Genomic DNA, 898,628 nt, shown 5'->3' on the forward strand with positions numbered 1-898,628 from the left:
TCACCGTGAGGTTGATCGGCGCCGAGGTCTCCAGGCTGGTGTGCGCGAGCAGCTGCGTGATGAGCTCCTGCTGCTCGATGCGGCTGCTCTTGGGCTCGAACACCAGGCGCACCGGCGCGTCCTTGCTCGACTCGTCGCGCACGCCGTCGAGCACCGCGAGCACGCTGGCCTTGAGCTGGTTCTGCTCCTGCGTGAGCGCCTTCTTGCCGGCCTTGACCTTGGGGTTGGTGAGCTCCTCGATCTCTTCGAGCACCTTCTGCGAACTCGTGCCCGGCGGCAGTTCGGTGACCACGAGCTGCCACTGGCCGCGCGCGAGGTCTTCGATCTTCCAGCGCGCGCGCACCTTGAGGCTGCCGCGGCCCGTGCGGTAGGCGTCGGCGATGTCGCCCGCGGGGCTGATGATCTGGCCGCCGCCCGGGTAGTCGGGGCCGGGGATCAGGGCGAACAGCTCGTCGTCGCCCAGCTTGGGGTTCTTCACCAGCGCCACGCAGGCATCGGCCACCTCGCGCAGGTTGTGGCTGGGCACCTCGGTGGCCAGGCCCACGGCGATGCCGCTCGCGCCGTTGAGCAGGTTGAAGGGCAGGCGCGCGGGCAACTGCCGGGGCTCGGTGGTGGAGCCGTCGTAGTTGGGCACGAAGTCGACCGTGCCCATGTCGATCTCGTCGAGCAGCAGCGTGCTGATCTTGGCCAGCCGCGCCTCGGTGTAGCGCATGGCCGCGGCGCCGTCGCCGTCGCGCGAGCCGAAGTTGCCCTGGCCGTCGATCAGCGGGTAGCGCTGTGCAAAGTCCTGCGCCATGCGCACCAGCGCGTCGTAGGCGGCCTGGTCGCCGTGCGGGTGGAAGCGGCCGAGCACGTCGCCCACCACGCGCGCGCTCTTCACGGGGCGCGCGGGCGTGTTGTTGTTGGGCCCGCCGTAGCTCAGGCCCATGCGGTCCATGCTGTAGAGGATGCGGCGCTGCACCGGCTTCTGGCCGTCGCACACGTCGGGCAGGGCGCGGCCCTTCACCACGGAGAGCGCGTACTCGAGGTAGGCGCGCTGCGCGTAGGCGGCCAGGCTGTCGTCGGGCTCGGCCGTCGCCAGGGGCAGTTCGGGGGTGGTCTCGTCGGTCATCAGATGTCCACCTCCACGGCGTCACCGTGGAGTTCCATGAGTTCGCGGCGGGCGGCGGCTTCGCCTTTGCCCATGAGCTGGGTGATGCGCGCTTCGGTGGTCGCGAAGTCGTGCGCGCCCAGGGTGACGGGCAGCAGGCGGCGCGTGTCGGGGTTGAGCGTGGTGTCCCAGAGCTGCTCGGCGCTCATCTCGCCCAGGCCCTTGAAGCGGCTCACCTGGCATTTGTCGGCGGGCACGCCTTCCTTGGCGGCTTTGTCCAGGATGGCCTGCAGCTCGCCGTCGTCGAGCGCGTACACCTTGGCCGCGGGCTTCTTGCCGCGCGCGGGAATGTCCACGCGAAACAGCGGCGGGCGCGCCACGTACACGTGGCCGGCCTCGATCAGCTTGGGGAAGTGGCGGAAGAACAGCGTGAGCAGCAGCACCTGGATGTGCGACCCGTCCACGTCGGCGTCCGACAGGATGCAGACCTTGCCGTAGCGCAGGCCGCTCAGGTCGGGCGTGTCGTTGGGGCCGTGCGGGTCGACGCCGATAGCCACCGCGATGTCGTGGATCTCGTTGTTGGCGAACAGGCGGTCGCGCTCGACCTCCCAGGTGTTGAGCACCTTGCCGCGCAGCGGCAGGATGGCCTGGCATTCCTTGTCGCGGCCCATCTTGGCGCTGCCGCCGGCCGAATCGCCCTCGACCAGAAAGATCTCGTTGTGGCCGAGGTCGCGGCTCTCGCAGTCGGTGAGCTTGCCGGGCAGCACGGCCACGCCGCTGCCCTTGCGCTTCTCCACCTTCTGGCCCGCGCGCTGGCGCGTCTGCGCGGCCTTGATGGCGAGCTCGGCGAGCTTCTTGCCGTGCTCCACGTGCTGGTTGAGCCAGAGCTCGAGCGCGGGGCGCACGTAGCTCGACACCAGGCGCACCGCGTCGCGCGAGTTCAGGCGCTCCTTGATCTGGCCCTGGAACTGCGGGTCGAGCACCTTGGCGCTCAGCACGTAGCTGGCGCGCGCGAACACGTCTTCGGGCAGCAGCTTCACGCCCTTGGGCAGCAGCGCGTGCAGCTCGATGAAGCCCTTGACGGCCTGGAACAGGCCGTCGCGCAGGCCGCTGTCGTGCGTGCCGCCGGCGCTGGTGGGGATCAGGTTGACGTAGCTCTCGCGCACCGGAGCGCCGTCTTCGGTGAAGGCCACGCACCAGGCCGCGCCCTCGCCCTCGGCGAAGCTGTCGTGCCCGCTTTCGGCGTAGCCCTCGCCCTCGAACATGGGAATCACCGGATCGGCGGTGAGCGTTTGCTGCAGGTAGTCGCGCAGGCCGCCCTTGTACTGCCAGGTCTGCACGTCCCGGGTCTTCTCGACCACGAGCTGCATGGTCACGCCGGGCATGAGCACGGCCTTGCTGCGCAGCAGGTGCACCAGCTCGTTCATGGGCAGCGCGGCCGACTCGAAGTACTTCGCGTCGGGCCAGGCGCGCACCGTGGTGCCCTGCTTGCGGTCGCCCTCGCCGCGCGCGGCCACGGCCAGCGGCTCGATCACGTCGCCGCCCGAAAAGGCCAGACGCGCCACCTGGCCATCGCGGAAGCTGATCACCTCCAGGCGCTGCGACAGTGCGTTGGTCACGCTCACGCCCACGCCGTGCAGGCCGCCCGAGAAGCTGTACGCGCCGCCCTTGCCCTTGTCGAACTTGCCGCCCGCGTGCAGCCGGGTGAACACCAGCTCGACCACGGGGGCCTTTTCTTCGGGGTGCAGGCCGAAGGGAATGCCGCGGCCTTCGTCTTCCACGCTCACCGAACCGTCGGTGTGCAGCGTGACCTTGATCTTCTTGCCGAACCCCGCCAGGGCCTCGTCGGCCGCGTTGTCCAGCACCTCCTGGATGATGTGCAGCGGGTTGTCGGTGCGGGTGTACATGCCCGGCCGCTGCTTGACCGGCTCCAGCCCCTTGAGGACGCGGATGGAGCCTTCGGAATAGGTGGATGGGGTGCTTGCCATGGGCGCGGATTGTAGGGGTGGATGGCGCAAACCACTGGATGCCCATACAGACCATCGCGCAGCGGGCTTGCGGCGCAACAATCGGACCGCTGCCTCCACCGCTCCGCGCCTTCGCCATGCCCCTGACCCCGCACGCCACCGCCTGCCCCGGCGCCCGCCGCCGCCGGCTCCGGGCCGCCGCCCCCGCCCTCCTTCTGGCGCTGCTGGCGGCGCTGCCCACCGGGGCGTTGTGGGCGCAGACCGCCGCGCCCCCGGCCGCGGCGGGCCAGCCGGCCCCGGCCCGGTCGCCGGCGCAGTGGCAGGCCTTGCTGGTGGCCGCCCGGCACAGCGCGGGGAGCCAGGCCTTCGAGTACCGGGCCGCCATCTACCCCAGCCTGGGCCAGGCACGGCTGGCCAGCTTCAGCGGCCTGGCGCGCAGCGTCACCACCCGGCAGGCGGCCAACCTGGTCGAGCCGGTGCCGCCGGTGCGCCGTGCCCTGCGCGATCTGCTGGTGCCGGGCACACGCTCGGCCCCCATCGAGGCGCCGCTGCCCAACAACGCCGGCCCGGGTTGGGTGGTGGTGGAGCTCGTGGCCCGAACGCCCGCCACGCTGGCGCTCGACCCCGGGCCGGCCTTCGAGGCCTGGGCCGCGCGCATGGTGCAACAGGGCCGGCTGCCACACCCCGACCAGCTGCTGGCAGACGCCCAGGCGCGCACCCAGGCCGCGTTCTGGGACACACGCCAGGCCGCGCAAATCGCCGCGCTGCCCGCGGGGCTCGATGCCAACACCCGCTTCGGCGACGACACCACGCCCCTGGTGCGCGCCGTGCAGCGGCGCGACCTGGCCGCCGTGCGCGCCCTGCTCGACCGCGGCGCCGACCCCAACCGCTGCACACCCCTGGGCTGCCCGCTCGACGTGGCCAGCGCCGTGCTCGACGGCCCCACCTTTGCCGCCTGGCTCGACGAGCTGAGCGGGCGCGGTGCGCGCATCGACGCGCTCGACAGCACCTGGCGCGGCAGCGCCAATACCCTGCTGACCAGCGCCATCCTGCGTGAGAACGACGCGCTCACCGATCTGCTGATCGCGCGCGGCGCCTCGCCCGACGGCGCGCCCGGCGCGCTCATGACCCCGCTGCAGGCCGCCGCGCTGATGGGCAAGCGGCCGCTCGCCCAGGCCCTGCTCGAGCGCGGCGCCGACCCGCTGCCGTTCAACGACCGCGCCCCCGCGCCGCCGCCCGTGATGCGCTACAGCCTGTACCAGGGCGCGCTCGAAAGCGGCGACACCGCCCTGGCCACCTGGGCCGAGGGCGTGATGCTCGACGCTGCGAAACGCCGTCCGGGCCTGGGCTACCAGGTCTTCATCGAGCAGGGAGGCCAGCGCAGCGCATTGCCGCGCGACGGCGTGCTGCGCCTGAAAGCCGCGCCGTTCCGGCTCGTGGTGCGCTTCAACGATCCAACCCAGGGCAGCCTGCAGATCGGCGCCTCGCTGGCGCACGAATGGCTGCAGGAGGTGCGCAGCGGTGACCGCCGCAACGCCATGTTCCATCCCTACTCGTCGGGTGCCACGGCCGAACCGCCTTCGCCCGCGTCGTACGAACTGTTCGCCTCACGCGCTTGCACCGCGACCGTGCCCGCCGACGGCCTGTGCGACGGCGCTTTCATGGCGCTGCAGACCGACCCCGGCCTGCGCAAGGATTTCCACGAGCAGCGGCCCGCCGCGTCCGGCGCCGCCAGCGAATACGTTCGCGAATTCCGCGCGCTGGCCGACGTCTCCAGCGCGCAGCCGGCCGATGCACAGCCACTCGAATCGCTCAAAGGCCGCACGCTGCACCTCGTGGCCACCAGCGTGGTGAACCTGGGCACGCTCGACGGCCTGCGGCTGGTGGCGCCGCATTTCGTGCGGCTCGAGCTGCGCTGAGCCGCTCGATCCTGTCGCCCACGCGTCACCGATGCGCGCCGCGACACAATCCCGTGCGGAACTTTCAAGACCGCGGTGCAGCCCCGGGCCCGACAGGGGCAGCCATTCCGGCTAGAGTGCCGGGATGTCCACGCACCGCCCCCTTTCCGCCGCCCAGGTGCTCGCCTGCGGTGCCCTCATCGTCACCCTCTCCATGGGCATCCGCCACGGCTTCGGCCTGTGGCTGCAGCCCATCACCCAGGCCCAGGGCTGGACGCGCGAAACCTTCGCCTTCGCGCTGGCCGTGCAGAACATCGCCTGGGGCCTGTTCGGCATCTTCGCGGGCATGGCGGCCGACCGCTTCGGCGCCTTCCGCGTGCTCATCGTCTGCGCGGGGCTCTACGGCCTGGGGCTGGCGGGCATGGCGCTGTCCACCTCCACCCTCGGCTTCGCGCTCACCACCGGCGTGCTGATCGGCGCCGCGCAGGCCGGCACCACCTACGCCGTGATCTACGGCGTCATCGGCCGCCAGCTGCCGGCCGAGAAGCGCTCGTGGGCCATGGGCGTGGCCGCGGCCGCGGGCTCGTTCGGCCAGTTCCTCATGGTGCCGGTCGAAGGCCAGCTGATCGAGAGCCTGGGCTGGCAGAACGCGCTGCTGGTGCTGGCCGTGGCGGTGCTGCTGATCGTGCCGCTGGCCGTGGGCCTGCGCGAGCCCGGCTTCGGCGGCGCCACCGCCGTCAAGCGCGAGCAGACCATCGCCCAGGCGCTGCGCGAGGCCTTCCGGTACCGCAGCTTCCAGCTGCTCATGGCGGGCTACTTCGTGTGCGGCTTCCAGGTGGTGTTCATCGGCGTGCACATGCCCAGCTACCTCAAGGACAACGGCCTGTCGCCCCAGGTGGCGAGCTACGCGCTGGCGCTGATCGGACTGTTCAACGTGTTCGGCACCTACGCCGCGGGCGCGCTCGGCCAGCGCATGGCCAAGCGCCACATCCTGGCCTTCATCTACCTCGCGCGCGCCGTGGCCATTGCGCTGTTCCTGTGGGCGCCGCTCACACCCATGAGCGTGTACATCTTCGCCGGCGTCATGGGCCTGCTGTGGCTGTCCACCATCCCGCCCACCAACGCCACGGTGGCGCAGATCTTCGGCGTGGCCCACCTGTCCATGCTCGGCGGCTTCGTGTTCTTCAGCCACCAGATCGGCAGCTTCCTGGGCGTGTGGCTGGGCGGCTACCTCTACGACCGCACCGGCAGCTACGACATCGTCTGGTACATCGCGATCGCGCTCGGCGTGTTCGCGGCGATCGTGAACCTGCCGGTGCGCGAAGCGCCGATTGCGCGCGCACCGCGCGCCGCCGGGGCCGCGGCATGACCAGGGTCCAGCGCGCCCTGGCCTGGGCCGCGGCGATAGGCCTGCTGCTGGCCACCTTCACGCTGTACCAGCGCCCGGGCTTCCTGGTCGACATGGCCGACCGCCTCTGGAGCTGCTTCTGATGCACGGCAACGAAGCGGCTTCGGCCTGGGTGCGGCGCTGGTCGCACCTGGTGCCCGCGGGCGGCGAGGTGCTCGACCTGGCCTGCGGGCGCGGGCGCCACCTGCGCTGGTTCGCCGAGCGCGGCCACCCGGTCACGGGTGTGGACCGCGATCCCGAAGCCATTGCGGCCATCGCCCCGGTCGCGGGCCCCGGGCGCGCGCTGCTGGCCGACATCGAGAACGGCCCCTGGCCGCTGCCGGGCCAGACCTTCGCGGGCGTGGTCGTCACGAACTACCTCTGGCGCGCCCTGCTGCCGCAGATCGTGGCCAGCGTCGCCGAGGGCGGCGTGCTCATCTACGAAACCTTCGGCAGCGACCACGCCACGGTGGGCAAGCCCTCGCGGCCCGATTTCCTGCTGCGGCCCGGGGAACTGCTGGCCGCTGCCGGCGGTCTTCGCACGGTGGCGTACGAAGACGGCTTCTGTGAATCCCCCGACCGCTTCGTGCAACGCCTGGTGGCGGTGCGCGAGCGCCGCCCCGACGGTGCACCACCGCCCCGCTACCGGCTCGAAAGCGCGGGGTAGACGCTGGGTAGAATGCACCGCTCACCCGCCCTCCGAGGGCGCCCGGCGTGCCCGTTTGCAACACGCCGACACAACGATCCGCCATGCACATGATCACCGGCAGCATCGTGGCCCTGGCCACCCCGTTCAACCCCGACGGCAGCGTCGATTACGCCGGCCTTCGCAAGCTGGTCGACTGGCACATCGCCGAAGGCACCGACTGCATCGGCGTCGTCGGCACCACGGGCGAATCGCCCACGGTTTCGGTCGAGGAACACTGCGAGATCATCCGCGTCGCGGTGGAACAGGCCAACAAGCGCGTGCCCATCATGGCCGGCTGCGGCGCCAACTCCACTGCCGAGGCCATCAACCTCGCCAAGTTCGCGCGCGGCGTGGGTGCCGACTGCCAGCTGCAGGTCGTGCCCTACTACAACAAGCCCACGCAAGAGGGCCAGTACCAGCACTTCAAGGCCATCGCCGAGGCCACGGGCGACCTGCCCATCGTGCTCTACAACGTGCCCGGCCGCAGCGTGGCCGACATGCAGCACGACACCGTGCTGCGCCTGACCCAGGTCAAGGGCATCGTGGGCATCAAGGAGGCCACCGGCAACATCGAGCGCGCGCAATGGCTGATCCGCGACGTGCCCGCGGGCTTCGCCGTGTATTCGGGCGACGACCCCACCGCCGTGGCGCTCATGCTCTGCGGCGGCCATGGCAACGTGAGCGTCACCGCCAACGTGGCCCCGCGCGACATGCACGAGCTCTGCGTGGCCGCCATCGCGGGCGACTCGAAGAAGGCCATGGCGATCCAGAAGCGCCTCATGCCCGTGCACAAGCAGCTGTTCTGCGAAGCCAACCCCATCCCGCTCAAATGGGCCATGTCGCGCATGGGCCTGTGCGGCGAAACCATGCGCCTGCCGCTCACCCCCATGTCGCGCCACCTGGTGCCGCAGGTCGAAGCCGCGCTGCGCGACGCCGGCCTGTTGAAATAACCCACCCGTCTAGCCGATGCGCCAACTTGCCCGCTCCACCCGCCCGCTCCACCGGCTGGGCCTCATTGCCTGCGCCGCCCTGCTGGTGTCGGGTTGCTCGATCCTCAAAGAGGACAAGATCGACTACAAGAGCGCGCAGCGCGGCAGCTCGCTCGACGTGCCGCCCGACCTGACCCAGCTCAGCCGCGACACGCGCTACGTGGTGCCCGGAGCGGCCGTCACGGCCAGCGGCTACCAGACCAGCCAGACCAGCGGCGCGAGCGCCCCGGGCGCCGGCACGGCGCCGCTGCAGGTGGGCGACGTGCGCATCGAGCGCTCGGGCAGCCAGCGCTGGCTCGTCGTCAACCGCGCGCCCGCGCAGCTCTGGGGCCCCATCCGCGACTTCTGGCAGGAAAACGGCTTCCTGCTCGATGTCGACCAGGAAACCCTGGGCATCATGGAAACCGACTGGGCCGAGAACCGCGCCAAGATCCCGCAGGACATCATCCGCAACACCATCGGCCGCCTGTTCGACAGCCTCTACTCCACCGGCGAGCGCGACAAGTTCCGCACCCGCCTGGAGCGCAACGCCAGCGGCGGCACCGAAATCTACGTGTCGCACCGCGGCATGGCCGAGGTGTATTCCACGCGCGAGAAAGACCAGACCGTGTGGCAGCCGCGCCCGGCCGATCCCGAGCTCGAGGCCGAATTCCTGCGCCGTCTGATGGTCAAGCTCGGCGTGGCCGAAGCCCAGGCGCAATCGGTGGTCGCCACCGCGCCCGCGGCCCGCCAGACCGCTCGCGTGACCACGGTGGGCAACCAGCCGGTGCTGCAGTTCAACGACAACTTCGACCGCGCCTGGCGGCGTGTGGGCCTGTCGCTCGACCGCAGTGGCTTCACCGTGGAAGACCGCAACCGCAGCGAAGGCACCTACTTCGTGCGTTATGTCGAACCCGTGCAGCCCACGAGCAAACCCGGCTTCTTCAGCCGCCTGTTCGGGTCGGACGACAAGCAGCCCACGCCGCAGCGCTACCGCATCCTCGTCAAGAGCGTGGACGACACCACCACGGTGTCGGTGCTCGACGCCCAGGGCAAGCCCGACGCCTCGCAGAACGCGCAGCGCATCGTGCAGTTGCTCGCCGGGGACCTCAACTGACACCCCCGCCGCGCTGCGCGCGGCGTATCACAGGCCCAGGGTCGTGGCCGCGAAGGCCGGGCGCCCTTTGGCCCACCAGTCGTCCAGGCGCTCAGCGAGCGCCACGCGGCGTTCGGCGCTGCGCTCGGCCACGAGCGTGCAGCGCACCGGGTCGAGCCGTTCCAGGGTCCATGTCGGGGTCCAGATGACCCCGGGTATTTCGTGCGGCGAGGCCTGCGGCACGCCGTGCGCCTCCACCAGGTGCGACCAGGTGGTGCGCCACTGCACGAAGCGCGGGTGCTGCTGGCGCAACAGCGCGAAGTCGCGCGCCAGCAGGCGCAGCCGGCGGCCCTGACGGGCCCAGGCGTTCAGGCCCTCCACCACCGCGCGCTCACCGAGCGGCCAGCCGTCGAAGTTGTCGTCGGCCAGCACGATGCCCGACCAGCCTTCGGCCGCCGCCGCGGCCATGGCCGCGCGCACCGCATCGCCGAAGGCCACGCGGCCGACGAGGCGGCCTTCGGGCAGCGCGGCCGGGACGTGTGGACCGGGCGGGTTCGCGGGGCTGGGGGCGTCGGGGTTCATCGGGTCTCCGGGCTCAGGGGGTGTCGGTGTCGCGGTGCAGCCAGCCCGCGTCGTGCCAGTCACCCAGCAGCGCCTGCGCCTCGGGGCTCGCGCGCTGCACCTCGCGCGCGCTCAGGGCGCGGCGGTCGGCCAGGCGGCGCATCAGGCGCGCATCGGCGCCCGCGGCGCGCAGGCCTTCGCCGTTGATGAAGACGAAGCGGTCGTCGTACATCATGCGCGTGCGCCGGTCGAGCGACAAGGCGCCGGGCGTCCAGGGCTGGGCGGGCTCGTCGAACCAGGTGTGGGGCTTGGGCTCGGTCATGACTTCGCCCAGCGAGAGCGCGAGCGCCTCGGGCCGCGCGAGCGCGCGCTGCACCGCGTCGTGCGCGAAGGCCAGCAGGTCGGCGGGCAGGCGGGCCGGCGTGTCGGTGGCGGCCTGCTGCGGGTCGCGGTAGAGCACCGGGTCTTCGATCTCGTCGGCCAGGCGCTGCAACAGTTCTTCGGCCAGGCCGCCGCGCTGCGGGGCGCGGAAGCCGATCGAGCAGGTCATGCAGTCACCGCCCACGGCATCGCCGTCGTGGGCCCAGCGCGGCGGCAGGTAGAGCATGTCGCCGGCCTCGAGCACGAACTCTTCCTCGGGCTCGAAATTCGCGAGGATCTTGAGCGGCACGTCGCCGCGCAGGCTCAGGTCGCGCTGGCGGCCGACGCGCCAGCGGCGCCGGCCCGAGGCCTGCAGCAGGAACACGTCGTAGCTGTCGAAGTGCGGGCCCACGCCGCCGCCGTCGCTGGCCCAGGAGATCATGAGGTCGTCGAGCCGCGCGTCGGGCACGAAGCGAAAGCGCTGCAGCAGTTCATGCGCCGCCGGCACGTGCAGGTCCACGCCCTGCACCAGCAGCGTCCAGCCAGCGCGCCCCACGGGCGGCAGCGCGCGGCGCGCGAAGGGGCCGTGGCGCAGGGTCCAGGTGTCGTCGCGGCGCGCGATCAGGCGCGATTCCACGCCCTCGCGGCCCGCGAGATCGAACAGCGCGCTGCGCTCGATCGGCGGCCGCATGCCGGGCACGGCCTGGCGGATCAACAAGGGCTTTTTCTGCCAGTGGCGGCGCATGAAGCGCGCGGGCGTGAGGCCGCCCAGCAGCGGCAAGGCGGTGTCGGGGGAAAGGCTCATGGGAGAATTGTCGGATGAAATCCAAGGACCAAGACCCGATGACCGTCACGCCGCAGTGCGTGGTGGCGCTCACCTGGACGCTCAAGGACACGCTGGGCGAAGAACTCGACACGCTCGACGACCCGGTGGAGTTCCTGGTGGGGGGCAACGACCTGCTGGGCAAGATCGAAGAAGCGCTGCAGGGCCACCAGGCCGGCGATGCGCTGCAACTGCACCTGGAGCCCGTGGACGCCTTCGGCGACTACGACGACCGGCTGCTGTTCCTCGAACCGCGCGAGCGCTTTCCCGCCGAACTCGAGGTGGGCATGGGCTTCGAGGGCCTGCCCCCGGGCTGCAACCCCACCGCGCCGCGCGACCGCCTGTTCTTCGTGAGCGACATCTACCCCGACCACGTGGTGCTCGACGGCAACCACCCGCTCGCGGGCATCGCGCTGCGCATCCACCTCAAGCTGCACGCGGTGCGCGAGGCCACCGAGGAAGAGATCGGCGCGGGCACGCTGGGCACGGGCTTCTTCCGCACGCAGATCGATGCGCCGGACAGCGACGGCGACGACGACAGCGCGCCGCACACCCTGCACTGAGGGCCGCGGGGCCCTGCCCCCGGCGCGGCTCAGCCGCGCCCGGTCGAGCCGTAGCCGCCCGCGCCGCGCGCGCTTTCGGCGCTGAAGTCGTTCACGACGTTGAAGCGCGCCTGCACCACGGGCACGATCACCATCTGCGCCAGGCGCTCCATGGGCTGGAGCGTGAAGGCCACGTCGCTGCGGTTCCAGGCGCTCACCATGAGCTGGCCCTGGTAATCGCTGTCGATCAGGCCCACGAGGTTGCCGAGCACGATGCCGTGCTTGTGGCCCAGCCCCGAGCGCGGCAGGATCAGCGCCGCATAGCCCGGGTCGGCCAGGTGCACCGCCAGCCCCGTGGGCACGAGCTGCCAGGCATTGGGTTCGAGCGTGAGCGGCGCGTCCAGGCAGGCGCGCAGGTCGAGGCCGGCGCTGCCGGGCGTGGCGTAGGCGGGAAGCTGGTCCGCCATGCGCGGGTCCAGCACCTTCACATCGATCAGCACGGCCGGCCCCTCACTTCTTCTCGTTCTTGAGGCTTTCCTGCAAAGCCTTCATCGGGTCTTCCTCGGTCGACGCCGCCGGCTCCTCTGCGGGCTTGAGCGGGTCGGCCTCGCCCTCGGCGGCCGGTTCTTCGTCTTCCGCCGGCGGCGCCATGTCCTGCAGCATTTCCTGCACGGTCTCGTTGTCGACCTTCACGGCCTGGCCGATGTGGCCCGTGACGAGGTTCGGGTAGGCGATGACCACCACCACCATGATGATCTGCAGGATGATGAAGGCGATCGAACCCTTGTAGATCTGCGCCGTGGTCACCGCCGGGATCAGCTTGCCCGTGACCTTGTCGGTGTAGTCCTGCCGCGCGGCCACGCTGCGCAGGTAGAACAGCGCGAAGCCGAAGGGCGGCGTGAGGAACGAGGTCTGCAGGTTCATCGCGAGGATCACGCCGAACCAGATCAGGTCGATGTCCAGGCTCTGCGCCACCGGCGCCAGCAGCGGCACCACGATGAAGGCGATCTCGAAGAAGTCGATGAACATGCCCAGCACGAAGACCAGGAAGTTCACGAAGATCAGGAAGCCGAGCTGGCCGCCGGGCAGTTTGTCGAACAGGTGCTCGACCCAGATGTGGCCGTCGGCGGCGTTGAAGGTGAAGCTGAAGACGGTGGAGCCGATCAGGATGAACAGCACGAAGATCGACAGCTTGGTGGTGTTCTCCATGGCTTCGCGCAGCAGCTTCATGCTGAGCGTGCGGCGGCCGGCCGCCATGATGAGCGCGCCCAGCGCGCCCATGGCGCCGCCTTCGGTGGGCGTGGCCACACCCAGGAAGATGGTGCCCAGCACCAGGAAGATCAGCACCAGCGGCGGGATGAGCACGAAGGTGACCTGCTCGGCCAGGCGCGAGAGCAGGCCCAGGCGCAACAGGCGGTTGAGCAGCGCAATCGCCAGCGCGAGCACCGAGCCCACGGTGATGGACATGATCACCACCTCGTCGCCGCCGGCCGCTATTTCGCGCCCGATCATGGGATTGATGATGGCCTCGTGCTGCGTGGACCAGTACCAGCTCGCGGCCGCGCACACGGCCAGCAGCACCAGCAGCGAGCGGTGGCCCGAGGCGCCGTTGGGCTCGGTGTAGATGCGCGCCTCGGGCGGCAGGGCGGGCACCCACTTGGGCAGCACGATGGCCACGCCTGCGATGAAGAGCAGGTAGAGGCCCACGAGCATCAGGCCCGGGACCAGCGCGCCCGCGTACATGTCGCCCACCGAGCGGCCGAGCTGGTCGGCCAGCACGATCAGCACCAGCGAGGGCGGGATGGCCTGCGCCAGCGTGCCCGACGCGGTGATGGTGCCCATGGCGATGGTGCGGTTGTAGCCGTAGCGCAGCATGATGGGCAGCGAGATCAGGCCCATGGAGATCACCGCGGCCGCGACCACACCGGTGGTGGCCGCGAGCAGCGCGCCCACCAGCACCACGGCCACGGCCAGGCCGCCACGCACCGGCCCGAACACCTGGGCGATGGTGGAGAGCAGGTCCTCGGCCATGCGGCTGCGCTCGAGGATGATGCCCATCAGCGTGAAAAAGGGAATGGCGAGCAGCGTGTCGTTCTGCATGATGCCGAACACGCGCAGCGGCAGGGCCTGGAACAGGTTGGACGGGAACAGCCCGACCTCCATGCCGATGTAGCCGAAGAACAGGCCGGTGGCGGCCAGCGAGAAGGCCACCGGAAAACCCGACAGCAGGAAGATCAGCAGGCCGCAGAACAGCAGCGGCACGAAGTTGGCGGTGATGAAGGCGGTCATGGCGGGCTCGCTCAGGCTTTGTTCTGGGCCGCGGCGTCGGCGGCGGAGAGTTCCTTGAGCAGGACCTCGGTTTCGTCGGGCTCCTTGTGGGCCAGCACGTCAGGGCCGGCGCCGCTCAGGAAGGCCGCGCGCTTGATGATCTCGGACACGCCCTGCGCGAGCAGCACCGCGAAGCCCACGGGAATGAGCAGGTACACCGGCCAGCGGATCAGGCCGCCCGCGTTGGACGACATCTCGCCCGACACCCAGGCGCGCGCGAACACGGGCCAGCCTTCGACGATGAGCATGAGGCACAGCGGCACCAGGCACACCACGATGCCGACGATGTCGACCCAGTTGCGGGTGCGTGCGCTGAATTTGGACGACAGGAAGTCGATGCGCACATGGGCGTTGCGCAGGAAGGCGTAGCCGCCGCCGAGCATGAACACGGCCGCGAACAGGTACCACTGCACCTCGAGCCAGGCGTTGGAGCTGGTGCCGGCGACCTTGCGGACGATGGCGTTGCCGGCGCTGATGAGCGTGGCGGCGAGGACGAACCACATCATCGCGCGGCCGATCAGGTCGTTGATCCGGTCGATGAAGGCGGAGAGCTTGAGCAAGGCTTGCATGGGAAACCCCGGGGAAAGGGAGCGCCGACGGGAAAACCCGACAGTCTAGCAAGCCGAACCTGAGCATCAGCCAAAGCCCGACCGGCCGCCGCCGTGCGGCGCCACCGAACGAAAAAGGGCCCCGCTGCTGCGGGGCCCGCGACCGACCGGCCAGGGCTCAGAGCTTGGCCGACTGCATGTAGCGGTCGAACTGCGCCTCGGCGAAGCGGAACCAGAGGTTCTGGTCGCGCCGGAAGTTCGCGTAGTCGGTGTAGATCTTCTTCCAGTTGGGGTTCGAGGCGCTGAGCTCGCTGTACAGCGCCATCGATTCCTTGAAGGCCAGGTCCATCACCGGCTTGGGGAAGGCCAGCACCTTGGCGCCGGCCGCCACCAGCCGCTTGAGCGCCGCGGGGTTGCGCGCGTCGTAGCGGGCCTGCATGACCGTGTGGGCGTGCGCCGTGGCGTTCTCGACGATGGCCTTGTTCTCGGGCGACAGCGCGTTGTACGCGGCCTTGTTGATGTAGAACTCGAGCTGCGCGCCGCCTTCCCACCAGCCGGGGTAGTAGTAGTTCTTGGCGACCTTCTGGAAGCCCAGCTTCTCGTCGTCGTAGGGGCCGATCCATTCGGTGGCGTCGATGGTGCCCTTCTCGAGCGCCTGATAGATCTCGCCGCCAGGGATGTTCTGCGGCACGCCGCCCATGCGCGTGAGCACCTTGCCGGCGAAGCCGCCGATGCGCATCTTCAGGCCCTTGAGGTCGGCCGCCGTCTTGATTTCCTTGCGGTACCAGCCGCCCATCTGCGAGCCGGTGTTGCCGCCCGGGAAGTTCACGATGTTGTACTGGTCGTAGAACTCGCGGAACAGCTTCAGGCCGTTGCCGTCGTACATCCAGGCCGTGAGCTGGCGGCTGTTGAGGCCGAAGGGGATCGCCGTGGCGAGCGCGAAGGTGTCGTCCTTGCCGAAGAAGTAGTACGGCGCCGTGTGGCCCGCCTCCACCGTCCCGGCCTGCACCGCGTCCACCACACCGAAGGCCGGCACCAGTTCGCCGGGCGCGTGCACCGTGACCTCGAACTTGCCGCCCGACATGGCCTTGACCGACTGCGCGAACACGTCGGCCGCGCCGTGGATGGTGTCCAGGGCCTTGGGGAAGCTGGAGGTCAGGCGCCAGCGGATGGCGGCCTGGGCGTGAACGGCGGGTGCCGCGCCGGCCGCGAGCACGCTGGCGATTCCGGCATGCCGGATGAGAGAACGACGATCCATTGTTTCAACTCCGTGGTTTGTATGGCTGGGCCCGCCGTCGTGCAGCGGGTGCCCCCTGTGGGCCGCGCCATTCTAGGAAGCGCCCGCAGGCGTTCCGCACGGGTTTTCCCTCGCCGGACAGCGAGGACTTACCCCAATGGGGCAGGCCTCAGGCCACGACCTTCAGGCCCGATGCACCATCGAGGAGCGCACCGAAGCGCGCGCGCACCGAGGCCTCGATGCCTGCCGCGTCCAGGCCCTGCTGCGCCAGCAGCTTGCCCGGGTCGCCGTGCTCGGTGAACACGTCGGCCAGGCCCAGCGTCAGCACCGGCAGCGTGAAGCCTTCGGCCTGCAGCGCCTCCATCACGGCGCTGCCCGCGCCGCCCATGACGCAGCCCTCTTCCACCGTGACGATGGCCTCGTGCGTGCGCGCGAGATCGCGCAGCAGATCGAGGTCGAGCGGCTTGGCCCAGCGCATGTTGGCCACGCTCGCGTGCAGCTTCTCGCCCGCGGCGAGCGCGGGGTAGAGCAAGGTGCCGAAGGCCAGGATGGCGATGCCGCGGCCCTGGCGGCGCAGCTCGCCCTTGCCGAAGGGCAGCGGCTCCAGGCCCGCGGGCTGGGCCGCGCCCACGCCGGCGCCGCGCGGGTAGCGCACGGCCACCGGGTGGTCCTGTGCAAAGGCGCTGGACAAGAGCTGGCGGCACTCGGCCTCGTCGGCCGGGCAGGCCACCGAGACGTTGGGGATGCAGCGCAGGTAGGCGATGTCGTAGGCGCCCGCGTGGGTCGCGCCATCGGCGCCCACCAGGCCCGCGCGGTCGAGCGCGAACACCACCGGCAGGTTCTGCAGCGCCACGTCGTGGATCAGCTGGTCGTAGGCGCGTTGCAGGAAGGTGGAGTAGATCGCCACCACCGGCTTCAGGCCCTCGCAGGCCAGGCCCGCGGCGAAGGTCACGGCGTGCTGCTCGGCGATGCCGACGTCGAAGTAGCGGCCGGGGAAGCGGCGCTCGAACTCCACCATGCCCGAGCCTTCGCGCATCGCAGGCGTGATGCCCACCAGGCGCTGGTCGGCCGCGGCCATGTCGCACAGCCATTGGCCGAACACCTGGGTGAAGGTGGGCTTGGGCGGCGTGGCGGGTTTGGTCAGGCCCACGGCCGGGTCGAACTTGCCCGGGCCGTGGTAGGCCACGGGATCGGCCTCGGCGAGCTTGTAGCCCTGGCCCTTCTTCGTGACCACGTGCAGGAACTGGGGGCCCTCGTCGTTGTCGAGCAGCTGGCGGATGTTCTCCAGCGTGGGCACCAGCGAATCGAGGTCGTGGCCGTCGATGGGGCCGATGTAGTTGAAGCCGAACTTCTCGAACAGCGTGGCCGGCACCACCATGCCCTTGGCCTGCTCCTCGAGCCGCTTGGCGAGCTCGAACAGCGGCGGTGCGCCCTTGAGCACCTGCTTGCCCACGTGCTTGGCCGCGGCATAGAAGCGCCCGCTCATGAGCTGCGCGAGGTAGCGGTTGAGCGCGCCCACGGGCGGCGAGATCGACATGTCGTTGTCGTTGAGCACCACCAGCAGGCGGCCGTCGGCCACGCCCGCGTTGTTGAGCGCCTCGAAGGCCATGCCCGCGGTCATGGCACCGTCGCCGATGATGGCCACGGCGCGGCGGCTCTCGCCCTTGGCCTTGGCCGCCATGGCCATGCCCAGCGCGGCCGAGATGCTGGTGGACGAGTGCGCGGTGCCGAAGGTGTCGTAGGGGCTTTCGTCGCGCCGCGGGAAACCGCTGATGCCGCCGAGCTGGCGCAGCGTGTGCATGCGATCGCGCCGGCCCGTGAGGATCTTGTGCGGGTAGGTCTGGTGGCCCACGTCCCACACCAGCCGGTCTTCGGGCGTGTTGAACACGTAGTGCAGCGCGATCGTGAGCTCCACCGTGCCGAGGTTGGAGCTGAGGTGGCCACCGGTGCGCGCCACGCTGTGCAGCAGGTACTGGCGCAGCTCGCGCGCCAGCGGCGCGAGCTGGGCGCGCGGCAGGCGGCGCAGATCGGCCGGCGAATCGACGCGGTCGAGCAGTTCGGTGGCGGGGGCCTGGGTCGACGGATCGTGGTTCGCGTTCATGTGGCGTTGCCCCGGTTCAGGAGTTGCGTTGGCCCACCCAGTCGGCCAGGGCGTGCAGCGTGCCGGTCTCGGCCAGGCCGCTGCGGCGCAAGGCCTCGTGGGCCTGGGCGAGCGCGGCGTCGGCATAGGCCTGGGCGCCCGCGAGCCCCAGCAGGGAGACGAAGGTGGGCTTGTCGGCCGCCGCGTCCTTGCCCGCGGTCTTGCCGAGCGTGGCGGAATCGGCGGTCACGTCGAGGATGTCGTCGACCACCTGGAAGGCCAGGCCCAGGCGGGCACCGTAATCGGTGAGCGCGGCCAGGGCGGGGGCACCCACCGTGCCCGTGGCGGCGCCCATGGTGACGCTGGCCTGCAGCAGCGCGCCGGTCTTTCGGCGGTGCATGGCCTCGAGCGAGGGCTGGTCGAGCGCAATGCCCACGCTCGCGAGGTCCACGGCCTGGCCGCCGGCCATGCCGTCGGCGCCGGCCGCGAGCGCGAGCAGCCGGCACAGCCGCGCGCTCATGGCGTCGGGCAGACTGCCCTCGCCGGGCACCAGCAGCTCGAAGGCCAGGGCCTGCAGCGCGTCGCCCGCGAGCAGCGCCTGGGCTTCGCCGAACTTCACGTGCACCGTGGGTTTGCCCCGGCGCAGCACGTCGTTGTCCATGCAGGGCATGTCGTCGTGCACCAGCGAGTAGGCGTGGATCAGCTCGACCGCGCAGGCCGCGCGCATCGCGGCCTCGGCGTGGCCCTGCACCGCGGCGCTGGTGGCCAGCACCAGCAGCGGGCGCAGCCGCTTGCCGCCGTCGAGCACGGCGTAGCGCATGGCCTCGCCCAGGCCGGCGGGGGCGTCGGCGGGCACGAAGCGCGAGAGCGCCTGCTCGACCGCGGCCTGCTGCGCGGCGCGCCAGTCGGCGAAGGAGGCCAGCACTGCGGCCGTCATGCGGCGTCCCAGGGTTGCGTGCGTCCGGCCTCGAAGACCTGGATCTGCTGCTCCACCGCCTGCAGGCGGTCGCGGCAGAAGGCCAGCAGTTCGGCGCCGCGCTGGTAGCGCGCGAGCAACTGCTCCAGCGGCAGCTGGCCGGCGTCGAGCTGGGCCACGAGCTGCTCGAGCTCCTGCAGAGCGGCCTCGTAGCTCTCGGCCACGGGGGCATTCGATGGGGCGGCGGCGCGGGTTGTCGAAGGGGGCATGAGCGGATCGAGCGACACCCCCGGGGGTGGGGGCGGCAAAGCGGCGATTCTAACGAGCCACCCACGATGGACGGCCCGGATCTCCTCTGCATGGGGGGTACAATCCGGCCTCTTTTTTTTCCGAAACGACGGGTCCTTTGGACCCGGAGGGACGCACCACTTCACCCTTCCCGCGCGAATTCGTCTGACGAGCACAGCGCTTACCCTGCCCCTTCATAGGGGGAGTCTTCAGGTCCAGGACGCCATGTCTGATTTGAGTCTTCAACTGCAGCAGGCCAAAAGCCAACTTTCCGTATCGAGCTATTTCGACCAGGCGCTGTTCCAGCGCGAACTGGAGACGATCTTTCAGCGGGGGCCCCGGTATGTGGGGCACGCTCTCTCGGTGCCCGACACGGGCGACTACTTCACCCTGCCGCAAGAGGCCGACGGCCGCGCGCTGCTGCGCACGCCGTCAGGCATCGAGCTGGTGTCCAACGTGTGCCGGCACCGCCAGGCCGTGATGCTCAAGGGCCGTGGCAACCTCGGTGAAACGCGCGCCGGCCATGCGGGCGGCAACATCGTGTGCCCGCTGCACCGCTGGACCTACAGCGGCACGAACACACCCCGCGGCGGCGGCCCGGCCGGCCAGCTGCTGGGCGCGCCGCACTTCCAGCACGACCCCTGCCTGAACCTCAACAACTACAAGCTGCGCGAGTGGAACGGCCTGCTGTTCGAGGACAACGGCGTCGACATCGCGGCCGACCTCGCGAACATGGGCCCGCTCCAGCAACTGAGCTTCGAGGGCATGGTGCTCGACCACGTCGAGCTGCACGAGTGCAACTACAACTGGAAGACCTTCATCGAGGTCTACCTCGAGGACTACCACGTGGGCCCGTTCCACCCGGGGCTGGGCAACTTCGTCACCTGCGAAGACCTGCGCTGGGAATTCAAGCCCGAGTACTCGGTGCAGACCGTGGGCGCGCAGAACCTGCTGGGCAAGGCCGGCAGCCCGACCTACCAGCGCTGGCACGACGTGCTCATGCGCTACCGCGAGGGCGTGCTGCCCGAGCACGGCGCCATCTGGCTCACGTACTACCCGCACATCATGGTCGAGTGGTACCCGCACGTGCTGACCGTCTCCACGCTGCACCCGATCAGCGTGGACAAGACGCTCAACATGGTGGCCTTCTTCTACCCCGAGGAAATCGCCGCCTTCGAGCGCGAGTTCGTCGAGGCGCAGCGTGCCGCCTACATGGAAACCTGCATCGAGGACGACGAGATCGCCGAGCGCATGGACGCGGGCCGCAAGGCCCTGCTCGCGCGCGGCGACAACGAGGTCGGCCCCTACCAGAGCCCCATGGAAGACGGCATGCAGCACTTCCACGAGTGGTACCGCGGCAAGATGGGCACGGGGTATCCGGGTTGAGCTGGTTTCGCCGCCGGGCCGCCCCAAGGCGAAACGCGCCCCCTCGGGGGGCAGCGACCCGCGCAGCGGCGGAGCGTGGGGGCTAACGGATGCAAGCACTCTGGATGCTGCTGGCATCCTTCTTCTTCGCGAGCATGGGGGTGTGCATCAAGCTCGCGTCCGCGCACTTCAACCCCTTCGAGATCGTGGCCTACCGCGGTCTCGTGGGCATGTTGTTTCTCTGGGGCTTCACGCGCTGGAAGGGCATTTCGCTGGCCACGCAGGTGCCGCTGATGCACCTGTGGCGCAGCGTGGTGGGCACCATTTCGCTGACCGCGTGGTTCTACGCCATCGCCGTGCTGCCGCTGGCCACGGCCATGACGCTCAACTACATGAGCAGCGTGTGGATCGCCACTTTCCTGCTCGGCGGCGCGGTGCTGGTGCAGGGGCGCGACGCGCCGATCCGCGAGCAGGCCCCGGTCTTCCTCACCGTCATCGCCGGCTTCGCGGGCGTGGCCATGCTGCTGCGCCCGAGCTTCAACGAATCCCAGGCGCTGGGCGGCCTGGTGGGCCTGCTCTCGGGCCTGTTCGCGGCGCTGGCCTACCTGCAGGTGGCGGCGCTGTCCAAGGTGGGCGAGCCCGAGTCGCGCACGGTGTTCTATTTCTCGCTCGGCGCCGTGGTGGCCGGCCTGCTCGGCATGCTGTTCTCGGGCGTGTCGCCGCTGCGCTGGCCGAGCGCGCTGTGGCTGCTGCCGATCGGCCTGCTCGCGGTGTTCGGCCAGCTCTGCATGACGCGTGCGTACTCGCGCGGCGCGACGATGGTGGTGGCCAACCTGCAGTACTCGGGCATCGTGTTCGCGGCCCTGTTCAGCGTCACGCTGTTCGGCGACCGGCTGCCCCTGATCGGCTGGCTGGGCATGGGCCTGATCGTGCTCAGCGGCATTGCGGCCACCGCGCTGCGGGCGCGCACCGTGCCGCGCAGCCCGGCCGAAGAGCCCTGACGCGCACCCCTGCGGCCCCGCAGGAAAGCCCGGGCGGGCGGGTCCGCCGATGTGCTCCACAATCGGCCCATGTTCGCCACCCTGATCCAGCCCCTTGAACTGCAGGCGCTGCGCGACGCCGGAACCCCGGTGCTCGTGCTGGACTGCAGCTTCGACCTCATGAACCCGGCCGCCGGCCGCGCGATGTTCGAGGCCGAGCACCTGCCCGGCTCGCTGCACGTGGACCTGGACCTCGACCTGAGCGAGAAGGGCCGCCCGGCCAGCGAGGGCCGCCATCCCCTGCCCTCGCGCGAGGCCTTCGCGCGCCGCATGGCCGCACTGGGCCTGTCGCGCGGCCAGCAGGTGGTGGTGCTCGACCGCCAGGGCATCGCCACCAGCGGGCGCCTGTGGTGGATGCTGCGCTGGTGCGGCCACGCGGCCGTGGCGGTGCTCGACGGCGGCCTCGCGGCCTGGAAGGCCGCGGGCGGTGCGGTGGCCAGCGGCCCCGCGCAGCCCGGCCCCGCGGGCGACTTCGCCGTGGGCGAGAGCCTGAGCCCGGCGCTCGACACCGCGGGCCTGCTGGCCCGCCTGGGCCGCGCCGACACCACGGTGATCGACGCCCGCGCCGCCGCGCGCTTTCGCGGCGAGGTCGAGCCGCTCGATCCGGTGGCCGGCCACGTGCCCGGCGCGCTCAACCGCCCCTTCGGCGACAACCTGCTGCCCGACGGCCGCTTCAAGCCCGCCGCGCAACTGCGCGCCGAGTTCGCGGCCCTGCTCGGCCAGCGCGACCCGGCGGGCGTGGTGCACCAGTGCGGCAGCGGCGTGAGCGCCGTGCCCAATCTGCTCGCCATGCACATCGCCGGCCTGGGCAACACCGCGCTCTACCCCGGCAGCTGGAGCGCCTGGTGCAACACCGAGGGCACACCGCGTGCACGAGGCTGAGCCGTCGTTGCCGCCCGAGCCGCCGCCGGCAGGCACACCGGTCCGGGTGGACCTGCCCGATTCGGCCGACCTGAGACAGGCGCTGCTCTGGATGTGCCAGGGCCTGGGCGTGGCGGCCCTGCTGGTGGCCTTGCTCGACATCGCGCTGGCGCCCCCGGGCCGCAGCGAAGCCCCGATCGCGCTGTTCATGGCCCTGGTGGCGTGGGTCTGCTGGTACGGCCTGCGCCAGCGCCGGCTTTCACCGGTGGCGGTGGCGGGCGCGGTGATCCTTGGCGTGCTGGCCACGGCCACCGCCTCGGTGGTGGTCTACGGCTCGGTGCGCACCTCGGTCAATTTCCTGTTCGTGGGCGCGGTGGTGGGCGCGGGCATCTTTCTCGGGCGCCGCACGCTGGTGGCGGTGCTGCTGGGCACGCTGGCGCTGCTCGCGGTGCTGATCGCCATCGAGAGCGGACCCGGCTTCGGCGGGCCGCCGCCCGATTTCCGCGTCGGCCTGCGCGTGTGGTTCACGCAGGCGGTGTCGCTCACCGCGGCGGGCCTCATGGTCATGCACATCCAGGCCGTGAACCAGCGCGCGCTGCGGCGCCTGCGCGAAGAACTCGAGCGGCGCCAGCAGACCGAGCTCGAACGCGACCGCAGCCTCGCGCGCTTCACGCGCATCTTCCGCTCGAGCCCCAGCCCCATGATCGCGCAGTCGGCGCGCAATGGCGCCATCCTCGACGTCAACCCCGCCTTCGAGCGCTGCTTCGGCTACCGCCGCAACCAGGTGCTGGGCCGCGAGGACACCTTCCTCTGGGCCGACCCGATGGAGCGCGAGCGCTACGTCGAGCGGCTCGCCAAGGAACGCACCATCGACAACCACCGCTGCCGCAGCCGGCGCGCCGACGGCAGCACCTTCGAGGCCATGATCTCGAGCGAGACCGGCAGCGAAGAAGAAGACCGGCTGATCATCTCCACCGTCACCGACGTGACCAGCCGCGAGCAGCTGCTCGAACGCCTGCGCCGCTCCGAGGCGCTGTTCGCCACCGCCTTCAATTTCGCGCCGCTCAACCTCACGCTCTCGCGCCTGTCCGACGGCACCATCCTCGAGGTGAACCGGGCCGAAGACCGCGTGCAGGGCCTGACGGCCGATGAGCTCAAGGGCCGCACCTCGCTCGAGCTGGGCGTGTGGCTCAGCCCCGAAGAACGCCAGCGCTTCGTCGACCTGCTCGTGCGCGACGGCCACGTCGATGCCTACGAGACACGCATGCGCCACAAGGACGGCACGCTGGTCGACAGCCGCATCTGGGCCGAGGTGATCCAGATCGACGGCGAGCCCTGCATCCTCGCCAGCAGCATCAACATCAGCGACGAGAAGCGCCGCGAGGCGCTGCTGCTCGAGGTGGCCAAGGGCGTGGCCGCCGAGACTGGCGAAGCCTTTTTCAGCGCACTGGCGCAGCACCTGAGCGGCGCCATCGACGCCGGCATGGTGATGGTGGCCGAGGTGCGCGACGACACCGTGCTCGACACCCTGGCCGTGTGGCGCGACGGGCGCCTGAGCCGCAACTTCGCCTTCAACGTGGCGGGCACGCCCTGCGCCGACACGCTGCGGCGCGACGGTCTCATGAGCTGCACGGTGAACCTGGCCGACCACTACCCCGCCGCGCCCCAGCTGCGCGCCCAGGGCTACCAGGCCTACATCGGCCTGGCGCTGCGCGACGCCGAGGGCCGGGCCATCGGTCTGCTGGGCGCGATGTGGCGCGAGCCGCTCACGATCAAGCCCGACACCCAGGCCCTGCTCTCGATCTTCGCGGCGCGCGCCAAGGCCGAGCTGGTGCGCCTGCGCAGCGAGCGCGAGATCGTGCGGCTCAACGAAACCCTGGAGCAGCGCGTGCGCGAACGCACGGCCGAGCTGCAAAAGCTCAACGCCGAGCTCGACGCCTTCGCCTACTCGGTCTCGCACGACCTCAAGTCGCCGCTGCGCGCCATCGATGGCTTCACCCAGCTGCTCAAGGAGCAGATCGAGCCGATCGCCGACGAGGACACCCGCCAGCTGCTCGACCGCGTGCTCGGCTCCTCGGCGCGCATGGGCGCGATCATCAACGACCTGCTGGGCCTGGCGCGCGTGAGCCAGGGCGTGCTCCACCGCATGGAGATCGATCTCAGCGAGCTCGCACGCGCCGTGCTCGACCAGGAGCTCGCGCGCGAGCCGCAGCGCCAGGTGCGCGTGAGCCTGCAGCCGGGCCTGCTGGCCAATGTCGACCCCGACCTCGCGCGCATCGTGCTCGAAAACCTGTTCGGCAACGCGCTCAAGTACACACGCCAGCGCGAGATCGCCGAGATCGCCTGGGGCCAGGACGGGGTGGACGAGAACGGCGTGCCGCGCTTCTTCCTGAGCGACAACGGCACGGGCTTCGACATGGCCTACGTCGACCAGCTCTTCAAGCCCTTCAAGCGGCTGCACCGCGCGCACGAGTTCGAGGGCACGGGCATCGGCCTGGCCACGGTGCGCCGCATCATCGACCGCCACGGCGGCACCGTGACCGCGCACGGTGAACCCGGCGTGGGCGCGACCTTCCGCTTCAGCTTCGGCGAGGGCCCGACCGCGTAGGCCCGTTCAATGGCCGGCGTGGGCGAGGCCGCTCACCACGGTGACCAGGGCGATGCCCGCCACCAGCCAGACCACCTGGGCCACGGTCTCGCGCAGGCCCAGGCGCTTCTGCAGTTGCGGGATCAGGTCGGCCAGCGCCACGTAGACGAAGCTGCTCGACGCCGCCACCAGGAAATACGGCAGCCATTCTTCGAGCCGCACCAGCAGGAAGTAACCCACCAGGCCGCCCAGCGCCGTGACCGTGCCCGCGAGCGAGACCTTCACCAGCGCCGCGCGCTGCGTGCCCGAGGTCTGGCGCAGCACCACCAGGTCGCCCATGTGGTGCGGCACCTCGTGGGCCATCACCGCGAGCGCGGCCACCACGCCCAGGCGCAGGTCGGCCATGAAGGCCGAGGCGATCAGGATGCCGTCGCCGAAGGCGTGCACGCTGTCGCCGAGCAGCACGGCCCAGCCGCCCGCGCGGCGCTCGCCGGCGTGGGCGTGGCCGTGGTGGTGGTGCGCATGAGCATGGGCATGCGCGTGGCTGTGGCCCTCATGGCCCCGGGCGTGTTCGTGCGCGTGGTCCGGCCCCTGCCCGTGCTCGTGGCCGTGGTGCCAGAGCTCGGCCTTGTCGAGCAGGAAGAAGAACACCAGGCCGCCCAGCAGCAGCGCGAACAACTCGTGCGCGCCGGCCGCGCTCTCGAAGGCCTCGGGCAGCAGGTGCATGAAGGCCGTGGCCATGAGCGCGCCGGCCGCCAGGCTCAGCATGTGCTGCGTGAAACGGGCCAGCATCGCAAAGCCCAGCAGGGCCGCGATCCACACGCTGCCGACACCGGCCGCGACGGTGCCCACGAGGATGGCCAACAAGGTCATGTGCATTCACCACGAAAAAAAGGCCGCCCGGGGGCGGCCTTCGTTGAGGAGCGGGCCTGGCGTCAGGCCACACCGTGCTGTTTGAACCAGGCCAGCGCGCGCTTCCAGCCATCTTCGGCGGGCTCCTTGCGGAAGCTCGGCCGGTAATCGGCGTGGAAGGCGTGCGGGGCGTCCGGGTACACCACGAAGGTCGAGGATCTGGCCGCCGCACTGCCGGCGGCCAAAGCGGTTTTCATCTTATCAACCGTGTCAAGCGGGATGCCGGTGTCGGCGCCGCCGTACAGGCCCAGCACCGGGCCGTGCAGCTGGCCGGCCACGTCCACCGGGTTCTTCGGCGTGAGCGCGTTCTGCTGGCCCACGAGCCGGCCGTACCAGGCGACGCCGGCCTTCACCGCGGGGTTGTGCGCGCTGTAGAGCCACACCTGGCGGCCACCCCAGCAAAAACCGGTCACGCCGAGCTTGCTCACATCGCCGCCGTTCGCGCCGGCCCATTTCACGGTGGCGTCGAGGTCGGCCAGCACCTGCGGGTCGGGCACCTTGCTGATCACCTCGGCGATCAGCTTGGCCATTTCGCCGTAGCTCTGGGGGTCGCCCTGGCGCACGAACAGCTCGGGCGCGATCGCCAGGTAGCCGGCGCGCGCGAAGCGGCGCGCGGTGTCGGCGATGTACTCGTGCACGCCGAAGATCTCGGACAGCACCAGCACCACGGGCAGGCCGGTCTTGCCCGCGGGCGCGGCGCGGTAGGCGGGCATCTGGAAGCCGTTGACGTCGATCATCACCTCGCCCACGGTGAGCCCGTCGCTGGGCGTTTTGATCGCGGTCTGCGCCATCAACGGCGTGGCCGCGGCGGCGTAGCCCACACCCAGCGCGGCCTTGAGCGCGGTACGGCGCGTGGCACCGCGCTCGGTGCTCTCACCGGGCAGCAGGGCCTCGGCGTCGCGGGTCAGGTTCTGGTCCAGCATGCGTGTCTCCTCTGTGGGGGTTGAAAGCGGGGCAGATTCTGACCGCGGCCGAAGGTTCACGCGCTCAATGGGCCTTTTCCCAGTTCGGGCCCACGCCCACCTCGGCCAGCAAGGGCACCTTGAGCGCGGCCACGTCCGCCATCAGGCGCGGCACCTCGGTGCGCACCCAGTCGACCTCGGCCTCGGGCACCTCGAACACCAGTTCGTCGTGCACCTGCATGATCATCTTCGTGCCACGCTGCTGCGCATCGATCGCGGCCTGCACCGCGACCATGCTGAGCTTGATCAGGTCGGCCGCCGTGCCCTGCATGGGGGCGTTGATGGCGGCGCGCTCGGCCGCGCCACGGCGGGGGCCGTTGGGGCTGTTGATCTCGGGCAGGTAGAGGCGGCGACCGAACACGGTCTCCACGTAGCCCTTGCTCTTGGCGCTCTGGCGCGTCTCGTCCATGTAGCGCTTGACGCCCTCGAAGCGCTCGAAATAGCGCTGGATGTAGTTCTTGGCCGCGGTGTTGTCGATGCCCAGGGCCTTGGCCAGGCCGAAGGCGCTCATGCCGTAGATGAGGCCGAAGTTGATCACCTTGGCATAGCGGCGCTGTTCGCTGCTGACCTGGGCCAGCTCCACGCCGAACACCTCGGCCGCGGTCGCGCGGTGCACGTCCTGGCCTTCGTGGAAGGCGCGCAGCAGGGCCGCGTCTTCGCTGATGTGGGCCATGATGCGCAGCTCGATCTGCGAGTAGTCGGCGCTGGCGATCACGCGGCCCGCGGGCGCCACGAAGGCCTCGCGCACGCGCCGGCCTTCGGCGGTGCGAATGGGGATGTTCTGCAGGTTGGGGTCGTTGCTCGAAAGCCGGCCCGTGACCGCCACGGCCTGCGCGTAGTGCGTGTGCACGCGGCCGGTGCGCGGGTTGGCCATCTGCGCGAGCTTGTCGGTGTAGGTGCCCTTGAGCTTGGACAGGCTGCGGTGCTCGAGGATCTTGGCCGGCAGCGGATAGTCCTCGGCGAGCTTCTCGAGCACCTCTTCGTCGGTGCTGCGCGCGCCGGTGGCGGTCTTCTTGATCACGGGCAGGCCGAGCTTGTCGAAGAAGATCTCGCCCAACTGCTTGGGGCTGCCCAGGTTGAAGGGCTGGCCCGCGATGGCATAGGCCTCCTGCTCCAGCGCCACGATGCGCTGGCCCAGTTCGTGGCTTTGCGCGGCCAGCGTGGGCGCGTCGATCAGCACGCCGTTGCGCTCGATGCGGAACAGCGCCTCGCTGCTCTGCATCTCGAGTTCGTAGATGAAGCGCAGCTTGTCGTCGGCCTGCAGCCGCGGCCAGAGCACGCGGTGCACGTCCAGCGTCTGGTCGCTGTCTTCGCACGAGTACTCGGCGGCCTTGGCCACGTCGACCTGCGCGAACGGGATCTGGTGCGCGCCCTTGCCGCACAGGTCTTCGTAGCCGATGCCCTTGCGGCCGGTGTGGCGCTCGGCCAGGCTTTCCAGGCTGTGCGGCTTGTGCACCTCGAGCACATAGCTTTGCAGCATGGTGTCGTGCGCATAACCGCGCACCTGAATGCCGTGGTTGGCGAACACGTGGCGGTCGTACTTGACGTGCTGGCCGAGCTTGGGCTTGGCGGGGTTCTCGAGCCAGGGCTTGAGGCGCGCCAGCACCTCGTCGAAGGGCAGCTGCTCGGGCGCGTCGGGCCCCGCATGGCGCAGCGGGATGTAGGCCGCCTCGCCGGGCGTGACGCTGAACGAGATGCCCACGATCTCGGCCACCATCTCGTCGAGCGAGGTGGTCTCGGTGTCCAGCGCCACGAGCTCGGCGGCCTCGATCTTCTCGAGCCAGGCGTCGAGCTGCGCCCAGCTCAGGAGCGTCTCGTAGCGCAGTGCGGGGCGATCGGCCGCGACCACGGGCGGCTCGTCGAACAGGCCCTGGGTCATGCCCGGGTCCACCGCGGTGGACCCGCCGGCCACGGGCGCGTCCTGGCCGGCCGCGGCCTTGGCCGCGAGCGACTTGAAGCCGTACTTCTCGTAGAAGTCCTTGAGCGCGGCGTTGTCGGGCTCGCCCATCTTCACCGCGTCGAGCGCGGGCAGGCCGGGCACATGGCCATTGAGGTCGCAATCGGTCTTGATGGTCACGAGCTGGCGGCCCGTGGGCAGCCAGTCGAGCGCCTTGCGCAGGTTCTCGCCCGCCACGCCCTTGATCTCGCCGGCGCGCGCCACCAGCGCGTCGAGCGAGCCGTATTCGTTGAGCCACTTGGCGGCCGTCTTGGGGCCCACCTTTTCCACCCCGGGCACGTTGTCCACCGGGTCGCCGACCAGGGTCTGGTAATCGACCATCAGGTGCGCGGGCACACCGAACTCGGCCTGCACGCCCGCGAGGTCGCGGCGCTTGCCGCTCATGGTGTCGATGATGGCGATCTGCTCGTTCACGAGCTGCGCCAGGTCCTTGTCGCCGCTGCTGATCACCACCTGCAAGCCCTGTTCGGCGGCGGCGCGCGCGAGCGTGCCGATCACGTCGTCGGCCTCCACGCCGGGCACGTCGAGCACCGGAAAGCCCAGCAGGCGCACCACCTCGTGGATCGGGGGGATCTGCGCGCGCAGGTCGTCGGGCATGGGGCTGCGGTGGCCCTTGTACTCGGGGTAGAGCGCGTCGCGGAAGGTCGGGCCCGAGGCGTCGAAGACGCAGGCCGCGAAGGCGGCCGGCACCTCTTTGCGCAGGCTCTGCATCATGTTGATCATGCCGCGGATGGCGCCGGTGGCCGGGCTGGCCGGGTCGCCGGGCACGGCCCGCAGATCGGGCATGGCGTGGTAGGCGCGGTAGAGGTAGCTCGATCCGTCGATGAGCAGCAGCGTGCGGGCGGGGTCTTGCGTCATGGCGCCCATTGTCGGGGATGGCCGCGCCCAAGCCCTCGGCGGCAGCGCGGCCACGGTCGCGCTGCCTACAATGCCGGGATGGTCCGAACCGCCCCGCCCGCCCTTGCCCTGGCCGCCCTGCTGACGGCCGCCAGCGCCGCCGCCCAGACGCCGCCCGCCGAGTCGCCGCCGCCCCAGCGCGCCGCGGGCGACCGCATCGAGCGCATCACCAACGAAGACGCGCTCACCCGCATCGACGAGCTGCGTGTGGACGGCCAGACGCAGTCGATCCAGGTCACGCCCAAGAACGGCGCGCCGGCCTACCAGATCAAGCCGCTGGCCCCGGGCCAGACGCCGGGCGAGAACGGCCGCCCCTCGGGCAATGCGGGGCGCAGCAGCTGGCGCGTGCTCGATTTCTGACCGCGCCATGGCTGTCTACACCGAAGTCCCGTTCGCGGAAGCCGCCGCCCTGCTCGAGCGCCTGAACCTGGGCACGCTCACCGAGCTGCGCGGCATCCAGGGCGGCATCGAGAACACCAACTACTTCGTCACCAGCGAGCGCGAGGGCCAGACCGTGGAGCACGTGCTCACGGTGTTCGAGCGCCTGGGGTTCGAGCACTTGCCGTTCTACCTGCACCTCATGAAGCACCTGGCCACGCACGGCGTGCCGGTGCCCGAGCCCGCGGCCGACGCACGCGGCGAGATCCTGCACACGGTGCAGGGCAAGCCCGCGGCGGTGGTCGACAAACTGCGCGGCGCGAGCGAGCTCGCCCCCGGCGCGGCGCACTGCGCGGCCGTGGGCGCGCTGCTTGCGCGCATGCACCTGGTGGGCCGCGACTTCGACCGCCAGCAGCCCAACCTGCGCGGTCTGCCCTGGTGGAACGAGACCGTGCCCGTGGTGCTGCCCTTTCTCGCGCCCGAACAGGCCGCGCTGCTGCGCGCCGAGCTGGCCTACCAGAACCACATCGCCGAGGGCAGCGCCTACAAGGCCCTGCCGCGCGGCCCGATCCACGCCGACCTGTTCCGCGACAACGTGATGTTCGACGGCGAGGCCGTGAGCGGCTTCTTCGACTTCTACTTCGCGGGCGTGGACACTTGGCTGTTCGACCTCGCGGTGTGCCTCAACGACTGGTGCGTGCGCCACGGTGGCGAGCGCGACGGCGAGCCCGTGCCCGAACTGCAGCAGGCCTTCCTGAACGCCTACGAGGGCGTGCGCCCGCTCACCGCCGCCGAGCGCACGCTGCTGCCGGCCCTGCTGCGCGCGGGCGCGCTGCGCTTCTGGCTCTCGCGCCTGTGGGACCTGCACCTGCCGCGCGAGGCCGCGCTGCTCAAGCCGCACGATCCGGGCCACTTCGAGCGCGTGCTGCGCGCGCGCCTGCCGCTGGCGGCGCCCACGCGCCCCGCAGAAACGGCCGCCGCATGAGACTGCACGTCAACACCGCCGGCACCGGCTGGCAGTGGGTCAAGCGCGGCATGCGCACCTTCTTTCGCCAGCCGCTGGCGCTGACCGGCCTGTTCTTCATGTTCATGGTCGTGGCCTCGCTGCTGTCGCTGGTGCCCGTGGTGGGCACGGCGCTGTCGCTGGTGCTGGTGCCGGCCGCCACCCTGGGCCTCATGGCCGCCACGCGCGAGGCCGAACAGAAGCGCTTCCCCATGCCCACGGTGCTGGCGCTGGCCTTTCGCGGCGGCCCCGAGCGCACGCGGGCCATGCTGGTGCTCGGCGGCCTGTACGCGATCGCGGTGCTGGCCGTGATCACCGTGGCCAACCTGTTCAGCGGCCCCGCGCCCCTGCCCGCGCCCGAGACCGGCGACATGGGCGCCGAGGCCATGGGCCTGGTGGTGCGCCCGGGCATGCTCGCGGCCATGCTGCTGTACCTGCCGGTCTCGCTGGCCTTTTGGCACGCGCCGCCGCTGGTGTACTGGCACGGCGTGAAGCCGGCCAAGAGCCTGTTCTTCAGCCTCGTGGCCTGCTGGGGCAACAAGGGCGCGCTCACGGTGTTCACCCTGGGCTGGATGGGCGTGTTCATGGCCTTCGGCCTCGCGCTGGGCCTGATCAGCTCGCTGCTCGGCGGCGCGGCGGCCTTCCAGGTGGTGCTCTACCCGCTCGTGCTGCTGATGGCGGCGATGTTCCACACCTCCCTGTGGTTCAGCTTCCGCGACAGCTTCCGTTTCGACGACGAGGCCACCGACGCCGCGGACTCCACCGCGGCCTGAAGCGCCTCCCACGCAAAAGCCCGCACGGGTTTCCCCGTGCGGGCTTTTTTCATGGCCTGGCCGCGATCAGGTGCCGATCACGCCGCCGTCGTTCTTGGTGATCACCAGCGTGGCCGAGCGCGGGCGCGCCGTGCCGCCCGCGGGCCAGTGGCTGTTGCCGCCTTCGCCCGGGTGCTGGATGTTGATGAACAGGGTCTTGCTGTCGGGCGTGAAGGTCAGGCCGGTCACCTCGCACTCCACCGGGCCCACGAGGAAGCGGCGGATCTCCTTGGTGACGGGATCGGCGCAGAGCATCTGGTTGTTGCCCTGGTTGGCGTAGTTGCCGGTGTTGCTGTAGTTGCCGTCGGTCTGGATCCACAGGCGGCCCGCGTTGTCGAAGCCCAGGCCGTCGGGGCTGTTGAAGGTGTTGTCGACAGTGACGTTGGACGAGCCGTTGTTGAGCGGGTTGGCCTGCGCGATCGTGGGGTTGCCCGCGAGCACGAAGATGTCCCATTCGAAGGTCAGCGCGGTCGGGTCGTTGCCCGCCTCGCGCCAGCGCACGATCTGGCCGTACACGTTGCCGGTGCGCGGGTTGGCGTCGTTGGTGGTGGCGCGGCCCGAGTTGTTCGTGAGCGTCACGTACACCTCGCGGGTCTGCGGATGCACCGTGACCCACTCGGGGCGGTCCATGGGCGTGGCGCCCAGCGCGTCGGCGGCCTGGCGCGTGCGCACCAGGATGTCGGCCTGCGAGCTGAAGGCGGACAGCGCGGGGTTGGCAGCGGTCAGGGGCAGCCATTCGCCCGTGCCCATCATGTCGCCGGTGGTCGCGCCGTCGTTGAACTTCGCCACGTACAGCGTGCCGCTGTCGAGCAGGTTGCGGTTGTTCACGATGTCGCCCGCGATGTAGCGGCCGGTGGACACGAACTTGTAGACGTAGTCGTTGGCCTGGTCGTCGCCCATGTAGACCACCACGCGGCCGTCGGCGGCGATGGCGTAGGCAGCGTTCTCGTGCTTGATGCGGCCCAGCGCGGTGCGCTTCTTGGGCGTGGCGTTCACGTCGAAGGGATCGATCTCGACGATCCAGCCGAAGCGGTTGGCTTCGTTGGGCTCCTTCTGCCAGTCGAAGCGGTCGAAGTACTGCTCGTACTTGCGCGAGGTGGTGCCGCTGCTAAGGCCGTAGCGCACCATGTTGGCGTCGCGCGTCTGGCCTGGGTTGGCGGTGTTGGTGGTGCCGAAGTACTGGTTGAAGTTCTCTTCGCAGGTCAGGTACGTGCCCCAGGGCGTCCAGCCGTTGCCGCAGTTGTTGAGCGTGCCGAACACGGCCGTGCCCGTGGGGTCGGCGCTGGTCTGCAGCAGCGCGTCGCCGGCCGCGGGGCCGGTGAGCTGCATGAGCGTGTTGCCGGTGATGCGGCGGTTGTAGGCCGAGTCGACCACGACGGCCCAGGTGCCGGCGGTGCGCTTGACGTGCACCACGGCCACGCCGTGCGCGTTCAGGTCCTTGTTGGCGTCGTCGAGGCTGTCGACCACGCCGTTGGTGAACAGGTACTGCAGGTTGGTGTACTCGTGGTTCATCACGAGCAGGCCTTCGTCGCTCTTGCCGTTGATGGCGAAGTAGTGGATGCCGTCGTGGTTGTCGCCCATCTGGCGCGCCTGCGCGGCGGCGTCTTCGCTGCCGTCGCCGACCCAGGTGGCGCCGGGGCCGGTGGAGAACAGCGGCGTGCCCCAGGGCGCGAGCACGGTGGCGGTGTAGCCCGGGGCCACGGTCACGCGGTCGCCGGTGTCGGTGGGGATGGCGGTGAAGCCCAGCAGCGGGCCAGCGGCCGGCGGCGTGCTGCCGCCCGCAACCGGTGCGTCGCTGCCGCCACCGCCGCAGCCCGTGAGGCCGGCCGAGAGGAAGCCCACGGCAGCGGCGCCCACGCCGGTCTTGAGCAGGAAGCCGCGGCGGTTCACGGCGCGTTCCACCACGCGCTGGAAGTGTTCGTTGTGGCTGGGATTGGTGGGCAGGTCTTCGCTGTCGATCGGATGCGTCATGGTGTGTCCTGTGGGGTTGCGAGCGAGAGAAAAACGAAAGGCTAGAGAGCGCGCGTGAAAGGGTCGTGAAAGCCCGATGACGCTTGCGCGTCGCGCGCGCCCGGCAGCACCGGCCAGCCCGTGGTGCGCAGGAAGATGTCTTCGACCTGGCGCGCGATCTGCGCCCAGTCCAGCGGCGCCACCTGCGCGCGCGCCTGCGAGGCCGCGTGGCGCACGCGCGCGGGCTCGTGCGCCAGCGCCGCGGCCTGCCGCACGAAACCCTCGGGGTCGTGCGGCGCAGCGAGCCAGCCGTTGTGGCCGTGGCGCACCCAGTCGCCCGCGGCCGCGGTGTCGAAGGCGAGCACCGGCAGGCCGCTGGCCAGCGCTTCGAGCGTCACGTTGCCGAAGGTTTCGGTGAGGCTGGCGAAGCCGAACAGGTCGGCGCTCGCGTAGTGGGCCGACAGGTCGGTGTCGCGGCGCATGCCCGCGAACACGGCCTGCGGGCAGCGCTGCTGCAGCGCGGCGCGCTGCGGCCCGTCGCCCACGAAGACCAGCTTCACATCGCTGCGCACCGCGCGCATGGCCTCGTGGGCGCGCACCACGACCTCGAGGTTCTTCTCGGGCGCGAGCCGGCCCACGGCGATCATCACCAGCGTGTCGGGCCCGGCGCCCCATTGCGCACGCAGCGCCTCGCTGCGGCGTTCGGGGGTGAAGCGCTGCGTGTCCACGCCGCGCGCCACCACCTGCACGTTGTGAAAGCCGATGGCCTGCAGCTCGGCGCGCAGCGCCTGCGTGGGCACCATGGTGCAGCGCGTGAGGTTGTGGAACTTGCGCAGGTAGGCCGCGATGGGCGTCTTGAGCCAGCCCACGCCGTAGTGCCGGCTGTAGGCGTGGAAGTTGGTGCGGAAGTCGGACGTGACGGGCAGTCGCAGGCGGCGCGCCGCCTGCAGCGCCGACCAGCCCAGCGGCCCTTCGGTGGCGATGTGCACCAGGTCGGGCCGCTGCAGCGTCCAGGCGCGCACCAGCGCACCCTTGCTCGGCAGGCCGAGCTTGAGTTCGGGGTAGCGCGGGATCGGCATGCCGCGCATCAGCAGTTCTTCGAAGCCCTCGTCGCTGCGCGCGGCATCGGCGCGTGTCTGCCGCGGGCGGATCAGCTGCACCTGGTGGTTGCGCGCGCACAGCCCCTGCACGAGCCGCGACAGCGTGAGCGCCACGCCGTTGATTTCGGGCGGCCAGGTCTCGGTCACGACCGACAGGCGCAGCGAGGGCCGCGCGGCGGGAAATTCCTCGACCAGGAAGGCATCGGTGTCGGCGGTGATCATGGCGCGCATGCTCCGGCCGCTTCGCAACAGCCGTGTGACAGCGCGACACCGCGATGACGACCGCGTGCCAGCGCGGTGACGCGGCGCCACTGTCACCGCGCTTTCACAGGCGCGGCCGACCATGCCGCGGACCTTTGCGTCACCCTCCCCTGACTTCGACCACGGAGCGCCCGCCTTGAAAGATTTCTTCGATGCCTTGCAGACCCAGCGCTGGGACGACCACCGCTACTACCACCACAGCCGCATCAACCAGACGCTGCACCTGGTGAGCGCGATCAGCTTCGTGATCGCCTACGTGATGCTGTGGTTCGACCCCGTGATCTCGGCGCTGATCGCCTGGCTGGTCTCGATGACCTCGCGCCAGGCCGGCCACTTCTTCTTCGAGCCCAAGGGCTACGACCACGTGAACCAGGCCACGCACGAGTACAAGGAAGACATCAAGGTGGGCTACAACCTGCGCCGCAAGGTGGTGCTGATGGCGCTGTGGGCGCTGGTGCCGGTGCTGGTGTGGATCGATCCCTCGGTGCTGGGCCTGTTCGAGCCGCACCACGACAACGTGGGCTACATCCGCCACGTGGGCACGCTGTGGCTGGGCCTGGGCATCGGCGGCCTGTTGTTCCGCACGGTGCACCTGTTTTTCCTGCAGGACATCCAGACCGGTCTGGTGTGGGCGACCAAGATCCTCACCGACCCGTTCCACGACATCAAGCTGTACCACAAGGCGCCGTTCTATCTGCTCAAGGGGCAGTTGATCGATCCGGGGGTGGGGCAGCACCGCTGATGGATGGGTGTCGCGAGCGTTTCGGGCATGCACCTCGCGGGCACACGATCGCGGGGTGCGCCACTCCGCGACTGTCCCCCGGCCCTGCTGCGCAGGGCCTCCTCCTTTATGTCGCTGCGTGGCGCTCCCCACACTCGTGTGCTGAAGTGATCTATAGGCATGCCACTGACCCGGGCGCCGCCACCCGGAGCCGCCGGAGGAGGCCTCAACGTGCGAACAGTGCCCGCAGAGTCTCCGACCGCAGTTGCCTCGAGATCCCCTTGGCATCCAGGCCGGAAGGCAAGGTCCACCACCCATCCGCCTGCATCTCGCGCCCCGCCGCCACACACCGCTGCACCACCTCGCCGAACGCCGCGTCATCGAAGTTGAGCGAGAAGATGAACCGCCCCGTGCCCACCCAGCTCAAGGCCAGCCCGTGCCAGCGCAGGTAGAACTGGAACATCCAGTGGTAGCGGCCCGGCTGCGTGTAGTCGAGCGTCCACACGCTGTGCAGGTTGCGCGCACGCACCGGCAGGCCGGCTTCTGCCATCGCGGCATTGAACTGCGCGCAGCGCGCGTTCCAGCGTTCGTCACTGCCTGCGTACATCGCCTGCACCTCGGGCGTGTCCAGGCGCTCGAAGAAGGCGTGCATACCGCCCATCACGTGCGGGTGGGCGTTGAAGGTGCCGCGCGCAAAACACAGGTCGGCCGGGCGCTCGGGGCGAAAGCGCTGCATCAGCGCGGCACGGCCGCACACCACGCCCACCGGGTAACCGCCCGCCACGGTCTTGCCGTAGGTGACGAGATCGGCCTTCACGCCGAAGTACTCCTGCGCGCCACCCGGTGCCAGGCGGAACCCGAGGAAGACCTCGTCGAAGATCAGCACGATGCCGCGCTCGGTGCAGACCTCGCGCAGCCGCTGCAGCCAGCGCGTGTAGGCCGCGCGGTCGAAGCCGGCGCTGCGCAGGCCGTTCATGAGCGTGCCGTCGCCGGGCGCGTTGCGGTTGGGGTGCAGGGCCTGCAGCGGGTTCACGAGCACGCAGGCGATGTCGCGGCGCGTGCGCAGCACCGCCAGGCTGCGCTCGTCCATGTCCTTGAGCGTGTAGGTCTCGCGCGGGGGCAAGGGGTTGCCGGGGCCGGGTTGCACGTCTTCCCACCAGCCGTGGTACGCGCCGCAGAAGCGCACCAGGTGCTTCTTGCGCGTGTGGTAACGCGCCAGGCGCACGGCCTGCATCACGGCCTCGGTGCCGCTCATGTGGAACGACACCTGCTCGTGGCCCGAGACAGCCTGCAGGCGCTGCACGTTGCTGGCCACCACCGGGTGCAGCGCGCCCAGCACCGGGCCCAGTTCGAGGCCGATGCGCGCGCCCTCTTCCATGCAGGCCTTGTAGACGTCCACGCCGAGCACGTTGACGCCGTACGAGCCCGTGAGGTCGAGGAAGCGGTTGCCGTCGAGATCTTGCACATGCACGCCGCTGGCGGCCTGCACGAAGGCGCCCACCTTGAGGCGCTCGCGCAGGTAGGGGCTGAAGGGAAACGGCACGCGGTAGGCGCTGGTGAGCTGCAGATCGGCCAGGCCTTCGCGCGCCTGCGCGGTGAGCGCCAGGCTCTTCGCGTAGCGCCCGGCGTAGGCCGCGCACAGGCGCTCGAAAGCAGCCCGGCGCTGCGCGGCCAGCGCGCTGTCGGCGCCGTCGGCGCTGAACCAGCGCGCCTCGTCGAAGGCGTAGCCGGGCAGCAGCCGCGCGAGCCGCTTGGCCATGCGCGAGTGGCCCGCGAGCGATCGGTGCTTGGCGCGCGAGAGCGCCAGGCGTTGTTGCAGGTAAGGCAGGACCAGCAGCGCGGAGCCCGCGGGCACGGCATAGGACAGCAGGGACATGGCGTTCGGGGCGTCGTGGAAATCCCGCACTTGTATGGCCCCCGGATGACCCAACGATGAAAAGCATGCGACAGAACGGTACGGGCTTCGTGCAGCGCCAGGTGCGCCGCTTCGCGCTCAACGAAGACCTGAACTTCCTGCTCACCAACCGCGTGCCGCGCCTGGCGCTCACGCGCTTCATGGGCTGGTTCAGCGGCATCCGCCAGCCGCTGGTGCGCGACGCTTCGATGGCGGTGTGGAAGGCCTTCACCGACCTCGACCTGAGCGATGCGAAGAAGCAGCGCTTCGACAGCCTGCACGACTGCTTCACGCGCGAGCTGCGCGAGGGCGCACGCCCGGTGAACCCCGACCCGCAGTGGCTCACCAGCCCCTGCGACGCGATCGTGGGCGCGTGCGGCCGCATCGGTGCGCCGGGCGACGACCCCGAGGACCAGGTGTTCCAGGCCAAGGGGTTTCCGTACACGCTGCGCGAGCTCATCGGCGACTCGCCGCGCGCGCGCGAGGCCATCGCGGCCCTGCGCGGCGGCAGCTTCGTCACGTTGCGCCTGACCTCGGCCATGTACCACCGCTTCCACGCGCCCGACGCGCTGCGGCTCGAGCACGTGACGCACTTCAGCGGCGACACCTGGAACGTGAACCCGATCGCGCTCGCGCGCGTGCAAAAGCTGTTCTGCCGCAACGAACGCGCCGCGCTCTACACGCGCCTGGCCGACGGCACGCCGCTGCTGCTGGTGCCGGTGGCGGCCATCCTCGTCGCCAGCCTGCGCCTGCGCGCGCTGCCGCTGCCGCTGAACACGCGCTACCGCGGGCCCGACGAACTGCTCTGCGACGCGGCGTACGCGCGCGGTGAGGAAATGGGCCACTTCGAGCACGGCTCGACCATCCTGCTGTTCGCGCCGCCGGGCTTCGCGCTCGCGCCCGGCGTGGCCAGCGGCCAGGGCATTCGCATGGGACAGCCGCTGCTGCGTCGCGAAGCGCCCACACAAGCCCCGGCATGACACCGCGCTGTCATGTGACTTTCACGAAACACCCCAAGCATTCGGTCACGGCAGCACCGCCCCACGAGGACCCCGACCATGATCGACTTCAACGACGAAGACTCCAACCGCAGCCCCAATCCCACGTTCGACAGCGTGCTGAACGCGCGCCTGAGCCGGCGCCACCTGCTGCGCGGCGGCGCGGGCGCGGCCGTGGTGGGTGGCGCCGCGCTGAGCGGCTGCGCGAGCACGGGCCAAGCCACCGCCCCCGCGGGCCCGGTGTCGCAGCTGGGCTTCAAGCCCGTGGCCCACAGCCTGGCCGACACCGTGGTGGTGCCGCCCGGCTACACCGCGCAGGTGCTCTACGCGGGCGGCGACCCGCTGGCCGCGGGCGTGCCCGCCTTCAAGAACGACGGCACCGACAACGAATGGGGCCGCCGCGCGGGCGATCACCACGACGGCATCGAGTGGTTCGGCCTCGACGCCGAGGGCAAGCCCTCGGCCACGTTCTCGTCGCGCGGCGTGCTCGCGATGAACCACGAGGCCACGACGGACGAGAAGCTCTCGTCGTTCTTCATCCACGCCAACGGCGGCACGTCCACGCTGCCGCGGCCCGCGGCCGAGATCGACAAGGAGCTGATGATCCACGGCATCTCGGTGGTCGAGGTGCGCCGCGACGGCCGCCGCTGGGTCACGCGCCAGGACTCGCCGCTGAACCGGCGCATCACCACGCTCAGCGAGGCCGTGTTCACCGGCCCCGCCGCGGGCAGCGCGCACCTGGTCACGCGCTTCAGCCCCGGCGGCACCAAGGCCCGCGGCACGGTGAACAACTGCGGCACCGGCCGCACGCCCTGGGGCACGCTGGTGTCGGGCGAAGAAAACTGGTTCGGCTACTTCTTCCGCGACGCGCAGGACGACGCACGCCGCAACGACCCGAAGATGGTCAACGCCTTCAACCGCTACGGCCGTCGCGCGGGCGCGCCGAGCCGCCACGGCTGGGAATCGGGCGGCAGCGAAGACCGCTTCCAGCGCTGGAACACCGGCGTCACCGGCGCGAGCGCGCGCGAGGACTACCGCAATGAATTCCACACCTTTGGCTACGTGGTCGAACTCGACCCGTACAACCCGAACACCCTGCTCACCAAGCGCACCGCGCTGGGCCGCTTCGCGCACGAAAACGTGAGCTTCGCCGTGCCGGTGGCGGGCCAGCCGGTGGTGGCCTACATGGGCTGCGACGCGCGCGGCGAGTACATCTACAAGTTCGTGTCGAGCGAGAAGTGGGACCCGGCCGATGCCCAGCCGCGCAACCGCCTCGCCGCGGGCGACAAGTACCTGGACAGCGGCACGCTGTACGTGGCGCGCTTCAACCCCGACGGCACGGGCGAGTGGCTCGAGCTGTCGCCGAAGAACCCGGCCATCGCCGCCTACAGGGGCTTCGACTTCAAGACCCAGGCCGACGTCTGCGTGTTCACGCGCCTGGCCGCCGACGCCGCGGGCGCGACCAAGATGGACCGCCCCGAGTGGACCGGCGTGAACCCCAGGAACGGCGAGGTCTACATCACCCTCACCAACAACAGCCAGCGCACGCCCGCCACGGTGGACGCGGCCAACCCGCGCGCCTACACCGACCTCAAGGCCGGCAAGGAGCAAAAAGGCAACGTGCACGGCCACATCGTGCGCCTGGCCGAGGCCACGCCCGCCGAGGCGACGTTCCGCTGGGACATCTACCTGTTCGGTTCGGAGGCCGACGCCGACCAGGCCACGGTGAACCTCTCCAGCCTCACCGCCGACAACGACTTGTCCTCGCCTGACGGCCTGGTGTTCAGCAAGGCCACGGGCATCTGCTGGATCGAGACCGACGACGGCGCCTACACCGACAAGACCAACTGCATGCTGCTGGCCGCGCTGCCGGGCCAGGTGGGCGACGGCCGCCGCGTGACGCTCAAGGCCGGCGAGCGCGAAGTGAGCACGCCCGCGGGCAAGGCGCAGACGCCGGCCACGCTGCGCCGCTTCCTCGTCGGCCCCAGGGGTGCCGAGATCACCGGCATCACCGAAACGCCCGATGGCCGCGCGCTGTTCGTGAACATCCAGCATGCGGGCGAGAACACCAAGATGGCCGACATCGGCGACCCGGCCAAGTACGAAAGCCAGTGGCCGTCCAACGCCGGCTACGGCGCGGGCCAACGCCCGCGCTCGGCCACGATCGTGATCACCAAGAACGATGGCGGGGTGATCGGGTCCTGAGCCCGCTCGCCATCGCACCCTGCGAGCCCCCCGGCGATGGCCGGGGGGCTTTTTTCATTCGATGGGGGTGAGCTTGGCCACGCTGAGGGCCAGCCACTTGGTGCCGTGGCGGTTGAAGCTCACCTGCGCGCGCGCGTCGTCGCCCGCGCCCTCCACCGCAAGCACCTTGCCCTCGCCGAACTTGTTGTGGAACACCGCCATGCCGGCCTTGATCGCGGTGCCGCGGTCGGGCTCGGGCGCGGGGGCGCTCGCGGCCTTCCAGCCGGGCGACCAGGCGGGCTGCGGCTCGCTGCGTGCGCCCATGGCGCGGTGCCCGCCCCAGCCCGCGCTGCCCATGCCGCCCCAGCCCTGGGCCTGCGGCGGCGTGAGCCACTTCAGGCAGTGCTCGGGCAGCTCGTCGAAAAAGCGGCTCTTGAGGTTGTAGCGCGTCTGCCCGTGCAGCAGCCGCGTCTGCGAATGGCTCAGGTACAGGCGCTTGCGCGCGCGCGTGATCGCCACGTACATCAGGCGGCGCTCTTCCTCGAGGCCGTCGCGGTCGCTCATGGCGTTCTCGTGCGGGAACAGGCCCTCTTCGAGGCCGGTGATGAACACGCAGTCGAACTCCAGGCCCTTGGCCGCGTGCACCGTCATGAGCTGCACCGCGTCCTGGCCGGCATGGGCCTGGTTGTCGCCCGACTCGAGCGCCGCGTGCGAGAGGAAGGCCGCGAGCGGGCTCAGGGTCTCGCCGGTGTCGGCGTCGGGCGCGGGGTCGGCGATCGGCACGGCCAGCGGCGGCGCGTTCGGGTCGAGCCCCTGGCTCGCGGGGCTTTGCGTGAGCGCAGCGGCGTCGCGGCCGAAGCCCTCCTGCATCACGAAGCTCTCGGCCGCGTTCACGAGTTCTTCCAGGTTCTCCACCCGCTCCTGGCCCTCGCGCTCCTGCCGGTAGTGTTCGATCAGGCCGCTGTGTTCGAGCACCAGCTCGATGATGTCCTTGAGGCTCGCGCCCTCGCTGCGCTCGCGCATCACGTCCATCTTCGCGACGAAGCCGCCGATGGCCACGCCCGCGCGGCCGGTCACGGCGCTCACCGCGTCGTGCAGCGAGCAGCCCGCGGCGCGCGCCACGTCCTGCAGTTGCTCGATGCTGCGCGCGCCGATGCCGCGCGGCGGGAAGTTCACCACGCGCAGGAAGCTGGTGTCGTCGCGCGGGTTCTCGATCAGCCGCAGGTAGGCCAGCGCGTGCTTGATCTCGGCGCGCTCGAAGAAGCGCAGGCCGCCGTACACGCGGTACGGCAGGCCGGCGTTGAACAGCGCGGTTTCCACCACGCGGCTTTGCGCGTTGCTGCGGTAAAGCACCGCGATCTCGCTGCGCGGCACCTCTTCGCGCACCAGGGCCTTGATCTCCTCGACCAGCCACTGCGCCTCGGCGAAATCGCTCACGGCCTCGTTCACGCGCACCGGCTCGCCGGCGCCCGCGTCGGTGCGCAGGTTCTTGCCCAGGCGGCGCTGGTTGTGGCCGATCAGGTGGTTCGCGGCGTCGAGGATGTTGCTCACGCTGCGGTAGTTCTGCTCGAGCTTGATCTGGTGCCGCACGCGGTACTCGCGCACGAAGTCGGCCATGTTGCCCACGCGCGCGCCGCGGAAGGCGTAGATGCTCTGGTCGTCGTCGCCCACGGCGAACACCGCGCCGGTGCCGGTGCCCAGGCCTTCGAGCGGCGGCGGCGCGAACAGCTTGAGCCAGGCGTACTGCAGCTTGTTGGTGTCCTGGAACTCGTCGATCAGCACATGGCGGAAACGCCGCTGGTAGTGCTCGCGCAGCGCGTCGTTGTCGCGCAGCAGTTCGTAGCTGCGCAGCATGAGCTCGCCGAAATCGACCACGCCCTCGCGCTGGCACTGCTCGTCGTAGAGCGCGTACAGCTCCACCTTGCGGCGGGTTTCTTCGTCGCGCGCGGGCACGTCGCGCGCGCGCAGGCCCTCTTCCTTGGCGCCCGCGATGAACCACTGCAGTTCCTTGGGCGGAAAGCGCTCGTCGTCCACGTTGTGCTGCTTGCACAGGCGCTTGATGGCCGAGAGCTGGTCCTGCGTGTCCAGGATCTGGAAGGTGGCGGGCAAGGCCGCGGCCTGGTGGTGCGCGCGCAGCAGGCGGTTGCACAGGCCGTGGAACGTGCCGATCCACATGCCGCGCACGTTCACCGGCAGCATGGCCGACAGGCGCGTGGTCATTTCGCGCGCGGCCTTGTTGGTGAAGGTGACGGCCATCACGCCGCCGGGACCGACCTGGCCGGTCTGCAGCAGCCAGGCGATGCGCGTGGTGAGCACGCGCGTCTTGCCCGAGCCCGCGCCCGCGAGGATGAGCGCGTGTTCGGCCGGCAGCGTGACGGCCGCGGCCTGCTCGGGGTTGAGGCCGCTCACGAGCGGGGACACAGGGGGCGAGAACAGATCCGGCGACATCGGGCGATTGTAGAAAGGGCCCACGGCCCGACCACGCCATACGCGCGGGCATATGCACACCATAAGCGGCGCGCCGGTGCACATCGGCCTAGAATCGCGCACCGGGCCCAGGTTTTCTGTGCCCGGTATTTTTTTGCCTGGACCACCATGGAAATCTTCGACTACGACAACATCCTGCTGCTGCCGCGCAAGTGCCGCGTGGAAAGCCGCTCGGAGTGCGACGCCGGCGTGGAGCTCGGCGGGCGGCGCTTTCGCCTGCCCGTGGTGCCCGCCAACATGAAGACGGTGGTCGACGAGTCCATCTGCACCTGGCTGGCGCAGCACGGCTACTTCTACGTGATGCACCGCTTCGATCTGGACAACGTGAAGTTCGTGCGCGACATGCAGGCCAAGGGCTGTTATGCATCGATCTCGCTCGGCGTGAAGGCGCCCGACTACGCCACGGTGGACGCGCTGGTGGCCGAGGGCCTGCGCCCCGAGTACGTCACCATCGACATCGCGCACGGCCACGCCGACAGCGTCAAGGAAATGATCGCCCACCTCAAGGCCCGCCTGCCCGACACCTTCGTGATCGCCGGCAACGTGGCCACGCCCGAGGCGGTGATCGACCTGGAGAACTGGGGCGCCGACGCGACCAAGGTGGGCGTGGGGCCGGGCAAGGTCTGCATCACCAAGCTCAAGACCGGCTTCGGCACCGGCGGCTGGCAACTGAGCGCGCTCAAGTGGTGCGCGCGCGTGGCCACCAAGCCCATCATTGCCGACGGCGGCATCCGCTGCCATGGCGACATCGCCAAGAGCGTGCGCTTCGGCGCGAGCATGGTGATGATCGGCTCGCTGTTCGCGGGCCACGAGGAATCACCGGGCCAGACCGTGGAAGTCGACGGCGTGCTCTACAAGGAGTACTACGGCTCGGCCAGCGACTTCAACAAGGGCGAGTACAAGCACGTCGAGGGCAAGCGCATCCTCGAACCCATCAAGGGCCCGCTCGCGCACACGCTGACCGAGATGGAGCAGGACGTGCAGAGCTCGATCAGCTATGCCGGCGGCACGAAGCTGCTCGACATCCGCAAGGTGAACTACGTGATCCTCGGCGGCGACAACGCCGGCGAGCACCTGCTGATGTGATTCACACGCCGAGCAGCTCGCGCGCGAGCGCGTGCAGCCGGTGTTTGGGCTCGATCAGCGCGTCGAGCACCGTGAAGTGGTTCAGGCCCGGCAGGTCTTCGCAGACCGGCACGGTGTCGCGACCCCAGGCGGGCCGGATCAAGGCGTTCTGGCGCCGGAACTCGCTGCTCTCGTCGCCCCCGGCCACGGCGTAGAGCCGGCCACGGCCCTCGCGCAGGCCCGGTGAAGGCAGGCGCGCGGGGCTGGCCTTGCGCACCTGCGCGGGCGTGAGCCGCAGCGAGGGCGCCACGAAGGGCGCCAGCCGCACGGGCTCCAGATCGAACACGCCCGAGACCGACAGCGCATTGCGCACCAGCGCGGGCGGCAGGTCGGCGCCCACCTCGGCCCAGCGGCAGGCGAGCATCATGGCCGCGAGGTGGCCGCCCGCCGAATGACCCGCCACCGTGATGCGCGTGGCGTCGCCGCCGTGCACGCCGATGTGGCGGTGCGTCCAGGCCAGGGCCTGCACCATCTGCAGCGTGATGTCGGGAATGGTCACCGCCGGGCACAGCGCGTAATTGACCACCACCACGCACACGCCCAGGCGCTGGAACGCGGGCGCGAGGAACGAGTGGTCGGCCTTGTCGAGGCTGCGCCAGTAGCCGCCGTGGATGAAGAACAGCACCGGGGCCGCCGCGCCGCCGCGGCCCTGCGCGGGAAAGATGTCCAGCGATTCGCCGGGGCCGTGGCCGTAGCGCAGGTCGATCAGCGCCGGGCCTTGCTGGCGTGCGGCCTGCGAGTCGCGGGCCCAGCGCTCGAAGATGGCCGGGTGCTCGGGCACCAGGGCGCGGTTGTTGTATTCGCTGTCGAGCCAGGCGGGGTCGCGGTTGAAACTCAGGTCCATGGCGGGGCATTGTGTCATGGGGGTTCCCCGTATTTCGACCAGAGGCGACACCCCGGCATACCCCCATCGGGTATGCTTTGCGAATTCTGTATACGGAATTCAGAAACCCGCCATGACGGCCCAGCTGCACCGCATCGAAACCTCGCCCGACCTGGTCGAGCAGGTGTACGTCGCGCTGCTCGATTCGATCAGCACCGGCGCGCTGCCACCGGGCCGGCGCATCACGCAGGACGAACTGGCCGAGCGGCTCGCGGTGTCGCGCCAGCCCGTGATGCAGGCGCTGCGCCTGCTCAAGAAAGACGGCTTCGTGCTCGATGCCCCGCTGCTCGCGCAGGGCGCGGGCCAGCGCACGCGCGGCCTGCAGGTGGCCCCGCTCGATCCGGCCCAGATCGGCCAGGTCTACCAGGTGCGCGCGGCACTCGATGCGCTCGCCGTGCGCCTGGCGGCCGAGCGCCGCGCGCGCATCGACCGCGCGCTGATCGATCAGGGCCACGCGGCCGACCGGCGCGGCGACCTCAAGGCCCTGATCGAGGCCGACATCGCCTTCCACGCCGCGGTCTACCGCGCTGCGGGCAACCCATTCATCGAGCGCAGCGCGCAGCTGCACCTGCACCACATCCGCCGCGCCATGGGCCTGGCCCTGCAGTCCGACGACCTGCGCCGCCCGGTCTGGGACGAGCACGAAGCGATCGTGGACGCGATCGCGCAAGGCGACGCCGACACCGCCGTGCGGCTCATGGGCGATCACACCGGCAAGGCGGCGCAGGCGCTGCAAGACCAGCTCGGGGGCGGCGACAGCGGTGGCGCCCCCGGTACCGATCAACTCCGTGGTCGTCGCAGGTCCTGAAAAGGCCCGGGCGATCCACTTGCGCGCGGTCCCGGCCCTGGTCGGTGACCGCGTTTTTTTTGAGCACTTCCCTAGAATCCGGCGCCACCCGCCAGCGAGACACCCGTGAGCGACAACACCCCCGCCCCCTCTCCCCAGACCGAACTGCGCGTGGCCGTGCTCGGCATCGGCCTCATGGGCTTCCCCATGGCGCGCCGCCTGTGCGAAGCCGGTTGCCGCGTGAGCGTGTGGAACCGCTCGCGCAGCAAGGCCGAGCGGCTGCTGCCCTTCGGGGCACACGTGGCCGACACGCCCGGTGAGGCGGCCGGCCGGGCCGACATCGTGATCACCCTGCTGGAAAACGGCGACGTGGTGGACGACGTGCTGTTCCGCCAGGGCGCGGCCGCCGGCCTGGCGCGCGGCGGCCTGGTGGTGGACATGTCGTCCATCCTGCCGCGTCAGGCGCGCGACCACGCGCAGCGCCTGGCCGCGCTGGGCCTGGGCCACGTGGACGCGCCCGTGTCGGGTGGCACCGTGGGCGCCGAGGCGGGCACGCTGGCCATCATGGCCGGCGGCAAGGCGGGCGATTTCGAGCGCGCGCGCCCGGTGTTCGAGATCCTGGGCCGGCCCACGCACGTGGGCCCGCACGGCGCGGGCCAGCTCGCCAAGCTCGCGAACCAGATGATCGTGGGCATCACCATCGGCGCCGTGGCCGAGGCGCTGCTGATGTGCGAGAAGGGCGGCGCCGACATGGGCAAGGTGCGCCAGGCCATCGGCGGCGGTTTCGCCGAGAGCCGCGTGCTGCAGGTGCACGGCCAGCGCATGGTCGAGCGCGACTTCACCAAGCGCGCCGCCATGACCGTGCAGCTCAAGGACATGCGCAACGCCATGACCACCGCGGGCGAGCTCGGCTTCGAGGCGCCCATCACCGGCCTGTTCGAGCGGCTCTTCGCCGAGGCCGTCCAACAGGGCGTGGGCGACCTCGACCACTCCGCCCTGTTCGTCGAACTCGCCCGACGCAACGGCATGGTCTGAGCTTGTGGCTAAAATGCGGTTTTTCGTGGGGACGTAGCTCAGCTGGGAGAGCGTCGCGTTCGCAATGCGAAGGTCGGGAGTTCGATCCTCCTCGTCTCCACCACCCATTGCCAAAGGGCCTTGTTCACCAAGGCCCTTTGTTCTTTCTGGCCAGCGCCGCCGGATCCGCCCCGTGGCCGCGCCGAGGACCGTTTCTTGCGCCCCCTAGCCCACCGAACCGCTCTGGTGCGACAGCTCGCCGCCTGGCTGCCCGCGCCCGCCGACGCCCCGCGGCAGGACCTGGCCGAGCGCCTGGGCGGCTGGCTCAACGTGCGCGATGCGATCGCCCTGCACGCGGCGCACCAGGCCATCCAGGCCGCCCCGGCGCAGCGGCGCGCCACCCGCCCCGGCGCGGCCGGGCCCGGCCTGCGCCCGGCCCTGCAGGCCCTGCGCGACACGCTCGAACACGGCATCGCGGCCCCGCCCGCGCTGCCGCTGATGCCCGACGACACCAGCTTCGCGCCCACGCACCAGCGCTGCCTCGCGCTGCAGCGGCGCATGGAAACCGCCATCGACGCCTTCCGCCAGCACGCACGCCAGACGCTCGCGGCCGCCTCGCCGCAACTGGCCCGGCTGGCCCAGCTCGACGCCACGCTCGACCAGTTGCTCGGCGGGCGCGAGCAGCGTCTGCTGGCCGACGTGCCCCAGTTCCTCAAGGCGCGTTTCGAACAGCTGCGCCAGAGCGAGCCCGAGACCTGGCCCGCCACCTTCGAAGCCGAGCTGCAACAGGCGCTGCGCGCCGAGCTCGACCTGCGCCTGCAACCGGTGACCGGCCTGGTCGAAGCCTTCGAGCAGGCCGGCCCCACCCCCTGACGCCCCGCCCATGAACCGTGCTTCCCTGAACCGCTTTTTCTTCGCCGCCGCCTTCGCGCTCGGGCTCGCGTCCCTCGCCTGGGTGGGCCTGGGCTTCATCGGCACCAGCGCCCTGGCCCTGGCCATGACCGCGCTCATCGGCGCGGCCTACCTCGTGGGCGCGCACGAGTTGCAGCGCCACCGCCAGGCCAGCGCCGGCCTGGCGCGCGCACTGGCCGAGGTGCCGCAACCCCTGGCCGCGCTCGACGACTGGCTGCCGCGCGTGCCCGCCGCGCTGCAGGCCGCCGTGCGCCAGCGCATCGAGACCGAGCGCGGCGCCCTGCCCGGCCTGGCGCTCACGCCCTACCTCATCGGCCTGCTTGTGATGCTGGGCATGCTGGGCACTTTCCTGGGCATGGTCATCACCTTCAAGGGTGTGGTGTTCACGCTCGAAGGCTCGGCCGATCTGCAGGCCATCCGCACCGCGCTGGCCGCGCCCATCAAGGGCCTGGGCCTGGCCTTCGGCACCTCGGTGGTGGGCGTGGCCACCTCGGCCATGCTGGGCCTGATGTCGGCCATCGCGCGCCGCGAGCGCGCCGAGGCGCTGCGCCTGCTCGACGCGCGCGTGGCCACGCACTTTCGCGCGTTCTCGCTCGCACACCAGCGCCAGGCCACGGTTGACGCGCTGCAGCAGCAGGCCCAGTTGCTGCCCGCGGTGGTGGCGCAGTTGCAGGCCCTCGTCGCCCAGGTGGAGCAGCGCGGCCAGCGGCTCGATGAAGACCTGCTCGCGCGCCAGGGCGCTTTCCTCGACCGCGCCGACGCGGCTTACCGAGAGCTCGCGCGCTCGGTCGAACAATCGCTGCGCCAGGGCCTGGAAGCCGGGGCACGCGCGGCCGGCGAGAACCTCACCCCCGTGGTGAGCGCGGCCATGGCGGGCATGGCGCAAGACACCACGCGACTGCACGAACGCCTGGCGCACGAGGCCGCGCAACTGCAGGCGCGCGTGAGCGCGACGGTGGCCGAGCAGGTGCAGGCCCTGGCCGATCGATTCGACGCGCGCGGCGAGGCCGCGCTGCAGCGCCTGGGCGAACAGCAGGCGGCGTTCAACGCACAGGCCGGCGCCCAGCTCGAGCAACTCGGCCAGGCGCTCGAAGCGCCGATGGCCCGCCTGATCGACAGCGCCACCGAAGCCCCGCGCGCCGCGGCCGAGGTGATGGCGCAATTGCGCCGCGAGCTCGGCCAGCTCGACGAGCGCGACCAGGCCGCGCTGCAGGAACGCGCCACGCTCATGCAGCAGATCGACGCCCTGCTGCAACGCGTGCAGCAGACCACCGACGGGCAGCGCGCCGCCATCGAAACCCTGGTCGGCTCTGCGGGTGCGGTGCTCGACCAGATGGGCCGCCAGTTCGCCGACACCGTGGGTGCGCAGGCCGTGCACGCCGAAGACGTGGCCGCGCGCATCCAGACCAGCGCCACGGGCCTTGCACAGCTCGGCGAACACTTCGGTCAGGGCGTGCAGCGCTTCAGCGACAGCAACCAGGCGCTGATGCACAGCCTGCAGGCCATTCAGAACGCGCTCGCGCAATCGATGGCGCGCAGTGACGAACAGCTCGCCTACTACGTGGCGCAGGCGCGCGAGGTGGTCGACCTCAGCATCAGCGCACAGCAAGGCATCGTCGAAGACCTGCGCCGCCTGCGCAGCCAGCCCGACACGCGCAAGGCCGCCTGATGCTGGGGCTGGACGACCGCCACGGCGACGACGCCGAACACGCCGAGCACCAGGCCCCCGTGTGGGCCGCCTTCGGCGACCTCATGGCCGGGCTGGTGGGCGCCTTCGTGCTCATCCTGGTCGGCGTGCTCGTGGTGCAGATGGACCTGGTGAACAGCCTGCAGGCCGAGGTGCGCAAGCGCGAGCAGGAGGAGCAGCGCCGCATGGCGCTCGAGAAGGCGCTCGCGATCCCGCTGCAGAGCGGGCGCGTCACGCTCAACAACGGCCGCATCGGCATCAGCGGCAGCGTGCTGTTCGCGCTCAACTCCGACGAGCTGCGCCCCGAGGGCCGGCAGATCCTCAAGAGCCTGGTGCCGCCGCTGCTGGTGTACCTGGGCGAGCGCGACGAGATGCTGATGGTGAGCGGCTTCACCGACGACCGCCCGGTGCACGCGAGCAACCAGCGCTTCGCCGACAACCTCGAACTCTCGGCGCAGCGCGCGCTCACGGTCACGCGCGCGCTGATCCAGGAAGGCATGCCGCCGCAGCGCGTGTTCAGCGCCGCCTTCGGCGCCGAGCAGCCCGTGGCCTCGAACGCCGACGAAAGCGGCCGCGCGCTCAACCGCCGCGTGGAAATGGCGCCCGTGCCGCGCACGCCCGCATCCTCGGCCGCGACCAAGCCCGCGAGCGGAGCCCCGCGTGAATAAGCCGCACGCCGCGCCGCTGGCCGAGCTCAACCGCCACATCGAGCGGGTCACGGGCCGCTCGGCCACCGCGCGCGGCGAACTGCGCAGCGCCGCGGCCTTTCACGAGGGCTGGGCCCGCCTGAGCGCGGTCGAGGCCGTGCACCAGGCGGTGCGGCGCGGCGCCGAGAACGCGGGCCCGCTCAATTCGCACATGCTGGTGCTGCGCACCCTGGGCCTGCTCACCGAGCTCTCGCCCGACTACCTGCGCCGCTTCATGGCGCACACCGAAGCCCTGCTGTGGCTCGATGACGCCAGCGCGCGGCTCAAGCCCGCGGCCAAGGCGAAGAAGGCGGCGCGCCCGTAGGGCGCCGCGTTCAGCGCGCCACGCCCGCGGCCGGCGCGTTGTTGCCGCCGCTGGGGCGCGGTGCGCGCGAGACTACGCGGTACTCGGTGTCGGCCCAGCACCACCAGAGGGTTTTGCCACCGCTGGTGTTCGGCCGGCACTGGGTCGGGCCGGTCTTGACCCACTCGTAGGACACCGCGTCGGGAATGAGGCCGCGCTGGATCTTCGTCGGCTCGGTTTCGCCGCGGCGCGCGCGCTCGGCCAGGCGCGCGACCTCGGCGCGCGCCTCGGCCTCGGACGCGTGCATGCTGTCCGAGCTCAGGCTGCCCGGCCAGTTGAAGGTGTAGAGCGGCGCTTCGGCCCGGGCGGGCGCGGCGGCCTGCGACGGTGCGGGTGCCTGGGCCTGCGACTGGCGTTCGCGCGCCAGCGCCGCCTGCTGCGCGCGGCGGGTCTGCTGCGCCTCTTCTTCGCGGGCCGTGGCGCGCCGCTGCTCGGCCTGGGTGTCCTGCAGGCGGTTCATGGCCTGGTTGTGGATGTTGTTCAGCCGCTGCGCCCCGTTCATGGCCGACGCGAAGCCTTCGCGCATGCCGTCGGCCAGGCTGGGCGTGGGGCTGCCGTCGGTGCAGTTGCCCACGTAGCGCTGGCCCGCCACGCACTGGCGGTACTGCGCGGGCACGGGGCAAAAGCGCGCGCATTCGTCTTCCAGCGCCAGGCGTTGCGCCTCGCGCTCGCGCCGCTTCTCTTCGCGCGCCTGCAGCTCGCGCTCTTCCTCGAGGAAGGCCTTCGATTTGGCCAGCCAGGCGCGGTCGCGCTGCTGGTGCGCGTACAGGCGCGCGCGGCGGTGGCGCGCCTCGGCGCAGGGGAAGTCGCGCGCCAGCGTGCAGCGATCGGCCTGGTCGAGCAGATCCAGCAGCTCGGCGCGGTCCATCGCGTCGAGCTGAGAGACCAGACCTTGCAGGTGGGCGGCGTCGGTCGCGGGCGGGGCGTTGGAGACCGCCCGTGCGGGCACGGCCAGGGCCGACAGCAGGGCGCTCAGCAGCGCGGCCAGCAACAGGGCCAGCGGGCGGCGCGCAAGGAATGGGGACGCGCGGGTCATGGTCAGGGTCTTTCGATAAGGGTGGCGCCCGCGGGCGCCCACTCGAAGTCGTCGCTCACAATCTGGTCGCGCAGCGCCGCGGCCTTGTAGGCCTGGCGCTGCTGAAAGGCCGACATCGCGTCGGGCAGGCAGACGATGTCGCCCTGCATGTCCTTGCGGCCGTGGCTCTCGAAGCGGGCCACGCATTTGCTCGACAGCCCGGATTTGCCTTGGCAGCTTCCATTGAGGGGGCCGCGCATCAGGGCAGGCCATCGCTCAGGGTCGCTGGTCTGAACCGCGCTGCTGAAGGTCACGAACGCGTTGAACAGCTGCCGTTCGGACAGCGTGGCCCCACCGGGCGCCCACACCCCGCTGCGCACCTGGTGCGCGCTGTCGCCCACACGCACGGCGGCGGTGCAGAACTGGCGGCCGGGCGCCAACGCCTGTGGGGGCGGCGCCGGCCGGCTGCCGGGGGGCACCACCGCCAGCGACGCCATGCCCCCGGCGTACCACTGGCGCGCCAGATGCGCCTGATCGGCCGTGCTGTAGCAATGCTGCGTCACGTCCTGCTCCTCGAGGCCGCGCCCGAACGAGAGCTGGCGTCCGTTCACGAGCACCACGGTCCGCGCGCCTTCGATGGCTGCGGTGTCTGTCGGGCGGTCCCAGCGCGGCACGGGCTCGGCGCCGCCCTGGCCGTAGGCGGGCCAGGCGAACCAGTCGTCGTCCGCGGCGTGCAGGGCTTCGACGAAGCCGCGCAGCGAGGCGAGTTGCGCCGTTCGGCTCTTGTCGCCCGCGGTGGGGGTTTCCCACACCGGCGACACCGCGCGCTTGTGGCGCCAGCTGGTTCGCTGCACCGCGAAGCAGAACAGGCCGTGCTGCGCGTCGTGGGCGGCCAGGGCCTCGTCGATGGGGCGTTCGATGGCCGCTCTTTCGCGCAGCGCTTTCTCGCGCGCCTGCTCCGCCAGGGCCTGCTGCTCGGCCTGGCGGCGCTGGGCGTCGGCGGTGGGCCGCGCGTTGCCGAGCAGCACCTCCTGGCGCGGCAAGGTGCCCGGCAGGATGCGCAGCTCTTTCTCGAACACGCGTTCCTGGTCCAGGCCGGCCGGCTTGGCCGCGCGCAAGCGGTAGGTGCCGGGCACCACGATCAGGTCGAGCGGGCCGTCGGCCGGGCATTCGCCGCGCGCTTCGCCATTGAGGGTCACCGCCGCGCCGGCGGCCGCTTCTTCGCACAACAGGCGCAATACCGTGGGGAGGGCCGCGGCCGTCTGCGGCGGGGTCTGCGCCGGTGCGGGCGTAGCCGCCGCAATGCCCAGCGCGACCGCCGCCAAGCCCGACCGCCCCCAGGCCCGCCCGGGCCGTGCCGTTTCGAACATGCCGAACATGCGTGGTTTCCTCCCTTGTTCAGGTGCGTCGACTCTAGCGCTCAACGCCCGCGAGCAATCGCTCGAAATACGGCACTTCGGCCTCGATCCACTGCCGCTCCCAGGGGCCGATGCCGCCTTCGCGCGCACGCAGGCGCTGTTCGCGCAGCGCGTCGTCCACCCCGAGCACGGCGCGAAGGTCGAGCAGGTCGGCCAGTTCGGCGCGCGCGCTGTACACGCCTTCGAGCACCACGAGCGGTGCCGGGGCCACGCGCGTTTCGGTGGCGCACAGCGAGCCGTCGAAGGCGTCCCAGTCGAAGCCGCGGTAGGTGGCGGGCCGGCCGGCGCGCAGGGCCGTGAGCACCTCGCGCTGTCGCCGCCAGTCGATGCACGCCGCTGCGCGTTCGGCGGGCGTGTCGTGGCGCAGATCGACACCGCCGCCGTAGAAGTCGTCGCCGTCGATCACGCGCGCGGGCGGCAGTGCATCGGCCAGTGCCTGTGCGAGCGTGGACTTGCCGCTGCCGCTGCGGCCGTCGATGGCCACCAGGCACACCGCGCGGCCCGTGCGTGGCAGCGCGCGGATGTGCGCAACGAGTTCGTCCAGCGGATGCGCGCCGAGCAGCCGCACGGGCACGGGGCGGCCTGTCACACCCTCACCTTTTTCCAGCCGCCGCGCGAGAACAGCCACAGCGTGAACAGCCCCACCGCGGTTTCCGACACGAACACGCCCCAGAACACGCCCGAGTGCGCCCAGCCCAGCGGCAGCGCGAGCGCCCAGGCCAGCGGCAGCTGGATCAGCCAGAAGAACACGAAGTTGATCCAGGTGGGCGTGAGCGTGTCGCCCGCGCCGTTGAAGGCCTGCACGGCCACCATCCACCAGCCGTACACGAAGTACGAGTACGCGAGGATGGACAGCCATTCGCCACCCACCGCGATCACCGCAGGATCGTCGGTGAACAGGCCGATGATGGCGTCGTGCGCGAAGAAGAAGGCCACCGACACCGCGAGCGTGAAGACCATGTTCATCCAGCCGATGCGCCACACCGCGGCCTCCGCGCGCACGGCGTCGCCCGCGCCCAGGTTCTGCCCCACCAGCGTGGCCGCGGCGTTCGACATGCCCCACGCGGGCATGAGGGTGAACATCATCACGCGCATGGCGATGGTGGCGCCCGCCACCGCCTCGGTCGACAGGCTGGCCAGGATGCGCATGAGGAACACCCAGGCCGTCATGGCGATGATCATCTGGCCGATGCCGCCGAGCGAGGTGCGCGCGATCTGCAGCAGCGTGGCGCCGTCCCAGCGCAGGCTCGCGGCCGTCAGGCGCAGGTGCTCGCTGCCGCGCGCGAGGATCCACAGCTGCATGAGCACGCCCACGCCGCGGCCGATGTTGGTGGCGATGGCCGCGCCCTCCACGCCCATGGCCGGTATGGGGCCGAGGCCGAAGATGAGCAGCGGGTCGAGCGCGATGTTGACCGCGTTGGCCACCCACAGCACGCGCATGGCGGCGGCCGCGTCGCCCGCGCCGCGAAACACCGCGTTGATCACGAACAGCAGCAGGATCACGAGGTTGCCGCCCAGCATCCACTGCGTGTAGCGGTAGCCGTGCTCGATGGCCCAGGCGTCGGCCCCCATGAGGCGCAGCAGGTCTTGCGCCCAGAAGATGCCCGCGAACGTGACCGGCAGCGAGACCAGCACCGCCAGCACGATGGCCTGCACCGCCGACAGCGCGGCCGCCTCGCCGCGCTGCTCGCCCACGCGCCGCGCCACGATGGCCGTGACCGCCGTGGCCAGGCCCATGGCCACCGAGTACAGCAGGAACAGGTAGGTCTCGGTGAGGCCCACCGTGGCCACGGCGGATGCGCCGAGCTGGGCGACGAAGAAGATGTCGACCACCGCGAAGGTGGACTCGAGCACGAGCTCGAGCATCATGGGAATGGCCAGCAGCAGCACCGCGCGCTTGAGCGGGATGCGCGTGTAGTCGGCCTGCGTGCCGCGCAGCGCGGCGCGCAGATCGGCCCAGAGCGAGGGCGGTGGGGCGGTGGTGTCGGTGCGTGTCATGAAGAAAACGGGTTCAGGCGGCGAGCCGCTGCACGATGTCGACACCGATGCCGTTCGGGTCGCGCAGCACGAAGTGGCGGTCGCCCCAGGGCTCGTCGCGCAGCGGCAGCACCACGGGCGCGCCCAGGGCCACGAGGCGGCGGTGCTCGGCCTCGGCGTCGTCCACGTCGAGGGCAAGCCACATGCCCTGGCCGCCGTACGCGCCCTGGAAGATCGGGGCCTGCGTGTCCAGGCCCGGCCGCATGAAGGCCAGCTCGCGCTCGCCCAGGCGCAGCAGCACGAACCACGCGCCTTCGCCTTCGTAGACCACGTCGGCGCCGAAGAGGCGGGTGTAGAAATCGCGCGAGGCGTTCACGTGTTCGGTAACGATGCCGGTCCACAGCGTCATGGTTTCACTCCTTCAGATCGGGCAGGGGTTGCGATGCCCGGCATGGTCGTGGGGCACGCGCTTGCCGTCTTGAAGAAATGCGACCTCGCCGCGCGCGTAGCGCGCGGGCGTGGTGGCCGCGTAGCGGCGGAAGGCCTGGTGCAGGTGGCTCTGGTCGGCGTAGCCGGCATCGAACGCGGCATGGGCCGGCGGCAGGCCCGCGCGCAGGCAGGCCGCCGCGTGGGTGAAGCGCTCGATGGACGCAAAGGCCTTGGGCGTGAGGCCCACGGCCTCCAGCACACAGCGCTCGACCTGGCGGCGACCGATGCCGAAGCGATCGGCCAACGACTCGATGCGCTCGGCGCCGCGCGTGGCCTCGATGCGCGCGACCAGCGCGTCGGCGCGCGAGGCCCGGGGCGGTGTGCGCCCCAGGTGCTGCAGCAGCGCGGCCTCGACCGCGCGCACGGCCGCCAGCGGGTCGCTGAGATCGAGCAGGCGTGGCAGCGCGGGCGCAAAGGCGTCCTCGCCCGGCAGCGCGCCGTCGGTGAGCAGCGGCGTGGGCACATGCAGAAAGTGCCGCGCCTGCCCGGCGCGGAACTGGATGCCGAGGTACAGCGCGTCGGCCTGCAAGGCCAGTTCGGTGCGCACCGTGACCGAGCCATGCACCGACAGCGCCGCGCCGCGCGCGCTGTGCGCGAGCACCGCGTCCACCCGGCCATCGGGCCGCAGCGTGGCCACGGCCGCGTCGCGGCCGCTGCCGAACCAGTAGTGGTCCACGAAGGGCGCGAGCGCGCGCGACGGGCGCAGGGCTTGCGCGCCGGGGCGGGCGTGGGCGTGCGGCGGGGTGGGCATGCGCGTGACAGCGAAGGGGCAACACCTTACACGGTCACGGCCCGGTTCAGTACGCCGTTTCGCGGGCCTCCAACACCAGCGACAACACCCGCACGCCCTGGCCGTTGGCCTTGGCGCGCACGCGGCAATCGGCATCGGCCTCGACGGTGAGGCGGCAGTGGTAGTCCAGGCCGTCGGTGTCGCCCGGGTTTTGCGCCGGCACGCGGCGCGCCCACCAGCGCTGCCCATCGACCTCCACGCTCAGCTCGAACCAGGGCTCGCCGGCCTGCGCCAGTACGCGCACCTGCAGCGTGGCGTCGAGGTCGAAGGTGCGGGCGCGACCCAGGGCCGCGGGGATCACCAGCGGGGCAACGGCGTCGGTGCCCGCGTCATACTTCCAGTACTCCAGCGTCATGCGAAAAGTCTAAGCGCATGCCCTTCCCCTTTGCCCGCGCATGAATACCTTCCGCATCCGCATCGATGGCCAGGCACTGGAAGCACAGACCGACAGCGAGACCAGCCTGTTCACCGCGCTTGCGCGCGCGGGCATCGCCTGGCCGGTGTCGTGCCGCAACGGCACCTGCCGCACGTGCATGGCGCGCTTGCTGCAGGGCCAGGTGCGCTACGACATTCCGTGGCCCGGCCTGAGCGCGGAAGAAAAGGCAGAGGGCTATTGCCTGCCGTGCGTGGCGCGGGCGGTGGGGGATGTGGTGATGGCGAAGGTTTGAGGGGCGATGTCGATTTCTCGCCCGGTCGACCGTCGTGGGGACGGGGGTGCTCTCTGGCGAGGGCGCGGACCCCGCAACCCAACCGGAGCGAAGAAATGTCCTACATCGATGGTTTCGTCATTGCCGTTCCCACGGCCAACAAGCAGAAGTTCATCGAGCACGCTCGCCAGCTCGACCCGATCTTCATCGAGCTGGGCGCCCTGCGCGTGATCGAAGGCTGGGGCGACGACGTGCCCGACGGCAAGCTCACCGATTTCCGCCGTGCCGTGCAGGCCACGGCCGACGAGACGGTGGCGTTCTCATGGGTGGAGTGGCCGGACAAGGCCACGCGCGACGCGGGCATGAAAAAGATGATGGAAGACCCGCGCATGGACCCGTCGGCACCGGGCAACCCGCCCATGCCCTTCGACGGCAAGCGCATGATCTTCGGCGGCTTCGAGCAGGTGGTGGAAGTGAAGGCTTGAACGCCGCAGCGGCACGCGAGCCGCGCGTGCCGCTCGGCGCGAGGTCAGACCGCTGGCGGAGCAACGGCTCGCGAGCTTCTACTTCGACGTGAAGGGGGTGGACGGGACCATTGCCAAGGGGGAGAAGAGGCGGTGGGTCGTTCGCGCTGGTGGGTCGCTGGAAATGCCTTGAGCTCGGGGGCGGCGAGATGGAGTGGCGTTTGTCCGCTTGAGACTGGGTGCGGTCGTCCGATACTGACGGGTCTATAGCCGCAATCACCGCCTACGGACATTCGACCGACTTATTTGGGCTCTCCAACTTGGAGGCCGATGGTCGCATCAACCTCGCCGTACCGGCTTGCGCATTTTGGCTCGCGACCTACGCCGCACTGGCGCACGAGGGCTACTGCCGACCGGTGTGCGCTTGTCCAAATCCAGCGTCATTTCCTTGGCTTGCGGCATGTTGAACTCCAACATGCGCTCGAAGAGTACCAATCCGGCTGCGCGCTCAGAGGCACCCATGTCTTGTAGCTGCAGCGCTATGTCCAGCAACCATTCGGTGCTCAGGTACCAGGATGTCGCGATGTTACCCATCTGGTCGCCAGCCGTGTCGAGTAGTGCATGGACTACTTGGCAGACTCGCGTCGGTTCGGACACTACCAGCTTGACCAGCATTTCAGGCAGGCGCTCTGCTCGTCCGTTCTTCAACACGCTTGGGTAGACCACTAAGGCATCCAACAACTCTCTGGTCTCGGCATCCGCAGCGAACCCATCATTCATAAATATCGCCGACAACGCGGTCAGCACTCGCTCGTCGTTGCTACGCAGGAGGAGAAGCAAAATCGGATGAACCACTGGCCTAGTCATCGGCTCATGCCATAAGTTGGCAACGGTGTGCGCTACGCCTAGCGCTGCGTCTGAAGCAGCATCACCACTCAGCGTTTCAACCAGTTCACGGGACCAGTCTTCCGCGGGGAATAGGGCATGTCGTAAACAAGCCAATTCCCCCGCCCCTTGCTGCCCCACACTTGCCTTCTCAACAATACCCATTACCCATCGCCGTACCGCTGCAACCGAAGCCCAGCGAAACGCATGCGCGACGAATTGAGCCCAACCCTGCCCCACAAGGGTAGATGGCGCAGCCGCAATCACTTGATCTACAAGTGCCTCCACCCTAGAACGATCTGCCATCCTCAGATACGTAAGCTCGCGCTGCATCAATGCCTCCCAAACTCGAGATGACTCTGCGCGCGCGGCATGTCGCTCGAGAATGGAGAGCCAGCGATCAAGTCGCGGAGGTTCCACAGACAGACAGGCAGACGTTAGCGCCCTCAGCGTCGGGTAGTTCCCGTTCGGAAGCGTGGCAAGCGACCCATGTCCCCAAAGAACCGGTGAAGTGGAAGTCGTGTCCTTTGTATCCGCCTCGATCTCCGCAGCGTCCTCAGTCGCGCAGGGAATCAGCCAGCGCTCCATCCGATCGATGAGTTCGTTCGGGACAGGCGTCTCCTTGCTGGCCGCATTCGCGATTGCGTATGCGGCATCACACCGAAAGCCAGCGCCGACAAAACCCTTATCTTCCAGTTCGGCAATCAAGGAGTAGAACTCAGGTGCGGTAAGACCAGCCGGAATGAGTTCGCGAAGGGTACAAGAGACTGGAATCTCGTTGCGGCCGGGATCAAGCGAACGAAGGATGCGGAGGACTTTGGTTAGGTCGCGCTTGGCCAACTCGGCCAACTCACGACCTGCCTGTATGGCCCCGCCTTTCATTCGGTGCCGCGGATGATCCCAAGCTGCGTCATCGGTAAGCTCGCTGAAGACATTTAGGATGTCCGCGTCGGTGGCTCGATTCATCTGCTGAGCACTCACCGGACTCCCGATCCACTGGAAACCACCGAAATGCACATCCTTGTCGGTCAGACCGGGAAAGGCGCGCTCCTCTTCATCTACAAGCCGTTGAAGCGCAGCGCTTCTCCGCTCCTCGGGCAATGCCCTGAGCAATCGGAGTCGGTGCTGGCGCGCCCATTGCTGTCGTTGCTGCCTAGTGCCTGCATCATCTTGCTGCGCTACCTCGTTGTAGTAGCGCCAATCACGAAGGATGGTTTCTAGCTCCGCGTAGCTGGGGTCATCGAGCAGCGAACCGACCCCAGCAATCATTGCAATGCTCTCCTTGTGTACATCGGCGTACGACCCGAGAACAAGGCGCCGAGAATCTCCGCGCAAGTAGTCGAACACGCGCTGCGGTGCGTGAGCGGCGGCTCGTACAAGGCCTAGCGCCAAGAATCGGTGCACGAGAAGCAGCTCGGATTGGGCATTTGCAGTGACGAACTCCAGAAAACCATCTGGGTCAGAATCTGCCCAGCCTTGAATTCCGAGCTGAAATGAGCGAAGTAGGGGGCGCTCGTATCGAGCGTCTTCATCATCCAACTCTTGAAACATCAGCCCACTGTTTCTCCGATAGCCGATCACGACGCTCGGGGACTCAGAGGCAAAGTGCTGCAGCCCCTCAAGAAGCAGTGGCCACATGGCCATAACAAAGGCTCTAGGAGCAGCTTCGGCAATTACCTCCATCTCATGAAACTGGCGCTCCTCGAACGCGGCCTGAACGTTCTTGGTCATGACGACATAAGCCGTTTCATCGTCCTCAGGTGCGTTGGCTAGAGGCGCAGTAGCGGCGTCAATTCGGCGCCTGAGCCAAGCCGCAATTAACCTTGGCGCCTCCTCTGGCTGAGCTGCACTCACCACACCAGCTACATGCCCGATTGCCCACTCAGCAATCGGACTGCGACCGGCAATCAGGACAAAGCTGTCCAACCAAAGGCCGGCCTGCGGCGCGACGTCTCCGCCCCCCAGGGCCTGCCAGCTTAGGACGTCTCTATCTGCGTCGTCCAACCAATGCCGCCGAACAAGATCGACAACAGCCTCTGGGCTAAAGTGCAAAGCCTGTCGGAACATTGGCAACAGCGCCTGAGCTTGGTCCACCGGCAATGCCATCAATCTAGGAAGATGCGCTGGCAACAATGCGGCAAACCATCCGGGGCTTCCAACCGCGGCCCCGATGAAGCGGGGTAAGAACCACTGATCACTCATGGCCCGTTCTACGAGCTGACGTTCGGCAGACGTCGGCGTAGTCTGCAAGCCCAAGAACTCGATCAACAACATCTTCAGATGTGGGCGCAGGTCCGCCGCCCACAGCCGCCCGATTTCGACGCCGTACTCCTCCGGACTCGCCCCGCGAAAGTACCCCAGCGCATGCCACATCTGAGGACGAATGCGTAGACTCCCTTGCTGTGCTCGCACCGTTTCCGTGAGACTTCCGCTTTCCTCCAAGAAGCTGCGCGCACGCACAAATTCATACAGCGTTTGGTGTCGAAACTCCACTCGACCTGGCCCCTGGTCCAATCGGAGCAGCCCCGCAGCCGCTAGAGCCTGAATGTCCGTGTAGTGATCTTCCACTTGAACAAGAGGCAGCCCCAACACCTCACGGTCGGCCATCAACTTCGCCAAATGGCGCAGAGTTGCGCGGCGCCGGCCGGTTGCGTCACTTAGTACTTGAGTTTCCCATTGCTTTTCCAGCAACCCCTGAAAGCTTCTCAAGACTTCTGGCTCAGTAGCCCCACCGAGAAGAGATAGGAAGATTTCCAGGGCATGTGGCGACCGCAAAACTTGCTGAATATCCTGATTCCACACGTCGACCTGAAGGCCCCGTGCCGCTAGGACTGGCTGGACTGTCGACCACTCTGGTAGCTCCAACCGGATGACGGTCGCGTCAAGATTGCGAAGTGCGGGATCATGCTTTTGCTCAAAGGTGCGGCACGAGATGACGGTGTGCACCCCTTCTGCTTCGGATAGGTCTTGAACTAAGTCCAGCAGTACACGCAAGCGCGCTGAGTGCTGGACAACCAGGTCAGCCAATGCATCCACCTGATCAATGAGCACCAGCACAGGCACAGTTCTAGCGAGGCCGCGCAGAATGGTGGCAGTGTCGGCCTCCAGATTCAGATGCTTTGAGAGTGCCTGCCGATCTAACACGTCCGACGGGAGTCGGTCAGCCTTGATGGCAAGCACGCACCAGTCTGCCGCCTGCCTCTCCTGAGCCAGTCGTACCAGTAAAGAGGACTTCCCGCATCCTGGATCTCCTAGCAAAAAATGCGTGCTCGACGACTCGGCAGCAAGACTCTCAATCAATGAGCTCAGCTCTGGGCGATGAAGCCACGTCCCATCCGACAACGTGCTAGGCCAGCTCAGCAATGGAGCCGACGCACTTCGCAACGTCGTCGGAACGTCAGATGAACTCGCCCAGGGCGTCGAGCGTCGCCTATCAGCCGCCGGAGGGGGCCCCTCCGGGCCCCTAGCCATACCCTTCAGAAACTCGACCAATGCCTTGTGGATGAGAGCTTGGCGCGACTTCGGCTTAGCTATCTCGATGTGGTCCCCGTCGATGGCAGTAGGGTTGACTCCTGCAATTCCCGGGTCGCTGCTATTCCTATCAACGATCAGCTGCCGCCCGCCAAGCGCAAGGCCAAATACTCGGCGTCCAATGAAAACGCCCTTGGATTCAAAGAAGACTCGCACTCTGAAGCTGCGTTGCACTTGCAGGTATCGAAACTGCCCATTCAACAACTTCAGCCAGGCGTCATCGCTGACCATGTTGGTAACCTGAGCGTTCGTCCTCAGCAGGAGGCGCAACTTGTCCGCGACGGTAGCAAGACTTGACCCCTGGTGCGGAGTGCCCACGAATACAACGCCAGCAATTCGCTCCAGTAACGTTACCCGAAGTGGATCCCCGAGAGCCTGTGCTTGCGTCATGCCAGACTTGATAACCAGGCCACCTAGGCTATGGCCCACCAAGACGATCCTGTGGTCTTGCAAGTCTCGCTCGACCTGCAAGGCAGCAAACAGCGCTTCGCCTAGATCGGAAAGATGCATGGCGGCATCTGTCCAGCCGGACAGTGCAGCACCGTATCCTGCGACCCAGACATTGCATCCGACTTCTTCGCCGATCCAACCTGGCCAGAGAGTCGCGCGGTCCTTCGGGTTGTGCATCCACGTAGACCATGCATCTCCACCGAGACCGTGTACGAAGACAACGTGCAGTGCATCCGGCACCGAAGCCATATGTACACGTGTCAAGGTTGTCATTCGCAGCCTCCCAGTTTCAACTTAGGCACCATTGTGTCTGACCAAATAGTGCGATCAGGACGGCTAGAAGCGGGTTTCTCGATACGTGTCGCGTGTACCAGTTTGAGACGGAAACTGCAGGCGCCCCCTTCACCTGCAGGGATAGTGTGAACGGCAGCACTCAACCGAAACCGCCAGTTCACCTGAAATGTGCGACCGACCGCAGCTGCTGCAAAGCAGCCCCCTCCCCCTCACGGCAACCCCGCAATCCACCCCTTCACCTGCTCCACCGCCACATCCGGCGTATTCACATGCCCAGCCTCCACCACCAGGTAGCGGCTCGCGGGGTGCGGTGGGGCCTTGGCGTAGGCGAAGGCTTCGCCCGCGGGATACAGCGGGTCTTGCGTGCCGATCACCCACAGAAACGGCACAGCCTTCTTGAAGCGCTCGGCCGTGCCGGGCATGTGGCCCAGGCCCTCGGGGTCGAAATAGCTCAGCAGCACGTCGGCGCGCATGCGCACGTTGCGGGTCTGGCCCTGGTTGAGGTCGGCCATGGTGAGCATGGCCGCGCCCTCGCCCGCGGCCACCTTGGCGCGCGCTTCGTCCACCGCCTCGCGGCCAATGCCGCGGCGGTAGGTGAACGCGGGTGAATGCCCGGGCGCCAGCGCGATCACGCCATCGGCATCGCCGTGTTGCGCCATGTAGGCCAGGGCCGCGTTGGCGCCAAAGCTGTGGCCGGCCAGCAGCACGCGCTGGAAGCCCTGGGCGCGAAACTGGCGCACCTCGTCGGCGATCTGTTCGAGCGCCTGCGGGTAGGGCACGTCGTAGCCGCGCCGCGCCGACCACGGCATGTCGATGGACTTCACCGTGCATGCCGGCTCGAGCCGGCGGCCGAAGAAGCCGATGGCCTGCGGGTTGCCCCACTTGCCGTGCATGAGCACCACGGCACAGGCCTTGTCGGCGGTCTGGGCGCGCGCCGGTGAAGCCGCGCAGAGCCACAACAGCGCGGCGGCCACCAGCGCTGTCGCCTGCCACAGAAAACGGCGGTTGATGCGGTCAAAGATCATGTTCAGCTCCCCCTGTGAAACGAGGGGCCACGATACACCGCGCCTTCACCGCGCGGGGCGCGCAGCGGCGATGGCATGCGTGAAGGCATGTGCAGCGCAGCGGGCTTGATCTGCAGGCGCGCCGCGGACCATACTGGTCAGAACCCCAAAGGAGGCCTCGCCTTGAAGATCCTCGTCGCCGTGGACGGCAGTCCCTACACCCAGCGCGTGCTGGCCTTCATCGCCAGCCAGCCCCAATGGCTGGGGCCGCAACACCGCTACACGGTGCTGCATTGCGTGCTGCCCCTGCCCCACCGCGCCGCCGCCTTCGTCGACCGGCCGCAGGTGCAGGCCTTGTACCGCGACGACGCCGAGACGGTGTTGCGCCCGGTGCGCGCGTTCTTCGCCGAACACCAGCTGAAAGCGCGCTTCGTCCACCGCATGGGCAGCGCCGCATCGGCCATCGCCCGCATGGCCGATCGCGAGGGCTTCGACATGGTCATCCTGGGCTCGCACGGGCACGGCGCGCTGGCCGGCCTGGTCATGGGCTCGGTGGCCACCAAGGTGCTGGCCTCATGCCGCACACCGGTGTTGCTGGTGCGCTGAGCGCCGCCGGCGCAGATCGCGCGGATGGCGCTGACATCGCACAGGGCCTCACCACGGCGCAGGCCCAGGAGGCCCTGCGCAGCCACGGCTTCAACGACATCGTGGCGCCCACCGCGAGCGGCTGGAAGGTGGTGGCGCGCGACACCGCGCGCGACCCCATGCTGTGGTTTCTGGCGTTCTCCTCGGGCCTGTTCGCTCTGCTGGGCCAGCACACCGAATCGCTGACGCTGCTGCTGGCCCTGGCGCCCCTGCTCGGCATGGACGCGTGGCTGCACCGGCGCACGTCCGCGTCGTCGGCGGCCCTGGCGGGCCGGCTGGCCAGTTCGGCGCGCGTGCTGCGCGATGGGCAGTGGCAAGACATCGCGGCCCGCGAGCTCGTGCCCGGCGACCTGGTTGAGGTGGCGCCGGGCGGCTACTTTCCCGCCGATGGCCTGCTGGTCGGCGGGCACGGGCTGCAGGTGGACGAGTCGACGCTGACCGGCGAATCGCTGCCGGTGCCCAAACGCGCCTTGGACGCCGAAGCACCGGCCACGGAGCACCAGGTGCCCGAGTTGCAGCGCGGCCGCGCGGGCACGCGGCTGCTGACCGGCCAGGCGCGGCTGCGCATCGTGGACACCGGGGGCGACACGCGTTACGGCGCGATCGCGCGCTCGGCCACCGAGGGCAGCCACGCCGCCACCCCGCTGCAGCGCGCGATCGGCCAGCTGGTGCTGGTGCTGCTCGGCGTGGCCCTGCTCATGTGCGCCGCCCTCGCCGCCATACGGCTGTGGCACGGGCACGGCTGGATCGATGCGCTGCTGAGCGCGGTGACCCTGGCCGTGGCGGCGATCCCCGAGGAGTTTCCCGTGGTGTACACCGGCTTCCTCGGCGTGGGGGTGTTCCGGCTCGCGCGCAAGAAGGCGCTGGTGCGGCGCGCGGTCGCGGTGGAGAACATCGGCCGCGTGAGCTGCATCGTGTCCGACAAGACCGGCACCATCACCGCCGGCACGCTGGTGCTGGCCCACCGCGCGCCGGCCGAGGGCCTTGACGAAGACACCGTGCTGCAGAGCGCCACCTTCGCTGCCCGCCCCGACAGCGGTGACCCGCTCGATCAGGCCCTGCACGCGGCCGCCGGTCCCCTGCCGCCCGCCACGCGGCTGGCCGAATTCCCGTTCACCGAAGCGCGGCGCCGCGAGACCGCCGTGCTGCGGCTGGCCGACGGCACCACCACGGCCTTCACCAAGGGCGCGCCCGAAACCGTGATGGCCTTGTGCGCGCTGACCGAAGCCGAACACGCTGCATGGACCGAGCGCATCGAGGCCTACGCCCGCTCGGGGCACAAGGTGATCGCCTGCGCGCGGCGCGCGCTGCCCGCGGGCGCGGCGCCCGACACCGAAGCCGCCGAGGGCTTCAGCCTCGTCGGCCTGCTGGCTTTTGAAGACCCGGTGCGCGACGGCGTGCGCGAGGCCATTGCCGACTGCGTGGCCGCGGGCATGCGCGTGATCATGGTCACCGGCGACCACCCGAGCACCGCCGAGGCCATTGCGCGCGAGATCGGGCTCGGGGGCGGCCAGCCCCGGGTGATCGTGCTGGCCCCGGGCGACGACGCCGCGGCCGCGCTGCGCGCGCACGGCGGCGTTCACGTGGTGGCCCGCGCCACGCCCGCGCAGAAGCTTGCGCTGGTGCAGGCGCTGCAGGCCGACGGCGAGCTGGTGGCCGTCACCGGCGACGGCGTGAACGACGTGCCCGCGCTGCGCCTGGCCGACATCGGCGTGGCCATGGGCGAACGCGGCACGCGCAGCGCGCGCGAGGTGGCGCCGGTGGTGCTGCTCGACGACAACTTCCGCACCATCGTGCACGCGGTGGGCGAAGGCCGCCAGCTGTTCCAGAACCTGCGGCTGGCGTTCGCCTACCTGCTGCTCGTGCACCTGCCGCTCGTGGCCGCCGCCGCCGCGGTGCCGCTCATGGGCCTGCCGCTGCTGCTGCTGCCGATCCACATCGTGTGGCTGGAGTTGGTGATCCACCCCACCGCCCTGCTGGCCTTCCAGGGCCTGCCGGCGGCGGGCCCACTCGCCCCGGTGCAGCACCACCACCGGCGCGCGCGTTTCTTCTCGGCCGGCGCCTGGGGCGCGATCGTGCTGATCGGCGGGCTGGTGAGCGTGGCCGTGGTGGGGAGCTACCTGCACGCGCTGGGCGCCGACCGCCAGGTGGAGCACGCGCGCGCGATGGCGCTGGGCGTGCTGCTGGCAGCCAGCGCCGGCTTCACCGCCGGCCTCGCGGGCCTGCGCCGGGCGAGCCCGCGCTGGCTGGTGGCGGGCACGCTGCTGTCGCTGGGCCTGCTGGTGCAGGTGCCGGCGGCCAGCGCGTGGCTGGGGCTGCGGCCGCTGCACCCGGCCGATTGGGGCCTGGTGGGGCTGGCGTTCGTGCTCACGGCGGTGGCGGGCCGGGCGCAGGCCGCGAGCATGCGCGGGCCATGATCGCCGCCTTGCCCGCGCCCGCGCGCCTCAAAGCCCGCCGCTGGCCATGAGCACGTGGCCCGACACGTAGTCGCTCTCGGGGTAGCAGAGCAGCGCGATCGCGCCCGCGGCCTCTTCGGTGCTCGCGCCGCGGCCCAGCGGAATCTGCGCTTCGAGCGCGCGCACCTGCTCGGCCGGGATGCCGGCGGGAATGGCGCGGCCTTCGATGTCGACCTGCGTGGCGCTGCCCTTGTCCACCGCCTGCGTCATGCGCGTGACCACGTAGCCGAAGGCCACCGCGTTCACGTTCACGTGGTAGCGGCCCCACTCGCGCGCGAGCGTGCGCGTGATGCCCACGATGCCGGCCTTGCCCGCGGCGTAGTTGGTCTGGCCCGCGCTGCCCAGGATGCCCGCGATGGACGACACGTTGACCACCTTGCGCTGCACGCGCCGGCCTTCGGCGTTCTCGCGCTTGGCGGCCTCGCGCAGGTGGCCGGCCGCGGCGCGCAGGATGCGGAACGGCGCCTTGAGGTGGATGTCCAGCATGGCGTCGAACTGCTCGTCGCTCATCTTCTGGATCACGCCGTCCCAGGCGTAGCCCGCGTTGTTGACGATGATGTCGAGCCCGCCGTGGTTGTCGAGCGCGGCCTGCACGAAGCGCTCGCCGAAGCCGGGGTCGGTGACGCTGCCGGGGCAGGCCGAGGCCTGGCCACCGGCGGCGCGGATCTCGGCCACCACCTGCTCGCACAGCGCGGCGTCGAGGTCGTTCACAACCACGGTGGCGCCTTCGGCGGCGAGCTTGAGCGCGGTGGCGCGGCCGATGCCGCGGCCCGAGCCGCTGACGATGGCGATCTTGTTCTGGAGCTTCATGGGGTTCTCGCCCGGTAGGTGGAGGTTCATTGCCCGCGGTAGACGGGTTCGCGCTTTTCCATGAAGGCGCGCGGGCCTTCGCGGGCGTCGGCGCTGGCCATCACCCGCGCCTTGGCCTCGTCTTCGAGGCGGTAGGCCTGATCGAGCGGCAGGCCGCTGGCGGCCACCACGGTGCGCTTGACGGCCTGCACGGCCACGGGGCCGTTGCGCGCGATCTTCTCGGCCAGGGCCAGGGCCTGCGGCATCAGCTCGGTCGCGGGCAGCACGCGGTTCACCAGGCCCAGGCGCTGCGCCTCGGCGGCGCTGATGGCATCGCCCGTGAGCATGAGCTCCATGGCCACGGCCTGCGGGATCTGGCGCGGCAGCCGCGCGAGCGAGCCCGCGAAGGGGATCAGCGCGCGCTTGACCTCGGGCAGCGCAAAGGTGGCGTGCTCGGCGCACAGGCGGATGTCGGTGCCGAGCAGGATCTCGAAGCCCGCGGCCATGCAGGCACCGTTCACCGCGGCGATCACCGGCTTGTCAAGCGGGTAGTCGCGCAGGCCCGAGGCGGCCATGACCAGCGGCTCGTTGAGCACGCGGTGGTCCCAGGCGTCCTGCGGCTGGCGGTCGCCGCTCATGAGCGGCAGCGTGCGCGCAAGGTCACCGCCCGCGCAGAAGGCCTTGTCGCCACTGCCGGTGAGGATGGCCACGCGCAGCGACGGGCTCTGCGCGAAGGCCACCACGTGGTCGGCAAGCTGGCACAGCATGCGCGGCGTGAGCGCGTTGCGCGACGCGGGCGCGTCGAGCGTGAACACGGCGATGTCGCCCTGCGTCTCGAAACGGACCTGGCCTTCGCTCATGACTCTTCTCCTTGCACCGCCACGCGGTAGGCCAGCGGGAACGGCGCCATGATGGCCCGAACCGCTTCGGCGTGCTGCGCGGCCGCCTCGGCGTTGCGCGCGGCGAACAGCACCTGCAGGCCGCTGCTGGCATCGGCCACGCGGATCTCGAACGCGTCGGCCAGCCCGGCCCTGGCCAGGCGCTCGCCGAGCGCGGTTTCGCAGGCCATGGCGCGCAGGCGCGGCTTGAACACCTTGCCCACCGCGGTGAGCGGCACGCTGGGCACGATCTGCACGCGCTTGGGGTAGGCCGGCCGCTCGGGGATGCGGGCGTTCGCGAAGGCCGAGAGTTCTTCGGGCGTGACCGATGCGCCCGGGCGCACCGACACGTAGACCACCGCGACCTCGCCCGCGTACTCGTCGGGCTCGCCCACGGCCGCGGCCACCATCACATCGGGGTGCTGCAGCAGCGCTTCTTCGATCTGCTGCGGATCGATGTTGTGGCCGCTGCGGATGATCACGTCCTTGGCGCGGCCGGTGATGAACACGCGGCCTTCGGCGTCGATGTGGCCGATGTCGCCGGTGATGAGCCAGCCCTGGTCGTCGAAGGTGCCGGTGTTGCGGCGCGCGTCGGTGTAGCCCGGGCCCACGTTGGGGCCGCGCAGGCGCACGATGCCGCTCTCGCCGGGCGCGCAGCGCTGGCCCTCGGCGTTCACCGCCACCACCTCGGTGTAGGGCAGCGGCAGGCCGCACGAGCCCGGCGTGCGCGGGCCCAGGAAGGGCTCGATGCTCACCACGCCCGCGCACTCGGTCATGCCCAGGATGTTGCGCACCGCGATGCCGTAGCGGCGCTCGAAGGCCTGCGCGAGTTCGTTGGGCAGCGGCGAGCCGCCCGTGAGCAGCGCGCGCACCGAGCCGCGCGAGGCCTGGCCCGGTTCGAGCTTGAGCAGCGTGCCCATCACCGTGGGCACGGCCGCGAGCAGGCTCACGCGGTGCTGTTCGACGAAGTCCCAGTAGCGCTGCATGAAGGTGGTGTTGCGCAGGCCGAGCAGCGTGGGCAGCACGATCTGCGCGCCACTGAGCAGCACCGACAGGCCGTACACGAAGGCCCCGGCCACATGGAACAGCGGAAAGCCGTTGAGCAGCGTGTCGCGCTCGTCCATGGCGTAGAACTGGGCCGCGCACCACGAGGAATGCAGCTGGTTGCTGTGGCGGTGCTGCGCGAGCTTGGGCGCGCCCGTGGTGCCGCCGGTGTGGAACAGCGCGGCCACGCGGTCCGCGCCGGTGGTGATGGCGGGCGCGAGCGCGTCGCCGGGCATGGCGTCCACTGCGGTCATGAAGTCGCGCGCGCCGGGCGCGCCGCCCACGGCGAACACGTGCTGCAGGCCCGGGCATTCGCGCGCCACGGCGCTGGCCTTGCTCCAGATGTCGAGCTCGGGGTGCGGGCCCAGCGCCACCAGGATCTGGCAGCCCGACGTCTGCACGAGCTCGGCGATGTGCGCGGGCTCGAGCAGGTAGTTGATGGGACACACCACGCCCGCGGTCTCGCCACCCCAGAGCGTGAGGTGCGCCTCGGGGATGTTGGGCAGCAGCATGGCCACGCGCGGGCCCCGGCCCTCGGCATCGGGCGGCACCAGCGCGGCGAACAGGTTGGCGGTGCGGTGGATGCGCGCCAGCAGTTCGGCGTAGGTCCAGGTCTGCACCGGCTGCGCCGGGTCGGGCTCGCGCACGTAGGTGATGGCCGGGCGATCGGCGTGCCGAAGCGCCGCGGCGCGCAGCGCGTCGTACACGTGCGTGTGCGGCATGAACTGCGCGTACGGCAGTTCGCCGAGGGCCGCCACGTCGGCCTGGGTCTGGATGCGATGTGGCGCCATCTCAGTCGCCGCGGAAGCCCGATGCCTTCACGATCCCTGCCCAGCGCGGGTACTCGGCACGCAGCATGCGGTCGGTATCGGCGCGCGAGAGCCCGGTGACGCTGAAGCCCGCCTCGACGATCTTGGCCTTGGTGTCGGGCGACTGCACCGCCGCGGCCGCTTCGCGCGCCAGCAGGTCGAGCACGGCGGGCGGCGTGGCCGCGGGCGCCATCAGCGCGAACCAGGCCGACACGTCCATCTTGGGGTAGCCCGCCTCGATCATGGTCGGCACCTGCGGCAGCAGCGGCGAGCGCACGGGCGCGCTGGTGGCCAGCGCGCGCATCTTGCCGCCCTTGATCTGTGCCGCGCCCAGCGCGGTCGACACGAAGGCGCCGGCCACGTCGCCATTGATGATGCCGGTCACGGCATCGCCGGTGTTGCGGTAGTGCACCGGCTCGATCTTGAAGCCCGCGGCCTCGGCGAAGACCTCGGCGCCGAAGTGGCCCGGGCTGCCCGCGCCGAAGGTGCCGAAGTTGATCTTGTCGCCGCGCGCCTTGGCGGCCTTCACGAAGTCGGCCACGGTCTGGTGCGGCGAGTTCGCGGGCACGGCCAGCAGCAGGTCGACCTTGCCCACCTCGCTCACGCCGGTGAGTTCGCGGGCCGGGTCGTATTGCAGCTTGCTGAACGCGGGCGGTGCGATGGCGATCGAGCCGACCTCGCCGAGCAGCAGGGTGTAGCCGTCGGGCTGGGCCTTGGCCACGGTCTGCGCCGCGATCTGGCCGCCCGCGCCGGGCTTGTTGTCCACCACCACCTGCTGCTTGAGCAGCTCGGCCATGCGCTGCGCGAGGAAACGCGCGAGCACGTCGGGCGCGGTGGCCGGCGGGTAGCCCACCACGATGCGGATCGGGTACGCGGGGTAGGTCTGGGCCAGGGCGGTGACGGGCAGTTGGGCGGCGGCCAGCAGGGCCGTGCCGGCCACGAAGTGGCGGCGCGAAAGGGTCATGGTCTTGTCTCCGGAGAATGGTTCGGGAGCCCCAGTGTGGCCACGGCCGCGGCCGCAGGCTGTCTACCGAGAGGGAGACAAAACGCGCGCTGCGCCCCGCCGCGTTTCAGGGAAAACCCGGGGAAACCCCGGGGCCGCGCTGCGCGCGAGCGCGCGTAGAGTTCCATACAGTACTGTCTGGAAGCGCATGCAGCTCATTCCCCTGCCCCTTGCCCCGTCGCGGCCCGCCCCGCGCGCGGCGCTGGACACGCTCACCGGCTTCATCGGCACCGTGGGCGCCGACGACTTCGGCCAGCGCGCGCTCGCGCAACTCAACCAGTTGCTGCTGGTGTCCTCGTGGTCGGTGTTCCGGCTGCACGACGACCGGCCGCCGTCCATGCCCGCCTCGGGCACCTACGGCCTGCCCGACCACACGGGCGACTCGTGGAAGACCTACCGCGAATCGCTGTACCAGCGCGACCAGACCTTCGTGGCCGCGCGCGACCAGGCGCGCCACACGCCCGAGATGCTGGTGCACTGGAACGCGCGCGAGATCCCGCGGCCGCACCGCGAGCGCATCTACACCCGCGCGGGCCTGCGCGAGCGCCTGTCGCTGATCGGGCGCGACAGCGAGCCCGGCCTGCTCTCGGTGAACCTCTACCGCCACGAAGGCCAGCGGCCCTTCAGCGACGACGAGATCGATGCCGTGGGCAGCGCGACCTCGCTGCTGCTCGCCTGCGTGAAGCGCCACATCGCGCTGTCGTCGGTGGCCACGCAGACGCGCAGCGCGCTCGATGCGCTCACGCGGCGCGAGCGCGAGGTCTGCGAGCGGCTGCTCAAGGGCCTCACCTACGACGGCATCGCGGCCGACATGGGTGTGTCGGCCGGCACCGTGAAGACCTACCGCAACCGCGCCTTCGAGCGGCTGGGCATCCACCACCGCAACCAGTTGTTCGCGCTGGTGAGCCGGCCGGGGGCGGTTTAGGCGGCCGTGGGAGCATCAGGCCGCCGCGTCCGCGGCGGCCCCTGACTCAGTTCGCCTTGCGGCTCTCCAGCTCGCGCTTGAGCTCGCCCAGGATCTGATCCGCGTTGCCGCCGGCGCGTTGCACGTCTTGCGCCCAGCGCTGGTACAGCGGCTCGGCCGCCTTGTGCCAGGCTTCCTGCTGTGCGGGCGTGAGCTTCACGATGGTGTGGCCCGCGGCTTTTTCGAGCTTGGCCTGGCCCGAGTCCTCGAAGTCGCCCCAGGCCGCGCCGACCTTGGCGGCCCACTCGTTGCTGCAGTGGTCGTCGATGACCTTCTTCTGCGCCGCGCTGAGCTTGCCGTACCACGCCGGGTTCATCACCCAGACGAAGTTGGCGCTGTACAGGCGCATGTCGTTGTGGAACTTCACCGCCTTGTCCACGCCGAAGCTCAGCGTGGAATCCCAGGGGAAGGTGATGGCGTCGGCAATGCCTTTTTCGAGCGCGTCGCGCGACTCGGGCGCCGACACGCTCACGTTGGTGCCGCCCAGCAGCGTCACGAACGAGGCCACGGTGCCGTTGGCGGGGCGGATCTTCATGCCGCGGATCTGCGCCGGGTCGGTAATGGGCTTCTTGGAGTGCAGCGTGCCGATGTGCTGGTGCGCGAAGCAGTACTTCACGTCCTTCATTTCCTTCTCGGCGTACTTGCGGTACCAGGCGTCGAGCGCGGCCGAGCCCGGGCCGGGGCGCGCGCTCATGAAGGGCAGCTCGGAGGCCGCGAAGATGGGGAAGCGGTTGGCCTGGTAGCCCGGGCTCACCCAGGTCATGGCGGCAATGCCGTCGCGCGCCATGTCGTAGTGGTCGGGCGCCTTGCCGAGCTGCTGCGCAGGGAACAGCATGACCTTGATGCTGCCTTTGGACGCGGCCTCGACCGACTTGGCCCAGGGCTCGAAGCCGGTCTTGGACAGCGAATGCGTGCCCGGCAGCCAATGGCCGAAGTTGAGTTCGACGGCCTTGTCCTGGGCCTGTGCGGCACCGGCAGCGAGGCCGAGCGCGAGCGCGGCGGCCGTGAAGAGGGTGGTCTTGAACACGTTGTCTCCTGTTGTGGTGGGGTGAAAAAACTCAGGGGCGCACCGGGCGGCGCACGATGCGGATGGGTTGCACGAGCGGGCGGCCGAGCACGCCCGAGAGCTGCCGGCCTTCCGGGTCGGCGAGCGCGGCCTGGCGCAACGCCTTCAGGCGTTCGGCCGGCGCGCCCTGCGCGGCTTCGTCCAGCAGCGCGCCGAGGTTGCGGTGGCCGCGCTTGTGCGTGTCGCCGTAGCCCTTGACGAGGTTGCCCGCGAGCGCGATCTCCAGCGCCGCGGCCTCGTGCATGCGGGCCTCGATGGCCGCGAGCCAGCGCGCGATGGCCGCGTGTTCCTCGGCAAAGCGCGCGGTGCGACGGCGCAGGCCTTTGAGCGAACGCAGCGCGCACAGCATGAGAAAGCCGCGCAGCGTGTCTGTACGCACGTGCAGGCCCCGGTTCCAGGTCCGGCCCTCGGTGGCGCGACGGAACCAGCGCGACAGCGCGGGCGGCAGCAGGGAGGCGATCTCGTCGAGGCCGGGCTTGAGGTATTCGGTGGTGAGCAAGGGTTCGCCGGGCTTGGCGCCCACCTCGCGGCGCACGCGGTCGAGGCGCTCCTTGCGCGTCTTGAGCTGGGCCACGCGGATCACGTCTTCGTAGGCCATCCACAGCGCCAGGTGGCGCGCGGTCTCGCGCGTCACGTCCAGGCGCTCATGCCCGTCGCGGCCCGAGGCCTGCTCGGCCGCGAGCACGCGCTGCACGGTGTCGAGGTATTGCCCGGCGTAGCGCGCGTCCTGGTACTCGGTGGTGAGGGCCACGCCCGCGGCCACCACCGCGTGCAGCGGCTCGGGCAGCGCGCGCACGCGCGCAGGCAGTTCGTGCAGGCCCTTCACGCCCTCGGCCAGTTGCTGCGTGGCCTGCACGCGGCCCTGGGCCGCGTCGAAGCCGGCGGCAAAACCGCGCAGGCTGGCCTTCACCGCCTTGCCCGAACGCTCGATGGCGCGTTCGCAGGCCTCGCGCGCAAACGGCAGCACGCCCGAGCCGGCCATGGCGCCGAACAGCACGGTGTTGATCACGGTGCCGTGCTGCTGCGCGAGCGCGCGCATGTCGAGCAGCACGCTCGCGCGCGCCTGGCGCTGCGCGGCGTCGAGCACGCGGCCGCTGTCGAAGCGGCCGTCGCCCATGGCCGCCTTCTCCGACACCGCGTACTCGCGGTGGGTCGAGGCCACGAGCAGCGTGCGCTCGGGGTGCACGTAGCCGTTCTGGATCGCGCGGCCGGCCTCCATGAGCTCGGACGCGGCCACCAGGTCGACCTGGCCCACGGTGGGCGTGAGCGAAAGCACCGGCTCACGCCCGCCCAGCGCGGCGCGGCTCTCGGGGTAGATCTCGACGTAGTAGGTGGTGGCACCGGTGCGCTGGGCCACGCCGGGCACCGAGGTGCTCTGTACCGGGAAGCCCGCTTCCATGGCGGCGTCGATGAGCCAGTCGGCCAGCACGCCGCCGCCCTCGCCGCCCATGGCGCCGATGAGGATGCACAGGGGTTGCGTCATGCCGCGAGCCTTTCGATGAGGGCGCCGCGCACGCGCGCCATGAAACGTTCGAAGGCGCCGGGGTTCTGCACCACCTCGGCCTTGTAGAAGGAGGGGCAGAGCACGGCCGCGTGCGCGTTCTCGCCGCACAGGCCGCAGCCCACGCAGCCGGTGTTCACCGCGGCCACGGGGTCGGTGCGCAGCGGGCTGGGGTTGGGCTTGATGGTGAGCGAGGGACAGCCCGAGAGGCGGATGCACGAGTGGTCGCCGGTGCACACGTCGTCGTCGATGCCGAATCGCGTGCGCACCACGCGCTCGCCGCGCTGCAGCTGCTCGGCCAGCTTCGGCTTGATGCGGCGCTGGCGTTCGAGCTGGCATTCGCCGTCGGCGATGATGACCTTGAGCCCGCCTTCTTCGGTGGACATGGCCTCTTCGAGCACCTTCACCATGTCTTCCACCTGGTAGCTGCCCACCTTGCGGATCCATTGCACGCCCACGCCGCGCAGCGCCTTCTCGATGTCCAGCGTGAGCGGCTTGGCCGCGGGCTGCGACGGCGAGGACGGAATGGCCTGCGTGCCGGTGGCCGAGGTGTAGCCGTTCTGCAGGATCACGAGCACCGAGTCCTGGCCGTTGTAGACCGCATTGACCACGCCGCTGGTGAAGCCGTTGTGCCAGAAGCCGCCGTCGCCCATGATGCTCACGGTGCGGTTGGCCATGAGCGGACCCACGCCCGACGAGCTCGCCAGACCCAGGCCGTAGCCCAGCACCGTGCTGCCCACGTTGAAGGGCGGCAGCGAGCCGAAGGTGTGGCAGCCGATGTCGGCGTTCACGTGCACCTGGCCGAGCTTTTGCTGCATCTGCTTGATGGCCGAGAACACCGGCCGCTCGGGGCAGCCGATGCAAAAGCCCGGCGGCCGGGTGGGCACGGGCGCGCCGATGGCGCTGCCCGCCTGCGCCTTGTGTTCGCGCAGCGCGCGCGCCCGCGCCGTGACCGGCGTGAGCGCCAGACCGGCGGGCGTTTCGAGTTCCAGGAAACGCGCCAGGCCTTCGAGCACCACGTCGCCGGTGTATTCGCCCGCCATGGGGAACACGTTCTTGCCGTGCACGCGCGTGGCCACGCCGGCCTTGCGCAGCACCGCGTGGATCGCGTCTTCGATGTAGTTGGGCTGGCCCTCTTCCACCAGCAGCACGGCCTGCTTGTCGCGGCAGAAATCGAGCAGCTCGTCGGGCACCAGCGGGTACACCACGTTGAGCACGTAGATCGGCAGCCTGGACTGGCCGAAGGCATCGGCCAGGCCGAGCTGCTGCAGGCCGCGGATCAGGCCGTTGTAGAGGCCGCCGGGCACGATCAGGCCCACGTCGCCGAGCTCACCCTCGAAGCGCTCGTTGAGGCCCGCTTCGCGGATGAAGCGCAGCGCGGCCGGCCAGCGCTGTTCGACCTTCTGGCGTTCGTGCTGGTAGATGGAGGGCGGCAGGTTGATGCGGCCGTAGTCGAAGGCGGCCTGCTCGATGGGCTGGCGCAGCGAGACCGCGGGCGCGCGGTTGTCCTTGCATTCGAAGTGGCCGTGCACGTGGCAGGCGCGGATGCGCAGCTGCAGCATCACCGGCGTGCTGCTCGCTTCCGAGAGTTCGAAGCTGCGCTCCACCGCGTCCACGATGGAGCCGAGGTTGGGCCGCGGGTCCATGAGCCAGATCTGCGACTTCATGGCGAAGGCGTGGGTGCGCTCCTGGATGATGGACGAGCCCTCGCCGTAGTCCTCGCCGAGGATGATCAGCGCGCCGCCCGTGACGCCGGCCGACGCGAGGTTGGACAGCGCGTCGGACGCGACGTTGGTGCCCACCGTGCTTTTCCAGGTGACCGCGCCGCGCACCGGGTAGTGGATGGACGCGGCCAGCATGGCGGCGGCGCCGGCCTCGGAGGCATTGGCCTCGAAGTACACGCCCAGCTCCTGCAGCAGCTCGCGCGCGTCGCCGAGCACGTCGATGAGGTGCGAGACCGGCGCGCCCTGGTAGCCGCCGATGTAGCTCACGCCCGACTGCAGCAGGGCTTTGGTGACGGCGAGGATGCCCTCGCCGTGAAAGGTCTGGCCGCCGGCCAGCCGCAGCGACCGGACCTCGGCAGCGAACGATCGCTCCATGCGTGAATGTCTCCGTGGAATGCGCCGGGGGCGCTGGTGTTGTCCGCGGATGCTAGGGAGCGAGCCGCATAAATCCTATCGATAGAATCCTTGTTACACATCGAACAACAAGATGGCGAAGACCCCGGCAGACGACATCCCCACCCGCTTCGACCTGAACCTCGTGCGCGCCTTCGTCTCGATTTACGAGACCCGCAGCGTCACCCAGGCCGCGGAGCGGCTCAACCTCACGCAGCCCACCATCAGCCACGCGCTGGCGCGGCTGCGCGTGCTCTACAACGACCGCCTGTTTTCACGCGGCAGCGCGGGCCTGGTGCCCACCGCGGTGGCCGAACGGCTGCACGAGCAACTGAGCGTGGCGCTCATGGCCATCGAGGGCACGCTCGACTCGCGCGCGAGCTTCCAGCCGCTGCACTCCACGCGGCGCTTTCGCATCGCGCTGTCCGACATCGGATCGCTGTTCTTCACGCCGCCGCTGCTCAAGCGCTTCCAGGTGGAGGCGCCCAGCATCCAGGCCGAATTCGTGCAGCTCAACGACACGCTGCTCGACGAGCTCGCGCGCGGCACGCTCGACCTCGCGATCGGCAACCTGCCCAGCCTGCACACGCACACGCGCAACGAGCTGCTGTTTCGCGAGCGCTACGTGTGCCTGCTCGCGCACGACCACTCCTGCACCGACGCGGTGATCGACCTCGACACCTTCAGCCGCGCGCGGCATGTGATGGTCACCTCGCCCTCGTCGGGCCATGCGCTGATCGACGGCGCGCTGGCCGAGCGCGGCGTGCAGCGCCGCGTGGTGGCGCTGGTGCCGCAGTTCTCGGTGCTGCCCAGCCTGGTGGAAGACAGCGACCTGGTGGTGGTGCTGCCCAGCCGCGTGGCCGAGCTGTTCGTGAGCCAGCGCCGCCTGCGCATGGCCGAACTGCCGGTGCCCATCCCCGATTTCGAGGTGCGCATGCACTGGCACGCGCGGCAGGAAAACGCCTCGGCGCACAAGTGGCTGCGCGACGAGGTGCGCCGCTCGCTCAGCGGGCTGTGAGCCGGGCCGTGAACGCCTCGGCGAAGGCCGGCGCGAGCTGACCGCGCCCGAGTTCGCGCAGCGAGGCCGCGCCCATCAGCGTCATCGTGCGTTCGATCTCGCTGCCGATCAGCGCAAGCGCCTCGCGCGCGCCGGCCTCGCCGCCCGCGGCCAGGCCCCACACCGCGTGGCGGCCCAGGAACACGCCACGGGCGCCCAGGGCCACCGCCTTGAGCACGTCGCTGCCGCGGCGAAAGCCGCTGTCGGCGAACACCGGCACGCGGCCCTCGACCGCGTCCAGGATGCCGCCGAGCACCGAGATGCTCGAGGGCGCGGCGTCGAGCTGGCGGCCGCCGTGGTTGGACACGATCAGCCCGTCCACGCCGGCCTGCAGCGCGCGCCGCGCGTCGCCGTGGTGCAGCACGCCCTTGAGCAGCAGCGGCCCGCTCCAGAGGCCGCGCAGCCAGGCCAGGCTGTCCCACACCAGGCTGCGGTCCATGGCGCGCGCGAGCAGCGCAGCCTGCACCTGGGCCGAGGCCGCGCCATCGGCGTGTTCCGAGAGGTTCACGAAAACGGGCGCGCCCTGGCGCGCCATGCCCAGCGACCACGCCGGGTGGCTGGCCAGGTCCCAGAGCATGCGCGGGCCGGGGCGGAACGGCAGCCGGAAGCCGTTGCGCACGTCGCGCTCGCGCAAGCCGCTCACGGGCACGTCCACCGTGAGCACCAGGGCCTCGAAGCGCGCGGCCTTGGCGCGGCGCACGATCTGCTCGGCGATGGCGCGTTCCCCCATCACGTAGAGCTGCATCCACAGCACGGCCTCGGGCGCGGCCGCGCGCACCGCCTCCAGGCGCGCGTTCGATGCCGTGGACAGCACGAAGGGCAGGCCCTGCGCGGCCGCCGCGCGCGCGAGCAGCACGTCGCCCTGCGGGCGCACCAGGCCGTTGAAGCCCACGGGCGCCACGCCCACCGGATGCGCCCAGCGCCGGCCGAACACCTCGACCGCGGTGTCGATGGTGCTGGTGTCGCGCAGGCAGTTCGGCACCAGGCGCAGCGCGTCGAGGTCGTCGCGGTTGCGGCGCAGGCAGCGCTCGTCCTCGGCGCCGCCGTCCACGTAGTCGAACACAAAGCGCGGCAGGTAGCGCCGCGCGCGGGCGCGGAAATCGTCGGTGCGCAGCGTCATGCAATGAGGCCGGGCAGCCAGAGCGAGAGCGAGGGGAAGGCGCAGAGCACCAGCAGGCGCAGCACGTCGGCCGCGATGAAGGGCATGGTGCCGCGGTAGATGCGGCCCAGCGACAGGTCGCGCGCGATCGAATTGATCACGAACACGTTCATGCCCACGGGCGGGCAGATCATGCCGAAGGTCACGGCCATGACCACGATCACGCCGAACCACACCGGGTCGAAGCCCAGCTGCACCATGGCCGGGAACACGATGGGCACGGTGAGCAGGATCATCGCCAGCTCGTCCATCACCGCGCCCAGGATCAGGTAGCCCACCATGATGAGCGCGAGCACGCCGTAGGGGCCGATGGGCAGGTGCACGAGAAAGGCCACCGCGTTCTGCGTGAACTGCGTGATGGTGAGGAAGTAGCCGAACAGGTAGGCGCCGACCACGATGGTCATGATGGCCGAGGACACGCGCAGCGCGCCGATCAGCGCGCCCTTGATCTGCGGCCAGCGCAGCCGGCCGCGCGCGATGCCGATCAGCAGCGTGCCCGCCGCGCCCACGCCCGCGGCTTCCTGCACGGTGAACAGGCCGCCGTAGATGCCGCCGAGCACGAACACGAACAGCAGCACCACGGCCCACAGCGGCTTGAGCGAGGCCAGGCGCTCGCCCCAGCCGTGGCGCTCGCCGCGCGGCATCCACTCGGGGCGCACGCGCGCGATGATGGCCACGGTGATGGCGTAGAACGCGATCGCCATGAGGCCCGGCACCACGCCGGCCGCAAACAGCTGGGTGATGTCGACCTCGGTCATGAGGCCGTAGAGCACCAGGATCACCGAGGGCGGGATCATGATGCCCAGCGTGCCGCCCGCGGCGATCAGGCCCGCGGACACGCCGGGCTCGTAGCCCGCGCGGCGCATCTCGGGCAGGGCCACCTGGGTCATGGTGGCGGCCGTGGCCACCGACGAGCCGTTGATGGCCGAGAAGCCGCCGCAGGCCGCGATGGACGCGAGCGCGAGACCGCCGCGCCGGTGGTGCAGCCAGGCCCTGCCGGCCGCGAACAGCTCGGCGCTCATGCCCGAGTGCGAGGCGAAGGCCCCCATGAGGATGAACATGGGAATGACGATGAGGTTGTAGTCGGTGAGCACCGACAGCGGCACGTTGGCCAGCAGGTTCAGGCCGGGCGTGAAGCCCGCGAGCGCGCCGAAGCCCGCCACGCCCGCGATGCCCATGGCCACGCCGATGGGCACGCGCAGCGCCATGAGCGCGAACATGCCGACGAAGCCCAGCAGGGCGACGAGATCACGATCCATGGACGGCCTCCGCGTTCGCGCCCTCGGCGTCGTCCAGGCGGGCCTCGCGGCCCAGCGGCAGCTGCAGCAGGCGCACCAGCGCCAGCCCCGCGGCCACCGTGGCGCCGACCGCACCGGCGCTGTAGAACCACACCAGCGGCAGGCGCAGGTCCATGGTGCTCTGGCTGCCGGTGCCGCCCACCTTCACCCACACCATCCAGGCCAGCGGCACGAGGAAGGCCAGCGTGATCGCGGTGGCGAGCAGGTCGATCCACAGGCGGCCGCGGCGGCCCAGCGCTTCCCACAGCAGGTCGACCGCGATGTGGTTGCCGTAGTAGGTGGCGATGGCGATGCCCCAGAACATGGCCACACCGAGCAGCATCTGCGTGCCGTCGAACCAGTCGGGGATCTGCCAGTCGAAGCAGTAGCGCACGAACACGTTGGCCGCGGTGAGCAGCGCGATCAGCAGCAGCGCGAGCGCGGCCAGGGTTTCGACGAGGGAGAGCAAACGCTTCACGGCGCCCCCTTCGTCGTGTCGTTGTTGGAAGGGTTCAGGCCCATCGTCGTGTCTCCGTTGTTGTGTGACCGGCCTGCGCTGGCCGGCCTTCTTGGCGGGACCGGACTGTATGGGCGAGGCTGCGCGCTGTCGAATAGACCGCAACGATGCGGCGCATGGATGGCGTCGATGTGCGCGGCGGCGCAAGGCGGTACAAGGCGATGGCGATCGCCGTGCGATCGCGGTCCGATCGCCGTCTATGTGCAACAGCGACCGGATCGATGGGCGAAGGCGCTCAGCCCAGGTGCAGCTTGGCCGAGCTCTTCACCTCTTCCATCACCGCGTAGGTGCGCGTCTCGCGCACGCCGGGCAGCTGCCACAGCACCGTGCCGGCGAAGCGGCGGTAGGCCTCCATGTCGGCCACGCGCGTCTTCACGAGGTAGTCGAAGCCGCCCGCGACCATGTGGCATTCGAGGATCTCGGGGCGCACCTGCACCGCGGCGCGGAACTGTTCGAACACGTTGGTGGTGGTGCGGTCGAGCAGCACCTCGACGAACACCAGCAGGCCCGCGCCCAGCAGGGCCGGGTTCAGCCGCGCCTCGTAGCCCAGGATGTAGCCCTCACGCGTGAGCCGCTGCACGCGCGCCAGCACCGCCGTGGGCGACAAGGCCACCGCTTCGGCGAGCTTGAGGTTGGAGATGCGGCCATCGTCCTGCAGGGTCTGCAGGATGCGGCGGTCGATACGGTCGAGTTCGCTCGCCTCGCTCATGGTAGTGAATCCTTCGGTGAAATCGACAAACTTTCGAACAATATGCCATGAAATATGCACGAGACTGCGTTCATCGCACATCCTCTCGCACCCTCATGGACACCCTGCTCACCCCGCCCTCCCCCCTGGCCGACACCCCGCTGCGCCGCGCGATCACCGCGGCCTGGCGCACGCCCGAACCCGAGTTGTTGCCGGCCCTGGTGGCCGCTGCGCGCTTGCCCGCCACGGCGGCGCAGGCCACGCAGGCGCTGGCGCGCCGGCTCGCGCAAGGCCTGCGCGAACGCAAGGCCTCGGCGGGCCGCGCGGGCCTGGTGCAGAACCTGCTGCAGGAATACGCGCTGTCGTCGCAGGAGGGCGTGGCGCTCATGTGCCTGGCCGAGGCGCTGCTGCGCATTCCCGACACCGCCACGCGCGACGCGCTGATCCGCGACAAGATCGCGCAGGGCCGCTGGCACGCACACCTGGGCCAGAGCCCATCGCTGTTCGTGAACGCGGCCACCTGGGGCCTGCTCATCACCGGCAAGCTGGTGGCCACGCACAGCGAGTCCGGCCTGTCGAGTGCGCTCGCACGCCTTGTGGGCCTCGGGGGCGAGCCGCTGATCCGCCGCGGCGTGGACATGGCGCTGCGCCTGATGGGCGAGCAGTTCGTCACCGGCGAGACCATCGCCGAGGCCCTGCGCAAGGCCCGTGTGCGCGAGGCCGAGGGCTTCCGCTACTCGTTCGACATGCTCGGCGAGGCCGCGCTGACCGCGCACGACGCGGCGCGCTACCGCCTCGCCTACGAAGACGCGATCGACGCGATCGGCCGCGCCTCGGCGGGCCGCGGCGTGTACCAGGGCCCGGGCATCTCGATCAAGCTCTCGGCACTGCACCCGCGCTACAGCCGCGCGCAGCAAGACCGCGTGATGGACGAGCTCTACCCGGTGCTGCTGCGGCTGTGCACGCTCGCGCGGCAGCACGGCATCGGGCTCAACATCGACGCCGAAGAGGCCGACCGGCTCGAGCTCTCGCTCGACCTGCTCGAGCGGCTCTGCTTCGAGCCGACGCTGCGCGGCTGGAACGGCCTGGGCTTCGTGGTGCAGGCCTACCAGAAGCGCTGCCCCGCGGTGATCGAACACCTCATCGACCTCGGCACGCGCAGCCAGCGCCGGCTCATGGTGCGGCTGGTCAAGGGCGCGTACTGGGACAGCGAGATCAAGCGCGCGCAACTCGACGGCCTGCCCGGCTACCCGGTGTACACGCGCAAGCCCTACACCGACGCGGCCTACATCGCCTGCGCGCGCCGCCTGCTCGCGGCGCCGCAAGCCGTCTACCCGCAGTTCGCCACGCACAACGCGCACACGCTCGCGGCCATCCACGAACTCGCCGAACCGGGCGCGTGGCACCCGGAGCAGTACGAATTCCAGTGCCTGCACGGCATGGGCGAGCCGCTGTACGAGCAGGTGGTGCGCAGCCCCGAACAGGGCGGCCTGGGCCGGCCCTGCCGCATCTACGCGCCCGTGGGCACGCACGAAACGCTGCTGGCCTACCTGGTGCGCCGGCTGCTCGAGAACGGGGCCAACACCTCGTTCGTGCACCGCATCGCCGACCCGGGCGTGCCGCTCGACGAACTCGTGCGCGACCCGGTGGAAGCCATCGAGGCCATGGCGCGCGACGAGGGCGCGCTGGGGCTGCCGCACCCGGCCATCCCGCTGCCGGTCGACCTGTATGGTGCGGCGCGGCGCAATTCGACGGGCCTGGACCTGGCCAACGAAGCGCAGCTGCGCGAGCTGGCCCACGAACTGGCCGAGGCCGCGCAGCGGCCGCCGCTGCAGCCACGACAGCGTGTGCCCGATGCCAGCGCCACCGAGATCGCCGCCGCGCTGCAGCGCGCCGCCGACCACGCGAGCGCCTGGGCCGCCGTGCCCGCGTCCGAGCGCGCGCAGCGGCTCGAGGCCACGGCCGACCGGCTGCAGCGCGACATGCCCGCGCTCATGGCGCTGCTGATCCACGAAGCGGGCAAGACCGCGGCCAACGCCGTGGGCGAGGTGCGCGAGGCGGTGGACTTCCTGCGCTACTACGCGGCCCAGGTGCGCGAGCAGTTTCACAACGCCACGCACCGCCCGCTCGGGCCCGTGGTCTGCATCAGCCCCTGGAACTTCCCGCTCGCGATCTTCATGGGCCAGGTGGCGGCCGCGCTCGCGGCGGGCAACGTGGTGCTGGCCAAGCCCGCCGAGCAGACGCCGCTGGTTGCGCAGGCCGCGGTGCAGGCACTGTGGGACGCGGGCGTGCCGCGCGAAGCGATGCAGCTGCTGCCCGGCGACGGCGCCACCGTCGGCGCCCCGCTGGTGGCCGACCCGCGCGTGATGGGCGTGCTCTTCACCGGCTCCACCGAGGTCGCGCGGCTGCTGCAGCGCGCGCTCGTGGGCCGCGTCGACGCGCTGGGCCGGCCGGTGCCGCTGATCGCCGAGACCGGCGGCCAGAACGCGATGATCGTGGACGCCTCGGCCCTGGCCGAGCAGGTGGTGGCCGACGCCATCGCCTCGGCCTTCGACAGCGCGGGCCAGCGCTGCTCGGCGCTGCGCGTGCTGTGCGTGCAGGACGACGTGGCCGATCGCGTGACCGGGATGCTGCTGGGCGCGATGGCCGAGCTGCGCGTGGGCGACCCGGCGCGGCTGGCCACCGACCTGGGCCCGGTGATCGACGCCGAAGCGCACGCGGGCATCCAGCGCCACATCGACGCCATGCGCGCGCGCGGCCACCGCGTGCACCAGGCGTGGCACGGCGCGGGCGAAGCGCTGCCGCCGGGCCACTTCGTGCCGCCCACGCTGATCGAGATCGCTCACCTCGGCGAGCTCGGGCGCGAGGTGTTCGGCCCGGTGCTGCACCTGCTGCGCTACCGCCGCGACGAGCTCGACGCCCTGCTCGCGCAGATCAACGCCACCGGCTACGGCCTCACGCTGGGCCTGCACACGCGCATCGACGAAACCGTGGCGCGCGTGCTGGCTGCGGCGCGCGTGGGCAACGTCTACGTGAACCGCAACATGGTGGGCGCGGTGGTGGGCGTGCAGCCCTTCGGTGGCGAAGGCCTGTCGGGCACGGGGCCCAAGGCCGGCGGCCCGCTCTACCTGTACCGCCTGCTGTCGCAGCGGCCCGCCGATGGCGCGCAACGCGCCATCGCGCCGGCCACCAGCGGCGAAGGCCAGTGCCTCGCGGGCCCCACGGGCGAGCGCAACCTGTACCGGCTGGTGCCGCGCGAGCGCGTGCTGTGCCTGGCCGGCAGCGAGGCCGACCGCCTCACGCAAACGCGCGCCGTGCTCGCGGCGGGCGGCCATGCGCTGTGGCCGGCCGAGGCCGAGGCGACGTGGCGCGCACTGCCGGCCGACACGCGCGCCCGCGTCACGCTCGCGCGCGACTGGACCGCGCCCGGTGTGGCCTTCGACCTCGTGCTGCTGCACGGCGATCTCGACGCGCTGCGCCGCGTGCAACAGGCCCTGGCCGCGCGCGAAGGCCCGGTGGTGCCGGTGGAGCGCTTCGCGCCCGGCGACACGCAGGTGCCTGCGGAGCGCCTGGTGGTGGAGCGCGCGCTGAGCGTGAACACGGCGGCGGCCGGGGGCAACGCCACGCTCATGAGCATCGGCTGAAAGCGCGGCCGGTCAGCGTGGCGCGGCGCCCCAGTTGCTGCGCCACGTGGCCCAGGCCAGCGTCAGGCCCATGAGCGCCAGGCTCGCGGCCACCACGCCGTACAGCGCCTGCGGCCCCGCGCCCAGCGCGTGCAGCGCGAGCCAGCCGCCCAGGCCCACCACCAGCAGCCGCAGCGCGCTCGCCACCAGCGGCCACAGCAGCCGGCCCGCGCCCTGCGAGGCGAAGAACAGCGCCAGGCCGAGGCCGAAGAAGCCATACGCGCCGCCCACCACGCGCAGGTAGCCCGCGCCCGCGGCCTGCACTGCGGGGTCGGCGCTGAACGCGGCCATCCACAGCTGCGGCCACAGCGCGGCCACGAGGCCGATCGTGCCGGTGAGGGCCCACACCAGGGCCGCGCCGGTCCAGGCCACGCGCTTGGCCCGCGGCGCCTGGCCCGCGCCCAGGTTGGTCGCGACCATGGCGGTGAGCGCGCTGCCCACGCCGAAGGCCACGGGCACCAGGATGTATTCGAGCCGCGCCGCGATGCCGTAGCCCGCGATCGCCAGGCTGCCGAAGCCGGCCACGTAGGCGGTGGCGAAAGCGATCGAGCCGTTGCTGAGCAAGGGGTTGAGCGCCGACGGCAAGGCGATGCGCAGGATCGGCCGGAAACCCTCGCGGCCCAGCGACCACGGCACGCCGAGCAGGCGCACGCGCCGCCCCGGCCGCGAGAGCCAGGCGAGCAGCGCGAGCGCGGCCACGGCGTTGGTCGTGACAGTGCTGGCCGCCGCGCCCGCCACGCCCAGCGCCGGCACCGGCCCGGCGCCGAACACCAGCAGCGGGCACAGCAGCAGGTGCAGCGCCGTGGTGCCCAACAGCGCGAGCGCGGCCGCGCCCATGTGGCCAGCGCCACGCGCCACGCCCGCGAGCACGTTCACGCCCCAGATCGCCGCGGCCCCCGCGAACAGCACGCCGGCGTAGCGGCCCGCCTCGTGCAGCACCGCCCCCTGCGCGCCCATGGCGCGGTAGACCAGGGGCGTGGCGAACAGCGCCGTGAACAGCAGCGAGGCGATCAGCCCGAGCACCAGCGCGTGCTGCGCCAGGCGCGTGGCCAGCGCGGTGTCGCCTGCGCCGAGCGCGCGCGCCACCACCGCGGTGGTGCTGCCGCCCAGACCGCCGGCCGACATGTGCAGCATGAGCATGGCCAACGGCAGCACCACCGCCACGCCGGCCAGCGCGTCGGCGCCGAGCCGGCCCACGATGAAGCCGTCGAAGCCGATCACCACGGTGGCGGCGAACAGACCGAGCACGTTGGGTGCGGCCAGCCGCAGCAGCGTGGGCAGCACCGGGCCGCCGAGCATGAGGCGTGTGGCGTCCATGCTCAGGCTGCGGCGAGGTAGGCCGGCGTGGCGCTCGAGAGCGAGGCCTTGACCTGCTGCGTGAGCGCGTCGGCCAGCACCTCGTCGGCGCCGGCTTCGAGGCCGTCGAAGGCCCGGGCCACGATGGCCTCGGGCGTGGACTTGGGTGCGTCTATGCCGTGCGTGAGCGCCGTGTCCACAAAGCCCATGTGCAGCGCGGTGACCTGCGTGCCCTGCGCGCGCAGCTCGTGCCGCAGGCCGTTGGTGAGCGCCCAGGCGGCGGACTTGGTGGCGCCGTAAGTGCCGAGCAGCGGGCGGTTGATCCAGCTCGCGATGGACAGCACATTGAGCAGCGCCCCGCCGCCGTGGGCCGCGAGCACGGGCGCGAAGGCCTGGCTCATGCGCAGCATGCCGAAGAAATTGACCTCGAGCTGGCGCCGCGTGGCGTCGAGCGTCGTGTCCGCCAGGAAACCGCCGGTCTCGGCCACGCCCGCGTTGTTGATCAGCAGCGTCACGTCGCCGGCCTCGCGCACGGCGCGCGCCACCTGCTCGGGGTCGGTCACGTCGAGTGGCAGCGGCGTGACGCCGGGCAGCGTGACCGCGCCGGGCTGGCGGCTCGCGGCGTACACGCGGCGCGCGCCGCGCGCGAGTGCTTCGCGCGCAAAAGCCAGGCCGATGCCGCGGTTGGCGCCGGTGATGAGGACGGTGGCGTTCTGGATCTGCATGAGGGACTCCTGGGTGGATTCAATATGACGATCGTCATATTGAAGGTTTGAAAAAAAGCGCTGGGGGCGCGTGCGGGGATGGACGGGTCAGTGGGCGCCGAAGCGCTCGAGCAGGAAGGCGCGGCTGGCGGCCAGGTGGCGGCGCCCTTTGGCGTTGTCGCCGAGCAGCCGCGCGGTCTGCAGCGCGCCGACGAGTTGCGAGGTGACGATGGCCGCGTCGTCGCGGCCACGCGAGGGGCCGAGCGTGGCCGCGACCGCGTCGGTCAGGCCCGCGATGCGGCGCGCGGCCACGGCGCGCACGGCCTCGGACTGGCGCGGCATCTCGGAGGCCAGCGCGGCCACCGGGCAGCCGCTGTCGGGCGACTTGAGGTGGCGCTCGGACAGGTAGGCCTCGACCAGCGCACGGAAGCGCTCGCCCGGCGCGTCGCCGGCCTTGTCGATCGCGCGCTGCAGTCGGCTGCGGCTGTCGTGGCCGGCGCGCTCCAGCGCCTCGGCGAGCAGCGCGTCGCGCGAGGCGAAGTGCGCATAGAAGCCGCCGTGCGTGAGGCCCGCGCGCTTCATGATGTCGGCCACGCCCACGCCGTCGAAGCCGTGCGCGCGCATCACGCCCGCGGCCACATCGAGGATGCGGTCGTGGGTCTGTTCCTTGCGGCTGAGGGGCGTGTCCATGGCGGGGTGGGCTTGGGCAGACCGCGATTCTGCGCCTTTATGATGACCATCATATTCCGAGGGCCATTCGGCCTAGGCGGGCGCGAGGCCCGATCAGGCGGCTTCGGCGAGGCGGCGGCGCGCCTCGCGCACGCCCATTTTCTTGAGGCCGGCGATCTTCGCGAGCTGTGCGGCGCGCGGCATCACCTGGCCCGATTCCCACTTGTAGATCGACAGCGGCGAGACCCCGAGCAGCTGCGCCATCTGGGCCTGCGTGAGGCCCAGGCGCCGGCGCGTGGCGGCGAAGGCCTCGGCGCTGTAGGGCGCGGGCTGGCGGCCCCGCCGGCGCGGCGCCGCGTCGGCCGGGGCCGGCTGAGGGGCCGCGGCGGGCGCCTGCTGCAGGCGCCGACCCAATTGCCGGCCGTTGGACTGCAGCGCCTTGATCTCGCGCTTGAGGGCCGCGATCTCGCTGCGGTGGTGGGCCACGGCCTTGCGCAGGAACTGGACCTCGCCCTTGAGTTCTTTGCGCGCCACGCGGGCGATTTCGGCTTTGAGGGTGTCGGCGAGGTTGGGCATGGCGCGCATCCTACTCTTGCGTCCTGCGCGCCACACTCAAGTTGTCGCCCGCGCTGCCGAAACCCCTTGGGTCCCCCTCAATGCGCGCTCGTGTGCGACCATGCGGCCTTTGCCGTCACTACCAGGAGTTTGCCGATGACCACCCCCGCGGCGCCCCAACGCCACAAGGTGCTGATCGTCGATGACGATCCCGGCATGGTGCACCTGCTGGCCCGCACCCTGCTCGACTTCGCCCAGCTGCATTTCGCCGTGCGCGGCGACGACGCCCTGGCCAAGCTGGCCCAGCACAAGCCCGACCTGCTGGTGGTCGACGCCGAACTGCCCGACCTCGACGGCTACGCCGTGATCGAGCGCATGCGCGAAAACCGCGATCTCGACCACACCTCGGTGGTCATGGTGACCTCGCACAACGACGCCAGCCACCGCCAACGCGCCTTCGCCGCCGGTGTGCTCGACTTCTTCACCAAGCCCATCGACCGCGACCTGATCCGCATGCGCGTGCAGCAGATCCTCAGCGGCGAGGGCATGGAGCTGATCGAACTCGACGAGCGCCCGCTGCCCGAACGCCGGGCCGCGGCACCGGCGGTGGCACCGCGGACGGCCCCGCCCGCGGCCGCCCGCGGCGAGCAGCCCGATTTCGAACCCACCATGATCAACTGGCCGACCGAGTCGCCCACGGCGCGCGCGCAGGCGGCGGCCGAAGCGGCCCAGGCCGAGCCTGCCGCGCTGGCCGCAGCCGCGCCCGCTGCGGCCGCCGACGCGGCCCCGCCGATCGACGTGCACGCCGTGACCTCCGAGCTGTTCGAGCGCATGTCGGCCATCCTGTCGCAGGCCGAGGTGCTGCGCGAGCGCCTGCCCGCCGACGCGGGCGCGGACGAGGTCTACCCGATCCAGCGCATCCAGGAAGAGTGCGCCGAGGTGATCCAGTTGCTGGTCACCATCAGCGGCGAGGGCTGAGCGCTCAGGCCTCGGCCGGCGCGGAGGTCTGCGGCGGCCGCGCCGCCGGGGGTTCCGGGTCGAGCGTGAACTCGGCCACCGTGCCCACCCCCACCTGGCTGCGCAGGTGCACCTGACCGCCGTGGTGGCGCACGATGCGCTGCACCATGCTCAGGCCCACGCCGCTGCCCTCGAACTGCGACGAGGGGTGCATGCGCCGGAACGGCTGGAACAGGTGCTGGGCGCGCGCCATGTCGAAGCCCACGCCGTTGTCGGTCACGCGGTACCAGGTGCGCAGGCCTTCGCTGTGGCTGTCGATGCGCACGCGCGCCTCGGGGTTGCGGCGGCTGTACTTCCAGGCGTTGTGCAAGAGGTTCTGCCACACCTGCGCCACCAGGTCGGGGTCGCCCTGCGCCGGCGGCAGTGCGTCGATGCGCACATCGACCGCCCGCTGCGGATCGGCCGCCTGCACCAGCCGCCAGGTGTCTTCGCACAAGGCGCGCATGTCGATGGTCTGCCGCACCTGCTCGCGCTGCTCCACCTGGGCCAGGTGGCTCAGGGCCTCGATCATGGCGTTCATGCGGCGCGTGGCCTTCTCGACCTGCTCGCTGTACTCCAGCGCCTCGTCGGTGTAGCCGAGCGCCAGGCGCTCGCGCAGCAGGCTCACGAAGCCCTGGATGGCCAGCAGCGGCGCGCGCAGGTCGTGGGCGACAGCGCGCGTGAACTCGCGCGCGCGTTCCTCGCCGGGCAGGGGCTCGGGCGTCTCCGGGGCCTGGGGCGCCTCGCGCGCGGCCTCGTCGCGCAATTGCTCGTAGGCGAGGCGAAAGCCCGCGTCGCTCGCGAGGCGGCCGCTCACGTCGCGCACGATGCACAGCACCGCGCTCGCCTCGCCCACGTGCAGCCGTTCGGCGTGCACCAGGCAGGCGCGGCGCGTGCCGTCGCGGTGGGTCACGGTGAGCGGCAGGCCGTCGAACAGGCCGTCGGTGTTGATGGCGTTCACCATGCCCTGCAGCGCGAGGCGGTCGGCGTGGTGGGCGAGCCCGCGCAGGGTCTGGCCCACGAGGTCTTCGACGGGAACGCCGAGCAGCGCGGCCAGGGCGGCGTTGGCGTCGCGCACCACGCCGCTGCGGTGGTCGATCAGCAGCATGGGCTCGGGGTTGCGCTGGAAGGTGCGGTCGAGCAGTTCCTGCGCGTGGCGCAGGGCCTGCTCGGCGGCCTGGCGCTGCCGGCGCTCGCGCGCCACCGCGCGGCCGCGGCGCGCGAGCGCCCAGGCCGATCCGAGCAGCAGCACCGAAGCGCCCGCGGCCAGGCCCCAGGTCCAGCGCTGCTGCACGCGCAGGTCGCGCGCCATGGCCGCCCGCTCGGCGTGCGCAAAGGCCGACTCGCCCGGCAGCCAGCGTTCGCGCAGCGCCGGCAGCGTGCCGTTGGCTTCGAGACGGTCGATCGCGGCCTGCAGTTCGGTGCGCAGCGCCTCGCGGCCCGGCGGCACGGCGAAGGCATAGGTCTGCAGACTGAAGCTGCGCTCACCGGCAACCAGACCGGGCATGGCGGCCAGCAGGGGATCGCCGTACGAGCGCGGCAGCAGGGCCATGTCGGCGTCGCCGCGCTGCACGGCGTCGAGCGCGGCCTGCGGAGAGGCCACACGCAGCGGGTCGCGCACGCCCGAGAGCCAACGCGCCAGGCTCTCGCGCATGGGCTCGGTGTCGAGCACGGCCAGGCGCACGCCCTGCAGGTCCTGCAGCGCGCGCGGCGCCGTGGCGCCGGCGGGCAGGTACACCGCGTGCAGCGGCGCGGCGTGGCTGCGCAGGAAGCGCGCGAAGGCGCGGCGGTTGGTGGTTTCGACCATGGCCACCAGGTCGACCCGGCCGGCCCGGAAGGCCTCGATGGTGGCCGGCCAGGGCTGCAGCGACACCTCGATGGTGGCGTTCAGCTCGCGCCCGAGGGCCGCCAGCAGGTCGACGTGGAACCCCACGGGGCGGCCCTGGGCGTCGAGCGATTCGAAAGGGGGAAAGGCCTCATCGCCACCGTAGCGCAGGACGCGCACGGCAGGTGCGGGCGACGAAGTTGGCGTGGGTTGGGGCACAGGGGCTCCGACACCCATGGGGGTGTCTCGACCGCGGACATTGCCACATTACCGGCCCGGTACGCCACCGCTGAAGCGCATGCACCGGCGCATCCGTCGGAAATGCGCCACGGCGCCTCACCGGGCCTTGAGCGAGAACCCGGCCACCTGCTTGTAATGCTCCGAAATGGCGCGCAGTTCGTCCTGGCTGATGAGGTCGTCGATGCGGCCAAAGGGCTGGCCGCCACTGAGTTCGTCGGCCTTCATGATGATGAAGTCGGGCGGCAGGGTGCGGTTGGTCTGCACCACGCGCGCCGTGGCCTCCAGGCGCGCCGCCTCGTAGCGCTCCAGCGCGGCCTCGGGGTCGGCGGGGGTGTCGGCGAGCGCGTCGGCCAGGGTTCGGGCGTCGATCAGCGCCTGGGCCGAGCCGTTGGAGCCGCGCGGGTACATCGGGTGGGCGGCGTCGCCCATGAGGGTCACGCGGCCGTGGCGCCAGCGCGGCAGCGGGTCTTTGTCGACCATGGGGTACTCGAAGATCTGCTGCGCGCCGGTGATGAGCGCGGGCACGTCGAGCCAGTCGTAGCGCCAGGCGGCGAAGGTGGGCAGGAAGTCGTCGAGCCGGCCGGGCTGGTTCCAGTCGTTCATGCGCGCGGCGGGGTCGCGGATCTCGGCCACCCAGTTGATGAGCTGGTTGCCCTGGCCGTCGACGTTGTCCACGATGGGGTAGATCACCATCTTGCCGGTGTCGATGCTGCCGATGCGCAGGTAGCTCTGGCCCGTGAGGATGGGCTTGTGCACCGTGACGCCGCGCCAGGTGTTGATGCCCGCGTAGCGCACGCGGTCCTCGGGAAAGAAGTGCCGGCGCACGGCCGAGTTCACGCCGTCGCAGGCCACCACCAGATCGGCCTGCACCTGGCTGCCGTCGTGAAAGCGCAGCGTGGCGTCGCGCCCGCCCAGCGACAGACCCTGCAGCCGCCGGCCGGTGTGCAGCCGCCCGGCGCCCAGGCGCTGCAGCGCCGCGCGCCAGAGCACGCCGTGCAGGCGGCCGCGATGGATGCCCAGCTCGGGCAACGCATAACCCGCGTGCCGCCCGCGCGGCTCGCTGTAGACGAACTGGCCCCAGCGGTTGAAGAACACGCTTTCGCGGTTGGCGATGGCGATGGCCTCGAGCTCGCCGAGCAGGCCCAGGGCGTCGAGCTCCTGCACGGCATGCGGCAGCAGCGTGATGCCCACGCCCAGCTCCTTCATCTCGGGCGCTGCCTCGTACACCTCGCAGGCCAGGCCGCGCCGGTGCAGCGCGAGCGCGAACGCCAGGCCCGCAATGCCGCCCCCGACGACGGCGATCTTCAGCGCGCTCATTCGGCTTTGATGCTCTGGGCCTTGATCAGCGCGGCCCAGCGGTCCGCGTCCTGCGCCACCAGGCGGCCGAAGGCCTCGGGCGTATCGGTGGCCGGGTCCATGCCCTGCCCTTCGAAGGCCTTCTTCACCTCGTCACTGCGCAGGATGTCGTTGATCTCGCGGTTAAGCATGGCGACCTGGGACGCGGGCATGCCCTTGGGCGCGAACACGCCGTACCACATGTCCACGTTCACGTTGCCCGCGCGCGCTTCGGCCAGCGTGGGCAGATCGGGCAGCAGCGGGTGGCGCTTGTCGCTGCCGATGCCCAGCGCCACCAGGCGGCCGCTGCGCACCTGCGGCAGCGCCACGTGGATCGGCAGGAACATGGCGTCGACCTGGCCGCCGATGAGGTCGCTCACCGCGGGGCCGGTGCCGCGGTAGGGAATGTGCGTGAGGAAGACCCGGGCCGTGTTCTTGAACAGCTCCATGGACAGGTGGTGCGGCGTGCCCACGCCCGGCGAGGCGTAGTTGAGCCTGCCCGGTGCCTGGCGGGCGGCGGCGACGAGGTCGGCCGCGCTCTTGTAGCCGGTGCGCGGGTGCGTGACCAGGATCAGCTGGCCCCAGCTCGTGAGGCCGATGGGCTGCAGGTCGCGCACCGGGTCGAAGCCCAGTTGCGGGTAGAGGCTGCGGTTCATCACCAGTGTGTTCACGCTCACCAGCAGCGTGCTGCCGTCGGGCGCGGCGCGCACCACCGCCTCGGTGCCGATGTTGCCCGACGCGCCCGCGCGGTTTTCCACCACCACCGGCCGCTTGAGCCGCTCGGACAGGCGCGGCCCCAGCGTGCGCGCGATCAGGTCGATGCCCGTGCCCGGGGTGAAGGGCACGATCAGCCGCAGCGGTGCGTCGGCACTTTGGGCGGCCGCCACGCCGGCCGAAGCCAACAATGCCGCACCCAGGAGGCGGCGGCGAGCAGGGGAGTTCAGCAAGGCCATGGACACACTCCAAACGTAAGCATGCTTCCTACTATCCGCCGAATCACGAGCCGCATCATCCGTAGAATCCCGCGTCCCTCCACACCACCACCATGACGCTGAGCGACCTTTACCAACGGCCGGGCTTCCTGTTGCGCCGCACGCACCAGATCTCGGCCGCCGTGTTCGAAAGCGCGTGCGCCGAGGTCGGCCTCACGCCGGCCCAGTACGGCGTGCTCACGGTGCTGGCGGCCGAGCCTGGGCTGGACCAGACGCGCCTGGCGCGCGCCCTGGCCTTCGACAAGGTCACGGTGATGCGGGTGCTCAAGGGCCTGGAAGAACGCGGCCTGGTGCAGCGCGAGCGCTCGCGCGTGAGCCGGCGTCAGATGACGGTGAGCCTGACACCGCAGGGGCGCGATCTGCACGCGGCCGCGCGCGAACCCGCGGAGCGCGCCTACCAGCGGCTGTTGTCGCCGCTGTCGCCCCAGCAGCGCCGCCAGCTGATCGAGCTGCTGCAGACCCTCACCGACGGACTGGCCGACGAGGCGCGCGCTCCCTTCGTGCCGCTGCAAGCTCCCAAGGCCTGAGAGCGGGGTTGGCCCGCTGATTGCTAAGCCTGCGTGGGGGCGAAGCCGGTGCGGCCAAGCCCGCACCGATTCGGACAACCGACACCCGCAGGAGGCAGCACCGTGCACATCAGGGAGAACCGCGAGACCGCCATGGCGGGCATGGGCGCGCCGCCGCTGGCCCCGTCGCGCGTGCCGCCTGCCTACCAGGGCGTGTGGGCGCGCACCCTGCTGGAGACACCGGCCGGCCGCGACACCGGCACCTGGGTGCGCTGGGTGCAGACCGCGGGCCACCACGGTTCGCTGGGCCGCAGCGCCGAAGCCGCCTCGGTGTGCGACGAAGGGCCGGGCGCGCCGCACAACGTGTTCCAGACGCCCGACCGCATCGTGCAGACGGGTCTGCACGACCGCCACCTCGCGGTCTGGGAGCGTCTGCCGGCATCGCAGGGGCCGCGCATCGCGCTCGCGCGGCGCGACGACGCGGGCCAGCCCACCGATGAACGCCTGCTGCTGTGCGGCCAGTACCTGCTGCACGTGGCGCCGCGCGCGGGCGCGGCACCGGCGCTGAGCTTCGGCCGCGTCGACAGCGCGCGCGCCACCTGGACGGTGGAGCGCGCCAGCGACACGGCGCTGGACGGCTGCGAGCACCCCTGGCAGTTGCAGCGCCTGGGGCTGGACCTGGCACGCGTGCTCGGCGCGCCGCTGCTCGAGGGCGCCTGGGAGGTGCTCGAGTGGAGCGACGCCTGAGCCGCAAACGGCAACGGGCCCGAAGGCCCGTTGCAGCAGGAAGGCGCCGGATCAGCGGCCGCGGCGCGGGCGGTCGTTGAACGCCGGGCGGTCACCGAAGCCGCTCGGACGTGCACCGGGGCGCGCCGGGGCGCGGTTGTCGAAGCGCGGATCGAAGCGCTTGTCCTGGCGCGGCGCGGCGCGCTCGCCACGGGCGTCGACGCGCTCGCCGCCACGGGGCTCGAAACGCGGCGCGGCGTCGCGCTGCTCGAAGCGCGGCGCGCGGTCGCGCGGGTCGAAGCGCTGTTCGAAACGCGGCGCGGCATCGCGGTCGAAACGCGGGGCGCTGTCACGGTCGAAGCGGGGAGCGCTGTCGCGGCCTTCAAAACGCGGCGCGCTGTCGCGGCCTTCGAAGCGCGGGCCGCGCGCGGGCGCACCGCGGCGGTCGCCGCCGAAGCGGTCATTGCCGCCACGGGCGTTGAAGCGGCCGGCGCCGCCACCGCCGTTGGGGCGGCCGCGGCCACCGGCGCGCTCGGGCTGGGGTGCGCGCTCGCGCGGCTCCAGGCCGGGCACGACCTCGGGCTTGAAGCGCTGCTGGGTGTAGGCCTCGATGTCGAACACGCGGCGGCGGTCGCGGAATTCCGCGAAGGTCACGGCGATGCCGTCGCGGCCCGCGCGGCCCGTGCGGCCGATGCGGTGCGTGTAGTCCTCGGCTTTCATGGGCAGGCCGAAGTTGAAGACGTGGGTGATGGTGGGCACGTCGATGCCGCGCGCGGCGACGTCGGTGGCCACGAGGATCTGCACCTGGCCATTGCGCAGCGCCATCAGGCGGCGGTTGCGCAAACCCTGGCTCAGCGCGCCGTGCAGCGCCACGGCCGCGAAGCCGGCCTGCTGCAGTTCACCGGCGAGGCCGTCGCACTCGATCTGCGTGCTCGCGAACACGATGGCCTGGTCGATCGAGGCATCGCGCAGCCAGTGGTCGAGCAGCTTGCGCTTGTGTTCGGCGTTGTCGGCCCAGAACAGCACCTGCTTGATGTTGGCGTGCTTTTCCTGCGGCGAGTCGATCTGCACCTTTTGCACGTGGGCGCCGTCGTCGTGCATCACGCGCATGGCGAGCTGCTGGATGCGCGGCGCGAAGGTGGCGCTGAACATCATGGTCTGGCGGCGCTGCGCGGTGAGCGCGTTGATCTCGGCGAGGTCGTCGGAGAAGCCGAGGTCGAGCATGCGGTCGGCTTCGTCGACCACCAGGAACTGCACCTGGTCGAGCTTGAGCTGCATGGAGCGCTGCAGGTCGAGCAGGCGGCCCGGCGTGGCGACCACCAGATCGGCGTTCTGCAGGCGCTGGATCTGCAGCTGGTAGGGCATGCCGCCCACCACGCTCGCGATGCGCAGGCCGCGGCAGTGGCGCACCAGGTCGATGGCGTCGTGCGCCACCTGCTGCGCGAGTTCGCGCGTGGGGCACAACACCAGCGCGCCGGGCGTGGCGGCCTTGAAGTTGCGCGCCAGCAGCGGGTTCTGGCGCTTGGGCGCCTTGGGCGGCGCTTCGCCGCGGGCCAGGGCCTCGGCCACCAGGCGTTCGCGCTCGGCGCGCTCGGCTTCGGCGCGCGCGGCCTGTTGCTGGATCAGGGTGTGCAGCACGGGCAGCAGGAAGGCCGCGGTCTTGCCGCTGCCGGTCTGGCTCGACACCATCAGGTCGGCGTAGCGCTCGGCGCCTTCGGCCTTGATGGCCAGGGGCATCACGCGGGCCTGCACGGCCGTGGGCTGCGAGTAGCCGAGGTCGGCCACCGCGGCGACCAGTTCGGGCGCCAGGCCCAGCTCGGCGAACGCGCTCGCGTCCACCGGCGTCGCGGCCATCTCGGGCGCTTCGGGGGCTTGTTGTTCAGGGGAGGTCGCGGGCGATGCGTCGCCGCGCGCTTCGAAAGCGTCGCTCATGTTCGTTCCTGCGCCCGGAAAAAATGGGCGCCAATGACCGAATGCCGCGCGAAGGGGAGATTCAAGCCCCGGGGCGTCGGATCCGTTCGTGGTTACAAAACATCAACCACAAACGGTCCGCCCGGAAGCGGTGGCCCCTGCTCGCGCACGCGGAATCGGTGGCGGTGTTCAGGGGCCGGGTGTGTGAGGCCAATGCACAAGTTTCTTCGCCGTTGCCAGCGAAGCCCGCGATTGTCGCACAGATCGCGGGAAAACCCTAGCCTTCGGTCAGCCGAGCACCGCGGCCACCAGGTGGAACAGCAGGGCCGCGAGCACCGCGGTGGCCGGCACGGTGACGATCCAGGCCGCCACGATGCGCATCACCACCGAGCGCTTGACGATCTCTTTCTTGTAGGCCTTCTTGAAGGCCTTGCGCTCGTCTTTCGCGAACACCGCGCCATCGAGGCCGCGCACCTTGGCGCGCTGCTTCATCTCGGCCAGCATGCGCTTTTTCTCCTGCACCTCGGCGGCCTCGAAGCGCTGCATGTAGGCCTCGACCTCCTCACGGTCGGCGCCCTGGTGGCCGGCGCGCACCGTGGCCTCCATCTTGGCGTAGTTGACCTTGAGCAGCTCGCGCAGAAAGCCCACGCCGAACACCGCGCCGATCGAGATGTGGGTGGTGGACACCGGCATGCCGAGCTGCGAGGCGACGATGACCGTGACGGTGGCGGCCATGGCGATGGAGTAGGCGCGCATCTGGTCGAGCTCGGTGATCTCCTTGCCCACGGTGCGGATCAGCTTGGCACCGTACAGCGCCAGACCGACCGACAGGCCCAGCGCGCCCAGCACCATGATCCACATCGGCGTGCCGGCCTTGGTGGCGATGGCGCCGGCTTTCACGGCCTCGTAGATGGCGGCCAGCGGGCCGACGGCGTTGGCCACGTCGTTGGCGCCGTGCGCGAAGCTCAGCAAGGCGGCCGAGCAGACCAGCGGCCACATGAACAGCTGGTTCACGCCGTCCTTGCTGTTGTCCTGGCGCAGGGCCGCGCGCGCAATGGGCCCGCGCACCAGGGCCCAGACCAGCACCGAGAACAGCAGGCCGGCGATTACCGCCACCACGAAGTCGATCTTCACCACCTGGTTGACGCCCTTGAGCAGCATGTACGTGGTGTACGACCAGACCATGAGCGCGATCAGGATGGGCACCACGCGCGCGGCGGCCTCGGTCTTCTCGGTGCGGTAGGTCACGCTGCGTTTGATCACGTAGAGGAAGGCCGCAGCCATCAGCGCACCCGCCAGCGGCGAGATCACCCAGCTCGCCACGATGGCGCCGATGGTGGACCAGTTCACCAGCCCCCAGCCGCCCGCGGCAATGCCTGCGCCCATTACCGCACCGATGATGGAGTGCGTGGTCGACACCGGCGCGCCCAGCGCGGTGGCCAGGTTCAGCCACAGGGCGCCCGCGAGCAGGGCCGCGAACATCACCCAGGCGAACAAGGTCGGGTCGGCGATGTCGGCCGGATCGATGATGCCGCCCTTGATGGTGCCCACCACGTCACCGCCGGCCACGATGGCGCCCAGGGCCTCGAAGACCGCGGCCACCACGATGGCCCAGCCCATGGTCATGGCGCCCGAGCCCACGGCCGGGCCCATGTTGTTGGCCACGTCGTTGGCGCCGATGTTCATGGCCATGTAGGCCCCCACGGCGGCCGCGACGATCAGCAGCCAGACGGCGCCCTGGCCGAGCCCGGTGCCCGACGCACCGGTGAGCGAGGCGTAGAGCCCCACGAGCAGAAGAAAGGCCACCGCGGTGGCCAGTTGCAGCGCCTCGAAGTGGCGATCCAGGAAGGTACGGGACTTCTTCTTCATGTGAACACGGTATGAATGTCACCGTATTGTCATGTATTCGCCGGGGGCACCCCGGCGCCGGGTCAGCGCAGGAAGTGCGCGCGGTAGTGCTCGAGCTCGTCGATGGACTCGTGCACGTCGGCCAGTGCGGTGTGCAGCTGGCGCTTCTTGAACGCATCGACCACGGCCGGATTCCAGCGTTTGGCCAGCTCCTTGAGCGTGCTCACGTCCACGTTGCGGTAGTGCAGGTAGCCCTCGAGCCGGGGCATGTACTTCACGAGGAAGCGGCGGTCCTGGCCGATGGTGTTGCCGCACAGCGGCGAGGCCTGCTTGGGCACGTAGCGCGCAATGAAGTCGATCAGCTGCTGCTCGGCCTCGGCCTCGCTCACGGTGCTCGCGCGCACCTTGTCGATCAGGCCGCTGCGGCCATGGGTGCCCTTGTTCCAGGCGTCCATGGCGTCGAGCACGGCCTCGCTCTGGTGGATCACGATCACCGGGCCTTCGATGCGCGGCGTGAGCTGCGGGCCGGTGATGACCACCGCGATCTCGAGCAGGCGCTCTTTTTCGGGGTCGAGGCCGCTCATCTCGCAGTCGATCCAGACCAGGTTCTGGTCGCTCTTGGCCAGGGTGGCGGGCGGGGGGATGTCCGTGGCGGGATTCGAAGTCATCGGGCGATTGTCTCTGATCGTCCCCGCTAGACTTGGCACCCTCATGGACACCGCCGCCCTCGCCTTCACCGCCGTCTTCTGCGCCCTGCTCGCCCTGGGGCTGCTCACGCGCACCGTGCTGGCCAGCCGCCAGATTCGCCACGTGGCGCGCCACCGGCACAGCGTGCCCGCCCCCTTCGACGCCACCATCCCGCTCGAAGCGCACCGCAAGGCGGCCGACTACACCATCGCCAAGACCCGATTCGGCCTGCTCACCACGGCCTTCGAGGCCGCGGTGCTCGTGGGCTGGACCCTGCTTGGCGGCCTCGACCTGCTCAACCAGGCGCTGCTCGCGCTGCTGGGTCCGGGCCTGTGGCAGCAGCTCGCCCTGATCGGCGCCTTCGCACTCATCGGCGGGCTGATCGGCCTGCCGCTGTCGTGGTACGCCACCTTCCGGCTCGAAGCGCGCTTCGGCTTCAACAAGATGGGCCTGGGCCTGTGGATCGCCGACGGCCTCAAAGGCCTGCTGGTGGGCGTGCTCGTGGGCGGCCCGGTGGTGGCGCTGGTGCTCTGGCTCATGGGCGCGGCCGGCCCCACCTGGTGGCTCTGGGCCTGGGGCGTGTGGATGGCCTTCAACCTGCTGGCCCTGGTGCTCTACCCCACGCTGATCGCCCCGCTCTTCAACAAGTTCGAGCCGCTCACCGACGCCGCGGTGAAGGACCGTGTGAACGCCCTGATGGCGCGCTGCGGCTTCTCGGCGCAAGGCCTGTACGTGATGGACGGCAGCAAGCGCAGCGCCCACGCGAACGCCTACTTCACCGGCTTCGGTGCGGCCAAGCGCGTGGTGTTCTTCGACACGCTGCTGCAGCAGCTCAATGCCGACGAGATCGACGCCGTGCTCGCGCACGAGCTGGGCCACTACCAGCGCCGCCACATCCACAAGCGCATCGCGCTGCTGTTCGCGCTCAGCCTGCTGGGCTTCGCGGCACTGGGCTGGGCCGCGTCGCAGGCCTGGTTCTACAACGGCCTGGGCGTCGAGCCCTCGATGCAGGCGCCCAACGATGCGCTCGCGCTGATCCTGTTCCTGCTCGTGGTGCCGCTGTTCAGCTACTTCCTGTCGCCGCTGATGGCGCAGCTCTCGCGCCGCCACGAGTTCGAGGCCGATGCCTTCGCGATGGAAAAGACCCGCGGCAGCGACCTCGCGAGCGCGCTGCTCAAGCTCTACAAGGACAACGCCAGCACGCTCACGCCCGACCCGGTGTACGCGCGCTTCTATTACTCCCACCCGCCCGCCAGCGAACGCCTGGCGCGCCTGTCGGCCGCCTGAGCGGCCCGTTTCCCGCACCGCCATGAATCCGATCCACCAGAACCGCCGCGCGCTCAATGCCACCGAGATCGTCACGCAGCTGAGCCAGCTCAACGGCGACACCGCCGACGGCTGGAAACTCATCGACGGCGCGATCGAGCGCCAATTCGGCTTCGCCAATTTCCACGAGACCATGGCCTTCGTGAACGCCGTGGCCTGGATCGCGCACCGCGAGGACCACCACCCCGACGTGGCCTTCGGCTACAGCCGAGTCACGGTGCGCTTCAACACCCACGACGTCAACGGCATCTCGGTCAGCGACATGTTCTGCGCCGCGGCCGTCAACGCGCTGCTCAAGGGCTGATGGGCAGCACGTTCGCCGGGCGGGTGGTGGCGGCGCACGGCCGCCATTGCCTCGTCGAAGGCGACGATGGCCAGCGCATCCTCTGCCACCCGCGGGGCAAGAAAAACAGCGTGGTGGTGGGTGACCGCGTGCGCTGGTCGCACAGCGGCGACGAGGGCCTGATCGAGCAGGTGCTCGAGCGCGACAACCTGCTCTACCGGCAGGACGAGATGCGCACCAAGTCGTTTGCGGCCAACCTCGACCAGGTGCTGGTGCTGCTCGCGGCCGATCCGGTGTTCTCCGACATGCAGCTCGCGCGCGCGCTGATCGCGGCCGAGGCCGCGGGCATCGAAGCGCTGATCGTGCTCAACAAGCACGACCTCGGGGCGCCCTTCGAACAGGCCTGGGCCCGGCTCGAACCGCACCGGCGCATGGGCACGCCGGTGCTGCCGCTGGGCCTCAAGACCGACCACGGCCTGGACGCGCTGCATGCGCGGCTGCGCGGCCGCAGCACGCTGGTGCTCGGGCCCTCGGGTGTGGGCAAGAGCACGCTGGTGAACCGGCTGGTGCCCGAGGCGGGCGCGCAGACCGGCGAGATCTCGCGCGCGCTCAATTCGGGCCGCCACACCACCACCACCACCACCTGGTACTGGATGGACGCCGAGCGCCAGAGCGCGCTCATCGACTCGCCGGGCTTCCAGGCCTTCGGCCTGTACCACCTGGAAGCGCCCGAACTCGCGCGCCTCATGCCCGACCTGCGCGCCACGCTGGGCGATTGCCGCTTCCACAACTGCACCCACCGGCACGAGCCGGGCTGCGGCCTGCGGCCGCACGTGGGCACCGACCCGGCGAGCGATCCGCTCGCGATCGACGAAACCCGCTACCGCCTGTACGGCGAGTTGTTCGACGAGCTCGCGGCCAAACCCACCTACTGAGGCCGCGGGCTCAGACGCGCGCGAGCGTGAGCAGCGCGAGCAGCAGCATCCACAGCACCACCGCGCGCCACACCAGGCCCACCACGCTGCCCAGGTGGGCCAGTTGCGGCTCGGGCCGCGCGCCGGGGTCGGTCTCGTCGGGCTCGACCACCGTGGGGTCTTGCGGCGTGAGGCGCACGTTCATCGCGCCCGAGGTGGCGGCCAGCACCACGCCGTCGCTGCCCGGGGCGAAGCGCTCGGCATCGGCGCGCCAGCTGCCCACCGCTTCCTCGAAGTTGCCCACCACCGCAAACCCCAGCGCCGTGATGCGCGCGGGGATGTGGTCGAGCCAGCGCCACGCGGTGGTGGCGGCCTCGCGCAGCGGCAGGCTGGGCGTGCCGTCGGGGCGCGCGCGCCAGTTGCGCGAGAGGTATTCGGCGAGCCGGTAGACCACCGCGCCCGCGGGGCCCAGGCCCGCGATCCAGAAGACGATGAAGCACACGAAAACGCCGAACACGTGGCGGTGCGCGGCCAGCACCGAATGCTCGATCACCTGGCGCAGCAACTCGGCGCGCGGCAGGCTGCTCGCGTCCACGCGCAACCAGGACGCGAGCTGTTCGCGTGCGGTGCGCTCGTCGCCCTCCTCCAGGCTGCGCCGGATCTCGCTGAAGTGGTGGCTGAACTGGCGGAAACCCAGGGTCACGTAGAGCACGGCCACGGTCCAGGCGAACGCAAGGAAGCCGCTGATCTGCCACAGGCCGTGGTACACGAGCGCCGCGACCAGACCCGGGACGCCCACCGCGAGCAGCCAGGCGATCCAGCCGTGCGAGCGCTCGCCCGCGTCAAGGTTGCGGCGCACGCTGCGGCTCCAGCCGCGCAGGCCCGCATGAACGGGGTTGTCGAAAGACAAGGGGCGCGCTTGTTCGATCAGCAGCGCCAACAGAATGGCCAGGAATCCCATGCCCTGCATGATAGTGGGGCACCGTATCGGTGCGCCGCACGGGCCACGAACTAGGCCGACAGGAACCGGTAGAGGTTGCGCAGCATGCCCGCGGTCGCGCCCCAGATGAAGCGCTCCTGGCGGCCGTCGTGCCAGGGCATGGAGTACCACTCGCGCACCGCCCCCTCGAAAGCGAAGGCGTGCCGGCGGTGGTGGCGCGGGTCCATCAGAAAGGGCAGCGGCACCTCGAAGACGTCGTCGACCTCGTGCGGATTGGGCCGCAGATCGAAGCCGGGCCGCACCAGTGCCACCACGGGCGTGATGTGAAAGGCCGTGCCGGTGATGTACTCGGGCAGCGTGCCCACGACCTCGATGTGGTCGGCGCTCAGGCCGATCTCTTCATGGGCCTCGCGCAGCGCAGCGGCCACGGCATCGGCGTCCTCGGGGTCGACTTTGCCGCCCGGGAACGCGATCTGACCCGAGTGCGTGGACAGGTGGGCCGTGCGCTGCGTGAGCAGCAGGCTCAGGTGCTCGCGCTGCACCAGGGGCAGCAGCACCGCGGCGTCGGCCGGTTCGCGGTCGGCAAAGCGGCGCTCGCGCACGAGTTCGGGCGTCCACGCAGGCGGCACCTGGAACTGGCTGCGCAACCCATCGGGCGTAAGCCGGTGCGCGGGGGCGGGCAGCAGGCCCTCGCTCGCGCCGGTGGCGACCACGGGCACGGTGCGGGGATCAAAAGGCGGCAGGCGCGTGCTGGACATGGTGGAACAGAGTGTGGCGCGCACAAAAAAGCCGCTCCGGAGAGCGGCTTTCGGGGACATGCGGCGATCAGGCGCCCAGCTTTTCCTTGATGCGGGCCGACTTGCCGCTGCGGTCGCGCAGGTAGTACAGCTTGGCGCGGCGCACGGCACCGCGGCGCTTGACTTCGATCTTGGCGATCAGCGGGCTGTACAGCGGGAAGGTGCGCTCCACGCCTTCGCCGCTGGAGATCTTGCGCACGATGAAGCTGGAGTTGAGGCCGCGGTTGCGCTTGGCGATCACCACGCCTTCATAGGCTTGCAGGCGCTTGCGGGTGCCTTCGATCACGTTCACGCTGACGATCACGGTGTCGCCAGGGGCGAAGGCCGGGATGGTCTTGCCCAGACGGGCGATTTCTTCCTGCTCGAGGGTCTGGATGAGGTTCATGGTTCCTGTTCCACGATCGTGGCCGCGCTGCACTAAAGGCCGCGAATCCGGTGCGCCAGCGCCTGAACGGCGGGCGCGATCCCGGTCGCGGCGGCCGGCCAGAGGATCGAAAAGCCGATCATTATAGCCAGACTGGCCAACCCCGGGAAAGCCCGGCGCCCGGCTCAGCCCAGGCCGCGCAGGAAACGCTCGTCGTCGGGCCCCAGGCGCCCCTCGGCGCGGGCCTGGGCGATGAGCTCGGGGCGCAGGCGCGCGGTGAGCGCCAGGCTTTGCTCGCGCCGGTGGCGCTGGATGCGCTCGTGGTGGCCGCCCAGCAGTACCTCGGGCACGGCCATGGGGCCGGCCGGGCCCTGCCAGACCTCGGGCCGCGTGTGGTGCGGGCTGTCGAGCAGGCCGTCGAGCGCGGGGTTGAAGCTGTCCTGCTGGTGGCTGCCCTGGTCACCCAGCACGCCGGGCTGCAACCGGGCCACGGCGTCGAGCAGCGCCATGGCCGGGATCTCGCCGCCCGAGAGCACGAAGTCGCCCAGGCTGATCTGGCGGTCGACGCAGGCGTCGATGAAGCGCTGGTCGATGCCTTCGTAGCGGCCGCAGACCAGCACCGCGCCGGCGCTGGCGGACCAGGCCTCCACGCCCGCGTGGGCCAGGCGCTCGCCGATGGGCGAGAACAGCACCACGGGCGCGCGCGCCGCCTCGGGCTCGGCGCGCTCGGCGCGGATCGCCTGCAGGCAGCGCCACAGCGGCTCGGCCATCATGACCATGCCCGGACCGCCACCGAAGGGGCGGTCGTCCACGCGGCGGTAATTGCCATCGGCGAAATCGCGCGGGTTCCAAAGACGCACATCGACCTGCTTCGATTCGAACGCACGGCGGTTGATGCCGTGCGCGAGGAAGGGCTCGAAGAGCTCGGGGAACAGGGTGATGACGTCGAAGCGCATGGACGGTGATTGTGCGGTTCGCGAGAGACGATCCGCCGCCGGGCCGCCCCAAGGCGGATCAGCCCCCTCGGGGGGCAGCGACCCGCGCAGCGGCGGAGCGTGGGGGTCAGTAGTCAGTTTGCCAGTCGGCGGTGATGCGGCGCTGCGCTTTGTCGACCGCGTCGATGTACGCATCGACGAAGGGGATCATGCGCTCGGCGGAGCGCTCGGCGCCGTCCACGGTCTCGGTGTATTCGAGCACCAGCACCGAGGTGGGCCCGGTGTTCATGAGGTCGCGCACCACGCCCAGGTGCACGCCCTCGCGGTTGACCACCTCGAGGCCGATCAGGTCGACCCAGTAGTACTCGCCCTCGGTGGGCTCGGGGAAGGCGCTGCGCGGCAGGCTGATGCGGCAGCCCTTGAGCGCCTCGGCCGTGTTGCGGTCGGCCACGCCGTCGAAGCGCGCCACCAGACCATCGGCGTGCGCCTTGAGTTCGGCCACGCGCACGGCCACGCAGCCCGTGAAAGCAGAAAAGCCGCGCGCGAAGCGGGCTTCGGGCGGCTGCAGGAACCAGTCGGTGCTGGCGAACAGCGCCTCGGTGTCGGCGCTGTGGGGCTGGATGCGGACCCAGCCCTTGATGCCCCAGGCATCGAGAATCCGCCCCAGTTCGACGGCGTCGGCCGGCAGGGCCGACGCGACCAGGGCGTCGCTCATGGCCGCGATCAGGCCGCGGCTTTGGCGGCGGCCTGCTTGACCAGGCGGGCCACGGTGTCGGACGGGGTGGCGCCGACGCCGATCCAGTGGGTCAGGCGGTCCTGGGCGATGCGCAGGGTTTCTTCGCCGCCCTTGGCCAGGGGGTTGTAGAAGCCGATGCGTTCGATGAACTTGCCATCGCGGCGGGCGCGCTTGTCGGCCACGACGATGTTGTAGAACGGACGGGCCTTGGCGCCGCCGCGGGAGAGTCGAATGACGACCATGATTTATCCTTCGGGTGGTTGCTCACCGGGGGTTTGGCTTGTGCACACACCCCGGTTGATTCCTGCAGCGCTTGAGACACACGACTGACCACCCGGCCAGCGAAACGCTGCAAAGCCCGCGATTATAGCCCGGTGCCCGCGCGCACCCCAGATTCCCACGCCGCATGCCGCTCATCCGACCCAGCCGCGACGAAGACCTCGCCGCCATCACCCGCATCTACGCCCACCACGTGCTGCACGGCACCGGCACCTTCGAAACCACCCCGCCCACCGAGGCCGAAATGTCGCAGCGCCGCGCCGACGTGCTCGGCAAGCAGCTGCCCTGGCTGGTGCTCGAAGACGACAACGGCACGGTGATCGGCTACGCCTATGGCAACTGGTTCAAGCCGCGCCCGGCCTACCGTTTCTCGGTCGAAGACTCGATCTACCTCGCGCCCGAAGCCGCGGGCCGCGGCCTGGGCCGGCTGCTGCTGGCCGAACTCATCGCGGTGCTCGAACGCTCGGGCATCCGCAAGGTGATGGCCGTGATCGGCGATTCCGCGAACGCGGGCTCGGTGGGCGTGCACCGCGCGCTGGGCTTCAGCGAGATCGGCGTGGTCAGGGCCTGCGGCTGGAAGTTCGGCCGCTGGCTGGACATCGTGCTGATGGAAAAGGCCATCGGCGCGGCCGACACCACGCCGCCGCAGGAGGGCTGATGGCGCGCGCGAAGAACAAGACCGTGGCGGTCTGGCTGGCCCTGGTCGGCGGCTCGCTGGGTCTGCACCGCTTCTACCTGCGCGGCCTGGGCGACTGGATCGGCTGGCTGCACCCGCTGCCCACGGCGCTGGGCTGGTACGGCGTGGAGCGCGTGCTGGCCTACGGCCAGGACGACAAGCTCTCGTGGGTGCTGATCCCCTTCCTGGGCCTGAGCATCGCGGCCGCCTGCCTCACGGGCATCGTCTACGCGCTCAGCGACGCCGAAAAATGGGACCGCTGGTTCAACCCCGAGGCGCCCGGTCAGGCCGCGGCGCGCACCAACTGGCTCACCATCGGCGCGCTCGTGATGGCGCTGCTCGTGGGCACCATTGCCTTCATGGGCAGCCTGGCCTTCGGCATCCAGCGCTACTTCGAGTACCAGGTCGAAGAGGCGCGCAAGATCAGCCAGTGACGCACCCCGGTCTCAGTTGAGCCAGGCCATGAGCCCCATGACCAGGCTCAGCGTGAGCGGCGCCGCGAGCGTCGACAGGCCCATGGTCGCGGTGGTGAGTTCCTGCGCAGTCTGGTAGCGCTGCGCGAACAGGAACACGTTGGCGCCCACGGGCAGCGCCGCGGTGACCACCACCACCGTGAGCGGCAGGCCCGTAACCCCCACCGACCACGCGCCCACCGCCACCATCAGCGGCAGCAGAAGGTTCTTGGCCGCCACCACCTCGAGCGCGGCGCGCCAGTGGCCCTTGAGCGGCGTGGCCGCCAGGCTCACGCCCACGAGCACCAGCGCGATCGGGCCGAAGGCGCTGCCCAACAGCTGCAGCGGCTTGTCCACCACCCCGGGCAGTGACCAGCCCGTCTGCGCGAACAGCAGGCCGCTGATGATGGGCAGCGGGATCGGGTGGATCAGCGTGCCCCGCGCCACCGAGCCCACCGTGGCCCAGAGGCGGCGCGCCTCCCCGCCCTGGGCGCGCGCTTCGCGCGCGACGATGAGCTCGAGCACGATGGAGCCCACGCTCAACTGGATCAGCGCGTGCACCGACACCAGCGTGAGCAGCGTGACCAGGCCCTGCTTGCCGTAGGCCAGTTCGATCAGCGTGATGCCGATCATGACCATGTTCGAGAAGGTGGCGGCCAGGCCCAGCACCACGCTGCGCGTGGTGGCGCCGTGGCGCCACACGCACAGGCCCAGCAGCAGCAGCGTCGACGGGAAGTACGCCAGCATGGGCCGCAGATCGAGCTGCTCGAAGCGCACCGCGCTCATGGTGCGAAACAGCAGCGCCGGGATCAGCACCATGAAGACCAGGTTGGACAGGTCCTTCAGCGCGGCCTCGCGGATCCATTGCAGGCGACCGGCCATGAAGCCCAGGCCGACCAGCAGGAACACGGGGGTGAGAGAAACGAAGACGGGGTGCGAGGCGAGGTTCACCCGGCGATGGTATCGCCGCGGTGCCCACCGGCCGCTGGCTCAGTGCATCGGCTCAGTGCGCATGGCGCATGCCGCAGGTCTTGCCGATGGCCAGGCCTTTGCAGGCGATCGCGAGCTCGGCGTGGCAGACCTTCTCGCCCTTGCCCGCTTCGAGGCACTTGGCCGCAGCTTCGTGCGCCCGGGCCATCGCGCGGTGGCGCTGCACGTCTTCCTGCGTTTCCTGCTGCGAATGCTGGGCGTGGGCGCTGCCCAGGGTCAGCAGCGGGATCAGGGCACAGAGAACAAGGGTCTTGGTCATGGTCATGGGTTCCGGAAAAAAAGGGATCAGGCGCCGCCGCCGGCGCTGCACGGCGCGCACACGCCACGCAGTGCAAGCTCCACGCGCTCCACGCTGTCGCCCTGCTGGGCGAGGCCGCGCTGCAACTCGCGCAGCCAGCCGCGGCCCGCGGCCGGCAGTGCACCGAGCGCGCGGTCCTGGCCGCAGCGGCGGCACTCGAAGCGCGGCAACAGCGGCGCCGCGCGCGCACCGGCCTCGGCGCCCTGCAGCGTGAAGCGCCAGGTGCGGCGGTCGTCGCTGTGGCGCGCGAGCACCTGGCAGGCGGCCAGGCGGTCGAGCAGGCGGTAGAGCGTGACGCGGTTGGGCTCGTGCCCGCGCTGGTGCAGCGCCTGCAGCACCTGGGCGTGGGTGAGCCCCTGGCCCGGCCGCGCAAGGAACACGCCCAGCACAGCGCGCGTGGCCAGCGTGCGGCGCAGGCCGGCGGCTTCGAGCCGGGCCTGCACGTGCTCGGGAACGGCGTCGGTTTCGGCGGACGGGCGGGGCATGGGCAGCTCTCTTAATGCAATCGAGTTGCGAATAATAACCGCATGTCCCGGGCCGGACCGCGGACCCTCGGGCCACTGACTACACTGCCCGCTCACCCACCGCCGGTCCCGCCCTTGCCCACCTCGCACCTGCTGCTCGCCCTCGCCGTCGTCGCGGTCTGGGGCACCAACTTCGTCGTCATCCGCTGGGGCCTGGACGGTCTGCCGCCTTTCCTGTTCGCGACCCTGCGCTTCGCTTTCTCGGCCCTGCCCTGGCTGCTGTTCGTGCCGCGGCCCGCAGCGCCCTGGCGCTCGGTGGCGGCCTTCGGCGTGCTGCTGGGCGCGGGCCAGTTCGGCCTGCTGTTCCTGGGCATCAACGGGCACATTGCACCCGGGCTCGCGTCGCTGGTGGTGCAGATGCAGGTGTTCTTCACCATCGGCCTGTCGCTGTGGCTCATGCGCGAGCGCGTGCGCGGCTTCCAGCTGGCCGGGCTGGCGCTCGCGCTGCTGGGGCTGGGCGTGATCGTCGCCAACCTCGACGCCACCGTGACCCTGCTCGGCCTGGGGCTGATCCTGGGTGCGGCCTTCTTCTGGGCCTGCGCCAACCTGGTCATCAAGTCGCTCGGGCCGGTGAACATGCTGCACTTCATGGTCTGGAGCAGCGTGTTCGCGGTGCCGCCCCTGCTGCTGCTGTCGCTGCTCACCGAAGGCCCCGCGACCATCGCGCAGTCGCTGCGCGCGGCCGATGGCGTGGTGTGGGCCAGCGTGGCCTGGCAGGCCGTGGGCAACACGCTGTTCGGCTACGGCGCGTGGAACTGGCTGCTCGCACGCCACCCCGCGGCCACGGTCACCCCCATGGCGCTGCTGGTGCCGGTGTTCGGCATGAGCGCCTCGGCCCTGAGCCTGGGCGAGGCCATGCCGGCCTGGAAACTGGGCGCCTGCGCGCTGGTGCTGGGCGGCCTGGCGGTGATCGTGTTCTGGCCGCGGTGGCGGAAGGGACACTGAGCGAGCAGGCCCACGCGGCGGGCCGGGGGCCATTCGCGCAGGGCGAACCCGGCGATCGCGGGGGTGCGCGAGGTGCCACGCGCGAAACGCCACGAGCACCGACACCTCAGCGATGCACCTCCCCCTCGCCCGCAGCCGCCAGCATCGCCATCAGCTGCCGCCGGATCAGGATGCCCGGCCGGTCGGAGTCCATCGAAAACTCCACCCCGCGCCGCCGCAGGTCCACCACCGCGTCCGGGTCGGTCGACTCCAGGATCTCCTTGTCCTCGCGCGTGATCTCGGCGTCGAAGTCGATCAGCATCTGCGCCGGGCAATCGGCCTCGGTGTCGTTGCGGAACAGCCATTGGCACAGCTGGATGCGGCCATCGTCGATCGGCGTGAAGCAATTGATGATCACGTGCCGCACCCCGCTCGGGTACTCGATGTCGAGCCGGCGCGAGAACGGCTGCATGTAGGCGTTGCGCATGTGGCGCTGCGTGATCGGGTCCTTCACGCCGCTGATGCGCTGGAAGCGCGCCGGATTGGCCGCGTCGATCACGGTCTCGGCGTGAAAGCCCTGCCCGTTCTCGACGATGTCGTACTTGCTCGGCTTGGGCTGCGCCGCCACGCCGAAGGTGGCGCGGTGCACAAAGCTGAAGTGCGAGTTGTCGAACGAATTTTCCAGCGCGCGCACCGGGCTGGTGTTCCAGGTTTCGTAGAACTGGAAGATGGTGCGCCAGCCCGGTGCACCGAACTCGGGCATCTCGGGAATGTCGGCCTCGGGCGTCTCCAGCGCCACCCAGGCATAGCCATAGCGGGCGGTGCAGGCATAGGCGGGCGTGCCGTAGTCCTTGGGAATTTCACGGTCCGCGCCGTACTGCGGAATCTCGATCACGCGCCCGCTGCGGTTGTAGACCCAGCCGTGGTATCCGCACTGCAGCTTGCCGTTCTTGCACCAGCCCTTGCTGAGCTTGGCGGTGCGGTGGCAGCAGCGGTCCTTGAGGGCGGCGGGCTCACCGTGCTCGTCGAGAAAGAGCACGATGTTCTCGCCCAGCAGCGTGAAGGGTTTGGGGCCGTCCTGCAGGTCCGCGAGCGGCATCACGGCGTGCCAGTGGCGGCGGAAGACGGGTTGTTGGGTGACGAGCATGGAAGCACTCCTGCGGAAATGGCTTGAACGGGGGGCTCAAGAGCAATTTCCTGCTCGCGCGGGCCGTGGGCACGGGGCGGGCTGAACGCTTCTACTCTCAGCCCGCACTGTAGCAAGACGCAGACCACCGCGGCCCCACACGGCTGTGCACCGCGCGCACCGGTGCGGTGCAATGCGGGCTGGCACGGCTCGTGCAAACACCAGCCTCAAGAGTAGAAGCGTTCAGCGGACCGCCCCATCAGGCACCGCCCGGAAATTGCTCTGTTGCCCCGGCGCCTGCGCGCGCCGGATCGCTCACAGCCCGCCGGAGAACCGCATGCAGCGCCGCCGCTTTCTCGCCCAGTCCCTCGCCTCCTCTGCCGCCCTGGCCCTGCCCAGCGTGTGGGCCCAGGGAGCGCCCAAGCCCACCCCGATCAAGTTCACGCTCGACTTCCGCGTCACGGGCCAGACCGCGCCCTTCTTTCTTGCGCAGCAGCGCGGCCACTACGCGGCCGAGGGCCTGGACGTGAGCATCGACGTGGGCTCGGGCTCGGTCGCGTCCATCACACGCATCGTGAGTGGCGCCTACCAGATGGGCCTGGGCGACATCAGCTCGCTGATCGAATTCCAGGCCGCCAACGGCGGCACGCCCGCGGTGCAGGCGGTGTACCAGTACTACAACCGCGCGCCCTTCGCCATCATCGGCCGCAAGGACCGCGGCATCACCGGCGACTTCAAGAGCCTGCAGGGCAAGAAGGTCGCGGCCGCGGCGGTCGAGTCCACCCGCCGCGCCTGGCCCATGGTGGCGCGCCGGCTGCGCGTGAACGAAGACTTCTTCACCTGGACCACCACCGACTTCTCGCAGCGCGACAACGTGATGGTGCGCGGCGACGTGGACGCTGCCACCTATTTCCACGACTCGGCCGTCTCGCTCTTCTCGCGCATGAAGCTCGACGAGCTCTCGGTGCTCAAGTACACCGACGCCGGCGTGAACCTCTACGGCAACGCCATCCTCGCGGGCAACGCGCTGATCACGCAGAACCCGGGCGCGGTCGCGGCTTTCCTGCGGGCCACCAACCGCGGCATCCAGGAAGCCTTCAACGACCCGGCCGCGGCCATCGCCGCCACCAAGGCGCGCGAGCCCATCCTCGTGGAAGCCGTGGAGCTCGAACGCTGGCGCATCACACGCGAGTACATCGCCGCGCCCGACACGCGCAGCCACGGCCTGGGCGACGTGCTCAAGCGCACGCTGGAGCAGCAGGTGGACGAGGTGAGCGAGGTCTACAAGCTCAAGACCCGCCCCGGCGCGGAGGGCATCTTCCACCGCGGCTTCCTGCCCTCGCTCAACGAGCGGACGCTGAAAGCATGAGCGCTGATCTGCCCGACGAAGTCGCGGTCGACGAGCGCGACGGCCGCTATCTGCGCCAGGCCATCGCCTGGTCGCTGACCGCGCGCGAGCGCGGCAACCGCCCCTTCGGCGCGGTGGTGATCGGCGAAGACGGCACGGTGCTCACCGAGGCCTATTGCAACACCGGCGAAACCGGCGACTGCACCGGCCACGCCGAAACCAACGCGGTGCGCCAGCTCGGCAACCGCTACCCGCGCGAGGTGCTCGCGCGCGCCACGCTGTACTCGTCGGCCGAGCCCTGCGTGATGTGCGCGGGCGCGATCTTCTGGAGCGCGATCGGCCGCGTGGTGTACGGCATCGACGCGGTGCGCCTGCGCGTGTTCCGCGGCGAACGCGCCGAACAGCGCGACGCCGAGCTCTCGTGCCGCGACGTGTTCGCGGCCTCGCCCCACCCCATCGCCTGCATCGGTCCCGCGCTGATCGGCGAGGCCAGCGAAGCGCACCGCGGCTTCTGGAAGACCTGAGCCACCCACCCCGGGGCGGTGCGCCGCCTACACTCCCTGCATGCCCTGGCACGCCTCCCTCGACCTGCACTACCAGAGCGCCAGCGGGCGCACCACGCTGCAGCACCGCCACAGCGGCCCGCTGCGCATCCTCAAGAGCCTCTACCCCGAAGGCCAGGGCATCTGCCACAACGTGGTGGTGCACCCGCCGGGCGGGCTCGTGGGCGGCGACACGCTGGACATCGGCGTGCGCGTGGACAGCGGCGCGCACGGCCTCATCGCCACCCCGGGCGCGACGCGCTTCTACCGCAGCAACGGCCCCGAAGCCGCGCAGCGCGTGCGGCTGCAGCTGGCCGCGGGCGCGCGGCTCGAATGGCTGCCGCTCGAAACCATCGCCTACCCCGACTGCATGGCGCGCAACACGCTGAGCCTGCAGCTCGAGGCCGGCGCCGAATGCCTGGGCTGGGACGTGTGCGCGCTCGGCCTGCCGGCCGCGGGCGAGCCCTTCGTGCGCGGTGTGCTGCACCAGCAGATCGAGTGGCCCGGCGTGTGGCTGGAACGCGCGCGCATCGCCGCCGACGACACGCGATTGCTCGACGGCCCCGTGGGCCTGGCGGGCCAGCGCGCGCTCGGCACGCTGTGGCTGGCCAGCGGCACGCCGCGCGAGAGCGAGGCGCGCGAGGCCCTGCTCGAGGCCGCGCGCGAGGCCCTGGGCAGCGCCGACGCCAGCGTGTTCGCGGGCGCCACCAGCCCCGATGCGCGCCTGATCGTGGTGCGCGCGCTGGCGCCGCAGGTCGAACCGCTGATGGCGGCCTTTCAAGCCGCCTGGGCGCGGCTGCGCCGCCTCGCCTGGAACACGGGCGCCGAGCCGCCGCGCATCTGGCGCGTGTGAAGCGCCGAACTGGCCGGCCCTTGCCCGCCAGTTCCCGCGATCAACCGCCGGTCGCCGCCGGAGAATCCGAGCACGGCCCGGTGGGCCGAGGTATCCGCATGCGCTTTCTCGACAATCCCCTGCACGAATCGCAGGCCCTCGTGATCGAGGGCAACGCGCAATCGCGATCCATCATCGTGGCGCAACTGCGCGAGCTCGGCGTGGGCCACGTGTCGCAATGCGCGCGCGTCAACGACGCCCGCCGCAAGCTCGAGGCCCAGCGCTTCGACGTGGTCGTGTGCGAACAGCGCTTCGACAAGGAAAGCGGCTCGGGCCAGGAACTGCTCGACGACCTGCGCCGCCAGCAGATCCTGCCCTTCTACACGGTGTTCATCATGCTCACCGCCGAGGCCAGCTACAGCAAGGTGGCCGAAGCCGCCGAGTCGGCGCTCGACGCCTACCTGCTCAAGCCGCACACCGGCGCGCGCCTGGGCGAGAGCATCCTGAGCGCACGCGCCCGCAAGCGCGCGCTGCAGGCGATCTTCAGCGCCATCGACGAACAGGACTTCGAGCGCGCCGCCACGCTGTGCCTCGAACGCTTCCACGCGCGCCAGGACTACTGGCTCTATGCCGCGCGCATCGGCGCCGAGCTGCTGCTGCGCGGCGCCCGACTGGACGAAGCGCGCCAGCTCTACGAAGCCGTGATCGCGGCCAAGACACTGCCCTGGGCGCGCCTGGGCGTGGCCCGGGCCCAGCTCGAGGCGGGTCAGCCCGCCAAGGCCGTGACCACGCTCGAAGCCCTGCTCGCCGACGACGACGGCTACGCCGACGCCTACGACGTGATGGGCCGCGCGCACTTCGAACTCGGCAACTTCGAGCAGGCCCTGTCCACCTACGCCATGGCCACGCGGCTCACGCCCTCGGCCGTGAGCCGGCTGCTCAAGCACGGCATGCTGGCCTTCTACGGCGGCGACCGCGCCGAGGGCGTGGAACTGCTCGACCGCGCCGCGCGGCTGGGCGTCGATTCCAAGCTGTTCGACCCGCAGGCCCTGGTGCTGCTCGCGCTCGCGCGGCTCGACAACAACGACACGCGCGGCCTGCAGCGCTGCGTGGAACAGCTCGCGCGCAATGCCGACCGCAGTTTCGAACCCGAGCGCCCGCGCCGGCTGCACCGCTTCGCCACCGCCATCAACGCGCTGCACCACAAGAACAACGCCGAGGTGCAGGCCATCGCCACCGAGTTCATGAAGCAGGTGCGCGATCCGGCCTTCGACGTCGAGACCGCGTGCAACCTGCTCACGCTCATGACGCGCATGGTCGATCGCGGCGCCGCGCCGCCCGATGCCGAGGGCGTGGTCAACGCGATCGCCCTGCGCTTTGGCACCAGCCGCGCCATGAGCGAGCTGCTGGGCTGCGCCGCCAAGGGCCAGGCCGCCTGGACCAAGGCCCTGGCCAGCGGCCACGCGCAGGTGCTCAAGATCTCCGAAGAAGCCATGCGCCTGAGCCTCAAGGGCGACCCGGGCGGCACCGTGGAGCAGTTGCTGAGCGAGGCCGAGCGCCTGTGCAACGCCAAGCTCATCGAATCGGCGCACCAGGTGCTGCAGCGTTATGGCGAACGCATCGTCGCGCGCGGGCCGCTGCAGCAGCGCGTGGACACGCTGCGCGGCCTCTACCGCATGGCCTCGCTGCGCCTGGGCGAACAGACCGGCCACAGCACCGGCGCGGTGCCGCTGTCCAGCGGCTTCAAAAAGCCCGAGCGCGCCGGCCTGCTCGACGCGGCCCCCGCGGCCTGAGACCGCGCGCGGCGCTCAAGCCTGGGCGAACAGCCCGACCACGCCTTCGCGGAACCAGCGGTGCGCGGGGTTGGCCTCGAAGCGGTGGCTCCAGTGCAGCGACACGGTGAAGGCCGCACCCTCGAAGGCCGGCTCCACCACCGCACAGCCGCCGGCCTGCACGAAGCCGCGCGCGATGTTGCGCGGCATCACGCCGCACAGGTCGGTGGCCTGCACGATGCTGGGCAGCACCATGAAGTGTTCGGTGGTCAGGCGCAGGCGCTCCTGCAGGCCGGTGCGCTGCAGGATGCGCAGCGTGTCGGCGTGCGCGCGCACGGCCACGAAATCGAGCTGTTGCAGCGCCCGCAGCTGCGCCGCCCCGCGCAGGCCCTGCAGCCGCGCGCGCTGCGGGTGGCCGCTGCGCAGCAGCACCACGTAGCGGTCGCGCAGCAGCTCGGCGCGCCGCGTCTCGCGCACCTGCGGCAGGAAGCCGAAGGCGAAGTCGATCGCGCCCGCGTCGAGCGACTCGGCCAGCGCCGCGTGCGGCACCGGCAGCGTGGCCACACGCACGCCCGGCGCCTGCACGTGCAGCCAGGCCATGAGCTCGGGCAGGAAGCGGCCTTCGCCGATGTCGCTCATGTGGATGCGGAACAGGTGGCGCGAGGTGGCGGGGTCGAACACGCTGGTGCGGCCCAGCGCGCCTTCGAGCGCGTCGAGCGCGTCCTGCACCGCGTCGGCCAGCGCCACCGCGCGCGGCGTGGGGCGCACCCCGCCGGGCGCGCGCATGAACAGCGGGTCCTTCACGAGCAGGCGCAGCCGCGTGAGGCCGTGGCTCACGGCCGGCTGCGTCAGGCCCAGGCGCTCGGCCGCGCGGCTCACGCTGCCGGCGCGGTAGACCTCGGCGAACAACCGCAGCAGGTTCAGGTCGAGGTCTTTGACATGCATGGCGCTCATATCCGATAGTCGCCTCATTGTATGGATGGATGGCGCGTCAGCGCCCATACTCGTCCGGCTCAACACCCCACGGAGACAGGCGCTTGGAAGTTTCATTCGGCGAGGAGATCCAGTCCCTCCAGCTCGGCGCGGGCCATACCTTCCACGGCGAAGGCATCCTCGCGATCACCAAAGGCCTGCTGCAGTCGGGCGTGTCCTACGTGGGCGGCTACCAGGGCGCACCGGTCTCGCACCTGCTCGACGTGATGGTGCAGGCCAAGCCCTACCTCGACCGGCTCGGGGTGCACGTGGAGGCCTGCTCCAACGAGGCCTCGGCCGCGGCCATGCTGGGCGCGTCCATCCACTACCCGATCCGCGGCGCGGTCACCTGGAAGTCCATCGTGGGCACCAACGTGGCGGCCGACGCGCTGTCCAACCTGGCCTCGCCGGGCGTCACGGGCGGCGTGCTGATCGTGGTGGGCGAAGACTACGGCGAGGGCGCGAGCGTGATCCAGGAACGCACGCACGCCTACGCGCTCAAGAGCGGCATGCTGCTGCTCGACCCGCGGCCCGACCTCGCGCAGATGGTGCACATGGTCGAGCACGGCTTCCGGCTCTCCGAAGCGAGCAACATGCCGGCCATCATGGAGCTGCGCATCCGCGCCTGCCACGTGCGCGGCAGCTTCGAGGCCAAGGACAACGTCGCGCCCGCGATCTCCACCCAGCGCCTGATGCAGGAGCCTGCGGGCTTCGACTACATGCGCCTGGCCCACCCGCCCGTGACCTTCCGCCACGAGAAGCTCAAGGGCGAGCAGCGCATCCCCGCGGCGCGCCGCTACATCGCCGAGCACGGCCTCAACGAGCTGTTCGACGGCGAGCACAAGGACCTGGGTCTGATCGTGCAGGGCGGCCTCTACAACACGCTGATCCGCGCGCTGCAGCAGTTCGGCCTGGCCGACGCCTTCGGCCAGAGCCGCATCCCGCTGCTGGTCCTCAACGTGACCAGCCCGCTGGTGCCCGAGCAGCTCGAACGCTTCTGCGACGACAAGCGCGCCGTGCTGCTGCTCGAAGAAGGCCAGCCCGAGTACATCGAGCAGGAGCTCGCCACGCTGCTGCGCCGCGCCGGCATCGCGACCCCGCTGCACGGCAAAGACCTTCTGCCCAGCGCGGGCGAATACACGGCCGAGGTCATGGCCCAGGGCCTGGCCGGCTTCGTCGAGCGCTACCTGGCCGACGACACGAACGCGCTGGCCTCGGCGCGCGCCTGGCTGCAGGGCAATGCGCAGCGCCGCGCCGATGTGGCCAAGGCCCTGGGCACGCCGCTGCCCGCGCGGCCGCCGGGCATGTGCATCGGCTGCCCCGAGCGCCCGGTGTTCTCGGCGCTCAAGCTCGCGCAGCAGGACGTGGGCCCGGTGCACGTGGCCGGCGACATCGGCTGCCACGCGCTCGCCACCTTCGAGCCCTTCTCGTTCGGCCACTCCATCCTCGGCTACGGCATGAGCCTGGCCAGCCGCGCGGGCGTGTCGCCGCTGATGCGCCGGCGCGTGCTCTCGGTGATGGGCGACGGCGGCTTCTGGCACAACGGCCTGCTCACCGGCGTGCAGAGCGCGCTCTTCAACGGCGACGACGCGGTGCTGCTGATCTTCAAGAACGGCTACACCTCGGCCACCGGCACGCAGGACATCATCTCCACGCCGGCCGACGAGGCCAAGGAGCAGGCCGAGAACAAGGCGCAGAGCCTGGCGCACGTCAACCAGACCATCGAGACCACCCTGAAGGGCCTGGGCGTGAAGTGGCTGCGCACGGTGCACACCTACGAGGTCGACACGGTGCGCGCCACGCTCACCGAGGCCTTCACCACCGACTTCCAGGGCCTCAAGGTCATCGTCGCCGAAGGCGAATGCCAGCTCGAACGCCAGCGCCGCATCAAGCCCTGGATCGCGGGCCTGCTCAAGCGCGGCGAGCGCGTGGTGCGCGTGAAGTACGGCGTGGACGAAGACGTCTGCAACGGCGACCACGCCTGCATCCGCCTATCGGGCTGCCCCACGCTCACGCTCAAGGACAACCCCGACCCGCTCAAGGTCGACCCCGTGGCCACGGTGATCGACGGCTGCGTGGGCTGCGGCCTGTGCGGCGCCAACGCGCACGCCGCCACGCTGTGCCCCTCGTTCTACCGCGCCGAGGTGGTGCAGAACCCGCGCTGGCACGAGCGCCTGCTCGACGCCCTGCGCGCCCCCTTCGTCCGCATGCTCCAGGCCTGACGCCATGACCCACCCCATCTCCCTCCTGCTCTGCGCCCTCGGCGGTGAAGGCGGCGGCACGCTGACCGACTGGCTCGTGGACACCGCGCGCCACGCGGGCTACGCGGCCCAGGCCACCAGCATCCCCGGCGTGGCCCAGCGCACCGGCGCCACCACCTACTACCTCGAGGTCTTTCCGGTGCCGCTCGCGCAGCTCGGCGGCCGCCGCCCGGTGTTCGGCCTGAACCCCTTGCCGGGCCGCCTCGACGCGCTGGTGTCGTCCGAACTGCTCGAAACCGGCCGCCAGATCGCCAACGGCCTGGCCTCGGCCGGGCACACGCTGGTGATCAGCTCGTCCTCGCGCGCGCTCACCACCGCCGAGAAGATGGTGATGGGCGACGGCCGGCGCGACGAAGCCCCGCTGTTGGCCCTCATCCGCGACCACAGCCGCGCCCAGCACGTGCTCGACATGGCCGCGCTCACGCGCGAGGCCGGCACCGTGGTGAGCGCCGTGATGCTCGGCGCCATCGCGGCCAGCGGCCTGCTGCCCTTCGCGCGCACCGACTACGAGGCCGTGGTGGGCCAGGGCGGCCACGCCAAGGCCAGCCTGCGCGGCTTCGCGCTCGCCTTCGATGCCGTGACGCGGCAACGCGAACAGGCGCGCTGGGTCGAGCAGGTCATGGCCGAGAGCGACGACGACGCGCCGCTGGCGGCACCCGCCACGCCAGCGGCCCTGCTCGCGCCCTTTCCCACCGCGCTGCACGACATCGTGGCCCTGGGCCACGCGCGCGCCGTGGAGTACCAGAACGCGGCCTACGGCCAGCGCTACCTCGATCGGCTGCAGCGCGTGCTCGAGGCCGAGCGCGCGGGCGACCCCGCTGCGGCCCAGGGCTTCGCCACCACGCGCGAGACCGCGCGCTGGCTCGCGCTGTGGATGGCCTTCGACGACATCGTGCGCGTGGCCGAACTCAAGGCGCGCGCCAGCCGCGCCGCGCGCGTGCGCCGCGAGGTCAAGGCCGGCGAGGCCGAGCTGCTGCGCGTGTACGACCACTTCAAGCCCGGCGCGCCCGAGTTCGCCGCGCTGCTGCCCGAGCCGCTGGCGCGCCGCGTGCTCGCCTGGGACCAGCGCCGCGTGCAGGCCGGCCAGGCGCCCTGGGCCTTGCCGCTCAAGGTCTCGAGCCACGGCGTGTTCGGCCTGCTCGCGCTGCGCACGCTCGCGGCCTGCAAGGGCCTGCGCGCGCGCGGCAGCCGCTTCGCCACCGAGCAGGCGCTGATCGAGCGCTGGCTCGCGGCCATCGAGCGCGGCGCGCGCGCCGACGCGCGCCTGGGCCACGAGCTCGCGCAATGCGGCCGCCTCATCAAAGGCTACGGCAGCACCAACGAACGCGGCAAGGACAACCTGCTGCACATCGTCGACCACCTCGCCGACCCCGCGCGCCCCGACGCGGCCAGCGCCGTGGCGCAGGCGCGCACGGCCGCGCTCGCCGACGAGGCCGGCACCGCGCTCGACCGCACGCTGCAACAGCACGGCGCGCCGGTGCGGCCGATCAAGCCGCAACCGATCCGCTGGCACCACAACCCGCGCCTGAAGAAACAGCGCGTCTGAGTTTTCCTTTCCCACAACAGCACCGGAGACACGACATGAAGACCTTGCTGACCGCCACCGCCCTCGCCGCCGCCGCGCTGCTGGCCGCGCCCGCCGCGCTCGCGCAGGCCTGGCCCGACAAACCCGTGAAGGTGGTGGTGGGCTTTGCGCCCGGCGGCGCGGCCGACCAGATCGCGCGCCTCGTGGCCACGCCGCTCGGCGAAGCCCTGGGCCACAGCGTGGTGGTGGAAAACCGCGCGGGCGCCAACGGCAACGTGGCCGGCGAGGCGGTGGCCAAGGCGGCGCCCGATGGCTACACGCTGCTGCTGTCCTCCGGCGGCATGGTGTCGGTGAACCCGCACCTCTACCCGCGCATGGCCTTCGACCCGACCAAGGACCTCGTGCCCGTGGCCTCGGCCGCGCGCGTGGCCGTGTACCTGATGGCGCGCAATGGTCTGGAGGTGAACAACATCAAGGACTTCATGGCCTACGTGAAGGCGCGCCCGGGCAAGCTCAGCTACGGCTCGCCGGGCAACGGCAGCTCGCCGCACCTGGCCGGCGAGATGTTCAAGAGCCAGGCCGGCCTGTACGCGGTGCACGTGCCCTACCGCGGCGCAGCGCCTGCGCTCAACGACCTGCTGGGCAACCAGATCGACTACACCTTCGACCCCGGCATCGGCCTGCAGCACGCCAAGAGCGGCCGCCTCAAGCTGCTCGCGGTGGGCAGCAGCAAACGCTCGCCGCTGTTCCCCGACGTGCCCACGCTCGACGAGGCCGGCCTCAAGGGCTTCGACGCCGACACCGTGTTCGGCTTCTACGCGCCCGCGGGCACGCCGGCGGCCGTGATCACGCGCCTGAACACCGAGATCAACAAGATCCTGGCCACGCCCGCGGTGCGCGAGCGCCTGGTGAACCTGGGCGGCGAAGCCCTGCCGCTGTCGCCGGCCGAGTTCGGCCGCCGCGGCATGGACGACTCGAAACGCTTCGGCGCGATCATCAAGGAACGCAAGATCACCGCGGATTGAGAGGGCTCTCGCGCCTTCAAGCCAGGTACACGGCCACGAAGGCGAACATGAAGATCTGCAGCACCCCCATCGCCGGGATCACGAACGGCATGAGGGGCATGACCTCTTCGAGCAGGTCGGTGGCGATCTCGTCGGTGTAGGCCTTGAGCTCGGGGTCGGAATAGTCGGCCGGGTGCTCGGCCAGGGCCTGGTCCGGCGGTGGGTGCTGGTGGGCGTGCGACATGGCGGCCTCCTGGTCTGGGGCCCGTCGCCGGCAAACCCCATGCCCGGTCCCGCCACAATGGCGGGCTCGCACAACAGGAGTCCTGCATGGCAGAACACAAAGTCGCCATCGTCACCGCGGGTGGCAGTGGCATGGGCGCGGCGGCCGCACGCCGCCTCGCGGCCGATGGGTACCACGTCGCCATCCTGTCCTCGTCGGGCAAGGGCGAGGCGCTCGCGCGCGAGCTCGGCGGCCTGGGCGTGACCGGCTCCAACCAATCGAACGACGACCTGCAGCGCCTGGTCGACCAGACCCTGCAGCGCTGGGGCCGCATCGACGTGCTCGTGAACAGCGCGGGCCACGGCCCCAAGGGCCCGCTGCTCGACATCACCGACGAGCAATGGCACCTGGGCATGGACGTGTACCTGCTCAACGTGATCCGGCCCACGCGGCTGGTGACGCCGCACATGGTGAAGCAAGGCGGCGGCGCCATCGTCAACATCTCCACCGCCTGGGTCGGCGAGCCCAGCCCCATGTTCCCCACCTCGGCCGTGGCGCGTTCGGGCCTGGCGGCCTTCACCAAGCTGTTCGCCGACCAGTACGCGGCGCAGAACGTGCGCATGAACAACGTGCTGCCAGGCTGGATCGACAGCCTGCCGCAAACCGATGCGCGCCGCGACAGCGTGCCCATGCAGCGCTACGGCACGGCCGACGAGATCGCCGCCACCGTGGCCTTTCTCGCGGGCGAGGGCGCGGCCTACATCACGGGCCAGAGCCTGCGCGTGGACGGGGGTTTGATGCGCTCGGTGTGAGCGCGCACCGGAACCCACCCCGGTAGGGCGTTTCTCAGCGGGCTCACCAGCCCAGGGAGACGCCCATGAACCGCACCACCACCGCTTCGCCCCCCACCCAGGCCCTGCTGCTCGGGCACCTCATGCACCGGCCGGGCTCGCCCAGACTGCAGGCCCTGGTGGAGGACGTGACGCTCGACCTCGACCACCAATCGAGCGCCACCCAGGTCCAGGTCCACGCCGACCTGTGCGCCCAGCTCGTGGCCGATCGCGATCCGGCCTCCAGAACCGAGGGCCTGCTGCTCGACCTCATGATCGCCCTCGATCCCGGGCTCGCACGCCACGCCCGGTGCAGCGCCATGTTCGGTCAGCTGCAGCAGGCCCTCGCCCAATACGAGGCCAGTTCGTGGATCGAGGCCGGGCCCGCGCTGGCCGCGCTGCCCGCCGCAGGACAGCCCTGGTCCCTCTCGGAATGGCACCTGCTCAACGGCCTGTGCGAAATGCGGCGGCGCGAGCGGCTCACGCCCGCGCAGGCCAGCACCGTGATCGACCGCGTGGCCGACCTGTTGCGGCACCTGCTCGCCATCGCGCCACCCAATGCCGCCGTGCACCCCGTGAGCGTGGTCCATGAACGCGCGGGCGACGCGGTGCTCGAGGCCTTCACGCGCCTCGCGGTCGCCGACCAGATCCGGCTGCTGCGCACGCAGCCCCACGCCGCGGCCTGTGCCTTCATCGCGCATCTCGCCCAGCACGGCGGGCAAACGCGCCTTGACCCGCACCGCCCTCTGGAAGCCTTGATCGAGGCCGGCAAGGGCGAACTCGACGAAGCCACCCTGGCCGTGCTGCGCAGCTGGTTGAACATCCTCGGCTGAGACCTGGGCGGCCATGAAGAGAACCACCGCGCGCCTCACGCCAGCCTCCCCATCCTCATTCCGCTGCGCCTCATCGCCCGCCGACACACCCCCCTCGCCGCCGCAGAACCACCCGGCCGCGCTGGCCGCGCTGCTGACGGAGCGGCCGGCCGATGGCCTGCATGCGGTGGACCAGCACCTGCGCCGCATCGGCAGCCTCGGCGACTGGCTCGCGGCCCTCGACATGCTCGACCAACCGGCGCTGTGCGCGGTCGCGGGGCTGCACGGCTGGCTGCTGGCGCTGGGCCTGCAATGGGCGCAGGACGAACCCGAGGCCCTGGCCCACGGCGTGTCGCGCCTGATGGCCAGCGCCGACACCGAAGCGCAACAGCGCTCGCTGAACGAGGTGCTGCTCTCGAACCTGCCCAGCGTCAGCGAGGCCTTGCGCCACCACCTGCTGAACGAACTCGGCGCGCGCGCCGACGGCGAAGGCGCGCTGCCGCCGCCATGGGCCACGCTGAAGTCCCTGCTGCAGCCGCCGCCCATCGAGGACCTGCCGGTGGGGCGGCCCGAGTCCGCGCCGTTGCCCTGGTCCCTGCCCTGGCTGCTCCAGCAGGACGCGGGCGGGCATCTGCTACGGCGTCATCTGCTGCGATGGCCCGACGACACCACACCCACGCCCCACACGGCAGGCGAACTGCAGTGCCTCGCGCAGCGTGCGGTGCTCGTGGCGGTGAACCGATCGCTCTACCACAACGAACACCTCAAACCGCCCGCGGGCGAACCCCGGCTGCGCTGGTCCTTGGGACTGAACCGCTTCACCGCCGCGCTGCGGCCGCTGGGGCATGAGCCGTTCCTGAGCGAGCGTGCCCTCGCCAGCATCGGTACCGCCCTGGCCCCGCTGATCGATGGCGCGCCGGCCGGGCAGGCCCCGTGGTGCCACGAGCTGGTGGCCCAGCGCCTGGTCCAGCCGTTGCCCGCGGCCTTCCTGGTCGAGGTGATGCAGCAACTTCCCGAGTGGCTGGTGCCGCGCGTGCATGGGGAACTGCTGCGCCGCGTCCTGTGCGTCGCGCCCCGGCACGCCATGCTCGCGCCCCAGGGCGATCTGCTGACGCTGCTCATGGCGGTGTGGCCGCAATTGGGCCGGCTGCCCGCCGAGGCCCAGGCGGCCTGCCTGTTCGAGGCGCTGGTGCTGCTGCGCGACACCGAGGCCGCGGCCGGCGCGCGCGCCACCTTCGACAACCTGGTGGAGGCAGAGCCCGGGCTGCATCCGCTGCAACACACCCTCGACACGGTGCTGGCCTATCTGCAAGCGCCTGCACAGGCCTCGCCCGAACAGCTCGAAGCGCTGCTCGCGCACCTCGAGCGCGAACCGGCCGTGTGGGGCGCGGCCGACCTCGTGCTGCTGCAGGTCCTGGCGGCGCTGCGGGTGCCACCCACCGCGGTGCCCATCACCCCGCAGACGGATGTACACGCCCGGCGGGTCGTCGCGCTGCTGAGCCGCTTCCTGCGCCACCTGTGCGCGCTGCACCGCGGCGAGGCCGCCATCACCGAGCACCGCGCGCTCGCCCCTTTCCCCGGGCACGTGCTGCAGGCCGCGCTCGCCACGCTCGATCCCGACGAGCAGGCGCAGATCGAGCGCGCCGCGTGAAGCGCGCATCTATCCACCCGGGCCACCCCACCATGAACCGCCTCACCCCCTCCACATCGCGACAAGCCAGCGCCCACCCAGGCCCCGATGAGCCCCTTGCGACAGTGCACAGCGAGCCGCCCGCGGCAGAGGCCGCGCCGCACGCGCTCGACGGGCTGCTCGGGTTCGACCCGGGCGTGCACATCCTCGCGCACTTGCGGCCCACCGACCTCACGCCTCCCCTGCCCGAGGAATACATCCGGCGCTGGGCCCGCGACCTGCGCAACCTGGCGCTCACGAACCAGGCGATTGCGCAGCGGGTGCGCGCGGTGGCCGGCGACGACCTGAAGCAGCTGTGCTGGGCCCTGCGCTTCACACGCTGCGAAGACGCGGCCGACGCAGTGGCCTGGCGCAGCGTCGGCGATGCCTCGCAGGGCGAGCCAGGGGCCGATGGCCGGCTTCTTCTGCAGAAGATCACGTCCCTGCTCGATCCGGCGCTCGCCACCCCCGGCGTGCCCGACGCGGCCCGCGACGCCCGCTGGCGCCTGAGCCTGCTGGTGCGTCCGCTGATGCGCGTCGACCACCGGCCCGTGCTCGAGACGATCGTCGGCGCGCTCATGGAACACGCCCGCGCACAGGCGGCCACGCCCAGCGCCCAGCCGGTCGACCTCGCGCCGCTCGCGCACCGCCTGATCGTTGCCGCGGCCAACCGCCACGGCACGGTCATGGTGCCGGCGACTGCCGCCGCCCTGCAGCCCCTGAACGCCCACTTCGCCTCGCTGACACCCCAGCTGCAGGCCGCCTGCCTCATCGAACTGGCCGTTCTGAATCGGGCCCATGCGTCCTGGCTCGAAAAACGGGTGTCGGAACTCGACAAGCTGCGCGACGGCAGCCCCGATGCCGCCACCCGCGCCCTGTTCGACCACGCCCGGGACGAGCTCCAAGACATCGTGGGCTTTCTGCAGGCCCCCAACGCCGCCTCCAACGAAGCGGTGGCGCGCCGGCTCGAACGCCTCCCGACCGACGACATCCCCTGGGGACCGGCCGACGTGACCGTGCTGGCGGCCCTGAGCCACCTCGCACAGCCGCCCAAGGGCGCACCGTGCGGGCTGCCCGTGGACTTGCGGCTCGACACGGCCCGCGCGGTGCGCCGCTGGCTCAGGCACCTGTGCGCGCTCAACAAGGGCCATGCGCACGTGCACGAGCAGTTCCTGTTGTCGTCGGTGCAGCCCACGGTGCTGTGGCACGCGCTGCGCGGGCTGGGGCCGGCGCAGATGTGCTGGCTGCTGCGCCGCAACCCCGGCACGCCGGCACACGCCACGCTGGCCAGCCTCGTGCATGCCTTGTCGCTCGACGCCTCGGTGCCGCTCGATGCGCGCATCGACGTGCTCAGGCCCTGGCTGGCCGCACCGGCGCCGGGACAGCGCGACAGCCTGAGCGAGCCAGCACGGGCCGCCTTGCAGGCCGACCTCGATCAACTGCTGGCCGAGCGCAACCCAGGCCCCGGTTGACCGGGCGCTTTTGCACCGGCGGGTCGCCCCCCCTTTCCCTGGAATCCCCCATGCACAAGAGCACCACCGCCTGGGCCCGCGCGCGAAACCCCGTCGCGGGGCTCCCCGTTGCCCCGCTCGAGCCGTCCGAACCAGCCACGCTTTCGCTGGGCGGTCTGCTCGGCCGGGACCTGGCCCTGATCACGCCGGTGCCGGCCCATGCGGGGCCGCTGTTGCGGCGGCGGCTGGAACTGCTGCTCGTGCGCCTGATCTCCAGCGGCCCGGCCGAGGCCATCGCCCCGGTCGTGGCATCGCTGTTTGCGCACGCGCAGACCACGAACCCCGTGGATGTCACGCACCTCGGACCTTGCGTGCTCGCGGTGGCCGCCCGACAGCACCGCCTGCAGCCCATCAGGCCGCAGCCCTTCGTGCGGCTGGTGAACACGCACTTTTGCTTGCTGCCCCCACCCGCGCAGGCGGTCTGTTTCCTCGAAACCGGCGTTCTGGTGCGCCGTGAACCCGACCTGCTCGCGCCCCTGCTCGAGACACTCGCGCAGAAGGCCTCGGCGCATCCGTCGGACTTCGGGCCCACGCAGGCGGTCTTGCTGGCCGCGCTGGATTTTCTGACCCGGCCCGGCATGCCCACCCAACCGACGATGACCGCGATGGTCGATCACCTGCTGCGCGAAGACGCGCTGTGGGGCGCGTCGGATCTCGCCGTGCTGATGAGGCTGGCGGGCCTGGCCGCACCGCCCCAAGGCGTGCCCACGGTGGTGGATGCGCCGCTGCGTTCGCGCATCGTCGAGGCCACGGCGCGCTTCCTCGGGCACCTGAGCCAGCTGCACCGGCGCGAGCCGCACATCCTTGAACAGGAGCTCGTGAGCATGCTGGCGCCCGGCGTGCTGTGGGCCGCGATCGAGACATTGAATCCCGAGGACCGGCGCCGCGTCCTGAACCGCCCGCCGGGCGGACCCTCGCTGGCCGAACAGGTCCCGCTGATCCGCGACCGGCTCCGGCAGGAGCGCGGCGACTGAAGCCGCTGCACCCGTCCCGCGTTCCTCAGATCGCCACCAGTTGCCGGATGCCCTTTTCCTGCATCTCGCTGCCCGGCCCGCTGGCGATCACCTCGCCGCGCTCCATCACGAGGTAGCGGTCGGCCAGGGCCTCGGCGAAGTCGTAGTACTGCTCCACCAGCAGGATCGCCATCGGCTCGCCATCCAGGCCCTGGTCGGCGAGCTGGCGCAGCACGCGGCCGATGTCCTTGATGATGTTGGGCTGTATGCCCTCGGTGGGCTCGTCGAGGATCAGCACCTTGGGCTTGCTCGCGAGCGCGCGCGCGATCGCCAGCTGTTGCTGCTGCCCGCCCGACAGATCGCCGCCGCGGCGGCCCAGCATCTGCTGCAGCACCGGGAACAGCTCGAACAGCTGCGGCGGCACCGGCGTGCCCGCGGGCCGCGTGGCCAGGCCCATCTGCAGGTTTTCCTGCACCGTCAGCCGCGCGAAGATCTCGCGCCCCTGCGGCACGTAGCCCATGCCCAGGTGCGCGCGCACGTAGGGTGCGGCCGTGTGCACCGCCTGCCCGTTGAACACGATGCCGCCGCTCTTGATGGGCACCAGGCCCATGAGCGACTTGAGCAGCGTGGTCTTGCCCACGCCGTTGCGGCCCAGCACCACCGTCACTTCACCTGCGCGCGCCTGCAGGCTCACGCCGCGCAGGATGTGGCTGCCGCCGTAGTACTGGTGAACGTCTTTGACTTCAAGCATGGTCATCGCCCAAGGTAGACCTCGATCACGCGCTCGTCGGCCTGCACCTCGTCGAGCGTGCCCTCGGCCAGCACCGCGCCATCGCACAGCACCGTGACCTTCTCCGAGATGGTGCGGATGAAGGCCATGTCGTGCTCGACCACCATCAGCGAGTGCTTGCCCTTGAGCGTGAGGAAGAGCTGCGCGGTGCGCTCGGTTTCTTCATCGGTCATGCCGGCCACGGGCTCGTCGAGCAGCAGCAGCTTGGGCTCCTGCATGAGCAGCATGCCGATTTCCAGCCACTGCTTCTGGCCGTGGCTCAGTTCGCCCGCGCGGCGCGTGACGTGCCCGGCGAGGTGGATGGTGGTGATCACCTCGGCCAGGCGGTCGCGCTGTTCGCCATTGGGGCGAAAGTGCATCGAAGGCCACACGCGCTTGTTGGTCGCGAGCGCGAGTTCGAGGTTCTCGTACACGCTGAGCTGCTCGAACACCGTGGGCTTCTGGAACTTGCGGCCAATGCCCAGCGTGGCGATCTCGGCCTCGCGGTGGCGCAGCAGGTCGATGGTGGAGCCGAAGAACACCGTGCCCTTGTCGGGGCGGGTCTTGCCGGTGATGATGTCCATCATCGTGGTCTTGCCCGCGCCGTTGGGCCCGATGATGCAGCGCAGCTCGCCGGGCGCGATGTCCAGCGACAGACCGTTGATGGCCTTGAAGCCGTCGAAGGCCACGTGCACGTCTTCGAGGTAGAGGATGCGGCCGTGCGTGACATCGACCTCGCCCGGCGTCACCACGCGCGAGAAGCCCGCCTTGCGGCCGCCCGATTCGGTGTTGCCCGCGGGCCGCAGGCCCGCGGCCTTCTGCAGGCGCTCGGCGCCCGATTGCATGAGGTCGGGCGTCATGCGGCGCCTCCCTTCTTCAGCTTCTTCAACAGGCCCACCACCCCCTGTGGCATGAACAGCGTGACCGCGATGAACAGCGCGCCGAGCACATAAAGCCAGAACTCGGGGAAGGTCACGGTGAGCCAGCTCTTGGCGCCGTTGACCAGGAAGGCCCCCACGATGGGGCCGATCAGCGTGCCGCGCCCGCCCACCGCGGCCCAGATCGCGATCTCGATGCTGTTGGCCGGGCTCATCTCGCTCGGGTTGATGATGCCCACCTGCGGCACGTAGAGCGCGCCGGCCACGCCGCACATCACGGCCGAGATGGTCCAGATGGCGAGCTTGTAGGGCAGCGGGTCGTAGCCGCAGAACATGGTGCGGTTCTCGGCGTCGCGGATGGCCTGCAGCACACGGCCGAACTTGCTGCGCACCAGCCAGCGCGCCAGCAGGAAGCAGCCCAGCAGCGTGAGGCCCGTGAGCACGAACAGCACCATGCGCATCTGCGGCGTGGCAATGGCGATGCCCAGGATGCGCTTGAAGTCGGTGAAGCCGTTGTTGCCGCCGAAGCCGGTCTCGTTGCGGAAGAACAGCAGCAGCGCGGCGTAGGTGAGCGCCTGCGTGATGATGGAGAAGTACACGCCCTTGATGCGCGAGCGGAAGGCGAAGTAGCCGAACACGAAGGCCACGCCGCCGGGCACGAGCACGATCAGGCACAGGGTGGCGAGGAAGCTGTCGGACAGCGCCCAGTGCCAGGGCAGTTCCTTCCAGTCGAGGAACACCATGAAGTCGGGCAGGTCGCTCTGGTACTGGCCGTCGCGGCCGATCTGGCGCATGAGGTACATGCCCATCATGTAGCCGCCGAGCGCGAAGAACAGGCCGTGGCCCAGCGACAGGATGCCGCTGTAGCCCCAGATCAGGTCCATCGCGAGCGCGCAGATCGCGTAGCACATGATCTTGCCGATCAGGCTCACGAGGTAGTCGCTCAGGTGCAGCGGACTGTCGGGCGGCACCACGAGGTTGAGCACCGGCGCCAGCGCGCCCACCACGAGAAGCGCCACCAGGAAGGCGCTCCAGCCGGCGCGCGTGAGCAGGGGCGCGCGCTGCGGCAGCACCACGCCGGGGGTTTGGGGCAGGCCGCTCATGCTTCCACGCTCCGGCCCTTGAGGGCAAAGATGCCTTGCGGGCGTTTCTGGATGAACACGATGATGAACACCAGCACCGCGATCTTGGCGAGCACGGCACCGGCCCAGCCTTCGATGAACTTGTTGAGCAGGCCCAGGCCGAGCGCGGCGTACACCGTGCCCGCGAGCTGGCCCACGCCGCCCAGCACCACCACCATGAACGAGTCCACGATGTAGGCCTGGCCGAGGTCGGGGCCCACGTTGCCGATCTGCGAAAGCGCACAACCCGCCAGGCCCGCGATGCCCGAGCCGAGCGCGAAGGCCCAGGTGTCGATGCGTGCGGTGTTCACGCCCATGCAGGCGGCGATCGGGCGGTTCTGCGTGACGCCGCGCACGAACAGGCCGAGCCGGGTGCGCGCGATCAGCAGCGACACGCCGATCAGCACCGCGGCCGCGAAGGCCAGGATGACGAGCCGGTTGTAGGGCAGGTTCAGGCTGCCGAGCAGCGTGATACCGCCGCTCATCCAGCTCGGGTTCTCCACCGCCACGTTCTGCGCGCCGAACAGGCTGCGCACGAGCTGCATGAGCACCAGCGAAATGCCCCAGGTGGCGAGCAGCGTCTCCAGCGGGCGGCCGTAGAGGAAGCGGATCACCGTGCGCTCCATCACCGCACCCACCAGGGCCGAGGCGGTGAAGGCCACGGGCAGGGCCACCAGCAGGTAGGCGTCGAACCAGCCGGGCAGGTGCTGGCGGAAGAAGGCCTGCACGAGCCAGGTGGCGTACGCGCCGATCATGATCAGCTCGCCGTGCGCCATGTTGATCACGCCCATGAGGCCGTAGGTGATGGCCAGGCCCAGCGCCGCGAGCAGCAGGATGCTGCCCAGGCTGATGCCGGTGAAGGCCTGGCCCAGGCCGCTGGCGAGCGCCACGCGGCGGTCGATGGCGGTCAGCGATTGGCCCAGCGCGGCCTTGACCTTGGCGCTGCTCTCCTGCTTCAGGCGGTCTTCGATCAGCGGCCGCACGATGGGCTGGCGCGCTTCGCCGAGCTTGGTGGCCGCGGCCAGGCGCACGGCCTCGTCCTCGCTGGCGAGCTGCAGCGCGGCCTGCGCGAGCTCGAGCGACTGGCGCGTGGCGGCGTCGAGCGTGTCGAGCGCGAGCGCCTTTTCAATCAGGGGCAGGCCTTCGGGATCGGGGTCGCTGAAGGCGCTGCGTTGCAGGCTGCGCGCGGCCTCGCGCTGGCGCGCGGGGCCGGCGGTGAACAGCTCGATGCCGGCCAGCGCGGTGTCGAGCACGCCGCGCAGCCGGTTGTTGACCATGGCGTCGCCGGCCGCCTCGGGCAGGGCCGCGGGCTGGCCGGTCACGGCGTCGACCGCCGTGGCGCCGCTGACGATGAAGACGCGGTCGTCCGTGTGCTTCAAGGCCTCGTCGGCCAGCGCGCGGATCAGCGCGTGGCCGCGCTCATCGCTCGCGGCCGCGAGGCGGTTGATGGCATCGATGCGCTCGTCGGTCGCACCCTGGGCCACGGCCAGGGCGTCTTCCACGGTGAGCGCCCGGGCCGGCGCGCCGGCCAGGAGCCCGAAGGCCCCCAGCCACACGCTCCACAGAACGAACAGTCGTCGCATCGTCATCGGTCCGATTGCGCCTTACTTCGCCATCTTGGCGGGCACGTTCTTCTTGCCCTTGTTCTCGGGGATGTAGTCGCTCCAGGGGTCGGCGACCACCGGGCCCGGCGTCTTCCACACCACGTTGAACTGGCCGTCGGCGCGCACCTCGCCGATGAACACCGGCTTGTGCAGGTGGTGGTTTTCCTTGTCCATGGTGGAGATGAAGCCACCCGGGGCCTGGAAGGTCTGGCCGTACATGGCGGTGCGCACCTTGTCCACGTCGGTGCTCTTGGCCTTGGTGACCGCCTGCGCCCACATGTTGATGCCGATGTAGGTGGCCTCCATCGGGTCGTTGGTGATGGGCTTGTCCTTGTGGCCCGGGATGTTCTTGGCCTTGGCGTAGTCGCTCCACTTCTTCACGAACGCGGTGTTGGCCGGGCTCTTGATGCTCATGAAGTAGTTCCATGCGGCCAGGTGGCCCACGAGCGGCTTGGTGTCCACACCGCGCAGCTCCTCCTCACCCACCGAGAACGCGACCACGGGCACGTCCTTGGCCGACAGGCCGGCGTTGCCCAGTTCCTTGTAGAAGGGCACGTTGGAGTCGCCGTTGATGGTGGACACCACGGCGGTCTTCTTGCCTTCGCTGGCGAACTTCTTGACCTTGGCGATGATGGTCTGGTAGTCGCTGTGGCCGAAGGGGGTGTACTCCTCCATGATGTCGGCATCGGCCACGCCCTTGCTCTTGAGGAAGGCGCGCAGGATCTTGTTGGTGGTGCGCGGGTACACGTAGTCGGTGCCCAGCAGCACGAAGCGCTTGGCCGAGCCGCCGTCCTTGCTCATCAGGTACTCCACCGCCGGAATGGCCTGCTGGTTGGGTGCGGCGCCGGTGTAGAACACGTTGGGGCTGAGCTCTTCGCCTTCGTATTGCACGGGGTAGAACAGCAGGCCGTTGTTTTCCTCGACCACCGGCAGCACCGACTTGCGGCTCACCGAGGTCCAGCAGCCGAAGATCACGGCGACCTTGTCCTGCGTGAGCAGCTGCTTGGTCTTCTCGGCGAACAGCGGCCAGTTCGAGGCCGGGTCCACCACCACGGGCTCGAGCTTCTTGCCCAGCAGGCCGCCCTTGGCGTTGATCTCGTCGATCGCCATCAGCACCGTGTCCTTGAGCACGGTCTCCGAAATGGCCATGGTGCCCGAGAGGCTGTGCAGCACGCCGACCTTGATGGTCTCTTGCGCGTGGGCGCTCAGGCCGGTGAAGCCGAGCGAGGCGACGGTGGCGGCGGCCGCCAGGGTCTTGAGCGTCAGGCGACGCGGTTGGGAGGTGTTCGACGGCATGGCGCTTCTCCTGTGATCCGTTGAGGGACTGATGGGCATTTGGGGGCCGCCCCGGGGCGTGGGCCTTCGGCAGCGGTCGAGGGGGAATTTAGGGAGAAGGGCCGCCGGCGTATGTACGCCGGGTGGCGTACGGCGGGGCCCGCCACGGCCCATGACGATGGCCTGAACCCCGGAACCGGGGTGGCGGGCCCGTGTCCACGGGCGGACAGGAGCCGCCCCATGCACCGATCACAACGCTACTCCCTCACGCCCCCGCGCGTGGTGCCTCAGCCGGGCGCGCGCACCGCGGCGCCCGACCCGCACGCGCCCGCGGACCTGGTGGTGGTGTCGCTGGCCGAGGCGCCGGCCCCCGATCTGCAGAGCTGGCAGCGCCTGCTGCGGGCCCACCAGCGCACGCTGGCCACGCTGCAACTCGGCGACGGCACCGACGCCTTCGACACGCTGTGCGAGCAACTGGGCCGCTGCGTGGGCCCGCTCACGCGCGTGGTGCTGGTCGACCCCGGCCAGGGCGAGGGCATCGACGGCCTCGCGCACCTGCTCGACGCCTGGCTGCGCGAATGGCGCCACGACGCCGGCCACGACACGCCAGGCCTCGTGTCCACCCTGCAGACCATCGGGCCCCACGAGCTCGATGCCGGCGGGCTGGCCCGCGTCGTGTCGCGCGCCTGGAGCCCAAGCCCTGCAGGGACGCGGGCGAGCACGCCTGTGCCCGCCCGCGTCGTGGGCAGCCTTGCGCACGGCGTGCCGGTGGCGCTGCTGGTGACCAAGGTGGGCGGGTGGAGCGAAGGCGATCGCCTGTTGCTCGCGCAGCTGCAGCAAGCGCTCGCCCCGGCGCCGCTGCTGGCCATCGCCGTGGACCAGCCCGCCCGCGATCTCGCGCCCCTGGAGGCGCCCTTGCTGGCCCTGGTGTCGCCCTGCACGTCCGCCCTGGTGCTGGCGCACAACGCCAGCGACCCGCAGGCGCGGCTGCTGGCGGCCGAGCTGGGCGTGCTGGCGGCGAACCTCAACGACGGGCTCGCGTTCGTCGCCGGCTGCCTGGGCCGTCCCGCCCGGCGGACCGGCGGCAGCGCCGCCGACGCAGGCCCCTGGGCGAGCAGCCTGCACAGCGCCCTCAGCAACTGGCCGAAGGCGATCGCCTGGCACGACCGGCGCTACCTGCGGCGGCTCGACGCCTGGTTGCACGAGGCCCTGCCGGGCGGACGGGACAACCCGCTGCACCGGCGCCTGATGGATCACATGACCCGCCAGCTCGGGGCCCACCTGCGCGGCAACGGCCCGTCAAGCCCGGCCGCCCCGCTGGACCTGGTGCTGCCCATGGCCGACCTGCAGCAACTCCCTCCGCTGCCGCCGCGCCGCCTCGCCTCGCTCACGCTCGACCTCCAGGGCTGCCCGGCGGTCACCCTCGCGCTCGGCCGCCTGCCCCCCGATCTGCAGTGCCTGAGCGCCTGCCACGGCCAGCTCAGCTACCTCACGCTCGACACGCAGCAGCTGCACCCGTCGATCCGCATCGAGCTCGACCACAACAAACTGGCCTGCATTCCCCTGTCGTTCTGGGCCCTGCCCGCCACGGCCACCGTGAGCCTGCGCGGCAACCCCCTGGCCGAGCGCACGCGGCGGCAGATCGAAGCCACGCGCCCGGGTGCCGCGCGCGAATGTCCGCTGTTCGAGACCGATCCCCCGAGCCTGCGCGAGGCGCTGCGCGGCTGGATCGACCTGCCGCCCGCCGAAGCCCGCAGCGCGCACTGGCAGCGCATCGAAGAAGGCCTGGGCACACCCGACTTCGTCGCCTGGGTGGGGCGGCTGGCGCGCCTGACGCCGCGCCAGCGCCGCACCATCCGGCCGCAGCTCGTGGCCCTGATCGACCGCTGCACCCAGGACCCGGCCTTGTGCGGCACGGTGCTGGCGAACGTGGACGGCGCGGACGCGCGCTGCGACGACCGCGTGGTGCTGGTGTGGGAACGCGTGCGCCTGGGGCTCGTGTGCGCGCTCGCCTGCCGCGACGCCACCGCGGCCGGCACCCTGGCCGCCGCGCTGCTGCCACACGCCCGGCGCGCGTTCCGCACGGAAAAGCTGCTGGCGATCGCGGGCGAGAAGACGCGCGCGGTGGAAGCGGTCTGCGTGGCCCGGGGGGCTCGGCTGGAAGACGTCGAGGAGGTGGAGATCCACCTCGCCTACCTGTCGCAGCTCGACAGCCTGCTCGACCTGGGCAGCGGCATGGGCTTTGCCCTCCACATCGATGAGGGCATCTCCAAGGTCTCGCTGCGCGAGGTGCAGCAGGCCGCACGTTGCGTGAAGGCCGCCGAGAACGCGCACTTCAACGGCTTTCTGATCCAGTGGGAGCCCTGGCGCCTTGTGCTCCAACACCGCCGGCCCGAGGCCTTCGAAGCGATCCGCGAGCAGCGCCAGGACCTCGACCGCATCGCGGCCTGGACGGCCGAGGTGCAGGACGGCATCGACCGCATGGCGCGCCAGCACCCCGAGCGGCAAGCCCTCACCGCGCGCGAGCAGCAGGAAGCGCTGACCCGGGGCCTCGCCGAGTGCGAACGCAGGTGGGTGGCCGAACAGCTGCTCGCGCTCACGCACGCGGTGCTCAAGGACGAAGGGGCCGAGCAGGCGCTCGACCCCTTCTGGTCCCTGGTGTGAACGCGGGCGCCGGCCTCAGCAGCAGCGCCCCATGCGCGCGCCGTAGCGCGCCGCCTGGCGCTCGCGGAAGAAGGCCTCGTAGCTCATGGGCGCCTGGTCGGGGTGCGTGGCCTTCATGTGGGCCACGTAGCTGCCGTAGTCGGGCACGCCCACCATGAGCCGGAAACTCTGCGTGAGGTAGCGGCCGGCGCGCCCGATCTCGTCGAGCAGGCCGCCGCCGCTGGTGGCCTCAGCCATGGGCCGCAGCGCCGGCGGGCAGCGCCTCGTAGGGGGTTTCGGTCACGGTGGCGTGGCGCTCGGCGCGCGCCTTGAGCACGCTCTTGACGCTGTAGAACAGCACGCTCACCACCACGAACATGAAGAGCGCGCACAGCACCGCGTCGAGGCGGTTGTTGAACACGATGCGCGACATGGCCTCGCTGGTCTTGGCCGGTGCCAGCAGCACGCCCTGCTGGATCGCGTCGGCGTAGCGGTTGGCGTTGGACAGGAAGCCCACCTTGGGGTCGCTCGAGAAGATCTTGAGCCAACCCGCCGTCAGCGTGCACACCAGCAGCCAGGCCGCGGGCACCACGGTGACCCAGGCGTAGCGGTCTTTCTTCATCTTGTAGAGCACCACGGTGCCGAGCATGAGCGCCACGGCCGCGAGCATCTGGTTGGCGATGCCGAACAGCGGCCACAGCGTGTTGATGCCGCCCAGCGGATCGACCACGCCCTGGTACAGGAAGTAGCCCCAGGCCGCCACGCACAGGCCGGTGGCGATCAGGTTGGCGGGCAGCGAATCGGTGCGCTTGAGCGAGGGCACGAAGCTGCCCATGAGGTCCTGCAGCATGAAGCGGCCGGCGCGCGTGCCCGCGTCCACCGCGGTGAGGATGAACAGCGCCTCGAACAGGATCGCGAAGTGGTACCAGAAGGCCATCATGGCCTTGCCGCCCACCACCTGGTGCAGGATGTGGGCCATGCCCACGGCCAGCGTGGGCGCGCCGCCGGCGCGCGCGAGGATGGTGTTCTCGCCCACGTCCTTGGCGGTCTGCACGAGCATCTCGGGCGTGATCACGAAGCCCCAGGTGGACAGCTTGGCCGCCACGAGCTCGGGCGTGTTGCCCACCAGCGCGGCCGGGCTGTTCATGGCGAAGTACACGCCCGGGTCGATGCAGGCCGCGGCCACCAGCGCCATCACGGCCACGAAGGACTCGGCCAGCATGCCGCCGTAGCCGATGAAGCGCGCATTGACCTCGTTGTCGAGCATCTTGGGCGTGGTGCCCGAGGAGATCAGCGCGTGAAAGCCCGACACCGCGCCGCAGGCGATGGTGATGAACAGGAAGGGGAACAGGTTGCCCGACCACACCGGGCCGTTGCCGCCCGCGAACTGCGTGAGCGCGGGCATCTGCAGCGGCGGCGCCACCACCACGATGCCGATGGCCAGCGCCACGATGGTGCCGATCTTGAGGAAGGTGGAGAGGTAGTCGCGCGGCGCGAGCAGCAGCCACACGGGAATGGACGCGGCCACGAAGCCGTAGCCGATGAGCATCCAGGTCAGGGCCTTGCCGTCGTAGGTGAACAGCGGCGCCCATTCGGGGCTTTCGTGCACCCATTGGCCGGCCACGATGGCCAGCATGAGCAGCGCGAAGCCGATCACCGACACCTCGCCGATGCGGCCCGGGCGGATGAAGCGCAGGTACACGCCCATGAACAGCGCCACCGGGATGGTGGCCGCCACGGTGAAGGTGCCCCAGGGCGATTCGGCGAGCGCCTTGACCACGATCAGCGCGAGCACCGCGAGGATGATGATCATGATCATGAAGGCGCCGAACAGCGCGATGATGCCGGGCACCGTGCCCATCTCCTGCTTGATCAGGTCGCCCAGCGAGCGGCCGTCGCGGCGCGTGGAGATGAACAGCACGATGAAGTCCTGCACCGCGCCGGCGAACACCACGCCGGCCAGGATCCACAGCAGGCCGGGCAGGTAGCCCATCTGCGCCGCGAGCACCGGGCCCACCAGCGGGCCGGCGCCCGCGATGGCCGCGAAGTGGTGGCCGTAGAGCACGTACTTGTGCGTGGGCACGTAGTCGAGGCCGTCGTTGTGGCGCCAGGCCGGCGTCATGCGCGAGCCGTCCAGGCCGAACACCTTCGTGGCCAGGAACAGGCTGTAGTAGCGGTAGGCGATCAGGTAGACGCAGACGGCGGCGACCACCACCCACAGGGCGCTGACCGCCTCACCGCGCCCCAGCGCCACGGCCGCGAGCGCGAAGGCGCCCAACAAGGCCACGAAAAACCACCCCAGGTGGCGACCCAGTCCAGACATGCGTGTCTCCTCGTGTGCGGCGACCGCACCGATCCGGGTCGCCAGGCGCCGGGCAGTATCGGCAGCGCACCCCTTTGGCGCATCCGTTGCACCGCGCGATGCACCACGCGGTCCCACCTAAGTAAAAACCCGTATCAGGGTCGCGTCACGGGGCTTCGCGCGCGTGTTCGACCGCGTACTTGATGAGTTCGGCCTGCCCTTCGAGCCCGAGCTTGCGCTTGATGCTCTGGCGGTGCGCCTCGACGGTGCGCACGCTCAGCGCCAGCGCCTTGGCGATCTGCTTGCTCGACTCGCCACGCCCGAGCGCACTCAGGATCTGGCTCTCGCGCGGCGTGAGCATGGGCCGCACGGTCTGCGAGCGGAACAGCCGGCGCGAGACCGCCGGGCTCAGGAAGGTGCCGCCCGCCACCACCGCCTCGATCGCGGCCACCACCTCGCTGGCCGGCGTCTCCTTGAGCACGTAGCCGCGCGCGCCGGCCTGCAGCGCGCGGTGCACGTACTCGGGGTTGTCGTACATGCTGAACATCAGCACGCACAGCGCGGGGCGGCGCGCGAGCATGGCCTGCACCAGGTCGATGCCGTTGCTGTCCTTCAGGCCCACGTCCTGCAGCACCACGTGCGGGTCGGTCTCGTCGAGGCGGCGCAGCGCCTCGGCGGCGTCGCCGGCCTCGCCCACCACCTCGAGCCGAGGCACACCCGACAGGCGCGCGCGCAGGCCCTCGCGCACCATGGGGTGGTCGTCGACCAGCAGGATGCGGATCGGCTCGTTCATATCAGGGCCTCGATCTGCGTGCCGTGCCCCGGCTCGCTGTGGATGGAGAGGCGCCCGCCGATGGTGGCCAGGCGCTCGCGCATGTTGCGCAGGCCGATGCCGCGCTCGGGATCCAGGTGCACGGCCTGCGGGTCGAAGCCGCGCCCGTCGTCGGTGACGGTCATGCGCAGGCCCCGGGGCTCGAAGGCCAGCACCAGCTCGACGCGCTGCGCCTGCGCGTGCTTGACCACGTTGGTGAGGCTTTCCTGCGCGATGCGAAACAGCGCGGTCTTGGCCTCTGCCGCCACCTCGCGCTCGGCGCCTTCGATGCGCACCGCCACCGGGACGGCGCTCGCGTCTTCGACCTCCTGCGCCAGGTGCTGCAGCGCCGCGGGCAGGCCCAGGGTGTCGAGCAGCGCAGGCCGCAGGCGGTGAGAAATGCGCCGCACCTCGACCAGGCTGTCTTCGAGCAGCCGCAGCGCCTGCGCGAGCGCGCCCGGCTTGCCGCCCTCGGCGCTGGCCTCCATCAGCAGCTTGGTCGACACCAGGCCCTGGCTGATGCCGTCGTGCAGCTCGCGCGCGAGCCGCGCGCGCTCGTCTTCCTGCGACTGCTGCACCTGGCGCGCGAGCAGGCGCAGCTTGTTCTCGGCCACGCGCTGCTCGCTGAGGTTGAGCGCGAGCCCGCACACGCTGATGAGCGCGATGCCGAAGGCCGCGATGCCCGCGATCCACAGCAGCGTGGTGGCGATGTTGCGGTTGGCCTCGCGCTCGAGCTGCTGCAGCGTGGCCTGCATGCCATCGAGGTAGAGGCCGGTGCCCATCATCCAGCCCCAGCGCTCGAAGGCCACCACGTAGCCGAGCTTGGCCGCCATCTTGCCCGCCGAGGGCTGCTGCCAGAGGTAATCGACGAAGCCGCCGCCCGCGCGCGCCTGCGCGATCAGGCGCTGGATGGTGGGCCGGCCCTCGGGGTCGCGCAGCTCCCACAGGTTCTGGCCCACCAGCTCGGGCTGGCGCGAGTGCATGAGCACGCGGCCCTGCAGGTCGTAGACGAAGAAGTAGCCGTCGGGGCCGTAGTCGAGCGAGGCCAGCAGGCGCAGCGCCTGCTCGCGGTCGGCGGCGTCGTCGCCCTGGCCCGGGGCGCGGCGGCGCTCGTAGAGCGGCATCACGGTGCTGGCGGCCAGCACCACGTAGTTGTGCAGTTCGCTGCGCCGCGCGTCCATGTAGGCGCGCTCGACCATGGCGAACTCGCGCTGCGCGAGCGCGCGTTCCTGCTGCAGCACCGCGAGCGCGATCAGCGCGAGCGAGGCCAGCAGCGGCAGGATGGCCAGCAGGAGGATCTTGGAGCGCAGGCGCATGGCGGGCGAAAACGGGCGAAGGCGGGATTTTCCGCCATCGCGCCGCGCTCAGCCCGCGGGCGCATCGAGCAGCCGCACCCGGTTGATGGCCATGGCCGCGGCCGCGGTGCGGGTCTCCACGCCCATCTTCATGTGGATGCGTTCGAGGTGCTTCTTCACCGTGGCCGGGCTGGCGCCCAGGATGTCGGCGATGTCGCGGTTGATCTTGCCCTTGACGACCCAGTACAGCACCTCGGCCTCGCGCGCGGTGAGGCCGAAGGCGCTCGCGAGCGCGGCGTACACCGATTCGTTCGAGGTTTCCTGCATCACGATCAGCCAGTCGCCCTCGCCCTGCGGATCGCTGTCTTCGTCGCCCACGCGCTGGTGCAGCCGGAAGGTGAGGCGGCGCGGGCCGTTCTCCAGCGTGAGGCGCGGCGGCTCACGCTGCGCCTGCGCCTCGGGCAGGTGGCGGCGCAGCCACTGCAGCACCACGGGCGGCGTGGTCGGCGCCTCGGTGCCGCAGTGCTGGCGCAGCAGCTCGCGCGCGAGCGAGGTCTGCCACAGCAGGCGGCCGTCGCTGGCGCGCACGGTGATGGTGGCGTAGCCGAAGGCGTCGAGCGCGTGGCGCGCCTGGCTGCGTTCGAGCGCGCCCTCGCGCTGCTCGCGCGCCTGCTTGAGGTGCACGCCCATGCGCGCCATCACCTCGCGCGGCTTGATGGGCTTGGTCACGTAGTCCACGCCGCCGGCGGCGAAGGCGTTCTCCAGGTGCTCGGTCTCGGTCAGGCCGGTCATGAAGATCACCGGGATGCCCGCGGTCGCGGGGTCGGCCTTGAGGCGGCGCGCCACCTCGAAGCCGTCGATGCCGGGCATGAGCGCGTCGAGCAGCACCATGTCGGGCAGGGCCTGGCGCGCGCGGCGGATCGCGCTTTCGCCGTCGAGCGCCACGAGCACGGTGTAGCCGGCGTCGTCGAGCGCGTCGTGCAGCGGCGCCACGTTGTCGGGCACGTCGTCGACGATCAGCACCACGCGGTGCTCGCCGCGCGGCAGGCGCGGGTTGTCCAGGGAGGTGTCGGGCTCAGGCATCGCCATGGGTCAAGCGTTCTTCGATGGCTTCGAAGCGGAACTCGCGCGCCAGCGCGGCCAGCGTCGCGGCCAGCCCCGCGTGTTCGGGCCGGCGGCGCACCCAGTCGTCGAGCCACTGCAGGATGCCGCGCGTGTAGCCCAGCCGCACGAGTTCGAGCAGCGGCTCGATCTCCTCGCGCGCGGGCGCTTCGGGGCGCGCGGGCGCGGGCGCGGCGGCGGCTTCGGCGGGCGCCTCCAGCCACTGCAGGCCCAGGGCCTGCGCGAGCCAGGCGAGCAGCTCGCTGCGGCGCACCGGCTTGACGATGAAGTCCTGCGCGGCCACGCCGTCTTCGCCGTCGAGTTCCACGTGCAGGCCCTTGTCGAAGGCGTTGGCCGAGACGATGGCCAGCGGCACCGCGCCCCAGCCCAGCGCGCGCAGGCGCCGGCGCGTCTCCCAGCCGTCGATGCCGGGCATGGCCAGGTCGAGAAAGATCGCGTGCGGCGCGCCGGCGTCGCCCGGCGCCAGGCCCGCGAGCCGCTCCAGCGCGTGCAGGCCGCTGTGCGCCTGCTGCACCTCGAAGCCCAGCGGTTCGAGCCAGCGCTGCAGCAGCTCGCGGTCGGCCTCTTCGTTGTCTACCACCAGCACGCGCCGGCGCTCGCCCACGTAGCCCACGGGCCGTGCCAGCAGCGGCGCCACGGGCAGCGCGCCGCGCAACTCGGGCAGGAACAGGCGCACGGTGAACACACAGCCCTGCCCGGGCGCGCTGCGCACGGCCATCTCGCCGCCCATGAGGTCGGTGAGCATCTTGGCGATGGTCAGGCCCAGGCCGGTGCCGGTGGCGTTCACGCTCTCGCCCTGGCCGCGCGCGAAGGGCTCGAACACGCGCTCGATCTCGGCCGCGCTCATGCCGGGGCCGGTGTCGTGCACCTCGAACAGCGCCATCTCGCGCGCATGGCTCACACGCAGCCGCACCTGGCCCGCGCGCGTGAATTTCACCGCGTTGCCCAGCAGGTTGATGAGGATCTGGCGCAGCCGGCGTTCGTCGGCGCGCACCATCTCGGGCAGGCGGCCGTGCGGCTCGTACACGAAGCGCAGGCCCTTGGCCGCGGCCTGCAGCTCGAACATGCCGGCCACCTCGGCCAGCGTGGCCGCGAAGGGCACGGGCTTGACGTCGAGCGCGAGCTTGCCGGCCTCGATGCGCGCGATGTCCAGCGTGCCGTCGATCAGCGAGAGCAGGTGCTCGCCGCCGCGCTGGATCACGCGCAGCGCCTGCGCGCGGTGCGGCGGCAGGCCGCTGTCTTCCTGCAGCAGTTGCGCGTAGCCCAGGATGCTGTTGAGCGGCGTGCGCAGCTCGTGGCTGATGGTGCTGATGTAGCGCGTCTTGGCCTGGTTGGCCTGTTCGGCCGCGCGCCGCGCCTGCTGCAGCGCGAGGTCGGTGCGCTTGTGCGATTCGATCTCCTGCATCAGCAGCCGCGTCTGGCGGTTCGATTCCTCCTGCGCCACCACGCGGCTCTTGTGCGCGAGCACCAGCCACCAGGCCACGGTGGCCGCGATCAGCAGCAGCACCGCGTACACGCGCAGAAAGCCCGATCGCAGCGCGGCGTCGAGCAGCGAGGCGTTGCCGCCCAGGTCCATCGCGAGGCTTTGCACCTCCTGCCGGTACAACAGGCCCAGCACCGCGGCGAGCACGGGTGCAATCACCACCATGATCAGCAGGTAGTGCGCCAGGCCCGCGTCGAGGTAGGGCCACACGCGCAGCGGCAGCAGGCGGCGCAGGCTGCCGGTCCACTGCTCGGACAGGCGCGCGTGCGGCTTGCACAGGTCGCCGCAGCGCGCGTCCAGCGTGCAGCACAGCGAGCAGATCGGCCCCTGGTACGCCGGGCAGTGCGCCATGTCAGGGCCTTCGTACTCGCGCTCGCAAATGACGCAGCGCTGGGTGCGCAGGCGGGCATAAGGCCCGGCCTCGCCCTCGCTGCGGCGCGCGATGTAGTAACGCCCCTTCGTGGCCCAGGCGATCAGGGGCGCAGTCACGAAGGCGGTGACCATGGCGATCACGGCCGAAAAGGCCTCGGCCGTGGGCCCCATGAGGCCCAGGTGCGCGGCGATGGACAGCAGCGAGGCCAGCGCCATCGCGCCCACGCCCACGGGGTTCACGTCGTAGAGGTGGGCGCGCTTGAACTCGATGCCGCGCGGGCTCCAGCCCAGCGGCTTGTTCACCACCAGATCGGCCACCACGGCCATGATCCAGGCGATGGCGATGTTGGAGTACACGCCCAGCACCTGGCCCAGGGCCTGGAACACGTTCATCTCCATCAGCATGAAGGCGATGAAGGTGTTGAACACCACCCACACCACGCGCCCCGGGTGGCTGTGCGTGAGGCGCGAGAAGAAGTTGCTCCAGGCGAGCGAGCCCGCGTAGGCGTTGGTGACGTTGATCTTGAGCTGCGACACCACCACGAACAGCGCCGTGGCCGCCACCGCCCAGCCGTAGTCGCTGAACACGTACTCGTAGGCCGCGAGGTACATCTGGTTCGGGTCGACCGCGCGCTCGGGCGGCACCATGTGGCCGATGGCGAGGTAGGCCAGCACCGCGCCGCCCAGCATCTTGAGCACCCCCAGCACCACCCAGCCCGGCCCGCCCGCGAGCACCCCGGCCCACCAGCGCCAGGCCCGGCCGGGCTGCGGCGCGGGCATGAAGCGCAGGTAGTCGGCCTGCTCGCCCATCTGCGTGATGAGCGCAATGCCCACGGTCAGTGCGGCACCAAAGAGGTGCCAACTGAAAGATGCACCAAGATCGCTCGCACCGCCGTAGTGCACGACGTTGCGGAAGGTCTCGGGCGCCATCAGGCCCACGGCCACGAAGGGCACCACCATCATCACCAGCCACAGCGGCTGGGTCCACACCTGGAAGCGGCTGATCATCGAGATGCCGTGCGTGACCAGCGGAATGACCACCAGCGCGCAGAGCAGATAGCCCCATTCGGGCGGGATGCCCAGCGCGAGTTCGAGCGCGTAGGCCATGACCGCGGCCTCGAGCGCGAAGAAGATGAAGGTGAACGAGGCGTAGATCAGCGAGGTGATGGTCGAGCCGATGTAGCCGAAGCCCGCGCCGCGCGTGAGCAGATCCATGTCCACGCCGTGGCGTGCCGCGTACACGCTGATGGGCAGGCCCGCGAGGAAGATGATCAGCCCGGTGGCCAGGATGGCCAGCGCCGCGTTGACGAAGCCGTACTGCACCAGCAGCGTCGCGCCCACGGCCTCGAGGATCAGGAACGAGGCCGCGCCGAAGGCGGTGTTGGCCACCCGCCATTCGCTCCACTTGCGAAAGCGCTGCGGCGTGAAGCGCAGCGCGTAGTCCTCCATGGTCTCGCTGCCGACCCAGCTGTTGTAGTCGCGGCGCACCTTGATGATGCGCTGCGGGGCGTCGGCAGGGAGGGCGCTGGGCGGGTTCACGGGCCTTGCGGGTGCAGCTTTCGTGCCATTACCCTTTGGCCGGTACGGCTCTTGCTGCTGGCCCCGACGAGGAGAACCGCCCGAATGGACCTGACCCCGCGCGAAAAAGACAAGCTGCTGATCTTCACCGCCGCCCTGCTGGCCGAACGCCGCCGCGCCCGCGGCCTCAAGCTCAACCACCCCGAAGCCATCGCCCTGATCACCGCCGCCGTGATGGAGGGCGCGCGCGACGGCAAGACCGTGGCCCAGCTCATGAGCGAGGGCCGCAGCGTGCTCACGCGCGCCGACGTGATGGACGGCGTGGCCGAGATGATCCCCGACATCCAGGTGGAAGCCACCTTCCCCGACGGCACGAAGCTCGTGACCGTGCACCAACCGATCGCCTGAACCCGGAGGAGAACCCATGAAGCACACGCCGTCCCCCCTGAAGACCCTGGTCACCCTGACCCTGCTGGGCACCGGTTCGCTGGCCCTGGCCCACGTGGGCGCCGACCAGGGCGACCACCACGGCCTGCTCGCCGGCTTTCTGCACCCGGTGACCGGCCTGGACCACCTGGCCGCGATGGTGGCCGTGGGCCTCTGGAGCGCCACCACGACGCGCCGTTTCTGGCTGGCGCCGCTGGCCTTCGCCCTCACGCTGCTGGTTGGCGCGCTGCTGGCCCAGGGCGGTCTGTCGCTGCCCGCGATCGAACCCATGATCGCTGCGTCCATGCTGGTGGTGGGCCTGCTGCTGGCCGCGCGCGCCCGGCTGCCCGAGGCCCTGGGCGCGGCGCTGGTGGGCGGGTTCGCTCTGTTCCACGGCGCCGCGCACGGCCAGGAACTGGCGGGCATGACGGCCCTGGCCGGCATGGTGGCCGGCACCGCCGCGCTGCACCTGGCGGGCATGGGCCTGGGCCGCCTGCTGCTGCGCCACAGCGTGTGGTGGGGCCGCGTGGCCGGCGCCGCTGTCACCCTGATGGGCCTGAACATGGCCTGGGGCCTGGTGGCGGGTTGAATTGATGACGCCCGGCGAATTCCTCATTGACGGCGGCGAGCACACGCTCAACCCCGGCCGCCGCACCACCACGCTGGTGGTGAAGAACACCGCCAGCCGGCCGATCCAGGTTGGCTCGCACTACCACTTCGCCGAAACCAACGGCGCACTCGACTTCGACCGCGCCGCCGCACGCGGCATGCGGCTGAACATCGCCAGCGGCACCGCGGTGCGCTTCGAGCCCGGCCAGCAACGCACCGTCGAGCTCGTGGACTACGCGGGCGACCGCGTGGTCTTCGGTTTCCGCGGCCTCATTCAAGGAAAGCTGTGATGGCCACCATCGGACGACGCGCCTATGCCGACATGTTCGGCCCCACCACGGGCGACCGCGTGCGCCTGGCCGACACCGGGCTGGTGATCGAGGTCGAGAAGGACTTCACCCTGGCCGCGGGCGGCTATGGCGAAGAGGTGAAGTTCGGCGGCGGCAAGACCATCCGCGACGGCATGGCGCAGAGCCAGCGCTCGCGCGCCCAGGGCGCGGTGGACACGGTGATGACCAACGCGCTCATCATCGACCACTGGGGCATCGTCAAGGCCGACATCGGCCTCAAAGACGGCCGCATCGCCGCCATCGGCAAGGCCGGCAACCCCGACACGCAGCCCGGCGTCTCGATCGTGATCGGCCCCGGCACCGAGGTGATCGCCTGCGAAGGCCTGATCGTCACGGCCGGCGGCATCGACAGCCACATCCACTTCATCTGCCCGCAGCAGGTCGACGAGGCCCTGGCCTCGGGCATCACCACCATGCTCGGCGGCGGCACCGGCCCGGCCACCGGTACCTTCGCCACCACCTGCACGCCCGGCCCCTGGCACATCGAGCGCATGCTGCAGGCCGCCGACGGCCTGCCCATGAACATCGGCTTCCTGGGCAAAGGCAACGCCAGCCGGCCCGACGCGCTGCGCGAGCAGATCGAGGCCGGCGTGATCGGCCTCAAGCTGCACGAAGACTGGGGCACCACGCCCTCGGCCATCGACCAGTGCCTGGCCGTGGCCGACGAAACCGACACGCAGGTGGCGATCCACAGCGACACGCTCAACGAATCGGGTTTCGTGGAAGACACCATCGCGGCCACCAAGGGCCGCACGCTCTGCGCCTTTCACACCGAGGGCGCGGGCGGCGGTCACGCGCCCGACATCCTGCGCGTGGTGGGCGAGAAAAACTTCCTGCCCTCCTCCACCAACCCCACCATGCCCTACACCGTGAACACGCTCGACGAACACGTCGACATGCTCATGGTGTGCCACCACCTCGACGCGGCCATTCCCGAAGACCTGGCCTTCGCCGAAAGCCGCATCCGCAAGGAAACCATCGCGGCCGAAGACATCCTGCACGACCTCGGCGCCATCAGCATGATGAGCAGCGACAGCCAGGCCATGGGCCGCGTGGGCGAGGTGATCCTGCGCACCTGGCAGACCGCGCACAAGATGAAGCTGCAGCGTGGCACCCTGCCCGAAGACAGCGCGCGCAACGACAACTTCCGCGTCAAGCGCTACATCGCCAAGTACACGATCAACCCCGCCATCGCGCACGGCATTGCGCACATCGTGGGCTCGCTCGAAGTCGGCAAGTGGGCCGACCTGGTGCTGTGGAAGCCGGCCTTCTTCGGCGTGAAGCCCTTTGCCGTGCTCAAGGGCGGCAGCATCGCGCTGGCCGCCATGGGCGACCCCAACGCCTCCATTCCCACGCCGCAACCGGTGCACTTCCGGCCGCAGTTCGGCTCGCTGGGCGGCGCGCTCGCGCGCAGCAGCCTGAGCTTCGTCTCGCAGGCCGCGCTGGCCGCGGGCGTGGGCCAGCGCTACGGCCTGCAGAAGTCGCTCGCCGCCGTGCAGGGCTGCCGCCGCGCCACCAAGCACGACATGGTGCACAACGCCTGGCTGCCGACGATGGAGATCGACGCCCAGACCTACACCGTGCGCGCCGACGGCCAGCTGCTCACCTGCGAGCCCGCCACCGTGCTGCCCATGGCGCAACGCTACTTCCTGTTCTGATGCTGCAAGCCTCCAAACGCATCGCCCGCGGCCAGGGCCTGGCGCGCGTGCTGGTCCAGCGCGCGCCCACGGTCGAGCTCGACTGGGACATCCGCCAGAAAAGCCGCTTCGACGCGCGCCTGAGCGACGGCCGCGGCCTCGCGGTGTTCCTGCCGCGCGGCAGCGTGGTGCGCGGTGGCGACGTGCTGGTGAGCAGCGAGGGCGAGCTCGTGCGCGTGGTGGCCGCGCCGCAGGCGGTGCTGCGCATCAGCGCCTGCCCCGACCACCCGGCCAGCGAACAGGCCTTCGACCTCATGCGCGCGGCCTACCACCTGGGCAACCGCCACGTGCCCATCGAGCTGCAGCCCGACCACCTCAAGATCGAGCCCGACCACGTGCTGGCCGACATGCTGCGCGCCATGCACCTCACGGTGGAGGCGGTGTGCGAGCCCTTCGAGCCCGAGGGCGGGGCCTACGGCGGGCATGGGCATTCGCATGGCCATGGCCATGGCCACGCGCACGACCACGACCACGACCACGACCACGGTCATTCCCATGGCCACTGACGCCGCGCTGCTGCGCACGCTCTGGCTCGCCTCGCCCGCGCTGCCCGTGGGCGGCTTCTCGTACTCCGAAGGCCTGGAGGCCGCGGTCGACGCCGGCCGGGTGCACGACGAAGCGAGCGCCGGCCCCTGGCTGGTCGACCAGCTCCTGCTGGGCCCGGCGCGCAGCGACCTCGCGGTGGCGGCGCAAGCGATAACGGCCTGGCGCGTCCACGACCTGGACCGCGTGCGCGAACTCAACGCCTGGGTGCTGCACACGCGCGAGACCAGCGAGCTGCGCCTGCAGGCCGAGCAGATGGGCAAGTCGCTGCAGGCCTGGGCGCAGTCGCTGGGCGCGTTCGGTGCGCCCGTGCTGCAGGCCCTGCAGGCCGCGCGGCTCGAGCCGCCCACCTGGCCCGTGGCCAGCGCCTGCGCCGCCGCGCACGGCGACGCCCCCGTGCGCGAGGCGCTCGTGGGCCTGGCCTTCGGCTGGGCCGAGAACATGGTGCAGGCCGCGATCAAGGCCGTGCCGCTCGGCCAGGGCACGGGCCAGCGCCTGCTCGCGCAACTCGCGCAGGCCATACCCGCCGCGATGGACGAAGCGCTCGCGCTCGGCGACGATCAGCGCCAGGCCTTCACCCCCATGCTCGCCATCCTCTCGGCGCGCCACGAAACCCAGTACTCACGCCTGTTCCGCTCATGAACGCCACCGCGCTGCACCACATCCCCAACCGCACCAAAGCCCTGCCCCCGCTGCGCGTGGGCATCGGCGGGCCCGTGGGTTCGGGCAAGACCACCCTGCTGGAGATGCTCTGCAAGGCCATGCGCGAGCGCTACGACCTGATCGCCATCACCAACGACATCTACACCAAGGAAGACCAGCGCCTGCTCACCATCAGCGGCGCGCTGCCGGCCGAGCGCATCCTGGGCGTGGAGACCGGCGGCTGCCCGCACACCGCGATCCGCGAAGACGCCTCCATCAACCTCGAGGCCATCGACCGCATGCTCGAACGCTTCCCCGACGCCGACGTGGTGTTCGTGGAAAGCGGCGGCGACAACCTGGCCGCCACCTTCAGCCCCGAGCTCAGCGACCTCACCATCTACGTGATCGACGTGGCCGCGGGCGAGAAGATCCCGCGCAAGGGCGGCCCCGGCATCACCAAGAGCGACCTGTTCGTCATCAACAAGACCGACCTCGCGCCGCACGTGGGCGCCGACCTCGAGGTGATGAAGGCCGACACCGCGCGCATGCGCCCCGACGCCGAGCGCCGCCCCTGGGTGATGACCAACCTCAAGACCCTGCAGGGTGTGGACGAGGTGGTGCGTTTCATCGAAAAGCGCGGCCTGCTGCAAACACAAGCGGCGCACTAGAATCCGCGGTCTGCGGAGACGTGGGTGAGTGGTTTAAACCAGCAGTCTTGAAAACTGCCGACCCGCAAGGGTCCGTGAGTTCGAATCTCACCGTCTCCGCCAGATGCGAGGGGCCATCGTCCGCCTGACACCATGCTTGGGCTCCGTCAACTGCACCGCAGCTCTCCTCGCTACACCGGCCTGGCCGTGCTGCTGGCCATTGCGGCCCTGCCCGTCGCCATCGCGCTCGCCATCGACACCCGCCTGTACCAGGGCATTCCGGTGTGGATCAAGCCGCTGAAGTTCCTGCTGTCGTTCGTGCTGTACCTGCTCACGCTGGCCTGGGCGTCGCGCCATGCCGCGGCGGCCGTCACGTCGCGGCCCTGGTGGCGCTGGCACGAACGCGCCGTCGTGCTGGCGGTGCTGGCCGAAGTGGCCTGGATCGCGGGCGCTGCGGCGCTGGGCACCGGCTCGCACTTCAACGTCACCAGCCTGCCCACCGGGGTGCTGTACGGCACCATGGGCTTCGCGGCGGTGGTGCTCACGTCGGCCACCGCGACCATGGCCTTTGCGGTCGCGCGGGCGCGCGGGCCCGGTCTTTCACCCGCGCTGCGCGACGGCGTGGTGTGGGGCCTGGGCCTCACCCTGCCGCTGACGCTGCTGACCGCCGGCACGCTGGCGGCGCAAGCCAACCATTGGGTCGGCGGCACACCCAGCGACGCGGCGGGCCTGTGGCTGATGGGCTGGTCGCGCGATGGGGGCGACCTGCGCGTGCCGCACTTCTTCGCGACGCACGCGATGCAGGGCGTACCGGCCCTGGCCTGGCTGATCGCGCGCTGGCGCGGCCCTGCCGCGGTGGGCTGGGTGCGGGCCGCCGCCGGGCTGTACACCGCGTTCGTGCTGTTCACCTTTGCGCAGGCCCTGCGCGGCATGCCCTTCGCGCCCTGGCTCGCGGCGGCCTGAGCGCGGTCCCTACAATCCGCCGCCATGCGTCCCGCCCGCTGGCACACCCGACTGACCTGGACCCTGGCCCTGATGGCTTGGCTGGCCCAGTTGTGCCTGCCGGTGGCGCACGCCACCATGGTCGGCGGGCAAGACGGCGCCATGGCGGCCTGGTGCGGCAGCGCGAGCAACGCGGCCGAGGCCAATGCCTCGCTGCCGCCCGAGATCCGCGCCGCGCTGGCCAAGGAGTCGGTCGGCGTGGACCAGCTCGCGCAGTGCGCCAAGGCCTGCACCGCCGCGGCCACGCCCGCGCCCTGGCCCACAGTGGCGGTGGCCTCGCTGCCGCCGGTCGAGGGCGCACGCTGGTCGCCCGCGGCCAGCCGGCCCGCCGCGCTCGCGCGGCACGCGCTCAAGCCGCCGTCGCAAGGCCCACCCGCGCGCGCCTGAGCCCGGCTCCGCGCGGGCCCGGCCTTTTTCTCTGCCCTTGTCCACCGGCCTGGCCCCGTCGCCAGTGCGCCGGTGCCGTTTGTTCGCGCCACCGCCCGCCTTGAAAGGCCGGGGCAGGCGCACGCACTCCTTTTGCGATCCATGAAACACCCTTCCCGTGCCGCGCTGCTCGCCGCCACCCTGGCGCCCTGCGCCAGCCTGCCTGCCCTGGCCCAAGGCCAGCCCACTGTGGCCCTGCCCGCGGTGACCATCCGCGCCAGCGAGGCCGCCGACCCGGCGCGCCGCGCCAATGAAGCCGAACAGGCGCTCACGCCCGGCGGCGTCACGCTGATCGACGGCGAGGCCTTGCGCGAGCGCAAGGTCGTGAGCCTGACCGACCTGCTGCGCTACGTGCCCGGCATCTGGGTGGCCGACGGCCTCACCGGCGACAGCAGCTTTGTCTCCAGCCGCGGCTCCAACCTCGACGCCACCAACTACGACGGCAATGGCGTGAAGCTGTTGCAGGACGGCCTGCCGGTGACCGCGGCCGACGGCAACAACCACAACCGCCAGATCGACCCGCTGGCCGCCAGCCAGGTGGCGGTGGCGCGCGGGGCCAACGCGCTCACCTACGGCGCCAGCACGCTGGGCGGGGCGATCGACTTCACCTCGCCCACCGCGCGCAACGGCGCTCCCAACGAGCTGCTGTTCGGCGCCGGCAGCTTCGGCCAGTGGCACCTGCGGGGCACCGCGGGCGTGGTGTCGGGCACGTTCGACGGGCTGGTGTCGGCCGAGACGCGGCAGTCCGACGGCTTCCAGCAGCACCAGAAGCAGGACCGCAAGAGCCTGTACGCCAACGCCGGCTGGCAACTCAATAACCAGCTCCAGACGCGCTTCTTCCTCACCAGCATCGACAACCGGCAGCAACTGCCCGGCGCCCTCACGCGCGCGCAGTGGCTGGCTGACCCGACCCAGGCCGAAGCGGCCGCGGTGAGCGGCAACTACCGCCTCAATGTGCAGACCCAGCGCGTGGCCAACACAACCACCTGGACCATCGACGCCGACAGCTCGCTCACGCTGGGCCTGTCGCACGAACGCCAGCAGCTCTACCACCCCATCGTCTACGCGCCGCCGTTCTTCTCCTTGCTGATCGACACCGAGCAGCGCACCACCGGCGCCACGCTGCGCTACCAGCGCCGCCTCGGTGACCACCAGCTGCTGGTGGGCCTGAACAGCGCGCAAACCCGGGTGGACGGCGGCAACTACAGCTACGTGCCGGGCGGCGCGCAGACGCTGTCGACCGCGGTGCGCAACCGCGCCGACAGCACCGAGCTGTTCGTGATGGACCGCTGGCATTTCGCCCCCCGGTGGACGGCGGTGTACGGCGCGCAGGCGGTGTCCACCGGCCGCGAGATCACGGCCAGCCAGCTCAAGGGCCGCTACAACGCGGTCAACCCGCGCGCCGGCGTGATCCACCAATGGACCGAGGACACGCAGCTGTTCGCCAACCTGAGCCGCGTGTACGAAGCCCCCACGCTGTACGAGCTGCAGGACGAGTCGCCCGGCGCCCCGCCCCGCACCCTGCTCGACGCCATGCGCGGCGCGGTGGTGGAGGTGGGCTCGCGCGGCACGTACCGCCTCGACGGCGGCGACCGCTGGCACTGGGACCTGGCCCTGTACCACACCGAGTTGCGCAACGAGATCCTCTCGCGCGACAGCCCGACCGCGCCGGGCACCAGCCTGTCGATCAACGCCGACCGCACGGTGCACGCCGGCGTGGAAGCGCTGGTGGGCGGCAGCTTCGCGATCGGCGCCGGTCGCCAGCACCGCATCGAGCCGCGGGTGAACCTCACGCTCAACCACTTCCGCTTCCGCAACGACAGCACCTACGGCAACAACCGCCTGCCGGCCGCGCCGCGCGCTGTGCTCAAGGGCGAGCTGCTGTACCGCCACGCGAGCGGCTTCTACGCCGGCCCCACCGTCGACCTGGTGAGCAGCCGCCAGGCCGACTTCAGCAACACCTACCGGGTCAGCGGCTACGCGCTGTGGGGCCTGCGCGCGGGCTACACCGCCGCGCGCTGGGAGGTGTTCGCCGAGGCCCGCAACCTCGCGGACCGCGCTTACGTGTCGTACTTCAGCGTGCGCGACCAGGCGGCCGCCAACGACGCCATCCTCACGTCGGGCGAACCGCGCTCGCTGTACGTGGGCGCGCGCCTGAAGTTCTGACACGCAAAACCCGCCCTCGGGCGGCCCGAAAAAAAAAGGGCTGCCCTCGGGTGCTCAAAAAAAAGGGCCACCCGAGGGCAGCCCTTCAAATCCATACCTTGGAGGAGACAACACAACAGCCGGGCACGCCCGGCCGATGCTCAGTTGACGCTGGTGGCGGCGGGGGCCTGCACCACGGCGTTGCCTTGCACGGCGCGTTGGCCGGCCAGGCGGATCTGTTCGTTCTGCGCGGCGGTCGGCACCGGCAGGATTTCGCCTTGTGCCACCAGGCCCAGGCGGTAGGCTTCGGCGGCCTCGGCCTGCACTTGCGCGCGGCTCAGGCCGCTGGCCACCACGGTGGCTTGGGCTTGAGAGGGGCTGGCTTCGCCGCGGGCGATCACGTCGGCCTTGTAGGCGGGGGCCACCTGGGCCTGCACCTCGGCGCGGGTCAGTTGCGACTGGAAGTTGAAGACTTCGTTGCCTTGCAGCGGGCCTTCGGCGAAGGCGGCACCGGCGGTCAGGGCGAAGGCGATGGGCAGAAGAGCGGCTTTCATGGGAATTCCTTTGGAGACGACAGTTGGAGGGGAGGAGACACCAGATGCCGTTTGTTTCCCGGCATGGACAGAACTTTAAAAACCGGGTCTGTCATCTTCCGAACGCCAGAATTACGGATCGGTAACCCAGCGCCCGCGCACTTTCCGTGACAATTTCGCATGGCGCGAAGTGCGCGCCGCCCCACGCTGCTGCCACCCTGACATGCGCATCCTGGTCATCGAAGACGAAGCCAAACTGGCCGATTACGTCAAACGGGGTCTGACGGAAGACGGCTACACCGTCGACGTCGCGCGCGACGGCATCGAAGGCCGCTACCTGGCCACCGAGGGCGACTACCAGCTCATCGTGCTCGACATCATGCTGCCCGGCGTCGACGGCTTCGGCGTGCTCGCGGCACTGCGCGAGAAGCGCAACACCCCCGTGCTCATGCTCACCGCGCGCGACCTGGTGGAAGACCGCGTGCGCGGCCTGCAGGCCGGCGCCGACGACTACCTGGTCAAGCCCTTCGCGTTCTCCGAACTGCTGGCCCGCGTGGCCGCGCTGCTGCGCCGCGGCCCGGCCAGCAGCGAGGGCAGCAACACCAAGCTCACCATCAGCAACCTCGAGATGGACCTGATCGGCCGCAAAGCCTGGCGCGACGGCCAGCGGCTCGAGCTCACGGCCAAGGAGTTCTCGCTGCTGGCGCTGCTGGCGCGGCGCAAGGGCCAGATCCTCTCGCGCACCACGCTCGCCGAGCAGGTGTGGGACATGAATTTCGACTCCGACACCAACGTGGTCGAGGTGGCGATCCGCCGCCTGCGCGCCAAGATGGACGATCCCTTCCGGCCCAAGCTGCTGCACAACGTGCGCGGCATGGGCTACGTGCTGGAGGACCGCACGGCATGAACACCCAAACCCTGAACACGCCGCTGCCCGCGGCCGCGCCCGCGGCAGAAGGCAGCGGCGCCGCCGCCCCCACGGCCTGCGTCTACTCGATCGGCAAGCGGCTGTCGCTGCTGCTCGCGCTGCAGACCATCATCGGCCTGGGCGTGCTGCTGGCCAGCATCTACTTCGCCACCTTCATGCTCTTCAAGAGCAAGCAGGAAGAGCACCTGCGCGGCTACGCGGCGGTGCTGGTGGACGTGCTCAAGACCGCCGACGCCGAGGGCGGCGAGCGCGCGATGGCGAACAAGCTCGCCTGGCTCGGCGAGCGCCAGCCCGGCACTTTCGTGCAGATGCTGCGCGCCGACGGCACCGAGCTCTACCGCGACCCTTCGCCCACCTTCGACCCGCAGCGCGCGCCTTCGCGCGAGCTGCGCTTCGCGGTGCCGCGCGCCGGCGGCGGCGAGCCGCTGCAGGGCCGCGTGGTGCTCGATTGCACCAGCGACGCGCAACACGGCCGGCGCATGGCGCTGCTGCTGATCGGCGCCACGCTGGCCGGCGGCGCCTTCGTGGCCTGGGCCACCTTCTGGCGCGTGCGTTGCAGCCTGCGCCCGCTGGCCGACCTCGCCGCACAAACGCGCGCCATCGACGCGAGCCGTCCCAACCAGCGCCTGTCGCTGCCCGTGCCCATCGAAGAGCTGCAGCCGCTGATCGAGCAGTTCAACGGCCTCATGCAGCGCGTGGAGCGCACCTACGTGCAGCTCGAAGGCTTCAACGCAGACGTCGCGCACGAGCTGCGCACGCCGCTGGCGAACCTCATCGGCCACACCGAGGTGGCGCTGAGCCGCGAGCGCAGCGTGGCCGAGCTCGAAGAGGTGCTGCTGTCCAACCTCGAAGAGCTGCAGCGCATGGCGGGCATCGTCAACGACATGTTGTTCCTGGCCCAGGCCGACCGCGGCGTGAAGGCGCGGCGCGGTGCGCCCGTGAGCCTGGCCGAGCTGGTGCGCCAGGTGGTGGAGTTTCACGAGGCGCCCATGGAAGAGGCCGGGCTGGGCATGGACATCGAGGGCGATGCCATGCTCTCGGTGGACGAGCCCCTGCTCAAGCGCGCGCTGTCCAACCTGCTGGGCAATGCCATCCGCTACGCCGACCCGGGCTCGCGCCTGTGCGTGCGCATCCTGCGCGAGGGCGACCACGGCGCGCGGCTGTGGGTGGAAAACACCGGCCCCGAGATCGAGGCCGCGCACCTGCCGCGCCTGTTCGACCGCTTCTTCCGCAGCGACGCCTCGCGCTGCGAACTCGAAAAGCCGCACCACGGCCTGGGTCTGTCCATCGTGGCCGCCATCGCGCGCATGCACGACGGCGCGGCTGCGGCCGAATCGGGCGGCGGCCGCACGCGCGTGGGCTTCAGCGTCACCGCGCCGGCCTGAGGCCGCGCCCGGGCGCCCGGCGTGATCCTGTTCACGCCGCGGCGGCCCGCCCGTCGGACGGGCCTCAATGGCGCCGGCCGGCGGCCGATGCGCCAGACACAAGGACGTGTCGGCGCTTGTGCCGCCGACGCACAAGACCATGCCGACCGCCACCGCCGCTCCGCCAGGCCATCCGCTGCTGCTGCTGCTGGACCTGGTGGGCGCGCCTTTGCTGCTGTTCCACGCCGACGGCCAGGTGGCGTTCGCCAACCAGGCGGCCAAGGCCTTGTCGAGCCGGCCCGCGCTGGCGCTGCCCGGTGACCCGCAGGTGAAGGCGCTGGTGCGCGACATCGGCCAGGGCCAGGCGCGCAGCGACACCCGCCTCACGGTCGAGGTGCATGCCGACCAGGGCGCCCAGACCCTGGTCTGCGAATGCGCGCCGCGCCCCATCGCCGGCCTGGTGGCCATGCACATCGTGGCCCAGCCGCTGCCCGGGGCAGCGCCCGCCCCGGCCCCCACGGACCCCGCCCGAACCGACCTGCCGCGCGTGATGGCGCTGCTGCGCGACGAACTGCGCCCCGCCATGCAGGCGGTGCTGGACACGCCCGCTGGCGAACCGCGCGATGCCGCGGTGCGCGCGCTCGACGACAAGCTGCAGCGCCTGGGTGACCTGGTCGACGTGTTCGGCGACGAGGTGATGGTGGACGAGGAGCGCGTGCTGATGCCGCAGTTGCTCGACGAGGCCGCGCGCGAGATCGCGCCCGCGCTCGAGGCCGCGCACGTGGTGCTGCAGCCCGAAGGCGCGCGCGACGACCTGCCCCCGGTGTACGGCAGCCGCCGCCTGCTGCGGCGCGCGCTGACCGAATGCCTGCGCAACGCGGCCGACCACGCACGCGGCCAGGTGCCACTGAGCCAGCCGGTGGCGGTGCGCGTGAGCTTCCAGGCCAACGGCGCGCACCTGCAGGTGGCCTTGCGCAACGCCGGCGGCGTGGCCGCCCCGGCCCTGAAACAGCAGGCGCAGCGCCCGCTGCAGGCCGTGGCAGGCGTGCCCGATGCGCAGCGCATCGGATTGCCGCTGGTGCAGCGCATCGTGGAGCGCCACGGCGGACGGCTGCGCATCGACGAAGAAGGCGGCGAGCTGCTGGTGCGGGTCGACCTGCCCACGGGCGCGCCGCTGCGCAACCACCACCAGCTGGACCTGCTGCAGGCCCAGATCTACGCCGAAGACCTCTCGCGCCTGCTGGCGCGGCAACGCCCACGCCCCAAGGCCCCCGCATGACGCACCGCATCCTCATCGTCGACGACCAGCCCGACATCCGCAAACTGGTCAACCTGACGCTGCAGCACCTCGAAGACGCCGAGCTGCACGAGGCCGACAACGGCATGGACGGCTGGCAGATGGCGCGCCGCCTGCGGCCCGACCTGGTGCTGCTCGACGTGATGATGCCCGGCGAGCTCGACGGCTTCCAGGTGTGCGAGAAGATCAAGAAGGACCCGGAGCTCGGCCCGGGCACCCGCATCATCCTGCTCACGGCGCGCGCGCAGAAGGAAGACCTCGAGCTCGGCGAGCGCGTGGCCTGCGATGCCTACCTCACCAAGGCGTTCAGCCCGCTCAAGCTGCTCGACCTGGTGGACGACCTGCTGAGTCGCCATGGCTGAAGCGACGCAGGCCAGCCTGCGGGCCATTCTCGACACGGCGGCCGACGCCATCATCGGCGCGTCGGACGAGGCCCGCGTGGTCAGCGTCAATCCCGCGGCCGAGCGCATGTTCGGCCGGCCTTCGGTCGAGTTGCTGGGCCTGGCCCTGGGCGAGCTGCTGCCCGGCCTGGACACCGAGCGGCTGCGCGCCACCATGGCCGACAGCATGCTGATGCACAGCACGCAAAGCCGCGTCGGCCAGCTCGAGCTGCAGGCCCTGCGCCACGGCGGCACCGCGTTCCCGGTGGAGCTGCTGCTGGGCGAGATCGCCAACGACGCGCACGTGCGCTACACCTGCATCGTGCGCGACCTCACCGAGGCCAAGTTCACCGAGGAGTACCTCGCGCTATACAGCCGCGCGGTCGACTGCGCGTTGAACGGCATCTGCATCAGCGATGCGCGCAACTACCCGCAGCCGCTGGTGCACGTGAACCCCGCGTTCAGCCGCATCACCGGCTATGCGCCGCACGAGGTGCTGGGCCGCGACACCAGCCTGCTCAACGGCGCGCTCACCGATCCGGACGACCTCGCGCTGCTCGCGCGCACGCTACAGTCGGGCGGTGAGCTGGGCATCACGCTGCTCAACTACCGCAAGGATGGCAGCCCCTTCCACAACAAGCTCTCGGTCTCGCCGGTGCGCGATTCGCAGGGCCGCATCACGCACTACATCCACGTGATCGAGGACGTGTCGGCGCAGATCGAGGTGAAGCAAAAGCTCATCGAGCGCACGGCACGCCTCAACGCCACCTTCGACCTCAGCCCCGACGGCTTCGTGGTGTTCGACGCCAGCGACACCCTGGTGTCGACCAACCCGGCCTTCCAGGCCATGGCCGGTCCGCTGCCGCCCGAGGTGCGCACGCTCGCGGCTTTCGAGCGCTGGTTCGGCGCGCTGTGCGGCGGGGAAACGCCCGCACTCACGGCCGCCGCCACGGGCGCGGCGGCGCCGCGCGTGTTCCAGCTGCAGCAGCCCGCGCTGCGCGTGCTCGAGTGCGAGGTGCGGCGCACCAAGGGGCTGGTGGCGGAGACCTTCCTGTACTTCCGCGACGTGACCCAGCAGCGCGAGGTTGACCGGCTCAAGAGCGAGTTCCTGGCCACCGCCGCGCACGAACTGCGCACGCCGCTGGCGAGCATCCTGGGCTTCACCGAGCTCATGATCCACCGCCGCTACAGCGACGAGAAACGGCTCGACCTGCTGCAGACGGTGCACCGCCAGGGCAAGCTGCTGGCCAACCTGATCCAGGAGCTGCTCGACCTCTCGCGCATCGAAGCGCGCCAGGGCAAGGACTTCCACATCGTGCCCGCACCGCTCACGGACATCGTGCAGGCCGCGATCCAGGACGCGGCGGGCACCGACCTCGCGCGCAGCGTCACCGTGGGCGAGATCCCTGAGGTGCGGGTGCTGGCCGACGCCGCCAAGATCCAGCAGGCGCTGACCAACCTGCTGAGCAACGCCTTCAAGTACTCGCCCGCGGGCGGGCCGGTGGCGCTCACGGCACGCGTGGAAGCCGGCGCCGACGGCGCGGGTGTCGTGGCCATCGCGGTGCGCGACGAAGGCCTGGGCATGACACCGGTGCAACTGCAGCGCGCCTTCGAGCGCTTCTACCGCGCCGACACCTCGGGCAACATCCCGGGCACCGGGCTGGGGCTGAACCTGGTGAAAGAGATCGTGGAGCTGCACGGCGGCACGGTGTCGCTGGACAGCACCTTCGGCCAGGGCACCACGGCCACGCTGCGCCTGCCGCTGGTGGCGCAGCCCGCAGCGGCTTCGCTGTCGGCGGCCTGAGGGCCTGGGCTCAGTCGGGCAAAAAGAGCGACTGCAGGTCGCTCAGGAAATCGAAGCCGCGCTCGCTCGGGCGCACCCAGCCGGCCTCGCGTTCGAGCCAGCCCTTGGCCTGGGCCTCGTCGAGCGCGCGCTGCACGCTCGACAGCGGCAGGCCGGTGTGGGCCATGAAGTCGGCCAGCGCGAAACCCTCGCGCAGGCGCAGCGCGTTGAGCATGTACTCGAAGGGCAGTTGGGCGCGCGGCACCTCGTCCATGGCCGCGAGCGCGTCGCCCGCGAGCGCGCGCTCCATGTACAGCCGCGGCTCGCGGATGCGCACCGTGCGCGCCACGCGGTGCGCGAAGCTGAGCTTGCCGTGCGCGCCCGCGCCGATGCCGATGTAATCGCCGAAGCGCCAGTAGTTGAGGTTGTGGCGGCAGGCGTGACCGGGCCTGGCATAGGCCGACACCTCGTAGCGCTGCAGGCCGCTCTCGCCGGTGAGCGCGGTGATGCGGTCGAGCATGTCGTAGGCGGTGTCCTCGTCGGGCAGCGCGGGCGGGAACTTGGCGAAGTAGGTGTTGGGTTCGAGCGTGAGGTGGTAGACGGACAGGTGCAGCGGCGCGTACGACAGCGCGGTGCGCAGGTCGGTCTCGAGCTGGGCGAGCGTCTGGCCCGGCAGCGCGTACATCAGGTCGAGGTTGAAGGTGTCGAACACCTGCGCGGCCTCGTCGAGCGCGGCGCGCGCCTGGCGGCCGTCGTGCACGCGGCCCAGGGCCTTGAGGTGTTCGTCGTTGAAGCTCTGCACGCCCACCGACAGGCGCGTGACGCCGGCCTGGCGGAAGGCGCGGAAGCGGTCCTTCTCGAAGGTGCCGGGGTTGGCTTCGAGCGTGATCTCGGCGTCGGCCTCGAGCGGCAGGCGCGCGCGCACCTCACCGAGCAGGCGGTCGATCGCCTCGGGCGAGAACAGGCTGGGCGTGCCGCCGCCGATGAACACACTCACCACCGGCCGGCCCCACACCAGCGGCAGCGTGGCCTCGAGGTCGGCGCGCAGCGCGTCGAGGTAGCGCGCCTCGGGCATGGGCTCGCCAGGCGCGGCGGTGGCGCTCCACTCGTGCGAATTGAAGTCGCAGTAGGGGCACTTCTTCAGGCACCAGGGCAGGTGGATGTAGAGCGACAGCGGCGGCAGCGCGGTGAGCTGCAGCGTGCCCGGGCGCATCCAGTGGCGCGGGTCGTGCCGCGCGTGGACCTCGCTCATGCCGCGGGCGCGAACCAGCGCTCGCGCATCAGGGCCAGCATGGCGCGTGCGGCCTGGCCACGGTGGCTGTGGTGGTTCTTCACCGCGGGGTCGAGCTGTGCAAAGGTCTGACCCAGCGCGGGGATGAACATCACCGGGTCGAAGCCGAAGCCGTGCTCGCCGATGCGCTCGCGCGTGATCAGGCCGGGCGCTCGGCCCGTGGCCACGAGCGGCTCGGGGTCGTCGGCATGGCGCAGCGCCACCAGCGTGCTCACGAGTGCGGCGCGGCGGTCGTCCACGCCGCGCATCTGCTCGAGCAGCGCGGTCACGTTGTGGTCGTCGCCCTTGGGCAGGCCGTGCTGCGTGGCGTAGTAGGCGGTGTCCACGCCGGGCAGGCCGCCGAAGGCCTCCACGCACAGGCCGGCGTCGTCGGCCAGCGCGGGCAGGCCGCTCAGGCGCGACGCGTGGCGCGCCTTGGCGAGCGCGTTTTCCACGAAGGTGCGGTGCGGCTCGGGCGCTTCGGGAATGCCGAGTTCGGACTGCCGCACGAGCTGCACGCCCAGCGGCGCGAACAGGGCCTGCAGTTCGGCGAGCTTGCCCGCATTGTTCGACGCCAGGACCAGCTTCATGCGGCCAGCGCGGCCTTCTGCAGGGCCACGAGTTCGGCGATGCCCTTGTCGGCCAGGGCGAGCAGCGCGTCCATCTCGCGGCGCGTGAAGGCCGCGCCTTCGGCCGTGCCCTGCACCTCCACGTAGTGGCCGGCGCCGGTCATCACCACGTTCATGTCGGTGTCGCAGGCCGAGTCTTCCACGTATTCCAGATCGAGCAGCGGCACGCCGCCCAGGATGCCCACGGAGATCGCGGCCACGTGGTCGCGGATGGGCGAGGCGCCGAGCTTGCTGTCGGCGATCAGGCGGTTCACCGCGTCCTGCGCGGCCACGAAGGCGCCCGTGATGGCCGCGGTGCGCGTGCCGCCGTCGGCCTGCAGCACGTCGCAGTCGAGCGAGATGGTGCGCTCGCCCAGCGCCTTCAGGTCGAACACGGCGCGCAGCGAGCGGCCGATCAGGCGCTGGATCTCCTGCGTGCGCCCGCTCTGCTTGCCCTTGGCGGCCTCGCGGTCGCTGCGGGTGTGGGTGGCGCGCGGCAGCATGCCGTATTCGGCCGTGACCCAGCCTTCGCCGCTGCCGCGCTTGTGCGGCGGCACTTTTTCTTCGACCGATGCGGTGCACAGCACCTTGGTGTTGCCGAACTCGATGAGCACCGAGCCTTCGGCGTGCATGGTGTAGCCGCGGGTGATGCGCACCGGGCGCAGGGCATCGGCGGCCCGTTGGCCGGGTCGGGAAGCAACCGTCATGGGAAAAACCTCGAAAGAGGAAGCCGAAGGCTCAGGAGTTGCGCGCCGCTGCGGTGCGCTGGATGGCCGCGTTGATCTCGGCGATCGAGCGCTCGATGGCGGCGTCGTCCAGGTCTTCGATGGTGGGGTCGGGCACGCCCGACTGGATGGTGGAGGCGAACACGCCGTCTTCGATGTCGTCGGTGGAGACGCGCGTGCTCTGGTATTCGTCGGCCGTTTCCCACTCCATGGCGAGCACGGTCACGTTGTCGCAGCGCGCGCCGCCGCGGCGCAGCGCGGTCTCGACGAGTTCGGGGATCGCCTGTTCGAGCGGGTGCGCGGCCAGCTCCTTGACGATCTCGTCGTCTTCGACCGTGCCCCACAGGCCATCGGAGCACAGCAGCACGCGGTCGCCCTGCATCAGTTGCACGGGGCCCGAGAGGTCGTACACGGGTTTGGCCGGCGAGCCCAGGCAGGTGAACAGGATGTTGCGGTTGATGTGCTCGGTGGCACGGCCCAGGTGCTGCTGCTGCTCCATGTAGGAATGGTCGCGCGTGCGCGTGAGCAGCTCGCCGTCGCGCACGATGTACAGGCGCGAGTCGCCGCAATGCACCCAGTGGATGTGGCCACGCTCCATCACCGCGGCCACGAGCGTGGTGCGTGGCGTGTCGAGCATGCCCTTCTCGGCGGCGTAGCGGATGATCTGGTGGTGCGCGGCCATGAGCGCGCTCGAGAGGAACTCGGGCACCTCGCGCACCGTGGGGTTGGCGGCCTTCTGGAAGTACGCCGACAGCGTCTGCAGCGCGAGCTGCGCGGCCATGGCGCCTTCGGGGTGGCCCCCCATGCCGTCGGCCAGCACGAACAGGCCGGACTCGCGCGTGTACGCGTAGCCCATGCGGTCTTCATTGCGTTCGCGGCCGCCCTGGCGGCTGATCTGGTAGACGGAAAACTTCATCGAAACTTGGTGCCCACGTCGGTGGATTTGCGCAGCAGCGACTTCTGCTTGTCCGAGACGATGTTGTCGAACTGCAGGCGCATTTTTTCGGCGACGGTGAGCTTGGTGTAGCTGCGCTCGGTTTCGCGGCTGAGCTCCTTCTGCAGCGCGAACACCGATTGCGGGCGCGACAGCGGATCGAGCGACATGCACCACTCGACGACCTCGATGAGGTTGTCGGAGTACACCCCGCGCAGGCGCGACAGCGCGAGCGAGAGACGGTCTTTTTCGAGGCGCTGCGGCGCGTCGTTGGGCGGGTAGCCCTGCATGCTCGCGTAGATGCAGGCGCCGATGGCGTAGATGTCGGTCCACGGGCCCATGGACGAATCGCGGCGGTACATCTCGGGCGCGGCGAAGCCGGGCGTGTACATGGGGCGGATGAAATTGCCCTCTTTGCTCAGCACCTCGCGCGCGGCGCCGAAGTCGATCAGCACGGCGCGGTTGTCGTCGGTGACGAAGATGTTGGCCGGCTTGATGTCGAGGTGCAGCATCTTGTGCTGGTGCACGATGCGCAGGCCGCGCAGCACCTCGTCGTAGAGCGAGCGGATGGTCGATTCGCGGAAGACCTTCTGCTTTTTGAGCTCGCGCGCGGTGATGATGAACTCCTGCAGGGACGAGCCCTCGAGGTAGTTCATGACCATGTAGACGGTTTCGTTCTCGCGGAAGAAGTTGAGCACGCTCACCACCGACTGGTGCGAGATCTGCGCGAGCGCGCGGCCTTCTTCGAAAAAGCTCTTGAGGCCCAGGCGGTAGAGCGAGAGCTTTTCGGGCTGCACCTGCGGCAGCAGCTCGCCGGGCGCGCGCGAGGCCAGCGACGACGGCAGGTATTCCTTGACAGCGACCTGCTGGCCTTCGGTGTCGACCGCGAGGTAGACCACGCCAAAACCGCCGGCGGCGAGTTTGCGAACGATGCGATAGCCGCCGATCACCGTGTCGGGCGGCAAGGGTGCGGGTTTGACCTTTGACATAATTCGATCGGTTTCCGAAACGCCCCGTTTTGGACCTCCAACACCGACCGGCCCAGAGCGATGGCAGTTTACAGCATGACCGGATACGCCACCGCCCAGCAAGGCGGCGCATCCCCACCGGCCGCCCACGATGCGGGACCATCCGTCGGTGTCGAAATCCGCTCGGTCAACAGCCGCTTCCTCGACCTCACCTTCAAGCTGCCCGAAGAGCTTCGCGGCGCCGAGCCCGTGCTGCGCGAACAGCTCACGCAGGCGCTCAAGCGCGGCAAGGTCGAACTGCGCGCCTGGTTCGAGCAGCGGGGCGACGCGGGCCACCGCGCGCCGTCGAGCGCCGAACTGCAGCGCCTGGTGAGCGCCCAGGACGCGATCCGCGCCTGGCTGCCCCAGGCCGCCCCGCTCTCGGTGGCCGAGGTGATCGGCCTGAGCGCGCGCGGCACGGCACTGCCGGCCGACGCGCAAGACCGCGTGGCCGCCGTCGCGGCGAGCGCCATCGCCCAGCTGATCGAGGCCCGGGCCCGCGAAGGCGCGCGCCTGGCGGGCATGCTGCACGACCGCACGGCCCAGCTGCGCACGCTCGCCCGGGCCGCCGAACCCCTGATCCCCCAGCTCGTGGCGCAGCAGCGCCAGCGCTTCCTCGACCGCTGGAACGAGGCCCTGGGCGCCGACGCCAGCGGGGCCGTGGCCAACAGCGAGGTCGCGCGCGACCGGGCCCTGGCCGAGGCCACGGCCTTCGCGATCCGCATCGACGTGGCCGAAGAGCTCACCCGGCTCGCCTCGCACCTCGACGAGATCGACCGCCTGATCCAGCGCGGCGGCGACATCGGCAAGCGGCTCGATTTCCTGATCCAGGAACTGCACCGCGAAGCCAACACCCTGGGCTCGAAGTCCTCGAGCCTGGAGCTCACGCGCATTTCGGTCGACATGAAAGTGCTCATCGAACAGATGCGCGAGCAGGTGCAGAACCTTGAGTGAATCCCCGATGGAATACCCCGGCAACCTGTTCGTCGTCGCCGCGCCCAGCGGCGCCGGCAAGTCCAGCCTCGTGAAGGCCCTGATGGAGCTCGACTCGCGCGTGCAGCCCTCGGTCTCGCACACCACCCGTGCCCCGCGCGGCCAGGAGGTGCACGGCCGCGAGTACTACTTCGTGAGCCAGGACACCTTCGACCAGATGGTGCTGCAGGGCGGCTTCGTGGAATGGGCGCAGGTGCACGGCAACCGCTACGGCACCTCCAAGCAGGCGCTCGAGCAGCGCATCAAGCAGGGCGCCGACGTGATCCTGGAGATCGACTACCAGGGCGCGATCCAGGTCAAGCGCATCTTCCCGAATGCGGTGCTGGTCTTCATCCTGCCGCCGAGCTGGGAAGAGCTGCGCTCGCGCCTGGAGCGCCGCGCCGAAGACAGCGCCGACGTGATCGAGGTGCGGCTGCAGAACGCCGCCAACGAGATGGCCCATGCCAAGGAATTCGACTTCGTTATAATCAACGAGCTTTTCGAACGGGCCTTGTTCGACCTCAAAGCCATCGTTCACGCGCAGCGCCTCAAATACGCGGCCCAGCGCAACGCCCGCAGCGACACCTTCCGGGCCCTCAACATCACCTGAATTTCCGGAGCCCCGCCATGGCACGCATCACCGTTGAAGACTGTCTGGAAAAGATCCCCAACCGTTTCCAGCTCGTGCTGGCCGCGACCTACCGCGCCCGCATGCTGAGCCAGGGCCACTCGCCCAAGATCGAGAGCAAGAACAAGCCGGGCGTGACCGCCCTGCGCGAGATCGCCGAAGGCAAGGTCGGCCTCGAAATGCTCAAGAAAGTGCCGGTCTGAGCGACCCGCGCTCCCGCTGAAAGGCACCGCGACGCGGTGCCTTTTTGTTTGGGTCTCCGGGCCCATCGCGGTGGCGCGCTACAGTTACAGGATGATGTCTCCTGCCGACGGCACCCTAGCCTCCCCGCCCCACGACGCCGCCAGCGCGGCGGCGAGCGCCGCGGCGGCCAGCTTCGCCGCCTTGCTGGGCAAGCTCGACTACCTCGGCGCACACGACATCGAGAGCATCCGCCAGGCCTACCGCTTCGCCGACGAGGCCCACCTGGGCCAGCTGCGCAAGAACGGCGACCCCTACATCACCCACCCGATCGCGGTCGCGGCGCAGTGCGCCGAATGGAAGCTCGACGCCCAGGCCCTGATGGCCGCGCTGATGCACGACGCGATCGAAGACTGCGGCGTGACCAAGCAAGAGCTCGTGGAGCGCTTCGGCGCACCGGTGGCCGAGCTGGTGGACGGACTCACCAAGCTCGAGCGGCTCGAGTTCTCGTCGCGCGAGCAGAACCAGGCCGAGTCCTTCCGCAAGATGCTGCTGGCCATGGCCAAGGACGTGCGGGTCATCCTGATCAAGCTCGCCGACCGCACCCACAACATGCGCACCATGGGCGACATGCCGCGCAGCAAGTGGCAGCGCATCAGCACCGAAACGCTCGAGATCTACGCGCCCATCGCCCACCGCCTGGGCCTGAACTTCACCTACCGCGAGCTGCAGGACCTCTCGTTCCGCTTTCTGCACCCCTGGCGCTACGAGGTGCTGGCCAAGGCGCTGGAGCGCGCCCGCAGCCGCCGCAAAGACCTGATCGCGCGCGTGCAGCGCGAGCTCGAAGACGCTTTCGCCGCGCACGGCATGCCGGTGCGCATCCTGGGCCGCGAGAAGACGCTCTACTCCGTCTACCGCAAGATGGACAGCAAGCACCTGTCGTTCGCGCAGGTGACCGACATCTACGGCTTTCGCATCGTCGTGCCCGAGCTCACCGACTGCTACACCGGCCTGGGCCTGCTGCACCAGCTCTACAAGCCCCTGCCCGGCAAGTTCCGCGACTACGTCGCCATCCCCAAGCTCAACGGCTACCAGTCGCTGCACACCACGCTGGTGGGGCCGTTCGGCACCAACATCGAGTTCCAGCTGCGCACCCACAGCATGGACGTGGTGGCCGAATCGGGCGTGGCCGCGCACTGGCTCTACAAGGCCAACGAACCGGGCAGCGACACCTCGCAGCGCCTGGGCACGCAGTGGCTGCAGTCGTTGCTCGACATCCAGCAGGAAACGCACGACGCGAGCGAGTTCTGGGACCACATCAAGATCGACCTCTTCCCCGACGCGGTCTACGTGTTCACGCCCAAGAGCAAGATCCTCGCGCTGCCGCGCGGCGCCACGCTGGTCGACTTCGCCTATGCCATCCACAGCGACGTGGGCCACCACGCCGTGGGCGGCCGCATCAACGGCGAGCAGCGCCCGCTGCGCGCCGAGCTCTCCAACGGCGACGTGGTCGAGGTGATCACCGACGACAAGGCGGAACCCAATCCGGCCTGGCTCTCGTTCGTGAAGACCGGCCGCGCGCGCTCCAAGATCCGCCACCACCTCAAGGCGATCGCGCAGGAGAAATCGCTCGAGCTCGGCGAACGCATGCTGGGCCAGGCGCTGCGCTCCGAAGGCATCGCGCAACTGCCGGCCGAAGACGGCGAACACGCCGCGGTGTGGGACAAGCTGCTGCGCTTCACCGGCAGCAAGAACCGCGCGGAGCTGCTGTCCGACATCGGCATGGGCCGGCGCATCGCGAGCATGGTGGGCAAGAAGCTCGCGGTGCTGCTGGCCGAGACCGGCCTCAAGCCCGACGCAGTGCTGATCAGCCGCGAGCGCTACGACACCGGCCGCGAAGAAACCCTTTCGCAAGGCGTGGTCACGCTCGACGGCAGTGAAGGCATGTCGGTGCAGTACGCGCCCTGTTGCCGCCCCATTCCGGGCGATCGCATCGTGGGCTACCTGGGCCGCGGCGAAGGCCTGGTGGTGCACGCCGAAGACTGCCCCACGGCCCGGCGGCTGCGCGGGCGCGATGCCGAGCGCTTCATCGAGGTGGAATGGGCCGACGAGCCCGTGCGCTCGTTCGACACCACGGTGGTGGTGACCGTCACCAACGGCAAGGGTGTGCTCGCGCGCGTGGCCTCTGCGATCGCCACGGCCGAGGCCGACATCACGCACGTGGACATGGGCGAAGACCCCGCGCAAACGGCCACCGACATCCGCTTCTCGGTGGCGGTGCGCGACCGCCAGCACCTGGCCGACGTGCTGCGCAGCCTCAAGCGCACGCCCTCGGTGATCAAGGCGCAGCGCTACAAGGCCACCCCCAAGCCCTGAGCGATCAGGCGCCGGGCGCGGGGTAGCGCACCTCGAGCACCTCGAGCTCCTGCAGGCCGCCGGGCACCGCAAGCTTCACCACGTCGCCCACGCGCGCCTTGAGCAGCGCGCGCGCCACCGGCGAGACCCAGCTCACCTGGCCCTGGGTGTTGTCGGCCTCGTCGGTGCCCATGATGGTCACGGTGGTCTCGCGGCCGGCCTCGTCGGCATAGGTCACGGTGGCGCCGAAGAAGACCTGGTCGTTGCCGTGGTGCAGCGACGGATCGACCACCTCGGCGATCTCCAGCCGCTTGGTGAGGAAGCGGATGCGCCGGTCGATCTCGCGCAGGCGCTTCTTGCCGTAGAGGTAGTCGCCGTTTTCCGAGCGGTCGCCGTTCTTGGCGGCCCAGTGCACGGCCTCGACCACCTTGGGCCGCTCCTCGTCCATCAGCGTGAGCAGTTCGCGGCGCAGGCGTTCGTAGCCCTGGCGCGTGACGTAGTTCTTGCCACCGGGCGTGGCGATGGCGGCCGCGCCATCGGCGTCATCGTCGTCGTGCTCGGATTCGCGGGTGAAGGCCTTGCTCACGGATGAACCCAACAGGTGAAGCGAGGGGGCAAAGAAAAAGCCCTGCAGCTTGTGGCTGCAGGGCTTCTATGGTGGCGCGGCTGGCAGGAATCGAACCCACGACCCCTTGGTTCGTAGCCAAGTACTCTATCCAGCTGAGCTACAGCCGCGAAGCCTTGAAGTATAGCAGCATTTTTTCGCGTTTCTTTTGCTGCACCCCTTTTTGGTAGGCCGTGTTGGGCTTGAACCAACGACCAAAGGATTATGAGTCCTCTGCTCTGACCAACTGAGCTAACGGCCCGGGAGGCGCGCATTGTAGGTGCGCGCCCACGCGCAACGGCTCACTTGGTGTGGCTCAGTGCGTTGCTCACGAGCTTGGCCGTCACGTCCACGATCTGGATCATGCGGTCGTAGGGCATGCGCTGCGGGCCGATCACGCCCAGGGTGCCCACCACCTGGCCGTCGACCTCGTAGGGCGCGGTCACGATGGACAGGTCTTCGAAGGGCACGACCTGGCTTTCGCCGCCGATGTAGATGCGCACGCCGTCGGCCTGGGTGGACACGTCGAGCAGGCGCACGAGTTGGGTCTTCTGCTCGAAGAGGTCGAACAGGCGGCGCAGGTTGCCCAGGTCGCTGCTGAACTCGCTCACCGACAGCAGGTTGCGCTCGCCGGCCACCACCACCTCGTCCTGCTCGGCGGGTTGGGCCCCGATGTCCACGGCCTGCTTCATGAGGTCGGCGATCTCACCGCGCAGCGCTTCGAGTTCGGTCTTGAGGCGCTCGCGCACGGCCTCGATGGTCAGGCCCGCGTAGTGCGAGTTGAGGAAGTTCGAGGCCTCTACCAGTTGCGACTGGCTGAAGTTGGCCTGCGTCTGGATGATGCGGTTCTGCACCTCGCCCTCGGGCGAGACGATGATGACCAGCACACGCCGCTCGGACAGGCTCAGGAATTCGATGTGGCGGAACACCGAGGCGCGCCGCGGCGCCATCACCACACCCACGAACTGCGACAGGCTCGACAGCAGGTGCGCGGCCTGGCTGATCACGCGCTGGGGCGACTCGATGCCCGGCGCGGCAATGGCCGAGACGGTGGGAATCTCGTCGCGCCGCACGGTGAGCATGGTGTCCACGAACAGCCGGTAGCCGCGCGCGGTGGGAATGCGCCCGGCCGAGGTGTGCGGGCTGGCGATGAGGCCGAGCTCCTCGAGGTCGCTCATCACGTTGCGCACGGTGGCGGGCGAGAGCTCGAGCCCCGCGGCCTTGGCCAGCGTGCGCGAGCCCACGGGTTGGCCGTCGGCGATGTAGCGTTCCACCAGCGCCTTGAGCAGCAGCTTCGAGCGATCGTCCAGCATGCCGAAGATTCTACGGAAGGCCTCTCCCGCCGCGTTCATGGCAGGGGAATGCACAGGGCATATTGCCATGGGCCTATGTTGTAATTTGCGCATGAATGCCCCCCACCTGCCGCGCGCCCTTGCGCCCAAGGCCCTTCGCCCGCTGCGCTTCGAGCAGGTGGTGATCGTGGGCAAGTACCAGGCGCCCGGCGCACGCAACGCGGTCGAGGAGATCGCGCAGTTCCTCATGGCCGAGGGCTGCGATGTCTCGCTGGAGCTGCAGACCGCGCTCAACACCGGCATCACCGACCACCCCACGATCGACGTGGCCGGCATCGACTGCCACACGCAGCTCGCGCTGGTGGTGGGCGGCGACGGCACCTTGCTGGGCATCGGCCGCCAGATGGCGCGCCACGGCGTGCCGCTGGTGGGCATCAACCAGGGCCGCCTGGGTTTCATCACCGACATCCCCTTCGACAGCTACCGCGAGGTGCTGCGCCCCATCCTGCGCGGCGAATACCAGGAAGAGGCGCGCAGCCTGATGGCCGCCAGCGTGTGGCGCGACGGCCGCTGCGTGTTCGAGGCCACGGCGCTCAACGACGTGGTGGTCAACCGCGGCGCGGTCGCCAGCATGATTGAACTGCGCGTGGAAATCGACGGCCACTTCGTGGCCAACCAGCGCGCCGACGGCCTGATCATCGCGTCGCCCACGGGCTCCACCGCCTATGCCCTGTCGGCCGGCGGCCCGCTCATGCACCCCGACATCGGCGGCTGGGTGATGGTGCCGATCGCGCCGCACACGCTGTCCAACCGGCCGGTGGTGCTGCCCTCGCACAGCGAGATCGCGATGGAGATCGTGGCCGGCCGCGACGCCAGCGCGAGCTTCGACATGCAGTCGTTCGCCAGCCTGCTGCACGGCGACCGCGTCGTGGTGCGCCGCTCCGAGCATTCGCTGCGCCTGCTGCACCCGGTGGGCTGGAACTACTTCGACACGCTGCGGCGAAAACTGCACTGGAACGAAGGGGCCTGAGCGCCCGGTGACAATCGCGTTGTTCATTCACCGCCCTTGCCATGAGCCTTCGCCGCATCGCCCTGCGCGACTTCGTCATCGTGCCCTCGCTCGACCTCGAACTGGCCGCCGGCTTCGGCGTGCTCACGGGTGAGACTGGTGCGGGCAAGTCCATCCTGATCGACGCGCTGCAGCTCGCGCTCGGCGCGCGCGCCGAGGCCGGCGTGGTGCGCGAAGGCGCGGCGCGCTGCGAGATCGCGGCCGAGTTCGACCGCCCCGCCGCGCTGCGCCCCTGGCTCGACGAGCAGGGCTTCGCCGACGACGACACCCTGCTGCTGCGCCGCGTGGTCGACGCCGAGGGCCGCAGCCGCGCCTGGATCAACGGCAGCGCGGCCACGCTGACCCAGTTGCGCCAGGCCGGGGACGCGCTGGTGGATATCCACGGCCAGCACGCCTGGCAAGGCCTCACGCGCGCCGATGCGGTGCGCGGCCTGCTCGACGGTTTTGCCGGCATCGACACCGCGCCGCTCGCCAAGGCCTGGGCCGGCTGGCGCGAGGCCCAGGGTGCGCTCGAGCGCGCGCGCGAGCGCCAGTCCACGCTGCGCCAGGAAAGCGAACGCCTGGCCTGGCAGATCGGCGAGCTCGACAAGCTCGCGCCGCAGCCCGGCGAATGGGACGAGCTCAACACGCGGCACGGCCGGCTGGCGAACGCGCAAAGCCTGATCGACGCCACCCAGGCCGCGGTGCACGCGCTCGACGAGGCCGACGACAACGCGGTGGGCCTGATCAACCGCGCCATCGCCGCGCTGCAGGCCCAGGCCCACATCGAGCCCGCCTTCGCCCAGCCGCTGGAATCGCTACAGAGCGCGCTGGCCCAGGTGCAGGACGCGGTGCACGAGCTGCACCAGCACCAGCGCCACGCCGAACTCGACCCCGAGGCGCTCGCCGAGCTCGACCAGCGCCTGTCGCAGTGGCACTCGCTCGCGCGGCGCTACCGCACCCCCGCCGAAGAACTGCCCGCGCTGCTCGCCCAATGGAAGGCCGAGCTCGCGCAGCTCGACCAGGCGCTCGACATCGACACCCTCGAACGCACCGAGGCCAAGGCCCGTGCGGCCTTCGACGCGGCCGCCAAGGCCGTGAGCCAGCAGCGCCAGAAGGCCGCGCCGCGGCTGAGCCAGGCCGTGACCGAAACCATGCAGACCCTGGGTATGGAAGGCGGCCGCTTCGAGGTGGCGCTGCTGCCGCTGGACACGCCACACGCGCACGGCCGCGAGCAGGTGGAGTTCCGCGTGGCGGGCCACGCGGGCAGCACGCCGCGGCCCGTGGCCAAGGTGGCCTCGGGCGGTGAACTGTCGCGCATCGCGTTGGCGATCGCGGTCATCACGAGCCGGCTCGGCCACGCGCCCACGCTGATCTTCGACGAGGTCGACGCCGGCATCGGCGGCGCCGTGGCCCACACCGTGGGCCGGCTCATGCGCCAGCTCGGCAAGGACCGCCAGGTGCTGGCCGTGACCCACCTGGCCCAGGTGGCCGCCTGCGCCGACCACCACCTGCTGGTGGCCAAGCAGGTGCGCGAGGGCCGCACGCAAAGCACGGTGCAGCCCATCGAACACGACACGCGCGTGCGCGAGCTCGCGCGCATGCTGGGCGGCAACGAGCGCTCCGACGTGTCGCTGGCGCACGCGCGCGAACTGCTCTCCGCCTGACCATGACCGCCGCTCCCGCCGCCGCCGTCACCGAGCTCGTGGTCATCACGGGCATGTCGGGCTCGGGCAAGTCCGTGGCGCTGACCGCGCTCGAAGACGTGGGCTTCTATTGCGTCGACAACCTGCCGCCCGAGCTGCTCGAATCCTTCGTCGAGCTCGAACGCAACCACAGCACGCCCAAGGTGGCCATCGCCATGGACGTGCGCAGCGCCTCATCGCTGCCCGGGCTGCCACGGCGCCTCGCGGCGCTGCGCAACGCCGACCTGCACCTCACCACGCTGTTCCTCGACTCGACCACCGACACCCTGGTGCGCCGCTTCTCGGAAACGCGCCGGCTGCACCCGCTGTCGCTCAACAGCGCGCACGACCAGCACCGCGCGCTCACCGACGCGATCGAGCACGAGCGCGAACTGCTCGCCGAACTGCGCGAGCAGGCCCTGGTGCTCGACACCAGCCTGGTGCGGCCCGCGCAGCTGCGCAGCCAGGTCAAGGAGCTCGTGGGCGCCACGCACACGCCGCTCACGCTGGTGTTCGAATCCTTCGCGTTCAAGCGCGGCATTCCCATGGATGCCGACTTCGTGTTCGACGTGCGCATGCTGCCCAACCCGCACTACGAGCCCGAACTGCGCCCCATGACCGGGCGCGACGCGCCCGTGGCCACCTTCCTCGCGGCCAGCCACGAGGTGGTGGCGATGGAAAACCAGATCCACGCCTTCCTCGACCACTGGCTGCCGCTGATGATGCGCGACCACCGCAGCTACGTCACCGTGGCCATCGGCTGCACCGGCGGACAGCACCGCTCGGTCTATCTGGTGGAGCGCCTGGCGGGGCAGTTCGGCACCCGGTGGGTGACGCGGGTGCGCCACCGCGAGGCCGATCACTGGGGCAAGGGCTGATCGCGCAGGACCTGCAGCAGGCCGCGCACCGGCGCGGGCAGGCCCAGGCCCAGGGCTTCGGTCCACGGCACCCATTGCCCGGGCACGCCGGGCGCGGCGTCGGCCGGCAGCGGCAGCCGCTGCGGCAGCAGTTCGAGCTCGCGGTGCGTGAGGCTGTGCGACACCGGTGAGCCTGGCTCCAGCCGCGCGGCCCGATCGCCGAGCGCCGCGTGCAGGGCGTCTTCGCTGGCGAACACCGGCGGCGCGTAGAGCCCGGCCCAGATGCCGCGCTCGGGCCGGCGCTGCAGCCAGACCGCGTCGGCCCGCACCGCCAGCAGCAGCCACCAGCGCTCGAAGCGGCGCACCAGCTTGCGCGTCTTGACCGGGAAGCGAGTCGGGTCGCCGCTCATGCGCGCGGCACAGAGATCCACCATGGGGCAGACCACACAGGCCGGCTTGCTGCGCGTGCACAGCGTGGCGCCCAGGTCCATCAGGCCCTGGGTGTAAGCGGCCATGTCGTCGCCCTCGGGCGCTTTGGGCAGCAGGGCCTGGGCGTGTGCCCAGAGCGCGCGCTGCGCGGCCGTCTCGGCCACGTCGCCCTCGAAAGCCAGCACGCGCGAGAGCACGCGCCGCACGTTGCCGTCGAGGATGGACACGCGCTCGCCGAAGCAGAACGCGGCGATGGCGGCCGCGGTGGACGCGCCGATGCCGGGCAGCGTCTGCAGTTCGGCCGCCGTGCGCGGAAACCGCCCGCCGTGCTGCGCCACCACCGCCTGCGCGCAGCGGTGCAGGTGGCGCGCGCGGCTGTAGTAGCCCAGGCCGCTCCAGAGCGCCATCACATCGTCGATGGGCGCGGCGGCCAGCGCAGCCACGTCGGGGAAACGTTCGAGAAAACGCGGGTAGTAGCCCAGCACCGTGGACACCTGCGTCTGCTGCAGCATGATTTCGGACAGCCACACGCGGTAGGGATCGCGCGTGCCCTGCCAGGGCAGGCCGTGGCGGCCCGAGGCGCGCTGCCACGCGATCAGGCGCGGCGCAAAGGCCGACGGCAGCGCCGTCATGCCACCAGGGCTTCGTCGGCGGGTTCGTCTTCGGAGGCCGCCATGAGCTGCTCGGTGAGCTCACCGAACTTCGCCTCGAGCTGGTTGAGCGCGGCCTGCTGCGCCTGCAGTTCGCGGATGCGCTCGTCGAGCCCGCTCGCGGCCTGCTGGATGCGCGACACCGCCTCGATGCGGCGCGTGAAATTGCGGCGGCGCTCGCGCAGCTGCGCGTCGAGCTGGGCCGCGGCCGACTTGTTCCAGAGCTCCACCTCGTTGACCGCGGTGTCATAGACCACGCGCAGGCGGCTCATGAGGGCGCGCGCCAGGCGCTCGGCGAACTCGGGCTGGGCCAGGCGCAGCGCATTGCCCAGGCTCAGGTACTGCAGATGGCTTTTCTCGATCAGGTCGAGGTCTTTGCGGTAGGCCGCGAGCTGCGGGCCGCTGGGCGCCTGCAGCGAGAAGCCGTACTCGGCGTTGAGGCTCTTGAAGCTGCCTTCGAGCATGGACTGGATCTCGCCCGCCATGCGGTCGGCCTTGTCGAGGTCTTCGCGCAGGCGGTCGAAAGTGTGGTCGTAGGCGCGGCGCACGCCGAGCTTGATGCCCGGGCTCTTGAGCTGCTTGGCCAGCGCGGCCACTTCGGCCTTCAGGTGCGAAGGGCTCAGCAGCGCGAACAGGTCCTTGAGCAGGCGCAGGTGAACCGAGCGCACGGCCTGGATCTTGGCGCCGCTGGCGTCGAAGTCGGCCTGCTCCTGCTCGATGCGCAGCCGCATCTGCTTGATGACGCCCGCGTTCTTGCCGCGCAGGCCGTCGAGCTCCTGGATCTGTTCGACCAGGTCGCGCAGGCGCGCCCGCACCATGCGGCCCGCTTCACCGCGCAGTGCGTCCACGCCGGCCGACACGGCCGCGCTCAGGATGCGGCGGCGCTGGGCGAGCAGACGGTCGCCCAGCGCGTGCTCGAGGTCGAGCAGCTGGCTGGCCTTGAGCAGCTCGTCGTCGCGGTTGACCTTGGCGAGCAGGCCCTTTTGCGCCGACACCGCGAGCACCTGGTCCATCGGCACGCCGAGGATCTCGGCCGAGTCGGCGCGCTGGGCCGCGATCTGCAGTTGCACCTGCTCGGGCGAACTCAGCGCGTCCCACAGGGTGTCGATCTTGTTGAGCACCACCAGCCGCGAGGCCTGGCCATCGCCCAGCGAGCCCAGGTGCTGGCGCCATATGCCGAGGTCGGACTTGGTCACGCCCGCGTCGGCCGCGAGGATGAACACCACCGCGTGCGCCTGCGGCAGCAGGCTCACCGTGAGTTCGGGCTCGGCGCCGATGGCATTGAGCCCCGGGGTGTCGAGGATGACCAGCCCCTGCTTGAGCAGCGGGTGCGCCATGTTGATGAGCGCATGCCGCCAGCGCGGCACCTCGACCAGGCCGTCGGCGCCCGGCAGGGGGTTGTCTTCGGGGATCTCGTCGTGCCAGAAGCCCAGGGCACGGGCCTCGTCCACAGGCACGCGGCGCACCTCGGCCACCTTGTGGATGGCCTTGGCGAGCTGTTTGGGGTCGTTGACGTCGAGATCGACACGCTCCCACTTGTTGGGGGCGTTGCGCCAGTCGAGCAGCGACTGCGGCTGCAGGCGCGTTTCGATGGGGAGCAGGCGCAGGCAGGGCGGCAGCTCGGCGTCGTAGGCGAGCTCGGTGGGGCACATGGTGGTGCGCCCGGCGCTGGCCGGCATGATGCGGCGACCGTAGCCCGCGAAAAAGACCGCGTTGATGAGCTCGGATTTGCCGCGCGAGAACTCGGCCACGAAGGCCACGGTGATCTTGTCGTTCTTGACCTGGGCGTGCAGCTGGTCGAGGCGCTCGCGAACGCCGGGCTCCATCAGCTCGTGATCGATCAGCCATTCGGACAACAGCTTGAGGCGCAAGGCAAACTGCTTGCGCCATGCACCGTGTTGATCGAGGGCCTGGATGAAGCTCATGGGCGGGTGGTTGGGGCGATTGGCCAATATAGCACCCGGCTTTTCTGCCGAGGCCGGGCGGTCAGACACAAGGTCAGGGGCGCTGACAGAGCGGGCAGTAATAGGTGGAACGCTGGCCCTGGCGCAGGCTGCGGATGGGCGTGGCACACACCCGGCAGGGCTGGCCCGCACGGTCGTACACCATGGCGTCGAGCTGGAAGTAGCCGCTCTGCCCTTCGGCGCTCGAGAAGTCGCGCAGGGTGCTGCCGCCCAGGGCCAGCGCGCGCTGCAGCACGTCGACGATGGCGCGGTGCAGCCGGGCCGCGCGCGGCCGGCTGATGCGATCGGCCCGCGTGGTGGGGCGGATGCCCGCGAGGAACAAGGCCTCGCTGGCGTAGATGTTGCCCACCCCGACCACGATGTCGCCCGCGAGCAGCACCTGCTTGATCGACGCGCGGCGCATCTGGAGTGATCGGTGGAAGGCCAGCGGGTCAAAGCCCGCTTCGAGCGGCTCCACGCCCAGGCCGTCGAGCAGCTTGCGCGCGCGGGTGTCGTCGAGCGAAGGCACGTGCACCACGGCGCCGAAGCGGCGCGGGTCGTGCAGGCGCAGCAGGCCGCGGCTGGTGTGCATCTCGAAGTGGTCGTGCGCGCCGGGCGGTGGCAGGGCCGCGGCGAACTGCAGGCTGCCCGACATGCCCAGGTGCAACAGCAGCCAGCCCGCGTCGAGCTGCACCAGCAGGTATTTGCCGCGCCGCTGCACGGCCTGCACGCGCCGCCCGACCAGGCCCTCGGGCGCGCAGCCCAGGGGCCAGCGCAGCGGCTTGCCCAGGCGCACGCGCTCGACGCTGGCGCCGGCAATGCGGTCCGCGAAACTGCGGCGCGTGACCTCGACTTCGGGCAGTTCAGGCACAGGACAGACAGGGGTTGGTCCGCCGGGGAACGCGGCGGTGGGGAATCGGATCCAGAGCCCCAAAGCCCCGGAACCCAACGATTATCATGGCCCGATGAAAGCCCTCCAGCGTCCTCGACGTGCCCGTCCTTCCCTGCTTGCGCTGGCCCTGGCGGCCGGCCTGGGCCTGAACCAGGGCGCCCAGGCCCAGGCGCCCGCAGCCGCCGCCGCAGCGGCTCCGGCCCCGGCGCCGGCCAACTCAGCGCTCGACGCGATGCTCTTCTACCAGTTGCTGCTGGGCGAACTCAACGTCGCGGGGGGCGATCCGGGCGCCGGGTTCTCGCTGATCCTCGATGCCGCACGCCGGCAGAAGGACCCCGATCTCTTCAAGCGCGCGGTGAACATCGCGCTGCAGGGCCGCTCGGGCGAATCGGCGCTGGCCGCAGCGCGCGCATGGGCCCAGGCGATCCCTGGCAGCAACGAGGCCGACCGCTACCTGCTGCAGATCCTGCTCGCGCTCGACCGGTCCGCGGAAACCGCCACGGTGCTGCGCTCGGTGCTGCAGTCCACGCCGGCCGAGGGGCGCAACGAGGCCATCAACGCCATTCCCCAGACCTATGCGCGCGCCAGCGACAAGGCGCAGGCCCTGGCCGCCGTGCGCGAGGCGCTGACGCCCTTCCTGACCCAGCCCGCGTACGGCGCTTCGGCCTGGACCACCATCGGCCGCATGGAGCGCGCGCAGGGCCGCAACGCCGCCGCGGTGGACGCCGCGCGACGCGGTCACGCGATCGAGCCGGCCTCGCCGTACCCGGCGCTGCTGGCGCTCGAACTGCTCGAAGACGGGCAGGCCGAGGTCGAACCCGTCATCCGCCAGCAGATCGACGCGTCGCGCAACGCCACGCCGCGCGACTTCGGCGTGGCCGTGGCCTACGCGCGCGTGCTGCTCGACCTGCAGCGCCTGCGCGACGCGCGCGTGCAGCTCGAACGGCTCACCACACGCGCCCCTGAGCAGGCCGAGCCCTGGCTGCTGCTGGGCACGCTGCAGGTGCAGGACCGCGCTTACGACGCCGCCACGCTCTCGCTGCAGACCTTCATCGGCCTGGTGGGCGCGAGCACCGACGAGCGCACGCAACGCGGCCTCACGCAGGCCTACCTGCTGATGGCCGAGATCGCCGAGAAACGCGAAGACTTCGTTGCCGCCAACGCCTGGATCGACCGCATCGACAACCCCGAAGACATCATGGCCGCGCAGCTGCGCCGCGCCTCGGTGATGGCGCGCCAGGGCCGCATGACCGAAGCGCGCCAGATGCTGCGCGCGCTGCCCGAGCGCCGGCCCGCCGACGCGCGCCTCAAGCTCATCGGCGAAGCCCAGCTGCTGCGCGAATTCAAGGACTACAAAGGCTCGTACGAGGTGTATGGCGAGGCCTTCAAGCGCTTTCCGCAGGAACCCGAGCTGCTCTACGACCAGGCCCTGATGGCCGAGCGCGCCGGCCTCAACGACGAGATGGAGCGGCTGCTGCGCCAGCTCATCGCCGTCAAGCCCGACCACCACCACGCCTACAACGCGCTGGGCTACGCCCTGGCCGACCGCAACGAGCGCCTGCCCGAGGCCCGGCAACTGATCGAGAAGGCTGTGTCCCTGGCGCCCGACGATGCCTACATCCAGGACAGTCTGGGCTGGGTCGAGTTCCGCCTGGGCAACACCGAACGCGCGCTCGGCATCCTGCGCAACGCGTACACCAAACGGCCCGATGCCGAGATCGCCGCTCACCTGGGTGAGGTGCTCTGGGCCCGGGGCCAGCGCGAAGAAGCGCTGAAGGTGTGGCGCGAGGGCCTGCTGCTGGCGCGCGACAACGAGACGCTGCAAAACACGCTGCGCCGCTTGAACGTGCAGCCGTGATCCGCACCGCCACGCTCGATCGCAGAACCTGGCTGCTCGGCCTGGCCGCCCTGGCGGGGGGCTGTGCCACGCCGCCGCGCCCCGCGGTCGGCGAGACCTGGAGCGGGCGCCTGGCGCTGCGCGTCGACAGCCAGCCGCCGCAGGCCTTCTCGGCCCTGTTCGACCTGCAGGGCTCGGCCCGCGCGGGCGAGTTGCGCCTGGCCTCGGTGCTGGGCCAGACCCTGGCCACGGTGCGCTGGTCGCCCCAGGGCGCCGAGCTGCAACGCGGCACCGAACTGACGCGCCGCGGCAGCCTGAGCGAACTCACGACCGAACTCACGGGCGCGCCGCTGCCCATCGCCGCGCTGTTCGACTGGCTCGACGGCCGCGGCACCGAAGCCGAGGGCTGGCGCGCCGACCTCTCGGCCCAGGCGCAGGGCCGGCTGGTGGCGCGGCGCGAGCAGCCGGCCCCGACGGCCGAACTGCGCGTGGTGGTGCAACAGCCATGAGCGCCGCCGGGCCGCTCCCAAGGCGCTCAGCCCCGCAGTGCGCAGCACGGAGGGTCGTTCAGTGACCGGTCTGCAGCGCCTGTACGACCTGCCCGCGCCGGCCAAGGTCAACCTCTTCCTGCACATCGTGGGCCGTCGCGCCGACGGCTACCACCTGCTGCAGTCGGTGTTCATGCTGATCGACTGGTGCGACCGCCTGCACATCGAGCGCAGCCACGACGGCACCATCGCGCGCGTCGACCTGCAGGCCGGCGCGCTGCCCGAGGACGACCTCTGCGTGCGCGCCGCGCGCGCGCTGCAACAGGCCACGGGCTGCACACAGGGCGCGCGCATCACGCTCGACAAGCGCCTGCCTACGCAGGCCGGCCTGGGCGGCGGCTCGTCCGACGCCGCCACCACGCTGCTCGCGCTCAACCGGCTGTGGGGCCTGAAGCTGCGGCGCCCCGAGCTCGCGCGCATCGGCCTGGGCCTGGGCGCCGACGTGCCGTTCTTCATCGGCGGGCGCAACGCCTGGGTCGAGGGCATAGGCGAGCAGATCACACCGATCACCCTGCCCGCGGGCCGGCTCGTGGTGGTCAAACCACAAGGCGGCGCGTCCACGCCACAGATCTTTGCGTCGCCATCGCTCAAACGCGATTCAGAAACTGCTACAATGCGAGGCTTCGCTGCAAACAGCTTGTTGGATTTGAAAGCCTGCATGGCTTTTGGTCGCAACGACCTGCAACCGGTCGCGCAAACGCTCTGCCCCGAGGTGAGCGACTGCATCGACTGGCTGGCTTCGCAAGGTTTGTCCGCTCGCATGAGCGGGTCCGGCACCGCGGTCTTCGCACCGCTCGCCCCGGGCACCACAAGCCTGAACGCGCCGCCAGCGGGTTGGCAGGTGCAGGTCTGCAGCAACATGGATGTGCATCCATTGGCCGATTGGTGCGAGGACTGAGTCCAGCCCACCCAGCAGTCGGTCCTGCGGTTGCGCAACCTGCGACAATTCGGTGGCACGTGTCTTGTGGCACGGGCCTCCTGCGTAGGGGAGTCGCCAAGTTGGTTAAGGCACCGGATTTTGATTCCGGCATGCGAGGGTTCGAGTCCTTCCTCCCCTGCCACCGTTTTTCTGACATCACTCACACTGGCCATCCCTGATGGCCGTTGTTTTTTGATCGCGGCCCCGCCGGTGGCCGCCAGACCGCTGGGATTGCCATGAACGTTCAGCCCCCGGAATTCATGCTCTTCACCGGCAATGCCAATCCGGTGCTGGCGTCCGAGATCGCCCAACACCTGGGCACCCAGCTTGGTGCGGCCAATGTGGGCCGCTTCTCCGACGGCGAAGTCACGGTCGAGATCACCCAGAACGTGCGGGCCCGCCACGCGTTCGTGATCCAGTCCACCTGCGCGCCCACCAACGAGAACCTGATGGAGCTGCTCATCATGGTCGACGCGCTCAAGCGCGCCTCGGCCGAGCGCATCTCCGCGGTCATCCCCTACTTCGGCTACGCCCGCCAGGACCGCCGCCCGCGTTCGAGCCGCGTGCCGATCAGCGCCAAGGTGGTGGCCGACATGCTGCAGACCGTGGGCGTGAACCACGTGCTCACCATGGACCTGCACGCCGACCAGATCCAGGGCTTCTTCGACATCCCGGTCGACAACATCTACGCCTCTCCCGTGCTGCTGGGCGACCTGCGCACCAAGAACTACGAAGACCTGCTGGTGGTCTCGCCCGACGTGGGCGGCGTGGTGCGCGCGCGTGCGCTGGCCAAGCAGCTCAACTGCGACATGGCCATCATCGACAAGCGCCGTCCCAAGGCCAACGTGTCCGAGGTCATGCACGTCATCGGCGACATCGAAGGCCGCAACTGCGTGATCATGGATGACATGATCGACACCGCGGGCACGCTCGTGAAGGCGGCCGAGGTGCTCAAGGAGCGTGGCGCCAAGAACGTCTATGCGTACTGCACGCACCCGATCTTCTCGGGCCCGGCCATCGAGCGCATCGCCAAGGGCACGGCGCTCGACGAAGTGGTCGTGACCAACACCATTCCCCTGTCGCAGTCCGCCCAGGCCTGCGCCAAGATCCGCCAGCTCTCCGTGGCGCCGCTGATCGCCGAGACGGTCGCGCGCATTTCCTCGGGCGAGTCGGTCATGAGTTTGTTCGCCGATCAGGACAACCTGTTCTGAGGCAGCAAGAAGCCGGTCGCCCCCGCGGCGGCCATCGTTGAAACAGAGGCGTTCTGGTCGCGGAACCCCTCAACTGGAGTCAGTCATGCAATTCGTCGCTTTCGAGCGCAGCAAGCAGGGCACGGGTGCGAGCCGCCGCCTGCGCATCACCGGCCGTGCGCCCGGTATCGTCTTCGGTGGCAACACCGCCCCCGCCACGATCGAACTCGATCACAACGCCCTGTGGCACGCCCTGAAGAAGGAAGCCTTCCACGCGTCCATTCTCGACATGGAGCTCAACGGCAAGGTCGAGAAAGTGCTGCTGCGCGACGTGCAGTACCACCCCTACAAGCCCCTCGTGCTGCACGTGGACTTCCAGCGCGTGGACGAGAAGACCCGCCTGCGCAAGAAGGTGCCGCTGCACTTCACCGGCGCCGAAGAATCGCCCGCCGTCAAGCTCGACAAGTGCCTGGTCAACCACGTGGCCAACGAGATCGAGATCGAGTGCCTGGCCACCGCGCTGCCCGAATTCATCAGCGTCGACCTGAGCCAGGTCACCAAGGGCGCCACCGTGCACTCGGGTGACATCAAGCTGCCCAAGGGCGTGAAGATCGTGACCCACGGCCGCAAGGACATCACCGTGGCCACCGTGGTCGAGCCCGTGGAAGAAGTGGTGGCCGCACCGGTCGCCGCCCCGGCCGACGACAAGAAGAAGGCCAAAGGCAAGAAGTAAGTCAGGCCCCCACGCTCCGCCGCTGCGCGGGTCGCTGCCCCCCAAGGGGGAGCGTTCCGGCTTGGGGCGGCCCGGCGCCGGAACCCTTCTGCCTTCGCTGAACAAGGCCCGCCGCGTGCGGGCCTTTTCTTTGGCCACATTTGGGACAATCCCGCCCCATGATCAAACTCATCGCCGGCCTGGGCAATCCCGGCCCCGAGTACGAACACACGCGCCACAACGCCGGCTTCTGGTGGGTCGACGACGTGGCGCGCCAGCTCAAGGTGTCGCTGCAGATGGAGCGCTCGCACTTCGGCCTGGTGGCGCGGGCCAACGTGGGCGGCCACAGCGTGTGGCTGGTTGAGCCGCAGACCTACATGAACCTCTCGGGCAAGTCGGTGGGCTCGCTCGCGCGCTTCTACAAGATCGCACCCGAAGAGGTGCTGGTGGTGCACGACGAACTCGACCTGCCACCGGGCGAGGCCAAGCTCAAGAAAGGCGGCGGCCATGCGGGCCACAACGGCCTGCGCGACATCCATGCCCAGCTCGGCAGCGCGGACTACTGGCGGCTGCGCATCGGCATCGGCCACCCGGGCAACAAGAACGAGGTTGCGAACTGGGTGCTCAAGAAGCCCTCGCCCGACGATCGCATCGCCATCGCGCAGACGCTGGACCGCTGCCTCAAGGCCCTGCCCCATCTGATCGCGGGCGAGATGGACAAGGCCACGGCCCTGATCCACACCAGCAAGCCGCCGCGGCCCAAACCGCCGCGCCCGGCGCCGCCGCCGGCTCAGGCCGAAGGCGCCTCACCCGCGGCCGACGACAAGCCCTGACCGGCCTTCTGCAGCCGCTGGTACTTCTGCCACAGCGTTTCCTTCGACTCGACGTGGTTCGGGTCGACCGGGATGCACGACACCGGGCAGACCTGCATGCACTGCGGCTCGTCGAAGTGGCCCACGCATTCGGTGCAGCGTGCGGGGTCGATCTCGTAGATCTCCTCGCCCATGTAAATCGCCTGGTTCGGGCACTCGGGCTCGCAGACGTCGCAGTTGATGCACTCGTCGGTGATCATCAGGGCCATGGCGCGTTCCTCAGGCCTGCAGGGGCGGGGTCACGAGACTGGCCGCCACGGCCGGGTTCACCATGGTCGACACATCACCGCCGAGCTTGGCGATCTCGCGCACCAGGGTGCTGCTGATGCACTGCAGCTCGGCCTGGGGCAACAGGAACACGGTCTCGACGCCCGGGTGCAGCTTGCGGTTCATGGCCGCCATCTGGGCTTCGTAGTCGAAGTCGGTGAGGTTGCGGATGCCGCGCACCACGGCCTGCGCCCGGTGCTCGCGGCAGAAGTCCATGATCAGGCCGTCGAAGGGCAGCGCGCGCACGCGGCCCGGCAGGCCCTGCACCGCCTGCTCCACCAGCGCCACGCGCTCGTTCAGCGAGAAGCGGGTTTTTTTGTGGTGGGCCACCGCGACCGCGACGATCAGCTCGTCGAACAGGCCGGCGGCGCGCCGGATCACGTCCTCGTGGCCGAGGGTGATGGGGTCGAAGGTGCCGCTGTAGACGGCGATGCGGGAGGCAGCCATGGGCCGGATTATCCCGCCCGCTCAGCCCGCCAGCGGCCGCAGCAGGTGAAAGGCCACGGCGCCCGCGCGGCCGTGGCGGTGCAGGGCCAGGCCCAGCGCGGCCAGCTCGGCCTCGCTCCAGGGCCGGGGTGCTTCGAGGTACACGAAGCCCTCGGGCCCGATGGCCGCGGCTGCCGCGCGCAGCGCAGGCTCGAACAGGGCCGTGGCGTCGAACGGGGGGTCGAGGAAGACGGCGTTCCAGCCCTGCCCCGCCGCGGCCCGCAGCGCCGCCAGACCGTCGCCGCGCTGCACACGCACGGTCTCGGCCTTCAGGCGCGTGCGCACGGCCTGCAGCTGCGCGGCCAGCGCCGGGTCCTGCTCGAGCAGCAGGGCCTCGTGCGCGCCGCGAGACGCGGCCTCGAAGCCGAGCGCGCCGGTGCCCGCGAAGGCATCGATCACGCGCCAGCCTGTGAGGTCCTGGCCCAGCCAGTTGAACAGCGTCTCGCGCACGCGCGAGGGCGTGGGCCGCAGGCCCGGGCGGTCGGCCACGGGCAGCTTGCTGCGTTTCCACTGGCCGCCAAGGATGCGCACCTCCTGCGGCGGCGAGCCGGCCTGGTGTTTCATGCGCCGAGCTTAACGCGCGGCCGGGGCCTGAGCGCCCACCACCACGGTCACCATGCGATCGGCCTGCAGCGCGCGCCGCATCGCGTCGCGCACCTGCTCGCGCGTGAGGCGGCGGATCTGTTCGGTCCAGGTGTCCAGGTAGTCGAGCGGCAGCCCGTTCCACGCGATGTTGGCCACGTTGTCCAGCAGCTTGCGGTTGCTGTCGATGCGCAGCGCAAAGCCATTGATGAGGAAGTCCTTGGCGGCCTGCAGCTCGGCCTCGGTCGGGCCGTCGGCGAGGTAGGCGCTGAGTGTCTCGCGCACCACGCGCACCGCCTCGTCGGCCTGGTCGGGCCGGGTGGTCATGCCGATCTGAAACGCGCCCGCGTGGCGGCCCGGCGAGAAGTTGCTGTACACGCCGTAGGTGAGGCCGCGCTGCTCGCGCACCGCGAGCGTGAGGCGCGAGGTAAAGCCGCCGCCCCCGAGCACGTGGTTGCCCACCAGCAGCGCGAAGAAGTCGGGGTGGTTGCGCGCAATGCCGGGCTGGCCGATGAGGATCTGCGCCTGCGCGGCTTCGAACGGCAGGCGCTGCTCGGCGGCGCGCGCCAGCGGCCGAACCTCGGGCACCTCGCCGAGCGTGGCGCAGCCGTGGGGGGCGATGGCGTTGAGCAGCGGATCGGCGATGGCCTGCGCACCCGCGCGGTCCACGGCGCCCACGATCACGACCTGCGCGCGGCAGGCGTTCATGTGGCGGCGGTAAAAGGCCTGCATGTCGTCCACCGAGATCGCCTGCAGGCTCTCGGGCGTGGTGTAGCGGCCGTAGGGGTGATCGCCGTACACGGCGGGCAGGAAGGCCTGCTGGGCGCGCGTGCCGGGGCGGTTGAGCGCCTCGCGCAGCGCGGCCACGCTGCGCTCGCGGTCGCGCTGCCAGACACGCTCGGGCCAGGCCGGTGCCGCGAGCTGCTGCGCCGCGAGCGCCACCGCACGCGGCAGGATCGCGGGGTCGGTAAGGCTGCGCAGCTGCACCGTGAAGCGGTCGCTGCCAGCACTGGCGCTGAACTGCGCGCCCAGGTCCACCCAGGCCGCGGCCAGTGCGTTCTCGTCGCGCGCGGGCTGACCGGCGTGGGCGCGCACGCCGCTCTGGAACTGGCCCGCGGTCACGCCTGCCAGGCCGGTCTTGCCCGCGGGATCGCGCCGGCTGCCGCCGTCCACGTTGATCTGCACGTCCACCATGGGAATGCTCGGGCTCTGCACGAGGTAGATGCGCGCGTCGCTGGCATGCGCCCACTGCTCGATCGGGATCGCGGCCTGGGCCACGCCAGCGCAGACCGCGGCCGCCACGAGAGCGACGCGGCAGAAGAAAACGAAACGCCCGCTCATCGCGCACCCTCCCCGTTCCTGGCCTCTGGCAGCAACACGCCGGTGTTGAGCGTGCGCTCGATGAAATAGCGGCCCGCCACCGCGCGCACCTGCTCGGCGGTGACCGCGCGCAGTTGTGCGATCAGGCGTTCGCCGGCGTCCACCGGCAGGCCGTTGACCCAGTAGGTGCCCAGCTCCTGGGCCTGGCCCATGATGGAGTCGAGCTTGTAGACCTCGCTCGCCGTCCATTGCGTCTTCACGCGCTGCAGCTCGGCCTCGCTCACGCCCTCGCGCGCGATGCGTTCGACCTCGAGCTTGAGCGCGGCCGCCGCCATCTCGGGCGTGACGCCGCGCGCCGGCACGGCCGACAGCGTGAAGACCTGCGGCCCGCGGCCGATCAGGCCGTAACCCGCGCTGGCGCTGTCGGCCACGCGCTTGCCCGCGTTGCCCTCGCCCTGCACCAGCGCACGGTCCAGGCGTGCGCCAGGGTAGCCGTCGAGCAGGCCCGACAGCACCGCCAGCGCGAGCGCGTCGCGGCTGGCCTCGTCGTCGCGGCCGCTGTAGCGCGGCGCGTGCCAGGCCAGGGTCACCAGGGGCTGCTCGGTCACGCCGCGGTACTCGAGGCGGCGCGGCCCCTGCTGCGGCGGCTCGGTGCGCGGCTTGCGCTCGGGCACGGCCGCCGCGGGAATGCGGCCGTAGTAACGCTCGGCCCATTCGCGCACGCGCTGCACGTCCACGTCGCCGGTGATCACCACCGCGGCATTCGCGGGCACGTACCAGCGGCGGTGGAAGTCGCGCGCGTCCTGGGGGGTCATGGCGTCCAGATCGCTCATCCAGCCAATGATCGGGCGGCGGTAGGGGCTGGCCTGCCAGACCATGGCGTTGAAGGCCTCGTACATGCGCGCGCGTGGCGATTCTTCGGTGCGCTGGCGGCGCTCCTCCTTGATCACCGACATCTCGCGCGCGAACTCGTCGTCGGACCAGCGGTTGGTGGCGAAGCGGTCGGCGCCCAGGCGCATCACCTCCTCGAGGCGGTCGGCCGGCACCTGCTCGTGGTAGGCCGTGTTGTCGCGGCTCGTGAAGGCATTGAGCTGCCCGCCCAGGGCCGACACGCGCTGCGAGAACTCGCCGGGCTTGAGCAGTGCGCTGCCCTTGAACATCATGTGTTCGAGCGCGTGGGCCACGCCGGAGGTGCCGTCGACCTCGTCCATCGAGCCCACGCGCACCCACAGCATGTGAACCGCCGTGGGCGCGCGCCGGTCGGGGCGCACGATCAGGGTCATGCCGTTGGACAGCGTGTACTGCCGCGCCAGCGTCGCGGCCGGGTCGGGCGAGGCGGTGGAAGGGGGGGCTGTTTGCGCGGTCGCCGGCAGGGGCGCGCACAGGGCCAGCGCCAGGCCCAGGGGCATCAAAAGGCGTTTCATAGAATCCCAAGGATTCCAGAGATTCACAAATGTTCTCGTTCTTTCGCCGGAAAAACCCTGAAGCCGCACCCGCGCCCGCGCCGGTGAGCGCCCCGGCGCCCGCTGCGGCCCCCGCTGCGGCACCCGCTGCGGCACCTGTTGCGGCACCTGTTGCGCCCCCCGCCCCCGCCCCCGCCCCCGTGCCCGCCGCCCCAGCCACGGCAGCGCCGGCCGAGGCCCCCGCCGCTGCCCCCGCGCGCCAGGGCTGGATGGAACGCCTGCGCGCCGGCCTGCGCAAGACGGGCGGCAGCATCGCCACCGTCTTCACGGGCACGCGCATCGACGACGCGCTCTACGAAGAGCTCGAGGCGGCGCTGCTCATGGCCGACACCGGCGTGTCCGCCACCGAGTTCCTGCTCACCGACCTGCGCCGCCGCGTGAAGGAACACAAGGCCACCGAGCCCGCGGCCGTCAAGGCCCTGCTGGCCGACGCCATCGCCGACCTGCTGCAGCCGCTGCAGCGCCCGCTGGTGATCGGGCAGCACAAGCCCACGGTGATCATGGTCGCGGGCGTGAACGGCGCGGGCAAGACAACTTCGATCGGCAAGCTCACGCGCCACCTGGCCGACGAAGGCGCGAGCGTGCTGCTGGCGGCGGCAGACACCTTCCGCGCCGCGGCGCGCGAGCAGCTCGCGGTCTGGGCCGACCGCAACACCGTCGACATCGTCACCCAGGAAGGCGGCGACCCGGCCGCCGTGTGCTTCGACGCCGTGAGCGCGGGCAAGGCGCGCGGCAAGGACGTGGTGCTGGTCGACACCGCCGGCCGCCTGCCCACGCAGCTGCACCTGATGGAAGAGCTGCGCAAGATCCAGCGCGTGGTCACCAAGGCCGAGGCCACGGCCCCGCACGAGGTGCTGCTGGTGATCGACGGCAACACCGGCCAGAACGCGCTCGCGCAGGTGCGCGCCTTCGACGACGCGCTCAAGCTCACCGGCCTCATCGTCACCAAGCTCGACGGCACCGCCAAGGGCGGCGTGCTCTGTGCCATCGCGCGCGAGCGGCCGGTGCCGGTGTACTTCATCGGCGTGGGCGAGAAGCTCGAAGACCTCGAAACCTTCGACCCGCGCGAGTTCGCGCAGGCGCTGCTCGGCTGAGCACGGCCGGGCCCGCCATGCGCAGCGGCATCACGCGGCTGGTCCTGGTGGGCGCGGGCCCGGCGCACCTCGCGGTGCTGGGGCGGCTCGCGGCGCACCACCCGGGAGACCTGCAGGTCACGCTGCTCACGCGCTGGCCGCAGCACACGCCCGCGGCCCTGCTGCCCACCCTCATGGCCGGCGGGCGCACGCCCGAGCAGGCGCGCATTGCGCTGCCCGCGCTGCTGCAGGCCGCGCATGCACGCGCGCTCGCGGGCCACTGCATCGCACTCAACGCCGAGGCCCGCCAGCTCACCTGGCAGCCGGCCGACGGCTCGGCCCCGCAGACGCTGGACTTCGACCTGCTCTCGCTCGACCCCGCGGCCGCGCTCGACCGCGAGCGCCTGGACACGCGCTGGCCCGGCGCGCGCGAACACGCGCTCGCGCTGTGGCCACTGGAAGGCCTGCTGGCGCTGTGGCCCGGGGTGCTGGCGCTGGCGCAGCGCCAGCCCGTGTCGCTGGCGGTGATCGGCGGCAACACGGCCGCGGTGGAAGCCGCTTTCGCCGCGGCCGAGCGCCTGCGCCGCGACGGCGCGCCGGGCAGCACCTTCACGCTGGTCACGGGCGGCCCGGAACCCGCTGCCGAACTGCCCGCGCGGGCGCGCCAGCGCGTGCGCCAGCGCCTGCGGCGCGCCGGCATCCAGGTGCTGTGCGAGCCCTGCACGGGCTTTACCGCCGAAGGCGTGCGTCTGGGCAACGGTGCGCTGCTGCGCTGCGACGTGCCCCTGCTGGCCTGCCCCGGCGACGCGCCCGCCTGGCTCGCGGACAGCGGCCTCGCGCTCGGCGACAGCGGCCGCGTGCGCTGCGACGACCATGGCCGCAGCCTCAGCCACCCCGCGGTGTTCGCCAGCGGCGAGGCGGCCGAACACGGCGTCCACGCACCCGACCACGACGCACTCGCCCCGCTCCTGCTCGCCGCCCACGCGGGCACGCCGCTCAAGGCGCGCCAGCCGCCGCGCCAGCCGCCCACGCTGGTGGCCTGCGGCGAACACCATGCGCTGGCCGTGTGGGGCCCGTGGGTGCTGCAGGGCGCGTGGGTGCGCCGCTGGCGCGAGCGCCGCGACCAGCGTGCGCTGGACCGGCACGCACGCCCCGCCCCGTAGACTCGAAGCCCTTTCAACCGCGCTCCACCGCCATGCCCACCCGCCGCGCCATCGCCGCCCTCGGCCTGCTCGGCTGCCTGATCCTGGGCAGCGCCGCCGCCCAGACACCACCGGCCGCAGCCGCGCCGCTGCACCCCTGGCAGGTGCCGCCGCCGCGCCTGTCGGCCGAGGCCTACTTCACCAACCTCAAGGACGGCGACCGCATCGAAACGCCCTATCTGCTCAAGTTCGGCCTCTCGGGCGGCTGGGGCCTGGCCCCGATCGCGCAGGCCGGCCAGGGCAAGAGCGGCCACCACCACCTGCTGGTCAACCGCGACCTGCCGCTCGACTTCAAAAAGGCCCTGCCCTTCAACGACCAGTACATCCACTTCGGCAAGGGCCAGATGGAGACCGTGCTGACGCTGCCGCCGGGCGAATACACGCTGCGCATGCTGCTGGCCGATCAGCAGCACCTGCCGCACTTCGTGTTCAGCAAGCCCGCGAAGATCACCGTCACGCGCAAGTCCGCCACCGACCCGGCCACGCTGCAGAAGAAGGGCCTGGAGATCGGCCTCGACGCCCCGGCCGCCCGCCCGCCGATCCGCGTGCGCTTTCACGCCTCGCTGCTCAACGTGGCGCAGATGGCGCAAAAGCTTGCAGACACCGGCCACTTCCGGCTCACGGTGTCACCCGAATCGGGCAACGGTGCGCCGGCGGTGATGGACTTCATCGATGGCCAGACCGAGGTGTGGCTGGCACCGCCGGCGGGCCGCTACACGCTCAAACTTGAAATGCTCGACAACCTCGACGGCCGCAGCGCCCGGGCCGAGCCCGTGACCGCGCGTCTCGAGGTGCGCTGAACCCGCGCTTCAGCAGCCGAGCTGCTCCGCCAGATGCACCAGGTCGCGCGCGTGCCACTGGTTGGCGGGCACGGGCGACACGTCCTTCACATGCCCCGCGCCGAATTCGAGCGGGCGCTCGATGTAGGCCGTGCCCAGGCCGCAGGCGCGTGCCGCGGCCAGGTCGTCGTGGTGGGCGGCCACCAGCATCACCTCGGCGGGCGGCACGTCGAACACGGCGGCCGCGCCCAGGTACACGCGCGGGTCGGGCTTGTAGGCGCGGAACACCTCGGCCGAGAGCACGCAGTCCCACGGCAGGCCGCCGCGCTTGGCCATGTTGGTGAGCAGGCCGATGTTGCCGTTGGACAGCGAGCAGATGGTGAAGCGCTGCTTGAGCCGCGTGAGGCCGGCCACGCTGTCGGGCCAGGGAGCCAGGCGGTGCCACACGCGGTTGAGGTGGGCGCGCTCGGCGTCGTCGAGGTGCTGCAGGCCGAAGCGCGGCAGGATCTCGTCGAGGATGCCGCGGTGCAGTTCGTCGAGCCGCGTCCAGCCGGTTTCGCCGCCACGAACGCGCTGCATGGCGGGCTGGTAGCCCGCGCGCCAGGCCAGCGCGAAGGCGTCGGCGTCGACCTGCGGGTACAGCGCCGCCACCTCGCGCACGATGCTGCCGTGCCAGTCGACCACGGTGCCGAAGATGTCGAAGACGAGGATGGACGGCATGTCAGCCCACCCGCAGCCGCGCGCCACCGTCGGCCGGCACCACCTCGCCGATCTCCGCGGCCTGCGCGAAGCCGTGGCGCTGGAACACCGCAAGCACTTCGGGCACGGCCTCGGCGCTGCACGACACCAGCAGGCCGCCGCTGGTCTGCGGGTCGCTGAGCAGGGCCTGGTCGCTCGCCTGCAGCGCCGCGCCCAGTTGCACCTCTTGCCCGTAGGCGGCCCAGTTGCGGCCCGAGGCGCCGGTGACCACACCGGCCGCGGCGAGCTCGCGCACGCCCGCGAGCAGGGGCACACGCGACCAGTCCAGGCGCACCGCGGTGTTCGCGCCGCGTGCCAGCTCCAGCGCGTGGCCGGCCAGGCCGAAGCCCGTCACGTCGGTGAGCGCGTGCACGCCCGCGAGCTTCGCGAGCTCGGGGCCGGGCGTGTTGAGCTTGGTCGTGTTGGCGATCATCTGGGCGTAGCCCTCGGCGTCGAGCCGGTCTTTCTTGAGCGCGGCCGACAGCACGCCCACGCCCAGCGGCTTGCCCAGCACCAGGCGGTCGCCCACGCGCGCGTCGGCGTTGCGCTTGACGCGCTCGGGGTGCACCAGGCCCAGCGCCACCAGGCCGTAGATGGGCTCGACCGAGTCGATGGTGTGGCCGCCCGCGATCGGAATGCCCGCGGCCTGGCACACGTCCTGCCCGCCTTTGAGGATGCGGGCGATGGTTTCGGTGGACAGCACGCTGATCGGCATGCCCACGAGCGCGAGCGCCATGATGGGCGTGCCGCCCATGGCGTACACGTCGCTGATGGCGTTGGTGGCCGCGATGCGCCCGAACTCGTAGGGATCGTCCACGATGGGCATGAAGAAGTCGGTGGTGGCGATCAGCGCCTGCTCGTCGTTGAGTCGGTACACCGCTGCGTCGTCGGCGGTCTCGATGCCCACCAGCAGTTCTTTGGGCATGGGCATCTGCGTGGTGCCCTTGAGGATCTCGCTGAGCACGCCGGGGGCGATCTTGCAGCCGCAGCCGCCGCCGTGCGAGAGGCTGGTCAGGCGCGGCTCGGTGGCGGCGCCGGGGGTGGGGGCGTTCATGGGGTTCTCCGTGTCAGTGGCCAGGGCGCAGCTCGCCCAGCAGGTCCAGCAGCGCCTGCCGCTCGCGCTCGGGGTCGAACAGCGGCGCGCGTGCGCGGCATTGTGCGGCCAGGCCGGCGAGCCTGCCATCGGCGGCGTTCATGCCCTCGCGGCAGTCGCGCAGCAAGGCCGCCAGGCCGGCCGCGTCGCCGGGCGCGAAGTAGCCGCCATAAGCCTCGCCCAGCATGCCCAGGTTGCCGTCGATGCGCGAGGCCAGCACCGGCGTGCCGCAGCGCACCGCTTCGAGGATCGCGTGCGCGCCGCCTTCCATGCGGCTGGTGTGCACCAGCAGGTGCGCGCGCTGCAGCCGGCGCAGCACCTGGGCGTGCGGCAAGGGGCCGAGCCAGCGGTAGTGCGGACAGGCCGCGGCGGTGGCGCGTGCGGCCTCGCCCAGCGCCGCGTCGAGCGCACCGCCCACGTGGTCGATGCGGATGCCCTCGTGCGGCGCGATCGCGCGCGCGGCCTCGAACAGGGTCTGCGGCCACTTCTCGTCGCGCAGGTGGCCCACCATCACGGCGCGCAGAAAAGTGCGCGGCCGGGGCAGCGGCGCACGCGCCGGGCACGACTGGAACACCACGCGGCAGCGCGCGCGCAAGGCCTCGGGCAGCGCCAGCGGCGCGCGCTCCTGCAGCACCACGAGCCGGTGCGCAAGCCCGATCGAGCGGCGCGCGTCGGCGTCGTGCGCGATGTCGCGGTACAGGTCGGTGCCGGTGAGCACCACCACCAGCGGCGCGCCGCCGGCTTCGCGCGCCCAGTCGGCGATCGCCGGGGCCGAGCGCCGCGCGTGCAGGGCGATCAGCGCGGCCGGCCGCTCGGGGCCCTCGAGTTCGGCCCAGTGGCGCGCGAGAGCCACCCGATAATGGCCCGAGAGCAGCCGCTGCCAGCGCCGCGCGGTCTGCCAGTTGCCGTTGTTGGCGTCGGCCATCGCAGGGGTGGCGATGCACAGCAGGGGGCGTGGGTCGGCGCGCATGAAGGCCAGCATTGTGAGCGAGCAGGCAGCAACCGATGAAACCGTGGGAGAAGCCGCGCGCCGCGCCGGGCCCGCGGCGCTGGCCGCGCTGCTGCAGACCACCCGCACACGCACGCTGCGCCTGCTCGACGCCTACGAGGCCGCGCTCGGCCCTGCGCTGGCGGTGCCGCGTTCGCCCGAGCTCAACCCGCCGCTGTGGGAGCTGGGCCACATCGCCTGGTTCACCGACCGCTGGATCGCGCGCCACCCCGGGCGCAACCGCGGCGCGCAGGCCGACCCCGAGCACCCGCTGCACCCTGCGCGCCAGGCCGCGCGCGGCCTGGACGCGGATGCGCTGTACGACAGCAGCGCGGTGCCGCACGCCAAGCGCTGGTCGCTGCCGCTGCCCACGCTGGACCAGACCCGCGCCGACCTGCAGGCCAGCCTCGACGACACCCTGGCGCTGCTCGCGCGCGCCGACGACCACGACGACGCGCTCTACTTCTTCCGCCTCGCGCTGTTCCACGAAGACATGCACGCCGAGGCCTGGGTCTACATGGCGCAGACCCTGGGCATCGCCCTGCCCGCCGAACACCTGCCGCCCGCGCCCGCCGCGCCGCGGCCCCCCCTGCGCCTGCCCGCGCAAACCTGGCGCCTGGGCCGGCCCGGCCGGGGCTTTGCGTTCGACAACGAGCTGCCGGGGGCCAGCGTGGCGCTCGCGGCTTTCGAAATCGACGCCCAGCCCGTGCATTGGGCGCGCTACCTGCCCGCGGTTGATGCGGGTGCCGTGCCGGTGCCGCGCCACCTGCGCCGCGCCGGTGGCCAGTGGCAGCGGCACCGGCATGGCGTGTGGCAGCCCCTCGATCCCATGGCCCCGGCCTGCCACCTGAGCGCGGCCGAAGCCCGGGCCTGGTGCGACTGGGCCGGCCGGCGCCTGCCCAGCGAGGCCGAGTGGGAATGCGCCGCGCTCGGCGTGCCCGGCTTCGCCTGGGGCCAGGTCTGGGAATGGACCTCGAGCCCCTTTGCGCCCTTCCCGGGCTTCGTGGCCCACCCCTACCGCGATTACTCGCGCCCCTGGTTCGACGGCCGCCCGGTGCTCAAGGGCGCGAGCCACGCCACGGCCGCGCACCTGCGCCACCCGCGCTACCGCAACTTCTTCAGCGCCGAACGCAACGACCTCTTCGCGGGCTTTCGCAGCGCGGCCGGGTTCTAATGCGGGCCGTGAACTTCGACCTCGACCACGTCAGCGTGCGCCACCGCACCGCACGCCCCGGCCTGCCCCCGGCCCTGCAGGGCCTGAGCCTGCGCATCGCCGCGGGCGAGCGCCTCGCGGTCATCGGCCCTTCGGGCGCGGGCAAGACCACGCTGCTGCACCTGCTGGCCTGCGCGCAGCCGCCCTCGGCGGGCCGCTTCGGCGTCGGCGGCAGCGCGCCGTGGTCCTTGCCGCGGCGCGAGCTGCAGCGCCTGCGCGGGCGGCTGTTCCTCGCCCCTCAGGTGCCGCCGCTGCCGCCGCGCCAGCGCGTGGTCACCGCGGTGCTCGCGGCGCGCCTGCCTGCCCTGGGCCTGTGGGCCAGCGTGCGCTCGCTGTTCTACCCGCACGACATCCCCGCCGCGTTCGACGCCCTCGACCGCTTCGACCTCGGCGAAAAGCTCTTCGAGCGCGTGGACCGGCTTTCGGGCGGCGAGCGCCAGCGCGTGGGCCTGGCGCGCGCCCTGCTCGCGCCGGCCCAGGCCTGGTTCGTGGACGAGCCGCTCTCGGCGCTCGACCCCACGCGCTCGCGCCAGGCCGTCACCACGCTGATCGCGGGCGCGCAGGAACGCGGCGCCACGCTCGTGGCTTCGCTGCACCAGGTCGACGTGGCGTTGGAACACTTCCCGCGCATCGTGGGCCTGCGCGACGGCCAGCTCGCCTTCGACCTGCCCGCGGCCGAGGTCACGCGTGAGCGCCTCGCGCGGCTCTACGACCGCTTCGAGCACGAGCTGCGCGGCGAAGGCGCGGCCGCGCCCGACGCCCCGGTGGTGCAGCCCGTGGTCATGCACTGCCGCTGAGGGACCGCGCGTGAACACCCTCGCCGCCCCCCGCCCCGGCGCGCCCGCGCGCGACCCGGCCTGGCTGCCGCGCCTGTTCTGGATCACGGCCACGCTGGTGCTGCTGTGGCCCCTGGGCGTGGCCACGGAGTTCCGGCCCTGGGTGCTGTTCGAACCGAAGAACCTCAAGGTCACGGGCCAGTTCCTGAGCAGCTTCGTGCCGCTCGCACACGACGCCGAATTCCTCAAGATGGTCGCGCGCGAAACCTGGCGCACCGTGGCCATGGCCACCGCGGGCGTCACGCTCGCGCTGCTGCTGGCCGTGCCGTTCACGCTGGTCGGCACGCGCGTGCTCTCGGTGTCGGCGCTGTCGGGCCGCATGGCCCCGCTGCCGGCCGCGCTGCGGCAGGCGGTGCGCTGGCTGCTCATCGTGCTGCGCAGCATTCCCGAGCTCGTGTGGGCGCTGGTGTTCGTGCGCGTGGTGGGCCTGGGGCCCACGGCCGGTGTGCTGGCGATCGCGCTCACCTACGCGGGCATGCTGGGCAAGGTCTACGGCGAAATCCTCGAAAGCGGCGAACCCCACGCCACCCAGACCCTGCTGCGCAACGGCAGCGGCCGGCTGCAGGCCTTTCTGTACGCGCTGCTGCCGGCCAATGCGGCCGAGCTCACGAGCTACACCGTCTACCGCTGGGAATGCGCAATCCGATCCTCGGTGGTGCTGGGCTTCGTGGGCGCGGGCGGCCTGGGCCAGCAGCTCGACAACTCCATGAAGATGTTCAACGGCGGCGAGGTCGCGAGCATGCTGCTGGTGTTCATGGCCCTGGTGGCGCTGGCCGACCGTGCGAGCGCCTGGCTGCGAAAGGCCCTGGGATGAACCCGCGCCGCCCCGCCGCCGCCAACCCGCCCTACCGGTTGCCGCCCGGCCTGCTGAGCCTGCGCCACCGCGGCGGCTGGTTCGCGCTCGGCGTGCTCGCGCTGATCGTGGCCAGCTTCTGGTCGCTCGACCTGCAATGGCGCCAGTTCCTGTCGTGGGAAGCGGCGCAGAGCATGGGCCGCTTCGTGGGCGAGTTCTTCCCGCCCGACACCTCGCCCGCTTTCCTGCAGCGCGTGGCCACCGGCGCCTGGGAAACGCTGGCCATGTCGGCGCTGGGCACCGGTCTGGCCGCGCTCGCGGGCCTGGCGCTCGCGGTGCCCGCGAGCCGCCTGCACGACGGCGACGCCGCCTGGGCGCGCGGCCCCACGCGCTGGCTGCTCAACGCGCTGCGCAGCATCCCCGAACTCGTGTGGGCGGCGCTGCTGCTCATCAGCGCGGGCCTGGGTCCGTTCGCGGGCACGCTCGCGCTTGCGCTGCACACGGCCGGCGTGCTCGGGCGGCTGTTCGCCGAGGCGATCGAGAACGCCCCGCCCGGCCCGGGCGATGCGCTGCGCCAGCAGGGCGTGGGGCGCGCGCGCGTGTTCCTCTACGCCACGCTGCCGCAGGTGCTGCCGCAGCTGCTGAGCTACACGCTGTACCGCTGGGAGAACAACATCCGCGCGGCCGCCGTGCTGGGCGTGGTGGGCGCGGGTGGCCTGGGCCAACTGCTGGCCTTCCACATGGGGCTGTTCCAGATGGGCAAGACCGCCACCATCCTGGCGGCCATGCTGCTGCTGGTGGCGCTGGTGGACGGCGCGAGCCATGCCTCGCGGCGCTGGCTCACGCGCTGAGGCGCTGCCGGGTCGCCTGGTTGACCTTGTCGGTGAATGTGCTCAGGCGGGCCTTGTCCGTGCCGTCCAGCAGCTCATGGGCCCGGGTCTCCATGATGGTTTTCAGCAAGAGGGCCGCTTGCTGCTGTCCGGTGACGGCAGGCTGAACGTGGTGAATGGCTTCGCGCCGGTCCCACAGATCGAGGGCCACCGACAGGGCCTCTTGCGCAAACCGCTTCAGCGCCTCGGGCGAGCAGCCACGGGGCGGCAGCATGCCCTGCGCCATTTCGGCCGCGAGCGACCGGGTGTGCGGACCGAAGGCAATCACCGGTGAGCGGAGCACGCTGCCCAACAAGGTGGGCTGTTGCATGGCCTGCGCATAAAAGGCCGTCCGGAAGGCGCTCAGCAGCGTCGTGTCGAGCCAGTCGGTGGTCACCTCCGCGGGCGCCTCGGCCAGGAAGCGACGCTGCACCAGCTTCGCGAAACCGGCCAGCACCGAGGCCCGCAACCCGTTCGACGGCTGAGCGAGCTCGTCCTTGCGTTTGGCAGCCAACTGGAACGAACAACCCAGCGAGCCGATGGTGGCGTCGACCAAGCCGGTGAAGTTCACCGCGACACGGTTCTGCAGCGCTGGCAACAGCCGATCGTGTTGCTCCGCGGCCGTCATCAGCGCAGACGCCAGGGCACGCTCGAGCACCTCGTCGCTCAGGTCTTCGTTGTTGTCGAACCAGGGCTTGAGCGCGTCTTGAAGCGCGGCTTTCACCGAGGCGCGAAACGCGTCTTCGGGCGCCCTGAGCGCCTGGACCATGTTGTGCCTCGCTTCGCCCCGAAAGAGTTCTGCCAGCCGCCCATCGAGCACGCTGAACACGTTGACCGGCCCCGCTTCTGAAAACACCTGGTCGACCGCCACTTGATGGGCATAAGAGGCCAGGTCGAGAATCTTTCGGGCACTCAACGTTGGGCTCCTGTAGCCGCCCAAGCGTTGCTCGACCGCCGCGACCACCGTATAGCCATAGGCCCGCTTCGTGGCGTTCAGAAGCTGCTTCCGGAGGTCGGCGTTGGCCCGGCCCGAGGCGCTCAGGCCACGCAGACGGTCCGCCACCCGCGCGGCGATGTTGCCCTTGTACACGGCCAGCCGGATGCCCCCCGGCTTCTTGCTCAGGCGCAGCGCGCCGCCTTGTGCCGCCCGAGCGACGAAATGGCTGAATGAAATGGATGGCATGGGGTTTCCTGTCTCGACACGTCCGGAAGCGGACACGCCGAATGCGTCACCAGGAGGCCTGCCATGTTCCCGCGGGTGGTGCGCCCCGTCCAACGGGGCTAGGGCGCGCCGGCCGCCCGACCAGGCCCCCCGGCTGCCCCGCCGGCCACCCCTCAGCGGGGCCGCAAGCGGATCAGCTGCCCGTCGCGATCGTCAGTGAGCAGGTAGAGCAGGCCGTCGGGGCCTTCGCGCACGTCGCGCACGCGCTGGTTCAGTTCGCCGAGCAGGCGCTCTTCCTTCACCACGCGGCCGCCCTCCATCTGCAGGCGCACCAGCTGCCGGAACTTGAGCGAGCCCGTGAACAGGCTGCCCTTCCAACCCGGGCCGTAACGGTCGCTGCCCAGGAACACCAGGCCCGAGGGCGCGATCGACGGCACCCAGTACTGCACCGGCTGCTCCAGGCCCTCGCGGCTCGTGATGCCCGCGCCGATGCGGCCGCCGCCGTAGTTCTCGCCATAGGTGATGACGGGCCAGCCGTAGTTCTTGCCGGCCTCGGGGCGGTTGAGCTCGTCGCCGCCCTGCGGGCCGTGCTCGATGGTCCAGAGCGTGCCGTCGGCCGCGAGCGTCGCGCCCTGGATGTTGCGGTGGCCGAGCGTGTAGATCTCGGGCCGCGCGCCCGCGCGGTTGACGAAGGGGTTGCCGGGGTGCGGCTGGCCGTCGGGCAGCACACGCACCAGCTTGCCCTGGTGGTTGTCCAGCGTCTGCGCGTCCTGCATGCGGTTGTAGCGGTCACCGAGCGCCAGGAACAGGCTGCCATCGGCGGCCTGCGCGATGCGGCAGCCGAAGTGCAGCCGGCTCGCCACCTTGGGCTTCTGGCTGAACACCACGCGCAGGTCGTCGAGGCGGCTGCGGTCGTCCGACAGCCGCGCCGAGGCCATGGCGGTCGAATTGCCGCCCAGGCCGGGCTCGCTGTAGCAGAAGTGCAGCGTGCGGTTGCGCGCGAAGTCGCGGTCGGTGATCACGTCGAGCAGGCCGCCCTGGCCCACGGCGTCGATCTCGGGCAGGCCCTTGAGTGGCGGGCCCAGGCGGCCGTCGGCCTCGACCACGCGCATGCGGCCGGGGCGCTCGGTGACCAGCATGCGGCCCTCGCCGATGAAGGCCAGGCCCCAGGGGTTCTGCAGGTCGCGCGTGAGCACTTCGGGGGAGAGGCCGCTGGCGCTGGCGCCGCTGGCCAGGCCCATCAGGCCGGCGGCCAGCGCCAGGGCCCGGCGGGGAAAAGCTCGGGTCATGTGATCTCCGTCGTTGGGGGGGCTGGCCGATGGAGGCGTGGTACCCCGCGGCGGTTCCCGGCGCTCAACCGAAGGGGCGCACGCCGATCAGGAAGCCGTGCAGCCAGAAGGCGAACACGGCATACACGGCCAGTCCGCCCACGAGCGCGATGGCGTCGTTGGCACGGCCGGGCGAGGCGCCGTGCACCGGGCGCAGCAGGCCGGCCGCGGCGCGGCGCTTGACCGAGATGCGGTCGGCGACCGCCCAGGCGAGGAAGGCGCCGAACAGCACCACGTCGGCCAGGTTGCCGTTGGCCAGCAGGTGCGCGAGCGCCCACAGCTTGGTCGCCACGAGCATGGGGTGCTTGGCCGCGCGCTGGATGCGTCCGGGCAGGTAGGCCGAGAACAGCAGCACGAACACCGGCAGCATCAGCAGCGCGGCCACATGGCGCATGGCCGTCGGCGGCGTCCAGAGCAGCACCGGGTCCTGGCGCGCGGCGCTGTAGCCGGCCACGATCAGGCCGAAGCCCGCGAGCGCCACCAGCGTGTACAGCCCCTTCCAGGGGCCTTCGCCGATGCGGTGCGCGATGGCGTGCCGACCGCGCGGCGCCACGATGGATACCGAATGAATGCCGAGAAACAGCACCAGTCCGAGAACGAGCCAGGTCATGGGGAGCTCCAGAAAGAGGCCCAGACTCTAACCGCCCGCTGTCGAATCTCGCTAACGCCTGAACCCGATGAACTGGCGCATCAAGGACTTAGCTCGCTCGTAGTGCGGCAGTCCTGAATTCGAAGAGCGCTGAGTTTTGAACTTTCGGACTTGAGCACCGCTGAGTCGTGAACTTTAGTGCAGCTCAAAAAATTCCAGGCAACTTCAGCCAAACGTGAACTCGGGATCCTCAATTTGAAGGATGCCAAAAGCAACGCTTAGTCGTATGTTCGGCAACGTCACGCCCGGAGGGATGATATGAGCTATCAACGACTCGCCGCAGCCGTCGTGTTGCTATGCGCAGTTCTGCTTGCAGGGTGCGACACCGAAGAGGAGTTGCTCAAGCAGCGCCTTGAGATGCTCAAGGCTGAGGAAGCCTCGCTCCAGGAGCTGAAAACCACGCTTGCCTCCAGCGCCACCCCGCTCGAAGGCCCAGGCAAGGCAAGCGTCTTCCTCTCTGACGACCTCATCAACGGTGTGCTGAAGGGTGCTGACGGAGTCGTCGTGCCCGTGCCTGGCGTTAATGGCGCCACAATCACGGTGAAGTCGATCCGCACCCAATTCAGAATGGGTTTGACCTGCCCGGTTTCTTCGGTCCAATAGTTTCTAGGAAGATGGCTCCCAACCTGCGAGGAGCCCATGAGGAAGAGCCGATTCAGCGAAGAACAGATGGTCGCGATCCTGCGAGAAGCAGATCGCACCAGCGTGGCCGAGGCCGCCAAGAAGCACAAGGTCAGCGAGCCCAGCATCTACGCCTGGCGCAAGCACTTTGGACAGATGGACGTTGCTGACGTCAAACGCCTGAAGACACTGGAGGTCGAGAACGCGCGGTTGAAGAAGCTGCTGGCCGAGCGCGATCTGGACATCGAGGTTCTCAAGGAGATCAACGCAAAAAAATGGTGAGCCCGCAGGCCCGACGCGAACAGGTCGCGCTCGCTTGCGAGCGTGGCCTGTCTGAGCGGCGGGCCTGCGGGCTCATCGGGCTGGCGCGATCGGGCTTGAGGTACGAGCTGCGCCTGCCGGCCAAGGATGCCCCCGTCATCGCGGCCATGCGCGCGCTCTCGGCGCAGTACCCACGCTACGGCTACCGGCGCATCCGCATCTTCCTGGGCCGCCAGGGCTTCGAGTTGAGCTGGTCGCGCACGCATCGCCTGTGGCGCCAGGCTGGCTTGCTGGTGCCCAGGAAGAGGCCGCGCCGTCGCGTGGCCAGCTCGCGCCCGCGGGCCTACACGCCCTTCAAGGCCAACGCGGTGTGGGCCTACGACTTCGTCTTCGATACCACCGCCGAGGGGCAGCAGATCAAGTGCCTGACCGTCATCGACGAGTACACGCGCGAGTGCCTGGCGATCGACGTGGCCGGCTCCATCCGTTCACGACGCGTGGTGGAGGTGCTCTCGCGCCTGGTCAGCGTGCATGGCGCGCCGCTGTTCATGCGCTCGGACAATGGCCCCGAGTTCGTCAGTCAAGCGATCCTGGAGTGGATCTCCAAGTCCGGCATTGGCACTGCCCTGAACGACCCTGGCAAACCTTGGCAGAACGGCGCCGACGAGAGCTTCAACGGCAAGCTGCGCGACGAATGCCTCTCGCTGGAGTGGTTCCGATCACGTCGAGAAGCCGCCGTCGTCATCGAGGCCTGGCGCAAGCACTACAACACCGTGCGCCCCCACAGCAGCCTTGCCTACATGACCCCTCACGAGTTCAAGCAACACCAACTGCACAATCCACCCATTCCCAACCGGGCCGTCTTACAGGAATGAATGGTCCGAATATGCCGAGCAGGTCAGGTTACCCACTGCTCAACATCGATGCCACTGCCAAGAAGGAAGGTCTGGACGCCGAGCTCACTGTGGTCGGTGTGGCGAGGTTGATGTCAACTATCGTTCCGAGCGCCGCGGGCAAGCCCCCGCAGCTCGAGCTAACGATCCACGTAGACAGCCTGGTGCCTCGAGCGAAGTGGGGATTCTTCGACTTCGGCATCCGCGGCTTTGTGCGCGACCTGGCACAAGTGCGGTTCAATAATGAGCTACGCACTGCCGGCGTGATTCGCATACCTGTCGAAGTCGACATCCCGCTCAAAGTGCCTGCGAAGCAGACCCCTATCTCGTTCACGGGTGCCAATGCTGCAGTGGATACGCCAGACCTTTCAATGCACGGAAAGGTGTCTGTCACTAAGGTCATCGTCTTGCCTGACGGCCTTCATGTGTACGGCCAGGTCAGCGTCACCTCGGGGAGCTAGATATGAAGAAACTAGTCCTTAAAGCTGTCTTGGTGGCTTCGACGCTGCTGGCGGCCCCTTCTTGGGCAGGCCTCAAGGAAGACGTTGCCGCGAAGGAATTCGAGGTTTCGAAGCTACGCGCGGAGGTCGAGCCATTGGCTAGGTCCATTATTGTTGTCAGCAATGATCTACGAGTCTTCGCATCTCTATCTCCCTTTGTTGATGCGGTCAAGACGATCAATGATCGACTGCAAGACAAGCGAACGATTCGTGTCCAGTCCACAGCTAGAAACGGCAAGTTCTGGGAAGACGGGCCTACTTGGTGCAACAGCTACGTTGAGCTAGACAACCCGGACAGCTTTCGAGCAAATGCCGTGCTGAGCAAGGTTTCAGCAGATGTTCGAGATGATGGAGCGATCACCTTGGGCAGCCGCGCGGAAATCGATGGTAGGGTGCAGCTGAAGTTCCAGTTCAAAGGCGCGCGCTACCAGCAAACTATCGGGATCTGCCCGGTCTGTGTTCGGACCAATGTATGTCCACCTGGTGGAGGAGTTGGTACTTCAATTGGCGTTGGCTTTCAGAAAAACTTCGACTTGCAGTTGCTGATGGCCTTTGCACGTTCGGCCGATGGACGCTCTGTGGATTACAAGGCTGGCTTCGTGAGCCCGAAGGACATAAGCATCACCGCACAGATCGGCTTGCAGGGTATTGGGACGATTGGTCACCCGATGTCTTTCGATCTCCCGCAAGATCCGATCGCCAGCGGCTCGTTCCCGCTGCTAGTCACCAACGAAGGAGAGTTCAAGCTCCCAGGCGGAGCCGGTGAGCGAACATACACATTCGTACTTACGCCGACCGAGTTCGTTGCAAACAAGAATGGGATCACGGCGACCTGGAAGTCCACCGTCCAGTTCAAGCCATAACTCATCATGGGTGGGCCTACCTACGTCACAGTCGAGGGGCCCAACTGGCAGTGGTCAGAGACTTACATCTATGCGATGGCCACATACGTTGTGGCATGCCCGCCTGACCGACGTGTTCAGGTCGGTCTAGGCGTCATGCTTTGGGGTCAACCACGAGGCGAGAAGGTCAGGTTCTCGGGGGAGCTCCAGATCAACGTGGTCGGCGCCGGTGCGGTGTACTTCCGCGTCGACGACGGCAAGGGGCCGTGTCGTGTCGGATTCACGCAGAAGTCGAACTCGCCGATCAAGTGGACGTGGAGCATCTGACAATCTCCGGCTGCAGCCCAGTTGCTACCCCGGACTTGGTGGGACCCGAAGTTTAGGCTTCTTTGAAGCCCCATCGAGTTCTCGAGGCAATTAGAAGTAGCGATTGGGGAACAGTTTGACACCCACTGTGCTAGTGCATGGGCGATGAATTATTGGCCATTGTCCTGGCGATTCGGCAGCGGCGCACCGCCCCCCCACAACTCGTTGTGCGCCCGTATGACGCACGCATCGGCAGGCTGGTATCGACCTCAATGCGCAGGAATTCGCGGTTGAACTCGTCGATGACGGTGAACGCGCGCTGCCCGACTAGGATGATGGTGATTCGACGGCTCGGAAGGTGCGTGGCAAGACGTCCGCGCCCTCGCGATCGAGGATCCGGAAGCCCATGGCCGTGCACCCCGCATACACGTCTATCGGCCCAGTCTCGGTCAGTAGTCACGCGTCGAACACGCGCTTTCGGAACTCGCTTATGTACATCGCACCCCCGCAATTTTTCGAGCGAGAAGTCCATTTGATTCCCTCATCCTTAGAAATCGCCGAGTTGAACTCTTAAGCACAAGGAGAGTTCGCACTCCCAAAACTGAGGTCAAGAACGCCGAAGATTGATTGATCTCGCCCTTGATTCTTAGCGCGGGTCATTCTTAATATAGCTGTGGGAGAGTCGTAGCTAGCGTTCTCCTCTCTTTGGTCCCAGAATTACTGAGAGTTCGATCACCGAGCACAAGGGGCAACGAGCATGGCTTCATTCGATTGAAGTCCCCTCGAATTCCTGAGCCAGTCAGAAGTAGAGGTTGGGGAACAGTTTGACACGGTACTCGACCGGTGGGATTCGGCCGAGGGACTCATGGGGGCGCTGGTGGTTGTAGCGATGCAGCCAATCGGCCGTCATGTCACGTACTTCCTGCAGTGACTCGAAGACGTAGCAATCGAGCACCTCGGTGCGGTAGGTCTTGTTGAATCGTTCTACATAGGCGTTCTGCGTGGGCTTGCCGGGCTGGATGTGCTGCAGGGCGATGCCTTTGCTCTGAGCCCACTGGGCCAGGGCGTGAGCGATGAACTCAGGGCCATTGTCCAGGCGAATTGACAGCGGCGCACCTCCACCAGTTCGTTGAGCGCCCGTATGACGCGCGCAGCCGGCAGGCTGGTGTCAACTTCGATGTGCAGGCCCTCGCGATTGAACTCGTCGATGACGTTGAAGGTTCTGAAGCGCCTGCCGGACCACAACGCATCAGACATGAAGTCACAGCTCCAGCCCTGGTTGGGCTGGCCTGCTGCGTGTAGTGGTTGCTTGATGCGCGCAGGCAGCCGTTTCTTGCCCCGCCGTGGCAGGTTCAGCCGCAGCTCGCAGTAGACGCGCCAGAGCACCGTCTTGCCCCAGGGCTTGTCTTGGTGACGGGCGCTGTCGTACAGCAGGCCAAAGCCGTGGCGTGGGTTGAGCGCCATGTGGGCTTGAACGAAGGCAATAACCCCGGAATCGTCGCGTGCGACAGGCTGGTAGCGCAGCGTGGAGCGAGCAATCCCGCTGGCAATGCAGGCCCTGCGCTGGCTCATACCGTGCTCGGCCATGAGACTTTGAACAACCGCCTCGCGACGCTCCGGGGTCAGAGCTTTCGATCAACGACGTCCTTCAGAGCGTGGTGCATCAGCGCCAGGTCGGCGTACATGCGTTTGAGCTTGGCGTTCTCGTCCTGCAGCTGGCGAAGCTGCGACAGGTGTGAGACCGTCATGCCCGAGAACTGGCTCTTCCACTTGTAGTACGTCGGCTCGCTGATGCCGTGCTTCCTGCACGTCTCGCCGACCTTCGCGCCCATCTCGACTTCCTTGAGGATGCCGACTATCTGCGCTTCACTGAATCTGGATTTCTTCATGTAGAGACTCCGTCTTAGGGAATTCTCTACCTCCGGCTGGTTCAGGTTTTCGAGGGGACTTCAACTCGTGCGCCATGGTGCCGATGGGCACCAGGCCGTACTTCTTCGCCAGGTACACGTTGGACGTTCCCTTGAAGTACCCGGGCACTTCGTGCGCCAGCGTGGCCACCACCTCTTCCTGCCAGGCGGCAGAGAAGCGGCGCCGCACGCCGAAATCGAAGAACTCGAAGGGGTGCTGCCGCTGGATGCCACGATCGCCGAATTCGCGCAGCCGCGCGATCTTGACCCGCAGGCGGCGCCGGCCTTCATTCAGTGTGTCGGGGGTGGCGAGCCGGCGGAAGTACACCTCGTTCACGATGGCGAGCACGAAGATCTCGAACAGCATCACATGGATCTGCGGGCCCCGGGCCACGATGCTCAGCGCATCGCCCGCGGCCGCCACCGTGATGTAGCGCTGTTGCAGGTGGAAGATGCGCAGGAAGTCGACGAAATCCGACTTGATGTAGCGCAGGCCGCCCAGGTAGGCCAATTCGTCTTCGCTGAAGCGCAAGGAACACAGGTGCTCGATCTGGCGCTGCACCTCGTCACGCAGTTCGCTCAGGGGGTAGGCGGGCTGGTTGCGGCAGACGAAGCGGTACTCGGCTTGGTTGGCCGGCATGGAATGCAGCAGGGGCTGCAGCATGGTGAACTTGTAGAGGTCGGTGCCCAGCAGCGACGTCACGACGGGTGTGAACCCCGCGGATCTGTCGGCCGAGTGCACAGCCCGGGCGGTGGTGTCGATGGGTTGGCCCATGGAGTTCTCCGGAGGGGAATGCAGTGTCAAGCCAGAGACCGGGCGAACGCCTCGACGCTCATCACCTGGGTGCCCGCCGCGCGAGCACGCTCGAACAGCGCCTCGGCCAGCGGCTCGAAGCCGTGCACCGGGCTCATGCAGTCGCGCAGCAGTACCACGCGTGGCGCGGCGGGCTCGTGCGCCAGGAAGCGCATGAACGGGTCATAGCTGGCCGCCACACAGTGGCTCGAGGCCTGGCCTGCGATCGCGATCACGTCGGCCGATGTGGCGAGCGAACTGGCCAGCGCGGTGTTGAACTGCGTGGCTGGCACCGAGGCCACCGGCGCATCGGCCTCGAACACGCCGAAGTGTTCGGTGAGCGGGTATTCGCCCTTGAGCACCTTGGTGATGGCGCGCTGGTGGGCCAGCTCCCAGGCCGCGAGCGCGCGCGCCACGTCGGCGTGGATGTTGTGGCCCCAAGTGCCGGTGACGCAGTGCACCGGCCACACCACCATTCCGGCTTTGCCGGCGGCGGCCAGTTGTTCCAGCATGCCCAGCACCTGAAGCGTGAGGCCGGCGTCCCTGGGCCGGTAGACACCGGAGCTGACATGGTCCGCGGTGATGAAGGTGAACGGTGGCACCGCTTGACCGTCCGGACCGAGCCAGAAGGTGGTGCGTTCGACCGCCACGCTGGCGTGCGAATCGAGCGTGACCGTGATGCCGCTCAGGCGCGGCAGATTCGATTCGACGAACCCGGCCAGGCGGCGCAGGTCGGCGTGGGCGCCGGCCACCGGCAGCGCCGCGCCCTCGATGTCGCAGAAGTCATTCTGCGGGTCGATGATCAGCAGGTGGGTTCGCATGTCAGTCCCTTGATGATGGCGTCTCGATGGCGCGAAAGGTGCGCGGGAACACGGCGGCGCGCTCACGATCGAGCACCCGGTAGCCCATGGCCGTGCGCCCCGCACCCCCTTCGATCGAGCCAGTCTCAGCCAGGAACTGTGCGTCGAGCATGCGCTTTCGGAACGCGCTCTTGTCCATGGGCCGGCCCAACACGATCTCGTAGGTACGCTGCAGCTGCGGCAGGGTGAACGGCTCGCTCAGCAAAAACGCGGGCAGCGAGGTGTACTCCACCTTCCCGCGCAGCCGCTCCACCGCCGCCGCCAGGATCTCTGCGTGGTCGAAGGCGAGGCGCTTGCGCAAGGCGGCTTCCACCTCTACCCACTGCGACGCCTCAGACCCGGGGGCCCCATCGTTTGGCGGTGGTGGCACCAGCGCGAAATAGACGTGCGTGGCACACCAGCCTCGCGGATCACGGCTCGCGCTGCCCCAGCTGCCGAGCTGCTCCAGGTAGGGCGCCTCAAAGCCGGTCTTCTCTTCCAGCTTGCGCAGGGCGCAGTCGTAGAGGCTCGCATCCAGCGCCACGTTGATGAAGCCGCCGGGCAAGGCCATGCGGCCCGGGAAGGGGTCGCTCGCCGTGTCCGGACGGCGCACCAGCAGCACCTGCAGCTGCTCGTCCCTGACGGTGAAGATCACGACATCGACTGTGACCAGCGGTCGCTCGAAGTCGGGTGCGTGTACCGGTGCGCGCGGTGTGGGTTTTCTGGTGACCATGCTTGACATCTCCTGTCTGGGTTGTACTATACAACTCATAAGGTTGTACTGTGCAACTTACAAGGAGCCTCAAATGCTTGGTATCCGCTTCATCAAATCGCAGCCCACCACCCACCTCATGCAGTTCCGCGGGGGCAAGCTGGTGCGCCAGGGGGCCGGGCTGTCCTTCTTTTACTACGCGCCCACCACCTCGCTGGTGGCGGTGCCGATCGCCAGCCGCGACGCTGGCTTCATGCTGGAGCTGGTCACCAGCGACTTCCAGGGCGTGACGGTGCAGGGCGAGGTCACCTACCGGGTGGGCGACCCGGGCCGCATCTACAAGATGATGGACTTCTCGCTGGAGGCCGACGGTGTCACCTACGCCTCGGAGGATCCCGAGCGCCTGCAGGACCGGGTGGTCATGCAGGTGCGCGCCATCGTGCAGCAGGTGATCCAGGCGCTGCCGCTGCGCAACGCCCTCAAGGCCACGGCCGAGGTGGCCCGGGCGGTGCAGGAGCAGCTGGGCAAGCAGCCCGAGGTGCAGGCGCTGGGCCTGGAGATCCTGGGGGTGGCGGTCGTGGCCATCAAGCCCACGCCCGACATTGCCCGAGCGCTGGAGGCCGAAGCCCGCGAGGCCAACCTCAAGGCGGCCGATGACGCCATCTCGCAGCGGCGCATGGCCGGCGTGCAGAACGAACGGGCGATCCGCCAGAACGAGCTGGACACCGAGATCGCGGTGGAGGTGAAAAAGCGCGAGATCCAGGAAACGCAGATGGAGGCCCGGGCCGCGGCCATGCGGCGCCAGAACGAGTTGCGCGCCGAGCAGATGAGCGCCGACATCGTGCTGGAGAACCAGCGCAAGGAGTTCGTGGCGAGCGCGGCCGAGAACACGCGCCAGGAGGCCGAGGCCCAGGCGCACAAGGTGCGCGCCGTGATGGACGCGCTGGAGAAGGCCGACCCCCGGGTGGTGCAGGCGCTGGCGGCCGTGGGCATGCAGCCCGGCCAGCTCATCGCCCAGGCCTTCGGCGGCATCGCCGAGCGAGCCGAGCGCATCGGCCAGCTCAACATGTCGCCCGAGTTGCTCAGCTCTTTGCTGGGTGCGGGCGGTGGCACCACCGGGGTTGCGGCGGCGCGGAGGCCGGTGTGACCACCGCCGCCAGCGATCGGCGGGTGGTGCTGGTGACGCGGCGCACTCGGTTGGACACCCTCATCGCACGCCACAACACGCTCGGGCAGGCGAAGTTCTATGTGGAGCACCTGGGGGCCGACTTCTCCGACTACCTCAAGGAGAGTGAAGCCTATGCGGCGAGCCTGCGGGTGACCGTGCAGGCACTGCAGGCCTGGGGGCGTTACCAGATCGTCGACCGCTCGCTGCTGGCCAACTTCGTCTTCGCGCCGAGCGACATCGTGGTGGCCCTGGGCCAGGACGGCCTGGTGGCCAACACGATGAAGTACCTCGAGGGCCAGCCGCTGGTGGGGCTCAACCCCGAGCCCTCCCGCTGGGACGGTGTGCTGCTGCCGTTCCAGCCGGCCGATCTCGCCGCCATCCTGCCGGGGGTGGCCGCCGAGCACCGCAACACCCGCTCTGTGACCATGGCCGAGGCGCGGCTGAGCGACGGCCAGGTGCTGCGCGCGGTGAACGATCTCTTCATCGGGCCGCGCAGCCACACCTCGGCGCTGTACGACCTCTCCTACGGCGGCCAGACCGAGTTCCAGTCGTCCTCGGGGCTCATCGTCTCCACCGGTCTGGGCTCCACCGCATGGCTCAAGAGCATCGTGACGGGCTCGCTGGCCATCGCGCGCAGCTTGGGCGCCAGCACTGATGAGGAGGACTACCAGCCCATGCCCTGGGAAGAACGAGCCCTTGTGTTCGCCGTGCGTGAGCCGTTCCCGACGCGGACCGCGAAGGCAACGCTGGTCCACGGGCGGGTATTGGCAGGCGAGCCGCTGCGGGTGCGCTCGCGGATGCCGGACAACGGCATCATCTTTTCCGACGGCATGGAGGCTGACTACCTCCAGTTCACCGCAGGGATGGAGGCCATCATTGCGCCTTCTGAAACGTGCGGCAGACTGGTACTCTGAGCCAGCGTCGAGCCACAAAGATCCGTATGCCCTGACGCTGCTTCAGGTCAGCAGAAGATCTCTCTGCAGGAGAACACACCGAACGAATGAGCGCCTAGAGGCAAGGCGAAAGCGGCGATAAGCCTTGAACGACCAAATGACCTTTGCTCCCATTGGAAAGTCCGCACTGGCGACAGATAAGGCTGGACTCGTACCGCACTTTCGGGTGGTCGGCCGCTTCTATGAACACCTTGGCACGAATGGGCTCTTTCCGTCCCGATCTGTGCTTGAGATTGCACGAGCGGCGCGAGATCCTGCCAGCGGCGCAACACCCTGGTCCGAAGCATGCGACGCGATATTTGTCATGATGAACCCGGGAAAATCAGAGCCGCTGACTGCGCAAGCTCCAACATCTCTAGCTGCTTCCCGGTTGGTTCCGACCGAACCCGACATGACGCAGTACCAGCTCATGCGCCTGATGCTTGCAATCGGATGGGGTCATGTGCGCGTGTTGAATCTTTCTGATCTGCGCGAAAAGGACAGCTCAAAGCTGCGCGGCCATGTGAAGCGCTTCGAAGCGCAGCACGGACACGATGGGCACTCCATCTTCTCCCCCATCCGTCAGAAAGAGCTCAGTGGGGCACTTCGTCGAAAGACCGGTGCGCCCATCTTCTTGGCCTGGGGTGTCAGTCCTTGGCTAAAGATCCTGGCCAGTCGTGCACTGTCCGTACTCAGCGAAACAGGTGCTCATGCAACAGTGGGGTGGCAGCACCCATTGCGATCATGGGCCTACTATCACCCGCTTCCCCGAAAAAAATCGATCGAGGTCATGTGGCGGCTCAAGGCCTTCGAGCTTCTGGCACTAGGCGCACTCTGAATGTTCGCCAGGTAGAGGGCCCCGAGCTACCATCACATTCGATGCCAGACGCCTTCAATCCTGTGTCTCAACATGAAGTCCAGCGGCAGCTTGGCCGCTGTCTGCTGCGGATTCAACAGTACGAGCGCCTGTTGAAGAGCATGCTCAGCCTGCATCGATTCGGGGAACCTGCCGATGAACTCCAGGCCATCCGCGAGAAGAACATCAAGCAATTTGGTGGGAAGACGCTTGGCCAGCTCGCCGAAGTGCTTTTTGACACTTTTGCAGTTCGCGAGGGTACCGAACACCCTGTCTTGGATGAATCCAGGATTGCTGGCGATCAGATGTTGATGTCCTTCCAGTTCCAGATGCAGATGAAGGAGGAAGGCCTGGATCGCATGCGATCAGCAGTTGAGGAGCTCGTGCGTCTGCGCAATGAACTCGTACACCACCTTATCGAGCGGTTCAATGTGTGGACAGATGCGGGGTGCGACGCTGCACTTCAGCACCTGAAGACCACCTACGCCGTCATTGATTCTCGCTACGTGGAGTTGTGTGAATGGGCCGAAAACTTGGACAAGGCGCGCGAGGCCGCTGCCGCCTTCGCTCAGGGCCCTGTTTTCACCGACTGGATAGTCAACGGCATCGCACCGGACGGATCCATCGATTGGCAGGGAGCGGGCATCGTCCGAGCACTACGGGAAGCCCTCAAGCTCATGGCGAACGACGGCTGGCTGCAGCTTGATGCTGCGAAGCGCTGGATGGCTGCGCACCACCCAGACCAAACCCCTGAGCGCTACGGGTGCAAGTCTTGGCCGCACGCACTACAAGAGTCCAAGGCGTTTCAGCTCGAGTACCGCCAGCACGAAGAAGAGCGCGTAGCGTGGTTTCGTGAACTGACTTGAGCGGGCATGACGCTCGTGTTGCGAACGTAGCGGACAGGTCAACGAGTTTGGGGAGAGCGACAAGCCGACCAACGGCTACGCGTGTACTTGCGGCCGTCAGGTCCCCTACAGATCAACAACTTGCGATTCCTCGCGGATATTTCATACACAAGCGGGTGCTGCGTAGACGATATTCGCGTGCAGATGCAGTGGCTTGACGCGCCCGTTCGCGTGCGGAACAGTACGCCCACGGCGGGCCTCAAGGCCCATTTCCGTTGCTCTCCGACAGCCGCCCGCCTTGCTCCCAGGCCCGCAGCTTGAACCGCAACTTCACTTGCGGAGAGCAGCATGGATACCAAAGACGCGACCTGTGTGGCGATCCCCTCCAAGGATCGACTCTTGTGGCTCACTGAGTGGGCGCGCCAGCGGGGCGCAACGCATCCCGCTTTCGATTTCAATACCGACGATGCGCTGAGCGGGCCGTTCGTACGCATCGTATTGGGAATCGACCCGGATAGAACGCCCGAGAGCCGGGCAGCCGCACTGCTCGGCTTCTCCAGTCACCTGAAACGCCACCTCGAAGAGGTTCCCTCGCGCGCGCAGTTCGCTGCAGACCTGCGACGTGTGCTACCCCGGGGGCTCGCGATCGAGGAGATGCATGCGTATGTTCACGTGTACTACGCCCTACATGAACATCGAGCCGAGACCGCATCACTGAGGCATGGGTCGCACACTGGCTTCGAGCTCACGTTCAAGGGGGAGCCTGTGGCCACCGCCCAGACCATGGGCATCGCGAGCACCGTACTCGATGAGGCCTATGGCCTGCTCGTGAGCATGAGCAGATCCGACTTCGACGCCATGAGTCGCTTTACGCGGCTGCGGGCTGCTGAGCTGCTGTTGACCTACTTCCTCCACGGTACTGGGCGCGTACAGAGTTGGACCATCGAGGATCGCCGTCAGCTTTTGATGTCAGAGGGTTGTCGGATCTGGCGACTGCTCAATCCACAAGACTTCTTTCGGCTGGAGAGTGGCGCGACGCAGGCCGTGCCATTGCGTGATGCCGCGCTACTGGCCGTGGTTGATCGCCTGGCGTCAGAAGACAAAGTGCCGCGCACGGCAGTACCGTCCGGCAATGCCGGCCATGACGATCTCGGGCGCTCTGAGCCGACGCAGAGGAAGAGGGGTGATTCGCCATTTCCGATGCACGTCGTGATCCCAGGCGACATCCCTCCTGCCAGGGACGCCGACGATTCCGCAAAGATCAACCGCTATCGGCCTCTGCAGGGGCCTCTGGCAGTCGAGTTATTGCCTGACCTGACCAGCCTGTCAGCCATTCAGCAGCGGCTGGAAGATGAGTTTCCCTGGGCGCGCGGCGCCGTCGGCGAGGTGCTCGGCGAACTGCGACTGAAGCGTCGATGTGGGGCGCTGAGATGTCGGCTCACACCAGTTTTGATTGCTGGCGGCCCGGGTGTTGGCAAAACCCGGTTTGCCCGACGACTCGCTGAGGAACTCAATCTGGGCTTCCGGGCGATCAATGTCGGGGGCATGCACGACTCGAACGCGCTCCTTGGCACCAGCCGAGGGTGGTCAACCGGCCAGCCCTCACCATTACTCGATCTGCTTCTTCAATCGCAGAGCGCCTCGGGGTTGGTGCTCCTGGATGAAGTGGAGAAGGCTGCAAACAACACCGTCAATAGCCCGCCGATTGCGAGCGCCCTGCTGGGTCTTTTGGAGCCTGAATCCAACCGCAATTGGTACGACCTTTTTCTGCAGACCGAGTGCGATCTGTCCATGATGAGCTTCATCCTGACATGCAACTCGCTGCAGTCGCTTTCGAAGCCGCTGCTGTCTCGTTGCCGCCTGGTGTACTTCGATCAACCGAAGCGCGAGCACATTGAGGCGGTGGTACCCCACGCGCTCAGCGATCTCGCTCGCGAATGGGGGCTGCCTCAGGACGTCTTCTTGGGCTATGAGTTGATGGTGCGTGCGCTGCCAGTGGGCAGCATGCGCGAACTCAAGGCGGTGCTGACGTATCAGCTCAAGTCAGAGCTGATCGCGGGCCAATCGAAGTGGCTTCAATGAACCCCTGCATGGAGCGCAGTCATGTCAACCGAACAAACCAAGACGATCCCGGACGATTTTCCGAGGCAAGGCTCATTGGGTGGAGTCAGCGGAGTGCAGACCAAGTTGCTGGCCCGAAAGATCGACGGCAGGTTTCTGGCAGGGCCGACGGAAGCTGAGTTCTACGCACGATTCGACAACTGTGCGGACCTAGTGGTCCAACTGACGGAGTACATCCGGCGCAAGTTGGCTTCGATGCCGGGTACGTCGGTTGAGGATTTGTTGCCACGTGTGCGCCAAGCAGTCGAGTTGAAGAGCTGGGACGTCTCTCGAGCTGAGATGGACTGGATCTTCACGAAGATTGCCCGAGAGCTAGGCGCCGAGTCGCCATAGGCAACCCACCATCATGTGGTGGTCACGCGTTCAGGCCGCTTTGCTCACGTGACCGTTGACCAATCCAGGCTGATATTCACGAGCGCCCGATGCTGCCCACGAGCCTGAATGCCTGATCCGCCCTTCGCCGCTCAAGGGTGCACGCTCACTCGCAGCTTCACCAACCGCGAGCGGATCTTCTTGCACTCCGTTCCCAAGGCGTCAGCCGTCAAGCGTGCCACGCCTGCCCCTTTGCGATACGTCTCAGCAGATCGAGTTAGCCTATTTGATATCTTAATCGCCGTGTTCGTCGGCACAATGATGATTAGTGCACTCATCAAAAGCAGAATTGAATTAGATATCTGATACGCACACCGAATTTATTCGATATCTGATACGCCCCGCGGCGGTCAGTCGACGACGCCCAACACGGCTCCCTCGTCAACAGGCTTTGACCGCAGGCTGCATGACCCGCGTACGACCGTGATTTGCATTTTTAGGTCGGCCTTGCTAGCATCTTTGGAATTCGTTGGAATTCCCGAGCGACCAATGCCAAAGCCTCTGACCCCAATCACCCGAACCGCAGACGCCGTACGAAGCGAGTTTGCAGAGCGGGGCATCACTATTCGAGACTGGGCCCGAAGTGAGGGCTTCTCGGACAAGCTGGTCTATTACGTATTGACAGGGAAACGCATACCCCGGCGCGGCACCAGCTATCGGATCGCCCTTGCTCTGGGGATGCGCGCGCCACAGCCAAGTGCCTCAATCACCACGAAATGAGTCATTAAGCACTAAATCAACGACTGCTTGCCCCCTGCCACCACCACACACAAGGAGATCCTATGACATAAAAAAAGCCGATCAATCTTTCGACTGACCGGCCGGAGTGCTGATAAAAATCAGCTAGCACCGTCAGTTTCCTCCAGCGCTCCCCGGTTGTCAAGCACAACTCCCTTTGTTGTTACAGAGGGCCAGCACGTTATCGCCTGGAGAAAACATGGCTCGATCCGCCAGGAAAGTGGTTACCCGATCGCCTGCCAGATCGGTTCGCTTAATCAATCTCCCCCACCTGCAATCAGAGGCTATTGAGGCAGAGTCGTCTGTCGAGCGCGATTTCGCCCATCTGGCAGCGCTCTACCCATTTACGAGGCGAATCCTGCACCAGCCATTTCGACTGGACTTGGACGACCGTAAGTACACACCGGACTTCTTGGTGGAATTCGATGACCGAAGCAGCATCGTCATTGAAGTCAAGGTGGAGTCGAAACTGGAGAGGTTTGAGTCCGTGTATCAGGCAGCGAAGGCAAAACTCGCGGCCCACGGTGTGTGCTTGAAGATCGCACACGACCAGATGATTCGAACAGAGGGCCGCGCGGAACGCGCACTGCTCATTCGCAGGTACAGCAAGGACCACTGCAATGAGGGCGAGGCGCAGGCCATTCTTGGTTTGGCGCAAGAAAGCCAGACCGGCGTGCGCATGAGCGAGTTGTTGTCACGCGGCTTCGCCCTACCAACGATTTATCACCTGATTGCTCGTCGCCGAATGTGCACGGACAGCGCACTGGACATAAGCCGCGGCGCAGTACTCGCCAGCATCAACAACCTCATCACGGAGGGTCGTCATGCAGATCACTTTGATCGCTGGCTTGATGCTTAAGCATGGCACGAGAGTGCTGGAGGTTGTGAGGGAGCTCGAAGATGGCGAGTTCATACTGGAAGACGTTCTCACGCGAAGACCTCATTCACTTACGCGCACCGAACTGCTGAAGAGGATCTACGCGAACCAGCTCGTGGTTGTTTCTGGCGATCGGCAGCTCCCAGGCGAACGCCCGATACTGACAAACGCCGTAGTCGACCTGACCACCCTGTCAGAGGGCGAACGGAATCGGTTGGAGAAGCGGCTTGCATACGTCAAGGCAGCGCACCGGATGCGAGTTACTCGCGGGCAACGCAAGCGGATTTCGAAGCTGATTGAAAGCGTGGCGATGCGCCTTGGAGATCAAGAACCGCCCTCTGCATCGGCACTCATGCTGTGGCTCAAGAACTATGAGAAGAGCTCCCGTAACCCACTTGCGCTGGTCGACAGGCACCGGTTTCGCAAAGCGGTCAAACGCCTTTCATCAGTGGTCGAGGCGCTGGTTTGGAGGACTCTCAAGCGCCACTACTTCACCAAGGACAGACACACGCTCAAGCATGCCTACAACCAGCTGACGCTGGGACTGAAAGAAGCTGTCAGTGAGGGAGCAATTCCTGCAGAAGAGGCACAAGTCAGCATTGCCACCCTTCATCGGCGAGTCAAGGATGTCGACCTGTATCAGCGAGTGGCCTCGCGGGAAGGAGCCGCTCGGGCTCGCATGGTGTGTAGAACCGCCTTTCCTGACGGCGTGGCGGAGTACCCACTGCAGCGCGTGGAGATCGATCACACGCCGCTGAACTGGGTAGTTATTTGCGACCGCACGGGGCTTCCACTGGGTCGGCCAACCTTGACGGTCATGATCGACGCTTACTCAGGCTACATCCTTGGCTTTTACATCAGCTTCTACGGACCGGGATTGACATCCGTGGCGGGAGTTGTCCGCAACGCGGTCATGCCCAAGGACGAACTGACCACCGGCCTTGGGTTGACCTCTCGCTGGATCGCACATGGTCTCGGAGACGAATGGGTGATCGACAACGGTCTTGAATTCCATAGCTTTGGGTTCAAGGCAATGGCTATGGCACTGGGCGTCGATGTCATGTACTGCCGGGTCCGCACCCCCTGGCTGAAACCCCATGTGGAGCGCTTCTTTTCAGGATTGAACACATTGACTCTGGTAAAAGGTCGGGTCAGTCGGGTGACACCAAACATCGTACGCATCGACCCATACAAGGATGCGGCCATCACCTTCAGCGACCTCGTACGTGGACTTCTCCAGTATGTGACTGACGTCTACCCACATCAGCCTAACTGGAGAAAGATGGCAACACCGTACGAGCTGTATGCCGACGGAGTTGAACGCTGCCCGCCCGCTCGATATCCCGGGAGCTTCTCGCAGTTCATGCTCGCGTCGGGAATGTCACAGATGCTGACGTTCTCGCAGGGAGGCCTCCAGATGCTCGGCCTTCCCTACGGCTCATATGATTTCCAACCCATGGCCGACAAGTATGGCACCGGCTACAAGGTACTGTGCAAATGGGATCCTGATGACATCTCAATGCTCCATGTCCAGACTCCCGACAAGCGCTGGATTGAGGCGCAATGCAGATGGTCTACATACGCTCAGGGCCTGAGCTTCAACCAGCATCGCCTGATCCGCAACTTCAACAAGAAGCAGCTTCAGGCCCCGGATCGTGAAGAGCAGTTGCTTCTAGCGCAGCAGCGCCTGCATGAGCATTGGCTGGACTCAACAGTTCTTCGCAAACGCCAAGACGCGCTACTGGCAGCACGCTCACAGGACTTCACCTCTGCAAAGGTTCTCTCCTGGTCAGAGCGAAGCAACACATGGAGGCCTGATCCCCTGCCCGCGAACAGACTCATTGCTGCAGAGGAGATTACTTACGCGGAACACGAAGTCCCGAGTTTCGACTCTTTCAGGTTCTGACCATGGCCAAAGACATACCTGAGTTCACCCATTCCCCGCGTCTCGACGGCATATCGGACAACGCGCCGGAGGGCCTTGAGCGGTGGATGAAAACATACTCCGTGGAGGCGGTCCGCGTCGGAATCGAGGTAGACAGGCTCATTGTCCGTCATCCCGGTTACGTTAGTGCGTTGAAATGTGTCGATCGTCTGTTTCAGCTCGGAACCGAGATGGAAACACCGCACGGCGCAAGGATCATTGGCAGTTCGGGGACTGGCAAGGCTGCTTTGCTTAGGTACTTCGTCCGATCCGTACCTCGTTCATCGCTGTTTTCCCAAGGCTTGGGGGTGATAGCACTACGAGTGCCTGCCAGGCCGAGAACCGGCGAGTTCATTGGCCACCTCTTGAGATTGACAAGGTACCCCTTCGTCATCGGATCTGCGAAGCAGCTCTACCAGAAGCGGCCACTGGTAGCAGAAGCACTGAAGGGCGTCGGTACCAGACTCATTTGGCTACGCAAGGCCGAGAACCTTATGGAGTCTGAAGCACCGCGAATGTCTCACGGGGAGAGCAAAAGCAGCATGGAGGTCATCGACTTCCTACTTGAGCTTGTAGACGAAAGTCAGGTCAGTCTCGTTCTGAGCGGTTCTGAGGCTCTAGAAAAACTTGATGCCGTCTCAGCCGAGCTCGCGGCTCGTACACCCACCATCGAGCGCCTGACGTCTTTTCCAGACGATGTCTCCTGGCTTGGCTTCGTTCGTTCCTTCGTCGATGGTTGCAAGCCGTTCGACTTGACTTTTCTCAAGGACCCAAGGGTTGCCAAGCGACTGCACATGGCGAGCAATGGAAACCTGCGGCAGTTCAAGCAGTTGATCACGGAAGCCACGATGCTCGCCGTAAACCAGAATCTGCTGACACTAAACCAGAAGCTGATGTCAGAGGCTTACACGGCGGTCTGGGGTACAGCCTCACCACGGAGCAATCCGTTTGCTTGATTCGAGGTTTCCCGTCCGTAGAGGCCCATACCCGGGCGAGTCAGGGTTGGGCTTCTGCCTGCGATCAGCCTCTGAAAACGTATCCTCCCTCAGTCAGATTCGCAGACTGCTGGGCGTAGGTGAGAACGAACAGTTCAAGCAATCACATGCGGCTCGCCTAAGTCGGCTCACCGGCGCCTCAGAAGCGTGGCTGATTTATGCACTACCGGAGCGCGCAGGCAAGGGGGCAGGTAGACGATACCGATGCTATGGGCACGCATTCCGCACGCCGACCGCGCTGCGAGCGAGAAACCCGCAGGTGTGTCCACTCTGTATCCACCACCACGGATACGCCATGGCCGTCTGGGACCTTGGTATGTCGACGACATGCCTTGAGCACGGCATTTGTCTGGTAGACCAGTGCCCTACGTGTCACCGATTGCTGCGCTGGGATCGACCGAGTCTCCTTTGGGGGCACTGCGCTCACGCAATCTCTGCCAACTTTATCGGCGCCGAAGCCCCAGGAGTGACAAGATCCTTTCAAGCTTTGATAGAGACCTCATTCAAAAAGGAGAGCACGAATTCACTCCTTGAAGAGTTCCAGCTGCCACGATGGTTGGATGGGCTGTCGCCAAGCGGGTGGACCGACCTCATGCTGGCCTTTGGCACCATTGAAGAAAGATTTCAGGTACCCGCGGACGGCACCTACACCCGACTCCATCGCAGCGAGAGTGCGCTTTCTATCGTGACACGGGGCTTTGAACGCTTGATGACTTGGGCGAGAACCTGCGCGTCACCATCAACGATCACTGATCTCATCGCATTCGCTCCGCTCCAAGGGCTGCTGCTAGAACCTGCCGGTGATGCAGATCTCCAGATAGGTCAACGCCTATGCGAAGCCGTCTACGGCGTGGATATTTCACAGAAGCTTCGTACAAGAAACCCAGCGCTAGCTCAAATGAGCTTGTTTTAGGACAGCTGCCTTGCCACTCGTAGGCGTTCCGTTCCCCGGTACTCACGAGAGCCCCGCATCATGGCTCTCGCGCCTGGCTCTCACTCAGGGTGCGACCATCAAAGAGGTCTACTCGTATTTGGGCATTCAAACTAAAGAGGACTGTGATGTTGTCTTCACTGGGCATCGGCTCAGACGGATCTGTCAGCTTACTGAACTACCCATAGGGTGTTTCTCATTTGTCCAACACATGTCAGTTGGGGTTCGCCAGGTCGACAAGTACGGACATGAGCTCTTCTTGCGCCATGATGGTCAACCGCGCTATAGATTCTGCAGCGCATGCCTTGCCACGTCCAAGTTCAAGCTCTTCCCTCTGCACTGGCGCTTCAAGGCGTGGCGATGGTGCCCCAAGCACATGTCGATGATGACCGACAAGTGCCCTCACTGCAAATCCCTCGTTCTGCTCCCGGGCGAACTGCTTACCGCGGGTCGAAAGAAGGAGGGTGTTGACCACCTCGCGCACTGTCTTACTTGCGCGGGGAAGCTCACTGTGAACTGGAGGCAAACCATCGGTACCTTCAGTTTTTCGCTGCTGACCCCCTGGGAGGAAGTAGTGCTCAAGAACGGTCGCGCGACCTTGGCGGCGTTACTGCATCGGAAAGTGCGTATTGAGGGAAACCCAGCGCACTTTTCGCTGGGAGGTCTGCGCCGAGTAATGAAGATGGGGATCCTTCCGCATGACCATTTCACCCTCGATCACGATGAGATGCTCCGTCGACGATCAAAGGCTGAGGAGCTGGGAATGCTGCTAAAGCAGACGCAAGGGGTGAGCGAGACCAAATGCTAACGACTGCCCAATCCCTGCCCGATTTCACATGCCTCAGAGTCACTTCTGCTGGGGTGTCAAGGCAACTGAGCTAGCCTAGTCTGTTTAGTAGCCCAGGCGACAGCTCCCATGGTCAACCAGCAAGAGCGCAGCGGCCTCGGACATTGGACGTCCAGGGCCGAACTGCGGCTCCCGGTCGATTGCAGCTGTCTGTGCTGCTGGAATCTGGCCACTCATTGACTTCAGGGTCTAAATAGCCACCAACAGAGCGACGACTGCTAGCCGGCAGCACGCCAACGCGCTGGGGACAGTCCCGTCCTCTAACGGCATGCGCGCGCTGCGTTGAATACAGTGTCGTAGTATGCACAGATCATCGGCCTAGCCCATCGACACCGCTGAGCTCAAAAGCCTCCTGGTCGATGAAGCGCTCGGTGCTGCGCAGCAGCGGGAGCAATTCGTTGTCTGCGTAGGAACAACCCGTGTGTCCAGGATCCGTTTGCTGGGCTTTGGCAGCCAACTCCGGTTGATGGCCTGCACCGGTCGCCAGCAGCCTCGCAAGTTGATCGTAGCCTGGGCGCCAGGCGACAGCTTGAGGAAACACCTCGCGCAGGCTTGCAAGAATCTGCATACCCGCATGGTCGAGGTCGCCGAAAAAGTACACGGGTACTACCCGCGAACCTTCCGACTTGTCTTCCTGTTTATGGAAAAGCCAGCTCTCGATCTCCGGTAATGACGTGGTGGGCGCTGGTGCGCGCAGGTATAGGCGACACCCGGCCCGAGAACGCAACCTGCGGGCGCTGCCCCGGAAACCCGCTGCATAGACAAGCAAGCTGCCCGCCCAGGCAGTGGCACGTGCGTCGGCCATGTGTTCGAAGGTCACAAGGTTCTCAATGAACAGCACGTCCTTGAATGCGCGGCCACCGGCATCACTGCTGCTGAGGTTTGGAATCCAGCGCGGCGGCGCCAGCAGCAACTGGATCGGGGCCTCGTAAAACTGACCAGAGGTCGCCCCGAGCAGCCTCAGCAGTTCCTCGCGGTGGTCCAACACTTTGGAACGTCCCTGGAAGGCGCGTGCAGAGGCTTCGCGCAGGGCCATCGCTTGACCCGTCTGGCACAAACTGGTCAAGGTGGCGAGGCTGTGGGTGGCCTCTTCCACAGGAAGTCCTTCCACATGGACCAATGGGCTTCGGGCTAAATGGTCCAACACGGCGGCCGGTTCGTCTGGTGACTCCATGGGATTCGCTGCCCAGTGTGCGGTCAAATGCAGGCGCCATTGCTGCCGCCAACCCTGGGCCTGTGGGGTGTAACCGGCCCACTTAGCCAGGGCGTCGAAATCACAAAGTTCCAGCCTAGGTTTTCGGTCGACGAAGCCAGCGAACGCGCGAGGCGCTTCCAGTAGTAACGCGACCCAGTGCGTGGAACAAAGGTCGTCGAGTTGCATTCGCAGCAACTGAATCTGGTCGGCATTCACGGCATCGTGCAACTCTGGCGCAGCCTTTCGGTCCAGCGGCAGTCGGACTGGCCCCTGGGCCATGCTGCGATCAGCCTTGGCTAGGAGCAACCGGGCTAGGCGCAGCAAGAAGGGATGCTGCGAAGGCGGGTCGGTCGACATAGACGATTCGGGTTCGGCCATGATCAGGGCGAGGGCCTGCGTTCATCCTGGCCTACGTGGACATCTTCGGCCGTCGGCCCCAGGGGCTGCTCTCGGGCCTGTTGAGCAATCCATTCGGCGCGAGCGGCCTCGCGGGCCTGATCGGCATGCGCCTCCCACAGCCGGGCAAGCGCTGTGCGGTTGAGAGTCTTTTCCTGCGCATCGCTGATAAAAAGTTCCTGCCCATCGCGCCGCGCCATCACCTTCGAGAAGGTGAACTCCTTGTCAAACTCTGGCTTGACCGCGCCCGACTTGGAGGTGGGCATCGCCACGACGAGCTGCAGCCCCAGCGTCCGCGACAGGAACTGGAGCACGTTGCGCGAACGTGTTTCATCCATCTTGGAGAACGCCTCGTCGCTGAGCATCAATCGCAGGGCAGGCGCCTCGCGACGGTCGCGGCCGAAGTGCCCGAGCGCATGGGCCAACACGGCCGAGCGCACCACGTAGAACGGCGTTTCCAGTTCGCCGCCGGAGCCTGTGCCCCAGGTTGACAGGCGTGTCGTGCCCACCGGGCTGGTGCGCACGATGTCGTAGCGCCTGTAGTTTCGGTAGTCGGCCAGTTCGCGCAGCGCGCGTTCGCTGGCACCCTGGTCGTTGGCCAGCAGCAGGCGGCGGATTTCCTCAGCGGTGGCGCGCTGCTCGTCGTTGAGCCGGGGCGAGGTGAAGATGGAGCCGCGGTCATGCTCCAGCCCTTCGACCGCACTCTCCACCGCCTCGAAGAACTCCTGCACCTTCTGCATGCGCGGCACCCAGTCCCAATCCAGTCGGAAGCTGTCGTGGCCGAAGCGGATGTCCTGCAGATGGCGGTTGAGCCGCTGCAGGGTGAGGGCCCCCTGCTTGACATCGTCGCGCACTTTGAAGCAGAAGCTACTGGTGAAGACGTGGTTGAACTGGCCTTCTGCCTCGCGCAGGGCGCGCGCGTTGTCGGCCAGGCCAATGGCGCGCTGGCGCTGGGCCTGCTCGGCGATGGCGGCGCGGGTGCGCTCGACCAGGGGGAGCAGTTCTTCCAGCCGGTCCACGCTGCGCGGCGGGTCGATCCAGGCGAAGCGCTCGCTGTCGTCGCGCGCGCCGGACAGGTAGCTGCCCACGGCCTGGGCCACTTCTCGCAAGGTGCGAGGCAAGACTTCGCGCAGGCTCTGCACGCGGTGGCGCAACGCATCCAGACTGGTTTCATGCTCGGCCGCCAGTGCCTGGGCCTCGTCCAGCAGTTGGGGCTCGGTGGCCAGGGTGGGCACGGCCCCTGCGAAGCGCGAGGCCCATACCGTGGCGTTGTTACAGGCGATGTCGAGATCGGGCAGGCGTTCGGCCAGGGCCTTCTCGCGGCGGCGCAGTTCCCCCAGTTCCTTGTCAGTGGCGCCGACTTGCTTCAGCTCCTCGTTGCGCTGACCGGTGACGTTGCCGATGCGAGTCTTCAGCTCTGTCTGCTCGGCCAGCAACTCGTCGATGGCCGACAGGTCCAGCGCCTTGAGCGCCTGCTCTGCATGGGCGTGATGAGCCTGGCTTTCCAGCACGGCGAGTACCAACGGCGTCAGCGGCGTGAACACGGGGCCATTGAACATGCGGGTGATCGCCAGCAGCGACTGGCGCAGAGCCTCCATTGCACGGGACTCCGACGCCAGCCGCTTCAGTTCGTCCTCGCACCACCGCCGGCGCCGCTGGCGCGCGGCTTCGCCGAAGGCCAGTTCGCCATCGGGCGCGCGGCAAGCGAACATGCCGTAGCCCCGGCTGCCAAGGCCTTCTTCCATCAGGCCCTGCGGGGTGCGGGCCAGTTCCTCTTCGGTGTCCACCTTGCGCACGCGGCCGTACTGCGCCATCAGGAACGCTTGCGCCACCGGGTGCTGGCAGACCAGCTCATGCAGCACGGCCCGGGCTTCCAACTGGCGGCCCTCGGTGTCTTCCATCGCCTTGCGGCCCTGCACGACCTTGGGTGAGCGCACGCGGTAGTGCTGCTTGACCAGCCGGGCACACCGCGCTTCCATGCCGGCCTCGACAATGATGGCGAAGCGATCGCCCCCCATGTAGCCCTCGATCGCGTTCTGCCAAGAGCTGCCGGATCGGGGCTCCACCAGTTGAGCCAGCAGGTGGGGGCGGGCCGAGGGGATTTCCTGCTCGATGAGCGCCACCGCGTCGTGCGCATCCTTCGGACCTTGGGCTCGGCCGGACTGCAGGCGGCGCAATTCGGCATCGCGCTGCTCGGTGTCGTCTTTGACTTGGTTCAACCGCATGCCCACGTCGGTCAAGGCTTGCAGCACCGCCCCTTGTACCGAGGCATCGCCATCGTGGATGCCCTGGCGCAGGGCGGCCAGTTGTGCGTCGAAGGCTTCCAGCTCGAAGGCAGGCAACTCCACGTTCAGAACGCCATCGCGCGCGTAGGCTTTGGCCATGGCGGGCCAGGGCTGGAGGATTTGCTGCGCGGCAGGACGCAGGGCCTCCACCGCAGCAGCCAGGGCCGGCACGGCCGACAGGTCCAGGGCCAGCAGTTGTTCGAGCTGCACAGCCATCCCGCCGATGCCGCGCACTGCCTCCTGCACGCGGCCCCAGTGCAGGCGGAACTGGTCGGCTTGCAGTCGGATCTGGTTCTCCAGTGCCTGCTTCTCGCGTGCCACGTCGCTGTCGTCCAGGCGCTTTTCCACCCCGCGCAGTTGTTCGCGCAACTGGGTTTCCTGCGCTTCGAGCGAGGCCAGCTTCTCCTGCAGTTGCGCCTGCTTCCTGTCCTGCGTGGCGACTTGGCGCAGCACGGATGCCAGTTCATCCTGGGTCTCGCTGCGCGTGCGCAGGGCATGGGCGATGGTGGTGGTGACGAAACGCCGCGCCTCGTCCAGCACCTGGTCGGCGCTGGCCTGGGCGACGTTGAGCCGCTCCAGATTCAGCGCCAGGCGCTCGGCCTCCAGCTTCAGGCCGGCGATGGAGCGCATCAGCTCGCGCATCTTGTCCAGGTCCTTGCTGAAGTCGTGCGGCTCCAGGATTTCGTCGCGCACCAGGTCGTTGACGTTGCCCAGTTCCTTGTAGGCCATGGCCTTGACGAGCGACTTGGCCGCGCGCGTGGCGTCGTGCTCGCCCACCGCGGTCTTGCCCATCAGCGCGCCGTACAAGTGCTGCAGGTAGCCGCCCTTGTCGGGGAAGCGTTGCACCAGCGCGCCGGACTTGCCGGCATCGGCTTGCAGGCGGTGCTGGAGCTGCACGTACAGCTCCTTGAGCGGCAATGGCGATGCGCCGAGCACCTCGCCTGCGCGGCGGGCCAGGTGGTCCAGCGACATCGGGCGGCGCACGATGAAGAACTGAGGTGAACCTTGCAGTACGGCGCGCCGGCCGTCCTCGAAAGCCTCCACCCCCACCAGCGCGGTGAAAGGCTCGGCCTGCTCGCCCGCCTGTTCGGAGGACTCAAACACGATGCCGGCATAGCTGGTCGAGCGGGCGCGCAGGAACACGCCGTCAGCCTGCTGCCCGAGAGAGTAGGCGGCCAGCGTGCGCGGCTCCTTGCCGCCACGCCGGCTCTGCGTTGATTCGTCCTGGCCGATGTTGAACTGCACCACGTGCTGATGCGCGGCAGTCAGAACGGTCTGGATGGCATCGAGCAGCGTGGACTTGCCCGAGCCGGATTCACCCGTCAGCAACACGGCGTCGGCGAAGATCCATTCGCGGTCCTCCAGTGAGCCCCAGTGCCAGGTGAGCAGCTTGGCGATCTTCATGCACCGTCCTCGGATGCCGATTCAGCAACCGGCGAGGCAGTGGATGAAGCGGGCATCTTGCGCCCCACCAGCCGCAAGGCCTCTTCCAGGGCCTCATCGCTGACGAAGCTCATCACCGGCCGCAGCACGGCCAGCCCCATCTGCATGTCTCCGGCGTCATCACCCTCGACGAAATGCAGCACACGGTGTTTACGCAGTTCGCGCAACAGAACCATGCGCTCACTGGCCGCATTGGGTAGCTTGTGCGCCAACAGTGACACCACCGCTTGTGACAGCTCTTCCAGGCTAACGGCTAGGCGTTCGTCCACCAGTGGGCGGCGTCCGGTGAGCGCCTCGGTGTAGAGGAAACGCAGGGCGATCACCGCAGCCACGAAATCACGCGACAGTCGTGCGCGCAGGCGGCGCACGCCGTCCTCCCCGTCGTCACCACCGCCTTCGCCGGGTGGGTACAGCCGCAGCAGGCGGGCATCGCTGTCGTGGACCAGCACGAATCCGATGCAGGCAAACCATTCGCGCAACAACTGCTCGCATTGCATGGCGTCGTCGTACAGCGCGGCCTCGGGGCGGGAATGCTCGCGCCACACAACACCGCTGGCCAGCAAGCGCCCGGCCAACTCGGCGAAGCGTGTGGCATTGACGGTGGCAACGCCTTCGGTCGCCAGCCGCTGTTCGATGTATTGGGCCAGGGATTGCAGCATGGTGTGTTCAGTGCCTCCTACTAGTGCTGCTGGATATCTCGTCCATCCCATCCTGCGGTTCGACGCGCAACTCGTAGTCGTCGGCTTGGAAGTAGGTTGTTCTAACCTGGCCTGCCATCTTGCGGGCCTGTATCAGGCGACGCCCTTCGGCGGAACGTGCCGCGCCCACGGCATGCAGCACACGTACCGCGTCCTCGGCGGTGTCCACTGGCAATGCCGCCAGCGTGATGGGGCCACCCTGTAGGTGGGGCAAGAGGCCATGCAGCACCTGTTGATCGCTGAACGTGAAAGCCTCAGCTTCAGCCCGGCGCAGCAGAGCATTCAGGCGGCTGGTTTCATCCACAATCAGTGGTGCATGCGCAACGGCCTCAGATTCACGATCGCGCACGGTCCAACGCAGAACGCCACCGGGCAGGCGGATCTCGGCGGTGGCGAGGCGGCGGGCCAAAACGTCGAGCAGTCCTTCACGGGCGGGCTCTGGCTGTTCCTTCAGCCAGGCCATGGTGCGGCCCAGAGGAGACTCTGCACCATAGTCCAGGGATAGCGCCTGCCGCAGCAGGCTGGTGAATCGGCGCACGTAGTTGTTCATCTCCGAGCGCAGCATCGGCAGCTTCAGGCCGCAGGCAGCATCGACCATGCTCTCGATGCGATCAGCGAGCCACAGCAAGGGGCTGCGGCCCTGCGCCGTCTGTTCCAGCCAGGGTGCGCGCTGCAGCAGGTGGGCATCTACCCCGGCGCGTTGCTCGCCGTCGAGTGCGCGCACATCCTCCAGCGCTTCGTTGATCTGGCCGCGATGGCGCTCGGCCGAGTCGGCCACCAGGCGCACTGCGTACTCGCGCGCGAAGCGCTTCTCAATGAAATCATTGAACTCGTTCCATGCGATCTTCTGCGCCAGCGCCTCGCGCGTCAGGCTCTGGATCAAATGGCGGAAGTACTCAATGTCGTCCTGCAGGTCCTGCACCACGCGGCTGGCGAACTCGTGGGCGTCCAGCAGTTCATCGGCATCTCGGGTAGCGATGAAGGCCGCCAAGGCTTTGCGGGCCGAGCGCATGTTGCGCTGGCGGGTCTTGGCGCGCGAGTCGTCTAAGTTGGCGAAGGTTTCGCTGAAGGCCTTGCCTGCGCGACTGAGCTTGAGGGTTGGCCGTAGGTCAATGGGGTCACGGTAGTCTTCCAGCCAGCCATGCTCCTTGAGCTTGCGCAGCAGGTCGCTGGCGTAGGTACGCTCTTCCTCAGCGCGTACAGTTTGCCCGGCTTCGAAGGCCATATCCCGCATCGCTGGATTGGCCAGAGCATGCTGGATCACCTCCAGCACCAGCTCGCGGGTCAGCACCTCAGCATAGTCGGCGTTGGCTCCGTGCACGCGCTCGTGCAAGGCACGTAAGACGAACGAACACAGTTCTCGGTTCTCATGCGTGAGTGGGCGAAAGAAGTTCTCACGTGGAGGAATGAAGAACTGCATGCTCGGTATTCCGTCTTTAGCTCAAAAAGACTTTCACTCGTTGCACCAGATCGGCGGAGGTTGTACGAGTAGTTGGCATGGATACGATGCCTGTCATGGAGGTTGCTGCAACAGGCCCCGATTCAATTCCCAGTGCCGCGCCGATCGCGTCTACGACTTCACCTCGAACCGAAGATAGTCTGGGAACTGCTTGGATTCATTTACCTCGTCGTGAGGTATCAGCACATACCTCCAAGGCTTGGCGCCAACGCTCGCAGCATGATCGGATGCATACTTGCACCAGCGCGTTGCAGCCGCAGCTTTGGCCTGAACCTCCTGAGCGTTGACATCGGAACGTGCCTTGGTCTCCACCATGTATTTGGCCGCGTCCATCTCTGCCACGAAATCGGGGACGTACTCTGGCTGCTCGGTGCCGAGCTTGTAGTAGATCTGAAACTGCCCCTTTGCGGGCTTGAACCACTTCAGGGCATCGCGCTCCAGGATGATGGCGAAGCGCCGTTCGGTATCCGAGTCGAACTTCTGCAACGGGTACAGACAACGCGCGAATCCACCGAAGAGCATCTGCTTGATGCGACTGGTCTCGGTCACGGTCTCCCGGAAGTGGTGGGCCGTCTGACCTGCCGTGGCGGTGTAGTTGCAAGGCTTGAGTTCGGTGAAACCGCGACTGACCTGCACCTCGTACTCCGTCGCCTCTTCCCAGAAGTGGGCCATCATCTGCGCGTGGATTTCCCTTGCGATCAAGCGGCGGTCACGATCGAGGACGCTGATGGCTTCGTCCTCGGACAGATAACCGCGCAGATGCTGCACCATCTGGCCTGCGAGCTCGTAGAGGAGGTCGGCGTGGGTGAAGTAGTCGATGTCATCGAAGTCCACGAGAGCGTGGACGATGTAGTCCTCCGGGCGCTGCTCCTTGAGCCCAACTTCGGCGGCCAGGGTGTCCTGCTCGTTGGTACGCAGGTTATGGATGACGATCTCGCGCTCACCCGGCTGGAGATGGAGCTGGCTCACATCCAGCTTGAAGGCGTGGAAGCCCGTCGTAACCTCGCCAGTCGGCACCACCGCGATACGCGGGATGTCGATGGTCTGCTGCACCACGATCTCGGTGGTCTTTGCCACCACGGCGGACAAGTCAAGTGCGGGGACTGATTCATCCACGCCCGCGAGCAGTTCGCCTTGCAGCGGCTTCAACCGCTCAGCCACCTCCGCGATGATTTCCTTCTGCACTTCGGGTTTCAGCAGCGCGCTGCTGGTGGGCACCAGATCGCGCTTGACCTCGTACTTGCCGATGACGTCCATGACCACACGCGCCGCCTGCTTCTCTGCCTCCGTGGTGAACACCGGCTTGGGCGCGGGGACTTCCGCTTCACTGTCAGTGGCTGAAGCCCCTGTGATCACGACCGGTGCTTCCGTCAAACCGAGACGCGCCGCAGCCCCGGACTCGACCTGCACGCTGACCTTCTTATCGTCGGCGCTCGGCGCATCGAGGATGACCTGCCTCAAGCGAATCGGCGAGTCGCCACGGTTGGCCTCGTCGAGGATCTCCTGGAACTTGTCGTGCGCGACGATGTTCAAGCGATCCACCGACGCGACGCCCGTGCGCTTGCCGTAAGGCAAGCGCAGGCCGCGCCCGATGGACTGCTCGATCAGCGTGCGGGCATTGGCCGCGCGCAGCGGAACGATGGTGTAGAGGTTGGTCACGTCCCAGCCTTCCTTCAGCATGTTGACGTGAATCACGATCTCGGTCGGCTCGTCCACGCTCTCCACGGCTAGCAGGCGCGTGATCATCTCTTCTTCCTCCGCGCCGGTACGGCTGGAATCGACCTGAATCACCTTGCCCTGGTAGCGCCCCTCGTAGAAGGCTTCCGATTCCAGAAGGGCCAAGAGTTGCCCCGCGTGAGTGGTATCGCGAGCGATGACGAGCATGAAGGGCTTGACCGGCTTGACGCCGTTCTCGCGGGCGTAGGTGAGCAGCTCGACCTTGGTCGTCTCGTGCAGGCGCACGCCGTCTTCCAGCTTCGTCTTCTCGATCTCCTCGGGCGTGTGCGCCTTGGCGTCGAAGTTGCGCTGGGTGACCACGGCAGGCTCCTTGACGAAGCCATCCTCCATCGCCCGCGCCAGGGGGTAGTCCATCACCACGTTCTTGAACGGCACCGGCCCACGACTGGACTCTATGAACGGCGTCGCCGTCACTTCCAGTCCGAATAGCGGCTTGAGCTCGTTGATAGAGCGCACCCCGGCGCTGGCCCGGTAACGGTGCGACTCGTCCATCAGCAGCACTAGATCAGACAGGTTCGCCAGATGGTTGAAGTAACTGTCGCCCAGCACTTCCTTCATCCTCTTGATGCGCGGTTCCTTGCCGCCTCGCACCTCGGAGTTGATCTTGGAGATGTTGAAGATGTTGATGCGCACGTCGTGAGCGAAGCCCATCGACTGATCATCCACCGCCGCGCCCGTCTGGTCGTAGTTGTCGCCGGTGATGATCAGCGGTGGCTGCTGCGCGAACTCGGCGATGCCCTTGAACACGTACTTCGGCGTGTTGCGCGTGAAGTCCGTGATGAGCTTGTTGTAGATCGTCAGGTTGGGAGCGAGCACGAAGAAGTTGTTGATGCCGTGCGCCAGATGCAGGTAGGCGATGAAGGCGCCCATCAGCCGCGTCTTGCCCACGCCCGTGGCCAGCGCAAAGCACAGCGATGGAAATTCGCGCTCGAAATCCTCCAGCGTGCTGAACTCGCCTTTCAGTGTGGAAAGGATAGCCGGGACATCGCGCTCGTGGTCCAAGAGTTCGGGCGCGGCATCGAGCGCGCGAACCAGCTTGATAAGCGATTCCGCCTGGGGCGGACGAAGGGACAGGCGACCGGTGACGGCGTGCAGGACGCGGGCGTTCATTATTCGTTCTCCCCAAACAGGCCGCCCTGTCCCGCGTTGGCGAGGGCCGCTTTTCTGCTCTTTATGTTCTTGGCGCTATTGCCAGAGACAGCAGGCTCGGTCTTCTCAATCTCCGCCATCGGCAGGTTGGTCACATTCAGGCTGTAGTCGTCACGACCCCAATGGCAGCGGGCCAGCACCATCTTCGGAATCTTCTTCAACGTCAGGTTCGGCCAGCGCTCCGCCGCTTTGGCCGCCGTGACTCCGTGGAAAGCGGCGCAGCACACCAGTAGGCTCCGCTCCGGGCCGACTTCATCGGACAGCGCCTGCAACTGCTCAGCGGACAGGTTCTGGGTGGTGACGTAGATGAAGTCTCGCTCGCTGGAGTGGCCGTGCTGCCACCAGTGCGTTTCCGAGGGAGCGTAGGCAAAGCCCTCGAGCTTGGCCAGCGCTTCGGCCAGCTGCGCAGCGTTGTATTCGGGATTGATGACAGGGTTGCCCCAGCGGTCGTTGACGATCAGGCTGGGGGCAAGGCGGTAATAGCGGAAGCCGCCGCCGCCTTTCCAGTTCATCGCTGCAGTGACACCTGCCGGGTCTTCGCCATCGATCACCCTCTTCAGGCGGGGAATCACGTGGGAGTGACAATGCTCGCCCAACTCCACCATGATCCAGCGGCGTCCCATTTTGTGGGCGACTGCCCCAGTGGTTCCAGACCCAGCAAAAGAATCAAGAACGATGTCGCCAGGCTTGGTCGTCAGATCAAGACATCGCTTGATAAGCCCCTCGGGCTTCTTCCCTTTGGGGAAGTCGATCCCGCCTTCGTTGTGGAGATTATTGGAGAGAATGTCATCCCATAGGCTGGTCAAGGGCTCACCAGCCACGTACTTCCCGTCAATGAACTTGAGCTTATCCGAGTAGAAGAGAATTCGCTCTCCATTGACGAAGTACATATTGGAATGAGATTCGCGCTCTAGCAGCAAGACTTCGCCGGATCGAGCCTTCGATCTGTCAATCATCTCCCTCGCTTCACTGCTAACGGCGTTGTAGTCTGGCCGTGCGAGACGAACTACACGCTCCGCATTCTTCATCACAAACTCGGAAAGCTGCTCCTCGTATAGATCCCCCAAGGTCTTCTTGAGGCCACGTTCAGGCATACCGAGACTCATTGCGAACGCGCTAGCAAGTGTGATGAATCGCCAACGAGAGAAGGGCTCTTCGTAGCTTTCGATGAATTGTCCATAGCGCTTGTCCCGCTCGGCACGGGCCGTGAAGACTCGATTGGGCGTCCACAGCGATTTGTTCTTTGCGTAGACCAGAATGAAGTTGGTAGTGCTCACAACGCCTGGATTGATTGCCTTGTGGCCGGTAGCTGATCCTTGCTTGAAGGTCACCACTGAAACCCGATTCGCCCGCCCGAACACTTCGTCCAACAACGCGATCAAGTATCCGAGTTCGTTATCGTCGATGTGCACAAACAGCGTTCCGTCATCGGACAGAAGTCGCCGAAGCGATTCGGCGCGATCACGAATGAGTCCAAGCCAGATGGAGTGCTCGTATCCATCGTCGTAGTGCTCAAATGCCTGTTGCGTATTAAAGGGTGGGTCGATGTAGACGCACTTCACCTTGCCGGAGAACTCCTGCTCCAGCGCCTTGAGTGCTAGCAGGTTGTCACCGAAGATCAACCGGTTGTCGAAGATGTCGTTGTCCGACACGCGATGCTTGGCGTGATATGACTCCTCTGGATTTTCGAGCAGGATGCGCGGCTCCAGCTTGGGCCGCTTCTCCTTGCCGATCCAGGTAAGTTCTAGTTTTTGTTTGCTCATGACATCGCTCTCATAGTTGTTGCGCCTTGCCCGACAAGTAATCAAGCAGGCGTTTGCGCGGATATGCATCCGTCGCATTATTGATATTGCGCAGGTTGGGCAGCACCGGGTCGGCGGTCAACGCGAAATGCGTTTCCATCAAAGCGGCCAAGAATCCCGCGACGCTGCCCTGATTGCGAAAATAGGCCAGCGGCCCTTCGCCCAGCAGGCGCTGCTGCCCCAGGTCGAAGGTTTGCTGTCGGAGCTGATCGAGCGGCTGGCTGATCAGGCCGGGAATCGCCGCCCCGTCGATGGCTACTGCCGCGCCGATCCGCTGGCGCAGGCGCTTCATCATGACGGCCGTGATGACATGCAGCGCATGACGGTAAATCAGCTTTTCCAGACTGCGCGCCGCAGCTTTCTGCTCGTAGTCCACCACCAGCTTGCGAATTTCCCGGTGACACAGGACGGCGTTGACCAGCGCCACCCCCGACAACGTCGCGGGGAACAACGCCTGGTATTCGGCGGATTCCGGGTTGGCCAGCCGCGCCGGCTCGCTCTTCAACCAGACCGCGTAACGCGGGTCGTCCTGCTGCGAGGCCTGCACCCGCAGCGCTTCGTCGAGTGAGATGGCCGTGGAGCCGGTTGCCGCCGCCTCCGGGCGATAGTGGTAGGTGTAGCCGAGATGGGCAATTTCCTGCCGCAGCCGTTCCTGATTTTCATCGAGCGAAGCGAAGTTCGCCGTCTGCACGGGGTTCTGGTGGTTGCGGGCCTTGGTGACGCGCTTGCCGAACGGGCCGTCCGCAGGTGCCTTGATCAGCGTGAGCATCACCTTCGCATCGTCGATATTGCTGTCCGGGTGTTGGGCCACGAACTCGGCTGCGGAGGCGACGGTCTGTGCGCCGTTGATGATGGACAGGCCGCGCACTTTGAACTTCCGCAGGCCGTTGTTCGGGTTCTTCCCCTTCGGCTCGATTTCGTCGCAGACCGCCGTGACGCCGTTGTTGAGATAGAAGAAGCTGCCCGGATCGTCGCGCAGGGTCGTCTTGATCGCTTTGTTGACGTCCGACCGGCTGCCGAGGAAGTAGCGGATGTTGCGCTCGTACAGCGCCTTGTCGTGCGTCCGGTGGAGAGCTACAAGGTCGGCCAGCCGCGCGATGCCGTAGTACGTGGCACGCGGGCTTTCGACCTTGGCGTGCTTTTGCAGCGCGATCTCGGTGTGAACCGGCCTGTAGGCCTGCTCCGCAAGCAGATCGCGCACGATCTCGGCTGCGGTGTAGTACTGCACTTGCTTTTCGAGCCGTTCCTCGTCGAGGTCGTCATCGTCGAGCAGCACCTGCATGGCGTCGATGGCGGATTGGGAAACGCCGTCGCCCGTGTAGGGCACGACCAGCCTGATGTGGCTGCACGCATCCAGCACGCCTTCGATTTCGGTCTTCCGGTTCAGGACGTTCGCATTGAACCCCGTGAAGTCCTGCTTCAGCAGCAAGCGAATGCCCGTGCAGAACGACTGCGCCTCGTCCTGCTTGAACTGCTCCGACTCCTTCAGCTTGGTTTGCAGCAGGTAGAGCGTTTCAGTCGGCGCGTGGTAGTAGATAGCATCAATGCCCTTGTCGTTGAAGTCATCCACCACGGTGGCAGCTGCATCCTTCGGCGCAAGACCGAGCAGCTTGTGCAAGGCGAATGCGCTGAACGCACGAGAAATCTGCTTTGCGGCCTGATCGGCGGGATTTGCCTGACCGAGCAAGGGCGGCAGGAACGGCACGAAACGATCTGCCAGCACCTTCTTCAGAATGGTCATGTACTGAGGTTCGAGCGCCGGCATGTCAATGGTACTTCCCGGATCGGTTCTCGAATGCGGGCTTGGTACCTTCAAGTACGGTCACGACGGCGCCGTTGAGCTCCGTGTTTTCGATCGCCCCCGAGTCATAGTCGATGGTGGAGTCCGATGCTCGATCGAACCTCGCATGGATGATCTGCTCTGCATCACACACAACCGCCAAATTGGGGTTGTGTGTGACCATGATGATTTGCCGCTGTTTCTTGGCCTCCGACAGAACGGGCACGAGCAGGCGGAACACCGTCTCGTTGTCAAGGTTTTCTTCCGGCTGGTCCAAGATGATGGGCGTCTTTCCCTTGTCCACCAGCAAGTAGAAGATCAACAATAGTGCACCGCGCTGCCCGGGAGAGAGCTGCTCGATCTGCGTGTCTTGGAACAGCAAGGAGTATCGCGGCTCAAGGAAGTTCAGCCCGAAGATCAGGTCATACACTGCCGCTGCGGACTGTCCCTTTTTCACCAAGTTGAAGATGCCAGCAGGCGACCCGGATGCTCTGGCGGCTTCCAAGACCTTCTCCTGCAAGGTGCTAACGAAGGCCAATGCCCCGTCTCTGGTGTTCGGGTCATGACTGTCGAACAGCTTTCGGATTGTCGAAAGTGCCTCGTCCTGCCCACGGAAATCACCCCAAGTCTGCTTGATCAAGGCGAACAACTGATCCGCGATGGCATCCGCAGATGCCGCAAGAGTCGCCTGGAACTGCAACCTGTAGTCTTCCCGTATCAGGCCGTTCTTCTGGATCAAGTCCTGGACAGGTTTGAACAGTTCCGCACGCGCCCTTCGCTGGGCATTGAGGGTGTCAAATATTTCACCTGACAGCTGCAATCGCTTTGCTTCCAACTCCTTGAGCTGTTCAGGCAGCGCCTCGATCTGCTTAATACGGGTCTCTAGGCCAACCTTCGACTCCGGCTCGGTGGGTGAGCCGATCAATTCATCCCGCTTCCTGTTCCATTCTGCAAGCTGACGGTGGTAAGACTCGAACTGTTGCTGAGGCGCGTTCAGTTTCGCGGTGAACCCTTGCTGCGTCTCCGTGTAGGTCTTCAGGTTTTCAGCCAGCTGCTCGGACTCGGTCTTCAACTCGCCCTGCTTTGTCGTGAGCTCAGCTGATCTCTTGTCGAGAGCACCTGTCTTGATATCGATGGCTGCAAGATCGGACCAGGCGAACCCAAGCAGCTTGAGGTCATCGGACACTGTATTCTGTGCTTGGTCAAAGGTCCGCTGGAGCAATCTCAACTGCTCACGAATGTTTGCTATCGCCTTCTGCCGCTTGGCTAGTTCGGTGGTCTCGCCGGCGATCTCTAGCGTGCGCTTTTTCGCAGCTTCTATCTGCTGACTAGCCGCTGCCAAGCCCTCCGCAGCCTCCTTTTGCTCGGGGCTCAACGCTTCTGTGGGCGCGGCAACCTCCGCTGGCTTTAGCTTGTCATGTTCTTCAATTTGCTTGCCCTTCAGCAGAAGTAGGTCGGTGAGCTTCTTCAGCTCTATGGGCTGAAGCTGCTCTTCGATACGCACGATTGATGCATTGGCCGAGGCCAGTTCCTTGCGATACTCACCCAAGCGGTTCCTGAGCGACTGCTCCTGCTGCTCCGTCAGTTGATCGAAGTCGAGTGCGCCCAACCTCATGTCTTCACTCGCGTGAGAGAAGATCACTGACCGCAGTTCCTTCTCGAAAGCATCCGACTTGCCCGACACATGCTCGTTGCAAAGCTCCTCGAAGTAGTGCTGTGGAATGTAGCGAACAAGCTCCGCCTTCTCTTCGGATGGAGGCACATTGAGAGGTCGGGCTTCAGTACTCTCGTCGCACCAGGTCAGCGTCCCGGTGAAGTGTCGTGCGGGTTCGCCGGTCTTCCCTAGGAAGCGATCCCGCCGGAGAAAGCTGAAGTGCTTGGACTGTCTGGAATTACCAAGCGTCGCGATGACATCGGCCAACGCGCTTTTCCCGCTTCCCTTGTTCCCGATGATGGCAACAAGGTCGGGGTTCAACGGGATGTCGCAGCCGTGGAGCCATTGTCCTACGCCGGCCTTGTCTCCTGTCTTGGTGATTTCAATGGATTCGATGTAGTAGGTCTTGTTGGACTCAACTTCCAGCACCTTGGGTGGTTTGTCACCAATGTAGGAGCGCTTCGCCGGCTCAAGAATGGCTTGTTTGAGGCCACGGAACGTTGGGTCGGCCTTGATCCACGTCTTCTTGCCAGAGGGGAAGTCGCCATAGCCCCGCTTGTCGTCATTCCCGGCAGCGCCAACAAAGCAATGAGCGTCACTGCCAGCCACTACAAGCCTAGGGATACCCTTCAACCCGTGCCTGAAGTTGTCGATCCAGGCGTGGTTGGTCAATGTCTTCTCGCACAAGAACGCTGTTCTCAGCTCCATATTCCTGGACTCGAAGATCGGCGACGATTCAAAGAGCCCGAGGAAGTAGGAGTAGTGCTGCTCCCATTTCACCTCGGTAAGCCCGTCGCTCGTGTCGTATGGCATGAACCCAATCGCGAGTTCGTTTGGGACACTGGCAATGGCTTTCCTGTAGCTCTCAGTCTTTACTTCAGCCAACTTGTACCCAGCCAACAGCGCATCCGCGTAGTCACTTTCGACCACTTCCTTCTTGTGTCCCTTCTTTGCCAGCATATCGGCGGCAGTCCCGCGAGCGAGATCAACAAGTGCGTCCTTGGAAACCGAACGATCAAGGCGCTCGATCTTGAGGTTGGCAAGAAAATCCTTTAGATGCTGATCGGCGATCTCGTCTGAGAAGATGACATGGGCGTTAAGCCGCTTTTCGGTAGGCGCTGACAGCCGCAGCTCAATCCCGGGAAAGACCTTCTTTGTGAGCTTCGGCGCGTCCGCTTCAGAGAGTCGCTGCTTCAGCGCGAACCAGCCATCGAAAGTCCAGTAGTCCATGATCGCGAACACAGCAGGCTCAGCCTTGTTCATGGCTTCGATCATTTCATCGACCAGCTTCTTGCTCGTCGCAGAGGAGAGGTCGCCGTCGAACCTCTCTCCCGACCAATGGAACGACGCGGGCGTATGGACATGCAAGTCCCACTGCCTCCAAAGTGCGCCCCGGGAAAGTTCTCTTTTAGTAGTCATTTCAGCTCCCATTCGACGGTGAACAGCGTGCGCTCCTCCACCTGCTGCTGGAGCTGCACTTCCAACTGACTGATAAGGTCATTTCGCTGGGCTTCAACTTCGTCCTGCCGGGCAAACAGCTCGCGGCGCAGCTTGCTGCGCTTGCCTTCCAGTTCACGCTGCTTCTTCTGCCATGACAGCTTTTCTTCTAGCGTCGGCGAGGTCGCTGCGGTTCGGCGCACCTCCTTGATCTCGCGGTCGATCTCCTTGATCTCCTGCTCCAGACCGAGCTTCAGGTCGTCCGCCCAGGCATCCAGCTTCTGGACTTCCTGCTCGAAGTAGCCGAGGTTGCGCTCGTTGACGTCGCGCAGGAGTGCGGTCTTGCGGGCTTCCACGTCGGCCAGCAGGGTGGCGTCAGGGGCGTTGAACAGACTGGCCGCCTGCGTGGCCGCGGGCAGGCGCAGCAGTTTTTCCGGGTCTTCTTCCGCGAGCACGACGCCGTCAGTCGTGCCCGCGGCAACCAGCAGATGTTGCTCCTGGTTGCCGAGTGTCTCGACCGTGACCAGCTTCACGGTGAGCCATCCGGCCTTGCCGCGCCAGGCTTCAAGCGTGCTGATCTTTGAACCGTGGGCGTTGTAGTCGAAGACGAGACGAGCCCCGTTGAGTGCGCGCGCCTTGGCCTGCTCGATGCCCCATCGCGCCAGCGGATGATTGATGCGGTATAGGTGCGCGTCGCCGGAGCGGCGGGGCAATTCGTAGCGCCCCAGCTCGATGCCCGCAGGGCCGGCATGCTCGATTCCAGTCGGTATGTGGCGGAGATCGAAGCCGTCGTCATCGAACGCGGCGCAATGGACCAGTTCGGCGCGGGTCAAGTCCATTAGCATCCGCTCGAAGCGGTTGCGCGCGTTGCGGCTGTCGTCGGCCCGCATGCGCAGCTTCTCCTGCACCTCCTCGTCAAAGTTCTCAAGCAATACCTGGCGCGTCTTGACCATCGCCTCGTTGATCTCGCCGGAGAGATCGAGCTGGAGTTGCTCAAAGCTGGACTTGATTTCCTCGGGCTCTCGGCAGTTCTGGTAGATCTCGGCGATACGCCGCTCGAAATCGACACCGGAGCCGATGGCACCCAGCACTTCGTCGCTAGCCCCAAACACGCCCTCGAAGAGCTGGAACTTCTGCGACAGCAGCTCGTACACCCGTGCATCGGCCTCATTGCTGCGGTCGACGAAGTTGACCACCACCACGTCGTGCTTCTGACCGTAGCGGTGGCAGCGCCCGATGCGCTGCTCGATGCGCTGCGGGTTCCACGGCAGGTCGTAGTTGATGACGAGTGAGCAGAACTGGAGGTTGATGCCTTCGGCTCCGGCCTCGGTGGCAATCATGACCTTGCCACGCTCCTTGAAGTGCTCAACCAGTGCCGCACGGGTGTCGGCAGTCTTGGAGCCGGTGATGCGGTTGGCGCCTTCGTGGCGCTTCAGCCAGTCCTTGTAGATCGCCTGCGCACGCTGGTCGCTATTGGTGCCGTTGAAGAGCACGATGCCGTCGCCGTATGGCGTGTCGGCCAGCAAGTTGAGGAGGTATTCCTGCGTGCGCCTGGACTCGGTGAAGATGATGGCCTTCCTGGGCGCGCCTAGCCGATCCAGTTCAGCGAAGGCGCGATCCAGCGCGGTGAGCAGTGCCTTGCCCTTTGCGTTGTCCCGGATGTTGGTTGCCAGGGTTTTGAAGTGGCGAAGCTCCTCGATCTCCTCCGCGATGCCATCGCGCTCCAAGCGGCTCGGTGCTGAGACGTCTGAGCCTTGGTCGTTCAACTCATCGGCGGTTTCGTCGAGCGACTCGTAATCCTTGTCGAGTTCATCGACCAGATCGGGAGCTTCGGTGACTTCGTCGAGCACACTCTGGAGACGCTTGGCCATCGTCTCCAACGCACCCGCAATCGCATGCGTGCTGGAGGCAAGCAGCTTCCATAGTACGAGTGAAATCAGTTGGCGCTGCCCCTCGGGCAGGGCCTTGAGGTTAGGGCGGCGCAGGTATTCGGCGACGAGCCTGGAAAGTTCCTGCTCTTCGCGCGACGGCGTGAACTCCTCGACTATGGCCTTGCGCGATGTGTACGACACGTAGGGCTGAACCTGTTTGCGCAGGGTACGCTTGCAGATGGGGGCCAGCCGGTCACGCAGGCTGCTGAAGGATTGCTCTCTGCCAGTGAACTGCGAGCGGAAGCTATCAAGGTCTCCGAACACACGGTCATCGATGAAGCTGACCAGCCCGTAGAGTTCGAGTAGCGAGTTCTGCAACGGCGTCGCGGTCAGCAGCACTTTGGAGTGAACGCGCGACAGCGCCTCCTTGAGGGTCTTGGCGATGACGTTGCTGGTCTTGTAGACGTTGCGCAAGCGATGCGCTTCGTCGAGGACGACCAAGTCCCAGTCGATGCTCTTGACATCGTCAGCTTTGGCCTTCGCAAACTGATAGGAACAGATGATCGGGCCGGAGCCGAACAGGAACGGGTTCCGCTGCTCTTGCTTACGAATCGCGTTATAGCTCTTGGCTTCGAGGATCAGCCCTTGCAGGCCGAACTTTTCCTGCAGCTCCTGGTGCCATTGCTTGCGCAGGTTCGCCGGAACGATGATGAGGACCTTCCGCCGCCGTTCGGCCCAACGTTGGGAGAGGACTAGCCCGGCTTCGATGGTCTTGCCCAGACCAACCTCGTCAGCGAGGATCACGCCGCGTGAGAGGGGGTTGCGGCAAGCGAAGAGCGCGGCCTCGACTTGATGGGGATTCAGATCGACTTGCGAATCGACCAAAGTCGAAGCCAGCGACTCCACGGAGTCGCCTGCTGCACGCCTAGTCAGCAGCCAAGCAAAATACTGGCTCTGATGTGGCGTAAGAAGCTGCTGGCCCGTCAACGGCAATCCCTCCCTGTCAACCTTGCACCAACCGCACTCTGTGCCTCGGGCCGCAAGCGCGTGCCTCCTGCCACCCCCACTACGCCTATACGGGGATTCGACATTCGCGTCATTGCGAACGGCGATCTTGTTCGTATTCGAACGCGGAGAAAGCGAGGCGGTTTACTTCATAAGCTTATCTGAAGCCGCACCCGTCCCACTCATACACGGCAGAGGGAGTCTTGGGTACCGCGATTCGACGTTCAGACGCAATTGGGGAGTGCGCAGAGTGCGCTCTGGCTGAAGAATGAGCAGTCCGTGCTGGGAGCGCTTGCCGCGAGAGAAGCTCTGGGGAAAGCGAGCGGTGCTGCGCCGCTCACTGCTGTTGACCCGGGCGCTTGACCGATCTTCGTCAGGCTTTTCGGCATACCAACCAACCATGCAGGCAAACCGGAAAAAATATATATAAATCAACTACTTATATCGCTCCTCCGCCCTGATGCGTTCAAAACTCAGTGAGAAAAATTCAATACTCACCGGGAATCGACACCCGCCATGGCCCACCCGTGGCGGCGGGATGGAACTTCTGCTTTAGCACTCTCTCCAAGCGAGTGCTAATATTTCGGCCGATTTCCCGAGGAGGTCATCCATGTCCCCATCGCTTGCTGTCGCGCATCCCGCCGCCCCTGGTGCCCTGGCCGTTGCCAGCCCCTGGAGCCGCTCGCTCACGCTGCCGCCGCTGGGCAACCTGGACGCGTACATCTCCGCGATCAACCGCCTGCCCCTGCTCACCCTCGAGGAAGAGCAGGAAGCCGCCCGCCGCCTGCGCGACCACAACGACCTCGAAGCCGCCGGCCGGCTCGTGATGTCGCACCTGCGCCTGGTGGTGTCCATTTCGCGCCAGTACCTGGGCTACGGCCTGCCCCACGGCGACCTGATCCAGGAAGGCAACGTGGGCCTCATGAAGGCCGTCAAGCGCTTCGACCCCGACCAGGGCGTGCGCCTGGTGAGCTACGCCATCCACTGGATCAAGGCCGAGATCCACGAATACATCCTGAAGAACTGGCGCATGGTGAAGCTGGCCACCACCAAGGCCCAGCGCAAGCTGTTCTTCAACCTGCGCTCGCGCAAGCAAGGCCTGCGCGCCGAAGCCCTCGACGGCGACACCCACCGCGAGGTGCTCAGCGACGCCGAGATCGGCGTGGTCGCGCGCGAGCTCAAGGTCAAGCCCGAGGAAGTGCGCGAGATGGAAACGCGCCTGTCGGGCGGCGACGTGGTGCTCGACCCCGCGCCCGGCGACGATGGCGAGGAGGCTTTCGGTCCCATCGCCTACCTCGCTGACGCCTCGCACGAGCCCACGGCCATGATCGAGTCGGCCGAGCGCGACCACCTGGCCACCGAAGGCATCGCGCGCGCCATGGGCGAGCTCGACGAGCGCTCGCGCCGCATCGTGAGCGAACGCTGGCTCAAGGTGAACGACGACGGCTCGGGAGGCATGACGCTGCACGAACTGGCCGCCGAGTACGGCGTGAGCGCCGAGCGCATCCGCCAGATCGAAGTGGCGGCCATGAAGAAAATGCGCAAGGCGCTCGCCGCCTACGCCTGATCCGGCCGGGGCGATTGCACAATCGCCCCCTATGCCCTCGTCCCCCACAGTGTGGCAGCGCCTCGGCGCTGCCCTGGGTCTGTGCCTCGCCCTGATCGCACCGCCCACGTCCACCGCCCTAGCCGCGATCGCCGCCCCCAGCGCCGGGGAACCCTCCAGACCCATCGTGCTCGACGACCGGCACGGCACGGTCGATCTGGCCGGGCGCAGCGAGCAATTGCTCGACCCCAATGGTTCGCTGGGCATCGAGGAAATCGAGGCCCATCGCCACACCGGCGTCTGGACCCTGCGCGCGGCCGGTGACCGCACGCGCCTGGCCAACGACGCCGCGCTCTGGATCCGTTTCGAGGTGATGCAGCGCAGCACCGACGCGGCCTGGGAGCTCGAGCTCGCGCGTTCGGGCACCGACTTCATCGAGCTCTACCACCGCGACGCCCAGGGCCGCTGGCGGGTGCAGCGTGCGGGCGACCGCCTGCCGGTGCGCGACTGGGCCCATCCCGACCGCTACCCGGTGTTCGGCCTGGATGCCCGCCCGGGCGAAGCGGTGCGCTACTGGGTGCGCATCGAACACGCGCGCGTGCCCTTCTCGGGCGAGCTGCGGCTGCACGACCACAACACGCTGCGCGAGATGCGCATCCACCAGCAGTTCGGCCTGGGCGTCTACTTCGGCATGGCGCTCCTGCTGACCCTGGTGGCGCTGGTGCACGTGGCCGTGTACCGCGACATGGCCTTCGCCCTCTACGCCGTCTACACCACCCTGCTCGGCCTGGGCATGGCGGCCTCGCTCGGCGTGGGCGGACAGTTCCTGTGGCCGGGCCAGGCGCGCTGGAACCAGGTGGCCGAGTTCGTGCTGCTGCCGCTCATGGGCGTGGCCGGTCTGCTGTTCGTGCGCCAGGTGGCCCAGCCGCGGCGCCTGGGGCGGCTGCTGGACCGCCTGTGCCTGGGCCTGGCGCTGCTGTGGCTCGCGACGGTGGCCTGGGACCTGATCGCGCCCAGCCGGCTCTCGCTGCAGGCGGTCACGGCGCTGGGCACGGCGGCCATGGCCACCATCGCGGCCATGCTCTGGCGCGCCTGGCGCAGCGGCGATGGCTGGCTGCGCTGGTTCGTGCTGGGCATGCTGCCGGTGCTGATCGCGGGCGCACTGCCGGTGATGCGCAACTTCAACCTGATCTCGTCGGGCTTCCTCTCGCAGTACGGCATGGTGATCGCGGCCACGCTCGAAGCGCCCGTGCTGGTCTATGCGCTGCTGCAGCGCTCGCGCATGCAGCACGAATCGCAGATGCGCGCCCGCGCGCTCGAGCGCACCGAGCCTCTGACCGGGCTGATGGTGCGTTCGCACATGATGCTGTGCCTGCACGACAGCCTGGTGCGCGCACAGCGTTACCACCATTCGAGCGCGCTGCTGCTGGTGCGCCTGGACAACCACGCCGAACTGCTGGAGCGCCACGGCCGCGAGACCGCGGACCGCGCGCTGGTCATCACGGCCTCGCTGCTGCGCTCGCAGGCGCGTGACGTGGACACGGCCGCGCGCGTGGACGACCAGGATTTCGCGCTGCTGATGGAAGGCCCGGTGAAGGACACGCAGGCCGCGGGCGTGGCCACCAGCCTGGTGGCCGCGGGGCTGCGCTCGCCCGATCGCCTGCCCCCGGGCACCACGCTGCGCCTGCGGGTGGTGGTGGCCCTGCTGCCCGACGCGCGCGGCGAACACGGCCAGGACGCCGAGGCCCACCTGCGCTGGATGCACGAGGGCCTGCGCCTGCTCGGCCAGGACCCGCGCAAGGCGATCCTGCGGCTGAACTTCTGAGGCTTCAGACCTCGCGGCGCAGCGCGGGGAACAGGATCACGTCGCGGATGCTGGGGCTGTCGGTCACCAGCATCATGAGGCGGTCGATGCCGATGCCGCAGCCGCCCGCGGGCGGCATGCCGTATTCGAGCGCGCGGATGTAGTCGGCGTCGAAGTGCATGGCCTCGTCATCGCCGCCGTCCTTGGCCGCCACCTGCGCGTGGAAGCGCGCGGCCTGGTCCTCGGCGTCGTTGAGCTCGGAGAAGGCGTTGCCGAATTCGCGGCCCGTGATGTAGAGCTCGAAGCGCTCGGTGACCTCGGGCCGCGCGTCGTTGGCGCGCGCCAGCGGCGAGATCTCGGTCGGGTGGTCCATGATGAAGGTCGGGTTCCAGAGCTCGCTCTCGACCTTCTCCTCGAAGTACAGCACCTGCAGCGAGGCCAGGCTGCGGCCGGCGAGCTGGTCCTTCTCCTCGCTCAGGCCGAGCTTGCGCAGCTGGGCGCGCAGCCAGTCGGCATCGTCGACCTGGGCACCGGCCTCGGTGTACTTGACGATCGCGTCGCGGATGGTCAGGCGCTCGAAGGGCGCGTCGAGGTCCACGGCGCGGCCCTGGTAGGTGATCTCGCCATCGCCGCGCACCGTGCGCACCACGTGGCGGATGAGCCGCTCCACGAAGTCCATGAGGTCGACGTAATTCCAGTACGCCGCGTAGAACTCCATCATGGTGAACTCGGGGTTGTGGCGCACCGAGATGCCTTCGTTGCGGAAGTTGCGGTTGATCTCGAACACGCGCTCGAAGCCACCCACCAGCAGCCGCTTGAGGTAGAGCTCGGGCGCGATGCGCAGGAACATTTCCTGGTCGAGCGCGTTGTGGTGCGTGATGAAGGGTTTGGCGTTGGCGCCCCCGGGAATGGGGTGCAGCATGGGCGTCTCGACCTCGAGGAAACCGCTGTCGACCATGAACTGGCGCAGCGCCGTGACGGCCTGGCTGCGCGTGACGAAGCGCCGGCGCGCCGACTCGTCGGTCATCAGGTCGACGTAGCGCTGGCGGTACTTGATCTCCTGATCGGCCACGCCGTGGAACTTGTCGGGCAGCGGACGCAGGCTCTTGGTGAGCAGGCGGATCCTGTCGGCGTGGATGGTGAGCTCGCCGGTGCGGGTGCGGAACAGCACGCCCTCGGCGGCCACGATGTCGCCCAGGTCCCAGTGCTTGAAGGCGTTGTGCTGCGCCTCGCCCACGCTGTCGTTGTTCAGGTAGATCTGGATGCGGCCGCCGCTCGGGCCGAAGGAGGCGTCCTGCAGCGTGGCGAAGCTGGCCTTGCCCATCACGCGCTTGAGCATCATGCGGCCGGCCACGCTGGCGCGCACCGGCGTGGCTTCGAGGTCTTCCTTGCTGGTCTCGCCGTGGCGTGCGAACAGCGCGGCGGCCTGGTCCTGCGGCTTGAAGTCGTTCGGGAAGGCCACCCCTTCGCCGCGCTGCTGCGCCTCGCGCAAGGCCTTGAGCTTCTCGCGGCGTTCGGCGATCAGCTGGTTCTCGTCGTGCGCCACGGGCGCGGCGGTGTCGGGGGTCTGGGCTTGGCTCATGAATGAAAAAGCGGGTTGGGCGCCGAACGGCGCGCAACCCGCGATTGTAGGTTTGCGAGAAGCCGGGGTTATTCGCCCAGATACGCCGCGCGGACCTTGGGATCGGTCAGCATCTGCTTGGCGTCGCCGCTCATGATGATCTCGCCCGAGTCCATCACGTAGCCGCGGTCGGCGATCTGCAGCGCGCGGCTGGCGTTCTGCTCCACCAGCAGGATGGTCACACCCTGGGCCGACACGTCGCGCACCACCTCGAAGATCTTGTCGACCATGATGGGCGACAGGCCCATGGACGGCTCGTCGAGCAGCAGCACCTTGGGCTGGCTCATGAGCGCGCGCGCCATCGCGAGCATCTGCTGCTCGCCACCGCTCATGGTGCCGGCGAGCTGGTCCTTGCGTTCCTTCAGGCGCGGGAAGATGCCGAACATGCGCTCGATGTCCTGCGCGATGCCGGCCTTGTCGCTGCGCACGTAGGCGCCCATCTGCAGGTTCTCGGTGATGGTCATGCGCGTGAAGACGCCACGGCCTTCGGGCACCATGGCCAGGCCCTGTTTCACCAGGTCCCAGGCGCCCTTGCCGCGGATGCTCTGGCCCAGGTACTCCACGTCGCCGTCTTCCATGCCCAGCGAACCGGTGATGGCCTTCATGGTGGTGGTCTTGCCGGCGCCGTTGGAGCCGATCAGCGAGATCAGCTCGCCTTCCTTGACTTCCAGGTCGACGCCCTTGACGGCCTTGATGCCGCCGTAGGAGACCTTGAGCCCTTTGACTTTGAGAAGCGTGTTTGCCATGTGGGGTCTCCTGCTCAATGCCCGCCGGTGCCGAGGTAGGCCTCGATCACCTTCGGGTCCTTCTGCACCTCGGCCGGCGTGCCCGACGAGAGCTGCTTGCCGTAGTCGAGCACGGTCACGCGGTCGCACAGGCCCATGACCAGCTTCACGTCGTGCTCGATGAGCAGGATGGTGCGGTTGTCGTTGCGGATGCGGTCGATGAGTTCGCGCAGCTGCACCTTCTCGGTGGCGTTCATGCCGGCCGCGGGCTCGTCGAGGGCGATGAGCTGCGGGTCGGTGGCGAGCGCGCGCGCGATTTCCAGGCGGCGCTGGTCGCCGTAGCTCAGGGTGCGCGACTTGTAGTCGGCGAACTTGCCGATGCCCACGTAGTCGAGCAGCTCGCGCGCGCGGTCGGTGATCTCGCGCTCTTCGCGCTTGAAGCGCGGCGTGCGCAGGATCGCGCCCAGCAGGCCCGATTGCGTGCGCACGTGGCGGCCGACCATCACGTTCTCGAGCGCCGTCATCTCGGCGAACAGGCGGATGTTCTGGAAGGTGCGCGCGATGCCCGCCTTGGCCACCTCGTGCACCGCGGTGGGCGTGTAGGGCTTGCCCGCGAGTTCGAAGCTGCCGCTGTCGGGCGTGTACAGGCCGGTGAGCACGTTGAAGAACGTGGTCTTGCCCGCGCCGTTGGGGCCGATCAGGCCATAGACCTGGCCGCGCTGGATGTGGATGCCCACGTCGCTGAGGGCTTGCAGACCGCCGAAACGCTTGGAGACGTTGGCGACTTTCAGAATGGTTTCGCTCATGCCGCGCTCCTCACTTGGTCGCCAGGGACTTGCCGTGTTCCGGGGCGGGCCACAGACCTTTGGGTCGCAGCAGCATGATGACGATCATGGCCAGCGCGATCAGCAGCTGGCGCAGGATCTCGGGGCCCAGGCGGCCGTCGGTCATGGCCGTGAGCGGGTGCGCCACATGGCGCAGCAGCTCGGGCAGGCCCGCGAGCACCAGCGCGCCGAGGATGACGCCCGGGATGTGGCCCAGGCCACCGAGCACCACCATGGCCACGATCATCACCGACTCCATCAGGATGAAGGACTCGGGGTAGACACCGCGCATGAAGGAGGCAAACAGCACGCCCGCGACGCCGCCGAAGGTGGCGCTCATGCCGAAGGCTGCGAGCTTGAGGTTGCGCGTGTTCAGGCCCATGGCCTTGGCCGCGATCTCGTCTTCGCGGATGGCCATCCAGGCGCGGCCGATGCGCGAGTCCTGCAGGCGGTAGGCGATGCAGATCGCCACCACCACGAAGAACAGGATGAGGTAGTAGTACAGCGTGACCGACTGGAAGGTGTAGCTGAAGCCGCCGATGGACACGTCCAGCCGCTGGCTCATGCTGTGGCCGAACACGCTCACCGCGTCCACGTTGCTCAGGCCTTTGGGGCCGTTGGTGAGGTTGATCGGGCGGTCGAGGTTGAGCATGAAGATGCGCACGATCTCGCCGAAGCCCAGCGTGACGATGGCGAGGTAGTCGCCGCGCAGCTTGAGCACCGGAAAGCCCAGGATCAGACCCGTGACGCCGGCCAGGATGCCCGCGATCACCATCACGATCCAGAAGTTCATGTGCAGCCCGTTGGGGAACGTGGCCGCCAGCCAGGCGAAGGTGTCGGTGAGGTGCGGCGAGGCGAGCAGGCCGTAGAGGTAGGCGCCCACCGCGAAGAAGGCGATGAAGCCGAGGTCGAGCAGGCCGGCGTAGCCCACCACGATGTTCAGGCCCAGCGCGAGCAGCACGTAGAGCAGTGCCACGTCGACGATGCGGACCCAGGAGTTGCTGCCGGTGGCCTGCAGCACGAGCGGCAGCACCAGCATGAGGATGCCCACGATCACGAAGGCGATCAGCTTGACGGGTTTGGTGTTCGTCATGGTGTTTCTCCCCGTGGCCTCAGGCGCGGTCGGCCACGCGTTCACCCAGCAGGCCCGACGGGCGCAGGATCAGCACGAAGGCCAGCACGATGAAGGCGAAGATGTCGGTGTACTGGCTGCCCAGGAAACCGCCGGTGAGCTTGCCCAGGTAGCCGGCGCCCAGGGACTCGATGAGGCCCAGCGCGATGCCGCCGATCACGGCGCCCGCGAGGTTGCCGATGCCGCCCATGACCGCGGCCACGAAGGCCTTGAGGCCGGGCATGAAGCCCATGGCGTGCTGCACCGTGCCGTAGTTCGACGCCCACATGATGCCGGCGATGGCCGCGAGCATGGCGCCGATGATGAAGGTGGCGGAGATGACCACGTCGGGCTTGATGCCCATGAGCGCCGCGACGCGCGGGTTCTCGGCGGTGGCGCGCATGGCGCGGCCCAGGTTGGTGCGGTTGACCAGCCACATCAGCAGCGCCAGCACGATGGCGGTGGTGGCGAGGATGGTGATCTGGGTGACGGAGAGCACGGCGCCGAAGAACTCGATGGGTTCGCGCGAGAGCGTGGCCGGGTAGGACTTGGGGTTGGGCTTCCAGATGATCATCGCGAGCGTCTGGAGCAGGATGGACACCCCGATGGCCGTAATCAGCGGGGCCAGTCGCGGCGAGTTGCGCAAGGGCCGGTAGGCCAGCTTCTCGATCGTGAAGTTGAGCGCGGCGCACACCACCATGGCGATGAGCGTGGCCACGATGAGGATCATCCAGCCCGCCATGTCGGGCGAGGCTTCGCGCATGGCCGTGATGATGGTCCAGCTGGTGAGCGCGCCCACCATGAGCACGTCGCCGTGGGCGAAGTTGATGAGGCCGATGATGCCGTACACCATCGTGTAGCCCAGGGCGACCAGGGCGTACATGCTGCCCAGCACCAGTCCGTTGAGGATCTGCTGTAGCAAGACTTCCATGAAAGGTTCTCCGTGTTTTTGACCGGCGGGGTGGTGACACCGCCCCTGTTTCAACCTAGCAAAAAACCCGCCAGAGGCGGCCTCGATAAAGGCCTGGGGCGGGTTGGTGGTGCGCGATTGTAGCGAGGGGTATCAGGGCTCCATCGGGGGCTTCGCCCCTGAAATCAAAGGGTAAACCCGGGACGCAGCCCCCCGTATCAGTGCGACTACGGACGCATCAGTTCTTCTGATCCTGGCCGTTCAGGCGGCGCAATTCGCGCAGCTTTTCGCCGATGCGGATTTCCAGCCCGCGGTCGACGGGCTCGTAGAACGCAGGCGCTTGCATGCCCTCGGGCCAATAGTTCTCGCCCGCCGCGAAGCCGCCCGGCTCGTCGTGCGCGTAGCGGTAGCCCTTGCCGTAGTCCAGCGATTTCATGAGCTGGGTGGGCGCGTTGCGCAGGTGCATGGGCACGGGCCGGGTGCCGTCGCGCTTGACGAAGGCGCGCGCCTGGTTGAAGGCCTTGTAGACCGCGTTCGATTTCGCGGCCACCGCGAGGTAGACCACGCATTCGGCCAGCGCCAGCTCGCCCTCGGGCGAGCCCAGGCGCTCGTAGACCTCGGCGGCGTCGAGCGCGAAGCGCAGGGCCCGCGGGTCGGCCAGGCCGATGTCTTCGGCCGCCATGCGGATCAGGCGGCGCGAGACGTAGCGCGGGTCCACGCCGCCATCGAGCATGCGCACGAACCAGTACAGCGCGGCGTCGGGGTCAGAGCCGCGCACGCTCTTGTGCAGCGCGCTGATGGTGTCGTAGAACTGCTCGCCGCCCTTGTCGTAGCGGCGCATGCGCTCGCCGAGCACGCGCAGCAGCCAGGCGTCGGTCACGGTCTCGAGCTTCTCGCGCCGAGCGGCCACGGCCAGGGTTTCGAGCGTATTGAGCAGGCGGCGCGCGTCGCCGTCGGCGTAGCCGATCAGGCGCTCGAGCGCAGGGCCTTCGATCTCGGGGACGGCGTCGATCGCGCGCGCCTTGGCCACGATGGCGCGCAGGTCGTCTTCGGTGAGCGGCTGCAGCACGTAGACCGCGGCGCGCGACAGCAGCGCCGAGTTCACCTCGAACGAGGGGTTCTCGGTGGTGGCGCCGATGAAGGTGAACAGGCCGCTTTCCACGTGCGGCAGAAAGGCGTCCTGCTGGCTCTTGTTGAAGCGATGCACCTCGTCGACGAACACGATGGTGCGTTGCGCGTGCAGGCCGTCGCGCGCGAGCTCGGCCTGCTCCACCGCCTCGCGGATGTCTTTCACGCCGCCCAACACCGCGCTGATGGTGATGAACTGGGCGTCGAAGGCGTCGGCCATGAGCCGCGCGATGGTGGTCTTGCCCACACCCGGCGGGCCCCAGAGGATGCAGCTGTGCGGTTGGCCCGACTCGAAGGCCAGGCGCAGCGCCATGCCTTCGCCCAGCAGGTGCTGCTGCCCGATGACCTCGCCCAGCGTGCGCGGGCGCAGCCGTTCGGCCAGCGGGGCGTGGGCAGCGGTGTTCAAGATCGGATCGGGTGTGCCACGCGGCCGTTCACTGGCGGATCACATCGGCGCCCGCGGGGGGCTCGAAGCGGAACTCGCCGCCCTTGAGCGCGGGGTTGTTCTGCCACTGCGAGAAGCGCAGCACCGAGCGCTGGCCCAGGCCGTCCTCGATGTCGAGCACCGAGAGCTGGGTGCCGGCAAAGCCCAGGCGCACCTTGCGCAGCTGGCCGTCGCGCTGTTTGGGCGTGGCCTCGGCCCACTGCAGGCCGTCGGCATCGGGCGCGGCGCGCAGCTCGAAGCTGGTGCGCAGCGCGGCGAGGTCGGGCGCCGACGCGATGATGGCCGCGGGCGTGCTGCCCAGCGCGTCCTTCTGCGCGCGCACCGTCACCTGGTTCAGGTCCACGTCGTGCAGCCAGAGCTGGCGGCCGTCGGCCACGATGGTCTGCTCGAAGGGCTTGAGGTAGTCGAAGCGGAAGCGGTCGGGACGCTGGAACACGAAGCGCCCGTTGCTGGTGCGCTGGCGCGGCGTGGCCTCGTTGGCGCGCGCGGGCGAGGTCACCACCTGGGTGAAATCGGCGCGCGCGCTGCTGGCCTCGCGCAGGAAGGCCTCGAGCGCCTTGAGGCCGTCGGCATGGACCGGCAGGGCCGCCCAGCACAGGGCGGCGGCGGCAAGCAGGGATCGGATGTTCATGACACTCGGAGCCTCGAGGGCGGCGGGAGTTGCACCGGAGGGTTGCCGGCGGTCATTCGGGGCGGCCACCCACCAGGATGTCGCGCTGCCCGCTGCTGGTGAGCGCGCTCACCAGACCGGCGTTTTCCATGTCTTCGAGCAGGCGCGCCGCGCGGTTGTAGCCGATCTTGAGCTTGCGCTGCACGTAGGAGATGCTGGCCTTGCGGTCCTGCAGCACGATGGCCACGGCCTGGTCGTACAGCGGGTCTTTTTCACCCCCGCCCTCGCCGCCACCGTCGCCAAAGGCATCGCCGCCCTCGCCGTCAGCGGCGCCGCCATCGAGCACGCCGTCGATGTAGTCGGCCTCGCCCTGCTCTTTCAGGTAGGCCACCACACGGTGCACCTCGTCGTCGCTCACGAAAGCGCCGTGCACGCGCGTGGGAAAGCCCATGCCCGAGGGCAGGTAGAGCATGTCGCCCATGCCCAGCAGGCTTTCGGCGCCCATCTGGTCGAGGATGGTGCGGCTGTCGATCTTGCTGCTGACCTGGAAGGCGATGCGCGTGGGGATGTTGGCCTTGATCAAGCCGGTGATCACGTCCACGCTGGGGCGCTGCGTGGCGAGAACCAGGTGGATGCCGGCGGCGCGCGCCTTCTGCGCCAGGCGCGCGATCAGCTCCTCGATCTTCTTGCCCACCACCATCATGAGGTCGGCGAGTTCGTCGATCACCACCACGATGTAGGGCAGCCGTTCGAGCGGCTCGGGCTGCTCGGGCGTGAGCGAGAACGGGTTGCCGATGCTCTCGCCGCGGGCCTTGGCCTCGTCGATCTTGGTGTTGAAGCCAGCGAGGTTGCGCACGCCCAGCTTGCTCATGAGCTTGTAGCGCTTCTCCATCTCGGCCACGCACCAGTTCAGGCCGTTGGCCGCGTGCTTCATGTCGGTCACGACCGGCGCGAGCAGGTGCGGAATGCCCTCGTAGACGCTCATCTCGAGCATCTTGGGGTCGATGAGCAGCAGACGCACGTCCTTGGGGTCGGCCTTGTAGAGCAGCGACAGGATCATGGCGTTGATGCCCACCGACTTGCCCGAGCCGGTGGTGCCGGCCACCAGGCAGTGCGGCATCTTCGCGAGGTCGGCCACCACGGGCTGGCCGCCGATGTCCTTGCCCAGGCCGATGGTGAGCAGCGACTTGGCGTCGTTGTAAACGGCCGAGCCCAGGATTTCGGAGAGGCGGATGGTCTGGCGCTTGGCGTTGGGCAACTCCAGCGCCATCAGGTTCTTGCCCGGGATGGTTTCGATCACGCGGATCGAGACCAGCGAGAGCGAGCGCGCGAGGTCGCGGCTCAGGTTGACGATCTGCGAGCCCTTCACGCCGGTGGCGGGCTCGATCTCGTAGCGCGTGATCACCGGGCCCGGCGCGGCCGCCACCACCCGCACCTCGACGCCGAAGTCCTTGAGCTTCTTCTCGATCAGGCGGCTGGTCATCTCCAGCGTCTGCGCGTCCACCGTGTTCTGCTGGCCCGAGGCGGCATCGAGCAGGTCCACCTGCGGCAGCTTGCTGTCGGGCATTTCCGAGAACAGCGGCTTCTGGCGCTCCTTGGCCACGCGCTCGCTCTTGGGCACCTCGACCATGGTGGGCTCGATCACCACCGGCACCGGGTGGTGTTCCTCGATCTCCACGCGCTCGGTCTGCACCACCACCTCGCGCTCGCGCGCGGCCTGGCGGCCGATGCGTTCGTCTTCCACCGCCTCGCGCTTCTCGCGCCGCGCCTCGAACCAGCCGTCGAGGTGCTGGCCCACGACCTCGGCCCAGTGGCCCCACGAGAAACGGAACACCAGCGGCAGGCAGGCCAGCACCAAGGCCAGCAGCGCGAGGGCAGAACCCGTGAAGCCCAGCCAGCGCAGGGCCAGCGGCCCGAGCGCATGGCCCACCACGCCGCCCGCATGGCCGGGCAGCAGCGGCTCGAGCCGGTACAGGCGCGTCCATTCGAGCGCGCCGCTGAACGCGAGCAGCGCGGCCAGGCCGACCCAGAACGCCACACGGCGCACCAGCAGGCGCTGCCACCAGCGCGGCCCGTCGGCCTGGGGCGCGGCGCCGCGCAGCCAGCGCGCCAGGCCCGACAACCAGGCCCGCACCCCGGCGGCAAACACCCACCAGACAGAAAAACCGAAGAGGAAATAGCTGGCGTCGGCGACGATGGCGCCCAGTCGCCCGCCCCAGTTGCCCACGTCGGCGCGCGAGCCGGTGGTGCTCCAGGCGGGATCGGCCAGCGAGTGGCTGAGCAGGGCCAGCAGCCAGAAGGCCAGCGCAGCGGCACCCAGCACCAGGCCGATTTCCTGGGCAAAACGCGCGATGCCGCCGACCGCGGGCGCTTCGCGGCGGTCGGCATTGAGGGTGTTCAGGGAGTAGGTCATGTCCGGGGGGAAGCAAGCGCAAGCTTACCCCAGCCCGGCACCCGTCCCGGCGCTCAGCCCAGGGTGCTGAGGCGCTCCTTGATCAGCGTGGCGCCGTCTTCGGTGACCTCGATGAAACCGCGGTCTTCGAGGTCCTTCATCACGCGGCTGACCATTTCGCGCGAGGCGCCGATCATCTTGGCCACGTCCTGGCGCGACACGCGGTCGCGGATCATGAGCACGCCGTCGCGGTTGGGCTGCGCCTGCTCGAGCAGCGCGCGCGCCACGCGGCCGTACACGTCGAGCAGCGCGAGCGATTCGATCTTGCGGTCGGCGTGGCGCAGGCGTTGCACCAGGCCGCGCATGACGGCATACGCCATGGAGGAGTTCTCGGGCAGGCAGCGCGCGAACTCGTTGCGACCCAGGATCAACACGTCGGTCTGCACCTCGGCGCGCACCGTGGCCGAGTGCGGCTGGTTGTCGATCAGGCTCATCTCGCCCACGTAATCGCCCGGGTTCATGGTGGCCAGGATCACCTCGCGGCCGCGGCTGTCGGTGGTGACCACGCGCGCCCGGCCCGTGAGCACGATGGCCAGGCAGTTCGATTTCTTGCCTTGCTCGACGATGCACTCACCGCGCTTGTAACGGCGCTTGACGACCGCGTCGGCCACCGATTCGGCTTGCGCCTGCGTGAGGGTGGAGAACAGCGGAACGCGGCGGATCAGGTCGAGATTGGACAGGATGGACATGCGTGTATTCCCAGACAGCGGGGGGCAAAAGGGCCCGCTTCCCTACAATCCCGGCGGATCACGGGCCGCGGCTCGGACCGCTGGCTCTTCTCACATCGACTCACATTGACTATCGCGCCGGGTATCTCCATATACCCCCGCGACTCTAAACCAATTGCCTCGTTTCTCGATGGGGCCACGCACCATGAAACACGCGAAAGTCTTGATTCTCGGCTCGGGTCCGGCCGGCTACACCGCGGCGGTCTACGCCGCGCGCGCCAACCTGAACCCCGTGCTCATCACGGGCATCGCCCAGGGTGGTCAGCTCATGACCACGACCGAGGTCGACAACTGGCCCGCCGATGTGCACGGCGTGCAGGGCCCCGAGTTGATGCAGCGCTTCCAGCAGCACGCCGAGCGCTTCAAGACCGAGATCGTCTTCGACCACATCAACAAGGTCGACTTCTCCAAGCGCCCCTTCACGCTCACGGGCGACAGCGGCACCTACACCTGCGACGCGCTGATCCTGGCCACCGGCGCCTCGGCCCAGTACCTGGGCCTGCCGTCCGAAGAAGCCTTCATGGGCAAGGGCGTGAGCGCCTGCGCCACCTGCGACGGCTTCTTCTACCGCGGCCAGACCACCTGCGTGATCGGCGGCGGCAACACCGCCGTCGAAGAGGCGCTGTACCTCTCGAACATCGCGAGCAAGGTCTACCTGGTGCACCGCCGCGACAAGTTCCGCGCCGAGCCGATCCTCGTGGACAAGGTGATGGAGAAGGTCAAGGAAGGCAAGATCGAACTCAAGCTGTTCAAGACCCTCGACGAGGTGCTGGGCGACGACACCGGCGTGACCGGCATCCGCCTCAAGGACACCCAGACCGGCGCCACCGAAGACCTGAAGCTGCAGGGCTGCTTCATCGCGATCGGCCACCGTCCCAACACCGAGATCTTCCAGGGCCAGCTCGAGATGAAGGACGGCTACATCGTCACGAAGTCCGGCCTCAACGGCATGGCCACCATGACCAGCGTGCCCGGCATCTTCGCGGCCGGCGACGTGCAGGACCACATCTACCGCCAGGCCATCACCAGCGCCGGCACCGGCTGCATGGCCGCGCTCGACGCCCAGCGGTTCCTGGAGCAGCAGGCGGGCTGATCCCGCCGCCCGCGCCCCGTCCGGCCCCCGGGCGTGACAGCCGGGAGCCGGCATGGGTATAATTGCGGGCTTTGCTGAATGTCCGGCCTCGGCCGGTCAAACCGCGATCCCCCGGGTTACCGCCACCCTTTATCTGGCGAGGTGAGGCTGGACGCCAGTCGCAGGATGCTCCTGCGGCCCGCTGCGAACAGCCGTGTGAATGGATCGGAGTGTCCTCATGGCACGCGTCTGCGACGTCACGGGCAAGAAGCCCCAGGTCGGGAACAACGTTTCCCACGCCAACAACAAAACCAAGCGCCGGTTCCTGCCGAACCTGCAATACCGCCGTTTCTGGGTCGAGAGCGAGAACCGCTGGGTTCGTCTGCGCGTGTCGGGCGCTGCCCTGCGCCTGATCGACAAGAAAGGCATCGACGTCGTGCTGGCCGATCTGCGTGCCAACGGCCAGGCTTAAGGAGAACCACCATGGCAACCAAAGGCGGTCGCGAAAAGATCAAGCTGGAGTCCACCGCGGGCACCGGCCACTTCTACACCACGAACAAGAACAAGAAGACCACGCCCGACAAGCTGCTCTTCAAGAAGTTCGACCCGGTCGCGCGCAAGCACGTCGAGTACAAGGAAGTGAAGCTGAAGTAATTCGGCCGAGCCCAACAAAAAAACCCGCTGTGAACACAGCGGGTTTTTTGTTGCCTTGAGCAAAGCGGCCCACGGGCCGCTTTGGCGTCAAGCGTGCGCCGAGCGCAGGCGGATCGAGAAGTCGCGCAGGGCCGCGATGCCGCTCTCTTCGGCGCGGTGGCACCAGGCCTGCAGGTCGGCCGCGAGCTGTTCGCGCGTGGCGTTGGTGCTCGACCACAGGGCGCGCAACTCCTCGCGCATGGTCACCATCTTGTCGAGCACCGGGTGCTCGGCGCGTGCCTGGGCCAGCTGCGGCTTGACCGACTGCGGCACCTTGTCGTCGTCGCGGTGCAGCCAGCGCTTGGCGGCCTTGAGCACCGAGGCGTCGGCCTGGCGGGCCTTGAGCGCGGCGATCTCGGTCTTGCAGGCCTCGCGCATCTCGCGCGCATAACCGGCCATGACCTCGTAACGGTTGGCGATGATGGCCTCGAGCGTCTTCTCGTCGGCCACCGGTTTCACGGCGCCGAACGCCATCTTGGGCGGCAGCTTCTTCGCCTTGGCCAGGCCCACCGCCTGCAGGATGCTGATGTACATCCAGCCGATGTCGAACTCGTAGGGCTTGACCGAGAGCTTGGCCGAGGTCGGGTAGGTGTGGTGGTTGTTGTGCAGCTCTTCGCCGCCAATGATGATGCCCCAGGGCGAGATGTTGGTGCTCGCGTCCGTGGCCTCGAAGTTGCGGTAGCCCCACCAGTGGCCGATGCCGTTGATGATGCCGGCGGCCGTGATCGGGATCCAGGCCATTTGCAGCGCCCAGACCGCCAGGCCCAGCGCACCGAACAGCAGCACGTCGAGGATCAGCATGAGGCTCACGCCCAGCGCCGAGTAGCGGCTGTAGACGTTGCGCTCGATCCAGTCGTTGGGCGTGTTGTGGCCGTAGCGTTCCAGCGTTTCGGTGTTCTTGGCTTCGGCGCGGTACAGCTCGGCGCCTTCGTAGAACACCTTCTTGATGCCGAAGATGTGCGGGCTGTGCGGGTCACCCTCGTGCTCGCACTTGGCGTGGTGCTTGCGGTGGATGGCGGTCCACTCCTTGGTGACCATGCCGGTGGTCATCCAGAGCCAGAAGCGGAAGAAGTGCGATGCGATCGGGTGCAGGTCGAGCGCGCGGTGCGCCGAATGGCGGTGCAGGTAGATCGTCACGCTGGCGATGGTGATGTGCGTGAGCACCAGGGCCACGATCAGCACTTGCCACCAGGCCAGGCCCAACAGGCCATCGGCGAGCAAAGCCACGGCGCCATCGAAAAAGGCAGACAGAGAGCCGGTAACGGAAGGATTCATCAAGGTCCAATCAGGACTGCCCGAACACACAACGCAGGAACGTCCGCGCGCCCGGGGCAGGCAGGCGCGACAGCCGGGATTTTAGGTGGGGGGGGTGGCCCCGACCAAGCCCTTTGGCCCGTATAGGCCCCGGAACTGGGCGGAAGTTCAGGGCCAATTGATCCCGATCAAGCTTTTTTCCGCCAGACGGCAGCGAAAAAGCCGTCGGTGCCGTGCCGGTGGGGCCACAGGCGCAGAAAGCGCCCACCCTCGCCGGCGCACAGGGATTCGGCCCCGGACACCTTGGCCGCCTGGAGCAGGCCCGCGACCGCTTCGGGCTCGAAATCCGGGTGGGCCTGACCGAAGGCCTCGGCCACCGCCTCGTTCTCGTCGACCAGCAGGCTGCAGGTCGCGTACACCAGCCGCCCGCCGGGTTTGAGCAGGCGCGCGGCGCTGGTCAGGATGGCCTGCTGCAACGCGGCCTGCGCCGCGACGGTCTGCGGCGTCTGGCGCCATTTGAGGTCGGGGCTGCGGCGCAGCGTGCCCAGGCCCGAACACGGCGCGTCCACCAGCACGCGGTCGATCTTGCCGGCCAGCCGCTTGATGCGCTCGTCGCGCTCGTGCGCGATGGCCACCGGGTGCACGTTGGACAGGCCGCTGCGCGCCAGCCGCGGCTTGAGGCCGTCGAGGCGGTGCGCCGACGTGTCGAAGGCATAGAGGCGGCCGCTGTTGCGCATGGCCGCACCGATGGCGAGCGTCTTGCCGCCCGCGCCGGCACAGAAGTCGACCACCATCTCGCCGCGCCTGGCGTCGAGCAGCAGGGCCAGCAGTTGCGAGCCCTCGTCCTGCACCTCGACCTCGCCGTTCGCGAACGCGGGCACCTTGGCCAGCGTCGGCTTGCCCTGCAGCCGGATGCCCAGCGGCGAATGCGGCGTGGCCTCGGCCTTGAGGCCCGCTTCACGCAGCGCGGCGAGTGCGGCCTCGCGCTTGGTCTTGAGCAGGTTCACGCGCAGATCGAGCGGCGCGGGCTCGAGCAGCGCCGCCGCCAGCGCGTCGAAGCCCTCACCCACCTGGGCGCGCAGCGCCTCGGCCAGCCATTCGGGCAGGTTGTGGCGGTGCGGCGCGAGCCATTCGTCTTCGCGCACCTTGGCGCAGGCGTCGAGCCAGACTTTCTCGGGCTCGCTCAGCGCGCTCTTGAGAAAGTCGCGGTCGCCCGGAAAGCCCAGGATCGCCAGCCGGCGCCACTTGGAGCCGCTGCCCGAGCGCGCGAGCCATTCAAACTTCAGCCGCTCGCGCAACGCGGCGTACACGGTGTCGGACAGGGTGGCGCGTTCGCGCGGGCCGAGCGAGCGGTTCTCGCGAAAGTGGCGTGCCACCACGGCATCGGCCGGGTGGTCGAAACGGAACACGGCCTCGACCAGGGCCGCGGATTCATCGAGCAGGGCTTTGGGGTGCATGGGGGCTATTGTCCCAGCCTCGATAATCCCGGCCTATGTCTGAGATCCAGGAACAGGTCCGGCGCCGCCGCACCTTCGCCATCATTTCCCACCCCGACGCGGGCAAGACCACCCTCACCGAGAAGCTGCTGCTGTTCTCGGGCGCCATCAACATCGCGGGCAGCGTGAAGGCGCGCAAGGCGGCGCGCCACGCCACCAGCGACTGGATGGAGATCGAAAAGCAGCGCGGCATTTCCGTCGCCTCCAGCGTGATGCAGATGGAATACCGCGACTGCGTGATCAACCTGCTCGACACGCCCGGTCACCAGGACTTCTCCGAAGACACCTACCGCGTGCTCACCGCGGTCGACGCCGCGCTGATGGTGATCGACGCCGCCAACGGCGTGGAGCCGCAGACGCGGCGGCTGCTGCAGGTCTGCCGCGCGCGCAACACACCCATCATCACCTTCATCAACAAGATGGACCGCGAGGTGCAGGCCCCGCTGGACCTGATGGACGAGATCGAGCGCGAGCTCGGCATGACGGTGGTGCCCTTCACCTGGCCGGTGGGCATGGGCAAGACCTTCCGCGGTGTGTACGACCGCCGCGCCGACCGCATGCGCGTCTTCACGGCCGGCGAAGACACCCGCGGCGGCGATGAAGAGGTGCTCGAAGGCCTGGACAACCCCGAGACGGCGCAGCGCTTCGGCAGCGAGTTCGCGCAGGCCAAGGACGAACTCGAACTCGTGGCCGGCGCTTCGCCCGCGTTCGAGGAACAGGCCTTCCTGGCCGGCCACCAGACGCCCATGCTGTTCGGCTCGGCGGTCAACAACTTCGGCGTGCGCGAGGTGCTCGACGCGCTGGTGGACCTGGCCCCGCCGCCCGGCCCGCGCGCCGCCATGCAGCGCACGGTGGAGCCCGACGAACGCAAGTTCAGCGGCGTCGTGTTCAAGATCCAGGCCAACATGGACCCGGCGCACCGCGACCGCATCGCCTTCGTGCGCGTGGCCAGCGGCCACTTCGAGCGCGGCATGCGGCTCAAGGTCGTGCGCAGCGGCAAGGAGCTGCGGCCCAACACCGTGGTGAGCTTCCTCTCGCAGCGCCGCGAGCTGCTCGACGAAGCCTTTGCGGGCGACATCATCGGCATTCCCAACCACGGCGTGCTGCAGCTCGGCGACACGCTCACCGAGGGCGAGGCGCTGCAGTACACCGGCCTGCCCTTCTTCGCGCCCGAGATCATCCGCAGCGTGGAGGTGGCCGACCCGCTGCGCAGCAAGCAGTTGCGCGCCGGCCTCACGCAGCTCGGCGAAGAGGGCGCGATCCAGGTGTTCCGCCCGGTGGCCGGCAGCGTGCTGCTGCTCGGGGCCGTGGGCCAGCTGCAGTTCGAGGTGGTGGCGCACCGGCTCGAGCACGAGTACGGCGTGAAGGCGCGCATCACGGGCAGCTCGTACAACGTGGCGCGCTGGGTCACCTGCGCGCCCGAAGACGGCGGCGAGCAGGAGCTCAAGCGCTTCATCGACGCCAACGCCCACCGCGTGGCGCTGGACGCGGTGGACGCGCCCACCGTGCTGCTCGATCACATGGCCACGCTGCGTGCGGTCGAAGCCAACTGGCCCAAGATCAAGTTCCACGCCATGCGCGAGCACGCGGGCCTGGTGTTCGCCAAGTCGATGTGACGTGAAGAGCACGGTGCACCACGCCGCCCTCTGGCGCGCCCCGCTGCCCGGGGTCCACGCCGTGCTCATGCGGTCCGACCGCGGCTTCGGCCGCCACTGGCACGACAGCCACGGCTTCGGCGTGATGGAACAGGGCGCGCACCGCTCGGCCAGCGGCCGCGGCCCGGTGCTGGCCTCGGCGGGCCAGATCGTCACCGTCAACCCGGGCGAGGTGCACGACGGCCAACCGCTCGACGGCCAGGCGCGGCACTGGCGCATGGTGCACCTGGCGCCCGCGCAGATGGCCGCGCTGGTCGGGTGCGAGAACCTCGAATTCACCCGGCCGGTGCTCGATGACCCGCCGCTGCGCCACGCCATCGAGCACCTGTTCCACGTCTGGGCCGCGCTGCCTGCCAACGGCGGCGTCGCGGCGGCCAGCGCCTGGGAAGAAGCCCTGGCGCAGGCCGCCGGACTGCTGCTGCAGCGCCACGGTCACCGGCGGCTGGCCGACGACACCGGTGCACCGCTCGCGCGGGTGTGCGAGTGCCTGCTCGACCGCCTCGACGACCCGCCCACGCTCGGCGAGCTCGCGGCGCTCGCGGGCCTGTCGCGCTTTCAGCTGGTGCGCCAGTTCGCGCGCGCCCACGGCCTGCCGCCTTTCGCCTGGTTGCAGCAGCACCGGTTGCGCCGCGCACGCGGCCTGATCGCCAGCGGCCTGCCGCTGAGCGAGGCCGCGCAGGCCTGCGGCTATGCGGACCAGAGCCACCTGCACCGCCACTTCGTGCGCAGCCTGGGCTTCACGCCGGGCGCGTGGCAGCGCGCCAGCGGCCGGCCGCTGCAATAAGGTTCAAGACCGGCGCTGCGGCCCGCGTCAGCATGCGGGCCTTGCCCCATGCCGGAGAACCGCCCTTGATCAGCCTCGAATTCCTGCTCACCTGCGCGGTGGTGGTGGTCACGCCCGGCGCGGGCGTGCTCTACACCGTGTCCACCGGCCTGTCGCAAGGCCGCGCCGCCAGTGCCTGGGCCGCGCTGGGATGTACCCTGGGCATCGTGCCGCACATGGCCGCCACCGCGCTCGGCCTGGCCGCGGTGATGCACGCGGGCGCCCTCGCCTTCCAGGTGCTCAAGGCGGCCGGCGTGCTCTACCTGCTCTACCTGGCCTGGGCCACCTGGCGCGACACATCGGCCTTCGGCGCCGACGCCGCGGGCCGGGCGCGCCCCGTGCGCGAACTCGTGGGCAAGGGTGTGCTGCTCAACCTGCTCAACCCCAAGCTCACGCTGTTCTTCCTGGCCTTTTTGCCGCAGTTCATCGACCCGGCCGCCCGCGCGCCCATGGCGCAGTTCGGTGCCCTGAGCGCGGTGTTCATGGCCATGACGCTCGTGGTGTTCGTGGGCTACGGCGCGCTGGCGCACGGCTTTCGCCAACGCGTCATCGCCTCGCACGCGGTGCAGAACCGCCTGCGCCGCGGCTTTGCGGCGGCCTTCGCCCTGATGGCCGCGCGGCTCGCGGCCAGCGAGCGCTGAACCTCAGCCCGCCGCGAGCAGCCGCTCCACCGCGCGCGGGTAGATCAGGTGCTCCTGCGTGAGCACGCGCGCGGCCAGGGCCTCGGGCGTGTCGCCGGGCAGCACCGGCACCACGGCCTGTTCCAGGTACTCGCCGTGGTCGAGCTCGGCGGTCACGCGGTGCACCGTGGCGCCCGCGAAGCGGCAACCCGTCTCGATCGCGCGCTGGTGCGTCTTCAGGCCCGGGAAGGCCGGCAGCAGGCTGGGGTGGATGTTGAGCAGCCGCCCCTCGTAGTGCCGCACGAAGCCCGGCGTGAGGATGCGCATGAAGCCCGCGAGCAGCACCAGCGCGGGCCGGTGGGCGTCGATCGCGGCCATCAGCGCGGCGTCGAAGGCCTCGCGGTCGGCGTGCTGCTGGTGGTCGACCACCGCGGTGGCCAGGCCCTGCTCGCGCGCCCAGGCCAGGCCGGCCGCGCCGGGCCGGTTGCTCACCACCGCCACCACACCGGCGCCGAAGCGCGCGGCCCAGCGCCCGTGGCGCGCGGCCTCCACCAGGGCGGCCATGTTCGAGCCACTGCCCGAAATGAGGATGACGATCGGACGGGCAAGCGGCGCAGGCATGGGCCGGGAGTGTAATGAGGCGGCCGACCGGAACACTCGGCTTGTCGCCGCCTGGACAGCCCAAAAACGAACGGTCGTGCGAAACTGATCCGGATTGCCCAACCCGCCGTCCCGCCGCAGCGCGGGCCTTGAAGGAGACACGACATGGACCTGGCTTTCACGCCGGAAGAACAGGCGTTTCGCGAACAGATCCGCACCTGGGTGCGCGACAACCTGCCCGCCGACATCAGTCACAAGGTGCACAACGCGCTGCGCCTGTCGCGCGACGACATGCAGCGCTGGGCCAAGATCCTCGGCAAGAAGGGCTGGCTCGGTTATGGCTGGCCCAAGGAATTCGGCGGGCCGGGCTGGAACGCGGTGCAGAAGCACCTGTTCGAAGAGGAATGCGCGCTGGCCGGCGCGCCGCGCATCGTGCCCTTCGGCCCGGTGATGGTGGCGCCCGTGATCATGGCCTTCGGCAACAAGGCGCAGCAGGAGCGCTTCCTGCCCGGCATCGCCAGCGGCGAGGTCTGGTGGAGCCAGGGTTACAGCGAGCCCGGCTCGGGCTCCGACCTCGCCTCGCTCAAGACCCGCGCCGAGCGCAAGGGCGACAAGTACATCGTCAACGGCCAGAAGACCTGGACCACGCTGGGCCAGTACGGCGACTGGATGTTCAACCTCGTGCGCACCAGCACCGAAGGCAAGCCGCAGACCGGTATCTCCTTCCTGCTGCTCGACATGAAGTCCAAGGGCGTCACGGTGCGCCCGATCAAGCTGCTCGACGGCGAGTGCGAGGTCAACGAGGTCTTCTTCGACAACGTCGAGGTGCCGGCCGAGAACCTGATCGGCGAAGAGAACAAGGGCTGGACCTACGCCAAGCACCTGCTCAGCCACGAGCGCACCAACATCGCCGACGTCAACCGCGCCAAGCGCGAGCTCGAGCGCCTCAAGCGCATCGCCAAGACCGAGGGCGTGTGGGACGACGTCCGCTTCCGGGACCAGATCGCGCTGCTCGAGGTCGACATCGTGGCGCTCGAAATGCTGGTGCTGCGCGTGCTCTCGGCCGAGAAATCGGGCAAGAACTCGCTCGACATCGCGGGCCTGCTCAAGATCCGCGGCAGCGAGATCCAGCAGCGCTACAGCGAACTCATGATGCTGGCCGCCGGCCCCTACAGCCTGCCCTTCATCCACGAGGCCATGGAAGCCGGCTGGCAGGGCGACTTCCCGGGCGGCGTGCTGGCCAATGCGCCGCTCGCCTCGACCTACTTCAACATGCGCAAGACCACGATCTACGGCGGCTCCAACGAGGTGCAACGCAACATCGTGGCCCAGACCGTGCTCGGCTGACCAGGAGACGAACAACATGGACTTCGATTTTTCCGACGACCAGATCGCCCTGCGCGACGCCGTGCAGAAGTGGGTGGAAAAGGGCTACGGTTTCGAGCGCCGCCGTGCCATCGTGGCCGCGGGCGGCTTCGACCGCGGCGCCTACGGCGAACTCGCCGAGCTGGGCCTGGCCGGCCTCTACGTGGACGAGGCCCACGGCGGCCTGGGCATGGGCCCGGTGGAGGCCATGGTGGTGATGGAAGAACTGGGCCGCGGCATGGTGCTCGAGCCGCTGGCGCAGACGCTGATCACCAGCGGCGTGATCGGGGCCTACGGCGCCGACGATGTGAAAGCCGCCTGGCTTCACAGGATCGCGGGCGGCGAGGCCCTGGTGGTGCTGGCCCACCAGGAGCGCGGCGCGCGCTACCGGCTCGACCGCGTGGCCGCCACCGCGAGCAGCACGGGCAGCGCCTGGAGCGTGACGGGCCACAAGCACCTGGTGCCCGCGGCCGACCAGGCCCAGGCCTTCCTGGTGCCGGCCGTGGCCAACGGCAAGACCGCCCTGTTCCTGGTGGAAGCCGGCGCCAGCGGCGTGCGCACCACGGGCCATCCCACGCAGGACGGCGCGCGCGCGGGCGACCTGGTGCTGGACAAGGCCCCCGCGGTGCTCGTGAGCGCCAACGGCCAGGCCGCGCTCGAACACGCGGTGGACATCGGCATCGCCGCCACCTGCGCCGAGGCCGTGGGCCTGATGGACGCGACCCTGGCGATCACCGCCGACTACCTGAACACGCGCAAGCAGTTCGGCGTGCCGATCGCGAGCTTCCAGGCCCTGCGCCACCGCGCGGCCGACATGAAGATGCAGCTCGAACTCGCGCGCTCCATGAGCTACTACGCGAGCCTCAAGCTCAACGCGCCGGCCGACGAGCGCCGTGCCGCGATGGCGCGCGCCAAGGTGCAGCTCGGCCAGTCCATGCGCTTCGTGGGTCAGCAGGCGGTGCAACTGCACGGCGGCATCGGCGTGACCGACGAGTACATCGTGAGCCACTGCTTCAAGCGGCTCACCCAAATGGAAATGACGTTCGGCGACACCCTGCACCACCTGGGCGAGGTCTCGGCCCGCATGCAGGACACCGCGGGCGTGTTCGCCTGATGCAGCGCCGCCTCGCCCTCTCGCTGCTCGCCAGCGCCGCCCTGCTCGGCGCCTGCGCGCACCCGCCCGCGGGCACCGATCGGCCACCCGTGGTCTTCGTGCACGGCAACGGCGATTCGGCCTCGATCTGGCAGACCACCGTGTGGCGCTTCGAGTCCAACGGCTGGCCGCGCGAGCGGCTGCACGCCATCGACCTGCCCTACCCGCTGGCGCGCGACGACGACGCCAAGCCCCAGCCCGGGCGCAGCTCCACCGCCGAGCACATGGCCTTCCTGAAGGCCGAGGTCGAGCGCGTGCTGCAGCGCACCGGCGCGAAGCAGGTGGTGCTGGTGGCCAATTCGCGCGGCGGCTATGCGGTGCGCAACTACGTTCAGAACGGCGGCGGGGCGGCCACGGTGAGCCACGCCGTCCTGGGCGGCACGCCCAACCACGGCGTGTGGGCCATCCCGGGCTTTCGCGAAGGCAACGAGTTCTCGGGCACCGGCCCCTTCCTGCGCGCGCTCAACGCGCCCAAGAATGCCGCGGGCGACGAGGTGAGCGGGCCGGTGCAGTGGCTGACCCTCCGCTCGGACAACAACGACAAGTTCGCCCAGCCCGACGGCCTGTGGATCGGCGCCCGTGGCACGGCCACGAACGTGGGCTTCGACGGCCCCGCGCTCAAGGGCGCGACCAACGTGGTGCTGCCGCGCGTGGACCACCGCGAGACCTCGTTCTCGCCCGCCGCCTTCGAGGCCACCTACCGCTTCATCACCGGCCGCGCGCCGCAGACCACCGAGGCGGTGGCGGCGGGGCCGGTGGTGCTCGACGGACACCTCACCGGCCTGGGCCTCACGCCCACCGATCCGGCCTCGGGCAACTACGCCAACAACCTGCCGCTGCCCGGCGCGCAGATCGAGGTGTACGCGGTCGACCCCGCCACGGGCGAGCGCCGCGGCGCCGCGCTGCACCGCAAGACCGTGGGCGCCGACGGCCGCTGGGGCCCGTTCACCGCGCCCGCGGGCACGCCGCTGGAGTTCGTGCTCAGTGCCGCGGGCTACGCCACCACGCACATCTACCGCAGCCCGTTCCCGCGCAGCAGTGCGCTGATCCACCTGCGCGCCGAGCGCCTGGCCGACGCCGACAAGACCGCGGCCTCGGTGCTCACGCTCACCCGGCCGCGCGGCTACTTCGACCTCGCGCGCGACCGCATGGCGCTGGACGGCCGGCCGCTGCCGGGCGTGGGACCGGGCGGCGCGGGGGTGTCGAGCGCCAAGCTCGTGTTGCGCGAGACCGGCGTGCGCGCCGTGACGGCCGAATTCAATGGCGAGCGGCTGGTCGGTCGCAGCTGGCCAGCGGCCGAGAACCGCGTGGTGGTGCTGGAACTGACGAACTGAGCCGCCCGGCGCCGCAAGGCGCTAGGCGTGCAGCCGCGAGCTCTTGGGCAGGTGGGCCATCAGGAACTCCATCTGGTCCGCCAGGATGCGGCGGTTGCGCAGGATGAAGTCCTCCCACAGGCTGGGCACATACGGTGCGTACAGCAGCGGCATGTGGGCCTGCTCGGGCGTCTTGTTGCCCTTGCGGTGGTTGCACGACTTGCAGGCCGTGACCACGTTCATCCACAGGTCGCGCCCGTTCTGCGCCAGCGGCACGATGTGCTCGCGCGTGAGCTCGTCTTCGTGGAAGTGGTCGCCGCAGTAGGCGCAGACGTTGCGGTCGCGCGCGAACAGCTTCTGGTTGGTGAGCGTGGGCCGCAGGTCGAAGGGGTTGATGCGTGGCACGCCGTGGGTGCCGATGATGGAGTTGATCCGCACGATCGACTGCCGGCCCGTGATGGCGTTGTGCCCACCGTGGAAGACCGCGATCTCGGCGCCCATTTCCCAGCGCACCTCGTCGGCCGCGTAGTGCAACACGGCTTCCTCGAGGCTGATCCAGGACTGCGGCAGTCCCTGGGCGGAGAGCTTCAAGACCTTCAAAACGGGCTCCTTCACACGGTCGAGACACTGGAAGAACCCGGTACCGCACGGTCACATGGACCCGGCCCCGGGGCCTGCGTTTTCGTGTGCCAATATAACAACCTTCCACGGCTCTTTTGCGTCCATGCGGGACATGCCCCCGCGATGTGACACACCACCCCGCCCCATGCAGATCCTCCGCGGTCCCTGGACCCGCTCCCACGGCACGCCCGGCGCCCTGCGCGGCTGCGCGCTGACCATCGGCAACTTCGACGGCGTGCACCGCGGCCACCAGGCCATGCTGGCGCTGCTGCAGAACGAGGCCCGCCACCGCGGCGTGCCCAGCTGCGTGATGACCTTCGAGCCGCACCCGCGCGACTATTTCGCCGCGCTGCACCGCAAGCCCGAACTCGCGCCGGCGCGCATCGCCACCCTACGCGACAAGCTCGAAGAGCTGCAGCGTTGCGGCGTCGACCGCTGCGTGATCCTGCCCTTCAACCACCGCCTGGCGAGCCAGACCGCGCAGTCCTTCATCGAGGACACCCTGGTGCGCGACCTGGGCGTGAAGTACGTGCTGGTGGGCGACGATTTCCGCTTCGGCGCGCAGCGCGCGGGCGACTACGCCATGCTCGATGCCGCCGGTGCGCGCCTGGGCTTCGACGTGGCGCGCATGCAGAGCTACGAGGTGCACGGCCTGCGCGTGTCCAGCTCGGCGGTGCGCGAGGCCCTCGCCGAAGGCCGCATGGACGACGCCGCCGCCCTGCTCGGTCGCCCCTACGCCATCAGCGGCCACGTGGTGCACGGGCGCAAGCTGGGCCGCCAGCTCGCCGAATCCGCCCCGGGCCGGGGCGACGGCTTTCGCACCCTCAACCTGCGCTTTGCGCACTGGAAACCCGCGGCCAGCGGCATCTTCGCCGTGCAGGTGCACGGGCTCTGGCCGGAGCCCCTGGCCGGCGTGGCCAACCTGGGCGTGCGGCCCTCGCTCGACCCCGACGACGTCAACGGCGGCCGGGTGCTGCTCGAGACCCACTGCCTGGATTGGCCCGCGGGCCTGGCCGAGCGCCTGCCCGGCGGGGAGGCCTACGGTAAAATCGTGCGCGTGGAACTGCTGCACAAACTGCACGACGAGCTGAAGTACGACAGCCTCGACGCCCTCACGCAGGGCATCGCCAAGGACGTCGCCGACGCGCGTGCGTTCTTCGAGGCCATGCACGGCCGCACCCACCGGCAGACCACCCGCGACCGAATTTGACGGGCCCAGGCCCCGCTCGCTGCCCTTCGACAAGCTCAGGGCGAACGGCTGCTGAACCTCTCGCACATCCGCTCCCCCGCTCGGGCTGAGCTTGTCGAAGCCAACACGCGAAACACCATGTCCGAGAACAAGAACGCCTACCCCGTCAACCTGCTCGACACCCCCTTCCCCATGCGCGGCGACCTGCCCAAGCGCGAGCCGGGCTGGGTCAGGCAGTGGAACGACGAGGGCCTGTACCAGCGCCTGCGCGACGCCCGCCGCGGCGCGCCCCTGTTCGTGCTGCACGACGGCCCGCCCTACGCCAACGGCCAGATCCACATGGGCCACGCGGTGAACAAGGTGCTCAAGGACATGATCGTCAAGAGCCGCCAGCTCGCCGGCTTCGACGCGCAGTACATCCCGGGCTGGGACTGCCACGGCCTGCCGATCGAGAACGCGATCGAGAAGAAGCACGGCCGCCACCTGAGCCGCGACGACATGCAGGCCAAGAGCCGCGCCTACGCCACCGAGCAGATCGACCAGCAGCGCAACGACTTCAAGCGCCTGGGCATCCTCGGCGACTGGGAGCGCCCCTACCTCACCATGGCGCCCGCCAACGAAGCCGGCGAGATCCGCGCCTTCAAGCGCGTGATCGAGCGCGGCTTCGTCTACCGCGGCCTGAAGCCCGTGTACTGGTGCTTCGATTGCGGCAGCTCGCTCGCCGAGTTCGAGATCGAGTACGCGGACAAGCAGAGCGACACGCTCGACGTGGCCTTCGAGACCGACGACGCCGCCCGGCTCGCCGCCGCCTTCGGCCTGCCCGCCCTGCCCGCGGGCAAGACCGGCTTCGCCGTGATCTGGACCACCACCGCGTGGACCATTCCCGCCAACCAGGCGCTCAACGCCCACCCCGAGCTGGTGTATGCCCTGGTCGACACGCCCAAGGGCTGCCTGGTGCTGGCCGAATCGCTGGTCGAGAAATGCCTGGAGCGCTTCGGCCTCGAGGGCACGGTGATCGCCACCGCCCAAGGCGAGCGCCTGGGCGGCCTGAACTTCCGACACCCGCTCTACGACGCCGACGCCGGCTACCGCCGCCTCTCGCCCGTGTTCCTGGCCGAGTACGTGAGCGACAGCGACGGCACCGGCCTCGTGCACTCCTCGCCCGCCTACGGCCTGGACGACTTCAACTCCTGCATCGCCAACGGTTTCACGGTCGACACCATCCTCAACCCGGTGCAGGGCAACGGCGTGTACGCGGCCGACTTCCCGCTGTTCGGCGGCCAGCACATCTGGAAAGCCGTGCCGGTGATCATCGCCGCGCTCAAGGCCGCGGGCCGGCTCATGAGCACCGTGGGCATCACCCACAGCTACCCGCACTGCTGGCGCCACAAGACGCCCGTGATCTACCGCGCCGCCGCGCAGTGGTTCGTGCGCATGGATGAGGGCGAAGGCGTGTTCACGAAAGACAAGGCGCCCAAGACCCTGCGCCAGCTCGCGCTCGACGCCATCGACCACACCGGCTTCTACCCCGAGAACGGCCGCGCCCGCCTGCGCGACATGATCGCCAACCGGCCCGACTGGTGCATCTCGCGCCAGCGCAGCTGGGGCGTGCCGATCCCGTTCTTCCTGCACAAGGCCACGGGCGAGCTGCACCCGCGCACCATGGAGATCCTCGACCAGGCCGCCGACATCGTCGAGAAGGGCGGCATCGAGGCCTGGAGCCGCGTGACCGCCGAGGAAATCCTGGGCGCAGCCGACGCCCCGCACTACGACAAGAGCAGCGACATCCTCGAGGTCTGGTTCGACTCGGGCTCGACCTTCTCGCACGTGCTGCGCGGCAGCCACGCGCACGCCTACCCCAACGGCGCCTTCCATTCGCAAGGCCCCGAGGCCGACCTGTACCTCGAAGGCCACGACCAGCACCGCGGCTGGTTCCACAGCTCGCTGCTGCTGGGCTGCGCGCTGTTCGACCGCGCGCCCTACCGCGGCCTGCTCACGCACGGCTTCACGGTCGACAGCCAGGGCCGCAAAATGAGCAAGTCGCTCGGCAACGGCATCGACCCGCAGGAGGTGACCAAGAAGCTGGGCGCCGAGATCATCCGCCTGTGGGTGGCCGCGAGCGACTACTCGGGCGACATCGCGGGCGACGACAAGATCCTCGCGCGCGTGGTCGACGCCTACCGCCGCATCCGCAACACGCTGCGCTTCCTGCTCGCCAACCTGAGCGACTTCGACGCCGCGAAAGACGCGCTGCCGCTGGGCGAGCTGCTCGAGATCGACCGCTGGGCCCTGGCGCGCACCGCGCAGTTCCAGGCCGAGGTCACGGCCCACTACGACCGCTACGAGTTCCACCCCGTGGTCGCCAAGCTGCAGGTGTTCTGCTCCGAAGACCTGGGCGCGTTCTACCTCGACGTGCTCAAGGACCGGCTCTACACCAGCGCCCCCGCCAGCCGCGCGCGCCGCAGCGCACAGACCGCGCTGCACCACATCGCCCACGCCATGCTGCGCTGGATGGCGCCCTTCATGAGCTTCACCGCCGAAGAGGCCTGGCCCATCCTCGCGGGCGCGAAGAACCAGGGCTCGATCTTCTTCGAGACCTGGGCCGACCTGCCGCCCGCCGAAGAGGGCCTGCTCGCCAAGTGGGCGCGCATCTGCGAGATCCGCGACCTCGCGAACAAGGAGATCGAGGCCGTGCGCACGCAGGGCGCGGTCGGCTCCTCGCTGCAGGCGCTGCTCACCATCACCGCGCCCGCCGACGACGCCGCGCTGCTGCGCTCGCTCGGCGACGACCTGCGCTTCGTCACCATCACCTCGGCCGCGCGCGTGATCGACGGCGACGCGCTCGCGATCGCGGTCACGCCGGCCACGGCCGCCAAGTGCGAGCGCTGCTGGCACTACCGCGACGACGTCGGCCACGACGCCGCCCACCCCACGCTCTGCGGCCGCTGCACCAGCAACCTGTTCGGCGCGGGCGAGTCGCGCTCGGTGGCCTGATGGCGCGCGCGGGCTGGCGCGAGATCGCGCCCTGGCTGGGCCTGGCCGCGCTGGTGTTCGCGCTCGACGTGGTCACCAAGTGGCTGATCCTGCTCAACTTCCAGCTCGGCGACAGCGTCACGGTCACGTCCTTCTTCAACCTGGTGCGGGTGCACAACCCGGGCGCGGCGTTCTCGTTCCTCGCGGGCGCGGGCGGCTGGCAGCGTTGGTTCTTCACCGCCATCGGCGTCGGCGCGTCGGTCTTCATCGTGTGGATGCTGCGCGCCCACCCGGGCCAGAAGCTGTTCGCCTTCGCGCTCGCCAGCATCATGGGCGGGGCGCTGGGCAACGTGGTCGACCGCCTGGTGCACGGCCACGTGATCGACTGGCTCGACTTCCACTGGCGCTTCCTCGAAGGCCTGTTTCCGGGCGGGCACTTCCCCTCGTTCAATCTGGCCGATACATTCATCTCCCTCGGCGCCGCCTGCCTGATCCTCGACGAGGTGCTGCGCATGCGGCGCGCCCGGCGCGCGGCCTGAGGCCGCCGCGCCCCCACAACACCAGGAGACATTCATGCCCGGCCTGCTGCCCGACGTCGACCCCGACGGCCTCTACGAGTTCTCGGTGGTCTACACCGACCGCGCGCTCAACCACATGTCGCGCCGCTTCCAGGGCGTCATGACGGGCATCTCCACCCTGCTCAAGCGCGTCTACGGCGCGCACTCGGCCGTGCTGGTGCCGGGCAGCGGCACCTTCGGCATGGAATCGGTGGCGCGCCAGTTCGCGCACGGCAAGCACGTGCTCGTGATCCGCAACGGCTGGTTCAGCTACCGCTGGACGCAGATCTTCGACATGGGCGCGATCCCCGCGAGCCACACCGTGCTCAAGGCCCGCCCGGTGCGCGCCGGTGCGCAGGCGCCCTGGGCGCCGGCGCCGATCGACGAGGTGGTGGCCACCATCGCGCGCGAGAAGCCCGCGCTGGTGTTCGCACCGCACGTGGAAACCGCGGCCGGCATGATGCTGCCCGACGCCTACCTCAAGGCCGTGGCCGACGCGGTGCACGCGGTGGGCGGCCTGTTCGTGCTCGACTGCATCGCCTCGGGTGCGATGTGGGTGGACATGCGCGCCACCGGCGTGGACATCCTCATCAGCGCGCCGCAAAAGGGCTGGAGCAGCTCGCCCTGCTGCGCCATGGTCATGCTCAGCGAACGCGCGCGCCAGGCCATCGACGCCACCCAGAGCACCACCTTCGCGATGGACCTCAAGAAGTGGCTGCAGATCATGGAAACCTACGAAGGCGGCGGCCACGCCTACCACACCACCCTGCCCACCGACGCGCTGGCCCGCCTGCACGCCACCATGCTCGAAACCGAGGCCTATGGCTTCGAGCGCGTGCGCGAGGAGCAGATCGCGCTGGGCCAGGCGGTCCGTGCGCTGGTGGAACGCCACGGCTTTGCCAGCGTGGCGGCCGAGGGCTTCAAGGCCCCGGGCGTGGTGGTGAGCCACACCACGAACGCCGAGGTGCAATCGAGCAAGGCCTTCCTGGCGCTGGGCCTGCAGACCGCCGCGGGCGTGCCGCTGCAGTGCGACGAAGGCGCCGACTTCAAGACCTTCCGGCTGGGCCTGTTCGGCCTGGACAAGTGGCACGACGTGCCCGCCACCGTGGCCCGGCTCGAAGCCGCGCTGCAGCAGGTGGCGCCGATCGAAGCGGCCCGCAAGGCCGCCTGATCGCGCAGCGGGCCCGGCGCCGGGCCCGCGTTCAGCCCATCAGGGCTTCGCGCACCGCCGCGAGCTGGCGGCGCGACACGGCCAAGCGCTCGTCCACGCCATCGAGCCGCACCATCCAGCCTTCGCCGTCCACCGGGTCGGTGTGCTTCTCAACGGCGCGCACCGCGCGGCGCGACACCAGCGCGTTGCGGTGCACGCGCACGAACAGGTGCGAGTAACGCGCTTCGAGGTCGCTCAGCGCGCCGTCGTAGATGTGCTCTTTTTCGGCCGTGCGCACGGTGATGTACTTGAGCTCGGCCTTGAGGTAGATGATGTCGGACAGCGCCACGCGCTCGCTGCGGCCGCGCTCCTGGATGATCAGCGCCTCGGGCGGGCCGGCGTCGGGCGAGCCGCCGTCCTTGCCGGCGCGCGCCTTCACCACCTTCTGCAACGCCTGCTGCAGCCGCTCGCGGCGCACCGGCTTGGTCAGGTAGTCGACCGCCTCGACCTCGAACGCGCTCACCGCGTGTTCGGCATAGGCCGTCACGAACACGATGGAGGGCGGCGCCGCCATCTGGCGCAGGGTGTTGGCCAGGGTGATGCCGTCGACCCCGGGCATGTGCACGTCGAGCAGCACGAGCTCGCAGTGGGTGCGCTGGATCATGTCCATGGCCTGAACGGCATTGCCCGCCTCGCCGACCACGTCGGTGCGGGGCTCGGTGCATTCGCTCAACAGCGTGCGCATGCGCGAACGTGCGAGGACTTCATCGTCGACGATCAGTACCTTCAGTGCCATGTGTTGCTCCGTGATCGGCGTCTTGCCAGCCGCGCTTATACCGGGATTTCCAGCCGCACCTGGAACACGCCGTTGACCAGCGCGCTCTGGAAGCGACCCTGCACATCATGCAACAAAGACAGGCGCTGCCGCACGTTGTCCAGGGCCAGGCCATTGCCCCGCTTGCCGGTGCCCGAAGGCACGGTGTTGGTGACCTTGATCACCACCACGCTGCCGCGGCGCTGGGTGCTGATGCGCACCGTGGCGCCCGTGGGGCTGGGCTCCACGCCGTGCTTGATCGCGTTTTCCACCAGCGGCTGCAGGATCAGGGGCGGCAGGCGCGCCTTGGACGCGGCTTCGTCGATCGACCACTCGATCTGCAGCCGGTCGCCGAAGCGCACGTGCTCGATCGCCAGGTAGTGCTCGGCCAGCTCGAGCTCCTGCCACAGCGGCACGGCCTCCTTGGGGTCGGCCAGCGCGTGGCGGAACAGCTCGCTCAGGTCTTCGAGCAGGGCCTCGGCCTTGGCCGGCTCTTCACGCACCAGCGCGATCGCGCTGTTGAGGGTGTTGAACAGAAAGTGCGGCCGGATGCGCGCCTGCAGCTCGGCCAGCCGCGCCGTGGTGCCCGCGGGCATGCGGGCCTTGGCGCGCCAGACCAGCCCGGCCACCAGCACCGCCGCCACCAGCGCGCCCGCGGCCGCGCTGGCCAGCCAGCGGTTGTGGTCGATGATGCCCAGCCAGGCCACCAGCCCGCAGCCGTAGAGGCCCGCGAGCGCGCCCAGCGACACGCCGATGGTCCACTGCATCGGGCCGGCCATGCGGCCCAGCGGGCGCTTGATGGCGCAGATCACCAGCAGCCAGGCCAGCACCGCGGGCAGCGCCGCGCCCGTGAGCACCGCCATGCGCGTGCCCCAGTCGATGAAGGTGTCGGCCTGGAACAGCGCGGCCACCGCCACCGAGGCCTGCACGCAGAGCACGGCGCGCAGCACCACACCCACCTGGCAGGTGTCGAAGACCTGCACGCGGGCCCGCGCGGGGTCGGGCATGTCGGAGAGGCCACGGGCGCCCGCCGCGTGGGGCAGCTCCTGGAAGGTCGATAAAATCCGCGAATCTTTCATGGGAAGCGATGCCGTTTTCCATCCGGTCGGCCACCCAGGCCCGCGCATGGTCGCCCAGGCGCTCGAAAAACCCCCCATCCAGCCGCTGACAACACCATGTCATCCAACCAACTCGACAAGAAATCCGAAGCCTGGTCCGCCCTATTCTCGGAGCCCATGAGCGAGTTGGTCAAGCGATACACGGCCAGTGTTTTCTTCGACAAACGCCTCTGGCAAGCCGACATCCAGGGCAGCCTCGCGCACGCCGAGATGCTCGCGGCGCAAGGCATCATCGGCGCGTCCGACCTGGCCGACATTCAGCGCGGCATGGCGCAGATCACGAGCGAGATCGAGGCCGGCACCTTCCAGTGGCAGCTCGACCTCGAAGACGTGCACCTGAACATCGAAGCGCGGCTCACGCAGCTCGTGGGCGACGCGGGCAAACGGCTGCACACCGGCCGCAGCCGCAACGACCAGGTCGCCACCGACGTGCGCCTGTGGCTGCGCGGCGAGACCGACCTCATCATCGGCCTGCTCACCGACCTGCAGCGCGCGCTGGTGGAGGTGGCCGAGCGCAATGTGGAGGTGATCCTGCCCGGCTTCACCCACCTGCAGGTGGCCCAGCCCGTGAGCTTCGCGCACCACCTGCTGGCCTACGTGGAGATGTTCTCGCGCGACGCCGAGCGCTTCGCCGACGTGCGCCGCCGCACCAACCGGCTGCCCCTGGGCAGCGCGGCCCTGGCCGGCACCACCTACCCGCTCGACCGCGAGCGCGTGGCGAAGACGCTGGGCATGGAAGGCGTGTGCCAGAACAGCCTCGACGGCGTGAGCGACCGCGACTTCGCGATCGAGTTCACCGCCGCGGCCTCGCTGTGCATGGTGCACATCAGCCGCCTGAGCGAAGAGCTCATTCTGTGGATGAGCCAGAACTTCGGCTTCGTGAAGATCGCCGACCGCTTCACCACCGGCTCGTCGATCATGCCGCAGAAGAAGAACCCCGACGTGCCCGAGCTCGCGCGCGGCAAGACCGGCCGCGTGGTGGGTCACCTCATGGGCCTGATCACGCTCATGAAGGGCCAGCCCCTGGCCTACAACAAGGACAACCAGGAAGACAAGGAGCCGCTGTTCGACACCGTGGACACGCTCAAGGACACGCTGCGCATCTTCGCCGAGATGGTGGGCGGCCAGGTCAACCCGGCCACCGGGGCCAAGGAAGGCGGCATCACGGTGAACGCCGCCGCCATGGAGGCCGCGGCCAACAAGGGCTACGCCACCGCCACCGACCTCGCCGACTACCTGGTCAAGAAGGGCCTGCCCTTCCGCGACGCGCACGAAACCGTGGCCCACGCGGTCAAGGCCGCCACCAGCCACAACTGCGACCTGTCCGAGCTGCCGCTCACGGTGCTGCAGGGCTTCCACCCCAGCATCGAAAAAGACGTGTACGGCGTGCTGAGCCTGCGCGGCTCGCTCTCCGCGCGCAACACCCTGGGCGGCACCGCGCCGGCCCAGGTGCGCGAGCAGATCGCGCGCCACCGCACCCGCCTGGGCTGAGGCCGCCCCAGCGCCCCGCGCATGCACGAGCCCATCGACCTCGGCACGCTGCGCGTGGTGATCGCCGCGGCCGACCACGGCTCGATCAGTGCGGCCAGCGAGCGCCTGCAGCTCGCGGTGGCCGCAGCCAGTTCGCGCATCACCGCGCTCGAAGAATCGCTGGGCTTTCGCATCTTCGAGCGCTCCTCGCGCGGCGTGCAGCTCACGCCCGCGGGCCAGATGCTGGTGCAGCGCAGCCGCGCCCTGCTCACCGACGCCGACCGCCTGGCCCTGCACCTGCGCGGCTACAGCGAAGGCCTGCAGGGTCAGGTGCGCGTGCTCGCCAACACCTCGGCGCTGCTCGAGGTGCTGCCGCAGCGCCTGCAGCGCTTCATGGACTCGCACCCGCTGATCCGCGTCGACCTCGAAGAGCGCGGCAGCCCCGAGATCCCGCTCGCGCTGCTCGAAGGCCGGGCCGACTTCGGCGTGGTCGACCTGCCGGTGCCGCCCGCGGGCCTGGGCTTCACGCCCTTTTTCCGCGACACCCTGGTCCTGCTCACGCCGCGCGGCCACCGGCTGGCCGGCCGGCGCAAGCTGCGCCTGGCCGAGGCGCTCGACGAGCCCTTCATCACGCTCAGCGACGGCACCGCGTTGTCGAACCGGCTCGTGGCCTCGGCGGCCGACGCCGGGCGCCCGCTCAACGTGCGCATGCGCATGCGCGGCTTCGACGCCGTCTGCCGCATGGTGGCCGCGGGCCTGGGCGTGGGCGTGCTGCCGCTCGAAGCGGTGGCGCCGCAGCTCGCGCACCTGCCGCTGGCCGCGGTGCCGCTGGCCGACCCCTGGGCGAAGCGCACGCACCACATCGCCACGCGCACCGACGCGCCGCTGGCGCCGGCCGCGGCCACGCTGATCCGCGCCCTCACGCGCTGAGCCCGCGCGCACGGCTTTCGCGAAACGCGAAAGCCGCGTTTGGCGCACGCCATTGCCGCGCGCGCCGGGCGCTTCCTACACTGGCCGCCCACCCCCGAAACAGCCGCCGCCCGAGCGGCGCAGGAGACCCCATGAAGATCGCCCACGTGCGGGCCACGCCGCTGAACCTGCCCGTTACCGTGAACGCGGCGCGCGGCACCAAGAACACCAGCCTCTCCGTCTGCCTGGTCAGCATCGAGACCGACACCGGCCTGGTCGGCACCGGCATGACCGCCATCACCGAAGAAGAGGTGATCGGCAGCATCGTCAACGACATCGCGGCCCACCACCTGGTCGGCATGGACCCGATGCGCCACGAGCAGATCTGGGACCGCCTGTACTGGCTGCTCACGCCGCGCGGCCAGTCGGGCTACGCGAGCCACGCGATCGCGGCCATCGACCTCGCGCTCTGGGACATCAAGGGCCAGGCCCTGGGCCAGCCCTGCTGGCGGCTGCTGGGCGGCGCGCGCGCCGAGGTGCCGGTCTACGCCACCTTCGGCTTCGCCTTCTTCGAGCGCGACGAACTCGCCGCGGCCGCCCAGGACTGGGTGGCGCGCGGCTTCACGCGCCTGAAGATGACCGTGGGCCACCACGCGCTGCAGCGGCGCGACGAGCCGCGCCCGCTCGATCAGGTGATCGCCGAGGACGTGCAGCGCATCCGCGCGGTGCGCGAGGCCGTGGGCCCCGACGTGCAGCTCTACATCGACGCCAACTGCAGCCTCGACTACTTCCACGCCCACGCGCTGGCGAAGAAGGTCGAGCCCTACGACATCGCCTTCTTCGAAGAGCCCGTGTCGCACAACGACATCCCCAACCTCGCCAAGCTGCGCGCCAAGACCGGCATTCCCCTGGCCGCGGGCCAGAACGAGGGCCTCGCCTCGCGCTTTCGCGATCTGCTCGTGGCGCAGGCGGTCGACGTGGTGCAGCCCAACGCCTGCATCAGCGGCGGCTTCACGCAGTGCACGCGCATCGCGGGCATGGCCGCGGCCTTCAACACGCGATTCGCCAACGGCGGCGCCTGGCCGCACCACAACATGCACCTGCACGCGGGCCTGGCCAACGGCTCGCTGGTCGAGTACCACTCGGTGGCGGTGCAGTGCTGCGAGCTGGTGTTCGACGACCTGCCCAAGCCCGAGCGCGGCGTGCTGCGCCTGCCCGAGGCACCGGGCCTGGGCTTCAGGCCCAACCCCGAGCGGCTGGCCGAGTACGCGCGCCGGCCGCTCTCGCGCGGCGCCGGCAAGGCCTGAAACGCATTCCCCCAGAACGACAGGAGACAGACATGAACCAGCCCCCCACCCCATCGACGGGCCCGCAGCGCCGCGCGCTGATGACCGGCCTGCTCGCCGCCCTGGCCACCGCCGGCCTGGCCGGCCCGGCGCAGGCCCAGGCCTGGCCGGCGCGCCCGATCCGCCTCGTCGTGGGCTACTCGGCCGGGGGCGGTGTGGACGCCATGGCGCGCCTGCTCGCGCCGCGCCTGTCCGAGCTGCTGGGCCAGCAGGTGGTGGTCGAGAACCGCACCGGCGCGGCCGGCCTGATCGCGGGCGACACGGTGGCGCGCGCCGCGCCCGACGGCTACACCCTGATGCTCGGCGACAGCTCGCTGCTGATCGCCCAGCACCTGCAGCCGCGCATGAGCTTCGACCCGCTCAAGGCCTTCACGCCCGTGGCCAGCGTGTTCACGCTGCCGCTGATCATCGTCACCAGCAACGATTTCCCCGCGAAGACGCCCGCCGAATTCGTGAAGCTGCTCAAGGAGCAGCCGGGCCGCTACTCGTTCGCCACCTCGGGCGTGGGCACGGTGCACCACCTGGGCTTCGAGATGCTCAAGGGCCAGACGCGCTCCTTCGTGGTCCACATCCCCTACCGCGGCGCGGCGCAGATCGTGCCCGACGTGATGAGCGGCCAGGTGCCGATCGGCGTGGTGAGCGCGGCCTCGGCCATCGCGCAGGCGCGCGCCGGCAAGCTGCGAGCGCTCGCGCTCATGAACCCGGTCAAGCTCGCGGGCGCCGAGGACGTGCCCGCGCTGTCCGACGCCCTGCCCGGCTTCTCGGCCGTGCCACGCCTGTACGTGCTCGCGCCCACGGGCACGCCCGCGCCCATCGTCGAGCGCCTGAGCGACGCGATCCGGCAGGTGATGGCCGCGCCCGACATCGCGCAGGTGGCGGCGCAGCAGGGTGCGGTGCCGGCCTACCTGGCCGCGGGCCCGATGGCGGCCGAGCTGCCGCGCGAGTCGGCCGCCTGGGGCAAGGTGATCCGCGAGCAGAAGATCTCGAACCAGTGAGGCCGCGGCCTCAGCGGCAGGGCTGGGGCTGCGGCAGTTCCTGGCAGTAACGGAAGGCGTCGGGCTTGAGGCCGCCGCCCACCACGCGGAAGGCGTCGAAGCAGGCCTGGTTTGCGCGGTAGCGGTTCCAGGCCGCGTCGCAGGCGGTGGTGCCGGGCGGCAGCGGGGCGGAGGCCGGCTCGGCAAAGGCGCGGCGCTCGGGCGGGATGTCGATCTTCGGCGTGTAGTGCAGATGGCCGAAGCGGTCGGTCCAGCGCCAGATGTCGGGCGCGCCCGCGGGCGGCGCATCGGCCGCGTTCGCGGGCGCACCTGCGCCCAGCAGGGCCAGCGCGAACAACAGGGGAGCCAGGGATCGGGTGTGCATCACGCCGGCACTGTACGCCGGCGCGGCGCGCCCGGCCAGACCCGGCGCCGCTTGACCTGGGTCAAGCCCTGCGGTGCTGCACGCCCTTAAGCTGCCGGCCCATGCACCCCACCCACCCCCACCTGCCCGAGGGCATGCGTACCGGCGACGAGCGCATGGACAGCACGCACGACGGCTTCATGGACCTGATGCAGACGCTGCGCGACACGCCGCCCACCGAGCGACTGCCCGCCTACGACGCGCTGGTGCGCCACACCGAAGCGCACTTCGCGCAGGAGGAGCAGTGGATGGCCGAGCTCGGCCTGCCCCCGCAGAACTGCCACGCCGGCCAGCACGCCAACGTGCTCGAGACCCTGCACGAGGTGGGCAAGCGCGCGCGCCAGGGCGACCTGGGCCTGATCGAGCGCATGCTCGACGCGCTCGACGAGTGGTTTGCGCTGCACGTGGTGGCCATGGACAGCGCGCTCGCCGACGCACTGCGCGCGCACGCGGCCGCTCAGTCCGAGGCGGCGCGTGCGCGCAGTTCGGTCTTGAGCACCTTGCCGTAGTGGTTCTTGGGCAGGGCCGGCAGGAACACGTAGCGCTTGGGCCGCTTGAAGCGCGCGATGTGCGCGAGGCAGTGCGCGTCCAGCGCGGCCGCATCCACGGCCGCACCCACCGCCGCTGAGGCCTGAGGCACCACGAAGGCCACCACCGACTCGCCCCACTCGGCGTCGGGCGCACCCACCACCGCCACCTCGGCCACGCCGGGCGCGGTGAGCAGCACCTCTTCCACCTCGCGCGGGTAGATGTTGGAGCCGCCGCTGATGATCAGGTCCTTGCTGCGGTCCTTGAGCGTGAGGAAGCCGTCGGCGTCGAGCGCGCCGAGGTCGCCGGTCCAGAGCCAGCCGCCGCGCAACGCCGCGGCCGTGGCCTCGGGGTTGCGCCAGTAGCCCGCCATCACGGTGTCGCCCTGCACCAGCACCTCGCCGATCTCGCCGGGCGGCAGCGGCTCGCCGTCGGGGCCGGCCACGCGCACGCGCACCGGCGTCTGCGCCACGCCCACCGAGGCGATGCGCTCGGCGTGCCGCGGGTGCGCCGCGTCGGCCAGCACCGCGCGCGACAGCGCCGTGCCCGTCATCGGCGTTTCGCCCTGGCCATAGATCTGCACGAAGCGCGGACCCATCACGCGCAGCGCGCGCTGGATGTCGGCCGCGTACATGGGCGCGCCGCCGTAAACGATGGTCTTGTAGGCACGCGCGCAGTCGCTCACCGACAGGCCCTGCGCCTCGGCGTGATCCACGATGCGCTTGACGATGGTGGGCGCGGCGAACAGCGACAGCGGCCCGAGCGCGAGGCCCAGCGCGTGCAGCTCGGCGGCATCGAAGCCGCCCGAGGCCGGCACCGCGTGGCGGGCGCCCGCCATCAGGTGGGGAATGGCGTAGATGCCTGCGCCGTGCGACATGGGCGCGGCATAGGCGATCACGTCGTGCGCGGCGATGGGGTCGACGTCGTTGAAGTAGGTCAGCCCCATGGTCATGAGGTTGCGGTGCGTGATCATCACGCCCTTGGGCCGGCCGGTGGTGCCGCTGGTGTAGAACAGCCAGGCCGTGTCCTCGGGCGCGCGCTCCACGATGGGCGCGCCCTCGCCGTCCTCCAGCAGCGCCGTGGCCTCGGCCGATTCGGCGTCGATCACGGGCACGCCGGGCAGGTCTTCGCCCGCGGGCCAGACGTCGCGCGTCACGAAGGCGATCGAGGCCTGGGCGTTGTCGGCGATCCAGCGCACCTCGGCCGGGTGCAGCTTGGCGTTCACCGGCACCACCACCGCACCGGCCCACCAGGCGCCGAACAGCAGTTCGAGGTAGCGCGGGTGGTTGCGCATGAACAGCAGCACGCGCTCGCCCGGCTGCACGCCGCGTGCGCGCAAGGCCGCCGCCAGGCGGGCCGCGCGCGCCGCCCATTGCGCCGCGCTGGCGCTGCAGCGGCTGCCGTCGAACAGGGTGGGCCGATCGGGCGCGCGCAGCGCGTCGCGCGCCAGCAGGTGGGCCAGGTTCATGGGGCTTGTCTCCTCGTGGTCGCGGCATGGTAGCCGCGGCTCTGAAAATCTTTCACGCCGCGCTGTCGCACATTCACGTGCCCGGGCGGGGGCGGCTCGCTACCATCGCGCGCATCGTCCGAACAAGCGCCCGAGGAGACCTGGCATGACCGTGATCACCACCATCGAAGACCTGCGCGTGCTGGCGCAAAAGCGCGTGCCGCGCATGTTCTACGACTACGCCGATTCGGGCTCGTGGACCGAAGGCACCTACCGCGCCAACGAGTCCGACTTCCAGAAGATCAAGCTGCGCCAGCGCGTGGCCGTGAACATGGAGAACCGCAGCACGCGTACCACGATGGTGGGCGTGGACACGGCCATGCCGCTGGCGATCGCGCCCACCGGCCTCACGGGCATGCAACACGCCGACGGCGAGATCCTCGCGGCGCGCGCGGCCCGCAAGTTCGGCATCCCGTTCACGCTCTCCACCATGAGCATCTGCTCGATCGAAGACGTGGCGCAGCATGCCGGCGAGGGCTTCTGGTTCCAGCTCTACGTGATGCGCGACCGCGCCTTCATCGAGCGCCTGATCGACCGCGCCAAGGCCGCGAACTGCGGCGCGCTGGTGCTCACGCTGGACCTGCAGATCCTGGGCCAGCGCCACAAGGACCTCAAGAACGGCTTGTCGGCGCCGCCCAAGCTCACGCTGGCCAACCTGATCAACATCGCGAGCAAACCGCGCTGGGCGCTGGGCATGCTGGGCACGAAGCGGCGCCAGTTCGGCAACATCGTGGGCCACGTGCAGGGCGTGACCGACATGGCCAACCTCGGCGCCTGGACCGCGCAGCAGTTCGACCCCAAGCTCAACTGGGGCGACGTGGCGTGGATCAAGGAGCGCTGGGGCGGCAAGCTGATCCTCAAGGGCATCCAGGACGTGGAAGACGCCCGCATGGCCGTGGCCAGCGGCGCCGACGCGCTGATCGTGAGCAACCACGGCGGCCGCCAGCTCGACGGCGCGCAGAGCAGCATCGAGGCGCTGCCCGCGGTCGTGGCCGAGGTGGGCTCGAAGATCGAGGTGCACATGGACGGCGGCGTGCGCAGCGGCCAGGACGTGCTCAAGGCGCGCGCGCTGGGCGCACGCGGCTGCTACATCGGCCGCGCCTTCCTCTACGGCCTGGGCGCCATGGGCGAGGCGGGCGTGAGCAAGGCGCTCGAGATCATCCACAAGGAACTCGACCTCACCATGGCCTTCTGCGGCCACACCAACATCGAGACGGTGGACAAGTCCATCCTGCTGCCGGGGACGTTTCCGACGGCGTGAACCTGGGGGGCGTCTTCGCGCTGACCACCCGGGGAGCGAGGGCCTGGGGTTCGGTGGCGGGGGCTTCGGTGCGCTGCCCTTCGCTGCGCGAAGGGTCCCCTGCGATGCTCGGCAGCGCACAGGCGCCCCCACCACCGAACCCCAGCCCCTCGCCACAGACTGGCAGGCACGCGCCCCGCAGATCGCAACGCCGGTTTGGCCACGTTCGTGTACCGGGCGCGCAATGCATCAGCCACCCGAAACGGGCTCACTGGCGGTGGTGCGCCCACCCTGTCTCGGGTCGGGCCTGCGCCCCTGGCCGCGCTGGCGCCTGTGCGCTGCCGAGAAGCGCAGGGTGATCGGCCTGCGCGCGCAGCGCGCTTCGTCATCTGACTGGCGGCAGCTGTCTGAGCGGAGCGCCTGAAAGGCGCGCAGCGAGTTCTGCCGCCTGGCCGCTCACCCGAGCATCGCAGGGAACCCCTCGCGCAGCGAGGGGCAGCGCACCGAAGCCAGCGCGGCCAGGGGCGCAGGCCCGACCCCGCCAGCCAAGCCGGCAAGCACGCGCCCCCAGTTAGCGCAATTCGTACACGAACGTGCTCACCACGCGCAGCCGCTTCACGCGCGAGCCGTTGCTGTCGTGCTCGTTGCCGTCGGCGCCGCTGATGCTGATCACGCCCTGATTGGCCACCTTCAAGGGCCCCAGCTGCGCCCCCGCCTCGGCCGCGAACTTCTCGGCCTGCTCGCGCGCGTTGCGCGTCGCCTCGCTGAGCAGCGGGGCCTTCACGTCGTTGAAGCCGCGCAACTGGTAGGCCGGGCCGGTCTGTCCCTCGCCGCTGATCTGCACGCCGGCCTGGATCAGCGGATCGACCGCGAGCGACGCGGCCTGCACCTCGGTCACCCGCGCCGACTTCACCAGCACCTGCCCCGTGCCGTTGAAGCGCAGCGGCTGCTGGCCACCGCCGTACTCGCGCGCGAACAGGTCCTGCACGGCCAGCGGGCGCACCTCGATCTCGTCGTCCTTGAAGCCGCGCGCCTTGAGAAAGGCCACCACCGCATCGCGGTCGCCGGCCAGCGCCTTCTGCACTTCGCCGAAGGCATTGCCGCCGCGGCGAAACGTGAGCATCCAGATCGCGAAGTCGCTCTCCACGTCCTTCTCGGCCAGGCCTTTGACGGTCACGCTGCGGTCGGCGAGCCGGAAACGCTCCAGGCCCTGGCCGATGGTGAAGCCGGCCAGCGCCACGCCGGCGCCCACCAGGGCCGCCGCGAGCAATCGGGTGAGGGGATGGGTCATGGGAGTCCTCCGCATCGGGCCGACCACGGGTGCAATCGGCATACCCGGGCATGGTAAGCGGGCTACGATCGCGGCGTGACCCTGCAGCGCCGCATCGCCCACCTCGACATGGACGCCTTCTTCGCGTCCGTGGAGCTGCTGCGCTACCCGCAGCTCAAGGGCCTGCCGCTGGTGATCGGCGGCGGCCGCCGGCGCGAGACCGAGATGTTCGAGCGCCTGCGCGCGGCCTACCCCGAGACCGACTGGGGCCCCGATTCGCTCGACCGCATCCCGGTCGACTTCTTTCCCCTGCTGCGCGACTACGTGGGCCGCGGCGTGGCCACCACGGCCACCTACGCGGCGCGCCAGTTCGGCGTGGGCTCGGCCATGGGCCTGATGAAGGCCGCCAGGCTCTGCCCGCAGGCCATCCTGCTGCCGGTGGATTTCGACGAGGTGCGCCGGCTCTCGCGCACCTTCAAGCGCGTCATCACCGAGATCGCGCCGGTGATGGAGGACCGCGGCGTGGACGAGGTCTACATCGACTTCACCGAGGTGCCCGGCGGCCAGCGCGAGGGCGGGCGTGTGCTCGCGCGCTTGATCCAGAAGAGCATCTTCGAGGCCACCGGCCTCACCTGCTCGATCGGCGTGGCGCCCAACAAACTGCTCGCCAAGATGGCGAGCGAGTTCAACAAGCCCAACGGCATCAGCATCGTCACGCCCGACGACCTCGAGCGCCTGATCTGGCCACTGCCCTGCCGCAAGATCAATGGCGTGGGGCCCAAGGCCGACGCCCGGCTGCAGTCGCACGGCATCCACACCATCGGCGAGCTCGCGGCGCGCGAGCGCGACTGGCTGGTGGCCCACTTCGGCAAGAGCTACGGCGCCTGGCTGCACGAGGCGGCCTGGGGCCGCGACGAGCGGCCCGTGGTGACCGAGAGCGAGCCCGTGGGCCTGAGCCGCGAGACCACCTTCGAGCGCGACCTGCACGCGGTGCACGACCGTGCCGAGCTCGGCGCCATCCTCACGCGGCTGTGCGAGCAGGTGGCGGCCGACCTGCAGCGCAAGGGCTACCTCGCGCGCACCATCGGCGTGAAGCTCACCTATGTGGGCTTCAGCAAGGTCACGCGCGACCTCACGCTGGACGCGCCCACCAACGACGCCGCCGCCATCCGCCGCGCCGCCGGCCTGTGCCTCAAGCGCGTGGACCTGACGCGCCGCTTCCGCCTGCTGGGCGTGAAGTCGAGCAAGCTCGTCAAACCCGGGACAGCCGAGGCCGCGCGCGGCGACCAGAATGGCCCGCTTCCCAAGCCCCGAGACAAGGCCCACCGCGATGAACGCACCGACCTGCTTTTCCCTGAGCTGGACTGAAGACCACGTGGCGCACCTGGCGCTGAACCGGCCCGACACGCTCAACACCATGCACCCCACGTTCTGGCGCGAGCTTGACGCGCTGCTGCGGGGCATCCACGACGAGGGGCGGGCGCGCGCGCTCGTGATCAGCAGCACGGGCAAGCACTTCAGCGCCGGCATGGCGCTCGAGACCTTCGGCGGCGCCATCACCATGGACGACCAGAGCCCGGAGGGCCGCGCCGCGGTGTTCGACCTGCTCACCGACATGCAGGCCACCTTCACACGCCTCGAAACCCTGCGCGTGCCGGTGATCTTCGCGATCCAGGGCGGCTGCGTCGGCGGCGCGGTCGACCTCGTCACCGCGGGCTGCCTCCGCTACGCCTCGGCCGACGCCTTCTTCTGTATCCAGGAAATCAACATCGGCATGGTGGCCGACGTGGGCACGCTGCAGCGGCTGCCCAAGCTGATCCCGCTCGGCGTGGTGAAAGAGCTCGCCTACACCGGCCGGCGGCTGGGCGCACAGCGCGCGCTCGCCGTGGGCCTGGTCAACGAGGTGTTCGACAGCCACGCCGCCACCGTCGACGCCGCGCTGAAGTGCGCGCGCGAGATCGCGGCCAAGCCGCCCGTGGCCATCTGGGGCACCAAGCAGGCCGTGAACTACGCGCGCGACCACTCGGTCGACGACAGCCTGCGCCAGATGGGCTGGCTGCAAGGCGCGATCTGGAGCAACGCGCACGTGCGCGAGGCCATCGCCGCGGCCCAGGACCGCCGCCCCGGCCGGTTCACGCCGCTCGCGCCGCTGCAGTCCTTCATGGACGCCGGTCAGGGCTGAGGCGCTGGCGTTAACCTCGCCGGCATGCTGACCCTCATCAACCCCCACCACGCCGAACACGCGGGCCGCCAGGAAATGTTCCGTGGCCGCCTCGTGGACTGCCACGAAGTGCCCGACCGCCTGCACTTCGTGCGCGACGAACTCCAGCGCCGCGCAATCGGCCCGCAACGCCCGCCCGAGGTCGGCGACGCCGTGCTCGACGCGGCCCTGGCCCGCGTGCACGAGCCGCGCTACCTGCACTTCCTCGCGAACGCCTGGGACGACTGGGTCGCGCTGGACCCCGCCAACGCGCAGCGCGACGCCCTGCCCTCGGTCTGGCCGCTGCCCCAGGCCCACGCCTTCCGCCACGACCGCTCGCCGCTCAATGCCGCGGCGCGGCTGGGCCTGTTCGCCTTCGACTCGGGCACCCCGCTCATGGCCGGCACCTGGCGCGCCGCGCGCGCGGGCGCGGCCTGCGCGCTGGCCGCGGCCCACGCCGTGCTGGCCGGCGAGCGCAGCGCCTTCGCGCTCACGCGGCCGCCGGGGCACCACGCGGGCCCGGGCTTCTATGGCGGCTACTGCTTCCTCAACAACGCGGCCATCGCGGCCCAGGCGCTGCGCGACGGCGGCCATGCACGCGTGGCCGTGCTCGACGTGGACTACCACCACGGCAACGGCACACAAACCATCTTCTACGAGCGCGCCGACGTGCTCACGCTCTCGCTGCACGGCGACCCGCACACCGAGTACCCGTTCTTCCTCGGCCATGCCGACGAAACCGGCGCGGGCGCGGGCGAAGGCTTCAACCGCAACTGGCCGCTGCCCCGCGGCACCGGCACCGCGGCCTGGCGCGCGGCGCTCGACGAGGCCCTGCAGGCCGTGGCCGGCTTCGGCGCCACCGCGCTGGTGGTGCCGCTGGGCCTGGACACCTACGAAGGCGATCCGATCTCGGGCTTCAAGCTGCGCTCGGGCGACTACCCGGCGATCGGCGCGGCGCTGGCCGCGCTCGGCCTGCCCACTGTGTTCACCTTCGAAGGCGGCTACGCGGTGGCCGAGGTGGGCGTGAACGCCGCCAACCTGCTCGAAGGCTTCGAACGCGCGGCCTGAAGCGGACGCGCGTTCGAAAAAGTGCCCTGCGACGATCCATCGTTCGCAGGGCCTAACGACCCCCCGCCTGATGGAGAAGGGGGCCGGATCAGGGGACCTTGGAGAAAAGAAGCCGGCCGATCAGATGGCCTTGTAGAGGATGTAGTCGGCCTGGTACTGCATGATCTGCTTGGCGCCCACGTTGCCCGCGGCGCAGGCGGTGGCCGGGGCCACGCCGCCCTTGGTGGCCACGCGCTGCACATAGGTCACGCCCTGGTAGGCGCCCATGCCGGTGGCCGGGTTGGCCTTGACCAGCTGCAGCGGGATGTTGCCCGCGGGCGCCGGCGACACCGCCACCTGCGCGCCGGTGAACTTGGAGCCGTCCATGGATTCCCAGGTGGCCGGCGGGCCGTAGTACTTGCCCACCTGCTTGCCCGCGCGGTCGAGCAGCTTGGCGTCGGGGCCCACGAACACCCACTCGAACTGGCCGGCCGCGTCTTTCTTGGCGCGGCACTCGTAGGTGATCTCGCCCACGCCCACGGTCTCCATGGCCACCTTGTGGCCGGCGGGCACCTTCACGGCGTCGGGCAGGCCGTCTTGCGAGAACATGGGCTTGGCGCCCATGCCGGTGGCGCAGGCGGTCATGGCGAGAACGGCCGCTGCGGCCAGGGTCGATTTGAGGATCATGGAAAAGCTCCGTTGAAAGTGAAGGAAGGGTTCTGCGATCGGTGGCGCCGGTGCATGGCCGGCGCCTGTTGTGCAAGGCACGCTCCGGGTACGCAGGGCCGGCCAGCGCCGGATTCGAATGCCCGAGTAATCCGCTCGGTGATGGACTTCACGCCGCGGCCCGCCGGGGCGGTGAATCCGGCGGCGCGTCAGCGGCGTAAAGGAAAGAGCCAGCACAATGCGCCGCATGAGCGCGAACCCCGACGACCTCCTCATGACCCTGATCGACCGCATTGCCCAGCGCGACGAAGCCGCGCTCAAGGCGCTCTACGACCTCTGCGGGCGCAAGCTCTACGGGCTGTCGCTGCGCGTCGTGGGCACGGCCGAACTGGCCGAGGACGTGCTGCAGGAAACCTTCCTGCAGGTCTGGCGCAGCGCGGCCGACTACCGCGCCACGCTGAGCCCGCCCATGGCCTGGCTCGGCCTGATCGTGCGCAGCCGCTCGCTCGACTGCCTGCGCCGGCGGGCGGCCGAACGCACCCACCTCACGCAGGAGATCGACGAGACCCTGGCCGAGACGCTCGAAGGCGATTCGCCCAACCCCATGGACACCAACCTCGCGAGCCAGCAGGCCTGGGCGCTGCACCAGTGCCTGGGGCAGCTCGAGAACAAGCAGCGCGAGGTGATCAGCCTGGCCTACCTGCGCGACCTCAGCCATGGCGAACTCGCCGAGCGGCTGGCGCTGCCGCTGGGCACGGTCAAGACCTGGATCCGCCGCGGCCTGGACAAGCTGCGCGACTGCATGAAGCAGTTCGCCTGAGGGGAGCGCCATGCAATTGCACAAACACCCCGAGCTGACACAGCGGCTGGCCGCCGCCCATGCGCTGGGCACGTTGCGCGGCGGCGCGCGGCGGCGCTTCGAGGCCATCGCGCGCGAGCAGCCCGCCGTGCGCGCGGCCGCCATCGAGTGGCAGATCCGCGTCGGCAGCCTCAACGAACTGCAGCCCGCGGCCGAGCCCGGGCCGCAGGTGTGGACGCGCATCCTGAACCTGGTGCACGCCGAGCAGGAACAGGCCGCACTGCAGCGCCAGCGTGCGTCGGCCGCGCCCGCCACGCCGGCCTCGGCGCGCGGCGGCTGGTGGAACCACCTCGCGCTGTGGCGCGGCGCCGGCCTGGCCGGTGTGGCGGTGGCCGTGCTCGCGGCCCTGCTCGTGCCCGGCCTGCAGCGCGACGCCGGTGAGCGCGCGGCCCAGGTGGCCGCGCTGCAGCAGGACCTGCAGCAGCGCGACGCGCGCGTGGCCCAGCTCGAACGCGAGCTGCAGGCCGCGCCCGAGGTGCGCTACGTGTCGGTGCTCACCGACGACAAGAACCAGCCCGCGGTGCTCGTGACCTTCGACGGCCGCAACAACCGCCTGAGCCTGCAGCGCGTGGGCAACTTCCGCGAGGCGGCCGACCGCTCGCTGCAGCTCTGGGCCGTGCCGCCCGGGGCCACGCCGCGCTCGCTGGGCGTGCTCACGCCAGAGCGGCTGCTGCAACTCGCGTCGAGCGAGAGCGCGGTGCGGGAGATCCCGCTGCTCGCGATCAGCCTGGAGCCGCTGGGCGGCGTGCCGGGCGACCGCGGCCCCACGGGCCCGGTGCTGTTCCACGGCGCGCTGATCCAGAAGCAGATCTGAGCGCGGCGGGCAAAAAAAAGCCGGCACAGGTGCCGGCTTTTTTCATGGGCGTGACCGCCCGGGGCTGCGCTCAGTAGCGCGGGCCGCTGCTGCGGTAACCACCGCCGGTGCCAGCCTCTTTGGGGCGCGACACGTTGACGACGATCTGGCGACCCTCGACCGACTGGCCGTTGAGGCCGTTGATGGCGGCCTGCGCCTCGGCTTCGGAAGCCATTTCGACAAAGCCGAAACCCTTGGAACGGCCGCTGTCGCGATCGACCATGACCTTGGCGGAGGCCACGGCACCGTATTCGGAGAAGTTGTGACGAAGCGAGTCGTCGTTGACGGAGTAGGGCAGATTGCCCACGTACAGTTTGCTGCTCATGACTGAGCCTTTCGAAGAAGCGGGACGGCCTGCAATGGGCGCGGACCCGCGAGAGAAGGCGGTGGCCGCGTGAAGGCGGGCCGCCTGAGGGGCCGCCCCGCCCCGCAAGGGACCGGACGGCCAGTGATCGACCGTGCAGGGACGGCGAAGCGTGCGATGCTACGCGCGAAGTGTCGAATCACCTAGGCATTTCGCGATTTCGCGGCGCGGGGTGACCGACGGTCACTGCCGCGCGGTGCGCACGTTGGCCGGCGGCTGCTGTGGGTGGCTGCTGCGCCAGGGGTTGATGTCCAGACCGCCGCGCCGCGTGTAGCGCGCGTACACCGCGAGCTTGGTGGGTTTGCAGCGCGTCCACACGTCCATGTAGATGCGCTCCACGCACTGCTCGTGGAACTCGTTGTGGTTGCGAAAGCTCACCAGGTACTGCAGCAGGCCGGCCTGATCGATCTGGGGGCCGCTGTAGGCGATCTGCACGCTGCCCCAGTCGGGCTGGCCCGTGACCAGGCAGTTGCTCTTGAGCAGGTGGCTCACCAGGGTTTCGCTCACGGGCTGCTCGTCGAAGGCGGCGCCGAGCAGTTCGGGCGCGGGCTGGTAGCGCGTGCACTCCACGTCGAGGCGGTCGAGGTTCACGCCGTCGAGCTCGTGGATGGGCTCGGCGTCGAAACGCTCGGGCGCGATCAGCTTCACGCCCACGCCGCTCTGCACCGCGCCGCCGTGCCACACGGCGGCGCTGAGGTCGGCACGCAGCCGCTCGCGCACCGCGTCGGCGCTGTCGAAAGGCGTGTTGTTGAAGCTGTTGAGGTAGAGCTTGAAGGACTTGCTCTCGACGATGTGCGTGCTCTCGCAGGGCACGGTGATGTGCGCCAGCGCCACCTGCGGCTTGCCGCGGCGGTTGAGCCACGAGAGCTCATAGGCGGTCCAGAGGTCGCAGCCCATGAAGGGCACGCTGCCGGTGATGCCGATCTCGCGCCGCTTGGTTTCGCGCGGCAAGGGGTACAGCAGACCGGGGTCGTAAAGGTCGACGTAGGCCGAGGCCTTGCCGAGCTGGGACTGTTCGGGGGTGTTGGCGCTCATGGGAGAAGGCTCAGGCGAACTCGCGCTCGCGCAGCCATTTGGTGGCGACCCACTTCTCGCCCTCGAGCACGGGCGCGCCGCCGTGCAGCGTGCGGGTCGAGGGATGGGGCCGGTCGTAGCTGAAGAACACGGCGTGGCCGCGCACCGGGGCCACCTCGAGGCCGACGTCGGGGAAGGTGGTGCCGCCGCCGCGCGTGGGCTCGTTGAGGTACATCACCAGCGTGGCCACGCGCTGGCCGCCGCGCTTGAGGATGGTGGGCGTGCCGGGCTCGGCGGGGTCGAAGTAGTCGTAGTGCGGCTTGTACTCGGCGCCCGGGCGGTAGTGCAGCACCTGCACGCCCTCGCCGTTCTCCACCGGCCAGCCCACCAGGCGCGCGATGCGCGCTTCCACCGCGCTCACCTCGGGCGTCTGCCCGCGCGCGAAGAACATGCCGTTGCTGGTGCGGTCGGGGTTCATCTCTTCGCCGCCGGTGGTGGTCTGCACGGTGAGCGAGCGCGCCATGCGCGGCTTGGCCGACTCGATGATGGCGTCGCACTCCTCGGGGCTGAGCAGGTTGCCCAGCACCACCACGCGCGGGTGGTTCAGGTGGGTGATGACGTCGACCCAGCGGTCGCCCGCGTCGATGCGGCGTGGCGAGCCCGAGAGGTCGATGTGCGGCATCTGCGCGCTCACGCCGAGCGCGGCGTTCACCGCCTCGCGCACCTCCGGCGCGGCCTGCGCAAGCTGCTGCGGCGTCACCGAACCCAGGTGTTCGAGCAGCGTGCGTTCGAGCGCCTGCTCGGCCACGGGCTGCTGCCAGCCGGCGTCGAGCATGGCCTTGAGCACGGATTCGGGCGAGAAGCCGGCGCTGGCCTGCTCGATGATCCAGCGGCGCAGTTCGGGGGTGACGGTCTGGCTCATGCGGATCCTCCGGGGGTCAGGCCTTGGCTTCGCGGCGGAAGACCAGGCGGTCGGGTTCGGACAAGGCGGCCTCGAAGCGGTAGCCCTCGAGGTCGAAGCCCTTGAGTTGTTCGGGCGTGCTGACGCGCTGCTGCACCGCCCAGCGCACCATGAGGCCGCGCGCGCGCTTGGCCATGAAGCTGATCACCTTGTAGCCCGCGCCCTTGCGCTCCTCGAACACGCAGCCGATCACCCGCGGCTGCAGCGCCTTGCGGTCCACGGCCTTGAAGTACTCCTCGCTCGCGAGGTTGACCACCACCGGGCTCTTGTCGGCCCGGGCGCGCTCGTTGAGGTACTCGGCGATGCGGCTGCCCCAGAACGCGTAGAGCGTGCCGCCGTGCGCGGTCTTGAGGCGCGTGCCCATTTCAAGCCGGTAGGGCTGCATCCAGTCGAGCGGGCGCAGCACACCGTAGAGCCCGCTCAGGATGCACAGGTGCTGCTGCAGCCAGTCGAGGTCGTCGGCCGACAGGGTTTTGGCGTCGAGCCCGCCGTAGACGTCGCCGTCGAAGGCCAGCACCGCCTGCTTGGAATTCTTCGCGCTGAACCGGGGGCTCCAGGCCTCGTAGCGCGCGGCGTTCAGCGCCGAGAGCTTGTCGGACAGGTCCATCAGCGTTGCAATCTCCTGCGGCGACTTCTCGCGCATCACCGCCACGAGCTCGCTGGCCTGCGGCACGAACAGCGGCTGCGTGTGCGTCTTGACGTGGGGCGGGGTCTCGTAATCGAGGGCCTTGGCGGGCGAGATGAGGAAGAGCATGCAGGGCTTCGGGGAGAGGGGGTATCCGGGGCAGCGGTGATTATCGGTGCGCGTCCGACGGACGGCGGGCCGAAGGGTCGCCCCACCCCAGGGTCAGAATTACGCTTTGGGAAATTGATTTCGCTATGGTAAATTTCGTTCACCGTTTCCGGAGACCGCCATGACGCCAGCCACGCCCCTTGCCGACCTGCCCGCGCCGGCCCCGATCCAGCAGTTGCACCACTACGCCTACCGCGCGCGCGACGCGGAGGAAACGCGGCACTTCTACGAAGACATCCTGGGCCTGCCGCTGTACCACATCATCCAGAGCGACTACGTGCCCAGCACGGGCGAGTACTGCCCGTACACGCACTTCTTCTTCCGGCTGCAGGACGGCTCGTTCATCGCGTTCTTCGACCTCGGCGACGACGAAGCCGCCCTGCCCAGCCCCAACACGCCCAAGTGGGTCAACCACATCAGCTTCCGCGTCAACAGCGTGCAGGAGCTCGAGAACACCAAGGCGCGGCTGCAGGCCCACGGCATCGAGGTGCTGGGCGTGACCGACCACCACATCTTCAAGAGCATCTATTTCTTCGACCCCAACGGCATCCGCCTGGAGCTCACCGCCCAGCTCGCCGACGAGTTCCAGATGCTGCAGGAAAGCAAGACCGCGCACGCGCGCCTGAACGAATGGACGGCGCGCAAGGAGCAGTGGCGCCGCGAGCGCGCCGAAGGCAAGTCGAGCGCGCCGCTCAAGCCGCAGCAGAACGACCGTCCCGAGGTGGCGGCGCGGGCTGTCAAGGGTTGATCTTTCTCCGGCGGCACCGGTTGGCGGCGCCAGGGCGGGAGGGCTCCGCGAATGTCCCCCGGACGGCTGCGCCGTCCTCCTCCTTTATTTCGCTGCGCCCTCCCGCCCTGCCACCGCCCCCCTCCCAGGCATTCGACCCATGAAGACAACCACGCCACTTCAGCCCGCGAGTGTGGGGTGCTTCGCGCAGCGGCATAAAGGAGGAGGCCCTGCGCAGCAGGGCCGGGGGACAGCCGCGGAGTGGAGTACCCCGCGATCGCGGGCGTGCGCGAGGTGCAACGCGCGAAGCGCCCGCATGACGACCCGAGGAACAAGGACATGACGTACAAGGAAGTCGCCCACACCAACGGCTACGAGTTCACGCAGGGCGGCGGCTACGAGCTGCCCACCTACCCCTTCGTGCCACCGCCCGAAATCGGCAGCGGCGCGCCCGCCAGGCACCCCATCGTGATCGTGGGCGGCGGCATCACCGGCCTCACGCTGGCCTGCTCGCTCGCGCGCCTGGGCGTGCCGGCCATCCTCATCGACGAAGACGACACCGTGGGCGTCAAGGGCGCGTCCTCGCGCGGCATCTGCTACACGCAGAAATCGCTCGAGATCTTCGAGCGGCTGGGCATCTACGAACACATCGCGGCCAAGGGCGTGCAATGGAGCGTGGGCCGCACCTACGCGGGCCACGACGAGGTCTACAGCTTCGACCTGCGCCAGCAGGGCGGCTACCGCCTGAGCCAGCAGCCGCCCTTCATCAACATCCAGCAGTTCTACATCGAGGCCTTTCTGGTCGATCGCATCAACGCGCTCGGCCACGTGCAATTGCGCTGGCGCAACCGCCTCACGGCCTTCGAGCAGGACGAACATGGCGCGCTGCTGAGCATCGAGACGCCCGCGGGCGCGTACCAGGTGCGCGCCGAGCACGTGATCGACGCCACCGGCTCGGCCAGCCCGCTGCGCAAGTGGCTGCAGGTGCCCTTCGACAGCAAGCGCGGCGACGACCGCTGGTGCATCGCCGATGTGCGCTTCACCACCCGCCCGCCGCAGGAACGCCACACCTGGATCGAAGCGCCCTTCAACGAGAACCGCGCCGTGTGGCAGCACCTCATGGGCGATGACGTGTGGCGCATCGACTACCAGATGGCGCCCAACGCCGACCCGGCCTACGTGAGCCGCGAAGACGTGGTGCGCGAGCGCCTGGCGCGCCAGTTCGGGCCGGAGGTCGAGGTCGAGATCGTGTGGGTCGGCCCCTACGCCTACCGCAGCGAGTGCGTGCACGCCATGCGCCACGGCCGCGTGTTCTTCATGGGCGACTCGGCCAAGGTGGTGAGCCCCTTCGGCGCGCGCGGCGGCAACACCGGCGTGGCCGACGCCGACAACCTGGCCTGGAAGCTCGCCGCGGTGATGCGCGGCCGCGCCGCGCCCGCGCTGCTGGAGAGCTACGGCGACGAGCGCCTGGAGGCCGCGCGCGAGAACGTGCGCGTGACCAACCGCACCGCGCGCTTCCTGCGCCCGGCCGACGGCATCGAGCGCACCTACCGCAACGCCGCCATCGCCCTGGCCAAGCGCCACGCGTTCGCGCGCCCGCTGATCAACACCGGCCGCATGGCCGTGGCCAACCCCTACACGCGTTCGCGCGCCTGCCTCTACGGCGAGGGCAGCGCGGCCGGCCAATCGGTGCAGAACGTGGCCTTTGCCTGGGCCGACGGCCGCGAGGGCCGGCTCAACCAGCTGCTCGACTGGGCCGCGGGCGACCTGCTGCTGCTGTGCTTCGGCCCGCTCTCGCGCGCCGACCGCAAGCGGCTCGCGGGCCTGAGCGCGACCGCGCCGCTGCGCGTGGTGCAGGTGGTGGGCGCGGACGACGCCGCCCAGTGCCTGGAGCACGTGCGCGACCTGAAGGGCGCGCTGCGCGACGCCTGCCAGGCTGCCGCGGGCGGCTGGGCCCTGGTGCGGCCCGACGCCTACCTCGCGGCCCATGGCCGCGCCGTGAACGCGGATCTGGTGCAGGCCATCGGCCTGGCGCTGGGCCTCACCGGAGTGAACGCATGATCACCACCCCGAACTGGCAGGACGCCGACACCTTCTACGAGCAGCTGCTCGACGCCCAGGCCGATCTCTCGCCCGAGCAGATCCAGGCCTTCAGCGCGCGCCTGATCCTGCTGCTGGCCAACCAGATGGGCGACGCCCGGGTGCTGGCCGACTGCATCGCCGCGGCCCGCGAAGCGCTCTGAGCGCAGCGGCCGGGCACAGGGGCGGCCGCTAAAATCGCCGCTTCCCCCGTCTCATCCAACGGCATCCCGCGGGATGCCGTTGTCATTCTGGCGCGTCCCATGACCGACACCGTGCAGCAACCCGGCCTCGCTTCGCTGGCCAAATCCTTCGAACCCGCACCGATCGAGGCCCAGTGGGGCCCCTGGTGGGAGCAGCGCGGCGTGGGCCGCGCGGGCTTTCGCGGCACCGGCGCGGCGCGCGAGGGCGCACCGGCGTTCTGCATCCAGCTGCCGCCGCCGAACGTGACCGGCACCCTGCACATGGGCCACGCGTTCAACCAGACCATCATGGACAGCCTCACGCGCTACCACCGCATGATGGGCGCGAACACGCTGTGGGTGCCGGGCACCGACCACGCGGGCATCGCCACGCAGATCGTGGTCGAGCGCCAGCTGCAGGAGCAAAAGACCAGCCGCCACGACCTGGGGCGTGACGCCTTCACGAAAAAGGTCTGGGAGTGGAAGGAGAAGAGCGGCAACACCATCACGGGCCAGATGCGCCGCATGGGCGACACCGTGGACTGGTCGCGCGAGTACTTCACCATGGACGACAAGCTCTCGGCCGTGGTCACCGAAACCTTCGTGCGCCTGTACGAGCAGGGCCTGATCTACCGCGGCAAGCGCCTGGTCAACTGGGACCCGGTGCTCAAGTCGGCCGTGAGCGACCTCGAGGTGGAGAGCGAGGAGGAGGACGGTTTCCTCTGGCACATCCGCTACCCGCTGAGCGATGGCAGTGGCTCGGTGGTGGTGGCCACCACCCGCCCCGAGACCATGCTCGGCGACACCGCGGTGATGGTGCACCCCGATGACGAGCGCTACACCGCGATCGTGGGCAAGACCGTGAAGCTGCCGCTGTGCGACCGCGAGATCCCGGTGATCGCCGACGATTACGTCGACCGCGCCTTCGGCACCGGCGTGGTCAAGGTCACGCCCGCGCACGACCACAACGACTACGCCGTGGGCCAGCGCCACGGCCTGCCCGTCATCGGCGTGCTCACGCTCGACGCCGCGATCAACCAGAACGCGCCCGCGAAGTACCAGGGCCTGGACCGCTTCGCCGCGCGCAAGGCCGTGGTGGCCGACCTCGAGGCCCAGGGCCTGCTGGTGGAAACCAAGAAGCACCGCCTCATGGTGCCGCGCTGCGCGCGCACCGGCCAGGTGGTGGAGCCCATGCTCACCGACCAGTGGTTCGTGGCCACCACCAAGGTCAGCGAGCAGGACCCCACGGGCAAGAGCATCGCGCAGAAGGCCATCGACGCCGTGGCCTCGGGCGAGGTGCGCTTCGTGCCCGAGAACTGGGTCAACACCTACAACCAGTGGATGGGCAACATCCAGGACTGGTGCATCAGCCGCCAGCTCTGGTGGGGCCACCAGATTCCCGCCTGGTACGACGAAGAGGGCCGCATCTACGTGGCGCGCAACGAGGCCGAAGCACAGGCCCAGGCCCCGGGCAAGACGCTCACGCGCGACCCCGATGTGCTCGACACCTGGTACTCGTCGGCGCTGGTGCCCTTCAGCACCATGGGCTGGCCGAACACCGAAGGCGGCGCCACCAGCGACTACGACCTCTACCTGCCGAGCTCGGTGCTGGTCACGGGCTACGACATCATCTTCTTCTGGGTCGCGCGCATGATCATGATGACGACCCACTTCACCGGCCGCGTGCCGTTCCGCCATGTCTACATCCACGGCCTGGTGCGCGACGCCCAGGGCCGCAAGATGAGCAAGAGCGAAGGCAACGTGCTCGACCCGGTGGACCTGATCGACGGCATCGCGCTGCCGCAACTGCTCGAAAAGCGCACCACCGGCCTGCGCAAGCCCGAGACCGCGCCGCGCGTGCGCAAGGACACCGAGAAGGAATTCCCCGAGGGCATTCCCGCCTACGGCGCCGACGCGCTGCGCTTCACCTTCGCGGCACTGGCCTCGCTGGGCCGCAGCATCAACTTCGACAGCAAGCGCTGCGAGGGCTACCGCAATTTCTGCAACAAGCTCTGGAATGCCACGCGCTTCGTGCTCATGAATTGCGAGGGCCACGACTGCGGCCTCAAGGAGCACACCAAGGACGAGTGCGCCGTGGGCCAGCCCTTCCACGGCTACCTGAGCTTCAGCCAGGCCGACCGCTGGATCTCGTCCACGCTGCAGCGCGTGGAAGCCGAGGTCGCCAAGGGCTTCGCCGAGTACCGGCTCGACAACGTCGCCAACGCCATCTACGACTTCGTCTGGAACGAGTTCTGCGACTGGTACCTCGAGATCGCCAAGGTGCAGGTCCAGACCGGCGATGCGGCGCAGCAGCGCGCCACGCGCCGCACCCTGATCCGCACGCTCGAGGCCATCCTGCGCCTGGCGCACCCGCTGATTCCCTTCATCACCGAGGAACTCTGGCAGAAGGTCGCGCCCGTGGCCGGCCGCGCGGGCGAATCGGTGGCGCTGGCCGCCTACCCGGTGAGCCAGCCCGAGCGCATCGACGAAACCGCCGAGGCCCACGTGGCGCGCCTGAAGAAGCTGGTGGACGCCTGCCGCACGCTGCGCGGCGAAATGGGCGTGTCACCGGCCCAGCGCCTGCCGCTGTACGCCGTGGGCGACGCCGACTTCCTGCGCGCGGCCGCGCCGGTGCTGCAGTCGCTGGCCAAGCTGGCCGAGGTGCGCGTCTTCGACGGCGAGGCCGCCTGGGCGCAGGCCGCGGGCGCCGCGCCCGTGGCCGTGGTGGGCGAGGCCCGCCTGTGCCTGTTCATGGAAATCGACGTCGCCGCCGAAATGGCCCGCCTGGGCAAGGAAGCCACGCGGCTGCAGACCGAGATCGCCAAGGCCCAGGCCAAGCTCGCCAACGAAGGCTTCGTCGCCCGCGCCCCCGCGGCCGTGATCGAGCAGGAAAAACAGCGCGTGGCCGACTTCAGCGCCACGCTGGAGAAGGTGCAGGCGCAACTGTCACGCCTGAAGTAACACCACCCAGAGATGCCGCGGAACCGGCTTCGCCGGGCCGCAGGCATCGCCCCCCCTGGGGGGGTCGCGCGCAGCGCGGCGGGGGGGTGTCTAGTCCCTATCCAGCGCCGCCAGCGACGCCCACTGCGAGGGCGTGGCCGCCTGCGGATCGCCCGACTCGGGAAAGCCCGTGCTGTCGAGCGCGGCGAAATCGCTGCTGTTGTGGTCACGGCGCGCGTCTTCGGGCGAGAGCGTTTCGTGGATGCGGCGCGCCAGGTACCAGCTCGCGCGCAGCTTGGCCTCGCGCGTGTGCGAACCCAGGCGCGGCGTGAGGTGCAGGTTGGGAATGCCGTGCAGCGGCGAGCCCGGTGCGGCGAACTGCGGGTTGGCGCCGTCGAGCAGGCAGGCGTCGATGCGGCCGTCGCACAGCGCCAACGCCAGAGCCTCCTGGTCGAACAGCGCGCTGCGGCTCACGCCGACCCAGAGCTGGCCGGGCTTGCAGTGGTTGAGCAGGCGCTCGTTGATCCAGCCCTTGAAGCGCGAGGCATAGACCATCTGCAGCGAGATCGCGTCGGAGCGCTCCATGAGCTCGGGCAGGGGCACGGGCTCCACACCGAGCTTGTCCCAGAGCTCGGCCGCGTGGTGCACGGCCGGGTCGTAGCCGATCACGCGCACGCCCAGGCTGCGCAGCATGGGCGCCAGGGTGTGGGCCACGGGCGCCAGGCCCAGCAGGCCCACGGTGCTGCCCGCGAGTTCGCGGCCCATGCGCACCTGCGCGAGCTTGCGGCCCAGCAGCGCGCTCACCATGCCGCGGCGGTACAGCATGAGCAGGCCGTAGAGCAGGTATTCGGCGTTGGAGCGCACCGTGGCGCTGCGCGCCTGCAGCACGCGGATGCCGCGGCGCGAGCAGGCCTCGAGATCGGTGTTGTCGCTGGAGATCTGCATGCGCGCGACCATTTGCAGGTTCTGCGCGTGCTCGAGGAACTCGGCCGAGACGATCACGTGTGGCGGCACCACGATGGCGCGCGCTTCGGCCACGGCCTGCCGCAGGGCGACAGGGTCGTCAGCGAGTTCGGGTTGGTAGACGACCTGGTAGCGCTCCTGCAGCCACGCCAGGGCCTCGGGCACCAGCGGGTCGACAAGCAGGACGTCCATGGCGCGTCTCACCGGCGCTTGAGCACCGAGATGTGGTCGCCGCCCACGGTTTCCTGGTGCACCAGCAGGTTGCCGGTCTGTTTGGCGAAGGCCTGGAAATCGCGCACGGAGCCGGCGTCGGTGGCCACGACCTTGAGCGTCTGGCCGCTGAGCATGTCGGCCAGGGCCTTCTTGGCCTTGAGGATGGGCAGCGGGCAGTTCAGGCCCCGGGCATCGAGTTCTCGGTCAGCGGCGATCATGGAAGTGGAGGCTCCGTCGGGTAACGCTGCATTTTAGGCGGCACGCGCGTTCGGCGTGTCGTCCAGGAATGTCGGGGTGATGCCGCGTGACAAAAGCCACTGTGCCAGGGCCAGACCGGTGCCGGCCCGCCAACAACGCACCTGTTCGGGCGCCAGCAGCCGGTATTCGGCGAGCTCGGGCGACAGGCGCACCTGGCCGCGACAACGCGCATGGTAGGTGATGATGACCTGGTTCATGCGCTGGAAATCGTGCACCGCCACCAGCGACAAGGCCTCGGTCTGCAGCGCGGTCTCTTCGGCGATCTCGCGCCGGATGCCGTCCTCGGGCGTTTCGCCGGCCTCCATGAAGCCGGTGATGAGCCCGAAAAAGCGCCCCTGCCAGGCGGCGTTGCGCGCCAGCAGCACCTGGCCGTCGAGCTCGACGATGGCCGCGAGCACCGGCGTGGGGTTGTTCCAGTGCGTGTAATCGCAGGCCGTGCAACGCAGGCGCTGCTTCTCGCCGCCGTCTTCGAGCTGCGTGACGGGCTGCAGCGGCGTGGCGCACTGCGGGCAGAAGCGGAAGTCGCCGGCCATGGGCTGCGCGCTCAGGCCGGGAACACGCCGGTCGAGAGATAACGATCGCCGCGGTCGCAGACCACGAAGACGATGGTGGCGTTCTCGACCTGGCGCGAGACCTGCAGCGCGGTCCAGAGCGCGCCCGCGGCCGAGATGCCGCCGAAGATGCCTTCTTCGCGTGCCATGCGGCGCGCCATGTCTTCGGCGTCGCCCTGGGTCACGTAGATCAGCTCGTCCACGGCCTTGGGGTCGTAGATCTTGGGCAGGTATTCCTGCGGCCACTTGCGGATGCCCGGGATGCGCGAGCCTTCGCTGGGCTGGGCGCCCACGATGCGCACCGCGGGGTTCTTTTCCTTGAGAAAACGCGACACGCCGGTGATGGTGCCCGTGGTGCCCATGGCGCTCACGAAGTGCGTGATGCGCCCGCCGGTCTGCTCCCACAGCTCGGGACCGGTGGTTTCGTAGTGGATGCGCGGGTTGTCGGGGTTGGCGAACTGGTCGAGCACGCGGCCCTTGCCATCGGCTTCCATCTTGTCGGCCAGGTCGCGCGCCGATTCCATGCCGCCGCTCTTGGGCGTGAGGATGAGCTCGGCGCCGAAGGCCTTCATGGTCTGGGCGCGTTCGATGGACAGATCCTCCGGCATGATGAGCACCATGCGGTAGCCCTTGATGGCCGCGGCCATGGCGAGCGCGATGCCGGTGTTGCCCGAGGTGGCCTCGATCAGCGTGTCACCGGGCTTGATGTCGCCGCGCTCTTCGGCGCGGCGGATCATGGACAGCGCGGGCCGGTCTTTCACCGAACCGGCGGGGTTGTTGCCTTCGAGTTTGGCCAGGATGACGTTGCCGCGCGCCTGGTTTTCCGCAGCACCGATGCGCTGCAGCGCGACCAGCGGCGTGCGGCCGATCGCGTCTTCGATGGTGGGGTATTGCATGGGTGCACTGTGCCATAATCCGCCCCCTTCCCTCCGGCCGGGGTGGCGAAATCGGTAGACGCAGGGGATTCAAAATCCCCCGCCGCAAGGCGTGTCGGTTCGAGTCCGACCCTCGGCACCATGGAGACGCAACAGCCCGGCCCCGCCGGGCTGTGCCGTTTCTGGCGCCGCCTCAGGCCCTCAAGCCCTGCGCCACCGTGGGGTAACGCAGGCGCAGCCGCAGCTCCTGCTTGAGCCGGTGATTGCGCAGCCGGCGCGACTCGCCCATGAAGCTCAGCAGCATCAGCGGCAACTGGTCCTGGGCCGCATCGCGCGCCACGCGCGGCGGGCGCGGCAGGCCGTACACGTCGGCCGCGAGGTCGAAGTAGTCGCCCATCCTGAGCTCGGTGTCGTCCACCGCGTGCACCACGCGCTGCGCGCGGCCGCGCCAGAGCGCGAGCGCGCAGGCACGCGCCAGGTCGTCGGCGTGCACGTGGTTGGTGTAGACGTCGTCTTCGGGCCGCAGCACCGGCGTGCCGCGCAGCAGGCGCTCGCGCGGCGTACCGCCCGCGCGGTCGTTGGCGTAAATCCCCGGAATGCGCAGGATGCTCGCGCGCACCGACAGGGCGCGGCCCAGCCAGCGCACGCGGTCTTCGGCGTCGACGCGGCGCGCGGCGCGCGGCGTGTGCGGCCGCACGGGCTGCGATTCGCTGGTCCAGGCGCCGCCGCGGTCGCCGTAGACGCCGGTGGTGGAGCCATACACCAGCGACAGCGGCGGTGTGCGCTGCGCGAGCACCCGCACCAGGGCGCGCGTGCGGGTGTCCATGCGCCAGTCGCTCATGTCCTGCGAGGGCGGGGGCGCCAGGTGCAGCACGCGCGAGGCCAGGCCCGCGAGACGGCGCAGGCTGGCCGGCTCGTCGAGGTTGCCCACCAGCGGCGTGAGGCCCGCGCCGCGCAGTTCGTCGGCGCGGCCCGGGCTCGAGGTGAGCGCGATCACGCGCGCGCGCCGGCCCTGGGCCGCGCCGAGTTCGCGCGCGGCCCGCAGGCCGACGTCGCCACAACCCACGATCAGCACCCGTTCACGGCGAAAGCGTGCGGGCAAGGCTCCGAGAAAAGGCATGCGGAATGGTTTTTGCGACAATGCGCGGTTGCATTTTCCGGGGCGCGCTGCGCATGCGGCCCCGTCCGAACGAGCCCGCGAGTATGACATTCACCATCACCGTGCAGCCCAGCGGCCGCAGCTTCTCCGCCACCTCCGACGAGTCCCTGCTGGCCGCCGGCATCCGCCAGGGCATCGGCCTGCCCTACGGCTGCAAGGACGGCGCCTGCGGCTCCTGCAAGTGCAAGCTGCTCTCGGGCAGCGTGGTCCACGGCCCTCACCAGAGCAAGGCCCTGAGCGCCGACGAAGAGGCCGCGGGTTACATCCTCACCTGCTGCGGCAGCGCGCAGAGCGACGTGGTGATCGAGTCCCGCCAGGTGACCGAGGTCGGCGCCTTCCCGATCAAGAAGATGCCCGCGCGCGTGAGCAGCCTCAGCCGCGCCTCGCACGACGTGATGGTGCTGCGCCTGCAACTGCCTGCGAGCGACACCTTCCAGTACCGCGCCGGCCAGTACGTGGAGTTCATCCTGCGCGACGGCGACCGCCGCAGCTACTCGATGGCCAACGCGCCGCACACCCAGGCCGAACAGCCGGGTCTCGAACTGCACCTGCGCCACATGCCGGGCGGCAAGTTCACCGACCAGGTCTTCAGCACGATGAAGGAGAAGGACATCCTGCGCATCGAAGGGCCGTTCGGCAGCTTCTTCCTGCGCGAGGAGAGCGACAAGCCCATGATCCTGCTGGCCTCGGGCACGGGCTTCGCGCCCATCAAGGCCATCGTCGAACACATGCGCTTCAAGGGCATCAACCGCCCGGCCACGCTCTACTGGGGCGGCCGCCGCCCCGGCGACCTGTACCAGAGCGCCTGGATCGAGGAGCAGCTCGCGGCCATGCCGAACCTGCGCTACGTGCCGGTGGTGTCCAACGCCGAACCCGAAGACGCCTGGACCGGCCGCACCGGCTTCGTGCACCGCGCGGTGCTCGAAGACCATGCCGACCTCAGCGGTTTCGAGGTCTATGCCTGCGGCGCGCCCATCGTGGTGGAATCGGCCAAGCGCGACTACGTGGCGCAGGCCGGCCTGCCCGAAGAGTGCTTCCACGCCGACTCGTTCACGAGCGCCGCCGACAAGGTTTGAGCGCCCCCACTACAGGAGACACGCCATGATCAACCGCCGCCATGCCCTGGCCCTGGCCACCGCCGCCCTCGCCCTGCCCTCGTGGGCCCAGGCGCGCACCACACGCATCGTGGTGCCCTTCGCGGCCGGCGGCCCGATCGACGTGACCGCGCGCATCCTGGCCGACGCGGTGAAAGACACGCTGGGTACCGTGATCATCGAGAACCGGCCCGGTGCGGGCGGCAACATCGGCGTGAGCCAGGTGGCCAAGGCCGCGCCCGACGGCCTCACGCTGGGCATCGCCACCACGGCTTCGCACGGCATCAACCCCTGGCTGTTCAAGCAACTGCCCTACGACCCCGCGAAAGACTTCGCGCCCGTGACGCAGATGCTGCGCGTGCCCAACGTGCTCGTGATGAACGCCGACACCGCGCAGCGCCTGAAGATCGCCAGCGTGCCCGACCTGATCCGCTACGCCAAGGCCAACCCGGGCCGGCTCAACTACGGCTCGGGCGGCAACGGCAGCGCGGGCCACCTCGCGGGCGAGCTGTTCAAGAACCAGGCCGGCATCTTCGCGGTGCACATCCCGTACAACGGCGGCAACCCGGCGCAGCTCGGCCTGCTCTCGGGCCAGGTCGATTTCAACTTCGACAACCTCGCCACCGCCGCGGCCAACATCCGCGCGGGCAAGCTCAAGGCCCTGGCCGTGACCACCGCGCAGCGCAGCAGCGTGATGCCCGACGTGCCGACCGTGGCCGAGGCCCTGCCCGGCTTCGAGATCGACACCTGGTGGGGGCTGGTGGCGCCCGCGGGCACGCCGCCCGAACTGGTGGTGCAGCTCAACGCGGCGTTCAACAAGGCGCTGCAATCCGCCGACGTGAAGGCCAAGTTCGCGGCCCTCATGGCCGAACCCACGCCCACCACGCCGCAGGCCTTCGGCGATTTCATGGCGCGCGAGCGCGCCAAGTACGAGCGCGTGGTCAAGCTCAGCGGCGCGAAGGTGGACTGACCCCCGCGCGGGTCGGTCAGCCCTTCAGCAGGATCTTCAGGTCGTCGGCCAGCGCCTGTGCGCCGCTGCCGTAGCGGTGGTACAGGCGGATGCGGCCCTGCGGGTCGTACACGTAGCTGCCCGCGGAGTGGTCCATGGTGTAGCTCGTGGGCGTCTTGCCTTCGACCTTCTTGTAGTAGACCTTGAAGCTCTTGGCCACGGCCTCGAGCTCGCCCGGTGCCGCGTACAGCGCGAGAAAGCTCGGATCGAAGTTGGCCACGTACTGCTTCATCACTTCGGGCGTGTCGCGCTCGGGGTCGACGGTGATGAACAGGCCCTGCAGCCGCTCGCCATCGGGGCCGAGCATCTGCTTGGCCTGCGCGAGTTCGGCCATGGACGTGGGGCACACGTCGGGGCACTGCGTGAAGCCGAAGAACACCACCACCGCCTTGCCCTTGAAGTCGGCGAGCGTGCGCTTCTGGCCGTTGTGGTCGGTGAGCGAGAAGCCGGTGGCGTAGTCGGCGCCGGTGATGTCGATCGCCTTGAAGGCCTTGGGCGATTCGGAGCACGCAGCCAGGGCAAGCGAGCCGGCGGCCGCGAGCACCAGGCGGCGGCGCGAGAGGGTGTTCACCATGGCAGGTAGTGGTCGATCAGCAGCGCCGCGAACAGCAGCGACAGGTGGATGAGCGAAAAGCGGAAGGTCTTTCGAGCCAGCGCGTCGGAATAGGTTCGCCAGAGCGCAAACGCGTAGCCGCAGAAGCCGATGCCCAGCGCCAGCGCGCTCACCAGGTAGAACCAGCCGCTCATGCGCATCATGAAGGGCATGAGCGTGGCCGCCAGCAGCACGAGCGTGTAGAGCAGGATCTGCAGGCGCGTGAATTCGGAGCCGTGCGTGACCGGCAGCATGGGCAGGCCGGACTTGCGGTAGTCCTCGACGCGGTAGAGCGCGAGCGCCCAGAAGTGCGGCGGCGTCCAGAGAAAGATGATGAGGAACAGGATCAGCGCCTCGGGCGCGACCGTGTTCGTCATGGCGGCCCAGCCCAGCACCGGCGGCATGGCGCCCGAAGCCCCGCCGATCACGATGTTCTGCGGCGTGAGCGGCTTGAGGATCACGGTGTAGATCACCGCATAACCCACGAAGGTGGCGAAGGTGAGCCACATGGTGAGCGGGTTCACCGCGAACCACAGGATGGCCGAACCCGCTGCGCACAGCAGTGCCGAGAACGTGAGCGTTTGCGGGTTGGTCAGCTCGCCCTTGGCGGTGGGACGCCACGCGGTGCGCTTCATCTTCGCGTCGATGTGCTGCTCGACCACGCAGTTGAAGGCCGCGGCCGCACCGGCCACGAGCCAGATGCCGAAGCAGGCGATGGCCGCCAGCCGCACCTGGGCCCAGCTGGGCAGGCCGGGAACGGCGAGCACCATGCCGATCAGGGCGCAGAACACGATGAGCTGGATCACGCGCGGCTTGGTGAGCGCGTGGAACTGGCGCCAGGTCGAAGGCATGGGCAGGGGAGCGGTACTCATCGGGACACCTGGGCGCGCGAGGACGCAAGGGCGCCGGTGAAGGCGATCACCAGCGCGGCGGCGCCGCCGGTGTGGCTCACCGCCGCCAGCAGGGGCCAGTCGAGCACCACGTTGCTCAGGCCGGTGAAGAACTGCCAGGCGCACAGGGCCAGCAGCACACGCGCGAAACGCGCCATGCCGGGCACGCGCCACAGCGCCCACGCGAGCGCGAGCAGCAGCGCGAACACCGCGTAGGCCATGAGCCGGTGCACGTAGTGGATGGCGGTGAGCGCAGGGAAGGTGATGGCCTCGCCCACGCGGTTGCTGCCGAGCTCGCGCCACAGCGTGAAGCCCTCGCGCAGGTTCATGGGCGGCCACCAGCTGCCCTGGCAGGTGGGGAATTCGCGGCACGCGAGCACCGCATAGTTGGTGCTGACCCAGCCGCCGAGCGCGATCTGCAGCCACAGCAGCGCGAAGGCGCCCACCAGGGCCCAGCGCTGCGCCGGGCTCAGGGCCACCGGCCCCGGGCTGCCGGGTTCGCCGAGGCGGTAGGCCACCGACTGCGCGCGCAGCAGCGCCAGCAGCACCAGGCCGCCGAGCAGGTGCATGGTGACGATGGCGGGAAAGAGCTTCATGGTCACCGTGAGCGCGCCGAACGCACCCTGCAGGCAGACCCACACCAGCGTGACCACCGGCCACACCCAGTGCACATGGATGCGGCGGCGCTCGATCCAGCTGCCCACCGCGAGCACGATGATGAGCACGCCCACGCCGGTGGCGAGGTAGCGGTGGATCATTTCGATCCAGGCCTTGGAAAACGTGACCGGGCCGGTGGGCATGGCCGATTGCGCGGCCGAGATATCGGCGTGCGCGCCGATCGGGCTGGCCGCGCCGTAGCAGCCGGGCCAGTCGGGGCAGCCCAGGCCCGAGTCGGTCAGGCGCGTGAAGGCGCCGAACAGCACGAGATCGAAGGTGAGGAAGAGCGTGACCAGCGTGAGCACGCGCAGGCGCTGCGCGGGGCTGGCGCTGCGGTGCTTGAGGCCGATCCACAGCAGCGGGCCGAGCGCGATCACGATGCCGAGCAGCATCATGCGCGTGATCGGCGCGAGGTCGACCAGGGGTTGGGCGGCGTCCATGTCAGATCGGAAAGCTCAGTTCTCGCGGCCCGGCTTGTCCCACGACGAGGACGCGCGCAGCAGGCGGTCGAGGTCGCGCTTGGCGCGCGAGGGGTCGATGTTGGCGGGGAAGCGCATCATGAAGTGGCCCATCGGGTCGACCACGTAGAGGTGGTCCTCGAGGCGCTGGCCCGGGGCCGGCTGCAGCCATTGCGCCAGCGCCGCGGCATCGCCCACGTGCAGCACGGTGGCCGCGGCCGTGGCGGCGCGCAGCGGCTCGCGCAGTTCGGCCGCGCCGGTGCGCAGCCACACCCAGTCGAGCCGGTCTTTCTCGCGGCCCAGGGTTTCGCGCAGCTGGCGTTGCAGGTAGAGGTGCTTCTCGCAGGCCGCGTCGCAGGCGCTGTCGGCCACACTGAGCAGCAGCCATTGCCCCTTGAGTGCGGTGAGCGGCACCGGGCGGCCCTGCGCGTCGGTGGTGGCGAGCGCGGGCAGCAGCGGCTGCGCCTCGATGAGTTCACCGTAATTGCGCCGGCCCTCGGGGCGGATGACGTAGTAGGTGAAGTACGAGGCGATCACGGGCGCGGCGCACACCAGCAGGATGAGGAACATCTTCCAGCGCCCGCTGCGGGTGGCCGCGGCGCGCTCGGCATCGCCGCGGTCGGGCGTGGGCAGGCTGTGCACCGTCAGCGTCAGGGGTTCATCGGGCGTCTTCTGGGCCATTGCGGCGATTGCTCTTGCGACGGGGTTGGATGATCTGGAACCAGAGGTAGAGGCCGGCCACCAGCGTGCACAACGCGAACCACTGGAAGGCATATCCGTGGTGCTTCTGCACGTCGGTGGCGGGCAGCGGCCAGTGGCGGCGCAGCGGGCCTTCATCGTCGCCGGTTTGCTGGACCGAGAGTTCCAGCAGCGGCAGGCCGGTTTCGAGCCGGTAGGCGGCGAGCTCGATATTTTGCCGGATGGGTCCGGTGCCGGCCTCGCCGAACTGGTAAAGCCGCCCGGGCGGCGGGGCCAGCCGGCCTTGCACGCGCACCTCGCCCGCGGGCGTGTCGACCGCGGGCACGCGCAGCCGGTCGTTGAAGTCGCGTGGCACCCAGCCGCGCTGCACCAGCACGGTCTGCTCGCTGCCCGACAGGCGCAGCGGCGTCACGAGGAAAAAGCCGGTGCGCCCGTCCATCTGCCGGTTCTCGAGGAACACGTTGTGCTGCGGCAGCCAGCGGCCCTGCAAGCGCACCGGGCGGTACAACGCGGCACTGCGGTCGGGCGCCGCGAGCAGCTCGCCGTTGCCCCAGGCCGGCAGGTCGGCGCGGGCGCGGATCGAGGCCTCGAGCGCGGTCTTCTGGGCGGCGCGGTCGAGCTGCCACAGCCCGAGCGAGGCGGTGGCGGCCATGGTGAGCGCCGTGGCCACGCTCACGACGACGAAGCGGACCCGGCTCATGGACACACCACCCTGCGGCCATCAGGCCCACTGCCGCACCGGATAATCGCGGGCATGAAATACGTGGTGATCGTGGCCTTCGTGGCCATTCTCGGCAGTCTCGCGGCGGCCCTCGTGTACATGATGCGCGGCGGCGTGCAGGACGAAGGCGAAGCCCCGCGGCAGCGGCGCATGGCAAGGGCGCTGGCCTTCCGCGTGGGCTTCTCGGTGCTGCTGTTCTTGGTGGTGCTGGTGGCGTACTTCATGGGCTGGATCCAGCCGACGGGCCTGCCGCTGCAGCGCTGAGCGCCGCCGCCGATCCCATCGGTGGCTCCGAAACAAAAAAGCGCCTCGCGGCGCTTTTTTGCTGGGGCGGACCGTCCCGGACCTTGCATCACATCCAGTAGACCAGGATGTACAGGCCGAGCCAGACCACGTCCACGAAGTGCCAGTACCAGGCCGCACCTTCGAAGCCGAAGTGGCGCTCTTTGGTGAAGTGGCCCTTGTGCAGGCGCAGCGTGATGAACAGCAGCATCAGCATGCCCACGAACACGTGGAAGCCGTGGAAGCCGGTGAGCATGAAGAAGGTCGAACCGAAGATGCCCGAGTTGAGCTTGAGGTTCAGGTCGGCGTAGGCGTGCGCGTACTCGTAGCCCTGCACGCCCAGGAAGACGATGCCCAGCAGCACGGTCATCCACATGAAGGCGATGGTCTTGCCACGGTTGCCCACCTGGAGCGCGTGGTGGGCGATGGTCAGCGTGACGCCCGAGGTCAGCAGCAGCGCGGTGTTGATGGTGGGCAGCCAGAACGGGCCCACGGTCTGGAAGGGCTCGACGATGCCGGCCGGCGACGCGGTGGCACCGGCCTGCACGCTGGGCCAGATCGACGCGAAGTTGGGCCAGATCAGCGCGTTCTCGATGCTGCCGAGCGCGGGCACCGAGTGCGAACGGGCCCACCACAGCGCGGTGAAGAAGGCGCCGAAGAACATCACCTCGGAGAAGATGAACCAGCTCATGCTCCAGCGGAACGAGAGGTCGATCTTGCGGCCGTACAGGCCGGTTTCGCTCTCGCGGATCGCGTCGCCGAACCACTGGAACAGCACGAAGGCCCAGAAGGCCAGGCCGAAGGCCAGCGACCATGCGCCCCAGCCGTGGCCGTTGATCCACTGGCCGGCGCCCAGGATCACGAAGAACAGGCCGAAAGCGGCCATGGCCGGATGGCGCGACAGTCCGGGGACGAAATAGTAGGGCGTCGAGCCGTGGGATGCTGCGGACATGCTGCTCACTCCTGTTGTGCTGCTATCGCTTGGTCAATGTCAAAAAATCGGTCGCTCGGGGGGCCGCCCTCAACCGGCCACCCAGTTCACCAGCGCGATCAGCGCGCCGACGAACACAAACGCCATCACCATGCCCACCACCACGAGGTGCAGGGGGTTCAGGCGCTTGATGTCTTTCTCGTACTCGGCGCGCTGGCGCACGCCGAGAAAACCCCAGAGCACGGCCTTGACCGTGCCGAGGAGGGAACCGGAACGCTCGGGCGCTGCCATGGCCATCACACCGCCCCCGGGGCCTGCACGGCCTTGGCCTGCGGCGGCACCGTGGACTCGGGCGCGGGGGGCACGCCGCCACCCACTTCGAAGAAGGTGTACGACAGCGTGATGGTGGTCACGTCCTTGGGCAGGCGCGGGTCGATCACGAAGGCCACCGGCCATTCCTTCTTCTCACCGGGCGCGAGCGTGTACTGCGAGAAGCAGAAGCACTCGAGCTTGTTGAAGTGCGAGCCCGCCTGCTTGGGCGCGTAGCTCGGAATGGCCTGGGCCGACATGGTCCGGTTCTGGATGTTCTGGAACTCGTAGATCACCGTGGCCAGCTCGCCCGGATGCACCTGCAGCGAGCGCACGGCCGGCTTGAAGTGCCAGGGGCCACGCACGTTGGTGTCGAACTCGACCGTGATGGTGCGCGTGAGATCGACCTGCGTGTTGGCCGGCAGCTTGGCCGCCGCCCCGGGCACGCGCGTTTCGGACACCGCGAGCACGTTGATGCCCAGGGCTTCGCAGATGTGCCGGTAGATGGGCACGAGTGCGTAGCCGAAGGCGAACATGCCCAGCGCGATCACGGCAAGCTTGCCGACGATCTTGAGGTTTTCCTGGCGCAGACCCATGGCGTGTGGCGTTCGATCAACCGCCCAGCAGGACGAGCTTGGCCACGAAGCCCGCGAAGAAGGTCAGCGCGACCGTGGCCAGGATCAGGCCCAGGCGGACGTTGTTCTTTTTCTGTTCGGGCGTCATGCGTGTGCCTGCCGTGCGATCAGCCGATCACCTTGGTGGCGGTGGCGTCGAGCTTGGGCGGGTTCTCGAAGGTGTGGTGGGGGGCCGGCGACGGCACTTCCCATTCCAGGCCCTCGGCACCTTCCCAGGGCTTCTGCACGGCCTTCTCGCCCTTGCCGCGCATGGCGGGGACGATCACGGCCAGGAAGAAGTACACCTGCGCGAAGCCGAAACCGAAGGCGCCGATCGACGCGATCATGTTGAAGTCGGCGAACTGCATGGGGTAGTCGGCGTAGCGGCGGGGCATGCCGGCCAGACCCAGGAAGTGCATCGGGAAGAAGGTGATGTTGAACGAGATCATCGACCACCAGAAGTGGATCTTGCCGCGCGTTTCGCTGTACATCACGCCGGTCCACTTGGGCAGCCAGTAGTAGATGCCCGAGAACATGGCGAACAGCGAGCCGGCCACCAGCACGTAGTGGAAGTGCGCCACCACGTAGTAGGTGTCCTGCATCTGGATGTCGATCGGGGCGACCGACAGGATCAGGCCGGTGAAGCCGCCCATGGTGAACACGAAGATGAAGCCCACGGCCCACATCATCGGGGTCTCGAAGGTCATCGAGCCCTTCCACATGGTCGCGATCCAGTTGAAGATCTTCACGCCCGTGGGCACGGCGATCAGCATGGTGCTGTACATGAAGAACAGCTGGCCGGTCACCGGCATGCCGGTGGTGAACATGTGGTGCGCCCACACGACGAAGGACAGGATGGCGATGGAGCCGGTGGCGTACACCATGGAGGCGTAGCCGAACAGCTTCTTGCGCGCGAAGGCGGGCACGACCTGGCTCACGATGCCGAAGGCCGGCAGGATCATGATGTAGACCTCGGGGTGGCCGAAGAACCAGAAGATGTGCTGGTACATCACCGGGTCGCCGCCGCCGGCGGGGTTGAAGAAGCTGGTGCCGAAGTGGCGGTCGGTCAGCGTCATGGTGATCGCGCCGGCCAGCACGGGCATCACGGCGATCAGCAGGTAGGCGGTGATGAGCCAGGTCCAGCAGAACATGGGCATCTTCATCAGCGTCATGCCGGGCGCGCGCATGTTCAGGATGGTCACGATGATGTTGATCGAGCCCATGATGGACGAGGCGCCGAGGATGTGCATCGCGAAGATGCCGGCGTCCATCGAGGGGCCCATCTGCAGCGTGAGCGGCGCGTAGAGCGTCCAGCCCGCGGCGGGCGCGCCGCCGGGCATGAAGAACGAGGCCACGAGCATGAGGGCGGCGGGGATCATCAGCCAGAAGCTGAAGTTGTTCATCCGCGCGAAGGCCATGTCGGAGGCGCCGATCTGCAGCGGGATCATCCAGTTCGCGAAGCCCACGAAGGCCGGCATGATGGCGCCGAACACCATGATCAGGCCGTGCATGGTGGTGAGCTGGTTGAACAGCTCGGGGTTCACAAGCTGCAGACCCGGCTGGAACAGCTCGGCGCGGATGCCCAGGGCCAGCACGCCGCCGACCATGAGCATGGTGAACGAGAACAGCAGGTACAGCGTACCGATGTCCTTGTGGTTGGTCGCGAAGACCCAGCGGCGCCAGCCGGTCGGCGCGTGGTGGTGGTCGTGATCGTGGGCGTCGTGGTGGTCGAGCACTGCACTCATCGTCGTTTCCTCAGGTTCTCAATCTCGATGCACGCGGATCACTTGCGCGCGGCCAGCACTTCGGCGGGCTGCACAAGGCGCTGGGTCTGGTTGCTCCAGCTGTTCTTCGCGTAGGTCATGACCGCCGCGAGGTCGGTGTCGGACAGCTGCTTCCAGGCCGGCATGGCGCCGTTGTTCTGGCCGTTGAGCAGCACGTTGATCATCTTGGACTTGTCGGCGTCGACCACGATGGCCGAGCCGTCGAGCGGCTTGATCGGGCCGGCGCCCTTGCCGTTGGCCTGGTGGCAGGCGGCGCAGTTGGCGGCGTACACGCCTTCGCCGCGCTTGATCAGGTCGGCCAGGGTCCAGACCTTGTTCGGATCGTCGGCGGCAGCGGCCATGACCTTGTACTTGTCGGCCACCCAGGCCTTGTATTCCTCGGCCGACACCACCTTCACGTGGATCGGCATGTAGGCGTGTTCCTTGCCGCACAGCTCGGCGCACTGGCCGTAGAAGTCGCCGGTTTTCTCGGCGCGGAACCAGGTGTCGCGCACGAAGCCCGGGATCGCGTCCTGCTTGACGCCGAAGGCCGGCACCATCCAGGCGTGGATCACGTCGTTGGCGGTGGTGATGATGCGGATCTTCTTGCCGACCGGCACCACGAGCGGGTTGTCGACCTTGAGCAGGTAGTCGTCGGTGGCCTGGGGCTTGCCGCTGTTGGACATGACGCGGTGCGAGGTGTCCAGCGTGGACAGGAAGCCGATGCCTTCGCCCTCGCCCTTGATGTATTCGTAGCCCCACTTCCACTGCATGCCGACGGCCTTGATGGTCAGGTCGGCGTTGGTGGTGTCCTTCTGGGCCACGAGCACCTTGGTGGCGGGCAGCGCCATGCCGATCACGATCAGCAGCGGCACGATGGTCCAGCCCAGCTCCACCCAGATCGGCTCGGCCAGCTCCTGCGACTTGTGGCCCACCGATTTGCGGTGCTTGAGGATGGAATAGAACATCACGCCGAACACCAGCACGAAGATGACGGCGCAGATGCCCATCATGAACCAGTGCAGCCAGTGCTGTTCTTCGGCGATCTTGGTCACGGGCGGCGCGAAGTTCAGCTGGTTGACCGCCGGGCCACCCGGCAGATCGTTGACCTTCTGAGCGGCCACCGAGGTCCACACCCCGGCGCTCAGCAGCGTCAGGCCCATCGCGTTGCGCACCGCCTTGAAGCGGTGGCGCAGGCTTTGCAGCGTCTTCGTCGTCTTACTCACTTGTTGCGCCTCAAATATAAGCGTCGATTGATATCGACCCCGATTACACCAAACCCATCGGCCCTGCGCCACGGCCTCAGCCGCCGCGCAATGCCTGTGAAATCTCCCGGGCCAAGGCCGGTCGCAGGTCGGGCCGCAGGTAGCGCCCGATGTGCACCGACTCCCCACCGCCCCTGACCTCGATGAGGTTCGGGGACTTTTCCTGCGGCGCCACCCGCACCCATTCGCGTGCGAATTCGCGGCAAACCAGCCGCCCGGCGACCTCCTGCTCGACCAGCAGCGCGCGGCCCATGAGGCGCACGCGCTCGCCGTCGGCGGCGTGGCGCGCGTACACCAGGAACGCGATGCCCACCGCCAGGATCTCCAGCACCGCGAACGGCAGCACCAGCGTCGCGCCATGGGCCCAGAAGAACCCGGCCACACCCAGTGAGACGACACAGAGGGAGACGTACAGGAGGCCGAGCTGGGCCGGTGTCACCGAGCAGTTGCGACGCAGCCGCCACTCCATGCCCGCATCGGACAGGGTTGCAAAGCGGTACGCGCTGCTGGACGGACTCACACCCACACCACGGATCGGTTGGCACCCGGCCCGAAAGCCGCGCACCCGCGCAGGGAAAATGCCCTTCAACTCAAAACCGCGGGATTGTAGCCGGCAGCCGGGGGCGGGTTGCCCTGCATGCCGGTGCCCTACTCGGGTTCTCGGGTGGCCAACGCCCGCTTCAGCCCCGGCCGCGCCGCAATTGCCGGCGCACATCGTCGAGCGGGACCGCGGTCTGGCCGGTGCGCGCGCGCGGCTCGGCCTTCACCGCGTGGCCGTAGACGATTTCGAGGCCCAGCCGCAGGCGGCCGTCGGCGTCGCGCGCGCCGTGGCGCTCGATGGCGTCCATCAGGGCCGCGCGCCAGCCGCGCCCGCGCAGCGCCGCGAAGCGCGCGCTCGACAGGTTGCGGCCCATGCCGCGCAGGTCGTCGAGCAGGGCCTGTGCGCTGCCGTAGGTCAGCGTGAGGCGCTCCATGTCCATCACCGGCTCGGCGAAGCCCGCCTGCACCAGCATGTCGCCCCAGTCGTGCATGTCGGTGAACGCGTGGGTCGGGGTCGGCCAGCCCAGGCGCGCGTACACGGCGCGCAGCTCGGCCAACGAGTCGGGCCCCAGGCAGGACATGAGCAGGAAGCCGCCGGTGGCCAGGTGCGCGTGCCAGCGCGCCAGCAGGGCCTGCGGGGCGCTCTCGGCGTGCAGGCCCATGTTGGCCCAGAGCAGTTGCACGGGCTGGCGCGGGTCGGCCGCGTCGGGCACGCGGTCACGCGCGCGGCGCAACGGGTTCCACGACCGCGCGGCCGCTTCGCGCGTGAGCGCCTGCGCCTGCGCCAGGTCGTGCGACCAGACCTGGCAGGCCGCGTCGGGCAGGGCCGCGCGCACGCGGGCATGCCCCTGCAGCCCGCCCAGCAGTGGCTCCCAGTGCAGCCAGCTGGTCGGGGCATCGCGGAACACCTGCAGCCGTTCGACCATGCGCGAGGCCACCTCTTCGTGCAACCAGGGGCTTTCGGTGCGCGGCAGGCGCTGCCAGCGCGCGGCCGCGCGCGGATCGAGGCCGGGCACGCGATCGGCGGATTCGGGGGACATGGGGTTCAAGGCGCTGCACCGGCGCAGACCGGTGCCGGTATCGGCAGGGGGCGCTCAGTATATTGACCGGCCATGCCCCTCGCCGCGCGCGCCACCAACGCCCTGCGCCACCTCGTGGCCAGCGCCCCGGTGTGGCCGAGCGCCTGCCAGGTGTGCGGCCTGTGGCCATCGCGCCCGCTGTGCCCGGCCTGCCTGGCGCGTTTCGCCCCCGCCGCCGAGCGCTGCCCGCGCTGCGCCGCGCCCCACGCCGGCGGCTTGTGTGCCCCCTGCCGGGCCCGCCCAGACCCCGAAGCCGGCCCCGCCGCCCGCTTTGTGGCGGTCGACTACCGCTTCCCCTGGGACGGCCTGGTCGCGCGCTTCAAGTTCCGCGGCGAGGCCGGCTGGGCCGGGCCCTTCGCCGAACGCCTGCTCGCAACGCCCGGGGTGGTCGCGGCCCTGGACGCCGCCGACTGGATCGCCCCCGTGCCCCTCACGCCCGCGCGGCTGGCCGAGCGCGGCCACCACCCGCCCTGGGAGCTCGTGAAGGCGCTGCGCCAGCGCCACCCGCGCCCGGTCTGCGCCGACGCCCTGGTGCGCCTGCGCGACGGCGCGGCCCAGCACCGGCTCGCGCGCACCGAGCGGCTGCACAACCTGCACGGCGCCTTCGCGGTGCCGCCGCCGCGCCTGTCGGCGCTGGCCGGCGCGCGGGTGCTGCTGGTCGACGACGTGGTCACCACCGGGGCCACGCTGCAGGCCGCCGCCCAGGCCTTGCGCGCCGCGGGCGTGGCCCGCGTCGACGCCCTGGTGTTCGCGCGCACGCCCGCCCCGGGCGACGCCGCGCCCTGAGCGCTGGCTATGATCCCGGCCCCATGTTCAACGTCGTGCTGGTGCACCCCGAAATCCCGCCCAACACCGGCAACGTCATCCGGCTGTGCGCCAACACCGGCTGCCAGCTGCACCTGATCGAGCCCCTGGGCTTCTCGATGGAAGACAAGCTCATGCGCCGCGCCGGGCTCGACTACCACGAGTACGCCGAGGTGCGGCGCCACGCCGACTGGGCCGCTTTCCTCGCCGCCGAACGACCGCGGCCCGAGCGGATGTTTGCGCTCACCACACGCGGCAGCGGCAGCGTGCATGGCACGGCCTTCGAGGCCGGCGACTGGCTGCTGTTCGGCTCGGAGTCGAGCGGCCTGCCCCCCGCACTGCGCGACAGCCTGCCCCCCGCGCAGCGGCTGCGCCTGCCCATGCGCGCGGGCCAGCGCAGCCTGAACCTGTCCAACGCCGTGGCCGTGGTGGTGTTCGAGGCCTGGCGGCAACACGGCTTCGCCGATTCCGGCCCCGCGTGAACCACATCACACGAATCGCCGCTGTGTCACCCCCCAACTGTTGGATGTGGGCCACCATAAGCGCATGGACCGCCAACCGCATCACGCCGCCGGCCGTGCGTCCCCCCCGGGTGGGTGGGCCGTGGCCCTGCTCGCGCGCTGCCTGCATCTGGCCCTGGGGCCACGTGCCCGGCCAAAGGCCGCGCACCTGAAGGACGTGATGGCGATCCGCGCGCAGTTGCTGCACACCATCGAAGACTGCTCGGGCGTGGCGGCGCTGCGCCTGCGCCGCCAGATCGAGCGCGCGCGCACGCCACAGGAACTCTGGCTGCTGCGAAACGACGCCTTCCAGCTCATCGCGCAGCGCCACGACCAGCGCACCGCGGCGCAGCGCATCGACGCGCTGGTGAAGACTTTCGACGGCTGGCTCGACCCCAAGCAGCTCGCGCGCATCGGCTGAACCCGGTGCGCCGCGCCGCGCCCGCTAGGGGTACTGGCGCACCAGCGATTCGATCAGGCAGACCGGCTTGTCGCTGCCCTCGCGCTCCACCACCACCGCCCAGGTCATCTGGCGCCCGCCGTGTTCGATGGGCTCGATCGCCTGCAGCGTGAGTTGCGCGCGCAGGCGGCTGCCCACGGGCACGGGCGCGGTGAAGCGCACCCGGTTGAGCCCGTAGTTCACGCCCATGCGGGTCTGCTCGACCGCGATCGCCGACTCGAGAAAGCGCGGCAGCAGCGAGAGCGTGAAGAAGCCGTGTGCGATCGGCGCACCGAACGGCCCGGCCTTCGCGCGCTCGACGTCGACGTGGATCCACTGGTGGTCGCCCGTGGCGTCGGCGAAGCGGTTGACCTGCTCCTGGGTGATCTCGATCCAGTCGCTGGTGGCGACGGCCTGGCCCACGCAGGCGTCGAGTTCGGCAAGGGTATGGAAGGTGCGCATGCGGCCACTCTAGGCCGGGCCTGCGCGGGGCGCTGTCGGCGCGGCGACAGCGGACGGGCTCAGCGATCGAGCCAGTCGCAGATGCCCTGCCACTGCTGCAGGTCCTTCTCGACGCGGCCCGGGGCGACGTCGAAGAGCGAGAGTCCGCGCGCGGCCAGGTGGATGTAGTTCTGCGTGTCGCGCAGGTGGCCCAGCACCGGCAGGCCCAGGCCGCCCACGAACTCGGCGAGCTTGTCGGCCGCGATGGTGCGCGGGTCCACGCGCATGCCCACGATGCCCACGTCGAGCTTGCTCGCACGCCGCGTTTCGGCGAGCTCGTCGAGAAAGGCGCGCGTGGCGTAGATATCGAAGATGCTGGGCTGCAGCGGCACGATGACCTTGTCCGCGAGCTTGAGCACGTCCTTGAAGCGCCAGCCGTGCAGGCCCGCGGGCGTGTCGAGCACCGCGTGCGTGGCCTCCTTGGGCGGGCGCACGATCAGGTCGTTGGAGATCTCCCAGGGATGGACGGTGCGGGCAGCGGCCGGGCGCAGCTGCAGCCAGAGCCCGGCGGACTGCTGGCGGTCGATGTCGCCGAGCACCACGTGGTGGCCCTGGCGCGCGAAGTAGCCCGCCACGTTCGTCGACAGCGTGGACTTGCCCACGCCCCCCTTCGGATTCGCAACCACCACGATCGGCATGTCTTCTCCTCGGTTCGGTTGCGCGCAATCTTACTGATTCAGGCCCAGGCGTCCCAGACCAGCTTGCAGCCCGTGAGGAACATGCCGATGTGGATCAGGCGGTAGAACAGCACCGGCTGGATGCGGTGCGCGATGCGCACGCCGATCCATACGCCGACGGGCGCCAGCGGCAGCAGCACCAGCGAGGTGCTCATGTTGTTGAGGTCGATCAGGCCCAGCCAGGCATAGGGAATCCACTTGGCCAGGTTCACGAAGAAAAAGAAGAAGGCCATGGTGCCGGTGAACAGCACCGGCGACAGGCGCAGCGGCACCACGTAGGCATTGATCGGCGGCCCGCCCGCGTGCGCGATGAAGCTCGTGAAGCCCGAGGCCGCGGTGAGGATGGCGCCCAGCCAGCGCGGCGGCGGCGGGCTGTCGGGCCGCGGCGGGAACACCAGGCGCTGGGCCAGGAACAGCAGCGTGAGCACGCCCACGATGCCCGCCACCACCGCGGGCGAGAGCCACTTGAACATCAATGTGCCCACGACCACGCCCAGCAGGCCGAAAGGCAGCAGGAACTTCAGCAGCGCGCGATCGACGTGCTGGCGAAAGGCCGCCATGCCCAGCAGGTCCATCACCAGCAGCACGGGCATGAGGATGGCCGCGGCCTGCGGCACCGTGACGGCCAGCGCCATGAGCGGCACCGCGAGCGAACCGAAGCCGGCCCCGAAGCCGCTCTTGCTGATGCCCAGCAGGATCACGGCGGGCACGGCGACGGCGTAGAAGTGGGGGTCGGTGATGATGGGCAGCGAGGACACAGGGGACAATCCGGCGATGCAAAACGCGACATTGTGGGGTGAAACCCTGAGGCTGCTGGTGGAGCTCGCCGCCACCACGGCGTTCGCGCTCTCGGGCATCCTCGAAGGCGCGCGCAAGCGGCTCGACGCCGTGGGCGTGGTGGTGGTGGCGTTCCTCGCGGCCTTCGGCGGCGGCACGCTGCGCGACCTGCTGCTCGACCAGCGCCCGTTCTTCTGGGTGCGCCACGTGGAGCTGCTGTGGGGCGTGCTGGCCCTGAGCGTGCTCGCCATGCTGTTCCTGCGCACGCGGCATTTCGAGGTCACCGAACGCGCCATGCAGTGGCCCGACGCGCTCGGCCTGGGCCTGTTCACCGCCACCGGCGCTCACCAGGCGCTGCTGCTCGACATGCCCGCCCTGGTGGCCGTGCTCATGGGCATCGTCACCGGCGTGGCCGGCGGTGTGCTGCGCGACGTGGTGTGCAACCAGATCCCCAGCGCCTTCCACGACCACCGTCCCTATGCCGTGTGCGCCTTCGCGGGCGGCTGGGCCTACGTGGGCCTGACGGCCCTGCAGGCCCCGGGCTGGGTGGCGCTGGTGGCCTGCGTGGGCCTCACCGCAGGCCTGCGTGGCCTGGCGCTGTGGCGCGATTGGCAACTGCCGCCGTGGCGTCTTTGAGCCCGCGGGACAATCGCACCATGTTCAACCCCTCCCAAGCCGATGTGCGCCGCTTCTTCTGCGGCGCCTTCACCAAGCAGCGCGACGGCCAGCCGCTGGACGCGCTCGAAGCGCTCGCCGCGCAGTGGATCGCCGAGCACCCCGAGTACCACGCCGAACTCGCCGATGCGGAGGCCGCGGTGGCGCGCCTGAGCCAGCCCGACGCCGCGCGCGAAAACCCGTTCCTGCACCTGTCCATGCACCTGTCCATCAGCGAGCAGTGCAGCATCGACCAGCCGCCCGGCATCCGCCAGGCCGTGGAGTTGCTCACCGCGCGCCGCGGCGACCTGCACGCGGCGCAGCACGAGGTGATGGAATGCCTGGGCCGCATGCTCTGGGAAAGCCAGCGCGCGGGCCGCCCGCCCGACGGGCAGGCCTACATCGACGCGGTGCGCCGCCGCGCGACGCAGGACTGACGCGCCACGGCAAGGGTGTTAATCAGCTGATGGCCCTGAGTATTCACTAACCAGCTATCCCGGGGCCGTTTTGCTTAATTCGTAGGCAGCCTGATTCGCTTGACTTGGATATGGTCCTCGAGGACATCCATGAGCGAATCAAATCACCCCCTATCCGCACGTCAAAGACGGCACACCTCCCCGCAGGCCAAGTGGCTCCTGAACGAAGCTGCCGCGCTCCGTGGTGAGCTCGCCCGTGTCGTGGCTAAACAGGCGCGCCTGGCCAAGCGAGAAGCCGAACTCCGCAAGACTCTGGCGGCGCTGGAGTTGGTGGCAGCACCTCTCCCCGTTCCGGCCGGCATAGCCGCGCCAACAGTTGTCAACGCGCACAACCGGTTCGGGCCCAGAGGCCACTTGACCAAGCTCATCCTAGTCCGCTTGCAGAGCGCCTGGCCCAAGGGTGCCGACATCCATTCCCTGGTCGATTGGGTGGCTGCATCCTGCGGCATCGAGTTCACCAACACAGCGGAGCGGACTGATTGCAGGCACTCGGTTCGCCGCCGTCTCCACCACCTGGCTGAGCAGGGAAAGGCCGAGCGCTTGGAGAGCATTGGCTCGGATGCAAATGGCGCAGGAGTCTGGCGGTTGGTCCGCAAGAAAAACGTCTCGCTCGGTGAGCTCGAGCATTTGGCTACTAAGGCCAACCTTGCGGAGCTCGAGAGCCAGAGCGACAAGGGGAACGTCTGATGGCCCTGACGATGACCCGCTACCGCCGCCAATCGACGCTGACATTTCTCGCGGAAAGGCTGGCGAAAACCACCGGTGAGCATCAGCGCCTTGCCAACCGGAAGCGGCGGGGACCCACCGAGAGGCAGCGGATGCAGCAGCTGGAGGCTGAGATTCAGGCCTTGGAGCAAACCATTCGCCAGTTCGACCCCGGCTTGGACCCTTCGGTGATTGCGCCCTCTACCCGGACGTCCAAATGACGCGCAAGGACAAGGAGGAGCGCGGGTTGGCCGGAGCAATCTCCCGAGGACGCGCCGCGCGTGAGGCGTGGGTACAAGACGGCGTTCTAGTCAGCCGAGAGCAGTTCGCTGACCGATGGGGTGTCTCAGTCGAGGAGCTGGCTCAGATGGTCGCCAAGGGTGAGCTGTTCGAGCTCGAGGTGCAAGGTCAGATGTGGATGCCTGCAGTCCTTCTCGAGGTTTCCAAGGAAGCTGTTGTTGAGGTGAACCGGGCTCTGACTTGGGCCGGCGTAGACGCGGCTACGGCGCTCGTGTTCTGGCATCGCCGGCATGGGGCGTTAGGGGAGACGACCGTGGTGGACGCGCTGCGAACCGGAGGTCTGATGCTAGTGGTTCAAACAGCCCATCTCGTGGCTCGGCAGGTACCGCGCTAATTCGTGCAGTGGTGTTCAGCGGAGGTATGGCTCTTTCGCGCGTTCCCACTCTGCCGCCCGTTTCCGAGCGTCTTCCGCCAACTGACGCCTCATTTCTGAGGTCAAAGCAGCTTGCTCTTCCTCAAGCTTGCGAAGCATTTCCGCGTACCTGGGCTGCTCCTTCACGTAATCCCAGTATGCGGTTTCGACCCAGTTCTCGTAAAGCGGGCCGTACAGGGAGCCACATTTGTCTCTCGCCTCGGAGAGACCAGGGAACATCGGCAGCGATGTCAAATGCTCAATTTGGTAGGCGTCATCCCTATTTGGTGTCGTGCGATAGCACTGGGTCTCTGAAAAACTGTTCGGCACAACATCACAATGAGGGTACCCCTTGCTTGCCTTGTCTTGCTCTTTTTCGGCCCAAACGAGGGCTGGTAAGCGGCTTTTGTTGATGACGAGAATTCGAAGACCCTTATCTGAAAGAGCATCCACCAAACACACTGCTTGGGTTCGAGCTTGCGCCCGAATGGTCTCCACCTCTCTGGCTCTCTTCTCTCTTTTTTCGGTTGCATCTTTTTCGGCAAGGGTGGTACCGATGAACCCTATGCAAAGTGCAAGGAGACCGATAACTGACGCAGAGATAAACAGAATTCGTAGTAGTCGTGCCATGCTGGGTGTAGGCAACAGCGGCAGTTCTGTTTAACCGGCGAATCGCGACCGACCAGACCAGCTCAGGCCGGGGTCGTGAAGAACCCTCCTCCAAACCCACGCTGACGTCAATCTCGCTCGTATTCAACAAACTTCCCGTTGAACCCAATCTTTCGAGTGACGCGCTGCCTCCCCACGTTGACCACCACTCCGACTGGCACCTGGGTCGTCCGTCCAGCGTTGTAGTCGCGGTACCGTCGCGCTGGTTGCACCTTCACACCAAGCTTGCGCAGCGCGATTGGCGCCAAGACCTCGAGCGGCTCAACAGGGATGGGCCTTCCAGACAGGACACTGGGTTTGGCCTTCGCATAGATGCCTGTCCCGATGCGCACGAGCACGCCCTGGTCGATGAGCGTACGCAGGGCGGCAGAGAGACTCGAGGAGCTGTAGCCGAGCTTGCGCAGTTCGGAGCGCAGTACGACTGGGCTGCGGGTTTGGGAGAGGTGGCGCTTGGCGCGTGCTCCTAACGTCATGCAACCTACAGCCGACTACTTCTTGAGGTATGTCGGCCGCCTCCAAGCAACCGTGGAAACGAAGCTGTTTCTACACAGGGTCTTCGCAGTCCACGAGTAAGCAGCAATGTCTCCAGATACAAAAGAAGCACTTGGCTATCTCCTCATCTTTGGCGGATTTGTTCCCGCAGTAGTTGTCAGCTGGATAGCAAACCATGCAGCAGGAAAACGCAAACAAGCAACAAAGGGGACCCGGAGATATCGGGTCTTGTTGACGATTGAAGTCATATCAACCGTGGTCACCCTCATTGCTGTGTTCATAGTTGCCGCTTTATCGATGATTCCGCTCGGAACCCGGTAGGCGTATCGGCTGCTTGCATAGTTTTACTCTCAACCGGCACCTACCTGGGCGGCCTCTCCTGCCACCCCTTTTTCTTCCCACGCCCCTTGGCCGGCTTCGGCCCCTCGACCAGCAGCTCTTCAAGTCGATGCTTGCCCTGGTGGTACCCGCGCCACCACAGCGACAAGCCCACCCGCAAAGCGACGCCCAGCACATGCCTGAGCTTCTTGCCCGTTGACAGCCGGCGAACGTCCTCCCTCCACGCCGCCTCCACGGCGTAATCAATCAAGTACTTGTTCGAGGGGCTCAGGTAGATTCCCTCAAGTAGCCGTCGCATCCGCCAGTTGAAGCTCTCCGCCTGGTTGTTGCTTACGCCACCGGGCGCGCTGTAGGCCTTGCTGTGGTTGATGGTCTTGTGCTCCGCGAAGAGCAGCGAGAACTTCGCGTACGACGGGTCCTCGTCCGACATCACGGCCGACTCTGCAGAAGCGAACCTCGTCGCCACGGCCGTCACGGTGTACGTTGACTCAGCCAGCGCCACGGCAACCCGAGTGTTCGACGCACCCTTGCCTTTGTTCAGTCCGCGCAGGCGAATCACGTGCAGGATGCGCCGGTCCGGGGGCATGCGGTGCTTCTTGTCGTGCTTGTGGGGCTTGGGCGGGCCCATCACGAGGATTTCACCGGTCTCTGGGTCCACCTCGGGCTTGAGCAGGTGCGCCGGAATCGTCGGCTTGGGGGCGTTCCCGCCGCCCTGGGGCTTGTTTCGCTTCTCCCGGTAGCGCCGGCCGTTCATGTCGGCGCCGTCCATCTCCACCACGCCTGCCAGCACGCCCACGTTGAAGCCGCGCATCAGCCCTTCCCGAAGCTTGTGTGCCAGGGTGAAGGCGGTTCCGTACGCCACGTTCCAGTCGCGCCGCAGCTGCAGCGCCGGCTTGCCGCTCGAGCCATTGACCCACGTGAAGACAATCTTGATGATTTTGGTGAGCGACAGCTTGTGGTCGGCAAACACCGAGCCGGAAGTGACCGAGAAGCGCTTGTCGCAGCACTTGCACTTCCAGCGCCGCTCTTTGCCGAACCAGTAGTGGGTATCGAGGGTGCCGCAGTGAGGGCATGGCATGTAGGTGGTCGAGCCCCAGCGCGCATCGGCCAACATCAGAATGGCCTGGCGCTCGGTCAGCTTGTTGAGGTCGTCGAAGCCCAAGTCCACCGCATCCTTGGACAGGTGGAAGCCAGCCGTACCGGTGGTCTTGCGCAGCGGGAAGTTCGTGCCCGACCTGGATGACCCGCCTGGTGCGGAGCCTGATGGTGAAAGTGCAGCGGCCACCATGCTCAACCCTCCATCAGGAACTGGACGTAGTCCTTGGTGGAGGCCCACTCCACCGGCTTGGCTGTCGGACGCGTAGCCGCCATGTGCCGCGCGAATCCAGTACGTGCAGGTTCTTGCAACGATGCAACATCGAAGCGGTCCTCATTGCCCACCATGACCGAGGTCGGAAGAATCAGCTTCGGGCGCGGGCCGGGCGTGTCCTGCTTGAAGAGAGCCCAGGACAGCGCGCGCATCATCAGGTCCATCGTCTCCATGCGCTTGGTGCCGTACTGGAACTGGGCTTCGCGCTCACCCAGGATGTCCTCGCTCAGCTTGATGGCGTACGAGGTCCGCTCCGGGCCTTGTTGCCAAAGCTCGGCTTGCGCCAGCAGCTGAGAGCGCTCGTCGACGGTGTATCGCTCGATGACGGCACAGAGCTTGGTGGCGTAGGCGCAGCGCTTGTCGGGCTTGTCGGACGGAGGAATCTTGCTGTCGCCATAGAGGCTGCGGGCGATGGCACGGGCCGCCAGGTCCCAGAGGCTGCCGGACCAGCGCGGGTAGTTCTCCAGCGTCTGTGGCTTCTGCTCGCCCTTGTCGCGCACGGTCGCGGCAATCAGGTAGTCGGCCAGAGCCTCCTTCTTTGCGTAGGCGATGTCGACGGTGGCCATGATGTTCTCGGGGCGGCGGTCCGGCAGCAGGCCCGCGTGAATGCTCAGCTTCAGCATGGCATCTGCTCCAGTGCCCAGGTCTGGGCGTACTCGGCGTCCCTGATGCGCTCGGTGCCGACCAGGCGCCACTGGCCATCTTTGACGTACACGAGCCGTGCGTCGTTGAGCTGCGGCAGCACGTCAGTCTCCAAGCCCGAGCTCATGTCGAGCAGCTTGGCTCGCGTGACCGGACGCTCGAGCTGCGGGTCGCGCTCCTCGGCCACTCGCAGCCGGCCGATGTGGGGCGGGCGCGTTTTGAGGTCATCGCTGTTGAGGAGGACGCCTTCCTTGCGGAGGGGACGGACACGGACTTGCATGGGACAAAAGAACAGGGGTTTCAGGGACTTGCAGACCTAGATTTCAACAAACCGCTTCTTCCTAAAAATCGCGCTGCGTTTACTAAAAGAACGCAACACGCGTGTGGACGAGCGTGGATATGGGCTCCGCGCCACTCAGTCGCCAGCTGCACGGGAGGCCTGTTCGCTGCTCAACCGTCCGAGGAACTTGAGCCAGTCATCAGCGAAGAAGGCATCGGGACTTGGGCCTCGAAAACCGCCCAGGTGTCGCAGCAGCCGCTTGCGCGCGTACACCGGGATGTCGAGCTCACGCACGTGGCTAACGCCGGTGTCGTTTCGAACCGGCACTTCGCTCAGCGGGCGAAGGACTGGTGCCTGGCCGCCGGACCACCAAAGGCACGCCACAGCACGTTCGAGCAGTGCCCAGGACGAGCGGCATGACGTCGCCAGAATCCTGGTGGTGCGCTCCTCGAGCTCGTCCGCGAACTCCACCTGCAGCGACACCAGCCCGGTGCTCACCGGGGAGCTGCGCACGACCAGGTGCTCGACCAGGCGCGACTCGTCGATGTTCGGCCCGCGATAGATGCTGAGGCTGGCGTACCGAGCGAACCCGCGCGGCACGGCTTGGTGCGCCTCCCCTTTGGACAGCGCCAGTAGACGCACGACCAGCGCCGAGATGGGCTCCACGCAGACCGGGTGGCTCGGCAGAACCATGGCCCGAGGTGTGTCGCTGTAGGTGCGTGCGACCAGCGTGCATTCGGCGGTCACACCAGTGACGTCCAGACCCAGGACGCCCGCAACCTTGCCGGGCTCGTCAGGGGTATCGCTCAGCGTGACGATGCAGCGTTCAGGAAAGATGTTCATTGAGCTGCCTCCTGAGTCTGACGCTGCAGGTCGCTGGAGACCTCTTTGACGTCTGCTTCGCCCGTGCCGTTGAGGCGCAACCAGTGGCTCCAGACGTACTCCGCATCCGGATGGTGCCCAGTGGGGCCGACGAGCAGGTAGGTGCGTCCGCTGCTGGACCGAGCCGTTCTGGCCACCGGGTCAAAGTCCGAGACCGGCGATGAGACGCGGCCCTCGCCCAGCTGTTGGACGTAGCCGGTCAGATGCAAGGTCCTGTGCTCGGAGCCCGGGCCTGTGATGACAAACGCGCGCCACGCGGTCAGCTCCGTGGTGTGCTCCTTGGCGACTGGGCGCACAGCCCAAATCGAGGGGTTGGTTTCGTTCATGCAAGGCTCTCCCTTGCGCCCGGCGCGTCCGGGCTGCAATGCGTTGAGACAAAGAGGGGCCCGGGCACCTGCTGCGAGCAGCTCGGGCGCCGTGGGCGTTGGGCAGTGGATGCGGCTTAGGCCGCTTGGCTGGAGGCGTTCAGTGGGTCACCTCCGTCGACGGAAAGAGCCGACCACCACACCGAGGATTTCGAGGCCGCCGCTCGGGCGGATGGGTTCGAACTCGGGGTTCGCGGCTTCAAGGAACCAGGTGCCGTCGGGGTCACGGCGCAGGTACTTCACGGTGAGGCCACCGTCGACGACGGCGACCACGACATCACCCGGGCCGTAGGGCGAGTTGTGTTCGACGATGGCAATGTCGCCATCGAGCATGCCGGCGTCCTTCATGGAGTCGCCTTTGACGCGCACAAGGCTCGAGCGCCCCGGGTGGCTCAGCAGGTAGTCGTCGATGCTGAGCACCTCGAACTGGTCTTCCTCCTGGCCAGCTGGCTGCGGCAGGCCCGCGCGCACCGAGCCCAGGATGGGCCGAGCGAAGAACTTCTTGGTGGGCGCCACGCGCCCGTCAGCGCGCTCCAGGTACCCCGCCTCTGTCAGCCGGCCGAGCGCCGCGAACACGGAGCTCGTGGAGGACAGGCCCATGGTCGTGGCCAGCTTGGCCATGGACGGGAAGCTGCGGTGGAGCTTCCAGTGCCGCTGCAGAGCAGCCAGGTGCTTGGCGTCAGGGGTGGAGTGCATGTGCTTCGCCGTCGAATAGGTGTTCGATGACGAAGACTGTACGGGCATCCATTGCGCCGTTCAAGATGTGTAGGCGTTCAAGGTCCTACCGGCGGCTTTGCGAACGAGGCGGCAAACCCACGCCGGGCGGCACGTCGAGATTGATTTCGGGACACCAACAGCGAAGCAACCGTACGAGTTGGCGGATTTTTATGGCCAGCGTCTTCAAGTACCAGGGCAGCGGACACCTGGAGAGAGCCCTGCGCCGACTTGAGAGAGTGAGTCGAAGCTGGTTCGGTCATCAGTTCCTTGCTTCCCGGGCGCGGGGCAAGGCTTCGCTGGATAACTGGAGCGGTCCTCTGTCTGGGGTCTACCGTAAAGGTCGCCTCGCGAAGAACTTCCAAGCACGTTGCAGATGCCTCCGACTCCAACAATGGGCGGCCTGACCGCCAAATAGAGCAGCGCGCAACAGCTGCCCTTTCCGACCTTGAAGCAGCCAACCTTGTAATCACGGTCTTGATGACCGCGTCGTTTATTCCGGCCACGAAATGAGGGGAGAAGGCCGCTTGGAGAGAGGGTGCATCTCCTGAGGCCTTCTGAACGCAAGCAGCCCGTTCGTCCTCGTCAACGACCCACCAAACATCGTTCAAGGCGAGGTCGTAGATATGCTGGCGGACTGCCTCAACCTCAGCAGGCTCACCGCGCACCTCAACCATGAACTCAAACATATCCATGGTTGGGTCTAGCGACGCCTCTGGAGTAGCCTCTTACGAGGCTGGGAGCTTCGCAGACCTTCGAAGGGCATGTCGAGGACGGTTTTGGTACTCTTTTGCGAGGCCGGTAATGTCGGCTTTGTACCGAACATCCGAAATCACAGCGACCGACTCCCCATCAATCGCAGGCGCAGGAATGACTGCACTGGGGATGAAAACAAGCGAGTCTGTGGCACCCGCCAGTTCGAACAGATGCTCATCGGCAGACTCAGCGTCCTCGCCAAGTGTCTGGACTAGAAGGCCCCAAAACTTTGTCTGACGGCGTTCATCGAGGCGCGCGGAAATGAGTCTCGCAAGGTCGAGAACTGTCTTGCCGTTGGAGGACCGCGAAAGCGTCACCGAAGCAATGAGGTCTCCATCTCTGCCAGGGCGTACTTGTTTCAGAGAAAACTCGTGTTGGCGAAGTGCGCGCTCTGTTGATTTCACTTCGATGCGCTGCGTCTCGAACTCGAAGTCAAAAGCATCCGTAGCACGACTGTGCCAAGCATCGACAAAGCTATTGGGGTCTTCGGCCAGATGAATCAACAGTAGCTCGCCCCACAGCCCGACAACAGACTTCTCGGCAGGAGCAGCCATCTTCCTGAACAGTTCAAGCAGAGCCTCAACCACGGCATCAGCCTCTGCTTGGCCAAGCATCTGAGCATGCGAATTGGCGGTTGCGGCCATCAACTCGACAAAGTACCGATGCAAGTGAGGGCTATCGGTCATGCAGGCAAACTTGCAGTAGGTACCTACCTCTGCCAGCCCAGTCAGGTCGTTGACCACCTCAAACTGCTTGTCGAAGGCGACCTGCACATGCTTCAAGCGAATGTCGGCTCTTGGCGAACGTCTTCCTTCGCAAGCCAGAAGAAGCAAAGGCTCCCCGTTGGCGCCCTTCAAAAGAAAGTGCGGATGGCCAGGCCCGCTACGAAGGGCAGTCGCGGCCGCATGTGGGCCAGATGGCGGCAAGTTTTGGTACTGAGACCAGAGGGAGGTACTGTTCAAGAAAGCTCCGATTGCACTAGGTAGTTTTTCTCCAAGCCTTCGGGTATATGCACGCCGTACCAAGGAACATCCATGTCTACTATTCCACCGGTGTGCGCATCACGGAGGTGGAACTTCCGAAGATGCAACGAGACCCTTTCCGGTGCAATGAAACTCCTGTCTCCTCCGTAAGTCAGTTTCTCGCGGTCGTTCGTTCCCGCTGGTGACTTGCCTTGGGCCACCTGATTGATTAGGTTCTTATCTTTTCTCTTTCTGCGCGTATTTGGCTCAAGTTCGGAAATGAGGAAGACGTCCGCACACGTTTGCCCCTCTTCCATTAGCTTCTCAAGAGCTTTGACCGCCGCAATTCGCTCAACTTCCTCTGTCTGCAACCCTAGGCGGAACTCACGAAGGAAAGACAAAACAGAGGTCAGCGGAACCGCTTCGACTAGCAGATTTCGCTTTGAGTCGACTCGCCTATCTATGAACAAGTCTGGGTAAGCCTCCTGCGCGGGCACCACCGAATAGTTCGTTCGAAGCTCAGTACAGAAGCTGTCGAAGACTTCCCGGTTGCTCGCAACGCACGAAGAATCGATGTGTGCTCCGGCCGGCTCTATCCAGCCCTTCGCCAAGAACGCGGTGAGCGGAATTCCGATGACTCCAGCACGAGTCGGCTTCATGCTGCTGTCAAGAATGAACTGACGAGCCCACTCTTTTAGGGCCTTGCCTCGTTGTTCACTCAAGCTCTTGTGTATGTCGAGTTCGTGCTCCACATAGCGCTCAAAGGCAACTCGCACTTGCTGCTGAAGGTAAACCCTGCAGTAGCCGAGGTACTTCTCCTTGTAGCCATAGAACCTAGCCCGCTGTTGGAGGCTGTCAGCGTTGCCTGTCGCGAGGGGCCTTGGCATGTAAGTTACGACTAGGCCCTCGACCGTGAATCCTCGGTCGAGCTTTGCGCCGCCGACCAATATCCAGTACTCACTGGTGCTCCAGTTGATTGGCGATGAACCCGGACTTGTCGAGTTCACCTCCCGGACCATCACGCTTCGCAGCACGAAACGCAGGTGCTTGATAAGTGCTTCAAACGGAGGAAGCGAAGAACCTACGGTTGAGAGCAAGTCAGCGTAGGCTGGCTCGAAAGCCTTGTGCAATGCCTGCACGAGTTCCTCTGCTTTGCTGTCCGCGATTCCTCTCCAAGAAGCCACCAGCTCATCAAGCCATTGCAGATAGTCGTTGTGCTTTCCAGTTTGCTGAGAAGGGTGGACCATCATCGTGCGGTTTGCACGGCTATGCGCCTCTTCTGCAGCGCAGGCACCCAGAAGGTACACGCGTAGGGCCTCAACAAGTGCTGCGGGTGGGCTAGTTGATTGAGCAAGCGACAGGACGGCTTGGTCATCCGGTATGGTCTTGGCATACCCGCTCTTGGGAGCAAAAAGGGTCCTGCCGCCCACGTAGCCAGCGCCAGGAGAGACCAGTTCTGCAAACTCCGGAGAAAGCTCGTCCACCAAGCTGACCAGCAGGTTCGCCTGTGGCGTTGCCGTGTACTGGACGTATGTGTGGTGTGGGAAATGCTGCTTGAGCTCGAGGGCTTCACGGTAATTGGCGCTCTTCTTATCGGCGCCAGTCAGCGTGTTCCGTGCCCCGTAGGTATTGAGCGTCGCTTGGTCCGCCTCATCATCGATGATGAGTGTGGGAATCCTCGAGAGTTCTAGCCCTTTGAGACACTTCCTGAGTTCTGCTAAACGCTTGGGGTGCTTCAGCACCACTGCGATGCACACTCGCTTCTTGTCTCGTGGGTAGTCAGGGTCTAGCCAGTTCCGGAGATGATTCTGAAGAAGCATTCCATCCGATGTGTTGGCTCGGGGCTGGTGGAATAGCGCCCATGGCCGAGTTCTGCCGGGCGCATCGAGTTCGAGGTCCGTCTTTAGGCGCTCTAGCGTCTGCTGCTTCAGGTTCTCCAGCGTGCCCGCAATCAGAACAACTAGCGCGTAACCGTTGTCGTGAGCAAGTGCGGTTACCGTAGTGAACGACAGCGTCTTGCCGCTCTGCACCAGGCCTACTACGAGGCCTGTTGAGGGCTGTGGTGGCGCCTTAGGATTACTGCAGCGCCCAAGGATTTGCTGGGCCTCGAACACAACGGTAGAAAGCGCTTCTTTTGGAATCCCGGCCCTTTCATGCTTGCGCTGTACGAACGCCGTGGTTTCTTCCCCTTGTACTGGCTCCCAAACCAGGGGAGGACGCACATTCTTTAGCTCCCTAACTGTCACCGTCACTGTTTCCTCCCTTCGCAAGTGACTCTCTCAGCAAGCGGTTGAACCAATGCATGGCAATGGTCACAGGATGGCCTGCTCGGTTTGACTTTTCCGCTGCGAGGGCGTACCCAACGGCAAGCCGTAGAAAGAGTTCCGCGTTTTCGTTTTTCGGTCCAATGTATTGCTGCACGAAAGGGTGAGCCATTGAGACATCAACCGTTAGGTCCCTTACAGCCATGCCATCAAGCTGGCTGTTCTCTACCTTTGCCACTCTGACCCACTCTGTAATTGCAGGGTCGATGGACGTGCGAACAAGGACGTTCCACAGTTGCCCGTCGATGTTTATGCTGAACTTGGATTCGGTTGCAACAAGTGTTGGCTCGGGCTCAGAACGAGCGGATGCCAAATATGCTTCCTGCGACAAACCGCTGATGGAGAGCACATCAGAGGCGGTTGCTGTCATATCTGCCGCCAATGAGCTTGACGCCTTTTTCAGGACAGACTGCAACGCCCCTTTGGTTGGACGAGCTCGATAGTTATCCGCCTGCTTTAGCAGGTCTACACCATCGCGAAGATTATCCCGCAGAACTTGAAGGAACTCCTCCTCGAGGTCATCCCACCTAAACCCGTCTTTGGTGTGGCTGACTTCGAAACCTTCAACATTGAGTTCTCCAAATAGCCTTTGATATCGGAAGCTATTGGAGTTGCCGAAGATATCTTGGGGGCGGTAACTCTCATCGTCGCTGCCAAGAATCAGCCGATTCCTTCGAAATAGAGCGAACCCTGCGTGTGCTGTTGACGCTTCTTTTCTGATAGCCGCAAACCCCCAAACACGCCTGCCGTTGGGGAGTTGAAAATCAAGGGGTTTTTTCCACTGCACCGGTAGTGCGGTTGGCGTCGAGTAAGGAGGAGCAACGAGCACTTCCGGCTCGTCAAACTGGAGCGGCTCTCTGTCCTCGTCGAAATAGAGTTCAATTTCACCAGAGCGCAGGTACATCCGGTAAATGCTCGCAAGGTGGTCACGGAGCTTTTTCTGTGTCCTCTTTACGGGGAACTTTTTCCCCAGGTTCTCAAGACGCAAAACCGTGTAGTGGTCTCCTACCCCTGCGGGAGTCTCGACAACCTCGAGTTGCTCAAGCCGTTCATTGACAATCTTGTCCAGGTCGAACCGAATAATTCGCTCGACAGTCTCACCCAGTGCCTTGGTTCGAACATTCCATGTATGGGTAAACCAGCAGGCCGCTGTTTTCATACCCATACCGAACTCCGACAAACCCGTGCGGTCTGTCGGAATCTCAGCCGGCCTAAATGCGCGAGGAAAGTCAACGCCGCGAATCCCAGCGGCATTGTCCGAAATCTCGATTAGGTTGTTGGCTTGGTCCAGCCAAACTCGAATCTTCAGCTTGAACCCAGCGCCGTGGAGTGCTTGAAGAGCATCCTTGTGTGACAAATAGCTTTGAATGCTGTTGTCAACGAATTCTGCTACTGCATACCAAGCCTTGTAGTTGAGATGCGAAAGAACCGAAAGGATTGATGAGTTCGGGCGAATTCCTACTGCTTTGACTTGCTGCGTCGTGGTTTCAGTCAACATGCCTCCGCAACCTCTTCTTTTGTGACGCGAGTCTTAGGTGCTCTCTTGGGCGCTCGTCCCGACTTGATTAGCGCTTCGGCGACCATTTCGACGACGCGCGAGTTGACGGCATTGCCAAGCGCATGAAATGCTCGTGTTTGGCTTTCAGGGAGTGAATTCAGCTCACTCAAGCACTGCAGCCGTGCGCATTCTTTTGGCGTCATGTATCGCTTTTGCCACCCAATGATGGGGACTTGGGTGTCTGTCATCGCGATTAAGCTCGGCGCAGTGTTTCGCCGCTTAATACGGACTCCCGAGGCTCTGAACTGAATGACATAGTCATAGATGTTGCGAGCGCCCCCTTTGACGTTCCACTCAAACTTCTGCAGGCTTGATGGGAACCGGAGTACCTGCTTCAGCCAGGGGTCAATCCACTTCCTGTTGTCGGCGTAGAACTGCCGGTTTTGGCGAATGAAGTCCTGCTTCCACTTAGGAAAGACCAACTGGTCGCGCGCATGGCTGGGCAAGGCGGCAAACCGCTCTTCCTCAGATGCGAACGTCCCCAACTTCACCCCGTGTGAACCGTGCATACCTGCGAGGGCTCTCTTGCCACCACGAAGGAAGGCTCGGCGCGGCGTCTCGTTCTCATAGGGGTAGTCCGCGCCCCACTCCATCGACCACAGCGGGAAAGAAGGGAGCTCGACATCAGCAGGCACGCGGCGGAGAAAGTCATTCCAGACTTCCAGGCAGTCCGCAACTTGAGGAGAGAGTCGCTTCGCGTCGTCTGGCATGGCATCCAAGACGTCTTCGATGGAAGTCGGCTCATTGCTGGTTGCCGGCCACTCGAAACTGTCTAGCGGGTCCAGGGAACCTACGATGTAGACACGCTCACGAATCTGAGGGATGCCGAACTGGTGAGGCGAGAGCTTGGTGAATTCGACGTGGTAGTTGAGATTGCGGAGACGCCTCTCAATCTCCTGGAGAGTCCTTCCCCCGTCGTGCTTGAGAAGATTTGGGACATTCTCCAAGATGAAAAATCGAGGGCGCTTGGCTCGGAGAATGTCCTCTACGTTGAAGAACAAGCCTCCTTGGCTAGTGCATTCGAACCCTTTCTGCTCGCCGGCCTTCGAGAATGGCTGGCAGGGGAACCCCGCTGTAAGCACGTCATGCTCAGGGATATCTTTAGCAGACACCTTCGTGATGTCGCCCACAGGTCGCAGGCCATGGTTCACCTCGTACAGGTCTTGAAGGTGCGCCTTCCACTCTGCCGCAAAGACGCACTCTCCGCCGAGGTGTCGTAGAGCTACATGGAACCCCCCGAGACCGGCAAAGAGGTCGATGAACCGGAACTTTTCCTGCATTTTTACCCTTTGAGTTTTGCTTGTAGTTTTTAGTTATTGTGTTTAGCCACCGGGCGCTACGACAGCGCTTGCTCACTCCAGGCAACACCAAGCCGTGGTCTTGCACACGAGGTGCAAACCGACAAGAGAAGTGGTGCTCGAGTAAGTGCGCGGGGTCTCCCGACGCACTACCTAGTCTCAGCCTAAATGCCTCCCGGCATTTTTAGTGCTAGCTGATTGTTTGTACAGGCTTTACCGTCAGTGGAGGGCCGCTTTTTCACCACGATGACGAGCTGGGGCCAATCACCAGGGGGACGGCCCTTAGTGGCCCGGCGGGCTAGCGCCTGGGCTCTCGACTAGAACCGTCGGGGACTTCCTGTAGGCCGCCTGCAACAGCCCCCTAATTTTGCTCATCCGCTTCGCCAAGGATGGCGTAAGTCATTGATTCGATTGACTTTTGGCCATCTGCACATTAACACCCCACGGCAAATAAAAAGCCGCCCTCGGGCGGCTTTTTGTCCGGGCGCTTCGGCGATCAGCGGAAGCGCGACTGCGGCACGGTCTGCAGTTCGCCGGGCAGCGTGCTCAGGTACTTGGCGATGGCGCGCATTTCGGCCGGGCTGTACTGCTTGGCGATGCCGCCCATGACGCCGTTGCTGCGGCCGATCACGTTGTTGCCCTCGACGGTGTACGACTTGAGCGCCACGAAGAGGTAGTCGGCGTGCTGGCCGCCGATCTTGGGGTAGCTCGGGTCGAGCGGCTTGCTGAAGTTGGCGCCGTGGCAGGACACGCAGGCGCCCTTGGTCAGCAGCGCGGCCACATCGGCGCTCGCGGCGGGAATGGCTTCGGGCGCAGCCGGGCCGGCCTGGCCGGCGTAGAAGGCCGCGAGGTCGGCCATGTCCTGCTCGCTCAGCGAGCCCGCGATGCCGCGCATGGACGGGTGCTTGCGCTCGCCCTTCTGGTAGGCCTTGAGCGCCGACACGATGTACGGGCCCGATTGGCCGGAGATCATGGGCACCTTGTGGATCTCGGGGAAACTGTTCTGGTAGCCCTTGATGCCGTGGCAGCCGATGCACATCTCGGCCTTCTTTTTGCCGGCTTCCACGTCACCGCTGACGCCTTGCGCCTGGGCCGACACGGCAGCGACAAACAACGTCGCAGCGGCGACAAGGGTACGGGCGATCGGGTTCAGCAGTGGGGTCATTTTGCTAGCACAATGAAGAACGGCCGGGAAAGAACAACCGCGGATTATAGGAGCGGTCGCCACCCCCCCGGCACATCCCGAGTCCCGCGCGCGGACAGCCGCGCCGCCACCCCGAGGTCGCCGTTCATGAAATTCCAGGGTTCCGAGAACTACGTCGCCACGCAGGACCTGATGCTGGCCGTAAACGCCGCCATCACGCTCAAGCGCCCGCTGCTCGTCAAGGGCGAGCCCGGCACCGGCAAGACCATGCTGGCCGAGGAAGTGGCCCAGGCCCTGAACATGCCGCTGCTGCAGTGGCACATCAAGAGCACCACCAAGGCCCAGCAGGGGCTGTACGAATACGACGCCGTGAGCCGCCTGCGCGACTCGCAGCTCGGCGACGAGCGGGTCAAGGACATCCACAACTACATCGTCAAAGGCGTGCTCTGGCAGGCCTTCACGGCCGACCAGCCGGTGGCGCTGCTGATCGACGAGATCGACAAGGCCGACATCGAATTCCCCAACGACCTGCTGCGCGAACTCGATCGCATGGAGTTCTACTGCTACGAGACGCGCGAGCTGATCAAGGCCAAGCACCGGCCGCTGGTGTTCATCACCTCGAACAACGAGAAAGAACTGCCCGACGCCTTCCTGCGCCGCTGCTTCTTCCACTACATCAAGTTTCCCGACGCGGAAACGATGCACAAGATCGTCGATGTGCACTTCCCCACCCTCAAGAAAGACCTGCTCAAGGTGGCGATGAAGACCTTCTACGACGTGCGCAACCTGCCGGGCCTGAAGAAAAAGCCCAGCACCAGCGAACTGCTCGACTGGCTCAAGCTGCTGATGGCCGAGGACATCCCGCTCGAGGCCCTGCAAAGCGCCGACGACAAGGTGTCCATCCCGCCGCTGGTGGGCGCGCTGCTCAAGAACGAGCAGGACACCACGCTGTTCGAGAAGCTGGTGTTCATGAACCAGAGGAACCGCTGATGTTCGTGCAACCGGTCGTGCTGCGCGACCGCGGGCTGCGGCTGGAGCCGCTCGCCCCCGAACACGAAGACGGCCTGCGCGCCGCCGCGGCCGATGGCGAACTCTGGACGCTGCGCATCACCTCGGTGCCCGAGCCCGCGCAGACGCGCCAGTACATCGACGACGCGCTGCGCATGCGCGCCGAGGGCCACCGCTTCGCCTTCGCGGTGGTCGACGAGGCCAGCGGCCGCGTGCTCGGCAGCACCAGCTACCACGACATCCTGCCCGCGGTGAAGCGCGTGGAGATCGGCTACACCTGGTACGCGCGCAGCGTGCAGCGCACCCACGTGAACACCACCTGCAAGCTGCTCATGATGGGCCACGCCTTCGACACCCTGGGCTGCCACGTGGTGGGCTGGCGCACCGACAACTTCAACTTCGCGTCGCAGCAGGCCATCGAACGCCTGGGCGCGAAGAAGGACGGCGTGATCCGCGGCCACGCGCTGCGCCGCGACGGCACCATCCGCGACACGGTGATGTACAGCATGCGCGCGGGCGAGTGGCCCGAAGCGCGCGCCCAGCTGCTGTACCTGCGCGCGCGCCACGACTGAACCCGACCGGGAGATCGCCATGCTGATCGACTTCTTCTACACCCTGCGCGCGGCCAAGCTGCCGGTGTCGGTGAAGGAGTACCTCACGCTGCTCGAGGCACTCAAGGCCGACGTGGTCGGCCCGACCAACCCCGACGCCTGCAGCATGGACGACTTCTACTTCCTCTCGCGCACCGCGCTCGTGAAGGACGAGAAGCACTTCGACAAGTTCGACCGCGCCTTCGCCGCCTACTTCAAGGGCGTGGAGATGATCGCGGACTTCACCAAGCCCATCCCGGCCGACTGGCTGCGCCAGGAGATGGAGCGCATCCTGTCCGAGGAGCAGAAGGCCAACGCGCCCAAGATGGACTGGGACGAGCTGATGGAAACGCTGAGGAAGCGCCTGGAGGAGCAGAAGGAACGCCACGAGGGCGGCAGCAAGTGGATCGGCACCGGCGGCACCTCGCCCTTCGGCAACGGCGGCCAGAACCCGCAGGGCATCCGCATCGGTGGCAAGGGCGGCGGCAAGACCGCGGTGAAGGTCTGGGAGCAGCGCAGCTACCGCGATTACGACGACACGCAGGAACTGGGCACGCGCAACATCAAGGTGGCCCTGCGCCGCCTGCGCAAGTTCGCGCGCGAGGGCAACGAGCTCGAACTCGACCTGCCCGACACCATCCGCAGCACCGCGGCCAACGCCGGCTGGCTGGACATCAAGATGATTCCGGAGCGGCACAACAACGTGAAGGTGCTGCTGCTCATGGACGTGGGCGGCACCATGGACGAGCACATCCAGCGCGTCGAGGAGCTGTTCTCGGCCGTCAAGAGCGAGTTCAAGCACCTCGAGTTCTATTACTTCCACAACTGCGTCTACGACTTCATGTGGAAGAACAACCGCCGCCGCTACGCCGAGAAGTTCCCCACCTGGGACATCATCCGCAAGTACAACAAGGACTACAAACTGGTCTTCGTGGGCGATGCCACCATGAGCCCCTACGAGATCCTGCAGCCCGGCGGCAGCGTGGAATACAACAACGAAGAAGCCGGCGCCGAGTGGCTGCAGCGGCTCACGCACGCCTTTCCCAAATTCGCCTGGATCAACCCCGAGCCCCAGGGCGTGTGGCAATACCGGCAGAGCATCGGCATCGTGCAGCAGCTCATGGGGCAACGCATGTTCCCGTTGACACTCAAGGGCTTGGAAGACGCGATGCGCATGCTGTCGAAATAATGGCGGCATGCCCGTAACGCCACCGGCCCGATGCCGCCGGGCCGTCTGCCGCCCGTTCCTGTCCGCGATCCTGTTGCTCATCGGCCTGCACGCCCTGCCCGTGCAGGCCCAGGCACCCGCGCCCGAAGCGGCCGAGGCGGCCGACGAAGCCGACGCCGCCGAGCCCGCCGACACCCGTGCGCGCCGCACCGCCGCGCGCGCGCCGGTGCGTCCGCGCTTCGAACTCCAGATCGACGCCCCCGAGGCGCAGCGCGAACTGCTCGAACGCCACCTCGAGATCCAGCGCTTTCGCGAGCAGCGCAGCCTCGACGCGGCCGAGCTCGAGCGCCTGCTGCTCGAACTGCCGGCCAACGCGCGCCGCCTGCTCGCCACCCAGGGCCTGTTCTCGCCGCGCATCACGCTGGGCGCGCTGCAGCCGCCCAGCGCCGAGGCCGTGGCCGCCGCGGGCGACGGGCCCGCGCCGCTCGGGCGCATCCCGCTGCAGATCGAGCCGGGCCCGGTCACCACCGTGGCCTCGGTGCAGGTCAGCTTCAAGGGCGCGGTCACCGAAGACGCCGACGCCGCCGAGCAGCGCGAAGACATCGAGCGCGACGCCCAGGTGCTGGTGGGCCAGACCTTCACCCAGGACGGCTGGGACCGCGCCAAATCGGCCGCACTGCGACGCCTCACCGCGCTGCGCTACCCGGGCGGTCGCATCAGCACCAGCCTGGCCGACGTGGACGGCGCCACCACCAGCGCACGGCTCTACATCGAACTCGACTCGGGCCCGCGCCAGCGCCTCGGCGCGATCCAGATCGAGGGCGCGCAGCGCTACGACCCGAAAATCAGCGAGCGCATCGTGAGCCTCACCGGCCTCACACCGGGCAGCGACTACGAGCTCGCGCGGTTGCAGCGCGCGCAGCAGCGCCTGATCGACAGCGGCTACTTCGACGCCGCCTTCGTCTACGTCGAGCCCGCCGACGGCACGGCGCCGCTGCCCGTGAAGGTGCAGGTGCGCGAGGCCATGCGCAAGAAGCTGGTGCTCGGCGTGGGCGGCAGCACCGACAACGGCGCGCGCCTGTCCATCGAACACACGCACAACCAATTGCCTTTCCTGGGCTGGCGCGCGCTGTCCACGCTCAAGCTCGAACGCCAGGACAGCCTGGCCCGCACCGACTGGCGCGCTCCGCCCGACAAGGAAGGCTGGGGCTGGATCACGCTGTTGCAGGCCGCGCGCCAGGAAGACGAGCTCGTGAGCACCGTGAGCCAGCGCGCGCGCTTCGGCCGCGCGCAGGATGGCGAGGAATACGACCGCAGCGTGTACCTGCAATACGACCGCGCGCGCACCGTCACGCCGAGCCAGCGCGAGGCCGGCTCCAACGGCCAGATCGAGTCGTCGATCACCGCCAACTACGCCTGGACGCGCGAGCGCTTCGACGATCCCATCAACCCCAACAGCGGCCAGGGCCTGGCGGTGGAGCTCGGCGCGGGCACCACGCTGGGCATCACGCGCAAACCCTTCGGCCGCGTGCAGGCGCGCTGGCTGGGCGTGCTGCCGCTGGGCGACGCGCCGCGCAGCAGCACGCCGGGCGCGCCCTCGCCCGGCCCGCGGCTGGGCCGGCTCGCGCTGCGGCTCGAAGGCGGCGCGGTGATCGCCAACCGCGACACGCCGGTGCCCGACACCCAGCTCTTCCTCACCGGCGGCGACAACACCGTGCGCGGCTACGGCCTGCGCGACATCGGCGTGAGGCAGCCCGACGGCAGCGTGCTCGCGGGCCGCTACAAGACCGTGGTGAGCCTGGAATGGCAGCGCCCCGTGGGCGGCGACGGCCTGACGCGCTCGGCGCTCGAACACGTGCTGTTCGTCGACGGCGGCGCGGTCGCCAACCGCACGCAAGACCTCCGGATGCAATGGGGCGTGGGCACGGGCCTGCGCTACAACAGCCCGGTCGGCCCGCTGCAGGTCGACCTCGCCTATGGCCTGGAGACCCGCAAGGTGCGGCTGCACCTGAGCGTGGGTTTCGTGTTCTGACCATGGAAACACCGCCGCCGCACCCCGTGCATCCCCCTGAAGCGGGCGACCCCAAGGGCCCGGCCAGGCCGCTGCCCTGGGGTCTGACGATGCTCGGTCGCGCGCTCTTGTGGCTGCCCGCGGTGCTGCTGGGCGTGGTGCTCGCGGGCGCGCTCGCGCTGGGCCTGTGGGCCAGCACCGACGGCTCGCTCGCGCAGGCCCTGCGCTGGGGCCTGGCCTGGCAGGCCGACCACGCGCCCGGGCTCGGCCACATCGAGGCCGAGGGCGTGGAGGGCAGCGTTTTTGGCGGCGGCAGCGTGGGCCGCCTGCGCTGGCAGCAGGAAGGCCTGCGCGTGAGCGCCGACGGCGCGCGCGTGGCCCTGGGTGGGCGCTTCTGGCTCGGTCTGCTGCGCGGCGAGGCGCGCATCGCCCAGCTGCGCGCCGAGCGCGTGCAAGTCATCGACGAGCGCCCGCCCCGCCCTGCCGAGCCCGCCACGCCGCTGCAGAACCTGGTGCTGCCGCTGCCGGTCGAGGTCTCGGCCACCGTGGGCGTGCTCGCGCTGCCCGGGGCCGAGCTGCAGGCCATCGACCTCACCTACCGCTACGGCCGCGCCGACCCCGGCCTGGGCGCGACCGACGCGCACACGCTCACGCTGCGCTCGCTGCAATGGGCCGAGGGCCGCTACCAGGCCCAGGCCACGCTGGGCGCCCAGTCGCCCATGCCGCTGCGGCTGCAGGCGCGCGGCGACCTCGCCACCACCGTGCCCGAAGGCGGCACGCTCGATCTGCGCGCACGCGCCACCGCCCAGGGCACGCTCGCCGGGGCCGACGCGGCGCTGGCGCTCACCGCGCAGATCGAACCCGTGCGCAGCACCGACGCCACGCCCACGCTGGCCGGCACCGCGCGCGTGCGGCCCTGGGCCTCGCAGCCGCTGGACGAGGCCGACCTGCGGCTGCACCGCCTCAACCTGGCCATGCTCTGGCCGCAGGCGCCGCAGACCGCGCTCACCGGCACGCTGCGCGCCCTGCCCGACGGCGCGCAATGGCGCGCGAGCGCGCAACTGCAGAACGAACAGGCGGGTGCGATCGACCGCCGCCGCCTGCCGCTGCAATCGCTCGAACTCGCGCTGGTGCAGCAGGGCGAGCGCTGGACGCTCGAACGCCTGGACGCGCGCGCCGCCGGCGGCCGGCTGCAGGCCGAGGGCCAGCGCGACGGTGTGGCCGCGGCCGGTGCAACGGCAGCGCCCGGCGCCTCACCCTCCGCTTCCCCGCTGACCACGCTGGGCGACTGGCAGGCCCGCCTGCGCCTGAACGGCATCGACCCGGCGCAGCTCTGGAGCACGCTGGCCCCGGCCGCACTCGACGGCGAGCTGCGCGCGCGCGCGCTCGGGCCGCGCAGCGAGCGCCCCGGCGTGGAGGTGGACGCGCGCATCGCGCCCGCGGGCCGGCAGCCCCGGCGCAGCGCGGCCGAGGCCTGGCGCCTGCGCGAGCTCGTGCTGCAAGGCCGCTGGCAGCCCACGGGCGCCTCGCTGTCGGCCGGCGAGCTCACGCTGCAGCGCGCGCGCCTGGACGCGCTCGACGGCCGCATCGACGCGCAAGGCCGGGTGGACACCGCGCGGCCGCAGGCCAACGGCCGCCTCGCGCTCGACCTGCCCGGGCTGCAGGCGCGTTTCGAGGGCACGCTGGCCCACGCCGACGGCCAGGGCGCGCTCGATCTCGACCTGGCCGACGGCGCGCGCCTGCTCGCGTGGTTGCGCGGGCTGCAGAACGCCCCGCTGATCGGCGATGCGCTGCGCACGGCGCTCGCGCCCTGGGCCGACGCGAGCCTGGACGCGCGCGCCTCGGGCCGGCTGCGCTGGCAGGGCGGGCTGGGCGGCATTCCCGCGCTCGGCTGGCCCGGTGCGGGCCGCGCCGCGCCGCCGCGCATCGATCTGCAGCTGCAGGTCGATCGCCTGCGGGCCCAGCGCGGCGGCGACGCGCCGATCGACCTCGCGCTTGGCGACAGCCGCCTCACGCTGCAGGGCCCGCCCGAGGCGCTCGCGCTCACGTTGCGCGCGCGCGCCGGGCGCGCGCCCTGGCGCGCCGAGCTCGACACCGCGGGCCAGCTCGCGCTGGGCAGCAGCCCGCTCGACGGCCGCCAGGGCGCGCTGCGGCTCGACCGCCTCGCGCTCAGCGCCACGCCCGGCGACGCCGGCGTGCGCTGGACGCTCAGCCCCACCGCACCGCTGCGCGCGCGCTGGCGCGCCCACGACAAAGGCCTGGACGCCGAGCTCGACGCCGCCGGCCTGCGTGTGCTGCCGCAGCGCGGCGCCAGCGCGGCCGCCGCCCCCATCACCCTGAGCTGGGACAGCCTGAGCTGGCGCGCCGGCGCGCTGCAAACCCGCGGGCGCCTCGAAGGTCTGCCGCTGGCCTGGGCCGACGCGCTCGCCAGCACCGAAGCCAACGGCCAGGGCCCGCTGGCGGCCGCGGGCCTGGGCGGCGACCTGCTGTTCGACGGCCGCTGGGACCTGCTGCTGCCCGCGCAGGCCGGCGAGCCGCCACGCGTATCGCTCGCGCTCGAACGCCGCAGCGGCGACCTGCTGGTGCAGACCGACGGCGCCGCTTTCGAAGACGCCGCGTCGCGCAGCCAGCGCGTACCGGCCGGCGTGAAGACCGCGCAGCTCAGCGTGAACACCGAGGGCGCGCGCGTGAACGCGCAACTGCGCTGGGACAGCGAGCGCCTGGGCGAGGTGAGCGCCGAGGCCGGCACCACGCTGTCGCCGCCCGACGCCGGCCAGGGCGCCTGGCACTGGCCCGAGAGCGCGCCCCTGAGCGGCCGCGTGCGCGCCAACCTGCCCCAGGTGGGCGTGTGGAGCGTGCTCGCGCCGCCGGGCTGGCGCGTGCGCGGCGCGCTGCGCGCCGAGGCCACGGTCGGCGGCACGCGCGCGGCGCCGCAGTTCAGCGGCAGCCTGCAGGGCGACGACCTCGCGCTGCGCTCCAACGTCGACGGCATCACGTTCCGCAACGGCCAGCTGCGCGCCACGCTCGCGGGCGAGCGCATCGTGATCGAACGCCTGCGGCTCGAAGGCCGCGGCGGCGCCGAGCGCGGCGGGGTGCTGGAGGCCAGCGGCAGCGCCGAATGGCGCCGCGTGCAGCGCGACGGCGCCACCGTGCGCGAGCCTGTGATCGCGCTGCAACTGAGCGCCGACAAACTGCGCGCGTCCACCCGCCCCGACCGCCGCCTCACGGTCAGTGGCCAGCTCGACGCGCGCCTTGAAGGCGCGGCGCTGCGGCTGCGCGGCCGCCTGCGCGCCGACGAAGCGCTCATCGTGCTGCCCGACGAAACCGCGCCCACGCTCGGCGGCGACGTGGTGGTGCGCGGCACCGAATACCCGATCGAGCGCGGCAGCGGCGTGCGCGTGGTGCCCGACGTGCAGGTCACGCTCGACCTGGGCGACGCCTTCCAGCTGCGCGGCCACGGCCTGCAGACCCGGCTCGCGGGCCAGCTCGAGGTGCGCAGCGCGCCCAACGACCCGGCGCCGCGCATCGTGGGCGAGGTGCGCACCATGAGCGGCACCTACCGCGCCTACGGCCAGCAGCTCGCGATCGAGACCGGCGTGGTGCGCTTCAACGGCCCCTACGACAACCCCGCGCTCGAAATCCTCGCGGTGCGGCCCAACGCCACCACGCAGCGCGTGGGCGTGCAGATCACCGGCAGCGCGCAGACGCCGCGCGTGCGCCTGTTCTCCGACCCCGAACTGCCCGACAGCGAAAAGCTCGCCTGGCTGGTGCTGGGCCGACCCGCGAGCGGCGCGGGCGCCGAGGCCGCGGTGCTGCAACAGGCCGCCATCGCCCTGCTCTCGCGCAACGGCAACAGCCCGCTCGACGGCGGCCTGGCCTCGGCCCTGGGCCTGGACGCGCTGAGCTTCAGTGGCAGCAGCACCAATGCGGATGGCAGCAGCACGGCCGCCGCGCTCACGCTGGGCAAGCGCATCGCCGACAACCTCTACCTGAGCTACGAGCGCAGCCTAGCGGGCACGCTCAACACCGTGTCCATCTTCTACGACGTGACGCGCCGCTTCACCGTGCGCGCGCGCGCCGGCAGCGAAAACGCGATCGACCTGATCTTCACACTGAGCCGCGACTAGACCGTTGGCACGGCCAGGCCGCACCGACCCCGCCGATACAATCGCCGCTCGCCGCGCCGCCGTAGTTCAATGGATAGAACGAGCGCCTCCTAAGCGCTAGATACAGGTTCGATTCCTGTCGGTGGCGCCAGCCTGCGCCGACCACCGCCCGTCGCCCCGCCGCCCCCGGCGTCGATCCTTGCCGGTCCCATCCGTCGTGCCCTTGAACGCCCCTCCCGGGCGTTCAACGCCCCCCACACGGAGACCCGCATGCCCACCCAACTCAGCCCCTACCTCTCCTACGACGGCAACTGTGCCGACGCCATGCGCTTCTACGCCGAGCTGTTCGGCGCGAAGCTCGAAGCGCTCATCACCTTCGGCCAGATGCCGCAGGACATGCCCTGCCCGCCCGGTGGCGAGCACCGGGTGATGCATGCGCACCTCGTGCACCCGGGCTTTTCGCTCATGGCCGGCGACACACCGCCCGGCATGGCCTATCGGGGCATCCAGGGCGCGATGATGGCCATCAGCTTCGACGAACCGGCCGAGGCGCAGCGCGTGTTCGCGGCGCTGTCGCAGGGCGGCACGGTCACCATGCCGCTGGCCGAAACCTTCTGGGCGCAGACCTTCGGCATGGTCACCGACCGCTTCGGCACGCCCTGGGGCATCAACGGCGGGCCCAAGGCCATGCCCGCGGCGCCGGCCCAGGGCTGATCAGCGCAGCATCGCGTAGCCGATGCCGATCGCCGCCACCAGGCCCACCGCATCGGCGAACAGCGCACACGCCAGCGCGTAGCGCGTGCGCTGCACGCCCACGCTGCCGAAGTACACCGCGAGCACGTAGAACGTGGTCTCGGTGGAGCCCTGCACGATCGCGGCGAGCCGGCCCACGAAGGAATCGACGCCGTGCACCTGCATCACGTCGATCATCAGGCCGCGCGCGCCCGCGCCCGAGAAGATCTTCATCAGGCCCACGGGCAGCGCGGGCAGGAAGTCGGTGTCCAGGCCCAGCGCGGCCACGCCCGCGCCGATGCCCGCGAGCACGAAGTCCATGCAGCCCGCGGCGCGGAACAGGCCCACGGCCACGAGGATGGCGATCAGGAAGGGCACGATCTGGATCGCCACCCCGAAGCCCTCTTTCGCGCCCTCGATGAAGGCGTCGTACACGTTCACGCGGCGCACCGCGCCCGCGAGCACGAACAGCATCACCACGCCCAGGATCACGGCCGCGCCCGTGGTGCCCGCGATGCGCGCGGCCTGGTCCGCGGGCAGCCGCGCGAGCGCCGCCACCGCGCCCGCGAGCAGGCCGCCCACGGCCAGCAGCGGCAGCAGGAAACGCGCGCGCCACAGCGGCAGGCGCTGGCACACGGCCACCGCGAGCACGCCCGCGAGCAGCGCGATGAAGGTGACCATGAGCGTGGGCAGGAAGATGTCGGCGGCGTTGAAATCGGCGCCCAGGCCCTGCTTGAGCGCCACGCTCTGGCGGATCGCGATCACCGAGGTGGGAATGAGCGTGAGGCCGGCGGTGTTCATCACCACGAACATGATCTGCGCGTGGCTCGCCGTGCCCTCGGGCCCGCGGTTGAGCGTCTGCAGCTCGCGCATGGCCTTCAGGCCCAGCGGCGTGGCCGCGTTGTCCAGGCCCAGCAGGTTGGCCGAGATGTTCAGGGTCATCGCGCCCTGCGCGGGATGGCCCTGCGGCACCTCGGGAAACAGCCGCCGCAGCAGCGGCCCGGCGAGGCGCGCGATCAGCTCGATCACGCCGGCGCGCTCGCCCACGCGCATCAGGCCCAGCCACAGCGCCATCACACCGGCCAGGCCGAGCGAGATCTCGAAGCCCGAGCGCGCGCCGTCGAACAGCGCGGTGAGCAGGGCGCCGAGCACGCCGGTGTCGCCGAGCAGCGCACGCACCAGGGCCGTGGCCAGCGCCACGGTGAAGAGCCCGATCCATGCCCAGTTCATCGCCATGGACGGCGATGGTAAGGGCGGCGCGACCGGGGGCCTCAGAGCTGCTGCTGCCCCTCGGTCAGGGTGTCGAGCTGGAAGCGGCCGCTCTGGTCCCAGAGCCAGGTGTCGATGTAGCTCGTGCGGCCCGGCGGCGCGGGAAACGGGGCAGCGTCGCGCACCAGGCGCTCGATCTGCGCCACCACCTCGGGCGCGTGGCTGGGCGCTCGCAGCCAGCGCAGCGAGCCCACGCGGCCGTTGCCCTCGATCACGGTCTCGAGCACGCCGATGGCGTAGAGCATGGGTGGCAGCCGGCCCGGGTAGATGCGGTCCGCATAGCGGCGATACAGGTGGCCCGCGGCGGCGCGCTTGTAGGCCGGATCGGCCGCGGGCGCCTGGCGGCTCGACACGCCCGAGGGCGTGGACGAGCAGCCGGCCACCAGCGCGGCGCCGGTGGCGGCGGCGACCGCGAGCCATTCGCGCCGGCGCACCGGCGAGGGCATGGCCAGGGGGGACGGCAGGGTCTTCATGGGCGCCTCACTTCTGCCGCAGCGTGCGGCTCAACAGGATCACCGGGATCATGCCCACCAGCACGAGCGTGAGCGCGGGCAGCGCGGCCTCGCCCAGGCGCTCGTCGCGCGCGAGGTTGTAGGTGATCACGGCCAGGGTGTCGCTGTTGAAGGGCCGCAGCACCAGCGTGGCGGGCAGCTCCTTCATCACGTCCACGAACACCAGCAGCGCGGCCGCCACGGTGGCGCGGCGCAGCAGCGGCCAGTGCACGCGCGCGGCCAGCGCCACGCCCGTGGTGCCCAGCATGCGCGCCGAATCGTCCAGGCTCGCGGGCATGCGCGCATAACCGGCCTGCACCGATTGCAGCGCCACCGCGGTGAACCGCACCAGGTAGGCCCACACGATGCCCAGCGCCGTGGCCGTGACCCAGTAGCCCACACCGGCCTCGGGCCAGCGCTCCTGCACCCAGCCCACGGGCAGCAGCAGGCCCACCACCACCACCGCGCCCGGCACCGCGTAGCCCAGGCTCGCGAGCTGCGCCACGCCGCGCGTGAGCGGCACGGGCCGCACGCGCACCGCGAAGGCCAGCGTCAGCGCGATGGCCGTGGTGAGCAGGGCCGACAGGCCAGCGAGCCAGATGCTGTTGCGCGACCACTGCACGAACTGGTCCCAGGGCAGCACGTCCCAGCCGCCCAGCAGCGGGCGCAGCATGAACAGCACCGGCAGCACGAAGCCGAAGACGATGGGCGCGGCACACACCGCCACCGCGAGCGCGGCACGCGCGCCGCGCAGCCGCACCGGCTGCGCCTCGGCGCTGCCCGCGCGCTGGCCACGCAGCGTGGCAAAGCGCATGCGCTGCTGCGCGCGGTGCTCCACCCACAGCAGCGCCGCCACGGTGAGCAGCAGCAGCGTGGCCAGCTGCGCCGCGGCCAGGCGGTTGTCCATCACCAGCCAGGCCTTGTAGACGCCTGCAGTGAAGGTCTGGATGCCGAAGTAGCTCGCCACGCCGAAATCGGCCAGGGTTTCCATGAGCGCGAGCGCCACGCCCGCGGCCACGGCCGGCCGCGCGAGCGGCAGCGCCACGCTGCGGATGCGCCGCGCCAGCGGCGCGCCGAGCAGGCGCGCAGCCTCCATGAGCTGGGCCGCGCGCTCGGAAAGCGCGGTGCGCACCAGCAGGTACACGTAGGGATAGAGCGTGAAGGTGAACACCCAGACCGCGCCGGGCGTGCTGCGCACCTCGGGCAGCACGCGCCCGCGCAGCGCGAAGGCCTCGCGCAGCCAGGTCTGCAGCGGACCGCTGAACTGCAGGAAGTCGGTGTACGCATAGGCCACCACGTAGGCCGGCATGGCCAGCGGCAGCAGCAGCGCCCATTCGAAGGCGCGGCGGCCCGGAAACTGGAACAGCGTGACCGCGCTCGCGGTGAGCACGCCCACCACCGCCACCCCGATGGCCACGCTCACGCACAGCACGAGCGAGGTCAGCGCGTATTCGGGCAGCACGGTCTGCGCCATCTGCGCGAGCACGTCCTGCGCCGCGGCGTCGAAGCCGAACCAGGACGCGCCCAGCGCCAGCACGGGCAGCACCAGCACCGCGGCCAGCAAGATCAACAGCACCTGAGCAAGCCAGCGCGGCATGGGATTGGGCGATCGTTGTTGTGGTGTTGGCCCGGCAGTGTCCCGACCAACGCAAATGAGAATTGTAGATATCTACAATGGTCCCCATGTTCTTGCAGGTCTCGCAACTCGACGTCCGTTACGCGGGCGCCCCCCAGCCCGCCGTCGACGGGGTGAGCTTCGGCCTGGCCGCCGGCGAGATCGGCGTGCTCATCGGGCCTTCGGGCTGCGGCAAGACCACGCTGTTGCGCGCGGTCGCGGGCCTGGAGCGCGCCCAGGGCGGGCAGATCGTGCTCGGCGGCGAAACCGTGAGCAGCCCGGGCGCGCACGTGCCGGCCGAACGGCGGCGCATCGGCATGGTGTTCCAGGACTACGCCCTCTTCCCGCACCTCGACGTGGCGGCCAACGTGGGCTTCGGCATCCACCGCCTGCCGCGCGCCGAGCGCGAATCGCGCGTGACCGAGGTGCTGCGCCTGGTGGGCCTGGACGGCCTGCGCGCGCGCTTTCCGCACGAGCTCTCGGGTGGCCAGCAGCAGCGCGTGGCGCTGGCGCGCGCGCTGGCGCCGCAGCCGCGCCTGCTGCTGCTCGACGAGCCCTTCTCCAACCTCGACGTGGACCTGCGCGAGCGGCTTGCGCACGAGGTGCGCGGCATCCTCAAGGCGGCCAACGCCACCGCCCTCTTCGTCACGCACGACCAGCTCGAGGCCTTCGCCATCGGCGACCGCATTGGCGTGATGCACAACGGCCACCTGCACCAGTGGGACGAGGCCTACGCGCTCTACCACCGCCCGGCCACGCGCTTCGTGGCGGAGTTCATCGGCCACGGCGTGTTCGCGCCCGCGCAAATCCTGCAGCACGGCGCCGAGGTGTCGGTGCAGACGCCGCTGGGCCCGCTGCAGGACATGGAGGAATGCCCGCTGCCCACGGCCTACGAGGCCGGCCTGTGCGACGTGCTGCTGCGCGCCGACGACATCGTGCACGACGACAACGCGCCGGTGAAGGCGCAGATCGTGCGCAAGGCCTTCCGCGGCTCGGAATTCCTCTACACGCTGCGCCTGGCCAGCGGCGAAACGCTCATGACGCACGTGCCCTCGCACCACAACCACGCGGTGGGCGAGTGGATCGGCATCCGCGCCGAGGTCGACCACGTGGTGACCTTCGAGCGCGGCGGCACGGCCTCGTCGCCCCCGGCACCGGGGGTGCCGATGGCGCGCGCCGATCACGCGGCCTGAGCGGCCCGCGCGCTCGCCACGCGACCCGGGCGGCGCAGCCACCACATCACCGCGCCCGCCACGCACAGCAGCACCACGGCCAGGCAGGCGAGCAGGTTGAGGAGCGCGTTCCACCAGCCCAGGTCGCCCTGGTGCAGCGCGATCGCCACCGCCATGGTCCTGGCCAGGCCGTTGTAGTCGGCAAAGCCCACGTCGGCCAGCACGCGGCCGCTGTAGCGGTCCACGTGCACCGTGCGGTCGCCCGTGGGGCGCTGCAGGTCGCCGCTCATGGTGTCGGCCGAGATCGTGAACACGCCCTGCTCGCCCTGCGGCAGCGCGATCTGGTGCTGGCCGCGAAAGCCCAGGGTTTGCGCGAGCGCGGCCACGCTGTCCAGGTTCACGGGCACGCTCGCGGGCACACCGGCCGCGCCGGCCATCGAACCCGATGCCGGCAGGGCCGTTTGCGCCAGGCCCCAGGGCACTTCCTGCAGACCTGCGGTGTTGAGCGCTGCGTGCGTCTGCGTGGAGCGGGGCACGGCGTCCCATTTTTCGGCCGGGAAGCTGCCCCAGGCCTGCAGCCATTTCGCGCCGGTCACGCCGGTCCAGGTCAGGCCGGTGAGCAGGAAGGCGATCAGCATGATCGCGGTCCAGCTGCCCAGCGCGCCGTGCAGCGATCGCCACCAGCCGCGGCCGCGCGCGCGCGGCGCGGTGCGAAAGCGCGAGGCCCAGCCCTGCGCGCCGCGCGGCCACCACAGCACCGCGCCGGTCACGAGCATCACCAGCGAGGCCCAGGCCGCGATCTCCATCAGGCGGTCGCCGAGGTCGCCGATCAGCAGCGTGCCGTGGATGCGTTCGGCCCAGGCAAAGGGCGTGTCGGCCTTGTCGACCCAGCGCAGCACCTCGTTGCGGTAGGGGTCGACCGCGAGCGCGAGCGTGCGCTCGCCATGCTGCACCACGAACCAGGCCGCGCGGTCGGGCGCTCGTGGCGCGGTGTAGCCGATCAGCCGGCCGTCGGGCACCACGGCGAGCGCAGCCAGCGCCTGCTCGCTCACGGCGTGTGCCTGGGGCAGCGGCTGCACCACGGGGTTGGGGCCCAGGCGGGTCTGGAAGCCGGTGAAGAAGACCATCACCGCCCCGGTGATGGCCAGGGTCAGCAGAAAGGGCAGCACGAACAGGCCGGCGTACGCGTGCCAGCGCCAGGCGATGGCGTGCGCGTTCAGGCGTGCTCGTTCGCGGGCGCGCAGCGGCGCGCCCGTCGCGTCGGACGGGATCGACATAGAGGGACCTCGCTCGCGGCGCTCAGTGCTTGTGGGCGCCGTGGCCAGCCGCGCCTGCGGCCGGTGCGGGGGGCGTGACGGCCATGGCGCGTGCCGTGGCCTTCACTTCTTGCGTGAGGCGCTTGCCGTCGGCGCCTTCGAACACCAGCGTGAGCGGCAGGCTGTCACCGGCCTTCACGGGCGCCTTGAGGTCCATGAGCATCACGTGGTAGCCGCCGGGCTTGAGCTCCACCGTCTGGCCCGCGGGCAGCGGCAGCGCGCTCACGGCGCGCATGCGCATCACGTCGCCGTCGAGCTTCATCTCGTGCACCTCGACGATGCCGGCGACCGGCGAGCGCACCTCGACCAGGCGCGTGGCCGCGGGCGCGGTGAGTTTCATGAAGGCACCGGTGGCGGACTGGTTGGCCACGGTGGCGCGGGCCCAGGCGTCTTGCACCTGGACGGGTTGGGAGGACTGGGCCCAGGCGGTGGTGGCGAGGGCGAACGAGCAGGCGATGAAGAGGTGTTTCATGGTCATCTGGAACGGCAAAGGAAGACGCGGCACGGGCCCTTGGGCCGGTACCGGGCGAAGAGCCTTCAGATGACCGCGGGCGGCGCGCGCGCGGGCGCGTGGGCGCTGGGCGCGGCCGCGATGCCGCGCTGGGCCCGGGCCAGCGGCAGCGGGTGGGGCGCGGCCTCGGGCAGGGCCAGCGCGGGGGCCGGCGGCAGGTCGGCGGCACCGGCCGCCACCACGCCCCAGGGACAGGTGATCGCGGCCTCGGCCGGGTGGTCGCCGGCCTCGTCGGCGGCGGCCTGCGGGCCGGTGTCGGCGCGCACCCAGGTGATGCCGCTGGCGCTGCAGATCTGCACCCAGTGGCCGGCGCCGCCGCCGCGCGCCTGCAGCGCGGCCTGCGACAGCGTGGGCGCGAGCGCACCGAAGCAGACCGCCAGCAGGGCGATCCAGGCGGTGGTCTTGCGCAGCCAGCGTTGCAGGGACATGGGGCCCGATTCTACGGGCCGACCCTGGCGCGTCCGGTGCGCGACCGGCGCGCCCGGGGCCGGTGGTTAGCATGCGCGGGCCCATTCCCGGCCTTCCACAGGAGACAAAACCATGCTCACCCTCTGCGGCTTCTCGGCCAGCAACTACTACAACAAGGTCAAGCTCGCGCTGCTCGAAAAAGGCGTGTCCTTCACCGAAGAGCTGGCCTGGGTCGGCGAGACCGACAAGGCCTGCAGCCCGCTGGGCAAGGTGCCCTACCTCAAGACCGAGCAGGGCGCGCTGTCGGAGTCCACGGTGATCCTCGAGTACCTCGAAGACGCCTACCCGCACCCGCCGCTGATGCCCGCCGAGCCCTTCGCCGCGGCCAAGGTGCGCGAGCTCGTGCGCTACATGGAGCTGCACCTGGAGCTGGTGGCGCGCAACCTCTACCCCGAGGCCTTCTTCGGCGGCAAGGTGAGCGACAGCGCCAAGGAAAAGATCGGCCCGCAGCTCGAGAAGAACATCGCGGCCTTCGCGCAGCTGACCACCTTCTCGCCCTTCATCGCGGGCGAGGCCTTCACCATCGCCGACTGCGCGGCCGTGGTGCACCTGCCGCTGGTGAGCAGCGCCACCAAAATCGTCTACGGCCGCGACTTCCTGGCCGACTTGCCGGTGCGCGACTACCTCAAGCGCATGGGCGAGCGCCCCACGGTGCAGAAGATCAACGCCGACCGCAAGACCAACACCGAGCTCATGCTCTCGCGCGCCAAAAAATAAGCCCCGGCACGCGGCCGGGGCGCTTCGCGGGCCCCGGCATGGCGCCGGGGCGTGGCCTCACTTCTTGGGCCGGATTGCGTCGGCCGTGCCCTGGATGAAGGCCTTGATCTTCTCCACGTCGTCGGCGCTGAGCTTGCCCGTGAAGTCGGGCATGCCGCGCGCCACCGCCGGGCCCTTGAACACGAACTTGTCGAGGTTCTCGATGAAGGCCGCGTCCATGTAGCCGAGGTTGGGGATGTTGCCGCCGCGGTCCACGCCGGGCACGCCGTGGCAGAACACGCAGTTGCTCACGTAGAGCGCCGTGCCCTCGGGCACGTGCTGCGGGTTGTATTTCACGCCTTCCACCAGCTTGCTCATCTGGTACGCCACGAAGGCCGGCGCCGGCGCCTTGCCGCCCACCGCGAAGGTGTAGACCGTGCCCGGGCCCTGGCGGTCGGTGGCGCGCGAGGCCAGGCCGTACACACCGCCCCAGCCCACGGCGATCGACACGTACTGCTTGCCGTCGACCATGTAGGTGGTGGGCGCGGCGATCACGCCGGTGCCCGTGGGCGTTTCCCAGAGCTTCTCGCCGCTGGTGGCGTTGTAGGCGATGAAGCGCCCGTCGGCCGTGCCCTGGAACACCAGGTTGCCCGCGGTGGTGAGCGTGCCGCCGTTCCAGGGCGACACGTGTTCCACCGCCCACTTCGCCTGCTGCTTCACCGGGTCCCAGGCCAGCAGGCGGCCGAAGGGCTTGCTGGTGGGCGGCTCGACGTTGGCGAACATGGCGAGGTTCCAGCCCATGTTGCTGTGCGGCTCACCGGGGCGCACGCCGTTGAACGACCAGTCCTTGTTGTCCACGAGCGAGATCGGCACGCCCTGCACCGGCATGTAGACCAGGCCGGTCTTGGGGTTGTAGGACATCGAGTGCCAGTTGCGTGCGCCGTAGGCGCTGGGGATCACCTCGCGCGGGCGGTCGCCCTTGCGCGCGATCTCGGTCTCGATCGGCCGGCCGCTCTTGTCGTAGCCCGTGGCCCAGTTCACGTCGACGAAGTTCTTGGCCGAGATGAACCGGCCGTTGGTGCGGTCGATGATGAAGAAGAAGCCGTTCTTGGGCGCGTGCATCACCACCTTGCGCTTCTTGCCGTCGAGCACCAGGTCGGCCAGGATCATGGGCTGCGTGGAGGTGAAGTCCCAGTTGTCGCCGGGCGTCTCCTGGTAGTGCCACACGTACTTGCCGGTGTCGGGGTTGAGCGCGACGATGGACGCAAGGTACAGGTTGTCGCCGCCCGCGGGGCTGCGCTTCTTGTGCGCCCAGGGCGAGCCGTTGCCGGTGCCGATGTAGAGCAGGTTGAGCTCGGGGTCGAAGGCCATGGCGTCCCAGGCCGTGCCGCCGCCGCCCGCCTCCCACCACTTGCCCGCGGGGTCCCAGGTCTTGGCCGCCTTGGCCATGGACTCGTCCTCGAAGGGCTTGCTCGGGTCGCCGGGCACCGTGAACCAGCGCCACTTCTGCTCACCGGTCTTGGCGTCGTAGGCCGTGACATAGCCGCGCACGCCGTACTCGGCGCCGCCGTTGCCGATGATGACCTTGCCCTTGACCACGCGCGGCGCACCCGTGATGGTGTAGCTGAAGCGGCGGTCGATGATGGTGTCCTTCTCCCACAGGCGCTGGCCGGTGGCGGCGTCGAGCGCCACCAGGCGGCCGTCGTAAGCGGCCACGTAGACCTTGCCTTCGTAGAGCGCCACGCCGCGGTTGACCACGTCGCAGCAGCCCTTGAAGCCGGCCTCGCGCGGCACCTGCGGGTCGTAGGTCCAGATGCGCTGGCCGGTGCGCACGTCGATCGCGTGCACCACGCTCCACGAGGCGGTGACGTACATGATGCCGTCCACCACCAGCGGCGTGGACTCGACGCCGCGCTTGGACTCGAGGTTGTAGGACCAGACCAGGCCCAGGTCTTTCACGTTGCCGGTGTTGATCTGGTCGAGCCTGGAATGCCGGGTCTCGGCGTAGTCGAGGCCGTGCGTGGGCCAGTCGTTTGTGGTGCGCGCGTTGCTGGCGATGAAGCCGCCGTTGACCTTCTGCGTGGCCGCACTGATGTGTGCGGCCGAGCCTTTGGGTGTGGCGGACTGGGCCTGCGCCGCCAGCGGCACGGCGAGCGCCGCGGCCAGCAGCCATGCGAGGCCGCGGCCGGTTCTTCGGGGTGGGGTTGTCATGTTTGTCTCCTCGGTGTGACCAGATTCGCATGTTCCGCAGCGTGCGCTGCAACATCACCCTCGGGATTTCCCGCAGGTGTTCTGTTCCACGATGGAACACGGCGCAGGGATTTCCCGCAATCCCCCGGGGCCCGGCGCCGCCATACTGGCCCGGTCAGCCACCGCCGCGACCATGACGCCGCCCAGCCGCCCCCTGTTCTTCCAGACCGCCGAGCAGCGCACCGCGCTCGCGCGCCAGCGCTTTTTCGAAGAAGGCGAGCGCCCCACGGGCCTCGTCAACGAGGCGGTCATCCAGTCGTGGATGCGCTGCACCGCGGCGCGCCGCAACGCGCAGGACCCGATCGGCTTCGACCCGGTGACGCGCAGCCGCATGCACGCGAGCCTGATGCGCAACCGCCAGCTGCTGCAGGCCGGCAACGAGGAACTGCAACAGCTCGCCACCGCCCTCAGCGGCACCAACTGCCGTGTGCTGCTCACCGACGCGCAGGGCGTGGTGATCCACGCCAGCGCGCCCCTGGGCTCGGTGGCGCAGCCGCTGATGCAGGTGGCCAGCCGCGTGGGCGTGAACCTGGCCGAAAGCGAGATCGGCACCACCGCGCCGGGCATCGTGGCGCGCGCGGCCATCGCCTGCACCGTCAACGGCGCCGAGCACTACCACGCCATGCTGCAGCACCTGCACTGCGCGGCCGCGCCGATCCGCGACGTGCACGGCTGCCTGGCTGGCGTGCTCGACGTGTCCATCGAAGGCGCACCCTTCGGTTTCGACGCCGCCGCGCTCGTGGGCCTTTACGCGAGCACCATCGAGAACCGCCTGCTGCGCATGCAGTCGCCCGCGCACCTGGTGCTGCAGTTCCAGGCCAACCCCAAGGTGCTCGATACGCCGCTCGAAGGCCTGGCGGGCGTGGACATCGCAGGCCGGCTGGCCTGGCTCAACCCGGTGGCCCGGCGCCTCACGGGCGCCGATGCCGCGCTGCTGCCCGAAGCGGCCGAGGTGTTCGGCGTGCCGCTGGACACGCTGCTCGCCCTGCACCGCGAAAGCGTGCCGCGCGCGCTGCGCCTGCCCAACGGCCTCACGGTGTGGGTGCGCGCGCACCTGGGCCAGGGCGACGGGGTGGACTTCAACCGCGCGGTGGCCGCCGCACAACCGGCCGAAGCCGCGCCCGCCCCTGCCGCGCCGGTGGATGCACCGCCCGCGGCCGCCACGCTCGACAACCACCGCGACCGCGTGATCGCCGAGACCGTGGCCGCCTGCGGCGGCAACATCGCGCGCGCGGCGCGCCAGCTCGGGGTGTCGCGCGGCTTGTTGTACCGGCGCTTGCGCGCACACGCCGCCGGCAGCGCGCCGCCCCCCGCAGACGTTTAACCGGGCTGGCGTTCGAGCAGCTGCTGCACCGCCTCGTGCAGCTTTGCCGCCCAGTCGCGGCGGTCAAGACCGTGGGCGCGTTGCGGCGTGCCGAAGCACACCACCGCGCGCACCGAGTCCGAGCGCAGCGTGCGCCACACCGAGGCCACCAGGGTGTCGTCGCCGATGTAGACCGGCCCGGGGTGGCGCTGGCCGGTGCCTCGATCGACGTAGCGCAGCGCCATGGGCAGCGCCGGCGCGCTGGCCGAGATCGCGGCCTGCAGCAGGTTGGCGTGGAAGGGCAGCAGCGTCTGGCCGTCGCCCGTGGTGCCTTCGGGGAACACGGTGATCACGTCGCCCGCGCCGAGCCGCTCGGCCATGCGGTGCACCACGCGCATGGCGTCGCGCCGGCTCGCGCGTTCGATGTAGAGCGTGCCCGCGCCGGTGATGAGCGCGCCCAGCAGCGGCCAGCCCTGCACGTCGGCCTTGGAGACGAAGCGGCTCGGGTGCGCCGCGTTCATCACCAGGATGTCGAGCCACGAGATGTGGTTGCACACCTGCAGCAGCGGGCCGTGCGCGGGCACCTCGCCCTCCACGACGAGCTCGATGCCCATGATGGCCAGCATGCGGCGCGACCACTCGCGCACCACGAGCTGGCTCTGGCTGTGACTGAGGCGGCCGAATTCGGTGCGGATGATCCAAAGGCCGCGCACCACGTGGGCCAGGGCGCGGGCGATGCGGCCGAGGGCGCGCAGCGAGCTCACGGAGCGGTGCTACCGAACGCCACCTGGCCGCCGACCAGCGTGGCGCGCACCGACACCGGCAGCTCGTGGCCCTCGAAGGGCGTGTGCTTGCCCTGGCTGCGCAGCGCCGCGGGCGTCACGGTCCAGGGCGCGTCGGGGTGGAACACCACCACGTCGGCCGCGCCGCCCACCGCGAGCTGGCCCACGCTGGCCTGCAGCGTGCCCAGGCTCGCGCCGAGCACGCGCTGCGGGCCCTGCGTGAGCACGGTCAGCGCCTGCATGAGGCCCAGGCCTTCCTGCTGCGCCCAGGTGCAGGCCAGGCCCAGCAGCAGCTCCACCGCGGTGGCGCCGGGCTCGGCCTCGGCGAACGGCAGGGTCTTGGCGTCGCTGTCGATGGGGTTGTGGTCGGACACCAGCGCGTCGATGGTGCCGTCGGCCAGCGCGGCGCGCAATGCGTCGCGGTCGCGCTGCTGGCGCAGCGGCGGCTGCACGCGGAAGCGGCTGTCGTAGAAGCCGATGTCCACGTCGGTGAGGTGCAGGTTGTGCACGCTCACGTCGCAGGTCACGGGCAGGCCTTCGGCCTTGGCCGCGCGCACCAGGGCCACGCCGGCCGCGCTGCTCAGGCGGCACAGGTGCACGTGCACGCCGCCCTTGATGCCGCGCATGAGCTCGAACAGCGTGTGCAGCGCGATGGTTTCGGCCGCCGCGGGCACGCCCGAGAGGCCCAGGCGCGTGGCCAGCGGGCCGCTCGCGGCCACGCCCTTGCCCAGCCACAGGTCTTGCGGGCGCAGCCACACGGTGTAGCCGAAGGTGGCCGCGTACTGCAGCGCGCGCAGCAGCACCTGGGTGTTCTGAATGGGCACCTCGGCCTGGCCGAAGCCCACGCAGCCGGCCTCGGTGAGCTCGGCCATCTCGGTGAGCACCTCGCCCTGCAGGCCGCGCGTGAGCGCGCCCAGCGGGAACACGCGCGAGCGGTGCAGCTTCTCGGCGCGGAACTTGAGCATGTCCACCAGGCCCGGCTCGTCGAGCACGGGCTCGGTGTCGGGCGGCGTGACCAGCGCGGTGACGCCGCCGGCCACGGCGGCGGCGGTTTCGCTCTCCAGCATGCCCGCGTGTTCCTGGCCGGGCTCTTTCAGGCGCACGCCCAGGTCGACCAGGCCCGGCGCCACGATGCAGCCGCTGGCGTCGATCGTGCGCGTGGGATGGAAGTCGGCCGCGACCTGGCCGATGGCGATGATGCGACCGGCCGCGATCGCCACGTCGGCCATCTCGTCACGGCCGCTGGCCGGGTCGATCACGCGGCCGTTCTGGATCAGGATCTTCATGCTTCATTCCCCGCGACGATACCCATGACCGCCATGCGCACCGCAATGCCGAAAGTGACCTGGGGCAGGATCACGCTCTGCGGGCCGTCGACCACGGCGGAGTCGATCTCGACGCCGCGGTTGATCGGGCCCGGGTGCATCACGATGGCGTCGGGCTTGGCCCACTTCAGGCGCTCGGGCGTGAGACCGAAGCTCTTGAAGTACTCCTGGCTCGAAGGCAGCAGCGCGCCGCTCATGCGCTCGTTCTGCAAGCGCAGGGTGATCACCACGTCGCAGCCCCTGATGCCCTCTTCGAGCGTGTGGCACACGCGCACGCCCATGTGGGACAGGTCGCCGGGCACCAGGGTGCGCGGGCCCACCACGCGCACGTCGGGGCAGCCCAGCGTGGTGAGCGCGTGGATGTCGGAGCGCGCCACGCGCGAGTGCAGCACGTCGCCCACGATCGCCACCGAGAGCTGGGTGAAGTCCTTCTTGTAGTGGCGGATGGTGTACATGTCGAGCAGGCCCTGCGTGGGGTGCGCATGGCGCCCGTCGCCCGCGTTGACCACGTGCACGTGCGGGGCCACGTGCTGCGCGATCAGGTAGGGCGCGCCCGACTCGCTGTGGCGCACGACGAAGATGTCGGCGGCCATGGCGCTCAGGTTGGCGATGGTGTCGAGCAGCGACTCGCCCTTGGCGGTGGAGCTGCGTGCGATGTCGAGGTTGATGACGTCGGCGCTCAGGCGCGTGGCCGCGATCTCGAAGGTGGTGCGCGTGCGCGTGCTGTTCTCGAAGAACAGGTTGAACACGCTCTTGCCGCGCAGCAGCGGCACCTTTTTGACCTCGCGGTTGCTCACGCTGGTGAAGCCGGCCGCGGTGTCGAGGATGTGCGTGAGGATGTCGCGCGACAGGCCCTCGGTGGAGAGCAGGTGGATCAGCTCGCCGTTCTTGTTGAGCTGGGGGTTGCGTCGGGTGGTCATGAGGTCCGGTCCTCCAGCAGGAAGCTCAGCCGCCCGCCCTCGCCTTGCGCGAGCTCGAGCGAGGCGCCCGCGGGCACGGTCACGCGCGCGACGCACAGGTCGGCGGCGATGGGCAGTTCGCGTCCGCCGCGGTCGGCCAGCACCGCGAGCGCCACGCGCGCGGGGCGGCCGTGGTCGTAGAGCTCGTTGAGCACGGCGCGCACGGTGCGGCCGGTGTAGAGCACGTCGTCGACCAGCAGCACGCTGGCGCCATTGACGTCGAAGGGGATGTGCGTCTGCACGCTGCGCGCGAGGCCGCGCTGCGCAAAGTCGTCGCGGTGCATGGAAGACGAGATCACCGCCACCGCGCCGGGGCGGCCCAGGTCGGCGTGCAGCCGTGCGGCGATCCAGGCGCCGCCGCTGGCGATGCCCACGAGCTGCAGCCCGGGTTCGGCCTGCACACGCTCGCGCACCTGGCGCAGCAATTCGGTGTAGAGCGCCTCGGCGTCGGGCGGGGCGGCGGTCTGGGTCAAGGCAGGCTCCTCAGAAACTGTTCCAGGATGATGCAGGCGGCTTCGGCGTCGGCGTCTTTGGCGCCGCGCGCGTGCGCTTCGGTGGTGCTGTAGCGCTCGTCGACCTCGAACACCGGCAGGCGGTGGCGCCCGCGCAGGCGGCGCGCGAACTTCTGCGCCATGGCGGTGTTGGCGTGCGGCGCGCCGTCGGGGTGGAAGGGCACGCCCACCACCAGCGCGTCGGGCTGCCATTCGTGGATGCGCGCGGCCGCGTGTTCGAGCCGCGCATCGCCCTGGGCCACGATGGTGGCCTGCGGCGTGGCGCTGCGCGTGAGGCGGTTGCCGCTGGCCACGCCGGTGCGCTGGGTGCCGACGTCGAAGGCCAGGAAGGTCTGGGCCGTGGTGGTCGCCGCGCTGGCCGCGGCGTCAGGCGTGGCCGGCATCGGGCGAGAGCCTCCAGGCTTGGTGCAGGCCGAGCAGCGCGAGCGCGCGCTCGTAGCGCTCGGCCACCGGCACGTCGAAGATCAGGTCGACGTCGGCCGGCACGGTGAGCCAGCTGTTCTCGGCAATCTCCGATTCGAGCTGGCCCTGCCCCCACGAGGCATAACCCAGCGAAACGAACACGCGGCGCGGGCCCGCGCCCGAGGACATGGCCTCGAGCACGTCCTTGGAGGTGGTCATCTCCAGCCCGCCGGGAATGGTGAGGGTGGACGCGTAGACCGTGTCCTCGGGGCCGCTCACGGCCTCGTGCAGCACGAAACCGCGCTCGGTCTGCACCGGACCGCCCTGGAACACGGGCAGGTCCATGAGGTCTTCGCGGTTGAGTTTGAGGTCGACCTTCTCGAACAGGCGCGGCAGCAGGATGTCGCTGGGCTTGTTGATCACCAGGCCGAGGGCGCCGCGCTCGCTGTGCTCGCACATGAACACCACGCTGCGCCCGAAAAGCTCATCGTTCAAGCCGGGCATCGCGATCAGGAAATGGTGGGTCAGGTTGATCGGAGCAGAATCGGCGGCCATAAAGGCGATTTTAGGATGAGCGAATTCGACAGCGGTTTGATGTGGTTCCGTCGCGACCTGCGGTCAAGCGACAACGCGGCCCTGCACCACGCCCTGCGCCGCTGCCGGCGTGTGTGGTGCGTGTTCGTGTTCGACCGCGACATCCTCGATCCACTGCCGCGCGCCGACCGCCGGGTGGAGTTCATCCGCGAATCGCTGGTGGGGCTGGACGCTTCGCTGCGTGCCCTGGGCGCCGCCCACGGCCACGCCGACACCGGCCTGATCGTGCTGCACGCGCCCGCCACCCGGGCCATCCCCGAACTCGCACAGCGCCTGCAGGTGCAGGCGGTGTTCACCAACCACGACGACGAGCCCGCGGCGCTGGCGCGCGACGCGCGCGTGTTCGGCGAGCTCGCGCACCAGGGCGTGATCCTGCGCAGCTTCAAGGACCACGTGGTGTTCGAGCGCCGCGAGGTGCTGACCCAGGCCGGCCAGGCCTTCGGCGTCTTCACGCCTTATAAGAACGCCTGGCTCAAGGCGCTCACGCCCTTCTACCTCAAGGCCTACCCGATCGAGCGCCACGCAGGCGCGCTAGCGCCGCTGCCCGAGGCACTGAACCGCCCGGTGCCCACGCTGGCCGACATCGGCTTCGAGCCCACCAACCTGTCCAGACTGCCCATGCCCACGGGCGAGGCCGGCGCGCAGGCGCTGTTCGACGATTTCCTGCAGCGCATCGACGGCTACACCGAGGCCCGCAACTACCCGGCCATCAAGGGCCCGAGCTACCTCAGCGTGCACCTGCGCTTCGGCACGGTGTCGGTGCGCGCGCTGGCCTCGGCCGCGCACCTGCTGCACCAGCAGGGCAATGCCGGGGCCACGAGCTGGCTGTCGGAGCTGGTCTGGCGCGACTTCTACCACCAGATCCTGGCCAACTTCCCGCACGTGGTCGAGCGCAGCTTCAAGTCCGAGTACGACGCGGTGCGCTTCGAGCACGGCAAGGCCGCACAGGCGAAGTTCCAGGCCTGGTGCGAGGGCCGCACCGGCTACCCGCTGGTGGACGCGGCGATGGCGCAGATCAACCAGACCGGCTACATGCACAACCGGCTGCGCATGGTGGTGGCGAGCTTCCTCGTGAAAGACCTCGGCATCCACTGGCAATGGGGCGAGCGCTACTTCGCCGAGAAGCTGATCGACTTCGACCTCGCGGCCAACAACGGCGGCTGGCAGTGGGCCGCGTCCACCGGCTGCGACGCGCAGCCCTGGTTCCGCATCTTCAACCCGGTGACGCAGAGCGAGAAGTTCGACCCGCAGGGCCGCTTCATCCGCCGCTACCTGCCGCAACTCGCGGGCCTGCCCGACGCCGCCATCCACGCGCCCTGGACGGCCAACGCGGTGGAGCTCGCGGCCGCGGGCATCACGCTGGGCGAGACCTACCCGCTGCCCATCGTGGATCACGCGGCGGCGCGCGAAAAAACGCTGGAGCGCTACGCGGTCGTGAAAAAGCAGAACCCGGCCTGAGCATGCGCCCCCACGCTCCGCACTGCGTGTCGTCGCTGCCCCCCGAGGGGGCGAGGCCTTGCTTGGGGCGGCCCGGCGCGGCGGCCTGACGGGCTCTGCGCCGTACGGCCGGGCTCAGGCGTCGGCCGTGGCGCGCGCGTAGCGGGCCACGAGCGCGAGCAGTTCCTCTTCGGAGTACGGCTTGCCCAGGTAGTGGTCCACCCCGAGTTCGCGCGCGTGTTCGCGGTGCTTCTCGGCGATGCGCGAGGTGATCATCACCACCGGCAGGTCGCTCAGGCGCGCGTCGTTGCGGATGTTGCGCACCAGGTCGAAGCCGTCCATGCGTGGCATCTCGATGTCGGACAGCACCACGCTCGGGCGCTCGGCCTGCAGGCGTTCCAGGGCTTGCAGGCCGTCGGCCGCGAGCGCCACGCGGTAGCCCTCGCGCTGCAGCAGGCGCTGCGTGACGCGGCGCACCGTGATCGAGTCGTCGACCACCAGCACCAGCGGCACGTGCGCCATCGCGGCGTCGGCGGGGTTGTCGGCGACGGCCCCGGCCTGTTGCGGCAAGGCCTGCTGCGCGCGCACCCAGTCGGCCACCTGCGGGCCGTACACGGTGGACAGCGCCACCGGGTTGTAGATCAGCGCCACCGCGCCCGAGGCGAGCACCGACATGCCGGCCAGGCCGGGCAGGCGCGAGAGCTGCGAGCCCAGGTTCTTGACCACGACTTCCTGGTTGCCCAGCACCTCGTCGACGTGCATGGCCACGCGCTGCGCGGCGCTTCGGAAGATCACCACGGGCAGCGTGCGGTGCGTTTCCTGCGACTGCGCCGACGATTGCAGCAGCGCGCCGCCCCAGTAGAAGGGCACGTCTTCACCGCCGTGCGGCAGCTGGCCGCTCGCGTAGGCGGCCTGCAGCTCGGCCGGCGAGAGGCGGCGCACGATCTCGACCACGTTGGAGGGCACGCCGAAGGCCAGCTCGCCCACGCGCAGCATCACCACCTGCGTCACCGCGGTGGTGAGCGGCAGCACGAGCTTGAACTCGGTGCCCTGGCCGGGCCGGGTGGCGGTCTCGATGCGGCCGCCGAGCGCGAGCACGTCGTTGCGCACCACGTCCATGCCGATGCCGCGGCCCGCGAGCTCGGACACCTCTTTCGCGGTGCTCAGGCCGGGCTCGAAGATCAGTTGCGCGGCCTGGGCGTCGTCGAGCACCGTGTCGGTGGCCAGCAGGCCGGCTTCCACGGCCTTTTCGCGCAGGCGCGCGGTATCGATGCCCGCGCCGTCGTCGGCGAACACCAGCGACACGTCGTTGAGTTCCTGCTGCAGGCGGATCTCGATGCGGCCTTCGGCCGGCTTGCCTTGCTGCTCGCGCCGCTCCGGGGCTTCGATGCCGTGCGCCACGTGGTTGCGCAGCAGGTGTTCGAAGGCGCCGGTCATGCGGTCGAGCACGCCGCGGTCCATTTCGATGTTGCCGCCCGCGATGTCCAGGCGCACCTGCTTGCCGGTTTCCTTGGAGGCCTGGCGCACCACGCGGTACAGGCGCTCGGAAATGCCTTCGAACTCCACCATGCGCGTGCGCAGCAGGTCGCGCTGCAGTTCGCGCGTCTGGCGCGCCTGGGCCACGAGGTTGTCTTCGGTGGCTTCCACCGCGCGCTGCAGGTTGCGCTGCACCGTGGCCACGTCGTTCACCGACTCGGCCATCATGCGGGTGAGCTCCTGCACGCGCGTGAAGCGGTCGAACTCGAGCGGGTCGAACGACTGGTTGACGTCGCGCGCCTGGGCCAGGCGCGACTGCATCTGGCTCTCGGCCTGCAGCTCGATGTCGCGCAGCTGCTGGCGCAGGCGGTCGAGGTTGCCGGTGAGGTCCTTGAGCGAGGTGCGCAGCGTGAGGATCTCGGCCTCCATGCGCGAGCGCGAGATGATCACCTCGCCGGTCTGGTTGACCAGGCGGTCGAGCAGCTCGGGCCGCACGCGCACGGCAGCGCCGCTGCGCGTGGCGAGCTGCGCGGGCGCGACCGGGGCCACGAACTGCGGACCGATCGGCGTGCCCGGCACGGGCGCGGGCGCGGTCTCGGCCGGCGCGGCCACAGGGGCTTCGGGCGGCACGGCCTCGGGCAGCGACTGCACCACCGCGCCGGTGGCGGCGTCGGGGTGGCGCAGCTGCTCGAAGCGCGCGTTGATGGCGTCGAAGATCTCCTGCAGCACCTGCACGTCGCTGGAGCGCTGCACATCGGAGCCCAGGCGCTCGGCCGCGGTCTCCATGCGGTGGGCCATTTCGCCCAGCCGCAGCGCGCCGGCCAGGCGGGCGCTGCCCTTGATGGTGTGCAGCGTGCGCAGCACCTCGCCGCGCGCGCTGGTGTTGTCGGGCCGCGCGACCCACTGGCGCAGCGCCGAGGCCAGTTGGGGCAGCAGCTCCTGCGCTTCCTCGGCAAAGATGGGGAAGAGATCGACGTCGATGGTGTCGACCGCGTCGATGTCGTCGTCGATGTCCTGGTGAACCGAGGGCACCGGCTCGGCCGGTGCGAGCGGGGCCAGGGGCTCGGGCGCCAGCGCCCCCCAGCCGGTCGAGACCGGCTCGGGCTCGGGCGTGGCCAGCGGTTGCGGTTCGGCCGCCAGGGGTTCGGGCTCGGGCGCGCCGTCCTCGGGCGCGTCGTCGTGCGCGAGCAGCTCGACCTCGTCGGTCAGTTGCAGGAACACCGCGTCGTGGCCATTGGCCGCCACGGGCGCCGCGGGGGCCTCGAAGGCCTCGGGCTCGTGCAACACACGCTGCAGCTCGGCGAGCACCTGGGGATCGGCCTCCTTGAGGAAACCGGCCGCGAACTGGTGCAGCAGGCGGCGGATGTCGTCGGCCGCGGCCACGAACACCGCGCCGAGCGCGGGCGCCGCGACGGTGCCGGTGTTCTGCCGCGCGGCCACGGCCTCGAGCGCGTGTTCGAGCGCGCGCGACACGCCCGACAGCGAATCGAAGCCGACCGTGGCCGACGCGCCGGCCAGCGAATGGGCCAGTGCCTCGGCGGGCTCGGGCAGCGGCGCATGGGTTTCGAGCGCCCACTCGGACAGCACGGTGCCGAGCCGGCGCGACCACTCGTCGGCCTCGTTGAGGAAGACGTTGTAGAGCTTGTGCCCGATGCGCAGCGGGCCGATCTCGCGCACCTGTTCGTCGGGCGACTCGGCCGCCGCGGCCTCGGCCACGACCACTTCGGGCGGCAGCGGCTCGACCACGGGCGGCTCGGTGAGTTCGATTTCTTCGATGTCCGCGAAGCCCGACTCCACCGCGTCGCGCGGGAAGTCTTCGATGGCGTCGAACTCGGGCATCACGCGGCTGTCCGGGCCGGGTTCGGCGGAGAGCTCGGGCTCGGGCTCGGCGGCGGACGACAAGGGCTCGGGCTCGGCCACGGACATCTCGGGTTCGGGCTCGGCCACAGGCATTGCGGCCAGCAGGTCGAGGTCGGTGTCGGCGAGCAGCGGCGCGTGTTCGTGATCGGGCGGCGGCTCCGTCGGGGCGATCGCCTCGGGCGCCAGCGGTTCGGGCGCCAGCGGTTCGGACACGACAGGTTCGGCCAGGAGCGGCTCGGACACGGCCGGCCCGTCCGCCACCGGCTCGGGCAGCGGCGCGAACGCGCTCACCGTGGTGCGGATGGGCACCCACACGCCCTGTTCGCGCAGGGCCTCGGCGCTCACGCGGAAGGGGTGCGAACGCCAGGCGTCGGCCTGTTGCGCGCCGATCGCCTGCACCCATTGTTCGAAGCGGTCGAGCGCCTCGCCCGACAGGCCCAGCAAGGCTTCGCTGGCCGATCGCTGTTCGGCCAGCACGGCGTTGAGCAACTGCTCCATGGCCCAGGCGGCTTCGCCGAACTCGTTGAGGCCGACCATGCGCGAGCTGCCCTTGAGCGTGTGGAAGGCGCGGCGCAGGGTCGTGAGGTGGTCGAGGTCGGCGCCGTCGTCGTGCAGGCGGGCAATGGCCTCGCGGCCATTGGCCACGACCTCGCGCGCCTCCTCCAGGAAGATGTCGAGCAGTTCGCCTTCGTCGCCCTCGTCGGCGTCGGCGGCCGGCGCTTCGGCGGGCCCGGCCTGCGCGGCCGAGGCGACCTCGGTCAGGCCCACGAGGGCCTGCGCGGCCTGCAGCGCGTCGTCGCGCACCACGGCCTCGGCGGCCTCACGCGCGGCCTTCGCCATGGACGGCTGTTCGGCCAGCGCGGCCTGATCGGCCAGCGAGCCGAGCTGCTGGCTCAAGCCGCTGAGGTCGTCGATGCCGCCGAAGACGCTGTCGACCACGTCGCGCACGCCGTCCTGCAGGGCCTCGGCGTCGGCCTGGGCCGCGGGCGCGCGGTCGCGACCCACGCTCGCGCGGCCCATGAGCGCCACCAGGCCGCCCTGCTCTTCGTCGTACACGAAGAGCTTCTTGGCCAGCGCCGGCTGGTAGCTGAGCATGTCGACGAGGAAGCTCAGCGAGCTCAGGTTGTCACCGAGCTGCTGGAAGGTGCCGGCCTCGCGCGCGCGGCCTTCGTCGACCTCGGTGTCGAGGATCTGCTCGACCCGGTTGCGCATGCTTGCGACGGCCTGCACTGCGTGGTCCAGCCCCAGCACCGAGAGCACGCCGCGCATCTGCGCGAGCTGCGTGGCGGCCACGTGCAGGCCGCCTTTTTCGTTCGGGTGGCGGAAGAAGTGGTCGAGCGACTTCTCGACTTCGGCCAGCGAGACCTTGAGCTCGTCGACCACGCTGCCCATGGTCTGGCGGTCGCTCACGCGGCGGTAGAGCTGCTCCATCCAGTCGTCGAGCGGGCGCGGCGGCTGGCCGTCGATGACGCCGTTGAGGCGATCGGCCAAGTCTTGCGTGCGCGTGGCCAGCGCGGGATCGGTGGGGTCGAAGTCGTCGAACGCGGCTTCGAGGTAAAGGGTGGTGGTGGCGACTTCCATCGCCAGCTCGGGGCGCGCACCGCCGGGCTCGTTCACGGCGCGGTCGGTGGCCTTCACCAGGGCCGCGGCCAGCGGCGCGCTGGCCGGGTGCAGGCGCAGCAGCGATTCGCCGATGAGGCCGAACTGATCGACCACCTGGCGCGCGCGCGAGCTGTCGCCGCCCGAGAACAGCGACCACGCCTCTTTGGCGGCGTTCATGCGCTTGCGCGCCTGGGCCAGCACCGCGGGGTCGTAGCGGCCCAGCGTGGCCTGGTGGTAGTCGGCCGCGCGGTAGGCGTCGAGGCCGCTGGCCGCGCGCACCGGCCCGAGGTGGGCCGAGGGCTGGCCCTCGCGCACGGGCGTCTGGGCGCAGAAGAACAGCAGGTCGTGCAGCAGGGTTTCCGACACCTGGGCCGAGCCCGAGGCGAGCTGCCCGAACTGCATGAGCAGGCGCGAGGTGGCGCGTTTCGCGTAGACGTCGAAGCCCAGGCCGTGCGAGGCCACGCCCTCGAAGAAGGCCGCGGCCACCCGCCAGAAGGTGCGCTGGCGCGGCTCGCCCGCCCCGGCCGACAGGCCGGCGCAGAGCTTGGAGAGCTGCTGGCAGGCCGCCACGCTTTGCGTCTTCACGGCCAGCAGGATCAGGCGGTCGAACAGCGAGCGCACGGCCGGCGCCGGTTCGAGCGGCTTCACGCCCTCGGGCGCGGGCAGATCGAGGTGGCGCAGGTCGGCGTCCCACAGATCGGCGGGGTGGATGCGTTCGGCGCCCGCCACCTCGAGCACCTCGCGGTACTGGTGGAACAGGGCCACTGGCTGCACCGGCTTGTGGTTGAGGACCGCCTCAAGGTATTCGATCAGCGCGAAGCTCGCGCGCTCGACGCGGCTCGCCGCGTCTTCGTTGCAGGTGTCGGGCTTCTGCACGAAGCGCTGCACCGCCGATTCCATGGCGCGCAGCACCTGGGCCGGCGCCGCCAGGCCCACCACCTCGAGCGCGCCCACCGCCTGGTGCAGCTGCTGGCGCGCGATGCGCAGCGCCGCCGGATCCACGGCCTCGAGGTCGCTGTGGCGCGCCTGATCGTTCTCGCGCACGAAACGCCGGATCGCCTTGTTCGCACCGTCGAGCGACTTGCGCAGTTCCTCGAAGACCCAGGCCAGCGGGCCCAGGTCGGCAACGGGGAGGTCCTGGAGAACGGAATCGGTCGCTTCGGCCATGGTGTGATCAGTGGGTCAGCGGAACACAGGGGCGGGGTGTCAGGCGATCTTGAACCGCGCCACCGACTGGCGCAGTTCCTCGGCCATGGCCGACAGCTCGCGCACCTGCTGGGCCGTGGAGCGCGTGCCCTCGCCGGTCTGCTCGGTCACCGCGAAGATGTGCTGGATGTTGCCCGCCACCTCGTTGGCCGATTCGGCTTCGCGCGAAGCCGCGTTCGAGATCTGTTCGATGAGGTCGGCCAGGCGGCGCGACACGCGGTCGATCTCGGACAGCGCGGTGCCCGCGTTGTCGGACAGCTTGGCTCCCTCGACCACACCCTGGGTGGAGCGCTCCATGGCGGCCACCGCGTCCTGGGTGTCGGTCTGAATGGCCTTCACGAGCGCCGCGATCTGGCGCGTGGCGTCGGCCGAGCGTTCGGCCAGGCGCTGCACCTCTTCGGCCACCACCGAGAAGCCGCGGCCCGCTTCACCGGCCGACGCGGCCTGGATGGCGGCGTTCAGGGCCAGCACGTTGGTCTGTTCGGTGATGTCGGAAATCAGCTCGGTGATCTCGCCGATCTCCTGCGAGGACTCGCCCAGGCGCTTGATGCGCTTGGACGTTTCCTGGATCTGGTCGCGGATGGCGTTCATGCCGCCGATGGCGTCCTGCACGGCCTTCAGGCCCGATTCGGCGGCGCTCAGCGAGGCACGCGCCACATCGGCCGATTCCTGCGCCTGGTTGGACACCTGGTTGATGCGCTGCGCCATGTCGAGCACCGACTGGCCGGTTTCGCGGATCTCGCGCAGCTGTTCGGTGGAGGCGGCGAGCAGCTCGGTCGAGGTGTTTTCCACCGCCGACGTGGTTTGCGCCACGCGCGTGGCCGTGGCCTGCACGTTGCCCACCAGCGAGCGCAGTTCTTCCACCGTGTAGTTCACCGAGTCGGCGATGGCACCGGTGATGTCCTCGGTCACGGTGGCTTCCTGCGTGAGGTCGCCTTCGGCCACCGTCTGCAGTTCGTTCATGAGGCGAAGAATGGCGGCCTGGTTGGCGTCGTTGACGCGCTTGGCTTCCTGCTCCTGCGCCTCGGCGGCGAGCCGCTGCGATTCGGCCACGAGCTGGCGCTGGCGGCTGTCCTGCAGCTGCACGTAGGCCAGGCCGCCGGCGCAGGCGAGCGCGAAGGCCGCGGACAGCGCCAGGGCCAGCAGCGAGCCGGCGCCCAGGCCCGAGCGGCCCGAGAGGTCTTGCTGCAGCTTCTCGAGGCCCACACGCAGCTTCTCGCTGTCGGCCACGATGGCGGCCTGCGCTTCGCGCGCGGACACCAGACCCTGCAGGTTGCCCAGGATGGCGCCGGCCTCGGTGCGGGTGGCTTCGTAGGCCTGCAGCAGCGCGCGCAGGCGCTCGCGCACCTGCTCGTCGCGCGCCGGCGCCAGGCGCAGTTCCTGGCTGCCGTTGAGCAGGCCCTCGCTGACCTCCTTGAAGGTGATCAGGTCTTTGCCGAGCAGGAACACGGCCTCGGGGCTCACGCCTTCGAGCGTGAGGAATTCGTTGGCCGACTTGCCGATGCGCTGCGTGAGCATCACGAGCTGGCCGGAGGCGGAGATCTCGGCCGCGGGCGCGTTCTGCTGCAGCTTGAGCGAAGCGATGGTCTCGGCGATCTCGAGCAGGTCGGACGACTGGCGGTTGATGGTGCGCAGCGCCGTGCCCACCTGGGTCAGCGTGGCCTGCTGGCCCAGCACCGTGGCGGCGTTGCGCTCGGCGTCGTCCACCGGCGCCATCAGCGGCTCGAGCGAGCCGCCCAGCTCGCCACCGAGCGGCTCCAGGCCCATGGTGTTGTCGCCCTGCTTGAGGCCGCGCACGCTGGAGGCCAGCACGGTGGAGCTCTCGCGCACCTCCGGGAAGGCCGAGGGGCTGCCCACCAGGGCCTGCGACACGCTCTTGGCCAGGCGCTGCGACTGCATCAGGGCCTGGCCGCTGGCCGCCACCTGCTGGCTGACCTTGTTGGTCTGGCTCAGGATGAAGAAGGTGATGCCGCCGAGCACCAGCAGCGCCAGCGCGAGCAGCACCGCGAGGGTGCGCTGGTGCTGTTCGGCGGGCTTGCGGCCCAGCAGCGGCAGCGTGACCAGTGCCTCCTTGGGGGCGTCGCCGTCGTCGTCGGTGATCAGCAGGTTGTCACCCAGGTCGCCGCCGTTGTCGTCGGGTGCCAGCCGGGCCGCCGCGATCTCGGCGATGTCCAGGTCGGTCGCCTTCGACAGGTCAGGCTCGTCGGCGTCTTTGCCCTTCTTGGAGAAAAGACCCTGAAAGCGATCCAGCGTGGCCATGTGATTACCTTCCAACTCAGAACGGGTGACGGATACAGGGTGTGCCGTGCGACGGCATCGACATCAGGCCGCTATGGCCAGGAACTCGGGCTCGTTGACGAGCAGTTGCAGGTCCAGTTCGAGCCAGGACTGCCCGCTCTCATCGATCAGCACGCGGGTGGCGTACGGCGGCGCGTCCGCCGGCCGGTCGGCGACCGCGCGGAAGGCGCCGGGGTTGCGCAGGCCCAGCAGGCGGTCGATCCACAGCACCGCATTGAGGCCCAGGGCGCCGTGCAGGCTCACCAGGCGCGAATCGGAAGTGACACGTTCGGCGGGCCGCACGGGACTGCGCGCCGCATCGCCGCGCAGCAGGGCCGCGAGGTCGATGACGCCGTGCACGCCGCCGCGCAGGTTGGCCACGCCGACGTACCAGGGCTTGGTGTACGGCACGGGCTGCACCGTCGACCAGGGAAAGATCTCGCCCGACTGCACCAGGGGCAACAGCAGCCGCTGACCGCCGGCCTCCAGGGCCAGCCAGGTCGCGGTCACGGACTCGGTCTTGGCGGCCGTGAGCCGTTGCGCCAGGCGTTCCTGCAGTTCCTTGAGCGACTGTCTTTTGGGCATGCTGGGTGGATCGGGTTCCCGTGGGCGCTCAAGCGAGCGCGCGGATCTTGGACAGCAGCTCTTCGCCGTTGACCGGTTTGGTGACGTAGTCGCGAGCGCCCTGGCGCATGCCCCAGACCCGGTCGGTTTCCAGGTTCTTGCTGGTGCACATGACGATGGGAATGCTCGAGAACTGCGGGTCGCGCGTGATGGCACGCGTGAGCTGAAAACCATTCTGGCCGGGCATCACCACGTCCATCAGGATCAGGTCGGGCTTTTCCTCGCCAAGACGACGGAAGGCCTCGTCGGCGTTCTCGGCGGTGCGCACCGTGTAGCCGTTTTTGCTCAGCAGGTCCGAGAGCACCATGAGTTCGGTTTTGGAATCGTCGACGACGAGGATCTTCTGGATGGGCATCAGGACACTCCGTTGAATTGCACGCCGAACTGCTGCACGGCCTGCAGCAGCTGGTCTTTGGTGAAGGGCTTGGTGAGGTAGTCCTGCGAGCCGACCATGCGGCCGCGGGCCTTGTCGAAGACACCGTCCTTGGAGGACAGCATGACGACGGGAATGCCGGCGAAGCGGGCGTTGCGCTTGATGATGGCGCAGGTCTGATAGCCGTCGAGGCGCGGCATCAGGATGTCGCAGAAGATCAGATCGGGCTGGTAGTCGTTGATCTTGGCCAGGGCGTCGAAGCCGTCGTCGGCCAGCAGGACCTCATGGCCGCCCTGCTTCAGAAAAATCTCGGCACTGCGCCGGATGGTGTTGCTGTCGTCGACGACAAGAACCTTCAGGGCGGACGTTGCGCTCACGATGGACGGGCTCCTCAAACCATCCGTGACGGCGTGGCCAGCCCACCCCGTCACACGGAAAACCGGTTGTCGAGCGAGGGCCCGTCAACCGGTCAGATCTGCACCATTTCGAAGTCTTCTTTTCGGGCGCCGCACTCGGGGCAGGTCCAGTTCATGGGCACGTCGGCCCATGCGGTGCCCGGCGCAACGCCGTGCTCGGGTGCACCCGCGGCTTCGTCGTAGATCCAGCCACAGATCAGGCACATCCAAGTCTTGCTATCGGTCATGGTTACTAGAGGCGGTATCGTAGAATGCAAGAATTGTATCTAGCCTGTTCAAGCGCTCTGCGGCGCAATTTCTCAGGCGAATGGACGCGACACTGACGCGTGCTCGGCACGCCACGGGTTGAGCCACCCCGGCCCACGATCCCCCACCATGTCCTCCTCCCCTTCCGAACCCGACTCCCCCGACCAGCCCGGCGAGGCCTCGCTGCCCTGCGTCATGAGCTTCAACGCCAACGACCCGAGCGGCGCGGGCGGCCTCAGCGCCGACCTCACCGCCATGTCCAGCGCCTCGGCCCATGTGCTGCCGGTGGTCACCGGCACCTATGTGCGCGACACCACCGCGGTGCGCGACCACATCGCCTTCGACGAGGAGGCGGTGCTCGATCAGGCGCGCTGCGCGCTCGAGGACATGCCCGTGCAGGCCTTCAAGGTGGGCTTCGTGGGCACGCCCGAGAACCTGAGCGCGATCGCCCAGATCACGAGCGATTACGCCGAAGTGCCGGTCATCACCTACATGCCCGACCTCTCCTGGTGGGACGAGCTCGAAATCGAAACCTACCTGGACGCCTGCACCGAACTGCTGCTGTCGCAGACCACGGTGCTGGTGGGCAACCACAGCACGCTGTCGCGCTGGCTGCTGCCCGACTGGGAGGGCGACCGCCCGCCCGGCCCGCGCGAGGTGGCCCGCGCCGCCGCGGTGCATGGGGTGTCGTACACCCTGGTGACCGGCTTCAACGCCGCCGACCAGTTCCTCGAAAGCCACCTGGCCTCGCCCGAAACCGTGCACGCCACCGCGCGCTACGAGCGCTTCGAAGCCACCTTCAGCGGGGCCGGCGACACGCTGTCGGCCGCGCTGTGCGCGCTGATCGCGGGCGGCGCCGACCTGCAGAACGCCTGCGCCGAAGCGCTCACCTACCTCGACCAATGCCTGGACGCGGGCTTCCAGCCCGGCATGGGCAATGCCGTGCCCGACCGCCTGTTCTGGGCCCACGACGACGACGAGGAGCCCGGGGGCGCCCCGGCCGCCGAACCCGCGTCGGACAGCACGCTCGACGCCGACGACTTCCCCCTCGACACCACCCGCCATTGACCGACCGCCCATGACCGACCGCAACGCCGAACTGTTCGAGCGCGCCAAGGCGCTGATCCCCGGGGGCGTGAACTCGCCCGTGCGCGCCTTCCGCGCGGTGGGCGGCACGCCGCGCTTCGTGCAACGCGCCCAGGGCGCCCACTTCTGGGATGCCAACGGCCGGCGCTACATCGACTACATCGGCTCCTGGGGCCCGATGATCCTGGGCCACGGCCACCCCGCGGTGGTCGAGGCGGTGCACAAGGCCGCGCTCGACGGCTTCTCGTTCGGCGCACCCACCGAGCGCGAAGTGGCGTTGGCCGAAGCCATCGTCGAACTCGTGCCCAGCCTCGAGATGGTGCGCCTGGTGAGCTCGGGCACCGAGGCCGGCATGAGCGCCATCCGCCTCGCGCGCGGCGCCACCGGCCGCAAGAAGATCGTCAAGTTCGAGGGTTGCTACCACGGTCACGCCGATGCGCTGCTGGTCAAGGCCGGCTCGGGCCTGGCCACCTTCGGCAACCCCACCAGCGCGGGCGTGCCCCCCGAGGTGGTGCAGCACACCCTGGTGCTCGAATACAACAACCTCGAGCAGCTCGAGGCCGCCTTCGCCGAGCACGGCGCCGACATCGCCTGCCTGATGATCGAACCGATCGCGGGCAACATGAACTTCGTGCGCGCCAGCGTGCCCTTCATGACGCGCTGCCGCGAGCTCTGCACGAAGCACGGCGCGCTGCTGGCCTTCGACGAGGTCATGACGGGTTTCCGCGTGGCGCTGGGCGGCGCGCAAAGCGTCTACGCCAAACTCATCCCCGGCTTCGAGCCCGACATGACGGTGATGGGCAAGGTCATTGGCGGCGGCATGCCGCTGGCCGCCTTCGGCGGCAAGCGCGCGGTGATGGAGCAGCTCGCGCCGCTGGGCCCGGTCTACCAGGCCGGCACGCTCTCGGGCAACCCGGTGGCCACGGCCTGCGGCCTGGCCACGCTGGCCGAGATCCGCAAGCCCGGCTTCTTCGACGCCCTGTCGGCGCGCACACGCGCGCTGGTGGACGGTCTCAAGGCCGAGGCGCGCGACGCCGGTGTGGCCTTCAGCGGCGACAGCGAGGGCGGCATGTTCGGCTTCTTCCTCATGCCCGAGCTGCCGCAGAACTACCAGACCGTGATGAAGACCGACGGCGCGCGCTTCAACGCGCTGTTCCACGGCCTGCTCGATCGCGGCGTGTACATCGCCCCGGCGCTGTACGAGGCCGGCTTCGTGAGCGCGGCCCACAGCGAGCAGGACATCGCCGACACCCTGTCGGCCGCGCGCGAGGCCTTGCGCCAGTTGCCGCGCTGAGCGCCGGCAACCGCGGCGCGCTCAGCGCGCCAGCCGCGTGAGGCTGAAAGCCCCGGCCAGGCAGGCCAGGCCGGCGGCCAGGCCCAAGGCCACGAAAGGCCCGTGGCCCTGCGCGGGCGGCCACAGGCTGAACACGGTGGCCGCGGCCATGGCCCCGATCAGGTGACCCGTGAGGCGCGCGGCGCTCTGCATGCCCCCGGCGCCGCCGCTGCGGTGGGCCGGCGCCGAGGTCACGATGGTGTGGTTGTTGGGCGACTGGAACAGGCCGAAGCCCGCCCCGCACAACAGCAGGCCCGCGACGATGCGCGGCACGCCTGCGGTGTCGGGCAACACGGCCAGCAGGGCCAGGCCCAGCGACATCGTGCCCAGGCCGATGCCGCCCAGCAGACCGGCCGGGACACGCCCGATCAGGCGGCCCGCGAACGGCGCCACCGCGATGGTCGCGACCGGCCAGGCCATCATCAGCAGACCGGTTTCCCAGTGGCTGCGGCGCAGCAGGTCGAGAAACAGGAAGGGCAGCGACACGTAGGCCAGCATCTGCGCGCTGAATGCGCTCACCGAGGTGCACATGGACAAGGCGAACACGCGGATGCGCAACAGGTCGAGTGGCAGCAGGGGCGTGGCCTGCACCAGTTGCCGCCGCACATAGACCGCGCCCACCAGCAGGCCCGCGGCCAGCAGGGCGGCGGCCAGGTCGCCGCGCAGCCAGCCGCCGTGCGCACCCTGCCCCGTGGCCAGCGCGTCGACCCCGAGGAACACCAGCCCGAAGGTGAGCACATTCAGCACCACATCGAGCGGGCCGACCCGGCTCGCCACCGCGCCGGCATGGTCCGGCAGCGCGTGCGCGCCCATCCACAGCAGCCACAGGCCCACGGGCACGTTCACCGCGAACAGCCAGGGCCAGTCGGCCACCGACAGCACCGCCGCCGCGAGCGAGGGCCCGAGCACCGAGGCCGAGGCCACCACCATGGAATTGAGCGCGATGCCGCGCCCCAGCAGCGCACGCGGGTAGGTGGCGCGCACCAGCGCGAGGTTGACGCTCATCATGCCGGCGGCCCCCAGGCCCTGCACGAAGCGCATGGCCGCCAGCCAGAACAGGCTGGGCGCGAGCGCACAGGCCAGCGAGGCCAGCGTGAACAGCGCCGTGCCCGCGAGGTACACACGCCGGTAGCCCAGACGGTCGCCGAGCGAGGCCAGCGGCAGCAGCACGCACAGCACCGCGAGCTGGAAGGCGTTGACCACCCAGATCGCGCTCTCGGGCGGGGCGCCGAAATCGGACGCCAGCGTGGGCAGCGCGAGGTTGACCAGGGTGCTGTCGAGCACCGCCATGGCGATGCCCACGAGGATCACGAGCACCGCCCAGCGGCGCTGCGGCTGCGGCAGGCCGTCGGGCAAGGAACGCTCAGTGGCGGAAATGGCGCACCCCGGAGAACACCATCACCACGCCGCGCTCGTTCGCGGCGTCGATGACCTCCTGGTCGCGCATGGAGCCGCCGGGCTGGATCACGCAGCTCGCGCCCGCGTCCACCACCACGTCGAGGCCGTCGCGGAAGGGGAAGAAGGCGTCGCTGGCCACCGCCGTGCCCTGGAGCGAGAGCTTGGCGTGTTCGGCCTTGATGCTCGCGATGCGCGCGGAATCGAGGCGGCTCATCTGGCCCGCGCCCACGCCCATGGTCATGCCGTCCTTGCAGAACACGATGGCGTTGGACTTGACGAACTTGGCCACCTTCCAGGCGAACATGAGGTCGTCGAGCTGCTGCGCCGTGGGCTGCAGCTTCGTGACCACCTTGAGGTCTTCGCGCTGCAGCACGTGGTTGTCGGCGCTCTGGATCAGCAGGCCCGAGCCCACGCGCTTGACGTCGCTCAGGTTCAGGCCCTTGTCCCAGGCCGTGGGGCCGCCGGGCGGCAGATCGATCTGCAGCACGCGCACGTTGGCCTTGGCCTTGAACACGGCGAGCGCCTCGGGCGTGTAGCCGGGCGCCATCAGCACCTCGACGAACTGCTTGCTGATGGCCTCGGCCGCCGCGCCGTCGAGCGGGCGGTTGAGCGCGATGATGCCGCCGAAGGCGCTCGTGGGATCGGTCTGGAAGGCCTTCTGGTAGGCCTGAAGCGGGCCCTCGCCCACGGCCACGCCGCAGGGGTTGGCGTGCTTGACGATCACGCAGGCCGGCGCGTCGAAGCTCTTGACGCATTCCCAGGCCGCGTCGGCGTCGGCGATGTTGTTGTACGAAAGCTCCTTGCCCTGCAGCTGCTTGGCGGTGACCAGCGAACCGGGCGCGGGGTACAGGTCGCGGTAGAAGGCCGCGGTCTGGTGCGGGTTCTCGCCGTAGCGCAGGTCTTGCAGCTTGATGAAGCGGCCGTTCGACTGGCCCGGGTAGGCGCTGCGCGTGGGCACCTCGGCGGCCTCGTCGAATTCGATGGCCGAGAGGTAGTCGCTGATCGCGCCGTCGTACTGGCTGATGCGGTTGAAGGCGGCGACCGACAGCGCGAAGCGCGTCTTGAGCGAGAGCGTGCCGCCGGCCTTGAGCTCGTCGATCACGGCCGCGTACTGCGAAGCGTCGGTGAGCACGGCCACGTCACGCCAGTTCTTGGCCGCGCTGCGCACCATGGCCGGGCCGCCGATGTCGATGTTCTCGATCGCGTCGGCCAGCGTGCAGCCGGGCTTGGCCACGGTGGCCTCGAAGGGGTAGAGGTTGACCACCAGGATGTCGATGGTGGCGATGCCGTGTTCCTTCAGGGCCGCCATGTGCTCGGGCAGATCGCGGCGCGCCAGCAGGCCGCCGTGCACCTTGGGGTGCAGCGTCTTCACGCGGCCATCGAGCATCTCGGGAAAGCCGGTGACCTCGGCCACCTCGGTCACGGGCAGGCCCTGCTCGGCCAGCAGCTTGGCGGTGCCGCCGGTGGACAGCAGTTGCACACCGAGCGCGTGCAGCGAGCGGGCGAGATCGACGATGCCGGTCTTGTCGGAAACGGAGAGAAGGGCGCGCATGGGAGTTCGGAAGAAAAGGAAAAGGGTCAGTCGATCAGGCCGTGCTCGAGCAGCTTCTTGCGCAGCGTGTTGCGGTTGAGGCCCAGCCATTGCGCGGCGCGCGACTGGTTGTGCTGCGCCTGCTCCATCACCACCTCGAGCAGCGGGCGCTCGACCGCGCGCACCAGCATGTCGTGCAGGTTCGCGGGCTCGGTGCCGTCGAGGTCACGGAAATAGGCTTGCAGGCTGTCGCGGACGCAGGCGTCCAGCGGGTTGCCCGAGGGGTGCTTCTTGTTGCTCATTCGGTGGCCTAGGCGGCGAGTTTCCAGGCGGGCGACGCGGCGGCGTCGATCCAGGCATCGAAGGCGTCGGCCACCACGCGGCGCTGCGCGTCGATGGTGGTCGTGGCGTTCACACGGCTGCGGAAATCGCTCACCTGTTCGCGCGACAGCGGCAGCGACTGCGCGTACCAGCCCAGGTGCTTGCGCGCGCTGCGCACGCCGGTGTTCTCGCCGTAGAGACTGTAGTGGTCGTCGAGGTGTTCGAGCAGCCAGCCGCGCACCTCGGCCAGGTCGGGCGCGGGCAGCGGTTCGCCCGTGGCCAGGAAGTGCGCGATCTCGCGGAAGATCCAGGGCCGGCCCTGGGCCGCGCGACCGATCATGATGGCATCGGCCCCGGTGCGCTGCAGCACCTCGCGCGCGCGCTCGGGCGAATCGATGTCGCCATTGGCCACCACGGGAATGCGCACGCGGCTCTTGATCAGCGCCACCGTGTCGTGCTCGGCCTCGCCGCGGTAGCCCTGCTCGCGCGTGCGGCCGTGCACGGTGAGCATCTGCACGCCCGCGGCCTCGGCCGCCAGCGCCAGCACCGGCGCGTTGCGCGCGCTGTCGCACCAGCCGGTGCGCATCTTGAGCGTCACCGGCACGCCGTGCGGCGCACAGGCCTGCACCACGGCCTCGACGATGGCGATGGCCAGCGCTTCGTCCTGCATGAGCGCGCTGCCGGCCCACTTGTTGCAAACCTTCTTGGCCGGGCAGCCCATGTTGATGTCGATGATCTGCGCGCCGCGGTCGATGTTGTAGCGCGCAGCGTCGGCCATCATGGCCGCATCGGTGCCCGCGATCTGCACCGCGATCGGCGCCGCCTCGCCCTCGTGGTTGGCGCGGCGCGAGGTCTTGAGGCTGTCCCACAGGTCGCGCCGGCTCGTCACCATCTCGCTCACGGCGTAGCCCGCACCCAGCCGCTTGCACAGCTTGCGGAACGGCCGGTCCGTCACGCCCGCCATGGGCGCGACAAAAAGGGCATTGGGCAGGCGGTGGGGCCCGATCTGCATGGCGATGGGAGAATGTGGCGGTCTTGTCGGCGCCGCGGGCCCCTGCGGGCGGGCGCGAAGGGTGCGCATTGTACCTGCCTGTTTTTTCAGCAGACGGGAGCCCGAGAGAGCGCACGCGACCGACCCCAACACCATGCCCGACTGGTTTTCCACCCTTGCCCAATGGCTGGCCCTGCCCGAGGTCGGCCTGAGCACCGTTTTCGTGGTGGCCTTCGTTTCGGCCACGCTGCTGCCGCTGGGCTCCGAGCCCGCGGTCTTCGCCCTGGTCAAGCTCAACCCCGAGCTGTTCTGGCCCGCTGTGCTGGTGGCCACGGCGGGCAACACGCTGGGCGGCGCGGTGAGCTGGCTCATGGGCCTGGGCACCCACCGCCTGGTCGACCGCGCACGCGGCAACCCGACCGAGTTGCGCGCCCTGCACTGGCTCGAACGCTTCGGCCCCAAGGCCTGCCTGCTGAGCTGGCTGCCCGTGGTGGGCGACCCGCTGTGCGCGGTGGCCGGCTGGTTGCGCTTTGCGTTCTGGCCCTGCCTGTTCTACATGGCCATCGGCAAGTTCGCGCGCTACCTCGTCATGACGGCCGCGCTGCTGTGGGCCTTCCCCGGCGCGTTTCCATCATGAGCCGACCTGCCCTGCCGCGCGCCCTGTGGGCGCTGATGGTCGGCAACCTCGTGATCGGCACCGGCGTGATGGCCGTGGCCGGCACGCTCAACGACATCGCACGCTCCCTGGGTGTGTCCATTCCTCAAGCCGGGCTGCTGATCACCGCGGGCGCGGCCCTGATCGGCGTGGGCGCGCCCCTGTTCGCCACCCTGGTCGCCGGCTGGGACCGGCGCCGCCTGCTCGCCTGGTCCCTGGTCTGGTACGCGGTGCTGCACGCGGCCTGCGCGCTGGCCCCCAACTACCCCACCCTCATGGTGTTGCGCGTGCTCGCCATGGTCCCGCCCGCGGTCTTCACGCCCCAGGCCGCGGCCAGCGTGGGCCTGCTCGTGGGCCCGGCGCACCGGGGCCGGGCCATCACTTTCGTGTTCCTGGGCTGGTCCGTCGCCTCGGTGATGGGCATGCCGCTGTCGGCCTGGATCGGCGGCGAGCTGGGCTGGCGCTGGGCCTTCGGCCTGGTCGCCGTGATGGCCATGCTCAGCGGCGCCTGGGTCTGGCGCGAAATGCCCGACGGCGTTCGGCCCGCCGCCCTCTCGCGCGAAGCCTGGGGCCGCGCACTGGGGTCGCCCCCGCTGATGATGGCCGTGGGGGTCACGCTGCTGTCGGCCTTCGGGCAGTTCACGCTGTTCTCCTACTTCGCGCCTTACCTGACCCAGACCCTGGGGGCCGGCGGGGCGGGCCTGTCGCTGCTCTTTCTCTGGTTCGGGGCCTTCGGCCTGCTGGGCAACGTAGCCGTCACGCGCCAGATCGACCGCCTGGGCGCCGCGCGCGCGGTGCTCATCACGCTCGGCCTCATGGCCCTGAGCCTGCTGCTCTGGCCGCTGGGACGCGGCCACTGGTGGGGCCAGGCCCTGGTGATGGTGCCCTGGGCGCTGGGCTGCTTCGCGGCCAATTCGGCCCAGCAGGCGCGGCTGGTGCAGGCCTCGCCGGTGCTCGCGCCGGCCACGGTGGCCCTGAACACCTCGGCCATGTACGGCGGACAGGCGCTGGGGGCGGCGCTCGGGGGGCTGCTCATCGCCCAGGGCCAGTTGCTGCAGCTGCACTGGGTGGGCCTGGTGCTGATGGGCCTGTCCATGGGACTCAGCGCCTGGGCGGCGGCGCGCGCCCAGGCCTAGTCCACCGCGGGCGCGGGAACCTCGGGTGGGTATGCGTTACCCAGCTTCGCCCCAGCTTTCATCCCGCGATCCCATGAACGCCATTCCCTCTCCCGATGCCGCGGCCCGGTGCCTGGTGGCCGCCGCCGAACACGCCGAGGCCATGGAGGCGGTGGTCGAACTCTCGCCGGGCACCTGGTTCGTGCACTTCGAAACCGGTGGCGAGTGCCTGGTGGAATGGGCCGAGTCCCCCCAACGGCTCGTCATCACGGCAGGCGTCGGGCAACCCCGCGAGGACGTGCAGGCCAAGGTGCACGCCAGTTGCCTCAGCTTCAACACGCTGTGGAGCGAACTGGGGGCCATGCGGCTGGCGCGCGACGACGAAGACGGCCACCTGCTGCTGATCAACGACATCCAGCTCGACGACGCCGAGGCGGCCCACGTGCTGCTCGCCAACACCCTGCTGCGCCACGAAGGCATGCGCCTGTTCTGGACCATGCTGGTGGAGAACGCCGAAGCCGGCGACGGCGGGCCTTCGAAGGCCCTGGACATGATGGCCCTGCAGCGCGCCTGAGGGAGCACGTCCATGAGCAAGATCGACGCAACACATCCCGACAACGCCGGCACCCCCATCGGTGCGGCGCTTCCCCCGGCGGGGGCTCAACCCGACAACGCCCCCTCGGGCGCACGCACCCTGTATGCGCGCCCTGGCCATGAACCGGCGCAGACACCGCCCGATGCGCGCACGCAGGCCCGGCGCGACCGCCTGCTCACGCACGCCCAGGGCCATGCAGCGCGCCGCCAGGCCCTGGCCGAACTGCTGCGCAGCGGCGCGCTGGCCGATGTGGTGCAGGTCGACCCGCTGCTGCGGCGCGACGTGGACAAGCTCATGGCCTTCGTTCTCGATGACGACGCGGCCGCTTCCGCCGCTCACCCCGCCTCCAACTGATCAGGCCCCGGAGCCCCCATGACCTCTCGCCTCACCAACCCCGTCAAGCTCCTGCAGGCACGCGTCGCGGCGTCACAGCAAAGGGCCCAGGACAAGCGCACGATCGCGGACGAAACCAAGGGCACGGGCGAACGCCTGCAGGCACTTGACCGGTACCTCCAGAACACCGGCAAATACAAGGTGCTGGTGCTGCGCACGGATCGCCATGGCGAAGCGCGGCTTTCAACGCGCCGCGCAAGCTGGATCGACAGGCACCTGATTCCGACCAACGTCGAAGAGCGCCGCATCTCGGGGCTCAATCACATGCTCGAGAACCTGTTCGTCAAGGTTTCTTCGGAAACCCTGTTGCCTCAGATGCGCAAGGCCGTGACCCCATTGGTCGACATGTTCAAAAAGGACATGGGGCAAGAGGCCGTCTCTTCGGCCACGACGTTCACCTTGCGCGAAAAGGTCAAGGAACTGGCGCGGGCCTACGAGCTCACGTCGGTGAACCGGCAACAGCCCACCGCAGCAACCGGTCAGTTGCAGTCGGTTGGCGCCACGCGCATCACCCTCGACGAACTGCCCCCCACGGCCTGAGCCTGGCGGGACGAAGGGGCGGGTTCAGCCCGAGAACAGGAAGTTCATCACGTCGCCGTCCTGCACGACGTAGTCCTTGCCCTCCGCGCGCATCTTGCCGGCCTCCTTCGCGCCCTGCTCGCCCTTGTGGGCGATGTAGTCGGCAAAGGCAATCGTCTGGGCGCGGATGTAGCCCTTCTCGAAATCGGTGTGGATCACGCCGGCCGCCTGCGGGCCGGTGTCGCCCTTGTGGATGGTCCAGGCGCGCACCTCTTTTTCACCCGCGGTGAAATAGGTTTGCAGGCCCAGCAGGCCATAGGCCGCGCGGATCAGGCGGTTCAGGCCGGGCTCTTCCTGGCCCAGCTCTTCGAGGAACATCTGGCGGTCCTCGTCGCTCATCTCGGCCATTTCGGCCTCGAGCTTGGCGCAGATGGCCACCACCGGCGCGTGCTGCGCCTCGGCGTAGGCCTTGAGGCGATCGAGCAGCGGGTTGTTCTCGAACCCGTCCTCGGCCACGTTGCCCACGAACATCGCGGGCTTGGCGGTGATGAGGAACAAGGGCTTGAGCAGCGCGCGCTCTTCCTTGGACAGGTCGAGCGTGCGCACGGGTTTCGCCTCGTTGAGCGCGGCCTGGCATTTCTCGAGCAGCACCAGCAGCTTCTGCGCGTCCTTGTCGCCCGCGCGCGCGGTTTTCTGCGCGCGCTGGATGGTCTTTTCCACGGTGGACAGGTCGGCCAGGCAAAGCTCGGTCTGGATCACCTCGATGTCGGCGATCGGGTCGACCTTGCCCGCCACGTGGATCACGTTCGGGTCTTCGAAGCAGCGCACCACGTTCACTGTGGCGTCGGTCTCGCGGATGTGGGCCAGGAACTGGTTCCCCAGGCCTTCGCCCTTGCTCGCGCCGGCCACCAGGCCCGCGATGTCCACGAACTCGACGATCGCCGGCACCACGCGCTGCGGCTGGACGATCTCGGCCAGCTGCGCGAGGCGCGGGTCGGGCACTTCCACCACGCCCGTGTTGGGCTCGATGGTGCAGAACGGGTAGTTCTCGGCCGCGATGCCGGCCTTGGTGAGGGCGTTGAAGAGCGTGGACTTGCCCACGTTGGGCAGGCCCACGATGCCGCATTTCAAGCTCATGGGGGGAACCTCGTGACGAACCCGGCAGTGTAGCCCAGGGGGTGTTCCCACCCGGTCGCCGCATGGCGCGCAGGTTCAAGACGGCGGCGCGCCGGCCACGCACCATGCCGCCCATTCAACCCAAGGAGCCGGCATGGAACTCATGGTGAACGGGGAGCGCCGCGGCGTGGCGCCCGAGTGGCAGGACGAGGCGCTGTTGTGGGTGTTGCGCGAGCACCTGGCGCTGACGGGCGCCAAGTACGGTTGCGGCCAGGGCCTGTGCGGCGCCTGCACGGTGCTGCTGGACGGCCGGCCGCAGCGCAGTTGCCTGTTGCCCGTGCGCTCGGCGCAGGGCCGGCGCATCACCACGATCGAAGGCCTGGCCGGCCCCGACGGCCGGCTGCACCCAGTGCAACAGGCCTGGCTCGACGAGCGCGTGCCGCAGTGCGGCTACTGCCAGGCCGGCCAGATCCTCGCCTGCGCCGCGCTGCTCGATCAACACCCCCGGCCCACGGACGCACAAACCACCGACGCCCTCGCGGGCCACCTCTGCCGCTGCGGCACCCAGCAGCGCATCCGGGCCGCTGTGAAGCGTGCTTCGGGGCAGCCCGGCGGGGAGCCGTCATGAAGCGCCGCAGCCTGTTGCTGGCGGGAAGCGGCCTGGGTGTGAGCTTCTGGCTGGGCGGCTGCGCGCTGCCGGTGTTTCCCAAGCGGCCTGCCGCCAGCCCGCACGACGCGCTGGGCTGGATCCACCACGAGAACGGCCGCTACACGCTGCGGCTGCCCCGCGCCGAAATGGGCCAGCAGATCGCCACCGCCCTGCGCCAGGTCGCCGCCGACGAACTGGGCGTGGCCGCAGAGGCCGTGGCCGTGCGGCTCGCGGGCACGGCCGACCTGGCGCGCGTGCGCGCCACGGTGGGCAGCGAATCGGTGCGCGACTTCGCCCTGCCGCTGGCCCAGGCCTGCGCCACGCTGCGCGAGGCCTTCGCGCGCGGCGAGACGCACGGCTGGCGCGATGCCGACCCCCTGCCGCCCACGGCCCTGCGATCGTTCCGGCGCCCGGCCGGCGCCACACCCGCGCCCGGGGCGCGCAGGCCGGTGCCGCGTGTGCACGACCGCGAGATCGTGACCGGCGCGCCGCTCTACGTGGCCGACGTGCGCCTGCCCGGACTGCTGCACGGCCGCGTGCTGCGCGCCCCGCTGTCGCCCGAGCTGCCCTCGCGCGTGCTCGGCCTGGACGAGCGCGCGGCGCGCGCCGTGCCCGGCTTCGTCGCGCTGGTGCGCGACCAGCGCCTGCAGCAGGCCCAGGCCGAAGGCCTGGGCATCGTGGCGCGCACGCCGGGCGCGCTCGATCGCATCGAGGCCGCGCTCGCGGTGCAGTGGGGCGTGGACGGCACCGGCGACGACCCCGCCATCGCGCGCCGCATCGACGTCGACGCGCATGCCGCACAAGGCCGGCTGCCGAACACGGTGCTCGACGAAGGCCGCATCGACCCCGCCGCGCCCTGGGACCTCGACCTGCGCATCGACGTGCCGCTCGCGGCGCACGCGGCCATCGAGCCGCGCGCCGCCGTGGCCGCCCTCGATGCCGCGGGCGTGCTCGACCTCTGGGTCGGCACGCAGGACGCTTGGTACCAGCGCGACGTGGTCGGCAAGGCGCTGGGCCGCGGCGAAACGCAGCTGCGCGTGCACCCCTGCCGCGTGGGCGGCGCCTTCGGCGGCAAGACGATCTGCACCGTGGAGCTCGAAGCCGCGCTGCTGTGCGAAGCGGTGCGCGCCCCGGTGAAGGTGCAATGGACGCGCACGCAGGAGTTCCGCCAGGGCTTTCACCGCCCGCCCTCCAGCCACCGCCTGCGCGCCCGCTGGCGCGACGGTCGCCTGCAGGACTGGCAGCACCATTTCGCGAGCAGCCACATCCTGTTCACCGCGGCCGGCGTGCCCGCCTGGCTGCAGCGCATCACCGACGTGGTGGCGGGCGACCCGGGCGTGGCGCGCGGCGCCGCCCCGCCCTACCGGGCGCCCCGGCGCGAGGTGCGCTTCGCGCTCGCGCGCCTGCCCGTGTTCACCGGCCCGTGGCGCGGCCTGGGCGCAGGCCCCAACGGCCTGGCAATCGAATCGGCCATCGACGAATGCGCCTGGCTCGCTGGGCAGGACCCGGTGGCGTTTCGCCTCGCGCACATCGGCGAGCCGCGGCTCGCGCGCGTGCTGCGCGCCGCGGTGCAGGCCGCGCCGCCCCTCCCGCCTGCGACCGCTGGCGAACGGCGCGGCCGCGGCGTGGCCTGCGGCACCTACAAGCAGAGCAGCCACGCCGCGGTGGTGGCGGACGTGAGCGTGGCCGCCGATGGCCGGGTGCGGGTGACGCGCCTGGGCTGCGCGCACGACTGCGGCCACGTCATCGACGCCGACGGCGTGCGCGCGCAGTGCGAAGGCAACCTGGTGTGGGGACTGGGCATGGCGCTCAGCGATGCGCTGACGGTGGCCGATGGCCGCGTTGCGAGCGACAGCTTCGCGAGCGCGCCCATTCCGCGGCTGGATGCGGTGCCGCCGCTGCACGTGGTGCTGGTGGACGAAGGCGAGCCGCCGGGCGGCGCGGGCGAGACGGTGATCGTGGCCGCGGCCGCGGCCATCGCCAACGCGGTGCGCGCGGCCACCGGGCGGCGGCCCACGCGCTTCCCGCTCGACCCCGCCGCCTTCGCGCAGACTTGAGGCCATGGACGATTTCGCTTCGGCCGCGATGATGCGCGTGGTGCGCGAGGGCCTGCGCCGCCAGGGCCTGCCGGCGCCCGCGCCCCCGCCCAGCCACCTGGGCCGTGTCGCCCTGCCCGACAAACGCGCGCAGCTGCAGGCCTTGTGGCAGGCGCACGGGCCATGCGCCATCGCCCGCCTGGGCGAAGCGGTGCAGACGCTGCACGGCGACCCCATGGGGCGCGTGTTCGTGCACGCGAGCGGCCCCGGCGACCTGCTGGAGCGCTGGCAGCGGCTCGAACGCTTCGTGCATTCGCGCCACCGGGTGCTGGTGCTCGACGCCGGACCGCAGCACCTGCGCTGGCGCCACGCCTCGCTGCGATCGCAGGCGCCGCCCACCGCGGCCGAAGACCTGCTCGTCGCCGGCCTGCTGCTGGCACTCGCCGCACGCCTGCCCGCCGTGCACGGGCTGCGCGCGCGGCCCGCAGGGGCGACGGCCTGGACCTTCGACGGCCGCTGGGCCGCGCCCGACGCAAGCAGCGCCTGGCCCGCAGCGCTGGCCGAGTGGGAATGGCGCTGGCAGCAGCGCCCGGCGTCCGCGGCCGACGGGCCGTCGGCGACGGCATCGACGCCCGGCCCGCTCGCGCTGCTTGAGCGGGACCCCGCGGGCGGCTGGACGCTCGCGCGACTGGCCGAGGCGCTGCACACGGCGCCGCGCACGCTGCAGCGCCGGCTGGCGCGCGAGCAGCAGAGCTTCAGCGCCCTGCTGGCCCAGGCGCGCCTGAACCACGCGGCGCGCTGGCTCACCGACAGCGATGCGCCCCTGGCCGAGGTGGGTTACGCCAGCGGCTTCGCCGACCAGCCGCACTTCGCGCGCCGCTTCCGTGCGCACACCGGCCTCACGCCGGCGCAGTACCGCGCGCAGTTCGGCCGCGCCGGCCTCAGTCGAAGCGCCAGTCGCCGCTGACGCGCTGCCCCACACGCAGCAGGCGGCCGTCGCCTTCGAGCACGATGGCGTTCATGCCGAAGGTCAGAGCGCCCTTCACGCGCGCATCGGCGCGGTAGCCGCGCAGCGTGTCGTTGACCGCGGTGCCGGTTTCGGCGGTGTCGGGGTTCACATCGGGAATCGGGCAACGCGCGCAGGGCTTCACGGGCTCGATCAGGGCCGGGCCACCCTCGGCCTCGATGCGCAGCGCGCCCACACGGTCCTCGTCGTGCGCCTGCAGGCCGCCCAGCACGATGTTGGGCCGCATGCGGCGCGCGTCCACCGGCGCGTGGCCCGCCGCGGCGAGCCGCGCATTGAGCTCGTCGTGCGACGCGGTGCTCGTGACCAGCAGCGCGAAGCCGTCGGCGAACTGGGTGCCGGCCTCGCGGCCGCCGGTCCACCGGGGATCGCTGGCGCGCTTCAACTCGGGGTCGAAGCGCGCCAGACGCAGTTTCTTGAGCGCGGCCGGCGCCCCGGGGCCGAGGAAGTCGCTGAACCACTGCGCGGCCAGGTCGCCCATGTCCCAGGCGGCCACCTCGTCGTCCCACACGCGCACCTTCATCGGGCGCTCGGCGGCGTCGAGCTGCAGGTGCAGCGCCAGCATGCCGGGCGCACGCAGCACCAGTTGGCCCATCTTGAAGCTGGGCTGGATCAGCGCCATGCGCGGCAGCTCGCGCTGGCTCACGAATTCGCCGTCGGCGTCCACCACCATCCAGGCGCGGTCGTAGAGCAGGCCGGTCTCGGTGAGCTCGGCCTCCTGCAGGCGCACGCCGGCGCAGGATTTCACGGGGTAGACCCAGAGGGCGTCGATGGTGGCTTGGACGTCGGCGGTGTCGGACATGGCGCTGGGGACTTGGGGGTGGCGCGAAAGCGCCGGATTGTGCCCTGCTCCTAGAATCCGGGCATGTCTTCCAACGCCACCTCACGACGCGCCGACGTGGTCATCCGCGGTGCGGGCGTGGTGGGCCAGGCCCTGGCCCTGCTGCTGGCGCAAGAGCGCCTGCGCGTGGCGCTCGTGGCCCCTGCCGCCGCCCCCCGCCCCGACGACGTGCGCGCCTACGCGCTCAACACCGCCTCGCGCGAGCTGCTGCGCGCCCTGCGCGCCTGGCCCGACGACGTGCCGGGCGCGGTCACCCCGGTGCGCGCCATGCAGGTGCAGGGCGACGCCGATGGCTCGCTGCGCTTCGAGGCGGCCGAGCTCGGCGCCGAAGCCCTCACCTGGATCGTCGACGTGCCTGCCCTGGAGCGGCGGCTCGCGGACGCGATCGGCTTCGCCGCCGGTGTGGAGCGCGTGACCGAGGCACCGGCCGCGCGCCTGACCGTGGTCTGCGAAGGCCGGCACAGCAGCACGCGCGAGGCCCTGGGCATCGAGCACGAGGTGCGGCCCTACCCGCACAAGGCCATCGCGGCGCGGCTGCGTGCCGCGCAGCCGCACGGCGGCGTCGCGCGCCAGTGGTTCACCGAGGGCGAAGTGCTCGCGCTGCTGCCGCTGGGCGGCGAAGGCGCGCACGAGCTCGCGCTGGTGTGGTCGCTGCCCGCCGAGCGCACCGCCGCCTGGCTGGGTGCCGAGCCCGCGGCCTTCGCCCAGGCGGTGCAGGAGCGCTCGCAGCAGGCGCTCGGCGTACTCACGCTGCTGGGCGCGCCCCAGGCCTGGCCGCTGCAGCTGTCGCGCGCGCGACGCTGGATCGCCCAGGGCGACCAGGGCACGGTGGTGCTCGCGGGCGACGCCGCCCACGCCGTGCACCCCCTGGCCGGCCAGGGCCTCAACCTGGGCCTGGCCGACGCGGCCGAGCTCGCGCGCGTGCTGCATGCACGCGAGTACTGGCGCGAACTCGACGACCCCAAACTGCTCAGACGCTACGAGCGCGCACGCGCCGGCGACCTGCAGGCCATGGCCTGGGTGACCGACGGGCTGTTCTCGCTGTTCGGCCTGGCCGATACACGGGTGCAGCTGCTGCGCAACCGGGGCCTGTCGGGCTTCGACCGCAGCGGACCGCTCAAGCGCTGGCTGGCGCGCCAGGCCATGGGCCTGTCGCTCTGACGCCTTTCCGATTCTTCGCCCGGGCCTGCCCCATGAACATTCTCAAAACCCTGCTGCTCGGCCTGCTCGCCGGCCTGAGCCTGTCGGCCGCGGCCCAGGACGCGACCATCCGCAAGAACCTCGCCGAGCGCCTGCCCAACCTGCCGCCCATCGAAGAGGTGAGCAAGACGCCCTTCCCCGGCCTGTGGGAGGTGCGCCTGAGCGGCAACCAGCTCGTCTACACCGACGACAACGCCACCTACGTGCTCGGCGGCCCGCTGATCGACACCAAGAACCGCACCAACCTCACCGACGCCCGGCTCGACAAGCTCAACGCCGTGGCCTTCAAGGACCTGCCCTTCAAGGACTCGTTCAAGCTGGTCAAGGGCAAGGGCACGCGCCAGCTCGCGGTGTTCGAAGACCCCAACTGCGGCTTCTGCAAGCGCCTGCACCAGGAACTCACCAAGGTCGACGACGTGACCCTGCACGTGTTCCTGATCCCCGTGCTCGGCCCCGACTCGGTGGTGAAGTCGCAGCGCATCTGGTGCGCCAAGGACCGCGCCAAGACCTACAGCAGCTGGATGCTCAACCAGCAGCCGCCCGCCGAGGCGAGCTGCGACACCGCGGCCATCGAACGCAACGCCGCGCTGGCCGCCAAACACGGCATCAACGGCACGCCCACGCTGATCTTCGCCAACGACACGCGGGTGCCGGGCTTCATCACTGCCGACCGCATCGAGGCCCAGTTCAAGGAAGCGAAGGCCAAATGAGCCGCCCGCGCGGCAAGGCGGCCGCTTCCGTGCACTTCCGCGTCGAGGTGCTGAACCTGCACGCCCACCTCTTCAGCGTCACGCTCACCGTCACCGAACCCGCGCGCGCCCAGCGCTTCGCGTTGCCGGTGTGGATTCCGGGCAGCTACCTGGTGCGCGAGTTCTCGCAGCACCTGCAAGGCCTGCAGGCCAGCCAGGGCGGCGCGCCCGTGGCCCTGAAGCAGCTCGACAAGCACCGCTGGCAGGCCGCCAACGCGGCCGGCGCACCGCTCGAGCTGCGCTACCAGATCTACGCCTTCGACGCCTCGGTGCGCACAGCCTGGCTCGACGCCACGCGCGGCTTCTTCAACGCCACCAGCACCTGCCTGCGCGTGCTCGGCCACGAAGACCGGCCGCACACGCTGGACATCGCGCGCGGCAACGCACCGGCCGACTGGGCCGTGGCCACCGGCCTGGCGCCGCAACGGGTGGACGAACAGGGCTGGGGCACGCACCACGCGGCCGACTACGACGAGCTCGCCGACTGCCCCGTCACCCTGGGCCGCTTCTTCAGCGCCGAGTTCACCGCGGGCGGTGTGCCGCACCGCTTCGTGATGACGGGCGCGGGCGGCTGGGCCGACACCGAGCGCCTGGTCGAAGACACGCGCCGCATCTGCGAAACCCAGATCGCGTTCTGGCACGGCGACGGTGCGCCGCCCTTCGAGCGCTACGTGTTCATGCTGCACGCCAGCGGCGACGGCTACGGCGGGCTCGAACACCGCAACAGCACCGCGCTGATCTGCCAGCGCAGCGACCTGCCCGCGCGCCGCACGGGCGACACCAAGCCCGCAGCCCTCAAGGCCGGCGACGGCTACACCACGCTGCTGGGCCTGATCAGCCACGAATACTTCCACACCTGGAACGTGAAGCGGCTGCGCCCGGCCGAGTTCGCGCGCTACGACTACGACCGCGAGAACCACACCGAGCTGCTGTGGTTCTTCGAGGGCTTCACGAGCTATTACGACGACCTGTTCCTGCGCCGCGCCGGCCTGATCGACGACGCCGCCTACCTGCAGCTGGTCACCAAGACCGTGAACCAGGTGCTGCAGACCCCGGGCCGGCAGGTGCAGACCGTGGCCCAGGCCAGCTTCGATGCCTGGACCAAGTACTACCGCGTGGGCGAGAACACGCCCAACGCCACGGTGAGCTACTACACCAAGGGCGCGCTGGTGGCGCTGGCGCTCGACCTCACGCTGCGCCAGGAAGGCCGCACCACGCTCGACGACGTGATGCGCGCGCTCTGGCAACGCTGCGAGGCCGGCCCCATGCGCGAGACCGACCTGCGCCGCACGCTGCGCCAGCTCGGCGGCCGCGCCTTCGACGCCGAGCTCGATGCCTGGGTGCACGGCACCGCCGACCTGCCGCTCGAAGCGCTGCTGCAGGCCCTGGGCGCGAAGGTGCAGCACGACCCGGCGCCGCTCGCGCAGCAGCTCGGCCTGCGCGTGGCCGAAGCCGGCGGCACGCTCACGGTGAAGGCCGTGCTGCGCGGCGGGGCCGGCGAAGCGGCTGGCCTGGCCGCGGGGGATGAATGGCTGGGTGTGGAATTCGCGCCCGCGCGGCGCGGCGGCGCACCCGAGGCCTGGCGCGTGGGCAAGCTCGACGAGGTGCAGGCCCTGCGCGGGCCGCGCACCCAGCTCACCGCGCTGGTGTCGCGCGACCGCCAGCTGCTGCGCCTGCCGCTGCAGTGGCCCGCGCCGCAAACCGCCTGGCGCGTTACTGTGGGCGACGCCACCCGCCTGGCGCCCTGGCTGTCGGTCTGACGCTTACCTCGGGCGCTGGTCGAGCACGCGCTTGGCCTTGCCCTGGCTGCGCTCCACGCCGCCCTCGGCCTGCAACTGCACGTCGATGCTGGTGCCCACGAAGGTCTTCACATCGTGCTGCAGCGCGCGCGCCGCGGCCACGGCCTCGGCGGCCTTCGGGTCGAGACCCGGGCGGGTTTCCACGCGCACGGTCAGGCAGTCCATGGGCCCTTCGCGCGTGAGCACGCACTGGTAGTGCGCGGTCAGCGCGGGCTGCTTGAGGATCAGCTCCTCGATCTGCGTGGGGAACACGTTCACGCCGCGCACGATCATCATGTCGTCGCTGCGGCCGGTGATCTTTTCCATGCGGCGCATGGTGCGCGCCGTGCCCGGCAGCAGCCGCGTGAGATCGCGCGTGCGGTAGCGGATGATGGGCAGCGCCTCCTTGGTGAGGCTGGTGAACACCAGCTCACCCAGTTCGCCATCGGGCAGCACCGCGCCGGTCTCGGGGTCGATGATCTCGGGGTAGAAGTGGTCTTCCCAGATCGTCGGGCCGTCCTTGGTTTCCACGCACTCGTTGGCCACGCCCGGGCCCATCACCTCGGACAGGCCGTAGATGTCGACCGCGTCGATGCCCATGCGCTGCTCGATCGCCTGGCGCATGTCATTGGTCCAGGGCTCGGCGCCGAAGATGCCGATGCGCAGGCTGCTCTCGCGCGGGTCCAGGCCCAGGCGCTGGAACTCGTCGGCGATGGCGAGCATGTAGCTCGGCGTGACCATGATGATGTCGGGCCGGAAGTCCTGGATCAGCTGCACCTGGCGCTCGGTCTGGCCGCCGCCGAAGGGCACCACCGTGAGGCCCAGCTTCTCGGCGCCGTAGTGCGCGCCCAGGCCGCCCGTGAACAGGCCATAGCCGTAGCTCACGTGCACCAGGTCGCCCGCGCGCGCGCCGCTGGCGCGGATGCTGCGCGCCACCACGGTGGCCCAGGTGTCGATGTCGCGCTGCGTGTAGCCCACCACCGTGGGCTTGCCCGTGGTGCCGCTGCTCGCGTGGATGCGCGCGCATTGCGCGCGCGGCACCGCGAACATGCCGAAGGGGTAGTTGTCGCGCAGGTCGGCCTTGGTCGTGAAGGGGAACTTCGCCAGGTCGTCCAGGCTGCGGCAGTCGTCGGGGTGCACGCCCGCGGCGTCGAACTTGGCGCGGTAGACGGGCGAGTTCGCGTAGGCGTGCTGCAGCGTGGCGCGCAGGCGCTTGAGCTGCAGTGCGCGCAGCTCGTCGACGCTGGCCTTTTCGATCGGTTCAAGCGGAAGCTGGCTCATGCCGGGTCCTCTTCGGGAAACACATTGCCGGGAATCTGCGCGCTCTTGCCGCGGAACAGGGCCACGACCTCGCCGCGCTGGTTGCTGACCTTCATGTCGTACACGCCGTGGCGGCCCGACAGCGTCTGCTCCACGCCCTCGCAGGTGAGCACGTCGCCCACGTGCGTGGGCCGCAGGAATTCGATGCTGCAACCCGCGGCCACCGCGTTGCGGTTGTGGCTGTTGCAGGCGAAGGCGAAGGTGGAGTCGGCGAGCGTGAAGATGAAGCCGCCGTGGCAGATCTGGTGGCCATTGAGGTGCAGCGGCTTGACCACCATGCGCATCACGGCGCGGCCAGGCTCGCAGGCCAGCAGCTCCATGCCCATGGTGTCCTTGCTCGCGGTGTCGACGGCGAACATGGTCTGGCCGACCTTGGCGGCGCGTTCGGCAGGCGTCATGCTCATGCGCCCTTGAAGCGCGCCGGACGCTTCTCGCGGAAGGCCATCACGCCCTCGATGTAGTCGTGCGTCTTGCCCAGGGCCGACTGCGCGTCGCGCTCGGCGTCGAGCTGGGCGTCGAAGCTGCGCGTGCCGGCCTCGCGCAGCAGGCGGCGCGTGGCCACCAGCGCCTGCGTGGGCATGGCGGCGAGCTTGTCGGCCATGGCGAGCGAGGCGGCCAGGCAGTCGTCGGCCACGTCCCACACCATGCCCCACTCCTTGGCCTGCGCGGCGGGCAGCTTGTCGCCCGTCATGGCCAGCGCCATCGCGCGCGCCAGGCCCAGGCGCTCCACCAGCAGCCAGCTGCCGCCGGCGTCGGGGATCAGGCCGATCTTGCTGAAGGCCTGGATGAAGCTCGCGCCGGGCGCGGCGATCGCGATGTCGCAGCACATCACCAGCGAGGCGCCCGCGCCCGCGGCCACGCCGTTCACCGCGGCGAGGGTGGGCATGCGCAGCGCCATGAGGCGCCGCGCCGTGGGGTTGAAGGCCTGCTCGATCACCGGGCCGGGGTCGGCGCGCTTCACCAGGTCGGGGCCGGGCTCGAAATCGAACTCGGCGAGGTCGGCGCCGGCGCAGAAGCCGCGGCCCGCGCCCGTGATCACCAGCGCGCGGATCGCGGCGTTGGCCTCGGCGCGGTCGAGCGCGGCCCACAGGTCGCGGTGCATGGCGCGCGTGAAGCTGTTGAGCGCTTCGGGCCGGTTCAGCGTGAGCAGGGCCACGGCCCCGCGCTCTTCGTACACCACGGTGGTGTCGCTCATCGTCTGGTCTCCTCGGTGGGTGGCTGGGGCGCAATCTACCATTAACCAACCGATCGGTCGGCTAATGAATACCCCTAGCCCGGGGTCGCTATAGTGCCTGGCTGAGCCCACAAACCGCCACAGGAGACCCCATGAGCCAGGCCCCCGAACTGATCACCGTGCGCACCGAAGGCCGCGTCGGCATCGTCACGCTCAACCGACCCAAGCAGCTCAACGCGCTGAACAACCAGCTCATGGACGAGCTCGGCGCCGCGCTCAAGGCCTTCGACGCCGACGCCGGCATCGGCTGCATGATCGTCACCGGCAGCGAAAAGGCCTTCGCCGCGGGCGCCGACATCGGCGCCATGGCCAAGTACACCTTCGCCGACGCCTACAACGGCGACTACATCACCCGCAACTGGGAAACCATCCGCAGCATCCGCAAGCCCGTGATCGCGGCCGTGAGCGGCTTTGCGCTCGGTGGCGGCTGCGAGCTGGCCATGATGTGCGACTTCATCATCGCAGCCGACAACGCCAAGTTCGGCCAGCCCGAGATCAAGCTGGGCATCATCCCCGGCGCCGGCGGCACCCAGCGCCTGCCGCGCGCCGTCGGCAAGTCCAAGGCCATGGACCTGGTGCTCACCGGCCGCATGATGGACGCCACCGAGGCCGAGCGGGCTGGCCTGGTGAGCCGCGTGGTGCCGCTGGACAAGCTCATGGACGAGGCCCTGGGTGCGGCCCTGACCATCTGCGAGTTCTCGCTGCCCAGCGTGATGGCGGCCAAGGAATCGGTGAACCGCTCGTTCGAGGGCGGCCTGTCCGACGGCGTGATGTTCGAGCGCCGCATGTTCCACGCCATGTTTGCCACCGAAGACCAGAAAGAAGGCATGGACGCCTTCGTGAACAAGCGCAAGCCGGTGTTCACGCACCGCTGATTGATCAGGCCCGCGCGCATGGTCTATAATGCAGGGCTTCGGCGATATAGCTCAGTTGGTTAGAGCGCAGCATTCATAATGCTGATGTCGGTGGTTCAAGTCCACCTATCGCCACCAAACCCCAGAAGGCGGGCCCCGGCAACGGGTCCCGCCTTTTTCATTGCCCGCGCACCGCCGCCCCGTTCTCGCCATGGCCCTCAAGTCCACCATCTTCAAGGCAAGCCTGCAGATCGCCGACATCGACCATGGCTACTACGCCGACCACGCGCTGACGCTGGCCCGCCACCCGAGCGAGACCGACGAGCGCATGATGGCCCGCCTGGTCGCGCTTGCGCTCAACGCGCACGAGCTCACCGACACCTGCGGCGGCGACGGCACCCTGGCGTTCGGCGCCGGCCTGTCCGACCCGAACGACCCCGACCTGCACCTCACCGACTTCACCGGCCGCAAGCGCCTGTGGGTGGAGGTGGGTCAGCCCGAGGACAAGCCGCTGTCCAAGGCCTGCAGCCAGGCCGATGCGGTGCGCGTCTACGCCTATGGCTCGGCCGCCGAGGTCTGGTGGCGCGGCATCGAGAACAAGCTCACGCGGCTCGACAAGCTGCAGGTCTGGCGGCTGCCCACCGAGGGCATCAACGCGCTCGCCGCCCTGGCCGAACGCAGCATGCAGCTGCAGGCCACGGTGCTCGAAGGCGTGCTCACGCTCTCGGGCGAGCGCGGCAGTGTGAGCCTGGAGCCGGTGCGCTGGCGCTGAGCCCCTGCGTGAGACAATCCCGGCCTTGTTCAGCCTCTGGATCTACACCATGAACCGCTGCCTAAGCCCCCTGCTGCTCGCCCTGGCCCTCGTGGGCACGGCGCACGCGCAGAACACCCAGGTGCGCAACTTCCCCCGGGAAGCCTGGCGTGGCGAAATGACCATCAAGCAGCCGCCCATCGTCGAGATGGACGACAAGATCACGCGCCTGTCGCCCGGCGCGCGGCTGTTCGACGAAGACAACCGCGTGTTGCGCCCCGCGTCGCTGATCGGCCGCCCGCTCACGGTCAACTACCTGGTCGACCGCCGCGGCCAGGTCACGCAGGCCTGGGTGCTCACGGCCGAAGAAAAGAAGCAGAAGCGGCCCAGCTACGGCGTGGAACGCAACTTCGAGTTCGAGTCGCAGCAGACCCCGGCCAACCCGCGCACGGCACCCGCGCGCCCCAACTGATTCCCCCGCCAGACCGCGCGCCCGCGCCGGGCGTGCACCAGGGCGCGCCCGCGCCCGCAGGAGCCATGCCATGACCCAGAAAAAGGTCTACATCAAGACCTTCGGCTGCCAGATGAACGAGTACGACTCGGACAAGATGGCCGACGTGCTCAACGCCGCCGAAGGCTACGAACCCACGAACGACCCCGAGCAGGCCGATCTCATCCTGTTCAACACCTGCTCGGTGCGCGAGAAGGCGCAGGAAAAGGTGTTCTCCGACCTCGGCCGGGTCAAGCACCTCAAGCAAAAGGGCGTGCTGATCGGCGTCGGCGGCTGCGTGGCCAGCCAGGAGGGTGAGGCCATCATCCAGCGCGCGCCCTTCGTCGACGTGGTGTTCGGCCCGCAGACCCTGCACCGCCTGCCCGAGCTGCTCGCTCAGCGCAGCCGCCAGGCGCGGCCGCAGGTCGACATCAGCTTTCCCGAGATCGAGAAGTTCGACCACCTGCCGCCGGCCAAGGTCGACGGCGCCTCGGCCTTCGTGTCCATCATGGAAGGCTGCTCCAAATACTGCAGCTATTGCGTGGTGCCCTACACGCGCGGCGAAGAAGTGAGCCGCCCCTTCGACGACGTGCTGGTGGAGATCGCGGGCCTGGCCGACCAGGGCGTGAAAGAGGTGACGCTGCTGGGCCAGAACGTCAACGCCTACCGCGGCGCCATGGGTGACACCGCCGAGATCGCCGACTTCGCGCTGCTGCTCGAGTACGTGGCCGACATCCCCGGCATCGAGCGCATCCGCTACACCACCAGCCACCCCAACGAGTTCACGCCGCGCCTGATCGAGGCCTACGCGAAGATCCCGCAACTCGTGAACCACCTGCACCTGCCGGTGCAGCACGGCTCGGACCGCATCCTCATGGCCATGAAGCGCGGCTACACCGCCATGGAATACAAGAGCACCATCCGCAAGCTGCGCGCGATCCGCCCCGACATCTCGATGAGCAGCGACTTCATCGTGGGCTTCCCCGGCGAGACCGACGACGATTTCAACAAGATGATGAAGCTCATCGAAGACATCGGCTTCGACAGCAGCTTCTCCTTCATCTTCAGCCCGCGCCCCGGCACGCCCGCGGCCAACCTCGCCGACGACACGCCGCACGAGCTCAAGCTGCAGCGCCTGCAGCACCTGCAGGCCACCATCGAGGCCAATGTGCGCCGCATCAGCGCGAGCCGCGAAGGCACGGTGCAGCGCATCCTGGTCGAAGGTCCGTCGCGCCGCCCGGGCAAGGACGAGCACGGCCAGGCGAAGGCCGAGCTCATGGGCCGCACCGAGTGCAACCGCATCGTCAACTTCGACGGCGGCCCGCAGGGTGCGCGCCTGGTGGGGCAGATGATCGACGTGCGCATCACGCAGGCGCTGCCGCACTCGCTGCGCGGCGAGGTGCTGGTGCGCGAGACCGCCTGAGCCTGCCTCGCACCGTGCGGCCCTCCTCGCTGTCCTTCCAGCAGTTGCTGCTGGTCGCCTTCCTGCTGATCGGCGCGCTGCTGGGCGCCGCGGCGGTGCGCGCGCTGTTCTCGCTCGAGACCCTGCTCGAACAAAGCCGCGAAGGCACGGCGCAGGCGATCGCCCTGTCCACCGCGGCGCAGTCGCTGTCCGAGCGCAGCCTCACCATGGAACGCGCGGCGCGCCAGTCGCTGGTGCTGCGCGACAACCAGCTGCGCCAGCGCTTCACCGAGGCCGCGGGCAATGCGCGCGACATCCTGCGGCAGCTGCAGGACAACGAGCTGCCGCCCGAGTTCGCCGACGACTGGAGCCGCACGCTCGACTCCGTGAGCGCGCTGCTCGACGGTCCTGCCGACACCATGCTCGAGCGCGAGCGCGAAGTGGCGCTGGCCTTTCGCGAGATCGACGGCCACAGCGCCGCGATCGCGCAGCAGGTGCAGGCCATCATCGCGGCGCGCAACAGCGCCCTGCAGGCCGGCTTCAAGCGCAGCCAGGACCAGCTCACGCAGATCGTGACCGGCTCCATCCTGCTGGCCGCGGCCATGGCCCTGGGCTTCGGCATCTGGCTGGCCAAGCCCTTCCAGCGCCTGGAGCGCGCCATCGTGGGCCTGGGCGAGAACCGGCTCGACCAGCCGATCGACATCCCCGGCCCCAGGGACGTGCGCCGCGTGGGCCAGCAGCTCGAGTGGCTGCGCCTGCGCCTCACCGAACTCGACGCCGACAAGGCGCGCTTCCTGCGGCACATCTCGCACGAGCTCAAGACGCCGCTGGCCTCGATGAGCGAAGGCGTGGCGGTGCTGCGCGACGGCGTGGCCGGGCCGCTCAACACCGACCAGGCCGAGGTCGCGCACATCCTGCAGCACAACACGCAGGTGCTGCAGTCGCAGATCGAAGCCCTGCTGCGCTTCAACGCCGCGGCCTTCGAGGCGCGGCAGCTCAAGCGCGAGCGCACCGACCTGCGCGCCCTGCTCGAGGAGCAGGTGGAATCGCAGCGCCTGCACTGGCAGTCGCACGGCCTGCAGGTGCGCGTGGAAGGCGATGCGGTGCACGTGCCGGTGGACCGCGAGAAGATGGCCTCGGCGATCGGCAACCTGCTGCTCAACGCCATCCGCTTTTCGCCGCACGGTGGCACCATCCGCCTGGGGCTGCAGAGCCAGGCCGCTCGCGTGAGCATCGACATCGTCGACCAGGGCGCGGGCGTGGCGCCGGCCGATCGCGACCGGATCTTCGAACCCTTCTACCGCGGTGAGCGGCAGCCCGAGGGCGCGGTGCGCGGCACCGGCATCGGGCTGTCCATCGTCCATGAGTACATCGTCGCCCACGGTGGCCGCATCGAGCTGGTCGATGCCCCGCAGGGCGCCCACTTCCGCATCGAGTTGCCCCATGCCTCATGACCCCCGACGCGCCCCGCGCAGATCTCCCGGCGCCCGCGCGCTGCGCCTGGGCTGCGCGCTGGCGCTGAGCGCGCTCGCCGGCGCCTGCGCCGTCACGCCGCTGCCGCCGGCCCAGGCCCCGCGGGCCCGGCGCCCGCCGCCACCGCACCGGCCGGCACACCCGCGAGCGCGCCCGCGAGCGCGGGTCGCGCCGGCGTCCGCGCCCGCCGCATCGAGCGCCACGCCCGGGGCCGCACAGCCCCCGGCGCCGGCCGCCGCACCGGCCCTGGCCGAACCCGCCGCCCCCGCACCCACACTGGCACCCTCGCTCGTGATGCCCGCGCCCAACGGCCTCAACGCCAACGAAGCCACCGCCGCGCTGCTGCGCTACGCCGACCGCGTGCGCGCCCTCACGCCCGCCGAGCTCGCGCTCGAGATCGCCGCGCTCGGCGATCCCGGCAACCAGCCCGCGCGCCAACTGCAGCTCGCGCTCGCGCTCGCCAGCACCAGCCAGGCGGTGGACACGGCGCGCGCGCTCGGGCTGGCCCAGCGCGCCGCCAACAGCAACGCGGCCGACGCCACCCCCTACCGGCCGATCGCGCGCCTGATCGCGCACCGCCTGCTCGAGCAGCGCAAGCTCGAGGAAAACATCGATCGCCAGGCGCAGCAGCTGCGCGAGCAGCAACGGCGCATCGACCTGCTCAACGAACGCCTCGAGGCGATGCGCGCGATCGAGCGCAGCCTCAACAACCGCACACCGGCCACCGCCCCGCGGCCGCCATCGCCATGAAGGCCGCCATGAGCACCCCCATTGCACCCCGCGCCCGCCTGCTCGTGGTCGACGACGACGCCGACATGCTGCGCCTGCTCTCCATGCGCCTGGGCGCGGCCGGCTACCACGTGACTGCCGTGGGCTCGGCCGAGGCCGCGCTGGCGCAGCTCGCGATCGAGCGCCCGCAGCTCGTGCTGTCCGACGTGCGCCTGCCCGGCCGCGATGGCCTGGCCCTGTTCGACGAGGTGCGCGCACGCCACCCCTCGCTGCCCGTGATCCTGCTCACCGCGCACGGCACCATCCCCGACGCGGTCGAGGCGACCTCGCGCGGTGTCTTCACCTACCTGACCAAGCCCTACGACGCCAAAGAGCTGCTCGAGAAGATCGCGCAGGCGCTGGCGCTCACCGCCCCCAGCCTGCCGACGAAGCACGCCGACGAGACCTGGCGCAGCGACATCGTGAGCCGCTCCAACCGCATGGCCGACCTGCTCGCCGAGGCGCGCATGGTGGCGCAGAGCGACGCCAGCGTGCTGCTGCGCGGCGACTCGGGCACCGGCAAGGAAATGCTGGCGCGCGCCATCCACAAGGCGAGCGCACGCGCGGGCAAGCCCTTCGTCGCCGTGAACTGCGGCGCCATCCCGGAGGCGCTGCTCGAGTCCGAGCTGTTCGGCCACGTCAAGGGCGCCTTCACCGACGCGGTTGCCAACCACAAGGGCCTGTTCCAGGCCGCTGACGGCGGCACGCTGCTGCTCGACGAGATCGGCGACATGCCGCCCGCGCTGCAGGTCAAGCTGCTGCGCGTGCTGCAGGAGCGCGCGGTGCGCCCGCTGGGCTCGAGCCAGTCGGTGCCGGTCGACGTGCGCATCATCTCGGCCACCCACCGCGACCTCGAGGCCGCGATGGCCGAAGGCCAGTTCCGCGAAGACCTCTACTACCGCCTCAACGTGGTCACGCTCACGCTGCCCACGCTGGCCGAGCGGCGCGAAGACATCCCCCTGCTGGCCAACCACTTCCTGGCCAAGCTCTCGGCCAAGTACGGCAAGCGCAGCTCGGGCTTCGCGCCCGAGGCGCTCAAGGCGCTCACCATGGCCACCTGGCCCGGCAACGTGCGCCAGCTCTACAACGTGGTCGAACAGGTGTGCGCGCTCACCACCACACCCCTGGTGCCGCTGGCGCTGGTGCAGCGCGCGCTGCGCACGCCCTCGGTCGAGGTGCTCAGCTTCGCCGAGGCCCGCCACCGCTTCGAACGCGAGTACCTGGTGGACCTGCTCAAGATGACCGACGGCGTGGTGGCCGACGCCGCGCGGCTGGCGCAGCGCAACCGCACCGAGTTCTATCGCCTGCTGCAAAAGCATGCGCTCACGCCGGGCCTGTTCAAGAGCGATGGCGCGGGCCTGCCCGAGGCGCCCGACGAGGGCCCTGTCGCCGATTCGTGACACGCCCAAGCCCTTGTTTTACAAGGGCTTTTTTTCGAACGACGGACACCGCGTCGCCCATTGGCGACAAAAAACCCGGGTTTACCCTGATCGGCAGGGGCCCGGGTCGGGCGTGCGCCCGTCAGTTTCGTGCAAGCCTTTGATCTGCAACGACTTTTCAGAGCTGGCACAGGGTTTGCCCTAGACAGGGCATGCCAAGGAGTTTCCTCAGCTTTCCCACCCTTCGCCAACGCCTGACCAGCGCCCTGTTTGCCGCGCCCCTGCTCGCCTTCGCCCCGGCGCATGCCTTCGACTGGGACCAGCTCACCCACCTCGCCCAGGTGCGCGCGAGCGAGCCCTGGCGTGAAAGCGGCGACAAGCTGCCCGAGCCCCTCGCCAGCATCACCTACGACCAGCTGCGCGACATCCGCTTCCGCCCCGAGCGCTCGACTTGGCGCGACCTGAAGCTGCCCTTCGAGGCCCAGTACTTCCACCTCGGCCTGTACCAGACGCAGCCGGTGCGCATCCACGAACTGATGCCCGACGGCAGCGTGCGCCACCTGCCCTACCGCACCGAAGACTTCCACTTCGGCGCCAACCGCTTCGATACCACCGCCTGGGGCGACCTCGGCCACGCGGGCTTTCGCCTGCACTACCCGCTCAACAACGTCGCCTACAAGGACGAGCTCGTGGTGTTCCTGGGCGCGAGCTACTTCCGCGCGCTCGGTGCGCAGCAGCAGTACGGGCTGTCGGCGCGCGGGCTCGCGGTCGACACCGCGGGCGGCAACGGCGAGGAATTCCCGCGCTTTTCCGAGTTCTGGATCCAGCGCCCCGCACCCGACGCCAAGGCGCTCACGGTCTTCGCGCTGCTCGAGTCGCCGCGCGTGACCGGTGCCTACCGCTTCGACATCCGCCCCGGCTTCAACACCACCCTGGGCGTGCGCGCCCGGCTGTTCGCGCGCGATGGCGCAGCCCCCATCAAGACCCTGGGCGTGGCCCCGCTCACGAGCATGTTCCTGTCGGGCGAGAACCAGCCCATGGCGAGCGACTTCCGCCCCGAGGTGCACGACTCCGACGGCCTGATGCTGGCCACCGGCGAGGGCGAATGGCTGTGGCGGCCGCTGCAGCGCCCGGCCACGCCGCAGGTGAGCTCGTTCACCACCACCGACCCCCGCGGCTTCGGCCTCATGCAGCGCGACCGCCGCTTCTCGAGCTACGAAGACGTGGAGGCGCGCTACGAGCGCCGCCCCAGCGCCTGGATCACGCCGCGCGGCGCCTGGGGCGCGGGCCGTGTCGAGCTGGTGCAGTTGCCCACGCCCGACGAGACGCACGACAACATCGTGGCCTACTGGGTGCCCGCGCAGCCGCTGGTGGCGGGCCAGCCGCTCGAATTCGCCTACGACATCGCCTGGCAGGGCGACGAGCAGCAGCGCCCGCCCTCGAGCTGGGTGACACAGAGCCGCCGCGGCCATGGTTACACCCGGCTCAGCGCCCAGGAACAGGCCGCTCAGCCGCAGTACGTGCTCGATTTCGCCGGCCCTGCGATCGACGCCCTGCCCCCCAATGCCGACGTGCGTGCCGTGGTCAGCGCCAACGCCAACGGCCGCGTCATCCAGGCCATCGCCTACCCGAACCCGGCCACGCGCAGCTGGCGCGTGAGCCTGCGCGTCACGCGCATCGATCCCACGCAGCCCGTCGAGCTGCGCGCCTTCCTGCAACACCAGCAACACACCGTGAGCGAAACATGGACGCACCTGCTTCTGCCCGAATGAACCTGCGCAGCACCCTGCGCGAGGAGCGCCACCCGAACGCGGTGACGGCCCCGCCGATCCACCGCGGCTCCATGGTGCCGCGTCCCTGGCGCGGTTTCTGGAACAGCGTGGGCACCGCGCTGCTGAGCACCGCGAGCGACCTGCTGCCGCCCTACGGCCAGCGCGCCGCGCGCGTGCAGGAGCCGCGCGAGCCCTGGCAGGGTGCGGCGAACCGCCGCCGCGCGGTGTTCGCCGCACTCACGCTGGCCTGGACGGTGATGGCCGCGATGATGTTCTCGCACCTGCAGCCCGAAGAGGGCAACCCCTGGCTGCAGGCTGGGCAGCTGGTGCTGTTCGTGACGCTTTCGGCCTGGGTGCTGACCGGTTTCGTCACCGCGCTCATGGGTTTCTGGGTCTCGCTGTTCGGTGACAAGCACACGCTGCGCGCGGCCGACGTGCGCGGCCACGCCATGAACCCCGAGGCGCGCACCGCCATCATCATGCCGATCTGCAACGAAGACGTGGCCACCGTCTTCGCCGGCCTGCGCGCCACCTGCGATTCGCTCGCCGCCACCGGCGAGGCCCGCGTGTTCGACGTCTTCGTGCTGTCCGACAGTTACGACCCGGCGATCCAGCGCGCCGAGCGCGCCGCCTGGGAAAACCTGCGCACCGAACTCGCCACCCAGAGCGGCCGCGCCTCGGTCGAGGTGTACTACCGGCTGCGCACGCGCCGCACCCACCGCAAGGCCGGCAACGTGGCCGACTTCTGCCGCCGCTGGGGCAAGGACTACCGCTACATGATCGTGCTCGACGCCGACAGCGTCATGAGCGGCAACTGCTTGGTCGACATGGTCAAGCTCATGGAAGCGAATCCGCGCGCCGGCATCATCCAGACCGCCACCCAGGCCGTGGGCCACGCCACGCTGCACGCGCGCGCGCAGCAGTTCGCCTCGCGCGTCACGGGCCGCCTGTTCACGCTGGGCATGCAGTTCTGGCAGCTCGGCGAATCGCACTACTGGGGCCACAACGCCATCATCCGCGTCGAGCCCTTCATGCAGCACTGCGCGCTCGCGCCCATCCCGGGCAAGGGCGGCATGTCGGGCGGCATCATGTCGCACGACTTCGTCGAAGCCGCGCTGATGCGCCGCGCCGGCTACCACGTGTGGCTGGTGTCCGACCTGCAGGGCAGCTACGAACAGCAGCCGCCCGACCTGCTGAGCGAACTGCAGCGCGACCGCCGCTGGTGCCAGGGCAACCTGCAGAACGCCCGCCTGATGGCCGAGCCCGGCATCCACCGCGTGCACCGCAGCATGTTCGCCATCGGCGCCATGTCCTACCTGTCGGCGCCGCTGTGGCTGGCCTTCCTGGCCTTCGGCACCGCGCTGTGGGTGACCGACCAGACCGTGGTGCCGAGCTGGGACGCCGTGCCCATGGAGCTGCGCGGCCTGTGGGTGTGGACGCTGTGCCTGCTGTTCATGCCGCGCGTGCTCGGCCTGGTGGCCGTGTTCCTCAAGCGCGAACAGCGCCAGTTCGGCGGTGGCCGCACCCTGGTGATGAGCGCCGTGATCGAGACCGGCCTGGCGCTGCTGCAGGCGCCCATCCGCATGCTCGCGCACTCGCTGTTCGTGCTGGTGGCGCTCACCGGCATCAAGCTCGAATGGAAGTCGCCCCCGCGCGAAGCCAATGGCATCGGCTGGATCGACGCGGCCCAGCGCCTGGCCCCCATGAGCGTGGTGATCGGCCTGATGGGCGTGGGCGTGGCCCTGCTCAACGCCGACGCCCTGCTCTGGCTGGCCCCGGTGGCGCTGCCGCTGCTGCTGGCCATTCCGCTCACCGTGGCCACCAGCCATGTCGACCTGGGCGCCTGGATGCGCTCGCGCGGCGTGCTGCTGATCCCCGAGGAGTCGTGGTCCCCCGCGGTGCTGCGCAGCGCCTGGCGCCACGCCAGCCGGCTGGCGCTCAAGGCCGCCTGAGACCGGCAGGCCGCCGCCTCACTCCCGGTCGGGCGTGCGCAGGTAGCGCGCGTCCGACCACGTGGCCAGCCACTGCGGCACGAAGGCCACGAACACCGCGACCAGCAGGCCGGTGAGAAACGCATCGCCCCAGGCCATCAACCAGGCCGCGACCAACGCCTGGTCCGCCGCCACCGGATGGGCCCATTGCATGAGCGCGCCGGCCGCGAAGCCGGCCAGCGCGGTGCCGATGAAGCCGCGGCCGAGCGTGTAGACAAAGGGGTTGGGCGGCAGCCAGCGCCGCAGCACGGCCCCGATGCCCAGCACCAGCGTGGCTGGCACCACACCCAGCCACCAGAGGCGGCCCACCGCGTCCAGCGCACCACCCGACCCGAGCAGCCAGACCAGCGCGGCCACCGCGGCCAGCACGGGCACCGCGAGCGGCCAACCCAGCATCAGCACCAGCAGGCTCGCGCCCGAGAGCTGGATGCGCAGCCCCGCCGGCATGAGCTGCGGCGTGAGCCACAGCAGCGGCAGCAGCACCAGCGCGCCGAGCGCGGGCGTGAGCAATGGCCCGCGCAGCAGCCGCCAGGGGCGCAGCGCGAGCGCGAGCATCAGGGCCAGCGCGGTGCCGGCGGTTTCGATCAGGGGCCACATGCGCCGCAGTATGCGAGCGAGCGGGCCGGGCGGGTTTGACGCGGGTCAGCCCATGCCGGGCAGCTTGGGCAGGCCCTTCATGCCGCCCATGCGCTTCATCATCTTCATGAGGCCGCCGCCCTTCATCTTCTTCATCATGTCGCGCATCTGCTCGAACTCCTTGAGCAGGCGGTTGACTTCCTGCACGTGCACGCCGGCGCCGGCGGCGATGCGGCGCTTGCGCGTGGCCTTGATGAGATCGGGCTTGCGGCGCTCGGTGGGCGTCATGCTGCAGATGATGCCTTCCTTGCGCTTGATGTCTTTCTCGGCGCGCGAGAGGTCGGCCTCACCCGCCTTGGCCGCGAGCTGCGCGGGCAGCTTGTCGATCAGGTTCGACAGCCCGCCCATCTGCTTCATCTGGCGCAACTGCTCCAGGAAATCCTCGAGGTCGAAGCCTTCGCCGCTCTTGACCTTGGCCGCGAGCTTCTGTGCCGCGGCCATGTCCACGCCGGCGGTGACCTGTTCGACCAGGGCCACGATGTCGCCCATGCCGAGCACGCGCTGCGCGTGGCGGTCGGCGTCGAACACCTCGAGACCGTCGATCTTCTCGGACACGCCAGCGAACTTGATCGGCACGCCCGTGACCGAGCGCACCGACAGCGCCGCACCGCCGCGCGCGTCGCCGTCGAGCTTGGTGAGCACGATGCCGGTGAGCGGCAGCGCCTCCTTGAAGGCCTTGGCGGTGTTGACCGCGTCCTGGCCCTGCATGGCGTCGACCACGAACAGCGTCTCCACCGGCTTGAGCACGGCGTGCAGTTCCTGGATCTCGCGCATCAGCGCCTCGTCGATCGCGAGCCGGCCCGCGGTGTCGACCAGCAGCACCTCGAAGTGGTGGCGGCGCGCGTGGTCGAGCGCGGCGCGCGCGATGTCGGCGGGCTTCTGGTCGGGCGTGCTGGGGAACCACTCGGCGCCGGCCTGGGCGGTCACGGTCTTGAGCTGTTCGATGGCCGCGGGGCGGTAGACGTCGCCCGACACGGTGAGCACCTTCTTCTTGCGCTTCTCGATCAGGTGGCGCGCGAGCTTGGCGGTGGTGGTGGTCTTGCCCGCGCCCTGCAGGCCGGCCATGAGGATCACCGCGGGCGGCTGGGCCGCGAGGTTGAGGTCGGCCACGCCCTCGCCCATGGTGGCGGCGAGTTCGCGGTTGACGATACCGACCAGCGCCTGACCCGGCGTGAGCGAACCCACCACATCAGCGCCCAGGGCCTTGTCCTTCACGCGCGCGATGAAGTCGCGCACCACGGGCAGCGCCACGTCGGCCTCGAGCAGCGCCATGCGCACCTCGCGCAGCATGTCGCTGACGTTGCTTTCGGTGATGCGCGCCTGCCCGCGCATCTCCTTGACGATGCGTGACAGGCGTTCGGACAGGGCGGAGGCCATGGGCTGAGCTCGGTGTGAGGGGATGGAGGGTGGCCGCGGCAGCGGCCGCGGGCCGGGGCGCAGGCGGCCGGGCATTCGCGGCCGGAGGCACCGTTAAGATGTGCGGGTGATTTTAGTGCCCTGCCCCAGCCCACGGTCATGAACCTGCTGCCCCAACTGGCGCTGAACCTGCCGGCGGCGGTGCTGTCGGCCGTCACCGCGCTGGCCTATGCGCTGGCGCCCTGGGCCTATCCCCGCATGGGCGCCCTGCAAGCGCGCGCGGTGCTGGGCATCACCTGGGGTCTGCACCTGCTGGCGCTGCTCACCGGGCTCATGAGCGACCCGGTGCGTTTCGGCTTCGCGCCCGCGCTGTCGGTCACGGCCTGGCTGGTGCTCACCGTCTACCTGGTCGAAACCCGCTTCTACCCGCAACTGCGTGCACGCTGGACCCTCTCGGCGCTGGGCGCGGCCGTGATGTTGCTGGCGCTGCTCTTTCCGGGCGCCCACCACCCGGCGCTGCCCTCCGTCTGGATGCCGCTGCACTGGGCGCTGGGCATCGCCTCCTACGGGCTGATCGCGGCCGCGGTGGTGCACGCGCTGCTGATGCAGCGCGCCGAACGGGCCATGCGCAGCGGCCAGGCGAACGAGGCGGCCATGCCGCTGCTCACGCTCGAGCGCCTGACCTTCCGCTTCGTGGCCGCCGGCTTCGTGCTGCTGAGCCTCACGCTGGCCGCGGGCTGGTACTTCTCGGAACTCGTCAACCAGCGCATGGTGTGGAACCACAAGGCCGTGTTCTCGGTGCTGGCCTGGCTCACCATGGGCGTGCTGCTCTGGGGCCGCTGGCGCCTGGGCTGGCGCGGGCGCATGGCGGTGCGCATGCTCTACCTCGGTGCGGGCTTTCTGCTGCTCGGCTACGTGGGGTCGCGCTTCGTGCTCGAGGTGCTGCTGCAGCGCGCCGTGTAGACCCCCTGGATACTGCCCGCATGAAATACCTGCTCGTGATCGCCGTGGTGATGGTCGCCTTCTGGATCTGGCGCAACAACCGGCGCGCCGAGGCGGCCGAACGCGCCGCACAGCGCCCCGCCCCCCGCCCGGCCGGCCAGCCGGTGACCATGGTGGCCTGCCGCGTCTGCGGCACCCACCTGCCGCAGACCGAAGCCGTGACCGGACGCCAGGGCAGCTATTGCAGCGCCGAACACCGCCAACGGCTCGAAGGCCCCGCCGGCTGATCGCACCATGCCTTCCGACGACAGCTCCCAGTTCGCCACCTCCTGGTACTCGGCTTTCGAAAGCCCGGTCAACCGCTCGCGCGAGCAACGCCACCAGGCCTTCGTGCGCCTGTGGCGCGCCTTCATGCGTGCACGCATGGTGGTGGCGCTGGTGATCCTGGGCCTGCAGGTGTTCCTGCTGCTGGGCGGCGGCAACGGCTCGATCGGGCTCACCACGCTGGCCTCGCTGCACCTGCTGGCCTGCGTGCTGGTCATGCTGTTCTGGCGGCCGGCCGAACACGGCCGCGCGCCCAGCCTGCAATGGCTGTTCACCATCGGCGTCGACGTGGCGGTGTTCGCCGCGCTGCAGTACTTCGACGCCAGCACCATCAGCTTCACGCCGCTGTTCGCGCTGCCGGTGTTGCTCGGCGCCATCCTGGGCCCCTTGCTCATGGGCCTGGGCACGGCCGCCGCGGTCACGCTGCTGATGCTGGCCGAGGCCTGGATCGCGCCCGGGCATGGCGCGGCCGACGCCACGCGCCTGCTGCAGGCGGGCCTCACCGGCACCGGCTTCTTCGTGGTCGCGGTGCTGGCCCACCAGCTCGCGCTGCGGCTGGCCCGCGAAGAGGCGGTGTCGGCCAGCAACCAGGCCGCCGCGCGGGCCCAGGCCGCGGTCAATGAGGTGATCATCGAAACGCTGGGCGTGGGTGTGCTGGTGATCGATCCGCACGGCGTGGTGCGCAACGCCAACCCGGCCGCGCGCGCCATGCTCATGGGCGAAGGCTTCCCGGCCGGTGCCAAGCTGCTGCTGTCGGCGCGACCGAGCTGGGCCCACCTGGCGGCGCTGGTGCAGGAGAGCTTCGCGATCGACGCCGCGCTCGAAACCGAAACCACCATCGACCACGCCGACCGGCCCAACCAGCGCCTGCACGCGCGCACCCAGCTCACGCCCGTGATGGGCGAGCGCGGCGCGCTGTGCGTGCTGTTCCTCGAAGACCTGCGCGAGGTCGAGGCGCGGGTGCGCACCGAAAAGCTCGCGTCCATGGGCCGCATGTCGGCCGCGGTGGCGCACGAGATCCGCAACCCGCTGTCGGCGATCACGCAGGCCAACGCGCTGCTCGACGAGGAGGTGAAGACGCCCGAGCACAAGCGGCTCACGCGCATGATCGACCAGAACGCGCAACGCCTCTCGCGCATCGTCGACGACATCCTCAACGTGGCGCGGCCCCAGCCGAACCGGGCCGACGGCCAGACCAGCCCGGTGCCGCTCGACAGCGTGATGCGCCAGGTGACCGGTGAATGGTCGCGCCAGAACCAGGTCGCGCAGGCGCTGGGCGTGCACCTGCACGCGGGCCAGGGGCAGGTGGTCTTCGACCCCGAGCACCTGCGCCGCCTGCTTGTGAACCTGCTCGACAACGCGCTGCGCCACGCCAGCGGCAAGCCCGCCTCGATCCGCGTGATCACCCAACCCAGCGGCGGCCACCTGCGCATCTCGGTCTGGAGCGACGGCGGCCCGCTCGAGGCCACCGTGCACAAGCACCTGTTCGAGCCCTTCTTCTCGTCCGAGAGCCGTTCCAGCGGCCTGGGCCTCTACATCTGCCGTGAGCTCTGCGAGCGCTACGGCGCCGAAATCGCCTACCAGCGCTCACGCCTGGACCAGCGCGAGGGCAACGAGTTCTTCGTCCTGATCCCCGCGGTGCGCAGCGGCAGCGCCGCCCCCGCGCGCGACGCCGGCCACCAGCAGAGCCTGCCCTACCCGGCCGAGCCTGGCGATCTCGAACGCACCATCGTCGACCCCCTGCGCTCGGGACGCCCGCCGCTGGCCGCGTCCTGAGCCCGAGCGCCGCCCGCATGCCTTCGCCCACGCCGAGTGCCTCCATCCTGGTCGTCGACGACGAGCCGGACCTGCGCACGCTGTACGAACTCACGCTGCTGCGCGAGGGCCATGCCGTGACCACCGCGGCCGACCTGCAACAGGCGCGCGAGCAGCTCGCCAGCCGCCGCTTCGACGTGCTGATCTCCGACATGCAGCTGCCCGACGGCCTGGGCCTGTCGCTGCTGCGCGAGGTCGCCGAGCGCCAGCGCAGCGAGAAGTGCATCGTCATCACCGCGCACGGCTCGGCCGAGAACGCCGTTGAATCGCTCAAGGCCGGCGCCTTCGACTACCTCACCAAACCGGTCGATCTGCGCCAGCTGCGCAGCGCCGTGAGCGCCGCGCTGCTGAGCCAGCGCGCGCCGGCCGCGGCGCCCAACGAACCCCAGCGCGTCGCGCCGCCGCCGCCGTCGGGCGTGCGCGCGCTCGAACGCATCGTGGGCCGCTCGTCCAGCATCGTGCAGATCAAGGGCCGCATCGAGAAGGTCGCCACCAGCATGGCGCCGGTGCTCATCCTGGGCGAATCGGGCACCGGCAAGGAGCTGGTGGCGCGCGCGGTGCACGAATGCAGCCACCGCGCACACGGCCCGTTCATCGCGGTCAACTGCGGCGCCATTCCCGAGAACCTGATCGAGGCCGAGTTCTTCGGCGCGCGCAAAGGCGCCTACACCGGTGCCAGCGCCGACCGCGAAGGCTACTTCCAGGCCGCGCACGGCGGCACCCTCTTCCTCGACGAGATCGGCGACCTGCCGCTGGCCATGCAGGCCAAGCTGCTGCGCGTGATCCAGGAGCGCCGCGTGCGCGCCCTGGGCGCGGTGCAGGAAGAAGCGGTCGACGTGCGCCTGGTCAGCGCCACGCACCGCGACCTGCCCGCGCTGGTGCAGGCGGGCCAGTTCCGGCAAGACCTCTACTACCGCCTCAACGTCATCGGCCTGCGCACCCCCGCGCTGCGCGACCGGCCCGAGGACCTGCCCGAGCTCGCGCACGCGCTGCTCGTGCGCCTGTGCCACGACGCGGGTCAGGCCGTGCCCGACCTGTCGCCCGCGGCCCTGCACTGGCTGCAGTCGCGCGAGCTGCCGGGCAACGTGCGCGAACTCGAAAACCTGCTGCAGCGCGCGCTCGCGCTGTCCAGCGGCGCGGTGCTGCACCCGGCCGATTTCGGCGAGATCAGCGACACCATCCCCGACACCCTGGTCGATCCCCTGCCTGCCGCCGTGGACGCGTTCGCGCGGCCCTCCGCGGCGAGCGATGCGCGCGATGCGGCGCTGCCCGACGACCTGCAACGCTACCTCGACGAGCAGGAGCGCCGCGTGCTGCTGCAGGCGCTGCAGGCCTGCGGCTTCAACCGCACCGCGGCCGCGGCCCGGCTCGGGCTGAACCTGCGGCAGATGCGCTACCGCATCCAGCGCCTGGGCATCATGCTGCCCGGCGCCGCCGGCGGCGCCGACACCGAAGCCGGCGATGTCTGAGGCCTGGCAGCGGGGCTGGTGGGCCGGTGCCCAAGCCCTGGGCTCGCCCAACTTCGGTGCGCGGCCAGCGCACACCGCCATCGACCTCGTGGTGGTGCACTCCATCAGCCTGCCGCCCGGCGAGTTCGGCGGCGACGCGGTGGAGCGGCTGTTCACGAACCGCCTCGACTGGGACGCCCACCCCTACTTCCAGACCATCCGCGGCATCGAGGTCTCGGCGCACTTCTTCGTGCGCCGCGACGGCCGCGTGCAGCAGTTCGTGTCCACGCTCGACCGCGCGTGGCACGCGGGCCGCTCGGCCTGGCGGGGCCGCGAGAACTGCAACGACTTTTCCATTGGCATCGAACTCGAAGGCCTGGAAGGTGGCACCTTCGAAGACGCGCAGTACACGGCACTGGCCCGCGTGTTCCGCGCCTTGGCCGCGCACCACCCGCTGACACAGGTCGTGGGCCACGAACACATCGCGCCCGGCCGCAAGCAAGACCCCGGCGCGGGCTTCGATTGGTGCCGTTTGCGCCACACGCTCGGCTGGTCGGCCACGTGTTTTCCCGAGGTCGAAAAAAAATTCATCGGCAGCGCCCCGGCGATGCCTTCGAACAGCGCCTGAACGCCGAATGCAGGCGCCATGCGGGCCGCCACGGCAAAACGCCCTGCAAGGCGCGTCGCCACTGCGTTCGCGCGCCGATCCGCACGCGGGAACTGAGGCCCTGGCGGGTGTGGGGAATGGCCCTCGGCGATACCATGCAGGGGTAGCTCAAGCACACGCGTAAAACGCTAGCGGTAGTGCCTTGAAGCCCCCCTACACACCAGATATAGTGTGCCCCCAGAGATGCTCGTGGGCGCGCACAAAGGCCCGGCCCGCCGACCGCAACGGGCATGCAGCGGGCATCGACACCAGCCACCCAATAAAGAAACCCGACCGGACCGCAAGAGGAACCATGCTGACCGCCACCACCCCCCAGACCCCTCCGCAATCGACTGCCCGGCCGGCCAGCGGCATGCCCAGCGGCGGCAGCACCGGCAGCGCTTCGCTCTACGCGCAGTACCAGATCATCCGCCGCAACGGCGCGGTGGTGCCCTTCGAGCCCAGCAAGATCGCCGTGGCCATGATGAAGGCTTTCCTGGCGGTGCACGGCACCCAGGGCGCGGCCTCGGCCAGCGTGCGCGAAACCGTGGACGAGCTGACCCAGAACGTGGTGCGCGCGCTGCTGCGCTCGCGCCCGGGTGGCGGCACCTTCCACATCGAAGACGTGCAGGACCAGGCCGAGCTCGGCCTGATGCGCAGCGGCCACCATGAAGTGGCGCGCGCCTACGTGCTCTACCGCGAACGCCGCGCCGCCGAGCGCGCCAGCCAGGCCGCCGCCGCGCGCGCCAACGAGCCGGTGCTGCACGTGATCGACAATGGCCAGCGCGTGCCGCTCGACGTCGAGGCCCTCACCCGCCTGCTCACCGACGCCTGCGCCGGCCTGGGCGCCGACGTGAAGGCCGAGCCCATCGTGGCCGAGACCAAGCGCAACCTGTACGACGGCGTGCCGATGGAAGAGGTCTACAAGGCCGCCATCCTCGCCGCGCGCACGCTGATCGAAAAAGACCCCGACTACACCTACGCCACCGCGCGCCTGCTGCTGCACACCATCGTCAAGGAGATCCTGGGCGAAGAAGTGCCGCGCGAGCAGATGGGCCAGCGCTACGCCGATTACTTCCCCGGCTTCATCAAGAAGGGCGTGGACAACGAGCTGCTCAACCCCGACCTGCTGCAGTTCGACCTGGCCCGCCTGGGCGCCGCGCTCAAGCCCGAGCGCGACCTGCAGTTCGACTACCTCGGTCTGCAAACCCTCTACGACCGCTACTTCCTGCACGTGCGCAAGTCGCGCATCGAACTGCCCCAGGCCTTCTTCATGCGCGTGGCCATGGGCCTGTCGCTCAACGAAATCGACCGCGAAGCGCGCGCCATCGAGTTCTACGAGATCCTGTCCACCTTCGACTTCATGAGCAGCACGCCCACGCTGTTCAACAGCGGCACGCTGCGCTCGCAGCTCTCGAGCTGCTACCTCACCACGGTGCCCGACGACCTCGACGGCATCTACGAGTCGATCAAGGAAAACGCCCTGCTGTCGAAGTTCGCGGGCGGCCTGGGCAACGACTGGACCCGCGTGCGCGCACTCGGCAGCCACATCAAGGGCACCAACGGCGAATCGCAGGGCGTGGTGCCCTTCCTGAAGGTGGTCAACGACACGGCCGTGGCCGTGAACCAGGGCGGCAAGCGCAAGGGCGCGGTCTGCACCTACCTCGAGACCTGGCACCTCGACATCGAGGAATTCCTCGAGCTGCGCAAGAACACCGGCGACGACCGCCGCCGCACCCACGACATGAACACCGCGAACTGGATTCCGGACCTGTTCATGAAGCGCGTGCTGGAAAAAGGCGAGTGGAGCCTGTTTTCGCCCTCCAACACCCCCGATCTGCACGACAAGTTCGGCACCGACTTCGAAAAGGCCTATGTGGCCTACGAAGAAAAGGCCGCGCGCGGCGAGATCAAGCCCTACAAGAAGGTGCCCGCCACCGACCTGTGGCGCAAGATGCTCTCGATGCTGTTCGAGACCGGCCACCCCTGGATCACCTTCAAGGACGCCTGCAACGTGCGCAGCCCGCAGCAGCACGCCGGCGTGGTGCACAGCTCCAACCTCTGCACCGAGATCACGCTCAACACCAGCGACAGCGAAACCGCGGTCTGCAACCTGGGCTCGGTCAACTTGCTGCGCCACCTCAAAGACGGTGAAAACGGCAAGGTGCTCGACCACGACAAGCTCAAGCGCACCATCGCCACCGCGATGCGCATGCTCGACAACGTGATCGACATCAACTACTACGCGGTCAAGAAGGCGCGCGACTCCAACCTGCGCCACCGCCCTGTGGGCCTGGGCATCATGGGCTTCCAGGACGCGCTGTACGAGCTGCGCCTGCCCTACGCCTCCAACGAAGCGGTGGAGTTCGCCGACCGCTCGATGGAAGCCGTCTGCTACTACGCCTACTGGGCCTCGACCGAACTCGCCAAGGAGCGCGGCCGCTACAGCAGCTTCAAAGGCTCGCTGTGGGACAAGGGCATCCTGCCGCCCGACACGCTCGACCTGCTGGCGCGCGAGCGCGGCGGCTACGTCGACGTCGACCGCTCCACCAGCCTCGACTGGGAAGCCCTGCGCCGCAAGATCGCGCAGGACGGCATGCGCAACTCCAACTGCGTGGCCATCGCGCCGACCGCGACCATCTCCAACATCATCGGCGTGGACGCCTCGATCGAGCCCTGCTTCGGCAACCTCTCGGTCAAGTCGAACCTGTCGGGCGAGTTCACCGTCATCAACAGCTACCTCGTCAAGGACCTCAAGCGCCTGGGCCTGTGGGACGACGTGATGGTGATGGACCTCAAGCACTTCGACGGTTCGCTGCGCCCCATCGACCGCGTGCCGCAGGACGTGAAGGCGCTCTACGCCACCGCGTTCGAGGTCGAGCCGGTGTGGCTGGTGGAGGCCGCCGCCCGCCGCCAGAAATGGATCGACCAGGCGCAGAGCCTGAACATCTACATGGCCGGCGCCTCGGGCAAGAAGCTCGACGAGACCTACAAGCTCGCCTGGCTGCGCGGCCTCAAGACCACCTATTACCTGCGCACCACCTCGGCCACGCAGGTCGAGAAATCGACCGGCCGCACGGGCCAGCTCAACGCCGTGTCGGTGACGCCGAGCGCACCGGCCGCGGCCGCTGCGAGCAGCGCTGCGATGGCGAGCGAACCCGCCACCGATGTGAAGTTCTGCGCCATCGACGACCCGGGCTGCGAGGCTTGCCAGTGATTGCATCGCGTGCAATCGAAGTGCGTCGCGCTGCATTGCATCGATTCATTCGATGCAGCATCGCAACAAAATTTGATCGCACGCGCGCTGATCGCTTTGCAATTCGCACAGACACTTTGATAATCCGCTGAATCGGACCGACCCTATGTTGACCTGGGAAGAACCCACAACACCCCATTCGCCATCGAAGCAGAACCCGAACGCCGCCAGCGAATCGGATCTGCAAGCTGCAGTGACCGCTGAAGCAAAGCATGGCGAGAGCGCAGCGCAGCGCCGCATCAACGTCGCGGACAAGCGCATCATCAACGGCCAGACCGACGTCAACCAGCTCGTCCCCTTCAAGTACAAGTGGGCCTGGGAGAAGTACCTGGCCACCTGCGCCAACCACTGGATGCCGCAGGAAGTGAACATGAGCCGCGACATCGCGCTCTGGAAAGACCCCAACGGCCTGACCGAAGACGAGCGCCGCATCGTCAAGCGCAACCTCGGCTTCTTCGTCACCGCCGACTCGCTGGCCGCCAACAACATCGTGCTGGGCACCTACCGGCACATCACGGCGCCCGAGTGCCGCCAGTTCCTGCTGCGCCAGGCCTTCGAAGAGGCCATCCACACGCACGCCTACCAGTACATCGTGGAGTCGCTCGGCCTCGACGAGGGCGAGATCTTCAACGCCTACAACGAAGTCCAGGCCATCCGCGACAAGGACGAGTTCCTGATCCCGTTCATCGACGCGATCATGGACCCCAACTTCCACACCGGCACGCCCGAGAACGACCAGAAGCTGCTCAAGAGCCTGATCGTGTTCGCCTGCCTCATGGAAGGCCTGTTCTTCTACGTCGGCTTCACCCAGATCCTGGCGCTGGGCCGGCAGAACAAGATGACCGGCGCCGCCGAGCAGTACCAGTACATCCTGCGCGACGAGTCGATGCACTGCAATTTCGGCATCGACCTGATCAACGCGATCAAGATGGAGAACCCGCTGCTCTGGACGCCCGAGTTCAAGGCCGAGATCAAGGGCCTGTTCCTCAAGGCCGTCGACCTCGAATACCGCTATGCCGAGGACACCATGCCGCGCGGCGTGCTGGGCCTCAACGCCTCCATGTTCAAGGGCTACCTGCGCTACATCGCCAACCGGCGCGCCACGCAGATCGGCCTCGAGCCCCTGTTCCCGAACGAAGAGAACCCGTTCCCCTGGATGAGCGAGATGATCGATCTCAAGAAGGAACGCAATTTCTTCGAGACACGGGTGATTGAGTACCAATCGGGCGGCGCGCTGTCCTGGGACTGAGGCTTTCAAAGGCCGAGGGCTCACACCGCATTGCCATCCCACAAGAAGAAAGACCCTGCATCGATTCATCAGGTCAGCCCGACACAGCGCCCAGACGCTGCGCTGACCTGAAACCCGGATTCAGCCCCCTGGGGTTGCCGCGGCACCGCCGCACAACCACAAGGCGTTGAATCACTTCACCGGCCATCCGACCGGATGAAGTGCTCTTTGCAACTTGATCAAGGAGAAAGCAATGGCAACTGCGAAGAAAGCCCCGGCCAAGAAGGCTGCGGCGAAAAAAGCCCCGGCCAAAAAGGCCGCGGTGAAGAAGGCACCGGCGAAGAAAGTCGCCGCGAAGAAAGCCCCGGCCAAGAAGGTCGTGGCGAAGAAGGCACCGGCGAAGAAAGTCGCTGCCAAGAAAGCCCCGGCCAAGAAGGCCGTGGCGAAGAAGGCACCGGCGAAGAAAGTCGCTGCCAAGAAAGCCCCGGCCAAGAAGGCCGCGGTGAAGAAGGCGCCGGCCAAGAAGGCCGTTGCCAAGAAAGCGCCGGCCAAGAAAGCCGCGCCTGCGAAGAAGGCCCCGGCCAAGAAAGCCGCGCCTGCGAAGAAAGCCGCTGCGAAAAAGGCCGCCCCTGCGAAGAAGGCAGCCCCCGCAAAAAAAGCTGAGCCGGCCAAGAAGCCGGCTGCCCCTGCGCCCGCGGCCGCTCCTGCCGCTCAGACCAAACTCAATCCTCAGGCTGCCTGGCCGTTCCCCACGTCCAGCAAACCCTGAGACCCTTTGGGTTGATCTGAAAAGCCCGGTGCGAAAGCGCCGGGCTTTTTTTATGCATGGACGCCGCCGGCTTCAGCCCTGCAGGCCGCCGAGCGTGTAGTTCTGCGGGCCGCGCACCGCGATCTTGAGCGCGCCCATGCGGTTGCCCAGCTCGGCGCAACGCCGCAGCGGCCAACCCTGCGAGAGGCCGTGCAGCAGCGCGGCACGGAAGGCGTCGCCGCAACCCGTGGGGTCGACCACCTGCTCGGCCTTCACACCGGCCACACGCACCGCCTCGCCTTGCTCCCACACGTCGCAGCCGTGTTCGCCCAAGGTGACGATCAGGCCCTTCACCTGGCGCGAGATGTCGGCCAGCGACAGGCCCGTGCGCTCGCTGAGCATGCGCCCTTCGTAATCGTTGACGGCCACCCAGGTGGCCTGCGCGATGAAGGCGCGCAGTTCGTCGCCGTTGAACATGGGCAGGCCCTGGCCCGGGTCGAACACGAAGGGAATGCCCGCGGCCTGGAGCTGCGCGGCGTGCTGCAGCATGCCGTCGCGGCCGTCGGGGGCCACGATGCCGAGCTGAAGATCGCTGCGCGCCGGCACCGGGTTCTGGTGCGCGAACGACATCGCGCCTGGGTGGAAGGCGGTGATCTGGTTGTTGTCGCGGTCGGTCATGATCATGGCCTGCGCGGTGTACGACTCGGGCACGGTCTGCACATGGCTCACGTCCACACCCAGGCCGCGCATGCGCTCGAGGTACTCGGCACCGTCGTTGCCGATCGCGGCCAGCGGCACCACTTCGCTGCCGAGCTGGCGCAGCCCGTAGGCGATATTGCCCGCGCACCCGCCGTAGTCGCGCCGCAGGCCGGGCACGAGGAAGGACACGTTCAGGATGTGCAGCTGATCGGGCAGGATCTGGTCGGCGAACCGGCCCTCGAAGGTCATGATGGTGTCGAAGGCAAGCGAGCCGCAGACGAGGATGGCCATGGCGATGGGAATGAAGGGTGGAGGTCAGGGGTAAAAGACCAGCGCGCGGTAGCCCGCGGTGGGTGCATCGTCACCGAGCATGAGCGACAGCCGCAGGCTGACGGACACGCGCCCGTTGGGCGCGAGCGCGGCGGGGGCGTCGGGCCAGTCTTGCGGCAGGAAGACCCGCCGCGCCACCGCCTGTTCGCCGATGTTGGTGAGCGTGAGTTCGAGCGCGGGCAGCGCCACTTCGAGTGCCGAGCGGTTGCGCAGCACGAAGTCGAACGAATAGAAGTTGCCCAGGCGGCGCACGAGCTCGGCGCTTTCGATCTCGACCTCGTCGATGCGGCGCAGCGGCTGCAGGTCACAACCCAGCCAGCCGCAAGCCTGCTCGATCGCGGGCCGCAGCGGCGGGTGCGCGGCCACGAGCTGGTGGCGGTGCTGCACCGCCCACTGGCCCGCGAGCAGGCCGGCGAGCAGCACGGCGATCAGGCCCAGGCCGATGCGCATGCCCGGCGACGACCAGAACGCACGGCGCTGCGCCTGGCGCACGAAGCCGGGCACGGCCGGGGTGTGGTCTTCGTCGTCGGCAACGGGCGGCAGGGCAACGGAGGGCGCAGCCGTTTCGGCCGCAGGCGCATCGAAGCCGCTGTCGGTGGAATGGTCCTGACGCGCCGTGGCGGGCAGCGTGGGCAGCACCTCGAGCGGGCCTCGGGTCGATTGCGCGAAGCGTTCGAGCTCGGCCCGGAATTCGGACGACGGGCCCTCGTCGCGCACCTCGACCGGGGGTGCTTCGTGCGGCACGGGATTGACCGCTGCCGCTTCGGGCGGCGCCGCTTCGGCAGCGGCCGGCGCGTCGAGCGGGCCATCACCGAACCAGGCGCGCAGGTCATCGTCGGCGATAGTTTCCTCCGCGGGCGCAGGCACAAGCGGTTCGGGCTCGGGCTCGGGTTCGATCACGAGGTCGGGCTCGCCCGCCGCAACGACCGCGACCTCGGGTGCGGGCGGTGTGGGCTCGGGGGGTGGCGGGGGCGGGGCCAGCGGTTCGTCGGGCTGCGGCACGGCCGGCGGTGTCGGCGCGGCCACGGGTTCGGCGACCGGCCGCGCGGGCGGCGTCCAGGGCTGCAGGTGAATGGTGGCGTCGAAGACGTCCGAGCAATGCCCGCAACGCACCCAGCCATCCGAGATCTTGAGTTGGTCGGCCACCACGCGGAACACGGTGCCGCAAGCCGGACAGCGGGTGGTGAAACTCATGCGCGGATTATGGCGGCCTCACGCCCGGCCCGGCCCGCTCAGGCCTTGCGCGCGGTCATGAGGATCCAGCCGTCCTCTTCGTCGCTCACCTCGAGCGCGACCCAGGGCGCATAGGCCGCCTTGAGCTCGTCGGCCTGGCGCGCGAGGATGCCTGCGAGCACCAGGTGGCCGCCGCTGCGCACGTGCGCACACAGCAGCGGCGCGAGCACCTTGAGCGGCGTGGCGAGGATGTTGGCGAGCACCAGGTCGTGTTCGCCCACGGCGGCATCGGGCAGGCCGGCCACGAGCTGCACGTGGTTGGCCTCGGCGTTCAGCCGCGTGGCCTCCACGGCCGCGGGGTCGATGTCGACCGCGAGGATCTGTTGCGCCCCGTGCTTGGCCGCGCCGATGGCGAGGATGCCCGAGCCGCAGCCGTAGTCGAGCACGCGCGGGCCCACGGGCGCGTGACCCGCGGTCCAGCGCAGGCACATGCGCGTGGTGGGGTGGGTGCCGGTGCCGAAGGCCAGGCCCGGGTCGAGCCGGATGATGCGCTCGGCCTGCGCCGGTGGCTCGTGCCACGACGGCACGATCCAGAAGCTCGGCGTGATCTCGACCGGGTCGAACTGCGACTGCGTGAGCCGCACCCAGTCCTGCTCGGCCACGGGGCGCATGCCCTGCACCGCGCAGCCGTCGAAGAAGTCCTGCGCCTGCAGCAGCGTGGCGGCTTCACGCGCCGCGGCTTCGGTATTGAACAGCGCGACCACGCGCGAGCGCTGCCAGCCCTCTTTGGGCGGCGGCATGCCCGGCTCGCCGAACAAGGCCTGCTCGGCCTCGGTCATGGCGTCGGCGTCTTCGACCGAGGTGCTCAGCGCGTCGAGCGCGTCGAGGGCATCGCCCACGGGTTCGACCGCCTGCTCGGGCACGAGCAGCACCAGCTCGAACAAGGACCCGGGCTCAGCGCTCACGTTGCGACAGCCACTCTTCGAGGTAGTGGATGTTGGTGCCGCCGGCCACGAAGTTGGCATCGACCATGATCTCGCGGTGCAGCGGGATGTTGGTCTTGATGCCCTCGACCACGGTCTCGGCCAGCGCGGTGCGCATGCGCGCCAGCGCCTGCTCGCGCGTGTCGCCGTGCACGATGATCTTGCCGATCATCGAGTCGTAGTTGGGCGGCACGAAGTAGTTGGCGTAGGCGTGCGAGTCCACGCGCACACCGGGCCCGCCCGGCGGGTGCCAGGTCGAGATGCGGCCTGGCGAAGGCGTGAACTTGTAGGGGTCTTCGGCGTTCACGCGGCACTCGATCGCATGGCCCTTGAGCTGGATCTGGCGCTGCGTGAACGGCAGCTTCTCGCCCGCGGCCACGGCGATCTGCGTGCGCACGATGTCGATGCCCGTGATCCATTCGGTCACCGGGTGCTCGACCTGCACGCGCGTGTTCATCTCGATGAAATAGAACTCGCCGTTCTCGAACAGGAACTCGAAGGTGCCCGCACCGCGGTAGCCGATCTTCTTGCAGGCCGCCGCGCAGCGCTCACCGATCTTCTCGATCAGGCGGCGCGGAATGCCCGGCGCCGGCGCTTCCTCGATCACCTTCTGGTGGCGCCGCTGCATGGAGCAGTCGCGCTCGCCCAGGTAGACGGCGTTGCGGTGCTGGTCGGCCAGCACCTGGATCTCGATGTGCCGCGGGTTCTGGAGAAACTTCTCCATGTAGACCTCGGCGTTGCCGAACGCGGCGCCGGCCTCGGCCTTGGTGGTCTGCACCGCGTGCAGCAGCGCGGCCTCGGTGTGCACCACGCGCATGCCGCGGCCACCGCCACCGCCCGCGGCCTTGATGATCACCGGGTAGCCGATGGCCTTGGCGGTGCGCTTGATCACCACCGGGTCGTCGGGCAATGCGCCGTCGGAGCCGGGCACGCAGGGCACCCCAGCACGGATCATGGCCTGCTTGGCCGAAACCTTGTCGCCCATGAGGCGGATCGAGTCGGGCGTGGGGCCGATGAAGGTGAAACCGCTCTTCTCGACGCGCTCGGCGAAATCGGCGTTCTCGCTCAGGAAGCCGTAGCCCGGATGGATGGCCTCGGCGTCGGTCACCTCGGCGGCCGAGATGATCGCGGGCATGTTCAGGTAGCTTTGCCCCGACTGCGCCGGACCGATGCACACCGCTTCTTCGGCGAGCTTGACGTACTTGGCATCGCGGTCGGCCTCGGAATAGACCATCACCGCCTTGATGCCCATCTCGCGGCAGGCGCGCTGGATGCGCAGCGCGATCTCGCCGCGGTTGGCGATCAGGATCTTCTTGAACATGGGTGAGCGGTCCTCACTCGATCACGAACAGCGGCTGGCCGTACTCGACCGCCTGGCCGTTCTGGACCAGGATCTGCGTCACCGTGCCGCTCTTGTCGGCCTCGATCTCGTTGAGGATCTTCATGGCCTCGACGATGCAGATGGTCTCGCCTTCCTTGACGGTGGAGCCCACTTCGACGAAAGGCTTTGCGCCGGGCGCGGAGGAGCGGTAGAACGTGCCGACCATGGGCGACTTGACCACGTGTCCGGTGGGCGCCGCGGGGGCGGCAACGGGCGCGGGTGCTGCAGCAACTTCCACGGCGGGAACCGCCGCCATGGGGGCGGGAGCGGGGGCCATGCTGTAGGTCACCGGCGCCGGCATGACCGCCGGGCTGGCCTTGACGATGCGGACCTTGCCTTCGGCCTCGGTGATCTCGAGCTCCGAGACGTTCGACTCCGACACCAGATCGATCAGAGTCTTAAGTTTTCGCAAATCCATGGTATCTCCAACGATTTCTGCACCAAATTGGCTCTATTGCATGCAATTTCGCGAAATCGCACAGCACCGGCCGGCGCAAGGGTGCAGCAGTGTACACGATGGGTTTCCCCGGATCCAAACGCCCATCACCCCGCACTTGGCAGGGCGATCAACGACGTTGGCGTGATTTCAGCGCTTCAGATGGATTTCGCCCAGCCCGCGAGGTCGTCGGGTTTGAGCTGGCCGATCTTGCGCTGGACGATGCCGCCCCCGGGCCCGAAGACCACGGTGAACGGCAGGCCGCCCGAGGGATTGCCGAGCTTGCGGCTCAGGTCGGCCCCCGCGAAGCCGGTCATGGCGACCGGGAATTCGAGCGGCAGCTTCTTGAGGAAGGCCTGCACGGCGTCCACCCGATCGACCGCGAGGCCAAGCAGCTGCCAGCCTTTGGCCGATTGCTCGCGCTGGAAGGCGTTGAGCATGGGCAGTTCCTCGATGCAGGGCGGACACCAGGTGGCCCAGAAGTTCACCAGCAGCGGCTTGCCGCGGTAGGGCGCCATCGCCAGCGGCTGGCCCTCGGGCGTGTCGAAGCGGGACGCCCAGAACTCGGCCTCCGTGCCATCGAGCACGGGTTGGGGGCGCCAGCGGCGCTCCGCCCAGAAGACCCCCGCGCCCGCGGCGGCCACCGCCACGCCGCCCGTGAGCAAGTGTCGGCGCTGCAGCTTCATGCCCGGCCCTCCGTGGCCAGCAGCGCACGCACCGCGGCCGCGTCGCCACGCGGCTTGCGGCCCTGGCTGTCGGGCTTGAGCGCGCCGCGCTGGGCATCGTGGTCGTGCACCAGCAGGTGCAACAGCACCCACTGGCCCAGCGCCTCGCTGCGGGTGCGCACGGTGAGCGCCTGCACCGCGTCGCCGCGCCAGTCGCTGGCGGTGCCGGGGTGGTAGTCCACGCGGTGGTCGATCAAGGCCCATTCGGCCTGCTTGGGGTCGTCACAGAAGAGGTGCATGTGAATGTCGCTGTGGCGCGTGGCCGTGCCGTGCCAGACGGCGCCGCCCAGGTGCGGGCGGAATGCCTGCAAACGATCCATCCAGACCAGCGCCAGTTCCCGCAGCGCGCGCAGCTCGCCGGGCTGGGTGTCGGCGCAGAACACGGCGATGTGCTCGCGCACGGCGGCTTCGAGCAGGTCGTTGTCGGGCAAGGCGGTGCGCGGCGGCAGGCCGAGTTGGCGGACCGCGGCGCGTTTGGCCGCGGCGTAGTCCTGCCCTTCGTCGACCACCAGACCGGCGGCCACGGCAGCGATTTCGGCAGCGGTGTCGTCTCGCGAAAGCATCCCGCATTGTGCCCGGGGCGCCAAACCTAGAATCCGCACATGCATATTCACATCCTGGGCATCTGCGGCACCTTCATGGGCGGTGTCGCGGCCCTGGCCCGCGAAGCGGGCCACCGCGTCACCGGCTGCGACGCCGGCGTCTACCCCCCCATGAGCGACCAGTTGCGGGCCCTGGGCATCGAGCTCATCGAAGGTTTCGGCGCCGAACAGATGGCGCTCCAGCCCGACGTCTGGGTGATCGGCAACGTGGTGAGCCGCGCGCGATTGGCCGACGGCTCGCCCAAGTTCCCGCTGATGGAAGCCATCCTCGACGCGGGCGCGCCCTACACCAGCGGGCCGCAGTGGCTGGCCGAAAACGTGCTGCAGGGGCGGCATGTGCTCGCGGTGGCCGGCACACACGGCAAGACCACCACCACCTCGATGCTGGCCTGGGTGCTCGACGCCTGCGGCCAGCAACCCGGTTTCCTGGTGGGCGGCGTGCCGATGAACTTCGGCGTCTCGGCCCGGCTCGGCGAGGGCAAGGCCTTCGTGATCGAGGCCGACGAGTACGACACCGCCTTCTTCGACAAGCGCAGCAAGTTCGTGCACTACCGCCCGCGCACGGCCGTGCTCAACAACCTCGAGTTCGACCACGCCGACATCTTCGACGACCTCAAGGCGATCGAGCGCCAGTTCCACCACCTGGTGCGCACCGTGCCCGCGAGTGGCCGTGTCGTGGTCAACGGCCTCGAAGAAAGCCTCACACGCGTGCTGCACCAGGGCTGCTGGAGCGAGGTCTGCAGCTTCGGCAGCGCGGTGAGCGACTTCACCGCCGAGGGCGAGCCGCACGACTTCGCGGTGCAGCGCAACGGCCGGCCCGTGGGCCGCGTGCAATGGGCACTGTCGGGCGTGCACAACCAGCTCAATGCGCTCGCGGCCATCGCCGCGGCCGAGCACCTGGGCGTGCCGCCGGCCGAGGCTGCGGCCGCGCTCGGGCGCTTCCAGAACGTGCGCCGCCGCATGGAGCTGCGCGGCAGCGTGGCGCGCGCGGGCGGCGACATCACTGTCTACGACGACTTCGCCCACCACCCCACGGCCATCCGCACCACGCTCGACGGCCTGGCGCGCCGCCTGGGCACACCGCGCGGGCGCATCCTTGCGGTGTTCGAGCCGCGCAGCAACACCATGAAGCTGGGCACCATGAAGTCGCAACTGCCCTGGAGCCTGGAGAACGCCGACCTGGCTTTCTGCCATTCGGGCGGGCTCGACTGGGATGCGGCCGAGGCACTGGCCCCCATGGGCGCGCGCGCGGCGGTGGCCGCCAACATCGACACCCTGGTGCAGCAGGTGGTGCAGGCCGCGCGCGGCGGCGACCACATCGTCTGCATGAGCAACGGCGGCTTCGGGGGCATCCACGAGCGCCTGCTGAAGGCGCTCAAGACCTGAAGGCCCGCGCGCCGGCTCAGTAAGCCAGCGCCTGGCCGGGCACGTCCACCGTGATGACCGGCTTGGCCAGGGCCGCGCTCGCGGCGCGCGCATAGGCCAGCGCCCATTCGCGGTGGCCCGGATCGCGGAAGTGGTCCTGCCCCGCCGCCTGCGCGATGCACAGGATCTTGTCGACCGTGAGCACCTTGCCCGTGGCGCGCAGCGGCTCGCAACCCATCTGCGTGAACTGCTCGTCGAGCCACTGCCTTGCCTGGTCGTGTGGCATGGGCTGTACCTCCTCGAGATCGATGCGGTAGGCGGCGGGCTCGCCCCAGGTGACGGTGACTTGGCTGCGCATGGGGGCTCCTCGGCTGGTCTGCAATGTCGGGGCATTGTGCCCCGCCACCGCCGCGCGCTGCTCCGGGCAAGCCCCGATGCGAGCTCAGCCGCGCGAGGCTTTCACCGCGGCCGACAGCAGCTCGAGCGCCTGCAGCGAATCGCTCCAGCCCAGGCAGGCGTCGGTGATGCTCTGGCCATAGCGCAAGGCCGACGGGTCGTCCTTGCCCGGCGTGAACTTCTGGGCACCGGCCTCGATGTGGCTTTCGATCATCACGCCGAAGACCGAGCGGCTGCCGCCCGCGATCTGGCCCGCGATGTCGCGCGCCACGTCGAGCTGCTTCTCGTGCTGCTTGCTGCTGTTGGCGTGGCTGCAGTCGATCATGAGGCGCGGCACCTGCTTGGCGGCCTCGAGGTCTTTCACCGCGCTCGCCACGCTCGCGGCGTCGTAGTTGGGCGCCTTGCCACCACGCAGGATCACGTGGCAGTCCTTGTTGCCCTTGGTCTGCACGATGGCGACCTGACCGTTCTTGTGCACCGACAGGAAGTGGTGGCCACGGCCCGCCGCCTGAATGGCGTCGGTCGCGATCTTGATGTTGCCGTCGGTACCGTTCTTGAAGCCGATCGGGGCCGACAGGCCCGAGGCCAGTTCGCGGTGCACCTGGCTCTCGGTGGTGCGCGCGCCGATCGCGCCCCAGCTGATCAGGTCGCCGATGTACTGGGGCGAGATCACGTCGAGGAACTCGCTGCCCGCGGGCAGGCCCAGGCGGTTGATCTCGATCAGCAGCTGGCGCGCGATGCGCAGGCCTTCGTCGATGCGGTAGCTCTCGTCGAGGTAGGGGTCGTTGATCAGCCCCTTCCAACCCACGGTGGTGCGCGGCTTCTCGAAGTACACGCGCATCACGATCTCCAGCGTGTCGGCGTACTGGTCGCGCAGCGGCTTCAGGCGGCGCGCGTAATCGAGCGCGGCGGCCGGGTCGTGGATCGAGCATGGGCCGATCACCACGAGCAGCCGGTCGTCCTTGCCGTGCAGGATGCGGTGGATGCGGTGGCGGGTCTGGCTGATCAGCGCTTCGGTCGGCGTGCCGGCGATCGGGAAGAAGCGGATGAGGTGTTCGGGCGGGGGAAGCACGGTGATGTCCTGAATGCGTTCGTCGTCGGTCTCGCTGGTTTTGTCGAGAGGACGCGCATACCAGGCGTCGCTGGCGGCGGAGGTGGCTTTGGCGTTCATCATGGGCTCCAGGGTGGGTTTGGGGGAATACGGCGAATGGGCGAAAAAAAACCGCCGGGCTTTGGGGGCCCGGCGGTTTCTGTTCGAGATTCTTGGCGCGCTTACGACTTCGCCTCTCGTCCGCCGGGGACAGAGAACCAAAAGTAAAAAGCGAAGTAAGCGGAGCGCGAAACCATGGCCGGCAATGTAGCACAGGCGATCGGGGGGCTGCGCTCAGCCGGCCAGACCGGTGGTTTTGAGCAACACACCGAGCAGCGCGCAGGCCGCGATCACGGCAATGACACCCAGCTTGAACCGCAGCAGGGCGAGCGCGGCCAGCGCTGCAATCAGCAGGGCCGCCACGTCCACCGGCCCGCCGGGCACGGGCCAGGCGATGTGCACCAGGAAGAACAGCCCCAGGCTCGCGATCACGCCCACCACCGCGGCCGTGATGGCCGTGAGCGGCGCGGTGAAGCCGAGCTGTCCGTGCGTGCGCTCCACCAGCGGCCCGCCCGCGAGGATGAAGATGAACGAGGGCAGGAAGGTGAACCAGGTGACCACGCAGGCGGCGAGCGCCGCGCCGAGAAAGCGCGCCTCTGGCCCCAGGACACCGGTGTGCCAGCCGCCCAGAAAGCCCACGAAGGCCACCACCATGATCAGCGGTCCGGGCGTGGTTTCACCGAGCGCGAGCCCGTCGATCATCTGCGGTCCGCTGAGCCAGCCGTGCTGTACCACCGCACCCTGGTACACGTAGGGCAGCACCGCGTAGGCGCCGCCGAAGGTGAGCAGCGCGGCCTTCGAAAAGAACAGGCCCATGGTGGGCAGCGTGCCCTGCAGGCCCTGCCAGGCCAGCAGAACGCCCATGGGCAGCAGCCACAACGCGGCGCCCGCGAACAGCACGCGCAGCAGGCGCGGCCGCGTGAAGCGCGCGTGCTGGGGCGTGGGGGTGTCGTCGTCGATCAGCGCGGGCGGGTGCTGGCTGCCGTCGGCCGCGGCGCGCCCGTGGCCACCCGCAGGCAGGAACTGCGCAGGCGCCACGCGCCCGCCCAGCCAGCCCAAGGCCAGCGCCGACAGCACCACAAGCGGAAACGGCAGCTTGAGCAGCGCGATCGCCACGAAGCTGCCGATGGCCAGCGCCCAGAGCCAGGGCGCGCGGCGCGGGCTGCGCAGCACACGCCCGCCGATGCGCCAGACCGCCTGCAGCACGATCGCCGCCACCGCGGGCTTGATGCCGTAGAGCAGGCCTGCGACCCAGCCGACCTGCCCGTACACCACATAGACCCAGCTCAGGCCGATGAGCAGCAGCAGCGAAGGCAGCACGAACAGCGCACCCGCCACGATGCCGCCCCAGCTGCGGTGCATCAGCCAGCCGATGTAGGTCGCGAGCTGCTGCGCCTCGGGGCCGGGCAGCAGCATGCAGTAGTTGAGCGCGTGCAGGAAGCGGCGCTCGCTGATCCAGCGCCGCTGCTCCACGAGCTCGCGGTGCATCACCGCGATCTGGCCGGCCGGGCCGCCGAAGCTGATGAAGCCGAGCTTGAGCCAGAAGCGCAGGGCCTGGCCGAACGGCACGGCCCCGCGCGCGCTCACGCCGTGCCGCCGACCGTGAGGCCTTCGATGCGCAGCGTGGGCTGGCCCACGCCCACGGGCACGCTCTGGCCTTCCTTGCCGCAGGTGCCCACGCCGGTGTCGAGGCGCATGTCGTTGCCGATCATGCTCACGCGCTTGAGCGCGTCGGGGCCGTTGCCCACCAGCGTGGCGCCCTTGACCGGGTACTGGATCTTGCCGTTCTCGACCCAGAAGGCCTGGCTGGCCGAGAACACGAACTTGCCGCTCGTGATGTCGACCTGCCCGCCACCGAAGTTGGTCGCGTACAGGCCCTTCTTGATGCTCGCCACGATCTCGTCGGGGTGCTTGTCGCCCGCGAGCATGTAGGTGTTGGTCATGCGCGGCATGGGCGTGTGCGCGTAGCTCTCGCGGCGGCCGTTGCCCGTGGGCTTGACGCCCATCAGGCGCGCGTTCATCGCGTCCTGGATGTAGCCGCGCAGGATGCCGTCTTCGATCAGCACGTTGCGCTGCGAGGCGTTGCCTTCGTCGTCCACGTTGAGCGAGCCGCGGCGGTCGGCGATGGTGCCGTCGTCGAGCACGGTCACGCCCTTGGCCGCCACGCGCTGGCCGATCAGGCCCGCGAACGCGCTCGAGCCCTTGCGGTTGAAATCGCCTTCGAGGCCGTGGCCCACGGCCTCGTGCAGCAGGATGCCGGGCCAGCCGCTGCCCAGCACCACCACCATCTCGCCCGCGGGCGCGGGACGCGAATCGAGGTTGGTGAGGGCCTGCTGCACCGCCTCGTCGACGTAGCTCTGCACCATGGCGTCGTCGAAATAGGCCAGGCCGAAGCGGCCACCGCCGCCCGAGCTGCCCATTTCGCGGCGGCCGTTCTGCTCGGCGATCACGGTGACGGACAGGCGGATCAGCGGCCGAACGTCGGCAGCGAGCGTGCCGTCGGCGCGCGCCACCAGCACCACGTCGTGCTCGGCCGCGAGGCCGGCCATCACCTGCACCACGCGCGGGTCCTGGGCCTTGGCCAGGCGCTCCACTTTTTCGAGCAGCGCCACCTTGGCATTGCTGTCGAGCGAGGCGATCGGATCGACGCCGGCGTAGAGCGAGCGCGACTTGGCGACCTTGGCCGTGGCGACCTTGACCTTCTTCGCCTGGCCCTGGCCCGAGATGCTGCGCACCGCGCGCGCGGCGTCGATCAGCGAGTCCCAGGACAGGTCGTCGGAGTACGCGAAGGCGGTCTTTTCGCCGCTCACCGCGCGCACGCCCACGCCCTGCTCGATGCTGAAGCTGCCGGTTTTGACGATGCCTTCCTCGAGGCTCCAGCCCTCGTTGCGCGTGGCCTGGAAGTACAGGTCGGCGTCGTCCACCCCGTGCGAGCGGATTTCCGCCAGCGCCTTGTGCAGGTGGGCGGTGGTGAGGCCGAAGGGTTCGAGCAGCAGCTGCTCGGCGGTGGCCAGGCGGGCCAGGGTGGGTTCGCGCGCGATCATGGGGGCCATTGTAGGAAGCGCGCGCCCGCGCGCGCGGCTCAGGGTTTTGGCAGGCCGCCGGGGTGGTCGCGCATCCAGTGCAGCAGCGCGCCGTCGTCCTCGCCAGCCATGCCGTCGCCCAGGGCGGCGGCGAACACGGCGCTGGCCAGCGGCCCGAGCACGCCCTCGTGGCCGGCCGAGCGGCCCGCGGCCACGGCGAGCCGGGTGTCCTTGGCCAGCAGGGTCATGTGGGCGCGCGGCGCGGTGTCACCGGCCAGCGCGCGGCCCAGGCGGTCGCCGCCGATCCAGCTTTGGCCGCTGGAGCGCTCGATCACATCGAGCGTGCCGCGCGGGTCCAGGCCCAGGCGCTCGGCCAGCGCGATGGCCTCGGCCGCGCCCGCGAGGTTGATGCCCGCGAGCAGGTTGTTCACGAGCTTGGTGCGCGCCCCGTCGCCCACGCGCTCGCCCACGCGGAACACCGCGTTCGACAGGTCGCCGATCAGGCGCGCGTGGCGATCGACCACGCCGGCCGGCCCCGCGAGCATCAGGCTCATGGTGCCGGCGCGCGCCCGGGCGGGGCCGCCCGACATTGGCGCGTCGAGCGTGTGCACGCCCTGCCCGGCCAGGCGCAGCGCGATCGCCTCCACGTCTTCGGGCGCGATGGTGGGGCACAGCAGCACGGTCTGACCCGCGCGCAGCGCCGCGGCCGCACCGGCCGCACCCCACAGCACTTCGCGGCATTGGGCCGCGTCGACCACCACGACGGCCAGCAAGCCACCCTCGCCCAGCGTGGCTGCGGCGGCGTGCGGCGTGTCGCACACGGTGGCGCCGGCCTCGCGCGCCTCGCGCTGGCGCAACGGGTCGATGTCGCACACGGCCACGGGCCAGCCGCGCTCGCGCAGGCGCTGCACCATGGCGCCGCCCATGATGCCGGCACCCACGAAGGCCACGGGATCGAGAAGGTTCATGTGGGGACGAGCCGCTTGGCCCGGGAAATCGACAGCAACATGCCCAGGCCCACGCCCATGGTGACCATGGCGGTGCCGCCGTAGCTCACGAAGGGCAGCGGCACGCCCACCACCGGCAGGATGCCGCTGACCATGCCCATGTTGACGAAGGCGTAGACGAAGATGTTGAGCGTGAGCGCGCCCGCCAGCAGGCGCGCGAACAGCGTGGGCGCTTCGGCCGCGATCATCAGCCCGCGGCCGATCAGCGCCGTGAAGCCCGCGAGCAGCAGCAGCACGCCGAGCAGGCCGAACTCCTCGGAGAAGGCGGCGTAGATGAAGTCGGTGGTGCGCTCGGGAATGAACTCGAGGTGGGTCTGCGTGCCCTGCATGAAGCCCTTGCCCCAGACGCCGCCCGAGCCGATAGCGATCATGCCCTGGATGATGTGGAAGCCCTTGCCCAGCGGGTCCTTGGTGGGGTCGAGCAGGGTGCACACGCGCTGGCGCTGGTATTCGTGCAGCACGTGCCAGTCGACCCCCGGCGCGCACCACGACGACTCGTTGGTGATCAGCACCACGACGCCGACAGCCGCGATCAGCACCGGCGGAATGATGAGCTTCCAGCTCAGTCCGGCGAAAAAGATCACCGCCAGGCCCGAAGCCACCACCAGCAGCGTGGTGCCGAGATCGGGTTGCTTGAGGATCAGGGCCGCGGGCACCGCGAGGATCAGTCCCGCGACCAGGAAGTCGGCCGCCTTGAGCTGCCCTTCGCGCCGGTGGAACCACCAGGCCAGCATCATGGGCATGGCGATCTTCATGAGCTCGCTGGGCTGGATCACGGTCACGCCGACGTCGAGCCAGCGCTGCGCGCCCTTGCGCACGATGCCCGCCACCTCCACCCCCAGCAGCAGCACCACGCCCACCACGTACAGCGGCAGTGCCAGGCGCATGAGGCGCTGCGGCGGGATCTGCGAGAACACCAGCATCACGGTGGCGCCGATCAGCATGTTGCGGCTGTGCTGGGCGAAGCGCGAGCCGTGGTCGAAGCCCACCGAGTACATGGTCGTCAGGCCCAGCGCCGCCATGAACAGCACGATGGTGATCAGCGGCCAGTCGAAGCCCTTGAGGAAGGGCACGATCCGCTGCATCAGGCTGGGTTTTTCGATCACGATGGCCATGGCCGGCGATTATCCTGCGGCCATGGACACCCCGGTCTTCGAGCCCCTCACCGAACCCGTCACCCACCTGCTCTACCTGCACGGCTTCCGCTCCTCGCCGCTGTCGCAGAAGGCGCAGCTGGTGGCCGAGCGCGTGGCGCGCGAGCATCCGGGCGTCACCTGGTGGTGCCCGCCCCTGCCGCCCTCGCCGCGCGAGGCCATGGGCCTGGTCAGTGCGGGCGTGGCGGGCTGGCCGCGCGCGCGCATGGCCGTGGTGGGCTCGTCGCTGGGCGGCTTCTACGCGCGCTGGCTGGCGCTGCACACGGGCTGCCGCGCCGCCCTGCTCAACCCCGCACCGCGGCCGGCCGACAGCCTGGCGGCCCACATCGGCGAGCACAGCACCTGGCAAAAGCCCGACGAGCACTTCTTCTTCGAGGCCCGCTTCGTCGACGAGCTGCGCGCGCAGGAGACCGACATCACGCGCCTGGCGCTGCAGCACCCGGCCACGCCCGAACGGCTGTTCGCCCTCATCGCCCAGGGCGACGAGCTGCTCGACTGGCGCGAGATGCAGGCCTTCGCCGCGGGCGGGCAGATCCGCCTGCTGGAACACAGCGACCACGCGATCAGCGACTTCGATCGGCACATCGACGCCTTGTTCGCGTTTCTGCGCCTGGCCTGAGCGCGGGGCCGCGAGGCGGAATGGGACAATGCCGCCCATGCACATCCTGTTCGACGAGGCCGGCAAGTTCCTGACCGGCCGATTGATGTCCGAGGCCGAGAGTTCGATGCAGGTCGAACTCGACTCGGGCAAGCGCGTGAAAGTGAAAGCGGCCAACGCGCTGCTGCGCTTCGACAAACCCGCCCCGGCCGAGCTCATGGCCGAGGCCGCACAGATCGCCCAGACCCTGGAGCTCGAGCTCGCCTACGAATTCGCGCCCGACGACGAATTCGGCTTCGCCGACCTGGCGCGCGAGTACTTCAGCGCCCAGGCCAGCCCCGCCCAGCAGGTGGCCGCGCTGCTCACGCTGCAGGGCGCGCCGCACTATTTCCGTCGCGCGGGCAAGGGCCGCTTCAAGAAGGCGCCGCCCGAGATCGTGGCCCAGGCCCTGGCCGCGATCGAGAAGAAGCAGCAGTTGCAGGCGCAGATCGAGGCCTGGACCGAAGAACTGGTGCAGGGCCGCTGCCCGCCGCCGGTGCTCGACCAGCTCTACCGCATCCTCTTCAAGCCCGACAAGAACGGCCCCGAGTACAAGGCCGTGGTCGAGGCCGCCAAGCGCAGCCTGACCGCGCCGCTCGCGCTCCTGCAGCAGGCTGGCGCGATCCGCAGCGCCTACCAGTTCCACTGGCAGCGCTTCCTGTTCGAGCACTTTCCCAAGGGCACAGGCTTCGCGGCCATGCAGGCGCCCGCCATCACCGACGACCTGCCGCTCGCGCCGGTGCAGGCCGTCTCCATCGACGACTCGGCCACCACCGAGATCGACGACGCGCTCTCGCTGCAGGGCCTGGGCACGGGCACGGTCACGCTGGGCATCCACATCGCGGCGCCGGGCCTGGCCATCACGCCCGACAGCGTGCTCGATCAGATCGCGCGCCACCGCCTGTCCACCGTCTACATGCCGGGCCACAAGATCACCATGCTGCCCGACGCCGTGGTGCAGGCCTACACGCTGCAGGAGGGGCGCGACTGCCCCGCGGTGTCGCTCTACGTGGTGTTCGACGAAGCCACGCTCGAGGTGCGCGACAGCCGCACCGCGCTCGAACGCGTGCCCATCGTGCGCAACCTGCGCCACGACAAGCTGGACGCCGTCATCACCGAGGCCTGGCTGGGCGGCGCACCGAGTGCCGACGCACCCGCCGATCTCGCCGCGCTGCAGCCCATGCTGGCCTTCCTGCACCGTTTCGCGCAGCACCACAAGGCGCAGCGCGAGGTGGTGCGCGGCAAGCCCGAAACCTTCACGCGGCCCGACTACACCTTCAAGCTCGACGGCGTGCAGGGCGACGAACCCGATGGCAGCGAGCGCGTGCTCATCGGCACGCGCTCGCGCGGCGCCCCCCTCGACCTGATCGTGGCCGAGGCCATGATCCTGGCCAACAAGACCTGGGGCCAGTGGCTCGCCGACTGCGGCGTGCCCGGCATCTACCGCAGCCAGGCCAGCCTGCTGCCTGGCATCAAGGTGCGCATGGGCACCAAGGCGCTGCCGCACGCGGGCATCGGGGTCAAGTGCTACACCTGGGCCACCTCGCCGCTGCGCCGCTACGTGGACCTGGTCAACCAGTGGCAGATCATTGCCTGCGCGCGCCACGGCAAGACCGCCGCGCTGGCCGCGCCCTTCAAGCCCAAGGACGCCAACCTGTTCGCGGTCATCAGCGCCTTTGACGCCGCCTACAGCGCCTACAACGGCTTCCAGGGCGGCATGGAGCGCTACTGGACGCTGCAGTACCTGCGGCAGAACGCCATCACCGAGCTCAGCGCCACCCTCATCAAGGACGGCCTGGTGCGCGCCGACACCCTGCCCCTGGTGCTGCCCGTGCTGGGCGCCGAGGGCCTGCCGCGAGGCGCCCGCCTGCGCGTGCGCCTGGGCCAGGCCGACGACATCACCCTGGAGATCTCGGGCACCGTGATCGAACGCCTGGACCCGCCGGTGGACAGCGCCGCCGCGCTCGACACCGAGGCCGAGGCCGAGGACGAGGAGGAACCGCTCGGCGCCCCGCTGGCGCTGGCCATCGACGTGAACGACGCCCAGCCCGACAACGCCGCTGCGGCACCCGACGAGAACGGATAATCCGCCGCGTGAAGCCCGACCGCGTGAAGCCCGCCCGCGCGCCCTCGCGCCCCGCCCCGTCGGCGGTGGCCCGCCGGCTGCGCAACCTGAGCACCCTGCAGCTCGCGCTGCTGGTGTCGCTCGGTGTTCACGCGGCGCTGCTGACGGTGCGTTTCGTGGGCCCCGAGCGCATCGAGCGCGTCTTCAAGGACACGCCGCTCGAAGTCATCCTGGTGAACGCGCGCAGCGACCAGCGCCCCGAGAAGGCCCAGGCCATCGCCCAGGCCTCGCTCGCGGGCGGCGGCGACGCCGAACGCGGCCGCGCCACCTCGCCGCTGCCGCCCTCGGCCATCGCGCGCCTGGGCGACGCGCCCGACGAAGAAGCCCGACGCATCGAGGCGCTGCGCGAACAGCAGGACCGCCTGCTGGCCCAGGTGCGTTCGGCGCTCGCGGCCATGCCGCCACCCGAGAAGGCCAGCGCCCAGCCCAGCCCCGAAGCGCGCGAGCGCGAGCAGAAGCGCCAGGCGCTGGTCAAGATCCTGGCCGAGATCGAAAAGCGCATCAACGAAGAGAACGCGCGGCCCAAGAAGCGCTACATCAGCCCGGCCACGCGCGAGGCCGTGTACGCCGTGTACTACGACAGCCTGCGCCGGCGCATCGAGCAGCACGGCACGGCCAACTTCCCCGAGGCCAACGGCCGCAAGCTCTATGGCGAGCTCACCATGCTGATCACCGTGAACCACACCGGCCAGGTGCTCGAGAGCGAGGTGGTGCAGGGCTCGGGCAACGCCCTGCTCGACCGCCGTGCCCAGGCCATCGTGCGCGGCCTCATGTTCGGCCGCTTCAGCGACGCCATGCGCCGCCAGGCCGACCAGATCCTGGTGGTCTCCCGTTTCCGCTTCACGCGCGAAGACGGCCTGCAGACCCAGCTCTCGGGCCAGTAGTCGCGCGATGGCGGTGCTGCGCTCCCTGGGTCGCTGGCTGCTCTGGCTCCTGCTCGCGGGCGCCGCGCTGCAGCTGTTCTTTCTCGCGCGCATCGCGCTCATGGCCGTGGTCGACCCGCAAAGCACCGCGTTCCAGCGCTCGGAGGCCTGGCGCATCGCGGTCAAGAGCGCGCGCCGCGACGGCGACTGGCGCTGGCGCCAGCAGTGGGTCGACGGCGGGCAGATCAGCCCGCACCTGTGGCGCGCGGTGGTGGCGTCCGAGGACGCGGGCTTCTTCCAGCACCGCGGCATCGAGTGGGAGGCCATCCAGCAGGCGCGGCAGAAGAACGAGCGCCGCCAGGAACTGGCCGAGCGCCGCGCCGCGCAGAACCCCGATCGGCCCGCGCGCGAGGCCAAGGTGGTGGGCGGCTCCACCATCACGCAGCAGCTCGCCAAGAACCTGCTGCTGTCGGGCGAGCGCACGCTGCTGCGCAAGGGCCAGGAGCTCGTGCTCTCGCTCATGCTCGAACTCGTGCTCGACAAGCGCCGCATCCTCGAGATCTACCTCAACAGCGTGGAATGGGGCGAGGGCGTGTTCGGCGCCGAGGCCGCCGCCCAGCGCTACTTCAACAAGCCCGCGAGCCGGCTCACGGCCTACGAGGCCGCGCGGCTCGCCGTGATGCTGCCCTCGCCCAAGTTCTTCGAGACCCGCCCCGGTTCGGCCTACCTGGCGCGCCGCGCCGGCACCATCGCCGCGCGCATGGGCGAGGTGCGCCTGCCATGAGACTCGCCGCCACCGCCGTCGGCTACTTCCTGCTCGGCCTGGTGCGCCTGCTCACGGGCGCGCAGGCGCGCTGGTACGGCTGCCCGCCCAAGGCCGAGCAGCGCATCTACTTCGCCAACCACCAGAGCCACGCCGACCTGGTGCTGATCTGGGCCGCGCTGCCCAAGGAGCTGCGCAGCATCACGCGCCCGATCGCGGCCAAAGACTACTGGACGGCCTCGCCCCTGAAGCGCTGGATCACCACCGAGGTGTTCAACGCGGTCTACGTGGAACGCGAGCGCAAGGGCGACGAAGACCCGCTCGCGCCGCTGATCGCGGCCCTGCAAAGCGGCGATTCGCTGATCCTGTTCCCCGAAGGCACGCGCGGCTTCGAGGAAGACCCGCAGCCCTTCAAGAGCGGCCTCTACAACCTGGCCACGCGCTTCCCCGACGTGGTGCTCGTGCCCACCTGGATCCACAACGTGCAGCGCGTGATGCCCAAGGGCGAGGTCGTGCCCGTGCCGGTGCTGTGCTCGGTCACCTTCGGCGAGCCCGTGAAGCCTGGCGCCGACGAGCCGCGCGCCGATTTCCTGGTGCGCGCGCGCGCCGCCGTCATGGCGCTGAGGGACGTCTGATGACCAGCTACCTGCGCAACCTCAGCGCCAACGAGCAGGTGGGTCTGCTGTTTCTGGTGCTGTTCGGCCTGCTCGCGCTGGTGTCGGTGGCGGGCGTGCTGCTGTCGCTGCGCGAGCGCCGCGCGCACGGCGACGACCTCGCGCTGGCCCAGCGCCGCCAGGACAACGCCGCGCTGCTCAACATCTCCTGGATCATGGCCCTCGTGTTCTGGGTCGGCTGGGTGCTCGGCGAGGGCGTGTCCATTGCGCTGTTCGGCATCCTCTCGTTCTTCGCGTTGCGCGAGTTCATCAGCCTCTCGCCCACGCGCCGCGGCGACCACCGCAGCCTGGTGCTGGCCTTCTTCGTGGTGCTGCCGCTGCAGTACGCGCTGGTGTGGAACGGCCACTTCAACCTGTTCACGGTGTTCATCCCGGTCTACGTGTTCCTGGCGCTGCCCGTGGTGAGCGCGCTGCGCAACGACCCGCAGCGCTTCCTCGAACGCAACGCCAAGCTGCAGTGGGGCATCATGGTCTGCATCTACGGCCTGAGCCACGTGCCTGCGCTGCTGCTGCTGCAGTTCCCGCGCTGGCTCGGCAACAACGCCTTCCTGGTGTTCTTCCTGGTGCTGGTGGTGCAGACCTGCATGCTGGTGCAGCACCTCGCGGCGCGCGGCCGTCGCAAGCCCGTGGCGCCGGCCATCAGTGCGAGCTTTCACTGGCAGAGCTGGGGCTGGGGCCTGCTCGCGGGCGGCCTGGTGGGCGGCCTGCTCGCGGGCGTCACGCCCTTCAAGCCGGTGCAGGCCGTGGCCATGGCGCTGGTGGCCTGCGTGGCGGGCACCGCGGGCCACCTGGTGATGAAGGCCATCAAGCGCGACCGCGGCGTGACGAACTGGGGCGGCGAGCGCCGCTCGGTCACGGGCGCCGCGGGCCTGCTCGACCGCGTCGATGCGCTGTGCTTCGCCGCGCCCGTGTTCTTCCACGCGCTGCGCGCGGCAACGCCCCTGCTATGAGGATCCTCGGCATCGACCCCGGCCTGCAGTGCACCGGCTTCGGCGTGCTCGACACCGACGGCCCGCGGCTGCACTACGTGGCCAGCGGCACCATCCGCACCAGCCCCGCTGACGGCGCGCTGCTGCCCGCGCGCCTGAAGGTGCTGTTCGACGGCATCGGCGAGGTGGTGCGGCGCTACCAGCCCGAGGTCGCGGCCTGCGAGATCGTGTTCGTCAACGTGAACCCGCAGGCCACGCTGCTGCTGGGCCAGGCGCGTGGGGCCTGCCTCACCGCGCTGGTGGCCAACGGCCTGAACGTGGCCGAGTACACCGCGCTGCAGCTCAAAAAGGCCGTGGCCGGCCACGGCCGCGCCAACAAGGAGCAGATGCAGGAGATGGTCAAGCGCCTGCTGCAGCTGCCCGGCCTGCCCGGCAAGGACGCGGCCGACGCCCTGGGCCTGGCGATCACGCACGCGCAGGTGGCGCGCACCACCGCGGCCATCGAACGCGTGGCGCCGCTGCGCGCGCGCACGCACGCGGCGTACAAGGGCGGCCGGAACTACTGATGCCCCCACGCTCCGCCGCTGCGCGGGTCGCTGCCCCCCGAGGGGGCTGACCCGGCTTGGGGCGGCCCGGCGCCGGGTCGAACCGAGGCCGCGCGACTAATGCCGCGACGGGCGTTTGACCATAGGGGTTTTCCGGCGCGGCGCCGGACCGTGCATACGGAACCGCCTGGGGTATGGCCCCCACGCATGGGGGCCTTTCGATAACCCAGGGAGCCCATGCCATGAACAAAGATGCAGCCGCCAGCGGCAGGCCTCGCCGCCTCAGCGCGTCCCACCGCGACACCCTATCGCAGAGCACGACGCCCAGCCCCGTCGTCCACCGCAAGCCCCGCAACCCGCACGGGCGCCAGACCACCCCCGCCTCGGTGCCGCCGCTGCTTCACGCAGCGCCGAACCCGATCGAGCCGCGCCCGGCCAGCCCCGGGCCCTCGTCCTCGCTCACGCCGCCGTCCCCCGAGGCCTTGCCCGTCGCCAGCGAATGGCGCTACGTCGCGTTCGACGCCGCGCACGGCGTGGCCACGGTGCGCCTCGGCAGCAGCGTGGAAGGCCTGCGCGAGGTCGCTGGACTGCTCGAAGCGGCGCTCGCGCAACGGCTGAGGACCAGCACCGCGAAGCCCTCGGGCATCTGCGCGGCCGCCGATGCCCTGGGCGGCTTCCTGCTCGCGTTTCGCCCTTGCGCCGACACGGTCCGGCGCCTGATCGGGAGCGAGGACCTGTGGTGGCAACTGGCCGAGGCATCGGCAGACACTTTCGAGCTGTCCGACGGGCCGGGTGCGTCATCTCCCCCTGGCGTGAGGTTCGCGCGCCAGCAGCGCACCGGGCCGGTGGCGGCGCTGGTGAGCGCCCTGATCGATTGCGGCGATCAGCCGCAGGCCGCAGAGGTCTTCAAGGCCTGCACGGACACGGACTTCCGCCAGCGCGTGCTCGACAAGCTCGAACTCGACCAGACCAGACCGCTGGCCCGGCTGCAAGACCCGGGCCCTTTCAGCGCGGCGCTCGCCGATGTCCCGCTCTCAGGCTCGCGCCTGTCGCTGCCGCGATCGGGGCGCTCGTCGCGGCGCCAGGGTTCGCGCGAAGCCTCCCGTTCGCCCCACCAGGTCCCGCAGCCACGGCGCTCCAGCCAGAACCTGCGCGAGACCTTCGTGCCGCCATGGAAGACCGAGGCCGTCCTGCGCGGCCTGCGCGAGCGGCTGGACCCTGTCTGCGGGCCGCGCGGCTGGCATGTCGACAACGCGGACGGCGGCATCCGCCTGGTCGCGTTCCAGGCCGATGCCCGGTTTCCCGCCGACCTGCTGCTCGAGGTGGTCGAGCGCTTGCAGATCGAGCCCGGCACCGAGCAGCTCCATCTCGACGTCATCGAAACCCTGCAGCAGGGCCTGGAGCAGGACCCGGGCTTGCCGGCCTGGCGCGACGAGGACCCGCAGGTGATGGGCGCCCTGCAGCACCTGCAGGCCAGCTGCGCCGCCGCCTACCGGGCGGCCCTGGCCCGGGGCGACATGCCCGGCGCGTCCAAGGCCTTGCACACCCTGGAGGGCGTGTTCCGCCTGACGGACGCGCACCCCGAGGCGCTGCGCACGCTCGAAGCCGAGCTCGTGGGCGGGCTGCTGGTCGAGGCCTTGAACCGGCGCGACGCCGCCGCGGCCGACCGGCTGCTGCCGCTGCTGGTCCGGATCGAAGACGCTGCGGTCGTCTTCTGCGACGTGCTCGGCAAGGCCGCCGGCGCCTGCACAACCGCCGCCGACGCCCTGGCCCTGATTGCCATGGTCACCCGCTTCCTCACGAGCAACCCGGACCCGGACATCGAGCGCGACTGCGGCGTGCTCGCCAACCTCGTGCTGCGGTACTGGCCCGGCGAATTCCAGCCCCTGCTGAAGCCGGGCAGCGCCGCGCCCAGGCCCGACGCACCGCCCGGCGACAGCGCGGCCACCGAGCGACTGGCGCAGTGGATCTGGCTGTGCCGCAGCCTGAACACCGCCTTCGACTGGACCCAGGCGCCGGCCTTGAGAGACTACTGCGGCCACCGCTGGAGCAAGGGCTTCGAACTCGCGCTGCCGATCAAGCGCCTGCAGGCGCTGCACGGCAAGCCCGAGCTGCCACCCGACCGCGACGCCATCGAAGCCGCCCTGGTCGACCAGGTGCAACAGCTCCCTCCCGACGCGCAGGCGCGCCTGCTCTACAGCCTGCATGGCCCCGACGGCCTGCGCCTCTACTCGGACAGCGCGCCCGACCCGCTGCTCGAGGGCCTGCTGTTCTGGTGCCGGGAAGCGGGCGACACCGCGGTGCTGCTGAACCACCTCGAACAGCAGCGCCACCGCGTGCCGCCCTTGTTCAGGGCCATGCTCGATGCCTTGGCGAAAGCGCCGCCGACCGAATGGCGCGCACCGCTCGGCGCGCTGCTGGCGCAGGTCGCGCGCCATGTGGTGCCGGCCGCTGTGGGCGAGGCGCTCATGCGGTTCATCACGGCCCGCCTCGCGGCATCGCGAGCCAAGGACATCAACGCCCTGCTGCCGGTCGTGGCCCCGCTGCTGCCCCGCGTGCACCGGCAGGCGTCCGTGGCGCTGACCAAGCTCGTGGACCCGCTGCGCCTGCGCAGGGACGAGCTCGCCCACTTCTGCCGCCACCTGGTCTTCGCGTCGCAGGACGATTTCCTGAACTGGTTCAAAGGCTTCTACAGCGACCCGCGCCGCGACGGGCTGATCCGCCTGCTGCGCGGCTGGCTCAAGGAACACCCCGACACCAGCGACAGCCCCTGGCGGCTCTGGGACACCGTGCAAGCGGCCGTGTTCGAAATGCAGAAGGCGCAGGCCGCGCACTGAAGCGCCTGTCGCCGTCCGCCGGCAGCCCCGCGGCAGCGGGGCGTTCATCCATCCCAGGGAGTCACCACCATGCACAAGAGCGGGCGCAACGTTTTTCATGTGGACCAGAGCGGCAACGGAAGCCCCATCGTCATCGCCAAGGCCCCGGGGCGGCGGCAACCCAGGCCGGTCACCTCGGTCTCGCAACCGCCGCCCTCGACCCCTTCGCCTGAAGCGCAGGACACGCCGCCTCCGCACAGCGCCCTGGCGCACGTCACCTGGTTCCCCGACGCGCACCGGGCCAGCGTGAACATCCAGAGCACCCGCGCCGACAGCGAGGCCATCGCCTACGCGGTCCAGGCCAGGCTCAACGAGTCGATCGCCCACACCACGGAGAGCCACGGCCAGGCCACCTGCGCTGTGGCCGATGCGCTGCTGGCGTTCGTTGCCGCCTTCCAGCTGCCGTTCATGACGGCCAGCCACCTGATCGAGGACGACGCGGTGTGGGACGCACTGCGCGGCTGCGAGGCGGCGAGCTTCGAGCTCGCCCCTGCGCTGCACGACGCCGAGGGCGCCGCCGTCCGGTTCGTGCGGCTGGACGAGACCCACCCGGACGGCTACAAGGCACTCGCGACCCTCCTGCGCGTGCTGCTGGCCAACGAGGAAATCGATTGGGCCGTGCGCGTCTTCGGCGCCTGCGGGAGCAGTGCGCTGCGCGCCCAGGTCAGGGCCCGTCTGCCGCTCGCGCATCGGCATCGCTTCGGCGAGCCTGGCGTCGCGGACCCGGGCCCGGTGGAGCCTGCGCGCGACAGGCCGCAACGCTCGCGCTCCAACCCCATCGTGCAGCAGGAGTGGCGCGCGAGCCGGCACGCGCCGCCTTCGGGGCGCCACTCCCCGGTGCGCAGCAAGGAAACCTCGCCGCGGGCCGGTGCGCCCAGCCACTGGCGCCGAAGCCGCACCTTGAGCGTTCGGGTGGACGCCGCGACCAAGGCCATGTCCACACTGAACGCCCTGAAGGACAAACTCAGCCCGGACGTGCAGACCCAATGGCTGCTCCGGCTCGACGCCAACGACCGCATCGATGCGGTCGCGAGCCTGCCCGAGCTTCCGCTGACGCTCGACGCCTTGCTGCAGATCAGCGAACGGCTGGACCTCTCGAACGACACCGCGCACCTGTACCTGCCCCTCATCGCCACCCTGCTGCGGCATTGGCCGCCCGAACTGGCGCTGTGCGCGCCCGACACAGCCCCGCAGTTGGCGCGCGCCCTGCAGCACCTGCAGGCCATCTGCGACACCGCTTTCCAGGGCGCACCCGCGCGCGGCGACCTGCTGGCCATCGAGCAGGCCTTCGAGGCCCTGGGCCTGGTGTTCGACCGGCGCGCAGACCCGATCCAGGTGCGCGAACTGCACCGCAGCCGCGTCGTGGGCGAGGCGCTGCAGATGGCCTTGATCGGCGGCTGCGGCGCACCCACGGTCGTGTGCCTGCTGCAACTGCTGGCGCCGATCGAGGCGCCGGGCGCCATCGTGCGCATCCTGACCGCAACGGCCAAGACCTTCACCACCGCCCGGGAGGCGCTGGCCCTGCTCGCGCCGGTCGCGGCATTCCTGGCCGCCGACGACTGCTCACTGCCCTGGGAAAAGCAGGAGCCGTTCACCGACCTGCTGCTCGACCGACTGCCCAGGGCCTTCATGCGTTTGCTCGTGCCGGACGCCCCGCGCGGCGGCAGCGGCGGGCGCAACGCCCCCGAAGACGCGGCCACCGTGGCCCGCCTTGCGCAGTGGGTGTGGCTGGCCAGCAGCCTGCGGTCGGACGCCGACGGGTCGCAGCGGCCCGCGCTGGCGGCCTACTGGCGGCAACGGCTGGCCGACAAACCCGAGGCCCGCCTGTGCCTGCGCCGGCTGGGCCGCTTGTGCGCCGCCACGCCGGCCGAGGACGGGACACCCGGCGCGATGACAGACATCCGCGGGCAGCTGCAGCAGCAGCTCGACGCGCTGCCCACCGACCTGAAGCTCGCGCTGGCCTTCGTCGATCCGGGGCCACAGGGCCTGAACCTCGACGAAGCGGGTCACTTTCGCGTCGGCTGCCGCGCCGGATGGCTGTTGAACGATCCCAGGGCCCGCCACGTGGGCCTGCGCCTGCTGCAGTGGCACCTGCGGCACCAGCGGCTGGCGGTCGACGAGGCCCTGGCACGCGCGCTGCTGCACTGGGCCGAGGCGCCAGACGACACCACCGCCCTCGAATTCGCGCAGCCCTTGCGGCGCGACCGCGAAATCGGTCCCCTGGTGTCGGCGCTGTTCAAGGCCATGCTCAAGGCCTTGACGCAGCACGACCGCGACGCGTGGACCCCGGCCCAGGCCAGCGTGGTCGCGGCCCTGGCCCGGGGCGTCGAACCACCGTCGGTGACGGCGCAACTGATCGTCTTCATGGGCGATTACCTGGGCCGCCGGCGCGAGGCGTCGGCAGACCCGTCCGCGGCCAACGTCAACCTCGACGCCCTGCTGCCTTCGTTGATCCCGCTGCTGCCGTTGGCCCACAGCGCCGCGTCGATCGAGCTGCTGCGCGGCCTGTCGTTCGACGGGCCCACCCCGGACCAGTGGGCCGCGATCGGCACCCGGCTGGTGTTTGCCCACCCCGCCGACTTCGAGGGCTGGTACCAGGCCGTGAACCTCTACGTGCTGGACACCTCGATGCTCGAGATGCTCTCGGCCTGGCTGATGACGCACCCCATGCTGGACCGCCCGAGCGGGTCGCCGGGGTCGCCAGGGTCGCAGGCGTCGCTGGGGCCGTTGCGCCTGGCCGTCTCCGGCGCGCACGATCGCCTGCTGGCCAGGCAGTACAAGCCGGTGTGAGCGCGCGGGCGGCTACAGCAGCCGCTCGAGCACCAGCACCCCGAAGAAGCCCAGCGCCGCCAGGATGGTCCACTTGAGGATCACCAGTCCCCACTGCCGGTAGCGCGCCTGGCCCGTGCCCACGTAGAACGCGAAGCACACGCCCGCCGCGAGCAGCAGCAGCATGACGGTCCAGCGAAAGAGCAGCATCGGGGGGCTCGCGCCACGCTCACCAGGCGGGCGCGACCTGGGCGAAGCCGCGCGGGGCTTCGCGTTCGTTGTCGAAGCTCACGATCTCGTAGGCCTCGGGCCGCGCGAGCAGCGCGCGCAGCAGCTGGTTGTTCATGGCGTGACCGCTGCGGAAGGCGCTGTACGCGGCCAGCAGCGGCTTGCCCACGATGTAGAGGTCGCCCATGGCGTCGAGGATCTTGTGCTTGGCGAACTCGTCGCCATAGCGCAGGCCGTCGGCATTGAGCACCTTCACGTCGTCCATCACGATGGCGTTGTCCAGGCCGCCCCCGAGCGCAAGGCCGTGCGAGCGCATCATCTCGACGTCTTTGGTGAAGCCGAAGGTGCGCGCGCGCGCGATCTCGCGCGCGTAGTTGCCGCTGCCGAGGTCGAACGACACGCGCTGGCCCGAAGCGTTCACCGCGGGGTGGTCGAACTCGATCTCGAAGCTGAGCTTGTAGCCGTGGTAGGGCTCGAGCCGCGCCCACTTGAGGCTGCGGCCCTCGCCTTCGCGCACCTCCACGGGCTGCGTGACGCGGATGAAGCGCTTGGGCGCGTTCTGCGCCACGATGCCCGCGCTTTGCAGCAGGTACACGAACGAGGCCGAGGAGCCGTCGAGGATGGGCACCTCTTCGGCCGTGATGTCGATGAGCACGTTGTCCAGGCCCAGGCCGGCGCAGGCGCTCATGAGGTGTTCGATGGTGTGCACCTTGGCACCGCCGTTGGCGATGGTGGACGCCAGCCGCGTGTCGCTCACCGAGGTGGCGCTCACGGGAATGTCGACCGGCTGGGGCAGGTCGACGCGGCGGAAGACGATGCCGGTGTCGGGCGCTGCCGGGCGCAACGTGAGCTCCACGCGCTGACCGCTGTGCAGGCCCACGCCCACCGCCTTGGTCAGGGATTTGAGGGTTCGTTGCGCAAGCATCCCCGGATTGTAGGTTTTCGCCCTTTGGAACACGGTGAGAAATGGTGATGGGCTTGATAGGGACCTGTTTCTCTGTCTTTCTCCGGCCATACCGGTCGGCGACGGTCGGGGGAGAGGCCTCCGCCGACCTTGTTGGCACGCGATGCAGGCGCACTCCAGCGTCACTTCAAGCTCGCGAGTGTCGTGTGCTCTGCGTAGCGACATAAAGGAGGAGGCCCGCGCAGCGGGCCGGGGGACAGTCGCGGAGCAGAGTACCCGGCGATCGCGAGCGTTCGCGAGGTGCAGGAGCGAAACGCTCCCACGTACTCAGTCAGCCTGCTTGCGCAGGAAGGCCGGGATCTCGAAATCGTCCATGCCGCCCGAGGCCAGCGCGTCGACCTTGGCCGCGGCCTGGGTGCGGTTGGTGCGCCAGACGCTGGGCACGGCCATGTGCTGGTAGTCGGGCTGGGCCACGCCGGCGCTGGCGCCCATGCCGCCCGCGCCCGGGCCGCCCACGGCCTGGTTCACGGTGGGCACGTGGAAGGGCGTGTTGTCGGTGCCGGTGCGCAGCACCTGCAGCGGCGGCGCGGTGCGGCGCGCGCCCTGGCGGCTCAGGCCGGTGGCGACCACGGTCACGCGCATCTCGTCGCCCAGGCTGTCGTCGTAGGCGGCGCCGTAGATCACGTGCGCTTCGGGCGAGGCGTAGGCGCGGATGGTGTTCATCGCGAGCTTGGATTCCGACAGCTTGAGCGAGCCCTTGGCCGCGGTGACCAGCACCAGCACGCCCTTGGCGCCCGAGAGGTCGATGCCTTCGAGCAGCGGGCAGGCCACGGCCTGCTCGGCGGCGATGCGCGCGCGGTCGGGGCCGGCCGCGGTGGCCGTGCCCATCATGGCCTTGCCGGGTTCGCCCATCACGGTGCGCACGTCTTCGAAGTCGACGTTGACGTTGCCGTACTCGTTGATGATCTCGGCGATGCCGCCGACGGCGTTCTTGAGCACGTCGTTGGCCTGGGCGAAGGCCTCGTCCTGGGTGATGTCGTCGCCGTACACCTCGAGCAGCTTCTCGTTGAGCACCACGATCAGCGAGTCGACGTTGGCCTCGAGCTCGGCCAGGCCGTTGTCGGCGTTGGTCATGCGGCGGCCGCCTTCCCAGTCGAAGGGCTTGGTGACCACGCCCACGGTGAGGATGCCCATTTCCTTGGCCACGCGCGCGATCACGGGCGCCGCGCCGGTGCCGGTGCCGCCGCCCATGCCGGCGGTGATGAACAGCATGTGCGCGCCCTGAATGCACTCGCGGATCTGGTCGACCGCGCCTTCGGCGGCCTCGCGGCCCTTCTCGGGCTTGCTGCCCGCGCCCAGGCCGGTCACGCCGAGCTGGATGGTCTTGTGCGCGGCGCTGCGCGAGAGCGCCTGCGCGTCGGTGTTGGCGCAGATGAATTCCACGCCCTGCACCTGGCGCGCGATCATGTGCTCGACCGCGTTGCCGCCGCCGCCGCCCACGCCGATGACCTTGATCTGGGTGCCCATGTTGAATTCTTCGACTTCGATCATTTCGATGCTCATTTCGGTGCTCCTTGTGCAGTTGCCTGTTTGTCTGTGGATGTCTGAGTAGCCTGGGAAATCGGGTTCGGTTCAGTCCGGCGGTCCGGTGCAACATCGTCGTCGCCGTCGCGCGCCCGGGTCGAACCCGGGGGCGCCGAGGAACCGGCTCTGCCGGGCCTCTGGCGCCGCGCCCCTTGGGGGGTCACGCGGAGCGTGGCGGGGGGTGTTCATCAAAAGGTCCCCACGAACCAGTTCTTCACGCGCTCGAGCGCGCCCGACATCGAGCCCGCCTTCTGCGCCACCTTGTGGCCGCGCGCGCGCGCCAGGCGCGCTTCTTCGAGCAGGCCCATCACGGTCGAGGCGCGCGTCTGCGCCACCATGTCCGAGAGCGCGCTGGTGTAGTTGGGCACGCCGCGGCGCACCGGCTTGAGGAAGATGTCCTCGCCGAGTTCCACCATGCCGGGCATGACGGCGCTGCCGCCGGTGAGCACGATGCCGCTGGAGAGCATTTCTTCGTGGCCGCTGTCGCGCAGCACCTGCTGCACCAGCGAGAAGATTTCCTCCACGCGCGGCTCGATCACGCCGGCCAGGGCCTGCTTGCCCAGCAGGCGCGGGCCGCGGTCGCCCAGGCCGGGCACTTCCACCTGGGTGTCGGGGTCGGCCAGCAGCTGCTTGGCGCAACCGCTCTCCACCTTGATGTCTTCGGCGTCCTTCGTGGGCGTGCGCAGCGCCATGGCGATGTCGCTGGTGATCAGGTCGCCCGCGATCGGGATCACCGCGGTGTGGCGGATCGCGCCGCCCGAGAAGATCGCCACGTCGGTGGTGCCAGCGCCGATGTCCACCAGCGCCACACCGAGCTCCTTCTCGTCGTCGGTGAGCACGGCCTGGCTGCTGGCCAGCGGGTTGAGCATGAGCTGGTCGACCTCCAGGCCGCAGCGGCGCACGCACTTGATGATGTTCTCGGCCGCGCTCTGCGCGCCGGTGACGATGTGCACCTTGGCTTCGAGGCGGATGCCGCTCATGCCGATCGGCTCCTTCACCTCCTGGCCGTCGATCACGAACTCCTGCGGCTCCACCAGCAGCAGGCGCTGGTCCGTGGAGATGTTGATGGCCTTGGCGGTCTCGATCACGCGCGCCACGTCGGTGGCGCTGACCTCGCGGTCCTTGATGGCCACCATGCCGCTGCTGTTGATGCCGCGGATGTGGCTGCCGGTGATGCCGGTGTAGACGCGCGCGATGCGGCAGTCGGCCATCAGCTCGGCCTCTTTCAAGGCCTGCTGGATGCTCTGCACGGTCGCGTCGATGTTGACCACCACGCCGCGCTTGAGCCCATGGCTGGCGGCCACGCCCAGGCCCGCGAGCTTGAGCGTGCCGCCGTTCTGCACCTCGGCCACCACCACCATGATCTTGGCGGTGCCGATGTCGAGTCCGACGACGAGGTCCTTGTATTCCTTGGCCATGATGTGTGGAGGCTTCTTTACCGGTGTGAGGGGGTGCGGACGGGTTGTTCGGTGGTCGTGACGCCGCGCACGCGCAGCGCATAGCCGTTGGGGTAGCGCAGGTCCACGCTTTGCAGCGCGCCGGCGTAGCGCTCGGTGAGCTGCGGCAGCGTGGCGGTGAAGCGCTGCACGCGCGCCACGAGTTCGTCGGGCGTGCCGCGGCCGATCTCGATCACGGCGCCGCTGTGCAGGCGAGCGCGCCAGCTGCCGCGCTCGCCGAGTTCGAGCCGGTCCAGGCCGAGCTCGAGGCGCGCGAACACGGGTTCGAGCGCCTGGTACAGCGCCCAGATCTCGGCCGAACGGTCGGCCGGGCCCGCGAGCTCGGGCAGGTAGTCGGCGTCATCGGGGCTGGCCTCGAAGACCTCGCCCAGGGTGTTCACGAGCTCGCCCGAGCCGGTGTCGCCCCACCAGGCCACGGGCCGGTGCTCTTCGAGCGTGATGCGCAGGCGGTTGGGGAATTCGCGCTGCACCACCGCGCGGCGCACCCAGGGCACCTGCTCGAACAGCGCGCGCACCTGCTGCAGGTCGACGCTGAGGAAGCTCGACGACAGGCGCGTGCGCATCTGCGAGGCCAGTTGTGCGCGCAGCGTGACCACGCTCTGGTGTGCGACGTCGCCGTGCACGCTGATGGCCTTGACGGTCCAGACCGGGTGGCGCACCGCCCAGGTGCCCACGCCCACCAGCGCGAAGAGCGCGAACACGCCCAGCAGAAGCTGGGTGGCCACGGCCATCAGCTTCACGTCCAGGGGCAGTTCGGTGCTCGTCGCCATGGTCGGGGCTTACGCGTTGTCCAGTGCCGCGGCGGCCAGCAGGCGCACGCACAGGTCTTCGTAGCTGATGCCGGCCGCGCGCGCGGACATGGGCACCAGCGAGTGGCCGGTCATGCCGGGCGAGGTGTTGATCTCGAGCAGGTAGGGCTTGCGCGTGGCGGCGTCGATCATCACGTCGGCGCGCGCCCAGCCGCGGCAGTCCAGCGTCTGGAAGGCCTTGAGCACCAGCAGCTGGATCGCGGCCTCCTCGCCCGCGGGCAGGCCGCAGGGCACGAGGTATTTCGTGTCGTCGGTGAAGTACTTGTTCTGGTAGTCGTAGTTGCCGTCGGGCGCCACGATGCGGATCACCGGCAGCGCCTGCGCCTGCGCGCCCGTGCCCAGCACCGGGCAGGTGACCTCGTCGCCCGCGATGAACTGCTCGCACATCACCATCGGGTCCTGTTTGGCGGCGAGCGCGTAGGCGGCGTCGCACTGGTCGATGCGGGTGACCTTGGTGAGGCCGATGGTGGAGCCCTCGCGCACGGGCTTGACAATCATGGGCGCGCCCAGGGCCTCGAAGGCGGCGCGCGTGTCGGCGGCGCTGCGCACCTGGCGCCAGGCCGGCGTGGGCAGGCCCTCGGCGATCCAGATGCGCTTGGTCATGAGCTTGTCCATGGCCACCGCCGAGGCCATCACGCCCGGGCCGGTGTAGGGAATGCCCTGCAGTTCGAGCGCGCCCTGCACCGTGCCGTCTTCGCCGAAGCGGCCGTGCAGCGCGATGAAGCAGCGCTGGAAGCCGTCGCGCTTGAGTTCGCCGATGTCGCGTTCGGCGGGGTCGAAGGCGTGGGCGTCCACGCCCTTGGCGCGCAGGGCCTGCAGCACGCCCGTGCCCGACATCAGCGAGACCTCGCGCTCGGCGGAACGCCCGCCCATGAGCACGGCCACCTTGCCGAACGACTTCACATCCACCGGGGTCTTCTCCATGGCCTCTTTCACGCCTTGTGCGCCTGCGCGCGTTCAATGATCTGTCCGGCCACCGCGCCGATGGTGCCGGCGCCCATGCACAGCACCACGTCGCCGTCACGGCCGTTGTCGAGCACCGCCTGCGGCATGGCGGCGATGTCGTCGACGAACACGGGTTCGACCTTGCCCGCCACGCGCAGCGCGCGCGCCAGCGAGCGGCCGTCGGCGGCCACGATGGGCGCCTCGCCGGCCGCGTAGACCTCGGCCAGCAGCACCGCATCGGCCTGGCCGATGACCTTCACGAAATCCTCGAAGCAGTCGCGCGTGCGGGTGTAGCGGTGCGGCTGGAAGGCCAGCACCAGCCGGCGACCCGGAAACGCGCCGCGCGCGGCCGCGAGCGTGGCGGCCATCTCCACCGGGTGGTGGCCGTAGTCGTCCACCACGGTGATCTGGCCGCCGCCGGGCAGCGTGGCCTCACCGTAGCGCTGGAAGCGCCGGCCCACGCCCTTGAAGCCCGCGAGCGCGCGCTGCACGGCGTCGTCGGGCACGTTGAGCTCGACCGCGATGCCGATGGCCGCAAGCGCATTGAGCACGTTGTGCCGGCCCGGCAGGTTGAGCACCACGTCCAGGTCGGGCAGCTGCACGCCGTTGCGGCGCTGCACCGTGAAGTGCATCTGCGCGCCCACCGCGCGCACGTTGAGCGCGCGCACCTGGGCGTCTTCGCTCATGCCATAGCTCGTGATGGGCCGCGCGATCTGCGGCAGGATCTCGCGCACCGCGGGGTCGTCCACGCAGACCACGGCCGCGCCGTAGAACGGCATCTTGTGCAGGAACTCCACGAACGCGGCCTTGAGGCGGCCGAAGTCGTGGCCGTAGGTGTCCATGTGGTCGGCGTCGATGTTGGTGATCACCGCGATCATGGGAAGCAGGTTCAGGAACGAGGCATCGGACTCGTCGGCCTCGACCACGATGTACTCGCCGCTGCCCAGCGCCGCGTTGGCGCCCGCGCTGTTGAGGCGGCCACCGATCACGAAAGTCGGGTCCATGCCGGCCTCGGCGAGCACGCTGGCCACCAGGCTGGTGGTGGTGGTCTTGCCGTGCGTGCCCGCAATGGCCACGCCCTTTTGCAGCCGCATCAGCTCGGCCAGCATCACGGCGCGCGGCACCACGGGGATGAGTTTGGCGCGCGCGGCCAGCACCTCGGGGTTGTCGGCCTTCACGGCGGTGGAGGTGACGATGGCGTCGGCGCCTTCGATGTGTTTCGCGTCGTGGCCCGCGTGCACCTGCGCGCCCAGCGCGGCCAGGCGGCGCGTGGCCGCGCTCTCGCCCAGGTCGCTGCCCGAGATGCGGTAGCCCTGGTTGAGCAGCACCTCGGCGATGCCGCTCATGCCGGCGCCGCCGATGCCGACGAAATGGATGTGGCGGATGGCGTGTTTCATGTCGTTCGTGCTCCGGCGAGTTCGACGCAGGCGTCGACCACGGCCTCCACCGCGCCGGTGCGCGCCACGCCGCGCGCCTTCTCGGCCATGGCCAGCAGCCGCTCGCGGTCGAGCGCGAGCAGCAGCGCCGAGAGCTTCTCGGGCGTGAGGCCGGCCTGGGGTTCGAGCCAGGCGGCGCCCGCGTCGACCAGGAAGCGCGCGTTGTGGGTCTGGTGGTCGTCCACCGCGGCGGGGAACGGCACCAGCACCGAGGCCGCGCCGACGGCGGCGAGTTCGGTCACGGTGCTCGCGCCGGCGCGGGCGATGACCACGTCGGCCTCGGCGAATGCGCTCGCGGTGTCGTCGATGAAAGGGGTCAGCTCGGCGTTCACACCGGCCGCGGCGTAGTTGGCGCGCAGCGCTTCGATCTGCTTCTCGCCACTCTGGTGCAGCACCAGCGGGCGCCGGTCTTCGGGCATGCGCGCGAGCGCCTGCGGCACCACGCGGTTGAGCGCCTGCGCGCCCAGGCTGCCGCCGACCACCAGCACCCGCAACGGACCGCTGCGGCCCGCGAAGCGCTCGGCCGGCGCGGGCTGGCGCAGGAAGGCCTCGCGCAGCGGATTGCCCACCCACTCGGCCTTGGCGAGCGCGTTCGGGAAGGCGCTGAAGCGCCGGTCGGCCACACCCGCGAGCACCTTGTTGGCCAGGCCGGCGACCGAGTTCTGTTCGTGCAGCACCAGCGGCTTGCCCAGCAGCACGCCCATCATACCGCCCGGGAAGGTGATGTAGCCGCCCAGGCCCACGAGCACGTCGGGCTGGACGCGGCGCACCACCTGCAGGCTTTGCCAGAAGGCGCGCAGCAGGTTCAGCGGCAGCAGCAGCTTGGTGAGCAGGCCCTTGCCACGCAGGCCGCCGAAGGCCACGGTCTCGAGCGGGAACCCGCGCGGCGGCACGAGGCGGCTTTCCATGCTGTCCGGCGCGCCCAGCCAGTGCACGCGCCAGCCGCGCGCGCGCAGCGCCTCGGCCACGGCCAGGCCCGGGAAGATGTGGCCGCCGGTGCCGCCGGCCATCACGAGGGCGCAGGGGGCGCGGCTCACGACCTGCCTCCCTTCATCATCTGGCGGTTCTCGTAATCGACCCGCAGCACCACCGCGAGCGCGATCATGTTGAGCAGGATGGCCGAGCCGCCGTAACTCATGAAGGGCAGCGTGAGGCCCTTGGTGGGCAGCGCGCCCAGGTTCACGCCGATGTTGATGAAGGCCTGGAAGCCGAACCACAGGCCCACGCCCTGCGCGACCAGGCCCGAGAAGACCTGGTCGAGCGCGATCGCCTGGCGGCCGATGTGCATGATGCGGCGCGTCATCCACAGGAAGATCGCGATCAGCGTGAGCACGCCCACGAGGCCGAACTCCTCGCCGATGACGGCGAGCAGGAAGTCGGTGTGCGCCTCGGGCAGCCAGTGCAGCTTTTCCACGCTGCCGCCCAGGCCCACGCCGAAGATCTCGCCGCGGCCGATGGCGATCAGGGCGTGCGAGAGCTGGTAGCCGCGGCCCAGCGCGTGCTCTTCGCTCCAGGGATCGAGGTAGGCGAAGATGCGGTCGCGCCGCCAGCTGCTGGCCATGATCATGAGCGCGAAGGCCGCAACCACCACGGCCGCGATCAGGAAGAACATGCGCGCGTTCACGCCGCCCAGGAACAGGATGCCCATGGCGATCACCACGATCACCATGAACGCGCCCATGTCGGGCTGGGCCAGCAGCAGCATGCCCACCACGCCCACGGCCACCGCCATGGGCCACACGGCCTGCCAGAAGTTCTGCTTGATCTCCATCTTGCGGACCATGTAGCTGGCCGCGTAGAACAGCACCGCGAGCTTGCCGAGCTCGGACGGCTGGAAGTTCATCACACCCAGCGAGATCCAGCGGCGCGCGCCGTTCACGCCCTTGCCGATGAAGGGCACGAGCACCACCACCATGAGCAGCAGCGCCGCCGCGAACAGCCAGGGCGCGGTGCGTTCCCAGGTCTTGAGCGGCACCTGGAAGGCCAGCAGCGCGGCGACCACGCCGATGGCCATGGACAGCGCGTGGCGCACCACGAAGTGGGTGTGCGCGTAGTTGGCGAAGCGCGGGTTGTCGGGCAGCGCGATGGAGGCCGAATACACCATCACCAGGCCCCAGCAGACCAGCGCCACGGTGACCCACAGCAGCGGCTGGTCGAAGCCGGTTTCGCGCACCGCGATGTTGCGCTGGCCGCCGTAGCTGCGGCTGGACAGGCGCACCGGGATGTCGCCCGCGCCCGCGCCCGCGCCGGCCAGACCGCCAGCCCAACCCGGCAGCCAGCCCGCCAGGCGCGCGCGCCAGCCGGCGCCCGTGCTGGCCGGCGCGGCGGCGGCTTTCTTCTTCGCGCGGCTCACAGACCGCCCTCCAGGCTCATGCCCTGCTGCTCGGCCCGTTCGCGCACCGCGGCCACGAAGGCCTCGGCGCGGGCCACGTAGTTGCGGAACTGATCGAGGCTCGCGCAGGCCGGCGACATCAGCACCGCGTCGCCCGCGTGCGCGCGTTCGGCCGCCAGCGGCACCGCCGCGGCCAGCGTGCCTGCGTCGATCAGGGGCACGCCGGCGGCCTGCAGCGCATCGCCGAGCGCGGCGCGCAGCAGCGGTGCGTCGCGGCCGATCAGCACCACCGCGCGCGCGTGGCGCGCCAGCGGCTCGGCCAGCGGCGAGAAGTCCTGGCCCTTGCCGTCCCCGCCCAGGATGACCACGAGGCGGCGCTCGGCGCCCAGGCCATTGACGGCGGCCAGCGTGGCGCCCACGTTGGTGCCCTTGCTGTCGTCGAAGTACTCAACGCCATCGATGATGGCCACCGGCTCGACGCGGTGCGGCTCGCCGCGGTACTCGCGCAGGCCGTGCAGCATGGGCGCCAGCGGCGCGCCGGTGGCGGCGGCGAGCGCGAGCGCGGCGAGCGCGTTGGCCGCGTTGTGGCGGCCGCGGATGCGCAGCGCCTCGGCGGGCATGAGGCGCTGGAAGTACACCTCTTCGTCGGCCTGGGCCTTGCCCTTGGCGCGCGTTTCGTCGAGTGCGAGCGCGCGCACCAGCCAGGTCATGCCGTTGACGGTCTCCAGGCCCCAGTCGCCGGCGCGCGTGGGCGCATCGAGGCCGAAACCCATCCAGGGCCGCGCGGGCACCTGGCGGTTGCGGTTGCCGACCTTCACCGTGACCAGCCCGGGCTTGAGGGCCATCACGCGCGGATCGTCGCGGTTGAGCACCATGAGGGCCTGGCTGCCGAACACGGCGGCCTTGGCCTGCGCGTAGGCGTCCATGCTGCCGTGCCAGTCGAGGTGGTCTTCGGTGAGGTTGAGCAGCGTGGCCGCGGTGGGCACGGCGGCCCAGGCGCCCTGCGCCGTGCCGTCGAGCTGGAAGCTCGAGAGCTCGAGCACCCAGACACGCGGCAGGTGCGGCGCGGGCGGCGGCTCGGCGGGCGGCGGCACCAGCAGGGGTTCGGCCTCGTCCTCGGGCGGCGCGGGCAGCGGCTCGTCGTCGGCCGGGGCCTCGGTGTCGGGGGCGTCGGTGTCCACCGGCAGCTCGGCCTGGGCGGGCGCTTCGGCGGGTTCGGGCGATTCAGCCGCTTCAGCCGCTTGAGCCGCTTCGCGCCGGGCCTGCTCGGCCGCGTCTTTGGCGGCCTGCTCGGCGGCCTCGGCGGCGGCGCGTTGATCGTCGGCGGCCTGCGCCACGGCCTCGGCGTCGAGCGCCTGGCCCAGCACGTCGAGCAGCGCGGGACCGATGTTGCCGGCCACCGCCACGGGCCAGCCCGCGCGCTGCAGCAGCAGGCCGGTGAGCGAGGTGACCGTGGTCTTGCCGTTGGTGCCCGTGATGGCCAGCACCTTGGGCCGGTAGGGGAAGCGCTCGCGCTGCGACAGCGCCTGCAGCGCCTGGGCGAACAGGTCGAGCTCGGTGAGCACGGGGATCTGCTGCGCCCGGGCGTGTTCGAACACGGTCTGAAGCGCCTCGGGCATCAGGCCCGGGCTGCGCGCGATCAGGGCCCAGGGCTCGCGCGCGAGCAGGGTGGCGTCGAAGGCGCCGGCCACGAAGGTGGCGCCGGGGCAGTCGCGCTGCAGCGCCTCGCGCTGCGGCGGGGCCTCGCGGGTGTCGGCCACGGTCACGCGCGCGCCCTGGCGCACGCACCAGCGCGCCATCGACAGGCCCGAGGCGCCGAGACCGAGGATGAGGACGGGCTGGTCTGTCATCGCAGCTTCAGCGTGGACAGGCCCACGAGGCACAGCAGCATGGTGATGATCCAGAAGCGCACCACGACCTGCGTCTCCTTCCAGCCCTTCTTCTCGAAGTGGTGGTGCAGCGGCGCCATCTGGAACAGGCGCCGGCCTTCGCCGTAGCGCTTCTTGGTGTACTTGAAGTACGAGACCTGCAGCATCACCGACAGCGCCTCGACCACGAAGATGCCGCCCATGATGGCGAGCAGGATCTCCTGGCGCACGATGACCGCGATGGTGCCGAGCGCGCCGCCGAGCGCGAGCGCGCCCACGTCACCCATGAAGACCTGCGCGGGGTGGGTGTTGAACCACAGGAAGGCCAGGCCCGCGCCGGCCATGGCGCCGCAGAAGATCAGCAGCTCGCCCGAACCCGGGATGTGCGGCAGCAGCAGGTAGCGCGCGAACACCGCGTTGCCCGTGACGTAGGCGAAGATGCCGAGCGCCGAGCCCACCATCACCACCGGCATGATGGCCAGGCCGTCGAGGCCGTCGGTGAGGTTGACCGCGTTGCTCGCGCCCACGATCACCAGGTAGGTGAGGATCACGAAGCCGGCCACGCCCAGCGGGTAGTTCACTTCCTTGAAGAAGGGCACGAGAAAGCCCGACTGCGGCGGCAGGTCGAGCGTGAAGCCCGACTTGACCCAGTCCATGAAGAGCTCGAAGACGCGCGCGTTGCTGGTCTCGGAGACCGCGAACACGAGGTAGAACGCGGCCACCAGGCCAATCAGCGACTGCCAGAAGTACTTCTCGCGCGAGCGCATGCCCTCGGGGTTCTTGTGCACCACCTTGCGCCAGTCGTCGGCCCAGCCGATGGCGCCGAAGCCCAGGGTGACGATGAGCACGATCCACACGAAGCGGTTGCTCCAGTTGAACCACAGCAGCGTGGACAGCGCGATCGAGAACAGGATCAGCACACCGCCCATGGTGGGCGTGCCGCCCTTGGTGATGTGGGTCTGCATCGCGTAGGTGCGGATCGGCTGGCCGATCTTGAGCGCGGCCAGGCGGCGGATGAACCAGGGGCCGGCCACCAGGCCGAGCACCAGCGCGGTAAGCGCGGCCATGACGGCGCGGAAGGTGAGGTACTGGAACACCCGCAGGAAGCCCAGGTCGGGTGAGAGGCCCTGCAGCCAGAGGGCGATGCTAGGCAGCATGGGGATGGTCCTTGTCGGGATTGTTCTGCGTGGGATCGAGCGCGCGCACGGCCTGCACCACGCGCTCCATGCGCATGAAGCGCGAGCCCTTCACGAGCACGCTGCCCACGGCGCCGGTGGCGACCTCGGCCGCCACGTCGCTGGCCAGCGCGGCCACGTCGGCCACGTGCTGGGGCGCGGACTCGCCGGCGGCCTGCAGCGCGTCGACGGCGGCGCGCATGTGCTCGCCGCTCACGCGCACCTCGTCGATGCCGCGCGCGTAAGCGTGGCGCAGCACCTCGAGGTGGAAGGCCAGGGCCTGGTCACCGACCTCGCCCATGTCGCCCAGCACCAGCAGGTGCGGGCCGGGCAGCGTGGCCAGCACCTCGATGGCGGCGCGCACGGAATCGGGGTTGGCGTTGTAGCTGTCGTCCACCAGCGTGACCACGCGGCCACCGACCTGCAGGGCGATGGCGCGCGAGCGGCCGCCCACGGGCTCGAAGGCCTCGAGACCGCGGCGGATGGCCTCGAGCGGCACGCCGGCCGCGAGCGCGCACGCGGTGGCCGCGAGCGCGTTGCGCACGTTGTGCTGGCCCGCGATGCGCAGGGTGAGTTCGGTCTCGCCCGCGGGCGTGGCGAGGTGCAGCGCCCAGGCTTCGCCGAGCCAGCGGGCGCTGGTGGCGCGCACCTCGGCGCCGGGGTCGGTGTCGCTGAAGGCGATCACGCGGCGTGCGCCGGCCAGCTCGCGCCAGATCGCGGTGTGGGCGTCGTCGCTGGGAAAGACCGCCGTGCCGTCGGCGCGCAGCGCCTCGATGGCGGCGCCGTTCTCGCGCGCCACGGCGTCCACCGTGGCCATGAATTCCTGGTGCTCGCGCTGCGCGTTGTTGACCAGCGCCACCGTGGGCGCGGCCACGGCCGCGAGCAGCGCGATCTCGCCCGGGTGGTTCATGCCGAGCTCGACCACCGAGCAGCGGTGCTGCGGCCCCAAGCGCAGCAGCGTGAGCGGCACGCCGATGTGGTTGTTGAAGTTGCCCTGCGTGGCGTGCGAGGCATCGCCCGCGTGCGCGCGCAGGATGCTCGCCACCATCTGCGTGACGGTGGTCTTGCCGTTGCTGCCGGCCACCGCGATCAGCGGCAGCGTGAACTGCGCGCGCCAGGCCTGCGCGAGCAGCTGCAGCGCGGCCAGGGTGTCGGGCACCTCCACGCCGGCCAGCCCCGCTTCGGCCAGGCCCGCGTGCGCGATGGCGCCCACGGCGCCCGCGGCGGCGGCCTGGGGCAGGAAGGCGTGGGCATCGAAGCGCTCGCCGCGCAGCGCCACGAACAGGTCGCCGGCCTGCAGGCTGCGGGTGTCGGTGTGCACGCGCTGCACCGGCGCGCTCAGGGCACCGACGGCGCGGGCGCCGGGCAGCGCGAGCATGAGTTCGGCAATGGTCTTCATGCGGCAGCCCCCTGGCGGGTGTCGAGCGCGCGGCGCGCGTGTTCGATGTCGGCGAAGGGCGTCTTCACGCCGCGGATCTCCTGGTAGTCCTCGTGGCCCTTGCCCGCGATCAGCACCACGTCGGCCGGGGCGGCCTCGCGCACCGCGAGCGCGATGGCCTCGGCGCGGTCGACCACGGTGCGCGCGGCCTGCGGCGAAGACAGGCCCGCGGCCATCTGCGCAAGGATGGCCTCGGGCGCTTCGCTGCGCGGGTTGTCGCTCGTGAGCACGGCGCGATCGGCCTCGCGCTCGGCCACGGCGGCCATGAGCGGGCGCTTGCCCGGGTCGCGGTCGCCGCCGCAGCCGACCACCACCCAGAGCAGGCCGCAGCGCGCCTGCGCCTGCGGGCGCAGGGCCTGCAAGGCCTTTTCGAGCGCGTCGGGCGTGTGCGCGTAGTCGACCAGCACCAGCGGCGCGCTGGCGCTCGCGGGGCGGGCCTGTTCCATGCGGCCGGGCACGGGCGTGATCGCGCCGCAGGCCTCGACGGCCGTGGCCAGCGGAATGCCCAGCGCGCGCGCGGTGGCGATCACGCCGAGCAGGTTGTGCACGTTGTAGCGCCCCACCAGCGGCAGGCTCATCGAGCGCTGGCTCAGCACCTGGCCCTGGCGGTTGCGTTCGACGAGGTCGAAGGCAACGCCCGCGGGCGTGACGGTGAGGTGCTGGGCCTGCAGCCGCGCGGGGTGGGCGATGCCCACGGACCACAGGTCCAGGCCGCGGCCGGTGAGGCGCTCGAGCAGGCCCGCGCCCTGGGGGTCGTCGGCATTGACCACCGCGGCCTTGAGGCCGGGCCAGTCGAACAGGCGCTGCTTGGCCGCCCAGTACGCCTCCATGCTGCCGTGGTAGTCCAGGTGGTCCTGCGTGAAGTTGGTGAACACCGCCACCGACACGCGCGTGCCGTTGAGCCGGCCTTCGACCACGCCGATGGACGAGGCCTCGATCGCGACCGCGCGCAGACCCTGGTCGACGAAATCGCGCAGCTGGTGCTGCAGCATGACCGGGTCGGGCGTGGTGAGGCCGGTGGCCACGAGCGCCTCGCCCGGGCGGCCCATGCCCAGCGTGCCCACCACCGCGGCGGGGCGCGCGCACGCGCCGAGCAGTTGCGCGATCCACCAGGCGCTGGAGGTCTTGCCGTTGGTGCCGGTGATGGCGATGACGTCGAGCGCGGCGCTGGGTTCGCGGCAGAAGGCGCTGGCGATCGGGCCGGCCTGGCCCTTGAGGCCGGGCACGGCGAGCACGCGCGGGTCGTCGCGGAAATCGTGCGCCTCCAGCCCTTCGCGCTCGACCAGCGCCACCGCGGCGCCCGCGTGCAGCGCATCGGGCACGAAACGGCGGCCGTCGGTGGCGGCGCCAGGCCATGCCACGAAGCCGTCGCCTGCGCCCACGCGGCGGCTGTCGCACACGAGCGCGCCCGTGACGCTGGAGCGCAACCAGGTGGCCACGGCCTGCGGGTGCACGAGGGTCTGCACCATCAGAACGACTCCTCCACCGGCTCGGCCACGATCATGGGCTTGACGCTCATGTCGGGCTGCACGCCCAGGATGCGCAGCGTCTGCTGCACCGTCTCGCTGAACACGGGCGCGGCCACCAGGCCGCCGTAGAACTGGCCGTTGCCGGGCTCGTCGATCATCACCGCCACCACGATGCGCGGGTTCTCGATCGGCGCCAGGCCCACGAAAACGCCGCGGTACTTGCCTTCGGCATAGCCCTTGCCTTCCTGCTTGCGCGCCGTGCCCGATTTGCCGCCCACCGAATAACCCATGGTCTGCGCGCGCGTGCCGGTGCCGCCGGGCTGCACGGCCAGGCCCAGCATGTCGCGCACGGCGCGGGCGTTCTGGCTGCTGAACACGCGCACGCCCTGCACGGTCGCGTCGCTCTTGAGCAGCGTGAGCGGGATCAGCTCGCCGTCGCGCGCGAAGATGGTGTACGCATGGGCGAGCTGGAACAGCGAGGTCGACAGGCCGTAGCCGTAGCTCATGGTGGCCTGCTCGATCGGGCGCCAGCTCTTGTAGGGCCGCAGCCGGCCGGCGGCTGCGCCGGGAAAGGGCACCTGCGGCTTCTGGCCGAAGCCGGCTTGCGCGTAGGTTTCCCACATCTCGCGCGGGCTCATCTGCATGGCCAGCTTGACCGTGCCCACGTTGCTCGACTTCTGGATGATCTGCGAGACCGTGAGGATGTCCGAGGGGTGCGTGTCGCGGATGGTCGAGCCGCTGATGGTGATGCGGCCCGGCGCGGTGCTGATGGGCGTGGTCGGCTTGACCATGCCCTTTTCGAGCGCCAGCGCGGTGATGAAGGGCTTCATCGTCGAGCCGGGCTCGAAGGTGTCGGTGAGCACGCGGTTGCGCAGCTGCTCGCCGCTGAGGTTGCGGCGCCGGTTCGGGTCGTAGCCCGGGATGTTGGCCAGCGCGAGCACCTCGCCGGTGCGGGTGTCGATCACGATCACGCTGCCGGCCTTGGCCTTGTGCTGGGCGACCGCGTCGCGCAGCTTCTGCCACGCGAAGTACTGCACCTTGCTGTCGATCGAGAGCTGCAGGTCGGGGCCGTCCTCGGGCGGCACCACGTCGCGCACGTCTTCCACCACGCGACCCAGGCGGTCCTTGATGACGCGGCGTGAGCCGGCCTTGCCCGCGAGTTCCTGGTTGAAGGCCAGCTCCACGCCCTCCTGGCCGCGGTCTTCCACGTTGGTGAAGCCCACCACGTGCGCGGCGGATTCGCCCTCGGGGTATTGGCGCTTGTACTCGCGGCGCTGGTAGATGCCCTTGATGTCGAGCGCGGCGATCTGGCGCGCCACGGGCTCGTCGACCTGGCGCTTGATCCAGACGAAGGTCTTGTCCTCGTCGGCCAGGCGCTTGCGCAGCTCGGCCAGCGGCATCTCGAGCAGGCGCGCGAGCTCGCGCAGCTTGGGGTGGTTCTTGTCGACGTCTTCGGGGATGGCCCAGATGCTTTGCGCCACCACGCTGGACGCGAGGATGAGGCCGTTGCGGTCGAGCACGCGGCCGCGGTTGGCGGGCAACTCGAGCGTGCGCGCGAAGCGCACCTCGCCCTGGCGCTGGAAAAAGTCGTTGCCCAGCACCTGCACGTAGGCCGCACGGCCCGCGAGCCCCGCGAACGCGAGCGCCAGGCCGGCCACGATGAACTTGCTGCGCCAGACCGGCGTCTTGCTCGCCAGCAGCGGGCTGGAGGTGTAGTTGATGCTGCGGCTCATGGCCGGGCCTCCGCACCGGTGGCCGGCTGTGCGGGCTGGCCGCCACTGGCGCGCTCGCTCACGTACTGCGTGATGCCGGGCGACACGGGGCGCATCTGCAGTTGGCGCGAGGCCAGTTGCTGCACGCGCGCCGACGTGGCCTGCGCGCGGCGCTGCACCACGAGCTGCTCGTGCTCCACGTCGAGCCGCTTGCCCTGGGCCTGCGCGCGGTCGAGTGCGGTGTAGAGGCGGCGCGATTCGTACTGGGTGTGCACCAGGTAGAAGGCGCTCGCGAGCACGGCCAGTAACAGCACGAGGTTGAGGCGGATCATGCGGACACCCCCACCGCGCTGCGCGTGGCCATGCGCATCACCGCGCTGCGGGCACGCGGGTTGCCTTGCACCTCGGCCTCCGAGGGCATGAGGCGCTGCACGTCGCACAGCAGCGTGGGCGCGGGCTCGGCGAAGGGCGCGCGCCGGTCCACCACGGTGCGCGAATGGCGCGCCATGAACTGCTTCACCATGCGGTCTTCGAGCGAGTGGAAGCTGATCACCACGAGACGGCCTCCGGCCTTGAGCACGGTCAGACTGGCTTCTAGCGCCGCTTGCAGCTCTTCAAGCTCGGCGTTGATGAAAATCCGAAGAGCCTGAAATGTGCGCGTTGCAGGGTCCTTGCCCGGCTCGCGGGTTTTGACCGCGCCAGCCACGACTTCGGCCAGCTCACGGGTGGTTCGAAAAGCGCCCCGTTCCTGTCGGCGGCGATCAATCGCCTTTGCAATCGGTGCAGCAAACCGTTCTTCGCCATAGTCACGAATGATCTCCGCCAGGGTGGATACCGGAACCGTCTCGAGCCACTCGGCCACGCTCTGGCCGCGCGTGGTGTCCATGCGCATGTCCAGCGGCCCCTCGTGGCGGAACGAGAAACCGCGCGAGGGGTCGTCGAGCTGGGGCGAGCTCACACCCAGGTCCATGAGAACGCCGTCGACCGAGCCCGCACCGAGCGCGCCGAGGGCACGAAATCCTTCGTGGCGCAGCGCCACGCGCGCATCGGCCGCGGCCAGGGCCTGCGCCTCGGCGATCGCCTGCGGGTCCTTGTCGAACACCGTCAGCCGGCCGCGCGGCGACAGGCGCTCGAGCACCGCGCGGCTGTGGCCGCCGCGCCCGAAGGTCGCGTCGACGTAGTGGCCGTCCGGGTTGATCGAAAGCGCTTGCACGGCTTCGTTCAACAAGACGGTTTGATGGGTCCATTCGGTCTGCACCCGGGTCCTCAGAACGAAAAGTCCTTGAACACGTCGGGCATCTCGGCCTTCATGGCCTCGGCCTCCTGGGCCGCATAGGCCTGGGCGTCCCACAGCTCGAGGTAGGCGCCCATGCCGAGCAGCACCACGTCCTTGCTGATGCCGGCGGCAGCGCGCAGCTCGGGCGAAACGAGCACGCGGCCGGTGCCGTCAACCTCCACGTCCATGGCGTTGCCGAGGAAAATCCGCTTCCACCATTGCGCCTGCATGGGCAGGGTGGCGATGCGGCCGCTGAACTCGAGCCAGGCTTCGCGCGGAAACACCATCAGGCAGCCGTGCGGGTGCTTGGTGATGGTCAGCGCGCCGCCCAGGGCGTCACGGTGCCGGGTCGGCACGGAGAGCCGACCCTTGGCATCGAGACTGAGATTGGAGGCGCCCTGGAACACCGCGATCACCCTGGAGATGGGACTTTCCACCACTTAATTGCACTTTTTTCCACTGTAGCAGGAAAAAACCGCAAAGCGAGCGGTGTCGCTCGCCTTTTTTCCAATGAAATCAACCACTTAGAGGCGATTTCGCGCAACTTTTGAAGCCAAAAAGCACATAAAAAGCAAGCACTTACAACGTGCTCTGCATGTGATGCTTCAAAACCGGAACACCCGCATGGGGTGTCCGTGCCCCGTGATGGGGCGACAGGCGGTCGCTCAGGCCGCTCCCGGCCCGATCGGCGAGGCCAGCGGCAGGTCCCAGGGTGGCAACTGCTCGCGCAGAAAGCCGTACAGGCACATCGCCGCCCGCGGCAGCTCGCGATCGGCGCGCTCCAGCCACATCTCGGACAGCGGCAGCGGCGCAAAGCCCTCGTCGGGCGTCAGCAAGCGCAGGCCCGCGAGGTGGCCGACGGAGGCCTTCTGGAACACGCCCACCGCGAGCCCGGCCAGCACCGAGGCCTTGAGCACCTCCACGCTGGCGCTCTCCTGCACCACCACCCAGGGCCTGCCCGCGGCGGTCAGCGCTTCCTCGGCCCAGCGCCGCAGCAGCGAGCCCGATGGCAGCACCGCCAGTGGCAGGGGGGTCTTGCGGTGCGGATCGGCGCGCCGCGACACCGCCCACACCACCGGGTCGCGGCGCAGCAGCACGCCGTGGCCCTGGCCGCTCTGGAAAGCGTTGATGGTGATGTCGAACTCCGTGCCGAGCTTGCGCTGCATCTCTCCGGCGATGCCCACCTGCAGATCGATGTGGATGGCCGGGTAGAGCGCCGAAAACTCGGCCAGCAGCGGCGGCAGCACCGCCGTGGCGTAGAAGTGCGTCGCGCCCATGCGCACGGTGCCGCGCACGATGTCCGGCTGCATCTGCGCCATCGCCTCCTGGTTGAGCGCGAGCAGGCGGCGCGCGTAGCCCAGCAGCACCCGACCGGCATCGGTAAGCCGCAAGGGCTTCTTGCGGTGCTCGAACAGATCGGTTCCCACGCAGTCTTCTAGCCGCGAGATCTGCTGGCTGATGGCGGCCTGGGTGCGATGCAGGTAGCGGGCCGCGGCGGTGTGGCCCTCGCAGTCGACCACGGCCACAAAAGCGCGCAGCAGCTCGGGTGCGAGCAGGCGACCCCGCAGCATGTCGGCGCGCGCTGGCGGACCGGGTGGCCCCGGTGGTACCCGCGAGGGGCCGTCGTGCTGCTGATCCATTGCGTCTCCCGCTCACCGCTGGTGTGATTTCACGGCTTGTTATGTCGCAGATAACAACTCTTTGTTTGCCAGCGGGCGATTTGCAAGCCTAAGATCAATCCAATAATTCCATGAAATCGAGGCCCAACGCTGTCACGAATCCATGATCAAAAAGGCATCCCTCTCAGCCATTCTCCTCCCCCTCCTCTTCAACCCGACTGGCGCCCAAATGGCCACCCCACTGGACCGTTTCGTGGCCAATGTGGATTTTTGCGCCTTCATGGTTTCACCGCCCGACGGTGAAACCGACGAATTCATCGAACGCTACCAGGCGGCGCTCGGCGCGGCATTGGCAAGCCTGCTGCAAAGCCAGTCGTCCAGCCATCCCACGCAGGGCACTGTGACGCAGGCCTTGTTCGCCCTGCGGGGGCGCTGCGAAGCGACCCTGCTCCGTTTCGCCTTTCAACGCGCCACTTGAGCCGCCCATGGAAACACAACTGCCCGAATCACAACTGTCTGCGTGCGACGTCAAGGGCCGATCGATTCACCATGCCCTGCCGTTTTCCGACGAATTCGGCGTGGAATTGCGTGGCATGGTCGTGCGGCACAACATGTCGGCCGACGAAATCGGATTCATCCACCAGATGCTGCTGAAATACCGGGTGGTGTTCTTTCGCAACCAGCATCAGCTCAGCGACGAATCGCACCGCGATTTCGCGGCGCAATTCGGCGACATCGTGGGCCACCCGACGGTGGGCGACCCGGCCGACGGATCGATCCTCGAGCTGCATTCGCACCGCGGTGGCCGGGCCAACTCCTGGCACACCGACGTCACCTTCGAGCTGCGCCCGCCGAAGATCTCGATGTTGCGGGCGGTGACGCTGCCGCAGCGCGGCGGCGACACGGTGTGGGCCAACACCGCCGCGGCCTACGACCACCTGCCCGCGCCGATCCGGGCCATGGCCGACCGCCTGTGGGCGGTGCACGGCAACGACTTCGACTACGCGGCCAGCCGGGTCGAGTTGCTGCGCGACGAGGCCGCTCGCCAGTACCGCCGGCGGTACGCGTCACAGGTGATCAAGAGCGAACACCCCGTGGTGTGCGTGCACCCCGAAACCGGCGAGCGCTGCCTGCTGCTGGGTCACTACGCCCAGCGCTTCGTGCACTGCGACACCCACGATTCGGACCGCATCTACGAAATCCTGCAGGCCCATGTGACGCGGCTTGAGAACACCATCCGCTGGCGCTGGGCCCCGGGCGACCTCGTCATGTGGGACAACCGCGCCACGCAGCACTACGCGATCAACGACTATGGCGACCGCATGCGCATCATGCGGCGCGTGACGGTGGCCGGCGACCTGCCCATGGCCCTGGACGGCACCCGAAGCCGGGTGCACGCGGCCTGAGGCCCGCCGGCCGACGCCTCAGAGAATGTAGCGCGACAGGTCTTCGTCGCGGCTCAGCGCGCCGAGGCGTTGATTCACATAGGCCGCGTCGATGGCCACCGTCTGCCCTTGCCGGTTTGGGGCATCGAAGCTGACCTCGTCGAGCAGGTGCTCCATCACCGTGGACAAGCGGCGCGCGCCGATGTTCTCGGTGCGTTCGTTGACCTCGCAGGCGATCTGCGCGAGCTGGCGAATGCCGTCGGGCGTGAACGCGAGGCTCACGCCCTCGGTGGCCAGCAAGGCCTGGTATTGGCGCACCAGCGAGGCATGGGTCTGCGTGAGGATGGCCTCGAAATCGTCGACCGAGAGCGATTGCAGTTCGACCCGGATCGGGAAGCGGCCCTGCAGCTCGGGGATCAGGTCACTGGGTTTGGACAGGTGGAACGCGCCGCTCGCGATGAACAGGATGTGGTCGGTCTTGATCGGGCCGTACTTGGTCGACACCGTGGTGCCCTCCACCAGCGGCAGCAGGTCGCGTTGCACGCCCTGGCGCGACACCTCGGCGGTGCCGCCCTCGCTGCTGCGCGAGGTGACCTTGTCGATCTCGTCGATGAACACGATGCCGTTCTGCTCGGCGTTGTGCAGGGCGCGCGTCTTGATGTCGTCCTCGTTGACGAGCTTGGCCGCTTCTTCGTCGATGAGCAGCTTCATGGCCTCGGCGATGCGCAGCTTGCGCACCTGCTTGCGGCCGGCACCGAACTGGCCGAACAGGCCCTTGAGCTGCTCGGCCATTTCCTCCATGCCCGCCGGGCCCATGATTTCCATGGCCGGGCGCGGCTCGGCGAGTTCGATTTCGATCTCGCGCTCATCGAGTTCGCCCTGGCGCAGCTTCTTGCGAAAGGTCTGGCGCGCGGTGCTGTCCTGCGCCGGTGGCGGCGGCTCGAAGCCCACGCTGCGCGGCGGCGGGATCAACGCGTCGAGGATGCGTTCCTCGGCAGCGTTCTCGGCCCGTGCACGCTGCTTGCGCATCTCGCTTTCGCGCATCTGCTTGATCGCGATGTCGGCCAGGTCGCGCACGATACTGTCCACGTCCTTGCCCACATAACCCACCTCGGTGAACTTGGTGGCCTCGACCTTGATGAAGGGCGCGTCGGCGAGCTTGGCGAGCCGGCGCGCGATCTCGGTCTTGCCCACACCCGTGGGCCCGATCATGAGGATGTTCTTGGGCGTGATCTCGGGACGCAGCTTCTCGTCCACGAGCTGGCGGCGCCAGCGGTTGCGCAGCGCGATGGCCACCGCGCGCTTGGCGCCCTGCTGGCCGATGATGAAGCGGTCGAGTTCGGAGACGATCTCCTGCGGGGTCATGGACGACATGGCGCTGGTCAGTCGAGTGTCTCGATCGTGTGGTTCATGTTGGTGTAGATGCACAGCTCGCCCGCGATCGCGAGCGATTGACGCACCACCTGCTCGGCACTGAGCGCGGTGTGGTCGATCAGCGCCTTGGCCGCGGCCTGCGCATACGCACCGCCCGAGCCGATGGCCACGATGCCGTGTTCGGGTTCAAGCACGTCGCCGTTGCCGGTAATGACCAGGGCCGCGGTCTTGTCGGCCACGGCCAGCATGGCTTCGAGCCGGCGCAGCACCCGGTCGGTGCGCCAGTCGCGCGTGAGTTCGATGGCCGCCCGGGCGAGGTGGCCCTGGTGCTTTTCGAGCTTGGCCTCGAAGCGCTCGAACAGCGTGAAGGCGTCGGCCGTGGCGCCCGCGAAGCCCGCGAGCACGCGGTCGTGGTGCAGCTTGCGCACCTTGCGCGCCGTGCCCTTGATCACGATGTTGCCGAGCGTCACCTGCCCGTCGCCGCCGATGGCGACCTGCACGCCCGACGGCGTTTCGCGCCGGACACAAACGATGGTGGTGCCGTGAAAGGATTCCATGGAAAACAAGATGGGGGTTCGAGGGAGCCGATCAAGAGACACCGGGAACCGGCTTGGCCCGGCCATCGGTGCCGCCCCTTGCGGGGTAGCGCGCAGCGCGGCGGGGGTGCCGCCGGTCAGTCGTTGCGCACCACCACCTTGGCGTATTCGGTGATGCCCACGACGTGGAAGAAGGCCGAGACCAGGCGGTGCACGTCGACGAACTGCACCAGCCGGCCTTCGGCGTGGTGGCCCGTGACCCAGTTGAGCAGCGTACCCGCAGCCGAAAAGTCGACGCGGATCAGGTTGCGGCACGAGAGGATCAGCACGTCGGCGCCGTTCAGGCGCAGCTCCAGCATGTCGATCGTGCCCTGCGCATCGCCGCGGATTTCGCCGAGCAGCTCGACCAGGCCCAGGTGGCTGTAGCCGCCCGTGGGCGAATCGATGATGGATTCGCCCGACACCGTGGTGGGCGCGGCCTCCAGCACCGACTCGCCGAGCACCGAGTGCAGGCTTTCGTCGCCGTTGTCGCCGCGCACCGACTGGTAGCGGCAGCGCGGCTTCTCCCAGCCCGGGGGCGAGAGCTCGTAGGTGACGCAGAAGTCGAGCGCGGTGAGCTCGAACTCGTCGACGCGGTTCATGAGCCGCAGCACGGCCATGCGCAGCTCCCACCAGAGCTGCTCCACGTCGCGGCGGCCCGAGGGCGTCATGCTCTTGAGCAGGTCGCGCAGGCGGCTGCCGCCGGCGAACTGCAGATCGACGTCCTGGTCCGTCCAGAGCGTGACCAGGCCCAGCAGCGCGCGCGCGGCCTTGGGGTCCATGGCGGTGAGCGGGGTCCAGTCGAGCACCCAGGGCTGGCGTGCGCGCGACAGCACGTTCTGCAGCGTGCCGATGGCATGGGCGTCAAGCTCGGCCTCGGCGACCCAGATGGCGCGGGTCTGGCCGGCGGCCCAGGGCGTCTCGGTGCGACCCACGGCGCGCGCCACCTCGGCGGGCATGTCGTACCACTGCGGGGCCGAGCGGTTGAAGCGCGTCGCGAAGTCGACGGCGCGGTTCTCGAACGGGGCGAGCTGGCCGGTGGCGCGGTAGAGGTCGAACAGCGCCAGCCAATCGGACTCCTGCGCGGGGCGCGGGCCGTCGGCGCCCAGCACCTCGAGCAGGCCCTGCTCGGCGCCCGCGTCGTCGCCGTTGGCGAACCGGATCGCGGCCTCCTCCACCTCAGGGTCCTGCACGATCTCCTGCACGTCGAGCGCGTAGAAGTGCGAGGCCGAGAAGGTGGAGCCGTGGCTGCTGTGCCCGCTGGCGCGCGGCGCCATCAGGCCGGTGCGCGCGGTGGACGATGGCTTGAGCGGCGCGGGCACCGTCTTGGCGGCCGCATCGGCCACGGGCGCCGGCGCGGGTGCGGCGCGTCCGTTGACCGGGTTGAGCAGCGGCGCGGGCTCGGTGACGTCGTACTGCGCCTTCAGGCGCGCGGGGTCGACCGCGGGCATGGGGCGCGGCTCGCTGGGCTTGTGAGCGCCCGAGATCGGGGCCTGCGAACTGTTGCCGCCCGAGCCGGTGCTGTTGATGGAGTCGGCGCCCTTGGTCTTCCACCACTGCATGGACATCTGGGCTTCGATCTCGTCGATCTTCTTGAGCGTCATGGCCCGGTCGTCGGGCTTGGACGGCATGCTGCTCTGGAAGAACGACGGCCGCATGCCCTGCGCTTCGGCGGGCGTGCCTTCGCGGCTGCGGATCTTGCGCAGCATGTCGAACTCGCGCTTGCGCACGAAGTCGTTGCGGCGCTTGCGCTCGATCATCTCCTTGAGCGCCGCCTTGCTGTATTCGCTCTCGCGGTCGGCCTGGCGGGTGTCGAGATCGGCCCAGCTGGTGGTGGGGTGGCGAACGAACTTCACCACCTTGGAGAGAAAGCCGCCGCTGGAATCGTCCTTGGCCATGGAGAAGTCGTCGGGGAATCGGGAAAGGCGCCGAGAGAACTCAGTCGCCGAACATCTTCTGCTTGAGCTCGCGGCGCTGCTGCGCTTCAAGCGACAGGCTGGCGGTGGGACGCGCCATGAGGCGGCCGACGCCGATGGGTTCGCCGGTTTCCTCGCAGTAGCCGTAGTCGCCCGAGTCGATGCGCGCGATGGCCTGCTCGATCTTCTTGAGCAGCTTGCGCTCGCGGTCGCGCGTGCGCAGCTCGAGGGCGTGTTCTTCCTCAATGGTGGCGCGGTCGGCCGGGTCGGGCACGACCACGGTGTCTTCGCGCAGGTGCTCGGTGGTCTCACCGGCGTTGGCCAGCATGTCCGCCTTCAGGCGCTGCAGCTTGAGGCGGAAGAAGGCGAGCTGCTGGTCGTTCATGTACTCGCCGTCGGGCATGGAGAGCACGTCCTGGTCGGTGAGTTGTTCGACCGGCAAGGTCTTCCAGTTGTTGGCCCGTTTGGGGTCTTTTTGAAGGGAAGCAGGGACTGGGGTCGTCATGGCGGTTCGCTCAATCGTGTGTGTAAAGGTCGCCTTGGCGGCGTCCGGGGCGTGGGTGGGCACCACCTCCGCCTGGGTCATCTGTTCGAGCATGGCCTTGCGCACTTCTCGCTTGCTCGCGGGCTTGGGCACGGCAACGGTCGTCAGGGGAGCGGGTGTTGCCGCCACCTTGTCGATCAGGGCCTGGGCCTCGGAGGCCGCACGGGCCACCGCAGCCTTGGCAACGGGTTTGGCCGCTGCGGGAGCGGCGGTCTTCGCCACCGGTTTCGCCGCCACTGGCACCGCCGTCTTCGGCGCGGGCTTCGCGGCGGTCTTGGCCACGGGCTTGACCGGTGCTTTCGCAGGCGCTTTTGCAGCCGCTTTCGCCGGCGCCTTGGCCACAGGCTTCGCAGCGGCCTTGGCCGGCGCCTTTGCAGGGGCCTTGGCCGGCGCCGCTTTCGCGGCCTTGGCCACCGGCGCCTTCTTGGCCGCGGTCTTGGCCGGCGGAGCCTTCGTGACCGGCTTGCGCGCGCTCGCCACCGCTTTGGCCGTCTTGGCCGCAGCGGAAGACTTGCCTGCTTTCGCTGCCTTGGAAGCCGGGGCTTTCACAAAGGAACTCCTGTGGATGGCGGGCGTGGCACGGACAGGGCATCAAGCCCCGGCCCGTGGACCGGTGTCGACGATTCGGACCGGAGTCGCGTCGGCAAGGGCACTGTTATACCGCTTGCCAACCCAGGCCCAGGGCGTGAACACCCCGGACGGACCCCCCAGCCCTTTCGGCGCGCGCGATTGTAGCGATGTGCCAAGGCCTTGATGGCGCAGGACGGTGCGGGTGTTGTGCCAAACCCCACGGCACGCCGCCCACCGGCGAGCCGGCGCGCTTCACAGCAAGGCCTGGTTGAGGCCTTGTTCGAGGATGTCGCGCGGCAGGTCGATGCCGATGAACACCATCTTGCTCTGGCGCTTCTCGTCCGGCCCCCACTCGGGCCCGAGGTCGCTGCCCATGAGCTGGTGCACGCCCTGGAAGATCACCTTGCGCTCGGTGCCGTCCATGTGCAGCACGCCCTTGTAGCGCAGCATGCGCGGACCGTAGACCTGCACGATGGCCCCCAGGAAGTCTTCGAGCTTCTCGGGGCTGAAGGGTCGGTCGGCGCGGAAGACGAAGCTCTTCACATCGTCGTCATGGTGGTGGTGATGGCCGTGACCGTGCTGGTGCGAGGGGTGGTTGCAGTGCTCGCCGTGCGCGTGGTCATGGTCGTGGTGATCATGGCCGTGGTCGTGTCCATGGTCGTGATCGTGGTCGTCGGGCTTGAGGAAGTCCGGGTCGATCTCGAGCTTGGCATTGAGGTTGAAGCCGCGCAGGTCGAAGATCTCCTTGATCGCGACGTCGCCGAAGTGGGCGGTGCGCATGGGCGCGCGCGGGTTCATGTGTTTCAAGCGGTGGATCAGCGCGTCCACCTCCTCGGCGCCCACCAGGTCGGCCTTGCTGATGAAGATCTGGTCGGCGAAGCCCACCTGGCGGCGCGCTTCCTGGCGGTCGTTGAGCTGCTGGGCCGCGTGCTTGGCGTCCACCAGGGTCACGATCGCGTCGAGCAGGTACTGCTCGGCCACCTCGTCGTCCATGAAGAAGGTTTGCGCCACGGGGCCGGGGTCGGCCAGGCCGGTGGTCTCGATCACCACCCGCTCGAAATCGAGCTCGCCCTTGCGTTTCTTCTGCGCCAGGTCGGCCAGCGTCGCACGCAGGTCGTCGCGGATGGTGCAGCAGATGCAGCCGTTGCTCATCTGGATGATGTTCTCGGTGGTGTCGGCCACCAGGATCTCGTTGTCGATGTTCTCTTCGCCGAACTCGTTTTCAACGACGGCGATCTTCTGGCCGTGGGCCTCGGTGAGCACGCGCTTGAGCAGCGTGGTTTTGCCCGAGCCGAGGAAGCCGGTGAGGATGGTCGCGGGGATGAGGGCCATGGGCGGTCAGGGGTGGGTGAACAGAAAACGCAACAGTGTATCGATAGCAAACCGCTCAGGCGGTGGGCCGGCGCATCACCACCAGGCCCTTGAGGTATTCGCCCTCGGGGAACTGCACGGTCATGGGGTGGTCGGGCGCGCCGCCCATGCGCTGCAGGAACACGCCGTCCACGCCGGCGTCGATCCCGGCCGAGGCCACGATCTTGTGGAACAACTCCACGCCCACGCCGCCCGAGCACGAAAACGTGAGCAGCAGGCCGCCGGGCTTGAGCAGCTTGAAGCCCAGGCGGTTGATGTCCTTGTAGGCGCGCGCGGCGCGTTCGGCATGCGCCGCGGTGGGCGCGAGCTTGGGCGGGTCGAGCACGATGGCGTCGAACTGGCGGCCTTGCTCGACGAAGCGGCGCAGCGTGGCGTTCACGTCGGCGTCGAGCCATTCGCAGCGCGCCGCGTCGAGGCCGTTGAGCGCCACGTTGGCCGCGGCCTGCTGCAGCGCCGGGCCCGAGGAATCGACCGACACCACGCGCTGCGCGCCGCCTGCGAGCGCGGCCACGGTGAAGCCGCCGGTGTAGCTGTAGCAGTTGAGCACCTCGGCCAGGCCGTAGCGCTGCACGAGCTCGCGGCACAGGCCGCGGTTGTCGCGCTGGTCGAGGTAGTAGCCGGTCTTGTGGCCCAGCGCCACGTCGAGGCCGAGCTTCCAGCCATGTTCCTGGAGCACCAGGGCGGTGTCGCCGCCGCCGCGCAGCCAGCCCGTGGCCTCGGGCAGGCCTTCGAGCTGGCGGCTGCTGGTGTCGCTGCGCTCGTACAGGCGCGACAGCCCGGTGAGCTCGAGCAGCGCGTCGGCGATCACGCCCTTCCAGCGCTCCACGCCCGCGGCGCCGAACTGCGCGACCAGGGTGTCGCCGTAGCGGTCCACCACCAGCCCGGGCAGGCCGTCGGCCTCGGCGTGCACCAGGCGCACGCCGTCGCTGGCCACGGCCAGGCGCTCGCGCAGCGCGATGGCCGCGCGCAGGCGCTCGCGGAAAAAGGCCGCGTCGATGCGCTGGGCCTGCTCGAAGCTCCAGGCGCGCACGCGGATCTTCGAGGCCGGCGAGCACGCGCCCCAGGCCAGGAAGCGGCCCTCGGCATCGTCCACACGCACGGTCTCGCCCGGGTCGGCGCTGCCCTTGGCCACCGCGCCATCGAACACCCAGGGATGGCGGCGCAGCAGCGAGCGCTCCTTGCCGGGCTTGAGGCGGATGGTCTTCACGGACGCAGGTAGGTAAAGCCTTCGCGCGCCTGCAGGCGGGCCACCTCGGCCACGCCCGAGGGCACCACCGAGGCCTCCATCACCACCTTGGACGGGTCGATGTTGCGCGACACCAGGGTGTTGTTGCACACGCGGAACTCCACGCCCTTGTTGGCGAGGTCGGCGATGGCGCCCGCGAAGGGCTGGTTGTTCGCATTGACCGCGCCCTGCAGCAGGAAGTCGATGCCCGCGCCGTGCGTGACCACCACGATCTTGGCCTTCGGGTCGGCCGCCAGGTGGTTGCGGATGTTGCCCAGGCCGCGCGTGGCCTGGGCAATGCCTTCGCTCATGTGGTAGACGGTCTTGATGGCCGGCTCGGCCGCCGGCGCCGCGGACTGTGCCTGGGCCGGCGCGGCCAGCGCCACGGCGAGCGCGAACAGCGCGGACTTCAGGGTGAGCAACAGACGGGACATGGGATCTCCGGAAAAGGGTGACAAGGAAAAGCAAAAGCGGGCGCGTGCCGCTCAGGACTTGCCCGGGCCGCCGCGCGCGCGCGGGTGGGCCGCGTCGTACACCTGCGCGAGGTGCTGGAAGTCGAGCCGCGTGTAGACCTGGGTGGTGCCGATGTTGGCGTGGCCCAGCAACTCCTGCACCGCGCGCAGGTCGCCGCTGGACTGCAGCACGTGGCTGGCGAACGAGTGGCGCAGCATGTGCGGATGCACCGGGGTGGTCAGGCCGGCCTGCAGCGAGCGGCGCTTGAGGCGCACGCGGATGTGCTGCGGCGTCAGGCGCTGGCCGCGCTGACCAATGAACAGCGCCGCATCGCCGCCCGCCCAGGCGGTGCGGGCCTCGAGCCAGCGGCGCAGGGCCGCGAGCGCAGCGCGGCCCACGGGCACGCTGCGCCGCTTGCAGCCCTTGCCCAGCACATGGGCTTCGCCCGCGTCGAGGTCGATCCAGCCGCGCGCGCTGGCGCTGGCCGCCACGTCGAGACCCACGAGCTCGCCGATGCGCAGGCCGCAGCCGTAGAGCAGCTCGGTGATGCAGGCGTCGCGCGCTTCGAGGCCGGGATGGTCGTCGGCCTGCGTGTGTTCGGCCAGGCGCACCGCGTCGTCGACCGCGAGCGCCTTGGGCAGCGGCTTGCCGGCCTTGGGCGCGCGCACATCGCGCACCGGGTGGTGCTGCGTGATGCCCTGGCGCGCGAGCCAGGTGTAGAAGCCGCGCCAGCCCGAGAGCACGAGCGCGATGCCGCGCGGGCTGCGGCCGCCACTGTGCATCTGCGCGATCCAGCGCCGCACGTGGTGCATCTGCACCTGCGGCAGCGCCACGCCGGCCTCGCGCGCGAAACCCGCGAGCTTGCGCAGGTCTTCGGTGTAGAGCGCCACGGTGCGCTCGGCCAGCCGTTTGCCCACGCGCACGTGTTCGAGGTAGGCCGCGACCAGGCCCGCGTCGTCGTCGGTGCGCAGCGGGCCGGCGGCGTTCATTCGGTGGCGGCGGGCACCACGGGCCGCAGGCGCGCGAGCGCGGCGCTCGCGAGCTCGCCGATGCGTTCGAGGAAGTCCGTGCCCATGTCGGGCGCGAAACGCTGCGGGTCGGCCGAGGCCAGCACCAGCAGGCCGAAGGCCTGCGGCGCCGCGCCCGCGCGCAGCGGAATCAGTGCCAGCGAGGCCGCGGCCGAGGGGTCGGCCAGCCACTGCGCGGCTTCCAGACCCGGGTTGTTGCCGCAGTACGGCGCGGTGAGCGAGGACGCGAAGGCGCGCACGTCCTCGCTCGCGCCCTGCGCATAGGCCTCGCCCGCGAAGGCATCGGCCACGCCCCAGACCTTGATCGCCACCTGCGGCACCATGAACTGGCTCGCGAGCTCGACCGCCACCACCAGCGGCACCTCGCGCGCCTCGCGAACCATCAGCAGCTCGCGCGTCCAGCGCTGCAGCTTGTCGGCGATGGCGGTGTTCTCCTTGCCGTGGCGCACCATTTCGGCGGCCTTGAGCTCCAGGCCCTTGATCTTCTCGCGCAGCATCTCGGCCTGGCGCTCCTGCAGGCTCACCGCGCGCCCGCCGTGCGGGCTGGTGAGCTGCACCTCGGCCAGCAGGCCGGCGTGGCGCTCGAAGAAGTCGGGGCTGTTGGCCAGGTACTGGGCGATGTCGTCCTCGGTGATCGGCGGGATCGGCTGGGTCATGGTGAAGGGGGTGAGGGGTTCAGCTCAGGTGGTCGGGGACCTCGATCACGCCGTTGAACACGGGCGTGGCCGGGCCGGTCATGAAGACAGGGGCGTCGAGGCCGTCGGAGGCCTTCCATTCGATGGTGAGCAGCCCGCCGCGCGTGTGCACGTCCACGCGCTCGTCGAGCCAGCCCAGGCGGATGCCCGCGACCACCGCGGCGCAGGCGCCGGTGCCGCAGGCCAGGGTCTCGCCCGCACCGCGTTCGTAGACCCGCAGTTTCACGGTGGTGCGGTCCACCACCTGCAGGAAGCCCGCGTTCACGCGCTGCGGAAAGCGCTCGTGGACTTCGATCAGCGGGCCCCAGCCCGCCACGGGCGCGTCGTCCACGTCGTCGACCCGCAGCACCGCGTGCGGGTTGCCCATGGACAGCACGGCCACCGGCACTTCGCCCGCGTAGGGCAGCGTGAGCGGCCAGCGCTCGAAGCCGTTGAGGCGCTCGGGCTTGAGCCCGCTGGCATTGAAGGGCACGTCGGCCAGCGCGAACACGGGCGGGCCCATGTCGACGGTGACGCGGCCATCGGCCAGGCGCTTGAGTTCGATCACGCCCTTCTTGACCTTCACTCGCAGCGGGTTGCGTTCGCTCAGGCCCTGGTCGTGCACGTAGCGCACGAAGCAGCGCGCGCCGTTGCCGCAGTGCTCCACCTCACCGCCGTCGGCGTTGTGGATCACGTACTCGAAGTCGAGCCCAGGCGCGGGCGCGGGCCGCACGGAGAGGATCTGATCGGCGCCGACACCGAAATGCCGGTCGGCGAGGAAGCGGTACTGCGCCGCGCTCAGGCCGAGCAGACCGTGCGTCTCGTCGAGCACGACGAAGTCGTTGCCCGCACCTTGCATCTTGGTGAAGCGGATCTGCATATGGCCGCGATTATCCGCCGAGCCCCGCCGGCCTGACACCTGCACGACGCAAGACCGCACCGCCCTCCCCCACAATCGCCGCCATGGTCCGCCCCACCCAACTCCTGCACCCGCCGCGCACCATCGCGCCCCTGCGTCCCGCCGCCACCGTGCTGCTGCTGCGCGACGGCCCCCAGGGCGTCGAGGTGCTGATGACGCGCCGCTCGATGTCGGCCAGTTTTGCGCCCGGCGCCTACGTGTTCCCGGGCGGCGGCATCGACGCCGCCGACGCCCAGGCCTTCGGCGTGGCTTCGCGCCGGCCGACGCAGACCGATCTGCGGCTCACCCAGGCCATCGCGGCCATCCGCGAAAGCTTCGAGGAGCTGGGCGTGCTGCTCGCGCGCCGTGCCGATGGCCGCTGGGCCAATGGCGACGACATCGACGCGCTCGACCGCAAGGCCCCGTTCGCGCCGCAGTGCCGCGCGCGCGGCCTGCGGCTCGCGGCCGACGAGGTCTTCGTGCTGGCGCACTGGATCACCGACCGCGACCTCTCGCGCCGCTTCGACGTGCCCTTTCTGGTCGCGCGCATGCCCGAGGGCCAGGAGCCCGTGGCCGACGAGAGCGAGCAGTTCGAGCCGATCTGGGTGCGCCCGGCCGACGCGCTCGCGCGTCACGCCGAGGGCCGCTTCTTCATCATCTTCCCCACCATCCGCACGCTCGAGCGGCTGCAGGCCCACGTCACGGTGGACGAGGTGCTCAAGGCCTGCGCCGCGCACGACGAGCCCCTGTGGACGAGCTGCCCGCGCGCGGGCCTGATCCATGGCCGCGAATCGCGCCACATGGAGCACGAGCCGCCGTTCGGCGAACTCGCGCTGGTCTGCCCCGACGGCCAGATCGTGCACCCGCTGGACTGGCAGCACGAGCAGCCGGTGCCGCTGCTGCGGCAGGTGCAGCGCCTGACCGCGCCCAACAGCGGCGTGATGACCGGCCCCGGAACCAACAGCTACCTCGTGGGCGACCCGGGCACGGGCTACATCGCGATCGACCCGGGCCCCGACGAGCCCGAGCACATCGAGCGCCTGTGGCGCGCCGTGGGCGCCGACCTGCGCGCCATCGTCTGCACCCATTCGCACCCCGACCACTCGCCCGGCGCCAAGCGCCTGCAGCAACTCTGCGAGAAGGCCGGGCGACCGCGGCCGCCCGTGCTCGGCCTGGCCAGCGCGCCCACGGCGCGCGAGAACAGCCGCTTCACGCCCGACCGCGAACTCGCCGACGGCGAGCGGCTGGTGCTGCGCGACGCCGCGGGCACCACGCACACGCTCATGGCCGTGCACACGCCGGGCCACGCCGCCAACCACCTGTGCCTCGTGCTGCTCGAAGACGGCCTGCTGTTCTCGGGCGACCACATCCTCAACGGCAGCACCACGGTGATCGACCCGCCCGACGGCAACATGGCGGCCTACCTCGATTCGCTCGACCGCCTGGCCGCGCTGTGCGACACGCACGGCATCGACTTCATCCTGCCCGCGCACGGCCACGTGCTGGGCGACCTGCGGCGCACGCCCGACAACCTCTCGGCCCCGGTCGAAGGCGGCGCGCGCCGTGCGATCGACCAGCTCAAGGCCCACCGCCTCGCGCGCGAGGCCAAGATCGCGCGCGCCATGCAGTTGCGCCCCGACGGCGGCCTCGACGACTGGGTGCCGCTGGCCTACGACGACGTGCCCGAGCGCCTGTGGCCCGTGGCACGCCGCTCGCTGCTCGCGCACGTGGAGCGCATCCGCGCGCTCGGCGGCTTCAATCTCTGAACACGGGTCAGAAGCGCCGGCCGTAGACCAGACCCACGCCTTCGACCTTGATGTTGTCGCTGTCGTGGTAGTTCATCCAGTTCGCCTGCAGGTACGACTGCCGGCTCAGGTGCACGTTGAGGCCGAGGCCGTAGGCCACGTCGTCGCCGGTTTCGTCGACGTTGATGCCCCCGGCCGACAGCTGCAGCTTGGTGCGCGCATAGCCCACGCGGCCGAACAACTCCACGCGCTCACCCAGGCGGATGCCCGGTTTGAAGAAGACGCCATAGGCGCTCGGGATCTTGGCGTCGATGCCGGTGTTCACCCCGTTGAGCTTGATTTCGTCTTTCGACACGCCGCCGGCCACGAAGCCCTCGACCGCGAGGTTGGGCAGCCACTGGTAGCCGATGGTGCCGGTGAGCAGGCCAGGGCGCGCCTTGGCGCTCAGCGGGCCGTCCTCGGCCTTGATGTTGAGTTGCGACAGGCCGATCTCGCCGTACCACTTCGAGTCGGTGGGCTGTGCGTGAGCGGCGCCGCACACACCGGCCACGAGCAGCGAAGACAGCAGGGTTCTGCAAAGGGGATTCATGGGCACTCCTGTGGATGGATGGAACGGGCCCCGGGGGCCGGGGCTGCCCATCGGCAATCGCCGTTCCCGCGGGCGGGAGTGCCTGGCGCAAAAGTGTGAAGCGCGCCGATAAGCCGGATTCTGTGCGGCCGGGTCGCCCCGACCGTGACCGCCATTCTTCTGGGCCGGGGGTCGCCCACCCGGCTCGATGCCACCTACCCGCCAGCTCCGCGGAGCCACATCGACGCTGGCCTATTTGGTGTTGCTGCGCGTAGAGATTGCCCGTTTCACCCGGCCCGGGTCGCCCCGGGCCGACTCGTCTCTGTTGCTCTGATCCTCACCTTAGGGCCGCCGGGCGAACCCGGCGGCTGGTCGGTGGAGAGGTGTTACCTCCTACGCTGCCCTGTGCAGTCCGGACGTTCCTCCAGCACACCCTTTCGGGTCTTGTGCCAGCGGCGGTCTGGCGCGCTTCACGCCGCGATTATCGCCGCGACCCGCGTCACACCAGCCGCTCGATCCGGCGGTGCCGCCAGACCAGGCGGTAGTACGAGGTCTGCAAGGCCAGCATGCACAGGTAGGCCACGGGAAAGGCGATCCACACGCCTTCGAGCCCCAGGCGCAGATCGAGCCACCAGGCCGCGGGCAACTGCACGCCCAGAATGCAGAACACCGAGATCGCCATCGGCACCAGCACCACGCCGCTGGCGCGCATCAAGCCGCCCACGATGGCCTGGAAGCCGAACACCAGGATGCTCCACAGCATGATGTGCAGCAGGTGCTCGGCCTGCTGGCGCACCTCGGGCTGGGTGAGGAACAGCCCCAGCAGGTGGTGCGACAGCGCATAGCCCAGCAGCACCAGCGAACCCGTGAGCGCCGCGTTGAGCCACAGCCCCGTGCGCAGGATGGCGCCCAGCCGCTCGGTATGGCCCGCGCCGATCGACTGCGCGGCCAGGATGGACGTGGTGATGGCGATGGACAGCGCAGGGAACTGCACGTAGTTCACCACCTGCGTCACCGCGCCATAGGCCGCCGTGGCCTGCGAGCCATGGGCGTTCACCAGCGTGAGGATCACGAGCTCGGACGCGGAGATCACCACCATCTGCACGCCCGTGGGCAGGCCGATGCGCATCACCTTGCCCAGGATCTCGCGGTCCAGCCGCAACGCCAGCAGCATCGCGCGGTCGAAAGCCATCACGCTGTGCAGCCGCTTCAGGCGCCAGGCCAGAAAGGCCAGCGCCACCGCGTACGACACGAGGCCGGCATAGGCCGCGCTGCGGATGCCCAGCGGCGGCAGACCCAGCCAGCCCTGGATCAGCGCGGGCGTGAGCACCAGGCCCAGGCCGGTGGACAGCAGCAGCGCCAGCAGCGGCGACACCGTGTCGCTCACGCCGCGCAGCAATTGCGTGAACAGGATGAACACCAGCAGCAGCGGCATGATGAGCAGCATCACGCGGGCGTACGACACCGCGTCGTCGAGCACGTCGGCGGGCGTGCCCAGCGCCACCATGGCGGGGCGCGCGAACACGCCGCCCAGCGCCGCCGCCAGCAGCCCGATGAGCGCCCCCAGCACCAGCGCCGTGCCCGCGATCTGCTTGACCTTGTGCGGCTCGCCCGCGCCCCAGGCCTGGCCGATCAGCACCGAGGCGCCGGCACCGATGCCGATCACCAGCGAGATGAAGAAGAACACGATGGGGAACATGCCCGACACCGCGGCCAGCGCGTGCGTGCCCAGCAGCTGGCCGATGAAGATGCCGTTGAGCGTGCCCGACAGGCCCTGCAGGATGTTGGACAACACCATGGGCACGAGGAACACAAGGTAGACCCGCCAGAGGGGGCGGTGGGCTTGGGGTGTCATGAATCGCCTCGGGAGGAATCGGTGTCGGTGGGCGCGAACGCGTCGCGTGCGAGCCAGGCGGCATGGGCGCGCACGTCGGGCGGCCAGGACTCGATGCGCCGGGCGAAGGCCTCGCCGTCGTGCGCGAACAGGGCGCGCGTGGCCTCTTCGAAGCCCGGCAGGGCGCCCGCGATGGCGCTCATGAAGCGGTAGGCGCGTTCCGTGGCCGCGCGGCGCGAATCGCGCTCGGCATGGCTGCGGCGCGCCTCGTCCACCAGCCGGCGCAGCGCGGCCGACGCTCCGCCCGGCTGCTGCGCCAGCCAGGCCCAGTGGCGCGGCAGCAGCGTCACTTCGCGCGCGACCACCCCCAGGCGCGGACGGCCCACGCCAGGGGCCGCAGAGGCCGAAGCGGCGGGGCCAGGCGCGGCAGCCTGGGGCGCGAACGGGTAGTCGCGCTGCTCGCCGGTGGCGTCGTCGAACACCAGCAGGCCGCCGCCCGACAGGTCGAGCGTGGCCAGCGTACGGGCGACCTCGTCGCCGGGGCCGAAGGCCACGCGGCGGTGTCCGAGAAAAGCGGTGCAGGCTGTCATGGCGGGCGATTCTACCCGGGTTTTTTAATTTCACCCGGGTTATTTTCAGACGCCTCACCGGCCGGTGCGAGGACAATGCGCGCTTTCGTCCTGCTTGATCACCACAAGCCCCACGACCATGATCCGCATCGCCGAGCTCAAGCTCCCCCTGGCCGAGGTGCCGTTCGATGAACGCCGCGCGGCCGACGCCCCGGCCGAAACCGAGGCCGACCGCGCGCCCGCGCCCCACCCCGTTGCCGCGCTCACCGCGCTCGCCGCGCAGGTGCTGGGCATCGCCCCGGCCGACATCGCCGACCTCCAGGTTTTCAAGCGCAGCTTCGACGCGCGCAAGGCCGAACTGCTCGCGGTCTACATCGTCGACCTCACGCTGCGCGACCCCGCGCAAGAGGCGGCGCTGCTCGCGCAGCACGCACGCCACCCGCACGTGCGCGCCACGCCCGACATGGCCTGGCGCGCGCCCGGCCACGCACCGGCCGGCTTCGGCAGCGCCGAGGGCGAACGCCCGGTGGTGGTGGGCCTGGGTCCCTGCGGCCTGTTCGCCGCGCTCGCGCTCGCCGAAATGGGCCTGCGCCCCATCGTGCTCGAACGCGGCAAGCCGGTGCGCGAGCGCACCAAGGACACCTGGGGCCTGTGGCGCAAGCGCCGGCTCGACCCGCAGAGCAACGTGCAGTTCGGCGAAGGCGGCGCGGGCCTGTTCTCCGACGGCAAGCTTTACAGCCAGATCAAGGACCCGCGCTTCTTCGGCCGCAAGGTCATGCGCGCCTTCGTCGAGGCCGGCGCGCCGAGCGAGATCCTCTACGAAGCGCACCCCCACATCGGCACCTTCAAGCTCGTGAAGGTGGTCGAGGCCATGCGCGAGAAGATCCTGTCGCTCGGCGGCGAGATCCGCTTCCAGCAGCAGGTGGTGGGCGTGCAGACCGTGCCCGATGGCGCGGGCCTGCGCCTGACCGGGCTGCGCGTGGCCGACCTCGCGACCGGCACCGCCAGCGAACTGCCCGCGCAGCGCGTGGTGCTCTCGCTCGGCCACAGCTCGCGCGACACCTTCGCCTGGCTCTGGGACGCGGGGGTGTTCCTCGAAGCCAAGCCGTTCTCGGTGGGCGTGCGCATCGAACACCCGCAAAGCCTGATCGACCGCGCGCGCTGGGGCCGCCACGCCGGCCACCCGCTGCTCGGCGCGGCCGACTACAAGCTCGTGCACCACGCGCAGAACGGCCGCGCCGTCTACAGCTTCTGCATGTGCCCGGGCGGCACCGTGGTGGCCGCCACGTCCGAGCCGGGCCGCGTGGTCACCAACGGCATGAGCCAGTACTCGCGCGCCGAACGCAACGCCAACTCGGGCCTGGTGGTGGGCATCGACCCCGCCGACTACCCGCAGACCTTTCCGCAGGACCTGCCCTTGTGGACCGCCGCCTTCGGCGAGACCGACGGCACGCGCTACGCGCAGCAGGCCCAGGCCCTGCGCGCCCAGGGCCGCCACCACCCGCTGGCCGGTGTGGTACTGCAGCGCCAGCTCGAAAGCCGTGCCTTCGTGGAAGGCGGCGGCGACTACAGCGCGCCCGCGCAGCGCCTGGGCGATTTCCTCGCCGCCACGCCGTCGACCGCGCTCGGCGAGGTCGAGCCCTCGTACCGGCCGGGCATACACCTCACCGACCTCGCGCGCGTGCTGCCCGCCTACGCGGTCGAGGCCATGCGCGAGGCGTTGCCCGTGTTCGGCCGCCAGATCCGCGGCTACGACCTGCCCGACGCCCTGCTCACCGCGGTCGAGACCCGCACCTCGTCGCCGCTGCGCATCACGCGCGGCGACGACTTCCAGAGCCTGAACACGCGCGGCCTGTACCCGGCCGGCGAAGGCGCGGGCTATGCGGGCGGCATCCTGTCGGCGGGTGTCGACGGTTTGAAGGTGGCCGAGGCCCTGGCCTGCGACGCGCTGGGCCTGCCGCCCGTCGGGCGCCTTACAAATAGTGACAAGGTCGGCACCCCGGCTTGACACGCCGGGCGCAGCATCCAGTCTCCCCCTTACTCCCAGGAGTCTTCCGTGAACACCCCGAGATCGCTTCGCTGGCTTCCCCTGGTGGCCGTTGCGGCCACCGCCACCGGCATGGCCCACGCCCAGGAAGAGCAGGGTCGCGTCATCAGCAGCACGCCCATCATCCAGCAGGTGGCCGTGCCGCAAAACGTCTGCACCGACCAGCAGGTGACCCGGCCGGGCGCCAAGTCGGGCGCGGGCGCCGTGCTGGGGGCGATCGCGGGCGGCGCCGCGGGCAATGCCATCGGCGACGGTGGTGGCCGCGCCGCGGCCACGGCCATCGGCCTGATCGGCGGTGCCATCCTGGGCAACCGCATCGAAGGGGCGGGCCCGGCGCAGACCGAGATCGTGCGCAACTGCAGCACGCAGACCTTCTACGAACCGCGCACCGTGGCCTACGACGTGCTCTACGAGTACGCGGGCCGCCAGTACCGCACCCAGATGGCGCAGGACCCGGGCCGCTACGTGCGCCTGAACGTGGCCCCGGTGGACGCCCTGCCCGCCGCCCCTGCGCCGATCTACCCGACCCGCCCGCAGGTGCGCTACGAAACGCCCGTCGCGCCGGCCGTGGTGTACGACACCTACCCGAGCGGCTACTCGAACATCTCGACCGAGGTCGTGATCATCGGCGGCCAGCGCTACCACCCTGCCCCGGGCTGGCGCCCGCGCCACGAATGGAACGACCGCTACCCGGACCGCTACCCGCCGGGCTACCGCCGCCCGGATTTCGAGTACCGCCGCTGAAACCGCGGCGTCCAGCAAAAAGGCCACCCGAGGGTGGCCTTTTGCATGGGCGGTGCGCCTCAGTTCTGCTGCAGCGCCGCGATGCGTTCTTCGATCGGCGGGTGGGTGCTGAACAGCTTGCCCAGGCCACCCGTGATGCCCAGCGCCTGCATGGTCTTGGGCAGCTCGCCGGGCTCGAGGCCGCCCAGGCGGGCCAGCGCGTTGATCATGGGCTGCTTGCGGCCCATGAGCTGGGCGGCGCCCGCGTCGGCGCGGAACTCGCGCTGGCGGCTGAACCAGGCCACGATGATCGCGGCCAGGAAGCCCAGCACGATGTCCATCACGATGGTGGTCACCATGTAGCCGATGCCGGGGCCCGAGTTGTTGTCGCTGCCGCGGCGCAGGAAGCTGTCGACCGCGTAGCCGATGATGCGCGACAGGAACACCACGAAGGTGTTCATCACGCCCTGGATCAGCGTCATGGTGACCATGTCGCCGTTGGCGATGTGCGCCACCTCATGGCCGATCACGGCCTCGACCTCTTCGCGCGTCATGTTCTGCAGCAGGCCGGTGGACACGGCCACGAGCGCGCTGTTCTTGAAAGCGCCGGTGGCGAAGGCGTTCGGCGCGCCTTCGAAGATCGCCACCTCGGGCATGCCGATGCCGGCCTTGTCGGCGAATTTCTGCACCGTCGCCACGATCCAGGCCTCGTCGGCGTTCTGCGGCGGATTGATCACGCGCGCCCCGGTGCTGAACTTGGCCATGGGCTTGCTGATGAGCAGCGAGATGATCGCGCCGCCGAAACCCATCACCAGCGAGAAACCGGCCAGGGCCGTCATGTTCAGGCCGTTGGCCGTGAGGAAACGGTCCACGCCGAGGATGCGCGTGGTGATGAGCAACACCGCCATCACGGCGACGTTGGTCAGGACGAACAGCAGGATGCGTTTCATGGATGCTCCGTTAGGCGCCGGCCCGTGCTGGCCGGCAGCGCACTGACCCGTTTCGGGCCATCAGGTTCCCGCCGCCCTGGCGGGGCAGCGGATGATACCGAGGCCGCACGTGGGGCCGGCGGTGCGTTTTTTCAAGCGGGATTCATGCCCGCCGCGGCGCGCGAAACACCTGCGCATCGGCGTAGAAATCCGCGCTTTCATTGGGCGGCCACCAGCCCGGTACGCCCAGCACGGGCAGGGGCGTGAAGGGCTTGCACGCCAGGGCCTCGGGCCGCAGCCGCTCGGCCAGCCAGCCGTCCCACGCGGCGAGGTCGGTGCCCAGCGCGCCGGGCACGGCTTCGGTGAACACGTGCGCGGTGATCGACTTGTAGGGCTGCGCGAGCTTTTCCAGCAGCGCATGCCCGAACAGCACCAGCCGCGCCCCTGACCAGAGCGCGCGCTCGCTCACGAACAGGCGCTGCCAGTCGCGCGCGCGCAGCGCGTCCCACAGGGCAGGCGGCGCCTGCAGCAGCGCGGCGTTCTCGTCGAACAGCGTGATCGCATCGCGCAGGGGGCCGCGCACCGCGCCCACGCCCTGCGCTGCGATGGCCTCGGCCTGCAAGCGGTTGAGGCGGCGCTTGGCGAGCGGAAAACGGTGCCAGATCAGGCCGTTGAAGCCGTCGTGCAGGTTCTCGCGCGTGGGCACGCGGCCGGTCTCGCCGATGAAGGCCTCGTAGGCCACGCCCTCGGGCAGTTCGGCCTGCGGCACGGCGCGCAGCGGGCCGGGCGCGGCGGCGTTGAGCGCCTCGGGCAGCGACAGGCCCGCGGCCCGCGCGGCCTGCACCGCACGGCCGGCCTCGGCCACGGGCGCGAACCACGGGGCCGCCCAGTCCAGCACCATCGGGTTCAGGCCACCAGCCTCCAGCGCAGCGCTTCGCCCGCGCGCAGCGGCTTGAGCTCGGCCTCGCCGAACGCGAAGGACTCGGGCGGTGTCCAGCTCTCGCGGCGCAGCGTCACGCTGCCGGTGTTGCGCGGCAGGCCGTAGAAGTCGGGGCCGTGGAAGCTGGCGAAGGCTTCGAGCTTGTCGAGCGCGTTCGCGGCCTCGAAGGCCTCGGCGTAGAGCTCGATCGCGGCGTGCGCGGTGTAGCAGCCCGCGCAGCCCGTGGCATGTTCCTTCAGGTGCGCCGGGTGCGGCGCGCTGTCGGTGCCCAGGAAGAAGCGGTCGCTGCCGCCGGTGGCCGCCTGCACCAGCGCGAGGCGGTGCGTTTCGCGCTTGAGCACCGGCAGGCAGTAGTAGTGCGGCCGGATGCCGCCCTGGAAGATGGCGTTGCGGTTGAACAGCAGGTGGTGCGCGGTGATGGTGGCCGCGGTGTGCGCGCCCGCCTCGGCCACGTACTGCGCGGCTTCCTTCGTGGTGATGTGCTCCATCACGATCTTGAGCTCGGGGAAGTCGCGGCGCAGCGGGATCAGCACCTGATCGATGAACACGGCCTCGCGGTCGAACAGGTCGATGTCGCTCGAAGTGACCTCGCCGTGCACCAGCAGCAGCACGCCCTCGCGCTGCATGGCTTCCAGGGTCTGGTAGGTCTTGCGGATGTCGGTCACGCCGGCGTCGCTGTTGGTGGTGGCGCCGGCGGGGTAGAGCTTGAGCGCCACCACGCCGGCCGCCTTGGCGCGCGCGATCTCGTCGGCGGGCAGGTTGTCGGTGAGGTAGAGCGTCATGAGCGGCTCGAAGGCCATGCCCGCGGGCACGGCGGCGAGGATGCGCTCGCGGTAGGCGCTGGCCTGCGCGGCGGTGGTCACCGGCGGCTTGAGGTTGGGCATGATGATCGCGCGCCCGAACTGGGCCGCGGTGTGCGGCACCACGGTCTGCAGGGCGTTGCCGTCGCGCACGTGCAGGTGCCAGTCGTCGGGCCGGGTGAGGGTGAGGGTGTCGGGGGTGGTCGCGCTCATGGGCCCGGATTGTCGCAGCCCGCGCCGCCCCGCCCGCTCAGGGCACCTGGTCGCTGGGGTACTTCCAGCTGTCGCGCAGCAGGTAGCTCATGGGCAGGTTCAGCGCCTGGCCGTGCGGCGGAATCGGCTGCTCGAACCAGCGCCGGTAGATGGCCTCGATCTCGTGGCCCAGGATCAGTCGCCGCATCTCGCCGTCGACGATGGCCTTGAAGGCCGGATCGCCGGGCGGCAGCATGATGGCCAGCGGCTCGGTGGTGAGGAAGCGCCCGCGCACCGCGAGCGCGCGCGGATCGGGCCGCTGCGCGATCAGGCCGAACAGCAGCACATCGTCCATCACGAAGGCCTGGGCCTCGCCGCGCTCCACCTGGCGCAGCGCCTGCTCGTGATCGTCGGCCTCGGCGATGTCCAGCGGCAGGTTGCGCATGGCCTTGATGCGCCGCACCGCGGCCAGCGGCGTGGTGTTGCGCGTGGACACCACGCGCAGCAGCGCCGGGTGGTCGATGCGGTCGATCGGGCTTTCGGCGCGCACCAGCAGGCGCGCGCCGGTGATGTAGTGCGGGATGGTAAAAGCCACGCGCTGGCGCCGCTCGGCGTTGTTGGTGGTGGAGCCGCATTCGAGCTGGGCCTGGCCCTGCGCGATCACGTCCAGGCGGTCGGCCGGGCTCACGAGGCGGTGCACCACGGCGAGCTCGGGCAACGCGAGCCGCTGGCGCAGCGCCTGCACCAGCCGCTCGCACAGATCGAGCGCGTAGCCGATGGGCCGGCCATCGGGCCCGAGGTAGGAGAACGGCACCGAGGCGCTGCGGTGCGCGATCACGATGCGGCCCTCGGCCCGCAGCCGGTCGATCACCGGGCCCGAGGGCAGGGTCTCGGCGCGTGCGCTCAGCGCCACGCCCAGGGCGGCGAACACGCAGGCAATGCCCGCGATACGGATCCAGACACGCAGCGTTTTGACGGCGGACATGGCGGCACCTCCCAGAGGGCCGCACCTTAGGCAGCCTGCGCCGCCAGGTCGCTACCGCATTGGCGGCATTTCAGCCCTTGGTCGCCAGCAGGTCGCTCAGGCGGTTCCAGAAGCTGGCCACCGCGCGCTTGCCCTTGTTCGCGTCGAGCGGCCGGGCGCGGTACAGGCGGATGTCCAACGTGAGCTGCAGGCCGTCGGCCGCGGGCACGAGGCGGCGCGCGGCGAGCTCGTTGCGCACCGCGCTCGAAGGCAGGAAGGCGATGCCGTGGCCTTCGAGCGCCATGGCCTTCAGGCCCTCGGCCATGTCGGTCTCGTACACGCGGTCGAGCTGTGCGGCCAGCGGCGAGTCTTTGAGCAGGTGCTCGACCACGCGGCCCAGGTAGGCGCCCGGCGCATAGCCCAGGTAGGGCTGAGGCAGGCCATTGGCCGGCGGCAGCGCGTACATCGGCGCGCCCTGGGCGTTGGGCTTCACGTAGGGCGCGAGCTGCTCGCTGCCCAGCGGCAGCATCTCGTAGCGCGCGGGGTCGAGCTGGATCGGCTGCGCCGCGTGGTGGTAGGCGATCAGCAGGTCGCAACTGCCTTCCACCAGGCGCATCACGGCGTCGTGCACGTTGAGCGCGATCAGCCGGCTCTTCACGGGGCCGACGGCTTCGCGCAGGCCCGAGAGCCATTGCGGGAAGAAGGTGAAGGCCAGGGTGTGCGGCACGGCGAACTCGATCACGTCCTGCGCGGCCGCGGTGTGCGCGCGCAGCATGAGCCGCGTGCCGTTGAGTGCCTGCAGGATCTCGAGCGCCTGTTCGTGCAGGGTCTGGCCCGCGGGCGTGAGCCGCGTGGGGTAGGACGAGCGGTCCACCAGGTCGGTGCCGGCCCAGGCCTCGAGCGACTGGATGCGGCGCGAGAAGGCCGGCTGGGTCACGTGCCGCAGTTGCGCCGAACGGCTGAAGCTGCGCGTCTCGGCCAGGCTCACGAAGTCTTCAAGCCACTTGGTTTCCATAGGACGCGGATTATGTGTCGGTGCCGCTTTGCTGCAGTGCCCACATGCGCGCGTAGGCGCCGCCCTGCTGCAGCAGCTGCGCGTGCGAGCCGCGCTCGACGATGTGGCCGTGTTCGAGCACCAGGATCTCGTGCGCGTCGACCACGGTGGACAGGCGGTGCGCGATCACCAGCGTGGTCTTGTTGGCGGCCGCGCTGCGCAGCTCGGCCTGGATCGCGCGTTCGTTGGCCGAGTCGAGCGCGCTCGTGGCCTCGTCGAAGATCATCACCGGCGGGTTCTTGAGCAGGGTGCGCGCGATCGCCACGCGCTGCTTCTCGCCGCCCGAGAGCTTGAGGCCGCGCTCGCCGACCAGGGTCTGGTAGCCCTGGGGCAGCCGCTCGATGAAACCGTGGATGTGCGCCGCGCGCGCGGCGGCCACCGCGGCCTCGTGGCCGGCCTCGGGCCGGCCGTAGAGGATGTTGTATTCGATGGTGTCGTTGAACAGCACCGTGTCCTGCGGCACGATGCCGATGGCCGCGCGCACGCTGCCCTGCGTGACCTGCGCGATGTCCTGGCCGTTGATGGTGATGCGGCCGCCCTCGTCATGGTTCGTGACGTCGTAGAAGCGGTAGAGCAGGCGCGCCAGCGTGCTCTTGCCCGAACCCGAGGGCCCCACCACCGCCACCGTCTTGCCCGCGGGAATCTCGAAGTGGATGCCGTGCAGGATCTCGCGCGCGGGCTCGTACGAGAAGCGCACGTTCTCGAAACGGATGGTGGGCGGGCCGTCGAGCGCGAGGGGCAACGCGCCCGGCGCGTCGGCGATCTCGCGGTCTTTCTCGAGCAGCACGAACATCTTGTCGAGGTCGGTCAGGCTCTGCTTGATCTCGCGGTAGAGCACGCCCAGAAAGCCCAGCGGGATGTAGAGCTGGATCATGAAGGCGTTGACCATCACCAGATCGCCCAGCGTGAGCGTGCCCGCCGCCACGCCCTGCGTGGCGCGCCAGAGCATGAGCACCAGCGCCACCGCAATGATGAGCTGTTGCCCCGCGTTGAGCATGGACAGCGTCTGCTGGCTCAGCAGGCGCGCGCGGCGCAGCTTCTGCAGCGACTCGTCGTAGCGCCGCGCCTCGAAGGCCTCGTTGTTGAAGTACTTGACCGTCTCGTAGTTCAGCAGCGAATCGATGGCCTTGCTCTGGCTGGTCGACTCGAGCTCGTTCATGCGGCGGCGAAACTGCGTGCGCCACTCGGTCACGGTCACGGTGAAGGCCACGTACAGCACCAACGCACCCAGCGTGATCCAGGCATAGCCCATGTCGAACTGCGTGCCCAGCAGCGTGAGCACCAGCAGCACCTCGATCAGCGTGGGCACGATGCTGTAGAGCGAGTACGAGATCAGCGACTGCACGCCGCGCGTGCCGCGCTCGATGTCGCGCGTCATGCCGCCGGTCTGGCGTTCGAGGTGAAAGCGCAGGCTCAGGCCGTGCAGGTGGCCGAACACTTCGAGCGCGATGCGGCGCGTGGCGCCCTCGGTGGCCTTGGCGAACACCAGCTCGCGCAGCTCGGTGAACAGGCTGGTGCACAGGCGCAGCGCGCCGTAGGCGATCAGCAGCGCCACCGGCACCACCAGCAGCGACTCGGCGCTGCCGGGCTTGATGCTCATGGCGTCGACCAGCTGCTTGAGCAGCACCGGCACGCCCACGTTGGCCACCTTGGCGCCCACCATGAACGCGAGCGCGGCGAGCACGCGCCACTTGTAGTCCCACAGGTAGGGCAGCAGACGCTGGAGGGTGGCCCAGTCGGAGCGGCGCGCGGGCGCGGCTTCGCCGGGGGCGGTGGCGTGGGGCAGGGCCACGCGGCCTTGGGTGGGGTTGTCGGGGCGCATGCGGGAGAATTCGCGGGTTACCGGAGATTGTGCCCATGCCCCCCAATTCAAGTGCCGCCAACGCGCCATTGCCCGCGCTGCCGTCCGACCACCGTGAGCTGGTGCTCAAGGTGATCCCCATGCCGGCCGACTGCAACGCCAATGGCGACATCTTCGGCGGCTGGGTCATGGCCCAGGTCGACCTGGCCGGCGCCGTGCTGCCGGCGCGCTACGTGCGCGGGCGCATGGCCACGGTGGCGGTGAACCAGTTCGTCTTCAAGCAGCCGGTGCGCGTGGGCGACATCCTGAGCTTTTATTCGCACGTCACGCGCATCGGGCGCACCTCGATCACGGTGATGGTCGAGGTGTTCGCCGAGCGCTTTTCGGCGCAGGGCCAGTACGTGAAGGTCACCGAGGCCAGCCTCACCTACGTGGCGATCGACCGCGAAGGCCGGCCCCGGCCGATTCCCGACGAGGCGCGGGCGGAGTGGAAAGCGCCGGATTGAGCCGGCCCCGGCGTCAACCGCCCCAGCGCCGCACGCGGCCGATGTCCACGTGCACGAACTGCTCGCGCGGGTAGTAACCCACGCCGCCGGCCTGCAGCGACCAGGCGGCGTCGCGCAGGTCGGCCAGCGGCACACCGGCCACGCGCACGTCGATCGCGAGCCCGTCCATGTGCAGGCTGCGCGTGGCCACGCCGCCGCCGCGCGTGGCCTTGAGGTGGGCGTTGGTGGCCGGCGAGCGGTAGCCCGAGATCACCTGGTAGGGCCGGTCGGTGGCGAGCACGCGGCGCAGCGCGTGCAGCAGGTCGTGCAGGCCGGGGGCGATGTGGCCCACCGCACCCGAGTAATGGTCGCGCAGGAAATGGTCGAGCCGGCCCAGGGCCTCGGGCAGGTAGGCGTCACCGCGCGCGTACACCACATCGATCTGTTCGTGGGTGTGCAGGTGGTCGAGCGCGAGCTCGCGCGCCGGCGCGGCCCACACGCGCCCGGGCAGCGCGAGCAGCGGAACGGCCAGGCCCGCACCGAGGCCGGTGCGCAACACGTGGCGGCGGGTGGCAGTGCGCGGTGGGCTGTGCTTCATCGGGCGGTCTCGGGCGGGGTTCGGGGGCGGGCGTCGAGCGCGGCCTGAAGCCGCGCGTCCAGACCATACACGTCCGGCAGGAAGCGCGGGCGGCCCTGGGCGACCAGCGCCGTGGCGTAGGCGATCAGCACCGGCAGCGGTTCGCGCAGGGCCACGTGGGTGGATGTGCCGGCCGCCATCTGCGCGCGGATGCGGTCTTCGTCCCAGCCGGGCATGCCGTCCATGACGAAGCGGGCCAGGCCCACCGGGTCTTCCACGCGGATGCAGCCGTGGCTGAAATCGCGCCGCTCGCGCGCGAACAGGCCCACCGAGGGCGTGTGGTGCAGGTAGATGTTGTCGCGGTTGGGGAATACGAACTTGATGTCGCCCAGCGCGTTGGCCGGGCCCGGGCGCTGGCGGATGCGTGAGCGCCCCGCCAGCACCGCGTCGAGCCCGGCCGGGCTCAGGGCGGTCTCGACCCGGCCGTCGCCGGTCACGAACTCGAAGCCCTGGCGTGCCCAGTGGCCCGGGTCGCGGCGCAGCCGCGGCACCAGCTCGGCGCGCGCGATCGAGGGCGGCACGTTCCAGAACGGGCTGAACTCGATGCTGCGCAGGCGCTCGTCGAACAGCGGGGTTTCGTGGTCGAGCGCCTCGCCCACGATCACGCGCATCTGCAGGCGCACCGCGATGCGACCGTCCACCACCTCGTAGGCGCGCAGCACGAACTCGGGAATGTTGACCACGATCATGCGCGGGCCGAGGAACAGCGGCGTCCAGCGCAGCCGCTCCAGGGTGAGCGCGACCTGGCGTGCGCGCGCCGCGGGTGGCACCTCGAGCGCGGCGCGCGTGCCGGCGCCGATCACGCCGTCGGGCGCAAGGCCGTGGCGCGCCTGGAAGGCCTTGAGCGCGTCCAGCAGCGGTCCTTCGAGCCGCGCCGGCACCGGCGCGGAGGCGGGCAGGTCGCCCAGCAGCACCAGGCGCTGGGCGAGCAGCGGCAGGCCGGGCCAGGCGGCGCCCGGCTCCAGCTTGGGCTGGCGCGCGCCGGCGGGGCGCGGCAGCGCGGGCAGCGGCTGCGCCCACGCGGGCGGATCGCCCAGCGCGCGCAGGCCCGCCAGCACACCCTGCAACTGGCCGTAGAAGGGCAGCGGCGGCAGCGCGGCGCGCACCGCATCGGCCGGCCGGCCGCGGGCCAGCGCGGCCGCGAGCGCCTGGGTGGGGTCGAAGCCCTCGCGCGGCGCCACGCTGAAGCGGTGGTGGATCTGCCGCGGGTCGATGCGGCCGAAAGCCAGGTCGTGCAGCAGCCGCAGCATCGCGGCGTTGAGCGCGCGCGCGAAAGCCGCGGCCTCGGGCCCCTCGGGCGCGGCCAGCGCCGCGGGCAGGCGCTGCGCGAGCGCGTCGGTGCCGTAGTCGGCCGGGTCCAGGCCGTGCTCGCCGGCCGCGGCCAGCAGGGCCAGGGCCTCGCGCGCCGGGGCCTCGGGCCAGTGCGTGGGCAGCGCGGCCGGCGCTGGACCCTGGGCCTGGGCCTGCGTGCTTCCCAGCGCGGGCCAGGCCGCGAGCCCGCCCGCGGCCTGCAACCAGGCGCGGCGGCTCCAGCGGGGTGCAAACGGCGGCATGGCGCGATTGTGGTCCCGGCCCGGCGGGCTCAGCGCCGCCAGCGCGCGCGCCAGGCCGCGTAGATCGCGTCGGCCAGCGCCTCGCTGCCGGCCTGGTGGCGCGCGGTGGCCGCGCGCATGGCCTCGGGCGGCTGCACCGAATCGGGGTGGCGCGCGATCGCGCCGGGGTAGACGGCGCCGGGCGCGGCCAGCCAGTCGGCGATCTTGGGCGGCGTGATCTCCACATGGAACTGCATGGCCAGGTGGATGCCGAGCGCGAAGGCCTGGTGCGGGCACGCGGGCGACGAAGCCAGCCACTCGGCGCCCGCGGGCAGGCCCACGAAGCCGTCGTAGTGCCATTGGTACACGGTGGCCTGGCGCAGCCCGCCGAACCAGGCGCGCGCGGCGGGCGTGTCGTGCAGCGTGATGGGCAGCCAGCCCACTTCGGGCTGCGGCAGCCGCGCCACGCGGCCGCCGAAGGCGCGCGCCATGAGCTGGCCGCCCAGGCAGTGGCCGAGCACGGGCACGCCGAGCGCCTCGGCCTCGCGGATCAGGGCCTCGGCCTGGCGCAGGCTGGGGCGCTCGTCGTTGGCGCTCCATTCGCCGCCCAGCACCGCGAGCGCGCGGTAGGGCGCCACGCTCGCGGGGTAGGCCTGGCCGGCCTCGGTGCAGAACACCTGCCAGTCGGCGCCCTGCGCGTCCAGCCACTGGCCGAGGTAGGCGGGGTGGTCTTCGAGGGTGTGCTGCAGCACCAGCACGTCGTGAACGGGGGCAGAAACGGAAACAGCCATGGCGCGATGCTAGGCAGACACCGCGCCGGCCACGGGGCCAATCGCGCCGCGCGGCTCAGAACCGACCGTGCCGGCCCTCGCCCGCGGCGAAGCGCTGCGCGCCGTCGAGCGCATCGGGATTGCGCGCCTTGCCGCGCTGCCATTCCTGCTGCAGCGCTTCGCCCAGCGGCAGGTCCCACTGCGCGTGGGCGCTTTCGCGGTCGGCGCGCATGGTGGCCTGCGGAAAGGCCGCAAGCTGGCGCGCGAGCGCGATCGCGGCCTCGCGCGCCTGGCCGCGCGGCACCACGCGGTTGGCCAGGCCCATCTGCAGCGCCTCGGCGGCCTCGACCTTGCGGCCGGTGAGGATCAGGTCCATCGCATGGCCCATGCCGATCAGGCGCGGCAGGCGCACGGTGCCGCCGTCGATCAGCGGCACGCCGAAGCGGCGGCAGTAGACGCCGAAATAGGCGTCGTCTTCCATCACGCGCAGGTCGCACCAGAGCGCGAGCTCCATGCCGCCGGCCACGGCCGCGCCGCTCACGGCCGCGATCACGGGCTTGGACAGGCGCAGCCGCGACGGGCCCATGGGCCCGATCGCGCGCGCGTCGGCGCTGTCGAAGTCGAGGTCGGCCAGTGCGCCGCCCTGCCCGCCCTGCGCGGCACGCGCGCCGAACTGCAGGTCCCAGCCGGCGCAGAAATGGCCGTGCGCGCCGTGGAACACGGCCACGCGCGCGAGCGGGTCGTCCTCGAAGGCGAGAAAGGCCGCGTGCAGCTCGCGCGCGGTGTCGCTGTCGACCGCGTTGCGCACGGCGGGACGGTCGAGGGTGACGACATGGATGTCGTCCATGCGTTCGATGCGGACGTTGCTCATGCCTCGCCCCACCAGCCCACGCGGGGCGCGTTGAGCGCGGCGTCGAGTTCGGCCGCATCGACCTCGATCTCCAGCCGCAGCAGCGCCGCGGCCATGGCCTTGCCCAGGTTGTCCAGCCGCAGGTTGCGCGCGCCGCCGCCCTGCAGCGCGCCCTTGAGCACGAACTTGAGCGCAAGGATGTTGGGCAGCGGCCAGGCGTTCACCTCGCCGGGCAGCCAGGGCGCGAAGTGCGCGCGCACGCGCTCGGCCGTGACCTCGCGCTCGAGGATGGCGTAGCCCGCGGCGTTCCACGCGAACAGGCCGAAGTCGACCCAATCGGCCTTGTCGCCGCTGCGCGCGTGGGCCAGACGCGCGAGGGGGACGCGGATGCGGCTCATGAGGGCGCTCCCATCAATTCCACCGTCACGCCCGCCTCCACCGCGCCCCGGTCCACCAGCGTGGGCCAGATGCCCAGCAGCTCGCTCACGTTGTGCAGGCCGGTGAAGCCGCAGGTGTAGGCCGGGCCGCTCAGGCCCATCCACGGGAACAGGCGGCCGAAGCCCTCGGCCGCCGCCTTCTCGGGCGTGCGCAGCACCAGCCGCGTCCACACCTCGTTGAGCTGGTTGAGCGCGTCCGCCGCGGGCAGCGGCGCCAGCGGGCCATGGGCCGAGTTCAGGCCCGGGTGCTCCACGTAGAGCTCGTCGTGCGGCACGCGCCGCTCCTGCAGCAGCGTGCGGATGGTGGCCTGCGCCTGCTGCGACTTGTCCCAGGCATCGGGCCAGGAGAAACCCCAGGTGACCTCGGCCTTGTAGCCGTCGCGGTAGCCCGCCACCACCTTGAGCCGCTCGCCCGGCGCGCGGCCGCGCGCGCCCGTGAGCTGCACGCGGTCCTGCCCCAGGTCGTCGAGCCGGATGCCGCCCATGTCGAGCACCACGTCGGGGCTGTGGTACGCGTGCGGGTCGTGCACCTCGTAGAGCAGCTGCTGGCGCACGGTGTCGAAGTTGATGCGCCCGCCCGTTCCCGGCGCCTTGGTGATGAGCGCGCTGCCGTCTTCCGCCACCTCGGCGATCGGGTAGCCGATGTGCGCCAGATCGGGAATGGTCTGCCAGTGGCCTTGCGCGCCGAAGTTGCCACCGCTGCCCTGGCCCGAGCACTCGAGCAGATGGCCCACGGTGAGGCCCTGCGCGAGCCGGTCGAGGTCGCGCGCGGCGGTCGCGCCCTGCAGCGTCCAGCCCAGCGCGTGCACCGCGGGCGCGAGGAACAGCGCGGCGTCGGCCACGCGGCCGGTGATCACGATCTGCGCGCCCGCGTCCAGCGCCTGCACGATGGGCGCCGCGCCCAGGTAGGCATTGGCGAACACCAGGCGCTCGCGCACGCCCTGAACCGGTGCGCCGCTGAACAAATGGGGGAAGTCGGCCGCGTCGCCCTGCAGCCGCGGCAGCACGTCGTCGCCCGTGACCACCGCGATGCGCGCCTTCAGGCCCTTGGCCGCGAAGGCCGCGAGCACGGCCTGCGCCGCGCCCTGCGGGTTGAGGCCGCCCGCGTTGCACACGAAGCGCACGCCGTGGCGCTGCATCAGCGGCCACAGACGCAGCAGCAGCGGCACCACGTCGCGCGCATAGCCCAGGGCCGGGTCGCGCTGGCGGTCTTTCTGCAGGATGGCCAGCGTGAGTTCGGCGAGGTGATCGCTCGCGATGAACTGCACGCCGCCGCGTTCGATGGAAGCGGCGATGGGCTCCCAGGCGTCTCCGTAGAAACCCAGGCCCGCGCCGATGCGCACGGTTTTCATGCACGCCATCTTCATGGCGCGTGCGCGACTCCCGATGGGGGACAACCCCTAGCGGCAGTCCCGGGCACGACAGCTATAAATCCCGGCACCCGGGCACGTGGCCTTGCTCCCATCGTTGCAGCAGTGCCGCCAACAAGCCCGGGAACACAACGACAGGAGACAGCTTCGTGCAACTGCTGCAACTGCTGATCAGCGGGGCGGCGCAGGGGTGCATCTACGGCCTCATCGCGCTGGGCTTCGTGCTCATCTACAAGGCCACCGAAACGGTGAGCTTCGCGCAGGGCGATCTCATGATGGTGGGCGCCTTCGGCGGCCTGCTCACCATGACCCTGCTGGGCTTTCCGTTCTGGCTGTCGGTGATCGCGGCGATCCTGGGCATGGCCGCGTTCGGCATCGCGCTCGAACGCCTGGTGATCCGCCCCATCCTGGGCCAGCCTGCCTTCTCCATCGTCATGCTCACCATCGGCGTGGGCTACACGCTGCGCGGGCTGATCACCATGATCCCCAACATCGGCACCGAAACGCACACCCTGCCCGTGCCCTACGCGGGCCAGGTGCTCAACCTCGGCGCGCTCGTGATCTCGGCCGAGCAGATCGTGGTGATCGGCGCCACCGCGCTGCTGTGCGCGCTGCTGTTCGCCATGTTCCGCTACAGCAAGCTCGGCATCGCCATGCAGGCGGCGTCGCAGAACCAGCTCGCGGCCTATTACATGGGCATTCCCGTGAAGCGGCTCAACGGCCTGGTGTGGGGCCTGGCCGCGGGCGTGGCGGCGATCGCGGGCCTGCTGCTCGCGCCCATCACCTTCGTGCACGCCAACATGGGCTTCATCGGCCTCAAGGCCTTTCCGGCCGCGGTGGTGGGCGGCTTCGGCAGCCTGCCCGGCGCCATCGTGGGCGGGCTGATCATCGGCATCGTCGAGGCGGTGGCCGGCTTCTACCTGCCCGAAGGCTTCAAGGACATCGCGCCCTACATCGTGGTGCTGCTGATGCTGGTGCTCAAGCCCAACGGGCTGTTCGGCGAAAAGCTGCGCAAGAAAGTCTGAGGCCGATCCCATGCGCTTTCTCTTCAAGACGAATTACGACCAGGACATCCGCCTCGCCAAGCACGGCGGCCACGTGTTCTGGTACGGCCTGCTGTGCCTGTTCCTGGCGGTGGCGCCCTGGGCCATCGACGAGTACTGGCTCGCGCAGCTCACCTTCGTGCTGATCTACGGCATCGTGGGCCTGGGGCTCATGCTGCTCGCGGGCTTCACGGGCCTGTTCTCGCTCGGCCACGCCGCCTTCCTCGGCGTGGGCGCGTACACCCAGGCCGCGCTGGTGAACGCGGGCGTGCCCTTTCCCATCGCGCTGGTCTGCGCGGGCCTGCTGGCCGCGGCCGTGGGCGTGGTGGTGGGTCTGCCCGCGCTGCGCGTGAAGGGCATCTACCTGGGCATGGCCACGCTGGCCTTCGGCTTCATCGTCGAAGAGGGCCTGGCGCGCTGGGAATCGGTGACCGGGGGCAACAAGGGCCTGATGGTCAACTACCCGCAGCTCTTCGGCTGGGCGCTCGACACCACGCAGAGCTTCTACTTCCTGTGCCTGGTGGTGTGCGTGGCGAGCACGCTGGCCATCGTGAACCTCATGCGCTCGCCCACCGGCCGCGCCTTCGTGGCCATCCGCGACTCGGAGATCTCGGCACAGAGCATGGGCATCCACCTGGCGCGCTACAAGACGCTGTCGTTCGCGCTCTCGGCCGCGCTCGCGGGCCTGGGCGGCGCGCTCTACGCGCACAAGATCCAGTTCCTCTCGCCCGAGCAGTTCTCCATCATCCAGTCGATCGACCTGCTGCTGATGGTGGTGATCGGCGGCCTGGGCTCGATCCACGGCGCCTTCCTGGGCGCGATCTTCCTGATCGTGATGCCGCAGCTCATCGCGCTCGGCAAGGACTACCTGCCCGACGCCATCGGCCAGGCCGCGGGCCTGCAGGGCACGGTCTACGGCCTGGTGCTGATCGCCTTCGTGCTGTTCGAGCCCATGGGCCTGTACGGCCGATGGCTCAAGGTGCGCACCTACTTCCAGCTCTTCCCGTTCTACCGCAAGGGCATGTTCAAGCGGCAGAAGTCGTTCCAGAAATCGGACCGCCTGAAATGAGCAGCACCATGAACGACGACACCCTGCTCTCGGCGAAGAACCTCAGCGTGCGCTTCGGCGGCGTGCTCGCGGTCAACAACGTGAGCTTCGACGTGAAGAAGGGCGAGGTCTTCACCCTGATCGGCCCCAACGGCGCGGGCAAGACCACGGTGTTCAACCTCATCAGCCGCATCTACACGCCCACCACCGGCAGCATCGACTACGCGGGCCCGAACGGCGCGCTGCGGCTCACCGACCAGCCGCCGCACGCGATCGCGGGCCTGGGCATCGCGCGCACCTTCCAGAACATCGAGCTGTTCGAGCACGCCACCGTGCTGCAGAACCTGCTGATCGGGCGCCACACGCACCGCAAGACCGGCCTGTGGAGCGAGATCTTCTTCACGCGCAAGACGCGCGCGGCCGAGATCGAGGCGCGCGAGCGCGTCGAGCACGTGATCGACCTGCTCGACCTGCAGCACCACCGCGAGAGCATGGTCGCCGGCCTGCCCTACGGCGTGCGCAAGGTGGTCGAGCTCGCGCGCGCCCTGTGCACCGAGCCGCGGCTGCTGCTGCTCGACGAGCCCTCCTCGGGCCTGAACGTGGAAGAGACCGAGGACATGGCCTTCTGGATCACCGACATCAAGAACGAGCTCGGCATCACGGTGCTGATGGTCGAGCACGACATGAGCCTGGTCTCCAAGGTGTCCGACCGCGTGCTCGCCATGAGCATGGGCACCGAGCTCGCCACCGGCACGCCGGCCGAGGTGCAAAGCCACCCGGGCGTGATCGAGGCCTACCTGGGCAGCGTGGACGACGTGTCCAGCCTGCGCCGCGAAAACGCCAAGGTGTCCGCATGAGCGTGCCCACTTCCGACGCGCCCGTTCTCAAGCTCTCCAACGTGGAGAGCGCCTACGGCCCGATCAAGGCCATCCGCGGCGTCAGCCTGCAGGTGCGCCGCGGCGAGATCGCCACCGTGCTGGGCAGCAACGGCGCGGGCAAGACCACCATCCTCAAGACCATCAGCGGCATCATCGATCCGCGCAAGGGCACGGTGGAGTTCAAGGGCGAGAACATCACCGCGCAAGACCCGGCGCAGATCGTGCAGCAGGGCCTGCTGCACGTGCCCGAGGGGCGCGAGGTGTTCCCGCTGCTGAGCGTGCGCGACAACCTGCTCATGGGCGCCTACACCCGCAAGGACCGCGACGGCGTGGCGCGCGACATGGAAGCCGTGTTCGCCTACTTCCCCATCCTGAAGGAGCGCGCCGCGCAGGACGCCGGCCTGCTCTCGGGCGGCCAGCAGCAGATGCTCGCGATCAGCCGCGCGCTCATGGCCAACCCCGACCTGATCCTGCTCGACGAGCCCAGCCTGGGCCTGTCGCCCAAGCTCACCAAGGAGATCTTCGAGATCGTGGTGCGCATCAACCGCGAGCGCGGCACCACCATCCTGCTGGTCGAGCAGAACGCCAACATGGCGCTCAACGCGTCCGACTACGGCTATGTGCTCGAGAACGGCCGCATCGTGATGGAAGACACCTGCGCCCGCCTGCGCGAGAAAGACGACATCAAGGAGTTCTACCTCGGCATGAAGGAACAGGGCGTGCGGGCCGACCGGCGCTGGAAGAAAAAGAAGAACTGGAGATAAGGCATGAGCAACCTCTGGGACCTCTCTCACATCCAACCCGAGACCCGCGTGGTGCTCGATGGCGAAACCATTCCCGCGATGTTCTGGAACGGCGTGAAGGCGCGCGGCCCCCACGTGTGGATGCGTCAGAAGGACTTCGGCATCTGGCGCAGCTGGACCTGGGACCAGACCGGCGCCGCGGTGCGCGAGATCGCACACGGCCTGATGGCGCTGGGCTTCGCGCCGCGCGAGACCGCGTCCATCCTGTCGAACACCACCATCGAATGGGTGCTGGCCGACCTCGCGGTGCTGAGCGCGGGCGGCGTGGCCAACGGCATCTACCCCACCGACGCGGCCGAGCAGGTGCACTACCTGTGCGAAGACTCGCGCACCACGGTGCTGTTCGTGGAAGACGACGAGCAGCTCGACAAGGCGCTCGAGGTGCGCGATCGCCTGCCGCTGCTGCGCAAGATCGTGGTGGTCGACATGGACGGCCTGCGCGAGTTCCACGACGAGCAGGTGATGAGCCTGGACGCGCTGCGCGCGCTGGGTCGCGAGCACCTGAAGGCGCATGCGGGCGAGCTGGAGCAGCGCGTGGCCGGCGTGAAGCCCGAAGACCTGGCGATCCTGGTCTACACCTCGGGCACCACCGGCAAGCCCAAGGGGGCCATGCATTCGCACAAGGGCCTGGTCTACACCGTGCGCGGCTACAACACGCTGATCTCGCGCGACCAGAACGACGAGTGCATGTGCTTCCTGCCGCTGTGCCACATCGCCGAGCGCATGGGCGGCGAGTACTTCTCGCTCTACACCGGCGCCAAGCTCAACTTCGTCGAGAACCCCGAGACCGTGCCCGAGAACGTGCGCGAGATCGCGCCCACGGTGTTCACCGCCGTGCCGCGCGTGTGGGAGAAGTTCTACTCGGGCGTGATGATCGCGCTCAAGGAAGCCGGTCCGGTGCAGCAGGCCACCTACGCCTGGGCCATCGGCGTGGGGCAGCGCGTGGCCGACCTCGTGCTCAAGGGCGAGACCGTGCCCGAGAGCCTGAAGCTGCAGTTCAAGCTCGCGCGGCTGCTCGCGCTGGACAACGTGCGCAAGCTCATCGGCATCCACCGCTCGCGCTTCCTCGTCACGGGCGCGGCGCCCATTTCGCCCGACCTGGTGCGCTGGTACCTCGCGCTGGGCGTGCCCATGCTCGAGGTCTGGGGCATGACCGAGACCTGCGGCGCGTCCACCGGCATCCCGGCCGAGCGCATCAAGCCCGGCAGCATCGGCCCCGCGGCCCAGTACAACGAGGTGCGTCTCGACCCCGCCACGGGCGAGATCCTGGTGCGCGGGCCCAACGTGTTCATGGGCTACCTGAACCTGCCCGAGAAAACCGCCGAGACGCTCGACGCCGACGGCTGGCTGCACACCGGCGACGTGGGCACGGTCGACGAAGACGGCTTCTTCCGCATCACCGACCGCATGAAGGACATCATCATCACCGCGGGCGGCAAGAACATCACGCCCAGCGAGTTCGAGAACGAGCTCAAGTTCTCGCCCTACATCACCGACGCGGTGGTCATCGGCGACCAGCGCAAGTACCTCACGGTGATCATCATGATCGACCAGGAGAACGTCGAGAAATTCGCGCAGGACAACGACATCCCGTTCTCCAACTACGCCAGCCTCACGCGCGCGCCCGAGGTGCAGCAGCTGATCCAGGACGTGATCGACGCGGCCAACAAGAAGTTCGCGCGCGTCGAGCAGGTCAAGAAGTTCTGGCTGCTCGACACCCAGCTCAGCGCCGAAGACGAAGAGCTCACGCCCACCATGAAGCTCAAGCGCAAGCTGGTGCAGCAGAAGTACGCCGAACAGATCGAAGCCATGTACCGCTGACGCGGTCCCACCGGAGTCCCCTTCCATGCCCCTTCGCCACACCCTGACCGCCCTCGCGCTCACCCTCGCCGCCGGCGCCGCCCTGGCCCAGCCGCAGCAGGGCGTGAGCAAGGACGAGATCGTCCTCGGCTCGATTCAAGACCTCTCGGGCCCGCTGGCCGGTTTCGGCAAATCGATCCGCCTGGGCATGCTGCTGCGCGTGGACGAGATCAACGAGCAGGGCGGCATCAATGGCCGCAAGCTGCGGCTGCAGATCGAGGACAGCAAGTATGACCCGCGCAACGCCGTGCTGGCGGCGCAGAAGCTGGTCAACCAGGACAAGATCTTCGCCATGGTGGCCCACCTGGGCACCGCGCAGAACATGGCCGCCATGCCGGTGCAGTTCCAGAAGAACGTGGTGAACTTCATGCCCGTGACGGCCGCGCGCGAGATGTTCGAGCCGCTGCACCGCCTCAAGTTCGCCAACGCCACGCCCTACTACGACCAGGTGCGCGTGTTCCTGCCGCAGATCGTGAAAGAGAAGAAGCCCAAGGCCGTCTGCGCGATCTACCAGGACGACGAGTTCGGCCTCGAGGTGCTGCGTGGCGCCGAAGAAGGCCTCAAGGCCGTGAACATGCAACTGGTCGAGAAGACCTCGTTCAAGCGCGGCGCCACCGATTTCGCCTCGCAGGTCGCGCGCATGAAGGCCTCCAACTGCGACTTCGTGGTGCTGGGCACCATCATCCGCGAGACCATCGGCACCATCGCGACCGCGCGCAAGATGGACTTCAACCCGGTGTTCTTCGGCACGCAGGCCGCCTACACCGACCTGATCCACAAGCTCGGCGGCCCCGCCATGAACGGCCTGTACGCCACCATGGGCACGCAGCACCCCTACCTCGACGAGGCCTCGCAGCCGATCCGCTTCTGGGCCAACAAGTACCAGACCAAGTTCAACGAAGACCCCAACGTCTTCTCGGTGTACGGCTACAACGCCATCGACCTGTTCGCGCGCGCCGCGGGCAAGGCCGGCCCCAACCTCAGCACCGACAGCTTCGTGAAGGCCATGGACAGCATGACCGTGCCGCCCGACATCTTCGGCACCGCCCAGCTCACCTACTCGCCGCAGAAGCGCATCGGCAGCATGGCGGTGCGCCTGTCGCAGATCCAGGACGGCCGCTGGAAGGTCATCTCGGACTACGTGACCCAGTGAGCCTGGCGCACGGCGCCGGGAAGGGTTTTTCCGCATCACCGGGCCGGTGAAACGGCCCATCATCCCCGCGGGGACCACACCTCAGGAGACATCGGCAATGAAGAAGATTCCATCGGGCCTGATCGGCGCCGCCGTCGTGCTGACCGCCACCCTGCCCCTGGCCACCGGCGCGCTCGCGCAGGCCACGCAGGGCGTGAGCAAGGACGAGATCGTCCTCGGCTCCATTCAAGACCTCTCGGGCCCGATCGCGGGCTTCGGCAAGCAGGTGCGCCTGGGCATGATGCTGCGCGTCGACGAAGCCAACGAGCAGGGCGGCCTCAACGGCCGCAAGATCAAGCTCATCGTCGAAGACTCCAAGTACGACCCGCGCAACGCGGTGCTCGCGGCGCAGAAGCTGGTCAACCAGGACAAGATCTTCGCCATGATCGGCCACATCGGCACGGCGCAGAACATGGCCGCCATGCCGGTGCAGTTCCAGAAGAACGTCATCAACTTCTTCCCCGTGACGGCCGCGCGCGAGATGTACGAGCCCTTCCACAAGCTCAAGTACAGCTTCGCCGCCACCTACTACGACCAGATGCGCGTGGCCGTGCCCATGCTCGCCAAGGAAAAGGGCTCGAAGAAGATCTGCGCCATGTACCAGGACGACGAGTTCGGCCTGGAAGTCAAGCGCGGCGCCGAAGACGGCCTGAAGGCCGCGGGCATGGCGATGGCGGCCGAGACCACCTACAAGCGCGGCGCCACCGACTTCGCCTCGCAGATGCAGAAGCTCGCGTCCGAGCAGTGCGACATGGTGGTGCTGGGCACCATCATCCGCGAGACCATCGGCGCCATCGCCACCGCGCGCCGGCTCAACTTCAACCCGACCTTCATCGGCTCGAGCGCGGCCTACACCGACCTGATCCACAAGCTCGGCGGCCCCGCCATGAACGGCCTGTACGCCACCATGACGGTGCAGCACCCCTACCTCGACTCGGCCTCGCAGCCGATCCGCTTCTGGGCCACCAAGTACCAGACCAAATTCAACGAAGAGCCCACGGTGTTCTCGGTGTACGGCTACAGCGCCATGGACGCCTTCATCCGCGCGGCGACCAAGGCGGGCAACAACCTGACCACCGACAGCTTCATCAAGGCCATGGACACCATGACCATCCCGCCCGACATCTTCGGCAGCGCCGAGATGACCTTCAGCCCCACCAAGCGCCTGGGCAGCAACGCCACGCGCGTGTCGCAGCTGGTGGACAACCGCTGGAAGGTCACCACCGAGTACATGAACACCAACGCTTCGAAGTAAACCCGAACGAAGCCCGCGCTGCCCGGCCCACGGGCCATGCGCAGACACCGCCGCGGCGCGAGCCCCGGCGGTTTTTTTTCGTCCCTGGGGATGCCCCCGGGGGAACCCGGTCAGCGCCACAGGCACTCAGGCGCCAGGGTGCCATCGCTCGCACCCCCCGCCCACCGCTGCCTCTCACGCATGAACCACGTCTCGCTCTCTTTTTCGAAGCAAGCCAGCACTTCGTCGTCGAATTCGCCGTCGAATCGGCCGTCGCACTCGCCGCCGAAGCAGCCCGCGCCCGCTGCGCAGCGCCCCACCGACCTCAGCAACCTGCTCACCACGCCGCGCACGCCGCAGCCGCTGGACGACGACGCCTGGTCGCTTCAGGCCCGCCCGCCCGACAGCACGCCCATGGAAGCGCGCCTGCTCGTGAACCACATCGCACGCGGCCTGTACGAATTGGAGCACTGCCTGAGAGACCCCCATTGCCTGTTGTGGCGTGTCGAGTCGCAACACCAGGCGATGGCCACGGCGCTGCACACCCTGATGACCTGCGACAAAACCGCCGCGCAATGGCAGCAGACCCACCGCTTGCTCGTCCGGTTCAAGCAGCAGTGCGAGCGCGCGCAAGTGCGCTACCCGCACCCCTTCGAACCGATCGAGCGGGATGCTTGGCTGCGCGCCCGCGCCACCTACCGCACCCTCGATGCGCCCAGCCCCGCCGCGCACAGGCCCAGGCCCGACGAACAGGCCCTCACGCCACCCATGCACACCAGCAGCCTCGGCAAGCGGCCCCGGCTGAGCGCCGCGGCCCTGCAGTCGATCCCGCGGTCCACGCCGCACCCTGGCGGGTTCGACACCGCGTGCCAGATGCAGGCCCTGGCCCTCGATCTGAAGCGCGCCCTCGACGACAACACGCGTGTCGACCAGGCCGTGCTGGCGCTGCGCAGATTCCAGTCCGACCACCCGCAGGCCCCGGTCGCGGGCTGGATCGTGCAACTGCAATGGTCGGCTTTCGATCGCCTGGCCGAACGCTGGCCCACCCCCTTGCCCTTCTGAGGCCGCCACCCACGGCGTGTTCGCATGAAACGATCCTCCTCGCGCGCCGGCCATGGCCAGCCCCTGGCCCCGGCCGCGCCGGCGCGGCAGTCACCGCCCCCGCCGCTGCCCCCTGCGTGGCTGGCCGACGTCACGCACCAGCTGCGGCGGCGCAACCAGCTCACGCACGCGATGTTCGGCGTGCGACTGACGCCGGCGGCGCTCGAGCGCCTGATCACCGAGGTCGAGGCCTTCAACGAAGCGGTCAGGCGGCTGCAGGCCCACCACGACGACCCTGGCCTGTGCCTGCCGATCGCGCGCGCACAGATCGAGCGCGCGCGCTTCGTCTGCGATCCCCGGTCGAACCCGGCGTCCGGCGCACCGCCCGTGCCCGGGCCTGCCGGAGCCCCACCGCACATCGCCATGCCCGAAGGCGTGGCCGCGCTCATGCAGCGCTTCGACACGCTCGACTGCTGGGGTCCGCTCGGCGACGCCCATGCGCAATGGATCGACGAAGGCCTGGCCTGCCTGGAGCGCTGGGCGCACGGGGGCGCCGATCCGCGAACGGCCTGGGCGCTCCTGCTCATCGACCGGCTGCAGGCGGCGTTCACCGCCCTGCTGTTCTCGGGCCACCAGACCCTGCACGGGCTGGAGCGCCTGCGGCCCGCGCTGAACGCGTTCGTGGGCCTGTGCGAGCAGTCACAACAACAACGGCCCGGCCCCAGCGCCCTGGAGCCCCCGAGCCGCGAGCTCGTGGCCCGGGCATGGGGCCTCTGCCGCGCGGGCGCGGGGGCGCAGTGCGCCGAGCCCGACCCGCGCAGCGCGCTGGACAAGGACACCCGGGCGCTCGCCCAGGCCCTGGCGCAGCGGGACAACCGGCTCGTGCTGCAGTACCGCAACCGGGTGCAGCACGGCCTGCACCTGCAAGGCCTGGCGCCCACCGAGGCGCAGCAAGGGCTGATCGCCCAGGCCCAGGCCCGCGTGGGCCGGGCGGCGCAAACAGCCCCGCGCTCGCGTGCGACATTCGATTCACACTAGACTCGCGCGCATGACCTGCACCCCGGCCACCCCCGACTTCGCCAGCGCCCACGCGCTGCGCACGGTGGCCGCACGCCCCTGCTCAGGCCCGTGCATGGCCCTTCGCGGCCGATGCCCCATGGCCGCACATTCCTGAGCCCGGCGATCGCTCCCCTCCCCCCTCTGCACATTCCTTCCATCGCCGGGCCCTGACACCCCGTGCGTAGCCCTGGCCTGACCGCTGTGCGGTCGCGGCCCCTGGAAGGAGTCCTCCGTGTCTCTCACGCTCCGGCACGAGCGCGCGCCGGGCGCACAGCCGCGCCCCCGCCACGTTCCCGAACCCCCGCCCCGCCCCCCGCTGCTGGTGCTGACCCCGCTGCGCGCCGGCACCGGTGAGCACCTGCACCAGGCCGCGCGCCTCGCGCGCTCGCTCGACACCGGGCTGCGCCTGGCCTACTGCGCCGACCCCGGCCATCCCGCGCCGGGCGATCCGCTCGCGCGGCTGCAGCAACGCGCCCGCGCGCTGCGGCGACGCCACGCACTCGCCGTGGACGTGGTGGACACCCCCGTGCGCCAGCGCGCCGAGCTGCTGCGCCTGGCCCGCAGCGCCACCCTCACCTGTCTGGTCGACGCGGGCCCGGCCCCGCACGGCCGCGGCCGTGGCCTCGCCGAGCGGCTGCTCACGCCGCTGCTGCGCGCGCGCACCGGCCCGGTGTGGGTGATCCGCCGCGCGCCCACGAACGGCAACGGCCACAAAGCCGTGCACTGCCTCACCCGGCTCGACCCGGCAGAGTCCGCGCTGCTGCCCTGGGCGCGCGTGTTCGCGGCGCAGCGCCCACTGCGGCTGGTGCACGTGCTGCACACCTGGCTGCCGCCCGACGACCCGAACGACAGCGTGGCCCTGACCGTGTTCGACCACATGCTGCGCGAACGCCGCGTGCAGGCCCACCGCGCCATCGAAGCCCTGGCCGAACCGCTGCGCACCACCGGCTGCGCCCCCGGCCACACCGTGCTGTTCGGCGACGTGCCCACCGAGCTCGAAGCCCACCTCGCGCGCAGCGCCCCGGGCACGCTCGTGATGGGCCACACGCCCCGCCCCTGGTGGCCGCTGGCCCGGCCCCGCGCGCGCCAGCTGCTCGCGCTGGCCGACGACACCGTGGTCGTGCCGCTGCCCGCGCCCTCGCTGCGCGAGGCCCTGTCGAACGCCCTGCGCCGCGGACTCGACCGCGTGCTGGGGCCGACCTGAGGAACGCGGCATGGAACTCTCCAAACGGATCATCAAGGCCAAAGGCCCCTGCGCCGACGGCTTTCGCTGGCTGCTGCGCCACCACCCGCAGGGCCACGACTACCAGCCCCTGCTCGACGCCCTCGTGGCCGACGGCCGCGTGGAAGACGCGTGCTGGCTGCTCACCCAGTTCGGCCCCACCCAGGCCGTGCTGCAGCTCGACAACTTCGCGGGCGAAGCCCTGGTGTTCGCAGGCAGCGTGCAGGTGCGCCAGGGCGTGGACGTGCGCGGCCTGGTGCGCGTGGGCGGCACGCTGCGCGCGGGCGGTGACATCCGCGCCGGCGCGGCGCTCGGCGCGGGCGAGGCCATCGTGGCCGGCGGGCTGGTGGAAGCCGCCAGCGTGGACAGCGGCGGCGACCTGCAGGCCGGCGCGCTGCATGTGGACGGCCCCGTGCGCGTGCGCGACCACCTGCGCGTGGCGCGCGACCTGGTGTGCCAGCGCGAGCTGGCGGTGGGCGCGCAAGCCAGCGTGGGCGGTGTGCTCATGGTGCGCGGCGACCTGCGCTGCGAACGCAGCCTGCGCGTGCGCGGCGTGCTGCACGCCAACGGCAGCGTGCGCGTGGGCGACGGCCTGCTGGGCGACGACGCGGTGCACTGCGGCCGCCACCTCGACGCGGGCTGGGGCATCAAGGCGGGCGGCGCGATCACCGCGGGTGGGGCCATCCGCGCTGGCGAAAGCCTGAGCGCGCGCGGCGAGATCCGCGCGGGCGAGGGCTATGGCGTGTACGCCGGCCTGTGCGTGCCGCGCGAAGACTGGGCCACCAGCGCGCGCGTGGTGGCCGCGCAAATGCCCGAGCACCTGCTGAGCGGCCATTGGTTCGAGGAGCGGCTGGAGGGCGCGTTATGACAGCCTGGGCCCTGGACCCGCGCGGGTTCTTCACCCGCTGGCAGCGGCCCGCGGAACTGCGCATCGACGTCGAGCTGCCCGGCGAGCAGGTGCACAACGACCTGCACCGCCTGGGCCGGCGCCTGCGCACGCCCGGCGACGCCCTGCACGGCATCGCCACGCTGCCGGTGCCGCTGCGCGGTCTGGTGCTGCGACACCGCGAGGCCGACGGCGAGCACTACGTGTACGCGCAGGACACGGGCCTGCAGCGCCTGGCCGGCTACACCGTGTTCAACCGCCTGATCGAACTCGACCGCCGCGCCGACCGCGTGCTGCGCAGCCCGCACACCAAGATCGCCCCCGAATACCGCCGCCACGGCATCGCGAGCGCGGTGTACGGCTGGGCGCTGGAACAAGGCATGTGCCTCATCAGCGGACCGCGGCAGTCACCGGGCGCGCACGCGCTGTGGCGATCGCTGGGCCGCCGCCACCCGCTGCGCTTCGTGCGGCTGCAGGACAAGCGCTTGACCCTGCTCGGTGATGCGGTGAGCGAAGCGGTGCTGGAGGACTTTCACACGCGGATGGTGTTGTGGGGGCGGGGGTGGGACGAGGGGCGGTTTCGGGCCGCGGTGGGGGCCCTGTCCCATCGCACCGCGCCTTGTGCCCGCGACCAACCTGCGTGTGCCGCGGCAACACGCCCGAGCCATTAAATGGCAAGGAAGCCTCGGAATGCGCGGACCGCGCTACCGCGTTTGCAGACTGGTACCCTCCTGGGGTATCTATGCTCGCCTCTGAGAGGTCTCGGTGAACAACACGGATACGTCGTACTACGTCTACGCCCTCAAAGATCCCCGGCGTTCGCCGGCCGTTCCGTTCTACATCGGCAAAGGCGTTGGCACCCGTTCACACGATCACTTGCTTCGGCCCGACGACACGCGCAAAGGGCATCGCATCCGGGAGATTGAAGCGGCTGGCCACCAGGTCATGGCCGTCCGACTTGTCGATGCACTGACGGAATCGCAGGCGCTCAAGCTAGAAGCCGAACTGATTGCGGCTTTCGGGACTTTGGACTCCGGAGGGCTGCTCACGAACACCGTATTGCCCTCGGGATTGGGCACGAAGGCACGCGCGGCGGTGGTCGTACCCTCTGGCGTCAAAGAAAAGGCCCAGGTGGGCCTGAGCCTTCTGAAAGAGGCGGTTCTAGAAATGACGCAGGCCAACCCCGAGGGCGTGAGCAATGCAGATGTGGCCAGCTTGCTGGGCTTGCGCAGTGACTATGGAGGAGGCGCGAAGGACTACCTCTCTTACAGCGTCTTGGGGCTTTTGTTGCGCGACGGCAAGCTGGAACGGACCGCGAAAGGCAAGCACGTTGCACGTGTCAGGTAGCCCACAGCGGGGCTTTTGATCGACCTGGCTCTCAGCGGCAGGAACGAAGGGTTTGAGAAGCGCATCACTTGTTCACCAGTCGAGTGCCTTTCAAACCCGGGCCCTCCCTCACCCCCCGATCCGCGTCTGCGACTGCTCCCGCATGTACTGCGGCAAATAGTGGAACGAAGCCAGCGCCTTGCCGGTGCTGCCCGAGCCCTTCCAGCCGCCGAAGGGCTGGTAGCCGGGCCAGGCGCCGGTGGTGGCGCCCAGCGGGCGGTTCACGTAGGTCACGCCGGCTTCGATGTGGTCGAGGAACCAGGGCACTTCGTCCTCGGCGCCGAAGAAGCCCGCGGTGAGGCCGAAGGGGCTGGCGTTGGCCTCGGCCATGGCCTGTTCGGCGTGGTCCACGCGGCCGATCATCACCAGGGGCGCGAACATCTCGCGCCGCCACAAGGGGTGGTCCAGCGGGGCTTCGGCCACCACGGGCGCGCAGTAGTGGCCCTGGGTCGCGTCCGCGGGCAAGGGCCCGCTGGCCACGATGCGCGCGCCAGGGCCGCTGAGCTCGCGCACGCAGGCCGCGTGGCGCGCGGCCGCGGCGGCCGTGGCCACGGGGCCGGTCCAGCTGGACTGCAACTGCGGTTCGCCCACGGCCAGGGCCTGCACCGCGGTTTGCAGGCGTTCGATGAGCGCGTCCGCCACCGCGCGGTCCACGTACACGCGCGAGAGGGCCGAGCATTTCTGGCCCGACATGCCGAAGGCCGAGCGCACGATGCCCTGCGCAGCCACGTCGAGGTCGGCACGCGCGGTGACGATGGCCGCGTTCTTGCCGCCCATTTCGGCGATGCAGGGCCGCGGCCAGGCGCGCTGCGCCTGTGCGCGGTAGATGCGCATGCCCACCTCGTACGAACCGGTGAAGGTGATGCCGCCGATGCCGTCGTGCCGCATCAGGGCCTCGCCCACGGTGCCGCCGTCGCCCACCAAGGCGTTGAACACGCCATCGGGCAGGCCCGCGTCCTTCAGGCATTGCGCGAGCAGAAGGCCCGACCACGGCGTTTCCACCGACCCCTTGAGCACCACGGTGTTGCCCGTGATGAGCGCGGCGGCCGTGGGCCCGCCCGCGAGCGCGAACGGGTAGTTGAAGGGCGCGATCACGGCCCACACGCCATAGGGCTTCATCACGCTGCGGTTGCGGCTCACCAGGTGGGGCAGCGGGTCGTTGGGCAGCGCGTGGGCGAAGCCGGCGTGGTCTTGCATCTGCTGCGCGTAGATGTCGAAGAAGGCGCTCACCTCGGCCACCTCGCCCAGGGCTTCCATGCGCGTCTTGCCGACCTCGAGCGAGACGATGGCGGCCATCTCGTACAGGCGCTCGTCGACCAGGCGCGCGGCGCGGCGCAGCAGGGCCACGCGCTCGGGCCAGGGCGTGGCGCGCCAGGCGGGCCAGGCGCGGCGCGCGGCGGCCACGGCCTGGTCCACATCGTCCACCGAGGCCAGCGCGAAACGGCCCAGCAGCTCGCCCAGTCGCGCGGGGTTGTGGCGTTCGATGGTGGCCGCGCGCGGCACGAAGGCGCCGTCGAGGAACAGGCCATGGGTCTGGCCGAGCCGGTGTTGGCGCACCGCGGCCAGCGCGGCGTCGAAGCGCTGGTGCAGCTCGGGCGGCGGCGCGAACATCGTGGAATAGGTCAGTTTGAAGTCGCTCATGCCTTCGCCCGCGCGCGGGCCCTCCTGGGGTTCAACTCACGATGTAGGCCCCCGCCCCCACCGACAGCAGCTTGCCGTCGGCGGCGCGGAATTCCATGCGCGTGCTCGCCACGCGCGAGCCCAGGCGCAGCACCTCGGCCTGCATCTCGAAATGCGTGCCCACGCCGGGCCGCAGGTAGTCGATGCGCAGGTCGATGGTGCCGAGCTTGCCGAAGCGCTGCATGCGCTGATCGGGGGTTTCGTCCATGTGGCGCGCGCCCATGGCGGCCATGGCGGCCAGCCCGCCCAGCGCGTCGAGGCAGGCGCTGATCACGCCGCCGTGGATGCGGTTGTGGCCGTAGTGGCCGATGAGCTCGCGCCGCATCTCGATGCGGCCGCTGACGCGCTCGGGCGCGATGCCGGTGACCTTGAGGCCGAGCACGGTGTTGAAAACGATCTTCTGTTCGAACAGCTCGGTGAGGCGCTGCACGAATTCGGGCTCGAAGGCGGTGGGGGGCGTTCTGGTGCTCATGGACCGAATTGTCGGGCGGCCAGTTCTTTCATGATCTCTTCGGCGCCGCCGCCGATCATCATCACCTTCACCTCGCGGTAGATGCGTTCGCTGGCGGTGCCGCGCATGAAGCCCATGCCGCCCAGGATCTGCACCGCGGCATCGGCGTTGGCCTGCATGGCCTGGGTGCTGTGGTTCTTGAGCAGGCACACCTGGCCCACCCAGTCGGGGCTGTGGTCGCCGGCGTCGGCGCGGTCGCCGAGCGCGTCGAGCCAGTGCTGGGTGGAGGCGATGCGCATGCGCATGTCCATGAGCTTGTGGCGCACCACCTGGTGCTCCACCAACGCCTGGCCGAAGGTCTTGCGCTCGCGCGCCCAGGCCTGAGCCTCGTCGTGGCAGGCCTCGGCAAAGCCCAGCGCGAGCGCACTCATGGCCAGGCGCTCGCCGTTGAAGTTGCCCATGATCATGCGAAAGCCCTGGTGCGCCGGGCCGATCAGGCAGCGCGCGGGCACGCGCACGCCGTCGAATCGCAGGTGCGCGGTGTCGCTCGCGTGCCAACCCATCTTGTGCAGCGCGGTGCGCGAGAGACCGGGGGCGTCGCAGGGCACGGCGATCAGGCTGATGCCGCCCGCGCCCTGGTTCAGCGGGTCGGTGCGCACGGCCAGCGTGATCCAGTCGCAGCGCAGGCCCGAGGTGATGAAGGTCTTCTCGCCGTCGATCACGTAGTCGCCGCCATCGAGGCGCGCGGTGGTGCGCAGGCGGGCCACGTCGCTGCCGCCGCCGGGTTCGGTGATGCCCAGCGCCGCGATCTGCTCGCCGCGCAACACGGGCGGGATCACCTCGGCCTGCAGCTCGGCCGAGCCGTGGTGCAGGATGGGCGGCAGGCCGATGTTGTGGCTGAACAGGCTGGCCAGCAGGCCGCCGCTCGCGGTGCGCCGCGCGAGCAGCTGCGACACCGCGTTGCGCGCGCGCCAGGGCGCGGGCGTGCCGCCCAGGTGCTCGGGGTAGCCCAGGCCCGGCAGGCCGATGCGCGCGGCCTCGCGGTAGAGCGCGCGCGGGAAGGTGGCCTGGGCGTCCCAGTCGTTCACGTGCGGCACCAGCGCCTCGCGCGCGAAACGCGCCACGGTGTCCAGCAGCGCGGTGGTGTCTTCGGCGGTCCAGTTCATGCGGCGGCCTGCTCGTCGGCGAAGGTGATGAGCAACTGCCCCGGCGCGAGTTGCTGGCCCGGCGCGACCGACACCGCGGCCACCACACCGTCGCGCGGCGCAGCGATCTGGTGCTCGATCTTCATGCTCTCGATCGCGAGCAGCGCATCGCCCTTGGCCACGCGCGCGCCCGGCTGGGCGTGCACGGCCACGAGCTTGCCGTTGAAGGGCGCGCGCAACTCGCGCGCGGCGCTGGCGCCACCCGCGCGCTCGCGCGGCGCAAAACCCAGGTCGGTGAGCGCCAGGGTGTGCGGGCCCACCTGCACCTGCCACGCGCCCCCGCCCAGCGCCACCGCGTGCACGCCCTGGGCCAGGCCGTCGAGCGTCACGCGGTCCGCGGTCACGCGGGCCTCGCAGCGGCGCTCGCCCAGCGCCACCTGCAGCCGGCCCTCACCCTGTTCGAGCACCGACAGGTCCAGCACCGCATCGCCATGCCGCCAGCGCAGCGGGCGCGCGAACGGGCACGGCAAGGCCTGGGCGGCGCCCGCGCCGCAGGCCGCGGCGAGCACGCCGGCCAGCACCGCGTCGGCGGGCGGCGCAAGGCTTTCGCGCAGCGCATCGCCGTGCTCGGCGAGAAAGGGAATCAGCGCCTCGCCCGCGCCGAACACCGGGTGGCGCAGGCAGGCCGCGAGGAAGGCGCGGTTGCTCGGCAGGCCCAGCAGCAGCGTGGTGTCGAGCGCGTGCGCCAGGCGTTCGATGGCCTGTGCGCGCGTGGGCGCGTGGGCGATGAGCTTGCCCAGCATGGCGTCGTAGTGCGGCGTCACCTCGGTGCCGGTCTCGATCGCGTGATCGAATCGCACACCACCGTTCAGCGCGGGCTCGGCGAAAGCGCGCACCGTGCCGGTGTGCGGGGTGAAGCGCTCGTCTTCGGCGCACAGGCGCACCTCGATCGCATGGCCCTGCCAGCGAACCTGGTCCTGGGTGAGTGGCAGCGGCTCGCCGCGCGCGACGCGGATTTGCCACTCGACGAGGTCGAGGCCGGTGAGCAGCTCGGTCACCGGGTGCTCCACCTGCAGGCGCGTGTTCATCTCCATCAGGTAGAACGCGTCGCTGTCAAGCAGGAATTCGACCGTGCCCGCGCCCTGGTAGCCCGCGGCCTGTGCCAGCGCCACCGCGGCCGCGCCCAGGCGCTCGCGCAGCGCGGGCGTCACCGCCGGGCTCGGGGCTTCTTCGATGATCTTCTGGTGGCGCCGCTGCACCGAGCAGTCGCGCTCGCCCAGGTGGATGCAATGGCCCAGCGCGTCGGCGAACACCTGCACCTCCACGTGGCGCGGGCGCAGCACGGCGCGCTCCAGCAGCAGCTCGGCGCTGCCGAAGCCGGCGAGCGCTTCGGCGCGCGCGCTCGCGAGCGCGGCCGGCAGTTGCGCGGCCTCGTGCACCAGGCGCATGCCGCGGCCGCCGCCGCCGGCCACGGCCTTCACCATCACCGGGTAGCCGATGCGCGCGGCCTCGGCCGCGAAGGTCTCGTCGCGCTGGTCGGCGCCGAAGTAGCCGGGCAGCACGGGCACGCCGTGCTGCTGCGCCAGGGCCTTGGCGGCCGATTTGCTGCCCAGCGCGCGAATCGCCGCGGGCGGCGGGCCCACCCAGGTCAGGCCGGCATCGATCACGGCCTGCGCGAACTCGGCGTTCTCGCTCAGGAAACCGTAGCCCGGGTGCACCGCGTCGGCGCCGCTGGCGCGCGCGGCAGCGATCAGCTTGTCCACGCGCAGGTACGACTCGGCCGAGCTCGCGCCGCCGAGCGCCACCGCGCCATCGGCCTCGCGCACGTGCAGCGCGTTCGTGTCGGGCGCGCTGTGCACGGCCACGGTGGCCAGGTCCAGGCGGCGCGCGGTGCGGATCACGCGGCGCGCGATCTCGCCGCGGTTGGCGATCAGCAGGCGCTTCACGAGGGCTCTCCCAGGGTCCAGGGCGCGGGCTGTTTCTTCGCGAATGCCGCGAGGCCCTGCGCGGCCTCGGCGCTGCGCAGGCCGGCCGCGAAGGCCAGCGCGGCCTCGTCGCGCAGATCGGGCACCGGGGCGCGCAGGCGCTGCAGCAACTGCTTGGTGGCGGCCACGGCGCCGGGGGCGGCGCGGTGGAGCGCGTGGAGGGTGTCGGTCACCGCGGCGTCCAGCGCGTCGTCGGCCACCACGGTGTTCACCAGGCCCGCGGCCTGCGCCTCGCGCGCGCTCCAGCGCACGCCCGTGAGCAGGCACTGGCGCGCGAGCGCATCGCCCAGGCGCTGCCACACGAAGGGCGCGATCTGCGCGGGCGGCAGACCCAGCGTGACCTCGGGCGTGGCGAAGCTCGCGCGCTCGCTCGCGAGCACGAGGTCGGCGCAGCACACCAGGCCGAAGCCACCGCCCATGGCGGGCCCGTCGACCACGCACAGCAGCCACTGGGGCAAGGCGCTCAGCACGTGCAGCAGGTCGCCGTACGCGCGGTTCATGCCGATCAGCGGGTCGGTCTCGCCGGCCTGCAGCGGCTGGCCGATGGCGTGCGCGAAGCCGCCCAGGCTGCCGCCGGCGCAGAACGCGCCGCTGCGGCCCTGCAGCACCACGCCGCGCAGCGTGCGGTCGTCGCGCGCGCGCAGGCAGGCGCCGTACAGCGCCACCACCATGGCGTCGCTGAGTGCGTTGCGCGAGGCCGGGTCGTTGAGCGTCCAGCGCTCCACCGCGCCGTCGCGTTCGATGATGACGGCCCGGTTCATTTCAGCGGCCGCTTGGCGATGCCCATGATCTTGGTCAGGATGCCCAGCATCACCTCGTCGGCGCCGCCGCCGATGGAGGCCAGGCGGCCGTCGCGGTACATGCGCGAGACCTTGTTCTCGAGCGTGAAGCCCATGCCACCCCAGAACTGCAGGCAGGTGTCGGGCACCAGGCGGTTGAGCCGGCCGGCCTTGAGCTTGGCCATGGTGGCCCACTCGGTCACGTCCTCGCCGGCCACGTAGCGATCGCACGAAAGGTAGGTGAGTGCGCGCAGCGCCTCCACTTCGGTCTTGAGCTCGGCCAGCTTGAACTGCACCCATTGCTGGTCGGCCAGCGCGCCGCCGAACAGCTTGCGCTCCTGCGCCCATTCGATGGTCCAGTCGATGCAGTTGTTGAGGCTCTGCAGCGTGCTGGCCGCGCACCACAGGCGCTCCTCCTGGAACTGCTGCATCTGGTAGATGAAGCCCGCGCCCTCCTGGCCGATGCGGTAGCGCTGCGGCACGCGCACCTCGTCGAAGTACAGCAGGCCGGTGTCGCTGCTGTGCATGCCGATCTTGCGGATCTTCTTGCCGACCTCGAAGCCTTTCACCGTCTTGCCGTTCTCGCGCAGCGGCACCATCACCAGGCTCTTGTTCTTGTGCTGCGGGCCTTCGCTGGTGTTCACGAGCAGGCAGATCCAGTCGGCCTGCAGGCTGTTGGTGATCCACATCTTCTGGCCGCTGATCACGTAGTCGTCGCCGTCCTTGCGCGCATGGGTCTTGATGCCCGCCACGTCGCTGCCCGCACCCGGCTCGCTCACGCCGATGGCGCCCACCGCCTCGCCGCGGATCGCGGGCGCGAGGAACTGCGCCTTGAGTTCCTCGCTGCCGAAGCGCGCGAGCGCGGGCGTGGCCATGTCGGTCTGCACGCCGATGGCCATGGGCACGCCGCCACAGTGGATGTGGCCCAGGGTTTCGGCCATGGCCACGCTGTAGCTGTAGTCCAGGCCGGCGCCGCCGTGCGCTTCGGGCTTGGTCAGGCCCAGCAGGCCCAGGTCGCCCAGGCCCTTGAAGACCTCGTGCGCGGGAAACATCTCGGCCGCCTCCCACTCGTCCACGTGCGGGTTGATGTGGTCGTCGATGAAGCGTTTGAGGGTCTTCTGGATTTCGCGGTGCTCGTGCGTGAACTGCATGGCTGGTCTCCTGTGTCGGTATGGGCAAACAACGCGGACCCGGGCGGCGGCTACATGCGCGCCACCCCGAAAGGCAGGGGGTTGGGGCGGCGGGCCGCAGCCTCGGCGCAGGTGTCCAGGCAGAAGACCAGCACCGCGCGCGTGTCGCGCGGGTCGATCACGCCGTCGTCGAGCACCAGGCCGCTGGTGTGAAAGGCGTCGGCCTGGCTTTCGAACACCTGCACGATCTGATCGAACTGCTGCTGCATCTGCACCGGGTCGGGCGTGAGGCCTTTGCGCGCCAGGCCGGCCTCGGCCACGATCTGCATGGTGCGCGCGGCCTGCTCGCCGCCCATGACGGCGGTGCGCGCGTTGGGCCAGCTGAACAAGAAGCGCGGCTCGAAGCCACGCCCGCACATGCCGTAGTTGCCGGCGCCGAAGGACGCGCCGCACTGGATGGTGATCTGCGGCACCGTGGCGCCGGTGACGGCCTGGATCATCTTGCTGCCGTGCTTGATCATGCCGCCCTGCTCGCTGTCCTTGCCCACCATGTAGCCCGTGGTGTTCTGCAGGTAGACGATGGGGTGGCCGAGCTGACACATCCACTGGATGAAGTGCGTGGCCTTGTTGGCGCCGGCCACGTCGATCGGTCCGTTGTTGCTGATGAGGCCCACCGCGTGACCGCCGATGCGCGCCTGCGCGCACACGGTGGCCGCGCCATAGAGCGGCTTGAACTCGATCAGCGCCGAGCCATCGGCCACGCGCGCCATGATCTCGCGCATGTCCACCGGCTCGCGGTGGTGCGCGGGCATGAGCGCGAGCAGGTCGTCGGCGGGCAGCGCGGGCTCGGCGAACGCGGGGGCGGCGTGGCGCGCAAAGCCGTCGCGCAGCTGGTCGACGATGCGCCGCGCCAGGCCCAGGGCCTCGCGGTCGTCTTCGGCCAGGTACTCGCCCAGGCCCGACACGCCGGTGTGCATCTCGGCCCCGCCCAGCTCCTCTTCGGTGGCCACCTCGCCGGTGGCGGCCTTGAGCAGCGGCGGCCCCGCGAGGAAGGCGCGCGAGCGGCCGCGCACCATCACCACCACGTCGGACAGGCCCGGCATGTAGGCGCCGCCCGCGGTGCCCGAGCCGTGCTGCACCGTGATCACCGGCAGGCCCGCGGCCGAGTGCCGCGCGAGGTTGCGAAACAGCGCGCCGCCGTGCACGAAGCCCTCGACCTGGTACTTGGTGAGGTTGGCGCCCGCGCTCTCGACCAGGTGCACGAAGGGCAGCCGGTTCTCGAGCGCGATCTGTTGCACGCGCAGGATCTTCTCGAGCCCGCGCGGCTGGATCGCGCCGGCCTCGATGCCCGAGTCGCTCGCCACCACCATGCAGCGCACGCCCGCGATGAAGCCGATGCCCGCGACCATGCCGCCGCCGGGCACGCTCCTGGCGGGGTCGCGCGTGTCCTGCAGGAAACCGGCCAGCGAACACAGCGGCAGCCAGGGCGCGCCCGGGTCGAGCAGCAGCGCGATGCGCTCGCGCGGCAGCAGCTGGCCGCGCTTGTCGAACACCGGTTTGCTCTGCGCCGACGCAGCGGCCGCGCGGTCTTCGAGCGCACGCAGCTGCGCGATGCGCTCGAGCATGGCGGCGCGGCGTGCCTGCGCGGCCTCGCCGTGCGGGTTGAAAGCGGTGGCAAAGGGCATGGCGGCGACCGTCACTGGAACACCTTGGGCATCGCGTAGCGGTGGAAGCCGTCGAAGGGTTTGACGGCGTCGCGGCCCTGGGCCTCGGCGGGCGCGGCCACCGCGCCCCAGCCCATGCGCACCTGCGGGCGCGCGCCGTCCACGCGCAGCACGCTGCCGCTCACGAAGCTCGCCGCGGGCGAGAGCAGGAAGGTGATGGCCGCGGCCGTTTCGGCCTCGTTGCCGAAGCGGCCCAGCGGCACGGTCTCGCGCATCTCGCGCAGCATGGGGCCGGCCTCGGGCGGGTAGTGGTCCATGCCGCTGGACGCGATGTAGCCCGGCGCCACCGCGTTCACGCGCACGCCGCTGCGCGCCCATTCGAGCGCCGCGGTCTCGGTGAAGCTCACCATGCCCGCGCGCGCCGCGCCACTGTGGCCCATGCCGGGCATGCTGCCCCACATGTCGGCCACGATGTTGACGATGCTGCCGCCGTGGTCCTGCATGGACTGCAGGTAGACCTCGCGCGCCACCAGGAAGCCGCCCATGAGGTTGGTGTCGAGCACGGCCTGCCAGCCCTTGGCGCCGATTTTTTCGAGCGGGCTGATGTACTGCCCGCCCGCGTTGTTCACCAGGCCGTGGATGCGGCCGTGCGCCACCACGATGGCCGTGACCAGGGCCTGCACCTCGCCCTCCTGGCGGATGTCGCAGGCGTGAAAGCTCGCATGGCCGCCGTCGACCACGATCTCCTCGGCCACGGTCTGCAGCTTGTCGAGCTTGCGCCCCACCAGCACCACGTGCGCCCCGAGCGCGGCGAGCTCGTGCGCGGTGCAGCGCCCGATGCCCGAGCCACCGCCCGTGACCACGATGAGCTGGCCCGCGAACAGGCCGGGACGGAACACGGATCGGTAGCCGGCGTTCATGCGCGGGACTCCTTGAGGAACAGTTGCAGCGTGGTCTCGGTAAGGTCGTCGAGGCTGGCGCGGCCGTCGGGCACGTACCACTGCGCAGCCCAGTTGAGCGCGCCGAACAGCATGAGCCGCGCGATGCGCAGGTCGCCGCCGAGCGCGCCATCGCGCTGCAGCGCCTGCAGCACCGGCACCCACACGGCCTCGTAGTCGTCCTTCAGGCGGTTCACGGCGCGCTTCTGGCCGTCGGAGAGCACGCGCCATTCGTAGAGCATCACGGGGATGTGGTCACTCTCGGGGCCGAGCAGGTTGTCGAAGTGGCTGCGCACCAGCACGCGCAGGCAATCGCGCGCGCTCAGGGGGCCGGGGGCCGCGGCCACCGCGGCGTCCATGCGCGCGCGCTGGTGGTCGAGCGCGCGCTGCATGCCCTCCTCCATCACGGCGGCGAGCAGGGCCTCCTTGTTTTCGAAGTGGTAGAAGGGCGAACCCGAACGCATGCCCACCGCAGCCGCGATGTCGCGCGTGCTGGTGGCGTCGAAGCCCTGCTGGCGGAACAGCCGCGCGGCCGCGCGCAACAGCGCCTGGCGGCGGTTGCCGTCGTCGCGCTCGTTGGCGGTCTTGCGCGGGCGTCCGCGGCTGCGGCGCACGGGCGCTTCATCGGGCTCGGTGGCCGGGGGGGCTGTCTCCATCGGCCGCAAACATAGCAGCGGCCTTTATTTTTAGCAAGCGGTTGCTTGGTGAAAACAAATCGGCGCTGTCACCGAAGCGGCTCGCCCTCACTCCGCCCGGCACACCACCAGCGCATACGGCAGCGCGCGGTCCTCGAACCACGCACCCATGGCGAAGCCGCAGGCCTCGACCATGGCCTGCACGCCCGCGCGTTCGTACTTCTGCGATTGTTCGGTGTGGATCACCTCGCCGGCCAGGAAGTCGAACGCGCGGCCGAGCACGCGGCTGTGCACGGTCTGCTGCGCCTGGCTCACGAGGTAGCTGCGCGCCACGCCTTGCAGCGGACAGTAGCTCGCGTAGTGGCGGAAGGCGTCGGGGACGAAGTCCATGCCGAGCTCGCGGTTGAGCCGCGTGAGCAGGTTGAGGTTGAAGGCCGCGGTGACGCCCTCGGGGTCGTCGTAGGCGGCGAGCACGGTGTGGGGGTCCTTGCGCAGGTCCAGGCCCAGCACCAGGCTGTCGCCGGGGCGCAGGTGCACGCGCACGCGGCGCAGGAAGCGGTGGGCCTCGGCGTCGGTGAAGTTGCCGAGGTTGCTGCCCAGGAACAGCGCCACCTGGCGGCGGTGCGCCTGCGGGATCGGCCAGGTCTGGAAGTAGTCGCCGCACAAGGGGCGCACGGGCAGCAGCGGCAACTGGCGCGCCATGCGGGCACCCAGGCGATCGAGCGCCTGGGGCGAGATGTCCATGGGCCGGTAGACCAGCGTGGCGCCGGCCTTGAGCCAGGCGCGGCACAGCGTGAGCGTTTTGCTGCCGTCGCCGCAACCGAGTTCGAGCAGCTCGATCGGCGCGTCGCCCGGTGCGGCTTCGGCGAGCAGCGCCTCGGCGTGCGTGCGCAGCAAGGCGGCCTCGACGCGTGTGGGGTAGTAGCCGGGCAGCCGCATGATCTGCTCGAACAGGCGCGAGCCGCGCGTGTCGTAGAAGTACTTGCTGGGCAGCCGCTTGGGCTGGGCGCTCAGGCCCGTGAGCGCGTCGTGCGCCAGCGTGCCGGGCAGTGGGGCGGGGGCGGACTGGGCCGGGGCCTCGCGCACGCGGTGCATGGCGGCCACGGGTTGGCGTAGGGCTTGGCGTGCGCGGTTCATGCTCACCTCGGGTTCAGGATCGGGCCAGGCGGATGCCGGTGTACTGCCAGCGCAGCGGCGGGTGGAAGAAGTTGCGGTAGCTGCTGCGCCCATGGCCGGGCGGAGTGGCAAACGACATGCCGCGCAGCACCTGCTGGTTCACCATGAACTTGCCGTTGTACTCGCCCACCGAGCCGGTCGCGCGCCGGAAGCCCGGGTACGGCGCGTAGGCGCTCGCGGTCCATTCCCAGCGCCGGCCCCAGGGCATGCCGGCGCCGGTGGCCGCGGCCTCCCATTCGGCTTCGGTGGGCAGCCGCGCGCCGGCCCAGTCGGCATAGGCGCAGGCCTCGTACCAGTTCACGTGTGTCACGGGCGCATCGGCGGGCAGCGGCTGCGGGCCGGCCAGGGTCTGGTGCCACCACGCGCCGCCTTCGCCGCGGAACCAGTACATCGGGGCGCGCTCGCCCGAGGCGTTGCGCCAGTCCCAGCCCTCGGCATGCCAGTGCTGCGCGCGTTCGTAACCGCCGGACTCGATGAAGGCGGCGTACTCGGCGTTGTTCACCAGGCGGTTGGCGATGCCGAAGGGCCGCAGCAGCAGCTCGTGGCGCGCGCCCTCATTGTCGAACGCGAAGCCCGGGCCCGCGTGGCCGATGGCCACCACGCCGCCGGGGTGCGCGATCCAGCGCAGCGGGCCGGCGTCCTGTGCCGCGTGTTCGTGCTGCGGGTCGACGGTGCCGGTGTCGGCCCGTGCATAGGCCGGGCGCAGCGGCTGGTGACCGAGGATGAACTTGATGTCGGTGAGCAGCAGTTCCTGGTGCTGCTGCTCGTGTTGCAGGCCGAGCTCGAGGCGCTCCAGCCACTCGGGCGTGGGCCGCGTGGCCAGCCAGGCCTGCACGGCGGCGTCCACGTGGGCCCGGTAGGCGTGCACCTCGGCGACGGTGGGCCGGCTCAGCGCGCCGCGCTGCGCGCGCGGCACGCGCGGGCCCTCACCTTCGTAATAGCTGTTGAACAGGTAGCCGTAGCCGGGGTGGTGCACGCGGTAGCCGGGCCAGGCGGGCGTGAGCAGCAGGGCCTCGAAGAACCAGGTGGTGTGCGCCAGATGCCACTTGGGCGGGCTCACGTCGGCCACCGGCTGTGGCACATGGTCTTCGGGCGCGAGCGGCGCGCACAGGGCCGTGCTGCGGGCGCGCACCTCGGTGTAGCGCGCGGCCAGGTCGGTGAACGGGTCGCGTTGCATCGGCGGCTCCGGTTGCGGCGGAAGGCGGATGCTGGCCGCATTCGCTGCCGCGCGCAAGCGGCGCGGGGGCAACAAAGCGTGACGGGCGCCGGCCGCGCGGCGCGGCTTCAGGCCGCCGCGTCCGCGATGCGCTCGGCCACGCGCGGGGCCTGCATGGCGATCGTGCGCAGCAGCCCGCCGGGCTGGCGGATGTCGAAGCCCACGAAGTGCAGGCCCTGCAGCGCGCCCTCGCCATGCAGCACGGTGGGCAGGCCGCGTGCATCGAGCGGCAGGGTGTGCTGCGGGAACAGCACCGGCAGGCCCGCGCTGTAGCCGGTGGCGAGCACGATGGTGTCGAAGGCCTGCTCGCGGCCGTCGAGGAAGCGCACGCGGTCGCGCTGCAGCGCGACGATGCCAGGGAACACCGCGATCTCGCCCGAGCGGATGCGCGCGAGCGTGCCGATGTCGATCATCGGCGTCTTGCCCTCGCGGCGCAGCTGGCGCAGCGGCGAGGCCCGGGGCGTGCGCAGACCCCAACGGCTCAGGTCGCCCACCGTGAGCCGGCGCAGCAGCGAGGCCAGCGCGTCGCCCAGGGGCTCGGGCAGCCGGGCCAATGCAATGCTCGAGAGTTGCGTGGGCCGCCCCAGCACGTCGCGCTTGACGATGTTCACCGGCGAGCGCACCGACAGCGCCACGGGCACGCCCTGCTCGGCGAGATCGAGCGCGATCTCGGCGCCGGTGTTGCCCATGCCCACCACGAGCACCCGCCGCCCGCGCAAGGCCTGGGCATTGCGGTAATCGCGGCTGTGCAGCACGCGGCCCGCGAACAGGTGCTGACCGGGCAACAACGGCACCAGGGGCTCGCGGTTGGCGCCCGTGGCCAGCACCAGTTGCGGCGCCGCGAACACCTGGCCCGACGCGAGATGGGCGCACCATTCGCCGCCCTCGTGGGTGATGCGCACCACGGTCTGGCCGCGCACGGGCACGATGCCGTGGTGTTGCGCATAGGCCTCGAGGTAATCGACCACGCCCTGGCGCGGCACGTAGCGCGGCGCCTCGGCAGGGAACGGCAGGCCGGGCAGCGCCGAGTGCGACTTGACCGTGTGCAGGTGCAGCCGCTCGTAGTGGTTGCGCCACGAGGCGCCCACGGCCTGGGCCTGCTCGATCACGGTGGCGCGGAGGCCGCGCTGCTGCAGGCAGGCCGCGGCGGCCAGGCCCGCGGGGCCGGCGCCGATGACGATCACGGGCGCGTGGGTGGTGGAAGCGGTGTCGGCCATGTTGGCCGCGAGTGTGCCCGCCGGGACGGCGCGCGCGCAAGCCGGGCCGCACGGGCCCGGGGCGCGGCTCAGGCCAGCAGCAGGCCGAAGCCCAGGCCCGCGGCCAGGCCCATGGCCAGGCCCACGATGACATCGAGCGGGAAGTGCGCGCCGGTGTGCACGCGCGCCCAGCCCGTGCCCAGGGCCAGTGCGGCCATGGCCGCGAGCGCTGCGCCGCTGGCCGTGTGCGGCAGCAGCGCGCCCAGCACGGCGCCCATCACGAGCGCGTGGCTGCTGGGAAAGCCCGCGCGGCCGCCATGGCCCAGGTGGTTGGGGCACAGCCCGAGCGCAAACGGGCGCTGCGCCTGCCAGCGCCGCGCAAGCCGCTTGCCCGCGAGCTGCACCAGGCCGGCCCAGGCCAGGCAGAGCAGCGCCAGCACGGGGCCCAGGCGGTGATCGAGCGAGACCCAGGCCACCAGCGCCAGCAGCGGCAGCCAGCTCCAGCGCGCCAGGGCGCGCGCAAACCCCATCAGCGCGGCCGGGCCCCGGCCCGCGTGCAGCAGGCGGAACAGGCGGATGTCCAGCCGCAACCACGGCGAGGCACTGGCGGGCAGGAAAGCGGCGGTCGGCGACGGTGTCATGCCGCCACTGTGGGCAGCGCAGGTTAAATCTTCGTGAAATGCAGGTGTCAGGCAAGCGCGGCGGCGCGATCGCGCATGAGCGCGCGGTCCTGTGCGTTCTGCGTGAGCGCGGCCGCGCGTTCGAAGGCGGCGCGGGCCTCGTCGCGCCGGCCGAGGCGTTCGAGCAGGTCGCCGTGCACCGCGGCCAGCCAGGGGTAGCGCGCGAGCGCGGGCTCGGCCAGCAGCGGTTCGAGCACCTGCAGACCGGCCGCCGGCCCCGCGTGGCGCGCCACCGCCACCGCGCGGTTGAGCTCGACCACGGGCGAGGGCTGCACGCGCGCGAGTTCGGCGTAGAGCGCGGCCATCTGCGCCCAGTCGGTCGCCTCGGCGCTGGGAGCGCGCGCGTGGCAGGCGGCAATGGCGGCCTGCAGCTGGTACGGCCCGCGTGTGGCCGTGAGGCCCTCGGCCTGGGCCAGCGCCTGCAGCCCGCGCTCGATCTGCGCGCGGTCCCAGCGGTTGCGGTCCTGCTGTTCGAGCAGCACCGCGCGGCCCTGTTCGTCGGTGCGCGCGGGCCGGCGCGAGGCCTGGATCTCAAGCAGCGCGAGCAGGCCCGCCACCTCGGACGCTTGCGGCATCAAACCGGCCAGCACGCGCGCCAGCCGCAGCGCCTCGTCGCACAGCGCGGGGCGCATCCAGTCGTCGCCGCGCGTGGCGGTGTAGCCCTCGTTGAACACCAGGTAAATCACTTCGAGCACCGAGCCCAGGCGCTCGGCCAGCGCGCCGCGCGCGGGCAGTTCAAAGGGCACGCCGGCCTCGCGCAGGGTGCGCTGTGCGCGCACCACGCGCTGCGCCACCGCGGACTCGGTCTGCAGCATGGCGCGCGCGATGTCCTGCGTGCTCAGGCCGCCGAGCAGCTTGAGCGTGAGCGCCACGCGCGCGTCGGCCGAGAGCACGGGATGGCAGGCGGTGAAGATCAGGCGAAGCAGGTCGTCGCCGATCGGGTCCTGGCGCAGCGCGTCCACGGTGTCGGCCACGTCGGGCACGCGGTCGGCCTGCAGCGCCTGGAGGTCGGCGGCGATGGCGGCCTTGTGGCCCTCGCGCGTGGCGCGCTGGCGCAGGTGGTCGAGCGCGCGGTTGATGGCCACGCGCATCAGCCAGGCACCGGGCTTGTCGGGCACGCCGTCCACCGGCCAGTGTTCGAGCGCGGCCACCAGCGCGTCCTGCGCGATGTCTTCGGCCACGCCGAGGTCGCGCACGCGGCGCGCCACGGCCGCCACCACGGCGGCCGATTCCAGCCGCCAGACGGCGGCGACGCGTTCATGGAGGGCATCGGGCATGCCCGATGGTGACACCAACTCAGAACTGCGCGGGCGCGGCGGCTTCGTCCATGTAGAACACCTCCCACTGGTGGCCGTCGGGGTCGGCGAAGCCGTGCTGGAACATGAAGCCGTGGTCCTGCTCGGGGTTGGGCGTGGTGCCGCCGGCTTTCAGGGCCCGGGCCACCAGGTCCTTCACCTCCTCGCGGCTCGCGCAGTCGAGCGCGTTGAGCACGGCGGTGGCCTTGGACACGTCGGCCACGGGCAGGTGGGTGAAGGTCTGGAAGAAGGGCTTGACCAGCAGCATCACGTACACGTGCTCGCTGATCACGATGCAGGCGGCCTGCTCGTTGGAGAACTTGGGGTTGAGCGTGAAGCCCAGGCCGGTGTAGAAGGCGCGCGAGCGCGGCAGGTCGTTGACGGGCAGGTTGACGAAGATCTTGGACGGCATGGGGGGTGCTCCGGTGAAAGGCTTGCGGGCGAGGGATTTCGCCACGCACGATCGAACGACGGCCCAGGGTCGGCCGTTTCGACGGTTCCGACCTAGGTACAAACCCGCAGAGGAACCGGGCCGACCGCCCCTGCACTCAGAGGCCCCTGTCCCTCTCTGGAGATTCGTCTTGCAGGCCCTCAGCCGCTTCCGCCACGTTCACCTCCCCGCCCGCGCCGGATCGGCGCCGACTGTCGAAGAGACCCCGGCCGACACCGGCAGAACCGACCGCATGGACTGCCTGATCGCCCACGGCTTCGCCCTTCCCCCGGCCGGCACGGGCGGCGCGCGCGCCGTCTCGCGTTTCATCGACGGCGAACCGCTGTCGCACAGCGACAACCTCGAACTGTCCCGGTGGCTGAGCCGCGCCCAACCCGAGAACCCTGCGTTGTGGCTGGCAATGCAGCGGCTGTCGCCGTCGTTCACGCCCATGCTGGACCTGTGCCCGGGCAACGCCCCCACCGATGCCCGGATTCAGGCGCTCACCGAAGCGCTGCTGGCCACGCACCAGTGCGCGCTCGAGAACGGTCTGAAGTTCGGTGTCGTCGTGCACGAGAAGCTGCCGCCGGGCCTCGCGCGGCTGCTGCACGAAGCGGTTCTCGAAGCGCCGTCGAGCGTGCGGGCCTTGGACTACCCCTGCCACACGCACACCCCCGCCTGCGAAGAAACCCACGCACTCTTGCAAGCCTGTCTGCGCGACGGCAGAGGGCTGCAGAGCGTGGGCGGGTCGTTCAAGGTGTTGCCGCTGCTGGAGCGCAGCGTCCCCGAGCTCGTGCTGATCGATCCGGCGGCCCGCCCCGACCTGGATGCCCTGCGCCAGATGCTGCGCATTGGCGGTGTGCACAACCTGTCGTTCAAGAACGATCTGCCGGCCGCCCACGAAGCCGTGTGCGCCGTGGTGGCCGAGACCAATGCCGCGCTGTCGGCACGGCCGCAGGACTGCGTGCACGGCATCGAGCTCAAGACCTTCTCGCCCTACATCACAAGACACGACGAGGGCCATATCCTGCGCGCGGTGCGGTCGCTGTTCGCGGCCAGGCATCTCAAGGCCATCACACTGCCCGATCCGAGCTGGCTGTGGATGCCGCTGCCCGAGCTGCAAGCACTGATGGAGCGCAGCCCGCTGCAATCGTTGCGCTTCCTCTCCCTGGGCAAAATCGACCGGGACGATTCGACCTTTGAGCGCTTGAACCTGCTGGTGGCCGCGAACCTGCTCGACCCCGTGCTGGAACACAACCGCGTGCTGGAGCGCGAGCGGGCCGCGAAGGTATCGGGCGCCTTCACCCGCGTGCTCTCGGCACAGGCGCTTCAGAACAGCAGCAAACACGACCAGGCGCAGGCCGGCCTCGAGATCAACCCGCTGGCCGAACACCTGGCGCAGGTCTTTTGCGGTGCCCGGGAGGTGCAGGACATGGCCCAGGTCCATCCGTTCACGGGCGCGGCCGCTGCGCTGGCCAGAGACACCGCCTCGCAGCAACTCGAACGGGAGCGCGCGCTGCGACCAGCGCTGGAAGACATTGTGCTGACGCCCGGCGGGTTCGCGGATGTCCGGCATTGGCCGGCGCAACTGCCCCGTACCTGAGCGCGAGGATCAGGCCCGGCTCTCGTCGAAACACGGCGCGAGTGCCCGCACCTCCACCGTGGCCCACTGCGCCGCCGGGCACTGGCGCGCGAGCGCGATGGCCTCCTCGCGCGTGACGCCGTCGAGCAGGAAGAAGCCGCCCACCATTTCCTTGGCCTCGGCAAAGGGGCCGTCGAGCCGGCGCGGCACGCCCGGCGCTTCGCTCACGCGCACCGCGTCGCCCAGGCCTGCGAGCGAGGCCACCGCAGCCAGCTTGCCCTGCGCCCGCAGCGACTCGCCGAAGGCCTGCATCTGCGCATAGGCCTCGCGGCCCTGGGCCTCGGTGCGGGTGGCGCGCTGGCCGTTGGGTTCGACGATGAGCAGCATGTACGACACGGTGTTTCCCCGGGATGTGAAGCCGCGCATGGTAGGCCCAGAATGTGCAGCCATGGACACCGCGCGCTTCAACGCCTTCAAGGAACAGGCCCTGGCCCGGGGCTTCGACGAAGTGATCGAACGCCGTTGGGCGCCGCACAGCGTGCTGGCCACGCACACCCACCCGTTCGACGCCGACGCGGTGGTCACCGAGGGCGAGATGTGGCTCACGGTTCAGGGCGAGACCCGCCACCTGGGCCCGGGCGACACCTTCGCGCTCGAACGCAACGTGCCGCACGAGGAGCGCTATGGCGCCGAGGGCGCGGTGTACTGGGTGGCGCGGCGCAATCCGGGCTGAGCCCCGCCTCAGAGCTCACCCAGCCCGATCTGCGACAGCACGTCGGGCTGCAGCAGTTCGTCGATCGTGGGGTCGGGCCGGTGCGACCAGGTGAGCGCGAGCGCCACCAGCAGCAAGGCGCCGGCGAGCAGCGCCAGTCGCGGGCGGTGCGCACCGCCGCGCGGCAGCGGCCCGCCCGCGGTGACGGCCTGGTGCGCACCCAGCGCCTGTGCGTGCCGCTGCCGCCATTGGGCCAGCACGCGCGCCTGCAGCGCCGCGCTGTCGGTGGCCGCGTTGTGCGCCAGGCCTTCGCGCAGGGCGCGGCGCAGCGCCGCGTCGTCGGCCCCAGGGGTGTTCATGCGCGCGCCTCCTGCCACGCGCTGCGCAGGCTGCGCTTGGCGCGGTGCAGCAGCTGGTGGGCGGCGTTGGTGTCGATTTCGAAGGCGCGCGCGATGGCTTCGGCGTCGGCATCGCCATAGGCCCACAGCGCCAGGGCCATGCGCTGGCGCGCGGGCAGGCGCAGCAGGGCCTGCTGCAGCGCGGGCGCGTCGGGCCAGGGCTCGGGCGCGGCGGGTTGCAGGGCGTCCTGCAGTTGGGTGAGCGCCTCGGGCTCGGTGCTGAGCTCGCGCCGCCGCACGAGCTGGCTGCGGCAGCGGTTGAGCACGATGGTGTGGAAGTAGGTGCCGATCTGCGCGCCGCGCGTGTCGTCGACCTGGGCGCTCCACAGCCGCAGAAAGGCGTCCTGCACCGCGTCTTCGGCGTCTTCGGCGCGGCCCAGCATCTGGCGCGCGAGCGCGAGCGCGGTGGGCGTGAGCTGGCGCACCAGCGCTTCGGCGGCGCGCGGGTCGCCGCCGCAGGCCTGGTGCCACAGGTCCCAGCCGGTCGCGGGCAGGCCGAGCAGGCGGCGCGCACCGCGCCGCGCGCGCGCGGCCACGCTGGCCATGCACAGCCCGAGCGGTGGCGGCCGGCCCGCGGCCACGGCGGCCAGGCGCAAGACGGCGGGCACGGGAGCGGTCAGCGGATGGGGATTCATCGCAGCGGCAGTTTCTCGCGCATCGCGGCGCGTTCTTCGGGGCTCATGGATTCGAGCAGGGCGCGGCGCTCGCGCAGCAGCGCGCGCCGCTCGGCCGGCGTCATGGCCTGGATGCGCGCGCGGCGTTCGGCCGCGATGGATTCGCGCTGTTCGGGCGTGAGACCGTTCCAGCGCTCGCGCGTGGCGTCCGCGAGCCGTTCGCGCTGTTCGGGCGTGAGGCTTTGCAGCCGGTTGCGCAGCGCCTCGCGAAAGGCCTGGCGCTGCGCGGGCGTGGCCGTCTGCAGGCGGCGCTGGATGTCGTCGCGGCGCTGCGCCTGTTGCTGCGGTGTCAGGCGCGACCACTCCTGCGGGTCGGGCACGGCGGGCGGGCCGGCCTGCGCCCGGGCCGGGCCGGCCTGCAGGCACAGCGCAAGCGCGGCGGTCCACAGGGCCGACCACGGCGTGAGCGAGAGGGCGGTGAAGCGGCGCATGCGGCGGCAACCCCCGGGCATCAGGCCTCGCGCCACAGGCCGCGCGCGCTCGCGGGCGAGCCGGGCAGCACCTCGCGCGACAGGCGCGTTTCATCGGTGCCCAGGTGGCGCGCGAGCAGGGCGCGCTGCAGGCTGCGCAGGTCGGTGGTGGGCCGCAGGTCGCGGCCTTCGTGCAGTTGCGCGGGCGACAGGCCAGGCCAATCGGCGAGCACGCGCCCGCCGGCCACCGCGCCGCCCGCCACGAAGGCCACGCCCGCGGTGCCGTGGTCGGTGCCGCCGCTGCCGTTGGGCCGCGCCGAGCGGCCGAACTCGGTCATGACCAGCACCGTGGTGTCGGCCCACAGCGGCCCGAGCGCGGCGCGCAGCGCGAGCAGGCCGCCATCGAGCGCGGCGAGCTGGCGCTGCAGGCGCGGGCCCTGCTGGGTGTGCGTGTCCCAGCCGCCGAGCTCGAGCCAGGCGACGGCGGGCCCCTGCGGCTCGGCCAGGAAGCGGCCGGCCTGCGTGGCCAGCGCGGCAAAGCCCGCCCCGACCGCGCGCGGCGAGGCCGAGGTCTGCGCGTTCGGCGCCATGGCATCGCCCTCGCCGGCCATGTCGGCCGCATCGGCCCTGTCGGCCAGCGGGGCCACGGGCAGCGCGCGCACCTGCTGCCAGCGCGCGGCGAGCACGGGGTCTTGTGCGTACAGGCGCGCCACGCGCGCGGCCAGGTCGTCGTCGGGCGCGGCGCGGCGCGTGGGGGTCCAGGTGGTGGCGTCTTCGCTGCCGCGCAGGGCCAGGGGCATGGCGGGCGCGAGCGCCACCGCGCGCGCGGCGCCGGGCGGCAGGGCGCGGCCGATCCAGCCGGTGCTGAGCGCGAACGGGCGCTCGCCGCCGCTCTCGAGCAGTTGCTGGGCGTCGAAGTGCGAGCGTTCGCGGTAGGGGCTGGCAACCGCGTGCACCACCAACAGTTCGCCGCTGCCGTACCAGCCGTGCAGGCCGCGCAGCGCCGGGTGCAGGGCGAAGAAGCCGTCGAGCGCGAGCGGGGCCTCGGCCCCCTCGGCCAGGGGACCGCGCAGCGCGGCCCACTGCGGATCGCCCGGGGCCGGCACCGCGGCCAGGCCGTCGAGCGCGCCGCGCAGCATCACCACCACGCAGCGGCCGCGCATGCCCGGGCCCTGGGCCCAGGCCAGCCGCAGCGCGCCCGAGGCCGCGAGCGTGGCGCCACCCAGGCCCTGCAGCCAACGCCGGCGCGACCAGCCGGCGGCCGCCGGGACGATCGGAGAGGAAGAGGACGTGTGCATGGGGTCGACCCGTCTCAGCGGCGTTGCATTTCGGGGCTGGCCAGCAGCAGGGCCAGGGCCTGCGCGCCGCTGTCGGCGCGTTCGATCTCGGTGCGCGTGCGCTCGCTGAGCGCGGCGCCGAAGGCCTCACGCGCGAGCGCACGGGCGTCGGTCTGCGGGCCGGCCTGCTCGCCGAGCTGCACGGCCCAGGCCACGCGCTGGCGCAGCGCGTCGGCGCCCAGCCAGTCGGCCTCGGTGTCGGGCCAGCCCTGGGGCGAGGGGGCGCGGCCCGGCGGCTGGCCGAGCGCGGCGAGCGCGTTGGTCCAGCGCTGCGCGGGGCCCACGGGACGGCCAAGCAGTCGGTGGGCCGCGATGTGGAGCTCTTCGGGCGTGCGCGCCTTGCCGGGCGCATGGGCCTGCCAGGCCAGTTCGTGATCGAACAGGGCGCGCGCGGTCTGGCGCAGGTCGCCCCCGGTGTCGGCGCAGCGGCGCGCCACCGCCCGCACCAGCGGCTCGGGCGGGGTGTCGGCCACGAAGTGGCGCACCAGGCGCTGCGCCAGGTGCTGCGCCGTGGCCGGGTGCGTGGCGAGGTCTTCGAGCACGGCGTCGAGCGCCTGCGGGCCTTCGGCGTAGCGCCGGCCCATCACGCGCTTGTCGCCCGGCTCGTGGCGCGCGGGCACGAAACGCGCGACGCCGGTGCCGGGCTCCACGGTCCAGCCGGTGAGCAGGCGCGCGAGCTCGGTCACGTCGGCCTGGGTGTAGCCCGCGTGCACGCCCACGGTGTGCAGTTCGAGCAGTTCGCGCGCGTGGTTCTCGTTGAGGCCGCGCTCGCGGCGCCGGCCCGCGGGCGAGCCCGGCCCCACCGACTGCGCGTTGTCGAGGTAGAGCAGCATGGCGGGGTGCAATGTGGCCGCGCGCAGCAGCGCGGTGAAGCGCCCGTCCACGTGCGGGCGGATGGCCTCGCGCTCGTAGGGCCACACCACGCCGAGCGTGGCGCCCTTGGTGGCGGCCACAGTGAAGTGGTTGGCCCAGAACTGCACCCAGCGTTCGTGCACCGGCGTGGCCGTGCCCACCATGTGGGCCCAGCGCCGCTGCAGTGCGCGCTGGTTGGCCTGCACCAGCGCCTGGCGGTCGTTGTCGGGGCCGGGGGTGTTCACGGCGCGCAGCGCGGCGCGCGTGAGCGCCAGCGCCTCGGCGCCGTCGGGCAGGCCGCTGGCGTCGAAGGCCTGCGGCGCGTCCCATTGGCCGAGCACCCAGGCCAGGGGGTCGCGGCCGATGGTATCGAGCCGGGGCTCGCCCAGGCCGAAGCGGTGGGCCGCGAGCGCAGGGGCGTGGGCGGGGGTCTGCATGCCGGGTTGAACCGCGTAGCCTGCCCGCGCTTACGCGCCGCGGTGCATGCCCGAGTGCCGCGGTCGGGCATGGCGCGCTGCCCCGTAAGGCCGGCCGCGGCTCGGGGGTTCAAGCAGCAGGCCGGCATGTCGCCGGTCGCCCCCACGCCAGGAGCCCCCCATGACCCCGAACACCCTTGCCCGCAACGCCACCCTCGCCCTCGTGCTGGGCGCCGCCCTGCTGCAGGCCCACGCCGCCGATCGCGTGGACCGCCGCCAGGCGCGCCAGGAGCAGCGCATCGACCAGGGCATTGCCTCGGGCGAGCTCACGCGGCCCGAGGCCGCGCGGCTGACGCGCGGGCAGAACCACATCGACCGGATGGAGAACCGCGCAGAGGCCGACGGCCAGGTGACGGGCCGGGAGGCCGTCCGGCTCGAAAACGCCCAGGACCATGCGAGCCGGCGCATCTACCGCAACAAGCACGACCGGCAGCAGCGCCAGCATTGAGCGCCGGGCGCAGGCAGGGCGAGGAACGGCGGGCGCCGGCCGGCCACCCAGGCGGTTCCTTCACTTCCTTCCGGACCGCCATGAACCGACTCACGCGGGGCGCCCCTCGCCCCACCCCCGCCACCGCCCCCACCACCCGGCCGATGCCCACCCAGTCAGCGTGGGAAGGACGCACCGCCCTGCTGGCGTCGGTCGGCCTGAGCAAAAGGGACCACAACGCTGTGCTGGGTGGCGCCGCGCACAAGTTCATCGAGGGCATGGCGCTCGACCTGCAGGAGCGCCGGCTGCTGTCCGACCACTGCTGCAAGAAGAACACCGCGGTGCTTGCGCTGATGCAGGACCTGCGACCCGATTTCGTGCCCGTGCTGAGCCTCACGCCGCCCGACGACACTTCGTTCGATGAGCGCGCACAGCGCACGATCGAGAGCCTGAAAGCGGCGGTCGAACTCGAGTTGGCCTTCGAGGTCCATCTCGGCGACGTCCCGGTGACGGGCGCGGTCATGGACGCCCTGGAAAACGCCATGACCGCCCCGGGCGCGCGCATCACGGCCTTTCACTTCGAGTCGCCATGGGCCGAAGACCAGGACGGCCGGTTCGTCCACCAGGCGCTGCTGCAACGCCTGAGCGACAGCCTCAAGGGCTGCGCCTCCTTGCAGGAAGTGCGCGGCGGCATGGGCGTGCTGTGGCTGCTCGACCGGCCGGTCGAGCACCTGTCCATCGTCTCCGCCCAGCCGCCCCGCTCGGCCGATATGGCGCAGCTCAAACGTGTGCTGGGCCACGGCGTGGGCCGCTTCACCTGCGCGAGCGATGATGTCCGCGTGTTCCCGGCCGTGACCGGCGTGGTTCGGGCCGCGAACACACAAGCATCGGCGGCAACGGCGGTCCAAGCCGTGACGCTGCACCACCCCTACCGGGCGCCCCGCGGCCCCGAGGGCGCGAAGGCCGTCGATGACCTGCTGCACACCCCGCATCTGAAGCGGCTCATGCTGCCCGCGTCAGAGTGGCTCAACGCGCTCGGCGATCACACGCTCACGGAACGGATCGGCGACACCGGCCTGCAGGCCCTGGACTTCGGCGACGGCCTCGGCGGCCTGTCGCTGCCGGTCATGAACGCGCTGGCGGCGAACGCAGCCACGCCAGCCAACCCGCCACGGGTTTGAGCTGGTCTTCGCGCAGCGTGGCGGCCTCGATGGCCTGCACCTCGAGGCCGTGCGCCGCGGCCAGCCGCTCGATCAGCCCGCGCGAGTGCGCGTAGCGCAGGCTGGGCCGCAGCTGCAGGTCGCGCCCCGCATCGGCCTGCTCCACGCTGAAGGCGAACACGCCACCGGGCGCCAGGCGCCGCGCCACGGCCGCGAACACGGCGTCGAGCGCGCCCACGTAGATGAACACGTCGGCCGCGACGACGAGGTCGGCCGGTGCATCGGCCTCGGCGAGAAAGCCCAGCAGGTCGCCGCGCGCCACGCGGCGGTAGTGGCCCGTGGCCTGGGCGCGCTGCACCATTTCGTCGGCCAGGTCCACGCCGTCGACGGCGTCGGCGTGCGGCGCGAGCAGGCCACCGCACAGGCCGGTGCCGCAGCCCAGGTCGAGCGCGAGCGCATAGCGCCGGCCGTTCGCGGTGAGCGGCGCGAGCAGCGCCTGTGGCACGGTGTACTTGAGCTGCGCGAGGTGGGCCTGGAAGTCGTCGGCGTAGCGGTCGAACAGGGCGCGCGCGTAAAGCGCGGGCGGCGGGGGCGGGTCTTGCGCGTCGGTCACGGCCGCGAGGTAGAAGCCCAGCAGCCCGGCGTCGGCCCCGTGCGCGAGCGCCTGGCGGAAGCAGCGTTCGGCCTCGCCCAGGCGGCCCACGTGGCGCATGAGGTGGCCGCGCTGGGTCCAGGCTTCGTCGAGCGTGGGGTCGCGCTCGAGCGCGGCGTCGAGCGCCTGCAGGCCTTGCTCGGGGTGATCGAGCTGCAGCTCGCACAAGGCCAGCGACAACCACAGCCCGCCCTGGTCGGCGCCGAGTGCGATGGCCTGGCGCAGCGCATGGGCCGCGCCGGCCCAGTCTTCGAGCGCTTCGCGGCTCAGGCCCAGCGCGGCCCAGGCGTCGGTGTGGGTGGGGTCGGCGAGCAGGGCGGCGTCGAGCCGTTCGATCGCGGCCCGCCATTCGCCCAGGCGGCACAGCGTGACGCCCAGGTTCGCGAGCACCGAAGGCCGGCCGGGCACGAGCGCGAGTGCGGCCTCGTAGTCGCGGCGCGCGTCGTCGAAGCGGCGCGCTTCGAAGTGGGTGTTGCCGGCAAAAAAGTGCGCCTTGGCGCGGTCGAAGGTGTCGTCGGACATGGGCGGCAGGGCGAGGGGTGAGGGACGGGGGAAAGGCAGCGCGCATCCTAGGCCAGAGCGACGGCGCGATGAATGACGGGAACGGGTGTTCGACAGCGCCCGACACAACGCGCTTTGCCTATTGAGGGAATTGCCATGCGCTCACTGACCGCCGCCCACCACCGGGCAAACCATTTCTTGGCGAGGATGGAACATCCCCCCCTGTCCCGGCCCATGCGCGTCGAAGCGTGGCTGATCCAACATGGCCTGCCCTGCCGCGTTGCCGACAATCCCTGGATCGACCATGCGCTGACCGCCTTCATCGAAGGGAACGAGTTGTCGTTCACCCAAAGCGAATGGCTGTGCGCCTGGCTCACGGCTTCGGCCCCCCAGAACCTGCCGCTGCTGCTCGGCATGCAGCAACAAAACCCTTCGTTCCTTCCCATGCTGTACCTGACGGCCCCCGGGGGGCAACACGATGCGCCGCCCATTCAACAGGCGCACGCGGATGGCGTGCTGCGCGAAGCCGAAGGCCTGGGTTTGGTTCAGTTCCGCGCCACACACCAAGCGCCAAAGCGCCCCTGGGAGCCCACGCTGGGCCGTGCCGACTGATGCCGCCCGGGCCGGCCCCACAAGGCCGGCGGGAACAGGCCTTCAGACCTTCGAGAAATCGGGCTTGCGCCGCTCCATGAAGGCCCCGAAGGCCTCCTTGGCCGCGGGCTCGCGCAGCATGCGGCCAAAGCTCGCGCCCTCTTCCGCGATGGTCTTGAGCACCAGCTCGCCCTGGCCCTTCTTCATGAGGCGCTTGGTCTCGATCAGCGAGCTCAGCGGCTTTGCCGCGAGCTTGGCGGCCACGCTGTGCGCGTAGGCATTGGCCTCGGTGGGCGGCAGCACGCGGTTGACCAGGCCCACCTCGAGCGCGGCCTCGGCCATGAAGGGCTCGCCCAGCAACAGGGCCTCGGCGGCGCGGTGGTAGCCCAGCATCTGCGGCACCAGCAGGCTGCTCGCGGCCTCGGGACAGAGGCCCAGGTTCACGAAGGGCATGGAGAACGCGGCGTTGTCGCCCGCGTAGACCAGGTCGCAGTGAAACAGCAGCGTGGTGCCCACGCCCACCGCGGGGCCGCAGACGGCGGCGATCAGCGGCTTGGGAAAGGTGGCGATGCCTTTGAGGAAACGGAACACCGGCGAGTCCAGGCCCGCGGGCGGGTTGTTCAGGAAGTCGCCGATGTCGTTGCCGGCCGAGAACACGGTCTCGTGGCCCTGGATCAGCACCACGCGCACGGCCGGGTCGTCGGCCGCGCCGGCCAGCGCGTCGGCGAGCGCGCCGTACATGGCCGAGGTGATCGAGTTCTTCTTGTCGGCGCGGTTGAAGGTGAGGGTGCGGATGCCGGCTTCGGTGTGGACGAGGATGTCGCTCATGGCTGGTGGGAGGGGTTGGAACCAGCCGGACAAGTTACCACGAAGGCCGGGCCGGATCAGTAGAGGTAAACCGCCCCACTGCCCGGCGCGCTGTTGTCGTCCGGGTTGCCGCCCAGCAGCGTGGACGCGCTGTCTTCGATGGGCGCGCCGACCGCCAGGCTGGCCCCGTCGCCCGAGAGCGCCAGACCGGCGCCGAAGCGGTCCCCGGCATCGGCGTTGGGCGCCTTGACATAGGCCCCGGATTGCCAGGCGCCGCTTCGGCGCCAGTACAGGTAGACCGCGCCCGATTCCTCGCGGCCGGTCGGCTCCAGGGGGGCGCCGATGCCACGGCCGATGCCGCTTTGCGCCACGGCGGCCACGGCCAGCGCATCGCCGTCGGCCGAGAGCGACACGGCATGGCCGAACTCGGCATAGGTCTGCGCGTTGGCGGCCTTGACATAGGCCTGCTGCGCCCAGCCCGCCCCGGCGCGCGCGAACACATAGACCGCGCCCACCAGGAACTTGTTGGGCTGGCGGCTCTGATCGCCGCCGACGCCGGTGGCCAGGCTGCTTTCGCCCACAGCCCCCACCGCCACCGTGGCGCCATCGGCCGACACGGCCACGGCGCCGCCGAAGCGGTCGCCGAGGCCGAGGTTGGAGGACACGAGTTCGCTGGTCTGCGCCCAGGTGCCGCCCTGCCGGGCAAACACATACGCGGCACCGGCTTCCAGCGTGTTGCCGCCGATCGTGCGCGGCACCTGGCTGGCCCCCACCACCAGCGTCTGTCCATCGCCCGACAGGCCAAGTGCGCCGCCGAACCCGTTGTCCACGGTGGTCTCGGGCGAGGCGAGCGTTTGCTGGTGCGCCCATGGGCCCGCGGCCCGCGTGAACAGCTCGACCGCGCTGGTGGCGTTGGTCTGCCCCGTTTCGGGGGCCATGCCCGCGGCCAGCGTCTGCCCATCGGCCGACAGCGCCACGGCGCTGCCGAAACGCCAGGGCTGGGTGGTGTCGGTCGGCTGCAGGACGGGCTCGGCGGTCCAGCCCGCGGGGCCGCGTTCGTAGGCGTACACGGCGCCCAGGCCGTTGAAGGCCAGCGGCGCCCCCACCACGAGCCGCGTGCCCGACGCCGACACCGACACCGCAACGGCCGAGCCGAAGAGATCGCCGGCAACGGGCGTGGGCGCCTTCAGGTAGGCATCGAGCCCCCATTGCCCCGCCCTGCGCGCGAAGACCAGCACCGCGCCGCTGCTGGGGGCCGAGCCGTCGGCGGGGTCGCTCGAGGCGCTGTCGTCGCGCGGCACCCCGATCACCAGGGTCTGCCCGTCGGCCGACAGGGCCACGCTGGTGCCCGCCCGGTTGCCCTGGTTGGGCGCCTTGAAATAGCCCACGGCGGCGTCGAGCACGCGGCTGTCGACGGTCAGCGCGGGGGAATCGGTGCACGCGCTGCCCCGGCAGGTGCGCAGCCAGTGCCGCGCGTTCCACTGCCCGGGCAGCAGCCATTGCCGTTCGTGCGCGGTGGTGTGGGCGGGCAGCGTCGCCACCACGTGGGGCGACGCCGCGTCGGCCTCTTGAACCACCCACTGGTAGCTGGTGGCATCGGAGGCGTCCTGCCAGCGCAGTTGCAGGGTCTTGATGCCGGTGGCCTGCAGATCGAGCGAGGGCAGCGGACCGCTGTCTCCGCAGGCCGTCAGGGCAGCGGCGGACAGCGCGATGAGGAGGTAGCGCCAGGCGTGTGCAAGGGGTTTCATGGCAAGGCTCCGGGGTGGACGGACAGACCGCCGATGACAGCAGCCGCGGAACCGAAGCCCCATACTGCCCAGGGCGTATTTGTTCCGTTCGGCGGCCTCTAGACTCGCGCTCTCCCACCGCCTCTTCCCCCTCGCCCATGGCCTTTCGACCGACCTTGCTGCTGCTCTGCCTGGCCCTGCTCGCGGCCCCGCTGCGCGCCCAGGACAAGCCCGACACCAGCCCGGGCGCGACCCAGGCCGCCAGCACCCCGCAGCCCGAGCTGCCCCGGCCCCGCATCGCGCTCGTGCTCTCGGGCGGCGGCGCACGCGGCTTCGCCCACGTGGGCGTGCTCAAGGCGCTCGAAGCCGCACGCGTGCCGGTCGACCTGATCGTGGGCACGTCCATGGGCGCGATCGTGGGCGGGCTGTACGCCGCGGGCATGAACGCCGACGAGCTCGAGCGCGAGATCCTGGGCGTGGACTGGAACGGCCTGTTCAGCACGCGCCAGCCGCGCCAGGTGCTGTCGCAGCGCCGCAAGGAGGAGGACTTCGAGCTCTCGCCCGTGCTGCTGCTGGGCTTTCGCGACGGCGAGTTCCGCCTGCCCACGGGTGCGGTGTCGAGCCGCTCGCTGGAGATCCTGCTGCGCCGCTACACCCTGCCCACGCGCCACCTCGCGAGCTTCGACGCCCTGCCCACGCGCTTTCGCGCCGTGGCCACCGACATGGAGACCGGCAAGCCGGTGGTGATGGACCGCGGCGACCTGGCCGCGGCGCTGCGCGCGAGCATGTCGGTGCCGGGCGTGTTCTCGCCGCTGGAGATCGAGGGCCGCATCCTCGGCGACGGCGGGCTGGTGAACAACCTGCCGGTGAGCGTGGCGCGCGACCTGGGCGCCGAGATGGTGATCGCGGTGAACATCGGCACGCCGCTGGCGCCGCGCGACACACTGGGCTCGCTGCTGGGCATCAGCACGCAGATGATCAACATCCTCACCGAGCAGAACGTGCAGGCCAGCATCGCGCTGCTCACGCCGCGCGACCTGCTGCTCACGCCCCCGCTGGGCACGCTCACCTCGGGCGACTTCAACCGATCGCGCGAGCTGGTGAAGCTGGGCCACGACTACGCGCAGACGGTGGCCGCCTCGCTGGCGCGTTACACCGAGGACAGCGCGCGCTACGCCGCCTGGACCGAGGCGCGCCGCACCCAGGCCGAGCTCAACGCCACGCGGGTGGGCCGCATCGCCAACATCCGCTTCGAGGGCGTGAACGAACAGCGCGCCGAGCGCCTGGGCCAGGGGCTGGCGCCGCTCAAGGGCCAGCGCGCGGACGTGGACCGCATCGAAGACGACATGGAGAAGATCGCGGCCACCGGCGACTACGAGCGCATCGACTACCGGCTGGTGCGCAACCCCGACACCGGCGGCGAAGACCTGGTGATCGGCCTGCGCGAGAACAACTGGGGCCCGAACTACCTGCGCGTGGGCCTGGACCTGCGCACCGACTTCCGCGGCGACGGCAGCTTCAACCTGCGCCTGAGCCACAACCGCCACTGGCTCACCGACAGCGGCACCGAGTGGCGCAACCGCGTGCAGCTCGGCGAGACCATGGGCCTGTACTCGGAGATCTTCCAGCCGCTGGGCCTGCGCGGCAGCAGCTTTCTCTCGGCCTATGGCGACCTGTCCATCCGCAAGGTCGAGCTCTACGGCAACGACGATTCGCCCGAGGCACGCATCCGCCGCGAATCGGTGCGGATCGGCCTCGACCTGGGCTGGCCATTCGGGCCGCAAGGCTCGGTGGGCGAGTTCCGTCTGGGCGCGCTGGCGAGCGAGCGGCGCTCGACGCTGGAGCTGGTGTCACCCGACGCCACCTCGCTGCCGGCGGGGGTGCGCGCGGTGCAGTGGCGCGAGACCGGCCTGCGCGCCGCGGTGCTGGCCGACCAGCTCGACTTCGCCAACTTCCCCTCGCGCGGCTGGCGCGCGCTGGGCGAGGTGGTGGTGGGCCAGCGCACCACCACCGGCGTGCCGGGCAGCAGCAACTTCACGCGCGTGGAGGCCTCGTACACCGGCGTGCGCAGCTGGGGCCCGCACACCTTCAACATGGGCCTGCGCGTGGCGCACGCCAACCGCATCCCGCTGGGCGCGATCGACGAGTACTCGCTCGGCGGCTTCCAGAACCTCTCGGGTTTCCGGCCCGGGCAGGTGGCGGGCAATTACCTGGCCTTCGGCCGCCTGAGCTACTACCGCCGCCTGCCCTGGGACGTGGGCATCGCGCGCGCGCTGTTCGCGGGCGGCTCGCTCGAGGCCGGCAACGCCTGGATCAACCGCAGCGAGGTTTCGCTCAAGAACCTCTACGCGGGCAACAGCCTGTTCCTGGGGGCCGACACCGGCATCGGCCCGCTCTACCTCGCGCTGGTGAGCGCGCCCAAGGGCTTCACCGGGCTCTACCTGTTCCTTGGCCGGCCCTGAGCGGTCGCCGCCCGGGCGTCATTCCTTGTAGTAGACGACCTGGTGCGTGGTGGCCAGCAGCGCGCCGGCCTGGCTCCAGAGCTGGCCGCGCTGGTCGAAGTAGCCGTTGCGCATCACGCTGGCCTGGGCCTGGCCGAGCAGCCAGCCGTCGCCCACCGCGGCGAGCTCGGCCTGGCCGACGTGGAAGTACACCGTCATCGAGACGGTGCCCGCGGGCACGCGCGTGGCGCGGCGCAGCCACACGCGCGGAAAAAACACGTCGCACAGCGCGGCCAGGCTCATGAAGTCGAGCGCGCGCGGCGGTTCGTCGCGCACCCACAGCGTGCTGCGGCTGTGCTCGCCGCTGCCGTCCCACACGCGCGGAATCGCGCCTTCGACGATGCGGATGTCGTAGCGCCGCACCCACTCGACCAGCCCCGCCATGTTGGGCCGGCCGATGGCGTTGGGCGAGAGCACGCGCGGCGCCGGCTCGTCCTGCGAGCCCCAGGTCTCGCGGCGCACCGCGGTGAGCGCGGTGGCGGTGAGCACGGTCTCGCCGCCTTGCGTGATCTCGATCAGCCAGTGCTGCGTGGAGCGGTTGGTACGCACCGGCCGCGCCTGCAGCTCGAAGCCGCCGTCGGCCAGGGCGGCGCAGTAGTTGACGGTGAGCGACACCGGCTCGCCCAGGCGCTCGGGGTGCTGCCAGACCGCGTGCAGCGCCGTGGCCGCGGTGATGCCCCCGTAGGGCCCGACCATGTTGGCATACGCCGGGTCGGTGCGGCCGAGCCAGCGGCCCGGGCCCTGGGGGGCGAGCGCGATCGCGCGGTCGAAGAGATGAGCTTCCATGGCGCGCAGTGTGCACCAGCGCCGTGCACCGCGCGCAAGCGCCCGCAACGCGCGGCCCGCCTGCATGTAGCGCTTGTGACAACGAAGCAGCGTGCGGTGAAACCCGCGTGGGGTTTCCCCTCATCCTCTGCTCGGGGCGCATGCTCACAATGCCCGCGATGGCAAGCAACACCGCTGACGACTGCATCCTCGAAGCGCGGGGACTGGTGAAGGAGTTCAAGGGCTTCGTCGCCGTCAACGACGTGAACCTGCGCGTGCGGCGCGGGCAGATCCACGCGCTGATCGGGCCCAACGGCGCGGGCAAGACGACCGTCTTCAACCTGCTCACCAAGTTCCTGATCCCCACGCGCGGACAGATCCTCTACAACGGCGAGGACATCACCCCGCAAAAGCCCGCGCAGGTGGCGCGGCGCGGGCTGGTGCGCTCGTTCCAGATCTCGGCCACCTTCCCGCACCTGAGCGTGCGCGACAACGTGCGCATCGGCCTGCAGCGCGCCACGGGCAACTCGTTCCATTTCTGGAAATCGAAGAAGGTGCTCGACGCGCTCGACGGCCGCGCCATGGAACTGCTCGACACCGTGGGCCTGCGCGAGTTCGCCGACACCGTGACGGTGGAGCTCTCGTACGGGCGCAAGCGCGCGCTCGAGATCGCCACCACGCTGGCCACCGAGCCCGAGCTCATGCTGCTCGACGAGCCCACGCAGGGCATGGGCCACGAAGACGTGGAGCGCGTGACGCAACTCATCAAGAAGGTGTCGGCCAACCGCACCATCCTGATGGTCGAACACAACATGAACGTGGTGTCGAGCATCGCCGACACCATCAGCGTGCTGCAGCGCGGCCAGGTGATCGCCGAGGGCGACTACGCCACGGTGTCGGCCAACCCGCAGGTGCTCGAAGCCTACATGGGCAGCGCCGAAGCGCAGCTGCAGGGAGCGCACTGAGATGGCCGCCGAAGAACTGCTGCGCCTGAGCGGCGTGAACGCCTGGTATGGCGAATCGCACATCCTGCACGGCGTCGACCTCACGGTGCGCCAGGGCGAGGTGGTGACGCTGCTGGGCCGCAACGGCGCCGGCCGCACCACCACGCTCAAGGCCATCATGGGCATGGTGGGCAAGCGCACCGGCTCGATCATGGTCACGGGCAAGGAAACCGTGGGCATGAGCACGCACCAGGTGGCGCGCCTGGGCCTGGGCTACTGCCCCGAAGAGCGCGGCATCTTCGCGAGCCTGAGCTGCGAGGAAAACCTGCTGCTGCCGCCCGCGGTGGCCGGCGGCGGCATGTCCATCGACGAGCTCTACGGCCTGTTCCCCAACCTCCAGGAACGCCGCCACAGCCCGGGCACGCGCCTGTCGGGCGGCGAACAGCAGATGCTCGCGGTGGCGCGCATCCTGCGCACCGGCGCCAAGCTGCTGCTGCTCGACGAAATCTCCGAAGGCCTGGCGCCCGTGATCGTGCAGACGCTCGCGCGCACCATCCGCACGCTGCGCGAGCGCGGCTTCACCATCGTGATGGTCGAGCAGAACTTCCGCTTCGCGGCGCCGCTGGCCGACCGCTTCTACGTCATGGAACATGGCCGCATCGTCGAGGGCTTCACCGCCGCGGAGCTCGACGCGAAGATGGGCATGTTGCACGAGTACCTCGGCGTCTGACGCACCGGGGTGGGTCCATCCACATTCACACACGACTGAAGGAGAGCGAGACATGAAACTGGGTGCGAAGAAACTGCTGGCCACCGCGGCCGCGGCCATGCTGACGGCGGGGGCTGCACAGGCGCAGATCTCCGACGGCGTGGTCAAGATCGGTGTGCTCAACGACATGTCGGGCCTGTATGCCGACATCGGCGGCCCGGGCTCGGTGCTGGCCGCGCGCATGGCGGTGGAAGACTTCGGCGCCGACAAGAAGGGCATGAAGGTCGAGGTGGTCTCGGCCGACCACCAGAACAAGCCCGACGTGGGCTCGACCGTGGCGCGCACCTGGTACGACGTGGAGAAGGTCGACGCGATCTTCGACGTGCCGACCTCGTCGGTGGCGCTGGCGATCAACCAGATCACCAAGGAAAAGGGCAAGGCCTTCATCAACACCGGCGCGGCCACCTCCGACCTCACCGGCAAGCAGTGCAGCCCCAACACCGTGCACTGGCTCTACGACACCTGGATGCTGGCCAACGGCACCGGCAGCGCGATCGTGAAGACCGGCGGCGACACCTGGTTCTTCCTGACCGCCGACTACGCCTTCGGCCACGCGCTCGAGCGCGACACCGAGGCCGTGGTGACCAAGAACGGCGGCAAGGTGCTGGGCAAGGTGCGCACGCCGTTCCCGGGCAGCGACTTCAGCTCCTTCCTGCTGCAGGCCCAGGCCTCGCGCGCCAAGATCATCGGTCTGGCCAACGCGGGTGGCGACACCATCAACTCCATCAAGCAGGCGGCCGAGTTCGGCATCACCAAGGGCGGCCAGAACCTGGCGGGCCTGCTGGTGTTCATCACCGACATCCACGGCCTGGGCCTGAACACCGCGCAAGGCCTGATCTTCACCGAGGCCTTCTACTGGGACATGAACGACCAGACCCGCGCCTGGGCCAAGCGCTTCGCCGACCGCAACGGCGGCAAGTACCCCACGTCCGACCACGCGGGCGTGTACGCCTCGGTGCTGCACTACCTGAAGGCGGTGGAAGCCGGCAAGACCGACGACGGCACCAAGGTGGTGGCCAAGATGAAGGAACTGCCCACCGACGATCCGCTGTTCGGCAAGGGCGTGATCCGCGCGGACGGCCGCAAGACCCATCCGGTGTACCTGTTCGAGGTCAAGAAGCCCGCGGAATCCAAGGGCCCGTGGGACTACTACAAGGTGCGCGCCACCATCCCCGCCGACCAGGCCTTCCGTCCGCTCAAGGACGGCGAGTGCTCGCTGGTGAAGTGATGAACCCTGCCGGGTGGCGCCCTGCGGGCGTCGCCCGGTTTCGAGAACCGGCATGACCGAAATTTTTGGCATTCCCTCCGCGGCCCTCTTCGGCCAGTTGCTGATCGGGCTGATCAACGGCTCGTTCTACGCCCTGCTGTCGCTGGGGCTGGCCGTGATCTTCGGTCTGCTCAACATCATCAACTTCACGCACGGCGCCCAGTACATGATGGGCGCCTTCGTGGCCTGGCTGCTGCTCAACAAGCTGGGCGTGAGTTACTGGTGGGCGCTGGTGATCGCGCCCGTGGTGGTCGGCGCCACCGGCGTGGTGATCGAGCGGCTCATGCTCTCGCGCCTCTACAAGCTCGACCACCTCTACGGCCTGCTGCTGACCTTCGGCATCGCGCTCATCATCCAGGGCATCTTCCGCAACGAATACGGCTCCTCGGGCCAGCCCTACGCCATTCCCCCGCAGCTGCAGGGCGCGCAGAACCTGGGCTTCATGTTCCTGCCCAACTACCGCGGCTGGGTGGTGGCGGCCTCGCTGGTGATCTGCCTGAGCACCTGGTTCGTGATCGAGCGCACCAAGCTCGGCGCCTACCTGCGCGCGGCCACCGAGAACCCCACGCTGGTGCAGGGCTTCGGCATCAACGTGCCGCGCATGATCACGCTCACCTACGGCTTCGGCGTCGGCCTGGCCGCGCTGGCCGGCGTAATGGCCGCCCCCATCTACCAGGTGAGCCCGCAGATGGGCTCGGACATCATCATCGTGGTGTTCGCGGTGGTGGTGATCGGCGGCATGGGCTCGATCATGGGCGCCATCCTCACGGGCTTCGGCCTGGGCATCATCGAAGGCCTCACCAAGGTCTTCTACCCCGAGGCCTCCAACACCGTGATTTTCGTGATCATGGCCATCGTGTTGCTGATCAAGCCCGCGGGCCTGTTCGGCACGCAGAAGTGAGTCCCACATGAGCACGTCGTCCCCCACCCTCTCGCACGCGGGCGCCGCCCGCAAGGCCGACACCGGCCAGTCGCAACTGGTCATCGCCTTCGGCATCATGGCCGCGTTCTTCCTGATCGCGCCCGTGGTGGTGTACCCAGTGTTCCTCATGAAGGTGATGTGCTTCGCGCTGTTCGCGTGCGCCTTCAACCTGCTGATCGGCTTCGGTGGCCTGCTCTCGTTCGGCCACGCCATGTTCATGGGCAGCGCGGCCTACGCCTCGGCCCACGCGGCCAAGGTCTGGGGCTTCACGCCCGAGATCGCGATCCTCTTCGGCACCTGCTGCGCGGTGATCCTGGGCGTGGTGGTGGGCGCGCTCGCCATCCGCCGCCAGGGCATCTACTTCGCGATGATCACGCTGGCGCTCGCGCAGATGGTGTTCTTCTTCAGCCTGCAGGCCAAGTTCACGGGCGGCGAAGACGGCATCCAGGCGGTGCCGCGCGGCCACCTGTTCGGCGCCATCGACCTGAGCAACAACATGGCCATGTACGCCGTGGTGTTCGTGATCTTCATGGCCGGCTTCCTGCTCATCTGGCGCGTGGTGCACTCGCCCTTCGGCCAGGTGCTGCAGGCGATCCGCGAGAACGAGGCGCGCGCCACCTCGCTGGGCTACGACACCGACCGCTACAAGCACCTGGCCTTCGTGCTGTCGGCCGGCCTCGCGGGCCTGGCGGGCGCCACCAAGGCCATCGTGTTCCAGCTGGCCTCGCTCACCGACGTGCACTGGAGCATGTCGGGCGAGGTGGTGCTCATGACCCTGCTCGGCGGCATGGGCACGCTGTTCGGCCCGGTGGTGGGCGCCGCCATCATCGTGTCCATGCAGAACTACCTGGCCCAGCTCGGCGCCTGGGTCACCATCACCCAGGGCGTGATCTTCGTGATCTGCGTGCTGGCCTTCCGCCGCGGCGTGGTGGGCGAGATCGCGAACCTGATCAAGAAGCCGCTCTGACATTCCACGGCCACTGAAAAGACAAAGCGCCCCTTGGGGCGCTTTGTCTTTGGGGCGGGTGCCTCACACCCGCTCGAAGATCCCTGCCGCGCCCTGCCCCATGCCCACGCACATGGTGACCATGCCGTACTTCCTGTTGTGCCGCTTGAGCGCGTGCACCACGGTGGCCGAGCGGATCGCGCCGGTGGCGCCCAGTGGGTGGCCCAGGGCGATGGCGCCGCCCATGGGGTTGACCTTGGCCGGGTCCAGGCCCAGGGTGTTGATGACCGCGAGCGACTGCGCGGCAAAGGCCTCGTTGAGCTCGATCCAGTCCATGTCGTCCTGGCGCAGGCCCGCGTAGCGCAGCGCGGCCGGGATCGCCTCCACCGGGCCGATGCCCATGATGTGCGGCGGCACGCCGCGGCTGGCGTAGCTCACGAAACGCGCGAGCGGCGTCAGGCCGAAGCGCTTGACGGCGGCCTCGCTCGCGAGGATCAGCGCGCCCGCGCCGTCGCTGGTCTGCGAGCTGTTGCCGGCGGTGACCGAGCCGCGCGCGGCGAACACGGTGCGCAGCTTGGCCAGGCCTTCCAGCGTGGTGTCGGGGCGGGCGCCTTCGTCGAGGCTCACGGTGCGCGTGGCCGTGGACACCTCGGCGGTCTCCAGGTTCACGCTGCGCTCGGTGACCTCGACCGGCGTGATCTCGTCGGCGAACTCGCCGTTTTTCATGGCGATCACGGCGCGCTGGTGCGACTGCAGCGCGAAAGCGTCCTGCGCGTCGCGCGAGACCTTCCACTGCTGCGCCACCTTCTCGGCCGTGAGCCCCATGCCGTAGGCGATGCCGTACTGCTCCACGTCCTGCGTGTTGGCGAAGATGGCGGGCGACAGGCTGGGCGCGTTGCCCATCATGGGCACCATGCTCATGCTCTCGGTGCCGGCGGCGATCATCACGTCGGCCTCGCCCACGCGGATGCGGTCGGCCGCCATGGCCACGGCCGACAGGCCCGAGGCGCAGAAGCGGTTCACCGTGATGCCGCCCACGCTGTTGGGCAGGCCCGCGAGGATGGCGCCGATGCGCGCCACGTTCAGGCCCTGCTGCGCCTCGGGGATGGCGCAGCCGCAGATCACGTCCTCGATGGCCTTGGGGTCCAGGCCCGGGGCCTGCGCGAGCGCCGAGCGCAGCGCGTGCGCGAGCAGGTCGTCGGGCCGCAGGTGCTTGAACGAGCCTTTGTGCGAACGGCCGATGGGCGTGCGCGTGGCGGCCACGATGTAGGCGTCTTGAACTTGTTTGCTCATGGTGGGGCTCCTCAGTTGCGGACCGGCTTGCCGGTGTTGAGCATGCCGAGGATGCGCTCCTGGGTCTTCGGGTTCGTGATCAGCGCGCAGAAGGCCTGGCGCTCCAGCGTCATGAGGTATTCCTCGCTCACCAGCGTGCCGGGGTTCACGTCGCCACCGGTCACCACGTGGGCGATCAGGCTGGCGATGTTGAAGTCGTGCTGGCTGATGAAGCCGCCATCGCGCATGTTCACGAGCTGGCCCAGGATGGTGGCCTTGCCGTCGCGGCCAGCCACCGGGAACAGGCGCTTGTGCGGCGCGCGCCAGCCGGCGCGGAACATCGCTTTCGCTTCGTTCAGGGCCACGAACAGCAGCTCGTCCTTGTGCGGCACGATCAGGTCGGACTCCAGCAGGTAACCGATCGCGCGCGATTCGATCGCGCTCGTGCCCACCTTGGCCATGGCCGCGGCGGTGAAGCCTTCGGTGAGGAAGGGCAGCAGGTCCTTGCCGGTCGAGGTGGCGGCGTTCTCGGCCGCGCGGCGCGCGATGTAGGTGAGGCCGCCCGCGCCCGGGATCAGGCCCACACCCACTTCCACCAGGCCGATGTAGCTTTCCATGTGGGCCACGCGCTTGCTGCTGTAGACCGCGAGTTCGCAGCCGCCGCCCAGCGCCATGCCGCGGATCGCGGACACCACGGGCACATTGGCGTAACGCAGGCGCAGCATGGTCTGCTGCATGAAGCCTTCGGCGTCCTCGATCGCGGCCACGCCCACGGCCAGGAAGGCCGGCAGCATGGCCTGCAGGTCGGCGCCCACGCTGAAAGGCTCGTCGCCCGACCAGACCACCAGGCCCTGGTACTGCGCCTCGGCCAGCTCCACGGCCTGCATCAGGCCTTCGCAGACCTCGGGGCTGATGGCGTGCATCTTGGTCTTGATGCTCGCGATCAGCACCTCGCCGTCGAGCGTCCACAGGCGCACCGAATCGGTCTCTTCGACAGTGGTGCCGGCGCTCGCGAAACGCGGGCCGGCCTCGCCGAGCAGCAGCTCGGGGAAGGGCTGGCGTTCGTACACGGGCAGCGCGCGGCGCGGCTCGAACACGCCTTTGGCGGGGTTCCACGAGCCCTGTGCGGTGTGCACGCCGCCGGCCTCGGCCACCGGGCCCTTGAAGACCCAGTCCGGCAGCGGGGCCTTGCACAGCGCCTTGCCGGCATCGATGTCTTCCTGGACCATCTTCGCCACTTCGAGCCAGCCGGCTTCCTGCCAGAGTTCGAACGGGCCCTGCTTCATGCCGAAGCCCCAGCGCATGGCCAGGTCCACGTCGCGCGCGGTCTCGGCGATGGACGCCAGGTGCACGGCCGCGTAGTGGAAGCCGTTGCGCAGGATGGCCCAGAGGAACTGCCCCTGCGGGCCGCTGCTGTCGCGCAGCAGCTTCAGGCGTTCGGCCGCGGGCTTCTTGAGCATGCGGCCATAAACCTCGTCGGCCTTCTGGCCGGCGGGCACGTAATCGCCGCTTTCGAGCTCGAAGCGGAACACGTCGCGGCCCACCTTCTTGTAGAAGCCGGCCTTGGTCTTCTGGCCCAGGTGGCCCTGGTCGAGCAGGGCCTTGAGCACCGCGGGCGTGCCGAAGCTGCCGTAGAACGGGTCGGTGTCTTCGCTGAGGTTGTCCTGCAGGGTCTTGATCACGTGGGCCATGGTGTCCAGGCCCACCACGTCGGCGGTGCGGAAGGTGCCGCTGCTGGCGCGGCCCAGGCGCTTGCCCGTGAGGTCGTCGACCACGTCGAACGTGAGGCCGAAGCGCTCCACCTCTTTCATCGTGGCCAGCATGCCGGCGATGCCGATGCGGTTGGCGATGAAGTTGGGCGTGTCCTTGGCGCGCACCACGCCCTTGCCCAGGCCGCTGGTCACGAAGGTCTCGAGCTGGTCGAGGATCTCGGGCTGCGTGGTGGGCGTGGCAATCAGCTCCACCAGCGTCATGTAGCGCGGCGGGTTGAAGAAGTGGATGCCGCAGAAACGCGGCTTGATCGCCTCGGGCAGGGCCGCACTGAGCTTGGTGATGGACAGGCCCGAGGTGTTGGACGCGACGATGGCGTGCTTGGCCACGTGCGGTGCGATCTTCTGGTACAGGTCGAGCTTCCAGTCCATGCGCTCGGCGATCGCCTCGATCAGCAGGTCGCACTCGCCGAGCAGGGCCATGTGCTCTTCGTAGTTGGCCGCCACGATGAGGTCGGCGTCGGCCGCCACACCGATGGGCGCGGGCTTGAGCTTCTTGAGGTTCTCGATGGCGCGGATGACGATGCCGTTCTTGGGGCCTTCCTTGGCGGGAAGGTCGAACAGCACGACCGGCACCTTGACGTTGACGAGATGGGCGGCGATCTGCGCGCCCATCACGCCCGCGCCGAGCACGGCGACTTTTCTGACGTTGAATCGGTTCATGTTGGTTCCGTGGGCGGTGGGCGGGGCGTCACTCGACGCGCTGCCACACCTGGGTTCGGAAGAAGGGGCCGAGGTAGCCGCGCATTTCGAGCTGGGCGCCGCCGTTGACCGGCTTCAGCCGCGCGCGGTAGCTCTTGCCGTTGTTGGGGTCGACGATGGTGCCGCCCTCGAACACGGCCTTGTCGCTCTCGCCGGCCTTGATGCCGCGCAGGATCTCCAGGCCCACGACGGGCTTGTCCTTGCGGTCGTCGCTGCACTTGTCGCAAACGGCCTTGGGGTCGCTCGCGGGGTCGAGCAGCTTTTCGATGCGGCCGCTGAACACGCCGTTGCTCTCGGTGATGCGCACCAGCGACTTCTCTTTCTTCGAGTCGTCGTCGATGGTCTTCCACAGACCCGCAGGCGTCATCTGGGCCTGGACGGCGCCGGCCAGCGCCAGGCCGGCCAGGACAAGCAGGGTGCGCTTCATGCCAGGGCCTGCTCGGTGTCCATCAGCACCTTGCTGCCCGAGCGCGCCAGGCGCATGAGCGTGGCGGTCTCGGGGAACAGCTTGGCGAAGTAGAAGCGCGCGGTCTGCAGCTTGGCGGTGTAGAACGGGTCGGTGCTGCCGGCCTCGATGGCGCGCAGCGCGGCCTGGGCCATGCGCGCGAAGAAGTAGGCGAACACCAGGTGGCCCGCCACGCGCAGGTAGGGCACGGCGGCCGCGCCCACCTCGTCGGGGTTCTGCATGCCTTTGAAGCCGAGCTCGGTGGTGAACTTGGTCATCTGCTCGCCCAGGTAGGCCAGCGGGTTGATGAACTCGGCCATCTTCTCGTTCACGCCCTCGGCCTCCACGAGCTGGGCCACGAGCTTGCCGAACTTCTTGAGCGTGGCGCCGTTGTTGCCCAGCACCTTGCGGCCCAGCAGGTCCAGGCTCTGCACGGTGTTCGTGCCCTCGTAGATCATGTTGATGCGGGCATCGCGCACGAACTGCTCCATGCCCCATTCCTTGATGTAGCCGTGGCCGCCGAACACCTGCATGCAGTGGTTGGTGGCCTCGAAGCCGTTGTCGGTGAGGAAGGCCTTGGCGATCGGCGTGAGCAGCGCGGCGAGGTCGGCGCTGTCCTTGCGCACCTTCTCGTCGGGGTGGTTGAGCTCCTTGTCGAGCAGCAGGGTGCAGAACATCAGCAGCGCGCGCCCGCCTTCGGCATAGGCCTTGGCGGTGAGCAGCATCTTGCGCACGTCGGGGTGCACGATGATGGGATCGGCCGGCTTGCTCTTGTCCTTCACGCCAGAGAGGCTGCGCATCTGGATGCGGTCCTTGGCGTAGGCCAGCGCGTTCTGGTAGGCCACCTCGGTCAGGCCCAGGCTCTGGTTGCCCACGCCCAGGCGGGCGGCGTTCATCATCACGAACATGGCCGGCAGGCCCTTGTTGGGCTCGCCCACCAGCGTGCCCACGGCGCCGTCGAGCACCATCTGGCAGGTGGCGTTGGCGTGGATGCCCATCTTGTGTTCGAGGCCGCCGCAGTGGATGGCGTTGCGCTCGCCGATCGAGCCGTCGGCCTTGACCTGGAACTTGGGCACGAGGAACAGGCTGATGCCCTTGCTGCCCGCGGGCGCATCGGGCAGGCGCGCGAGCACCAGGTGCACGATGTTCTCGGCCAGGTCGTGTTCACCGGCGCTGATGAAGATCTTCTGGCCCGTGAGCTTGTAGCTGCCGTCGGCCTGCGGTTCGGCCTTGGTGCGCAGCAGGCCCAGGTCGGTGCCGCAGTGCGGCTCGGTCAGGCACATGGTGCCGGTCCACTCGCCGCTGGTGAGCTTGGGCAGGTAGAGCGCCTTCTGCTCGGGCGAGCCGTGCGCGTGCAGGCATTCGTAAGCGCCGTGCGACAGGCCGGGGTACATGGTCCAGGCCTGGTTGGCGCTGTTGAGCATCTCGTAGAAGCACTGGTTCACGATGAAGGGCAGGCCCTGGCCACCGAACTCGGGGTCGCACGAGAGCGCGGGCCAGCCGCCTTCCACGTACTTGGCATAGGCCTCCTTGAAGCCTTTGGGCGCCTTCACCTCGTGGGTGGTCTTGTCCAGCGTGCAGCCTTCTTCGTCGCCGCTGATGTTGAGCGGGAAGGTCACTTCGGCCGCGAACTTGCCGCCTTCTTCGAGCACCGCGTTGATGGTGTCGGCGTCGATCTCGGCGTGCTTGGGGCAGGCCTTGAGTTCGTCGACGGCGTTGAAGACCTCGTGCATGACGAACTGCATGTCGCGCAGCGGCGGGTTGTAGACGGGCATGGGCGGGTTCTCCTGGGTGGTTCGAGGTGAAGGAAACGGGATCAGGTCTTGCGCGCGGGCGTGGGCCGCGCGCCATTGCGCTCGAGGATGGCGTCGAAGCCCTTGAGCGCGCGGTTGATGCAGCCGGGGCTGCGCAGGAAGCGCGCCTCGTAATGCAGGGCAAGGATCAGGCCGTGGATTTCGAAGGCCACTTGTGACGCGTCGGTGTCGGGCGCGAAATGGCCCTCTTCCACCGCGATCTCGATCGCGCGTTTGAAGGCGTCCTGCCAGGTGGTGACGGAACTGGCCAGCGCGTCGCGCACCGGGCCGGGACGGTCGTCGAACTCGACGGCGCCGCTGATGTAGATGCAGCCCGAGTCGATCTCGACCGAGGTGCGCTTCATCCAGTTGTCGAACAGCGCGCGCACGCGCGGAAGGCCGCGCGCGGCGCTCATGGCGGGGTAGAAGACCTCGTCCTCGAAGCGCGTGTGGTACTCGCGCACCACCGAGATCTGCAGCTCTTCGCGCGAGCCGAAGTGCGCGAACACGCCCGACTTGCTCATCTGCATGACTTCGGCGAGGGCGCCGATGGACAGGCCTTCGAGCCCGATCTGCGTGGCCAGACCGAGCGCCGCCTCGACGATGGCGGCCTTGGTCTGCTGGCCCTTGGGGGCTTGGCGGTCGGCGGTGCGCGACAGGGTGCCGCGGCGTTGGCGCAGGGGGGTCTCGCTCATGCGGGCGCTCGGGTCGGGTGGAGGAAGCCGTCGTCAAAAGAAACGAACGATCGTGCTATTTTTACCCGGAATGGCGCGCGCAGAACAAGCCACGGCGTTTTCGCGGGGCTTTGTTTTAGGGCCTCGGCCCTAAAGCAGCGTGAGAAAGGTCGCGGCGGGCGCTCAGAGGCGGCCGCCGGGCAGCAGCAGGTTCAGGCTGTGCTCGAGGCTTTCGCCGGGCGAGCGCTTGAAGCCGCTGCGCGCGAAGCGTTGCAGGCGGCCCACGCAGAAGGCCGTGATCACCGAGGCGTCGGCCTGGGCGTCGACCGTGGGCGTCTGCGTGCCCGTGAGCACCGCGGCCTCGCGCAGGTCCTGGCGCAGGGTGGACTCGATCTTGTCGAAGAACAGGTTCATGCGCTGCTGCAGGCGCTCGTTTTCGAACACCAGCGCGTCGCCCACCATCACGCGCGTCATGCCGGGGTTCTTCTCGCCGAACTGCAGCAGCAGGGCCACGAGCTTGCGGCAGCGCACCAGGGCGTCGGGCTCGCGCTCGCCGAGCTGGTTGACCAGGCCGAACACGGTCTGCTCGATGAACTCGATCAGGCCCTCGAACATCTGGGCCTTGCTCGCGAAGTGGCGGTAGAGCGCGGCCTCGCTCACCTCGAGCCGGGCCGCGAGCGCCGCGGTGGTGATGCGCTCGGCCCCGGGCTGCTCGAGCATGGTGGCCAGGGCCTGCAGGATCTGCACGCGCCGCTCACCCGGCTTGGGGCGTTTGCGCGCCGGCGCCTCATGGGCCTCGACCGCGGCAGCGGCGTCGAGCGCGGAGTCGTCGGGCGTGGGCATCTCGGGCGCGGCAGTGGTCATGGTCGTCGTGCGTTCGGTGATCGATCCCGCGGTCATTCTCGCACAGGCGGCAACATCTGGTTACCCAGCATCGGCGCGGCCTGCCGAGCGAGTGGGCGGCCGCATCAAGGCCCGAACAACGGGCCGGCCGGCGCGCTCAGGCCGAGCGGATCATGGTGCCGAAGGGCTCGTTGCCCAGCACCTCGAGCAGCAGCGCGTGCGGCACGCGGCCATCGATGATGTGCACCGCATTCACCCCGCTCTTGGCGGCCTCGAGCGCGCCCGCGATCTTGGGGATCATGCCGCCCGAGATCGTGCCGTCGGCCACCAGCGCGTCGATGCGCTGGGGCGTGAGCTCGGTGAGCAGCTGGCCTTCCTTGTCGAGCACACCGCGGATGTTGGTGAGCATGAGCAGCTTCTCGGCCTGCAGCACCGTGGCCAGCCGGGCGGCCACCACGTCGGCGTTGATGTTGTAGCTCTCGTTGTTCTGGCCGAAACCGATGGGGCTCACGACCGGGATGAACTGGTCGTCCTGCAGCGCCTTCACCACCGCCGGGTCCACCGCCACGATGTCGCCCACCTGGCCCACGTCGTGCTCGCGCGAGGGATCGGCCTGGTCGGTCATGCGCAGCTTGCGCGCGCGGATCATGGCGCCGTCGCGGCCGGTCAGGCCCACGGCCTTGCCGCCGGCCTGGTTGATCAGGCCCACGATGTCCTGCTGCACCTCGCCGGCCAGCACCCACTCCACGACCTCCATGGTCTCGGCGTCGGTCACGCGCATGCCCTGGATGAACTCGCCCTTCTTGCCCAGGCGCTGCAGCAGGGTTTCGATCTGCGGGCCGCCGCCGTGCACCACCACCGGGTTGATGCCCACGAGCTTGAGCAGCACCACGTCTTCGGCGAAGTCCTGCTGCAGGGCCGGGTCGGTCATGGCGTTGCCGCCGTACTTGATGACCATGGTCTTGCCGTGGAACTGCCGGATGTAGGGCAGCGCCTGCGCCAGGATCTCGGCGCGGTCGCGCGGGGCGATGGTGGTGATGTCGGGTGCGGTGGACATGCGCGGGCCTATGGATGAGGGCAAAAGCCCGGATTCTAGGGACGCGCGATGGCCCTCAGAAATGGATGCCGCGCATCATCTGCTGCATCGCGATCGCCTCGGGCGAGAGCTGCGATTTCGCGCCCTTCTCGCCCTTGGCCGCGGCCGAGTCGGGGAACATGCGGAAGCTGGTGTTCATCACGATCTGCGCGATGCGTGGCACCAGCGCGTGCATCACCTGACCCGTGACGCCCAGGCGCGTGGCGATGCGCACCGGCTTGTCGATGCAGGCCTGCGCGATCATGTCGGCCGCCTCCTCGGGCGCGAGCGTGGGCACGTTGTTGTAGATCTTGGTGGGCGCGATCATGGGCGTGCGCACCAGTGGCATGTTGATCGTGGTGAAGGTGATGCCCTGGTCGGCGAACTCGCTGCTCGCGCAGCGGGTCCAGGCGTCGAGCGCGGCCTTGCTGGCCACATAGGCCGAGAAGCGCGGTGCGTTGGTGAGCACGCCGATGGAGCTGATGTTGACCACGTGGCCGCGGCGGCGCTGCACCATGCCGGGCAGCAGGCCCATGGTCACGCGCAGGCAGCCGAAGTAGTTGAGCTGCATGGTGCGCTCGAAGTCGTGGAAGCGGTCGTAGCTGCCCTCGATGGCGCGGCGGATCGATCGGCCCGCGTTGTTGATGAGGAAGTCGACCCCGCCGTGGTTCTGGATCAGCAGCTGCACGAAGCGGTCGGCGTCGGCCATGTCGGCGATGTCCACCGGGTAGGCGATGAATTCGTAGCCCTTGGCCTTGGCTTCCTTGCAGGCCTCGTCGAGCTTGTCCTGGTCGCGGCCGCAGATCACCGTGGTGGCGCCGGCTTCGGCGAACTTGTGCGCGGCCGCCAGGCCGATGCCCGAGCTGCCGCCCGTGACCAGCACCACCTTGCCGCCCACCGTGCCTTTGAGGCTGCGGTCGCGGTGCAGGTCGGGGTCGAGGTGGCGTTCCCAGTAGTCCCACAGGCGCCAGGCGTAATCCTTGAGGTTGGGACAGGCGATGCCGCTGCCCTTGAGCGCGGCCAGCGTGCCACGGCAGTCGAAGCGCGTGGGGTAATTCACGAAGGTCAGCATGTCCTCGGGCAGGCCGAGGTCCTTCATGACCGCGTCGCGCACGCGGCGCACCGGCGCCAGCGCCATCAGGCCCTTCTTCACGCTCTTGGGAATGAAGCCCAGCAGCGCCGCGTTCACGAACAGGTTCATCTTGGGCGCGTGCGCGGCCTTGCTGAAGATGTCGAGCACGTCGCCCACGCGGTAGCCCACCGGGTCGACGAGGTGGAAGCACTCGCCGCCCTTGCGCGGGCCGTGCGCGATGTGGTCGAGCGCATTGACCACGAAGTCGACCGGCACGATGTTGATGCGCCCGCCTTCAAGCCCGATGCTGGGCATCCACGGCGGCAGGATCTGCCGCATGCGCTGGATCAGCTTGAAGAAGTAATAGGGGCCGTCGATCTTGTCCATCTCGCCGGTCTGGCTGTCGCCCACCACGGCCGCGGGGCGGTACACCGTCCAGGCCAGCTTGCTCTCGGCGCGCACGAGCTTTTCGCTCTCGTGCTTGGTCATGAAGTAGGGGTGGTCGATGTTCTCGGCCTCTTCGAACATGTCTTCGCGGAACACGCCTTCGTAGAGGCCGGCCGCCGCGATCGAGGACACGTGGTGGAAGTGGCCGGCGCCGATGGCCTTGGCAAAGTCGATGGTGTTGCGCGTGCCATCGATGTTCACGGCCACCTGGCTCTCTTCGTCGGCATCGAGGTCGTAGACCGCGGCGAGGTGGAAGAAGTGGTCGATTTGACCTTTGAGGGCCTTCACGTCGTCGGCCGACACGCCGAGCTTCTTCTGCGTGAGGTCGCCGAACACCGGCACCGCACGCGCCGGCCCCACGCCCCAGAACTCGCGCAGGCCCGCCACCTTGCCTTCGCTCTCGCGGCGGATCAGGAAGTGCACCACCGCGCCCTTGCGCTGCAGCAGTTTGGCAACGAGACGCTTGCCGATGAAACCGGTGGCGCCGGTGACGAAGTAATGCATGAACGGGCTCCTGCTCGGGATGGGATTCGGATCGTGTGCGATTCTGTTGCACGCGCCAAAAGGCGCCCGTCCGAAGAAACCCGCGTGCGCGGCCACCGGGTCTAGTCGCGCTTCCCTACAAATGGCGGGCAGGGGCGGCGAACATGCAAGGCCCTGGCGGCCCGGCCGCCTTCACCGCCCGACCCTCACCCCTTCACAGGAGCCCGCAGCATGGTCAAGAAAGTCTCCAAGGGCAGCAGCGCCCGTTCGTCCCAAACCGCCGCCGGCGCATCGCCCCTGGCCGGCGCCATCAAGGACTCGGCGCAGCAGATCTGGCTCGCGGGCCTGGGCGCTTTCGCCAAGGCCCAGGAAGAGGGCGGCAAGGCCTTCGAGACCCTGGTGAAAGAAGGCCTGTCCATGCAGCGCAAGACACAGGCCGTGGCCGAAGAGCGCCTGAGCGAAGCCACCAGCCGCGTGAGCAGCATGGCCAACGACCTGCAGAGCAAGGCCGCGGGCCAGTGGGACAAGCTCGAGAGCCTATTCGAAGAGCGTGTGGCCAAGGCGCTGGGCAAGCTCGGCGTGCCGTCGGCGCGCGACGTGGACGCCCTGATCGAGCGCATCGACGCGCTCAATGCGCAAGTGATGAAGATGGGCGGCATGGGCGTGGCCGGCACCGACAAGCCGGCCCGCAAGGCCGCCGCCAAGAAGACACCCGCCGCGAAAAAGGCCCCGGCCAAGCGCCCGGCCGCGAAAAAGGCCGCGGCCACGAAGAGCGCGTGACCCGTCGCTTGACGCAGCGCACGACCCTGCTGCGTCGCAGCAGGCCTGAGCGGCGACGGCACCTACACTCGGCCGCATGACCCGCGCCCGCCCACGCCAGCCCGCTCCGCGCATCGCCCTCGCCCTGGCCGGGGGCGGCCCGCTGGGCGCCATCTACGAGATCGGCGCGCTCTGCGCGCTCGACGACACGCTGATCGGTCTCGACCTCAACGCCTGCGACCACTACCTGGGCGTGTCGGCCGGCGGCTTCATCAGCGCGGCGCTGGCCAACGGCATCACCCCGCGCGAGCTCAGCGAAACCTTCATCGAGGAGCGCCCTCGGCTCGACGGCTTCGACCCCGCGTGGCTCATGCAGCCGGCGTGGCGCGAGGTGGCCGCGCGGCTGCGCAGCCTGCCGCGGCTGGCGGGCGGTGCGGCCTGGGCCTGGGCCGTGCAGGGCAAGGCCTTCACCCAGGCCATCGAGCGGCTCGGCGCGGCGCTGCCCACGGGCCTGTTCGACAACGAGGCCATCCACGCACAGATCCAGCGCCTGTTCACGCGGCCCGGCCGCACCAACGACTTCCGCGAACTGCGCGCGCGCCTCACGCTCGTGGCGACCGCGCTCGACACCGGCGAGGCCGCGCCCTTCGGCCGGCCGGGCTGGGACCACGTGCCGATCTCGCGCGCGATCCAGGCCAGCGCGGCCCTGCCCGGCCTGTTCCCGCCGGTGGCCATCGACGGCCGGCACTACGTGGACGGCGCGCTCAAGAAGACCCTGCATGCCTCGGTCGCGCTCGAAGAAGGCGTGGACCTGCTGCTGTGCATCAACCCGCTGGTGCCCTTCCACGCCTCGCCCGAGGCCACGCACGAAGGGCGCATTCCCGCGCTGGTGGAAGGCGGCCTGCCCGCGGTCATGAGCCAGACCTTCCGCTCGATGATCCATTCGCGGCTCGAGCTGGGCTTTCGCCACTACGAGCGCGATTACCCGAACACCGACATCGTCCTGATCGAGCCCGACCAGCGCGACGCCGAGCTGTTCTTCGCCAACACCTTCAGCTACCGGCAGCGCCGCGAAATGGCCGAGCACGCCTACCAGCAGACGCGCGCGCTGCTGCGCCTGCGCGCGGGCCGGCTGGCACCGCGCTTCGCGCGCCACGGCATCACCATCGACCACGCGGCGCTGGCCGACCCCGACCGCCACCTGATCGACACGCGCCTGCGGCCCGCCGACAGCGCCGTGGCCGCGCGCCTGCACCACGTGCTCGACGAACTGCAGCGCCGCCTGCCGCAGGCGGCCTGAGCCCATGGCCAAGAAAGCCCCGCGCCGCACGGCCGAACGCATCCTCGAGACCACGCTCGACCTGTTCAACCGCTTCGGCGAGCCCAACGTGTCGACCACGCTGATCTCGGCCGAACTCGGCATCAGCCCGGGCAACCTGTACTACCACTACCCGGCCAAGGACGAGCTGATCAACTCGCTGTTCGAGCGCTACGAGCGCGCGCTGGGCGAGTTGTTGAATGCGGCCGACGGCGTGCGCAACGTGGAAGACGCGTGGTTCTTCCTGCATTCGCTGTTCGAGCGCATCTGGGAATACCGCTTCCTCTACCGCGACCTCAACGACCTGCTGTCGAAGAACCGGTTGCTGGAGACGCGCTTTCAGGCGCTGCTCGCGGCCAAGGCGCGCGCGGTGCGCGGCATGCTCGGCGGGCTGGGGCGCGCGGGCGCGGTGCAGCTGGACAGCCGCGAGGTGGAGCCGACGGCGGACAGCATGGTGGTGCTGCTGACCTACTGGCTCAGCTACGAGTACGTGCGCGACCCGCGGCGGGCGCTCGAGCCCGAGCAGGCGCAGAGCGCGCTGATGCGGGGGGCGCAGCATGTGCTGCACCAGTTGGCGCCTTACCTGGAGCCGGCGCAGCGGCAGCACCTGATGGGGCTGTCTTCGGCGTATCAGCGCTGAGTTTTTCTGTCCGCCTGGGTTGGCGGTGTCAGGGGCGGGCCCTTCCGTGCCCTGGCTTCGATGCGGCGCCCCTCGCTGCGCGAGGGGTCCCCTGCGGTGCTCGCGCAGGCGGCCCACGGCGGAACTCACTGCGCGGGCTTCGCCCGCTCCGTTCAAACAGCCGCCGTGAGTCAGTCAACGAAGCGCGCTGCGCGCGCGGCCCCCTGCCCTGCGCTCCTCGGCACCGCATAGGCGCCAGGGCACGGAAGGCCCCACCCCTGACGGCAGACGGGTGGGTGTGAGAAAGGTTTAGAGGGTATGCCCAGAGGGGCTACGAGTTGGAGCAGAAAACACGTCCTATCTTGAAGAATTTCAAGGCTTTTGGTGAGCACGATCTTCGGCAGATCGCCGAGCATTCGGGTGAAATAGCGTGGCTGCCAATGCCACGTCGAGCGCGTTTGTCCGGCGATCAGTAGAGATGTGCTTCAGCAAGCCGTACCGTTCAACAAGAGTTTTCATATTGGCGCCCCGAGGGTGTGCGCAGTTCAACATCAACAGCAGAAGCTCATCGCGATTCATCGCAGATCTCGCAATATTTGCATAGCGAACCTTGTCAGACTCGCTCAGAGCACTCTTATCGATGAGGTTGAAGAGGTGGTAGGTGGTTCGGTAGAAAGGTCCAAGGACATGTTCGTTTGTGATGTACATCTCGTCGAAATTCCTGGAGACCCATGCATAGTCCTCATCGGAAAGCACAGCGTCCTCGTGCACCGCGCCTGTTTCGGTGTCCTGCCCTGACTTCACTTGCTCCCGCAACCAATACGCAAGGGTCGCAGGATCCCCTGCATTTGGACCTGGAAAGGCAGAACCTATCACCCCGCGGAGTTCAAGTCTGAGCGCCGCATACATCTGATCGTGACGCTCAAGTAGCTTGAAGAACAGTGGCTCGAATGACGCCAAAGTTTGCGCTTGCAGCGTGACTTCGAGGGTGTGCTGAGCATGCTGATTAGTCCGAAACTGAAAAAACGCCGCGACCAGAACACCAGCGAATGCGAACGCGGCAAATAAGGCGTTAACGCCCCCGAAGAGATCGCCTGTTTGGCCTAAAGTGGCCAACTCCAACTTGTTCGGCAGATTCGAAGCTACCCATTGCACTCCCCAGAAGCCCCAGGCGATCCAAAGTGCAGGGGGGACCGCGAAAGCCGCGATAGCCGCGAAGACCAAGCGCTTTGACACCGGCTTGTTCATTTCTCCCTACTAGCCCGCGAAAGCAGGCATCCGCTTGATTCGCAAGGGCTGCCATCCTAAACCGCTCCCTGCCCACACCGCCGAGGGCTTGGGTGCCCGGTGTGCGGTGGCGCCTGTGCGGCGCCGAGGAGCGCAGGGCGGGCGGCCGCGCGCGCAGCGCGCTTCGTTGACTAACTCACGGCGGCTGTTTGAACGGAGCGGGCGCAGCCCGCGCAGTGAGTTCCGCCGTGGGTCGTCCGCCCGAGCACCACAGGGAACCCCTCGCGCAGCGAGGGGCGCCGCACCGAAGCCACCGCGCACCGGGCATCCAAGCCCTCGGCCCGCCAGCGGCAGCAGCAGCACAGCAAGTCAGGCCGTCAACCCATCCACCGCCTGGAACAGCGCCTGCCGCGCCTGGCTGATGATCTGCCCGCGCCAGGTGTCGGTGTCGGTGTAGAACGCGTTGAGCACGCGCTGCTTGATTTGCGCCTGCAGTTCGGCCGGCGCGTCGGGGTGCTGGTGCAGCCAGTGGTCGCCGCGCAGCGAACCGATCACCTCGGGCACCGGCACTGTGCCGTACTCCAGCGCAATGCCGGTGTATTCGGCCTGCGGGCACTCTTCGTACACCGACGCCCACATCAGCCCCGTGAGCTGCGCCGAGGTCGACGAACCGTCGTAGATGCTGGTGACCGGCGTGGCGCCGTTGCCGCCCCACCAGGCGCGTGCGCGGGCCAGCGCGGCGGGCTCGTCGCGGCAGGCGCAGATGCGCTCGCCCACACCATTGGGGCCCAGGCCGGTGTGCAGGTCGATCCAGGCGATGCGCTTGGCGGCCTGCGCGTGCTCGCGCAGGATGCGGCGCACCGTGCCGTTGTTCCAGGTGGGCGCGGTGCCGCCAAAGAACAGGCCGTCGGCGAACGCGTGCTGGCCCATGGTCACCGCGGCCTGGAAAGCCAGCATGCCGTGCGCGCCGATCCACGCGCCCACGGCCGCGTCGTTCTCGGGCGTGGGCGGCCAGGTGTCGGGCAGCAGCAGCGGGTGCAGCGAGGCATAGGCCTCGTTCACCGGCAGCGGCTTGGAGAAGTCCTGGAAGTTGCGGTTGAGGTCGACGTTCTCGTGCGTCACGCGGCGCAGCCACGAAAAGCCGTGCGGGTTGAGCGCGTGCACGTAGAGCACGGCCACACCCGCGTCGCGGGCCTTGGCCTGCCACTCGGCGTCGTGCGCGGCGAACACCTGCACGCCCGAGCCGCAGAAGCCTTCCACGCCGTGGCAGGCGCTGCTCACGATCAGCAGGTGCCGCGCGTCGGGCGAGCCGGCCAGCGCCACGTCGGTGGCCAGGGTTTCGCCGTCGCGGCCCTTGAGCGGGTGCTCGTGGCTGCGGATGGCCATGCCCGCGGCCGCGGCGGCCTCGAGGAACTTGCGGCGGGCTTGGGCGTAGCTGGTGGAGAAGGCGTCGTTGATGCCGATCACGCGGCACCCCCGGCACGGCGCGGACGGGCCAGCCACTGCTCGGTGAGCTGCACCCAGAAGGTGGCGCCGAGCGGGATCAGGTCGTCGTTGAAGTCGTAGCTGGGGTTGTGCAGCATGCAGGGGCCGTCGCCGTGGCCGCTGTCGCGGTGCGTGCCGTCGCCGTTGGCGATGAACAGGTAGCAACCAGGCCGGGCCTGCAGCATGTAGGCGAAGTCTTCGGCGCCCATGGTGGGCTCCTGCTCCACCACGCGCTCGGCGCCCACGATGCCCGCGAGCACTTCGCGCGCGAACGCGGTTTCCTCGGGGTGGTTCACGGTGGGCGGGTAGTTGCGGTTGAACTGGAACTCCACCGTGGTGCCGTAGGCGGCGGCGGTGTGCTCGGCGATCTCGCGCATGCGGCGCTCGATCAGGTCGAGCACCTCGTAGGTGAAGGTGCGCACCGTGCCGCGCAGCTCGGCGTGGTCGGGCACCACGTTGTTCGCTTCGCCGGTGTGGATCATGGTCACCGAGATCACGCCCGCGTCCACCGGCTTCTTGTTGCGCGTGATGATGGTCTGGAAGCCCATCACCATCTGGCAGGCAACGGGCACCGGGTCGATGCCGTTGTGCGGCAGCGCGGCGTGCGCGCCCTTGCCGCGGATGGTGATGGTGAAGTCGTTGCTCGACGCCATCACCGGGCCGCTGCTGACCGCGAAGCTGCCCGCGGGCAGGCCGGGCCAGTTGTGCATGCCGAACACGGCCTCGACCGGGAATTCGGTGAACAGGCCGTCCTTGATCATTTCGCGCGCGCCGCCGCCGCCCTCTTCCGCGGGCTGGAAGATCAGGTAGACGGTGCCGTCGAAGTTGCGGTGCTTCGCAAAATGCTGCGCCGCAGCGAGCAGCATCGCGGTGTGGCCGTCGTGGCCGCAGGCGTGCATCTTGCCGGCGTGCTTGCTCGCGTGCGCGAAGTGGTTGTGCTCCTGCATGGGCAGGGCGTCCATGTCGGCGCGCAGGCCGATGGCGCGGCCGCAGGCGCCGCCGTCGCGGCCGTGCACGATGCCGACCACACCGGTGGTGCCCATGCCGCGGCGCACGGGAATGCCCCATTCGGTGAGCTTGGCGGCCACCACGTCGGCGGTGCGGACCTCTTCGAAGCAGAGTTCGGGGTGGGCGTGGATGTCGCGCCGCACGGCCGCGATCTCCGCGGCCTGCGTGACGATGGAATCGATCAGTTTCATGTCCGGTCTCCGAAACCGGGCATGGTATCGGTTCACGGCTTTATCACCAGCCCCCGAGGCGACTGGCCCGGCGGCCCGTGCGGGTTTCAGCGGCGGATGCGGCCGTCCTCGGTGAGCAGGGTCATCTCGACGAACTTCGAACCCGTGTGCTTGTTCGGCCCGAAGTCGAGCGGAAAGCCGCCCAGGTCGAGGTTGCGCATGCCCTGCAGCGCGTTGATGAAGCCCTCGCGCGAGACGCCGCGGCCCGCGCGGTTGAGCGCCTCCACGAAGACCTTGGCGGCCACGAAGCCCTCGATGCCCGAGTAATTGGGCGCGCGGCCCTGCTTGGCGCGCACCGCGGCCAGGTACTCGCCCGAGATCGGCGACACCGGTGCGTAGGGGAACGGCATCACCTGGCTCACGGCCACGCCACGCGCGTCCTTGCCGAGCTCATCGAGCAGGGCCTGAGTGCCCACGAAGGACACGTTGTAGAGGTTGCCCGCGAAGCCCGCCTTGCGCGACTCGCGGATGAAGGCGGCGCACGATTTGTAGGCGCTGATCTGCACGATGGCCTCGGGCCGGCCGGCCATGATGGCCTTGACCGATTCGCTCACGTCCACCGTGTTGCGCTCCACCGTGCCGGTGGAGGCAGGCTCCATGTTCTGGGCCTTGAGCGCGCGCGTCACGCCTTCGAGACCGGCCTTGCCGTAGGCATCGTTCTGGTAGAAGACCGAGATGCGCTTGATGCCCACCGCGGTGAGCTGGCGCACGATGGCCGCGGTCTCGTCGAAGTACGAGGCCCGCACGTGGATGGCGTAGCGATTGAAGGGCTCGCGCAGCGCCTCGGCGCCGGTGAACGGCGCGAAAAACGGCACCTTGGCCTCGGTGGCCAAGGGCAAGGCCACCACGCTGGTGGGCGTGCCGATGTAGCCGAACAGGGCGAACACGCCCTCGCCGATGAACTGTTTGGTGTTGGCCGCGCACTTCTCGGGCTCGTAGCCGTCGTCGAGCCGCTTGAGCTCGATGCGCCGGCCATGCACGCCGCCCTTGTTGTTGACCTGCTCGAAGAACAGCTGCGCGCCCAGGTGGAACTGCAGGCCGAGCTGCTCGGCCGCGCCGCTGAACGGGGCCGACTGGCCCAGCACCACGGTGGTGTCGCTCAGCCCCCCGGACTGCGCGTCCGCGCGGCCGGACAACAGGGCCAGGCCGGGCAAGGTGGCGGCGCCGGCAGCGGCGCGCAGAAGGTGACGGCGTCTCATGGGGGGCACTCCTCTTCCCTGGTTCGTAAGGCAATACCCGTTAAGGGTATAAAAGCCGGTTCATATGTGGCCCTGCCCATCCGCCGGACGGCGGCCTGCGCGCGGCAGGCGCGCCTGTCTATGATCCCCACGCCATCCGCCGAGCCGACATGACCGCCGACGCCCTCTCCCCCGTGCGCGGGGCCTGCCCGCACGACTGCCCCGACACCTGCGCCCTGCTGACCACCGTGGAGAACGGCCGCGCGGTGCGCGTGCAGGGCAACCCCGACCACCGCCACACCGACGGCGTGCTCTGCACCAAGGTCTCGCGCTATGCCGAACGCACCCACCACCCCGAGCGGCTGCTGCAGCCGCTGCGCCGCGTGGGCCCCAAAGGCAGCGGCCGCTTCGAGCCGGTGTCGTGGGACGAAGCGCTCGACGACATCGCCGCGCGCCTGAAGGCCATTGCCGCGCGCGATCCGCAGGCCATCCTGCCCTACAGCTACGCGGGCACCATGGGCCTGGTGCAGGGCGAGGGCATGGCCGCGCGCTTCTGGCACCGGCTCGGCGCCTCGCTGCTCGACCGCACCATCTGCGCGTCGGCCGGCGGCGAGGGCCTCACGCAGACCCTGGGCGGCAAGGTGGGCATGAAGGTCGAGCACTTCGCCGAGGCCCAACTGATCCTGATCTGGGGCAGCAACAGCATCGGCAGCAACCTGCACTTCTGGAAGCTCGCGCAACTGGCCAAGCGCAACGGCGCGCGGCTGGTCTGCATCGACCCGCGGCGCACGGAAACGGCCGACAAGTGCCACGAGCACATCGCCCTCAAGCCCGGCACCGACGCGGCGCTCGCCCTCTCGCTCATGCACGAGCTGATCGTGCACGACTGGCTCGACCACGATTACATTGCGCGCCACACGCTGGGCTGGGAAGCCCTGCGCGAGCGCGCCCTGAAATGGCCGCCCGAGCGCGCCGCCGAGGTCTGCGGCGTGCCGGTTCAACAGATCCGCGAGCTCGCTCGAGCGTACGGCACCACCAAGCCCGCCGCGATCCGCCTCAACTACGGCATGCAGCGCGTGCGCGGCGGCGGCAACGCGGCGCGCGCGGTGGCCTGCCTGCCCGCGCTGGTGGGCGCCTGGCGGCACCGCGCGGGCGGTCTGCTGCTGTCGGCATCGGGCATGTTCCCGGTGCGCCGCGAGGCCCTGCTGCGGCCCGACCTGCTGGCGGGCCGCACGCCGCGCACGATCAACATGAGCACCATCGGCGACGACCTGCTGCGCGAGGCCTCGCCCGGCTTCGGCCCGAAGATCGAGGCCGTGGTGGTCTACAACAGCAACCCGGTGGCGGTGGCGCCCGAGTCGGGCAAGGTGGTGCGCGGCTTCGCGCGCGAAGACCTGTTCACCGTGGTGCTCGAGCACTTCCAGACCGACACCGCCGATCTGGCCGACTACATCCTGCCGGCCACCACGCAGCACGAGCACTGGGACATCCACACCAGCTACGGCCACACCGACGTGCTGCTCAACCGCCCGGCCATCGCGCCCCAGGGTCAGGCCCGCACCAACACCGACGTGTTCCGCGCACTGGCCGCGCGCATGGGCTTCACCGAGCCCTGCTTCGCCGAGGACGATCTCACGCTGTGCCGCACCGCCTTCGGCGACGGCATCGACTTCCAGCGGCTGCTCGACACCGGCTGGGTCACGCTGCCCGTGCCCGAGGCGCCCTTCGCCGAGGGCGGTTTTCCCACGCCCTCGGGCCGCTGCGAATTCCACAGCGCGCGCCTGGCCGCCCAGGGCCTGGACCCGCTGCCCGACCACCTGCCCAACGCGGAGCCTGGCGGCACGCACCCCGACTACCCGCTCGCGATGATCTCGCCGCCCGCGCGCAACTTCCTCAACAGCAGCTTCGTGAACGTGCAGAGCCTGCGCGACATCGAGGGCCAGCCGCTGCTCGAGATCCACGCCGACGACGCCGCCCCGCGCGGCATTGCCGACGGCCAGATGGTGCGCGTCTTCAACGAGCGCGGCGAGTACCGCTGCGTGGCCGAGGTGTCCTCCCGCGCGCGGCCCGGCGTGGTCAATGGCCTGGGCATCTGGTGGCGCAAGCTCGGCCCCTTCGGCACCAACGTCAACGAGGTCACGAGCCAGCGCCTGACCGACCTCGGCCGCGCACCCACCTTCTACGACTGCCACGTGCAGGTGGCGCCGCTGGAGGCCGCCGGCTGATGCCGCGCCGCGCCGCGGCCCTGCTGCTCGCGCTGCTGCTCGCGGCCCTGGCCAGCGGCTGCGCCCGCACCCAGGGGCCGGGCTACTACTGGCAATCGTTCACCGGCCACGCCGACCTGATGTGGCGCGCGCGGCCGATCGAAGACTGGCTCGCGGACCCCGCCACGCCCGAGCCGCTGCGCCAGCGGCTCGCGCTCGCGCGGCAGATGCGCGCCTTCGCGGTGCAAACGCTGGCGCTGCCCGACAACGCCAGCTACCACCGCTACGCCGACCTCGGCCGCCGCGCCGCGGTCTACAACGTGGTGGCCGCGCCCGAACTCTCGCTCACGCTGCAGACCTGGTGCTTTCCGGTGGCCGGCTGCGTGGGCTACCGCGGCTACTACCGTGAAGCCGACGCCCGGGCCTTCGCCGACAGCCTGGGCCCCGGGCTGGACGTGGCCGTGTACCCGGTGCCCGCCTATTCCACGCTGGGCTGGATGAACTGGGCCGGTGGCGACCCGCTGCTCAACACCTTCATCCAGTACCCCGAGGGCGAGCTCGCGCGCCTGGTGTTCCACGAGCTCGCGCACCAGCTCGTGTACGCGCGCGACGACACCGCCTTTAACGAATCCTTCGCCACCGCGGTGGAGCGCCTGGGCGTGCAACGCTGGCTGGCGCAGTCGCCGAACCCGGCGGCACGGCTCGAGTACCAGGCCTTCGACCAGCGCCGCGAGGCGTTCCGCCGGCTCACGCGTGGCGTGCGCGAGCGCCTGCAGGCGGTGTACGCCGATGCCGCGCTCGACGACGCGGCCAAGCGCGCGCGCAAGGCCGCGGTGATGGCCGACTTCCGGCGCGAGTACGAGGCGCTCAAGGCCTTCTGGGGCGGTTTCGCCGGCTACGACGCCTGGGTGGCGCGCGCCAACAACGCCGCGCTCGGCGCACAAGGCGCCTACGACCGCTTCGTGCCCGCCTTCGAGGCCCTGTTCGAGCGCGAAGGCCGCGACTTCACCCGCTTCTATGATGCGGTGCGTGCGCTGGCCCGGCTGCCCCAGGCCGAGCGCCACGCCGCCCTGCAGACCCTGGCCCCGAGCCGCTGACCCGAGGAGACCTCCGCGATGGCCGACATCCACATCGAACGCGAACACACGCTGGGGCTGGCGGCGGCCCGCAAGCTCGCCTGGCAGTGGGCCGAGCAGGCCGAAAACGAGTTCGACATGAGCTGCACCTACGAGGAGGGCCAGAAGGCCGACGAGGTGCAGTTCACGCGCTCGGGGGTGAGCGGCTGCCTGCGCGTCACCGACGACCGCTTCGTGCTCGACGCGAGGCTCGGCTTCCTGCTGGGCGCGTTCAAGGATCGCATCGAGTCCGAGATCGTGAAGAACCTCGACACCCTGCTGGCGGCCAAAAAAGCCGCGGCCAAGAAGAAAGCCCCCTGACGGGGGCTTTTTTCAGCTCAGCGACTCGATCAGGTCGATGTACTGCTGCATGGCGTCGTCGGCCGAGGTGCCCTTGAAGCCGTTCCAGGCGTCCCACTTGGCGCGGCCCACCATGTCGCCGAAGCCGGGCTTCTTCTCGCTGTTGTCGCCAGCGGTGGCCTGCTTGTAGAGGCCGTAGATCTTGAGCAGCGTGCTGTTGTCGGGGCGCTCGGCGAGCTTCTTGGAGTTGGCAACGGCGGCGTCGAAGCGGGCCTTGAGATCGGACATGGGGTCTCCTGAAGGGATGGCGGTTTGTCCCGGTATCTTACGGAGGCGACTCTGCCCAGAATAGAGAACCCACCCGAGGAGACACCATGGATCACCGCGTCGCCACCGTCACGCAGGCGCTGAGCACCGCGATCGGCCTGCCCGGCGAACGCATGAGCAAGGTCGACACGGCCTGGCTGCGCATGGACTCGCCGGCCAACCTCATGATGATCGTGGGCGTGTGGATCCTGCGGCCCGGCCTGACGCGTGCGGCGCTGGCCGAACGCATCACCGATCGGCTGCTGGGCTACCAGCGCTTCCGCCAGGTGCCGCGCGAAGACGCGGCTGGCGCGGCCTGGCACGACGACCCCGGCTTCGACCTCGCGCGCCACCTCACCACGCACCGGCTCAAGCGCGCCAAGGGTCAGAGCGCGCAGGCCGCACTGCAGGCGCGCGTCGCCGAGCTCGCGGTGACGCCGCTCGACCCGGCGCACCCGCTGTGGCAGTTCGAGCTCATCGAGCAATACGACGGCGGCTCGGCCCTGATCGCGCGCATCCACCACTGCATCGCCGACGGCATCGCGCTCATCAGCGTGATGATGAGCCTGGTCGATGGTGGCGCCCTGCCGCCGCGGCGCGCGCGCCCGGCCAAGGCCGCCCGGGCGGGTGGCCTCGAAGGCGCCGAAGACTGGCTCGCCGACACCCTGATCCGCCCCTTTGGCGACATCACCGCGCGCGCGCTCGAGGTGGCCGGCGGCGGCGCGGCGAAATCGCTGCACCTCATGGCCACGCCGCAGCAGACCCTGGCCGGCACCGTGGACCAGGCGCTGGACATGGCGCGCATCGCGGGCCAGCTCGCGAGCGACGTCGCCGCGCTCGCACTCATGCCCGACGACGCGAGCACCCGCCTCAAGGGCACGCCGCACGCCGTGAAGAAGGTGGCCTGGTGCGAGCCCATCCCGCTCGACGCCGTGAAGGCCGTGGGCCGGGCCTTCAACGCCTCGGTCAACGACGTGCTGCTCTCGTGCGTGGCCGGCGCCATCGGCCACTACCTGCGCGGGCTGGGCGACGACACGCAGGGCCTGGAGATCCGCGCCATGGTGCCGATCAACCTGCGCCCGCTCGAAGAGGCCTGGAAGCTCGGCAACCGCTTCGGCCTGGTACCGCTGCTGCTGCCCATCGGCCTCACGAACCCGGTGGAGCGGCTGTACGCGGTGCGCGCGCGCATGAACGAACTCAAGGGCAGCCTGCAGCCGCTGCTGACCTTCGGGCTGCTGTCGGTGGCGGGGCTGATGATCAAGCCCGCGCAGGACGCCCTGCTCAACCTGTTCGGCCGCAAGACCACGGCCGTGATGACCAACGTGCCCGGGCCGGGCACCAAGCTCAAGGTGTGCGGCAGCACGCTCGAGCAGACCATGTTCTGGGTGCCGCAGTCGGGCACGGTGGGGCTGGGGGTGTCGGTGTTGAGCTACGGCGGCGGCGTGCAGTTCGGCGTCATTGCCGACACCGCCCTGTGCCCCGAGCCGCAGGCCATCATCGACGGCTTCGCGCCGGCCTTCAACCAGTTGCTCGCGCTGACGCTGATGCTGCCCTGGGGCGATGAGTGAGGCCGCGCGCCGGATCGTTCAGCGCTGTTGCGGCACGGCAGCCAGGTTGAGCCGGCGGTTCGCGATGTGCAGCAGGCCGTCGAAGATCAGGCTTTCCACCAGCTCGACCTCGGTCGACATCGAAGGCGCCATCTTCCAGCCCGCGCCACCCGTCATGTAGACCACGGGCGCTTCGCCGCAGTGGCGGCGAAGGTTCTCGACCATGCGCTGCACCGCGCCGGCGATCGCGAAGGTGCCGCCGCTGGTGAGCGCGTCGCTGGTGTTGGTGGGGAAATCGCGCACCTCGCCCGTGGGCACGTGCAGGCCCGCGGTGCCCGATTCGAGCGCGCGCAACATGATGCCGTGGCCCGGCAGGATGATGCCGCCGAGGAACTTGCCCTGGGTGTCGATGGCCTCGACCGTGACCGCCGTGCCCACCATCACCACCACGCAGGGCCGGGCCGGCCCATGGGCCAGCAGGCGCTGGCGGGCACCGATCATGGCGACCCAGCGGTCGGAGCCCAGGCGCGCGGGGTGGTCGTAGCCGTTGACCAGGCCACCTTCGGCATTGCTCGACACCACCCATTGCGGGGTGACGTCCCAGAGTTCGAGCTGCTCCTCGACCCGGCGCTTCACCGCATCGCCCGCCACCACGCAACCGAGCACCCAGCGCGGCGTGGGCAGGCGGCTCCAGTCGCCGTCGCCCAGCGACTCGATGTTCTCGAGGAACTGGGCGCCGTGCGAAATCAGGCGCGCCCCCACCTGGGGCTCCTCATAGAGCGCCCACTTGAGGCGCGTATTGCCGACGTCCAGGGCGAGAAAGGCCATGGGCCGCGATTATGACGAACGGTTCGCGCGGGGCGGATCCGCGCGTCAGATCAGGCCGAGCCAGCAGGCGCGCTGCACCGCCGCAAGCTTGTTGTCGGTCTGCAGCTTGCTCATGGCATTGGCCAGGTGGTAATTCACCGTGCGCTCGGAGACCTCCATGCGCGTGGCGGTCTCGCGGGCGGTGAGGCCTTCGAAGGCCAGGTTCAGGCTTTCGAGCTCGCGCGGGCTCAGGGCCACGCGCTGCTCGGCCAGCGCCCGCTTGAGCATGGGCCAGATGTTGAAGGCCGACCAGGCCAGCGTGGCGGCCTCGGTGCGGCTGCCGAAGGCACGCGGGCTGAAGAGGAAGCACTCGAAGGCCCGGCCCGCGGGCAGCGGAAAGGCCACGCGCACCAGGCTCTGGTGGCCATGGGCCAGGAACAGCCGGCGCCAGCGGCTGCCCTGGTCGGCCGCGGATTTGGCGATGTCCTGCCAGGCCACCAGCGGCGCGTCGCTCTCGCGCCAGCTCGAACCGAAGTCGCGGCTCTCGGCCAGGGCTTCGGCCGCGGGCAGCAGCCGGGGCGGGTGCGCGGCCAGCACATCGCGTTTTTCGCGCGAGCCCATCGGGTTGGGCCCGAGCACCACCAGGCCTTCCACACCCTGTTCGCGCAGCGCGCACAGCCAATCCGCGAGGATGCTGTCCACGCCGAGACTGTCAAAGTTGACAGGGAGTGTCATGCCTTCAGGGCAGGTGATGGGCGCAGAATGCGCCCGGTCGATAGTGCCAAAGACTCAACGCGAAGGCGCGCGGCATTACTGGAGGACATATTGCTGCTCAACCGGTTGCAGTTGAAGAACACGCTGGCGCGATGGCAAAAATGGTGGCGTGACGAGATCTTCGGCGCGCCAATAGAGGCGATTTTGCATCCTTCGTCCCGCCGGATGTGGCTGAGTGGCATTTTCACGTTGACGGGGCATTTGATTTTCTTTTTCCTCTGGTCGGATGTATTGCCGCAACCCTATGAAAGCCCGTTGGCGCGATTGCTCATGGCCCTCACCGGTTTGATTTATCTCATGCCGACCCTGCGGCGTGACCCCGGCTCGATGCTCAGCGGCCGCCTGTTCAGCATGGCCACATGGCTACAGCTGCCTTGGTTCTTCACGTGGATGTACTGCATGAACGGAGGCAACGCAGTCTGGATGGGGAGCGTGGTTGCCATGGTCCTCATCTACTACCACGTCACCGACTGGCGCTTGGCCACGATCGGCTTGATCGCGGGCGGCATGGCCGGCCTGTTCACGGCCCTTCTGAGTGGAGCCGAACCGTTGGCCTTGCGTCAACCCGCGGCCCACTGGATCCTGATCGGCTTTGCCTGGTCCATGGGACTGATGCTGGGTTTGACCAACGCCAATCTGCGGCGTGTGCGGCAGATCGCCACGCTGGCCACGCTTAGGGTGGTAACCCATGAACTGCGCACGCCACTGGCCACCATCAACATCATGGGCGACGTATTGCGCAACCTGTCTCAGCAGGGCGTGAGCGAAGCCAAGCGCAAGAAGTTCGAGGAGCTCGCCGGGCGTCTGCAGCACTTGGTGAGCAGCATGAACCGCCAGCTGGACACCCACATCGCCAATGCACAGATTGCGCGTCCATCACGCGACAAGTCGATCATCCAGGCCGCCGGCCTGGTCGAAGAGGTGGTGACCCGCTTCCCCTATCGAACCTCGCGCGAGCGCGACTGCGTGCGTGTGCAGGTGCAGCAGGACTTCTGTTTCAAAGGCTCTCGCACGCTGTTTGCGCAGGTCTTGACCAATCTGATCAAGAACAGTCTGCATGCACTGGCATCGGCCAGCAGCGCTCCGCAGCCCGGCGACCTGCGCATCGATGTGGGCATCCACCGTGGCAAAGGCCGCATTGCGGTCTCGGACGATGGCATCGGCATTTCTCACCAGGTGCGGCCCCGAATATTCGAGCCTTTCTATTCCACGCAAATCGGTTCGGGCAACGGCCTGGGCCTGACCTTCTGCAAAAACGTGATCGAAGCGGCCAACGGCCGCCTGAGCGTGCATTCCGAGCCCGGCCTGGGGGCGGTGTTCATGATCGATCTCCCCGTGTCCACCAACGGTGCGCCAGCGCGGCCCGCCCACTGAACGCGACGCCATGGCCCTGACCCTCTCCCTCTTCCACCGCCCGGGCGCCACCCTGTTCCTCGACGACGACCCCGATTACCTCGAGATGCTCGCGATGGTCGTGCCGGCGCAGATGCAGGTCGAGCTGTACGCGCGGCCCTCGGGGTTTCTGGCGCGCATGCAGACCGAGCCGTCCCAGTGGGAGGCCGATGCGGCGCTGCAGCTGCAGATGATCGACCGCTGGCGCCAGGGCCAGCCGCTGATCCCGCAGATCCTGCGCTACTGGGCCACCCGGCCCGAGCGCTACCGCCTGGCGCAGATCTGCGTGGTCGACTACGCCATGCCCGGCACCGACGGCCTGACCGTGCTCAACTCCCTGCTCGACTGGCCGGGCTCGCGCGTGCTGCTCACCGGCCAGGCCGACGAGCAGATCGCGATCCAGGCCTTCAACAACGGCCTGATCGACCAGTTCGTGCCCAAGCAGGCGGCCGACATCACGCGCCACCTGCTGGGCGTGCTGCGCCGCCTGGCGCAGACGCCTCACCCGCGGCTCAACACCATGTGGCGCGGCGTGCTGCGGCCGCAGCAGGTCTCGCTGCTGCAGATCCCGTCGGTGGCGCAGTGGCTGCGCGACTACACCCACCACCACTGGGTCGAGTACGTGGTGATCGGCGAGCCCTTCGGCCTACTGGGCCTCGACGGCAACGGCACCGCGCACTGGCTGCAGCTCGAACCCACGGCCAGCCTGGGCGACCTGGCCGAGCTCGCTGCCTCGGCCGCGCTGGGCATGGACGTGGTGCGCGCGGTGCGCGAAGGCCGCCGCCTCGCGGCCGTGGAGCTGCACCAGCAGATGGCGCTGCGCGGCCCGGTGCGCACCGCGCCGGCCACCGACATCGGCGACGACGGCCTGCTCATGGCCGCGGCTTTCGTGCTCGAGAACGCCGAACTGCCGCAGGCCATCTACCCGTACCGCCACTTCCTGCAGGCGGAAAACCACCGCACGGTGCAGGACCACTGAAGGTTTTCACTTCTGCCGCCAAGGCAGCCCGCGCCGGCGCCAGCCGCCGCGCGATCCGCGGTGCGCGTGTTCGTCCGGATCGCCCTCGAAACCCTCGAGGATGTTGTAGGCCTGCAGGCCCAGGACGGTGGCGCGCTGGGCCGCGGCGATCGAGCGCACGCCGCTGCGGCACAGCATGAGCAGCGGCTTGCCGCCCTGGGCGGCCGCGCGCACCTGCTCGTCGAACGCCGGGTTGGGCGCCATGCCCGGCCACTGCTTCCAGGCCACGGGCAGCGCCTCGGGCACGAAACCCACCCACTCGCGCTCGGCGTCGGTGCGCACGTCGACCAGCACGGCGCGGCCTTCCTGCACCCAGCGCCAGGCCAGTTCGGCCGACACGTCGCCCGCGTAGCTGCCGGCGTCGGCGCCTTCGGGCGGGCGCGGCGCCTGCAGCGCGTCGCCGCCGGCGTCGTGGCGCAGGCCCGAGCTGAGGTTGGCCGGCACGGCCTCGTCGATGCGGCGCGGGCGCGGCAGGTTCAGACCGTCCATGAGCGCGATGAACTCGGCCTCGCTGCGCCCCGCAATGCGCGCGTTGTGCCGCTTCTCATGGCCGATGCTCGAATGGCGCTGGCCGTGGTAGTCGTGCCCGGGCCAGACGGTGGTGTCGTCGGGCAGGGCGAACAGCACGCGCGTGAGGCTGCGGTAGAGGTCGCTCGCGCTGCCCGACTGGAAGTCGGTGCGGCCGCAACCCCCGATCAGCAGCGTGTCGCCGGTGAACACGTGATCGCGCCAGAGAAAGCTCATGCTGCCCGCGGTGTGCCCCGGCGTGTGCAGGGCCTTCAGCCGCTCCTGGCCGAAGCGCAGCTCGTCGCCGTGCTCGAGTTGCACCGCGGCGGTGCCGATGCCACAGCCCGAAGGCGCCGCGGTGCGCGCGCCCGTGAGCTCCACCAGCCGGCCCGCGCTGGTGATGTGGTCGGCGTGCGCGTGCGTCTCCAGGGCCCACACCAGGCGCAGGCCGTGCGCCTGGAGGGCGTCGAGGTCGCGCTGGAGTTGCTCCTCCACCGGGTCGATGATGAGCGCCTCGCGGGTGTCGGGATCGAACAGCAGGTAGGTGTAGGTGCTCGACGCGGGGTCGAAAAGCTGGATCGGTTGCATGGGTCGGTGGCGTTGGGGGCGATGGCCCGAGTGTTCCATCTTCGCCTTGCACGCAATTTCATCAAGGGCTTCAAGAAAATTCACGGCCCGCCCGGCGCAGCGCCGCACCCAGCGGAAATCGCCTGCCCGCAGCCCGCCGGCAGCCGAACGCTCGGTGAAAACCCTGTCTTGGTAAGCATGCTTGCCAACGGATGATGGGGTTTTCCAACCCGTTCTGGAGACATCGCGATGACCGAGAAGAAGACTGCCACGTCCCGTCGCAGCATGCTGAAGGGGGCTGCCGTTGCCACCGGTGCCATGGCCGTGCCCATGGTCGCCACCGCCCAAACCACGACCCTGCGCTTCCAGTCCACCTGGCCGGCCAAGGACATCTTCCACGAGTACGCCAACGACTTCGCCAAGAAGGTCAACGACATGGCGGGTGGCCGCCTGAAGATCGAGGTGCTGCCCTCGGGCGCCGTGGTGCCGGCCTTCCAGATCCTCGAAGCCGTGTCCAAGGGCACGCTCGATGGCGGCCATGGCGTGATCGCCTACCACTACGGCAAGAACTCGGCGCTGGCCCTGTGGGGCTCGGGCCCGGCGTTCGGCATGGACCCGAACATGGTGCTGGCCTGGCACAACTACGGCGGCGGCAAGGAGCTCGTGGCCGAGATCTACAAGGCCCTGAACATGGACGTGGTGTCCTTCCTGTACGGTCCCATGCCGACGCAGCCGCTGGGCTGGTTCAAGAAGCCGGTGGCCAAGGTCGAAGACATGAAGGGCCTGAAGTTCCGCACCGTGGGCCTGGCGGTGGACGTGTTCACCGAGATGGGCACTGCGGTGAACCCGCTGCCCGGTGGCGAGATCGTGCCCGCGCTCGACCGCGGCCTGATCGACGCGGCCGAGTTCAACAACGCGTCTTCGGACCGCGTTCTGGGCTTCCCCGACGTGGTGAAGAACTGCATGCTGCAGAGCTTCCACCAGAGCGGCGAGCAGTTCGAGATCCTGTTCAACGGCCCCAAGTACAACGCGCTCAACCCCGAGCTCAAAGCCATCGTCGACTACGCGGTGCAGGCCGCCAGCGCCGACATGAGCTGGAAGGCCATCCAGCGCAACAGCCAGGACTACATCGAGCTCAAGAAGGCCGGCGTGAAGTTCTACAAGACCCCCGACGCCGTGCTGCGCGCGCAGCTTGCCGCCTGGGACAAGACCATCGCCAAGAAGGCCGGCGAGAACCCGCTGTTCAAGAAGGTGCTCGACTCGCAGAAGGCCTTCGCCGAGCGCGCCGGCCAGTGGCAGAACGACTACACCGTCGATTTCAAGATGGCCTACAACCACTACTTCGGCCGCGGCGCCAAGAAGAGCTGATCGCACGAATCGGCCCCGGAAAGGGCGCCCCTCCGGGCGCCCTTTCTGTTTCTCCCGGAAATCGCCATGCAAAAACTTCTCTTCACGGTCGACGCGATCTCGACCTGGTTCGGCAAGGCCTGCGCCTGGGTGGTGGTGGTCCTCACGGCCCTCATCACCTGGGAGGTCTTCTCGCGTTATGTGCTCAACCACCCGCACGCCTGGGTGCTCGACGCCCAGATCATGTTGTACGGCGTGCTGTTCATGACCGCGGGCGCCTACACCCTGGCCAAGAACGGCCACGTGCGCGGCGACGTGCTGTACGGCTTCTTCCAGCCGCGCACGCAGGCCAGCATCGACCTCACGCTCTACATCCTGTTCTTCCTGCCCGGCATCGTGGCGCTCACCTGGGCCGGCTGGACCTTCGCGAACGAGTCGCTCGCCATCCGCGAGCAGACCTTCAACGCCGACCCGCTGCCGGTCTACCCCTTCAAGTTCGTGGTGCCCATCGCGGGCGCCTTCCTGCTGCTGCAGGGCATCGTCGAAATCATCCGCTGCGTGATCTGCCTGCAGACCGGTGAATGGCCGCGGCGCGAAGACGACGTGGAAGAAGTCGACGTCGACAAACTCAAGGAAATGGTGCACGTGAAAGACGCCGACATCGAAGCGCTCGACCAGACCCTCACCGCGAAGAAGGGTGGTCAGTGATGAAGATCCGCAAGGAACTCTGGTTCGGTTTCATCCTGATGGGCATCATCGTCGCCGCCGCCGGCGCGATGGTGCTCAGCGTGGACAAGATGACCAATGGCCACTACGGCCTGCTCATGCTCTCGCTGGTGGTGGTGGCCATCATGCTGGGCTTTCCCACCGCCTTCACCCTCATGGGCATGGGCATCATCTTCACCTTCTTCGCCTACCACTCGGGCGACCAGACGGTGGGGGGTGCGGTCCGGCAGACGCTGGACCTGATGGTGCAGCGCGCGTTCTCGGTGATGTCCAACGACGTGCTGATCTCGATCCCGCTGTTCGTGTTCATGGGCTACCTGGTCGAACGCGCCAACCTGATCGAGAAGCTGTTCCGCAGCCTGCACCTGGCGCTGGCGCGTGTGCCGGGCTCGCTGGCCGTGGCCACGCTGGTCACCTGCACCGTGTTCGCCACCGCCACCGGCATCGTGGGCGCGGTGGTCACGCTCATGGGCCTGCTGGCGCTGCCGCAGATGCTCAAGGGCGGCTACGACACGCGCCTGGCCGCGGGCGCCATCACCGCGGGCGGCTGCCTGGGCATCCTGATCCCGCCGTCGGTGCTGCTGATCGTGTACGGCGCCACCGCGGGCGTATCGGTGGTCAAGCTCTATGCCGGCGCGTTCTTCCCGGGCCTCATGCTCGCGGGCCTGTACATCGTGTACGTGATCCTGATGGCCAAGCTCAAGCCGGCCTGGGCCCCGCCCCTGTCGGCCGAACAGCGCATCGTGCCGCTGCCCGAGCCCCTGCTCAAGGTCGGCGCGCGCGCCGGCGCCTCGGCGCTCGCCGGCCTGCTGGCCGCGCTCAAGGGCCGCAACAACCAGGGCGTGCCCACCGGCTACCTGCTGCGCCAGCTCGGCATCGCCCTGCTGCCGGCGCTGCTGTTCGTGGCCGTGGCCGTGCTGAGCTACCCGAGCCCGCGCGACGCCAGCGTCGACGCCGACACGCCGAGCGAGCTGGTGCAGCTCGGCGCGGGCTCGCAGGTGCAGGAATCGGGCACGGGCCTGGCCGAGCCCTCGGGCGGCCTGAGCGAGCCGCCGGCCGAAGACAGCGGCGGCCTGGCCGAACCGCCCAAGGACGGTGAGGACAACGGTGGCCTGGCCGAGCCCCCGGGCAGCGACGGCGCCGCCGCCGAACCCAAGGCCGAAGGCGTGGCCGAACCCGGCGCGGCCAGCAGCCCCGCGGACACCGCGGCCGACGCGGCCGACGCCGGCGCCGGCAGCGGCTACTGGATCGGCGTGGGCGTGGGCGCGCTCGCGCTCGCGGTCTTCTACGCGCTGCTCAGCTACGCGCGGCTCGAGATCTTCAAGATGCTGCTCTCGAGCTTCTTCCCGCTCGTGGTGCTGATCCTGTTCGTGCTCGGCTCCATCGTGTTCGGCCTGGCCACGCCCACCGAGGCGGCGGCCGTGGGCGCGTTCGGCGGCTTCCTGCTCGCCGCGGCCTACCGCCAGCTCACCTTCGGCGTGATCAAGGAAAGCGTGTTCCTCACGGCCAAGACCAGCGCCATGGTGTGCTGGCTGTTCGTGGGCTCGGCGATCTTCTCGGCCGCGTTCGCGCTGCTGGGCGGCCAGGAACTGGTGGAACAGTGGGTGCTGGGCATGAACCTGTCCAAGACCGAGTTCCTGATCCTGTCGCAGGTGATCATCTTCATCCTCGGCTGGCCGCTCGAATGGACCGAGATCATCGTGATCTTCATGCCCATCTTCATCCCGCTGCTGGACAACTTCGGGGTCGACCCGCTGTTCTTCGGCCTGCTGGTGGCGCTGAACCTGCAGACCGCCTTCCTGAGCCCGCCCGTGGCCATGAGCGCGTTCTACCTCAAGGGCGTGGCGCCCAAGCACGTCACGCTGAACCAGATCTTCGCGGGCATGCTGCCCTTCATGGGCATCCAGATCGTCGCCATCGTGCTGCTCTACTGGTTCCCCGAGATCGGCCTGTGGCTGCCGTCGGTGCTCTACAACTGATCGCCGCTCGTCCAGCCCGGGGGCGCTTCGGCGCCCCTTTTTTTCGGGTTTGCGGCTACCATTGACGTTTACGTTAACGTCAACTCGCCAGCCCTCCCGCCCCATGCCCCGCGCCAGCGACACGTCCCTGCCCTTCGGCGACGCCGTGCTGCGCGCGCCGCCAGGCAGCCCCTGGAAGGCCTGGCAGATCGACCCCGACGCCGAGCGCCGCAAGGTGTCGCTCGAGGCGCTGGACCCCGGCGCCCGGCCCTTCTCCAGCGGTGACAAGGCCGCCGACCGGGCCGCGGTGGAGCGCCTGGCCACCGAGATCGACGAACTGCAGAACGTGTTCCACCCCGATGGCCGCTACAAGCTGCTGGTGGTGCTGCAGGGCACCGACACCTCGGGCAAGGACGGCACGGTGCGCGGCGTGTTCGGCCGCACCAGCCCGCTGGGCGTGCGCACCGTGGGCTGGAAGGCCCCCACCGAGCCCGAGCGCGCGCACGACTTCCTCTGGCGCATCCACCAGGCCATGCCGGGCAACGGCGAGATCGTGGTGTTCAACCGCAGCCACTACGAAGACGTGCTGGTCCCCGTGGTCAATGGCTGGATCAACCCGGCGCAAACGCGCCAGCGCTACGCCCACATCAACGACTTCGAGCGCCTGCTCGCCGAGACCGGCACCGTGGTGCTCAAGTTCATGCTGCACATCGGCTTCGACGAGCAGCGCCAGCGCCTGCAGGACCGCATCGACGACCCCACGAAGCACTGGAAATTCAGCCTCGGCGACCTCGACGTGCGCCAACAATGGGCCCAGTACCAGAAGGCCTACGAAGACCTGCTCGAGGCCACGAGCACGCCCTGGGCGCCCTGGACCGTGGTGCCCGGCAACAGCAAGACCCACCGCAACCTCATGATCGCCACCCTGGTGCGCGACACGCTCAAGGCGCTGAAGTTGCGTTTTCCGCCCGACGATCCGCGCCTCAAAGGCCTGCGCGTCACCTGAATCCACCCGAGAGAGACCCCATGACCCAGCTGTCCGCCGACTACCAGGCCCTGGCCAACTACCGCCCCCGGCACAAGGTGCGTTTCGTCACCGCCGCGAGCCTGTTCGACGGCCACGACGCGGCCATCAACATCATGCGTCGCATCCTGCAGAGCATGGGCGCCGAGGTGATCCACCTGGGCCACAACCGCAGCGTCGACGAGGTCGTGACCGCGGCGCTGCAGGAAGACGTGCAGGGCATCGCGATCAGCAGCTACCAGGGTGGTCACGTCGAGTACTTCAAGTACATGGTCGACCTGCTCAAGGCACGCGGCGGCGCGCACATCCAGGTCTTCGGCGGCGGCGGCGGCGTGATCGTGCCCAGCGAGATCGCCGAGCTGCAGGCCTATGGCGTGGCGCGCATCTACAGCCCCGAGGACGGTCAGCGCATGGGCCTGGCCGGCATGATCGGCGAGATGGTGATGCGCTGCGACCAGGACCTGTCGCCGCACGCGCCCAAGGCCCTGGCCGCGATCGAGGGCCATGGCGAAATGCACTGGCGCGCACTGGCCCAGCTCATCACCGTGATCGAGAACGGCCAAGCCGACGCCGCGCTGCTGCAGGGCGTGCGCGATGCGGCCGCAAAACGCACGGTGCCGGTGCTGGGCATCACGGGCACGGGCGGCGCGGGCAAGTCCTCGCTCACCGACGAGCTCATCCGCCGCCTGCGGCTCGACCAGGGCGACGCGCTGCGCGTGGCCGTCATCAGCATCGACCCCTCGCGCCGCAAGAGCGGTGGCGCGCTGCTGGGCGACCGCATCCGCATGAACGCCATCAACCCGTGGCAGAACGGCGCGCGCGTGTTCATGCGCAGCCTGGCCACGCGCGACTTCGGCAGCGAGATCAGCGCCGCCCTGCCCGACGTCATCGCCGCCTGCAAGGCCGCGGGCTTCGACCTCGTGGTGGTGGAGACCTCGGGCATCGGCCAGGGCGACGCGGCCATCGTGCCGCACGTGGACGTGCCCCTGTATGTGATGACGCCCGAGTTCGGCGCCGCCAGCCAGCTCGAGAAGATCGACATGCTCGACTTCGCCGAGTTCGTGGCCATCAACAAGTTCGACCGCAAGGGCGCGGCCGACGCGTTGCGCGACGTGGCCAAGCAGGTGCAGCGCAACCAGGAGGCCTGGGGCAAGCGGCCCGAAGACATGCCGGTGTTCGGCACCATGGCCGCGCGCTTCAACGACGACGGCGTGACCGCGCTGTACCAGGCGCTCAAGGGCCGCCTGGGCGGCCTGGGCCTGGCGCTCAAGGACGGCGCGCTGCCCGTGGTGAACGTGCGCCACAGCACCAACCAGACCCCCATCGTGCCGCCCGCGCGCACGCGCTACCTGGCCGAGATCTCGGACACCGTGCGCGGCTACAAGAAGATGGTGCGCCAGCAGGCGAAGCTCGCGCGCGAGATCCAGCAGCTGCGCGCCAGCGCCGAGATGCTGCGCGTGGACAAGCCCGAGCGCTCGCGCGCGGCCGAGGCCGTGATCGACCTCGCCCAGGTGCGCGAGCTCGACCAGGACCCGGCGGCGCGCAAGCTGCTGCAACAGTGGCCCGACATGCAGAAGGCCTACGCGGGCGAAGAGTACGTGGTGAAGATCCGCGACAAGGAGATCCGCACCGCGCTCACCACCAAGAGCCTCTCGGGCACCGTGATCCGTAAGGTCGCACTGCCGCAGTACGAGGACCACGGCGAGCTGCTCAAGTGGCTCATGCTCGAGAACGTGCCCGGCAGCTTCCCCTACACCGCGGGCACCTTCGCCTTCAAGCGCGAGGGCGAAGACCCCACGCGCATGTTCGCGGGCGAAGGCGATCCCTTCCGCACCAACCGCCGCTTCAAGCTGCTCTCCGAAGGCATGGCCGCCAAGCGCCTTTCCACCGCCTTCGACTCGGTCACGCTCTACGGCAACGACCCCGACCTGCGGCCCGACATCTACGGCAAGGTGGGCAATTCGGGTGTGAGCATCGCCACGCTCGACGACATGAAGGTGCTGTACTCGGGCTTCGACCTGTGCCACCCGGCCACCTCGGTGTCCATGACCATCAACGGCCCGGCGCCCAGCATCCTGGCCATGTTCATGAACACGGCCATCGACCAGAACCTGGAGAAGTTCAAGGCCGACAACGGCCGCGAGCCCACCGCCACCGAGGCCGCGAAGATCCGCGAATGGGTGCTGGCCAACGTGCGCGGCACGGTGCAGGCCGACATCCTCAAGGAAGACCAGGGCCAGAACACCTGCATCTTCAGCACCGAGTTCAGCCTCAAGGTGATGGGCGACATCGCGAGCTATTTCGTGCACCACGACGTGCGCAATTTCTACTCGGTGTCCATCAGCGGCTACCACATCGCCGAGGCCGGGGCCAACCCGATCAGCCAGCTCGCGTTCACGCTCTCCAACGGCTTCACCTTCGTCGAAGCCTACCTGGCGCGTGGCATGCACATCGACGACTTCGCGCCCAACCTGTCGTTCTTCTTCAGCAACGGCATGGACCCCGAGTACACCGTGCTGGGCCGCGTGGCGCGCCGCATCTGGGCCGTGGCCATGAAGGAGAAGTACGGCGCGAACGAACGCAGCCAGAAGCTCAAGTACCACGTGCAGACCAGCGGCCGTTCGCTGCACGCGCAGGAGATCCAGTTCAACGACATCCGCACCACGCTGCAGGCGCTGATCGCGATCTACGACAACTGCAACTCGCTGCACACCAACGCGTTCGACGAAGCCATCACCACGCCCACCGAGGACTCGGTGCGCCGCGCCATGGCGATCCAGCTCATCATCAACCGCGAGTGGGGCCTGGCCAAGAACGAGAACCCCAACCAGGGCGCCTTCATCATCGACGAGCTCACCGAACTCGTCGAAGAAGCGGTGCTCACCGAGTTCGAGCGCATCGCCGAGCGCGGCGGCGTGCTGGGCGCGATGGAGACCGGCTACCAGCGCGGCCGCATCCAGGACGAGTCCATGCACTACGAGATGCTCAAGCACACCGGCGAGCTGCCCATCATCGGCGTCAACACCTTCCGCAACCCGCACGGCGACCCGATCCCGCAGTCGCTCGAACTCGCGCGCTCGACCGAAGACGAAAAACAGAGCCAGCTCAAGCGCCTGCAGGACTTCCACGCCCGCCACGCCCACGAAGCGCCGGCCATGCTGGAGCGCCTCAAGCGCACCGTGATCGACAACGGCAACGTGTTCGAGGTGCTGATGGACGCGGTGCGCTGCTGCTCGCTGGGCCAGATCACCAACGCCCTGTTCGAGGTCGGCGGACAGTACCGGCGCAACATGTGACACTCGGGCCCATGCACGCCATGGGCCCCCGCGCGATCCGCGCCGTCGTCGCCAACCCGCGCGCCCAGGGCGGGCGCGCCGCGCGCCTGCTGCCCGCGCTGCGCGACGCCCTGCCCCCCGGGGTCGCGCTGCACACCCCCGGCGACATCCCGGAGGCCCTGGCCCTGCTGCGCGGCCTGCCCCCGGGCTCGCGCGTGGTGGCCGTGGGCGGCGACGGCACCCTGCACCGCTGGCTGCCCGCGCTGCTCGAACGCGGCCACGAGCTCGGCGTGGTGCCCCTGGGCAGCGGCAACGACACCGCGCGCGCCCTGGGCCTGCGCCGCGGCAGCCCCCTGCCCTGGCTCACGCACGCGCTCAACGGGCCGCCGAGCACCATGGACATCGGCCTGGCCAGCTGGCACGACGGCCAGGGCGAGCGCCACGACACGCCTTTTCTCTCGAGCCTGAGCGCGGGCTTCGACGCCGCCGTGGTGGCGCGCGCGCTCACCGGCCCGCCGCGGCTGCGCGGCCTGCCGCGCTACCTCTGGGCCACGCTGCGCGAACTGGCCGCGCTGCGCAGCTGGCACCTGGACGTGACCGTGGACGGCCAGCACCGCCACGAAGGCCCCGCGCTGTTCGCGGCCACGCTCAACACCGCCACCTTCGGCGGCGGCATGCCCGCCACGCCCGCAGCGCGCACACGCGACGGTCTGCTCAACCTGCTGCTGGCCGGCCCGTTCTCGCGCCCGGGCGCGCTGGGCATGCTGCCGCGGCTGCTGGTGGGCTGGCACCTGGGCCACCCCCGCATCCACACGCGCGCTTTCGAGCAGATGACCGTGCTGGGCCGCGGCGACCTGCCGCTGGCCGCCGACGGCGAATGGCTGGGTCTGGCGCGCTCGTTCACGGTCGCGGTGCGGCCGGGTGCGCTGCGCGTGGTCAGGGCGCCGAACTCGGGCTGAACGCCGCGGCGTCGGCCAGCGGCAGGTCGAGCCACAGGTTCTGCGGCTTGAGCTTGAGCAGGCCCTGCGCGTTCATGGCCAGGCCCAGGTACACGGGCTTGCCGCGCAGGTCTTCGCGCTGCTGCGCCGGGTCGGCAAAGCGCAGGCGGAACAGGCTGATGAGGCGCTGCTGGCGCGCCTCGCTCAGCGACTTGCCCTGGTACAGGTCGTTGAGCAGGCCGGTGGCCTCGGCGTCGAGCCCGATGTGCCAGCGCCAGGCCGGGTCGTCCACGCGCGACAGCGCTTCGATCTGCACGGCCACGCCATGCAGGTGCATGACCCAGCGCTCGAGCACCTGGGCCAGCGCCTTCAGGCCCGATTGCGCGCGGTTCATGCTGAGCACCAGGCCGTGCGGCAGCTGCTGCTGCACCGTGTGCGTGAGGTCGAGCACGAAGCGGTGCGAGGCGCCGGGCTGCCCCAGCGCCTGCAGGTAGGCCGGGCCGGTGTCTTCATTGAGCACCTGCAGCTCGACCCCGCGCAGCGTGGCGCCGGCCTGCTTGAGCAGCGCGCCCATGCTGCCCAGGCCCGCGGTCTCGTGCAGCTGGTCGAGCGTGTCGGCATCGCCCGCAAGCACGCGGCCGCCCTGCAGCTGCACGCGCTGGCGGCGAAACAGCAGCTCGGCCGCGCGCCACAGCATCGGGTCGCGCGCGGGGCCCAGCAGGCGCACCACCATGGCCTGCACCAGCAGGTCGAGGAACAGCGGCGGCACGGTGACCGCGCCCGCGGCGAAGAAGCCGGTCCAGGCGGCTTCGATCGAGCCGGCACGCTGCACCGCGTCGCGCAGCGCGAGGAAATGGCGCCAGTTCTCGCGCACGTCGGCATCGAGCATGGCCTCGATCTGGCCGGGGATCACGCTGCGCAGCGGGTCTTGCAGCAGCGCCTCGTGCAGGCCGCGCTCGGCCACGCAGGACTCGGGCACCAGTGCGAGCTCGGGCCGCTGCAGCCAGTGGCGCCAGTAGTCGGGCGTGGGGGCGTGCCAGCCGCGCGAATCGGCCACCAGGTGTTGGGCGCCGCTGGCGGGCCAGGGCGTGAAAGAAGCGTCGGGCATGCGGAGCGAGCACAAGGCCGGGCACCAGCGCCCGGGCAGGGCGCGATTGTGGCCCAGGCCCCGTCAGGGCGCCGACTGGACCGCCCCGGCCACACGCCCCGCGCCGAGGTTGCGCAGCGTGTAGGGCTGCGGTGCGTCCTGCGTGTAGGCCGCGTCGGGCACGCCGGCCAGGCCGATCTGCGCCTGCAGCGCGGCGTCGGGCCAGAAGTTGGGCGCGTCGAGGTTGGTTGCGCCGGGGATGTTGCTCGCGAGGCCCGTGACGTTGGCGGTCTGCAGCACGCTGCCGCTGGGAAAGCCGTTGGTGGTGAGCGCCTGGTTGCCGGTGCCGGCCAGCAGGTTGGCCGTGAGGCGCACGGTGCTCACGCCGCTGGGCAAGGACAGCCAGGCACCACCCGAGCGCGTGTTCACCAGGGTGTTGTGGTACAGCTCCAGCGTGCGCACGCTGTTGCTCAGGCCTTCATTGCCGTACGAGATGAGGTTGGCGTTCTGCGCGCTCGGCCCCTTTTGCAGCAGGTTGCCGCGCAGCACCACGCGCCCGCCATTGGGGAAGTCGGCCTGGTAGCTCGCGGTGCCGGCGGTGCCGTCCATGAAGTAGCTGTGCTCGATCACGGTCTCGCGCGCGCGGCTCTTGAGGTTATGGCCCACACGCGCCTCGCGGAAGAAGCTCGAGCGCACGGTGAGGCGGTCGATCGCGTTGACGTAGAGGTTGTGGGTGTAGCCGTCGCCGCGGCCGTTGCGCGCGAACTCGGAGCGGTCGATGGTGATGGTGGACGCACCGGCCGCGGCGAGCAGGCCGTTCTCGTTGTCGTAGAAGCCGCTGTTGGCGATGCGCAGCTCGCCGCCGTGCTCGGCGCGGATGCCCGCGCCGTTCTGGTCGGGCACGGTGGCGCCGCGGAACTCGAGGTTGTCGATGGCGATGTTGGTGCCCGCCACCACCCAGATGCCCTTGCCGCTCTGGTTGAGGCCGTCGGCGAACAGCCGCGCACGGCCGCCCGTGCCGCAGATGGTGAGGTTGGACGCGCTCCAGGTGGCCAGGGCCGCCGCGCCGCGGTAGTCGCCGGCGCTGATGCGGATCACGTCGCCCGAGACCGCGGCGCGCGAGGCCGCGTTGGGCGAGGCATAGGGCTTGCCGGGGCCGACCTCGAGCACGCGCCCGCTCGCGCTGTCGCACAGCGTGCCCGAGACCGGCGCGGGCGGCGGCGTGGGCGAAGGCGTCGACGCCACGGGCGCGGGGCTGCCGCCGGGCGATGTGCCGCCCCCACCACCGCCGCCGCCGCAGGCGGCCAGGGTGGCGGTGAACAGCAGGGCCAGGGTCGGGCGGGTGACAGTGAACGCGCAGGACGCGGAGGAATCGGCGATGGACATGGGCAATCGAAACGGACGGGCGCGCCAGGCGCGGGCGCCTGGCAGGCGCGCGAAGCGCCGCGAGTATGGCGGCCAGGCAGACCGCCGCGGGGGCCTGGTTCGGTGTGATTTGGTAACCCGCGCCCGCGGCCTGCCCCGGGGCGCGGGCCGTGCCGCGCCGGGCAAATGTGACAATCGAAACCCCTCGACACGGCAGGCCCCGCCCGGTGGCGCGACCTGCTCCGATCGCGTGAGCACTTTTGCATGACAGACGCTTTCTCCCGCACCGTGAGCCTGATCGGCGTGCCCACCGACGTGGGCGCGGGCGCGCGCGGCGCGTCCATGGGCCCCGAGGCCCTGCGCGTCGCCGGCCTGGCCGAGGTGCTGCAGGCCCAGGGCCTGCGCGTGCACGACCGCGGCAACCTCGCGGGCCCATCCAACCCCTGGCAGCCGCCCGAGAACGGCTACCGCCACTTCGAGGCCGTGAAGGCCTGGAACGAGGCGCTGCACGGCGCGGTGTTCGACGAACTGCAGCAGGCCCGCCTGCCCGTCGTGCTCGGCGGCGACCACTGCCTGGGCCTGGGCTCGATCAGCGCCGTGGCGCGCCACTGCCGCGCCAGCGGCAAGAAGCTGCGCGTGCTCTGGCTCGACGCCCACGCCGACTTCAACACCGCCGAGCTCACGCCCAGCGGCAACATCCACGGCATGCCCGTGGCCTTGCTGTGCGGCCTGGGCCCGGCCGCGCTCACGGGCATCGGCGGCACCACGCCGGCGGTGCGGCCCGATCAGATCCGCCAGATCGGCATCCGCAGCGTGGACCCGGGCGAGAAGCGCCTGGTGCACGAGCACGGGCTGGAGGTGTTCGACATGCGCTACATCGACGAGATGGGCATGCGCCACACCATGGAGCAGGCCCTCCTGGGCGTGGACGACAACACCCACCTGCACGTGAGCTTCGACGTCGACTTCCTCGACCCCGAGGTCGCGCCCGGCGTGGGCACCACGGTGCGCGGCGGCCCCACCGACCGCGAGGCCCAGCTCTGCATGGAGATGATCGCCGACACCGGCCGCCTGGCCTCGCTCGATGTGATGGAACTCAACCCCGCGCTCGACGTGCGCAACCGCACCGCCGAGGTCGCGGTGGACCTGATCGAGAGCCTGTTCGGCAAGTCGACGCTGATGCGCAAGACCGCGCCGCGCGCCTGAGCGCGCCGGGGCTCAGGCCGCGCTGCGCCGCGCGGCGCGGATCAGGTCGACCGCCTTCTCGGCCACCATGATCACCGGCGCGTTGGTGTTGCCGCCCACCACCTCGGGCATCACCGAGGCATCGACCACGCGCAGGCCGCGCACGCCGTGCACGCGCAGCGCGGCGTCCACCACCGCGTCGGCATCGGGCCCCATGCGGCAGGTGCCCACGGGGTGGTAGATGGTGTCGGCGTGGCGGCGCACGAACTGCTCGATCTGCGCATCGCTCTGCGCGTCGGCCGAGGTGGGCGATTCGGTGCCGCCGAAGCGCGCGAGCGCGGGCTGCTGCAGCAGGTGGCGCATGCGCTTGAAGCCGCGCACCAGCCGCGCCACGTCGTCGGGGTGCTGCAGGAACGCAGGGTCGATCAGCGGCGCGAGCTGCGGATCGCGCCCGGCCAGGCGCAGCGTGCCCCGGCTCTTGGGCCGCAGCAGACACACGTGGCACGAGTAGCCGTGGCCGAACACGGTCTTGCGGCCGTGGTCCACGAGCTTGCCGATCACGAAGTGCAGTTGCAGGTCGGGAATGGGCTCGTCGGGCGCGCTCTTGATGAAGCCGCCCGCCTCGGCAAAGTTGGTGGTGAGCAGGCCGGTGCGCGCGCGCCGCCATTCGGCAATGCCGCGCAGCGCCGCGAGCACGCCCTTGAAGGACAGCCCGAACAACTCGGTGGCGCGCGGCGCGTTCACCACCTGCACCACGTCCACGTGGTCGTGCAGGTTGCCACCCACGCCCGGCAGCGCGTGCACCACGGCAATGCCATGCTGCTGCAGGTGATCGGCCGGGCCGATGCCCGAGAGCATGAGCAGCTGCGGCGAGCCGAAGGCGCCCGCGCTCAGAACCACCTCGCCGCCCTCGCGGCAGCGCGCGAGCTGCAGCGGGCCGCGGCCGCCCTGGGCGCGGTATTCCACCGCCACCGCGCGCGGCGCGCCGCTGTCGTCGGTGTCGGTCACCACGCGGCACACCAGCGCGTCGGTGATCACCGTGAGGTTGGGCCGGCCCAGGTGCGGCGTGAGGTAGGCCTTGGCCGCGCTGAAGCGCTCGCCGTGGCGGTGCGTCACCTGGTAGGGGCCCACGCCTTCCTGCTCGGCCCCGTTGAAATCGGGGTTCACCGGGTAGCCTGCCTCGCGGCCCGCGGCGACGAAGTGCGCGCCGAAAGGATTGGGGCTGGTGAGGTCGCGCACGTTGAGCGGACCGCCGGTGCCGTGGAACGCGTCGGCCCCGCGCTCGTTGTGCTCGGCGCGCTTGAAGTAGGGCAGCACGTCCGCCCAGGCCCAGCCCGGGTTGCCCCCGGCGGCCCAGGCGTCGTAGTCGCGCGCATGGCCACGCGCGTAGATCATGGCGTTGACCGAGCTCGAGCCGCCCAGCACCTTGCCGCGCGGCTGGTAGCCGCGGCGGCCATTGAGGCCGGGCTGCGGCACCGTCTCCAGGCACCAGTTTGCCTGGCCGTTCTTGGCCAGCAGCGCGAGGCCCGCGGGGCAATGGATCAGCACGCTGCGGTCGGGCGGGCCGGCCTCGATCAGCGCCACGCGCAGCCCCGGGTCTTCGCTCAGGCGGCCGGCCAGCACGCAGCCGGCCGAACCGCCGCCCACGATGATCACGTCGTACATGCAGGTGTCTCCAAGGTCGCTGCGGCGCAGCAGCGCTGCGCGACAATCGAGGGGCAGTTTTGCACGCGCTCCCCTGCCCCGTGTAGGCAGCCGCGCCTAGCCACGACACGCCCGCGACGCGGGTTTCCCCTGATCCCCCACTCGAGGTTTTCTTCGCATGAGCAGCAACAGCATCCAGACCGTCGGCATCATCGGCTCGGGCACCATGGGCAATGGCATCGCACAGGCCTGCGCCACCAGCGGCATCCGCGTGGTCATGGTCGACATCGCGCAGGCCGCGCTCGACAAGGGCCTGGCCACCATCGCGGGCAGCCTGGACCGCCTGATCAAGAAGGAGAAGCTCAGCGCCGAGGGCAAGGCGCAGGCGCTGTCGCTGATCACCACCAGCACGAACTACGAGGACCTCAAGGGCGCGCAGCTCGTGATCGAGGCCGCGACCGAGAACGAGGCGCTCAAGGTGAAGATCCTGCAGCAGCTCGACGCGCTGCTCGCGCCCGAGGTGATCGTGGCCACCAACACCAGCTCCATCGGCATCACGCAGCTGGCCGCCGCCACGAAGCGCGCCGACCGCTTCATCGGCATGCACTTCTTCAACCCCGTGCCCATGATGGCGCTGGTGGAGATCATCCGCGGCCTGCAGACCAGCGACGCCACGCACGACACGGTGAAGGCGCTCGCCGAGGCCCTGGGCAAGACGCCGATCACCGTGAAGAACGCGCCGGGCTTCGTGGTCAACCGCATCCTCGTGCCCATGATCAACGAGGCCTTCTTCGTGCTCGCCGAAGGCCTGGCCACGGCCGAAGACATCGACGCCGGCATGAAGCTCGGCACCAACCAGCCCATCGGCCCGCTCGCGCTGGCCGACATGATCGGCCTGGACGTGTGCCTCGCGGTGATGAACGTCTACGTCAACGAGTTCAACGACAGCAAGTACCGCCCCTGCCCGCTGCTCAAGGAGATGGTGGCCGCGGGCTACCTGGGCCGCAAGACCGGCCGCGGCGTCTACACCTACTGAGGCGCCCGGCTCACCACGGCACGGGCGTGCCGTGGTGGTCGAAGAAGCCGCCGCTCGCGCCTTCGGGCAGGGTGTCGATCACGCGCAGCAGCTCCTGCGCGGCCAGCGCGGGCGGTCGCACCTCGAGCCCGGTCTTGGCGAAGGGCGCCGCCAGCGCCGTGTCCACCGTGCCCGGGTGCAGGGCCACGCACAGCGCGGCCTTGTTGCGCCGCGCGAGCTCGATGGCCGCGGTGTGCACGAACTGGTTGAGCGCGGCCTTGGACGCGCGGTAGCCGTACCAGCCGCCCAGGCGGTTGTCGCCGATGCTGCCCACGCGCGCCGAGAGAAACGCCGCCACGCAGCGGCCCTGCCGGGGCAGCAGCGGCAGCAGGTGCCGCATGACCAGCGCGGGGCCGATGGCGTTCACCGCGAACAGGCGCTGCAGGGCCTGCGCGTCCAGGTGCTGCCAGCCGCGCTCGGGCTGCACCGCGCCTTCGTGCAGGAGGCCGCTGGCCACGATCAGGGTGCGCAGCGCGCGGCCTTCGTCGGCCAGGCGCTGCGCCACGTGGGCGGCCAGGTGCTCGATGCTTTCGGGCTCGGCGAGGTCCACCGCGGGCTCGGTGCGCCGGCCCACGGCGAGCACCGTCTCGCCGCGCGCGCGCAGCGCCTGCACCAGCGCCGAGCCGATGCCGCCGGTGCCGCCGAGCACCAGCGCCAGCGCGCGGTCGTCCGTGGGTGGGGTTTGCATGGCGCGCGATTCTGCGGCGGCGCGGGCGGGCACACCGCGGCGCGCCCACAAGGCCCCGCGCGGGCCGGGCCCTTGCGGCGGCGCAGCACCCCGCAGCGCGCCGCGCCCTACCATGTCGCCCCATGAGCACTGACGACTTCGACCTTTTCGTGATCGGCGGCGGCAGCGGCGGCGTGCGCGCCGCGCGCATGGCGGCGCAACGCGGGCTGCGCGTGGCCCTGGCCGAGCGGCTGGGCCACCAGGGCCTGGGCGGCACCTGCGTGAACGTGGGCTGCATTCCCAAGAAGCTGTACAGCTACGCGGCCGGCTACCACGAGGCCTTCGAGGAAGCCCCGGGCTTCGGCTGGCAGATCGACACGCCGCCGCGCTTCGACTGGGCCACGCTCAAGGCCAACCGCGCGAAAGAGATCGCGCGCCTGAACGGCGTGTACGCCGGCCTGCTCAAAGGCGCGGGCGTGGTGCAGATCAACGGCTTCGCGCGCTTCACCGGGCCGCACCAGATCGCGGTCGACACCACCGACGAAACGGGCCACCCTGTCACGCAGCAACACCGCGCGAGGCACGTGCTCATCGCCACCGGCGGCACGCCCAGCCTGCCCGACATCGAAGGCCGCGAGCACATCCTCGACAGCAACGCCATGTTCGACCTCGATCCGTTCCCGCAGCGGCTCGCGATCGTGGGCGGCGGCTACATCGCGAGCGAGTTCGCGTCCATCTTCAACGGCCTGGGCGCGCGGGTCACGCTGATCAACCGCGGCGAGCTGCTGCTGCGCGGCTTCGACGACGACATCCGCCGTTTCGTGGGCGCCGAGATGGCCAAGACCGGCATCGATCTGCGCATGCAGACCGAGGTCGCGCGCATCGTGCGCACCGCCACGGGCCTGCAGCTCAACTTCAAGGATGGCGGCACGCTCGAGGCCGACGCGGTGCTCTACGCCACCGGCCGCAAGCCGCTCACCCAGGGCCTGGGCCTGGAGCACGCGGGCGTGGCGCTGGGCGCGCACGGCGAGGTGGCGGTGAACGGCGAGCACCAGACCAGCGCGCCGCACGTCTACGCCGTGGGCGACGTGACGGGCCGCGTGCAGCTCACGCCCGTGGCGCTGGGCGAGGCCATGGTGGTGGTCGACCGGCTTTGCGGCCCCGCGCCCGGCAAGGCCGCGCGCCAGATGGCCTACGAGAACATTCCCACCGCCGTGTTCACGCACCCCAACATCGGCACCGTGGGCCTCACCGAGGCGCAGGCGCGCGAGCGCCATGGCGAGGTGACGATCTTCCGCAGCGAGTTCAAATCGCTGCGGCACACGCTCTCGGGCCGCAGCGAGCGCACCCTCATGAAGCTCGTGGTCGACACGAAGACCGACCGCGTGCTGGGCGTGCACATGGTGGGCGCCGAGGCCGGCGAGATCGTGCAGGGCTTTGCCGTGGCGCTGAAAGCCGGCGCCACCAAGGCGGTGTTCGACAGCACCATCGGCATCCACCCCACGGCGGCCGAAGAGTTCGTGACCATGCGCGAGCCGCTCAGGTGAGCACGAACAGCAGGGCAGCGGCCAGCGCCGTGTGCAGCCACAGGCCCGGCGCGAGCCAGCGCAGGTAGGCCGCACCCCCCGAGGCCAGCGCGGTGGCCGACTTGCTCGCCGCGTGCACCACCAGCACCAGCACCACGGCCTCGCGCGCCGCCGTGTCGGGGCCGGTGCTGCCGAACACCGCGGCCACCGCGGCGTGCAGATCGGCCAGGGCGCCGATGGCCGCGCCCACGATCAGGCCCGCATCGCCCAGGCCCAACCGCAGGGCGTGCACCAGCACCTGGATGGCGGCGAGCAGCGCCGCCACCGCGAGCGCGCCGCCCAGGCTGAACATGCGGTCGGCGCGCGGGGCCGGCAGGGCCTCGGTGCGCGGGGTGGCGCCGGCCACGGTGACATCGGCCCCGCGGCCCGGCCCGCTCACCAGCCACCAGCCCCAGGCCAGCGCGAGCGCCGCACCCGCCAGCGCCGGCAGCCACAACACCGCGAGCCAGGCCGGCCGCACCGCGGCCGCCACCAGCAGCAACTGCAGCTGCGTGGACACGCACGACAGCAGGCCGCCGCCGGCCATCACCCGCACCGGCGCCGCGCCCGAGCGCGCCGCCAGTCCCAGGCTGGCGATGGTGGCCGTGCTCGACACGAAGCCCGAGGCCAGCGCCGACAGCGCCACCGCGTGCCGCGTGGCGAGCAGCCGCCGCGCCAGGTGCGCCGCCGATTGCAGCGCGAGCAGCAGCGCCAGCAGCACCCCGATGCCGCGCGGGTTCAGCGCCTCGCCCCACAGGGGCCGGTCGGGCAGCAGCGGCAGGCCCAGCAGCACCAGCGCCGCGAGCAGCAGGCCGTCGCGCAATTCGGCCGGGCCCAGCCAGTGCTTGACGAAGCGGTGCGCACGCTCGCGCACCGCGAGCACCGCCGTGAGCGCCACCGCGAGCGCCGCGGCCAGCGGCACGCTGGACACGGTGAGCACGCCGATGAGGTAGGTGAGCAGCAGCGCGACCTCGGTGGTCACCCCGGGGTCGTCCGAGCGGTCCTTGTAATAGGCCACCAGGCACAGACCGGCCACGCAGGCCGCGCCCACCACCACCAGGCCCGCCAGCCCCGTGAGGGCCGCCGCCGCGCCCGTGACGCAGGTGAGCGCGAAGCTGCGCAGGCCGGCCAGCGCACGCGCCGGGCCCTGGCACTTGCGGCGTTCGCGCTCGGTGCCCACCAGCAGCCCGCAGCCCAGGGCGACGGCGAGCGCGGTGGCCGCCGCGGCGGGTTCCAGGGATGACAAACCGGTCACGGCGGGGCGTTCACAATAGCTGCATGCAGCGATCGCCCGACTTTACCGCCCCGCGTTTCTACGACGACCCCGATGCCGCGCTCGAGCAGGTGCAGCGCATCTACCAGCAGAGCGTGGACTTCCTGCGCAAGGCCCTGCACGACTACGTGGACGGCGCCGACTTCCACGGCGTGCGCGTGCGCGCCTGCTACCCCTACGTGCGCATCCACACCCACAGCAACCTGCGCCTGGGCGAAGGCGCCGACGAGCTCGGCCGCCAGCGCCTGAGCTACGGCTTCGTGGCCGGCCCGGGCCGCTTCGAGACCACGCTCACGCGCCCCGACCTGTACAGCGACTACTACCGCGAGCAGTTCCGGCTGCTGCTGGCCAACCACGGCGGCGAGCTCGAGATCGGCACCAGCACGCAGCCGATCCCGATCCATTTCTCGTTCGCCGAGCACGACCACGTGGAAGGTCAGATGAGCGTGACGCGCCGCGCGTTCATGCGCGACGTGTTCGACCTGCCCGACCTCACCGCCATGGACGACGGCATCGCCAACGGCACGCACGAGCCCGGCCCCGGCGAGCCGCACCCGCTGTCGCTGTTCACCGCGCCGCGCGTGGACTATTCGCTGCAGCGCATGCGCCACTACACCGGCACCTCGCCCGATTGGTTCCAGAACTTCGTGCTGTTCACGAACTACCAGTTCTACATCGACGAGTTCATCAAACTCGGCCACGCCGAGATGGCCAAGCCCGACAGCCCCTACGTGGCCTTCATCGAACCGGGCAACGTGGTCACGCGCCGCAGCGGCCTGCCGCCGCAGCCGGGCGACGAACTGGGCCACGCGCCGCCGCGCCTGCCGCAGATGCCCGGCTACCACCTGGTGCGCGAGGACCGCAGCGGCATCACCATGGTCAACATCGGCGTGGGCCCGGCCAACGCCAAGAACATCACCGACCACATCGCGGTGCTGCGCCCGCACGCCTGGCTCATGCTGGGCCACTGCGCGGGGCTGCGCACCAACCAGCAGCTCGGCGACTACGTGCTGGCCCACGCCTACGTGCGCGAAGACCACGTGCTCGACGAAGAGCTGCCGCTGTGGGTGCCCATCCCGGCGCTGGCCGAGATCCAGCTCGCGCTCGAGGCCGCGGTGGCCGACGTGACCGGCGTGGCGCCCAACGAGCTCAAGCGCATCATGCGCACCGGCACCGTGGCCAGCACCGACAACCGCAACTGGGAGCTGCTGCCCAACAACATGCCGCAGCGGCGCTTCTCGCAATCGCGCGCGGTGGCGCTCGACATGGAGTCGGCCACCATCGCGGCCAACGGCTTCCGCTTCCGCGTGCCCTACGGCACCTTGCTGTGCGTGAGCGACAAGCCGCTGCACGGCGAGATCAAGCTGCCCGGCATGGCCAACCACTTCTACCGCGAACGCGTCGACCAGCACCTGCGCATCGGCATCCGCACCGTGGAGCTGCTGCGCGCGGGCGGCGTGAACCAGCTGCACAGCCGCAAGCTGCGCAGCTTTGCCGAGGTGGCGTTCCAATAAGGTTCTTCAAGGAGACCAGCGCATGGCCAGCACCCGCCGCACCGTCATCCTCGGCACCCTGGGCGCAGCCGGCGCCCTGGCCATCGGCTGGGGGGTTCTGCCGCCGCGCCAGCGCCTGAACACCGCGCAAGCGCTGCCCACCGCCGAAGGCGAGGTGGCCTTCAACGGCTGGGTGAAGATCGCGCGCGACGGCGCGGTGACGGTCACGCTGGCCAAGAGCGAGATGGGCCAGGGCGTGGTGACTTCGCTGTGCATGCTGCTGGCCGAAGAGCTCGATGCCGACTGGTCGCGCGTGCGCTGGCAACCCTCGCCGATCGACAAGATCTTCAACAACATCAGCACGGTGGTCGACGGCCTGCCCGTGCACCCCGACACCGACAACGCCGCGCTCGACGTGCTCAAGTGGCTCACCGCCAAGACCATGCGCGAGGTCGGCGTGATGATGACCGGCGGCTCGTCGAGCGTGAAGGACCTGTGGCTGCCCATGCGCCAGGCCGGCGCCGCGGCGCGCGAGATGCTGGTGGCCGCGGCCGCCGCGCAATGGGGCGTGGCCGCGGCCGATTGCGGCACCGAAAACGGCGAGGTGATCGCACCCGACGGCCGCCGCCTGGGCTACGGTGCGCTCGCGGCGGCCGCCGCGCAGCAGAAGATGCCCGCCTCGCCCAAGCTCAAGCCGCCCGAGCGCCACCGGCTCATCGGCCAGCCCACGCGGCGCATCGACACGCCGGGCAAGATCGACGGCAGCGCGCGCTTCGGCATCGACGCCCTGCCCGAGGGCCTGCTGTACGCCAGCGTGAAGATGTGCCCCACGCTCGGCGGCCGCGCCCAGCGCTTCAACGACGCACCCGCGCGCGCCCTGCCCGGCGTGAAGGCGGTGGTGGGCGTGGAACCGCTGCGCGGCGGCACCGGCGGCGTGGCCGTGGTGGCCGACCACCCCTGGCGCGCGCGCAAGGCCGCCGACGCACTCGACGTCACCTGGGCCCACGGCGAACTCGCCAGCTTCGGCAGCGCCGCGGCGCTGGAGCGCTTCGCACAGGCCGCGCGCAGCGAGAAAGGCTATGCCTTCTTCGAGACCGGCGAGGTCGAGCCCGCGCTTGCGGGCGCGGCCACGCGCATCGAGGCCGAGTACCGCGCGCCGTACCTCGCGCACGCGGCGCTCGAACCGATCAACGCCACCGTGCTGTTCGAAGGCAACAAGGCCACGGTGTGGGTGTCCACCCAGGTGCCGGGCCTGGCGCGCAGCGCCGCGGCCCAGGCGCTGGGCCTGCCCGACGAGGCCGTGACGGTGAACGTGATGCTGCTGGGCGGCGGCTTCGGCCGGCGCCTGGAAACCGACTTCATCGCCCAGGCCGCGGCCATCGCCAAGGCGGTGCCGGGCCAGCCGGTGCAAACCCTCTGGAGCCGCGAGCAGGACACGCGGCACGACCTGTACCGCCCGGCCTGCGTGGCGCGCTTCGAGGCCGGCTTCGACGCCGACCGGCGCCTGGTGGCCTGGAAGAACACCAGCGCGGGCCAGGCCATCGTGCCGCAGGTGCTCACGCGCGCCTTCGGCCTGCCCGGTGGCGGGCCCGACAAGACCGCGAGCGAAGGCGCGTTCGACCAGGCCTACGAATGGCCGGCCGCGCGCATCGCGCACGTGGCCGTGGCGCTGCCGCTGCAGGTGGGCTTCTGGCGCTCGGTCGGGCATTCGCACCAGGCCTTCTTCAAGGAAGGCTTCGTGGACGAATGCGCGCACGCCGCGGGCCAGGACCCGCTGGCCTTTCGCGAGGCGCTGCTGCAAAAGCACCCCAAGCAGCTCGCGGTGCTGCGGGCCGTGGCCAAGGCCGCGGGCTGGGGCACGCCATCGCCCGCCGCCCCCGACGGCGCGAAGACCGCGCGCGGCATCGCACTGCACGACTCGTTCGGCTCCACGGTGGCGCAGGTGGCCGAGGTCTCGCTGGGCCCCGACAAGGCCATCCGCGTGCACCGCGTGTGGTGCGCGATCGACTGCGGCCTCGCGGTCAACCCCGCGGGCATCCGCCAGCAACTCGAAGGCGCGGTGGTGTTCGGCCTGTCGGCCGCGCTGCACGGCGGTGTCGAGATCGTCGACGGCCAGGTGCAGCCCAGCAACTTCCACGACCAGCCCATCGTGCGGCTGGCCGAGGCGCCGCGCGTGGAATGCCTGATCCTGCCCGGCAAGGGCCAGCCCGAGGGCGTGGGCGAGCCTGGCGTGCCGCCGATCGCACCCGCCGTGGCCAACGCGCTGTTCGCGCTCACCGGGCAGCGCCTGCGCAGCCTGCCCTTGAAGCTCGCCTGAGGAGACCCCGATGAGCACCGCCCTCACCGTCAACGGCCGCCCCGTCACCGTCGAGGCCGAACCCGACACCCCCTTGCTGTGGGTGCTGCGCGCCGACCTCCAGCTCACCGGCACCAAGTTCGGCTGCGGCATGGCGCTGTGCGGCGCCTGCACCGTGCACGCCAACGGCCAGGCCATCCGCTCGTGCGTCACGCCGGTGTCGGCCGTGGCAGGCCAGGCCATCACCACCATCGAGGGCGTCGAAGGTCCCGAGATCGCGGCGCTGCGCGCGGCCTGGACCGCCGTGGACGTGGTGCAGTGCGGCTACTGCCAGAGCGGGCAGCTCATGAGCGCCTGCGCGCTGCTCAAGACCAACCCCAAGCCCGACACCGCCGCCATCCGCGAAGCCATGGACGGCAACCTGTGCCGCTGCGGCACCTACCAGCGCATCGAGGAAGCGGTGGCGCTGGCGGCGCAACAAACCGGGCAGCAGGCCGCCAAGGCCTGAGCACGCGCGAGTTGGCGCTCAGGCGCGGCGCGGCTTCACCTTCGACGCCGCGAGCTTCGCGTTCGTGCGCGCCTGCTCCACGTCGGCGTGCCGCGCCAGCGCCACGCCCATGCGGCGCTTGCTGAAGCTCTCGGGCTTGCCGAACAGGCGCAGCTCGGTGCCGGGCACGCGCAGGGCCTCGTCCACGCCGTCGAAGGCGATGCCCTGGGCCTCCATGCCGCCGTAGATCACGGCGCTCGCGCCCGGGCTCTTGAGCGTGGTGTCCACGGGCAGGCCGAGGATGGCGCGCGCGTGCAGCTCGAACTCGTTCTGCCACTGCGTGGCCATGGTCACCATGCCGGTGTCGTGCGGGCGCGGGCTCACCTCGCTGAACCACACCTGGTCGCCGGCCACGAACAGCTCCACGCCGAACAGGCCCTGGCCGCCCAGGTTCTCGGTGATCGCCTGAGCGATCTCGCGGCTCTTCTGCTGGGCCACCGGGCTCATGGGATGCGGCTGCCAGCTTTCCACGTAGTCGCCACTCACCTGCACATGGCCGATGGGATCGCAGAAATGCGTTTCCACCGCGCCGTCCGCGCCGAGCGCGCGCACCGTGAGCAGCGTGATCTCGTAGTCGAAGCGGATGAAGCCCTCCACGATGATGCGGCCATGGCTCACGCGGCCACCGGCCATGGCGTAATCCCAGGCCTTCTGCACGTCGGCCGGGCCGTCGATCTTGCTCTGGCCCTTGCCGCTGCTGCTCATCACGGGCTTGACGATGCAGGGGTAGCCGATGCCACCGTCGATCGCGGCCTGCAGTTCCTCAAGCGAGTCGCAGAACCGGTAGGGGCTGGTGGGCAGGCCCAGGGTCTCGGCCGCGAGGCGGCGGATGCCCTCGCGGTCCATGGTCAGGCGCGCGGCGCGCGCGGTGGGGATCACGCGCACCACGCCCGCGGCCTCGAGCTCCTGCAGCATGGGCGTGGCAATGGCCTCGATCTCGGGCACCACCAGCATCGGGCGCTCGCGTTCGATCAGCGCCTTGAGCTGCGCCGGGTCGCTCATGGCGATGGTGTGCGCGCGGTGCGCCACCTGGTGACCGGGCGCGTTCTCGTAGCGGTCGACCGCGATGGTCTCGACCCCCAGGCGCTGCAGCGCGATCAGCACCTCCTTGCCGAGTTCGCCGCTGCCCAGCAGCATGACTTTGGTGGCCGAGGGCGACAGCGGCGTGCCGAGCGTGGTCATGGCAATGTCCTTGAAAGCAGAAGAATCAGATCGTGGTGCCCATGGCCTCACCGAGCCGCACCGGCCGCGCGGGCGCCCAGTCGGGGTGGAAGGCGATGGTGTCCTTGGGCCAGAGCAGCACCACGGTGGAGCCGAGCAGGAAGCGGCCCATCTCGGCGCCGCGATCGAGCGCCACGGGCGCATCGGCGTAACGCCAGGTGCGCACGCCGCCGGGCCGCGGCGGGTTCACCACGCCGTGCCACACGGTGGCCATGCTGCCCACGATGGTGGCGCCCACGAGCACCAGCACGAAGGGCACGGTGCGCCCGCCCACGGGCATGTCGAAGTGGCAGACCACGCGCTCGTTGCGCGCGAACAGGCCGGGCACGCCCGCGGCGGTGGCCGGGTTCACCGAGAACAGCTCGCCGGGCACGTGCACCATGCGCGTGAGCGTGGCCGCGGCCGGCATGTGGATGCGGTGGTAGTCGCGCGGGCTCAGGTAGATTGTGGCGAAGTCGCCGTCTTCGAAGGCCGCGGCCGCGGCGGCGTCGCCGCCAAGCAGGGCCGTGGTGCTGTAGTGGTGGCCCTTGGCCTGGAAGATCTGGTCGCGCTGGATGCGGCCGAACTGGCTGATCGCGCCATCGACCGGGCAGACGAAGGCCGCATCGGCCAGCGGGCGCGCGCCGGGCTTGAGGGCGCGCGTGAAGAACGCGTTGAAGCTCGGGTAGTGCGCCGGATCGGGGTCGTCGGCCTCGGCCATGTTCACGCCGTAGCGGTCGATGAAACGGCGGATGACCCAGGTGGTGAGCGCCCCGCAGCGCGCGCCGGCGAAAGCGCCCGCCAGGCGCGTGAGCGCCCCCTTGGGCAACAGGTATTGGAGACGGACGGCCAGCGACATGGCGCCGGATTGTAGGAGCCCGCCTTGGTGCCACCGGGGGTATGGGGCCACGGGCACAATGCCGGCCATGACGCAACCCCTGTTCGAGGTCACGGACCTCGTCAAGCGCTACGGCGACGCCACGGTGGTCAACGGCCTGGGCTTTCGCATCGACCCGGGTGAGTGCCTGGGCGTGATCGGCCCCAACGGCGCGGGCAAGACCACCACCATCAAGATGTGCCTGGGCCTGACCGCGCCCGACGCCGGCCGCATCACGGCCTTCGGGCTGGACATGCCGCGCGACGCGCTGGCGATCAAGGCGCGGCTGGGCGTGGTGGCGCAGATGGACACGCTGGACCCCGATTTCAACGCCGAGGAAAACCTGCTGGTCTACGGCCGCTACTTCGGCCTGGCCGACGCGGCCATCCGCGAGCGCATTCCGCGCCTGCTGGAATTCGCGGCGCTCACGCACAAGGCCAAGGCGCGGCCGGGCGAGCTTTCAGGCGGCATGAAGCGGCGGCTGTCGCTGGCGCGCGCGCTGGTCAACGACCCGCAGCTGCTGCTGCTCGACGAACCCACCACCGGCCTCGACCCGCAGGCGCGCCACCTGATGTGGGAGCGCCTGCAGCTGCTGCTGCAGCAGGGCAAGAGCATCCTGCTCACCACGCACTTCATGGACGAGGCCGAGCGCCTGTGCTCGCGCCTGCTGGTGCTCGACCACGGCCGCAAGATCGCCGAAGGCCGGCCGCGCGAGCTGATCGCGCAGCACCTCGAGCCCGACGTGGTGGAGGTGTACGGCCCGGGCGCGCTCGACATCGCACAACGCGAGGAGCACGCGGCGCTGCGCGCGCTGGCCTCGCGCGTGGAGGTCAGCGGCGAGACCGTGTTCCTCTACACGGCGCAGGCCCAGCCCATCCTGGCCGCGCTGGCCCACCAGCACGCGCTGCGCACCCTGCACCGCCCTGCCAACCTCGAAGACCTGTTCCTGAAACTCACGGGTCGCCAGATTCGCGAAGATGGCTGAAACCATGGCATCCATAGCTTCCAACCCCTGGTCGCCGCCGCGCCTGTCGCGCCGCTGGTGGCCCGTGTTCCTGCGCAACCTGCTGGTGTGGCGCAAGCTCGCGCTGCCGAGCGTGGTGGCCAACATCGCCGAGCCGCTGATCTGGCTCGTGGCCTTCGGCTACGGCCTGGGCGCGCTGGTGGGCACGGTGAACATGCCCGCTCCGGGCGGCACCGTGGCCGTGCCCTACATCCTGTTCCTGGCCAGCGGCAGCATCTGCATGAGCGCCATGAATGCGGCCACCTTCGAGGCCCTGTACTCGGCGTTCTCGCGCATGCACGTGCAAAAGACCTGGGACGGCATCCTCAACGCGCCCGTGAGCCTGGACGACGTGGTGCTGGCCGAGATGCTGTGGGCCGGCTTCAAGGCCTTGTTCACGGTCACGGTGATCATGCTGGTGATGCTGGGCCTGGGCATCACGCACACGCCCAAGCTGCTCGTGGCCTGGCCGGTGCTCTGGGCCACGGGCATCACCTTCTCGTGCATCGCGCTGGTGTTCAACGCCCTGGCCAAGGGCTACGACTTCTTCAGCTACTACTTCACGCTGGTGCTCACGCCCATGATGTTCCTGTCGGGCGTGTTCTTCCCGCGCGAGCAGCTGCCCGCGCCGGTGCTGCTGCTGTCCGACCTGCTGCCGCTCACGCACGCGGTGCAGCTGGTGCGCCCGCTGTTCATGGACCAGTGGCCCACGAACGCCGCACTGCACCTTGCGGTGCTGGTGGTCTATGCGGTCGCGGCCTTCTGGCTCGCGCTCGCGCTCACGCGCAAACGCTTCGCGCGCTGAGGGCCTGCCTCGGCCGCGCCTGGCCAGTCGGGCTAAGGCGCGGTTTACCCCGCGCGGCGGATAGGCACCGCCGCGCCGTGTCCGGACACTGTAAGCCGTTCACGGACACAGGCGGCGGCATGAATGGCTTTCAAAAGATCGTGTGTGCGGGGGCCTTGTGCGGCCTCGCGGCCTGCGGCGGCTCGCCCGGCGACGGCGGGGGGACCGCGGCGCCCGAGCCCGGCACCCCGGCCAGCCACACGCTGACGGGCCACTGGATCGACCCCAACAACGGCACGGTGCTCATGGTCACGCCCGACGGCCTGAGCTACGGCGTGCTGCACACCGGCGCGGACGCGACCCTGGTGCGCGGCACGCTCACGCTCACGGGCACCACCCTGCCGCCGCTGCCGCTCGATGCGGTGAACGCCAGCGGCGAATCGAACCAGCGGCAGTTCACGGTGCAGGGCGGCCTGCAGCCCTCGGGGGCCCTGGCGTTCGAGGTGAGCGATCCCAAGGGGGTCGGCGGTCCGGTCACACTGGTGGTCGACACCGCGTACGAACCGCCGCTGCCCCTGGCGCAATGGGCGGGCAGCTACGTGGGTCTGGCGCAGGTGGCGGGCCTGCAGGGCGAATGCCTGCTCGAACTCGACGCCAACGGCGGTCTGGCCATGAGCAACACCCCGACCGCGGGCGACGTGGCTTGCGACGCCACCGGCCGGCTGGACGACGTGCCGGGCGCGCCGTCCCTCAAATCCTTCAAGCTCTGCTTCGCGGGCACGGGCTGCAATCTCAGCGACAACCCCTCGTTCGAAGGGCTGGCCCGCCTGGCCGGCGCAGCGCCCTCACCAACCGGCCCGCGGCCCCTGCTGACCCTGGTGGGCATGGACCTCGACGCCCAGAACGGGCTGCTGATCGAGGCCCGGCCCTGAGGGTCGCGGACGTTCAGTGAACCGCGCTCAGGCCCGGTTGGGCGTCGGCGTAGGCCTCGATGCCGCTGTCCATGAATTCCTCTTCGTCGATCGCCGCGTCGAATTCGCGGATCGTGGTGTTGAACAGCGTGGGGATCAGCGGCTTGTCCAGCGGGCGGCACACCCGGCCAGCCAGGCTGCGAAGCGGCTTGCTCTCTTCCATGGCGCTGATCACGGCCTCGGGGTCGAGCATCATCACGAAGGGGTTGGTGCGGTGGGCAAACGGGTTCATGGCGCGGTCCTGGGAAAAGAAGGTGTCACAAGGCGTGTTTCGATGGAAACAAACTGTATAGACGCGACCCCGCCGGGTTAAGTCGGTGCTTTGCCATGCAACGTGTAGGAAATTCCCCGACATCCGCAGGGAACTTCCCTATGCGCCATTCGTGACGGATGTCACGGTCCGTGCCGCAGAGCCTCCACGCTCGACCGCACAACCGCCTCCACGCTGCCGCTGTCCTGGTAACGGGCGCGCAGGAAGCTCGCGTGGTTGCCCACCCGGGCCGCGGTGCGCTCGATCTCGTCGAGCGCCGCCAGGCTGTTGAGGGCCTGGGCGTGCGGCGTGATCACGCGCAAGGTGGCCAGCACGTCCTCGCGGATGCTGATCGACTCGCGCGTCTTGGGATTGACCATCATGCCGTCGAGCCCGAAGCGGCAGGCCTGGAAGCGGTTGTAGGTGTAGACGAGGTAATCGTCTTCCTCGGGCGGCGGTTCGGTGCGCAGCAGCAGATGGCGGCACAGGGCCTGCAGGTAGCAGGCCAGGCCGGCCGCACGCTCCACCGTCAACGGCGTGTCGCACACGCGCAGCTCGATGGTGCCGTACTCGGGCTTGGGCCGGATGTCCCAGTAGAAGTCCTTCATGGACTTGACGACGCCCGTGCTCTCCATCTTGGTGAAGTACACGTTGGCGAACTCCTCCCAGCTCAGCACGAAGGGCGCGCGCCCGCTCAGCGGAAAGGCGAACACCGAGTTCAGGCGCGCCGAGTCGAACAGCGTGTCCACCCCCTGCGAGAACGGCGACGAAGCCGACAGCGCGATGAAGTGCGGCACGTAGCGGTTGAGCGAGTGCAGCAGGAACAGCGCTTCGTCGGGCGAGCTGCAGCCGATGTGCACGTGCTGGCCGAACACGGTGAACTGCTTGGCGAGGTAGCCGTAGAGCCCCGAAAGCTGGTGGAAGCGCGGCTTGGCGAAGATGCGCTGCTCGAACCAGCGCTGGAACGGGTGCGTGCCCCCGCCCGCGAGCTCGATGTTGAGGCGGTCGCCCGCGCCCACCAGGGTGTCGCGGATGTCCTGCAGCTGCTTGAGCAGGGGCCCGTGCTCGGTGTGCACGCCGGTCGCGATCTCGATCATGCTCTGCGTCATCTCGGGCGTGACGGTGCCCGGGAAGGGCTTGCGCGCGAGCAGATCGAGCAGGTCGTTGGCGCTGCTGGAGAGGTCGTGGTCGTAGCTGTTGACGAGCTGGAGTTCGAGCTCCACGCCCATGGTCAGCGAATCGGAGGCCTTGAAGGTTTCCAACGGCATGGGGGCATCACTCCTTGGTCACGTGGGTTTCGTTCGCGGCCATCAGCGAACGCTGCGTGACGACGGGGCCGAACAGCTCCTGCAGCAGCATCATGCCGGCCAGGGCCGCCAGCACCTGCACCGCGGGCTCGAAGCCGTAGAGGCGGGTCTGCTCGATGAGCAGGATGGCGAAGGCCGACATGGGCGTGAGTGCCAGGCCGGTGAGCACGCCCTTGCGCTCCGAGATGCCCGACAGCCGTGCCGCGGCCAGGTTGCACAGCACCTTGGTGACGGTGCGCGCGAGGATCAGCACCACGCCGAGCACGAAGGTGTGGGTGACGTCGGTCCAGGTCAGCAGCGAGGCGATGTAGACGAACAGGAACACCGACAGCATGTCACCCGCGGTGCCGAAGTCGCGCTGCGCGCTCGAGAGGTGAACGCGGCGCTCGCGCGCCACGATACCGAAGGTGAGCGCGGCCAGCAGCGGCGACAGCATGAGCCCGTAGGCCGCGGTGGTGAGCAGCACCACCGCGAGCGCGAACACCACGGTCACGCCGCGCTCGTGCGCGCCACGCAGCCGCAGCATCCAGGACACCGCCACGCCCAGCAGGCCGCCCACCGCGATTGAAGTGCCGACCACGTGCACGCTGTTGAAAGCCGCGAGCACGATGTCGCCCGAGGTGGACAGCGTCCAGTAGGCCACCACCAGCTTGAGCGCCAGCACCGACATCAGGCAGTTGATGGCGCACAGGTGCAGCACGCGCTCGGTGGCCTGCCCGGTGCTGCGCAACTCGTTGGCCACGCGCAGCACACCCGCGGGCGAGGCCGAGATGGACAGCGAGGCGATGATCAGGCGGTGGTCGACCGGCAGGGCGAACCAGCCCGACACCCAGTACACGACGCCGAAAGTGGCCAGCGACTCGACCACGCCCAGCACCAGCACCCAGGGGTTGTGGCGGAACCAGCGCAGGTTCATGCGGTAGCCGAGCTCGAACAGCACCAGCGCGAGCGCCACGTTGGCCAGGAAGGGCAGGCCCGGGATGTCGGTGGTGAGCCCGGGCAGGTTGATCAGGCCGCCGATCAGGCCCACCGCCACATAGCTCGTGACCCGGGGCACGTGCCAGCGCTCGAGCAGCCACTCGCCCGCGACCCAGGCGATCAGCAGCGCCAGCGGCCAGGCGATGGCCTGCAACAGAAAAGCGAAATCGGTCTGGACCAAGGATGCGTCTCCGGCAATACGCCCATGCGCACCGGCGGGGCCGGCGGCGCGGGCGAGCGGCCCCGGGGGGCCGGCGTTCATCGGATGGCGGCCGTGCAGGCCACCGCGAATCAGACCGCGAAGCGGGTCTGGAGGTCTTGCAAGCCGAACGTGTCGAGCATTTGCAGCAGCCGCTGTCGCGCGTGCTCGCGCTGTCCATGGCGGTCGTGGGGCATTCTACGTGCCAGGATCAGTTCGTTCTTCATCGAGTGCTCCCAGCCCACGAGTTCGGTCACCGTCACATCGTAACCATGGGCCTGCAGGCGCAGGCAGCGCAGCACGTTGGTGATCTGGCTGCCGAACTCGCGCGTGTGCAAGGGGTGGCGCCAGAGCTCGGCCAGCGGCGTGCGTTTGAGCGACAAGGCCTTGTGCTGGCGCATCACGCTCGCGGCTTCGGCCTGGCAGCACGGCACCAACACCAGGTGGCGCGCATCGCGCGCGAGCGCGAAGTCGATCGCGTCGTCGGTGGCGGTGTCGCAGGCGTGCAGCGCGGTCACCACGTCGATGCGCGCCGGCAGTTCGGCGTCGGTGATGGCCTGCTGCACCGTGCCGGCCAGGAACTGCATGCGCTCGAAGCCCAGTTGCGCCGCCAGCGCGCGCGACTTTTCCACCAGCTCGCTGCGCGCCTCGACACCCAGCACGCGGCCCGCGCCGCGCGGACGCAGCACGAGGTCGTACAGGATGAAGCCGAGATAGGACTTGCCCGCGCCGTGATCGGCCAGCAGCACGTCGCCCTGCTCGTCGAGCACCTCGGCCAGCAGCGGCTCGATGAACTGCACCAGGTGGTAGACCTGCTTGAGCTTGCGCCGCGTGTCCTGGTTGAGCTTGCCCTCGCGCGTGAGGATGTGCAGCTCCTGCAAGAGGGCGATGGACTGGCCCTCGCGCAGCTCGGGCAACTGCTGCTGCAAGCTGGGCGCGGGCGGGCGCGGGTTCTTCGTGCGGGACGCGGCGGACATGGCGGCGATGATAGGTGAGCCGCTGCGGGGACAATCGCGTTCCACCGCCGCAAGACCATGTCCGCTTCCCACCCATTCGAACAACTCACCCCCGACGTGGTGCTCGACGCGCTCGATGCCGCGGGCCTGCGCGGCGACGGCCGCCTGACCACCCTCAACAGCTTCGAGAACCGCGTCTACCAGGTGATGCTCGAGCCCGACTTCGACGGGCACGGCGCGGTGGTGGCCAAGTTCTACCGGCCGCAGCGCTGGAATGCGGTGCAGATCGGGGAAGAGCACGCCTTCGCGGCCGAACTCGCGGCCGCCGAAGTGCCCGTGGTGGCGCCACTGACCCCCCAGGGCCGTTCGCTGCACGAGCACGCCGGCTTCTTCTGGGCCGCCAGCCCGCGCCGCGGCGGCCGCCGGCCCGAGCTCGACGACCCCGAGGTGCTCGAATGGATCGGCCGCTTCCTCGCGCGGCTGCACACCGTGGGCGCGGCCGGATCCTTCCGCCACCGGCCGCGCCTGGACGTGCAGCGCATGGCGCACGAACCCCTGGCCTGGCTGGCCGAACACGATGTGGTGCCGCTGGAGGTGCAGCGCGAATGGCGCGAAGTGGCGGCCGAGGCCGTGACCCGGGTGGAGCGGCACGCGGTGCTGCGTGGCGAGGCCCTGCCCGATGGCCCGGCCTGCATCCGCCTGCACGGCGACTGCCATCCGGGCAACATCCTCTGGACGCCCGAGGGCCTGCCCGGCGCGGGCCCGCACTTCGTCGACCTCGACGACGCCTGCAGCGGCCCCGCCGTGCAGGACCTGTGGATGCTGCTGTCGGGCGATCGCCACCAGCAGACGCTGCAGCTGAGCGCCCTGCTCGACGGCTACGAGCAGTTCCGCGACTTCGACCGCCGCGAGCTCGCGCTGATCGAGCCGCTGCGCACGCTGCGCCTGATCCACTACAACGCCTGGATCGCCCGCCGCTGGGACGACCCGAGCTTCCCGCCCAACTTCCCCTGGTTCGGCCACCCCGATCACTGGCGGGGCCAGGTGCGCCTGCTGCGCGAGCAGATCGACGCCATGGCCGAGCCGCCGCTCGTGGCCTGACATCCCGGTCAACGCCGGAAACACTTTCTCCCGGTACCCGCCTGCGGCCTTGGGCAGAATGGTTCGCGCCGGTCGCCTCCGCGCCCGGTGAAGGCCCCAGCCACGCCCGGACGAAGACGATCGCGATCCGCTTGCCCCTGCCTGCAATATGGGATTTGTGCGATTCAATTGCACGCAATCTAATTGCTCTCAACAATACGCCCCATGTCAAGCGCACGCCCCTCTGCCGACGACCTGCTCAAGCTCGATCACCAGCTCTGTTTCGCGCTGTACTCGGCTTCGCTGGCCATGACCAAGCTCTACAAGCCCTGGCTCGACGAACTGGGCCTGACCTACCCGCAGTACATCGCGATGCTCGCGCTCTGGGAGGAAGACGGCATGACCGTCTCCGCCCTCGGTGAGCGGCTGCACCTCGACTCGGGCACGCTCACGCCGCTGCTCAAGCGGCTCGAAGCCGCCGAGTACCTGGTGCGCCTGCGCGATGTCGACGACGAGCGCCGCGTGCGCATCCGCCTCACGCCCGCGGGGCGCCGCCTGCGCACGCGCGCCGCGCGCATCCCGCCCTGTGTGCTCGACGCCGCGCAATGCTCGGTCAGCGAAGCGCTGGCCCTCACCCGCGAGGTGCGCGCCCTGCGCGACCGCCTCAGTGCCTGACCCCGATCACCCTTTTCCCCAACGCCGCCGCCCGTGCGGCACAACCCTCAGGAGCTCACCATGCCCACGCAACTCGACAAAGTCGTCTACACCGCCCGTGCCCACACCACCGGGGGCCGCGAGGGCAGCTCGCGCAGCGACGACGGCCTGCTGGACGTGAAACTCTCGCCGCCCAAGGCCATGGGCGGCGCGGGCAACGCCACCAACCCCGAGCAGCTGTTCGCCGCCGGCTACTCGGCCTGCTTCATGGGCGCGCTCAAGCACGTGGCGGGCATGAAGAAGGTGGCCGTGCCGGCCAACGCCTCGATCGACGCAGAAGTGGACATCGGCCCCATCCCGCAGGGCTTCGGCATCGCGGCCCGCCTCAACATCAGCCTGCCCGGCCTGGACCGCGCCGTGGCCCAGGACCTGATCGACACCGCGCACCAGGTCTGCCCCTACTCCAACGCCACGCGCGGCAACATCCCGGTGACGCTGACCCTGGTCTGAGCCGCCGCAGCCCCGAAAAAAAACCGCCGGCTCCGGCGGTTTTTTTCGTTCAGCGCGGCACCTCGGGCCGCGCGTTCGGGTCGTGGATCACGGTGCTCGTGCCCACCCCCACGCCGGCGCGCACACCGCTGTTGCCGATCTCGGTGCTGGCGCCCACCCCGGCCCCGGCGCTCACGCGGCCGCGCTGGTCCACCCCCACCCCCACACCAACCGGCCCCACCCCGGTGCCCACGCCCAGGCTCACGCCGTTGTTGCTGGCACCGACGCCGATCGAGATCGGCCCCACGGGGATGCCGATGCCCACGCCCACGCTGCTGCAACCCGCGAGCGCGGCAATGGCCAGCACCGTCGCGGCGCGGCTGACAAGGGGAAAACGGGCCATGGTGAACTCCTGCGATCGTGGTCGGCCCCATTGTGACCGCCCACACCTCCCGGGGTTCCGAGGGGGCCGTGCTGCCCCCACCCGCCGGTCGGGTCTCAGGCGGCCTGCGGCACGGCGGCCTCGATGGCGTCGGCCAGCCAGCCACGCCGGGGCGCCTGGGCTTCGGCCGGCACCACATCGATGTGCGCGCCGGCCACGCGCAGCTGCGCGGCCCCTTCCACCCACAACAACCAGGCCAGACAGGCGCTGTCGGCCGCGCCGATCGCCGACCCGGGTTCGGCGCCGAGCACGGCGGTGAGCACGGCCGGCCCGGGCAGGGCCAGCGATCCGCCCGAAGCGCTGAGGCCGAGCGCGTTCGCCAGCACACCGAGGCGTTCGTCTCCCCCGGCGGGCGGTGCACCCCAGAGGGCCCACCATTGGCGCACCTGGTCCACCAGCTGCACCGCGCGTTCGCCCTCGGCGGACAGCAGCTCGGCGTAGTCCCAGCGCCGCCAGTCGACCGCGGGCGAGGCCGCACCGGCCGCCAGCGCGGCCCGCACATACGCGTGCACCGCGGCCTCGTGGCCGCCACGGCCCAGCGCCGCGGCCACCGCCGTGAGCTGCGCGATGCGCTGGCCCAGCAGACGGGCCTGCTCCACCATGAGCTTCTCGCGCAGCAGGCCGTCGCGCTCGGCGCGCAAGGCGGCCAGCTCGAGCGCGTTGCGCAGGTCGGCGCGCAGGTGTTCGAGTTCCCAGGGCTTGGCGATGTAGCGGTAGATCTCGCCGCTGTTGATGGCCTCGATGGCCTCGCCAATGTCGGAGTACGCGGTGGTGAGCATGCGCACCACCGCGGGGTGGCGCTCGCGCGCGTGCCGCAGCAGCTCGTTGCCGCGCGCGCCGGGCATGCGCTGGTCGCTCACGAGCACGGCGATCTCGCCGGCGTGGGCGTCGAGCAGCGCGCGGCCTTCGTCCACCGAGGTGGCGGTGAGCACCGGCGCGAGCGGACTCACGAGGCGCTCGAAGTACTTGAGCGCCATCGCCTCGTCATCGACGTACAGGATCTTGTTGCGGGTCACGGGGAAACCTCCACTGGTCTTGTCTCGGGAAACAGGAGCGTCACCGTCGCGCCACCGCCTTCGGTGTCACCCACGGCGATGTCGCCGCCGATCGATGTCATCACGCGCCGGCAGAACAGCAGGCCCATGCCCGTGCCGCCCGAGCCCGATGCCACGGGTTGGAGCGTGAGCCGGTCTTTCAGTTCGGCGGGCAGGCCGGGGCCGTTGTCGATCACGCGCAGGCTCGGCCGCGGCGTGCGGCACAGCGCCAGTTCGATGCGTGGGGCAGGCTGCGCCTGGCCCTGCTGGGCCTGCAGCGCATTCTTGATCAGCGTGCAGAGCACCAGGTACAGCAGGTCGCGCTGGCGCGAGGGCACGGGGAAGTCGGCGTCGAGCGCGGTGTGCAGGCGCTCGCGCTCGCCGGGCTCGAAGGGGTATTCGTGCAGCGCCGCGCGCACCAGATCGCCGGCCGTGAGCGAGGCCTGGCTGTCGGGCCGGTAGGCCTCGCGCGCGGTGTTGACGAAGCTCGTGACCAGCGACTGCGCGTACTCGGCGCGGCGCTGGGCGGCCTCGATCATGCGCAGGGTGTCGCCGGGCGCGGCATCGGGCAGGGGCGCGCCGGTAGTGGCGTCACCACCGCTGGCGCGGTCGCGCAGCGCGGCGAGGTAGCCGCTCACGGTGGCGAGCGGCGTGCGCACCTCGTGCGCGAGAAAGCCCAGCGTCTCGCGCAGCATGGCGGCGCGGCGCTCGCCCAGCGCGCGCTCGTGGGCGCGCTGGCGCGCCGTGGCCAGGGCCTCGCGCAAGACCTGCCGCGTGAGCGGTTCGTCGAGCGGTTTCTCCAGGATGTGCTCGACCCGGCCCAGGTTCACCGCCTGCAGCGCCACGTCCTTGTCGGCGTAGGCCGACATGAGCACGCGCACCACGTGCGGGTGCGAGCCGCTGACCGCGGCGAGCAGGTCCACGCCGGTGTGGCGCGGCATGCGGTAGTCGGTCATGAGCACGGCCACCTCGCTGCCGCGCGCGGCCAGCACCGCCAGGGCCTCTTCCATGCCGCTGGCGGTGAGCACGGTGAACTCGTCGCCATAGCGGCGTGCGAACCACTTGCAGGCCTGCGCCTCGTCGTCCACCAGCAGCACGGCGTGGGCGTCGATCGGCCCGGGCGCGTTCACACCGGCCTCCCAAGGTCGAAGTGGAACTCGGTCCAGGCGCCGTGTTCGCTGCGCACGCTCAGGGTGCCGCCGTGGCGCTGCACGATGCCATAGCTGATGCTCAGGCCCAGGCCCAGGCCGCTGCCCACGTCGCGCGTGGTGAAGAAGGGCTCGAAGACGCGTTCGAGGTTCTCGGGCAGGATGCCCTGGCCGTTGTCGCGCACCGTGACGTGCATGCGATCGCCCTCGATCACGGCCTTCACCACCACCTCGGGTTTGTCGCGCTGGGCCACACGCACCGCGTGCGCGGCGTTGCTCAGCAGGTTGATCATCACGCCGATCAGCGCGGGCTCGTCGCCGAGCACGTGCGTGTCCTGCGGCAGGTCGAGCCGCACGGCCACGTCCTTGAGGTCGAAGCCGGCGAGCCGCACCGCCGAGCGCACCGCGTTCTCGAACAGGAAGGGGCGCAGGCTGTCGCCGCCCGGCTTCTGGTACGCAAAGGTCTTGAGGTCGGTGACGATGTTCTGGATGCGCACCAGGCCTTCGCGCGCGTCGGCCAGGCTTTCGGCGAGCATCGGATCTTGCTGGGCAGCGGGCAGCTGGCGGCCCATGTCGATGGCCATGAGGCTGAAGTTCACCGGGTTGTTCAGCTCGTGCAGCAGGCCGGCCGACAGCGTGCCGATCGCCGCCATCTTCTCGCGGTGCACCAGCTGGCCCTTGACCTCGGTAAGGGTCTGGTTGATCTCGACCAGCGACGCGTTCTTCGCGCGCACCTCGCGCTGCAGCGAGAACAGGCGCAGCCGGGCGCGCTCGTTGAACCAGGTGCACACCGCCGCCGCCGCGGCCGAGAACAGGATGAACAGCGCATTGGTGGTCAGCATGCCGGTGTGCATCACGTCATTGGCATTGAACACACAGGCCAGCAGGTACAGGCCCAGCGTGACCAGACCGAAGCTCACCGACTCGAAGAAGCTGATGGGCAGGATGATGCCCACCGCGTACAGCGCCAGGTGCAGGCCCACGAAGTAGATCGACTCGACCCCGTCGGTCTGCTGGATCATCCCGGCGATCATGGCCTGCGGCAGCAGCAGCCAGACCATGGTGAGCACGCGCACGTGGCGGCGGCCGAAGCCGGTGAACAGCAGGCCGAAGATGAACGCAGTGGCCAGCGCAACGCCCACGCGCGCGGCCAGAAATTCGCGCCAGTAGGCGGGGTAGCTCGAGAGATCGAGGCCCACACCGCCCAGCACCAGCACGATGGACGTGATGCAGCCCGCACGGCTGTAGGTGACGCGAAAGTCCGCCAGCTCTTCCTGGTAGTCCTGCGCGGCCGGCGCGTTCATGCGGTGCGCTCGGGGGTCGAAGCCGGGGACACGGCCAGGGGCGCACCAAATTCTGCGAACACGTTGACGCCGGTGTCGTCGGTGTAGAGCTCGACCGGTCCGTCGACCTCGGGAATGATCGCCCGCATCTGCGCGTGGTCGCGGTAGATCAGGTGCCACTCCAGCAGGTGCTCCATGCCGAAGCGTTCGGGGTTGTCGGCGTGCACGTTGGTCACCAGCAGGCGCGCGCCCGGGTTGCAGCTGTGCAGGAAGTAGCGCATGAGCCGGTTGCAGACCTTGTCGGACAGGTAATCGAACAGGCCGGCGCAATACACCACGTCGTGCCCTTCGCCCGGCGTCGCGGGCGCCTGGCGAGCCGGGCGCTTGAGCAGGTCGTGCACCGACTCGTGAACGTAGTCGACCGACACGCTGCGGCCATGGGCGCGTGAAGCTTCTTCGATGCGCGCGCGGGTGTAGTCGAGCGTCTCGCGGCTGAAGTCGACCAGTGTGAAATGCAGGCGCGACAGGTCGCGCCCGCTGGCGAGCATGCGCTGCACCTCGATCGCGGGGCCGCAGCCCACGTTCAGGATGCGCAACGGCCGCCCTTCGCGCTCGGCCGCATCCGCCGCGCGCCCCAGAAAAGCCATGAGCAGTTCGATGCGGTTGCGGTGGGCCTGGGCCACGGCCGCGCGCAGGAACATGGCATTGACGATCTGGAAGTAGGTGCTGTTGCCCTGGCGCGGATCGCCCAGGATCTGGTTGACCATTTCGTAGTCGCCCGCGTAGCCCAGCGGCTTCGTGAAGGTGCGCCACACGAAAGGCGCACGCAGCAGCAGCGGGTGCAGCGCGGCCTGGGCGAAGGCGCGGTGCAGCGGTGCGTCTTCTTCGGGCAGGCTCGCTGCCTCGGCCTCGAGCCGTATCAGGAACTCCTTGCCCTTGACCATCAGCGGCTCGGCCATGGACGCGAACACGTCTTCCTGCAGGCGGCCATCGGGCGCCTTGGGCAGCGAGGCCGCGAGGTCGGCCTGGTCGACCCAGCGGGCCGTCTCGGCGAGGAAGGCGCGAAACTCGCTGATGGCCACCTGGTACGTGTGGCGAACCTTGAATCGCTCTTCCCAGTCCTGCACGAAGCGCTGGGCTTCGTGGCGCACCTGATCGACGTTGCCGTGCGCCACGGCATTGAGGTCGGACCATTCGTCCGTGAGCGCCACCGACACCACGGCCATGAGGCCGGTGTTGAGCATGCCCACCACCACGGCCTTGCCCTTGTACAGCGCCTGGTCGCCCGAGCGGATGGTGAGCTCGCTCAGCACCTCGCTCACCTGCACGATGGAGTACGGGTTGTAGATCTCCATCACCAGGGCGCGGCGCTGCACGCTGGTGAGCGTGCCCCGGGCCGCTTCACCCTGGCTGTTGCGAAACGAAATGGCTGGATCGTAGGGGCGCTGGAATTGCACGGCTGATCTGATCTGCGGACGTTGTTCAGGCGTCGCGGATCCCGCGCCGAACCAGAGGCGAGTGTAGTGAAGACCTCGCCCCCTGTTTCAACTTCTTGCTCACGCCTGCGTGAGCAGGCCGTTCACGCGCCGCACATAGGCCGCCGGGTCTTCGGGCAGACCGCCCTCGGCGAGCAGCGCCTGATCGAACAGCACCTGCGCGAGGTCGTCGAAATGCGCCGAGCCTTCGAGGCGCTTGACCAGCGGGTGGCCGGCGTTGATCTCGAGGATGGGTTTGACCTCGGGCGCCTGCTGTCCGGCCTGCTTGAGCAGGCGCGCGAGCTGCAGCGAGTAGTCGCCGTCGGCCACCACCAGGCAGGCCGGCGAGTCGACCAGGCGCGAGCTCACGCGCACGTCCTTGGCCTTGTCCTTGAGGCTTTCGCGCAGCTTCTCGAGCACCGGCTTGAAGCCCTCGGCCGCTTCCTCCGCGGCCTTGCGCTCGGCCTCGTCCTGCAGGTCGCCCAGGTCGACCGCGCCCTTGGCCACGCTCTGCAGCGGCGTGCCCTCGAACTCGGTCAGGAAAGACAGCGCCCACTCGTCCACGCGGTCGGCCATCAGCAGCACCTCGATGCCCTTCTGGCGGAACAGCTCGAGCTGCGGGCTGTTGCGGGCGGCGGCCAGGGTCTCGGCCGTGAGGTAGTAGATGGCCTTCTGGCCGTCCTTCATGCGCGCCTTGTAGTCGGCGAGCGCGGTGGTGTCGGTCTGCGTGGTGCTCGCAAAGCGCAGCAGCTTCGCGATCTTGTCGCGGTTGGCGAAGTCTTCGCCCAGGCCTTCCTTGAGCACGGCGCCGAAGGCGGCATAGAACGTCGCGTATTTCTCGCCGTCCTTGCTGAGCTCGTCGAGCATGGCGAGCACGCGGCGGGTGTTGCCCTCGCGGATGGCGCGCACGTCGCGGCTTTCCTGCAGCAGCTCGCGGCTCACGTTGAGCGGCAGGTCCGCCGAGTCCACCACGCCCTTGACCCAGCGCAGGTAGGCCGGCATGAGGCTCTCGGCCTCGTCCATGATGAACACGCGCTTGACGTAGAGCTTGATGCCGGCCTTGCGGTCGCGGTTCCACAGGTCGTGCGGCGCGTGCGCGGGGATGTAGAGCAGCTGCGTGTACTCGGTGCTGCCTTCCACGCGGTTGTGGCTCCAGGCCAGGGGCGCTTCGCTGTCGTGGCTCAGGGTCTTGTAGAACTCGGTGTACTGCTCGTCGCTCACGTCCTTCTTGGGGCGCGACCAGAGTGCGTTGGCCGAGTTGACGGTCTCCCACTCGGGCTTGGTCACGTACTCGCTCTTCTCGGCGTCCCAGGCCTCGGCCTGCATGCGGATGGGCAGACTGATGTGGTCGCTGTAGCGCTCGATGATGGTCTTGAGCTTCCAGTGGTTGAGGTACTCGGTCTTGTCCTCGCGCAGGTGCAGGATGACGCTGGTGCCGCGCTCGGCGCGCTCGATCGCCTCGACCTCGAAGTCGCCGCTGCCGCCGCTGCTCCAGCGCACGCCCTCGGCCGCGGGCAGGCCCGCGCGGCGGCTCTCCACCACGATGCGGTCGGCCACGATGAAGCCCGAATAAAAGCCCACGCCGAACTGGCCGATGAGCTGGGCGTCCGACTTCTGGTCGCCGCTCAACTTGCTCACGAAATCGCGCGTGCCGCTCTTGGCGATGGTGCCCAGGTGGTCGATCGCCTCCTGCGCGCTCATGCCGATGCCGTTGTCGGTGATGGTGATGGTGCGGGCGGCCTTGTCGAAGGCCACGCGCACCTGGAGCTCGGGCGCGTCCTCGTAGAGCGCGGCGTTGTTCAGGGCCTCGAAGCGCAGCTTGTCGCAGGCGTCCGAGGCGTTGGAGACCAGCTCGCGCAGGAAGATGTCGGGGTTGGAGTACAGCGAGTGCGTCACGAGGTGCAGCAGCTGGGCCACCTCGGCCTGGAAGGAATGGGTCTGTTTGCTCATGGCTGGAATGGTGAGGGAGAGGGAAAACGCCCGCCTGGGCACAAGCCGCGGCGCATTTGGGGATGCGGCCCAGGTTTTTCAAGACCCGGGTACGCCGCCCGCGCGGCGGCTCATCCGGCCGACGCGTCGGGTGGCGCCAGCCAGCGCCGCAACTGATCGGCCACGGCGGGGCTGGACAGGAGGTCGAGATGGCCGGTGCGGTAGACCACGCGCTGGTTGCCGCGCGCGAAGGCGAGCCGGCGCGCGGGGTCGTCGTGCTCGCCCAGCGCGCTGCGCAGCGGCACCAGGCCGTCGCCCACCAGCCGGTCGGCCAGCAGGTCGCGACGCGAAGCCAGGCAGGCTGCGACGGCCAGGCAGACCACGCCCTCGGGCAGCGGCAGGGGCGCCTCGGGCGCGGCCTCGTCGGCAGCGCGCACCTGGCCGTGGCGCAGGTCGGTGATGCCCGCGCTGCGCAGCCGGCCCAGGCGCGCCAGCGGGGCCGAGAACGGCGACGAGGCGAGCAGCAGATCGGCGCCATGGCCCGCGCGCTCCAGCGGTGCGCCGTGGTGCGGCGTGCCCAGGAACACCAGGTGGCGCACCCGGTGCGGCCAGCGGTGTCCGGCGCGCTGCCCCGCGTGCATGGCACTGCGCGCCAGCAGGCCACCCATGCTGTGGCCGACCAGCGTGATGCCCTGCAGCGCTGCCGGCCAAACCGACAGCAGGCGCTCCAACCGCTCGGCCAGCGCGCGGCCGTTGGCCGCGATCGGCAGGCCGCTGTTGTAACGCAGGTGCACGGGCGTGGCCTGCAGCGCCTGGGCCAGCACCTCGGTGTGGTCGTGGCCGCCGCGGCGCCACTGCAGATCGTTCATGCACAGGCCGTGCAGCATCAGCAGCAGGTGCGGCGTGGGGCGCTGCAGCCGCAGCGCGGCGGGGTCGGCCGGGCCGTCGACGCGCAGCGGCAGCACGCGCCCGCCCTCGCGCAGCTCCATGGGCTGGGCCAGGCCGTTGCCCAACGCCACCAGGCGGTCGCCGAGCACGCCGTTGAGCGCTGCCAGCACGGCCTCGCGCGCGGGCGAGTCGGCGTCGGCCTCGGCGGGCCGGTCGAGCAAGGGCAGCAGCGCACGCAGCGCGCCGTCGATGCCGCTGCCCAGGCCGTGCGCGACGCCACGCACGGCGCCGTACACGCGCCCGGTCAGGCCGCCGGTGCGCCCCTCGGCCGCGCCCGCGGGCAGGCCGACGCGGTGCCGCACGGCCTGGTGCACGCCCTCGGTGATGCCGATGACGCCCAGCGTGGCCTGGGTGGCCAGCTGGGCCAGCGCGCGCAGGTCGCCCGCACGCAGGTGCCGCGGCCGGCCGGGTGGGGGGGGTGAGGGTGGGCGGGCCATGGCCCATTGTGGCCACGCGCCTTCCGCGGCCCCGAGCCCTTCAGACCGGCGGTGTCAGAAGTGCTCGTCGGGCTGCAGGTAGCGCCACTGCCCGGGCGGCAGCTTGCCCAGCAGCACGCGGCCGATGCGCACGCGCTTCAAGCCCACCACGTGCAGGCCCACGGCCTCGCACATGCGGCGGATCTGGCGCTTCTTGCCCTCGGTGAGCACGAAGCGCAGCTGCTCGGGGTTGAGCCAGTCGACCTGCGCGGGCTTGAGCGGCTGGTCGTCGAGCGACAGGCCGTGGCGCAGCAGGGCCAGGCGATCGGGCGGGAACACCGACTGCACGTCCTGCTCGACCACGTCGGGCGCGCGCGGGCCGTTGGGGGCCCACACCACGCGCACCAGGTATTCCTTTTCCACACCGCTGTCTTCGCCGATCAGGGCGCGCGCCACGCGGCCGTCCTGGGTCAGCACCAGCAGACCGGTGGAATCGATGTCGAGCCGGCCCGCGGGCGCCAGGCCCTTGAGCTGCGCGGGCGAGAAGCGGCGCGGGCCGCGGTCTTCCTTCCAGCGGCTGCGCGACTGCACCAGCGAGACCGCGGCGGGGTGGCCGTCTTCGGGCTGGCCGCTCACGTAGCCCATGGTCTTGTGCAGCAGGATGGTCACGCGCTCGCCCTGCGATTGGCGCGCCTCGGGCAGGATCTCGATGCGCGCGTCGTCGCGCACCGGCTGACCCATCTGGGCCACCTGCCCGTCCACCAGCACCCAGCCCTGGCCGATCCAGTCGTCGGCTTCGCGGCGCGAGCACAGGCCCAGTTCGGCCATGCGCTTGTTCAGGCGTGTGCCTTCGCGCGGCGGCAGGGGCTCGCGCGCCGCTGCGGGCGGCGGCGGCGGGGCGGCGGAGCGGGCCAGCACGGCGAGCGCCCGGGCCCGCGCCTCGGCGGGATCGATCGGAGCGGCCGGCGGGGTCGGGGGTGTGGTCTTGCGTTTCGGGGCCGCGGCGGGCGGCGCCGCGGGGTCGAGCGGGCGCGGCCGGGGCGCGGGCGGCTGGGCCGCGCTCATGGGTTGGGCGCGCCGGGCCCCGCGGCCGCACCGGCGGGCGGCGCGGGGCACGGGGGTCGGCGGGCGGCTGGGGCGCCGCGGGTTTGAGGGAGAGGGTGCGCTTGGGGGAATCGGAGGCCATGGCGGGATTGTCCGCTCACCGCCCCCGCTTCAGCCGGTCACTCAGCCCTTGGTGGCCTTGATGGCGCGTTCGTGCGCGGCCTTGGCGTCGGCCTTGCACACCTTCTCGGCGTCGCCGGCCTGGTCTTCGCACTTCTCCTTGGCGATCGCGTAGGCCGTGTCGGCCTTCACCTCTTCCAGCTTGCGCGCATGGCCCGGCGAGGGCTTGTACTGGTTCTCGAGCTCGGCCTTTTCCACGCGCTCCTTGCCCTTGGCCTCCTCCTGGCAAACGTCCTTGGCGTTGTCCTTCAAGGTGTCGCAGGCCTTCTTGGCGTTCTTGTGGTTCATCTCGATGCGCTCTTTGGCCGCGTTGTATTCGGCCTTGGTCATGGCCGCCGAGGCCGGTGCGGTCTGCGCGGCGGCGATGGCCGAAGCGGCACACAGGGCGAGGGCGGTGAGGATCTTGGTGGTCATGTGGGCCTCCGGTGGTTGCTGAGGCCCCATCTTCGGCACCGGGTGCGGGCCGCGCCGTCGGACAAACGCGGCGCGCCGTGTAGGAGAAGCCCCCCGCGCCGGCGCGCTCTGCGCCTACCCCAGATCGCCCGAGCGCAGCGCCTGCAGATCGAGCACGCGCAGCCCGCCGTACTCGATGCGGATCCAGCCCTTGGACTGCAGCGTGCGCAGCGCCTCGTTCACGCGCTGGCGCGACAGGCCCACGAGGTAGGCCAGCTCCTGCTGCGTGATGCGCAGCACCCCGCCCACGTTGGGTGAGAGCAGCGGATGGAACAGCGCGGCCAGGTTGCGCGCCACGCGCAGGTCGGGGTTGTTGAGGCGGTCGATCTCGCGCGCCGCGATGAACTGGCCCAGACGCTCGTTGAGCTGGTGCATCACGAAGCGGTTGAAGCCGATCGAGTGGTCGAGCAGCCAGTCGAAGGTCTCCACCGGCAGGCCCGCGATCAGGCTCGGCCGCAAGGCCTGGATGTTGTAGCGGTAATGCTCGTGCTTGAGCACCGTGCCCTCGCCGAACCAGCCGCCCGGGGCCACGCCCGTGAAGGTGATGGCCGGGCCCTGCGAGTCGTCGTTGCTCATCTTGAGCAGGCCGTCGATCAGGCCGAACCACAGCGTCACGGGCCGGCCGAAGCGGCAGATGGTGTCGCCCGCCTCGGCCATGCCCACCTCGAGCGCATCGATCGCGCGCTCGCGCGCCTCGCCCGAGAGCTGCGGCAACCAGGGAATGCTGTCGAGCTCGGCCACCGTGGGCCGGCGCGCGCGTTCGCGGATCGAGCCGCGTCGGGCAGGGAACATGGGGAAAGTCCTAGCAGGGTAGACCCTGGATTGTCGTCGAACCGACAACACGACGTCAAAGCGGCGCCTACCATGCGCAGCAACGGATCCCGCACAGGAGACATACGGCATGCAGTCCACGTTCCCCCAGCGCCTGCTGGAGCACGCCCGGCAACGGCCCGACGCGCCGGCCATGCGCGAGAAGGAGTACGGCATCTGGCAGACCACGAGCTGGTCGCAGATGGCGCAACTCGTCGAGGCGGTCGCCTGCGGCCTGCACCAGGCCGGGCTGCAGCGCGGCGAGCACCTGGTGGTCATCGGGGCCAACCGCCCGCGCCTGTACGCCGCCATGCTGGCCGCACAGTCGCTGGGCGCCATCCCCGTGCCGCTCTACCAGGACGCGGTGGCCGCCGAGTGCGTGTTCCCGCTCACCAACGCCGAGGTGCGCTTCGCCATCGTCGAAGACCAGGAACAGGTCGACAAGATGCTCGAGGTGCGCGAGCAGTGCCCCGCGCTGAGCCACGTCTACTACGACGACCCGCGCGGCCTGCGCAACTACGACCAGCCCGGCCTGCACAGCCTGGACGCGCTGATCGAGGCCGGCCGCACGCACGCCCAGGCCCACCCCGGCCTGTTCGCGCAGCAGGTGGCCCAGGGCCAGCCCGACGACGTGGCCGCCATGTTCTTCACCAGCGGCACCACGGGCAACCCCAAGGGCGTGGTGCACACCCACCGCTCGCTGCTCGACCGCGCGGCCGCGGGTTCGCGCTTCGACAGGCTCGGCCCGCAGGACGAGGTGCTGGCCTACCTGCCGCCGGCCTGGGTCGGCCAGAACATCTTCTCGTACGCGCAGTGGCTGGTCACGGGCTACGTGGTGAACTGCCCCGAGAGCAGCGGCACCGTCACCATCGACCTCAAAGAGATCGGCCCCACCTACTACTTCGCGCCGCCGCGCGTGTTCGAGGGCCTGCTCACCAGCGTGATGATCCGCATGGAAGACGCGGGCGCGCTCAAGCGCAAGCTGTTCCACACCTGCATGGCGCTCGCGCGCCGCGTCGGCCCCGACCTGATGGACCGCAAGCCCGTGGGCCTGCTCGACCGCCTCAAGTACCGCCTGGGCGACTGGCTGGTGTACGGCCCGCTGCGCAACAACCTGGGCCTGAGCCGCGTGCGCGTGGCCTACACCGCGGGCGAGGCCATCGGCCCCGACCTATTCAGCTTCTACCGCTCCATCGGCATCAACCTCAAGCAGCTCTACGGCTCCACCGAGACCGCGGTGTTCGTGTGCCTGCAGCCCGACAACGAAGCCCGCGCCGACACCGTGGGCGTGCCCTGCGAGGGCGTGGAGATCAAGCTCAGCGAGAGCGGCGAGATCCTGGTGAAGTCGCCCGGTCTGCTCAAGGGCTACTACAAGAACCCGCAGGCCACGGCCGAGGTGCTCACCGCCGACGGCTGGTACCACACCAGCGACGCCGGCTTCATCGACGCCAGCGGCCACCTCAAGATCATCGACCGCGTGAAGGACGTGGGCCGCCTCAAAGGCGGCGCGCACGACGGCGCGATGTTCGCGCCCAAGTACGTCGAGAACAAGCTCAAATTCTTCTCGCACATCAAGGAGGCCGTGGCCTTCGGCGACCAGCGCGAGAAGGTCTGCGTGATGATCAACATCGACTTCGAGGCCGTGGGCAACTGGGCCGAGCGCCGCAACCTGCCCTACACCGGCTACACCGACCTCGCGAGCAAGCCCGAGGTGTACGCGCTGATCCAGGAATGCGTGGAGCAGGTCAACGCCGACCTGGCGCGCGACGCCCTGCTCGCGGGCAGCCAGATCAGCCGCTTCCTGGTGCTGCACAAGGAACTCGACGCCGACGACGGCGAGCTCACGCGCACCAACAAGGTCCGCCGCGGCTTCATCGGCGACAAGTACCAGGTGCTGGTCGACGCGCTCTACGGCGGCCAGAGCGAGCAGTACATCGAAACCCAGGTCAAGTTCGAGGACGGCCGCACCGGCTCGGTCAGCGCCACGCTGCAGATCCGCGACGCCAAGACCTTTGCCCCCGTGAAGGCCGCTGCATGAGCGATAGCAAGAAGATCGGCGAGGTCATCCTCGACGTGAAGAACATCAGCCTGCGCTTCGGCGGCGTGAAGGCGCTCACCGACATCAGCTTCAACGTGCGCGAGCACGAGGTGCGCGCCATCATCGGCCCCAACGGCGCCGGCAAGAGCTCCATGCTCAACTGCATCAACGGCGTGTACCAACCGCAAGAGGGCTCGATCAGCTTCCGCGGCCAGACCTTCAAGCACATGAACAGCCGCCAGGTGGCCGAGATGGGCATCGCGCGCACCTTCCAGAACCTGGCGCTGTTCAAGGGCATGAGCGTGATCGACAACATCATGACCGGGCGCAACCTGCGCATCAAAAGCGGTCTGTTGTCGCAGGCGTTCCGCAACCCCTTCGGCCTGGGCGGCGCACAGAAGGAAGAAGAACAGCACCGCGAGTTCGTCGAGCACATCATCGACTTCCTCGAGATCCAGGCCTACCGCAAGACGCCCGTGGGCACCCTGCCCTACGGCCTGCAAAAGCGCGTCGACCTGGGCCGCGCGCTCGCCATGGAGCCGCGCATGCTGCTGCTCGACGAGCCCATGGCCGGCATGAACCTCGAGGAGAAGCAGGACATGAGCCGCTTCATCCTCGACGTCAACGACGAGTTCGGCACCACCATCGTGCTGATCGAGCACGACATGGGCGTGGTCATGGACATCTCCGACCGCGTGGTGGTGCTCGACTACGGCAAGAAGATCGGCGACGGCACCCCGCAGGAGGTGCGCAGCAACGAGGAGGTCATCAGCGCCTACCTCGGCACCTCCCACTGAGGCAACAGACCATGGCTTTCTTCCTCGAAGCACTTTTCGGCGGCCTCATGGCCGGCATGCTCTATTCGCTCGTGGCGCTGGGCTTCGTGCTCATCTTCAAGGCCTCGGGCGTCTTCAACTTCGCGCAGGGCGCGATGGTGCTGTTCGCGGCGCTCGCGATGGCGCGCTTCGCCGAGTGGGTGCCGCAGTGGATCGGCATCGACAACCGCGTGCTCGCCAACGTCATCGCCTTCGTGCTCGCGGGTGCGCTGATGTGGGTCGTGGCCTGGCTGATCGAACGCCTGGTGCTGCGCCACCTGGTGAACCAGGAGGGCGTGACGCTGCTCATGGCCACGCTGGGCATCACCTACTTCCTCGACGGCCTGGGCCAGACCCTGTTCGGCTCCAACATCTACGCCATCAACGTGGGCATGCCCAAGGACCCGGTGTTCCTGTTCGAGAGCACCTTCCAGGGCGGCGTGCTCGTGAACCTCGAAGACGTGTACGCGGCCTGCATCGCCGCGCTGCTGGTGGCCACGCTCTCGCTGTTCTTCCAGAAGACCAGCACCGGCCGCGCCCTGCGCGCCGTGGCCGACGACCACCAGGCGGCGCAGTCCATCGGCATTCCGCTCAACCGCATCTGGGTGATCGTGTGGTTCGTGGCCGGCATCACCGCGCTGGTGGCCGGCATCATCTGGGGCTCCAAGCTCGGCGTGCAGTTCTCGCTCACCACGCTGGCGCTGCGCGCCCTGCCCGTGGTGATCCTGGGCGGCCTCACCTCGGTGCCCGGCGCCATCATCGGCGGCCTGATCATCGGCGTGGGCGAGAAGCTCTCCGAGGTCTACATCGGCCCCTTCGTGGGCGGTGGCATCGAAATCTGGTTCGCCTACGTGCTGGCCCTCGTCTTCCTCCTCTTCCGCCCGCAAGGTCTGTTCGGCGAGAAGATCATCGACCGCGTCTGAGGTACTGACACATGTTCTACAGGGAAAACGGTCAGTTCAAGACCTCCTACCGCGCCGACCAGCAGATCTTCCCGATCGCACAGGACCGCTGGCTCATCCTCGCGCTCATCGCCTTCGCCTTCCTCGCGGTGCCCATGCTCGCGAGCGACTACCTGATGCGCGCGATCCTGATCCCCTTCCTGATCATGTCGCTCGCCGCGCTCGGGGTGAACATCCTCGTGGGCTATTGCGGCCAGATCACGCTGGGCTCGGGCGCCTTCATGGCGGTGGGCGCCTACATGGCCTACAACTTCTTCGTGCGCATTCCCGGCATGCCGCTGATCCCGGCGCTGCTGCTCGGCGGGCTGTGCGCCACGGTGTTCGGCGTGCTGTTCGGCCTGCCCAGCCTGCGCGTGAAGGGCCTGTACCTCGCGGTGGCCACGCTGGCCGCGCAGTTCTTCGCCGACTGGATGTTCCTGCGCGTGAAGTGGTTCGTGAACGACTCGCCCTCGGGCTCGGTCTCGGTGAACAACCTGCAGGTCTTCGGCCTGCCGATCGAGAGCGCGGTGAGCAAATACCTGTTCTGCCTCGCGGTGCTGGTGGTGCTCGCGCTGCTCGCGAAGAACCTGGTGCGCTCGGCCATCGGCCGCGAGTGGATGGCCATCCGCGACATGGACGTGGCCGCGGCGGTGATCGGCATCCGCCCCATGTACGCCAAGCTCACGGCCTTCGCGGTGAGCAGCTTCATCATCGGCGTGGCCGGCGGCCTCTGGGCCTTCGTCTACCTGGGCGCCTGGGAGCCCGCGGCCTTCGGTGTCGACGTGTCCTTCCGCCTGCTGTTCATGGTGATCATCGGTGGCCTGGGCTCGATCATGGGGGCCTTCTTCGGCGCCGGCTTCATCGTGGTGCTGCCCATCGTGCTCAACCAGGTGCTGCCCGAGATCGCCGGCCTGTTCGGCATGACCATGTCCACCGCCGCGGTCTCGCACGTCGAACTCATGGTGTTCGGCGGCCTGATCGTCTGGTTCCTGATCGTCGAGCCGCACGGGCTGGCTCGTCTGTGGTCCATCGGCAAGCAGAAGCTGCGCCTGTGGCCCTTCCCGCACTGAGCAAGCCCGCTCCCGTTTTTCCGTCCGCGTCCTTCCTTCCAACCAGGAGACAAACCATGAAGCTTCGTCAACTGATCCTCGCTGTCGCCGCCGTGGCGACCGGGATGTCCGCGCTGGTCACCACCAGCGCCCAAGCGCAAGCGCAGGCCAAGGAGCAGTTCTTCCCGCTGCTGTCGTACCGCACCGGGCCTTACGCCCCCAACGGCACGCCCTGGGCCAACGGCAAGCAGGACTACATCAAGCTCATCAACGCGCGCGATGGCGGCATCAACGGCGTGAAGCTCACGTTCGAAGAATGCGAAACCGGCTACGCCACCGACCGCGGCGTGGAATGCTACGAGCGCCTCAAGAGCCGCCCGGGTGTGGCCCTGTTCGACCCGCAGGCCACCGGCATCACCTTCGCGCTGACCGAGAAGGTGCCCACCGACAAGATCCCGCTGATCACGCTGGGCTATGGCCTGTCGGTGGCGCAGGACGGCAACGCCTTCAAGTGGAACTTCCCGCTCATGGGCAGCTACTGGACCGGCGCCGACATCCTGATCCAGCACATCGGCCAGAAAGAAGGCGGCCTGGACAAGCTCAAGGGCAAGAAGATCGCGCTGGTCTATCACGACTCGCCGTTCGGCAAGGAGCCCATCCCCCTGCTGCAGGAACGCCAGCGCATGCATGGCTTCGACCTGCAGCTCATCCCCGTGACCGCGCCCGGCGTGGAGCAGAAGGCCGCCTGGCTGCAGGTGCGCCAGAGCCGCCCCGACTACGTGCTGCTGTGGGGCTGGGGCGTGATGAACTCCACCGCCCTCAAGGAAGCCCAGGCCACGGGCTACCCGCGCGAGAAGATGTACGGCGTGTGGTGGGCCGGTGCCGAACCCGACGTGAAGGACGTGGGCCAGGGCGCCAAGGGCTACAACGCGCTCGCGCTCAACACCTCGGGCACGCAGCCCAAGGTGATCCAGGAGATCCTCAAGCACGTGCACGACAAGGGCCAGGGCACGGGCCCCAAGGACGAAGTGGGCTCGGTGCTGTACACCCGCGGCGTGATCATCCAGATGCTCAGCGTCGAGGCCGTGCGCCGCGCGCAGGAGCGTTTCGGCAAGGGCAAGGTCATGACCGGCGAGCAGGTGCGCTGGGGCCTGGAGAACCTGGCGCTCGACCAGAAGAAGCTCGACGCGCTGGGCTTCGCCGGCGTCATGCGCCCGCTGTCCACCTCGTGCAACGACCACATGGGTTCGACCTGGGCGCGCGTGCACACCTGGGACGGCGCCAAGTGGAACTTCAGCTCCGACTTCATGCAGGCCGATGAACAGATCATCAAGCCCATGGTGAAGGCCGGCGCCGACAAGTACCTGGCCGACAAGAAGATGAGCCGCCGCGAAGCATCCGACTGCGGCAGCTGATCGACGACCCCCGCCGCGCCCGCCGGGCGCGGCGTCATCTGCAAGGGCGGCGCGCTGCCCTTGCACATGAGTCCCAAGGAACCTTCATGAGTACTCCGACCCCCGTCCTCAACGTCAACGGCATCGAGGTCATCTACAACCACGTGATTCTGGTGCTCAAGGGCGTCTCGCTCACGGTCCAGGAAGGCCAGATCGCGGCCATCCTGGGCGGCAACGGCGCGGGCAAGACCACCACGCTGCGCGCCATCTCCAACCTGCTCAAGGGCGAGCGCGGCGAGGTCACCAAGGGCAGCATCGAGCTGCGCGGCGAGCGCATCGAGAACCTCTCGCCGGCCGACCTGGTGCAGCGCGGCGTGGTGCAGGTGATGGAAGGCCGCCACTGCTTCGCGCACCTGACCATCGAAGAGAACCTCATGACGGGTTCGTACACCCGCAAGGACAAGGCCGAGGTCGCGCGCAACCTCGAGAAGGTCTACACCTACTTCCCGCGCCTGAAGACGCGCCGCACCAGCCAGGCCGCCTACACCAGCGGCGGCGAGCAGCAGATGTGCGCGATCGGCCGCGCGATCATGGCCAACCCCAACGTGGTGCTGCTCGACGAGCCCTCCATGGGCCTGGCGCCGCAGATCGTGGAAGAGGTGTTCGAGATCGTGAAGGACCTCAACCAGAAGGAGAAGGTCACCTTCCTGCTCGCCGAGCAGAACACCAACATGGCGCTGCGCTACGCCGACTACGGCTACATCATGGAAAGCGGCCGCATCGTGATGGACGGCGCCGCGGCCGACCTGCGCAACAACGAGGACGTCAAGGAGTTCTACCTCGGCATGGGCGGCGGCGAGCGCAAGAGCTTCAAGGACGTGAAAAGCTACAAACGCAGAAAGCGCTGGTTGGCCTGATGAACGAACACTTCGACGCGCTCGAAACGCGCCCGCCCGCACAACGCGAGGCCGAACACATGGCCGCGCTGGCGCGGCAGGTCGCGCACGCCCAGGCCAGCAGCCCGGCCTTCGCCGAGATCCTGCGCGGTGTGGACGCGGCCGCCGTCAACAGCCGCGCCGCGCTCGCGCAGCTGCCCGTCACGCGCAAGAGCGCGCTGCTCGAACGCCAGCGCGCACAGGTGGCGCGCGACGCCTTCGGCGGCTTCTCGGCGCTGGTGCGCGGGCCGCAGATGTCGCGCATCTTCGCCTCGCCCGGCCCGATCTACGAACCCGAGGGCGCGGTGCGCGACTACTGGCGCACCGGGCGCGCGCTGTTCGCTGCCGGCTTTCGCGCCGGCGAGCTGGTGCACAACGCCTTCAGCTACCACATGACCCCGGGCGCCTTCATCCTCGAGGCCGGCGCGCACGCCGTGGGCTGCACCGTGTTCCCCGCGGGCACGGGCCAGACCGAGCAGCAGTTGCAGGCCGTGGCCGAGCTGCGGCCCGATGCCTACACCGGCACGCCGAGCTTTCTGCGCATCCTGATCGAAAAGGCCGCCGAGACGGGCGCCGACATCGGCAGCCTGCGCAAGGCCAGTGTGGGCGGCGAGGCCTGCCCGCCCAGCCTCACGGCCTGGTTCGCCGAGCGCGGCGTCACCGTGTACCAGACCTACGCCACCGCCGACCTGGGCCTGGTGGCCTACGAGACCGCGGCCCGCGAAGGCCTGGTGCTCGACGAGGGCGTGATCGTGGAGATCGTGCGCCCCGGCACCGGCGAGCCCGTGCCCGACGGCGAGGTGGGCGAGCTCGTGGTCACCACGCTCAACCCCGGCTACCCGCTGATCCGCTTCGGCACCGGCGACCTGTCGGCCGTGCTGCCCGGCGCCTGCCCCACGGGCCGCACGGCGCCGCGCATCAAGGGCTGGATGGGCCGGGCCGACCAGACCACCAAGGTGCGCGGCATGTTCGTGCACCCGGGCCAGGTGGCCGACGTGGCACGCCGCTTCCCGCAGGTGCGCAAGGCCCGGCTGGTGGTCAGCGGCGAAATGGCCAACGACCGCATGTGCCTGCGCGTGGAAAGCACCGAGCACGGCGAGGCGCTGCGCGAGGCCATCGCCCACGCCGTGCGCGACGTGACCAAGCTGCGCAGCGACGTGGAGCTGCTGGCCCCGGGCAGCCTGCCCAATGACGGCAAGGTGATCGAAGACGCGCGCAGCTACCAGTGAGGCCCGTGGCGGGGCCGTTTACGACCGGGTTTCCCCAGGGGTCGGGCTACGTACTTTCCGCGATTCCCGACAACGGGCCGCCGAATAGCATCCGGCGGTTCCGTTCATCGATCCCTACCGGAGGTACTTCATGAAGAAGCTCGTCACCCTCGCCCTGGGCGCCACGTTCGCGCTGGGCGCGTTCGCACAGGCATTCCCGAGCAAACCGATCACCTTTGTGGTGCCCTTCGCCGCCGGCGGCCCGACCGATCTCGTGGCCCGCCAGCTCGCGGAGACCATGCGCAAGTACATCCCCAACGCCAACATCGTGGTGGAAAACGCCGCCGGCGCGGGCGGCACCATCGGCGCGGCCAAGGTGGCCCGCGCGGCCCCCGACGGCCACACCCTGCTGGTCTGGCACATCGGCATGGCCGCCACCGCCGGCCTTTACCGCAAGCTGCCCTACAAGCCGCTCGAGGACTTCGAGTACGTGGGCATGATCAACGACGTGCCGATGACGCTGCTGGGCTCGAACAAGCTCAACGCCAACACCTACCGCGACTTCGAGGCCTACATCCGCACCAACGGCGGCAAGCTCAACCTCGCGCACGCCGGCCTGGGCTCGGCCTCGCACCTGTGCGGCCTGATGTGGCAGCACGCGGTCAAGCTCGACAAGTCCATGACCACCATCGCCTACCGCGGCACCGGCCCGGCCATGAACGACCTCATCGGCGGCCAGGTCGACGTGATGTGCGACCAGACCACCAACACCACCTCGCAGATCGAAGGCGGCCGCGTGAAGGCCTTTGCGGTCACCACCGCCAAGCCCCTGAGCAAGCACCCCGTGCTCAAGGACTACCCCTCGCTGCAGGAAATGGGCCTCAAGGGCTTCGAGCTGACCATCTGGCACGGCATGTACGCCCCCAAGGGCACGCCCGCCCCGGTGCTCAAGACGCTCAACGACGCGCTCGTGAAGTCGCTCAAGGACGCCGACTTCATCAAGAAGCAGGACGAGCTGGGCGCCATCGTGGTGACCGACGGCCGCATGACGCCGGAAGGCCACAAGAAGTACGTGGCCGACCAGATCACCAAGCTCAAGACGGTGATCGACGCCGCCGGCCAGTACGCGGACTGAACGGGCCCCGGAGCGCCTTCGCCGTGATCGCGCTCCGGGTCATCGACTCTATCACCCAGCTGCAGCCCGCCGACGCGGGCTGCATTGCTTTGAGCGGTTCGCACGGGGGCCTGAGCTCCTCGCGCTACGCGATCGCGGCGCGGCCGCTGCTCTCGGTGTTCAACGACGCCGGCGTGGGCAAGGACGCGGCCGGCATCGCGGGCCTGGCCGAGCTGCAGGCCGCCGGTCTGGCCGCGTGCGCGGTGTCGCACACGAGCGCCCGCATCGGTCAGGCCGACAGTACATTGGCCGACGGCGTGGTCAGCCACGCCAACGCAGCCGCCCGCGAACTGGGCATCGAAACCGGTGTGGCGCTGCGCGGGCAGATCGAACAACTGCGAAGGAGACACGCATGAGCCCCCACACGAACCGCCAGAACCGCCAGAACCGCCTGAACCGCCGCCACCTGCTCGCGCTGGCCGCCGCCGGCGCCCTGCCCACCGCCTTCGCCCAGGGCGCCTGGCCCGGCCGGCCCATTCGCATCGTGGTGCCCTTCGCGCCCGGCGGCACCACCGACATCCTCGCGCGCACGCTCGCGCCCGAGCTCACCCGCGCGCTCGGCCAGAGCGTGGTGGTGGAAAACCGCGCGGGCGCGGGCGGCAACATCGGCGCCGAGCTCGTGGCCAAGTCGCCGGCCGACGGCTACACCCTGCTCATGGGCACGGTGGGCACGCACGGCATCAACAAATCGCTCTACAGCAAGCTGCCCTACGAGCCGCAGAAAGACTTCGCGCCCATCACGCTGGTGGCCGGCGTGCCCAACGTGATGGTCATGAGCACCAAGCGCGCGCAAGAGCTCGGCATCGGCTCGGTGGCCGAGTTCGTGGCCTTTGCCAAGGCGCGGCCGGGCCGGCTCAACATGGCCTCGAGCGGCAACGGCACGTCCATCCACCTCGCGGGCGAGCTGTTCAAGGCCCGCAACGGCATCTTCATGACGCACATCCCCTACCGCGGCTCGGGCCCGGCGCTGGCCGACCTGCTCGCGGGCGCGGTGGACGTGATGTTCGACAACCTGCCCTCGGCCATGCCGCACATCCAGGCCGGCAACCTCAAGGCCTTCGCGGTGACGAGCGCGGTGCGCTCGGCCGCCCTGCCCGACGTGCCCACCGTGGCCGAAGCGGGCAAGCTGCCCGGCTTCGAGGCCAGCTCGTGGTTCGGCCTGCTCGCGCCCGCGGGCACGCCGGCCGAGGTGGTGAACCGCGTGCAGCAGGAAACCGCCAAGGCGCTCAACGCGCCGGTGGTGAAGGAACGCCTGCTCTCGCAGGGCGCCATCCCCAGCGGCAACACGCCGGCCGAGTTCGCGGCCCTGATCGACGCCGAGATCAGGAAGTGGGAGGCCGTGGTCAAGGCCTCGGGCGCGAAGGTCGACTAGACCCCCCAGACCACCTCGACGTCCGCCTTCAGGCAGCGCTCCAGCATCTCGATGAAGGGGGCGCTGCGCATGCGCAGGCTCACGGCCGCGCCCTCGGCGGCCTTGTCGTCGTCGCCATCGGCCTCATCGGCCGCGGGTTTCTGTTCGGCCTCTTCGGCCGCCACCGCGGCGCGCAGCCGCTCGATCGCGCGCGGGATTTCTTCGGGTTGCAGCACGCCCGGGCTGTGCGGGTCTTTGCCGATGATTTCGAGCAGGCGCTGGCCGTGGGGGCGCAGCATCACGAGGTCGCCCGTTTCGCGGGACTTGAATCGGTACACGGTCATGGACGGATTCTCCCAAGGCCAGCGGCCGAAACAGGCCCGGTCGCAAAAAGATACGCCCTTCCGCCGAATGGCGCCACCGCGGCGCCCCGGGCTACGGGTTTACCCCGTTGTGGCGAGATATTTCAAATCTAAACTAATTAGGTATGAAAACCTCTCTGCAGCGCATCCTGTGCATCGGTGGTGGCCCGGCGGGCCTGTACTTCGCGGCGCTGATGAAGCAGCGCCAGCCGTCGCTGGAGGTCACGGTGGTCGAGCGCAACCGCCCCTTCGACACCTTCGGCTGGGGCGTGGTGCTCTCGGACCAGACCCTGGGCAACCTGCGCCGGGCCGACCCGGTGACCGCGCAGGAGATCGGTGACGCCTTCAACCACTGGGACGACATCGAGGTGTTCTACAAGGGCCGCAGCGTGCGCAGCGGCGGCCACGGCTTCTGCGGCATCGGCCGCAAGCGGCTGCTCAACATCCTGCAGGCGCGCTGCCAGGCGCTGGGCGTGAACCTGGTGTTCGAGACCGACGTCACCGACGACCAGGCCCTGGCCGCGCAGTACCAGGCCGATCTCGTGATCGCCAGCGACGGCCTCAACAGCCGCATCCGCACGCGCTACGCCAGCACCTTCGAGCCCGACATCGACACCCGCCAGTGCCGCTTCGTGTGGCTGGGCACCAAGAAGACCTTCGACGCCTTCACCTTCGCCTTCGTGCCCACCGAGCACGGCTGGTTTCAGGCCCACGCCTACAAGTTCGACGCCGACACCTCCACCTTCATCGTGGAAACGCCCGAGCACGTGTGGCAGGCGCACGGCCTCGACCAGATGAGCCAGGAAGACGGCATCGCCTTCTGCGAAAAGCTGTTCGCGCCCTACCTCGACGGCCACCGCCTCATCAGCAACGCCGCTCACCTGCGCGGCTCGGCGATCTGGATCCGCTTCCCGCGCGTGATCTGCAAGACCTGGGTCCACCACCAGGACGTCGCGGGCCGGCGCACGCCCATCGTGCTCATGGGCGACGCGGCGCACACCGCGCACTTCTCCATCGGCAGCGGCACCAAGCTCGCGCTCGAAGACGCGATCGATCTCGCGGACGAGTTCGAACGCCACCCCGAGGCCGACGTGGCCACGGTGCTGCAGGCCTACGAGGCGCGCCGCAGCGTCGAGGTGCTCAAGATCCAGAACGCCGCGCGCAACTCCACCGAGTGGTTCGAGCATGTGGACCGCTACACCGGCATGGAGATCGAGCAGTTCGCCTATTCGCTGCTCACGCGCAGCCAGCGCATCAGCCACGAGAACCTGCGCCTGCGCGATGCCAAGTGGCTGGGCGACTACGAGAACTGGCTCGCGCAGCGCGCGGGCACCGCACCCGCCCGGCACCCCACCCCGCCCATGCTGCTGCCGCTGCAGGTGCGCGGCGTGGCGCTCAAGAACCGCATCGTGGTCTCGCCCATGGCGCAGTACAAGGCGGCCGACGGCGTGGTGGGCGACTGGCACCTGATGCACCTGGGCGCGCGCGCCGCGGGCGGCGCGGCGCTGGTCATGGTCGAGATGACCAGCCCCACGCCCGAGGGCCGCATCACCCCGGGCTGCCCCGGCCTGTGGAACGACGCACAAGAGGCCGCGTTCCGCCGCATCGTCGACTTCGCGCACGCCCACGGCGACGGCGCGAAGATCGGCATCCAGCTCGGCCACAGCGGCCCCAAGGGCTCGACCCAGCTCGGCTGGGACGCGATCGACGAGCCGCTGCCGGCCGGCAACTGGCCGCTGCTGTCGGCCAGCGCCGTGCCCTATGGCCCGCAGAACCAGGTGCCGCGCGCCATGACGCGCGCCGACATGGACGCCACCACCGCCGCCTTCGTGGCCGCCACGCGGCGCGCCGCGGCCGCGGGCTTCGACTGGCTCGAGCTGCACTGCGCGCATGGCTACCTGCTCTCGGCCTTCATCTGCCCGCTCACCAACCAGCGCACCGACGACTACGGCGGCTCGCTCGAGAACCGCTGCCGCTACCCGCTCGAGGTGTTCGCGGCCATGCGCGCCGTGTGGCCCGCCGACAAGCCCTTCAGCGTGCGCATTTCGGCGCACGACTGGGCCCCGGGCGGCAACACGCCCGACGACGCCGTGGCCATCGCGCGCCTCTTCAAGGCCGCGGGCTGCGATGTGATCGACGTTTCTTCGGGCCAGACCACGCGCGCGGCCAAGCCGGTCTACGGCCGCATGTACCAGACGCCCTTCGCCGACCGCATCCGCAACGAGGTCGACATCCTCACCATGGCGGTGGGCGCGATCAGCGAGGCCGACCACGCCAACAGCATCGTGGCCGCCGGCCGCGCCGACCTGTGCGCCGTGGCGCGCCCGCACCTGGCCAACCCGGCCTGGACGCTGCACGAAGCCGCCAAGCTGCAAACCCGCGCCGTGACCTGGCCCGCGCCCTACCTGAGCGGGCGCGACCAGCTCTACCGCGAGATCGCGCGCCAGCAGGCGGTGCGCGAGGAGGAAGAGGCCGCCAAGTGAACGACATCGAAAACCTCGACCTCGAAGCGCGCGCCCACAGCGAGCACGCGCACGCGCTGCGCCTGTGGCTGCGCCTGCTCACCTGCTCGCAGCTGATCGAAAAGCGCGTGCGCGCCGGCCTGCGCGAGCACTTCGACACCACGCTGCCGCGCTTCGATCTCATGGCCCAGCTCGAACGCCACCCCGAGGGCCTGAAGATGAAGGAGCTGTCGCACCGGCTCATGGTCACCGGCGGCAACGTCACCGGCATCACCGATCAGCTCGTGGCCGAAGGCCTGGTCGAGCGCACCGGCGTCGAAGGCGACCGCCGCGTGTTCCGCGTGCGCCTCACCGAGCGCGGCCGCCGCGCCTTCGCCCAGATGGCCGAACAGCACGAGCACTGGATCGTCGAGGCCTTCGAAGGCCTGTCGCCGCGCGACCTCGAGCAGCTGCACAAGCTGCTCGGCAAGGTCAAGCAGCACCAGCTCGACCTCAACCACCGCCTCAACGACGCCGCCGAATGAAACACCCCATCCCCGACCACAACCCCATGCGCGGCCAGTACGGCCCGGCCGCGGCCGCCCCGAAACACTTCGCGCTGTCCATCGCCGACGGCGTGGCCACGGTCACGCTCAACCGGCCCGAGCGCAAGAACCCGCTCACCTTCGATTCCTATGCCGAGCTGCGCGACTGGTTCACCGGCCTGCAGCGCGCCACCGACGTGAAGGCCGTGATCGTGAGCGGCGCGGGTGACAACTTCTGCTCGGGCGGCGACGTGCACGAGATCATCGGCCCGCTCACGAAGATGAGCATGCCCGAGCTGCTGGCCTTCACGCGCATGACCGGCGCGCTCGTGAGCGCCATGCGCGCCTGCCCGCAGCCCATCGTGGCCGCCATCGACGGCGTGTGCGCGGGCGCGGGCGCCATGATGGCCCTGGCCGCGGACCTGCGCCTGGGCACGCCGCGCGCGAGCACCGCCTTCCTGTTCACGCGTGTGGGCCTGGCCGGCGCCGACATGGGCGCCTGCGCGCTGCTGCCGCGCATGATCGGCCAGGGCCGCGCGAGCGAGCTGCTGTTCACCGGCCGCTCGATGAGCGCCGCCGAGGGCCACGCCTGGGGCTTCTTCAACGCGCTGCACGAGCCCGAGCAGCTGCACGGCGCCGCGCTCAAGCTCGCGAAGGCGCTGGCCGAGGGCCCGACCTTCGCGCACGGCATGACCAAGACCATGCTGCACCAGGAGTGGGCCATGACCCTGGACCAGGCCATCGAGGCCGAGGCCCAGGCCCAGGCCATCTGCATGCAGACGCAGGACTTCCGCCGCGCCTACGAGGCCTTTGCGGCGAAGCAGCGCCCAGTGTTCGAAGGCGACTGAACAGCACGCACCATGGTCGCCTTCGATCGCCCCCACCCCCCGAGCCCGCCGCAGTCGCAGTGGGAACTGCCGTTCTTCGGCGAACACCACCGCACGCTCGCGCTGGGCCTGGCTGACTGGGCCGGGGCGCAGCAGGTCGACGAGCGCGACGACCGCCGCGCCTGCCGCGACTGGGTGGCGCGCCTGGGCGCGGCCGGCTGGCTGCGCTACTGCGTGCCCGCGGCGCACGGCGGCGCGCTCGACAAACTCGACTCGCGCGCGCTCGTGGTCCTGCGCGAAACCCTGGCCTTCCACTCGCCGTTGGCCGACTTCGCGTTCGCCATGCAGGGCCTGGGCAGCGGCAGCATCACGCTCGCGGGCAGCGAGGCGCAGCGCGAGCAGCGCCTGCGCGCGGTCGCCAGCGGCGCGCAGATCGCGGCCTTCGCGCTCAGCGAACCCGAGGCCGGCTCCGACGTGGCCGGCATGCAGACCTCGGCGCGCGCGGTCGACGGCGGCTGGGTCATCGACGGCAGCAAGACCTGGATCAGCAACGGCGGCCTGGCCGACTTCTACGTGGTCTTCGCCAAGACCACGGCCGACGCCGGCGCGCGCGGCATCAGCGCCTTCGTGGTGCCGGCCGATGCGCCGGGCCTGGACAGCTCGGCGCACATCGACGTGATGGCCCCGCACCCGCTGGCCACGCTGCGCTTCGACGGCTGCCGCGTGGGCGCCGACGCGCTGCTGGGCACGCTCGACGGCGGCTTCAAGCTCGCCATGCAGACGCTGGACATCTTCCGCGCCTCGGTGGCCGCGGCCGCGCTGGGCATGGCGCGGCGCGCCTTCGCCGAGGCCGTGGCGCACGCCAGGCAGCGCCGCATGTTCGGCCAGCACCTGGCCGACTTCCAGCTCACCCAGGCCCGCCTGGGCGAAATGAGCGCGCTGATCGATGCCGCCGCCGTGCTCACCTACCGCGCCGCCTGGATGCGCGATGAAAGCCCCACGCAGGGCGCGGGCACGCCGGCCTACACCGCGGCCGCCGCGGCCGCCAAGCTCACCGCCACCGAGAACGCACAGCGCGTGATCGACATGGCGGTGCAGATGTTCGGCGGGCGCGGCGTGCGCGTGGGCGAGGTGGTCGAACACCTCTACCGCGACATCCGCTCGCTGCGCATCTACGAAGGCGCCAGCGAAGTGCAGTTGCTCATCCTCGGCAAAGCCGCCCTGAAGCCATGACCTCCGCCCAGACCGACCGCTTCGTGCACGACCGCCTGCCCCCGCGCGAGGCCTGGCCCGAGCTGCGCTTCGACACGCCCGAGCTGCAGGCCATTCCCGCGCAGGTGAACCTGGTGCAGGCGCTGTTCGACCGCGCCTTCGCCAACGGCCACGCCGAACGCCCCTTCCTGCGCAGCGACGCGCGCAGCCTCAGCTACGCCCAGGCGCGCGAGGCGGTCAACCGCATCGCCAACCTGCTGGTGCGCGAACGCGGCCTGGTGCCCGGCAACCGTGTGCTGCTGCGCGGCGGCAATTCCGTGGCCATGGCCCTGGCCTGGCTCGCGGTGGTGCAGGCCGGGCTGGTGGTGGTGGCCACCATGCCGCTGCTGCGCGCCAAGGAGCTCAAGGCCATCATCGACAAGGCGCAGCCCGCGCTGCTGCTGTGCGACGCCGCGCTCACCGCCGAACTCGAGGCCACGCAGTGCGGCCTGCCGATGCTGCGCTTCAACTCCGACGCGGCCGACGGCCTGGAGGCCCTTGCCGCGGGCCAGCCCGCGCAGGCCGCGCCCTGCCCCACCGCGGGCGAGGACATCGCCCTGCTGGCCTTCACCTCGGGCACCACGGGAGTGCCCAAGGCCGCGGTGCACACCCACCGCGACGTGCTCGCGGCCTGCGAATGCTGGCCGCGCCACGTGCTGCGCGCCACGCCCGACGACGTGGTGATGGGCTCGCCGCCGCTGGCCTTCACCTTCGGCCTCGGCGGCCTGCTGATCTTCCCCATGTGGGCCGGCTGCTCGGTGTACTTTCCCTCGATCCCGTACACGCCCGAGGCCATGGTCAGGCTCATCATCGAGAAGGGCGCCACCATCTGCTACACCGCGCCCACCTTCTACCGGCAGATGGCGCCGTTCGCGCAGCAGCACGGCATCGGTGCCTTGCGGCTGTGCGTGAGCGCCGGCGAAGGCCTGCCCGACGCCACGCGCCAGCTCTGGAAACAGGCCAGCGGCATCGAGATGCTCGACGGCATCGGCGCCACCGAGATGTTCCACATCTTCATCTCGGCCGCGCCCGAGGCCGTCAAGCGCGGCGCCATCGGCACCGTGGTGCCGGGCTACACCGCGCGCGTGGTGAACGAGCAGGGCGAGCCCGTGCCCGACGGCCAGATCGGCCGCCTCGCGGTGATCGGCCCCACGGGCTGCCGCTACCTCGACGAGCCGCGCCAGGCGCAGTACGTGCAGAACGGCTGGAACTTCCCCGGCGACGCCTTCGTGCGCGACGCCGACGGCTACTTCGTCTACCAGGCGCGCACCGACGACATGATCATCACGGCCGGCTACAACGTGGCCGGGCCCGAGGTCGAATCCGCCCTGCTCGCCCACCCGGCCGTGGCAGAGTGCGGCGTGGTCGGCCGGCCCGACGAGGAACGCGGCCAGGTGATCGTGGCCTACGTGGTGCTCAAGCCCGGCCACAGCGGCGATGCCGCGCTCGTGAAGGCGCTGCAGGACCACGCCAAGGCCAGCATGGCCCCCTACAAATACCCGCGCGAGGTGCTGTTCGTGGAGCGCCTGCCGCGCACCGAGACCGGCAAGCTGCAGCGCTTCGCCCTTCGCCAGCAAACACCATGAGCCACCAACACCTCCACCCCGAAGGCTGGGCACCGGCCAAAGGCTACGCCAACGGCATCGCCGCGCGCGGCACGCAGATCTTCGTCGGCGGCCAGATCGGCTGGAACGGCCAGCAGCGGTTCGAGAGCGACGACTTCATCGCCCAGACGCGCCAGGCGCTGCAGAACGTGCACGACGTGCTGCGCTGCGCCGGCGCGGGCCCCGAGCACATGGTGCGCATGACCTGGTACGTCCTCGACCGCGACGAGTACAACGCGCGCCTGCGCGAACTCGGCGAGGCCTACCGCGCGGTGATGGGCCGCCACTTTCCGGCCATGACCTGCGTCGAGGTGCGCCGCCTGGTCGAGGCGCGCGCCAAGGTGGAGATCGAGGTCACGGCCGTACTGCCCGACTGAGCGTTCTCCCCCACGCTCCGCACGCGTTCAACCGAGGTCGAAGCCCGGCCCGTCCACCGCGTCGGTGGGCAGCGTGACACGCACGCGGCAGCCGCCGTCGGGCGTGGCGTCGCAGCTCAGGCAGCCGCCGTGGCGCGCCACGATACGGTGGCTCATGGCCAGGCCCACGCCCAGGCCCTCGAACGCGGTGGAGTGGTGCTGGCGCTGGAACAGCAGGAACAGCTTCTCGGCGCGCTGGCGGTCGAAGCCCACGCCGTTGTCCTCGACGTGGAACACCAGGCTGCCGTCGTTGCCGCGCATCCAGCCCACGTGCACCACGGGCTGCGCCACGCCGCGCGTGAACTTGGCCGCGTTGTCGAGCAGGTGGCGCCAGAGCTGGGCCAGCAGCATGGGGTCGCCGCGCACGGTGGGCAGGTCGGGGGCGATGCGCCAGTCGATGGGCGCGCGCGCCGCGCCGCGCTCGCGCAGCGACGGCAGGTGGCCCAGCACGCTGGCCACCACCGGCCCGAGCGGCACGTCCTGCACGTCGAGCTGGGCCCGGCACAGGTGCACGTAGTCGTGCATGGCCTCGACCATCTCGCCCAGGCGGCTCGAGGCCTGCTGGATGCCCGCGGCGTATTCGTCGATGGCCGCGTCGCCCAGCCCTTCGGTGCGCTCGCGCAGCAGGCGCAGGTAGGCCAGCACGTGGCGCAGCGGCGCGCGCAGGTCGTGGCCGAGGATCTGCGAGAAGCCCTCCATCTCGCGGCGCAGCAGGCCCAGCGAGCGCTCGGCCGCCTGCAGGCGGCGCTGCAGCACCTCGACCTCGGTGCGCGGCACCAGGGCCTCGCGGTCGCGCCAGCGCGAGAGGTCGAGCAGCACGGCGTCGAAACCCAGGTGGCTGTCTTCGGCGTCGCGCAGCGGCGTGGCCATGAGCAGGGCCGAGAACACCTCGCCGTTGGCGCGGAACAGGTTCAGGCGCAGCTCGCCGGGCCGCGGATCGGCCTTGAGCTCGTCGAGAAAGGCCTGCAGCGCCTCGCCGCGCGGGTCGTGCTCGGGAATGCCCAGGAAACGCGCCAGCGGCAGCATGAGCCGCGGCGGGTTGAACCAGCGCGTGGCGGTTTCGTTGGCCGCGCACACGTGCCGGTCGGCGGTGACCAGGATCAGCGCCAGCGGCGAGCGCTCGCCGGGCACGGGGGGCCAGGTGGTGACGGCCGAGGGGGTGTTCAGCGGAGCGGGCAGGTCTGCAGACGTCATGGAACGGCACAGGGCGCGCGGTGCGCAGCGCGCATCATGCCCGCATCGCGCGCGCCGCGCCAGCGCTTCAGGTGCGCACCTTGCCGTCGCCCGTGAGCATGGACAGCTCGGCAAAGCGCGAGGCCACGTGGTTGTTGGGGCCGAGCGAAATCTGGAAGCCGCCGAAGCTGGTGTCGCCGATGGCCTCGAGCCCGCTCACCAGCCCGTCCGACGAGAGCTTGCCGCCGCCGCGGCGCGCGCCCTCGGCGAGCAGGCGCGCGGCCAGGTAGCCCTCGAAGCTGGAGAAGTTGGGCTGCACCTTGTTGCCGCCGCGCTCGATGGCGTCGAGGAAGTCGCGCGTGATGGGCCGCGTGGTGGTGAAGGGGTTGGGCACCACCTGCGAGATCACCACGCCCGCCCCGTCCTTGCCCAGCGCGTCGGCCAGGGCCTGCGTGCCCACGAAGGACACGTTGTAGAAGGTGCCGCCGTAGCCGGCCTTGCGCGCCTCGCGGATGAAGGCCGCGCACGAGGCGTAGGCGCTCACCTGCACGATGGCCTTGGGCTGCGCCGCGACCAGCGTGGCCACGGCCTGCGCCACGTCGACCGAGTTGCGCTCGACCGTGGCGGTGGCCTTGGGCTTGAGGTTGCGCTGGTTCAGGGCCAGCGTCACGCCGTCGAGGCCGGCCTTGCCGTAGGCGTCGTTCTGGTGGAACACCGCGATGTCGTTGAGGCCCAGGCTGGTGAGCTGGCGCACGATGAGCGCGGTCTCGTCGTTGTAAGACGCGCGCAGGTGGAAGGCCAGCCGGTTGAACGGGGTGCGCAGGCCCATGGCGCCGGTGAACGGTGCGATGAAGGGCGTGCCGGCCTGCGTGGCCAGCGGCAGCGCGGCCAGGCTGGTGGGCGTGCCGATGTAGCCGAACAGCGCGGTGCAGCCGCGCGAGAGCAGCTGGCGCGTGTTCTCGGCGCAGCGGTCGGGCTCGTAGCCGTCGTCGAGCTTGACGATCTCGATGCGCTGGCCGTTGACGCCGCCCTGCTGGTTGAGCAGGTCGAAGTAGAGCTGGGCGCCGGCGTTGAACTGGATGCCGAGCTGGGCGGCCGGGCCGCTGAAGGCCGCCGACTGGCCGAGCACGATGCGGTTGCTCTGGGCGTGCAGCGCGGGCGCGGCGATCAGGGCGGCGCCGGCGGCGGTGAAGGCGCGGCGGGACAGACCCGTGGCGGCGGGTCGCAAGGGCAGACGGGGCATCGGGGCGCTCCTGGCAGGGGCTGGTACAGGCCCGGGTTCCTCCCCCGGGTATCAAGTCCGCTGCATGCTACCGAGCGACCGGGGCGGCGGCGGCGCGTTCGGGCGCTGCATTCGGCCGTTGATCGATTCTTTGTCCTTGGCTTGTCCGGGGGTTTCGCTCGGGGACCTCGCTGGGCGGGAGATGGGGTTCGCGGGCTCCGGCGTGCTCGCGGGCGGCGGCCCGGGCACACCAGCGCCGCGGCGTCAACACCTTGGCTGGTGCGCGCCCTCTGTGGCAACCGCGAATGGCGCCTGCGCCCGCGAACCCCATCACCCGCCCCGAAGCAACCTGGGCGCGCCAGCGCTGGTGTGCCTGCCCTTCGATGGGGCCGATGGCGCGGGTGCCCGTGCGCAGGCGCCATTCGCGGTTGCCACAGAGGGTGCGCTCAGATCACGGCGTTGACGAAGGGCTGTCTGCGCCCACGGGCAGTCGCCCGCGAGCACGCCGGAGCACGGGCACCCGCGCCATGGGCCCTGAAGAGGCACCTCCGAGAAACAAGCCCAAGAAAACTCAAAACCGCCGCACGAACTCCACCCCCGCCGCCAGGGTGCGGCCCGCGCCCGGCTCGAAGAAGCGGTTGTTGCCGTCGTTGACGATCACCGAGCCCACGTGGCGGCGGTCGGTGAGGTTGTCCACGCGCACGAACTGGCGCCAGGTCCAGGGCCCCACCACCTGCTCGAAGCGCGCGCCCAGTGCGAACAGCGTGTGGCTGGCGGCGGCGTCGGTGTTGAGGTCGTTCACGTAGACGCGGCCCGTGTGCCGCGCCTCCAGCGTGAACACACCGCCCACCGCCTGCGCCCAGGCCGGCGACCACGCGAGCTGCGCATAGAGCTGCTGCGCCGGCACGCCGGGCAGCGCATTGCCCGCGGGAAAGCGCGCGTCGGCCGAGGCCTCGTAGCGCGCGCGCAGGTAGGTGTAGGCGCCGCTCAGCAGCCACTCGCTGCCCAGCGCCTGCTCGGCCGAGAGCTCCAGCCCGCGGCGCGCCGTGCGGCCCGCGTTGGTGAACACGGTGCGCCCACCCGAGCTGCTCTCGACCACGATCTCGTCGCGGGTCTGGATGTCGAACAGCGTGGCGTTCCACAGGCCCCCCGTGTGCCGCCCGCGCAGGCCGAGCTCGGCGCTGCGGCTGCGCGCCGCGTTGAGCGCGGTGTTCAGGCCGCTCGCACCACCGGCGCGGTACGACGCCTCGTTGAGCGTGGGCGTCTCGAAGCCCTGGCCCACGCTGCCGAACAGCTGCAGCTGCGGCGCGAGCTGCCAGCGCGCGCCCACCACGGGCAGCGTGCGCGAGTACGAGACCTCGCCGCTGTCGTTGCCGTTCGACAGGAAACGGTCGCTCGAGCGGTACTCGGCGTTCACGTGCCGCAGCCCGCCCTCGAGCGTGAGCGCCTCGCGCACCCAGGCCGCGCGCAGGTAGGGGTCGAGCGTGTCGGCGCGGTTGGTCTCGTCGCGCCGCAGGTTGCCCTGCACGCCGATGGCCGTGGGCGCGCCCGCGGGCCCGGTGTAGTTGTTGTAGCCGCGGCGCAGGTCGTCCTGGCGGTCGGCGGCCAGGCCCGCGCTCAGGTCGAGCTGGCCGCCCTGCCATTCGCGCTGCAGGCGCCAGCGCGCGTTGAAGCCCCAGTAGTCGCGGTCGAGGTCGATCACCGCACCCGGGCTCGTGGCCGGGTTCTGCGCCGTGGGCGGAATGGACTGGAACTGCACCACGCGGCGCTGGCCCGCGTAGCCCATGAGCTCGATCTTGTGGCCGCCGCCCAGGGCCTGGTCCCAGGCGATGCCGAACTGCGTCTGCGCCACCGACTTGCGCGTGTTGAAGGCGATCGCCTGCGGCGTGGTCTGCTCGGGGTTGGCGTTGAGCTGGGCGCGGTCCAGGCCCTGCGGGTCGAGCGCGAACGCGGTCTGGCGGTTGAACACCAGCACCGTGCGGCCGCCCTCGTGCGCGCGCGAGAGCTTGGCGTTGGTGGTGCTGCGGTTGGCGGCCGACTGCGGGCGCAGGCCGTCGGTTTCGAAGCGGCCGGTGTCGAGCGTGTACGACCAGCCCGGCGACTGCGCGTCGCCGGTCTGGCCCGTGAGCTGCGTGGACAAGCGCCACAGGCCATTGCCCGCGAGCGCCAGGCCGCTGCGCCACTCGGTGGGCTGGCGGCCGTCCTCGGTGTAGAGCAGGATCGCGCCGCCGCTCGATGCGCCGTAGAGCGACGCGAACGGGCCGCGCACCACCTCGATGCGGTCGGCGCTGCCGAGCGGGAAGTTCGCGGCCTGGCCCGAGCCGTCGGGCGCGCTCGCGGGAATGCCGTCCACGAACAGGCGCACGCCGCGCACGCCGAAGGTGGCGCGCGAGCCCGCGCCGCGCACCGAGACCTGCAGGTCCTGCGCGTAGTTCTCGCGGTTGCGGATCACCAGGCCCGGCACGCGGCCCAGGCCTTCGGAGAGGTTGATCTGCAGGCGGCCGTCGCGCAGCTCGCGGCCGTCGACCACGTCGACCGAGGCGCTGCCGCGCCAGCGCGCCTCGGTCTCGCCGCTGCCGGTGATGACCACGGGGGCCAGGGCGCCGCCGTCGGCCACGGGCGGCGGGCTGGCGGTCTGGGCTTGGGCGCTGGCCGCGGCCAGCAGGGCGGCGCCCCAGGCCAGCGGATGCGCGGGGGCGAAGGCGCGATCGGCGCGATTCATGTTCATGTGTCTCCTCGGATGCTCGGCCCTCTGCGGGGCAGCGGCATTGTGGGTTGCAAGCCTCGCGCCACCCGCGCCGCGGGGCAATACCCCATCGCACCACCCGGCTGTTGTGTGACGCAATGGAACACCTGCGCCAGCGGGGGCGTCCCATAATCGTTCGCTTTGCCCCTGGGGCGGCACCGCCCGCCCGGCACGGCACGCCCCGCATGACCCCCACCCCTCCCCGCGTCCTCAGCATCGCCGGCAGCGACTCCGGCGGCGGTGCCGGCATTCAGGCCGACCTCAACACCTGCAGCGCCCTTGGCTGCTTCGGCACCACGGCCATCACCGCGGTCACCGCGCAGAACACGCAGGGCGTGCGCGCGGTGCACGCCCTGCCCGCGGCCCTGGTGGCGCAGCAGATCGACGCCGTGGCCGAAGACATCGGCGTCGACGCGGTGAAGATCGGCATGCTGCACGGGCCCGAGGTCGTGCGCGCGGTGGCCGGCGCGCTGCGGCGCCACGGCCTGCGCCGCGTGGTGCTCGATCCCGTGATGGTCGCCAGCAGCGGCGACCGGCTCGTCACCGACGAGACCGTGGCCGCGTTGCGCAGCGAACTGTTCCCGCTGGTCATGCTGGTCACGCCCAACCTCGACGAGGCCGCGGCCCTGCTGGGCCGGCCCATCGCCACGGTGGACGCGATGCAGGCCGCGGTGCCCGAACTGCGCGCGCTGGGCGCGCAGGCGGTGCTCATCAAGGGCGGCCACCTGGTGGGCGATGTGCTCAGCGACCTGCTGATCGACCCCGAGGGCTCCACGCTGTGGCAGAGCCAGCGCATTGCCACGCGCAACACCCACGGCACGGGCTGCACGCTCTCGAGCGCCATCGCCTGCGGCCTGGCGCGCGGGCTCGCGCTGCGCGAAGCCGTGGCGCAGGGGCGCGACTTCGTGCGCGGCGCGCTGCAGGGCGCAGCGGGCTGGCGGCTGGGCCAGGGCCCCGGGCCGCTGGACCATGGCTGGGCCCGGCACGCGCATTGACCGGGCGCAACACGGCGGCCACCGGCCGGCGATAAGCTCGGGCCCTGCGCTTTTTTTTCACCAGGAGATCCCATGAGCAAAAAGACCGCCAAGCCCGTCATGGCCGTGAACATCGGCATCAGCGAGAAAGACCGCGCCGCCATCGCCAAGGGCCTGAGCCACCTGCTGGCCGACACCTACACGCTGTACCTCACCACGCACAACTTCCACTGGAACGTCACCGGCCCGATGTTCAACAGCCTGCACGCCATGTTCATGGCGCAGTACACCGAACTGTGGAACGCGGTCGACCCGATCGCCGAGCGCATCCGCTCGCTGGGCCACGTGGCCCCGGGCAGCTACGCCGAGTTCGCCAAGCTGAGCTCGCTGCCCGACGCACCCGCCACCCCGCCCAAGGCGATGGAGATGGTGGCCATCCTGGCCAAAGGCCACGAAGGCGCGGCGCGCACCGCACGCGCCATGTTCGAGCTGGTCGACAAGGCCAACGACGAACCCACGGCCGACGTGCTGGTGCAGCGCCTCACGGTGCACGAGCAGACGGCCTGGATGCTGCGCTCGCTGCTTGAGGAGTGACGCCCGGGCCGCGCGCTCAGCGGCGATCGCCCTTGCGTGCGCCCTTGTGTTCGGTCTTGAGCACCTCGCCCGAGCGCGCGTCCACCGTGAGCTCCACGCGCTCGCCCTGGGCCGTGTAGGCCTTCACCTCGTAGAGCCGCTCGCTCTCGCGCTCCACCTCGTGGATGTCGCGGTAGCCCTGGCGCTGCAGGGCGTCGGTCACCTGGCCAAAGCCCATGGCGGCCGGGCCGGCGGGCGCGGCCGGGGCCTGGGCCTGGGCCAGTGCGGCCGACAGGATCAGGGGCATGAGCACAAAGGTTTTCTTCATGGTGTTTCCTTTCGGGATCAAGGGGGATGGGCATGGCACCGGGTGGCGCCATGGCCGGCACTGTGCCCGGCGGCGCTTGAACGCCCCATGAACCCGCCGTTCATGCGCCGTTCATGCCGCGCGTGGCACGCTCTGCGCGTGACCGGCCTGTTCCCCGCCCTGCCCCGCCTGCCCGCGCTGCTGCTCGCTGCCGGGCTGGCCCTGCCCGCCGCGGCCCGCGACCAGGACCGCGCGCAGGAAGCGGTGCGCCGCGGCGAGGCCGTGCCGCTGGCGCAGGTCACGGCACACGCGCTGCGCACCTTCGGCGGCCGCGTGATCGAGGTCGAGATCGATGGCAAGGGCCGGCGCATCGAGTACGAGCTCGAACTGCTGCTCGATGACGGCCGCGTGATCGAGCTCACCTACGAAGGCCGCACCGGCAGTCTCACCGAAATCAAGGGCCAGCGGCTCGAAACCCTGTTCGCCCCGCCGCGCCCCGAGCGCCGCTGACACAGCCCATGCGCATCCTGGTCGCCGAGGACGATCCCCGCCTGCTGGTGCAGCTCGACAACGCGCTGCAGGCCGCGGGCTACGCGGTGGACCTGGCCGACAACGGCGTGGACGCCGCGCACCTGGGTCTCACGCGGCCGCCCGACGCGGTGGTGCTCGACCTCGGCCTGCCCGGGCGCGACGGCCTGAGCGTGCTGCGCCACTGGCGCGAGGCCGGCAGCACCGTGCCCGTGCTGGTGCTCACCGCGCGCGGCTCCTGGCAAGACAAGGTGCACGGCATGGACGCGGGCGCCGACGACTACCTCGCCAAGCCCTTCGAGCTCGAAGAGCTGCTCGCGCGCCTGCGTGCGCTGCTGCGGCGCGCGAGCGGCCTGGCCCACCCGGTGCTGCAGCACGGCCCGCTGCGGCTGGACACGCGCACGCGCGCGCTGCAGGTGGACGGCCGCGCGGTCGATCTCACGGCCTTCGAGTACCGGCTGCTCAACACCTTCCTGCACCACCCGGGGCGCGTGCTCTCGCGCGCCGAACTGGTGGAAAAGCTCTACGACGACGCCGGCGAGCGCGACAGCAACACGCTCGACGTCTTCATCGCGCGGCTGCGCCGCAAGCTGCCCGAGGGCAGCATCGCCACCGTGCGCGGCCAGGGCTTCAAGCTCCAGGCGCCTGGCGCATGAGCCGCGCGCCCGTCTCGCTGCAGCGCCGCCTGCAATGGGCCGCCTCGGTGCTGGTGGTGCTGGCGCTGCTGCTCGCGGCGCTGGGCCTGTACCGGCTGTTCCGCGCGCACGCCGAGCGCGAGTTCGACGCGCGCCTGCAGCGCCAGCTCGACGACGTGACCGCCGCGCTGCAGGTGCAGACCGACGCCGAGGGACGCGCCGCGCTGGGCCTGCGCCGCGAACCCGCCGACCCGCTGTTCCGCCAGCCCGCGAGCGGCCTGTACTGGCTCGCGCTGCCCGCGTCGGGCCAGCCGCTGCGCTCGCGCTCGTGGTGGGACAGCGCGCCCGCCTTCACCCCCACCCCGCCCGCGGACGCCCCGGGCGCCGCGCCCTGGGTGCAGACCGCCGATGGCCCGCGCGGCGAGCCGCTGCGCGTGTGGCTGCGCCGCGTGCAGCCCGCGGGCTGGGACGGCGCCGTGGTGCTCGCCGTCGCCAGCGACGCCAGCGCGCTCGAGGCCGCGAGCCGCTCGTTCGCGCGCGGCCTGGGCGCGTCGCTCGCGCTGCTGGCGCTGCTGCTGGTGCTGGCCTCGCACGCCCAGGTGCGGCTGGGCCTGCAACCGCTGCGCCGGCTGCAGGGCGCGCTGGCGGCGCTGCGCGAGCGCCACAGCCCGCGCCTGGACGGCCACCACCCGGCCGAGGTGCAGCCGCTGGTGGACGAGATCAACCGCCTGCTCGGCCAGCGCCAGTCCCTGGTGGACGAGGCCGAGGCCCAGGCCGGCAACCTCGCGCACGCGCTCAAGACGCCGTTGGCCGTGCTGGGCCAGCTCGCGCAGGCCGATGGGCGCGACAGCGGCCTCGGGCCCGAGGCGCGGGCCCTGCTGCGCGAGCAGCTCGACGCCATGGAGCGGCAGATCCACCGCCAGCTCACGCGCTCGCGCGCCGCGGCCTCGGTGCACAGCGGCGGCGCGCGCGCGCCGCTGGCCGACGTGCTGCCCCCGCTGCTGCGCACGCTGTCGCGGCTGCACCCCGACATCGACATCGCGGCCGACGAGGCGCAGGCCCTGCCCGCACCGCGCATCACGCCGCACGACCTGCACGAGGTGCTGGGCAACCTGCTCGACAACGCCGCGCGCCACGCGCGCCGACGCGTGCAGCTCTCGTTGCAGGCCACGGATGGCGGCCTCGCGCTGTGCGTGGACGACGACGGCCCGGGCATCGCGCCCGAGGCGCGCACGCTGGCCCTGCAGCGCGGTGCGCGGCTCGACGAATCGCACCGAGGCAGCGGCCTGGGTCTGGCCATCGTGGCCGACCTGGTCGAGGTGTACGGGGGCCGCTTCGCGCTCGAAGACGGCCCGCTCGGCGGCCTGCGCGCGCGCCTGTGGCTGCCGCTGGCCCTCAGCCCCGCCGCGTCAGCGCCGCCTGCGGCGCCGCCGCGCTGACTGGCCGCGCGCCCCACCACAGCGCCAGCGCCATCAGGCCCACGCCCAGCCATTGCCCGGGCGCGAGCAGCCGCTGGTAGACCAGCGCGTCGCACAGCAGCGTGACCGCGGGGTAGACGAACTGCAGCAGCGCGGTGCGCGCGGTGGCCAGCCGCGCCATGCCGCCATAGATCAGCACATAGGCCAGCCCCGTGTGCAGCACGCCGAGCGCGGCCAGCCAGCCCCAGGCCGGGCCCCAGGCGGGCCAGCCGTTCAGCCACAGCCAGGGCCACAGCACCAGCGCGCCCACCGCGCACTGCCACCAGGCCAGGGCCAGCGGCGGCACCGGGGTGCGCGCGCGCAGCAGCAGGCCCACGGCGGTCTGCGCCACCACGGCCACGCCGCACAGCGCCACCCCCAGCCACGACACCGCGGCCCCGCTGCCCAGCAGGCCGGTGGCCAGCGACAGGCCCAGCAGCGCCAGCAGCACCGCCGCGATGCGCGCGCGCGGCAGCGGCTCGCCCAGCCACCAGGCCCCGGCCACCATGAGGCACAGCGGCTGCACGTGGAACACCACGGTGGCCAGGCCGACCGACAGGTGCTGGATGGCCACGAAGAACACCACCCAGCTCAGCACCACCAGCGCCGCGGCCACGCCCACGCGCAGCGCCGTGCCCGCAGGCAGACGCCAGAGCGGCGTGCGCCGCGTGGCCCGGGCCCACAGCGTGAGCGCAAGCAGGCCGAAGGCGCAGCGGAACCAGGCGGCCGAGGCCGCGTCGCTGCCCGATTCGAGCAGGAACACGCCCAGCGTGCCCAGCAGGGCGCCGCCCGCGGCCATGCGCCAGGCGGCCCGCGTTTCGGCCGCGGCGGGTGAGGAAGAGACTTGCATGGCGCGCACTGTGGGGCTGGCCGGTGGTTTCGAGAAGCGGATAATTCGCAATCCATCCATCCGCTCTTCGAATGACCACTGCCCCCATGCGCGTGCAGGACCTGCAGATCGACTGGCTCAAGTGCTTCGTGGCCGTGATCGACGCGGGCTCGCTCTCGGCCGCCGCGCCCGAGGTGAACCGCTCGCAATCGGCGGTGAGCATGCAGCTGCAAAAGCTCGAGCGCGCGGTGGGCAGGCCCCTGCTGCTGCGCGGCCCGCGCCGGCTCGAACTCACGCCCGACGGCCAGGCCCTGCTCGGCTACGCGCGCCGCCTGCTCGACCTGCACAGCGAGGCCCAGGCCGCGATGCGGCCCGACACGCTCGAAGGCCGTGTGCGCCTGGGCGTGCCCGACGACTACGCCGCGCGCTACCTCACGCCCGTGCTCAAGCGCTTCGCGGCGCGCCACACGGCGGTGCAGATCGACCTCGCCTGCGAACAATCGACCGCGCTGATCCCGCGCGTGCAGCGCGGCGAGCTCGACCTCGCGCTGGTCTCGCGCGACCACGCGCAGCGCGGCACGCTGCTGTTCCACGAGCCCCTGGTGTGGGTGGGCTCGCCACAGTTCGACGTGTGGCGGCGCGACCCGCTGCCGATCGCGGTGTACGAAGACGGCAGCCTCGCGCGGCGGCACGCGCTCACCACGCTGTCGCTGCAGGGGCGGCGGCACCGCGTCGTGTACCACAGCTCCAGCCTGGCGGGCCAGATCGCCGCGGTGGAGAGCGGGCTCGCCGTGGCCGTGCTCACGCAGTGCAGCGCGCCGCCGCAGCTGCAGGTGCTCGGGGCCGAACACGGCCTGGGCCCCATGGCGCCCATGGCCGTGGCGGCCTACCGCAGCCGGGCCTCGCGCGGCTCGGCCGCGGTCGACGGCTTTCACCGCCTGCTGGTTCAGACCCTGCGCCAGGCGGTCTGAAACGGGTATTTACCGCGGCGCAGCAAGGCGACACATTCGCGCGCCACAATCCGCGCCCACATGCTGCCCACGCCCGCCGCCGCTGCCCAAGACCTGCCGCTGGTGCTCGCCGGACCGGTGCTGCGGCGCGTGCAGGCGCGGCGCATCGCCTGGTGGATGGCCTGCACCCGGCCCGTTGTGCTGCGCGTGCGGCTGCAGCACCCCGACGGCCGCACGGCCACCCACGAACCCACGGTGCACACGCTGCGCGTGGGCGAGCGGCTGGTGATCGCGCTGATCGAGCTCGCGCTCGATGAAGACCTGGCCCGTGACGCCCGCACCGGCTACCGATTCGAATTCGCCGATGGCGAGGGCGATGGCGAGGGCGGCTGGACGCCGCACCACGATCCCGCGCTCTGCTACCCCGGCCACGACGGCCCGGGCTTCGTGTTCGCGCCGCGGGTGCGCGCGCTGCTGCACGGCTCGTGCCGCAAGCCGCACCACGCGGGCGGCGGCGACGGCCTGGCGCGCGCCGACGCCCACCTCGAACAGCTGCTGACCGCGCCCGGGCCCGAGGCGCCGCCCTGGCCATCGGCCCTGGTGCTCAGCGGCGACCAGGTGTACTGCGACGACGTGGCCGGCCCCATGCTGCGTGCCATCCACGGCCTGATGCAGCGCCTGGGCCTGCGCGGGGAGCGCATCGCGGGCGCCAACGGCAGCGGCGTGCGCGACACCGCCGACCTGCTCGCGCACCCCGCCACCTACTACCACCGCGAACAACTGCTGCCGCGCACGCCGCGCAGCGAACGCCTGATCGATCTGGTGTTCGAGGGCGTGAAGAAGCCCGTCTTCACCACCGACAACGCGCACAACCACCTGATCACGCTGGGCGAGGTGATCGCCATGTACCTGCTGGTGTGGTCGCCGCTGCCCTGGCAGGGGATGGACCTGTCGCCACCGCCCGGGCTCGACCCCGCCTGCGCCGAGCGCTATGCGCGCGAGAGCGAGGCCATCGCCGCGTTCCGCGAGGGCCTGCCCGCGGTGCGCCGCCTGCTCGCGCACCTGCCCGTGGCCATGGTGTTCGACGACCACGACATCACCGACGACTGGAACCTCAGCCGCGAGTGGGAAGACGTGGCCTACGGGCATGCGTTCTCGCGCCGCGTGATCGGCAACGCGCTCATCGCCTACCTGCTGCAGCAGGCCTGGGGCAACCGGCCCGAGGCCTTTGCGCGCGAGGGGTTGCTCGAACAGGTGCAGGCCGCGCTCGACGAACCCGGCGGCGCGGCGCACGACGCGCTGATCGAGCGGCTGCTGCGCTGGCGCGACTGGCACTACGTGTGGCCCACCACGCCGCCGCTGATGGTGCTCGACAGCCGCACCCACCGCTGGCGCTCCGAGGTCTCGCCGCGCCGGCCCTCGGGCCTGATGGACTGGGAGGCGCTCACCGACCTGCAGCAGGCGCTGCGCGACCACCCCGCGGTGCTGCTCGTGGCCTCGGCGCCGATCTTCGGCGTCAAGCTCATCGAGACCATCCAGCGCGTGTTCAGCTTCTTCGGCCGCCCGCTGATGGTCGATGCCGAGAACTGGATGTCGCACCCCGGCGCGGCCAGCGCCATGCTCAACATCTTCCGCCACCCGCGCACGCCGCAGACCTTCGTGGTGCTCTCGGGCGACGTGCACTACTCCTTCGTGTACGACGTGGAGCTGCGCCCGCGCGGGCGGCGACTGCTGCAGACGCCCGGGCCGCACATCTGGCAGGTCTGCAGCAGCGGCCTGCGCAACACCTTCCCCGACGGCCTGCTCGCGCGGCTCGACCACCTCAACCGCTGGCTGTTCTCCCCGCGCTCGCCGCTCAACCGCTTCACACGCCGCCGCCACATGACCGTCACGCCGCGCAAGCCCGAAGGCACGCCCCCCGGGCGGCGACTGCTCAACGGCTGCGGCGTGGGCCTGCTCGAACTCGACGAACACGGCGCGCCGCAGCGCATCAGCCAGTTGCTGGCCGACGGGCGCACCGTGGTGTTCGTGCCGCGCGAGGACGAGGCGCGCGAAGACTGAAGAGCCGCCCGGCGCGTGAACCGCGTCACAGCCAGGGGCAAGGCTTCTGCGCTATGGTCATTCTTTCATCATGGACAACGCCTTCGACAAGCTCGTCGCCGCCTGTGAGCGCATGCGCCACCTCACGGGCACGCTGGAGACCATCCGCAACCTGCTGATGGCCGACGCGATGACGAGCAGCGAGCACACGCGCGCCGCCATGGGCGACACGCGCGAGACGGCACGCGGCCTGTTCATCCACGCGCTGGGCCTGCGCCAGCGCACCGGCGGCGATCTCGAGGCCGCGGTGCAGCTCATCGCCAACGACGCCGACCCCGACACCGCCGCGCAACGCAACGAGTGGCTGGCCCTGTGCCGCGAGCTCGCGGGCTCGCTCAAGGGCATCGACGAGGTGCTGGGCGACCTGCAGGCGCACTGGGCGCGCTGAGGCGCGCCGGGGACGCGCCCGCGCTCAGCGCGCCGGCCCGGCGTCGGTCGCGGCCACCGGTTCGGCAAAGCCCGGGCAGGCCTGTTCGGGCTCGCCCTGCGGCGGGCGCAGGTTGCCCAGGATCATGGGCCGCCCGGCCACCAGGCCGCCGCCGTTCAACTCCATCTCGAAGCGCTCGGCGTCGCGCTGGCGGATGCGCGCCACCACGGCGTCGGCCTCGGCGGGCGAGGTGCCCAGGGCCAGCATGGCCTCGCGGCCCATGAGCATGGCCGACTCGAAGGTCTCGCGCACCTGCAGGTGCACACCCGCCTTCACGAGGGCGGCCGCGTGCTCGCGGTCGAAGGCGCGCGCGATCACGCGCACGTGCGGGAAGGTGTGGCGGCACGCCTCCACGATTTGCGTGGCGGCGCTGGCGTCGTCCACGCACACCAGCACCACCTGGGCGCGCTCGGCCCCCGCGGCGCGCAGGATGTCGGGCCGCGTGCCGTCACCGTAGTACACCTTGAAGCCGAAGCGCTCGGCTTCGCGCGCGAACTGGGGATCGGCGTCGATGATGGTGATGGTCGCCCCCAGCAGCAGCAGGTTCTGGCTCGCGATCTGGCCCACGCGGCCGAAGCCGATGATCAGCACCTGGCCTTCTTCGTGCTCGGCCATGGGCGCACCGTCGGTGGACAACGCCGCGCGCGGCGCGAAGCGCTGGTGCGCCAGCACCGCCAGTGGCGTGAGCGCCATGGACAGCACCACGATGGCGGTGAGGTTGGCGTTGGTCACCGGGTCGATCACGCGGCCCGCAAGCGCGGCGGCGAACAGCACGAAGGCGAACTCGCCGCCCTGCGCCATCAGCACCGCGCGGTCCAGCGCGTCGGCGTGCGTGCTGCGGGTGAGCCGCGCCACCGCGTAAATGCCCAGCGCCTTCACCAGCATGAGCGCGAGCACGCCGGCCACGATCAGCGGCCAGTGGCGCGCCACGGCGCCGAGGTCGAGCGACATGCCCACGCCCAGGAAGAACAGGCCCAGCAGCAGGCCGCGGAAGGGCTCGATGTCGGCCTCGAGCTGGTGGCGGAAGGTCGATTCGGACAGCAGCACGCCCGCGAGGAAGGCGCCCATGGCCATGGACAGGCCGCCCACCTGCATGAGCAGCGCCGCGCCCAGCACCACCAGCAGCGCGGCCGCGGTCATGACCTCGCGCGCGTGCGCCTTGGCCAGCACCTCGAACAGCGGGTTGAGCAGCCACAGGCCCACGGCCACGAGCAGGGCCAGCGCGCCCGCACCGATGCCGATGGCCACCCAGCGCGACGCGCCTTCGGCCCCGGCGGCGGCGGCCTCGGGCGACATCAGCGCCACGATCGCGAGCAGCGGCACAATCAGCAGGTCTTCGAACAGCAGCACCGACACGATCTTCTGCCCGCGCACGGTGGCGATCTCGCCGCGCTCGCCGAGCAGCTGCATCACGATCGCGGTGGACGTGAGCACGAAGCCCATGGCGCCGATGAACGCCACCGGCCACGAAAAGCCGAAGGCCATGCCCACCAGCGTGAGCGCCGCACCGCACACGGCCACCTGCAGGCTGCCCAGCCCGAAGATCGCGCGCCGCAAGGCCCACAGGTGCGAGGGCTGCATCTCCAGGCCGATGACGAACAGGAACATCACCACGCCGAGTTCGGCGGTGTGCAGGATGGTCTGCGGGTTGCTGAACAGGCCGAGCCCGAAGGGCCCGATGGCCAGGCCCGCCGCGAGGTAGCCGAGCACCGAGCCCAGGCCCAGGCGCTTGAACAGTGGCACGGCGACCACGGCCGCCCCGAGCAGCGTGACGACCGGAATCAGCTCGGAACTGGCTTCAGCGGCCATGGCGCGCTCCTGTATTGCGGAGCGGCGATTCTGGCATTGCCGCCCGGGCTCAGCGCGCCGGCCGCACCCAGCGCATGCCCTCGCGGTGGCTGCGCAGCACGGCCTCGACGAAGGCCATGCCGTCCAGGCCGTCGTCCAGGCCGGGCAGTTGCACGCCGGCCTCGCCGCGCCAGGCGCGCGCGAAGTCGCGGTAGAGCTGGGCGAAGGCCTCGAGGTAGCCCTCGGGGTGGCCGGCCGGGATGCGGTGCGCCTGCGCGAGGCCGCCGGGCGCGGACGGCACGCCGCGGTACAGGCACTGCGAGGGCTGGCCGGGCCGCGTGAGCCACAGTTCCTCGGGCCGCTCCTGGTCGAACTGCAGCGAGCCGGTGCTGCCGTAGACGCGCAGGCGCAGGCCGTTGCGGCTGCCGCTGGCGACCTGGCTGGCCCACAGCAGGCCGCGCGCGCCGCCTTCGTAGCGCAGCATCACCTGCACGTGGTCGTCGAGCGCGCGGCCGGGCACGAAGGTGCTGAGCTCGGCCGCAAGCTCGTGCAGCTTCAGGCCCGTCACGTAGCCCGCCAGGTGGTAGGCGTGGGTGCCGATGTCGCCCAGCGCGCCGGCGGGGCCGGCCTGCCGCGGGTCGTTGCGCCAGGCGGCCTGCTTGTGGCCCTGTTGCTCGATCGGCTCGCCCAGCCAGTCCTGCACGTACTCGACCTGCACGATGCGAACCTCGCCGATCGCGCCCTGCGCCACCAGCTCGCGCGCCTGGCGCACCATGGGGTAGCCGCTGTAGGTGTGCGTGAGCAGGAACAGCAGGCCGCGTTCGCGCACGCGCTGTGCGAGCGCCTCGGCCTCGGCCAGCGAGGTGGCGATCGGTTTGTCGCAAATGACGTGGATGCCCTGCTCGGCGAAGGCCAGCGCCACCGGGACGTGCAGGTGGTTGGGCGTGACGATGGCCACGGCGTCGATGCCGTCGGAACGCCGCGCCTCGGCGCGTGCCATCTCGGCGTAGTCGGCGTAGCTGCGATCGTGCGCAATGTGCAGCCCGGCCGCGCTCGCGTGCGCGCGCCCGGGCGTGGACGACAGCGCGCCCGCCACGAGCTCGAACTGGTCGTCGAGCCGGGCCGCGGCGCGGTGCGCGGCGCCGATGAAGCTGCCCTCGCCCCCGCCCACCATGCCCAGGCGGATGCGCCGGGTGCTGCGGTCCTCGCTCATCGCGACAGACCCAGCAGCGCGGCCAGCGTGGCCGCATCGCCCGCGCTCGCGGCGAAGTCGTCGAAGGCGCGGTCGGCCACGCGGATGATGTGCTCGCGGATGAAGGCAGCGCCTTCGCGCGCGCCGTCCTCCGGGTGCTTGAGGCAGCACTCCCATTCGAGCACGGCCCAGCCCGCGTAGCCGTGCTGCGTGAGCCTGGAGAAGATGGCCTTGAAATCGACCTGGCCGTCGCCGAGCGAACGGAAGCGGCCCGCGCGGTCGACCCAGTTCGCGTAGCCGCCGTAGACACCCTGCTTGCCGTTGGGGCGGAACTCGGCGTCTTTCACGTGGAAGGCGCGGATGCGCTCGTGGTAGTGGTCGATGAAGGCCAGGTAATCGAGCTGCTGCAGCACGAAGTGGCTGGGGTCGTAGAGGATGTTGGCGCGCGGGTGCTGGCCGACCGCATCGAGGAAGCGCTCGAACGTGAGGCCGTCGTGCAGGTCTTCGCCGGGGTGCAGCTCGTAGCACACGTCCACGCCCGCGTCGTCGAAGGCGTCGAGCACCGGGCGCCAGCGCCGCGCGAGCTCGGCGAAGGCCGCGTCGACCAGGCCGGGCGGGCGCTGCGGCCAGGGGTAGAGGTAGGGCCAGGCCAGCGCGCCCGAGAACGAGGCGTGCGCTTTCAGGCCCAGCCGCTGCGAGGCCCGGGCCGCGAGCAGCAGCTGTGCGTGCGCCCAGGCGGTGCGCGCGGCCGGGTTGCCGCGCACGTGGGGCGCGGCGAAGGCGTCGAACTGCAGGTCGTACGCGGGGTGCACGCACAGCAGCTGGCCCTGCAGGTGGGTGGACAGCTCGGTGAGCTGCAGGCCGTGGTCGGCGAGCAGGCCCTTCACTTCGTCGCAGTACGCGTCGCTGGTGGCGGCGCGTTCGAGGTCGAAGATGCGCGCATCGCTGGTGGGCATCTGCAGCCCCTTGTAGCCCAGCGAAGCGGCCCAGCGCGCCAGCCCGTCGAGCGTGTCGAAGGGCGCGGCGTCGCCGATGAACTGGGCCAGGAAGATCCCGGGTCCCTGGATCGTTTTCATGCGGGTCCTCCTGGCGCTTGCGTTCAGAACGGCGAATCGGGGAAGTAGAAGTCCTTGGCGTTCTCTTTGGTGATGAGCACCGAGGGCACGATGGTCGAGGCCGGCAGCTTCTGGCCCTTCTGGCGCGCCAGCGCGGTCATCTTGATCGCCTCGTAGAGGAACTTGGGCGAATACGACACGTTGGCCTGGATCAGCGGGTTGCTGCCGTCCATGAGCGTCTTCACCATGGCCTTGGCGCCGGCGCCGCCGAAGACGATCTTGATGTCCTTGCGCTTGGCCTGCTCGATCGCGCGCAGCACGCCGAAGGCCATGTCGTCGTCGGCCGCCCACACGGCGTCGATCTCCTTGAAGCGCGTGAGGAAGTCCTGCATCACCTTGAAGGCGTCGTCGCGGTTCCAGTTGCCGTGCTTGGCGTCGAGCACCTTGATGCCCGGGTGGTTCTTCATCACCGACATGAACGCGTCCATGCGCTCGTTGTCGATGGTGGTGGGGATGCCGCGCAGCGCCACGATGTTGCCCTTGCCGTTGAGGGCCTTGGCCAGGTACTCGGCCGGCACCTTGCCGAAGGCGGTGTTGTCGCCCGACACATAGGCGTCCTGCGCGCTGGTGTCGGTGAGGCCGCGGTCGACCACGGTGACGTACACGCCCTTGGCCTTGACCTGTTGCACCGGGCGCGTGAGCGCGGCCGACTCGAAGGGCAGGATCACCAGCGAATCGATCTTGGTCGCGGTGACCAGGTCCTGCAGCTGGTTGGCCTGCTCGGGCGCGCCGCTGGCGGTCTTGATGGTGACCTTGATGTTCGGGTCCTTCTCGAGCTCTTTCTTGGCCTCGTTGGCCCAGTACACCAGGCCGGCGGCGAAGCTGTGGGTGGCGGCCGGGATGGCCACGCCCAGGTTCACCTTGTTCTGGGCCTGTGCCAGCAGGGGGCTGGCCAGGCCGATGGCGGCCACGGCGGCCAGCGCGTGCAGTCGGATGCGGTGCTTCATGCTTGTCTCCTTGAGGGGTGGTGGTGCGGACGGAAAACGAGGCTCCTGCGTCGAGCCTAGGGACGCCGCCGCTGCATGAATGCGACGGCGATGATCACGAACCCCTGCACCGCCGCGTTGAGGTACACGCTGATGATGCTGGTGAGGTTGAGGATGTTGCTGATGACCGAGAGCAGGATGGCGCCGACCACGGTGCCGCCGATGCTGCCGGCGCCGCCGCGCAGCGCGGTGCCGCCCACGATCACCGCGGCGATGGCCTCGAGCTCCCAGAGCAGGCCGGTGGTGGGCGAGGCCGAGCCCAGGCGCGGCACGTAAAGCAGCGTGGCGATGCCCACGCACACGCCGAGCAGGGTGTAGGTGAGCACCTTGGTGCGGTCGACGTCGACCGCGGCGTAGCGCGCCACCTGCTCGTTCGAGCCGATGGCCTGCACGTAGCGCCCGTAGGCCGTGCGCTTGAGCAGCAGTGCCCCGGCGATGGCCACGAGCGCGAACACCCACACCGGGATCGGCACGCCGAGCAGGCTGCCGTAGTAGACCGGGCCGTAGGCGTCGGCCAGGGTGTTGTCGAGCGCGAGCGCGCCGCCGTCGGCGAAGTAGGTGAGGTAGGCGCGGAAGATGCCCAGCGTGCCGAGCGTGACGATGAAGGGCTCGATGCGTCCGCGCGTGATGAGCAGCCCGTGCGCCAGGCCGAACAGCGCGCCCAGCAGCACCGCGGTGGCCATGCCCGCCACCACCACCGCCGCGGGCGGCCAGCCCAGCGGCGCGAGCTTGTTCATCAGCAGGATGGTCACGCCCGCGATCAGCGCGGCCATGGAACCCACCGAGAGGTCGATGCCGCCCGAGATGATCACGAAGCACATGCCCACGGCGATGATGCCGATGAAGGCGGTGCGCGTGAGCACGTTGAGCGCGTTGTCGGTGGTGGCGAATTCGCGGTTGAGCAGCGTGCCCGCGATGCACAGCAACAGCAGGCCCAGCAACGGCCCCAGCGGGGGCAGGCGCCAGCGGCGGGTGGCGGCCGGGGCGGGCGCGTCAGTGCGTTCCGGTGGCATGGGCGATCAGCTCCTGTTCGTTGAGTTGCGCGGCCGACAGCGTGGCCTGCAGCCGGCCCGCGCGCATCACCGCGACGCGGTGGCACAGGCCGATGAGTTCCATGAGTTCGGACGACACCACCACCACCGCGCGGCCTTCGTCGGCCAGGCGGCGGATCAGCGCGTAGATCTCGCGCTTGGCGCCGATGTCCACGCCGCGCGTGGGCTCGTCGAGCACCACCACGCGCGGTTCGGGGTGCAGCACGCGCGCGAGCGCGAGCTTTTGCTGGTTGCCGCCCGACAGCGAGCCCGCGGGCACCTCGAGCGAACCGCAGCGGATGCCGAAATCGCGCACCGCCTGCTGCAGCGCGCCGTGCTCGCTGGCGGGCCGCAGCCAGGGCCGCGCGTGGCGGTGCAAGGCCATGAGCGTGAGGTTCTCGCGCAGGCCCAGGCGCACATGCAGGCCGCGGCCCTTGCGGTCTTCGCTGAGGTAGGTGAGGCCGGCCTCGGCCGCTTCGCGCGGCGAGCGGGGCAGCAGCGCGCGGCCGGCGATCTGCACCGCGTCGGCGCGGCGCGGGCGCAGGCCCAGCAGGCCTTCGAACAGCTCGGTGCGGCCCGCGCCCACCAGGCCCGCGAAACCGAACACCTCGCCCGCGCGCACCTCGAAGTCCACGCCCTCGGCCCAGCCGGGCACGCTCAGGCCGCGCACCGACAGCAGCACCGGCGCGCCCTCGGGCACGGGGGGGCGTGGCGGGTACAGGTCGGCGAGCTCGCGGCCTACCATCAGGTTCGCCATCTGCGCGCGCGTGAGCGAGGCCGTGGGCTGCTGCGCCACCACGCGGCCGTCGCGCATCACCACCACGGTCTCTGTGGCGCGCTCGACCTCGTCGAGCTTGTGCGAGATGAAGACGATGCACACGCCCTCGGCCTTGAGCCGCGCCACCAGCGCGAACAGCCGGCCGGTCTCGGCGGGCGTGAGCGTGGCCGTGGGTTCGTCCATCACGAGCACGCGCGCCTGGCGCGACAGCGCCTTCGCGATCTCCACCAGCTGGCGCTCGGCCACGATGAGTTCGCGCACCCGCGTGTCGGGGTCCACCTGGGGCAGGCCGACCTCGTCGAGCACGCGGCGCGCGGTGGCGCGCATGGCGGCGTCGTCGAGCCAGAGGCCGCGGCGCGGCTCGTGACCCAGAAAGATGTTCTGCGCCACCGTGAGGTCTTCGGCGAGGTTGAACTCCTGGTGGATCAGCACGATGCCCTGAGCCTCGGCAGCGCGCGGCCCGTCGAAGGCCACGGTGCGCCCATTCACCGCCAGGCTGCCCTCGCTCGGCGCCTCGTAGCCCGCAAGGATCTTCATGAGCGTGGACTTGCCCGCGCCGTTCTCGCCCAGCAGGCCGTAGACGTGGCCGGGCTCGAACGCCAGATCGACCCCGTGCAGCACCTGCACCGGTCCGAAGCGCTTGACGATGCCGCGCAGCGACACCTGCACGCGCCCGGTCGCCGGCGCGCCGGCGCTCACGCGACCTCCAGGCGGCGCAGGCTTTCCTGCATGGCGAGCACCGCCGCGCCGATCAGGCCGGCGCGTTCGCCCAGCGGCGTGTACTGGATCTCGAGGTGGCGGGTGGAAAGCGCGAGCGAGCGCTGGTACACGCTCTGGCGCACCGCCGCGAGAAACAGCGGCCCCACGCGCGTGATGCCACCGCCGATGAACACGTGCGAGGGGTTGAAGAAGTTCACCACCGAGGCGAGCATCTGCCCCACGTGCGCGCCCGCGCGCTGCACCGCCTGGGTGGCCGCCATGTCACCCGCGCGGCAGGCCTCGGCCACGTCCTGCAGGCGCAGCGCGCCGCGCTCGGCGATGAGCCGCGCCAGGCGGGGGCTCTGCCCGGCCTCGGCGGCTTCGGTGGCCATGCGCGCGATGGCCGGGCCCGCGGCCATGGCCTCGACGCAGCCCAGGTTGCCGCAGTGGCAGCGCGGGCCCTCGGGCACCACGCAGATGTGGCCCACATCGCCGGCCGAGCCGTTCGCGCCGCGGTAGACCTGCCCATGGCAGACCACGCCGCAACCGATGCCCGTGCCCACCTTGACCACGAGGAAGTTCTGCAGACCGCGCTGCATGCGCCACAGCTCGCCCAGCGCCATCACGTTGACGTCGTTGTCCACGAAAACCGGCGCGCTGAAGTCGGTGGCGATGTCGTCGCGGATGGAATAGGCGTCCCAGGCGGGCATGAGCGGCGGGTTCACGAGCTGGCCGCTGTCGAAATCGACCGGGCCCGGCAGACCGATGCCGATGGCGATCACCTGGCGCGGCGGCACGCCGCAGCGGGCCAGCAGCTCGCGCATGAGGGTGCGGATGCGCGCGAGCATGGGCACGGGGCCATCGCGCACGTCGGCGGGCTCGCTGTGGTGGGCCAGCAGCGCCAGGTCGGGGCTCAGGACGCCGACCTCCAGCCCGGTGGCGCCGACGGCAACGCCGATCAGCACGCCCAGGCTGCGGCTCAGGCGCAGGGTTTCGGCGCGGCGGCCACCGGTGCTCATCTGCTCGCCGGTCTGCTCGAGCAGGCCCTGTTCGAGCAGCTCGGCCACGGCGGCATTCGCGCGGGTCTTGGAAAACGACGAGGCCGCGGCGAGCGCGTCGCGCGAAATGCCGCTGGCCCAGAACACGTGGTCCAGCAGCGTCTTCTCGCCGGTTTTGAGGCCTTTCAGGGTCACGCTTGTCTCCTCTGCCGGGCTCTGCGGCCGGGCATTGCGGGGGATGCTAGAAGGTCGATTTCGACCCGAACAGATCAAACTTCGACCCATTCCGGTTCAAAGCAGGGACCAGCTTAAACCCGGGGCAGCCACGGCCCGGTGGAACCCGCCCGCCCCGGCGCCACTCTCTGCCAGGCATGAACACCCCCACCCTTCCCGCCGATGTGCACGTGCTCGTGCTGTGCGCCGACTGGTGCACGCAGTGCCGCGCCTTCACCGCCGTGGCCGACACGCTGGCCGGCCCGCGGCTGCGCTGGGTGGACATCGAGGACGCGGGGCTCGACGCCGACGAACTCGGCATCACCGCCTTCCCGAGCGTGGCGGTCTTGCGGCCCGCCGGGGTGCTGCGCTACCTCGGGCCGGTGCGCGCGGACCGCGAGGGTTTTCTGGCCCAGGTGGCGCAACTCAGCCGGCTCGACGAACGCGCCCCGCCCGCGGCGCTGCGGCCGCTGCTCAGCCCAGGCTGAGGCCGCTGTAGCGCCCGTGGTGCAGCAGCTCGCGCAGCCACACCAGGCGCGCGGCCGAGGCGATGTCGGTCGGCACCTGGCGGCCGGCCACCACGCTGCCCTGGGCGTGGTCGGCGAGCGCCGAGAACGCGCGCTCCACGGCATCGAGGTCGAGCGTGGCCTGGCCGGGCGCGATGGCCTCGAACAGGCTGGCCACGGCCATGTCCTGCAGCGCCAGCGGGCCACCGGCCCCGGGCAGGGGGCCCGCGGCCATGATCGCCTCTTCGACGTGCTCGATCGCGCGCTCGATCCCGAGCGCCGTGACGCGCCCGCCCGGAAAGTTGTGCGCCGCGAGCACCGCGTAGCCCGGCGTCAGCGCGGGCGCGTCGCCCACGCGGGTGGCCCGGGGTTCGAGACGCAGTGGCGTGCCCATGGCAGGCGCGCCCTCAGGCGCTCTCCACGGCGCCGAACACGTAGCCGTCCATGGCGAGCACACCGTGTTCGATGCCGCCTTCGATCACGCTCACCGCGCGCTGCGGCGCGGCCGCGCCCGCGGCCACGAGCAAAGGCAGGAAGTGCTCGGTGGTGGGGTGGGCGCGCTGCGCATGCGGCGCGCGCGAGAGCGTGTGCAGCAGGCGCTCGTCGTCGCGCTGCAGCACGGCTTCGCGCACCCAGTCGCTGAACTCGCGCGCATAGGCGGCCTCGCGCGGATCGCCGGCGCGGAATTCGTAGAGGTTGTGCGTGAGGCTGCCGCTGCCCACGATGAGCACGCCTTCGTCGGCCAGCGGCGCGAGCGCCTGGCCCAGGGCCCAGGCGCTGGCGCTGTCCAGCCGCGCGGGCAGCGAGACCTGGAACACCGGCACATCGGCCTCGGGGTAGAGGTGCATCAACGGCACCCAGGCGCCGTGGTCGAGGCCGCGCTGCGCGTCGCTGCGGGGCGACCAGCCGGCCGCGACAAGCAGATCGAACGCCCGCTGGGCCTCGGCGGGCGCGCCGCTCACCGGGTATTGCAGGCGGTAGAGCGCGGCCGGAAAACCGCCGAAGTCGTGCACGGTCTCGGGCCGGCTGGCGGTGCCCACCAGGGGCACGGTGCTCATCCAGTGTGGCGAGACGACCAGCACGGCGCGCGGGCGTGGCAGCGCGCGGCCCAGGGCCGCGAGCGCAGGGCCGGCGCGGCCCGGTTCGAGCGCAAAGGTGGGCGCGCCGTGGGAGATGAAGACGGTGGGCAGGCGGTTCATGCGGGGCTCCTGTGAAGCGGGTGCGGCCGGGGCTCGCACCGAAGCCTCCACTGTAGGTATTGCGCCTCAGCAGATAAACCGAGGTTTAGGTGACATACTGTTCCGATTTTCGGTACAAAGGAGCGCCCATGGACCGCTTCCAGGAGATGCACGTGTTCGCGGCCGTGGTCGACGCGGGCAGCTTCGTGGCCGCGTCGGACGCGCTGGGGATGTCCAAGGCCGCGGTGTCGCGCCACGTGGCCGAACTCGAGCGCCGCCTGGGCGTGCGCCTGCTCCACCGCACCACGCGCCGGCTCTCGCTCACGGCCGAGGGCGAGACCTTCCACGCGCGTTGCAAGGCCGTGCTGGCCGAGGTGGACGAGGCCGAGGCCGAGATCACCGCGGGTGCGGGCGAGGCACGGGGCACGCTGCGCGTGAACGTGCCGTTCAGCTACGGCCAGCAGCGCCTGGCGCCGCTGTGGCCGCGCTTCATGGCGCGCCACCCGGCGCTGACGCTCGAGGTGACCCTGTCGGACCGCGTGGTGGATCTGGTGGACGAAGGCTTCGACCTCGCGGTGCGCATCGCGCAACTGCCCGCCTCCACGCTGATCAGCCGCCGGCTCGCAGGCACCCGGCTGCTGCTGTGCGCTTCGCCCGGCTATGTGGCTGCGCGCGGTGCGCCGCAACACCCAGCCGATATCGCGCGGCACGACTGCATCGCCTACACCTTGTTCTCCAGCGGCGACCTCTGGCACTTCGAAGGCCCGGACGGGCCCACGGCCGTGAAGGTGCAGGGCCGGCTGCGCAGCAACAACGGCGACACCTGCGTGCAGGCCGCGCTGCAGGGCCAGGGCCTGATCCTGCAGCCCTCGTTCCTGGTGGACCCGCACCTGCGCAGCGGCGCGCTGGTGGCGCTCATGCCGGGCTGGCACGCGGTCGAACTCGGCGTGTACGCGGTGTACCCGACGCGCCGCCACGTGGCGCCCAAGGTGCGGCTGCTGATCGACTTCCTGGCGCAGGCGCTGGACGCGAGCGACGGGCCGGCGCCGCCGCCGCGCTAGGGCGCCGGCGCGCGGGCCGTGACCTGCGCGAGCACCGCCCGCGCCGCGGCGGCGCTGTCGCCGCGCCAGGCCACGATCTGGTCGGGGCGGATCAGCGCGAGCGGCGCCTCATAGAGCGCGCGCAGCGACGGCTGCGGCAGGCGCAGCACGCGCAGGTCCAGGCCCCATTCGCGGGCCACGGCCTCGAAGGCCCCGGTGTCGGGCGCGTCGGGCCCGAGTGCGAGCAGGGTCCATTCGGTGTGGAACAGATCGAACAGCGAACGGCCGTCGTCGAGCCAGGCGTGTGGCGGGCGACCGCCCGGGCTCGCGGTGGGCACGTAAACGTTGGGCTCGTCGGGCGGCAAGGGCGCGCCGTCGCGCACGATCACGGGCGAGGCGTCGTAGCGGCCGCCGAAGGTCACGCCCGGAATGTTGAATTCGAGCCGCGCGTGCTGGTCGAGGTGGCGCCCCGCGGCGGCGCGCTCGGCCTCGCCGCGCGGCGAGTCTTCCTCGAGTTCGGGCCGCGCGGTGAACAGGCCCACCGAATCGGCGAAGCGGCGCGCGTAGGCGGTGTTGCGCTCGGCCAGCGGCCGGCGCTCGGCCTCGTAGCTGTCGAGCAGCGCATCGGGCGCCTGGCCGCGCAGCACACCCGCGAGCTTCCAGGCCAGGTTCACCGCGTCTTCGACCGCGGTGTTGTAGCCCAGGCCGCCCGTGGGCGTGAACAGGTGCGCGGCATCGCCCGCGATGAACACCCGCCCGCGCCGGAGGCGCTGCGCCACCAGCGCGTGTCCCGCGAGCCAGGTGCCCATGGACAGCACCTCGATGGGCACGGCCTCGCCCACCACCTCGGCGAACACGCGCTGCGCGTCGGCCTCGCTCCAGGCATCGGCGTCTTCGTCGGGCCGCAGCGCGGCGTGGAAGGCGTACTCGGCCACGCCGTCGACGCAGGCCATGAAGGCGCGGCGCTCGTGGTTCACCGAGACGTACATCCATGCGCGCTCGCGCGGCAGCACCTGCGCGAGCTGCGGCGAGCGCAGGTAGACCGCGAGCATGCGCCCGCCCATGAAGTCGCGCTGGATGCCGGTGACGCCACCCCACTCGATGCCGAGCTGGCGCCGCACGCCGCTGCGCGCGCCATCCGCGCCCACGAGAAAACGCGCGCGCACCGTTTCGGGCGCACCGCCATCGGCCGGGCGCAGCGTGGCGTGCACGTGCTCGCCGTCGTCGTGGAAGCTGTCGAGCGCGCAGCCGTAGCGCAGCGTGTTGACGGGCCAGGCCCGGGCGTGGCGCAGCAGCGTCTGCTCGACGAACTTCTGCGACACGCGGTGCGGCAGCTCGGCCGCGCTCCACGAGCCCGTGAGCGTCTTCACCTGCTCGCGCGCCTGCGCCGCGGTGGGCAGGCGGATGCGCGCGAGCTCGTGGCGCGCGTAGCGCGTAAAGTAGGCGATGTCGGTCGGGTGATCGGCCGGCAGGCCCTGGGCACGCACCTCGTCGGCAAAGCCCAGGCGGCGGAAGTGCTCCATGGTGCGCGCCTGCGTGGCGTTGGCCTGCGGGTTGAAGGCCGTGCCGGGCTTGCTGTCGACCAGCAGGCAACGCACGCCGCGGCGGCCCAGCTCGTTGGCCAGCATCAGGCCGCAAGGGCCGCCGCCCGCGATCAGCACATCGAACAGATCGTCCGCCATCCGTTATCTTTCAGCTTGAGTTCCGATTTATTTAGGTTACCTAAGCATAATGCCGCCCGCATCCGGGTTAGCCCCAGCATGAGCCCGCCCTCCGCCCCCGACGACGACTTCCGCTGGCGCCAGCACAACCCGGGCCGCGTGCTCGACAACGCGCTGCGCCGCTTCGAAGAGCGCGTGCTCGAGCTGTTGCGCGAGGCCGGCCAGACGCAGACCCGGCGCTCGCACGTGAACCTCACGCGCCACCTCGACCTGCACGGCACGCGCATCACCGAGCTCGCACGCCGCGCGGCCATGACCAACGCCGCCATGACCGAACTCATCGACCAGTGCGAGGCGCTGGGCCTGGTCGAGCGCCAGCCCGATCCCGCCGACAAGCGCGCGCGCGTGGTCTGTTTCACCGTGGCCGGCCTGGCCTGGCTCGACGCGTTCGGCCAGGCCGTGGCCGCGGCGCAGGCCGAGATGGCGGCCGAGATCGGCCAGGCCGGCATGTCGGTCGTGCTCGGCGGCCTCGCGCGCTACGCGCAGGCGCGCGACGAAGGCGGCTGAGGCGCCCGCGCGCGGACGGGCCGATCCGCGATCGAATCATCATGAACGGCCGCGCGGGAACGCGGTGGGCTCGGCTACAACCGGGCCCCCATGAGCGCAGCGCCCCCCGACACCCGGCCAGCCCACCCGTCCCCGCAGGCCAACGAGCCCTGGCAGCGGCGCAGCCTCGCCGCGCTGTGGCACCCCTGCACGCAGATGGCGCGCGCCGCGCGCACGCCGCCGCTGCCCCTGCTGCGCGGCGAAGGGCCCTGGCTGTTCGACGCCGCGGGCCGGCGCTACTACGACGCCAACAGCTCGTGGTGGGTCAACCTCTTCGGCCACAGCGACGCCGGCCTCAACCTGGCGATCCGCAATCAGCTCGACCAGCTGCCGCACGCCATGCTCGCGGGCTGCACGCACCCGCCCGCGGTGCTGTTGGGCGAGAAGCTGTCGGCGCTCACGGGCGGTGCGCTGGGCCACTGTTTCTTCGCCAGCGACGGCGCCTCGGCCGTGGAGATTGCGCTCAAGATGAGCTTTCACAGCTGGCGCAACCGCGGCCTCAGCGGCAAGCGCGGCTTCGTCTGCCTGCGCAACGGCTACCACGGCGAGACCCTGGGCGCGCTCGCGGTGACCGACGTGGCGCTGTTTCGCGACGCCTACGACCCGCTGCTGCTGCGCGCCCATGTGGTGGCCTCGCCCGACAGCCGCGCGGGCCCGGCGCAGGAGGCCGCGGCCTTGCGCGAGCTGGAACGGCTGCTGCAGCGCCGCCACGATCAGATCGCAGCCCTCATCGTCGAGCCGCTGGTGCAGTGCGCCGCGGGCATGGTGATGCACCGCCCCTCGTACCTGCGCGGCGTGCGCGCGCTGTGCAGCGCGCACGGCGTGCACCTGATCGCCGACGAGATCGCCGTGGGCTGCGGCCGCACCGGCAGCTTCTTCGCGTTCGAGCAGGCGCGCACCGACTGGCCCGACTTCATCCTGCTGGCCAAGGGGCTGAGCGGCGGCACCCTGCCCTTGTCCGTGGTGCTCACCACCGACGAGGTCTACCGCAGCTTCTGGAGCGAAGACACCGCGCGCGGCTTCCTGCACTCGCATTCCTACACCGGCAACCCGCTGGCCTGCGCCGCCGCCAACGCGGTGCTCGACCGTTTCGCCCACGACGGCGTGCTGGAGCGCAACGCCGCCCAGGCCGCGCTGCTGGCAGAGGCATTCGCGGACTTTGCACAGCACCCGCGCGTGCGCCACCTGCGCCAGCAGGGCAGCATCCTGGCCTTCGACGTGGCCGATGCCGCGCCCGGTTTCGCCGAGCGCTTCCACCGGGCCGCGCGCGAGCGCGAGCTGCTGATCCGGCCCATCGGGTCCACCGTGTACATGATGCCGCCCTACCTCATCGACCGGCCCGCCGCGGCCTTTCTGTCGGCCGCCGTGCGCGACACCCTGAACCATGTTGATTGAGCACCTGAAGGCGCGGCTGGCCGCAATCGAGGCGCGCGGCGAACGGCGCGAACGCCACCGCGCGCAGACACCCACAGCCACACGCCAGACCATGCGCCGCCCCGACGGTGGCAAGCGTGAGCTGCTGATGTTCTGCGCCAACGACTACCTGGGCCTGGCCTCGCACCCCGCGCTGGTGCAGGCCCTGGCCGACGGCGCGCAACACCACGGCGCGGGCGCGGGCGCCTCGCCCCTGGTGAGCGGCCACAGCGAACTGCACCACCGGCTCGAAGAGCGGCTTGCGGCCTGGTACGCACCGCACATCCCGGGCGCGCGCGTGCTGGGCTTCTCGTGCGGCTACATGGCCAACATCGCGGTGCTGTCCACGCTGTGCGATGCCGACACCGAGATCTTTTCGGAGCGCCTGAACCACGCCTCGCTCATCGACGGAGCACGCCTGTCGCGCGCGCGGGTCACGCCCTATCCGCACGCCGACCTGTGCACGCTGCGTGCGCAGCTCATGCAAAGCCAGGCCCGCATCAAGCTCATCGCCACCGACGCGGTGTTCAGCATGGATGGCGACATCGCGCCGCTGGCCGACATCCTGATGCTGGCCGAACGTTTCGACGCGTGGGTGGTGGTGGACGACGCCCACGGCTTCGGCGTGCTGGGTGCCCGCGGCCGCGGCACGCTCGAGCGGCTCGGCCTGTCGAGCCCGCGCCTGATCCTCATGGGCACGCTGGGCAAGGCCGCGGGCCTGGCCGGCGCCTTCGTGGTGGCCGAGCCCACGGTGGGCGAGTACCTGCTGCAGGCCGCGCGCGCCCACCTCTTCAGCACCGCCGTGCCGCCCGCACTGGTCCAGGCGCAGCTCACGAGCCTCGACCTCATCGAAGGCCCCGATGGCAGCGTGCGGCGCGAGCGGCTGGCGCTGCTGCAATCGCGCCTGCATGCGGGCCTCGCCCGGCTGTGCGCGCAACACCCGGCGCTGGGTTGGCACGCGCCCCGCACCGACACGCCGGTGCAACCGCTGATCGTGGGCGACAACGCCGCGGCCATGGACCTGAGCGAACGCCTGGCGCGCGCCGGAATCCGCGTGGCCGGCATCCGGCCGCCTTCGGTGCCGGCGGGCACGGCCCGCCTGCGCATCACGCTGTGCGCCGGGCACACCCGCGACGACGTCGACCGGCTGCTCCAGGCGCTGCAGGCCTGCGCGCACGGCTGGTCTCCGCCCGCGAGGCCGGCGGGGCGATGAGGGGCTTCTTCGTCACCGGCACCGACACCGGCGTGGGCAAGACGGTGGTGAGCGCGGGCCTGGTCTGGCTGCTGCAGCAGCACGGCTGGCGGGTGGCGCCGGTCAAGCCTGTGGCCGCAGGACTGGAGCACATCGACGGCCGCTGGATCAATGCCGATGTGCTGCGGCTGCGCGAAGCCTGTGCGCTGCCGCTGGACGAGGCCGACATCGGCCCGCTGCAGCTGCGCGCCGCGTGTGCGCCCCACATCGCGGCCGCGCTCGAAGGCGCGGCGATCGCGCCGCACGCGGTGCTCGACGCGGTGCGCCGCGCCGCGGCGCGCGCCGACTGCGTGGTGGTGGAAGGGGTGGGCGGCTGGCGCGTGCCGCTCACCGACACCTGGGACAGCGCCGACCTTGCGGCCGCGCTCGGTCTGCCCGTGGTGCTGGTGGTGGGGCTGCGCCTGGGTTGCCTCAACCATGCCTTGCTCAGCGCGGACGCGATCCGCGCGCGCCGCCTGCCGCTGGCGGGCTGGGTGGGCAACACCCTGCCCCCCGAAATGCCGTGGGCGCGAGAAAACCTCTCGGCCCTGCGTGCCCACATCGCCGCACCCTGTCTCGGCCTGGTGCCTCCGCTGCGCGATACCGGCCCGCGCGCCCTCACCGATCACCTGAACGCCACGGCCGTGCTAGACGCACTCGCCGCCATACCCTGAGCGGCCCCCGGCCCGGGCCTTCAGGTCTGTCCGCGGCCGCGCTCGATCACGGCCTGGCGCTGCGCCTCGACCGCGCCAGCGTCCATGCGCTGCGCCCATTGCTTGCAACGCTCGCGCTCGAGTTGCAAGGCCTCGCCCAGCGGCAGCGCGCCGCCCTCGTCAATCAGCGCCTTGTAGGTGCGCAAGGCCTGCGGCAGCACACCCGCCATGTCGGCCGCGAGCTGCAGGCTCTGCGACAGCAGCGCCTCAGGCGTCACCACACGGTTCACCAGGCCCCAGGCCAAGGCCTGCTGCGCGTCGATGAAATTGCCCGTGAAGGCCATTTCCTTGGCGCGCCCCACACCGATCAGGCGCTGAAGCTTCTGCGACAGGCCCCAGCCCGGCATCACGCCCACACGCGCATGCGTGTCGGCAAAACGCGCCCGGGTCGAGGCAACCAGGAAGTCGCAGGCCAGCGCAAGCTCGAAGCCACCCGTGATGGCCGGACCATTGACCGCGGCGATCACCGGCCAGGGGAAGTCCTTGATGGCGTGGGTGGGGTCTTCCTGCGGGCCTGACTGGATGGTGCTGCCGGGGTCGCGCGCGCCGCCGAGTTCCTTGAGGTCCAGACCCGCGCAAAAGGCATCGCCCGCGCCCGTGAGCACCACCGCGCGCAGCGCGGTGTCTTCGCGCAGGTCAGCAAAGACCTGAACCAGTTGGCGCCGCAATGCCATGGACAGCGCGTTGCGCACGCGCGGACGGTTGAGGATGACCAGGGCGCAGCCCGACTGCGGGCGTTCGACCAGGACCAGGGAGGCGTCGTCAGAGGGGCTCATGGTGCACGCAGAGGCAGTGAAGGTACGCCATGATGGCTTCAGCGCGCGCAACAAAAAAGCCCTCGTTTCCGAGGGCTTCGATGTGGATTCAGCCAAGGACTGGCTGCGCTTGTCCACTCGCTTTGGCGGCCAAAAGGTCCAGATACGACTGCATCTGACGAGGCAGTCCATCAAAGGTTGGCGGAGTTCGCGTTGCGTCCACCAACACGTGGCGAACTTCCACTATCAATCTCCATCCGTTCGTCAAGTTGGCGCCGCGGAGAAGGCAGCTTTGCTACGCTGAACCAACGCGCACGTGCATCGTCGCGTATTGATGTGGCGGGACCCTCCTCAAAACAAGTTCACCTGAGCGACTTGTCCTCGTTGGAATCCTCAACCGGCTGCGTTTTTCCAGTAGTGGACGACGACCATGCAAGACCAACCCACTAGGCGAGTAGTGGCAACAGTGCTTGGGCTGGACGTCGACCCCGACTACCTCCTGGCCGAGGATGCAGACGGGCAACAGCTCGTTGTTCGGCGGGATTCTTTCGAGGGTGACTGGAGTTCGCTCAAGCGGGGCGAATTGGTAGAGCTCGTTGCAACGTGCGCAAGGCTTTCGCGGGTGCTTAGCGCGCGGCGGGTACCGGGACTCGATGCCTGAAGAGCCAGACGCAATACCGCCCGCTGCGTCGTGGAGTAGGAGAACGACATGTTGACACCCGAGTGGGAGTGCGCCGACGGAACAGCCGTGCGTTTGGGGTCGATGAGCACCTCGCACATCCTGAATGCGCGGTGCCACCTGCTGACAGGCACAGGACCGTATGGCCCGATGCTCAGGCTAGGATGCTCCGGCTTCACCAACCGTGAATGGATTCGTCTGTTTGACGCTGAGTTGCTTCGGCGCTCCAGGGCTTACCTACCCCTTTGAGGCCATCGCCTTGGCAATACCCACCTGCAAGGGGCAGCCCTTGCCGGTGACATTGACCAATTCACCTACCAAAAGTGGAAAACGCATTCCGATAGGTGAATCCAATGTTTTCAATGCGTTGCGCGCTATGTCAGGGCCCAAGCCGGGGGCTGCGGGCAGGGGTTTCCGTGCGACTTGGACCACACCGCGAGCTTTGCGATGGTTCCGGAGCGCACGGGCTTCTCACGTTTTCTCAATGGATATGAGAAATCTCAAAACCGGTGAGAAAGCTTGATGAGCCGCCCCGCGTCTGGTCGTCCCCGGCTTGTGGTCCCCTCGAAAACCTGAACCACCCGGAGGTAGAGAATCCCCCCAAGCGGAGTCTCTACATGACGAAGTCCAGATTCAGTGAAGCGCAGATAGTCGGCATCCTCAAGGAGGTCGAGATGGGTGCGAAGGTCGGCGAGACGTGCAGGAAGCACGGCGTGAGCGAGCCGACGTACTACAAGTGGAAGAGCCAGTTCTCGGGCATGACGGTTTCGCACCTGTCGCAGCTGCGCCAGCTGCAGGACGAGAACGCCAAGCTCAAACGCATGTACGCAGACCTGGCGCTCATGCACCACGCACTCAAGGATGTCGTTGACCGAAAGCTCTGACCCCGGAGCGTCGCGAGATGGTCGTGCAGGCCCTCGTGGCCGAGCATGGCATGAGCGAGCGACGGGCCTGCCAGGCCAGCGGCATTGCCCGCTCCACGCTGCGTTACCGGCCCGTCGCACGCGACGACTCCGGGGTCATCACCTTCATCCAGGCCTACATGACATTGAACCCGCGCCACGGCTTCGGGCTGCTGTACGACAGCGCCCGCCATCAGGGCAAGCCCTGGGGCAAGACGGTGCTCTGGCGCGTGTACTGCGAACTGCGGCTGAACCTGCCCCGGCGCGGCAAGAAGCGGCTGCCTGCGCGCATCAAACAGCCCCTGCACGCCGCCGGCCAGCCCAACCAGGGCTGGAGCTGCGACTTCATGGCAGACGCGCTGTGGTCGGGGCGGCGCTTCAGGACCTTCAACGTCATCGACGAGTTCAACCGTGAAGGCCTGCGCATCGAGGTCGACACCAGCCTGCCGGCTGCGCGCGTCATCCGGGCCTTGAATGAACTGGTGGAGGTGCACGGTGCGCCGCTGTCGATTCGCCTGGACAACGGCCCCGAGTTCATCGCGCACGCCCTGGCCCAGTGGGCTCAGAACAAGGGCATCGCCTTGCAGCACATCCAACCCGGAAAGCCCACGCAAAACGCCTATGTCGAACGATTCAACAAGACCTACCGCACCGAGGTGCTCGACTGCTACGTGTTCAACAGCTTGCAGGAAGTGCGCGACATGACGGCCGACTGGCTGCACCGCTACAACCACCACCGACCCCATGAAGCTCTCGGCCGAATCCCACCGGTTGAGTACCGTGTCAAACTGTTCCCCAACCTCTACTTCTGACTGGCTCAGGAAATCGAGGGGACCACAAGCGGCAGCAGCCCAGTAGGGCAGCACCGGGAAGACTTTGCGGTTCTGTCCCGCGAAAAGCTTGAACGGTCCATCTCGGCGTCCCGTAAAGATTGCACATTGTGAGCCCCTCGGAAGAGCGACAGAATGCCGCTGTGAAGCGTTCAACATTACTACTCGTTCCTGGACCACCCCCGTCGTTCATGGAGCAGCGCGCGCTGGAGCTGGCGCCTGACGCCTGACGCCTACCGCGTCGGAAAGGCATCTCCAGATTTCTAGGCGGTTCGGGTCGCGGCGACTGGTCGACAGGTTTACCGCGGACCTGGTCCCACCATGGTGCTCCTTTCGCCTGCGCCCTTCTAAGGAAACCGACCGTGAGTATCGAGGGGTTAGACGTAGTTCAACCTAAACATGTCTTGCCGTCTGCTACCCTGACCAACTTTACTGAAAAATCCAATGACTACATTCGCCGACTCACTGAAGCGAGAAATCGCACGGGTAGCTCGTAAAGAGCTGAAGAGCGAGCTGACCTTGCTGCGCAAAACGACTGCAGGGCATCGCAGCGAAATTGCGGCTCTTAAGCGAGACTTGAAGAGCCTTCAGTCCGAGAACAAGGACCTAGCTCGCAGGCTAAAAGCGGTGGGAACCGGTGCCGGCGCAGTGATGCGTTCAACAAATGACGAGCCACGTGCCAAGCCTGGGCGGAAAGTCGTCTACAACGCTGAGGCATTCGCCGCGATGAGAGCCAAGCTCGGCCTTACACAAGCGCAAATGGCGACGTTACTTGGTGTCTCCAGCCTGTCGGTCTACAAGTGGGAGTCTGGCCAAGTGGAGCCGCGCGAGAAGCAAAAGGCCAAGGTACTTGCGCTACGCGGGGTGGGAAAGAGAGAAGTCGTCAAGATGCTGGAGGCGGCTGCATGAGGTTTCACGCGCGGCAGCATGGTTCTCCTGGGTAATGAATGGCTCGCAACTGCAAGACTGCGCGCTCTTCACGTGGAGGTTCCCCCCCAACTATGACTTGCGATATGCAAGTAGGCGCAAGGCGTTGAATACCACTAACAAGGTGGAGCCCTCGTGCACGGCGACCGCAGGACCGATGCCGAGACCCATGATGGTGGCTGGCACCAGGAAGGCAACGATGCCCAAGCTCACAAAGACGTTTTGACGGATGATGGAGTGGGTTTGACGGCTGAGGCCCACTGCGAACGGGAGCACTTCCAGCTTATCCGCCATAAGGGCGACATCTGCGGTCTCAAGCGCCACATCTGAGCCGGCAGCTCCCATGGCAATGCCTACTGTTGCGTTGGCCATCGCGGGCGCGTCGTTGACTCCGTCGCCCACCATTGCGACCTTGGCTTCTGCACGGAGCTTTCGGATTGCATGGACCTTGCCTTCAGGCATTAGGTCACCCCATGCCTCATCTAGGCCCACCTGCGCTGCGACGGCGCTTGCGACCTTCTGATGGTCGCCGGAAACCATGACCATTCGGCCGATGCCGAGGGAGCGCAACCTTTGCAGCGTCTCGGTGGCACCGGCGCGAGGCGTGTCCATCAAACCAATGGCTCCCAAGTCCCGCTCTCCTAGTCGAATCACCATGCTGGTGCGCCCATGGTCGCGCAGCGTGGAAATAGCATTCGCCGCTGCAGCGCCTAGAGGAGCCACGCCGTCGGTACCGAACAGTTCGGCCTTGCCAATCCAGACCGGCTCCCCTTGGAAGCGAGCCTTGACACCCCGACCAATCAGGTTCTCCAAGTCACTGGCCTCAGGGATGTTTGAGTTGACGTTTGCAAGACGTTGCCTCCCATCTCGCGCAATGGCTGCCGCCAATGGATGGTCGCTGAGTGACTCCACCGCCACGGCAACGGTAAGGAGCTCAGCCTCGCTGACTCCGGCTGCTGGTATGACGTCTGTGATGCGCGGCCTGCCCTCGGTCAGCGTACCCGTCTTGTCGAAAGCCATCGCGTTCAGCGAGCCAAGCTCTTCTAGCGGCGCGCCACCTTTGATAAGAACTCCACCACGGGCAGCTCTTGCAATACCTGAGAGCACCGCGCTCGGTGTCGCAATTGCCAAGGCACACGGGCTTGCTGCGACCAGCACTGCCATCGCTCGATAGAAGCTGTCGCGAAACGGCTCGTCGACCACCACCCATGCAAACAGCAACAGTACGGCCAACACCAAAACTGCAGGGACGAACACGCGTTCGAACTTATCGGTAAAGCGCTGCGTGGCGGACTTTCGTGTCTCCGCCTCGCTCACCATCTTGACGACCCTTGCAAGTGTGGAGTCTGTCGAGCGGCGAGTCACTTCCACTTCGATGCCGTTCGCTCCATTGATTGTTCCTGAGAACACGCGCGATGCAGCGTCAATGCTTTCGGGACGGGCGCGCGCTGAGACGGGGTCGGTCACGGGGCGCTTGTCTACAGGAATACTTTCACCGGTCACGGGGGCCTGGTCGATGCTGGTTGAGCCGACAACGATGAAGCCGTCCGCGGCGAGACGCTCGTTGGGGCGCACCAAGACGATGTCGCCTACCGCCAAGTCCGCGACTGAAACTTCTTCGACTCCGTCTCCACGACGCACAGTTGCCGTTTCCGGCGCGAGCTCAGCCAGGGCTTCGATTGCGCGCTTCGCCCGACCCATCGCGTAGTTCTCCAGAGCGTGGCCTAGGCTGAAGAGAAACAGCAGAAGGGAGCCCTCAGCCCAGGAGCCTAAGGCGGCCGCGCCCGCCGCTGCGACCAGCATCAACGTGTCAATCTCGAATCGCCTTTTTCGCAGATTCTCGATGGCCTCTTGGACTGTGTAGAAGCCACCAAAGAAGTAGGCGCTCAGGTAGCAGGCTAGCGCTGCCCAAGAGGGCGCGCCGGGCGCGAACTTCTCAACAAGAACACCTGCAGCGAGCATCGTGCCGCACAAGACAGCGAACACCGCTTCAGTGTTGGGCCCGAAGACCCCCCCGTGTGAGTGACCTCTATGAGCGCTCGAGTCACCGGGAGGGTGGTCGTGTTGGTCGTGAGTTTCGGTGCTGTTCCGGGACTGTTGGGACATAGAGCCTGCCTCATTTCTTGGAGCCCACCTATTGGAGCTACACAGCGGATTCTTCAGTACGGGGCGTGCGGTCGCTCGAACGTATCGTCAAAGTCACTTTCGCGTCACATTCAAGTTAGATACTAAAAAAAGTTGTGGTGCCGAGGGCGCCAAGCTCTTCTTTGACCCCGTACTGTCATATACGCTGGGTCTACTCGTTCGTGGCATCTCACAAAGAGATGTTGGTTTCAGAGTCTGGATACGAATTGTCCCGCTCTGGAGCGCAGCTCAATCCAATAGTGAAGCAACGAACGACATGAAACACACCCTCATCGTCCTATCGGTCCTGGCAACCTGTGCAGCCGCCTCCGCGCAAAGCAGCGTCACCATGTTTGGCGTCGTCGACGCATCGGTCACCCGCCTCTCGAGCGACAGCGCCAATGTCACGGGCCTGGCAAGCGGCGAGCAGTCCAGCAGCCGGTTGGGCTTCCGAGGCATCGAGGACCTTGGCGGTGGCCTAAAAGCAGGCTTCTGGCTTGAAGGCTCGCTTGCTGTGGATAACGGTGGCACCTCCTACCGCTTTGACCGCCGCTCCACCATCAGCCTTCTTGGTGGCTTCGGTGAAGTTCGTCTGGGTCGCGACAAGCTCGCCTCGTACCTCAACGTCGAGTCCTTCGACCCCTTTGGCGACATCGGCGTTGGTGGCAATGGCCTGAACAACATGTTGGGTGGCGCCGCGGCAGCTGAAGGTACTGCGGAAGGAAGCCACCCCAAGCGCTCGAGCAACATCATCGCCTACATCAGCCCTAACATTGGCGGACTCCAAGGGCAGCTGCAGTACTCGTTTGGTGAGCGTCCGAGCAATCAGCCGAACAACGACCGTGGCAATATCGTCTCGGCCCGCGTTTCGTACCAGGCGAGCCCTCTTGAGGTGGCGCTCGGCTATGCTCAGCTCGACGCGGGAACTGCCGCTACTGCGGTGACTTACAAGGCCACCAACATCGGCGCCTCCTACGACTTCGGAGTGGTCAAACCCATGGTCCTGATTGCGACGGAGCGCGGCGCGGGTCGAGGCGTGAACGCATACACCCTAGGTGCCTCGGCTCCCCTCGGTCAGGCCGGTGAATTCCGTGTCGGTTACACGCGCTTCAACACCCAGAATGTTGACGACGCGGATTCCTCCAAGCTGGCTCTGGGCTACTTTCACAAGTTGTCCAAGCGCACCGTGGTGTACGGCATGCTTGCCCGCGTGAGCAACGACAACAATGCATCGCGCGGCTTCGCGGTCTCCTCTTCGTCCTTGACCGCCCCGCTGATTGCTGCCGGCGACAGCGCAACTGGCTACTCGGTCGGCGTGCGTCACACGTTCTGATTTTCAAGGGCGCTTCGCTTCGGCGTTGCGCCACGCTTGCTCCATTTTGTGCTTCCCAGTGGGTTAAGGCCCTGCGTCTAGCGACGCAGGGCCCTTTTTGTTGGTCTGTTCGACGTAGATAGCCAGTCTTACATCGCCTTGGTAAACATCACAACCACGGTGTTCGCATTGACCGACTTGCCGTCGGCCTTGCCGAGGTAGTCGTTCTTCCGAGTAGCGCCCACCAGCGCGCCCGAAACAGAGAACCCGTCGCCAAGGTCGTAAGCCGCGCCGATGCTGTAGTCGACATAGTTGGGAGCGGAGATGTCACTGCTGTAGGAGGTGTAGCCCACTGATGCCTTCAATGTCAGCGCGGGCATGATTTCTTGGGCGTATGACACGTTCAGGTACCCCGTCCCTTTGCCCTTCAGACCGGAGCCGCCGGCAGCTCCGGCCGCGTTGAAGTAATCGGTAGACACCGTGTGGTAGTACTTGGCAACCACAGGGCCGATGCCCAAGCCAACGTAGAGTTCATTGGTGTTGGCCGCACTCGCACCCGTGTACTGGTAGCGGATAGCGCCGAAGTCCCAGGATAGGTAGCCGCTGGACAGCTTGTAGCCGGCATAGAAATCGCTTTCGAGATTCGCCGTCGGACCATCCGCACCCGTAGAGAAGTTGACCGTGGAATTCCAGTTGCCGGCATAGAAGCCGCTCGAGTGGCTGTAGTCAAAGCCACCCTGGAGAGCTGGGCGCAGCTGGCCCTTGCGGAGGTCCTGGTCCTGACCGCGGGTCTTGTAGTTGCTTGCCAAACTGATGTTGGCGCTGAGTTCGGCGCTGGCGATGACGGGCAGAGAAGCCAGGCAGGTGGCAGCAACGACCTGGGAGAGATTGAGCTTCATTGGTGACCTTCAATGTGGGTTGAGTTGAGCGGCCTGGAGTTGCAGTTGTGAACCATCGTCCAGTTCCGTCTCGTAAGCCGCATACACATCTTGTTGAAGGAGGTGTGTCCCGTCTGAAGAGAACCGAGTTCGAGCGGAAAGCGCGAGTCGGGTTGGTCGCAACACGGGCGACGTGTATGGAGAACGCAACGTCCAAAGGAACTCAGCGGTATCTCTAAGTGACTGCCCGCATGGGGTAACCCTTGATGGTGCCTGAGGGAGCGGCTTGGAGAACATGCGAAGCGTGGGATGCCTGGGAGCGGCTGCCGCGAACAAGGGCTTGATGACGCGGCGTGACAAGGACTTGGAGCGCTCGCTGGTCCAGCAAAAACCCTCGTCGAGACGGCTCCCTTAGGCCTCGTAGCCATCAACAGAGGTCTCTGATGACATCGAACGTGAGGCATTTCTATCGCTAGGAAAACGCAGCCCTGACTGATGAATTACATGTTCGTCATCTTCAAGAATGGCGAAAACGACATGCCAAACTGCCGCGAACAGAAGGCGTTGGCATGAAGATATTGATAGTCGAAGACGAGCTCCACACAGGCGAGTACCTGAGACAAGGTCTTAGAGAAGCGGGCTACTTCACTGAGCTGATGCGCAACGGGGTCGACGGACTGCACGAAGCAACTGAAGGCGACTACGACCTGGTCATCCTTGATGTCAACCTGCCAGGCATTGATGGGTGGTCGGTCCTGAGCTCGCTTCGACGTAAGAAGAAGCAAATCCCCGTCCTGTACCTGACAGCGAGAGACAGCGTGGAAGACCGCGTGAAGGGCTTGGAGCTCGGTGCAGACGACTATCTGGTCAAACCGTTCTCCTTCTCCGAGCTCCTCGCGAGGATTAAGTCCATAACTCGCCGAGGAAGTCAGATGCAAGAGGACACTGTGCTTCAGGTGGCCGACCTACAACTGGACCTCGTGCGCCGTCGGGTAACCCGTGCGGGGAAGCGTCTTGACTTGACCGCCAAAGAGTTTGGCCTCCTCGAGTTGTTCATGCGTCGGCAGGGGGAGGTGCTTCCGAGGACATTGATAGCCTCACTCATGTGGGACATCAACTTTGACAGCGAGAGCAATGTCATCGTCGTGGCAGTAGGCCGTCTGAGAGGAAAAATCGACGACGGCTTCAGCTGCAAGCTGCTCAGAACCATTCGTGGAATGGGATATGTTCTCGATGAGCCAGAGTCCTGATGACGCGATAAGGCCATGTCGCTCACCTTTCGTCTGACCGCACTGTTTGCCGGAGTTCTGGTCCTAGTTCTGGCTGGCTTCTCGTGGCTTGTCTTTCGAGAGACGAGCAACCGCTTTCATGAGCTAGACAGGTCGCTTCTGCAGGGGAAGGTCCAGCTGGTCAGAGATATGGCCAAGCTGAGCTCGTCAAAGGAGGAGCTGCGAAGCAGGCTGGAGTACTCGTCCCGCGGACATGTCGGTCTGTACATTGGAATCACCGACCGACAGGGGCGTCGATTTGAACAGGGAGACATGCAGATTCCGTCTAGCATGCTGGACGCGCTCACATCGAGCAATAAATTGGTGAAGTTGCGTCATGAGGCACATAGCCTCTACGCGCAAAGATTCGATGTATCTCTACCTGGGCAACCTCAGGAAGGAGTGTCGGTGATAGCAGCGGTCGACACTCGACAGCACAGCCTCTTCCTTGACAGTCTTGCCGCAAAGACCATTGTGTATGTCGTCTTCTCTGTCCTGGTAGGAACGCTTCTAGGTTGGATTGCAAGCCGCGGTGGGCTCAGCCCGCTGACCGCGATGATGAACCGAGCAGAGAAGCTCAACGCGAACCGCCTCTCGGAGAGGATGCCGTCACGTCGATGGCCATCAGAGATGTCAGACCTGTCGCGTTCATTGAATGGAATGTTAGAGCGCTTACAAAGTGACTTTGACCGATTGAGTTCGTTCTCCTCCAACCTAGCGCACGAGATGAGGACGCCTGTGAGCAACTTGTTGACTGCGGCCCAGGTCACCTTGGCTCAACCCAGGTCGAGTGCGGAGTACCGGAACACCTTGGGAACAATATCTGAAGAGCTGCAGGACCTCGCCAGGACGATTGCAGACATGCTGTTCCTGGCGAAGACGGAGAACCTCCACGCGTTGCCATCTGTGTCGCAAGTGAATCTGGCCAGTGAGTCCCGCTCGCTAGTCGACTTCTACGAAGAGGTGGCAAACGACAAGAGTCTGAGGTTTGACGTGCGGGGGGATGCGTGGGTAAGGGGTGACCGCCTGATGATTCGACGCGCCGTGAGCAACCTACTGTCGAACGCCATTCGACATGCAGATGCCGACTCGGTGGTGACTATCGAGATAGCGGCTGAGTACGAGCAGGTGAGCTTGGCAGTCACCAATCGCGGCCTGCCGATACCTGCTGACGCTCAAGCTGCCCTCTTCGACCGATTTGTTCGCCTACCGAATGACGCAAGGGACCCGGGTGAAGGCTTGGGCCTTGGGTTGGCCATCACCAAAGCCATCATGAGAGCGCACCGCGGAGGAGTGAAGGTGCTGACAAGGCCGAGCTCCAACACGTTTGTGCTGGAGTTTGGCCATTAGGAGCTGAAGCAGATAGGGGGAGGCGGCAGTCAGTTGCCGCTGTGACCTTCCATCAGCAACGAGTTGAGCAGGGCAACCTCGTTGCTCGTCACAGTGATGGACTTCCCGTCCGAAGTCTCCAACACCTGATTCATCTTGAGCGACTGCGCGCGGCCATAGCGGTCTTCCTTCGCCATCTTGCCATCGTTGAAGACGTAAAGAGCGCCACCGTCCTTGAGAGGAACGATGCTCTTGGCGGCCTCTTGCGCTGCGTGACCAGCAAACGCGGACGAGGCGGTCATGCAGAGGGCAGCGATGGAGAGCTTAATTTTCATTTGATTGATTCCTTGTGGAGTTCCGGACTCAGACTTCTTGCCCGGGTACGCGAGTACAGCTGTAAGGTATCAATCAGGTGGTGACCAAAGTCGCGCGGAGAGATTACGTTCCTGTCAGGAGGCTAGGTGCTGACCAGCGCGGAGCGGAGGGTGCTGCGAACTCCGTGCGCCCAACTCGCGCCTTGGCGAAAGGACGATATCTTCGACGTTGGTACCTGAGCGAAGAAGACAGATTCGTCAACGCTGATTCGCTCAAGAACGTATCGGAGGGTGTGAGGCCGTTGTCGACGTTCTCCATTGACGATGGCGCCGTTCTCGCTAGACATGCGAATGAAGTCGACGGACTCACGCAGTTGCTCCATGTACCTTGTCTCAAGCGCGGGAATGGTCCTGCTGAAGCGGGTCCGGATTCTCTGGTCGGCAGCGTCGTTTGACACCACCAATCCCCAGGACCGGATGCCTGAGACCAAGTCGACACTCATGGCCTCCGTTTTGGTCAAGCCGAAATTCCTCGATGCCCTGAGCTTATGAGCGACCCACGGGTCGATGCGCATCACCTCATTGATTGCCCGTTCCGCCTCAAGGTCACTGCCATGGACGGGCAGGACAAAGCTGCGCAGAAGGCTTTTGGCGATGGCATCTCCCTGGGAGGAGGCCTGAGACATCCAATGCATGCCCAACTCGAACTCGCTGGCGTCGATTGCTGATTTGAGAATCAGCGCTCCCAGTTGCCGCTGTGCATTGACGTTCCCGGTGCCGGCGGCTTTCTCCAGGAAGAAGCGTGCAGCCTGCGGATTGGCGACAGACCCCTGGCCGTCCGCATGGACGTGGTGGAGTAGAAGCCATGCATCGCTCATCCCCGCATCAGCGGCACGGAGAAGAAGTGCCGTTCCTCCGCGCAAGTTGCGCTTTGGTGCCAGGTTGGTTGAGTCAGCAAATGCTGTGTCGATGCCGCACATTGCTCGACCGAGGATGAGCGCTGCAGCGGAGTTGCCGCGCCGAACGCAGTCTTCGAGAATCGACTGTAGGCGGCTGCTGTCCAAGGCCGGCATTGACGTGCGAAGCCTTTGTAGGCTCATCATCGCGTCGCACACGGCGTCGCAAAGCGCCGGGTTGTTCCCCACTGGAAGTGCGACTGCGAACTCTAGGTTTCGTAACAGAAGAGGTACTTCGGAGGCGGACACGGCTTGCGCTAGAGCCCAAGACACCGATGCGCTCACATCGACTTCGGGAAGTTCAACCAAAACGGTGAGAGCAGACAGCAGTGGGTTCGGGCTTTCGTGATACGCATCCAAGGCCCGAGAGGCGTTCTCACATCCCATCTGACTCGCCTGCGACCACATGCGCCGGGCGGAGTCAGGGTCACTCCTGGTTAGAGCTCTCCAGACGCCGAGCTTGAGGCAGGCGGAGCGTGAACCAAGATGTGCGGCCGAGGTAAGTGCTATCAACTGCGAGCGCTGGACCAGTTCGCCTAGTGGAAGGCTCTCGGCAATGATGCGAGGCGCGCGGTCCGACTTCGACAGGCCTTGATGGGAAAGGTACTCAAGGCCCAACTCCGTGTACTTGGGGAATCCCTTTGCCCCTTTAAGGTAGCGCAGACCAACTTCGCAAAGCGCGTCGTGGTCACCTTGTCTTGCTAGCGCTAAGAGCTGAACGTCCTGTCGTCGCATGTTCTCCGACTCAATAGATGGTTTGCGCGTCGGGTCGATGCGGCGCGTATTCGAGGTCTTCCAAATCTATCGAGAGTGCGGTTTCGAGATGCTTGCGCGTCCGTTACAGAGAAGTCATCTGGCAGTTATTTCGGTGATGCATTGATACCGAACCAACACCGAGTGGTCACAGAGTGACGATGTGAGTCTGATGTTGGTGGATTCGCTAGCGATTGCGCTTGCCTGCCCGCTTGACTCAGTCATTTCTCTTGCACGCCCATAGTCTTGCGGTCGCACCCTGTTCTTCCGGTCCCTAGAAAGCGGGAGGACACCTGTGAGGTGCTCAATAACCCAACCTTGGAGCAAGCAATATGAAAAGGACTTTACTGGCGCTCGCGGCGCTGGCGTCTATTTCCACCCTGGCCAGCGCCCAGTCGTCCGTGACGCTTTTCGGCGTCGTAGACGCGTCGGTCCGCTCGGTGAAGAACGGTTCGGCCGGTTCTGAAACCCAAATGGCATCTGGCGACAACACGACCAGCCGTTGGGGTATGCGAGGCGTCGAAGACCTCGGCGGTGGTCTGCGTGCGAGCTTCCACCTCGAGTCGCAGCTCAACGTGGACAGCGGCACGGCTGACGCTGCCAAGTACTTTGGCCGTCGCTCGACAGTGAGCCTGAGCGGTGGCTTCGGCGAAGTCCGGCTTGGTCGCGACTACACGCCCACCTTCACCAACGGTCTGGGTGACGAATTTGGCATCGTGGGCATTGGCTCGCGTGGCATCTTCCTGTATGGCGGCGGCTCCAACCTCGGCAGCGCTGCCACCACGCTGGTGCGTGCCGACAATGCGGTGAGCTACTTCCTGCCGACGATGGGTGGTGTCTACGGCCAGGTGCAGATTTCGGCCGGTGAAGGCGTGGTGGGCAACCGCTACACGGGTGGCTTGCTTGGCTACAAGAACCAAGCCTTGGATGCGGGCATTGCCTACGGCATTACCGACGTCGGTACGCCCTCTGACTTCAAGCACTACAACGTCAAGTTCAACTACAACTTCGGCTTTGCTACGTTGCATACCCTGTACGACGTGAAGACCTGGGGTGCGCGCAAGACGCAAGACATCTCGATTGGCGCGAGCATCCCTGTGGCCACTGGCACGATTCGCGCCGGCTACACGCGTGCCAACCGCTCGGGTGGCCCCCTGGGTTCTGGCTATGCGGATGGAGACGACAGCACCCGCCTGGCAATTGGCTACGTGCACGACCTGTCCAAGCGGACCGCGGTCTACACGACGCTCAGCCGCATCACCAACAAGGGCGCGGCGCGTAGCTCCGTTCTGGGCTCCGCGCCGGCGGGCATGCTGGGTGGCGAGAACTCGTCGGGTTACCAGGTTGGCCTGCGCCACATCTTCTAAGTTGCATGGGCCCCATGAGCGGGGACCCTGACTAGCTCTTGCCGCTGGTCTTGTTCACGCGGGTTGCCTTCGAGCAGCCCGCGTGAACGTTTTTTGGCCTGCTGGAGTCTCTTTTTGGGGCCCGTGGTATACCGTGGGCCGGCGACAGAACAGGCGCTCATGAAACTGCTGGTTATCGAGGATGAAGTGAAGCTTGCGGAGTACATCCGCAGGGGCTTGCAGGAGGAAGGCTACGTGGTAGACCTTGCTCACAACGGAATCGACGGGTTGCACCTGGCGATGGAGTCGGACTACGACTTAATAGTCCTGGACGGAATGCTTCCAGGCATCGACGGGCTAGGACTACTGGCTGCACTACGCCAGAGCAAGCGAACCCCGGTCGTCATGTTGACTGCTCGAGTCAAAGTCGAAGACCGGGTTCGAGGTCTTCAGAGTGGCGCGGATGACTACCTCGTCAAGCCGTTTGCTTTCTCAGAGCTTGCCGCTCGTATCCAGGCGCTTCTTCGACGAACAAAAGGCCCCAGCGAACCTGAGCCAGTCCGTCTTCTCCAGGTCCACGACCTAGAGCTCGACCTGATTGGCCGAAAGGCGACTCGTTGCGGTCAAAAACTGCAGCTCACCGTCCAGGAGTTCGGGCTTTTGTCCCTGCTAATGCGCCATGAAGGTCAAGTTTTGTCGCGCACCGAGATTGCGGCCCAGGTCTGGGACATGAATTTCGACAGCAACACGAACGTAATAGACGCTGCGGTTCGGCGCTTGAGGTCCAAGGTCGACGAGCCCTTTCATCGTCCTCTGATACACACGGTGCGCGGTATGGGCTACGTGCTCGAGGCGCGGGATGAATGAACTCCCGCGTTCCAAAGACTCTCGGTAGCAGGCTCTCTCTTTGGCTAGCCCTGCAGAGCTTTTTCGGATTGCTTGCGGTTTGCATTGCCATCTACGCGGCCACCTTCTATGCGTTCAGGAGCCACCAGCTGGAAGAACTGGCTCATAAGAAGGGCCTCCTTGAACACTTCGCGTCAGAGGCGCTGAGCACCGGCGACGAGAAGATGTTGGGGCACAAGTTGAGGGACTTCAAGGTCGGACATTCTGAGTTCGGTCTCAGGGTTCTTCGTGCCGAGGGAACCGTGTTCTTCGAAGACGTTGTTCCGAGCGCCACCTCTCAGCGCAGACTCATCGAGTTCGAACTAGCTTCCCCAGTCGCCGGCCACAGACCTTTTCAGGTCACGTTGTCGCAGGACATTCGAAAAGACCAATCTCTCCTAGAGCGCATCGCCGCGGCTCTGGTGTTCGCCGCTCTGGGTGGCACATTGCTGGTCTCTTGTGGTGGCTACCTGCTTGTCTGGTTGGGACTTCGGCCCCTGCGAGAGCTGTCGACGCAGGTTCAAGGCTTGGCTGCGGACTCGTTGCATCGTCGCCTGGACGGCTCAAACCAGCCGGGTGAGCTGGCGCCTCTTGTCGCGCAGTTCAATGACCTTCTTGCCCGTCTTGACGCCTCTTACGAGCACCTCGAAGGATTTAATGCTGACGTCGCCCACGAACTGATGACGCCGCTCGCGACGTTGACAAGCGGTGCCGAGCTGGCTCTTTCCTCAGCAAAGAGCGTGGAGGAGCTGCGCGATACCCTCGGCTCGAGTCTGGAGGACCTGCAGCGCATAACCGGCATCGTGCAGGACATGTTGTTCCTTTCCCAGGCGGACCGAGGCGCGGTTGCGCGACGGGTTCATACACCCAGTTTGGCGGCTGTGGTCAAGCAGGTGGCTGACTACCACGAGGCCGCCCTAGAAGACGCGGGGCTCAGCCTTGTCGTGGTCGGCGATGCAGTCGGCGAATTCGATGTCTCATTGCTGCAGAGGGCGCTCTCCAACCTGATTGGCAACGCGTCCAGGTACGCCAGCTCCGGCTCCGAAGTCCGCGTTCTCATCAACTCGTCCTCGCCGAATGAGGTCTCCATCCAAGTTGAGAACCGTGGCAGCACCATCGAACCAGCAGCGCTTCCCCGCCTCTTTGACCGCTTTTTTCGTGCGGACATGGCGAGGAGCAACGCAAATCGCAACCACGGGCTCGGTCTTGCGATTGTGGCGGCCATCGCCCGAATGCACGGTGGTCGGCCGATAGCGTCCTCCTCAGAAGGTGTGACGAAAGTGGGATTGGTTCTCGGGAGCTCCAAGACATCGGAGTCCTGACCTAGCCGCCGGGCAGGCGTGAGAACCGTCTCATGCTTTGAGAGAAGACCAACATGACTGATTTGTCATTCTCCGGTCTTCAGTCTGTTGAGGTCACTTTTCTAAAGTGCGTGTCAGTGCCGAGAGGCGACCACGGCCTCGGTCTTGAGGCCATCTGACCCACTTGAGAGGTTTACCTTGAACAAGCTCCATACCCTTCGTTTTGCCGCCGTCTCCGTCGCGCTCGCCAGCTCGCTCGCAGGCGTTGCCTCTGCCGAGACCTTCCGCAACGGTCAGTCCATTTACGGCCAACCTGGCGGCGAAGCAGCCCAGGCCCGCGTGGTGGATGTCACCAACACCAAGTACGCCAACATCACCTACGGCGAAACCGTTGTCTTCCAAGGCGCGGGAGGACAGAAGTTCGCCTGGACCTTCAACGGACTGGATGCCCGCTCCTGGGAACTCGCAAAGTTCGCCCCTGCAAGCCTGGCCGGCGAGGGGTATCGGGTTTACGTGAGTAAGAACCCCCTCTATCGCCGTTGATTCGGCTCCTCACTGACTGAATGAGTTGGCCGGACGCTCCTTCAAGGAGGTCCGGCTTTTGGCCGCTCGACGCATCAAGCAAGTCGAGCCACTGGTTCGCCAGGTCAATGGGAGATTTAAATGCCCGGTAAGTTGGTGCCTCTAGCCCTTGTGCTGGCGGCGGGGGTGATTTCATCTGCGCAAGCGCAGACGGCGGAGGCAAGTACCTTCATTCCCCCATCTAGGGAGTTAAGCGGCCTTGCAGGTGGACCCGACAATCGACTGGTTACGCGTTCGGCGGACTCGCTTCCTCTCACGCTAGGCGCTGCTTGGAGCCTGGCACAGAACAACAATCCGGCCATCTCGGCTGCGATGCGCGAAGTGGAAGCTGCTCAGGGCGCTTTGACGCAGGCGGGAGTGTTTCAAAACCCCTCCCTGGATGTTGAGGTTGAGGACCTGCGTTCTGGGAATCGAACCACCACTGTCACCCTGAGCCAACCCATTGAACTGGGTGGCAAGCGAGCAGCGCGCATCGCCGCGGCCGAACGAGCGCTTGACGCAGCGCGTGTGCAGCGAGATATGAAGGCCGCACAACTGCAGTCGGAGGTGACAGCCGCATACTTGGCAACTCTCTTGTCTCAGGAGCGGGTGCGTCTGGCGCAAGAGTCGCTGGGTATTGCGCAGACAGGCAGCGCGGCGGCTTCGAAGCGGGTTCAAGCGGGGAAGGTATCCCCTTTGGAAGAGACGCGGTCTAAGGTAGCGGAGGCCAATGTTCGTCTGGAACTAGCGCAGGCGCAGGGCGAGCTATCCGCCCAGTTGCAAGAACTGCGCGCGCTCCTTGCCGGCGGACCGAGCTTTCAGGCGCTTGACGGCAACGCGCTGCAGTTGCCGTCGCTACCCCCCATCGAGGAGTTGCAGGCGCGAGTGGAGAGTTCGCCAACGATGCGGTTGGCCAGATTGGAGACAGCACGCCTGCGAGCTTTGGCCGACCTGGAGCAAGCGAAACGAACGCCAGACATCTCCGTGAGCCTAGGCATGCAACGCGCCCAGCAAGACGGGCGCTCGCTGGCCATCGTAGGTGTTTCCATCCCACTTCCTGTGTTCGACTCGAACCGCGGCAACCTTGTCGAGGCGCTTCGTCGCCGAGACAAGTCGGAAGACGAGGCTCGTGCGCTCGAGCTTCGGCTCCGCGCTGACCTTGCCATTGCTCGACAACGACTCTCCATCGCCTCAGAGGAAGTGATGGCCGTTCGGTCAGAAATCCTTCCAGCGGCCGAGTTGGCATTCAGCTCCGCTACTCAAGGCTTCGAGCTTGGAAAGTTCGAGTTCTTGGATGTGCTCGATGCGCAGCGCACGCTGCTCCAAGCCAGAGCTCAGTACCTGCGTTCAATGGGCGAATCACATCGAGCGGTGGCAGATGTCGCACGCCTGCTCGGAACCAACACTTCTCAACCTTGAATCTGCCATGGACACGCCTGAATCCTCCGGCTCGAAACTGAGCCGAAAGCACCTAGTCATCATTGTTGTGGTTCTGCTCCTTGGGGCTGTAGGCGCGGCGTTCATCCTTCGAGGGGGTGGTAGCCACGCAGAAGGCGATGGTCATGGTCACGGGCAAGAAAGCTCGAAGGCTGTGGAAGCCGAAGGCGATGGACATGGTCATGAAGAAACGCCCAAGGGAGATGCGAAGCCAGAATCAGACTCTGCATCCAAAGAGGGTGCGGAGGGCGGCGGGCACGATGATGAGAAGGTGGCGCTGACGGATGCGCAAATCGCAGCTGCGAACATCGAAGTGAAGGACAGCTCTTCTGCGGTCATCAGAACGTCATTGCAGCTTCCGGGAGAAATCCGCTTCAACGAAGACCGAACCGCGCACATTGTTCCGCGGGCTGCTGGGGTCGTCGAGCGCGTCAGCGCCAACCTTGGTCAGAGGGTCTCCAAGGGGCAGGTTCTTGCGGTCATCTCCAGTAGCGCGGTCTCTGAAGTTCGCTCAGAGCTCCAGGCCGCTCAACGCAGGCGCGAACTCGCCCAGGCTACTTACGAGCGCGAGCGTACGTTGTGGGAGCAGAAGATTTCTCCCGAGCAAGACGTTCTGCAGGCGCGGCAAGCCCTGCGCGAAGCGGAAATTGCGCAGGCGAACGCATCTCAGAAGCTGAAGACCCTCGGCGCGTCGGCGAACGCCAGCGCCTTGGGAACAGTCGAGCTACGCGCACCGTTTGACGCGGTGGTCGTCGAGAAGCACATCGCAATTGGGGAGGCAGTCGGCGAAGACACCAACGTGTTCACGTTGTCGGACCTGTCCACTGTGTGGGCGGAGATGAGTGTTGGCGCCGGTGACCTATCCAAGGTACTGGTCGGGGAGCGCGTTCGAGTCAAGGCAGACGCTGCGGATGTGGTCGCCGAAGGGAAGATTGCTTTCGTGGGCTCTCTCATCGGAGCGCAGACCCGCACCGCTCCCGCTCGCGTAGAGCTGAGCAACCCCAAAGGAGCGTGGCGCCCCGGCCTCTTTGTCACGGTGGAAGTTCTCACGAACGACAACGATACGGCATCTGCCGTAACGGTCGATTCGTCGGCGCTTCAAACCGTAGAAGACAAGCTTTCCGTTTTCGTGCGCGTAGATGGTGGATTTCAAGCTCGACCCGTGCGTGTCGGTCGCTCCGATGGACAGCGAGTCGAGATTCTGGACGGCCTAAAGGCCGGTGAGGCCTACGCGGCGAATGGCAGTTTTGTCGTGAAATCTGAACAGGGCAAGGGCTCTGCAACGCACGCCCACTGAAAGCAGCCCATTCATGTTTGAACGAATCATTCGCTTTGCCATCGAGCAACGGTGGCTGGTCATGCTCGCCGTGCTCGGCATGGTCGGCCTGGGTGTCTACAACTTTCAGCGTCTCTCCATTGACGCAGTACCGGACATCACGAACGTCCAAGTACAAATCAACACGGCCGCTCCGGGCTACTCCCCCCTGGAGACCGAGCAGCGCGTGACTTTCCCGATTGAAACGGTCATGGCCGGGCTGCCTGGCCTGCAGCAAACCCGCTCCCTTTCGCGCTACGGTCTATCCCAGGTCACGGTCATCTTCAAGGACGGAACGGATATCTATTTTGCCCGCCAGTTGGTCAACGAGCGCCTGCAGGGAGCGGTGGGTGCACTGCCGGACGGTATCCGGCCCAATGTGGGCCCCATATCGACAGGACTGGGTGAAATCTTCCTGTGGACTGTCGAGGCTGAAGATGGTGCCAAGAAGCCCGACGGTACCCCATACACGGCGACTGACCTAAGGGTCATCCAAGACTGGATTATCAAACCGCAGCTGCGCAACGTTCCTGGCGTCACGGAAATCAACTCAATCGGTGGCCATGAACGTCAGTTTCAAGTTGCGCCGCTTCCCGAGCGACTGTTGGCCTACGGCCTAACGCTCAACGATGTGGTGCAGGCCCTCGAGCGCAACAATGCCAACGTCGGCGCCGGGTACATCGAGCGCAGAGGCGAGCAGTACCTCATTCGCGCACCTGGCCAAGCAGGAAGCCTCGACGACCTTCGCAACGTGGTGCTTGCCAACAGCGGGGGTACCCCCGTTCGCATTCGCGATGTGGCCGAAGTCGAGATTGGTCAAGACCTGAGAACAGGCGCGGCCACGGACAACGGTCGTGAGGTCGTGCTGGGCACTGTGTTCATGTTGATTGGCGAAAACAGTCGGACTGTTGCTCAGGCTGTCGCCAAGAAGATGGAGGAAATCAACGGAAATCTTCCGGACGGTGTGCACGCCATCACTGTCTACGACCGCACAGTGCTCGTTGATAAGGCGATTGCAACCGTCAAGAAGAACCTCTTTGAAGGCGCGGTGCTGGTCATCGTGGTGTTGTTCCTCTTCTTAGGCAACATTCGAGCCGCCTTGCTGACAGCGATGGTCATTCCCCTGTCCATGCTATTCACCTTCACCGGCATGGTGAGTCAGAAGGTCAGCGCGAACCTGATGAGTTTGGGGGCGCTTGACTTCGGCATCATTGTTGATGGGGCGGTGGTCATCGTAGAGAACTGCGTTCGCCGCCTCTCCCACGCACAGGAACGACTCGGCCGACCACTTACCCGTACAGAACGCTTTCACGAAGTGTTTTCCGCCTCCCAAGAGGCGCGTCGACCGTTGCTCTACGGGCAGCTCATCATCATGGTGGTCTACCTGCCCATCTTTGCGCTTACGGGCGTTGAAGGCAAGATGTTCCATCCGATGGCGCTCACCGTGGTGATTGCGTTGCTCGGTGCCATGATTCTGTCCATCACCTTTATCCCTGCCGCCGTCGCCTTGTTCATCGGCAACAAAGTGGGCGAGAAGGAAAACCGGGTCATGGGTTGGGCGCGACGGGCCTATCACCCGTTGCTCACACGCGCCATGAACGCCAAGGCCGTCGTGCTTACTGTGGCCGGGGTCGCGGTCGTTCTGTCTGGTTTGCTGGCAACGCGCCTGGGGAGCGAGTTCATCCCGAACTTGAACGAAGGTGACTTTGCCATTCAGGCGCTTCGCATTCCCGGGACCAGCCTCTCCCAGTCTGTGCAGATGCAGCAACAACTGGAGCGAACCCTGAAGGCGGAGTTTCCGGAAATTGAGCGAGTGTTCGCTCGCACAGGAACGGCAGAGATTGCATCTGACCCGATGCCCCCGAACATCTCTGACGCGTATGTCATGCTCAAGCCTGAGAGCCAATGGCCGAGCCCGAAGCGCACACGTCAGCAGTTGGTGGAGGCAGTGCAGCAACGGGTGGCAGAGCTGCCTGGCAACAACTACGAGTTCTCGCAACCGATTCAACTGCGCTTCAACGAGCTGATTTCGGGGGTCCGTGCTGACGTTGCCGTGAAGGTCTTCGGCGACGACATGGATGTTCTCAACAAGACCGCTCAGGAGATTGCGGCCGTACTGGGCTCTATCTCGGGAGCAAGTGAGGTCAACGTTGAGCAGACGACGGGCCTGCCCGTGTTGTCTATCAATATCGACCGCGACAAAGCGGCTCGCTACGGCGTTAACGTGGGCGACATCCAGGACACCATCGCAACGGCCATTGGCGGGCGCAGCGCCGGGACCCTCTTCGAGGGTGACCGACGCTTCGATATCATGGTTCGGTTGCCAGAGCGAATGCGCTCCGATTTGGACTCTATCCGCCGCCTGCCGGTGACGTTGCCCGCGGCAACTCAGGCAGACGGAAGCTCGCGCGTGTCATTTATCCCGTTGTCGGAGCTAGCCTCTCTCGAAGTCGCACCCGGGCCCAACCAGGTCAGTCGTGAAGACGGCAAGCGTCGCATCGTTGTCAGCGCAAACGTGCGCGGTCGCGACATGGGCTCTTTTGTGGAAGAGGCCGGAACTGCCTTGCAGGAGAAGGTGCGCATCCCCCCGGGCTATTGGACGACCTGGGGTGGTCAGTTTGAGAATTTGCAGTCCGCGACGCAGCGACTCCAAATCGTCGTGCCTGTGGCGCTTCTTCTGGTGTTCACGTTGTTGTTCGCCATGTTTGGCAACGTGCGCGACGGGCTCATTGTGTTCACCGGAATCCCCTTTGCCTTGACTGGAGGCATTCTGGCGCTTTGGATGCGCGGCATACCCTTGTCCATCTCTGCGGCTGTTGGCTTTATTGCGTTGTCGGGTGTCGCCGTCCTCAACGGCTTGGTGATGATTTCTTTCATACGCAATCTTCGCGAAGGGGGCGCGACACTGGACCAAGCCATCTTCGAAGGCGCTCTCACGCGGCTCCGCCCAGTACTCATGACCGCGCTCGTGGCCTCTCTCGGCTTTGTTCCTATGGCGATTGCGACCGGGACGGGTGCCGAGGTGCAGCGACCGCTTGCGACTGTGGTGATTGGTGGCATCCTGTCGTCGACAGCATTAACACTCCTAGTGCTGCCAATCCTCTATCGGTTGGCATATCGGCGCGAAGAGGAGGAGGAGCGTTTGGCCAACCCAAAAAGCTCTTTGGGCTCCTTCTCCGAACCGCAACTAAGTTGACCATAGGCGGCGGGCTTCCGGGTCCGCTGCCTCATTTCTGCTGGATGAAGGACTGTGCTTCTCTAAGTGCTGTCCATGCGCACTGTTTAGAGTTACTGAGGCAGCGATAACGCTAGTTCGGAAATGACCATGTGGTCCCCTCGAAAACCTGAACCACCCGGAGGTAGAGAATCCCCCCAAGCGGAGTCTCTACATGACGAAGTCCAGATTCAGTGAAGCGCAGATAGTCGGCATCCTCAAGGAGGTCGAGATGGGTGCGAAGGTCGGCGAGACGTGCAGGAAGCACGGCGTGAGCGAGCCGACGTACTACAAGTGGAAGAGCCAGTTCTCGGGCATGACGGTTTCGCACCTGTCGCAGCTGCGCCAGCTGCAGGACGAGAACGCCAAGCTCAAACGCATGTACGCAGACCTGGCGCTCATGCACCACGCACTCAAGGATGTCGTTGACCGAAAGCTCTGACCCCGGAGCGTCGCGAGATGGTCGTGCAGGCCCTCGTGGCCGAGCATGGCATGAGCGAGCGACGGGCCTGCCAGGCCAGCGGCATTGCCCGCTCCACGCTGCGTTACCGGCCCGTCGCACGCGACGACTCCGGGGTCATCACCTTCATCCAGGCCTACATGACATTGAACCCGCGCCACGGCTTCGGGCTGCTGTACGACAGCGCCCGCCATCAGGGCAAGCCCTGGGGCAAGACGGTGCTCTGGCGCGTGTACTGCGAACTGCGGCTGAACCTGCCCCGGCGCGGCAAGAAGCGGCTGCCTGCGCGCATCAAACAGCCCCTGCACGCCGCCGGCCAGCCCAACCAGGGCTGGAGCTGCGACTTCATGGCAGACGCGCTGTGGTCGGGGCGGCGCTTCAGGACCTTCAACGTCATCGACGAGTTCAACCGTGAAGGCCTGCGCATCGAGGTCGACACCAGCCTGCCGGCTGCGCGCGTCATCCGGGCCTTGAATGAACTGGTGGAGGTGCACGGTGCGCCGCTGTCGATTCGCCTGGACAACGGCCCCGAGTTCATCGCGCACGCCCTGGCCCAGTGGGCTCAGAACAAGGGCATCGCCTTGCAGCACATCCAACCCGGAAAGCCCACGCAAAACGCCTATGTCGAACGATTCAACAAGACCTACCGCACCGAGGTGCTCGACTGCTACGTGTTCAACAGCTTGCAGGAAGTGCGCGACATGACGGCCGACTGGCTGCACCGCTACAACCACCACCGACCCCATGAAGCTCTCGGCCGAATCCCTCCGGTCTAGTACCGTGTCAAACTGTTCCCCAACCTCTACTTCTGACTGGCTCAGGAAATCGAGGGGACCACAAACGTCGCTTTAGAAGCGACGAGGCGTTTTCCAGTGGGTCCGAAGCCTCGCCAAGTACTGCTCGTCCTGCATTTCGCTCTCCGAATGTTCATTCGATGAAAGAACTGCATGGACATCCAGTATTAGCGAGCAAGCATCGCCAAATACCCCTCCTCATGTGAGATATTTAGTTTTATTAACTAGTGCATCTATGCAGCACTGGTGGTGTCTGAGTATCGGCGGGGTCCCGGGACGAAGCGCTCGAAGGCTGGCCACACCCGGAGCACGGCGAGTCGCAACTCACGATGACCTCGCGGACATAGCCGGTGGCTGCGAGCAATTCACCTACAAAAAGCAAAAAACGCATTTCGATAGGTGAATCCAAGAATTTCAAAGGCTTACGCGCGCCACGGGGCTAGAAATCGCGATGTCGGAGGGCGTGCTTGCGTGGGGCTGCTACCGCCGTGGGAGCCTGCAGACAGCAGCTCGGGGCTCGTCTTCTCATGTTTTGTCATCGGAAATGAAAATTATCAAAACCGATGACAAAACTTGAAAAGGCACCACCGCTTGTGCCCGTTTGGGCCCTTGGCTACTGTCAGGATTGACTCTGTCGATGGCGGCTTGGCCAACTCGCTTGGTGATGAACTGCGCACTGACCTCGTCACCTTGCGCGAGGTCAGGAGGCAAGTGCTAGAGATTCGACCGAAGTGCTGTATGGTTTTGTAAGGGAGGCCGAACGGTTCGCCGGCTTGGCTAGGTTCTTCCAATTTGGCCAGCAGGCCCGGGGGTGTTGCGGATGGCACGCAAGCGCAAGGGGGACTCGGTAAGCGTCCTCGGGGTGGTCTTGGTTGGCCTGGTAGCACTGGTGGCGTCGGTACCCGTCGAGGTGTGGCTCTTTGTCGGTGGGGTGGTCCTTGCCTTCTTTGCCTACCGCTACTTCAAGGCAAAGCCCAGTAGCGAGCCACCCGAGACGCAGCCAATGCCTCAATCGAAAGCCACGCCACGACCCCGTGCCCGCGCGCTGAAGTCTTCTGACATGGACGAGCCGGTATCGGTCACCAGCACAGCTGCTGCATCGCCAAGCACTGCCACCAGCGAGTACCGCCTTCCTGCAGCCCCGAAGGGGTTCGGCAACGCGACGTGGCTTGGTGCTGGCCAGCCGGTGAATGTTGCAGGCTTCTCCATACCGGGCGGCCTGATTTACGTGGGCACACGCCTGAAGACGCCTTCTGGCGACAACGACCCGTGCCTCATCGACCCCTCACTGAGTGTGTCCAAGAGCGGTGACTATACCGAGCGGCAAATGGGCTACTGGCCCAGCTACGGCGCCATCTCGAGCAGCGCGCGCGGCGCTTACCTGAAGTGGCTCGCGGGCGGCCGACAGGACCCCTCCGCCGACATCGGCTATGTGTTCCTGTTCTTCTACGGGCTGGAGCGACGCGCCATTCTTGATGCCTCTTCAGATGCTGCGGCTCGGGCCGAATGGCCGGTCATCGCGGAAGAACTGCGACGCCTACTTGACATCTACGGGCAAAAGTCAGGTTCGTTCCGGCGCTACGCAGTTGAACTGCTCAACTGGGTCTCTACCGTCGAGCACCCTGAGCGCTTGTACGAGAAGGCGGTTCCGAGCTTTCCCCGCTCCCTCGAGCTACCGCTGTACGTCCGTCATGCACTAGGTATTGCAGCCGTGGACGGTGTGCCGGTTCCAGCAGGACTTGCGCTTGCCTGGGCGCGTCTTGAGCCAAGTGTCGTGCTGCGCACCCCAGCCATTCGGTGTCCCGAACAGTTCGATGCCCTGTTCGTGCAGAAGTACGAGCAGCAGTTCGGCGCGGGCATGGTATTGCCACGTAATCGCACCAAGCTCAAGCTGGTATATCGCCCGGCATCAGCGGGCTTCCGTGGTTACAACGACCTAAGGCTCACCTTCGGGGAGGTGCCCGACGTGTCGGTACTCACGGGACCGGTGAAGAAGCTGCAGGACCTGGTCGATGCCACTTCGAAGGAGCTCGAGTCCTACAGCCGCTTCGTTGGCAAGAGTGTCACCGGAAAGAACTCGCTCGAAGGGCTGCTGCAGCTACCGCCCACGTTGTGGCCAGAACAGGCGCAGAAGGCATTGCAGCAGCTCAAAGCCCGGATAGGTGAAGGCATGGTCGCAATGCCGTTCCAGGACCTGCTGAACGCCCTGGGTGCCACGACGGCGTTCACCAAGGACAAGACGCTCTCGCTGGCTCGCACGTTGGAGTCTGCCAACGTGGGCTTCGAGCCGGACGTCCTGGCCGGGGCGAAGACGCCCAAGCCCGAGGAGAAGGTGGTTCTCTTCGCGCTGCCGCCGTCCGAGCAGCTGTCACGCACTAACGGGCCGTACCTGGCGGCGGCGCTGACGCTGCAGCTCGCCTCGGCGGTTGCGACCTCCGACGGGGAGTTCGGCATCAAGGAGATGGGTCACCTTCGTGAGACCGTGCTCTCCTGGACGCACCTCACTCCAGGCCAGAAGCGTCGTCTGCTGGCGCACCTGCGCTTGCTGATGCAGGCGCCGGCGTCCCTGACGGCCTTGAAGAAAAAGTTCGAACCGCTCGAACTCAACGTCAAGGAGACCATTGCCGCGTTCATGGCAACGGTTGCCCAGTCAGACGGTGAGGTGTCTCCTGGAGAAGTAAAGATGCTCGAGAAGGTCTACAAGGCCCTGGGCGTCGACTCAAAGAAGGTGTTCTCCGACGTCCACGCTGTCGCTGCGGGCACGAAGCCGACCGCGGCGGCCGTCGCCAAGGTCGAGGAGTCCAGCTTCAAGCTCGACCCGGCCCGTATCGCCGCGCTCCAGAAGGACACCGAGAAGGTCTCTGCGCTCCTCGCGAACATCTTCACCGACACCGACGAACCTGCTGTGGCAGTGGCCGAGCCCGTCGAGGCGGAAACCGAGGCCGAGCCAAGCGAAGCCTCTGCGGGTCTGCTGGGCCTGGACGAAGCCCACACCTCACTTGCCCGGATGATGCTCTCGCGCCCCGAGTGGAGCCGTGCCGAGCTGCTGGACGTGGCCGCCGACCTTGACCTCATGCTGGACGGCGCTCTGGAGCACATCAACGAGGCGGCGTTTGAGGCGCATGACATGGCGCTGTTCGAGGGCGAAGACCCTGTGACGGTGAACACTGAGATTCTGGACAAGGTGAAAGCATGACGACAACGATTCGCCCCAGGGACCGCGACGCGGTCATTCAGTCGCTGCGCGCCGGGGTGGTGCCTCGCACGGGCCAGCACCTGGTGCAGGTCGGTCGAACACGGGAAATCGAGACCCTGCTCACCGACATCGAGCGCATTGCGGACGGTGGCTCGGCCTTTCGGGTGGTCGTGGGCGAGTACGGCGCCGGCAAGACCTTCTTCCTGAACCTGGTGCGCGCGGTGGGCATGGAGAAGAAGCTGGTCGTGGCCAGCGCGGACCTGAACCCGGACCGGCGCCTGCACGCCAGTGGCGGCCAGGCGCGCTCGCTCTACGCCGAGCTGATGCGTAACCTCTCGACCCGCACCAAGCCGGAGGGCGGCGCCCTGAGCGGCATCGTCGAGAAGTTCATCGCAACGGCGAAGACCGAAGCCAAGGCATCTGGTCAGACCACCGAGGCCGTCTTGCGTCAGAAGCTCGACCACCTGACCGAATTGGTGAACGGCTACGACTTTGCCGACGTCATCGCCGCGTACTGCCGTGGCTTCGAAGAAGGCAATGAGCAGCTCAAGTCGGATGCGGTCCGCTGGCTGCGTGGTGAGTTCTCGACCAAGACCGACGCGAAGCAGGCGCTCGGTGTGCGGACCATCGTTGACGATGCCGCTGTCTACGACCAGCTGAAGCTGATGGCGCGCTTTGTCCGGCTGGCCGGGTTCTCCGGGCTGCTGGTGAGCCTGGATGAGTTGGTGAACCTCTACAAGCTGGCCAACACCCAGGCACGCAACGCGAACTACGAGCAGATTCTGCGCATCCTCAACGACTCCCTCCAGGGCACCGCTGTGGGCCTTGGCTTCGTGCTGGGTGGCACGCCCGAGTTCCTGCTGGACACGCGAAGGGGGCTCTACAGCTACCCCGCTCTGCAAAGCCGCCTGGCACAGAACACCTTCGCCTCCGGGGGACTGGTCGACTTCAGCGGGCCAGTCGTTCGCTTGTCCAGCCTGACCCCAGAGGACTTCTACGTGCTCCTGCAGAAGATTCGCCATGTGAACGCCAGTGGCGACCCGGTCAAGTACCTGCTGCCCGACCAAGGCATCTACAGTTTCATGGAGCACTGCTCCAAACGCATCGGTGACACCTACTTCCGTACACCCAGGACGACCATTACGGCCTTCATCAACCTGTTGGCTGTGCTGGAGCAAAACGCCGGGACTACCTGGCAGGAGCTGCTCGGGGGGCTGGAGGTGCTTCCTGACAACGGCGCCACCGGGGACCAGGTCGTCGAGGCCGAAGGAGACGATGAGTTCGCCTCGTTCAAGATGTGATGTAGATGGCTGAGACCCAGTCATCTGCATTCCACCTCCTCGATGAGCGCATCCAGCGCTTCATCTGGGCCGAGGGCTGGGAGTCCCTGCGAGACGCGCAAGAGGCTGCCATTCCCCTCATCGTGCCCGGCGACAAGGACGTCATCGTGGCTGCGGCCACCGCCGCAGGAAAGACCGAGGCCGCCTTCCTACCGGCACTGACCCACCTGTTGCAGCGGGAGAAGCCTGGGCTCATCGTCTACATCAGCCCCTTGAAGGCGCTCATCAACGACCAGTTCGGGCGATTGGACCGCCTCTGTGAGCAGCTCGAGGTTCCGGTTTGGCCGTGGCACGGAGACATCTCGTCTTCCAGCAAGACGCGGTTCTTGACCAAGCGCCAGGGCGTCCTGCTCATCACGCCAGAGTCGCTGGAAGCGCTACTCTGCAACCGCGGTACCGCTTTGAGCGCCGTCTTCGGCGAGGCGGCATTCTTTGTCGTCGATGAGCTGCACGCGTTCATCGGCAGCGAGAGAGGCAAGCAGCTGCAGTCGCTCATGCACAGAGTCCAGGTAGCCATAGAGCGCACGGTGCCACGCGTCGGGCTGTCAGCCACACTTGGGGACATGCGCCTCGCGGCCGACTTTCTGCGGCCCAGTGCGGGGGAGCGGGTTCAGATAGTTGAGTCCAAGGCTTCAGTTGCCGAGCTCAAGGTCCTGGTGAAGGGCTATGAGGAGCCCGCGGTGGTCCTGAGAGAAGGTGATGACGAGGTAGAGAGCGAAGACTCTGAGCCCACAACACCTGGCCTCATCGCAGCCCACCTGTTCAAGGTGCTGCGCGGCTCAAACAATCTCGTGTTCCCGAACTCTCGGCGCGAGGTAGAGCGCTACACGCACCTGCTCAACGAGATGTGCCTGAAGGAGCAGGTGCCCAACGAGTTCTGGCCGCACCACGGCAGCCTGTCCAAGGAGATTCGCACCGAGACCGAAGCGGCGCTAAAGCAGAAGGAGCAGCCGGCGTCGGCCATTTGCACCAACACGCTGGAGCTCGGCATCGACATCGGCGCAGTCAAAAGCGTCGTGCAAATTGGACCGCCTCCGCAGGTGGCCAGCTTGCGCCAACGGCTTGGGCGCTCTGGGCGCCGAAAGGGTGAGCCCGCCATCTTGCGCGGCTACTGCATCGAGGACGCCTTGGACCCCAGGTCATCTCTTGACAGTCTGCTTCGCCTGGGCACCGTCCAGATGGCGGCCATGGTGTCGCTTCTCCTGCAGAAGTGGTTCGAGCCGCCGCGCGCTCACGGTGCCCACTTGTCAACGCTGGTGCAACAGGTCCTTTCGGTGGTTGCCCAGCGAGGAGGCGCGACCATCGGTCAGCTTTACGCGCTCCTGTGCGCACCCGGCACACCCTTTCAGGGGCTCTCCAAGGAGGAATTCGCGCAGCTGGTGCGGCAGCTAGGTGCCAAGGAGCTGCTGACCCAGGACTCGTCTGGACTGCTTCTGCATGGCAGGCTGGGCGAGAAGTTCGTGAACCACTACTCCTTCTATGCCGCGTTCGCTGCGGACGAGGAGTTCCGCATCGTCAGCGCGGGGCGCATGTTGGGCACGCTGCCGGTCTCTCAGATGCTCACCACCGGGCAGCGCATCCTATTTGCCGGAAAGACCTGGCTCGTGGAGAGCGTTGATGAGCCCCAGAAGACGATTTTTGTGGTCCGTGCTGGCGGCGGCGTTCCCCCGCTGTTCAACGGCGGGGCTGGCCGGGTTCACACGCGCGTAAGGCAGGAGATGCGCCGGCTGTTGGAGTCCAACGAGTCGCTGCCTTTCCTCGATGAGGTGGCTCAGCGCTTTCTCTCTGAGGGTCGCCAGCAGTACGCTGACCGAGCGCTTTCCACGGAGTTCGTGCTGAATCAGGGGCGAGAACTCATGCTTCTGACCTGGCTGGGGGACTCAGCCAATGAAGCGATTGCCGCACTGCTGATTCGACGGGGGTTTGTGGCCAGCCCGGCTGGCCCAGGAGTTGAAGTACGCCTAGATGGCCGCTCCGCGCAGGATGTCTTGGATGCGCTGAGCGACGCGGCTGTCGACGAACCCCCGTCGCTGGACATGCTGCTCCAAGACGTCAGCAACCTTCAGCGGGAGAAATGGGACTGGGCGCTGCCGGATGGTCTGCTTCGAAAGGCGTACGCGAGTCTGAACCTCGACCTGGATGAAGGCCTTGCGTGGGTTCGAGAGGCTACCGCGCGCTGAGGCCCCTGCTTCAGTGTCGGGACCAGCTCCCCTCGCCAACGTCTCAGTAGGTAAATCAATAACGTAGCCGCACCCTCGACGTCGCCTACGGGCCTGCAACGCAACCAGATATCAGTCTGCAAGCCAAAAAGTGCAACGTCGTTTCAAGCGCGCACGTTCTTGGTTTCAAAAAGGATTTTTTTGAGACGAGCCCGCTTCGCAGCCTACGCGCTGCAGCAGGCCGGCGACCATCCGGGCTGACCCCCTCTGTCACAGATGCGCAGAACTGACCCGACGCGTGGGGCCGCAGAGCGTGGTCGCGCGCCTAGTGGGCTTCTCCTTTCAAGAGCAAGCGTATTTGACACTCTTGCAACATATTGCGAACAATGGTTGCTCTTAAATTGCACAGGACACTGACACTGTTTGCCCCCATAACCGAAATCATTATTGACAATGCGGACGACTATTGCTATAATGATTACTGTTATGCCCGCCAAAGCGCCAACCCTTTACCCCTCGCAGTCGCGAATGACGGTCGCGCTGGGGCAGCGCCTGCGCGAAGCTCGCCTGCGTAGGCGGTTCACGGTCACGCAGGTGGCCGAGCGCGCCTCGGTGTCTCGGCCCACACTCAACAAAGTCGAGCAAGGCGACCCCGCCGTGACGCTGGGCACCTACTTGCGCGTGCTGGCTGTGCTCGGGCTGGAACATGACCTGGACCAGGTAGCGGCGCACGACCCAGTGGGTCGTCGGCTGCAAGACGCTGAGCTGAACGTGCCTCGGCGCGCGCCCAAGCGCAAGAAACTCGACAGCCCGTCGGACTCCCCTTCCGAAGACGAAGCGCAATGAGCCCCGCCGTCAAGAAGTCCGGCGCTCGCGCGAGGCCTGCGCCCGAGGCTGCCCCCGCAACCCCTGAGGGCCTCGAAGTCTGGCTCGATGACCCGACGTTCGGCCCGCTAACTCACCTGGGCCGGCTGCACCGCTCGGGCCTGGAATCGGTCCGCTTCGAGTATTCGCCCCTGTGGCTGAAGAACGGGGCCGCTTTCGCGCTCGACCCGGAGCTGTCGCTGGCCAGTGGCAACTTCTATCCGAAGGACTCGAACTTCGGCATCTTCATGGACAGCTGCCCCGACCGCTGGGGCCAGACGCTGATGAAGCGTCGAGAACTGGTTGAGGCCAAGCAGCAAGCGCGCACCCGCCGCGAGATGCGCCCGTGGGACTTCTTCCTGGGCGTGCAGGACGTGACCCGCATGGGCGCCCTGCGTTTCTCCGCACTGCAAAGCGACAAGCAGCTCAAGCAAGGCCCTGCTCCGGAATTGCTCGAAGGCCAGGCCCTGGCCAGTCAGGCGCTCGCAGCGCCAGCGCTGACTCACATGGGCGAGCTACAAGCGGTGGCGCTCGAGCTCACGCGCAAAAAGGTCGACGACCTCGACTTGCTGCAGCAGTGGCTGAAAGTGTTGGTGGCGCCCGGCGCGTCCCTAGGCGGCGCACGACCCAAGGCGAATCTGCAAGACGGCCTCGGGCAGCTGTGGATTGCCAAGTTTCCCGGTGCCGACGATGAACACGATTGGGCTCTGCGCGAGATGTTGGTGCACCAGCTGGCCGCAGAGTACGGGCTCAGCGTTGCACCGGCACGGCTGGAGCGCATCGGGCACGGCTTCCACACCTTCGTCACCCGACGCTTCGACCGCCACGGTGGCCGGCGACGGTTCTTCACCTCCGCGATGGCGGTGCTGGGCCGCAGCGACAGCGAAGAAACGTCGTACCTGGACCTGGCGGAGTTCATCGCGTCCAAGCAAGGCGTGGAGGGCCGCATCGAAGCGGACCTGCGCGAGCTGTTTCGGCGGGTGTTGTTCAACGTGGCCGTCTCGAACCGGGATGACCACCTGCGCAACCACGGCTTCATGCGCGAGGCCACCGGTTGGCGCCTGGCGCCCGCCTACGACATGAACCCGTCGACCAAGAAAGACGGTCACGTGCTGGCGCTGGACGATGCCAGCACCGAGCCCGACCTGGACACAGTCATGGCCACGGCGGCGCTCTATCGCGTCACGCCGAAGCAGGCGCAAGAGGACCTGGCCCGGCTGAGCCAGGTCATTGGCACCTGGCAAAACAAGGCGCAGCTGCTGGGACTCTCAGGGGAAGACCGGGCAGAGCTGAAGGACTGCTTCCTAGTCTGAGGCCAAGGGGCCCAGCGTCTGGGCGGCCTGAGAGTCCGTCGGCGGCGTTAGCTTGCAGCCGTTGCCAGGGCTAGCTTGCGAGGTTGGTAGTGGAAGCCAGTTTCGACCGTCAGAGTGCCCGTTTACACGCTTGACAGCCTCTCAGCGCTCGCGAAGGCCCAGTGCTATACTTGGTTTGCCTCGTATCGGAGAAACCCGGAAAGGCGTCCCGGTGATTGAACTCGTGCACAGGGTTCAATACTGATGAGGAAAATGTGCGCCCTTGCAGGGAAACCTGGACAAGGTAACCGACCAAGGTGTCGGAAGCTGGGCACTCAGCCGCTCCTCCTCGGGTACGAGGTCCTTTCACTTTTTCTTGGCCAGCGCTCGGTTCACGAGCAATTGTGCTTTTGCTGGCTTCATCCAGTACGCCGTCTCAAGTCGAAAGTGGGCCATCGGTGCCCCCTCGAATCGCAGAGCCGCCACTGGTGATTCACCCTTAGCCGCAGGGTCCCCCGCTTTGTAGGTTGCATCAAACATCAGCAACTGGTTCGGGTAGCCGGGATTGGGCGCGTACTTGGGGTGGCCATACACGAACAGCTGACCCAGCAATTCCACAACGCCGGCATCGGCGACGCTGTCCTTGCTTGTTCGGCTATCTCGAACGTGCTCCACGCGGCTGCGAGAAATCACAACGCAGCCAGTGCCCGCGGGGGAAACGAGTTCAAGAGCCGCAAGCTTCTTATTCATCAACCACTCGGAGATGAGCGCGTGCGCGCGCTTGCTGAGAAACCAAGAAACCTCCTCTTGGTGGCCAAGCGACGGGTAAGAGCCATCAACCCAGCCTTGAAGGAGCCCAAGCAAAGAGGAGTTGAACATGCCTGGCCCTGCTTGGCAGGCTGGAGAAAACCTCGCTGAAGCGGCTGCAAGTGTGGCATCAGCTAGCGCGCTTTCCTCGTGCGCCGGTGGAACGCTACCGTGCTGGCCGGGAACCGCTGCGAAGGTGATGCTGTTTGCGTCCTGTTCAGACCTGCCGGCTTGCTCGTTGGGGAACTCAGGCATGTTGTGGTTGTTCTATTTTTCGACTATCCCTCGAGGCGCAACAGCATCTCGGATGCAGAGCCCCTTGCAAAGGGGTCCCTCAAGGCAGAGGCGCGATGCGGTTCCCGTACCGGTCCTCGAGCATCCACCGCCGGCCATTCTCCTTGGACCGGTTGTTGATGTTGCCCAACAGGTGGTCCTGCACCCATTCGGACTTGGGGAAGTCGACCTCCTTCACCTTGCCCGTCTTGTCGTTCATGTAGCGGTCGCGGTCGACGTACTGCTTCAAGTGCGTGGTGTCGCTGAAGAATCGGGCCCGTGTGTTCGGGTGCTTCGCGTAGAAGTCCTGCGCCATCTTGATAAGAGTGCCCTGGCGCACTTCCTTCGGCACCACGACCAAGTAGAAGCGCCACTCCTCTGCGGGGAAGAGCATCGGCCGAATCGCATAGTCGCCCCACACGGTAGCCTTCACCCCTGCCAGAGTGACAGGCCCCTTGGCAGGGGGTGCCGCAAAAGCCGGGGCGGCGCCAAGAAGAAGCACCGTTATGGCGCAAAGGCACAGACGTCGGCGAACGGTATTGAACGGCATCATGCTGTGCAATCCTCCGTCACTTCCTCTCGGCAACGCCGCACTCCATTGACTCATCAACTTGACTGAATCGCGTGCCTTGCGAGAACAGGCTGAACTGGCCTGCATTGCTCATGGCCAGACCGGACGCCCGGTCGTGCACAGCCCACGCTGAGCCTTCGACGGAAAAGCGGACGCCTTCCCCTGCACAGGTCTGCTCGTAAGTCTGGGTGAGGAGAAAAGCAGCGCGCCCGGAGTAGGTCAGCGTCCCCTCGACAACTGTTGTCCCCTTGGAAGCTCCGCTGGATTGGGTGCCGAGCATCGCGCAGACGTCCATCGTAGGACCGTAGTCCTTTCCGATTTCTAGCGGCTGCCCCATAGGCTTTCCCGTCAGGCCCGCCATCATTTGGTTGACGACTTGCGAAAGCGCGGGACCGTACTCCTTCTCAAAGCCAGGAATGGTGGTTTCAATCAAGGGCGGCACCTTTCTCGGCTGCCCCTCGGGAGTCATCTCCAGCAGAATCTTCAGTTCGTCCCTGTCGACGTTGGTGGCAACGCTGAGGTACTCGACTCCGTTTCGAACCTCAAGGCGCGCACGGTGCTCACTGCGGGTCTTCGTCGGTTTGGACCAGTTGCCGCGTTCGCGGGTCGTGGTTTCCCTGAAGCACCGGGCCTCGTACCCCGACTTTGGCCTCAAAGACACCGGCTCTCCGGTGGTTGCCGACACCTGAGGCGGGCTAACGTTGGACGCGAAGCCGACGACTGGCAGTGCTCCAAGTGCCAAAACCGCCATACCGCTCATTGCAATCAGTCTGTTCATCGAAGCCCCTGTGTGCTCGCAACAGGATAGCAAGTAGCGGCTGGACTTGGCATGCATTTCCTCTGCCCTTGTCGCGGGAGCGAGACCCACGCATCCCGGCGTGAAATAGTCGACACGCCCTTGGCAATGCCAACCCTCTCTGCACTCGACACGCACGGGCGAACGGCGCGGCGTGACTTCTGCGAGTTCGCGTCGCACGAAAAGAGCCCGCTTCGAGCTCAAGCTCCCGCGCTACGACGTCTCTAAAGTCAACACGTCTATCAACCGATAACCTGAATGAAACCGAGGGCCTCCGTCCCGGCAACGCCAATCGAAATCGTTCGCTCTGTAGGTTCGTAGCGAACGGCGTATGCGCCGACGAAAAAAGAGACCAGCGCTACGGCTGGTCTCCAAAGAATCGTCTAGTGACGGAAAGGCATCGATGGCAAGCACCATCTCCAACGTTTCTCGCAGTCTGCTCAATCTCACTCGCCTCCTCGTGATTCCGGTTGCTACCACCAGCCTCACGAGCGACACCCCGGTGTCCAGAGGCGACTGTGAAAGAGCAAACTGCCCAAGTGACAGCAGGGAAGTACTGACACCCGTGACAACAATCCCAAACCCGCACGGCGCGTAGCCAAGTGCGACCTTGATGGCCGAGTTACAGCTCGGCCATTTTCTTGTCCTCGATTCGTATAGCAACCGGCTGTTCAACTCCCGGCCACGGCCCCGCCATCCCTCCAGCAGGGTCCTTGCAGGCTCCGGCCTGCGCGTAATGAACTACCTGGAGTTGACCCGGTTCCGTGGACACATCATTCTTTGTGTTCAAGGAGCCACAAATGTCCAAGGTCAGCATCGAGCGCATCACCAAAATCGTGCGCATCATCCGAAAGCGTCGGGCTGCGCCGATGGCCTTCCTGATGAATGAACTGGAGGTCTCTCAGGCATCGGTAAAGCGCGACCTGGATTTCCTCCGTGACCGCTTGGGATGCCCCCTGGAATGGGACCGCAAGAAGCGCGGCTGGGTCATCCGGGACGACCTTGCCGAGGGCGGCCGGTTCGAGCTGCCTGGCGTTTGGTTCGACTCATCAGAAGTGTTCGCACTACTCACCATGCTCCACTTGGTTGAGGGCGTCCAGCCCGGCCTCCTCGAAGAGCACGTTGGCCCCCTGAAGACGCGTCTTCGCAGCATGCTCGCGGAAGGTACCAAGTCCGCAAGACCCATCGAGCGCAAGCTCCGACTGATTCACTTCGCGCCGCGAAAAGTCGAGCCCAAGCACTTTCAGACGATTGCTGGAGCGCTTTTGTCAGGAAAGCGCCTTCGCCTGCAGTACTGGAACCGCGACCGCAAAGAGTCGTCGGACCGGGAAATTTCTCCCCAGCAGCTCGTCCACTACCGCGAGAACTGGATTCTCGATGCCTGGTGCCATGAGAAGAATGCGTTGCGCTCCTTCGCGCTGGAATCAATCCAGTCTGTACGGGTTCTGGTGGAGCCAGCGCTCGAAGTCAGTCAGCAGGAGATGCACGAGCACTTCCGCAGCGGCTACGGCATCTTCGCCGGCGCCGCTAAGCATCGTGCACGCCTGAAGTTCACGCCAGAACGTGCGCAGTGGGTCGACAAGGAGACCTGGCACCACGACCAGTCCAGCGAGCGACTCGACGACGGCAGCTACATCTTGGAAGTGCCCTACTCCAACGACCAAGAGTTGGTCATGGACCTGCTGCGCCACAGCCCCGAGGTCGAAGTTCTCAGCCCGCCCGAGCTTCGGGAGCGGCTGCACACCGCCTTGTGCACCGCAGCAACAAAAAACCGCCCGGCCGCAATTCAGTAGGTCACTCTTTGAGCTAGTGCCCTCGCAAGAATGCCTTCCATGCTTGGGATAGGTCCAAGTAAGGAGTGCACGATGCGAATCAATCTTGCCCACCTGCGCGAGCGCGCCGCGAGCGGCGGCTGGGTCAACTTTGCGGTCTTCGACGCCCGCTCGTCGTCCGGCTCGCAAAGCGACAACGCCCGCCTGCTTGCCCAGCTGACCGCCCAGGCACGTGCCTCGAATCTGCGGGTCGAGCAGTCCGCCCTGGCGTTCTCCTCCGGCGGACGCATGCAGTTCTTCGGCAGTCCTCCGCTGGTGGACTACCTCTCCCGAAACGGCCTCCCCGGCTGGACTCACACCATCGACGCCTGAAGCGAAAGGAAACTGAACATGGCCAAGAACGCCCCCATCGGTGACAACGCCCGCCGCGGTGCCGTCCGCGACCGCTCCCAAGCCTTCAACCCGACCACCCAGACCTGGACCAAGCGCGACGCCGGCAACGGCCAGTTCATGGACCAGAAGAAGGACGGTGAGCCGTTCAAAGGCGTGCGCAAGGAGCACAAAAAGTGAACGGGCCGGCCCACCAGCTTGTTGCCGGCTTCGCCACCGGCGTGTTCATTGCCGAGCAAGAGCGCCAGGCTGGCCTCCAAACGGCCCAGCCACTACTGGCAGGCACAGCTGCCGCCTTCCTGACCAAGTTGCCGGACATCCTGGAGCCGGCAACATCGCCAAACCACCGCCAGTTCTTCCACAGCGTCGCGTTCGCCGGCCTCCTCTGCCTTGCATTCAAGGAGCTCGGCAAGTGGCAGCCCGAATCCGCAGGCGGCGACTTCCTGAAGGCGCTTGGCCAGGTGGCAATTCCCGCCTACCTGATTCATCTCTTTCTCGATTCACTGACTGTAAAGTCGCTTCCGCTGGTTGGTCGATAGTGTTCAAACGACGACCTCGGGCATTCCATCCACAAAATTGATGATGAACTGCAGGATGCTGATTCTTCTATATCTTCGCCGTCGTCAGCGCTAACCGAGCTTGCTTACGCCGAGTCGCTTCGCGACGGCCGCAGTTCGGGTTGCGTATTTGGGCGGATGCTCGGACTCGTCGAATCGGAGGCCTTGGAGCGAAGACTTCAGTTCCGTGTCGACTTTCGCCATGGCTTACTTATCGAAGAGGTGATGGTGCCCAGTGGGCTCAGCGCCGACTTAAGAGGATAGCGCCGTGATTTCGTTTGAGCGCTCCGCTTGTGTTGCTCACCACCGCAGGCCGGGAGCGGACCTCTGTTGGACTGATGTGAGTGCCCTACAGTCGGGTCAAGCACAACATAGAGGGAGGCTAGCTGGCGATGTGGGCCGACAACGAAACGACTATTGACTACCTGAACTTCGGAGTCGTTGCAGACGCGTGCGCCAAGCTCCTGCAGCAGGCCCAGGGGGTTCCTCTCTCTGTAGGCGTGTCCGGCGGCTGGGGGGTCGGCAAGACCTCACTGGTTCGGATGATTGAAGACCGACTCAAACAGGCCGATGCCCCAGGGAAGAACACCTACGTCGTCGTAACCTTCAACCCGTGGCTCTATCAGGACTTCGAGGGCGCCCGCAGCGCGCTGCTGCAGCTCATCGGCGATGAGGTCTTGCGGCTCGCCGCGAAGAATGAGGCTGTGCTGAAGAAGGCCAAGAGGCTTCTTAAGAGAATCAACCTCCTTCGGCTGGCCCAGCTGGGTGGAGAAGCGGCAGCGACGCTGTATACGGGCGTCCCCGTAGGCAGCATCGGCGCCGCCGTCATGAAGGTTGGAGGGTTCTTCGGCCTCGGCGAAGGCGACGGTGAGCCCGGCGACGGCGAGGACGAGAAGGGCAAGGACGATAAGAGGGCTGCTGACGGTCTGCTCAAGCCGGCCGAGCCCGTCTCGCTGCCCAGCGAGATTCAAGCGTTCCGCAACGCGCTCGAAGAGCTGCTCGAGGAGCTCAAGGTTACGCTGGTCGTGTTCGTAGACGACCTGGACCGCTGCCTCCCCAAGACTGCCATTTCCACGCTCGAGTCGATTCGCCTCCTCCTCTTTCTGAAGCGGAGCGCCTTCGTTGTCGCGGCCGATAACGAATTCATTCGTGGAGCGGTGCGCGTGCACTTCGAGGGCACGGGCATTTCGGCTGAAGTTGCGACGAACTACTTCGACAAGCTCATCCAGGTACCGTTGCACGTTCCGCGACTGGGTATCAACGAGGCCAAGGCGTACCTAGCCTTGCTTCTCATGGAGCGGGCCCATGCAGACGGCGACTTCGACAAGACCGGCTTCGAGACCGCAAGGGGCGCCATTCCGAAGCGCTTGCAGACGAGTTGGAAGGGCGATGCGGTCACCTCGGAGTTCCTGCAGAGCCTCGTCGGCGTGAGCAACACCCGAATGCTCACGTTAATGCAGTTGGCCGAAGGCTTGGCGCCGCTGCTCACCCAGTCAAGCGCTGTCAACGCGAACCCTCGGCTCATGAAGCGGTTCCTGAACACGGTCTACCTTCGGTCCGCCTTGGCTGCCCCTCAGGGCATCGACCTAGACATCCCGTCCCTTGCAAAGTGGCACCTCGTGGAGCGGTGTGACGAAACGCTGGCCAACGCGTTGGCGGCAAGGGTAACCTCCGCCGCCGATGGGCGAGTTCCGGTCTTGCATGAGGCAGAAGCGGCTGCGGCGAGCGGCGCTGTGCTTCCTGAGCCATTCAAGGACGACCGCTTCACCCGCGAATGGCTGCAGTTGCACCCACCGCTAGGCGAAGCGGACCTTCGCCCTCTCCTGCACTTGAGCAGGGACACGGCGACTCGGGACTTTGGTGCGGACAACATGACCGCTGAAGGGCGCGCCTTGCGCGATGCGCTGGTCAGTGCGACGGCGTCGAACGCGCCGCTGACCGAAGCCATCCGCGCTGCTGGTGCAATCCAGACTGGCATGGCGATGGCCAAGGCATGGCAGCTCAAGGCGGCCAAGCGCACCTGGCGCATGGGGGAGGACGTCGTCCCGCTTATAGAGCCCTGCAAGGTGTACCCGGAGCTGGCCGCCCAAGCTTCAGCGCTTCTCGCCGAAGCGCCGGCCGCCAAGGTTGGCCCTGGAATCATCCCTCTGCTATATGCACAGGCATGGGCGCGGCCCATCGTTGACAAGTGGGAAGCGGACTCGTCGGCTGAGCGGCCCACGAAGGCTGCCATCGCGCAGGCAAAGAAGGGAGCCCGATAGTGGGCACGTCTACTTCAAGCTCGGGCGGCAAAGCGGGCTCGCCATTCGACCCAGAGTGGCTGCCACCTGACACTTCAGGCGGGGGAGCAGCAGGTGGCGAAGGTCCTACATGGCCTGGCCAAGATGGGGACGACGAATCCGGCCAGGCGACCGATGCCGGCTACGCCGACACCTCGCAGGGTGAGACCGTGGCCGTCGACGGGGCATTCGCGCCCAGCCGCCGGTTTGCTGATGCCCGCACCAAGATGTCGACCTTCCTAGGTGGTGGCGGGAGCGAGTCGCTCCGCTCTGCGACCAGAAGCATGGTCACAAAGGGTATGGGCGGTTCTCGCCGCGCCGCCTCGACCATGCGAGGCACTGCCCAAGGCGCAGGCGCCCTCGGCAAGTTCTTGGCGTCTGCCCGTGACCGTTCCGACCCTCGCGTTGCCGACTGGGTTGACCGAACTCGCCAGGCGAACCTCGCTGCCGACGACCTCATCCTGGAACTGGTCAAGGAGGTCATGCCCGAAATCGGCAGCGTGGACGACGAGTCGTTGCGCAATGCCGCTGCTGAAGCGCTGGGCCTGCTATATGAGCTCAACCCTAATATCGACATCTTCAATCTCAGCGATGCGCAGATTCACGACGTCATGGCCATTACGATTGCCAATGATGTTTGCAATCGCATGGACCTGCAGCTCGGTCAGGCATACGAGAAGCTGAAGTACGACGCGCAACAGATTCAGGTGTATCGGAAGGACGTGAAGGAGTACGTTCAATCGGAAGTTCGGGTCGTGATGGAACGACTCGGCACAACGGGGCTCGACCCCAAGCGTCTCGCTCGAGACGTGCTGCAGTTGGCGATGGAGGTTTTTGCATCATGATGAAGGTGCTATGTACGTCCGTTGACCATTTGCCAGCCACGCTCGCAGAGGGAGAACGGGCCTTCACGCTTTTTAAGAGCGCCAAGCGCGCTGGCATCGGCACCGTTGCCCAAGGTTGGCGCGGGTCCTTAAAGCGAAAGGGGTTCGCACCGACCGTGCAGGCCTGGGACTTCGTGCAGTTCTGCCTGGCGGTTTGCGCGGCCGACCTCTGCTGCCCGCGGAACACGAGCGCGGACGGTTGGACGCGAACGATTGAGCTCACGGTCGCGCTGAATGAGCCGTTGCGTTGGGCACCTTGGAAGGCGCATGCCGAGCGACTGCTAAAGGTTCTGACCGGTGACTACTGGACACTGAATTTCATTGACGGGGGAGTCACCCCGCCCAATGGCAAGCCTCAACCTCTGGCGCAGGACTGCGTATGCCTGCTATCGGGCGGCCTGGACAGCCTCATCGGCGGCATTAATCTGGTGACAGAGGGGCGTCGGCCGGTCTTCGTGTCGCAGCTGGCGCACGAGGACTCAGACCGCCAGCGGCGATACGCGGCTCTGCTCGGGGGCGGCGCTACCCACATGCAGTGGAGCCACGGCATCAGCTTCTCGGGCAGCCGTGAGCCCTCGACGCGGGGCCGGTCGTTGGCGTTCTATGGGTTTGCGGTTATGGCCGCCTCAAGGATTGCTAGCGCCCCAGTGCAGGTCTTCATCCCCGAGAACGGATTCATCTGCATCAACCCTCCACTGGTTCCCGGCCGGGTAGCCAGCCTCAGCACACGGACGACACACCCGTTGTTCATTGCTGAGTTGCAAGAGCTCCTCGAAGGCCTGGGCATCGCAGTACGGCTTGAGTTGCCCTATCGATTCAAGACGAAGGGCGAGATGCTTCGCGAGTGCGCGGACCAGACCCTGCTCGCGTCGGTTGCCTCCGACTCAACGAGCTGTGGTCGGTTCCGGACCTACAACCGCACCCACTGCGGCCGTTGCGTGCCTTGCCTGATTCGCAGGGCAGCGTTCTTGGCATGGGGACCCGGGCGCGACACGACAAGGTACGAGTACCCATCCGTGGTTGGCTCCGACAAGTCCAGCGGCCCGGACGACCCTATGGCCGCGGCGCTGGCCGTGCTCTCGGTCCGGGAAAAGGGGCTGGACCGCTTCTTGGGCGCCACCCTTGCCTTTGCGTCGCCCGCCGAGCGAGCCGGGTATCGGCAGGTGCTTCAATCGGGGTTCAACGAGCTTGAGGCGCTGCTACAGGCAGATGGGCTGCTGTGATGGACTTCCACTGCCACTTGGACCTCTACCCTGGGGCACGGGAGGTCTACCGCGAAGCGGCCAAGCGCAATGAGTTCACTTGGTTGGTGACCACAAGCCCAAAAGCGTTCGCAGCCACGTCGCGTGCGCTAGAGCCTTCGCCGACAGTGCTCATGACACCGGGGCTGCATCCGGAGATTGCACATGAGCGCGCAGCAGAGCTGGACTTGCTGTTGGAGCAGATTGCCGGGGCGAAGGCAGTTGGTGAAGTGGGCCTGGACGGGTCCCCTCGGTTTCGGGCTCACTACGAGGTTCAGCGCCGCATCTTCAGCGCGGTCATCGCGCGCTGCGCCGAGGTGGGCGGTCGCGCGCTCAGTATTCACTCCCGCCGCGCTGTCAGGGATGTGCTGGCAGAGTTGGGGCGGAACCCGAACTTCGGGACAGCGGTGTTGCACTGGTTCTCGGGGACCCCTGCTGAGCTAAGGGCGGCTGCGGCTCTCGGTTGTTGGTTCAGCATCGGGCCGGCGATGTTCGATTCTGCAAGCGGCAAAGCTCTGGCCGCCGCGATGCCCCGCGACCGAGTCGTGCCTGAGAGCGACGGCCCCTTTGCGAAGATTGAAGGCAAGCCGGTGATGCCTTGGAGCGAAAGTCAGACGGCCGAGGGGTTGGCGCCTCTGTGGCGTCTATCGACCGAAGAGGCTGCTAGTGTGCTCGCTCAGAACGGGCGCGCGCTTCTCAAGCTGATAGGGCGGTAGTGGCACCAGGGTTTGATGCGCTTGCCGAAGTCGCGCCCACTTTCTCTGCCGCGACCGCTCTCGTTCGACACAAAACTTTAATTTTAAAGGAGTTTTGTTATCAGCTCGATGCCGCTCAACAAGACGCAATAGAACGCCTGCACGCGATTGTCTTCAGGGAGTCAACTACAGCATGCACGTCACCTTTGGTTTGTTCCTGGACGCCCGCCAGGGCCCGTCACCGACGGATTTTTTCAACAGCCCTCTTGTCGGCCGTGTGGGCTTCCTCTCCCTGCTAGAGACCTACCTTGGCTTGTCGGCACCTGAGGCCTCGTTTACGAAGCGAGTAGCGGTCTACTCCGGCCTCCTTAGAGCTCACGACAACGGCGCCTACTTCTACAGCGAGTCCCTGCAGGCAGACAGCATCGGTACCGCCGCAAGCCTCCTGGCCTGGCGAGACGAGTGGCGCCTCGGCGGCTGGGACGGAAGTGCGAAGTCAACGCACCCAGCGCGAGTTAAGGAACTTTCCGCCATCGAGACGGCCGCCGCCGGCAAGCTCCCGCCCGGGGAGGCCGAGCGTTTGCAGCTGGTAGTGCAAGCCCTGCGCGATTCGGGGCCCGGCCCCATCAAGTCGGTTCACCTCGTTGACCCACCCGAAGACTTCCCCCTCCTTTGGCGGCAAGTACTCGACCTCCTGCCTGCCGTTGAGGTCCGTCTCCCCGAACCACAGGGCACAGGGCATCTCCGCGCGGTGCAGGAGCAGGCGCTGGCCGTTCTGGCCGGCCACCCGGCTGGCAAGTTGGGCGCGCTGCCCGACGGTAGCGTCCTGTTGGTGCACGCCCTCGCGGCAACAACTGCCGCGCACTGGCTGAGCGCCCATAACTCGTACGAGCCGGGCGACCGGCTGGTCCTCGCCGAGGACGCCGGCGATGGGCTCGACGTATCCCTGTCCGCAACTGGCGGGGTCAACTGTGGGTTCGAACACCCGAGCCAGCTCCGTCCTGCCCTTCAGGCACTGCCTCTTGCCCTCGAGCTGTGCTGGACGCCCCTCGACATCAACCGGCTGCTGGACTTCCTCACCCACCCGGTCGGCCCGTTCAGCCGCCGCGCGAGGAGCACCCTCGCCCGCGCTGTGTCTCAACAGCCCGGGATTGGCGGGGAGGCCTGGACCTCGGCCAAGGCCAAGCTCGCGACGGGAGAGGACGCCCAGGAAGTCGCCGACGAAATTGCCTTCTGGCTGGAATCCGAGCGCTGGACGCGCAACAACGGAGTGCCCGTCGACGCACTCATCGCCCGGGTTGACCGACTGAAAGAAGCGATGCGGCGGCGCCTCACGGGTGAGTCCGCTGATGTGGCGAATTTCCTGGCTGCGCATCGCCAGTGCGCAGCCGTCCACGACGCGCTGACCGAGCTCGCCAGCCAGGGCCTGGCGACGGTGCTGCCTCGGCAAATCGAGCAGCTAGTCGCCCACGCCACGCCTGCCGGGGCAACCAACCCTGCCGCGGTTTCGCATGTCGGCTGCATGCGCTCTGCCAGCACCCCGGCCGCCTGTATCGAGGCTGCCGACGAAGTGGTCTGGTGGATGCCGTCCACCCCCGCCCTGCCGTCGCCGCTTCCTTGGTCGCAATCCGAAGTGGAATCTCTGACCCAGCTTGGTGTCCAGCTGCGAGACCCGGCACGCGAGCTGGTATCGCTGGCCGCGCAGTGGCTTCGCCCGCTGCTTGCAGCGCGCAAGCGCTTTGTCCTCGTCTGCCCGCCCCCTGGCGCCGAGGTGCATCCGATTCGTCTGCTGCTCAAGAAGCTGCTGCCCGCAATCGAGAGCACCGCCATCGACCTTGATTCAGCGATAGGTTCCACGTTCATCGCCTCCACCGCCGCAGCGCTGGCGCCGCAGCCTTTGCCGACGCCACCTCGACTCGTTCAACTCCCGCAGCCCGTACAGCTCAGTGACTCCGCGCAGTCGTTCACCACGCTCAACGAACTCTTCAACGACCCTGCCCTTTTCGTGCTCAAGCGAGTGGCGGGCCTGGAGCCCACCTCGGTCCTGACCGTGGAGGAGGACAACCGCCTGCTCGGCATCCTTGCGCACCGTGTGTTCGAGAAACTCTTCGAGCACGCCGCCGCACTGACTTGGTCGAACCCCGATGCTGTCGCCTGGTTCCGCGCCGAGGCCGACACGCTCCTGCAGACAGAAGGCGCCGTCCTGCTGATGCAGGGCGCGGGCGTCAGCCAGCAGCACTTCCGAAAGGTCTGCGAAGGCGCCATATGCAGCCTGCTCGACCATCTGCGGTCGGCCGGGGCTACTCAAGTTCAGACCGAGGTCGCGTTCTCTGGAACCCTGGGTGCAGTACCGCTGGTCGGCAAGATTGACCTGCTGGTCACGCTCGATGACAAGCGAACCGTCGCCCTCGACATGAAGTGGCGGAGCGACAACTACTACGCTGGGCTGCTTCGCTCGGGCGAGCACCTGCAACTCGCGCTCTACTCCAGTCTCGTCGAGCAAAAGAACGGGGCCGCACCCGCCGCGCTCGGCTATTTCATCTTGGAGAGCGGTGCGCTCTACATCACAGCAGCAGACCTCTTCCCGAAGGCGCAGGTCCGGCGGCCGCCAGAAGGGGTAACCGTCGCCACCCTGCTGGACCAGGCACGCGCGACTTGGAACTGGCGCAAGCAACAGCTGGACGACGGGGTCATCGATGTAGTTCCGGTAGACCCGCCAGAAGACTTCAAGGGGCCCGACGGAACACTTCCAGTAAAAGGCCCCAACAGCCGCTTCGACGGAGACCACCTCGTCTTGCTCGGAGGCTGGGAACAATGAACAACATCGAGTTCATCAGCGCAGGCGCTGGCAGCGGCAAGACCTACAAGCTGACCGAGACCCTCGCCCAGGCGCTCGAGTCTGGTGCGGCACGCCCTCACGCCATCTTGGCCACAACCTTTACGGTGAAGGCCGCCACCGAGCTGCGCGAACGCGCCCGTTCCTGGCTTCTTGAGACGGGAAGCATCGACCTGGCCACCGCCATCGGTCAAGCCCGCCTGGGCACGGTCAACAGCGTTTGCGGCCAGATGCTCAAGCGATTCAGCTTTGAGCTGGGCCTGTCGCCCGACCAGACCGTCCTGGGTGAAGGCCAATCCAAGCGACTGCTCAAAGCCACCCTGGCCGAGTCCATGGACGCTGCCGCGCAAGCGCAATTGGTGTGGCTTACCGAGCGGCTTGGAATCGAGCAAGCAGACTGGTCCAAGACCGTCGAGGACGTCGTCAAGGCCGCGCTCAACAACGACATCGCGCCAGCGGCGCTCCGCGCGATGGGTACCCAGAACGCAGACGCGATGCTCGCGAACTGGCCTGCTCCGACGGCAGGACCAGACCCGACCGACGCGCTGGTGGCTGCTCTGGCCAAGGCGCACCAGGAGGTGGCCGCCTACGTCGAACAGCAGCTGGCTGCCGGCGCAAAGGTCGCAAAGAACCTCACTGATGGGCTCGAGGACATCCAAAAGCTGGACCGCCGCTTCCAGAGCAACCGTTGGAGTTGGCCAGACTGGATAGGGGCTGCCGGGTTGAACGCTGGCGCCAAGGTCAAAGACCTCGTGGAGCCAGTCAAGGCCGCCGCTCAGGCCCATGAGTCTCACCCCGCCTTTCATGCCGAGGTCCGCCAGTACCTGGAGCTGGTGTTCAACCTAGCCGCCGACGTTCTCGACGCCTACGAGCAGGCCAAGAAAGCACTGGGCGCCGTCGACTTCAGTGACCAGGAGGTTCTGCTGCTGCGGGCGTTGAGGACAAAGCCCAGCGTCCGCGAAGCCCTGGCGGCCGAGCTGGACCTCATCATGGTCGACGAGTTCCAGGACACCAGCCCCCTTCAGTTGGCGCTCTTCGTGGAGTTGGCCAAGCTAGCCAAGCGGTCAGTGTGGGTCGGCGACTCCAAGCAGGCCATCTACGGGTTCCGCGGCACGGACGCGAGCCTCATCGCTGGCGTCCTGGGCGCCATCAAGGATTGGGGCGGAACCATTGGGAAGGCCCTCGACACCTCCAGGCGTTCCATCGAGGGACTCGTAGCGCTAACCAACGGCGTGTTCGGGTCTGCGTTCGAGCCCGACCTGACTCCAGCGCAGGTTCAGCTGCAACCGCTGCGAAAGGACATCCCGGACCAGCCAGCACTACTGAACTGGAGCTTCGAGAGCAGCAGAAACGACTCGGACTACCTGGGTCTTGGACAAGCCGTCCGCGAACTGCTGGCTTCAGGCGTCAAGGTCGAGGACAAGGACACCGAGCAGCTGCGACCAATTCAGGCTGGCGATGTCGGGGTGCTGTGCCGCTACAACGAGCAGGTCGGGTTTGCCGTCACATCGCTCACCCGCTGGGGCATCCCTTCAGCCAGCCCACGTTCCGGCCTGCTGGGGACTGCCGAGGCCATCTACGTGATGGCATGCCTGCGGCGCCTGAACGACCCGACCGACACGGTCGCGACGGCGCTGGTACTCACCCTGGCCGAAGGCATGCCGGTCGAAACATGGCTTCAAGACCGGCTGCAGCACCTTGCCAACGATGGAGCCAAATCCCATGAGTGGAAGACAACTGGCGACAACGCCCATCCGCTGCTGGCCCGATTGGAAGAGCTGCGCCCAACACTCAACGCCTTAACACCACAGGAGGCGCTGCGACTTGCCGCTGCTGAGTCCCAGGTCGCGCGCCTGGTCGGCCAATGGTCGGCCTCTCCCCACGAGAGCCGCAACCGCCTGGCCAACGTCGAAGCGCTGGTCGAGTTCGGCAAGACTTTCGAGGACGAGTGCGTTGCCGCGAAGCGGCCGGCAACCGTCAGCGGCATGCTGCGCTGGCTGGACGAACTCGCCAGCGCAGAAGACGACAACCGGGCGACCTCGGCAGACAACTCGGTCACGGTCCTGACCTACCACGGTGCCAAGGGCTTGGAGTGGCCCGTCGTCGTGCTGACAAGCCTCGATGCGACGGCGCGCAGCTCACTCTGGGGCGTCCGCGCCAGGACAGTCGGCGCCTTCGACCCACAGCAGCCGCTGGCCAACCGCTTCGTCCACTGCTGGCTGAAGACCTGGGGCAAGCGGTCCCAGCCCCAAGCGGCCCTGAATGCGGAAGGTAGCGACATTGGCAAAGCCATGCAGGCCGAAGCCCTGGCGGAGAACAGGCGCCTGCTCTACGTCGGCCTGACCCGCGCGCGCGACATGAACGTGGCCGTGTCCTTCGTTCGTTCGCGAGGACCTGGGCGTGCCTGGGTTGGCGAGATTCAAGGCGCAACCGAGCTGTTGTTCGGCGACTCGGGCGCCGTGGCGCTACCTTGCGGCCGGCAGCTCTCCCGCCTGACAAAGTCATGGAGCAAGGACGACTGCGCTGTCGAGCCGCCGGCCAAAGCGCCCGAGACGTGCCACTGGTTCACCCCGCGGCCACGGATGCAAGGCGAACCCCTATGGCATCGTCCAAGCGCCGCCTCGGGCGGGGCCTTCAAGGTCGCTGAGACAGACACCGTCGGTGTGCGGCTAAGCCTGGCGGGCAAGCCCGACATGGCGTCGCTGGGCACGGCGCTCCACCTGTGCATCGCGCGCGCCGGAGTGCTTGGTGGCGTTTCAGCCCCGGAAGTCGAACGCGTCTTGAAGACCTGGGCCGTTGCTCACTGCGTGGACAAGGATGCCGTTTGCGCCCAGGTCGCTGCATTCCAGGCGTGGATTAGCGCTCGCTGGCCCGGTTGCCCGGTCCATGTCGAAGTTCCCGTGGAGGCTGATGGCCCAAACGGAACCCGCATCCGTGGCCGCATCGACTTGCTGGTCGAAGCGCACGACGGGTGGGTCCTCCTGGACCACAAGTCGAACCCCGGTGGGGCTGCCCGAGACGAGGACTTGGTGGCTGAGCATGGTCCTCAGCTCGAGTCCTACGGCCACGCCCTCCTAGCCGCGACCGGCAAGCCCGTGAGCCAGCGGTGGCTCTACCTGCCGGTGGCTGCACGAGCCGTTCGCTTGGCTTGACGGTCCCGTAGACGAAGTAGGCAGAGTTCAACAGAAACAGAAGTGACGACTATGGAAGTGAAGTTCTTGTCGCGCGTAAAGACACAGACGACTCTCGTTGCACTTGTGGAGAGCTGCGATTCCATGCAGTGGGCGGTCGCCTGGGCTACCGAGAACGCAGTCTTCGAAGCGGCGATGAAGCACAGCGAGAAGTTCGAGCACTTCGTCGTGGGCACTCACATGTTCCAAACGCAGCCCGAGGTTCTTGAGCGAGCTGCAGCCCTTTCGGCCGCAGCCGTCGTTCCGCCTACCGGTGACTTGTTTCACCCGAAGGTATACCTGTTTCGCAACGGGCAACGCATCCGCTGCGTGGTCGGGAGTCCCAACCTTACGAAGGCCGCGATGCGTCGAAACGTCGAGGCAAGCGTGCTGCTGGACGGCTCGTCCGAGGATGCTGCACTGGCGGACCTAAGTCGCTTTGTTGCGGAAGCTTGGAGCGGCGCCGATGACCTCTCGCCTGAGTTCCTCTATCGGTACCGTCATCAGTACGACGCAAAGGAGGTTGTGCGAGAGGAACTGACTAAGTTTGCTGACGTTCGACTACCCCTCAACCGGAACACCAAGCGTGCGCCACATGACATGAGCTGGGCGGACTACCTTGTGCAGGTCCGGAGCTCATCGCACCCGTCGGCGCACCTTCTCAATGAGCGCCTGGGCGTCTTGACGAACGCACGCGCCCTATTCGCTACCGGCGTTTCCTACGCCGAATGGGTCGAAGACGACCGCAAGCTGGTCGCAGGTACTCTGGGACGCAAGAAATCCCAACAGCCGGGAGTGGACTACGGCCTCTTCGGAAGCATGGGCGCGAGTGGGACGTTTGCGAACCTGGTCATCGAAGCGCCTCAAGGCCTCTCCGCCGCCCTCGACTTCATCCCGTTGATGGGACTGGTCACGCAAAGTGACTACGACCGCTACTGCGAGGCGTTTGTCGCAGCCTTCGACCAGGACGGCAGGGTGGGCGGGCTACCGACCGCAACCAGGCTCTTGGCGATGAAGCGTCCCGACACGTTCGTGTGCATCGACTCAGCCAACAGAAAGGACTTGTGCGAGAACTTTGGTGTCAGCCCGAGCACAACAAACCTAGGAAATTACTGGCAACGCATCATCGAGCCGATGCAAGGCGATGCTTGGTGGAGGCATCCCCAGCCCAGCAATGCGGCTGACGTCCAAATCTGGTTGGGGCGCGCAGCGCTCCTGGACGCCATTTACTTTACGCCCCGCTGAGCATGCTGCTCTTTGAGTTCCTGCGGACTCAGCACCCAGCAATCGCCCCTGAGACAACCTACCTCTGATTTGACCAGCCTATGAGCAGTGACCGAGCTGCGTTCTGGAGCATTCAGCCGGGAAGTCCCAGTCCCAGGCAGCAGTTGAGCGACCTCGTCCTGGCGTGGGGGAAGGACATTCACACCGGAGAGGCACGGTACATCTTCGAGCTCGAAGAAAAGCATCGCGGCTCGAAATGCAACTGTGTTTGCTACTGCTGCGGCGAGCCCTTGACGGCCGTGAATGCCGCCAAGACCGAGTGGAGAAGGCGGCCGCACTTCAGGCACCCCGATGGCACTGACCGGCACTCCTGCCTCGTACTCACTGCCCGAGCCGCGGCTCTTGAACTGCTCGAGAAACAAGACCGCGTAGTGCTCCCTGCTCGGCGCGTATCTGCCCAGGTTGTCGGGTTGAGCGGTGCCGCTTACTCCGCATGGATTTCTCAGCCGGCGGAAGCGGTGAACATACGGAGCTTCAAGCCACTTGACCAAGTACGCGCCCTGTTGACGCTCGAGGACGGCAGGACTGTCGTCGTTCAGCTCACGGGTTCCCTATCTGAAGAACTTGACGGCGCCTTACATCCTGTCGTCCAGGTCGTGATGGACGACCCCGCCCTGGCCGCGCTAGACCCCAACGAGCTCAAGGGGCGACTGCACCTCTTGGTGGAGGCCGGGAGTTGGCATGGGCAGCACTGGTCGGACGCATCCCTGGCAGAGCAAGCGCATGCGCTCGCCACCGCAAAGGCGGTTGCCGCTCTGGACTGGCTTCCTGACGAAGCGTTGCAGGACCTTGGCCCAACAGCCGGCAGGGAGTCGTTGTTGCATTGGCTAGCGAAGGACGTCCTCAGGCGAGAGGAGCGCCTGCGGATACCGGAACTTGTTCTCCGAGAGCATCTCGGCGGCGCCGGCTCAAAGCTGCACCATGAAGTTGCTCGGCGCGACGAGAGCCTGCTTGAGCTCTCGAACGTTCGGCTAGAAGAAAAGGTCGGCCAGATTCGTCCCGACCTCATCGCACAGTTTGTTGACCCCGTAGACGGCGCGCGGGGGACCTTGCTCATAGAGGTCACGGTCACTAACGCAATCACGGCCGAGCGGCTTGACCGAATCCGCGCGGAAGGCTTCGCGGCTCTCGAAATCAATGTCGGGAGTCTCGGGGGAACGCTGTCCCGAGCCGAGTTCACAGCTTTGGTGGTGCATGAACTGGCCGCGAAGCGGTGGCTTGCCCATCCTTGGCTCGACGAAAAGGCGGCGACCAGAGCAGCGCAGCTGGAGCTAGAACTTCAGGCTGATGAGCAGGAATTGGCGCGGCTGCGGAGCGAGTACCTGGCGGCTGTGAAGAGTCTCGCTGCTCTTCGTGCAGAGGATGCCCAAACCCATGAAGCCAGGCAACTCCAGGAGTCGACCCGTGAGCTCATCGCCGAGCTTGGGAAAGAGCTTGCGTCGTACGGGTTGGCACACGGAGATGACCCAGTTCTCTACGCGTGGCAGGGAAGCGTCCTCGACCGTCTGCTCTCGATTCAGGATAACGCGGCCTGGGGGTACCGCGTAGAGACGCTTTGGCAAGTACTGAACACAGCCCTTGTCGAGAAGGCGCAGGACAAGCTTTGTTGGCACACCCTCTACCTCACGGCGCTCAAGGCGTACAAGCCGAACTTGGAGCCCCAGCACCGTGCGCGTGTCACCCAGTGGCGGGAGAAGGTTTGGCAAGACCTTGAAGACTGCGGTCAGCGAGGTGTTGAGTCGGTGTACAGGCGAAGCCGACGTTTCGACCCGCTCCTGGGCGTTCTCTTCCCCGAGATGCGGGAGCTACTGGCTCGCCCCCTGCCTGGCGAGGCGACAAGCAGGCGTCCCGGCCCGGCACCCTCACAACCCCAAGAAGTCGGCCGAAGACCAATGGACGGTAGTCCGTCGATGCACTGGAGCCGCGAGCCGGCTTGGCTAAAGGGTCCAGAACTCGACGACTGGAAACGAAAGAACCCTGAGGCGGCAGCGGCCTGGGAGGACTGGCTTAAGCGCAAAACAAGCTGATGCCACCCGACCTTTGTTGTCAATGAAGTATGCCCTGGGCGATGAGGCAGCAGAGCCTTGAAGCCACTCGCGAATACAACGCAATAGTCTTGTGATGGCAAAGCACAATAGTCTTGCAACTGCACAACACAATAGTCGTGTAACCGTAGCGAGCGAGGCTCGCAGCCTGCACGCACCGCCACGAGTCCAACGCCATAGACTAGAACGCCGCCATGGACGGCAACGCCCCTGACAACGCAGCCAACTCAAGCGTCGACTTCATCGCCATCGACACAGGCGACCTGGAGCGGCTTGTAGGCGAGCCTGTAGTCGTTGCAATTCTTAAGGCAGCCCCCTTGAAGGTTCAGACCCGCGTTGCAAAGGCGGCCTACCACCTGCAGAGAGCCTTGCGCCTGGAGGGTGTAGACGACGAAATGGGCGCCCTACGGTTGATTGCGGCCGAGGAGGAGTTGGTAGTTGCCATTTTCGAGTGGCTCAAGCTGAACTCGGAGCATTTCCCTGAGCACCGAGACTTCGTGGCCAAGCAGAAGAATCACTTGGTGAAACTCGCCGTCACTCCAGTACTAGGGCAGATGGCCCTGGTGTTCGAGGACTTTCTATTCAACGGAATCACGCCAGCTGGGCTGGAGGGCTTGACATCCTGGCGTGTGGTACCAGCGGTCAAGAGTGGTCGGGTCGTATTGCAAATATTCGCAGACGGGGAGAAGCCACTCATTGAGGTGAATCCACTCGACGTGGCGATTACCAAGAACGACGTGAGCGATGACACCGTGGTCAACGACCTGTATCAAGCATTCTTGGAGCGGCTACCCGACACGGAGGGCAACCGGGTCAAGCGATTTGTGACGGAGCGGGCCGACTACCGCAACAAACTGCTCTATGCCGAGGACGGACGGTCTTACTCGATGGGTGAGTCGCTTGCAGACGTCCGACACATCGTAGAGCGTGACCTCAAGCGGCTGCTTTGGTGCTTGGCAGCGCTACTGACAAACAAGCCACTGACCAAGTCATGGGGAGCGGTAAGCCAGTTCCTTGCGCTCTACCGGCGCGTCTTGACTGAGGCGAAGGTGCTTGGGCCTTCAAAGCCCGACCCAGAAGTCTCGCAAAGCTGAGTCCCAGGCCTGTAGCAGAACGCACCTTGGAGTTGGAGTTGAAGTGGACCCGGTTCCGTGGACGTTTTTCGGTTCGATTCTCAAACCGTCTATCGTTTGCGCTTGAGCCCAGAGAGACGCCATCGTCCGCCATTGCTTGGCGAGGTTTTCACGCGCGGCCCTAAAGCAATCGATGTCCGTGATTCGACACTCGCACCTCATACGCTCTGGCGCACCGTGCCACCCTCTGCATTTAGTTGAAGCAGCGACGTCCACCAAGCATGGGCGTTTTTCCCGGCGATGCATCCACCTCGGTCCCGACCGGTACTCGGCCTTCGATTTGGTCTTCTAGAGTGTTGGCCAAACGAGCAGCCATCGCGATAAATTGGAAGGATGAGTCCTACGTCGACACCAAGTTCCGTCCACGTGCCGCGAAGGGCCGACTTCCTGCTGTACTTAGACCTCGACGGCGTCGTCCAACATGAAGCAGTGGTATGGCATCCACGCCGCGGCATTCACGTGAGTTCAGTCCTTGCACCTGGTCACACGCTCTTTGAGTGGGTCCCGTTGCTTGTCACCGCGCTTGAACCGTTCCCTGAGGTGCGAATTGTTCTGAGCAGCTCCTGGTGCATCAGACCGGGTTACGGGAGGACTCTCAAGCGCCTCCCTGAAACCTTACGCCGACGCTTTATTGGCGGCACGTTTCACAGGAGAGTTCATGGGGCCGACACCTGGCTGCAAGCGTCGTTCCAGAACATTCCGCGTGGCATGCAGGTCTGGGCTGACGTACAGCGGCGAAGGCCTCGCCAGTGGCTGGCGCTTGATGATGACGTTGAGGGGTGGCCCCCCTGGGCGCAAGAGAATCTCATCGCATGCGACGGGAGCACGGGGCTCTCGAGCGCACCTGTTCTAGAAGAGTTCTCCGCCAAACTCAAGCGTTGCGCTGCTGCGCTGCATATGTAGGCGGTCGCAGGGCGCGGCACACCATGCGGCCGGCTCGAGGGTGTCAAGCATCGCGCTCGACTTCCCGAAACCTTCTCGCCACTCGCACTAGGTCGAGTTCCTCGCAGTTCATCGCCACCATCAGCTGCAAGAAGAACGCGAAGGTGAAGTTGCCACGGTTGACGCGATTCATGATGGCCGCGGCGCTGTTTCGCACCCCCACACCAGCCAGCAGCGCCTCCAGGTGTTTGTAGGACTTGCCAGTGCGCTCCATCTCGGCACGCACGATGGCTCTGGCCTCGTCCTCCCAGAAGGTCTTGCGGCGGGCGTTCTCGCGGTTTTGGATATTCGGGTCGAGCTCTTGCGCTCTTGGCTGCTTCGGCATGCGGTCTAAAACGCGTTGTGTCTTTTTATTCTGCGCTAAACAATCCGATTTAGACTAACATCAATCCAAATGGATATATTTGGTGCCACTTTGTTGCACCAAACTCGGTGTGGATGGAGGAAAACGCTGCTCCCGGTTTCTAGACGCAGCTCATCACCTCAGTTTTCCGCGCCGTCATGCCACCACTCTCAGACCACGAAGTCGAACAGCTGTTTGCTCAGTGGCGTACTCCCGCAGCAGGGCGAACGTTGATTCGCAGCGCTCGCGGGACAGCGTTGGCGCCTGTTCGGCAGCAGCAGCATCTCAACGGTGCTGTACGAACCCTCTTTCAGAGCAAGAAGATGGGACGCGGCCTGATGGCTGAGAGCCGCACCTGCGAGTTGCCGGGCCTGTACATCAGGGAACACGACCAGAGCACACTGGAAATGTGGCCCCAGCCGTTTCAGCTCTCAATCCCGGTGGAAGCCGGTAAGGGCAAGACCATCGTCTCGCACCTGCCAGACCTTCTTCTCATTACGGATGAGGGCTTCCTCGTTGAGGAATGGCGTGAAGAGGCGCGCTTGGAGCGCCTGGCGTCAGAGAGGCCACACCGCTACTTCAAGGATGAGCAGGGAGCGTGGCGGGACCGATATGTAGAGCCACACCTCAAGAACATGGGAATCACGTACCGACTTCGGTCGGCCGATGAACACCCACGAATCTTCCTCGCCAACCTCGACATCCTGGCGGACTTCAGCCTTGCCTCAACTCCCCCGGTCCCCGAGAACGAAGCAATCCGACTCCAAACTCTGCTCTCAGAGAGGCTGCGCTGTCCATACCTCGAACTCCTGGAAGAGCACGGCTTCAAGCCAGAGCATGTACTCCAAAGCGTGTTGTCTGGGTCTGTCTACGTGGACCTCTACACCGAACGGCTCATCGACACCGACGAACTCCTTGTCTATCGCGATGAATACGTCGTACTGGCTGAGCGATTGGCAGCAAGGTCTGCACGGCCCACCTCCCCAGACAGCATTCTTGAAATTGAGCAAGGCACCGAGGTCGACTACGACGGTGTGAAGTTCAAGGTGCTGCTGGTTGGGAAAGAGAAAGTGAGCTTGGTCAACGGGGCCACCGGTGAAATTATCGAACTTGAACTCTCCGTTGTTCGGCATCTGCACAAAAACCAGTTGCTCAAACCTCTAGGCTTGACAGTCGAAGAGGTTCCGGCGGCCTTTGAGATGGTGCTGTCCAACAAAAAGCTCATTCAAGCAGCCAAGCGCCTTGCCGCATTCGAACGCGGCAAGTCGGACAGTGGCATGTCAGAGCGGACATGGCAACGCATCCAAAGCGCACTGCGAGGGAAAGAGTCGCCTCATGAGCGACTGCTTGCGCTCGTACCAAAGACAGCAGGCAACGCAACTCCGCGTCTGCCGGCCGAGACGTACGAGATAGCAGAGAGAACCCTCAAGGAGCGCTTCAACACCCCAATAAAACAGACACTGAGTTCTGCCTACAGCCACTACGTGAACGACTGCAACGCTGCAAACGTGCAGTTCATGTCCAGGACTCGCTTCTTCGAGTGGGCACGTCCGCGAACGAACACTCGGCAGCGTGAAGGCAAGCGTCGTGACTACGCAACCGCGCCCATTCCATTGACTTTCAACTACGGCAGTCCAGTGCACGGTGTGCTGCCGCACGAAGTTGCGTACTGCGACCACACTCCGCTAAACATCAGAGTACGCGGGAGACGGATTCCCATTCAGAGCAGGCCGGTCCTCACCGTCATGGTCGACGGTTCCAACAGCGGTGCGCGCGCCTTCTTCATCAGCTTTCGCGCTGCCGGCGTTCACTCCGTTTTCATGTGTCTTCGCGACTACGTACGCCGATGGGGTGTTTTGCCACGCATTCTCGTTCTTGACAACGGCAAGGAGTTTCACAGCCATGACCTGACTCAGTTCTGCAAGCTGTTTGGAATCACCGTTCGTTGGCGCCGCAGCGCAAAGCCTCGCGACTCTGGAATAGTCGAGCGATTCTTCGGCACGGTAGAGACCGAACTGCTTCAGCAACTCGCAGGCAACTCCATCCATATGAAGGACCCCAGGGCGGTGTCTTCGTCGCACTACCCAGAGAAGCATGCGAGGTCAACACTGGCTTCACTGCACGGCCAGATTGATTACCTGCTCTTTGATATTCATCGTCACCGGGTTCACCCCAGACTGGGTGTTTCACCCGCACAGCTCGATGAACAGACAGAGTTCGAACTCGGCCGGCGAGCGCATCGGATGGTGCGCTATGACGAACTCTTCAAGTTGCTCACTTCTCCACACCCGCGTGTGGCAACGCGAAAAATCGACCCCCAACGCGGCATCTTCGTCGAGGGCGTCTACTACTGGCACGATGCCTTCAAGGATGCTCGCTGGGTTCGCGCTGCACACGTCGAGGTTCGCGTTGAGCTTTGGAACGCTGAGGTGGTTTACGCCTGCTACCGGGACAAGTGGCTGGTGGCGAGGTCTCGCGAAAGCTCAGGACTCAAAGGTCGATTTCGACCCGAACTCGCAGTTCAAGCGAGAGAGGAACGCGCTGAGGGAAGAAGGCTGGCTCAGCAAGACAAGTTCAGTCCTGCCACTTCCAGCAAACGGGTCAAGTTGTGGGACCACGAACTGTGGGATGAGGCGACCAGAGATGCGCTAATGATTGAGCACGCACTTTACGCTCGATTGGGCATGGTTGAAGCGCACTCAGAAGCCATCAATCATGAAGCTGACGTCAACTATCTCCCTCCCCCGCTGCTGGGGTGGGAAGAGGTTCCAGAAGACGCTTACGTTGAAGACAGTTCTATTGCAGATGGACCGACTAGCAGTGCGCATGAGAACGCCAGCGAGGCAATAGATGCACCAGGGCCGACTGCCGAGTTCAGCGGTGCCGATTCAACCAGTTCGGCACCCTCTGAAAGCAACGCGGCCTCGGTCCCCATGCAGAGCGCGGACAAGCGCTCGGAGGCGAGCGATGGTTCGGTCGCGAAGGGTCGAGTGATACGCCCTGCAGGGAACTCCAGAACGAAGAAGGACAGCGCAGTACCGAAAGCCCATCTACCTCCAAAGCAACGTCTCGACGACTTCATTAGAGACCTCGATGGAGACACCTACTTCTGAGACATCAATCCCTTCGACGTGAAATGAACTTCTGAGACATCAATATGCCACTTGCAATCATTCCTAGCCCTGACGCTGCCCCAACCCCTGTAGTGCCCACACGGAGCTCCACGCATACCAAGAGTTCTGACTCGCACGAAGCCGTAGAGGCGCTTGAGCGCTTCAAGCAGGCGCGCGTTCGTCACCCTGCACTTCAAACACTCCTGAATGACCTCCTACGCCACATCCACTCACCTGATGGGGAAAGCATTCTTGTCCTTACCGGCGTCACTGGAGCTGGAAAGACCGCTGCCAGTGAGGCGCTCCAGGTAGCGCTTCTCAACGAGTTTCGTTCTGACATCGAGGGAAACCCGGGAATCATTCCGGTTGTGACCGTCGAGGCTGGGCAAAGCGGCGACATGAAGCAGGGCTTCAAGGGGCTGTATAGGCTGGCGTTGACCAAACTGCACGAGCACGACCCAGACAGCGGAGTAGCGGTTGTCCGCAAGGAGGGGCACCTTTGGCTCAACGTTCATGGCCGTCGAACGACTGAGGGCATGCGCAATGTGCTCGAGAGTGCATTGCGCCATCGCCAGACCAAGGCTCTGGTCATCGACGAGGCGTCGCACTTGCTTTCCATGGCAAGGTCAACTGCGGTGATGGACACACTCAAGAGCCTGGCCAACACCGTCGGCTGCAAGGTCGTGCTCATTGGAAGCTTCGACCTTCTTGACATCATTGTCCAGAGCGGACAAGTCTGCCGGAGGACCAACATCTTCGCACTGCAGCGCTACAAAGACACGGCAGACGACCGAGCTGCATTCAAGTTTGTCATCCAGAGGCTGATGCAAGCCTGGCCTTGTGAGGCGGTCCCCGCCTTTGATGCAGTGAGTGACGAACTCCAAGAAGTCACCTTCGGTGCCGTCGGGCTGCTCAAGAACTTGATGACAAACGTTCTTTCACAACAACTGGAGGCGGGCGGTGTTTTCAGTCCTTACATGTTGCAGAACGCAGCGAAGGCCGCTGCGCTGCGTGAATCCATCCGCGAGGAGATTGAGGCGGGCGAAGCAAAGTTGGCAACATCAGCCTACGGTAGCGGGGCCTGGACTGAGGCGGCATTCGCCAAGATGACGCTCAAGATGGAGGGTTGAGGCAATGACGAGCATGTCACCTCGCACGCTGCTCTTTCCAATGGCCGTAGGCGGCTTGGGAACCGCCCAGGTCGAAAGTCTGCGTAGCCTAGTTGAGCGCATTTCTTTGGCGCATCACCGCACGACGCGTCAACTCCTGAGTTACCTCTTCCGCTCGTCCTCCGATGGAATGAGTGCTAGCGCACCGTCCGAGATTACCCGTACATGGTGCGTCCACACAGATAGCGAGCTGGGGCGTGTATTGATTCACAGACTGCAAGTGGCGACCGGCCAGGCCTTGGCTACGACGACGTTGGCCAGATTCGGTGGCCCCCTTTCACTTTCCAACGTTATCCACCTCAAGAAGTCGGGGAAGGTGCGGTATTGCCCCATCTGCCTAGAGAACGACCTTCTGGAGCAGGAGATTCCCTACGGTCGGCTTCTTTGGGAACTCCGAGGCGTCAGCTGCTGCCCGCTCCACGGGGTTCAGCTGCATTCATCCACTGGCTGCGGTGGCGTGGGTGGTAAGCGCATCGCTCTTCAGAGCAGGCCGCGCGCTATCGGCGTGTGCCCTGATTGCGGTAGCGTAGGGCGTCGATGCGAGACACCCATTCTCATCAAGGCAGGCTCTGTCGACTTGGCCATCGCCCACAGCATTTCAAAGGTTCTTGCACTCAGCGAAGAGGAGTGCGAACTTGTCACCGGTCCGGCTGTTCGCGAGGGAATCAAAGCTGTGGTGGACTGTCGCTTCGAGGGAAACACGATTGCGGCGGCGCGAGCTGCAGGAATAGGGAGGGGAAGCATCTGTACTTGGCTCAAGAAGCACACATCTGTCGGACTTGCGCCTCTTGTACAGCTCAGCATCGCCGGCGGGGCAGATTTGTCTGCAATGCTTGTGGGCCGCTTCGTTTCGGCTGACGTACATGCGACCGCGGTTGAACTCAAGAACCGACTTGGACGGACCTACTTGCGTAGCTCAGCTACCGCGGATGAGATGAGGCAACACCTCTCCAATGCACTGGAATGCGATGAGGCACCGTCATTCAAGCGCGCAGCATCTGCACTGGGCGTCTCAACAGAGGCCTTACGTGCGGCCGCTCCCGTGCTAGCGAAGGCACTTGCAGCCAAGCACCGGGTTCAACGCGAAATCCGCAGTGGAGATGCATATTCCCATGCGTTAAGCGTGTACATGCAAGCACGTAGTGCCTTGCTCAGCAGAGGCAAGGCTGTGAATCAGAAAAGCCTGCAGCTTCATTCAGGCCTGAAGGCGAGCCTCGGCAGGCATGGGCCGCGCTATCGAGCAATGCACGACGTGCTCTCGGACCCAGCAAGATTCGAGCTGCCCAGCTGAAAAGTTCAAGAGAAATATGCCACCAAAAAGAAACGGGGTGAGCCCTTCGGCCCACCCCGTTCTGTTTGGCATCAAGCACTTAGCGCTGTGTCAGCTTGCGATTCTGTCAACCATACCTTGTCGTTTTGCGACAAAGCTAGCTGGAATCAACATTCGATGACCAGCTGGCACTGGGTTTGTTTGGTTGCGGAGGCAAGATTTGAACTTGCGACCTGGGTTATGAGCCAGTAGATCTTGATGCGTATACCCATCGAGATTAACTGGTGTCTCGTGTAGGTGGTGCCCTGAGCGGAGTGACACCACAAATTTCTCTTTGAAAATCATACATCTTTTCGGCCAACCCTGTCACCCTCCGATGACAACATGTGCGCCCGACGCAGGCCGCTCCGCGACAGTTGTCATCCTTCTTCAACAAAGTAGCCCAGGAAAGCACGTCGACATGCCTCTCCAGGCATGACCGTTGGGCACACCACCGCGGCAATCTCCTTAGCGCTTTCGACACCATGCCGGCCCAGGCTCGGCGAGGCCAGGCAAGAGTTCAGTCGTCCAAGGACGAGAGTGAAACCAGGGCAACCAGCTCCGGAAAAAGCTCGGCGTGCCATTTCCGGAGATAACCCTCGACAGCGGGATTCCCGATCAGCTTGCTGACATATCCCTTGGCGACAACAAGATTCAGGACATCGTCAGCGTAGGTCTGCTCGATCATTCGATACCGGGCCCGCAAGTTGGCCGTCTCCCGCTCAATCTGTCCAAGTTGAGCCTCGGTTGCCATTCGCGGCGAGCGTCGGGGGGAAACAAGCATTTCGTCCTGAGTTGCTGCCAACAATGCCTTGGCGTAGTGCACGGTCGAGCAGTTCGCTGCCACCATCATCTCCGCACACTCGATTTGCCGGGTTGGCTTCATTTGCCGCAGCGCCTTTGTCACCCCCGGGGAAAACTCCCGGTCGCGCAGCACGTGCAATGCCTCCGCGCACACCCCCTCCAGCAGGTGCAGCTTGGTTGCTATGGCACTCAAGTCCACGGACAGAGCGCGCGCCAGCCTTTCAGGTGAGACGCCTCGATCCACGGCCCGCCGAATCATCCAGTGCTCCTGGATCGTGGAGAGCCGGTTGACGCGCTTGTTGTAGGTGTAGGACTCGTCGTCGGTCGAAATCAAACAGGCAACCGTCTCGTGCCCCAACTCCCTCAATGCGGCAAGGCGAAGGTGCCCATCGAGCAACGGGTGCTTGCCGGATTGCCGGTCAAGTGCTGCCACCACCAGAGGCTCGATCAGCCCGACCTCCCGGATCGAGGCAACCACTTTGCGAAACTTTGGCGATTGGACAACGGTATCGGCGAATACCTTCAGCGGGAGCAGGTTGTCCAGCTTGACCTCCACGATCTTGGGCAGAAACCCGAGGCTCACCGCCTTCATTTTCGACCTCCCGCGTGGGCGGCATGGATCTTCTCAGCCAGGTACTTGGGAAGCGTCTCAAGCCCCTCCGCACGCAACAGGGTCACGAAATTCTCATCCGCCAGCAGTTTTCTCATGGCGCTGGTAACAATAAGCAGGCGCTCCTGGACTTGCGTGCCTTTGCGCACAACGATGCGCTGTCGATCAACTTCCTGTTGGTACGTTCTGACCAAGCTATGGGTCGTCACCGGTGGGTGACCACTTGAGCCTCGCCTCGTGTAGGTCTTTCCAAACAATGCGCGTTGCTTGATCACCTTGCGCACCTCAAGCAACTGCCTGCCGCGCAAAACACCGGAGTTGTATGCCTCGTGCAGTGTCGTCTGCAGCGCGGCGTCGTCATCGCCGGCGTCCACGATATCTATCGCCGCACGCATCGGCAGCGTCCCGCATTCAACCGCGGCGAGGATTCGGTCTTCCCCCTGGCTGATCAGAAGCACCAGATCCTTCACGTACTCGCGAGACAACCCCGTCTTTCTGGAGATCTCCGCTATCGCGTACCCTTTCGAATGCAGGACCCGAATGCCCGTCAGCAACTCGATGGGGCGATACCTGCGCCGAGCAAGGTTCTCGGCCAGGCTCATGATGAAGGCATCCTCTTCGCTGACCTCGATCACGATTGCCGCGATCTGTGTCTCTCCGAGATGGGCAACTGCTTTCAGCCGCCCTTCGCCGCAGACCAACTTGAAGCACTCCACTCCATCGGAGTCCAGCGCAGACGTCACGGTGATGGGCTTCTTCAAGCCAACGTCTCGAATGCTTTGAACGATCTCCGCGAACACCTCGGAATTTCGCTCGCGCGGGTTGAGCACGGCAATTCTGGCGATGGGTATCACCCGAACTTCCTTGCCGGCGACTGGTCGGCTCATGCGAGTTTGCGCAGATGTATCTGTGCCCCCATTTGCCACAGATAGTCGAGGTTGTCGAAGCGATAGCCCTCCAGTTCGAAGCGGTTCTGATCCGCGAACCGAAGCTTGTGCCCGGAGAAGTCCAGGCGTGGCAGCAAGTAGTAGTCCAGCGGTTGCTCATTGGTCGAGTTCAGGCGGACTGCGACCGTGATATCTGGATCAAGCCCGGTATCCAGACGGACCATCCATGAGTGCTTGCCGTTTTGCGTGCTCTCGCAGCGCGAGAGCACCATGGACAAGGTGAACTCCCCGTTGATCGCGAGCAAGTCCGTGCACGAATCTCGAACGACACGGCCATGCAAGCTCTCGATCATCTGAGTCGTTTGCTCCACAACTTGCGGATGCAGTCGCCTCAGCACCTTGTTGATCTCAAGGTAGCGGTAGTCCCTGAGCGGTTGAAATCCGACCAAGCTGTACGCGCGTACAAGGCTGCCAAACCGCGACGAGTACGCAGACGCGGGAGGCATTCCATCGGTCTCGTTGATCACGAATCCCGAGAGATAGCCCTTCTGCTGAAACAGCGCGCGAAGCCGTTCAAGCAGCTCTTCGTCGGAATAGCGCCGATAGCGCCCACGGATGATTCCCTGGGCCGTATAGAACGTCTCCTTGTCCACCAGAGATTCAAACGCTCCCTCCTTGCGGATCCACATCTCAGGCGCGTTGACCACATGCAGCTTCTTGAGCTTGAACGAGGTTCGATTGAACAAGTTGTTGCCGATGTACTTTTCGTTGGTCAGGACACCATGTACTTGCCCTCTGCTCCAGGATCCCCCGCCTTCCGCAGCGACACCCGCGCTATTCAGTCGATTTGCGATCTCCCGCTCGGTCAGCCCATGCTCGATGAACCAGGTGTAGATGCGCTTGACCACATCCACCTCGGTCTGCGGCCCCGGCCTGAGAACGACCCGATCGGTTTGCAGGCTCTTGTGCTCACCCCGGGAGAGCTCACCTTTTGCCTTGCCGGATTGATCCAGAAGCACGCGCCGCAACCCATAGCCTGCTGTGCCGCCCTGGCGATACCCCAGCTCGATCAATCGGCACTGGCCCGCAAAGACTTTTGATGAGAGTTCTCGGCTGTATTCGCCTGCCATCGCCCGCTTCACGCCTTTGACGATGGTGGAGACAGGAGAGCCGTCGTTTTCGAACTGTTCGGCGCAATAGACGACCTGAATCCCGGCGCGCTTGCAGATGTACTCGTAGTAGGCACTTTCATCCGCATCCTGGAAGCGCCCCCATCGACTCACGTCATAGACCAGGATGACCTTGAAATCGGCCGTTCCCGACTCGACCGTGTTGATCAAGGCTTTGAGCGCATCCCGTCCATCGATCCGAAGTCCGCTCTTTCCCTCATCTGCAAACGTGCGCACCACTCGCAGACCACGGTGATGTGCATACGCCAGGATCTTGTCGTGCTGGTTATGAGTGGAGTACTGCTGATGCTCCGTGGACATCCGTACATAGGCGGCTGCCGGTGTCCATTTCTGCGGAGGTGGCGGATCGTCGTGCTGCATGGCGGCTCTTCCGAAAGTCGATATGGGAGCTCCATACACCGCAAATCCACCTTGCTCCAGAGGTGGCAAGCGCCTTGGACGGTAGCAGTTGCACACAACACGGCCTATGAAGTCGTCTATTTGCGCTCGCTCTATGAAGACGTCTGACCATCGCCCAGTTCCAGCCGAACGAACAGCGAGATGGCGGCGAAGTCACCGAGAGGAATTTCAACCGCGAAGGAGGCGTGTCGAGTTCGTGATGTGGTGGCCTCAGCAGACCGTTGTGAGGACGCGTCCTCACGGGCAATCGCTGCCATTTGCCGGAACAGGCCAGCGATATCGCTTTCACTGAGATTGCCTTCCACGCGACGCGCGCGATAACTTCGCCAGTAGTCCGGGTTGCGCTTCGCCCAGGCAGCGCTCGCTTTTGCCTGATTGGCTGCGTAGTCCGGATCACTCTTGCGCTTCGTCCTCTGCCAAAGTAGCTTTCTCTCCCTCTGACAGTCCTGCTTGGCGCAAAACGCCTGACTCGGACTCTGCGGTCTCACTTGAAAAAGCTCACCGCAAGCGCTACACCATCGCTCTTTCATCAATGGCCTCCACAGCTTGGCTATCCGCTGACGCGTGAATTGCGTTGCCTGAATAACCGCGCCTTGAGAATGCCTTTCAACGGCAACAAATGGCGCTCCTGTGGGAGGCCGTTTCGGGTGTCGCGCTGGGGAGCTTTTGTGGCAACGGCCGCCACCTGAGGCAAGTCGCACCCGTGGAGGTTTCCATGCGCGCTGCTGCATACGTCCGCATGTCCACAGATCAGCAAGAGCTCTCGATCGGGACACAGCTCGCCGCCATTCAGGCGTACGCACAAGCGAACGCGATCAGCGTCGTGAAAACCTACGAAGACGCTGCCAAGAGCGGGCTTGGCATCTCCAAGCGTGACGGCATGAAATCCCTGCTCAGGGATGTGATGGACGATCCACGCCCGTTTGACATTGTCCTGGTCTACGACGTCAGTCGCTGGGGGCGTTTTCAGGACATCGATGCTGCCGCCTACTACGAGTACACCTGCCGCTTGCATGGTGCTCGGGTCGTCTATGTGCAAGAAGCGTTCGGCAGCGATCACGAACCCATGACCGCGCTGCTCAAGACACTCAAGCGTGCGATGGCGGCTGAATACTCAAGGGAGCTGGGTGTAAAGAGCCGAGCTGGACAAGACAGAGCCATTCAGCTGGGGTTTCAGATGGGGCATTTGCCGTGTATGGGCTTGACCCGGGTGGCCATCGACAAGGACGGCGTGCAGCGCCCTCTGAGCAGGGGCCAGCGCAAGTCCATGCAAAGCGAGCGTATCGCCTGGGTGCCCGGTCCGATTCCGGAGGTGGATCTCGTGCGTCGGGTCTTCGACATCTACACCGGTGAGGGCGGAACCATCAAGGGAACCGCGAGGCAACTGCGTTTTGAGGGCAGGACGACGCCAGACGGGCGCCCATTCACCGCATCCATGGTCGACACGATGCTGCGATGTGAGGCATACGCGGGCAATTTTGTCTGGGGTCGAGAGCGATACGTTGCCGGGACAAGGTCCAAGCGCAGACCGGAGACCAGGGCTTCGAACGTGATCGAACGAGTTGTGCCTCAGGACCTGTGGGAGCGCGCGCAGGGCAGGCTGTGGGAACGTCGACGACTGCGGCGCGACAAGGAGCAACTGCTGCAGGTGCTTCGCGAGCGGCTTGCCGAGAACCCGACACTCAATGCTCTGGATCTCGAGGGCCTTGGTCTGCACTCAAAGAAGGCCTACACAAATGCTTTCGGCTCGGTCTCGCGCGCACTGGAGCTTGCAGGGCGAGATGCCAAACTTGTTCGAGCGCAGCATGAGCAGAGCAAGGTCACCGGTAGGCAGATCGGTGATCGGCTGGAGTGCGACATCAAGTCGTTGCTGCTCGACGCTGGCATTGCGTGCCGGATCCACCCTCGTAGCCGTGTACTCATCGTTGGGGAAGATCTTCGGGTTCGGCTTCAGCCAATCTGGCCGAGAACGCTGCGCGGGGCCTCCTGTTGGCATGTCTTCAAGAGAAGGCGGCCGATGACGCATGCCGTCTTGTTGGCACAGATGGACGCGGGCCCTGTGGTGCGCGCTTTCGTGCTATTGACGCCTGAGGCCTACCGTGGTGCTCCTGCATGGTTCTCTCAGGAGGTGCCAGATGCCTTGAGCCCCTTGAAGTCGGCTGACTTGCTGCTGAGCGCACTGCGCTCTTTTCTAGAGAGACCATCAGGAACAGTCTTGCAAGGCGAGCGCTGCATTACCTAAACGTCGCCTTCCCGTGGCTCATTCTTTTGCTCCTGCACGATCGCAAGCGCGATCTGCACGGAGATTGTTTCTGCAGCCTGCTGCCAAGACCAATCACGCGGCATGCATTCGATGTCCACGGCCTCTAGGGCCAGAAGCACCCGCTCCTCGATGATTTCGCGAGCCCAGGTCAAACGCTCGCGTTCGAGGCTGAGGCCCTTGGCGATGCGATGCGCCAAGACCACGTCATTGGCCAGCCGAAGGCGGCTGCGCAACTCGCCCACGTCGATGCTGGTGACATCCATCACGCGATTCTGACGCCAACGCCGGCTGCGGTTCCCTCGGGATCGCCTCAGCGGGCAACCTTGCTTCAAGTCAGGTGCGGACTGAATTCAGCCCGAAACCGGCTGACTTCATGTAACTCCCTTGGGTTCGTGTGAATCAGATATCTGATTCACAAGGTTCTCATACTTTCATCGCATTCTGCGTATAGCAGTTCTTTCTTACTCAAGTTGCCGACGTGGGCGCCGATAGCCTGAGGAGTGACATCAATCCCTCAGCGATGCAGCCCACGCCCCACTCCCTCCACCTGTGCCTCGCTCGCCCGGCGAAGCACACGTCCGCACCAGCAGACATCGTGATCCCGCCTTGCGCCCCGGGGAGCCACCAACCGCGTGCAGACGCCAGCGCGTGTGACATGTGGATAGGTCAGCGCTTGGCAGCTGACGTGGTCGCGCCAGGCAGTGGCCCTCATGCGAGAAAGACATGAGAACCAGCGCACCACTCGATTCACAGGACCCGACGCGAAGCGACCTTGCGTTGCCAAGTACGGTCACGGCAGCAGTTCTTCAACGGGGACCGCCACACACCGACCTAGTACCGATGCCTACGAATGATTCGCCAGACCTGGTCCGGTACACGTCCACCGAGCACGACACGTCGCACGTCCTCATCAACCCCACCAGCGGATTGATTCGCGACGCCAAAGGCAAGAGCCAGGACGTCCTTGGCCAGATCACCAAGCTCTTGCGTGCACCGAAGGCTCAGCCCTGTTCGCTTGAAGTTTGCGAGGCACTACTTTCTGGGCTGCGCGAAATCCAGGAGTTCCTAATCGTGCGATCTCACGCCGTCGATGAACTGATTGCGGCACTTCAAACATTGGCCGACTCGATTCAAGACAAGTTGGGACAGGAATACACGTCGTCGCTGGCCAGCCTTAAGGGACTGCGAAGCAAGCACCCCGTTTGGTGTGCCCTCGCCGATGAAGGATTCGTTCGCAACGGAAACTATGCCAAGCGCTTGTACATCGGCTGCGCGTCAGCTCTGGCGATTTCCACCGGAGAGCCTGTTTCAAAAAGCCTTGCCCAATATGCCGCGAGTCTTCATCGCCTCGAGTACTTGGACCGGCGCCAGTTACGGCTAGTCCTTTCCACAAATTCGGGGCCAGGACATTCAGAGAACGGTGAGTTTCATGAAGACGTCGCTGCGCTGCGGCGCATTTGGGCCAAGGTCATCAAGGTGTTCGGGAGCACTGAGCCGCCACCTCCGCAGACCACCGACGAGCGCGTGCGTGGGCAGATCTTGAGTGCGGCTTTGAACGCGACTTCCCGCCATATGGGCGGGGCAGCACACCATCGCCTGTTAGGTCCCGATCAGTTCAACAAGGCTCTATCGAGGATCGTTGCCGAACTTGCTGTCGACAATTTGGAAGGTGCCCTGGGATTTCTGGTGATGCGGACCGGCTTATCGATCGACGTGGCAGGCGCGCTGCCACTTCGTCGAGAGCCAGTTGCCGATGGTCGCTCCTTCATCGACGTCGATCAAGGTGTTGCAGTAGTAGACCTCAACGTCATCGCCAACGAGGCGAGCAAGCCGTTGGTCGGATCGATTCCCGCCGGCCACCGCTTGAGGGTTCATTTACCCATCACCTTGCAGAGCCATCTGAAAGCCCGACTGCAGGTTCATTCCAACGCACAGAACCTGGCCGAGCTTTACCCCGAGTCACGGGTTCCCGAGAGCCGCGCACGCATCTATCCCAGCAGAGACGAACTGGAGCCGTCGTGGGCGCGTTTGCGCTACTCCTTGGGGTGGATGCTTCGCAACCAGGGAATCAACAAGCTGCATGCTGCGTTTCTGAGCGGCGACTTCGCGATCATCCCGAGGTCCAAGCTGCACTACGCAGCCGTTTCGGCACAGGAGTGGCATGTTTTGCAGCAGTGGCTACATGAAAAACTGGGCTTTGACGAGCCGGTAGCTCATCAGCTAGCAACGGAACTAGGCATCGGTTGTGCGGTGGTACCTCGAATCGAGAACGTCCGCCTACATGACGCACTGCTGGTTGAAGCCGTCACCCGAGCTCGTCCGGCCAAAAACACCACAGTGACGGCTTTGCTAGCGTTTCACAACGCTTTTACCAAGCTCACCGGATGGCGTCTTGCCGTCCTGCTTGCACTGCGCGAACAGCGATCGATCGACCTGGACGCAAGCATCGGCGATGTCACTTCTAGCTGGGTAGCAATACACGATAAATCCGTGAGGAGCGACCGCGGACATCAGCCTGTCGCGCTATCCGGCTTCGCGGCGATGTGCGTTCGCCTCTACAAGTTGCATTGTGATGCGATAGCAAAGCGCATCGAAAAAACGATCCCCACAGGAACGCCTTTCACAAGGTGGTGCCGCTCAGTAGCAGGAGGACAGAACGTTCGCCTTTTGTCACTGGTTCTCGATGACCAACAAGTGCATGTACTTCGCTCAAGTGACTTTACGGGTCCGCAGTGGCCGGGCTACGTGCTCGCCCCGGATTGCGGGAGAAAAATCATGGAGCACGAACTCAGGAATCACGGGGCTCGATCGAGTGACGTCGACGCACATCTTCGCCACTTTACGCAAGGTCAGCAGCCAGCAAGTCCATTCGATCCCTCCGTGATGAGCACCATCGTTCGACGCATAAGCATCGTTCAGCAAAAGGTTGCCGTCTCGATATTTAGGTCCCCGGTTGTAGGTCTGAGCAAGGGTTTCTTGAGAGTCGAAGCACTTGAATTGGGCTGCCGATGAGCATGTCTGCGTTTAGCGCGCACTGGCCCCCCGGGGCGCCCGTTCGCCTCAGGCAGCTGCCTGGCACTGTGACTTGGGAATTCCTGCCGCATGCCGAGCAAGCCATCGCACGCTTCTCGGGACTTATCAATGAAGTGCTTTTTCGGCGCAACGAAGCCACATCCACGGGATCCGATCTCGGGCTGCTGGCCGCGCGGTTGGTCTGCCTTGATGGCCTGCGACCTGAAACGTTGCCACTACTACAGGAGTTCAGATGCACTCCCTATCGCTGCGGCGATGCCACCGCGCTGGAGTGGCCCGAGGGCCCAGTGAAGCGCCTGGAGCGCCGCTTCCTTCACCCGATGACGCTGGCACTATGGCCGCGTCTATCGGTGGTGGTCGGGAATCGAACCACATCGTCCTCGACACCCCCATCCCAAGACCCGCAGGATGACTCCAAGCGTCACGATGTCATACGTCTACTTCCACTCGGCGATCTGCTTCTCGCTCTGGCATCTTGGCTGTCCAAGGTAGGGCTGTACAAAACCAGCAGATCTCAATCAATCCTGGAGCAGTTGTCAGCCGACCAGATTGCCTGGTGGAGTGTGCACCTGCCGGGACCACTCTTTGCTCATTGCACGCTCACCCTCTCATTCACCGCCCTCGAGAGAAGTGCCTGGGGGCGCCTACTGGCGAAGCACGCGCTGGTCCATCGTCCCGAGGAGTTTGAAGCGGTCGACGATGGGATCCTTGATACCACGACCAATGAGCCTGGTGAGCGCACCTTCCAGTTGCTCGAGCAAATCGATGCGACGCAAGGAATCGGGTACGACCTTGCCGAACTAAGGTCGATGCTGGAAATTCTCAAAGAGGACCACCCTTCGGGCATTGATGGGCTCACGAAGCGGGTCTGGATTGAGGGCCTTCAGCGAATGCCGCTCGCCCGGATGGGGGTGAACCCTGTCACAGTGGCACTGGCTGGCTGGATTTGCCACATGTGTGAATTGGGCACAGTGACCAAAGCCAATCCTGCCGTCAGCACGCTGCGCCAGTATGTTTCTGCAGTATTGCTTGCGCTGGGCAAAGCAATGGCGGGGCGAGACGAAGCTCCGGAGGACTGGCAAGCCGATCAGTTGCTGGAGGTCTATCGCTGCGTCTACCGCGAGACAACAAAGGGCAGGCGCCCACAAGCCCTCGCTGCGCTTCACAGCATGCACGAGTACCTGATGGAGGCGTTCGACATCGAACCACTACCTGGCTTGATCGACTCGGTTCGCTCGGATCTCGTGGGTGGCTCAGACGCTTCGCTAGCGGAAAAGCCCAGTATCAATCCAGTCTCGAAGGTCGATTCTGCCGATGGGCGAATACCGGCGCGGGTGATGGCAAACGTGATCTGGGATCACGAAGTCGACTGCTGCGTCGAGCGTTGCAAGCAGGCTTCCGACCCGCGACTCGGGCGCATCGCCGCCGTCATGATCGCCATTGCCCGCGAATGCGCAGTTCGAAACCAGGACCTCTCACGCTTGGTATTGGCCAACGTGAGTTTCCTGGCCGACTCACGGGGCGCGTACTGCAGCATTGAAGTCGTGCGACATGCCGCACGGGGTCGACTCAAGACAGAGTTGTCCCAGCGCCGCCTGACCGTTCGTGACTCACGATCTCTCAAAACCATACGGGAGTGGGTCGATTTTCGCCGCCTTGAAACACAGAACAGCAAGGCCTACCTATTCGGCGAGTCCAACAATGACAAGAGTCGATACCGCTCTGCTGCCACACAAGCCTTCCTCAATCGCGTAGTCAAACTGGCGACGGGGTACCGCCGTTCTCGCATGTACGACCTGCGCCACACAGTCGTTAGCACGCAAGTTTCGCAAGCCCTGATGTCCAGCGCATGGGTTGACGCAAACCCGTTGGAAATCATCGCAAGCGAGGCCGGCCATGCATCCCCCCTTACGACGATAAGAAGCTACTCGCACCTCTACGAACAGGCGCTTCGCATGAACCTTGATATCGCGCTTGAGTCGGTTGTCAACGCCAGCAGTCAGGAAATGGCGAATGCGCTCGCCACGATCACCATGCAGGGCCGATCACTTAAAGGGAACTCACTCGTTCAGGCCGCGAAACGGCGGGATATCGGCTTGCCCTCCCTATGGCGAATGCACATGGAGGCAGCAACGCACGCCTTGCCGATCGAGACGGCACAAGATCCTTTTGAGTGGGCGCCGCCGGCTGCATTGAGCGCGTCGCAACGCGCCAAGCCTCAGACACCGGTCCACCTGCTGGCCGATGCGCTGGCGCGCATGCAGCGAGGGGAGAACCTCGAGGCCATTGCTCGGGTGATCGGATTGCCAATCGATCGCATGTCTGTACTGACCGATCGCCTACATTCCTGGGCGTACACACTCTACTGCCGCCAGTTCCCACGCAAGACGGCGCACGCTCGAACGCCCATCGATCTCTTGCAATGCCTTGAGTCCATGCACATCAAAGCTGCAGGCGCGTCCGCTGACTTGTGGTCGCCGCTCTCACGACATTTGGAGGGGTCAGTGAATCGTGCAAGCATGCAGGCCATCATCACGTACTGGGAGAACGCGGCTCGCGGCGTGTACCTTGCTCTATCTCCGCCTGCGAACCCGCGCCCCCTCATTGCTCTTCTTGTCTCCGGTGGTCTCGCAAGGGGCCATCTCCGCGTCGTGGCTCAAGTGCCAAAGCATGACCACTCTGCGCCTTTTCCATCAACCACTTCAACCGACGGATCGCTTCCTGAAGGGTTGAGGAAGGACAAGACCATAGGCAGCGTGATCGACGTCTTTCGTCAAGAAGCGAACTTCAATCCGTGGATCGAGACAGTCGCCCATCGCGGCGATAGACCGAAGATGTACCTGCGGATCAATCCGCATCCAGCCAAGGATCGCGCCGCTTCATCCGCTGACGCAACTGCAACTCTGCGTGCGTGGCTTCTTGCCATCAAGGCTCGCCTCCTTCTCGACGAACTTGAAGACGCTTGATATGACAGAACACTACTTGTTCGCTCAACGATTGATGGCAGGCAACGGTCTCACCGTCAGTGAAACCGATTGGGAAGACAGAAAATCGGATTTCCTGGAGGACCTTCGAGCGCAGTTCCCGCTTGAGGCCCTGCAGGCCAGCGAGTTGCGGTTCGACTATGAAAACTCCCCTGAGGGAAGGATATGGATCCGGGCATTCCTCCAGTCTTCATCCCTGTTCGGATGGACTGACAAAGACGCCTTCTCCGAGGATGTTCGGCGGATCAAGCAGGCTGCTTTGACCTTGAGGGAGGACTTCGAAGATGCGCTCAAGGGCAGTAGGGACCCTGCACTTGATTCACGACTCAAGAGACGCAGACTCAATATCTTGAAGGCACGTCAATCAGGCACCCTTATGCTGTACACAAGTCGACATGGCGAGGCCATGCCTTTGGATGAAGTCCCCCGCTGGATGCCTCACAGTAGAAAGGTGAAGATCGAATTCAAGGTTGAAGACCTTCTCAAGCGGGGATCGTGCAAAGCCGTTGTCAATTTGACTCACGATCAGTCGCATTCAGCGAAATGGGTAGGGCTGGAGAGATCGTCGACAGTTACCTTGGTTCGCGATCATCAAGCACGTGGATTCGAAGCGGGAAGCATTCTTTGCGAGTCCCTTGAAACGGGCGTTTTGCTCGAGGCAAGCGTTCATCTGGCATACAGTTGGACGGATGGGTCTCTGGGAAAACTGACTCTCCATGAGGTTCCGCGGTACCTTGAGAAGCAAGGCGTCAAACAGTTCCATCACCAGCTTCCTTTGCCCGATCTCGATCAAAGTGTCGATTTCGAAGTCTCCGAATGGGAACGATCTCTCGAGAGTGCGAATAGCGACGGCCGGGATTTCAACCCGCTGGAAGCAGCCTAGCGCGTCAAGCGGCACGTGGCCTTCAAGGGCACACGGAAGAAATGGAAATCACCGCCCAGGCGTCGCTCGCCAGCCATCTGAGTTGACCCGGCACGCTGCGAGCAGATCATCTGCCTTCGCGCTCGACAGTACCAAACGCATTTGGCAATGCGCCGGTAGGCGAAGAGATCCCGCCCGAGGTCTTGTTGATGACCTGCGCCTTGTCCAGCTCATCCAGGATCACGAGCGGGTTGGCGCACTCGCCCAGGCCCAGCAGATCGAAGATCAGCCCGTAGCGAGAGTTGCCCCATGTGATGTCCGAGCCGAGCAGCGCTGGCAATGTCTCGGCCCGGTCCATCGCGTGCTGCAGCGCCTACGCCAGGGCGAGCGCGCGCTGGACGTTTACCGGTTCTGATGCCGGTGGCTCTAGCGGGGCCCGGCGCCGGCGCGGGGCTGGACCCCGTGGCGCGAGAACCCATAACCCCCACAACGGAGCTTCGCCCCCACCCCCATTTCATCGTGGAGCGCCTTGGCTGCGCGTCTGCCCATCCGCGGCCCGGGCCGGCATGCGCATCGGCACGGTCATCGGTATTTACCCTAGTTCTCGAACCAAATCATGGCCGTACAATGACACATCTGTCCATGTCATGGACAACTAGAAGTTTCAGATCCCCAGCAATGAAAGATCCGCGATGACCCAAGCCCCCACAACAAGCCCCCCCCGACTGGCGAACCGCGTGGCGATCGTGACGGGCGCGGCGCAAGGCATTGGCGAGACCTATGCGCGCGCCCTGGCGCAGGCGGGGGCCACGGTGGTCTGCGCCGACGTCCTGGACGCCTCCGGGGTGGTCGGCCAGATCACGGCTCAGGGCGGTCGGGCGATGTTTGTCCACACGGACGTGTCGTCCCGCGAGTCGGTCGAGAAGATGGTTGAGGCCACGCAGCAGTCCTTCGGCCGCATCGACGTGCTGGTCAACAACGCCGCAATCTTCGGCAACCTGGTCCTCAAACCCTTCGAGCAGATCGAGTCGGCCGAGTGGGACAAGGTGATGTCCGTCAACGTGCGCGGCTCGTTCGAATGCGCCCGGGCGGTCAGCCACGTGATGCGGCGGCAACGCTACGGGAAGATCATCAACATCGCCTCGGGCACCGTTTTCAAAGGCACGCCGCTCTTCCTGCACTACGTCACATCCAAAGGTGCCGTGGTCGCCATGTCGCGCTGCCTGGCGCGTGAGTTGGGCAAGGACAACGTCTGCGTCAACACGCTCGCCCCGGGGCTTACCCTGAGCGCCAATGTCAGCGCCAACCCCGACTGGCAAGGCGCGATCGCCGCCGGCATCGTCGCCTCGCGCTCCATCCAGCGCGAGCAGGTGCCGGACGACCTCACCGGCACCTTGATCTACCTCGCCAGCGCCGACAGCGACTTTGTCACCGGGCAGGTGATCGTCGTCGATGGCGGATCGGTCACGCACTGAGAGCGCCCATGAACCTCAGCGCGGAACTCTTGATCAACGGCCGGTGGACGGCGGCCAGCCAAGGCGCCAGCGCGCCCAGCCTGGACCCGGCCGACGGCCGCGACATCGGCCGCTTCAGCGCGGCGACGCGAGCGGACGCCGAGGCGGCCATCGCGGCCGCACGCGCCGCCTTTGAGAAGCCCTCGTGGGCCCAGTCGCCGCGGCTGCGACAGAACGTCATGAACGAATGGGCAGATCGGCTCACGCGCAAGGCCGAGGAACTGGCCCAGCTGCTGACGCGGGAGAACGGCAAGGTCGTGGCCCAGTCGCGCGGCGAAGTGATGGGCGCCATCTCCGAGATTCGCTACTACGCGGGCCTCTCCCGGCACCTTCCGGGCCATGTGCTCGAGGTGGAGCCGGGGGTGTTCTCCACGATGCTCAAGGAGCCCGCCGGCGTCGCCGGCATCATCGTCCCGTGGAACGCGCCGGTGATCCTGCTGATCCGCTCCATCACCCCCGCGCTGGCCGCGGGCTGTACCTGCGTGGTCAAGCCGGCGCCGCAGGCCGCGCTCATCACGGCGGCGGTGATCCGGGAGCTGAGCGAGGTGGCCGGCTTGCCACCCGGTGTCGTGAACCTGTTGAGCGAGACGGGCCATGAGGTGGCGCAGTGGCTCACCACCTCGCCGGAAGTGGACGTGATCAGCTTCACCGGCTCCAACCTGACGGGGCAGCGCATCATGGCCGCCGCCGCACCCACGATGAAGAAACTGTCGCTCGAACTGGGCGGCAAGTCCTGCTGCCTGGTGTTCGAAGACGCCGATGTCGAACGCATCGCGCCGCAATTGGCCACGGCGGCGACGGTCATCTCCGGCCAGCAATGCACGGCCGCTCGCCGGGTGTTGGTACATGCCTCGCGCTACGAGGCCATGAAGCAAGCGCTCGCAGCAGCCCTGGCCAGCATCCAGGTGGGGCCGGGCAGCGCCCCGGGGTCACAGATGGGGCCTCTGATCGACCCGGGCACCGCCGAGCGGGTACAGCGCCGCATCGAGCAGGCCATGGACGACGCCGATGAAGTGATCCTGCGTGGCCAGCGCTTGGGCGGCCCGCTGCTGCAGGGAGGGTTTGTGTCGCCGACCCTAGTGGCGCATCGCGACACCAGCGCTTCGTTTGTGCAGGACGAGGTCTTCGGCCCTCTGGTCGTGCTGGAAAAGTTCGAGACCGAGCCCGAAGCGGTGGCCCGGGCCAACCACAGCGATTTCGGCCTGTCTGCCAGTGTCTGGACCGAACAAGGCGCGCGTGCCTGGCGGATCGCGCGCGCGCTGCGCAACGGCACGGTCTGGATCAACGACCACAACAAGCTGTTCGCCGAAGCCGAAACCGGGGGCTACCGCCGCAGCGGCCTGGGACGACTTCACGGCGCCGACGCGCTGATCGACTTCACAGAAATCAAGCACATCTACCAAAGCGTGGGCGTGCTTGAGTCCCTCAAGGGTTGAACCCACGAAACCGCCCCACCTTGGAAAACCAATAGGAGAGACCGACTTATGTTTCCGAAAAACACTTGGTATGTGGGCGCGACGCCCAACGAGATCGATGGCAAGCCTCTCGGCCGCAAAATCTGCGGCGAGTCCATCGTGTTCTTCCGGGGACCCGACAACACGGTGGCAGCCGTTGAGGATTTCTGCCCGCACCGCGGCGCGCCGCTCTCACTGGGCAAGGTCGACAACGGCAAACTGGTTTGTGGCTACCACGGCCTAGAGATGGGCTGCGACGGCAAGACCGTCGCGATGCCCTGCCAGCGGGTCGGCGGCTTTCCTGCCGTGCGGACCTACCCCGTGGTGGAGCGCTACGGCTTCATCTGGGTCTGGCCCGGCGATGCCAAGGAGGCCGACCCGGCCAAGATCCACCACCTGGCCTGGGCCGATGACCCGGCCTGGTCCTACTGCGGCGGTCTGTACCACGTCAAATGCGACTACCGGCTCATGATCGACAACCTCATGGACCTGACGCACGAGACCTATCTGCACCCGACCAGCATCGGCCAGAAGGAAATTGACGAGACACCGCCCAAGACGCGGCTGGACGGCAACTGCGCCATCACCGAACGCTACATGGAAGGCATCATGCCCCCGCCGTTCTGGCAGGCCGGCCTGCGGGGCAACCACCTGGCTGACGACGTGCCCGTGGACCGTTGGCAGATCTGCCGCTTCTATCCGCCCAGCCACGTGCTGATCGATGTGGGCGTGGCGCACGCGGGCCACGGTGGCTTCCACGCGGACCCCAAGATCAAGGCGTCCAGCACGGTCATCGACTTCATTACGCCGGAAACCGAGTCCTCGACCTGGTACTTCTGGGGCATGGCAAGGAACTTCAACGCGCAGGATCAGGCCCTGAGCGAGCAAATCCGCTCCAGCCTGAGCAAGGTGTTCTCCGAAGACCTCCAGATGCTGGAGATGCAACAGCAGAACCTGGAGCGCAACGAAGGACGCAAGCTCTTGAGTCTGAACATCGATGGCGGCGGCGTGCAAGCCCGCCGCATCATCGATCAGATGCTGGCCGCTGAAAAGGCCGCGGCCTGAGGCCCCAGAAACCACGGATACAGGAGACAAACCGATGAACACACGCCGGCTGGTTCTGACGCGAGGTGCTGCCCTGATCGGCGCCGCTTCCACGGGTCTGGTGCTGCCCTCTTGGGCGCAAGCACAAGGCAGCAAGCTGAGGGTGGGCCTGATGCTGCCGTTCACGGGCACCTTTGCCCAACCCGGCATCGCCATCGAAAACGGCTTCCGACTGGCCTTGGCGCAAAACGGCGACAAGCTCGGTGGTCGCGAGATCGAGTTCTTCAAGGTGGACGACGAGTCCAACCCCGCCAAGGGCGTCGAGAACGCCACCCGCCTGGTGCAGCGCGACAAGGTCGACGTGCTGGTCGGCACCGTGCACTCGGGTGTGCAGATGGGCATTCACAAAGTGGCGCGCGAATCGGGCGTGCTCAACCTGATCCCCAACGCCGGCGTGCACATCGCCACGCGCGCGCAATGTGCGCCCAACGTGTTCCGCACCTCCTTCACGAACGCCCAACCCACCCTGGCCCTGGGCAAAGCCATGGTGGAGAAGGGCCACAAGAAGGCGGTGTGGATCACCTGGAGCTATGCCGCGGGCGACGAGGCCTTCGAAGGCTTCGAGCAGAGCTACAAGGCCGCTGGCGGCGAGATCGTCAAGAAGCTGGCCCTTCCCTTCCCCAACGTGGAATTCCAGGCCCTGCTCACCGAGATCGCGTCCATCAAGCCCGACGCCGTGGCCTGCTTCTTCGCCGGCGGCGGCGCCGCCAAATTCCTGCGCGACTACCACGCCGCGGGCTTGAGCAAGAGCATCCCGCTCTATGGTTCGGGCTTCCTCACCGAAGGCGTGCTCGACGCCGCCGGTGACGCGGCCAATGGCGTACTCACCACGCTCCACTACAGCGACTCCCTGGACACGCCGCGCAACAAACAGTTCCGCCTGGAATACGCCAAGGCCTTCAAGCTGCAGCCCGACGTGTACGCCGTGCAGGGCTACGACGCCGGCCTGCTGCTGGTCAAGGGCGCCAACGCGGTCAAGGGCGACATCAACAACAAGCAGGCACTGTACGCCGCCCTGCGCAGTGCGGAGATCGACAGCCCGCGCGGCAAGTGGAAGATGAGCCCGTCGCACAACCCGATCCAGGACATCTACCTGCGCCGCGTGGAAAACCGCGAGAACAAGGTGATCGGCATCGCCGGCAAGGCCATCGCCGACCCGGCCACCGGTTGCCGCATGGCCTGATCCTTGCGCCATGCTTTCTGCAAGCCGGCGCCCTAGCGGCGCCGGCTTGACGTCGGCTTGCTGAAACGATGGACTTCGCCAATTTCCTCATCCAGCTGCTCAACAGCGTCCAGTACGGCCTGCTGTTGTTCATGCTGGCCGCCGGCCTCACGCTGATCTTCGGGATCATGGGCGTGGTCAACCTCGCGCACGGCAGCTTCTACATGATCGGTGCCTACCTCGCGTGGTACTTCACGTCGCTGCTCGGCAGCCTCACGCTGGCCATCGTGCTCGGTACGCTGCTCGCGGTGGCCTTCGGCTGGTTGCTGGAGTGGTTGCTGTTTCGCCACTTCTACCACCGCGACCACCTCGACCAGGTGCTGCTCACCTTCGGCCTGATCTACATCTTCGAAGAGATGCGCTCCATCTTCTGGGGCGACGACGTGCACGCCGTGCAAGTGCCCGAGCTGCTGAACTGGTCGATCCCGCTCACCGACACGCTGTCCTACCCGGTCTACCGGCTGGTCATGTCGGCCGTGTGCATCGTGCTCGCCATCGGCCTGTACCTGCTCATCAGCAAGACGCGCCTGGGCATGAAGATCCGCGCCGGCGCCTTCAACCGCGACATGACCGAATCGCTCGGCGTGAACATCCGCCTGATCCACGGCGTGGTGTTCGCGCTCGGCGTGGGCCTGGCCGCCATCGCTGGCGTGATCGCCTCGCCCATCGCCAGCGTGTACCCGGGCATGGGCAGCTCGGTGCTCATCATGTGCTTCGTGGTCGTGGTCATTGGCGGCATCGGCTCGGTGCGCGGTGCGCTCGTGGCCGCCCTGCTGGTGGGGCTGGTGGACACCTTCGGCAAGGTGCTCGTGCCGCAGATTGCGGGCATGGCGGTCTACATGCTGATGGCGCTCGTGCTGCTCTACAAACCCGAAGGCCTGTTCAAACAATGAGCACCGCCAAAGCCCAACTCGAAAAACTGCCGCGCAGCATCCAGTTCGTGCTCGCGCTGGGCGCCATCGCGCTCGCGGCCTTTCCGCTGCTGCCCATTGCGGGCAGCGACTTCTACCTCGGCATGCTGTCGCAGATGATGATCCTGGCCATCTTTGCGATGAGCCTCGATCTGCTGCAAGGTGTGAGCGGACTCGTGTCGCTGGGGCACGCGGCCTTCTTCGGCCTGGCGGGCTACGCGCTGGCTTTCATGACGCCGGCCGATGCACCGATCGCACTGTGGTGGTCGCTTCCGGCGGCCGCGCTGGCCGCGGGTCTGGCCGCGCTGATCATCGGCTTCTTCGTCGTCCGCACGCACGGCATCTACTTCATCATGGTCACCATGGCCTTCGCGCAGATGGTGTTCTTCCTGTTCTTCGACAACAAGGCGCTCGGCGGCTCCGACGGCATCTACGTGAACTTCCGCCCCGACGCCACGGCGCTCGGCATCGACCTCGAGAGCAAGACCGTCTTCTATTACTTCACGCTCGTGGTGCTGATCGGCCTGTACTTCGCGCTGCGCCGCCTGCTGTTCTCGCCCTTCGGCCGTGTGCTCGCGGGCATCCGCGTGAACGAGCACCGCATGCGCGCCGTGGGCTATGGCACCTTCGGCTACAAGCTCACGGCCTTCACGCTGGCGGGCGCACTGGCGGGCGTGGCCGGCTACCTGTGGGCCGCGCAGACCGGCTTCGTGAACCCCGAGCTCATGGGTTTCCACATGAGCGCGCACGCGATCATGATGGTCATCCTCGGCGGCATGGGCAACTTCGCCGGCGCCATCGTCGGCGCGTTCGCGTTCGAGTACGTCATGCACCTGTTCAAGGACATGACCAAGCACTGGCAACTGCTCATGGGTGGCTTCATCGTGCTGGTGGTCATCGTTGCGCCGCGCGGTCTGCTTGGATTGATCGACCGCTACAGCAAGCGCGGAGGCAAGGCATGAGCGACCTGCAGCTTTCCGCGAAGAACCTGGTCAAGCGCTTCGGCGGCCTCGCCGCCGTCAACGATGTGTCGGTCGATCTGCACCGCGGCCGCATCCACGCGGTCATCGGCCCCAACGGTGCGGGCAAGTCCACGCTGACCAACCTGCTCTCGGGCGACCTGCCGCCCACCAGCGGGCAGATCGCGCTCAACGGGCAGGGCATCCACGGCAAATCGCCCGAGCGCATCTCGCGCCAGGGCCTGGGCCGCAGCTACCAGAAGACCAACATCTTCCTGCCCTTCACCGTGTGGGACAACGTGCGCCTGGCCGCGCAATCGCGCGAGCGCCACGCGCCCTTCAACCCGCTGCACTGGTTCAGCGCGGCGTCGAAGCTGGCCGACGTGAACCGCCGCTGCGAACGCGCGCTGGAACTCGCGGGCCTCACCGCACGCGCCCACACCGTGGCCGCCGCCACCAGCCACGGCGAACAACGCCAACTCGAAATCGCCATGACGCTGGCCACCGAACCCACGGTGCTGCTGCTCGACGAGCCGTTGGCCGGCATGGGCGCGGCGGAAGCCGAATCGATGGTGGCATTGCTGCAGCGCCTGAAGGCCGAACACGCCGTGATGCTGGTGGAGCACGACATGGACGCCGTGTTCGCGCTGGCCGACGTGCTGACCGTGATGGTCAACGGCCAGGTGATCGCCAGCGGCACGCCGCAACAGATCCGAAACGACGAAGGCGTGCAGGCCGCCTACCTGGGCGAGGAACACTGATGAGCGCCATCATCGAAGCCAGCGGCCTGCACACGCACTACGGCCAGAGCCACATCCTGCGCGGTGTCGATTTCACTGTCGGCCCGGCGCAGACCATCGGCCTCATGGGCCGCAACGGCATGGGCAAGACCACGCTGCTCAAGTCGCTCATGGGCCTGGTCAAACCCAGCGGCGGCACGGTGCAGGTGAAGGGCCGCAACATGACCGGCGCCTCGCCTTACAACGTGGCGCGCCAGGGCATTGCCTACGTGCCCGAAGGCCGCGGCATCTTTGGCAACCTGAGCGTGAAGGAAAACCTGGTGATGGCCGCGCGGCCCGGCACCCAAGGCCAGCGCGAATGGACTTATGAGCGCGTGCTCGACACCTTCCCGCGCCTGGCCGAACGCCTGGGCCACGGCGGCCAGCAGTTGAGCGGCGGCGAGCAGCAGATGCTCACCATCGGCCGTGCGCTGATGACCAACCCCGACCTGTTGATCCTCGACGAGGCCACCGAAGGCCTGGCCCCGCTGATCGCGCGCGAGATCTGGCGCATCTGCGGCCTGATCCGCGAGAGCGGCATCAGCAGCGTGATCGTGGACAAGAACTGGAAGCACGTCACGCAGATCACCGATCGCAACGTGATTCTGGTGAAGGGTGAGGTGGTGTTCGAGGGGGCCACAAAGGAACTGCTCGCGCAGCCAGGCCTGCTGGAGCAGCACCTGGGGGTCTGACCCCAGAGCTGGCGCCGCCTCGGCCGGCGCCCAGGCGCTAACGCTGCCCCAAGGCCTGCGAGAGTTTGCGGGCCTCTTCCTTGAGCACGAACACGATGGCGCGCACGCGCTCCTCGTCCACGCGCACGCCGGGGCCGAACACCGCCAGCGACCCCTTCACCTGGCCGTCGCCGCCAAAGTAGGGCACGGCCATGGCCACGGCGCCCTTGATGAGTTCGTCGCGGCTGATCTCGTAGCCCTGCTCGCGGATGGTCCGCAAGCGGTCGAGGTAGGCCACGAGATCGGCGTCGCGCGCGCCCTCGCCGCCAAGGTAGGCCTCGGGTGAGGCCACGTGCGCCAGGATCACGCGGCCGCTGGCGCCCAGGGTCACGTCGGTGCTGTAGCCCACGCCGCGCTTGAAACTCAGCGGCTGCGCGCTGGGCAGCTCGGCCACGCAGGTGCGCATGGCGCCCTGGTGGACCAGCAGCGACACGGTCTCGCCCGTGGCCTCCCACAGGCGGCGCATCATGGGCTGCGCCACAGTGGCGATGTCCAGGCCCGCGCTCCATACGTGCGCCAGGTTTGCCACCGACGGGCCCAGCTCGAAGCGCTGCGGCTCGCCCGAGGACACGATGAAACCCTTGTGCTCCAGCGTGCGCAGCAGGCGGTACAGCGTGGGGCGGCTCAGGTCCACGCGCTTGACCAGTTCGCCCGCCGTCAGGCGATGGTCGGTGGCCGTGAAGGCCATCAGGATCTCCAGCGCCCTGTCCACGGCTCGGACACTGTCCCCCAGTTTTTCAGCTTTTTCGCTTTTTTCGCTTTCTTCGATGCTGTTCATAGTCTGCTGACGGTTGTGTTCCCACGATGGTAGCTCAGCATTGTCCGCAGAGCGAACACATAAATCAAATACTTGACAAGGCATCACTTGTCCGTAAAATGGACTCAAGAATCATCTTGTGGACAAATGGAGATACCCCGATGAACAAGGAAATGTCCGAAACGCTGACCCGCGTAGGCCCCGGCACCCGCATGGGTGAGCTGCTGCGCCGCTACTGGGTGCCGGCGCTGGCGTCGAGCGAAATCCCCGAGGCCGACGGCCCGCAGGTGCGCGTGCAGCTGCTGGGCGAGAAGCTGCTGGCCTTTCGCAACACGGACGGCAAGGCCTGCCTGATCAGCGAGTTCTGTTCGCACCGCGGCGTTTCGCTGTACTTCGGCCGCAATGAGGAAAACGGCATCCGCTGCGCGTACCACGGCGTCAAGTTCGACGGCGACGGCAAGTGCGTGGACGTGCCGTCCTCGCCCCAGTCCTGCGCGCGCATGCACATCAAGGGCTACCCCTGCGTGGAGCGCGGCGGCATCGTCTGGACCTACATGGGCCCGGCCGAACACCAGCCCGCGCCGCCCGAGATCGAGTGGTGCACGCTTCCCGACAGCCACGTGTTCGTGTCCAAGCGGCTGCAGTACAGCAACTGGCTGCAGGCCATGGAAGGCGGTATCGACACAGCCCACGTGTCCTACGTGCACCGCTACGAGGTGGACACCGACCCGATGCACCAGGGCGTGAAGGCGCTGGACTACATCAAGGCCGACGGCAACGTGGTATTCGAGATCGAGAAGACGCCCTACGGCCTGGGCCTGTTCGGCCGCCGCAATGGCGAGCCCGACTCGTACTACTGGCGCGTCACGCAGTGGCTGTTCCCCTGGTTCACGCTGATCGCGCCCTTCGGCGAGCACGCGCTGGGTGGCCACGTCTGGGTGCCCATCGATGACCACCACTGCTGGGCCTGGAGCATCAACTGGCAGCCCTTCCACCCGCTGACGGCCGAGGAGCGTGCGGCGATGGAAGCCGGCCAGGGCATCCACGTGGAGTACGAGGCGCCGGGCAGCTTCGTCCCCAAGGCCAACCGCGACAACGACTACGGCATGGACCGCGTCGCGCAGCGCGAGAAGCGTTCGTACAGCGGCATCTTCGGTTTCTCTGCGCAGGACTACTCGCTGCAGGAAAGCATGGGCTCCATCCAGAACCACGAGGCCGAGCAACTGCTGCCCACCGACAAGGCCATCGTGATGGCGCGGCGCATGTTGTCGGAAGCCGCGATGGGCATCGAACAGGGCACCACCCCGCCCGCGCTGGACGCCAGCCAACAGCGGGTGCGGCCCGCCGGCGTGCTGCTGCCCAAGGAGCAGAACCCCGTCGAGTGGGCCAGGGAGCACCTGGCCAACAGCATTCACAAGCCGGTGTTCAGCCTGTGAAGGCCTGAGCTGGTTCGACCACACCAACTACAGGAGACAAGGCATGTTTCCACGCCGATCCCTTCTCGCCGCCGCCCTGCTGGGCGTGGCCACCGCCAGCCCTTCGTGGGCGCAGAGCGCGGCCGACTGGAAGCCCACCAAGCCGGTGCGCATCATGGTGCCCATCGTGGGCAGTACCAACGACGTGCTCGCGCGCCTTGTGGCACCCAAGCTGCAGGAGGTGTTCGGCCAGCCCTTCGTGGTGGAGAACAAGGGCGGCGCGGGCGGCACCATCGGGTCACTGGACGTCGTGAAGTCCGCGCCCGACGGACACAACCTGCTGGTGGGCTACAACGGGCCACTCGCCATCAACGTGACCCTTCTCAGCAAGATGCCCTACGACCCGGTGAAGGACCTGGCGCCCATCACGCTGGCGGTGAAGGCGCCGCAGTACCTGGTGGTGAACCCGGCTACGGGCATCACCAATGTCAAGGACTTCATCGCCACCGCCAAGTCGAACCCCGAGAAGCTGAACTACGGCTCGGTCTCGGTGGGCAGCGCCTCGCACCTGACGATGGAGATGATGAAGTCGGAGGCCGGCTTCAACATCACGCACATCCCCTACCGGGGTGCCGCGCCCGCGGTGTCCGACTTGGTGGCCGGCATGGTGCAGACCGGATTCTTCGTGCCGGGCAACGTGCAGGGCTTCGTCAAGGAAGGCAAGCTGCGCCTGCTGGCCAGCACCGGCCTCAAGCGATTCCCCAGCACGCCCGACGTGCCCACACTGGACGAGTCGGGCCTGAAGGGCTTCGAGGCCACCTCGTGGATCGGTTTCCTCGCGCCGGCGGGCACGCCGCCGCACATCATCAAGCGCTACAACGACGAGATGGTGAAGATCCTGAAGTCGCCCGACATCCAGGCCCGCCTGCACGAGATGGAGTTCGAGGTGATCGCCAGCACGCCGCAGCAGTTCAGCGCCTGGATCGCCTCGGAGATCAAACTCTGGGGCAAGGTCATCAAGGACAACGGCATCAAGCTGGATTGAGAGCGGACATGGCATCGTTTCGATTGGCCGGCAAGGTGGCCTTGATCACGGGCGGGGGCGCCGGCATCGGCGCGGCCGCGACCGCCCTGTTCTGCCGCGAAGGCGCGGCGGTGGCGATGGTGGACGCCGATCCGCAGGCGCTGGAGCGCACGCGCGCGGCGATCCTTGAGGCGCAGCCCGAGGCGCGCGTGATGGGCATCGCGGCCGACGTGTCGGACCCGGCCGGCGCGCAGGCCGCCGTGGCGCGGTGCGTGAACGAGTGGGGCGGGCTCGACGCGCTGGTGAACAACGCCGCCATGCGCAACTACCTGCCGGCGGCAGAAGTGTCGCCCGCCGACTGGCAGGCCATCGTGGCGGTGAACCTGGCGGGCATGTCCAACTACTGCCAGGCCGCGCTGCCGGCGCTGCGCCGCTCGGGCGCGGGCGCCATTGTCAACGTCTCCTCGTGCTACGCCGTCACCGGCCGCCGGGGCATGGCGCTGTACGACGCCACCAAGGCCGCGCAACTTGCCTTCACGCGCACGCTGGCGTTCGAGGAATCGACGCACGGCGTGCGCGCCAACGCGGTGTGTCCGGGCTCCACGCTGACCGACTTCCACGTGGGCCGCGCCTCGGCGGCGGGCAAGAGCGTGGAGCAACTCAGCACCGAGCGCAAGGACACCTCTCTCATCGGCCGCTGGGCCCGCCCCGAAGAAATCGCCGCGCCGATCCTCTGGCTGGCCTCGGGCGAGGCCTCCTTCATCACCGGCACCACGCTGATGGTGGACGGCGGCCTGCACATCATGTAACTCCCGGCTTGTGCCGCCTCTGCTGCGAACCCATGTCCACCGCCCTGCTCTCAGCCCTCGTCTACAACCTGAGGTACGAAGCCCCTGGCATCGTCAGCGTCGAGTTGCGACCGGCCACGCCAGACACGGTCTTCCCCGCGCACACCGCCGGCGCCCACATCGACCTTCACCTGGGCCAGGGGCTGATTCGAAGCTACTCGCTGATGAACCCGGTCACCGACGGGCAGCGTTACGTGCTGGGTGTGCTCAAGGACCGCCAGAGCCGCGGGGGATCGAAGCACGTACACGAGAAGCTGCGCGTGGGCGATGTCCTGGAGATCTCGCCGCCGCGCAACAATTTCCCGCTCGAAGAAAGCGCGCCGAAGTCGGTGCTGGTGGCTGGAGGCATCGGCATCACGCCCATGTTGTGCATGCTGGATCGGCTGGCCGCCCTGGGCCGCCCCGCGGAACTGCTCTATTGCGCACGCTCCCGCCGGGAAGCGGCCTTCGTGCAGGAACTGGAATCCAGGACCTCGGACCTGTTCCGGCTGCGCTTGCATTTTGATGACGAAGCCGCCGCGCCGCCCGACCTGCGCAGGCTGCTGGCCGGCCACCCGGGCGAGACCCACTTCTATGGCTGCGGCCCCGGCCCCATGCTGAACGCCTATCAGCAGGCCTGCGATGACCTGGGCTACAGCCACGTGCACCTGGAGCGTTTCGCTGCCGTGAAGCAGGAGGGGGAGGTCCCTGTCAACGCCAAGGGCTGCACCGTGGAGTTGCGCCGCAGCGCCCGGATCCTCCAGGTACCGCCTGGCACCACCCTGCTCGACGCCATCATGGAGGCGGGCATCATCCCCAGCTACAGCTGCAGGGAAGGCATCTGCGGGGCTTGCGAGACCAAGGTTCTGGCGGGCGAGGTAGACCACCGGGACAGCATCCTCACCAAGGAAGAGCGCGCCGCCAATCAGTCGATGATGATCTGCGTGTCGGGCTGCCGCTCCGACTCCCTGGTGCTGGATATGTGAGCGCCCGGCGGGGCAGCGGGTGGCTCCATCAGCGGGCTTTGTCCAGCTTGGGCAGGGTCTCGAAGAAATCGGCTCCCAGGCCGTAGTCGGCGACCGAGAAGTTCGGCGCCATCGGGTCCTTTTTGATCGCCATGATCACATTGGAGTCCTTCATGCCCGCTAAGCGCTGGATGACCCCCGAGATGCCGGCCGCGATGTAAAGCTGCGGTGCCACGATCGGCAGTCGAGGCAGGAGAGCCGAGTACGTCGGGTTCATTGAGGCCATCCAGTGCGCCAAGCGGCGCTGGCGTGTGTTGTGTACTCACTTCAGCGCAATGGCCTTGTCGGATATGACGGCAGAGATGTGGATCACGCGCAAGCCGAAGCTCGAAGTGCGGACCTGCCTTGTAGCGGACGTGGAAGCGAACAAGCAGCGTGAGACCAGTGTCCAAGTGCTTCCTGGTACGCATTGCCGCGCGCAATGGCCTCAGTCCGTGCCGTTCGCGCTTCGCCGCGGGTTCAAGAGAAGCGGCTACTCGGCTTTGGCACCTGAAACCCGCACGAGCTCTCCGGCCCTCAGATAGTCTGACTGAATGAAGCGCACGAATTCCTGCGGCGAGTAGATCATCGGCTCTGCACCAGAGGCGATGATGCGGTCCCGAATCTCTTTTAGCGCGAGAATCTTGTTGATCTCCTCGCTGATTCTCTCGGCAACAACGGAAGACGTGGCCGCGGGCGCTGCAAATCCGAACCACCCAGCGACCTCGTATCCTTTGAGCGCTGATTCTGCGACTGTCGGTAGCTCGGGAGCTGCAAGGGAGCGGCGGGCACCGGATACGGCCAGCGCCCTGACGGAGCCGGCCTTTGCATTGGGCAGTGCCGTAACGATGTTGTCGAACATGAGTTGTATGTGGCCGCCAATCAGATCGGTCATCGCTGGTGCCGAGCCCTTGTAAGGCACATGATTCATTTCGATGCCCGCCATGGTCGCGAATTGAGCCGCAGCCAGGTGTGCGAGTGAGCCACTTCCATACGAACCGTAGCTCAGCTTTCCGGGCTGCTCCTTGGCCAAGGCGATCAGATCTCGAACGCTGTGGGCGCGCACCGATGGATGAACGAGCAGAACCGTCTGAGTCAAGGCGATGGGAACCAACGGTGTGAAGTCCCGTTGGGCGTTAAAGCTGAGACCGCGATAGAGGTGCGGATTGACGGAAAAGGTCACATTGGTGCCAAGCAGGATGGTGTGTCCGTCTGCCGGGGCTCGCGCGACGAACTCCGCACCCAAATTGGTGGCCGCCCCCGCCTTGTTTTCCACGATCACGGTCTGCCCGAGGGCTTCTTGCAGTTTGGGGCCAATCAGGCGGGCCAAGATATCAGTCGTGCCTCCGGCCGGGTACGGAACGACGATTCGAATCGCGCGCGATGGAAATCCCTGTGCGGCAACGGGAATGACGAAGCTTCCTGCTGCGGCTGCGATCAGGTTGCGACGAGACAAATTGAACACTCGACGATCCATAGAAACTCCTGTGGGGTGGTTGAAAGACTGTCACCAGTCGTGCTGCAGCGTCCAGGTTCGGATGAGCTCGACGCCCTGGGCCAGTTGCTCCGGCTGTCCTTGAAAATAGTGATTGGCACGTGGTATCACGCGAAACTGCTTGTCTGGGCTCGCACACGCGTCGTGCATTCGACGGACATCGGGCTGGGGCACGGCATCGTCGGCACTGTGTTCGATGGCAAGCAGGGGCGCCGTTACACCGCGCGCGCATGTCTCTCCATCGGCCAAGGAAAACTCCAGAGACCATTGGGAGAGCCAGGAGCGCAGCGTGGAGAATCGTCCCAATCCCACGGGCCCGCTGTTGACCGTTTCTGGAATCCCCAGGTAGCAGCGCCCTATAAGGCGGTCATTGGGTTCGATGCTGCCGTCCAGGAATCGTGGATCGGCCATCGTGCGATGGGTGAGGAGTCCGCGCTCCATTTCAGCCCCTCCGCATTGGCGCAGCATCGCGAGGGTTTCCTGAACGTACGCGGTGATGCGTTGAAGCCGTGCACGTTGCGCCTCGCGATACGCCGCCAACCAGTCGGGCGGATATGGCGGCCGCACTGGCAGTGAGGGACTGTACAGATCCAATTCTGGATTGCGCCGATCAGGTGCGTTCTCGTCGATCACCGAGGGGTCGATCCAGTCCAACAGACACCGGGCACGAGAGCGATGCGCGGCCTCCAAGACAATGCCGTCAACGGGCCAGAGAGCCGCAGCCTTCAGGTTGATCGGGTCGCCAGCCGGAGTTGCTGTGACCGTCGGATTCTCCGCTTGGGATTGGTAGTACAGCGCCAGCGAGCCGCCACCGGACCATCCCAGCAGGACGACTTGGCGATAGCCCAATTGCTCCTTGGCGTATCTGACACAAGCACCAAGATCCAGGAGGACCTTCTCGTAGACCAGCGCTGTGTCGTTCCTTGCGTAGCGACTTCCCATGCACAAGACCGCATGGCCTGCACATGCCAACGCTGAGGGAAGCGGCATCAGTTGCAGGGTTGAACTGGGGTGCATCATGAGGAACACAGTGCTGCCCTCTCCGTGCGCGGGGCGGATCAGTAGGCCTTCCAGATTGATCATTCCCTGGCTTCCAGAGAACCCATAGGTTTCCGTTGCTTGGGCGGGCTCGGGGTACTGGATATGTACCCATTGGCGTCGAACTTGCTGAGACATCATCTGTGCTTAGTCAGTAGAAGTGGGCTTGGAGCATGGGCGTCCACTGTCTGGCGCTTGGCACCTGCTGCAACCATTCCAGGTTTGGACTTGATGCCCGCATCGTTCGGTATGGGGTGCAAATCCAGGCGGAGCCCGGCTCTGACGATCTGGCTTGGGACATCGTGTCCGACCAGACTGGGCAAGCGGGCGGCCGCCTCTACGAGTTGGGATAAATCTATGCCGGTGTCGTAGCCCATGAGATCGAGGGCGTGCACGATTTCTTCTGTGCAAACGTTCCCTGAGGCGCCAGGCGCATACGGGCAACCTCCCAGCCCGCCCAAGGCTGCATCGAACCGGTCGAGGCCAGTACTTATGGCCGCCAGCAAGTTCGCCAGACCCATGCCGCGCGTGTTGTGAAAGTGCAGCGTGAAGTCCACTCCCGTGTACTGGGCCAAACGGGCATGCGTCGCCAACTCGACCACCTGCAGCGGGAAAGCCATGCCGGTGGTGTCGCACAGCGTGATGCCCTGCACCCCCATGTCGACGAACCGCTGTATCCAGTCAGACACTTCTTCCTTGGAAACGTCTCCTTCCATGGGGCATCCAAAAACGCAGGAGAGCGAGACATTCGTTGGCACATCGGATGAGCGTGCCAGGGAGATTGCCTCTGTCAGCGCCGAAAGCGATTGACTGCGCGACATGCGCAGATTGCAGCGGTTGTGTGTCTCGCTCACCGACATCACGAGATTGACCTCGTCGGCTCGGGCCTCAATGGCCCGTTCCGTGCCGCGCACGTTCGGCACCAGGGCGGTGTACATGACACCTGGGCGCCGTTCGATCTCACGCATCACAACTTCAGCGTCTCGCAGCGCCGGGACAGCGGCAGGCGATGTGAAGGAAGTGACCTCGATTTTCTCCAGCCCGCAGGAGGAGAGCGCATTGATCAGCGCAATCTTCTCTTTGGTCGGCACGAACCGGGCTTCCATTTGCAGGCCGTCGCGTGGGCCTACCTCCTGTATGCGGATGCGCCGGCCCGAGCCGTTCCAGACACTGGCGTTCATCGGATCACCCCCTTGGTGCGCAGCAACCCGATCTGCTCCGTCGTGAGGCCGGCCTCAGCGAGCACGGTGTCGGTGTCGTCACCAAGGTGTGGCGCACTGCTGCGGATGCTGCCGGGCGTTGCGGAGAGCTTGGGCACGATGCCGGGCACTTCCACCGTATAGCCATCTCGGGTGACCTGGGGCAGCATCATGTCGCGAGCTCGGTAGTGCGGGTCCTCGGCGATGTCCTTGGCGGTGTAGACCTTCCCAGCCGGCACACGGGCGGCCGCCAGGATGTCCATCACCTGCTGCACGGTGTGCACGACGGTCCAGGCCGCGATGGCGGTGTCGATCTCGTCCACCCGAGCCACCCGGCCGGCGTTGCCGACCAGGTCGGGCGCATCGCCCAGGTCTTGCCGGCCAATGGCGCCCATGAGCCGCTTGAAGATGCTGTCGCCATTGCCCGCCACCAGCACCCACCCGTCCTGACAGGGATACGCGTTGCTGGGCGCGATACCTGGCAGCGCGCTGCCAGCGGCTTCGCGCACCGCGCCGAAGGCGCTGTATTCGGGGATCAGGCTCTCCATCACGTTGAACACCGCTTCGTGCAAAGCTACGTCGATCACCTGCCCCGGGCCGCCATGCACATTCCGGTGATATAGCGCCATCAGAACGCCGATGGTGCCGTGCAGCGCGGCCAGGGTGTCACCGAGAGAAACGCCCACTCGCACTGGCGCGCGCCCGGGCTCACCCGTCAGGTGACGCAAGCCTCCCATCGCCTCTCCGATGGCGCCGAAGCCCGGCAGGTCCCGATAGGGCCCTGTCTGGCCATAGCCCGAAATGCGCAGGATCACCAACCCTGGGTTGAGCGCGTGGATTTCATCGGGCGACATCCCCCAACTTTCAAGGGTGCCGGGCCGGAAGTTCTCGATCAGCACGTCAGCCTCAGCGATGAGGAGGCGAGCGATTTCCTGGCCCTGCGGTTGACGCAGGTCCAGCGCCAACGATCGCTTGTTGCGCGACTGCACCTGCCACCAAACGGATGTACCTTCCTTGACGAGGCGCCAGGAGCGCAGCGGGTCGCCGCCATCGGGCGCCTCGATCTTGATGACATCAGCGCCGAACTCGCCCAGCGTCTTGCCGCAGAAGGGGCCGGCAATGAGTTGGCCCATTTCAATCACGCGCAAGCCCTGCAGGGCACCGGCGGCGAGGCCCCCTCCCATTGAAGAATTGATTCGATGTTGTCTCATGTGAAGGGAATGATGCGCGCAACGTTGGGCTCTGCAAAACGCTGATGCGTGAGGCTGCCATCGCAATACGGCATGGCACGCTATCATCGACTCGCGATGAAGCTCGACCCTGTTTCCCTGCGCCTGTTCGTTGCCGTGATGAAGGAAAGCACCATAGCTGCTGCGGCCGCGCGCGAGCATTTGGCCGCGTCGGCCGTTAGCCGCCGGATGGCTGAGTTGGAGGCCTCACTGTGTGTGAGCCTTTTCACCCGTAGCAACAAGGGCACTGAACCCACCGCCGCCGCGTTTGCGTTGCTCAATCTGGCTCGAGGTGTCCTCAACGACATGGACGGCATTGCCAGTCAAATGCAAGAGTACGGCAGCGGTGTGCGCGGTCACGTACGCATCGTGGCCAACATCTCGGCCATCACACAGTTTCTACCCGCCGAGCTGCAGCGCTTTATGGCGCTGTACCCGCAGGTGGACGTGCGTTTGCAAGAGCAGATAAGCACCGTGATCGCGCGCTCAGTGGCTGAGAACGCGGCCGACGTGGGCATTCTCAATGCAGGCCACTACGGCGAGAGAATCGAATTGCTGCCTTACCACCTGGACGAACTGATACTGGCGGTGCCCAAGGACCACCCACTGGCGCGGCGCAAAAGCGTGCGGCTGGCCGACGCGCTGGCCTATGACTTTGTGGGTGCGCATCCCGGCAGTGCCATCAACAACCTGCTTACTACGGCGGCCTCCGCTGTGGGCTTGCCGCTGAGGTTGCGCATCCAGGTCACGAGCTTTGACGCGCTGTGTCTCATGGTCCACGCAGGCCTGGGCATAGGCGTTCTTCCGCGCAAAAGTGCAAGCCTCTACCACGGCACACTGGCAATTCGTGCTGTCCGCCTTGCTGAGCCTTGGGCGCACCGGCAACTCTCACTGTGCATACGATCAGACGACTCATTGTCTCGCGTGGGCCGTCTGCTGGTGGACCACTTACGCGCCAGCACGCCGGTGGCCAAACCGTGAATACCCCTTGAGCTGTTGCACACGAGGAGGCGCCCCCGTGTTGATCTCTGCCCGACCGTAGCCGTGCCTGGAAAGGCTGTCTCCGACGCATCCGAGCCAAGCAGTTTGCGCTGTCGCCGACTCGCTGGGACAAGGTCGTTCGCACTGCGGGATCGCGAGGAGGCGTGGCCAGGTCTCTGTATGACCCGCGTCTATCGATCGAGGAACTCCGCTGTCATGGCTTCGGATGGTTTAGGAACATAGTTAGAGGGTGTTTTCTGCTTCAGGCCCTCGACCCAACCCAGCATCTGGGGGATCCCCGGCCAGAAGAGATGGTCAGTGACCAATGTAAGCGTCGCCATGTCCTTCACGGTCGAGTCAGGGTATCTCAGTCCCGCACAGTTCGAGCAAGCTCAAGAAGCTTAGGTCGGTGTCAACGAGACCGGCAGCAGCCCATTCGGCCTGATCCATCGGGTGGCGACGCACCGGCACGCCGAGCACCTTGGCCAGGGATTCGCAGAAGTGGGTCTTGCCCACCCCCGGCGGCCCGAAGAGCAGCAAGGGCGGCAGGCGAACGGGCGGCGTTCCTTCTTCTTCACCGGGCACGCCCGTGTCCGCGATTGCCGCCTTGGACTTGCCCTTCCCTGCTCGGGCCTTCTTTCCCGTTCCGCTGGCTTGGGCGCCGTTTTCACGCTTCGCGCTTTCATGTCCTGGCGCCGCACTGCGCATCTTCTGCAGCGCCACATGGTTCGCCACGAACTGGATCACTTCACCGAAGTGCGGGTGATCGTCTTGCAGCGCCAGGATGGCCTCCACCGACTCGGGCGCACCCAGGCGCCGCCAAGGCCCTTTCGCGTTGAGCATGAAGCCATGCCACCGTGATGACCACCTCAATGATCAAAAGTCGTGTATGCTATCCATTGAAACCGGTTTTATTGTACGAAACCATGAAGGTGCTACACATGAACTTCGAACTCAGCCCGGATGACCAAGCATTTGCCGACGCCGTCGCCCGCTTCGCTCGTGCCAAGCTGGCCGGCGGTGCGCTGGAGCGTGCCCACTCCCCAAGCTACCCATGGGAGGTCGCGCGCATGCTGTCGGAGCAAGGCCTGTTCGGCATCGCCTTTTCTCAAGCAGACGGAGGCCAAGGTGGCACCCTGATGCAGGCGGTGTTGGCAATTCAGGAGGTGGCGCTGGTATGCCCCAAGAGCGCCGACATCGTGCAGGCCGGCAACTTCGGTCCGATCCGCACCATGGTGGAGTACGCCACCAACGAACAAAAACAACGCTTCCTTCCTGACTTGCTGGGAGGGCGAAAACTCATCTCGCTGGGCATGACTGAGCCCGATGCGGGTTCTGCGGTGACCGAGTTGCGTACCAGTGCCACAGCCGATGGCGATGGCTACCTCATCAATGGCAGCAAGATCTTCTCGACCCACAGCCCCGAGGCTGAGCTCTTTCTGGTCTACGTGCGATTTGGCCCGGGACTGGAGAACATCGGTTCCGTGTTGATCGAGAAGGGCACGCCGGGCTTCACCGTCGGCAAACCTGCGAGTTTCATGAACGGCGAGCAGTGGAGCCAGTTGTACTTCGAGAACGCACGGGTACCAGCCAGCAACCTGCTGTTGGGCCCAGGGGGATTCAAGAAGCAGATTGCTGGTTTCAATGTGGAGCGCCTGGGCAATGCATCGCGCTCGTTGGCCCTGGGCCGCCACTCATTCAACATTGCACGCGAGCACGCACTAAACCGCAAACAGTTTGGACGACCCTTGTGCGAATTCCAGGGACTGCAGTGGAAGTTCGCCGACATGCACATGCGGTTGGAGCAGGCGCAACTGCTTTTGTACAAGGCAGCGATGGAAGGAGAACATGACCTGCCGAGTGCACAGAGCACGGCCATGGCCAAGCTCGCGTGCAACGAGGCCGGATGGTTCGTGGCCAACGAAGCACTGCAAGTGATGGGCGGCATGGGCTTCAGCCAAGAATCGATCGTCGAGTACTGCGTGCGCCGCATTCGCGGCTGGATGATCGCAGGTGGTTCGATCGAAATGCTCAAGAATCGCATTGCCGAGGGCGTGTTCGAACGCAGCTTTCCGCAACGCGCGCCGAAGGTCGGGTAAAGGGTTTCATAGGAGACATCGATGGATCTTGGAATGCAGGACAAGGCGGTGCTTATCACCGGCGGAGTGCAGGGCATAGGCCTAGAGGTGGCACGTGAGCTGGCGCATGCCGGTGCGCGCCTGATGCTGGCTGACGTCAATGTCAGCGCGGGCCAGGCCGCCGTTGCCGAGCTGGGCGCACGCACCCAGGTTTCATTCGTGGAAGTCGACCTTACGCAACCCCAGTCGGTGCAAGCGATGGTGGAGGCAACGATGAAGACCTACGGTCGCATCGACGGATTCGTCAATTGTGCGGCGATCTTGGATGACAAGACCTTCGAGGAATCGTCTCCTGCAGATTGGAAACGCATGCTCGACGTCTGCCTTCTCGGTCCCATGTACTGTCTGCACGCCCTGCTCCCGATCATGAAAACCCAGCAGTCAGGCCGCATCGTGTGCTTCTCGTCTGACTCGGCCCGCGGCGGACAGGCGCGCCTGTCGTACTACGCGGCCGCCAAAGCTGGCGTGACGGCATTGATCAAGTCGATTGCACAGGAGATGGGGCCCAGTGGCATAACGGCCAACATCGTCTCGCCCGGCGCCACCAACACACCACTTCGCATGAAGCGCGAGGAAGCGATGCGTGCACAAATGGGTGAAGAGAAGTATCAACGCCGCGTGCAGACGGTCCAGAAGATGTACCCGTTGCGGCGCATCGGAGAACCCGGCGACATCGCGCCCATGGTGGCGTTTCTCCTCAGTGACCGCGCGGCCTGGATGACGGGCCAGGTGGTCAGCATCAATGGCGGCTTTACGATGGTGTAACGGGTATGAACTTCGATCTCACTTCTGATCAACGCCAACTCCAGGACGCCGCCATCCGGTTGTCGGAGCAGAAGCTCTATCCGTGGCTGGCCAAATACCCGAAAAACCAGCCACTGTCAAAGGCAGTCATGCTGCAGATCTTCGAGGTGCTGGCCGAATTCGGCCTCACTGGCGCGCGCGTGCCAGAAGAAGAAGGTGGCAGCGGCCTGAGCACGCTGGAGTACGGTCTCGCCTTCGAGCAGTTGCCGCCGGTCATAGCGCTCGCATTGATAGCACACGATGGCACCACCTCACGCCTGTGTGCAAGCGGTGCAACCAAGGATTTTCCGCAACTCATCGCCGACTTGCTCGCGGGCCGCAAGATCGCCTGCACCGCGTCCACCGAGCCGACCACGGGGTCGGACCCGCGAAGTATCCGGTTGCGCGCACGCGAGTCAGACGACGGTGCGATGCATTTTCTGACCGGAACCAAGCAGTGGATCACCAACGGGACGATCGCCGATGTGGCCTTCGTAACGGGGAAATCCGAGAAAGATGGCGAGTTTCGTCGCTACATCGTGGAGCGTGAGGTCTCCCCGTTCCATGCCAGCGAAATCCCCTGCGTAGGGCTGCAGCAAGGTCACCTGAGCGAGCTGACCTTCGACCAAGTCGCAGTACCTCGAAGCAACGCGATCGGCAGCGAAAACAGCACCATGAAGACGCTTACTCAAGCTTGGCTCGTCAATCGACCGCTGCTGGGCTTGTTGGGCCTGCGGGCCGCTGAACGAGCACGCGACGTGGCGATAGAGCATGTCAAAGGGCGCGAGCAATTTGGTGCTTTGCTGGCGAGCAAGCAACTCATCCAGGAGGCACTGGTCGATATCGACGCCTCGATCCAGAGCGCTCGGCTGCTGTGTTACAGCGCGCTCGACGCCGCCGACCGCGGCGCCTCAACGCAGGCCTTGTCGGCCATGGCCAAACGCCAGGGCGTAGCGGTGGCGGAGCGCGCGGCCAGCATAGCGATGAGGTTGTGTGGCGCCATGGGTCTGGCCACCGAGACCGGCGTCGAGCAGCACACCCGCGACATCAAGATGCTCACCATTCCTGATGGAACCTACGAGGTACTGACGCTGATCGCCGGGCGCGACATCACCGGCCACAGCGCGCTCTGAGGTTCAGCCATGGTGATTGATGAACTCGCGCAATTCGCGGCAAGACAAGTGGCTGACGGCTTGCCACCGACAGTGAGCCACGCGGCCAAGCGTGCGCTGGTGGACTGGTTCTCCGCGCTTTTTCCCGGGACACGCATCGCGCCTGCGGCCAACCTCATGGCCGCGCACCGACATGAACTGGGCGTCGGCAATGCCAGTTTGCCCGGGCTGAAGACCACCTCGTTTCCCGCGACGGCCGCCTGGATCAATGGCAGCGTCTCACACGCCGTGGAATTCGACGACATCTTTCGCGACGCGATCTATCACCCTGGATGTCCCACCGTGGCAGCGGCACTGGCTGTGGCCGAGCACCTCTGCGCATCCGGCTCGCGTTTGCTGGAGGCGATCACGGTGGGTTACGAGATTTCCACCCGCATCGGCGTGGCCGTGCAACCATCGCACTACAAGTTCTTCCACACCACCGGCACGGTGGGGTGCTTTGGCGGCGCGGCCGCGGCCGCGGTGCTGCTCTCACCCAAGGCCGAAGTCACCGCACATGCGCTGGCCAGTTCGGCCACGTTTGCCTCGGGCCTGCAGCAGGCCTTCCGCTCCGACGCGATGACCAAGGCACTGCATGCGGGGCATGCAGCTTGGGTGGGTGTCACGTCTGCATTTGGCGCTGAAAGCGGTGTTACCGGTGTGCTCGACATCCTTGAGGGCTCGGCAGGATTCGGGGCGGCGTTGGCAGATGGCCCCGACTGGTCCAAAGCCACCGAAGGGCTCGGCTCGCGTTTCAACATCGAGAGCGTGACGGTGAAGAACCACGGCTGCTGCGGCCACACCTTCGCCTCCATCGACGGCTTGCTGGCATTGCGCGCGCAGCACGGCTTCGGCGTCAACGACATAGAGTCCATCGAGATCTCGACCTACGGTGCGGCGGTGGAGGTGGCGGGAATTCGTGAGCCGAAGTCGCCGTTCGAATGCAAGTTCAGCATCCCATACGCGGTGGCCCACGCAGCACACCACGGCTCGGTGCGCATGGCGGCTTTTGATATCGACCGCATCTTCGACGTCACGGTGCGGAACCTGATGCCGCGCATCCATTTGCGGGCCGACCCCGAACTCACGAGACGCTTTCCCGGCATGCGCGCGGCAAACGTGCAAGTGGTGCTCAAGAGTGGACAAGTGCTCAATCACTTTCAGCCACATCGGATCGGGGATCCAGAAGCGCCTCTCACGGACGAACAGGTGAGTGAAAAGTTTCTTGAGCTCGCGTCGCCGGTGATTTCTACGGACGGTGCGAAGAAACTGCTCGATCAACTCTGGAATATCGACCAGGTGCGCGACGTGCGCTCGCTGCGATTGCAGTTGCTTTGACGCGCTTCATTTCACTACGGAAAACACCCCCGAGCCCATCTTCGAAGAAATGTCACTCTGCGCGTCGAGCATGAGCGTGAGGTTGCGATCCAGAACGCCGCGCATGCGATCCTCAGGACCGGTGACCGTGACGGCGTAGCGGCCGCGATCGTTGATGTCAAAGATGGCGACCGAAATCGCCAACGAACCCTTCACGCGTTCGCTGCGCGTGATGGCATAACGCTGGCTCCGGATTTTTTCCAACTCTGCCCTGAGTTCGCTCGCGCTGGAGGGGAAATCTGTCGGCAGCCGCTTGATGGTCGCGGTTTGTTCTTCCTTCGACAGGTGTGCCAGCAGTACCTTGCCTGTAGCACCATAGAACAGCGGCGCGTGTTCACCCAGCTTGACGATATGCACGAGCCTCGAACTCGACTCGATCACGTCAATGCACACGCGGTCCATGCCAATCGCGGTATTCAGACTGACCGTCTCGCCTGTTGCATTGCCGATCTCCACCATGATGGGATGCGCGACATCGCGAATGTTCAAGCCACTGGCGACAACGCCTGCCAGCTTGATCAGCTTCATCGACAGGCAGTACTTCTGATCGTCCAGTCGCACCAGGTATCCAGCGTCGCACAGGCTGTTGACGAGACGAAAGGCCGTGGCTTTGGGCAACTCGATGCGGTCGCTGATCTCTTGCAGCGCAAGCTTGGGCCTGTCCGGAGTGAATGCGTCTAGCACCGAAAAGATTCGATCGACGGCTCGCACGGTATGAACGCTTTCTTGAGTGTGGCTGGCGCCAAGGTGGCGCCGGATATTAGCAGTCGCCGATCATCACCAAGCCGTCCAGCGCCCGCACGCCACGGCCTGCAGGCAGAACCGCAAGAGGGTTGATCTCGGCCTCGGCCACGCGTGGCTGCGTGCAGCGTGCGAGTTCGGAAACCCGCGCCACGGCGTGCGCCAGCGCGTCGATGTCGCCCAGCGGCAGGTTGCGGTAACCAGAGAGTTGCGCGAACGCCTTGACCTCACTCAACATCTGGCGCGCCACATCGATCGACACCGGCGCGGGGCGAATACTCACATCCTGGTAGAGCTCGGCCAGCACCCCCCCCAGGCCGACCGATACGATAGGTCCGACCGCTGGATCGTATGAATAGCCCACCAGCACTTCGGCCAGTCCCTTGACCATCTCCTGCACCTGAAAGCCGTCAATACGGGCTCGCGGTACAGCCTCGCAGACGCGCCGCAGCATGGCCTCGGCTGCCGATCGAAGTTCGTGCGCGTTGGCGATATCGAGTTGCACGCCACCCATCTCGGTCTTGTGCGGGACGTCGGCGGAAGAAATTTTGAGCACGCAGGGAAAGGCAACGTTGTCGAGCGACGCGGCGTCCCAAGTCGCGGGCGTGGGGGGCAGCGTCCACTCCTGCGCCTGGGGGATGCCAAGTGCGGCGAACGCGCGTTGCGAATCGGCCGAGCTCAAAGTCTGGCCCGCCTGGTGATCACCGGGCAATACGGGCTTGGCGCCAGCGGTTTGATGCACGCGTGGGACCTGCCAACGCGCCCAAGCTGACAGGGCGTCGGTGCAGGCCTCGGGTTGCGAGAACACCGCAACACCGGCTTCGCGCAGCAACTGGCGCGAACGCTCTGCATTGGGTGTGAGGAAAACCGCCACCGGCTTGCTGGACTGCACGCTCAGGATCGGTGCAACCGCTCGTTCGGGCCGGAACTGCGAGGACGAGCCCACCACAGCGACCACCGCATCGATTTCCGACGACTGCAGAAACTCCTCGAGCACCGCGCCGTAGGTGGCCGCATTGGTCCCCGCCAAGGTCAGATCCACCAGCGGCGCGTCGCCGATGTGGATGCCCTTGTTGGCCAGTGCAGCCTGCATTCGTGGCGTGGGCGGGGCCACGTTGATGTTGCGTTCGCCGAGGTTGTCGACAATGAGCGCGCCGCCGCCGCCTGTGGTGGACATGACGCCGATGCGCGCGCCTGCCCCGCGGCCTCGGCGAAACAGAGCTGGTGCGTCCAACAGGGCTTCGAAGTTGTTGAGCTCTGCGATGCCGATGTCGTGCAGGAAGGCCGAAGTGGCCTTGCCATTGCCAGTGAGCGCCCCGGTGTGCGAGACCGCCAGGTGCTGGCCGATAGCGGAACGGCCCAGCCGGTAGGCCAGGATAGGCTTGTTGGCAGCATGGGCCTTGAGCGCAGCAGCACGCAGTGCTTCGGGTGAACGAATGGTCTCGATAAACAACTCGATGACACGCGTGTCCGGGTCGTCAACCATCATCTCGATGAGTTCGGCGATGGAGATGTCTGCCTCGTTGCCAACGGAGACGAGCTTGGAGAAGCCGGCGCCGCGCGCCGCACCGCGCGAAAGGATGGCGCCCAGCATGCTGCCGCTCTGCGAGATCAAGCCCACGTCACCTTTTGGTAGCGCGGGCAGCGACAGCACCTCGTTGGCTGACAAGGCCACCTGTGCGTGCAGGTCGACGATGCCCAGCGCATTCGGTCCCAGCAGGCGGGTCTGAGACCCGGCGAGCAGTTGCAGCAGCGTCTCTTGTCGAGCCTGGCCTTCTTCGCCCGCTTCCGAAAACCCGTTGGACATGATGGTGACGCAGCGCACCGCCGAGGCCACGCAGTCCTCGACCGCGGGCAGTACGTGCTCGGTGGGCAGCATGATGTAGGCGTGGTCCACCGGGCTTGGCGCGTCGCTCACCTTCGGGTAGGCACGCAGGCCCTGGATGTCACTGCGACGCGGGTTGATCGGAAAGATTGTTCCGGTGTAGCCGTGTTGCGTCAGGTGCTTCTGCGGAAGCGCAGCGTGTTTGGCGAGGTCGGCAGAGGCTCCGACGAGTGCGATGGTCTTGGGCCGGAATACGGCCTCCGCCAGAGTCGACATCCTCATTCCCCTTTGAACTGTGCCGTGCGTTTGTCCAGGAAGGCTGAGATACCTTCCGCCTTGTCGGCCGTGCCATAGACCGTGGTCACGAGCATGGTCTCGAACTCGATCGCCGAGGTCAGGTCCATCTGCATGCCACGGTGCACTGCGCGTTTGACAAACGCGAGCGCCAGCGGTGCGCGCGAGGCGTAATGCCGGGCCATTGCAAGCGCGGTTTCGAGCGTTTTCCCGTTGGCCACGCGGCGGTTGATCAGGCCGATTCGCAGCGCCTCGACCGATTCGATAGGCTCGGCAGCGAACAGCATGTCGAGCGCGTTTGCCAGGCCCACCACGCGCGGCAGGCGTTGCGTTCCACCAGCCCCCGCCACCGTGCCGATGCGCGCGCTGGTGATGGCGAAGGTGGCGTTCTCGCTCGCAACGCGCAGGTCGGCCGCGAGTGCGAGTTCCAGCCCCCCCGTCATGCAGAAGCCTTCGATGGCCGCGATAACAGGCTTGGAAGACTGCTCCAGCGCGTCGTTGAGCCGGTGCCAGTGGCTGAAGTAGCGACGCCCCTCTTGAGCGGTTTTCACCTGAAAGGCTTCGTTGAGATCGGCACCAGCCGAGAAGTAGTCTTTGCCGCCGCTGATAACGATGGCCGACACGTCCTTGCGCGCCTCGACCTCGAGGAACGCCGCCATGATGTCGTCCATCATCTGCTCGCTCACCGCGTTGCGTCGCTCGGGTCGGTTGAGTTCGATGACGAAAGCGGGGCCTTCCTTTCGGGTACTAATGGTCTGATAGCTCATGGTGTTCTCCTCAAAGGTGGAATTGGCGGATCGTTTGGTTGATGGTGTCGCTGGCCTCATAAGCGAGCCAGTGACCGGCGCCTTCGATGACTTCGACACGCGCACTCGGCAGCGCGTGCCTTAGCAAATCAATTCGTTCCTGCAGCGATGGAAAGATCAGCGGGTCTTCCTGCCCCAGCAGTACCTGCGTGGGCACGTTCGCGGTGCGCACGTGGTCGACCAGCGAAGCCTGATGGCTCACCTGGCGACTGTCGAAGCGGGCCAGGTCCACATTGCGCAGATGGATGTCGATGGCGAGGTCCTGGGGGTCGGGTTCACGGGCCAACATCCAGCGCCCCAGGTTGCGAGCTGTGGCCTCGCGCAGAACGCGCGCGTCGGCAGGGTCAATGCCCTTTACCTTCTCCAATGCGATGGAGCGCCCGGCCGGTGGACCAAAGCCTGCGGGGCTGAGCAGACTCAGGCGCGTGGGAGCACGGCCATTCGAGGCTAGCAGGGCACTCACACCCGCTGCCACGGCGCCGCCGAAGCTGAATCCGACGAGATGAAACTCACGCTCGCCCACTGCCAGGCGGACGGCGTGTGCGACCCAGGCCAGGTAATCGGAAACAGGCATCTCTTGCGACGGCCGGGCGGATTCACCGAAACCGGGCAGATCGAGAGTGATCACCTGGAACGAGCTGGCCAGCTCCGGCACATTGCGCGCCCAGTGCGTGCGCGAGCCCGAGCCTCCATGCAGCAGCACGAGTGCGGGGCCGGTTCCGGTCGATCGGACCGCCAGTCCGGTCGAATAGAAGAGGGGGCCGTAAGACTGCATCAGGGGTTCTCCTCCGAAGTGATTTCGTGTATTCTATCCATTGAAATCAATTTTGACTAGTGAAACTTATGGGCATCTGCCCGAACAACGACCGGCCGCTGGCGTCTGGCGCCGCTGGCCTGCAGGAAGCGAGATGTCGCAACAGCCCTATTCAGGTATCCGTGTGGTTGAGCTTGGCGTCAGCGTTGCCGCCGGGACGTGTGGTCGCCTCCTCGCTGACCTGGGTGCGACGGTGTATGTGGTGGAGCCCCGCACCGCGAACACTCAAGGCAAGTGGGCCGACCGAATTTCTGCCACGGCGGGCAAGCACAGCTTGCTGGCCGACCCGGGGAACGCCAGTGACGTGCAAGCACTGGTGCAACTGATCCGCGCCTGCGAGGTTGTGGTCCTGAGTTCGGACCTCGATGGCGATGGCTGGCCGGAATCCTGGCTTGGTGCGATTGCGGAATGCCCGATCGTCTGCGACATCACGTCGTTTGGTCGAAGCGGGCCGCTCGCGGGACAAAGCAAGGATGAAGCCGAGTTGCAGGCACTGAGCGGCATCATGGACACGACCGGGTTGCCCGATGGTGAGGCCACGCCGCTAGGTGTGCCCGTGATCGCCATGTCGGCCGGGCTATATGCCGCGGGCGCGATAGCAGTGGCCCTGAGTGTGTATCGCCGCCACGGCGTGGGCCAGTCCATAGAGATCGCACTATTTGATGTGGCGATCAGCACGCTGACCACATTCATGACCGCGCACTACTCGGGCAGGGTACCTCAACGGCTGGGAAATGGTCACGGTATGGCGGTGCCATGGAACGCCTACCCAGCCTCCGATGGCTGGATTCTGATCTGCACGACCAACGACGCGCAATGGCGACGTATCGCGCGGTGTATTGGGCCGGCAGTCGAAGGCGTCGAGCGCTATGTTGAACTCCGTTCGCGCTTGACGCACCGCGAGGAGATCGACACGCTGGTGCGTGATTGGACTTCCAAGCAGCCGATCGACGCGTTGGAAGCACGCTTGAGCGCAGAGGGCATTCCTTGTGGTCGCATCGTGTGCATACACGATCTGCCGAGTGAACCCAATCTGCGCCTGCGCCGGTCGCTCTATTCGGTGCCCAATCCCCTCACCGATGAGGCCGTGTGGGTGTCGAACGCGATTTTTCGATTCTTGGGTGAGCCGCCGGTGACGAGCGCGGTGCCAAAACGCGATTCGGCGCGCACTCAGTTGTCGACGCTGGTGCCGCGGATCCCACGCACACGTGAGCACGGTGAAATCCCGTCGAAAGCGCTGCCAGGATTGCGCGTGGTAGAGATCGGCCAACTCACCACCGCACCGCTGGCCGCGCGTCACCTGGCCACCTTCGGTGCCGACGTGATCAAGGTCGAACCACCAGAAGGAGAAAGCGCACGTGCCTGGGCGCCATTGCGCGGCGGGGTGAGCCACTTCTTTGTTGCGAGCAATGGTGAGAAGCGAAGCGTAGCGCTCGATCTGCGCAGCGAAGCCGATCGTTCCTACCTGTGCGAGCTGCTGAAAGACGCCGACGTTCTGGTCGAAAACATGAAGCCCGGCGCCCTTGCCAAGCTGGGCCTGGGTTATGAGCGCTTGCGCGAACTCAATCCGCGTCTCGTCTACTGCGGCATTTCGGGCTTCGGCCTGGAGTCGGTCTATCCCGGGCGTGCGGCCGTCGACACGGTCATTCAGGCGATGTCCGGCATGATGGACGCAACACAGAGCGAGGGAATGCCCGTCAAGACCGGCATCTCGTCGGCGGACATTCTTGGCGGTCAGGCGGGGTTCCTGGCGATCGTCGCGGCATTGGCGCGGCGCGACGAGATCGGTCGTGGTTGCGCGATCGATATCTCGATGCAAGACGTAGGCGCATGGGCCACGCAGCATCGTTGGAATCGAGCAGCCGCGCCCACTTCGAAAGTACCAACGCAGGTGGCCAATGTGGCCGAAGCCTGCATGCACGCGCAGACCCAGTCCCGCTCCCTCATCGTGACGTGCAGGGACACACTAGGCCAGCAATGGGAGGTACTGGCCTCACCCATGCGGCTGGCCCGCACACCACCACAAATCGGCGGGCTGATTGGCGCGCCCAGCCGCGAACACATCGCTTGGCACACGCGCCAAGCATATTCAGTTGCCAATGGAGAGAACGATGAAATTTGAAGACATTCTGTACACAGCGCAAGGTGGCGTGGCCACCCTCACCATCAATCGCGCCGAGGTGCGAAACGCCGTGCGTCCACGCACCTACGAAGAGCTCACGGCCGCCATGCATATGGCCGCTGACGATCCCACGGTGGGCGTGGTGGTGCTCACAGGCGCAGGTGACAAGGCATTCTGTTCTGGTGGCGACATCCGCGACCAGCAGGCCCGCGTGCCAGAGGTGGGCCGCAAACACATGCGCCGCCTGTTTGCGCTCTCGTCAGTGATGCGCATGATGGACAAACCCATCATCGCCAAAGTGCGTGGTTTCTGCGTGGGAAGCGGCAATGAGATCAACCTCTTTTGCGACATGACCATTGCGAGCGAGGATGCGAAGTTCGGCCAGACTGGTCCTCGCGTAGGAAGTGTGCCGATCTGGGGAGCGTGCCAATTGCTCGCGCGCTACGTGGGAGAGCGCAAGGCGCGCGAGATGCTCTACACCTGCCGGCAGTACACCGCACAACAGGCGCTGGAGATGGGCCTCATCAACGAGGTGGTGAAGGCCGAAGATCTCGATGCGACCGTCGATGCGCTGTGCCAAGACATTCTCGACAAGAGCCCGCAGAGCATCCGCATCGCCAAGCTGGCCTTGAACGCGGGCTCCGATCAGGAGTTCTATGGCTCCTATTTCCCGAATGCCGAGTTGTTGGCATCGATCTACGGAAACGAAGAGAACTCGGAAGGCATTACCGCCTTTCTGCAAAAGCGCAAACCCGACTACCGCAAGTACCGCGTTAGCCGCGCCTGAGTCAAAGGAGTCCGAGAATGAAAATCCTCGTCCCCGTCAAACGCGTGGTCGACTACAACGTGAAAGTTCGCGTCAAGAGCGACGGCACGGGTGTGGACATCGCCAACGTGAAGATGTCCATGAACCCGTTCGACGAGATCGCGGTGGAAGAAGCGGTGCGCTTGAAAGAAAAAGGCGCGGCCACCGAAGTGATCGCCGTCTCCTGCGGCGTCGCGCAGTGCCAGGAAACCCTGCGCACTGCCATGGCCATCGGCGCGGATCGCGCCATCCTGGTGGAGACCGCTGAGGAACTTCAGCCGCTGGCGGTTGCCAAGCTCTTGAAGGCGCTCGTGGACAAGGAACAGCCCGGCCTCGTGATCCTGGGCAAGCAGGCCATCGACGACGACTGCAACCAGACCGGCCAGATGCTGGCCGCGCTCGCGGGCCTGCCGCAGGCCACGTTTGCTTCGAAAGTGGAAATCGAAGGCGCCACCGCCAAGGTCACGCGCGAAGTGGATGGCGGTCTCGAAACCCTGTCCATCAGCACCCCGGCGGTGATCACCACCGACCTGCGCCTGAACGAGCCGCGCTACGTGACGCTGCCCAACATCATGAAGGCCAAGAAGAAGCCGCTGGAAACCGTCAAGCCCGAGGACCTCGGCGTCGACGTTTCCCCGCGCATCAAGACCCTCAAGGTCAGCGAGCCGCCCAAGCGCGGTGCTGGCGTGAAAGTGGCCGACGTGGCCGCGCTGGTCGAGAAGCTCAAGAACGAAGCCAAGGTGATCTGAGGAGCGCACTGAAATGACTGCACTGGTTATTGCCGAACACGACAACGCGTCCATCAAAGGCGCCACCCTCAACACCGTGACCGCTGCCGTTGCCTGCGGTGGCGACGTGCACGTGCTGATCGCGGGCCACAACGCCGCCGGCGCGGCCAAAGCCGCCAGCCAGATCGCGGGCGTTGCCAAGGTCATCCACGCCGACGCCGAGGGCCTCAATCACGGCCTGGCCGAGAACGTCGCCGCGCAGGTGATCGCGCTCGCGGGCAGCTACAGTCACATCCTCTTCCCCGCCACCGCCGCGGGCAAGAACGTGGCGCCGCGCGTGGCCGCGCTGCTCGACGTGGCGCAGCTCAGCGACATCACCAAGGTGATCAGCGCCGACACCTTCGAGCGCCCGATCTACGCGGGCAACGCCATTGCCACCGTGCAGAGCGCCGACAAGGTGAAGGTGGTCACCGTGCGCACCACCGGCTTCGACCCGGCTGCGGCAACCGGTGGCTCCGCCGCCGTGGAAAGCGCAACTGCTGTTGCCGACTCGGGCAAGAGCAAGTTCCTGGGTGCCGAGATTGCCAAGAGCGACCGCCCCGAACTCACGGCCGCCAAGATCATCGTCAGCGGTGGCCGCGCGCTGGGCAGCAGCGAGAAGTTCGACGAGGTCATCACGCCGCTGGCCGACAAGCTGGGTGCGGCCATCGGCGCCAGCCGCGCGGCGGTGGACGCGGGCTACGCGCCCAACGACCTGCAAGTGGGCCAGACCGGCAAGATCGTGGCGCCGCAGCTCTACATCGCGGCCGGCATCTCGGGCGCCATCCAGCACCTGGCGGGCATGAAGGATTCGAAGGTGATCGTGGCGATCAACAAGGACCCGGAGGCGCCGATCTTCTCGGTCGCCGACTACGGGCTGGAGGCCGATCTGTTCGAGGCCGTGCCGGCGCTGGTCAAGGCGGCCTGACTACCTAGACCTCCGCGCCTGTCGTCAAAGGCACGCGAAGATCGCGCCAATCACCACCAGGGTGATGGCGATGTTTTCGCGCAGTCGAGGCCGTTCGCCCAGCAGGTGGCGTGAGACGAGATAACTGAACACGACTTCGACCATGCCCAGCACGCGCACGTCGGCCGCGGGACGCAGCACATAGCCGATGTACCAGCCAACCGAGGCAGCTGTGCCCGCGAAGCCTGCGGCAAGCGAAAGCCTCCAGTCGGTGAAGATGGCAAGTACCGAGGCGCGTTCGCGTGCGAGCATCCAAAGACCCAGCGTTCCGACCTGCACCCCTTGTGCCAGGAGCACGCACCAACAGGCGACGAGGATGGCCGAATGACCGAGGTTGGTGAGTTCAAGGCCTGCGGCGCGATAACCCACGGCTGCCAAGGCGTAGCACGCGCCGGTGGCCACGCCATAAAACGTGCTCAGCAAAATTTGCCTGCGGCTGGCAGCGGCCGCATGGTGCCCCTTGCCGCGGGTTGAGAGCAGCAAGGCTCCTAGCAGCGCGAACACCATGCCCGCCGCGCTATAGGCGTTGGGGGCCTCTGCAAGGATGATGGTGGCGAAGACGGCAATCTGCACCACCTCGGTCTTCGACAACGCCACTGCCACCACGAAGCTGCCTGAACGCATGGCCGACATCAGGCACACGCTGCCCAGCGCGTGCGCGATCGCACCCACCACCAGCCACAGCCAGAACATGCCATTCACGTCGGGCAGCGGGTTGCGTGCGCCGAAGGACGCCTGAACGGCCAGCGCGCACAGCAGCGCGAACGGCAGACCATACAAGAAGCGGGCGAGCGATGCGCCCACCGGTCCGGCGCTGTCGGCAAGCGATCGTTGTGCGGTGTTGCGAATGGTCTGGGTCAGCGCAGCCACAAGAACAGCTGCGATCCACACCCATTCGGGAAGTGCATTCATAAACAGGGACCGCTTGCCGTGGGCCCAATAAAAGACAGGCCGCAAAAGCCTGTCGGTCGAGAGGGTGGATACGGATTACTTGGCTTCCATCGGTGTGATCTTGGCGGCCTGCGCAGCCTCTTTCCAGAACACCAGTTCGCGTTGGAAGAATGCATCCATGTCGGCCACAGTACCGCCGCGAGGTTCGATGGCTTGACCGTCCAGATGCGTGAGCACGGCAGGGTCCTTGAGCACTTCGTTGACGGCGTCATTCAGCCGCTTGACGATCGCGTCAGGCACGCCTGCCGGCGCTGCCAAGCCCAGCCAATAGCCAGACTCCAGTCCTTTGATGCCGTGCTCGGCCAGTGTGTCGGCCTTCGGCATGTACTTCGAGCGTTGGTGCGAGGTCACGAACAATGCGTTCATCGACCCCCGATCCACGGCGGACTTGGTGGAGGAGATGGTGCCGAAATAGGTATCGAGGTTGCCACCCAGCACGTCTTGAATGGCAGGCGCGCCTCCACGGTAGGGAATGTGGTTCAGCGTAATGCCATTTCGCAGCGCAATGATTTCCATCAGCAGGTGGTGCACCGAGCCGATGCCAGCCGAACCGTAGGCGAGCTTGCCGGGGTTCTTTTTGGCGTGATCAATGAACTGATTGAAGCTGGTGATGCCGCTCTTGGTGGACGACACCATCAGGTTCGGGGCCATGCCCAGCAGAACAATGTTCTTGAGGTCCTTGTTGTAGTCGTAGGGCAGCTTTTCGTAGACCCAGGGGTTGGTGGCGTTCATGCTGCTCGACACCAGTAGCGTGTACCCATCGGCCGGCGCTTTGGCCACCAGGTTGGAGGCAATGATGGTGTTTGCGCCCGCACGGTTTTCCACCACGACAGGAACCTTCAGTTTCTCTGTCAGCCCGCGCGCCACTTCGCGGGCCACAGTGTCTGATGAAGCGCCAGGCGAGAGGCCGACGATGAGCTTGATGGGGCGATTGGGATAGTTGCCGTCTTGTGCGTGGCCCGTGCCGGTCAGCGCAAGGGTGACAGTGGCCAGCAGCAGTGTTTTCAGATGGATGCGCATGGAGTCTCCTGGTGATGTGCTTGAAGCGATGCGTTGAGGTTTCATTCATTGAAACTCGTTTCGAACAAATGCTAGCAAGATTGTTTCGCACCGACAAGCACCCCTGGTCCGGCTACAGGTAAACACCTACTGTGGGCTGCCGTCGGTCTCAACGACACCTTGTTAAGAGTGGACGTGCAATCGGCCTCAGTGCGTCCAAGAAAGCCTGCATTGCGCACCTGCCTCCTCCGCAACGATTTCCCTTGGCAAGTCCTTCGTTTGAAGTTCTCGTGCCCCGCGCCGCGCCGCCGTCGCAGCCGCCGCCAACGTCACTTGATAGATCTCCCGCGCACTCAAGTGCGCCAGCGCCACTACGATTCGTTTATCCGGCTCCCCTACTCCGAACCCCGCCGCCTTGAGCGCGTGCTTCACCACGCTCCTTGAAAGCTGAATCGCCTGCTCCGCATCCGGTGGCGTGATCAGGAACTCCTTGAAGCGCGAGCGCAGCGTCGCCGGCACCCACCACGGGTAGTTGGCCGTGGCGATCCAGGTGATCTGGCTCGCATCGAGCTCCAGGTCCAGGCTGATGTCGCGCACATTGGCTGCTGACACCGGCTCGAGCAGCGAGTGCAGCACGCCGGTTGGCGACGAGATCCCACCTGAGGTCTTGCTGATGACCTGCGCCTTGTCCAGCTCATCCAGGATCACCAGTGGGTTGGCGTACTCACCCAGTCCCAGCAGATCGAAGATCAACCCGTAGCGCGAGTTGCCCCAGGTGATGTCCGAGCCCAGCAAGGCTGATGAGGTTTCGGCCTGATCCATCGGGTGGCGGCGCACCGGCACGCCGAGCACCTTGGCCAGGGACTCGCAGAAGTGGGTCTTGCCCACTCCAGGAGGCCCGAAGAGCAGCAACGGCGGCAGGCGAACCGGCGGCTTGCCCTCTTCTTCTCCTGGCACGCCCGCGTCCGCGATTGCCGCCTTGGACTTGCCCTTCCCTGCTCGGGCCTTCTTTCCCGTTCCGCTGGCTTGGGCATCGTTCGCGCTCTTCGCGCTCTCTGCGCTTTCATGCCCTGGCGCCTGGCTGCGCATCTTCTGCAGCGCCACGTGGTTTGCCACGAACTGGATCACTTCACCAAAGTGCGGGTGATCCCCCTCCAATGCCAGGATCGCATCCACCGACTCGGGCGCACCCAGGCGCCGCCAGGGCCCCTTCGCGTTGAGCATGAAGCCGATGGACTCATTGCGCTTCTTGATGTCCGAGTCCACGCTCTGCGCAGCACTCGCCATGCGCTGCACGTTGTCTTCTCGGTAGACGCGCAGCCGCTGGGACGCCGGCAGCTTGGAGACCTGGTTCCTGAACCCGGACTGATCCGGATCGACCCCCATGCTCCTGAGGCGCGCCTTGATCCTTTCCTTGTTCTCTTTTGCGTCGCGCTCGGCGCGCTCCGCGGCAAGCCTCTTTTGCTCCTGCTCGCGGCGTTCTTCCTCCTGCTTCACGAGCCTGCGCAGGCGCGCCCTGTCTTCCGCCGGCTCGGGGTTCGACGCCTCCCAAGCCCTCTTCTCGTTGTCCTCCTTCTTCAGGCGCTCCTTCAGAGCATCGAACTGCTCTCCCACGCCCGGAGGCAGCATGAGATCCAGCCGGTAGTCGTCGGCAAAGCGGTGGTAGACAACGAAGGTCTTCTCGTTGTGCAGCCGCGCGCGGCCTTCCGTGGGCCTGGCGGTGAAGCTGGCCGGGCGGCGCTTCTTGATCGCTTCAGTGTTCCCCACAGCGTTCACTGATGTGCTCGGCTTGGGGACGAACTTGAAGTTCGGATTGATCATCGGACGCAGCAAGTCCACGACCTCTGAGCCCGTCAGTTTTCGGGGGACCTGGGCTTGCGGTTCGTCCTGCGTTGATGGCTCATGCGACATGTCTTCCTGGCCACTGGGATCGACGTCTTTCTTGAAGTCAGTCATGTTCAACCTCACTTCAGCGCGCGCAGCTTGTTGTAGTGGCTGATGCGGATGCGCTCGATCTCCACCGGCACGCCCCGCGCACCGAAGCGTCGGCCCACTTGACCGTTCTCGATGAAGGACAGGGCCACCTCGGCCTCGGCGCGTTTTCGGACCAGGTGGGGTGCCAGACGTTGCACCACCCGAACCGCTCCGGGGCCGGAGTACATCAAGGCGTAGACCTGCTTGTTGTGGCTGATCCGGCGGGTCACTTCGTGGATCGGGCCGATTTCTCCCACGCACTCGCGGAAGTGCTCCAGGGTTTTGAGGCAGTTCTGCGTGATCTGCACCACCAGGCGGTAGGTGGCGGAGCGGTTCGGGTAGCGCTGCTTGACGATGCTGATGCAGCCGTCGCCATCGAGCATGCCGGCCGCCCAGGCCCGGTTCGGGGTCGGCCAGGGGAGCTTGCGGTCGGCGTAGGTGCGCAGTCCAGGCTCGGCATCCGGTCCAGCCCCACGCCCAGAATCTCGACGAGACGTCGGCCAGCGAACCTGGCGGGTCTCATCCAGCTGCACCGGCTCATGCGGGAAGGCCATCAAGGACATCAGCAAGGGAGAAACGTCGTCGTCCTCGCTGTCGTCGATCTGTGGCATCTCGGTGAGCGGGCCTTCGTCGGGCTCGTACGCCAGGTCGAGATTGCCCTGCGCACGATCGTCGACTTCGCCGACCGACTCGCGGCCGGCTTTCGTGGCGCCCGCACCCACTTCAGCCGAGTCCCCAGGGACCCTGGCCAGGGCCGCGGTCACCAGCGTGGGGACAGGCTCCAGAGGCAGCGGCTGCTGAGGATCCGGACGCGCATCGCGCAGCCTGGCATAGGCTTCGCGGCGTGCCAGCTGCATGGCATCACAGAAGGTCTGCGCCATGAGCGCAAAGCGCGGGTTCACCGGGTTCTTGCCCAGGGGACCGTATTTACTGCCAATGCGGTATTGCTGGTGCACCGCGTCCGAGAGCAGCAATTGCAGCCAGACCCCATCATTGACAGCCTGCTTCATGCCACCCTGGCCATCAGCCTCTGCGCTCATCGGCTCCAGGTTGATGAAGCGCGTGAGCAGGCCGCGCAGCGTGAGCTGCGTCAGCGGGTGCGCGGCGCGCTCAGCCTCGCGCTCACGGGCCAGGGCTTCGCTGGAGGAATAGCCGCTACCCGACACCAGATCCGGTGCCGTGTGCAGCGACCCCAGCTCGGCGATCAGGCAGGCCAGGCGAACCAGAGAAACTTCGTCGCGGGTCAGCTCAGAGGAATTGACCTGCTCGGCCGCGGCCACACCGAGGGCCAGCGGGTGAACCACGCTGCGCGCACGCACCTCGGGCAGCAGGGAAACGAGCGCCTGCTCGATGTCGGCCCGGGCGATGGCGGACATCACGAACGCCTGGTGAGCGGGTTTCAAACTCAAGATGGCGTGGTGCAAGTCGGCGGTGATGCCATCCGAGAGCCCCAAGTGATCGAGCATCCAGGGACCAGAACCACGGCCCGAGCGCGGCTGATCGATGCCCGTGACCAGCAAGGCGTCACCAGGCACACCCGGCACCCGGGTCTTGGCGGCGCGGATCCAGCGCACGCGGGGAGAGGCCGCCTGGGCGATCTCGGTCTGCTCCGAGGGCGTGGGCAGCACGAGCGTCTGGTCGCCGCTGCCGAGCAGGGCAATGGAAACACTGCCTTCGCGGCGCTGGCAGATCTGGCCGTGGTGGTTGGTGTACGGGCCCACGGGGCCAAGCGGGAAAGAAGCGCTCAGCAGCGTGTTCATCCGAAACACCGAGCCGGGCTCGGCGAGTTCACCCAGTACGTTGGGCATCTCTTCGCCGGGAGACACGGCGTAGGGGGCAAAGCCACCGGTGCCCATGCCGGCACTGAGGCCAGAACGATCCGCGCCTTCAGCGCCCGCACCGTCGTTGGCCGCCTTCTTGCCCAGGCGCGCCGACAGCTGGCTGCGCACGTTCTTCTCGAACTCGCCCATGTTCTTGGAGAGCTCATGCAGGATGGTCGGCATGGCCAGGGCGTGGGCAACCGGGTTGGTGTGCGGCTGGATGTGGCCGGCGCCGTTGTTAGCCTGATCGAGCATCTGGTTCGAGATCTGGGCGGTGTTCAGTTCGTTGGTCTTGTGGTTCGTGTTCATGCTGGATTCCTTGAAAGTTGGTGGATTCGGTTGTGGTGTCTGAAGCGATGTCGGTGGTGAGCAGGCAAAGCTCCGCCCGCCCCGCCCGCCTGCGCCTTCGCTGTTCGCGAAAACCCAAACGGACTGAGAAAACTCTTCTTGCTGTTAAGGGGCTGCTGCCGGCTAGTGCGTCAGCGCCGCCTGCGGCCTGAAGCTGCTCACGGCGCCCGCGCAGGCGAAACTCATCGCCATGCGCATGGGCCACTGCGGCCTCAGCCCGCCATCTGCGGGTGGCGGCTGGGCGTTGGCCTCACGCGGGCCATTCGAGCGACCTGCGGCGCTGCCGGTATCCGCAGGCGTGGTCGTTGGAACCTGGGTGACCCCGATCAGCTTGGCGCCCACCGTGCCGCGTGGTTTGGGCACGGGCATGGCAGACGCCTGACTGGCTGGCACGTACAGATCGGGTGACGTGCGACGCGGCACGACGGTCTGTGCCTGGATGGGCTCCTTGGGGGCGGCCAGGCGCTTCGGCGCCGGAGACACATCGTCGGGCTCGTATTTCACGAGGGGACCGTTGGCGAACTGGTTCGCAAGCAGTCGCTCCATGGCGCTGCCATCCTGGCGCGTCATGTTGGGCACATAGCGGCTGTACGTCCGAAACAGCATCTCGGTGCTGGTGTGTCCGAGCTGGCGCGCCACGAACTCCGGTGCTTCACCTGACGCCAACCAGAGCGTCGCCGCTGTGTGCCGCATCTGGTACGGCCGGCGCAGCTCATAACCCAGGTGGCGCAGCAACGGGTACCAGATGCGCTTGGTGAAATTCGTGTTGTCCAGCGGCTCACCGAGCAGGTTGCAGAACACGTAGTCGGAGTTGCCGAATGTGATCTCGCGCTGGCGCAGCAGCGCCTCGAACACCGGCTGGCTCATCTTGATGTCGCGCTGGCTGCCATCGGTCTTGGTGTAGTCGTCCTCACCGAGCACGTGGGTCTCGCGCACCAGGATCAGGCGGCTTTCGAAGTCGATGTATTTCCACTTCAGACCGTTGACCTCGCCCGTGCGCATGCCAGTAAGAAAGCGCACCTGCAGGTAGTCGCGGTAGTCGGCGCGCACGGTGGCCAGGATGATCTGGACCTCGGCGAGCGAGAACGGCTGCACGTCGCTCTTGCGCACGCGCAGGCGCTTCACGTTCAACGCGGGCGACGTAAAGTCGAATCGGTCGGCGGCTTCCTCCAGGATCTGCTTGAGCGTGCCCATGATTTCATTGATGCGCTTGGCTGAGAGACCAGCCTTGCCTGCGCGACCTGGTTCTTTGGCGAGAGCGGCGCGAAAGGCAAGAACATCGGACTTGGTGATACTGCTGACCACCTTTTCTGCGAAGGTGGGGTACAGCCGACCTTCGATCGTGGACAGCAGCGAGCGGATGTGGCTGCGGCGCCATTCGATGCTGTGCTCTTGCAGCCATTGATCGGTGAAGGTCTTGAAGGTGGGGCCTACGGGCACATCGTTGACCTCAGTGACTGGCTCAGCATCCACGGATTGACGCTCGGTCAGGCGAGCCGCATTCGCGCTGCCGGGAAAGAACTCCCCGTAGACAAAGGTGCCCTTCTTGATTGCAGCCAACAAGCGGTCGACCACGGCCTGAACCATCTTGCGATTTCGCGGGGTGTCGTCGAGCGCGGTTTGCTCGCGGCAGCGGACGCCCTTGTACGTGAAGTCGATGACGAGCTTGCCCGTCTCTTTGCGAGCGACCACCTTAGCCATGGACCATCGCTCCGTTGGCCATCGGGATCGCGGACATCCCGACTGGGGTGTCAAGCGACGGTGTGCGCATGTCGCGCTCGATCGCCTCCCACAGGAACAGGATCTTTCGGCCACCGAACGGCCGAAAGTAGTGGGTACCCTCGATGAGCACGCTGTCCTTCAGCCGCTCCCGAATGGTCCGGGCGTCGTACTTGATGCGCTGGGACAGCTCATCTGTGGTGAGGTAAGTGGGCTGAGCCAAGAGTCTCTCCTGTAAGATGGAACGATCAAGTGATAGAAATATTCATCACTTGCCACATATCTTACGCGACTCTGCTCGTTTTGCAAGTCGTTTGATAAAAATTTTTATCGCTTGACGCCAAAACGCATCATGATCAGGTTCAAGCTCGGCGAGATGATCGAGAAAAAGCAGTTCGCTGACGGCCGCCGGATCAGCATCAGCGAGATCGCGACCGCAACGGGACTCAACAGGATGACCCTGTCGAAGATCCTCAACCAGAAGGGATACGGGACAGGTACCGAGACGATCGATCGGCTCTGCAGCTACTTCGACTGCAAAGTCGAGGACCTCATGGAGCACTTGCCTGATGAAGGTGAGGCTCCCGCCGAATCACATACCTGACCCTCCCAGCCAGCAATCCCTTTCCGGCCGAGTTCGGCGTTCAGTCAGTCAATGAACAACCGACGCGCTCGCTCGCGTCCGGCTTCTTCATCCACATGCAGTTTGCAAGTTTCTAACCCGTGCTGTGCGGACGCGATGTCGTCGGCGTGGGAAGCACTCGATTGCAGCGATTGCCGCCGCAGGTACTGGCTGTCCGAGTTACACCTCGCGGACGCTTAGGAGACACTCATGACCAGAGTGGACGCGTGAGCCTGCGTTGGCGTCAGTGAGACCAGCAGCAGGCCAATGATGTGTTCCACGGACACGCTATGGCCAGAGTCAGTCTGGCAGAACATGCAGCGCATGTGCCGAACTCTTCAGGCCTTTCGGGGAAGCACATGTCGGATGAAAGATTCCACATCGCCGCCTTGCAGCAACGTGAAAGGAACGGCAAGGGCGGCAGCGACGAGCCTTGAATGGCGCAACTCCGCATCTTGAAGGTCCGCGATCTCGCGATGGGCCGGTGCCGCCCCGTCTCTCTGCCGAATTCTGACCGCAATCGCACTTGCATCGTCCACGAGGCAAACGACCCGATCAATCTCGAGCGACCTGAACACGTCGACGGACACTGGCTGAATGTCGCCGAGTCCATCGCGCATCGCAAAGTGGCCATCCAGCAGGATAGGTGTGGTCCCCGCCTCCTGCCTCAAGGTGCGGAACCCGCGAATGAGCAGTCTCTGGTTGCCGTCCACATCGGCGACGAGCTTTCCTGCCGAAGCAATTGCTTGTGCGCGCTCTCTGCGAATAATCTCGCTGGCTGCGAAATGAAGACACCCAGCAAGCTGAGCGACCTGACCACAGCAGGTGCTCTTGCCGACCCCATGCACCCCACCGACAAAGATGACCGTCACCGTGCGGCCTCCAATAAGGCACGCACCTTCAACTTTTCGGTATCCGATAGGTAGCGAAATGACTGCGGCGGTCGAAAGGACGCGCCGAACACCTTCTTCGGGGGCAGGCCCGAGCCCAGTTTGATTCGTTTGCCTAGGCGGATCGCGACGCCAAGCTCCTTTCCTTCGAAATAATCGAACAGTGCCTGCCGTGTGATGCCACCCCCTTCGGCCGCCGCGACCCGCCAGAGCGCCGTCTTGGAGACTCGTACCACGCCGGCGACCTGCACTATGGCGGCCAGCCGCTGCTGCGGATGCGTGGCGTACACGACGAGTGTGTCGATCGCCCGCTTGGGCCATATCCGCCTAAATTCCAGGTTCTTCTCGCCCGACATGATCTTCTCGACGTAGACGGGATGGACCGAGATCAGCGCGACATCACCCTCAAAGGCGAAGGATGTCTTCGAACTTGTCATGGGAAATCTTTGTAATGCTCTGCGGGTGGCTGCCGAGGATTCGGCGTGACAGCAGTTCTTGGAGAGGTAATGCGCGCGACAGATGTCGCACGAAGCGGAACAAAATCACCCTTGTAGGCTTGCTTGCCATTTTCTGGATCTCAGGGAGGGAATAGACCGTACGCCGCTTTACGCGGGCGACGATCGCCTCGGCATCTGCCAGCGTCTCGTAGGTTTCGACGACTCCGATGCTGGTCAAGGCATGCTCATCCACAGATCGGTAGAAAAGCAAGACGTCGCCGGGGTTCATTGCCTTTGTCGGTGCTCTGCACAAGTAGGCCATTTTGATGGCGTTCCCGGCATAGTTGTCTTGCTGGAAAAGTTGTTGCTGCCGGGTCGATGATCCGTCGAAATCCGGGAACAGGATGTCGTGGTACTCGGGCCGGATAGGGACGACATATGTTGAAACGCACGGATCGCGGCTGAAGTGCGGGAAATACGAACGGAGGTATTCGAAGGGTGAAACCGTGATCACAGGTGGGTCCACCGGATGGCGCTTTAGGTAAACCGCGTCGCGGCGTACGCCTGCGGGATGGTCGCCGACATGCTCGAAACCGAAGTCGGCGAGCATCTCAAAGAGGAAGTAGTGACGCTCCTCGTCACCGTGGATGAAGATGTTCTGCAGGCGATTCGCGCTCGCGTACTTGAAGGCGGCTTTCAGGAAGAGTTCACCGACCTTGCGGCCTTGACAGGCCGGGTCCACCTTGAAAGTCGAGAGCTTGAGCGCCGCTCCCTCAAGCGAGACGCCCTCCGCAATCCGTTCGTGATCCTGGCGCTGAAAGATGCAGATCCCTCCCAGCCGGTCACGTGCTTCCCAGTGCACCCATGCGCGACAGCCCTCCTCCGACTTACGCCGGAACCATCCATCGAACTCGTAGCTGTCACGAAGACTGTCGAAGAACGAGGACGCCAGCAGAGGTGTCAGCTGGTAGAGCGGGACCTCCTCGATGTTCGGTAGCCTGACACCGACCGTCTCGTGCAGCCGCAGCAGCAGGTCCTCGGCCGTCTGGATGGTGAAGACGCGGTCGAGAAGCCCTCTGGTCTTCGCCTTGTCGTGGATCTGTCGGTCCTCGGTGACGAGGGCGGACGCTGCGTGCACCGAAAGCGCGTAGAGGATTTCGTTGTCGGCGGCGTCGTTGCGCTTGGTGTCCGGCGTGTTCCATGGACACACCGGTCGGTGTTCCAGCTTCGTGTACTGCCGAAGCCGCTGCAGAGTTTGCGCGCGGCGGGCCTCGTCCTTGTCTTCCTCGATGTCGTCGATGGACGCCGGGTGGTAGACCAACACATGTTTGTTCGCCGTGGCCAACCTGACGAAGTTGGCCAGACTGTCTCGCAGCGGGATGGACGAGTCCTCAAGGGGGATCAAGACATTGGTATCAAGCAGAAAATGCATGCGTCAGACAATCTGCAGTGAGGATCCCGATCACCCGGCAAGCTTCTCGTCTGTCGCGGGCTACATCAATGCGGCCGAACCTGCCCCGACGCAGCGAAGCCATTTCTCGATGTCCAAATTCTTCAGACTTTCAACATCGAGCACACCGACGGACAGCAGCGCCGGGTACTTATCACTAGTCAGCCGTACCGGAATCTTTGTGAGAGACGGTGCGACTTAAGGAGATCCAAAAACACGGTTTGCACGGTGCTCAGCGCTGTGTGCCTCAGATTAATTCCGGCAGTCTAGCCGTAGCATCGTCGTACGCAAGCGCGTCGACATCAAAGGCCGATATTCGAATGACTAAAAGTTGCGTAGGTCACACATTCAACGCGCTAACTCCGCCGGCCGCTCCCATTCTGGAACCGACTCGAAACCCATCCCTGGCGTACAACGATCGTGATTCACGACCTCAATGCAACTGCGATGCAGCCACGTGCAAATCTTGACCCCGACGCTTGCCTGGGCCTGAAGCAGGGGATCTGAGCCCCCTGGCTTCTGAAGTCAGCTGAGGTGCTTGCCCAGCAGTCCGGTCATCTCGAACATGGTCACCTCATCCTTGCCAAAGACGGCCTTGAGCTTGGTGTCGGCCAGGATGTTGCGCTTGTTCTTCGGGTTCTGCAGATTGTTGGACTTGATGTAGTCCCACACGAGCTTCACGATCTCGGTGCGAGGCACGGCGTTGGGGCCGATCACCGCGGCGAGTTCAGCGCTGGGCTTGAGAGCGCGGTTGAAAGCAGTTTCCTTCTTGGCAGTGGTCATCTCAGTGTCTTTTGGTGAACGGGATTTTTAGGATTGGACTGCCTGATAGCAGTACACGAATACGGCCCTCGAAGTCAGCTGGCCTCGATCACCTTCCACGCTTCGCGTTTGCCCAAGTTCATGGCCACAAAGTAGCGCTCAAGCATTGAGGTGCGCGGGGTGACCTGACCGGATTCCCATTTCCATAAGCTGAGGGAAGAGATGCCGAGCAGTTGCGCCATCTGCGCCTGACTCATCCCAAGCGCCTGGCGCTTCGCCTTCAGCCGATCAGCATTGAAAACCGGCTTGCGCCCTGGACGTCCCGCAGCCTTTTGCTCAACAGGTGCGGGCGCGGCGCGCTTTACTGCCTTCTGCGCAAGGCGCAGCTGCGCGCCGAGTTCTTTGATCGTCCGCTTCAACGAGGCAATTTCAGACCGGTGAGCAGTGACGGTCTTGCGAAGCCCGGAAATGTCTTCACGGACCTCCTTGCGAGCGATGCGGGAGATCTCTTGCTTGAGGGTTTGGGCGAGGTTAGGCATTCGCTGATGGTACTTCCCGCCGATGTATCTGGGCGTGCCGGCAAGTTTGTTCGGTGATTGAGGCACTTTCGAACTTCACTTGCTTTGGATGTGCCCCTAGGTTTCCTCCGCGAGTTGAGGACTTGCTTCAACCATTTGAACGGAGGACGACGAGCACAGAAGAAAGAGCTCCCGCGGGAGCCCTTCGCACATGGCCGCCTTTCAGATTACAGCGCGGCGTCCTTCACCTTCTTGAAGAAGCGCGCCTTGACTTTCACCGATGCAGGCTTGGCCGCGAACATGCGCTCGACCTTGGTGAAAGGATCAATGCCCTTGCGGGCCTTCTTGGCCGGCACCTGCAACGCGGTGATCTTGAGCACGCCAGGCCAAGTAAAAGCGCCAGCGCCCTTCTTGGACAGAGAGGCGTGGATCGTGGCCTCGAGCGAACCCAGCACGGCCTTGACGGTCTTGGCGTCGGTGCCAGCGGCCTGCACCAGGTGGTTGACCAGACTGGTCTTGTTGAACGTTTCCTTGATCGGCTTCATCGCGCCAGTGCCCTTCGGCGCAGCCTTCACCGCTGCCTTGGGGGCGGCCTTCACGGCTTTGGATTTGACCGCGGTCTTCTTGGCGGCGGCCTTCGGCGCCGCCTTCTTTGCAGTTGCCATGTTTCGAGATCTCCAGTTTTCGTTGACAAGCGCCGCGCGTGCCGCGCGGCGCTTGGAGTCTACCGGTCAACGCGCCCGCAATGACATACAGATCAACGACGGGCCGCTGCAGACTGAGGCTGTGTGAAAACTCGATGCGGTGAGCATCACTCCACAACTCGACCTCTCAGATGGGTCCAGGATGCGTTTTCTCGCATGGGCCAAGGGGTGAAGGACCCCAAAAAACACGGCTCGACGGAGTTTTCACACAGCCTCGACTGGCGGCGGACAGTTAGTTTGCGCCGCCCGACCGGCTATTGACGGTCATCGGGGCCCTTCCTCAAACAATCGGCGCAGCTTGTTGCAGGCAGCGCCGATGTCGGGTCTGCCGTCCGCGCCCTTCTTGTAGGTGACAGTCGTCACGCCCGCCATGTCGCTGGGCAACTTCACCTTGTCTTCGCGCGGCTCCATCAGGATGGCGCGGTGCCGTCCCAACATACCCATCGCCAGTGCCAGCTCAAAGATGACGTTGTCACGTGGCGCCGGCCACTTGTCGTCCCTGACCTCCACGATGTCGTCACCCTGCGCGATGGCGATGACGAAGTCGCTGTCCGCCAGCTTGCGCTCCAGGTCGTCCAGCGTGTAGAAGGTGGCGCGGAAGATGTCCGTCCAGATGTCGACAAAAAGCTTGTCGTGGTCGAACTCCTCCTTGACGGCCCTGGCCACTGGCAGCGCCTCGACGGATGAGACGATGAGGACCCGCACCTTGTCATTGGTGCCAGCGACCAGAGAGTTGCGCTGCTTCAGGCGGCGTGACAGCTCACGAGCGATGGCGCGGTAGACCCCCGCGTGACGGCTGGCGATTTGCGCGAAGCTCGCCTCAGAGATTTTGGCCACCACGCCGTCCGCCTCGGCCCGAATGGTCGCGGCCCGAACCTGAGATGGCTCGATGGCCGCCATCTCACCGATGTGGTCGTTTACGACACGCTTATTTAGTACGCGCCCGTTCACGATGACGGAGAATTCACCAGCGACGATAAAGTAGATGTCAGTGTCGTCGCCCTCCTGTTCGATGAGGATCTGGCCGGCACTCGTCGGCATGAACTCGGTGACGGCTTCCAGCTCGCCTGCTAGGTCTTCCTTGCCACCAACCAGCTTCTGGGCCAGCAGCGCATCCAGCCTGAGGCGCTTACCTTCTTCACCAAGGTACTTGTCAATCAAAGCCATCTGATCGTTCCTCGAATCTGTCAGCCCGCCCGCAGCGGGCATTCGTCCACCGTTGCGCAACAATGGGCGCGCCTGTAGGCGGCCCATAGCTGCTCTTCCGCCAGCAGCGACGTGGCAAGCTCGTACGCATCCAGGGCGTCGTCGCCGCAGTTGCGCAGCCGGAATTGGTGCTGCACGCTGCCGGCTGCGTTGTTCGTCGGCTCATAGCCACTTCGCGCCCTCTCGTCGCCATGCCATCCACGTTCCCGAGAGCCGCTCGAACGGCGTCTTGGGCGCAAGAACCTCCCCGCCCTCTTCGCGCGCCACGCGCGCCTGCACAACATGCGCGCCGCGGCGGAACGCGTGCCCCGTGGCCTCGATCTCGCCACCTCGGCCAAGCTTCACGACAAGCAGGACGAGGAAGTTGGCCGGCTGGCCTCGCTCTTCGATCAGCCCCTGCATTTGCCGCAAGTCGGTGCCGCTGGGCAGCGCCGGGAAGCTCGGGTGCGAGTGCCATTCGCCGAGGTAGTTGAAGCGCGTGTAGTCGTTGCCGGTGCGCGCGAGGAAGCGTCGCATGAACCTGCGGTGGGCGCCCGGATCGCGAACAAAGTGGGCCACACCGCCGCCTGAGCGCTGCACCGAGAGGTCCGCGACCAGAAAGCGGCCGCCGCCGAGATCCTCGCCCGCGAGTACGCCGCCGATCTCGCGGTCACCCGCGCGCCGCAGCTCCCGGCGCAACTTTACGGCCACGTTAGCCGGCAGCACGACCTCGATCACGTGGACTCCTTCGGAAGCAGCGCCGTCAAGGCCTCCACCGCCCGCTCCACCTCGGCCTCGCTCGGCGGCTCCGCCCTACGGGCCGATGGCGCGCCCAGGTCGACGGGCCAGACATCGAATGCGCCGGTGAAGATCCACTCCTTTCGCAACCCGATCATGTAGGCAGAGCTCTCGAACGACGACTCGGGCGCGGCCAACAGTGCGTCGATCGCGAGTCTGGCCAGGCTCGCCGCGATCTGCGCCACGTCGGCGTCGTCGGCGACCATGGGCTCCCCGTCGGCTCCCTCGGCGCCGTAGTCAACCGTCGCCTTGGGCGGCTTCGGAAAATGAGGATTGGCGCACCAGGCGTGAATGGACGCTCGCGCGTCGAGCGGAGTGGGGTCAAGGCCTGGGCGCGAGCGCGCCACCATGCCGCCGTAGCCGCCCCCGAACACGCGCCCCCAGATCATCGGCCGCTCGCTCTCGGCCGCGACGCCGGCAGCGTAGTTGAAGGCGGCGTCGCTGCCGCTGGCGTCCACGATCAAGTCGCACTTGGCGAGCGCCGCGAGCGCGCCGTGCAGCGACCCGCTGCTCTCTTGCCCTCCTAAGCTCAGCCTGCGCGAGTCGATCGTCGCCCCCGGCCGCAACAGCTTCAGCCGCTCGGCGAGCGCGTCGACCTTGTGAGCGCCGACCGCGAGCCAGTCGAGCTCATGGCGGGGGATGTTCTCGGCGCCGAGCACGTCGTCGTCGATCAGCAGGAACTTGGTCACACCGGCGCGCGCGAGGCTCGCGGCCACCTTGCTGCCCATGGAGCCCGCGCCGAGCACGCCCACGAGCTTCTCGCCGAACGCCTCGCGGCCAGGAGCGGCCCTCTGCCCAGGGTTGGGCGGCACGATCGCGTATTCAATCACGGCGTCGTCCTTCGGATCGACGTGGAACGCCCGCACGCCCGTGGGGAGCGAAAGCACCAGCGTCTCCGAGGACTCGAAGGCGAGATCTGCGCGGAATAGGAGCGAACGCAGCGCCCGCGCGCCGCGCGCCGCGGCGACCGCGACTTGCCCGAGCCGCGCGTCGCCGGAGGGCAAGGCGATCACGTGGCCAGTCTCGAACTCGTATCGGCCGATCGGCTCCGGGAGGGTGGGGTCGCGCCACTCGGCGCCACCAGGCTGGGTGATTTTCACGACGAACAGCACGAAGTTGCGGCCGGTGACCAGCATCCGCGCCGTCATGGCGCGCGGCTCGCTGGCCGCCGCGACCGCGGCCGCCAGCGCCTCGGTCTCGACAAGCCGCATGGGTTCCGAGCGGAGGCGCTGTCCTAAGCTGACGCGATGCGCGGAGGGCACAACGCGCGAGGCGTCGGGGCCGCCGGTCGCGCCTGCTTCGGTCGACAGCAACCGGTGGGCGCTGCGCAGCACGTCGGCGCCGGTCACGTGCTCCTGCCAGTTATCCGAGCGGTGCTCGAGGCACAGCTCGCCGCCAGGGCCGTATTGATGGATGCTCCAGCGCTCGCCGCCCTCGCGCGGCCGCACGGACGGCGGCGCGAACGGGAAGATATCGGGATACGCGAGCGTGACCGGACGCCGGACTTCCGCGACCACGATGTCGGCGTCCACGAACAACCCCCGGTCGAGCCGCCACCTGATGTTCTCGATCCACGGCTCGGCGGCGAGCTCGCCAATGGCGTCCCGCTCGTGGTTGTATCGGCCGACGCGCGTGATGAACCACATCAGGCGAATCCCGCCGGCGTCTTCGAGGGCGAGGCGGCGCGCGCCGGGAACGAGAAGCCGGCCGCCGCCGCAGTAGCCGGGCGCAGCAGCCCCCTGGCGCGGCTCGCCTCGGCCTTCTTGGCCTCCTCGGCCTTGGCCAGCACCGCGAGGGCGGCGTCGTAATCGAAGCCAGAGCGGCGCCGCGAGGTTCCGAAGTGGTCGCGGAACGCGGCCGGCGCGGCCTTCGCCAGCGCCTCGCCCATCGCGGTCTGCTGCCCGTCGCAGCGGCGCTGCTCCTCCTCGGAGCGCAGGACCGCCCGGCCGACCACGCAGCGCAGCATCTCGCCCTTCATGCCCAGGCGCGTGATGGCCTGGGTGCCGTAGTCGCAGCCCACGGCCAGGCCCATGCTGCCGACGTCCACGCCCGCGCCATCGAGCCGCTCGAGGGCCAGCTTGAAGCTGCTGCGCAGGGCGGCGGCGCACAGCAGCGCGTTCTTCGCGCTGTCCTCGGCGTCGGTGGTGGCCGCCGTCCCCTCGACCAGCACTCCATGCACGCAGTCGCCGATGAAGCGGATCTTGCGGCCAGCGAAGTCGGCGTGGAGCGTCGCGTCGAGCTCCGCGCGCAGCACATGCAGAGCCCTGACGACGTCCTTGGCCGGCTCGTCGTCGTCGATACGCTCGTCGACGTAGCTGGTAAAACCGTCGATGTCGGCGTAGATCGACACGCTATCCTGGCGCCGCGAGTTCTTCGGCGTGAGCAGCTCGAGGTCCAGCGTGGCGAACGGCGGCGTGTGCGCGGAGAACTCGAAGGCCCCGATGGGGAGCTTCTCGAGGTCCTCCTCCCAGGTCTTGACCACTGAGTCCACCGTGATGCCCAGCTTCGCCTGGTCCTTTGACTGCTCGATCTCCTCGGTGGTCAGCGGGATCGTGTCGACGTTGGACACCTCGGACCAGCCCACCGCGGAGCGCGCGTTGTTGGTCATGAAGATCCCCGCTTTGGTGCCGCCTCCGGCGCGCTTGGCCGCGAGGTTCGCGGCGCAGCCCAGGAACAGCGGCTCGCGGTGCCCGCGGCGCCCGTTGTTGACGGCCAGCGCCTCGCCCGAGTCGATGCCGACGCGGACCTTCGCTGCCGGCAGCGGATCGTCTCCGCCCTCACCGGTGCGCGCCAGCACGTCGATCACGAGCTGCGCGGTAGCCACCGCGCGATGGATGCGCTTGGCCTCGTCGTCGTAGGGCTTGGCGAACACCGCGTGGAGCCGCTGGTTGTGGAAGTCGACCTCGATCGCGTCGACGTCCACCAGGATGTTGCGCGCGGCGCGGAAATGCAGGTTCAGGAAGCGCAAGGTCCGCTTGTGGACCGTAACCCCCTCGAAGTTGGTGGTGCCGAGCATCTCGTCGAGGTTCAGGATGTCGACGTAGACGTGCACCCCGTCCACGCGGTAGGCCACGCCGTTGGCGAGCCCATTGAGGTCGGTGTCGCGGCCGTAGTCGCGGATCTCCACCGTCTTCACTTCCGCCAACCGCGCGTCGATGCGGTCCTGGGCAGTCTGCTTGTTCCACGTGCGCTTCGCCATATTTCGCTTTCCTTGCCGTTGCCGGCGAAACACTAAATATGGGGCCCGTTAGGCACCGAGGCCCAATATGTAGCGCCCATCTTAATTAGACCTGTGCTTTTGTCCAGTGCATACCGTTTCCGTCAACCCTTGGGCGGGGACGGGTCGTGGCCGTGGCTGTCCTTCGACTGGATTTGCCCGTCGCGGCCGTGGATCACCAGTTCCGTGCCCTGGTTCTGGGTGATCTCGCGGGCGCGGTCGACCGCGTCCTGCTTGCGGTCGAAGTGGCCAGTGTCGCGCTTGGCGCCGGCTCCCCGGATCGCCCATCCATCGTCGCGCGGGACGACGTGCTGATTGCGTTTGCTCATGGTCTGAGTCCCTGTTAGCGCAGCGAGATTGCTGCTGGTAATGTGTGCGGTGACTCGGCGATTCGCGGACATCGCCGGGCGGATGTCCGCGATCGCGAAAACGACCGCACACGTCCATGGCGACCCTTGGAGGCGTAGTGACAAGCAAAAGACCCCCAGACGAAATGGCGACCGTCGACGAGCTGATCGAGGCGCTCAGACGGCTGACCGTGGACGAGAGGCTCCGGCTTTACCGCCAGGGCGACGTCATGGCGCTTGGCAGCGAGTTCGCGAGCGGCCGGGAGCTGTTCAGCGAGGCCGTCAAGCGCGCCCTGATAGGCACCTCGGGCGAGCGAGAGGACGGGGAGCGGGGCCGGCCATGGCCGAAGACGGTCGACCTCGTGGCCTTCCTGATGGAGTGCATGAGGAGCATCGCCAATGGCTCGCAGAACTCCGTCAAGCAGAAAGTGGACCGCCGCGCCGAGGCGCTGGCCACGGAGGACGGCGTGGACAACCCCCACCTCTCCGAGCCGGAGCGCCACCACCCCAGCGTCGAGGAGGAGCTGATCGAACGCCAGGAGCGGGAAGCGCGCCAGGCGGCGGCCGAAGCTGACGTGGCCGCGATCCGCGGACTCTTCGCACAAGGGGATGTAGTCCACGAAATCATGGACGGCGAGGAGATTGGCATGACTCCCGACGAGATCCGGCAGGCCACCGGAATGACCGCCACCGCTTACGCCAGCGGCCGCAAGAAGCTGCGCCGCACCGTCGACAAACACTACCCGGGCGGGAGGAAGGCATGACTACTGACGCGCGCAAAACGCTGAGTGCCATCCAGGCGCTGATCAGCAAAGACTTGGTGGAGACGTCGGCCGAGCAGATCCGCGCCGAGTTCGTCGAGGACGGCCTCAATCCCGACCGCGTGGCCCGGGAGATGGCCGAGGCGATCGACGCCGCGGTCTCCGAATTTCAACGAAGCAGGGTGGCCGCGACCAAGGCTGTGAAGAAGGCCACCAAGGTGCCAGTCCCGACGAGCAGGCCCGCTTTGGAACGCATAAAAGAGCTGGTGCAAAGCGCGTTTCAGAGAGAGCCAAACCTCGCCACAGCATTCAGAAACGGATCCAAGCAGTCGGAGAACGACTGGAATTCAACGTATGACGATCTTGTTTTGCTTGGGAAGATAGATCCAAATCAACATGATTGACGTCGCTTCCTTGTCACCGGCGGAAAAGCTTCTTTGGGATCACGGCTTTCGCAAACCCGAGCACATAGATCTTGAGGGAGTCGCCCTTTCAAGAGGGGCGACCGTCATCTATCGACGCCTTGATGGCTGCGCCGCCAGGCTTCTCACCGACGGCGACAAGGCGGTGATCAGCATCGCGGCGAACGACAATCCGGGCCGTCAACGCTTCTCGCTCGGGCATGAGTTGGCGCACTGGATCAACGACGCCCAACGTGCGTCGTTCAATTGCTCCAGCGATTCGATCGGGCCGCAAAACACCGAGGCGCTGTCGGTCGAGGCAAGCGCGAACGTGTATGCGAGCCAGCTCATATTGCCCGACTACATGGTGACTCCGTGGCTCGAAGGCAGGAAGATGACGCTCAACGTCGCCGCGGAGCTGGCCGACGCATTCAACGCAAGCGTCACCGCTTCGGCGATCAAGATGGCCAAGAGGTCGACCGCGCCCGTGTGCGTGGCGTGCCACGAGATGCGGGGCAGACGCTGGTTCATGCGCAGCAAGTCTTGGCCCTTCGACCTGTATCCGGTCAGTCAGCTCAACCACAACACGGCCGCCTTCGACATCGCATTCAAGGCCACCAATCGCATGTCGACGCCCAAGAAAGAGCAAGGCGACTGGTGGCTCACCGGTCCGGACGTTTGGCGCATGCAAGTCGAGACGCAATCGATGCGGCTTCCGGACGGATCGGCTCTGACCACAATTGCGCTTAGCACTTCTTGCCGTTGAGGTGTGTCTTGTAATGGCGGGGACAGAGGGCGCTGACCAGTCGCTCCAGGACGACTTTCGCTTTCGACCCGTTGTCGTCGATCGCGCTTCCACAGGTCATGGTGGCTCAATGGCCGCCTTGGATTAGAAACCGTGACCTTGGCGTTCACCGGCGACCGACTGCAACCGCTGCAGCGCCGCCGGCCAATGCCTAGAAGTCTGTTCAAGACTGGCTGCGGTCGATCACCTGTCCTACCCGCATGATTTTCTCCCTATTCAGATAGCGATTCGAAAATCTTTCGTGCATGAGATGAACCTTGGCGCATGGCGCAGGTAGTCTTTGCTCATCACGCGCCAGCCACCTTCTTCCCCCTCTCTTCCAGCATCTTCGGCATCAACTCTCGTGCTTTTTTGCATTGGTCGGCGCTAAGCTTCCCCTTCGCGACAGCCGCAGCCGCTCCCGCCTCGAGCGCAGCATTCAGTTCGACCGCGGCCACGCCCGTGGCTAAACTCAGTCGCCCCATGTAGTCGGCAGACATTTTCTTTAGTTTCGCTCGCTCGCTGGGCGCCGACTCCCAGCACTGCCTCACCACATCGCGAACCCCACCTTCGCTCTTTGCGAGGGCCAGGGCGTCACTCTTGACGTCAGCCGCTGCGACGGAACCGGCCACCAGCGGAAGCCACACCCACAAGATCTTGCTCATTGCAGACTCTCAGAAGCTGATGCCCAAGGCGTTGCCGAGGTCGCGGATGGCATTGCCTCCCGCTTGCAAAACGCCCCCCGCAGCGTTGCCAAGGCCACTCGCCAGATTGCCCACTGCATTGCCCAGCCCTTCGACAAATTGGCCTGCCGCTCCCAGCGCCTGCTCGGCGAAAGCTACCTGTGCCTTCAACACGTCCAAGTTGAAGTTCGCCACCTGGCCAAGCACAGTCGAGTCGCCGACATCGATACCTACCGCGGCTAGTGCTTTTCGAATCTCGTTGTTCTTGCCGAAGCACGGCTCCTCGCCGAACTTCTTGCCTTGACACTTGCCGAACTCGCGGATCGACAGCTGGCCGCCCGTGCAGGCGGCGAAGCTTAGGAAATCCGGCGACTGTGCCGCGCACTGCATCGCGATCTGCTGCTCCGCCGTAAGTTGGCCCTCGGTCATACAGGCCAGCGTGCCCATGCCATCACCGCCTGACTGGATCGCGCAATTCGCGAGCTTTCCTGCATCGCCCCCGCCTTGGATGTGCAGATTCTTCTGCAAGGCGCAGCCAGCGAAGCCGCTCGGCGACGCTGCACACGCCACCAATTGCTTGACGTCGTTCGACGCGGAGCTCCCCTCGACGAGGCAAATCCCAGCGCGGTTGTATTGGTTAGGGTACTTCTCCCAGCATGCGGCTGCATTGCCGATATCCCCACCCGCCGACTTCGCGAGGCAGGCCATCACCTGGTCCTTCGATGACTTTGCCAAGCAGGGCAGATTGTCGCGAACGCCCGGCGGCAGCTGCGTGCTCACACCACACAACGCGATCGCGTTCGGGTCCTTCGCGCCGTTCTTAGCCATGCATTCGGCGAGCTGGCGAGCCGGGCCGTCGGGCAGCGCCGCAGTCGCACATTGCATTGCTCCGCCCGCTCCTGCCTTTCCTTTGGCGACGGCTTGCGCACATTCCAGCGATTGCCGGTCTTTGTCGTTCAAGCCGATCTTGGACAGACACACGGCCGCGTCTGCCGCTGGAAGCTTGGCGCAGGCCTGTCCGGCAGCCTTGTACTTGTCGACGTCCGCCGTAGCTTGGCCAGCGAGCCGGGGCAGCTGTGAACTCAGGAGTTCGGCGCCATCGCCTGGTGCAAGCCGCATTAGCACCGCAGCATTGCCGGTGCTTGCAAGCTGGGGCATGCAATTGCCGCCACCTAGGCACGCCGCCAAGTCCTTCTTGTCCAAGGTGTAGCCAGCGCATGCAGCGATCTTCTCGGGCAACTGCTGTCCCTTGAAGCGGACGCACTCGGTGAGACGGGTGCGCGCCACTTCGTCCTGAAGCAGCTTGAAAGGCGGCGAACCGGCTGCGGCTTCCGGCAGGAAAGGAACACTCAGCAACGGGCTGGCGATCACGTCCGTGAGCCGCACTGCAGTGTCCTTCTTCAGCGCAGCCACGCGTGGCACGATGTAATCGTACTGGAGCTTGCGCTTACGCAATTCCACCACACCGCGTTCGAACGAGGCTTGCGCATGTTCGGCGCTGCGGGGAGCAGGCCAAAACTGCTTCTTAAATGCATACAGCTCCTGCGGCGCAGGGATGGCGGTCAGTGACCCGCCAGGCCCGATCTCGAGGTACTCGTTCTCCCGACGCAATCCCGCCGTGAGGTACCACTCGTACACCTTGGCGAATCGCTCGCCTTTCGGGAGGGCGCGCCGGCCAAGGTAGCCCCCGGCGTCGCACGCCCGCGGTCCCCTTGCCAGACAAATGTAAGGAACGATCGCCAGCCGCGCCTCAGCAGCAACGTTGGCCGGCAAGCCGCACTTCCGCACCTCGGCCATGAACTTCGTGCGAGCAGCATCGAAAACCTCTCCCACCTGCTTGGCGCGCGCAGCTCGGGTACTGTTGAAGCTTTCCGCATTCACCGCCAGTCCGGCGACCGCGAGGTCCTGGACAATGGTTGTATTCGGCTTTACCTTGACGTCTAACGATTCCCAGAACTCACGCGCACTAACCACGGCCACGACCGAACGCGGCAGGCAGGCCGCGAGACGGTCGTGCACCGTCAGCGGAACTGCATCCGGGCCGGTCGCAACCAAGACCAGCTTCATGTGAACTGGCGTGCCCTTCGTCGGATCGGAGCCGACGTACGCAGTAGCTATGCCACCTTCGCCCCACACTCTCATCGCCTGCGCGGGTGCTGCGGCCGCGATCGTCAGCAGCCCTGCCCCAAGCGCACTCCGCACTGCCCGCCTCATGACGTGTTTCATGCGTCGTCCCCTCCGCTTGAAAAATCATCCTAAGGGAGTCCGGCTTTCTTGTGAATACTGGGGAACGCGCGCAGCAGCGCAGCCGCCTCAGGGGTTTCGCAAGTGTCCAGCCGGCCAGGACAATAGATCGAGGCCGGTGGCGCGGCCGGCACCGCTGATGGATTGACGGGTAAACACTAAGGGACCGTTTTTGGGCACCTGAGCGAGGGACGACAAGGGGGTCGAAACCGTCAGTCTAGGTAATGAGGAAGCGGTCAGTAGCGCTACGCCAGTAGGGTCGCGGAAGCCCTATGAATGCAGTACCCGCAACAGCCGCCTCTCAGGCCAGCGCCTGTCGCTGTGCCAAACAGCCGCTTCGTGGTTATCAGCTGCGTACGCCTGGCAACACCCATCGGCAGCAATCGCTGCGAATCCGAAGTCCTGGCGTCGCGGTTGGCTCAAGACTGGGTGCGGTCGGACGAGCTACCGTTCTGAACGTCGCATCCGCGTCACGTTGCAGTCATTCGATTGCCGGACTTCCATGCCTGTCGCATGTGACCCATGAAGCCATGGCAGACTGCCGCAATCGGCCAGAAGCAGTCGGTCGCTCGCGCTGCAGAATGGCGCCCGGAAGCTGACATTCATCGCCCCTGGCCACGCCAGAATCATGGAGGAGAGGTGCCCGCAGATGAGCGTTCCTGAATCTATTCACGAACTCACAGTGCTCTTTGAGCGGCTTGGAGCACGAGACCCAGAGTCCTGGGCTCGCTCACAAATCCACGAACGCATCCCACAACTACATCGCTACTTGTTCCTTCGCCAGTGCTGGCAGCACGTGGTTGGGGAAGACAGCACCGGCTGGGTCGACTATCACATCGAGCAAGCGGAACAGGACCCTCGGGGTTCTTTCGCAGGCATGGGAGCAGCGTTGAAGCGTGCAGTCGCCGCCGGGGTGGCGCGTGAGGACCTTTCGCAGATTGCGCGCGGCGTCCAAGTCGAATTGCTGAGCCAGCTCTGCTACATGCTCGAAGACAACGGACTGTCGGAGCCTGAGTTGAAGGGCGTCGGCTGGGGACTTTTCCAGACGGACGAGGAAGGGAACCCGCAGGCGCCAATCTATTCGCTTCACGAGTCTGTGCTTGACCTCGACCCTACCGGTAGAGAGATGCGCCCCAAGGCGGCGTCTTAAATCGGCGACCGGCTACAGGCGGCCAGTAGCGGACCTTCGCCAAACTCCACCCAATGAACGTCCATCGCTCAGTTTCGTACCGCGCTCAGCGCATCACCGGGCCAACTGCAGTTTTGGTCTCTCTCCGGTTTGGGAAGGCTCCCTTGTCAGGGCCACATGTGATTCGTCTGTTGAGTGAGGGTGAAGACCCAGCCGTTCGTTTCGATTTGATGGCGCATCGAGAGGAGGTCCTCGCGGGTGTTGGGCGAGCGAACGCTGAGTTCAACGGTGTATTGGAGATCGAGGCCATTGAGGTGGTCCCAGGCGACAACCCAGGGCGCGGCGATGCAGAACAGCTCGCATACGAGGTGGCCGCCGCAGTTTTGCGAGGTGCGGTCTAGCCGCGCGTTCGGCCAGAAGCAGACATCCATGTACGACGAACGAACTTTGTTGAAGATCGGTGCACTGGAGCCGCTCAGCGCGACAAGCGAAGATGAATGTCATGAAGCAGTCGCACGCTTTTGCTCTGCAATTGACTCCCATTCCGATCTTCGGTCATTGGTCGATATGGGTTCGTACGATAGCTTCGTGTCCGTCTTTGTGTACTCGCCGGCAGAGGCCGTTCGACGAAACTCTGAAAACGGAGAGGTGCGGGTGAACTACGAAGGGCAACTTCTCTTTTTTCACAAACTTGCGCCTGTTGTCGCTCTGGGGAAAGGTGGTTGGGGTGAGTCGCTTCGACCGGATGGGACTTGGAGTTCGCGGGGCTATGACCAGCTTGACATCGAGAACCTAGTCACGCTCGAGCAAGTGCTGCCAGATCTGCGACGCAGTCGAATTGCAACTGCTTTGGAGAAGACAACCTTTGCGCTTCTTTCTCCTGCGTACCTCATGCAGCCAGCCCCCAGCGATTTCGAACCGGACGAACGCAGTATTGGCGAACCTCCATGGGATCGACTATTCCACGTCTACTTTCAGTTTTGCGACTAGGTATGTTTGCTTTGGGCCCAGCTCGGCCTTAGCTAGCATGACGGTCATCGGCCACAAGGAGACATCTCCGATGACCATTGAACTGCCGCCTGCTTATCGGGCTTACGTCGCCGCAAGCGGCCTGTTTGAGGGCATCGTGGCCACTGCCAAGGGGGACCATGACATCATCCTTTGGGGCGCCGATGAGGTGGCTAGTGGCAACAGGGAACTAGAGGTTGAGCTGTACGCCCCAGGCTTTGTAGCTTTCGCAGGCAATGGCGGTGGAGAAGTGTTTGCCTTCGACAAAGATGGCGCAGTATTCATGCTGCCCACGATTGGTATGGAACCTGACGCCGCGATCCAAGTCGCGAGCGACTTTCTTACGCTTGCGAAAGGGTTTAAGCGAGAAGCTGCACTTGGCGAGTGACCGCTTCGGAGAAGACTGAGCGGCGGCTCAGGGCCCAAAGCGGCTGGTGAGGGACCCAAATCCAGCAGGAGAGGCCCGGGCAACGACCCCGGAGGCTGCCATTCGCTAAAGCGCCGCCCAGGCCTCATTGGAGTTGGTCAACCGCGTGACGCGAGACAATACTACCGATGGAACCCACCGATGCCGATGCCCGCCTCACCGATCTCGAGATCAAGGCGAGCTTCGCTGAAGACCTGCTGGACACGCTCAACGAGATCGTCGCGCGCCAGCAGGCCCAGATCGACCGCCTCACCACTGAGCTCTCCACGCTGCGCAACCAGATGCCCACGGCTGACGGCGCCCCCATCTTTCGCAGTCTGCGCGACGAACTGCCGCCGCACTATTGAGCAAGCCCGGGCGCCCGCAAATACCGCATTTGATGGCGAGCCGCGGGCGCTCTCGGCCGTTCAATCAAGTTAGTCGTCATTGCACATGCTGAACGACCGCTTGATGTCAGAGTTCGGTCGCGGCTGAAGCAGCCGCCTCTGACAGCTCTCGCTGCAGAAGAGTCGCTCGTGATCGGCTTCGATAAGTCAGTGGACAGGGCGAGAACCTCGCCAAATCGCCCAAAGGTCGCAACGGCTTGTCGGGGAGTTTGTGACGGCACAGACCTCGTCACAAACCTCGACACAAACAAAAAGGCCCTCGTTTCCGAGGGCCTTGATGACAAGCAAGTGCTTGATTTTGTTGGTTGCGGAGGCAAGATTTGAACTTGCGACCTTTGGGTTATGAGCCCAACGAGCTACCAGGCTGCTCCACTCCGCGTCAAGCCAAAAATTATATCACGCTTTATCGGCTTCACCGGCTTCAGCAGCCGGTTCGGCGCGATCGACGAGCTCGACCAGGGCCATGGGCGCGTTGTCGCCCACGCGGAAGCCCATCTTCAGGATGCGGGTGTAGCCGCCCGGACGCGCCTTGAAGCGCGGACCCAGTTCGTTGAAGAGCTTGACCACCACGTCGCGGTCGCGCAGGCGATCGAAGGCCAGGCGGCGATTCGCCACCGTGGGCTCCTTGGCCAGGGTGATCATGGGCTCGACGACGCGGCGCAGTTCCTTGGCCTTGGGGACCGTGGTCTTGATGACTTCGTGCGTGAGCAGCGAATTCATCATGTTGCGCAGCATCGCCTGGCGGTGCTCGCTGGTGCGGTTGAGTTTGCGAAGTCCGTGTCCGTGACGCATGGTGTTTCCTTTCCGTCTTTTGCCGCCGGCCGTGTCAGGTACCGGCGGTTCGTCATGGTCTGGCCGTGAGGCTCAGGGGTTGGGGATCTATCAGTGCTTGTCGAGGCCCGCGGGCGGCCAGTTCTCGAGCTTCATGCCCAGCGTGAGACCACGCGAGGCGAGCACTTCCTTGATTTCGTTGAGCGACTTGCGACCCAGGTTCGGGGTCTTGAGCAGTTCGTTCTCGGTGCGCTGGATCAGGTCACCGATGTAGTAGATGTTCTCGGCCTTGAGGCAGTTGGCCGAACGCACGGTGAGTTCGAGCTCGTCGACCGGGCGCAGCAGGATCGGGTCGAACTGCTGCGAGCTGCGCTGCTGGGGCGCTTCGCTGAACAGTTCGGCGCCTTCGAGTTGCGCGAACACGGCGAGTTGCTCGACGAGGATCTTGGCCGAGGCACGCACGGCTTCTTCGGGGCCGATGGAACCGTTGGTCTCGATCTCGAGCACCAGTTTGTCGAGATCGGTGCGCTGTTCAACGCGCGCGCTTTCGACGGTGTAGCTCACGCGCTTGACCGGCGAGAACGAAGCATCGAGCACGATGCGGCCGATCGAGCGGGCAGCGTCGTCGCCGCGGCGCAGGGTACCCGGCACGTAGCCACGGCCCTTTTCGACCTTGATCTGCATGTCGAGTTTGGCACCGGCCGACAGCGTCGCGATGACGTGACCGGGGTTGACGATCTCGACGTCGTGCGGCGTCTGGATGTCGGCAGCGGTCACGACGCCTTCGCCGTCCTTGCGCAGGCTCAGCGTGACTTCGTCGCGGTTGTGGAGTTTGAACACCACGCCCTTGAGGTTCAGCAGCAGGTTGACGACGTCTTCCTGGACGCCATCGATGGAGGAGTACTCGTGCACGACGCCCGCGATCGTCACTTCGGTCGGCGCGTGGCCCACCATGGACGACAGCAGCACGCGGCGCAGCGCGTTGCCCAGGGTGTGCCCATAGCCGCGCTCGAAGGGCTCGAGGGTGACCTTGGCGCGGTTGGCCGAGAGTTGCTCGACGTTGATGGACTTGGGCTTGAGCAGGTTGTTGAGCATTCAGACTTCCTTCAGGACCCTCGGCTCGTTACACCGATAAGGCAGACGGAGCATGGAATGGCCCGGCCAGCGCGGCGCGTGCCACGAGGGCCGGGGACGGGGATTAACGCGAATAGAGTTCGACGATGAGCGACTCGTTGATGTCCGAGCCGAATTCATCGCGGTCGGGGGTCTTCTTGAAGACGCCTTCGACCTTGTCGATCGACACTTCCACCCAGGCGGGGAAACCGATCTGCTTGGCCAGTTCGAGGGCCTCGATCACACGGGCCTGCTTCTTGGACTTCTCGCGCACGGCCACCACGTCGCCGGCTTTCACCAGGTACGAGGGGATGTTGACCGGCTGGCCGTTCACCGTGATCGCCTTGTGCGACACGATCTGGCGGGCTTCGGCGCGGGTCGAGGCGAAGCCCATGCGGAACACCACGTTGTCCAGGCGCGATTCCAGCAGGAACAGCAGGTTGGCGCCGGTGTTGCCACGGCGGCGATCGGCCTCGGCGAAGTAGCGGCGGAACTGGCGCTCGAGCACACCGTACGTGCGCTTGACCTTCTGCTTCTCGCGCAGCTGCACGCCGAAGTCGGAGGTGCGCTGACCCGAGGTGCGGCCGTGCTGGCCGGGCTTGGAGTCGAACTTGGCCTTGTCGCTGATGGAGCGGCGTGCGCTCTTGAGCAACAGGTCGCTGGCTTCGCGACGGGAAAGTTTGGCCTTGGGGCCGAGGTAACGTGCCACGTTGGTTTCCTTGTGTTGTCTGCCGCAACCGGCGTGTTGCGGGAGCCATCCGCGATGGCGGAGGCGGTGGGCTTAGCAAAAATGCCACCGCAGCGGAACTGCGGTGGCGCTCGAAAAACCCGGCATTCTACCGCCGAAGCGGAGAGCCGGTGATTCGGGGGTCAGATGCGGCGGCGCTTCTGGGGGCGGCAGCCGTTGTGCGGCACGGGCGTCACATCGGCAATCGACTTGATGCGGATACCCAGGGCGCCCAGGGCGCGCACCGACGACTCGCGGCCAGGACCGGGGCCCTTGATCTCGACGTCGAGTTCCTTGATGCCCTGTTCCATGGCGGCACGGCCAGCCACTTCCGAAGCCACCTGGGCGGCGAAGGGGGTCGATTTGCGCGAACCCTTGAAGCCCTGGCCACCGGAAGAAGCCCACGACAGTGCGTTGCCCTGACGGTCGGTGATGGTGATGATGGTGTTGTTGAACGACGCGTGCACGTGCGCGATGCCGTCCGCAATGTTCTTGCGAACCTTTTTGCGAACACGCGCAGCGGCGTTGTTGCTGGACTGCTGCTTGGCCATGGTTTTCCTTCGAACCGATTATTTCTTCAAGGACTGAGCCGCCTTGCGCGGGCCCTTGCGGGTGCGTGCGTTGGTCTTGGTGCGCTGACCACGCATCGGCAGACCACGGCGGTGACGGAAGCCACGGTAGCAGCCGATGTCCATCAGGCGCTTGATGTTCATCGTGGTTTCACGGCGCAGGTCACCTTCGATGGTGAAGGTGTTCACCTGGTCGCGCACCTTCTCGAGCTCGGCGTCGCTCAGGTCCTTGATCTTCTTGCTGTATGCGATGCCGCAAGCGTCGCAGATCTGGCGAGCGCGGGTGCGGCCGATACCGAAAATGGCGGTCAGACCGATCTCAGCGTGCTTGTGCGGCGGAATGTTGATGCCTGCAATACGGGCCATGTGAGTCCTCTTACGAAACGATCAGCCTTGACGCTGCTTGTGGCGGGGATCGGTGCAGATCACGCGCACGATGCCGGCGCGCTTGATGATCTTGCAGTTGCGGCACATCTTCTTGACAGAAGCCGAAACTCTCATTTTCTTCTCCTAGAAATCCAGTAAACGTTCAGGTCGTGCGCTTCACTTGGCGCGGAACACGATGCGGGCGCGGGTCAGGTCGTAGGGCGTGAGCTCCACCTTGACCTTGTCACCAGGCAGGATGCGGATGTAGTGCATGCGCATCTTGCCGGAGATGTGACCGAGAACGACATGACCGTTCTCCAGCTTGACCCGGAAAGTTGCATTGGGCAGGTTTTCGACCACCTCCCCTTGCATCTCGATCACATCGTCCTTGGCCATGGTTCAGTTGCCGAGGGAGGTTTTGAAATTGGCCTTCTTCAGCAGCGACTCGTATTGCTGCGACATCATGTAGTTCTGCACCTGGGTCATGAAGTCCATGGTCACGACCACGATGATCAGGAGCGAGGTGCCGCCGAAATAGAACGGCACGTTGTACTCGAGGATCAGGAACTCCGGCAGCAGGCACACCGCGGTGATGTAGATCGCACCGGCCAGGGTCAGGCGCAGCAGGATCTTGTCGATGTGGCGCGCCGTCTGGTCGCCCGGGCGAATGCCCGGAATGAACGCACCACTCTTCTTCAGGTTGTCGGCGGTTTCCCGGCTGTTGAACACCAGGGCCGTGTAGAAGAAGCAGAAGAAGATGATCGCCGCTGCGTACAAGGCCACGTAGATCGGTTGCCCCGGCGACAGCGCCGACGCCAGGTCGCGCAGCCAACGGGTGGAATCGCCCGTGCTCACCCAGCTCACCACCGTGGTGGGCAGCAGGATGATCGACGAAGCGAAGATCGGCGGGATCACGCCGGCCATGTTCAGCTTGAGCGGCAGGTGCGACGACTGACCGCCGTACACCTTGTTGCCCACCTGACGGCGCGCATAGTTCACGAGGATCTTGCGCTGACCGCGCTCCACGAACACCACGAAGTAGGTCACCAGCACCACGAGGGCGATGATGAACAGGGCCACGAGGATGTTCATGGCGCCGGTGCGAACCAGCTCGAGCAGACCGCCAATGGCATTGGGCAGACCGGCCACGATGCCCGCGAAGATCAGCAGCGAAATGCCGTTGCCCAGACCACGCTCGGTGATCTGCTCGCCGAGCCACATCAGGAACATGGTTCCGGCCACCAGGCTGACGACCGCGGTGAGGCGAAAGCCCATGCCGGGATCGATCACCAGGTTGGCCTGCCCCTCGAGCGCGAGCGCAATGCCCGTGGCCTGGAAGATCGCCAGCGCCAGCGTGCCGTAGCGCGTGTACTGCGTGATCTTGCGACGACCCGCCTCGCCTTCCTTCTTCAGCTGCTCGAACGTGGGAACCACGTAGGTCATGAGCTGCATGATGATGGATGCCGAGATGTACGGCATGATGCCCAACGCGAACACGGTGAAGCGCGACAGCGCCCCGCCCGAGAACATGTTGAACAGGCTCAGGATGCCACCCTGCTGCCCCTGGAACAGCTGCTGGAGCTGCTCGGGGTTGATGCCCGGCACCGGGATGTGCGCGCCAATGCGGTACACCACCAGTGCCAGCAGCAGGAAGACCAGCCGGCGACGCAGGTCGCCGTACTTGCCGGTCTTGGCCAGGGACGTGGAAGCGGTTGCCACGGAGTCCTTTCGAACGGGCGTGATCAGGCGGCGGCGGCCACCTGGCCGCCAGCGGCTTCGATCGCGGCTTTGGCGCCGGCGGTGGGCACCACGTCCTTGAGGGTCACCGCACGGGTGATCTCACCGGACTTGATGACCTTCACGCGCTTGGCCAGCTGGTGCACGAGGCCTTGCTGCTTGAGCAGCAGCACGTCGATTTCCTTGGCTTCCAGACCATTGAGGTCCGACAGCGTGACTTCGGCGTTGAACTGCAGCAGCGCGGACTTGAAGCCACGCTTGGGCAGGCGACGCTGCAGCGGCATCTGGCCGCCTTCGAAGCCCACCTTGTGGTAGCCACCTGCGCGCGACTTCTGGCCCTTGTGACCACGGCCGGCGGTTTTGCCCAGGCCGGAGCCGATGCCACGGCCCACGCGGCGCTTGGCGTGCTTGGCGCCATCGGCCGGTTTGATGTTGTTGAGTTCCATGTCGTCGGTCTCCGATCAGAGCACTTGGACCAGGTAGCTGATCTTGTTGATCATGCCGCGCACGGCCGGCGTGTCCTGCAGCGTGCTGGTGCTGTTGAGCTTGCGCAGGCCCAGGCCGCGCACGGTGGCACGGTGGTCCTCTTTGCAGCCGATGGGGCTGCGCACGAGCTTGACCGTGACGGTGTTCGTGTTGCTCATGGTGATTCCTCTCAGCCCAGGATTTCCTCGACCGTCTTGCCGCGCTTGGCAGCAACTTCAGCCGGGGTGGTGGACTTTTCGAGCGCGTCCAGGGTGGCGCGCACCAGGTTGTAGGGGTTGCTCGAGCCGTGGCTCTTGGCCACGACGTCGGTCACGCCCAGCACTTCGAAGACGGCGCGCATCGGGCCGCCCGCGATGATGCCGGTACCCTTGACAGCCGGCAGCATCATGACGTTCGAGGCGCCATGCTCGCCGTGCACCGCGTGGTGCAGGCTGCCGTCCTTGAGGGACACCTTGATCATGTTGCGGCGGGCCTGCTCCATGGCCTTTTGCACGGCCACGGGCACTTCACGTGCCTTGCCTTTGCCCATGCCCACGCGGCCGTCGCCATCGCCGACCACGGTCAGCGCGGCGAAACCGAGGATGCGACCACCCTTGACCACCTTGGTCACGCGGTTGATCGCGATCATCTTCTCGCGAAGACCGTCCTCGTTCGCTTCGTTCTTGATGTTTGCCTGAAACTTAGCCATGTCGTGTATCCCGTTTCATCAGAACTGCAGACCGGCCTCGCGGGCGGCATCTGCAAGGGCCTTGACGCGGCCGTGGTAGGCGAAACCGGCGCGATCGAACGCGACTTTCTCGATACCGGCGGCCTTGGCCTTCTCGGCAATGCGCTTGCCGATCAGGGACGCAGCGGCGGTGTTGCCACCTTTGCCCGCGGCGCCGAGCTGGGCGCGCACTTCCTTCTCGGCGGTCGAGGCGGAGGCGAGCACCTTTGCGCCGTCGGCGGAGATCACGCTGGCGTAGATGTGCAGGTTCGTGCGGTTGACCGTCAGACGCACCGCGCCCTGCTGGGCAATGCGGATGCGGGTCTGGCGGGCGCGACGCAGGCGTTGTTCTTTCTTGGTCAGAGACATGATCGGACTCCTTATTTCTTCTTGGTTTCCTTGATCACGACCTTCTCATCCGCATAGCGGATGCCCTTGCCCTTGTAGGGCTCGGGCGGACGCACGGCGCGCACTTCGGCGGCCACCTGGCCGACACGCTGGCGGTCGGCACCCTTGATCAGGATTTCGGTCGGGGCAGGCGTTTCCACCTTGATGCCGGCCGGCATGTCCATGATCACGGGGTGCGAGAAACCCACCGTGAGGTTGAGCTTGGCGCCCTGGGCCTGGGCCTTGAAACCCACGCCGACGAGGCTGAGCTTCTTCTCAAAGCCCTTGCTCACGCCCGTGACCATGTTGTTCACCAGCTGGCGCATGGTGCCGGACATGGCGTTGGCGTCGCGCGATTCGTCCACCGGGGCGAAGGTGATCTTGCCCGCGTTGACATCGATCTTGACGAGGCTGTTCAGCGCCAGGCTGAGCGCACCGTTGGCGCCCTTGACGTTGACCAAACCGTCCTTGACGGTCACCTCGACCCCGCTGGGGACGGTGACCGGCAGTTTTCCAATACGTGACATTCAAATTCTCCTTGAAGCCCGCATCAGGCGACGTAGCACAGCACTTCGCCGCCAACACCGTTGGCGCGGGCTTTGCGGTCGGTCATCACGCCGCGCGGGGTGGTCACGATCGCCACACCCAGGCCGTTCTGCACCTGAGGGATGGCGTTGCGACCGCGGTAAACGCGCAGGCCGGGGCGGCTGACGCGCTCGATGCGCTCGATCACAGGACGACCAGCGTAGTACTTCAGGGCGATTTCGAGTTCGCTCTTGCCGCCTTCGTTGACGACCTTGAAACCGTCGATGTAGCCCTCGTCCTTCAGGACCTGGGCGATCGCCGTCTTCACTTTCGACGCCGGCATCGACACGGTGGCCTTCTCGACCATCTGCGCGTTGCGGATGCGGGTCAACATGTCGGCGATGGGATCACTCATGCTCATGTGGGGATCTCCTGAGGCTTACCAGCTGGCTTTGGTGATGCCGGGGATTTCACCGGCGAACGCCATCTCGCGCACCTTGGCGCGAGCCAGACCGAAGTGGTTGAAGGTGCCACGCGGACGACCGGTGATCTCGCAGCGGTTGCGCTGGCGGGTCGGGTTCGCGTTGCGCGGCAGCTTCTGCAGCGCCAGGCGCGCGGCATCACGCTCTTCGTCGCTCTTCTGGGCGTCGCCGGCGATGGACTTCAGTTCGTTGTATTTCTTGGCGAACTTGGCGGCGAGCTTCTCGCGTTTCAGTTCACGTTGGAGCAGTGCTTGTTTGGCCATGCGCCACCTCAGTTCTTGAAGGGGAAACGGAAACCCGCCAGCAGTGCCTTGCACTCCTCGTCGGTCTTGGCGGTCGTCGTGATGCTGATGTTCAGACCACGCAGGGCATCGACCTTGTCGTACTCGATCTCGGGGAAGATGATCTGTTCCTTGACGCCGACGTTGTAGTTGCCACGGCCATCGAACGAGCGACCCGAAATGCCGCGGAAGTCGCGCACGCGGGGCAGGGCCACGGTGACGAAGCGGTCGAGGAATTCGTACATGCGGGCGCCACGCAGCGTGACCATGCAGCCGATGGCCTGCTGTTCACGGATCTTGAAGCCGGCGATGGCCTTGCGGGCCTTGGTCACGACGGGCTTCTGGCCGGCGATCTTGGTGAGGTCGCCAACGGCGTTGTCCATGACCTTCTTGTCGGCCACGGCTTCGCTCACGCCCATGTTCAGCGTGATCTTGGTGATGCGGGGCACCTCCATCACGGACTTGTAGCCGAACTTCTTGGTCAGCTCGGGGACCACCTTCTCGGCGTAGTGTTGCTTGAATCGTGCCATGGTCATGCCACCTTGATTTCTTCGCCGCTGGACTTGTACACGCGCACGCGCTTGCCATCGGCCAGGACCTTGATGCCCACGCGATCGGCCTTGCCGCTGGTGGCATTGAAGATCGCCACGTTGGACTGGTCGATGGGCATGGTCTTCTCGACGATGCCGCCGGTCACACCCTTCATGGGGTTCGGCTTGGCGTGCTTCTTGACGGTGTTGACGCCCTCGACCACGACGTGCTGCTCGTCGGCGCGGGAGAGCACCTTGCCGCGCTTGCCCTTGTCGCGGCCGGCGATCACGATGACTTCGTCACCGGTACGGATCTTGTTCATGGATGCTTCCTCAGAGGACCTCGGGGGCCAGCGACACGATCTTCATGAACTTCTCGGTACGCAGTTCGCGCGTGACCGGGCCGAAGATACGGGTGCCAATGGGTTCGAGCTTGGCGTTGAGCAACACCGCGGCGTTGCCGTCGAATTTGATCAGCGCGCCATCCTGGCGGCGGATGCCCTTGGCGGTGCGCACCACCACAGCGTTGTAGACCTCGCCCTTTTTGACGCGGCCGCGCGGCGCTGCTTCCTTGATGCTGACCTTGATGACGTCGCCCACGCTGGCGTAGCGACGCTTGGAGCCACCGAGCACCTTGATGCACATCACGGACTTGGCACCCGTGTTGTCAGCAACATCGAGTCGAGATTGCGTTTGAATCATTTGATTTAAGTCCCAACTTGAATCCTGAAGGCCACCGCGGCCGACAGCGATCAGTCTTGGGCCCGTCGTCCGGTGACATCCACTGCATGCGGCTGCTGCCGCGGCGGATGCCCCCTTTCGGTGGGCAGAAGGCTTGCGCCAGACACTTCACCCCAAAGGGCGAAGCCGCGCATTATGGCATGCCGGCCAAATGACGTCAAACGCCCGGGGCTGCGTAGCGTTGCGCGAGTGCCAGGAAATCGTCGAGCCGCGGTTCGGCCACGCCCTCCTCGCGCATCACCTGAGCCACCTCGGGCGCCATGCGGGCCGCTTCTGCGGCGTCGAGGAACAAGGCGCGCCAACGGCGCGCCAGCACATCTTCAACAGTAAGCGCGTACTCATGTCGCGCAGCAAAGCGCACCATGGCCACGCAGAGCCCCATGCCCAGGTGGCGGTCGGCGCCGGGCAAGGCGCGCACGCGCTCGGCCTCGGCCCCATACAAATGCCAGCCCGGCGCCGCATGGATGGGCACCGATGCGGAGGGCGGCGCGCCCACCAGGCGGTGGCGCGCGCTCTGCCCCCCGGGCCGAGCCGGCAGCCGCCCGGCCTCGAAGCAGCGGTCCAGCACGTCTTCGGCCATGGCGCGATAGGTGGTCCATTTGCCCCCGGTGACCGTGACCAGGCCATTGGGGTCGACGAGCACGGTGTGCTCGCGCGACAGGCCCTTGGTCGCGCCGCCGCCGTCGCTGGGCGGCGCCACGAGCGGGCGCAGGCCGACCCACACGCTGCGGATGTCCTCGCGGCGGACCGGCCGGCTGAGCACGCGCGAGGCCTCGTCGAGGATGAAGGCCAGTTCGTCGGCAAAGGGCTCGGGCTCGCGCGCCAGATCCTGCCGCGGCGTGTCGGTGGTGCCGAGGATGAGCTTGCCCAGCCAGGGCACCGCGAACAGCACGCGGCCGTCCTGCGTCTTGGGCACCAGCAGTGCGTGCTCGCCGCCCAGGAACGCGCGGTCGACCACCACGTGCACGCCCTGGCTCGGGCTCACCATGTGCGAGGGCGTGCCGGCGGCCTCGCGCAGCGCATCGACCCACACCCCGGTGGCATTGACCACGCAGCGCGCGCGCACGGTGTGCTCGGCACCGTGCAGGCGGTCGCGCACGGTCACGCAATGGCCCTCGCCGTCGGGCGCGATCGCGGTCACCTGGGCGTGGTTGAGCACACGCGCCCCGGCCGCCTCGGCGCTGCGCGCCAGCGCGATCGCCAGCCGGGCGTCGTCGAACTGGCCGTCCCAGTAGCGCACGCCGCCACGCAGGCCGTCGGGGTTCACGCCCGGCAGGGCCGCGAGCGTGCGGGCGCGGTCGAGGAATTCGGTGGCGCCCAGGCCGGCGCGGCCCGCGAGCAGGTCGTAGAGCTTGAGGCCGATGCCGTAGAACGGGGTTTCCCACCAGTGCCGGCTCGGCATCACGAACGGCAGGGGTTGCGCCAGGTGCGGCGCGATCGCCATCACGGCGGTGCGCTCGGCCAGCGCCTCGCGCACCAGGGCCACATTGCCCTGGGCCAGGTAGCGCACACCGCCGTGCAGCAGCTTGGTGGCGCGCGACGAGGTGCCGCCCGCGAAATCGTGCGACTCGAACAGCGCCACCGAGAAGCCCCGCAGCGCCGCGTCGAGCGCCACGCCCAGGCCGGTCGCGCCGCCGCCCACCACCAGCAGATCGAACACAGGGGTGCGATCGACGGCCGCCCAGACCGGCCCGCGCCAGGCGCTCATGCCGTCCACCCGGGCGCGCACGCGGCGCCCGACCCGATCGTGCCCTTGTGCAGGGCCCACACCGATGCGTCGTTGTCTGCAGGCATTCTGCGAAGATACCGCAGGCCCGCGACACCTCGTGGGCGCGCTTTCCCTCACCCCATGACCCCTTCCCTCATCACCTTCATCGGCGGCGGCAACATGGCCAGCGCCATCGTCGGCGGCCTGCTGCGCCAGGGCCATGTGGCCGAACGCATCCAGATCGTCGAACCCTGGGACGAGCAACGCGGCCGCCTCGCGCAGCAGTTTCCCGGCGTGGCGGTGTTCGCCGCGGCCGATGGCGGTCTGCAGCCGTCGGACCTGGTGGTCTGGGCCGTGAAGCCGCAGACCTTCAAGGACGCCGCGCTCGCCGCCGGCCCGCACCTGGGCGGCGCGCTGCACCTGAGCGTGGCCGCGGGCATCACCAGCGAGAGCATGGCCGGCTGGCTGGGCACGCAGCGCATCGTGCGCGCCATGCCCAACACGCCCGCGCTCGTGGGCCTGGGCATGACCGGCCTGTTCGCGCGCGAAGGCGCATCCGCCGCCGACCGTGCGCTGGTGGAATCGGTGGTGAAGACCACGGGCGAGCTCGTGTGGGTGGTCAGCGAGCGCGACCTCGACGCCGTCACCGCGCTCTCGGGCTCGGGCCCGGCCTACGTGTTCTATTTCCTCGAGGCCATGCGCGACGCGGGTGCGCGCATGGGCCTGCCAGCCGACACCGCGCTGCAGCTCGCGATCGGCACCTTCCTGGGCGCGTCCACGCTGGCGCAGCGTTCGAACGAGCCGCCGCAGGTGCTGCGCGAGCGCGTCACGTCCAAGGGCGGCACCACGTACGCGGCGCTCACCGCCATGGACGCGGCGGGCATCAAGGCCTCGTTCGAGGCGGCCCTGAGAGCCGCGCAGCAGCGCGCCGAGGAACTGGGGCGCGAGTTCGGCCGCTGATCAGGCCAGCGCCAGCACCACGCCGGCGAACAGCGTGAAGCCCAGCCAGTGGTTGGCACGGAACGCCGCGAAACAGCCTTCGCGCGTGCGGTGGCGGATCAGCGTGAAGTGCCACGCCACCTGGGCCAGCGCCGCGAGCAGCGCCGCGGCCCAGAGCGCGTGGTCCACACGGTCCCACAGCGCCCAGGTCCACACCGCGAGGTGCACCAGGTAGAAGGCCGTCACCGCGGCCACGTCGGCGCGGCCCAGCGTGATCGCCGAGGTCTTCATGCCGATCTTCAGGTCGTCGTCGCGGTCGACCATGGCGTATTCGGTGTCGTAGGCCAGCACCCAGAAGGCGTTGCCCAGCAACAGCACCCAGGCCAGCGGCGGCACCGCGCCCTGCACCGCCGAAAAGGCCATGGGAATGCCGAAGCTGAAGGCCACGCCCAGCACCGCCTGCGGCATGGACACAACGCGCTTGGCAAAGGGGTAGGCCAGCGTGATGGCCAGCGCCGCGAACGACCAGGCGATGGTGGCCGCATTGGTGGTGAGCACCAGGCCGAAGGCCGCGAGCGCGAGCACCGCGCCCACGGCGAGCGCCTCTTTCGTGGACACGCGGCCCGAGGTGACGGGGCGCTGTGCGGTGCGCTTGACGTGGCGGTCGAAGTCGCGGTCGGCCACGTCGTTGACGCAGCAGCCCGCGCTGCGCATGAGGATGGTGCCGAACGTGAACACCGCGAGCAGGTGCCAGCCCGGGAAGCCGCCCGCGGCCACCCACAGCGCCGACAGCGTGGGCCACAGCAGCAGCAGCCAGCCCGCTGGGCGGTTCCAGCGGATCAGGTCGAGCCAGAGCGACAGGCGCGACGGCGTGTGGGGCGCGGGCGCGATGGCGTTCACGAGAGCCTCTTCACGCCCGGCAGCTCGCAGGCGTAGATCGAATTGCGCAGCTCGGCGATCGCCTCGTAGCGCGGGAAGCTGCGCCGCCAGGCCAGCACCACGCGGCGCGTGGGCGCGTCGCCGTCGAACGGCAGGTAGCGCACGTAGGGCGAATCGCCGAAGTCGACGCCGGGTTTCATGGCCGCGTCGAGCGCCGAACGCGGCACCGACAAGCGCGGCACCAGCGTCACGCCCATGCCCGCGGCCACCATGTGCTTGATGGTCTCGAGCGACGAACCTTCGAAACTCTTGCGGATGCCTTCGGTGTCGTTGGAGTAGCGCGCGAACTCGGGGCAGACCTCGAGCACGTGGTCGCGGAAGCAATGGCCCGTGCCCAGCAGCAGCATGGTCTCGCGCTTGAGCTCCTCGGCCGTGATGCGGCCCTTGGCCACCAGCGGGTGCGTGTGCGGCACCGCGGCCATGAAGGGCTCGTCGTAGAGCGGCGCGAGCGCGAGGTTGGTGTCGGGAAACGGCTCGGCGAGGATGGCGCAGTCGATCTCGCCCAGGCGCAGCTGCTCGAGCAGCTTGGTGGTGAAGTTCTCCTGCAGCACCAGCGGCATCTGCGGCGTGCGGTCGATCACCTGGCGCACCAGCTCGGGCAGCAGGTAGGGGCCGATGGTGTAGATCACACCGAGCTTGAGCGGGCCGGCCAGCGGGTCTTTGCCGCGCTTGGCGATTTCCTTGATGGCCGCGGCCTGTTCGAGCACGGTCTGGGCCTGGCGCACGATCTCCTCGCCCAGCGGCGTCACGGCGATTTCGGCCGCGTTGCGTTCGAAGATCTTGAGTTCGAGCTCTTCCTCGAGCTTCTTGATCGCCACCGACAGCGTGGGCTGCGACACGAAGCAGGCCTCGGCGGCCTTGCCGAAGTGCCGCTCGCGCGCCACGGCGACGATGTACTTGAGTTCGGTGAGCGTCATAGGGCGCGTATTGTGCGTTCTCGGGTGCGGCCACACCAGCCGCCAGGGCTTGCCCCCGCTCAGGCCTTGAGGTACTCGGCCTTGCTGCCGAGCCAGCGCGCGATGTGCTGCTCGGCCAGGGCGGGGTGGCGCTCCAGCATCAGCGGCGCGGCCTCGCGCGCCCAGGCCAGCAGGTGGGTGTCGGTGGCGAGATCGGCAAACCGCAGCAGCGGCGCGCCCGACTGGCGCGCACCCAGGAACTCGCCCGGGCCGCGGATCTCCAGGTCGCGGCGCGCGATCTCGAAGCCGTCGTGCGTCTCGGCCATGGCGCGCAGGCGCTCGCGCGCGGTCTCGCCGAGCCGCCCGCCCTCGGGCGCGCTGTAGAGCAGCACGCAGGCCGATGCCGCGGCCCCGCGCCCCACGCGGCCGCGCAGCTGGTGCAGCTGGCTCAGGCCGAAGCGCTCGGCGTGCTCGATCACCATCAGCGAGGCGTTGGGCACGTCCACCCCCACTTCGATCACCGTGGTCGACACCAGCACGCCCATCTGCCCGCCCACGAAGAGCGACATCACGGCCTTCTTCTCGGGCGGCGGCATGCGCGAATGCAGCAGGCCCACCAGCACCCCGGGCAGGGCCTGCGAGAGTTCGGCGTGCGTGGCGGTGGCGTTCGACAGGTCGAGCGCCTCGCTCTCTTCGATCAGCGGGCACACCCAGTACACCTGCCGGCCCTGGTCGAGCTGGCTGCGGATGCGCTCGACCACCTCGGCGCGTCGCTGGTCGCTCACGACCTTGGTCACGATGGGCGTGCGCCCCGGCGGCAGTTCGTCGATGGTCGACACATCGAGGTCGGCGTAGTAGCTCATGGCCAGGGTGCGCGGGATGGGCGTGGCCGTCATCATCAGCAGGTGCGGCTCCAGCGTGCCGCCGGTCTTGCCGCGCAGCGCCAGGCGTTGCGCCACGCCGAAGCGGTGCTGCTCGTCGATCAGCGCGAGCGCCAGGCGCTGGAACACCACCTGGTCCTGAATGACCGCGTGCGTGCCCACCACCAGCGCAGCCTCGCCGCTGGCGATCAGGTCGAGCATGGCCTGGCGCTGTTTCTTCTTCTGCCCGCCCGTGAGCCAGGCCACGCGCTTGCCCAGGGGTTCGAGCAGCGGCTCGAGCCAGCCCACGAGTTTGCGGAAGTGCTGCGCGGCCAGGATCTCGGTGGGCGCCATGAGCGCGCATTGCCAGCCGGCGTCGATCGCGATGGTGGCGGCCAGCGCGGCCACCACGGTCTTGCCCGAGCCCACGTCGCCCTGCAGCAGCCGGTGCATGGGCACGCGGCGCGCGAGGTCGAGCGCGATCTCTTCGCCCACGCGGCGCTGCGCCGCCGTGAGCGCGAACGGCAGCGTGGCAAGCAACTGCTCGTGCAGGCCGCCGCGGCGCAGGGGCAGCTGGGGCGCGTTCAGCGCGTCGCGTTCGCGCTTGGCCAGGGCCTGCGAGAGCTGCTGCGCGAGCAGTTCTTCGGCCTTCAGGCGCTGCCAGGCCGGGTGGCTGCGGTCCTCGAGCGCGGCCAGCGAGGCCTCGGGCCCGGGGTGGTGCAGCACCTGCAGCGCCTCGCGCAGGGTGGGGCTCACGCGCGCCGTGCGCTGCAGGCCCGCCAGCAGCGGCGGCGGCAGGGTCTCGTGCAGATCGGCGCGTTTGAGCGCGCCCACCACGGCCTTGCGCAGGTAGGCCTGCGGCAATTGCGCGCTCGTGGGGTACACGGGCGTGAGCGCCGTGGGCAGTTCGCCGCCCGCCAGCTTGAACGCGGGGTGCAGCAGCGTGTAGCCCGCGAAGCCGCCGCGGATCTCGCCGCGCGCGCGCACCACCGCGCCCACGGCGAGCGTCTTCTGGTGCGAGGGGTAGAAGCTGAAAAAGCGCAGCGTGCAGGTGTCGGTGCCGTCGTCGAGCGTGACCAGCAGCTGGCGGCGGCCCCGGTATTGCACCTCGCTGTGCGTCACCGTGCCCTCGATCTGCACCAGCTCGCCGTTGCGCACGTCGCGCAGCTGCACGATGCGGGTTTCGTCCTCGTAGCGCAGCGGCAGGTGCAGCGCCAGGTCGATGTCGCGCTTGAGGCCGAGCTTGTGCAAGGCCTTCTGCGGCGCCGACAAGGGCTTGGAGGCGGAGGACGTGGCGGGGGCGGCGGGTTCGGCCATGGGACAATTCTGCCTTCCGCCATTCCCCCTCTTCCTTGGAACGGGCCCGTCCGGCCCTCAAGCGACATGAACCCATCCCCCGGCCCACGCGCCTTCACGCTGAGCGATTTCGACTTCGCCCTGCCCCCCGAACTCATCGCCCAGCACCCCGCACCCGAACGCAGCGCCTCGCGCCTGCTCGACGGCCGCGCCGACACCCCCGCCGACCGCGTGTTCCGCGAGCTGCCCGGCCTGCTGAACCCCGGCGACCTGCTGGTCTTCAACAACACCCAGGTGATCAAGGCCCGCCTGTTCGGCCGCAAGGCCAGCGGCGGCGCGCTCGAGCTGCTGGTGGAGCGCGTGCTGCCCGGCCACGAGGTGGTGGCCCACATGAAGGTGAGCAAGAAGCCGCCCGTGGGCGCGGTGCTGTCCATGGACGGCGGCTTCGAGGCCGAGCTGCTGGGCCGCTGGCCCGACGATCACGGCGCGCTGTTCCGCCTGCGTTTCAGCGACGAGCCGCACATGCTCATGGCCGCACACGGCCACGTACCGCTGCCGCCCTACATCGAGCATGCCGACTCCGCCGAGGACGAACGCCGCTACCAGACGGTGTTCGCCAAGCACCCCGGCGCCGTCGCCGCGCCCACGGCGGCGCTGCATTTCGACGATGGCGTGCTGGCCGGGCTGCGCGCGCGGGGCATCGAGACCGCCGAGGTCACGCTGCACGTGGGCGCGGGCACCTTCCAGCCCGTGAAGACCGAGAACATCGCCGAGCACACCATGCACGCCGAGTGGTACCGGGTGCCGGCCGAGACCATCGCCGCCATCGACGCCTGCCGCGCGCGCGGCGGACGCGTGGTGGCCGTGGGCACCACCACCGTGCGCACGCTCGAAAGCTGGGCCGCCTTCGGCCGCACCGAGGGCGACACCCAGATCTTCATCACGCCGGGCTTTCGCTTCCAGGTGATCGACGCGCTGATCACCAACTTCCACCTCCCCAAGAGCACGCTGATGATGCTGGTGAGCGCGTTGGCCGGGTACGAGCGCGTGATGGCGCTGTACCGCCACGCCATCGAACAGCGCTACCGCTTCTTCAGCTACGGCGACGCCATGCTGTTGCAGCGGCGCTGAGCGCCCGGGCCGTTCAGGGCGTTTGCAGCCGGCTGATGTACTCGATCAGCGTGAGGATGCGCGCCCGCACCACCTCGGCCGGCTCGTAGTGCCCCCGGGCCTCGCGCAGGCGCTGCGCCTCCTCGATGCGGTACTCGCGGCCCCACACCGGCATGTCGCGCGTGCCGTGGCTCGGCACCGTGGCGGTGCCCTCGATGACCGCGTACATGCGGTTGACCGGCAGCACCCCGCCGTTCTTCTTCGCCAGTTGCGACAGATCGGGCGGGCTCTTCTGCAGCAAGCCGCCCAAGGGCCCGTTGCCCTTGCCGTCCAGGCCGTGACAGGCAGCGCAGTTGTCGCTGAACTCCAGCCGGCCCAGATCGACGGGCGCCTGGGGCGCCTGTGCCTGCGCGAACGCGGTGCCCAGCGCGCAGCCGAGCAGAACCATGCCCTTGATCATTTTCTTCATGGGGTGTCTCCAGTGGGGTTGAAGCCAGGGCCCACCGACAGGCCGGTGAACCCTGGGACCCATGCTAGGAAGCCTTTCGCGCCGCAAGTTGATGCGGCGCAAGTTCCGTGAGGCCCTCCTTACAATCCGCCGCTCACGAAAGCCCTCCATGCTGCGGTTCGACCTCCTCACCACCGACCCCACCAGCCACGCGCGACGCGCCACGCTCACGCTCAACCACGGGGTGGTGCAGACGCCCATCTTCATGCCCGTGGGCACCTACGGCACCGTCAAGGGCGTGATGCCGCGCAGCCTGCACGAGATGGGCGCGCAGATCATTCTGGGCAACACCTTCCACCTGTGGATGCGCCCGGGTCTGGACATCATGAAGGGCTTCGGCGGCCTGCACGGCTTCGAGCAATGGCACAAGCCCATCCTCACCGACTCGGGCGGCTTCCAGGTGTGGTCGCTCGGCGCCATGCGCAAGATCACCGAAGAAGGCGTGCACTTCGCGAGCCCGGTCAACGGCGACAAGCTCTTCATGTCGCCCGAGGTGAGCATGCAGATCCAGACCGTGCTCAACAGCGACATCGTGATGCAGCTCGACGAGTGCACGCCCTACGAGACCAACGGCCACATCACCACCGAGGCCGAAGCGCTCAAGAGCATGGAAATGAGCCTGCGCTGGGCCAGGCGTTCGCAAGACGAGTTCGCGCGCCTGGGCAACCCCAATGCGCTGTTCGGTATCGTGCAGGGCGGCATGTTCGAGCACCTGCGCCAGGCCTCGCTCGACGCGCTCGTGGCCATGGACTTCCCGGGCTACGCCATCGGCGGCGTGAGCGTGGGCGAACCCAAGGAAGAGATGCGCCGCATCATGGCGCACACGCCGCACCGCCTGCCCGCGCACAAGCCGCGCTACCTCATGGGCGTGGGCACGCCCGAAGACCTGGTGGAAGGCGTGGCCTGTGGCGTGGACATGTTCGACTGCGTGATGCCCACGCGCAACGCGCGCAACGGCACGCTGTTCACGCGCTACGGCGACCTGAAGATCCGCAACGCCAGGCACAAGGCCGACCACCGCCCGCTCGACGAGACCTGCACCTGCCACGCCTGCGCCGGCCCCAGCGGCGTGAGCTGGGCCGATGGCGGCCGCGAGGGCTTCAGCCGCGCCTACCTGCACCACCTCGACCGCTGTGGCGAAATGCTCGGCCCCATGCTGGCCACGGTGCACAACCTGCACTACTACCTGAACCTCATGCGCGAGGTGCGCGAGGCGCTGGACGCGGGCAGCTTCGCCGCCTTCCGCGAGCGCTTCCGCGAAGAGCGCGCGCGCGGGGTCTGAACCGCGGGTTTGTGCCGCCGTGCAAGCCCATCGCGCGCGATTAAGCTGGGCGCGATGAGCCACGCGTCCGCCGTCCCCCGCCACGTCCTCCCCGTGCTGGTCCTGGCCCAGTTCGCGGGCACCTCGTTGTGGTTCGCGGTCAACGCCGTCATGCCCGATCTGCAGCGCGAGCTCGGCTGGGCCACGGGGGCGGTGGGCACGCTCACCTCGGGGCTGCAATTCGGCTTCATCGCAGGCACGCTGGTGTTCGCGCTGCTGGCCATCGCCGACCGGTTCCCGCCACGCACCGTCTTCCTGGTGTGCGCGCTGGCGGGCGCGGCCTGCACCGTGGGCGCGTGGTGGTCGGTGCGCGACTTCGCGGCACTGCTGGCCTGGCGCGTGGCGACGGGCTTCTTCCTCGCGGGCATCTACCCCGTGGGCATGAAGATCGCCGCGCAGTGGTACAGCCGCGGCCTGGGCGCGGCGCTGGGGGTGCTGATCGCGGCACTGGTGCTCGGCTCGGCCAGCGCGCACGCGCTGCGCGCGATGGGCCACACCCTGCCCTGGCCCACGCTGATGCTGGGCGTGGCCCTGCTCGCGGCGTTTGGCGGTGTGCTGCTGTTCTTCGGGCTCGGCGATCCGCCGAGGGCGGTGGCGCGCGTGAGCCGCCTGCAGTGGCAGGCGCTGGGCACGCTGTGGACCGATGCGCGCGTGCGCAGTTCGGTGCTGGGTTACTTCGGCCACATGTGGGAGCTTTACACCGTGTGGGTCATGGTGCCCCTGATCCTGGCCACGCGGCTCGAAGGAGTGGCGCTGTCGTGGGCCGCGTTCGGTGTGCTGGGCGCGGGCGCCATCGGCTGCGCGGGCGGTGGCTGGCTTGCGCAGCGCCTGGGCAGCGCGCGCGTCGCCGGGGCCCAACTCGCCACCAGCGGCGCCTGCTGTCTGGCCGCGCCGATGCTGCTCGGCGCGCCCGATCCGGCCTTCTATGCCTGGCTGGCGCTCTGGGGCATCACCGTGTCGGGCGACTCGCCGCAATTCAGCGCACTCACCGCGCGCAACGCACCAGCGCAGGCCGTGGGCAGCGTGCTCACGCTCACCAACAGCATCGGCTTCGGCATCAGCATCGTGAGCATCCTGCTGTTCGTGTGGCTGGCCGACTCGGTGCCACTGGGCGCACTGCTGCCCTGGCTCGCGATCGGCCCGGCGCTGGGGCTGTGGGCGCTGCGGCCGCTGCTGGCGGCCGCAGACGCGTCACGTTGAAGCGCAGCGCCAGGGGCTGGGGAGCATCAGCGGCGCAACAGCCCCGCCACAAAGGTGATCAGCGCGAACACCAGGAAGACCACGAAGAGGATCTTGGCGATGCCCGCGGCACCGGCGGCGATGCCCCCGAAGCCCAGCAGGGCCGCGATGAGGGCGATGACGAAAAAGACCACGGCGTAGTGCAGCATGTCGGACTCCTTGGTTGACCGGCCGGGGCCGGTCTTTCGGGGGTTCGCGACGACCACCGCCGCGATGGGTTCACTGTAGGCACGGGCCCGGGCGCGTGGTGTCGGCAAGCCGCGCTGCCCCGCGTAGGACGCTGCCGACACGCGCCGCCCCCGGCGGCCTACTGCGCGGGCCCCGGGCAAAGGCCACACTGCGCCAACCCTCAGCCCATCCATGGACGCATCGCCATGACGCCACTGCCACGCCCCCCTGCGAATCCCGGTCCAGGTCTGGCCCGTCGGCGTGCCTGGGTCTGGGCCTGGGTCGGCAGCGCCCTGCTGTTCGCGCTCGGCGGCTGCAGCGCGCTGCCTGCGCGCACGCCCGAGGCCGCGGGCGCCACACCTGGCCGCGTGAACGTGCAGGGCGCGCAAGGCGAGCTCTCGCGCGAGCAGCGCCGCGCGACCTTGCTCAACGTGGCCGCCGAGGGCCGGCACGCGCTGTTCGAACACCACCTGCGCACGCTCACGCGCAGCGGCGACGCCGACCTCTACCGGGGCAACCGCACCCGGCTGCTGGTGGACGGCCCCGCCACCTTCGCGGCCATGAAGGCCGCGATCGCCCAGGCGCGCCACCGCGTGCTGCTGCAGAGCTACATCTTCGAAGACCAGGGCGTGGCGGCCGACGTGGCCGAGCTGCTGCTCCAGCGCGCCGCCCAGGGCGTGCAGGTGCGTGTGATCTACGACGCCGTGGGCTCGATCACCACGCCCACCGAGTTCTTCAAGCGCCTCACCGACGGTGGCGTGGGCGTGTGCGAGTTCAACCCCATCAACCCGGTGCGCCGGCCCGGCCACTGGAGCATCACGCACCGCGACCACCGCAAGCTGCTGGTGGTCGACCAGGACGCGGCCTTCACGGGCGGCATCAACATCAGCCGCGTCTACGGCTCGGGCTCGGCCGCGTTGCGGCGCAGCGCGCCCGCACGCACCAAGGACGCCGCCGACGACGGCTGGCGCGACACGCAGATCGAGCTGCGCGGCCCGGTGGTGCCCGCGATCGCGCAGGTGTTCGAAGACACCTGGCGCGAACAGGGCTGCAAGGGCGAACTGCCCGCGGCCCAGGGCCGGCCCGCGGCGCCCGAGCCCGGCGACCGCGTGGTCAAGGTGCTCGCGAGCGACCCGCGCGACGAAGGCAACCGCATTTACACCGCGCTGCTCGCGGCGATCGACGCCGCGCAGCAAGAGGTGCACATCGCCATGGCCTACTTCGCGCCGGGCGAGGCCTTCGTGCAGGCGCTGTGCGACGCGGCGCAGCGCGGCGTGTCGGTGGCGCTGGTGCTGCCCGGGCGCAGCGATTCGCGCCTGGCGCTGCACGCGGGGCGCTCGTACTACACGCGGTTGCTGCAGGCGGGCGTGCGCATCCACGAGATGGACCAGGCCGTGATGCACGCCAAGACCGCGGTGATCGACGGCGTGTTCTCCACCGTGGGGTCGAGCAACCTCGACTGGCTGAGCTTCGTGGCCAACAACGAGCTCAACGTGATCGTGCTCGGCGACGAATTCGGCAGCCAGATGAACGCGCTGTTCGACAAGGACCGCCGCGAGTCGCGCCCCGTCGCGCTCGAGGACTGGCAGCGCCGTGGCCTCGGTCAGCGCGTCATGGAAGGCGTGGGGCGGCTGATGGAGCGCTGGCTCTGAGCCCGCTCACCGACTCACTGGATGAGGCCGTTCTTGAGCGCGTAGTAGGTGAGTTCGCTGTTGCTGCCGAGCTTGAGCTTTTCGAGCACCCGCGTGCGGTAGGTGCTCACGGTCTTCACGCTCAGGAACATGGCCTCGGCGATGCCGCCCACGCTCTCGCCCTTGGCCAGCCGCAGGAACACCTGCAGCTCGCGCTCGGACAGCGCCGCGTGCGGCGCCTGGTCGCCCTCGCCGAGCGCGTTGTCGGCCAGCAGCTCGGCCACCGCGGGGCTGATGTAGCGGCGCCCGCGCGCGACCACGCGGATGGCGTTCACGATCTCGTCGGGCGAGCACTCTTTGTTGAGGTAACCGCTGGCGCCGTGGCGCATGAGCTGCGTGGCGTACTGCGCCTCGGGAAAGCCGCTGAGGATGAGCACCGCCAGATCGGGGAAGCGCGCCTTGATGGCCTGCAGCGCATCGACCCCGCCGTGCTCGGGCATGGACAGGTCCATCAGCAGCACATCGACCTCGCCGCCGCGCGCGAGTTCGAGCGCTTCGCGGCCGTTGTTCGCTTCACCCGTCACGCGCAGGTCCACGTGCTCGCTGAGGAACTGGCGCAAACCCGTTCGCACGATGGCGTGGTCGTCGACGATGCCTACCTTGATCATGGTGTCCTTCTGAGGGCTGATGGGGGGCAGCGCGCATTGTGGCAGGGCCTTGCGCGCGCAGGCGTCGGACGCTTCCTACACGCGCTTCGCGGCGGCGGCCGGGGCCATCGGCCTTGTCCTACAGCGCCTCGGCGACGCCGCCGACACCGCGGCCGAACGCGGATTTCTACAGTTGATTCCACGGCCAGACGCCCTGCCGCAAATGCAGCGCACCGGCCGACGTCCACCACCCGGTAGGCGTTCAACCAACCAAGGAGCACCACATGAACTGGGACCGCATCGAAGGCAACTGGAAGCAAGTCAAGGGCAAGGTGATCGAGAAGTGGGGCAAGCTCACCGACGACGACTTCGACGTCATCAAGGGCAAGCGCGAACAACTCGCCGGCAAGATCCAGGAACGCTACGGCGTGGCCAAGGACGTGGCCGAAAGCCAGGTGGCCGAGTGGGAGCGCAGCGCGAGCGACGACTGGTTCGACGCGCCCGCCCGCAACAAGCGCCACTGACCGGCGCCGCCGCCCACCCGCCCCGAATCCCTATGCCGGCCCCCCGGGGCCGGCGCATGAAAGGACAGCACCATGAACAGCACCCTCCGCCTCAGCGCCCTCACCGCCGCCCTCGCCGCGTCCGCCCTGGTCGTGGCCTGCGGTGAACGCGAAGACGCCACCATCGGCCAACGCGTGGACAACGCAAGCGAGCAGGTCCAGCAGTCGGCCAACCAGATGGGCCAGGACGCCCGCCAGGCCGGCCAGGAACTGAAAGCCGCCGGCAGCGAGGCCATGGACACCATCGCCCGCGGCGCTGCCGACGCCGCGATCACCGCCAAGGTGAACGCCGCGCTCGCCGCCGACGACCAGCTGAAGGCGTTGAGCATCGACGTCGACACCACCAACGGCCGCGTGTCGCTGGAGGGCAAGGCCCCCAACGCCGAAGCGCGCGCCCGCGCCACGACCCTGGCCTCCGCCGTCGAAGGCGTGGTCCAGGTCGACAACCGCCTGACCATCGAAGGCCAGGGCTAACCAGGAACCACCATGAAACTGACCCACGCCCTTCTCGCCGCCAGCGCGGCGGTCCTCGTGATCCAGACCACCGGCTGCGCCGTCGCGCGCGACCAGCAGTCCGTTGGCGCCTACATCGACGACGCGACCATCACCACCCGTGTGAAGGCCAAGTTCGCCGAGGACAAGACCGTGAGCGCCATGGCGATCAACGTCGAAACGCTCAACGGCACAGTGCAGCTCTCGGGCTTCGCCAAGACCAACGCCGAGAAAAGCGCCGCGGCCCAGCTGGCCTCCAGCGTCTCGGGCGTGAAGTCGGTGCGCAACGACATCGTCGTGCGCTGAGCCCCCGAGCCGGTTCGCGTGTAGGACTTGTCCGACACGCGAATCGGTGCGGCGGCATTGCCGGCGCGCGCGAACACGGCATCATGGCGGCGTTCGCGCGCGCCGGCCCGCATGGCCGGCCCTCGGCGCGCCCTGTGTCCACTGCTTCCCCTGCACTGTCGTGTCCTCTCCCCTGCGCACCTTCATCGTTGAAGACAACCTGCTGATCTTCGACAACCTGGTTTCCACCCTGAAGGAGCTGGCCGGTGTCGAGGTGATCGGGCACGCCCGCGACGAGGCGAACGCGGTGCAATGGATGCAGCAGCGCGAACCCTTCGATCTCATGATCGTGGACATCTATCTGCTGTCGGGCTCCGGCCTGGGCGTGCTCAAGGCGGCGCAGGAAGCCGGCCTGGCGGGCCGCCGTGTGGTGCTCACCAACCGCGCCACGCCCGACATGCGCCGGCGCTGCTCCCAGCTCGGCGCCGATCGCGTGTTCGACAAGTCCTGCGAACTGGAAGAGTTGATCAGCTACTGCGAGCGCATCGCCGACGGCACGGCCACCTCACCGGGCGAACTGCATTGAGCCCTGCCCCGCGCCTGACGCCCGCCGGCCTTCTCCGGTCCTTGCGCATGCCCTGGTCGGCGGCCCTGGCCGTGGTGCTGGCGCTCGGTGTGTTCGCGGGCACCGAATGGACCTACCAGCGCGCGATCGACTCGCTGGTCAACCTGGGCGGGCGCGGCATCGCGCGCACGGCGGCGCAGAACGTCATCCGCAGCCTGCTCGACCTCGAGTCGGCCCAGCGCGGCTACCTGCTCACCGGCCGCCAGCAGTACCTCGCGCCCTATGAAAGCGCGGGCGCCGAACTCGACGTGGCGATCCGCCGGCTGCGCGAACACTACCGCCACGACCCCGAGCTCTCGCGCCTGGTCGACACCCTGCAGCAGCGCGCCCAGGAGAAGGTCTCGGAAACGGCCGAAACGCTCTCGCTCTACAAGGCCGGCTCCACCCAGGCCTGGCAGGGCCTGATGCTCACCGACATCGGGCGCGAGAAGATGGAAGCCGTGCGCCGCGCGGCCGACGTGCTGCTCATGACCGAAGAGCGCCGCATCGCGGCCGAACGCGTGGCCATCTACCGCACGCTGGGCGTGGGCCGTGTCTCGGTGCACCTGCTGGCCCTGCTCAGCCTGCTCGGTTATGTCTTCTTCCTGCGCAACAACGCGGCCCTGCAGGCCAGCCAGGCGGCGCACGCCACCCAACTGCAGGAAGAGCGCGACTCGCTCGAGCGCCAGGTGGCGCTGCGCACCACCGCGCTGCGCAACCTCGCGGGCCACCACGTCACCGCGCGCGAGGACGAGCGCGGCCGCGTGGCGCGCGAGCTGCACGACGAAATGGGCGGCCTGCTCACCGCGATGAAGCTCGAACTCGCGCGCCTGCGCCGTGTGCCCGACGTGCCGCCGCTGGCGCTCGAACGCCTCGCGGGCATCGAGCAGCGGCTCAACGAGGGCATCGCGGTCAAGCGCCGCATCGTCGAGAACCTGCGGCCCTCGTCGCTCGACCAGCTCGGCCTGATCCCCGCGCTCGAAATGCTGTGCAGCGACGCCGCGGGCGTGCTGGGCATTCCGGTGCAGGCCGAGCTGTCGCCCGTTTCGCTGTGCAAGGACAGCGAACTCACGGTCTACCGGCTGGTGCAGGAATCGCTCACCAACATCAGCAAGTACGCGCAGGCCACACAGGTGCGCGTGCGCCTGCTGCAGGAGGGCGACCTGGTGCGGGTGACGGTGCAGGACAACGGCCGCGGCTTCGACACCAGCGTGGTGCCGCCGGGCCACCACGGCCTGCTCGGCATGCGCGTGCGCGTCGAATCGCACGCGGGCCATTTCGACCTCATCAGCGCGCCCGGGCAGGGCACGCGCGTCGAGGCCGACCTGCCGGCCAAACCGGCCGATCACCGCGAAGACGCCGGTCCGGCCCAGGCCTGATCAGCGCGCCGTGCCGGCCTCGTCGAGGTCGTGGCTGGGCCAGCTCACCGCGCTCATCGCCACCTCGCTCAGCTCCGACACCGCCTTCACGAACTGCTGCTCGGAGCGGTGCGCGGCGTCGTCGAACCAGGGGTGGACGAGGGCCGCACCCACCGCGGTCACGAGGGTGACGGCATAGGCCAGCACGGCAGAGATGGGCAGTTGCATGGTGGGCTCCCGGTGATGGAGCCACTGTAGGCAAAGCGCCGCGGCGCGGCGACCGGACGGCGGCGGCTCGGCGTGTCGGCGCTGTCCTACAAGCCCCCGGGTGCGCGGCCGTTCCCCGCTTGTAACCCCGGCCCGATTGCTTTGTGGATAATTGAAATCAAATTACATCCGCGGCCAGCCCGGCCGCTTCTGGAGACCGCCCCCATGCCCACCCGCGCCACCAAGATCGTCGCCACGCTCGGCCCTGCGTCCAGCGACCCCGCCCTGCTTGAAGCCATGATCCGCGCCGGCGTCAACGTGGTGCGGCTGAACTTCTCGCACGGCACGGCGCAAGACCACATCGACCGCGCGGCGCTGGTGCGCGAAGCGGCCCAGCGCGCTGGCCGCGAGGTCGGCATCATGGCCGACCTGCAGGGCCCCAAGATCCGCGTCGGCAAGTTCGCGCAGGGCAAGATCCAGCTGGTGCCGGGCGAGAAGTTCGTGCTCGACGCCGCGCGCACCGAGCCCGGCGACCAGGCCGGTGTGGGCCTGGACTACAAGGAACTGCCGCGCGACGTGAAGCCCGGCGACACCCTGCTGCTCAACGACGGCCTGATCGTGCTCACGGTTGACGCGGTGCAAGGCGCCGCGGTGCACACCACGGTGAAGCTCGGCGGCGAGCTGTCCAACAACAAGGGCATCAACAAGCAGGGCGGCGGCCTCACCGCGCCCGCGCTCACCGCCAAGGACATGGACGACATCAAGACCGCCATGGGCCTCAAGGCCGACTACGTGGCGGTGAGCTTTCCCAAGAACGCCACCGACATGGAGCTCGCGCGCCAGCTCTGCGCGGTGGCCGGCGGCGGCCACAAGCCGGGTCTGATCGCCAAGATCGAGCGCGCCGAGGCCATCCCCGAGCTCGCCAACATCCTCAAGGCCTCCGACGGCATCATGGTCGCGCGCGGCGACCTCGCGGTCGAGGTGGGCAACGCGGCCGTGCCCGCGCTGCAAAAGCACATGATCCGGCTCGCGCGCGAGATGGACAAGGTGGTGATCACCGCCACGCAGATGATGGAAAGCATGATCGTGAACCCGGTGCCCACGCGCGCCGAGGTGAGCGACGTGGCCAACGCCGTGCTCGACGGCACCGACGCCGTGATGCTCAGCGCCGAGACCGCGGCGGGCCGCTTCCCGCTCGAGACGGTGAAGGAAATGGCCGCGATCTGCCTCGAGGCCGAGAAGGCCGACCTGCACGAGCTCGGTGCCGACTTTCAGGGCAAGACCTTCACGCGCATCGACCACAGCATCGCCATGGGCGCGCTGTTCACCGCGCACCACCTGGGGGCCAAGGCCATCGTGGCACTGACCGACTCGGGCTCCACCGCGCTGTGGATGAGCCGGCACATCGTGCGCACGCCCATCTACGCGATGACGCCCAATCTCAACACGCAGCGCCGCATGACGCTCTACCGCAACGTGCGCCCGCTGCTGATGGAGACCAACGTCGACCGCGACAACGCGCTGGCCGACGCCGAGGCCCACCTCAAGAAGCGCGGCATCGTGCAGAGCGGCGACGTCTACGCCATCACCGTGGGCGAGCCCATGGGCCAGCCCGGCGGCACCAACACGCTCAAGATCTGCCGCGCGGCCTGAACGCGTTCAGTCGAAGCGCATCGACAACCCGGTCACGAACATCGCGTCGCCCTTCTTGAGGTTGGTGCCCGGGTCGCTGTCGTAGCGGTAGCTCAGGCCGGCCGAGAGGTTGATGGTCTGGGTCATGGCCACGGTCAGGCCGGTGTCGAACACCGCGCGGTACTTGCCGCGGTCGCGCAGGTCGGGGTAGAGCGCGAACTTCTGGCGAAAGCTCGTGGTGTCGGTGAGGCGGTGGCTCGACTCCTCGGCCAGCACGAGCTCGAGGCGGCCGTAGCGATCGCGCACCTCGCCGGCCACCACCGTCGGGTTGACGAAGCGGTCGTAGGCGTAACCGACACCGCCCGAAACGTCGAAGAAGCCGCGCCCGTCGCGCCACACGTGCCGGCCCACGCCGGTGGACACCGCGCTGCGGCCCTGGATGTTGGCGAGCCGGTCGCTCAGCAGCTCGCCGGCGCCGAAACCGAACCAGTCGATGCCGAAGTCGCGGTTGTACTGGGTGCGCAGGCCGTAGCGCTCGATGGTGTCGTTGCCGCCGGCGCGCGCGCGGTCGGCCTTGGCGTCCCAGGTCCATTTGTCGTTGCCGGTCTGCCGCGCCCCTTCGGCCGAGAGGTTGAGCGAGCCCGCGTTGTTGTTGCCCGACGAGACGTTGGCGCCCGCGGTGAGCAGGTAGCGCCACTGGCCGTCGGGCTTGAGCGTGACCTGGGCCTGCGCGAGCGCGGGCGCGAGCAGCAGCGCGAAGCCCAGTGGCAGGAAGCGGGGGCGGCGGGAACACATGGCAACTCCTTCGGCGAACAAAACCGGAAGGGTCGGCCCGGCCGCCCCGCGGTTCCCCCGGGTTTGTGACGATTTGTCGCACCAGCCGCATCCAGCAGGGCTTCGATGGCGTAATCAACGCCATGCCCGATCTCATCCGCCGCGGACTCACCGCCCTGGGCCTGCTGCCGCTGCTGCAGGCCTGCTCGCCGCTGCGCGTCATCGACGCGCTGGTGCCCTCCGACACCCACACGCGCGTGCCCGACCAGGCCTATGGCCCCGATCCGCGCCAGCGCCTGGACGTGTACCTGCCCGCGCGACCCTTGCCGCAGGCGCCCATCGCGGTGTTCTTCTACGGCGGCAGCTGGACCACCGGCGAACGCGCCGACTACCGCTTCGCGGGTGAGGCCCTGGCATCGCGCGGCATCGTCACCGTGGTGCCCGACTACCGGCTCAGCCCCGCGGTGCGCTACCCCGGCTTCGTGCGCGACAGCGCGCTCGCGCTGCACTGGGCTCGCGAGCACGCGCGCGAATTCGGCGCCGACCCTGAGCGGCTCTACGTGACCGGCCACAGCGCGGGCGCCTACAACGCGGCCATGCTCGCGCTCGACCCGCGCTGGCTGGGCGAGGTGGGCCTGCAGCCCGGGCAGCTCGCGGGCTGGGCCGGCCTGGCCGGCCCCTACGATTTCCTGCCCATCGTGCAGGCCGAAACCCGCGTGGCCTTCGAATGGCCCGACACCCCGCCCGACTCGCAGCCGCTGTTCCACGCACAGCGGCTGCGCGGCGCGGCCCCGCCCGCGCTGCTGCTGGCGCCGCAGAAAGACCCGCTGGTGGATCCGCGGCGCAACACGGAGGCGCTGGCCGCCGCGCTGCAGGCGCGCGGTGTGCCGGTGCAACACGCGCTGCTGCCGCGCGTGAACCACGCCACGCTGGTCGCCACGCTGGCCCCGCCGCTGCGGCCCCTGGCCCCGACACTCGAACGCCTCGCCGGCTTCATGGGCGTCCCGCCACAGGCCCAAAGCTAGAATCGCCGGTTGTCCTGACAGCCCCCGCGGGCTGTCGATCCGCCCACCCGATCACCCGAAGGAACCCCCATGGCCCTCGTCTCCATGCGCGAACTGCTCGACCATGCCGCCGCCAACGGCTATGGCATCCCGGCGTTCAACGTGAACAACCTCGAACAGGTGCAGGCCGTGATGGCCGCGGCCGACGAAGTGGGCGCGCCGGTGATCCTGCAGGCCAGCGCGGGCGCTCGCAAGTACGCGGGCGAGCCCTTCATCAAGCACCTGATCCAGGCCGCGATCGAGATGTACCCGCACATCCCGCTCGTGATGCACCAGGACCACGGCCAGAGCCCCGACGTCTGCCGCGGTGCGATCGACCTCGGCTTCTCGTCCGTGATGATGGACGGCAGCCTTGAGGCCGACGGCAAGACCATCGCCAGCTACGACTACAACGTCGACGTGACCCGCAAGGTGGTGGACATGGCCCACAAGCTGGGCGTGACGGTCGAAGGCGAGCTGGGCTGCCTGGGCAGCCTGGAAACCATGAAAGGCGACAAGGAAGACGGCCACGGCACCGACGCCACCATGACGCGCGAGCAGCTGCTGACCGACCCCGAGCAGGCCGCCGACTTCGTCAAGAAGACCCAGCTCGACGCGCTCGCCATCGCCATCGGCACCAGCCACGGCGCCTACAAGTTCACCCGCAAGCCCACGGGCGACATCCTGGCCATCGACCGCATCGCCGAGATCCACCGCCGCCTGCCCAACACCCACCTGGTGATGCACGGTTCGTCCAGCGTGCCGCAGGAACTGCTGGCGCAGATCAACCAGTACGGCGGCAAGATGAAGGAAACCTACGGCGTGCCCGTCGAGGAAATCCAGAAGGCCATCCAGTTCGGCGTGCGCAAGATCAACATCGACACCGACATCCGCCTGGCCATGACCGGCGCGGTGCGCAAGTTCCTCACCGAGAACCCCGACAAGTTCGACGCCCGCGAATGGCTCAAGCCCGCGCGCGAGGCCGCCAAGCAGGTCTGCAAGCAGCGCTACATCGAGTTCGGCTGCGAAGGCCAGGCCGGCAAGATCAAGGGCGAGCCGCTGCAGGTGGTGGCCGCCAAGTACGCCAAGGGCGAACTGGCGCAAGTGGTGAACTGAGGCCGCGCCGGCTTCAGTCCTCCCACGCGGCGGCCTGGATGGCCGCCACGATCTCGCGTCCCGTGCGCACCAGCGCGGGCGCGAAATCCTCGTGCAGCAGCGCACCGCGCAGCCGCGCCGCCGGCCCGCCCACGGTGAGCGCCAGCGGCTCGCGGCCGTCGCCCAGGTCCAGCGCCACACCGATCGCGGCGATCTCCTGCTCCCATTCCGAGGCCGAGGCCACGTAGCCGCACTGCGCGTGGTCGGCTTCGGCGCGCCGCAGGCCGGCCTCGCGCGCGGGCCAGCGCACCGCGTCTTCGGCCTGCAGCCGGCGCGCGATCAGCGCGCGCATGCCCGGCGTCGACGCACACCACATCGCGCGTCCCATGGCCGTTTCGGCGAACGGCAGCCGCGTGCCCACGTCCAGGCCCAGCAGCAGCCGCGCCGTGCTGCGGCAATGCGCCACGTAGACCACCGAGGTGTCGTGCCGCACCCCGAGCGAGATCGCGGCCTGCGTGTGCTCGGCCAGCGCCTCCATGAAGGGCCGCGCGATGCGCCCGATCTGGAAGTTCGACAGCATGCTGAAGCCCAGCGTGAGCACCGCGGGGCCGAGCGCGTACTCGCCGGTGGCGGCGCGGTGGCGCAGGTAGCCCAGGCTGCACAGCGTGAACGTCAGTCGCGAGACCGTGGCCTGCGGCAGGCCGCTGCGCCGGGCGAGCGCCTGGTGCGCGAGCCAGCGGTCCGCCGGGCCGAAGCAGCGCAGCAGCGCCAGGCCGCGCGCGAGCGCGGTCACGAAGCGGCGGTCCTGGGCGGGGTCGGCGCCGGCGTCCGGGGTGGGCGGGGTCAGGCGCTGTCGGCCCATGGCGGCTCCTTTTCTGCAGATCGGAATACCCACCGCCGTCGGCGACGGCTTATTCCGCGGATCGGAATTCTCGGGCCAGTCCGTCGGATGGCAGGTGCTCGCTTTCCCTGAACCGCATTGACGGCAGCGGGCGCAGCGCCGCATATTGAACCCGCTGCCCACCGTGTTCCGATCAGCGGAATAACCGCACCCCATGACGCCCGCCGCCGCCCCGCACTGGCCCCCCGAGCTGCCGCACCACCTGGCGCTGCCGCCCACGCACGTCTTTCACAACCTCGAGGCCTCGGCCGCGCGGCACCCGGACAAGCCCTTCATCGTTTTCTACGGCTCGGTGCTCACCTACGGCCAGGCGCTGCGCGAGGCCGAGCGCCTGGCCGGCCACCTGCAGCAGCGCTGCGGCGTGCGCGCCGGCGACCGCGTGCTGCTGTGCCTGCAGAACAGCCCGCAGTGGGCGCTGGCCTTCTACGCCATCCTGCGCGCCAACGCGGTGGTGGTGCCGGTGAACCCCATGAACCGCGTCGAAGAGCTGCGCCACTGCATCGCCGACAGCGGCGCGCGCGTGGCCTTCGTGGCGCAAGACCTGCTGCCCCAGCTGCAGCCGCTGCTCGCGCCCGCGGGCGAGGCCGGCCTGCAGCGCGCCCTCGTCGCCACCTACAGCGACCACCTGCACACGCCCACCGACCTGCGCGTGCCCGACTTCGTGCTGGCGCCGCGCGCGCCGCTCGACGACCCGCGCTGCACCGCCTGGGCCGACGCGCTCGCCGACGCGCCCGCGCCCGGCCCCGTCACCACCGGCCCCGACGACCTCTGCGCCCTGCCCTACACCTCGGGCACCACCGGCCTGCCCAAGGGCTGCATGCACACGCACCGCAGCGTGATGGCCACGCTGGTGGGCGGCGTGCGCTGGTTCGGCACCACGGCCGACGCGGTCTGCCTCTCGGTGCTGCCCTTCTTCCACGTCACCGGCCTGGCGGGCAGCCTCAATGGGCCGCTGTACGCGGGCGCCACGCTGGTGGTGCTTGCACGCTGGGACCGCGAGGTGGCTGCGCTGTGCATGCAGCGCCACCGCGTCACCATGTGGCAGGCCATCTCCACCATGGTGATCGACTTCCTGGCCCAGCCCGGCCTCGACCGCTTCGACCTCTCGAGCCTGACCTGCGTGCGCGGTGGCGGCGCAGCCATGCCCGAGGCGCTGGCTGCGCGGCTCAAGGCCCTCACGGGCCGCGATTACATCGAGGGCTACGGCATGACCGAGACCATGGCCGCGACCCACATCAACCCGCTGCACCGGCCCAAGCGCCAGTGCCTGGGCCTGCCGGTGTTCGACGTGGACGCGCGCGTGATCGACCCCGAGACCCTGGCCGAGCGGCCCACGGGCGAAACCGGCGAGATCGTGGTGCACGGCCCGCAACTCATGCAGGGCTACTGGAACCACCCGCAGGCCACGCGGGAGGCCTTCATCGACATCGGCGGCAAGCGCTTCCTGCGCACCGGCGACCTCGGCCACGTCGACGCCGAGGGCTACTTCTTCATGACCGACCGGCTCAAGCGCATGATCAACGCGAGCGGCTACAAGGTCTGGCCCGCCGAGGTGGAGGCCCTGCTCTATCACCACCCCGCGATCCAGGAGGCCTGCGTGATCGGCGCGCGCGACGCGCGCCGCGGCGAGACCGTGAAAGCGCTGGTGGTGCTGCGGCCCGAGCACCGCGGCCGGCTCGCCGAGAAGGACCTGATCGACTGGGCGCACGGCCACATGGCGGCCTACAAGAGCCCGCGCATCGTCGAATTCGTGGACGCGCTGCCCCGCTCGGGCAGCGGCAAGGTGATGTGGCGCGAACTGCAGGCGCAGCAGGCCGCGCGCGATGCCACCGCCCCCTGATTTCCCGCCCCGCCACCCGGCAGAACAACCGCAAGGAGACACCGCGATGACCCCCACCGACCCGTCCACCGCCCCCACCATCGGCCGCCGGCGCCTGCTGCTCGCCGGCCTCGCGGCCGGCACCGCCGCGCCCTGGATCGGCGCGCAGGCCCAGAGCTACCCGAGCCGGCCCATCACGCTCATCGTGCCCTGGCCCGCGGGCGGGTCCACCGACCGCCACCTGCGCACGCTGGCCGAGATCGCGAGCAAGCACCTGGGCCAGTCCATCGTGATCGAGAACCGCCCCGGCGCGGGCGGCACGCTGGGCCCGGCCACCATGGCGCAGACCGCCAGGCCCGACGGCTACACCATCGCCCAGTTCCCGCTCGGGCTGCTGCGCATGCCGCACATGCAGAAGACCGCCTGGGACCCGCTCAACGACTTCACCTACATCATCGGTGTCTCGGGCTACACCTTCGGCCTCACGGTGAAGGCCGACTCGCCCTACAAGACCTTCAAGGACTACATCGAGGCCGCGCGCAAGCAGCCGGGCCAGATCAACTACGGCTCGACCGGCACCGGCAGCAGCCCGCACCTGCTGATGGAAGAACTGGCCGGCAACGCCAAGGTGCAGCTCACGCACATCCCGTTCAAGGGCAACGCCGACCTGCAGGCCGCGCTGCTGGGCGGGCACATCATGGCCCAGAGCGACGCCAGCGGCTGGGACAAATACGTCGATGGCGGTCAGATGCGCCTGCTCGTGACCTTCGGCGAGCAGCGCACCCAGCGCTGGCCCGAGGTGCCCACGGCGCAGGAGCTCGGCTACGGCGTGGTGTCCACCTCGCCCTACGGCCTGGCCGGCCCCAAGGGCATGGACCCGGCCGTGGTGAAGACCCTGCACGACGCCTTCAAGAAGGCCATGGACGACCCCAAGCACATGGAGGTGCTGGGCCAGCTCAACCAGGCCGTGTGGTACCGCAACGGCGAGGACTACCGCAAGTGGGCCGGCGAAACCTTCGCCAAGGACAAGGCCCTGATCGAGCGGCTGGGGCTGGCGGCCAAGTGAGCGCCGGGCCGCGGACCGGGCTTTGACCGGGCGCCGCGGCAACTTGCGATAATCCCGCCGAACTGCGCAAGGCCCGTTGAGCGTTCAACGGGCCTTTTTCTTGCCCTTCGATCACCCCTGCCGTGCCATGACCTCTGCCCTGCACACGTCCAATCTCACGTCGCTGCCGCTGCTCGCGCGCGGCAAGGTGCGCGACAACTACGCCGTGGGCGACGACCGCATCCTCATGGTGGCCAGCGACCGCATCAGCGCCTTCGACGTGATCATGGGCGAGCCCATCCCGGGCAAGGGCGAGTTGCTCACGCGGCTGTCGCTGTACTGGTTCGACCGCCTGGGCCCCAAGGGCCTGGGCATCTGCCCCATCCACCTCACGGGCGAAGACCCCGAGAGCGTGGTCACGCCCGAGGAGCGCGCGCAGGTGCGCGGCCGCTCCATGCTCGTGCAGCGGCTCAAGCCGATTCCGGTCGAGGCCGTGGTGCGCGGCTACCTCGCGGGCAGCGGCTGGAAGGAATACCAGGAGAGCCGTTCGGTGTGCGGCGTGAAGCTGCCCGAGGGGCTGCAGAACGCCTCCAAGCTGCCCGAGCCCATCTACACGCCGGCCGCCAAGGCCGCGGTGGGCGAGCACGACGAGAACATCACCTACGAGCGCACCGTGGAAATGGTGGGCGCCGACATCGCGGCCCAGGTGCGCGACACCGCGATCGCGCTCTACAAGGCCGCGGCCGCGATCGCGCTCGAGAAGGGCATCATCATCGCCGACACCAAGTTCGAGTTCGGCCTCGATGCCGCGGGCCGCGTGGTGCTGATGGACGAGGTGCTCACGCCCGACAGTTCGCGCTACTGGCCCGCCGAGCAGTACTTGGTGGGCAGCAACCCGCCGAGCTACGACAAGCAGTTCCTGCGCGACTGGCTCGAACAGGCCAAGGTGAGCGGCAAGCCCTGGGACAAGACCCCGCCCGCGCCGCGACTGCCGCGCGAGGTGATCGAGAAGACCGCCGAGAAGTACCGCGAGGCGCTCACGCGCCTCTTGGGGTGATGGAGCCCCCACGCTCCGCCGCTGCGCGGGTCGCTGCCCCCCGGGGGGGCTGATCCGGCTTGGGGCGGCCCGGCGCCGGATCCCGCCTCGCTCAGCTGAGCACCACCGACGAGAGCCGGCGGCGGTAGGTCGCCACCACCGGGTCTTCGGGCGGCACCTGGCCTTCGGCCACCTTGGGCTTGGGCGGCTCGATCACGTCGAGGATCGCGATGTAGGTCTTGCGCGCGAGGTCCTCGCTCCAGGCCTTGTCGCGCATCAGGATCTCCAGCAGCTCGTCCATCGCGGCCGTCCACTGGTTGTAGGCCATGAGCAGCTGCGCGCGCGCGAAGCGCGCGTCGAAGTTGCGCTTGTTGGCCGCGATCGCGGCGTCGAGCTCGGCCATGCGCGCCTCGGGATCGGCCACGTTCGCCTGGGCGTCGCGCGCGTCCATCCAGCGCTTGAGCGAGTCGAGCCGGCGCACCGCGCCGGCCTTGGCGATCACGGGCGCAAAAGCCACCTTGGCCTCGTCGTCCTCGCCGAGTTCGAGCAGCAGCTTCACGAGGTCGAAGCGCGCGTCGTCGTTATCGGGCGCGGCCTGCACCGCCTGGCGCAGCCGCTCGATCGCGCCTTCCATGTCGCCATCGGCCAGGGCCTCGTGCGCGGCCGCTTCGTCGGCCTCGGCCTCGACCTCGCCCGCGCTGGGCACGTGCTTGTCGAGGAAGGCCTTGATCTGGCCCTCGGGCAGCGCGCCCATGAAGCCGTCGACCGGCTGGCCGTTCTTGAGCAGCACGCAGGTGGGGATGCTGCGGATGCCGAAGGCCTGGGCCAGCTGCTGCTCCTGGTCGGAGTCGATCTTGACCAGCTTGAAGCGGCCCGCGTACTCGGTCTCGAGCTTCTCGAGGATGGGGCCGATGACCTTGCAGGGCCCGCACCAGGGGGCCCAGAAATCCACCAGCACAGGGGTCTGCATGGAGGCTTCGATGACCTCGGCTTCGAAGTTGGCGATGGTGACGTCGATCATGGCGGGCGCGCGCGGGCCGGGGGCCGCGGGGGTGAAACGTAAAATCGCGACTTTACCGGAGGCCCCGCGGGCCGAAAGCCGAATGCCATGAACCCCATCCCCGTGGGCGTGGTCATGGGTTCCAGCAGCGACTGGGACACCATGCAGCACGCCGTGCAGATCCTTTCCCAGTTCGGCGTGGCGCACGAAGCGCGCGTGGTCTCGGCACACCGCATGCCCGACGACATGTTCGCCTACGCCGAAGCGGCTGCAGGCCGCGGCCTGCAGGCCATCATCGCGGGCGCGGGCGGCGCCGCCCACCTGCCGGGCATGCTGGCCGCCAAGACCGTGGTGCCCGTGCTCGGCGTGCCCGTGGCCAGCCGGCACCTGCAGGGCGTGGATTCGCTGCACAGCATCGTGCAGATGCCCAAGGGCGTGCCCGTGGCCACCTTCGCCATCGGCCCCGCGGGCGCGGCCAACGCCGCGCTGTTCGCGGTGGCCCTGCTCGCCAACCACGACCCGGCGCTGCGCGCGAAGCTCGAGGCCTTCCGCGCCGAGCAGACCGAAGTGGCGCGCGCCATGGTCGTCCCGCCGCCGGCGTCATGAGCGCTCCCGCCCCCCTGCTCCCGGGCGCGCTCGGCGCCGACGGCCGCCCCATCACGCTGGGCGTCATGGGCGGCGGCCAGCTCGGCCGCATGTTCGTTCAGGCCGCGCAGGCCATGGGCTACTTCACCGCCGTGCTCGACCCCGATGCCGACAGCCCCGCGGGCCTGGTGAGCCACCACCACGTGCGGGCCGCGTACGACGACCCGGCCGGCCTGGCCGAGCTCGCGCGCCTGAGCCACGCCATCACAACGGAATTCGAGAACGTGCCCGCGCCCGCGCTGGCCACGCTCGCGCAGCAGCGTCCGGTGGCGCCGGCCGCGGCCTGCGTGGCCATCGCGCAGGACCGACTGCAGGAGAAGACCCACTTCGAGCGCAGCGCCGCCCACAGCGGGGTGCGCCCCGCGCCGCACGCCGCCATCGAAACGCCCGAACAGCTCGCGGCCGTGCCGGCCGCGCTGCTGCCCGGCGTGCTCAAGACCGCGCGCATGGGCTACGACGGCAAAGGCCAGGTGCGCGTGAAAGACCGCGCCGAACTCGCCGCCGCCTGGGACCGCCTGGGCCGCGTGGCCTGCGTGCTCGAACGGCTCATGCCGCTGCGCGCCGAGTGCTCGGTGATCGTGGCGCGCGGCGCCGACGGCCAGTGCGTGGTCTTCCCGGTGCAGAAGAACACGCACCGCGACGGCATCCTCGCCATCACCGAGGTGCACGAAGGCGCGATCGACCCGGCCCTTGCGCAACGCGCGCAAGCCGCCACGCAGGCCATCGCGCAGCAGATCGGCTACGTGGGCGTGCTCTGTGTCGAGTACTTCATCGTCGACGACGGCCGGGGCGGCCTCGACCTCGTGGTCAACGAGATGGCGCCGCGCCCGCACAACAGCGGCCACTACACGCAGAACGCCTGCGACGTGTCGCAGTTCGAGGCCCAGGTGCGCGCGCTCGCGGGCCTGCCGCTGCGCACACCGGTGCAGCACAGCCCCGCGATCATGGTGAACCTGCTCGGCGACCTGTGGTTCGCACCGAACGGCGTGCGCGCCCAGGCCAGTACCGAGGCGGTGAGCCCGCCGTGGGACGAGCTGCTGGCCTTGCCGGGGACCCACCTGCACCTGTACGGCAAGCGCAGCGCGCGCGTGGGCCGCAAGATGGGGCACCTGAACATCACGGGCCCGAGCGTGGCCGCCGTGCGCGACACGGCGGCGCGCGCGCTCGCGCTGCTGGGCCTGCCTGCCCTGGACGCCTGAGGTCCGCGCCATGCCCCTGTTGCTTGGCCAGGACCCGGCCGCCATCGAGCAGGCGGCGCAGCGGCTGGCGCACGGCGGGCTGGTGGGCCTGCCCACCGAAACCGTCTACGGCCTCGCGGCCGACGCCGAGAACGCCAGCGCGGTGCGCGGCATCTTCGCGGCCAAGGGCCGGCCGGCCGATCACCCGCTGATCGTGCACGTGGGCCCCGACGCCCCGCGCACCGCGATCGACGCCTTCGCGCGCGAGGTGCCGGCCTTCGCCGAGCGCCTGATCGCGGCTTTCTGGCCCGGCCCGCTCACGCTGATCCTGCCGCGCCGCGCCGATGTGGCCGCCGTGGCCGCGGGCGGCCAGGATTCGGTGGGCCTGCGCTGCCCTGCGCACCCGGTGGCGCAGGCCGTGCTGAGCGCCGCGGCGGCCCACGGCGTGCGCGGCCTGGCCGCGCCCAGCGCCAACCGCTTCGGCCGTGTGAGCCCCACCACGGCCGCGCACGTGGCCGAGGAATTCGCCGACCTCGGCGAAAGCGAGCTGCTGATCCTCGACGGCGGCGCCTGCCCCGTGGGCATCGAATCGACCATCATCGACTGCACGCGCGGCCACCCGGTGCTGCTGCGCCCCGGCGTGCTCACGGCGGCGCAACTCGAAGCCGCCGCCGGCGAGCCCCTGCGCGCGCGCGACGGCGCCGCGCCGCGCGCCTCGGGCACGCTGGAATCGCACTACGCGCCGCGCGCCAAGGTGCGCCTGATGGACGCCAGGCAACTGCGCGCGGCCTTCGAGGTGCTGGGCCAGGACACGAAGCACATCGCGCTCTACACCCGCAGCGCGATCGACGCCGCCCGCGGCACGCCCCACCGCCGCATGCCCGACAACGCGGTGGCCGCGGCGCAAGAGCTGTTCGCGGTGCTGCGCGAACTCGACGCCACGGGCGTGCGCCTGATCTGGGTGGAAACGCCGCCGGATGGGCCGGAGTGGGACGGGGTGCGGGACCGGTTGGGGCGGGCGGCGGCTTGAGCGGCCAGGCTGTTCAGTTCAGGTAGGGAAACGCTTCATCAACACCGGCGCGCTCGGCCTCTTCATTCCAGATGCGCTTGGCCACTTCATGCGGCATCTGGTGGGTGTAGAAGAACGGGTCCACCTCGGTGAAGTAGTCGAACGCCTCTCGTTCCCTGTTCGCTTTCTGCGCCGCGAACATGGCGCGCAGCATGTGACGCACATGGAATTCGTCGCCCCCGTCGCCGCCGCCACCACCGACCAGGTTGCCTTGCCAGATGCGCTTGTAGATCACGGCGCTCTTTGACACGTCGTCCCAGTAGATCGTGAAGGAACTCCCGTCGTATTCACTGGTATCCATACCAACTTTAAATGGCTCAAAACCATGTTCAGTCCTGAGGTAGATGCCACGTGGAAACTTGAGCAAGACAGGCATGCGATGGGGATTTTTGAACATCTCCTTGTGAGCCGACGTGATGACATCGCACCATCCGTCGCCATCGATATCGACCCATGTCACATCCACCGCATCGTCCTTTCGCCACTGTGCGGTCAGTCTTGTGATTGTCGATTCTGTATCTCCCTTTTGTCTTAGCCGATTCCAAGGCGAGAAGGTTTGCCACCCGAGCATGTCTCGCTTGCACGCCGGCATGTCGATCGTCCAATCCACCGAAGGAGTGGATGGACTGCTGACAGATTCACTGGATGCCTTGGCTGCATAACCGCCGAATGCTGCCAATGCGCATACGAAAGCCAACGCCTGCGTTCGCCTCATTTCCACTCTCCTTCTACTTGAAGGCTCTCTTGGTTGGATCCAGTGCCATTCGCGGTACATCCAGGCGTACGCAGGGCACCTTGTCGAAGTCTTTCCAGATCGCTATCAGTCCCTGGGAATACGCAAAGCCTCGTGCGATTGAAAGATCGCTCACGTCAGAACCGGCGTTGTGAAAATAGCCTAAACGCGTCGCGATGTCCTGCTCCGACTCGTTGGGGAACTGGCTGCGGTACTGCGCGTACTTCCAGCGAATCTCACGGTCCGAAATCAGGCCGAACTTCTCGCGGCTCTTGAACAAGGCGTCGGTACTCTTCAATAAGGCAGCCTCGACAACAGGATCAATGAACACAGCCGCCGTGGCAAAGCCCTGCCAGCCTTCGTTCCAGATCCGCTGACGCAGGTAAGGGCGGAAGCCGCGCCGGTTCATTCCCAGGTCGAGCAACAAGCTGTCAAACCTTTGCTCCACCGTCGGATTCACGCCCTCTTGCGTTTGCGCCAGCGACCTCTGATGCAGCAGGGAATAGGCGGCATTGGGGTCACCACCACCATCCACCAGAAACCGCTCCATCAGTTCCCCCATCTGCGCCCACTTCACCATCTTCACGTACATCGTGTACGCCTCGCTGCTTGTGCTGTCGGGTGAGTGGCTGAAACCCGTCTCGGTCGCGAAAAGTTGGAGTTGAATTGGATCTGGCGGTGAGATGGGTGTACTTGCATTCAGTCGAACCCTCCAGCCACGCACGAGCTTTCCGGCGTAGATGCCTCCGACCACATTGACCGCCCGCCATGCGGCCCGGTCGAGCCTCTGCCGCAACTCGCTGTCCCTCCCCTGCGCATCCACAAACCCCAATTGCCGCCGCTCCTCGTCCGTCATGCTTGCCTGGCTGTCGAACAACACGCGGAACGCAAGGTTCTTGTTGGTGCTCGGCTTGCGCATGTCCGAAAACGTCAGCAAGCGATCCACAAACGTAGACACCACAAATTGCGTCGGCCCGTAGCTCGCGGGCGTGCCCGCGGGGTTCTGCGTGCCCGCGGGGCAGCCGGTCTGCGAGCAGTCCGCGCCGCCCGATTCCTTGAGCTCCACCGCGCGCTTGAGCCGCTGGAAGGCGCGCTCGGGCGTCATGCCCTGCTGGCAGCTCAGGCTGTCCTGGCCCTGGTCCACGCGCTGGCCGCCGGGGGCATCGTTCTGGCCGGCAACGCCGCCGGGCGACAAGGCGAGGCCGCGCAGTTGCACGGGCGGCAGCACCAGCCGGTCGCTGCCCGGGCAGGCGCCACCCAGGTACTTGTGCACCACATCCCCCTGCGTCTGCAGTTCGTCGAGCAGTTGCAGCGCGGCGGCGTCCTCGATGTCGAGCGTGAAGCTGTCGGGCGAGATCAGGTCGTTGACGTAGTACGCAACGAAGGCCAGGGCCGGGTCCACGTTGCCCGGTGCCGACGGTGTCCAGCGCGCGTAGGTGTCGCTCACGAAGGCCGTGTCCGATCCCGCGAGCGGGTTCGACGCCGACCCCAGGAAGCCGCCGCCGCGGTCGTACAGCACCTGCGTCTGCGCCTCCGTGAACGGCATCGGCGATGCCCGACGGGTTGGGGCCGATGAAGCGCCCCTCGCGCGCCTCGAAGTACAGCGTGCCGTGCTGGACCAGGCCGCTGTCGTCGTCGTGCATTTGGCCCACGTGGCGACATACGACCCGAGGAAACGAATGACAAGCCCGGTCACCGGTCCATATAAGGGAATTCCAGATCGACACCGGCGCGCTCGGCCTCTTCTTTCCAGATCTGCTTAACCACCGGGCGAGGGATGCCACTTCGGTGGAAGAAGGGGTCGATTTCCGCAAGATAAGCGTTCTCCACGTCCGTGTTGCCGGCTCTGTGTCCAGCAAACGCCGCGCGCAACATCTGGCGCACATGGAACTCATCGCCCTCTCCCCCGAGGCCCTGGATAAGGTTCCCCTGATATACGCGGATGACGATCACCGCGTTCTTTGCGGACTTCTGCCAATAGACGACGAATGAACTGCCGTCGTACTCGCTCGTGATCATGCCTGGCCTGAAGGGCGTGAAACCTTGCGCCGTTCGCAGGTAGATACCACGCGGTGCGTACAGCAGCATGGGCTTGACAGACGCCTTGAAGATTTCCTTCTGGCCCGAAGTGATGGCGTCGCACCAGCCATCTCCGTCGATATCGACCCAGGTCACGTCCACCGCATCTTCTTTGCGCCAGTGCGCGGACAACCTTGCGATCGTTGCGTCTGAGTCTCCCTCGTGGCGCAGGCGATTCCATGGCGAGAACGCGCGCCACATGACCATGTCTCGCTTGCAAACAGGCAGATCGATCGTCAAGTCGTTCGCGATGAACCCCGAACCGCTCTGTGGGTCATCGGCCGACCCGGCCCATGCTGGCCCGAGCGGCATCGTCAGGGCTACGGCCAAAGCCCATGCGCGAATACGTTTCATTGGACTTCTCCGACTACTTACCGGATTTCCGGCCCGGGTCTAGCGACAGTCGCGAAACCTCCATATGGGCGCAAGGAACTTGTGTTGTATCGCTCCAAATCGACATCAGGCCTTTGGAATAGCCGAAGCTGCGTGCGGCGACGAGATCGCGAACGTCGGACCCCGCGTTGTGGAAGTAACCCACGCGCGCGACGATGTCCGACTCAGATTCGTCAGGGTGTTGGATGCGATAGGCCGCGTACTTCCATCGAAGCTCCCGATCCGAAATCAGGCCGAACTTCTCGCGGCTCTTGAACAAGGCGTCGGTACTCTTCAATAAGGCAGCCTCGACAACAGGATCAATGAACACAGCCGCCGTGGCAAAGCCCTGCCAGCCTTCGTTCCAGATCCGCTGACGCAGGTAAGGGCGGAAGCCGCGCCGGTTCATTCCCAGGTCGAGCAACAAGCTGTCAAACCTTTGCTCCACCGTCGGATTCACGCCCTCTTGCGTTTGCGCCAGCGACCTCTGATGCAGCAGGGAATAGGCGGCATTGGGGTCACCACCACCATCCACCAGAAACCGCTCCATCAGTTCCCCCATCTGCGCCCACTTCACCATCTTCACGTACATCGTGTACGCCTCGCTGCTTGTGCTGTCGGGTGAGTGGCTGAAACCCGTCTCGGTCGCGAAAAGTTGGAGTTGAATTGGATCTGGCGGTGAGATGGGTGTACTTGCATTCAGTCGAACCCTCCAGCCACGCACGAGCTTTCCGGCGTAGATGCCTCCGACCACATTGACCGCCCGCCATGCGGCCCGGTCGAGCCTCTGCCGCAACTCGCTGTCCCTCCCCTGCGCATCCACAAACCCCAATTGCCGCCGCTCCTCGTCCGTCATGCTTGCCTGGCTGTCGAACAACACGCGGAACGCAAGGTTCTTGTTGGTGCTCGGCTTGCGCATGTCCGAAAACGTCAGCAAGCGATCCACAAACGTAGACACCACAAATTGCGTCGGCCCGTAGCTCGCGGGCGTGCCCGCGGGGTTCTGCGTGCCCGCGGGGCAGCCGGTCTGCGAGCAGTCCGCGCCGCCCGATTCCTTGAGCTCCACCGCGCGCTTGAGCCGCTGGAAGGCGCGCTCGGGCGTCATGCCCTGCTGGCAGCTCAGGCTGTCCTGGCCCTGGTCCACGCGCTGGCCGCCGGGGGCATCGTTCTGGCCGGCAACGCCGCCGGGCGACAAGGCGAGGCCGCGCAGTTGCACGGGCGGCAGCACCAGCCGGTCGCTGCCCGGGCAGGCGCCACCCAGGTACTTGTGCACCACATCCCCCTGCGTCTGCAGTTCGTCGAGCAGTTGCAGCGCGGCGGCGTCCTCGATGTCGAGCGTGAAGCTGTCGGGCGAGATCAGGTCGTTGACGTAGTACGCAACGAAGGCCAGGGCCGGGTCCACGTTGCCCGGTGCCGACGGTGTCCAGCGCGCGTAGGTGTCGCTCACGAAGGCCGTGTCCGATCCCGCGAGCGGGTTCGACGCCGACCCCAGGAAGCCGCCGCCGCGGTCGTACAGCACCTGCGTCTGCGCGTTCGCGCCCGGCAGGTCGCGCAGCCAGAAGGCCCAGCGCCCGGTCACGGTGCTCGCGGCCACGGCCTCGGGCTCGGTGTCGATCAGGTAGTAGGTGAGGCGGGCCGCGCCATCGGGGTCGAAATAGGCCTCGGGCTGGCCGCCCGCGTAGGCGTACAGATCGAGCAGTTGCGGCGGCCGCACGCCGTGGAGGGCATCGGCGATGCCCGACGGGTCGGGGCTGATGAAGCGCCCTTCGCGCGCCTCGAAAAAGCGCGCGCCGTGCTGCTCCAGGCCGCTGTCGTCGTCGTGCACCTGGCCCACGTCGCGCAGCGGCTGGTGCAGGCCCGAAGGCGCTTCGTCGCGCCACACGGTCTGCCCGGCCTCGGTGGCGCGCTGCACGCGGCCCACGCCATCGGTGTGCAGGTGCCGCACGCGCGGCCCAAAGACCAGGGCCTGCAAGGCCTGCCAGCCGCGCTCGGGGTTCATCACGATCTGCGCCACCGGCCGGTGGCCCAGGTGCACATAGGCGTGGGTCACGCGGCCGCGCGCATCGGCCTCGGCAGCGAGGCGGCTGCCGTCGTAGACGCTCACGGCGGCGTGCGTGTGGCCGCGGGCGTCGGTCACCAGCTTGAGCACGCGGCGGCCGCGCGGGTCGTACAGGTAGCGGCTGTGGCCGCCGTCGTCGCGTGCGCTGTGCGCCAGTTGCCCGGCCGCGTTCCAGCGCAGCCGCTGCAGGCCCTGTTCGCTCAGCACGGTCGCGGGCAGACCGGCGGCGTCGTGGTGCAGGCCGGGGGGCGGCAGGGGCGGTGACGGGTCCGCAGGCCCATAGGCAAGCGCCTCGCCGGCCGTGCGGCCGGGCCCGCGCGGCGCACGCGGCACCACAGGGTCGTAGCGGTCCACCGTGCCGTCCCCGTGGTGGAGCGCGAGGGCGCGCCGCCAGGGCATGCCGTCGGGCGCCTGCCATTCGATGCGGGCCAGGATCTCGCGCTCGCCGCCGAGCCCGCCGGGCAGCATGCCCTGGACCGCGAGGCGCACCGGCCGACCACTCGCGTCGAGGGCCTGGGTCAGCGCCAGCGCCTGGCCCGTGGCGTCGGTGAGCACGCGGCCCAGCGCGCGGCCGGCCGGGTCGCGCCGGTGCGCGAGCGTGAACACCAGCGGCTGGGCCAGCACCGCCTGGAGCGCACCCGCCGGCTCGATGCGCAGCGTCTCGCTCGCCAGCGCGCCGCTCGCCGCGTGCGTGTAGCGAAGCCGGCGCGTGCCGTCGGCGTCGCTCACGCTTTCTTCGGTGAGCCGCCCCTGCGCGTGGCGGCGCTCCACTACCTGCTCGGGCTCGGTGGCGCCCGGCGCGAAGCGTTCGATGCGGACCAGCCGGCCCGCCAGGTCCCAGGCCAGGCGCTGGCGCGCGCCGCGCGGGTCGGTGGTGTGCACGACGCGCCCGGCCGCATCGTGCTGCGCGAACCGCCAGCCCTGGCCAGGGTTGCGAATGGCCACCACGCGGCCGAAGTCGTCGATCAGGCGGCGGGCCTGGGCGTGGGCATGACCGATCTCCAGGGCCTGTTGTTCGGCGGCGCTGCCGAGCGGCCCCCAGGCGGCCTGCAGCAAGAGCGCGCCATCGGCGCTGCGCCAGGCCACGGGACGGCCGAGTTCGTCGCGCTCGGGGTTCGGCCGGTCATCGGCCGCGAGGGGCTCGGGCCGCGCCGCGGGTGCCTGGACGGGCGGCAGTGGCTCGCGCACACGGCCGGTGTCGGCCTCCTGCCCCACCCGCACCCCCTCACCCCCCGGCCCTGTGATCTGCACCACCCGATCGCCGCGCGCGTCCCAGCCGTAGCGCGTGATGTCCGAGTCGGCCGGGCTGTTCAGCGGCCCGTTGGGCAAGGGCCCGTCCTGTTGCACCCGCACGCTGCGCCCGTTGATCGTCGCGTAGCCGTATCCGGTGCTGCGTTCGATCGCCACGCCGTTGGGCACGACGCGGCCTTGCCCGTCCACCGGGCTGTACCCGCTCTCGTCCACCCGCAGCAGCTGCCGCGCCGCGTTGTAGGCCAAACGCAGCGTGTGCACCCGCCCCGCCACCACGCTCGGGCGCTCGATGCGCAGCGGCTGCGGCTCGGGCAGCGCGTCGGGGTCGGTCGTGTCGAGCGGCGCGTAGGCGTAGCGCACGCGCCATTGCGCGGGCAGGGGCCGGCCGCGGCGGTAGCGCACGAGGCTGCGCTGCGTGACGCGGCCCTGCGCGTCGCGCTCGCTGCGCTGGGTGAGCACGGGCCGGCCTCGCGCGTCGAGCCGGGTTTCTTCGACGAGCCGGCCCAGGCGGTCATAGGCGTAGCGCACGTTGGCCGGCCCGCAGGCGGCGCAGCCCGCGCCGCGCACCTGCAGGATGCGCGGCTGGCCCGCCACGAGGGCCGTGGTGTAGTCGGTGGTCTGGCCCAGGCTGTTGGTGAGCCGGGTGTGGCCCTGGCCGGCGCGGCCGCCGTGCGCGGGCAGCCATTGCAGCTGCACCTGTTCGAGGCCGGGCGCACCGGCGCGGCGCTCACCCTTGAAGCTGAGCACGGCGCGGCCCTGTGCGTCGTAGGCCCAGGTGCTCAGGCGCTGCGAGGGCGGCTCGCCCTGCTGTTCGCTGATGCCGGTGAGCAGCACGGGCCAGCGCGGGTCTTCGTGGTGGTAGTGGCGCACGCGCGCGGGCAGGCCCGCGGCGGCGGGGGCGGTGACGCGCACCAGGCTGGCGATGCTTTCGCGCGGGTCGGCGCGCGAGCCCGCGGGCAGCGCGGCGCCGTGCGCGTAGCCGAAACGGCCCACGGGGGTGTCGATGGCGTACACGCCGCGGAAGCCCCCTTCGCTGGGGTCTTCGCGGTGTTCGCCGCGGCGGCCCGGGTAGTGCAGCACCAGCCGCCGCCCCGCGGGGTCGATGACCTCGCGCAGCCAGCCGCGTTCGTCGTGGCGCAGGCTCAGGAATTCGCCGCTGGGCACGCGGATCTGTTCGAGCCGGCCCTGGCGGTTGAAGCGCAGTTCGCGGCCGTCGGCCCAGGTCCAGACGTGTTGGGTGCCGCCGGCCACGGCCTGCGCGCGCACCCGGCCTTGCAGGGGCTCGCGGGTGCGGTAGGTGTCGGGGCGCTGGGGCACGCGCTCGAAGCGCAGCCGCGTGCCGTCGCCCTGCACGATCTGCAGGCCGTCGCCGCGCACGCTGAGTTCGCTCTCGTAGCTCAGCCGCCAGCCGCGCCCGAGCACGCCTTTGCCGTGTTCGGCGCTGTTGTAGTGGCGCACGAGTTCGAGCCCGAGCACGCCGGGCAGCGCGGCCATATCGACCTCGCGCTGGTGCTTGTTGCCGCCGATGACGTGGATGGGGTTGCCCACGCCCTGGTCGGTGCCCGAGGCATTGCCCAGCGTGGCCACGCCCGCGCCGCCGCAGGGGCTGCCCAGACCCGCGCCGTCGCCGCCGGCGCAGCACATCTGGGTGGGGTCGCAGGCGGTCGCTGCGGCCCCGGCGGGCGCGGCCACGGCCCATGCCACCGCGAGGGCCAGGAGAAAACCGCCACAACGCGAGCGCAAGCCCGCGCGGCGCAGGCGCTGGTCCATGTCTCACTCCCTGGGTGCCGGCGGGCCGGACGGCCTCGACACAGCGGCGCGGATGCTAGTCAGGCCGGCCGCGTTCCAGGGCTTGCGGGCGCAAGCATCACGCCATCATCCGAACCACTGAACAGGCGTTCGTTCAGTCGGGCAGGCGCGCGGTCCACTCCACCAGCGCGTCGAGCGCGGGCCGCGCCGCGCCCGCGTTGGGGTGGTTCACGAAGGCCACGAGCACGTAGCGCGTGCCATTGGCCGCGTTGACATAGCCCGCGATGCCGGTCACGTCGCGCAGCGTGCCGGTCTTGAGCCACGCCCGGCCGTTGGCCGGGTTGCGCGGATCGCTCGCGTAGCGCTTGGCGGTGCCGCTGACACCGGCCACGGGCAGCGAGGCGACGAAGGCCTCGGCGCGCGGATGGCGCGCCGCGTGGCGCAGCAGCAGGGCCAGCGCCTCGGGCGTGATGCGCTCGTCGCGCGAGAGGCCCGAGCCGTTCTCGAGCACGGGCGCGGGCACCGCGGGACCGAAGGTGCGCTGCCACCAGCCGAGCAGCACCTGGCGCGCCTGCGCGAAGCCGCTGCGCGGCTGCGGCAGCGGCAAGGGCCCCGCGCCGGGCAGCGGCGTGGCCTGCGGCGCGAGCTGGCCGAGGGTGAGGAACACCTGCTGCGCCATCACGTTGTTGCTCCACTGGTTCACGTCGAGCAGGATCTCCGACAGCGGCAGCGAGGGCGCGTCGAGCAGCAGCGTGGCCCCGGCCGGCACCAGGCCTTCGCGCACGCGGCCCGTGAGCAGGCCGCCCGAGCTGCGCCACAGGCCTTCGAGGGCGCGCGCCGCGTAGCTCGACGGCTCCTGGTAGGCCACGGGCCACTGGCCTTCGCCGCAGCGCGAGGGGTAGCGGCCTTCGAAGTAGATGCGTGCCGGGTCGTCGAAGCGCGCGCGCAGCGCACCGCGCCAGTCGCCACAGGCGGCGTTGGCCAGCGGCACGGTGGCGTCGATCTGCATGCCGGCCATGGGCGGCTCGCTGAGCACGCGCGCCACGCCGGCCGCGGGGTCGGGCACGAACTTGAGGATCAGCGACTTGAAGTTGACCAGCAGCGCGTCGGGCGTGGCGTTGTAGGGCCGCAGGGCCTCGCCGTCGAAGGCGCCGGGGTCGCTCGGGGGCAGGTCGAAGGCGCTGTGGTCGAGCACCAGGTCGCCCAGGATCACGCGCGCGCCCTGGGCCTGCAGCGCCTCGAAAGCGGCCTGGATGCGTTCGAGCACGAACTTGGGATCACCGCCGCCGCGGATGTAGAGGTTGCCGCGCAGCGCACCGCCATCGACCGCGCCGTCGGTGTAGAAGCGCGTGCGCCAGGTGTGCTCGGGGCCCAGCAGGTCGAGCGCGGCGTAGGTGGTGACGAGCTTCATCACCGAGGCCGGGTTCACCGGCGCGGCCGACTGGTGCCGCAGCCGCGCCTCGGCCCCGCTCACCGGCGCCACCACGGCCGAGAACGCGCTCGGCGGCACCTGGGCGCGCTGCAGCGCGGCCAGCACCGGCGCAGGCAGTTCCTCGAGCGACGGGCCCTGGGCGTGGGCGGCGGGGCTCAGGACGGACACCAGGGCGGCACAGCACCCCAGCGCGGCGGACAGCAGGCGGTGGCGGATCATCACGCCCGGGATTATCGGCCGGGGATAATCGCCCGATGCCCCCTGCCCTGCCCGATCACCCGCCCGCAAGCGCGCGCTTCCTGGCCATCGAGACCAGCACCGACACGCTGTCGCTCGCGCTGGGCGAGGCACGGCCGGGCGGCGCGCTGCACCGCTTCAGCGGCGCCGGTGGCGCCCAGGCCTCGACCACGCTGCTGCCCCAGGTGCAGGCCCTGCTCGACGCCGCGGGCTGGCGGCTCGGCGATCTCGATGCCATCGCCTTCGGCCGCGGGCCCGGCTCGTTCACCGGCCTGCGCACGGCCTGCGCCGTGGCCCAGGGCCTGGCCTACGGCACACGCAATGCGCGCCACCCGCACGGGCTGCCGCTGTTGCCGGTGGACACGCTGCTCGCGCTGGCCGAGCAGGCGCGCGCCGACCACGCGGCCGACGGCCACCCCGCGCCGCGCCACACCGCCGCGCTGCTCGACGCGCGCATGGACGAGCTTTATGTGGCGGCCTACGCGCACACGCCGCAGGGCCTGGTCGAGATCGCACCGGCGCGCCTGTGCGCGCCCGCGGCGCTCGCGGGCTGGCTGGCCGACCAGGGCCTGGACGGCCCCGACACCCTGCTCGCGGGCAACGCCTTCGGCGTGTACGGCGACGCGCTGGGCCAGCTGAACGGCCAGCGCCGCAGCGCCCTGCCCACGGCCGAGGCGCTGCTGCGCCTGGCGCCCGGCCTGCTGGCCGCGGGCCGCGCCGTGGCCGCGCGCGACGCGCTGCCGCTGTACGTGCGCGACAAGGTCGCGCGCACCACGGCCGAACGCGAGGGCAGCGCATGACCACCGCCTGCGCCGACCTTCCCCTGCCGGCCCAGGCCGCGGCCAGCGAACGCGCGGTGCGCTTCGCGCCCATGACCGAGGCCGACCTGGAGGCGGTGCACGCCATCGAGACCCGTGCCTACGGCCACCCCTGGACGCGCAAGCATTTCCGCGATTCGCTGCAGGCCGGCCACCGGGCGGTGCTGCTGCTGGGCCAGGTGCTGCCTGGCGAACAGCCCTTCCCGGTGCGCGACGACGGCCTGTGCCTGCTGGGTTACCTGGTGGCCATGCGCGGCGTGGACGAGGTGCACCTGCTCAACATCACGGTGGCGCCGGCGCACCAGCGCCAGGGCTGGGCCCGGGTGCTGATGGACGCGCTCGCCCTCTGGTCGCGCGGCGAAGGCGCGCACACGCTGTGGCTCGAGGTGCGCCAGAGCAACGCACCCGCGCGGCGGCTGTACGAACGCTGCGGCTTCGAGGCCGTGGGTCTGCGCCGCGCCTACTACCCGCTGTCGGGCACGCAGCGCGAGGACGCGATCGTGATGAAACTGCCGCTGCACGCGCCGGAGCCGCAGGCATGACCGCCGACGACCGCTGGGTGCGCGAACTCGATGCCCGCCAGCGCGCGATGCTGGCCGAGATGGGCGTGAAACTGTGGCTGCCCAAGCCCCGGCCCGCGGCCGCCACCGCCACCGCGGCAGACCCCGAACCGCCGGCCGCCCCGGTGGTGGCCGAGCCGGCGCCGCCCGCGGTGTCCGCGGCCCGCCACCCGGCACCTGCCCCGGTCCAGGCGCCCACCGCGGCACCTGCTGCAGCGCCCGTCATCGCCGCCGCGGCTGCCCCCGCCACGGTCGCCGCGCGCGCCGACATCGCCACCCTCGACTGGCCCGCGCTGCGCGAGGCCGTGGCCGGCTGCCGCGCCTGCGGCCTGTGCGAATCGCGCCGCAACACCGTCTTCGGCGTCGGCCACACGCAGGCCGACTGGATGATCGTGGGTGAGGCCCCGGGTGAGAACGAAGACCGCCAGGGCGAGCCTTTCGTGGGCGCGGCCGGTCAATTGCTCGACGCCATGCTGCGCGCCTGCGGCCGCTCGCGCACCAGCGACGAGGCCGCGCGCAGCGTGTACATCGCCAACGTGCTCAAGTGCCGCCCGCCGGCCAACCGCAACCCCGCGCCCGAAGAGGTGCTGCGCTGCGAGCCCTACCTCGCGCGCCAGGTGGCGCTCGTGAAGCCGCGGCTCATCATCGCCATGGGGCGCTTCGCGGTGCAGTCGCTGCTCAAGACCACCGAGCCCATCGGCCGCCTGCGCGGCCGCGTGCACCACTACGAAGGCGTGCCGGTGATCGTCACCTACCACCCGGCCTACCTGCTGCGCACGCCGATCGACAAGGCCAAGGCCTGGGCCGATCTGTGCATGGCGATGGCGCAGTGAGGCTCAGCGCGCCCCGGCGGCGCGCGCGGGCCACAACACCGATGCGATGGCCACCATGATCAGCACCACGGCGGCCCAGTCCTGCCAGTGCAGCACCTCGCCCAGCCACCACGCGCCGGTGAACACGCCCAGCACCGGGATCATCATCACGCTCAGGGTCGACGCGATCGGCGGCAGGTCGCGCGCCAGGATCAGCCAGGCCACCTGCGCGAACGCGAACACGCCGAGCGCGTTGTAGACGATGGTGGCCCACACCGTGGGCGAGGGCAGCGCCGTCCACAGGTGGCGCTCGAGCAGCCAGGCCATGAAGCTCATCCAGACCGTGGCCACCACGGTCATCCAGAAACACAGCGTGAGCGTGGAATAGGGCAGCGTGGTGCGCCGCATCATCTGCGTGCCCACGGCCCACACGGCCGCGGCCACCAGCATCATGGCCACGCCTTGCGGCGCGCCCGACAGGCGCACGAATTCGTGCCAGAGCAGCAGCGTCACGCCCAGCGCGGCGGCCGCCACGCCGGCCCAGGCGCGCCAGGGCAGGCGCTGGCCGAACCACACCGCGCCCACGATGGCGGAGAACACCGGCATGGTGTAGCCCAGAATGGCCGCGCGCCCGCTGGAGAGCGACTGCACCGCCAGCACCGCGAGCGTGTGCCACACCAGCATGTTGAACACCGTGAGCCACACCAGCGGGCCCCAGTGCTCGCGCGCCACGCGAAACGGCACCTTGCGCCACACCAGCACCAGGCCCAGCACCGGCAGGCCGATCCACATGCTCAGCACGCGAAAGCTCAGCGGGTGGTAGCCCATGATGCCCACCTTCATGATGGGCCAGTTGACGCCCCAGATGAGCGTGAGCAGGACGAGCAGGACCAGGTGCTGGCGGGAGATCGAATGCATGGGCGCGGATGCTAGCGGCCCGCCGGCGCCGGCCCGGTCGCGCCCGCTACAAGGCCCCACCTAAAATCGGCCCATGACCTTCATCGACCAGTTGCAGGCCGCCACGCGCGCCAACACCAGTCTGCTGTGCGTGGGCCTCGACCCGGACCCGGCGAAGTTCCCCGGCCGCTTCCGCAACGACGCCTCGCGCATCCACGACTTCTGCGCCGCCATCGTCGACGCCACCGCCGACCTGGCCTGCGCCTTCAAGCCGCAGATCGCCTACTTCGCCGCGCACCGCGCCGAAGACCAGCTCGAACGCCTGATCGCCCACATCCACCGCAGCGCGCCGCAGGTGCCCGTGATCCTCGACGCCAAGCGCGGCGACATCGGCAGCACCGCCGAGCAATACGCCATCGAGGCCTTCGAGCGCTACGGCGCCGACGCTGTCACGCTCTCGCCCTTCATGGGTTTCGATTCGGTGCAGCCCTACCTCAAGCACCACGGCAAGGGCGCGTTCCTGCTGTGCCGCACCTCCAACCCCGGCGGCGACGACCTGCAGGCCCAGCGCCTGGCCTCCATCGACGGCCAGCCCCTGGTCTACGAACACGTGGCGCGGCTCGCGCAAGGGCCCTGGAACCTCAACGGCCAGCTCGGCCTCGTGGTGGGCGCCACCTACCCCAACGAGATCGAGCGCGTGCGCGCGCTCGCGCCCACGCTGCCCCTGCTGATCCCCGGCGTGGGGGCGCAGGGCGGCGACGCCGCGGCCACGGTGCGCGCCGGCCTGCGCATGCAGGGCGACACCATCACCGGCCCGGTGGTGGTGAATTCCTCGCGCGCCATCCTCTACGCGTCGGCGGGCGACGACTTCGCCGCCGCCGCGCGCGCCGCGGCCGAGCGCACGCGTGCGGAATTGCACGCCGCGCGCAGCCTCTGAACGACAAGCGGCCTTGGCATACCCCCTAGTGGTATGCCGTCCAGCGGCTGGCGCGGCGCCGCGACAACCGTCTGTAACGACTCGCAACCTGCTCTCACGGCGCCATCACGCCTGCCTAGACTCGCGCCCCATCGATCAGGAGGTGGAGCATGGCAGCGAAGGAACAGGACGCCTGGACCGACGGATGCATCGCGGATGACGCGGCGGCGGCGCAGGCCGCGGCCGGGCCCGAGGCCGGCAGCGACCGCGCGCTGAAGGCCGCGGCGGGCGTGGCCGCGGCGGCGGCGCTGGCCGCGTGCGGCGGCGGCGGCGGCTCGGGCGGCGGCTCGGCCGACGAAACGCCCTTCGTGCCGGTGGTCGACTTCTCCACCGCGGGCTACAGCAGCCTCGCCCCGGCCAGCGACGCCGAGGCCGCGCGCTTCCTGCAGCAGGCGCAGTTCTCGTCCACGCGCGCCGAGATCGCCGCGCTGCGCGGCGAGGGCTACCCCATGTGGCTCGCGCGCCAGTTCCAGCAGCCGCTGCGCTCCAGCGGCTGGGACTGGCTCGAGGCGCGCGGCTACGGCGCCAACAACAGCAACAACTACTACTTCAACACCTACCCGGCCGATTTCATGATCTGGGCCCAGCTGCTCAGCGGCCCGGACATGATGCGCAAGCGCTGCGCGCTCGCGCTTTCCGAGCTCTTCGTCACCTCGATGACCTCGGCCGAGTTCACCTGGCGCAGCCACGCCTACGCGGCCTGGTGGGACATGCTGGTGCGCAACGCCTTCGGCAACTTCCGCCAGCTGCTCGAAGACGTGACCCTGCACCCCGCGATGGGCTGGTTCCTCAACACCAAGGGCAACCAGAAGGAAAACCCCGCCACCGGCCGCGTGCCCGACGAGAACTACGCGCGCGAGGTGATGCAGCTCTTCACCATCGGCCTGCTCGAACTCAACATCGACGGCACGCCGCGCCTGAGCGGCGGCCGTCCGATCGAGACCTACACGCAAGACGACGTGACCCACCTCGCCCGCGTGTTCACGGGCTGGGACTTCGACACCTCCGACGGCGTGCGCATCACCCCGCCGGGCCAGAGCTACACCGTGGAATCGAGCGCCTTCGCGCGCAAGCCCATGAGCCTGCGCGAGAACCGCCATTCCACGCTCGAAGCGCGCTTTCTCGGCGCGGTGGTGCCCGCGGGCACGCCGGGCCGCGCGGCGCTGCAGACCGCGCTCGACACGCTGTTCAACCACCCCAACGTGGGCCCGTTCTTCGCGCGCCAGATGATCCAGCGCCTGGTCACGAGCGACCCGAGCCCGGGCTACGTCGAGCGCGTGGCGCGCAAGTTCAACGACAACGGAAAGGGCGTGCGCGGCGATCTCAAGGCCGTGTGGCTGGCCATCCTGCTCGACGACGAGGCGCGCGGCGCGGCCTCGCTCGCCAGCCCCACGCACGGCCGGCTGCGCGAGCCCATGCTGCGCTTCATCCAGTGGGCGCGCACCTTCTCGGTCACCTCGGCCGCGGGCAGCTGGAAGATCTTCGAGCTGAGCAACGCCGGCACGCAACTGGGCCAGAGCCCGCTGCGCGCGCCCTCGGTGTTCAACTTCTTCCGCCCCGGCTACGTGCCGCCCGGCACCGCCATGGCCAACGCCAACGCCACGGCGCCCGAGTTCCAGCTCGTCAACGAAACCAGCGTGGGCGGCTACCTCAACTTCATGCAGGGCGTGATCGAGCGCGGCATCAACTGCCCCAACCCGACCGTGCCCGAGGCCTCGTGGACCAACTACGTGTACGACGTCAAGGCCAACTACGCGACCGAACTCGCGCTGGCGCTCGACGCCACCGCGCTGGTCAACCACCTCGATCTCGTGCTCACCGCGGGCCAGCTCAGCAGCGCCACGCGCAGCGTGATCGTCAATGCCCTGCAGGCCACGCCGCTGACCGCGTCGAGCAGCGCCGACGCGCGCAACCGCCGCGTCTGGGCCGCGATCCTGCTGGTCATGGGCTGCCCCGAATACCTGGTTCAGAAGTGAGGGCCCCGCCATGTACCTGATCGACCCCGCCAAACACACGCGCCGCGCCTTCCTGCGCCGCGCCGGCCAGCTCGCCTTCACCGGCACCGCCCTGCCCGCCGCGCTCAACCTCGCGGCCATCGGCGAGGCCGCGGCCTTCGACGCCACCGACTACAAGGCCCTGGTCTGCGTGTTCCTGTTCGGCGGCAACGACTACGCCAACACCGTCATCAACTACGACACCACGAGCCACAGCCAGTACGCCACCATCCGCGGCGGCATCGCCATCCCGCGCGCCGACCTCGCGGCCACGGTGCTCAACCCCACCACGCCGCTGCCCGACGGCAAGCAGTACGCGCTACACCCCGCCATGACCGGCCTGGCCGGCCTGTTCAACGGCGGCGTGGCCGCGGTGCAGCTCAACGTGGGGCCGCTGGTGGTGCCGCTCACGCGCCAGCAGTACAACAGCAGCAACAACGTGCTCTACCCCAAGCCGCCCAAGCTGTTCTCGCACAACGACCAGCAATCGGTGTGGATGACCTCGGCCCCCGAAGGCACCACCACCGGCTGGGGCGGCCAGACCGGCGACCTCGCGCGGTCCTCCAACACCAACAACGTGCTCACCTGCATCTCGGTCGCGGGCAACACCGTGTTCCTCTCGGGCGACCAGGCGCTGAGCTACCAGGTGAGCAGCAACGGCGCGGTGCGCATCAACAGCCTCAACGGCAACGTGTACGGTTCGGCCCAGGTGCGCGCGGCCATGACCACGCTCGCGCTGCAGTCGCGCAGCCACGTGCTCGAGAACGAATACAACCTGGTGACGGCGCGCGCCTACAGCACCGAGGGCGCGCTCACCAACGCGCTCAACCAGTTCCCCGCCGCCAACGCGCCGTTCAACGCCTTCCCCGCCAACAACGGCCTGGCCAACCAGCTGCGCCTGGTGGCGCGCCTGATCGCTGCGCGCAACGTGCTGGGCACCAAGCGCCAGGTGTTCTTCGTGTCCATGGGCGGCTTCGACCTGCACGACAACCTCATCAGCGGTCAGGCCAACCTCATGGGCCAGTTGAGCGGCGCGCTCAGCGCTTTCTACGACGCCACGGTGCAGCTCGGCGTGGCCAACAGCGTCACGGCCTTCACCGCCTCGGACTTCGGCCGCACGCTCACCTCCAACGGCGACGGCTCGGACCACGGCTGGGGCTCGCACCACTTCGTGGTGGGCGGCGCGGTGCAGGGCGCGCGCTTCGTGGGCAAGGCGCCGCCGGTGAGCGTCACCAACAGCACCAGCGACGCCTTCGACCAGTGGCACGTGGGCCAGGGCCGGCTGCTGCCCAGCACCTCGGTCGACCAGTACGCGGCCACGCTGGCGCGCTGGTTCGGCGTGAGCAACGCCGAGCTGGGCCAGATCCTGCCGCACATCGGCAACTTCGGCGGCACCGACTACCCGGTGGACCTGGGCTTCATGGCCTGAGCGGTCGCGCAGCCGACACCGCCCGCGCGGTGTCGCGCTTGGTGTGCTGTCCCGCCAATAGCCGACGTTTCGCTGCGCCGCATCCATCGAACGAAACGTCGGCTATTGGCGGGACAGCACACTAACATGCGGCCATGATCGACCTCTACACCGCCGCCACGCCCAATGGCCACAAGGCCTCGATCGCGCTCGAGGAGCTGGGCCTGCCCTACGAACTGCACGTGCTCGACCTCACGAAGGGCGAGCAGAAGACGCCGGCCTTCCTGGCCATCAACCCCAACGGCCGCATCCCCGCCATCGTCGACCGCGAGGCCGGCGGCTTCGCGGTGTTCGAGTCGGGCGCGGTGCTGGTCTACCTGGCCGAGAAGACCGGCCGCCTCATGCCCGCCGATGCGAAGGGCCGCTCGCGCGTGATGCAGTGGCTGATGTTCCAGATGGGCGGCATCGGGCCCATGATGGGCCAGGCCAATGTGTTCTTCCGCTACTTCCCCGAGAAGATCCCCGCGGTGATCGAGCGCTACCAGGGCGAGAGCAAGCGCCTGTTTCGCGTGCTCGACGGCCACCTGCGCGAGCACGAGTACCTCGCGGGCGACTATTCCATCGCCGACATCGCCAACTGGGCCTGGGTGCGCACGCACCGCTGGTCCGGCGTGGACATCGACGACCTGCCGCACCTCAAGCGCTGGCGCGACGCGATCCGCGCGCGGCCCGCGGTGCAGCGCGGCATCGAACGCCCGGCCCCGGCGGTCGACCTCTCGCGCGACGGCGAGGCCGCGGCGCAGCGCTTCGCCGAAGACGCGCGCAAGCTCATGGAGACCGGCCAGAGCCTCAAACCCGGGGGCGCGGCATGAAGCTCTACGTGTCCGAGCGCGCCCCCAACCCGCGCCGCGTGCAGATGTTCATCGCCGAGAAGGGCATCACCGGCATCGAGCAGGTGTTGGTCGACATCAACGCGCACGAGCACCGCGCGCACCCGCTGCTCTCGCGCGGCCCGATGGCGCGCATCCCCGTGCTCGAACTCGGCGACGGCCGCGTGCTGAGCGAGTCGCGCGCGATCTGCACCTACCTCGAAGGCCTGCACCCCGAGCCCGACCTCATGGGCCGCAACGCCGAGGAGCGCGCCTTCATCGAGATGGCCGACCGCCAGGTGGAGTGGTCCATCACGCTGCCGCTGGCCCAGGCGATCCGCCACCAGCACCCGGGGCTCGCGGTGCTCGAACAGCCGCAGTTCCCCGACTTCGGCGCCTCGCAGCAGGCCAAGGCGCTCGAGACCCTGCGCTGGCTCGACGCGCAACTGCAGCGCCAGCCCTGGGTCGCGGGCGAGCGCTTCACCATCGCCGACATCACGGCCTTCTGCACCATCGAGTTCGCGCGCCTGCTCAAGTGGAAGCCGGCCGAGCTGGGCCTGCCCGCGCTGGCGGCCTGGCGCGACCGGATGGCCGCCCGCCCCTCGGCGGCCTGATCCCTCCCGCCGCCCCTGCCCCTCGCCCCGCGGCCCGGGCCGGCCTGCCGGCTGGCGGCTGGCCACCGTGCCGCGCCACGGGTTGGCATTGGTCTTGCCTCACATCTTGTATCCAAGATGGGATGACCCAAGATGGTGCCAACCGATTCCACCCCCCGTGCCCCGGCCGCGGCCTGGCAGACCGCCTGGCTGCACCAACCGCCCCAGCCCCTGAGCGGCGCGGCCAGCGGCCCGCTCGCGGGCCTGCGCTTCGCGGTCAAGGACAACATCGACGTGGCCGGCTGGCCCACCACCGCGGCCTGCCCCGCTTTCGCGCACACGCCCACCGCCCACGCCACCGTGGTGCAGCGCCTGCTCGACGCCGGGGCCACGCTGGTCGGCAAGACCAACCTCGACCAGTTCGCCTGCGGTCTCAACGGCACGCGCTCCCCGTACGGGGCCGTGCCCAACAGCTTCGACCCGGCGCTGGTCTCGGGCGGCTCCAGTTCCGGCTCGGCCGTGGTGGTGGCGCGCGGCGAGGTCGATTTCTCGCTCGGCACCGACACCGCCGGCTCGGGCCGCGTGCCCGCGGGCCTGAACAACATCGTCGGCCTGAAGCCCTCACGCGGCCTGGTGAGCGCCCGGGGCGTGGTGCCCGCCGCGCAGAGCATCGACTGCGTGTCGGTGTTCGCGCGCACCGTGGCCACCGCCGCGCGCGTGCTGACCCAGATCGCCGCGCCCGATGCACAAGACCCGTACTCGCGCGAGCTCGCGCTGGTGCGCCAGCCCTGGGGTCGCCGCTTCCGCTTCGGCGTGCCCGACGACCTCTCGGCCTGCGACGCGCCCAGCCGCGCCGCCTTCGAGCAGGCCATCGCGCAGCTGCAGGCCCTGGGCGGCGAGCCCGTGCGCTTCACCTACCGCCCCTTCGCCGAAGCCGCCGACCTGCTCTATGAAAGCGCGCTGGTGGCCGAGCGCTACGCCGCCATCCGCGCCTTCTTCGACGCCCACGAAGACCAGGTGATCGAACCCGTGCGCAGCATCGTGGCCAAGGGCCGCGGCTACTCGGCGGCCGACTGGTGCGAGGCGCAGGTCAGGCTGCAGGCACTGTCGCAACAGACGCGCCAGGCCTGGCGGGCCTTCGACGTGATGGTGGTGCCGACCGCACCGCGCCACGTGGCCATCGCCGACATGCAGGCCGACCCGGTGGCGCTCAACCGCGCGCTCGGGGCGTACACCAACTTCGTCAACCTGCTCGACCACGCGGCGCTCGCGGTGCCCGTCAGCCTGCGGCCCGACGGCCTGCCCTTCGGCGTGACGCTGATCGCGCCTGCGGGCATGGACTGGCCGCTGCTCGAGCTGGGCCAGCGCCTGCACCACGCCAGCGGTCTCACCCAGGGCGCCACCGGCGAACCGCTGCCCGCGCCCGAAGCCCTGCCACTCGATGCCCCCGAGCCCCGCGTGAAGCTCGCGGTGGTGGGCGCGCACCTGAGCGGCATGCCGCTCAACGCCCAGCTCACCGAGCGCGACGCGCGCCTGATCACCAGCACCTTCACCAGCGCCGACTACCGCTTCTACGCGCTGCCCGGCACCACGCCGCCCAAACCCGGTCTGGTGCGCGTGGCACCGGGCCAGGGCGCGCCGATCGCGGTCGAGGTCTGGGACATGCCGCTGCGCCACTACGGCAGCTTCGTCGCCCTGATCCCCGCGCCGCTGGGCATCGGCACGCTGGACCTCGTCAACGGCGAGCGCGTGCAGGGCTTCGTCTGCGAACAGCAGGCCACGCTGGGCGCACTCGACATCACCGGCCACGGCGGCTGGCGCAACTACCTCGCGCAGGCCGCGCGCAGCGCGCCGGCCGCCACCGCCTGATCCCCCTTTTTCTTTTCCATTGCCTTCACCGACCTTGCAGGAGTTGTCCATGAAACACCACGCCGCCCCCGCCACCGTTTCTTCCCGCCGCCGCCAGCTGATCCAGCTCGGCGCCGGCGCCACCGTGCTCGGCGCCCTGGGTGCGCCGCAGGTGCACGCGCAGGCCGCGCCCAAGGTGCGCATCGGCTACTGGCCGATCGCGGCCGGCCTGCCGTTCTACGCGGCCATCGAACTCGGCTACTTCAAGGAGGCCGGGCTCGACGTGGAGCCGCTGAAGTTCGCGGGCGCGCAGCAGGTGATGGAGGCCGTGCTGTCCAACCGCGCCGACGGCACGGCCAACGGCACCGGCTCGGCCAACATCGCCATCGGCGAGATCGCCCAGCCCGGCACCTTCAAGATCTTCTGCTCCAACCCGAGCAACGTGAAGAACGTGCTCGACGAGGTGATCGTGCCCGTGGCCAGCCCGGCCAAGGTCATGGCCGACCTCAAGGGCAAGCGCGTCGCCTCGGGCCCGGGCATCCAGAACGTCACCCTGGCCAAGACCATCCTCGAGCGCGGCGGCGCCACCGGCGCCACCGTGGTCGAACTGCCGATCGGCCAGCACGTGGCCGCGCTCGCCGCGGGCCAGGTCGACGGCGCCTACACGCTCGAACCCACCGGCACCATCGGCCGCCTCAACGGCACCACCCGCGTGCTCGAGGCCGGCGTGATCGCGCGCTACGTGCTCGGCGACCCCATGGCGCCGTGGTTCGGCGGCTCGGCCTCGCTGTCGTCGGACTTCATCAAGAAGAACCCCGAGGCCGCCAAGAAGTTCGTGGCCGCCTACGGCAAGGGCGTGACCTACGTGCGCACCAAGGCCACCGAAGCGCGCCAGTACCTCAAGGGCTACACCCCGATCGAAGGCGCGCTCACGGGCGAGGTGCCGCTGGCCGCGTACACCATGTACAACGAGTTCACGCCGGCCGACGTGGCGCACTTCCAGAAGTTCTTCGACCTGTTCAGCGAAAAGGGCATCTTCAGCTCGCGCCTGATGGTCGAGACCATGCTCTACAAGGGCTGAGGCGATGGAAGCGGCCAAGCCCTGGAGCCCGCCCGCCTCGAGCGGCGCGCCCGCGCTCCCCAAGAAGACCGACTGGAGCCGCGCCCTGCCCTTCGTGGGCCCGCTGGTGCTGTTCATCGTGTGGGACCTGGTGGTGCGGCTGGGCTTCATCAAGCCCATCCTGCTGCCGCCGCCCATGGCCGCGCTGGGCGCGCTGTTCGGCGGCCTCGCGGGCGGCCCGCTGCTGGGCGATTTCCTCGTCACCGTGTGGCGCACGGTGCAGGCCTTCCTGATCGCGGCGGTGGTCGGCATGCCGCTGGGCATCGTGCTCGGCAGCACCGAGAAGGCCTACCGCAGCGTGGAGTTCCTGATTGACTTCTTCCGCTCCACGCCCTCGTCGGCGCTGATCCCGCTGTTCCTCATGATCTTCGGCGTGTCCGACATCAACAAGGTCGCCATCGCGGCCTTCGGCGCGCTGCTCATCGTGGTGTTCAACAGCGCTTACGGCGTGATCAACGCTCGCAAGCAGCGGGTGATGGCGGCCAAGGTCATGGGCGCCAGCCGCTGGCAGGTGTTCAAGGACGTGCTGGTCTGGGAAAGCCTGCAACCGAGCTTCGTGGGCCTGCGCTCGGCGGTGTCCATGGCGCTGGTGATCGTGATCGTGGCCGAGATGTTCATCGGCGCCGACAGCGGCCTGGGCAACCGCATCATCAACGCGCAGCAGGTGATGAACGTGAAGGACATGTACGCGTCCATCCTCGCCGCGGGCGCGCTGGGCTATGCGCTCAACGTGCTGTTCCTGCTCATCGAACGCAAGATCGTGCACTGGAGCGGCCGATGAACACCCTGGTCAACGCCCCCGTGTTCGCCGACGTGCCGGCGCCGCGCTTCCAGCCCGGGCCCGCGGGCACGCACATCACCATCCGCGGCCTCACCAAGTACTTCGCGGGCTGGCCGCTGTACGAGAACTTCGACCTCGACATCCCCAAGCACAAGATCGTCTCGGTGTTCGGTCCCAACGGCTGCGGCAAGAGCACGCTGATCAACATGATCGCGGGCCTGATCCCGATCGACAGCGGCGAGATCCTGTTCGACGGCAAGTCGCTCAAGGACACCAAGATCGGCTACGTGTTCCAGAACTACCGCGAAGCGATGTTCCCGTGGATGCGCACCATCGACAACATCGCCTACCCGCTCAAGCTCGAGGGCCGCAGCAAGGCCGAGGTCGACCGCCGCATGGAAGAGCTCGTGGCCTCGTTCGACGTCAAGTTCGACCTCAAGCGCTTCCCCTACGAGCTCTCGGGCGGCCAGCAGCAGACCGCGTCCATCATGCGCGCGCTCGCGCCCAAGCCCGAGGTGCTGTTCCTCGACGAACCCTTCTCGGCGCTCGACTTCGAGATGACGCTGTTCATCCGCGAGAAGCTGCAGGAGGTGTTCATGCAGACCGGCACCACCATGGTGCTGGTCTCGCACGATCTCGAAGAGGCGGTGTACCTGGCCGACCAGGTGCTGCTGCTCACCAAGCGGCCCACCAAGGTCGCCGAGATCCTGCCCTACGACGACCCGCGCCCGCGCACCACGGCCACGCTCTCCGAGGCCAGCTTCGTGGCCGCCAAGAAGCGCAGCCTGGAGATCTTCCAGCGCGAGGTGCGGCGGTGAACGGGGCCGCCACGCTCGCCTACGTGCAGGCCGCGGCCGCGCTGCTCGAACTGCCGCTGGACGCCGAGCGCGCCGCGCGCGTGGCCGGCCACCTGGAGCGCACCGCCGCGCTCGCTGCGCGGCTGCAGGCCTTCGCGCTCGACGACGAGACCGAGCCGGTGGCGCTCTACTGCCCCGCGCCGTTTCCATCGGCCCCGGCAACGCCGCGCTGAGGTGCCCATGCCCACGCTCAGCCAGACCGCCCACGCCATCGCCACCCGCCGCACCCGCGCCAGCGAGGTGCTGCAGGCCTGCATCGCGCGCATCGAGGCCACCGAACCGCGCCTCAACGCCTTCACCGGCACGCGCTTCGAGGCCGCGCGCGCACAGGCCGCGCAGATCGATGCGCGGCTGTCGCGCGGCGAGGCCGTGGGCCCGCTCGCGGGCGTGCCCTTCGCGGTCAAGAACCTGTTCGACATCGCGGGCGAGGTCACGCTCGCGGGCTCCAAGGTGAACCGCGCGAACCCGCCCGCGCCGGCCGACGCGGTGCTGGTGCAGCGCCTGCAGGCCGCGGGCGCGGTGCTCGTGGGCGCGCTCAACATGGACGAGTACGCCTACGGCTTCACCACCGAGAACAGCCACGAGGGGCCCACGCACAACCCGCACCGACCGGGCCACAGCGCGGGCGGCTCCTCGGGCGGCTGCGGCGCCGCGGTGGGCGGCGGCCAGGTGCCGCTGGCCCTGGGCTCGGACACCAACGGCTCGATCCGCGTGCCCGCGTCGTTCTGCGGCGTGTGGGGGCTCAAGCCCACCTTCGGCCGGCTCTCGCGCCGCGGCAGCTTTCCCTTCGTGGCCAGCATCGACCACCTCGGCCCCTTCGCCGACGACGCGGCCGGCCTGGCGCTGGCCTACGACGCGCTGCAAGGCCCCGACCCGCTCGACCCCGGCTGCTTCGCCACCCGGGTGCAGCCCACGCACCGCGCGCTCGAGCAGGGCGTGCAGGGCCTGCGCATCGGCGTGCTCGGCGGCTACTTCGAAGCGCACGCGAACGCGCCCGCGCGCGAGGCGGTGGCCCAGGCCGCTGCCGCGCTCGGGGCGCGCGAGACCGTGCTCTGGCCCTTCGCGGCCGAGGCCCGCGCGGCCGCCTTCATCACCAGCGCGAGCGAGGGCGGCGCGCTGCACCTGCAGCGCCTGCGCGAGCGCATGGGCGATTTCGAACCGCTCTCGGTCGACCGCTTCATCGCCGGCGCGCTGCAGCCCGCCGCCTGGTACGTGCGCGCGCAGCGCTTTCGCCGCGTCTACCGCGACCAGGTCAATGCCCTGTTCCGCGACTGGGACCTGCTGATCGCGCCGGCCACCCCCGTGCCCGCACCCGCGCTGGGCAGCGAGTGGATCGAGGTCAACGGCCAGCGCCTGCCCTGCCGGCCCTCCATCGGCCTGCTCACCCAGCCGGTGTCCTACGCGGGCTGCCCGGTGGTGGCCGCGCCGATGTGGCCCTCGGGCACCGACGGCCTGCCCCTCGGCGTGCAACTGATCGCCGCGCCCTGGCGCGAAGACCTGGCCCTGCGCGCGGGCCGGGTGCTGGAACAGGCGGGCGCGGCCCGCGTGAAGGAAGCCCTGCCGTGATGCCCATCAACGACCCCGCGGTGCTGGCCGAGGTGACCGCGGCCTTCGAGCGCTACGAGACCGCGCTCGTGACCAACGACGTGGCCGTGCTCGACGAGCTGTTCTGGAACAGCCCGCACACGCTGCGCTACGGCGCCACCGAAAACCTCTACGGCTACGCGCAGATCCAGGCCTTTCGCGCCGCGCGGCCCGCGGCCGGCCTGGCGCGCACCCTGGGCCGCACCGTCATCACCACCTACGGCCGCGACTTCGCCACCGCCAACACCGAGTTCCACCGCAGCGGCAGCGACCGCGTGGGCCGCCAGAGCCAGACCTGGCTGCGCACGCCCGAAGGCTGGCGCGTGGTGGCCGCCCACGTGAGCCTGCTGGCCTGATTCCCCCGCCCCATCCACCCCCACCGGAGCCTTCGCCATGAGCCTTCTCCTGCCCAACCGCCGCGATTCGATCAAGACCCTGGCTGCGCTCGGCGCGGCCGCCGCCTCGCCCCTGGCCTTCGCGCAGAAGCCGATCACGGTCGGCGTGATCTACGTCGGCCCGCGCGACGACTATGGCTACAACCAGGCCCAGGCCGAGGCCGCGGCCCAGCTCAAGAAGATGCCCGGCGTGAAGGTGGTGGAGGAAGAGAACGTGCCCGAGACCGCCGCGGTGCAACGCACCATGACCGGCATGATCGCGCAGGACGGCGCGAGCCTGATCTTCCCGACCTCGTTCGGCTACTTCGACCCGCACATGCTGGCCGTGGCCGCCAAGTACCCCGACGTGCGCTTCGCCCACTGCGGCGGCATGTGGACCGAAGGCAAGCACCCCAAGAACACCGCGAGCTTCTTCGGCTACATCGACGAGTGCCAGTACCTCAACGGCGTGATCGCCGCGCACATGAGCAAGAGCGGCAAGCTCGGTTTCATCGCGGCCAAGCCGATCCCGCAGGTGCTGCGCAACATCAACGCCTTCACCATGGGCGCGCGCTCGGTCAAGCCCGGCATCACCACCAGCGTGATCTTCACCGGCGACTGGTCGATGCCGGTGAAAGAGGCCGAGGCCACGAACAGCCTCGCCGACCAGGGCGTGGACGTGTTCACCATGCACGTGGACGGCCCCAAGGTGATCGTGGAAACCGCGGCCAAGCGCGGCAAGATGGTCTGCGGCTACCACGCCAGCCAGGCCAAGCTCGCGCCGCAGGCCTACCTCACCGGCGCCGAGTGGAACTGGCTCACCGCGTACACCACCTTCATCGAGGCCGCGCGCAGCGGCAAGCCGCACCCCAACTTCGTGCGCGGCGGCCTCAAGGAAGGCTTCGTCAAACCCTCGGCCTATGGCCCCGCCGTGACCGACGCCGCGAAGAAGCAGGCCGACGGCATCAAGGCGCAGATGGTCGCGGGCAGCTTCGACATCTTCAAGGGCCCGCTCAAGGACAACAAGGGCGCGACCGCGATCCCCGCGGGCAAGGCCTTCAAGCAGACCGATCTCGAGCTCGAGAAGATGAACTACCTGGTCGAAGGCGTCATCGGCAGCGTCTGAGCAGGCCCACGCCATGCGCGACGCCCTCGCCGCCATCGCCCTGCCCACCGGCGCCATCGTGGCCGCGCTTGGCGTGTTCGGCCTCATCGTGTCCTTCGCGGGCGTGGACCCGGTGGCCGTGTGGGTGCTGCTGTTCAAGGGCGCGTTCGGCGACGCGTTCTCGTGGCAGAACACGCTGCAGCGCGCCGCGCCGCTGATGCTCACCGCGCTCTGCGTGGCCCTGCCCGCGCGCGCCGGTCTCACGGTGATCGGCGGCGAAGGCGCGCTGGTGCTGGGCGGCCTGGCCTGCGCGGCGCTCGCGCACGCGCTGCCGCTGCCCGCCAACGCCGTGGGCACGGTGCTGGTGTGCGCCGCGGGCGCGCTCGCGGGCGGCCTGTGGATCGCGCTCGCAGGCTGGCTGCGCCAGGTCCGCGGCATCAACGAGACCATCAGCAGCCTCTTGCTGGCCTACGTCGCCATCGGCCTGTTCAAGCACCTGGTGGAGGGGCCGCTGCGCGATCCCGCGAGCCTGAACAAGCCGTCCACGCCCGCGCTGGGCGAGGGCCTGCTGATCGGCACCATCGCGGGCTCGGACGTGCACTGGGGCCTGGTGGTGGGCACCCTGGCCTGCCTGCTGGCAGGCCTGTGGCTGCGCTTCACGCCCTCGGGCTTCTCGGTGTGCGTGGTGGGCGGCAACCCGCGCGCGGCCCAGCTCGTGGGCCTGCCGGCCACGCGCCTGATCGTGCTGGCCTGTGCGCTCGGCGGCGCGGCCGCGGGCGTGGCGGGCGCGATCGAGGTGGCCGCGGTGCACACCAACGCCAACGCCTCGCTGATCGCGGGCTACGGCTACGCCGGCATCCTGGTGGCCTTCATCGCGCGGCACCAGCCGCTGGCCATCATTCCGGTGGCCATCCTGTTCGGCGGCTTCGGCGCCGCGGGCAGCCTGCTGCAACGCCGGCTCGGCCTGCCCGACGCCTCGGTGCTGCTGCTGCAAGGCATCGCCTTCGTGCTGATCCTCGCCAGCGAGGCGCTGCGCGAGCGCGACTGGAAACCGCTGCTCGCCGCGCTCGGGCGCTTCGGCCCGTCCGATCCCGTGCCCGTGGTGCTCGGCACGCCCGAGGCCCCGAAAGGAGAACCGCGATGAGCGCCGAACAATGGCTGATCCTGGTCAGCGGCATCGTGGGCGGGGCGCTGCGCGTGGGCGTGCCCTTCCTGTTCGTGAGCCTGGGCGAGTGCCTCACCGAAAAGGGCGGGCGCATCAACCTGGGCCTGGAGGGCGTGCTGGTGCTGTCGGCCATGGCGGCCTTCGGCGCCTCCTACCTCAGCGGCTCGCCCTGGGTCGGCGTGCTCGCGGCCGCGGCCGTGGGCGCGCTGCTGGCCACGCTGCACGGCCTGCTGTGCGCGTTGCCGCGCGTGAACGACATCGCCACCGGCATCGCGCTCATGCTGCTCGGCATGGGGCTGGCCTTCTACCTCGGCAAACCGCTGATCCAGCCGCAGGCGGCGCAGCTGCCCGCGATCCCGCTGGGCTTCTGGAGCGACGCGCCCGCGGTGCGCTCGGCGCTGCAGATCAACCCGCTGCTGCCGCTGGGCGTGCTGCTGGCGCTGGCCATGGCCTGGGGCTTCACCCACACGCGCGCCGGCCTGCTGGTGCGGCTCGCGGGCGACTCGGCCCACGCGGCGCGCGCGCTCGGTTATTCGGTGCCGGGCATCCGGCTCGCGGCCACGGCCGCGGGCGGCTGCATCGCCGGCCTGGGCGGGGCCTCGCTCACGCTGTTCTACCCCGGCAGCTGGAACGAGGGCATCTCCAGCGGCCAGGGCCTGATCGCGGTGGCGCTGGTGATCTTCGCGCGCTGGAACCCGCTGCGCTGCGTGGGCGCGGCGCTGCTCTTCGGCGGCGCGGGCGCGATCGGCCCGGCGCTGCAATCGGTGGGCATCGGCTGGGGCTACCACCTCTTCAACACCCTGCCCTACGCGCTCACGCTGCTCATCCTGGTCCTCAGTTGCCGGCCCGGCCAGATCGTGCCGGGCAGCCCGACCGAGCTCTCCTCCAACCGCTGAACGCCCCTGCCGCCATGGAACGATTCGTCGACGCCCACCCCTACGCCTGGCCCTGGAACGGCGACCTGCGCCCCGACAACACCGCGCTCATCGCGATCGACATGCAGACCGACTTCTGCGGTGTCGGCGGTTACGTGGACAAGATGGGCTACGACATCTCGCTCACCCGCGCGCCCATCGAACCCCTGCAGGCCACCATGGCCGCGATGCGCCGCGCGGGCTACGCGGTGATGCACACCCGCGAAGGCCACCGGCCCGACCTGTCGGACCTGCCCGCCAACAAGCGCTGGCGCTCGCGCCAGATCGGCACCGGCGGCGTGGGCATCGGCGACGACGGGCCCTGCGGCCGCATCCTGGTGCGCGGCGAGCCGGGCTGGGAGCTCATTCCCGAGCTCGCGCCGCTGCCTGGCGAGGTGGTGATCGACAAGCCCGGCAAGGGCTCGTTCTGCGCCACCGACCTCGAGCTCATCCTGCGCACCCGCGGCATCCAGAACCTGGTGCTCGCCGGCATCACCACCGACGTGTGCGTGCACACCACCATGCGCGAGGCCAACGACCGCGGCTTCGAATGCCTGCTGCTGTCCGACTGCACCGCCGCGACCGACCGCGGCAACCACGAGGCCGCGCTGAAGATGATCACCATGCAGGGCGGCGTGTTCGGCGCCCATGCCCCCTCGGCCGCCCTGCTGGCGGCGCTGGCATGAGCGCCGACAGGAACGTCGACGGCCCCGCCGCGCCCATCGGCGGCCTGCCCCCGGGCCAGGGCGCGATGGCGCTCGAGACCTACGGCCTGGGCATGCGCTTCGGCCGTTTCGATGCGCTGCAGGACGTGGGCCTGAAGGTGGCGCCGGGCACGGTGCACGCGCTGCTGGGCGAGAACGGCGCGGGCAAGAGCACGCTGGTGAAGTGCGTGGCGGGCTTCCAGCGGCCCACCAGCGGCAGCATCCTGATCGATGGCCGCGAACAGGCGGTGGCCAACCCGGTGGTGGCGCGCGGCCTGGGCATCGGCATGGTCTACCAGCACTTCACGCTGGCGCCGGGCATGACGGTGGCCGAGAACCTGCTGCTCGCGGGCGGCCAGTTGGGCGCGGCCATCGACTGGCGGCGCGAGCGCGCGAAGCTCGAGGCCTTCCTGCAGACGGTGCCGTTCCGGCTCGACCTCGACGCGCGCCCGCAGGCCCTGGCCGCGGGCGAGAAGCAGAAGCTCGAACTGCTCAAGCAGCTCTACCTGCGCCCGCGCCTGCTGATCCTGGACGAGCCGACCTCGGTGCTCACGCCGCAGGAGGCCGACGAGGTGCTGGGCCACGTGCGCGGCTTTGCGCTCAGCGGCCTGTGCACCGTGCTCATCATCACCCACAAGTTCCGCGAGGTCATGGCCTATGCCGACGACGTGACCGTGCTGCGCCGGGGCCGCGCGGTGCACCACGGGGCGGTGCTCGACACCGACCCGGCACGCCTGGCCGAGGCCATGGTGGGCGACGCCGCGGCCTCCCCGTCGCCGATCCCGGGCGCCCCCCGCGCGGCGCCCGCCGCCGGCGCGCCCGAGGCGCCGCCCGCGCTCGAGGTGCGCGCCCTGCGCGTGCTGGGCGACCGCGGCACGCTCGCGGTGCACGACCTCAGCCTGCGCGTGGCGCCCGGCGAAATCCTGGGCGTGGCGGGCGTGTCGGGCAACGGCCAGCGCGAGCTGGTGGAGGCCCTGGTGGGCCAGCGTCCGCGCGCCGGCGGCGAGGTGCGCGTGCAGGGCGAAAGCTATGCCGCCAGCCGCACCGAGAACCACCGCCTGAAGGTGCGCAGCCTGCCCGAGGAGCCGCTGCGCAACGCCTGCGTGGGTGAACTCTCGGTGGCGCAGAACATGGCGCTGCGCGACTTCGATCGCGCGCCGCTGTGCCGCGGCGGCCGGCTGCGTTTTGCCGAATGGCGCCGCCGCGCGCGCGACTGGATCGCCGAGTACGGCGTGAAGACGCAGGGCGAGAACGCGCCCATCCGCAGCCTCTCGGGCGGCAACGTGCAGCGCGCGGTGCTCGCGCGCGAGCTGCACGGCGAGATCAGCGTGCTGATCGCGGCCAACCCGGTGTTCGGGCTCGACTTCGCCGCGGTGCGCGAGATCCACGGCCGGCTGCGCGGCGTGCGCCAGCAGGGCGGCGCCGTGCTGCTGATCAGCGAAGACCTCGACGAACTGCTGGAGCTCGCCGACCGCATCGTGGTGATGAGCGAGGGCCGGGTGTCGTTCGAAACCCCGGCCGCACAGGCCGACCGCAAGACCCTGGGGGCCCACATGGGCGGAGGCCACTGATGCCGATCGACGCACAACCCTTTGCCTTCGGGCTCGACTTCCCGCGCGCGGCGCTGGTCATCATCGACATGCAGCGCGATTTCGTGGAGCCCGGCGGCTTCGGCGAAACGCTGGGCAACGACGTGTCGCTGCTGCAGGCCATCGTGCCGGCGTGCGCCGCGGTGCTGCGGGCCTGGCGCGCCGCGGGCGGCGTGGTGGTGCACACGCGCGAGGCGCACCGGCCCGACCTGTCGGATTGCCCGCCCGCCAAGCGCCTGCGCGGCAAGCCCAGCCTGCGCATCGGTGACGTGGGGCCCATGGGCCGCATCCTGATCGCGGGCGAGCCGGGCAACCAGATCATCGACGCGCTCGCGCCGGCGCCGGGCGAGCTGGTGATCGACAAGCCCGGCAAGGGCGCCTTCTACGCCACCGGCCTGCACGAGCGATTGCAGGCGCTGGGGGTGACGCAGCTGGTGTTCATGGGCGTGACCACCGAGGTCTGCGTGCAGACCTCGATGCGCGAGGCCAACGACCGTGGCTACGACGCGCTGCTGCTCGAGGACTGCACCGAGAGCTACTTTCCGCACTTCAAGGCGGCGGCCATCGAGATGATCCGCGCGCAGGGCGCGATCGTGGGCTGGACCGCGCCGAGCCAGGCCCTGCTGGCCGCGCTGCCCCAGGCCGCGGTGCGCGCCTGAGGCGCAGAATCGCAGGCCACCGCCCCCTCCACCGACACGCGTCCCCGTGACCGCCCCCCGAACCCGCCGTCCCGCCACACCGCCGTCGCGCGCCGACGGCGTGTACGAACAGCTCAAGCGCGACATCGCCGACTTCCACCTGCTGCCGGGCGACCGCTTCACCGAGAACGAGTTGTGCGAGCGCCTGGGCGTGTCGCGCACGCCGGTGAGGCAGGCGCTGATCCGCCTGCAGCAGGAGGGCTTCGTGGAGGTGATGTTCCGCGCGGGCTGGCGCGTGCTGCCCTTCGACTTCAACCGCTTCGACCAGCTCTACGAACTGCGCCTGTTGCTCGAGACCGCGGCGGTGCAGCGCCTGTGCCAGCAGGACGGCCCGCCCGGCGCCCTGCTGCAGGGCCTGAAGGAGCAATGGATGGTGGCGGCGGCCGATCGCGAGACCGACCCGGCGCGGGTGGCCGCGATGGACGAGGCCTTCCACCAGGCGCTGGTGCGGGCCGCCGGCAACGACGAACTGTCGCGGGTGCACCAGGACGTGACCGAGCGCATCCGCATCATCCGGCGGCTGGACTTCCTCAAGCCGGTGCGCATCGATGCGACCTACGACGAGCACGCCAAGATCCTGCGCGCGGTGCTGGCGCACAACGCCGACCGCGCGGCGCTGCTGCTGCGCACGCACATCCAGACCAGCCAGGTGGAGGTGCGCAAGATCACCCTGCACCAGGTGTTTCTGGCGCGGCAGACGCCGGGCGGGTGAGCCGCGGCACGGGCACCCGTGCCGGCGCCCTGAAGAAACCCCGGCGCGCGATCTTAAGTTAATGCTAAGAATTATTCGCATTTAGAATCCGGCGCATGTCCACCCGGGAGACCCCCATGCGCCTGAAGACCACCGCCGCCGCCGCCCTGCTCTCGCTCGCCCTCGCCGCCCCCGTGTTCGCCCAGACCGCGGCCACCCCGGCCAGCGTCGCCGCGCACTACGCCACCCTGGTTCACGCCAACTACGAGGACACCCTCAACGCCGCCAAGGCCCTGCAGGACGCCGTCAAGGCCCTGACCGCCGCGCCCTCGCAGGCGAACCTCGACGCCGCCCGCAAGGCCTGGCTGGCCGCGCGCGAGTTCTACGGCCAGACCGAGGCCTTCCGCTTCTACGGCGGCCCGATCGACAACGACAACGGCCCCGAAGGCCGCCTCAACGCCTGGCCCATGGACGAGTCCTACGTCGACGCGGTGCAGGGCAAGGCCAACGCGGGCATCGTCAACAACCGCAAGCAGGCCATCACCAAGAAGGCGCTGTCGGCCCTCAACGAAAAAGGCGGCGAGGAAAACATCGCCACCGGCTGGCACGCCATCGAGTTCATGCTCTGGGGGCAGGACCTGTCCGAGACCGGCCCCGGCAACCGCAGCTTCGAGGACTTCGTCGACGGCAAGGCCCCCAACGCCGACCGCCGCCGCCAGTACCTGAACGTGGTCACCGAGCTGCTGGTCGACGACCTCGGCACCCTCGTGAAAGCCTGGGCCCCGAACGCGAAGAACAACTACCGCGCGCGCTTCGAAAAGGGCGGCAACGAGTCGCTGCGCAAGATGTTCGTCTCGCTGGGCTCGCTCTCGCGCGGCGAACTCGCGGGCGAACGCCTGGAAGTGGCGCTCGCCAGCCAGGACCAGGAGGACGAGCACAGCTGCTTCTCCGACAACACCCACCGCGACGCGGTGGCCAACGCCAAGGGCATCGAGAACGTGTGGCTGGGCCGCTACGTGCGCGCCGACGGCAGCACCCTGCAGGGCCCGAGCCTGCGCGACCTGGTGAACGCCAAGGACGCCGCGGTTGCCAGCAAGACCAGCCAGCAGATCCGCACCTCGGTGGAATCGGCCGAGGCCATTCCCGCGCCCTTCGACCGCGCGATCGTGATGGGCTCGGCGGGCCGGCCGAAGATCGAGGCCACCATCAAGAGCCTGACCGCGCAGTCCAACGACATCGTGTCGGCGGCGGCCGCGATCGGCATCCAGAAACTCACGCTGGTGCAGCCGTGAAGCGCGCGGCGGCGGTGCTGGGCCTGGCCATGGCGGTGGCCACCACGGTCGCGGCGGTGTCCGCGCCCGACGACGCCGCCACCGATGCGCCGGGCGAAAAGCCCGGCGGCGAGACCACCGTGTGGGCCACGGGCCAGAACGCGTTTTCGTTTCCCGCGGCCAACCTCAGCGATCCCGAGCGCACGCGCTTCGTGATCGGCAATTCCTTCTTCAAGCGCAACTGGGTCGAAGCGCCCGCGAGCACCAAGGCGCGCGACGGCCTGGGCCCCAACTTCATCGCGCGCTCCTGCGGCGCCTGCCATGCCATGGACGGCCGCGGCGAGCCGCCGTCGTGGCGGCGCGGCCTGTCCGACGAGAGCCCGCTCGCGCTGCTGATCCGCCTCTCGGTGCCGGGTACCGACGAACACGGCGGCCCGCGCCACGACCCGGTGTACGGCGACCAGCTCAACACCTCGGCGGTGCAAGGCGTGAAGCCCGAGGGCCGCGTGCGCCTGCGCTGGAGCGCGGTGCACGGGCGTTTTGCCGACGGCACGCGCTACACGCTGCAAAAGCCCGAGTACGTGATCGACCGCCTCGCCTACGGCCCGTTCGCGCCCGGCATCATGACCAGCCCGCGCGTCGCGCCGCAGATGATCGGCGTGGGCCTGCTCGAGGCCATTCCCGAACAGGCCATCCTGGACAACGCGCGCGCGCAGGCCGAGGCAGACGGCCCGATCAAGGGCCAGCCCAACCGCGTGTGGGACGTGTTCGCGCAGCGCGAGATGCTGGGCCGCTTCGGCTGGAAGGCCAACGTGGCCACGCTCGCGCACCAGACCGCGGGCGCCTTCCACGGCGACATCGGCATCACCTCGGCGCAGTTCCCGCACGAAACCTGCACGCCCACGCAGACCGACTGCCTGGCCGCGCCCACCGGCGCGCGCAACGGCCAGCCCGAGATCGACGCCAAGACCCTCGACGACGTGGTGTTCTACCAGGCCACGCTCGCGCCGCCCGCGCGCCGCAATGCCCGCGATCCGCAGGTGCTGCGCGGCCAGCAGCTGTTCGCGCAGGCGCAGTGCGCGGTCTGCCACCGGCCCTCGTACACCACCGCCGAAGGCCCGTTCCCGCGACTCACCAGCCCGGCGCTCAAGGGACAGACCATCTGGCCCTACACCGACCTGCTGCTGCACGACATGGGCGAGGCACTGGCCGATGGCCGCCCCGACTTCCTCGCCAACGGCCGCCAGTGGAAGACGCCGCCGCTGTGGGGCATCGGCCTGTTCAAGGACGTGAACGGCCACACCAAACTGCTGCACGACGGCCGCGCCAACGGCGTGCTCGAAGCGGTGCTGTGGCACGGCGGCGAGGCCGAGGCCAGCAAGCAGCAGGTGCTGGGGTTCAGCGAGGCCGACCGCCGCGCGCTCGTGAAATTCGTGGAGAGCCTGTGATGCGCATCCGCCCCCTGATCGCCGCCCTGTGCTGCGCCCCCACGCTGCTGTGGGCGCAGATCGCCGTGCCCTACTACCACTCGGAAGACGCGCTCGCGGGACTGTACGCGGGCCACAGCGCGCCGCGCGCGCGCGCCTTTGCCGAGCGCGCGCCCGAGCTCGTGGCCGCGCTGCAGGCCCATTGCAGCGGCCCGGGCGCGCTCGCGCCCGCGCGCCAGGCCTGGACGCAGACCATGCTCGCCTGGGAACGCCTGGCCGCGGTGGCCGTGGGGCCGCTGGTCGAGCGCCGCTCGCTGCGCGAGATCGACTTCCAGCCGCTGCGCCCCGAGCTGCTCAAGCGCATGCTCGCGCGCGAGCCGAAAACGCCCGAGGACTTCGAGCGCGTGGGCACGCCGGCCAAGGGCCTGCCCGCGATCGAGCACCTGCTGTGGACCGCGCCCGCGGCGCCGCGCACGCCCGCCTGTGGCTACGCGGTGCTGGCCGCGCAGGCGGTGCAGCGCGAGGCCGAGGCCCTGCGCAGCGCCTTCGACGCGCTGGCCGCCACGCCGCCAGAAGAAGAAGACGCGGTCGCCCCCTTCGTGGAGTTCGTGAACCAGTGGCTCGGCGGGCTGGAACGCCTGCGCTGGGCCAGCCTGGAAAAACCGCTGCGCGAGGCCGCCACGCGCGGCGGCGCGCCCGCCTTCACGCGCGAGGCCAGCGGCCAGACCGGCGCGGCCTGGGCCGCCGACTGGGCCGAGCTGCGCGCGCTCGCGCGCCAGCCCGACGCCGGCGCCCCGCCCATCGCCACCGCACCGGGCACGCAGGCGCCGATCAGCATCGAGTCCTACCTGCGCGGACGCGGGCACCTCGCGCTGGCCGACCGCTGGCACAACGCCGTCGACGCGGCCGACCGCGCGATGCAGGGCCTGAACCCCGCACGGCCCGCGTCGGTCGAGGCCACGGCGCGCGCGCTCAAGGGCCTGACCGCGCTGATGCAGGCCGAGGTGGCCGCGGGCATGGAAGTGAGCCTGGGGTTCTCCAGTGCCGACGGCGATTGACATGCCCGCGGGTCTGACACGGCGCGCGCTGCTGGCCTGGCTGGGCGCGGCGGCCTGCGCGCCGGCATTCGCCCAGGACGGCGGCACCCTGCTCGCCGCAAGCTGGCTCGAAGGCGACCGCCACCTCGCGGGCCTGCTGCGCCTGGACGGCACGGGCCTGCAGGTGCAGGCCGCGCTGGCGCTGCCCACGCGCGCGCACGGCCTGGCGGTGGAGAGCGGTGACGGCGCGCCCAGCGTGCTGCTGGCCGCGCGCCGCCCGGGCGACTGGCTGCTGCGCTGGCAGCCCGCGAGCGGCCACACCACCTGGCACTGGGTCGACGACGACCGCGTGCTCAACGGCCACGTGCGCCGCTCGCCCGACGGCCGCGCGGTGTGGACCACCGAGACCGACCAGGCCGATGCGAGCGGCCTGATCGGCGTGCGCGACGCCGCCACGCTGCGCAAGACCGGTGAATGGCGCACGCACGGCATGGACCCGCACGCGATGCTGGTGCTGCCCGAGGCCCTGGGCGGTCTGGCCGCGGGCACGCTGGTCGTGGCCAACGGCGGCATTCCCACGCAGAGCGAAACCGGCCGCAGCCACCGCGATCTCTCGCGCATGGACCCCTCGCTGGTGGCACTGCACCCGGGCACGGGCGCGCTGCTTGGCCAGTGGCGGCTGGGCGACCCGCGCCTGAGCATCCGCCACCTGGCCTTCGACCCCGTGGGCCGGCGCGTGGGCATCGCGCTGCAGGCCGAGCACGACGACGAGGCCCGCCGCCGCGACGCCCCGCTGCTGGCCACCTGGGACGGCCGCGCGCTCACGGCCGCGCCGCCCATGGCGGGCGCGCTCGGCTACGGCGGCGACATCTGCGCGCGCGCGGGCGGCGGCTTCTGGCTCAGCGCCACGCGCGCCAACCAGCTGCTCGGCCTCTCGCCGCAGGGCGAGCTGGTGGACCGCATCGCGCTGCCCGCGGCGGGCGCGCTCGCGGCGCGCGAGGGCCATGCCTGGGCCGGCGGCGACGCCGCGCTGTGGCGCGACGTCGGCAGCGCGCCGGCCACCGCGCTGCGCTTCGACAACCACTGGGCGCTCGCCTGAGCCGTGGCGCGCCGCAGCGCCCGCGGCCGGGCGCTCACCAGGGCAGCGGCGCGCGTTCGAGCGAGCGTTCGAGCGTGGGCAGCGCGAGCAGGCCGGCGTCGAGCTGGGCCTGCAGGCCGGTCTGCAACGCGGCCACGAGCGCGGGCGCAAGGCCGGCCGGCGCCTGCTGGAGCAAGGCCTGGGCCGTGCTCAGGTCGTTGAGCTCGCCGAGCAGGGCCTGGGCCTCGGCCAGGCCGGCGGTGCTGCGCGCGGCGCGGCGCGGCGGGAGCACGCCGCTCAGGAATTCCTGCGTGTAGCGCAGCCGCTTGAGCGCCAGCCGCAGCTCGTGGCGGCCCTCGGGCCCGAGGCGGCGCGCCTCGCGCGCCTGTTCGCGCAGCCGCGCGTGCCCGTCGTGCAGGTGGGCGCGGGCCCAGGCCGACAGCCCGCCCGCGGGCGCGCGGCCCGCCACCGGCAGGGCCAGCAGCGAGCGCGTGAAGGCCAGCACCGCGAGCGCGTGGTCGGGCGCGGCCAGCGCCGCCACCGCCGCGCGCTGGGCCGCCTGGCGCTGCGCGCGCACCCAGGCGCGCAGCGCCGCGGCGTCCGCGCGCGCGTCCGGCTCGGGCAGCAGCGTGGGCAGGGCCTCGGTGTCGAAGACGTCCCAGTTGCGCGCGGCGCCGAGCACGTGCGCCAGCTCTTTCCAATGGGTCGACCAGTACCGCACCCAATCGGCCGGCAACTGCGCGCGGAACAGGCGCAGGCCGGTGCGCAGGCGGCGCAGGGCCACGCGCGCCTGGTGCACGAATTCGGGGTCGGGCAGCTGGCGTGCGTCGCGGGCGGCGTCGAGCAGGCCCTCTTCGTTGGCCTGCAGGTGCTGCAGGGCCGCGAGGCAGGCGAGCCGGCAGGCCTCGCGCACGGGCATGGCGTCGTGCAGCGCGATCGGCGCCGCCTTGTGCGGCGCCGGGCGTTCGCCCTGGAACAGCGCGTAGCCGCGCTCGGCCTTGCTGCGCTGCGCGGGGCGCAGCCGCAGCGCGCGGTCGTGGTGGCCGTCGGGGCCGAGCACCAGGGTGTGCGCGAGATCGAGCAGCGCGTCCACCGGGCCGTCGAGCAGTTCGAGTTCAAACTCGAGCAGGGGCGCACGCCGCACCGCCGAGCCGCTGCCCGAGCGCAGCTCCCCCTGGTCGAGCGCGATCTCGATGCGCGCGCCGGCGTGCGACACGAGCCAGGTGCGGCGCGTGAAATCGGTGTGGAACACGGGCACCAGCGCGCCGGCCCAGGCGTCGAGCTGCCGCGCGAGCGCGGCGTCGTCGACGAAGCGCGCGAAGCGCAAGGCCCCGCGCGGCCGCGGCACCTCCCACTCGCCGCGGCGCGACAGGCCGCCCACCGAGCTGCCCGCGGTCTTCACGGTGAGCAGGGTGCGCGCGCCCACGCGGCGCTCGCGCACGGCCATGCGCGCGGCGCGCAGTTCGAGCGCGGGCGTGTCGAAGTAGGTGTTGAGCAGCCGCTGGCCGGGCCGTGCGCCCGAGCGCAACAGCGGGTGCGCGAGCAGGCGCGGCAGGTCCTGCGGGTGCAGGCTGAGCTTGAGTTCGGTTTCCTGGGCCATGGGTTCGCGCGCTGGGGGCACGACCATAACCTACAACTTGTAACGCGGCGATGTCCGGCTCGGCCAACAATCGCCAGCCGCGCGACCGCGTGCGCGGCCTGCGACAGGAGACATGCCCATGAACATCCCGAACCTGAAAACCGGCCTCAAGGCCCTCCTCCTGGGCGGCCTGGCGGCGCTGCTGGTGGCCTGCGGCGGCGGCGGGGGCGGCGGCGGGGGCGGCGGCTCGGCCGGCAGCGGTACCCTGCGCGTGGCGCTCACCGACAACCCCGCCTGCGGCTACGACGAGGTGGTGGTGACGGTGCGCGAGGTGCGCGTGAACCAGAACGCCGCGGCCGACAACGACCCGGGCTGGCAATCGATCCCGGTGAGCCCGCCGCTCACCGTGGACCTGCTGGACTACACCAACGGTGCGCTGCTCGAGCTCGGCCAGACCCGCCTGCCCGCGGGCCGCTACACCCAGCTGCGCCTGGTGCTCGACGCCAACACCGGCGTGCTCGCCGACCGCAACTGGATCGTGCTCTCGGGCAACCCGGGCGTGCGGGTGCCGCTGAAGACGCCGAGCGGCCAGACCTCGGGCCTGAAGATCAACACCAGCCTGGACGTGCAGCCCAATGGCCTGACCGACGTGGTGCTGGACTTCGACGCCTGCAAGTCGGTGGTGGTGGCGGGCAGCTCGGGCCAGTACCTGCTCAAGCCGGTGCTGCGCACGCTGCCGCGCGTGGACACCGGCGTGACGGGCGAGGTCTCGCTGGCCGCGGCGGCGGCCGGCGCCACGGTGTCGCTGCAGCAGAACGGCGAGGTGCGCCGCGCCACCGTGCCCGACGCCAATGGCGCCTTCAAGCTGCAGCCGGTGGAGCCCGGCGAGTACACCCTGGTGGTGGCCACGCCGGGGCGCGCCACCGCCGCGGTGCGCAATCTGCTGGTCTTCAGCGGCCAGCTCGCGCGCGTGGCGCCCGCGGGCGAACGCATCGACCCGCCCGCCTCGGCCAGCGCGGCCTTCACCGGCACTGTCACCATCACCCCCACGCCCACCGAGATCGAGGCCGACGTCGCGCTGCGCCAGTCCCTCACCAGCGGCGACGTGGTCACGCTGGTGGACCGCCGCGTCAACGCCGTCACGGGCGCCTATGCCTATGGCGGCGTTGCCGTGGAGGCCCCGCGTGTGGCCCAGCACGCGGCCGGCGCCAGCCTGAGTTTCAACGCCGACAACGCGGCCGCGGGCCGCTTCGAGCTGCGCGCCACCACGGGCGGCAGCGCCAAGACCGCCGGTCCCCTGAGCGCGGGCGCGGGCGCCACCGTGAACCAGGATTTCGCCTTCCCTTGACACCCGGAGTTTTCGACATGACCCGATACATCCCCCACGCCCTGCTGAACACCCTGGCGCTGGGCCTGGCACTGGCGCTGGGCGCCGCGCCGGCCCTGGCCGAAAAGCCCGAGCACGCCGGCGGCGGCAAGCACAAGGAACACAAGCACAAGCCCGAGCGCGAGGGCCGCGGCGAACGCGAGTTCCGCGGCGAGCGCGACGACGGGCCGCGCCGCGCCGTCTCGGGCGGCGACCGCACCAACGTGTCGGTCAACATCCAGATCGGCAGCTATTTCACCGCGCCGCAGCGGCGCGCCGTGGTCGAGTACTACGAGCCGCAGTTCCGCGCCGGCCATTGCCCGCCGGGTCTGGCCAAGAAGCGCAACGGCTGCATGCCGCCGGGCCAGGCCAAGAAGTGGCGCACCGGCTACCCGCTGCCGCGCGACGTCGTCTACTACCCGGTGCCCGCCGACATCGCGATCCGCCTGGGCACGCCGCCGGCCGGCCACAAGTTCGTGCGCGTGGCCACCGACATCCTGCTGATCGCCGTGGGCACGGGCTTGGTGATCGACGCCATCGACGACCTGGGCCGGCTCTGAGGCCGGCCGCCGCACCGCGCGCCGCTCAGAGCAGCCGCGCGAGGTAGCGGCCGGTGTGGCTGTCGGGGCAGGCCGCGACCTGCTCGGGCGTGCCCTGCGCCACCACCGTGCCGCCGCCCGAGCCCCCTTCGGGGCCCATGTCGATCACCCAGTCGGCGGTCTTGATGACGTCGAGGTTGTGCTCGATCACGACGATGGTGTTGCCCGCGTCGCGCAATTGGTGCAGCACCTTGAGCAGCAGCTCGATGTCGGCAAAGTGCAGGCCGGTGGTGGGCTCGTCGAGGATGTAGAGCGTGCGGCCGGTGTCGCGCTTGCTGAGTTCGAGCGCGAGCTTCACGCGCTGCGCCTCGCCGCCCGACAGCGTGGTGGCGGCCTGGCCGAGCTGGATGTAGCTCAGGCCCACGTCGAGCAGGGTCTGCAGCTTGCGCCGCAGCGTGGGCACGGCGCTGAAGAAGTCGTGTGCCTGCTCCACCGTCATGGCCAGGATCTGCGCGATGTTGCGGCCCTTGTAGAGCACCTCGAGCGTTTCGCGGTTGTAGCGCTGGCCGTGGCAGACCTCGCAGGGCACGTAGACGTCGGGCAGGAAGTGCATCTCGACCTTGACCACGCCGTCGCCCTGGCAGGCCTCGCAGCGGCCGCCCGCCACGTTGAACGAGAAACGGCCCGGGCCGTAGCCGCGTTCGCGTGCGGTGGGCACCTCGACCATGAGCTCGCGGATGCCGGTGAACAGGCCGGTGTAGGTGGCCGGGTTGCTGCGCGGCGTGCGGCCGATGGGCGACTGGTCGACGTTGATGACCTTGTCGAAGCCTTCGATGCCCTCGATCGCGTCGTGCGGCGCGGGCTCGTCGTGTGAGCGGTAGAGCGTGCGCGCCACCGCGGCGTACAGCGTGTCGTTGACCAGCGTGGACTTGCCCGAGCCCGACACGCCCGTGACGCAGGTGAAGAGGCCGACCGGGATGTCGACGCTCACGTTGCGCAGGTTGTTGCCCCGCGCACCCACCACGCGCAGCGCGGCGCCGCCCGTGGCCGCGGCCGGCGCGGGCGCGGCGGCGCGCGGGCCGGCCGGGAACCGCGGCCGGCGCGCCGCGGGTTCTTCGGCGCGCGCGGCGGAGGCGGCGGAGGCGGGCGGCTGCCACGCGGTGCGCTGCGCGGGCACCTCGATGCGGCGCGCGCCGCTCAGGTACTGGCCGGTGAGCGAGTCGGGGCTGGCCAGCACCTCGGCGTAGCTGCCCTGGGCCATCACGCGGCCGCCGTGCACGCCCGCGCCCGGGCCCATGTCGACGATGTGGTCGGCGGCGCGGATCATGTCCTCGTCGTGCTCGACCACGATGACCGAATTGCCGAGGTCGCGCAGGTGCTGCAGGGTGGCGATGAGGCGGTCGTTGTCGCGCTGGTGCAGGCCGATGCTGGGCTCGTCGAGCACGTACATCACGCCCGTGAGCCCGCTGCCGATCTGGCTCGCGAGCCGGATGCGCTGCGCCTCGCCGCCCGACAGCGTGTCGGCGCTGCGTTCGAGGCTCAGGTAGTTCAGGCCCACGTTGTTGAGGAACTTCAGGCGCTGGCGGATTTCCTGGATCACGCGCGCCGCGATCTCGCCCTTGGCGCCGGGCATGACGAGCTCGGCGAACCACTGCTGCGCCTCGCCGAGTGTGACGTGGCCGATCTGGTGGATGGCGCGGCGCTGCGCGCCTTCGCCCACGAACACGTGGCGCGCCTCGCGGCGCAGCCGAGCGCCGCCGCAGTCGGGGCAGGGCTGGCTCGCGCGGTAGCGCGCGAGCTCTTCGCGCACGGTGATGCTGTCGGTCTCGCGCCAGCGGCGCTCGAAGTTGTGCACCACGCCTTCGAAGGGGTGCTTCTTGTTGACTTTCTTGCCGCCGCGTTCGCCGCCGTCGAGCGCGTAGCTGAAGCGCACGGCTTCGTCGCCCGAGCCGTGCAGCACCACCTGGCGCACCGCCTCGGGCAGGTCTTCCCAGGGCGCTTCGGGATCGAAGCCGTAGTGCGCGGCCAGGCTTTCGATGAGCGCGTAGTAGTGGCCGTTGCGGCGGTCCCAGCCCTTGATGGCGCCGCTGGCCAGGCTCAGCGAGGGAAAGGCGACGATGCGCGCGGGATCGAAGAACTCGGTGTGGCCCAGGCCGTCGCAGGTGACGCAGGCGCCGATGGGCGAGTTGAACGAGAACAGCCGCGGCTCGAGCTCGCTCACGGTGTAGTGGCACAGCGGGCAGGCGAAGCGCGCGGAGAAAGCGTGCTCGGCGCCGCTGTCGGTGTCGAGCGCGATGGCGCGGCCGTCGGCCAGGCGCAGGGCGGCCTCGAAGCTTTCGGCCAGGCGCTGGCGCTGCGGGTGCGCGGCGTCGTCTTCGCCCGCGGCGCGCACCTTCAGGCGGTCGATCACCACGTCGATGTCGTGCTTGTCGTTCTTGCGCAGCGTGGGCAGCTGGTCGGCCTCGATCACCTGGCCGTCAACGCGGAAACGCACGTAGCCCTGGGTCTGCATGTCGGCGAACAGCTCGGTGAACTCGCCCTTTCGGGCGCGTGCCACGGGGGCCAGGATCATGAGCCGCGTGCCCTCGGGCAGCGCGAGCGTGGTGTCGACCATCTGGGCCACGCTCTGCGCGGCCAGCGGCAGGTCGTGGTCGGGGCAGTGCGGCGTGCCGGCGCGCGCGTAGAGCAGGCGCAGGTAGTCGTGGATCTCGGTCACCGTGCCCACGGTGGAGCGCGGGTTGTGGCTGGTGGCCTTCTGCTCGATCGCGATCGCCGGCGCCAGGCCTTCGATCAGGTCGACGTCGGGCTTGTCCATGAGCTGCAGGAACTGCCGCGCATAGGCCGAGAGGCTTTCCACGTAGCGGCGCTGGCCCTCGGCGTAGAGGGTGTCGAAGGCCAGGCTGGACTTGCCCGAGCCCGACAGGCCGGTGATCACGACCAGCCGGTGCTTGGGCAGGTCGAGATCGATGTTCTTGAGGTTGTGCGTGCGCGCGCCGCGCACCGAGAGCACGGCGCTGCGCTGGCGCAGCGCTTCACCGAGGTAGCGTGCATCGGCCTCATGGACGGTGGGAGCGTCGGCGGGCCGGTCGGTGGGCGGGTAGGAATTCAAGATGTCCGGGGGGCGTCGGAGACAACCCGGCATGATAAGCCGCGGCCGTCGGCCGGGCCGGCCACCCCGGACGGCCCGCCGCCTTGATCGACAATACGCGGCTGACCTCCCGCTCCCTCGCCGTTCCCTTGAGCTCCTCGCGCACCGCCTCCCCCGACACCGCCTCCGCGGGCCCCACGCCGCAGCGCATGACCCCGGCCGAGCGCCGCAGCAGCGCCGCGCTGGCCGGCGTGTACGCGCTGCGCATGCTGGGCCTGTTCATCGTGCTGCCGGTTTTCGCGCTGCAGGCGCGGCACTACCCGGGCGGCGACGACCCGGCGCTGGTGGGCCTGGCCATGGGCATCTACGGCCTCACGCAGGCGCTGCTGCAGGTGCCGCTGGGCATGGCCTCGGACCGCCTGGGCCGCAAGCCGGTGATCCTGGCCGGGCTCGCGCTGTTCGTGCTGGGCAGCGTGGTGGCGGCCTGGGCGCCCACCATGGCCTGGCTGGTGGCGGGCCGGGCGCTGCAGGGCGCGGGCGCGGTGTCGGCCGCGGTCACGGCGCTGCTGGCCGACCTCACGCGCGACGCGGTGCGCACCAAGGCCATGGCGCTGGTGGGCATCAGCATCGCGCTCATGTTCGCGCTGTCGCTGGTGGCGGCGCCGCTGCTGGTGAGCTGGGTGGGCCTGTCGGGCCTGTTCGCGGTCACGGCCGGCCTGTCGCTCACCGCCATGGCGGTGGTGGCCTGGGTGGTTCCGCCCGAGCCGGTGCACGCCCCGGGCGCGCCGCGTGCGCGCCTGGCCGAGGTGCTGCGCAACACCGAGCTGCTGCGCGTGGACCTGGGCGTGTTCGTGCTGCACGCCGCGCAGATCATGACCTGGCTCTCGGTGCCGGCGCTGCTGGTGCAGGCCGGGCTGCCCACCGCGCAGCACTGGCAGGTCTACCTGCCGGCCGTGCTGGCCTCGCTGCTGATCGTGGGCGGCCTGCTGTTCCGCCTCGAGCGCAAGGGGCTGTTCCGCGCCGTGTACCTGGGCGCGATCGCCCTGATCGGCCTGGTGCAGCTCGGCTTCATCGGCCAGTTGCACGCGCCCAGCCTGGCGGTGCTGGGCGTGCTGCTGTGCCTGTACTTCGTGGGCTTCAACACCCAGGAGGCGGGCCAGCCCAGCCTGGTTTCGCGCCTGGCGCCCGCGCAGCAGCGTGGCACCGCGCTGGGCATCTACAACACGCTGATGTCGCTGGGCATTTTTGCCGGCGGCGCGGTGGGCGGCGTGGTGGCACGGGTCTGGGGGCCGGTGGGCATCTTCGCGCTGAGCACCGCGCTGGTGGTGCTGTGGCTCATCGCCGCCTGGCCCATGAAGCCCATGGCGCTCGACTCAGCGCGGCGCTGAAGCGCCTTCGTCGGCGGGCTCGCGCAGCGGGCGCATCATGAGCTGCGCCATGGTGCTGTAGAGCGGCCGGCTGATCATGCGCGAGACCAGGCTCGCGAGCAGCGCGCAGGCGATCAGGCTCAGCACCATGCTGTGGCCTTCGGTCATCTCCATCACGATGATCATGGCCGTGATCGGGGCCTGCGTGACCGCGGCGAGCAGCGCACACATGCCGAGCGCGATCAGCGCCGTGCCGTGGGGCAAGCCCAGCAGCCAGGCCACATCGGCCGCCACGCCCGCGCCCAGCGAGAGGCTGGGGCCGAACACCCCGCCCGGCACACCGGCCCAGGCCGACAGCCAGGAGGCGGTGAACTTCAGAAAGGTGAACAGCAGCGGCTGGTGGGCCGCCGTGGCGTCGCCGCCGGCGTCCAGCAAGGCCCGGGTGTGTTCGTGGCCCACGCCCACCGCGCTGCCGCCGCTGACCACCGCGATCACGCCCACAGCCAGGCCGCACAGCGCCGCGAACGCCACCGGGCGCTTGCGGCGGTAGGCGCAGAAGCGGTCGGGCGTGCCGCGGAACGAGGCCAGCATCAGCCGCGAGAGCAGGCCGCCGATGAGGCCGCAGGCGATGGCCACCAACAGCCCCGGGCCGAGCAGCGCCCACCACGACACGCCGGCCGTGCTCACGCGGCCGAACGTCGAGAGGTTGCCGAAGGCCGACACCGCCACCAGGCCGGCGATCACGATGGCGGTGAGCATCAGGCCGCTGCTGCGCTCGGTGATGCGCCGCGACAGCTCTTCGATGGCGAACACGATGCCGCCCAGCGGCGTGTTGAAGGCCGCGGCGATGCCGGCCGCGCCGCCGGCCACGAGCAGCTCGCGATCGCTGATGCCCGAGCCCGGCGAGAGCCAGCGCCGCGCGTGCAACATCACGCCTGCGGCCACCTGCACCGACGGCCCCTGCCGCCCCACCGACAGCCCGGCCAGTTGCGCGCCCGACACCGCCAGCACCTTGGCGATGCTCACCTTGAGCGAGACGAAGCGCGAGCGCGCCGCGATCGGTGTGGCGGGGTCGAGCGCCACCAGCACCTGCGGCACGCCCGAGCCGCCCGCGCCCGGCGCCCAGCGCCGCACCGCCCACACGACGGAGGCCGTGACCGCCGGCGTCCAGACCAGCGGCGCCCACCAGGCGAGCTGTCGCAGCCCGTTGTAGAAGGCGGTGGCGGCGTCGGCAAGCACGGTGAGCGCCACCACGGCCAGGCCCGCGAGCACCGCGTAGACCAGCACGGTCACGCGGTCCAGCCAGTGCCGGCCGCTGCCGATCTCGGCGCGCAGGTTCTGGAGAAAATCGGGTTCGCCCTTCATGAGCCGGACAGTGTAGAAGCCCCGCGTGCGGCCACCTGGCGCGCGACCGGCTTGCGGCACAATGGCCGACCGGTTTTCCCGCGCGACCACGCGCACGCACCCTCAGGACTTCCCGCCATGGCATCCGTCAACAAAGTCATCCTCGTCGGCAACTGCGGCCGCGACCCCGAGATCCGCTACCTGCCCTCGGGCCAGGCCGTGGCCAACGTGAGCGTGGCCACCTCCAGCCGCCGCAAGGACCGCAACAGCGGTGAGACGGTGGAAGACACGCAATGGCACCGCGTCACCTTCTACGACCGCCTCGCCGAGATCGCGGGCGAGTACGTCAAGAAGGGCCGCCCGATCTACGTCGAAGGCCGCCTCAAGTACGGCAAGTACACCGACCAGTCCGGCGTCGAGCGCAACACGGTGGACATCATCGCCACCGAACTGCAATTGCTCGGTGGCCGCGAAGGCATGGGCGGCGGCCAGGACGAAGGCGGTGGCGGTGGTGGCGGCTACGCCCGCAACACCGGCGGTGGCGGCGGTGGCGGCGGTGGCGGCGGTGGCCGCCCGGCCGCGGCCGCCCCGCGCCAGGCCCCGGCCGCCCCCGCGCCCGCACCGGCCCGTCAGTCGAGTGGCTTCGACGATATGGACGATGACATTCCTTTCTGATTTCCCGCAAAGCGCGTAATCTGGCCCATCGCTGCAACGCGATGGGCTTTTTTGTGGGTTTTTTCCCGATCTTCCCCCATACGTCCAGCGATACGAATTCATACCAAGGTACTATCAGCCAAGGGAGTCCATCACCACAAGGTGAATGCATGCGTTGTACTGACGCGTGCGCATTCCTGCTGATGAGGTCAACCATGATTCGAGTGGTCGTTGCCGAAGATCACGCCTTGGTGCGTCAAGGCATTTCCATGCTGCTGCAGGCCGCGGGCGGCTTCCAACTGGTCGCCGAAACCGCCAAGGGCAGCGACGTCGAGCTGCTGGTGCAGTTCCACAAGCCCGACCTGCTGCTGCTGGACCTCGCGCTCAGCGACAGCTCGGGCATCGAGGTGGCGCGCCGGGTGCGGCGGGTCGCACCGGCCGTGCGCATCCTCGTGGTCACGGGCAACGTGTACCCGGGCTCGGTGGCCAATGCCTTCAGCGCCGGGGCCAACGGCTTCGTGCTCAAGCACGAACAGGGCTCGGAGCTGCTCGACGCGATCCAGACCGTGATGACGGGCCGCCAGTACGTGAGCGCCCAGGTGGCGCGTGGCCTGGACAGCTCGGCCAGCAAGCGCCCGAACGCCACCGGACTGCCGCAGACGCTCACGCGGCGCGAGCAGCAGATCGTGCGGCTCATCGCGCGCGGCAGCACCAACCAGGAAATCGCCGACAGCCTGCACATCAGCGTGCTCACCGCGCGCAAGCACCGGCAGAACGTGATGCTCAAGCTCGGCCTGCACAACGGCGCCGAGATCGCCGCTTACGCGATGCAGTCGGGCCTCATGGAAGCGCCCGACATCGAGTCCAACCTCTGAGCCACGCAGCGCCCTGCGGCACCGGGGACACCGATGGTTTCGAAATACTGCTGCCGCGTTATTGGGACGCACCCGACGCGTCCGGATACTGCCGCCCACACTGAACATTCGTTCAGTGCCCCCCGGTTCGTCCAACCGCCAACGAGGCACCCCATGTGAGCGGCGACCTCCGGCACCGTGACGGACCGCCCGGGCAGCCGGCCGCCACGGTGCCGCGCTGGCCGGGCCGTGGAGCCCTGGAGCCGATCGATGCCGCTGCATGACGCCCGCCTCCTGCTGTGGTCCCTGCTGCCCGGCCGGGCCGCGCTGCTCTCGCGCACGGCGACGGTGCTGGCCTGCTCCAGCGGCTGGGAGCGGCAGTGGCCGCGCACCGACGGCGACTGGCGCCAGCACCTGAGCGACGACAGCCGCTGCCGCCTGCTCGACGCCCTCTCCCGCCCGCAAGACCTGGACATCGCGCTGGAGATCGCGGGTGCACAGCACCGGTTCGGCCACTGGCGCTGCGTGGGTGCCTGGGACCCCGCGCTGCAGGCCCATGCCTGCCACGCGGTGGACGTGACGGCGCAGGAACAGCAGCGGCTCGATGCGCGCCTGATGAGCGAACGCATCCACCTGCTGTTCGACCAGTTGCCCATGCAGGTGGCCTACTTCGGCCCGCCGCCCGCAGCCCGCTGCCTGTTCGCCAACGACAGCTTCGCGCGCTGGATGGGCTTCGAGCGGCACGAGATCGTGGGCAAGGCAGCGCAGGAGATCCTGCAGGAGGAGGACCGGCGCTGGCTTGAAAGCGTGATCCCCGCCTACGGCGCGGGCGGCGAGAACCTCATGCTCGCCTACAGCCGCCGCGGGCCGCAGGGCCGCCTGCGCCACTTCGAGGTGTCGATCGCGGGTGACCAGGACGCCCAGGGCCGCACCTGCGGCTTCGTGGTCGCGATGGCCGACGTGACCGAGCGCCGCCTCGCCGAAGACTCGCTGCGCCGCTCGCAGGAACGCCTGGCGCGCTTCCTCGAAATCAGCGCCGAGGGCGTGTTCTTCCACCGCGACGGGGTGATCACCGACGCCAACCCCGCGGCCTGCCGTCTCCTGTCGCTCACGCACACGGAGCTGATCGGGCGCTCTGCGCTGTCGCTGCCGCAGGACGCCAACCGGCGCTGGTCGCACCTGCGCATCCACAGCGGCGCCGAGACCACCATCGAAACGCAGATGCTCGACGGCCACGGCCAGGCGGTGCCGGTCGAGCTCATCGGCCGCTCCATGACGCACCAGGACGAGCGCCAGCGCATGACCGTGCTGCGCGACATGCGCGACCGCCAGGCGGCGCAGGCGCGCATCCACACGCTGATCGAGGACCTGCGCTCGCAGAAGGACCGCGCCGAGGCCGCCGACCGCGGCAAATCCGTCTTCCTCGCCGCCGCCAGCCACGACCTGCGCCAGCCCATCCACGCCATGGGCCTGTTCCTCTCCGCCCTGCGCGCCATGGCACAGGCCCCCGCCGTGCGCCAGGGTGAGCTCGCCGAGATCTGCCGCCGCATGCAGTCCTCCCTGGACAGCCTCGGCCAGCTCCTGAACATGCTGCTCGACGTCTCCCGCCTGGACGCCAACGCCGTGCAGGTCCAGCTCGAACCCACCCCGCTCGAGCCCCTCTTCGCCGAACTCGAGCAGGAGTTCACCGACCTCGCCCGCGAAAAAGGCCTGCGCCTGCACGCCGCCCCCTGCACCGCCTGGGTCCGCACCGACGCCACCGTGCTGCGCCGCATCCTCTCCAACCTCGTGGCCAACGCCGTGCGCTACACCCAGCACGGCCGCATCCTGCTCGGCGCGCGCCGCCGCCCCGGCCACATCGAGATCCAGGTCTTCGACAGCGGCATCGGCATCGCACCCGAGCAGCTCGACGCCATCTTCGAAGAGTTCTACCAGGTCGGCCAGTCCCGCGCCGCGCGCGACGAGGCCCACGGCCTGGGCCTGGGCCTGTCCATCGTGCAGCGCTCGGCCCGGCTGCTCGACGCCCCCCTCACGGTGCGCTCCACCCTGGGCCGCGGCTCGGCCTTCTCCATCACCCTGCCCGCCTGCGCCCCAGAGCCCCGCCGCCCGGGCGCCGAGGCCTCCGCCGCCCCCCAGCCCGGCCAGCGCAACGTGCTCGTCATCGACGACGACGAGCAGGTCCTCATGGGCATGCAGCAGCTCCTGCAGGTCTGGGGCCACCGCGTCTGGTGCGCCCCCAGCGCCGATCAGGCCGTGCTGCTGGCCATCGAACACGCCGCCGACATCGACCTGCTGCTCAGCGACTACCGCCTGGGCGGCAACACCACCGCCGTGCAGGCCATCGCCGCCGTGCACGCCTGCCTGGGCCGCACCGTCCCCACCTTCATCCTCACTGGCGACACCTCCCCACAGCGCATCCAGGAAGCCTCCGAACTCGGCTTCCCCCTCCTGCACAAACCCGTCGACGCCAATGCGCTGCTCGGCACCCTGGCGCTGCCCGCATGAACAGCGACGCCCTGCCGACCGACCATGACTTCTGGCGCTCGCTGCCCGGCATGGTGCTGCTGTTCGACCACAGCGGCCGGCTGATCTGCGAAAGCGACCCCTGCCGCGAGCAGCTCGGCCTGATGCGCCACGGCAGCGACTGGCTCGAACACGTCGACCCCGCCGACGCCGGCCGGGTGCGCGACTTCATGGACAACGAAGACGAATTCGAGACCGACATCACCTGCTTCACGCCGGCGGCCCAGGGCCACGCCTCGCGGCGGCAGCTGCGCCTGTGTGCGCGCCACGAGCCCGCGCTGCAGGCCTGGCTGGCCTGGCTGGTCGACCTCTCGGGCCACCACCGCCGCTGCGTCGAAGCGCGCGAGGAGCAAGTCTTCCTGCGCAACTTCTGCGACGCCGTGCCCGTGATGATGTCGTTCTACGACCGCAACCTCGTGCTGCAGTACGCGAACCGTGCCTATGCGCAGCAGGACGCGCAGGTCGACCGGCTGCAACAGGGCCTGCACGTGTCCGACGTGCTGGGCATCACCGGCGACCTCGGCGCGCAGTTGCAGCACAAGGTGGCCACCGAGAACGTCGCGGTGGATTGCCGGCGCAGCATCCGCCGGCCCGATGGCACGCCCCGCTGGGTCGACGTGTCGCTGGTGCCCATCAACAGCAGCACCGGCCAGTTCCTGGGCACGGCCGCGCTGGCCCTGGACGTGACGCGCCAGCACGAGACCCAGACCGCGCTGCTGGAGTCCGAGGCGCGGCTCAACCAGTTCTTCGGTGCGAACGCCGAGGGCCTGGTGTTCCACGAGAACGGCATCGTCCTCGATGCCAACCCCGCGGCCTGCAAGCTCCTGGGCCAGAGCGTGTCGGCGCTGCTGGGCACCTCGCTGGTGGAGCGCTTCGACGCCGTGGACCGCCCCGCCGTTCGGCAACTGATGCTCGCCACCGACGACCGCCTGCTCGACGCCTTCCTCAACAGCGAACAGCAGGGCACGATCCCGGTCGAACTCATGGCGCGTTCGTTGTGGCGCGATGGCGAGCGCCTGCACGCGGTGGTCATCCGCGACATGCGCGACCGCCAGGCGGCGCAGGCGCGCATCCACACGCTGATCGAGGACCTGCGCTCGCAGAAGGACCGCGCCGAGGCCGCCGACCGCGGCAAGTCCGTCTTCCTCGCCGCCGCCAGCCACGACCTGCGCCAGCCCATCCACGCCATGGGCCTGTTCCTCTCCGCCCTGCGCGCCATGGCACAGGCCCCCGCCGTGCGCCAGGGCGAGCTCGCCGAGATCTGCCGCCGCATGCAGTCCTCCCTGGACAGCCTCGGCCAGCTCCTGAACATGCTGCTCGACGTCTCCCGCCTGGACGCCAACGCCGTGCAGGTCCAGCTCGAACCCACCCCGCTCGAGCCCCTCTTCGCCGAGCTCGAGCAGGAGTTCACCGACCTCGCCCGCGAAAAAGGCCTGCGCCTGCACGCCGCCCCCTGCACCGCCTGGGTCCGCACCGACGCCACCGTGCTGCGCCGCATCCTCTCCAACCTCGTGGCCAACGCCGTGCGCTACACCCAGCACGGCCGCATCCTGCTCGGCGCGCGACGCCGCCCCGGCCACATCGAGATCCAGGTCTTCGACAGCGGCATCGGCATCGCCCCCGAGCAGCTCGACGCCATCTTCGAAGAGTTCTACCAGGTCGGCCAGTCCCGCGCCGCGCGCGACGAGGCCCACGGCCTGGGCCTGGGCCTGTCCATCGTGCAGCGCTCGGCCCGGCTGCTCGACGCCCCCCTCACGGTGCGCTCCACCCTGGGCCGCGGCTCGGCCTTCTCCATCACCCTGCCCACCTGCGACCCCGCACCCCTGCGCCCCGGCGCCGAGGCCCCCGCCGCCCCCCAGCCCGGCCAGCGCAACGTGCTCGTCATCGACGACGACGAGCAGGTCCTCATGGGCATGCAGCAGCTCCTGCAGGTCTGGGGCCACCGCGTCTGGTGCGCCCCCAGCGCCGATCAGGCCGTGCTGCTGGCCATCGAACACGCCGCCGACATCGACCTGCTCCTGAGCGACTACCGCCTGGGCGGCAACACCACCGCCGTGCAGGCCATCGCCGCCGTGCACGCCTGCCTGGGCCGCACCGTCCCCACCTTCATCCTCACCGGCGACACCTCCCCCCAGCGCATCCAGGAAGCCTCCGAACTCGGCTTCCCCCTCCTGCACAAACCCGTCGACGCCAATGCCCTGCGGGGCGCGCTCGCGGCCTGACCGCGGCCGGATCGCGCCGCGCTGGCATGATCGCGCCTTCGCGCTCGACGCCCTTGCCCCCATGACCCAGACCTCCCGCCCCGCGCGCCGACCGCGCCCCGCCAAGCCCCAGGCACCCGCCGCCCCGCGCCACCCGCTGCTCGCGCAGCTCGCGGCATGGCACCCCGCGCTGTTCGGCGAGGAACCCCGCCCGCTCAAGCGCGGCATCTATGAAGACCTGCTGGCCGCGCACGGCGACGCCGTGAAGGCCGAAGACCTCAAGGCCGCGCTCGCGCTGCACACGCGCAGCACGCGTTACCTCAATGCCGTGGGCTCGGGCCAGCCACGCCGAGGGCTCGACGGCCAGGTGGTCGAGGCGGTGGCGCCCGACCAGCGCCACCACGCGCTGCTCGAAGTGCACCGGCGCCGCCAGCAGCGCAGCAGCGAAGACCTGCGCCCGCAGCTGCAGCAGCGCATCGCGCGCGCGTTCGAACAATCGGGGCTCGGCCGCGAGGCCTACGCGGTGCTGGTGCGCGGCCGCGACGAAGCGCTGAACGCGGTCACCGAGGCCGCGCTCGACGAAGCC

Annotated in this window: 814 protein-coding genes, 9 tRNA genes, 1 other RNA gene and 5 pseudogenes (2 of these 829 cut by a window edge); 411 read left to right on the forward strand and 418 right to left on the reverse strand. The window is 68.7% G+C overall.

The genetic code is table 11. The features are described 5' to 3' along the window. Together parC and G9Q37_RS10570 are read right to left on the reverse strand one after the other, a co-directional pair. Positions 1–1,111 carry the 5' end (the start) of a DNA topoisomerase IV subunit A gene (gene parC / locus G9Q37_RS10565; RefSeq protein WP_166227159.1) on the reverse strand. Its footprint begins 1,241 nt before the window's first position, so the window shows 1,111 of its 2,352 coding nt (coding positions 1–1,111); its start codon is at positions 1,109–1,111; its stop codon lies beyond the left edge, outside the window. Further along, positions 1,111–3,078 (reverse strand): DNA topoisomerase IV subunit B, encoded by a 1,968-nt coding sequence (locus tag G9Q37_RS10570; RefSeq protein WP_166227160.1) that lies wholly within the window; start codon positions 3,076–3,078, stop codon positions 1,111–1,113. Before G9Q37_RS10570 ends, parC begins: the two co-directional genes overlap by 1 nt. A 116-nt stretch (positions 3,079–3,194) precedes the next feature. Here G9Q37_RS10570 and G9Q37_RS10575 point away from each other — a divergent pair, with 116 nt between their 5' ends. The 6 genes from G9Q37_RS10575 (at position 3,195) to bamC (ending at position 9,115) form a co-directional block, all read left to right on the forward strand. After that, positions 3,195–4,976 carry an ankyrin repeat domain-containing protein gene (locus G9Q37_RS10575; RefSeq protein WP_166227161.1) on the forward strand — a complete coding sequence of 594 codons (1,782 nt, stop codon included), beginning with the start codon at positions 3,195–3,197 and terminating at the stop codon, positions 4,974–4,976. Between the two features lie 124 nt (positions 4,977–5,100). After that, positions 5,101–6,324 carry an MFS transporter gene (locus G9Q37_RS10580; RefSeq protein WP_166227162.1) on the forward strand — a complete coding sequence of 408 codons (1,224 nt, stop codon included), beginning with the start codon at positions 5,101–5,103 and terminating at the stop codon, positions 6,322–6,324. Beyond that, positions 6,321–6,446: a hypothetical protein gene (locus G9Q37_RS21945; RefSeq protein ID WP_277345043.1), complete on the forward strand. Its 126-nt coding sequence runs from the start codon at positions 6,321–6,323 to the stop codon at positions 6,444–6,446. The genes G9Q37_RS10580 and G9Q37_RS21945 overlap by 4 nt, the downstream gene beginning before the upstream one ends. Next, positions 6,446–7,009 (forward strand): class I SAM-dependent methyltransferase, encoded by a 564-nt coding sequence (locus G9Q37_RS10585; RefSeq protein WP_166227163.1) that lies wholly within the window; start codon positions 6,446–6,448, stop codon positions 7,007–7,009. The genes G9Q37_RS21945 and G9Q37_RS10585 overlap by 1 nt, the downstream gene beginning before the upstream one ends. An 83-nt stretch (positions 7,010–7,092) precedes the next feature. Continuing rightward, on the forward strand, positions 7,093–7,980 hold the full coding sequence (gene dapA / locus G9Q37_RS10590) for a 4-hydroxy-tetrahydrodipicolinate synthase (RefSeq protein WP_166227164.1): 888 nt from the start codon (positions 7,093–7,095) through the stop codon (positions 7,978–7,980). Between the two features lie 16 nt (positions 7,981–7,996). After that, complete coding sequence (gene bamC, locus G9Q37_RS10595) at positions 7,997–9,115, forward strand: outer membrane protein assembly factor BamC (protein WP_166227165.1); 1,119 nt, start codon at positions 7,997–7,999, stop codon at positions 9,113–9,115. Between the two features lie 27 nt (positions 9,116–9,142). Here the strand turns inward: bamC and G9Q37_RS10600 are convergent, their stop codons facing one another. Both G9Q37_RS10600 and G9Q37_RS10605 read right to left on the reverse strand, forming a co-directional pair. Beyond that, positions 9,143–9,676, reverse strand: coding sequence for a hypothetical protein (locus tag G9Q37_RS10600; RefSeq protein WP_166227166.1), 534 nt, complete (start codon positions 9,674–9,676; stop codon positions 9,143–9,145). Positions 9,677–9,689: 13 nt separating this feature from the next. Further along, positions 9,690–10,820: a cupin domain-containing protein gene (locus G9Q37_RS10605; protein ID WP_166227167.1), complete on the reverse strand. Its 1,131-nt coding sequence runs from the start codon at positions 10,818–10,820 to the stop codon at positions 9,690–9,692. A gap of 38 nt (positions 10,821–10,858) precedes the next feature. On the opposite strand from G9Q37_RS10605, the gene G9Q37_RS10610 reads away from it, so the two are divergent. Then, a complete protein-coding gene (locus G9Q37_RS10610; RefSeq protein WP_166231183.1) occupies positions 10,859–11,401 on the forward strand; it encodes an FKBP-type peptidyl-prolyl cis-trans isomerase in 543 nt (180 codons plus the stop codon). A gap of 29 nt (positions 11,402–11,430) precedes the next feature. Here G9Q37_RS10610 and dut read toward each other — a convergent pair whose 3' ends face one another. The 7 genes from dut to xseB all read right to left on the reverse strand — a co-directional run bounded on the left by dut (position 11,431) and on the right by xseB (position 18,758). Beyond that, positions 11,431–11,880 carry a dUTP diphosphatase gene (gene dut / locus G9Q37_RS10615; protein ID WP_166227168.1) on the reverse strand — a complete coding sequence of 150 codons (450 nt, stop codon included), beginning with the start codon at positions 11,878–11,880 and terminating at the stop codon, positions 11,431–11,433. A 10-nt stretch (positions 11,881–11,890) separates the two neighbouring features. Beyond that, the gene (locus G9Q37_RS10620; RefSeq protein WP_166227169.1) at positions 11,891–13,669 is read right to left on the reverse strand and encodes a TRAP transporter large permease; all 1,779 of its coding nucleotides are present in this window, start codon (positions 13,667–13,669) and stop codon (positions 11,891–11,893) included. Positions 13,670–13,680: 11 nt separating this feature from the next. Then, the gene (locus G9Q37_RS10625) at positions 13,681–14,277 is read right to left on the reverse strand and encodes a TRAP transporter small permease subunit (protein ID WP_166227170.1); all 597 of its coding nucleotides are present in this window, start codon (positions 14,275–14,277) and stop codon (positions 13,681–13,683) included. 157 nt (positions 14,278–14,434) lie between these two features. After that, positions 14,435–15,514: a TRAP transporter substrate-binding protein gene (locus G9Q37_RS10630; RefSeq protein WP_166227171.1), complete on the reverse strand. Its 1,080-nt coding sequence runs from the start codon at positions 15,512–15,514 to the stop codon at positions 14,435–14,437. A 148-nt stretch (positions 15,515–15,662) separates the two neighbouring features. Continuing rightward, positions 15,663–17,594: a 1-deoxy-D-xylulose-5-phosphate synthase gene (gene dxs / locus G9Q37_RS10635; RefSeq protein WP_166227172.1), complete on the reverse strand. Its 1,932-nt coding sequence runs from the start codon at positions 17,592–17,594 to the stop codon at positions 15,663–15,665. A 16-nt stretch (positions 17,595–17,610) separates the two neighbouring features. Next, entirely contained in the window at positions 17,611–18,510 is a 900-nt protein-coding gene (locus tag G9Q37_RS10640; protein ID WP_166227173.1) for a polyprenyl synthetase family protein, read from the reverse strand. Beyond that, positions 18,507–18,758, reverse strand: coding sequence for an exodeoxyribonuclease VII small subunit (gene xseB, locus G9Q37_RS10645; RefSeq protein WP_166227174.1), 252 nt, complete (start codon positions 18,756–18,758; stop codon positions 18,507–18,509). Before xseB ends, G9Q37_RS10640 begins: the two co-directional genes overlap by 4 nt. 244 nt (positions 18,759–19,002) lie before the next feature. Here xseB and G9Q37_RS10650 point away from each other — a divergent pair, with 244 nt between their 5' ends. The 4 genes from G9Q37_RS10650 (at position 19,003) to G9Q37_RS10665 (ending at position 24,651) form a co-directional block, all read left to right on the forward strand. Further along, on the forward strand, positions 19,003–20,163 hold the full coding sequence (locus G9Q37_RS10650; RefSeq protein ID WP_166227175.1) for an aromatic ring-hydroxylating oxygenase subunit alpha: 1,161 nt from the start codon (positions 19,003–19,005) through the stop codon (positions 20,161–20,163). Positions 20,164–20,252: 89 nt separating this feature from the next. Next, on the forward strand, positions 20,253–21,143 hold the full coding sequence (locus tag G9Q37_RS10655) for a DMT family transporter (protein ID WP_166227176.1): 891 nt from the start codon (positions 20,253–20,255) through the stop codon (positions 21,141–21,143). A 69-nt stretch (positions 21,144–21,212) separates the two neighbouring features. Further along, positions 21,213–22,064, forward strand: coding sequence for a sulfurtransferase (locus tag G9Q37_RS10660; RefSeq protein WP_166227177.1), 852 nt, complete (start codon positions 21,213–21,215; stop codon positions 22,062–22,064). After that, entirely contained in the window at positions 22,051–24,651 is a 2,601-nt protein-coding gene (locus tag G9Q37_RS10665) for a PAS domain S-box protein (RefSeq protein ID WP_166227178.1), read from the forward strand. Before G9Q37_RS10660 ends, G9Q37_RS10665 begins: the two co-directional genes overlap by 14 nt. A 6-nt stretch (positions 24,652–24,657) precedes the next feature. On the opposite strand, the gene G9Q37_RS10670 is transcribed toward G9Q37_RS10665, so the two are convergent. From G9Q37_RS10670 to polA, 3 genes are all read right to left on the reverse strand, one after another. Then, positions 24,658–25,503 carry a ZIP family metal transporter gene (locus G9Q37_RS10670; protein WP_166227179.1) on the reverse strand — a complete coding sequence of 282 codons (846 nt, stop codon included), beginning with the start codon at positions 25,501–25,503 and terminating at the stop codon, positions 24,658–24,660. Positions 25,504–25,565: 62 nt separating this feature from the next. Further along, on the reverse strand, positions 25,566–26,465 hold the full coding sequence (locus tag G9Q37_RS10675) for a dienelactone hydrolase family protein (RefSeq protein WP_166227180.1): 900 nt from the start codon (positions 26,463–26,465) through the stop codon (positions 25,566–25,568). A gap of 64 nt (positions 26,466–26,529) precedes the next feature. Next, positions 26,530–29,319 carry a DNA polymerase I gene (gene polA / locus G9Q37_RS10680; protein WP_166227181.1) on the reverse strand — a complete coding sequence of 930 codons (2,790 nt, stop codon included), beginning with the start codon at positions 29,317–29,319 and terminating at the stop codon, positions 26,530–26,532. 78 nt (positions 29,320–29,397) lie between these two features. Between polA and G9Q37_RS10685 the strand changes: the two genes are divergently transcribed. The 3 genes from G9Q37_RS10685 to G9Q37_RS10695 are packed head-to-tail and all read left to right on the forward strand — an operon-like array spanning position 29,398 to position 31,512. Continuing rightward, positions 29,398–29,718, forward strand: coding sequence for a hypothetical protein (locus tag G9Q37_RS10685; RefSeq protein ID WP_166227182.1), 321 nt, complete (start codon positions 29,398–29,400; stop codon positions 29,716–29,718). A gap of 7 nt (positions 29,719–29,725) precedes the next feature. Next, positions 29,726–30,721, forward strand: coding sequence for a homoserine kinase (locus G9Q37_RS10690; protein WP_166227183.1), 996 nt, complete (start codon positions 29,726–29,728; stop codon positions 30,719–30,721). Further along, the gene (locus tag G9Q37_RS10695) at positions 30,718–31,512 is read left to right on the forward strand and encodes a BPSS1780 family membrane protein (RefSeq protein ID WP_166227184.1); all 795 of its coding nucleotides are present in this window, start codon (positions 30,718–30,720) and stop codon (positions 31,510–31,512) included. Before G9Q37_RS10690 ends, G9Q37_RS10695 begins: the two co-directional genes overlap by 4 nt. 66 nt (positions 31,513–31,578) lie before the next feature. Here the strand turns inward: G9Q37_RS10695 and G9Q37_RS10700 are convergent, their stop codons facing one another. Further along, positions 31,579–33,522 (reverse strand): PhoX family protein, encoded by a 1,944-nt coding sequence (locus G9Q37_RS10700; RefSeq protein WP_166227185.1) that lies wholly within the window; start codon positions 33,520–33,522, stop codon positions 31,579–31,581. A 41-nt stretch (positions 33,523–33,563) separates the two neighbouring features. Then, positions 33,564–34,823 (reverse strand): glycosyltransferase family 4 protein, encoded by a 1,260-nt coding sequence (locus tag G9Q37_RS10705; RefSeq protein ID WP_166227186.1) that lies wholly within the window; start codon positions 34,821–34,823, stop codon positions 33,564–33,566. 175 nt (positions 34,824–34,998) lie between these two features. Here G9Q37_RS10705 and G9Q37_RS10710 point away from each other — a divergent pair, with 175 nt between their 5' ends. Further along, entirely contained in the window at positions 34,999–35,604 is a 606-nt protein-coding gene (locus G9Q37_RS10710; protein ID WP_166227187.1) for a hypothetical protein, read from the forward strand. 205 nt (positions 35,605–35,809) lie between these two features. Here G9Q37_RS10710 and G9Q37_RS10715 read toward each other — a convergent pair whose 3' ends face one another. After that, positions 35,810–37,459: an aminotransferase class III-fold pyridoxal phosphate-dependent enzyme gene (locus G9Q37_RS10715; RefSeq protein WP_166227188.1), complete on the reverse strand. Its 1,650-nt coding sequence runs from the start codon at positions 37,457–37,459 to the stop codon at positions 35,810–35,812. Between the two features lie 65 nt (positions 37,460–37,524). Between G9Q37_RS10715 and asd (G9Q37_RS10720) the strand changes: the two genes are divergently transcribed. Both asd (G9Q37_RS10720) and G9Q37_RS10725 read left to right on the forward strand, forming a co-directional pair. Further along, the gene (gene asd / locus G9Q37_RS10720) at positions 37,525–38,457 is read left to right on the forward strand and encodes an archaetidylserine decarboxylase (protein ID WP_240936596.1); all 933 of its coding nucleotides are present in this window, start codon (positions 37,525–37,527) and stop codon (positions 38,455–38,457) included. Positions 38,458–38,535: 78 nt separating this feature from the next. After that, positions 38,536–40,680, forward strand: coding sequence for a PhoX family protein (locus G9Q37_RS10725; RefSeq protein WP_166227190.1), 2,145 nt, complete (start codon positions 38,536–38,538; stop codon positions 40,678–40,680). A 54-nt stretch (positions 40,681–40,734) separates the two neighbouring features. On the opposite strand, the gene G9Q37_RS10730 is transcribed toward G9Q37_RS10725, so the two are convergent. Then, a complete protein-coding gene (locus tag G9Q37_RS10730) occupies positions 40,735–43,107 on the reverse strand; it encodes a UvrD-helicase domain-containing protein (RefSeq protein ID WP_166227191.1) in 2,373 nt (790 codons plus the stop codon). A 147-nt stretch (positions 43,108–43,254) separates the two neighbouring features. On the opposite strand from G9Q37_RS10730, the gene G9Q37_RS10735 reads away from it, so the two are divergent. Continuing rightward, positions 43,255–44,232, forward strand: a complete 978-nt coding sequence (locus G9Q37_RS10735) for a GMP reductase (protein WP_166227192.1) — start codon at positions 43,255–43,257, stop codon at positions 44,230–44,232. Between the two features lies 1 nt (position 44,233). On the opposite strand, the gene G9Q37_RS10740 is transcribed toward G9Q37_RS10735, so the two are convergent. Beyond that, positions 44,234–45,115 (reverse strand): alpha/beta hydrolase, encoded by an 882-nt coding sequence (locus tag G9Q37_RS10740; RefSeq protein ID WP_240936598.1) that lies wholly within the window; start codon positions 45,113–45,115, stop codon positions 44,234–44,236. 112 nt (positions 45,116–45,227) lie between these two features. Here G9Q37_RS10740 and G9Q37_RS10745 point away from each other — a divergent pair, with 112 nt between their 5' ends. The 7 genes from G9Q37_RS10745 (at position 45,228) to G9Q37_RS10775 (ending at position 50,565) form a co-directional block, all read left to right on the forward strand. After that, complete coding sequence (locus G9Q37_RS10745; protein ID WP_166227194.1) at positions 45,228–45,962, forward strand: GntR family transcriptional regulator; 735 nt, start codon at positions 45,228–45,230, stop codon at positions 45,960–45,962. A gap of 174 nt (positions 45,963–46,136) precedes the next feature. Continuing rightward, positions 46,137–46,976, forward strand: a complete 840-nt coding sequence (locus tag G9Q37_RS10750) for an NAD(P)-dependent oxidoreductase (protein ID WP_240936652.1) — start codon at positions 46,137–46,139, stop codon at positions 46,974–46,976. Positions 46,977–47,003: 27 nt separating this feature from the next. Further along, positions 47,004–47,079 (forward strand) — tRNA-Ala (locus tag G9Q37_RS10755). Between the two features lie 122 nt (positions 47,080–47,201). After that, positions 47,202–47,828: a DUF3348 family protein gene (locus tag G9Q37_RS10760; protein ID WP_166227195.1), complete on the forward strand. Its 627-nt coding sequence runs from the start codon at positions 47,202–47,204 to the stop codon at positions 47,826–47,828. Between the two features lie 10 nt (positions 47,829–47,838). Beyond that, the gene (locus tag G9Q37_RS10765) at positions 47,839–49,536 is read left to right on the forward strand and encodes a hypothetical protein (protein ID WP_240936600.1); all 1,698 of its coding nucleotides are present in this window, start codon (positions 47,839–47,841) and stop codon (positions 49,534–49,536) included. Then, positions 49,536–50,222: an OmpA family protein gene (locus G9Q37_RS10770; protein WP_166227196.1), complete on the forward strand. Its 687-nt coding sequence runs from the start codon at positions 49,536–49,538 to the stop codon at positions 50,220–50,222. The genes G9Q37_RS10765 and G9Q37_RS10770 overlap by 1 nt, the downstream gene beginning before the upstream one ends. Beyond that, on the forward strand, positions 50,215–50,565 hold the full coding sequence (locus G9Q37_RS10775; RefSeq protein WP_166227197.1) for a DUF2894 domain-containing protein: 351 nt from the start codon (positions 50,215–50,217) through the stop codon (positions 50,563–50,565). The genes G9Q37_RS10770 and G9Q37_RS10775 overlap by 8 nt, the downstream gene beginning before the upstream one ends. Positions 50,566–50,575: 10 nt before the next feature. On the opposite strand, the gene G9Q37_RS10780 is transcribed toward G9Q37_RS10775, so the two are convergent. From G9Q37_RS10780 to G9Q37_RS10810, 7 genes are read right to left on the reverse strand one after another with little or no spacing between them, the layout of a single operon-like run. Next, on the reverse strand, positions 50,576–51,640 hold the full coding sequence (locus G9Q37_RS10780) for a DUF406 family protein (protein ID WP_166227198.1): 1,065 nt from the start codon (positions 51,638–51,640) through the stop codon (positions 50,576–50,578). Positions 51,641–51,642: 2 nt separating this feature from the next. Then, positions 51,643–52,998, reverse strand: a complete 1,356-nt coding sequence (locus tag G9Q37_RS10785) for a hypothetical protein (RefSeq protein ID WP_166227199.1) — start codon at positions 52,996–52,998, stop codon at positions 51,643–51,645. Between the two features lie 34 nt (positions 52,999–53,032). After that, positions 53,033–53,626, reverse strand: a complete 594-nt coding sequence (locus tag G9Q37_RS10790) for a uridine kinase family protein (protein WP_166227200.1) — start codon at positions 53,624–53,626, stop codon at positions 53,033–53,035. Further along, entirely contained in the window at positions 53,623–55,035 is a 1,413-nt protein-coding gene (locus G9Q37_RS10795) for an MATE family efflux transporter (RefSeq protein ID WP_166227201.1), read from the reverse strand. The genes G9Q37_RS10790 and G9Q37_RS10795 overlap by 4 nt, the downstream gene beginning before the upstream one ends. Positions 55,036–55,048: 13 nt before the next feature. Then, on the reverse strand, positions 55,049–55,423 hold the full coding sequence (locus G9Q37_RS10800) for a VOC family protein (RefSeq protein WP_166227202.1): 375 nt from the start codon (positions 55,421–55,423) through the stop codon (positions 55,049–55,051). Positions 55,424–55,435: 12 nt separating this feature from the next. Continuing rightward, positions 55,436–56,254: a helix-turn-helix domain-containing protein gene (locus G9Q37_RS10805; RefSeq protein WP_166227203.1), complete on the reverse strand. Its 819-nt coding sequence runs from the start codon at positions 56,252–56,254 to the stop codon at positions 55,436–55,438. A 46-nt stretch (positions 56,255–56,300) separates the two neighbouring features. Beyond that, a complete protein-coding gene (locus tag G9Q37_RS10810) occupies positions 56,301–56,648 on the reverse strand; it encodes a hypothetical protein (RefSeq protein WP_166227204.1) in 348 nt (115 codons plus the stop codon). 40 nt (positions 56,649–56,688) lie between these two features. Here G9Q37_RS10810 and G9Q37_RS10815 point away from each other — a divergent pair, with 40 nt between their 5' ends. Next, positions 56,689–56,961 (forward strand): 2Fe-2S iron-sulfur cluster-binding protein, encoded by a 273-nt coding sequence (locus G9Q37_RS10815; RefSeq protein ID WP_166227205.1) that lies wholly within the window; start codon positions 56,689–56,691, stop codon positions 56,959–56,961. Positions 56,962–57,056: 95 nt separating this feature from the next. Further along, positions 57,057–57,425, forward strand: coding sequence for a DUF1428 domain-containing protein (locus tag G9Q37_RS10820; RefSeq protein WP_166227206.1), 369 nt, complete (start codon positions 57,057–57,059; stop codon positions 57,423–57,425). Between the two features lie 318 nt (positions 57,426–57,743). On the opposite strand, the gene G9Q37_RS10825 is transcribed toward G9Q37_RS10820, so the two are convergent. After that, complete coding sequence (locus G9Q37_RS10825) at positions 57,744–62,447, reverse strand: AAA family ATPase (protein ID WP_205710637.1); 4,704 nt, start codon at positions 62,445–62,447, stop codon at positions 57,744–57,746. 326 nt (positions 62,448–62,773) lie between these two features. Further along, positions 62,774–63,589, reverse strand: a complete 816-nt coding sequence (locus tag G9Q37_RS10830; RefSeq protein ID WP_166227208.1) for an alpha/beta fold hydrolase — start codon at positions 63,587–63,589, stop codon at positions 62,774–62,776. A 162-nt stretch (positions 63,590–63,751) separates the two neighbouring features. Between G9Q37_RS10830 and G9Q37_RS10835 the strand changes: the two genes are divergently transcribed. Together G9Q37_RS10835 and G9Q37_RS10840 are read left to right on the forward strand one after the other, a co-directional pair. Then, entirely contained in the window at positions 63,752–64,174 is a 423-nt protein-coding gene (locus G9Q37_RS10835) for a universal stress protein (protein WP_166227209.1), read from the forward strand. Further along, positions 64,144–66,630 (forward strand): cation-translocating P-type ATPase, encoded by a 2,487-nt coding sequence (locus G9Q37_RS10840; protein ID WP_166227210.1) that lies wholly within the window; start codon positions 64,144–64,146, stop codon positions 66,628–66,630. The genes G9Q37_RS10835 and G9Q37_RS10840 overlap by 31 nt, the downstream gene beginning before the upstream one ends. A gap of 27 nt (positions 66,631–66,657) precedes the next feature. Here G9Q37_RS10840 and G9Q37_RS10845 read toward each other — a convergent pair whose 3' ends face one another. From G9Q37_RS10845 to G9Q37_RS10860, 4 genes are read right to left on the reverse strand one after another with little or no spacing between them, the layout of a single operon-like run. Further along, positions 66,658–67,479 (reverse strand): SDR family NAD(P)-dependent oxidoreductase, encoded by an 822-nt coding sequence (locus tag G9Q37_RS10845; RefSeq protein WP_166227211.1) that lies wholly within the window; start codon positions 67,477–67,479, stop codon positions 66,658–66,660. Between the two features lie 26 nt (positions 67,480–67,505). Beyond that, positions 67,506–68,318, reverse strand: a complete 813-nt coding sequence (locus G9Q37_RS10850; RefSeq protein ID WP_166227212.1) for an enoyl-CoA hydratase/isomerase family protein — start codon at positions 68,316–68,318, stop codon at positions 67,506–67,508. After that, the gene (locus tag G9Q37_RS10855) at positions 68,315–70,171 is read right to left on the reverse strand and encodes an acyl-CoA synthetase (RefSeq protein ID WP_166227213.1); all 1,857 of its coding nucleotides are present in this window, start codon (positions 70,169–70,171) and stop codon (positions 68,315–68,317) included. The genes G9Q37_RS10850 and G9Q37_RS10855 overlap by 4 nt, the downstream gene beginning before the upstream one ends. 1 nt (position 70,172) lies before the next feature. Next, on the reverse strand, positions 70,173–71,153 hold the full coding sequence (locus G9Q37_RS10860) for a Bug family tripartite tricarboxylate transporter substrate binding protein (RefSeq protein WP_166227214.1): 981 nt from the start codon (positions 71,151–71,153) through the stop codon (positions 70,173–70,175). Positions 71,154–71,340: 187 nt separating this feature from the next. Between G9Q37_RS10860 and G9Q37_RS10865 the strand changes: the two genes are divergently transcribed. Continuing rightward, positions 71,341–72,117 carry a helix-turn-helix transcriptional regulator gene (locus G9Q37_RS10865; RefSeq protein WP_166227215.1) on the forward strand — a complete coding sequence of 259 codons (777 nt, stop codon included), beginning with the start codon at positions 71,341–71,343 and terminating at the stop codon, positions 72,115–72,117. Positions 72,118–72,163: 46 nt separating this feature from the next. On the opposite strand, the gene G9Q37_RS10870 is transcribed toward G9Q37_RS10865, so the two are convergent. From G9Q37_RS10870 to G9Q37_RS10880, 3 genes are read right to left on the reverse strand one after another with little or no spacing between them, the layout of a single operon-like run. Continuing rightward, positions 72,164–73,183 (reverse strand): TRAP transporter substrate-binding protein, encoded by a 1,020-nt coding sequence (locus tag G9Q37_RS10870; protein ID WP_166227216.1) that lies wholly within the window; start codon positions 73,181–73,183, stop codon positions 72,164–72,166. Between the two features lie 31 nt (positions 73,184–73,214). Beyond that, a complete protein-coding gene (locus G9Q37_RS10875) occupies positions 73,215–74,705 on the reverse strand; it encodes an indolepyruvate oxidoreductase subunit beta family protein (protein ID WP_166227217.1) in 1,491 nt (496 codons plus the stop codon). Then, positions 74,702–76,822: a thiamine pyrophosphate-dependent enzyme gene (locus tag G9Q37_RS10880; RefSeq protein WP_166227218.1), complete on the reverse strand. Its 2,121-nt coding sequence runs from the start codon at positions 76,820–76,822 to the stop codon at positions 74,702–74,704. The genes G9Q37_RS10875 and G9Q37_RS10880 overlap by 4 nt, the downstream gene beginning before the upstream one ends. 112 nt (positions 76,823–76,934) lie before the next feature. On the opposite strand from G9Q37_RS10880, the gene G9Q37_RS10885 reads away from it, so the two are divergent. Next, positions 76,935–77,858: a LysR family transcriptional regulator gene (locus tag G9Q37_RS10885; protein WP_166227219.1), complete on the forward strand. Its 924-nt coding sequence runs from the start codon at positions 76,935–76,937 to the stop codon at positions 77,856–77,858. Here G9Q37_RS10885 and G9Q37_RS10890 read toward each other — a convergent pair. From G9Q37_RS10890 to G9Q37_RS10905, 4 genes are all read right to left on the reverse strand, one after another. Continuing rightward, a complete protein-coding gene (locus tag G9Q37_RS10890) occupies positions 77,845–79,017 on the reverse strand; it encodes an alpha-hydroxy acid oxidase (RefSeq protein ID WP_166227220.1) in 1,173 nt (390 codons plus the stop codon). The genes G9Q37_RS10885 and G9Q37_RS10890 overlap by 14 nt on opposite strands. Next, the gene (locus G9Q37_RS10895) at positions 79,014–80,315 is read right to left on the reverse strand and encodes a TRAP transporter large permease (protein WP_166227221.1); all 1,302 of its coding nucleotides are present in this window, start codon (positions 80,313–80,315) and stop codon (positions 79,014–79,016) included. Before G9Q37_RS10895 ends, G9Q37_RS10890 begins: the two co-directional genes overlap by 4 nt. Then, positions 80,305–80,811: a TRAP transporter small permease gene (locus G9Q37_RS10900; protein WP_166227222.1), complete on the reverse strand. Its 507-nt coding sequence runs from the start codon at positions 80,809–80,811 to the stop codon at positions 80,305–80,307. The genes G9Q37_RS10895 and G9Q37_RS10900 overlap by 11 nt, the downstream gene beginning before the upstream one ends. Before the next feature lie 274 nt (positions 80,812–81,085). Continuing rightward, positions 81,086–81,559, reverse strand: a complete 474-nt coding sequence (locus G9Q37_RS10905; protein ID WP_166227223.1) for an Lrp/AsnC ligand binding domain-containing protein — start codon at positions 81,557–81,559, stop codon at positions 81,086–81,088. 95 nt (positions 81,560–81,654) lie between these two features. Here G9Q37_RS10905 and putA point away from each other — a divergent pair, with 95 nt between their 5' ends. Then, entirely contained in the window at positions 81,655–85,182 is a 3,528-nt protein-coding gene (gene putA / locus G9Q37_RS10910; RefSeq protein ID WP_240936368.1) for a trifunctional transcriptional regulator/proline dehydrogenase/L-glutamate gamma-semialdehyde dehydrogenase, read from the forward strand. A 12-nt stretch (positions 85,183–85,194) separates the two neighbouring features. Here putA and G9Q37_RS10915 read toward each other — a convergent pair whose 3' ends face one another. The 4 genes from G9Q37_RS10915 to G9Q37_RS10930 form a co-directional block, all read right to left on the reverse strand. Further along, on the reverse strand, positions 85,195–86,538 hold the full coding sequence (locus G9Q37_RS10915) for an MATE family efflux transporter (protein WP_166227225.1): 1,344 nt from the start codon (positions 86,536–86,538) through the stop codon (positions 85,195–85,197). Between the two features lie 2 nt (positions 86,539–86,540). Next, positions 86,541–87,242, reverse strand: a complete 702-nt coding sequence (locus tag G9Q37_RS10920) for an SDR family oxidoreductase (RefSeq protein ID WP_166227226.1) — start codon at positions 87,240–87,242, stop codon at positions 86,541–86,543. Between the two features lie 87 nt (positions 87,243–87,329). Continuing rightward, on the reverse strand, positions 87,330–87,911 hold the full coding sequence (locus G9Q37_RS10925; RefSeq protein WP_166227227.1) for a TetR/AcrR family transcriptional regulator: 582 nt from the start codon (positions 87,909–87,911) through the stop codon (positions 87,330–87,332). Positions 87,912–88,004: 93 nt separating this feature from the next. Continuing rightward, complete coding sequence (locus tag G9Q37_RS10930; protein WP_166227228.1) at positions 88,005–88,466, reverse strand: helix-turn-helix domain-containing protein; 462 nt, start codon at positions 88,464–88,466, stop codon at positions 88,005–88,007. A 135-nt stretch (positions 88,467–88,601) separates the two neighbouring features. Here G9Q37_RS10930 and G9Q37_RS10935 point away from each other — a divergent pair, with 135 nt between their 5' ends. Then, complete coding sequence (locus G9Q37_RS10935; protein WP_166227229.1) at positions 88,602–89,423, forward strand: response regulator; 822 nt, start codon at positions 88,602–88,604, stop codon at positions 89,421–89,423. A gap of 4 nt (positions 89,424–89,427) precedes the next feature. Here the strand turns inward: G9Q37_RS10935 and G9Q37_RS10940 are convergent, their stop codons facing one another. From G9Q37_RS10940 to G9Q37_RS10950, 3 genes are all read right to left on the reverse strand, one after another. Next, complete coding sequence (locus tag G9Q37_RS10940; protein WP_166227230.1) at positions 89,428–91,446, reverse strand: ATP-binding protein; 2,019 nt, start codon at positions 91,444–91,446, stop codon at positions 89,428–89,430. Positions 91,447–91,602: 156 nt separating this feature from the next. After that, positions 91,603–92,814 carry a flavin-dependent oxidoreductase gene (locus G9Q37_RS10945; RefSeq protein ID WP_166231192.1) on the reverse strand — a complete coding sequence of 404 codons (1,212 nt, stop codon included), beginning with the start codon at positions 92,812–92,814 and terminating at the stop codon, positions 91,603–91,605. Positions 92,815–92,819: 5 nt separating this feature from the next. Next, positions 92,820–93,794 carry a tripartite tricarboxylate transporter substrate binding protein gene (locus tag G9Q37_RS10950; protein ID WP_166227231.1) on the reverse strand — a complete coding sequence of 325 codons (975 nt, stop codon included), beginning with the start codon at positions 93,792–93,794 and terminating at the stop codon, positions 92,820–92,822. A 92-nt stretch (positions 93,795–93,886) separates the two neighbouring features. On the opposite strand from G9Q37_RS10950, the gene G9Q37_RS10955 reads away from it, so the two are divergent. Both G9Q37_RS10955 and G9Q37_RS10960 read left to right on the forward strand, forming a co-directional pair. Beyond that, positions 93,887–94,360: a MarR family winged helix-turn-helix transcriptional regulator gene (locus G9Q37_RS10955; RefSeq protein ID WP_166227232.1), complete on the forward strand. Its 474-nt coding sequence runs from the start codon at positions 93,887–93,889 to the stop codon at positions 94,358–94,360. A gap of 102 nt (positions 94,361–94,462) precedes the next feature. After that, positions 94,463–95,086 (forward strand): hypothetical protein, encoded by a 624-nt coding sequence (locus G9Q37_RS10960; protein ID WP_166227233.1) that lies wholly within the window; start codon positions 94,463–94,465, stop codon positions 95,084–95,086. Between the two features lie 51 nt (positions 95,087–95,137). Here the strand turns inward: G9Q37_RS10960 and G9Q37_RS10965 are convergent, their stop codons facing one another. The 3 genes from G9Q37_RS10965 to orn all read right to left on the reverse strand — a co-directional run bounded on the left by G9Q37_RS10965 (position 95,138) and on the right by orn (position 99,492). Continuing rightward, positions 95,138–96,997: a DEAD/DEAH box helicase gene (locus tag G9Q37_RS10965; protein ID WP_166227234.1), complete on the reverse strand. Its 1,860-nt coding sequence runs from the start codon at positions 96,995–96,997 to the stop codon at positions 95,138–95,140. A gap of 267 nt (positions 96,998–97,264) precedes the next feature. After that, on the reverse strand, positions 97,265–98,845 hold the full coding sequence (locus tag G9Q37_RS10970) for an inorganic phosphate transporter (protein ID WP_166227235.1): 1,581 nt from the start codon (positions 98,843–98,845) through the stop codon (positions 97,265–97,267). Between the two features lie 62 nt (positions 98,846–98,907). Next, positions 98,908–99,492 (reverse strand): oligoribonuclease, encoded by a 585-nt coding sequence (gene orn / locus G9Q37_RS10975; protein WP_166227236.1) that lies wholly within the window; start codon positions 99,490–99,492, stop codon positions 98,908–98,910. A gap of 43 nt (positions 99,493–99,535) precedes the next feature. On the opposite strand from orn, the gene G9Q37_RS10980 reads away from it, so the two are divergent. Genes G9Q37_RS10980 through rsgA form a run of 3 tightly spaced genes read left to right on the forward strand, consistent with a single transcriptional unit; the run spans position 99,536 to position 102,055 of the window. Continuing rightward, complete coding sequence (locus G9Q37_RS10980; protein WP_166227237.1) at positions 99,536–100,798, forward strand: M48 family metallopeptidase; 1,263 nt, start codon at positions 99,536–99,538, stop codon at positions 100,796–100,798. A 22-nt stretch (positions 100,799–100,820) separates the two neighbouring features. After that, positions 100,821–101,141: a 4a-hydroxytetrahydrobiopterin dehydratase gene (locus G9Q37_RS10985; protein WP_166227238.1), complete on the forward strand. Its 321-nt coding sequence runs from the start codon at positions 100,821–100,823 to the stop codon at positions 101,139–101,141. Further along, positions 101,141–102,055 carry a ribosome small subunit-dependent GTPase A gene (rsgA, locus tag G9Q37_RS10990; protein ID WP_166227239.1) on the forward strand — a complete coding sequence of 305 codons (915 nt, stop codon included), beginning with the start codon at positions 101,141–101,143 and terminating at the stop codon, positions 102,053–102,055. Before G9Q37_RS10985 ends, rsgA begins: the two co-directional genes overlap by 1 nt. A 10-nt stretch (positions 102,056–102,065) precedes the next feature. Here rsgA and G9Q37_RS10995 read toward each other — a convergent pair whose 3' ends face one another. The 6 genes from G9Q37_RS10995 to rpsP all read right to left on the reverse strand — a co-directional run bounded on the left by G9Q37_RS10995 (position 102,066) and on the right by rpsP (position 106,048). Beyond that, positions 102,066–102,995, reverse strand: a complete 930-nt coding sequence (locus tag G9Q37_RS10995) for a CobD/CbiB family protein (protein ID WP_166227240.1) — start codon at positions 102,993–102,995, stop codon at positions 102,066–102,068. A gap of 50 nt (positions 102,996–103,045) precedes the next feature. Beyond that, complete coding sequence (locus G9Q37_RS11000; protein WP_166227241.1) at positions 103,046–103,732, reverse strand: CoA pyrophosphatase; 687 nt, start codon at positions 103,730–103,732, stop codon at positions 103,046–103,048. A gap of 67 nt (positions 103,733–103,799) precedes the next feature. Beyond that, positions 103,800–104,156 carry a 50S ribosomal protein L19 gene (gene rplS, locus G9Q37_RS11005; protein ID WP_166227242.1) on the reverse strand — a complete coding sequence of 119 codons (357 nt, stop codon included), beginning with the start codon at positions 104,154–104,156 and terminating at the stop codon, positions 103,800–103,802. Between the two features lie 164 nt (positions 104,157–104,320). Next, positions 104,321–105,091 (reverse strand): tRNA (guanosine(37)-N1)-methyltransferase TrmD, encoded by a 771-nt coding sequence (trmD, locus tag G9Q37_RS11010; RefSeq protein WP_166227243.1) that lies wholly within the window; start codon positions 105,089–105,091, stop codon positions 104,321–104,323. 106 nt (positions 105,092–105,197) lie between these two features. Further along, the gene (gene rimM / locus G9Q37_RS11015) at positions 105,198–105,785 is read right to left on the reverse strand and encodes a ribosome maturation factor RimM (RefSeq protein ID WP_166227244.1); all 588 of its coding nucleotides are present in this window, start codon (positions 105,783–105,785) and stop codon (positions 105,198–105,200) included. 8 nt (positions 105,786–105,793) lie between these two features. Next, complete coding sequence (rpsP, locus tag G9Q37_RS11020; RefSeq protein ID WP_166227245.1) at positions 105,794–106,048, reverse strand: 30S ribosomal protein S16; 255 nt, start codon at positions 106,046–106,048, stop codon at positions 105,794–105,796. 164 nt (positions 106,049–106,212) lie between these two features. On the opposite strand from rpsP, the gene G9Q37_RS11025 reads away from it, so the two are divergent. Both G9Q37_RS11025 and G9Q37_RS11030 read left to right on the forward strand, forming a co-directional pair. Next, complete coding sequence (locus G9Q37_RS11025) at positions 106,213–106,743, forward strand: GNAT family N-acetyltransferase (protein ID WP_166227246.1); 531 nt, start codon at positions 106,213–106,215, stop codon at positions 106,741–106,743. Continuing rightward, positions 106,743–107,195 (forward strand): TM2 domain-containing protein, encoded by a 453-nt coding sequence (locus G9Q37_RS11030; protein ID WP_166227247.1) that lies wholly within the window; start codon positions 106,743–106,745, stop codon positions 107,193–107,195. The genes G9Q37_RS11025 and G9Q37_RS11030 overlap by 1 nt, the downstream gene beginning before the upstream one ends. Positions 107,196–107,207: 12 nt before the next feature. Here the strand turns inward: G9Q37_RS11030 and G9Q37_RS11035 are convergent, their stop codons facing one another. From G9Q37_RS11035 to G9Q37_RS11045, 3 genes are read right to left on the reverse strand one after another with little or no spacing between them, the layout of a single operon-like run. Further along, the gene (locus G9Q37_RS11035) at positions 107,208–108,164 is read right to left on the reverse strand and encodes an AEC family transporter (protein WP_166227248.1); all 957 of its coding nucleotides are present in this window, start codon (positions 108,162–108,164) and stop codon (positions 107,208–107,210) included. Between the two features lie 52 nt (positions 108,165–108,216). Further along, complete coding sequence (locus G9Q37_RS11040) at positions 108,217–108,462, reverse strand: hypothetical protein (RefSeq protein ID WP_166227249.1); 246 nt, start codon at positions 108,460–108,462, stop codon at positions 108,217–108,219. A 26-nt stretch (positions 108,463–108,488) separates the two neighbouring features. After that, positions 108,489–108,986: a Fur family transcriptional regulator gene (locus tag G9Q37_RS11045; RefSeq protein WP_166227250.1), complete on the reverse strand. Its 498-nt coding sequence runs from the start codon at positions 108,984–108,986 to the stop codon at positions 108,489–108,491. A gap of 114 nt (positions 108,987–109,100) precedes the next feature. On the opposite strand from G9Q37_RS11045, the gene G9Q37_RS11050 reads away from it, so the two are divergent. Further along, positions 109,101–109,970: an EamA family transporter gene (locus G9Q37_RS11050; protein WP_205710638.1), complete on the forward strand. Its 870-nt coding sequence runs from the start codon at positions 109,101–109,103 to the stop codon at positions 109,968–109,970. A 106-nt stretch (positions 109,971–110,076) separates the two neighbouring features. On the opposite strand, the gene G9Q37_RS11055 is transcribed toward G9Q37_RS11050, so the two are convergent. Continuing rightward, entirely contained in the window at positions 110,077–111,096 is a 1,020-nt protein-coding gene (locus tag G9Q37_RS11055; RefSeq protein WP_166227252.1) for an aromatic ring-hydroxylating dioxygenase subunit alpha, read from the reverse strand. 316 nt (positions 111,097–111,412) lie between these two features. On the opposite strand from G9Q37_RS11055, the gene G9Q37_RS11060 reads away from it, so the two are divergent. The 4 genes from G9Q37_RS11060 to G9Q37_RS11075 all read left to right on the forward strand — a co-directional run bounded on the left by G9Q37_RS11060 (position 111,413) and on the right by G9Q37_RS11075 (position 115,590). Then, the gene (locus G9Q37_RS11060) at positions 111,413–112,444 is read left to right on the forward strand and encodes an ABC transporter substrate-binding protein (RefSeq protein ID WP_166227253.1); all 1,032 of its coding nucleotides are present in this window, start codon (positions 111,413–111,415) and stop codon (positions 112,442–112,444) included. Next, the gene (locus G9Q37_RS11065; RefSeq protein WP_166227254.1) at positions 112,441–112,947 is read left to right on the forward strand and encodes a nucleoside deaminase; all 507 of its coding nucleotides are present in this window, start codon (positions 112,441–112,443) and stop codon (positions 112,945–112,947) included. The genes G9Q37_RS11060 and G9Q37_RS11065 overlap by 4 nt, the downstream gene beginning before the upstream one ends. 40 nt (positions 112,948–112,987) lie before the next feature. Further along, entirely contained in the window at positions 112,988–113,818 is an 831-nt protein-coding gene (locus tag G9Q37_RS11070) for an urease accessory protein UreD (protein ID WP_166227255.1), read from the forward strand. Between the two features lie 98 nt (positions 113,819–113,916). Next, on the forward strand, positions 113,917–115,590 hold the full coding sequence (locus G9Q37_RS11075) for a tetratricopeptide repeat protein (protein ID WP_166227256.1): 1,674 nt from the start codon (positions 113,917–113,919) through the stop codon (positions 115,588–115,590). Positions 115,591–115,605: 15 nt separating this feature from the next. Here G9Q37_RS11075 and G9Q37_RS11080 read toward each other — a convergent pair whose 3' ends face one another. Further along, positions 115,606–116,514 carry a LysR family transcriptional regulator gene (locus G9Q37_RS11080; protein WP_205710639.1) on the reverse strand — a complete coding sequence of 303 codons (909 nt, stop codon included), beginning with the start codon at positions 116,512–116,514 and terminating at the stop codon, positions 115,606–115,608. A gap of 92 nt (positions 116,515–116,606) precedes the next feature. Between G9Q37_RS11080 and G9Q37_RS11085 the strand changes: the two genes are divergently transcribed. The 3 genes from G9Q37_RS11085 to G9Q37_RS11095 are packed head-to-tail and all read left to right on the forward strand — an operon-like array spanning position 116,607 to position 121,352. Beyond that, entirely contained in the window at positions 116,607–118,763 is a 2,157-nt protein-coding gene (locus G9Q37_RS11085) for a thiamine pyrophosphate-dependent enzyme (protein WP_166227258.1), read from the forward strand. Between the two features lie 4 nt (positions 118,764–118,767). Further along, entirely contained in the window at positions 118,768–120,348 is a 1,581-nt protein-coding gene (locus G9Q37_RS11090; RefSeq protein WP_166227259.1) for an indolepyruvate oxidoreductase subunit beta family protein, read from the forward strand. Between the two features lie 35 nt (positions 120,349–120,383). After that, positions 120,384–121,352, forward strand: a complete 969-nt coding sequence (locus tag G9Q37_RS11095) for a Bug family tripartite tricarboxylate transporter substrate binding protein (RefSeq protein ID WP_166227260.1) — start codon at positions 120,384–120,386, stop codon at positions 121,350–121,352. 16 nt (positions 121,353–121,368) lie between these two features. Here G9Q37_RS11095 and G9Q37_RS11100 read toward each other — a convergent pair whose 3' ends face one another. After that, on the reverse strand, positions 121,369–121,575 hold the full coding sequence (locus tag G9Q37_RS11100) for a hypothetical protein (protein WP_166222752.1): 207 nt from the start codon (positions 121,573–121,575) through the stop codon (positions 121,369–121,371). Positions 121,576–121,661: 86 nt separating this feature from the next. Between G9Q37_RS11100 and G9Q37_RS11105 the strand changes: the two genes are divergently transcribed. From G9Q37_RS11105 to G9Q37_RS11125, 5 genes are all read left to right on the forward strand, one after another. Continuing rightward, on the forward strand, positions 121,662–122,366 hold the full coding sequence (locus G9Q37_RS11105; protein WP_166227261.1) for an SDR family oxidoreductase: 705 nt from the start codon (positions 121,662–121,664) through the stop codon (positions 122,364–122,366). Positions 122,367–122,431: 65 nt separating this feature from the next. Further along, complete coding sequence (locus G9Q37_RS11110; RefSeq protein ID WP_166227262.1) at positions 122,432–123,217, forward strand: hypothetical protein; 786 nt, start codon at positions 122,432–122,434, stop codon at positions 123,215–123,217. Positions 123,218–123,230: 13 nt separating this feature from the next. Continuing rightward, entirely contained in the window at positions 123,231–124,847 is a 1,617-nt protein-coding gene (locus G9Q37_RS11115) for a hypothetical protein (RefSeq protein WP_166227263.1), read from the forward strand. A gap of 32 nt (positions 124,848–124,879) precedes the next feature. Further along, on the forward strand, positions 124,880–126,337 hold the full coding sequence (locus tag G9Q37_RS11120) for a hypothetical protein (protein WP_166227264.1): 1,458 nt from the start codon (positions 124,880–124,882) through the stop codon (positions 126,335–126,337). Between the two features lie 50 nt (positions 126,338–126,387). After that, positions 126,388–127,350, forward strand: coding sequence for a hypothetical protein (locus G9Q37_RS11125; RefSeq protein ID WP_166227265.1), 963 nt, complete (start codon positions 126,388–126,390; stop codon positions 127,348–127,350). A 25-nt stretch (positions 127,351–127,375) separates the two neighbouring features. Here G9Q37_RS11125 and urtE read toward each other — a convergent pair whose 3' ends face one another. From urtE to urtA, 5 genes are read right to left on the reverse strand one after another with little or no spacing between them, the layout of a single operon-like run. Next, positions 127,376–128,080 carry an urea ABC transporter ATP-binding subunit UrtE gene (gene urtE, locus G9Q37_RS11130; RefSeq protein WP_166227266.1) on the reverse strand — a complete coding sequence of 235 codons (705 nt, stop codon included), beginning with the start codon at positions 128,078–128,080 and terminating at the stop codon, positions 127,376–127,378. 2 nt (positions 128,081–128,082) lie between these two features. Next, positions 128,083–128,958 (reverse strand): urea ABC transporter ATP-binding protein UrtD, encoded by an 876-nt coding sequence (gene urtD, locus G9Q37_RS11135; RefSeq protein ID WP_166227267.1) that lies wholly within the window; start codon positions 128,956–128,958, stop codon positions 128,083–128,085. Beyond that, positions 128,955–130,079 (reverse strand): urea ABC transporter permease subunit UrtC, encoded by a 1,125-nt coding sequence (urtC, locus tag G9Q37_RS11140; protein WP_166227268.1) that lies wholly within the window; start codon positions 130,077–130,079, stop codon positions 128,955–128,957. The genes urtD and urtC overlap by 4 nt, the downstream gene beginning before the upstream one ends. Continuing rightward, positions 130,076–131,680: an urea ABC transporter permease subunit UrtB gene (urtB, locus tag G9Q37_RS11145; RefSeq protein ID WP_166227269.1), complete on the reverse strand. Its 1,605-nt coding sequence runs from the start codon at positions 131,678–131,680 to the stop codon at positions 130,076–130,078. Before urtB ends, urtC begins: the two co-directional genes overlap by 4 nt. 21 nt (positions 131,681–131,701) lie before the next feature. Beyond that, positions 131,702–132,997 (reverse strand): urea ABC transporter substrate-binding protein, encoded by a 1,296-nt coding sequence (urtA, locus tag G9Q37_RS11150; protein ID WP_166227270.1) that lies wholly within the window; start codon positions 132,995–132,997, stop codon positions 131,702–131,704. 219 nt (positions 132,998–133,216) lie between these two features. On the opposite strand from urtA, the gene G9Q37_RS11155 reads away from it, so the two are divergent. Beyond that, positions 133,217–135,640 carry an NEL-type E3 ubiquitin ligase domain-containing protein gene (locus tag G9Q37_RS11155; RefSeq protein ID WP_166227271.1) on the forward strand — a complete coding sequence of 808 codons (2,424 nt, stop codon included), beginning with the start codon at positions 133,217–133,219 and terminating at the stop codon, positions 135,638–135,640. Positions 135,641–135,655: 15 nt separating this feature from the next. Here the strand turns inward: G9Q37_RS11155 and G9Q37_RS11160 are convergent, their stop codons facing one another. The 6 genes from G9Q37_RS11160 to G9Q37_RS11185 form a co-directional block, all read right to left on the reverse strand. Then, the gene (locus G9Q37_RS11160; protein WP_420810284.1) at positions 135,656–135,877 is read right to left on the reverse strand and encodes a YbdD/YjiX family protein; all 222 of its coding nucleotides are present in this window, start codon (positions 135,875–135,877) and stop codon (positions 135,656–135,658) included. Next, on the reverse strand, positions 135,870–137,942 hold the full coding sequence (locus G9Q37_RS11165; protein ID WP_166227272.1) for a carbon starvation CstA family protein: 2,073 nt from the start codon (positions 137,940–137,942) through the stop codon (positions 135,870–135,872). Before G9Q37_RS11165 ends, G9Q37_RS11160 begins: the two co-directional genes overlap by 8 nt. A gap of 145 nt (positions 137,943–138,087) precedes the next feature. Beyond that, on the reverse strand, positions 138,088–138,714 hold the full coding sequence (locus G9Q37_RS11170) for a response regulator (protein WP_166227273.1): 627 nt from the start codon (positions 138,712–138,714) through the stop codon (positions 138,088–138,090). Beyond that, positions 138,711–140,048, reverse strand: a complete 1,338-nt coding sequence (locus G9Q37_RS11175) for a cache domain-containing protein (RefSeq protein ID WP_166227274.1) — start codon at positions 140,046–140,048, stop codon at positions 138,711–138,713. Before G9Q37_RS11175 ends, G9Q37_RS11170 begins: the two co-directional genes overlap by 4 nt. A gap of 48 nt (positions 140,049–140,096) precedes the next feature. Further along, positions 140,097–141,116 (reverse strand): response regulator, encoded by a 1,020-nt coding sequence (locus G9Q37_RS11180; protein WP_420810285.1) that lies wholly within the window; start codon positions 141,114–141,116, stop codon positions 140,097–140,099. Further along, the gene (locus tag G9Q37_RS11185; RefSeq protein ID WP_240936653.1) at positions 141,103–144,453 is read right to left on the reverse strand and encodes a hybrid sensor histidine kinase/response regulator; all 3,351 of its coding nucleotides are present in this window, start codon (positions 144,451–144,453) and stop codon (positions 141,103–141,105) included. The genes G9Q37_RS11180 and G9Q37_RS11185 overlap by 14 nt, the downstream gene beginning before the upstream one ends. Before the next feature lie 174 nt (positions 144,454–144,627). On the opposite strand from G9Q37_RS11185, the gene G9Q37_RS11190 reads away from it, so the two are divergent. The 11 genes from G9Q37_RS11190 (at position 144,628) to G9Q37_RS11240 (ending at position 153,030) form a co-directional block, all read left to right on the forward strand. Beyond that, positions 144,628–144,930 (forward strand): urease subunit gamma, encoded by a 303-nt coding sequence (locus tag G9Q37_RS11190; RefSeq protein ID WP_166227275.1) that lies wholly within the window; start codon positions 144,628–144,630, stop codon positions 144,928–144,930. A 16-nt stretch (positions 144,931–144,946) separates the two neighbouring features. Next, positions 144,947–145,537 (forward strand): HupE/UreJ family protein, encoded by a 591-nt coding sequence (locus tag G9Q37_RS11195; RefSeq protein WP_166227276.1) that lies wholly within the window; start codon positions 144,947–144,949, stop codon positions 145,535–145,537. A 4-nt stretch (positions 145,538–145,541) separates the two neighbouring features. Further along, entirely contained in the window at positions 145,542–145,847 is a 306-nt protein-coding gene (locus G9Q37_RS11200) for an urease subunit beta (protein WP_166227277.1), read from the forward strand. Continuing rightward, positions 145,847–147,565, forward strand: a complete 1,719-nt coding sequence (ureC, locus tag G9Q37_RS11205) for an urease subunit alpha (protein ID WP_166227278.1) — start codon at positions 145,847–145,849, stop codon at positions 147,563–147,565. The genes G9Q37_RS11200 and ureC overlap by 1 nt, the downstream gene beginning before the upstream one ends. Beyond that, entirely contained in the window at positions 147,565–148,110 is a 546-nt protein-coding gene (gene ureE / locus G9Q37_RS11210) for an urease accessory protein UreE (protein WP_166227279.1), read from the forward strand. Before ureC ends, ureE begins: the two co-directional genes overlap by 1 nt. Then, positions 148,100–148,789 carry an urease accessory protein UreF gene (locus G9Q37_RS11215; RefSeq protein ID WP_240936369.1) on the forward strand — a complete coding sequence of 230 codons (690 nt, stop codon included), beginning with the start codon at positions 148,100–148,102 and terminating at the stop codon, positions 148,787–148,789. Before ureE ends, G9Q37_RS11215 begins: the two co-directional genes overlap by 11 nt. Next, entirely contained in the window at positions 148,786–149,457 is a 672-nt protein-coding gene (ureG, locus tag G9Q37_RS11220) for an urease accessory protein UreG (RefSeq protein WP_166227280.1), read from the forward strand. Before G9Q37_RS11215 ends, ureG begins: the two co-directional genes overlap by 4 nt. A 14-nt stretch (positions 149,458–149,471) precedes the next feature. Next, positions 149,472–149,559 (forward strand) — tRNA-Ser (locus tag G9Q37_RS11225). Between the two features lie 30 nt (positions 149,560–149,589). After that, positions 149,590–150,399, forward strand: coding sequence for a hypothetical protein (locus G9Q37_RS11230; RefSeq protein ID WP_166227281.1), 810 nt, complete (start codon positions 149,590–149,592; stop codon positions 150,397–150,399). 24 nt (positions 150,400–150,423) lie between these two features. Further along, a complete protein-coding gene (locus tag G9Q37_RS11235; protein ID WP_166227282.1) occupies positions 150,424–150,825 on the forward strand; it encodes a hypothetical protein in 402 nt (133 codons plus the stop codon). A gap of 141 nt (positions 150,826–150,966) precedes the next feature. Further along, a complete protein-coding gene (locus tag G9Q37_RS11240) occupies positions 150,967–153,030 on the forward strand; it encodes a TonB-dependent receptor family protein (protein ID WP_166227283.1) in 2,064 nt (687 codons plus the stop codon). Positions 153,031–153,170: 140 nt separating this feature from the next. Here G9Q37_RS11240 and G9Q37_RS11245 read toward each other — a convergent pair whose 3' ends face one another. Then, positions 153,171–153,563 (reverse strand): DUF4148 domain-containing protein, encoded by a 393-nt coding sequence (locus tag G9Q37_RS11245; RefSeq protein WP_166227284.1) that lies wholly within the window; start codon positions 153,561–153,563, stop codon positions 153,171–153,173. Positions 153,564–153,765: 202 nt separating this feature from the next. Between G9Q37_RS11245 and G9Q37_RS11250 the strand changes: the two genes are divergently transcribed. The 5 genes from G9Q37_RS11250 (at position 153,766) to G9Q37_RS11270 (ending at position 159,315) form a co-directional block, all read left to right on the forward strand. Next, the gene (locus G9Q37_RS11250; RefSeq protein WP_166227285.1) at positions 153,766–154,449 is read left to right on the forward strand and encodes a heavy metal response regulator transcription factor; all 684 of its coding nucleotides are present in this window, start codon (positions 153,766–153,768) and stop codon (positions 154,447–154,449) included. Beyond that, positions 154,446–155,855 (forward strand): heavy metal sensor histidine kinase, encoded by a 1,410-nt coding sequence (locus G9Q37_RS11255; RefSeq protein ID WP_166227286.1) that lies wholly within the window; start codon positions 154,446–154,448, stop codon positions 155,853–155,855. Before G9Q37_RS11250 ends, G9Q37_RS11255 begins: the two co-directional genes overlap by 4 nt. A 139-nt stretch (positions 155,856–155,994) precedes the next feature. Next, a complete protein-coding gene (locus G9Q37_RS11260; RefSeq protein ID WP_166227287.1) occupies positions 155,995–157,113 on the forward strand; it encodes a sensor histidine kinase in 1,119 nt (372 codons plus the stop codon). Next, entirely contained in the window at positions 157,110–157,493 is a 384-nt protein-coding gene (locus G9Q37_RS11265; protein ID WP_166227288.1) for a response regulator, read from the forward strand. The genes G9Q37_RS11260 and G9Q37_RS11265 overlap by 4 nt, the downstream gene beginning before the upstream one ends. Further along, positions 157,486–159,315, forward strand: a complete 1,830-nt coding sequence (locus tag G9Q37_RS11270; RefSeq protein ID WP_166227289.1) for a sensor histidine kinase — start codon at positions 157,486–157,488, stop codon at positions 159,313–159,315. The genes G9Q37_RS11265 and G9Q37_RS11270 overlap by 8 nt, the downstream gene beginning before the upstream one ends. 10 nt (positions 159,316–159,325) lie before the next feature. On the opposite strand, the gene hemW is transcribed toward G9Q37_RS11270, so the two are convergent. From hemW to G9Q37_RS11295, 5 genes are read right to left on the reverse strand one after another with little or no spacing between them, the layout of a single operon-like run. Further along, entirely contained in the window at positions 159,326–160,546 is a 1,221-nt protein-coding gene (gene hemW, locus G9Q37_RS11275) for a radical SAM family heme chaperone HemW (RefSeq protein WP_166227290.1), read from the reverse strand. After that, on the reverse strand, positions 160,543–161,154 hold the full coding sequence (locus tag G9Q37_RS11280) for a non-canonical purine NTP pyrophosphatase (protein ID WP_166227291.1): 612 nt from the start codon (positions 161,152–161,154) through the stop codon (positions 160,543–160,545). Before G9Q37_RS11280 ends, hemW begins: the two co-directional genes overlap by 4 nt. Further along, a complete protein-coding gene (gene rph, locus G9Q37_RS11285; RefSeq protein WP_166227292.1) occupies positions 161,151–161,879 on the reverse strand; it encodes a ribonuclease PH in 729 nt (242 codons plus the stop codon). The genes G9Q37_RS11280 and rph overlap by 4 nt, the downstream gene beginning before the upstream one ends. A gap of 31 nt (positions 161,880–161,910) precedes the next feature. Further along, positions 161,911–162,813, reverse strand: a complete 903-nt coding sequence (locus G9Q37_RS11290; RefSeq protein ID WP_166227293.1) for a PP2C family protein-serine/threonine phosphatase — start codon at positions 162,811–162,813, stop codon at positions 161,911–161,913. Next, complete coding sequence (locus G9Q37_RS11295) at positions 162,810–163,820, reverse strand: serine/threonine protein kinase (protein ID WP_166227294.1); 1,011 nt, start codon at positions 163,818–163,820, stop codon at positions 162,810–162,812. The genes G9Q37_RS11290 and G9Q37_RS11295 overlap by 4 nt, the downstream gene beginning before the upstream one ends. 60 nt (positions 163,821–163,880) lie before the next feature. Between G9Q37_RS11295 and G9Q37_RS11300 the strand changes: the two genes are divergently transcribed. From G9Q37_RS11300 to G9Q37_RS11315, 4 genes are all read left to right on the forward strand, one after another. After that, positions 163,881–164,792, forward strand: coding sequence for a YicC/YloC family endoribonuclease (locus G9Q37_RS11300; protein ID WP_166227295.1), 912 nt, complete (start codon positions 163,881–163,883; stop codon positions 164,790–164,792). Between the two features lie 7 nt (positions 164,793–164,799). Next, on the forward strand, positions 164,800–165,420 hold the full coding sequence (gmk, locus tag G9Q37_RS11305; protein ID WP_166231206.1) for a guanylate kinase: 621 nt from the start codon (positions 164,800–164,802) through the stop codon (positions 165,418–165,420). A gap of 17 nt (positions 165,421–165,437) precedes the next feature. After that, positions 165,438–165,641, forward strand: a complete 204-nt coding sequence (gene rpoZ / locus G9Q37_RS11310; protein ID WP_166227296.1) for a DNA-directed RNA polymerase subunit omega — start codon at positions 165,438–165,440, stop codon at positions 165,639–165,641. A 91-nt stretch (positions 165,642–165,732) separates the two neighbouring features. Then, positions 165,733–167,994 carry a RelA/SpoT family protein gene (locus G9Q37_RS11315; protein ID WP_166227297.1) on the forward strand — a complete coding sequence of 754 codons (2,262 nt, stop codon included), beginning with the start codon at positions 165,733–165,735 and terminating at the stop codon, positions 167,992–167,994. Positions 167,995–167,998: 4 nt separating this feature from the next. Here the strand turns inward: G9Q37_RS11315 and greB are convergent, their stop codons facing one another. From greB to hrcA, 4 genes are all read right to left on the reverse strand, one after another. Further along, complete coding sequence (greB, locus tag G9Q37_RS11320) at positions 167,999–168,559, reverse strand: transcription elongation factor GreB (RefSeq protein WP_166227298.1); 561 nt, start codon at positions 168,557–168,559, stop codon at positions 167,999–168,001. 72 nt (positions 168,560–168,631) lie between these two features. Beyond that, positions 168,632–168,708 (reverse strand) — tRNA-Arg (locus tag G9Q37_RS11325). A gap of 54 nt (positions 168,709–168,762) precedes the next feature. Continuing rightward, positions 168,763–168,839 (reverse strand) — tRNA-Ile (locus G9Q37_RS11330). A 40-nt stretch (positions 168,840–168,879) separates the two neighbouring features. Next, positions 168,880–169,890: a heat-inducible transcriptional repressor HrcA gene (gene hrcA, locus G9Q37_RS11335; protein ID WP_166231208.1), complete on the reverse strand. Its 1,011-nt coding sequence runs from the start codon at positions 169,888–169,890 to the stop codon at positions 168,880–168,882. A gap of 91 nt (positions 169,891–169,981) precedes the next feature. On the opposite strand from hrcA, the gene G9Q37_RS11340 reads away from it, so the two are divergent. The 3 genes from G9Q37_RS11340 to rapZ are packed head-to-tail and all read left to right on the forward strand — an operon-like array spanning position 169,982 to position 173,480. Continuing rightward, the gene (locus tag G9Q37_RS11340) at positions 169,982–170,899 is read left to right on the forward strand and encodes an NAD kinase (protein WP_166227299.1); all 918 of its coding nucleotides are present in this window, start codon (positions 169,982–169,984) and stop codon (positions 170,897–170,899) included. A gap of 41 nt (positions 170,900–170,940) precedes the next feature. Next, complete coding sequence (gene recN / locus G9Q37_RS11345; RefSeq protein WP_166227300.1) at positions 170,941–172,584, forward strand: DNA repair protein RecN; 1,644 nt, start codon at positions 170,941–170,943, stop codon at positions 172,582–172,584. Between the two features lie 2 nt (positions 172,585–172,586). Beyond that, positions 172,587–173,480: an RNase adapter RapZ gene (gene rapZ / locus G9Q37_RS11350; protein WP_166227301.1), complete on the forward strand. Its 894-nt coding sequence runs from the start codon at positions 172,587–172,589 to the stop codon at positions 173,478–173,480. Here rapZ and mutY read toward each other — a convergent pair. From mutY to mutM, 3 genes are all read right to left on the reverse strand, one after another. Then, positions 173,462–174,520, reverse strand: a complete 1,059-nt coding sequence (gene mutY / locus G9Q37_RS11355; RefSeq protein WP_166227302.1) for an A/G-specific adenine glycosylase — start codon at positions 174,518–174,520, stop codon at positions 173,462–173,464. The two genes, rapZ and mutY, sit on opposite strands and share 19 nt — an antisense overlap. Further along, the gene (locus G9Q37_RS11360) at positions 174,517–176,463 is read right to left on the reverse strand and encodes a dynamin family protein (RefSeq protein WP_166227303.1); all 1,947 of its coding nucleotides are present in this window, start codon (positions 176,461–176,463) and stop codon (positions 174,517–174,519) included. Before G9Q37_RS11360 ends, mutY begins: the two co-directional genes overlap by 4 nt. 73 nt (positions 176,464–176,536) lie before the next feature. Next, positions 176,537–177,352 carry a bifunctional DNA-formamidopyrimidine glycosylase/DNA-(apurinic or apyrimidinic site) lyase gene (gene mutM / locus G9Q37_RS11365; protein ID WP_166227304.1) on the reverse strand — a complete coding sequence of 272 codons (816 nt, stop codon included), beginning with the start codon at positions 177,350–177,352 and terminating at the stop codon, positions 176,537–176,539. Positions 177,353–177,446: 94 nt separating this feature from the next. On the opposite strand from mutM, the gene G9Q37_RS11370 reads away from it, so the two are divergent. The 7 genes from G9Q37_RS11370 (at position 177,447) to pth (ending at position 183,412) form a co-directional block, all read left to right on the forward strand. Then, on the forward strand, positions 177,447–179,231 hold the full coding sequence (locus G9Q37_RS11370; RefSeq protein ID WP_166227305.1) for a tetratricopeptide repeat protein: 1,785 nt from the start codon (positions 177,447–177,449) through the stop codon (positions 179,229–179,231). Beyond that, the gene (locus G9Q37_RS11375; protein WP_240936370.1) at positions 179,228–179,719 is read left to right on the forward strand and encodes a lipoprotein insertase outer membrane protein LolB; all 492 of its coding nucleotides are present in this window, start codon (positions 179,228–179,230) and stop codon (positions 179,717–179,719) included. The genes G9Q37_RS11370 and G9Q37_RS11375 overlap by 4 nt, the downstream gene beginning before the upstream one ends. A gap of 70 nt (positions 179,720–179,789) precedes the next feature. Continuing rightward, positions 179,790–180,656 (forward strand): 4-(cytidine 5'-diphospho)-2-C-methyl-D-erythritol kinase, encoded by an 867-nt coding sequence (locus tag G9Q37_RS11380; protein WP_166231214.1) that lies wholly within the window; start codon positions 179,790–179,792, stop codon positions 180,654–180,656. Between the two features lie 86 nt (positions 180,657–180,742). After that, positions 180,743–180,819, forward strand: a tRNA-Gln gene (locus G9Q37_RS11385). Positions 180,820–180,913: 94 nt separating this feature from the next. Then, positions 180,914–181,888: a ribose-phosphate pyrophosphokinase gene (locus G9Q37_RS11390; RefSeq protein ID WP_166227306.1), complete on the forward strand. Its 975-nt coding sequence runs from the start codon at positions 180,914–180,916 to the stop codon at positions 181,886–181,888. An 85-nt stretch (positions 181,889–181,973) separates the two neighbouring features. Then, complete coding sequence (locus G9Q37_RS11395) at positions 181,974–182,600, forward strand: 50S ribosomal protein L25/general stress protein Ctc (RefSeq protein WP_166227307.1); 627 nt, start codon at positions 181,974–181,976, stop codon at positions 182,598–182,600. A 158-nt stretch (positions 182,601–182,758) separates the two neighbouring features. Next, positions 182,759–183,412, forward strand: a complete 654-nt coding sequence (pth, locus tag G9Q37_RS11400) for an aminoacyl-tRNA hydrolase (protein ID WP_166227308.1) — start codon at positions 182,759–182,761, stop codon at positions 183,410–183,412. On the opposite strand, the gene G9Q37_RS11405 is transcribed toward pth, so the two are convergent. From G9Q37_RS11405 to G9Q37_RS11425, 5 genes are read right to left on the reverse strand one after another with little or no spacing between them, the layout of a single operon-like run. Continuing rightward, positions 183,370–183,660, reverse strand: a complete 291-nt coding sequence (locus G9Q37_RS11405) for a YfhL family 4Fe-4S dicluster ferredoxin (protein ID WP_166227309.1) — start codon at positions 183,658–183,660, stop codon at positions 183,370–183,372. The genes pth and G9Q37_RS11405 overlap by 43 nt on opposite strands. Before the next feature lie 10 nt (positions 183,661–183,670). Then, complete coding sequence (coaD, locus tag G9Q37_RS11410) at positions 183,671–184,165, reverse strand: pantetheine-phosphate adenylyltransferase (protein ID WP_166227310.1); 495 nt, start codon at positions 184,163–184,165, stop codon at positions 183,671–183,673. Between the two features lie 21 nt (positions 184,166–184,186). Further along, positions 184,187–184,768: a 16S rRNA (guanine(966)-N(2))-methyltransferase RsmD gene (rsmD, locus tag G9Q37_RS11415; protein WP_166227311.1), complete on the reverse strand. Its 582-nt coding sequence runs from the start codon at positions 184,766–184,768 to the stop codon at positions 184,187–184,189. 9 nt (positions 184,769–184,777) lie between these two features. Next, positions 184,778–186,127, reverse strand: a complete 1,350-nt coding sequence (locus tag G9Q37_RS11420) for a M16 family metallopeptidase (protein ID WP_166227312.1) — start codon at positions 186,125–186,127, stop codon at positions 184,778–184,780. Then, a complete protein-coding gene (locus tag G9Q37_RS11425; protein WP_166227313.1) occupies positions 186,124–187,530 on the reverse strand; it encodes a M16 family metallopeptidase in 1,407 nt (468 codons plus the stop codon). The genes G9Q37_RS11420 and G9Q37_RS11425 overlap by 4 nt, the downstream gene beginning before the upstream one ends. Before the next feature lie 29 nt (positions 187,531–187,559). On the opposite strand from G9Q37_RS11425, the gene ftsY reads away from it, so the two are divergent. The 3 genes from ftsY to G9Q37_RS11440 are packed head-to-tail and all read left to right on the forward strand — an operon-like array spanning position 187,560 to position 190,644. Further along, positions 187,560–188,663, forward strand: coding sequence for a signal recognition particle-docking protein FtsY (gene ftsY, locus G9Q37_RS11430; RefSeq protein WP_166227314.1), 1,104 nt, complete (start codon positions 187,560–187,562; stop codon positions 188,661–188,663). A gap of 17 nt (positions 188,664–188,680) precedes the next feature. Then, a complete protein-coding gene (locus G9Q37_RS11435; protein ID WP_166227315.1) occupies positions 188,681–189,805 on the forward strand; it encodes an NAD(P)/FAD-dependent oxidoreductase in 1,125 nt (374 codons plus the stop codon). 32 nt (positions 189,806–189,837) lie between these two features. Continuing rightward, on the forward strand, positions 189,838–190,644 hold the full coding sequence (locus G9Q37_RS11440; protein ID WP_166227316.1) for a DUF4399 domain-containing protein: 807 nt from the start codon (positions 189,838–189,840) through the stop codon (positions 190,642–190,644). Between the two features lie 9 nt (positions 190,645–190,653). On the opposite strand, the gene G9Q37_RS11445 is transcribed toward G9Q37_RS11440, so the two are convergent. The 3 genes from G9Q37_RS11445 to senB are packed head-to-tail and all read right to left on the reverse strand — an operon-like array spanning position 190,654 to position 193,424. Then, positions 190,654–191,343, reverse strand: a complete 690-nt coding sequence (locus tag G9Q37_RS11445; protein WP_166227317.1) for a haloacid dehalogenase type II — start codon at positions 191,341–191,343, stop codon at positions 190,654–190,656. 1 nt (position 191,344) lies between these two features. Next, positions 191,345–192,415: a selenide, water dikinase SelD gene (selD, locus tag G9Q37_RS11450; RefSeq protein WP_166227318.1), complete on the reverse strand. Its 1,071-nt coding sequence runs from the start codon at positions 192,413–192,415 to the stop codon at positions 191,345–191,347. Between the two features lie 13 nt (positions 192,416–192,428). Then, positions 192,429–193,424 (reverse strand): selenoneine biosynthesis selenosugar synthase SenB, encoded by a 996-nt coding sequence (gene senB / locus G9Q37_RS11455; RefSeq protein ID WP_166227319.1) that lies wholly within the window; start codon positions 193,422–193,424, stop codon positions 192,429–192,431. Here senB and senA point away from each other — a divergent pair. From senA to phnE, 4 genes are read left to right on the forward strand one after another with little or no spacing between them, the layout of a single operon-like run. Next, positions 193,423–194,616: a selenoneine synthase SenA gene (gene senA, locus G9Q37_RS11460; RefSeq protein ID WP_166227320.1), complete on the forward strand. Its 1,194-nt coding sequence runs from the start codon at positions 193,423–193,425 to the stop codon at positions 194,614–194,616. The two genes, senB and senA, sit on opposite strands and share 2 nt — an antisense overlap. Positions 194,617–194,624: 8 nt before the next feature. Further along, the gene (locus G9Q37_RS11465) at positions 194,625–195,452 is read left to right on the forward strand and encodes a phosphonate ABC transporter ATP-binding protein (protein WP_240936371.1); all 828 of its coding nucleotides are present in this window, start codon (positions 194,625–194,627) and stop codon (positions 195,450–195,452) included. Between the two features lie 10 nt (positions 195,453–195,462). Then, positions 195,463–196,305, forward strand: a complete 843-nt coding sequence (locus G9Q37_RS11470; RefSeq protein WP_166227322.1) for a PhnE/PtxC family ABC transporter permease — start codon at positions 195,463–195,465, stop codon at positions 196,303–196,305. Continuing rightward, positions 196,302–197,135, forward strand: a complete 834-nt coding sequence (phnE, locus tag G9Q37_RS11475) for a phosphonate ABC transporter, permease protein PhnE (RefSeq protein ID WP_166227323.1) — start codon at positions 196,302–196,304, stop codon at positions 197,133–197,135. Before G9Q37_RS11470 ends, phnE begins: the two co-directional genes overlap by 4 nt. Here the strand turns inward: phnE and G9Q37_RS11480 are convergent. The 3 genes from G9Q37_RS11480 to G9Q37_RS11490 all read right to left on the reverse strand — a co-directional run bounded on the left by G9Q37_RS11480 (position 197,125) and on the right by G9Q37_RS11490 (position 200,253). Continuing rightward, positions 197,125–198,336, reverse strand: coding sequence for a hypothetical protein (locus G9Q37_RS11480; RefSeq protein WP_166227324.1), 1,212 nt, complete (start codon positions 198,334–198,336; stop codon positions 197,125–197,127). The genes phnE and G9Q37_RS11480 overlap by 11 nt on opposite strands. A 152-nt stretch (positions 198,337–198,488) precedes the next feature. After that, positions 198,489–199,604 carry a PQQ-dependent sugar dehydrogenase gene (locus tag G9Q37_RS11485; protein WP_166227325.1) on the reverse strand — a complete coding sequence of 372 codons (1,116 nt, stop codon included), beginning with the start codon at positions 199,602–199,604 and terminating at the stop codon, positions 198,489–198,491. A gap of 64 nt (positions 199,605–199,668) precedes the next feature. Then, a complete protein-coding gene (locus tag G9Q37_RS11490; protein WP_166227326.1) occupies positions 199,669–200,253 on the reverse strand; it encodes an NnrU family protein in 585 nt (194 codons plus the stop codon). Between the two features lie 297 nt (positions 200,254–200,550). Between G9Q37_RS11490 and G9Q37_RS11495 the strand changes: the two genes are divergently transcribed. The 4 genes from G9Q37_RS11495 (at position 200,551) to G9Q37_RS11510 (ending at position 203,430) form a co-directional block, all read left to right on the forward strand. After that, on the forward strand, positions 200,551–200,895 hold the full coding sequence (locus G9Q37_RS11495) for a hypothetical protein (RefSeq protein WP_166227327.1): 345 nt from the start codon (positions 200,551–200,553) through the stop codon (positions 200,893–200,895). 36 nt (positions 200,896–200,931) lie between these two features. After that, a protein-coding gene (locus tag G9Q37_RS11500) for an IS3 family transposase (protein WP_166227328.1) occupies positions 200,932–202,049 on the forward strand; the annotation gives its coding sequence in 2 pieces (ribosomal slippage) (positions 200,932–201,190 and positions 201,190–202,049; 1,119 coding nt in all). Further along, positions 202,046–202,528 carry a hypothetical protein gene (locus tag G9Q37_RS11505; RefSeq protein ID WP_166227329.1) on the forward strand — a complete coding sequence of 161 codons (483 nt, stop codon included), beginning with the start codon at positions 202,046–202,048 and terminating at the stop codon, positions 202,526–202,528. The genes G9Q37_RS11500 and G9Q37_RS11505 overlap by 4 nt, the downstream gene beginning before the upstream one ends. Before the next feature lie 2 nt (positions 202,529–202,530). Further along, positions 202,531–203,430, forward strand: a complete 900-nt coding sequence (locus G9Q37_RS11510; RefSeq protein WP_166227330.1) for a hypothetical protein — start codon at positions 202,531–202,533, stop codon at positions 203,428–203,430. Between the two features lie 1,084 nt (positions 203,431–204,514). Here the strand turns inward: G9Q37_RS11510 and G9Q37_RS11515 are convergent. The 4 genes and pseudogenes from G9Q37_RS11515 to G9Q37_RS11530 form a co-directional block, all read right to left on the reverse strand. Next, a pseudogene (locus tag G9Q37_RS11515) lies at positions 204,515–205,604 on the reverse strand (IS3 family transposase). A gap of 64 nt (positions 205,605–205,668) precedes the next feature. Further along, positions 205,669–206,286 (reverse strand): annotated as a pseudogene (locus G9Q37_RS11520) (beta/alpha barrel domain-containing protein); the annotation flags it as partial. Positions 206,287–206,423: 137 nt separating this feature from the next. After that, positions 206,424–207,236: a cysteine hydrolase family protein gene (locus G9Q37_RS11525; protein WP_166227332.1), complete on the reverse strand. Its 813-nt coding sequence runs from the start codon at positions 207,234–207,236 to the stop codon at positions 206,424–206,426. A 1-nt stretch (position 207,237) separates the two neighbouring features. Beyond that, on the reverse strand, positions 207,238–207,987 hold the full coding sequence (locus G9Q37_RS11530) for an NUDIX hydrolase (RefSeq protein ID WP_166227333.1): 750 nt from the start codon (positions 207,985–207,987) through the stop codon (positions 207,238–207,240). 73 nt (positions 207,988–208,060) lie between these two features. Here G9Q37_RS11530 and G9Q37_RS11535 point away from each other — a divergent pair, with 73 nt between their 5' ends. The 13 genes from G9Q37_RS11535 (at position 208,061) to G9Q37_RS22030 (ending at position 220,533) form a co-directional block, all read left to right on the forward strand. Further along, positions 208,061–209,113, forward strand: coding sequence for an SPFH domain-containing protein (locus tag G9Q37_RS11535; RefSeq protein ID WP_166227334.1), 1,053 nt, complete (start codon positions 208,061–208,063; stop codon positions 209,111–209,113). Next, positions 209,110–210,048 carry a diacylglycerol kinase catalytic domain-containing protein gene (locus tag G9Q37_RS11540; protein ID WP_166227335.1) on the forward strand — a complete coding sequence of 313 codons (939 nt, stop codon included), beginning with the start codon at positions 209,110–209,112 and terminating at the stop codon, positions 210,046–210,048. Before G9Q37_RS11535 ends, G9Q37_RS11540 begins: the two co-directional genes overlap by 4 nt. A 136-nt stretch (positions 210,049–210,184) precedes the next feature. Continuing rightward, a complete protein-coding gene (locus tag G9Q37_RS11545; RefSeq protein ID WP_166227336.1) occupies positions 210,185–210,904 on the forward strand; it encodes a DUF1643 domain-containing protein in 720 nt (239 codons plus the stop codon). Positions 210,905–210,945: 41 nt separating this feature from the next. After that, positions 210,946–211,788 carry an OST-HTH/LOTUS domain-containing protein gene (locus tag G9Q37_RS11550; protein ID WP_166227337.1) on the forward strand — a complete coding sequence of 281 codons (843 nt, stop codon included), beginning with the start codon at positions 210,946–210,948 and terminating at the stop codon, positions 211,786–211,788. Positions 211,789–212,115: 327 nt separating this feature from the next. Then, positions 212,116–213,849, forward strand: coding sequence for an AAA family ATPase (locus G9Q37_RS11555; protein ID WP_166227338.1), 1,734 nt, complete (start codon positions 212,116–212,118; stop codon positions 213,847–213,849). A 21-nt stretch (positions 213,850–213,870) separates the two neighbouring features. Beyond that, complete coding sequence (locus tag G9Q37_RS11560; RefSeq protein ID WP_166227339.1) at positions 213,871–214,221, forward strand: hypothetical protein; 351 nt, start codon at positions 213,871–213,873, stop codon at positions 214,219–214,221. 108 nt (positions 214,222–214,329) lie between these two features. Further along, positions 214,330–214,566, forward strand: coding sequence for a hypothetical protein (locus G9Q37_RS11565; protein WP_166227340.1), 237 nt, complete (start codon positions 214,330–214,332; stop codon positions 214,564–214,566). A gap of 183 nt (positions 214,567–214,749) precedes the next feature. Then, positions 214,750–214,980, forward strand: a complete 231-nt coding sequence (locus G9Q37_RS22020; protein ID WP_205710641.1) for a DNA-binding protein — start codon at positions 214,750–214,752, stop codon at positions 214,978–214,980. Positions 214,981–215,197: 217 nt separating this feature from the next. After that, positions 215,198–215,857 carry a TnsA endonuclease N-terminal domain-containing protein gene (locus G9Q37_RS11575; RefSeq protein WP_166227341.1) on the forward strand — a complete coding sequence of 220 codons (660 nt, stop codon included), beginning with the start codon at positions 215,198–215,200 and terminating at the stop codon, positions 215,855–215,857. Then, entirely contained in the window at positions 215,823–217,781 is a 1,959-nt protein-coding gene (locus G9Q37_RS11580) for a DNA-binding domain-containing protein (RefSeq protein ID WP_166227342.1), read from the forward strand. The genes G9Q37_RS11575 and G9Q37_RS11580 overlap by 35 nt, the downstream gene beginning before the upstream one ends. A gap of 2 nt (positions 217,782–217,783) precedes the next feature. Next, the gene (locus G9Q37_RS11585) at positions 217,784–218,755 is read left to right on the forward strand and encodes a TniB family NTP-binding protein (RefSeq protein ID WP_166227343.1); all 972 of its coding nucleotides are present in this window, start codon (positions 217,784–217,786) and stop codon (positions 218,753–218,755) included. Between the two features lie 46 nt (positions 218,756–218,801). Beyond that, positions 218,802–219,707, forward strand: coding sequence for a TniQ family protein (locus G9Q37_RS22025; protein ID WP_166227344.1), 906 nt, complete (start codon positions 218,802–218,804; stop codon positions 219,705–219,707). A gap of 10 nt (positions 219,708–219,717) precedes the next feature. Beyond that, on the forward strand, positions 219,718–220,533 hold the full coding sequence (locus G9Q37_RS22030) for a TniQ family protein (RefSeq protein ID WP_166227345.1): 816 nt from the start codon (positions 219,718–219,720) through the stop codon (positions 220,531–220,533). Between the two features lie 349 nt (positions 220,534–220,882). Here the strand turns inward: G9Q37_RS22030 and G9Q37_RS11600 are convergent, their stop codons facing one another. From G9Q37_RS11600 to G9Q37_RS11640, 9 genes are all read right to left on the reverse strand, one after another. Then, the gene (locus G9Q37_RS11600) at positions 220,883–222,145 is read right to left on the reverse strand and encodes a DUF2220 domain-containing protein (protein ID WP_240936372.1); all 1,263 of its coding nucleotides are present in this window, start codon (positions 222,143–222,145) and stop codon (positions 220,883–220,885) included. 2 nt (positions 222,146–222,147) lie between these two features. After that, positions 222,148–225,852, reverse strand: a complete 3,705-nt coding sequence (locus G9Q37_RS11605) for an SbcC/MukB-like Walker B domain-containing protein (RefSeq protein WP_166227346.1) — start codon at positions 225,850–225,852, stop codon at positions 222,148–222,150. Continuing rightward, positions 225,849–226,550, reverse strand: a complete 702-nt coding sequence (locus G9Q37_RS11610; protein ID WP_166227347.1) for a DUF4194 domain-containing protein — start codon at positions 226,548–226,550, stop codon at positions 225,849–225,851. Before G9Q37_RS11610 ends, G9Q37_RS11605 begins: the two co-directional genes overlap by 4 nt. Positions 226,551–226,557: 7 nt before the next feature. Then, a complete protein-coding gene (locus tag G9Q37_RS11615; protein WP_166227348.1) occupies positions 226,558–228,009 on the reverse strand; it encodes a Wadjet anti-phage system protein JetA family protein in 1,452 nt (483 codons plus the stop codon). Positions 228,010–228,159: 150 nt separating this feature from the next. After that, positions 228,160–230,895, reverse strand: a complete 2,736-nt coding sequence (locus G9Q37_RS11620; RefSeq protein WP_166227349.1) for a DEAD/DEAH box helicase — start codon at positions 230,893–230,895, stop codon at positions 228,160–228,162. Further along, positions 230,895–232,697: a site-specific DNA-methyltransferase gene (locus G9Q37_RS11625; protein WP_166227350.1), complete on the reverse strand. Its 1,803-nt coding sequence runs from the start codon at positions 232,695–232,697 to the stop codon at positions 230,895–230,897. The genes G9Q37_RS11620 and G9Q37_RS11625 overlap by 1 nt, the downstream gene beginning before the upstream one ends. 10 nt (positions 232,698–232,707) lie before the next feature. Then, positions 232,708–234,477: an AIPR family protein gene (locus tag G9Q37_RS11630; protein WP_240936373.1), complete on the reverse strand. Its 1,770-nt coding sequence runs from the start codon at positions 234,475–234,477 to the stop codon at positions 232,708–232,710. 25 nt (positions 234,478–234,502) lie between these two features. Beyond that, complete coding sequence (locus G9Q37_RS11635) at positions 234,503–237,589, reverse strand: TrlF family AAA-like ATPase (RefSeq protein WP_166231222.1); 3,087 nt, start codon at positions 237,587–237,589, stop codon at positions 234,503–234,505. Beyond that, a complete protein-coding gene (locus G9Q37_RS11640) occupies positions 237,586–240,465 on the reverse strand; it encodes an SNF2-related protein (RefSeq protein WP_166227352.1) in 2,880 nt (959 codons plus the stop codon). Before G9Q37_RS11640 ends, G9Q37_RS11635 begins: the two co-directional genes overlap by 4 nt. A 628-nt stretch (positions 240,466–241,093) precedes the next feature. Between G9Q37_RS11640 and rpoH the strand changes: the two genes are divergently transcribed. Next, positions 241,094–242,050, forward strand: a complete 957-nt coding sequence (rpoH, locus tag G9Q37_RS11645) for an RNA polymerase sigma factor RpoH (RefSeq protein WP_166227353.1) — start codon at positions 241,094–241,096, stop codon at positions 242,048–242,050. 31 nt (positions 242,051–242,081) lie between these two features. After that, positions 242,082–243,854, forward strand: a complete 1,773-nt coding sequence (locus tag G9Q37_RS11650; RefSeq protein ID WP_166227354.1) for a sensor domain-containing diguanylate cyclase — start codon at positions 242,082–242,084, stop codon at positions 243,852–243,854. 4 nt (positions 243,855–243,858) lie between these two features. Here the strand turns inward: G9Q37_RS11650 and lysS are convergent, their stop codons facing one another. From lysS to G9Q37_RS11695, 9 genes are all read right to left on the reverse strand, one after another. Then, complete coding sequence (gene lysS, locus G9Q37_RS11655) at positions 243,859–245,415, reverse strand: lysine--tRNA ligase (RefSeq protein ID WP_166227355.1); 1,557 nt, start codon at positions 245,413–245,415, stop codon at positions 243,859–243,861. 68 nt (positions 245,416–245,483) lie between these two features. Beyond that, on the reverse strand, positions 245,484–246,200 hold the full coding sequence (locus G9Q37_RS11660; protein ID WP_166227356.1) for an ABC transporter ATP-binding protein: 717 nt from the start codon (positions 246,198–246,200) through the stop codon (positions 245,484–245,486). A gap of 14 nt (positions 246,201–246,214) precedes the next feature. Continuing rightward, on the reverse strand, positions 246,215–246,985 hold the full coding sequence (locus G9Q37_RS11665; RefSeq protein ID WP_166227357.1) for an ABC transporter ATP-binding protein: 771 nt from the start codon (positions 246,983–246,985) through the stop codon (positions 246,215–246,217). Positions 246,986–246,995: 10 nt separating this feature from the next. After that, a complete protein-coding gene (locus G9Q37_RS11670; RefSeq protein WP_166227358.1) occupies positions 246,996–248,096 on the reverse strand; it encodes a branched-chain amino acid ABC transporter permease in 1,101 nt (366 codons plus the stop codon). Positions 248,097–248,115: 19 nt separating this feature from the next. Continuing rightward, positions 248,116–249,045 carry a branched-chain amino acid ABC transporter permease gene (locus G9Q37_RS11675; protein ID WP_166227359.1) on the reverse strand — a complete coding sequence of 310 codons (930 nt, stop codon included), beginning with the start codon at positions 249,043–249,045 and terminating at the stop codon, positions 248,116–248,118. 217 nt (positions 249,046–249,262) lie between these two features. After that, positions 249,263–250,558 carry a replication-associated recombination protein A gene (locus G9Q37_RS11680; RefSeq protein ID WP_166227360.1) on the reverse strand — a complete coding sequence of 432 codons (1,296 nt, stop codon included), beginning with the start codon at positions 250,556–250,558 and terminating at the stop codon, positions 249,263–249,265. A gap of 28 nt (positions 250,559–250,586) precedes the next feature. Beyond that, complete coding sequence (lolA, locus tag G9Q37_RS11685) at positions 250,587–251,228, reverse strand: outer membrane lipoprotein periplasmic chaperone LolA (protein WP_166227361.1); 642 nt, start codon at positions 251,226–251,228, stop codon at positions 250,587–250,589. A gap of 52 nt (positions 251,229–251,280) precedes the next feature. Beyond that, positions 251,281–253,620 (reverse strand): DNA translocase FtsK, encoded by a 2,340-nt coding sequence (locus tag G9Q37_RS11690; RefSeq protein WP_166227362.1) that lies wholly within the window; start codon positions 253,618–253,620, stop codon positions 251,281–251,283. A 53-nt stretch (positions 253,621–253,673) separates the two neighbouring features. Further along, positions 253,674–254,348 (reverse strand): Crp/Fnr family transcriptional regulator, encoded by a 675-nt coding sequence (locus G9Q37_RS11695; RefSeq protein ID WP_166227363.1) that lies wholly within the window; start codon positions 254,346–254,348, stop codon positions 253,674–253,676. 184 nt (positions 254,349–254,532) lie between these two features. On the opposite strand from G9Q37_RS11695, the gene trxB reads away from it, so the two are divergent. The 3 genes from trxB to rpmG all read left to right on the forward strand — a co-directional run bounded on the left by trxB (position 254,533) and on the right by rpmG (position 256,113). Beyond that, positions 254,533–255,480: a thioredoxin-disulfide reductase gene (gene trxB / locus G9Q37_RS11700; protein ID WP_166227364.1), complete on the forward strand. Its 948-nt coding sequence runs from the start codon at positions 254,533–254,535 to the stop codon at positions 255,478–255,480. 217 nt (positions 255,481–255,697) lie between these two features. Continuing rightward, positions 255,698–255,931 carry a 50S ribosomal protein L28 gene (gene rpmB / locus G9Q37_RS11705; protein WP_166227365.1) on the forward strand — a complete coding sequence of 78 codons (234 nt, stop codon included), beginning with the start codon at positions 255,698–255,700 and terminating at the stop codon, positions 255,929–255,931. 11 nt (positions 255,932–255,942) lie between these two features. Beyond that, positions 255,943–256,113: a 50S ribosomal protein L33 gene (gene rpmG / locus G9Q37_RS11710; protein ID WP_166227366.1), complete on the forward strand. Its 171-nt coding sequence runs from the start codon at positions 255,943–255,945 to the stop codon at positions 256,111–256,113. Between the two features lie 87 nt (positions 256,114–256,200). Here rpmG and G9Q37_RS11715 read toward each other — a convergent pair whose 3' ends face one another. Together G9Q37_RS11715 and G9Q37_RS11720 are read right to left on the reverse strand one after the other, a co-directional pair. Further along, positions 256,201–257,427: a DesA family fatty acid desaturase gene (locus G9Q37_RS11715; RefSeq protein ID WP_277345020.1), complete on the reverse strand. Its 1,227-nt coding sequence runs from the start codon at positions 257,425–257,427 to the stop codon at positions 256,201–256,203. A 167-nt stretch (positions 257,428–257,594) separates the two neighbouring features. Next, positions 257,595–258,863, reverse strand: coding sequence for an RsmB/NOP family class I SAM-dependent RNA methyltransferase (locus tag G9Q37_RS11720; protein ID WP_166227367.1), 1,269 nt, complete (start codon positions 258,861–258,863; stop codon positions 257,595–257,597). Between the two features lie 35 nt (positions 258,864–258,898). Between G9Q37_RS11720 and G9Q37_RS11725 the strand changes: the two genes are divergently transcribed. The 3 genes from G9Q37_RS11725 (at position 258,899) to G9Q37_RS11735 (ending at position 262,021) form a co-directional block, all read left to right on the forward strand. Next, positions 258,899–260,518, forward strand: a complete 1,620-nt coding sequence (locus tag G9Q37_RS11725) for a peptide chain release factor 3 (RefSeq protein ID WP_166227368.1) — start codon at positions 258,899–258,901, stop codon at positions 260,516–260,518. A 13-nt stretch (positions 260,519–260,531) separates the two neighbouring features. Further along, positions 260,532–261,341 carry an AraC family transcriptional regulator gene (locus tag G9Q37_RS11730; RefSeq protein ID WP_240936376.1) on the forward strand — a complete coding sequence of 270 codons (810 nt, stop codon included), beginning with the start codon at positions 260,532–260,534 and terminating at the stop codon, positions 261,339–261,341. Between the two features lie 65 nt (positions 261,342–261,406). Next, positions 261,407–262,021 (forward strand): LysE family translocator, encoded by a 615-nt coding sequence (locus tag G9Q37_RS11735; RefSeq protein ID WP_166227369.1) that lies wholly within the window; start codon positions 261,407–261,409, stop codon positions 262,019–262,021. Positions 262,022–262,024: 3 nt separating this feature from the next. Here the strand turns inward: G9Q37_RS11735 and purN are convergent, their stop codons facing one another. Then, on the reverse strand, positions 262,025–262,621 hold the full coding sequence (gene purN / locus G9Q37_RS11740; protein WP_166227370.1) for a phosphoribosylglycinamide formyltransferase: 597 nt from the start codon (positions 262,619–262,621) through the stop codon (positions 262,025–262,027). Between the two features lie 144 nt (positions 262,622–262,765). On the opposite strand from purN, the gene G9Q37_RS11745 reads away from it, so the two are divergent. The 3 genes from G9Q37_RS11745 to G9Q37_RS11755 are packed head-to-tail and all read left to right on the forward strand — an operon-like array spanning position 262,766 to position 266,452. Beyond that, positions 262,766–263,947: an acyl-CoA dehydrogenase family protein gene (locus tag G9Q37_RS11745; protein ID WP_166227371.1), complete on the forward strand. Its 1,182-nt coding sequence runs from the start codon at positions 262,766–262,768 to the stop codon at positions 263,945–263,947. Positions 263,948–263,963: 16 nt separating this feature from the next. Continuing rightward, on the forward strand, positions 263,964–265,079 hold the full coding sequence (locus G9Q37_RS11750) for an acyl-CoA dehydrogenase family protein (RefSeq protein ID WP_166227372.1): 1,116 nt from the start codon (positions 263,964–263,966) through the stop codon (positions 265,077–265,079). Beyond that, positions 265,079–266,452, forward strand: coding sequence for an alpha/beta fold hydrolase (locus tag G9Q37_RS11755; RefSeq protein ID WP_166227373.1), 1,374 nt, complete (start codon positions 265,079–265,081; stop codon positions 266,450–266,452). Before G9Q37_RS11750 ends, G9Q37_RS11755 begins: the two co-directional genes overlap by 1 nt. Before the next feature lie 21 nt (positions 266,453–266,473). Here the strand turns inward: G9Q37_RS11755 and G9Q37_RS11760 are convergent, their stop codons facing one another. Continuing rightward, positions 266,474–267,031 (reverse strand): HNH endonuclease, encoded by a 558-nt coding sequence (locus tag G9Q37_RS11760; RefSeq protein ID WP_166227374.1) that lies wholly within the window; start codon positions 267,029–267,031, stop codon positions 266,474–266,476. Between the two features lie 166 nt (positions 267,032–267,197). Between G9Q37_RS11760 and G9Q37_RS11765 the strand changes: the two genes are divergently transcribed. The 4 genes from G9Q37_RS11765 (at position 267,198) to G9Q37_RS11780 (ending at position 272,942) form a co-directional block, all read left to right on the forward strand. Next, positions 267,198–268,262, forward strand: coding sequence for a bifunctional riboflavin kinase/FAD synthetase (locus G9Q37_RS11765; protein ID WP_166227375.1), 1,065 nt, complete (start codon positions 267,198–267,200; stop codon positions 268,260–268,262). A 117-nt stretch (positions 268,263–268,379) separates the two neighbouring features. Further along, positions 268,380–271,235, forward strand: coding sequence for an isoleucine--tRNA ligase (gene ileS / locus G9Q37_RS11770; protein ID WP_166227376.1), 2,856 nt, complete (start codon positions 268,380–268,382; stop codon positions 271,233–271,235). Next, positions 271,235–271,753 carry a signal peptidase II gene (gene lspA, locus G9Q37_RS11775; protein WP_166227377.1) on the forward strand — a complete coding sequence of 173 codons (519 nt, stop codon included), beginning with the start codon at positions 271,235–271,237 and terminating at the stop codon, positions 271,751–271,753. Before ileS ends, lspA begins: the two co-directional genes overlap by 1 nt. 34 nt (positions 271,754–271,787) lie before the next feature. After that, positions 271,788–272,942 carry an aminotransferase class V-fold PLP-dependent enzyme gene (locus G9Q37_RS11780; protein ID WP_166227378.1) on the forward strand — a complete coding sequence of 385 codons (1,155 nt, stop codon included), beginning with the start codon at positions 271,788–271,790 and terminating at the stop codon, positions 272,940–272,942. Between the two features lie 31 nt (positions 272,943–272,973). On the opposite strand, the gene G9Q37_RS11785 is transcribed toward G9Q37_RS11780, so the two are convergent. Together G9Q37_RS11785 and G9Q37_RS11790 are read right to left on the reverse strand one after the other, a co-directional pair. Continuing rightward, complete coding sequence (locus G9Q37_RS11785; protein ID WP_166227379.1) at positions 272,974–273,717, reverse strand: LytR/AlgR family response regulator transcription factor; 744 nt, start codon at positions 273,715–273,717, stop codon at positions 272,974–272,976. Positions 273,718–273,752: 35 nt separating this feature from the next. Next, positions 273,753–274,814: a sensor histidine kinase gene (locus tag G9Q37_RS11790; protein ID WP_166227380.1), complete on the reverse strand. Its 1,062-nt coding sequence runs from the start codon at positions 274,812–274,814 to the stop codon at positions 273,753–273,755. A 96-nt stretch (positions 274,815–274,910) separates the two neighbouring features. On the opposite strand from G9Q37_RS11790, the gene argH reads away from it, so the two are divergent. The 4 genes from argH (at position 274,911) to G9Q37_RS11810 (ending at position 279,573) form a co-directional block, all read left to right on the forward strand. Further along, entirely contained in the window at positions 274,911–276,344 is a 1,434-nt protein-coding gene (gene argH / locus G9Q37_RS11795) for an argininosuccinate lyase (protein ID WP_166227381.1), read from the forward strand. Between the two features lie 21 nt (positions 276,345–276,365). Then, entirely contained in the window at positions 276,366–277,253 is an 888-nt protein-coding gene (locus G9Q37_RS11800) for a LysR substrate-binding domain-containing protein (RefSeq protein WP_166227382.1), read from the forward strand. A gap of 131 nt (positions 277,254–277,384) precedes the next feature. Then, positions 277,385–278,539 carry a mandelate racemase/muconate lactonizing enzyme family protein gene (locus G9Q37_RS11805; RefSeq protein ID WP_166227383.1) on the forward strand — a complete coding sequence of 385 codons (1,155 nt, stop codon included), beginning with the start codon at positions 277,385–277,387 and terminating at the stop codon, positions 278,537–278,539. Between the two features lie 32 nt (positions 278,540–278,571). Next, positions 278,572–279,573, forward strand: a complete 1,002-nt coding sequence (locus G9Q37_RS11810) for a Bug family tripartite tricarboxylate transporter substrate binding protein (RefSeq protein ID WP_166227384.1) — start codon at positions 278,572–278,574, stop codon at positions 279,571–279,573. A gap of 10 nt (positions 279,574–279,583) precedes the next feature. Here G9Q37_RS11810 and G9Q37_RS11815 read toward each other — a convergent pair whose 3' ends face one another. Continuing rightward, positions 279,584–279,937, reverse strand: coding sequence for a DUF4124 domain-containing protein (locus tag G9Q37_RS11815; RefSeq protein WP_166227385.1), 354 nt, complete (start codon positions 279,935–279,937; stop codon positions 279,584–279,586). A 101-nt stretch (positions 279,938–280,038) separates the two neighbouring features. On the opposite strand from G9Q37_RS11815, the gene G9Q37_RS11820 reads away from it, so the two are divergent. Beyond that, a complete protein-coding gene (locus G9Q37_RS11820; protein ID WP_166227386.1) occupies positions 280,039–280,485 on the forward strand; it encodes a hemerythrin domain-containing protein in 447 nt (148 codons plus the stop codon). Here the strand turns inward: G9Q37_RS11820 and G9Q37_RS11825 are convergent. Continuing rightward, complete coding sequence (locus G9Q37_RS11825) at positions 280,434–281,972, reverse strand: AMP-binding protein (protein WP_166227387.1); 1,539 nt, start codon at positions 281,970–281,972, stop codon at positions 280,434–280,436. The two genes, G9Q37_RS11820 and G9Q37_RS11825, sit on opposite strands and share 52 nt — an antisense overlap. A gap of 145 nt (positions 281,973–282,117) precedes the next feature. On the opposite strand from G9Q37_RS11825, the gene G9Q37_RS11830 reads away from it, so the two are divergent. Then, entirely contained in the window at positions 282,118–283,272 is a 1,155-nt protein-coding gene (locus tag G9Q37_RS11830) for an alpha-hydroxy acid oxidase (RefSeq protein WP_166227388.1), read from the forward strand. Between the two features lie 550 nt (positions 283,273–283,822). On the opposite strand, the gene G9Q37_RS11835 is transcribed toward G9Q37_RS11830, so the two are convergent. Then, positions 283,823–284,542, reverse strand: a complete 720-nt coding sequence (locus G9Q37_RS11835; RefSeq protein ID WP_166227389.1) for an SIMPL domain-containing protein — start codon at positions 284,540–284,542, stop codon at positions 283,823–283,825. Between the two features lie 108 nt (positions 284,543–284,650). Here G9Q37_RS11835 and G9Q37_RS11840 point away from each other — a divergent pair, with 108 nt between their 5' ends. Genes G9Q37_RS11840 through G9Q37_RS11850 form a run of 3 tightly spaced genes read left to right on the forward strand, consistent with a single transcriptional unit; the run spans position 284,651 to position 287,789 of the window. Continuing rightward, positions 284,651–285,889 (forward strand): Y-family DNA polymerase, encoded by a 1,239-nt coding sequence (locus G9Q37_RS11840; RefSeq protein ID WP_166231231.1) that lies wholly within the window; start codon positions 284,651–284,653, stop codon positions 285,887–285,889. Beyond that, complete coding sequence (locus tag G9Q37_RS11845) at positions 285,852–286,703, forward strand: enoyl-CoA hydratase-related protein (RefSeq protein WP_166227390.1); 852 nt, start codon at positions 285,852–285,854, stop codon at positions 286,701–286,703. Before G9Q37_RS11840 ends, G9Q37_RS11845 begins: the two co-directional genes overlap by 38 nt. A gap of 24 nt (positions 286,704–286,727) precedes the next feature. Then, entirely contained in the window at positions 286,728–287,789 is a 1,062-nt protein-coding gene (locus G9Q37_RS11850; protein ID WP_166227391.1) for a histone deacetylase family protein, read from the forward strand. Positions 287,790–287,909: 120 nt separating this feature from the next. Here the strand turns inward: G9Q37_RS11850 and G9Q37_RS11855 are convergent, their stop codons facing one another. Further along, positions 287,910–288,455, reverse strand: coding sequence for a DUF3455 domain-containing protein (locus G9Q37_RS11855; protein WP_166227392.1), 546 nt, complete (start codon positions 288,453–288,455; stop codon positions 287,910–287,912). A gap of 217 nt (positions 288,456–288,672) precedes the next feature. Here G9Q37_RS11855 and G9Q37_RS11860 point away from each other — a divergent pair, with 217 nt between their 5' ends. Together G9Q37_RS11860 and G9Q37_RS11865 are read left to right on the forward strand one after the other, a co-directional pair. Next, positions 288,673–289,254, forward strand: a complete 582-nt coding sequence (locus tag G9Q37_RS11860) for an RNA polymerase sigma factor (protein WP_166227393.1) — start codon at positions 288,673–288,675, stop codon at positions 289,252–289,254. Positions 289,255–289,264: 10 nt separating this feature from the next. After that, positions 289,265–290,107, forward strand: a complete 843-nt coding sequence (locus G9Q37_RS11865) for an anti-sigma factor (RefSeq protein WP_166227394.1) — start codon at positions 289,265–289,267, stop codon at positions 290,105–290,107. A gap of 70 nt (positions 290,108–290,177) precedes the next feature. Here G9Q37_RS11865 and G9Q37_RS11870 read toward each other — a convergent pair whose 3' ends face one another. From G9Q37_RS11870 to yaaA, 4 genes are all read right to left on the reverse strand, one after another. Further along, positions 290,178–290,471, reverse strand: a complete 294-nt coding sequence (locus tag G9Q37_RS11870) for an RNA recognition motif domain-containing protein (protein ID WP_166227395.1) — start codon at positions 290,469–290,471, stop codon at positions 290,178–290,180. 222 nt (positions 290,472–290,693) lie between these two features. Then, a complete protein-coding gene (queF, locus tag G9Q37_RS11875; RefSeq protein ID WP_166227396.1) occupies positions 290,694–291,545 on the reverse strand; it encodes an NADPH-dependent 7-cyano-7-deazaguanine reductase QueF in 852 nt (283 codons plus the stop codon). 10 nt (positions 291,546–291,555) lie between these two features. Continuing rightward, a complete protein-coding gene (locus G9Q37_RS11880; RefSeq protein WP_166227397.1) occupies positions 291,556–292,446 on the reverse strand; it encodes a 2OG-Fe(II) oxygenase in 891 nt (296 codons plus the stop codon). 16 nt (positions 292,447–292,462) lie between these two features. Further along, positions 292,463–293,239 carry a peroxide stress protein YaaA gene (gene yaaA, locus G9Q37_RS11885; protein WP_166227398.1) on the reverse strand — a complete coding sequence of 259 codons (777 nt, stop codon included), beginning with the start codon at positions 293,237–293,239 and terminating at the stop codon, positions 292,463–292,465. Positions 293,240–293,399: 160 nt separating this feature from the next. Here yaaA and G9Q37_RS11890 point away from each other — a divergent pair, with 160 nt between their 5' ends. The 4 genes from G9Q37_RS11890 (at position 293,400) to G9Q37_RS11905 (ending at position 299,227) form a co-directional block, all read left to right on the forward strand. Continuing rightward, positions 293,400–294,026 carry a VOC family protein gene (locus G9Q37_RS11890; protein ID WP_166227399.1) on the forward strand — a complete coding sequence of 209 codons (627 nt, stop codon included), beginning with the start codon at positions 293,400–293,402 and terminating at the stop codon, positions 294,024–294,026. A gap of 318 nt (positions 294,027–294,344) precedes the next feature. Beyond that, positions 294,345–296,066, forward strand: a complete 1,722-nt coding sequence (locus tag G9Q37_RS11895; protein WP_166227400.1) for an FAD-dependent oxidoreductase — start codon at positions 294,345–294,347, stop codon at positions 296,064–296,066. Next, complete coding sequence (locus G9Q37_RS11900) at positions 296,063–296,248, forward strand: DUF2783 domain-containing protein (protein WP_166227401.1); 186 nt, start codon at positions 296,063–296,065, stop codon at positions 296,246–296,248. The genes G9Q37_RS11895 and G9Q37_RS11900 overlap by 4 nt, the downstream gene beginning before the upstream one ends. Before the next feature lie 99 nt (positions 296,249–296,347). Next, a complete protein-coding gene (locus G9Q37_RS11905) occupies positions 296,348–299,227 on the forward strand; it encodes a valine--tRNA ligase (protein ID WP_166227402.1) in 2,880 nt (959 codons plus the stop codon). A 90-nt stretch (positions 299,228–299,317) separates the two neighbouring features. Here the strand turns inward: G9Q37_RS11905 and G9Q37_RS11910 are convergent, their stop codons facing one another. From G9Q37_RS11910 to cysM, 4 genes are read right to left on the reverse strand one after another with little or no spacing between them, the layout of a single operon-like run. Further along, positions 299,318–300,361 (reverse strand): NAD(P)-dependent oxidoreductase, encoded by a 1,044-nt coding sequence (locus tag G9Q37_RS11910; RefSeq protein WP_166227403.1) that lies wholly within the window; start codon positions 300,359–300,361, stop codon positions 299,318–299,320. A gap of 8 nt (positions 300,362–300,369) precedes the next feature. Beyond that, on the reverse strand, positions 300,370–300,597 hold the full coding sequence (locus G9Q37_RS11915) for a sulfurtransferase TusA family protein (RefSeq protein WP_166231234.1): 228 nt from the start codon (positions 300,595–300,597) through the stop codon (positions 300,370–300,372). Between the two features lie 36 nt (positions 300,598–300,633). Then, positions 300,634–301,173, reverse strand: coding sequence for an NUDIX hydrolase (locus G9Q37_RS11920; RefSeq protein ID WP_166227404.1), 540 nt, complete (start codon positions 301,171–301,173; stop codon positions 300,634–300,636). Positions 301,174–301,184: 11 nt separating this feature from the next. Further along, positions 301,185–302,087 carry a cysteine synthase CysM gene (gene cysM / locus G9Q37_RS11925; protein WP_166227405.1) on the reverse strand — a complete coding sequence of 301 codons (903 nt, stop codon included), beginning with the start codon at positions 302,085–302,087 and terminating at the stop codon, positions 301,185–301,187. Between the two features lie 36 nt (positions 302,088–302,123). On the opposite strand from cysM, the gene G9Q37_RS11930 reads away from it, so the two are divergent. Then, positions 302,124–302,208: transfer RNA gene (locus G9Q37_RS11930), tRNA-Leu, on the forward strand. 51 nt (positions 302,209–302,259) lie between these two features. Here the strand turns inward: G9Q37_RS11930 and G9Q37_RS11935 are convergent. Continuing rightward, entirely contained in the window at positions 302,260–303,186 is a 927-nt protein-coding gene (locus tag G9Q37_RS11935) for an SDR family oxidoreductase (protein ID WP_166227406.1), read from the reverse strand. Positions 303,187–303,269: 83 nt separating this feature from the next. On the opposite strand from G9Q37_RS11935, the gene G9Q37_RS11940 reads away from it, so the two are divergent. Next, positions 303,270–304,301 (forward strand): CDP-6-deoxy-delta-3,4-glucoseen reductase, encoded by a 1,032-nt coding sequence (locus G9Q37_RS11940; protein ID WP_166227407.1) that lies wholly within the window; start codon positions 303,270–303,272, stop codon positions 304,299–304,301. A gap of 25 nt (positions 304,302–304,326) precedes the next feature. Further along, positions 304,327–305,289 carry a Bug family tripartite tricarboxylate transporter substrate binding protein gene (locus tag G9Q37_RS11945; RefSeq protein ID WP_166227408.1) on the forward strand — a complete coding sequence of 321 codons (963 nt, stop codon included), beginning with the start codon at positions 304,327–304,329 and terminating at the stop codon, positions 305,287–305,289. A 16-nt stretch (positions 305,290–305,305) separates the two neighbouring features. On the opposite strand, the gene G9Q37_RS11950 is transcribed toward G9Q37_RS11945, so the two are convergent. Genes G9Q37_RS11950 through G9Q37_RS11970 form a run of 5 tightly spaced genes read right to left on the reverse strand, consistent with a single transcriptional unit; the run spans position 305,306 to position 309,324 of the window. After that, positions 305,306–305,902, reverse strand: coding sequence for an SCO family protein (locus G9Q37_RS11950; RefSeq protein ID WP_166227409.1), 597 nt, complete (start codon positions 305,900–305,902; stop codon positions 305,306–305,308). Further along, entirely contained in the window at positions 305,896–306,792 is an 897-nt protein-coding gene (gene cyoE / locus G9Q37_RS11955) for a heme o synthase (RefSeq protein ID WP_166227410.1), read from the reverse strand. The genes G9Q37_RS11950 and cyoE overlap by 7 nt, the downstream gene beginning before the upstream one ends. Continuing rightward, the gene (locus tag G9Q37_RS11960; protein WP_166227411.1) at positions 306,789–307,907 is read right to left on the reverse strand and encodes a COX15/CtaA family protein; all 1,119 of its coding nucleotides are present in this window, start codon (positions 307,905–307,907) and stop codon (positions 306,789–306,791) included. Before G9Q37_RS11960 ends, cyoE begins: the two co-directional genes overlap by 4 nt. Positions 307,908–307,922: 15 nt before the next feature. Next, positions 307,923–308,606, reverse strand: a complete 684-nt coding sequence (locus tag G9Q37_RS11965) for an SCO family protein (protein ID WP_166227412.1) — start codon at positions 308,604–308,606, stop codon at positions 307,923–307,925. After that, positions 308,584–309,324, reverse strand: coding sequence for an SURF1 family protein (locus tag G9Q37_RS11970; RefSeq protein WP_166227413.1), 741 nt, complete (start codon positions 309,322–309,324; stop codon positions 308,584–308,586). The genes G9Q37_RS11965 and G9Q37_RS11970 overlap by 23 nt, the downstream gene beginning before the upstream one ends. Positions 309,325–309,378: 54 nt before the next feature. Between G9Q37_RS11970 and G9Q37_RS11975 the strand changes: the two genes are divergently transcribed. Further along, entirely contained in the window at positions 309,379–309,609 is a 231-nt protein-coding gene (locus tag G9Q37_RS11975; RefSeq protein ID WP_166227414.1) for a twin transmembrane helix small protein, read from the forward strand. An 88-nt stretch (positions 309,610–309,697) separates the two neighbouring features. Here the strand turns inward: G9Q37_RS11975 and G9Q37_RS11980 are convergent, their stop codons facing one another. The 8 genes from G9Q37_RS11980 to G9Q37_RS12010 form a co-directional block, all read right to left on the reverse strand. Beyond that, positions 309,698–310,579, reverse strand: a complete 882-nt coding sequence (locus G9Q37_RS11980; protein WP_166227415.1) for a cytochrome c oxidase subunit 3 — start codon at positions 310,577–310,579, stop codon at positions 309,698–309,700. Between the two features lie 69 nt (positions 310,580–310,648). Then, positions 310,649–310,849 carry a DUF2970 domain-containing protein gene (locus tag G9Q37_RS11985; protein WP_166227416.1) on the reverse strand — a complete coding sequence of 67 codons (201 nt, stop codon included), beginning with the start codon at positions 310,847–310,849 and terminating at the stop codon, positions 310,649–310,651. 5 nt (positions 310,850–310,854) lie between these two features. Beyond that, the gene (locus G9Q37_RS11990) at positions 310,855–311,463 is read right to left on the reverse strand and encodes a cytochrome c oxidase assembly protein (protein WP_166227417.1); all 609 of its coding nucleotides are present in this window, start codon (positions 311,461–311,463) and stop codon (positions 310,855–310,857) included. A 16-nt stretch (positions 311,464–311,479) separates the two neighbouring features. Beyond that, complete coding sequence (locus G9Q37_RS21850) at positions 311,480–311,590, reverse strand: cytochrome oxidase small assembly protein (RefSeq protein WP_240936378.1); 111 nt, start codon at positions 311,588–311,590, stop codon at positions 311,480–311,482. A 19-nt stretch (positions 311,591–311,609) separates the two neighbouring features. Further along, positions 311,610–313,226, reverse strand: coding sequence for a cytochrome c oxidase subunit I (gene ctaD, locus G9Q37_RS11995; protein ID WP_166227418.1), 1,617 nt, complete (start codon positions 313,224–313,226; stop codon positions 311,610–311,612). A 38-nt stretch (positions 313,227–313,264) separates the two neighbouring features. Further along, on the reverse strand, positions 313,265–314,407 hold the full coding sequence (coxB, locus tag G9Q37_RS12000; RefSeq protein WP_166231237.1) for a cytochrome c oxidase subunit II: 1,143 nt from the start codon (positions 314,405–314,407) through the stop codon (positions 313,265–313,267). Positions 314,408–314,546: 139 nt separating this feature from the next. Continuing rightward, complete coding sequence (locus G9Q37_RS12005) at positions 314,547–314,978, reverse strand: DUF2244 domain-containing protein (RefSeq protein WP_166231239.1); 432 nt, start codon at positions 314,976–314,978, stop codon at positions 314,547–314,549. Positions 314,979–315,189: 211 nt separating this feature from the next. Further along, complete coding sequence (locus G9Q37_RS12010) at positions 315,190–316,089, reverse strand: biotin synthase (protein ID WP_166227419.1); 900 nt, start codon at positions 316,087–316,089, stop codon at positions 315,190–315,192. 72 nt (positions 316,090–316,161) lie between these two features. Between G9Q37_RS12010 and G9Q37_RS12015 the strand changes: the two genes are divergently transcribed. The 3 genes from G9Q37_RS12015 to G9Q37_RS12025 all read left to right on the forward strand — a co-directional run bounded on the left by G9Q37_RS12015 (position 316,162) and on the right by G9Q37_RS12025 (position 317,853). Beyond that, positions 316,162–316,914: a ComF family protein gene (locus G9Q37_RS12015; protein ID WP_166227420.1), complete on the forward strand. Its 753-nt coding sequence runs from the start codon at positions 316,162–316,164 to the stop codon at positions 316,912–316,914. Between the two features lie 23 nt (positions 316,915–316,937). Then, complete coding sequence (trmL, locus tag G9Q37_RS12020) at positions 316,938–317,414, forward strand: tRNA (uridine(34)/cytosine(34)/5-carboxymethylaminomethyluridine(34)-2'-O)-methyltransferase TrmL (RefSeq protein ID WP_166227421.1); 477 nt, start codon at positions 316,938–316,940, stop codon at positions 317,412–317,414. 64 nt (positions 317,415–317,478) lie between these two features. Then, a complete protein-coding gene (locus G9Q37_RS12025; RefSeq protein WP_166227422.1) occupies positions 317,479–317,853 on the forward strand; it encodes a hypothetical protein in 375 nt (124 codons plus the stop codon). A 24-nt stretch (positions 317,854–317,877) separates the two neighbouring features. On the opposite strand, the gene G9Q37_RS12030 is transcribed toward G9Q37_RS12025, so the two are convergent. From G9Q37_RS12030 to G9Q37_RS12040, 3 genes are read right to left on the reverse strand one after another with little or no spacing between them, the layout of a single operon-like run. After that, positions 317,878–318,333, reverse strand: a complete 456-nt coding sequence (locus G9Q37_RS12030; protein ID WP_166227423.1) for a MaoC family dehydratase — start codon at positions 318,331–318,333, stop codon at positions 317,878–317,880. 59 nt (positions 318,334–318,392) lie between these two features. After that, entirely contained in the window at positions 318,393–319,010 is a 618-nt protein-coding gene (locus tag G9Q37_RS12035) for a ParA family protein (RefSeq protein WP_166227424.1), read from the reverse strand. 38 nt (positions 319,011–319,048) lie between these two features. Next, complete coding sequence (locus G9Q37_RS12040) at positions 319,049–319,807, reverse strand: sulfite exporter TauE/SafE family protein (RefSeq protein WP_240936379.1); 759 nt, start codon at positions 319,805–319,807, stop codon at positions 319,049–319,051. 16 nt (positions 319,808–319,823) lie between these two features. On the opposite strand from G9Q37_RS12040, the gene G9Q37_RS12045 reads away from it, so the two are divergent. The 5 genes from G9Q37_RS12045 to G9Q37_RS12065 all read left to right on the forward strand — a co-directional run bounded on the left by G9Q37_RS12045 (position 319,824) and on the right by G9Q37_RS12065 (position 322,295). Further along, positions 319,824–320,462 (forward strand): trimeric intracellular cation channel family protein, encoded by a 639-nt coding sequence (locus tag G9Q37_RS12045; protein ID WP_166227426.1) that lies wholly within the window; start codon positions 319,824–319,826, stop codon positions 320,460–320,462. Positions 320,463–320,482: 20 nt separating this feature from the next. Then, positions 320,483–320,917, forward strand: a complete 435-nt coding sequence (locus G9Q37_RS12050) for a DUF1841 family protein (RefSeq protein ID WP_166227427.1) — start codon at positions 320,483–320,485, stop codon at positions 320,915–320,917. A 129-nt stretch (positions 320,918–321,046) separates the two neighbouring features. Beyond that, positions 321,047–321,643 (forward strand): hypothetical protein, encoded by a 597-nt coding sequence (locus G9Q37_RS12055; protein WP_166227428.1) that lies wholly within the window; start codon positions 321,047–321,049, stop codon positions 321,641–321,643. Between the two features lie 11 nt (positions 321,644–321,654). Beyond that, positions 321,655–321,882: a hypothetical protein gene (locus tag G9Q37_RS12060; RefSeq protein WP_166227429.1), complete on the forward strand. Its 228-nt coding sequence runs from the start codon at positions 321,655–321,657 to the stop codon at positions 321,880–321,882. Further along, positions 321,879–322,295 carry a hypothetical protein gene (locus G9Q37_RS12065; RefSeq protein WP_166227430.1) on the forward strand — a complete coding sequence of 139 codons (417 nt, stop codon included), beginning with the start codon at positions 321,879–321,881 and terminating at the stop codon, positions 322,293–322,295. The genes G9Q37_RS12060 and G9Q37_RS12065 overlap by 4 nt, the downstream gene beginning before the upstream one ends. Positions 322,296–322,310: 15 nt before the next feature. Here the strand turns inward: G9Q37_RS12065 and G9Q37_RS12070 are convergent, their stop codons facing one another. The 13 genes from G9Q37_RS12070 to G9Q37_RS12130 form a co-directional block, all read right to left on the reverse strand. Continuing rightward, positions 322,311–322,943 (reverse strand): hypothetical protein, encoded by a 633-nt coding sequence (locus G9Q37_RS12070; RefSeq protein ID WP_166227431.1) that lies wholly within the window; start codon positions 322,941–322,943, stop codon positions 322,311–322,313. A 107-nt stretch (positions 322,944–323,050) separates the two neighbouring features. Further along, complete coding sequence (locus G9Q37_RS12075; protein ID WP_166227432.1) at positions 323,051–323,455, reverse strand: DUF6088 family protein; 405 nt, start codon at positions 323,453–323,455, stop codon at positions 323,051–323,053. Positions 323,456–323,835: 380 nt separating this feature from the next. Next, positions 323,836–325,101 (reverse strand): transposase, encoded by a 1,266-nt coding sequence (locus tag G9Q37_RS12080; RefSeq protein ID WP_166227433.1) that lies wholly within the window; start codon positions 325,099–325,101, stop codon positions 323,836–323,838. Positions 325,102–325,103: 2 nt separating this feature from the next. After that, positions 325,104–325,805, reverse strand: a complete 702-nt coding sequence (locus G9Q37_RS12085) for a hypothetical protein (RefSeq protein WP_166227434.1) — start codon at positions 325,803–325,805, stop codon at positions 325,104–325,106. Continuing rightward, entirely contained in the window at positions 325,799–326,104 is a 306-nt protein-coding gene (locus G9Q37_RS12090; RefSeq protein ID WP_166227435.1) for a hypothetical protein, read from the reverse strand. The genes G9Q37_RS12085 and G9Q37_RS12090 overlap by 7 nt, the downstream gene beginning before the upstream one ends. A 135-nt stretch (positions 326,105–326,239) precedes the next feature. Further along, positions 326,240–326,947, reverse strand: coding sequence for a hypothetical protein (locus G9Q37_RS12095; RefSeq protein WP_166227436.1), 708 nt, complete (start codon positions 326,945–326,947; stop codon positions 326,240–326,242). Next, positions 326,944–327,312, reverse strand: a complete 369-nt coding sequence (locus tag G9Q37_RS12100; protein ID WP_166227437.1) for a hypothetical protein — start codon at positions 327,310–327,312, stop codon at positions 326,944–326,946. Before G9Q37_RS12100 ends, G9Q37_RS12095 begins: the two co-directional genes overlap by 4 nt. Before the next feature lie 147 nt (positions 327,313–327,459). After that, entirely contained in the window at positions 327,460–328,047 is a 588-nt protein-coding gene (locus tag G9Q37_RS12105) for a LexA family protein (RefSeq protein ID WP_166227438.1), read from the reverse strand. A gap of 746 nt (positions 328,048–328,793) precedes the next feature. Then, complete coding sequence (locus G9Q37_RS12110) at positions 328,794–329,678, reverse strand: PD-(D/E)XK motif protein (RefSeq protein ID WP_476702848.1); 885 nt, start codon at positions 329,676–329,678, stop codon at positions 328,794–328,796. Between the two features lie 101 nt (positions 329,679–329,779). Continuing rightward, positions 329,780–332,035 (reverse strand): Z1 domain-containing protein, encoded by a 2,256-nt coding sequence (locus G9Q37_RS12115; RefSeq protein WP_166227439.1) that lies wholly within the window; start codon positions 332,033–332,035, stop codon positions 329,780–329,782. After that, on the reverse strand, positions 332,019–333,605 hold the full coding sequence (locus G9Q37_RS12120) for an ATP-binding protein (protein ID WP_240936380.1): 1,587 nt from the start codon (positions 333,603–333,605) through the stop codon (positions 332,019–332,021). The genes G9Q37_RS12115 and G9Q37_RS12120 overlap by 17 nt, the downstream gene beginning before the upstream one ends. After that, positions 333,599–334,945 (reverse strand): DNA cytosine methyltransferase, encoded by a 1,347-nt coding sequence (locus G9Q37_RS12125; protein WP_166227440.1) that lies wholly within the window; start codon positions 334,943–334,945, stop codon positions 333,599–333,601. The genes G9Q37_RS12120 and G9Q37_RS12125 overlap by 7 nt, the downstream gene beginning before the upstream one ends. A 514-nt stretch (positions 334,946–335,459) precedes the next feature. Next, positions 335,460–336,128, reverse strand: coding sequence for a c-type cytochrome (locus G9Q37_RS12130; RefSeq protein ID WP_166227441.1), 669 nt, complete (start codon positions 336,126–336,128; stop codon positions 335,460–335,462). Positions 336,129–336,254: 126 nt separating this feature from the next. Between G9Q37_RS12130 and G9Q37_RS12135 the strand changes: the two genes are divergently transcribed. The 7 genes from G9Q37_RS12135 to G9Q37_RS12165 all read left to right on the forward strand — a co-directional run bounded on the left by G9Q37_RS12135 (position 336,255) and on the right by G9Q37_RS12165 (position 345,704). Next, on the forward strand, positions 336,255–337,097 hold the full coding sequence (locus G9Q37_RS12135; protein ID WP_166227442.1) for an AAA family ATPase: 843 nt from the start codon (positions 336,255–336,257) through the stop codon (positions 337,095–337,097). Then, the gene (locus G9Q37_RS12140; RefSeq protein ID WP_166231248.1) at positions 337,094–337,687 is read left to right on the forward strand and encodes a GNAT family N-acetyltransferase; all 594 of its coding nucleotides are present in this window, start codon (positions 337,094–337,096) and stop codon (positions 337,685–337,687) included. Before G9Q37_RS12135 ends, G9Q37_RS12140 begins: the two co-directional genes overlap by 4 nt. 19 nt (positions 337,688–337,706) lie before the next feature. After that, a complete protein-coding gene (locus tag G9Q37_RS12145) occupies positions 337,707–338,894 on the forward strand; it encodes a vWA domain-containing protein (RefSeq protein ID WP_166227443.1) in 1,188 nt (395 codons plus the stop codon). A gap of 7 nt (positions 338,895–338,901) precedes the next feature. Then, positions 338,902–340,905: an autotransporter assembly complex protein TamA gene (locus tag G9Q37_RS12150; protein WP_166227444.1), complete on the forward strand. Its 2,004-nt coding sequence runs from the start codon at positions 338,902–338,904 to the stop codon at positions 340,903–340,905. Positions 340,906–340,907: 2 nt separating this feature from the next. Then, the gene (locus G9Q37_RS12155; RefSeq protein ID WP_166227445.1) at positions 340,908–345,011 is read left to right on the forward strand and encodes a translocation/assembly module TamB domain-containing protein; all 4,104 of its coding nucleotides are present in this window, start codon (positions 340,908–340,910) and stop codon (positions 345,009–345,011) included. A gap of 55 nt (positions 345,012–345,066) precedes the next feature. After that, a tRNA-Arg gene (locus tag G9Q37_RS12160) sits at positions 345,067–345,141 on the forward strand. Positions 345,142–345,260: 119 nt separating this feature from the next. Beyond that, positions 345,261–345,704 carry a VOC family protein gene (locus G9Q37_RS12165; protein ID WP_166227446.1) on the forward strand — a complete coding sequence of 148 codons (444 nt, stop codon included), beginning with the start codon at positions 345,261–345,263 and terminating at the stop codon, positions 345,702–345,704. On the opposite strand, the gene G9Q37_RS12170 is transcribed toward G9Q37_RS12165, so the two are convergent. The 3 genes from G9Q37_RS12170 to G9Q37_RS12180 are packed head-to-tail and all read right to left on the reverse strand — an operon-like array spanning position 345,705 to position 349,079. Then, a complete protein-coding gene (locus G9Q37_RS12170) occupies positions 345,705–346,958 on the reverse strand; it encodes a nucleoside recognition domain-containing protein (protein ID WP_166227447.1) in 1,254 nt (417 codons plus the stop codon). Positions 346,959–346,993: 35 nt separating this feature from the next. Beyond that, complete coding sequence (locus G9Q37_RS12175; RefSeq protein ID WP_240936381.1) at positions 346,994–347,464, reverse strand: hypothetical protein; 471 nt, start codon at positions 347,462–347,464, stop codon at positions 346,994–346,996. A 7-nt stretch (positions 347,465–347,471) separates the two neighbouring features. Then, on the reverse strand, positions 347,472–349,079 hold the full coding sequence (locus tag G9Q37_RS12180; protein WP_166227448.1) for an ABC transporter permease: 1,608 nt from the start codon (positions 349,077–349,079) through the stop codon (positions 347,472–347,474). A gap of 86 nt (positions 349,080–349,165) precedes the next feature. Between G9Q37_RS12180 and G9Q37_RS12185 the strand changes: the two genes are divergently transcribed. Next, positions 349,166–350,290, forward strand: coding sequence for an ABC transporter ATP-binding protein (locus G9Q37_RS12185; RefSeq protein ID WP_166227449.1), 1,125 nt, complete (start codon positions 349,166–349,168; stop codon positions 350,288–350,290). Here G9Q37_RS12185 and G9Q37_RS12190 read toward each other — a convergent pair. From G9Q37_RS12190 to G9Q37_RS12200, 3 genes are all read right to left on the reverse strand, one after another. Beyond that, positions 350,278–351,546 (reverse strand): PepSY-associated TM helix domain-containing protein, encoded by a 1,269-nt coding sequence (locus G9Q37_RS12190; protein ID WP_166227450.1) that lies wholly within the window; start codon positions 351,544–351,546, stop codon positions 350,278–350,280. The two genes, G9Q37_RS12185 and G9Q37_RS12190, sit on opposite strands and share 13 nt — an antisense overlap. Before the next feature lie 22 nt (positions 351,547–351,568). Further along, positions 351,569–352,057, reverse strand: a complete 489-nt coding sequence (locus G9Q37_RS12195) for a copper chaperone PCu(A)C (protein ID WP_166227451.1) — start codon at positions 352,055–352,057, stop codon at positions 351,569–351,571. A gap of 65 nt (positions 352,058–352,122) precedes the next feature. Beyond that, the gene (locus tag G9Q37_RS12200; RefSeq protein WP_166227452.1) at positions 352,123–352,524 is read right to left on the reverse strand and encodes a DUF2946 family protein; all 402 of its coding nucleotides are present in this window, start codon (positions 352,522–352,524) and stop codon (positions 352,123–352,125) included. A 112-nt stretch (positions 352,525–352,636) separates the two neighbouring features. Between G9Q37_RS12200 and G9Q37_RS12205 the strand changes: the two genes are divergently transcribed. After that, a complete protein-coding gene (locus tag G9Q37_RS12205; RefSeq protein ID WP_166227453.1) occupies positions 352,637–353,281 on the forward strand; it encodes a glutathione S-transferase in 645 nt (214 codons plus the stop codon). A 57-nt stretch (positions 353,282–353,338) separates the two neighbouring features. On the opposite strand, the gene G9Q37_RS12210 is transcribed toward G9Q37_RS12205, so the two are convergent. Then, on the reverse strand, positions 353,339–355,471 hold the full coding sequence (locus G9Q37_RS12210) for a PQQ-dependent dehydrogenase, methanol/ethanol family (protein WP_166227454.1): 2,133 nt from the start codon (positions 355,469–355,471) through the stop codon (positions 353,339–353,341). A gap of 172 nt (positions 355,472–355,643) precedes the next feature. Between G9Q37_RS12210 and G9Q37_RS12215 the strand changes: the two genes are divergently transcribed. After that, on the forward strand, positions 355,644–356,834 hold the full coding sequence (locus G9Q37_RS12215; RefSeq protein WP_166227455.1) for a helix-turn-helix domain-containing protein: 1,191 nt from the start codon (positions 355,644–355,646) through the stop codon (positions 356,832–356,834). Here G9Q37_RS12215 and G9Q37_RS12220 read toward each other — a convergent pair. Genes G9Q37_RS12220 through G9Q37_RS12245 form a run of 6 tightly spaced genes read right to left on the reverse strand, consistent with a single transcriptional unit; the run spans position 356,831 to position 361,348 of the window. Then, positions 356,831–357,577 carry a lysophospholipid acyltransferase family protein gene (locus G9Q37_RS12220; protein ID WP_166227456.1) on the reverse strand — a complete coding sequence of 249 codons (747 nt, stop codon included), beginning with the start codon at positions 357,575–357,577 and terminating at the stop codon, positions 356,831–356,833. The two genes, G9Q37_RS12215 and G9Q37_RS12220, sit on opposite strands and share 4 nt — an antisense overlap. Next, positions 357,574–358,881 (reverse strand): dihydroorotase, encoded by a 1,308-nt coding sequence (locus G9Q37_RS12225; protein ID WP_166227457.1) that lies wholly within the window; start codon positions 358,879–358,881, stop codon positions 357,574–357,576. The genes G9Q37_RS12220 and G9Q37_RS12225 overlap by 4 nt, the downstream gene beginning before the upstream one ends. Continuing rightward, positions 358,878–359,840 (reverse strand): aspartate carbamoyltransferase catalytic subunit, encoded by a 963-nt coding sequence (locus G9Q37_RS12230; RefSeq protein WP_166227458.1) that lies wholly within the window; start codon positions 359,838–359,840, stop codon positions 358,878–358,880. The genes G9Q37_RS12225 and G9Q37_RS12230 overlap by 4 nt, the downstream gene beginning before the upstream one ends. Beyond that, a complete protein-coding gene (gene pyrR / locus G9Q37_RS12235; RefSeq protein WP_166227459.1) occupies positions 359,837–360,352 on the reverse strand; it encodes a bifunctional pyr operon transcriptional regulator/uracil phosphoribosyltransferase PyrR in 516 nt (171 codons plus the stop codon). The genes G9Q37_RS12230 and pyrR overlap by 4 nt, the downstream gene beginning before the upstream one ends. After that, on the reverse strand, positions 360,349–360,774 hold the full coding sequence (gene ruvX / locus G9Q37_RS12240; protein WP_166227460.1) for a Holliday junction resolvase RuvX: 426 nt from the start codon (positions 360,772–360,774) through the stop codon (positions 360,349–360,351). Before ruvX ends, pyrR begins: the two co-directional genes overlap by 4 nt. After that, positions 360,758–361,348 carry a YqgE/AlgH family protein gene (locus tag G9Q37_RS12245; RefSeq protein ID WP_166227461.1) on the reverse strand — a complete coding sequence of 197 codons (591 nt, stop codon included), beginning with the start codon at positions 361,346–361,348 and terminating at the stop codon, positions 360,758–360,760. Before G9Q37_RS12245 ends, ruvX begins: the two co-directional genes overlap by 17 nt. 15 nt (positions 361,349–361,363) lie before the next feature. On the opposite strand from G9Q37_RS12245, the gene G9Q37_RS12250 reads away from it, so the two are divergent. After that, positions 361,364–362,845 (forward strand): cryptochrome/photolyase family protein, encoded by a 1,482-nt coding sequence (locus tag G9Q37_RS12250; RefSeq protein WP_166227462.1) that lies wholly within the window; start codon positions 361,364–361,366, stop codon positions 362,843–362,845. Between the two features lie 114 nt (positions 362,846–362,959). Here G9Q37_RS12250 and G9Q37_RS12255 read toward each other — a convergent pair whose 3' ends face one another. The 6 genes from G9Q37_RS12255 to G9Q37_RS12280 form a co-directional block, all read right to left on the reverse strand. Next, on the reverse strand, positions 362,960–368,929 hold the full coding sequence (locus G9Q37_RS12255; protein WP_166227463.1) for an Hpt domain-containing protein: 5,970 nt from the start codon (positions 368,927–368,929) through the stop codon (positions 362,960–362,962). Positions 368,930–368,968: 39 nt separating this feature from the next. Next, positions 368,969–371,227 (reverse strand): methyl-accepting chemotaxis protein, encoded by a 2,259-nt coding sequence (locus G9Q37_RS12260; RefSeq protein ID WP_166227464.1) that lies wholly within the window; start codon positions 371,225–371,227, stop codon positions 368,969–368,971. 63 nt (positions 371,228–371,290) lie between these two features. Next, the gene (locus tag G9Q37_RS12265; RefSeq protein WP_166227465.1) at positions 371,291–371,830 is read right to left on the reverse strand and encodes a chemotaxis protein CheW; all 540 of its coding nucleotides are present in this window, start codon (positions 371,828–371,830) and stop codon (positions 371,291–371,293) included. A 28-nt stretch (positions 371,831–371,858) separates the two neighbouring features. Beyond that, on the reverse strand, positions 371,859–372,224 hold the full coding sequence (locus G9Q37_RS12270; protein ID WP_166227466.1) for a response regulator: 366 nt from the start codon (positions 372,222–372,224) through the stop codon (positions 371,859–371,861). Continuing rightward, entirely contained in the window at positions 372,224–372,619 is a 396-nt protein-coding gene (locus G9Q37_RS12275; RefSeq protein WP_420810286.1) for a response regulator, read from the reverse strand. Before G9Q37_RS12275 ends, G9Q37_RS12270 begins: the two co-directional genes overlap by 1 nt. A 92-nt stretch (positions 372,620–372,711) precedes the next feature. Then, positions 372,712–372,885, reverse strand: a complete 174-nt coding sequence (locus G9Q37_RS12280) for a rubredoxin (protein ID WP_166227467.1) — start codon at positions 372,883–372,885, stop codon at positions 372,712–372,714. Between the two features lie 148 nt (positions 372,886–373,033). Between G9Q37_RS12280 and thiD (G9Q37_RS12285) the strand changes: the two genes are divergently transcribed. After that, a complete protein-coding gene (gene thiD, locus G9Q37_RS12285; protein ID WP_166227468.1) occupies positions 373,034–373,972 on the forward strand; it encodes a bifunctional hydroxymethylpyrimidine kinase/phosphomethylpyrimidine kinase in 939 nt (312 codons plus the stop codon). Positions 373,973–373,982: 10 nt separating this feature from the next. Beyond that, positions 373,983–375,284: a glutamate-1-semialdehyde 2,1-aminomutase gene (gene hemL / locus G9Q37_RS12290; RefSeq protein WP_166227469.1), complete on the forward strand. Its 1,302-nt coding sequence runs from the start codon at positions 373,983–373,985 to the stop codon at positions 375,282–375,284. Positions 375,285–375,305: 21 nt separating this feature from the next. Here the strand turns inward: hemL and G9Q37_RS12295 are convergent, their stop codons facing one another. The 4 genes from G9Q37_RS12295 to dusB are packed head-to-tail and all read right to left on the reverse strand — an operon-like array spanning position 375,306 to position 379,585. Beyond that, positions 375,306–376,679: an MFS transporter gene (locus G9Q37_RS12295; protein ID WP_240936382.1), complete on the reverse strand. Its 1,374-nt coding sequence runs from the start codon at positions 376,677–376,679 to the stop codon at positions 375,306–375,308. Between the two features lie 7 nt (positions 376,680–376,686). Next, positions 376,687–378,273, reverse strand: a complete 1,587-nt coding sequence (gene purH / locus G9Q37_RS12300) for a bifunctional phosphoribosylaminoimidazolecarboxamide formyltransferase/IMP cyclohydrolase (RefSeq protein ID WP_166227470.1) — start codon at positions 378,271–378,273, stop codon at positions 376,687–376,689. A 26-nt stretch (positions 378,274–378,299) separates the two neighbouring features. Further along, positions 378,300–378,554 (reverse strand): Fis family transcriptional regulator, encoded by a 255-nt coding sequence (locus G9Q37_RS12305; protein ID WP_166227471.1) that lies wholly within the window; start codon positions 378,552–378,554, stop codon positions 378,300–378,302. A gap of 8 nt (positions 378,555–378,562) precedes the next feature. Further along, the gene (dusB, locus tag G9Q37_RS12310) at positions 378,563–379,585 is read right to left on the reverse strand and encodes a tRNA dihydrouridine synthase DusB (RefSeq protein ID WP_166227472.1); all 1,023 of its coding nucleotides are present in this window, start codon (positions 379,583–379,585) and stop codon (positions 378,563–378,565) included. A gap of 133 nt (positions 379,586–379,718) precedes the next feature. On the opposite strand from dusB, the gene G9Q37_RS12315 reads away from it, so the two are divergent. From G9Q37_RS12315 to G9Q37_RS12335, 5 genes are all read left to right on the forward strand, one after another. After that, positions 379,719–380,201, forward strand: coding sequence for a YqaA family protein (locus tag G9Q37_RS12315; RefSeq protein WP_166227473.1), 483 nt, complete (start codon positions 379,719–379,721; stop codon positions 380,199–380,201). After that, the gene (locus G9Q37_RS12320; protein ID WP_166227474.1) at positions 380,198–381,355 is read left to right on the forward strand and encodes an MFS transporter; all 1,158 of its coding nucleotides are present in this window, start codon (positions 380,198–380,200) and stop codon (positions 381,353–381,355) included. Before G9Q37_RS12315 ends, G9Q37_RS12320 begins: the two co-directional genes overlap by 4 nt. Positions 381,356–381,428: 73 nt before the next feature. Next, positions 381,429–381,908, forward strand: coding sequence for a type III secretion system chaperone (locus G9Q37_RS12325; protein WP_166227475.1), 480 nt, complete (start codon positions 381,429–381,431; stop codon positions 381,906–381,908). A gap of 12 nt (positions 381,909–381,920) precedes the next feature. Continuing rightward, positions 381,921–382,283 carry a hypothetical protein gene (locus G9Q37_RS12330; protein ID WP_166227476.1) on the forward strand — a complete coding sequence of 121 codons (363 nt, stop codon included), beginning with the start codon at positions 381,921–381,923 and terminating at the stop codon, positions 382,281–382,283. 18 nt (positions 382,284–382,301) lie between these two features. Then, the gene (locus tag G9Q37_RS12335; RefSeq protein WP_166227477.1) at positions 382,302–382,862 is read left to right on the forward strand and encodes a hypothetical protein; all 561 of its coding nucleotides are present in this window, start codon (positions 382,302–382,304) and stop codon (positions 382,860–382,862) included. Positions 382,863–382,886: 24 nt separating this feature from the next. Here G9Q37_RS12335 and ychF read toward each other — a convergent pair whose 3' ends face one another. Continuing rightward, entirely contained in the window at positions 382,887–383,978 is a 1,092-nt protein-coding gene (gene ychF / locus G9Q37_RS12340; RefSeq protein ID WP_166227478.1) for a redox-regulated ATPase YchF, read from the reverse strand. A 133-nt stretch (positions 383,979–384,111) separates the two neighbouring features. Between ychF and G9Q37_RS12345 the strand changes: the two genes are divergently transcribed. From G9Q37_RS12345 to G9Q37_RS12355, 3 genes are read left to right on the forward strand one after another with little or no spacing between them, the layout of a single operon-like run. Then, positions 384,112–384,585 (forward strand): (2Fe-2S)-binding protein, encoded by a 474-nt coding sequence (locus G9Q37_RS12345; protein ID WP_166227479.1) that lies wholly within the window; start codon positions 384,112–384,114, stop codon positions 384,583–384,585. Beyond that, positions 384,582–386,663, forward strand: a complete 2,082-nt coding sequence (locus tag G9Q37_RS12350) for a xanthine dehydrogenase family protein molybdopterin-binding subunit (protein ID WP_166227480.1) — start codon at positions 384,582–384,584, stop codon at positions 386,661–386,663. Before G9Q37_RS12345 ends, G9Q37_RS12350 begins: the two co-directional genes overlap by 4 nt. A 4-nt stretch (positions 386,664–386,667) precedes the next feature. Continuing rightward, positions 386,668–387,609 carry a helix-turn-helix transcriptional regulator gene (locus G9Q37_RS12355; protein ID WP_166227481.1) on the forward strand — a complete coding sequence of 314 codons (942 nt, stop codon included), beginning with the start codon at positions 386,668–386,670 and terminating at the stop codon, positions 387,607–387,609. Here the strand turns inward: G9Q37_RS12355 and G9Q37_RS12360 are convergent. After that, positions 387,584–388,468 (reverse strand): MOSC domain-containing protein, encoded by an 885-nt coding sequence (locus G9Q37_RS12360; protein ID WP_166227482.1) that lies wholly within the window; start codon positions 388,466–388,468, stop codon positions 387,584–387,586. The genes G9Q37_RS12355 and G9Q37_RS12360 overlap by 26 nt on opposite strands. Before the next feature lie 63 nt (positions 388,469–388,531). Between G9Q37_RS12360 and G9Q37_RS12365 the strand changes: the two genes are divergently transcribed. The 3 genes from G9Q37_RS12365 to G9Q37_RS12375 are packed head-to-tail and all read left to right on the forward strand — an operon-like array spanning position 388,532 to position 392,216. Next, on the forward strand, positions 388,532–389,668 hold the full coding sequence (locus tag G9Q37_RS12365; protein ID WP_166227483.1) for an FAD-dependent monooxygenase: 1,137 nt from the start codon (positions 388,532–388,534) through the stop codon (positions 389,666–389,668). Positions 389,669–389,700: 32 nt separating this feature from the next. Beyond that, on the forward strand, positions 389,701–390,417 hold the full coding sequence (locus G9Q37_RS12370) for a DsbC family protein (protein ID WP_166227484.1): 717 nt from the start codon (positions 389,701–389,703) through the stop codon (positions 390,415–390,417). Then, positions 390,414–392,216: a M61 family metallopeptidase gene (locus tag G9Q37_RS12375; RefSeq protein WP_166227485.1), complete on the forward strand. Its 1,803-nt coding sequence runs from the start codon at positions 390,414–390,416 to the stop codon at positions 392,214–392,216. The genes G9Q37_RS12370 and G9Q37_RS12375 overlap by 4 nt, the downstream gene beginning before the upstream one ends. A 3-nt stretch (positions 392,217–392,219) precedes the next feature. Here G9Q37_RS12375 and paaK read toward each other — a convergent pair whose 3' ends face one another. Genes paaK through G9Q37_RS12390 form a run of 3 tightly spaced genes read right to left on the reverse strand, consistent with a single transcriptional unit; the run spans position 392,220 to position 394,749 of the window. Then, complete coding sequence (gene paaK, locus G9Q37_RS12380; RefSeq protein WP_166227486.1) at positions 392,220–393,515, reverse strand: phenylacetate--CoA ligase PaaK; 1,296 nt, start codon at positions 393,513–393,515, stop codon at positions 392,220–392,222. Then, entirely contained in the window at positions 393,512–393,952 is a 441-nt protein-coding gene (gene paaI / locus G9Q37_RS12385; protein ID WP_166227487.1) for a hydroxyphenylacetyl-CoA thioesterase PaaI, read from the reverse strand. Before paaI ends, paaK begins: the two co-directional genes overlap by 4 nt. Positions 393,953–393,954: 2 nt before the next feature. Beyond that, the gene (locus G9Q37_RS12390) at positions 393,955–394,749 is read right to left on the reverse strand and encodes an enoyl-CoA hydratase-related protein (RefSeq protein WP_166227488.1); all 795 of its coding nucleotides are present in this window, start codon (positions 394,747–394,749) and stop codon (positions 393,955–393,957) included. Positions 394,750–394,880: 131 nt separating this feature from the next. Here G9Q37_RS12390 and G9Q37_RS12395 point away from each other — a divergent pair, with 131 nt between their 5' ends. The 10 genes from G9Q37_RS12395 to mdoH all read left to right on the forward strand — a co-directional run bounded on the left by G9Q37_RS12395 (position 394,881) and on the right by mdoH (position 405,629). Further along, entirely contained in the window at positions 394,881–395,663 is a 783-nt protein-coding gene (locus G9Q37_RS12395) for an enoyl-CoA hydratase (protein ID WP_166227489.1), read from the forward strand. A gap of 40 nt (positions 395,664–395,703) precedes the next feature. Then, positions 395,704–395,780, forward strand: a tRNA-Met gene (locus G9Q37_RS12400). Positions 395,781–395,853: 73 nt separating this feature from the next. Then, on the forward strand, positions 395,854–396,414 hold the full coding sequence (locus G9Q37_RS12405) for a YaeQ family protein (RefSeq protein WP_166227490.1): 561 nt from the start codon (positions 395,854–395,856) through the stop codon (positions 396,412–396,414). Positions 396,415–396,463: 49 nt separating this feature from the next. Beyond that, on the forward strand, positions 396,464–396,865 hold the full coding sequence (locus G9Q37_RS12410; protein WP_166227491.1) for a hypothetical protein: 402 nt from the start codon (positions 396,464–396,466) through the stop codon (positions 396,863–396,865). A gap of 70 nt (positions 396,866–396,935) precedes the next feature. Further along, complete coding sequence (gene miaB, locus G9Q37_RS12415; protein WP_166227492.1) at positions 396,936–398,306, forward strand: tRNA (N6-isopentenyl adenosine(37)-C2)-methylthiotransferase MiaB; 1,371 nt, start codon at positions 396,936–396,938, stop codon at positions 398,304–398,306. 14 nt (positions 398,307–398,320) lie between these two features. Continuing rightward, positions 398,321–399,739: a sensor histidine kinase gene (locus tag G9Q37_RS12420; protein ID WP_166227493.1), complete on the forward strand. Its 1,419-nt coding sequence runs from the start codon at positions 398,321–398,323 to the stop codon at positions 399,737–399,739. Beyond that, a complete protein-coding gene (locus G9Q37_RS12425) occupies positions 399,729–400,508 on the forward strand; it encodes a hypothetical protein (RefSeq protein ID WP_205710643.1) in 780 nt (259 codons plus the stop codon). The genes G9Q37_RS12420 and G9Q37_RS12425 overlap by 11 nt, the downstream gene beginning before the upstream one ends. A gap of 8 nt (positions 400,509–400,516) precedes the next feature. Further along, a complete protein-coding gene (locus tag G9Q37_RS12430) occupies positions 400,517–401,926 on the forward strand; it encodes a sigma 54-interacting transcriptional regulator (RefSeq protein WP_240936383.1) in 1,410 nt (469 codons plus the stop codon). A gap of 191 nt (positions 401,927–402,117) precedes the next feature. Then, the gene (locus G9Q37_RS12435) at positions 402,118–403,677 is read left to right on the forward strand and encodes an OpgD/OpgG family glucan biosynthesis protein (protein ID WP_166227495.1); all 1,560 of its coding nucleotides are present in this window, start codon (positions 402,118–402,120) and stop codon (positions 403,675–403,677) included. Continuing rightward, entirely contained in the window at positions 403,674–405,629 is a 1,956-nt protein-coding gene (gene mdoH / locus G9Q37_RS12440) for a glucans biosynthesis glucosyltransferase MdoH (RefSeq protein ID WP_205710644.1), read from the forward strand. Before G9Q37_RS12435 ends, mdoH begins: the two co-directional genes overlap by 4 nt. Before the next feature lie 18 nt (positions 405,630–405,647). On the opposite strand, the gene G9Q37_RS12445 is transcribed toward mdoH, so the two are convergent. Continuing rightward, on the reverse strand, positions 405,648–406,265 hold the full coding sequence (locus tag G9Q37_RS12445; RefSeq protein WP_166227497.1) for a hypothetical protein: 618 nt from the start codon (positions 406,263–406,265) through the stop codon (positions 405,648–405,650). A gap of 45 nt (positions 406,266–406,310) precedes the next feature. Next, positions 406,311–407,681, reverse strand: coding sequence for a signal recognition particle protein (gene ffh / locus G9Q37_RS12450; RefSeq protein ID WP_166227498.1), 1,371 nt, complete (start codon positions 407,679–407,681; stop codon positions 406,311–406,313). 138 nt (positions 407,682–407,819) lie between these two features. Between ffh and G9Q37_RS12455 the strand changes: the two genes are divergently transcribed. The 8 genes from G9Q37_RS12455 to G9Q37_RS12490 all read left to right on the forward strand — a co-directional run bounded on the left by G9Q37_RS12455 (position 407,820) and on the right by G9Q37_RS12490 (position 418,088). Then, the gene (locus tag G9Q37_RS12455) at positions 407,820–408,623 is read left to right on the forward strand and encodes a cytochrome C assembly family protein (protein ID WP_166227499.1); all 804 of its coding nucleotides are present in this window, start codon (positions 407,820–407,822) and stop codon (positions 408,621–408,623) included. 20 nt (positions 408,624–408,643) lie between these two features. Next, positions 408,644–408,889: a PP0621 family protein gene (locus G9Q37_RS12460; RefSeq protein WP_166227500.1), complete on the forward strand. Its 246-nt coding sequence runs from the start codon at positions 408,644–408,646 to the stop codon at positions 408,887–408,889. A 7-nt stretch (positions 408,890–408,896) separates the two neighbouring features. Then, positions 408,897–410,702, forward strand: coding sequence for a sensor histidine kinase (locus tag G9Q37_RS12465; protein WP_166227501.1), 1,806 nt, complete (start codon positions 408,897–408,899; stop codon positions 410,700–410,702). Between the two features lie 17 nt (positions 410,703–410,719). Next, positions 410,720–412,210, forward strand: a complete 1,491-nt coding sequence (locus tag G9Q37_RS12470; protein ID WP_166227502.1) for a sigma-54-dependent transcriptional regulator — start codon at positions 410,720–410,722, stop codon at positions 412,208–412,210. Beyond that, positions 412,203–412,817, forward strand: a complete 615-nt coding sequence (gene ampD, locus G9Q37_RS12475; protein WP_166227503.1) for a 1,6-anhydro-N-acetylmuramyl-L-alanine amidase AmpD — start codon at positions 412,203–412,205, stop codon at positions 412,815–412,817. Before G9Q37_RS12470 ends, ampD begins: the two co-directional genes overlap by 8 nt. Before the next feature lie 391 nt (positions 412,818–413,208). Continuing rightward, positions 413,209–416,052: a ribonucleoside-diphosphate reductase subunit alpha gene (locus G9Q37_RS12480; protein ID WP_240936660.1), complete on the forward strand. Its 2,844-nt coding sequence runs from the start codon at positions 413,209–413,211 to the stop codon at positions 416,050–416,052. Between the two features lie 145 nt (positions 416,053–416,197). Next, on the forward strand, positions 416,198–417,340 hold the full coding sequence (locus tag G9Q37_RS12485; RefSeq protein ID WP_166227505.1) for a ribonucleotide-diphosphate reductase subunit beta: 1,143 nt from the start codon (positions 416,198–416,200) through the stop codon (positions 417,338–417,340). Between the two features lie 232 nt (positions 417,341–417,572). Then, positions 417,573–418,088: a histone H1-like DNA-binding protein gene (locus G9Q37_RS12490; protein WP_166231262.1), complete on the forward strand. Its 516-nt coding sequence runs from the start codon at positions 417,573–417,575 to the stop codon at positions 418,086–418,088. Between the two features lie 72 nt (positions 418,089–418,160). Here the strand turns inward: G9Q37_RS12490 and G9Q37_RS12495 are convergent, their stop codons facing one another. From G9Q37_RS12495 to G9Q37_RS12525, 7 genes are all read right to left on the reverse strand, one after another. Continuing rightward, the gene (locus tag G9Q37_RS12495; protein WP_166227506.1) at positions 418,161–419,057 is read right to left on the reverse strand and encodes a carbohydrate kinase family protein; all 897 of its coding nucleotides are present in this window, start codon (positions 419,055–419,057) and stop codon (positions 418,161–418,163) included. A gap of 24 nt (positions 419,058–419,081) precedes the next feature. Then, on the reverse strand, positions 419,082–420,290 hold the full coding sequence (locus G9Q37_RS12500) for a DUF3426 domain-containing protein (RefSeq protein WP_166227507.1): 1,209 nt from the start codon (positions 420,288–420,290) through the stop codon (positions 419,082–419,084). Positions 420,291–420,328: 38 nt separating this feature from the next. Next, the gene (gene prmA / locus G9Q37_RS12505; protein ID WP_166231264.1) at positions 420,329–421,213 is read right to left on the reverse strand and encodes a 50S ribosomal protein L11 methyltransferase; all 885 of its coding nucleotides are present in this window, start codon (positions 421,211–421,213) and stop codon (positions 420,329–420,331) included. A 10-nt stretch (positions 421,214–421,223) separates the two neighbouring features. Then, positions 421,224–422,573 carry an acetyl-CoA carboxylase biotin carboxylase subunit gene (gene accC, locus G9Q37_RS12510; RefSeq protein WP_166227508.1) on the reverse strand — a complete coding sequence of 450 codons (1,350 nt, stop codon included), beginning with the start codon at positions 422,571–422,573 and terminating at the stop codon, positions 421,224–421,226. A gap of 13 nt (positions 422,574–422,586) precedes the next feature. Beyond that, positions 422,587–423,051: an acetyl-CoA carboxylase biotin carboxyl carrier protein gene (gene accB / locus G9Q37_RS12515; protein WP_166227509.1), complete on the reverse strand. Its 465-nt coding sequence runs from the start codon at positions 423,049–423,051 to the stop codon at positions 422,587–422,589. A gap of 176 nt (positions 423,052–423,227) precedes the next feature. After that, positions 423,228–423,755: a TlpA family protein disulfide reductase gene (locus tag G9Q37_RS12520; protein ID WP_166227510.1), complete on the reverse strand. Its 528-nt coding sequence runs from the start codon at positions 423,753–423,755 to the stop codon at positions 423,228–423,230. Further along, complete coding sequence (locus G9Q37_RS12525; RefSeq protein WP_166227511.1) at positions 423,752–424,357, reverse strand: hypothetical protein; 606 nt, start codon at positions 424,355–424,357, stop codon at positions 423,752–423,754. Before G9Q37_RS12525 ends, G9Q37_RS12520 begins: the two co-directional genes overlap by 4 nt. Positions 424,358–424,396: 39 nt before the next feature. Here G9Q37_RS12525 and mpl point away from each other — a divergent pair, with 39 nt between their 5' ends. Further along, complete coding sequence (gene mpl, locus G9Q37_RS12530) at positions 424,397–425,782, forward strand: UDP-N-acetylmuramate:L-alanyl-gamma-D-glutamyl-meso-diaminopimelate ligase (protein ID WP_166227512.1); 1,386 nt, start codon at positions 424,397–424,399, stop codon at positions 425,780–425,782. Between the two features lie 16 nt (positions 425,783–425,798). Here the strand turns inward: mpl and G9Q37_RS12535 are convergent, their stop codons facing one another. From G9Q37_RS12535 to rodA, 6 genes are all read right to left on the reverse strand, one after another. Beyond that, entirely contained in the window at positions 425,799–426,119 is a 321-nt protein-coding gene (locus G9Q37_RS12535; protein WP_166227513.1) for a hypothetical protein, read from the reverse strand. Positions 426,120–426,203: 84 nt separating this feature from the next. Next, complete coding sequence (locus G9Q37_RS12540; protein ID WP_166231267.1) at positions 426,204–427,328, reverse strand: 3-deoxy-7-phosphoheptulonate synthase; 1,125 nt, start codon at positions 427,326–427,328, stop codon at positions 426,204–426,206. A gap of 213 nt (positions 427,329–427,541) precedes the next feature. After that, on the reverse strand, positions 427,542–428,894 hold the full coding sequence (gene chrA / locus G9Q37_RS12545) for a chromate efflux transporter (protein ID WP_166227514.1): 1,353 nt from the start codon (positions 428,892–428,894) through the stop codon (positions 427,542–427,544). Further along, positions 428,891–430,351 carry a metalloprotease TldD gene (gene tldD / locus G9Q37_RS12550; RefSeq protein ID WP_166227515.1) on the reverse strand — a complete coding sequence of 487 codons (1,461 nt, stop codon included), beginning with the start codon at positions 430,349–430,351 and terminating at the stop codon, positions 428,891–428,893. Before tldD ends, chrA begins: the two co-directional genes overlap by 4 nt. A gap of 38 nt (positions 430,352–430,389) precedes the next feature. Then, entirely contained in the window at positions 430,390–431,298 is a 909-nt protein-coding gene (locus G9Q37_RS12555) for an NAD(P)-dependent oxidoreductase (protein ID WP_166227516.1), read from the reverse strand. Next, on the reverse strand, positions 431,295–432,452 hold the full coding sequence (gene rodA / locus G9Q37_RS12560; protein ID WP_166227517.1) for a rod shape-determining protein RodA: 1,158 nt from the start codon (positions 432,450–432,452) through the stop codon (positions 431,295–431,297). Before rodA ends, G9Q37_RS12555 begins: the two co-directional genes overlap by 4 nt. Positions 432,453–432,474: 22 nt before the next feature. Here rodA and G9Q37_RS12565 point away from each other — a divergent pair, with 22 nt between their 5' ends. The 9 genes from G9Q37_RS12565 to G9Q37_RS12605 all read left to right on the forward strand — a co-directional run bounded on the left by G9Q37_RS12565 (position 432,475) and on the right by G9Q37_RS12605 (position 444,693). Then, positions 432,475–433,110 carry a YqiA/YcfP family alpha/beta fold hydrolase gene (locus G9Q37_RS12565; RefSeq protein ID WP_166227518.1) on the forward strand — a complete coding sequence of 212 codons (636 nt, stop codon included), beginning with the start codon at positions 432,475–432,477 and terminating at the stop codon, positions 433,108–433,110. Positions 433,111–433,147: 37 nt separating this feature from the next. Further along, positions 433,148–435,214 (forward strand): ribonuclease catalytic domain-containing protein, encoded by a 2,067-nt coding sequence (locus G9Q37_RS12570; RefSeq protein WP_166227519.1) that lies wholly within the window; start codon positions 433,148–433,150, stop codon positions 435,212–435,214. A 77-nt stretch (positions 435,215–435,291) separates the two neighbouring features. Next, positions 435,292–436,137, forward strand: coding sequence for an energy transducer TonB (locus G9Q37_RS12575; RefSeq protein WP_166231273.1), 846 nt, complete (start codon positions 435,292–435,294; stop codon positions 436,135–436,137). Positions 436,138–436,153: 16 nt separating this feature from the next. Further along, on the forward strand, positions 436,154–436,900 hold the full coding sequence (gene mtgA, locus G9Q37_RS12580; protein WP_166231270.1) for a monofunctional biosynthetic peptidoglycan transglycosylase: 747 nt from the start codon (positions 436,154–436,156) through the stop codon (positions 436,898–436,900). After that, a complete protein-coding gene (locus G9Q37_RS12585) occupies positions 436,897–437,514 on the forward strand; it encodes a lysophospholipid acyltransferase family protein (protein WP_166227520.1) in 618 nt (205 codons plus the stop codon). Before mtgA ends, G9Q37_RS12585 begins: the two co-directional genes overlap by 4 nt. Beyond that, the gene (locus tag G9Q37_RS12590; RefSeq protein ID WP_166227521.1) at positions 437,514–438,503 is read left to right on the forward strand and encodes a phosphatidate cytidylyltransferase; all 990 of its coding nucleotides are present in this window, start codon (positions 437,514–437,516) and stop codon (positions 438,501–438,503) included. Before G9Q37_RS12585 ends, G9Q37_RS12590 begins: the two co-directional genes overlap by 1 nt. After that, complete coding sequence (ruvC, locus tag G9Q37_RS12595; RefSeq protein ID WP_166227522.1) at positions 438,500–439,048, forward strand: crossover junction endodeoxyribonuclease RuvC; 549 nt, start codon at positions 438,500–438,502, stop codon at positions 439,046–439,048. Before G9Q37_RS12590 ends, ruvC begins: the two co-directional genes overlap by 4 nt. A gap of 221 nt (positions 439,049–439,269) precedes the next feature. Beyond that, entirely contained in the window at positions 439,270–441,864 is a 2,595-nt protein-coding gene (locus tag G9Q37_RS12600) for a hypothetical protein (protein ID WP_166227523.1), read from the forward strand. 69 nt (positions 441,865–441,933) lie between these two features. Then, positions 441,934–444,693, forward strand: a complete 2,760-nt coding sequence (locus G9Q37_RS12605) for a hypothetical protein (RefSeq protein WP_166227524.1) — start codon at positions 441,934–441,936, stop codon at positions 444,691–444,693. A gap of 12 nt (positions 444,694–444,705) precedes the next feature. Here G9Q37_RS12605 and G9Q37_RS12610 read toward each other — a convergent pair whose 3' ends face one another. The 18 genes from G9Q37_RS12610 to G9Q37_RS12695 all read right to left on the reverse strand — a co-directional run bounded on the left by G9Q37_RS12610 (position 444,706) and on the right by G9Q37_RS12695 (position 464,876). After that, complete coding sequence (locus G9Q37_RS12610) at positions 444,706–444,882, reverse strand: hypothetical protein (RefSeq protein ID WP_166227525.1); 177 nt, start codon at positions 444,880–444,882, stop codon at positions 444,706–444,708. Positions 444,883–444,901: 19 nt separating this feature from the next. Further along, positions 444,902–445,825 carry a UDP-3-O-acyl-N-acetylglucosamine deacetylase gene (gene lpxC / locus G9Q37_RS12615; protein WP_166227526.1) on the reverse strand — a complete coding sequence of 308 codons (924 nt, stop codon included), beginning with the start codon at positions 445,823–445,825 and terminating at the stop codon, positions 444,902–444,904. A 306-nt stretch (positions 445,826–446,131) separates the two neighbouring features. Then, positions 446,132–447,367: a cell division protein FtsZ gene (gene ftsZ / locus G9Q37_RS12620; RefSeq protein ID WP_166227527.1), complete on the reverse strand. Its 1,236-nt coding sequence runs from the start codon at positions 447,365–447,367 to the stop codon at positions 446,132–446,134. A gap of 209 nt (positions 447,368–447,576) precedes the next feature. Beyond that, the gene (gene ftsA / locus G9Q37_RS12625) at positions 447,577–448,806 is read right to left on the reverse strand and encodes a cell division protein FtsA (RefSeq protein WP_166227528.1); all 1,230 of its coding nucleotides are present in this window, start codon (positions 448,804–448,806) and stop codon (positions 447,577–447,579) included. Positions 448,807–448,823: 17 nt separating this feature from the next. After that, complete coding sequence (locus tag G9Q37_RS12630; RefSeq protein ID WP_166227529.1) at positions 448,824–449,615, reverse strand: cell division protein FtsQ/DivIB; 792 nt, start codon at positions 449,613–449,615, stop codon at positions 448,824–448,826. Positions 449,616–449,624: 9 nt separating this feature from the next. Then, positions 449,625–450,578, reverse strand: a complete 954-nt coding sequence (locus tag G9Q37_RS12635) for a D-alanine--D-alanine ligase (RefSeq protein ID WP_166227530.1) — start codon at positions 450,576–450,578, stop codon at positions 449,625–449,627. A gap of 8 nt (positions 450,579–450,586) precedes the next feature. Beyond that, positions 450,587–451,996, reverse strand: a complete 1,410-nt coding sequence (gene murC / locus G9Q37_RS12640; protein WP_166227531.1) for a UDP-N-acetylmuramate--L-alanine ligase — start codon at positions 451,994–451,996, stop codon at positions 450,587–450,589. Further along, positions 451,993–453,045 carry an undecaprenyldiphospho-muramoylpentapeptide beta-N-acetylglucosaminyltransferase gene (murG, locus tag G9Q37_RS12645; RefSeq protein ID WP_166231276.1) on the reverse strand — a complete coding sequence of 351 codons (1,053 nt, stop codon included), beginning with the start codon at positions 453,043–453,045 and terminating at the stop codon, positions 451,993–451,995. The genes murC and murG overlap by 4 nt, the downstream gene beginning before the upstream one ends. Before the next feature lie 23 nt (positions 453,046–453,068). Further along, positions 453,069–454,388, reverse strand: a complete 1,320-nt coding sequence (ftsW, locus tag G9Q37_RS12650) for a putative lipid II flippase FtsW (protein ID WP_420810287.1) — start codon at positions 454,386–454,388, stop codon at positions 453,069–453,071. Continuing rightward, entirely contained in the window at positions 454,385–456,217 is a 1,833-nt protein-coding gene (gene murD, locus G9Q37_RS12655; protein ID WP_166227532.1) for a UDP-N-acetylmuramoyl-L-alanine--D-glutamate ligase, read from the reverse strand. Before murD ends, ftsW begins: the two co-directional genes overlap by 4 nt. After that, entirely contained in the window at positions 456,214–457,392 is a 1,179-nt protein-coding gene (gene mraY / locus G9Q37_RS12660) for a phospho-N-acetylmuramoyl-pentapeptide-transferase (RefSeq protein ID WP_166227533.1), read from the reverse strand. The genes murD and mraY overlap by 4 nt, the downstream gene beginning before the upstream one ends. Beyond that, positions 457,382–458,809, reverse strand: a complete 1,428-nt coding sequence (locus G9Q37_RS12665; protein ID WP_166227534.1) for a UDP-N-acetylmuramoyl-tripeptide--D-alanyl-D-alanine ligase — start codon at positions 458,807–458,809, stop codon at positions 457,382–457,384. Before G9Q37_RS12665 ends, mraY begins: the two co-directional genes overlap by 11 nt. Then, on the reverse strand, positions 458,806–460,317 hold the full coding sequence (locus G9Q37_RS12670; protein ID WP_205710645.1) for a UDP-N-acetylmuramoyl-L-alanyl-D-glutamate--2,6-diaminopimelate ligase: 1,512 nt from the start codon (positions 460,315–460,317) through the stop codon (positions 458,806–458,808). Before G9Q37_RS12670 ends, G9Q37_RS12665 begins: the two co-directional genes overlap by 4 nt. After that, entirely contained in the window at positions 460,317–462,050 is a 1,734-nt protein-coding gene (locus G9Q37_RS12675) for a peptidoglycan D,D-transpeptidase FtsI family protein (RefSeq protein ID WP_166227535.1), read from the reverse strand. Before G9Q37_RS12675 ends, G9Q37_RS12670 begins: the two co-directional genes overlap by 1 nt. After that, positions 462,047–462,361, reverse strand: coding sequence for a cell division protein FtsL (ftsL, locus tag G9Q37_RS12680; RefSeq protein WP_166227536.1), 315 nt, complete (start codon positions 462,359–462,361; stop codon positions 462,047–462,049). Before ftsL ends, G9Q37_RS12675 begins: the two co-directional genes overlap by 4 nt. Continuing rightward, entirely contained in the window at positions 462,358–463,287 is a 930-nt protein-coding gene (gene rsmH / locus G9Q37_RS12685; protein ID WP_166227537.1) for a 16S rRNA (cytosine(1402)-N(4))-methyltransferase RsmH, read from the reverse strand. The genes ftsL and rsmH overlap by 4 nt, the downstream gene beginning before the upstream one ends. A gap of 8 nt (positions 463,288–463,295) precedes the next feature. Beyond that, on the reverse strand, positions 463,296–463,712 hold the full coding sequence (gene mraZ / locus G9Q37_RS12690; RefSeq protein ID WP_166231285.1) for a division/cell wall cluster transcriptional repressor MraZ: 417 nt from the start codon (positions 463,710–463,712) through the stop codon (positions 463,296–463,298). Between the two features lie 258 nt (positions 463,713–463,970). Further along, entirely contained in the window at positions 463,971–464,876 is a 906-nt protein-coding gene (locus tag G9Q37_RS12695; protein ID WP_166227538.1) for a LysR substrate-binding domain-containing protein, read from the reverse strand. Between the two features lie 277 nt (positions 464,877–465,153). Here G9Q37_RS12695 and G9Q37_RS12700 point away from each other — a divergent pair, with 277 nt between their 5' ends. Both G9Q37_RS12700 and G9Q37_RS12705 read left to right on the forward strand, forming a co-directional pair. Further along, complete coding sequence (locus G9Q37_RS12700) at positions 465,154–465,402, forward strand: hypothetical protein (protein ID WP_166227539.1); 249 nt, start codon at positions 465,154–465,156, stop codon at positions 465,400–465,402. A 7-nt stretch (positions 465,403–465,409) separates the two neighbouring features. Beyond that, positions 465,410–466,330 (forward strand): TauD/TfdA dioxygenase family protein, encoded by a 921-nt coding sequence (locus G9Q37_RS12705; RefSeq protein ID WP_166227540.1) that lies wholly within the window; start codon positions 465,410–465,412, stop codon positions 466,328–466,330. Between the two features lie 18 nt (positions 466,331–466,348). Here G9Q37_RS12705 and hslU read toward each other — a convergent pair whose 3' ends face one another. From hslU to dapF, 10 genes are all read right to left on the reverse strand, one after another. Continuing rightward, the gene (gene hslU / locus G9Q37_RS12710; protein WP_166227541.1) at positions 466,349–467,683 is read right to left on the reverse strand and encodes an ATP-dependent protease ATPase subunit HslU; all 1,335 of its coding nucleotides are present in this window, start codon (positions 467,681–467,683) and stop codon (positions 466,349–466,351) included. Positions 467,684–467,691: 8 nt separating this feature from the next. Beyond that, positions 467,692–468,240, reverse strand: a complete 549-nt coding sequence (hslV, locus tag G9Q37_RS12715) for an ATP-dependent protease subunit HslV (protein WP_166227542.1) — start codon at positions 468,238–468,240, stop codon at positions 467,692–467,694. A 116-nt stretch (positions 468,241–468,356) separates the two neighbouring features. Continuing rightward, the gene (locus G9Q37_RS12720; RefSeq protein ID WP_166227543.1) at positions 468,357–470,156 is read right to left on the reverse strand and encodes an STAS domain-containing protein; all 1,800 of its coding nucleotides are present in this window, start codon (positions 470,154–470,156) and stop codon (positions 468,357–468,359) included. 40 nt (positions 470,157–470,196) lie between these two features. Beyond that, positions 470,197–471,267, reverse strand: a complete 1,071-nt coding sequence (gene dksA, locus G9Q37_RS12725; protein ID WP_166227544.1) for an RNA polymerase-binding protein DksA — start codon at positions 471,265–471,267, stop codon at positions 470,197–470,199. Positions 471,268–471,540: 273 nt separating this feature from the next. Further along, positions 471,541–472,620, reverse strand: coding sequence for a CobW family GTP-binding protein (locus tag G9Q37_RS12730; RefSeq protein WP_166227545.1), 1,080 nt, complete (start codon positions 472,618–472,620; stop codon positions 471,541–471,543). A gap of 55 nt (positions 472,621–472,675) precedes the next feature. Continuing rightward, positions 472,676–473,866, reverse strand: coding sequence for a class I SAM-dependent rRNA methyltransferase (locus tag G9Q37_RS12735; protein ID WP_166227546.1), 1,191 nt, complete (start codon positions 473,864–473,866; stop codon positions 472,676–472,678). Beyond that, positions 473,863–474,318 carry a DsrE family protein gene (locus tag G9Q37_RS12740; RefSeq protein WP_166227547.1) on the reverse strand — a complete coding sequence of 152 codons (456 nt, stop codon included), beginning with the start codon at positions 474,316–474,318 and terminating at the stop codon, positions 473,863–473,865. The genes G9Q37_RS12735 and G9Q37_RS12740 overlap by 4 nt, the downstream gene beginning before the upstream one ends. Positions 474,319–474,369: 51 nt before the next feature. Further along, a complete protein-coding gene (locus G9Q37_RS12745) occupies positions 474,370–475,326 on the reverse strand; it encodes a tyrosine recombinase XerC (RefSeq protein ID WP_166227548.1) in 957 nt (318 codons plus the stop codon). After that, positions 475,323–476,021: a DUF484 family protein gene (locus G9Q37_RS12750; RefSeq protein WP_166227549.1), complete on the reverse strand. Its 699-nt coding sequence runs from the start codon at positions 476,019–476,021 to the stop codon at positions 475,323–475,325. The genes G9Q37_RS12745 and G9Q37_RS12750 overlap by 4 nt, the downstream gene beginning before the upstream one ends. Positions 476,022–476,040: 19 nt before the next feature. Continuing rightward, entirely contained in the window at positions 476,041–476,919 is an 879-nt protein-coding gene (dapF, locus tag G9Q37_RS12755) for a diaminopimelate epimerase (protein WP_166227550.1), read from the reverse strand. Between the two features lie 83 nt (positions 476,920–477,002). On the opposite strand from dapF, the gene G9Q37_RS12760 reads away from it, so the two are divergent. Beyond that, entirely contained in the window at positions 477,003–478,703 is a 1,701-nt protein-coding gene (locus tag G9Q37_RS12760) for an MBL fold metallo-hydrolase (RefSeq protein WP_166227551.1), read from the forward strand. Between the two features lie 7 nt (positions 478,704–478,710). On the opposite strand, the gene G9Q37_RS12765 is transcribed toward G9Q37_RS12760, so the two are convergent. From G9Q37_RS12765 to G9Q37_RS12780, 4 genes are all read right to left on the reverse strand, one after another. Then, complete coding sequence (locus tag G9Q37_RS12765; protein WP_166227552.1) at positions 478,711–479,271, reverse strand: porin family protein; 561 nt, start codon at positions 479,269–479,271, stop codon at positions 478,711–478,713. Positions 479,272–479,364: 93 nt separating this feature from the next. Beyond that, positions 479,365–479,722: RNase P RNA component class A (gene rnpB, locus G9Q37_RS12770), an RNA gene on the reverse strand. A 27-nt stretch (positions 479,723–479,749) separates the two neighbouring features. Continuing rightward, positions 479,750–481,105, reverse strand: coding sequence for an MATE family efflux transporter (locus G9Q37_RS12775; protein WP_166227553.1), 1,356 nt, complete (start codon positions 481,103–481,105; stop codon positions 479,750–479,752). After that, positions 481,102–481,674: a DUF2239 family protein gene (locus G9Q37_RS12780; RefSeq protein ID WP_166227554.1), complete on the reverse strand. Its 573-nt coding sequence runs from the start codon at positions 481,672–481,674 to the stop codon at positions 481,102–481,104. Before G9Q37_RS12780 ends, G9Q37_RS12775 begins: the two co-directional genes overlap by 4 nt. A gap of 118 nt (positions 481,675–481,792) precedes the next feature. Here G9Q37_RS12780 and G9Q37_RS12785 point away from each other — a divergent pair, with 118 nt between their 5' ends. Both G9Q37_RS12785 and G9Q37_RS12790 read left to right on the forward strand, forming a co-directional pair. Further along, positions 481,793–483,661, forward strand: a complete 1,869-nt coding sequence (locus tag G9Q37_RS12785) for an NAD(P)/FAD-dependent oxidoreductase (protein ID WP_166227555.1) — start codon at positions 481,793–481,795, stop codon at positions 483,659–483,661. 48 nt (positions 483,662–483,709) lie between these two features. Further along, positions 483,710–484,444 (forward strand): glycine zipper 2TM domain-containing protein, encoded by a 735-nt coding sequence (locus tag G9Q37_RS12790; protein WP_205710646.1) that lies wholly within the window; start codon positions 483,710–483,712, stop codon positions 484,442–484,444. Between the two features lie 59 nt (positions 484,445–484,503). Here the strand turns inward: G9Q37_RS12790 and htpX are convergent, their stop codons facing one another. The 6 genes from htpX to G9Q37_RS12820 form a co-directional block, all read right to left on the reverse strand. Beyond that, positions 484,504–485,373 (reverse strand): protease HtpX, encoded by an 870-nt coding sequence (gene htpX, locus G9Q37_RS12795; RefSeq protein ID WP_166227556.1) that lies wholly within the window; start codon positions 485,371–485,373, stop codon positions 484,504–484,506. A 142-nt stretch (positions 485,374–485,515) separates the two neighbouring features. Further along, entirely contained in the window at positions 485,516–486,253 is a 738-nt protein-coding gene (locus G9Q37_RS12800) for a DUF3025 domain-containing protein (protein WP_166227557.1), read from the reverse strand. 5 nt (positions 486,254–486,258) lie between these two features. After that, positions 486,259–487,305, reverse strand: coding sequence for a dihydroorotase (gene pyrC / locus G9Q37_RS12805; protein ID WP_166227558.1), 1,047 nt, complete (start codon positions 487,303–487,305; stop codon positions 486,259–486,261). Positions 487,306–487,342: 37 nt separating this feature from the next. Next, a complete protein-coding gene (locus tag G9Q37_RS12810; protein WP_166227559.1) occupies positions 487,343–488,269 on the reverse strand; it encodes an amino acid ABC transporter substrate-binding protein in 927 nt (308 codons plus the stop codon). 70 nt (positions 488,270–488,339) lie between these two features. Further along, positions 488,340–489,263 carry a LysR substrate-binding domain-containing protein gene (locus tag G9Q37_RS12815; RefSeq protein WP_166227560.1) on the reverse strand — a complete coding sequence of 308 codons (924 nt, stop codon included), beginning with the start codon at positions 489,261–489,263 and terminating at the stop codon, positions 488,340–488,342. 10 nt (positions 489,264–489,273) lie between these two features. Beyond that, positions 489,274–491,124, reverse strand: coding sequence for an ABCB family ABC transporter ATP-binding protein/permease (locus G9Q37_RS12820; protein WP_166227562.1), 1,851 nt, complete (start codon positions 491,122–491,124; stop codon positions 489,274–489,276). Positions 491,125–491,159: 35 nt separating this feature from the next. Between G9Q37_RS12820 and G9Q37_RS12825 the strand changes: the two genes are divergently transcribed. Further along, complete coding sequence (locus G9Q37_RS12825) at positions 491,160–491,609, forward strand: acyl-CoA thioesterase (protein ID WP_166227564.1); 450 nt, start codon at positions 491,160–491,162, stop codon at positions 491,607–491,609. A gap of 13 nt (positions 491,610–491,622) precedes the next feature. On the opposite strand, the gene G9Q37_RS12830 is transcribed toward G9Q37_RS12825, so the two are convergent. From G9Q37_RS12830 to G9Q37_RS12855, 6 genes are read right to left on the reverse strand one after another with little or no spacing between them, the layout of a single operon-like run. Continuing rightward, positions 491,623–492,186: a YcbK family protein gene (locus tag G9Q37_RS12830; RefSeq protein ID WP_166227566.1), complete on the reverse strand. Its 564-nt coding sequence runs from the start codon at positions 492,184–492,186 to the stop codon at positions 491,623–491,625. Further along, a complete protein-coding gene (locus G9Q37_RS12835) occupies positions 492,183–493,778 on the reverse strand; it encodes a L,D-transpeptidase family protein (RefSeq protein ID WP_166227568.1) in 1,596 nt (531 codons plus the stop codon). Before G9Q37_RS12835 ends, G9Q37_RS12830 begins: the two co-directional genes overlap by 4 nt. A gap of 29 nt (positions 493,779–493,807) precedes the next feature. Beyond that, on the reverse strand, positions 493,808–494,548 hold the full coding sequence (locus G9Q37_RS22035; RefSeq protein WP_166227570.1) for a type 1 glutamine amidotransferase: 741 nt from the start codon (positions 494,546–494,548) through the stop codon (positions 493,808–493,810). A 55-nt stretch (positions 494,549–494,603) separates the two neighbouring features. Continuing rightward, a complete protein-coding gene (locus G9Q37_RS12845; protein WP_166227572.1) occupies positions 494,604–495,398 on the reverse strand; it encodes a crotonase/enoyl-CoA hydratase family protein in 795 nt (264 codons plus the stop codon). Then, complete coding sequence (locus G9Q37_RS12850) at positions 495,395–495,775, reverse strand: AtuA-related protein (RefSeq protein ID WP_166227574.1); 381 nt, start codon at positions 495,773–495,775, stop codon at positions 495,395–495,397. The genes G9Q37_RS12845 and G9Q37_RS12850 overlap by 4 nt, the downstream gene beginning before the upstream one ends. Then, positions 495,772–497,166: an acyclic terpene utilization AtuA family protein gene (locus tag G9Q37_RS12855; RefSeq protein ID WP_166227576.1), complete on the reverse strand. Its 1,395-nt coding sequence runs from the start codon at positions 497,164–497,166 to the stop codon at positions 495,772–495,774. The genes G9Q37_RS12850 and G9Q37_RS12855 overlap by 4 nt, the downstream gene beginning before the upstream one ends. A gap of 167 nt (positions 497,167–497,333) precedes the next feature. Here G9Q37_RS12855 and G9Q37_RS12860 point away from each other — a divergent pair, with 167 nt between their 5' ends. The 13 genes from G9Q37_RS12860 to G9Q37_RS12920 all read left to right on the forward strand — a co-directional run bounded on the left by G9Q37_RS12860 (position 497,334) and on the right by G9Q37_RS12920 (position 510,797). After that, positions 497,334–498,209: a branched-chain amino acid ABC transporter permease gene (locus G9Q37_RS12860; RefSeq protein WP_166227578.1), complete on the forward strand. Its 876-nt coding sequence runs from the start codon at positions 497,334–497,336 to the stop codon at positions 498,207–498,209. Between the two features lie 10 nt (positions 498,210–498,219). After that, entirely contained in the window at positions 498,220–499,296 is a 1,077-nt protein-coding gene (locus G9Q37_RS12865) for a branched-chain amino acid ABC transporter permease (protein ID WP_166227580.1), read from the forward strand. A gap of 8 nt (positions 499,297–499,304) precedes the next feature. Beyond that, positions 499,305–500,132 carry an ABC transporter ATP-binding protein gene (locus tag G9Q37_RS12870; protein ID WP_166227582.1) on the forward strand — a complete coding sequence of 276 codons (828 nt, stop codon included), beginning with the start codon at positions 499,305–499,307 and terminating at the stop codon, positions 500,130–500,132. Then, positions 500,129–500,917: an ABC transporter ATP-binding protein gene (locus tag G9Q37_RS12875; protein WP_166227583.1), complete on the forward strand. Its 789-nt coding sequence runs from the start codon at positions 500,129–500,131 to the stop codon at positions 500,915–500,917. Before G9Q37_RS12870 ends, G9Q37_RS12875 begins: the two co-directional genes overlap by 4 nt. Positions 500,918–500,920: 3 nt before the next feature. Next, a complete protein-coding gene (locus G9Q37_RS12880) occupies positions 500,921–502,777 on the forward strand; it encodes an AMP-dependent synthetase/ligase (protein WP_166227585.1) in 1,857 nt (618 codons plus the stop codon). 25 nt (positions 502,778–502,802) lie between these two features. Beyond that, a complete protein-coding gene (locus G9Q37_RS12885) occupies positions 502,803–503,969 on the forward strand; it encodes an ABC transporter substrate-binding protein (RefSeq protein ID WP_166227587.1) in 1,167 nt (388 codons plus the stop codon). 97 nt (positions 503,970–504,066) lie between these two features. Further along, complete coding sequence (locus tag G9Q37_RS12890; RefSeq protein ID WP_166227589.1) at positions 504,067–505,263, forward strand: ABC transporter substrate-binding protein; 1,197 nt, start codon at positions 504,067–504,069, stop codon at positions 505,261–505,263. A 180-nt stretch (positions 505,264–505,443) separates the two neighbouring features. Beyond that, a complete protein-coding gene (locus G9Q37_RS12895; RefSeq protein ID WP_166227591.1) occupies positions 505,444–506,304 on the forward strand; it encodes a hypothetical protein in 861 nt (286 codons plus the stop codon). Positions 506,305–506,328: 24 nt separating this feature from the next. After that, positions 506,329–507,321 (forward strand): hypothetical protein, encoded by a 993-nt coding sequence (locus G9Q37_RS12900; RefSeq protein WP_166227593.1) that lies wholly within the window; start codon positions 506,329–506,331, stop codon positions 507,319–507,321. 253 nt (positions 507,322–507,574) lie between these two features. Further along, entirely contained in the window at positions 507,575–508,546 is a 972-nt protein-coding gene (locus tag G9Q37_RS12905; RefSeq protein WP_166227595.1) for a hypothetical protein, read from the forward strand. 10 nt (positions 508,547–508,556) lie between these two features. Further along, on the forward strand, positions 508,557–509,432 hold the full coding sequence (locus G9Q37_RS12910) for a hypothetical protein (RefSeq protein ID WP_166227597.1): 876 nt from the start codon (positions 508,557–508,559) through the stop codon (positions 509,430–509,432). Then, positions 509,429–510,121 (forward strand): N-acetyltransferase, encoded by a 693-nt coding sequence (locus G9Q37_RS12915; RefSeq protein ID WP_240936384.1) that lies wholly within the window; start codon positions 509,429–509,431, stop codon positions 510,119–510,121. The genes G9Q37_RS12910 and G9Q37_RS12915 overlap by 4 nt, the downstream gene beginning before the upstream one ends. Before the next feature lie 94 nt (positions 510,122–510,215). After that, on the forward strand, positions 510,216–510,797 hold the full coding sequence (locus G9Q37_RS12920; RefSeq protein WP_166227599.1) for a GIY-YIG nuclease family protein: 582 nt from the start codon (positions 510,216–510,218) through the stop codon (positions 510,795–510,797). Between the two features lie 108 nt (positions 510,798–510,905). On the opposite strand, the gene G9Q37_RS12925 is transcribed toward G9Q37_RS12920, so the two are convergent. From G9Q37_RS12925 to G9Q37_RS12995, 15 genes are all read right to left on the reverse strand, one after another. Further along, the gene (locus tag G9Q37_RS12925) at positions 510,906–512,477 is read right to left on the reverse strand and encodes an aldehyde dehydrogenase family protein (RefSeq protein WP_166227601.1); all 1,572 of its coding nucleotides are present in this window, start codon (positions 512,475–512,477) and stop codon (positions 510,906–510,908) included. Between the two features lie 31 nt (positions 512,478–512,508). After that, complete coding sequence (locus G9Q37_RS12930; protein WP_166227603.1) at positions 512,509–512,988, reverse strand: thioesterase family protein; 480 nt, start codon at positions 512,986–512,988, stop codon at positions 512,509–512,511. Beyond that, entirely contained in the window at positions 512,985–514,133 is a 1,149-nt protein-coding gene (locus G9Q37_RS12935; RefSeq protein ID WP_166227605.1) for an acyl-CoA dehydrogenase family protein, read from the reverse strand. Before G9Q37_RS12935 ends, G9Q37_RS12930 begins: the two co-directional genes overlap by 4 nt. Beyond that, on the reverse strand, positions 514,130–516,058 hold the full coding sequence (locus G9Q37_RS12940) for an acetyl/propionyl/methylcrotonyl-CoA carboxylase subunit alpha (protein ID WP_166227607.1): 1,929 nt from the start codon (positions 516,056–516,058) through the stop codon (positions 514,130–514,132). Before G9Q37_RS12940 ends, G9Q37_RS12935 begins: the two co-directional genes overlap by 4 nt. Further along, positions 516,055–516,858 carry an enoyl-CoA hydratase/isomerase family protein gene (locus G9Q37_RS12945; protein ID WP_166227609.1) on the reverse strand — a complete coding sequence of 268 codons (804 nt, stop codon included), beginning with the start codon at positions 516,856–516,858 and terminating at the stop codon, positions 516,055–516,057. Before G9Q37_RS12945 ends, G9Q37_RS12940 begins: the two co-directional genes overlap by 4 nt. Next, the gene (locus tag G9Q37_RS12950; RefSeq protein WP_166227610.1) at positions 516,855–518,027 is read right to left on the reverse strand and encodes an acyl-CoA dehydrogenase family protein; all 1,173 of its coding nucleotides are present in this window, start codon (positions 518,025–518,027) and stop codon (positions 516,855–516,857) included. The genes G9Q37_RS12945 and G9Q37_RS12950 overlap by 4 nt, the downstream gene beginning before the upstream one ends. A gap of 50 nt (positions 518,028–518,077) precedes the next feature. Beyond that, entirely contained in the window at positions 518,078–519,691 is a 1,614-nt protein-coding gene (locus G9Q37_RS12955; RefSeq protein WP_166227611.1) for an acyl-CoA carboxylase subunit beta, read from the reverse strand. An 11-nt stretch (positions 519,692–519,702) separates the two neighbouring features. Then, positions 519,703–520,590, reverse strand: coding sequence for an SDR family oxidoreductase (locus G9Q37_RS12960; protein ID WP_166227612.1), 888 nt, complete (start codon positions 520,588–520,590; stop codon positions 519,703–519,705). Further along, positions 520,587–521,264: a TetR/AcrR family transcriptional regulator gene (locus tag G9Q37_RS12965; protein ID WP_166227613.1), complete on the reverse strand. Its 678-nt coding sequence runs from the start codon at positions 521,262–521,264 to the stop codon at positions 520,587–520,589. The genes G9Q37_RS12960 and G9Q37_RS12965 overlap by 4 nt, the downstream gene beginning before the upstream one ends. 87 nt (positions 521,265–521,351) lie before the next feature. Continuing rightward, positions 521,352–522,380 carry an L-histidine N(alpha)-methyltransferase gene (gene egtD, locus G9Q37_RS12970; RefSeq protein ID WP_240936385.1) on the reverse strand — a complete coding sequence of 343 codons (1,029 nt, stop codon included), beginning with the start codon at positions 522,378–522,380 and terminating at the stop codon, positions 521,352–521,354. 13 nt (positions 522,381–522,393) lie between these two features. After that, positions 522,394–523,596 (reverse strand): ergothioneine biosynthesis protein EgtB, encoded by a 1,203-nt coding sequence (egtB, locus tag G9Q37_RS12975; RefSeq protein WP_166227614.1) that lies wholly within the window; start codon positions 523,594–523,596, stop codon positions 522,394–522,396. Positions 523,597–523,703: 107 nt separating this feature from the next. After that, positions 523,704–524,852 (reverse strand): flavin-containing monooxygenase, encoded by a 1,149-nt coding sequence (locus G9Q37_RS12980; RefSeq protein WP_166227615.1) that lies wholly within the window; start codon positions 524,850–524,852, stop codon positions 523,704–523,706. Positions 524,853–524,920: 68 nt separating this feature from the next. Further along, a complete protein-coding gene (locus G9Q37_RS12985) occupies positions 524,921–525,472 on the reverse strand; it encodes a phosphatase PAP2 family protein (protein ID WP_166227616.1) in 552 nt (183 codons plus the stop codon). A gap of 47 nt (positions 525,473–525,519) precedes the next feature. Continuing rightward, on the reverse strand, positions 525,520–526,788 hold the full coding sequence (locus tag G9Q37_RS12990) for an RNA polymerase sigma factor (RefSeq protein WP_166227617.1): 1,269 nt from the start codon (positions 526,786–526,788) through the stop codon (positions 525,520–525,522). A 19-nt stretch (positions 526,789–526,807) separates the two neighbouring features. Next, positions 526,808–527,218: a VOC family protein gene (locus G9Q37_RS12995; protein WP_166227618.1), complete on the reverse strand. Its 411-nt coding sequence runs from the start codon at positions 527,216–527,218 to the stop codon at positions 526,808–526,810. Positions 527,219–527,387: 169 nt separating this feature from the next. Between G9Q37_RS12995 and G9Q37_RS13000 the strand changes: the two genes are divergently transcribed. After that, positions 527,388–528,839 (forward strand): hypothetical protein, encoded by a 1,452-nt coding sequence (locus G9Q37_RS13000; protein ID WP_166227619.1) that lies wholly within the window; start codon positions 527,388–527,390, stop codon positions 528,837–528,839. A gap of 9 nt (positions 528,840–528,848) precedes the next feature. Here the strand turns inward: G9Q37_RS13000 and G9Q37_RS13005 are convergent, their stop codons facing one another. Next, positions 528,849–529,214, reverse strand: a complete 366-nt coding sequence (locus tag G9Q37_RS13005) for a YciI family protein (protein WP_166227621.1) — start codon at positions 529,212–529,214, stop codon at positions 528,849–528,851. 52 nt (positions 529,215–529,266) lie between these two features. Between G9Q37_RS13005 and G9Q37_RS13010 the strand changes: the two genes are divergently transcribed. Beyond that, a complete protein-coding gene (locus G9Q37_RS13010) occupies positions 529,267–529,551 on the forward strand; it encodes a cupin domain-containing protein (RefSeq protein ID WP_166227623.1) in 285 nt (94 codons plus the stop codon). An 8-nt stretch (positions 529,552–529,559) separates the two neighbouring features. Here G9Q37_RS13010 and G9Q37_RS13015 read toward each other — a convergent pair whose 3' ends face one another. Genes G9Q37_RS13015 through G9Q37_RS13035 form a run of 5 tightly spaced genes read right to left on the reverse strand, consistent with a single transcriptional unit; the run spans position 529,560 to position 533,638 of the window. Further along, complete coding sequence (locus tag G9Q37_RS13015) at positions 529,560–529,889, reverse strand: hypothetical protein (protein WP_166227625.1); 330 nt, start codon at positions 529,887–529,889, stop codon at positions 529,560–529,562. Beyond that, positions 529,886–530,536, reverse strand: coding sequence for an RNA polymerase sigma factor (locus G9Q37_RS13020; RefSeq protein ID WP_166227627.1), 651 nt, complete (start codon positions 530,534–530,536; stop codon positions 529,886–529,888). Before G9Q37_RS13020 ends, G9Q37_RS13015 begins: the two co-directional genes overlap by 4 nt. A gap of 23 nt (positions 530,537–530,559) precedes the next feature. Beyond that, positions 530,560–531,033, reverse strand: coding sequence for a DUF3106 domain-containing protein (locus G9Q37_RS13025; protein WP_166227629.1), 474 nt, complete (start codon positions 531,031–531,033; stop codon positions 530,560–530,562). A gap of 20 nt (positions 531,034–531,053) precedes the next feature. Then, complete coding sequence (locus G9Q37_RS13030) at positions 531,054–532,310, reverse strand: DUF1501 domain-containing protein (RefSeq protein WP_166227630.1); 1,257 nt, start codon at positions 532,308–532,310, stop codon at positions 531,054–531,056. Positions 532,311–532,324: 14 nt separating this feature from the next. Continuing rightward, a complete protein-coding gene (locus G9Q37_RS13035; RefSeq protein WP_166227632.1) occupies positions 532,325–533,638 on the reverse strand; it encodes a DUF1800 domain-containing protein in 1,314 nt (437 codons plus the stop codon). Between the two features lie 160 nt (positions 533,639–533,798). Here G9Q37_RS13035 and G9Q37_RS13040 point away from each other — a divergent pair, with 160 nt between their 5' ends. Both G9Q37_RS13040 and G9Q37_RS13045 read left to right on the forward strand, forming a co-directional pair. Beyond that, on the forward strand, positions 533,799–534,125 hold the full coding sequence (locus G9Q37_RS13040) for a hypothetical protein (protein ID WP_166227634.1): 327 nt from the start codon (positions 533,799–533,801) through the stop codon (positions 534,123–534,125). An 80-nt stretch (positions 534,126–534,205) separates the two neighbouring features. Continuing rightward, the gene (locus G9Q37_RS13045; RefSeq protein WP_166227636.1) at positions 534,206–535,285 is read left to right on the forward strand and encodes a hypothetical protein; all 1,080 of its coding nucleotides are present in this window, start codon (positions 534,206–534,208) and stop codon (positions 535,283–535,285) included. On the opposite strand, the gene G9Q37_RS13050 is transcribed toward G9Q37_RS13045, so the two are convergent. After that, complete coding sequence (locus G9Q37_RS13050) at positions 535,230–536,438, reverse strand: tetratricopeptide repeat protein (RefSeq protein ID WP_166227638.1); 1,209 nt, start codon at positions 536,436–536,438, stop codon at positions 535,230–535,232. The genes G9Q37_RS13045 and G9Q37_RS13050 overlap by 56 nt on opposite strands. A gap of 213 nt (positions 536,439–536,651) precedes the next feature. Here G9Q37_RS13050 and G9Q37_RS13055 point away from each other — a divergent pair, with 213 nt between their 5' ends. Further along, positions 536,652–537,029 carry a hypothetical protein gene (locus tag G9Q37_RS13055; protein WP_166227640.1) on the forward strand — a complete coding sequence of 126 codons (378 nt, stop codon included), beginning with the start codon at positions 536,652–536,654 and terminating at the stop codon, positions 537,027–537,029. A gap of 42 nt (positions 537,030–537,071) precedes the next feature. Here the strand turns inward: G9Q37_RS13055 and G9Q37_RS13060 are convergent, their stop codons facing one another. Together G9Q37_RS13060 and G9Q37_RS13065 are read right to left on the reverse strand one after the other, a co-directional pair. Continuing rightward, entirely contained in the window at positions 537,072–537,836 is a 765-nt protein-coding gene (locus G9Q37_RS13060; RefSeq protein WP_166227642.1) for an enoyl-CoA hydratase, read from the reverse strand. Between the two features lie 56 nt (positions 537,837–537,892). After that, complete coding sequence (locus G9Q37_RS13065; protein ID WP_166227644.1) at positions 537,893–539,563, reverse strand: integrin; 1,671 nt, start codon at positions 539,561–539,563, stop codon at positions 537,893–537,895. A 137-nt stretch (positions 539,564–539,700) separates the two neighbouring features. Here G9Q37_RS13065 and G9Q37_RS13070 point away from each other — a divergent pair, with 137 nt between their 5' ends. Continuing rightward, positions 539,701–542,004: a patatin-like phospholipase family protein gene (locus G9Q37_RS13070; protein WP_166227646.1), complete on the forward strand. Its 2,304-nt coding sequence runs from the start codon at positions 539,701–539,703 to the stop codon at positions 542,002–542,004. A gap of 18 nt (positions 542,005–542,022) precedes the next feature. Here the strand turns inward: G9Q37_RS13070 and G9Q37_RS13075 are convergent, their stop codons facing one another. Next, the gene (locus G9Q37_RS13075) at positions 542,023–542,829 is read right to left on the reverse strand and encodes an acyl-CoA thioesterase (protein WP_166227648.1); all 807 of its coding nucleotides are present in this window, start codon (positions 542,827–542,829) and stop codon (positions 542,023–542,025) included. Between the two features lie 158 nt (positions 542,830–542,987). Between G9Q37_RS13075 and G9Q37_RS13080 the strand changes: the two genes are divergently transcribed. The 5 genes from G9Q37_RS13080 to G9Q37_RS13100 all read left to right on the forward strand — a co-directional run bounded on the left by G9Q37_RS13080 (position 542,988) and on the right by G9Q37_RS13100 (position 547,677). Further along, a complete protein-coding gene (locus G9Q37_RS13080; protein WP_166227650.1) occupies positions 542,988–543,773 on the forward strand; it encodes an ABC transporter ATP-binding protein in 786 nt (261 codons plus the stop codon). 1 nt (position 543,774) lies between these two features. After that, positions 543,775–544,482, forward strand: a complete 708-nt coding sequence (locus G9Q37_RS13085) for an ABC transporter ATP-binding protein (protein ID WP_166227652.1) — start codon at positions 543,775–543,777, stop codon at positions 544,480–544,482. Between the two features lie 52 nt (positions 544,483–544,534). Continuing rightward, entirely contained in the window at positions 544,535–545,749 is a 1,215-nt protein-coding gene (locus tag G9Q37_RS13090) for an ABC transporter substrate-binding protein (RefSeq protein ID WP_166227654.1), read from the forward strand. A gap of 52 nt (positions 545,750–545,801) precedes the next feature. Then, positions 545,802–546,689 (forward strand): branched-chain amino acid ABC transporter permease, encoded by an 888-nt coding sequence (locus tag G9Q37_RS13095; protein ID WP_166227656.1) that lies wholly within the window; start codon positions 545,802–545,804, stop codon positions 546,687–546,689. Positions 546,690–546,786: 97 nt separating this feature from the next. Next, positions 546,787–547,677: a branched-chain amino acid ABC transporter permease gene (locus G9Q37_RS13100; protein ID WP_240936664.1), complete on the forward strand. Its 891-nt coding sequence runs from the start codon at positions 546,787–546,789 to the stop codon at positions 547,675–547,677. Between the two features lie 63 nt (positions 547,678–547,740). Here the strand turns inward: G9Q37_RS13100 and G9Q37_RS13105 are convergent, their stop codons facing one another. The 8 genes from G9Q37_RS13105 to G9Q37_RS13140 all read right to left on the reverse strand — a co-directional run bounded on the left by G9Q37_RS13105 (position 547,741) and on the right by G9Q37_RS13140 (position 558,252). Beyond that, entirely contained in the window at positions 547,741–548,949 is a 1,209-nt protein-coding gene (locus tag G9Q37_RS13105) for an acetyl-CoA C-acyltransferase (protein WP_166227660.1), read from the reverse strand. An 11-nt stretch (positions 548,950–548,960) separates the two neighbouring features. Further along, a complete protein-coding gene (locus G9Q37_RS13110; RefSeq protein ID WP_166227662.1) occupies positions 548,961–551,360 on the reverse strand; it encodes a 3-hydroxyacyl-CoA dehydrogenase/enoyl-CoA hydratase family protein in 2,400 nt (799 codons plus the stop codon). Positions 551,361–551,388: 28 nt separating this feature from the next. Further along, on the reverse strand, positions 551,389–551,826 hold the full coding sequence (locus G9Q37_RS13115; protein ID WP_166227664.1) for a DUF2147 domain-containing protein: 438 nt from the start codon (positions 551,824–551,826) through the stop codon (positions 551,389–551,391). Further along, positions 551,823–553,619, reverse strand: coding sequence for an acyl-CoA dehydrogenase C-terminal domain-containing protein (locus G9Q37_RS13120; protein ID WP_166227666.1), 1,797 nt, complete (start codon positions 553,617–553,619; stop codon positions 551,823–551,825). Before G9Q37_RS13120 ends, G9Q37_RS13115 begins: the two co-directional genes overlap by 4 nt. A gap of 41 nt (positions 553,620–553,660) precedes the next feature. Next, positions 553,661–554,332, reverse strand: coding sequence for a TetR/AcrR family transcriptional regulator (locus G9Q37_RS13125; RefSeq protein WP_166227668.1), 672 nt, complete (start codon positions 554,330–554,332; stop codon positions 553,661–553,663). A 162-nt stretch (positions 554,333–554,494) separates the two neighbouring features. Next, the gene (gene slmA, locus G9Q37_RS13130) at positions 554,495–555,175 is read right to left on the reverse strand and encodes a nucleoid occlusion factor SlmA (RefSeq protein WP_166227670.1); all 681 of its coding nucleotides are present in this window, start codon (positions 555,173–555,175) and stop codon (positions 554,495–554,497) included. 136 nt (positions 555,176–555,311) lie between these two features. Continuing rightward, complete coding sequence (gene argB / locus G9Q37_RS13135; RefSeq protein WP_166227672.1) at positions 555,312–556,211, reverse strand: acetylglutamate kinase; 900 nt, start codon at positions 556,209–556,211, stop codon at positions 555,312–555,314. Positions 556,212–556,266: 55 nt separating this feature from the next. After that, positions 556,267–558,252, reverse strand: a complete 1,986-nt coding sequence (locus tag G9Q37_RS13140; RefSeq protein WP_166227674.1) for an SDR family oxidoreductase — start codon at positions 558,250–558,252, stop codon at positions 556,267–556,269. 210 nt (positions 558,253–558,462) lie between these two features. Between G9Q37_RS13140 and G9Q37_RS13145 the strand changes: the two genes are divergently transcribed. The 3 genes from G9Q37_RS13145 (at position 558,463) to G9Q37_RS13155 (ending at position 560,948) form a co-directional block, all read left to right on the forward strand. Further along, complete coding sequence (locus tag G9Q37_RS13145; RefSeq protein ID WP_166227676.1) at positions 558,463–559,011, forward strand: phasin family protein; 549 nt, start codon at positions 558,463–558,465, stop codon at positions 559,009–559,011. A 76-nt stretch (positions 559,012–559,087) separates the two neighbouring features. Beyond that, positions 559,088–560,290, forward strand: a complete 1,203-nt coding sequence (locus tag G9Q37_RS13150; protein ID WP_166227678.1) for a patatin-like phospholipase family protein — start codon at positions 559,088–559,090, stop codon at positions 560,288–560,290. A gap of 4 nt (positions 560,291–560,294) precedes the next feature. Continuing rightward, on the forward strand, positions 560,295–560,948 hold the full coding sequence (locus G9Q37_RS13155) for a TetR/AcrR family transcriptional regulator (protein WP_166227680.1): 654 nt from the start codon (positions 560,295–560,297) through the stop codon (positions 560,946–560,948). 351 nt (positions 560,949–561,299) lie between these two features. Here the strand turns inward: G9Q37_RS13155 and G9Q37_RS13160 are convergent, their stop codons facing one another. The 4 genes from G9Q37_RS13160 to G9Q37_RS13175 all read right to left on the reverse strand — a co-directional run bounded on the left by G9Q37_RS13160 (position 561,300) and on the right by G9Q37_RS13175 (position 566,076). Beyond that, on the reverse strand, positions 561,300–562,175 hold the full coding sequence (locus G9Q37_RS13160; protein WP_166227682.1) for a putative phage abortive infection protein: 876 nt from the start codon (positions 562,173–562,175) through the stop codon (positions 561,300–561,302). 348 nt (positions 562,176–562,523) lie between these two features. Beyond that, positions 562,524–563,621, reverse strand: a complete 1,098-nt coding sequence (locus G9Q37_RS13165) for a M14 family metallopeptidase (protein ID WP_166227684.1) — start codon at positions 563,619–563,621, stop codon at positions 562,524–562,526. Next, the gene (locus tag G9Q37_RS13170; protein WP_166227686.1) at positions 563,618–564,838 is read right to left on the reverse strand and encodes a M20 aminoacylase family protein; all 1,221 of its coding nucleotides are present in this window, start codon (positions 564,836–564,838) and stop codon (positions 563,618–563,620) included. Before G9Q37_RS13170 ends, G9Q37_RS13165 begins: the two co-directional genes overlap by 4 nt. Positions 564,839–564,924: 86 nt before the next feature. Beyond that, complete coding sequence (locus tag G9Q37_RS13175; RefSeq protein ID WP_166227688.1) at positions 564,925–566,076, reverse strand: ABC transporter substrate-binding protein; 1,152 nt, start codon at positions 566,074–566,076, stop codon at positions 564,925–564,927. 149 nt (positions 566,077–566,225) lie between these two features. Between G9Q37_RS13175 and G9Q37_RS13180 the strand changes: the two genes are divergently transcribed. From G9Q37_RS13180 to G9Q37_RS13190, 3 genes are read left to right on the forward strand one after another with little or no spacing between them, the layout of a single operon-like run. Beyond that, positions 566,226–568,280: a molybdopterin-containing oxidoreductase family protein gene (locus tag G9Q37_RS13180; RefSeq protein ID WP_166227690.1), complete on the forward strand. Its 2,055-nt coding sequence runs from the start codon at positions 566,226–566,228 to the stop codon at positions 568,278–568,280. Next, complete coding sequence (locus tag G9Q37_RS13185) at positions 568,280–569,356, forward strand: aminopeptidase (protein WP_166227692.1); 1,077 nt, start codon at positions 568,280–568,282, stop codon at positions 569,354–569,356. Before G9Q37_RS13180 ends, G9Q37_RS13185 begins: the two co-directional genes overlap by 1 nt. A gap of 18 nt (positions 569,357–569,374) precedes the next feature. After that, on the forward strand, positions 569,375–569,695 hold the full coding sequence (locus G9Q37_RS13190; protein WP_166227694.1) for a polyhydroxyalkanoic acid system family protein: 321 nt from the start codon (positions 569,375–569,377) through the stop codon (positions 569,693–569,695). 12 nt (positions 569,696–569,707) lie between these two features. On the opposite strand, the gene G9Q37_RS13195 is transcribed toward G9Q37_RS13190, so the two are convergent. Then, positions 569,708–569,962 (reverse strand): acyl-CoA-binding protein, encoded by a 255-nt coding sequence (locus G9Q37_RS13195; RefSeq protein ID WP_166227696.1) that lies wholly within the window; start codon positions 569,960–569,962, stop codon positions 569,708–569,710. A gap of 86 nt (positions 569,963–570,048) precedes the next feature. Between G9Q37_RS13195 and G9Q37_RS13200 the strand changes: the two genes are divergently transcribed. Then, on the forward strand, positions 570,049–571,548 hold the full coding sequence (locus tag G9Q37_RS13200; RefSeq protein ID WP_166227698.1) for a wax ester/triacylglycerol synthase family O-acyltransferase: 1,500 nt from the start codon (positions 570,049–570,051) through the stop codon (positions 571,546–571,548). 18 nt (positions 571,549–571,566) lie between these two features. Here G9Q37_RS13200 and G9Q37_RS13205 read toward each other — a convergent pair whose 3' ends face one another. Both G9Q37_RS13205 and G9Q37_RS13210 read right to left on the reverse strand, forming a co-directional pair. Beyond that, on the reverse strand, positions 571,567–572,355 hold the full coding sequence (locus tag G9Q37_RS13205; RefSeq protein ID WP_166227700.1) for a type III pantothenate kinase: 789 nt from the start codon (positions 572,353–572,355) through the stop codon (positions 571,567–571,569). 45 nt (positions 572,356–572,400) lie between these two features. Then, on the reverse strand, positions 572,401–573,069 hold the full coding sequence (locus G9Q37_RS13210; RefSeq protein WP_166227702.1) for a helix-turn-helix transcriptional regulator: 669 nt from the start codon (positions 573,067–573,069) through the stop codon (positions 572,401–572,403). A 90-nt stretch (positions 573,070–573,159) separates the two neighbouring features. Here G9Q37_RS13210 and G9Q37_RS13215 point away from each other — a divergent pair, with 90 nt between their 5' ends. Both G9Q37_RS13215 and G9Q37_RS13220 read left to right on the forward strand, forming a co-directional pair. After that, positions 573,160–574,482: a sensor histidine kinase gene (locus G9Q37_RS13215; protein WP_166227703.1), complete on the forward strand. Its 1,323-nt coding sequence runs from the start codon at positions 573,160–573,162 to the stop codon at positions 574,480–574,482. A gap of 10 nt (positions 574,483–574,492) precedes the next feature. Next, positions 574,493–575,479: a response regulator gene (locus G9Q37_RS13220; protein WP_166227705.1), complete on the forward strand. Its 987-nt coding sequence runs from the start codon at positions 574,493–574,495 to the stop codon at positions 575,477–575,479. Positions 575,480–575,485: 6 nt separating this feature from the next. Here G9Q37_RS13220 and G9Q37_RS21980 read toward each other — a convergent pair whose 3' ends face one another. Beyond that, entirely contained in the window at positions 575,486–575,857 is a 372-nt protein-coding gene (locus G9Q37_RS21980) for a rhodanese-like domain-containing protein (protein WP_338074445.1), read from the reverse strand. A 75-nt stretch (positions 575,858–575,932) separates the two neighbouring features. Further along, positions 575,933–576,613, reverse strand: a pseudogene (locus G9Q37_RS21985) (MBL fold metallo-hydrolase); the annotation flags it as partial. 228 nt (positions 576,614–576,841) lie between these two features. Between G9Q37_RS21985 and G9Q37_RS13230 the strand changes: the two are divergent. The 6 genes from G9Q37_RS13230 to G9Q37_RS13255 all read left to right on the forward strand — a co-directional run bounded on the left by G9Q37_RS13230 (position 576,842) and on the right by G9Q37_RS13255 (position 585,881). Further along, positions 576,842–577,960: a TRAP transporter substrate-binding protein gene (locus tag G9Q37_RS13230; protein ID WP_166227709.1), complete on the forward strand. Its 1,119-nt coding sequence runs from the start codon at positions 576,842–576,844 to the stop codon at positions 577,958–577,960. 66 nt (positions 577,961–578,026) lie between these two features. Continuing rightward, positions 578,027–578,647 carry a TRAP transporter small permease subunit gene (locus G9Q37_RS13235; RefSeq protein WP_166227711.1) on the forward strand — a complete coding sequence of 207 codons (621 nt, stop codon included), beginning with the start codon at positions 578,027–578,029 and terminating at the stop codon, positions 578,645–578,647. Next, positions 578,647–580,644, forward strand: a complete 1,998-nt coding sequence (locus G9Q37_RS13240) for a TRAP transporter large permease (RefSeq protein ID WP_166227713.1) — start codon at positions 578,647–578,649, stop codon at positions 580,642–580,644. Before G9Q37_RS13235 ends, G9Q37_RS13240 begins: the two co-directional genes overlap by 1 nt. A 103-nt stretch (positions 580,645–580,747) precedes the next feature. Beyond that, positions 580,748–581,629 (forward strand): PPK2 family polyphosphate kinase, encoded by an 882-nt coding sequence (locus G9Q37_RS13245; RefSeq protein ID WP_166227715.1) that lies wholly within the window; start codon positions 580,748–580,750, stop codon positions 581,627–581,629. A gap of 20 nt (positions 581,630–581,649) precedes the next feature. Further along, positions 581,650–584,943 (forward strand): fused isobutyryl-CoA mutase/GTPase IcmF, encoded by a 3,294-nt coding sequence (icmF, locus tag G9Q37_RS13250; RefSeq protein ID WP_166227717.1) that lies wholly within the window; start codon positions 581,650–581,652, stop codon positions 584,941–584,943. Positions 584,944–584,954: 11 nt separating this feature from the next. Next, positions 584,955–585,881, forward strand: coding sequence for a diacylglycerol/lipid kinase family protein (locus G9Q37_RS13255; RefSeq protein ID WP_166227719.1), 927 nt, complete (start codon positions 584,955–584,957; stop codon positions 585,879–585,881). Here the strand turns inward: G9Q37_RS13255 and G9Q37_RS13260 are convergent. Both G9Q37_RS13260 and G9Q37_RS13265 read right to left on the reverse strand, forming a co-directional pair. After that, positions 585,859–586,968, reverse strand: a complete 1,110-nt coding sequence (locus G9Q37_RS13260) for a DUF6352 family protein (RefSeq protein ID WP_166227721.1) — start codon at positions 586,966–586,968, stop codon at positions 585,859–585,861. The two genes, G9Q37_RS13255 and G9Q37_RS13260, sit on opposite strands and share 23 nt — an antisense overlap. A gap of 63 nt (positions 586,969–587,031) precedes the next feature. Beyond that, entirely contained in the window at positions 587,032–588,333 is a 1,302-nt protein-coding gene (locus G9Q37_RS13265; protein ID WP_166227723.1) for a right-handed parallel beta-helix repeat-containing protein, read from the reverse strand. A 243-nt stretch (positions 588,334–588,576) separates the two neighbouring features. Between G9Q37_RS13265 and rocF the strand changes: the two genes are divergently transcribed. After that, positions 588,577–589,518 carry an arginase gene (gene rocF, locus G9Q37_RS13270; protein ID WP_166227725.1) on the forward strand — a complete coding sequence of 314 codons (942 nt, stop codon included), beginning with the start codon at positions 588,577–588,579 and terminating at the stop codon, positions 589,516–589,518. A 12-nt stretch (positions 589,519–589,530) separates the two neighbouring features. Here the strand turns inward: rocF and G9Q37_RS13275 are convergent, their stop codons facing one another. Further along, positions 589,531–591,162: a GMC family oxidoreductase gene (locus G9Q37_RS13275; protein WP_166227727.1), complete on the reverse strand. Its 1,632-nt coding sequence runs from the start codon at positions 591,160–591,162 to the stop codon at positions 589,531–589,533. A 157-nt stretch (positions 591,163–591,319) separates the two neighbouring features. Here G9Q37_RS13275 and G9Q37_RS13280 point away from each other — a divergent pair, with 157 nt between their 5' ends. Further along, the gene (locus tag G9Q37_RS13280; RefSeq protein WP_166227729.1) at positions 591,320–592,177 is read left to right on the forward strand and encodes a 3-hydroxybutyryl-CoA dehydrogenase; all 858 of its coding nucleotides are present in this window, start codon (positions 591,320–591,322) and stop codon (positions 592,175–592,177) included. A gap of 10 nt (positions 592,178–592,187) precedes the next feature. Here G9Q37_RS13280 and G9Q37_RS13285 read toward each other — a convergent pair whose 3' ends face one another. Further along, a complete protein-coding gene (locus G9Q37_RS13285) occupies positions 592,188–592,904 on the reverse strand; it encodes an SDR family NAD(P)-dependent oxidoreductase (RefSeq protein WP_166227731.1) in 717 nt (238 codons plus the stop codon). A 122-nt stretch (positions 592,905–593,026) separates the two neighbouring features. On the opposite strand from G9Q37_RS13285, the gene gorA reads away from it, so the two are divergent. After that, entirely contained in the window at positions 593,027–594,430 is a 1,404-nt protein-coding gene (gorA, locus tag G9Q37_RS13290; RefSeq protein ID WP_166227733.1) for a glutathione-disulfide reductase, read from the forward strand. Here gorA and G9Q37_RS13295 read toward each other — a convergent pair. Continuing rightward, the gene (locus G9Q37_RS13295) at positions 594,423–595,694 is read right to left on the reverse strand and encodes a DUF4010 domain-containing protein (protein WP_166227735.1); all 1,272 of its coding nucleotides are present in this window, start codon (positions 595,692–595,694) and stop codon (positions 594,423–594,425) included. The genes gorA and G9Q37_RS13295 overlap by 8 nt on opposite strands. A gap of 32 nt (positions 595,695–595,726) precedes the next feature. Between G9Q37_RS13295 and G9Q37_RS13300 the strand changes: the two genes are divergently transcribed. Genes G9Q37_RS13300 through G9Q37_RS13310 form a run of 3 tightly spaced genes read left to right on the forward strand, consistent with a single transcriptional unit; the run spans position 595,727 to position 600,018 of the window. Continuing rightward, positions 595,727–597,235 carry an AMP nucleosidase gene (locus G9Q37_RS13300; RefSeq protein WP_166227737.1) on the forward strand — a complete coding sequence of 503 codons (1,509 nt, stop codon included), beginning with the start codon at positions 595,727–595,729 and terminating at the stop codon, positions 597,233–597,235. 22 nt (positions 597,236–597,257) lie between these two features. Further along, positions 597,258–599,531 (forward strand): xanthine dehydrogenase family protein molybdopterin-binding subunit, encoded by a 2,274-nt coding sequence (locus G9Q37_RS13305; protein ID WP_166227739.1) that lies wholly within the window; start codon positions 597,258–597,260, stop codon positions 599,529–599,531. A gap of 10 nt (positions 599,532–599,541) precedes the next feature. Beyond that, positions 599,542–600,018: a (2Fe-2S)-binding protein gene (locus G9Q37_RS13310; RefSeq protein WP_166227761.1), complete on the forward strand. Its 477-nt coding sequence runs from the start codon at positions 599,542–599,544 to the stop codon at positions 600,016–600,018. Between the two features lie 18 nt (positions 600,019–600,036). Here G9Q37_RS13310 and purT read toward each other — a convergent pair whose 3' ends face one another. Both purT and asd (G9Q37_RS13320) read right to left on the reverse strand, forming a co-directional pair. Continuing rightward, complete coding sequence (purT, locus tag G9Q37_RS13315) at positions 600,037–601,239, reverse strand: formate-dependent phosphoribosylglycinamide formyltransferase (protein WP_166227763.1); 1,203 nt, start codon at positions 601,237–601,239, stop codon at positions 600,037–600,039. A 25-nt stretch (positions 601,240–601,264) separates the two neighbouring features. After that, a complete protein-coding gene (asd, locus tag G9Q37_RS13320; RefSeq protein WP_166227765.1) occupies positions 601,265–602,116 on the reverse strand; it encodes an archaetidylserine decarboxylase in 852 nt (283 codons plus the stop codon). A 67-nt stretch (positions 602,117–602,183) separates the two neighbouring features. Between asd (G9Q37_RS13320) and G9Q37_RS13325 the strand changes: the two genes are divergently transcribed. From G9Q37_RS13325 to G9Q37_RS13335, 3 genes are all read left to right on the forward strand, one after another. Continuing rightward, entirely contained in the window at positions 602,184–603,119 is a 936-nt protein-coding gene (locus G9Q37_RS13325; protein WP_166227767.1) for an ATP-binding cassette domain-containing protein, read from the forward strand. A gap of 4 nt (positions 603,120–603,123) precedes the next feature. After that, positions 603,124–603,942: an ABC transporter permease gene (locus tag G9Q37_RS13330; RefSeq protein WP_166227769.1), complete on the forward strand. Its 819-nt coding sequence runs from the start codon at positions 603,124–603,126 to the stop codon at positions 603,940–603,942. A gap of 119 nt (positions 603,943–604,061) precedes the next feature. After that, positions 604,062–604,853 carry a hypothetical protein gene (locus tag G9Q37_RS13335; protein ID WP_166227771.1) on the forward strand — a complete coding sequence of 264 codons (792 nt, stop codon included), beginning with the start codon at positions 604,062–604,064 and terminating at the stop codon, positions 604,851–604,853. A gap of 13 nt (positions 604,854–604,866) precedes the next feature. Here the strand turns inward: G9Q37_RS13335 and G9Q37_RS13340 are convergent, their stop codons facing one another. The 4 genes from G9Q37_RS13340 to G9Q37_RS13355 all read right to left on the reverse strand — a co-directional run bounded on the left by G9Q37_RS13340 (position 604,867) and on the right by G9Q37_RS13355 (position 608,603). Next, positions 604,867–605,124, reverse strand: a complete 258-nt coding sequence (locus G9Q37_RS13340; protein ID WP_166227773.1) for a hypothetical protein — start codon at positions 605,122–605,124, stop codon at positions 604,867–604,869. 161 nt (positions 605,125–605,285) lie between these two features. After that, positions 605,286–606,410, reverse strand: a complete 1,125-nt coding sequence (locus G9Q37_RS13345; RefSeq protein ID WP_166227775.1) for a YbdK family carboxylate-amine ligase — start codon at positions 606,408–606,410, stop codon at positions 605,286–605,288. A 7-nt stretch (positions 606,411–606,417) separates the two neighbouring features. Beyond that, entirely contained in the window at positions 606,418–607,608 is a 1,191-nt protein-coding gene (locus G9Q37_RS13350; RefSeq protein ID WP_166227777.1) for a cation:proton antiporter, read from the reverse strand. Between the two features lie 110 nt (positions 607,609–607,718). Then, positions 607,719–608,603 carry a methyltransferase gene (locus G9Q37_RS13355; protein ID WP_166227780.1) on the reverse strand — a complete coding sequence of 295 codons (885 nt, stop codon included), beginning with the start codon at positions 608,601–608,603 and terminating at the stop codon, positions 607,719–607,721. A gap of 57 nt (positions 608,604–608,660) precedes the next feature. Between G9Q37_RS13355 and G9Q37_RS13360 the strand changes: the two genes are divergently transcribed. The 3 genes from G9Q37_RS13360 to G9Q37_RS13370 all read left to right on the forward strand — a co-directional run bounded on the left by G9Q37_RS13360 (position 608,661) and on the right by G9Q37_RS13370 (position 610,826). Next, positions 608,661–609,683: a serine/threonine protein kinase gene (locus G9Q37_RS13360; RefSeq protein WP_166227782.1), complete on the forward strand. Its 1,023-nt coding sequence runs from the start codon at positions 608,661–608,663 to the stop codon at positions 609,681–609,683. A 204-nt stretch (positions 609,684–609,887) separates the two neighbouring features. After that, entirely contained in the window at positions 609,888–610,337 is a 450-nt protein-coding gene (locus tag G9Q37_RS13365; protein WP_166227784.1) for a MarR family winged helix-turn-helix transcriptional regulator, read from the forward strand. A 60-nt stretch (positions 610,338–610,397) separates the two neighbouring features. Next, positions 610,398–610,826 carry an organic hydroperoxide resistance protein gene (locus tag G9Q37_RS13370; RefSeq protein WP_166227786.1) on the forward strand — a complete coding sequence of 143 codons (429 nt, stop codon included), beginning with the start codon at positions 610,398–610,400 and terminating at the stop codon, positions 610,824–610,826. 49 nt (positions 610,827–610,875) lie between these two features. Here the strand turns inward: G9Q37_RS13370 and G9Q37_RS13375 are convergent, their stop codons facing one another. The 10 genes from G9Q37_RS13375 to G9Q37_RS13420 all read right to left on the reverse strand — a co-directional run bounded on the left by G9Q37_RS13375 (position 610,876) and on the right by G9Q37_RS13420 (position 621,949). Next, positions 610,876–611,208 carry a hypothetical protein gene (locus G9Q37_RS13375; RefSeq protein WP_166227788.1) on the reverse strand — a complete coding sequence of 111 codons (333 nt, stop codon included), beginning with the start codon at positions 611,206–611,208 and terminating at the stop codon, positions 610,876–610,878. 95 nt (positions 611,209–611,303) lie between these two features. Continuing rightward, positions 611,304–612,263 carry a response regulator gene (locus G9Q37_RS13380; RefSeq protein WP_166227790.1) on the reverse strand — a complete coding sequence of 320 codons (960 nt, stop codon included), beginning with the start codon at positions 612,261–612,263 and terminating at the stop codon, positions 611,304–611,306. Continuing rightward, on the reverse strand, positions 612,260–613,411 hold the full coding sequence (locus tag G9Q37_RS13385; RefSeq protein WP_166227792.1) for a hybrid sensor histidine kinase/response regulator: 1,152 nt from the start codon (positions 613,409–613,411) through the stop codon (positions 612,260–612,262). Before G9Q37_RS13385 ends, G9Q37_RS13380 begins: the two co-directional genes overlap by 4 nt. Beyond that, on the reverse strand, positions 613,408–614,733 hold the full coding sequence (locus G9Q37_RS13390; RefSeq protein ID WP_166227794.1) for a sensor histidine kinase: 1,326 nt from the start codon (positions 614,731–614,733) through the stop codon (positions 613,408–613,410). The genes G9Q37_RS13385 and G9Q37_RS13390 overlap by 4 nt, the downstream gene beginning before the upstream one ends. Further along, on the reverse strand, positions 614,730–616,169 hold the full coding sequence (locus G9Q37_RS13395) for a class I SAM-dependent methyltransferase (protein WP_240936386.1): 1,440 nt from the start codon (positions 616,167–616,169) through the stop codon (positions 614,730–614,732). The genes G9Q37_RS13390 and G9Q37_RS13395 overlap by 4 nt, the downstream gene beginning before the upstream one ends. 99 nt (positions 616,170–616,268) lie before the next feature. Continuing rightward, positions 616,269–618,137: a molecular chaperone HtpG gene (gene htpG, locus G9Q37_RS13400; protein WP_166227796.1), complete on the reverse strand. Its 1,869-nt coding sequence runs from the start codon at positions 618,135–618,137 to the stop codon at positions 616,269–616,271. Between the two features lie 110 nt (positions 618,138–618,247). After that, positions 618,248–619,501, reverse strand: coding sequence for a PGAP1-like alpha/beta domain-containing protein (locus G9Q37_RS13405; protein ID WP_166227798.1), 1,254 nt, complete (start codon positions 619,499–619,501; stop codon positions 618,248–618,250). Positions 619,502–619,555: 54 nt separating this feature from the next. After that, positions 619,556–620,545, reverse strand: coding sequence for a pseudouridine synthase (locus G9Q37_RS13410; protein WP_240936387.1), 990 nt, complete (start codon positions 620,543–620,545; stop codon positions 619,556–619,558). Between the two features lie 162 nt (positions 620,546–620,707). After that, entirely contained in the window at positions 620,708–621,118 is a 411-nt protein-coding gene (locus G9Q37_RS13415; protein WP_240936388.1) for a hypothetical protein, read from the reverse strand. Between the two features lie 114 nt (positions 621,119–621,232). Continuing rightward, positions 621,233–621,949 carry a Crp/Fnr family transcriptional regulator gene (locus tag G9Q37_RS13420; protein WP_166227801.1) on the reverse strand — a complete coding sequence of 239 codons (717 nt, stop codon included), beginning with the start codon at positions 621,947–621,949 and terminating at the stop codon, positions 621,233–621,235. A gap of 109 nt (positions 621,950–622,058) precedes the next feature. On the opposite strand from G9Q37_RS13420, the gene G9Q37_RS13425 reads away from it, so the two are divergent. The 10 genes from G9Q37_RS13425 to G9Q37_RS13470 all read left to right on the forward strand — a co-directional run bounded on the left by G9Q37_RS13425 (position 622,059) and on the right by G9Q37_RS13470 (position 632,893). After that, a complete protein-coding gene (locus G9Q37_RS13425) occupies positions 622,059–624,005 on the forward strand; it encodes an AMP-dependent synthetase/ligase (RefSeq protein ID WP_166227803.1) in 1,947 nt (648 codons plus the stop codon). After that, on the forward strand, positions 624,002–624,802 hold the full coding sequence (locus tag G9Q37_RS13430) for an ABC transporter ATP-binding protein (RefSeq protein ID WP_166227805.1): 801 nt from the start codon (positions 624,002–624,004) through the stop codon (positions 624,800–624,802). The genes G9Q37_RS13425 and G9Q37_RS13430 overlap by 4 nt, the downstream gene beginning before the upstream one ends. A gap of 11 nt (positions 624,803–624,813) precedes the next feature. After that, positions 624,814–625,743, forward strand: a complete 930-nt coding sequence (locus tag G9Q37_RS13435; protein WP_166227807.1) for a branched-chain amino acid ABC transporter permease — start codon at positions 624,814–624,816, stop codon at positions 625,741–625,743. 11 nt (positions 625,744–625,754) lie between these two features. Next, positions 625,755–626,831: a branched-chain amino acid ABC transporter permease gene (locus G9Q37_RS13440; RefSeq protein WP_166227809.1), complete on the forward strand. Its 1,077-nt coding sequence runs from the start codon at positions 625,755–625,757 to the stop codon at positions 626,829–626,831. Between the two features lie 56 nt (positions 626,832–626,887). Further along, positions 626,888–628,225, forward strand: coding sequence for an ABC transporter substrate-binding protein (locus tag G9Q37_RS13445; protein WP_166227811.1), 1,338 nt, complete (start codon positions 626,888–626,890; stop codon positions 628,223–628,225). Positions 628,226–628,311: 86 nt separating this feature from the next. Beyond that, entirely contained in the window at positions 628,312–629,121 is an 810-nt protein-coding gene (locus G9Q37_RS13450) for an ABC transporter ATP-binding protein (protein WP_166227813.1), read from the forward strand. Further along, positions 629,121–630,368, forward strand: coding sequence for a phenylacetate--CoA ligase family protein (locus tag G9Q37_RS13455; protein WP_166227815.1), 1,248 nt, complete (start codon positions 629,121–629,123; stop codon positions 630,366–630,368). Before G9Q37_RS13450 ends, G9Q37_RS13455 begins: the two co-directional genes overlap by 1 nt. A gap of 130 nt (positions 630,369–630,498) precedes the next feature. After that, a complete protein-coding gene (locus tag G9Q37_RS13460) occupies positions 630,499–631,482 on the forward strand; it encodes a tripartite tricarboxylate transporter substrate-binding protein (protein ID WP_166227817.1) in 984 nt (327 codons plus the stop codon). A gap of 23 nt (positions 631,483–631,505) precedes the next feature. Next, complete coding sequence (locus G9Q37_RS13465) at positions 631,506–631,877, forward strand: hypothetical protein (protein ID WP_205710647.1); 372 nt, start codon at positions 631,506–631,508, stop codon at positions 631,875–631,877. Next, positions 631,874–632,893, forward strand: coding sequence for a tripartite tricarboxylate transporter substrate binding protein (locus G9Q37_RS13470; protein ID WP_166227819.1), 1,020 nt, complete (start codon positions 631,874–631,876; stop codon positions 632,891–632,893). The genes G9Q37_RS13465 and G9Q37_RS13470 overlap by 4 nt, the downstream gene beginning before the upstream one ends. Here G9Q37_RS13470 and G9Q37_RS13475 read toward each other — a convergent pair. Then, positions 632,890–633,216 carry a DUF1840 domain-containing protein gene (locus tag G9Q37_RS13475; RefSeq protein WP_166227821.1) on the reverse strand — a complete coding sequence of 109 codons (327 nt, stop codon included), beginning with the start codon at positions 633,214–633,216 and terminating at the stop codon, positions 632,890–632,892. The genes G9Q37_RS13470 and G9Q37_RS13475 overlap by 4 nt on opposite strands. A gap of 143 nt (positions 633,217–633,359) precedes the next feature. On the opposite strand from G9Q37_RS13475, the gene G9Q37_RS13480 reads away from it, so the two are divergent. Genes G9Q37_RS13480 through G9Q37_RS13505 form a run of 6 tightly spaced genes read left to right on the forward strand, consistent with a single transcriptional unit; the run spans position 633,360 to position 640,279 of the window. Then, a complete protein-coding gene (locus G9Q37_RS13480) occupies positions 633,360–635,717 on the forward strand; it encodes a bifunctional salicylyl-CoA 5-hydroxylase/oxidoreductase (protein ID WP_166227823.1) in 2,358 nt (785 codons plus the stop codon). Then, positions 635,714–636,220: a MarR family winged helix-turn-helix transcriptional regulator gene (locus G9Q37_RS13485; protein ID WP_205710648.1), complete on the forward strand. Its 507-nt coding sequence runs from the start codon at positions 635,714–635,716 to the stop codon at positions 636,218–636,220. Before G9Q37_RS13480 ends, G9Q37_RS13485 begins: the two co-directional genes overlap by 4 nt. Continuing rightward, positions 636,217–637,068 carry an enoyl-CoA hydratase family protein gene (locus tag G9Q37_RS13490; protein WP_166227825.1) on the forward strand — a complete coding sequence of 284 codons (852 nt, stop codon included), beginning with the start codon at positions 636,217–636,219 and terminating at the stop codon, positions 637,066–637,068. The genes G9Q37_RS13485 and G9Q37_RS13490 overlap by 4 nt, the downstream gene beginning before the upstream one ends. Positions 637,069–637,080: 12 nt before the next feature. After that, the gene (locus tag G9Q37_RS13495) at positions 637,081–638,280 is read left to right on the forward strand and encodes an acyl-CoA dehydrogenase family protein (RefSeq protein WP_166227827.1); all 1,200 of its coding nucleotides are present in this window, start codon (positions 637,081–637,083) and stop codon (positions 638,278–638,280) included. Then, positions 638,277–639,884 (forward strand): AMP-binding protein, encoded by a 1,608-nt coding sequence (locus G9Q37_RS13500; RefSeq protein WP_166227829.1) that lies wholly within the window; start codon positions 638,277–638,279, stop codon positions 639,882–639,884. The genes G9Q37_RS13495 and G9Q37_RS13500 overlap by 4 nt, the downstream gene beginning before the upstream one ends. Continuing rightward, positions 639,881–640,279 (forward strand): RidA family protein, encoded by a 399-nt coding sequence (locus G9Q37_RS13505; protein ID WP_166227831.1) that lies wholly within the window; start codon positions 639,881–639,883, stop codon positions 640,277–640,279. The genes G9Q37_RS13500 and G9Q37_RS13505 overlap by 4 nt, the downstream gene beginning before the upstream one ends. A 27-nt stretch (positions 640,280–640,306) precedes the next feature. On the opposite strand, the gene G9Q37_RS13510 is transcribed toward G9Q37_RS13505, so the two are convergent. The 3 genes from G9Q37_RS13510 to G9Q37_RS13520 all read right to left on the reverse strand — a co-directional run bounded on the left by G9Q37_RS13510 (position 640,307) and on the right by G9Q37_RS13520 (position 645,435). Continuing rightward, positions 640,307–641,512, reverse strand: coding sequence for a sensor histidine kinase (locus G9Q37_RS13510; RefSeq protein WP_166227833.1), 1,206 nt, complete (start codon positions 641,510–641,512; stop codon positions 640,307–640,309). A gap of 67 nt (positions 641,513–641,579) precedes the next feature. After that, the gene (locus tag G9Q37_RS13515) at positions 641,580–642,734 is read right to left on the reverse strand and encodes an ABC transporter substrate-binding protein (protein ID WP_166227835.1); all 1,155 of its coding nucleotides are present in this window, start codon (positions 642,732–642,734) and stop codon (positions 641,580–641,582) included. 550 nt (positions 642,735–643,284) lie between these two features. Then, positions 643,285–645,435 (reverse strand): TonB-dependent receptor family protein, encoded by a 2,151-nt coding sequence (locus tag G9Q37_RS13520; protein WP_166227837.1) that lies wholly within the window; start codon positions 645,433–645,435, stop codon positions 643,285–643,287. Positions 645,436–645,644: 209 nt separating this feature from the next. On the opposite strand from G9Q37_RS13520, the gene thiD (G9Q37_RS13525) reads away from it, so the two are divergent. Continuing rightward, positions 645,645–646,454, forward strand: a complete 810-nt coding sequence (thiD, locus tag G9Q37_RS13525; protein ID WP_166227838.1) for a bifunctional hydroxymethylpyrimidine kinase/phosphomethylpyrimidine kinase — start codon at positions 645,645–645,647, stop codon at positions 646,452–646,454. Positions 646,455–646,526: 72 nt separating this feature from the next. Continuing rightward, positions 646,527–647,027, forward strand: coding sequence for a Dps family protein (locus tag G9Q37_RS13530; RefSeq protein WP_166227840.1), 501 nt, complete (start codon positions 646,527–646,529; stop codon positions 647,025–647,027). 16 nt (positions 647,028–647,043) lie between these two features. On the opposite strand, the gene G9Q37_RS13535 is transcribed toward G9Q37_RS13530, so the two are convergent. Beyond that, the gene (locus G9Q37_RS13535) at positions 647,044–647,334 is read right to left on the reverse strand and encodes a PepSY domain-containing protein (protein WP_166227842.1); all 291 of its coding nucleotides are present in this window, start codon (positions 647,332–647,334) and stop codon (positions 647,044–647,046) included. Positions 647,335–647,421: 87 nt separating this feature from the next. Between G9Q37_RS13535 and G9Q37_RS13540 the strand changes: the two genes are divergently transcribed. From G9Q37_RS13540 to G9Q37_RS13550, 3 genes are read left to right on the forward strand one after another with little or no spacing between them, the layout of a single operon-like run. After that, on the forward strand, positions 647,422–647,823 hold the full coding sequence (locus G9Q37_RS13540; RefSeq protein ID WP_166227844.1) for a PepSY domain-containing protein: 402 nt from the start codon (positions 647,422–647,424) through the stop codon (positions 647,821–647,823). A gap of 8 nt (positions 647,824–647,831) precedes the next feature. Next, complete coding sequence (locus tag G9Q37_RS13545; protein WP_166227845.1) at positions 647,832–648,497, forward strand: response regulator transcription factor; 666 nt, start codon at positions 647,832–647,834, stop codon at positions 648,495–648,497. Continuing rightward, positions 648,494–649,915 carry a sensor histidine kinase gene (locus G9Q37_RS13550; RefSeq protein WP_166227847.1) on the forward strand — a complete coding sequence of 474 codons (1,422 nt, stop codon included), beginning with the start codon at positions 648,494–648,496 and terminating at the stop codon, positions 649,913–649,915. Before G9Q37_RS13545 ends, G9Q37_RS13550 begins: the two co-directional genes overlap by 4 nt. Here G9Q37_RS13550 and G9Q37_RS13555 read toward each other — a convergent pair. Further along, complete coding sequence (locus G9Q37_RS13555) at positions 649,872–650,783, reverse strand: DMT family transporter (protein WP_166227849.1); 912 nt, start codon at positions 650,781–650,783, stop codon at positions 649,872–649,874. The two genes, G9Q37_RS13550 and G9Q37_RS13555, sit on opposite strands and share 44 nt — an antisense overlap. Positions 650,784–650,869: 86 nt before the next feature. Between G9Q37_RS13555 and G9Q37_RS13560 the strand changes: the two genes are divergently transcribed. The 3 genes from G9Q37_RS13560 to G9Q37_RS13570 all read left to right on the forward strand — a co-directional run bounded on the left by G9Q37_RS13560 (position 650,870) and on the right by G9Q37_RS13570 (position 654,200). Continuing rightward, the gene (locus G9Q37_RS13560; RefSeq protein ID WP_166231303.1) at positions 650,870–651,733 is read left to right on the forward strand and encodes a LysR family transcriptional regulator; all 864 of its coding nucleotides are present in this window, start codon (positions 650,870–650,872) and stop codon (positions 651,731–651,733) included. A 60-nt stretch (positions 651,734–651,793) separates the two neighbouring features. Then, positions 651,794–653,773: a metallophosphoesterase family protein gene (locus tag G9Q37_RS13565; RefSeq protein WP_166227850.1), complete on the forward strand. Its 1,980-nt coding sequence runs from the start codon at positions 651,794–651,796 to the stop codon at positions 653,771–653,773. A gap of 70 nt (positions 653,774–653,843) precedes the next feature. Continuing rightward, complete coding sequence (locus G9Q37_RS13570; protein ID WP_166227852.1) at positions 653,844–654,200, forward strand: hypothetical protein; 357 nt, start codon at positions 653,844–653,846, stop codon at positions 654,198–654,200. Positions 654,201–654,224: 24 nt separating this feature from the next. Here the strand turns inward: G9Q37_RS13570 and G9Q37_RS13575 are convergent, their stop codons facing one another. The 7 genes from G9Q37_RS13575 to G9Q37_RS13605 are packed head-to-tail and all read right to left on the reverse strand — an operon-like array spanning position 654,225 to position 663,021. Next, complete coding sequence (locus tag G9Q37_RS13575) at positions 654,225–656,048, reverse strand: monovalent cation:proton antiporter-2 (CPA2) family protein (protein WP_166227854.1); 1,824 nt, start codon at positions 656,046–656,048, stop codon at positions 654,225–654,227. Between the two features lie 49 nt (positions 656,049–656,097). Beyond that, positions 656,098–657,240: a Gfo/Idh/MocA family protein gene (locus G9Q37_RS13580; protein ID WP_166227856.1), complete on the reverse strand. Its 1,143-nt coding sequence runs from the start codon at positions 657,238–657,240 to the stop codon at positions 656,098–656,100. Continuing rightward, positions 657,237–658,295, reverse strand: a complete 1,059-nt coding sequence (locus G9Q37_RS13585; RefSeq protein WP_166227858.1) for a sugar phosphate isomerase/epimerase family protein — start codon at positions 658,293–658,295, stop codon at positions 657,237–657,239. The genes G9Q37_RS13580 and G9Q37_RS13585 overlap by 4 nt, the downstream gene beginning before the upstream one ends. Before the next feature lie 23 nt (positions 658,296–658,318). Further along, positions 658,319–659,281, reverse strand: coding sequence for a substrate-binding domain-containing protein (locus tag G9Q37_RS13590; RefSeq protein WP_166227860.1), 963 nt, complete (start codon positions 659,279–659,281; stop codon positions 658,319–658,321). A 56-nt stretch (positions 659,282–659,337) separates the two neighbouring features. Next, complete coding sequence (locus G9Q37_RS13595; RefSeq protein WP_166227862.1) at positions 659,338–660,333, reverse strand: ABC transporter permease; 996 nt, start codon at positions 660,331–660,333, stop codon at positions 659,338–659,340. Further along, positions 660,314–661,828: a sugar ABC transporter ATP-binding protein gene (locus tag G9Q37_RS13600; protein ID WP_240936389.1), complete on the reverse strand. Its 1,515-nt coding sequence runs from the start codon at positions 661,826–661,828 to the stop codon at positions 660,314–660,316. Before G9Q37_RS13600 ends, G9Q37_RS13595 begins: the two co-directional genes overlap by 20 nt. After that, positions 661,825–663,021, reverse strand: coding sequence for an ROK family protein (locus G9Q37_RS13605; protein ID WP_205710649.1), 1,197 nt, complete (start codon positions 663,019–663,021; stop codon positions 661,825–661,827). The genes G9Q37_RS13600 and G9Q37_RS13605 overlap by 4 nt, the downstream gene beginning before the upstream one ends. 176 nt (positions 663,022–663,197) lie before the next feature. Between G9Q37_RS13605 and G9Q37_RS13610 the strand changes: the two genes are divergently transcribed. Then, positions 663,198–663,527 carry a YbbN family protein gene (locus G9Q37_RS13610; RefSeq protein WP_166227864.1) on the forward strand — a complete coding sequence of 110 codons (330 nt, stop codon included), beginning with the start codon at positions 663,198–663,200 and terminating at the stop codon, positions 663,525–663,527. On the opposite strand, the gene G9Q37_RS13615 is transcribed toward G9Q37_RS13610, so the two are convergent. Continuing rightward, complete coding sequence (locus G9Q37_RS13615; protein WP_166227866.1) at positions 663,514–663,939, reverse strand: hypothetical protein; 426 nt, start codon at positions 663,937–663,939, stop codon at positions 663,514–663,516. The genes G9Q37_RS13610 and G9Q37_RS13615 overlap by 14 nt on opposite strands. Before the next feature lie 13 nt (positions 663,940–663,952). Continuing rightward, a complete protein-coding gene (locus G9Q37_RS13620; RefSeq protein ID WP_166227868.1) occupies positions 663,953–664,744 on the reverse strand; it encodes a dioxygenase family protein in 792 nt (263 codons plus the stop codon). A 128-nt stretch (positions 664,745–664,872) separates the two neighbouring features. Between G9Q37_RS13620 and G9Q37_RS13625 the strand changes: the two genes are divergently transcribed. After that, positions 664,873–665,784 carry a LysR family transcriptional regulator gene (locus G9Q37_RS13625; RefSeq protein WP_166227870.1) on the forward strand — a complete coding sequence of 304 codons (912 nt, stop codon included), beginning with the start codon at positions 664,873–664,875 and terminating at the stop codon, positions 665,782–665,784. Here G9Q37_RS13625 and G9Q37_RS13630 read toward each other — a convergent pair. Continuing rightward, positions 665,781–667,445, reverse strand: coding sequence for an FAD-dependent oxidoreductase (locus G9Q37_RS13630; protein WP_166227872.1), 1,665 nt, complete (start codon positions 667,443–667,445; stop codon positions 665,781–665,783). The genes G9Q37_RS13625 and G9Q37_RS13630 overlap by 4 nt on opposite strands. A 78-nt stretch (positions 667,446–667,523) precedes the next feature. On the opposite strand from G9Q37_RS13630, the gene G9Q37_RS13635 reads away from it, so the two are divergent. The 4 genes from G9Q37_RS13635 (at position 667,524) to bioD (ending at position 671,348) form a co-directional block, all read left to right on the forward strand. Beyond that, complete coding sequence (locus tag G9Q37_RS13635) at positions 667,524–667,991, forward strand: MarR family winged helix-turn-helix transcriptional regulator (protein WP_166227874.1); 468 nt, start codon at positions 667,524–667,526, stop codon at positions 667,989–667,991. 90 nt (positions 667,992–668,081) lie between these two features. Next, entirely contained in the window at positions 668,082–669,425 is a 1,344-nt protein-coding gene (bioA, locus tag G9Q37_RS13640; protein ID WP_166227876.1) for an adenosylmethionine--8-amino-7-oxononanoate transaminase, read from the forward strand. Further along, positions 669,415–670,656 carry an aminotransferase class I/II-fold pyridoxal phosphate-dependent enzyme gene (locus G9Q37_RS13645; protein ID WP_166227877.1) on the forward strand — a complete coding sequence of 414 codons (1,242 nt, stop codon included), beginning with the start codon at positions 669,415–669,417 and terminating at the stop codon, positions 670,654–670,656. Before bioA ends, G9Q37_RS13645 begins: the two co-directional genes overlap by 11 nt. Continuing rightward, positions 670,653–671,348, forward strand: a complete 696-nt coding sequence (bioD, locus tag G9Q37_RS13650; RefSeq protein ID WP_166227879.1) for a dethiobiotin synthase — start codon at positions 670,653–670,655, stop codon at positions 671,346–671,348. Before G9Q37_RS13645 ends, bioD begins: the two co-directional genes overlap by 4 nt. A gap of 20 nt (positions 671,349–671,368) precedes the next feature. Here the strand turns inward: bioD and G9Q37_RS13655 are convergent, their stop codons facing one another. Beyond that, positions 671,369–672,163: an enoyl-CoA hydratase gene (locus G9Q37_RS13655; protein WP_166227881.1), complete on the reverse strand. Its 795-nt coding sequence runs from the start codon at positions 672,161–672,163 to the stop codon at positions 671,369–671,371. 1,275 nt (positions 672,164–673,438) lie between these two features. Between G9Q37_RS13655 and G9Q37_RS13660 the strand changes: the two genes are divergently transcribed. Further along, a protein-coding gene (locus tag G9Q37_RS13660; protein ID WP_240936390.1) for an IS3 family transposase occupies positions 673,439–674,535 on the forward strand; the annotation gives its coding sequence in 2 pieces (ribosomal slippage) (positions 673,439–673,691 and positions 673,691–674,535; 1,098 coding nt in all). A 462-nt stretch (positions 674,536–674,997) separates the two neighbouring features. Next, positions 674,998–675,462 (forward strand): helix-turn-helix domain-containing protein, encoded by a 465-nt coding sequence (locus G9Q37_RS13665; RefSeq protein WP_166227883.1) that lies wholly within the window; start codon positions 674,998–675,000, stop codon positions 675,460–675,462. A 90-nt stretch (positions 675,463–675,552) separates the two neighbouring features. Here the strand turns inward: G9Q37_RS13665 and G9Q37_RS13670 are convergent, their stop codons facing one another. After that, the gene (locus tag G9Q37_RS13670; protein ID WP_166227885.1) at positions 675,553–677,586 is read right to left on the reverse strand and encodes a heavy metal translocating P-type ATPase; all 2,034 of its coding nucleotides are present in this window, start codon (positions 677,584–677,586) and stop codon (positions 675,553–675,555) included. Between the two features lie 295 nt (positions 677,587–677,881). On the opposite strand from G9Q37_RS13670, the gene G9Q37_RS13675 reads away from it, so the two are divergent. Continuing rightward, positions 677,882–678,937 carry a porin gene (locus G9Q37_RS13675; protein WP_166227887.1) on the forward strand — a complete coding sequence of 352 codons (1,056 nt, stop codon included), beginning with the start codon at positions 677,882–677,884 and terminating at the stop codon, positions 678,935–678,937. A 128-nt stretch (positions 678,938–679,065) separates the two neighbouring features. Here the strand turns inward: G9Q37_RS13675 and G9Q37_RS13680 are convergent, their stop codons facing one another. Continuing rightward, positions 679,066–679,815, reverse strand: a complete 750-nt coding sequence (locus tag G9Q37_RS13680) for a TorF family putative porin (protein WP_166227889.1) — start codon at positions 679,813–679,815, stop codon at positions 679,066–679,068. Positions 679,816–680,363: 548 nt separating this feature from the next. On the opposite strand from G9Q37_RS13680, the gene G9Q37_RS13685 reads away from it, so the two are divergent. Together G9Q37_RS13685 and G9Q37_RS13690 are read left to right on the forward strand one after the other, a co-directional pair. Continuing rightward, positions 680,364–681,044, forward strand: coding sequence for a heavy metal response regulator transcription factor (locus tag G9Q37_RS13685; protein WP_166227891.1), 681 nt, complete (start codon positions 680,364–680,366; stop codon positions 681,042–681,044). Positions 681,045–681,059: 15 nt separating this feature from the next. Continuing rightward, on the forward strand, positions 681,060–682,412 hold the full coding sequence (locus tag G9Q37_RS13690; RefSeq protein WP_166227893.1) for a heavy metal sensor histidine kinase: 1,353 nt from the start codon (positions 681,060–681,062) through the stop codon (positions 682,410–682,412). 29 nt (positions 682,413–682,441) lie between these two features. Here G9Q37_RS13690 and G9Q37_RS13695 read toward each other — a convergent pair whose 3' ends face one another. Together G9Q37_RS13695 and G9Q37_RS13700 are read right to left on the reverse strand one after the other, a co-directional pair. Next, positions 682,442–682,726 carry a CopK family periplasmic copper-binding protein gene (locus G9Q37_RS13695; protein WP_166227895.1) on the reverse strand — a complete coding sequence of 95 codons (285 nt, stop codon included), beginning with the start codon at positions 682,724–682,726 and terminating at the stop codon, positions 682,442–682,444. Positions 682,727–682,848: 122 nt separating this feature from the next. Beyond that, entirely contained in the window at positions 682,849–683,769 is a 921-nt protein-coding gene (locus G9Q37_RS13700) for a tetratricopeptide repeat protein (RefSeq protein WP_166227897.1), read from the reverse strand. Positions 683,770–684,746: 977 nt separating this feature from the next. On the opposite strand from G9Q37_RS13700, the gene G9Q37_RS13705 reads away from it, so the two are divergent. The 13 genes from G9Q37_RS13705 to G9Q37_RS13765 all read left to right on the forward strand — a co-directional run bounded on the left by G9Q37_RS13705 (position 684,747) and on the right by G9Q37_RS13765 (position 704,599). After that, complete coding sequence (locus G9Q37_RS13705) at positions 684,747–685,781, forward strand: porin (protein ID WP_166227899.1); 1,035 nt, start codon at positions 684,747–684,749, stop codon at positions 685,779–685,781. Positions 685,782–685,940: 159 nt separating this feature from the next. Next, positions 685,941–686,627 carry a heavy metal response regulator transcription factor gene (locus tag G9Q37_RS13710; RefSeq protein WP_166227902.1) on the forward strand — a complete coding sequence of 229 codons (687 nt, stop codon included), beginning with the start codon at positions 685,941–685,943 and terminating at the stop codon, positions 686,625–686,627. After that, positions 686,624–687,967: a heavy metal sensor histidine kinase gene (locus G9Q37_RS13715; RefSeq protein WP_166227904.1), complete on the forward strand. Its 1,344-nt coding sequence runs from the start codon at positions 686,624–686,626 to the stop codon at positions 687,965–687,967. The genes G9Q37_RS13710 and G9Q37_RS13715 overlap by 4 nt, the downstream gene beginning before the upstream one ends. Positions 687,968–688,144: 177 nt before the next feature. Then, positions 688,145–688,489 (forward strand): CzcE family metal-binding protein, encoded by a 345-nt coding sequence (locus tag G9Q37_RS13720; protein WP_166227906.1) that lies wholly within the window; start codon positions 688,145–688,147, stop codon positions 688,487–688,489. A gap of 120 nt (positions 688,490–688,609) precedes the next feature. After that, a complete protein-coding gene (locus G9Q37_RS13725; RefSeq protein WP_166227908.1) occupies positions 688,610–689,926 on the forward strand; it encodes a TolC family protein in 1,317 nt (438 codons plus the stop codon). A gap of 7 nt (positions 689,927–689,933) precedes the next feature. Further along, on the forward strand, positions 689,934–691,241 hold the full coding sequence (locus tag G9Q37_RS13730; RefSeq protein ID WP_166227910.1) for an efflux RND transporter periplasmic adaptor subunit: 1,308 nt from the start codon (positions 689,934–689,936) through the stop codon (positions 691,239–691,241). A gap of 13 nt (positions 691,242–691,254) precedes the next feature. Then, the gene (locus G9Q37_RS13735; protein WP_166227912.1) at positions 691,255–694,455 is read left to right on the forward strand and encodes an efflux RND transporter permease subunit; all 3,201 of its coding nucleotides are present in this window, start codon (positions 691,255–691,257) and stop codon (positions 694,453–694,455) included. A gap of 193 nt (positions 694,456–694,648) precedes the next feature. Then, positions 694,649–695,709, forward strand: a protein-coding gene (locus G9Q37_RS13740) for an IS3 family transposase (protein WP_420810288.1) whose coding sequence is annotated in 2 segments (ribosomal slippage) — positions 694,649–694,913 and positions 694,913–695,709 — 1,062 coding nt in all. Because the reading frame shifts where the segments join, the coding sequence is not laid out codon by codon here. Positions 695,710–696,547: 838 nt separating this feature from the next. Beyond that, entirely contained in the window at positions 696,548–698,923 is a 2,376-nt protein-coding gene (locus G9Q37_RS13745) for a tellurite resistance TerB family protein (protein ID WP_166227915.1), read from the forward strand. After that, complete coding sequence (locus tag G9Q37_RS13750) at positions 698,920–700,224, forward strand: ATP-binding protein (RefSeq protein ID WP_166227917.1); 1,305 nt, start codon at positions 698,920–698,922, stop codon at positions 700,222–700,224. The genes G9Q37_RS13745 and G9Q37_RS13750 overlap by 4 nt, the downstream gene beginning before the upstream one ends. Before the next feature lie 5 nt (positions 700,225–700,229). Next, a complete protein-coding gene (locus tag G9Q37_RS13755; protein WP_166227919.1) occupies positions 700,230–702,443 on the forward strand; it encodes a DEAD/DEAH box helicase in 2,214 nt (737 codons plus the stop codon). Positions 702,444–702,950: 507 nt separating this feature from the next. Continuing rightward, entirely contained in the window at positions 702,951–703,268 is a 318-nt protein-coding gene (locus G9Q37_RS13760) for a helix-turn-helix domain-containing protein (protein ID WP_240936391.1), read from the forward strand. Then, positions 703,265–704,599 carry a type II toxin-antitoxin system HipA family toxin gene (locus G9Q37_RS13765; RefSeq protein WP_166227922.1) on the forward strand — a complete coding sequence of 445 codons (1,335 nt, stop codon included), beginning with the start codon at positions 703,265–703,267 and terminating at the stop codon, positions 704,597–704,599. The genes G9Q37_RS13760 and G9Q37_RS13765 overlap by 4 nt, the downstream gene beginning before the upstream one ends. A 345-nt stretch (positions 704,600–704,944) precedes the next feature. Here the strand turns inward: G9Q37_RS13765 and G9Q37_RS13770 are convergent, their stop codons facing one another. The 3 genes from G9Q37_RS13770 to G9Q37_RS13780 all read right to left on the reverse strand — a co-directional run bounded on the left by G9Q37_RS13770 (position 704,945) and on the right by G9Q37_RS13780 (position 707,007). Further along, on the reverse strand, positions 704,945–705,640 hold the full coding sequence (locus G9Q37_RS13770; protein ID WP_166227924.1) for a hypothetical protein: 696 nt from the start codon (positions 705,638–705,640) through the stop codon (positions 704,945–704,947). Between the two features lie 79 nt (positions 705,641–705,719). After that, positions 705,720–706,211 (reverse strand): hypothetical protein, encoded by a 492-nt coding sequence (locus G9Q37_RS13775; protein ID WP_166227926.1) that lies wholly within the window; start codon positions 706,209–706,211, stop codon positions 705,720–705,722. Positions 706,212–706,227: 16 nt separating this feature from the next. Next, the gene (locus G9Q37_RS13780) at positions 706,228–707,007 is read right to left on the reverse strand and encodes a hypothetical protein (protein WP_166227928.1); all 780 of its coding nucleotides are present in this window, start codon (positions 707,005–707,007) and stop codon (positions 706,228–706,230) included. A gap of 818 nt (positions 707,008–707,825) precedes the next feature. Here G9Q37_RS13780 and G9Q37_RS13785 point away from each other — a divergent pair. From G9Q37_RS13785 to G9Q37_RS13850, 14 genes are all read left to right on the forward strand, one after another. Then, positions 707,826–708,818, forward strand: a complete 993-nt coding sequence (locus tag G9Q37_RS13785; RefSeq protein WP_166227930.1) for a helix-turn-helix transcriptional regulator — start codon at positions 707,826–707,828, stop codon at positions 708,816–708,818. Positions 708,819–708,890: 72 nt separating this feature from the next. Next, positions 708,891–709,169 carry a hypothetical protein gene (locus G9Q37_RS13790; protein ID WP_166227932.1) on the forward strand — a complete coding sequence of 93 codons (279 nt, stop codon included), beginning with the start codon at positions 708,891–708,893 and terminating at the stop codon, positions 709,167–709,169. 18 nt (positions 709,170–709,187) lie between these two features. Then, positions 709,188–709,367, forward strand: coding sequence for a hypothetical protein (locus G9Q37_RS13795; RefSeq protein ID WP_035620241.1), 180 nt, complete (start codon positions 709,188–709,190; stop codon positions 709,365–709,367). Continuing rightward, entirely contained in the window at positions 709,364–709,726 is a 363-nt protein-coding gene (locus G9Q37_RS13800) for a metal-dependent hydrolase (RefSeq protein ID WP_166227934.1), read from the forward strand. Before G9Q37_RS13795 ends, G9Q37_RS13800 begins: the two co-directional genes overlap by 4 nt. A 410-nt stretch (positions 709,727–710,136) precedes the next feature. Further along, positions 710,137–712,005 carry a KAP family P-loop NTPase fold protein gene (locus G9Q37_RS13805; RefSeq protein ID WP_166227936.1) on the forward strand — a complete coding sequence of 623 codons (1,869 nt, stop codon included), beginning with the start codon at positions 710,137–710,139 and terminating at the stop codon, positions 712,003–712,005. Positions 712,006–712,193: 188 nt separating this feature from the next. After that, positions 712,194–712,868 (forward strand): Qat anti-phage system associated protein QatB, encoded by a 675-nt coding sequence (gene qatB, locus G9Q37_RS13810; protein ID WP_205710650.1) that lies wholly within the window; start codon positions 712,194–712,196, stop codon positions 712,866–712,868. After that, on the forward strand, positions 712,865–714,130 hold the full coding sequence (gene qatC, locus G9Q37_RS13815; protein WP_166227940.1) for a Qat anti-phage system QueC-like protein QatC: 1,266 nt from the start codon (positions 712,865–712,867) through the stop codon (positions 714,128–714,130). Before qatB ends, qatC begins: the two co-directional genes overlap by 4 nt. Next, on the forward strand, positions 714,130–714,864 hold the full coding sequence (gene qatD, locus G9Q37_RS13820; RefSeq protein ID WP_166227942.1) for a Qat anti-phage system TatD family nuclease QatD: 735 nt from the start codon (positions 714,130–714,132) through the stop codon (positions 714,862–714,864). The genes qatC and qatD overlap by 1 nt, the downstream gene beginning before the upstream one ends. 172 nt (positions 714,865–715,036) lie before the next feature. Continuing rightward, positions 715,037–717,661, forward strand: a complete 2,625-nt coding sequence (locus G9Q37_RS13825) for a PD-(D/E)XK nuclease family protein (protein WP_166227944.1) — start codon at positions 715,037–715,039, stop codon at positions 717,659–717,661. Continuing rightward, entirely contained in the window at positions 717,658–720,831 is a 3,174-nt protein-coding gene (locus G9Q37_RS13830) for a UvrD-helicase domain-containing protein (RefSeq protein WP_166227946.1), read from the forward strand. The genes G9Q37_RS13825 and G9Q37_RS13830 overlap by 4 nt, the downstream gene beginning before the upstream one ends. A 51-nt stretch (positions 720,832–720,882) precedes the next feature. Then, positions 720,883–722,094, forward strand: a complete 1,212-nt coding sequence (locus G9Q37_RS13835) for a phospholipase D family protein (protein ID WP_166227948.1) — start codon at positions 720,883–720,885, stop codon at positions 722,092–722,094. Between the two features lie 143 nt (positions 722,095–722,237). Continuing rightward, on the forward strand, positions 722,238–724,160 hold the full coding sequence (locus G9Q37_RS13840; protein WP_166227950.1) for a hypothetical protein: 1,923 nt from the start codon (positions 722,238–722,240) through the stop codon (positions 724,158–724,160). Positions 724,161–724,372: 212 nt separating this feature from the next. Beyond that, positions 724,373–725,272: a hypothetical protein gene (locus G9Q37_RS13845; protein ID WP_166227952.1), complete on the forward strand. Its 900-nt coding sequence runs from the start codon at positions 724,373–724,375 to the stop codon at positions 725,270–725,272. A gap of 372 nt (positions 725,273–725,644) precedes the next feature. Beyond that, complete coding sequence (locus G9Q37_RS13850; RefSeq protein WP_166227954.1) at positions 725,645–726,214, forward strand: HAD domain-containing protein; 570 nt, start codon at positions 725,645–725,647, stop codon at positions 726,212–726,214. Positions 726,215–726,257: 43 nt separating this feature from the next. On the opposite strand, the gene G9Q37_RS13855 is transcribed toward G9Q37_RS13850, so the two are convergent. After that, positions 726,258–726,578 carry a DUF6471 domain-containing protein gene (locus G9Q37_RS13855; RefSeq protein WP_166227956.1) on the reverse strand — a complete coding sequence of 107 codons (321 nt, stop codon included), beginning with the start codon at positions 726,576–726,578 and terminating at the stop codon, positions 726,258–726,260. Between the two features lie 341 nt (positions 726,579–726,919). Between G9Q37_RS13855 and G9Q37_RS13860 the strand changes: the two genes are divergently transcribed. From G9Q37_RS13860 to G9Q37_RS21865, 4 genes and pseudogenes are all read left to right on the forward strand, one after another. Next, entirely contained in the window at positions 726,920–729,709 is a 2,790-nt protein-coding gene (locus G9Q37_RS13860) for a DDE-type integrase/transposase/recombinase (protein ID WP_166227958.1), read from the forward strand. Positions 729,710–729,753: 44 nt separating this feature from the next. Then, positions 729,754–730,839, forward strand: coding sequence for an AAA family ATPase (locus tag G9Q37_RS13865; RefSeq protein WP_166227959.1), 1,086 nt, complete (start codon positions 729,754–729,756; stop codon positions 730,837–730,839). Positions 730,840–730,879: 40 nt separating this feature from the next. After that, positions 730,880–731,299 (forward strand): annotated as a pseudogene (locus tag G9Q37_RS22040) (TniQ family protein); the annotation flags it as partial. 156 nt (positions 731,300–731,455) lie between these two features. Continuing rightward, positions 731,456–732,169, forward strand: a complete 714-nt coding sequence (locus tag G9Q37_RS21865) for a hypothetical protein (RefSeq protein WP_240936392.1) — start codon at positions 731,456–731,458, stop codon at positions 732,167–732,169. Positions 732,170–732,707: 538 nt separating this feature from the next. Here the strand turns inward: G9Q37_RS21865 and G9Q37_RS13875 are convergent. The 4 genes from G9Q37_RS13875 to G9Q37_RS13890 all read right to left on the reverse strand — a co-directional run bounded on the left by G9Q37_RS13875 (position 732,708) and on the right by G9Q37_RS13890 (position 736,607). Continuing rightward, positions 732,708–733,583: a plasmid partitioning protein RepB C-terminal domain-containing protein gene (locus G9Q37_RS13875; protein ID WP_166227963.1), complete on the reverse strand. Its 876-nt coding sequence runs from the start codon at positions 733,581–733,583 to the stop codon at positions 732,708–732,710. Beyond that, positions 733,580–734,488 carry a ParB/RepB/Spo0J family partition protein gene (locus G9Q37_RS13880; RefSeq protein WP_166227965.1) on the reverse strand — a complete coding sequence of 303 codons (909 nt, stop codon included), beginning with the start codon at positions 734,486–734,488 and terminating at the stop codon, positions 733,580–733,582. Before G9Q37_RS13880 ends, G9Q37_RS13875 begins: the two co-directional genes overlap by 4 nt. Further along, positions 734,485–736,038, reverse strand: a complete 1,554-nt coding sequence (locus G9Q37_RS13885; RefSeq protein ID WP_166227967.1) for a recombinase family protein — start codon at positions 736,036–736,038, stop codon at positions 734,485–734,487. The genes G9Q37_RS13880 and G9Q37_RS13885 overlap by 4 nt, the downstream gene beginning before the upstream one ends. A gap of 131 nt (positions 736,039–736,169) precedes the next feature. Next, the gene (locus G9Q37_RS13890; RefSeq protein ID WP_166227969.1) at positions 736,170–736,607 is read right to left on the reverse strand and encodes a hypothetical protein; all 438 of its coding nucleotides are present in this window, start codon (positions 736,605–736,607) and stop codon (positions 736,170–736,172) included. A 185-nt stretch (positions 736,608–736,792) separates the two neighbouring features. Between G9Q37_RS13890 and G9Q37_RS13895 the strand changes: the two genes are divergently transcribed. Then, positions 736,793–738,319 carry a recombinase family protein gene (locus tag G9Q37_RS13895; protein WP_277345045.1) on the forward strand — a complete coding sequence of 509 codons (1,527 nt, stop codon included), beginning with the start codon at positions 736,793–736,795 and terminating at the stop codon, positions 738,317–738,319. Here G9Q37_RS13895 and G9Q37_RS13900 read toward each other — a convergent pair. Continuing rightward, positions 738,316–738,603 carry a hypothetical protein gene (locus tag G9Q37_RS13900; protein ID WP_166227973.1) on the reverse strand — a complete coding sequence of 96 codons (288 nt, stop codon included), beginning with the start codon at positions 738,601–738,603 and terminating at the stop codon, positions 738,316–738,318. The two genes, G9Q37_RS13895 and G9Q37_RS13900, sit on opposite strands and share 4 nt — an antisense overlap. A gap of 460 nt (positions 738,604–739,063) precedes the next feature. On the opposite strand from G9Q37_RS13900, the gene G9Q37_RS13905 reads away from it, so the two are divergent. The 3 genes from G9Q37_RS13905 to G9Q37_RS13915 all read left to right on the forward strand — a co-directional run bounded on the left by G9Q37_RS13905 (position 739,064) and on the right by G9Q37_RS13915 (position 745,240). Beyond that, positions 739,064–741,352 (forward strand): hypothetical protein, encoded by a 2,289-nt coding sequence (locus tag G9Q37_RS13905; protein WP_166227975.1) that lies wholly within the window; start codon positions 739,064–739,066, stop codon positions 741,350–741,352. A gap of 68 nt (positions 741,353–741,420) precedes the next feature. Next, positions 741,421–744,339 (forward strand): site-specific integrase, encoded by a 2,919-nt coding sequence (locus G9Q37_RS13910; RefSeq protein ID WP_166227977.1) that lies wholly within the window; start codon positions 741,421–741,423, stop codon positions 744,337–744,339. Position 744,340: 1 nt separating this feature from the next. Beyond that, positions 744,341–745,240 carry a hypothetical protein gene (locus tag G9Q37_RS13915; RefSeq protein ID WP_166227979.1) on the forward strand — a complete coding sequence of 300 codons (900 nt, stop codon included), beginning with the start codon at positions 744,341–744,343 and terminating at the stop codon, positions 745,238–745,240. 106 nt (positions 745,241–745,346) lie between these two features. On the opposite strand, the gene G9Q37_RS13920 is transcribed toward G9Q37_RS13915, so the two are convergent. Then, on the reverse strand, positions 745,347–745,577 hold the full coding sequence (locus tag G9Q37_RS13920) for a hypothetical protein (RefSeq protein WP_166227981.1): 231 nt from the start codon (positions 745,575–745,577) through the stop codon (positions 745,347–745,349). Positions 745,578–745,956: 379 nt separating this feature from the next. Here G9Q37_RS13920 and G9Q37_RS13925 point away from each other — a divergent pair, with 379 nt between their 5' ends. The 8 genes from G9Q37_RS13925 (at position 745,957) to G9Q37_RS13960 (ending at position 753,854) form a co-directional block, all read left to right on the forward strand. Continuing rightward, positions 745,957–746,694, forward strand: a complete 738-nt coding sequence (locus tag G9Q37_RS13925) for an SDR family NAD(P)-dependent oxidoreductase (protein ID WP_240936393.1) — start codon at positions 745,957–745,959, stop codon at positions 746,692–746,694. An 8-nt stretch (positions 746,695–746,702) separates the two neighbouring features. Then, positions 746,703–748,169 carry an aldehyde dehydrogenase family protein gene (locus G9Q37_RS13930; protein WP_166227984.1) on the forward strand — a complete coding sequence of 489 codons (1,467 nt, stop codon included), beginning with the start codon at positions 746,703–746,705 and terminating at the stop codon, positions 748,167–748,169. A 48-nt stretch (positions 748,170–748,217) separates the two neighbouring features. Beyond that, positions 748,218–749,252 carry an aromatic ring-hydroxylating dioxygenase subunit alpha gene (locus tag G9Q37_RS13935; RefSeq protein ID WP_166227985.1) on the forward strand — a complete coding sequence of 345 codons (1,035 nt, stop codon included), beginning with the start codon at positions 748,218–748,220 and terminating at the stop codon, positions 749,250–749,252. 34 nt (positions 749,253–749,286) lie between these two features. Next, on the forward strand, positions 749,287–750,474 hold the full coding sequence (locus G9Q37_RS13940; protein ID WP_166227986.1) for an ABC transporter substrate-binding protein: 1,188 nt from the start codon (positions 749,287–749,289) through the stop codon (positions 750,472–750,474). Between the two features lie 68 nt (positions 750,475–750,542). Then, positions 750,543–751,406 carry a branched-chain amino acid ABC transporter permease gene (locus G9Q37_RS13945; protein ID WP_166227988.1) on the forward strand — a complete coding sequence of 288 codons (864 nt, stop codon included), beginning with the start codon at positions 750,543–750,545 and terminating at the stop codon, positions 751,404–751,406. After that, positions 751,403–752,386, forward strand: coding sequence for a branched-chain amino acid ABC transporter permease (locus G9Q37_RS13950; protein WP_166227990.1), 984 nt, complete (start codon positions 751,403–751,405; stop codon positions 752,384–752,386). The genes G9Q37_RS13945 and G9Q37_RS13950 overlap by 4 nt, the downstream gene beginning before the upstream one ends. Next, on the forward strand, positions 752,383–753,144 hold the full coding sequence (locus G9Q37_RS13955) for an ABC transporter ATP-binding protein (RefSeq protein ID WP_166227992.1): 762 nt from the start codon (positions 752,383–752,385) through the stop codon (positions 753,142–753,144). Before G9Q37_RS13950 ends, G9Q37_RS13955 begins: the two co-directional genes overlap by 4 nt. Further along, the gene (locus tag G9Q37_RS13960; RefSeq protein WP_420810289.1) at positions 753,144–753,854 is read left to right on the forward strand and encodes an ABC transporter ATP-binding protein; all 711 of its coding nucleotides are present in this window, start codon (positions 753,144–753,146) and stop codon (positions 753,852–753,854) included. The genes G9Q37_RS13955 and G9Q37_RS13960 overlap by 1 nt, the downstream gene beginning before the upstream one ends. 37 nt (positions 753,855–753,891) lie before the next feature. Here G9Q37_RS13960 and G9Q37_RS13965 read toward each other — a convergent pair whose 3' ends face one another. Further along, positions 753,892–754,671, reverse strand: coding sequence for an IclR family transcriptional regulator (locus G9Q37_RS13965; protein ID WP_166227994.1), 780 nt, complete (start codon positions 754,669–754,671; stop codon positions 753,892–753,894). 140 nt (positions 754,672–754,811) lie between these two features. On the opposite strand from G9Q37_RS13965, the gene G9Q37_RS13970 reads away from it, so the two are divergent. From G9Q37_RS13970 to G9Q37_RS13985, 4 genes are read left to right on the forward strand one after another with little or no spacing between them, the layout of a single operon-like run. Next, on the forward strand, positions 754,812–756,086 hold the full coding sequence (locus tag G9Q37_RS13970; protein WP_166227996.1) for an aromatic ring-hydroxylating dioxygenase subunit alpha: 1,275 nt from the start codon (positions 754,812–754,814) through the stop codon (positions 756,084–756,086). Positions 756,087–756,129: 43 nt separating this feature from the next. Next, positions 756,130–757,110, forward strand: coding sequence for a Bug family tripartite tricarboxylate transporter substrate binding protein (locus G9Q37_RS13975; protein ID WP_166227998.1), 981 nt, complete (start codon positions 756,130–756,132; stop codon positions 757,108–757,110). Positions 757,111–757,118: 8 nt separating this feature from the next. Beyond that, complete coding sequence (locus G9Q37_RS13980; protein WP_166228000.1) at positions 757,119–757,898, forward strand: SDR family NAD(P)-dependent oxidoreductase; 780 nt, start codon at positions 757,119–757,121, stop codon at positions 757,896–757,898. Positions 757,899–757,930: 32 nt separating this feature from the next. Continuing rightward, positions 757,931–758,902, forward strand: coding sequence for a PDR/VanB family oxidoreductase (locus tag G9Q37_RS13985; RefSeq protein ID WP_166228002.1), 972 nt, complete (start codon positions 757,931–757,933; stop codon positions 758,900–758,902). A gap of 28 nt (positions 758,903–758,930) precedes the next feature. On the opposite strand, the pseudogene G9Q37_RS13990 reads toward G9Q37_RS13985, so the two are convergent. The 5 genes and pseudogenes from G9Q37_RS13990 to G9Q37_RS14010 all read right to left on the reverse strand — a co-directional run. Further along, a pseudogene (locus G9Q37_RS13990) lies at positions 758,931–759,119 on the reverse strand (electron transfer flavoprotein subunit alpha/FixB family protein); the annotation flags it as partial. Between the two features lie 294 nt (positions 759,120–759,413). Further along, on the reverse strand, positions 759,414–760,397 hold the full coding sequence (locus tag G9Q37_RS13995; RefSeq protein ID WP_166228004.1) for a Bug family tripartite tricarboxylate transporter substrate binding protein: 984 nt from the start codon (positions 760,395–760,397) through the stop codon (positions 759,414–759,416). Between the two features lie 30 nt (positions 760,398–760,427). Further along, positions 760,428–761,498 (reverse strand): alpha/beta hydrolase, encoded by a 1,071-nt coding sequence (locus G9Q37_RS14000; RefSeq protein WP_240936394.1) that lies wholly within the window; start codon positions 761,496–761,498, stop codon positions 760,428–760,430. Positions 761,499–761,590: 92 nt separating this feature from the next. Further along, a complete protein-coding gene (locus G9Q37_RS14005; protein ID WP_166228008.1) occupies positions 761,591–762,634 on the reverse strand; it encodes a hydroxymethylglutaryl-CoA lyase in 1,044 nt (347 codons plus the stop codon). Beyond that, entirely contained in the window at positions 762,631–763,836 is a 1,206-nt protein-coding gene (locus tag G9Q37_RS14010; RefSeq protein WP_166228010.1) for a CaiB/BaiF CoA transferase family protein, read from the reverse strand. Before G9Q37_RS14010 ends, G9Q37_RS14005 begins: the two co-directional genes overlap by 4 nt. Before the next feature lie 123 nt (positions 763,837–763,959). On the opposite strand from G9Q37_RS14010, the gene G9Q37_RS14015 reads away from it, so the two are divergent. Next, on the forward strand, positions 763,960–764,862 hold the full coding sequence (locus G9Q37_RS14015) for a LysR family transcriptional regulator (RefSeq protein ID WP_166228012.1): 903 nt from the start codon (positions 763,960–763,962) through the stop codon (positions 764,860–764,862). Positions 764,863–765,219: 357 nt separating this feature from the next. Here the strand turns inward: G9Q37_RS14015 and G9Q37_RS14020 are convergent, their stop codons facing one another. Continuing rightward, the gene (locus G9Q37_RS14020; protein WP_166228014.1) at positions 765,220–765,705 is read right to left on the reverse strand and encodes an AAA family ATPase; all 486 of its coding nucleotides are present in this window, start codon (positions 765,703–765,705) and stop codon (positions 765,220–765,222) included. Positions 765,706–765,803: 98 nt separating this feature from the next. Here G9Q37_RS14020 and G9Q37_RS14025 point away from each other — a divergent pair, with 98 nt between their 5' ends. Genes G9Q37_RS14025 through G9Q37_RS14040 form a run of 4 tightly spaced genes read left to right on the forward strand, consistent with a single transcriptional unit; the run spans position 765,804 to position 770,272 of the window. Further along, a complete protein-coding gene (locus G9Q37_RS14025) occupies positions 765,804–766,961 on the forward strand; it encodes an acyl-CoA dehydrogenase family protein (RefSeq protein WP_166228016.1) in 1,158 nt (385 codons plus the stop codon). Between the two features lie 21 nt (positions 766,962–766,982). After that, entirely contained in the window at positions 766,983–767,765 is a 783-nt protein-coding gene (locus tag G9Q37_RS14030; RefSeq protein ID WP_166228018.1) for an SDR family NAD(P)-dependent oxidoreductase, read from the forward strand. Between the two features lie 5 nt (positions 767,766–767,770). Then, a complete protein-coding gene (locus tag G9Q37_RS14035; RefSeq protein WP_166228020.1) occupies positions 767,771–768,916 on the forward strand; it encodes an acyl-CoA dehydrogenase family protein in 1,146 nt (381 codons plus the stop codon). A gap of 9 nt (positions 768,917–768,925) precedes the next feature. Beyond that, positions 768,926–770,272, forward strand: coding sequence for an MmgE/PrpD family protein (locus G9Q37_RS14040; protein WP_166228021.1), 1,347 nt, complete (start codon positions 768,926–768,928; stop codon positions 770,270–770,272). Positions 770,273–770,278: 6 nt separating this feature from the next. Here the strand turns inward: G9Q37_RS14040 and G9Q37_RS14045 are convergent, their stop codons facing one another. The 4 genes from G9Q37_RS14045 to G9Q37_RS14060 are packed head-to-tail and all read right to left on the reverse strand — an operon-like array spanning position 770,279 to position 774,752. After that, the gene (locus tag G9Q37_RS14045) at positions 770,279–771,022 is read right to left on the reverse strand and encodes an IclR family transcriptional regulator (RefSeq protein ID WP_166228023.1); all 744 of its coding nucleotides are present in this window, start codon (positions 771,020–771,022) and stop codon (positions 770,279–770,281) included. 49 nt (positions 771,023–771,071) lie between these two features. Next, positions 771,072–773,153, reverse strand: coding sequence for an acetate--CoA ligase family protein (locus tag G9Q37_RS14050; RefSeq protein WP_166228025.1), 2,082 nt, complete (start codon positions 773,151–773,153; stop codon positions 771,072–771,074). 2 nt (positions 773,154–773,155) lie between these two features. Further along, a complete protein-coding gene (locus G9Q37_RS14055; RefSeq protein WP_166228027.1) occupies positions 773,156–773,938 on the reverse strand; it encodes an enoyl-CoA hydratase/isomerase family protein in 783 nt (260 codons plus the stop codon). Positions 773,939–773,948: 10 nt separating this feature from the next. Continuing rightward, positions 773,949–774,752, reverse strand: coding sequence for an alpha/beta fold hydrolase (locus tag G9Q37_RS14060; RefSeq protein ID WP_166228029.1), 804 nt, complete (start codon positions 774,750–774,752; stop codon positions 773,949–773,951). 133 nt (positions 774,753–774,885) lie between these two features. Here G9Q37_RS14060 and G9Q37_RS14065 point away from each other — a divergent pair, with 133 nt between their 5' ends. The 4 genes from G9Q37_RS14065 to G9Q37_RS14080 are packed head-to-tail and all read left to right on the forward strand — an operon-like array spanning position 774,886 to position 779,413. Then, a complete protein-coding gene (locus G9Q37_RS14065) occupies positions 774,886–776,913 on the forward strand; it encodes a CaiB/BaiF CoA-transferase family protein (RefSeq protein ID WP_166228031.1) in 2,028 nt (675 codons plus the stop codon). Further along, positions 776,903–777,700 carry an enoyl-CoA hydratase-related protein gene (locus G9Q37_RS14070; RefSeq protein WP_166228033.1) on the forward strand — a complete coding sequence of 266 codons (798 nt, stop codon included), beginning with the start codon at positions 776,903–776,905 and terminating at the stop codon, positions 777,698–777,700. Before G9Q37_RS14065 ends, G9Q37_RS14070 begins: the two co-directional genes overlap by 11 nt. 17 nt (positions 777,701–777,717) lie before the next feature. Further along, on the forward strand, positions 777,718–778,467 hold the full coding sequence (locus G9Q37_RS14075) for an electron transfer flavoprotein subunit beta/FixA family protein (protein WP_166228035.1): 750 nt from the start codon (positions 777,718–777,720) through the stop codon (positions 778,465–778,467). Between the two features lie 13 nt (positions 778,468–778,480). Continuing rightward, positions 778,481–779,413 carry an electron transfer flavoprotein subunit alpha/FixB family protein gene (locus G9Q37_RS14080; RefSeq protein WP_166228037.1) on the forward strand — a complete coding sequence of 311 codons (933 nt, stop codon included), beginning with the start codon at positions 778,481–778,483 and terminating at the stop codon, positions 779,411–779,413. 24 nt (positions 779,414–779,437) lie between these two features. Here the strand turns inward: G9Q37_RS14080 and G9Q37_RS14085 are convergent, their stop codons facing one another. The 6 genes from G9Q37_RS14085 to G9Q37_RS14110 form a co-directional block, all read right to left on the reverse strand. After that, positions 779,438–780,364: an EamA family transporter gene (locus G9Q37_RS14085; RefSeq protein ID WP_166228039.1), complete on the reverse strand. Its 927-nt coding sequence runs from the start codon at positions 780,362–780,364 to the stop codon at positions 779,438–779,440. Positions 780,365–780,439: 75 nt separating this feature from the next. Continuing rightward, positions 780,440–781,423, reverse strand: a complete 984-nt coding sequence (locus G9Q37_RS14090) for a tripartite tricarboxylate transporter substrate binding protein (RefSeq protein WP_166228041.1) — start codon at positions 781,421–781,423, stop codon at positions 780,440–780,442. Positions 781,424–781,609: 186 nt separating this feature from the next. Continuing rightward, positions 781,610–783,358 carry an AAA family ATPase gene (locus G9Q37_RS14095; protein ID WP_166228043.1) on the reverse strand — a complete coding sequence of 583 codons (1,749 nt, stop codon included), beginning with the start codon at positions 783,356–783,358 and terminating at the stop codon, positions 781,610–781,612. An 8-nt stretch (positions 783,359–783,366) separates the two neighbouring features. Further along, complete coding sequence (locus G9Q37_RS14100) at positions 783,367–785,505, reverse strand: hypothetical protein (RefSeq protein ID WP_166228045.1); 2,139 nt, start codon at positions 785,503–785,505, stop codon at positions 783,367–783,369. Between the two features lie 162 nt (positions 785,506–785,667). Then, positions 785,668–787,245, reverse strand: a complete 1,578-nt coding sequence (locus tag G9Q37_RS14105; RefSeq protein WP_166228047.1) for a site-specific integrase — start codon at positions 787,243–787,245, stop codon at positions 785,668–785,670. After that, positions 787,238–787,486 (reverse strand): hypothetical protein, encoded by a 249-nt coding sequence (locus G9Q37_RS14110; RefSeq protein ID WP_166228049.1) that lies wholly within the window; start codon positions 787,484–787,486, stop codon positions 787,238–787,240. Before G9Q37_RS14110 ends, G9Q37_RS14105 begins: the two co-directional genes overlap by 8 nt. 129 nt (positions 787,487–787,615) lie before the next feature. Here G9Q37_RS14110 and G9Q37_RS14115 point away from each other — a divergent pair, with 129 nt between their 5' ends. Continuing rightward, the gene (locus G9Q37_RS14115) at positions 787,616–787,867 is read left to right on the forward strand and encodes a helix-turn-helix domain-containing protein (protein WP_166228051.1); all 252 of its coding nucleotides are present in this window, start codon (positions 787,616–787,618) and stop codon (positions 787,865–787,867) included. A gap of 356 nt (positions 787,868–788,223) precedes the next feature. Here the strand turns inward: G9Q37_RS14115 and G9Q37_RS14120 are convergent, their stop codons facing one another. The 12 genes from G9Q37_RS14120 to G9Q37_RS14175 all read right to left on the reverse strand — a co-directional run bounded on the left by G9Q37_RS14120 (position 788,224) and on the right by G9Q37_RS14175 (position 798,175). After that, positions 788,224–788,757: an ATP-binding protein gene (locus G9Q37_RS14120; RefSeq protein ID WP_166228053.1), complete on the reverse strand. Its 534-nt coding sequence runs from the start codon at positions 788,755–788,757 to the stop codon at positions 788,224–788,226. Beyond that, positions 788,754–789,212 (reverse strand): ASCH domain-containing protein, encoded by a 459-nt coding sequence (locus G9Q37_RS14125; RefSeq protein ID WP_166228055.1) that lies wholly within the window; start codon positions 789,210–789,212, stop codon positions 788,754–788,756. Before G9Q37_RS14125 ends, G9Q37_RS14120 begins: the two co-directional genes overlap by 4 nt. Further along, entirely contained in the window at positions 789,181–790,644 is a 1,464-nt protein-coding gene (locus G9Q37_RS14130; protein ID WP_166228057.1) for a GNAT family N-acetyltransferase, read from the reverse strand. Before G9Q37_RS14130 ends, G9Q37_RS14125 begins: the two co-directional genes overlap by 32 nt. Before the next feature lie 543 nt (positions 790,645–791,187). Then, positions 791,188–791,445 (reverse strand): SWIB/MDM2 domain-containing protein, encoded by a 258-nt coding sequence (locus G9Q37_RS14135; RefSeq protein ID WP_166228059.1) that lies wholly within the window; start codon positions 791,443–791,445, stop codon positions 791,188–791,190. Between the two features lie 74 nt (positions 791,446–791,519). Beyond that, a complete protein-coding gene (locus G9Q37_RS14140) occupies positions 791,520–791,963 on the reverse strand; it encodes a helix-turn-helix domain-containing protein (protein WP_166228061.1) in 444 nt (147 codons plus the stop codon). 206 nt (positions 791,964–792,169) lie between these two features. Continuing rightward, positions 792,170–792,607, reverse strand: coding sequence for an HU family DNA-binding protein (locus G9Q37_RS14145; RefSeq protein ID WP_166228063.1), 438 nt, complete (start codon positions 792,605–792,607; stop codon positions 792,170–792,172). A 303-nt stretch (positions 792,608–792,910) separates the two neighbouring features. Next, complete coding sequence (locus tag G9Q37_RS14150; RefSeq protein WP_240936395.1) at positions 792,911–793,813, reverse strand: TIR domain-containing protein; 903 nt, start codon at positions 793,811–793,813, stop codon at positions 792,911–792,913. A 20-nt stretch (positions 793,814–793,833) separates the two neighbouring features. Then, positions 793,834–793,989, reverse strand: coding sequence for an E2 domain-associated cysteine-rich protein (locus tag G9Q37_RS14155; protein WP_166228065.1), 156 nt, complete (start codon positions 793,987–793,989; stop codon positions 793,834–793,836). Positions 793,990–794,014: 25 nt separating this feature from the next. Then, the gene (locus tag G9Q37_RS14160) at positions 794,015–794,569 is read right to left on the reverse strand and encodes a Mov34/MPN/PAD-1 family protein (RefSeq protein WP_166228066.1); all 555 of its coding nucleotides are present in this window, start codon (positions 794,567–794,569) and stop codon (positions 794,015–794,017) included. Further along, on the reverse strand, positions 794,566–796,275 hold the full coding sequence (locus G9Q37_RS14165) for a ThiF family adenylyltransferase (protein ID WP_166228068.1): 1,710 nt from the start codon (positions 796,273–796,275) through the stop codon (positions 794,566–794,568). Before G9Q37_RS14165 ends, G9Q37_RS14160 begins: the two co-directional genes overlap by 4 nt. Continuing rightward, entirely contained in the window at positions 796,275–797,828 is a 1,554-nt protein-coding gene (locus G9Q37_RS14170; RefSeq protein ID WP_166228070.1) for a nucleotidyl cyclase domain-containing protein, read from the reverse strand. Before G9Q37_RS14170 ends, G9Q37_RS14165 begins: the two co-directional genes overlap by 1 nt. Positions 797,829–797,950: 122 nt before the next feature. Beyond that, positions 797,951–798,175, reverse strand: a complete 225-nt coding sequence (locus G9Q37_RS14175) for a DUF2188 domain-containing protein (RefSeq protein WP_166228072.1) — start codon at positions 798,173–798,175, stop codon at positions 797,951–797,953. A gap of 164 nt (positions 798,176–798,339) precedes the next feature. On the opposite strand from G9Q37_RS14175, the gene G9Q37_RS14180 reads away from it, so the two are divergent. The 3 genes from G9Q37_RS14180 to G9Q37_RS14190 are packed head-to-tail and all read left to right on the forward strand — an operon-like array spanning position 798,340 to position 800,121. Then, positions 798,340–798,957 (forward strand): hypothetical protein, encoded by a 618-nt coding sequence (locus tag G9Q37_RS14180; protein ID WP_166228074.1) that lies wholly within the window; start codon positions 798,340–798,342, stop codon positions 798,955–798,957. Further along, entirely contained in the window at positions 798,954–799,358 is a 405-nt protein-coding gene (locus G9Q37_RS14185) for a hypothetical protein (protein WP_166228076.1), read from the forward strand. The genes G9Q37_RS14180 and G9Q37_RS14185 overlap by 4 nt, the downstream gene beginning before the upstream one ends. Then, a complete protein-coding gene (locus tag G9Q37_RS14190; RefSeq protein ID WP_240936396.1) occupies positions 799,351–800,121 on the forward strand; it encodes an ImmA/IrrE family metallo-endopeptidase in 771 nt (256 codons plus the stop codon). Before G9Q37_RS14185 ends, G9Q37_RS14190 begins: the two co-directional genes overlap by 8 nt. Positions 800,122–800,447: 326 nt before the next feature. On the opposite strand, the gene G9Q37_RS14195 is transcribed toward G9Q37_RS14190, so the two are convergent. Together G9Q37_RS14195 and G9Q37_RS14200 are read right to left on the reverse strand one after the other, a co-directional pair. Continuing rightward, on the reverse strand, positions 800,448–800,804 hold the full coding sequence (locus G9Q37_RS14195; RefSeq protein ID WP_166228078.1) for a hypothetical protein: 357 nt from the start codon (positions 800,802–800,804) through the stop codon (positions 800,448–800,450). 9 nt (positions 800,805–800,813) lie between these two features. After that, on the reverse strand, positions 800,814–803,048 hold the full coding sequence (locus G9Q37_RS14200; RefSeq protein WP_166228080.1) for a hypothetical protein: 2,235 nt from the start codon (positions 803,046–803,048) through the stop codon (positions 800,814–800,816). A gap of 787 nt (positions 803,049–803,835) precedes the next feature. Between G9Q37_RS14200 and G9Q37_RS14205 the strand changes: the two genes are divergently transcribed. Beyond that, complete coding sequence (locus G9Q37_RS14205; protein ID WP_166228082.1) at positions 803,836–804,216, forward strand: hypothetical protein; 381 nt, start codon at positions 803,836–803,838, stop codon at positions 804,214–804,216. 146 nt (positions 804,217–804,362) lie between these two features. Here G9Q37_RS14205 and G9Q37_RS14210 read toward each other — a convergent pair whose 3' ends face one another. Beyond that, complete coding sequence (locus G9Q37_RS14210) at positions 804,363–804,626, reverse strand: DcrB/PsbP domain-containing protein (RefSeq protein ID WP_166228084.1); 264 nt, start codon at positions 804,624–804,626, stop codon at positions 804,363–804,365. Here G9Q37_RS14210 and G9Q37_RS14215 point away from each other — a divergent pair. The 3 genes from G9Q37_RS14215 to G9Q37_RS14225 all read left to right on the forward strand — a co-directional run bounded on the left by G9Q37_RS14215 (position 804,625) and on the right by G9Q37_RS14225 (position 805,977). Then, on the forward strand, positions 804,625–805,185 hold the full coding sequence (locus G9Q37_RS14215) for a hypothetical protein (protein WP_166228086.1): 561 nt from the start codon (positions 804,625–804,627) through the stop codon (positions 805,183–805,185). The two genes, G9Q37_RS14210 and G9Q37_RS14215, sit on opposite strands and share 2 nt — an antisense overlap. Positions 805,186–805,255: 70 nt before the next feature. Beyond that, on the forward strand, positions 805,256–805,591 hold the full coding sequence (locus tag G9Q37_RS14220) for an SMI1/KNR4 family protein (protein ID WP_166228088.1): 336 nt from the start codon (positions 805,256–805,258) through the stop codon (positions 805,589–805,591). Positions 805,592–805,758: 167 nt separating this feature from the next. Next, positions 805,759–805,977, forward strand: a complete 219-nt coding sequence (locus tag G9Q37_RS14225) for a SlyX family protein (RefSeq protein ID WP_166228090.1) — start codon at positions 805,759–805,761, stop codon at positions 805,975–805,977. A 341-nt stretch (positions 805,978–806,318) separates the two neighbouring features. Here G9Q37_RS14225 and G9Q37_RS14230 read toward each other — a convergent pair. The 20 genes from G9Q37_RS14230 to G9Q37_RS14325 form a co-directional block, all read right to left on the reverse strand. Continuing rightward, positions 806,319–806,395 (reverse strand) — tRNA-Met (locus tag G9Q37_RS14230). Between the two features lie 17 nt (positions 806,396–806,412). Then, positions 806,413–806,808, reverse strand: coding sequence for a 50S ribosomal protein L17 (gene rplQ / locus G9Q37_RS14235; protein ID WP_166228092.1), 396 nt, complete (start codon positions 806,806–806,808; stop codon positions 806,413–806,415). A gap of 90 nt (positions 806,809–806,898) precedes the next feature. Continuing rightward, a complete protein-coding gene (locus G9Q37_RS14240) occupies positions 806,899–807,882 on the reverse strand; it encodes a DNA-directed RNA polymerase subunit alpha (RefSeq protein ID WP_166228095.1) in 984 nt (327 codons plus the stop codon). A 103-nt stretch (positions 807,883–807,985) separates the two neighbouring features. After that, complete coding sequence (rpsD, locus tag G9Q37_RS14245) at positions 807,986–808,609, reverse strand: 30S ribosomal protein S4 (protein ID WP_166228097.1); 624 nt, start codon at positions 808,607–808,609, stop codon at positions 807,986–807,988. 161 nt (positions 808,610–808,770) lie between these two features. Beyond that, positions 808,771–809,178, reverse strand: coding sequence for a 30S ribosomal protein S11 (gene rpsK / locus G9Q37_RS14250; RefSeq protein WP_166228099.1), 408 nt, complete (start codon positions 809,176–809,178; stop codon positions 808,771–808,773). 18 nt (positions 809,179–809,196) lie between these two features. After that, positions 809,197–809,562, reverse strand: a complete 366-nt coding sequence (rpsM, locus tag G9Q37_RS14255; RefSeq protein ID WP_166228101.1) for a 30S ribosomal protein S13 — start codon at positions 809,560–809,562, stop codon at positions 809,197–809,199. A 21-nt stretch (positions 809,563–809,583) separates the two neighbouring features. Further along, positions 809,584–809,697, reverse strand: a complete 114-nt coding sequence (gene rpmJ, locus G9Q37_RS14260) for a 50S ribosomal protein L36 (RefSeq protein ID WP_166228103.1) — start codon at positions 809,695–809,697, stop codon at positions 809,584–809,586. A gap of 42 nt (positions 809,698–809,739) precedes the next feature. Further along, positions 809,740–809,958, reverse strand: coding sequence for a translation initiation factor IF-1 (gene infA / locus G9Q37_RS14265; protein WP_009514918.1), 219 nt, complete (start codon positions 809,956–809,958; stop codon positions 809,740–809,742). A gap of 3 nt (positions 809,959–809,961) precedes the next feature. Next, positions 809,962–811,281: a preprotein translocase subunit SecY gene (gene secY, locus G9Q37_RS14270; RefSeq protein WP_166228105.1), complete on the reverse strand. Its 1,320-nt coding sequence runs from the start codon at positions 811,279–811,281 to the stop codon at positions 809,962–809,964. Between the two features lie 23 nt (positions 811,282–811,304). Continuing rightward, positions 811,305–811,745 (reverse strand): 50S ribosomal protein L15, encoded by a 441-nt coding sequence (gene rplO / locus G9Q37_RS14275; protein WP_166228107.1) that lies wholly within the window; start codon positions 811,743–811,745, stop codon positions 811,305–811,307. 15 nt (positions 811,746–811,760) lie between these two features. Further along, positions 811,761–811,943, reverse strand: coding sequence for a 50S ribosomal protein L30 (gene rpmD / locus G9Q37_RS14280; protein WP_166228108.1), 183 nt, complete (start codon positions 811,941–811,943; stop codon positions 811,761–811,763). A gap of 11 nt (positions 811,944–811,954) precedes the next feature. Then, positions 811,955–812,473, reverse strand: coding sequence for a 30S ribosomal protein S5 (rpsE, locus tag G9Q37_RS14285; RefSeq protein ID WP_070399521.1), 519 nt, complete (start codon positions 812,471–812,473; stop codon positions 811,955–811,957). 18 nt (positions 812,474–812,491) lie between these two features. Then, the gene (gene rplR / locus G9Q37_RS14290; RefSeq protein WP_166228110.1) at positions 812,492–812,860 is read right to left on the reverse strand and encodes a 50S ribosomal protein L18; all 369 of its coding nucleotides are present in this window, start codon (positions 812,858–812,860) and stop codon (positions 812,492–812,494) included. Positions 812,861–812,871: 11 nt separating this feature from the next. Then, complete coding sequence (rplF, locus tag G9Q37_RS14295; protein WP_166228112.1) at positions 812,872–813,405, reverse strand: 50S ribosomal protein L6; 534 nt, start codon at positions 813,403–813,405, stop codon at positions 812,872–812,874. A gap of 23 nt (positions 813,406–813,428) precedes the next feature. After that, the gene (rpsH, locus tag G9Q37_RS14300) at positions 813,429–813,824 is read right to left on the reverse strand and encodes a 30S ribosomal protein S8 (protein ID WP_166228114.1); all 396 of its coding nucleotides are present in this window, start codon (positions 813,822–813,824) and stop codon (positions 813,429–813,431) included. Positions 813,825–813,842: 18 nt separating this feature from the next. Next, the gene (rpsN, locus tag G9Q37_RS14305) at positions 813,843–814,148 is read right to left on the reverse strand and encodes a 30S ribosomal protein S14 (protein WP_166228116.1); all 306 of its coding nucleotides are present in this window, start codon (positions 814,146–814,148) and stop codon (positions 813,843–813,845) included. Positions 814,149–814,156: 8 nt separating this feature from the next. After that, positions 814,157–814,702 carry a 50S ribosomal protein L5 gene (rplE, locus tag G9Q37_RS14310; protein ID WP_420810290.1) on the reverse strand — a complete coding sequence of 182 codons (546 nt, stop codon included), beginning with the start codon at positions 814,700–814,702 and terminating at the stop codon, positions 814,157–814,159. Continuing rightward, positions 814,699–815,019 carry a 50S ribosomal protein L24 gene (gene rplX / locus G9Q37_RS14315; RefSeq protein WP_166228121.1) on the reverse strand — a complete coding sequence of 107 codons (321 nt, stop codon included), beginning with the start codon at positions 815,017–815,019 and terminating at the stop codon, positions 814,699–814,701. The genes rplE and rplX overlap by 4 nt, the downstream gene beginning before the upstream one ends. A 10-nt stretch (positions 815,020–815,029) precedes the next feature. Then, positions 815,030–815,398 (reverse strand): 50S ribosomal protein L14, encoded by a 369-nt coding sequence (rplN, locus tag G9Q37_RS14320; protein ID WP_009514936.1) that lies wholly within the window; start codon positions 815,396–815,398, stop codon positions 815,030–815,032. A 196-nt stretch (positions 815,399–815,594) separates the two neighbouring features. After that, entirely contained in the window at positions 815,595–817,145 is a 1,551-nt protein-coding gene (locus G9Q37_RS14325) for a glycerol-3-phosphate dehydrogenase/oxidase (RefSeq protein WP_166228123.1), read from the reverse strand. A 141-nt stretch (positions 817,146–817,286) separates the two neighbouring features. Between G9Q37_RS14325 and proC the strand changes: the two genes are divergently transcribed. Further along, positions 817,287–818,105, forward strand: coding sequence for a pyrroline-5-carboxylate reductase (gene proC / locus G9Q37_RS14330; RefSeq protein ID WP_166228125.1), 819 nt, complete (start codon positions 817,287–817,289; stop codon positions 818,103–818,105). Here the strand turns inward: proC and ubiA are convergent, their stop codons facing one another. The 3 genes from ubiA to recG are packed head-to-tail and all read right to left on the reverse strand — an operon-like array spanning position 818,106 to position 822,096. After that, positions 818,106–818,984 (reverse strand): 4-hydroxybenzoate octaprenyltransferase, encoded by an 879-nt coding sequence (gene ubiA, locus G9Q37_RS14335; RefSeq protein ID WP_166228127.1) that lies wholly within the window; start codon positions 818,982–818,984, stop codon positions 818,106–818,108. After that, complete coding sequence (locus G9Q37_RS14340) at positions 818,981–819,940, reverse strand: hydrogen peroxide-inducible genes activator (RefSeq protein WP_166228129.1); 960 nt, start codon at positions 819,938–819,940, stop codon at positions 818,981–818,983. Before G9Q37_RS14340 ends, ubiA begins: the two co-directional genes overlap by 4 nt. A gap of 59 nt (positions 819,941–819,999) precedes the next feature. Then, positions 820,000–822,096, reverse strand: coding sequence for an ATP-dependent DNA helicase RecG (recG, locus tag G9Q37_RS14345; protein WP_166228131.1), 2,097 nt, complete (start codon positions 822,094–822,096; stop codon positions 820,000–820,002). Positions 822,097–822,162: 66 nt separating this feature from the next. Here recG and queA point away from each other — a divergent pair, with 66 nt between their 5' ends. Then, positions 822,163–823,206: a tRNA preQ1(34) S-adenosylmethionine ribosyltransferase-isomerase QueA gene (gene queA / locus G9Q37_RS14350; RefSeq protein WP_166228133.1), complete on the forward strand. Its 1,044-nt coding sequence runs from the start codon at positions 822,163–822,165 to the stop codon at positions 823,204–823,206. A 13-nt stretch (positions 823,207–823,219) separates the two neighbouring features. On the opposite strand, the gene G9Q37_RS21870 is transcribed toward queA, so the two are convergent. After that, positions 823,220–823,654: a c-type cytochrome gene (locus G9Q37_RS21870; protein WP_166228135.1), complete on the reverse strand. Its 435-nt coding sequence runs from the start codon at positions 823,652–823,654 to the stop codon at positions 823,220–823,222. A gap of 148 nt (positions 823,655–823,802) precedes the next feature. Here G9Q37_RS21870 and tgt point away from each other — a divergent pair, with 148 nt between their 5' ends. Together tgt and G9Q37_RS14365 are read left to right on the forward strand one after the other, a co-directional pair. Next, a complete protein-coding gene (tgt, locus tag G9Q37_RS14360; RefSeq protein WP_166228137.1) occupies positions 823,803–824,975 on the forward strand; it encodes a tRNA guanosine(34) transglycosylase Tgt in 1,173 nt (390 codons plus the stop codon). Between the two features lie 54 nt (positions 824,976–825,029). Further along, positions 825,030–826,214, forward strand: a complete 1,185-nt coding sequence (locus G9Q37_RS14365; protein ID WP_166228139.1) for an MFS transporter — start codon at positions 825,030–825,032, stop codon at positions 826,212–826,214. A gap of 26 nt (positions 826,215–826,240) precedes the next feature. Here the strand turns inward: G9Q37_RS14365 and G9Q37_RS14370 are convergent, their stop codons facing one another. Beyond that, complete coding sequence (locus G9Q37_RS14370) at positions 826,241–826,402, reverse strand: DUF1328 domain-containing protein (protein WP_166228141.1); 162 nt, start codon at positions 826,400–826,402, stop codon at positions 826,241–826,243. Between the two features lie 225 nt (positions 826,403–826,627). Here G9Q37_RS14370 and G9Q37_RS14375 point away from each other — a divergent pair, with 225 nt between their 5' ends. Then, on the forward strand, positions 826,628–828,073 hold the full coding sequence (locus G9Q37_RS14375) for a phospholipase D-like domain-containing protein (RefSeq protein ID WP_166228143.1): 1,446 nt from the start codon (positions 826,628–826,630) through the stop codon (positions 828,071–828,073). A 14-nt stretch (positions 828,074–828,087) separates the two neighbouring features. Here the strand turns inward: G9Q37_RS14375 and G9Q37_RS14380 are convergent, their stop codons facing one another. Further along, entirely contained in the window at positions 828,088–828,720 is a 633-nt protein-coding gene (locus G9Q37_RS14380; RefSeq protein ID WP_166228145.1) for a response regulator, read from the reverse strand. A gap of 263 nt (positions 828,721–828,983) precedes the next feature. Between G9Q37_RS14380 and G9Q37_RS14385 the strand changes: the two genes are divergently transcribed. From G9Q37_RS14385 to G9Q37_RS14405, 5 genes are all read left to right on the forward strand, one after another. Further along, positions 828,984–829,223: a CsbD family protein gene (locus G9Q37_RS14385; protein ID WP_166228147.1), complete on the forward strand. Its 240-nt coding sequence runs from the start codon at positions 828,984–828,986 to the stop codon at positions 829,221–829,223. Between the two features lie 72 nt (positions 829,224–829,295). Beyond that, the gene (locus G9Q37_RS14390) at positions 829,296–829,736 is read left to right on the forward strand and encodes a BON domain-containing protein (protein WP_166228149.1); all 441 of its coding nucleotides are present in this window, start codon (positions 829,296–829,298) and stop codon (positions 829,734–829,736) included. A gap of 12 nt (positions 829,737–829,748) precedes the next feature. Then, positions 829,749–830,060: a BON domain-containing protein gene (locus G9Q37_RS14395; RefSeq protein WP_166228151.1), complete on the forward strand. Its 312-nt coding sequence runs from the start codon at positions 829,749–829,751 to the stop codon at positions 830,058–830,060. Between the two features lie 160 nt (positions 830,061–830,220). Further along, a complete protein-coding gene (locus G9Q37_RS14400) occupies positions 830,221–830,625 on the forward strand; it encodes a response regulator transcription factor (RefSeq protein WP_205710654.1) in 405 nt (134 codons plus the stop codon). 47 nt (positions 830,626–830,672) lie between these two features. Next, entirely contained in the window at positions 830,673–832,022 is a 1,350-nt protein-coding gene (locus G9Q37_RS14405; RefSeq protein WP_166228153.1) for a CHASE3 domain-containing protein, read from the forward strand. Here the strand turns inward: G9Q37_RS14405 and G9Q37_RS14410 are convergent, their stop codons facing one another. Further along, the gene (locus G9Q37_RS14410; protein WP_166228155.1) at positions 832,023–832,229 is read right to left on the reverse strand and encodes a hypothetical protein; all 207 of its coding nucleotides are present in this window, start codon (positions 832,227–832,229) and stop codon (positions 832,023–832,025) included. It lies immediately after the preceding gene. A 204-nt stretch (positions 832,230–832,433) separates the two neighbouring features. Here G9Q37_RS14410 and pyk point away from each other — a divergent pair, with 204 nt between their 5' ends. Further along, a complete protein-coding gene (gene pyk / locus G9Q37_RS14415) occupies positions 832,434–833,861 on the forward strand; it encodes a pyruvate kinase (protein ID WP_166228157.1) in 1,428 nt (475 codons plus the stop codon). A 6-nt stretch (positions 833,862–833,867) separates the two neighbouring features. Here pyk and G9Q37_RS14420 read toward each other — a convergent pair whose 3' ends face one another. Further along, complete coding sequence (locus tag G9Q37_RS14420; RefSeq protein WP_166228159.1) at positions 833,868–834,635, reverse strand: DUF481 domain-containing protein; 768 nt, start codon at positions 834,633–834,635, stop codon at positions 833,868–833,870. A 122-nt stretch (positions 834,636–834,757) separates the two neighbouring features. Between G9Q37_RS14420 and G9Q37_RS14425 the strand changes: the two genes are divergently transcribed. Together G9Q37_RS14425 and fba are read left to right on the forward strand one after the other, a co-directional pair. Continuing rightward, positions 834,758–835,639 carry an alpha/beta hydrolase gene (locus G9Q37_RS14425; protein WP_166228161.1) on the forward strand — a complete coding sequence of 294 codons (882 nt, stop codon included), beginning with the start codon at positions 834,758–834,760 and terminating at the stop codon, positions 835,637–835,639. A 69-nt stretch (positions 835,640–835,708) separates the two neighbouring features. After that, the gene (gene fba / locus G9Q37_RS14430) at positions 835,709–836,773 is read left to right on the forward strand and encodes a class II fructose-bisphosphate aldolase (protein WP_166228163.1); all 1,065 of its coding nucleotides are present in this window, start codon (positions 835,709–835,711) and stop codon (positions 836,771–836,773) included. A 13-nt stretch (positions 836,774–836,786) separates the two neighbouring features. Here fba and G9Q37_RS14435 read toward each other — a convergent pair whose 3' ends face one another. Then, entirely contained in the window at positions 836,787–837,614 is an 828-nt protein-coding gene (locus G9Q37_RS14435; protein WP_166228165.1) for an IclR family transcriptional regulator, read from the reverse strand. 193 nt (positions 837,615–837,807) lie between these two features. Between G9Q37_RS14435 and G9Q37_RS14440 the strand changes: the two genes are divergently transcribed. The 3 genes from G9Q37_RS14440 (at position 837,808) to G9Q37_RS14450 (ending at position 841,574) form a co-directional block, all read left to right on the forward strand. Further along, positions 837,808–839,493 (forward strand): long-chain fatty acid--CoA ligase, encoded by a 1,686-nt coding sequence (locus tag G9Q37_RS14440; RefSeq protein WP_166228167.1) that lies wholly within the window; start codon positions 837,808–837,810, stop codon positions 839,491–839,493. A gap of 46 nt (positions 839,494–839,539) precedes the next feature. After that, on the forward strand, positions 839,540–840,538 hold the full coding sequence (locus tag G9Q37_RS14445; protein WP_166228170.1) for a tripartite tricarboxylate transporter substrate binding protein: 999 nt from the start codon (positions 839,540–839,542) through the stop codon (positions 840,536–840,538). 127 nt (positions 840,539–840,665) lie between these two features. Beyond that, the gene (locus G9Q37_RS14450; protein ID WP_166228172.1) at positions 840,666–841,574 is read left to right on the forward strand and encodes a phosphoribosylaminoimidazolesuccinocarboxamide synthase; all 909 of its coding nucleotides are present in this window, start codon (positions 840,666–840,668) and stop codon (positions 841,572–841,574) included. A gap of 91 nt (positions 841,575–841,665) precedes the next feature. Here G9Q37_RS14450 and trxA read toward each other — a convergent pair whose 3' ends face one another. Continuing rightward, positions 841,666–842,574, reverse strand: coding sequence for a thioredoxin (gene trxA, locus G9Q37_RS14455; RefSeq protein ID WP_166228174.1), 909 nt, complete (start codon positions 842,572–842,574; stop codon positions 841,666–841,668). A gap of 87 nt (positions 842,575–842,661) precedes the next feature. Here trxA and purE point away from each other — a divergent pair, with 87 nt between their 5' ends. From purE to G9Q37_RS14470, 3 genes are read left to right on the forward strand one after another with little or no spacing between them, the layout of a single operon-like run. Beyond that, positions 842,662–843,159, forward strand: a complete 498-nt coding sequence (gene purE / locus G9Q37_RS14460) for a 5-(carboxyamino)imidazole ribonucleotide mutase (protein ID WP_166228176.1) — start codon at positions 842,662–842,664, stop codon at positions 843,157–843,159. Further along, a complete protein-coding gene (locus G9Q37_RS14465; RefSeq protein WP_166228178.1) occupies positions 843,156–844,397 on the forward strand; it encodes a 5-(carboxyamino)imidazole ribonucleotide synthase in 1,242 nt (413 codons plus the stop codon). Before purE ends, G9Q37_RS14465 begins: the two co-directional genes overlap by 4 nt. A 10-nt stretch (positions 844,398–844,407) precedes the next feature. Continuing rightward, positions 844,408–845,406 (forward strand): L-threonylcarbamoyladenylate synthase, encoded by a 999-nt coding sequence (locus G9Q37_RS14470; RefSeq protein ID WP_166228180.1) that lies wholly within the window; start codon positions 844,408–844,410, stop codon positions 845,404–845,406. 13 nt (positions 845,407–845,419) lie between these two features. Here the strand turns inward: G9Q37_RS14470 and G9Q37_RS14475 are convergent, their stop codons facing one another. The 5 genes from G9Q37_RS14475 to dacB all read right to left on the reverse strand — a co-directional run bounded on the left by G9Q37_RS14475 (position 845,420) and on the right by dacB (position 855,339). Then, entirely contained in the window at positions 845,420–846,160 is a 741-nt protein-coding gene (locus tag G9Q37_RS14475; protein WP_166228182.1) for a hypothetical protein, read from the reverse strand. 13 nt (positions 846,161–846,173) lie between these two features. After that, the gene (locus tag G9Q37_RS14480; protein ID WP_166228184.1) at positions 846,174–847,724 is read right to left on the reverse strand and encodes a hypothetical protein; all 1,551 of its coding nucleotides are present in this window, start codon (positions 847,722–847,724) and stop codon (positions 846,174–846,176) included. A gap of 146 nt (positions 847,725–847,870) precedes the next feature. Next, positions 847,871–848,611, reverse strand: a complete 741-nt coding sequence (locus tag G9Q37_RS14485) for a hypothetical protein (protein ID WP_166228186.1) — start codon at positions 848,609–848,611, stop codon at positions 847,871–847,873. Between the two features lie 13 nt (positions 848,612–848,624). Next, positions 848,625–853,709: a DUF6531 domain-containing protein gene (locus G9Q37_RS14490; protein WP_166228187.1), complete on the reverse strand. Its 5,085-nt coding sequence runs from the start codon at positions 853,707–853,709 to the stop codon at positions 848,625–848,627. Positions 853,710–853,842: 133 nt separating this feature from the next. Continuing rightward, positions 853,843–855,339, reverse strand: a complete 1,497-nt coding sequence (gene dacB / locus G9Q37_RS14495; RefSeq protein WP_166231326.1) for a D-alanyl-D-alanine carboxypeptidase/D-alanyl-D-alanine endopeptidase — start codon at positions 855,337–855,339, stop codon at positions 853,843–853,845. Between the two features lie 35 nt (positions 855,340–855,374). Here dacB and tsaB point away from each other — a divergent pair, with 35 nt between their 5' ends. The 3 genes from tsaB to G9Q37_RS14510 are packed head-to-tail and all read left to right on the forward strand — an operon-like array spanning position 855,375 to position 857,568. Next, positions 855,375–856,157: a tRNA (adenosine(37)-N6)-threonylcarbamoyltransferase complex dimerization subunit type 1 TsaB gene (tsaB, locus tag G9Q37_RS14500; protein ID WP_166228189.1), complete on the forward strand. Its 783-nt coding sequence runs from the start codon at positions 855,375–855,377 to the stop codon at positions 856,155–856,157. Beyond that, the gene (gene rimI, locus G9Q37_RS14505; RefSeq protein ID WP_166228191.1) at positions 856,154–856,717 is read left to right on the forward strand and encodes a ribosomal protein S18-alanine N-acetyltransferase; all 564 of its coding nucleotides are present in this window, start codon (positions 856,154–856,156) and stop codon (positions 856,715–856,717) included. The genes tsaB and rimI overlap by 4 nt, the downstream gene beginning before the upstream one ends. Beyond that, positions 856,714–857,568: a uracil-DNA glycosylase gene (locus G9Q37_RS14510; RefSeq protein WP_166228194.1), complete on the forward strand. Its 855-nt coding sequence runs from the start codon at positions 856,714–856,716 to the stop codon at positions 857,566–857,568. The genes rimI and G9Q37_RS14510 overlap by 4 nt, the downstream gene beginning before the upstream one ends. 3 nt (positions 857,569–857,571) lie before the next feature. Here G9Q37_RS14510 and G9Q37_RS14515 read toward each other — a convergent pair whose 3' ends face one another. Continuing rightward, positions 857,572–858,465, reverse strand: coding sequence for a DMT family transporter (locus G9Q37_RS14515; RefSeq protein WP_166228196.1), 894 nt, complete (start codon positions 858,463–858,465; stop codon positions 857,572–857,574). 73 nt (positions 858,466–858,538) lie between these two features. On the opposite strand from G9Q37_RS14515, the gene pyrF reads away from it, so the two are divergent. From pyrF to G9Q37_RS14630, 23 genes are all read left to right on the forward strand, one after another. Continuing rightward, on the forward strand, positions 858,539–859,381 hold the full coding sequence (gene pyrF, locus G9Q37_RS14520; RefSeq protein WP_166228198.1) for an orotidine-5'-phosphate decarboxylase: 843 nt from the start codon (positions 858,539–858,541) through the stop codon (positions 859,379–859,381). Between the two features lie 149 nt (positions 859,382–859,530). Further along, a complete protein-coding gene (locus G9Q37_RS14525; protein WP_166228200.1) occupies positions 859,531–861,396 on the forward strand; it encodes a DUF1800 domain-containing protein in 1,866 nt (621 codons plus the stop codon). Between the two features lie 10 nt (positions 861,397–861,406). Next, entirely contained in the window at positions 861,407–862,843 is a 1,437-nt protein-coding gene (locus G9Q37_RS14530) for a DUF1501 domain-containing protein (protein WP_166228202.1), read from the forward strand. A gap of 134 nt (positions 862,844–862,977) precedes the next feature. After that, positions 862,978–863,694, forward strand: a complete 717-nt coding sequence (locus tag G9Q37_RS14535) for a glutathione S-transferase family protein (protein WP_166228204.1) — start codon at positions 862,978–862,980, stop codon at positions 863,692–863,694. After that, on the forward strand, positions 863,691–864,305 hold the full coding sequence (locus tag G9Q37_RS14540; RefSeq protein WP_166228206.1) for a glutathione S-transferase family protein: 615 nt from the start codon (positions 863,691–863,693) through the stop codon (positions 864,303–864,305). Before G9Q37_RS14535 ends, G9Q37_RS14540 begins: the two co-directional genes overlap by 4 nt. Before the next feature lie 132 nt (positions 864,306–864,437). Continuing rightward, complete coding sequence (atzF, locus tag G9Q37_RS14545; protein ID WP_166228208.1) at positions 864,438–866,153, forward strand: allophanate hydrolase; 1,716 nt, start codon at positions 864,438–864,440, stop codon at positions 866,151–866,153. Positions 866,154–866,202: 49 nt separating this feature from the next. Beyond that, a complete protein-coding gene (locus tag G9Q37_RS14550; protein WP_166228210.1) occupies positions 866,203–867,213 on the forward strand; it encodes an ABC transporter substrate-binding protein in 1,011 nt (336 codons plus the stop codon). 4 nt (positions 867,214–867,217) lie between these two features. Beyond that, a complete protein-coding gene (locus G9Q37_RS14555; RefSeq protein ID WP_166228212.1) occupies positions 867,218–868,033 on the forward strand; it encodes an ABC transporter permease in 816 nt (271 codons plus the stop codon). After that, complete coding sequence (locus G9Q37_RS14560) at positions 868,030–868,851, forward strand: ABC transporter ATP-binding protein (protein ID WP_166228214.1); 822 nt, start codon at positions 868,030–868,032, stop codon at positions 868,849–868,851. Before G9Q37_RS14555 ends, G9Q37_RS14560 begins: the two co-directional genes overlap by 4 nt. After that, entirely contained in the window at positions 868,848–869,063 is a 216-nt protein-coding gene (locus G9Q37_RS14565; protein ID WP_166228216.1) for an AtzG-like protein, read from the forward strand. The genes G9Q37_RS14560 and G9Q37_RS14565 overlap by 4 nt, the downstream gene beginning before the upstream one ends. 7 nt (positions 869,064–869,070) lie before the next feature. Continuing rightward, a complete protein-coding gene (locus tag G9Q37_RS14570; RefSeq protein WP_166228218.1) occupies positions 869,071–870,456 on the forward strand; it encodes an AtzE family amidohydrolase in 1,386 nt (461 codons plus the stop codon). Beyond that, complete coding sequence (hpxZ, locus tag G9Q37_RS14575) at positions 870,456–870,830, forward strand: oxalurate catabolism protein HpxZ (RefSeq protein WP_166228220.1); 375 nt, start codon at positions 870,456–870,458, stop codon at positions 870,828–870,830. The genes G9Q37_RS14570 and hpxZ overlap by 1 nt, the downstream gene beginning before the upstream one ends. Positions 870,831–870,867: 37 nt before the next feature. Beyond that, positions 870,868–871,974 (forward strand): BMP family ABC transporter substrate-binding protein, encoded by a 1,107-nt coding sequence (locus tag G9Q37_RS14580; RefSeq protein ID WP_166228222.1) that lies wholly within the window; start codon positions 870,868–870,870, stop codon positions 871,972–871,974. 13 nt (positions 871,975–871,987) lie between these two features. Next, the gene (locus G9Q37_RS14585) at positions 871,988–873,097 is read left to right on the forward strand and encodes an ABC transporter permease (RefSeq protein ID WP_166228224.1); all 1,110 of its coding nucleotides are present in this window, start codon (positions 871,988–871,990) and stop codon (positions 873,095–873,097) included. Next, positions 873,094–874,014 carry an ABC transporter permease gene (locus tag G9Q37_RS14590; protein WP_166228226.1) on the forward strand — a complete coding sequence of 307 codons (921 nt, stop codon included), beginning with the start codon at positions 873,094–873,096 and terminating at the stop codon, positions 874,012–874,014. The genes G9Q37_RS14585 and G9Q37_RS14590 overlap by 4 nt, the downstream gene beginning before the upstream one ends. A 14-nt stretch (positions 874,015–874,028) precedes the next feature. Next, positions 874,029–874,718, forward strand: a complete 690-nt coding sequence (gene biuH, locus G9Q37_RS14595) for a biuret amidohydrolase (RefSeq protein ID WP_166228228.1) — start codon at positions 874,029–874,031, stop codon at positions 874,716–874,718. After that, the gene (locus tag G9Q37_RS14600; protein WP_166228230.1) at positions 874,715–876,307 is read left to right on the forward strand and encodes an ABC transporter ATP-binding protein; all 1,593 of its coding nucleotides are present in this window, start codon (positions 874,715–874,717) and stop codon (positions 876,305–876,307) included. Before biuH ends, G9Q37_RS14600 begins: the two co-directional genes overlap by 4 nt. Continuing rightward, complete coding sequence (locus tag G9Q37_RS14605; protein ID WP_166228231.1) at positions 876,307–876,984, forward strand: cysteine hydrolase family protein; 678 nt, start codon at positions 876,307–876,309, stop codon at positions 876,982–876,984. Before G9Q37_RS14600 ends, G9Q37_RS14605 begins: the two co-directional genes overlap by 1 nt. Positions 876,985–877,030: 46 nt before the next feature. Further along, positions 877,031–877,735 (forward strand): GntR family transcriptional regulator, encoded by a 705-nt coding sequence (locus G9Q37_RS14610; RefSeq protein ID WP_166228233.1) that lies wholly within the window; start codon positions 877,031–877,033, stop codon positions 877,733–877,735. Positions 877,736–877,851: 116 nt separating this feature from the next. Beyond that, on the forward strand, positions 877,852–879,006 hold the full coding sequence (locus G9Q37_RS14615) for an imelysin family protein (RefSeq protein WP_166228235.1): 1,155 nt from the start codon (positions 877,852–877,854) through the stop codon (positions 879,004–879,006). A gap of 29 nt (positions 879,007–879,035) precedes the next feature. Continuing rightward, positions 879,036–880,433, forward strand: a complete 1,398-nt coding sequence (locus G9Q37_RS14620) for a di-heme oxidoreductase family protein (protein WP_166231329.1) — start codon at positions 879,036–879,038, stop codon at positions 880,431–880,433. Continuing rightward, complete coding sequence (locus tag G9Q37_RS14625) at positions 880,433–881,470, forward strand: imelysin family protein (protein WP_166228237.1); 1,038 nt, start codon at positions 880,433–880,435, stop codon at positions 881,468–881,470. The genes G9Q37_RS14620 and G9Q37_RS14625 overlap by 1 nt, the downstream gene beginning before the upstream one ends. A gap of 1 nt (position 881,471) precedes the next feature. Then, complete coding sequence (locus G9Q37_RS14630) at positions 881,472–882,548, forward strand: DUF1513 domain-containing protein (RefSeq protein WP_240936398.1); 1,077 nt, start codon at positions 881,472–881,474, stop codon at positions 882,546–882,548. A 34-nt stretch (positions 882,549–882,582) separates the two neighbouring features. Here G9Q37_RS14630 and G9Q37_RS14635 read toward each other — a convergent pair whose 3' ends face one another. Further along, on the reverse strand, positions 882,583–884,154 hold the full coding sequence (locus G9Q37_RS14635; RefSeq protein WP_166228239.1) for a CYTH and CHAD domain-containing protein: 1,572 nt from the start codon (positions 884,152–884,154) through the stop codon (positions 882,583–882,585). Between the two features lie 91 nt (positions 884,155–884,245). Here G9Q37_RS14635 and G9Q37_RS14640 point away from each other — a divergent pair, with 91 nt between their 5' ends. Together G9Q37_RS14640 and G9Q37_RS14645 are read left to right on the forward strand one after the other, a co-directional pair. Further along, positions 884,246–885,454, forward strand: coding sequence for a DUF4382 domain-containing protein (locus G9Q37_RS14640; protein WP_166228241.1), 1,209 nt, complete (start codon positions 884,246–884,248; stop codon positions 885,452–885,454). A gap of 17 nt (positions 885,455–885,471) precedes the next feature. Next, positions 885,472–886,032: a hypothetical protein gene (locus G9Q37_RS14645; RefSeq protein WP_166228243.1), complete on the forward strand. Its 561-nt coding sequence runs from the start codon at positions 885,472–885,474 to the stop codon at positions 886,030–886,032. A gap of 25 nt (positions 886,033–886,057) precedes the next feature. Here G9Q37_RS14645 and uvrA read toward each other — a convergent pair whose 3' ends face one another. Then, positions 886,058–889,153: an excinuclease ABC subunit UvrA gene (gene uvrA / locus G9Q37_RS14650; RefSeq protein ID WP_166228245.1), complete on the reverse strand. Its 3,096-nt coding sequence runs from the start codon at positions 889,151–889,153 to the stop codon at positions 886,058–886,060. Between the two features lie 155 nt (positions 889,154–889,308). Here uvrA and G9Q37_RS14655 point away from each other — a divergent pair, with 155 nt between their 5' ends. Beyond that, positions 889,309–890,487 carry an MFS transporter gene (locus G9Q37_RS14655; RefSeq protein ID WP_166231335.1) on the forward strand — a complete coding sequence of 393 codons (1,179 nt, stop codon included), beginning with the start codon at positions 889,309–889,311 and terminating at the stop codon, positions 890,485–890,487. Here G9Q37_RS14655 and G9Q37_RS14660 read toward each other — a convergent pair. Further along, positions 890,473–891,831, reverse strand: a complete 1,359-nt coding sequence (locus G9Q37_RS14660) for a chloride channel protein (protein ID WP_166228247.1) — start codon at positions 891,829–891,831, stop codon at positions 890,473–890,475. The genes G9Q37_RS14655 and G9Q37_RS14660 overlap by 15 nt on opposite strands. 117 nt (positions 891,832–891,948) lie before the next feature. Between G9Q37_RS14660 and ssb the strand changes: the two genes are divergently transcribed. The 5 genes from ssb to G9Q37_RS14685 form a co-directional block, all read left to right on the forward strand. After that, on the forward strand, positions 891,949–892,485 hold the full coding sequence (gene ssb, locus G9Q37_RS14665) for a single-stranded DNA-binding protein (RefSeq protein ID WP_166228249.1): 537 nt from the start codon (positions 891,949–891,951) through the stop codon (positions 892,483–892,485). Positions 892,486–892,679: 194 nt separating this feature from the next. Continuing rightward, entirely contained in the window at positions 892,680–893,339 is a 660-nt protein-coding gene (locus tag G9Q37_RS14670; RefSeq protein WP_166228251.1) for a response regulator, read from the forward strand. Positions 893,340–893,588: 249 nt separating this feature from the next. Continuing rightward, complete coding sequence (locus G9Q37_RS14675) at positions 893,589–895,823, forward strand: PAS domain-containing hybrid sensor histidine kinase/response regulator (RefSeq protein WP_166228253.1); 2,235 nt, start codon at positions 893,589–893,591, stop codon at positions 895,821–895,823. Next, entirely contained in the window at positions 895,820–898,063 is a 2,244-nt protein-coding gene (locus G9Q37_RS14680) for a PAS domain-containing hybrid sensor histidine kinase/response regulator (RefSeq protein WP_166228255.1), read from the forward strand. Before G9Q37_RS14675 ends, G9Q37_RS14680 begins: the two co-directional genes overlap by 4 nt. Positions 898,064–898,124: 61 nt before the next feature. Continuing rightward, positions 898,125–898,628 carry the 5' portion of a ProQ/FinO family protein gene (locus tag G9Q37_RS14685; protein WP_240936399.1) on the forward strand. Its footprint extends 141 nt past the window's final position, so 504 of the gene's 645 nt are visible here — the first part of the coding sequence; its start codon is at positions 898,125–898,127; its stop codon lies beyond the right edge, outside the window.

Source organism: Hydrogenophaga crocea (assembly GCF_011388215.1).
GTDB classification, from domain to species: domain Bacteria; phylum Pseudomonadota; class Gammaproteobacteria; order Burkholderiales; family Burkholderiaceae_C; genus Hydrogenophaga; species Hydrogenophaga crocea.

Coding starts and splice junctions, on each gene's coding strand:
- G9Q37_RS10570 (WP_166227160.1), bottom strand. CDS start 3,078: ATGGCAAGCACCCCATCCACCTATTCCGAAGGCTCCATCCGCGTCCTC.
- G9Q37_RS10575 (WP_166227161.1), top strand. CDS start 3,195: ATGCCCCTGACCCCGCACGCCACCGCCTGCCCCGGCGCCCGCCGCCGC.
- G9Q37_RS10580 (WP_166227162.1), top strand. CDS start 5,101: ATGTCCACGCACCGCCCCCTTTCCGCCGCCCAGGTGCTCGCCTGCGGT.
- G9Q37_RS21945 (WP_277345043.1), top strand. CDS start 6,321: ATGACCAGGGTCCAGCGCGCCCTGGCCTGGGCCGCGGCGATAGGCCTG.
- G9Q37_RS10585 (WP_166227163.1), top strand. CDS start 6,446: ATGCACGGCAACGAAGCGGCTTCGGCCTGGGTGCGGCGCTGGTCGCAC.
- dapA (WP_166227164.1), top strand. CDS start 7,093: ATGCACATGATCACCGGCAGCATCGTGGCCCTGGCCACCCCGTTCAAC.
- bamC (WP_166227165.1), top strand. CDS start 7,997: ATGCGCCAACTTGCCCGCTCCACCCGCCCGCTCCACCGGCTGGGCCTC.
- G9Q37_RS10600 (WP_166227166.1), bottom strand. CDS start 9,676: ATGAACCCCGACGCCCCCAGCCCCGCGAACCCGCCCGGTCCACACGTC.
- G9Q37_RS10605 (WP_166227167.1), bottom strand. CDS start 10,820: ATGAGCCTTTCCCCCGACACCGCCTTGCCGCTGCTGGGCGGCCTCACG.
- G9Q37_RS10610 (WP_166231183.1), top strand. CDS start 10,859: ATGACCGTCACGCCGCAGTGCGTGGTGGCGCTCACCTGGACGCTCAAG.
- G9Q37_RS10620 (WP_166227169.1), bottom strand. CDS start 13,669: ATGACCGCCTTCATCACCGCCAACTTCGTGCCGCTGCTGTTCTGCGGC.
- G9Q37_RS10625 (WP_166227170.1), bottom strand. CDS start 14,277: ATGCAAGCCTTGCTCAAGCTCTCCGCCTTCATCGACCGGATCAACGAC.
- G9Q37_RS10630 (WP_166227171.1), bottom strand. CDS start 15,514: ATGGATCGTCGTTCTCTCATCCGGCATGCCGGAATCGCCAGCGTGCTC.
- dxs (WP_166227172.1), bottom strand. CDS start 17,594: ATGAACGCGAACCACGATCCGTCGACCCAGGCCCCCGCCACCGAACTG.
- G9Q37_RS10640 (WP_166227173.1), bottom strand. CDS start 18,510: ATGACGGCCGCAGTGCTGGCCTCCTTCGCCGACTGGCGCGCCGCGCAG.
- xseB (WP_166227174.1), bottom strand. CDS start 18,758: ATGCCCCCTTCGACAACCCGCGCCGCCGCCCCATCGAATGCCCCCGTG.
- G9Q37_RS10650 (WP_166227175.1), top strand. CDS start 19,003: ATGTCTGATTTGAGTCTTCAACTGCAGCAGGCCAAAAGCCAACTTTCC.
- G9Q37_RS10655 (WP_166227176.1), top strand. CDS start 20,253: ATGCAAGCACTCTGGATGCTGCTGGCATCCTTCTTCTTCGCGAGCATG.
- G9Q37_RS10660 (WP_166227177.1), top strand. CDS start 21,213: ATGTTCGCCACCCTGATCCAGCCCCTTGAACTGCAGGCGCTGCGCGAC.
- G9Q37_RS10670 (WP_166227179.1), bottom strand. CDS start 25,503: ATGACCTTGTTGGCCATCCTCGTGGGCACCGTCGCGGCCGGTGTCGGC.
- G9Q37_RS10675 (WP_166227180.1), bottom strand. CDS start 26,465: ATGCTGGACCAGAACCTGACCCGCGACGCCGAGGCCCTGCTGCCCGGT.
- polA (WP_166227181.1), bottom strand. CDS start 29,319: ATGACGCAAGACCCCGCCCGCACGCTGCTGCTCATCGACGGATCGAGC.
- G9Q37_RS10685 (WP_166227182.1), top strand. CDS start 29,398: ATGGTCCGAACCGCCCCGCCCGCCCTTGCCCTGGCCGCCCTGCTGACG.
- G9Q37_RS10690 (WP_166227183.1), top strand. CDS start 29,726: ATGGCTGTCTACACCGAAGTCCCGTTCGCGGAAGCCGCCGCCCTGCTC.
- G9Q37_RS10695 (WP_166227184.1), top strand. CDS start 30,718: ATGAGACTGCACGTCAACACCGCCGGCACCGGCTGGCAGTGGGTCAAG.
- G9Q37_RS10700 (WP_166227185.1), bottom strand. CDS start 33,522: ATGACGCATCCGATCGACAGCGAAGACCTGCCCACCAATCCCAGCCAC.
- G9Q37_RS10705 (WP_166227186.1), bottom strand. CDS start 34,823: ATGATCACCGCCGACACCGATGCCTTCCTGGTCGAGGAATTTCCCGCC.
- G9Q37_RS10715 (WP_166227188.1), bottom strand. CDS start 37,459: ATGTCCCTGCTGTCCTATGCCGTGCCCGCGGGCTCCGCGCTGCTGGTC.
- asd (WP_240936596.1), top strand. CDS start 37,525: ATGCGACAGAACGGTACGGGCTTCGTGCAGCGCCAGGTGCGCCGCTTC.
- G9Q37_RS10725 (WP_166227190.1), top strand. CDS start 38,536: ATGATCGACTTCAACGACGAAGACTCCAACCGCAGCCCCAATCCCACG.
- G9Q37_RS10730 (WP_166227191.1), bottom strand. CDS start 43,107: ATGTCGCCGGATCTGTTCTCGCCCCCTGTGTCCCCGCTCGTGAGCGGC.
- G9Q37_RS10735 (WP_166227192.1), top strand. CDS start 43,255: ATGGAAATCTTCGACTACGACAACATCCTGCTGCTGCCGCGCAAGTGC.
- G9Q37_RS10740 (WP_240936598.1), bottom strand. CDS start 45,115: ATGGACCTGAGTTTCAACCGCGACCCCGCCTGGCTCGACAGCGAATAC.
- G9Q37_RS10745 (WP_166227194.1), top strand. CDS start 45,228: ATGACGGCCCAGCTGCACCGCATCGAAACCTCGCCCGACCTGGTCGAG.
- G9Q37_RS10750 (WP_240936652.1), top strand. CDS start 46,137: ATGGGCTTCCCCATGGCGCGCCGCCTGTGCGAAGCCGGTTGCCGCGTG.
- G9Q37_RS10765 (WP_240936600.1), top strand. CDS start 47,839: ATGAACCGTGCTTCCCTGAACCGCTTTTTCTTCGCCGCCGCCTTCGCG.
- G9Q37_RS10770 (WP_166227196.1), top strand. CDS start 49,536: ATGCTGGGGCTGGACGACCGCCACGGCGACGACGCCGAACACGCCGAG.
- G9Q37_RS10780 (WP_166227198.1), bottom strand. CDS start 51,640: ATGACCCGCGCGTCCCCATTCCTTGCGCGCCGCCCGCTGGCCCTGTTG.
- G9Q37_RS10785 (WP_166227199.1), bottom strand. CDS start 52,998: ATGTTCGGCATGTTCGAAACGGCACGGCCCGGGCGGGCCTGGGGGCGG.
- G9Q37_RS10795 (WP_166227201.1), bottom strand. CDS start 55,035: ATGACACGCACCGACACCACCGCCCCACCGCCCTCGCTCTGGGCCGAT.
- G9Q37_RS10800 (WP_166227202.1), bottom strand. CDS start 55,423: ATGACGCTGTGGACCGGCATCGTTACCGAACACGTGAACGCCTCGCGC.
- G9Q37_RS10805 (WP_166227203.1), bottom strand. CDS start 56,254: ATGCCCACCCCGCCGCACGCCCACGCCCGCCCCGGCGCGCAAGCCCTG.
- G9Q37_RS10810 (WP_166227204.1), bottom strand. CDS start 56,648: ATGACGCTGGAGTACTGGAAGTATGACGCGGGCACCGACGCCGTTGCC.
- G9Q37_RS10815 (WP_166227205.1), top strand. CDS start 56,689: ATGAATACCTTCCGCATCCGCATCGATGGCCAGGCACTGGAAGCACAG.
- G9Q37_RS10820 (WP_166227206.1), top strand. CDS start 57,057: ATGTCCTACATCGATGGTTTCGTCATTGCCGTTCCCACGGCCAACAAG.
- G9Q37_RS10825 (WP_205710637.1), bottom strand. CDS start 62,447: ATGCACAACCCGAAGGACCGCGCGACTCTCTGGCCAGGTTGGATCGGC.
- G9Q37_RS10830 (WP_166227208.1), bottom strand. CDS start 63,589: ATGATCTTTGACCGCATCAACCGCCGTTTTCTGTGGCAGGCGACAGCG.
- G9Q37_RS10840 (WP_166227210.1), top strand. CDS start 64,144: ATGCCGCACACCGGTGTTGCTGGTGCGCTGAGCGCCGCCGGCGCAGAT.
- G9Q37_RS10845 (WP_166227211.1), bottom strand. CDS start 67,479: ATGAAGCTCCAGAACAAGATCGCCATCGTCAGCGGCTCGGGCCGCGGC.
- G9Q37_RS10850 (WP_166227212.1), bottom strand. CDS start 68,318: ATGAGCGAAGGCCAGGTCCGTTTCGAGACGCAGGGCGACATCGCCGTG.
- G9Q37_RS10855 (WP_166227213.1), bottom strand. CDS start 70,171: ATGGCGCCACATCGCATCCAGACCCAGGCCGACGTGGCGGCCCTCGGC.
- G9Q37_RS10860 (WP_166227214.1), bottom strand. CDS start 71,153: ATGACCCTTTCGCGCCGCCACTTCGTGGCCGGCACGGCCCTGCTGGCC.
- G9Q37_RS10865 (WP_166227215.1), top strand. CDS start 71,341: ATGCAGCTCATTCCCCTGCCCCTTGCCCCGTCGCGGCCCGCCCCGCGC.
- G9Q37_RS10875 (WP_166227217.1), bottom strand. CDS start 74,705: ATGACGCAACCCCTGTGCATCCTCATCGGCGCCATGGGCGGCGAGGGC.
- G9Q37_RS10880 (WP_166227218.1), bottom strand. CDS start 76,822: ATGGAGCGATCGTTCGCTGCCGAGGTCCGGTCGCTGCGGCTGGCCGGC.
- G9Q37_RS10885 (WP_166227219.1), top strand. CDS start 76,935: ATGGCGAAGACCCCGGCAGACGACATCCCCACCCGCTTCGACCTGAAC.
- G9Q37_RS10890 (WP_166227220.1), bottom strand. CDS start 79,017: ATGACGCTGCGCACCGACGATTTCCGCGCCCGCGCGCGGCGCTACCTG.
- G9Q37_RS10895 (WP_166227221.1), bottom strand. CDS start 80,315: ATGGATCGTGATCTCGTCGCCCTGCTGGGCTTCGTCGGCATGTTCGCG.
- G9Q37_RS10905 (WP_166227223.1), bottom strand. CDS start 81,559: ATGAGCGAGGCGAGCGAACTCGACCGTATCGACCGCCGCATCCTGCAG.
- putA (WP_240936368.1), top strand. CDS start 81,655: ATGGACACCCTGCTCACCCCGCCCTCCCCCCTGGCCGACACCCCGCTG.
- G9Q37_RS10915 (WP_166227225.1), bottom strand. CDS start 86,538: ATGGACGCCACACGCCTCATGCTCGGCGGCCCGGTGCTGCCCACGCTG.
- G9Q37_RS10920 (WP_166227226.1), bottom strand. CDS start 87,242: ATGCAGATCCAGAACGCCACCGTCCTCATCACCGGCGCCAACCGCGGC.
- G9Q37_RS10925 (WP_166227227.1), bottom strand. CDS start 87,911: ATGGACACGCCCCTCAGCCGCAAGGAACAGACCCACGACCGCATCCTC.
- G9Q37_RS10930 (WP_166227228.1), bottom strand. CDS start 88,466: ATGCCCAACCTCGCCGACACCCTCAAAGCCGAAATCGCCCGCGTGGCG.
- G9Q37_RS10935 (WP_166227229.1), top strand. CDS start 88,602: ATGACCACCCCCGCGGCGCCCCAACGCCACAAGGTGCTGATCGTCGAT.
- G9Q37_RS10950 (WP_166227231.1), bottom strand. CDS start 93,794: ATGGCCTTGCTGAACTCCCCTGCTCGCCGCCGCCTCCTGGGTGCGGCA.
- G9Q37_RS10955 (WP_166227232.1), top strand. CDS start 93,887: ATGACGCTGAGCGACCTTTACCAACGGCCGGGCTTCCTGTTGCGCCGC.
- G9Q37_RS10965 (WP_166227234.1), bottom strand. CDS start 96,997: ATGAGCGACGCTTTCGAAGCGCGCGGCGACGCATCGCCCGCGACCTCC.
- G9Q37_RS10970 (WP_166227235.1), bottom strand. CDS start 98,845: ATGAAGAAGAAGTCCCGTACCTTCCTGGATCGCCACTTCGAGGCGCTG.
- orn (WP_166227236.1), bottom strand. CDS start 99,492: ATGACTTCGAATCCCGCCACGGACATCCCCCCGCCCGCCACCCTGGCC.
- G9Q37_RS10980 (WP_166227237.1), top strand. CDS start 99,536: ATGGACACCGCCGCCCTCGCCTTCACCGCCGTCTTCTGCGCCCTGCTC.
- G9Q37_RS10985 (WP_166227238.1), top strand. CDS start 100,821: ATGAATCCGATCCACCAGAACCGCCGCGCGCTCAATGCCACCGAGATC.
- rsgA (WP_166227239.1), top strand. CDS start 101,141: ATGGGCAGCACGTTCGCCGGGCGGGTGGTGGCGGCGCACGGCCGCCAT.
- G9Q37_RS10995 (WP_166227240.1), bottom strand. CDS start 102,995: ATGGGATTCCTGGCCATTCTGTTGGCGCTGCTGATCGAACAAGCGCGC.
- G9Q37_RS11000 (WP_166227241.1), bottom strand. CDS start 103,732: ATGTCCAGCACGCGCCTGCCGCCTTTTGATCCCCGCACCGTGCCCGTG.
- rplS (WP_166227242.1), bottom strand. CDS start 104,156: ATGAACCTCATCCAGACCCTCGAGCAGGAAGAAATCGCCCGTCTGGGC.
- trmD (WP_166227243.1), bottom strand. CDS start 105,091: ATGCGCTTCGACGTCATCACCCTGTTCCCCGAGCTCTTCGAGCCCTTC.
- rimM (WP_166227244.1), bottom strand. CDS start 105,785: ATGAGCGACGCCCTGGTCGCGTCGGCCCTGCCGGCCGACGCCGTCGAA.
- rpsP (WP_166227245.1), bottom strand. CDS start 106,048: ATGGTCGTCATTCGACTCTCCCGCGGCGGCGCCAAGGCCCGTCCGTTC.
- G9Q37_RS11025 (WP_166227246.1), top strand. CDS start 106,213: ATGCCGCTCATCCGACCCAGCCGCGACGAAGACCTCGCCGCCATCACC.
- G9Q37_RS11030 (WP_166227247.1), top strand. CDS start 106,743: ATGGCGCGCGCGAAGAACAAGACCGTGGCGGTCTGGCTGGCCCTGGTC.
- G9Q37_RS11040 (WP_166227249.1), bottom strand. CDS start 108,462: ATGACCAAGACCCTTGTTCTCTGTGCCCTGATCCCGCTGCTGACCCTG.
- G9Q37_RS11045 (WP_166227250.1), bottom strand. CDS start 108,986: ATGCCCCGCCCGTCCGCCGAAACCGACGCCGTTCCCGAGCACGTGCAG.
- G9Q37_RS11055 (WP_166227252.1), bottom strand. CDS start 111,096: ATGCTCGTCACCCAACAACCCGTCTTCCGCCGCCACTGGCACGCCGTG.
- G9Q37_RS11060 (WP_166227253.1), top strand. CDS start 111,413: ATGCAGCGCCGCCGCTTTCTCGCCCAGTCCCTCGCCTCCTCTGCCGCC.
- G9Q37_RS11065 (WP_166227254.1), top strand. CDS start 112,441: ATGAGCGCTGATCTGCCCGACGAAGTCGCGGTCGACGAGCGCGACGGC.
- G9Q37_RS11070 (WP_166227255.1), top strand. CDS start 112,988: ATGCCCTGGCACGCCTCCCTCGACCTGCACTACCAGAGCGCCAGCGGG.
- G9Q37_RS11075 (WP_166227256.1), top strand. CDS start 113,917: ATGCGCTTTCTCGACAATCCCCTGCACGAATCGCAGGCCCTCGTGATC.
- G9Q37_RS11080 (WP_205710639.1), bottom strand. CDS start 116,514: ATGCATGTCAAAGACCTCGACCTGAACCTGCTGCGGTTGTTCGCCGAG.
- G9Q37_RS11090 (WP_166227259.1), top strand. CDS start 118,768: ATGACCCACCCCATCTCCCTCCTGCTCTGCGCCCTCGGCGGTGAAGGC.
- G9Q37_RS11095 (WP_166227260.1), top strand. CDS start 120,384: ATGAAGACCTTGCTGACCGCCACCGCCCTCGCCGCCGCCGCGCTGCTG.
- G9Q37_RS11100 (WP_166222752.1), bottom strand. CDS start 121,575: ATGTCGCACGCCCACCAGCACCCACCGCCGGACCAGGCCCTGGCCGAG.
- G9Q37_RS11105 (WP_166227261.1), top strand. CDS start 121,662: ATGGCAGAACACAAAGTCGCCATCGTCACCGCGGGTGGCAGTGGCATG.
- G9Q37_RS11110 (WP_166227262.1), top strand. CDS start 122,432: ATGAACCGCACCACCACCGCTTCGCCCCCCACCCAGGCCCTGCTGCTC.
- G9Q37_RS11115 (WP_166227263.1), top strand. CDS start 123,231: ATGAAGAGAACCACCGCGCGCCTCACGCCAGCCTCCCCATCCTCATTC.
- G9Q37_RS11120 (WP_166227264.1), top strand. CDS start 124,880: ATGAACCGCCTCACCCCCTCCACATCGCGACAAGCCAGCGCCCACCCA.
- G9Q37_RS11125 (WP_166227265.1), top strand. CDS start 126,388: ATGCACAAGAGCACCACCGCCTGGGCCCGCGCGCGAAACCCCGTCGCG.
- urtE (WP_166227266.1), bottom strand. CDS start 128,080: ATGCTTGAAGTCAAAGACGTTCACCAGTACTACGGCGGCAGCCACATC.
- urtD (WP_166227267.1), bottom strand. CDS start 128,958: ATGACGCCCGACCTCATGCAATCGGGCGCCGAGCGCCTGCAGAAGGCC.
- urtC (WP_166227268.1), bottom strand. CDS start 130,079: ATGAGCGGCCTGCCCCAAACCCCCGGCGTGGTGCTGCCGCAGCGCGCG.
- urtB (WP_166227269.1), bottom strand. CDS start 131,680: ATGCGACGACTGTTCGTTCTGTGGAGCGTGTGGCTGGGGGCCTTCGGG.
- urtA (WP_166227270.1), bottom strand. CDS start 132,997: ATGCCGTCGAACACCTCCCAACCGCGTCGCCTGACGCTCAAGACCCTG.
- G9Q37_RS11155 (WP_166227271.1), top strand. CDS start 133,217: ATGCACCGATCACAACGCTACTCCCTCACGCCCCCGCGCGTGGTGCCT.
- G9Q37_RS11160 (WP_420810284.1), bottom strand. CDS start 135,877: ATGGCTGAGGCCACCAGCGGCGGCGGCCTGCTCGACGAGATCGGGCGC.
- G9Q37_RS11165 (WP_166227272.1), bottom strand. CDS start 137,942: ATGTCTGGACTGGGTCGCCACCTGGGGTGGTTTTTCGTGGCCTTGTTG.
- G9Q37_RS11170 (WP_166227273.1), bottom strand. CDS start 138,714: ATGAACGAGCCGATCCGCATCCTGCTGGTCGACGACCACCCCATGGTG.
- G9Q37_RS11175 (WP_166227274.1), bottom strand. CDS start 140,048: ATGCGCCTGCGCTCCAAGATCCTCCTGCTGGCCATCCTGCCGCTGCTG.
- G9Q37_RS11180 (WP_420810285.1), bottom strand. CDS start 141,116: ATGGCGATGCCTGAGCCCGACACCTCCCTGGACAACCCGCGCCTGCCG.
- G9Q37_RS11185 (WP_240936653.1), bottom strand. CDS start 144,453: ATGGAGGACTACGCGCTGCGCTTCACGCCGCAGCGCTTTCGCAAGTGG.
- G9Q37_RS11190 (WP_166227275.1), top strand. CDS start 144,628: ATGGACCTGACCCCGCGCGAAAAAGACAAGCTGCTGATCTTCACCGCC.
- G9Q37_RS11195 (WP_166227276.1), top strand. CDS start 144,947: ATGAAGCACACGCCGTCCCCCCTGAAGACCCTGGTCACCCTGACCCTG.
- G9Q37_RS11200 (WP_166227277.1), top strand. CDS start 145,542: ATGACGCCCGGCGAATTCCTCATTGACGGCGGCGAGCACACGCTCAAC.
- ureC (WP_166227278.1), top strand. CDS start 145,847: ATGGCCACCATCGGACGACGCGCCTATGCCGACATGTTCGGCCCCACC.
- ureE (WP_166227279.1), top strand. CDS start 147,565: ATGCTGCAAGCCTCCAAACGCATCGCCCGCGGCCAGGGCCTGGCGCGC.
- G9Q37_RS11215 (WP_240936369.1), top strand. CDS start 148,100: ATGGCCACTGACGCCGCGCTGCTGCGCACGCTCTGGCTCGCCTCGCCC.
- ureG (WP_166227280.1), top strand. CDS start 148,786: ATGAACGCCACCGCGCTGCACCACATCCCCAACCGCACCAAAGCCCTG.
- G9Q37_RS11230 (WP_166227281.1), top strand. CDS start 149,590: ATGCTTGGGCTCCGTCAACTGCACCGCAGCTCTCCTCGCTACACCGGC.
- G9Q37_RS11235 (WP_166227282.1), top strand. CDS start 150,424: ATGCGTCCCGCCCGCTGGCACACCCGACTGACCTGGACCCTGGCCCTG.
- G9Q37_RS11240 (WP_166227283.1), top strand. CDS start 150,967: ATGAAACACCCTTCCCGTGCCGCGCTGCTCGCCGCCACCCTGGCGCCC.
- G9Q37_RS11245 (WP_166227284.1), bottom strand. CDS start 153,563: ATGAAAGCCGCTCTTCTGCCCATCGCCTTCGCCCTGACCGCCGGTGCC.
- G9Q37_RS11250 (WP_166227285.1), top strand. CDS start 153,766: ATGCGCATCCTGGTCATCGAAGACGAAGCCAAACTGGCCGATTACGTC.
- G9Q37_RS11255 (WP_166227286.1), top strand. CDS start 154,446: ATGAACACCCAAACCCTGAACACGCCGCTGCCCGCGGCCGCGCCCGCG.
- G9Q37_RS11260 (WP_166227287.1), top strand. CDS start 155,995: ATGCCGACCGCCACCGCCGCTCCGCCAGGCCATCCGCTGCTGCTGCTG.
- G9Q37_RS11265 (WP_166227288.1), top strand. CDS start 157,110: ATGACGCACCGCATCCTCATCGTCGACGACCAGCCCGACATCCGCAAA.
- G9Q37_RS11270 (WP_166227289.1), top strand. CDS start 157,486: ATGGCTGAAGCGACGCAGGCCAGCCTGCGGGCCATTCTCGACACGGCG.
- hemW (WP_166227290.1), bottom strand. CDS start 160,546: ATGAGCGAGGTCCACGCGCGGCACGACCCGCGCCACTGGATGCGCCCG.
- G9Q37_RS11280 (WP_166227291.1), bottom strand. CDS start 161,154: ATGAAGCTGGTCCTGGCGTCGAACAATGCGGGCAAGCTCGCCGAACTG.
- rph (WP_166227292.1), bottom strand. CDS start 161,879: ATGACGGTTGCTTCCCGACCCGGCCAACGGGCCGCCGATGCCCTGCGC.
- G9Q37_RS11290 (WP_166227293.1), bottom strand. CDS start 162,813: ATGAAGTTTTCCGTCTACCAGATCAGCCGCCAGGGCGGCCGCGAACGC.
- G9Q37_RS11295 (WP_166227294.1), bottom strand. CDS start 163,820: ATGTCAAAGGTCAAACCCGCACCCTTGCCGCCCGACACGGTGATCGGC.
- G9Q37_RS11300 (WP_166227295.1), top strand. CDS start 163,881: ATGGCAGTTTACAGCATGACCGGATACGCCACCGCCCAGCAAGGCGGC.
- gmk (WP_166231206.1), top strand. CDS start 164,800: ATGGAATACCCCGGCAACCTGTTCGTCGTCGCCGCGCCCAGCGGCGCC.
- rpoZ (WP_166227296.1), top strand. CDS start 165,438: ATGGCACGCATCACCGTTGAAGACTGTCTGGAAAAGATCCCCAACCGT.
- G9Q37_RS11315 (WP_166227297.1), top strand. CDS start 165,733: ATGATGTCTCCTGCCGACGGCACCCTAGCCTCCCCGCCCCACGACGCC.
- hrcA (WP_166231208.1), bottom strand. CDS start 169,890: ATGCTGGACGATCGCTCGAAGCTGCTGCTCAAGGCGCTGGTGGAACGC.
- G9Q37_RS11340 (WP_166227299.1), top strand. CDS start 169,982: ATGAATGCCCCCCACCTGCCGCGCGCCCTTGCGCCCAAGGCCCTTCGC.
- recN (WP_166227300.1), top strand. CDS start 170,941: ATGAGCCTTCGCCGCATCGCCCTGCGCGACTTCGTCATCGTGCCCTCG.
- rapZ (WP_166227301.1), top strand. CDS start 172,587: ATGACCGCCGCTCCCGCCGCCGCCGTCACCGAGCTCGTGGTCATCACG.
- mutY (WP_166227302.1), bottom strand. CDS start 174,520: ATGACGGCGCTGCCGTCGGCCTTTGCGCCGCGCCTGATCGCGTGGCAG.
- G9Q37_RS11360 (WP_166227303.1), bottom strand. CDS start 176,463: ATGAGCTTCATCCAGGCCCTCGATCAACACGGTGCATGGCGCAAGCAG.
- G9Q37_RS11370 (WP_166227305.1), top strand. CDS start 177,447: ATGAAAGCCCTCCAGCGTCCTCGACGTGCCCGTCCTTCCCTGCTTGCG.
- G9Q37_RS11390 (WP_166227306.1), top strand. CDS start 180,914: ATGAACGTTCAGCCCCCGGAATTCATGCTCTTCACCGGCAATGCCAAT.
- G9Q37_RS11395 (WP_166227307.1), top strand. CDS start 181,974: ATGCAATTCGTCGCTTTCGAGCGCAGCAAGCAGGGCACGGGTGCGAGC.
- pth (WP_166227308.1), top strand. CDS start 182,759: ATGATCAAACTCATCGCCGGCCTGGGCAATCCCGGCCCCGAGTACGAA.
- G9Q37_RS11405 (WP_166227309.1), bottom strand. CDS start 183,660: ATGGCCCTGATGATCACCGACGAGTGCATCAACTGCGACGTCTGCGAG.
- coaD (WP_166227310.1), bottom strand. CDS start 184,165: ATGGCTGCCTCCCGCATCGCCGTCTACAGCGGCACCTTCGACCCCATC.
- rsmD (WP_166227311.1), bottom strand. CDS start 184,768: ATGAAACACCAGGCCGGCTCGCCGCCGCAGGAGGTGCGCATCCTTGGC.
- G9Q37_RS11420 (WP_166227312.1), bottom strand. CDS start 186,127: ATGAGCGGGCGTTTCGTTTTCTTCTGCCGCGTCGCTCTCGTGGCGGCC.
- G9Q37_RS11425 (WP_166227313.1), bottom strand. CDS start 187,530: ATGAAACGCCTTTTGATGCCCCTGGGCCTGGCGCTGGCCCTGTGCGCG.
- ftsY (WP_166227314.1), top strand. CDS start 187,560: ATGTTCTCGTTCTTTCGCCGGAAAAACCCTGAAGCCGCACCCGCGCCC.
- G9Q37_RS11435 (WP_166227315.1), top strand. CDS start 188,681: ATGCGCAGCGGCATCACGCGGCTGGTCCTGGTGGGCGCGGGCCCGGCG.
- G9Q37_RS11440 (WP_166227316.1), top strand. CDS start 189,838: ATGCCCACCCGCCGCGCCATCGCCGCCCTCGGCCTGCTCGGCTGCCTG.
- G9Q37_RS11445 (WP_166227317.1), bottom strand. CDS start 191,343: ATGCCGTCCATCCTCGTCTTCGACATCTTCGGCACCGTGGTCGACTGG.
- selD (WP_166227318.1), bottom strand. CDS start 192,415: ATGAACGCCCCCACCCCCGGCGCCGCCACCGAGCCGCGCCTGACCAGC.
- senA (WP_166227320.1), top strand. CDS start 193,423: ATGAAGGCCAGCATTGTGAGCGAGCAGGCAGCAACCGATGAAACCGTG.
- senB (WP_166227319.1), bottom strand. CDS start 193,424: ATGCGCGCCGACCCACGCCCCCTGCTGTGCATCGCCACCCCTGCGATG.
- phnE (WP_166227323.1), top strand. CDS start 196,302: ATGAACCCGCGCCGCCCCGCCGCCGCCAACCCGCCCTACCGGTTGCCG.
- G9Q37_RS11480 (WP_166227324.1), bottom strand. CDS start 198,336: ATGCCATCCATTTCATTCAGCCATTTCGTCGCTCGGGCGGCACAAGGC.
- G9Q37_RS11485 (WP_166227325.1), bottom strand. CDS start 199,604: ATGACCCGAGCTTTTCCCCGCCGGGCCCTGGCGCTGGCCGCCGGCCTG.
- G9Q37_RS11490 (WP_166227326.1), bottom strand. CDS start 200,253: ATGACCTGGCTCGTTCTCGGACTGGTGCTGTTTCTCGGCATTCATTCG.
- G9Q37_RS11495 (WP_166227327.1), top strand. CDS start 200,551: ATGAGCTATCAACGACTCGCCGCAGCCGTCGTGTTGCTATGCGCAGTT.
- G9Q37_RS11505 (WP_166227329.1), top strand. CDS start 202,046: ATGAATGGTCCGAATATGCCGAGCAGGTCAGGTTACCCACTGCTCAAC.
- G9Q37_RS11510 (WP_166227330.1), top strand. CDS start 202,531: ATGAAGAAACTAGTCCTTAAAGCTGTCTTGGTGGCTTCGACGCTGCTG.
- G9Q37_RS11525 (WP_166227332.1), bottom strand. CDS start 207,236: ATGCGAACCCACCTGCTGATCATCGACCCGCAGAATGACTTCTGCGAC.
- G9Q37_RS11530 (WP_166227333.1), bottom strand. CDS start 207,987: ATGGTCACCAGAAAACCCACACCGCGCGCACCGGTACACGCACCCGAC.
- G9Q37_RS11535 (WP_166227334.1), top strand. CDS start 208,061: ATGCTTGGTATCCGCTTCATCAAATCGCAGCCCACCACCCACCTCATG.
- G9Q37_RS11545 (WP_166227336.1), top strand. CDS start 210,185: ATGACCTTTGCTCCCATTGGAAAGTCCGCACTGGCGACAGATAAGGCT.
- G9Q37_RS11550 (WP_166227337.1), top strand. CDS start 210,946: ATGCCAGACGCCTTCAATCCTGTGTCTCAACATGAAGTCCAGCGGCAG.
- G9Q37_RS11555 (WP_166227338.1), top strand. CDS start 212,116: ATGGATACCAAAGACGCGACCTGTGTGGCGATCCCCTCCAAGGATCGA.
- G9Q37_RS11560 (WP_166227339.1), top strand. CDS start 213,871: ATGTCAACCGAACAAACCAAGACGATCCCGGACGATTTTCCGAGGCAA.
- G9Q37_RS11565 (WP_166227340.1), top strand. CDS start 214,330: ATGCCTGATCCGCCCTTCGCCGCTCAAGGGTGCACGCTCACTCGCAGC.
- G9Q37_RS22020 (WP_205710641.1), top strand. CDS start 214,750: ATGCCAAAGCCTCTGACCCCAATCACCCGAACCGCAGACGCCGTACGA.
- G9Q37_RS11575 (WP_166227341.1), top strand. CDS start 215,198: ATGGCTCGATCCGCCAGGAAAGTGGTTACCCGATCGCCTGCCAGATCG.
- G9Q37_RS11580 (WP_166227342.1), top strand. CDS start 215,823: ATGCAGATCACTTTGATCGCTGGCTTGATGCTTAAGCATGGCACGAGA.
- G9Q37_RS11585 (WP_166227343.1), top strand. CDS start 217,784: ATGGCCAAAGACATACCTGAGTTCACCCATTCCCCGCGTCTCGACGGC.
- G9Q37_RS11600 (WP_240936372.1), bottom strand. CDS start 222,145: ATGGCCGAACCCGAATCGTCTATGTCGACCGACCCGCCTTCGCAGCAT.
- G9Q37_RS11605 (WP_166227346.1), bottom strand. CDS start 225,852: ATGAAGATCGCCAAGCTGCTCACCTGGCACTGGGGCTCACTGGAGGAC.
- G9Q37_RS11610 (WP_166227347.1), bottom strand. CDS start 226,550: ATGCTGCAATCCCTGGCCCAATACATCGAACAGCGGCTGGCGACCGAA.
- G9Q37_RS11615 (WP_166227348.1), bottom strand. CDS start 228,009: ATGCAGTTCTTCATTCCTCCACGTGAGAACTTCTTTCGCCCACTCACG.
- G9Q37_RS11620 (WP_166227349.1), bottom strand. CDS start 230,895: ATGAACGCCCGCGTCCTGCACGCCGTCACCGGTCGCCTGTCCCTTCGT.
- G9Q37_RS11625 (WP_166227350.1), bottom strand. CDS start 232,697: ATGAGCAAACAAAAACTAGAACTTACCTGGATCGGCAAGGAGAAGCGG.
- G9Q37_RS11630 (WP_240936373.1), bottom strand. CDS start 234,477: ATGACCATTCTGAAGAAGGTGCTGGCAGATCGTTTCGTGCCGTTCCTG.
- G9Q37_RS11635 (WP_166231222.1), bottom strand. CDS start 237,589: ATGACTACTAAAAGAGAACTTTCCCGGGGCGCACTTTGGAGGCAGTGG.
- rpoH (WP_166227353.1), top strand. CDS start 241,094: ATGTCCCCATCGCTTGCTGTCGCGCATCCCGCCGCCCCTGGTGCCCTG.
- G9Q37_RS11650 (WP_166227354.1), top strand. CDS start 242,082: ATGCCCTCGTCCCCCACAGTGTGGCAGCGCCTCGGCGCTGCCCTGGGT.
- lysS (WP_166227355.1), bottom strand. CDS start 245,415: ATGAGCCAAGCCCAGACCCCCGACACCGCCGCGCCCGTGGCGCACGAC.
- G9Q37_RS11660 (WP_166227356.1), bottom strand. CDS start 246,200: ATGGCAAACACGCTTCTCAAAGTCAAAGGGCTCAAGGTCTCCTACGGC.
- G9Q37_RS11665 (WP_166227357.1), bottom strand. CDS start 246,985: ATGAGCGAAACCATTCTGAAAGTCGCCAACGTCTCCAAGCGTTTCGGC.
- G9Q37_RS11670 (WP_166227358.1), bottom strand. CDS start 248,096: ATGACGAACACCAAACCCGTCAAGCTGATCGCCTTCGTGATCGTGGGC.
- G9Q37_RS11675 (WP_166227359.1), bottom strand. CDS start 249,045: ATGGAAGTCTTGCTACAGCAGATCCTCAACGGACTGGTGCTGGGCAGC.
- lolA (WP_166227361.1), bottom strand. CDS start 251,228: ATGAACATCCGATCCCTGCTTGCCGCCGCCGCCCTGTGCTGGGCGGCC.
- G9Q37_RS11690 (WP_166227362.1), bottom strand. CDS start 253,620: ATGACCTACTCCCTGAACACCCTCAATGCCGACCGCCGCGAAGCGCCC.
- G9Q37_RS11695 (WP_166227363.1), bottom strand. CDS start 254,348: ATGTCCATCCTGTCCAATCTCGACCTGATCCGCCGCGTTCCGCTGTTC.
- trxB (WP_166227364.1), top strand. CDS start 254,533: ATGAAACACGCGAAAGTCTTGATTCTCGGCTCGGGTCCGGCCGGCTAC.
- rpmB (WP_166227365.1), top strand. CDS start 255,698: ATGGCACGCGTCTGCGACGTCACGGGCAAGAAGCCCCAGGTCGGGAAC.
- rpmG (WP_166227366.1), top strand. CDS start 255,943: ATGGCAACCAAAGGCGGTCGCGAAAAGATCAAGCTGGAGTCCACCGCG.
- G9Q37_RS11715 (WP_277345020.1), bottom strand. CDS start 257,427: ATGAATCCTTCCGTTACCGGCTCTCTGTCTGCCTTTTTCGATGGCGCC.
- G9Q37_RS11720 (WP_166227367.1), bottom strand. CDS start 258,863: ATGCACCCCAAAGCCCTGCTCGATGAATCCGCGGCCCTGGTCGAGGCC.
- G9Q37_RS11725 (WP_166227368.1), top strand. CDS start 258,899: ATGTCTGAGATCCAGGAACAGGTCCGGCGCCGCCGCACCTTCGCCATC.
- purN (WP_166227370.1), bottom strand. CDS start 262,621: ATGCCTGCGCCGCTTGCCCGTCCGATCGTCATCCTCATTTCGGGCAGT.
- G9Q37_RS11745 (WP_166227371.1), top strand. CDS start 262,766: ATGGACCTGGCTTTCACGCCGGAAGAACAGGCGTTTCGCGAACAGATC.
- G9Q37_RS11750 (WP_166227372.1), top strand. CDS start 263,964: ATGGACTTCGATTTTTCCGACGACCAGATCGCCCTGCGCGACGCCGTG.
- G9Q37_RS11755 (WP_166227373.1), top strand. CDS start 265,079: ATGCAGCGCCGCCTCGCCCTCTCGCTGCTCGCCAGCGCCGCCCTGCTC.
- G9Q37_RS11765 (WP_166227375.1), top strand. CDS start 267,198: ATGCAGATCCTCCGCGGTCCCTGGACCCGCTCCCACGGCACGCCCGGC.
- ileS (WP_166227376.1), top strand. CDS start 268,380: ATGTCCGAGAACAAGAACGCCTACCCCGTCAACCTGCTCGACACCCCC.
- lspA (WP_166227377.1), top strand. CDS start 271,235: ATGGCGCGCGCGGGCTGGCGCGAGATCGCGCCCTGGCTGGGCCTGGCC.
- G9Q37_RS11780 (WP_166227378.1), top strand. CDS start 271,788: ATGCCCGGCCTGCTGCCCGACGTCGACCCCGACGGCCTCTACGAGTTC.
- G9Q37_RS11785 (WP_166227379.1), bottom strand. CDS start 273,717: ATGGCACTGAAGGTACTGATCGTCGACGATGAAGTCCTCGCACGTTCG.
- G9Q37_RS11790 (WP_166227380.1), bottom strand. CDS start 274,814: ATGAAAGATTCGCGGATTTTATCGACCTTCCAGGAGCTGCCCCACGCG.
- argH (WP_166227381.1), top strand. CDS start 274,911: ATGTCATCCAACCAACTCGACAAGAAATCCGAAGCCTGGTCCGCCCTA.
- G9Q37_RS11800 (WP_166227382.1), top strand. CDS start 276,366: ATGCACGAGCCCATCGACCTCGGCACGCTGCGCGTGGTGATCGCCGCG.
- G9Q37_RS11805 (WP_166227383.1), top strand. CDS start 277,385: ATGAAGATCGCCCACGTGCGGGCCACGCCGCTGAACCTGCCCGTTACC.
- G9Q37_RS11810 (WP_166227384.1), top strand. CDS start 278,572: ATGAACCAGCCCCCCACCCCATCGACGGGCCCGCAGCGCCGCGCGCTG.
- G9Q37_RS11815 (WP_166227385.1), bottom strand. CDS start 279,937: ATGCACACCCGATCCCTGGCTCCCCTGTTGTTCGCGCTGGCCCTGCTG.
- G9Q37_RS11820 (WP_166227386.1), top strand. CDS start 280,039: ATGCACCCCACCCACCCCCACCTGCCCGAGGGCATGCGTACCGGCGAC.
- G9Q37_RS11825 (WP_166227387.1), bottom strand. CDS start 281,972: ATGAACCTGGCCCACCTGCTGGCGCGCGACGCGCTGCGCGCGCCCGAT.
- G9Q37_RS11830 (WP_166227388.1), top strand. CDS start 282,118: ATGACCGTGATCACCACCATCGAAGACCTGCGCGTGCTGGCGCAAAAG.
- G9Q37_RS11835 (WP_166227389.1), bottom strand. CDS start 284,542: ATGACCCATCCCCTCACCCGATTGCTCGCGGCGGCCCTGGTGGGCGCC.
- G9Q37_RS11840 (WP_166231231.1), top strand. CDS start 284,651: ATGGACGCCTTCTTCGCGTCCGTGGAGCTGCTGCGCTACCCGCAGCTC.
- G9Q37_RS11845 (WP_166227390.1), top strand. CDS start 285,852: ATGAACGCACCGACCTGCTTTTCCCTGAGCTGGACTGAAGACCACGTG.
- G9Q37_RS11850 (WP_166227391.1), top strand. CDS start 286,728: ATGCTGACCCTCATCAACCCCCACCACGCCGAACACGCGGGCCGCCAG.
- G9Q37_RS11855 (WP_166227392.1), bottom strand. CDS start 288,455: ATGATCCTCAAATCGACCCTGGCCGCAGCGGCCGTTCTCGCCATGACC.
- G9Q37_RS11860 (WP_166227393.1), top strand. CDS start 288,673: ATGCGCCGCATGAGCGCGAACCCCGACGACCTCCTCATGACCCTGATC.
- G9Q37_RS11865 (WP_166227394.1), top strand. CDS start 289,265: ATGCAATTGCACAAACACCCCGAGCTGACACAGCGGCTGGCCGCCGCC.
- G9Q37_RS11870 (WP_166227395.1), bottom strand. CDS start 290,471: ATGAGCAGCAAACTGTACGTGGGCAATCTGCCCTACTCCGTCAACGAC.
- queF (WP_166227396.1), bottom strand. CDS start 291,545: ATGAGCGCCAACACCCCCGAACAGTCCCAGCTCGGCAAGGCCTCGGCC.
- G9Q37_RS11880 (WP_166227397.1), bottom strand. CDS start 292,446: ATGAGCCAGACCGTCACCCCCGAACTGCGCCGCTGGATCATCGAGCAG.
- yaaA (WP_166227398.1), bottom strand. CDS start 293,239: ATGCTCTTCCTCATCTCGCCCGCCAAGGCCCTCGATTACGAGACCCCG.
- G9Q37_RS11890 (WP_166227399.1), top strand. CDS start 293,400: ATGACGCCAGCCACGCCCCTTGCCGACCTGCCCGCGCCGGCCCCGATC.
- G9Q37_RS11895 (WP_166227400.1), top strand. CDS start 294,345: ATGACGTACAAGGAAGTCGCCCACACCAACGGCTACGAGTTCACGCAG.
- G9Q37_RS11900 (WP_166227401.1), top strand. CDS start 296,063: ATGATCACCACCCCGAACTGGCAGGACGCCGACACCTTCTACGAGCAG.
- G9Q37_RS11905 (WP_166227402.1), top strand. CDS start 296,348: ATGACCGACACCGTGCAGCAACCCGGCCTCGCTTCGCTGGCCAAATCC.
- G9Q37_RS11910 (WP_166227403.1), bottom strand. CDS start 300,361: ATGGACGTCCTGCTTGTCGACCCGCTGGTGCCCGAGGCCCTGGCGTGG.
- G9Q37_RS11920 (WP_166227404.1), bottom strand. CDS start 301,173: ATGGCCGGCGACTTCCGCTTCTGCCCGCAGTGCGCCACGCCGCTGCAG.
- cysM (WP_166227405.1), bottom strand. CDS start 302,087: ATGCAATACCCCACCATCGAAGACGCGATCGGCCGCACGCCGCTGGTC.
- G9Q37_RS11935 (WP_166227406.1), bottom strand. CDS start 303,186: ATGCCTTTTCTCGGAGCCTTGCCCGCACGCTTTCGCCGTGAACGGGTG.
- G9Q37_RS11940 (WP_166227407.1), top strand. CDS start 303,270: ATGACATTCACCATCACCGTGCAGCCCAGCGGCCGCAGCTTCTCCGCC.
- G9Q37_RS11945 (WP_166227408.1), top strand. CDS start 304,327: ATGATCAACCGCCGCCATGCCCTGGCCCTGGCCACCGCCGCCCTCGCC.
- G9Q37_RS11950 (WP_166227409.1), bottom strand. CDS start 305,902: ATGGTGAACACCCTCTCGCGCCGCCGCCTGGTGCTCGCGGCCGCCGGC.
- cyoE (WP_166227410.1), bottom strand. CDS start 306,792: ATGAGTACCGCTCCCCTGCCCATGCCTTCGACCTGGCGCCAGTTCCAC.
- G9Q37_RS11960 (WP_166227411.1), bottom strand. CDS start 307,907: ATGGACGCCGCCCAACCCCTGGTCGACCTCGCGCCGATCACGCGCATG.
- G9Q37_RS11965 (WP_166227412.1), bottom strand. CDS start 308,606: ATGGCCCAGAAGACGCCCGATGAACCCCTGACGCTGACGGTGCACAGC.
- G9Q37_RS11970 (WP_166227413.1), bottom strand. CDS start 309,324: ATGAGCCGGGTCCGCTTCGTCGTCGTGAGCGTGGCCACGGCGCTCACC.
- G9Q37_RS11975 (WP_166227414.1), top strand. CDS start 309,379: ATGAAATACGTGGTGATCGTGGCCTTCGTGGCCATTCTCGGCAGTCTC.
- G9Q37_RS11980 (WP_166227415.1), bottom strand. CDS start 310,579: ATGTCCGCAGCATCCCACGGCTCGACGCCCTACTATTTCGTCCCCGGA.
- G9Q37_RS11985 (WP_166227416.1), bottom strand. CDS start 310,849: ATGGCAGCGCCCGAGCGTTCCGGTTCCCTCCTCGGCACGGTCAAGGCC.
- G9Q37_RS11990 (WP_166227417.1), bottom strand. CDS start 311,463: ATGGGTCTGCGCCAGGAAAACCTCAAGATCGTCGGCAAGCTTGCCGTG.
- G9Q37_RS21850 (WP_240936378.1), bottom strand. CDS start 311,590: ATGACGCCCGAACAGAAAAAGAACAACGTCCGCCTGGGCCTGATCCTG.
- ctaD (WP_166227418.1), bottom strand. CDS start 313,226: ATGAGTGCAGTGCTCGACCACCACGACGCCCACGATCACGACCACCAC.
- coxB (WP_166231237.1), bottom strand. CDS start 314,407: ATGGGCCTGACGCTGCTGAGCGCCGGGGTGTGGACCTCGGTGGCCGCT.
- G9Q37_RS12005 (WP_166231239.1), bottom strand. CDS start 314,978: ATGGAGTGGCGGCTGCGTCGCAACTGCTCGGTGACACCGGCCCAGCTC.
- G9Q37_RS12010 (WP_166227419.1), bottom strand. CDS start 316,089: ATGTCCCCCGAATCCGCCGATCGCGTGCCCGGCCTCGATCCGCGCGCG.
- G9Q37_RS12015 (WP_166227420.1), top strand. CDS start 316,162: ATGCCCCTCGCCGCGCGCGCCACCAACGCCCTGCGCCACCTCGTGGCC.
- trmL (WP_166227421.1), top strand. CDS start 316,938: ATGTTCAACGTCGTGCTGGTGCACCCCGAAATCCCGCCCAACACCGGC.
- G9Q37_RS12025 (WP_166227422.1), top strand. CDS start 317,479: ATGGACCGCCAACCGCATCACGCCGCCGGCCGTGCGTCCCCCCCGGGT.
- G9Q37_RS12030 (WP_166227423.1), bottom strand. CDS start 318,333: ATGCGCACCTTCCATACCCTTGCCGAACTCGACGCCTGCGTGGGCCAG.
- G9Q37_RS12035 (WP_166227424.1), bottom strand. CDS start 319,010: ATGCCGATCGTGGTGGTTGCGAATCCGAAGGGGGGCGTGGGCAAGTCC.
- G9Q37_RS12045 (WP_166227426.1), top strand. CDS start 319,824: ATGCAAAACGCGACATTGTGGGGTGAAACCCTGAGGCTGCTGGTGGAG.
- G9Q37_RS12050 (WP_166227427.1), top strand. CDS start 320,483: ATGTTCAACCCCTCCCAAGCCGATGTGCGCCGCTTCTTCTGCGGCGCC.
- G9Q37_RS12055 (WP_166227428.1), top strand. CDS start 321,047: ATGAGCGAATCAAATCACCCCCTATCCGCACGTCAAAGACGGCACACC.
- G9Q37_RS12060 (WP_166227429.1), top strand. CDS start 321,655: ATGACCCGCTACCGCCGCCAATCGACGCTGACATTTCTCGCGGAAAGG.
- G9Q37_RS12065 (WP_166227430.1), top strand. CDS start 321,879: ATGACGCGCAAGGACAAGGAGGAGCGCGGGTTGGCCGGAGCAATCTCC.
- G9Q37_RS12070 (WP_166227431.1), bottom strand. CDS start 322,943: ATGGCACGACTACTACGAATTCTGTTTATCTCTGCGTCAGTTATCGGT.
- G9Q37_RS12075 (WP_166227432.1), bottom strand. CDS start 323,455: ATGACGTTAGGAGCACGCGCCAAGCGCCACCTCTCCCAAACCCGCAGC.
- G9Q37_RS12080 (WP_166227433.1), bottom strand. CDS start 325,101: ATGGTGGCCGCTGCACTTTCACCATCAGGCTCCGCACCAGGCGGGTCA.
- G9Q37_RS12085 (WP_166227434.1), bottom strand. CDS start 325,805: ATGCTGAAGCTGAGCATTCACGCGGGCCTGCTGCCGGACCGCCGCCCC.
- G9Q37_RS12090 (WP_166227435.1), bottom strand. CDS start 326,104: ATGCAAGTCCGTGTCCGTCCCCTCCGCAAGGAAGGCGTCCTCCTCAAC.
- G9Q37_RS12095 (WP_166227436.1), bottom strand. CDS start 326,947: ATGAACATCTTTCCTGAACGCTGCATCGTCACGCTGAGCGATACCCCT.
- G9Q37_RS12100 (WP_166227437.1), bottom strand. CDS start 327,312: ATGAACGAAACCAACCCCTCGATTTGGGCTGTGCGCCCAGTCGCCAAG.
- G9Q37_RS12105 (WP_166227438.1), bottom strand. CDS start 328,047: ATGCACTCCACCCCTGACGCCAAGCACCTGGCTGCTCTGCAGCGGCAC.
- G9Q37_RS12120 (WP_240936380.1), bottom strand. CDS start 333,605: ATGTTGACTGAAACCACGACGCAGCAAGTCAAAGCAGTAGGAATTCGC.
- G9Q37_RS12125 (WP_166227440.1), bottom strand. CDS start 334,945: ATGCAGGAAAAGTTCCGGTTCATCGACCTCTTTGCCGGTCTCGGGGGG.
- G9Q37_RS12130 (WP_166227441.1), bottom strand. CDS start 336,128: ATGACCCCACTGCTGAACCCGATCGCCCGTACCCTTGTCGCCGCTGCG.
- G9Q37_RS12135 (WP_166227442.1), top strand. CDS start 336,255: ATGAAATTCCAGGGTTCCGAGAACTACGTCGCCACGCAGGACCTGATG.
- G9Q37_RS12145 (WP_166227443.1), top strand. CDS start 337,707: ATGCTGATCGACTTCTTCTACACCCTGCGCGCGGCCAAGCTGCCGGTG.
- G9Q37_RS12150 (WP_166227444.1), top strand. CDS start 338,902: ATGCCCGTAACGCCACCGGCCCGATGCCGCCGGGCCGTCTGCCGCCCG.
- G9Q37_RS12155 (WP_166227445.1), top strand. CDS start 340,908: ATGGAAACACCGCCGCCGCACCCCGTGCATCCCCCTGAAGCGGGCGAC.
- G9Q37_RS12165 (WP_166227446.1), top strand. CDS start 345,261: ATGCCCACCCAACTCAGCCCCTACCTCTCCTACGACGGCAACTGTGCC.
- G9Q37_RS12170 (WP_166227447.1), bottom strand. CDS start 346,958: ATGGCGATGAACTGGGCATGGATCGGGCTCTTCACCGTGGCGCTGGCC.
- G9Q37_RS12175 (WP_240936381.1), bottom strand. CDS start 347,464: ATGAAGACCCTGCCGTCCCCCCTGGCCATGCCCTCGCCGGTGCGCCGG.
- G9Q37_RS12180 (WP_166227448.1), bottom strand. CDS start 349,079: ATGCCGCGCTGGCTTGCTCAGGTGCTGTTGATCTTGCTGGCCGCGGTG.
- G9Q37_RS12185 (WP_166227449.1), top strand. CDS start 349,166: ATGTTCTTGCAGGTCTCGCAACTCGACGTCCGTTACGCGGGCGCCCCC.
- G9Q37_RS12190 (WP_166227450.1), bottom strand. CDS start 351,546: ATGTCGATCCCGTCCGACGCGACGGGCGCGCCGCTGCGCGCCCGCGAA.
- G9Q37_RS12195 (WP_166227451.1), bottom strand. CDS start 352,057: ATGAAACACCTCTTCATCGCCTGCTCGTTCGCCCTCGCCACCACCGCC.
- G9Q37_RS12200 (WP_166227452.1), bottom strand. CDS start 352,524: ATGTCCCTGCAACGCTGGCTGCGCAAGACCACCGCCTGGATCGCCCTG.
- G9Q37_RS12205 (WP_166227453.1), top strand. CDS start 352,637: ATGCTCACCCTCTGCGGCTTCTCGGCCAGCAACTACTACAACAAGGTC.
- G9Q37_RS12210 (WP_166227454.1), bottom strand. CDS start 355,471: ATGACAACCCCACCCCGAAGAACCGGCCGCGGCCTCGCATGGCTGCTG.
- G9Q37_RS12215 (WP_166227455.1), top strand. CDS start 355,644: ATGACGCCGCCCAGCCGCCCCCTGTTCTTCCAGACCGCCGAGCAGCGC.
- G9Q37_RS12225 (WP_166227457.1), bottom strand. CDS start 358,881: ATGAAGATCCTGATCCAGAACGGCCGCGTGATCGACCCGGCCAGCGGC.
- G9Q37_RS12230 (WP_166227458.1), bottom strand. CDS start 359,840: ATGACCACCCGACGCAACCCCCAGCTCAACAAGAACGGCGAGCTGATC.
- ruvX (WP_166227460.1), bottom strand. CDS start 360,774: ATGCCGGCCACGCCTGACGCCGCGGCCAGCGCGGCGACCACCACGGCC.
- G9Q37_RS12245 (WP_166227461.1), bottom strand. CDS start 361,348: ATGGCCGCCGATTCTGCTCCGATCAACCTGACCCACCATTTCCTGATC.
- G9Q37_RS12250 (WP_166227462.1), top strand. CDS start 361,364: ATGAGCGAATTCGACAGCGGTTTGATGTGGTTCCGTCGCGACCTGCGG.
- G9Q37_RS12255 (WP_166227463.1), bottom strand. CDS start 368,929: ATGGCCGAAGCGACCGATTCCGTTCTCCAGGACCTCCCCGTTGCCGAC.
- G9Q37_RS12260 (WP_166227464.1), bottom strand. CDS start 371,227: ATGGCCACGCTGGATCGCTTTCAGGGTCTTTTCTCCAAGAAGGGCAAA.
- G9Q37_RS12265 (WP_166227465.1), bottom strand. CDS start 371,830: ATGCCCAAAAGACAGTCGCTCAAGGAACTGCAGGAACGCCTGGCGCAA.
- G9Q37_RS12270 (WP_166227466.1), bottom strand. CDS start 372,224: ATGCCCATCCAGAAGATCCTCGTCGTCGACGATTCCAAAACCGAACTC.
- G9Q37_RS12280 (WP_166227467.1), bottom strand. CDS start 372,885: ATGACCGATAGCAAGACTTGGATGTGCCTGATCTGTGGCTGGATCTAC.
- thiD (WP_166227468.1), top strand. CDS start 373,034: ATGTCCTCCTCCCCTTCCGAACCCGACTCCCCCGACCAGCCCGGCGAG.
- hemL (WP_166227469.1), top strand. CDS start 373,983: ATGACCGACCGCAACGCCGAACTGTTCGAGCGCGCCAAGGCGCTGATC.
- purH (WP_166227470.1), bottom strand. CDS start 378,273: ATGCGCGCCCTTCTCTCCGTTTCCGACAAGACCGGCATCGTCGATCTC.
- G9Q37_RS12305 (WP_166227471.1), bottom strand. CDS start 378,554: ATGAGCAACAAGAAGCACCCCTCGGGCAACCCGCTGGACGCCTGCGTC.
- dusB (WP_166227472.1), bottom strand. CDS start 379,585: ATGCAGATCGGGCCCCACCGCCTGCCCAATGCCCTTTTTGTCGCGCCC.
- G9Q37_RS12315 (WP_166227473.1), top strand. CDS start 379,719: ATGCCCGACTGGTTTTCCACCCTTGCCCAATGGCTGGCCCTGCCCGAG.
- G9Q37_RS12320 (WP_166227474.1), top strand. CDS start 380,198: ATGAGCCGACCTGCCCTGCCGCGCGCCCTGTGGGCGCTGATGGTCGGC.
- G9Q37_RS12325 (WP_166227475.1), top strand. CDS start 381,429: ATGAACGCCATTCCCTCTCCCGATGCCGCGGCCCGGTGCCTGGTGGCC.
- G9Q37_RS12330 (WP_166227476.1), top strand. CDS start 381,921: ATGAGCAAGATCGACGCAACACATCCCGACAACGCCGGCACCCCCATC.
- G9Q37_RS12335 (WP_166227477.1), top strand. CDS start 382,302: ATGACCTCTCGCCTCACCAACCCCGTCAAGCTCCTGCAGGCACGCGTC.
- ychF (WP_166227478.1), bottom strand. CDS start 383,978: ATGAGCTTGAAATGCGGCATCGTGGGCCTGCCCAACGTGGGCAAGTCC.
- G9Q37_RS12345 (WP_166227479.1), top strand. CDS start 384,112: ATGGAACTCATGGTGAACGGGGAGCGCCGCGGCGTGGCGCCCGAGTGG.
- G9Q37_RS12350 (WP_166227480.1), top strand. CDS start 384,582: ATGAAGCGCCGCAGCCTGTTGCTGGCGGGAAGCGGCCTGGGTGTGAGC.
- G9Q37_RS12355 (WP_166227481.1), top strand. CDS start 386,668: ATGGACGATTTCGCTTCGGCCGCGATGATGCGCGTGGTGCGCGAGGGC.
- G9Q37_RS12360 (WP_166227482.1), bottom strand. CDS start 388,468: ATGTCCGACACCGCCGACGTCCAAGCCACCATCGACGCCCTCTGGGTC.
- G9Q37_RS12365 (WP_166227483.1), top strand. CDS start 388,532: ATGTCTTCCAACGCCACCTCACGACGCGCCGACGTGGTCATCCGCGGT.
- G9Q37_RS12370 (WP_166227484.1), top strand. CDS start 389,701: ATGAACATTCTCAAAACCCTGCTGCTCGGCCTGCTCGCCGGCCTGAGC.
- G9Q37_RS12375 (WP_166227485.1), top strand. CDS start 390,414: ATGAGCCGCCCGCGCGGCAAGGCGGCCGCTTCCGTGCACTTCCGCGTC.
- paaK (WP_166227486.1), bottom strand. CDS start 393,515: ATGAGCCAGCTTCCGCTTGAACCGATCGAAAAGGCCAGCGTCGACGAG.
- paaI (WP_166227487.1), bottom strand. CDS start 393,952: ATGACGCCTGCCGAACGCGCCGCCAAGGTCGGCCAGACCATGTTCGCC.
- G9Q37_RS12390 (WP_166227488.1), bottom strand. CDS start 394,749: ATGAGCGACACCACCGTGGTGTACGAAGAGCGCGGGGCCGTGGCCCTG.
- G9Q37_RS12395 (WP_166227489.1), top strand. CDS start 394,881: ATGAGCCAGGCCCCCGAACTGATCACCGTGCGCACCGAAGGCCGCGTC.
- G9Q37_RS12405 (WP_166227490.1), top strand. CDS start 395,854: ATGGCCCTCAAGTCCACCATCTTCAAGGCAAGCCTGCAGATCGCCGAC.
- G9Q37_RS12410 (WP_166227491.1), top strand. CDS start 396,464: ATGAACCGCTGCCTAAGCCCCCTGCTGCTCGCCCTGGCCCTCGTGGGC.
- miaB (WP_166227492.1), top strand. CDS start 396,936: ATGACCCAGAAAAAGGTCTACATCAAGACCTTCGGCTGCCAGATGAAC.
- G9Q37_RS12425 (WP_205710643.1), top strand. CDS start 399,729: ATGCCTCATGACCCCCGACGCGCCCCGCGCAGATCTCCCGGCGCCCGC.
- G9Q37_RS12430 (WP_240936383.1), top strand. CDS start 400,517: ATGAGCACCCCCATTGCACCCCGCGCCCGCCTGCTCGTGGTCGACGAC.
- G9Q37_RS12435 (WP_166227495.1), top strand. CDS start 402,118: ATGCCAAGGAGTTTCCTCAGCTTTCCCACCCTTCGCCAACGCCTGACC.
- mdoH (WP_205710644.1), top strand. CDS start 403,674: ATGAACCTGCGCAGCACCCTGCGCGAGGAGCGCCACCCGAACGCGGTG.
- G9Q37_RS12445 (WP_166227497.1), bottom strand. CDS start 406,265: ATGTGGCCCCTGATCGAAACCGCCGGCACCGCGCTGGCCCTGATGCTC.
- ffh (WP_166227498.1), bottom strand. CDS start 407,681: ATGGCCTCCGCCCTGTCCGAACGCCTGTCACGCATCGTCAAGGAGATG.
- G9Q37_RS12455 (WP_166227499.1), top strand. CDS start 407,820: ATGAACCTGCTGCCCCAACTGGCGCTGAACCTGCCGGCGGCGGTGCTG.
- G9Q37_RS12460 (WP_166227500.1), top strand. CDS start 408,644: ATGAAATACCTGCTCGTGATCGCCGTGGTGATGGTCGCCTTCTGGATC.
- G9Q37_RS12465 (WP_166227501.1), top strand. CDS start 408,897: ATGCCTTCCGACGACAGCTCCCAGTTCGCCACCTCCTGGTACTCGGCT.
- G9Q37_RS12470 (WP_166227502.1), top strand. CDS start 410,720: ATGCCTTCGCCCACGCCGAGTGCCTCCATCCTGGTCGTCGACGACGAG.
- ampD (WP_166227503.1), top strand. CDS start 412,203: ATGTCTGAGGCCTGGCAGCGGGGCTGGTGGGCCGGTGCCCAAGCCCTG.
- G9Q37_RS12480 (WP_240936660.1), top strand. CDS start 413,209: ATGCCCAGCGGCGGCAGCACCGGCAGCGCTTCGCTCTACGCGCAGTAC.
- G9Q37_RS12485 (WP_166227505.1), top strand. CDS start 416,198: ATGTTGACCTGGGAAGAACCCACAACACCCCATTCGCCATCGAAGCAG.
- G9Q37_RS12490 (WP_166231262.1), top strand. CDS start 417,573: ATGGCAACTGCGAAGAAAGCCCCGGCCAAGAAGGCTGCGGCGAAAAAA.
- G9Q37_RS12495 (WP_166227506.1), bottom strand. CDS start 419,057: ATGGCCATCCTCGTCTGCGGCTCGCTTGCCTTCGACACCATCATGACC.
- G9Q37_RS12500 (WP_166227507.1), bottom strand. CDS start 420,290: ATGAGTTTCACCACCCGCTGTCCGGCTTGCGGCACCGTGTTCCGCGTG.
- accC (WP_166227508.1), bottom strand. CDS start 422,573: ATGTTCAAGAAGATCCTGATCGCCAACCGCGGCGAGATCGCGCTGCGC.
- accB (WP_166227509.1), bottom strand. CDS start 423,051: ATGGATTTGCGAAAACTTAAGACTCTGATCGATCTGGTGTCGGAGTCG.
- G9Q37_RS12520 (WP_166227510.1), bottom strand. CDS start 423,755: ATGAAGCTGCAGCGCCGACACTTGCTCACGGGCGGCGTGGCGGTGGCC.
- G9Q37_RS12525 (WP_166227511.1), bottom strand. CDS start 424,357: ATGCTTTCGCGAGACGACACCGCTGCCGAAATCGCTGCCGTGGCCGCC.
- mpl (WP_166227512.1), top strand. CDS start 424,397: ATGCATATTCACATCCTGGGCATCTGCGGCACCTTCATGGGCGGTGTC.
- G9Q37_RS12535 (WP_166227513.1), bottom strand. CDS start 426,119: ATGCGCAGCCAAGTCACCGTCACCTGGGGCGAGCCCGCCGCCTACCGC.
- G9Q37_RS12540 (WP_166231267.1), bottom strand. CDS start 427,328: ATGAACGCCAAAGCCACCTCCGCCGCCAGCGACGCCTGGTATGCGCGT.
- tldD (WP_166227515.1), bottom strand. CDS start 430,351: ATGATCGCGCGCGAACCCACCCTGGCCCGCCTGGCCACCGCCGAGCAG.
- G9Q37_RS12555 (WP_166227516.1), bottom strand. CDS start 431,298: ATGAACCTTCTCGATCCCGTGGCCTTCGTGGGTGCCGGCATCATGGGC.
- rodA (WP_166227517.1), bottom strand. CDS start 432,452: ATGGCCATCGTGATCGAAAAACCCAGCCTGATGCAGCGGATCGTGCCC.
- G9Q37_RS12565 (WP_166227518.1), top strand. CDS start 432,475: ATGGACACCCCGGTCTTCGAGCCCCTCACCGAACCCGTCACCCACCTG.
- G9Q37_RS12570 (WP_166227519.1), top strand. CDS start 433,148: ATGCACATCCTGTTCGACGAGGCCGGCAAGTTCCTGACCGGCCGATTG.
- G9Q37_RS12585 (WP_166227520.1), top strand. CDS start 436,897: ATGAGACTCGCCGCCACCGCCGTCGGCTACTTCCTGCTCGGCCTGGTG.
- G9Q37_RS12590 (WP_166227521.1), top strand. CDS start 437,514: ATGACCAGCTACCTGCGCAACCTCAGCGCCAACGAGCAGGTGGGTCTG.
- ruvC (WP_166227522.1), top strand. CDS start 438,500: ATGAGGATCCTCGGCATCGACCCCGGCCTGCAGTGCACCGGCTTCGGC.
- G9Q37_RS12600 (WP_166227523.1), top strand. CDS start 439,270: ATGAACAAAGATGCAGCCGCCAGCGGCAGGCCTCGCCGCCTCAGCGCG.
- G9Q37_RS12605 (WP_166227524.1), top strand. CDS start 441,934: ATGCACAAGAGCGGGCGCAACGTTTTTCATGTGGACCAGAGCGGCAAC.
- G9Q37_RS12610 (WP_166227525.1), bottom strand. CDS start 444,882: ATGCTGCTCTTTCGCTGGACCGTCATGCTGCTGCTGCTCGCGGCGGGC.
- lpxC (WP_166227526.1), bottom strand. CDS start 445,825: ATGCTTGCGCAACGAACCCTCAAATCCCTGACCAAGGCGGTGGGCGTG.
- ftsZ (WP_166227527.1), bottom strand. CDS start 447,367: ATGAGCATCGAAATGATCGAAGTCGAAGAATTCAACATGGGCACCCAG.
- ftsA (WP_166227528.1), bottom strand. CDS start 448,806: ATGGCCAAGGAATACAAGGACCTCGTCGTCGGACTCGACATCGGCACC.
- G9Q37_RS12630 (WP_166227529.1), bottom strand. CDS start 449,615: ATGGCGACGAGCACCGAACTGCCCCTGGACGTGAAGCTGATGGCCGTG.
- G9Q37_RS12635 (WP_166227530.1), bottom strand. CDS start 450,578: ATGGAGAAGACCCCGGTGGATGTGAAGTCGTTCGGCAAGGTGGCCGTG.
- murC (WP_166227531.1), bottom strand. CDS start 451,996: ATGAAACACGCCATCCGCCACATCCATTTCGTCGGCATCGGCGGCGCC.
- murG (WP_166231276.1), bottom strand. CDS start 453,045: ATGGCCGGCGGCACCGGCGGCCACATCTTCCCGGGCCTGGCCGTGGCC.
- murD (WP_166227532.1), bottom strand. CDS start 456,217: ATGACAGACCAGCCCGTCCTCATCCTCGGTCTCGGCGCCTCGGGCCTG.
- mraY (WP_166227533.1), bottom strand. CDS start 457,392: ATGCTGCCTAGCATCGCCCTCTGGCTGCAGGGCCTCTCACCCGACCTG.
- G9Q37_RS12665 (WP_166227534.1), bottom strand. CDS start 458,809: ATGAAGACCATTGCCGAACTCATGCTCGCGCTGCCCGGCGCCCGCGCC.
- G9Q37_RS12670 (WP_205710645.1), bottom strand. CDS start 460,317: ATGGTGCAGACCCTCGTGCACCCGCAGGCCGTGGCCACCTGGTTGCGC.
- G9Q37_RS12675 (WP_166227535.1), bottom strand. CDS start 462,050: ATGAGCCGCAGCATCAACTACACCTCCAGCCCGCTGCTGGCGAGCAAG.
- ftsL (WP_166227536.1), bottom strand. CDS start 462,361: ATGATCCGCCTCAACCTCGTGCTGTTACTGGCCGTGCTCGCGAGCGCC.
- G9Q37_RS12695 (WP_166227538.1), bottom strand. CDS start 464,876: ATGCTGCGGGGTCGCCTGCTCGCACCCGAGCTGCTGCGCGCTTTTGTG.
- G9Q37_RS12700 (WP_166227539.1), top strand. CDS start 465,154: ATGGCCACCCCACTGGACCGTTTCGTGGCCAATGTGGATTTTTGCGCC.
- G9Q37_RS12705 (WP_166227540.1), top strand. CDS start 465,410: ATGGAAACACAACTGCCCGAATCACAACTGTCTGCGTGCGACGTCAAG.
- hslU (WP_166227541.1), bottom strand. CDS start 467,683: ATGTCGTCCATGACCCCGCAGGAGATCGTCTCCGAACTCGACCGCTTC.
- hslV (WP_166227542.1), bottom strand. CDS start 468,240: ATGGAATCCTTTCACGGCACCACCATCGTTTGTGTCCGGCGCGAAACG.
- G9Q37_RS12720 (WP_166227543.1), bottom strand. CDS start 470,156: ATGGCCAAGGACGATTCCAGCGGCGGCTTTCTCTCCAAGGTGGTGAAG.
- G9Q37_RS12730 (WP_166227545.1), bottom strand. CDS start 472,620: ATGGCCCTCATCCCCGCGACCATCCTCACCGGCTTCCTCGGCTCGGGC.
- G9Q37_RS12740 (WP_166227547.1), bottom strand. CDS start 474,318: ATGTCCCGTCTGTTGCTCACCCTGAAGTCCGCGCTGTTCGCGCTCGCC.
- G9Q37_RS12745 (WP_166227548.1), bottom strand. CDS start 475,326: ATGAACGCCGCCGGCCCGCTGCGCACCGACGACGACGCGGGCCTGGTC.
- G9Q37_RS12750 (WP_166227549.1), bottom strand. CDS start 476,021: ATGACCCAGCCGATCCCGCCGATCACCGAGGACGACATCGCCCAGTAC.
- dapF (WP_166227550.1), bottom strand. CDS start 476,919: ATGCAGATCCGCTTCACCAAGATGCAAGGTGCGGGCAACGACTTCGTC.
- G9Q37_RS12760 (WP_166227551.1), top strand. CDS start 477,003: ATGGTCCGCCCCACCCAACTCCTGCACCCGCCGCGCACCATCGCGCCC.
- G9Q37_RS12765 (WP_166227552.1), bottom strand. CDS start 479,271: ATGAATCCCCTTTGCAGAACCCTGCTGTCTTCGCTGCTCGTGGCCGGT.
- G9Q37_RS12775 (WP_166227553.1), bottom strand. CDS start 481,105: ATGACACCCCAAGCCCACCGCCCCCTCTGGCGGGTCTACCTTGTGTTC.
- G9Q37_RS12780 (WP_166227554.1), bottom strand. CDS start 481,674: ATGACAGCCTGCACCGCTTTTCTCGGACACCGCCGCGTGGCCTTCGGC.
- G9Q37_RS12785 (WP_166227555.1), top strand. CDS start 481,793: ATGATCCGCATCGCCGAGCTCAAGCTCCCCCTGGCCGAGGTGCCGTTC.
- htpX (WP_166227556.1), bottom strand. CDS start 485,373: ATGAAACGCATCCTGCTGTTCGTCCTGACCAACGTCGCCGTGATGGCG.
- G9Q37_RS12800 (WP_166227557.1), bottom strand. CDS start 486,253: ATGGTGCTGGACTGGGCGGCCCCGTGGTTCGCGCCCGTGGCCGAGGCC.
- pyrC (WP_166227558.1), bottom strand. CDS start 487,305: ATGAGCGCGACCACCCCCGACACCCTCACCCTCACCCGGCCCGACGAC.
- G9Q37_RS12810 (WP_166227559.1), bottom strand. CDS start 488,269: ATGTCCGCCGTCAAAACGCTGCGTGTCTGGATCCGTATCGCGGGCATT.
- G9Q37_RS12815 (WP_166227560.1), bottom strand. CDS start 489,263: ATGGAAACCAAGTGGCTTGAAGACTTCGTGAGCCTGGCCGAGACGCGC.
- G9Q37_RS12820 (WP_166227562.1), bottom strand. CDS start 491,124: ATGCGCCCCGACAACCCCACCCAAGGCCGCGTGGCCCTGCCCCACGCC.
- G9Q37_RS12825 (WP_166227564.1), top strand. CDS start 491,160: ATGCCCCCCAATTCAAGTGCCGCCAACGCGCCATTGCCCGCGCTGCCG.
- G9Q37_RS12830 (WP_166227566.1), bottom strand. CDS start 492,186: ATGAAGCACAGCCCACCGCGCACTGCCACCCGCCGCCACGTGTTGCGC.
- G9Q37_RS12835 (WP_166227568.1), bottom strand. CDS start 493,778: ATGCCGCCGTTTGCACCCCGCTGGAGCCGCCGCGCCTGGTTGCAGGCC.
- G9Q37_RS22035 (WP_166227570.1), bottom strand. CDS start 494,548: ATGGCTGTTTCCGTTTCTGCCCCCGTTCACGACGTGCTGGTGCTGCAG.
- G9Q37_RS12845 (WP_166227572.1), bottom strand. CDS start 495,398: ATGAGCAACGTCCGCATCGAACGCATGGACGACATCCATGTCGTCACC.
- G9Q37_RS12850 (WP_166227574.1), bottom strand. CDS start 495,775: ATGAGCCGCATCCGCGTCCCCCTCGCGCGTCTGGCCCACGCGCGCAGC.
- G9Q37_RS12855 (WP_166227576.1), bottom strand. CDS start 497,166: ATGAAAACCGTGCGCATCGGCGCGGGCCTGGGTTTCTACGGAGACGCC.
- G9Q37_RS12865 (WP_166227580.1), top strand. CDS start 498,220: ATGCGCTTTCTCTTCAAGACGAATTACGACCAGGACATCCGCCTCGCC.
- G9Q37_RS12870 (WP_166227582.1), top strand. CDS start 499,305: ATGAACGACGACACCCTGCTCTCGGCGAAGAACCTCAGCGTGCGCTTC.
- G9Q37_RS12875 (WP_166227583.1), top strand. CDS start 500,129: ATGAGCGTGCCCACTTCCGACGCGCCCGTTCTCAAGCTCTCCAACGTG.
- G9Q37_RS12880 (WP_166227585.1), top strand. CDS start 500,921: ATGAGCAACCTCTGGGACCTCTCTCACATCCAACCCGAGACCCGCGTG.
- G9Q37_RS12885 (WP_166227587.1), top strand. CDS start 502,803: ATGCCCCTTCGCCACACCCTGACCGCCCTCGCGCTCACCCTCGCCGCC.
- G9Q37_RS12890 (WP_166227589.1), top strand. CDS start 504,067: ATGAAGAAGATTCCATCGGGCCTGATCGGCGCCGCCGTCGTGCTGACC.
- G9Q37_RS12895 (WP_166227591.1), top strand. CDS start 505,444: ATGAACCACGTCTCGCTCTCTTTTTCGAAGCAAGCCAGCACTTCGTCG.
- G9Q37_RS12900 (WP_166227593.1), top strand. CDS start 506,329: ATGAAACGATCCTCCTCGCGCGCCGGCCATGGCCAGCCCCTGGCCCCG.
- G9Q37_RS12910 (WP_166227597.1), top strand. CDS start 508,557: ATGGAACTCTCCAAACGGATCATCAAGGCCAAAGGCCCCTGCGCCGAC.
- G9Q37_RS12915 (WP_240936384.1), top strand. CDS start 509,429: ATGACAGCCTGGGCCCTGGACCCGCGCGGGTTCTTCACCCGCTGGCAG.
- G9Q37_RS12925 (WP_166227601.1), bottom strand. CDS start 512,477: ATGAGCGACTTCAAACTGACCTATTCCACGATGTTCGCGCCGCCGCCC.
- G9Q37_RS12930 (WP_166227603.1), bottom strand. CDS start 512,988: ATGAGCACCAGAACGCCCCCCACCGCCTTCGAGCCCGAATTCGTGCAG.
- G9Q37_RS12935 (WP_166227605.1), bottom strand. CDS start 514,133: ATGAACTGGACCGCCGAAGACACCACCGCGCTGCTGGACACCGTGGCG.
- G9Q37_RS12945 (WP_166227609.1), bottom strand. CDS start 516,858: ATGAACCGGGCCGTCATCATCGAACGCGACGGCGCGGTGGAGCGCTGG.
- G9Q37_RS12950 (WP_166227610.1), bottom strand. CDS start 518,027: ATGCAGTTCACGCACGAGCACCGCGAAATCCAGAAGACCCTCAAACGC.
- G9Q37_RS12955 (WP_166227611.1), bottom strand. CDS start 519,691: ATGCCCTTTGCCACCGCTTTCAACCCGCACGGCGAGGCCGCGCAGGCA.
- G9Q37_RS12960 (WP_166227612.1), bottom strand. CDS start 520,590: ATGAACGCCGGCTACCGATCCGTGTTCCGTCCCGGCCTGTTCGCGGGC.
- G9Q37_RS12965 (WP_166227613.1), bottom strand. CDS start 521,264: ATGGAGACAGCCCCCCCGGCCACCGAGCCCGATGAAGCGCCCGTGCGC.
- egtD (WP_240936385.1), bottom strand. CDS start 522,380: ATGAACCGCGCACGCCAAGCCCTACGCCAACCCGTGGCCGCCATGCAC.
- egtB (WP_166227614.1), bottom strand. CDS start 523,596: ATGCAACGCGACCCGTTCACCGACCTGGCCGCGCGCTACACCGAGGTG.
- G9Q37_RS12980 (WP_166227615.1), bottom strand. CDS start 524,852: ATGGCCGACACCGCTTCCACCACCCACGCGCCCGTGATCGTCATCGGC.
- G9Q37_RS12985 (WP_166227616.1), bottom strand. CDS start 525,472: ATGACACCGTCGCCGACCGCCGCTTTCCTGCCCGCCAGTGCCTCGCCG.
- G9Q37_RS12990 (WP_166227617.1), bottom strand. CDS start 526,788: ATGCCCGATGCCCTCCATGAACGCGTCGCCGCCGTCTGGCGGCTGGAA.
- G9Q37_RS12995 (WP_166227618.1), bottom strand. CDS start 527,218: ATGCCGTCCAAGATCTTCGTCAACCTGCCCGTCAACGACCTGCCGCGC.
- G9Q37_RS13010 (WP_166227623.1), top strand. CDS start 529,267: ATGGACACCGCGCGCTTCAACGCCTTCAAGGAACAGGCCCTGGCCCGG.
- G9Q37_RS13015 (WP_166227625.1), bottom strand. CDS start 529,889: ATGAACACCCCTGGGGCCGACGACGCGGCGCTGCGCCGCGCCCTGCGC.
- G9Q37_RS13025 (WP_166227629.1), bottom strand. CDS start 531,033: ATGCGCCGCTTCACCGCCCTCTCGCTCACGCCGTGGTCGGCCCTGTGG.
- G9Q37_RS13030 (WP_166227630.1), bottom strand. CDS start 532,310: ATGCACACGTCCTCTTCCTCTCCGATCGTCCCGGCGGCCGCCGGCTGG.
- G9Q37_RS13035 (WP_166227632.1), bottom strand. CDS start 533,638: ATGCAGACCCCCGCCCACGCCCCTGCGCTCGCGGCCCACCGCTTCGGC.
- G9Q37_RS13040 (WP_166227634.1), top strand. CDS start 533,799: ATGACCCCGAACACCCTTGCCCGCAACGCCACCCTCGCCCTCGTGCTG.
- G9Q37_RS13045 (WP_166227636.1), top strand. CDS start 534,206: ATGAACCGACTCACGCGGGGCGCCCCTCGCCCCACCCCCGCCACCGCC.
- G9Q37_RS13050 (WP_166227638.1), bottom strand. CDS start 536,438: ATGTCCGACGACACCTTCGACCGCGCCAAGGCGCACTTTTTTGCCGGC.
- G9Q37_RS13055 (WP_166227640.1), top strand. CDS start 536,652: ATGCGCGTCGAAGCGTGGCTGATCCAACATGGCCTGCCCTGCCGCGTT.
- G9Q37_RS13060 (WP_166227642.1), bottom strand. CDS start 537,836: ATGAGCGACATCCTCGTCCACACCGAAGCCGGCATCCGCACCCTCACC.
- G9Q37_RS13065 (WP_166227644.1), bottom strand. CDS start 539,563: ATGAAACCCCTTGCACACGCCTGGCGCTACCTCCTCATCGCGCTGTCC.
- G9Q37_RS13070 (WP_166227646.1), top strand. CDS start 539,701: ATGGCCTTTCGACCGACCTTGCTGCTGCTCTGCCTGGCCCTGCTCGCG.
- G9Q37_RS13075 (WP_166227648.1), bottom strand. CDS start 542,829: ATGGAAGCTCATCTCTTCGACCGCGCGATCGCGCTCGCCCCCCAGGGC.
- G9Q37_RS13080 (WP_166227650.1), top strand. CDS start 542,988: ATGGCAAGCAACACCGCTGACGACTGCATCCTCGAAGCGCGGGGACTG.
- G9Q37_RS13085 (WP_166227652.1), top strand. CDS start 543,775: ATGGCCGCCGAAGAACTGCTGCGCCTGAGCGGCGTGAACGCCTGGTAT.
- G9Q37_RS13090 (WP_166227654.1), top strand. CDS start 544,535: ATGAAACTGGGTGCGAAGAAACTGCTGGCCACCGCGGCCGCGGCCATG.
- G9Q37_RS13095 (WP_166227656.1), top strand. CDS start 545,802: ATGACCGAAATTTTTGGCATTCCCTCCGCGGCCCTCTTCGGCCAGTTG.
- G9Q37_RS13100 (WP_240936664.1), top strand. CDS start 546,787: ATGGCCGCGTTCTTCCTGATCGCGCCCGTGGTGGTGTACCCAGTGTTC.
- G9Q37_RS13105 (WP_166227660.1), bottom strand. CDS start 548,949: ATGAGCAAACAAGTTCAAGACGCCTACATCGTGGCCGCCACGCGCACG.
- G9Q37_RS13110 (WP_166227662.1), bottom strand. CDS start 551,360: ATGAACCGATTCAACGTCAGAAAAGTCGCCGTGCTCGGCGCGGGCGTG.
- G9Q37_RS13115 (WP_166227664.1), bottom strand. CDS start 551,826: ATGAAGCGCACCCTGCTTGTCCTGGCCGGCCTGGCGCTGGCCGGCGCC.
- G9Q37_RS13120 (WP_166227666.1), bottom strand. CDS start 553,619: ATGCCCGTCTACAACCCGCCGCTGCGCGACATGCAGTTCGTCATGCAC.
- G9Q37_RS13125 (WP_166227668.1), bottom strand. CDS start 554,332: ATGAGCGAGACCCCCCTGCGCCAACGCCGCGGCACCCTGTCGCGCACC.
- slmA (WP_166227670.1), bottom strand. CDS start 555,175: ATGACCACTGCCGCGCCCGAGATGCCCACGCCCGACGACTCCGCGCTC.
- argB (WP_166227672.1), bottom strand. CDS start 556,211: ATGTCCACCGCACCCGACATCACCACCATCGCCCCGCGCGACCGCGCC.
- G9Q37_RS13140 (WP_166227674.1), bottom strand. CDS start 558,252: ATGCATTACTTCGTCACCGGCGCCACCGGTTTCATCGGCAAGCGTCTC.
- G9Q37_RS13145 (WP_166227676.1), top strand. CDS start 558,463: ATGGTCAAGAAAGTCTCCAAGGGCAGCAGCGCCCGTTCGTCCCAAACC.
- G9Q37_RS13150 (WP_166227678.1), top strand. CDS start 559,088: ATGACCCGCGCCCGCCCACGCCAGCCCGCTCCGCGCATCGCCCTCGCC.
- G9Q37_RS13155 (WP_166227680.1), top strand. CDS start 560,295: ATGGCCAAGAAAGCCCCGCGCCGCACGGCCGAACGCATCCTCGAGACC.
- G9Q37_RS13160 (WP_166227682.1), bottom strand. CDS start 562,175: ATGAACAAGCCGGTGTCAAAGCGCTTGGTCTTCGCGGCTATCGCGGCT.
- G9Q37_RS13170 (WP_166227686.1), bottom strand. CDS start 564,838: ATGAAACTGATCGATTCCATCGTCACGCAGGCCGCGGAGATCGCGGCC.
- G9Q37_RS13175 (WP_166227688.1), bottom strand. CDS start 566,076: ATGAGACGCCGTCACCTTCTGCGCGCCGCTGCCGGCGCCGCCACCTTG.
- G9Q37_RS13180 (WP_166227690.1), top strand. CDS start 566,226: ATGACCGCCGACGCCCTCTCCCCCGTGCGCGGGGCCTGCCCGCACGAC.
- G9Q37_RS13185 (WP_166227692.1), top strand. CDS start 568,280: ATGCCGCGCCGCGCCGCGGCCCTGCTGCTCGCGCTGCTGCTCGCGGCC.
- G9Q37_RS13190 (WP_166227694.1), top strand. CDS start 569,375: ATGGCCGACATCCACATCGAACGCGAACACACGCTGGGGCTGGCGGCG.
- G9Q37_RS13195 (WP_166227696.1), bottom strand. CDS start 569,962: ATGTCCGATCTCAAGGCCCGCTTCGACGCCGCCGTTGCCAACTCCAAG.
- G9Q37_RS13200 (WP_166227698.1), top strand. CDS start 570,049: ATGGATCACCGCGTCGCCACCGTCACGCAGGCGCTGAGCACCGCGATC.
- G9Q37_RS13205 (WP_166227700.1), bottom strand. CDS start 572,355: ATGGCCTTTCTCGCCCTGGACGTCGGCAATACGCGCCTCAAGTGGGCG.
- G9Q37_RS13210 (WP_166227702.1), bottom strand. CDS start 573,069: ATGACACTCCCTGTCAACTTTGACAGTCTCGGCGTGGACAGCATCCTC.
- G9Q37_RS13220 (WP_166227705.1), top strand. CDS start 574,493: ATGGCCCTGACCCTCTCCCTCTTCCACCGCCCGGGCGCCACCCTGTTC.
- G9Q37_RS13230 (WP_166227709.1), top strand. CDS start 576,842: ATGACCGAGAAGAAGACTGCCACGTCCCGTCGCAGCATGCTGAAGGGG.
- G9Q37_RS13235 (WP_166227711.1), top strand. CDS start 578,027: ATGCAAAAACTTCTCTTCACGGTCGACGCGATCTCGACCTGGTTCGGC.
- G9Q37_RS13240 (WP_166227713.1), top strand. CDS start 578,647: ATGAAGATCCGCAAGGAACTCTGGTTCGGTTTCATCCTGATGGGCATC.
- G9Q37_RS13245 (WP_166227715.1), top strand. CDS start 580,748: ATGCCCCGCGCCAGCGACACGTCCCTGCCCTTCGGCGACGCCGTGCTG.
- icmF (WP_166227717.1), top strand. CDS start 581,650: ATGACCCAGCTGTCCGCCGACTACCAGGCCCTGGCCAACTACCGCCCC.
- G9Q37_RS13255 (WP_166227719.1), top strand. CDS start 584,955: ATGCACGCCATGGGCCCCCGCGCGATCCGCGCCGTCGTCGCCAACCCG.
- G9Q37_RS13260 (WP_166227721.1), bottom strand. CDS start 586,968: ATGCCCGACGCTTCTTTCACGCCCTGGCCCGCCAGCGGCGCCCAACAC.
- G9Q37_RS13265 (WP_166227723.1), bottom strand. CDS start 588,333: ATGTCCATCGCCGATTCCTCCGCGTCCTGCGCGTTCACTGTCACCCGC.
- rocF (WP_166227725.1), top strand. CDS start 588,577: ATGACAGACGCTTTCTCCCGCACCGTGAGCCTGATCGGCGTGCCCACC.
- G9Q37_RS13275 (WP_166227727.1), bottom strand. CDS start 591,162: ATGTACGACGTGATCATCGTGGGCGGCGGTTCGGCCGGCTGCGTGCTG.
- G9Q37_RS13280 (WP_166227729.1), top strand. CDS start 591,320: ATGAGCAGCAACAGCATCCAGACCGTCGGCATCATCGGCTCGGGCACC.
- G9Q37_RS13285 (WP_166227731.1), bottom strand. CDS start 592,904: ATGCAAACCCCACCCACGGACGACCGCGCGCTGGCGCTGGTGCTCGGC.
- gorA (WP_166227733.1), top strand. CDS start 593,027: ATGAGCACTGACGACTTCGACCTTTTCGTGATCGGCGGCGGCAGCGGC.
- G9Q37_RS13300 (WP_166227737.1), top strand. CDS start 595,727: ATGCAGCGATCGCCCGACTTTACCGCCCCGCGTTTCTACGACGACCCC.
- G9Q37_RS13305 (WP_166227739.1), top strand. CDS start 597,258: ATGGCCAGCACCCGCCGCACCGTCATCCTCGGCACCCTGGGCGCAGCC.
- G9Q37_RS13310 (WP_166227761.1), top strand. CDS start 599,542: ATGAGCACCGCCCTCACCGTCAACGGCCGCCCCGTCACCGTCGAGGCC.
- purT (WP_166227763.1), bottom strand. CDS start 601,239: ATGACCACGCTCGGCACGCCGCTGTCGCCCTCGGCCACCAAAGTCATG.
- asd (WP_166227765.1), bottom strand. CDS start 602,116: ATGTCGCTGGCCGTCCGTCTCCAATACCTGTTGCCCAAGGGGGCGCTC.
- G9Q37_RS13325 (WP_166227767.1), top strand. CDS start 602,184: ATGACGCAACCCCTGTTCGAGGTCACGGACCTCGTCAAGCGCTACGGC.
- G9Q37_RS13330 (WP_166227769.1), top strand. CDS start 603,124: ATGGCATCCATAGCTTCCAACCCCTGGTCGCCGCCGCGCCTGTCGCGC.
- G9Q37_RS13335 (WP_166227771.1), top strand. CDS start 604,062: ATGAATGGCTTTCAAAAGATCGTGTGTGCGGGGGCCTTGTGCGGCCTC.
- G9Q37_RS13340 (WP_166227773.1), bottom strand. CDS start 605,124: ATGAACCCGTTTGCCCACCGCACCAACCCCTTCGTGATGATGCTCGAC.
- G9Q37_RS13345 (WP_166227775.1), bottom strand. CDS start 606,410: ATGCCGTTGGAAACCTTCAAGGCCTCCGATTCGCTGACCATGGGCGTG.
- G9Q37_RS13355 (WP_166227780.1), bottom strand. CDS start 608,603: ATGTCCGCCGCGTCCCGCACGAAGAACCCGCGCCCGCCCGCGCCCAGC.
- G9Q37_RS13360 (WP_166227782.1), top strand. CDS start 608,661: ATGTCCGCTTCCCACCCATTCGAACAACTCACCCCCGACGTGGTGCTC.
- G9Q37_RS13365 (WP_166227784.1), top strand. CDS start 609,888: ATGTCAAGCGCACGCCCCTCTGCCGACGACCTGCTCAAGCTCGATCAC.
- G9Q37_RS13370 (WP_166227786.1), top strand. CDS start 610,398: ATGCCCACGCAACTCGACAAAGTCGTCTACACCGCCCGTGCCCACACC.
- G9Q37_RS13375 (WP_166227788.1), bottom strand. CDS start 611,208: ATGGCCCGTTTTCCCCTTGTCAGCCGCGCCGCGACGGTGCTGGCCATT.
- G9Q37_RS13390 (WP_166227794.1), bottom strand. CDS start 614,733: ATGAACGCGCCGGCCGCGCAGGACTACCAGGAAGAGCTGGCGGACTTT.
- htpG (WP_166227796.1), bottom strand. CDS start 618,137: ATGAGCAAACAGACCCATTCCTTCCAGGCCGAGGTGGCCCAGCTGCTG.
- G9Q37_RS13405 (WP_166227798.1), bottom strand. CDS start 619,501: ATGGCCCGCCCACCCTCACCCCCCCCACCCGGCCGGCCGCGGCACCTG.
- G9Q37_RS13410 (WP_240936387.1), bottom strand. CDS start 620,545: ATGAGCGCGGCCCAGCCGCCCGCGCCCCGGCCGCGCCCGCTCGACCCC.
- G9Q37_RS13415 (WP_240936388.1), bottom strand. CDS start 621,118: ATGACCACCAAGATCCTCACCGCCCTCGCCCTGTGTGCCGCTTCGGCC.
- G9Q37_RS13420 (WP_166227801.1), bottom strand. CDS start 621,949: ATGTTCCCTGCCCGACGCGGCTCGATCCGCGAACGCGCGCGCCGGCCC.
- G9Q37_RS13425 (WP_166227803.1), top strand. CDS start 622,059: ATGCAGTCCACGTTCCCCCAGCGCCTGCTGGAGCACGCCCGGCAACGG.
- G9Q37_RS13430 (WP_166227805.1), top strand. CDS start 624,002: ATGAGCGATAGCAAGAAGATCGGCGAGGTCATCCTCGACGTGAAGAAC.
- G9Q37_RS13435 (WP_166227807.1), top strand. CDS start 624,814: ATGGCTTTCTTCCTCGAAGCACTTTTCGGCGGCCTCATGGCCGGCATG.
- G9Q37_RS13440 (WP_166227809.1), top strand. CDS start 625,755: ATGTTCTACAGGGAAAACGGTCAGTTCAAGACCTCCTACCGCGCCGAC.
- G9Q37_RS13445 (WP_166227811.1), top strand. CDS start 626,888: ATGAAGCTTCGTCAACTGATCCTCGCTGTCGCCGCCGTGGCGACCGGG.
- G9Q37_RS13450 (WP_166227813.1), top strand. CDS start 628,312: ATGAGTACTCCGACCCCCGTCCTCAACGTCAACGGCATCGAGGTCATC.
- G9Q37_RS13455 (WP_166227815.1), top strand. CDS start 629,121: ATGAACGAACACTTCGACGCGCTCGAAACGCGCCCGCCCGCACAACGC.
- G9Q37_RS13460 (WP_166227817.1), top strand. CDS start 630,499: ATGAAGAAGCTCGTCACCCTCGCCCTGGGCGCCACGTTCGCGCTGGGC.
- G9Q37_RS13470 (WP_166227819.1), top strand. CDS start 631,874: ATGAGCCCCCACACGAACCGCCAGAACCGCCAGAACCGCCTGAACCGC.
- G9Q37_RS13475 (WP_166227821.1), bottom strand. CDS start 633,216: ATGACCGTGTACCGATTCAAGTCCCGCGAAACGGGCGACCTCGTGATG.
- G9Q37_RS13480 (WP_166227823.1), top strand. CDS start 633,360: ATGAAAACCTCTCTGCAGCGCATCCTGTGCATCGGTGGTGGCCCGGCG.
- G9Q37_RS13490 (WP_166227825.1), top strand. CDS start 636,217: ATGAAACACCCCATCCCCGACCACAACCCCATGCGCGGCCAGTACGGC.
- G9Q37_RS13495 (WP_166227827.1), top strand. CDS start 637,081: ATGGTCGCCTTCGATCGCCCCCACCCCCCGAGCCCGCCGCAGTCGCAG.
- G9Q37_RS13500 (WP_166227829.1), top strand. CDS start 638,277: ATGACCTCCGCCCAGACCGACCGCTTCGTGCACGACCGCCTGCCCCCG.
- G9Q37_RS13505 (WP_166227831.1), top strand. CDS start 639,881: ATGAGCCACCAACACCTCCACCCCGAAGGCTGGGCACCGGCCAAAGGC.
- G9Q37_RS13510 (WP_166227833.1), bottom strand. CDS start 641,512: ATGACGTCTGCAGACCTGCCCGCTCCGCTGAACACCCCCTCGGCCGTC.
- G9Q37_RS13515 (WP_166227835.1), bottom strand. CDS start 642,734: ATGCCCCGTCTGCCCTTGCGACCCGCCGCCACGGGTCTGTCCCGCCGC.
- G9Q37_RS13520 (WP_166227837.1), bottom strand. CDS start 645,435: ATGAATCGCGCCGATCGCGCCTTCGCCCCCGCGCATCCGCTGGCCTGG.
- thiD (WP_166227838.1), top strand. CDS start 645,645: ATGACCCCCACCCCTCCCCGCGTCCTCAGCATCGCCGGCAGCGACTCC.
- G9Q37_RS13530 (WP_166227840.1), top strand. CDS start 646,527: ATGAGCAAAAAGACCGCCAAGCCCGTCATGGCCGTGAACATCGGCATC.
- G9Q37_RS13535 (WP_166227842.1), bottom strand. CDS start 647,334: ATGAAGAAAACCTTTGTGCTCATGCCCCTGATCCTGTCGGCCGCACTG.
- G9Q37_RS13540 (WP_166227844.1), top strand. CDS start 647,422: ATGAACCCGCCGTTCATGCGCCGTTCATGCCGCGCGTGGCACGCTCTG.
- G9Q37_RS13545 (WP_166227845.1), top strand. CDS start 647,832: ATGCGCATCCTGGTCGCCGAGGACGATCCCCGCCTGCTGGTGCAGCTC.
- G9Q37_RS13550 (WP_166227847.1), top strand. CDS start 648,494: ATGAGCCGCGCGCCCGTCTCGCTGCAGCGCCGCCTGCAATGGGCCGCC.
- G9Q37_RS13555 (WP_166227849.1), bottom strand. CDS start 650,783: ATGCAAGTCTCTTCCTCACCCGCCGCGGCCGAAACGCGGGCCGCCTGG.
- G9Q37_RS13560 (WP_166231303.1), top strand. CDS start 650,870: ATGCGCGTGCAGGACCTGCAGATCGACTGGCTCAAGTGCTTCGTGGCC.
- G9Q37_RS13565 (WP_166227850.1), top strand. CDS start 651,794: ATGCTGCCCACGCCCGCCGCCGCTGCCCAAGACCTGCCGCTGGTGCTC.
- G9Q37_RS13570 (WP_166227852.1), top strand. CDS start 653,844: ATGGACAACGCCTTCGACAAGCTCGTCGCCGCCTGTGAGCGCATGCGC.
- G9Q37_RS13575 (WP_166227854.1), bottom strand. CDS start 656,048: ATGGCCGCTGAAGCCAGTTCCGAGCTGATTCCGGTCGTCACGCTGCTC.
- G9Q37_RS13580 (WP_166227856.1), bottom strand. CDS start 657,240: ATGAGCGAGGACCGCAGCACCCGGCGCATCCGCCTGGGCATGGTGGGC.
- G9Q37_RS13585 (WP_166227858.1), bottom strand. CDS start 658,295: ATGAAAACGATCCAGGGACCCGGGATCTTCCTGGCCCAGTTCATCGGC.
- G9Q37_RS13590 (WP_166227860.1), bottom strand. CDS start 659,281: ATGAAGCACCGCATCCGACTGCACGCGCTGGCCGCCGTGGCCGCCATC.
- G9Q37_RS13595 (WP_166227862.1), bottom strand. CDS start 660,333: ATGCCACCGGAACGCACTGACGCGCCCGCCCCGGCCGCCACCCGCCGC.
- G9Q37_RS13610 (WP_166227864.1), top strand. CDS start 663,198: ATGAACACCCCCACCCTTCCCGCCGATGTGCACGTGCTCGTGCTGTGC.
- G9Q37_RS13615 (WP_166227866.1), bottom strand. CDS start 663,939: ATGGGCACGCCACTGCGTCTCGAACCCCGGGCCACCCGCGTGGGCGAC.
- G9Q37_RS13620 (WP_166227868.1), bottom strand. CDS start 664,744: ATGAACCGCCTGCCCACCGTCTTCATCTCCCACGGCGCGCCCACCTTT.
- G9Q37_RS13625 (WP_166227870.1), top strand. CDS start 664,873: ATGGACCGCTTCCAGGAGATGCACGTGTTCGCGGCCGTGGTCGACGCG.
- G9Q37_RS13630 (WP_166227872.1), bottom strand. CDS start 667,445: ATGGCGGACGATCTGTTCGATGTGCTGATCGCGGGCGGCGGCCCTTGC.
- G9Q37_RS13635 (WP_166227874.1), top strand. CDS start 667,524: ATGAGCCCGCCCTCCGCCCCCGACGACGACTTCCGCTGGCGCCAGCAC.
- bioA (WP_166227876.1), top strand. CDS start 668,082: ATGAGCGCAGCGCCCCCCGACACCCGGCCAGCCCACCCGTCCCCGCAG.
- G9Q37_RS13645 (WP_166227877.1), top strand. CDS start 669,415: ATGTTGATTGAGCACCTGAAGGCGCGGCTGGCCGCAATCGAGGCGCGC.
- bioD (WP_166227879.1), top strand. CDS start 670,653: ATGAGGGGCTTCTTCGTCACCGGCACCGACACCGGCGTGGGCAAGACG.
- G9Q37_RS13655 (WP_166227881.1), bottom strand. CDS start 672,163: ATGAGCCCCTCTGACGACGCCTCCCTGGTCCTGGTCGAACGCCCGCAG.
- G9Q37_RS13665 (WP_166227883.1), top strand. CDS start 674,998: ATGACTACATTCGCCGACTCACTGAAGCGAGAAATCGCACGGGTAGCT.
- G9Q37_RS13670 (WP_166227885.1), bottom strand. CDS start 677,586: ATGTCCCAACAGTCCCGGAACAGCACCGAAACTCACGACCAACACGAC.
- G9Q37_RS13675 (WP_166227887.1), top strand. CDS start 677,882: ATGAAACACACCCTCATCGTCCTATCGGTCCTGGCAACCTGTGCAGCC.
- G9Q37_RS13680 (WP_166227889.1), bottom strand. CDS start 679,815: ATGAAGCTCAATCTCTCCCAGGTCGTTGCTGCCACCTGCCTGGCTTCT.
- G9Q37_RS13685 (WP_166227891.1), top strand. CDS start 680,364: ATGAAGATATTGATAGTCGAAGACGAGCTCCACACAGGCGAGTACCTG.
- G9Q37_RS13690 (WP_166227893.1), top strand. CDS start 681,060: ATGTCGCTCACCTTTCGTCTGACCGCACTGTTTGCCGGAGTTCTGGTC.
- G9Q37_RS13695 (WP_166227895.1), bottom strand. CDS start 682,726: ATGAAAATTAAGCTCTCCATCGCTGCCCTCTGCATGACCGCCTCGTCC.
- G9Q37_RS13705 (WP_166227899.1), top strand. CDS start 684,747: ATGAAAAGGACTTTACTGGCGCTCGCGGCGCTGGCGTCTATTTCCACC.
- G9Q37_RS13710 (WP_166227902.1), top strand. CDS start 685,941: ATGAAACTGCTGGTTATCGAGGATGAAGTGAAGCTTGCGGAGTACATC.
- G9Q37_RS13715 (WP_166227904.1), top strand. CDS start 686,624: ATGAACTCCCGCGTTCCAAAGACTCTCGGTAGCAGGCTCTCTCTTTGG.
- G9Q37_RS13725 (WP_166227908.1), top strand. CDS start 688,610: ATGCCCGGTAAGTTGGTGCCTCTAGCCCTTGTGCTGGCGGCGGGGGTG.
- G9Q37_RS13730 (WP_166227910.1), top strand. CDS start 689,934: ATGGACACGCCTGAATCCTCCGGCTCGAAACTGAGCCGAAAGCACCTA.
- G9Q37_RS13735 (WP_166227912.1), top strand. CDS start 691,255: ATGTTTGAACGAATCATTCGCTTTGCCATCGAGCAACGGTGGCTGGTC.
- G9Q37_RS13745 (WP_166227915.1), top strand. CDS start 696,548: ATGGCACGCAAGCGCAAGGGGGACTCGGTAAGCGTCCTCGGGGTGGTC.
- G9Q37_RS13750 (WP_166227917.1), top strand. CDS start 698,920: ATGACGACAACGATTCGCCCCAGGGACCGCGACGCGGTCATTCAGTCG.
- G9Q37_RS13755 (WP_166227919.1), top strand. CDS start 700,230: ATGGCTGAGACCCAGTCATCTGCATTCCACCTCCTCGATGAGCGCATC.
- G9Q37_RS13760 (WP_240936391.1), top strand. CDS start 702,951: ATGACGGTCGCGCTGGGGCAGCGCCTGCGCGAAGCTCGCCTGCGTAGG.
- G9Q37_RS13765 (WP_166227922.1), top strand. CDS start 703,265: ATGAGCCCCGCCGTCAAGAAGTCCGGCGCTCGCGCGAGGCCTGCGCCC.
- G9Q37_RS13770 (WP_166227924.1), bottom strand. CDS start 705,640: ATGCCTGAGTTCCCCAACGAGCAAGCCGGCAGGTCTGAACAGGACGCA.
- G9Q37_RS13775 (WP_166227926.1), bottom strand. CDS start 706,211: ATGATGCCGTTCAATACCGTTCGCCGACGTCTGTGCCTTTGCGCCATA.
- G9Q37_RS13780 (WP_166227928.1), bottom strand. CDS start 707,007: ATGAACAGACTGATTGCAATGAGCGGTATGGCGGTTTTGGCACTTGGA.
- G9Q37_RS13785 (WP_166227930.1), top strand. CDS start 707,826: ATGTCCAAGGTCAGCATCGAGCGCATCACCAAAATCGTGCGCATCATC.
- G9Q37_RS13790 (WP_166227932.1), top strand. CDS start 708,891: ATGCGAATCAATCTTGCCCACCTGCGCGAGCGCGCCGCGAGCGGCGGC.
- G9Q37_RS13795 (WP_035620241.1), top strand. CDS start 709,188: ATGGCCAAGAACGCCCCCATCGGTGACAACGCCCGCCGCGGTGCCGTC.
- G9Q37_RS13805 (WP_166227936.1), top strand. CDS start 710,137: ATGTGGGCCGACAACGAAACGACTATTGACTACCTGAACTTCGGAGTC.
- qatC (WP_166227940.1), top strand. CDS start 712,865: ATGATGAAGGTGCTATGTACGTCCGTTGACCATTTGCCAGCCACGCTC.
- qatD (WP_166227942.1), top strand. CDS start 714,130: ATGGACTTCCACTGCCACTTGGACCTCTACCCTGGGGCACGGGAGGTC.
- G9Q37_RS13825 (WP_166227944.1), top strand. CDS start 715,037: ATGCACGTCACCTTTGGTTTGTTCCTGGACGCCCGCCAGGGCCCGTCA.
- G9Q37_RS13830 (WP_166227946.1), top strand. CDS start 717,658: ATGAACAACATCGAGTTCATCAGCGCAGGCGCTGGCAGCGGCAAGACC.
- G9Q37_RS13835 (WP_166227948.1), top strand. CDS start 720,883: ATGGAAGTGAAGTTCTTGTCGCGCGTAAAGACACAGACGACTCTCGTT.
- G9Q37_RS13845 (WP_166227952.1), top strand. CDS start 724,373: ATGGACGGCAACGCCCCTGACAACGCAGCCAACTCAAGCGTCGACTTC.
- G9Q37_RS13850 (WP_166227954.1), top strand. CDS start 725,645: ATGAGTCCTACGTCGACACCAAGTTCCGTCCACGTGCCGCGAAGGGCC.
- G9Q37_RS13855 (WP_166227956.1), bottom strand. CDS start 726,578: ATGCCGAAGCAGCCAAGAGCGCAAGAGCTCGACCCGAATATCCAAAAC.
- G9Q37_RS13860 (WP_166227958.1), top strand. CDS start 726,920: ATGGGACGCGGCCTGATGGCTGAGAGCCGCACCTGCGAGTTGCCGGGC.
- G9Q37_RS13865 (WP_166227959.1), top strand. CDS start 729,754: ATGCCACTTGCAATCATTCCTAGCCCTGACGCTGCCCCAACCCCTGTA.
- G9Q37_RS13875 (WP_166227963.1), bottom strand. CDS start 733,583: ATGAAGGCGGTGAGCCTCGGGTTTCTGCCCAAGATCGTGGAGGTCAAG.
- G9Q37_RS13880 (WP_166227965.1), bottom strand. CDS start 734,488: ATGAGCCGACCAGTCGCCGGCAAGGAAGTTCGGGTGATACCCATCGCC.
- G9Q37_RS13885 (WP_166227967.1), bottom strand. CDS start 736,038: ATGCAGCACGACGATCCGCCACCTCCGCAGAAATGGACACCGGCAGCC.
- G9Q37_RS13890 (WP_166227969.1), bottom strand. CDS start 736,607: ATGAAAGAGCGATGGTGTAGCGCTTGCGGTGAGCTTTTTCAAGTGAGA.
- G9Q37_RS13895 (WP_277345045.1), top strand. CDS start 736,793: ATGCGCGCTGCTGCATACGTCCGCATGTCCACAGATCAGCAAGAGCTC.
- G9Q37_RS13900 (WP_166227973.1), bottom strand. CDS start 738,603: ATGGATGTCACCAGCATCGACGTGGGCGAGTTGCGCAGCCGCCTTCGG.
- G9Q37_RS13905 (WP_166227975.1), top strand. CDS start 739,064: ATGAGAACCAGCGCACCACTCGATTCACAGGACCCGACGCGAAGCGAC.
- G9Q37_RS13915 (WP_166227979.1), top strand. CDS start 744,341: ATGACAGAACACTACTTGTTCGCTCAACGATTGATGGCAGGCAACGGT.
- G9Q37_RS13920 (WP_166227981.1), bottom strand. CDS start 745,577: ATGGACCGGGCCGAGACATTGCCAGCGCTGCTCGGCTCGGACATCACA.
- G9Q37_RS13930 (WP_166227984.1), top strand. CDS start 746,703: ATGAACCTCAGCGCGGAACTCTTGATCAACGGCCGGTGGACGGCGGCC.
- G9Q37_RS13935 (WP_166227985.1), top strand. CDS start 748,218: ATGTTTCCGAAAAACACTTGGTATGTGGGCGCGACGCCCAACGAGATC.
- G9Q37_RS13940 (WP_166227986.1), top strand. CDS start 749,287: ATGAACACACGCCGGCTGGTTCTGACGCGAGGTGCTGCCCTGATCGGC.
- G9Q37_RS13945 (WP_166227988.1), top strand. CDS start 750,543: ATGGACTTCGCCAATTTCCTCATCCAGCTGCTCAACAGCGTCCAGTAC.
- G9Q37_RS13950 (WP_166227990.1), top strand. CDS start 751,403: ATGAGCACCGCCAAAGCCCAACTCGAAAAACTGCCGCGCAGCATCCAG.
- G9Q37_RS13955 (WP_166227992.1), top strand. CDS start 752,383: ATGAGCGACCTGCAGCTTTCCGCGAAGAACCTGGTCAAGCGCTTCGGC.
- G9Q37_RS13960 (WP_420810289.1), top strand. CDS start 753,144: ATGAGCGCCATCATCGAAGCCAGCGGCCTGCACACGCACTACGGCCAG.
- G9Q37_RS13965 (WP_166227994.1), bottom strand. CDS start 754,671: ATGAACAGCATCGAAGAAAGCGAAAAAAGCGAAAAAGCTGAAAAACTG.
- G9Q37_RS13970 (WP_166227996.1), top strand. CDS start 754,812: ATGAACAAGGAAATGTCCGAAACGCTGACCCGCGTAGGCCCCGGCACC.
- G9Q37_RS13975 (WP_166227998.1), top strand. CDS start 756,130: ATGTTTCCACGCCGATCCCTTCTCGCCGCCGCCCTGCTGGGCGTGGCC.
- G9Q37_RS13980 (WP_166228000.1), top strand. CDS start 757,119: ATGGCATCGTTTCGATTGGCCGGCAAGGTGGCCTTGATCACGGGCGGG.
- G9Q37_RS13985 (WP_166228002.1), top strand. CDS start 757,931: ATGTCCACCGCCCTGCTCTCAGCCCTCGTCTACAACCTGAGGTACGAA.
- G9Q37_RS13995 (WP_166228004.1), bottom strand. CDS start 760,397: ATGGATCGTCGAGTGTTCAATTTGTCTCGTCGCAACCTGATCGCAGCC.
- G9Q37_RS14000 (WP_240936394.1), bottom strand. CDS start 761,498: ATGATCAATCTGGAAGGCCTACTGATCCGCCCCGCGCACGGAGAGGGC.
- G9Q37_RS14005 (WP_166228008.1), bottom strand. CDS start 762,634: ATGAACGCCAGTGTCTGGAACGGCTCGGGCCGGCGCATCCGCATACAG.
- G9Q37_RS14010 (WP_166228010.1), bottom strand. CDS start 763,836: ATGGGAGGGGGCCTCGCCGCCGGTGCCCTGCAGGGCTTGCGCGTGATT.
- G9Q37_RS14015 (WP_166228012.1), top strand. CDS start 763,960: ATGAAGCTCGACCCTGTTTCCCTGCGCCTGTTCGTTGCCGTGATGAAG.
- G9Q37_RS14020 (WP_166228014.1), bottom strand. CDS start 765,705: ATGCTCAACGCGAAAGGGCCTTGGCGGCGCCTGGGTGCGCCCGAGTCG.
- G9Q37_RS14025 (WP_166228016.1), top strand. CDS start 765,804: ATGAACTTCGAACTCAGCCCGGATGACCAAGCATTTGCCGACGCCGTC.
- G9Q37_RS14030 (WP_166228018.1), top strand. CDS start 766,983: ATGGATCTTGGAATGCAGGACAAGGCGGTGCTTATCACCGGCGGAGTG.
- G9Q37_RS14035 (WP_166228020.1), top strand. CDS start 767,771: ATGAACTTCGATCTCACTTCTGATCAACGCCAACTCCAGGACGCCGCC.
- G9Q37_RS14040 (WP_166228021.1), top strand. CDS start 768,926: ATGGTGATTGATGAACTCGCGCAATTCGCGGCAAGACAAGTGGCTGAC.
- G9Q37_RS14050 (WP_166228025.1), bottom strand. CDS start 773,153: ATGTCGACTCTGGCGGAGGCCGTATTCCGGCCCAAGACCATCGCACTC.
- G9Q37_RS14055 (WP_166228027.1), bottom strand. CDS start 773,938: ATGAGCTATCAGACCATTAGTACCCGAAAGGAAGGCCCCGCTTTCGTC.
- G9Q37_RS14060 (WP_166228029.1), bottom strand. CDS start 774,752: ATGCAGTCTTACGGCCCCCTCTTCTATTCGACCGGACTGGCGGTCCGA.
- G9Q37_RS14065 (WP_166228031.1), top strand. CDS start 774,886: ATGTCGCAACAGCCCTATTCAGGTATCCGTGTGGTTGAGCTTGGCGTC.
- G9Q37_RS14070 (WP_166228033.1), top strand. CDS start 776,903: ATGAAATTTGAAGACATTCTGTACACAGCGCAAGGTGGCGTGGCCACC.
- G9Q37_RS14075 (WP_166228035.1), top strand. CDS start 777,718: ATGAAAATCCTCGTCCCCGTCAAACGCGTGGTCGACTACAACGTGAAA.
- G9Q37_RS14080 (WP_166228037.1), top strand. CDS start 778,481: ATGACTGCACTGGTTATTGCCGAACACGACAACGCGTCCATCAAAGGC.
- G9Q37_RS14085 (WP_166228039.1), bottom strand. CDS start 780,364: ATGAATGCACTTCCCGAATGGGTGTGGATCGCAGCTGTTCTTGTGGCT.
- G9Q37_RS14090 (WP_166228041.1), bottom strand. CDS start 781,423: ATGCGCATCCATCTGAAAACACTGCTGCTGGCCACTGTCACCCTTGCG.
- G9Q37_RS14095 (WP_166228043.1), bottom strand. CDS start 783,358: ATGACTGACTTCAAGAAAGACGTCGATCCCAGTGGCCAGGAAGACATG.
- G9Q37_RS14100 (WP_166228045.1), bottom strand. CDS start 785,505: ATGAACACGAACCACAAGACCAACGAACTGAACACCGCCCAGATCTCG.
- G9Q37_RS14105 (WP_166228047.1), bottom strand. CDS start 787,245: ATGGCTAAGGTGGTCGCTCGCAAAGAGACGGGCAAGCTCGTCATCGAC.
- G9Q37_RS14115 (WP_166228051.1), top strand. CDS start 787,616: ATGATCAGGTTCAAGCTCGGCGAGATGATCGAGAAAAAGCAGTTCGCT.
- G9Q37_RS14125 (WP_166228055.1), bottom strand. CDS start 789,212: ATGACAAGTTCGAAGACATCCTTCGCCTTTGAGGGTGATGTCGCGCTG.
- G9Q37_RS14130 (WP_166228057.1), bottom strand. CDS start 790,644: ATGCATTTTCTGCTTGATACCAATGTCTTGATCCCCCTTGAGGACTCG.
- G9Q37_RS14135 (WP_166228059.1), bottom strand. CDS start 791,445: ATGACCACTGCCAAGAAGGAAACTGCTTTCAACCGCGCTCTCAAGCCC.
- G9Q37_RS14140 (WP_166228061.1), bottom strand. CDS start 791,963: ATGCCTAACCTCGCCCAAACCCTCAAGCAAGAGATCTCCCGCATCGCT.
- G9Q37_RS14145 (WP_166228063.1), bottom strand. CDS start 792,607: ATGGCAACTGCAAAGAAGGCGGCGCCGAAGGCCGCCGCCAAGAAGACC.
- G9Q37_RS14150 (WP_240936395.1), bottom strand. CDS start 793,813: ATGGCTTTGATTGACAAGTACCTTGGTGAAGAAGGTAAGCGCCTCAGG.
- G9Q37_RS14165 (WP_166228068.1), bottom strand. CDS start 796,275: ATGTGGTTCATCACGCGCGTCGGCCGATACAACCACGAGCGGGACGCC.
- G9Q37_RS14170 (WP_166228070.1), bottom strand. CDS start 797,828: ATGGCGAAGCGCACGTGGAACAAGCAGACTGCCCAGGACCGCATCGAC.
- G9Q37_RS14175 (WP_166228072.1), bottom strand. CDS start 798,175: ATGAGCAAACGCAATCAGCACGTCGTCCCGCGCGACGATGGATGGGCG.
- G9Q37_RS14180 (WP_166228074.1), top strand. CDS start 798,340: ATGGCGACCGTCGACGAGCTGATCGAGGCGCTCAGACGGCTGACCGTG.
- G9Q37_RS14185 (WP_166228076.1), top strand. CDS start 798,954: ATGACTACTGACGCGCGCAAAACGCTGAGTGCCATCCAGGCGCTGATC.
- G9Q37_RS14190 (WP_240936396.1), top strand. CDS start 799,351: ATGATTGACGTCGCTTCCTTGTCACCGGCGGAAAAGCTTCTTTGGGAT.
- G9Q37_RS14195 (WP_166228078.1), bottom strand. CDS start 800,804: ATGAGCAAGATCTTGTGGGTGTGGCTTCCGCTGGTGGCCGGTTCCGTC.
- G9Q37_RS14200 (WP_166228080.1), bottom strand. CDS start 803,048: ATGAAACACGTCATGAGGCGGGCAGTGCGGAGTGCGCTTGGGGCAGGG.
- G9Q37_RS14215 (WP_166228086.1), top strand. CDS start 804,625: ATGTACGACGAACGAACTTTGTTGAAGATCGGTGCACTGGAGCCGCTC.
- G9Q37_RS14210 (WP_166228084.1), bottom strand. CDS start 804,626: ATGGATGTCTGCTTCTGGCCGAACGCGCGGCTAGACCGCACCTCGCAA.
- G9Q37_RS14220 (WP_166228088.1), top strand. CDS start 805,256: ATGACCATTGAACTGCCGCCTGCTTATCGGGCTTACGTCGCCGCAAGC.
- G9Q37_RS14225 (WP_166228090.1), top strand. CDS start 805,759: ATGGAACCCACCGATGCCGATGCCCGCCTCACCGATCTCGAGATCAAG.
- rplQ (WP_166228092.1), bottom strand. CDS start 806,808: ATGCGTCACGGACACGGACTTCGCAAACTCAACCGCACCAGCGAGCAC.
- G9Q37_RS14240 (WP_166228095.1), bottom strand. CDS start 807,882: ATGCTCAACAACCTGCTCAAGCCCAAGTCCATCAACGTCGAGCAACTC.
- rpsK (WP_166228099.1), bottom strand. CDS start 809,178: ATGGCCAAGCAGCAGTCCAGCAACAACGCCGCTGCGCGTGTTCGCAAA.
- rpsM (WP_166228101.1), bottom strand. CDS start 809,562: ATGGCCCGTATTGCAGGCATCAACATTCCGCCGCACAAGCACGCTGAG.
- rpmJ (WP_166228103.1), bottom strand. CDS start 809,697: ATGAGAGTTTCGGCTTCTGTCAAGAAGATGTGCCGCAACTGCAAGATC.
- infA (WP_009514918.1), bottom strand. CDS start 809,958: ATGGCCAAGGACGATGTGATCGAGATGCAAGGGGAGGTGGTCGAAAAC.
- rplO (WP_166228107.1), bottom strand. CDS start 811,745: ATGGAACTCAACAACATCAAACCGGCCGATGGCGCCAAGCACGCCAAG.
- rpmD (WP_166228108.1), bottom strand. CDS start 811,943: ATGAGCAACACGAACACCGTCACGGTCAAGCTCGTGCGCAGCCCCATC.
- rpsE (WP_070399521.1), bottom strand. CDS start 812,473: ATGGCTAAGTTTCAGGCAAACATCAAGAACGAAGCGAACGAGGACGGT.
- rplR (WP_166228110.1), bottom strand. CDS start 812,860: ATGTCTCTGACCAAGAAAGAACAACGCCTGCGTCGCGCCCGCCAGACC.
- rplF (WP_166228112.1), bottom strand. CDS start 813,405: ATGTCACGTATTGGAAAACTGCCGGTCACCGTCCCCAGCGGGGTCGAG.
- rpsH (WP_166228114.1), bottom strand. CDS start 813,824: ATGAGCATGAGTGATCCCATCGCCGACATGTTGACCCGCATCCGCAAC.
- rpsN (WP_166228116.1), bottom strand. CDS start 814,148: ATGGCCAAACAAGCACTGCTCCAACGTGAACTGAAACGCGAGAAGCTC.
- rplE (WP_420810290.1), bottom strand. CDS start 814,702: ATGACCATGGCACGATTCAAGCAACACTACGCCGAGAAGGTGGTCCCC.
- rplX (WP_166228121.1), bottom strand. CDS start 815,019: ATGAACAAGATCCGTACCGGTGACGAAGTCATCGTGATCGCCGGCCGC.
- rplN (WP_009514936.1), bottom strand. CDS start 815,398: ATGATTCAAACGCAATCTCGACTCGATGTTGCTGACAACACGGGTGCC.
- G9Q37_RS14325 (WP_166228123.1), bottom strand. CDS start 817,145: ATGAGCGCCTGGCGCGGGCCGGTCTGGGCGGCCGTCGATCGCACCCCT.
- proC (WP_166228125.1), top strand. CDS start 817,287: ATGACCCCTTCCCTCATCACCTTCATCGGCGGCGGCAACATGGCCAGC.
- G9Q37_RS14340 (WP_166228129.1), bottom strand. CDS start 819,940: ATGACGCTCACCGAACTCAAGTACATCGTCGCCGTGGCGCGCGAGCGG.
- recG (WP_166228131.1), bottom strand. CDS start 822,096: ATGGCCGAACCCGCCGCCCCCGCCACGTCCTCCGCCTCCAAGCCCTTG.
- queA (WP_166228133.1), top strand. CDS start 822,163: ATGAACCCATCCCCCGGCCCACGCGCCTTCACGCTGAGCGATTTCGAC.
- G9Q37_RS21870 (WP_166228135.1), bottom strand. CDS start 823,654: ATGAAGAAAATGATCAAGGGCATGGTTCTGCTCGGCTGCGCGCTGGGC.
- tgt (WP_166228137.1), top strand. CDS start 823,803: ATGCTGCGGTTCGACCTCCTCACCACCGACCCCACCAGCCACGCGCGA.
- G9Q37_RS14365 (WP_166228139.1), top strand. CDS start 825,030: ATGAGCCACGCGTCCGCCGTCCCCCGCCACGTCCTCCCCGTGCTGGTC.
- G9Q37_RS14370 (WP_166228141.1), bottom strand. CDS start 826,402: ATGCTGCACTACGCCGTGGTCTTTTTCGTCATCGCCCTCATCGCGGCC.
- G9Q37_RS14375 (WP_166228143.1), top strand. CDS start 826,628: ATGACGCCACTGCCACGCCCCCCTGCGAATCCCGGTCCAGGTCTGGCC.
- G9Q37_RS14380 (WP_166228145.1), bottom strand. CDS start 828,720: ATGATCAAGGTAGGCATCGTCGACGACCACGCCATCGTGCGAACGGGT.
- G9Q37_RS14385 (WP_166228147.1), top strand. CDS start 828,984: ATGAACTGGGACCGCATCGAAGGCAACTGGAAGCAAGTCAAGGGCAAG.
- G9Q37_RS14390 (WP_166228149.1), top strand. CDS start 829,296: ATGAACAGCACCCTCCGCCTCAGCGCCCTCACCGCCGCCCTCGCCGCG.
- G9Q37_RS14395 (WP_166228151.1), top strand. CDS start 829,749: ATGAAACTGACCCACGCCCTTCTCGCCGCCAGCGCGGCGGTCCTCGTG.
- G9Q37_RS14405 (WP_166228153.1), top strand. CDS start 830,673: ATGCCCTGGTCGGCGGCCCTGGCCGTGGTGCTGGCGCTCGGTGTGTTC.
- G9Q37_RS14410 (WP_166228155.1), bottom strand. CDS start 832,229: ATGCAACTGCCCATCTCTGCCGTGCTGGCCTATGCCGTCACCCTCGTG.
- pyk (WP_166228157.1), top strand. CDS start 832,434: ATGCCCACCCGCGCCACCAAGATCGTCGCCACGCTCGGCCCTGCGTCC.
- G9Q37_RS14420 (WP_166228159.1), bottom strand. CDS start 834,635: ATGTGTTCCCGCCGCCCCCGCTTCCTGCCACTGGGCTTCGCGCTGCTG.
- G9Q37_RS14425 (WP_166228161.1), top strand. CDS start 834,758: ATGCCCGATCTCATCCGCCGCGGACTCACCGCCCTGGGCCTGCTGCCG.
- fba (WP_166228163.1), top strand. CDS start 835,709: ATGGCCCTCGTCTCCATGCGCGAACTGCTCGACCATGCCGCCGCCAAC.
- G9Q37_RS14435 (WP_166228165.1), bottom strand. CDS start 837,614: ATGGGCCGACAGCGCCTGACCCCGCCCACCCCGGACGCCGGCGCCGAC.
- G9Q37_RS14440 (WP_166228167.1), top strand. CDS start 837,808: ATGACGCCCGCCGCCGCCCCGCACTGGCCCCCCGAGCTGCCGCACCAC.
- G9Q37_RS14445 (WP_166228170.1), top strand. CDS start 839,540: ATGACCCCCACCGACCCGTCCACCGCCCCCACCATCGGCCGCCGGCGC.
- G9Q37_RS14450 (WP_166228172.1), top strand. CDS start 840,666: ATGACCTCTGCCCTGCACACGTCCAATCTCACGTCGCTGCCGCTGCTC.
- trxA (WP_166228174.1), bottom strand. CDS start 842,574: ATGATCGACGTCACCATCGCCAACTTCGAAGCCGAGGTCATCGAAGCC.
- purE (WP_166228176.1), top strand. CDS start 842,662: ATGAACCCCATCCCCGTGGGCGTGGTCATGGGTTCCAGCAGCGACTGG.
- G9Q37_RS14465 (WP_166228178.1), top strand. CDS start 843,156: ATGAGCGCTCCCGCCCCCCTGCTCCCGGGCGCGCTCGGCGCCGACGGC.
- G9Q37_RS14470 (WP_166228180.1), top strand. CDS start 844,408: ATGCCCCTGTTGCTTGGCCAGGACCCGGCCGCCATCGAGCAGGCGGCG.
- G9Q37_RS14475 (WP_166228182.1), bottom strand. CDS start 846,160: ATGAGGCGAACGCAGGCGTTGGCTTTCGTATGCGCATTGGCAGCATTC.
- G9Q37_RS14480 (WP_166228184.1), bottom strand. CDS start 847,724: ATGCCGTTCACGGAGGCGCAGACGCAGGTGCTGTACGACCGCGGCGGC.
- G9Q37_RS14485 (WP_166228186.1), bottom strand. CDS start 848,611: ATGAAACGTATTCGCGCATGGGCTTTGGCCGTAGCCCTGACGATGCCG.
- G9Q37_RS14490 (WP_166228187.1), bottom strand. CDS start 853,709: ATGGACCAGCGCCTGCGCCGCGCGGGCTTGCGCTCGCGTTGTGGCGGT.
- dacB (WP_166231326.1), bottom strand. CDS start 855,339: ATGATCCGCCACCGCCTGCTGTCCGCCGCGCTGGGGTGCTGTGCCGCC.
- tsaB (WP_166228189.1), top strand. CDS start 855,375: ATGCCCCCTGCCCTGCCCGATCACCCGCCCGCAAGCGCGCGCTTCCTG.
- rimI (WP_166228191.1), top strand. CDS start 856,154: ATGACCACCGCCTGCGCCGACCTTCCCCTGCCGGCCCAGGCCGCGGCC.
- G9Q37_RS14510 (WP_166228194.1), top strand. CDS start 856,714: ATGACCGCCGACGACCGCTGGGTGCGCGAACTCGATGCCCGCCAGCGC.
- G9Q37_RS14515 (WP_166228196.1), bottom strand. CDS start 858,465: ATGCATTCGATCTCCCGCCAGCACCTGGTCCTGCTCGTCCTGCTCACG.
- pyrF (WP_166228198.1), top strand. CDS start 858,539: ATGACCTTCATCGACCAGTTGCAGGCCGCCACGCGCGCCAACACCAGT.
- G9Q37_RS14525 (WP_166228200.1), top strand. CDS start 859,531: ATGGCAGCGAAGGAACAGGACGCCTGGACCGACGGATGCATCGCGGAT.
- G9Q37_RS14530 (WP_166228202.1), top strand. CDS start 861,407: ATGTACCTGATCGACCCCGCCAAACACACGCGCCGCGCCTTCCTGCGC.
- G9Q37_RS14535 (WP_166228204.1), top strand. CDS start 862,978: ATGATCGACCTCTACACCGCCGCCACGCCCAATGGCCACAAGGCCTCG.
- G9Q37_RS14540 (WP_166228206.1), top strand. CDS start 863,691: ATGAAGCTCTACGTGTCCGAGCGCGCCCCCAACCCGCGCCGCGTGCAG.
- atzF (WP_166228208.1), top strand. CDS start 864,438: ATGGTGCCAACCGATTCCACCCCCCGTGCCCCGGCCGCGGCCTGGCAG.
- G9Q37_RS14550 (WP_166228210.1), top strand. CDS start 866,203: ATGAAACACCACGCCGCCCCCGCCACCGTTTCTTCCCGCCGCCGCCAG.
- G9Q37_RS14555 (WP_166228212.1), top strand. CDS start 867,218: ATGGAAGCGGCCAAGCCCTGGAGCCCGCCCGCCTCGAGCGGCGCGCCC.
- G9Q37_RS14560 (WP_166228214.1), top strand. CDS start 868,030: ATGAACACCCTGGTCAACGCCCCCGTGTTCGCCGACGTGCCGGCGCCG.
- G9Q37_RS14570 (WP_166228218.1), top strand. CDS start 869,071: ATGCCCACGCTCAGCCAGACCGCCCACGCCATCGCCACCCGCCGCACC.
- hpxZ (WP_166228220.1), top strand. CDS start 870,456: ATGCCCATCAACGACCCCGCGGTGCTGGCCGAGGTGACCGCGGCCTTC.
- G9Q37_RS14580 (WP_166228222.1), top strand. CDS start 870,868: ATGAGCCTTCTCCTGCCCAACCGCCGCGATTCGATCAAGACCCTGGCT.
- G9Q37_RS14585 (WP_166228224.1), top strand. CDS start 871,988: ATGCGCGACGCCCTCGCCGCCATCGCCCTGCCCACCGGCGCCATCGTG.
- G9Q37_RS14590 (WP_166228226.1), top strand. CDS start 873,094: ATGAGCGCCGAACAATGGCTGATCCTGGTCAGCGGCATCGTGGGCGGG.
- biuH (WP_166228228.1), top strand. CDS start 874,029: ATGGAACGATTCGTCGACGCCCACCCCTACGCCTGGCCCTGGAACGGC.
- G9Q37_RS14600 (WP_166228230.1), top strand. CDS start 874,715: ATGAGCGCCGACAGGAACGTCGACGGCCCCGCCGCGCCCATCGGCGGC.
- G9Q37_RS14605 (WP_166228231.1), top strand. CDS start 876,307: ATGCCGATCGACGCACAACCCTTTGCCTTCGGGCTCGACTTCCCGCGC.
- G9Q37_RS14615 (WP_166228235.1), top strand. CDS start 877,852: ATGCGCCTGAAGACCACCGCCGCCGCCGCCCTGCTCTCGCTCGCCCTC.
- G9Q37_RS14620 (WP_166231329.1), top strand. CDS start 879,036: ATGGCGGTGGCCACCACGGTCGCGGCGGTGTCCGCGCCCGACGACGCC.
- G9Q37_RS14625 (WP_166228237.1), top strand. CDS start 880,433: ATGCGCATCCGCCCCCTGATCGCCGCCCTGTGCTGCGCCCCCACGCTG.
- G9Q37_RS14630 (WP_240936398.1), top strand. CDS start 881,472: ATGCCCGCGGGTCTGACACGGCGCGCGCTGCTGGCCTGGCTGGGCGCG.
- G9Q37_RS14635 (WP_166228239.1), bottom strand. CDS start 884,154: ATGGTCGTGCCCCCAGCGCGCGAACCCATGGCCCAGGAAACCGAACTC.
- G9Q37_RS14640 (WP_166228241.1), top strand. CDS start 884,246: ATGAACATCCCGAACCTGAAAACCGGCCTCAAGGCCCTCCTCCTGGGC.
- G9Q37_RS14645 (WP_166228243.1), top strand. CDS start 885,472: ATGACCCGATACATCCCCCACGCCCTGCTGAACACCCTGGCGCTGGGC.
- uvrA (WP_166228245.1), bottom strand. CDS start 889,153: ATGCCGGGTTGTCTCCGACGCCCCCCGGACATCTTGAATTCCTACCCG.
- G9Q37_RS14655 (WP_166231335.1), top strand. CDS start 889,309: ATGACCCCGGCCGAGCGCCGCAGCAGCGCCGCGCTGGCCGGCGTGTAC.
- G9Q37_RS14660 (WP_166228247.1), bottom strand. CDS start 891,831: ATGAAGGGCGAACCCGATTTTCTCCAGAACCTGCGCGCCGAGATCGGC.
- ssb (WP_166228249.1), top strand. CDS start 891,949: ATGGCATCCGTCAACAAAGTCATCCTCGTCGGCAACTGCGGCCGCGAC.
- G9Q37_RS14670 (WP_166228251.1), top strand. CDS start 892,680: ATGATTCGAGTGGTCGTTGCCGAAGATCACGCCTTGGTGCGTCAAGGC.
- G9Q37_RS14675 (WP_166228253.1), top strand. CDS start 893,589: ATGCCGCTGCATGACGCCCGCCTCCTGCTGTGGTCCCTGCTGCCCGGC.
- G9Q37_RS14680 (WP_166228255.1), top strand. CDS start 895,820: ATGAACAGCGACGCCCTGCCGACCGACCATGACTTCTGGCGCTCGCTG.